We start from the raw sequence: 660,798 nt of genomic DNA on the forward strand, positions 1-660,798 counted from the left end.
CGCATTTCGGTGGCGGCCTGTTCGGCGTGCTTGGCCACGTCATGCACGGCATAGCTGACTTCGTTGATGGCCGTCGCCACCTGATCCATCTGCAATGATTGCTGGGCGCTGGTGGCCTGGGCGGCGCCTGCGTTGTCTCCAACCTGGGTGGCGGAGGCAGCCAGGGCATGGGCTGCGCCCTGCAATTGGCCGACAACGCCTTGTAACTTGCCGTTGAAGCGGTTGAAGTGCTCACCCAGGTGAGTGATCTCGTCGCGGCCATGGGTGTCCAGGCGTCGGGTCAGGTCGCTCTCGCCACTGGCAATGTTGCCCATCGCCTGCACCGCCTCTTGTAGCGGCTGGGCGATGCTGCGGGCTATCAGCACCACCATCAGGGCCATCAGCAAGGCAATACCGAGACCGACTAGCGAGGCATCGCGCAGTTGGCGTATGAACTCTGCCTGTACGTCATCGACGTAGACGCCTGAACCGATGATCCAACCCCATGGTTTGAACAGTTGGATATAGGAAGTCTTGGGCACGGGCTCGCTGGCGCCTGGCTTGGGCCAGCGGTAATCCACCGGACCTGCGCCCTGACTGCGGGCCAGGGCGACCATCTCGTTGAACAAGGCGAAGCCGTCAGGGTCACGAATCGCCGAAAGGTCCTGGCCTTCGAGCTTGGGATTGGTAGGGTGCATGACCATCTTCGGTTGCAGGTCATTGATCCAGAAATAGTCGTTCTCTTCATAGCGCAGGCCGCGCACGACCTGGAGGGCCTGTTGCTGGGCCGCTTCGCGGCTGAGCGTGCCAGCGGCCTCCAGGCCTTGGTAATAAGCCAGGACCCCGGCGGCAGTCTGGACAACATGCCGGGTCTTTTCAGCCTTGGCGTGGTAAAGGTCGCCATGAATCTGGCGCAGCATCAGCAGGCCCAGCACTACCAGCATGGCCACGGCGACCAGCAGGATCAGCCATAGACGGCGGCTGATCGACATCGATCTCAGGGTCTTCATGACGCATTACTCCGGTGTTGTTCTTGTTATCAAGGGCATCCAAGCATGCTTTGACACTGGCCCCCACTCGACCAACGGCTAATGTGTATGACCAGACATTCCGTGTTGCAGGTGATTGGAGAGTTCAAACCAAGCCTCTGATAGGATTTCGGCCGCTTCAGATGAAACCTTTAACTCAGTGAACTTTTCCGCTGGCGTTGTACCCAAGGGGCGCTGTAAAACGGCGTCGCCGCGAGCGGTACATTTATGCTTATCAAAACACAGGGGCCTGCTGCCGGCAGCCTCTGCATGGGGGAATGATGGATTTGTGGAGTGCCTTGCAGGCAATCATCTTGGGCGTGGTCGAAGGCCTGACGGAGTTTCTGCCGATTTCAAGCACCGGGCACCAGATCATCGTCGCCGACCTGATCGACTTTGGCGGCGAGCGCGCCATGGCGTTCAACATCATCATTCAACTGGGTGCCATCCTCGCGGTGGTCTGGGAGTTCCGGCGCAAGATCCTCGACGTGGTGGTCGGCCTGCCAAGCCAGGCGCCGGCCCGGCGTTTCACCGCCAACCTGCTGATCGCGTTCCTGCCGGCGGTGGTGCTGGGGGTGTTGTTCGCCGACCTGATCCACCACTACCTGTTCAACCCCATCACCGTGGCGGCGGCCTTGGTGGTCGGTGGCGTGATCATGCTTTGGGCCGAGCAGCGCCAGCACCGCGTAGCGGTCGAGCATGTCGAGCAGATGAATTGGCAGCACGCGTTGAAGATCGGCTTTGTCCAGTGCCTGGCGATGATTCCGGGCACCTCGCGCTCCGGCTCGACGATCATCGGCGGCTTGCTGTTCGGCTTGTCGCGCAAGGCAGCCACCGAGTTCTCGTTCTTCCTGGCCATGCCGACCATGGTCGGTGCCGCCGTGTACTCGGGCTACAAGTACCGTGGGCTTTTCCAGCCCGCCGATTTGCCGGTGTTCGCCCTGGGCTTCGTGGTGTCGTTCATCTTCGCCATGATCGCCGTACGAGGGCTGCTCAAGTTCATTGCTAACCACAGCTACGCGGTATTTGCCTGGTATCGCATCGTCTTTGGACTGTTGATCCTGGCTACCTGGCAGTTTGGCTGGGTCGACTGGTCGACGGCGCAGGGCTGATGATGCGTGCACAAAACGACGCACGCCCCACGTCACCGGGGGTGCGACATGCTCGCTTGAAACTGCTGGTATTGGCGGGGTTGTGCCTGCTGCCGCTGCTGGGGGGCTTGCAGATGGGGCTTGGCGCGCAGTCGTGGTTGCCCTTGGCGCTGTACCCTGTGGCGAGCATGATCTGCCTGTTGCTGTATTGGCAGGATAAGCAGCAGGCGCGCACCCAGGCGTGGCGCACGCCGGAAAAGGTGCTACACGCCAGTGAACTGCTGGGGGGATGGCCTGGAGCCTTGTTGGCCCAGCAGCTGTTCCGTCACAAGACCCGTAAGGTGTCGTATCAGGTGGTTTGCTGGGCAATCGTCGCCCTGCATCAAGTGTTCTGGTTCGACCACCTGCTGCTGGGCGGGCGCTGGTTTGGATGGGTGCTCTAGTCAGTCCAGCAACAAGCCAACCTGCGCCCGCTTGGGCAGGCGCCGCACCACCAATTGGTGCGAGCGCCGCAGCAGGTCGCTAAGCTCACTGCGGCCCATGGGGTAGGGGGGAGCCATGCTGATCCACTTCGCCCGCGCCAGGTAGGGCGCCGGCCGAATTCCAGGGCGATCGCAGTAGCCCAGGAACACATCATCGGCCAGCTTGAACGACAGCCCTGCGCCGGCCAGGTCCAGCACGGCGAACATCTTGTTCCCCGCCACCGAGAACACCCGCACGCCGCCCCACTTGTAGTCTTCCCGTGCACCCGGCAGTTCCAGGCAAAAGGCTGCCACTTGCGCTTCGCTCATCGGTTGCTCAGACATACCACTCTCCACAGGCTTGCAAGCAAGCCGTCACATCATCGAAGGCCACACTCAGCGGCCACAGTCCGTTGCGCACCCGCCGCCACGAGCGATCGGCCTGCCCTGAAGGCTACAAGGGGCGGTCGCCACAATGATCGAATGCGTGTGCCAAATGATCCAGCCAAGCCCTGACCGCCGGCAAGACGCCACGTCTGTGGGGGTAGACCGCCTGCAGCCAGGCCGGCGCGCAATGCCAATCGGGGAGCATGCGCACCAGTGCGCCGCTGGCAAGCTCGCTTTCACAATGCATCAAGGGCAAAACCGTGAAGCCCAATCCCGCTTGCGCAGCTTCCTTACGCATGATGAAGTCTTCGACCCCCAGCCGCGCTGGCATGGCGATCTCGAAACGCTCGCCGGTCTGGTTGAACAAGCGCAGTCTAGCCAGCCGATCCGCGTCCAAGGCGCCCAGCAGGGGCAGGTTCAGCAGCTCCGTAGGGTGAGAAACCGGATGAGCAGCGAGGAAATCTGCGCACGCCACCACCTCGGTGCGCGCTTCGCGCAAGCGCTTGGTCACCAAGTTAGGTTCCTCGTCTTCGGCTTCGCGAACACGCAGCGCTACATCGATGCCTTCATTGATCAGGTCCACGCGGCGATTGACCAGGAGCAGATCGAGTTGAACCTTGGGATATCGGGTCAGGAAATCACACACCAGGGGATTGAGGAATTGATTGGCCAAGCCGACCGGGCTACTGACCCTCAGCGGGCCCCGCGGCTCGTTGGTGGCACTGGCGACCACCTCGTCGGCTTGCTCTGCTTCCAACAGCATTGCCTGGCAGTGGCGCAAGTAACGCTCACCTAATGCGGTGAGCTGCAATTTACGGGTCGTGCGCTGAAGAAGGCGGGCGTTCAGCCGTTCCTCCAGGTCTGCGATACGCCGTGACAGGCGTGACTTGGGAATGCCCAGCAGACGACCTGCCGCAGAAAAACCACCCGCTTCTACGACCTTCGCGAAATAGAAAAGGTCATTCAAATTTCGAGGTTCACCTATAGCCACTTTCGAACGACCTCAGGAGGCAATCAAGGCATGCCGGGGCGTGCATTATGCCTGATGCGGCCGGTACCCGCGCACCCCGCCGTGTCCAGGCGGGGGGGCAGAATCCCAGCCATTGAGGTGAACGGGATTCAGGCAACGGGGATCGGATGACCAGCGACTGGTTGAACTGGTGGGTCAATTCATGTGCGTTCGCGCCCTGCTTGGCGCGCAGCGCGATGACGCGGTCGACCAGTACTTCCGTGGTAGCGGATTCGAGCTTGGCAAGGGTCTGCTCGATGAACTCGTTCAGGGGCATGGCACGCTTGTCAACGCTCTTGTGGACGAGCGAGTCGAATTGTCCTGTCAGTGGAACGAACTAGCGCATTTTTGCCGACTTATCAGCCATTCGATGTATCGGTAGGATGCCTGTCATCGTGATCGCTCTACGGCGCGGTCTTCAATCACAGGAGAGTCACATGAAACTGTTGCATATCGATTCGAGCATCCTCGGCGACAATTCCGCCTCCCGTCAGCTGAGCCGTGAAGTGGTCGAAGCCTGGAAGGCCGCCGACCCGAGCATCGAAGTGGTCTACCGCGACCTGGCTGCCGACGCCATCAGCCACTTCTCCGCTGCCACCCTGGTGGCTGCTGGCACCCCGGAAGAGGTCCGCGACGCAGCCCAGGCCCACGAAGCCAAGCTGAGCGCCGAAACCCTGGAAGAGTTCCTGACTGCCGACGCCGTTGTGATCGGTGCGCCGATGTACAACTTCAGCGTGCCGACCCAGCTCAAGGCCTGGATCGACCGTGTAGCCGTGGCGGGCAAGACGTTCCGCTACACCGAAGCGGGCCCTGAAGGCCTGTGCGGTGACAAGAAAGTGATTCTGGTGTCCACCGCTGGCGGTCTGCATCACGGTCAGCCGACGGCTGTTGGGCACGAGGATTTCCTCAATGTGTTCCTGGGCTTCATTGGTATCACCGACATCGAGATCGTCCGTGCCCATGGCTTGGCCTATGGCCCCGAGCAACGCGCCAAGGCCATCGACGCGGCCCAGGCACAGATCGCCAGCGAGCTGTTCGCGGCCGCCTGATCTGCCGCTGTGTGCAAAGCCGACTGTCGCCTCGGGCGACAGTCGGCTTTTTTCATGCTTTTTTCATGTTGAGCCTGCGGCTGCGGTTCTAAGCTGGTGCCATATGTGCGCCTGATGGGGGAGCCGCCTCCCATGAACCGGTTACAACACTTTTTTGCCCTGATGCTGTTCGGTAGCCTGCTGGCCAATGCTCAGGCTTCATCCTGGACGGCTGGGCTGCATCGCCTGACTTTGGCGGATCCGGTGGACAACAAGCCAATGCAGGCCTTGGTGTTCTACCCCTCCAGTGCTGAAGCGCACCCGTTGCGGATCGAGGGCTACCAGACCCGCGTGGCCGAAGAAGGTGCAGTAGCGCTGGGCCAGTTTCCGCTGCTGGTGATCTCCCACGGCAACACCGGCAGCCCCATGGCCCTGCATGACTTGGCCAATGGTTTGGCGCGCCAAGGGTTCGTGGTGGTAGCGGTGATCCATCCCGGTGACAACAGTCGCGACCACAGCCGTCTGGGCACCCTCAGCAACCTCTATGGCCGACCGCTACAGATCAGCGCGGCGATCACCGCTGCGCGCAATGACAGGTTGCTGGCCCCGTACCTGAACGACGGCAAGGTTGGGGTGATCGGGTATTCGGCAGGAGGCGAGACTGCGCTGATCCTGTCGGGAGCGCAGCCTGATCTGGAGCGCCTGCGGCGCTACTGTCAAGAGCGCCCCAGCGATGCCGACGCTTGCAAGACCCATGGGGTGCTGATCGCCGACCACAGCGAATTGACACCCCGAGCCGACCCCCGCGTCGGTGCGGTGATGCTGATGGCGCCGTTGAGCCTGATGTTCGGTCGCCACGCCTTGGCCGGTGTGCAGGTGCCCGCCTTGATCTACAGCGGCGACCATGATCAGTTGCTGGCCCTTGAGCACAACGCCGATGCCTTGGCCCGCAAACTGCCGGTGACCCCCGACTACCGCTTGCTGTCGGGCGCCGGGCATTTCGTGTTCATGGCGCCTTGCGATGACGAGCAACACATGCGCATGCCTGCGCTGTGCAAGGACGCCGATGGCGTCGACCGGCGCTATATCCACCGTTCGCTGCGCAGCGAAACCTCGGCATTCTTCAGCCAGGCCCTGGGCGCACCGGAGCCTGCCGAACGCTCAGCCGCGACGGGCGAGCAGCAACGTCAGGCCCACCCCTGACAGGGCGAGCAGGGCCGCCACGGCGAAGGTCGAGGCATATCCGGTGTGCACGGCTATCGCCCCCATTACCGGGCCTGCAATGGCCAGTGCCAGGTCGAAGAACACCGCATACGCGCCAAGCCCGGCACCGCGACTACTGCTGGGTACCTGGCGAATTGCCTCTACTCCGAGCGCCGGATACACCAGCGACAGGCCAAAGCCGGTGAGCCCGGCGCCGAGCATCGCCCACAGCGGCGAAGGTGCCAGCCACAGCAAAGTCAGGCCCAGCACTTCGGTTGCCATGCAGGCGATGGCCACGTTGTAGCCGCCAAAGCGATTGACCGCATTGACGAACAGCAATCGTGACACGATGAAGCACACGCCGAATGCGCTCAGGCACAAAGCCGCGCCGGTCCAGCCGCGCTCCAGGTAGTAAAGGGTGACGAAGGTGGTCAGGGTGCCATAACCAATCGACGCCAGGGTCAGTCCCAGCCCGCAGGGGGCCACGCGGCTGAACGCTGACCAGAACGGCAGGCGCTCGCCGCGAGCCACCACCACGTCTGGCCGGGCGCGCAGCACCCGCAGCGCGGCCAGGGCAAGCATCAGCAGTGCTGGGCCGAGCACCACGAAATGCAGCGCATCCACCAGCAACACCCCGACCGGCGCGCCAATCGCGATGGCGCCGTAGGAGGCGATGCCGTTCCAGGAGATCACTCGGGCGGTGTGTTCCGGTCCTACCTGGCTGATCCCCCAGCTCAGCGTGGCCACGCCGATCAGTCCCTGGGCGATGCCCAATAGCAGGCGCCCGCCGAGCAGCAGCGCCAGGCTCAGCCAGGGCATTGTCAGAGTCCAGGCCGACAGTAAGGTGAGCACGCCGCAGCCGGCGATACCATACAGCCCGTAGCGAATCGCCCGCTTACCCCCCAGGGTGTCGGCGACACGGCCGGCGAACGGCCGGCTCAGCAGCGTTGCCAGGTATTGCAGGCCGATGGTCAGCCCGGCGATTACCGCGCCGAAGCCGAGCTGGTCGTGCACATGGCCAGGCAGCACCGCAATCGGCAAACCGATGCAGAGGAAGGCGATGAAGGTGTAGAAGACGATGGAAAGGATTTGCACGGTGATACCGGCAGTGCCGGCTGGAGCAGGTTCTGGCGCGGTCATGGGCTCGTTCGCGGGTAGCGGTTGGCGTACGGGCATCATGGCCGTTGTGCGGCATAAATGAAAGCAGGCTAACGAATTATTCGTCGGATGGCATCGCAATAGGGGACGGCACACGAGAGATCGCGGGGCAAGTTGGCGCGGGGCTGCGCCAACTTGCCCCGCGATGGGGTCGAATCAGACCACCACGCCCTGGCTGCGCAGGTAGTCGTCGTAGGTGCCGCTGAAGTCCACCACGCCATCGGCGCTCAGCTCGATGATGCGGGTCGCCAGGGAAGAGACGAACTCACGGTCGTGGCTGACGAACAGCAGGGTGCCGGGGTAGTTCTCCAGTGCCAGGTTCAGCGCCTCGATCGACTCCATGTCCAAGTGGTTGGTCGGTTCGTCCATGACCAGTACGTTGGGCTTTTGCAGGGTCAGCTTGCCGAACAGCATGCGGCCTTGCTCACCACCGGAAATCACCTTCACCGACTTGAGGATCTCATCGTTGGAGAACAGCATGCGCCCCAGGGTCCCGCGGATCACCTGCTCGCCGCTGGTCCACTGGCCCATCCAGTCGAACAGGGTCATGTCGTCTTCGAAGTCGTGGGCGTGGTCCTGGGCGTAGTAGCCTACCTCGGCGCTGTCGGTCCACTTGACTTCGCCCTTGTCCGGGGTCAATTCACCGACCAGGGTGCGCAGCAGGGTGGTTTTGCCGATACCGTTGGGGCCGATGATGGCTACGCGCTCGCCGGCTTCGATCGCGAAGCTGAAGTCCTTGAACAGCACCTTGTCGTCGAACGCCTTGGCCATTTTCTCGACGGTGACGGCCTGGCGGTGCAGCTTTTTAGTCTGTTCGAAGCGGATGAACGGGCTCACGCGGCTCGAAGGCTTGACCTCGGCCAGTTGGATCTTGTCGATCTGCTTGGCGCGCGAGGTGGCTTGCTTGGCTTTCGAGGCGTTGGCCGAGAAGCGGCTGACGAAGGTCTGCAACTCGGCGATCTGGGCTTTCTTCTTGGCGTTGTCCGACAGCAACTGCTCGCGGGCCTGGGTGGCGGCGGTCATGTACTCGTCGTAGTTGCCGGGGAACACGCGCAGCTCACCGTAATCCAGGTCCGCCATGTGGGTGCAGACGCTGTTGAGGAAGTGGCGGTCGTGGGAAATGATCACCATGGTGCTGTTACGCGCGGTCAGGACCGTTTCCAGCCAGCGAATGGTGTTGATGTCCAAGTGGTTGGTCGGCTCGTCGAGCAACAGCACGTCTGGATCCGAGAACAGCGCCTGGGCCAGCAACACGCGCAGTTTCCAGCCCGGTGCCACTTCGCTCATCGGACCGAAGTGCTGCTCCAGCGGGATACCCAGGCCCAGCAGCAGTTCACCGGCGCGGGATTCGGCGGTGTAGCCGTCCATTTCAGCGAACTCGGTTTCCAGCTCGGCGACGGCCATGCCGTCTTCCTCGGTCATTTCTGGCAACGAGTAGATGCGGTCGCGCTCGGCCTTGACCTTCCACAGCTGCTCGTGGCCCATGATGACCGTATCGATCACGGTGAATTGTTCATACGCGAACTGGTCCTGGCGCAGCTTGCCCAGGCGGGTGTTCGGCTCGAGCATCACCTGGCCTGCGGACGGCTCCAGGTCACCGCCGAGGATCTTCATGAAGGTCGACTTGCCGCAGCCGTTGGCGCCGATCAGGCCATAGCGGTTGCCGTTGTTGAATTTGACCGAGACGTTCTCGAACAGCGGCTTGGAGCCGAACTGCATGGTGATGTTAGCGGTAGAAATCAAGTGCTTGTCCTGCGGGGGTTCCAGAGGTGTATTTAGGCCCTCTCGTCAGTTTTGGGCCAATTTTGGGCCAATTCGACTCGGGGCGGCAGCTTCTCCAGCTCCCTCCAGTCCGAGGAGGAGCTGATCCATTTCGCGTAGGTAGATAGCAACATCTCGACGCTGTGGCCGAGCTGGCTCGCGATGAACGCAGGGTTCATCCCAGACATCAGGCACATGGTTGCGTAGGTGTGGCGGGTGTCGTACTGACGGCGTTCACGGATGTTCAGCGCCTTCAGCGCCGATTTGAAGTGGCGGATTGTAACACTTGGCTCGTTGATCCACAGCCTACCTTTGCTAGGTTGGAACACGAAGGGGCTAGTTGGGTGAGCCGACTTAGACGCCATGCGACGAAGGGTAGCCAATCGCTGGGCCTGGTTGATGGCGTTCAATGCGCGCTCGTTTAACAGGACCACTCGATGATGCTTGGCTCTTGTACATTCCTGAGGCACACGGTTGACGAAGCTTGATCATGTCTATCCGGCGTAGGCCGAGGTATGGCATCCAGTAGATGTTGAATACGCTCTTGTAGTTGTTGCGGGCGCCTACACCCAGATGTGGCGACTATCCAGCCACATCTGGGTGTAGGCGCCCAGGCTGGGGATTGACTTCGTCCTCCGACGAGCCACCTCCCAGCCCGGGAATAGCTCGGCATACTTCTCGTCGTCCAGCAGGCCGTGGCGAATCAGTTTTACTACTTGATCACGTACACGGCTGGCTGCGCGGATGCCCTGCGCGGTAGTGGGATGGGCGAGGGTTTTCCCGCGGCGCTCACCGTTCTAAAGTGAAACGGATTCGAAGCGAGTCTCCTCGGATTTCAATTCCAGGGGGCAGACCCACAGGCTTTCGAGCCATTCCTCATATCTCCATCTGCCATACGTGATGTTGCGGCCGTTCTTGTTCCAGACCCCTTAGGGATTTTCCCGCGCTTGCGCCAGGTCTGAACCGCTCGTAGCGTAATTACCAGCAATTCGGCCATATTTTCCTCTGTTACCTTGTCTATTTCTTGGGCAAAGGCTTGTTCCTGCCCGGCGTGTTCATCGCCTGGCTTCTTCCTTTTTGAGTGCATATTGGTCTCCACGCCGCCGGTGGCGGCAGGTTGGTTTTCAGTCAGCGCCTTCGGTGATCTGGTGCTCTACGCTCATCGATCGCGCATCCGCGGCACCCATGAAGACCATGTTCAAGGCAGTGCTCTGGAGAACACCGACTGCATCGGTGCCTTCGTCGTCTTCTCCGAGCACTGGCAGCGCCCGGTGGCGGATCAGATCGATACTCACGCCCTCTGGCACATCGAAGCGGGTGGCCGCCATATCGCGGCAGTGAATAGAGGAGAGAGGGGTTACAGCGAGATGGAGTGCAAATGTGCTGTTTGCGGTCAGCGACTGACTCGTGCTTTCTGGCGCTTAGACATTAGAACGTGATGCCTGGGAAGCTTTGCTCAAGCTTTTGGGGATTAGCGTTGGGGAGATGCGTCTGCGATCCTGCAAGCCCGCAGGTTGCATCCTTCAACTATGCATCTGCAGGGTCTACTGCAGCGTTAATTCGATTCCCTTGCTGCGCATATAGCCCGTCAGCAGTAGGGAAGATCCATCAAGGATCACTCGGGGCCCAGACCTTCAGGCTCTCAACTGTCGCTGCACGGCTCGTGTAATATTGCTTCAAAATGCGGCGGGGCCGCCAGCCCCGCTCTTTGGCCCCCAAAGCGATGAATTTGGTCACCGGATTTAGACATCATGACACTGCCTGAAAATTTCAAATTAGATCCAAAAGATGCCAAATATGAGGGTTCAGTTCTGCATTCTCAGAAGCTTGGCGCTATAGAGGTTGGGGTAAAAGAGGCCCCTGTTTTTTTACATATAGATTCCGATACGGACTGGGCAACCGCCGTTCCGGCTGCCGCAGGTGTGGTTGTTGCATTGGTTGTTGCATGGATGACTATAGGGGTGCAGAAAAACCAGATCCAGGGGAACATCGCTAACTTTAGACATCACTGGATGTCAGACTTGCGTGAAACAGGGGCTGAGCTTACACAGCTCTTGGTTTATATGGCTAACGTGAACACTCAAATTAAGGGGTATAATCCGAGTCAGGAGTACATTGATAAGTGTGCAAGGGCTTCGCAGTTAAGAGCTAAGATAGATCTACTACTAAGTAGGGAGGATAAGACTTCCGTTGAGCTTCGGAATGCTACAAAGCTCGCGGTGGATACCGTTACTGGATTAAAGTTCGGCCACAGTAAAGAAGCTGCGCTAAATAACGCAAGGGCATTGCAGACCCTCCTCAGGCAAGAGCTTGAGCGAGCATGGGCGGACATGAAAAGTGACCTGGGTGTTAACAAACGCTTCCTCTTCGTGAGGCTTTTCAAGAATAAAAGCAACATTTGACTAAACGAGTGGAGCGCGACTGCTGTAAAAGGCGCTGTAACGGGTGTTCAGTCCATTTTAACGGCGGGGATCTCGGTGGAATTTATGACGCCGCCTCGTCACAGTGGCGCATATCGGAGTGAGGCGAGTCAGTTGCTGAATAGGCTGAGCTGAGATTCGTTGGCTTCATCGCGGGTGGTCAGCTCGACCAGAGGAATACGGCTCATGTGCATCGTGTAGCCGGTATGCTGTTCCATGGCGGCGTACTGCTGCAGCAGCTCGGTGTAATGTCGCCGGCCGTTCCGCAGGTCGCCTTTGCTCCCGAACAGGCAGAAGACGCAGCTCAGTCGATCGTTACCGAACTCGTATGCGTAGTGCGGCTCCTGGCCATCGCCCTTAATGATGCTGAACACCTCGGCCGTCGACAGGTCGTGCACCCGCAACCACTCGTACCAGGTGTGCACGCTGTTGCTGATGCCCATGCGGCTGAACGCGCTTTGCCCGCCCCGGCGATTCCTGAGCGCGCAGCCTCAGGCAGTTGACGATTACCTTGAAACCATTGGCCTTCGCATAGCCGTAGTCGATGCGCTTCTGCTGTACGGTGAATAGCGCGCATGCAGTGTGGTGCCACTTTACGCCTTGACCGTTGCAGTGATTCGGAATGGCACAAGTTCAATAGGGAAGACGAATCCCTGATCAGGGATGTGAGGTATCGATTCCCTGCCGGATTGCCTGAGGTTGCTGCTCTGTTGGACTTCCTGATGAGGCAACGGGAGCACTTTGAACTTTGCCTTCGGGGTGCGGCTGCTCTAGCAGAGGATGTTCATGCCACCGTGGACACATTCAATGAGAAGAAATGCCGTCTCTATCTTCGGCACGTTGAGCCGAGTCTCGAAAAGCTGGCGCGCAATCAGGGTGTTTCGACAAAACTATACGAGGATCTTCTCCGCCGAATGCAAGAGGCATCGAGTCCAGATCGTAGAATCTAGACAGCGCTTCGCTGGCTTTCTGTCCAGGGTGGATGGGCGGACAGCCATCGCTGTGAGTTGGGCAGAGTCTGAAAGCGACCAATAGATAGCTCAATTACCAAAGCGGGCTAAGCTTGGAGTGGCACATCGCCATTTAGGAGCAGGTACTAGTTATGAAATGGATTACATTAGTCGCAGCCGGGGCGGCGCTGGCAGGATGCTCAGGAAAAATTTTCACCTATACCTCTTGCACCGAGAGCCCCTGCAAAGGTGTTCCTTTTTACACGATGAAAGAAGTATCCCAGCCCTACGTCTACGATCGAATTCTTGGCGCGGATGGAAAGGCTATCAGGATAGCCGGAGATATCGCTGGCAAAGATTGCGAGCAGGTGGAGGGATACGAGACCAAGCTTGTAGTATCGAAAGTTTCGAATTACGTCTATTACGATGCGGGTTTTTTTGAGACTTCAAAGTTTGGTGTTGAATTGAACTCTAATGGCACCCTGTCGAAGGTCTCGACGGAGTCAACGCCTGCTATCAAAGAGACCGCTGAGGCGATTGCAACATTGGCAACGGCATATAGAACAGTCAAACCAGCCAAGAGTCTTGCGCTGGCTGGCACGCCTAAGTGCACGTCGAAAGCTCCTTGACGGATAGCTCCCGTTTTAGCCCGGCCCCGCGCTGGGCTTTTTGCATCTGTGATGGACTGACGCAATATGCGTAGAAAATTTCTACAGATGGATAACTGTAGTCGATGAGCGTATCTGCACGCTATGCCCGAGCTGTTGGGCGATGAATGCGGGTTGAGACCAGACATTGGGCATATTGTGGCATAGGTGTGGCGGCAGTTATACGGGGGACGGTATCTGGACCTCAAACGGTTGGACGGCGTAGGCGGGGGGAGGCCGGATATGCAGCGCCTGGCTCACCCGGCGTGGGCGAGGGTTGCCGGCAGAGCGATATATGTCTGTCGCAGGGCACGCTACAGGTTACAGCCGTCAACCCACTGGGCGGCATATGCACATGCAGCTGCCTGCGGCGTTGTTGTGCGAGTTTGCATAGGTGTTTCATGGCGGATACCTCGACACGTGTCTTGAGCGAGACGCGCAGGGTAATTAGGCGCCTGTTTGCGATATTCCGGCTGTGTGGCTGACCAGCGGCATGCGGCGACACTTGCCGAGGGCTACGCTTGAATCGTAAGCAAACTACTAAAAAGGTTGTGCGGGTCTGTCACTGTCCGGTTTTCCTGATGGGGGTGTTTGGAGGCTCAAATGTATCGTGTGCTGAAACGGATGAACCCGATGCTGCTAGCCATTGCTGCGGGTCTGCTGGTTGGTTGCGCCCATGATCCCGATATCCGCCAGGGGCATGACAACACCTTCGGGACCACCGCCAGAAGCCCGGCAGATTACTTGGGCTGCGTGAAAAGCGAGCTGCCTACCCACGCTACCACCTATACGGTCCAGGACCACAACGCATTGGAGCTGTTCGTCACCAGCACTGACCCGAACAAGGCCGATGGCCTGGTGCAGATCTTTGGGGCAGGCCATCTGCAGCAGTACTCGGCTTACCAGCGCGATGCGTGGTATGACCACGGCCGACTGCTCGATGCAGCGTCGGTTTGCGCCAGGACCTGACTGCGCGTCCGTCTGGCAGCTGATGCGGACGGCAAGCCGATGGGCATGGACTGTGTAGAAAGCGCCCAGCGCTGCTGGCACGTTGACGTGACGCCGCAGGCGCCTGAACGCAAGAAAGCGGATGCGCCATCGGCGCAGGCTGCGTACAGTGCGCCATTCGATACCCGTTGCGGAGCCTGGCATGTCTTGCGCCTTTACCTTCATGCAGTCGCCGGTTGGCACCCTGACCTTGGTCGCACGCGGCGACTGCCTCGCTGCGGTGCTGTGGGAGCACGAACGGGAAAACCGTGTACGCCTGGGCCAACTGCATCGCGATGACCAGCACGGGGTACTGCGCGAGACGGCGCGGCAACTGAGCGAGTATTTCGTGGGCCAGCGCAGGCAGTTCGACCTGCCATTGGACTTTGCCGGCACCGACTTTCAGCGCCAGGTGTGGGCGGCATTGCTGACCATTCCGTTTGGTCAGACCCGCAGCTACAGCGATATCGCGCGGCAGATCGGCAATCCCGATGCGGTGCGGGCGGTGGGCGCGGCCAACGGACGCAACCCGATCTCGATCATCGCCCCCTGCCACAGGGTAATCGGCGCCTCGGGCAGCCTGACCGGTTTTGCCGGCGGGCTGCCGGCCAAGCAGTTCCTGTTGGCGTTGGAAGGCCGCCAGAGCCTGGCGCTGGCGTTCTAGCCAAGCCAGGCGCAGAGCGCCACCAGTACGGCAACCAGCACACTGCCTGCGAACAGGCTGTAGTGCCGATGCGCGCGCTGCGCGTGGGCTTCGACCTCGCGCCGGTATTGGCCAGGTGTTGGCGCATCGGGGCGATGACGCAGGCCTTCGGCGATGTCTGCCAATTGTCCGCGAATCAGCAATCCCACCAGGTAATAGGTGAGGGAGTAACCGCCTAGGACCACCATCACGTATTTCATGGCGCCAGCCTAAGCGGATGTGCCACGGCGCTGGCAGCGTGGGTGTCGAGCAGCAATAGCCCCTCGGCAGTGGCGTCCAGGCTGGCCAGCAGGTTGCCTTGGCCATCCCAGGCCGCTGACTCGCCAGCATTGACGAACGTGTCTGCGGGCCCTACGCCATTCACCATCAGCACCGGCATGCCTAGCGTGCGGGCCACGTGGGGATAGTGCTCGAAGCCTTCGCGGATGCCCTTGGCCGTCTTGGCGACGCTCACCAGGTACAACTGCGCGCCGAGTGCCTGGGCGTTTTCGGCGTGCTCGATGAACATCGATTCATAGCAGATGGCCGGGGCCAGTTGCAGCGGCCCCGAGCTGAACACCAGCGGCTGATCGCCTGGGACGAAGAAGTCCAGCTCGTCAGCGTGCAGCCGTTGCTTGGCGTAGCTCAGCGGCGCTTGCAGGGGGCGCAGTACCAGCATGCCGATCCGCACGCCGCCAGCTGGTGCGGTCAGCGGCACGCCGATGGCAGCGCTCACACCCAGGCGGTCGCACAGTGTCTGCAAGGGGGCCAGCAGCGCGGCGTCGGGAGCCATCGCAAGCTGGCGGGCGAGGGTGGGCTCGTAGCCACTCAGGGACAGCTCGGGGAATACAAGCAGCTCTGCGCCCAGGGCGGCGGCCTGTTCGATGGCGTGCAGGTGACGTTGCAGGTTGCCAGCCAGGTCGCCTTTGCGCGAGGCCAGCTGTAAGGCGCAGAGTTTCACAGGTCCCGTCCTTGGTGTGCGAGGGGTACTTGAGCATACAATCGCAGCCCACGCCTTCACCAGTCGCAAGGCGCAGATTCCATGGACGGAACCCTACATGACTCACGCCGCAAGCATCCCCGCTGACTCGCTGATCGCGACTCACGCCGCCCAAGCCAGTTTTCGTCACTGCCGGGCAATCACCTTGCCCGACACCGGCCAGCCCGCCATGGCGCATTTTCTGCGGCTGATGGGACGCATGCCGGGGTGGATAGATACGCTGATGGTGCTGCGTAACCGTTTGGTCGGGCTGTTCGGGCTAAAGGATCTCGGGCGCCTGAGCGCCATCGACCCTGCACGCGCAGCGGCCAGCTATCGGAGCGGTGAACGGGTGGGTATCTGGACCTTGCTGGTCAATACCCAGGACGAGGTGCTTTTGGTGGATCGCGATCGCCACCTGGATGTGCACATCGCTTTGCTGTTGCGTCCGGCTGCCGAAGGGCATTGCCAGGTGCTGGTGAGCACGGTCGTGCGCACTCACAACCTGCTGGGGCGTCTTTACATGCTGCCGGTGGCGCCCTTTCACCGGCTCATCGCGCCAATCGCCTTGCGCCAGCTACGCGGATAAGCGCAGGACTGCCGCCGGGTACTGCAACCTGTGCCATGCTTTGTAAAACTCCACTGTATCGGCACTGCCGCAGAGGAACGATGCAATGAGCCGTTATCGGCGCATAGCCGCCAATACCCGTGGGCGCGACCTGGCTGTGGGGGATATTCACGGGCATTTCGAACGCCTGCGCCAGTGCCTGGACCGCGTGAATTTCGATCCTTCAGTGGACCGTGTGTTCAGCGTTGGCGATTTGGTCGACCGCGGTCCGTACAGCCCGCACGCGCTGGAGTGGCTGGCGCAACCCTGGTTCCATGCGGTGCAAGGCAACCACGAGGCGCTTGCCATCAGCCATCTGCGTGGTGGGCGGGTGGACCTAGACATGTATCGGGCAGCCGGTGGCGGCTGGTTCCTGGCACTACCCAAGGCACAGCAGGAAGCCTTCGTCGAAGCGTTCCTGAACCTGCCCATCGCGCTCGAAGTTCAAACGGCGGCGGGGCCTGTGGGGTTGCTGCATGCCGACAGCCCGTTCAATGACTGGACGTTGCTGCGCGATAGCCTGTTGTACGACGATGAGCCGCAGGTTCGCGAGGTGTGCCAGTGGTCCAGGCGCAGGCTCAAGGAGGGCGACCACCATCCTGTCGAAGGGCTGCGCGCGTTGCTGGTGGGGCATACGCCGGTACTTGACGTTCAGGTATTGGGCAATGTCTGGCACCTGGACACCGGGGGCTGGCGCAGCGGCCACTTCAGTGTGCTGGAGCTCGCCTCGCTGAAGCTACTCAGCCCAGCGCCAAGCGTATGAGCATGGCGCCAGCGAGCACGATCAACAGCACACCCGAGGCGCGTTCGAGCCACGGCAACGCCAGGCCGAAGCGGCGCAGGACCTGTCGGTTACCAATCGCCAAGGCTACCAGCAGGTCCCAAGCCAGCACCGCCGTGAACATCCAGGCGCCGTAGAGTACCTTCAGCCACGCTGCGCTAGCCGCCACCAGGCTCGCCAGGCTTGCATAGAACAACGCGTTCTTCGGGTTGAGGATACCTGAGGCAAAGCCCATTCCCAGGCTTTGCAGCCAACCCGCAGCTGTCGGTTGGGCGCTGGCGGTTGCCAAGCGGCTGGAGCCGGCATGGCGCAGAAACAACTGGCCGATATACAGCAGGTAGATGCAGCCGGCCAATTGCAACGCGATGAACACCGCGCTGGCGTCCTGAAGGCTTGAAACACCTGCGAAAGCGGCGCCGATAAACACCCCGTTGGCCAGCGCGATACCCAGGCAAGCACCGCTGGCTACCCGCCAGCCGGCAGTGGCTGAGGTGCGGGCGACCAGGAAGAAATCAGGGCCAGGTGAGAGCAGGGCGAGGAAGTGGGCGGCAGCGATGATCAGGAATTGTTCCATGGTGCAGGCTTCTGGTGGGGGGAGCCGGCAGTCTGGCGCCTGGATATCGCGGGGTATTGAACAATATTGCAGGCCAGCTGCGACATTAGCGGTAGACGCCGGGGGGCACACCAGCATGGGCTTTGAACACCCGCTGGAAATGGCTTTGGTCGGCAAAGCCCAGTTGGTAAGCCACCGCTGCCAGTGGCTGGCCCTGGCGCAGAAGCTGTCGTGCCTGATTAATCCTGGCATTGAGCAAGTAGGCATGCGGCGTGAAACCAGTGGCGGCGGCAAAGGCGCGGATCAGCTGATAGCGCCCGAGCCCGGCCTGTGCCGCCAGGCTGTCCAGGCTAAGCCCGGCCAAGTCCTGGCCGTGCACGTGGTCCAGCAAGTCGTCGAGCATCGAGCAGGACAGCGCCGGGGCCTGGGGAAGCGTCGCCAGCGCTGAAAAGTCATGCTCACAGAGAAACGCCACCAGGGCTGCATCTTTTTCCTGGGGTGAAGCCGGCGAGAACAACGTGGCATTGAGCGTGCAGAACTGCCGATACAGCCTTGACGAGCGGGTCACCCGCGCCGGTGATCCTGGTGCGCCTGCATCGATCCCCGACTCCTGGCGCAGCCGTTGCAGCCAACCGGCATCCACATGCAGCATCTGGTAGCTCCAGGCCTGCCCGGGTTCCGGGTTGCAGGCATGCATCCGCTGTGCCGGCACCAGCACCAGCGTACCGGGCGTTAGCCGGGTTTCGCCGGCGCCAGTGCCGGTGAAGCGGCTGTAGCCTGCGTCCACCACACCGATGGAGAAGGTGGGATGGCTGTGGGCCTTGTAGCAGGCACGGCTGTGGCAGGCGCGGCGGCTCTCGACATGCGGCAGGGCCGGGTCATGCCAGATCGCCTGGCTCGAAGGGGGCATGGCAAACGCCTGTGCAGTCAGGGGAAGCGCCAGTCTACTGTTGCGGTCAATCGCTGCGCCACTGTGCTTGACGCCTCCGAGGGCCAGGCGCGACGCTGGTGTCCTTTCAAGGAGAGTCAGAATGGACCTGTCGAGCCTGCTACTGTTCATCCCCGCCTGCTTCGCCCTGAACATGGCGCCAGGGCCGAACAACCTGTTGTCGCTGCACAATGCCAGCCGCTATGGCTTGCGCACTGCCTGCGTCGCTGGTGGCGGTCGTTTGCTGGCGTTCAGCGGCATGATCGCCCTGGCCGCGATGGGGCTCGCCGTGGTGCTGCACACCAGCGAGTACCTGTTCCTGACGATCAAGGTGCTGGGCGCCGGCTACCTGTTCTACATCGCCTGGCAGCTGTGGCGTGCGCCGGTGGATGCGGTGTTGGCGACGGATGAGCAGCCGCGTAGTACTTGGCGGTTGGCGCGTCAGGAATTCTGGGTGGCGGCGGGCAACCCGAAAGCGATTTTGCTGTTCACCGCTTTTTTACCGCAGTTCGTTTCCATGAACAGCGCCACGCCCGTCAGTGAACAGTTCCTCTGGCTGGGCGCGCTGTTCCTGCTGCTGGAGTGGGCTGCGATTGCCATCTATGCAGGTTTGGGCGCCTATCTTCAGCGCTGGTTCGAACGTCCTGGGCCACGGCGGGTGTTCAACCGGGTGAGCGCCTCGTTGCTGGGGTGTGCAGGCCTGGGGCTGCTGGCTGCACGGCGCTAGAACTGCCAGAGCAACCGGGGTTGACGCCACGGGTGCGCTGCTCGCGCCCAGTAAGCGCCCACGCTGTCACCTGAAAGCTGGACGCTGGATTGTCCGGCAGCCGGAGCCTTGGACATGCGTCTTAGTCGCGATAGAACGTCTGTACCAGGTGATAGCCGAACTTGCTCTTGATCGGCCCGTGTACTACCCGCAGCGGCTTTTTGAAAATCACCTGGTCGATGGCGCCGACCATTTGGCCTGGGCGTACTTCGCCCAGGTCGCCACCGCGTTTGCCCGAGGGGCAGGTGGAAAACTTTTTCGCCAGCACGTCGAAGGCCTCGCCATTGGCGATACGCTGCTTGAGCTTTTCGGCTTCTTCAGCGGTCTTGACCAGGATGTGGCGGGCTTGAGCTTTCATGGAGTACCTGTGTTTCGGGGCAAAAAGGTCTCCATTATGCCTGATCGCGTAGCCCGCGCTACTGCGCCAGCCAACCGCCATCGACGTTCCACGCCGCGCCGCGTACCTGGCTGCCGGCCTCACTGCACAGAAACAGCACCAGTTCACCTAGGTGTTGCGGGGTGACGAAAGCCAGCGACGGCTGTTTTTCGGCCAGCAGGTCGTGCTGGGCCTGGACCAGATCGCCACTCACGGCGGCGCGGTCGTCGATCTGCTTCTGCACCAGCGGCGTCAGCACCCAGCCTGGGCAGATGGCATTACAGGTTACATTGCTGGTAGCGGTCTCCAGCCCGATCACCTTGGTCAGGCCAACCACGCCATGCTTGGCAGCCACGTAAGCGGCCTTGCCGGTGGAGCCCACCAGGCCGTGCACCGAGGCAATGTTGACGATCCGTCCCCAGCCACGGGTGCGCATGCCCGGCAACGCCAGGCGACTGCCATGGAACACCGCCGAGAGGTTCAGCGCGATGATCTTGTCCCAGGCCTCGACCGGAAACTGCTCAACCGGTGCCACATGCTGGATGCCGGCGTTGTTGACCAGTATGTCCACAGCGCCGAACTCACGCTCGGCCAAACTGAACATTTGCTCGATCTGCGCCACGTCGGACAAGTCGGCCGGGTGATGCAGCACCCTCACGCCACTTGCCTTGAGCGTGGCGATGGCCGGGCCCGGGTCGCCGAAGCCGTTGAGCAGGATATTCGCCCCGGCCTTGGCCAGTACCTGGGCGATACCCAAACCGATGCCGCTGGTGGAGCCGGTGACCAGTGCGGTCTTGCCTGAGAGGGTCATGCAGTTCTCCTTGATCGATTGATGTTGCCATCTACAACGGGGGAGCAGTGATTCACCTTCTGGGGTCGAACGCCTCGCGCAGTGCCTCGCCAATGAATACCAGCAACGAGAGGATCAGCGCCAGGGCGAAAAACGCGGTAAAGCCCAGCCATGGCGCCTCCAGATGCTGCTTGCCCTGGGTTACCAGTTCGCCCAGCGAAGCACTGCCGGCCGGCAGGCCGAAGCCCAGAAAGTCCAGGGCGGTGAGGGTGGTGATTGCCCCGGTAAGCATGAACGGCACGAAGGTCAGGGTGGCGTTCATGGCATTGGGCAGGATGTGCCGCAGCATCACCTGCCCATCGCGCAACCCCAGCGCCCGCGCGGCCTTGACGTACTCCAGGTTGCGCCCGCGCAGAAACTCGGCGCGTACCACATCCACCAGAGTCAGCCACGAGAACAACGCCATGATTCCCAACAGCCACCAGAAGCTTGGCTCGACGAAGCCGGAGAGGATGATCAACAGGTACAGCACGGGCAGGCCCGACCACACCTCCAGCAACCGCTGGCCAAGCAGGTCGACCCAACCCCCGTGGTATCCCTGCAAGGCGCCGGCGACCAGGCCGATCAGCACGCTGAGCGCAGTCAGGGCGAAGGCGAACAACAATGACGTGCGGGTGCCATATAGCACCCGCGCCAGCACGTCGCGCCCTTGGTCATCGGTGCCCAGCCAGTTGCTTGCGCTGGGTGGACTTGGGGTGGGCACCTGCAAATCGTAATTGGGCGTGTCGGCACTGAATGGAATGGGCGCGAACAGCATCCAGCCGCCCTGGCCTTCAATCAGTTGGCGTACGTACTGGCTGCGGTAGTCCGGCTGGAAGGGCAGTTGTCCGCCAAACTGCTGCTCGGTGTAGCGCTTGAGCGCCGGGGTGTACAGCTCGCCCTTGTACACCAGCAGCAGCGGCTTGTCGTTGGCCACCAGTTCCGCGCCGAGGCTGAGCAGCAACAAACCGGCGAACAGCCACAGCGAAATCCAGCCGCGGCGGTTGTCACGAAAGCGCTGCAGGCGCCGACGCGCCACGGGTGAAAGCATCAGTGAGCCCTCGCGTCGAAGTCGATGCGAGGGTCCAGCAGGGTGTAGCACAGATCGCCCAGCAGGCGGATCAGCAGCCCCGCCAAGGTGAAGATGAACAGCGTGCCGAACACCACCGGATAGTCCCGTGACACCGCTGCCTCGTAGCTCATGCGCCCCAGCCCGTCGAGGGAGAAGATCACCTCGATCAGCAGCGAGCCTGCGAAGAACACCGTGATCAGTGCCTGTGGCAGCCCTGCCACCACCAGCAGCATGGCGTTGCGCATCACGTGCCCGTATAGCACCCGACGCTGGCTAAGGCCCTTGGCCTTGGCGGTGACCACGTACTGGCGGGTGATCTCATCGAGAAACGCGTTCTTGGTCAGCAGCGTGAGGGTGGCGAAACCGCCAATGACCAGGGCTCCGACCGGTAGTACCAGGTGCCAGAAATAGTCGGTGATCTTGCCCAGCAAGCTGAGCTGGTCGAAATCGTCCGACACCAACCCACGTACCGGGAACCAGTTGAGCGAGGTGCCACCGGCGAACAGCACGATCAGCAGCAAGGCGAACAGGAACGAGGGCAGGGCATAGCCAATCACGATCAGCGCGCTGCTCCAGGCATCGAAGCGGCTGCCGTGATGGACCGCCTTGCGGATACCCAGCGGGATCGACACCAGGTAGGTGATCAGGGTCGCCCAGAAACCCAATGATAGCGTCACGGGCAGTTTGTCCAGGATCAGCTCGGTGACCTTGGCGCCACGGAAGAAGCTCTGGCCGAAGTCCAGCCGTGCGTACTGCCCAAGCATTAGCCACAGGCGCTCGGGCGCGGACTTGTCGAAGCCGTACTGGTGCTTGATCTCCTCGATCAGTTTGGGATCCAGGCCACGGGTGGCGCGCGACTGACCCTGCAACGCTTCGACCTTGGCGCCAGGCGCACCGCCGCCGATGCCTTGCAGGCGTGCCACTGCCTGTTCCACTGGGCCACCGGGCGCGGCCTGGACGATGACGAAATTGACCAGCAGGATCGCCAGCAGCGTGGGGATGATCAACAGCAGGCGTCGCAGGATGTAGCCGGTCATGGTGCAGCGTCCTTGAGCGCGCGCATCTGATCCGAGGTCAACGCTGTCGGGCTGACCTCCCACCAGGTATCCAGGCCTTCGTCATAAGCGGCTTGTGCCTTGGGCCGACCAAAGCGGTTCCACCATACTGTCGAGCTGCCTGGCGGGTAGTAGTTGGGAATCCAGTAGTAGTTCCATTGCAGCACCCGGTCCAGCGCATGGGCGTGGCGCAGCATGTCGGCCTGGGTGTCGGCGCGCACCAGGCCATCGAGCAAGCGGTCCACGGCCGGGTCCTGTAGCACCATCAGGTTGTTCGAGCCCGGATCGTGGGCGGCGGCCGAACCGAAATAGTTGTACAGCTCACTGCCCGGCGACAGGCTCACGTTGTAGCCGGTGACGATCATGTCGTAGTCGCGGGCCATGATCCGATTGATGTATTGGGCCGCATCGACGTTGCGGATATTCAGCTCGACGCCGATCTGCGCAAGATTGCGCTTCCACGGTAGCAGCAGACGCTCCATACCCGACTGGCCGTTGAGGAAGGTGAAGCTCAAAGGCTCGCCCTCGGCGTTCACCAGCCGGTCGCCTGCTGGGTGCCAGCCAGCAGCCTGGAGCAAGGCCAGTGCCTGTAACTGTTGGGTGCGGATGATCCCGGATCCATCGGTGACGGGCGCCGTGAAGACGCGGTTGAAGACTTCGTCTGGAACCTGGCCCCGCAGCGGTTCGAGCAGCTTGAGTTCACTGGCATCGGGGAGTGCGCGGGCCGCCAGTGGGGTGTTGGAGAACAGGCTCTGCTGGCGGATGTACATATTGCGCATCATCTGCCGGTTGCTCCATTCGAAGTCCCACAGCAGGCCGAGCGCCTGGCGTATCCGGCGATCCTTGAACAATGGCCGGTCGAGGTTGAACACGAAGCCCTGGGCCACTTGTGGCTTGGCCGGGCCAAGATGGGCACGTTGCAGGCGACCGTCATCCAGTTGCGCGCCGTTATAGCCCAGGGTGTAGGCGGTGGCGGAATACTCGCGGTTGTAGTCGTAGCCGCCGCCCTTGAGCACCTGGCGTGCCACCTCGGTGTCGCCGAAATACTCAAGGCGCAGGCGCTGGAAGTTGTAGCGACCACGGCTGACGGGCAAGTCTCGTGCCCACCACTGTGCGTCACGTTCGAAGGTGATGCTGCGCCCGTTGTCGATCCGGCTGATGCGGTAGGGGCCGCTGCCGACCGGCTTGTCGAAGCCTGCGCCGCTGGCGAAGTCACGCTGCTGCCAATCGTGTTCGGGCAACACCGGCAAGCTGGCCAGGTCCAGCGCCAGGGTGCGGCCATGGGGCTGGCGAAAATCGAAGCGTATTCGTCGCGGCCCCTCTACGCTGACCCCACTGACATCGGCGAACAGCGTGCGGTACTTGAGGCTGCCCTTGCGCATCAGTAGCTCGAAGGTAAAGCGTACATCCTCGGCGCGTACCGGCCTGCCATCGGCGAAGGTGGCGCGCGGGTCGATCTCGAAACGCAGCCAGGCGTCGTCCGGGCCGCGCTCCATCGTCCGGGCGATCAGGCCGTAGACGGTGTAGGGCTCATCGAACGCGCGTACGGCCAATGGGGCATACAGCAGGCCATCGATTTCAGAAACACCGGTGCCCTTGTCGATGTAGGGCAGGATATGGTCGAACTGGCCAATGTCGGTGGCCGAGCGGCGTAAGCTACCGCCCTTCGGGGCATCTGGGTTGACGTAGTCGAAGTGGCGAAAGTTGACGGGGTAGCGCGGCGCTTCGCCGTAGACGGTGAGGGCATGGCTCGGCGCAGCCTGGGCTTGCAGCGCCAGGCACAGCAGGGCGATACAGCCGAAAACCCGTGGGAGCGGGCTCGCTCGCGAAAACGTCCGCTCAAGCGAGGTTGCGGTCGTGCCGCACGTATTCGCGGGCAAGCCCGCTCCCACAGGGGGCTTCATCGGCTGCGAAGGCTTAGTCCTGACGGCTGGTCACTTCGAGCAGGTGGTAGCCGAACTGGGTTTTAACCGGACCTTGCACGGTGTTGACCGGGGCGCTGAACACCACGGTGTCGAATTCCTTGACCATTTGGCCTGGGCCGAACGAGCCCAGGTCACCGCCCTGGCGGCTGGACGGGCAGGTGGAGTTGGCTTTGGCGATTTCGGCGAAGTCGGCACCCGCTTCGATCTGGGCTTTGAGTTCGTTGCACTTGTCTTCGGTGGCAACCAGGATGTGGCGGGCGGTAGCACGGGCCATGGAAACTGCTCCTTGAGGTGAAAAACAGCAAGCCTAGCGCACTTGTCTGGGGCATGTCTCGCAAGGCTTGCTGATTGATCCTACAAGCGTTCGGCTGCCTGACGCAGCATCTGCTCGGTCGAGTCCCAGCCCAGGCAGCCATCGGTGATCGACACGCCGTATTTCAACGCACCTTTGCCCAGGGCCTGGCAGCCGTCGAACAGGTGGCCTTCGAGCATCACGCCTACCAACGAGCGGTCACCGGCCAGGCGTTGCTGCAGCACGTCTTCGAAGACGGCCGGTTGACGGGCCGGGTCCTTGCCGCTGTTGGCGTGGCTGCAATCGACCATGATCCGTGCCGCCAGCCCCGCCTTGGCCAGCCCCTGGCGTGCCATGGCGACGCTTTGGGCGTCGTAGTTCGGGCCTTTGTGCCCGCCACGTAGTACCAGGTGGGTGTCCGGGTTGCCCAGGGTCTCGATGATCGCCGGGTAGCCCTGGGCGTCCATGCCGAAGTGGCGGTGCGGGTGGGCTGCGCTGCGCATGGCATCGCAGGCGATGCCGACGCCACCGTCGGTGCCATTCTTGAAGCCTACCGGCAGTTCCAGTCCGCTGACCATTTCGCGGTGTACCTGCGACTCGGTGGTGCGTGCGCCGATGGCTGCCCAGCCCAGCAGGTCGTCGAAGTAGCCGGCCACCATCGGTTGCAGCAGTTCTGTGGCAATCGGCAGGCCGCGCTCGAGCATGCTCAGCATCAAGCCCCGCGACAGGGCGATGCCTGCGTGCATGTCGTCGCTGCCATCGAGGTGCGGATCGTAGGCCAGGCCTTTCCAGCCCACCGTGGTGCGGGGCTTTTCCACGTAGGCGCGCATCACCAGCAGCAGCTTGTCGCTGACGTGGCGGCTGAGGGTGGCCAGCCGATCGGCATACTCCAGGGCCGAGCGCGGGTCGTGGATCGAGCACGGACCGACCACCACCAGCAGGCGTTCGTCGCGACCTTCGAGGATCGCGCGGATCGCTTGGCGGTGTGTGTGGACTTGCTGAGTGAGTTCGTTAGACATCGGCATCTGCTGCTTGAGCAGGTGCGGGCTGGGCAGGCGCTTGCTGACGGTGGTGTTGGCGGCTTGTGGCTGGGTCAGGGCGAGGTTCGAGGCGTGCATGGCTTTTTTCCCTGGGCGGACGGCGGGTACTGACCCGCGTGGTCGGCCCTATCGAGGTGTTCGACTGGTCGTCAAATTAGGTTCTTGTGCGGCAGTGCCACCGGAAATCGACCGAACGGAGGCGGCAGGCTGGCCCGAACGGGATTGGCTAAATCGCCAGGCATAGGAGGTTGCGTAGAAGTAGTTGGCGTAGTTCATGAATCTGTCCTCAAGATGAATCGTTGAAAGTGCGGGGCCCGGAAAAACAAAACCCCCGGTCGGGAGGCCGACCGGGGGTTTGAGTATTCTCGTGTTCGGCGGCCCCTCGAAAGTGGGCGCCGGTTGGGTTATCGGCGCCTAGTAGCTAAACCAATAACCAAAATAAAACGGTGCAACGGCGTTACGACCGGCAACGGCCAGCACGCGGCGCGCAGAGCGACCGGTGGGGTGGGCGTGGTTGCAGGTGTGTTTCGGCATGTTGCTCTCCAGTGAATGAGCCCGAGCTTACTGCACCTGTGCGTTGCCATTCAATGGCTTTTCTCTATGGCTGCGATAATCGATGACGCCCCTGCGTTTGCACAGCCCGCCAGGATAACGGTAGGTTTCGCCATCACGTTGCGGAACCTACCTATGGACTCTCTCACTCAAGCGGTTCTCGGCGCGGCCTTGCAAGGCACCGTGCTCGGCCGCATCCAGGGCCGTCGCTCGCTTGCCTACGGCGCGGCCCTGGGCACCTTGCCCGACCTGGACGTACTGGTTCGCTACGCGGATCCGGTGTCGCAGATGACCTTCCACCGGGGTTTCTCGCACTCGATCTTCGTGCTCACAGGCTTGGCCCTGCTGCTGGCTTGGCTGGTCGCCAAGCGCTGGCCCGACAAGGGCTACACGGCAACGCGCCTGTTCGTGGCGTTCTGGCTGGTGCTGGTTACCCACCCGCTGCTGGATTCGTTCACCGTCTACGGCACCCAGCTGTTCTGGCCGTTGCAGGTCACGCCGCAAAGCTGGGCTGCGGTGTTCATCATCGATCCGGTATACACCTTGCCGTTGTTGCTTGCCGTGCTGTATGCCGCGCTCAAGGGCCTGCGCGGACGGGCGCTGGCCGGGCTGTCCGTGGCCCTGGCGTTCAGCACGGTTTACCTGGGCTTTGGCCTGGCTGGGCGGATGGCCGCCGAGCAACGCTTCGACGTGGCCTTGGCACAACAAGGCATTACCGCCAGTGAGGTACGCGCGGTGCCTATCGCGTTCAACACACTGCTCTGGCGGGTGCTGGCCAAGACCCCGGATGGCGACTACTACGAGGGCATTAGTGGCCTGTTCGACCGTGAGCCGCCCGAGTTGCTGCGCCAACCGCGCAACCTGGCGCTGGGTAAGCGGCTCGACGGCGATGCGCTGCACGATCGGCTGCGCTGGTTCACCGACGATTGGTTGCGCTACGACGCCGTGGGCGATGCGCTGGTGGTGACTGACCTGCGCATGGGCATCCCAGGCCACTACACCTTCCGTTTTCAGATGGGCCAGCGCGATGCGACCGGGCAGTGGGTGGCGATCCAGCCGCGCGGCTGGATCGGTGGCGGCGCGGCATCGTTGTTCGATGGCGACAAGCTGTCGCTGATCTGGCGGCGCATCGTCGACCAGCAACCACCGTTGCCGCTGGCGAGCTGGGCGGCGCAGTTGGGTGGGCATGCCGCCCAGGCCAGGCCGTGAACCTTGGGTGCGGATCATTCAATAGGCCTTGTAATTGGTCGATCCGCACCCATCTAGCAGGCCTTGTCTTGCCTTGGAATTCAGCATGGAACTCAACCGCTTCGGCGATATAGCCGCCTTCGTCAGTGCCGTAAAGGCCGGTAGCTTCACCGCTGCCGCCAGTAGCCTAGGCCTGACCCGCTCGGCGGTGGGCAAGAGCATCGCCCGGCTTGAGGCGCGCATGGCGGTGCGTCTGCTCAACCGTACCACGCGCAAGCTGAGCCTGACCGACGAAGGGCAGGTGGCGTTCGAGCGCTGGCAGCAGATTCTCGATGACCTGGACGAAGTCGACACCACTATGGCCCAACGCCGGGGTAAGCCCAGCGGTACACTGCGCCTGACCGCGCCGCTGTCGTTCGGCCAACGGCATGTGCTGCCGATCCTCGACCGTTACCTCAAGCAGTGGCCCGAACTGCGCGCCGATATCCGCTTCACCGACCGCTTCGTCGATCTGGTGGAAGAGGGCGTCGACGTGGCCGTACGCATCGGCGCGCCAAAGGAAGACTCGCAGTTGCTCACCCGTACCGTGGCCTGGCAGCAGTTCGTCACCTGCGCATCGCCCGGCTATCTTGCCGTGCATGGCACACCTCAGGTCCCGGCAGACCTCTACGGCCACGACAAGATCGCGTTTCTGGTCGGCGAGAAGTCCAGCCCCTGGCGTTTTAGAACCGAGGCTGGGCTGCACCTGTGCGAGGAGCCGGGGCGGCTGAACATCGACAGCTCCGAGGCGATGCTCGAAGGCGCACGGGCTGGCTTCGGGCTGATCCACTTGCCCACCTACATCACCAGTGACGACCTACGCGCCGGCACGTTGGTGGAGGTGTTGCACGATTATCGGCCGCCGGCCGACCCGATCCGCATCGTCTACCCCAGCAAGCGGCACCTGTCACCCAGGGTGCGCGGCTTCATCGACCTGCTGGTGCACAGTTGGGAAGCCGGGGTGCCCTGGGAGCTGTAGGTCTGCGGCCAAGTCAGCACGGGCTGATCGGGCAGGCCGACGCTGATGAGCTGAATTCACGCCTGCTTGAGAAATGGGTAGTCGGTGTAGCCTTCAGCCCCATTGGCATAGTCGAATTGGGCGCGGTGTGGGTTCAGCGGCGCGTTTTGCTTGAGCCGCTCCACCAGGTCCGGGTTGGCGATGAACGCACGCCCGAACGCCACGGCATCGATCAAGCCCCGACCCAGCAGGTCTTCGGCCTTTTCGGCGGTGTAGGCGCCGGCGGCTACGATCACACCGGGGTAGGCGGCGCGGATCGCTTCGCGGAATTCGTCACGCAGCGGCTTGCCGCCAGCCCAATCGGGTTCGGACAGGTGCAGGTAGGCCAGGTTGCGCTTGGCCAGCTCGCCAATCAGGTACAGGCCGGCGGCTTCCTGGTCTTCGCCGTTATCGATGCCGTTGAAGCCACCGAGCGGGAAGATACGAATGCCGACGCGCTCGGCGCTCCACTGAGCGATGGCCGCGTCCACGGCTTCCAGTACGATGCGCGCGCGGTTTTCGACGCTACCGCCGTAGCGGTCTTCGCGCAGGTTGGCGCTCGGCGTCAGGAACTGATGCAGCAGGTAGCCGTGGGCGGCGTGCAGCTCGATGAAGTCGAACCCGGCCTCGCGGGCGTTGCTGGCGGCTTGGCCGAAGTCGGCGACGATGCCGGCGATTTCAGCTTCGCTCAACGCGCGCGGGGTAGAGGTTTCCACGCGGGTCAGGTTGCGGTTTGCATCGCGCAGCGTGGTACGTGCATTGGCAGCCAGCGCCGACGGCGCGACGGGTGCTTCACCGCCTGGTTGCAGCGTGGTGTGCGAGATGCGGCCAGTGTGCCAAACCTGCACGGCGCTGTGGCCGCCAGCGGCGTGGATGCCTTCGTTGACCTGGCGCCAGCCGGCGATCTGCTCGGCAGTATGGATGCCCGGCGAGCCCGAGTAGCCCTTGGCCTGGAACGAGATCTGCGTGGCTTCGCTGATGATCAGTCCGGCACTGGCGCGCTGGGTATAGTACTCGGCCATCATCGGGGTCGGCACATCGCCCGGCTCCAGGCTGCGCAAGCGCGTCAGCGGCGCCATGAAGACTCGGTTGGGCAAGGTGAGAGGGCCGAGCTTGAGGGGTTCGAAGAGTTTCATGGAGGCTCCATCGCAAATGAATTCGAGGGGGCGCACGATACCGAGGTGATTGGGGAAAGGGGGGACCGGCATACCGGCGTCTGGCTCCCCAATGGGGAGTTTGTAGCAGCGGCCGTGTGTCGCGATGGGCTGCGTAGCGGCCCCAGGATTTGCTTAAGGGCATCCATTTGGGGGGGCGCTACGCGACCCATCGCGACACAAGGCTGAAAGCATCAACTACGCGCCAAACGCCCGCTGACGAAGTGCGCCACGTCATTGAACCCTGGCGTCGAAGCATGCCCTGGGGTCACCAGCGAGTCGATGAAGGCTTCGTCTTCGGCGCTGATCTTCACCTCCAGGGCACCTGCGTAGGTGTCCCACTGCGCTTCGGTGCGCGGCCCGACGATGGCCGAGCTGATCAACTGGTTGTTGAGCACCCAGGCGATGGCGAACTCGACGATACCCACACCCTTGGCCTCGGTGTAGGCATGGATTTTCTGGGCGATGGCCAGCGATTCCTCGCGCCACTCCACCTCGAGGATGCGCTTGTCCTGGCGCCCGGCGCGGCTGCCTGCGTCCGGTGTCGAGCCCGGTGCGTACTTGCCGCTGAGCACGCCACGCGCCAGTGGGCTGAACGGCACCACGCCCAGGCCATGAAAAGCTGCGGCAGTCAGTTGCTCGGGTTCGGCCTGGCGGTTGACGATATTGTACAGCGGCTGGCTGACCACCGGCTTTGGCACGCCCAATTGCTCGGCCACATGGCAGATCTCGGCAATCCGCCAGCCCCGGAAGTTGCTCACCCCCCAGTAGCGGATCTTGCCTTGGGCCAGCAGGTCGCCGATGGCGCGCACGGTCTGCTCCAGCGGTACGCTGTGATCTTCGCGGTGCAGGTAGTAGATGTCCAGGTAATCGGTGCCCATGCGCGTGAGCGTGGCGTCGAGGGCGTTGAACAGGTGTTTGCGCGACAACCCGCTGCGGTTCGGCAGGCCATCCACCGGACCGTAGCCGGCCTTGGATGCGACGATCCAGTCCTGCCGATTGCGCGCCACCGCCTCGCCGACGATTTCTTCGGAACGTCCGCCGTTGTACACATCGGCGGTATCGACGAAGTTGATGCCTTGGTCCCAGGCCTTGTCAATGATGCGCAAGGCGTCCTCGGTGCTGGTCTGTTCGCCGAACATCATGCTACCAAGGGTCAGGGCTGAGACCTGCAGGCCACAGGTGCCAAGTGGACGGTATTTCATTGCCGGGAATCCTTTTCTGCCAAGCATGGGAACTCTGTGTTTTACACACAACGCGAGCCGTTTTAAAGCGTGCTGATCGGGCACCGCTGCCGCCATTGCTGCGCCCTTGACCCTGGCATGCGCTCCAACGGGCCACAGCTCGACCAGGCCATGATTACAATTGTTCACACAAATACCACCTGAGACAAAATTGACTCATCTTGGGCCCGCACTTACCATTCGCGCCGTTCTTTATCAAAGGCTCGGGTGAAGTCATGGGCAATATGCGTGCATTTGGAATGGCCAGCGGTCTGGCGGCCGCCGTGCTGTTGGCTGGCTGCGAAGCTGCGGATGCGCCGCCGGCAGCATCTGCGGCATTGCCGGTAGAAACCGTGACGGTCACCCACGAAACCCTGGCCCTGGCATCTACGTTGCCGGGTCGGGTCGAGCCGATGCGGGTTGCCGAAGTACGCGCCCGAGTGGCCGGCATCGTCATGCGCAAAACGTTCGAAGAAGGTGCCGACGTCAAGGCCGGCGATCTGCTGTTCCAGATCGACCCGGCGCCGTTCAAGGCTGCACTGGCCCGCGCCGAGGCCGATCTGGCGCGGGCCCAGGCGGTGCAATACGAGTCCCAGGCCCGGGTGCGCCGCTACGAGCCGTTGGTGCAGATCCAGGCGGTCAGCCAACAGGACTTCGACACCGCCAGCGCCAACCTGCGCAGCGCCCAGGCTGCGGTGCGCTCGGCCCTGGCCGACGTGCAGACGGCGCGTCTGAATCTGGGCTATGCCTCGGTCACTGCACCGATCTCCGGACGTATCGGCCGAGCCTTGGCCACCGAGGGCGCGCTGGTGGGGCAGGGCGACGCCACGCTCATGGCACGCATCCAGCAGCTTGATCCGATCTACGTCGATTTCACCCAATCAGCCGCCGATGCCCTGCGCCTGCGCCAGGCGTTCAAGGACGGCACCTTGGCCAAGGACGACGAGAAGGCGCTGACCGCCGAGGTGGAAGGCACCGAGTACCAGCGCCAGGGTGCCCTGGTGTTCACTGATGTGGCGGTGGACCGCAGCACCGGCCAGGTCACCTTGCGGGGGCGCTTCGACAACCGCGACGGCATCCTACTGCCCGGCATGTATGTGCGTGTACACACTCCGCAAGGCGTCGACCGTCAGGCGATCCTGGTGCCACAACGCGCGGTGCAGCGAGGCAGCGACGGTCAGGCTCGGGTGATGCTGGTCGGCAAAGGCAACGTGGCCGAGGCGCGCAACGTGACGACCGGGGCTATGCAGGGCGCGCGCTGGCAAATCACGCAAGGGTTGCAGAGCGGTGATCAGGTCATCGTCGGCAGCCCTGCCGGCCTGTCTGCCGGCGCTGCGGTGTCCGTGGTCCAGGCCAATCAAGCTGCGGCACGCTGAGACGAGGAAGCGTAATGTCCAGATTCTTCATCGATCGGCCGAACTTCGCCTGGGTCGTGGCGTTGTTCATCTCGCTGGCCGGACTGCTGGTGATCCCGCTGCTGCCAGTGGCTCAATACCCAAGCGTGGCCCCGCCGCAGATCACGATTAGCGCGAGCTACCCGGGGGCGTCGGCCAAGGTGCTGGTGGACTCGGTGACCAGTGTCATCGAGGAGTCGCTCAACGGTGCCAAGAACCTGCTGTACTTCGAGTCGACCAACAACGCCAATGGCATGGCCGAAGTGGTCGTGACCTTCGAACCGGGCACCGACCCGGAACTGGCCCAAGTAGACGTGCAGAACCGCCTGAAGAAGGCCGAGGCGCGTCTACCCCAGGCGGTGATTACCCAAGGCCTGGAGGTGGAGCAGAGCAGTGCAGGTTTCTTGCTGATCTACGCCCTGAGCTACAAGGATGGCTACCAGCGCGCCGATACCACGCAACTGGGGGACTACGCCGCGCGCAATATCAACAACGAGTTGCGCCGGGTGTCCGGGGTGGGCAAGTTGCAGTTCTTCTCGTCCGAGGCCGCCATGCGTGTGTGGGTCGACCCGCAAAAGCTGGTGGGTTATGGCTTGTCCATCGATGACGTGGGCGCTGCCATTCGTGGGCAGAACGTACAAGTGCCGGCCGGCAGCTTTGGCGCCACGCCAGGCAGCAGCGAGCAGGAACTGACCGCCACCCTGGCGGTGCAGGGCACCTTGGACGACCCGCAGGCGTTCGGTCGGGTAGTCCTGCGGGCCAATCCTGATGGCTCGCTGGTGCGCTTGGCGGACGTCGCGCGCCTGGAGGTGGGCCTTGAGAGCTACAACTTCGCCTCACGCCTGAACGGCCGCCCGGCGGTGGCTGGCGCGGTGCAACTGGCGCCTGGGGCGAATGCCTTGCAGACCGCCGAGCGCGTTAAGCAGCGCCTGGCCGAACTGTCGGCGTTCTTCCCCGAAGGGGTCGAGTATTCGGTGCCTTACGACACCTCGCGCTTCGTCGACGTGGCCATCGACAAGGTCATCACCACCCTGATCGAAGCCATGGTGCTGGTGTTCCTGGTGATGTTCCTGTTCCTGCAGAACATCCGCTACACCCTGATTCCGTCCATCGTGGTGCCGGTGTGCCTGTTGGGCACGCTGGCGGTGATGAAGCTGCTGGGCTTCTCGGTGAACATGATGACCATGTTCGGCATGGTGCTGGCCATCGGCATCCTGGTCGACGATGCCATCGTGGTGGTGGAGAACGTCGAGCGGCTGATGGCCGAGGAAGGGCTGTCGCCGGTGCAGGCGACGATCAAGGCCATGGGGCAGGTGTCCGGGGCGATCATCGGCATCACCTTGGTGCTGTCGGCGGTGTTCATGCCGCTGGCGTTCATGTCCGGCTCGGTGGGGGTGATCTACCAGCAGTTCTCGCTGTCGCTGGCGGTGTCGATCCTGTTCTCCGGGTTCCTGGCCTTGACCTTCACGCCAGCGCTGTGCGCCACGCTGCTCAAGCCCGTACCCCAGGGGCATCATGAAAAGCGCGGTTTCTTCGGCGCTTTTAACCGTGGCTTTGCCCGCCTGACCGAGCGCTACGCGCTGATGAACAATGCGCTGGTGCGCCGCGCCGGACGCTGCATGCTGGTGTATGCCGGGATCCTCGCCATGCTCGGCTTCTTCTACCTGCGCTTGCCGGAGTCGTTCGTGCCGGTGGAAGACCAAGGCTACGCGATCGTCGACGTACAGTTGCCGCCGGGCGCCAGTCGGGTGCGTACCGACGCCACCGGCCAGGCCCTGGAGCAGTTTCTGATGTCCCGTGAGGCGCTGGATTCGGCGTTCGTGGTCAGCGGTTTCAGCTTCTCGGGCATGGGCGATAACGCTGCGCTGGCGTTCCCGACCTTCAAGGATTGGTCCCTGCGCGACCCCGGGCAGTCGGCCGATGCCGAGGTACAGGCGATCAATGCGCGCTTCGCCGGGCATGGCGACGGCGCGATCATGGCGGTCAATCCGCCGCCTATCGATGGCTTGGGCAACGCCGGTGGTTTCGCCCTGCGTCTGATGGACCGTGGCGGGTTGGGCCGCGAGGCCCTGCTGGCGGCGCGTGACCAGTTGCTCGGCGCGGCCAACGGCAACCCGGTGATCCTCTACGCCATGATGGAGGGCCTGGCCGAGGCGCCGCAGCTACGCGTGCAGATCGACCGTGAGAAGGCCCGCGCCCTGGGCGTGAGCTTCGAAACCATCAGCAGCACCCTGGCCACTGCGTTTGGCTCGGCGGTGATCAACGATTTCACCAACGCGGGCAGGCAGCAGCGCGTGGTGGTGCAAGCCGAGCAGGGCGCGCGCATGACGCCGGAAAGCGTGTTGCAACTGTACGCCCCCAATAGCAGCGGTGAGCAGGTGCCGTTCAGCGCCTTTGTCACCACCCGCTGGGAAGAAGGGCCGGTGCAGATCGTGCGTTACAACGGCTATCCATCGATTCGTATCGCCGGTGACGCGGCGCCTGGTTACAGCACCGGCCAGGCCATGGCCGAGATGGAACGTCTGGCTCGTGATCTGCCACCGGGCATCGGCTATGCCTGGACCGGGCTTTCCTACCAGGAGCAAGTCTCCAGCGGCCAGGCCACACACCTGTTTGGTCTGGCGATCCTGGTGGTGTTCCTACTGTTGGTGGCGCTGTACGAAAGCTGGGCGATCCCGGTGACGGTGATGCTGATCGTGCCAATCGGCGCGCTGGGCGCTGTGTTGGCGGTGATGGTGGCGGGCATGCCCAACGATGTGTACTTCAAGGTGGGCTTGATCACCATCATTGGTTTGGCGGCGAAGAACGCGATCTTGATCGTCGAGTTCGCCAAGGAGCTGTGGGAGAAGGGCTACAGCCTGCGTGACGCTGCCTTGGAGGCTGCGCGGCTACGCTTCAGACCGATCGTGATGACCTCGATGGCGTTCATCCTGGGCGTCGTGCCCCTGGCTATCGCCAGTGGCGCCGGGGCGGCCAGCCAACGTGCCATCGGCACTGGGGTAATCGGCGGCATGCTCAGCGCCACGCTGCTGGGGGTGGTGTTCGTGCCGATTTGTTTCGTCTGGGTGCTGTCGCGGCTCAAGCGCACGCCCAAAACGGTGGCCGCCGAGGCCTGAAGGCTCCTTTGGTTGGACGATCCAGCCGTTCGGCCCCTGGACGTGTGTTCAGGGGCCTTTTTTGTTTGGCTGACGGGGCGCGAAGCGGCGCCAGGCGAGGGATGGGTTAGCCGCGATGTCAGGCCTGGAGCAACGCGCCGCGCAGGAACAACTGCTCCAACGTCTGTGCCGAGTTGGCGCTGGCGGCCCGGCCACGGCGCTCGGCGTCGACCATGCCGTAGATCATGCTCAGGAACATTTCGGTGAACACCGCCGCACTGATATCGATGCGCAGTGCCCCCGCTTGTTGGGCGCGCAAGAAGAACGCATCCATGGCCTGAGTGTAGGCCAGCCAGCGGCGGTCCTCGCCCTCGCCAAGCAGGGTGTCGGGACGGTACTGGAACATCAGGAAGACCAGCATTTCGCGGTGCTTGAGATGTTCGCCGATCAAGTGGCGTAGAGCTGCCAGAGGCTCGGCTGCGTCCAGCGTCGCGTCGTGGATCACTTGGTTGAGTACCCGTTCGCCGTGGTTTTCGAGCATTGCCACCAGGTTGTCACGGGTGCCGCAATAGCGGTGCAGGGTGGCCTTGCTGACACCTGCGGCTTCGGCCAATTCCTTCAGCGTTGCGCGCGGGTGGACCACGATGGCGTGGGCCAGGGCCTTGAGCAGGCGTTCGTCGTGGGCAGTAGGTTGCATCAGGGCCTCGCAAGGGTCGCAAGCTTGGCATTGTGCAGCAAATGAGGAGAGGATCAAGCCTTTACGGCTCGTTTGAGACTTTTATGTGTCGTTAGTGCGGCTGATGCCGCGCAGCCTGTTTCGGGGTAGGCCTGCATTCCGGCAGGCCCGCCCCTGAATCCAGCGCCGCCCCCTGTAGGAGCGGCCTAGCCGGTGCCATCCACCGCGCCCTCTACTTCGCGGTGGTCCGGCAAGCCCACAGGCTTCAATGCGGCGCGCGGGGGATGGTCTTGAGCAGGTCTTCCGGGCTGATGTGTCCGACCACCTGGGCCACTGCGCTACCTGGGGTCGGCAAGTCGATGATGTGGCTCTTCATCTTGCCGATCACGTGCATTTCGCAGGGTTTGCAGTCGAACTTGAGGGTCAGCACCTCATCACCCTGGATCAACTGCATCGGCGCGACCTTGGTGCGCACGCCGGTCACGCCCTTGGCCTGCTTGGGGCATAGGTTGAACGAGAAACGCAGGCAGTGCTTGGTGATCATCACCGGTACTTCGCCGTGCTCTTCGTGGGCCTCGTAGGCGGCGTCGATCAACTGCACACCATGCCGGTGGTAGAAATCGCGGGCCTTCTGGTTGTAAACGTTGGCCAGGAACGACAGGTGCGACTCGGGGTACACCGGTGGCGGGCTGGTCTCGGCCTTGCGCGTACCACGCGGGTGGGCCTTGATCCGCGCTTCGGTCAGCGCCTCGATGGCTTCGCGGCGCAGGGCCTTGAGCTGCGAATTGGGGATGAAGTACGCCTGCGGTGCATCCAGCTCGATGGCGTTGGCGTGGTACATCGTGGTGCCCAACTGACCGAGCAGGTCGTGCAACTGATCCAGCGCCTGCTGTGGCTTGTTGGCCACGCCGAACGGACCGTCCAGCGCCACCTGCACGCTCACACCTTCTTCACTGCTGGCGGTCAGCATCAGGCGCTGCTCGCGTAGTACGGCGTGCCACTCGATACCCACCCGGCGCTCGGCCGAAGTGCGCTGCAGGGCTTGCTGCCAATTGTGGTCGAGGTTGCGCGACAGCGGGTGGTTGGGCCGCAGCTTTTGCAGGCCCTCGGGCATTTCGTTGGGCTCGACCCGGTAGCGGTAGCGCTTCTGGCCGTCTTCCTCGGACTCACTCTTGAGCTCGGCGATGTTGGCGCGAAAGCCCACCACCTCACGCTTGACCAACACGTTGAGGCCATCGCCGTTGGTCAACGGTACGTCAGTGGTCACCAGCAGGTCACGCTTACCGACTTTCTCCACCACGCCCACCGGCAGGCCGGTGAAGGTCGGCGAGTCGAACGCGCCGATGTCGATCTTGCGGTCGCTGACGAAGTAGTCGGTGCTGCCGCGGTGGAAGGTCTTGTCAGGATCCGGCACGAAGAAGTGCTCGGTACGGCCGCTGGAGGCGCGGGCCAGGTCCGGGCGGTCTTCGAGGATCGCGTCGAGTTCCTTGCGGTAGTGGGCAGTGATGTTTTTCACATAGCCCACATCCTTGTAGCGTCCTTCGATCTTGAACGAGCGCACGCCAGCATCCACCAGGTCACGCAGGTTGGCGGTCTGGTTATTGTCCTTCATCGACAGCAGGTGCTTCTCAAAGGCCACCACGCGGCCTTGGTCGTCCTTGAGGGTGTACGGCAGGCGGCAGGCCTGGGAGCAGTCTCCACGGTTGGCGCTGCGCCCGGTCTGGGCGTGGGAAATGTTGCACTGGCCGGAGAACGCCACGCACAGCGCGCCATGGATGAAGAACTCGATGGCCGCGTCGGTTTCGGCGGCGATGGCGCGGATCTGCTGCAGGTTCAGCTCACGTGCCAATACCAGTTGCGAGAAGCCCGCCTGGTCGAGGAACTTGGCTCGCTCCAGGGTACGGATGTCGGTCTGGGTGCTGGCATGCAGCTCGATTGGCGGGATGTCCAGCTCCATCACCCCCAGGTCCTGCACGATCAGCGCATCGACGCCTGCATCGTAGAGCTGGTGGATCAGCTTGCGCGCCGGCTCCAGCTCGTTGTCGTGAAGGATGGTGTTGATGGTGGTGAACACGCGGGCATGGTAACGCCGGGCGAACTCGACCAGCTCGGCGATATCGCCGACTTCGTTGCAGGCGTTGTGGCGCGCGCCGAAGCTCGGGCCGCCGATATAGATGGCATCCGCGCCATGCAGGATCGCCTCGCGGGCGATGCTCACGTCACGCGCAGGGCTGAGCAGTTCCAGGTGATTCTTTGGAAGGGACATGTCGTTATAGGTTTCGGGCTGTCACGGTAAGGCGGGCATTGTAGCGGTGAATGGGCGTTTAGGCACCTAAAAGCCTGGCTCTGGCGCTCGGTTGCCTGTCGAGGTTCGATGGCGATAACCTTGATGGCATTCTGAGGTCATTCATGGAGAGGCGGGCCGTTGATTTTAGTACATTTGTTCATATCGGAACATAAAGCGCTGAGTAACGTGAATGTACCATTTTCCAGTGAGTTTGAATGTGCTGTAGATGAGCTTTTCAATGTAAATATTCAGCGCCGGCATCGGCCGCAGGTTAACTTCTATGATGGACATAGCTTTCAAGCGATCATTGGTCAGAATGGTTCAGGCAAAAGTTCTGTAATCGACGCGATCAACGTGTTTGAGGGTGATAGTGACTCCCTTGTACTTGCGGTGTTCTACGATGATGGAGAGTGCCGTTATAAAATCTGCTTGAACAATATATTTTCTGAGCGCGTGACGGTTGAGAAGGCGGATTTGCCGTTCGACTTCGTGGAGAATGTCGCGGAATTCTTCAAGGCGAACAGAGTCGACGTCGTTCATATCAACGCTATACAAGAGGTCAAGGTAGATGATGGATTGCCCATCAAGCGCTCCAGAGGTAGCTATGTAAGACGCTTGACCGTTCCTGAGGCGATGCGTTCACAAAATACACGCAGGGACTACTTCAATCGTTATTTGCGTTATTTCAGGCGGTACCTGGGAGGTGAATACAGAGAAAACATAAGGTATATGTTTTCTTTATCATCTTCCTCTATTGGGCGGTTCGAGAGTGCCCTGGTGCGCTACCGGCATGCGGTGGACTCGAAACTGATTGGTCAATGGCTCAAGGATTTTAAACTGCGTGAACGCTCATTGGACTTCCCATTGCACAGCGATGTGGAGCGCGCTGTTGTCGGCATGAACGTGCCTTCAATTATAAATAGCTTGGCGAAACGCTCATCCAATGCTGATCTTGAGGCCTTGCATTTGCTGGAGAATTATGCGCTGCTTGATTATGAGCGCCCCGACACACATCCTGTTGACTTGATCGAAAACGCTTTGAAGAATTATCTCGCGGCGCGTTCGGATTCCGGCCCAGAGGCAAAAAAAGGTGATGCGTCTTCGCGCCAGCACGAACCTGAGCATCAGGAGGTCATTCGCGCAAATCTTTCGCTGACGTTAGCAAAATTAGAAAGCTTTGCCATGGAGCTCTATCACGCCAATCCAGACGACACCAAGCTTGATCTTTCCGGCGTGATTGTCGAGGATTATGAGGTCGTAGAAAAACTGACCGAAATCGCATCGCGGCTACCGGGGGCTGTGGCGGGGAATATCAGGTGGGGGTGGCGCGGCGCAAGTACCGGAGAGTTGGCGCGTGCGCATGTTTTTTCCGAGTTTTTCAATTATTTAATTGGCCGCGCCGAGAATACCTCTTCAATTGTATTCATGGATGAAGCCGACCTGTATTTGCACCCTGAATGGCAGCGTAACTTTGTTTCGGATTTGCTGGCCCTGAGTCGACATGCCGATAACGATGTGTCCTCTTCAAGCTTGCAGGTTATCGTCTGTACGCATTCCCCGATTATTGTGAGCGACTTTTTGTCTAGCGACATCATCTCGCTTAAGGTCGATGAATATGCTGGCTTATCAGTGGAAAAGTCAGCAGGCTTTGGAAGTAGTATTGTAGATATCTACATGGATGATATGCACTTGAGTTCCACGTTTGGGGAGCACGCTGGAACCAAGCTGGGAGGACTTATCGAGGCAGCGAAGCGTCACATGCTCAGCGAAGCCGACCGCAGGTTGATCAACGAAATTACAAGCGATACTACCAGGAGCTTTTTGTTGAGCTATGATAAAAATCAATAAGCGCCACAAAGCCTCGCTTGTCAGAAAGTATGTTGACTACGCCATAGAAGAGATACTGCTCCCCAATCTTAAGGCGTTGGCTGGTAACGCACCTGCAAACGTATCGAAGCGGCTATTGACGTTTTTTGATGAGGGCTACCTCAGAGCACTCCTCGTCATAGAGCCCAGTGATATTGAGGGTGTCATTAAGCAGGTTTCTGACGTGTTTCCTGAACTGGCGGAGTATTACTGCCCTGCGTTAATTCTATCTGAGATCAATCTGCCTTATCACGAAATCCCCAGTTCAGTGGCTGAGGAGGTGGATAAGGAAACTGTTGAGCGGCTGGCGACATTGGCTGCGGTTAAACTCACTGCGATAAAAGCGGGGCGCTCATTGCAGTACATAGATACACTTATAGCCTGTTTGACATCTGGCGCCTCACATTACAAGAAGCGCAAGATGTTGATCAGGTTGCAGCTTGCCTCCGCTGGGGGGTATAAGATCTCATCGAAAGAACGCAAGGCTTTTCCCGCCTGGATTAAAAACTTCGGTTCATGCTTTGACTTCGAAAAGGTTGCGGGTGAGTTTGGCGAGGATATTTGTAATCGATTGGATTTGAGCGTTTGTCCCTACTGCGCCATTGAAAATCTGAGCATCTTAAAGGCGGATTTATCTCGGCCGGAGCTTGATCACTTTTATCCCAGGTCTCGATTTCCCTATCTAGCGATCTCGCTCAATAATTTAATTCCCGCCGGATCCTCATGCAACCAGAAAAGTAAAAGAAATCACCCCATGCTCAGCCATGCACACCCCTTTGTTCAAGGTATGGGTGACGAAGATTTGTTTGTTTTTAATTATTTGAGTAACGGCAATAAAATAACTGACCTGAAAATTGGTCTAAAGGCTCAGAGTATAAAATGCAATAACATGAATATTGAACGCTTCAGACTGGCCGAGAAATACAAATATTATGAAGAGTTGACGTGCTGGTTCTCAAATGCCTACGCGATGAAGAGCTTGCTTAGGCAGCTGGGGCACAGGGTTTCAAGCGCTGAAGTCAAGGGCTTGCCGTACTTCGAAAGCGAGTTGAAGCGTGCAACGAATAAAGTGACTGCGCAGCAATTCAAGGTAGAGGCAGTGAATAAAATCTTCGGCACCGCATTTAAGGTCATGCAGCAGAAACCGTGAGTCATATCATCATTCGCACTGCTGAATTGCCCTTGCGAGTCTTAACTGGCAAGGGCTGGCAACTTCAGCCCTTGGCCGCCATCGCCGTCACTTCCACGCGCATACCCTCGAACGCCAGTGCCGCAACGCCCACGGCGGCACGTACCGGCCATGGCTTGCTGAAGAAGCGCTGATACACCTCGTTGAACACCGCGCGGTCGGCCATGTCGGTGAGGTAGATCGTCAAGTGCAGCACGCGGTCCATGGAGCTGCCGGCCTTCTCCAACGCGGCCTTCAGCGCTTGCAGCGTGGCTTCGCACTGGGTCTGGATATCGCCCAGCTCCAGGCTGCCGTCGGCTTTCAGCGGGATCTGGGTGGTCATCAGGATGCCGTTGAACTCGGTGACATCCGAGGAAATGGAGTCGGCGTCCGGGTCCGGGGTGTAGATGATGTCTGCGTTTGCCATGGGTACTTTGCCTTGCGACGGAAGGAAAACCGCCAGCCTACGCGAGCCGGCGAGGCGGGTCGAGCGGGGTGGCGGTCGCCTGGATTTGAAAAGCACCGCCCGCCGGGGCAGAATCGCGCCCCCACACCGGCCAAGGCGCCGGGCAGGCTGTAGAACGAGGCATCCGTTGAACCAAAACACTTTGTCCATGCGCCTCGAGCGTGTGGCGGCGCACATTCCGGCCGGCGCGCGGCTCGCCGATATTGGCTCCGACCACGGCTACCTGCCGGTGGCCTTGTTGCTGCGCGGGGCGATCAGCGCGGCAGTGGCGGGCGAGGTGGCGCAGACGCCTTTCCAGGCCGCCCACCGCAGCGTGCGCGAGAACCAATTGGAGCACTGCGCCAGCGTGCGCCTGGCCAGTGGCCTGGCGGCCATCGAAGCCGGCGATGAAATCAGTGCGGTGAGCATCTGCGGCATGGGCGGGGAGACCATTCGTGACATCCTCGAAGCGGGTAAAGCGCGCCTTGGCGGGCATGAGCGCCTGGTGCTGCAACCCAATGGTGGCGAGCAACCCCTGCGCCAGTGGTTGGCCGATAACGGCTATCGCATCGTTTGCGAGGAAGTGCTGCGGGAAAACCGCTTCGACTACGAGATCATCGTCGCCGAGCGCGGCCAGCCGGAACGCTACAGCCCCGAGCAACTGTACTTCGGGCCACGCCTGCTGGAAGCGCGCAGCCCGGCGTTCCTGTTCAAGTGGCAGCGCATGTTGCGCCAGAAGCAGCAGGCCCTGGCCAATTTCGAGCGTGCGCGCGAGGCGGTGGCGCCAGAAAAAGTGCAGGACTTTACCCGGCAAATTGCCTGGATCAGCGCAGTGCTCGGCTAAACCAGGCGTCAACCGCGTGACACTAGGTCATTGCCCTCTCTGGCGGTAATCGGCATCGTGATGCTTCCTGTATTCATTTGTGTTTCACAATAAATGGGCCGCCGCGTGATAGATTCTTGCCTTTCATGTGAGTAATGAGAGCGTCACCCCATGGACATGCTGCATGCGATGCGTACCTTCGCCCGAGTCGTGGAGTGCGGCAGTTTCGCCGCCGCGGCCAACGCTCTGGATATCTCGGCTGCGCAGGTGTCGCGCATCGTCGCCGAGCTCGAAAACCAGTTACAGACCCGATTGCTGCACCGCACCACCCGACGCCTGCGCATGAGCGAGGCTGGCGAGCGTTTTCTGGAGCGTGCGCGGCAGATCATGCACCTGACCGAAGAGGCCATGGACGAGGCTCGTGGCGCCCACCTCACGCCGCGCGGCCGCCTGCGCGTGCATTGCACCCACGGTCTGGGGCTGCTGATGATGCCGCTGGTGGCGCGCTATAACGCGGCGTGCCCGGAGGTGGTGATGGAACTGACGCTGTCTCAGCGCAATCCTGACCCGCTGGCCGAAGGGCATGATGTGGTCATCACCATCGGGCAGGGCCTGCCGGACTCGCAACTGATCGCCATCCCCCTGGGCGGCATCCATAGCATCCTGTGCGCCTCGCCGGACTACCTGGCCCGCCATGGTGTGCCTGAGCGCCCCGAAGACCTGCACCATCATGTATGCCTGCGCACGGTGGACCCGTTGTTCGAGGAGGACTGGGCGTTCGGCCAAGGGCCCGAGCAGTGCGTGATCGTACCCCAGGACACCTTCCTCACCAACGTCGCCGACGCGATGCTGCGGGCCACCGAACTGGGCATGGGCGTGGGCCTGCTGCCGTACTACTCGGCCAGCCAGGCTATCAGTGAAGGGCGCCTGTGCCGTTTGTTGGCACCGCACCGCCTGCGCCAGCGCGAGATCTACGCGATCTATCCCTCGCGCCACTACCTGGACGCCAAGGTGCGCACCTGGATCGACTACCTCAAGGAGCAACTGCCGCCGCTGTTCGAGCAACACATGCACGTGGTGCAGCAACCTCAGTACTGGCGCTAGACGCGGTGAGCGCGGGGTGCGCGCCTTCACTGGAAACGCTCACGCCGCAAAGCCTGGTGGCGACGCTGTACTAGGCTAAGCGGCAGTGGGGGCGACCGCTACTGGATGGCGACGGACTCCGAGGCCAGCCCTGGGAGCGGGGGCGTGGCGCTGAATCGCAGTGACGAAATGCCTTGCTGACGATTGAGCGCGCGAAGGGGGTTGCAAGTAAAGTGTTATAACGTAACATTTAGCATCTCCCCCCGTTCCCAAGGCGCCCACCGTGATCCGCAGAAATCCCTCTGGCCATCTCCCTGAAATCGCCGCCTCCGCCTACATCGATCACACCGCTATCATCTGCGGCAAGGTCATCATCCAGGACAATGTGTTCGTCGGCCCCTACGCGGTGATTCGTGCCGATGAAGTGGACGCCACTGGCGATATGCAGCCGATCGTCATCGGCGCCAATTCCAACATCCAGGACGGCGTGGTGATTCACTCCAAGTCCGGCGCAGCAGTGCGCATCGGCCAGTACAGCTCCATCGCCCACCGCTCCATCGTACATGGTCCATGCGAGGTGGGCGATCGCGTGTTCATCGGCTTCAACAGCGTACTGTTCAACTGCAAGGTCGGCGACGGCAGCGTGGTGCGGCACAACTCGGTGGTCGATGGCTGCGACCTGCCGGCGCGCTTCTATGTGCCGCCCACCGAACATATCGGGCCGCATACAAACCTTGCCGCGTACCCCCCGGTCAGTGTGTCGGCAGCGGAGTTCTCTGAGGACGTGACGCGAACCAACATCGACCTGGTGCAGGGCTATAAAGCCTTGCAGAACGAGTTCTGAGCATGGACGCGCTGCTGGTACGTAATGCCCGGCTGGTCAACGAAGGCCGCGAGTTCGAGGGCGATTTGCTAGTGCGTCACGGGCGTATCGAGCGCATCGCCGGCTGCATCCTCAACGCCCGTGCGGCCTGCGAGATCGACGCCCAGGGCGCCTACCTGCTGCCTGGAATGATCGATGACCAGGTGCACTTTCGTGAACCGGGCGCGCCGCACAAGGGCACCCTGGCGAGCGAGTCGCGGGCGGCGGTGGCGGGGGCATCACCAGTTTTATGGACATGCCCAACACCCAGCCGCCGACCCTGAGCCGCGAAGCCTTGCTCGACAAGCAACGGCGGGCCGCAGCAAGCTCGGTGGCCAACTACGGCTTCCACTTCGGGGTCAGCCGCGACAACCTTGACGCCATCGCGGCGCTGGACCCGCGCGAGGTGGCCGGCATCAAGGTATTCATGGGGGCGTCGACCGGCGACATGCTGGTGGATGACCCCGAGGTGCTGGAAAAGCTGTTCGCCTGCGCCCCGACCTTAGTCCTGGCGCACTGCGAGCACACCCCCAGCATCCTTGAGAACGAGCGCGCCTGGCGCGCCCGGCACGGCGACTTCATCCCACCGGCGGCACATCCGCTGATCCGCGATGCCGAGGCCTGCTACCGCTCATCGAGCCTGGCGGTGGCGTTGGCCCGTCGCTTTGGCACCCGGCTGCATGTGCTGCACCTGACCAGTGCGCGGGAGCTGGCGCTGTTCGAGCCTGGCCCGGTGGCGATTAAGCGCATCACCGCCGAGGTGTGCCTGCATCATCTGCTTTTCGATGACAGCGACTATGCAAGCCTGGGGCACCTGATCAAGTGCAACCCAGCGATCAAGACCACGACCGATCGCCAGGCTTTGCTGCGCGCCCTGGCCGAGGACCGCATTGACGTGATCGGCACCGACCATGCGCCGCACACTCTTGATGAAAAACACCGCCCTTACGCCCAGGCACCTTCCGGCCTGCCGCTGGTGCAGCACGCCTTGCCGGCTGCGCTGGAGTTGGTCAGCCAGGGAGCGCTGAGCATGGCTCAAGTGGTGCACAAGACCAGTCACGCGGTGAGCGACCTGTTCGCCATTCGCGAGCGCGGCTACCTGCGCGAGGGTTACTGGGCCGATTTCGCCTTGGTGGAGCGGCTACAGGTGCCGCAGGCGGTGGCAGATGAACCGATCCTCGCCCACTGCGGCTGGACGCCGTTCCAGCAACATCGCTTCCACCACGTGGTGCGCAGCACGGTGGTATCCGGCCAGCTTGCTTGGCACCAAGGGCGTGTGCAGCCGAACTGCCAGGGCTTGCCGTTGATGTTCGAACGCTGAACCCCTGGCAGGCTGTCGTTTAGGAGTGGTACCCATGAATGAAGCACAATTGCTGCAACAACCCCCCGATGAATACATGAGCGAACCGCAGCGCCAGTTCTTTCGCGACCTGCTGCTGACTCAGCGTGCCGAGTTGCAGGCCCGCATCGACAGTGAGTTCAGGGCCCTGCGCGAATACGAAGTACACAGCGATCCGGCCGATATCGGCAGCGCCGAGGAGGAGCGACACTGGCAACTGCGCTCGCTGGAGCGCGAGAAGAAGCTACTGGACAAGATCGACCAGGCGCTGGAGCGCTTGGCCTGCGGCGACTACGGCTGGTGCGAGGAAACCGGCGAGCCCATTGGCCTGCGCCGGCTACTGCTACGGCCCACCGCGACGCTGTGCATCGAAGCCAAGGAGCGCCAGGAACTCAGGGAGCGGCACCTGCGCAACGATGGCTAGTGCGCTGCCAGTGGTAGCGCCAGCAATTGCCAGCGCACCGTACTGACGCCTTTTTCCAGGCTTATGCGACTGACCAGGCGTTCCAGCGCGGTAGTTGCCTGGGCGGCGCCGATAAGCGCGCCCAGCAGCAAGGTGGCGCCGACGCGCAGCAGAAAGACTTTCCAATCCATAGCGAACCTCGTTCTGCGGGCAGTCGCCCACATGGGCGCCGCTCAATGGCGGCGGGAAGCGAAAAACGATGAATGCGCAGGACCACAATCCATGGCGCCGGCAGGCGCCTGGATGAAAAGCAGGGAAGGTGAAGGAGTCACCGTCTACCGAGCGCGGCGAGACAGTGCAGCAGCGCTGTCGGACTGCTCGCCATGTCGGCCCGTCGCAATCGACTGGGACTACTGTCCAATGCAGGGTGCGCCTATGCAGGGAGGGAAAAATCGCGACGCGGACACTACGCCCGGTGCGGGACAGGGTCATGGCTAAAATCATGACAATTGCGTCACGGCGAACTTTCCTGCACCCCGCGCGGCAGTGGTACCCTTACGCCCGTTATTGCCTCGAACCCGGACCTCTGCATGCTGTTCAACCTCGCCGTGCTGTTCACCACCCTTGTGGCTATGGAAGGCGTCGGCACCCTGGCCCACAAGTACGTCATGCACGGTTGGGGCTGGTGGCTGCACCGCTCGCACCATGAGCCGCACCTGGGCGTGCTGGAAACCAACGATCTCTATCTAGCGGCACTGGCGTTGATCGCCGCTGCGCTGGTGGCGCTGGGCAAGGCCGGACATGCGCCGTTGCAGTGGGTGGGGGCAGGGGTGGCAGGGTATGGCGTGGCCTACGTGCTGGTACATGACGGGCTGTTCCATCGTCACTGGCCGCGCGCACCGAGGCCGGTCAACCGCTATCTGAAGCGCCTGCACCAGGCGCATCAACTACACCATGCGGTGAAGGGGCGACAGGGATGCGTGTCGTTCGGATTCTTCTACGCACCGCCACTGCGCGTGTTGAAGCGGCAATTGAAGCGGCGGCGCAGCTAGCGCGATCAGTTAGCGGTCTCGACGATCGCCTCTTGACCTTTATGCCCGCGACTTACCCACCAGCCAAATCCTGCGGCTGTGAAGAACATGATCAGGCTATAGAGTGCTGCCGGCACCGCCATGGTGGGGTTGTTTAACAGACTCGGGCTCAGGGCCAGGGCGATGGCCAGAGTACCGTTGTGGATGCCGATTTCCATGCCGATGGCGATCGCCTGGCGCCGCGGAATGTTCAGCAGGCGCGGCACCCAGTAACCTACCCCCAGGCTCAGCAGGTTGAACAACAGTGCGGCGCCGCCGACGATCGGCGCGTACTGCACCACCGTTTGCCAGTCCTTGGCCAGCGCAAGCACGATGGTGAAGGCTAGAAACAGTGCCGCCACCAATTTCATCGGCTTTTCCATGCGTGCGGCGAAGCCTGGCGCCCGATGGCGAATCAGCATGCCCAGCGCCACCGGCAGCAGCACGATGGCGAACACCTGCATCACTTTGGCAAATTGCAGCGGAATCGCTTGGTCCGCCTGCATGAACCAGGTCAGCGACAGGTTCACCAACAGCGGCATGGTCAGGATGGCGATCAATGAATTGACCGCTGTCAGGGTAATGTTCAGCGCCACATCGCCATGCGCCAGGTGGCTGAACAGGTTCGCGGTGGTGCCGCCTGGCGAGGCGGCCAGCAGCATCAGGCCCACGGCCAGCGCCGACTCAAGGCCAAAGCCGTTGGCAATCAGGAAGCACACCAGTGGCAGCAGCAGGATCTGGCAGGCCAGGCCGACCACCACGGGCTTGGGGTATTTCACCACCCGGGCGAAGTCGGCCAAGGTCAGGGATAACCCCAGACCCAGCATGATGATGCCCAGGGCGAGCGGCAGGATGGCGGTAAGCAGGGGCGAGGCGGTCATGAGTGGCTACTCGAACGGAATATCCCGAGCAGTCTAGGTGCCCGGCTAACGATAGCTAATCGCAACTGGCCATACTTGGTAACCGTTTATTACCGAACCCCTGGCCGGTAGCGGCTACACGCCGCGTTGCGATGCTGCCTCCGGCGCAGTAGCATTCGCGCTTTTGCCGAAGGATTAGCCCACCATGCCGTTCCAGCCAGGTCTGCTCGCCACCCCGGTGCCAGCCCACGCCCGTCATTTGTTCTTTGCCCTCGATTCGCAAGAAGCCTTGGCCGGCGTGCTTGATCGGTTGATCGCCGAGGTCGATGGCCAGAGCGTGGTGCTGGGTATCGGTGCACCGTTGGCGCAGGTGCTGGGCCGTGAGGTGCTTGGTCTGCGCAGCTTCCCGCAGTTGCAGGCCCAAGTACCCAACCCGGCGACTCAGCATGCCTTGTGGTTGTGGCTGCGTGGCGAAGAACGCGGCGAACTGTTCCTGCGTGCGCAAGCTCTGCAGCAGTTGCTGGCCCCGGCCTTGCGTCTGGTCGACAGTGTCGATGGTTTCCTGCACCGCGGTGGCCGTGACCTGACCGGCTACGAGGACGGCACCGAGAACCCGGTCGACGAGCAGGCCATCGAGGCCGCCATCGTGTCCGGCGATGTCCCGGGCCTGGCCGGTTCCAGCTTTGCTGTCTTCCAGCTGTGGAAGCACGATCTGGACTATTTCAAGGCGCTGCCGCAAGCCGAGCAGGACAACATTATCGGGCGCCGCCTGAGCGACAACGAAGAACTCGATGATGCGCCCGAGTCTGCCCACGTCAAGCGCACGGCCCAGGAGAGCTTCGCTCCCGAGGCGTTCATGGTGCGGCGTTCGGTGGCCTGGGCCGATGAGCGCGGTGCGGGCCTGGCGTTCGTCGCGATGGGGCACTCGTTCGACGCCTTCGAAGTGCAGCTCAAACGCATGAGCGGTTTGGAGGACGGCATCATCGATGGCTTGTATCGCTTCAGTCGGCCCCTGAGCGGCGGCTACTACTGGTGCCCGGCACTCGGTGAGGGTGGTGTGGACCTGCGTCTGTTGCTGGCCTGACCAAGCGCTGGAGCCTGCGCGGGCGATGCACCGCGTCCACAGGCTCCAGCGCCTTGCACATATAGGCTTGCGCCCCAGATAGAGTCGACTGCTTTGTTTAGCGCCACCGGTCTGCCCGATGTGCAATAGACCGAATCCCTTTGTGCCTGCGTACTCACAACCTTGTACGGCAAGCGTGCCGTGCACTCTCAAGCCACACGAGGTTGAAGACCATGGCCAACAAAGAGAACAGCAGGATGGGCAACCAGGGCGGTTCGAAAAACCCTGGAAACTTCGCCAATGATCGTGAGAAGGCCTCCGAAGCCGGCCGCAAAGGTGGGCAAAGTTCCGGGTCCGGCCAACACCGCCAGACCACGGACACCGGGCGCAAGGGCGACCGTGCGTAAATGACCGATTGCAGTGCCGGGCCTGCCTGGCACTGCATCGCTGCTGCTAACGGAACTTTGCTCGTCCCGATCGCCTCCACCGCAAGCACACTGCGACGCAATGGGAGGCCTGCATGGCCAGACACATCATCCACTACACCGGGCCGATCAACTCGGCCACCTGCGGCAACCTGATTAATACCTGCGCCAAGGCCACCCAACAAGGCGCCGACCTGATCCAGCTGAACATCGCCACCATGGGCGGCGAGTGTAGCTATGGCTTCACGCTGTACAACTTTTTGCGCGCCTTGCCGGTGCCTGTGCACACCCACAACCTGGGTACGGTGGAGTCCATGGGTAATATCCTGTTTTTGGCCGGCAGCCACCGCACAGCCTGCGCCTTCAGCAAGTTCCTGTTTCATCCGTTTCACTGGACCTTGCACGGGGCAGTTGATCACGCGCGAATGGCCGAGTACGCCATGAGCCTGGACTACGACTTGCGCTTGTATGTGCAGGTCGTCGCCGAGCGTACCCAAGGAGCCAGCGAGGGGCTCGACATCGCACGCTACCTCATGGCCTACCCGCGCATCCTGGGGCCGCAAGAGGCGCTGGCCAGCGGCATGATTCATGCCGTCGACGAATTGCCGATACCTGCTGACGCCACGCAATGGAGCGTGCACGCCTGAGTGGGCGTGCAAATTACTGCAGCGGCAACGTACGTCACCGTCGGTCCGAAAAAGATGACTGCCAGTGAGTCGAGCGCCGCCGTCTGCCCTCGGAATGACTGAAGGATGTTTTACCTGCCCTCAAGGGAGAACCGACATGCCAGAAGAACAGCGCCAACCCAGCCGCCGTGGCGGGACCCAGCAAACCAATTCCGGCAACTTCGCCAACGACCGGGAGCGCGCCTCTGAGGCTGGCCGCAAAGGCGGGCGTAACTCAGGTGGTAATTTTGCCAACGACCGGGCCAGGGCTTCGGAGGCTGGCCGCAAGGGTGGACAGCGCCGCCACGGCCCACATGAGCCGCCTTCGCAGAAATAAGGCCTTTGGCCACTACTGCACCTTGTCAGCGTGCCTGTGAATTTTCTGAATTTTCACGCAACTGGCTGATCCATCAGTTAATAACCCATGGAGAAAGGAGGCCCATAGCGATGCCGAGCCCTCAGTTGTACATCATCGACTATCACCTGCATGGTCAAGTGCGTAGCTTCATCATTCGACTGGAACACATGGATAACGCTGAGGCCTGGCACTGGGCCAGTTGCGATGCCGGGATCGGTATCATTCCGAAGTTCGGCCGCGAAAAAATCCGCAAGGTGAGCCGCCCGATGGCAGAGCGCTATGGCATTACCCAAGTGACGTGGCGACTGTCGGGCAGCCGCCCGGACAAGGTGTCAGAGGTTGCCAGATAGTCAGTCATTGGTTCCGCAGCCATGACCGGCCAGGGGGCACGAGCAGTTGCAGGCGCCTGACATTGAGGTGTTGGCTAAGCCTGTGTATCTAGCCAGCATGGTGGTCGTACTGGCCAGGCTTGCTTGATATCGGGTGCGTCGTCGCCGATCCAAGCACTGAAAATGGTCCGGCTCTCCAGCGGGGAGTCGGTTGTTTTTAAGCGATTCCACCTGCACAATTACGCCTATCTTACGTGGTACATACCACGGTACATGCTTAATGGAGAATGGTATGTCGCGGGTGGGTGTAACCAAAGAGGCTGTTGAGCAAGCGCGTGATACGCTGCTTGCCAGGGGTGAATACCCAAGTATCGATGCAGTACGTATCGAACTGGGTAACACCGGGTCGAAATCGACCATCCACCGTTACCTCAAGGCGCTGGAACAACCCGTGAAGTTGGGCGATGCCGCCGGGTTGAGCGCCCCATTGGGGCGCCTGGTCGAGCAGCTCTCGGCGCAGCTTCAGCGCGAAGCGCAAGCCTGTGTCGAGGTGGCTCAGACCGCCTTCGAGCAGCAGCAAGCACAGCTGCAGGGGCAGTTGGCGCTGGCCCAACGGGCATTGGCCGCAGCGCATCAGCAGCACGAGGTCCAGCTGAGTGCGCTGCAATTGCGCCTGGCCGACAAGGAGCAGCAGTTGCAGCTCGCCGAACAACGCCACGAACAGGAGCTGGGCCGCCAGCAAACCCAGCTGCGCCAGTTGCAGGGCCAGTTGCAAACCGTGCAGCAAGGCGCCCTGGCGCGTCAGGCAGAGCTGACCCAACTGCACCGTGACAATGGGCGATTGCAGGCTGAGCAGCGTCAGACCCAGGAAGCGCTCGCGCGGCTGGAAGCGCAACTTGAACAGCGTGACGCTCAGGTCCAGGGGCTGCGCGCGATGCTTGCGCAAGCGCAAGGGGTAGGGGAGGAGTTGCGGCGTCAGTGCGCCGAGCGTGACCAGGCACTGGCGCAACTGCGGTTGCCATAGCGACTGGCCTTCGGGTAACGCGGCGACTACTTTCTACAGCCGGTCTCAGCACCGACTAGCGCGGGTTCGCAGCGCCGGCTCAATGCCCATAACGGCCTACCAGACTTTGCGCACCTAGCGTGTGCCCGTGCAGGATCTCCATCAGCCGCTGCCGGTCCAGTCCCATTGGCAGGCTGCCCGCAGGCAGGTCGGTGGCGATCACGGTCAGCACATAATGGTGTGGATTGTCGCCAGCGGGCGGGCAGGGCCCACGGTAGCGCTGCGTGCCTCGGCTGTTGGGGCCCAATGTGGCAATTTCGCTGCTCTGTCCGGCCGCGCCCTCATCGAGGCCGCCACTGGCAGCGTCCAGGTTATACGCAAGCCAATGCACAACGCCCATGCCCTTGGCACCGTCTGGATCGAACATCACCACGACCAGCGACTGCGTGCGCTGTGGCAGGTTTTTCCAGCTCACCTGCGGCGTACGCTCTTCGCCGCTGCCACACTCCGGCTCCGGCCCCACCTGTTGCAGAGCGATCACGCCGCCGTCGGTAAAGGACGCCGAACTGATTGCCAGCGCCGGACTGTGGTTGAGCTGCATGCCCAGCGTCACGCCGGGCAGAAGGGCAAACAGCGGCCAGTACCAGAGTTTCATGTCATCCATCCTGAGCGAGCGCGCAAGGCAGAGCATGTAGTCTAGACCATGCCTTCAGGGTGCCCGTCGGGCGACGGGCGGTTGGCAGATCAGTGCGCGTCGCGATGGACTGCCTGGGTCGAGGCGGCAGGAGCCATGGCGTCCAGGGTTGGGTGCTCCTGAGCGGCGTGCATCAGGTCTTCGGTCACCCGTAGTTCGGCGCCGCTGGGCGAGAAGGTCGCCGTCGGGGCGAACGGTGCCGGGTGCTCGGGCTTGGGGCGCTTGCCCCGGCGCCACAGGAAGAAGCCGACCATAGCCAGGTTGATCACCGCGAAGGCCCAAAACAAGCCCACTTCGCCGTAGCGGGTCATCATCGGCGAGATCGCCAGCGGCGCCAGGGCCGAGCCCAGCGAGTTGATCAACAGCAGGCCCTGGATCATCGGCACCAGGGCATCGGCCGGGGCGCGGTCGGCCGCGCTGCTCACCGCCACCGGGTACAGCGCGAATACCCCACCGCCGAGCAAGAACATCAACGCCGGCAGCAACACCGTGTCGGTCGGCAATACCACGATCAGCAGCGACAGGACGGTGCACGCTGCAGCCAGGGTGATGAGCACATCCTGTCGATCCTTGCGATCGGACCAGCGCCCCACCGGGTATTGCAGCAGCATGGCGCCGAGGATCACCCAGGCCATCATGCGGCCGACGTCACCGACATCCATGCCTACCCGTTGCAGGTACAACGGCAGCAGCGCGTAGATACCGGCGATGATGATTCCGGAGCCAAAACAGCCCACCAGGCCTGTCGGTGCCACGCCCAGCAACTGGCGCGGCTTGAGTGGCTCGACATGCTCAAGCAGCGGCGATACCCGTGGCAGGATGACGATCGGCAGCACTGACAACGTCGCCAGCATGCCGGCCAGCATGAACGGTGCACTATCGCCCAAGGCGGTGATCTCGCCCAACGCGGCCTGGGCCAGTACCCCGGCACCGTAGAAGGCAATCATGTACAGCGCCAGCAAACGGCCGCGAATCTTCGCGTCGCCAGCCAGCAGCAACCAGCTTTCGATGACCAGGAACACGCCGACTGCGGCCCAGCCGTTGATCAGGCGTAGCACCGACCACCAGAGGGTGTCGTAGAACAGCCCCTGCAACAGGATAGTCGCGCCGATCAGCGCGGCGAAGCTGCTGTAGGCGCGGATATGGCCAATGCGCAGGATCAACCGATCGTTGAACACGGCGCCCAGGGTCAGGCCGATGAAGTAGGCCGACGAGACGATACCGATGGTGGTCGCCGATTCGCCGGCTGCGCCTAGACGCAGGGTGGTGAGTGAAGACAGAAAACCATTGCCCAGAGCAATGATGAACAAGCCGAGCAGGGGCGCCAGCGCCATCGCCAGCAAACGCGCAGACATACGTACCTCAAAATTGGAACGAGCGGGTGTGCCTTTTCGGTTGCACGCGCTATGCGGTAGGGCCTGGGCGGGCTGCGACCCTGGCAAGATTCAACCGCTGGGCGGTCGAACGACAGCCGGGCGGGGGCGGTTGAGCCTGCTTGCACCTGTGCGCAGCGGTGCCAGGCGCAGATGCTGTCTTGGCGAAAAGGTGGCGACCGGGAGGGCGGCGGGCGAAAAGGAAGCGCGATTCTACGGACTGTGGCGGATTTGCCAAGAGGGCGTGACCTGCGACGAGAGGCCGCAGGGGCCGCGCAAAAAAACACTAGGACGATGAATTTTGCCGTCTGACTCAACAGGACTCACCTGTTTCGAGAGGAGGTGATCGCGCGGCGTTATGCATGGGAAAGCGCGGCACGTTTGCGCATAATGCCTGGCAGCCGTCTTTCAGGGAGAAACCGCCTCATGCTGGCATCGCTGTTCGCCGTCCTGGCGCCCGTGTTCATCGTTGCCGGTATCGGTTATGCCTGGGCCCGTCGCGGCCTTGATTATCCCACCGAGTTCATCGCCCAGGTGGTGATGACCGTGGGCACCCCGGCGTTGGTGCTATCGACCCTCAATCGTACGCAACTGGACCCGACGGCGTTCACCAGCATGGCCCTGGCGTGCTGCCTGTGCCTGCTTGGCATGGCGTTGGTCGGGTATCTGGTATGCAGCTTGAGTGGCAAGCACTGGCGGGTGCTGCTGCCAGCGTTCATGTTCCCCAATACCGGAAACATGGGCCTGCCCATCAGCCTGTACGCCTTCGGTGAGCATGGGCTGGCCCTGGCGGTGGCGTTCTTCCTGACCTTGTCGATCTTCCAGTTCACCGCAGGGATTGCCATCGCCGGCGGCGCTGCATCCCCCAAGGCATTGCTGCGCAACCCCATCGTCATCAGTCTGGTCGGGGCCATGCCACTGATCTTCCTCGATGTGCAACTGCCGCGCTGGCTGGCCAACACGGTCGACCTGCTGGGGGGCATGACCATTCCGCTGATGCTGTTGACCCTCGGGGTCTCGCTGGCCAGCATCCGTCCACGGCATATCGGCGGCGGGTTGCTGCTGGGTGGGCTGCGGATCGTGCTGGGGGCCGGGGTGGGCTGGGGCGTGGGGGCGGTGCTTGGGCTGGAGAGCCTTGAACGAGCGGTGCTGGTGATGCAGTCGGCGATGCCGGTGGCGGTCTTCAACTACCTGCTGGCGGTGCGGGCGAACCGCGAGCCAGAGCAGGTGGCCAACCTGGTGATGTGTTCGACGCTGCTGTCGTTCGTGTGGTTACCGGTGGTGCTGGCGGGGTGGCTATAAACGGTGTCACAGGGCGCAGCGGCAGGTCTGGCCCTGTGCGGCCGGCGAGGGTGTGATCAGCTGGCGGGTTTGTCGGCCTGGCGCTGGGCATCGGCTTGGCGGTTGTCCTGCTCGGCCTTGGCTTTGGCCAGCGCCTGCTGGCTTTGCTTACGGTGAGCGGCCAATTGTGCGCTGCGTTCGTGCAGGCGGTCAGCGCCCCCTTCTGCGAACACCGAGGTCACGGTGGTGCTGGCGAGCAGGGCGAGGATCAGGGGCAGGGTTTTCATGACAGCGGTCTCCAGTTTCGATTCATGGGCAGCTGGCCAAAGGCCAAGTGCTGCGCATGATGGAGACCGTGGATTTTCCCAGCATTAACAGAACGTTTCAGCCCTCGCTTACCCAGCCGGCCGGTGTAAGCAGCATGCTCTGGGTGGCCTGGATCGGCTTGGCAGCGCTGGCGGACGCCTGTGCCAGGCCCTTGATCGCGGCGCCCAACGCCGGGTCGTTGGCCCAGCCTGGCAGGTCGTCGATGCGGTAGCGGTAGGTCAGTTGCGTGCGTTGCTGACCACCTTGCGCCTGCGGTGGGGTGAAGCCTTCGATCTGGGTGACCTGCGCCTTGCCAAAGCACAGCCCTCCCTGGCCGTTAAGGGCGTCAGCCTTGTAGTAGGTGCGGCTGTTGTCGGTCAGTTCGTAGGCGTAGTAGATATCGGTGCGGGCCGGCTGCCACAGCCGTTCGGGCACTTCGGTGCGGCGAATTTCCTTTTCGCTGACCACGCCGGCCTTGGCCAGTGCGCGCAAGGCCTGGTTGGTGCCATCGACATCGAAATCACGGGTGTGGGCGGGGAAATGGCCGACCACGAAGCAGCGCGGATATTGGGTGTCGAGCCAGGCCTGGGCGGCCTTGCGCAGCCCGGCTTCGGTGGCCTGCTGGTCGTCGGAGCAGCCGAGCAGGGTGGCCAGTAGCGCCAGGGGTACGATCTTCCTGTCCATCGTAAGGCTTCCTTGAGTTGCCAGATTACGGGTGCAAATGCCGGTCAGGACCGACGCGGCGGGATTAGAACCCGCGAGCCAGAGCGGCTGCAATCGTGGCAACTGGACATACCGATGGCCTCGGTAGTCAGTCGATCGGCAATAAAACCCCGTCACGACCCAGGTGATAACGCTGCAAGTCGCGGGCGAGGGTGAGATTGCCGCTGTAGTCGGCCAACGCCTCCTGGCGCACGTCCTCGATGCTGTTACCACGCCCAGGCGCACTCTGGTAGCGGGCACTGAAGTGGGTCAGTACCAGGTTTTTCACCCCGGCCTGTTCGGCGAACCGGGCTACCGCCGCCGCAGTGCTGTGGCCGAAGCTGTTCTGGCTGCGCTCAACCACAGGTTCGGTAAAGGTGGCCTCGTGCACCAGTACATCCACGCCCTGGGCGAGCTCTGCCAGCAGCTGCGGGCGGTCATTGTCGCCACAGACGATGATCCGCTGTGGTGGCCGTGTGGGTTGCAGGTAGTGCTGTGGGTCGAGCGACACGCCGTCATGCAGCGCCGCGTGGCCACGGGCCAGCTGACCCCACAGTGGGCCGGCCGGGATACCGTCGGCTTTCAGTCGTTCGGTATCGAGCCGAGGCTCCGGGTCGCGTTCGGTGAATACAAAGGCCCAGGATGGAACACGGTGCGACAGCTCCAGGGTGGTCACGCTGACATTGCCGCTGGTGAAGCCGCTGAAGGTTTCCAGCGCGTGCATCTGCAGCTCGAATGGCAGGTAGGTTTCGCTCACCGCCAGGCTCTGCGCCAACCAGGCTTGCAGGCTGGCGGGCAGCACCAGCGGCAACGGCTCGCTGCGCCCGGACATGCCGGCGCTGGCCAGCAGGCCCGGCAGCCCGAAGCAGTGATCGCCGTGCACGTGGGTGATGAAGAGGGCGCGCAAGTTGCGCACCGATAATGGGCTGCGCAACAGCTGGTGCTGGGTGCCTTCGCCGCAATCGACCAGATACCAGCCGTGCCCGGCGGACTCGATCACAGCGGTGGCGCTGACGTTACGGGCCTTTGTGGGCACCCCGGAAGAAGTGCCCAGAAACTGCAGGTCCATGCCTGACTCCTTGACGTGAAGACTGTCCTGCCTCAACGGGCGAGGCACGCGGAGGCTAGCATGGCGGGCCACCGGGAAACAGGCTAGGGCAAGGACCGGCCATCAGACGCAGCAGCGCCAGCGCTATTGCAGGCTGGCGCGCATGGGCGGGGCAATTAGAAGGTGTACGACACCCCAGCCTGCACAGTGCGTGGCGCACCGGGGTAGACGTAGCTGTTGAACGCGCCTTCGTCGTACTCCTTGTTGAACAGGTTCTTGAGATCCAGGTTCAGGCGCACGTGTTCATTGACCTTATAGAAGCTCAGCAGGTCGACCACGGTGTACTGGTCCATGGTGTAGCTGGTCGCCGAGGTCTGTCCGTTGCGCTCATCCACGTACTTCACGCCCATGCCCATGCCCAGACCCTTGGCCCAGCCGTCCTGAAACTCGTAGGTGTTCAGCAGGCTGACGCTATTGCGCGGGATGTTGGCAAGCCGGGTGCCGGTCGGCAGGCTGGTGTCCTTGGTCACTTCGGCATCAACATAGGCGTAGCCGCCGATCACGCGCCATTCGGGCGTGAGGTTACCGGCGATGTTGATGTCCAGGCCACGGCTGCGGACTTCACCGGCAGCGATCTTGAACGTGTTGGTCGGTTGGGTGGGGTCGTTGGCCAGCACGTTGCGTTTGACGATGTGGTAGATCGCCGCGTCGACGCTCAGCTGGCGGTCGAGGGCTTCCCACTTGATACCCAGCTCGTACGACTTGCCTTTTTCGGGATCGAAGCCGCGCCCGGTATTGCCAGCAGGCGTACCCGTGTTGGGCTTGAACGAGCGCGCCGTGTTGGCATACACCGCAACGGTGTCGGTCAGGTCATACAGCAAACCGACACGCGGGGTGACGCCGTTTTCAGCCTTGTTGAAATCGCCACTGCCAGTTCTGTTGAGCTTGTTGACGTAGTCATGCTCAAAGCGCTCGAAGCGCACACCTGCCAGGAACTTCAGGCGCTCGGTCAGAGCCACCTGGTCCTGCACGAAGGCTGCCCAGGTCTTGAGGTTTTCCTTGTCGTGGGTGGTGAGGCGGGTCAACGCCGGGCGCGACTGGTCGTAGACCGGGTCGAAGATGTCGATCGGGTAATCGGTCAGAGCGCCGCCTGAGCGACGGATGATCGAGTTGTAGTCGTAATCCTCGTACTCGACGCCGGTCAGCAGCGTATGGCTGAAACCTGCGGTGTCGAAATGCCCGGTCAGGTTGAGCTGGTAGTCGCGGTCACGCCATTCCAGCTTGCGGTAGTTGAAGTTGCGGCCCAGCGTGCGACCGTCTCCCTGCAACACGTTGGCCTCGATGGCGTTGCCCGCGAGCGTGCCATCCAGCCACTGCATGCCGCCGCCAAGGGTCCAGTCGTCGTTGAGCATGTGCTCGAAGCGCAACTGGGCCATGTTGTTGTCGTTGTGCAGCATGTTGTCGCTGCCCTTGCCCCAGATGTTGGTGTCACGCGAGGCATTGCCGAGCTGGTTGGCGTAGCGGGTCAGGCCGCGGTCCAAGGGGTGGTTGTTGCGCAGGAAATCCCCCTCGAAGACGATCTTGGTCACCTCGTTCACCTGCCAGCTGAGCACTGGCGCAACGCTGTAGCGTTCGCTTTCCACGTTATCGCGAAAGCTCTCGCCGCCTTCGCCGAGCACGTTCAAGCGGTAGACCAGACTGCCGTCCTGGTTCAGTGCGCCGGTGCCGTCCAGGGTCGCGCGGTGCATGCCTTGGTCGTCGAACTGGCTGCCCAGGGTGACTTTCGATTCTGCCTGGGGTTGCTTGGTGACCACATTGAAGGTGCCACCGGGGTCGCCACGACCATACAGGCTGCTGGCAGGCCCGCGGATCACCTCCAGGCGTTCGACGCTGTTGGCGTCTGGTGCGTTCGGATAGCCACGGTTCATCGGGAAGCCGTTACGGTAGTACTCGCCGGTGGTGAATCCGCGCACGGTGACGGTGGTCAAGCCCTGGCCGCCAAAGTTGTTGGCCCGGCCAACGCCACCTGCGTAGTCCAGGGCATCTTGCAGACGGGTGGCGCCGGTGTCTTCCAGGACATCCTTGGGCACTACGCTGACCGACTGTGGGGTTTCGTGCAGGGCGGTGTCGGTGCGAGTCGCGCTAGCTGAACGGGTGGCGCGATAGCCCTCGACCGGCCCGTCGGCGCGCTCGTAGCTGGCGGCGTCAGCATTGATGTTCACGGCGTCTAGCTGGATGCTCGTGGGCGTGTCGGAGGGCGCTGGTGCGGCCCAGGCCAGGAGTGGGGCGGCGTGGAGCAGGCACAGCGAAACAATCCTGTAACGCATGGGTTCAGGTCCTGGAAGTCAAGGCAGTGGAAGTAGAAACGCGCCGCGATACTATCTGGTAACAATTCGCATTTCCAGATATTTGTGGCATACCACATCCCACTTGAGACGCACGTGCCAATGCCAGGTCCGCAGGCCGCACCCCCGCGCCAAGTGGTACACAGGCATGTCACGCCAGCGTCATATGACAGTCCCAAGATGGCGCGATGTCCACCAGGCTTTGCCGAGGCTTCGCTAGCGCATGCACTCACCGCACCCTGAGGCCGACCTGCACGGCCTGCTTTATGCCTATGTGTTCCACCCCGGCCAGCCTGGCCGTGAGATCGACGCCGTTCAGGCCATGGCCTATCTGCGCTCATCACCGGGCGACGAATTCTTGTGGCTGCATTTGAACCTGGCCCATGCCGCCTGCGAGCGCTGGATGAAGAGTCATCTGGACCTGCCCGAAACGTTTTTCGAAACCCTGCGCGAAGGGTCGCGCTCCACCCGCATCGAGCATACCGACGACGCGCTGCTGGCGGTGGTCAACGATATGGTGTTCAGCTTCGGCCTGGTGTCTTCGGAGGTATCGACGTTATGGGCCTGCGCACGCAGCCGGCTGTTGCTCAGCGCTCGTTTGCAGCCGTTGCATTCGGTGGACGAGCTGCGTTCTTCGGTCAAGCGCGGCGAGCGTTTCGGCTCCACCGTCGAATTGCTGGTGCACCTGGTCCGCGACCAGGGTGACCTGCTCACTCGGGTGGTGCGCGAGTCGACGCTGAAGGTAGACCGCATCGAGGATCAGTTGCTGTCGCTGCGCCTGTCCGATAACCGTGCCGAACTCAGTAGCCTGCGCCGTGTGTTGGTGCGCCTGCAACGCCTGTTGGCGCTGGAGCCGGGGTCGCTGTTACGGCTGCTGAACCGGCCCCCGGCGTGGTTGAGCGAGCAGGACATCCAGCAGCTACGGGCCTCGACCGAAGAAATTGCAGTGATCATCGACGACCTCACCAGCTTGGTGGAGCGCATCAAGCTGGTGCAGGAAGAAATCGCCGCCAAGCTTACCGAAGAGAACAACCGGACACTGTTCACGCTTACCGTGGTGACCGTACTGGCGCTGCCGATAAACATTATCGCCGGCTTCTTTGGCATGAACGTGGGGGGCGTGCCGTTGGCGGACGACCCTCACGGTTTCTGGATGCTGGTGGCGTTGGTCGTGACCTTTACCGTGATTGCCGGGCGCTGGGCGTTTCGCAAGCGCGGTGATCACTGAAGGCGTACTCACGGCTACGCCAGCGGGGCTGTGCGCTATTTGAAGTCCCACTGCATTTGGGTGGCGATGCTCACCGCCCGCGACGATTGCACGCACACATCCATGTAGTCGGTAAAGCGCGGTGGTTCGGCGATGCCTTCCTCTAGTAGCCGGCTGTTGTCGAACAGGTAGTTCAGGTCGGCAAAACCGCTGTACAGGCGCAGTGCACGCAGCACCAGGCGTGGGTTGGCCGGCCCGATACGAGCCTCGAAGCGACCGGCCAGCGACTTGAGATCGTCCGAATCGATTTTGCGATAGCGTTCGCCAACCGGCGCCATGCCATTGGCCTGGGCGAACGCACGGTCGATTTCGGCGAAGGTGCAGGAGGCGCCTCGCCCTGCCGAAACATGATAGAGATCGTGGCTGAGTTGGGGCTTGCGGGCCAATCCGATCAACGCTTCGGCGCAGTAGTCGACCGGGATCACGTCGATCTGCTCGTGCAGATCGCAGGTGAAGCTTTCCAGGGCGAAGCCCATGCGGAATACCCAGAAGATACTGCCCGAGGCCTGGCATCCCAGGCTACGGTGACCAACCACGATGGAAGGTCGCGCCACTACCAGAGGCAGGCCTGGCAACTGTTCACGCAGACGTCGTTCGATCTCGGCTTTCGACGCGGTGTAGTCCACCAGTTGTTGCTCGGCCTCTGGAAACTCCCATGACTCGCTGATCGGCGATTCCCGCTCGGGCCCACAGCACATGGCCGTGCCCACATGCAGGAAGCGTTTGAGCCGCGCCGAGTGGCTCAGCACCTCGGCGAGGGCGTAGGTGCCTTCGACGTTCACCGGCCAAATCGTCGGGTTTTTCGAGAACGACGCCACGGCCGCGCAATTGATCACTCGGTCCATCTGCAGCAGCCGTGGGGTTGCTTGGGCCAGCCATGAGGTATCGAGCAAATCGCCGCACACAATCTGCGTTTCTTTCAGCGCCAGGCATTGGGCTTGACTAACACCATGTTGCAGCAGGTTGCCGCGCAGGCGTTCGAGGCCTTCGGCTGGCGAATCGCTGCGCACCAGGAAGTGCAGCCCGGCACCTTGACCTGCGGCGATCAACTGAGCGGCTACCGAACCACCGAGAAAACCCGTGGCGCCGGTGATCAAGATATCTTCGCGCAGGGTGGATGGGGCGAAAACACCCGCGTGGGTCAGTGCATTCATGGCGTTACCTCGGAGGTATAAGGGTGTTGCGCATTTGAAGGGGGAAAGTGTCAACGGGGTGTGAAAAACAGGTGAGCGTTTAATCTGCGTGAAGTAGCAGTGTTCGCCTTGCATATATTCAGCGCATACCTGTGTGGCCCGCAGGTCGTGGCGTGTAGCCTTTGCGTGCGGCGCTGGCAGCTATTTTCACGGTGGTCCACTTGGAGTTCAACCGATTAAGTGAGGGCGTGCGGAAAGTTTGCGTGAAACTATTTTAATAAGTGCCGCAAAAATGAAATTTCGACAATGTTAAATGTAATTTAATTTAAATAAAGTGCGTCGACAGCCAGTGTTCAGGTAATCCGTCAGGCGATGTGTTATCGCATCGGCTGTTGTCCAGACCGATGCGAGCGCACGCAGCACAATTGTGTGCTGCGCTTACCATCCCCAATGTTTGAGGGTTAGCAGAACGGCCATTCCAACTGCCAACGTCAGCAAGGTACTGCGGGTCTTCCAGGCCACCAGCCCGGCGGCAATCGCGGCGGGAAGCTGCGGGTTGCTCCAGTCGAAGACGCCGTGGCGATCAGGCAGGACCACGGCAGGTAGTACCAGCGCCGCCAGCACCGCGGCTGGTACGTAGGCCAGCGCCCTACGCAGCAGTGGCGGTAGGCGCAATACGCCATGCAGCTCGATGAACGACAGGCGTATGGCGAACGTACCTAAGCCGATCAGCCCGAAGGTCAGCCATTGCAACCACTCGCTCATGAGGCCTCCTGGGTGGCACGCTCGCCGGACGGGCCGCGCAACTGCTCGATCAGTACGCCGGTGGTCACGCCGCCTACCGCGGCCAGCAGCAGGCCCAGGTTGAACGGCAGCGCGGCGGCGAGTACCGCGATCAGGCCGCCGGCAAGTGCCGCGCCCAAGGTAGCCGAGCTGCGGATGCTCGGCACCAGCAGTGCCAGGAACGACAGCGGAATGGCAAAACCCAGCGACCAGGATTCGGGAATGCCGGTGCCCAGCAGCACACCGGCCAACACCGCCAGCGTCCAGCCAAACCACATCACCACCGCGGTGCCGGTGTAGTAATGGAAGGGGAAGTTGCCAGCCCCGTCCGCGCCGTTCTTCAACGCCCACAGTGCGAAACTCTGGTCCGACAGCACGTAGGCCAGCGGCCAACGGTGACGCCGTGCCAGGCGATTGAACTGTGGGCTCAACGACGCGCTGTACATCAGGAACCGCAGGTTGATCACCAGGGCGGTGACCACCATGGTCACCGGCAATGCACCACTCTGCATCAACTGCATCACCACCAGTTGGGCAGAGCCGGAATAGAACAGCACAGTCATGCCCATGGCTTGGCTGGGCGACATGCCCATGCCGACCGCGGTTACTCCGGTGATCAGGCCAAACGGGACGATCCCAGTGGTGAGCGGCAGCACATCGCGCGCGCCCTGTGCCAATGCGTGTGTTGCGCTGCGGTATGCCATGTGTGTTCCTCGGCGATCGTTGAAACGCGCAGGCCAGTGCCTGGCCACATGGTCAAAATAAGGCGGCGTGCGGCTGGTCACAACCGTACAAATCTGAAATATTAGGCCTAAAAAAAATGAGCCTCGTGATATGTCCCTGGATATGCCTACCCGGCACGCGCTGCCCCTGAATGCGTTGCGTGCCTTCGAAGCCTCCGCGCGGCTGGGCGGGTTTGCTCGCGCAGCCCATGAACTCAAGCTGACCCCAGGGGCCATCGCCGCGCTGGTCAAGACCTTGGAGCGCCAGTACGGCGCCATGCTGTTCGAGCGCCACGCCAAGGGCGTGCGCTTAACGCCGCTGGGCGAAAGTGTCAAAACCCAGTTCACCGAGGCTTTCGATGCCGTGGAGGAGGCTGCGCGGACCCTACGTCGCTTGGCAGCGCCGCAGCGCGTGCATATCGTCACCTCGCCGGCCTTAGCCCATCTGTGGCTTGGCCCACGTCTGCCACAGTTGACGGCGCAACTGGCGCCTATCGAAATCTCGGTAACGGCAGTCGATGAGCCACCGAACCTCAAGCGCAGCCCATTCGACCTGTGCCTGTTCTATACCGAGCGCCTTGAACGCGGGCAACGCTCGCTGGCCACCGAGACCGTGACTCCGGTGTGCGTGCCGGCGTTGGCCGCCGACATCCACAGCGCCGCTGACCTGGCCAATGCGCGCTGCATCGCCGAAGTGTGCTGGAACGATTGGGAAGTCTGGGCGCAGGACGTGTTGGGCAGCGCCTTCGTGGCGCGAGGGCCGGGGTTTTCGCTATATGCCAGCGCCGTGCAGCAGGCATTGCTAGGGGCCGGGGTGCTGATTGGGCGCAGGAGCCTGGTACAGCGCTACCTGAACAGCGGCGAACTGGTGGCACCGATCGATCATTCGGTGCCCCTAGGGCTGCATATCGCTGCATGGACATTGCCATCGGCCCGGGGCAACCGGGCGGTGATGGCGGTAGAGGAGGGCCTGGCAGAACTGGCCCAGGCCTGAGGAACCGGTTAGTGCCCGCCCTTCATACGGCGGGCAATCAGGTAGATGCCCAACCCCACCAGCGCTGCCAGTGCGCCGATATAGCCGGTGCTGGTCCAGCCTAAACCCGCGCTGATCGCCATGCCGCCGAACCAGGGGCCCAAGGCGTTGGCCAGGTTGAATGCGGCGTGGTTGGAGGCAGCGGCCAGGCTGGGCGCTTCGTGTGCGATGTCCATCAGGCGGATTTGCAACGGTGCGGCCAGGGCGATCATGGTGCCGACCAGGGCAACGCCTGGTAATAGGGTCCATAGCGAATGGGCGGCCAGCGGAAACAGCAGCAGCACCGCCATCGACCACACCAGCACGATACCGACCGCGCGGAACTGCAGGCGGTCGAACAACTTGCCGCCGACGATATTGCCGACGATCCCGCCCACACCGAAGGCAGCCAGGCCGAAGGGAATCCATTGTGGCGACGCCTGGGTCACGTGCAGCAGGGTCGGCGCCAGATAGCTGAACACACAGAACATCCCGGCAAAGCCTATCGAGGCGATGCCCAGGGCCATCCACACTTGCGGCAGAGAGAAGGCACGCAGTTCCTTGCGTGGATCACTGCGAACCTCATCGGCCGGTTGTGGCACGTAGCGGGTCACCAAGGCCACGGTGCACAGCGCGATCAGCGCCACCAGCACAAATGCCGAGCGCCAACCGAAAAACTGGCCAAGCAGGGTCGCCAGCGGGTTGCCTAGCAACATGGCCAAGGTCAGGCCCATCATTACCCGCGCCACGGCCCCGGCGCGATGGTTGCTGGCCACCATGCTCGAAGCCACCACCGCGGCGATGCCAAAGTAGGCGCCATGCGGCAGGCCGCTGATGAAGCGAAACGCCACCAGGCTGGCGAACGACGGTGCGAACGCGGTGGCCAGGTTGCCAATGGCGTACAGCGCCATCAGCAGCAGTAACATGTGCTTGCGCAGCAGCTTGGCGCCGAGGATGGCCAGACTCGGCGCCCCCACCATCACGCCGAGCGCATAGGCGCTGATCGCATGGCCTACCTGGGGCTCGCTCAAGTGCAGGTTGTTGGCGATATCGGGCATCAGGCCCATGATGGCGAACTCGCCAGTGCCGATGGCGAAGCTGCCAAGGGCCATGGCCGCTTCCATTTTGACGACGGTGGATGTGCTAGGAAGTGCTGGCGGCGGTGACTCGTGGACTGACATCGGGATCCTTTGCGAAACATGCTGAAACGTTTGACTACCTATCCTAGACAATCTCAAGCGCAGGCGTCGACCCTGAACGGGCCGCTAGAGCGCCGATCACTGGCACAGTCATGGACCTACCTCGTTCTCAATCAGTTCGTCTTGCACAACCGTGCAGTTACCGCTAAACCTGCGCTGGCTGAATAATCTTTGGAGAAACGGATGATCAAGGTCGGAGAACAGTTGCCCGATGTCACGCTTTACCAGTTCAGCGACGGGGAGGGCGGTTGCCCGATCGGGCCGCAGGCGTTCTCGTTGCGCGAGCGCTGCCGGGGCAGGCGCGTGGTGATCTTCGGCTTGCCGGGAGCGTTCACCCCGACCTGTTCGCAGCGTCACGTGCCGGGCTACCTGGAGCACGCCCATGCGCTGTTCAAGGCCGGCGTGGACGAGATCCTGTGCGTCGCCGTGAACGATGCCTTCGTCATGCACGCCTGGGGCAAGACCTTCGCTAATCAAGGCGAGGTGGCCATGGTGTCTGACGGTAACGCCGAACTCACCGATGCCCTGGGGCTCGCCCAGGATGCCACAGCGCGTGGCATGGGCAAGCGCTCGCAACGCTATGCGCTGTTGGCAGAAGACGGCGTGGTACGCCGTATAGAGGTGGACGCACCCGGCCAACTGGCGGTGAGCGACGCGCAGAGTATGCTGGCGTTTTTGCAGATGCCAGCACAGTAACGGTTCAAGGTATTGATCCTGTGTGCGGCCCTAGGCTGGGTACCTGCCAGGCAAAGCGATAGACCTGCTCGGGCGCGCGGGCCTGGCATTGCCTGTTGTCCGCCGCGCTCCCCACCAGGTACCACGCGTCCCGCGAGGTGCCGCCCAGCTTGCGGGCCTTGTCGAGCGTAAAGCAGCGCTCCAAGTGGCTGGCCGGCACCAAGGCGAAGGTCTGCGGATGTTGGCGCAGCCAATAGATTGCCTGTTCCACGCTAGCGGTGCTGGCGAAACCAAAATGCACGATTGGCTGGCGCGCAAATAGCCAATGTCCTTCGCGCCAATGGATCAGTACCAGTTCTGCGCCACGCGATGCATGCGCGGCGTCGGCCATGAGGGTTTCGTGAGGGTTACGGCCTTCCTTGAACGGCTCGATCAAGCCGCGTGCAAACCACAGGCAGAACCATGCCAGCGCTACCGCCATGAAGACCTTGCGCCATCTGGGACGTCGCTGGAACCATCGCTTGAGCAGCCAGGGCAGCAGCGGTGCGATGGCCAGTACCAGGCCGGGCAGCGCGGGGTAAATATAGAGCTTGCGTTTGCCGCTACTCAAGCTGAAGAACAGCAGTACCAGCGCCACCCAGCCCAGTAGCAGCAGGAACCGGCCATCGCGCTTGTGCAACTGGCGCCGCCAGGCAGGGACCAGCCAAGGCAGGGCCAGTACCAAGGGCAGCCAGTATTTGGGGATGACCTGGGTGAAAAAGTACCAGAAGGGCTCACGGTGGTCCCAGGCGTTGGCGTAGCGCCCAGCGGTCTGGCGCAGCAGGATTTCCTTGAGATAGGCCAGCTCGGCGGCGCCACCGCCGTGGGCGATCGATACCAGCAGCGGCAGCAGCCACACCGCGCAACCGGCCAGCAGGCATGCCAAGCCCCAGCTCCAGCGCACAGCCTGGCCCGGCATCGCCACCACCCCACGCCAGCCTTTGTGCACGCCCCAGGCGTAGGGCAACAGCAGCAGCGCCGGGACAAACCCCACACCTTTGCTGATGATGCCTAGCCCCATGGCCACGCACGCCAGGTAGAACCAACCCCACGCAGGGCCGAGCAACAGATGGCGGAGCATGCCGTAAACGCCAAGCATTACCCACAGGCAGAGGAAGCTGTCGATCTGCCCGGTACGCAGAATGCTGTAGGTCTGGTAGGTGGCCAGGAACAACAACGCCGCAATCACGCCGACCCGGCGGTTCCACAGGCGCCTGCCAAGGTCGTGCAGTACCAGCGTGATGGTGGCTGCCGACAGCAGCCCCGGCAGGTACAGGGCGACTTTTGGCAGACCGGTCAGGGCGCTGAATGCAGCCACGGTCCACATGAACAACGGCGGCTTGTCGGCGTAGATCTGCGCCGCGCGGTGCGGGATGAACCAGTTGCCGTCCTGCAGCATTTCAAGGGCGACGCCCAGAAAACGCTCTTCATCGACGTTCATCGGCTGGCGCCAGCCGATCCCGGCGCCGACCAGCAACAGCGCAAGGACAACCAGTAGCAGCCGTTCGGCCGCGAGGGTCTTGAGGCGCGGCACAGGTTATTCCTTCTGTTCTTTGTAGCGGGCGATCAGTTGCAGGTTGCGCAGGTAGACCACGAAGCCGAAGGCCTGGCCGAGGATGAACACCGGGTCCTGGCGGTAGATCGCATAGACCAGCAGCAACGCGCTGCCGAGCATACTCAGGTACCAGAAACCCACCGGGATCACGCTGCGGCGCTTGATCTCGCTGTACAGCCATTGCAGTACGAAGCGGCCGGTGAAGACCGCCTGGCCGGTGAAACCGACGATCAGCCAGAGGGTTTCGCGGGTCATCCTTCAAGCTCCTGCGGGCGCACGTCCAGGCGGCTGCGGCGGATCAGCCACCAGACCCCGAACAGGTCGAGCACCCCGACCAGCGCGCGGTCCAGGTTGCCGTACTTGGAGGTACCGGCGTGACGTGGCCGGTGGTTGACCGGATGCACCAGCATGGCGCCGTGCTGGCGCAAGATCAGCGCCGGGATGAAACGGTGCATGTGGTCGAAGTAGGGCAGGCTGACGAAGGCGGCGCGCTCGATCAGTTTCAGGCCGCAACCGGTGTCGGGAGTGGCGTCCTTGAGCAGGCGCCGACGCAGGCCGTTGGCCAGGCGCGAGGCCCAGCGTTTGCTGGCTGTATCTTGACGATTGACGCGGTGGCCGGCCACCAGCTTGACGCGGCCCTGGTTGGCGCGCGCTACTGCCAGCATGCCGGGGATGTCAGCTGGGTCGTTCTGTCCGTCGCCATCGAGGGTTGCCAGCCATTCGCCCTGGGCAGCCTGGGCGGCGTGCCAGATCGAGGTGCTCTGGCCCAGCGAGCGCTCGTGACAAAGGATGCGCAGTTGGGCGAAGCCTTCGGCCTTCAGGCGCTGCAGTACGGCCAGGGTCTGGTCGCTGCTACCGTCGTCGACCACCAGCACCTCGTAGCGCTCATTGGCCAGGGCGCTGCGGATCTCCATCAGCAGCGACGGCAGGTTTTCAACTTCGTTCTTGGCGGGTATCAGGACCGACAGGTCCAGGGGTTGGGTCATGCAGGTTACCTGAGTTCGGGAAGGAGCTGCCTGGACTGGGCCGGGTAGAAGTCCCGGTACCAGTCGACGAAGGCCTGCACGCCCTGTTCAAGGGGCGTACAAGGGGAGAAACCGATCCAGCGTGCAAGGGCAGTCACATCGGCCCAGGTTTCGTGCACATCGCCTGGTTGGAAGGGCAAATAGTTGCGCAGGGCCTCGATCCCGAGGGCAGTTTCGAGGCGTTCGACGAAGTGCAGCAGGCGCACCGGTTCACCTCGCCCGATGTTGAACAACTGGCAGGGAGCCTGCCCGTCGAGGGGTTGCGGCGGCTTGTCGAGCACGCGTCGGAGGCTTTCGACAATGTCGTCGATGTAAGTGAAGTCGCGCGCCATCCGGCCGTGGTTGTACAGCTCGATGTGCCGTCCTTCGAGCATCGCCTGGGTGAATTTGAACAGCGCCATGTCAGGGCGGCCCCACGGGCCATAGACGGTGAAGAAGCGCAGGCCGGTCATGGGCAACCGGTAGAGGTGCGCGTAGCTGTGGGCCATCAGTTCATTGGCGCGCTTGCTGGCGGCGTAAAACGAGACCGGCTGCTCGACCGGATCCTGCTCGCTGAACGGTAACTTGGCATTGGCGCCGTACACAGAACTGCTGGAGGCATACACCAGATGCCGGGGAGGACAGTGCCGGCAGGCTTCCAGCACATTCAGAAAGCCTACCAGGTTCGACTCGCCATACGCTCCGGGGTTGTCCAACGAGTAGCGCACGCCGGCCTGCGCGGCGAGGTGAACGACTTCGCTGAAACGATGACGGGCAAGTAGCTGCATCAGACCGGGTGCGTCGGTAATGTCCAGGTGCTGGAAGCTGAAGTTCGGCCACGCCATCAGCTGCCGCAGGCGCGCGTGCTTGAGTTCGATACTGTAGTAGGGGTTGAGGTTGTCGACACCGATCACCTCAACCCCTTGCTGGCACAGGCGTCGGGCTAGGTGGAAGCCTATGAAACCGGCGGCGCCGGTGATCAGTATGGGCATGCACGCTGCGCCTGATCAGGGGAGTGGCCAAGATGCCCCGCAGGGACAGCCGTAACGTTCATGCACATGCGCCTTCTGGTTGAGCCGGTGCCAAACAAAATGTCACGGTTGTGTTGAGACTTTGTGACCGCAGGAGGACATCCCGCTCAAGGCTCGAGGCTGATAATGTCCTCCCTCCCAAAGGAGTACAAATGTATCCCTGTGCAGGCAAATGCGACCGTTCTCGCAATTTCAGTGCATCATGCTCGCCCTGCTAATTCTGTCCTGGCCCCACATCGAACATGAATCGTCCACTCTTCATTGCCCTGGACGGCCCCAAAGGTGTCGGCAAGACCACCTTGCTCGAAGCCGTGACCCACGCCCTGCGCGCCGACCATCACAAGGTCGTGCGCCTCAGCGAGCGCAATCACGACCCAGGCAGGGCCGAGACCATGGCCTTGGTCAATGCAGTGGCACGCATCCCTTCGCCGGCACTGGAGTTGAAGGTCTGTGAACGTCTGGCCGCCAGCCGCGCCTGGATTGGCGAACATGTGCTAGCACGGCAGCCGGCAGACAGCATCATCCTGATCGACCGCTGGTATCCCTCTGATGCAGCCTTTCGCCGCTCGATTGCGTTTGCCGACATCCTGCGCTTGAACCTTGAGCGTGGCGTACAAGTGCCTGACCTGCATGTCGCAGTGGTCACCGCCCCGCAGATGTCATGGGCAAGGGCGGCGGCGCGACGCCGTGGGTTAGGCAGTACGGTGATCCATAGCCTGGAGGAACAAACCGCCTGCACTGAAGCGTTCGAGCGGGCCGCCAGCGACAACGGCTGGTTCCTATGCCGCAACGAAGGCTCGCTCGAAGCAGCAACGCGCCATATCGTTGCCGCCATCTACAGCGTGCGCTGACGCGTAACGTGGCAGGGGCAGGGGCAGGGGAGCCGGCATCTGTTCATGCCTATTGCGTATTTCCTGGGTTAGGCTAACTTATACAAAACCTGTACAAATAACTGGAGTTGTACATGTATTGTAAGTGGCCCCTGACGCTTTACTACGACGGCGCCTGCCCCTTGTGTGCCAGGGAGATTGCGATGCTGCGCACGCGATCAACCGCGGATACGCTCATCCTGGTTGACATCAGTCATGAGGACTTTTCCCCGGAAACACTGGGACTTACGCTTGATCAACTCGCCGCTCGGTTACATGGACGGTTCGCAAGTGGAGAGTGGGTGACAGGCCTGGACGCTACATTATGGAGTTGGCGTGCGGCCGGTCTTGGCCACTGGGTCGCGCCATTGAAGTGGCGTCCACTACGTCCGCTGCTTTCAATTTTGTACAGATTTTTCTGCCGTGTGAGGCCGCACCTGGCCTGGTTACCCCATCCCGAAGGCGCGCACCGCTGCCGCAGTGAGGAGTCCAAATGTCACATTCGCTAGCCGAGCACTACCACGAAATCCTGGTAGGCGTGGGTGAGAACCCCCAGCGTGAAGGCCTAAGGGACACGCCGCAGCGTGCCGCCAAAGCCATGCAGTACTTATGCAACGGGTATGGCCAGAATCTGGAAGAGGTCGTGAACGGTGCGTTGTTCGAGACTCAGAACGACGAAATGATCGTAGTGCGCGACATCGAGCTGTACTCCCTGTGCGAACACCACATGCTGCCCTTCATCGGCAAGGCACATGTGGCCTATCTACCCACAGGTCGCGTACTGGGGCTTTCAAAGGTCGCGCGTGTGGTCGATATGTTCGCCCGTCGCTTGCAGATACAGGAAAACCTGACCCGGCAAATTGCCTATGCGGTGCAGGAAGTCACGCATGCGGCCGGCGTGGGCGTAGTGATCGAGGCCAAGCACATGTGCATGATGATGCGTGGGGTAGAGAAGCAGAACTCGCTGATGATTTCGTCGGTCATGCTCGGTGAGTTTCGCGAATCGCCGACGACCCGGCACGAATTCCTCAGTCTTATCGGGCGGCACCCTTGAGGAGCTTCCAATGACGGCTATTTCGACGTTGCCCGCAGCCCGTTTCGCACTGTTGGGCTACGCGGGTTTGTTACCGTTCCTGGGGTGCACAGCGCTCATCTTTTTTTACCAGGACGGTCGAGCTTTTGCATCGCTCATGCTGATCAGCTATGGCGCCGTGATATTGAGCTTCGTCGGCGCTTTGCATTGGGCTTTTGCCATGGCGCTGGAGGGCTTGGCCGCCGAGGAACGTCGGGACCGGCTGCGGTGGAGCGTAGTGCCGGCGCTCATCGGTTGGGTAAGTCTGTTGCTACCGGCTCCTTGGGCATATGTGACGTTGGTGCTGGGGTTTGTCAGCCATCTCAAGCAAGACCGGAAGCTGCTCGAAAGCGTGCCAGGATGGTACCCCTCGATGCGCGCGCACCTGACCGTCGTCGCGAGCGTTTGCTTGCTGCTGAGCGCAGTGGTGGTATTCATCGATAGGTGAGGTGTGCCTAGGGGCGCTGCGCAGTGATCGAGATGGTGCCGGCAGCTCGAGTGTGATTTAGCCTGCAAAACCCTAGCAGTCTATTCGCTGGCGCATACCTCCCTTGCCAGAATCCGCCCTTGGGGCAGCCGCTGCTGATGCTCGGTTTTGATCTGAGTCAGGCAATCCGTTGGATTCCGAAACCCGGGAGGTGAAATGGGCATCTGGGCACCAGGAGAAACCATAGGGTTCACTGGTCACGCTAGCGATGGAATGGGTGTAGATCCATTGTAGTTGGATTGAAAGCGCAAGGATCGAGTGCTGAAGGTTGGCCATGTGGAGAAAGAATTTCGAAATTGAGCATTTTCGGGCGAGGCTGTTCTAAATTTTCGCTAAAAAACTCCAAGTGCTTGCGAGTCTCATAGGAAAGGTTCCGAAATTCCGAAGTCGCGAGATCGACTGTAACTTTTCTATCTTCCCCGAATTATCCATAACCCCTTGATTGTAAACACTTCTATTTTTTGATGATCGTATATCACCGGCTTTGCAATGTTGAAAAGCCGGTGATATACGTACAAAACCAGCCTTTTATCGCCGACCTCTCCGCCACATCCGATCCGGTGCTACACCATAGTGATCGATATCTCGATCATGGTGAACACCATGCTTCATGTAGGTGCCTTAGTAACACAAGACAAGGACTCAGAGCTTTACCTCGTCAGGGGGGGCTTGAACAGCGCTGATCGTGTCCGACTGCAGCGCTGGAGCGATGGCGCCGTGAGGAGGGTTTCACGGGATGGCCTAACCCTGCTTACCCCGGTTGAAGCGGCTCAGGCGCTGCGGTCAAAAGTACTGCAAGCGAATCGGCGTTATGCGTTACTCAATGACAACGCCAAAGCTTATAACCTAAGTTTTGAAGATGAAATTACATTGTATGTGGTGAATTATGCAAGTCACACTGCTTTGCAATTTCGGATGGACTTCATCCGGGAGTTGGCGATTGCGATATCAGCAGCAGAGACTCTCGGGGCCCCGTACGTGTCTTATTGTTTTGTGGTCATGAAAGTGCGTTGCTTTCTCTTAATAGTGGGGTTGGAACCGCCAAGCGTATCGCTTGTCATGAGGCGGCTACGTTGTTACTCCAAAAGTATTGTATGGAAATCGCGGGGGAGAGGCGTTGAATGAAATTTAGCGATGGGGAAATCGTAAGTCTGCCAGACGATCCTACACAGCCTTACGTTGTGATCGAATCTTCGGCGAGCGGAGACAAGATTTTCCTAAAGGGCAGCACCGGCACTGATCGAGTCGTCGAAAGCAATGTTCCGCTCAAGATTGATCCTGGTACATTTGGCCCAATGCATCAGGCGTTACTACATGATGCGGAAAATCTCCGCACGTTACCATTGCTGGAAAAGTTTGTCAGCGCAGAGCGCTTTACGCCTGAGCAAGAAGCAGAGGGCCAAAGGCGCGAAGAAATCATCAAAGAAATGGAAGCGGGGCTATCCAGGGAGGCTGCAAGAGAAAAAATGGGGCTACAACCTACAGCATTCAAGGACGTACTGAAGCGATACGCTAAAGACCCTAGATGGCAATCGGTGGTGCCGCGTAAGCCTGGAAAAAAATCTGGAACACCGACGCATGATTCTGAGTTGGATCCGATCTTCATGCGCGCTTATGAACAAGCGTACAATAATGAAGGTGCATATGAGGCTGCCGTCTACACGCGTTTTCTGACATTGTGTCACAACGATGGGATAAAGCCATTTTCGAGAAGCACAGGACATCGCCTCTTTCTCTCGATAGATCCTCGCGAGCGGGACTTGAAAAAGTTCGGGCCTGAATACGTCAGCAAAAAGTATGGTGCGTTCCCGAGCTCTTATATGCCAGAGGCGCCGCTGAGGCGTACCCAAATTGATTCGAGTCCCGTTGATTGCATTGTGATTGATTCTGAAACGGGAAAAGAATTGGGGAGACCGTTTTTGACAGCTATGAGAGATGACTATTCCGGTGGGCATCTGGCATGCACCATCTCGTTTGTTCCTCCTAATAGTGCAACCATCGCTGCGACGATGTATCAGGCGTTTCTTCCCAAGAAAAAGTTGTTGGCTGACTATGGTCTAAAGAACAGCCATTGGATAATGTACGGAAAATTTGTAGAAGTTCTGATGGATGGAGGGCCGGAGCATGATAATAAAGCTGTGAAGTCCACTTGCCATAAGTTTGGCATAAAGGCTTCTTTTAGAGATAGGCCTCAGCAAGGTGGAGGGGTGGAGAATGAAATCAAGCTGCTCAATAAGAATTTCATCCAGCGTCTTGAGGGAAGTACGGGGTCAGCGCCTAGGCATGATAAATATTTCAACCCTGAAAAAAAGGCGGTGTACACATTAGAGCGGCTAACACAGTTAGTATTTCTCGAAATTATCGCTCTTAACGACACGACGAGTGGCGTTGATGGTCTTAGCCCTAACATGCGATGGGATCGGTATTTTAACTCGCAAGAAGTTGGCATGAGATTGCCACCGTTGATGCTCGATGCTGAGTCGTTTTTAATTAATATGTTGCCAGGTGGTCGCGTCTTTGTGCTGCCTGCTGGCATAAAGTACAAGGGTGTCATGTATGATCATGGGCCATGCAGGCATCTTATCAACCGAAAAGTAAAAGTTTCTGTTAGGCGTAACCCTTTGGATCTTCATCATCTATATGTGCGGAACAAAGATGAATGGCATATCGTTCTGGCGCAAAAAAGGAGCCTGGTGCCGCGTACTCAAATGGAACAGCAAGCCAGAAAACGTTCTGGCGGCAAAGCCGGTGAGAAGACTGCTGCGGGGCATGCTGCAAGCAATGAACAACAAGAGTTGATGGCCCTAGGCAAGGCTGAGGGTAAGGTTCTGCGTAAGGCACAAGAGAGCGTTAAGCAAGCTGAGCGCTCAGGTAGCTTGCCAACTTACGATAAGCCTAGCGGCAAGAAAGCACAACGTGCCCCTGAGACCAATCGCTTTGCTGACGTGACAATTTTTGTCCCTGAGGATGATAGTGATGAATGATCTGAGTCCTGCTGCCTTTCAGCTGCTTGATCTTCCTCGCAAGGAGCGTGCAGCGTCGTGCATGCGCGATTCTTGGGTGGACTACCCGGCTGCGGTGCGCGCAAAAAAGGCGATAAAGTCAATGATGACTATTCCTCGATCCGTGTACAACCCCGGCATGATGTTGATTGGTGATTTCGGAGCTGGGAAGACATCGCTTGTCAAGCAGTTGACTGATGAAAGCTGGGCGCCTGGTAGCTCATGGCCTGGTCGTATAGTCTACGTAGACATGTCTGAAGATACCGATCAGCTGAATGTGCAAAAAAGATTGATCGAGGAAATTGCTATCAGATGCGGACGGGCTGTTAGAACAGTAGCACAAGCACAGCGAGCGATTCGTGAATTCAATATCTTAGCTGTCGTAATTGATGAATTTGGTGAGACGGAAGAAGCGGTTAATGTTCGGCGTTGGAAAACGAATCTTCTTTCGATCAAAGGGATAGCAGGCCCTCGCTGGGGCTTGAATATCGTTCTAGTTGGCGTTGAGGATTTTCTTGATACAGTCAAGAATATAAAGTCTCTTGGAACTAGGTTTGCGAATTTTTGCATAAGGCTCAAGCCTTGGCAATTAAATGCGGAGTTTGCAGCGTTTCTCAAGGCATACATTCGTGAAAAACCACTGAAAGGAATTTCTATCGTAAATAGTGACCATTTTCTAATGACGCTGGTTTATTTGAATCAGGAGGCGTCAGGGAAGGTTTCATTGGTAAATTTGCGATCTGCGCTCTATTTGTTTAATTCAGCGTGCCGCCGTTCAGTACTAAATGAAAAGGAGTGTATTGATGAAGCGGATCTCGTAGAGACCTATCAAGAGATGAGTGGTGTAGGTGTTGATCTTGATAAATATAATGAGTGGAGTGCGAGCCAGTTTTCGAAGTGATATGGATCATTTTTTTCTAGTTGTTGCGGTGTTTTTTAATATAGATTGTCGAAATTTTGAGGTGTATAGCTATGCAGGAAGGACAGCCACAACCGTTGTTGAAGTGCTTACCTCCGACCTGGCCTCGTTTTCGATGGCTCAAGAGTAGCGGCAATCAAGAAAGTTTAGAATCTTGTTATCAATGGGTATCAACGGAGGGTCTAGAGTCCCGGATTTTATGTATTTCAGGCGCGTCGGGTTCGGGAATGACTACGCTGCTTTTTCAGCTTGAAAAGCAGCTACGCCGAAACAGTCAGCGTGTGCTTTCGCTTAGGGATGATACGGACGCGGATGAACGATTAATTCTGGCTCAGCTCGTCGAAGAGTTGAGGCTTCCAAATGCTAGAAAATATGATTCGTTTAATTTTTTGGGTGGCGTCTATGAATATGTCTTAGCGCTGCGCAGATATATGTTTATAATAATTCATGATGTTGAACGGTTCATGTATTTTACGCGGCCTGTGATACAAGCTAATTTTGATGCGATTTCTTTGCTTTTGAATTTGGCAGTTGGTTGTCGAATAGTGGTTGCGGGTGAATCTGAGGCGATTGAGAAATATTGTAGTTATTTTTCTGACTCCCGCCCTAGATCTGTTGAACTCAACCCTATGCCATTGGGGCTTGAATATACTGATTTTGTTTGCGACGTCTGGAGGCGATACATTGGGCCCGATCTGCCGTCGAAGGCAGTAGTTAAGGAAATTCACAATGCTACGGGAGGATTGGTCGGAACGACATTTACTTACCTGAGTATGCGTTCCGCCGAGCAAGCTGTTGGGCCTTATGAAGGTTCTTAAGGTCTTCGATTCTTTTGCTAAGCAATACATGGTGTGAATTTATGACCGTGTTTTCAGGATTGCCTAAGCCGTTCTACGATGAAACATTTTCGTCGTGGTTGCATCGTGTTGCGGATCAGCAATTTCTTGATCAAGAACTCATGTTAGAGTGCATCAAGAAATTTGCTCCTGATGTTCAAGGCGATCATGACGCTCTCTACGCAAGTCCGGGTTTCGTTTCATGCTTCGCTGAAGAGCTTCGGGGAGGGATTCGGGACGCGTTTGTGCTTCCTGACGCGCAGCTGCTTCTTTTCAAAACGAGCAACGTATACTGCCCTAGGTGTCTACAGGAGGACATCGCAGCAGATCGTGCGCCAGGGTGGCGACGGTCTTGGCGCGTTCAGGCTGTCTGTGTTTGCCTGCTGCATGACCATCCTGTGTTGCTGAGGAGATTAGAGGAGCCGCGGTTCAACGCGATCAACAAGCCTTGGCTAGCTTTTCAAGAGTACGTGAAAAGCCCTACTGCTCGTTTGCAAACGGACTTTGCCATTACGCAATCCTTTGCATCGACAGCCCCGCAAAAGAACAGGATTTTGCTCCATTTGGCTGCTAGGACGCAGCGTTGGTATTCAGAAGTCGTAAGCCTTGGGTTGGAGCCTCGGTTGTCGCTTAAGGCGGCTCGCTTCCTTATCTATTTCTGGCTGTGGGACGACGCGTATCGGCAAAATGTAAATGGGTTTGCGAGGCAATATATTCGGCCGCTGCGTGGTGGAGGGCTGTCTGCAGCACCGCGTACTGGGTTAGGCGTTCAGAAGATATTCGAAAGGGTAGAGATCGTTCATGTAGCGGTGGCTTTTTGGATGCTTGGGATCGGGTATGGGGTTATCTCTGAAAAGGAAGCGGGACTGATTCAAAGCTACACATATTCGCGATCGACCGTATTTCCTGCTAGTGCGGAGGCTGTTGCCAGTGCTGGGCGTAGATGTTTTTCAGCCGAAACATTGGCTGCGATTCGAGAAGAGGCAGTCCGTGAGCTTACTGAGCAGGAATACTATGAGATTGCTTGGGCAATTGGGTGAAGTATTTGCCTGCAATTCCGGTGGTTAGCTGGGCGGGCAGCTTCGCGGACAGCTGTCGTGAACCGAGCCTTTGCGGTACCCGCGTCGTCTCGGCCCTGTCGGGCTTCCATCTTCCCGTCTACGGCCTGCGCGCTCCGCTTGCCATTGCCGACCAACCACCCTACGGCGGACGACCGAGCATCCAAAGGCCTGGCGACCCGATAGCGCTTCAGCTTTTCGCCGTCAATGTCCTAGTCCGATCCTGTTCTCCCAGTTGCTTGACTTAAAAGCAGGCCGTTTCCTGTAGATAGAGAAGTAACAGAAAAAGGGAGGGCGGATTGCAAGGGGCTGAAGCAGTAGAAAGCAGTACATGGCGCTAAAATTGTAGCGGGTTGGCTTGAATCGTCCTGATTAGACGGAGGAGCCAGGCAATGCTGTACGCGACCATCTGATAACGCGGGTCGGCCTCAATTCCTAGCAATGCTATCAATCACTCCACTTCCTTGTTCCAGTTTCGGCTCACCGTCGCGGTCGAGAGACCTAGTTCTTGCGCCGTTTCCTTTTGATTCATACCGCGTGCTCGGCATGCCAAGATAGCTTTGATCTTCGTTATTGGCGTCCTTCGGCCCGCCTGCATTGGTACCAGGAGATTCCCTTGGAATTCCGTCGGCCACTTCTGTCTTACGCCCAACGCATCGAGTTCACTCCCTTGCTCAATTAGGTGCTGGAGTAGGGACGCATGAGACTGGCCGCGATCAAGGCTAGCTGCGACAGTGAGGAGGGTGAGGGCATCGACCTGAAGCACGGACGCTACTGCCTCCAGGGTATCGATAGTCACGGAGGTTCGCGCGTTCTCGATGTTGTAGACGTGCTTAGGATCAACCAGTCCTTGGAAATCGTCTTTGGTGAGGCCGCGCGAAATCCTCACGAGCCGTAGGACTGCGGCTAATGACTCTCTCAGTGGCATGACGGCTCCTCAAAACCGAGGATAGAGCCACATTGATTAATTTCAATCCATGGAATATATTCCCTGAAAATGCAATCTGGCTGCCTATCGCCTCACCTCGCGGCCTACGTCGGCATCCGCCAAGGCCAATTTATGAAAATTGTCTGAGCTTTTGGCGAGCGGCTTCGGGATTCGTGGGCGGTGCCGGTTACTAGAAATTTCAGTGCATCGCCTTGGCGATGGCTTCACCGAGATGATCGATGTTCAGAACAGACGACAATGATATGGCAGGCCTCCCTGGGATGTTCGGTGAGGGGCTTGCTCATTGGCATGCCGTGACCCGAATGCTCCGAAAGCACTGGTTCCATCTCTCGGTAGTGATGGTCGGGCAGGGCAAGGGTCATGAGTTTGAGCTCATGGTCAATGACGAGCTGAAATTGCAGCAAGTCCTCCAGTCCCAGGATGAGGAGGTTTTCGTCAAAGAGATCCAGGTTGTCACCCCAGCGAACATGAATGGTAGCGGTGCGTGGCGGATGGAGAAGGTGAAGAGCCTGGCGATCGGAGATGACCAGGATGGTGACAGCGTCTGCGTCCTTACGGTTGACGGTGGTTCTGTTTACCACGATTCGTACCGTACGAATCTGGATGTAGCGTCGCTCACCAAGATGCGGGTTTTGTACGACGCCCTAAGCGCGAAGAGGAGCTTGCAATGAGCGAAGGTAAGCTCGAAAGCTTAGTCGAGAGCGAGCTCCTATCAGATAACTGTGTCCCGGCCGCGGGCCTTGAGCTGTCTGTTGAAGCTGCTCGTGCTCTGGTTGTCGAGCGTTTCCCACGTAGGTCGTACTGCATCGTCGAAGAATGGACGCTGTTCGAGCCTGACCTGAACGAAGATGAATTGGCCAAGGTAAAGGCTGTAGGCCTGGTGCCTCTTATCGTATTCGCCCACTGCGTTGTTGACGACAGTGAGGGTCGTTTCCCACCTGGTGGCTGGGTTCGGTCGACGATGTGTGCTTCATTCGTGGATGGGGTTTTCGCCTCGACGAGGAACACTGTCTACGTGCTGCTAGGCCCTGGCCGTCGTCAGAAGGCCAGCCTCAAAACCATCTTCTCTTTCTTTTAAGCATCGCGGCACTGCGTCTGGAGTGCTCCTTACGCAGCGACGTGTGAAGCATTCAGGTTGTAGGGACACTCAATGGCCAAATCCATCAAGCTCGAATTTCTCAGCAAGCGGCACACTGACTTCGATCTGCGGCGAATCGCCCGGGCGATGGAGCAGGGGTTCGATGTGCCTGTTACCGCCTACCTAACAGATGCTTTCATCATATCTCGGGCAGGTGGAGGTGTGGTGTTTGGGTTTGAAGGTGACGACCCTGCAGGGCGTTATGCTGATGGTCGTGTCGTTCAGACGGCAAAGGTCGATCGGCTGGAGAAGGAGGGGCGGTTTTGGGTGCTGACCACTGTGGAGGGTAGCCGCTATGTGATGGCTGCGTTTCGTCGAGAGGGCGGTCGGAACTCCCTGCGGGATTTCCTGCAAATGGCTGTGGCTTGAGACTCTTCTAGCTAGGTGAGAATTATGGTGCTGTCAGCTGCGCTACCAGAGATTTCAATCGATGAATTCAGGGCCCGGTATCCACGGTTGTTCTCTGATCCTGGTGTGGACGATATCTACTGCAGTCGAGGATGGAGAGGGATTCTCTTGGCGCTGTGCGACACGCTGCAGGAGCACTCGGATCGGCATCCAGGCATGGTGCCGGTGACGATTGTGCAGATCAAGTCCAAATTCGGCGAGCTCCATTTCTTCTACGACGGGGGCGATGACTACTGCTATGGTGCGGTGAGTATTGCTGCTCAGCTGTCTCTGCGAACCTGTGAGGATTGTGGAGCGCCGGGTAGGCAAGTGCCCGGTAGGTGGGTTCGTACCTTGTGTCCCGTGCACGATGGAAGTGGTTCGAAAACAGTGGTGTAGGCTGGCACATCGTTTTTGAGAGTGCCGCTTCGCGGAGTTACTCACTAAATCCAAATTTCAAAAAAGTGGCTTCAGGTCGGAGCTGCTTGCGGTCTCCCTTTGCCTATCGCCAGGCTTTGGGTGTTTTCTTGACAGGAGTTATATCGTGGCAATCGCTGATTACATCAAGGTTTCGGGAAAACTCGAGGACATTCGAGTTTTTGAGCATAAAGAAGGAAGCGTTCGGGTAATCATGAAGATGGATGGTGTTCTCATTCCAAACACTGACATCCCGATCAAGCTCTACGAAGAGATCGAAGCGGGTAAGCACTACGATTTTTATTGTGTTTACAAAAAGTCTAGGAACAAGTTAAAAAATACTGGCGTGGTCTATGCGTTCAAAGAGGAAGGCGGACGAATTCGCAGTCTCACCAAGCTTCGTCTGGCGACTCCTGTGTATATGATGTTTTACGGAGCGATCTGGTTCGCTGTGGCGTATGTGGCTGTATTTGTTCTTGCGCTCCTGCCCGTTTTGGCGCATCACCGACAGTCAGAAGTTATATCGATTCTGCACAGCTATTCAATGCTCGGCGGTGCAGTGCCTGCGTTGTTCTTTGCCTGGTGCATCATAAACTTCTGGCGCAAGTCCGGAAATCTAGAATCTTGGCCGAGTGTTGCGCCAAGTGTCGTAATCGAGCGGTTTAGCAAGCTCCATAAGTAATAAATTCCTAGGGGCTGAAGTCTGGGCGTGCCGCTCCGCGGACAGGCTGTCGTAAACCGAGCCCTGCTTTTGCAGGTCTCGGCCCTCCGGGCTTCCATCCTGCACGCCTTCGGCCGGAGCGGCCTGCGCGCTCCGCTTGCCGCATACGTTCGGGCTCATAGTCCTAATCTTCGTTGGCAACCTTGGTGCTGCCGCAGCCCCGTCCTTATCTGAGGTTCAAGCACTGGTCACGTTCGCTGTTACAGTGCTGAGAAATGGTTCTCGCAGGAGCTGAAATCGTGACCCGAGCCGCTAAGATCGCCTGCTCCAGGCTCGAAGCGAGGCTTTCTGCGGATTTATTTTCTGATTTCTAGTTCCGTGGAAGCCGTGGTTCACGAGGGATATTGCTTAGCTCAACCAGGTTATCGGGCGAAATTTTTCGGATTTTCTCTGTGCCGTGAATCCGGGCTTTCAACAGCTGCCGAGTGTTGGTCAACGTGCTCCTTTCCTGCGTGCCCTGTCCTAGTCATTGGGGGCGGAAATGGGAAGATACAGAGTCGGCTTCACTTGCATATGTGTCACAAGGCCACCATGGCGTTTTCGATCTACGCTCCATGTTCGACTACCCAAAAGAGGTAGCGGAACGATGATTGGTCAACAGATGGAGCTGTCATGTCGAGCCTACAAGCGGAGTATCAGCGATTCTTGATCTACCTGGCGGGTCAGCCTGTGCACGACGATGTGCGCCGGATGGCGAATTTGATCATGGCCAATTTGGAGAGTTTGGCCGAGGTTGGTGCTCAGAGGCGGGCACGTTCCAGTCGACTGGCACCGATTGCGCTCCAGCATTTGGCAAACACAGTTCCACACTTGCCAGAGGCCGCTCAACCTGCGCAGGCCGATCGTGCTCACCTGCGGTTGAATCGATTGGAGGTAGGCCCGTTTCGTGGATTCATGCAGCCTGAAGTCTTTGACCTGAGCCACGACATAACGCTGGTATATGGCCCGAATGGGACGGGGAAAAGCAGCTTTTTTGAAGCTCTCGAAACCGCAATGCTTGGCTCTATCAGTGAAGCGGAGGCCAAGCGATTTGCTCATCGCTCGTACTGCGATAACGCACGGCTTCGACGCCATGAAGTCCCACGGCTGCTTGGTTCAGTCAACGCCGGGAACATTTCCCAGATCCAGGCGAGCGAGAAAGACTATCGGTTCTGCTTCGTGGAGAAAAACCGGCTCGATGACTTCGGCCGGATAGCTGCCCGAACGCCAGGTGACCAGCGTCAGCTCATCGCGACGTTATTTGGTGTTGATCAGTTCAGCGAGTTTGTCCGTGGTTTCAACGCCACGCTTGATGAGAACCTGAGCATCGCTAGTGTCAGAGCTTTGCAGCTTGAGGGGAGGCGTAACCAGGTTGCAGCATCGCAGCAATTGATTGATACCTACGAGCAGCGTGTTGCCGGTCTAGCCCAGGAAGAAGAGGCTCTAGCCGCACGAATCCATCAGGGCAGTACCTATGAAGCATGCGTCAACTGGATTCTGGGGACACAAGAGGCGCCGGGGCGCCTGGCATATCTCCAAGGCGTCTTAGAATCGCCTGTGCCCGCGATACATGGGTGTACAGCAGCCTCTCTGCAGGAAATGCGGAGAGAGGCCTATGAGACTTATGCGGCAAGCCAAGCCGCGCAGCAGGCACTGACTGCCCGGGCTGGTGAGGTCTCATATTCGAACCTGTATGAAGCGCTCCTTCAGCTGGCAGATAACGCAACATCATGTCCAGCGTGTGGTACTCACCTGGATCAGGTTGCCCAAAACCCATTCGAGCGTGCACGTGCAGGGTTAGCGCAATTGGCTGAGCTCAAGGTGTTGCAGCAGCAATCAGAAACGGCAGCCAACCGCTTTAATGAGTCGTTCCGCTCCCTGTATGATGAAATGCGTCGTGCATCTGATGCCGTAGCACAGGTGTGCGCTAACGAGCTTCAAGCTGCGCAATTGCCAGAGCTTCCGCCGGCGGCTACAGGCAACTGGTTTCAACCATGGGTGGATGCGAATGACAGGGCATGGCTGGCTCTCTTGGCGCTAGTCAATCGCGTTGAGCAGGCTGATGCCGCTACTCGTCAAATCACTGAGCAAAGGCAAACTCTGTCCCAGGAGAGGATGAGGCTTGATGGGTTCAAGACCGAGATTGAGCGATGCAAATTTCTTCGATCCCAAGCTCTCGCTGTTTTCACGCAGGCTCAGGCAACGATTGCCCAGTTCGAAGCTGACAATCAGCAACTGATCGAAGAGGTCGCCCGTGAAGCGCTGACTCTTGAACACAATAGGCGGATCAAGGCCGCCTATGATGGATACCTACCGCAACTGCAGGCCTACCTCACAGCATTGCCAGCTCAGCTTCTGCAGGGGCTAGGTGATAGCGCTCGCGATCTGTACAACCTATTCAACCGTGAGGATCCTCCACCTGCTCAAATCCATGCTCTCAGGTTGCCGCTTGCCGAGAACGGAAAAATTGAAATTGAGTTTGTAGGCCAGCCAGGTCAGCGCTTTGATGCATTGATGATTTTGAGCGAGGGTCATATCCGGTGTCTGGGCCTAGCAATACTGCTGGCCAAGAATCTGGCCGAAAACTGCCCAGTAGTGATCTTCGACGACGTCGTGAATGCCATTGATGATGAGCATCGGGATGGCATCTGGAGAACGTTTTTTGAGAGCGGTTTACTCGATGCCAAGCAGGTCATCCTCACCTCACATGCCGAAGAGTTCCTGCATCGAATCCAGCAGGAGATTGGTGCCCAGCGAGCTGCACAGATACGTCGATACCGCTTTCTTCCTCACCATGGTGAGCATCACCTTCGCATCGATACTGATCCACCAACCAAGAACTATGTCCTGTTGGCACAAGCCTCACTGGAGGCCGAAGAGAAGCGGGATGCGCTGCGTCACTCACGAGCAGCGATCGAGAGCCTGACTGATCGAGCATGGACGTGGTTCGGAAGGCGTCAAGATGGTCGACTTGAGTTGAAGCTAGCCGGCCCACGAGCCAAGTGGGAGCTGAACAACAAGTGCCTGAAGCTTCGAAGTGGGTTAGGTCGGATTCAAAACCCTTCCCAGGGCGTCGAGGACATACTCTCTGGGCTTGATGCATTGCTCCGAGTGAATGGAGCATCTATTGAGTGGGGCTACCTAAACACTGGGACGCACGACTCACAGCAAGACCATGAGTTTGACCGAGCAACCGTGAGTGTAATTGTGGCTGCAGCTTCGGCAATGGATAACGGTCTTGAAGCGTTGAGGAACGGCTAGGACAGGGGCCTGGTAGGGGCACCCTGTGGGGTGGCCCTACCGCTAGAGTGTTGGCTCAGAACAGAGGTGGTGAGAGCTCTTTAAATCCTACTTTGACTTTGATGAGTACTCAAAAACAGGATTGAGTCCCTGAGTAGGCTTTACTGACATTGTCGAGTTCGCGCTGAGCCAACGCTAGCACTCAGATCTCCCTTCGCTGGTCTGTGGTTCTAAATTACATGGAACTGCTAGCTCCAGTAGTTTTAAACCAAGGACGTTGGCCTGAGTGGGTGTGAATCTGAATTTCATGCCGTCGATAGTAAGGAATATATTGTCGTCTGGTTCACGCTCGATCATTAAAAGATAGGTGCCAGAGTCGGGCGAGCAGGATTGCTCTTGCAGATGTGGGTGTGAGAAAAATGCAACGTCGAATTGGTACTCATTATTGGTATGCAGGGGGAGGAATGTGTTTAATTCAGTATTCACGAGCTTTTTGGTTTCATTTTTGTGGCATAAATAATAAAACGGCTCATTCGTTGAAAACTTTAGCTCGGTGCGATTATTGTTCTGAGTCGGCGCTGCGTAATAGTGGTGGAATGTTTGAGCTGTTCATGATATTAAAATCTTGATCGCAGGCTCAAGAATCTGTTTCGCCTGGCATTGTCGCTCCCCTTGGATTTCTCGTCGTCCATGTTAGAGGTCTTGCGATCTTCTGCATTCTCACAACAGTAAAGCAAGGCGCTCACAGCCCCTAAATACCTACCAGATGGCTACGTCCCTGCCATCGTAGCTGCACGGTAATGTTTAACTAGCTAAATGGTAAGCTTTCACTGTACTCTTAAAGCCAGATAACCCGCATAGGATCTACTCAATGTCACGTCTTGCCGAATACCGTCGTCTTGAACAGCAGCTCGCAGCTCAGCTTGCGGAGCTCGAAGCCCTCAAGGGCGACGATGGCCTCAAGAAAGAAATGGAGTTTGAGAACAAGCTGCGCACTCTTCTAGGCGAGTATGGCTTCAGCTTGCGGGACGTCATTAACATTCTTGATCCGAAGGCAAACAGCCGTCAGGCTGCAGCTCCTGAGCCTGCAAGCACTCGCAAACCACGCGAGGTCAAGACGTATAAGAACCCGCACACTGGTGAAGTGATTCAGACCAAAGGTGGCAATCACACTGTACTGAAATCTTGGAAGAGTGAGCACGGCGCAGAAACTGTAGAGAGCTGGCGTCAGTAAGCTTATCAAAAGGCCTCCTTCGGGAGGCCTTTTCATGTGCAGCCATGGCTACCTAAATAGGTTGCTCGGGGTTATCCCACCCTCTTACAAACCAACACTGCTCCAAGGGCTCAACGATGAGTACCTTGACCTTGCACTTAGGGAACATCACTTCATCAGGATTTAGCTGGTAGTTTCGAAGTCGCTCGAATCTAGCCTCAATATCACTGATGCTAACGCAGTCCGCGTAGGCAGGGTTTTCTAAAGGGGAAACTATCTGATAATCAGGATAGCCGAGCGTGTCCTGTGTCCCCAGTTGCTTGTGATGCACGGAAACGTCGAATGTAGTGTAGGTGACAAAATATCTCATAATGCCTTGATGCTGAAAGCTGGTTGTTCACATTTTTAAGTAGCCTGCCAGATCCGTCAAGGCGCAATTGCAATTGCACTGTATTTGATGTCACTCTGACGTATAGATCAAATTTTTAAGCATATTGATTTAACTAATAGTACATTTGTTAATTAACTTATGGTTTATGGCGCTGGGCGAGTGAGGCTTAGCGAAAGGCATTGCAGGCCATCTGCTAAGCACGCTCATTTGCTAGTGGCTTGTCAGCGGTGAGGCTCGAAGGTGCTGAGTGCGAACTCTGCGATCGTCCTGCGACTGAAAAAAATGGTGCTCGGCCCGCTTTGTGATGATTTCTATGCTGAATCTGTCGATGGCTATTCAAAGTGTGACTAGCGTCTGTAGGTATGCGTAACAGTCAGAGGAGAGATGAATTCTGTGATGTTATCTGCGGGCCGGGATACTAGATTGGGTAGCCGCCACGCTGCAGATATCGAATGCTGGGTCTTTTTGTCCAAGTCTCGGGTTCGAAGGTGTGGCTGATGCTTTGGTTCGCATATGTCCTGCTCTGGAATGGGCTTAAGCATGGCACTGTTGAAAGGGATCAACCCCAAGGTATGGATTGATCTAGGAGGCGGCAGTGTTGGCTCATTCTGGCGTGCCGCTGCTAGCAGCAAGGCTGTCGTGAACCGAGCAACTTTGTGTCTCGGCCCCGGGTGGGCTTCCACCCTGCACGCCACCGGCCATAGGTATGCGCGCTCTGCTTGCCATCGCACGGGTGAATCCGTCCATGCTAACTGCATGCGATGCACCAAAAGCTCACATCGACCAAGCCGTACGCTCGTAATGAGGGCAGTCAGCGTCATCACCCCTTCGAAAATGTAACCTCCTGTGCAGTGAATGCAGCTTGGCATATCCCTTGCTATGCCTAAGAAAACCGAACGAATGTTCGTGCGGTTTCAGCAGGTCAGGTTCAACGAAATCGGGGCGCTATCGAGGCCCGAGGTTCAAGGGGAGAAGGTAGATGACAGCGTGTTTCCCAACCGTAGCCATCGTAGGAAGTGGGCCCTCAGGCTGCTACGTGGCCCAATTTCTTCAAAAAAAATGGGCAGGAGCACAGATCACTATTTTTGAGGCCCTACCAGTTCCTTACGGACTCATTCGGTATGGGGTGGCTGCTGATCACCAGGGATCTAAAGCGGTCATTCAGCAGTTCGAGCGTATGTTCGAGAAGGGTGGTGTCGAGTTCAGGGGGAATGTGAGCATCGGGCGGGACATTTCCTATGCGAAGCTGACCGAGTCATTCGATATCGTCGTCTTGGCAACCGGCCTGAACAACGACGCAACGTTGGATATTCCAGTGCATCCCCAGGCGCCAGTTGTAGGTGCGGGAAGCGTGCTCAAGGCTCTAAACGGGCATCCAAGAGCTAGCCTACCTAAGCTAGTCGACGGCACCATTCGGAAACTCGGAAGAAATGTCGCAGTTATTGGAAGTGGGAACGTTGCAATTGATGTTCTTCGGATGGTCGCGAAATCGGATGACGAGCTCGCGGGTTCAGATATCGCCGATGAAATTAGGATTGCTCTGGGCACGGAAGAAGTTAACTCCTTAACACTCATCAGCAGGTCGAGTGCTTCCGACGCTAAATGTGATGAATCAATGATGGCCGAATTGCTCAGCTTGCCTGGGGTTGCCATTCGTGCTCAGGGGATTAATGAGGATGATCAAGGCCCAATAGCACAGCTACTTAAGTTGGCATCTGGGAGAGAAATAAGTCTGGGCTTCTCTCGTTTGTTTGTAAACTTTATGTTCAATGCGGTTCCTGTGGAAGTCGAGGAGGAACGTGGTTTAGCAAAAGTCTCGCTTGTCGATCGACTGACCGGACTTCGAGCCGAAATGATGTTTGACACAGTGGTGACAGCCATTGGTTTTAATAATGAGAATGCACGTCAGTCTATTGTCCCATCTGAAGACCTAGCAGGCGACGGAGTTTATCGTGTGGGTTGGCTTAGACGAGGCCCTAAAGGTACCGTGGCTGAAAACCGAAAAGATGCTAAAGCCGTATCAGATCAGATTGTTTCTGATTATGAGGCTGGCATTGTGCAAGCTAGAAAACTTGGTTTGATTTCTATCGTTCATGAATTACCTATCGGTGTGGTAAATCATGAAGGGTGGCTTCGTATAGATCGGCATGAGCGGGCCTGTGCTAAGCCAACACGGTGTCGCGAGAAAGTCACTGAGATTAGAGCAATGCTAAAAATTGCCCAGAGTGGTGATGATATTAAAGTCATCGCTGCGTCAGAAGAGTTGGTTGACTGATTCAGTTTGATCCTGAGAGGTAAAGATATGTCGAATATTTTGATTGCTTTCGGTACTGAAAGTGGAAATGCCGAAATGGCAGCAGATGATATTGCGTCGTCTCTGAATTCGCGTGGTGCGATAGCCGTTGTTAAATCCATGGAGGACATTTCTCCCGGTGATCTGCTCGCGGTGGAACAATTGGTAGTTGTGACCTCTACCTACGGTGAAGGAGAGCTTCCTGAAACGACAGCACCTTTTTATGCGGATCTAGTAGAGGTACAGCCTGATTTGAGCGATGTTGCGTTCTATGCCTTTGGTTTGGGTGATAGCACCTACTCCAGGTTCAATAATGCGATTGATATCGTGGCCGCAAAGCTAATCGACCTAGGAGCCAGTCAAGTAGGTGAGACGGGGCGGCATGACGCGGCGAGTGGAAAATCGGTCACATCCGTAGCGCAAGCCTGGGTCGACAAAGTCTTTAACTGACAGTGGTTGGAAAGAAACATGAACATTACTCATGAAGTGTTGCCTTGGGCAAATCCTGATTTTCGCCGGAACCCTTACCCTTGGTACGCACGATTGCAGCGCGAATATCCAATCTACAAAGAAAATGAGCACACTTATATTGTCTCGCGATACGAAGACTACATCGAGTATGTGAAGCATCCTGCCATGAGCATGGTAGAGCCCGATTGGGTTAAGCCTCATCATTGGCATGTGTTCTTGGATACTGTGCTTTTTTACGATCCGCCTAAACATACCTCCCTGCGTAGGCATACAAATAAGTGGTTTACACCCAAGCTGGTGAGGGAATGGGTTAAACATACTGCTGATGCGACTCGAGAAGCCCTAAATTTTATTGAGGCTGACGGGTACATTGAAGCACACCACCATATCTGTGTTGTTCCGACCCATATCACGATGTGCCGAGTTTTGGGGATTGCTGAAGATGATATCGAGATCGCAACACTCAACTCCTTGAAAATTGTAGGGATGCAGACTCCGGCTGCCACCCAAGCGGATAAAGATCGAGCGCGAGAAGGGTTTGATTGGTTGTTCTCTAAATGCAAAACCATGATTGAAGAGAAGAGAAAGAATCCAGGGGAGGGTTTGTTGGATGCGATGTTGGCTCTAGAAGCTTCAGGGGATATGACTCCGGAGGAGGTAATTCAAACCCTAGTGCTATTCTATTTCTCTGGTGCACCAAATCCGGCATATGTCCTAGCATCGATTCTGGAACACTTTGCAAGAGAGCCTCATTTGTTCGCTCTCTATCGGAATGAGCCAGAGTCTCGGCAGGCGATGATTAACGAGTTCATTAGATTGAACCCGCCAGAGCAGTCATTCACGCGTTACCCTACCGAAGAAGTAGAGATTCGGGGAGTAAAGATTCCTGCCGGCTCTTGCATCCGATTCATGACTGCCGCAGTCAACCGTGATGAGACAGTGTTCAAAAGGCCTAACCAATTCGACCACAAGCGTCCTCAAGAGGCCAGTCAGCATGTGTCGTTCGGTATCGGCGTCCATGCGTGTGCAGGCCAGGTTATCAGTAGAGCAGAGATCGAAGCCTCTCTGAATGTCATTGCCGAAAGTTTCACCAGTATTGAATTAGCTGAAGACCCGGTTACGCTGCATGATGATCGAATTCGCAACTATCTAACACTCCCCTTGATTTTCAAGAAGTAGCAAAAATTTTGCTGCGATGTTGGTTCATTTCTTGCCCGTAGAGGTCGTTCTGGGTAGGGATCTATGGTGTTTGATTGGATGCTAGAGGGCGATATGAGTATTTTATTAAGCACTTTGCGTCAGGGAAGGGATCTCATCGCAGAATATTTACAGCAGGCATTTCTGATTTTGCTGAATGAAATTTACTCCAATCTGCGCTAATAAATAATAATCCATAGTAATTATATCTGCCGAACTATGTTAATCAAAATTCTCAATAGGAGAATCAGCATGGCGATTACTGCGGAGGCCAAGGTCTTGGGGCGCGCTTCGCCCTCGGGGCATGCAAAGCTAACTGGTCAAATGGGGGCTTTCAGCCTGGCACTTACTGTGCTCGCATTCTCAGCACCTCTAACAACGGTCTCTGGTTATATTCCAGTGGCTTTGTCCTTTGGTGGAGTTTCTAGCCCGCTGGCCTTTATACTTGTCACGGTAATGATCCTGATTTTTGGGGTTGGCTATGTAACTCTAAATGCTGCTGTCAAACGCCCAGGTGATTTTTACTCCTTTATCAGCTACGGACTCGGGAAGGAGGCTGGCTTAGGGGCGGGCCTGATGGCGGCGGTGTCCTACTTCGTTATTTTGACCGGCGTAGCGGCCTATTTTGGAGTCTCATGTGCTGATTTCCATAAGGAAATCTCTGGGCACGCTTTACCTTGGTACTGGTACTCATTGGGCTGCTGGCTGGCGGTAGGTGTTCTTGGTTACTTGAATGTTGAGCTTTCAGCAAAAGTCCTGACTTGGGTAATGGTTGCTGAAATAGTAGTTTGTCTGGTTTTTGTGTTTGGTGTTTTTGACGGTGGGGGGGGATCCTCTTTGGGGGCTGGTGTTCCGTTCACCCCTGGTGAACTATCGAAGCCGAATGTAAATTTACCATTTGCAATGCTTTTCGTTGTGTCGTTCTTCATGGGCTTTGAAGCCACGGCGTTGTTTCGGGATGAGGTTAGGCTGCCAGATCGAACCATTCCAATGGCCACTTACGGCGCCATTGTCTTTATAGGTCTGATTTATACTGTCTGCGCTTATGCCTTAATCATGTCCTATGGTTCCAGTGTTCAAGATGTTGCGTCTGCTAATCCGGCAGCTATGTTCTCATCTGCTTTCGAGAAATTTGTAGGCGGTCGTTATCGGATTTTGGTATCAGGTCTTATTCTGGTTTCTGCATTTGCATGTATTCTTTCGATTCACAACGTGCTTTCCCGCTATCTCTACAATCTGGGAACTGATGGAGCGCTGCCAGAGCTTCTTAGGCAGGTACATCCGAGACACGCATCTCCTTACAAAGCATCCATTACCGTGTCGATTTTGGTTCTTGCTGTGCTTATGCCTTTTATTTTGCTGGGGGTTCAGCCTGAACTACTCTATGGTCAGCTTTCAGGTGTAGGTACATCAGGCGTCATATTTCTGCTGACACTTGTCAACTTCTCCGCCTTGGCTTGGTACTTTACAAAGGGAAGGTTTGATGGGGCGAGTTGGACTAAATCGCTATTAGCTCCAGCTATTTCTTCCGTATTCTTCATTGCCCTTGTAGTGCTGGTTGCCAAGAATTTCGAATTACTTGTGGGCGGGGAGCCAGGGCAGAGAACCTGGATGCTATACAGTCTTGCTGTCGTGCAAATAGTGGGTATGGGGTTAGCCTGCTACTATCGGGTGGCTAAGCCTCATGTTTTTGAGAAGCTTGGTAGATGTCATAGTTGATCTCATCGCTCGGCGTTGGGTGGGTATTGCCCACCCATTTTTTTTTGCAAGAAAAATTTAGTGTTGAACTGCGCCTGGGTGATATGCTAGATAAATCGTATTTTGAGCTCTAGATGGGTGGTCGCGAGAGTATGCCTGGATCCGAAAACGCTACGGCAATGTTGGTGCGCCTTGAGCAGTATTTAGATACTTTTGATTGGAGTGGTTTGACTCGTGGCAAGCAGGTGATTTTAGAGTCGTTTTTGCTTGTAGCGACTCGAGAGGGAATCGCCAATGTTTCGATGCGTAGCCTAGCCGCTGCAGCCGGCGTGAAACCTCCGACTATGTATTTTCATTTCCCTGATGGACGTGAGCAAATTGTCGCTGCCGCGATGCGTTGGCATTACAACAGTTTTGCCCACGCGCTCAAAACTGCTCTCGCAGAGTGTCGCACTCCTGATAGCTATTGGTCGACTCTCATTAGCTTTCACGTTAGTCAGCAATTGCAACGCCCTGAGAACGATATTTGGGATGCTCTCATTGCAACAGATCGTATCGCGAAAACTTTGCCTGAGGACTTGCGAAAGGAAGTCGAGGATTGGGAGGATTTTTGCGACTACATGTATTTTTCAATCGCTCAAGATTTAGGTGCCTCATGCACAATGTTAGAGGCTAGAGCTTTGCGAAAGCTCATTGACTGCATCAATTCGTGGTGGTCTTGGGATGGCAGCGAGGCGAATTTGAATCAGGCGATTGAATACAGCTTGAGGTTGTCTCAACGGATCATCGAGATTTAGTAGTTTTACAAGTTAAATAATTAATTCTAGGCCGCACGAGTGTTTCCATGCGGCCTAGAAGGCATTCAGCTGGCAGATTGCAATTTGCGCTGTGGTTTACCGAGCGCTTTAGCTCGTGTTGAAGTGATTTTCACAGCAGCGCGAGCCGCCTCGCGTCCTTTTTCAACGAAGTGGTTGCTGAAGATCTCACGGTGGTGATCCGTCTCTTGGAAATGATGAGGAGTGAGGGATACGGAGAGCACTGGTATCTGAGTATCCAATCCGACTCTCATCAAGCCGTCCACTACAGCTTGTGCTACGAAGTCATGGCGGTAGATGCCTCCGTCGACAACCAATGCTGCAGCCGCAATTGCGGCGTATCGACCAGTCAGAGCGAGCTCCTGCGCCATGAGCGGAAGTTCAAAAGCTCCTGGAACATCCACGACATCTACGTGCTCGGCGGAGATCACCTCGCAAAAACCTTCCAATGCGCGATCAACGATATCGCTGTGCCAGCCAGCTTTGATGAATGCGTAACGATTGGCGGCCATTTTTGTCTACCTCATCAATTCTTGTTTATCTCCTCGGTTAAAGGCTGCCGAGGGCTTGTACATTCAATTGCTGGTGGAAGCTCCTTTCAAGAAGCCCCGTCAGCGTTTAGCCCTGTCCTCCTCCAGTACTCGTTTTGATTGGCATTGGAGGAGGGGGGGGTTAAGGGCTTAAAGCAATCAGGCGATTTCAGCGGATGTGCGGTAACGACGTTGATGCCAAACGAGGCACTCTGACGGATCTTCCGGAGTCATCACGATGTCGGCGATCGTGCCGATCAGGATCGTGTGGGAGAAACCGTCAATGGCGCGTTCCAGCTTGCAATCAAAGGCGATAAGGGCGCTGCTCAGCAGTGGAGCGCCGGTGACGCGTTCCACCCAGTCGGAACTCGCGAAGCGGTCTACACCGCGTTGGGTGAACAGCGTGGCAAATTCAGTCTGGTTTGGCTTGAGCACGTTGACACCAAAGGCTCCTTGAGCGATCAGCTCGTCATGTGCGCTTGCGTTCTTGTTTACGCAGACGATGAGCGAAGGCGGTTCTGCAGACAGGCTGCAGAGTGCCGAAACGGTGAGCCCCATTCGTTTCTCACCTTGGCCCGTGGTGACCAAGGAAACGGCACCGGGGAGGATCGACATTGCTTGCAAGAACAGATTCTTGTCGACCATATCACTCACTTGGGTAATTTTTTCTACAACAGACATTTTTCACCTCCGCAGACTTGGCTGGTTTGATTTGCTCCGCAGCCGTAGCGCGATCAATCCGCCTGAAATCACATTCTTCTTTGAGTTTTCTTGCTGCCCTATGGCAGTTAACCGACTCGGTGGAGGGAGCGATGTCCCGCCGAAGCCTTCGTCAATCTGAGATAGCTACGCTTGAGAGCGGCTTGTCTCTGATCTCAGGTTCTCTCACTAGCGTGCATGCGAACTGTCCCAAGTTGAGCCAGCCCGGGGAAAAGTCTGTGATCTGCGGTTTTTGGCATTGGGGAGGTGGGGGAGATGCTTGTTAACCAGGCAAGGCGTTCTGATCAGCCCCCCAGCGTGTCTGCCACGCGGAAAAGTGACCCAAGCTGGGACAGTTCGGCGCTGTACGCGTGAGCAAGACTGGCCCCTGTCGTAGACCTTTGGTTACGGAATGCGAGTAGCGAGCAGGATTGCCGAATAGAGAATCACTTGGGGCTTCCGGCTACTTGAATTCCAACATAAGAATAAATAGGAGCTGGACTCGTGAGAAATCGCGGATATGCCTTTTTAAGGGCCGGAGCTAATAAGGAATTGACACAAGAGTCCTATGAGGGCTTTTGTGAAATGATTCCGAGAGACCATGTCGATTCCTTTGTTATCTCGGATGTATTTACGATTCCTCATGTCGCAATGATGCTTGCAAAAACAGGTAGCTATGAAGCCATTGTTACTTGTGCTCTGGTTGATGAACAGGTGGCTTGGCACCAGGAACACCTTGTGAAAAACATTTTTGAGGGGCTAACGAGAGTAAGTATAGATACCGAAGTGTTAATGATTCCGTTGATCTTTGAGTCGACGAATCGCTCTGGCAGTAATCATCGTCCCCTTGATGCTGAGGCGTTCTTTTTAAGAGGTTTGGAGGCAGCAAGTACGGCTCTTGAAATTTCGAAGTTAAAGTCTTCCGTTTTTGCGCTGAAAGACGTTCTTGCAAGGCTCTGGCCTATTTGATTATGGCGCAGCTGTGATTGAATCGTTAATTTCGCTTGCTGTCACTAGGTCTGATATGTCCATTAAAACTATTTCTATTCGCGTAAAAATTGTTGCCCTTGCCGGTCTCTGCCTATTGGGTATCGTCGGTGCTGTGGTATCCATGAATATCCACATGTCAGGGAGAAATAACTTACTGATCGCGCAGTCAAGCGAGCAGATGATGATCGCGAGCGCAAAGAGCTTGCTCCTGTCTGAGGCTAGCGAGCAGGCTGTGTCTCTGGATGGACACTTTGGGCAGAGCTTGATGTTGCTCACTTCTATCGCGGATCAGGTGACGGCCCAACGAGAGGGATGGGAACAGCACGGGGGTGACGCAGCTGCACAACGTGAGCTTCTCAACCAAACCTTGAAAAAGCTGTATGAGCGTAATGCATCCTTAGGTTTACAGGGGCTCTGGATTGTTTTTGAGCCCAATAGCCTGGATGGGCAAGATGCGTCCTTCCGGAATGATCTGAAGCACGGCGGAAACGACAAGGGGCGCTTCACCTCTCAGTGGAGTCGCTACGGAGGAGCCTCGGTCAACTCGGTAATTCCTGAGGCCGACTTCGGGCGAGGCGACTTAAATGCCAGTGGTGTTCCGTACAACAACTGGTATCTGTGCCCCAAGAAAACCCGATCCATATGTCTCCAACCTCCGTTCCAAGACACCGTTAATGGTGAGACCGCGTTGTTGACATCCATATCTATGCCGGTCGTGGTCAATGGTGCTGTCGTTGCGGTGGTGGGAGTGGATCTGTCCTTGGTCGCGTTGCAGGCTGGCGTTCAAAAAAGTGCATCTGAGCTTTTCAATGGCCGAAGCTATATCGTCATCACTTCCAATGACGGGGTCGTGGCAGCCAATAGTGCGAACCCTTCCTCCATTGGGTTAGAGCGAGCAGATAAAGCGCACGGCGGCGCCACGCGGAGTTCGCCAAGTGTTGAGGAGGTCGGGGACGAGGTGCAAGCCATCTTCCCAGTTCGTCTGACCGACGCTACAGAGCCTTGGTATGTCATTTTGGGTGTGCCCCGCCATGCGCTTCTGGAAGACTCCTTGGCGATGCAGCGTCAGTTAGACGAGGCCCAGTCAAAAGGTGTTAGGGACACGCTCATTGTTGGATTTGGCGCTGCGCTCGTTGGCTTGGTGTTGATATGGCTGACTGCATCAGGCGTGATTCGCCCGATCAATGCAGTGGCGGAAATGCTCAAGGATATCGCCACCGGGGATGGTGATCTGACGCGTAGGTTGGGCTATTCGAAGCATGATGAACTAGGTGAGCTGGCGGGATGGTTCAACCGATTCTTGGACAGGCTTCAACCTACTGTTGCTCGAATCAAGCAGAGCATTGTCGAGACACGGGAGACGGCTGATCGATCATCGACAATTGCTCGCGACACCAGTGAGGGAATGCAAATCCAGTTTCGAGAAATCGACCAGGTTGCCACTGCTTCGAATGAAATGAGTGCGACAGCCCAGGATGTCGCAAGCAACGCTTCAAGTGCCGCTACGGCTGCCCAAGGTGCTGATGAGGCTGCACAGGACGGTATGACTATCATTCAGCAGAGTACTGAAGAGATCGCCAACCTGTGCGAGGAGGTCAGTCGAGCCGTAATCCAGGTTGAGGAGCTTGCCGTCAGCAGCGAGCAGATCGGATCGGTTCTCGATGTCATACGGGGTATCGCAGAGCAAACCAATCTTCTGGCATTGAATGCTGCCATCGAAGCTGCCAGAGCCGGAGAAAGTGGCCGAGGATTTGCTGTTGTTGCAGACGAAGTCAGGGCTCTGGCGCGCAGGACTCAAGATTCCGTCGAGGAGATCCGCCACGTTGTAGAGCAGATCCAAAGCCACACGCGTAGCGTCGTTACGTTGATGCACAACAGTCAGGGTAAAGCGCAAGACAATGCGCGTAGCATTCAGTATGCACTCAAGGCGTTGGATCGTATTGGGCAGGCGGTTTCGGTCATCACGAGCATGAATTTGCAGATCGCAAGCGCAGCGGAGGAGCAGGGCGCCGTGGCAGAGGAGGTGAACCGCAACGTAGCCAATATCAGGACGGTTACCGAATCGCTGACCAACCAAGCTACTCAATCGGCCCAAATGACAGGACAGTTGAACGCACTCACCGTGGAGCAGATGCGGCTCATGGATCACTTTAGGGTTTGACATCGAAGGCGTTTCATAACCTACTGAAATTGATAAATAAAGCGGTATTTTTTGCCGTGTTGGATAGGGCTGAACGGTATTATTTTGGTGCGCGTCGGTGGGATTTCGCACCAGGTCAGTGCTGTGCCTAAATGGCACAGTAAAGCGAGCTGCACAACGCTAATGTGGCCCCGTAGGTTCAAACGGCACCAGCCAACAAAAATGAAGAGGTTAAGCAATGAATCGAGTATTGGGTAAAGTCACCATCATCACTGGTGCAGCACGTGGTCAGGGTGAAGCCCATACGCGTCTGTTCGCAGCGGAAGGTGCAAAAGTCCTCATGACTGACGTTCTTGATGCCGCTGGTACGGCGGTAGCTCAACAGCTGCGTGATGCTGGCCATGATGTCCACTACGTACATATGGATGTCACCTCTGAAGCCGATTGGGTCACTGCAGTGGCTGAGGCTGAGCGTCGCTGGGGCCGAGTCGATATCTTGGTCAATAACGCAGGCATCGTCGGCACCATGAAGCCCGCCGATCAAGAGGATTTGAGTGCCTGGAACAAGCTGATTTCCATCAACCAGCAGGGTGTCTTCCTTGGCATCAAACACACCGTCCCGGCGATGCGCCGTGCGGGCGGAGGCTCGATTGTGAACATCAGCTCTATCAATGCTGCCGTCGCGGGCCCGGGCGCCTTCTCCTACCAGGCTTCCAAGGGGGCGGTGCGCATGATGACGAAGGCCGCAGCCATGGAGTATGTCGTGGACAACATCCGTGTAAACGCCGTCTGCCCTGGCCAAGTGCTCACCCCTATGGCTGAAGAAGAAGGCGAAGAGTCGGTCAAAGCGTTTGTGGCCGCTACGCCTATGAAGCGTGCTGCTCGCTCTGAAGAAGTCAGCTACGGCGTACTGTTCCTGGCCTGTGACGAGTCCAGCTATGTCACTGGCACTGAGCTCTACATCGATGGTGGTTACACCGCTCAGTAATTTGCAAACAGCCTGTTGCGCGGGCCCTTCAGGGCTCGCCTCGGCTAAAGGTTGACGCTTCAAATCTCGATGAGCCTCCTTGCGTGGAGGGGCATCGGACGGACTGCACGCTCTGCTAATTGACGTAAAGTCGCAGAACGGATATTCCGTCACTGTCGCTCTGCTGCGTAGCTTTGCTCGCTGTCAGCGCCAGATCATGCGTGCGATGTGCCCGCTACGCCTTACTACCCTGTCCGGGTGGAGGATCAACATGAACCAAACGAATACAACTAGACAGCATGAAATTGCTGCAGGTTCACTCAGCAAATCTGCCATCATCTCACTCCGAGAACAGTTTCTCGATGATCCTCTCAATACCGATCTGTCCGCATTGAGACCAGTGATTGCCCGCTCATGGCAACGCAGTGTTCTCTGCCAGGTGAGCCCGGCACAGAAAGCGATGGAACTCATCGCCAAACCTCAGATTGATGAGCAAATTCTGCGCTCCGCGACCCCTATCCTCGCCGAGCTTGAGCGGTTGTGCATTGGTTCTCAGGGTATCGTCACTCTTTCCGACTCTATGGGAACGATTGCGGATCTTCGTGGCGACTCTCAGATGGTTCGGCGTGCTGAAAAATGCTTTCCAATCTCGGGCGGCTGCATGTCAGAAGACCAGGTGGGAACCAATTCTGAGGGCACTGCGATCGAGGAAGGTGGTGCTGTACAAGTCTGGGGGGCTGAGCATTTTAACGATGCACTTCAGGACATGTATTGCACCTCGGTGCCAATTCGAGATCCGCTACGGCGCTCAATCAGAGGTGTGCTGAGCCTTGCGTTCCCAGAGCGCCTAGTCGTCGGCATGGATCCTCGCTCGATCATGCTGATTCTACAAGGCGCTGCTTCTGAAATTACCAGTGCGCTAGCCGCTCGACTGGCAGCCAAAGAACAGTCCTTGCTTGCTGAGTACCTTCGCGAAGTACGCAAACGGGGATCTGAAGCTGTTGTGGCGATGGATGGTCGTACAACGATTGCCAGTCGAGGCGCCATGCAGTTGCTGGATCAGAGCGACTATGCCGTTCTGGCTGGGTACGCGCAGGAAGTTCAAGCTACAGACCGTCCTATGGAGCGCGAAATCTGTTGTGGCCCGGACAGAACGCTCCATCTTCAGGTACGCCCTGTATCCGCTGGCGATAGTGAAGCCGGATCGGTCATTCGGCTGCGCAAGGTTGAATCCCGCACGCGAGTCGTAGTGCCTAGGGCTACCGCTAGCAAGGAGTACTTTGAGCATATCGTTGGTAAGAGCTCTACTTTCAAGCGCGCTGTTGAAGGTGCAGCCACCGCCGCTAGCCGCGAAATCCCGGCCTACATTGTTGGAGAGGCTGGCACCGGCAAGCGTGTGTTGGCTGAGGCTCTGGCAGGCCAGTTGTCCAGTGTGAACTCGACCTACGAGTGCAGCGCGGTAAGTCTGGATAATCCATTGGATCTCCAGAAGGTCGACGAGGAGTTGAATCAAGGCTCAGCTCTGATTCTGCATGAGGTGGAAAGCCTGCCTGCAATTTTCCGTGATGAATTGGCTGACCTGATCTCCTCCAAGGCTCAGCCTCGCATTGTGATGACGGCTAAGAAGGTGACAGATGAATTGCTGCCGCTGATATCAAGCATGCAGGGCATTGAAATCCAAATGCCGCCTTTGAGGACTCGCCGTGAGGATATTCCCCTTCTCGTGGAGCATTTCCTGAACCAGCTGCCGCAAAAACGACGTGCCGGCGCAAGACTGATGGAGCTCTTGGTTGGAGCAGAATGGCCAGGGAATGTCCGTCAACTGAAAGAAGTCGTGGAGTCTGCGGCTCTTAAGGCCTCTGGAGGAGAGGTCAAAGTTGAAGACTTAACTGAACTGCACCGCCGCGCCTTGGCGAGAAGTCGACTGAGTCGCCTGCAGAAAGCTGAGCTGGATCAGATCCGTGAAGCTTTGGTCGAGGCTGGGGGCAACCGCCTACGGGCAGCTGAGATCCTTCGGATTGGTCGGTCGACCCTCTATCGGAAGATCGACTCGTACACCAGCAGAGGTTTTGATATCGGCGTCAAGTGCTGATGATTGCTTGAATCTTCCAGTCCAACGAAGGCCACCCATTTGGGTGGCTTTTTCGTTTGTGCTATGTCTCTATGGCCGCTTCGTATAGTCACCGACGATGCTGGAACGCCTTTTATATGTACAGTGGAGCTATCTCGTCGGAGTCTTCAGGCGTTTTTCCAGCCGTCGGCCTGAACGGCCATTTTCAATCTAGTCGGCAGAAGAGCTATGAGTCCCCTCATTCATTGGCGAGCGATTAAAGAGGGGCGTGCAGCGTCAGAGAGAGATCCAAGGTGAGAGAGTGAATAGCTCCATTACTGGCTTTCTGGCTTGAGTTGGCGACATTTCGATCCGGCGTGCTCTGCGAATGTACCCGCGATCAGAGCATTTCACCGTGCTAGTGTGGAAGAAAAAAGCCCAGGCAATTGCCTGGGCTTAGACTTGTGTGGAGAGGGGGGATCAGCGAACGACGTTGCGCAGTTTGCCAACTTCACTGATCTCGATCTCGACCACATCACCAGGCTGCAGCCACACCGGTGGTGTGCGCTTGCTGCCGATGCCTTCTGGAGTGCCAGTAGCGATGATGTCGCCTGGGGACAGCTCAAGGAATGTCGAGACGAAGGCTACGACATCAGCAATGGTGAAGATCTGATAGCTGGTGTTCGACGACTGCATCACGTTGCCATTGACGCGAGTCTGAATGTCCAGGTTCTGCGGGTTGGTGATTTCGTTCAGAGTTACTAAAGCCGGGCCGCATGGGGTTGAGCCATCGATGGCTTTACCTGGCGTCCACTGAGTACCTCGCAGTTGCAGGTCACGAGCGGAGGTGTCATTGAACACGGTCAGGCCAGCGACGTAGTTCAGGGCTTCCTCAGCAGACACGTTGCGGCATGGCTTGCCGATGACGATGGCCAGTTCGCCTTCGAAGTCCAGGTTAGGGGTCAGCTTCGAGCAGGCAATGTCGTCTGCAGGGCCAATGAGCGAGGTGTTGAACTTGCAGAAGATGTCGGGTGCGGTTGGTAGCTTACGACCAGTTTCTGCTACGTGGTCACGGTAGTTGAGGCCGACACACAGCACTTTGTGGGAATCATGCAGAGGTGGGCCCAGGCGCACCTGCGCAAGGGTGCCAACCGAGGTATCAGGGCGAGCTTTCGCAGCGCTGACCAGCGAGTCTTCCAGATTCGAAAGTTTGCCCTGCCAGCTTTCCAGAAGCTTGCGGTTGGTCAGATCGGCCACGTCTTTCTCGCCAATGGCGGAAAGCAGTTTGGCGGTATCAAATACCTGATCGTTGATGAGGAGGCCAGGTTGCAGCTTGCCTTGATTTTCGTAGCTGACGAGTTTCATTTTTCTGCCTATCGAATAGATTGCGGTGGTGGCCTAAATCACACGTCCACGGTCTCGAGAGCGCTGGTTTGTATTGGTGTCGATTCCTACGCAGCGCCCGCGATATGGCTTAGCCACGGATAAAGCCTTTCCGGATGATCGATCCAATCATCCGGTTAGCCTTAGTGCTTAGTCTTTAACGTCGGCAGGGCGCTTGAGCTCAGCCAGGGTCTCGGTCTTATGCTTAAGACCTTTGATGCGCGGGATCACTTCAGTACCCAGCAGTTCGAAGTGACGACGGTACTGTTCACGTTGATCCAGGTAATCAAACGCGAAGTGGATCAGCGTGCCGAAGCCGCCCGAGGCATCGAGATCGCGCTGCAGCTTCTTGATAACGGTGTCAGGAGAACCGACCAGCCATTTCTCACGAGCCAGGTATTCGATGTCGATATCAGCTGCGGTGACTTTGCCCAGCTCAGGCACCATTACTGGCAGGAAGCCGCCTCGCTCGTAGCCAGGCAGCAGCCACTCGCGGTAGGTTTGACCCATGGCGCCATTGACGGCAAGGTCAATTGCTTCTTCATCGGTGTCGGCAACCAGAATGTTGTGCGCTACGCGCCATTGGTTGCGGTCGGCCTGATGGCCTGCGGCTTCGGCACCCTGCATGTAGCGGTACCAGTGGCCGGCCAGGTATTCACGACCCACGTTGAAGCTCATTGGCAGGTAGCCGTTGCGACCGGCTTCAGTGAGGGTGCGGGAGGCAGGGCTAAGGCCCGCCATGGCCAGAGGTGGGCCAGGCTGTTGGAACGGTTCGAAGAACGGGCCCTGTTGTACTGGGTCGTACTCAGGGATTTCGAATTGCCAGTATTTGCCTTCGTACTTGAAGGGGCCTTTGGTTTCCCAAATCTTGCGCATGATATCGACGGCTTCGGCCATCTTTTCAGGCGGATTGGAGTTCCCGTGAATCTTATGGTCGGACGGATAGGCGCCGGCACCCAGGCCGACGATCAGACGGCCTTGGCACATGTGATCGAGCTGCATCAGGCGGTGAGCAAGAGCGACCGGGTTATGGTGAGCTGGGACGTTAGCGCCGGTGCACAGCTTGATCTGCTTGGTTTGGGCGAGCGCGGCAGCCAGATAGAGCTCAGGGCTGCACACGGGCTCCCAGCGCATGGTGCTGTGTTCGGCAACCCAAACCTCCGACAGGCCAAACTCATCAGCCCAGCGGATGACTTGCATGTCCCAGTCATAACCATCTTTCAGGCTAGTTTGTGGCAGACGGAATGGCACCAAAAACATACCGATATCCATGAGAACCTCCAACAAAGTTGTATTTGTGATTTAAAGTCGGCAGGCGGCAATGCAACTTGGCGATGCAGTGAAATTGCTACCCACCGTATTCAGCCCGATGAAAGGCCAGTTTTTACGAATTTGATTATCCGGCGCTGGCGACGGCGATAATTGCATCGGTCAGTCGTTCGGCCATATCGGCCACAACTTGCGTCGTCATTGGCGACGAAAGTGCTACCAGGTTGGCCGGGGAGAGCAATACTCCTCGCTCATAGGCGGCCCACCATAGTTTGTGTTGCACTTCAGTGGTGTAAGTGCCGGCGGCCTTTGGGAATGGACGCAGAAGCGACCCTTTCCCTCGTACTTCCCAGCCCACCGATGCAACGCTCTCAGCGATCGACAAGCGTGCGCTGTTGCCCAAGTTGTTCATCGTGCTGATGACTTCTGGAGTGAGAAGACGCAGAGATTCCGCACCTGCAGCCATGCTGACGGGGTTGCCCGAGAAGGTACCTGCTTGTGGCAATGGGTTCGGGCCCAGAGGGTCAAGGTGGCGCATCAGTTCTTCGCGGCCAGCGAAAGCACCCACCGGGAAGCCGCCACCAATCAATTTACCGGTGGTTAGCAAGTCTGGAACCACGCCATACTCGGCGCAGGCACCGTTATAACCCAGGCGGAAGCTGATGACTTCGTCGATGATCAGAGCGATGCCGTAACGCGTGGCAAGGTCGCGAGCACCACGAACGAATTGCTGGTCAGCGGGGATCAGGCCTGCGCGGTTTGGCAGGACATCAATGATGATGGCGGCGTAGTAGTTAGGTTTCGAGGATACAGCTTCCTCAAGGGCCGCCAGATCGTTCAAGTCGATGAGGGTTACATCTTTGGTGACGCCTTCAGGAATACCGCGACGGTACTGTGGGCCTCCGGTGCTGAGCGCCAGATCGGAAGATCCGTGGTAACCATTCTTCATCATGATCACGCCATCACGCCCAGTGGCGCCGCGAGCAACGCGTACAGCGGTCATGACAGCTTCGGTACCGGAGTTGCTGTAGCGTACTTGATCAAGGCCAGGCAGACGAGCGAGCAGCAGTTCCGCGTGATCCCACTCATGGGTGTTCGGGATGCCCCAGCAGCTACCGGATTTGATCGCACGGGTGGCAGCTTCAACCAACTGTGGGTGCGCATTGCCGTGGATCAAGGTTGTGAAGTTGTTGTTGGCATCGATCAGCTCACGTCCCCGGTCATCCCATACCCTGTAGCCTTCACCGCGAACGGCATAAGGAGTGGGTGCGCCGGTGTAGTAAGTGGATCGGCCAAAGCCGCCTGGCAGAAGAGGGAAGCCCTTCGCGCCTCGACGGATGTTTGGATCCTCAGTCACGTTGCGAGCTTGGTCGCCTTTGTTTTCGATCGCCATGTTGCGCCTGTCTCCGGGAAGAATGACCTGTTAGGTCGTCATCGTGGGGACAGCGTATCGCCCAAGGTTCAGACCAAACTGTGCCGACTTGAGACAAGTCCAGTCTTTCCTCTGAGTAACTGGAGTCAGGCGATAATCTAGGCTGCCACGCTGTGGGGCGTTCTGGCGTGTAGCGAGAACAGCCTTGCGCGATAAAGTGATCCAGCGGAGCGACGAATAGCTGTTTTTTGATGTGGGAATTTTCTAGTGCGAATAGCTAGAAAATTTTCTATCAAAGGAAGGTTAATGAGGGAATTTTTACGTGTCTCAGGTTGGCACAGTCGCGGTGGGTGGCCGAGGTTAGCCTAGTCACGAAGCGGGCACTCGACCGAGTGTCAACCTGACTGGTACGAGGATAAAGATGTCTACCGCCAACCATGAAGTTTTTGCCCAAGCAGTATCGGCTCAGCGAAAGCAAAAGCCGGTCATTGTTCCGCACGTAATCGCGGGCAAAGAGTATTTCGATGGCCCGTTGCTTCAACGCGAGGATCCGAGCTATCCCTCTGTCATCGTTTCGGGCTGCCACGATGCACCGGGTGATCTAGTTCGTCTTGCCGTACAAAAGAGCCGTGAAGCACAACGTGAATGGGTGAAGGTTCCTCTGGAGGAGCGCATTGCCCGGATTGCGAAAGCAGTTGACTTCGTTGCCAGCAAAATCGACGACTGGACTGTGCGGGTTGCCGTAGAGATTGGTAAAACCCGGGCTGGCGCTCGTGCAGAAGCGTTGGAAGTGCTCGAGCTGCTGAAGTACTACGTGGAGTACGCCAGCCGTCCTGGTGCCTTCGAAGATGAGCGTGAGGAAGATCCATCTGGTCTGGCAAACCTTTCGGTGCTCCGGCCGTACGGCGTATTCGGCTTTATCACGCCTTTCAATTACCCGATTGTTCAAGCTGCTGGCCCAACCATTGCCGCGATCATCGCTGGTAACGGCATGGTCATCAAAACGACTCACCACGGCCCATGGTCGTGCCATGCAGTTTATGAAATGTGTGCCGCGATGGATCTGCCAGTCGGCCTGGTCAACATCATTCATGGCGCCGACGATCCAGGTCGCGCGCTGGTTGCAAGCGATGTTGATGGTATGTCGTTCACTGGCTCGGTCTCCGTAGGTCAGGAGATCATTCGCCAATTCAGCAATGGTGCATACCCACGCCCAGTGATCGCTGAAATGGGTGGTAAGAACCCGGTCATCGTAACCGACACGGCTGACCTGGAAATGGCGGCAGATGGTATTGTTTTCTCAGCCTTCGACCTGGTCGGTCAGAAATGCAGCGCCCTGTCGCGTGTCATCGCAACTCCGAAAGCCTACGAGCGTTTGGTCGAATTGGTTGCTGAGCGCCGTAGCAAGCTTGTCATTGCCGAGCCTGCGGTCGAGAACAGCTTCGGTGGGCCGGTCGTCGAGAAACGGGCTGTCCAGCGTTTCGAGGATGTCGTCAAAAAAGCCAAGGCTGGTGGGTTCCGTGTAGACGGCGGCGAGGTTCTGAATCAGGACGGCTACTTTGTTGACGCTACGGTCATCTCGGGTGTACCGGTAGATCACGAACTGGCGGTTACTGAGTATTTCCTGCCTTTGGTGTCGATCAGCGTTGTCCCTGATTTCAAAGCTGCGTTGAAAGCAGCCAACGCCACCTCTATGGGGCTGACTGCAGGGATTTACACTGGTGACATCGAGGAAGCACGCACGTTCCTGCGTGAGATTGAAGCTGGCTGCGTCAACGTGAACGTTCCAGGTCATGCCACCACTGGCTGGTGGCCGGGGCCTCAGGCCTTCGGTGGCTGGAAGGCAAGTGGCTCGACTGGCAAGCAGGCTCTCGGCAAGTGGTACGTGCAACAGTTCGCCCGGCAGCAGAGCCGTAAGACTGTGGCAGCGCTGGAGTCGCTGCTGGCTGAATAATTTGATGTATACCTGGGGTGGGAATTGAGCTCCCGCCCTAGGCCAAGTGAGACCCCCTTCCTTAGTGTTGGGAGGAGTGTGGGACTGACCAGAGCCTGGCTCTGGTCGAGCCATCAGGCTGACAAGAATCTAAAAAGCCTGCGTGCGTGAGGCGTCCCAGAGATTTTCCCTGCCAAAACAAATAAATCTTCGGCGAAAGGCGAAGTGACAAAAACCCTCACAGGAAAATGAAAATGAGCTCAGTGCTGAACCATGCAAGTCCAACAGGGGAGTTGGCTTCCGAGGTGACGGACGCGCCAAAAACAGATTTCAAACTCAAAGGAAATATGGGGACACTCGATCTGGTGTTCACTGTATTGGCTTTCACAGCCCCGCTGGGTGTGGTGTTTGGTTTTTTGTCTTATAATATAAGTTATGGGATTGGTGTGCCTATTGCCTTTCTAGGCGTCACTGTTCTGATGATAATGTTTGCAGTAGGTTTCACTAACATGACTCGTCAGGTACCACGTCCAGGAGCGTTTTATACTTATATTGCCGAGGGGCTTGGAAGGCCTCTGGGGCTTGGCGGGTCATTCCTTGCGCTAGTGACTTATGGGTTCAACATAGTTGCGGCTTTGGTGTTTGCTGGTATTGCAGTTAACAATTTTATAACTAGCTTTATTGGTGAGAGTGCGGTGGCATGGTGGGTTTGGTCGCTGCTTATGCTTGCGGTAGTTTGGGGGATGAGCTACTTCAACGTGGAGTTTTCTGCCAAGGTTCTCACTGTGGTGCTGTTCCTTGAAGTGGTCGCAATAGTAATCTTCGATGTTGTAGTGTTGTACAATGGTGGCCCTGAAGGGCACTCCATTGAGCCATGGAATCCCGTAAATCTTATGACGCCGACACTGGGTCTGCTCCTGCTATTCAGTGTTGGATTGTTTAACGGGTTTGAAGCAACGGCGATTTATCGTGACGAGGTTCGTGATCCTATTAATACGATTCCTCGTGCTACTTATCTTGCGATTGTGTTTTTAGGTGTATTTTACGCAATATCTTCATATGCCTTGATCACTTCTGCAGGTGTCTCGCATGCTGTGGCGAACGCGCAGGCTAACCCCGCTGGTATGATGCCAGACGCATTGCTTCGGTATTTCGGGGTGTTCGCCAATCAAGTGGTTGCTGCGCTTCTATTAACAAGTATGTTTGCTTCTACTCTTTCTCTTCAGAATATTCTTTCGCGCTACACTCATTCGTTGAGTGTTGACGGAGTTCTTCCGCGAATCCTGGCGACAGTTCACCCCAAGCATGGCTCTCCTTACATGTCAGCGATGGCAGTTGGTAGTTTCATTTTTGTCGCTTTGGTGATTTCGATCCTAACCAAAACCAAAGAAATGGCACTCTACGGAGCGGCAGTAGGTATTGCTTTTTACGGAATGCTGCTTCTGCTTTTCCTTACGTCGGTGGCAGTGCTGGTTTTCTTCCGGCGAAAAGGCGAAGGTTTTTCGTTCTGGAAGACCTTTGTCGCTCCTCTGATTGCTGCCATTGGTGTGGGAGCGGTAGTCGTTATCGCCTCAGCCAATATTGAGCTTCTTATTGATGCGCCTCACGTTATTATATGGTCGCTGGTAGCTTTGACTTATGTGGCGATCGGCTTGGGTGTTGTAATTGCTTTAGTGCTCAAGAAGAAAGGTTCAGCTACCTACGAAAGAATTGGTCGAAGAGTCGACTGATAAATAATGCTAATGCCACCTGAGCCTCCTTCAGGTGGTAGCCCTTCGCTGTGTGTTTCAATAAACTCAGGTATTAACATATGTCGACTATTGCCGATCGTGGCACCCTTTTGGTTGCTCCTCATCAATTTCCGCATCTTGAGCGTGAACAAAAATTAGCTGCTCAGTTTGGGTTGAAACTTGTAGCGGCTGTAGACCAGCAAGCCTTCACCGACGGGATGGTCGATGCTGAAATCGTCATGGTCACCCCCTACGGTAAGGTTAACGAGGCCGAATTTGCGCGCATGACGCGTTGCAAAGCGGTGGTTCGTTATGGCATTGGTTACGACAACATTGACGTAAAGGCTGCTGCTAAATACGGCGTTCCGGTTTCCATTGTCCCAGATGCCTCATCCGAAGAGGTTGCGGCGCATGCTCTGGCAATGGGGGTGGCCTTGGCTCGTCGTCTGCCGCATGGCCAAGCAGCTATTATGAACAATGGCTGGGCGGGGACTATTGCTTATGACACGCCCAAGCTTGCTGATCTTGAGGTGGGTATCCTCGGTATGGGGCGTATCGGTCGTCTGACTGCCGGTTGGTGGGCAAAGCTCGGTACCAAAGTGAAAGCCTATGATCCGTTCGCGGAGTTTACTGATATCCCGAAGGCATCTTTGGAAGAAATCTTGGAGCAGTCCGATGTGGTCTCTCTGCATCTGCCTCTTAATGCCGATACCCGCAATATGATTTCCACCGAAGTGCTGAAGCGTATGCGTCCAGGTGCGGTCATCGTTAACGTATCTCGAGGCGGCCTCATCGATGAGCCTGCTTTGGCGGAAGCCCTGAGCTCGGGGCAAATCGCCGGCGCAGCATTGGACGTGTTTGCCAAAGAGCCACTGCCAGCTGACAGCCCGCTGCGCGATGCACCGAACCTCATCCTGACCCCGCACATTGCTTGGCGTTCGAACACCTCGCTGGGCGCTCTGCAGGACGGCGCGGTTGATCGAGCGCGTAAGGCGCTGTTTGGCGAGCAGATGCCAGACGTAGTCAGCTAAGCCCGGCCCCGAGCGTGCTAGAGTGGTTCTGGCACGCTCCCTGGTTCGTTTGAACTGTGTTGTTGGAGTAAGTCATGTTAGAGAAAAAGGTAGTCCTCATCACCGGCGCCGCAAAAGGTATGGGTGAGTCTCACGCTCGGATCTGTGCGGGTTACGGCGCAATTGTTGTTCTGGCTGATCTGGATCTGAATGGCGAGGCCGTTGCACAAAGTATCCGAGAAGCTGGTGGCCAGGCTAGCTTTTACAAGTTGAACGTGACCAGCCCTGAAAACTGGAAAAGCGTTATCGATGCTATTTTGAAAGAGCACAGCCGCCTGGATGGGCTGGTGAATAATGCTGGCATCGTAGTCTCGAAACCGACTGAAGAAATCACAGAAGCTGAATTGAATCTGTGTATTGATGTGAACTTCAAAGGTACCTTCTTCGGTTGCCAGGCCGCATTACCTGCTTTCCAGGCTGCCGGTGGTGGCTCCATCGTGAATATCTCCTCCACCTCGGGCATGGTTGCGAACCTGCCTGGCCTTAGCGTGTATTGTGCAACCAAGGCCGCTGTTCGACTGTTTACTAAAGCTGTGGCACTGGATTATGCAAATTATGGTATTCGGGCAAACTCCGTCCACCCGGGCACCATTGAAACTCCGATGGTGGCGGAATACTTAGCTGATAAGAGCACAGAAGAGTTGCTGGCTGGTGCGGCCATTCTTAAACGTGTAGGAAAGGCTTCGGAAGTATCAGAGACGGTGGCATTCCTGCTCTCTGATCGCTCGTCGTACATGACAGGCAGCGAGTTGGTAGTGGATGGTGGTGTCACTGCTCAGTAAAACTGCTTCAGTGCTGTAACGTTAATTTTAGTTGATATGCTCACCCTCTTTGCATAGCAAACTCTCTGTTTATTGGTCGGCAGAGTGGTTGCTATGCTTTTTTGCATTTGTGCCAAACTGCCGTCGCAATTGGATTTGCCAAAGATATTTGGTTTGTTGGTTGAGTCAAACTGGCACATTTTTCCGAAGCATTCTCCGCTTACTTTTTATATGCTTTATGCACTGGATCACGGATGTTATGGCCATGCTTAAGGCAGACACTGCGCTTTACTCACCTTTTGCCAGGGGGCGGACATTCCAACCCCTGGTTTCTTTTTCGTGAGCCGACATTTTGAGCTACGCTGGGATCTTTCAATATAGCTCCTCGCTCCATGCCACTAGGCTGCGGGCAGGCGGCCCTTAACGTGCAGCAGGTGAAAAATGGAAAAGCCTCGAGTTGAGCAGTTGATTTTCTTGCCAGGTGCGTCGGGGCGAGTTGAATTCTGGCAGCCCTTGGCTAGCGCGTTGGAGTGTACCGCAGAGCAGATTTTTTTCGGGTATCCTGGGTTTGGAGGCGTTCCCGATGACCCTGAAGTCCAGGGGCTTTCTGATATCGTAGGACGCGTCGTATCACTGATCGATAAACCTACTGCGCTGATCGCTCAATCCATGGGTGGCGTAGTAGCAGTACAAGCCGCGAACGCGTGTTCAGGGCTGGTCTCTCACTTGGTTTTGACAGTCACATCCGGTGGCTTGGATATGAGCTCTTTTGGTGTTAGAGACTGGCGAGCGGACTTCAAGCATCAGTATGCATTTCCTAGCTGGTTTACGGGTTTTTCTTCTGATCTAACTGAAGAGATTAGCAGGATTGGCGCTCGAACCTTACTGCTTTGGGGTGACCAAGATCCTTACAGTCCGAAGGCGATTGGACGAAAGTTGGCCTCATTGATACCAGTCTCGGAACTGCATATTCTCCCTGATGGTGATCATGACTTGGGATGCAACAAGGCCAATGAGATTTCGGCGCTGATCGACATGCATCTCAAATCATGACTCACGATTCCCAAATTATTTCCCCGCTTCAGCTGCTCTTTTCTCGAGTGCCCTAGCTACCCCGTAAATCAGGCAGCCCGCCAGGGCCATTGCTGCGCCCACGTAGCCTGTAGAAGTCCAACCCCAGCCGGCGTTGATGGCGAGACCACAGATCCAAGGGCCAAGCGCGTTGGCAAAATTAAGGGCGGCATGGTTTGAAGCTGCAACCAGTGATTGCCCGTGCTTGCTGACATCCATGAGTCTCATTTGGAGGGCAGGGGTGAGTGCCACCATGCAGCCCAGCAGTAGCGCCCCAAACGTGACCCCTATCTTCGACGTCGATAGCAGAGGGAATGCGAATAGCACGACGACACTGAAAATCATCACTTGGTTTACAGCGAGGAATTTGTATTTATCGTATAACCAGCCACCAGCAAGGTTGCCGATCATGGTTCCGATGCCAAAGACGGCAAGCATCGGTGCAATCCAGTTTTCGCTGAGTCCGGTGACATGCAGGACGGTTGGTGCGAGGTAGCTGTAGACCCCAAACATGCCCGAAAAGCCAATGGCCCCAATTGCCAAGGCCAGCCATACCTGGGTGCTCTTGAACGATGCGATCTCCGCCTTGAAATTCATTCGGGCTTCATTCTCCACGTTAGGGGCGTGGCGGTAGAGCAAGATGAGGCTCAGAACACTCAAGACGGTGATGCTGCCAAACACCCAGCGCCACCCGAGCGCCTGGCCCAGGTATGTCGCTCCTGGTGCTCCAAGCAAAATGGCCGCAGTGACGCCAAGCAAAATACGACTTACAGCTTTTCCCCGTTTGTTAAACGGTGCCATCGAAGCAGCAATCGTCGCGGCAACGCCAAAGTATGCCGCGTGAGGGAAGCCTGCTATCAGGCGTGAGATCAAAAGTGTTTCATAGTTCGGTGCGAGCAGGCTGAGTGCGTTAGAAACGGTGTAGATTCCGAGTAGGAACAGGATCAGATTCCGTTTCTTAAGGTAGACGCCAACAAACACCATAATAGGTGCGCCGATGACTACGCCCAACGCGTAAGCGCTGATTAGATGTGCAACGGTTGTTTCTGGCCTAGCAAAGGCGGCGGACAGGTTAGAAAGCAATCCCATTACCGCAAATTCCCCAGTACATAGCGAAAATACGCCAAGAATCAGGGCGAGCTCTACAAGGGTCTTTTGATTTCTGAAGATCGACAAAGCACACACCTCACAAGGTAACGAGCAAAGCCGCACAGTAGAGGCAGAACTCTACGAGTACGGTTTGTTTTTAGGCGCTCGCTGCGCCCAGCGCTCAAAGCTGGCTATAAGAAGATAAGCGTGTTCAAGGCTTTTGTGTGTTTTGTGCCTGTGACCTCGACTCCGGCGCAAGTTAACATATAGGTGTCGGGTGTTGAAGGGGGGCGAGATTGTTTGCTGAATCTCATTGGTGTTCAGTGCTGATAATTTTAAATTATCATTGGTTTTCTAAGGTGCTGAGGAAAGCCAAGAGCGGTGCTGCAGATGCGGACTTTAGGGCTCTTGGCTTGCATTGCCTGTCAATGCTATTAGCTAAACGGCGGGAACATTTCTTCTGGCTTGAGTTCTTGCGCGGTATTTTCTGGTTGCAATCCTTCTTCTACTATTTCAATCCAGTGCTTTACGGGTTTTTTTCTGGCGCCACTTAAGTGGGTTTGGCAACCAATATTGGCCGTGACGATTTGGTCGGGCTTTCCACTTTCTAACGCCTTTAGCTTGTTTTCACGTAATTGGGTTGATAGTTCAGGCTGCGTAATCGAGTAAGTGCCTGCTGAGCCGCAGCATAGGTGGCCGTCTGGAACATTTGTCATTGTGAAACCAAACCGGGTGAGAATGTTCTCGACGGCTCCCCCTAACTTTTGTGCGTGTTGAAGGGTGCAGGGGCAGTGGAAGGCGATGCGCTGGTTCGCGCTAATTTTCAAGCTTTCGATTGGCTCTGCTCGAATGACTTCGGCAAGATCCTTGGCTAGAGAGCTGACGACTCGAGCTTTTTCTGCATAGAGCGCGTCTTCTTCCAGCAAGTGGCCGTAGTCACGAACGAATGCGCCGCACCCGCTTGCAGTTTGGACAATTGCCTCGACCCCTTTCTGTATTACTGGCCACCATGCATCTATGTTTCTTTTGGCTCGCTCTAAACCTTTGGTTTGTGCGTTTAGATGATAATCAACAGCCCCGCAGCATCCGGCTTCCGGAGCATTAATCACCGAAATTCCCAGTCTATCTAGCACCCTGGCGGCAGCCGCATTCGTGTTCGGTGATAAGGTTGGTTGAACACAACCTTCTAGCATCAAGACCTTGCGATCGTGATGTACACGAGGCCTTGGCTTTGGTGCGGTGGGCAAGGATGGTAATTTGCGTTTCAAGCTTTCTGGAAGTAACGGCCTGAGAACCATCCCTGTTGAGCACAAGGTCTTGAACAATGCGGGGCGTGGAATGACCGTTCGGATGCCAGCACGTAATGCCCTCTCGAAGAGCGGTCTTGGCACTTCTGCCTCGACAACGCTACGACCTATATCCAGGAGATTGTGATATTGCACACCTGAAGGGCAGGTTGTTTCACAGTTTCGGCATGACAAGCATCGATCTAGGTGCTTCTGGGTTTTAGCAGTTACTTCGTTGCCTTCAAGTACCTGTTTGATGAGATAGATGCGGCCTCGCGGCCCATCGAGCTCATCACCTAATAACTGGTAGGTTGGGCATGTTGCTGTGCAAAAGCCGCAGTGCACACAGGAACGGAGGATTTTTTCAGCTTCTTCTGCTCTTGGCAGATTTTTGGCTTCTTGACTGAGTACGGTCTGCATGTGATGTCCTACGCCTCCGAACCGACGCGGCCAGGGTTAAAAATGTTCTGAGGGTCGAACTGATTCTTTAGGTTTTTCTGGTATTTCATCAGCGCCTTGGAGATCGGGTGCAGTGATGAGTCACCTTGGGCATAGAGCGTCGCGTGCCCCCCTAGATGCTCCACAACCTCACGGATTGCGTCGGCGCTTTCATTCGTTTTCAGCCATCGTTGGGATCCTCCCCAGTCCAGGATCTGCTTCCCTGGAAGAATGTACGGGGAGACATTGCTTGGCAGCGAAAGGCGCCACAAAGGTTCCGCGCTTTTGAAAAAGTCTGTCTCGTGTTCGCGCAAATCTCTCCAGAAGCCGTTATCGAGAGGTTCACCTCCGAGCATGCTCAACGCAGATTTAACAGAGCCATCCCCGCCCTCGATACGCAAGTGGAGCAGCGAGCCGTCATGGCATGCGGCGCTGATAGGAATTGGCTGCTGCCCCCAGCGAGCAAGGTTGGCGAGAGCCTGAGCGGGATCCATATTGAGGGACAAGCTCGCAGAAGCACGAGGTTTAGGCAGCACTTTTAGGGAGACTTCAGTGATGACGCCGAGGGTGCCAAAACTTCCCGCCATCAGGCGTGAGAGGTCGTATCCTGCAACGTTCTTCATCACCTCACCGCCGAAGCGTAGTAGCTTGCCGTTCCCGATGATCACTTGGACACCGAGTACATAGTCCCTCACTGCTCCCGCCCAAGGACGGCGTGGGCCAGACAGCCCGGAGGCAACCATTCCGCCGACGGTTGCATCTGGCCCGAAATGCGGCGGCTCGAAGGGAAGCATCTGACCGGCATGATCCAATGCAGCTTCGATCTCCCACAACGACGTACCGGCACGAGCTGTGATTACGAGCTCGGTTGGATCGTAATTGACAATGCCGCGATGAATACGCGTGTCCAGCACTTCGCCAGAGACGTGGCCTCCAAGCATGTGTTTGCTGTTGCTGCCTTGGATGCGAAGGGGGATGTCTTCGTTAAGCGCGTAATTGACCTGTTCGAGAAGATCAGCGCTGTTGTCGTGATCGTATTGCATCAGAAGCGCTCCAGCTCAGGAAAGGGCAGATTGCCGTGGTGGATATGCATTGAGCCGAACTCAGCACATCGATTCAGCGTTGGAATGTTCTTTCCTGGATTGAGCAAATTGTGTTGGTCGAAGGCGTTTTTCACTGCGTGCATCAGGGTGATCTCGTCACCGTTGAACTGTGCGCACATTTGGTTGATTTTTTCTCGTCCTACGCCGTGCTCGCCTGTGATGCTCCCACCCACTTCAACACACAGCTCAAGGATTTTTCCTCCGAGCGCTTCAGCGCGTTCCAGTTCGCCTTCTTGGTTGGCATCGAAGAGGATCAGGGGGTGCATATTTCCGTCGCCCGCGTGGAATACGTTCGCTACTCGCAAGCCGTACTCATTGGAAAGCTCCTCGATTCCATTGAGAACACGAGGAAGCTGTCGACGTGGGATGGTTCCATCCATGCAGTAGTAGTCAGGAGAGATCCTGCCTACGGCAGGGAAGGCGTTCTTCCTGCCGGCCCAGAAACGTGTACGTTCTGCTTCATCGCGAGCGATCCGGACTTCGGTTGCGCCGGCTGATTCCAGAATGGTTTTGACGCGGTCGCAGTCTTCCTGCACATCTGCTTCAACGCCGTCCAGCTCGCACAGCAACATGGCTGCCGCTTCAACTGGATAGCCAGCATGGATGAAGTCCTCGCTGGCCCGGATAGAGAGGTTGTCCATCATCTCCAGTCCACCGGGAATGATGCCGGCGGCAATGATGTCAGCGACTGCTGCCCCTGCTTTTTTTACTGAGTCGAAGCTTGCAAGCAGCACTCGTGCGACCTGGGGTTTCGGAAGCAGCTTGACCGTCACTTCCGTGATTACGCCGAGCATTCCTTCCGACCCTGTGAAGAGAGCTAGCAGGTCAAGACCAGGGCTATCTAGCGCATCGCTACCCAGCGTAAGTGCCTCTCCCTCGATAGTGAGGATGTTGACCTTCAGGATGTTGTTAACGGTCAGTCCATATTTCAGGCAATGCACACCGCCCGCGTTTTCAGCCACGTTCCCGCCGATGGAGCACGCAATTTGTGAAGAGGGGTCTGGCGCGTAGTACAGGTCAAAAGGTGCCGCAGCTTGAGAGATAGCTAGGTTGCGAACACCTGGCTGAACCTTGGCAAAACGACCATGCGGATTCACTTCAATGATCTGGTTGAATCTCGCCATCACGAGAAGAATGCCTCGCTCGTGCGGCAAGGCGCCACCCGACAGTCCTGTCCCAGCTCCGCGAGCCACTACAGGGACGCGTAGCTCAAAGCAGGTTCTCAGGATGGTTTGCACCTGATCGATCTTGGTGGGTATCACGACCAGTAGAGGCATGACGCGATAGGCTGACAGGCCGTCGCATTCGTAAGGTCTGAGCTCTTCTGGGGAGGACAGGATTTCAAGATCAGGTATCGCTGTTGATAGCTGATTTAACACGTGGTCTTTGTCGACGTTGGGCAATGCACCATCGACACGCTCATCATGGAGAATGTTCATCGCGCTCTCGCGTTAGGCTTTTATTCTTGTGTGCTTTGCCCCTGTCTCAAATGGGTTGCGTCTGGCAGGAGCTAGGGGCGAACCCAACACTGAGCGGGTGCTTCCATCATGTCGACGACCAAGCGCTCTGGTACGACCAGTTTTTAGGGCCTCGACAACGAAGTTCCTATGGCTCAGGTCATGCGGGGGATAAAATGAGTCGCGTCGTCCTGCAATTCACGGCTGGTCGTACCAGTCCTCAGGAGTCTTGATGGAAAATTCGCACTCGGGCAAACAAGAAAAAACCCAAGTCGCTGACCAGGTAGCCGAACGCATTGAACGGTTGATCGTTGATGGGGTGATCAAGGTTGGCCAGGCGCTACCCTCTGAGCGACGTCTGATGTCCAAGATGGGCTGCTCACGTTCAGCGCTTCGCGAAGGACTCAGGATTCTTCGTGGTAGAGGGATTATCGACACCGAGCATGGCCGTGGCTCGTTTGTGGCGGATCTTTCCAATACCGAAGCCACCCAGCCGATGATGTATCTCTTTAGCTCCCAACGAAGAACCCTTTACGATTTGCTCGAGGTTAGAGCACTGCTCGAAGGTGAGTCAGCAAGGCTTGCTGCGCTCCGGGCCACGGATGTCGATCGGTTGCTGATCCGTAAGCGATACGAAGAAATGCTCTCCGCGCATTCAGATCCTCAGCATCATGATGCCAAGGAGCAAGCTAGGCTCGATCACGCTTTTCACAGATCGATCAGTGAAGCCTCTCACAACCCCGTCCTTGTTCACACGCTACAAGGCTTAAGCGAGCTAACCCTGAGTACGGTCTTCGCGTCCGTTAACAATCTCTACTGTCGACCTGCGCAAAAGCGTCAGATTGATAGGCAGCATTCGCGGCTTTATCACTCGGTGATGGAGCAGCTTCCCGAGCAGGCTCAGCGAGCTGCGCGCGACCACATCAATGGTATTCGAGACAGTCTTCGAGATATTGAGGATGAAGAGCAGAGATTGGTACGAGCTACGATGCGACTTGAGGGATGGCACTGACGGATGGGTCGTAAAGCATCTTGATGTGTCGTCGAAGTAGTGAGGAGGGGGGGAGAAATTTTAGGTTGTTAGGCTAGGCAGTAGCGCGGACTACTACCCAGCCTAACTGCCCCTTAGCGCTTATCGCGAATCGAGAAATTCGCCATATGCTCCAAGCCTTTGATCAACGCAGAATGATCCCATTCACCGCCACCCAGGGCGACACAAGTGCTAAACACCTGCTGTGCGTTTGATGTATTTGGCAGGTTCAGCCCAAGTTCCTTAGCGCCCTGCAGAGCTAGGTTCAGGTCTTTCTGGTGCAGGTTGATGCGGAAGCCTGGGTCGAAGGTTCCCTTAATCATGCGCTCAGCATGAACCTCAAGAATCTTCGAGGAGGCGAAGCCACCCATGAGCGCCTCGCGAACCTTGGCCGGGTCAGCTCCGTTCTTGGACGCGAACAACAGTGCTTCACTGACGGCCTGGATGTTGAGAGCAACGATGATCTGGTTGGCGACCTTGGCGGTTTGACCATCACCATTGGCGCCAACGCGATTGATGTTTTTACCCATCACTTCGAACAGCGGGTAAGCACGGTCGAATGCAGCTTGAGAACCACCCACCATGATGCTGAGGGTGCCCGCTTTAGCGCCTACTTCGCCACCAGACACTGGTGCATCCAGGTAGCTCGCACCAGTGGCGTTAATCTTCTCCGCAAACGCTTTGGTAGCGGTTGGCGAGATCGAGCTCATATCGATGACGATCTTGTTTGGGCCGATGCCTTCAGCAACGCCATTTTCCCCAAACAAAACGCTATCCACTTGAGGAGTGTCGGGCACCATCACAATGATGACTTCAGCTTCCTGGGCAACCTCTTTAGGGTTAGCCAGGCTGATCGCACCTGCGTTGACCAGGTCATCTGGTGCTGAGCTATGGTGAGTCGAAACGTAGACTTGGTGACCCGCTTTCTGCAGGTTCAAGGCCATGGGGCGACCCATGATGCCTGTGCCGATGAAGCCAACTTTTGCCATGATTCACTCCTTACGGATTGCGGTCTTGCCGCAATAAGTTGTGCGATCCCTAAGAGATCGCACCTGCACTAGCTTGCTTAGATCACATTGTGGGTTTTGAGCCAGCCAAGACCCGCTTCTGTCGTGGTCAAAGGCTTGTACTCTGCACCCACCCAACCTTGGTAACCGATCCGATCCAGGTGCTCGAACAGGAAGCGATAGTTGATTTCGCCGGTGCCTGGCTCGTTACGGCCAGGGTTGTCCGCGAGCTGGATGTGGTTGATTAGCTGCAGATTGGTTTCCATGGTGCGTGCCAGGTCGCCTTCCATGATCTGCATGTGGTAGATGTCGTACTGCAGGAACAGGTTATCGCTGCCGACTTTTGCCTGGATTTCCAAGGCCTGCTTCGTGGTGTTGAGGTAGAAGCCAGGGATGTCACGCGTGTTGATCATCTCCATGACAAGGCGGATCCCAGCAGCTTTCAGCTTGTCTGCAGCGTACTTTAGGTTGCTGATGAAGGTATTCTGCAGAAGCTCAGCATCTGCTCCCTTGGGAGTGATCCCAGCCAAGCAATTGATCTGACGATTACCCAGTACCTTCGCGTAAGCGATGGCTTGATCTACGCCTGCTTGGAACTCTTCGATTCGGTCGGGCAAGCAGGCAATACCACGCTCGCCTTTGGCCCAGTCCCCTGCTGGCAGATTGAAGAGCACCTGGGAGAGATTGTGCTTTTCCAACTGCTGCCAGATCTGTTCTGCTGGGAAATCGTATGGGAACAGATACTCGACGCCGCTAAAACCTGCTTGGGCAGCTGCGCCGAAGCGTGCAAGAAAGTCATGCTCGGTGAACAACATTGAAAGGTTGGCTGCTAAACGGGGCATTTGGCTTTCCTCTAAAATCTCAGGAGTTGCTGAGCGGAACGATCGAAGTAGGGGCATCGCTGGCGAAGACCGCCAGTTCCTCGAACTCGTTGACCGCATCGATCTCGGTGCCCATGGAAATGTTGGTCACACGCTCCAGAATCACTTCGACTACCACCGGTACGCGGTACTCGCGAGCCATTCGCTGGGCCTGACGCAGAGCCGGTGCAATTTCATGCGGCTCGGATACACGGAGGGCTTTGCAACCCAGTCCTTCGACTACAGCGACGTGATCGACACCATAGTTGCTGGCTTCGGTCGCGTTGATGTTCTCGAACGCCAGTTGTACGCAATAATCCATGTCGAAGCCGCGCTGAGCCTGACGGATCAAGCCAAGGTAAGCGTTGTTCACCAGCACGTGGACGTACGGCAGATTGAACTGCGCACCCACCGCCAACTCTTCGATCATGAACTGGAAATCGTAGTCACCCGACAGGGCGACGACGTTGCGGCTCGGGTCGGCTTTGACCACACCCAACGCTGCCGGGATTGTCCAGCCCAGCGGGCCAGCCTGGCCGCAGTTGATCCAGTGACGCGGCTTGTACACGTGCAGGAACTGCGCGCCGGCGATTTGCGAAAGGCCGATGGTGCTGATGTAGCAAGTGTCTTTGCCGAACACCTGGTTCATCTCTTCGTATACGCGTTGTGGCTTGACCGGCACATTGTCGAAGTGCGTTTTGCGCTGCATTGTGGCCTTACGCTGCTGGCAGCTCTCCAGCCATGCTTGGCGACACTTCAGCTTGCCAGCGGCTTTCCACTCGCGGGCCACTTCAAGGAATACATCCAGCGCCTTACCAGCGTCGGAAACGATACCCAGATCCGGAGTAAATACACGGCCGATCTGAGTGGGCTCGATGTCCACATGAACGAATTTTCGGCCCTTCGTGTAGACGTCGACAGAACCGGTGTGGCGGTTGGCCCAGCGATTGCCGATACCAAACACCAGATCAGATTCAAGCAAGGTAGCGTTGCCGTAACGGTGCGAGGTCTGCAGACCGACCATACCTACCATCTGCGCATGGTCGTCGGGGATGGTGCCCCAGCCCATCAGGGTCGGGATTACCGGTACGCCGGTCAGTTCGGCGAACTCTACCAACTTGTCGCTTGCGTCGGCGTTGATAATGCCGCCACCGGCTACCAGCAGTGGGCGCTCGGCGTCGTTCAGCAGGGCCAGGGCTTTTTCAGCCTGTACGCGAGTGGCGGACGGTTTGTTGATGGCCAGCGGCTCGTAGGCATCGATGTCGAATTCGATTTCGGCCATCTGCACGTCGAACGGCAGGTCGATCAGTACCGGGCCTGGGCGGCCGCTGCGCATTTCGAAGAAGGCTTTCTGGAAGGCGTAAGGCACCTGGCCCGGCTCCAGAACAGTGGTCGCCCACTTGGTCACCGGCTTGACGATGCTGGTGATGTCGACGGCCTGGAAGTCTTCCTTGTGCAGGCGCGCGCGCGGGGCCTGGCCAGTGATGCAGAGGATCGGAATGGAATCGGCCGAAGCACTGTACAGGCCGGTAACCATGTCGGTACCGGCTGGGCCAGAGGTGCCGATGCACACACCGATGTTGCCCGGGTTGGCACGGGTGTAGCCCTCGGCCATGTGCGAGGCGCCTTCGACGTGACGAGCGAGGACGTGATCAATGCCACCGACTTTCCTCAGGGCTGAATACAATGGGTTGATGGCAGCCCCCGGAATGCCGAACGCGGTATCTACACCTTCACGGCGCATGACCTGAACGGCTGCATCAATTGCTCTCATCTTAGGCATAGCATTTCCTCCGGAATAACAATATTTTTGTATTGGGTGTCAGTCTGGATCACTGCACTCTGGGCTTGAAGCCCCATAAATTTGTTTCTGTCGATATAAAAGGTATCGAATGGCGCGCCTTACAGAGCTTCAAAGCTTCATCCAGATAGCCCAGAAAGGCAGCTTTGCAGCTGCTGCGGTTAGCGAAGGTGTAACCGCCGCAATGCTCGGTCGCCGTTTGGATTCGCTCGAGAAACGGTTGGGCGTGAAACTCATGCATCGTTCGACTCGTGGGCTGCATCTGACAGAGCTTGGAGAGCAGCTCTTGGAGAGAGCGAAGTACCTGGTGCGAGAATTCGATGATATGGAAGCGAGCATCAGCAACAGCGCCAAGCACGTCGCTGGAAACCTGCTTGTATCTGCACCGGCTGCCTTTGGACGGGTGCACGTAGCTCCTCACGCACTTGGTTTTCATGAGAAATTTCCGAACCTCAAGCTGTCTTTCAACCTCACCGATAGCCTCGTGGACTTGGTGGGGGAGGGATACGATCTCAGCATCAGGATTGGCTGGGTAACCGACCCGAACTATGTTGCCGTGAAGCTTTTTTCTAACCGTCGAGTCGTGTGTGGCACCCCGGATTACTTCGCCAAACACGGCCGGCCGACGAGCTTGGAAGATCTGTCAAATCACAACTGCTTGGCCTTCACATCGCAGGGAGGCCAACCGCGAGGGTGGACGTTCCAGCGAGACGGGAAGCAGATTGCAATGCGAGTTAGTGGCAACATGGCCTGTAATGACGGTGAGCTGCTCTTCTCCTGGATGAGGCAAGGGCTGGGTATCGGGTGGCGCTCGACATGGGAGATCCACAAAGAGCTGGAGACAGGAGAGCTCGTCACGGTGCTGGATGAGTTTGCTTTGCCTGACTACGACATCCAGGCTGTCTATCCACAGCAGAGATTCCTTCCAGCGAAGGTGAGGCATTTCATTGACTACCTGAAATCCGTCTATCAACGCCCGGACTACTGGTTGTAGTCATACAGCTCGGAAGGGTGGTGGGCTGGCCATGACCCAGTCCACCACCCACCTTGTCACTTCAGCTGGAAGATCGCTTCGATCTCAACTGCCATTCCAGAGGGAAGCGAAGACGCTCCGGTGGCAATTCGGGCGTGCTGGCCTGAGGTACCGAGTACCTTGGCGATCAGATCCGAAGCAGCATCCAGAACCTGGGAGTGGGCAGTGAAATCTTCGGCGCTGTTTACCACGCCGGCCAGCCTTACTGCGGTCACTACCTTGGATGGATCGTCGCCAGTCGCATGTGCGAGGTGACCCAATACGTTCAGTGCACACAGTTGAGCAGCTTCACGGCCTTGCTCGATGGTCAGTTCGCGCCCAACACGGCCAGAGAATTTCAGCTCACCGTTGATTCGTGGAGCCTGCCCGGCGACGAACAGCAGATCACCTGCTTTGATGGCTGGAACGTAGCTGCCACGAGGAGCGTTGGTAGCTGGCAGTTCCAGTTTCAACTCTTTCAGTGCTTCGGTAAAAGTGCGGTAACTCATTTAAGCTGTCTCCAGTCGCCTTGATGGCCTTGCCAGTTGATCGAATGGCCCAACGTGCGCATCACGCTGCCACGCAGTGCCCTGACCATTCCTTCGTATTCCTGCATCGCGATACCGTCATGAGCTGGCTCCGGGCCCATGAACATGCCGTCGACACCACCGTGAGCAACACACAATTCAGTGCTACGGGTTTCGATCTCGGGCTCATGGAACACCACTGGGTTCTCGAGCAGTGCTGAGAGGGCGGCCACAATGCCGGTGGCACCCCAGTTCGAAATATTCGAGATTACGAGCCACTCAGCAGCAGTCACTGCGCCCACACCTCCACGGCCAGGAGTGCCGCAATCCACTGCTTTTGGGGAGAAGGTTGGTAGCTCTTTGGAAATGACGCCCATCCCGAGCTCATTACCGCCGTCGCCAATACCCAAGGTCATGAGGCCTTGGTTTTTTGCCTTGTTGAAGAGGTAATCCAGATCACCGACCATACCGTCGAGTGGGCGACCACCCAGGCCGTGATAAAGACCATTGACGTTGCAGCCTGGTCGTTCAATTGAGAGCAGCAGGGATGGCTGAGTAATTTCCAAAAGCTCATCACTGGCTCTATGGCAGGCAGCCTTTTCTTTGGAGACAGGCTTGATATAAACCGGACGCAGGTACTCAATCGCGTCCGCTTTACCCGATTCTGGCAACAGACGTGGGGCAAGGCCAGCGCCTCGGCAGGTGGCCATCATCATCTCAACCCAGTCCTCGTCAATCACGATGACTGTCATGACGCCGAGACCTAGGAAGATGGCTCGGGCCAGAAGGGCAGCACCAATGGGGCCGTCAGTTTCCGGAACACCGCCACCTTCCGGAAATCCGGTTAGGATGGCAATCGGACGATCAGGATGAGATTTAGCAGCTTCAACCAGGCGCTCGGCGGCGCCCATGCAGCAAAATCCTGGTTGGTTTTTCTGCAAGGCTGCATACAGGTTTGAAATCAGACCGACGCCGGTGAAGTCGATTTTCATGAAGTCGTCGATGGTTTGCGCGACTCGTCGATATTGAGCGCTATCAGGCTTGAGCATGATCAGTCCCTTTTCGGTTTGAAGGTGTACGCTCACTGAGCGGTGATGATTTCTGCGTAGAGCTCGGGGTCTACGTTGCCGCCGCTCAGCACGACCACGGTTGTGCGGCCACGAGTTTCGACACGACCTTCAAGTACTGCGGCCAGGCCTACTGCTCCACCTGGTTCAAGAATTAGCTTGAGCTTGTCGTAAGCCACTCGCATGGCCTTACGGACTTCTTCATCGGTGACTACCAGGCTGCCTGCCAGTAGGCGTTGATTGATGTCGAAGGTCAGGTCACCTGGAGTAACAACCTGCAGGGCATCGCAGATCGATTGGGCGCCTGGGGCATTGCTTTCACGCTTGCCGCTAGCCAGCGACCGAGCCAGTTCGTCGAAGCCAGCGGGTTCAACGGCGTATACCTGGGTGCTTTCGCACTTGGCACGTACGGCGGTTGCAACGCCTGCGATCAAGCCGCCGCCACTGCATGCCGCTAGGACGCTGTCGGCTTTGATGCCCAAATGCTCAAGGTCTTCCATGATCTCCAGTCCGACGGTGCCCTGGCCGGCGATGATAAATGGATCGTTGTAGGGCGGAACCATGGTGGCGCCGGTGCGGTTCGCAATTTCAGCGCCGATAGCTTCACGGTCATCCTTTTGGCGATCGTAGAGGATGACGGTCGCGCCGTTGGCTCGAGCACCTTTGATCTTGGCTTGAGGCGCATCTGACGGCATGATGATCGTGGCGGGGATGTTCAAGATTCGGCCGACCGCCGATGTTGCCAGTGCGTGGTTGCCTGACGAGAACGCGACCACACCTGCGCGCTGTTGCTTTGCGGATAATTGAAGCAAGCGATTGCACGCACCACGGAACTTGAAGGATGCAGTGCGTTGCAGTACCTCAGGCTTGAACAGCAACCGACCACCGACCAGCTCATTGAGCTCTGGGCTTTCCAGCAGTGGCGTTCGCGCCGCGTAATCTTTAATCCTGACTGCGGCCTCCTCGATGTCTTTCAGTGTAGGAGGAACCGGCCGTTCGCCTTTTTCAATACTGGACATATAAATACCTTTTTATTTGATCGCAACAGAGCTCGCCTTGACGCTGGAAAAGAGTGTATGGACGTGTTTCAAAGGCTGTAAATTAAATAAAATTACGCAAGGCTGTTAAGGAAAGTTGAACAGATGTCTGGAGATGATCGATGAACACCAAGCTTCTCGAGACGTTTGTCGAGCTGGCACGAACGCCACACTTGCGAAAATTAGCTGAACGCCTTCATGCCACGCCGTCTGCACTATCAATGAGAGTGAAGAACCTTGAAGAGCAGTTAGGGGTATCGCTTTTCACGTCTGATAATAAAACCCTTTCACTGACGGAGGAGGGGAGGCGTTTATTGCCTTACGCCGAGGCTGCCATCGCGTCGCTCCAGGAGTTTATTGGTGCGGCTTCGCAAGTATCTGGAGTTGGGGGAGTCGTACGGGTTGGACTAATTGAAGCTGCGGTGTACACCTTGTTACCTGAGCTAGTGCGACGCACCAAAGCAGATCTGCCAAATGTCAACGTAACCTGGGTCGTAGGGCTGACCGCAGATCTTCTTGAGCAGCTCAACAAAGGCGAGCTGGACTTAGTGCTGTCCCTTGATCGGCAGCCTCAGAATCCGTATGCCGTTGCTGAGAGTCTCCTCACCCTGGCGACAAGGTGGATAGGCAAGACTGGCTTGGTTCAAAATCCGGATGAAGAATCTTTTATCTTTTCTCATCAGATCCTTACTCCTATGGGGAACACTGCCCCCTCAGATGATGCTGCTCGGACGGTGCAAAAGCTCGCGTTCAAGTACGGCGTCAACCCGACAACCATCCAGTTGTCGAGCTCTCCGTCGATTTCCGCACTTATCACCCTGATTCGTAACGGTATAGGAATTGGCGTTTTGCCTGCTGTTTTAGTGAAAGAGTACCTTGCGAATGGTGAGCTGGAGGTGCTCCCGGTGACGCCTCCGCCTCCTATGGTCATCCACCGTTGGCACCTAACCAACGCCTCGCCAGCCACTCTCAAGGTTGCCGAGGTGGTATCAGTAGTCGCGTCTCACCTCGATGAGGCGGATTCGGAGAGCGTGTGTAAAGGCCCGAAATTCGATAGGTAAAGAGTCTGATAGCGCGTTTAGCTCATGCTGATAAGCACCCATTATCAGAGACAATAGCTAATGAAAATTTGACGTTATCGAAGGTCGGCGCGAGGATGACACTCAGCGCGATGAGCACGCTCAACACGATGTTGAAATGCTAGATCAAACGTTGGATTACCCAAGCGTTTCATCAGTATCTGTGTGCACTAAGCCGAGTATCCAACATAACAAAAAATTGTGGCGCTTCACTTGAGTAATGATAACTGCCGTTTACTAAAGTTGCGCTTACGAGTCGAGGAGAAAGGAAAGAATGACTATGAGTATCGAGGCTTCCGAGGGCGTCGGAGACGCTGCAGTCAGTCAAAAGAAATTGTCAGGTAATATGGGTGCCCTGAGTTTGGCAATGACAGTGCTGGCCTTCTCCGCACCGTTGACCACAGTCGCAGGATATATTCCAGTTTCATTAATGTTCGGAGGCGTGGGTAGCCCGCTTTTGTTCGTGGTTGTCGCTGCTGTCATGCTGCTGTTTGGTATTGGCTATATTACGCTCAATAACATGGTTCGCAGGTCTGGCGACTTCTATTCGTTCATTACTTATGGTCTCGGAAAGTCAGCTGGTCTCGGAGCTGGGCTGACAGCTGCAGTCTCTTATTTTGTCCTTCTCGCCGGCATCACTTCGTATTTTGGCGTCGCGTGTTCTGATTTCCATAGAGGGCTGACAGGCTCAGCCTTCCCTTGGTACTTTTACTCTCTCACCTGCTGGGCTGTGGTGGGTATCCTCGGTTACCTCCATGTTGAGCTTTCGGCCAAGGTTCTGCTTTGGGTCATGCTGTCTGAGATCGTTGTCTGCCTAGGTTTCGCTTTTGGTGTATTGACTATCGGTGGTGACACCGGTATGGCGGCATCTGCTCCATTCTCGCCGAGTGAGCTTTCCAAGGAAGGAGTAAATATTCCTTTCGCGATGCTGTTCGCCGTATCGTTCTTCATGGGCTTTGAAGCTACTGCGCTGTACCGTGATGAAGTTCGTGATCCGGATAAGACCATCCGCCGTGCTACCTACGGGTCGATCATCTTCATCGGTGCGATGTACACCATCTGTGCTTATGCTTTGGTCACCGCCTACGGAGAAAGTGTCCAGCAGATCGCCACCGACTCCCCTGCCACTATGTTCTCATTGGCCTTCAGCAAATACATCGATGGGCGCTTCCAAGTGATCGTGAGCCTCCTTGTGCTTACCTCGGCATTTGCATCAGCGCTGTCTACTCACAACGTACTCTCGCGCTACCTGTTCAACCTGGGCACTGATCGTGCACTGCCAAAATTCCTTAGCAGCATCCATGTGAAGCACTCGTCTCCATTCGCTGCTTCTATGACCGTGTCGGCGATGGTGCTTTGTGTCCTTATGCCGTTTATCGTCATTGGCGCGAAGCCAGAGCTTCTCTACGGGCAGCTCTCCGGCGTGGGTACTTCGGGTGTGATCATCCTGATGGCTGTAGTCAACCTTTCTGCCCTGACTTGGTACTTGCGCAAGGGGCGTCATGATGGGGTCAGCTTTGCAAAGGCCTTCCTGGCCCCAATCATCTCGGGTGTCTTCTTCGTCGGCTTGGTGACACTGGTTGCGTACCACTTTGACCTGCTGGTAGGTGGTGAGCCTGGTCAGCGCACCTGGATGTTGCTCTGCCTGATTGGCGTACTGATCGCCGGTATGGGCTTGGCTCAGTACTTCAAGGCCGTGCGGCCTGAAGTCTACGAGCGACTTGGGCGAAACCCAGCAGCTTGACAATAGAAAACGAAAACGGAGCCTAGGCTCCGTTTTTTTATACCCGCCAATACTCTGCTGCTACTTTCTGAGCTAGCTGAGCGACCATTCTGTTGAGGGGCATATCCGCGCGTTCGATGAAGCTTGCGGTGAAAGACATTACTGGCATCTCGTGTGTTGATGCCACGGTATGGAGCTTGCCGCTTGATAGCTCATCGAACACAGCATGCTCTGGGATCGCGGCTATGCCAATGCCGTCCATTGTCATCCGTACGATCGAGGAGAGTGATGAGTTCGAAAACAGGCGCACCTTGTGAAGCCCTTTGCGATCAAACATATCCTTCAGTTGCCAGTATGGGCGCGTGTTTCGAGCGTAGGTGATCACTGGGAGGGTTGCGATCTGTTCGAGCGTCAGTGGCTTGTCGCCTAGGTCAAGCTTGGGGGACTTGATCCAGCTCATTGGATAGCTGCATAGAGGCAGGTTTTCAGCGTTGCCAATGTTCACCGGCCCCATTAGCAGGGCTACATCCAGGGTGCAATCTGCGAGCCCTGTGGTCATATTCGCGGTGCTGTCCACTATGACATCCAGGGTGATCTCGGGATATTCCTGACTTAGCTGTTTCAAAAGGTCAGAGAGCCATGTGTGCACAATGGTGTCGGAAGCTCCTAGGCTTACGCTGCCGCTCAGCCCTTTTCTGCCTGCCACTGCTTCGACCATTTCGCTTTCAAGGGCGATCATTCGTTCAGCGTAGGTCAGCAGCTCACGACCTTGCGATGTCAGAAAGCACCCTCGTTTATCCCTCTCAAAAAGGCGGCCATTTAGCTGCCGTTCCAGTTGCGCGATTCGGGCCGAAACTGCCGGCTGGGAGGTATGAAGCTTATCCGCCGCTTTGTGGAATCCGCCTAGCTGCGCAACCGCGTAGAAGGTCTGAAGGCTTCGTAGATCGATCATGCAGCGCCTCTCTCTTATTGTCCCATGCGTCGCGAAACCCCGTGCTAGGCAGGTCGCCGCTGCCGCGTCTGCTGATACGTTACCGCAGAACGAATGGCCATGAGTAGGTTCAGAGGGGCTTTTTTTAATGGCGCTTCAACGGCATACCGATAAAAAGACGTTATCTCTGACAATCCGCAATCGCAATTGGACGTTATCACGGTATCGCGAGACGATTGAGCCACGAAGCAGTCACCGTCTCCCTGGGCTTGAGCACGCTAGGGGTTCTCTTGGTAGAAGAGGGGATCGGACTGTGACGCAGAATAACGACAAGACAAGCTGCATTTTTCAAATGAGGAGACGTGGAATGTTCTCGCCGCATTTGCCCCGCGAACGTCTGCTGGAAGCCTATCGCTCCATGCAAACGATCCGTAGTTTCGAAGAGCGTGTAATGACCGAGATGGGTACCGGTGATATTCCGGGTAGTACGCATCTTTACGCTGGTCAGGAGGCAAGTGCAGTTGGCGTGTGCATGCACCTCAGCGATGACGATTACATTTCGTCCACCCACCGTGGCCATGGTCACTGCATCGCGAAGGGTTGCGATATCAACGCCATGATGGCCGAGCTTTTCGGTCGAGTTACTGGCACTTGTGGTGGTAAAGGTGGCTCGCAGCACATCGCAGACCTGCGCAAAGGCATGCTGGGCGCGAACGGCATCGTTGCCGGCGGCGCACCGATTACTTGCGGTGCTGCCCTCAGTGCAAAACTGCTCAAAACAGATCGAGTGGCAATTGCTTTTGCCGGTGATGGCGCCATGAACGAAGGGGCCATGGCGGAAAGCCTCAACCTCGCCAAGATCTGGATGTTGCCGATCATCTTCGTGATCGAAGACAACGGTTTTGGTGAGGCGACCGCTAACGAATTCGTTTCTGCAGGCAGTTTCGTGCGTCGTGCAGAGGGCTACGACATCCCCTCCACCGAAATTGATGGCACCGACATCTTCAAGGTTTACACGATTGCAGGCGAGGCGATTGCCCGTGCTCGTGCTGGGGGTGGCCCGTCCTTGCTCCACATTCGAGTGCCTCGCTACTACGGTCACTACAGCGGTGATCCGGATACCTACCGCACCCCGGAAGAAAAGAAAATCATGCGCCAGGATCAGGATTGCCTGGTCAAGTTCCGCACCAAAGTCACAGCCGAATCCCTAGCTGATGTTGCCGCTCTAGATGCAATCGATGCAGAGGTCGAAGGCGCTGTAAATGAAGCTGTAGTGTTCGCACGCGCTTCTGATTTCCCACCAGCGTCTGCTCTCACCACCGACGTCTACGTGAAGTACTTGTAAGGAGCGCATCATGGCTAAAATTTCTTTCCGTCAGGCGCTCAACGATGCTTTGCGCTTGGAAATGAACCGTGATCCACGTGTGATCATGATGGGTGAAGACCTGACTGGCGGCGCAGGTGGCAATGGCGTCAAGGACGCCTGGGGTGGTGCTTTCGGTGTCACTCGCGGTTTGCTGGGTGAGTTTGGCCCAGACCGTATTCGTGATACGCCTATCAGCGAAACAGCCTTCATTGGTGCAGCGGCAGGCGCAGCACTGACTGGCATGCGTCCTATTGCTGAGCTGATGTTTGTGGACTTCGCGGGCGTATGTCTTGATCAGATCGTCAACCAGATCGCTAAATTCCGCTACATGTTTGGTGGTCACGCTCGGACACCGTTGGTGATCCGCGCAACCTATGGTGCGGGTACGCGTTCGGCTGCCCAGCATACCCAAGCGTTCTACCCGATTTTCACTCACGTTCCTGGGCTTAAGGTGGTCATCCCATCCAACCCATACGACGCGAAAGGCTTACTGCTCCAGGCAATTCGGGATGATGACCCGGTCATTTTCCTGGAGAACAAGATGCTGTACGACACCATGGGGGAGGTTCCAGACGGCGCTTATACCGTCCCGTTCGGTGAGGCGCGTGTCGTTCGCGATGGCAAGGACGTGATGATCGTAGCGATCGGTCGTATGGTTCACATCGCCGAAGAAGCTGCTCGCAAACTGCAGTCCGAAGGTATCTCGGCGTGCATCATTGATCCTCGTACCACCTCTCCACTTGATGAAGACACTCTGATGGATTTCTGTGAAGAAATCGGTCGAGTCGTAATTGTGGATGAGGCGAATCCACGTTGTGGTATTGCTGCAGATATCTCGGCAATGCTGGCTGACAAGTGCTTCGACTCGCTTCGCGCACCGATCAAGATGGTTACTGCGCCGCACACCCCGGTTCCTTATGCCCCGAATCTCGAGGATGCATACGTACCAAACGCCGCCGCAGTGATCAGCGCGGTCAAGTCGATCATCGAGAGGTAAGCAGTATGTCGATTGAAGCAGTCACCATCCCTAAATGGGGCATGACCATGACCGAGGGTATCGTCGCCGATTGGCTTGTAGCTGAGGGTGATGAGGTATCTCGTGGTCAGGAGATTATTGAAGTAGAGTCCACCAAAACCACTAACGCAGTGGAGTCGGCGGCTAGCGGCATTCTGCGTCGCATCGTAGTGCAGGTCGGTGATACCGCGCCGGTGGGCGCCCTGGTGGGTGTTATCGCTGATGCGTCTGTTAGCGACGAGGAAATTGAAGCGTTCATTGCTTCCTTCGCTGACGCAAATGGGGCTGCTGATGAAGTAGATCCTAACGCTCCAAGCGTTAAGCCGATCGAGGTCGGTGAAGGTCGGGTTGTGAATGTCCTCACCATGGGCGGTGATGCTGAGGAAAGCATTGTCCTGGTTCATGGCTTCGGTGGTGACCTTTCCACTTGGCTGTTCAACCAAGACGCTTTTGCTAAGGATCACCGTGTAGTGGCGGTGGATCTTCCAGGCCATGGTGCTTCCACTCCGATCCAAGGCAGTGATGTCTTTGGCGATCTGGTAAGTGCAGTGGAGCGTGCACTTGAGTCCGTTGCTCCAGGTAAGTTGCACCTCGTGGCGCACTCATTTGGTGGTGCGGTTGCTGCAGCTCTGGCATCTCGCCAGTCGGGCCGAGTGGCATCGCTGTCCTTAATCGCTCCTGTGGGCCTTGGTAAGCAGATCAACAAGTCGTTCCTCGATGACTTCATCTCTGCCGAACGCCGCAGGCCGCTCAAGGAAGTCCTGGAACGTCTGCTTGCTGATCCCTCGAAAATCAGCAACGACATGATCGAAGGGACGCTGCGGTTCAAGCGCCTTGAAGGTGTGCCAGAAGCGCTGTCCGCTATCCGCGACACCATCGTCGATGAAAATGGCCAGCAGCGTCATTGGATCGCCGGCACTGTCGCCGACTTCAATGGCCCAGTTGCTCTGATCTGGGGCGAGAAAGATCAGATCGTTCCGTTGCCGAGTGAATCGCAGGTGCCTTCGCAGGCCAAGTTGAATGTGATTCGCGGTGTAGGCCACATGCCTCAGATGGAAGCTGCGTCGGAAGTTAATTCGCTGGTGCTGGAAAACATCGCCCGAGCGAAATAACTCATTGCGCCATCATCTAAGTGATGGTGGCGTTAAACAGATAAAGTATTAGAGCGAGGTTAATATGACCGATCGTTTGGCGGGTAAGCTCGTCCTGCTTACAGGTGGCGTAGCTAATATCGGGCTCGCTATTTTGGAGTCTTTCGTACAGGAAGGCGCTAAGGTTGCAATCGTTGATATCGATTCGGAGCGCGGTTCAAAAGTTGAGCAACGCTTTCCTAAGGCAGTAAAATTTTTCCGTGCAGATCTGAGCAGCGAGAGCGACATCCGCGCAGTGGTCGGCAAAGCTGCTGACTGGTTGGGCGGTCTTAATACACTCTGCCTTAACGCTGGTATCCAGCTTTCCGGTAACGTCTCGCAATTCGCAACCGAAGCGTGGGATAAAGTTTTCGATATTAACGTCCGCGCCAACTTCATCTTTGTGCAAGAGTCTCTGCCTCACCTGCAAAAGGCGAAGAAGTCTTCGGTTGTCATGATGTCCTCTCTGGCGGGCAAACGCGGCGCTCCTGGCCTGACCTGCTATTCGTCGTCCAAAGCCGCCGTGATTGGTATGGCGACGACTATGGCAATCGAACTGGCCAAAGATGGTGTACGCGTCAATGCGGTTTGCCCGGGATGGATTGATACTCCGTTCAATGGCCCGGTCATTGACTACATCGGTGGTAAAGAGAAACAGGAAGCGCTCGTGAAATCTCTTATTCCGCTCGGTCGCCAAGCGACTGCTGATGAGGTCGCTCCGCTGTTCGTATTCCTGGCTTCTGATGAATCGTCTTATGTAACCGCGCAAGCAATCAACGTTTGTGGCGGCGTTTACAGCTAAGTCGATAGGAGTAATTCGAATGTCAATTAAACACGAACTCGCAATGGCAGCCCTTGAAGCAGGCATTAAGCGCGCGAAGGAGCTTGATCAGCGCTCGTGCCTGTCGATTGTGGATGCCGGTGGCCACCTGGTGGGGTTCATCCGGGTGGAAGACGCAGCATTCGGCACTATTGAAGTCGCGACCAACAAGGCCTACACCGCAGCTGCACTTCGTAAGTCTACGGACACTTGGATGGCAATTACGCAGCCTGGCCAAGAGCTGTATGGCCTCGAGCGCTCCTGCGCCCGCCCGTTTGTCGTCTTCGGTGGTGGCCTGCCAGTCACCGTCAACGGAGAGGTAGTAGGTGGTGTCGGTGTCTCCGGTGGCCCGGAAGAGGCTGATGTCGAAATCGCGAAAGCGATGGTTGCCGTGTTGCAAGCTCAGTAAGCGAACTCATTCGTTCACGTTAGGTGCCAGAATGGAACCATTAAAAGAGATGCAGGCGAAGTCTGCTGCTGAAGTAAGGCAGATGATCCGGACTGGCAACCTGCGGGTGCCAACGAGCGGTTTCGCTGATGGCTTCATGCAAGCCAATTTGATGATCCTGCCAAAACGATTCGCTGACGACTTCAAAGTCTTCTGCGATCTGAACCCAAAGAGCTGCCCTCTGGTGGCCATGGGTAAGCCTGGGGATCCAAGTCTGCCGCTGGCTGGGGATATCGACATCCGTACGGACGTCGCCAAGTACCGTGTCTACCGAAACGGCGTTCATACTGAAACCGTTGACTCGCTGACTGAGCTATGGCGGGACGACTTTGTCACCTTCGCCTTGGGGTGCTCGTTTTCGTTTGAGAATGCCATCCTCAACGCAGGTATCGAGATTCGGCATATCAGCGCGAATCGAAATGTCCCCATGTACATCACAAACCTGCCGACTGAAGAGTACGGGCCATTCAAAGGTTCGATGGTGGTCTCGATGCGTGCCTTCCGTCCAAAGGACACGATCAAGGCAATCGTCCTGTCGGAGCGGTTTCCGCTTGCCCATGGCGCACCAGTCCACATCGGTGATCCGGCGTTGATTGGCATCAAGGACATTGATCGGCCTGACTTCGGTGATGCGCCTGTTTACCGTGATGGGGACATTCTGGGCTTCTGGGCGTGTGGAGTTACCCCGCAAATGGCTATTAAACAAGCGGGTGTAGATATCGCCATTACCCACGAGCCTGGTTACATGCTGCTGACCGATCTTCCTGCAGATTCGCCAGATCTTTCAGTCGCTTAATATCGATTACCGGGGTATTTCAGATGTCGGAGCATTTTGCGAAAGTTCTCTGGGTTGCTGCTGACCACGTAGAGAAGCCAGGCACCTACAGTCGAGATCTGGAAATTGAATTCAGCGACCAGGTTAAGGTTGCAGCGTCTGCTGCTTCTGATTACCTGGGGTCGGCGGAAAAAGCAGATCCAGAGCAGTTGCTGGTCAGTGCGCTTGCAAGCTGTCACATGCTGTATTTCTTGGCTATCTGTGAAGGCCAAGGTTATGTTGTTTCTCGCTACAGCGATAACGCTAAAGGCATCGTTTCAAAGCGCGAAGAAGGTGGGTTTTGGGTCTCTGAAATTATCTTGAGCCCTAAAGTCGAGTTCAGCTCAGAGAAACAGCCGGATCCTAAAGCTCTCGAGCGTCTGCATCATCGGGCGCACAAAGGGTGTTTCATAGCCAATTCGATCAAGACTGCGGTTAAAGTCGAAATCGCTTAATAATAGAGTTAGGAGTTAAGAAGATGGGCAAGCTCTACGTTGTTGCTGTTACCCAATCCCAGCCTGGCAAAGGTGCTGAGCTCAAGAAGGCACTGCTGGAACTGGTTGCGTACGCTAAAACCGAGCCTGGCTTTGTGAAGTATGATCTTCACGTTGAGCAAGGCAATGCCGATGAGTTTCTGTTCTATGAAATCTGGGATGATGAAAAATCCTTGGAGCTGCATGCGAACACTGCCAATATGAAAGCGTTCGGTGAGAAGTATGGTCATCTGATCAAGTCTACTTCTCTGCGTAAGTTTGATTTGGCGTAAGAGTTTTAGTTGGTTAACGTGATCTTCAAAGAGTGTGCAGGGTAATGGTTAGAATCGACCTGAACAGTGATCTCGGTGAGAGCTTTGGCCCCTGGGCTATGGGAGACGATGCGTCGATGCTCGACATCGTCACCAGTGCGAACATCGCGTGTGGTTTCCACGCCGGTGATCCCGCTGGAATTCTCTCAGTGCTCAAAGAGGCTGTGGCACGCGGGGTCACGATTGGAGCTCACGTTGGCTACCGTGACCTGGTCGGCTTTGGTCGGCGTGTAATGGAGCCCTCCAGCTCTGAACTGATAGGGGATGTGATCTACCAAATCGGAGCATTGGAGGGCTTAGCTAAAGCCGCTGGTACCAGCATTAGCTACGTCAAACCTCACGGCGCGCTTTACAACACCATTGCCAAAGATCGTCGCCAGGGAGCTGATGTAATTGCGGCTATCAAGGCAGTGAACCCCGAACTCACGTTGCTTGTGCTGGCAGGGGCTCCGATCGTCGAGCAGGCCCGTGAGGCAGGATTGCGTGTTGTTTGTGAGGCGTTCGCTGATCGTGCCTACAACAGTGATGGCTCGCTGGTTAACCGTCGCTTACCAGGGGCGGTACTTCATGACCCAGCAATCATCACTCAGCGAATGTTGCGTTTGGTGCGCGAGGGAGTCGTCGAGGCAGTCGATGGCAGCATGGTGCACTTACAGGCTGACTCCATCTGTGTTCACGGAGACAACCCGTCTGCGGTTCTCACGGCAAAAGCACTTCGGGAGGCTTTCGAGGCAAACGATGTGCAACTGCGTAGTTTTACAGTCGTGAGTGAGGACTGAGCACATGTCGAAGACACTGCAGTTTCTTCCCGCCGGATCGAATCGCTTCATCGTAGAGTTGGATGATTTGGACTCTACGATTGCTCTTGGTGACGCTCTTCAAGCAGCCAAATTCGAAGGCGTGCTGGAAGTAGTCCCAGGCGCGGTCACGCTTCACGTTTCGTTCGATCCGTTTGTGACGACTGCGCAAGAGCTCTATAGCCAAATCCTGGCCCTGCGGCCTCAAGTAGGCGAGAGCCGCTGTGGGGATTTGGTCGAAATTCCGATGGTTTACGACGGTGAGGATCTGGCATTTGTCGCTGGGTACCTCGGCTGGTCAGTACATGAACTGATCCGCCGCCACCGCGCGGCAACCTTCACTGTAGCGTTTACAGGTTTTGCCCCCGGATTTGCTTACATGACCTGTGACGATCCTGACTTGGAAGTCCCGCGTAGAGATAGTCCGCGAGTACGTATTCCTGCAGGTTCGGTTGCGCTGGCAGGCCGGTTCTGTGGCGTTTACCCATCTGACACTCCAGGTGGTTGGCAGCTGCTTGGTACAACCGATCTTCCGATGTGGGATGTCAACCGTGCCCAAGCTTCTCTGTTGAAGCCTGGTGATCGAGTTCGATTCGTCGACCAGGCAGCCCATCAAAATGCTGGTCACGTAGAAGTGTCCGTCGAAAAGTCCGCACATGCGGTTACAGGATTGAGGGTTGTCAGCTCTGACAGGCCGCTGCTTTTCCAGGACATCGGGCGAGCAGGCAATGCTTACCAAGGGGTTTCTCAGTCGGGGGCAGCAGATCTAAGAGCGCTACATCACGTCAATAATTTGCTAGGTAATGAGCAGTCTGCAGTCGCAGTCGAGGTGACATACGGTGGAGCAGTATTTGAAGCCGATATCCCGCTGACCTTAGCGGTGAGTGGAGCGCCGGCGCCTCTGACTCTGACCACAACCAATGGTTGCGTTATCTCTGTCTCGAACCGTTATCCAGTCGCTATGGATGCTGGCGATACCCTGTCGCTTGGAGTTCCAACTCAAGGTGTACGGAGCTATGTGGCCGTGCGAGGCGGTTTCGTGGCACCAAAGATTTTGGGGTCTGCTTCGACCGATACCCTGGCCAAAGTAGGGCCCGAACCGATCATCGCGGGTGGTGTTTTGCAGCCCTCCAATGACGTATGTGGCTCAGTTTGTGCCGATGTCATTGAGCAGGTAGCTCTTCCCGGTAGCAGCGATATCGTAATGCTCGATGTGGTCATGGGCCCACGCACCGACTGGTTCACTCCAGAAGCGATACGGACGTTCTGTGAGCAGGCATGGACGGTTACACCCGAGTCAAATCGGGTGGGGGTTCGTCTGAAAGGTACGAGCGCTTTGACCCGTGAGTGCGCTGATGAGCTTCCTTCTGAGGGCACATCCAGAGGGTCGATCCAGGTACCTCGTAATGGTCAGCCTGTTCTGTTCTTGGCAGACCATCCGCTCACAGGTGGCTATCCGGTCATCGCCGTTGTAGCCGAGCATCATCTTTCATTAGCGGCGCAGATCCCGATTGGCGCGCGCATCCGCTTTAACGCTATTGCTGGCTTTGATCCGCAAGTAAAGGAAACCGATTGATGAAGAAGTTACTCATTGCCAACCGAGGCGAAATCGCAATCCGGATCATCCGTGCCGCGAAGGATTATGGTGTGACTTCCGTCGCCATCTACTCGGATGTCGACGTTTCATCGCTTCATGTTGAGCTTGCTGACGAAGCCTATGGCCTGGGCCCTGGTCGACCCGCCGAGACGTACCTCAACATCTCGAAGATTGTTGAGATCGCCAAGCAAGCTGGTGCTGATGCAGTGCATCCTGGCTACGGCTTCTTGTCTGAGCGCGCTGAGTTTGCACAAGCGGTGCTTGATGCTGGCCTCGCATGGGTAGGCCCATCTCCAGAGGTTATCCGTGCTCTTGGGGATAAGGTTGAGGCTCGTCACATCGCGCAGGCTGTAGGCGCACCATTGGTAAAGGGTACACCTGGCCCACTTGCCAACGCGCGAGAAGCTGTTGCGTTCGCCAAAGAGGTCGGGTTGCCTCTAGCCATCAAGGCGGCATTCGGGGGCGGCGGCCGTGGTATGAAGGTCGCTCATAAGCTTGAGGATGTTGGGCAGCTGTTTGAGTCTGCTGTGCGCGAAGCAACCGAGGCCTTCGGCCGTGGCGAATGCTACGCGGAGCAGTTCCTCGAGCAGCCCCGTCACATTGAAGCGCAAGTTATTGCTGATACCCATGGCAATACTGTGGTTCTGGGCACGCGTGACTGTTCGCTACAACGGCGTAATCAGAAGCTAGTCGAAGAGGCGCCTGCTCCTTTCATTTCTGAGGAGCAACGCGCTGCCATTCACAAAGCCGCGCAAGACATCTGCAGTCGCGCTGGCTATGTAGGGGCTGGTACGGTTGAGTTCCTGCTCTCTCGAAATGGAACCATTTCCTTCTTGGAGGTGAACACCCGCCTGCAGGTAGAGCACCCGGTTACCGAAGTCACTACTGGCGTTGATATCGTTGTTGAGCAACTGCGTATTGCTGATGGGCTGCCGCTCTCAGTTATGGAAACGCCGGCACCACGAGGTCACGCGTTTGAGTTTCGGATCAACGCTGAAGATCCTGGGCGAGGTTTCCTGCCTACTCCTGGTCGCATCGATAAATTCCGAGCTCCTTCTGGCCCGGGCATCCGGCTGGATACGGGTGTGGAGAGCGGCTCAACAATTCCTGGCTTCTATGATTCGATGATGGCCAAACTCATCGTGTTCGGTGAGACCCGGGACGAAGCTGTGAAACGAGCCCGTCGCGCGCTTGCTGAGTTTCAAATCGAGGGTGTGGCATCTGTTCTTCCTTTCCATCGAGCAGTGATGGATGAGTCTTTGTTCAATGGTGCTGAAGAGTTTGGCGTTTATACCAACTGGATCGAGACAGAGTTCAAAGGTGTGCCTCCCTCTGAACGAGTAGAGTCCACAGAAGATCAATTGGTTCGCTGTGTTATTGAGATTGATGGCAAGATTCATCGTCTCGGAGTTCCGTCTGCGCTATTCTCCTTTAATAAGTCTGGCCCAGAAGTTTCAGTCCAGCCTAAAGCTGAAGATCCTAAATCATTGCGGTCGCCTATCCCTGGTACTTTGCAACAATGGCTTGTGGAGGATGGTGCGTCTGTATCTAAGGGTGAGACCATTGCTCTTGTTGAAGCAATGAAGATGGAAACGCAGGTGCTTGCTAAACAAGATGGAAAAATTAAAATCTTGGTCAATGTTGGATCCGTGGTTACACTCGGTGAAGAAATTGCCACAATTGATTGAGATTTTATGTGGTTGGTGAGTTAGGGTGGTATGCCGCTTTGGTGTGTTCCTAAATGTAGTGTCCGGCATCTGATATGTGATAGCTGGGGTAAGTTAAACAGAAGTGGGTGAGACGGAATTGTCAGCCCTAGAGGAGTAAGGATCGTGAAAAAGTATAATGTCGCACTGATCGGCACTGGCTTCATGGGCAAAGCCCATTCTATCGCCACTGCAGTTGTTCCAATCCTGTTCGGCGCCCCGGTCGAAATCGAGCGTAAAGTAGTTGTCGATATCGACGAAGAGCTCGCGCAAAACGCAGCGAAGCAATATGGCTTCACCGAATATGCTACTGACTGGCGTGATGTAGTTAATCGTCCAGATATCGACATCATTGATATCTGCACCCCGAACGACACCCACGCTGAAATCGCCATCGCTGCAGCCCTGGCTGGTAAGCACGTGATGTGCGAAAAACCGATGTCGATGACTGTCGAAGAAGCTCAGCGCATGCAGGAAGCAGCGCGAGAAACCGGCGTTGTGACGATGGTTTCTTACAACTATCGCCATACACCTGCCGTACAGATGGCTAAGCGCCTGATCGAAGAAGGCCGCATCGGCGACATCCTGAACTTCCGTGGCTACTACCTGCAAGATTGGGGCGCTGATCCTGAGCTGCCGCTGTCCTGGCGCTTCAACAAGGCCAAGGCTGGTTCGGGTACCCTGGGTGATATCGGTACCCACGTAATTGACGCTGCTCGCCTCCTGGTAGGCGAATTCGCGTCGGTGAACTCGATCGTCAAAACCTTCATCCCAGAGCGTCCACTGCCGGCCGGTCGTTTCTTCGGCCCAGCAGGCCAAGCATCCAGCGAGCGTGGCAAGGTAGATGTGGATGACGCCGCTCTGACCATGATCAAGTTTACTAATGGTGTGTACGGCACCATCGAGGTAACTCGAAATGCGTGGGGTCACCATAACCAACTCGGTTTCGAAATCTATGGTACCAAAGGCTCCATCGCCTTCGATTACCAGCGTCTCAACGAACTGCGTGTTGCTTTCGCAGATGATCCTAAGGATGCTTTCGGTTTCCGTACCATTTACTCGGGCCCTCACCAGCCGTTCGGCGACAAGCTGTGGCCAGTTGCCGGTATGGGCCAAGGCTACATCGATATCAAATCGATCGAGTGGTACAACTTCCTGAAAGCTATCGCCGAGAAGGGCCAGGCTTCGCCTAACTTCGACGATGGCCTGCAGATCGAGCGTATTGCTGATGCCATCCTGACTTCCGGTGTAAGCGGCGAGTGGGAAGAGATCGAGCAACCTGCTTGATTATGTAAGCTAGTAAAAAAATGGGTGTGACTATCGTCACGCCCATTTTCTGCCACTGCTAAATTTACCTCTGCTGGAGACTCCGTAATGAGTGTCGCGGTTGGATTGATTGGTGCAGGAGTGATGGGTAAAGAGCATGGGAGAATTCTCTCTCTGCATACACCTAAGGCGCATTTGGCAGGTGTCTGTGATTATGACCCAGAGAAGGCGCGTTCCATTGCTGGTAATGCTCGCGTGTATTCAGATCCCCTGGATCTAATAAACTCTGGCGACATAGACGCTATTTTGATCGCATCCCCAGATTCAACTCACGCAGAGCTCGTCCTGGCATGCGTCGAAGCAGGAAAGCCTGTTCTTTGTGAAAAGCCGTTAGCTATGACTGCTGTTCAGGCTCATGAAATCGTTGAGGCTGAATGCTTGAAGAACCGCATCTTTGTTCAGGTGGGGTACATGCGCAGGTTTGACCCAGGGTACGAGGAGCTGAAAAGGCTTTTCGAAGCAAATGCCATTGGAAAGCCTGAAATCCTTCATAATTTCCATCGCAATCCGGTCGCGCCAGACTGGATGACCGGCGACATGCTCATCACGAACGCTTTCGTACATGAGATTGATGTTATGCGCTGGTTAATGGGCACCGAGCTGGAAGCTGTAAGGATTACCGTGGCTGAAAAAGGTGATCCGATGATGATCGTAACGCGCTTGGCGAATGGTGCCATGTCTTCCACTGAGCTGTTCATGAATTGCAAGTTCGGCTATCAAGTGCACGCTGAACTGGTGGGCGAGGAGGGGACTATTTCCCTTCCTGAGTTCTCAGCTCCACTTGTAAACAAATCGTATCATCGAGGTGCTCACGTTCCTCGAAATTGGGTGCCGCGATTTGCTGCTGCTTATCAAGCTCAAACTCGTAGCTGGATCAATAGCATCGTAACGGGTGTTCCGAACCATGGGGCCTCCGCATGGGATGGTTACATTACTACATTGATCGCTGAGCAGTTAGCGACGAAAGTCTCGATAGATAGCACGATTGAGCTAGCAATACCTTCCCGCCCTTTGCTGTACCGGTGAGCATGATTACCTAAATTGCGTCATTACTAATCGGTTAGGCCGCTCGGTATGACGAAGTTTTTCGAGGGTCTAAAAGTGATTCGATACGCCGTATTGGGAGCGGGCTGGATATCTCAGACCGCATTCATCCCTGCCGTTTCTTTGTTGGAAAACTCCCAGATTACAGCAATTGTATCTGGCAGTCCTGAGCGTGCCCGCAGTTTGGCCGACAAGCATGGTATTAGTCATGTTTACTCTTACGAAGACTTTGATGAGCTGTTGTCTAGCGACCTCATCGACGCTGTGTATATCGCGCTGCCGAATCCACTGCATGCCTCGTTTGCCATCCAGGCCGCAAAAGCTGGAAAGCACGTCATGGTAGAGAAACCGATTGCCACGTCGCTTCCTGACGCTGACGCCATGATCGCTACAGCGAAAGAGTCAGGCGTTTACCTCATGACGAGTTATAGATTGCATCATGACATCGGCACTATTGCTGCTTTGGATGCCATTCGTGACGGTCGTATCGGAGAACCGGTGTTCATGTCTGCGACGTTTAGCTTCCAGAGTGACGTCGGAAATCATCGCTTGGATATCGAGCATTGGGGAGGCCCCCTTCAGGATATCGGGATCTATTGCATCAACGCTGCCCGCCACGTTTTCGCCGCCGATCCTATCGCCGTTTCTGCTATGAGTAGTCGGCGTACCGATGACCCTAGATTCACTAATGTCGATGATTCAATTGCCGTTACATTACGATTCCCTGGCAATCGTCTGGCGCAATTCTATTGCAGTTTTGGAGCGTATCCCGTTGACACGTATCGTGTAGTCGGCACCGATGGTGTTTTGACAATGGATCCAGGGTTCCGCTTCGAGCAGTCAATGTCGATGTCCTTAAAAAGCCGAGATGAGAGCGAGTATGTCAACTTCCCTCATTACGACCATTTTGCAGGCCAGATTTCTTACTTCTCAGACTGCATTGAGCAGGGCAGGCCGCCTCAGCCTTGCGGTGAAGAAGGACTGGTAGACCTCGAGGTTATTTTCGCAATAGAACGGGCAGCGGCGTCTGGCCTTCCGCAAACCTTGGCGCCGAGAGAAAGTCGTCCGCGACCATCAAACGAGACATTGCGCACGATTAGAAAGGCGGTTGCTTAATCCAAACTCTTCATTGTGTGAAGGTTCTGAGCAGACAATAATAAACGGAGAAGTTCCTTGTATATCGGAGTACCGTCGGAAACCGCTCACGGCGAAACGCGCGTCGCGGTGACACCAGACACAGTCAAGCGCCTGGTTGCAGCTGGCCATCAAGTTGTAGTCCAACGTGGCTGTGGCTTGAAGTCCTGCTTCACTGATAGCGCATTCGAAGCTGCCGGCGCCAAGCTAGGTGAGGCGAGCGACGCATTTGGTGCAGAGATTGTACTGAAGGTGGTTGCCCCCAATGACCAGGAGCTTCAGCTGATCAACAGCGGAAGTTTGCTCATTGGTATGCTCAACCCTTTCAACGGCGAGCTGATTGCCATGATGGCTTTGCGCGGCATTACCGCCTTTGCCTTGGAAGCAGCTCCACGCACCTCGAGAGCGCAAAGCCTGGACGTACTGTCGTCACAGGCCAACATCGCCGGCTATAAGGCGGTGCTGCTGGCAGCTCACCACTACCCGCGCTTCATGCCCATGCTGATGACTGCTGCTGGTACTGTCAAAGCCGCGCGCGTGCTTATCCTTGGCGCTGGCGTTGCCGGCCTGCAGGCTATTGCTACAGCCAAGCGTATGGGAGCGGTGATTGAGGCGTCCGATGTACGACCGGCCGTGAAAGAGCAGATCGAGTCGCTTGGTGCCAAGTTCATTGACGTACCTTACGAAACCGACGAGGAACGGGAGTGTGCTGAAGGTGTAGGCGGCTATGCCCGGCCTATGCCGGCCACCTGGATGGCCCGACAAGCACAAGCTGTGCATGAGCGAGCTAAGCAAGCAGACATCGTTATCACCACGGCATTGATTCCTGGCCGTAGAGCTCCGATTCTCTTGCACAAGGGCACTGTGGAAGAAATGAAACCCGGGTCGGTGGTCATCGATCTCGCCGCTGCTCAAGGCGGCAACTGCCCATTCACCGTCGCGGATCAGGTGGTGGTTGTGAATGGCGTGACCATCGTTGGCCCAACCAACCTGCCTGCCCAGGTCGGCGCCGATGCATCGGCTCTGTATGCACGCAACCTGCTGGACTTCATCAAGCTGCTGTTCAACAAGGACGGCGCGCTGACCATCAACCTTGAAGACGACATCGTCGCCGCGTGCCTGATGTGCCGCGACGGCCAGGTCGTGCGCAAGAACGGCTGAGGAGCACGACAATGGAAGACATGCTGATTTCCCACGGTGTCTACAACCTGATCATCTTCGTGCTCGCGATCTATGTGGGCTACCACGTGGTATGGAACGTCACTCCAGCTCTGCACACCCCGCTGATGGCCGTCACCAACGCCATCTCGGCGATTGTCATTGTTGGTGCAATGCTGGCCGCAGCCCTGACTGTGACCCCTCTTGGCAAGATCATGGGTACCTTGGCCGTTGCTTTGGCTGCGGTCAACGTGTTCGGTGGCTTCTTGGTCACCCGTCGCATGCTCGAGATGTTCAAGAAGAAAACCAAAAATGAGGTGCAGAAGTAATGAGTATGAATCTGATAACACTCCTGTACCTCGTCGCATCGGTTTGCTTCATCCAGGCGCTCAAAGGCCTGTCGCATCCGACTACCTCGAGACGCGGCAACCTTTTTGGCATGATCGGTATGGGGATCGCCATCCTTACCACGGTCGGCCTTATCTATAAGCTGGGCGGAGAAATTGCGACCGCAGGCATGGGCTATGTCATCGTAGGCCTGCTGGTGGGCGGTACCGGCGGCTCGCTCATGGCCAAGCGCGTTGAGATGACCAAGATGCCGGAGCTCGTGGCTTTCATGCATAGCATGATCGGTTTGGCCGCTGTGTTCATCGCTATCACCGGGGTCATTGAGCCCCAGTCTTTGGGCATCGTTGCCTCCATGGGCGATCCGATTCCAGGTGGCAATCGGCTGGAACTGTTCCTCGGCGCAGCTATTGGTGCGATCACCTTCTCGGGGTCGGTCATCGCCTTCGGTAAGCTGTCAGGCAAATACAAATTCCGTCTGTTCCAAGGTGCTCCGTATGTATTTCGGGGTCAGTTCAAGACGAATATGCTGGTTCTGTTCACGACCTTCGGCGTAGGCATCATCTACAGCGCGACGGGTTTGATCGACGCTTTTGTCTTGATGTTGGTACTCGCATTTGTACTGGGCGTACTTCTGATCATTCCGATTGGCGGGGCTGATATGCCCGTTGTGGTGTCGATGCTCAACAGCTACTCAGGCTGGGCGGCGGCAGGTATCGGATTCTCGCTGAACAACTCGATGCTGATCATCGCCGGTTCGCTGGTCGGTTCGTCCGGTGCGATCCTCTCGTACATCATGTGCAAGGCGATGAACCGCTCGTTCTTCAGTGTGATCCTCGGTGGTTTCGGAGGTGACGCCGATGTTGGGGCTGAGCAGGGCAGCAGGGAGCAGCGTCTCGTCAAGTCAGGTTCGGCAGATGATGCAACCTTCCTGTTGAGCAACGCTGACAGTGTGATTATCGTCCCTGGCTATGGGCTTGCGGTTGCACGGGCCCAGCACGCATTGAAGGAGCTGACCGAGAAGCTGACCCACAACGGTGTGACCGTGAAATACGCGATCCACCCAGTGGCGGGGCGCATGCCAGGACACATGAACGTGCTGCTCGCCGAGGCCGAAGTGCCATACGACCAGGTGTTTGAGATGGACGACATCAACTCCGAGTTCGGGCAAGCCGATGTGGTGCTGGTGCTGGGCGCCAACGACGTGGTCAACCCAGCTGCGAAGAACGATCCGAAGTCGCCGATCGCCGGCATGCCGATCCTTGAGGCATTCAAGGCCAAGACCATCATCGTCAACAAACGCTCAATGGCCAGTGGCTATGCGGGTTTGGACAACGAGCTCTTCTACATGGACAAGACCATGATGGTCTTTGGTGATGCCAAGAAGACCATTGAAGACATGGTCAAAGCTGTAGCCTAGCTATGTTGATGGTCTGATAACGATTGCTTATCGGATGCCATCGTGAATCGAGATTGGACGCTTGCAAATGAATCACTGATGATCGAAGTCATCTGGCGGCAATGATGATTAATGCTTGAAAACATAAATGCTAGGCGAGACTCTCCAATGAATAATTATAATGGTCGTGTAGTTGTTATTACTGGCGCAGGTTCAGGTATGGGGCGTGCAATGGTCGCGGAATTTGCTTCCCGCCACGCTTCTGTAGTCGCGCTGGACATTAATCTAAAAGCTGCAGAGGAATCAATTTCAAAGATTGCAAATCCGGAGTTAGGGTTTGCATATCGCGTCGATGTCAGTGATCCGGCAAGCGTTCAAGATGCTATCGAAGCAGTAATCCAGAAATGGGGCCGAATCGATCTTCTCTGCAATAACGCAGGTATCCTCGACGGTCATGCGACTGCGCATGAGGTATCAATCGAAGAGTGGAATAGGGTTATTGCGGTCAACTTGACTGGGCCCTTCCTCATGGCGCGGGCCGTCATTCCTCAAATGCTTAAGCAGAAAAAAGGCGCAATCATCAATACCTCCTCTACGTCTGGGTTCAGTGCCGCCGGCGGTGGCACAGCCTATACGGCGTCGAAGCACGGGGTGATTGGTCTTACCCGGCAGCTCACCTTCGAATATGGGGCGAGTGGAATCCGGGTCAATACGATCTGCCCTGGTGCTACCGCCACTCCGCTCGCGATGGCAGACCCTGTCACCGCACATTCTCCTGACATGATGGCTGCCTTGCAGAAATTCCCTGCTCGGCGCTGGTGTCAGCCGGGAGAAATCGCAAAGCTTGCTGCATTCCTGGGAGGGGATGACGCTGACTTCGTGCACGGTAGCGAGTATGTAATGGATGGGGGCTGGCTGGCCGCTGCCCGAGATCCTTTCTAAAAAATAGCTGGTTCCTGACTAGCATCTCTGCATGGGTGGACATGATGTTTAGCAAGCGTGAATGGCCGGATTGCGGCGTTGAGGGGTTTGAGCGTGGTTTCGTGACTGTTGATGGCACGCGTATGCACTACGTGAGTGGTGGTGTCGAAGACGGTGAGGTTATGGTGCTCGTCTGTGGCTTCCCACAGAGCTGGTACGCTTGGCGGAAAGTGCTTCCACTCCTGGGTAAGCATTTCCGTGTGATCGCCCCAGATTTGCCAGGCCAAGGCGACTCTGATCGCCCAGCACACTGCGACACCGCTAACATCGCTCGGTTGCTGCGTGGAATGCTGGATAAGGTGGGCGTGGATAAGCACTCGCTGATCTCACATGACCTAGGGGCATGGGTGAGCTACCCGTATTGCGCTAATTATGGTGATCAGGTAACCGGTTGGGCCATCTTGGACTGTGGTATCCCAGGTATTAGCCTGCCGGATAATTTGCCGTGGGCTGGAAACGTAGCATGGCGCACTTGGCACTGTGGGTTCCATAACCTCATTGACCTTCCTGAAGCTCTTCTTGAAGGGCGTGAGCATATCTACTTGCAATGGTACTTGCAGCGTAAAGCTGCGATCCCACAGATCTTCTCGCAAGACGATTTTGAAGAGTATCTGCGGGTCTTCAAGCTGAATGGGCTGAAGGGCGGCCTTGCTTACTACCGTGCCATGGGTACGTCCGCTGAGCAGAACCGTGAGCTCGCCAAAAAAGGAAAGCTTCAAGTCCCGATCCTGGCCATGCGTGCAGATCAAGGCTCCATGCCTGATCTTGTGACCGAATTGCTGAATGTGGCAACTAACGTCACGGGCACCATGGTAAATAGCGGTCATTATATCCCGGAAGAACAGCCAGAGCAGTTGGTCGCTGAGCTGCTGAAATATTTCCGTGATCGATAACATCCTGCATCAAATGGCGGTTTTCCATAGCTGTTTCTAAATTTGGTGCCGCGACTGGGTGGTCGTGGTACTGAGTCTTAATGTGTTTATATGCATTGCTGAGTGCCTTTACAAAAGGCTTTTTGCTAGGAGTCCGGCTCAGGGCGGCTCCTAGCCTTTTTATTCAATAATTGTGCTGTTATCGCGAGAGCGAATTTCCAGCAATTTTATTTTTGGGCGCCCACTTAAGCGCCTCAGTATCACTCACCTAAGAATTTCATCATACCTAACAAAAAATCATTAATGGGGTAAATATGAGTTTTTCTAAGTCCGGCTATGTTGCTGGGGCAGTCGCTTATGCACTTTTTTCGCCGGAAGCATTTCCCCTAGAGTTTTCTGGTTATGTGCGTAGCGGTGTTGGTGGGTCAACTAAAGGTGGTGCGCAGTCGTGTTTTTTCCTTCCTGGTGCAAAATCTAAATACCGGCTTGGCAACGAGTGTGAGCAATATGTTGAAATGGAGCTCCGGCAAGACATGTTTCGGCTCGAAGATGGCTCGGTAATTAGTTTGGATGGAATGGCTCAGGTTCAAAGTAATTACGGGCATAGCCTAGAATTTACTGGTGATCACAGCTTTACTCGCATGAATCAAATTTATGCGGAGTGGAGCAATATGCCAGCACTCAATGGTGGTTCATTTTGGGCTGGGCGTCGTTTTTACAAACGAAATGACATAAATATATCGGACTATTTCTACTGGAATCAGAGCGCTACGGGTTTCGGATTTGACCAGGTGGCAATAGGTGACTTGAAATACAGTTATGTATTCTCTCGAAAGGATGATGTATTTCAAAAACCTCTAATCAACAGGCATGACTTTAATGTCGAGGGCTTCCGTACGAACCCGGGAGGAGAGGTAGAACTCGGAGTTAGCTACCTTGATAAGCCAAGCAGCGCCAACTCTCATAGCGGCTGGTCTGTAGCCGCTCAGCATAAGCAAGAAGAGTTCTTGGGGGGAGTTAATAAATTCGCAGTTCAGTATGGTCGAGGGCCAGGCACAGCTTTGGGCTACACGGGAGATCCAACCCTCGACAACAGCAACGAAAGCTGGCGTGTAGTCGAGTTTTTTGACTGGCAAGTTTCCCCAAGGTTTGGCGGTCAATTTAATATCGTTTACCAGAAAGATAAACGTTCGGATGGTGAGGATCAAAACTGGCTGTCGGTTGGTGTCCGCCCTGTATACGCCCTCAGCGACCAATTTAAATTGCTCACAGAGCTTGGGCGAGATCAGGTTGAAGCTCCAGGCGGTACTCGTAAGCTCACGAAGTTTACAATTGCGCCCACTTGGTCACCCTCAGGGCCAAAATTCTGGGATCGACCAGAAGTGCGTTTATATTACACGTACGCCAAATGGAACAAAGCAGCTCAGCGAGCCGCTAACGAGTTTTATGCAGGTTCGGCATTGTCTGAAAGTGGGCCGTTTGACGGCGCTCTGCATGGCTCAAACTTTGGCGTCCAGCTTGAATATTGGTGGAAATAACCGGGGCTGAGACAGGGGATTAATTAAGGGCTTTCCTGTCCAGTCAAGGACGACTCACTCGCTTGTTTATCGTGTGGGTCGTCCTTGTGTCTGTCCCAAAATGGGGCAGAAATTGACTTCATAACTGCTTTAGGATCGCTGGTCTGTTGAAAGCTCGGTCAAGTGAGCGGCGAAAAGAAAGCGGATCCCAAGAAATATGCGAGAAAGGCCTAGTGCCTACGCTTAAACTCAACATCTAGAGAGCTTGCCATGATTATGGGTGCTAGCCGGCTTAACATACAAGATCATGATGACACTCGAGTGCTGGCCGAGCAATCAGCAGAGGACTACTCGAGGCATGTGGTACCTCTTGCTGCACGGTCAAGCCGTTGGAGTCTTGCAATGTCCTCTTGGTCAGTCCTGAGCGCTCTTTTTTATCTCTATATAAGCGTGGCGGTGGCGCAAGCGGTTGGTACACGAAGTGCGCTGATTGGTATTATGTTGTCGATAGCGTTTTATGGCGTTGTCAACTATTTGATTTGTCAGCGATCGATTAAGAGCGGCCTTTCAGTAGCCCTGCTTTCTCGAAGTGTTTTTGGCGGTGCGGGTGCGGTCATTTCCTCACTGATATTTGCAGTAACTGCTATATATTATGCAGTATTTGAAGGTTCTATTATTGCTGTTGCGTTTCAGCAGTATTTTGCACCTGAAAGCGATATTCGGTGGTGGTATTTGCTGGTAGTTGCGTATGCAGTTCCGCTAGTGTTGGGCGGAATTCAGTTATGGATGGATAAGCTTAACGGGGCGCTATTGCCTTTGTATGTCGGTGGTTTGTTGGTAATAGTGATAATGGCTGGCACGAGGTTTGGCTTTTCTACTGATTTTTTGAATATAGAACCATCGCTTGAAATTAGCATGCCGGGATGGCTGTGGGCCTTCATTGTTTACTTGGGTATTTGCGTCAATATGATGGTTACCGCCGAATTTTCCCGTTTCGGTAAGCCAGAAGACGCAAATTTCCATGGTTTGTTTACTTTTGGCCCTGTTTTCTATTTTGCATTATATGCCGTAAATGGGGTGGCTGGGATCTTCATCATGGATACGGTCTTTCCCGGGCTCGAGGCTAGCGAGCAAGGCATCGCTGAGGCTGTACTTAAAGCGTCAGGCCTCGTCGGCTTGCTTTTCATTCTGGTTAGCCAAACCCGCATCAACACTGCAAATTACTATATGGCATCACTCAATTTAGCCGGCTTTGCTGCTCGTGGCTTGGGGATTCGTTTGCCTCGTGCTGTTTGGGTTTTGGTTGTTGGCGTTTGTGTTTATTTGTTGATGCTTACAAATGTCTTCAGTTATTTACTAAAGGCATTGGCTTGGCAGGGGGTGGCTGTGACGTCGTGGGTTGCAATCCTCTTGACTCACTATGCATTAAATTCTAATGACGAGGGTAATGAATTTCGTCCGGGGAGGGTAAAAGCGATAATGCCGGGTGCCTGGGCGATCATATGCTCTACATGTCTCGGAATTTCCATTATTGAACTAGGATCTAAAGGCGTATGGTATGTGGATTTCGCTCCATTGCTGGTGTCATTTGTTGCGGCCTCTAGCTATTGGCTGATTACTAAATTTGCTGGGCCGCGGCCCCTCTTGCGAGTGCGAGATCCTAGGAATGAGGTGGCTGATATATGGAGTCAGCATATTGAGTGTCATGCCTGCTTCCGCTTTTATACCGCAATTGAAATGGATGCCGATCCCTCAGCTAATCAGCAAGCCATCTGTACAGGTTGTGCTGAAGCAAACAAGGTCTTCTTGTCGTCAGTGAAGTCAGAGTCTGATCATTTGAGTAAGCAGTCTGCATCGAGATTGAATGGCTCATGATTGGGCTTACCGTTTCAATATTGCTAAGTAATCCTGTGGCTGAGTTGTGGGTTGGTCGCGAGATCATATAAAAAATTAAGCTGTTCATTGGTTTGTTGCTACCTGCCTTTCTAGCTCGATTGCGACAGCTCGATTTTGCGTGCCTGTCGCGTGTATTAAGTCCGGGGTGAGATGATGAAGCATAGAGTTTTGATTGTTGGTGGTGGTGCAGGCGGGCTTGAGTTGGCTACCAGACTTGGTAAGACGCTCGGAAAGCAAAAAAAAGCGGCGATTACATTGGTGGATGCAAATTTAACGCACATCTGGAAGCCGCTCCTTCACGAAGTTGCAGCTGGTTCTTTGGATCCCAGTATTGATGAGCTGAATTATTTTGCGCAGGCAAAGTGGAACCATTTTTCGTTTCAGTTTGGCCGCATGGTAGGTATGGATCGTGAGCGAAAAGTAGTGCTGCTGGCATCCAGCGACGGGGATGCTCGGGAGGTACCTTACGATACACTTGTACTGGCTGTTGGTAGTCAGTGCAATGATTTCGGCACTGTAGGTGTTCAAGATCATTGTCAATTCTTGGATAGCCGTACTCAGGCTGAAAAGCTTCAGAAGCAGCTTCTCGCACGTTACATGCGAGCGCATGCAGAAGATGCATCTAATCCACTCCGAATCGCTATTGTCGGAGCCGGCGCAACCGGGGTTGAGCTGTGCGCAGAGCTGCAGCATGCTGTCCGTGTCATTGAGGGATATGGCCTTCGTCATGCGTCCCCGGACATTCTGCAAGTGACTTTGCTAGAGGCTGGCCCTAGGATTCTCCCTGTCTTGAATCAAGATGTCAGTGAGACTGTTCACTCAGGCCTAGCCAACCTGGGGATTGACGTCCGTGTGAATACGGCGGTGAAGGAGGTGAAGGCTAAGGGCGTAGTACTTGCCGACGGTGGTGCTATTTCCTCTGACCTGACGATCTGGGCTGCAGGTATCAAAGCACCTGCATTTTTGAAGGGGCTAAGCGGGCTGGAGACGAATCGGATCAACCAGCTTTTGGTACGCCGTACGCTGCAGACGACGATCGATGACTCAATTTTTGCCATAGGTGATTGTGCGTCCTGTCCGTTATCCGATGAGGGAGCAGGTACTGTCCCTCCTCGAGCACAGGCTGCCCATCAACAAGCCGAGATGTTGAGCAGAAGCCTCGCTCTCCGTATCTCTGGCAAGCCGCTGCTCAAATTCAATTATGAAGACCGAGGGACATTGATCTCGATGGCGTCTTTCAATGCAGTAGGAGCGCTGACTGGACTGCTGGGGCGGAAAAATGTGACCGAAGGTCTTTTTGCAAGGACACTATATATGTCACTTTATCGACTTCATCAGGTAGCACTGTTTGGCGCTACGAGGGCGCTGTTAAAGGCATTCTCTGATTTGCTGCAGCGTAAGACCCGGCCAAGGCTCAAACTCCACTAATATTGAGATTGATTGAAGCGTACGTGTAGGTTGCTGATAACCTACGGGATTGCTGCAGTAGTGTGAGTACTACTGCAGCTTACGTCCCGTTGGCCGGCCAATAGGAAGTGCTTCGTGTAACCCTCAGCTGAAATCCAGGTCGATAGACCTTCTTTCACTAATGGACTTTCTGGCAGCATCCATGATTACAGTGGCGTCATAAGCGTCACTTAGAGACGAAAGTGGGGCGCGCTTTCCAGTGAGACACTCTTCAATGAAGAACTTTTGGATTTGGTAAAAGCTATCCCAATATGTGCCGTCGTCCCAGAACGGAAGTCTCGCGTCTCCGAACTTTGTCGTATCCCACGGCACCACTGATGAACCATTCTTGCCGATAATTTTGAAGTACACAGACCAGGGGTCACGGCTACAATCATCGGCTGAGAAGCTGCCCCAAAGATTCGCGATGTTGCCGTTTGGATATTCTGCGATGATCATTAGCTGATCGTGGGCTTGCGGATCTTCGAAATGGACATTAGAGCCTGTAGCAAAAACTCGTTCCGGCCGACCCAAAAAATACAGCATGCAATATATGTGATGAACCATAAGCTCGCTCATGGTTAGATCAGGCGCGCCAATTTCAGCGGGGTGACGCTTGTTATAGATTGCCCAGAAGTTTACGATTTCTCCGAGATGCCCGGCGTCAATATGCGCGCGAACACGCTGCATGGTTTCTGCATAAACGTAGTTGTGAGACGGTACGCACAAGCGATTGACGCCGCGCGAAAGTATCTCCAGCTCTCGGATTTGATCGGTACTCGTGCAAATTGGCTTTTCTATCAGTACATGCTTTCTTGCGAATAGAGCTTCTTTGGCGAAGTGAAAGTGGGTTTCTGCGTTGGTACAGATAACAACCGCATCGATGCTAGGATCATCAAGTAAGGCTTCCGGGGTCGGGTATACTACCCCTCCAAACCGCTCTTTAAACGCAGCTGCTTTGCTCGGAGTTCTACCCCATCCACCGACGTAGGCGGTGGGGTCAATTTCATTAAGCGCAGTTACATGCAGCTCTGCAACGTTGCCTAGCCCAATAATGCCAATTTTCATGTGCTATTCTCAATACTTGATGTCGACAGTTTGGCCGGATGCTAAAGACTCAGCGGCAGCATCCGCGATCAGTTGAGCAAACAACCCATCTGCAGCGTTCGGAGTAGGTGATGTGCCAGTGGAAATGCAGTGAACAAATTGCTCCATTTCTGCGAGGTATGCAGGGCCAAATCTCTCTAGGAAAAATGGCTTGGCGACAGGCATCGTAAATCCTGAACTTGTCGCACTTTCAACTTGGCTTTCATGGATGTTTGTAACTCTCAGCATTCCTTTGGAGCCATGTACCTCGAGTCTTTGGTCATAGCCATAACTAGCACGGCGTGAGTTTGAAATTTGACATATTTTTCCAGACTTTGTCATGAGCAGTGCTATGGCGGTGTCAACGTCGCCTACGTCTTTAACTGCCGGGTCTACCAGCGCTGAGCCAGTTGCAAACACCCGAGTAGGATTTTCATTCAGTAAGAATCGTGCCAAGTCAAAATCATGGATCATCATGTCCCTGAAGATGCCACCAGAGCCTTTCAGGTACTCGACCGGAGGTGGAGCAGGGTCTCGGGACGTGATTGTGACAGTTTCCAGCTGCCCGATTTCACCCGCAGCTAGTCGTTTCTGCAACGCACCAAAATGCGGATCGAACCGTTGATTGAACGCGGTCATAAACGGTACGCCGGCGCTTGAGACCTTCGCTATGCATTGACGAACCCGATCTGAGGACATATCAATAGGCTTTTCACAGAAAATCGGCTTTCCTGCATCTGCCAAGGCATGGATAAGATCGAAGTGAGTCGGAGAGGGCGTCGCAATCACTACTGCATCTATGTCTTCTGCCCGAATGATTCCGTCGATCGTCCTGGCTTCAACATTGAAGCGGCTGGCACATGTTTCAGCTGCTGCGGGTATGGCGTCGGCTACCGCTACAAGCTTGGCGGTTGGAATCTGCATTAGACTCGCCGCGTGCACATTTCCGATTCGACCGCAGCCTAGAATACCTACTCTGAGCATATCGCTATCTCTGTATTTTAATTTGTTGATTTGAAGACGGCGAAATTAGAGTGGCAGCGAGCGCTTTAACGGGCGAATCGTATTTTTTTATAAGCACTGAAAGCTAAAGGTTATCAGCGGAATTCTTGTCCTCACCAGGCACATGGTTGCTGGGATTGAGGCCTTATAGATTTACGAGGATTGCGAGAGTGAAGGACTTTAAATAGCGGCCAGAAATCATCCCAATCATCATTGGCCTTCTTACTCTTTTGGATTTGTTGCTAATTTTGGTAACGCGCTGAGACGAAATCTGATCATCTGGTCATGTTACAAGCCTTGGCCAGGCTGCTGTGTCAGTTTGGCACAGTTGCGTCGTCTGCGTGAGGATAGTCTAACGGTTCGGTAAGCAGATCCATCGGCTCAGCTCTAGAGCATCTGAGCCAAGCAGTGATGGCGCTAACCACGCCAGACCTCAGTTCCCAACTATAGGCTTGGTCTAAATAAAAAATAGAAATTTTGAGTCTTCTGCCTCTCATTCAGCGATTCACTGATTAGCTAGCCAAGGCCAATGCTGATGGATCAACTGTTTTTCTGGTTGGTGTGTCTGCTTGCGTTGTAGCTGCCGCAGTGGCAATTGCTCTGTGAAAACTAACAAAAATTATAGTCGGGGATATGTATGAAGCATTCTTTTAAGCTTGCGGCTATTTTTCTGGCGGCAGTTTCGCCGTGGTCGGAAAGCAATGCGATTGAGTTGAGCAAGGACTTTACGCTCGCGCTCGATGCAGGGTTGTACAGTCAGTATTGGTCTCGCGGGATGTCACAAACCCAAGGCGATCCAGCCCTTCAAGGCTCCGCCACCTTAGTACATTCCAGTGGTTTGTTCGCGGGCGTATGGAGCTCGAATGTCGACTTCGGTCACGGCAGCAAGACACGCCAGGAAATCGATTATTACCTGGGTTACTCCATGCAGCTGGCCGATGACGTTAGCTTGGAGTTGACTTATCTGGAGTACGAGTACCCCAAGCAAGCGGATCTCAATTACAGCGAATACTATGCGAAACTGAATGCCCACGGATTCATCTTAGGCGGTTATTACTCCGATGATCTGTGGGGAGATGAAAGCATGCTCTACAGCTTCGTGGGCTATGAAACTACCTTGCCAGGAGATATAGGCTTGAAAACACGCTATGGCCAGGTTGACTACAAAGATCCTGTTTTCGTTTCCGGAAACGGCAGCACCCGAAGCAAGTACAACGAGTGGCAGGTTGAAGTGAACAAGGAACTGCTGGGGCTCAAATGGTCTCTCAGCTACGCTGATAGCAATCTCTCCAAGGTAGAATGTCTCAACTTCAACGGCTTTGATGATGTCTGCTCCGCAACCGTCATCGCCGGTGTTAGCAAGTCGTTCTAGCTGGTTTGGTTATGAATATGAGCTGATTGGTTGTACAAAGCGGGCAATCTATTGCCCGCTTTGTAGCGCGTGCATACTACCTATCGTAAGAAATAAGCACTGTGTGGAGCGTGCTGGCTCGTATACCCATTGATGCTGTCTAATGGGCTTTCCTGCTTATGCGCTAAGTAGAGAGATCAGGTATGTTACAGCGCAGAACACTATAGACTTTAACCCTTGCTTAGAAAATTTGGGATTTTCCTAAGCATTTTCTTATTGAAGTTTTTTTGGTAGTTTCTCTTGTCACTTTTTTGGTGGTCAGACTTTTCACTTTTCAGCGAGACATCCAGCCTATTGTTGCCAAGAGGTCTTCGTCGCTGCAGTCACTGCAAAGTCCGCGTGGGGGCATGACACTCAAGCCATTCACTACGTTTTTGAGCAATATTTCTTGCCCTTGAGCCAGGCGAGGTTTCCAAGCAGCGATATCGCCTTTTTTGGGCGCGTTTGGGAGTTGTCCGTTGTGGCACATGGCGCACGTTTTTGAGAATACGGCCTCAGGCTCTTGAGCCGCTTGGGCAGTAGCAATCATGAAGGCTGTCAGGGTAATCAGCAGTGTTCTTTTCATAGGAGATCTTCTTCTTGTTGTTCAGAAATTGTCTTTCCACATACGCATCGCTGCGAAGCATGCCTCGGCTGATGTGATGGATAGTCTCGTGTGACGCTGGACAGCTTCAACGATCTTCGCCTCCCGCACACGGAGGAACGGGTTACAAGCCCGTTCAACGCTAATGCTGGTGGGCAAGGTGCACTGCCCGCGATTGCGGATTTCACAGACTTCAGTCAAGAGCTTGGCTATTTGTTGATTGTCTGGATCTACTGCCAAAGCAAAACGTAGGTTGGGCAGCGTGTACTCATGTGCGCAGTACACCTGCGTCTGCCCTGGGAGCGCTGCGAGGCATTCGAGCGATATCAGCATTTGTCGCGGCGTACCCTCAAACAAGCGGCCACAGCCGGCGCTAAATAGCGTGTCTCCACTAAACAGCACATCCTCATCAACCAGGTAGAAGGCCAGATGCCCTGAAGTATGGCCAGGCACGGCGATAACATTAATGGTTCGTCCTAGTACCTGGATCAAATCACCATCTGTGAGTGGCCGATCCCTAGCAGGGATTGATTCGTTTGCAGGGCCATAAACGAGGGGATTGAATTCAGACTTCAGCTTCTCGACACCACCCACGTGGTCACTGTGATGGTGAGTGATTAGCACATCGGAGAGCACCCAGCCGGGATGCTCTGCCAGCCAAGCTTGAACTGGCCCGGCATCACCTGGATCTACAACTGCACAGGCCTGGTTTGCGTGATCGGCCAGAAGCCAGATGTAGTTGTCGATGAACGCTGGGATTGCGCAAATCTCCAGGCGGTTTTCGGCAGTGTTCGTCATGCCGCATTCGTCCTCAAAGCATCAGCGATGAACTCAGCCTGACGAATCGCCAGGCTCACGATCGTCAGGGTTGGATTTTCGGCTGCGCTGGTAGTGAACTGACTGCCATCTGAAATGAACAGATTGGGGACTTCATGGCTCTGCCCGTACTTGTTGCAGACGCCATCGGCTTCCTTGTGGCTCATGCGACAAGTACCCATATTGTGAGTTGAGGGGTAGGGGGGGACGCGGTGAGTCTTCAGTGCGCCGACAGCTTCATAGACGGCGCTACCTTGCTGATAGGCGTGCTCTCGCATCGCAATATCATTGGGGTGGTCGTCGTAGTGCACGTTGGCCACAGGAATGCCGAAGCGGTCTTTGACGGTATCGCTCAGGGTGATGCGGTTGCTTTCCCGGGGCATGTCTTCACCCACCAACCACATGCCTGCCAGGTGCGTGTAGTTGTCCATGACGCGGGTGAAGTCACGTCCCCAGGCACCAGGATTGAAGAAGGCAGCCATGAAGGATGGGCCGAGCGAGATGGTTTCCATTTCGTAACCACCGACAAAGCCTCTGTCGGGATTGAAGTGCACCTCGTCTCCGATCAGGCCGGCCATAATGGTGCCCCGGTAGAAATGCACCGGATCCTTAAACTCTGCGAACACTGAGCCGGTGGTGTGGCGCATGTAGTGTTTACCGACCATCCCGGAGCCGTTGCCAATGCCATGAGGGAATAAGGTGCTGGTCGAATTGAGCAGCAGCCGAGGCGTTTCGATAGCATTACCTGCCACTGCCACAAGACGCGCTTTCTGGCGTTGCAGTCGTCCTTGTGCGTCTGCGTAGACCACACCGGTTGCACGTCCCTTGGCATCGTGTTCGATTTTCACCGCGTGAGCCTGTGTGCGAAGTTCAAGCTTGCCAGTGGCTTCAGCTGCTGGAATCTCGGTGTACAGCGTTGACCATTTTGCCCCCATCTTGCAGCCCTGGAAGCAGAAGCCGAGTTGCATGCATTGGGCGCGTCCTGCACGGGCGCGGCTGTTGATCGCCATGTGGCCGGTACTGCATTTCTTGTAGCCAAGCTTGCGAGCACCGTTGTACATCACCTGAAAATTGTTGTTTCCCGGCAGGCCTGGAATGTCGTTGGTGCGTGTCACGCCCATCTTGTCTTCTGCCCTTGCATAGAAGGGTTCCAGTTCTGCCAGCGTCAATGGCCAATCAAGCAGGTTCGCGTCTTTGATATCGCCATAGGTCTGGCGCGCCCGAAACTCGTGCTCTTGGAATCTCAGGCTGGCACCTGCCCAGTGGGTAGTCGTTCCGCCCACGGTTTTGCAGATCCAAGCTGGTAGGTTCGGGAAGTCCTTGGCGATCTGCCACGACCCCGAAGTCGTCCGGGTATCGCCCCAGGACAATTGCTCGAACGAAGGCCATTCGTCGTTGATGAAGGTGGCTGAGGATTGTCGCTGGCCGGCTTCCAATAGAACGACAGGGATACCCTTCTGACACAGCTCATTGGCCAGAGTCCCGCCACCCGCACCAGAACCGATGATCACCACTACCGAGTCGTCGTCAAAGTTGAATGTGGTCATGTACGCATCCTCAGGAAAAGGCGGGGGGGCTGGCTTCGGTGGGAGCTGCAGGCAGCCATTTCAGGTCGTTGAAACCGCGCATCAAATAGCCGCCTTTAGGGAAGGAGGCGCCCTCGTAGCCAAAGTGCTGGTAGGCGAGTTCGTTGCTGTAAAGAGCATTGACCGACACTGATCTGACCAGGGTGAAAAAAGGGGTGCTCTCGATGGACTCAAGCACGGCCAATTGGCGCTCCTCATCCAGATTCAGCCAGTCGCCACCTGCTGATTTATCTAGCTCGCTCAGGCCTTGCTCAAGCAGGGGAAGAATGGAGGGATCAGTCACGGCGCGGTCGTCCAATGCCTTGATCGCGAAAGCGTACACAGCGTCTTCCATCTGATCGTGAGGATAGATGCGGCGCACCATAACGATCAGGCGCGCGGCCACCGTATTGTTCAGCATTTTCATTTCGAGCGCCCAGGTTGTACTGGGGGCAAGTAGAGCTATGGGGCCGGACGTGAAAAGCAGTGTGCCCAAAAGAATCCCGCCACTGCCTTTGAGGAAGCCACGGCGGCTAGCTTGTAGATCGGTCATGCGGTTCTCCTTTTTGTTTTTATAGGAGCCTGACATCACGGGTGCTGCTTGAGAGGGATTTGCGTTTTCCAGACGGAGTAGATCGACTACTTCTGAACGTCAGATGCTCGAGATTGCGCTATTGATAGTGGCCGGCGCGCTGCAGCACTTCGATCTTGTAGCCATCAGGGTCTTGAATGAAAAAGAATCGAGCAAGCATCTCCTCGCCACGTTTGAATTCCTTGATGGGGGCAGGAGAGAGCCCTATTTCGCTCAAGCGAGCGTGATGGTGATCAAGGTCTTCTACTGCGAAGGCGACATGGCCATAGCCACTGCCGTGGGTGTAGCCGTCTTGGCCCTTGTTCCAGGTCAGTTCGATTTCGGCGCCGCTTTGCTGGTCGTGCAGGTAGACGAGGGAGAAGTCGTCGAATTCAAGGCGATGGGATTCCTGCAGGTCGAATGCTTGTCCGTAGAAACGCATGGAGGCATCTAGGTCACCTACACGGATCATGGTGTGGAGGAATTTTGGCATTATCAGGCTTTCCTGTGGTGTTGTTATGCACTCAGGATGGCAGCATGAAAATCTGGCGGGTAATAAGTGGCTATTACGTGCGCCTCGGCAGCGAAATGGGTACGTGTAATAGCGGTGTATTACCCGCGTGCTGCTTGGGTCAGGTACCTTGAAGCTTGGGCCTATACCATCGACGGGACGTAACCAGGTAGATCCAGTGGAGGCGTTATGTGTGAGCTGTATGTGAAGGCAGACCCGATTCTTTATGAGTCGCGCTCGCGCTCCTTGCGTATTCGGGGCGTAGTCACCACCTTGCGTCTGGAAAACCAGTTCTGGGACATCTTGACTGAGATTGCTGCAACGGACGGTGTCAGCACCAACCAGCTGATCGCGAAGCTGTACGAGGAAGTCATGGATTATCGCGGAGAGGTAGTGAATTTTGCTTCGTTCCTGAGGGTAAGCTGCACCCGATACCTGAGTCAGAAGCAAGTGGTAAATAAAGTAGTTCCATTCTCAATCGCTGCCGGTTGATTCGGCGTATTGGCTATCGGTTGTCGAGCAACTCAGCCGTCCGTTGTGCGGTCTTGAGATTACCGACCCGCTATGACACGGGTCGGTGGTGATCAAAGCAGCGCCTGTCCAGTTTTGGAATGAGCACCAAGGTGGTGATTTGTTAGGAGTAGCCTTGCCAGAGCTGGAGTCAGGATAAGAGCGCCCAGCATGTTCCAGATGAACATGAACGCCAGCAGTATGCCCATGTCCGCTTGAAATTTGATGGGCGAGAATGCCCAGGTAGCCACCGCAATTCCCAGCGTGACGCCGGTCAGGATCACGACCTTTCCAGTCGACAACAAGGCAAGGTAATAGGCGCGCGATAGCGTCTCACCATTGCGCAGGTTTGCGAGCGTGACGCTGAGAATGTATAGCGAGTAGTCGACGCCGATACCAACACCCAAAGCGATCACAGGAAGGGTGGCGACCTTCAGACCAATACCCAAGCCAACCATGAGAGCCTCACATAAAATGGAGGTGAGCATGAGCGGCAATACCGTGCAGATCACCGCACGCCATGAGCGGAAGGTGATGAAGCACAGGATCGTCACCGCCGCATACACCATCATCAACATCTGCACATTTGCCTTCTTCACGACGATGTTGGTTGCGGCCTCAATCCCGGCATTACCTGCTGCGGACATGAACTGAAGGGTTTTGCTGTTGTTCGCTGCTGCGAATGTCTCAACTGTATTCACCACGCGGGTGAGAGTGTCTGCTTTGTGGTCAGCGAGGAAGACATTGATGGTTAGCAGATCACAGTTCTGATTGAACAGTTCTCTTGGGGCGCGTGTAATGATGGCGTTGAGCAGGCCTTGGTTTCGAGGAATTTCGTACCAGGTGAGGCTACCCTCATTCATTCCTGCAGCAGCCTGTTTACTCAACGCAGCGAGGGAGGTAGTCGAGACGACACCCGGGAGTTGCTGTAGCCTGGCCTCCAGGGCGTCGACTTTGACCAAGGTTTCATAATTAGCGCAGTAGTACTGCGGTGTCTTGACCATGACAACATACTTGTCGCTGCTCGCCGCATAGTTATTAACCATGAAGGCGTTGTCCTGATTGTAACGAGACTCAGCACGCAACTCAGGTGCACCTGGATCGAGATCGCCGACCTTGAGGTGCAAGCTGATTGCAAATCCCGCAGCAGCCATTGCACCTGCAATGATTAACGCGCCATTGCTCCAGCGACCTGGACTGGTGAAACGATCCAAAAAGCTCCACAGCGAATGCCGGGCCTCCGTTTGATCGTGCGCCTTTTGTTCCGACTCTGCTTCGCGCCGCGCAGCAGTTTTACTGACACCTGTGTAGGAGAGCAGCACGGGTAGCAGTACAAGGTTTGTCAGAACCAGCACAAGTACGCCAATGGTGGCAGTAACCGCCAGATCTTGGATGACCGGGATGTTGATGATCATCAACACGGCAAAACCCACCGCGTCAGCAAGCAACGCCATTGCACCGGTCAGGAACAGCCTTCGGAAAGTGAGGCGCGCCGCAATGAGTTTGTCCGCACCGCGACCAATGTCCTGCATGATGCCATTCATCTTCTGTGCGCCATGGGACAGGCCGATAGCAAAGATCAGGAAGGGCACCAAAATCGAGTAGGGGTCAAGGTTGTAACCCATTGATGCTAACAGGCCGAGCAACCACACCACAGCAATCACCGAGCACAGCAGTACCAGCAAGGTGCTGCGCAGGCAGCGGGTGTACCAATAGAGAACCAGAGCACAGATTACTAGAGTGCCAGCGAAGAACAGCTGCATCAGTGCCAGGCCGTCCATCAGGTCACCCACTACTTTGGCAAAGCCGGTAATGGCGATGCTCGTGTGCTCATTGCTGTATTTTTCGCGCAGATCATCGAGCTGTTTGGAGAGGGCTCGATAGTCCAAGGCGTTATCGGAGCCAGCAGTGGCCGCATCCTGCAAAGGGAGGATAATGACGCTCGATTGCAGATTCGGCGCTACCAGTCTGCCGATTTCACCCGAGCGTTCAACGTTTTGTCGTACCTGTTCAATGCTGGCGGGCGACCCATCATAGTCCTCAGGAATCACGGGGCCGCCGTCGAATCCCTCTTCAGTGACTCCAATCCACCGCGTGGCCGGTGTCCACAGTGATTTCATGTAGGGGCGATCCACCCCCGTCAGCAGGAAAAGATCATCGTTGAGTTGCTTCAGTGTTTCCAGGTAAGCGGTGTTGTAGATGGAGCCGTCGTTACTTTTGACGGCGATTCGCAGCGTATTGCCGCCTTCTCCGAGTTGGCCACGGTACTGGAAATAGTTCTGAATGTAGGGATGATCAACCGGGATCATGCTTTCGAATGCAGCACTCAAACGCAAATGCTGTGCTTGCCAGGCGAGGGTGGCGCTGACCAGGAGGCAGAACAAGACGATCAGTCGGCGATACCGGAACAGCAACCGCTCGGGCAAGCTACCTGACCGGGGATCGAAAAGAGCAATCTTGTTGTCTGTACCGGGCTGCTGTACGGTTACTTTACTGTTCACGAGTGGTGCTCCGATTCAGCTCATCTAGGTTCACACGCGTTACTCCACGAGCACTGCTCAGCACCAGCTTGCCGGTACCTACTTCGATCAAACCTGTGAGGTAGCTAGGTTCTTCAAGCGTGAGTGCGGTGAAGCCGTGCTGCGGCTCTTTGCTCGTCAGCAGTCGGCCAGACTCGTCGACCAGTAACGTGCGGCCATCGCTGAGTAGCGTCCCGGCGGTGATGGTTATCGGACTTGGGTTCGCCACAGGTTGCCAGCTATCCCCCGCGTCATTGGAGAAATAGCTCTTGCCACGCAGGCCAAAAGCAAGCAGGCCGTGCTGGCTCGTTGGGACTAAGCCAAAGAGGGTTCCAGTGGCAGGAGAGGTGAGTGTCTCAAACGTGGTACCTCGATCATTCGAGCGGAGTAGAAGACCCTGTTCGCCAAAAATGAACAGCTTGTCATCAATCTGCTGGATGCCATACAGATGCATGGCGGCAGGGTTATCCAAGCGCTCTTCGATGCTGTACCAGGTGTTCCCTCCATCATTGGTGGAGAACGCCAAGCCGTAGGCGCCCACCACGATACCGTGTGTCGCATCAATGAAATGTACGCCAAGGAACGGTTTGTCTGGGCCGTCTTCGAGCAGGCTGCGCGCGCTAGAGACGCGCTTTTCATTGAGTGCATTTGGCTCTTGCTCAAACCGCTTCTCGGCAGCCTCAAGTACCGTCTGGGCCGCTTGGCGACCATCCAATTGCAGCTTCCAACTCCGACCACCGTCACTGCTATGAAGCACAACGCCGGCATGACCAACGGCCCAACCTTGATCGGGTGTCGGGAAAACAACACGAGTTAGCGTGACGCTTACCGGTGTGTCGACCTGGTTCCAGGACTGGCCGTCATCTTCAGAGCGAAGGATGAAGCCACGCTCGCCGACAGCTACCAGTGCATTGCCCGCTCGTGATACATCGAGCATCAGCGAGTGTTGGGCCAAACCGCTGTGCAGTGCAGATTGTTGTAGCGGCTCAGTCGGCACGGCCTCATCTGCCACGCTGGCACCCGTCACGCCCAAGCTAAGGGCGAGTGCAAGCCTGCCAATTAGTATTCGTTGCATCGTTGGATACCTCGAAGGAGGGCGGGTATGGCATACCCGCCCTGAAGGCCTGGTTCAGCGTGCGGAGTCAGAGGCAACCGCGTTACCGGTGAAGAAGTTTTCCGCCTTGCGCGGCACAACCGAGTAACGCTCCCCATTGAGCCCTTGCACCACGCTGTACGTGCCCGCTTGCAGGTTGTAAATCACGACCGGTTTGACCACGACGGCGGGAATCGATGGCACCACGAAAGGCAGTGCCTGATTGACGCGCCAGAGCTTACCTTGAGCGTCATAGCCATCAGCCAAGGCAATAGTCCAGCTGTCCTCATCGATGTAGAAGCGACGCTTCGGTACAGCATGACGCTTACCGGGCGCGACGGTTGCCTCAACTTCCCATACGCGGTGCAGTTCCCAGCGCATTTTCTCTGGATTGAGGACATCCTTGGTGTTGACCTCTTCAGGCTTGAGCGAGTGGAAATTGTTGAGGTTGTACGGGATGTACATTTCTTTCTTTCCGATCAACTTCCAATCGTAGCGATCTGGATGACCGATGAAGCCATGCACCTCGTCAAAGTAGTTGGCACCGGATGCCACGAAGTCTGGCGTGTCGTAACCTACCGTTGGTGCACGCCGAACGCGGCGCTGGCCGACCAGATATTGCCAGGCGTCCCGTGGGCTTGCGGCGTTGATGCTGTCATGAGTGACCAGTGATTCACCGGCTTTGAAGGGTGGTTCATTGGTGAGGAAGCGCAGCAGCACATATTGCCCTGACCATTTATCAGCAGTCCCATCCTTGTAGTAGTAGGGGTATTGCCAGTTCTCCACCCCTCGACTGGCCATCGTGCGAGAACCGTCCGCATTGCCGATGGTGTTGCGGTAGCCCATCTCGATGGACTCGGCCTCGACACGCAGGAGGAAGTTCCAGATCAGCTCACTGCCGGATTTCGGAATCGGGAACGGGATGCCTCCGTAGCAGCCTTTCACCGAAAGACCGTTCTCTGTCAGCTGGCAACGCGTGGCGTTGGCTTGGGTGTTGTCATAGACCCATTGTGGGGCTGCGGCAGTGCGGTGCGTCGGGTAGACATCCAGGAAGAAGCTATTCGGATACTTCTTCAGCAAAGCCTGGGTGCCTTCACTGAGTTTGTTGGCGTACTGCCCTGCATTGGCTGCGGTGATGCGCAGCACTGGCTTTTCGCCTGGGAACAGGTCGGCTGGCACATCACCGAATTTGGCACCTGATACTTCCTTGGTGATGCCGCCACTCCAGGCGGGGATGCTCCCATCGGCATTGCCCGCTCGTTCTGCCCCCAGCGGAGTGAGAGAGCTTTTCAGCGTTTCGGCTTCTTGAGGCGAGACGGCAGCGAGTACGTGGCTGACCGCAAGGCTGGCAGCAAGAGCGGTCATCAACAAAACCTGTCTTTTCATTTTATTGTTCTCCGGGAATCAGAAGGTGCGCTGGATCGAGAAGGCAATGAAGTCCCTGTCCTTCATGGTTTGCTCGAAGGAGTAGTTGTTGTCCGGGCCGATGATGGGGCCGCCATCGCCGAAGAAATTGGTGTAGCTGAGGGATGCATACCATTGCTTCTGGTAGTCGGCTTTGAGGGCAAGGGTGATGTCGCCGCCATGTTCTGGTGAGAACGCTTGGGGTGTTACCGAGGAGCGACCATACGGTGTGTAGCCAACGGTGATCGGCATCTGCACATCGACGCCAGGCATCACTTGGAAGTACTGAGGTTCGAAGGTGAAACGCAGGGAATAGGCGTCGCGAGTGGTGTTCGGATCGAGGTTCTGAGCGTTCTTCTTCACCTTGAGGCGACGGTTAAAGGCAACTTCGCCTACCAAAGACGCGCCGTCCCACAGCGCCGAGCCTCCGTATACGTTGACCATCGACAGCTGAGCATGGAGTGAGTCGCCGATCGGATAGAGCGGATTGCTGTTGTTGTCTGCGGTCATGTCACCGGTGACGACCACTCCGCCATTCGGGGCAAGAGGGGTGTCGACACGCATGGAGATTTCACCCGCGACGTTGGCTTCCCCTACGAGGGTACTGAAGCTTGCGCCGTACACCTTGATGTCTTCGGGATAGACATTCACGAAGGTGCCGTCACCGCCCAGGAAGGTGGGGCGGAAATACCAGACAGGCGTTTTGTCGTGATAGCGCGCCGCATAAAGGCCGAACTCCCAATCGTCGAGAGCAAAGCGGATCTGGGCACCGAACTGGCCGGAGTCTTTGGCGTCGATGTCATGGCCGTGTAACAGGGGCCCTCCAGCAAAGAAGACACGCTCGGCACCTTCACCCACAAAATCGCCTGCGCTGAAGTAGCTCCCTGAACCAGGAAGACGCGTTTTGTTCCATTCGAACTGATAGTAAGCACCCACGCTAACGGTGTCGGTGAGCTGCCAGTTGAAGGAGAACTGCTCGGTGGGAAGGAGAATTTCCTTGAACTGCGAGCCCGGCACCGATTGCAACTTCACGAGGTCAACAGTGCTCTGTGCGTTGGCGATACCGTTGGCGCCGAAGAAGAGGCTTTCACCATAAATCTGGTTGAACTGCCCCAAGCGTGCCGAGAGGCGAGTCGAGCCGATGTCCCGTGCGCCATACACAAAGGCATCGAGGATCTCGGCATCCCGGCCATGAAGGTCGCGGGTCTTATCCGTGAATTCGTTGTAGTCAACGCTCACCGGGTTGGCAGTGGCGGGCGAGTTGTTGTCGTTCTTCTCGTTGTAGATCGTGTCGTACCAGGCTGCGCCGCTGAGGCGGGCGCCGACATCGCCGTACTTGATGTCCAACTCGGAAAGTAAGTCAAAGCGGTTGGAAATCAGCCCGGTGCTGAAGTTGCGGTCACCGTCATCCTTGTTCGGGTTCGGTGAGGATGCCATCACGTTGTCGGCGCGTTCGTTCAGGCGCCAAGCATTGCTGTACTTGATGGTGTTGTCCCAGCTGGTTTTGAGGCCCTCGACTCCGGTGTCGAACTGGAAAGCCATGACCTCTGCCGAACACAATGCCAGGGCGATGCTGAGTGTGCTGGCCTTAGCGCCATGACGGGCAAGAAGCTGTGTAGTTGGACGGCGTTGCTTTGTGTTCATGGATACCTCTTCTGCATTCTTGTTGTTATTACAGGGGGCTCCATCCGTAGAGACGGATGCTGTGCTTGGCAGCTCTATTGGCTCTCCTTAGATCTGGTGTTGGGCGGGGCTGAACAGCCAATTGCCTCACTGCCGGCAGCTGCGATCTGTTCATCGAACTGGGCCTTCACGCCACTGGCAGCTATTCCTCCAAGGCATTGATCGCCCTGCAGAAGTGGTAGTCCGCCAATCATTGGGATGACTCCGGCCAGTGAGGCAATGCCGTACACCCCGCTGCTCAACATCTCGGCGAAGAAACGGGTAGGGCGCTGGGTAATCGCAGCACTGCGGGCTTTATCAATGGCGATTTGAGCTGACGAGACACTCGCGCCGGCCAACCTGCGGAAGGCCAACAAGTGTCCGCCGTCATCGACAACCGCAACAGATACCTTCCAGTCATGTCGGGCCGCTTCAGCAATGGCTGCATCGAGCAACGTGCTGATTTCGTCGGGATCGAGGGTTTTTCGGCTATGCATTTTTAGCCTCTATCTTTGTGCATTATTTTTGTTATTTTGCTTTATGTGCTGCTTTATGCACAAAAATAGGTTGCCGACCACGAGGAAGTCAAGGAAAAAACGACAGCTCCTCTTCAATGGCAAATCCCTCGAACGGCATAGGAAGAAAAACAAGATGAAATCTGTGTCTCTCTCACCCCGGCGCTTGTCGATAGGAGCCCTGTTGGCACTGGGTTTTGGCCTGTTGTGTGGCTTGAGCGTGCTGCTGGCGTGCTTTGCATTTTCAAGCCTGCAGGCTGTTTTCAAAGGGGAGGATCAGCTGGAGAGCATCGCTGGAGTGCATGCAGGGATTCTGGACATTCGAATCCTGGAGAAGAGCTATCGGTTAGAGGCCACTGGAGGTGCCGTCGACAAGGTGCATCGCTTGGTCAACGAGATTCCTCAGCAGGTGTCGACGTTGGAGCAGCTTGAGCAGCCACTTGTAGTGGCGAGCAAACAATATCTGACGCAGTTCGAGCGCTTGGTCGCGGCGCGTGGTCGTTTGGAACAAGCGCAGAAAGCCATGGGGGTTGAGGCCGGTGAGGTGCGCATAGCGTTTGAAACCGTCGAGCAAGATTTGACTGAGGCTTTGATGCAGGAAAGTAGCGAGATGTTGGCAGCGTTGGTACTCGCGGAGAATGCCACGGCGCTCATGCGTAAGCTGCTATCTCTGCGCATCGCTGAATGGTCTTACAGTCAGTCATTGACAGAGGCGGACTATGAGCAATGGGTACTGCTGCTCAGTGATCTTCGATCTGCTGCCCAGGCCCTGGCTGGTGGAGCAGCTACACAACAGCGAGCCGCATTAGATTTAGCGCTTGGCTCCTTGGAGCGATATCGTGTTGCTTTTGAGGCGTATCACACCAGCTACCTTGCCCACCTCGAGTCCGAACTGGAGATGGATCGAATTGCTGAGCAGATGCTGGCTGTGTCTGAAGAAATGCGACGCCAGGTTTCCGACCGTCAGCAGGCACTCAAGCAAAATGCCTACGCCAAGCTCATTCAGATGGCTGCGTTAGTGTTGGTACTCGGCATTGCAACAGCCTGGGGTATACGCAGGCGAATCATCCTCTCCCTACGCGCTACTGCTGAGCAGGTTGAGCATTTTGCCGCCGGTAGATTGGACGCTTCCATCCATGATGATTGCGGTGATGAGCTTGCCGTCGTTTTGCGCGCCATACGGCAGATGGGCGAAAGCCTCAATGGTGTCGTCAGTCGGATTGAGGAGGGCGCTAGTGGACTTGGAAGGGTTTGCGCTGAACTGGATCAGATGACACGTGAAGTTGCTAGTAGTGCCGAGCAGCAGGTGCAAGACACAAATCGTGCGTTCAATGCGATGGAAATGATGGGCGTTAGCTTGACCCGTGTTGTCGGACTGACGGGGGATGCGTCATCTGCTGCGGGGTTGGCCAGCAAAGGCAGCGAGGTTGGTGGGGAGGAGGTTGAGGCAGCAGTTGGTCAGATCGACCAGCTAGACAAACTTGTTCACGCAACTGGGCAGGAAATGCGATCGTTGGACGCTCGTGCTGTGAGTATTGGACGAGTGCTCCAGGTCGTGCAGTCGCTTGCTGAGCAGACCAATTTGCTTGCCTTGAACGCTGCAATCGAGGCCGCCAGGGCGGGGGAGATGGGGCGTGGTTTCTCTGTCGTGGCGGAGGAGGTGCGATGCCTGGCTGCACGTACCCAGAGTGCAGCCGCGGAAATCGCCGGAATGATCAAGACGTTGCAATGTGACAGCAAGAGTTTGCTCAGTCGGGTGGAGCGAGTTGGCGAAGAGTCTGCGCGTGTTCGCGATTTTTCATTCAGAGCGGGGCTGGCACTCCGAGGCGTAACGACTGAGGTCTCGACCATCCATCAGATGAACCTCGATATTGCAGGCGCTACGCAGGCTCAGAGTGAAATGGTTAGTGAGGTAGGGCTGTGTATTCTCGAGGTTCGGGCATCGGCACTGGCGAGTCAAAACCGCACGCATCGCCTACGCGGTGCCTCTCGGGAGTTAGAAGACCTGGCCGGGCAATTGCGTGAGGGTCTGTCATTCTTCACTCTGAAATAGGTGCGAGAAATTGCACAAATCATACTTTGTGCATAAAATATAAAAGCATGCAACATCCATGGAAACCGTGAAATGCAAAATCAACAAGGCGGATCCCTTATTGAGGTCGCCCTGCAGCAGATGAAAAAGTCGATCATCTGCTGTGAGTTGGCTCCTGGTGAAAAGCTCAAGGTAGCAGAGCTGTCCCTGAGCTATGGACTGAGCAGTTCCCCGATTCGAGAGGCGCTGAATCGTCTGGCTCAGGAAGGCATCGTCGAGGCAAGCGAGAACAAAGGATTTCGCGTTGCGCGTTTGTCTGTTGACGATTTTCAGCAAATTACCCAGCTGCGTCGTTTACTGGAGTGTGAGGCGCTTGCCGAGGCTATTCGCCATGGTGATGATGCTTGGGAAGCTGATGTTCTTGGAGCTTTCCATCGGCTGAAGGTCGTCGAAAAGCGTCTTGGAAGCGTTTCAGTGGCCCTTGATGATGATTGGTCTGAGCGTCACAAGGCATTTCACTTTGCTCTTTTTTCGGCTTGTCCTTCGGACATGATGCTGCGGTTGATCGACTCGTTGTTCGACCAGGCCGAACGTTACCGTCGTTTCTCAGCCTTGCATCGAAGTGTGGAGCGCCATAAGGGCGATGAGCATCAGCAACTGATTGATGCCGTTCTGTCACGCGATATCAACGCCTCTGTTGAGCTACTCGGTAATCACATTGGTGGAACACTCAAGCATGTCACTGACGTGCTTCGTCAGCAGCATTCGACGCTCCAGTAGTACCAAGGGCTCCCTACCTCACAATGGTGGGGAGCCCCAGATTTAGTCCTATTCAGACCTGCAAGGTGGTCGGCGCACCGACCACCTGATCCCATTCAACTACGAAGTTTGCCGAAGCAGTCCTGGATGAGGTGTACGGCTTCCTCGAGCGTTGAAGCACCACCGTATACGTAGTGATCGGGACGTATTAAAACAACGTCGCATCCACTCCGCTGCAGCCAGGCCGCAAGCACGCCATCATGCTCTCGATATTGATAGTGTACCGTCGGGGTAGTGCTCAACTGCACGATGCTCGTTGGCAGTTGTACTCCGCGTAACGCATCATCAAACGCCGCAAGCAATGCCTCTGTTGCCTTAAATCCTTCGGCAATCACCAACCGTATGCTTTGCCCGGTGAAACGATCCAGTAGGTCTTCCTGCTGGTCAAAGGTTGTTACTCTCGGTTGAGGGAAGAGCCCCCCTGCGGGCTTGTGTGAGCCAATGAAGCCATTCTCAAGCCCTGGTATCAGAGACTGGCGGATAGTACCCCCTGGGGATTCTTGAACCGCAGCAAGTAATCGGGCATCCCGTTCAGAGGCTCTAACCGGATCGCGTTCGCAGATCGTCTGTCCAAACTCCTTGGCGACTTCGGTTGTACGTTTTACGTGTGGGGCGCGTTCACTCTGGTACGTGTCCAGCAGTTTGGTCGATGCGATTCCGCGCTTTACGAATGCCAATTTCCAGATCAGGTTCATGGCATCGCGCAAACCTTGACACATGCCCTGTGCAAGGAAGGGGGGAGTCATGTGGGCAGCGTCGCCGAGGAAAAAGATGTTACCGACTCTCCAGCGCTCAAGGATGAGTGCATGGAACCGGTAGGTGGAAGCTCGCCAGATCTGATAATCCTCAGCAGGTAGCCAGCGTGAAATCAGACGCTGGATGGACTCCGGGCTTATGATCTCGGCAGGTGACTCATCCTCGTTGATCATGAACTCCCAGCGCCGATGCCGTCCTGGGCCTACCACGAAGGTGCTGGGGCGTTCAGTCTCACAGTATTGAACATTGGTTTCGGGAAGAAAGTTACCTGCGCCTTCATTCAGGATTACGTCCACAACCAGCCAAGGTTCGTCGAATGCCAGATCCTCCATGTTCAGTTGGAGATTCGTGCGAATAGGACTGGTGCCCCCATCGCAGGCCAGGAGGTAACTGGCGGTTGCACGACTTACTGCCCCTGCAGAGTCGCGGTAGCTAACAGTGACACCTGCTTCTGCAGAATCGACGTTGAACACTTCCCGGCCAAGAAGGACATCGACGTGGCTCTGTGAGTGGAGATTTCTACGCAGCGCGCGTTCCAGCGGCGGTTGTGAAAACACGTAGTTGGGGGCCCACCCAAGTAAGAACGGAGGCTGGGAGGCGTTGATGTGCTTGATCAGTTTTGCGTCGGCGTTGAGGTAATGGGAGGCGCGGTAAGGCATCACATGCGCGGCTATCGAATCGGCAAGACCAATGTTGTCGAAGGTGCGCATGGCTTCGTGATCCAACCCCATGGCGCGAGGGTTTTGATACACGGTGTCACTTTTGTCGAGAACCAGTGTCCGTAGTCCCCATTGACCAGCAAGGTTGGCAGCAGTGACGCCTACCGGGCCTAACCCGACGATAATCAGGTCATATTCCATAGATGTTCTCCATCTTTCTTGTTGTGTGACCAAGCTGTGGCTTCAGACCTGTGTATTTCCTTACGGGTGAAATACCACCCTGTCTGTCAATGCAGAAGGGTCAGGTTTTCCAGCTACTGACTGGATCCCGCATCAGAGTCCATCAACGTGATGTTTCTGAATGTGCATCTAGCCAAAAGGATGTGCGACCGTTTCGGGTCGCACGATGGCTGCTTACCAACTCACGCGTTGCTGAGCGATACGTTGGCGGGTTGACTCCATCCATTCCTCACGGGTCTGGAAACCTGGACGCCTTCTGCACATGGCTTCAGTCGTGGCAAGAATTTGCTCGGTACTTTGCTCCAGATCCAGCGGCTCGCGGCAGGGCTGATTGGTGTAGAAGGGGGCGTCCACATACATCTCGATGGGGTTACCCTCCGGATCTTTGAAATACATCGACCAGGCATTGCCATGGTCGACCTGGTCGATCGGGCCCAGGTCATTCTCTTTGGCAAAAACGTAGAATGCCTTGAGGTCATCCAGAGTATCCAGAAGGAAGGACAGCTGGTTGATCGGGTTGAATGGTAGGTTGGTTGGCTTGCCATCGAAGAGCACCAGCTGGTGATGCACCTCTGGATTCTGGGTCATGAAAAACAAGCGGTGGCCAGTCGAGGCCACACCTTTGTCACTGACAACGAATCCCAGTTTGCTGCAATAGAACTCAACCATATTGTCCAGGTCGCTGCAAAACGTACCAGTGTGGGTGAAGTTGATGCGGGGCAGGGTGGCCATGGGCGTTTTCCTAATGTTGTGCTTGTTCGAGGATGGATGGCTCAGGCTTCGTCAATCACTGGATTACGCAGGGTACCGATCTGGCTGATCGTCACTTCAAAGATATCCCCTGGCTTGAGGAAAATCGGCGGGTTTCGCTTGAAACCAATACCGCTCGGTGTCCCTGTAGCCAAAATGTCGCCAGGGTTCCAGTCCAGAGCTTGGGAGACATAGGAAATGAGATGCGGAATGTCAAAAGCCAACTCGGACAGGTTGCCTTCTTGCATCTGCTCCCCGTTGAGAATGCCGCGAATCTGCAAGTCGCGGTAATCGGCAATTTCATCTGCGGTTACCAGCCATGGGCCGAGTGCGCCGGTGAAGCGGAAAGTCTTACCCATGCCGTATTGGTGGGTGTGGAACTGCCAATCACGCACGCTTGCGTCGTTGAAGCAGGTGTATCCCGCGACATGCTCCATCGCGTTTTCCGGTGCGATGTGAGATCCACCCTTGCCAATGACCACTGCCAGTTCTGCTTCGAAGTCGAACTCCTCCGACACCTTTGGGCGCACAAGAGGTGCGTCATGTGCCTGCAGGGTCTCGGCAAAGCGCTGGAAGATCACGGGGTGCTGCCCAACCTTACGTCCTGCTTCCTCTGCATGAGCCACGTAGTTAATGCCCACGCAGATAATCTTGCCTGGAGCAGGGATGACTGGGCTCAGTGTCAGATCTGCAAGAACAAGCTCACCTTCTGAAGCTGCGGCCAGCTTTTTGGCCTGCGCAAGCTTGCCAGGGGAAGCGATCAAGCTCGCCAAATCCGGGACATCGGCTAAGTAACTGCTCAGGTCTACGACTCGATCGCCAACGACAGCGCCGTACCCGGGCCGGTTGTTGAGGTGGAAGGAAACGAGCTTCATGGTGTGACCTCTCTGTTGTTTTGTGCATAAAACATAATTTCTTGCACAATAAAGCGCAAGGTGCATAATGCAAACACGCCAACAAAAATTATTTCCGGCGTCCAGTAGGAGAGCGAGCAATGGCATTGGTGAAAGTCCGCAAGATCAAGCTGGATATCGAAGATGTCCTTCATGAGCGAGGCCCTGTGGCGGTTGAGCCTTTGAGAGTCGCAGTGGCCACTGCGGTCATCGAAAACCCTTACGCTGGGCGCTATGAAGAGGATCTGCTGCCTTTCATGGCGGAACTGCGTGGGTTGGGTACCGAACTCTCGCAACGCCTGGTCGATGCACTGGGCGGCGCAGACAAGGTTCAAGCGTATGGCAAAGCCGCCATCGTGGGAGAGGATGGTGAGCTTGAGCACGGCGCGGTCTGGCATGAGGCTGGAGGCTGGGCCATGCGGGCATTGCTGGGTGAGCCCAAGGCCATCGTTCCTGCCGCAAAAACCATTGGTGGCCCGGGTTGCAGGCTCATGATGCCTCTAGGTCACATTCATGCTGCTTATGTGCGTAGCCATTTCGGTGTTGCTGAGGTCACGCTCTGGGATGGCCCGCGTCGCAATGAAATCGCGTTCAGCTTGGCAATGTCCACGGGAGGGCGCATCCATGCCCGCCTGGGCGGATTGGCGGCTGCTGATGTAAGAGGCGAAGACGGACTTCGCTGATCGAAAGTATTCTTCGTCCGCATACCGGTGCGGGCTAGCTGCAAAAACAATAACAAGAGCTGGAGTACAAGATGACGACAAAAATGATGCGCGCCGCACGTATGTATGAGGGCGGCAAACCGATGCAGATCGAGCAGGTTCCGGTTCCCACCATCCGTCCGACTGAGGTACTGGTGCGAGTCAAGGCCTGCGGCATCGTGCCAAACCTGCATAACATCCTGACCAACTGGAAAACGTGGTTTCCTCATCTGCCCCTGCCACAGTTGCCCGCTATTTTTGGTCTGGATCCGACAGGTATCGTTGAAACGGTGGGTGAGCAGGTCTACGACTTCAAACCTGGTGATCGTGTCTATGTGAACCCAGCTCGCTACTGTGGATCGTGCCGTGCCTGCCGCGCGGGCAACTCCACGGGGTGCACTGCGTACACCTTCAACGGTTACTTTGGCTTCACTGCGCGTAGTCCGAGGATGTTTGAGGACTATCCCTACGGTGGGCTGTGTGAGTTCATGCCCGCACCGCAATACAGCCTGGTCAAAATTCCCGACAACATGGCATTCGAAACTGCGGCTCGACTTGGATACCTGGGGACAGCCTATCGGGCCTTGCTCAAAGCCAATGTGGGGCCGAGCAGTACCATTCTGATCAATGGAATCAGCGGCACACTTGGCCTCGGCGCAGTAGCGTTGGCGCTAGCCATGGGGGTGCGGCGTATTTTGGGGACGGCACGGAACGAGTCCCTATTCCAGCGCGTGAAAGACCTCGCTGCCCCAGGTCGTATCCAGATTCATACGTTGGGTGAAGGCAGCACTGCGCAGTGGGTAAACGAGGTGACTCATGGGGAAGGGTTGGATGTCGTGATCGATGCCCTTGGCCCTGGTGCTCCTGCAGAAAGCCTCATCGACGCACTTAACGGTCTTCACCGTGGCGGCCACCTGGTCAACATTGGTGCGGTGGCGGGGCCTGTCCCGTTGGATTTGCACTGGCTTATGGATAACGACATTCAGGTCAGCGGGTCTGCCTGGTTCACCACAGGACAAGGCCAGGCAATGGCGGATATGGTGGAGTCTGGTGCACTTGACTTGTCCTTCTTCGAGCACAGCGTGTTCGCACTTGACCAGGTGAATGATGCCATCAGCGGAATTGAAAACCGCAACGGTGGCTTTGGCAACTACGTCATCTGTCCTTGAACCATCCTGCTGGATGGTGTGTGGCATAGCACCATCCAGGCTTTACTGCGCTGGATGTTGGAGATCTTTGAATGCAAGTACGAAGAATCGTAACGGGACACGATGAGCATGGTCGTTCAGTGTTCCTATCAGATGCTGATGCACCCCGTGCAAAAAACTTTCAAGACTTACCGGGCTACGGCATCGCCCAATTGTGGGCGACGCAACCTAGAGGCGAAAGTGACGCCGATCTCACCACTGCGGGCGGCTCCCTTATCCCAGGGCCTGGTGGCACGTCGCTTTTGATGGTCAGCTTGCCTCCAGATGCAGTCATGGCGGCACCGATCAATCCTGAGAGAGCTCTGGCTGAAATGCGCGAGTCCATGCCGGGGCTTATCGATGTTTTTGAGTCTGATGATCCTGCGATGCACCGGTCGCCGACTTTGGATTACGGCATCTTGCTCGAGGGTGAGTTGTGGCTTGAGCTCGACAACGGTGAGCAGCGCCTCCTGCGCGCGGGTGATGTGATCATCCAGCAAGGCACTCGTCATGCCTGGCGTAACCGCTCCGAGAGGCCAGCTAAGGCACTCTTTTTCATGCTGGGGGCTGTGGAAACTGCACGCTAGTCGTCTAGACCTCACACGCTTGATCATCAGACGCTGAAACAAGGAGTGAGTATGAAGCTTTGCCAGTTTGTCGGGCTTTGCGGAAGCCTCAGAAAGCAATCTGCACACGAGCAGATTTTGCGCACCATGGCGCAAGAGCTTCTGCCGTCAGATACCCATCTGGCTCTGTTCAGGTTGCATGAAATACCGCCCTACAACGAGGATCTGGAAGGGGCTGCGACGCCAGCTGCTGTGCTTGAGCTCAGGCAATCCGTGAACGCTGCAGACGGTGTAGTCATCGGGTCTCCTGAATACAACCATGGCATGTCAGGCGTGTTGAAGAATGCGCTTGATTGGCTGTCGAGGCCCCATGGCAAGTCAGTGCTGGCCGCCAAACCGGTTCTGACATTCACTGCTTCGCCCGCTTTCACTGGTGGGGTGCGCGCCCAGCAGCAGTTGAACGAGACCTTGTGGGCTATTCCAGCCGACTTGGCGCGTTATCCTCAGATCGTGATCGGTTCTGTCCAAAGCAAGATGTCTGATGGACGCTTGGTGGATGAGCCAAGTAGGGAGTACGTTCGGGCAGGATTAAAGGTCTTGAGACAAATGGTGCGTGTAGCCGAGTGAACCCGTGGATGGGGAATCAACTTCGAGGCAATCGTGGCCGGGTGGCGCACGGGATGAACGTGTGCCCACCGATGGTGGAAGCACGCTGTTTGAGACACTTTTTTTGCTAGCTCAGATCTGTCTTGGACGGTGTCGACTGCTTTTGCTTAGGGAAACTCCGAACAAGTTGCTCATCAGTCGAAAATGGGCGGCTTAGGGATGCCGAAAAGCCCGATTTCCAGCCGCTGATTATTGGATGACCAAGGCAAAGCCTTGGTTTTCTGTCCTCACGGGCGCACCTCTCCCGCAGCAGGCAACAATTGCCGGCGCACCATCCACAGATTCGACAGCGCAAACAGCGTGGTCAGTTGCGCCGTGTTCTTGGCCAAGCCGCGAAAACGAGTCTTTACATAGCCGAACTGGCGTTTGATCACCCGGAACGGGTGCTCCACCTTCGCACGCACTTGCGCCTTGGCCTTTTCGATCTTGCGCTTGGCTTTGTAAAGCACGCTGCGTTTGCTCAAGTGCGTGTAGGTGCTGCGTCGCGCAGCAATCTGCCAGATCAATGACCGCCCTTCATGCTCTGGCCTTTTTTCAACGCCGGTGTAGCCCGCGTCGGCACAGAAGACGTTCTCTGCGCCATGCAGCAGTTCTGCAACCTCCGTTACGTCGGCCACGTTCGCGGCGGTGCCATGAACGTGATGCACCAGACCCGATTCAGCATCCGCGCCGATGTGGGCCTTCATGCCGAAATAGTACTGGTTGCCCTTCTTCGTTTGATGCATTTCAGGATCATGCTTGCCTTCCTTGTTCTTGGTCGAACTGCCGACTCAGATAGCTGGCATGACGCTGAAACTGGTAATGCTGATTGGATTTTCGTCGATGGCTGGTTTGATCGGCGGAGGTGGGCTGGGTGACCTCGCATTGAGGTACGGTTACCAAAGGTTCAACAACGAAGTGATGATCTCCACGGTGGTTGTGCTAGTCATCCTTGTTCAGAGCGTACAAAGCGTGGGCGACAATCTCATACGCTCACTTGACGTTAAGTGAGTGCTGCTGTTGACCGCAGGTTCGAGCATAACCTCCGGAGCTACTGGCAACTCGTCGTCGAGCATGAACTAAGGCACCCCAGGTACAGCGGCAGCTACCGACCTTGAGACTGACTTGGTTGGTAGCGGCCACATCCCGCCTTGCACGGCGCTGGATTCAAGCCACATCCAAACCGATCAGCTTTTCCTGTGGCAATGCCTTGCCCGCTGTACGAACGATTCGATAAACCCTGACGAGTTCGGGGTCAGTCAGGCTCTCAAGGAAGGCAAGCTTTCCCGCGACCTGCTTCTGGTAACGACGCTCGGTGTTGATCTCAACCATCAGTTGATTGAGGCATTCGTCTGAAGGCGCAAGGTATCGTGAGAAGCCGGGTAGGGTGGCCGCGATGCAAAGGCCCTCAGGATCATAATCAGTGAAAGCCACAACTGGCAGCTTCAGCTCCGCCAGCAACGCCTGGCTACTGTCAGTCTTGTAGCTGCCTGGCGCACCTCGAAATACCACTAGCGGATTACCAGGCAATCGCTCAAGTAGAGGCGTTTCGTGGGTAAGCTCAAAGTTTTCCCAGTTCTCGATGAGCAACACGCTGTCGTGCGTGCAGTGTTCAACCACCCACTGGCGGTCGAGATCCAGGCTGGCACCAGGCGGGAGGTGGATCGGAGCCGGGCCTAGCAATAATGGTCGGCCGGGTAGGGCCTTCACGGCTACACGCTTGCCACGCAGGCGTTTGGTGGTGAGTTTCTCATCACCGCCTTTCTTCAGCGCTCCATGGCGTGACTCACCCTCCCACGCATCAAGCGATTGGTATGGGTTGACCTTGGCCTCGTTCTGAAGGTAGGTAGCGATCTTCGCCTTGTGGGTTTGACTGAATCGCCAAACAGATCCAACGCGTTGACCAACGCCGTAATCCTCACAGAAATCATTGAGCATTTTGCTAGGGCGAAAGTCTTGCTCCTCTGATTGGAAGATAGACAGGAGCTTCTTGGTGAGGGCTAGCGTTGGCATAGCAGCACATCCTCGATAATCACGTTTCCGCTGAGCTTATCGTCCTCAGTCTTGGCAACGTTTTGTATGGACAGCCGCCTGATGATCTTGGCGTTGGCATTGATCTGTTTCTCGACAAGCGTGAGGAAGCACATCATGCACGACTCCTGATCCAACACCTTGGTTTCCTCGGCCTGTATGAAGTACCCAGCAGCCGAAATCGGGGTGGGGGATTTGGCAGCCTCATTGAGAAGGCGCTGACTGACCACTACAAGTGGCGAGCCTTTGATGAGCGCCGCTTTTGGTGGCGCTTCATCGACCGGTGTACCGGGTTTTCTGGTTTTGACGGGAACAGCCACCGCCTTTTCAATGCTCTTGGCGATATCGACCAATGAGTCTCTGATGTTTTGTGCGCCCAAGTCAGGCACCAGCTGAATCTTCAGGGGCTCGTGATGGTAGGCCCATTCCGGAATCTCAGGATACTCATCTGGAGATCGCACCTCGTACTCAGGATGCTTCTGAAGATAGAGTTGCAGCGCACGAATGCGACGCGCGCGAGGGGCAACCGTCCTGATTTTGTAGAGATAGGTCTTAAGCACATGGATGATGTCGACTGTCCTGGAGCGCCACTCTGAAAGCTTGTCCAAAATGTGGCTCTGATACAGAACCTCCAGGGGCTCGCGCTCCTGTGGCGTCAGCTCGTCAAGGATAGCCTCGCCATCGAACATAGTCAGGGCCTTGAGGATCCGCTCAAGCTGGTTGAGATAGTGCTCGGTCTGCTTTTCCTTCTCCTTATAGGTCGTAACGTTGCCGAAATTGTTCTCTGCCGCTGTGCGGACATGGAGGAGGAAATCATTCATGGCCTCCGCCATCTCGTACAGGGTCGCATCGATATCACCCTGAATGAGCAGTGAGTCTTCGATGCGATTCTGTAGGCAGGCGTCGGTGTAGTCGTCCATCAGTTTGATGAGACGGGCCATCTGCTCACCGAAGTCGGCCGAGATATCGTAATTCCGAGCACGATGGGTTGCTTCGTTCAGCAGGCGATTGAGGGTAGGCGAGAGCCGGTAGGTGTTCTCAACTGCGGCGTTGATACGCACTGCTCTGATCTGCTGAAGCTTCGTCAGCGCTCGAGCATTCTCATCATCCCGGGTGATATACCCGGCCGAATACATCTGCGCGATCAACCTGCGGTTTTTGTGCAAGAGCTCAAGATGACTGGCCACCGACTCTTCGAGTGTGCTCATGACTCGGATCTCTTGTCGTACTCGCTATCTTCTTCAGAGATCTCGTCGTGCAGCATGAGGTACTCGATAGCTTCCATCAGCCACTCGATGCGGCCAGTGAACATGAATATCTCGGACTCAGGATTGACGAGGAGCAGGTACCCTTCATTCTGGAAACGCTTGACGATCTTGTTCAGGCGCTCCCGATCGGAGCCATCCTTCGTGTTGATGTCGATCGTCGTCTGTCGCAGCTGCAGATATAGACTGGGATTCTCAGAGATCCTGGCCATCATTTGATTGAGGTTCAGAACCTGGCCTGCAGCTACAGACTCATCATCCCCAGTGATGCGCATCACCAGTTCAAGGAAAGACACCATAGGACGCAGGACATTTTTTACCTCTGTGAAGCGCTTTTTCGCATCTTTTTTCCCCTCCACGTCGATGTCAGCGTGTGCGGCAAAGAATGCACCGCCGTCTCGCGTTGTCGTCAACCTGAGGTCTATGCGCCTGAGGTACTGATCAACGTCGCCCTGGTTGACCGAGTTGGCCAGGAACTGATGGCCTTCGTAGTCGGTAATCTGGCAGATGAAGCCGCCCTCCATGAGCGCAGTCGCTACCCGCGCAAAAGTGGTCATTCGCCGTCCTCCCAGGCAAGCTCAAGCTCACCGTCATCGGTTGCGTCGTTTTCCAGGGCGAGTTCGCAATGCACCAAGCGTCGTTCCGCATCCAATTTGTACTTGTGTTCAAACAGCATCAGCGTCTCAGCGTCAGGATCGGGGAAAGCGGTGCACAGAGTGATTCTGTTTTGGCCTAGGTAGTTGCAGAGCGACACGATGTTCTCAGCATCAATCGCCTTGAGCTCATCGACGCACCAGGTCAGCTGTACAGGAGCGTTGCCCCGAACCTTACCAATGAACCCCAAGAACAGGATGATGAGCACTAGGTAACTCAGCCCGTTCGAAGAGATGTTTTCGAGCTCAGCGCGATTGCGGAACTGCCGGAAGTTACCTTGTTCCCGCACGGAGCCGCGGATACTGACCAACGATTTGAATTGAGCATTGATGCCGCGATTGCCATCCCAGATCGCGAGCAACGCGTTGAGATGGGCAACGGCATCCACGCTAGGCAGTCTGTCCTCCTGCGTCCATTCCTCTCGGTCATTGGTGATTTTGTTGATCACAGACCAATAGTCGAGCTCTTCAACACCCGAGTAGATGGAGATCTTCAGCTCGGAGAGGTTGTCGAACACTGCCGAGCTGTGCTCCAGATGCTCTTGCAGGGACGTATTGAAGCTGGAGAGCTTTTTGTTGAAGGTCTGCAGCTCACGGTGAAGGCCTTGGATTTCGCCGAAAATGGTTTTGGCATCTGCGACCAGAAGCCGTCGGCTCTTATCATGCTCAGTTGCGAACCAGTCCTCGACAACGCGAAGCGTCACGCGGGCATCGACATCCTCACCAGTTTCAGTGCGGATGTTGTGGAGGCGATCTTGGAAGTAGGTCGACGGGGCAGCAAGGGGTACCTCGTTGAAAGCAGTTCGCATTCTTGAGGTAAGCTTGCGCAGTTGAGCTTCTGCTTCCGAAATTTGTTGCTGGAACGTGAGCATAGCTGCGCGCAGAGAGCTGGCTTCCCAGGCGCTGTCATAGGCTTGGTGACGACTGGTGGGCTCGTACAGCTTCAGCCTGTCATCAAGGCAGCTGGCAACGATGACCAATTGGCTCTCAATGGCTGAGATGGCTGTACGACACTCTTTGATGGCCGCGTTTACCAGTTCACGCTTTCGTAGCCAGGTCTCAGTCTCTTCCTTGACTAGCAAGGTGTCTCGGGCGAAGTCTGCCTGCTTCTGCACTTTTTTGGCCTGAAGCTCAGGAATCTGCGGGAGCATCTGGCTTTTCCAGACTTGCCACGTGGATAAGAGCTCGCTCCACGACTGGATATCTTTGAGCGTTTTCAACAGATCCGCACGCCGGTTTTCAAGCTCGGTGATGACGTCGACGTCTGCACCTTCGCCCGCAAGCTCTTTCTTCTGTTGTTCAAGGAAGAATTTGATACTCTCGTCGCGCGTCCGCTTGTGCGCATCGACACCAGCTTGTATCTCGCGAACCGCCGAGTTCAGTCGTGCTTCGTCCTCCGAGATCTGCTGCCTAAATTGCTCGGTGAGAGCCACTTTCTTGCTTGCAATGCGCTGATTGAGGTCGGTGTGAGCCTGTTGTGCATGTCCGTGGAGGCGTTCGCACTCAACCAGTTGAGCTTGGGCAAGCTCAAGAGCTTGAGCAATAGCCTGGCTCAGTTGCTCGTTGAGCTCATCGATATCTCTCTCCAAACCCTGGGCAGATGATCTGGCCTTCGTCAGGCTGGAGCGAGCCAGCGCGAGCTCTTCAGTCGCGGCTTTGATCGACTTGCGCAATTCAAACTGCTCATGAACAGCACGTTCAAGCTGAGCCTCGAAAGCTTCTAGCGCTTGGTTCGCGTCTTCAAGTTTTTCGTGAAGCTTCGACTCGTCCGCCTCTTCAGTGGCCTCAACAAACTCCAGCTCCAGGGCGATCCCGTAGAGGCTCTCAGACATCGCTGTCAGTTGGGGGTGCATATCGTTGCGGTATAGGAGCGCAGGGTTGATGACTCTCGCTATGTTTTCTGACCAATCTGGCCGATTGGCTCGCAGAAACGCGAGGAGGCTATCCTGATCAGGGGTATGAGCTTGTTGGATCTCTGCAATCAGGCCTTTCTGTTTCTCGATAGATTCCTTGATCGCTTTGATCGTCAGATCATGCCTGGCCGACCGATCTTGAAGGTCGTCGACAGAACGCTGCTGGTCACCGACTAACGTCTGCGCGGTTAGGATGACCTTGTTCGCATCCCTGATCTCGAGATTTTTGTTGTCGATCCTGGCTCGAATTGATGGGTCAACCGGTGGGTTTGCCACGAGCACTTGAGCACGTACCAGATCACCATGACGTTGTTGCGCCTCGCGCACCAACCGCTGGAGTTCATCGGCAGATGAGTCGTCCACCACCTTCAGTGCATCTCTATAGGCGGCCTCGATCCTGGACTGAGCCTCGCGGGCTTCTTCCCTGAGGTTGTCAGCCTTCTGGATGGCTACAGCGTGAAATTCGTTATGAAGCCGGTTCTCCTCATTGATCTGCTGCTCGTACTTTGCCTTGACCTCCTGAGCAGCCCCTAGAGCCAGATTAAGCTTGTTGCCAACGCTTCGGAGTTCGTCTTCAAAAACGGCTTTCTGGGCGGTGCGAGCGCGCTTATCCTCAACGCCCTTCCTTTCGTAGTCCAGCCTGGCGGCCTCAATTTCCTTGAGATTACGATCACATGAATCGATCTCAAACTGCGCACTATGGATGGCCTGGGTCAATGCCAAAGCGCGCTCGTCGTGGGCGGCGGTCTCTTCGTCGAGATAAGTTTGCTTCAGCAATTGCTCGCTTTCGCGCTGAGCTTTTGTGAACTGAAGGTGGTCTTGAAGGTAGATGAATTTTTCCTTTACCTCTCGAATAGCATCTTCAGCAGATTCCAGTTCAGATCGCTGTGCCCGAGCGGTTTCGACCAGCGGTGTGATGTTCTTGATGCTTTGGTAGGCGTTGTAATCTCGAGGCCAATTCTCTACGCGCTTGCGCTCTGTTTGGATACCGGCAGAAGGTTTGCCTTCGAAAACCCAGTCCGCCACCACCTGCTGCAGGTCATCAAAATTGGCCTTTCGAGAGAACATACCCTTGGTGAGCTTCTCAAGATGCCGCAAAGGACGGTTGTAGGTAGTGAATCCGTACATGTCCGACATCCCAAGCAGATAGCGCCTGTGCGTAGGGTCTACGTGCGGCGGTTGCCATCCCTGGATGATTGCTCTGTAGTCGATGTACGTATCCACCAGCTTTTCAGCATGGGGGATTTTCAGGTGGATCAGGCGCTGGCGGAACTCCTTATTGAGTACAAACTGGCCGTCATCGGTCACGAACATATCCCGTCGGAAATGGCTGTTCACGAACCTGAAACGGATCTTGTCGGCGGTAGAGTTGCTGAGCACGACCACGAGTCGGCGGGTACCATCCGGACGCTCATACTCGTACACGAGGTAGGAGGTCTGGTTCGGCAGGTAGTAGTCGATGAACGAATCCTTACCTTGCGAAACCACGTCGCGTGGTTCAACGCCGGCGAAGAGCAGCGCCAAAGAGAGGAGGGAGGTTTTGCCTCGGCCGTTGCGCCCGGTCAGCGCCGTGCCACCATCAATACCCATCGTCTGAACTCTCCCACGGGAAAGCGAATCGATGAGATGGATGTTCATCAGTCGGAAGAGCGCCTCCGGCGCGTTCTGCGGCGGTTCAATTTGCTCCTGGGCCGGCAGTGGCGGCTCCTCGGCCATTACGTCCTCTGGTACCAGAAGGTCGAGACCAGCGTTATGTGTTTCAATATTCATCGCAACTCCTTTGCTTTACCCAGGGCCAGCCAGCACCAAGCGAATCCACACGGGTGGACGGGCGTGTGGATGGCTACCAGGTTAGGGAATGTATAAACGTGGACGAGCAGCGAGTGGGCCTTCCCATCTGACGGCAAGTGGCGCTCACTGGCGAGCTCATTGAGGGCCTCAAGGCGCTTTGGAGGGATTCGCGGCCCCTGCCTTAGTCGCGGCCTTTGCTTTTTTCGTCTTGGTTGACGCACCTGATGTAGGTGGAATCTTCTCGATCAGCTCTTTACCGATCTTCATACCCGTGCGCCGGAGTCGGTCACAGGCCGCCATGAAGCTGACTTTGCTGAAGAAAGGGATTCCCAAAGAGCCGCCTTTATAGGGTGGCCGCATGATTCCGTAGACCACGGTGTAAGCAGCGCGATCGATCTCCTGTTTACGTCCGTCAGGAAGCGATCCGGTGAATGCTCCGCCGCCGGGAGTCGCTGCCACCGTGTCTCTCAGCTTTTTGCGAAACTTACTGTCCGCCACGAAAGCTTCGGCACTGACGACGCCCTGCATCCACAGGTGACTGATCGGGCCCGAAGAGCCGCCATCTTTCAGGTGGATGAAGATCTTGTCGTTGGAATAGAAGTCGCAGGGCTCAAGGTTGCCCGAAGTGACACCCTCGGGGTTGATTTTGGTGCGGTCTAGCTTGATCAGATCGGGGCGTGTGACAGTGATGTCTGCAATCAGCTCTTCTTCGTTCAGGCATGAGGTTCGACCGATGATGCTGAAATCCGGAATGCTATCGAAATGCTTGTCGACTAAATCCTTGAAGGTCGCGGAAATTTCGTACCATTTGCCTGCAAATAGCACGTAGTGCGTCCGAGTCGGCTTGGTTAGCGTGTACTCCCAGTTCAGACAGTCATAAATCTTCCAGCCAATCGGTTCGCCAGACCTTTTGCTCACGGAACGCACCCGATGCGAGGACTTCATGACGTCCATAGTTTGGGTGCAGGTGAGCCGATTAAGCTCGTCCACGTAATCGGTGATGGATAGCTTGGTGAACTCGCTTTTGCGGCTACCAAAACCGGTGTACCCCAGTTCCGCGCCCTCTTGGTAATCAAGGATCTCTGGAGGGGACATGTGCAATAGGCTGTTGGCGCCTCCGCGGATCGCACTAATCTCGCTATAGAGCTGCCGATCCAGGATCTTCAACCGCTCAGAACGGGTCTCCTCCCTGACGTTGTCAAACCAGGCGTAATCGCGCTTGTAGGCGACTGACTTATAAGCCTTCAGAATTTCCGTGCACTTATCGTGAAACTCGGAAGGAGCCAGCGGCGCGTCCAGGCTTAGCGCGTCTTTGCCGGCAACAAACTTGGCAAATCCATCGTCACTGGGCTGACCGCCCGCCACCCTGGCTAAGTCTCGCAGTGTATCCATACCAAACTGGCTGAAATCCGAGAGTTTGCTAGCTTGTATCCGCTTCTGAAATGTCACTGCGTCGGGCGTGGCGAGATCAAGGCTAAGTAAGCTACCCCGCGGGACAGTGTTGAGCGCCACCTTCAGTCCAAATTGGTGAACGAAGGCATCTTCCTCCAGTGCGAGGTGGGCATAGCCAAAACAAAGGGCCATCCAGCGGTTTTGTACGTATAAAAAGAGGATGGCTGCGGAACCACTGGAGTGCAGGTTTCCGAGAGGATCGGAGATGTGAGGCTCGAGCAGGGCCAGCCATTCAGGGGTTCGGTCATACACCTGGCCGGAATAGAGAATACCCTCTCCACCACCGTCCCAATCCTGACCCTTCAACGCCTTAGCGCCACCGGGCCGGTACTTCGGGCTGAGCCCGTCCTCTGGATCCAGGTTAGGCCTCAACAGCCGTACCGTGATCGAGTTTACGCCGCTCCTACCCATCACCAACCCTCAGCAAAAGTCTGTCCTAGATATGTTAAATCCAGTTTGTAAACGGTGTGATGTCATATTGCAATGATTAATGATGCGGGCGCGGGTCGTGCCCGCGCTTTCCAATGGTTAAGCAGCCCGAACCATGGCCATGGAGGCAAAATCGGCGCAGATGCCTACTCTTGCCTTGAGCGGAGCACACCTATAACACCTCAACCAGGGGCAGCACTGATGGCAGCGCTGGCGCTGATGGATGTGCTAAGGATTGCGGCCGGCAGCGGTGTTGTCACCGCGCTCGTTACTGCAGGAATTACATGGGCCAAGAAAGATCGGCAAGAAAAGGCCCAATGCCGCTTGGAGGCGGAAATCGATGCCATTCACCTCGTGACGAGACTCGATGCTTTAGCGATATGTTGCGCTAACAATTACTGGGCGTTTCATAGCTACTGGGATCAGGTGCGTGGCTCAGAGCATGAGAGGGATTTATGATGCGTGAAACCCACGCTAGAGCTTGAGCCCGAAAAGCTCTCAAAAATCGATCGCCATATCACGTGCCGAATAGCCTGGCTGGAAAACAACATCGGACTGGGCTCGGATGGCATCCGAGCGCGGTGGGAAGCCTACTTGGACTCGGACGAAGCGTTGGAGGCTGATGCCGACCTAGTAGGTCACTTCGGACATGAGGCGCTGCTGATCTCCCGTTCCCTGCGCAAAATGTACAAGCTCAAGTTCCAAGGCATGCAATGGGGAATGCCTACCATCGAAAAACAGCTTGCCGAATGTTCAGAGAGGTCAAAGCTATTTTTCAAGGAGTAGGGGTAGCTGGAGCTTGGAGCTAGCCCGGCACGACGCATCTCGTTAAATTGTTTAGAATCGCTGTCTAGCCTGTCAATCATTACCTAAGGAAGAAATCTATGTCGCGCCTGGCTGAATTCCGCAAGCTGGAACAGAATCTTGCCGCTCAACTGGCCGAGCTGGAAGCCTTGAAGGGGAGCGCCGAGCTCCAGAAAGAAATCCAATTTGAGAATAAATTGCGCGAGCTGCTCGCAACTTATGGCTTCAGCCTGCGAGACATCATCAATATTCTCGACCCGGGCGCAGCATTGCGTGTACCTTCAGTCGCAGCACCCTTGAAAGCTAGCCGCAAAGCCCGTGATGTTAAGGTTTACCGCAACCCGAACAACGGCGAAATCATCGAAACCAAGGGTGGCAACCACAAACTGCTAAAGCAGTGGAAAGCTGAGTTTGGTGCTGACGTTGTCGAGTCCTGGGCATCTAAACAAGGCTGATCCAGGGTTACTGGCTTGCAGGGAGCTGCACATGGCTCAACCTGTCTAGAACGCTGGAATTGCTCAAAAATTCCAATCCGGGGAGAGGGGTGCCGTTCTTCTCTCTTAGGATCGTTGCTGGCGCTTTATGCCTCGCGATGAAGTATTCGTTGCGGCCCAATCACAGGCAATTCTGCTTCTTCGCCGAGCTCGACTTGAGTTGATTTGAGCGCTGCAGAGCATTGCTATTCAGGGAATGACAGCTCCGCCTGGCCAGAGACTTGCGCGCTCCGCTCTGTGCTCGACTTCCTATAGGCTCGTAGCAGAGCGGGCATCGCAAGTGTTGCATTGCCCGGTAGCGCCAAGCGGCGTCGCTCTCCATCCTGCAGTAGCTCCTGCAACTCATCACGGAGTTTCAGAACCAAATTCCCAACAGGTTCCCCGGCTCGCTCGCTCAGCGTCGAAGCAAGTAGAGTGAGGGGGCTTAGGTTCAGATGCTCACTGAGCTGGTCAAGTTTATCGAGTGAGATGCTCGACTTGCCTGATTCCAACTTTGACAAATAGGTGCGACTGGTGACTTCGCTCAGTTGCCTCTGGGTGAGGTTCCTTTTACTACGGATTCCACGCAGCACGTTTGCAAAGGATTCCTTGAGCGTCATAAGCCATCCCACTTCCAGGTTTTAACTTCTAAGGGTTGATTGAGGCGTCAGCATGCCGCTGGAGATGCTGTCAGTCTTGGGCTCACACTTCGAGCTTCCTGATTAGCCCGCCGAACTGCTGCGCTGGTTCCACATAGCGAAGAGCAGATTTCATGTCGCTCCAGCCGACGTATTCCATCAGCGTCTTGATATCCCAACCTGAACTTGATGCCCAAGTGGCGAATCCGCGTCGTATAGAGTGTGCACTGTACATCTGAGACGGCAGGCCGCAGCGCTCCAGAATGTCTCGGAGCAGCGGAATCAAGCTATGCGCAGCAAGCGGGCGATCGCTGATGTTCCCCCAGCGATCGATTCCCCGGAATACACCGCCGCGGGTTAGACCGGCAGCCTCAATCCAGTTCAGGTATGCCTCCACCGGACAAAGCTTGCTAAGCGATGGAGTTCTGTACTCCCGCCCGACGTTCTGTCGGTCTCCCTTACTGGATCCCAGGTAGAACCGAATGCCTACATAGCGTTCGGCATGCGTGTTCTCTATCGTCAGTCTGGACAACTCATCTCCGCGAAAGCCCCTCCAGAAGCCGATGGTAAGGATGGCAATGTCGCGGGTCGCTTTCAGCATGGTGGCCATGTTGCCGGCTGCTCTTGCCCGTGCAACCTCATCCTGAAGGTGAGCCACTGCCTTCTCGAGCTGTAGCAGAGGGAGGGGAGCTGCTTGTTTCTGCTGTACCGGGTGCAGTGCCCGGATGCCCTTCAGTAACTGCCTGACTTTGGGCGCCTTGGTGGGATCTGGGAATCCATTGCTTTGGTGCCAATTAGCGAGCGCAGCCAGGCGCTGCCTGAGCGTGCTAATTGCCAATTGGTCAGCGTACTCGGCGATGTATCGCACCACTGACTCGGTGGTGGTGGGCAGGAAGCCGCCCCAGGTCACTTCGAAATGGGAGAGGGCGGCTGCATAGCTCTTCGACGTGTTCTGCCGGACGCTCGCCTCTAGGTACTTATCTGCCTTGCTGACCTCTTCAACCACGCGACTTCCCCGCATCGAGCCTTCGATGGCTCTCATCCGCCACCCGTACCGCTTTTCAGGCCATTTTACCCCTCATCTGCGCCATGACAAGCGATAATGCTCGATTATGTCTTATCAAATATAAGTCTTTTTCAGCTATTGATCGTGATAATGTGTCACGTAATTACATGAAACGTAAACCAGTACGAAATCGTAGGAGCTGAAATGGCTAGAGGCGGCATTAACCTGGCACTGGTGCGCAAAGCTCGCGAGGCGCTACTGTCCAGGGGGCAGAACCCTAGCATTGACGCGATCCGCATTGAGCTCGGAAATACAGGCTCAAAGACTACAATTCAGCGCTATTTGAAGGAGATTGAGTCACACGATCCTCGCCCTTCGGCTTCGCCATCGCGCTTGAGTGATGAGCTCACCGAGCTTGTGGGTAAGATGCTTGAGCGACTTCTGGTGGAAGGGAATGAAGCTTTGGCGAACGAGCGAGCAGCGTTTGAGCTAGAACGAAAGGCCATGAAAGCCGAGAGCAGTACACTTCAGGGACACCTGGAACAGGCACAGCGGGAGATCACCAAGCTGCAGTCAGCACTGCAGACTCAGGATGAGGAGCTCAAGACTGTTCAATCCAGTCTGCAAACCGAGATCACCCGTAACGCCCGGATCAGCCAGAGCTGCAGCGACCTTGAGGTTCGACTCCAAGAGAAGGACACCCAGATCCAATCTCTGGAGGAGAAGCACACGCACGCCCGAGAAGCCCTTGAGCACTACCGTGTAGCGGTTAAGGAGCAGCGTGATCAGGATCTGAGCCGTCACGAGTCTCAGATTTACCAGATGAAGCAAGAGGTGGCCGTCCTTCAGCAGACGCTGATGGTTAAGCAAGAAGATGCCACCCGAATGATCCGCGACAACGAACGCTTGATCGCCGAAAACCGCCAGCACGCCAAGGAAGCGAACCAGCATCGTGATGCTATCGAACTTCTAAGGGGCGACCTGGGCATCGCTAACGCAGCCACCGCGCGCGCGGAAGGCGCTAAAGAGCTGCTCTCTCAGCAACTGAAAGCCAAGGCTAAGGAGGCTGTTGACGCTCAGTCCGAGGCCGCCGCAGGGAAGCTGCGTGAGGCTGAGTTGACCCAGCAGCTTGCCAGTGCACAAGCCGACCTCGAAAGGATGGGCGACAGATCCTAGGGGAGGAGGCTAAGGGCATTCTCCTCGCTCTGCGCGTCCTCGCTAAGAAGCCGCGCTGTGAAGACTGCAGCCTGGAGATCAAGATGGCTCGAGGCAAACGACTTCATCAGGAGCGAGCGGGGAAGGGCCCAATCCCATTTTTCTCGGATCATGTTTTCGACGTTTTCTAAGATGGACTCTACATCTGAGATGTCCATCTGGCCGACGACGCGCAAAGCTCGCAACGTGTCCTCCTCACCGAAAGCAACCTCCAGGAAGAGTCCATTGTTTTCGCACTGAATGCCCACATGCCTGAGTAATAAGGCCAGTGCATCGTTGGTGTAATCCCCTCGCCAGGTCGCCACGTGGCTTACGCTAGCAGAGCCAACAATCGCCGTGCTATCCAGCCCTAGGGCACGGAAGTTACCCCGAGCCTCCTCCAGGAGGGCTTGAGCGTGTTTGTCCAAGAAGGGACAGGGGGTGGTTTCCATCAGCACATTTCGCATTTCAAGCCTGACGCGATCATCCAACTGCGCGCTTAGCCCATCAAACTGAGGGGGCTCGCCGCCCCGCGCCGGCGTGACCACGATAACCTTCGCCTCAAGGTCGACATCCTGAACCTGCCAGCGTTTGCCGCCAAAAATGATGCGTTGCCCCTTGGTCAGGGGTTTGCTGACGGGCAGCGAGCCAAGTGGTTTGCCATCCCGGAGCAAACGAAACTCTTCATCGCTCGTGAAGGCGGTGTAGAACTCATAGTGGTTGATCAAACGCTCCCCGAGTTCGCCTGGCAGCAGAAGTCCTGAGCTGTCCTGGACGATCAACTCCTTCTCACCCATACCTTTGAGCAAAGATAGGAAATCAGGCTTGGTGACGCTGGCAAAACTGCCGCTTGCTATGAGATTTCTCCATAATTGCGCCGCCGAGGCACCGCCGAGCTGAGCAATCGACGACAAGCACTGCTGCACCAATGTCGAGGCGTGTAAGCCTCCAGACCGAGGCGGTTCAAACCATCCACTGATCAGCAAGCGGATCATGGCGACCGTTTGGACAAGGCCCTCACGTAACTGATCGGAGAGATCAGACTGATCCGTTAAAGGGCGCTCTCGGCAGTACGCTCTGAGCATGGCAGGCTCACCGGGCCGACGACCTGAGCGGCCAAGCCGTTGCCTGAGACTCGCAACAGAGGGTGGGGAGCCGATCTGTGCGACCGTCCTTATGTTACCGATGTCGATACCCAGCTCAAGGGTGGTAGTGCATACGGCAGAAGCTGGAGGATCTCCCGCTTTCAACGCCCGTTCGGCATCCTGGCGCAGTTCCTTGGACAAGCTACCGTGGTGCGGCCAGAACTCGTTTGGCACTCCATCGTTCTCGCACAGTGAACGCAGACGGTCGGCAAACCATTCAACCTCCTGGCGCCTGTTGGGGAAGATCAGGTTGTTATGCCCCCTGAGTACCTTATACAAGTGACCTGCGATAGCCACTTTGGTACCTGAGGTGTCTTCCTTCTCGGCGCTTTCATCTATTGATGCATTTGCGGGGTGTTCCGCCACCAGTTGCTGCATGGGCTGTTCAATGTACCCACGTACCTGCACCTGGAGTTCCTGGCCAGAGGATTTCGACTCGATGACGGTAATGTCATCGGGGCGAACTGGCCTCAGGAATTTTCGGGCCAGCGACATCTCCCCAAGCGTCGCCGAAAGCCCTACACGAGGCAGGGCCCTACCTACGACAATCTCAACCCGTTGCATGAGCGATTGCAGCTGCTTACCGCGCTCACTGCCAATGAAGGCATGGAGCTCATCGACCACGATGTAGCGCAGGTTCTGAAAAGCTCCAGGCAAACTGGAGCCTCTGTTCACGAACAGCGCCTCGAGCGACTCTGGAGTGATCAGCAAGATGCCTTCGGGCGATTTCAGGAATCGTTGTTTCTTGCTTGCTGCCACATCACCATGCCAAGCAACGACGGGCAGCTCAAGCCGCTCGCACAGCCGGCTGAGTCTGTCCCACTGGTCGTTGATCAGGGCCTTGAGCGGGCTGATATACAGCACCGCGCCGGCGGGTTCGCTATCGTTGAGCAGGTTGGTCAGGATGGGGAGGAATGCAGCCTCTGTTTTACCTGCCGCGGTAGACGCTGCAATGATCACGTCGCGATCAGCGCCCACCAAGGCCGGTACCACCCACTCTTGGGCATCACGTAACGACGTCCATCCCTGTGACCAGATCCATTGCTGAACCTCGGGGTGCAGACGCTCAAAAGAAGAAGAGTCAGAGCTTGAAGGTGGCGAGCTCATCGTCGGCCTCTACTTCAAGATCCTGTTGCCCAGCCTCATCCTTGGCCAGCTCCACGGCACCCAGCAAAGTTCGCCAATCCGCCTCAGGGTTTTGCTCGATCACCGCGAGCAGGTTGATGAAAGCTGTAATGGTCGTGCGTGGCGTCCGGAAATACGCCTCGCCCAAGCGCTGGTTGCAGTGCGCCATGAAAGCGGGGATTGCTTCGTCCGGCAGCAAGAACTTCTCAGGTTCGCCGAAGGCGTAGACGTTACGCAGCTTCTGTAGCAGCACATAGAAGTCTTCTGGGGTCAGGCTGCTGAGTCGAATGACCGGCCCAGAAAGGTCGACCAGCCCAGACTTCGCAAAGCTGTTTTCCGCGAGGCGCGACTGCAGGGCAGGGTAGCTGTAGAGCCCGCGACGAGTGTCCATCAGAAACTCTGGTGTGCCGCCCAGGACAAAGCCCAGACCTTCAGCGGAGCCCTGCAGAGAATCGTTGAGGATGCGCAGAATCTGTTCGTAGTTGGCGTTACGGGCCTGGGTGTTTGCCAGCTTGTACAGGTTGACCAATTCATCCAGGCAGACCATCAAGCCGCCGAAGCCGGCCAGGCGCACAAACCTGGACAGCAATTTCAACTGATCGTAGACGGAGGCATCGTCGACGATCGTACGCACACCGAGCGCAGCCCGGGCATCGGTCTTGGTGGAGAATTCGCCGCGCAGCCAACGGATGGCATCAGCTTTGAGCTGCTCATTGCCTTCCTCGAAACCGCGGCAATAGGCAGCAATGACGTCGGCAAAGTCATAGCCGTTGACCATCTCGGTGAGCTCCGCCAGGTACTCACGAATGACCACCTCGCTCTCAACACCTTTGGCCTTGGCTTCCGTTTTAGCCTGTGAGATGAATTTCTCAACGATACCCTGGAGCGCGCCGCCATCGGGCTTGGTACGCGTGGCCATGTTCTTGGCCAGTTCGGAGTAAAGGGAGCGCGCCTGACCACCCGAAGCATGAAGACGACGGTCAGGATTCAAATCGGCGTGCATGGTGACGAGCTTGCGCTCCATGGCGATGCCGCGCACCAGGTTGAGAAAAAAGGTTTTACCTGCACCGTATTCGCCGACAACGACCCGAAATGCCGAGCCGCCATCCGCGAGACGATCCACATCCTTGAGCAGGGAATCGAGCTCGCCTGCTCGACCTACCTGGATCAGATGCTGCCCTACACGGGGCACAACGCCCGCACGCAGCGATTGAATGACCGCATCGCGATCCTTGGCTCGTATCTTACTCATAGTGCTAATTCATCCAGAATTTCGGGGTTGATTTCGATGGGGTCGTCGCCTTCAGTCACGGGCATGTCGAACAGCTCAAACGCTGTGTCGTTGATCCTTTCCAGAGCGCCATCCAACATCAGTTCCATATCACTGGCTGCGTCTTCCAGCTCAGCGCGGCTCCATTCAGTCCTAGAAACCAACAGACGAAGGAACGCGGAATGCTCGACGTCCAAACCATGTACGGTAGCAAGCTGTTCGGCGGTACTGCCTTCCTGTTCTTGGGGGGCTTCTTGTACCGAGGCATTAGGTGTTTCAGTAGGCGATTCTTCATTGAAGACGCTGGCCAGAAGCGCCGACACCTCTGCTGTTTCTTGTTGCAGACGAGCGACCTTGTCCATGTCCAAGGCAAAGCCTGAACCACTGCTTTCTGAAGACGGTGCCATACTGGTCGGCGCGCCAGTCGCAGTCATTGCCTCCACGACCTGGGAAGGGCGAACGGCTGCACTATGGAGGTCGCTGTAGACGAACTGCGGATCGAGAGCGAGCGATTTGTACACGCGCTCAAGCAGCTTCACTTCCTGCGGTGTCACCTCACCATCGGCTTGCGCTAGGTGGGCCAGGAAACTGGCAATTTTTCGTTTGGCCTCAAGGGGCAGCGGCTCAAGTTTCTTCTTGAGGCTTGCCAGCGTGGGCGGCTGCTTCAATTGAATCTGGAGATGCGCCTTCAAGCGTTTGCGATGCGCGACGCAGAGGTGATCCCATGAGTCAATGTGGCCTGACAGCAGATTCACCTCCTCAAGCGAGGTATCACCGTCTGCCGCAGCGACTGCACTGGCCAGATCTAAGGTCACAGCTGCAGCGCTGTAAGCATCGGTAGAGCGAAGAGTGCCTTCGTCAGAGTCCGCGGCGAAAAGCGCGATGGCGTCTTCTGCTTTGGGCGTACGGCTGCCAGAAAGAACATCGGGCTCCAGTCCAATTCGCTTGCTTTCCAAGGCCCGGGCGAGTGCGACGACTTTGTCGCGGGAGAGCGCGCCGGCTGATTTGAACCGGCCGGCCAGTTCACCGAAACTCATGCAGATGGTTTCGCCCCCGACGCGCTGCTCCAACTGCTCGAGTTCTGCTTTTGCTTCAGCAGGCCAGAGTTCTGTTGGCAACTGCAGGATAGCTTCCAGGCTATTTTCCGCGTCCGGATTGCGCCCCAGATACCGACTGAATGCGTCGAGCACAGCGGTGCATTCCTCGACAATGACCTGCAGCTTGTTGCGCGTTCCTGAGGTTGCCGCAACATCGGGAAGGTCACCTACGGCCACTGCCGGAATGTTCAATCCGGCGGAAGCAGGGCGATAGGCAATTTTCAGCTTGGTCTTGTTCTGAGGAAGCACGATACCGTTGGGGTAGCGCTTCGCAAATTCGTTTTTGAAGAGCGCTGCAAATTGCTCCGGGCACCTGGTCACGGGTGTACGCCTGGAAATGTTCGGTTCTGCAAGTGCCCAGGCCAATGCCCAGCTCGGGTTAAGTGGATACTTGTCCACGGCCATCTGGCCCAGCGCAACGCGCAGGGACATGGGCAGCTCATACCCATCTGCGGCGCTGGCAGCGGGCTCGCTTATGTAGCTCTGAGGCTGAACAGCGCCCGCGTCGATATGGGCGAGGAAGCGGGTAGCGTAGCCGCGGAAAGAATTGTTGTCGCCATAGAGACCAAGCAAGCGCTCGACCTCGGCCTTGATGGCTGGGATTTCTGCCTTGGCCTGAGGGTCAGTTGGTGCATCGATCAGTGCGCGGCGTTCAAGCCCGTAGAAAAACAGAAATACATAACCTGCATCGGCAGGCTGGCGGCGACCGCCTGCCAACCACTGTAGATACGCTCGCCGCGCCTCGGGCGTGATGCTCCTGTAGCTTGGCCAGTACGGCATCTGTCGCTCGGTGAGGTTCATCGGTGAGCGCGCGACACGAAGCGTGGCATCGATCAGGGACGGTTCAGATTGGCCGAATTGTGTCGCTCGCTCGGTGATGTAGAGCATTCCGCCTGGGATGGCCAACCCAGCCACGTTGATGGACTCATTTTCAGCCAGCCAACGAACCCCCATGGGCTTGGCACTTGGCTTTGGGATGGTGCAACTCTGACTGTCGCTGGACGAACCGACCTGGACGGTATGGAAGTCCCGCTCGCGGGTACTGGTATTGGTGCTGAACTGGACGGTGACAGTGGGGGAAGTTGCTTGTCGAGACGCGGCAGCGATCTCGGCAACAATGTCATCTTCAGGAACATAACGCTTTGCCCGGGAGGCACGTCTGACGGCCCATACCAATACGCCTATGCCCAAGACGACCCCAATGGCAATCCACACCTGTTTAGGGATCTGTGCCAAGAGGGCAATCACAATAAACAGGGCGTACAGAGCGATCGGCCCGCCGCCGCTCCCTTTGCGCTTCCGTGGCATATGTGTGTTCCGTATAGTTGGTAATGGCCAAGTGACATTCTTGCGGATTTTCCATGGCCGGCCAAGCCGTCTGAGCGAAGGATGTCAACTTAGCGACGAACGCCTATGCGCCAAGTCGTACTGGCAGTTGAGAGCTGGCTTCAGGCCGGCAACCTGCCGGAGCTGGACGGCATTTTAGATCGGGCAGATGCCGCGGAATGGGCATGCGCTTCACCGTTGTCCCTCGGAGGCTACCTTCATCCTCCGGTAGAGGACTCGCAAGCGATCGACGACATGGCGCTACTCATCCATTCGCTACCTGCCCCCAGGGTGCGGAAGGCTGTCGACGATCTTGCGTCTAGACCAGCTACGCGCGTAGTTCCAACGGAGCTTGAGCTTGTGGAAGCCCCGATTCCATTTGCTCAACCACATTTGGAGGCAATGCTTGCGACATTGAAGGAGCACCGCACACCTCAGAGCGCCAGCCGCTACTGGGAAGGTAATGCTGATCGAGAGTACGGGGTGAGAACCTTGAAGTTCTCCTACAAGCACACCTCTATCAAATGCCTACAGATCTCGCGGGAGCCCCGTGGGTGTTTAGAGGGTCGCCACAGTTTTCAATCGCAACTGCTGCTGCCTTGGCGAAGCTAACCCCGCGTGTCTATTACTTTCCGGATACCGATCCTCAGGGGTTGGCCAATAGCTTGAATGCCGCCAGTTGCTGTGGAGTCATAAGCTGCACAATCGCCGCTCTCAGTGAGCTCCGATCGAGAGGCTTGGATAAACCACATGATTATATGAACCAGCTCCGAGTGATGGACGGCCTGCTCAAAACAGGCCATCCCTTGGCATCGGTGCTATCCGAGCTTCGAACTGGATTCAGTCAGGAGTCGATGGCACGACAGCCGCTACAGGTCTGGCGTCATTAGATACTCTTCAGGGCTAACGTCTGAGCCATCGTTGGTGCAAATCACTCCTGCAGATCTAATGTCGCCCTCCTTGAGTGAAGGCGATATGGCATCATCGTGCATGTCGCTCTGCCAGCTGGATGAGAGCCCTGGATCAGTTATGCCTTGGCGCCACTCCATTTTTAGGTTAGGAAAGGATCTTCATGTACCTACGCACCCTAGACATAAAGGGCTTCAAGTGTTTTGGCGCGCCGTTCACGATCGAATTTCACGACGGTCTCAACGTCCTGGTGGGCGAGAACGGAGCCGGAAAAACAGGTGTGATTGCTGCGGTTCGCCAACTTTTCAATGACTCAGAGTCTGGCAAACGGCTGATCAACGAACGAGACTTTCACCGGGGATTCGATGAGGCTGCAGTAGCAGCTCAATCGATCGAGATCCAAGCTACCTTTTCTGACCTGGATCAAGATGACGCCGTCGCGTTCCGCGACTGGTGCGGCACAGGCGACGAGGCGAAGCTCACATTTACTGCCCTCAACATGGAATCCCGCGGCCGATTTAAAACCAATCTCTATGGCGGCGAAATGCGAGGCGCAGCGCTAGAAGGTGAGACCCTCGACCTCATTCATTGCATTTACCTGCCGCCGCTACGTGATGCAGAGACAAAGCTTAGGGATGGGCGCCAATCTCGCCTAGCGCGGCTGTTAAAAGCGCTGTGCCGCAAAGAGCTCGATGTAGCGAGGCGGGAGGGGAAACCTCACCCCTTGGAGGAGCGTGTCGGTGCGTTCAACCAGGAGCTTTCTGAGAGCGATAAATACGCTATAAAGCAGGCCAACGAGCGCATTGGCAAGAGTCTTAGGGCTGCGTTGGGAATGCACCTATCTCAGAGCACGCTGATCCAATTCTCGGAGGTGAGCTTCTCTCGCATCGTTGAAGGCTTGCGGCTGCTCTACTTCCCAAACCTGTCGAAAGCCGAGGCTACTCAATTCCGGGCGCTGGAAGAAAACAGCCTGGGTTACAACAATCTGCTGTATATCGCTTCCATCTTGGCAGAGCTGACCTTGGAAGTGGAGGAGGAGCGGGGAGAGGAAACCTACCTGCGGCTCCTGCTGATTGAAGAGCCTGAAGCCCATTTGCACCCCCAGTTGCAAATTCGCCTTCTTAAGCATCTGAGCACCATGGCTAAGGACAAGGGCATTCAGGTGATCATTACCACCCACTCCACGGTCATTTCATCAGCCGTATCGGTTGATGAAATCATTCATCTCTCCAATGCCGGCGCCCCTATCGCGATTCCTCTGCGAACGTGTGGACTTCCCGAGCCCAGCAGACAGTTCATTGACCGCTGGCTTGATGTCACCAAGTCCAACCTGCTTTTCTCAAAAGGCTCCATTCTCGTTGAGGGAATCGCTGAGGCGATGGTGATCCCTGAGCTAGCCAAACGAGTGCTCGCCGAGTACGGCGAGGGTATGAACACCCTTGAGGACTACGGAGTCTCCGTCATCAATCTAGGAGGCATCTACTTCAAACACTTCATGCAGCTGTTCTGCGATGTGAGTGATGAGAGCACAGGGGAAAATTTGCCGGTACGCTGTGCTGGCCTGACCGATAAAGACCCGCCCAAGACAATCAAGGTTGACGGCAACGGTGACAAGAAAATTTCGATTGACTATGTACCGCATGACGACAATCTGAGGGAGGGAGAAAACCATGCGCTTGCTCTGACTGCCAAAATTGGTCAATCGCAGTTCGGACGGCTTTACGCAGGTAAATACAAAACCTTTGAATACGACATTGCCATGGAAGGCTCGAACCTAAAAATGATGCTCACCATCGCCGCCAAACTCTGGCCTGCGCAGGAAGGAACGGTGGCTCCCGAGCTTCGAGAGAGAGCGAAGCTAGATTTTGGTGTTATGAAGAGTCCAGAGCGAGCTGGCCACGCCATAGAGCTGCTTAATCGTATCGACTCCACAAGTATCGGCAAAGGGATCTTCGCTCAGGCTTTCGCCGATGCACTGGAAAAGCAAGATGGTGACTTCGTTGTACCAGCTTACATCCGTGATGCCATTCTCTGGGCGTGCGGGCTCGATGAAGCACCTGCGAAATGATCAGCCTGACAGATGAGCAGAAAGCCTACATCGGCGCGCCTTTAGATCGGCATATATACCTCAAAGCTTGCCCTGGCAGCGGCAAGACAGAGGTTGTCGCTGCCATGGTAGCTAAGGTCGTCGAGGAATGGACTCGTTTCCCTGCTGGAATAGCGGTTTTGACGTTCTCAAACAGCGCAACGCACGAGGTGAAGGATAGATTGGTGCGATATCTAGGGGAACCGTTAGGCTTCCCGCACCTAGTCTCGACCTTCGACAGCTTTGTTCATTCACGAATGGTCGCAAACATCGCAAGTGAGGTTACTGGTTATCCTGGGAAAGAGGGGGATAGCCGGATCAGGATCTTGGAAAACAAAGCGGACATCTTCCACACACGAACAAAAATTTGTGGTCGCACAATCTCTGCCTGCAAGTACAACTATGACCTGCATAGTCGAAAATTCACGTTCTCGACTGGCGTACGTACAAGGGATACGCAGCTCAACGCTGAGGTGCTCAGCCAAGTCTCTCAAGACGACTTGATTGAGACGAAGAAACGCTTTTGGGCTGCTGGCTTTGCAACCTACAGAGATGTGGATGTGATAGCGCTGAGGGCCTTTCAGCGGCCTACGCTGGCAGGCTATTTCCAGCGGCTGGCGAAGCGCTTTCCACTCGTCATTGTCGATGAGTGCCAAGACCTATCGGCAGAGCAGTTAGCAATAGTGCGCAAGCTACACTCACTAGGTGTCAAGTTCCATTTCGTGGGCGATTTGAACCAGTCGATCTATGGGTTCAGAAAATCCAATCCAGAAAATGTGAGGGCACTCCTAACTGAGCTTGGTTTTGCAGAGTTACCTCTCACCGCCAATTGGCGAAGCGGGCAACCCATAGTGGATCTGTGTAGCGACTTGCTGCGGATTGATCGAATCGTCGGCAATCCTGCTATCGCCCCCATTAAGCCGCTTCTGCTTCAGTATTCAAAATGCCCTTCAGAGCTGTTGCCGAGAATCATCGAGCTCACGAAGGGGCACAAGGAGGTTGTCGTTGTAGCTCGTGGGCATAGTACGCTCCAGCGGTTTCGAAAAGGTGACGATTTCAAAGGAGTTGAGATACTGGCTCTCGCATGCGTATCTGCCGAAAGCGGTAGCAACGCAGAGCTAAACGTCGCGGTTGGCCTATTTGCTGAATGGCTGGCAGATAAGCTCTCCCTCCAAGTAACAAAGGCGGGGCCGCATTGTCCGGTCGAGGTCGAGTCCAAGCTTGCTTGGCGGAAATTCATTCATGAGTGTTTGAAACACCTATTGAGCGCAGGTGCTGGCAACCTGGAGCTTACATGGAAGCAATGGGCAGCTCTGACCAAGCGTGCCCTGCAGGCTCTACCAGACCAGCCGTTTGTACTAGCTGAGATAAAATCTGAGCTTGACCCTCTGAGAGGACTAATCCTTAGAGCCCCCGACAATCAAGGAGACACTGCGTTGAGCGTGCGACTTGGCAAGGGCGTAGCTGAGCAAGCCGTTGTTGACGCTTTGCGATATGAGACCATCCACCAGGTCAAGGGAGAAACCCATGATGCAACAGTGGTCGTGTCGTCACTTCAGAAGGGTAGGCATCTTTCTAATTGGCAAGAGTGGCTTGCCGATCCAAAATCCGAGGGTGCGCGATTTGCGTACGTAGCTAGCTCTCGTCCGCGCCATGTGCTCATTTGGGCAGTAAAAAAGCTCAAAGCTGCAGACAAAGAGATGCTAACTCAACTGGGGTTTGAACTCGCTTGAAGTCAAAGCGATCCTACAGCAATTACCTCGCAGACCGTCTCCTGCTGCTAGTGCCTGCTGACTGCCTGCCTCGCGAACTGGTTGGGAGACGGCTAGACGATGACTTAGGGGTTTGAGGGCTTTGTTGGTATATCGGACGGAGGCCCTCTCGCAGCCTCCGTATCCTTTGGCACTAGGTTTCTTACTCGTTGTTGGCCAACCGACTCAATAGCGTCCTAGCTGTCACCAGAGCCAAGTGCAGTCTTAAGGTTGAGTGATCTTCATCCGAAAGTCCTTTGTGCGAGCCATCCGAATGCAACATTTTCAGTAACCCGTTCAGCATTCCTTTCCCATCCTGATTCCATTCTGAACGACTCTCGGAGAGAAAACCGCACTTCGCTAGGGCTTGGAACCCGTTGTTCAGGGAAGGATTTCCGGGTAAGTAAGCGGCCGCGATTCGTGTCGCTATTTCCAAGATAAGGCTTTCAAGGAATGTCCTGATCTGGGCATTGGCAGCAGCCCAATCACCCCTTGTATGGGCGTCAATCGCCTGGTCAAGGTGGCCGCAAGATCTGGAGAAGCCGAAGTCTTTCAGGTGCCGGTGCACTTGGTCATCACCAGCAGCCAAATCCACATTTCGTGGCAGGCTTCGTCTCAGCCATGGCGGATTCCCTTGACCACAGTCTCCTGCGTCCCATGAGACCGTAAAGCCATCTCGCGCTAGGCATCGCTCAAGTTGACTCTGCTCCGCGTATCTGGCAGGCGAACTCATGAGACGAACTGCCTCTCGGACTACAGCCTCGCCAAGAGTCATTTGCCCTTCGCGGGCCCAGAAAACTCGCTCCGCATGCTCTAATAGTGCTTTATTGAACACCACTCTCTTCTTCGATACGGACAAGTCACTTCCTGAGGGCACCCATCGTTCCAACTCGAGGCGCTGAACCATCAGGTCAAAACCAGCGCTTGTCCCTGCTTCCTGTATCAGGTCTGAAGCTGCCAGCAGCGTTTGGCGAGTGAAATGCAGTTGATCAGACATCACGTACCTCAACGTGTAGTAGTTGCTCGATCACAAGCAGTTATGGATCCTTTGCATGAATACCTTCCCTGCACCATCATCAGCTCATACCGTGCCATTTCAGGCTATGAAGGCACAAGACCGAGACGCCTCGGATACGCCGAATCAAAATGGATTGAGCAGCGAACACGAAGAAGTGATAGCTACAAAAACTCAGCCAAAAGCCTCTAGGATAAGAGGTTGAATGACGGTGGCTGGCCCATGTAAGAAGTGCTCCTGATTACTGATTTCGAAGCGTACAGGATTGACGTGTACCACTGTAGCTCCCGTGCTGAGCGCTCTTAACGGAAGCTCCGCGGCCGGATACACGACACCAGATGTACCGATTGAGAAGAACAGATCACATTCGCCGGCCGCCTCCAGACCTGCGCTCCAGGCCGACTCCGGAAGCATCTCCCCAAACCAGACGACTCCGGGCCTGATATATCCGTCACATGTCTCACACCGCGGTGGCTCAAGGCGGCATCCATCCCCAGGCAAATCATCAGAGGGAAGGGGCGTCATGTGAGCATTGCCGCAGTCGATGCACCTAGGTGAGTGAAGGCTGCCGTGAAGGTGGATCACGTCTTGGCTCCCAGCACGCTCGTGCAAGTCATCTACGTTCTGAGTCACGACTGTCAGCTTAGGAAAGTGCTGAGCGAGTTCTGCTATCGCGAGATGTGCTGCATTCGGCTGGGATTTGAGCACTTTCAACCTACGCCATTCATACCATCCCCAGCAAAGGCTCGGATCCGCTCGGAATGCCTCGGCAGTTGCTAGTTGGCCAGGATCGAATCGAGACCAAAGACCGGTCAGCGCATCTCTGAACGTTGGGATTCCACTCTCTGCCGATACGCCGGCGCCGGTGAAAATGACAACGTGCCTTGCCTCCTGCAACAGCTTAGCGATGGTAGTGAGCGGCATTGAGATGTCCTGGAAATTCGTTCCCTTGAGGTTGCCCGAGCCTACCTGTTTGGTCATTGTGCGATGCTGAAGGATCGAGCAGCAGTGTTTGTGTAAGTCGTATAAGTGTCCAGAAAACCAAGCTGGCGCTAAGAAGTAGGTCAGACCGTGCAGGAGCGGTTCACATCAAAAAACTACTGTATACATATACAGCATATCTATCAACTCCGGAGAAACGCACACCGATTGAGCAGATTTTGCATCGCTGGCGCTGGTAGAACGGCACGGAACCGGACTTGCCGTCAAAGCCCCATCATTTCTCGTAAGCCCCAAACCACGGGCCTTCCAGGCTAATTTATCTGCCTTTTCTGGACAGATATGAGACGGCAGCGGGCTCTGAGTATCAGATCTCCCGGGAGGGAAAATAACGCTGTATGTATATACAGCTTGCCCGCGTTAGGACAAATCATTGTGTCCCATGGGGGTAGGCGCGCCGTTTTCCAAAATGCTAGGGTGAAGCTCGCGAGAAGCCATCCACACCATCTCCGAGGCACCAATGAAAAGGACAGGAAGTCGCCAGCGCGCCAGGGAAAGCATCGTCAGAATGATCGCAAAGATCCAGAAACTCGAGGCAGCCCGTCACTCTGGACAACCTGGAATCATTGAACGACTGAAGGGTATGTTTGGAGCCGCGTTCAGGACACAGCAGGGTGTCGAGTCGAACCGGCAAGTACAGTAGGGCAGATGACTTTGCCGAGCATGGCTTACGTGCCAATTTTCTAGGGAAGAACTGTCCGAGTTCTTGAGCGGCCTGCTGGCGATGAGGCAAGAATCAGCACTCTTGATCAATCGCTGGCACCTATAGCCTTGTCGCCACTGAACGATCCATGAAACTACTCGACCTGAATCTGGTACGGGTACCGCGTGCAAGCGGAGCGCGCAAGGCGTGAGGATCGAAGCCCGGAGGGCCAAGACGAAAGCGAAGCGGCCGGCTTGGTTCACGAGAGCCGACCCAACGGGCACGCCCTGGAAAGCCCTGTATGCCTACCTACTCGTCGAGTTCCAACCGACATACCGCCTTACCACACCGGGTCAAAATGAACGTATGACCTTGCTCTGCGAGCTTGAGCACGCGACGAAAGCGTCGACGCGCCTGGCTGATGCTCATCACGTATTCCATAAAACCTTCTTAACCTAACAATCGCCGAAGAAGCCCTTCAACCTGTGTGTTCTCATACCTGGTATATAGCTCGTCGAGCTTGGCGCCCCGACGCTCACCAGTCGCAAGGCTCAGCCCATGCAGCGCGTTAAACAGCCGTTGCTGCTCCTCAACGCCTTCGCGAACGTCTTGCCACATCGAATTGACCAGCTTCACCACCGACTCCAGCTCCGCAGCCATTACCTGTGTCTCGATGAGCTTGTTACTGTTCACAGTGGTCTTGAGAGCCCCGGCACGCCGCTCAAGCTCCTGAAGCTGCTCACTCAAGGTCTCCGCCTGGTAGACCGACGTAGCAACACCATCAATGAAGATTTTGTCTTCCTGAATGCTGTAGATGGCCAGCGAACCGTCGGCGCCTCCGGTGACATCTAGCGCCAGCACGTTGCCTAACTTCAGCGGCCGCGGAATCCACGTATGTCCGGTACAGACTCGCCACACACCCGGGACGCCGTCACGATGGTGTTTAACGATCCGATCTCGCCCCCACAGGGCGATCTCCTCCATCGCGGGATTGTCGAGTTGTTCGAGGAAGGTCGGCCAGGCCATGCCTGCCGGCACATCTGCGTGCACAACGCCGACGACGCCCCGACTCGACGCAACCTCGATCGCGACCGGAAGACTCCGAAGCTTCTCGATGATCATCGCTTTTGACTCATCAGCGATCGTCATCCACCAGCCCGCGCCATGCGCGGAATAGCGAGCCTCAGGATTAGCGTCATAAGCGTCGATTAGCATCCGCTCATGGTTGCCCTGGACACTAAAGAACCAGGGCTCGCCGAGCAGCTTTAGCCCATCCAATACACCGGGCCCGCGGTCGATGAGATCCCCCACAGCGATCAGCCGATCCTTGGTTTTATCGAAGCCCAAAGCGTGCAGTCCGCGGTGCAAATCAATCGTCTTGAAGTGAATGTCCCCGACTACAAAGTCGCGACCATGGGGATTTTTTGGAAGCTGGAGAACCTTAGAATTCATGGGGCAGGGTACGTCTCCGGTGCCGTTGCCGGCAGGTCGATAACCCGACTATTTTCCGCTTATCCAACGCATACGTCGAGGAAAGCTGCCCCGTCAGCAACGCCTCACGTAATGATCCCAAATGGGAACATTAATGGCGTTTTTATGGGTTAATGATCCCAAACGGGGACACTATGGGTGGCCTTGATCTAGCGTTTCGCTTAAAAATTTGCAGGGAGGCTAGGGTAATTCGCGAGCCGGGCTCGCCCAGACTCATTGGCTTGTCACCAAAGCGCGTAAGAAAAGAGGCAATTTATGGATCGCGAAGGCCCTGGTACTCCAGGCAAAGCTCCGGCATCACCCAATCATGAACAAGCGTTTCCGACGACCGCTTCTGAGCGCCTTCAACTGGCACTCGATGCTGGCGCCATCATCGGAACATGGGTGTGGGACATTCCGGAAAACCGGGTCACCGCCGACGAGCGTTTTTCACGATCATTCGGGCTGCCGGCGGAGAATTGCCTGGCAGGCATTCCGATCGAAGAGGCATTCTCCTCAATTCACCCAGATGACCGTGATCGTGTCTCCGCCGACATCCAGGAAGCGATGAGTCGTGGTGGAGCATACCGGTGTGAGTACAGGGTGCGGCAAGAAGATGGTAGCTATCGGTGGATCGAGGCAAATGGCCGCGCCGAGCTCAACTCAGAAGGCCAAGCTGTACGCTTCCCTGGGTTTCTCATGGACATCGAGTCACGCCGCTCTGCCGAGGCGGAGCGTGACAGGATGTCAGCCTTGCTCCGGACTTTTACTGCTGCAGTGCCTGGAGTCGTCTACGCCAAAGACTTGGAAGGCCGGCTCCTTGTTGCCAACCATGGAGCTACCCAGCTCATAGGCAAGCCACCAGAGTTCTATCTAGGCAAAACCGATTTGGAAGTTCTGGAAGACAAGTCTCAGGCACGCCAAATCATGGAAACTGATCAACGCGTGATGCATGGCGGGAAGGCCGTGCAAATTGAAGAGCGTGTCGACATGCCGGATGGCACTGCTACCTACTGGCTTTCGATCAAAGCTCCTCTTTGCGATGAGCACGGCAGGGTAATGGGGCTCATTGGCTCATCCATCGATGTTACCGCGCGAAGAAATGCCGAGTCGGAGCTTTTACAGCTCAATCGCACCTTAGAAGCGAGAGTCGAAGAAGCCGTGGCCGAGCGAGAGCGAGAGGCAGCCCAGGCAGCGCTCCGGCAATCGCAGAAGATGGAAGCAGTCGGGCAGTTGACCGGGGGTATCGCTCATGACTTCAACAATTTACTGGCAGGCATCACCGGAAGCCTGGATCTAATCAAGCTTCGATTGAAGCAGGGGCGTGTCTCCGATGTCGAACGGTACCTGACGGTGGCCCACGGGGCGGCCCAAAGAGCTGCATCCCTGACTCATCGGCTCTTGGCTTTCTCTCGTCGCCAGACGTTGATGCCCGTTCACATCGATGTGAACACCCTCATCAGAGATATCGAGGAGCTGATTAGCCGGACAGTGGGGCCAAAAGCCCAGCTCAAGGTGGAACTTAATGCAATTTCGAGTACCTGTCTGGTCGATCCGGCCCAGGTGGAGAACTCGCTGCTGAACCTGTGCATCAATGCTCGTGATGCCTTGGAAGGTGGAGGTTCTATCTCAATCAAAACGTATAACGAGGAGCTGGCGCTTGGCACAGAACTGGATCCGGAGCTTGCAACCGGAACCTACTTCACGATTTGTGTTTCCGACGACGGTGTCGGCATGAGTCCAGAGACGCTTACTCGAGCATTTGAACCGTTCTTCACGACAAAACCTGTCGGGGCAGGCACTGGGCTTGGGCTGTCCATGATTTACGGCTTCGCCAAACAATCAGGAGGCCAGGTCAGGATCGAGTCAGAGGAGGGCAACGGAACCCGGGTGTACCTTCAGCTACCCAGTCATGAAGCTGAGGCCGCTGCTTCAGCTCGCTCCGAGCCATCGAATGAGTCGCCAGTGATTTCGTCAGGAGAGACAATACTGGTTGTAGATGACGAGCCCTCCGTCCGCATGTTCGTGAGTGAGGCCTTGGGTGGCTGCGGGTACATCGTGATTGAGGCGGCTGACAGTCTTGCCGGCCTTCAATTGCTCCGCTCGGATACCCGCATCGATCTACTTGTCACAGACATTGGCCTCCCCGGTGGAATCGACGGCAGGCAGATGGCCGATACTGGCCGTGGTACCAGGCCTGGGCTGCCTGTCTTGTTCATGACTGGGTACGCGCAGCCGCATGTCCTGGACAACGCTCAGCTGGAGCTCAAAACGGCTGTCCTGATTAAACCATTCGCACTCGAAGCATTGACGCTGCACGTTAATGCCTTGCTTAGGGACGGCTAAGGGCCTACTGCTGTATAGAGTGCCTGCAAAGGTGAGGGGTCGACTACGATCAACCTCACCCAAAATGACCGCACATGGGAGTGGAAGTCATGCAAATGGTACCCGTTCGATCGTCAGCTATCACAGCTGTAGGCTACGATCCAGACACCCGCAGAATGAAGATCGCATTCAAGCAAGGTCGCACCTATGACTTCTGCGGCGTGCCTCCGGAGGTTCATCGAGGGTTGATGAGTGCCGGATCTGTGGGAGCTTATTATGATCGGGTGATCCGCGACCGTTATCAGTGCTGATCGTCAGCCAACTGTTGCCCATCGTCTAGGGTTTCCCCGCGACAGCGTTTGCAATAGTGGAGGTGATAGTGACCTTGAGCTTCCAAAAATGAAGAGAACACTTCTGGGAATGGCGGAAGCAGGCGAACCATTGCTAAGGGAAGCGCTAGAAGCAATTCGGGCCTACAACGAAGCACAGGCTCAAGCGCGGCCTGCAGCAGAAATTGAGCGCCTTCGCCTTGAAGCTGATCATCTGTATCAGACCGTGATCGACTTTCAGCTGCACAAAGCCGGCACTTTACGCCGGCAGGTGCACTAGCGTCAGCGGTGAAGGTCGGCCAAGCTCTTTGGCCACGCTGGTTGATACGTCATGCTGACTACGGCCTGCTTGGTAACAGCAAACACCCCAACGATAGCATTCACGTTGTCTGAGCCTGTTAGTACGTGAAGGCCAACTCGGTCTGCACTGAAGTCTGCTCCCCGGGTTTAACTGCGCGGGACTGGCGGCGACCAGGCAATTGAATTGTGCTTGAATCTTCCAGCTTGATGCTCAGTCCAAGCAAGCCACCATCATGCTGAAGCTCATCAAGCTCGGCTCGCATTTTTGACATCAAGTCCGATGCTGACCTTCCAGTGTCCTCGCTCAGTGTCAGCGTGAGAAGCGTCAACGGGCTCAGCTCGAGCCGACTGCTGATCTGTTCAAGCTTGTCCAGAGTGATGCTTGATTTCCCTAATTCAAGCTTTGATAGGTAGGTGCGGCTGGTCGTGTCAGCAAAGTCCCGCTGTGTGATATTACGCTTGCTGCGCAGTGCACGAAGCACGTTGGCGAAGGAGGCTTTGAGCGTCATGCTTCGTTCTCTGCATTTTTGGCCATTTTGATAGGGGGCTACGTATCCTGCCTGTAGCCTATCATGGCTGGATAGGAGCACTCGAATGTAGAGGTAGCACCGCACCGCTAATTCGCAGCGCAGAAAGAATGTGAGGTTGTACATATGCAGCGAAACAAACGGCAACCAGTCCTGCCCGATGATCCTTTGTATCAGCAGGCCATAGAGGCCATGAAACGCTACGATCAAGCCAAAGCGGATGGGAAGCCAGAAGCTGAGGTGGAACGCCTGCGTTTAGAGGCCGAGTACGCATTTCAGTCAGTCACCGACTACCAGCTTGAAGCGCTCGGAGGCCCGTCGCCGACACGACATTAGGACTGATCGACAAAGAATCATTGCCCGCTTATCGCAGGGTGCAAGGTACCTAAATCTTCGTTGCGTGGATTGCCTGTAGGGTTGAAACTCCGGTGAGAGGTGCGTTTCAGGTAAGCGCTGACGGACGACAGCAGTCAAAGCCGTCAAAGCCAAGCAGGCGAAGGCCGACCAAAGTGAGGTGGACTAACCGTGGCTAATTCAATCGAAGCGGAGCGTCGACTTAGACGGCTGCTTTGGGCTCTCTCCGATCTCCGCCCTGGCGACCCTAAAGCGGTAGCTGTCCTCCGAGAGCTGAATCTGGTCGAGCGCGACCTTTGCGACGTGTCTTTGACCTGCAAACATCTCCTCGACCTGGTCACTAAATCTCCTCGACCCTCAGGCCGCTTGGTCGTTGACGAGCATACGATCCCGACTCCTTGGCGGGAGCGATTCGCCCAAGCAAGCATCGGGTCTACCCGAGTTGCCGCGGGCCCGTACTTGGATGACTTTGAGAAGTTCGTCGAGGAATGGGGGAGGGAGATGACCCATCTTCAGGCGCATCGGGATGCGGCCCGTTCAGACTGAGCTTCCACACCTATTGCTGCAGCAGCCACCTGATGACGAGCTCACAGGCCCGGGTGTGTAACGTAGTTTTTGGAATGTAACATCGGTCACGTTACATTCCAAAAACCGTGTTACAAACCTTGAAGTCTGGCCGTTAGGGCAGAGCGTCGCTTTGCTTCAGCTAAGTGCTCTTTGAGCTTTTCAATGCTCATGACCTCGGATCCACGATGCACCACCGCATGGCAGTTCGGGCACAGCGGGATCAGATCCTTTATCGGATCAAGCTTGTACTCGGCGCCGATCGTACTCAGAGGAACGATGTGGTGGACATGGATGAGTCCCTCGGCAACCTCGCCATAAACCAGTCCGAAATCAAATTCGCACGCATAGCAAACCGCTTTGTAGTGATCAATACATGCGGCCCTAGCCTGAGCGCTACGCTCATAGGCATTAACCTTGACCTCTCGGACGGCGCCCTCGAGATACAACTCGGGCTTACTGACCTCTTCAGGGAGTGCTGGCATCGGTGGCTCGTCGCACGCAAACCACTCGCCATCCTGCTTCAGTAGCCACTTACGAAGGATGGAGCGCTCAAAGTCTTTGATCTTTGCAGGGCCCGCACCGTCCTCATCCTGGCGCTCATCTGAGTGTGTAATCTTGAACGTATAGAGTTCGTATCCTTCCTCTCCAACCAGCCTGAGATGCTCCACGCTCTGCGGATAACCATGGTTACGACGCCCATTCTCGATTTCCCAATCCTCGCTGAGGATCAGTGTACGACCGCCACTTATGTGGATATCCCATGCGCCAAAAATGATCTTGCGCTCTTGGTGATTCACAAACGACCAGCTCCAATTCCAATTTCTGCATGTCGCTCCCAAGGATAGGATGAACGCTTTGCGGTTTGGGTAGTACGGAGTGGTCATGCGCAGATCCTGGCGTGAGAACCGTAAGGGTGGTGAGGGACGTGCGGAACGTGACGGAGTCGACAACGTTAGCGCTTCGCTTATAGCATCAGGCCACACGGCCATCAAAGCGCCATGCAAAAGCACTTCGCCAAGGAACGTCGACTGTGATCACAAAAATCCGTATCCGTGGGTACCGCATCTACAAAGATTTCGAGCTCAAGCCCAATCCCGGCGTAAACATCCTGGTCGGTGACAATGACGCCGGGAAGTCCACATTGATGGAGGCCATTTCGCTGGCGCTGAACGGCCGTATAGGTGGACGGGGGATCCTCGAAGAACTGAATCCACACTGGTTCAACACTGAAATGGTGGCTGAGTTTCTCGCACTTCGGAAAGCAGGGAAGACGCCTAAGCTTCCGGAAATCCTGATTGAGCTTTATCTGCAAGATGTAGCTGATTTGCAGATGCTACTCGGCGCGGTGAATGCGGACGTGCCTACCAACGTGTGCCCGGGGGTATTCCTCTCCATTTACCCGAACGAGGAATATCAGGACGAGCTGGATCAGTGGCTCAAGGATCCTTCACACCTGCTGCCCGTTGAGTATTACACCTACGAATGGCGGTCGTTTGCTGACAACGAGCTCACTCGGCGCCCACGGGCGCTGTCGGTGGCCACGATCGATTCTCGGACGGTCAAGTCCGCTGCCGGGGTCGATTACCATCTTCGGCAAATTCTGAGCGATCACCTGGAGTCAGCCGAGAAGGCGCAAATCTCGCTGGACTATCGAGGCGTCAAAGCATCCATGACTGAAGGGGCGCTGGCGCCGGTGAACAAGCGGCTTGCGGGACTTGGCGCTGCTCTACAGTCTGAGCCTATGGCTCTGGCTATGGATCAGACCTCTCGAACAGCCTGGGATAGCGTGGTGACGCCCCACGTCGATGGCCTTCCATTCGCGATGGCTGGTCAGGGGCAGCAAGCCGCAATCAAGATCTCCCTCGCGATGAAACGGCATTCTTCAAGCGTGAAAATCGTGATGATCGAGGAGCCTGAAAACCACCTCTCACACACCAGTCTCACGACTCTGCTCGATCGTATTGAGGATTTGGCGACAGAGGAGCAGCAGCTCTTCATCTCTACCCACAGCACTTACGTTTTGAATCGTCTCGGCCTTAACGCTCTGCTACTGCTCCACCGCAACAGCGCCGCGAAGATCACGGAACTCGATCCAACAACGGTGAGCTATTTTCAAAAGCTCCCGGGCTACGACACCCTCCGCCTCGTACTGGCGAGAAGAGTAGTCCTGGTTGAAGGGCCATCCGACGAGATCATTTTCGAACGTGTCTATCAAGATCTCTACGGGGCTCGCCCAATGGCCCATGGCGTTGATGTCATCAGCATGCGCGGGCTAGCACTGGCTCGGTGCCTAGAGCTTTGTGCTGCCATCAACAAGCCGGTCGCTGTAATGCGAGACAACGATGGCATTGATCCAAACGAGCTACGTGAACCAGTTGAGAAATGGCTGGAAGCGAAGCGCAGAGATCTGTTCATCGGCGACGTTATCCACGGCAAAACGCTCGAGCCGCAACTCATCACCGCCAACGGTGAACATCAGTTACGGAAGACGTTGGGCATCAAAGATTCAGCCGACTTGCTGACGTGGATGACACGCGAGAAAACGGAAGGGGCGATTCGGATTGCTGTGTCTGACGAAGCCCTCAGCCCACCGCCCTACATGAAGGCTGCGGCGGAGTTCATTCACAATGCCTAACCATCTGACCCTGGCGGTCGCCGGCGGGAGAAAAACCCAGGGCCTCGTAGATCACTGCAAAGGATTGCCCAGTGACCGCCGCGTCCTTGTCGCCACGTTCACCCAGACAAATCAGCAAGAGCTTTCCCATCGGCTACGAGCTCAGGCTGGCGATCTCCACAACATCGAGGTACTGGGTTGGTACACGTTTTTGCTTCGCCACTTTGCGAAGCCGTTCCTGCCGGTGAAATTCCCCGGTGAACGGGTAGGGGGCTTCAATTTCGAAGGGCGCCCTTACAGGTTCGCCAAGGGCAAGCAAAGGTTCATGGATGGAAGCAACCAGGTCTACGGCTGCGAGCTCGGCCGCCTGGCGCGCGAGCTAATGGCAGAAACACCTGCGCTGCTTCGTCGCTTAGAGCACCTCTACGACGAAATTCTGATCGACGAGGTTCAGGATCTTAGTGGTTACGACTGGGAGATCATCCATGATCTGCTGCAGTCCCGAATCGACGTTCGCATGGTCGGTGATGTACGCCAGGCCGTGCTGTCGACCAACCCGAGGGGGCAGAAGAATAAGCAGTATGGCTATGCCGGCGCTCTCGAATGGTTTCAGGAGCGAGAGCAGGGTGGGCTGTTGAGTATCAACTACGCGACGGTCACCTATCGGTGTCGGACGGAGATCGCAACGTTCTCTGACACCATTTTTGATGAGTCTTGGGGTTTTCCTGGCACCACCTCGGAGAACCACGAGGTCTCAGGCCATGACGGTGTGTTCTTGGTGCACTCGAAGCACGTTGTCCAGTACGTTGAGCGGTACCGCCCTCAGTGCCTTCGCGCGATGGCTGGTTCAGGCAAACAGTTCTCCCTCGACTACATGAACTTCAAGGTCTCCAAGGGCGCGACGTTCGAGCGTGTGCTAGTCGTACCTACTGGGCCGATCGAGGCGTTCATCCAGAAGGAGACTTGTCTTGAAGCTACGTCTGCGGCCGCGTTCTACGTAGCAGCAACGCGTGCAAAACAGAGCCTGGCGATCGTGATCGATAAGCCGGGCAAGTCGACGCTGCCGGTCTGGGAGCCCTGACTACTTCAAAATAAAAATGGAAAGGGTGACGCCCATATCGGCGCCACCCTTCATACACGGGCTACCTTGAAGCCCGCTGATCCTCAGTATGTGGCGTACCGCCAAACGCTCTGAGATCGTAGGCCTGTCGCAGTGCAACTTCATCGCTCGAGTGCACCCGAGACTGAGCGAAAGGCATGTTCAGAAAACGCCGGCGCTCGTCATTTCCGAGCTCCGACCAATACCTCACCTGGCCCGACTCATCTGGGACTCCAAACTCGCCAAGTAGGTAGCCCTCCAGGGCTATCAGACGCTGCTGGCCGTCAAGCAGAACCTCACTATTTATCGCAAACGCTCCAGTACGATCGGCATACGCATACCAGTCATTGACCAGGTACGACCCAAGGTCTGCCCCCATCCAAATCGACGTAATGAACCTGACCCTCTGCTCGTCCGTCCATACAGCCGGCCGCTGCCAGGAGGCGAGGGGATGGCCCATAGCGAATCGTGTGGCCCATGGGTATTGAGCGCGTGCTTTGCCAGGGTCAGCAGTGAATTTCTCAAGGTTGGAAGCAAGCGTGTTCACCTGGTGCATGTAGAGCGTGGTTTCGAGCTGCTTTTGCGGCATACGTATGCAGTTGGAATCGTCGGCGCTACTGAAAATCTGGAATGCTACGCAATGAGAAGACATTTGATCTTGAAAAACCTTAAATTAATTTAGGAACGCGTGTGGGGTGCCTCTAGACACCAACGCGCTTTCATTAAGGCCAAGTAAGATAGCATGGTTCCAGCTGAGAAAAACTCGAATATGACAAGCCTGAATCAGCCCAAAATAGGCGTACTGATTAAAAACGTTCTTTATACGGTACGCGAACACCCTTCACGTACCGTATAAAGAACATTCAGAATGCGGCCATAAGATCCAAATTTATTTTTTCGCCCCCCAGTGATTACTAGCCATATATCAAAGTGAATTCAGTGATAGGTTGGTATTTGCAGCACTCGAAAGCGGAGCGCGCAGGCCTCTGGCCGAAGGCGTGAGGATGGCAGCCCGTAGGGCCAAGACAGCTGCGCAGCGGCGGCTTGGTTCACAACAGCTGTCCCCGCAGGGGCACGCTAGAAAATGTGCTTAGAAATGAAGGGCAGGACAGAGCTAAATCAGCCCTCAGGCCCCGTTTTAGAGGGTTTTCGGTGAGCCGGATCCACCAAATCTTTCGCAGCTTCACGGCTGCGCAAAACCTGTTCACGGATTTCCTCGGGATCAATCGACATCCCGCCGCGGTCAGTGGCCTTCAAGGTTTTGAGCTGATTGAGTGCATCGATGAACTCGCACTCACACCTTATCTCGCCTTCTGGCCTATGATCCGGAAAGAGGAAGTCCCAGATACGAAACATGAAATTCATAACGCAGGTTGCCTCGTGGCTGAGTTGAGCGGTGGCTGATCTTAGATTATGAAAAAGCCTGAAGCCAACTGTTGAGTAAACTGCTAAACCTCCTTCCGCCCGTCGGCGACTGTGTACTTAGACCAACCTGTGTACTACGCTTAATCAAGGTTGCCTCACCTCAGCTCTGGTCGACTCAAAGAGGTTCTTCACCCATCACTTCCTTCCTGCATCTTGTGACTCAGCTGTCTTGCGACAGATAAAGCGACCAGCAGCAAAGACAGCGATTGAGGATCATGAGATGGCCAACATTCTCATCGAAGCTGCCCGACATGCTAAAGCGGAACTCCACGTTGCCGGCATTGAGGTGTCACACGCGAAACTTCAGGAAGTCCTTGCTGCGCTCCTTGGCTACCACACCTACAGGGCACTCAAACACGAAGAGCATGATCAAGAGCTTGAGCATCATCTGTCCGATGCAGAGTTCATCGTTCTCAACCAGGAGCTTGGCGAATGCCGTGCTGCTGAGCTGTTCGAGCTCCCAGGCGAGGTGGTACTCAAGTGCATAGCGGCGTTGGAGGAATGCCTGCCAGCTCAGGTTCTCCCAAGCGTGGACGCTTACCTTGAGCGCCATGGAATGAACGCAGTAATCGCAGCTTTGACAAACAACCCGCAAAAGGGTGTGCACCTAGGGCCAGATTGGAGCTCGAGGTACAAGCTGAGCCCTGACCAGCGCTTTTCGTTTCATGAGCCAATCTGGGAAGCGCGTCGTTCATGGCAGGTGCATGCCGAAGTCTCATTGCAGAGCATTGCACCTGATGCTGAGTTTCAGGAAATTAACGTGCTGCTGACTCATGCGAAAGCGGGCCGCTCTGGATTGGTCTTGAGGGGTGTGAAACCAGTCGAGGACATCACCGCGGTTCTTGAAGTCACGCGAGTTGATCGGTTAGTTCAAAGGGATGACGGTTCAGCTGTTCGCCCTTGGGTAGCTGTCGTCATCCACACTCCCTCTGGAGCTGTCCTCGGAAGCGCTATTTCGTTGGCCGACGATCTAGGCCTTCTGGAGGTCAACGCTTTTGCCGATGTCCTTCGCTCGACTCTACATGTGGGCACCGACGAGAGTCGTATTGCAGGGATCGATGTCACCTGCCGCAACCGCTCCATGGCAGGGGGATCGGCTGGGCGTATCCTTCAGAAGATCACGACATTAGGGGTGGATATGAGGCAGGTAGGGTATAGCAGGAAGTCAACACCGGACGTGATGACTTTCGCAGCTTTCACAGAGCGCTTCCAAAAGAACTGCGAGACCGTCAGGCGGCTGACGAGTAACCATCATGCCGGTCACAATATTGGCAATGCCCAAGCGAAACCAGAGTAAAAGTGTGTGCATGGGCATGAAGCGGAATGAAAAGGGAGGGCATTAACGCTCCTCGCCGAGGCCGTAGGCGAGGGCGGTATCAGGCTCGAGTTTGATTCTCATCGCCTTGAATTCGGCTCAGCGGTCGCCTATGAGCTGGCTTTCTACCTGGCCGAAGCGATCGCCATAAAATCCGCGGCTGACCATCCGAGATGCAATCATGAGCGTTGGACACCTAGTCCTAACGCTCAGATACTCGATGGCAAGCGGAGCGCGCAGGCCCGCGGCCGGGTGGCGTGGGGATGGAAGCACAAGGGCCGAGCCATCAGATTACATGGTGGCTTTGTTGAAGACAGCCGTCCCTGAGCGGGGCACTCAAAAAAACGCTCCCATCTTGCCTGTTGCGTGAATATCGTTTGGCAAGAATTGACACTGCTCAGAATCACCAGCAGTTTGGCGCTGAAGACAGAAAAACGACTACCGGCTTGTATTATATCGCCGGGTTTAGAAGCGACGTTCTCGAAAATTGACGACCAGAAAGCTTCCGAAAAATTCTTCATGACCCCCTAACTGCTCATTTGTAGGTTCCGCCTGTATTGACACCTTTTAAATGCTTCAGCCTTGGGCTTAGAGCTCGGTCAATATTTACACTATAATTGACAGAAAGAATGACTGCCTGTCGGCCCACCGGCTGAGTTTGCAATACATACACGCATCGCCACCAAACTTGTGGCGTGAATTCCTTTCAAGATACCCTAGCTATCACCAAGCTTGTAAGATGAGTTTCTTCCAATGATCTATAACGCTATGCAGCTATGCTGGTCTACCGGCTCAGAGCCCTCATTCGCCAATAGGAAAGTCTCATAGGTAAGTCGATAACAATCCACATTAGCATCTGCACCTAAATGACGGATTTTCTTCGACAAGACGCTCTAGACTTACCTTCCCGGCACCCACCCCAGGAGACATGGGTGACCAACGAAGACTCTCGCGAACTGAGCTTTGCGCTACAATCCAAGACGAGTGTTGGCCGCTTAACAGGGTGATTACCATGACTAGATGCCATATCATGGTCGAAATTAAGAAGGCAGAGCGGCGTCTTGCTCAAGTCGTCAACGAGATCGCACAGCTGAAAGCTATGCCCGAATATGAGCGTGAACTCAGGTTCTACGAGGAGCTGACCTCCCTTATGGAAGAATTTGGGTACGAGCCAAAAGAGGTGATTGAGATGCTTCACGCCCGTGGATCAATTGGTGATGTCCCCGTCTCGGCGGACTTAACGATGAAGAAAATCAAACATCTAAGCAGCTTATTGGTGAAGTCCGAATAAACGAAATATCCAGATACCCTAACGTGGGGATTAGGCTAAATTCCGAGTAATTGACCTAAATAGTTTCAAGTTTAGCATGGGTAAAATGTAGGATTGAGCGATGACCAAATTGTCTGAGATATTCAAAGCCAACCAAAGAATTGACATGGAATGTGAGGCGGTGACACGACTCATCCAGGATGACGAGGTCGTTCGATCCATCAACTTCCTGCGTAAGCTAGACACCCTTGCGGCTACCTATGATTACACCGTGAAAGAGATTGTCATGCTTCTTGACGCTGACGAGTTCGCGACTGAGACAGCCACGAGCGCGAATGCGAAAGCAGACGTTCCAGTTTACGTTGCGCGCACCAGTCGTAAGTTTCAACCAAAACGCTATCAGAGCCCTTATACCGGTGAAATTTTGGAGACGGCTAGTGCAAAACACAAAACCCTGAAAACCTGGCAGAGCATCTACGGTGTCGCCGAGGTAGAGACCTGGCGTATCTGAGTTTCCGACAGAGTGAATGAACGACTAGGGTAGGGGAGATGCCAATGCCAATCTTCAGATATCTCTATACCGAAGCCTACATGGAGGCTGCAGCCCCGACCGACGCATCATGCGGTAGCTAAGATCACCAATTTGCGCAGCAATTTTTTGAATCTCTACATCGCAACACTCTCGCGCTGCACTTGATGCAGCCCGTCGAAAACGGTAGAGATGGCGCAAGATGGTATCCGCCTGGTATCCATCACCACCTTCGGCCTTTGGAAACAGCGGTGTCGTAGGAAGTTCAGAAATAGGATCGACCCCGATCGACCTCAAGTACCCATCGAATATTGGAGTGAACGCCATAGGCATGCAAAATGAATCGCCAGGGCCCAACGCTGCGTCTGGCGAAAATAGCCATTGGCCATTATTGCTTCGAGTGAACTGGGCAAGAGAGCTGGAATTTTGGTATGTACCGATGACAGTAGCAGGCGGGAAATCAGTCCACCGAGCGAAGCTCATCAGCACCCCAATCTCCAGAGCCTTATCGGACTGTAGGCCATCCTCAAGTGCAAATTTGAATAACCAGTCCATTTGATGGTCTGTGAAAGTCGGTAGCCCATGATTTTTAGGCAGTTTTGGAGGCGCATGCATTCTTCTACTGACGGGATTCGGTCGAGCACTCATTGTCATTGAATGATAAAAACCGAAGAACTCCCTTGCGCAGTTGATTCTGCGATTATGAGACGTGGCTACGATTTCTCCAACGTCTCCGGTATCACACACTGAACGTTTGAATGGGCGCCACTCTTGATTGATTTGCCAATCGTAAAATGGAGTATGGGGTAGCTCAGCATACTTTTGATGTGGCGCGGAGCTCGTCCAGGACTCGGGCGGTTGTGCGCAAAACATCGCGTATGAGTCCACATGGCTTTCATCCCAGTCCAACAGTGAAATCTTTTGAGAGAAGCTCCAGAGCAGCATCGTTTCCAGCGATCGTGTCATAACCGAGTAAACTTGTTCGTCCATATGAACAAATCCACGCCAGGTAAGGTATTCATTGCAGTACCAGGCGCTCATAAACGGTTGCGCACGCGGATCGATGGCTTCCATGTGAGCATTCACATTTCGGTTTGCAGGAAAGGCCTGTGCGCTTTTAGGGAACCAATGCTTGTAGGGAGGAAAAATGGGAAACAGGATGAATGGGTGTTCCATAGCCGCCACCGTTAGATAAAATCAAGAAGCGGAGAAACACATTGACGTTGTAACGTTAGCCAGATTTTAAGAGTCGTCAAATCTGCTGATGCCGTCCGCAGCAGGTCGGTCATTGCTGAACGCCTTGCTAAGACTCCTTGCAGATCCTGGCGCTAACCGATTGATTCGATGACGGTCGGTGATTCGTGAACGGTGAGGTCGGCGAATAGTGAAAGGTTGCATCGACTCAGGAGGTCGCCGCCCATAATACTTGATTTAACATAATATACATTATGCGCACCTTTGTATGGAGCTGCCGGGGCGTGGGTTGGCCAGATTGGAAGCCAGATCGCACTGCGATTTTCGCGGGCGCGAAAAAATCGGCCTGCTCGGCCGGCACCAGGTGTTGCTAGTAGCAACACATACCAGGTCTGAAACCGGTCGCTGCACACTGCTTGGCACGCCGGCTTTCACGGCGAAAATTTCACGGTGAAATTTCTGCAGCCAGATCGCAGTGCGATTTTCGCGGGCGCGAAATTGCGATCGTTACTGGCCTATAAGCCGACTTTGCGTCATCCGGTCCAGCACCTGGTCCAGATGCGGCGCGAGCTTCAACACGTCCAGGTCTACGCCTTGAACTGAACCGGCTTCGTACGGATACCGTGTGCCGACGAACAGATTTGAGGCAGTACTTATCCATTTTTCCAACTCGAAGCCAGGTGCCAGGCTCTGCGAAATGACACGAAGTTGGCTGGCCAGCTCTGCAGGAATCGCGTCGTACAGATCAAACAGGCCGTGCCCATTACCAGGTGGCTTCGAGCGCAGTCGCAAATGCCCATCAGGATCATCTTCAGATCTGGGGTAACGAGGGTCAGCCTCAACCAGGAGCGACTTGAGAAAAAGCTCACAAGCCAGCGCCGAATTCATAATGGAGGGCCAGTAAAGACGCGGGTCACGGTCACTTTGCGCTGCAACCTCAAGGATTTGCGCTGCTCGCAGAAACGCCCGAGCTTCCTCGATAACCCAAGTACTGGGCAGTGGTTCGTAATCCATCGTATTTGGTACCCTACCCTTATTATATAGCCCTATAGAATAACTATACTAAATATTCATTTAGTTTAGTTATATGTGGAATGCCCGATTTAGCGGCTAAAACGGAGTGATTGAACGTCGGCTGACCCAGTGATGGTACGTCCTCGTGCTAACGCACTGCGGGCGTGCCCTCCCCGGCTCAGCCCTGATTATCACACGGACAATCGACTGCCTTGAAAAAGTAGCTGACGCGCTGCGCTTGTCGGGTCATGAATGGCAGCGCAGCAAGCTGCCCTACCCTTCACGACCTCAAGTAGAAGAAAAATGGCGAAGGGCTTAAATACGGACCATCTGAATGACCAGAAGGATCTCAGATCTGCTCGATTCGGTAACCTTTGAACGAAAAATCGAGGGTAAAAACGATAACCCTGTTTGGGTATCTGACGTCTTTTCCTCGGTCAGTCCACCCAACATGACCACCTCAGAATTTCGCATCTGCACATTGGTAGTTAGCTGACGCTTGGTCAGCGTAGGACTATTGTTGACCCCTGTAGTCGTCTGAACAAAATTGGAAAGCTGCTGATCGACAGTCAAATCAACGACTGCCGCGCGGACCTGAGGTGTGATCGTGAAAATCACACCAGAGCTACGATACTCAACTGACTGCACGGCTTGGCCGGCACCTTGCGGATAAGACAACGCACCTAACACTGGTACCTCGGCTCCGACATTAATGGTCGCCTCTTTTCCTGAGCGTACACGCAAGCTCGGCTGACTGACTACTTTGAACCGGGAATCTGAAGATAATGCCGAAAGCACAGTATTGAAGTCGCCTGTACTGAAACTCACAGAGTTTTCTAGCGGGTCGCCGGCCAGTTTGATGGAGACCTTGCCCTTGAGCATAGATGCTGCCAATGAAAAAGCTGAGCCGTCACGATCGCCGGTTTGAACCTCATAAACGGCACTGCGCAACATCACTTCGCCCAACTCAATATCGACCTGCGGCAGCAGCGAACGCAAATTGGCAATCTCGGCCTTGCTGCCCACGAAAACCAGCTGGTCAGCGTCACGACTGAGCAGACTGGCCGCCGATCCGCGCGGAGCAGCACCGCTCATTGGCGTTTGTCCTGGAACAGAAACCCCGCGATCAACGCTGAACTTGCCCTGGAACAACGGCGACAGCGTTTCGGCCAGATACGACACGTCGCGGTAAAGCGGTCGGTAGAGGAAATATTCACCAGGTGCGGGAAGCGGCTCTTGTTTCGGCAGCACCGTTTCAACCCCGTTTCGCTGAACCACCGAATAGCCGAAAGCATCGAGCAGCCGGACGAAATCGGCGCGCACCTGGGCGGCACTGCCAACCACACGCAACGAAACAGGCCGCTGATCCTCGAGCACTTCGGGCGCGAGAATGAACGGCTTCTTAAACGCATCAGCGTAGAAAATTTGGGCCACCTGACCAATCGGAACCCCGCTCAGATCGAACTGATACGGCGCCGGTTTTTCAGCAGCTACCACAGAAAATGACATGAGGCACAGCAACAAGAACCGAATCATGGTGTTTTACCTGGGAGAGGGACGGAAGGAGTAGCCGGAGGCTTGGAACCGCTGAAAGTACTAACGCGGTGGCCGTCGAGGTCGCCAGTCATCACTCGGCCCGTGTTGCGGAAGTTGCTAGGGTGCTCGTAACGAACCACCCCATCACCGTTGACCAGGACAACTTGCCGTTCACCGTCCACGACGATCTGACCGGCAATGCGCCAATTACTGGAGAACGCCTGAGACGCCGCAGGAACAACGGAAGGTGATCCGTGTGGCAGTTGACCCGCGGGAACAGAGTTAACGGGCTGCTGAGCGACCGGAACAGGTGCAGAACCGCGATTGAAGAAGTGCAACACCCCCCAAATCGCAGTCGAACCACCGAAAACGATCATGAACAAGAAAAACCACACCTTCGGGTTTTTCAGAATGTTCTGTCGATCATCGACCTGAACTTCATTGCCGCTGCCGCCTGCATACGACGAATACAGCGGGAAAATTTCCGGGTCGTACTTCTTGTTCATCACATCGGCGCGAGTTTTAGCCGTCTGTTTCCAGCCTTCCCACATCTCGACCCGGTAAATTTTGTGCAGGCCCAGCGACTTGATTTTGGTCGTGCGGAACGACAGCTCGACCACCGTTTTCAAGATGCGATTCAGGTCGCCAATGTCCTGAACCATCAGCACCAGGTCACAGGTAACGCCGGATACCGGGTGCGCGTAATGACGATGCTCGCGGAAGAAAATCTTGTGTTCCGTACAGATCTTCTTATCAGTCCCCCAGAACCGCCAAGCCTCGTCGATGCAAACCAAATCCCCCGGTTGCACGAAGGTATCGACCGCCGTGCCGTGCGGGAGAAATTCAGGCTTGAACACATCGTCATTCGTGCAGTGCACCACCTCGCCGAGTTTCTCCAGGGCGATACCCTGCTTCTCGCGGATGTAGGCACGGATGGCATCGGAGTCGATGCCGTCGACGTTGGTTACAACCCGGCGACCTTTAGCGACCGCAGGAACGATAACGGAGACGACGCATTCGAAGCTTTTGCCCGAGCCCATCAGCCCGGTATAGGCGTTGATAGGCATTAGCCGATTACCGGAATTCGACGGATCAGAAAGCGCGTAACCAATGCCGCAACCAGCAAAGGCACGCCGTTAGAAAACGCGAACAGGTCGAGGAAGTACCAGGTCGCCGCGCCGATCCCGCCAAACGCCGAAGTCAGACCAGCACCAGTTGGTAGCCACGAGGCCATGACACCAACCAGCTCAGCAACGATCCAATACAGCGCGACCATCACCACAAACTTAACCAGAACGCCACGAACCAACCAACCGAGCAGCGCGTTACCAGCCGAAAGCAAAATTCCGAACATAAATCACCTCACGCCGAAAGGACAATGAACAAGGCAGCAATCAGCCAAGCGACCAAACTGCCGTTGTAGAGCGGGCCGCGCACACCTTCGAACAGGGTGCAGTGAGCATCCATGCGAACGTGGGTATGCAAAACGGCAATGTCGAATTCCGGCTTCGGACACTCGCCCTGGTGCGACGGAACCTGAAAGTTTTTGAGGTCAGGCATTAGCCCAGTGATCGGCGCAAGAATCTGCGCACCAGTCGGAGTCGGCTCAAGGGTCGGGGCACCGATCCCCGGATCAGAACCCAAATTGACCTGCGAGCCGGTACCAGGGTTAACCGGGTTCACCGCTTCTCCCGGTTTGGGCAGCGTGAACGGCGGATTCGATGGACTCGTGCCAGTTGATCCATTCGGAAACGGCGTCACGAAATCACCGACCGAGGGCCAGGAGCCTGGGTTAGATTTTTGCCAAGCTGCAGCATCAGCGACAGTAATCGGATCGCTGTAGGAATAAGGAAGGCCCTGATAGTCAGGCGCCTGAGCGGCTTTCTCCCATGCCAAGTTGGCAATTCCAGCAACCAGCGCCGGATTAAGATCCTTTGCCTTTTCGCTATCGCTCAACTGGTCGATAGCAGCTTGCATGCTCATATTCCCTGTCTTGCCGCCGGCACCAGTGTCACCGCCGATATCCGGAGCTGGATAAATTCCAACGCCTTTCTTATAGACGCCAGTTTCAGAGCCTTGAGGGCTGCCTGAAGTGTGGTAAGTAACATTCATATCTACTGTGAAATCAGGCCCAAGCCACGCTGCCGAACCAGTCGAAGTACATTGAGCCTGAGAAGCCTCTACCAATGAGGCCGGAATAGTGCACTGAATTTTTGAAACACTTACGCCATCAGCCCAACTGCCGTTAATTGCACCTTCTGGAGAACTCGCATAGGCATAAGCTGTTTCCCAATACGGGCCGCCGGCTACCAAGGCTCCTGGCAGAGCATTAGAACCTTCCGCAGCAACAACGTTTACCGTCGAGGAGTCAGGCCCAAAAATCCATTCAGTTACACCGTCAATTGCAAGGCTAACAGCGTAAGCAACAGCAACAGATACACCTGCAAAAACCGCTGCGGTAACCCAAGCTGGTGCAGTAATCGCACCAACAACAATAGTGGCAGCGCCGGCGCCGGCAGCAGCGGATATCACCGTCCCCGAAGTTTGAATCGTGGCAGCGTAACGAGGATCGTTAGCGGCGAAACCTCGATTAACCATTTTTTGCTCAATTACGCCACCAACTGCATTACTTACTTTGACAGGAGCATACGCTGCAGCAGACGCAAAGAACGGCATAAACACAAACGTAAAGAAAATAAGTTTTTTTGCAAAGAAAAGTAACATGAGCTTTTTCATAAATCGTTATCCGCATAACCGGTTATTGTCGCCCAAGCACATAGCAAGCCAAAAACGAACATGAGCAAGTACCAGGCATCATTTGTTGTCACAATTTCAGCTTCCTGTAGACGAAAAAAAAGGGCGCGCCGAGGCAACGCCCTTAACGCAACCGTTATTAACGACCGCGGATCATGCCAAGCACCATACTGGCCGCTTTCGAAGTGGCATAGATGGTGGCCAATACAGCACCAATTGCCAAGATCCCCGCAACCACATCAGCGGCAGTGAAAGCGCCGGTGATTTCACTCAGGTCAATTGCTGCCGATGCCGTCTGGGCAGCAGTAACACCGACAACAGCAGCAGTTACAGCAGCGACGGAGAGAGTTTTTTTACCTTTCATCATAGTTATCCTTACGAAAACCCGGCATCCGGCCGGTACGGCTTCCCTCAACGACGACGTATGAGGTTCAAGATCGTGCCAACACCACGAGCAGTCAACCAAAAAAGCAGAGTAGTACCAAAAGCAAATGACCAGAATGCTAATGCCTGGACATAGTCAAACGGTACAGCTGCAGCTTGAACAGCGGAAAACTCAGAGGGTGTTAACAATATAAAGTTAGTGCATGGTATTTCTTGGCTGGCAATCACAAAGCCGTTTACATCTACAGCTGTGCAAATCGCCACAATTAACTAACTTTTGCCGCTGGAGCCGAGTTAACCCGGCGACCCTGACGCGGATCCACATCAAAGCTCAAACGTCCATCACGAACATCGGCAATAATGTCACATTCGTAAGTCCCAACTGATGGGACCTGATTAGGCATCTCTGCATAAAACGAAGCTTTCTGTGGATAAGGAACATTCGGCAGATGCACATAGGCCTCAAACATGCAGTAAGGTTTTCCGCTTTTTGCTGCGGTGCCACTGCGATGATTGCCAGTCACTTCAACAAGGATGGTGTTAGACATGGTTTGTTGCCCTCTCTCAATGTTGGAAAGCCAGGAGCGGTGCCAGGCTTGCAATATGCCCAACTGGGCACAGGAATTTTAGGAGTTCACCTAAATTGATAATCTTCAGTATCCAAGCCAATCTGCAATGCAAGGAGTGCCATACTCCTGACTGACTAGGTACCACTGTTTTTCGGGTTTAGCGCCCTGCTCTTTCCGAGCGTCAAGAACAGCAATGGTTGCAGCCACTTGCGCAGCCAAGACAGGATTAATTGCAGAGCGAATCTGGCGTTGCTGTTCGAGAACACGCCTTTGACCATCAGAAAGCTGAGCACCTTGAAAACTAACCGTCCTCACGCTGCCACCTGTAGGTGATTAGCACGGCGATACCACGCTGGCATGGGCAACGATGACTTAGTAACTTCTCGGCACTGACGTACAAACACAGGAGCGAAACGTGAAGTATCACAAGCATTACGAATGTTGATACCGATTTTGTTCAGTCGAGCGGCATGGGTTTCAAAAGCTCGCTTTGAAAGACCATGAGCACTGCCATGCATCCAGATCATGGCCTGAGCAGCAGTGGCGTTAGCCGCTTGTCGGCTAGAGACGACATGCTCCTCAAGGAGCTTGTCAGCAATGGTCATCATATCCATGGCCGTCACCTTCATTCGTTCGTCAATGGCAAGAAATTCATCATGTATTTCAATAAAGCGGGCTTCGTTGAATAGGCCCCAGTAGGCCAGCCCTTCGCGCTTCAAATATTCTGCTTTTAATTCTTGTTCCATACGAACTACGCCATTTGAGGCGCAGTAGTCGCGAACTTTCGCCACGTATTTAAACTCTTCAGAGCTGTCACCAAACTCGCGCTTAATTTTCGGTAAAAGGTTCTGATCCATTTCAAAAGCCTTGTCATAGGCTTTTCGATATTGGAGCCGACCGCCTTTGCCATTCCCCTTCGGGGTCCAGGCAACAGTCCGGCCATTGGGATACAAATAGCCAATGCTATGGCCGATGCGCTGGGACGAGACGCCACGTAAGTACGCGAGGACGTTACCCTCACCGAAGGCAATGTTGGTCGTCAGGTCAACGCGATGAATCACCGCACCATCAGCAACCAGATCACTAGACTTACCACCAGAAGCACCATCACGAACCATGACGCGAGAGCAACGGCTAAACGGCGGCAAACCGTATTGAGCAAGCAGACCGTTGTAGACCGAAACACACTGATCGAGAGTGCAGAAACCAAAAAGGTTATCCAGGCGCCCTACCCGGCTCGGGTTACCGTCAACTCGAACGTTGCGCCCAGATACATGAATGGTGACGGAGGTTGAGTAGCTTTCACGGTGAACAAACCGCGGCTGCTTGGTGCTCAAAACCTCATTTGTGTTGGCGTCGACGGTCAGGGTGAACACATCGCAGACGACTGGAAGGTCATGCGTGTGCTCCTGAGAGATGGTCAGCCAATCGATAAACATCACAATTCCTTGTCAATACCGGAATACCGGTAAGCGAATGCCGGTATGCTAACCATTGCGAATGCCTAAAAGCAAGCATTTCAATACCGGTATAACGGAACTGTACATTTGAACAGTATTTACGATCTAGGCACTATGAAGAGCCAGAGCGAGCGGACCATGGTTTTCAGTGAGAACCTGAAGAAATTCAGGAAAGCTCGAGGCCTCACACAGCCTCAAGTCTGGGGTCCTGCGGGTATCGCGAAGTCAAGCTACACGTCCTATGAGGCTGGATCGCAAATGCCTTCAGCTGAAAAGGTCGTGGAGCTGGCAAAGGTCTTGGGTGTCACGACCGACGAGCTGCTGTTAGGTGAAGAAGAGATGACGGTATCCGAGGATCTGAAGCCCATCTTAAAGCGATTCGACCAGCTCCCACCGGAGTACAGAAATCAGGCACGTATAGCCCTGAAAGGTGTGCTGTTTGGTTTCGAGCAGGAAGCGTTGAAGTAGTCGAAACCGAAGATGTCTTCGGTAAAGTGGGGGTGTAACAGCACCCCCACCTCGCTTCGCTCGGTCCCAGGCAAAAAATCACCTGATCTCGGGGTCACGGCGTTGGCGAAGCGGTTCTCTCAAGCACTGGTGGAAGGTGAAGCCCGACAAACACCAGGAAAGAAAAAGCCTTGAAGCTGTTGATTTCGGAACCGTAGTCAGAAGTCTCCCCGTGCATGACCTGGTGCCGGTTGAGCGCATCGAAAACACCTGGCGTACGCTGCTTACTGTTCTTGAGAAAATCAGAATTGTGAAGCTCGAAAAGCGGGTGTAAGAGATCGGCCGAACGAGAATCGCCTTGAATGGCCTGCTGCGCGCGTACTGCAGCGCGAACGTGATTACTTGTCCCCCTGTTAGGTTTAGCCAGCGGCTGTTCTACCCCAAAACACTGAGCACAAATGCCATCAGCCTGTGCAATGAAAACAGGCACAGAAAGCAGATATCCCTCCTCCCCCCATTCTTGGTGAGCCCGGACGGCTGCTGAGATAGGCTGCGCTCGATCAGGATATTTTTCGATCAGCTCACAGGCAAAGACGTTGAGGTTTTCACGAAAATAGTCCGCCATATAGGCATCAAGCTCTTCTGGCCCGAGCTGCTCGATGGCCTTAACGAGTGTGAGAACCTCCCTAATTGAAACGTGCCAACCAAAAAACCAGCCCCTGTCCAAAGCCAGCTGCATGGCTGCCTTAGAACGGGTGGAGAGAGTCATGACCTGGTTAAGTCTGTCTGGCCAGTCTTCTGGTAACCGAGAAAGAGCTTCCAATGTCTTGGAGATGGCATTTGAAGCGACGGTCGCGACAGGCAGTAGGGCGTTGAAGAACTGCTTCGCATATGGGGCGAACATTTCAGAAAGCTCTTTCAATCGTTCAGTCTGATCGCCGTTACTCATTTTGAGACAGCCCCTCAAGTGTCATGAATTTCGAAGATAGGAAACCAAGAGCAAAAGCAGTTTGACGCCAGAGGATAGCAGCTGAAAAGGCGGGAAAACTGACGCGCTGCGCTTGTCAGCCGAATCTGAGCCCCCGGCTGGGACGGTCGCGGAGCGACTGATCCCAACCAGGCACTCAGCTTCGGCCCCTAAACTGTCAAAAATGCCCCTCAAATGTCGAGGTCGGCCCCTCAAGTGTTATTAGAGATCCTGGATCAGCGCGGCGACAGATCTCAGCTTTTCAACCAGGCCATCCAGCTCGGCGGATTCGTCATCGAGCTGACGAACCCTGGAACGCAGCTTGCGAATGTCAGCCACCAGGACGCCGTACGAATCAATCAGCGACTCGATGGCATGCTCAGGGTCAGGGTTGGCCATGTAGGCCTTGGCATCGCGCACGGCGCGATCAGAGAGCGAGAGTTGGATGCGCATAATGGACCCTATATTAAGCGACGTCCGGAGCCGGTGGCATTATCCGGACGCCGCTCAACATAAGGCCCTGTCATTATGCGCAGATCCGTATTTCCCATACGATCCACACCCAGGGTACATTTCAATCCTGGTAACCCTCATGGACTTTCAACCTTCAAAGCCGACCATGCCCCCATCCATGTCTCACCATCCATCCGCGGATCAGATCATCAGTCTCTATGATCGCCACGCCACCACTTGGAACGATCTGCGCATCAACCATTTCGTCGACCGCAAATGGATCGAGCGCTTCCGTTCGTTGCTACCGGCGGCTGCAACCGTCCTGGATCTCGGCTGCGGTTCTGGACAGCCCGTGGCGCGTTATCTGATCGATGGTGGCGCGTCTGTTGTCGGTGTGGATTCGTCTGCGCAGATGCTCGCACTGTGCAGCACGCAATTTCCAACGCAGGCATGGATTCACGCAGACATGCGCGACCTTGTGCTCGATCGCCAATTCGAAGCCATTCTGGCCTGGAACAGCTTTTTCCATCTCAAGCCTGACGATCAACGCCAGATGTTCCGCATATTCCAGCACCATGCCGCACCCGGCGCGTTGCTAATGTTCACCAGTGGGCCTTCCCATGGCGAAGCACTGGGCGTGTTCGAGGGTGAAACGCTGTACCATGCGAGCCTCGATCCACAGGAGTACGCTATGCAGCTGACCGACCACGGCTTCGAATTGCTGGAGCACATCGTGGAGGATCCAGAATGCGGTGGGCAGACGGTTTGGCTTGGGCGTCGCCTACCCTGATTTATATGCACTCTAATTATAACTATGCTAAATATTCATTTAGTTGAGTTATATATAGCGTCCATCAGTCATCCATCAGAAACAACATAGTATTTTGCTAATGGAACCTGAGCGCCGTTCTGTCCAACCGCCGCAGACCGGAGATTATATGCACCCTCCCCCAATCAATTCGCGACGGATGCACCCCGAATACTCTGCGCTGCCTGATAGAGAATCTGCCCAACCAGATCGATCTGTGCCTCGCTGATGATCAGCGGCGGCAGGAAGCGAACGATTGCGCCGTGCCGCCCGCCCAGTTCTACGATCAGGCCACGCTCCAGACAAGCTCGCTGTAGCTGGCGCGCCCGCTCGCCATCGGCAGCGGGCTGGCCCATGGCATCCTGGTTGGCAGGATCGATGATCTCCATGCCCAGCATCAGGCCCCGGCCGCGCACGTCGCCGATCCAGTCGAACTCGTCCCGCAGTGCGTGCAGCAGCGCCTGCAAGCGTGCTCCAACGTTGCGCACATGGCTGCAAATACCTTCGCGCTGAATGAAACGCAAGGTAGCGTCGCCAGCGGCCATGGCCAGCTGATTGCCGCGGAAAGTGCCAGCATGAGCCCCTGGTTGCCATTGATCCAGCTCGCCCCGGTAGACCACTACCGACAGTGGCAGACCGCCGCCGATGGCCTTCGACAGTGTCACCACATCAGGGCTGATAGCGCTGCGCTCGAACGCGAATAGATCGCCGGTGCGCCCGATACCGCATTGGATTTCGTCAAGAACCAGGGGAATACCGTGCTCACGCGTGATTGCCCGCAGCCCTTGCAACCAGCGATCAGGAGCGGGAATCACCCCGCCCTCGCCCTGCACCGTTTCCAGGATCATGGCTGCTGGCTGGGTCACGCCGCTTTCCGGGTCGGCGAGCAGGTGGCGGATGTAATGCAGGCTGGCGTCGATCGACTGCTCGCCACCCAAGCCGAACGGGCAACGATATTCATGTGGATACGGCAGGAACTGCACCCCTGCCAGCAGCCCGCCCAAGGCATTCTTCGGCCCCAGATTGCCGCTTACAGACAACGTGCCAAGGGTCATACCGTGATAAGCCCCATGAAACGCCAGGATGCTCTGCCGCCCGGTTGCCGTGCGCGACAGTTTGAGCGCCGCCTCCACTGCATCCGCACCGGTCGGGCCACAGAACTGGATCCGCGCATTCCTGGCGAAGTCACCAGGCAGCAGATCGAAGACCGTCTCCACGAAGGCATCCTTGATCGGCGTACTCAGATCGAGCGAATGCAGCGGTAGCCCCGAGGCCAAGGTCTTCTGGATGGCCTCCACGATAATCGGGTGATTATGCCCCAGTGCCAGAGTCCCCGCGCCGGCCAGGCAGTCGATGTAGACCTGCCCCCGCGAATCCTCCACATACACCCCCTGCGCGCCCTTGAGCTCCAGCGGTATGCGTCGCGGGTAGCTGCGCGCATTCGACTCGCGCTGCATTTGCCGTTGCAATGCCGGCGTGCTGTCCAGGCAGTAGCGCTGGCTGAGCCCGGTGTGCCGGTACTGGAGTTCGAGCGTGGTGTTAGCGATTGGGGTGACTGCATTCATCGAGTGCATCCTTGTGTCGCGCAGGTGGCGCATAGCTGACAAAACTGCCGGCGCGAGCGCCGTGCAGCGGCCGCGCGGTTAGGTGGCTGGCGTCCGGCAAGAGGCAAAAACAGGCGCTGGATGCGCGAGGCATCAGCCGTGATTCTGGGCCTGCATGGCTTGACGCAGGCTCAACGGCCGCATGTCGGTCCACACCGATTCGATATAGGTCAGGCACTCTTCCTTGCTGCCCTGCTTGCCGGCCGCGCGCCAGCCTTGCGGTATTTCCTTGTAGTCGGGCCACAGGGAGTACTGCTCCTCATCGTTGACCACAACCAAGAAACGCGTTTCAGGACTGTCAAGACTCATGTTTCACTCCTTTTCCACTGAAGATGCGAGCGCTCGTCAGGTAGCCCGAGCTTTGCAGGTGAACGAGCGTAGGATAATATAGTTAATAACAATTATCATTAAACATTGGCGTGACCGCTAGCACGCTCTGGTGCCATAGACGGGATCGCCTGCCTGCCCCGGAGTTGTTTATACTGATCACTCCAGTGATAACGAGTCTCACCAGCAAACGCCTCCGTATGCCAAGACCCACATCCCCCCTTATCACGCATTGCGCAATGCCGTCTGACGGTGAAACTAGGCCGCGAGGATGATCGCCAGCCTCGCCCCGCTGTTCAGCGGCCCACTGGCGGACTATGCGCAAAACCTGCAACTGGCAAGCGAGCAACCGCCCGCACTCGCAGGCTCGCAACTGTTCCTGCCGGACTATTTCGCCATGTTCATCCGCGACCTGGCAGCCCGACATGGCACCGACGACTTCATCGCGCTGACCTCTATCTGGTCGAAATGGTACTTCTGCTTCATAGCCCCTGCCGTGGCGGCCAGCTTGCTGCTCCAGCGCGAGCTACCTCTGGCCTTGGACGATGTCCGCGTCGCCCTTTCGGAGGCGGGAAAGCCGCTGGGCCTGCACCTGCCCCATGAAGGCAACGCTCTGCCACCCTGCCCCCCCTTCGCACGTTTCGAGGCCTTGATCGAGCAGCATCTGAAACCGGTGATCGAGGTCATGGCTGGCGTCTCGAACGCCTCGCCAAGACTGTTCTGGAGCAACGCCGGCAACCTCTTCGAATTCGCCACTGCACAAGCCCAACGGCATCCCCTGGCAACGTTCGATTGCACCGCCCCGGCCAGGGCGGTGATGGAAAGCCGCCTGCGCCCTGATGGTCGGCGCAATCCGCTGTTCGCACCGGTGTACTACAAGGACGACGGCGCTAACCCCCCGCAGCGGTTACGCCGTATCTGCTGCATTCGCTACCGCCTGCCGGGCGTCGACTATTGCAGCAGTTGCCCACTCGACCGCGACAAAACACCCGAATAAGCCGCTGCCACCGCCTACTTGGCCAACTCGAAGGGGGTCTCGCGGCTGTGGTCATAGTCCACCAACTGGCCGTAATCCAGGCGGTAGATGCGATCGGCTACGTCGAAGTAGCGGTCATCGTGGGTAATGGCGATGACCGTTTTGCCGGCCGCCTGCAACTCGGGCAACAGTTCGTGGTAGAACACGTGACGGAACAGCGGGTCCTGGTCCGCCGCCCATTCGTCGAGCAGCAGCACCTCGCGGCCCTCCATCATCAGTAACAGCAGGGCCAGGCGCTTGCGCTGCCCCTGAGAAAGGGCGGTGGTGGACAGGCGTCCATCGATGAACTGAACTTTGTGCGCCAAACCCAGGCGCTGCAGATAGTGGCCGACCCGCTCCTCCAGCCCTTCGAGCTCGCCGTTCTCGCCGAGCACATCGGCGAACAGGTAGAAGTCGGCAAAGATCGCCGCGAAATGTTCGCGGTGCCACTCGCTGTTCGAGGCCTCCAAAGGCACGCCATTGAGCGCGACCGTCCCCTCGCTAGGCTGGTAGAGGCCGGTCAGCAATTTGGCCAGGGTCGACTTGCCGCTGCCATTGCCACCAACGATAAAGATCAGTTCGCCACGCCGAACGTGCAAATCGATGGGGCCCAGCTGGAAAGCGAACTCGTCGCCCTGCCCAGGGTAGCGGTATTGTGCGTTGCTCAGGCGCAACTCGCGAAAAGGCTCGGCGGCCTTGGCCGGCAAGGTGAAGGGCGCCGTTTCGCCCAAGGCCAGGTCATCGATGGCCTGCAACGCCACATGGCCGCGGATCACTGCCGGGACGGCATCGAGGATCATCGAGATCGGCGTGCGCAGGAACATGATCGCCAACACGTAGCCCACCACCACCTGCTGGCTCAGCAACCCAAGGCCCTGGCCGAGGAAGAACAGCGTACCGATGAGCACGAACACCAGCAGCGACGTCCAGTTCAGGTTGATCGCCCACAGCGTATCGGCGCGTACCGAAGCCTGTAGCGAGGCCTGTGCGATAGGCTCCAGGCGCTGGTTGAACAGCAATTGCCGACGCTCGCGGCTCAAGGCCAGTTCGCAGCGGCCACTGATGGTCGCCTCGAACTGTTCGGTCAAGCGGTCATCCTGCTGGCGCACCTGCTGCATCAGGTGCTTGACCTGGCGCCCGAGCAGCACATCGAGCAGTACACCGAAGGCGATCACCGCCAGGGTCAGGGCGAAGAAGGGCAAACTCAGCCAAGCCATGTACGCCAAGCCCGCCAGCAGCAGCAAACCGTTGTACAGCGAGATCGGCAGTTGCTTGAAGGCCGTGGCCACGGCGGTCACGTCCTTGGTCAGCGCATTGTAGATGCGCGGACCGCCCAGTCGCTCGATGCGCTCCAAGGCGGTGCCCAGCACCTTGCCCACCAGGCGCAGGCGCAATTGATAGACCAGGCGATGGCCAATCTGCACCAGCAGCCACTGGGCTAAAGTCCCGCTGACGAACAACAGCACCAGCAGACCGGCGAACAGCGCCAGTGCCTGGCTCAGGTTATCCAGCCCCTGCTCCAGGCTGCGGTTGATGTAGCCGATCAGGCCGATACTGCTGGCCGCACTCAAGGCGCTGCACAGCACCGCCAGGAAAATCCGCCAGCGCGCATCGTGCAGCAGCTCCTTCAATAACATCATCAGTTGGGCACCTTTTCGGCTTGGTGTTGCGGCGCAGTGCTTGGCGCCAGCAGGGACAACAAATCCGCGCTCAGGCGCGGCTCGGCAAGGATTGCGTGATGGCCGACATCCAGACTCAGATCACGTACCGCCGCGCGCGTATGCGTCTGCCAGGCTGCACGCAGATCACGATGGGCATTGCTGCGCCACAACCAGATGGGCACATCGACCACCGGCAAGGCTTGTTCGTACAGACGCGTCTTGATCGTCCGGTAGCGCACCATCGCGGCCTGCAACTCGGCCTCAGCGCCGTGCCATTGCAGATGCTCGCGCACCTCGGCATCGGCCAACAGGCGGCTCACGCCCTCGGCATAATCGCAATCGACCAGTTGCCGGGCCAAGCGCTCGCGCAATGTATCGCCCAACGGCTGCGAACGGCTGCGACACAGGAACACCAGGTCAGCGAGTAATTGCCCGCCCTCGTCACCGTCGCCTATAAGGCTGCGCTGCGGATCATGATCCACCGCCGCCAAGGCCATGATATTGAAGCCAGCTGATTGTAGGTGCGCAATCAACAGCAGTGCCAGGCGCGAAGCCAGGCACCAGCCCAGCACCACCAGTGGGCGCTGCTTGAGCGACTCGGGAATGCTCTGCACATAGCGTTGCAGCAGCCTGTCCATATCCTGGCTTTGCCATTGCTCGTCAAATGCCGTCAGGCCATAAACGGCCTGGCTCTGGCCAAGTTGCGCGAGCAACGTTCGGTAGTCTTTCAGGTTGCCATCCGCGCCATGGACCAGCAGCAAGGCCGGCGCATCGCCGGCTGCATCGTTCAGCACCTGCCAGCCCTCGCTGCTCGCGCCCTGATCGAGGCCTTGCACCAGCTCGCGCACGGTCTGACGCTCGAACAGCAGATTGGTTGGCGGATGAAGCCCCAGTTGCTCGCGAATCAGAGCCACTACCTTGATCGCCGCCAGGGAATGTCCGCCGATGGCGAAGAAGTTGTCGGTCACGCCGAGATCTTCGACCCCCAGCACGCGGCACCAGATGTCCAGCACGGCGCTTTCCAGCTCGCCGACCGGGGCCACCCGCGCACCTTGCAGACGCTGCCGGGCACGTTCCAGCAGCGCTTGCCGATCGAGTTTGCCATTGCTGTTCAGCGGCAGGGTTTTCAGGGCGAAGATGCCGGCCGGCAGCATGTACTCCGGCAGTTGCTGGGCCAGGTCGTCGCGCAGCAGGTGCTCAGCCCTGCCCTGCCCTGGCTGTTCGACAATGAAGGCCAACAGGCGCTCACCATCGAGCAACACTGCCGCTTGCTGCACGCCCTGCACGCCGCGTAACGCCTGCTCGACCTCCGCCAGCTCCAGACGAAAACCGCGAATTTTCACCTGTTGGTCATTACGCCCGAGAATGCGCAAGGCGCCATCGGCCTGGCGCAACGCCAGGTCGCCAGTGCGGTACAACCGCGCGCCGGAGTGCCGGTCCTGGCCGAATGCCGAACTGCCGACATCACCCAGGTAGCCGCGACCGACACTGGCACCTGCCACGCACAGCTCACCCGCTTGCCCGCCAGGCACGGGGCGCTGTTGTTCGTCGAGCAGATAGATGCGGTTGTTGCCGAGCACCTGGTTCAAGGCCGTGCCGCTGATCCCCTGCTCGCTGTCGATGGCCCGCCAGAGCACGCCGACCGTGGTCTCGCTCGGCCCGTAGTGGTTGTACAGGCGGCAACCGGAGCCTGCTTGTGCCAAGCGCGCCAGCAGGCTTTCGCTCACCGCTTCGCCGCCAAGCACCAACACCTGACGTGGCAGCACACCTTCCAGCGGATGCTCACCGATCAGGGCCTCAAGGTGCGAGGGAACGATTTTCAGCACATCCAGTGGATGCTCGCGCAGTTCATCGGCGAACGCCTGCGCATCGGTGACACTGGCCTGGCTCAGCAGGTGCACGCAGCCGCCTTGCAGCCAGGCTGGGTACAGCACGGTATTGCCCAGGTCCGCAAGCAGCGACGAGACCAGCCCATAATGGGCACCTGCCGGCAGATTCAGCGCGTGAGTGATCCGGCTCGCGTAGTGGCGTAGCTGGCCCTGCTCGATCTGCACACCCTTGGGCTTGCCGCTGGTGCCCGAGGTGTAGAGCACATAGGCCAGGTGCTGCGGCGCGCTGGCCACAGGCGTCGCGAGTGGTTCGGCGCTGCTGGCCTGCGACCAGCTCAAGCTGGGCAGCTCGCAGACCTGGCCCGACTCATCCAGTTGCAGCACGAGCGCCGGTTGGCAATCCTCAAGAATACTGGCCAGGCGCAGCGGTGGCAGCGCCGGATCCAATGGCAGATAGGCCGCACCAGCCTTGAAGCAGGCCAGCATGGCGATCAGCATCTGCGCGCCACGCGGCAGCAGCAACGCCACGACCTGATCTGGGCCAACACCGGCCTGTTGCAAACTGCCGGCAACCCGGTCGCTCAGCGCGTCTACCTCGGCATAGCTCAGCAGCTGCCGGCCATCGCGCAGCGCTGGGCTATGCGGCTGGTGACGCGCATGGGCACGCAAGCGCTCGATGATATCGACGTCCGCCGGTAGTTCCGCATCAAGCGCAGTGGGCTGCGCTTCTTCGGCCAGCAAGGCATCCAGACCGTCCAGCGGCGCTTGCGGCGCCTGCAGCAGTTGGCCGATCCAGTGCACGTAACGGCGCAGCAACAGCTGCATCTGCTCACGCCGATACAATCCGCTGTCGTACGTCAGCGCCAACTGGCCTTGGCCGGCGTCATCCAGCAGCCAGTGCAGTTGCAATTCCACCGGCGTGTCGAAGGACAAGGCCTGCAAGGCCTTAATGTCAGCCAGATGCTGCACACGCAGCCCGGCCTGATAGCTGGCCCGCCACTCAGGTAGCAGCTCGGCCTGGCCGAGGTACTCCTGCCAGAGCACAGCGTTTTCCAGTTGCCGGGCCAGCTGTCGGGCCAGGCTGACCCAACTGGCGTGCTCGGACACATGCACCTGCATGGGCAGCGTTTGCTCGAACAGCCCAAAGGCGCCCTGCAACTGCTCATAGTCGTCACGCGGATCGTGCTGCAAGCCCAACTGCGCATGACGCTGGCCGTTCAAGCGGGCGAGCAACGCGCCCCAGGCAGCCAGGGCGAGTGGCTCGATGGCCAGCGCCTCGCCCGCCGCCAGTGCCTTGAGCGCACCGCACAGGGCAGGGTCAAGCGCCTGCTGTACGCAGCCCCGGGCACCACTGGCCATGCCATAGCGCTCGATCAGACGCATCCCCGGCACCTCCTGCAAGGCCAGGTTGCGCCAGAACTGCACGCCCTGCTCGGCGTCCTCGTCCAGTTGCAGGCCGGTGATCCAGTCGGCGTAGTCGCTGTACTGCATCGGTTCGGCCTCCCCTGGCGTGCCCTGGCCTAGCAATTTGCCGCGCAGTTGCTCAAGGCTGTGCAGATCCAGCGAGCAGGCCGGCAGCGCCAGCCACAGTTGCTGATCGCACCACCAGGCGAGCAGATCGGGCTGCTGGGTCTGGCACTGGGCTTGAGCGTCGCGCTGCCAGGCCACCACATCGCTGCCCGCACCCGCCTGACGCCAGTCCAGGCGCAGTTCGTGCGGCGCGACCACGCGCTGGCGCAGGCCGGTCGCACCATGCGGACGCAGATAACGCAGGCGCAGCGCGTCGTGTTGCTCCAGGGCCTCACGCAGGCGCTGTTCGACCTGCTCGGGTGCTACGCCGGTGAGCGTCATGCGCACCCAGCGGTACGCCTGCGGGTTGGCCTCGGCCAATTGCTTCTGGGCCGGTGAAAGAGGTAGGCCAAGGTCCATCATGGTGTCATCTCCAGAGCAGTTTCCTCAGTCGTAGCCGGTGCGGCTGCGACCTGATCGCGGCGATAGATATCGCCCATGGCCACGACGATACGTCGCTCGCCCTCGAAAGGGTCGCGGGCATGCGCGGCAAGCATGTTGTCGAGCATCACCACATCGCCGCGCTGCCAGTCGAAGCGCACCGCACACCGCTCGTAAGCGCTATTGATCGCCTCAATGGCGGCCTCTTCCAGTTCGCTGCCATCTCCGTAGAACACCTGCCGGGGCATGACGCTATCGCGCCCCTGGAGGAATTGCTCGCGAATATCGGCATCGAGAAACGCCGGATGGTAAAGCTGGATCTGGTTGAAGAAGCTGGCATCGCCGGTCAGTGGATGGAGGATCACCGCCGGGCACACTTGGCGCGTGTGCAGTTCGTTGCTGCCGCGCCACTCGAACACGATCCCACCCTCACGGCAGATGCGCTCGACCTCGGCAGGCTCCTCAGTCTGGAAGAAGTGCTGCCAGCTGACATCAAGGCTTGCGCTGAAGTTGCGCACATACATCAGTTGCTTGCGACGCAGCTTGTCCTGCAACCAGGCAGGCAGCTCGCGGTACACCTGGCGGCTGTCGACAATCGGCGTGGCCCCGCCGTGGGTCGCCGGCGTCTCGCAATAGAACCACTGCCGACGCGGCCAGCGATGCTGGTGAGCACTTTCGTTGTGGAACATGATCATCCGGTCCTTCGGATAGGGCGTGGACTTATAGATCTTGTTGCCACCCTCCTTCTTCGGCAGATCGCCGTACTGGCCGTACAGCTCCGGGCACAGCGCCTGGCAGAACTGCTCGAAGTCCGCCGGGGTCGGCAGATCGAAACCACGGAAGAGAATCCCCCCGTGCTCGCGCAACCAGCCCTCCACCTGATCGCGATGTGCCTCAGCCCACACCGCAGGGGCCAGCTCGCGCTCGCGCAGTTGCACCAGCAGGGGGAAGCTGGAACCGGCGTGCAGGGGGCGGGTTTCGATCGGTGCGGCTGCGGCAGTCGGGCCATTGTGGCGCAGCTTGCCGAGCTTGCTCATCTTGCGTTGCAGCGGGTTGTCCGTGGTACTGGACATGGCAGCGGTTCCCTTGGAAGGCATGGGTAAGGCATCGATGGGGCGGTCCGGGGCATCCAGCGCAGCATCCAGCAGCGCCACGAAGCTGTCGCGCAAGCGCTCGATGGTAGCTGGGCGGAACAGGCTGGTGCGGTACACCCAGCGCAGGCTGAGGGCATCACCCTCGGCAGTGGCGAACAGCGCCATGTCGAACTTGGAATGTTGCTGCTCGCTGCTCAGCGGCGTGACTTCAAGGTTGCCCAGGCGGCGCGGCTGACGCGGCGTGTTGTCCAACACGAACAGGGTCTGCAACAGCGGATGTTGGTTGGCCACGCGCGGCAAATCGAGGCATTCCACCACTTGCTCGAACGGCGTGTCCTGCCAGGCGAAGGCATCCAGGCAGACATCGCGTACCAAGGCCGCCTGTTCACGCAAACTCAGCTCCGGTTGCGGGCGAATACGCAACGCCAGCAGGTTGACGAAGAAGCCGATTAGCGCTTCGGTAGCTGGGTGTTCGCGGTTGGCCACGTCGGTCCCGATGACCAGATCGCGGCCCTGGGTTTCGCGTTGCAGCACGGCCGCATAAACGGTTAGCAGCAGCATGAACAGCGACACGCCGCTGTCACGCTGCAAGGCCTCCAGGCGGGCCAGCGTTGCGGCTGGCAACTGGAAGTCCAAGGCAGCACCACCCCCGCTGTCGCGCTCGGCGCGTGGGAAGTCGAACGGCAACGGCACCTGGCTCGGTATCCCCGCCAGCGTACGTTGCCAGAACTGCTGCCCCTGGCGCTGACGCGCGCGCAGCGGCGCAGAAACTTGCCAGGCGGCATAGTCGACGTACTGAATCGCCAGTTCGTGCTCCACGGGAGTCTGGCCCTGGCTGTAGGCCTCGTAGCCTTCGACCAGCTCACTGATCAGCACCGAGCCGGACCAGCCGTCGGAGGCGATATGGTGCAGTACCAGTTGTAGCACATGTTCCTGCTCGCCCAGGCGATACAGAACCGCGCGCAGTGGCGCCTCGACGCTCAGGTCGAACGGGCGCGCGGCCACCTCATGCGACGCCTGCGCCCACTGTGCCTGGCTCAGGGTCAGCTCTTGCAACGTCAACGCAGAATCCGCCTGAATGCGCTGACGCGCCTCGCCCTGCTGCTGATGATAGGTGGTGCGTAGGATCGCATGGCGCCGGACCACACGCTGCAAGGCCTGCTGCAACGCCTGGGTATCCAGGGCGCCACGCAGGCGCACGTTGCTGCTCATATTGAAGCTGCTGTCGCTCGGTTGCAGTTGCTGCATCAACCAGACCCGTTGCTGCGCAGGCGACAGCGGCTGGTCGATATGCCGATCGACCAGCGTGATGCTCGAACTCGCCGGGTCGATAACCGTGGCCTGGGTGTCCAGGCGCGCCGCCAGCTCGGTCAGTACAGGCGTTTCGAACAGCCAGCGCAGCGGCACCTCGAAGCCTTGCTCGCGCAGACGCGAGCGCACCTGCGCGGCCATCAGCGAGTGCCCGCCGAGTTGGAAGAAATGCCCATCGAGCGGCACCTGCTCACGCTGCAATACCTGGCCCCAGATTTCGCTCAGCAGCGCCTCGCTGGCGTTCATCGGTCGCTGCACGCTGAGCGCGGCCGACGCTTGCAGGTTGCGCAACTGCGGCAATTGCCGGCGATCTACCTTGCCGTTGCTGTTGAGCGGCAATGCCGGCAGCGCCTGCAAATGGGTTGGCAGCATGTACACCGGCAGACGTGCCTGTAGATAGTCGCGCAGCGCCTCTGCGTCAGGCTCGCCAGCCGCGCTGGCAACCCAGAACGCAGCCAGCTGTTCGCCCTGCACCGCCACCACCGCCTGGGCGACTCCAGGGTGACCGAGCAGTGCCGCCTCGATCTCGCCCAGCTCGATACGGAAGCCGCGCAGCTTGATCTGATCGTCGCTACGGCCCAGGAAATACAACTGGCCATCGGCCTGCCAGCGGGCCAGATCGCCAGTGCGGTACAGGCGCCCACCCGCGCCGCCGAACGGGTCAGCGATGAAACGCTCGGCGCTCAACGCCGGCTGCTCGGCATAGCCACGTGCCAGCCCAAGGCCTGCGATATACAATTCGCCGGTACGTCCTGGCGGAACCTCACAGAGAAACTCATCGAGCACATGGCAGCGCGTGTTAAGCAGCGGCCGGCCAATCGGCACCACTGGCTGATGCAGCGCCTGCACCAGCGTCTGGGTCGACCAGACGCTGGTTTCGGTCGGCCCGTAGACGTTGATCAGACAACCAACGAATTGCTTCAGCTCGCTGGCCATCTCCGCCGCCAGCGCCTCGCCACCGGCCAGGGCGATCCGCCCAGCCAGTACTTGGCGATCGCCCTGCAACAGCATGGCCCAGGTCGCCGGAGTGGCCTGGATCAGTTCCACCGACTGTTCGACGATCAGTTGCGCCAGCAGCAATGGGTCCTGGCGTTGCTCGTCATCGGCGAGCACCACACTGCCCCCGCGCACCAACGGCAGGCACAGTTCCAGGCCGCTGATATCGAAGGTCACGGTGGTCAGCGCCAGGTAGCGATGCACGCCATCGAGCGGCAAGGCGCGCTCCATCGCCAGCAGGAAGTTGGCAAAATTGCCCCGGCTGATCTGCACGCCCTTGGGCTGCCCGGTGGAGCCGGAGGTGTAGAGGGTGTAGGCCAGTTGCTGCAAGTGCCTTGGCAACGCCGGTACATCGGTCGGCTGCGCTTGCAACGCTAGGTCCTGCCAACGCTGGCAGCGCAACGTGGCCGGGCAATGCGCCGGTTGAACATCGCACAGCAGCAGGTGCGGCCGTGCCCGCTCGATAATGGCCAGTTGCCGCGCAGGCGGATGGCTCGGATCGAGCGGCAGGTACTGCGCCCCGGCTTTCTGGATGCCCAGCACGCAGACCAGCAGGCGCTCGTCGCGCGGCAGGCAGAAGGCGATCGTCGACTCTGCCGTCACACCTTGCGCCAACAACCAGTGTGCAAGCTGGTTGGCCTGGGCCTGCAACTGCTCATAGCTCAGTTGTCGGTCGCGGCAGAACACGGCGGTGCGCTCGGGATGCAAGGCAGCCTGAACCTCGAAGCGGGTCACGAAATCCGCCTCGGCTTGCAATGGGGCAGCATCGCCTGCGCGGTGCAGGCGTTGCACCGAGAGCAGTGGCAGCGCCAGCAGCGGCTGGCGCAGATCGACATGCGCCAGGCTCGCCAGCACGCCCAGGTAGTCGTCCACCAGGCACTGGATACGCGCCGGGTCGAACAGCGCGGTAGCGTACTCGACGATCAGTTGGCTGCTGGCAGCATCGCCACGGCCCTGGCTGAACAGGTTGAAGGTCAGGTCGAACTTGGCGCTGATCGCTGCCTGCGGCAAGGCCAGCGACGCGACCGTGACCCCTGGCAGTTGCAGGCTGCGCTCGCCGAGGTGATCGACCTGGTAGTTGAACATGACCTGGAACAACGGCGTGCGGTCGAGGCTACGCTCGACCTTTAGCACGTCGAGCAGACGCTCGAACGGCAAGTGCTCATGCGCCCGGTCATCCGCCAGGCGCAGGCCCAGGTGTTGCAGGAAATGCTCCAGGCTTTGCCGCTCATCGAGCTGCACGCGGTAGGCCAGGGTGTTGACGAACAGGCCGACCAACGCCTGGCTGTCCGCCGCCTCGCGCCCCGACACCGGCAGGCCAATGGCAAAGTCGCGGCTCCCGGAGTGTTTCCAGAGCAGCAGTTGCTGCGCAGCGAAGTACAGCACGAAGGGGGTCACCCCAAGCTGCTTGGCACGGGCCGCGATAGCCGAGGTCAGCTCGCTGGACAACGCGAACTGCTCGCGCGCGCCGGCATACGCCTGGAGTGCCGGGCGCGGGCTTTCGCTTAAGGTCAGCGCCTCGTCACTCAAACCCTCCAGGCGCTGTTGCCAGTAATCGAGCAGTCTCTGCCCAGCATCCCCTTCCAGGGCCTGGCGCTGCGCTTCGATCACTTGCAGCAGGCCAGTGCCGGGCACAGGCTGGCGGCCCTCGTAGAGCGCGGCCAGATCCTGCACCAACAGCCCCATGGACCAGCCGTCCACGGCGATATGGTGTGCGTTGAATAGCAAGCGATAGTCGTCTTCTGCGATCTGGAACAGGTCGATGGCCACCAGCGGCCCGTGCGCCAGGTCAAAGACCCGCTGCGCAGCCAGGGCAATTGCCGCCTCCCGTGCCTCTGCCGGCGCTGCGCGCAGATCGTGCAGGGTGAAGCTGGCCTCGGGCACCTCCACCAGACGCTGACGTACTTGCCCATTGTCCTCGAAGAAACGGCAGCGCAGGGCTTCGTGACGTTCGATCAGGCTCAGGCAGGCGCTGCGCAGGCGTGACACATGCAGTTCACCCTGCAAGGCCAGCAGTTGCGTGACGTTGTAGGCGGTGGCTTCGGGTTCGAGCTGCTGCATGAACCACAACCGCTCCTGGGCATGCGACAGCCGTGCCATGGCACTGACCGAAGCTGGCGGCGCAGCAGCTGCGCTGCGAGCAGCCGGCGCCGGTTCCAGGACGGCTGCCAGTTGACGCGGCGTGGGGTTTTCCAGCAGTTGGCGCGGCATCAGGCGCAGGTCAGCCTGACGCAGTCGCGCGATCAGTTGCAGGCTCAGAATCGAATCGCCACCTGCGGCGAAGAAGTCATCGTCCGGCCCCAGTTGCGGCTGCGCCAGCAGCTCGCGAAAGGCTGCCAGAATAAGCGCCAGCCGTGGCTGTGCGCGGCAGTCGGCGCAGGCTGCCATGCCCGCCAGGGTGGATTGTTCCAGCACGTCGCGTGGCTGCAAGCGCAGCCCTTCGCGTGCAGCCAGGCCGATCAGTTGCAAGCTGAGAATCGAATCGCCGCCAAGGGCGAAGAAATCGTCCTGGCGAGTGACCGTCGCGCAGCCAAGTACCTGGCACCACAGCTTGGCCAGCAATTGCTCGCTGACGCCCAGGGGGGCCTGTCCGCCCTCGTCTGCCGTCAGGTTGGTTTCGGGCTCGGGCAAGGCGCGGCGATCCAGCTTGCCATTGGCGGTCAGTGGCAAGGCGTCCAGGCTCTGCCAGTACGCGGGTTGCAGCGGTTCGGGCAACTGCGCCCGGGCCTGCGCCTGGATGGCGTTCAGCACGTCCGGGGTCAGGCGCGGTGCAACATAGGCGACCAGCTGCAAGCGCCCCTGAATCTCGCAGGCCAGCACGGCAGCTTCACGGACTGGCGACTGCTGACTCAGCCAGGCACTGACCTCACCGGGTTCTACGCGGAAGCCGCGAATCTTCACCTGATCGTCCTGGCGCCCGAGGAACGCCAAACGTCCATGCTGATCCAAGCGGACCCGATCACCGCTGCGGTAGAAACGCCGCCCAGCCTCATCGATGAAGGCGCCAGCAGTGACGTGCGGCTGGCCAAGGTAGCCCAGCGCGACCTGTGGGCCGCCGATCAGCAGCTCGCCCGCCACGCCACGCGGCACCGGCTGGCCGGTCGCATCGACGATACGCAGCTCGGTGTCGGCCAATGGTTGGCCCAGCGCCAGGTAAGTGCCGTGCCCGGCCTCGGTGACCTCGCCACAGATTACGCCGACGGTGGTTTCCGACGGGCCATAGTGGTTGAACACGCGCAGCGCTGGCGCCAGTTCGCGGATGCGCCCGAACAGCGCTGCATCGAAGCTTTCGCCGCCCAGGATCAGCAACTGCCGTGGCAGTACCCGCCGGGCATCGTCCAGCGCCAGTAGGCCACGCAAATGCGAGGGCGCGATTTTCAGGCAGTCCACCGGATGTTGCGCGAGAAAATCGGCCCAGCCAGGTGGATCGAAGGCCAATGCGGCCTCCGGCAGGATCAGTGGATCACCTGCGTGCAAGGCGGCGAAGACGCAGGTCAGGCCAAGGTCGGCAGCGACCGTGGCCAGGGTCGCCCAACGGCTAGCGGCGCGCGCTTGCAGGCGTTGGCTGACGGCAGCGGCGTAATGCGCCAGGTTCGCATGGCTGACCAGCACGCCCTTGGGCTGGCCGGTGGAGCCTGAGGTGTAGATCAGGTACGCGGCCTGCTCGGGCTGGCTAAGGCTGGGCACAGGCTGGCGAGGTGCGGGGGCAGCAAGGTCGGCAGCGCTCAGGTGCAGATGCGCGAGCGCGCCGTTCAGCGCGGGCGCCTCGGCCAGGCTCAGCAACAGGCTCGCTGCGCTGTTTTCAAGCAGTTGCTGCAAGCGCTGCACAGGCTGCGCCGGGTCGAGAAACAGGCACGTTGCACCACGTTGCCAGCAAGCCAGCATCGCCAGCACCTGCTCGGCGCTGCGCGGCATGCACAGGGCGATGACCTGGCCGGGGCCCACGCCTTGCTCGGCCAGGCGTAACGCCAGTGCCTGCACGGCATTCGCCAGATCGCCATAGGCCAGCGATTGCCGGGAATCGCACAGCGCCGGGGCTTGCGGCGTGCGCACCGCCCACTGTTGCACCTGTCGGTCCAGTGGCTCAGGGTTGGCGCCCAGCGCCGGCCCTTGCAACTGGCTGCCCGGAGACGCCAGGCGTAGCGCCGACAAGCGCTGGCCAGGGTTGGTCGCGGCCTGCTGCAGAATGGCTTGCAGATCGTCGAGCAGTTGCTCGACGGTGGCCGCCTCGAACAGCTCGTCGCTGTATTCCAGCTCGCAGCGCAGGCGCTGGTCGGCGCCACGCAGCAGGCGCAGGGTGAGATCGAAACGGGCGTGGCGCTGCGGCGGGTCGAGCACCTCGACGCTGACCCCCGGCAGGCTCAGGGTGCGGCTTTCCGGCAATTCCACCTGCACGAACATGGCCTGGAACAACGGGCTGGAACGCGGCCGGTCAAGGGCTTCGAGAACCTTTTCGTACGGCAGGGTCTGCTGGTCGAATGCCGCCGCCACACTGTCGCGGGTACGCAGCAGGGCGCTGCGAAAGTCCGGGTCGTCTTCCAGGCGCTGGCGAATGACCAGGGTGTTGAGCAACGGGCCAATCAACGGTGCCAGCTCGGGGCGATCGCGTTGTGCCACCGACGTACCCAGGCACAGGTCACGCTCGCCGCTGTAGCGCGCCAGCAGCCAGGCGAAGGCGGTCAGGCCAAAGATGTACAGGGTCACGCCCTGCTCGCGGACGGACGCATCCACCTGCGCGGACACTTCAGCCGGCAGTTCACGGACGCGTACCACGCCACTGTGGCGGCGCTGATGGGCAGGCGGACGCGGATGGTCGCAGGGCAAGGCCAGCGGTCCTGGGGCATCGGCCAACTGGCTGCGCCAGTAATCGAGCTGCTGGCGGCAGGCGTCGCTGGCCAGCCACTCGTGCTCCCAGGCGGCATAGTCGGCGTACTGGATGTCGAGCGCCGGCAACTGGGCGGGCACACCCAGGCTCAGGGCACGGTAGCCCTCGGCCAGTTCGCGGGTCAGTTGCTGGGCCGACCAGGCATCGTAGGCAACATGGTGGATGGTGAAGAACAGCCAGGTGCTGCCCTGCTCGACCTCGCTGAATGCGCGCCAGCGCCACGGCACTTCTCGGCTCAGGTCGAACGGCTCGGCCAGTTGCCGGGCGTACTCGTCGGCGCACCATTGCTGCGGGTCGGCAAGGGCCTCGCATGGGAGCGGCTCGACTGCCGGCAGGCCCGCCGTCCAGGGCTCGCAATGCGCCTGCAAGCGGCCTGCTGTATCAGGCACGTAGCGCGTGCGCAGGATCGCGTGCCGCTCCACCAGTTGCTGCATGGCCTGCTGTAGGCACGCCAGATCCAGACGCCCATCGAAGCGCAGTACCGAGCAGAGGTTGTACAGCGCACGGCCGCTCACGGCCTCGGCCGTGAGAAAGCGCAGTTGCGCATGGGCCAGCGGCACCGCTGCCTGCGCGCCAGTGGTCGGGACAATGGGCAGGCGCCAGCTATCGATGCCCTTCTCGGCCAGGCGCTCACGGAACAGCTGCTTCTTGTCCGCCGGCAGTGAGGCCAGGCGCTGGGCGATCTCGACAAACGCCTGTTGGTTGGTCGCATTCATCTTCAGTCTTCCATCTCTGCCAGCAAACGCTGCATCTCATCCAGGGCCTGGTCAGTCGAAGGCCGCTGCGGGTTTTCGATCTGTTCGGCCAGGCCAGCAATGGTCGGGTTGTGGAACAGGCTGCGCAGCTCGACCTTGACGCCGAAGCGGCTCTCCACGCGGGTCATCAGACGCATCGCCAACAGCGAGTGGCCACCCAGCTCGAAGAAGCTGCTGAGCACGCCGACCTGCGGCAGATCCAGCAGCTCCTGCCACAGCTCGGCCAGTTCGTGCTCAAGCGCAGTACGCGGCGCCACACCTTGCTCGGTTTGCGCTTGCGGCGCCGGCAGGGCCTTGCGGTCGATCTTGTGGTTGGCATTGAGGGCGAAACGCTGCACCTGGATGAAGCCAGCCGGCACCATGTAGGCCGGTAGCAGGTTTTCCAGGTGACGGCGCAGCGCTGCCTCGTCGACTGGGCTTGCGGCTTGCAGCCAGGCGAACAGGCTGTGGCTGCGTGCATCGAGCATCACCACCGCCTCTTCCACGCCGGGGTAACGGCGCAGCAACGATTCGATTTCGCCCGGCTCGATGCGCAAGCCACGCACCTTGACCTGGAAATCGGCGCGGCCGACATAGGCCAAGCAGCCGTCGTTACGGCGGCGCACCAGGTCGCCGGTGCGGTACATGCGGCTGCCAGGCTCGCTGGCAAACGGATCGGGCAGGTATGCCGCTGCGCTGATCGCAGGCGCTCGCTGATAGCCACGGGTCACCCCGCTGCCGGCGATGTACAGCTCGCCGGTGCTGCCCAGCGGCACTGGCCGCAGGCATTCATCGAGCACGTAGCAACGGGTGTTGAGCAGCGGCATGCCGATATCAGCGACCCCGGCCGGCACCTCGCGCAGCACCTGGGTGGTGGACCAGACCGTGGTTTCGGTCGGACCATAGGCGTTGATCAGCCGCACCCCCTTGGCCTGCAGCACACTCACCAGTTCCGCCGGCACGGCTTCACCGCCGATCAGGCCGCGCAGGGCTGGCCAGTCGTCACGCCCGGTTTCCAGCAGGATCTGCCAGCCGGCAGGCGTGGCTTGGAACACGGTGGCACGGCGCAGCAGTTCGAACAGGCGATGGCCATCGACCACCTGTTCGCGACGTGCAAGGAGAATGGCCGCGCCGTTGAGCAGCGGCAGAAACAGCTCCGGCTTGCACATATCGAAGGCGTAGGTGGTGCTGGCCAGCCAGACGTCCTTGGCCGTCAGCGGCAACTGGCGATCAAGGCCAGCAAGCAGGTTGCTCAGGTTGCCACGGCTGACCTGTACGCCCTTCGGCGTACCGGTGGAGCCTGAGGTGTAGATCACGTAGGCCAGTTGCAGCGGCGACACCGGTAGTGCCAGGTCGTGCGCTGGCTGTTCGTCCAGCGGCAGGTGCTCGACTGCAAGGCTGTCGACACCGCCGAGCACCTCAGCGCAGGCCTGCTCGCTGAGCACCAGCCGTGGCCGCGCATGCTCGATGATAAAGCGCAGGCGTGCGCCCGGTTGTTGTGGGTCCAGCGGCAGGTAGGCCGCGCCGGCTTTGTGGATCGCAAGGATGCAGGGCAGCAGCCAGGGGCCTCGGGTCAGGCACAGCGCGACCAGATCATCGCAGCCGACACCCTGGCCGCGCAGCCAGTGGGCCAGGCGGTTGCTCTGGGCGTTGAGCTGGGCATAGCTGTAACGCTGCTCCTGGCAATCCACCGCCAGCGCATCCGGGGTGTCCAGGGCCTGGCGCTCGAAGCGCGCGATCAGATCCGGCGTCTGGCTCAGCGCATGCGCCGGCAGGTTCCACGGGCGGCGGGTCAGGGCCTGATCGGCATTGGCCAGGTCGATATCCCACAGGCGCGCCTCGGGCCGTGCCAGCATACCGTCGAGCAGGTGACGGTACTCGTTGGCGTAGCGCTGCATGGTGCCGGCGACGAACAGCTCGGTGTTGTACTCCAATACGCAGTGCCAGGCGCTGCCGTGCTGCTCGATATGCAGGCCGATGTCCACCAGGGCGCTGTCGCTCTCGACATCCAGGCGCTGCGCCGACAGCCCGGCAAAGCCGTGGCCGACAGCCGCCACGTCATCGCGCTGAATCAGGTTGAACAGCGCCTGGAACAGCGGCGTATGGCTGAGATCGCGGCGCACCTGCAAGGCTTCCACCAGTCGCTCGAAAGGCACGTCGCCGTGCTGCTGGGCGCTCAGGTGGGTGGCTTGCAACGCCTGCCAGAACGACGCCACCGATTGCAGCGGGTCAATCTGGCTGCGCAGTACCTGGGTGCTGGCGAAATAGCCGATGAGATTGTCGGTGTGCGCCTGCTGACGCTGCGCTACCGGCAGTCCGATCCACAGCTCGCGCTGGCCGGAATGTCTGGCCAGCAGCACTTTCCAAGCCGCCAGCAGCGGCGCGAAGGCCGTCAGGCCATGACGCTGCGCGGTGCTACGCAGGCGTTCGACCAACTCGGCGGGCAGCTCGAAACGCAGGCGCCGCCCGTGATAGCCCTGCTCGGCTGGGCGTGGCAGGTCGGTGGGCAGGTCCAGCACCGGCGGCTCGCCGGCCAGTGCTTGGCGCCAGTAGTCCAACTGCGCCTCGATACGTGCCTGGCCGGCAGGCGCCTGCCAACTGGCGGCGACATCGCTGAACTGCAGCGGCAGCGGCGCCAGGGTGGCCTCGGTTGCGTTCAGTTCGGCAAGGTAAAGACGTTGCAGCTCATCGAAGAAGATCTCCAGCGAACGGGCATCGGCGATGATGTGGTGCAAGGTGGCTTGCAGCACGCTCTGCCCTTCGCCCTGATACAGCCGCAGCCGCCACAGCGGCGTCGCGCCAAGATCGAAGGCGCGCTGCGATTCCTCGCTCAAGGTGCGGGCGAAGGCCGCTGAATGCACACCCTGCTGCAAAGGCCCGACACTGAGCAACGTGCCGTGCAATGGCACGACTTGCTGCCGCGCCCCCGCTTGAGTCTCGCTGAACACGCTGCGCAAGCTGTGCTGGCGTTCCACCAGTTTTGCCAGTGCGCGCTCCAGTACCTCGGCTTGCAGGTTACCGTGCAGGTGCATGGCCAGTGACAGGTGGTAAGCCTGGGTGTCGCCCTGCAAACGGTCGAGGAACCACAGCCGTTGCTGAGTGAAGTGCAGCGGTGCCGACGCCTCGCCGAATGGTCGCAGAATGCCCTCGCCTGCGCTCTCGGCAGTGGCCAGACTGGCCGCCAGTTCACCCAAGGTCGGGCGCTCGAACACGCAACGCAGCGGCAAGCGCCGCGCGTAACGCTCGGCGATGCGCGCCACCAGGCGTGCTGCCAGTAGCGAATGGCCGCCGAGGGCGAAGAAATTGTCGCTGGCGCCCACCACATGGCAACCCAGCAACTCGCACCACAGTTCGGCCAGTTGTGCCTCCCACGGTTCGCTCAGCGCGCTGTCGCGCTGACCTTCGTGTTGGCGTGGCGCTGGCAACGCCTTGCGCTCGACCTTGCCGCTGGGGCTCAGCGGCAAGCTGTCGAGGCGTACGAACTGGCTCGGCAGCATGTAGTCCGGCAGGTGCTGCGCCAGTTGCACACGTAGCGCGGCATCGTTCAGCTCAGCACTCGCCGTCGGCGTGACCGAGTAGTAAGCCACCAGGCGCGCGCTGTCGCCGCTGCCCAGTAGCACCACGGCCGCTTCGCGCACCCCGTCGAGCCGCGCCAACAGAGCCTCGATCTCGCCCAGCTCGATACGGAAACCACGCAACTTGACCTGGAAGTCCAGGCGCCCCTGATAGTCCAGGCTGCCATGGGGATTGCGTCGCACGCGGTCGCCGGTGCGGTACATGCGCGCGCCCGGCACGAACGGATCAGGCAGGAAGTTCGCCGCGCTCAGGGCAGGCGCGGCGAAATAACCACGCCCCAGGTTGGCCCCGGCCAGGTACAGCTCACCGGAAACACCCGGCGCCACCGGCTGCAAGTCGGCATCCAGTACATAGGCGGCGGTGTTGACCACAGGCTGGCCGATTGGCACCTCCACCCCACCGCTCACGCCTTGACGCGGCTCGAAGGTGCTGTAGACGGTGGCCTCGGTCGGCCCATAACCGTTGATCACCTTCGCGCCACGCTGCTCCATGGCCTCGGCCAGCGCACACGGCAGGGCCTCGCCACCGGAAATCGCGCGCACGCCCTGCCAACTGCGAACACTGTGCGCCACCAGCATGCGCCAAGTGGCCGGGGTGGCCTGCATTACCGTTGGCTGGCCGGCTTCGATCAGGCGGTCGAGCGCTTGCGGGTCGCGTACCTGTTCACGGTCGGCTAGCAGGATGCTGGCGCCGCGCCCCAGCGGCAGCAGCAGTTCGACGATGGCGATGTCGAAGGTCGCGGTGGTCAGCGCCAGCACGCGGTCATGCGTGGTCAACGGCAGCACCTGCTGCACGCCGAGCATGAGGTTCATCAGATTGCCACGGCTAATCGCCACGCCCTTGGGTTGGCCAGTGGAGCCCGAGGTGTACAGCACGTAGGCCAGTTGGCCAGGATGCACGTTCGGCGCGCGGTAGGGTTCGGTGCTGAGCAGCGCATCGACATCCAGCAGCTCGACCGCACTGCCCCACTCGGCCAGTTCCGCCAGGGCCTCGGCATTGGTCAGGCACAACCGCGGCTGCGCATGGGCGAGGATGTAACGGCCGCGCTCGGTCGGGGTGTCCTCAGCCAACGGCACGTAGGCGGCGCCAGCCTTGAGAATGGCCAGCATGGCCATCGGCAGGCGCGCATCGCGCGGCAGGCGCAAGGCCACACGATCTTCGGCGCCAACACCACGGGCCTGCAAGGCAGCCGCCAGGCGCTCGGCCGCCAGGTTCAGTTCGGCATAGCTCAGGCGCTGTTCACCGGCCTGTACCGCGATGGCAGCGGGCTGCGCGGCGACCTGCCGTGCAAAGGCCTGCAGAATGTCTTCACGCCCCTGTACCGCTTCACCGTGCAGGCGTGCCAGCGCAGCCTGCTCGGGCTGCCAGACGAGTTCGCCGAGTAGTTGTTGCGGTTGTTCGAGCACGGCATCGAGCAACGCCAAGTACTGCGCGAGCAGCGTCTGGGCGGTCTGTTCGCGGAACAGCTCGCTGCTGTACTGCAAGCTCAGGGCAATGCCGTGTTCGCTGTCGCGCACGTCCAGGTGCAGATCGCACAGGGCGCTGTCGGGGCGATTATCGAGCGGCTCGGCAATCAGGTCGGTCAGCTCGAAACGCTCCAGGGCATGCCCCGGGAAGTAGTTGAACATGGCTTGGAACAACGGGTTGTAGCTGACCTGACGAGCCACGCCGAGCTGTTCGATCAGGTAGTCGAAAGGTAGATCCTGATGCGACTGCACCGCCACCGACAACGCCTGCAACTCGCGCATCAGTTGCAGCAGGCTGGCCGTGCCGGCGAGTTTCTGGCGATACACCAAGGTGTTGACGAAGCAGCCCACCAGCGGTTGCAACGCCGCGTGATGACGGTTGGCGGCCGGCACCCCGACGAGGATGTCGCGCTCGCCGCTGCGGCTGCGCAGCAGCAGTTGGAAGGCGCAGAGCATGGGGATGAAGTTGCTCCAGCCGTGGCTTGCGCTGAATGCCCGCAGACGCGCTGCGAGCGCATCCGGCAGGCGTTGCTCGACGCGCCCGCCAGCCTGGCTGGCATGCGCAGGACGGGGGAAGTCTGCGGCCAGGTCGAGCACCGGCAAGTCGCCGGACAACTGCTCGCGCCAGTAGGCCAGTTCGTCCTGGCAGGCCGTGCTGTCCATCCACTGACGTTGCCACAGGGCATAGTCGGCGTACTGCATGGGCGCCTCGGCCAACGCAGGTTTTTGCCCATGGCGCAACGCGCGGTAATGGGCGCAGAGACCGTCGATGATCAGTTGCAACGACCAGCCATCGGCGGCGATATGGTGGCAATTGAGCGCCAGCACGTGCGCCTGCGGCCCGAGGCGATACAGGCAGGCACGCAGCAGCGGCGCGCTGTCCAGGCAGAATGGCGTCATTGCGTCCTGGCGCAGCAAGGCATGCAGTTGCGCCTCGCTGTCCACGTCGATCAGCGGCAAGGCCAGCTCGGCCTGGGCAAGGATGACCTGCGACGGCTCACCGCCGTCACTGACGAAACGCGTACGCAGGACTTCGTGCTGATCGACCAGCGCCTGCACCGCTGCGTGCAGGTCAGCCACATGCAGGTCGCCGCTCAGGCGTACTGCGCCGGCCAGGTTGTAGGCTGGGCTGTGCGGTTGCAGTTGTTGCAGGAACCACAGGCGCTGTTGGGCGAACGACAGCGGCAGGGTCTGCGGACGCGGCAGACGTTTGGGTGTGGTTGTCTCGCTGGCCTGCTGTTGTTCCAGCCACTCGGCCATCGTGGCAATGGTCGGGCGCTCGAAGACCACGCGCAGCGGCAGGTCCTTGCCGCACAGCTTGCCGATCTGGCCAATCAGCTGCGTGGCCAGCAACGAATGCCCGCCCAATTCGAAGAAGTGATCCTCAATGCCAACCCGCGAAAGCCCCAGCACAGCTTGCCAGGCTTCGGCCAACTGCGCTTGCAGCGCGCTGCTTGGCGCGACATAGCGCGCTTCGCTTTGTGCGGCGAAGTCAGGCGCCGGCAGGGCCTTGCGGTCGATCTTGCCGTTGGCGTTGAGCGGCATGCGTTCGAGCAACATGAACGCGCTGGGCAGCATGTAAGGCGGCAGATTGGCGGTCACGAACTCGCGCAGCGCCTCGATGGAGGGTTGCGGGTCGGCCACCAGGTAAGCGACCAGTACCTTGGCGCGCTGCTGGTCGTCACGCGCCAGCAGCACCGCTTCACGCACACCCGGGTAGCGGGTCAGGCAGGCTTCGATCTCGTCCAACTCGATACGATGGCCGCGAATCTTCACCTGATGGTCGGTACGACCGACGTACTCCAGGTCGCCATTGGCCAGGAAACGTGCCAGATCGCCGGTGCGATACAGGCGGCTGCCGTCGTTGGCGATGGGATCGGGCAAGAACACCGCCGCCGTACGGGCCGGGTCGGCCATATAGCCACGCCCAACCCCCACGCCTGCGACGAAGATTTCCCCCACTGCACCACGCGGCACCGGTTGCAGTTCGCTATCGAGCAGGTACAGACGGTTGTTCAGGGTGGCGCGGCCAATCGGCACGCTGCTGCGCGACGCGTCCAGGCGCTCGGTGAGCGGATGGAAGGCCACGTCGTCGGAGCATTCGGCTGGCCCGTAGGCGTTCATCAGCGGGATGCCGGGGTAGCGCTCGAACCAGCGCCGCGCCAGCGCCGGTGGCAGCGCCTCGCCAGTGGCCAACACCCAGCGCAGCGCCGTGCGCTCCAGGCCCGCATCGAGCAGGCTTTGCATCAGCGACGGCACTGCCTCCAGAATGCTCACGCCGTGGCGAGCGACAGCCTCGGCCAGGGCTTCGGGGTTCTGCATCACGCAGTCCCCCAAAATCACCGTGCGCGCGCCCAGCACCAGCCCGGCGAGGGTCTGCCATACGGAGATGTCGAAGCACTGCGGCGCGCTCTGGGCGATCACGTCATCTTCATTCAGGCCCAGGCCCGGCAGTTTGCCGAGGATGTTGTTGAGCATGCCGGCGTGGGCCACCATCGCCCCCTTGGGCGTGCCAGTGGAGCCGGAGGTGAAGATGCAGTAGGCCAGCGACAGCCCGTGCACCGGAATGTCCAGGTCGGCATCACTGTAGCCGCTCAGGGCCGCAGGTTCGTAGTGCAGCGCCGTTGGCAGTTGCGCCATCTGCTGCAACGCCTGCTGCGCCAGCTCAGCCTGCTGCACGCCGTGCAGCAACAGCGGCGAACGGCTCTGAGTCAGCACCTGGGCCAGGCGCTGCGGCGGATTGCGCGGGTCCAGCGGCAGCCAGCCGGCGCCTGCCTTGAGTGTGGCAAGGATCATCACCACCAGGTCGAGGCCACGCTCATCGAGCAACGCCAGCAGGTCGCCGTCTTGCACGCCATTGGCGCGTAGATGCCGGGCCAGTCGGTTGGCTGCCCGGTTCAATTGATCGAAACTCAGGCTGCGCTCGCCGTGCACCACGGCGATTCGCTCGGGGGTACGACGTACTTGCTGTTGCACGCGCTCGACGTACAACGGCTGCAATTGCGCGGTGTCCGCCGCAAGGCCACCGCTGGCCCAGGCGTGTTGCTCGGCGACTTCAGCCGCATCGAGCATGCCGATGTGTTGCAGCGGAGTCTGCGCATCATTGCCAAGGCTCGCGCCCATGTTCAGCAACAGCGTGCGCAAGTGGCGCAGCATCTGCTCGATTTCCTCACGCAGGAACCAGTCGGTCTGGTAGGTCAGTTGCAGGTGCAAGCGCTCGCCAGGCACGATCACCACGGTCACCGGATAGTTGGTGTGGGTGCGGTTGGCCATGTCGCTGATCAGGTAGTCCAACTGACCTTGGCGCAGGCTGGCGGAGATCGGCGCGTTTTCGAAGACGAACAGGCTCTGGAACAGATCCTGGCGCTGTACATCGCTCCATCCCTGGATCTGCGCCAGTGACACGCTTTCATGTTCGCGCACGCTCAGGTTCTCGGCCTGCAAGGCTTTGAGCCAGGTACCGAGGGGCTGCTGCGGGTCACAGCTCCAGCGCAGCGGCAGGCTGTTGATGAACAGCCCGACGATGCTGTCCATGCCCTGCATGTGCACCGGGCGCCCTGCCACGGTGACGCCGAACAACAGGTCGCGATTACCGCTGTAACGCGCCAGCAGCAAGGCCCAGGCACCCTGTACCAAGGTGTTGAGGGTAATGCCCAGGCCGCTTGCCGCCTGCTGTAGACCCTGTGTCTGCTCGGTGCTGAGGTGTTCGACACAATCCTCCACCGGTTCCGCTGCATCGACCACCCGGCCAGGGTGGCCGAAACCGAACGCGGTGGGCGTGTCGAAGCCGGCCAGGCGCTGCTGCCAGAAGCTCTGATGATCCTCCGGCTTCTGCTGCTCCAGCCAGCGGATGAAATCGCGGTACGGGCGTGGCTTGGGCAGTGCCAGGCGGCGCCCCTCACGGGCGGCGCGATAACCTTCGAGAAAGTCCATCATGATGATGGAGAAGCACCACGCATCCATGAGGATGTGGTGATAGCTGCGCACGAACTGATAGGTATCCGGGGCCAGCTTGAACAGGCGCACACGCATCAACGGGGCCTGGGTGAAATCCAATCCCTCGCGACGCTCCTCGGCCAGCAGTTGCTCAAGACGCGCCTGCTGCTCAGCCTCGTCGATATCCGACCAGTCCGCATAGCTGATCGGTAGTTCGACCTGCTTGTGCACCACCTGCATCGGGCGCTTCTGCTGCTTCCACACGAAGGAGGTGCGCAGCAGCTCGTGGCGCTCCACCACCTGTGCCCAGGCCTGGCTGAAGGCCTGTAGATCGAGTTGCGGCAGTACCATCACATGACGGTATTGCAGCAGGTACATGCCCTTGCCTGGGTGCATCAGGCTATGGAACAGCAAGCCCTGCTGCATGGGCGCCAGGGGGTAGATGGCCTCGATATTGCGGGAAAGTGCTTTGACCTTGTCGTTCATGCCGAGGGTCTCCTTGCCGGGGGCTGGGGATGCGGGGGCGCCGTGGGGGTTGTTCATTGCAGTTGCTCGAGCAGACCGAGGAATTCATCGTCGGAAAGCCCCGAGTCGGCGAAGTCAGCGGCGGTGGCGCGGCCCGCTTCGGGGGCCAGGCAATGTTCGAGCAAGGCTTCGATGCGCTGCTCGAACTGCTGTGCCAGCGCGCTGACCAGGGCCTGATCATGCACCTGCGGGGCGTAGCGCCATTCGATATGCAGCTGGCCCTGGTCGACCAGGGCGGTCACGTCGAGCAAATGGGTGCGGCGGGTTTCAGGAGCGCGCATGGCCGGGCACAACGGCTGCGCCAAGCGCCACAGGCGCGAATTCCCCAACCACTGGTCGACCCGCCCGAGGTAGTTGAACGTCAGCAGCGAAGCGGCACCCAACCCATGCTGTGGATCGAGGCGCAGCAGGCCGTAGCCGATGCCCTGCTCGGGTACGCGGCGCAAGGCCTCCTTGGCCGCGATGATCGCCTCTTCCGGCTGCTCGGTGACCCGCACGGCCAACGGGTAGCGGCTGGTGTGCCAACCCACCGAGCGCGACAGGTCAGGACCTTGCTCCCAGCCACTGCGGCCGTGGCTTTCCATCTCCAGGGTGACCTGTTCGCGCCCCAGCCACTGGCCGATCACGCCCGCCAGTGCCGCCACCAGCAGGTCCTGTACCTGGGTGCTGTAGGCGGCATGGCAGTCGCCCAACAAGCATTCGGTGCTGGCGACGGAGAGTCTGGTTTCCAGCGTACGGCTTTCGGCATACAGGCTGAGCGCAGGAGCGACCTCGCCCTCCTCGGCCAATTGCGCCTGCCAGTAGTCGCGTTGGGCCAGCACTTCAGGGGCCAGGCGATGCCGCTGCAAAGCCTCGCTCCAGCGATCAAAGCGCGTGGACACCGCCGGCAACGAGGCTCGCGGGTCGTGGTACAGGCTTTCCAGCTCCTCGAGCAGTACCTGCCAGGACACCGCATCGACCAGCAGGTGATGCGCGGTGCACAGCAGATGCCCGCTTTCGGTGAAATACACCCAGCGAATCAACGGTGCTCGATCCAGCTGCCAGCCCTGCTGCCACTGCTGTAGCAAGGCGTCGTCCAGCGGCTGTTCGACCAGCTGTAACAGTGTGTCGGCCTTTACCGCCGACAACGCTTGATAGCGTTGCTGCCAGCCCTGCCCGCTGCGCTCGAAGGTCAGCCGCAGGCTGCTGTGACGTTGCAACAAGCTCGCCAATGCCTGGGCCAGGCGCACAGGCTCCAGAGGCTGGTGAACGGCCAGCAACAGGGACTGGTTCCAGTATGCAGGCGTGGTCTGCCGCTGGTCGAAGAACCAGGCCTGGATCGGCGTCAGGGCGAACGCGGCGCTCGGCTCGGCACTATCGGCCTTGGCCTGCTCGGCCACACTGGCCAGTTCCACGGCCTGCTCGGCCCAGCCGCTGACCGATGGGAACTCGAAGATCTGCTTGGGCTTGAGCTGCAAGCCCTGCTGCTTGGCACGGGCAATGATCTGTAGGCTGAGGATCGAGTCGCCACCGACTGCGAAGAAATTGTCGTCGGCTTGCAGGTCGGGCTTTTCCAGAATAGCGCGGGCAATCGCCAGCAAACGCTCGACCTTGGCGCGCTGTGGCGTCTGTGCCACGCGCGCCAGCGCCCGCACGCTGGGTTCGGCGAACAGTTGCTTGGGGGTGAGGGTGATCTGCTGCTGGCGTGCACGGGCAATGATCTGCAGGCCGAGAATCGAATCGCCACCCTGGGCGAAGAAGTTGTCGTCCGGGCCGATGTCCGGGTTGCCCAGCAGTTCACGCCAGATCGCCAGCAAGGCGCTTTCCAGCGTATCAAGCGGCTGCTCGGTGCGTGCCTCAAGAGGACGCGGCGCTTGCTCGGCCAGGTTCGACAACGCCTGACGATCAACTTTACCGTTGGCCAGCAGTGGCATCGCCTCCAGGCAGTGCCACTGCGCTGGCTGCATGTAGTCCGGCAGACGCGCCTGCAACGCGCGCTGAATATCCGCAAGTGCGCTCGGCGCTGCGACCAGGAAGGCCACAAGACGGTTGCCGGTCAACGGCGTCGGCGCGTTGAGTACGCGCACATCCTCGACCTGTGGCAGCGTGCGCAATTGCGCCGCCACCTCCGAGGGCTCGACGCGGTAGCCGCGAATCTTCACCTGCTCATCCAGGCGCCCGAGGAACAGCACCCGGCCTAGATGATCGAGGCGTACCCGGTCACCTGTGCGGTAACCCCGTGCACCGAAGCGCGCCTGATCGACCTCGCTGGCACTCAGGTAGCCGCGTGCCACGGTCGCCCCCTCGATATACAACTCGCCGCTGACGCCAGCCGGCAGCACTGCGCCATCCGGCCCACGCACGCTGACACGCACGTTGCCCAGAGGACGCCCGAGCGGTACGTCACCCTCGCCTTCGACCTCGTGGGTCAAAACGCCCACCGTGGTTTCGCTGGGCCCGTAGTGGTTGACGATACGCAGCTGCGGGCTGAGGGCGTGCACCCGCGCCAGCAGATCGGCGCCCAGCGCTTCGCCACCGAGGACCAGGCACTGGCGCGGCAACAGGCGCTGCGGCTCGCGGGCCACCAGCAAGGCGTTCAGGTGCGAAGGCACGATTTTGAGCATGTCCACCGGTTGCTGCCCAAGCAACGCCGCCAGTTCCTCGGCATCGAAGGCCAGCGCTTCGTCCAACAGGCGCAAGCGCCGGCCGCTGAGCAGCGCGCCGAACAAGGCGGTGTGGCCCAGGTCGGTGGCACAACTGGCCAGGCTCGTCAGGCTGGCGTCGGCACTCAGGCGCAGGCGCTCCAGGCAGGCGCTGACATAGTGAACGAGGTTGCCCTGGGTCACCTCAACGCCCTTGGGCCGCCCGCTGGAGCCGGAGGTGTAGACCACATAGGCGGGCAAGTCTGCAGGCACGCTGGCGCGCAGCGGCGCCTGGCTGAACAGCGCCTCGGCCGGCACGGCCAGCCACTGCACCTGCGCGGGTAACCAGGCGGGTCGTTCACCCTCGCCCACGTATACCTTGGGTGCCGCATCCAGGCAGATCTCCAGCAGACGCGACTCGGGCCACTGCGGGTCGAGGGCCAGATAGGTGGCGCCGCACTGCCACGCGGCGAGCATGTGCATCACCAGTTCACGGCTGCGCGGCAGGCACAGAGCAACCCGATCACCGCTTGCACGCAGCAAGGCGTGCAGGCGTTCGCCACGGGCAACCACAGCGCTGGCCAGTTCGGCATAGCTCAATTGCCCCTGCTGATCTTCAAGCGCGATGCTTTGGGGGCTTTGCATGCAGTGTTGGGCAAAAGCGTTCCAGGCGCTCTCGTGCGCTACCGGCAGGCGTTCGCCCGACAACTGCGAACGCTGCGCGTGTGGCAGCCAGTCCAATTCGGCAAACGGCACGCCCGGCTGCTCCATGGCCGCCATGACCAGGGCCAGGAACTGCACCTGAAAACGCTCGACGCTCTCGTGTCGATACAACGCCTTGCTGTAACGCCAGCGCCCGACGAACTCAGGCGTGTCATCGATGATCACCAGGTTCAATTCGTGGGCCGCACCACGCTGCTCGCCCATCATGCGCTCGATGTAGCGCTCGAACGGCACGTCACGCTCCTTGTTCAGCGTGAACATGTGCTGGAACACCGGTGCCCGGCCCATCTGCCGTGGCAAGTCCAGGTGCTTGGCCAGGCGCGCGAAGGGATAGTGACGATGGCGCAAAGCCTGCCGGACAGTGCCAGCCACCTGCGTGGCCCACTGCGCGCTGGACAGGTCACGGCGCACGCGGCAGCGCACCGGCAACGGGTTGACCAGATACCCCGGCAGCTCAGCCTGCTCACGCTTCAGGCGCCAGCCACTGGGCGTACCGAGCACGAAATCCTCCTGCCCGGACAGCACACTGAGAAACTGCTGGAACAGCGAGAACCAATAAACGTAGGGCGTCACGCCCAGGCTTTGGGCCACTGCACGCAGCCGCTGGCTGTCGTGCGCACCAAAATGGAACGACAGCTCTCCACCTTCGAAGCCCTGGGTGCTGCCATGGGCGAAGTCGGTGGGCAGCTCCAGCGTCGGCGCATCGGCCAGCTGTGCCTGCCACCAGTTCAGTTCCTCGGCCTCGATCGCCTCGCTGCGCAGGTACACGGCGCTGCTCCAGTTGCGATAGGCCTCGGGGTCGACATCGGCAAGCACCTCGCCATCGGCCAGGGCGAACAGCTCGCTGAACAACACGTCGAAGGTGGTCAGGTCGGAGGCGATATGGTGGATACCCAACAGCACCGTGTACTCGACACGCTCGCCCAACTGGTTGCTCAGCAGCACCAGCCGGCTGACCTCGCCGGCGCTGAGATCGAAGGGTTTGTCGGCCAGCTCGACGACACGCCGCTGCACGCTGGCGGCATCCGCGTCCTGCCAGGTTTCGCACTGTAGCGAAGTGGGCTGCGGCCTGCTGTCCCACTGCACCAACTCGCCATCACGCTCGACATAGGCACTGCACAGGTGCGGATAACGCTGCTGCACCACCTGCCAGGCCCGCTCCAGACGATGCGGCAGATCCGCCCAGAGGTACTGCGGCCTGATACGCCCGGCCAGCACGATGTTGTAGGCGCAACTGCCAGGCTCCATGCGTTGCAGGAACCACAAGGCCTGCTCGTTATCGTTGAGCGGGCGCGCCTGGAAGTAGTCCGGGTGGCGCGCCAACCAGGGCAGTATCTCAGCACTACGCGATTGCAGCTCACCCTCCAGCGCGGCGCTCAGGGCCTGCGGCAAACCGGTGGAAATCACCAGGCGGCCTTCGCTTGTGGACAGGCGAATACCGCGCAGCCAGCAGTCGTACATCAGGCGGTCGAGCATGGGTCGTCCTTAATAATGCGGATTCGAGCTAAGCCACCCTGGCAGTGGCTTCGAGGGTTATTCAGCGTCAGACAGCCGAAGCGGGCTCGGCCATGGCCACCACCACCTTGCGCTCTCCCTGGAAGGTGGAGCGGCCATGGGCGACCAGCATGTTGTCGAGCATCAGCGCGTCGCCCGCCTGCCAGGGGAAGCTGATCTGGGTGCGCTGCAGGACATCGCGCACATGCTCCAGCGCCTCCGGCTCGATGGGCGAGCCGTCACCGTAGAAGACGTTACGTGGCACACCCTCCTCTCCGACGATCGACACCAGCGTTTCGCGTAGTGCTGCCGGCAGGTTGGAGATATGGAACAGATGCGCCTGGTTGAACCAGACCCACTCCCCGGTGACCGGGTGCTGCGCGACGGCCTGACAGACCTGGCGGGTACGCAGCTCGCCGTCGTCCTTCCACTCGAAGTCGATGTGGCTGAGCCGGCAGAAGTGCTCGACCTCGCTGCGATCCTCGGTGCTGAAAGCCTGCTGCCAGGTGAGGTCCAGACCATTGCCGTAGTTGCGCACGTACATCAGGCGTTTTTCAGCGAAACGTTGGCGGATGGCCAGATCGATGCGCTGATACACCAGGCGACTGTCAGCAATCGGGGTCTCGCCACCGACCGGCGCGGCCTGGATGCAGTGAAACCAGATCTTCATCGGCCAGTTCAACGCGTAGGACTGCTCGTTGTGCAGGGCAATGACTTGGTGAGCGGGGTATTCGGTGGAGGTATAGACGCGGCTGTTGAGCTTGGTGCGCGGCGTGGAAGCGTAGTCGTAGGTCAGCAGCTCGTGACCGAAACTGCGGGCGAAATCTTCGAAGTCGTTGGTGTCACGGAAGGCGAAATCGCGAAAGAGGATGCCCCCGATGGTCTGCAAATCGCAGTCGACAGCACGCTTGATGAGCGCGGCGTGATCACGCCAGGAGTCGCCTGGAACCGGGGCGCGCAACACGCGAGGTAGCAGCCCCTCGCCACGCGCCTGAACCTCATCCAGTGAATGGTCTGCACGGCTGAGCAAATCGGTAAGCATCTGGATTCCTTGGCGCTACTGATGAGGCGCAACAAGTTATCGCAAAACATACTCACTATCAAACGTGAATTAATATTATTTATGTATAAGCCGCGTACGCTACTGCTGCACGCAAGTTGGCGAAGCAGCAGCGTATCTATCATCACTTGGACGGCTTCAGCGGCTGCCCAAGAATGCTTACTTTTCCTGGAGGTTGTAGTCGCGTTCGCCGATGTGCGACAGCAGCAGGTACGCCGAGCCGATCATGCCCTGCATGGTGTCGGCGAAGCGGCTACGGTTGAAATACAGGAACTGATGATTCTTCACCGCGAACAGGTTCTGCCACTGCGGCGAACGGCGGAAGGCTTCGGTGCTCGCCTGCGAATCGAGCATTTCTTCGTAGGTATCGATGATGAAATCACTGTCGAAGTCGCCAATGCGTTCCAGGCTGTAAGGCACGTTCGGACGTGCCTCCTTGAAGGCCGACACACGCCCGAGGCCGAAGTCGGCGATCACGTCATCCATGCCAGAGCGGCCAATCAGCTGGAACCCGTCTGGATAGACCTCCAGGGTGGTAACTGTGATGCGCCCCGGCTCCTTCACCCGCTTGGCGAATTCGCCAACGATCCATTGGTACTCGCTCAACAGCTTCTGGTAGCGCTGCTGCTTGCCTACCAGTTCGGCCAGCTCCTTGGCGTAGGTCTTGATACCGGCCTCGCGCGCTGGCAGCAGCACCACCGGGGCGATGCTACTGAGGCGCTCCTTGAGGTCCTGGTGATAGGACAACCCGACGATCAGGTCAGGCTTGAGCGCCGCGATGGCCTCAAGATCAGGCGCCTGGTGTGAACCGACATAGCGAATGCCAGAGACATCGAAGCGCTGCTGTGCACCACGGAACATCGCATCGGCGAGCAGCTTCTTGCGCCCCGTGGAGCCGCAGGGGGTTACGCCCAGCTCGAGCAGTTGGGTAGTCAAGCTCAGGTCGTGCAGCGATACCACGCAATGCGGCTCGACGGGCACCTCGACACGGCCGAAACGGTTCTCGAACACACGGGTGTCAGCGGCCACGGCCTGCATCGAACTCAGACCCAGCAGCGCACAGGCCATCAGGGAAAGCGCTTTGAACTTCACCATCATCTTCGTCTTGTCCTTCAGTGACGACGCGTCAACGGTTGCGTTGCCGCGCCAGCAAAACCAACAGATAAGGCGCACCGATAATCGCGACCACAAGGCCCGCCGGCAGTTGCAACGGCGGCAGCAAGGCGCGCCCGAGGGTGTCGCCCAGCAGTACCAGTAGCGCGCCGAACAGTGCCGACAGCGGCAGCAGCGCGCCATGCCGATCACCGCACAACTGCCGTGCCAGGTGCGGCGCGACCAGACCCACGAACGTCATCACGCCGATATTGGCCACCGTCGCTGCGGTCAAGGTGACACTGCACAGCAGCAGCAACAGCATGATCAACGGTGCATTCAGGCCGCGGCTGAGCGCCACACGCTCGCCCAGTTGCAGCAGATTGAGCTGGCGATGGCAAAACAACAGGGGTATGCCCGCCACCAGCAGCCAGATCAGCAGGCTCTGTACCTGCGGCCATCCACTGCGATGCAGGCTGCCGCCAAGCCACATCAACGCCGATTCGACCCGATCGATATTGCCGTAGGTGATCAGCAGATCGGAGACGGCACCGAGCATGGCCGTAAGCCCCACGCCAACCAGAATCAGACGCAGCGGGGCAATCCCAGCGCGCCAGGATAGCGCGACGATGAACAGCGCCACCGCCAGGCCACCGAGCAACGCGGCCAGTGGATAGAGCCCCACCGGCAAGGCTTGCGGCCACAGCACCAGGATCAGCAGCATGGTGACGCTGGCGCCCGCCTCGACCCCGACCAATCCCGGCGCAGCCAGTGGGTTGCGCGTCAGCGACTGCATCAACACCCCGGCCAGCGCCATCGCTGCACCCCCGAGAATCGCCAGCAGGATACGCGGCAGGCGCAACTCCCATAGGACACTGGCCGACAGCGCCGCCTCGTCGGCGAACAGGCCCTGCCAGAGCTGCGCCATGCTAGTGGTGTAGCTGCCGACGCTGGCCGCATACACCGTCAGGGCCGTCAGCAACAAGAGCAGCGTCAAGGCCGCCAATGCATCAATGGGGCGGCCGACCCAAGGCAACCCGGGGCAACGCCTTGGCGTGGTCAACCAGCGACTCACTTGAGTTTCCTCAATACCAACCCGACGAATACGGGACCGCCAATCAGCGCGGTGACGATGCCGGTGTTGAGTTCATAGGGGCTCACCAGGGTGCGCGCCACGACATCGGCCAGCACCAGCAGCAAGGCGCCCAACAAAGGCGTGGCTACCAGCAATTGCCGCAGGTCGTGGCCAACCAGCAGCCGCGCCGCATGCGGTACTACCAGCCCGACAAAACCGATCGGGCCAGCCAGTGCCACCGCACAACCGGACAGCAGCACCACCGCTGCCAAGCTCAACAAGCGCATGCGCAACAGGTTGACGCCCATGCTGGAGGCCACCTGTGCACCCAGCCGATAGGCATTCAATGCCCGCACATTGAGCAGGCAAAGCGACAGGCCAATGACCAGGTAGGGCCAGAGCCAACTGGGCAGGTTTGCCCCGCTGATACCCAGCGAGCCGGTCAGCCAGCGCCGCAGGCTGTCCAGCCCTTGCTGATCGATCAGCAACACAATCGCGGTGATAGCGCCGAACAGCGCGGCCATCATCGCCCCGGAAAGCGTCAGCCGCACCGGATTGGGTGTGCGCCCGGCCAGCAGCATGACGCCGACGGCGGCCACCAGAGCGCCGCTGAAGGCAAACAAGGGAATCATGCTCATGTCGTTGCCCGGCAGCACCAGCAAGCCAATGACCACGAACAAGGCCGCGCCACTATTGATGCCGAGGATGCCCGGATCGGCCAATGGATTGTCGCCAACCGCCTGCATCAGCGTGCCAGCCAGCCCCAGGCAGGCGCCCACGAGCATCGCCACCCACAGGCGCGGCAGACGCGAACCGCGAATGACGCTGTGATCAGATTGACTCGGGTCATACGCCAGCAGCGCCTGCCAGACATCATGCCACGGGATCGACTTGGCCCCCACCGCCAGGTGCAGCGTCGAGGCCAGGACAATGCCGATCGAGATCGATAGCCAGATCGGCCAGCGCAACCCACCGCTCATCGGGCCACCTGGCCGTCGTGCGCGCGCAGGCGCGCAGACGACGCCGGCACGCACAGAGGATCACCGGAATGCGGATCGATAAGAATGTGCGCATCCAGGTCGAACACCGCCTTCAAGTTGCCCGGGGTGAAGACCTCGGCAGGCGCCCCTTGGGCGTGAACCTTGCCCTGGCGCAACATCACCAGTTGATCGGCATAACGCGCGGCCTGGTTGAGGTCATGCAGAACCGCGACGACAGTACGCCCCTGGTCACGCAACTCGGCGAGCAGTTCGAGCAAAGCGATCTGATGAGCGATGTCGAGGAAGGTGGTGGGCTCGTCGAGCAGGATGACCGGCGTCTCCTGCGCCAGTGTCATGGCAATCCAGCAGCGCTGTAATTGTCCACCGGACAGGGAGGTCAAGCTGCGGTCCAGCAGCATCCCGACATCGGCCAGTGCCACGGCGCGATCAACCGCCTGTTGATCGGCATCACTCCACGGCTGCCACCAGCTTTGCCAGGGGTAGCGCCCCTGCATGACCAGCTCGCGCACGGTGATACCGGCAGGCGAGCTGGTACGTTGCGGCAACAGTGCGATTTGCCTGGCCAGTTCACGGCGCGAGAGCTGAACGTGGGGCTTACCTTGTAGCAATACGTCGCCGCTGGCGGGGCGCAGCATGCGTGCCAGCACGTTCAACAAGGTGGTCTTGCCGCACCCATTGGCACCAATCAACGCAGTAAAACAGCCCTCGGAAATGCTCAGGCTGATGTCATCCAGCACCTTCAGTCCGTCGAATTGAAGCTCAAGCCCCGTCGCTTTCAACATGCACGCACACTCGAATTCGAACCCCCGCACCAGCGCAGCCCGCCGGACATGTGGGTTCATCGCGAATCTCACCCCGCTCAGGGCGGACAGTACCTACGGCAGCATCCAGGCCTTGAACATTCATGCGCAGTAGCTTGCAGCAATAAATTAGTGAAGACAATAAATTGTGCGCTAGTACAAATATTTCTCATTTAGATGTAGAGTTCGCCCGCTACTGCTGACTGCCAAGAAGCAGGCGTGAAGGATCGCAGAACATCCTCCGCCTCGCGCACACATACTAGAAGACCAAAGGATGTTCCTTCGCCATGTGCCAGGTTACGCACCCAAGCCCCGAACGTTTCGCCCCACGTCCCGCCTTCAGCCTTACTGCACTGGCACTGGCCATGGCCAGCCTGGGTTCAGGCAGCCTGCATGCCGCTGAGGCCGACCCAGCCACCACGGTTGCGCCCTTGGAAATCGAGGCCACCAACGTCACCGGGCAAAGCGTCGAGCAGCCCACCGAGCACGTGGTCGGCTATGTAGCCAAACGCAACCTGAGCGCGACCAAGACCGATACGCCGATCACCGAAACCCCGCAGTCGCTGTCGGTGGTGACGAGCGATGAGGTACGCGACCGCCAGGCGGAAACCCTCGGCCAAGCGCTGAGATACACGCCAGGCTTCACCAGCGGCTCGACCAACTTCAACCGCACGGCGGACCGCTTCCGCGTGCGTGGTTTCTCGGTCGAATCCGCCACCGGCGGCTCGCTGCGCGACGGCCTGCGCCTACAGACCAACTCCTACGACGGCACCCAGGAACCTTATGGCCTGGAGCGCGTCGAGGTCATTCGCGGCACTGCTTCGGTGCTCTACGGCCAGCTCTCGCCTGGCGGCATGGTAAACGGCGTCAGCAAGCGCCCAACCCAGACGCCGTTTCACGAGCTGAACCTACAGGTAGGCTCCTATGACCGCAAACAGCTCGCCGCCGATTTCAGTGGTCCATTGGGCGATAGCGACACCCTGAGCTACCGCCTGACCATGCTCGGGCGCGACAGCGATACCCAGCAGGACTATCTCAACGACGACAAGTTCTACATCGCCCCGGCGCTGACCTGGCGCCCAGACGAAGACACCTCGCTGACCTTGCTGTCTTTCTACCAGAAGACCGATACGCGTTTTCCTGCACCGGTGCCCTATCAGTTGACCAAAGGTGTCGGTAACGGCGCCTTCAAGATCGGCCGCCACGATTTCATCGGCGAGCCGGACTACGACGACATGAATGGCGAAATGTCGGCCCTGGGGTACGAGTTCAGCCACCGCTTCAACGAGCACTTCACGGTCAACCACAAGCTGCGTTATTCCGAGTCGGATGTGAAGTGGAGGTACTTGCAGGTCGTGCCCGGTACGGCCGCCGCCACTGCCACGACCGGCATTCTGAACCGCCGATACAGTGACCGCCACGAACGTGCTCGGGTCCTGGGCAGCGATACCAACATCGAATCCAAATGGCAGTTCGGCAACGTCGAACAAACCGTGCTGCTCGGTTTCGACGGCTACGACATGTCCTACGATTCCCATAATTTCCGAGGCGCTGCCCCCGACCTGGACCTGAGTCGTTACAACTATGGACAGCCCGTAGTGGTTAACAGAGCCCGTGCCCTGGACCGTGGCTCGCAGATCGATACGCTGCAAAAAGGTGTGTATCTACAGGATCAGATCAAGTTCGACGACAAGTGGGTCCTGGTGCTGGGTGGCCGCCACGACTGGGCTGATCAGGATCAGATGGCGCATCGCACAGGTGCCAAGGCCAGCCAGAGCGACGAAGCCACCACCTGGCGCGCGGGCCTGGTGTACCTGGCGGACAACGGCCTGGCGCCCTACGTCAGCTACAGCGAGTCGTTCTTCCCGGTTTCGGTAGCAGAAGCCCCCGGCCTGAACTTCGAACCCACCGAAGGTAAACAGTACGAAGCCGGTGTGCGTTATCAGCCCAAGGACAGCACTGTCCTGCTCAGCGCAGCCGTCTACGAGCTGACCCAGACCAACGTGCTCAAAGAGGACCCAGTGACCGAAGAGTTCCGCCAGACCGGCAAGGTCCGCTCGCGCGGCCTGGAGCTGGAAGCCAAGGCGGACGTCACCCCGGCACTCAGCGTAATCGCCTCCTACAGCTATACCGATGCCCGCACCATCAAGAGCACCATTGACTCCGAGATCAATCAACGGATCGATGAAACGCCGTATCACCAGGCGGCGCTGTGGGCCACCTACAACCTCGTCAACTGGGGCATTCCGAAACTGACCGTGGGCGGCGGCGCTCGCTACATGGGTACCACGCCGGTCTCGGGCCTGGATTCGTCCATGCCCGCCTATACCCTGTTTGACGCCATGGCGCGCTACCAGATCGACGACCAGTGGACGGTAACCGTCAATGCCACCAACCTGACCAACAAGCTCTACACGACCTGTGACGCCGTCGACTGTCAGTACGGTGACGAGCGCACCCTGGTGACCTCGCTGAACTTCAACTGGTAATCCACCCCGGCGCGCGCCGCGCAAGCACCCTGCCATGCCCGCTGCCTGTCTCTGAAAGATAGAGGCAGCGGGCGGGCGGATGTGCTAAAACCTGCGAGTTTCCATGTGGCATCGGAGAAACTCGTGCACATCGACTGGCTCAGCTTCACCCCCTGGTCATCCCTTGCAGGCGGCGCGTTGATTGGCTTGGCGGCCAGTCTGTTGGTCATCGCCAATGGGCGTATCGCCGGCATCAGCGGCCTGATCGGCAGCCTTTTACAGCGCGGTTGTGAGGGCCGCAGCGACACAGTCCTTTTCCTTTTGGGCCTGCTTGTCGCACCGCTACTCTGGGGCCTGTTCTTCACGCTGCCACACATCACATTCGAAAGTGACGGAGTCGCCCTCGTGGTCGCCGGAATACTGGTGGGCGTCGGTACGCGATACGGCTCAGGTTGCACGAGTGGCCACGGGGTATGCGGCTTATCGCGCCTTTCGCCCCGTTCGATGGTGGCCACTGTGAGCTTCATGCTGGGTGGTTTCGTCACGGTGTTCGTGTTGCGTCATCTGCTGGGAGGTTGAACGTGGCCAAACTGTCGGCGTTCATCGCAGGTCTGCTGTTCGGCTTGGGCTTGCTGTTGGCAGGTATGGCCAACCCCAGCAAAGTATTGGCGTTTCTGGACCTTACGGGTGCCTGGGATCCCTCCCTGGCGTTGGTCATGCTCGGGGCCATTGGCGTCGCCGTGGGACCGCTGACATGGGCCCGTCGGCAGTCCCGCTCGCTGCTGGGTCAGCCCATGCAGCTACCGGTCAAACGAGAATTGGACGCGCGCTTGATTGGCGGGAGTTTAGTGTTCGGCATCGGCTGGGGCATAGCAGGGATCTGCCCAGGCCCGGCAGTGGCCACGTTGCTCACAGGGCACTGGCAAGTGCTGGTGTTCACGTTGGCCATGCTCAGCGGCATGCTGTTGTTCAAGGCACTGGAGAGCCGACGCCGCGCTTGAGCCGACTCAGATGATGGTTGAACGTATGGAAGACGCCGCCTTCAACAGCGCTGGCGAAAGTAATCGCCCAGAAATTCCACCGTTACCCTCACCTTCGCCGAACTGAGCAATGGCGAGGTATGTACCGCCCAGATATCCGCAGGCTGAGCGTATTCAGCCAGCACCTGCACGAGCCGCCCAGCTTGCAGGTCGTCTTTGACATCCCACCTCGAACGCAATAGCAGGCCACGCCCATCCAGGCACCACTGCCGGGCGATTTCGCCATTGTTGGTAGAGAGGCTGCCCGCCACTTTGACGGTCTGCGGCCCTCTGGGCCCGATCAGGTTCCAGACCCCAAACGGGTGGTCCCGCTCTTTGATCACCAAGCAGTCATGCTGCCCCAGGTCTGCCAGGGTTTCGGGTGTGCCGCGCGCTTGCAGGTAGCCGGGGCTAGCGCACAGCACACGATGGTTCTTGGCCAGCGGCTTGGCGATAACATGCGGCGATATGTCATTGCCCACCCGGATATCCAGGTCCACGCCCTCCTCCATCAAATCCACCAAGCGATCCTGGATATCCAGGCGGATGTCCAGCCCAGGGTAGCGCACGGCCAATTCAGCCAATGCCGGCGCGACCATGCGACGCCCGAGGCCTGGGCTGCTGACCACCCTTAGCAGACCTTTGGGCTCACCCTGCCAGGCGTAGATTTCATCGCCCAGCTGGCTGACCTGATACAACAATTGCTGCGCCCAGGCACTGACGCGCTCCCCCTCCTCGGTCAGGGTCACGCTGCGCGTGGTGCGGTGCAGCAAGCGCAGGTTGAGGTCTTGCTCCAACGCGCGAACGCGTTTGCTGACAAACCCGGCAGACATGCCCAGTTCGTCAGCCGCAGCAGAAAAACTGCAACGACGTGCCACCAACAAGAACACATTCAAGTCGTGCAGGCTGGGTAGATTGTTCACGATTCGGAAACCAAGTTTCTATAAATGTACTGATTTTGTCTGATTTGGAGATATATAGCATAGGGGCTCCTCCACCGGACAGAGTTTCCCCCATGACCAACACCCCGTTTCGTATCGCGGCCATTCCCGGCGATGGCATTGGCCTCGAAGTCCTGCCTGAGGGCATCCGGGTCCTGGAAGCCGCCGCACACAAATACGGCCTGGCGTTGCAGTTCGACACCTTCGGGTGGGCTAGCTGCGCCTACTACCTGCAACACGGCAAGATGATGCCGGACGACTGGTCCGAGCAGCTCAAGCGCTACGATGCCATCTATTTCGGTGCCGTCGGCTGGCCTGACAAGGTGCCCGACCACATTTCGCTGTGGGGCTCGCTGCTCAAGTTCCGCCGCGAGTTCGACCAGTACGTGAACATCCGCCCGGTGCGCTTGTTCCCAGGCGTGCCTTCGACCCTGGCCGGGCGCAAGGTCGGCGATATCGATTTCGTGGTGGTGCGGGAAAACACCGAAGGCGAGTACTCGTCGATTGGCGGGATCATGTTCGAGAACACCGAGCAGGAATTCGTCATCCAGGAATCGATCTTCACCCGCCGTGGCATCGATCGCATCCTCAAGTACGCCTTCGAACTGGCCGAGAAGCGCGAGCGCAAGCATGTGACCTCGGCCACCAAGTCCAACGGCATGGCGATCAGCATGCCGTACTGGGACAAGCGCACCGAGGCGATGGCCGCGCACTACCCCACGGTCACCTGGGACAAGCAGCACATCGACATCCTCTGCGCGCGCTTCGTGCTGCAACCGGATCGCTTCGATGTGGTGGTGGCCTCCAACCTGTTCGGCGACATCCTCTCCGACCTCGGCCCTGCCTGCGCCGGCACCATCGGCATCGCGCCGTCGGCCAACCTCAACCCCGAGCGCAGCTTCCCGTCGCTGTTCGAGCCGGTGCACGGTTCGGCCCCGGACATCTACGGCAAGAACATCGCCAATCCCATCGCGATGATCTGGTCCGGCGCGATGATGCTGGAGTTCCTCGGCCAGGGTGATGAACGCTACCAGCGCGCCCACGACGACATGCTCAAGGCCATAGAGACGGTGATTGCCGAGGGCAAGCTAACCCCAGACATGGGCGGCACGCTATCGACCCAGCAGGTGGGTGCCGCGATCACTGAAGCGCTGTTGCAGCGCTGAGCCCCCGCAGAGGTGCCAGGCGCCCCGAAGGCACCTCTGTAGCCTCTATGCCATTTGTCGCGCCGGCCAGGCGAATGTTGCGTCGCGCTCTGGCAAGCTGGTGCCTTCTGACCGCCATCCCCGCAAGCGAGGCACCATGACCCTGCTGTTCAAAGTCGACCCGGATCGAGGTCGCGCCTGGAAAGCGCTGTTCGCCGAGCACGCCCCCGATATCGAGGTGCGCTTGTGGCCTGAAATCGGTGATCCCTCGCAGATCCGTTACCTGGCCACCTGGCAGCCTCCCGAGGATATCGCCGGGCACTTCAGCAACCTGCAAGTGCTGTTTGCCACGTCTGCCGGCGTCGATCAGTTCGACAGCAACGCGCTGCCACCGAGCGTGCAGATCGTCAGGATGCTCGACCCCGGTATCGTCCAGGGTATCGTCGAGTACGCCACCCTCGCGGTGCTGGCCTTGCACCGCGACCTGCCTCTGTACCTGGACCAGCAGCGCCAGGGGCTTTGGCAGGTGCAGCAGAATGTGCCGGCGGCGCAACGGCGGGTAGGCGTCATGGGGCTGGGTAATCTTGGCCAGGCAGTGTTGCGCCAGTTGCACGGGTTCGGTTTCGCGCTGCGCGGCTGGTCGCGTTCGGCCAAGCAGATCGAGGGTGTCCAATGCTATGCCGGTGACGCAGGCCTGCCGGGCTTTTTGGCCGGTTGCGATATCCTGATCTGCCTGTTGCCGCTGACCGCGCACACAGCCGGTATCCTCGACGCACGCCTGTTCGACGCACTGCCGCGAGGGGCCAGCGTGGTCAACCTAGGGCGCGGCGGTCACCTGCGTGAAGCCGACTTGCTGGCCGCGCTGGACAGCGGCCAGCTGCGACGCGCCATCGTCGATGTGCTGAGCTGCGAACCGCCAGCACCCGACCACCCCTTGCTAGATCACCCCAAGGTATGGGTGACGCCGCATATCGGCGCGGTGACTCACCCGGCCTCGGCTTTTCAGGTGTTGCTGGATAACCTACGGCGGCATCAGCGCGGCGAGCCGATGCAAGGACGGGTATCGCGCGAACGCGGGTACTGACGTGTACAACGAACTCAAGCGCTGGTGACTGAGTCTAGGGCACCGGGCGTATCGACGTCTTGCAACACCCCGGCATCCTCGGTCTGAAGTACCCTCACCCGCTCTGGATAGCGTTGCAGGACCGAGCGAGCACCTTCATCACCCGCGAGCCGAGCCAACGCCGGCCACAACTCGCGGCCGAACAGCACCGGATGGCCATTGCGCCCCTGGTGCCGGGCTACGACAATCGCGCCGGGGTTGGCAAGCGCCAACAGTTCGCGCAAGGTGTTTTGTTGTATCCAAGGCATGTCGCCGAGCACGATAGCCACGGCCTGCGCAGGGCTGTCGGCCAACGAGGCGACGCCTGCCGCCATGCTGTGCCCCATGCCCAGCATGGCCTGCGTGCCTATGACCACCCGGCAGCTATCGGGCAAGCCCAGTTGCGCTGCCGTTTCGCCAGGGCGCAACACCACGCGTACCTCATCGAACACTGCCAGCGCCCGCGCGACGCTGTGCTGCAACAAGCTGCGGCCATCGGCCAGACACGCCCTGCGCTTGTCGCTGCCAAAGCGCGAACCCTGCCCCGCCGCCAATACCAGCGCGACGACGGTCATCGCGCCTGGCACTTGTGCACGGCAACCCGCGAACCCATCGCAGCGCGCTGAAAAATATCGGTTCTTACGCTTTCAAGCATGGCCAGGTCATCGATCTTGGGGGTATGCGGCGACACTAGCACAGCGATGTTGCGCTGGCAGCCATCCTGGGCGATGCCAGATAAAGTCAATGTGCCACTAGTCATTCTGCTGTCATGTTTCTGTCGTATTTTTCAGCCTTCACCCAAGGTCGGGGATAACGCAGTGATCCGCCGTTCACGCTCGCGCGCAGGGCTGTTGCCGCTGCTGCTATTGATGCTGTGTGCTCTCACCCTCACCTTCCTGTGGGGCCTGCACATCAGCCAGAAAGCTGCCACGCGTCAGGACGCGCTGTCGGCAAAAGCCGCCGAACACCTCAATCTGGCGAGCATGGTCGCGGAAAACCTGCGTCAACTGGTAGACCGTGCCCAAGCCGTAGGGCGTGTCACCCAGGACGACATGAGGCGCCTGCGCCAAGGCAACCTGAGCTTGGCACGCATTCTTGCCGAAGACCCAGTGTTCAAACGCATGAGCCTGTACGACCGTCACGGCCGGCTGCTCTCCTCCAGCCACGCCGATGGGCCCGAACAGCTTCCAGCGGCCTGGCGCGAGCAGCTTGAGCGGCATGTCGCGCGCTATGGGTTCAAGGCCTTCATGCCGCGTGGCATGCCCGCCTCGCCTGCCTCGGTACAACCCAATTGGCGCTTGCCGTTCCTGCTGCCGCTGACCGACCTGCCAGGTCGGGAAATCGACACCATTCTGGTAGTTCAACTGGACATCGGTTACCTGGCCTTGCTGTTCCAGCACATCGACTTGGGCCGAACAGGCATGATGCGCCTGCTTCAGGACGATGGTCAGGAGCGCTTGCGCATCGACACCAGCGGCGTGGTGGTGGCCGGTGAGGCCCTCGCGCCGGATCTGCCTGACAGCGGCGAGACATCTGGCGCGCTCACCCAGTACAGCCTCCAAGGGCCTTATCAAAGCCTCTACCGACGTGTGCCCGAGCGCGGCTTCAGCGTGGTGGTCAGCCAGCGCAACGACGAAATCCTCGCCCCCTCGACACTCAGCACCCACCGCCAGTTTTGGCTGAACCTGGTCATGACCTTGCTGATCCTGGCCAGCCTGGCGTGGTGCATGCGCCTACTGCGCAAGCGCCAGGAGGCTTTTGGCGAACTGGAGCGCACCCAACAGGTCAACCAGCAACTGATCGGCCGCCTGGAGGAGGAACACCGGCGCAGCAGCCATGCCGCCGCCACCGATCACCTGAGCGGGCTGCACAACCGCCGCCAGTTCGTCGAAGTGGCGGCAAAGGCGCTGACCCAACAGCGCGGAAAACGTCGGCTGATGGCGATCCTGTTCATCGACATGGACCGGTTCAAGTCGATCAACGACTCCCTGGGCCACAAGATCGGTGACTTGCTGCTACAGGCGGTGGCCGGGCGTATCCAGCATATGCTGGAGCCTGGCGATGAGGCCTCACGCTTTGGCGGGGATGAATTCGTCGTGCTGCTGGCCGGCGAACGTGGCGAGGAGCAGATCGATGCCTGGGTCCGGGCGTTGGTCAACAAGCTTTCGGCCACCTATGCGCTGGATGGCCAGGAGGTCAACACCAGCCCCAGTGTCGGGGTCAGCATCTGCCCACGTGACGGCCAGGACATCGACACCTTGATCCGCTGCGCGGATGCCGCCATGTACTCCGCCAAACAGGCCGGGCGCGCCCAGTACCGATTCTTCGACCCGTCGCTGAACCTGTCCGACATTCAGGCCTTCACCCTCGAACAGACTTTTGGCAACGCCCTGGCCGAGCGCCAGTTCGTTTTGCATTTTCAACCGCAGATTCGCCTGGATACCTTGCAAGTGCTCGGCTACGAAGCCCTGGTGCGCTGGCAACACCCCGAATTCGGCCTGCTCTACCCGGACCGTTTCATTGAAATGGCCGAGCGCAGCGGCTTTATCGTCGATCTGGGCTGGGAAGTGCTGCGCCTGGCCTGCGAGGCACTGGCCCTAGGCGGCGAACAGTGGCGCGATACGCGCCTGGCAGTGAACGTTTCGGCCTTGCAGTTGCGTCAAGCCGACTTCAGCGATCGCCTGCTGGCAGAACTCGACGCCTACGGCTTCGCCGCGCAGCGCCTGGAGCTGGAAATCACCGAAACCACCGTGCTCGACCCAGAGGGCACAGCCGTGGAGCACCTTCATCGTCTGCGCGCGGCAGGTATTGGCATCAGCCTCGACGATTTCGGCCGTGGCTATGCAGGTTTTGCCCACCTGCAGGCGCTGCCGCTGTCCAAGCTCAAGATCGACCGGGCGCTGATCGCTCCATTGTCCAACAGCTACGACGACAGCCCGATCGTGTCATCAACCATCATCCTGGCCAAGCGCCTGGGCCTGGAAGTGGTCGCCGAGGGGGTCGAAACCCGCGAGCAAGTGGTGTGCCTGAAGCTCGCTGGCTGCGACATCGCCCAGGGCTACCACTTCAGCCGCCCCCTGTCCTTGGCCCAGTTGCACGATTACCCGCCGTTCAGCGGTGCCGAGGAAAAGGCATGCGTGTATTGAAAACCTTCGCCAGCGTGGCGCTGACGCAGCTGCTGGCGATGGCCGCTCAGGCCAACTGCACACCCCACAGCCTGCGCCTGGCAGTGATCCCGATCAAGGACGTGCAGGCCATGACCGACGAGCATCAACCGCTGCTTAAGCGCCTGAGCGAAGCCGCTGGCGTGCCGGTGGAACTGGTGATCAGCGCGTCCTACGAAAGCGTGGTGGATGCCATCGTTTCCGGTGGGGCCGACCTCGCCCGTCTGGGCCCGGCGTCGTACATCATCGCCCACCAGCGCGACCGGCGTATCGAGCCGTTCGCCACCTTCACCCTCAGCGCTGGCACCTATACCCCGGCAGGTAACCACTACCAAGCCTTGCTATTGACCCGCGCAGACGGGCCGTCCGATCTCGATAGCCTGCGCGGTGCGCGGGTGGCATTGAACGACCCGGCCAGCACCTCCGGCAGCCTGGTGCCCAGCGTGGAGTTCGCCAGCAAGGTCGGCACCCCGTTGCAGGGGTACTTCAATTCGCTGGTGTATGCAGGTAACCACGACAAGGCATTGGACGCGTTGCTCGAAGGCCGGGTGGACGCGGCCTTCGTCGCCAGCGAGCGCGCCGATGCGTATTTGAAGGCGCACACCCTCGACCCCAGGCGCTTGCAGGTACTATGGCGTTCCGCGCCGATCTATTACGACCCTTACGTGTTCAGTGCAGGCCTGTGCCCGGCGCTCAAGCACAAGCTGCGCAAGGCCATGCTGGCAGATCCCGAGGCACTGACCGAGTTCATCGCCTCCCAGGACGCCACCGGGCTGGTCCCCGTGGCGCACAAGGAATATGCCGGTCTGGAAAAGATGATGGAAACATCGCTGCGGCCTGGCCAGCCACATCCTTGAACAAGGCCGCTAGCCCCGATCAGCGGGCGCTGGCGGCCTGCCATAACCTGGCCACATCCGCCGCCCGCGCCTTGAGCAGCCCCTGGGCATCGGCACACGCCTGCTCCAGGCTCATCGGCCCACTGGCCAGGGCAAACGCGGCGTCGATGCCGTGTGCATACAGCTGCTCGTAACCGGCCCCCAAGGTTCCAGCCAGTACCACCACCGGCACGCCATGCCGTTTGGCCACCCGTGCCACGCCTAATGGCGTCTTGCCGCGTAGGGTCTGGGCATCGAAGCGCCCTTCCCCGGTGATCACAAGGTCGGCACCCTGGACCCGCGCATCCAGCTCAGCCAGCTCTGCAACCACCTCTACACCAGGGCGGAACCGCGCCCCCATGAACGCCTTGGCAGCAAAGCCCATGCCGCCCGCCGCACCGCTACCGGGCTCATCGCGCCTATCGCTGCCCAGTAGCCGCGCGCAATGGTCTGCGAAATGCCCCAGGGCCTGGTCAAGCCACTGCACCTGCTCGGGGTTGGCGCCTTTCTGCGGACCGAAGATCGCCGAAGCCCCACTGGGCCCACACAGCGGGTTGTCGACATCCGCAGCGACCTCGACCTGCACCTCGGCCAGGCGCGGATCAAGGTCGCTGGCATCGAGGCGCGCCAGTTGCGCCAGCGCCAGGCCACCCTCGGCCAGCGGCTGGCCGTCGGCATCCAACAAACGCAGGCCAAGGGCCCGCAGCATGCCGCTACCACCGTCGTTGGTCGCACTGCCACCGATAGCCAGGACGATACGCCGGGCACCGGCGTCCAACGCCGAAGCGATCAGTTCGCCAGTCCCCCAGGTACTGGAGCGGCAAGCATCACGCTGGTGCCCCGGCACCAGTTGGATGCCGCTGGCCTGGGCCATTTCGATCACTGCCGTCTGGCTCTCGGGCAGCCAGCCCCAGCTGGCCTGGACGTTACCGCCCAGCGGTCCGCGCACGCTCTGGCGACGTTGCTCGCCGTGGCTTGCTGCAACGATTGCCTCCAGCGTGCCTTCGCCACCGTCAGCCATCGGCACCTGGACCAACTCGGCCTGCGGCCACACCTCGGCAAGGCCGCAAGCGATGGCACAGGCGACACCGGCAGCATCGAGGCTGTCCTTGAACGAGTCGGGGGCGATCACGATTTTCATGGGGAATTCTCCTGTCTTGTACCGCGCATGCTGACAGTTGCGTGACAGGGTGGCGTCGGTCGGATGCACAAAGCCGCGCGCCGGTTGTTTGGGCAGATGCCTGTCCAGGTGAGCGCGCTTACCCTGCCGGCAATAACTGCAGCCCCAAGTACAAACTCAGCATGCCTTCCATGCGCAACGGATCCACCTCCCCTACCTCGGCGATCCGCTCCAGCCGATAGCGCAGGCTATTGCGATGAATCCCCAGCGCATCGGCACACGCCTGGCTCTGCCCGTCATGCGCGCACCAGGCGCGCAGCGTATTGAGCAACTGACCGCTGTTGTCCTTGGCACGAATACGCAGCAGTGGCTCAAGCAACTCATCCAGCGCATCGTCGTTGCGGTGGCGCCACAGCAGTGCCGGCAGGCGGTAACGGGCAAGGCTGAGCAGGCGCTCCTGCGGCAGCACTTCGCGCCCGTAGGCGAGCAGGTCGCGCACCCGTCGGTAACCGCGGCGTAACTGCTCAAGGCTTTGCGCCGGGCTCCCCGAGGCCAGCCGTTCGACGTCCCAGCCATGGCGCTGCAAGCGCTCGAGCAGGCGAGCCTCGTCCAACGCCGTGGACGCCGGGCGGCACCATAGCAGCGATTGACGCGCGGGGCTGACACACCAGCTGTCTGGAAATCGGCTCAGCAGCCACGCCGCCAGGCTTTCAGCCGGGGGACCGGATTGGAGTTCGAGCAGACAAGGCACCCGTGGCAGGTTGGGTTTAAGGCCAAGCTGCTGCGCTTCATCCACCAGCCTGGGCGAATCGCCTGTGCCACCGAGCAGCAAGGCCAGCAAGTCGTCGCAGCGCTGACGGCGCCATTGCTGCTCCACCTGCAAATGGCGCTGGGCCAGGAGCATCTCTGCGGTCATGCGCACCAGCTCGCCATAGGTACGCAGCTGCCGCGGATCCCCCGTCAGGCCTAGCACGCCGATCAGCCGGCCATCGAGCATCAGCGGCAGGTTGACCCCCGGCTGCACGCCCTTGAGGCACTTGGCCGCGTCGTTGTCCAGCTCGACGATACGCCCGTTGGCCAGCACCAACTGGGCGCCTTCATGGCGGGTGTTGATACGCTCAGGCTCGCCGCTGCCCAGGATCAGCCCCTGGCTGTCCATCACATTGACGTTGCACGGCAAAATGGCCATCGCCCGATCGACGATGTCCTGGGCCAGCTCGTGGTCCAGTTCGAACATGCACAGATCCTTGAGGTTTGGTCGCCAGCACAGCAGGCTGCGGCCAACGCTGTGCAAAAGCACAAAGACAGCCGCGCTACACTGCCCGAGACTCATCGGGCGAGCGCCGGTTACAGGCGACGCGGCGATAACCATAACAAAAGAGACCCCGATCATGGCACACAGCCCCGCCCTTGACCAAGGCAACGACGTCACCCGCAACGCGCTGTACCGGCGCATCACCCTACGGCTGATTCCGTTCATTTTCATCTGCTACCTGTTCAACTACCTGGACCGCGTCAACGTTGGCTTTGCCAAGTTGCAGATGCTCGACGCGCTGAAGTTCAGCGAAACCGTCTACGGCCTCGGCGCCGGCATCTTCTTCATCGGCTATGTGCTGTGCGGCCTGCCCAGCAACCTGGCGCTCAATCGCTTCGGCCCACGGCGCTGGATCGCGGTGATGATGATCGCCTGGGGTAGCCTGTCGACCTGCCTGCTGTTCGTCACCACCCCCACCGAGTTCTACACCCTACGCTTGCTCACTGGCGCCGCCGAAGCCGGCTTCTTCCCGGGCGTCGTGCTATACCTCTCGCGCTGGTTCCCGGCGGCCCGGCGTGGCCGGATCATGGCGTTGTTCATGTCGGCGATCCCGGTTTCCGGCCTGCTCGGCGGGCCGTTCTCGGGCTGGATCCTGGAGCACTTCGGCGCAGGCCAAGGCGGCCTTGCCGGTTGGCAGTGGATGTTCCTCATCCAAGGCCTGCCGACCGTGGCCCTGGGGGCATTGGCCGTGCTGCTGTTGAGCGACGGTCACCACAAGGCCGCATGGCTAAGCCCGGCCGAGCGCCAGATGATCGAAACCGACCTGGCCACCGATGCTGCCAGCAAGCCGTCCACTAGCGGCGATAGCGTGCTGTCGGTGTTGACCAACCCGCTGATCTGGACCTTCGGTTTCGTCTACTTCTGCATCCAGAGCGGCGTGTACGCCATCAACTTCTGGCTGCCGTCGATCATCAAGAACATGGGCTTCGACAACCCGCTGCTGATCGGCTGGCTGAGCGCCATCCCGTACCTGCTGGCAGGGGTGTTCATGATCCTGGTGGGCCGTTCGGCAGACCTGCGCAACGAGCGCCGTTGGCATCTGGTGGTGCCGATGCTGATGGGCGCACTGGGCCTGCTGATCGCGGTGAACTTCGCCGCCCAGCCAGCCGTCGCGATCCTTGGCCTGTCCATCGCCACCATGGGCGCCCTCACCGGCTTGCCGATGTTCTGGCCGATGCCCACCGCGCTGCTTAGCGCCAGCGCCGCCGTGGCGGGTTTGGCGATCATCAACTCGGTAGGCCAGATGGCCGGTTTCCTGAGCCCCTACCTGGTCGGCTTCATCAAGGACCAGACCGGCTCCACCGACGCTGCGCTGTACACCCTGGCGGCGCTGATCGTGATCGGCAGCCTGGTGGCCCTGCGCGTCTCGCGCGCAGGCAACACCGCCCTCGCCGGCGCGCGCTGATACCCCCCTGCCCGCTCCCACGCGATGGGAGCGGGCTTGCCCACGATGGCTTCGGATCTGGCACACTCTCCTGGCCCCCGCCACGGACCGCGCGCATGCTGATCGACGAAGAACTAACCCTGAAGAAACTCGAAACCTTCCTCGCCTTCATGCGCACCGGCAACCTCGGCCGCGCCGCCGCCGCGCTGTCCACCAGCGCGGTCAGCGTGCACCGCGCGGTCCATTCGCTGGAAAGCGCGTTGCGCTGCCCGTTGTTCAAGCACGAAGGCCGCCAACTGATTCCACTGGAAAGCGCCTACGTGCTGGAGAAAAAGGCCCGCCAGCTGATCCAGGATGCCGAACAGATGGTGCGCCAGACCCGCGAAGCCGCAGGCTTCTATGCCGAGCGTTTTCGACTGGGCGCGTTGTATTCGCTGACGGTCAAGACCGTGCCCAAATTGGTGATGGGCCTGAAGCTGCGCCGCAGCGAACTGAACATCGACTTGACGTTGGGCTCGAACATCGACCTGCTGCAGCGCCTGAAAAATCACGAACTCGACGCGATCCTGGTCTCGCTGGACGAAAGCGTCAGCGACCCGGCATGTGAGCATTTGCCGCTGTTCTCGGACGATATTTTCCTTGCCGTGCCCACCGACTCGCCGTTCGCCGACCAGGACGAGGTCGACCTTGCAGACCTGGCCGACTCCACCTTCATCACCCTCACCCAAGGTTTTGCCACCCACCGCGACGGCGCGCGGGTGTTCCAGCAGGCAGGCTTCGAGCCAAAGGTGGCGATGCAGGTCAACGATATCTTCACGTTGCTCAGCATGGTCAGTTCGGGGGTCGGGTTTGCGTTGCTGCCGGGTCGCATCGCGGCGGTGTATGAAAACCGCGTGAGGTTGATCGCGCTACAGCCCCGGTATCGGTTGCAGCAGCATATCGGGGTGGTGTTTCTCAAGGCGCGGGAGCGCGAGCCGAACCTGTTGGCGTTGTTGGCCGAATGCCGGATGTACAGCCGGGAGGTTTGATTGGGCGTAACTGTCTTGCTCAATCGCGATCCCTGTAGGAGTTCACCCAGCCCTGCCGGGCTGCGCTGTCGTGCAGAGAACTGATTTCGCAAGCGCGCCGCGTACCCTGTGGGAGCGGCGGTTCGGCGCCCCGACTTGCCCGCGAAGCAGGCGACTCGGTGTATGGCACCGGCTTCGCCGGTGTTCGCGGGCAAGCCCGCTCCCACAGGTCCCTGCTAAATCAAAAAGTCATGTGTAGTTCTATGAGAGCGGCCTTGTGCCGCGAAAGGGCTGCGTAGCGGCCCCAGGATTTTAGCTTCATGCAATACTGCCGGGGCTGCTACGCAGCCCTTTCGCGGCACAAGGCCGCTCCTACAGGTGGAAACGGGTTTACCGGCGTGCCAGACCACCACGCAGCAAGCGACGCGGTGGGTGGCTCCGCAGACCTCAGCAACCTCTACCCCACCAACCCCCGCACACAGAAGTACAGGATCGAAGGCCCCATCAAGCACCCTAGCCCAGTATGGAAAGTCGCGGTCAACGCCCCATACGGCACCAGGCGCCGATCCGTGGCGGCCAGCCCGGCCGTCACCCCGGACACCGTACCGGCCAGGCCACCGAACACCATCGCCGAGCGCGGGTTGTCCAACGCCAGCAAGCGCGCCGATACCGGCGTGAACACCATCACCAGAATGGCCTTGATCAGGCCGGTCGCGATCGACAGCGCCATCACATCGGAACTTGCGCCCAACGCAGCCCCCGTCACCGGCCCGACGATGTAGGTCACCGCTCCCGCACCGATGGTGGTCATGCTCACCGCATCGCGGTAGCCAAAGACCCAGGCGACGCAGGCGCCGACAATGAACGGCAGCACGGTGCCCAGCAGCAGCGCTACCGCGCCGATCATGCCGGCCTTGCGCGCTTCGGTGGCCTGCACCTCGAAGGCCGTGGCAACGATGGCGAAATCGCGCAGCATGGCGCCGCCCATCAGGCCTATCCCCGAGAACAGAGCCATGTCGGCTAGGCCTTTCTGTCCACCGGTCAGCGTGCCACCAACCCAGGCCAGCACCAGGCCGATGACGATGGCGATGGCTGAGCCATGGACCCGGCCAAAGGTCAGGTACTTCGACAGCAGCACCGACAGCCACATGATTGCGCCCACCACCGCGAAAGCGGTGATCAGGCCATTGTGTTCCAGGGCATTATCAATGATCGGCCACATGTCAGCGACCTCCCGCAGGCACAGCCTGCGCGTTCTGGGTCGTAGGCGCCTCCAGCGGCGGCAGCGGCTCACCGCGATGGCTGCGGCTGATCAAGGCAATCGTCAGCCCGCACACCAGCACCGCACCCACCGCCCCGAGCAGCGCGACCGGCCCGCCATGCAGGGCCGTGACGACGTTCTGCTGGGCAGCCATAGCCACCACCACCGGAATGTACATTGCACCCCAGAAGCCCACGCCAAACTCACACTCCTTGCTCATGCCACCTTTGCGGTGCATGTACAAGCGTGCGCAGATCAGCAGGATCATGGCGATACCCACACCGCCCACATTGGATTTGACGCCCAGCAGCACACCCAGGAAGTCGCCGACGATGACGCCGGCAAGGGTGCATACGGCCAGCAAGGCCACACCATAGATGATCATTGTTGTTGTCCTCAGCGTTTGTCGAAGTTGCTTGTTGTTGTTCTTCGAAACCAGGAGCGGCGTTATTGGCGGTGAGCCACCTCCTGACGCAGCAAGGCGTCCACTGTATCGGCCCGGGTATTTTCCAGGGCCACCACCCGGCCCTGTTCGAACACCGCACGCGCCAGACCCGTGAGCACGCTGCCTGGCGGTAGCTCGACGTGCAGGCGCACGCCGCGCTCGTAGGCATTGCGCAACAGGCCACGCCAATCGACGATGCGCGCCATGTTGCCGGCCAACTCGTCACGCAGTTGCGCAGGGTCGTGCATCGGCCGTGCGCGGCAACCGCTCAGCCAGGTGATGCGCGGCCTGTGCACAGCCACCGTGGCGAAAGCCGCCGCCAGTTGCGCGGCTGGCGCGTCCAGCAAACGGCAGTGCGATGGCACGCTCACCGCCAACCGGCGCGCCACGCCCTGGCCTTGGCGGCGAGCCAGGCGCGCCACCTCGGCCATGGCCTCGTCGCGACCGGCGATGACAATCTGGTTGTCACTGTTGAGATTGGCCAGGTACACCTCGTCGCTGACCTGCCCCAGCAATTGCTCGACCTCTGCCTGCGACAAGCCGCTCAGGGCGGTCATGCCATAACCGTGCGGATAGGCCCGCTGCATCAACTCGCCACGCAAGGCCACCAGGCGCACCGCATCGGCGAATGCCAGGGCTTGTGCGATCACCGCAGCGGGATAGGCCCCGATGGACAGCCCGGCGACGTGTTCGGGCGCCGGGCTACGCTGCATCAGCCAGCGCGCCCAGGCCACCCCGGCCAGCAACAGGCACAGTTGCACTGCGCGGGTATCCTGCAGAGCCTCGGCGCTGTCCAGGGCGAGCACCGGCTCGCCGAGCACATCGCAGGCCTCTTCCACCAGCGCTTCACTGCCCGGCGGCAAGCGATGGAGCATGCCGGCCTGCTGCGCACCCTGACCTGGGAAGACGAACAGGCTGCTCATGCTGCCCACTCCAGCGCCGCCCACGGGTCGATGACCAGGCGTGCGCCATTGGTGGCCTTGAGCAATACCCGCCGCGCCGGCCCCGCCCATTCGCGCAGCGCGACGGCGCCGCCTGGGGTTTCCAGTTGCACGTCTACCCGGCAGGGTGCGCAGTCGAGAATCTCCAGCAGGTCGCGAGCCGCTTGCCGTGCCAGCGGTTGCGGGGTGCGCAGCAGCAGGTCCAGGTCACTGTCGGCGTGCAACACCTCGATACCGGTGGCGAGTTGGTAACCCACGCCGCCAGTCGGCCCCCAGGCCAGGTGGCTGCTGTCGAGCACCCTGGCGACGGCCCCCAGCGCATCGAGCGCAGGCCAACAGGCTGCTAACCCCAGTTGTGCACGCGCCACGATCTGCTCAGGGCTCGCTACCTGCGTCACATCCTGCGTGCGCATGAGCGCCGCATAACGTCGCTCACGCCCATCGCCACGCACCCCGACCGCGACCCAACCTTGCGTGCAACCGGCACGCCGCACCACCACCGGCAGCCCCTGATCCAGTACCTGTAACGCCCAGCCCGGCGCGTCGTCAGGCAACATGGCCGACGTCATGCCCCACAGCAAGTCATGCGGGCGCAGGGCGTTCATCTCAGGCCTCCTGCCATTGGCGACGCAGGCGCTCGCGGACCTCGCGAGAAGCGCGCCGGTGCTCACCCTGAAGACGCGACGCCAAGTCGGTCGACTCGCCGATATCACTCACCGCTTGTGCAAGGCATGCACGCACCGTGGCGATATCCGCCGCCGTTGGCGCCTCGGCGCTGGCGACACCCAGCCTGCGCCAGAGCAGGCCCAGCGAGGCGTAACTGGCCAGGTCATAGGCCATCGGCGGCACGTCCGCCGCCAGCGCCTCCAGCGCCTCGACGCTACGCAGGGTAATCCGCGCTGCCGCCGCCTTGCCCATGGCGTGCACCATTACGCCATTGTCATCCAGGGCGATCAGGCGCTGGGCCTGATAACCGTGGGCGAGAAACGCGCCAGACATGGCCTTGCCCACCAGCAACCCGATAACCGGATGCCCGGCCAAGCGTGCGCGGGCATAGGCCTGTACCGCAGCCGCCAACGCCTGATGGATACCCAGCGCCTCCTCGCGGCGCCCGTAGGCCTGACTGGGCACATCGATCACCGCGACGATGGCGCGTTTAGTACGCCCACGATCGGCCTCCACCGCCTCGTTGACCGCCTTGGCCAACCCCCAGCCTTCGAGCAGGCCAACTTCGCCCGAGCGCGCGCGCGGGAAAGGATTGTCGGCATCGGGCACCACGGCGATGAAACGTGCCAGGCGATTGTCCAGCTCACCATCGATGACCTGCACCGAGGCGGGATATCCCCCCAGCGCTTCGCCGCCGGCCAGGCCCGGCAGCCAGTTCAAGGCACGGTTCATGGGGCATCTCCTTGGTAGAGGGCGCGCACCGTGGCGGCGTCCATTTGTGCTACGTCATCACCCAGCCGGGCCAGGCGTTCGAGGTACCAGGCCCAGCGCTCGGCACGCTCGGCGCTGGGGGTGTCGAGTAGTTGCAACAGGGCCTGGCGCACCTGTGTGACATCGTCGGCCACGAAGCCATCCACCAAGGCGCTGGCATGGCGTTGCTCACCGCCTGTCAGGCTCCAGATGAACGGCCGGTCGCTGGCGTTGTATTCGTCGATGCCCGCCTCCTGCTCGATCACTTGCGGGCCATTGAGCCCCAGGCGCGCCTCGCGGGTGACCAGCAGGTGGCTGCACAGCCCCGCGGCAATGGACATGCCGCCGAAACAGCCGACCGCACCTGCGATCACGCCGATCACCGGCTGGTACGTACGCAGCTCGACGATTGCCGCCTGGACCTCGGCAATTGCTGCCAGTCCAAGGTTGGCCTCCTGCAACCGCACACCACCGGTCTCGAGCAGCAATACGGCGCAGGTGGGTATGCCGGCGCGGTTGTCTTCGATTGCCAGCTCCAGGGCGCCGGCAATCTTCGCCCCACCCACCTCACCCAGGCTGCCGCCCTGGAAGCCGCCTTCGATGGCCGCCACCACACACGGGCGCCCGGCCAGTAGGCCCTTGGCGATCACCACGCCGTCATCGGCCTGCGGCACGATGCCTTGACGCGGCAACCACGGCGACATCATGCGCTCGAAGGGGTCGAGCAATTCACGGAAAGTACCCTCGTCGAGCACAGCGCGGGCGCGCTGGCGGGCCCCCAGTTCGACGAAGCTGCGGTGACGCAGCAGGCGCTCGGTATCAGTCATGCGCGATCTCCTCGAAACCTTGCTCCAGGCGCAGGCGCACCACACCGGGGGTAGCACCGAAATCATGGATGTCGACTTTCAGCGCAGGCACGGCGCGGTCGGCGAACAGGCGTTGGAACAGTTGTTCCCAGCGCGCCTGGCCGCCATCGACCGAGGTCACGACCTGGATCTCCAGGCGTCCGGCCTCGCCCGGCTCGATCAATACTTCCAGGTCGCCTGAGCTGACGCAGCCCACCAGGGCGCGACCGCGTCCCGACTGCTGAGCAGGAAATTCAAAGTTCAGGGTCTGCATGTCACACGCTCCCAGCAGATTCGAGGAACAGGCAGGCCGCCAGCAGGTCGGCGGCTCCACCCGGAGAGGCATTCAAGCGCAACAACTGCGCATCCAACTCGCGCAGCCGCCGGCGTCCGCCAAGGCTGGCGCTGCCACCGGCAGCGAGCACGGCGTCGGCCCCTCGCTGCAAGACCTGCAGACCTTCGGGCCCGGCACGCCAGAGCACGCAGGTATCGCTGAGGGTGGCCATGATCGCCAGCAGTGCATCGAGCCGGGCATGCGCCTCGCCCGCACCAGCGGCCCGGCTACGGCGCAGTTGCGGCAAACCGTGTTCGATCACTGCCGGAAAGCCCTGCTGGGCTTGCTCACGCGCGCCGCCCACGCCATGCCGTTGACGGACCTGGTTGCCGTGGCTATCGCTCATCACCGCGACAGGATCATCGAGCAGCGCAATCCGTCCAGCGCGCCGGGCCAGGGTTTCGGCACTGGCACCGGGGTCGAGGGCGCGAGCGGCGACCAACAAGCCCAAGGCCCAGATCGCCCCGCGGTGGGTATTGACGCCACCGGTGGTGGCCAGCATCGTCGCTTCGCCCTCCCGGCCTAGGCGGCCCAGGGCCGCGCGTAGTGGCAGGCCAATCGCGCCGCACTGCTGCGCGGCTTCAGCCATTTGCCGCAGGCACGGCCACAGGGCCAGGGCCGAGGCGTGCATCAGCGCCAGGCTCATGTCGTGGTGGGCACCATTGCTGCGCCGGTCCACCAGTCCAGGTTTGGGCGACAGGTCGGCTTCGTCGAGCAGCGCGGCGACGGCCAGGTCGGCGAGATGATCAGCCAAGGGCAGCGCGGCGCCCTGCTGCGACCCTGGAGCGCTCAAGCTCGCCGTCACAGGGAGTGGGCTGGTCTCGACGTGCGCGTGAAACGCCTGACGCAGCGTCAGATCGTAGGCATTCATCATCACCAGCTCCTGAACCGTGCAGGTGGGTTGTACAAGCCGCCAGACCACTCCACCAGCTCGGCAATGCTACGGGCGGCAAGCAGTTCACGGCTGGCGTCGGTACGGCGAATGCCCAGATCCTCCGGCAAGGCCACCAGGCCGAGCTTGCGCAGGCGTTCGGTGTCCTTGGGATCGTGGCGCAGGCCAATCGCGGTGACGCCGGCCACGGCGGCGATCATCTGTCGCCGTTCCTCCAGGCTACGGGCCTTGTACAGGTAGGCGATGCCCTCCTCGGTCAGCAGGTGGGTAACGTCGTCGCCGTAGATCATGACCGGTGCCAGTGGCATACCGGCCTTCTTTGCCACCTCCACCGCATCGAGGGTATCGACGAAGGTGGGCTTACCGCCTTCCTGGTAGGTCTCGACCATCTGCACCACCAGCTTGCGACCACGCTCAAGCAGCGTGTCCGGCACGGTCATGTCCAGCCAGGCGGGGGTGGCATGGCGCCGGCCACGCGGGTCATGGCCCATGTTCGGCGCGCCGCCGAAGCCGGCCAGGCGTCCACGGGTCACGGTGGAGGAATGGCCGTCGCCGTCCACTTGCAAGGTGGCGCCGATAAACAGGTCCACAGCGTACTGTCCGGCCAACTGGCACATCATGCGGTTCGAGCGCAAAGAACCGTCGCGCCCGGTGAAGAACACATCCGGGCGCTGGGCGATGTAGTCCTCCATGCCAAGCTCGGTGCCGAAACAGTGCACGCTCTGCACCCAGCCGGTCTCGATGGCCGGGATCAAGGTCGGGTGCGGGTTGAGGGTCCAGTTACGGCAGATCTTGCCCTTGAGGCCCAAGGATTCGCCATAGGTCGGCAGGATCAGCTCGATGGCAGCCGTGTTGAAACCGATGCCGTGGTTGAGCGACTGCACCTGATGTTTCTCGTAGATGCCGCGAATCGCCATCATCGCCATCAGCACGTGCACCGGCTTGATGTGGCGTGGGTCGCGGGTGAACAACGGCTCGATGTAGAACGGTTGGTCGGCGACCACCACGAAGTCCACCCAGCTGGCCGGGATATCCACCCGTGGCAAGTCATCCACGCGATCCACCAGTTGATTGACCTGGGCGATCACGATGCCATCGCTGAACGCTGCTGGCTCTACCAGCGCCGGGGTGTCCTCGGTGCTGGGGCCGGTGTACAGGTTGCCGTCGCGGTCGGCCATGAAGCCAGCCACCAAGGTGACGTTGGGGATCAGGTCAACCAGCAGGCGCGAATACAGCTCGATGTAGGTATGAATGGCACCGACTTCGAGCAGGCCGTCTTCGAGCAATTGGCTGATACGCAAGCTTTGTGGGCCAGCGAACGAGAAGTCGAGCTTGCGTGCAATCCCGCGTTCGAACAACGCCAGGTGTTCGGCGCGGCTGACGCTGGGCAGGATCATGTGCAGGTCGTGCAGGCGCTCGGGATCGACCTTGGCCAGCGAACGCGAGAGAAAGTCGGCCTGCTTCTGGTTGTTGCCTTCGAGCACCACACGGTCGCCCGGTGCCAGCAGCAGTTCCAGGGCCTCGACGATCCGCTCGGTGGGCAACACCGCCCCCTCGGCCAGATGGCGCACGCGGTCGAGGCGACGCTGTTTCTCGGCGCGGCGCCGCGACCATTGCGGCGGTGGATTCTTCATTGTTGTCATTGGGTGACTCCACGGGTTCGCTGTCGTGAAATCACCTTAGGGCGGCGGCAAGTGTTGTATCAATCAAGCAGGACGTCTATTCGTTACGCTAAAGTTAACGATGACCGGTAAGTCATGCTGTTTCAATCCGGCCAATGCCATTACCATGACATTATCTTGTTTCATTTTATGGTCACTCAATCGTTGTAATAGGGTTCGCAACAACTTGCGCCGCTATAGGACACGCCGCGCTGACTTTCACTGACTCACGGACGACACCATGCCCCCACACCTGCCCTTTCCACACATCGGCAAAGCCATCGCCAGCACTGGCAGCGCGCAGTTCCCGCGCAGGCTACATGACTTGATCAGCACCCAACTGACGGTCGATGCCACGCATATTCGTCAGTCGCGCATCGCCTGCGGCGAAGGCGATCCACCGCTGCTGTGCGAGACCGTGTTGTCGCACCCGGCGATTAACCTGGGCGACCCGGCACGCCTGCAACTGGTCCGTAGCAACAATGGCTACCACTATCAGATCACCGTGCTGCGCGCAGCACAGGGCGATGCCTTCACGCTGTCCGAGCGGCACTTGCTGGAGGACATCTCACCGCTGCTGCTGCCAATGCTTGAGAAGCACGGCGACGCCCTGCAGCCGCCGCCGGCCGTTGGCGAGTCGATGCCGGCACGTTTCCTGGAGCGCCTGCAGCAACGCGGCCTGAGCCTTTCCGAGCGTGAGCGCCAGGTGTGCCTAGGGCTGCTGGCCGGGCACACCGCGCCGCAGCAAGCGGCGCTGCTGGCATTGAAGGTCAACACCGTGGAAAGTTACCTGCGCCGCGCGGCGATCAAACTGGGCATCAGCGGGCGCCACTCGCTGATGCGCTGGATGTACGACGCCCAGGTGCCGGCACGACACCACTGACGCTTGCGCCTGCGCCGCGGCGGCGACTCAATCCCGTGCCAATGCCTCGATCGGGTCGAGCCGGGCGGCGTTGCGCGCCGGCACGAAGCCAAACACGATGCCGATCAGTGTCGAGCAGGCGAAGGCGGTCGCCACCGAAGCCAGCGAGAACACCATCTGCCACTGCGAGACGAACAGGGTGAACAGCGAACCGATGCCGTAGGACAACCCGATGCCGATCACCCCGCCAATCAGGCACACCATCACCGCTTCCACCAGAAACTGCTGGCGGATATCCGACTGACGCGCGCCCACCGCCATACGAATGCCGATCTCACGGGTGCGTTCGGTCACTGACACCAGCATGATGTTCATCACCCCAATGCCCCCCACCACCAGCGAAATCACTGCGATCAGCGACAGCAACAAGGTCAGCGAGCGGCTGGTCTTTTGCACCGTCTGCATGATGCTGTCGAGGTTGTTGGTGAAGAAGTCCTTGGTGCCATGGCGCTGCAACATCAGGGCGTTGACCTCCTGCTCGACTCGCTTGCTCGGCACGCCATCGCGGATGCGCACGCTGATGCTGTCCAGGTGCCGTTGGCCGAACACGCGGCCAGCTGCGGTCTCGTAGGGCAGCCAGACATTCAGACCGTTGTTGGCGGCGAACAGGTTCTTGTTCTCGGCGGTCACACCGATCACCGTGCACGGCAGGCTGCCCAGCAGGATCACCTGGCCAAGCGGATCGACGCCTTCGCCGAACAACCGCTTACGGGTATTGTGGTCGATCACCACCACTTGCGCCTGGCGTCGGGCATCGTCGGCACTGAAGCCAATGCCGGCGTCGAAACGGATGTTGCGCACCTTGAAGTAACGCTCGTTGACGCCGTTGAGCTGCACATCCACGTCGATGTTGCGGTAGCGCACCAACAGGCTGCGGCCGATCACCGGTGTGGCGCTGTCGACGTAGTACAGCTGGTTGAGGGCAGCCACATCCCCTGGCAACAGCGTTTCGATGGACTTGGCCCGGCTGTCGCCGAAGTTGCTGCCTGGATAGATATCGATGGTGTTGCTACCGATCGCCTCGATATCGCGCAGCACATACCCCTTGGCCCCCTCGCCAATCGCCGAGATCGACACCACCGAGGTGATGCCGATGATGATCCCGAGCATGGTCAGCAAGGTCCGCATGCGGTGCGATACCAGCGCGATCCAGGCCATGGCGAACGCTTCGCGGAACAACCCCATGCCGGCCACCAAGCGTCTTGGTCTAGGCGCCTCGGCGGCGCCCGGCGCAGACTCGGCGGGCATGTCCCACGCCGAGCGGTTGCACTGGTCGCTGACGATCTGCCCGTCACTGACCTCGATGATCCGCTCGGCATGGGCCGCCACCTTGGGGTCGTGGGTCACCAGGATCACCGTATGCCCGGCCTGGTGCAGCTCCAGCAGGATGCGCATCACCTCCTTGCCACTGGCAGTGTCCAAGGCCCCGGTAGGTTCGTCGGCGAGGATCACCTGCCCGCCGTTCATCAACGCGCGGCAGATACTCACCCGCTGCTGCTGGCCGCCGGACATCTGGCTGGGCCGATGCGCCAAGTGCCCGGCCAGGCCCAGCCGGGTCAGCAGCTCGCGGGCACGTGCGTGACGCACACCTTGCGCGGTACCGGCGTAGACCGCCGGTATCTCGACATTACGCAGCGCATCGAGGTGCGGCAACAGGTGGTAGCGCTGGAAGATGAAGCCGAAGTGATCGCGCCGCAGCGCCGCCAGGGCCTCGTCGTCCATGTCGCGGGTTTCCTGGCCGCTAACCTGGTAGCTGCCAGCGCTGGCGTGGTCTAGGCAACCCAGGATGTTCATCAGGGTCGACTTGCCCGAGCCCGAGGCGCCGATGATCGCCACCAGCTCGCCGGCATGGATGCTCAGGTCGATCTGGCGCAACGCCAGAAACTCCCGATCACCCGCCATGAAGCTGCGGCAGACGCCGCGCAACTGCAGCAATGCGGGCGGCTGCTCGCCGCCTGAGGGGCACAGGATGTCCGGTGCAACGCTCATGTTCATGCTCAGGCCCCCGCCAGGTCGCCGACCGGCTCGCCGATCACCACCCGGTCGCCTTCGGCCAGGCCCGCCTTGATCTCAACCTTGACGTTGTTGTTGATACCCGCCTGCACGTCGCGGCTCTGGGCCTGGCCCTTGGCATCGAGTACCCGCACCCGGTAGCTGCCGTCCTGGTTGCGCGGTCCCAGCGCGGCCACCGGCACCATCAGCACCGCCTTGGCGGTATCACGCACGATACGTACCTGGGCGGTCATGGCAATGCGCAGGCGGTGGTCTGGGTTGGGGACCTCGAACAGCGCGTTGTAGAACACCGCATTGTTCTGCCGAGTGCTGCTGGCGCCGGTCTTGTCGGTGGTCTCCAGATAGTCCTGGGGCGCAGGTTCCGTGCCGCGTAGCGTGGCGTAGTAGCGTTTGTCCTCGCCCAGGATGGTGAAGTAGACCTGCTGACCGGGGCTGATATGGATCACGTCGGCCTCCGACACCTGTGCCTTGACCGTCATGGTGTCCAGGTCTGCCAGCTTGAGGATGATCGGGGCAAGCTGCTGGGCGATCACGGTCTGCCCCTCCTGGGTGACGATACCGACTACATCGCCGTCGATTGGCGCACTGATGCGGGTGTAGTCCAGGTTCACCTTGGCCGTATCGACCTGCACCTGGGCGCTCTTGATCTGCGCATCGAGCGAACGCAGCGCAGCCTGCTGCACCTGGTACTCGGACTCGGCGCTCTCATAGTCCTGGCGCGACACCGACTCGTCGCTCTGCAGCAGCTTGTAGCGCTCGTAGACCCGCCGCGCCTGCTGCAACTGCGCCTCGGTGGAGCGCCGCTCAGCGCGCAGCTTCTCCTCGTCCACCTCGGCCTGGCGCAGGGTATTGCGCAGCACCAGCGGATCGATCTCGGCGAGCCATTGGCCCTTCTGTACCTTGTCGCCGAGCTTGACCTTCAATGCGCGCAACTGCCCAGAAACCTGGGCCCCCACGTCCACCTGGCGGATGCCTTCCAGCACCCCGGTGGCCAGCACAGCATTCTCGATATCGCCGCGCTCCACCGTGGCGGTGATGTACAGCGGCGGCTTGGCCGGCGCCTGGATGGCGTACAACGCCACCCCCGCCACCAGGGCCACGGCAATGCCAAGGCCGATCTTGCGCGTTCTGCTCTTGTCCATAAAACGCTCTTCAATCCTGATAAATGTCGCTGGTCCAACGTTCAGCCAGCAGGTCGTACGGCGCTCGGCGGCGTGGGGGCAAGCCTGCCCCCACCCACCACGTTCAACGCGGCACCACCTGCTCCGACCGCGCCTGCCCGTCCTGCCACCACGCCGCTACGCTGTACACCTGCGGCGCCTTGAGCACGCTGTAGTGGTCACCTGGCCCCTGCCACACCTCCAACTGCGGCAACAGTTGCTGCCAGCCGCTGCGCATGGCCGCCTGCTCGCGCTGGTTACCAGCGGCATCGACGCAGGCGTTGGCCACCAGCACCAGCCTGGCCGGCCCCTGGTAGATGGCTTGCGGGCGGTACACCGTGCGCAGCGCGGCACTGAAGGTGCGCAGCGTGCCAGCCAAGGCCTGCACCCCGGCCCGCGCCGGTAACAGCCCGGCTTGCTGCATGGCCGCGTGCAGCAGGCGCAGTTGCTGGTCGTCGTCGGCCCGCGCGAACGCCTCGGCATCGATACCCAGGGCCTTGCCGCTGCCCAGTTGCAAGGATTCCACCAGGCGCTGCAACGCCGCCGTGGTGGTATAGGGCCTGCCGCACACGCTGCCGCAGGTCGGCGCCTCGCTGTCGACCAGGGTCAAGGACGCCACCTCGCGCCCCTGCGCTTGCAGTTGGCAGGCCATGGCATGCGCCACCCAGCCGCCGAACGAGTGCCCCAGCAAGTGCACTGGGCCTTGCGGGTACAGCGCCTGGAGCGCCTGCACATGGCAGCGGGCGGCGACCTCCACCTCACGGTGCGGCACGCCGGCGCCTTCCAACCCGCGGGGTTGCAGGCCGTACAGCGGCCGCTCCGGCCCCAACGCATCGGCCAGGCCGACGAAGCGCGTCACACTATCGCCCGCGCCTGGCACGCAGAACAACGGCGCCTGCCCGGCCTGACCGCTCTGGATAGCCACCAGCGGCTGGTGGGCCACACTGGCCGGCGCGCAGGCCAACGCCAGTGCTTCACCCAACGCCTGGCCCAGGGCCTGCACATGGGGCGGCTGCATCATGCTGCGGTGATCACCCGGCACCTCAATGCTGTGCACCAGCGCCGTGCCAAGGGTATCGACCCAGCCCTGGGCCGGGCTGACGCCGCTGCGTTGCTGGGCACAGAACAATTGAACCGGCACATCCAGCGGCTCGATCCGGTAATGGGCCAAGGCATGCCCGTGGGCCAGCTCGCGTTCCAGGAAGTGGCGCAAGGCAACGTCCTCAGCCTCCGCCAGGCCGGCATACAGCAATTGCTCGTCGCGGCAAGCGGCCAGCAGTTCATCGAACGCCGGTGCCTGCTGCTCGAGCACCTTCAACTTGGCCAACTGCACCAGGCCCGCCGCGCCTTGGGACTGCCAGTACTGGGTGCAGTGCAATAGCAGGTGGCGCTCCAGCAGCCACGGCCCCTGCCAGCGCGGCTTGCCCTGGTCGGTCAGGCGCGGCAAGAAAGTGTCGATCAGGCCGAGGAAGCTCACCGCCTGATCGGCGCCACGCAATTGCGCGGCGATCTCGTAGGCCAGCACGCCGCCAAACGACCAGCCAGCCAGGCGGTACGGCCCTTGCGGCTGCACCGCGCGAATCCGCTCGATGGCCCGGCTGGCCAGGCACTCCAAGGTCTGTGGTTGGGCTTGACCGAGGGCAATGCCCGGCACGCCGTAGATCGGGAACCCCGGCGGCAGCTGCTGACCCAGCACTGGGAAGTACAGCTCCAGGCCACTGAACTCGTGCAATAGGAACAGCGGTGGCTCATCGCCTTCGCTGCGCACGCTCACCAGCCCTTCGGGCTGCGGCACCATACCCTGCTGCATGAGCTTGGCCTGGCCCGCGACCGTCGGGTACTGGAACAGCTCGGCCAGGCTGCTGGCCAGGCCTTCCTGCTGCAGGCGATTGACCAGGCGAATGGCACTGAGCGAATGGCCGCCCAGCTCGAAGAAGCTATCGTGACGGCCGACCTGGGCTACCTCCAGCACTTCACCCCATACCTGCGCCAGGCGCTGCTCGAGGGCCGTGGCCGGCGCCTCGTGGTGGTCCTGGCCAATGACCCCGAGGGCCGGCACCGGCAGCGCCTTGCGGTCGACCTTGCCGTTGTTGTTCAGCGGCAGGCTGTCCATTGCGACCAGCGCCACTGGCACCATGTACTCCGGCACCCGCGCCTGCAACCAGGTACGCAGGTGCTCCGGGCTCAACGCCGGATCGCGGCGGCTGTACCAGGCCAGCAGGCGCAGTGGCCCCTGGTCCAGGCGCAAGGCTTGCACCACGGCCTCGCCAATGCCTGGACAGCGCGCGATATGCTGCTCGATCTCGCCCAGCTCGATGCGAAAACCTCGGATCTTGACCTGGTCGTCATTGCGGCCAAGGCACTCCAACTGGCCGTCCTCGCGCCAGTAGCCCAGGTCACCGGTACGGTACAGGCGAGCCCCTGGGCGAGCGCTGAAGCGGTCTTCGACAAAGCGCTCGGCAGTCAGTTGCGCGCGGTTCAGGTAGCCCAGCGCCACGCCGTCGCCGCCGATATGCAGCTCGCCCACTACGCCCACCGGCACGGGCCGGCCCTGGCCATCGAGCACGTACACACGGGTGTTGCCGATAGGCCGGCCGATCGGCACGCTGTCGCTGCCAGCCGGCACAGCCCGCACCTCGCTGGTGGTGGCATAACCGGTAGTCTCGGTAGGGCCGTAGCAATGCACCAGGCGCACGTGCGGCGCCACTGCCAGCAGCCGCCTGAATGCCTCGGGCTCGGCACGTTCGCCACCGCACATGAGCACGCGCAGTCCGGCCAGCGCTTCGGGGATCAACTGCACGTACTGGTTGAACAACGCCGTGGTCAGGAACATCACGCTCAGCTCACGCAGCAACGGGGCCAGGCGCACCGGGTCCAGCAAGGTCGCCTGGTCGATCACCCACAACTGCCCGCCATTGAGCAGCGCGCCCCACACCTCGACGGTGCTGGCATCGAACGCAGGGTTGGCGGCGAAGGCCATGCGATCTTCGGCATTGAAATCGGCATAGCCGCTGTTCAGCACCAGGCGAGCGATGCCCCGATGCGGCGTTTGCACGCCCTTGGGCGCGCCGCTGGAACCGGAGGTGTACATCACGTAGGCAACACTCTCGCCGCCCTGGGCAAGGTTTGGGTTGTGCCCCGGCATGTCGTGCAGGGCCAGGCGGTCCAAGGCAATGCGCCGGGTCGGCGACTCCAGGCGGTCAGCGGCGCGGCACAGCAGCGCCACTGCCTGGCAGTCGCTCAGCATGTAGGCCTGGCGTTCGGCGGGCGCGTTGCAGTCCAGCGGCACATAGACCGCCGCACACTTGGCCACCGCCAGTTGCGCCACCAGCAACTCCAGCGAGCGTGGCAGCAGGATCGCCACGGCATCGCCAGGAGCCACGCCCTGGCCTATCAAGTAGTGAGCCAGGCGGTTGGAGCGTTCGTTCAGCTCGCCGTACAGCAAACGGTCGCTGCCCTGCACTGCCGCGACTGCCAGCGGATGGCTGGCAACGCGCTGCTCGAACAGGCGGTGCACCGGCAAGTCACGGGGGTAGTCGCGGTCGGTGGCATTGAAACCATCGAGCAGGGTCGCACGCTCGTCTGCCGGCAGTATCGACAGGCGGCTCAATGGCGTGTCCGGCGCCTCGGCCAGGCACTGCGCCAGTACCGTCAAGGCCTGCTCCAGGTAGGCGCAGACACGTCCGGCGTCGATGCCCTCGGCGCTCTGGGCCGTCAAGGCGAAGCCTGCACCGTCGTCGTCGACGCTCAGGGCCAGCGGGTAGTTGCTGCGCTCCTCGGCGCGTAGCAACTCGATGCCGTGCCAGGCGCGTGCCTGTTCGCCGGACGTGGCACTGCCGTGGCGATAGTTGAGCAGCGCGCTGAACAGCGGCACGCCCGCTGGCAGGCCACTGCAACGTTGCGCCTGGGCCAACTGAACATGCTCGTGGCGCAGCAACTCGCTCAGCCGTTGGTGGGTGGCACGCACGCCTTCGGCCACGTTCACCCCGGCCAGGTCGAGACGTAGCGGCAGGCTGTTGATGAACACCCCCAGCGCCCGCTCGCTGCCTTCACCACCCGCCAGGCGACCGAGCAGCACGCTGCCGAACACCACGCTGTCACGCCCGGACAACTGCCCGAGCACCAGGGCCCAGGCCAGGTGCACGAGGCTGGCGGGACTGACCCCGGCCAAGCGTGCCTGCTCGCGCAGTTGCTCGCTCAACCCTGGCGCAAGCACCCGGTACGCCTGGCGCGGAGCATCGCTGCCATGGGGGCGCTGCGTGCCGTAGGGCAAGGTCGGTTCATCGATATCGCCAAGCTGCCTGGCGAAGAACGCTTCGCCAGCTTCGCCCTCGGCGCTGCGCAGGGTCTGCGCGATGTAGTTACGGTATGGCACGGGGGCCGGCAACTGCTGCGCTTCGCCCAGCAACTGCGCGTGCAACTCGTGCACCAGCACCTTCAGGGCCACATGGTCGAGCACCGCATGGTGGAACTGCAAGCGCGCCTGAATACGCGGGCCCTGCGCTTCGCGGCAGTGCAGCAGGCGCAGCAGCGGGGCCTGGGTCAGGTCCATGTGGTCATGCGCCGGATCGTCCAGCGTTGTCACCGCTCGTACCGGCAGGCTCGCCTTGCGCCAAACCGCCTGTACCGGGGTTGGCAGGCCGTCCCAGTGCAGGCTGCTACGCAGGCTGTCGTGGCGCGCGATGACGGCTTGCAGGGCCGTGGCAAAGGCCTGCAAGTGGTTGGCATCGCTGAAGGCGAAGTGCACCTGTTGCAGGTAAGGGTCAGCCTGTTCGGGGTTGGCCAAATGATGGTAGAGAATACCGGCCTGCAACGGCCCCAATGGGTAGATGTCCTGCACATTGGCGTCACCACCGGCGACGGCGGCGACCACGCTATCGATGGCTGGCTGCTCCAGCGCCACCAGCGGCAACAGCTCGGGCGTGATGCGCTGGCAGTCGTGAGCGATACGGTTGGCCGGAGCCTCGGTCACGACACCAGCAGCCACTGTTGCTGCCAGCGCCGAAAGGCTCGGTTCAGCGAACAGCACCTGGATATCCACTTGCAAGCCTCGGCTGCGCAAGCGCGCGAGCAAGGTGAGCGCCAACAGCGAGTGGCCGCCCAGTTCGAAGAAGTTGTCGTGCCGCCCGACCCGCTCAAGCCCCAGCAGCTCGGCCCAGACTTCGGCCAGCAGTTGCTCGGTGGCGCCTTGCGGGGCCTCGAATGGCCGACTGGCCAAGGCCTCGGCGCCCGGTAGCGGCAATGCCTTGCGCTCGAGCTTGCCGTTCGGGCTCAACGGCAGCGCCGCGAGGTGCACGTACAGCGCCGGCACCATGAATTCCGGCAAGTGGCGCAGCAGTTCGCCGCGCAATGCCTCCACCGCTTGGGCACGCCCGGTGTAGTACGCCACCAGCCGGCGCTCACCCTGTACTTCGGGTGCCAGCACGGCGGCTTCCTGGATGCCGTCGATAGCAGTCAAGCAGGCCTGGATTTCGCCCAGCTCGATACGCAGCCCGCGTAGCTTTACCTGGTCGTCGTTGCGGCCCAGGTACTCCAAATTGCCGTCCGGCAGGTGGCGGGCCAGATCGCCAGTACGGTACAGCCGCCCGCCTGGGGTGAACGGGTCATCGAGGAAGCGTTCGGCACTCAGTTCGGCGCGGTTGAGGTAACCGCGAGCCACCTGTACGCCGCCGATGTACAGCTCGCCGGCTACCCCTTGTGGCACCGGTTGTCCATGGGTATCGAGTACATACAGCTGGGTGTTGGCCACCGGCTTGCCGATTGGCGTGTTGTCCGGCGCCTCGGTGCAGTGCCAGGCGCTGACGTCCACTGCCGCCTCAGTCGGGCCGTAAAGGTTGTGCAACTCGACAGCGGCCAACTGCGCCTTGAATCGCCGCACCAGGCTGCCGGGCAAGGCCTCACCGCTGCACAGCACACGCTTGAGCGCGGCAGCTTCGGCATCACCGTGAGCCAGGAAAGCGTCCAGCATCGAGGGGACGAAGTGCATCGTCGTGACCTGCTCGCGCACAATCACCTCGCGCAGGTAAGCCGGGTCCTTATGGCCCCCAGGGCTAGCCATGACCAGGCAAGCACCGGTTTGCAGCGGCCAGAAGAATTCCCACACCGACACGTCGAAGCTGAACGGGGTTTTCTGCAACACCACATCATCGGCACCCAACGCGTATTGCTGCTGGGTCCACAGCAGGCGGTTGACCACGCCACGGTGCTCGTTCATCACGCCCTTGGGCAGGCCGGTGGAGCCGGAGGTGTAGATCACGTAGGCCAGGTGGTTTGGCGTCAGGCCCTGCACCACCGGGTTGCTGTCCGGCTGTTGAGTCCAGCTGGCGTGGTCCAGGTCTACCACCGGCAGGCCTTGCGGCACGTGCCGGGTCGCGGCATGGACCAGCACGGCCACCGGTGCGCTGTCGGTGAGCATATGGCTGATGCGTTCGGCCGGGTAATCCGGGTCCACCGGCACATAGGCGCCGCCGGCCTTGAGGATGGCCAGTAGGCCGACCACCATCGCCACGCCACGTTCCACGCAGATCGCTACACGATCGTCGGGTTTTACCCCAAGGGCGATCAGGTGGTGGGCCAGGCGGTTGGCCTGGGCGTTGAGCTGGGCGAAACTCAGCTCGCCGTCTTCCCCGCGCACAGCCAGCGCGTCGGGGCTGCGCCGGACCTGCGCTTCGATCAGGCCATGCACGGTCTGTTCGAGGTCGTAGTTCGCCGCGCTGGCATTGAAGCCCAACAATAGGCGTTCACGTTCCTGCACCGGCAGCACGTTAAGGCGCTGCACCGCCAGGTCGGGTTGACGCTCGAGGGCTTGCACCAGGCCTTCGAGAACCGCCTGCATTTGCTGGCATACCCGCGCGGCGCCAACCTCGGCAGGCACCTGCGCGGTCAGGCGCAGGGCATCGCCGAAGTCATCGACATTGAGGCTGAACAGAAAGTGCGTGCGCTCCTCGCTGGCCAGGGTCTCGATGCCCTGCCAGGCCTGGCGCTGCACCGCACCTTCCGCCTCGCCGTGGCGGTAGTTGAGCATGGCGCTGAACAACGGCTGCGGCGCAGCTACGGCGCTGCAACGCTGGGCCAGGGCCAGGGAGGCATGTTCATGGGCCAGCAGCGCGCTCAGCCGCTCGTGGGTGTTGCGCACGGCCTGGCGCACGTCAAAACCCTCCAGGTCCAGGCGCAGCGGCAGGGTGTTGATGAACATGCCCAGGCCGTGGCTTGCACCGTCGCCACCGCCCATGCGCCCCAGCAGCACGCTGCCGAACACCACGCAGGCCTTGCCGCTGGTCGCTGCCAGCAAGCGCCCCCAGGCCAGGTGCAGCAGGCTGGCAGTGCTCACCCCAAGCTGACGGGCCTGGCTGCGCAGTTGACGCTGCAAGGCCTCGGGCAGTCGAAGGCGCGCCTCATCGATTGTCCCAACGTTGCCGGCTTGCGGGTTGAGGCCGTAGGGTAAGGTCGGCTCGTCGATATCGGCCAGTTGGCCACGGAAGAACGCCTCGTGCTCGGCTTCGCTGACACCCAGCAACGCCTGGGCCACGTAGTTGCGGTACGGCACCGGCGGCTGCGCAGGCTCACCCCCGCCATGCAGGCAGGCGAGCATTTCTGCGCGTACCACCTCCAGCGCGGTGTGGTCGAGCACCACATGATGGAACTGCAAGGTGGCCAGCAGCCGTGGGCTACCGGGCGTGCGCCTGAAATACAGACGAATCAACGGCGCCTGAGCCAGGTCCAGCCACTGCGCGGCGGCCTCGCGCTGCTCACGTACCAGCAACGGGGCTTCACGCCACACCACCTGTACAGCGTGCGGCAGGCCCTCCCACAGCACTGCTGTACGCAGAATGTCATGCCGGGCGATTACCGTGCGCAGTGCGTCGGCAAAGGCCTGCAAGCGCTCCTCACTGTCGAACGCCAGGTGCGATTGCAACACGTAAGGATCATGCCCACGGGCGCCTAAGTGGTGGTAGAGGATGCCCTCCTGCAACGGCGCGAGCGGGTAGATGTCCTGCACGTTGGCGGCCCCGCCCGGCACGCTCTCGACAATCCGCGCGATCTGCGCCGGGGTCAGCGCCACCAGGCTGAGCATGCCTGGGACGATCTGCCGGCAGCCGGCAGGAATGCCATTGGCCGGCACTTGCACCTGGCGGGCCGGACCTTGGGCTGCAGCCAGCGCGGCCACGCTGGGCTGGCTGAACAACTGACGCACATCGCATTCGATGCCCTGGCTACGCAACTGCTCCACCAGGCTTACCGCCAGCAACGAATGACCGCCCAGGCTGAAGAAGTTGTCGTGCCGGCCAACCCGCTCAACGCCCAGCACCTCGGCCCAAACCTGCGCGATGGCGGTTTCGCGCGCGCCCTGCGGCGCCTCGAACACCGGGCCGGCGAGGCTGGCCGGATCCGGGTCGGGTAACGCACGCCGGTCGAGCTTGCCGTGGGCGGTCAGCGGCAGCGCATCCAGGGGAATCAACGCCAGCGGCAGCATATGCGCCGGCAGGCGCGCAGCCAGGGCCTGGCGCAGCTCGTCGAGATCCACCTCACCGTCGGCGCGCAACCAAGCCAGCAAGCGCTCGCCACGCACCAGCACGGCAGCCTCGGCGATCCCCGGCTGCGCTACCAATGCCGCCTCGACCTCGCCCAGTTCGACGCGCATGCCGCGGATTTTCACCTGGTCGTCGTTGCGGCCCAGGTAATCCAGCGTACCGTCGGCGTTCCAGCGCACCAGGTCGCCGCTGCGATACATGCGCCCACCCTGGAACGGGTCGTCGACGAAGCGCTCGGCCGTGAGGTCCGCGCGGCCCAGGTAGCCCCGGGCGACCCCGGCGCCACCGATGTACAGCTCGCCCACCACGCCCACCGGCACCGGCTGTCGCTGGTCATCGAGCACGTAAGCCCGAGTATTGGGCAGCGGCTTGCCGATATGCACCACGCTGCCCGGGGTAACCTCCCCGGACGTCGCCACCACGGTGGTTTCAGTGGGGCCGTAGTTGTTGACCACGGCAAAGCCCGGCGCACGGTCGAATGGCCGCAGGCGGTCGCCGCCGGTCAGTAGCGTGCGCAGGGTTGGATGGCCCTGGCCCTTGCGCAGTACCTGTTCGGCCAACGGCGTGGGCAGGAAAGCGACCTCCAGCGGTGTCGCCTGCCACCACTCCAGCAGCGTCTGCACATCATCACCGGCCACCGCGACCGGGGGCAGGTGCAGCGCGGCCCCGGCGCACAATGCCGGCCAGACCTCCCAGGCCATGGCGTCGAAACCGAAGCCGGCAACGCTGGCCGTCTGGCTGCCGGCGCCCAGGTCGAAGGCCTCGCAGTGCCAATGCACCAGGTTGGCCAGGGTCCGGTGCTCGACCATCACGCCCTTGGGCTGGCCGGTTGAGCCGGAGGTGTAGACCACGTAGGCCAGGTCGTGGTCAGTCAGGCCCGGCACCTGTGGATTGTGCTCGGCGGCGCTATGCCAGTCGCCGAGGTCCAGGTCCAGCCTTGGCACCTCTTCGCCCAGACTCGGGCCGTGCGACTCGGCCAGCACCAGCGCAGGCGCGCTGTCGTGCAGCAGGTAGGCAATCCGCTCAGCCGGATAGGCAGGGTCCACCGGCACGTAGGCCGCGCCGGCCTTGAGCACGGCGAGCAAGGCCACCAGCCGTCGTGGCGAGCGCGGCAGGCACAGTGCCACCCGCGCGCCCGGGGTCACGCCCAGGCCGATCAGGTGGTGGGCCAGGCGGTTGGCGGCGCAGTTCAGCTCGCCGTAGCTCAGCACGTCGTCACCTTGCACCACCGCGCGGGCGCTGGCGGTCCGGGCCGCCTGGGCCTCGACCAGGGCGTGCACGGTATGCCCCGTCGGGTAGTCCCGCACGTGCTGATTGAAGCCTTCGAGCAGTTGTGCACGCTCCTCGGCCGCCAGCAGCGGCAGTTGTTCAACTGGCAGCTGGCCGCCGTACTCCAGGGCCTGCACCAGTTGCTCCAGGGCATTGGCCATCCAGCCAGCGACGCGTCCGGCGCCGATGCCGGCCTGGGCCAGCACGCTCAAGGCAAAATCGTCGCCCAAATCGTCGACGCTCAGGGTCAACGGATAGTTGCTGCGCTCCTCGCCACCCAGCAGGCGCACGCCCTCCCAGATACCTTCGCCGTCACGGCGCGCCTCAGCGTTGCTGTGGCGGTAGTTGAGCAAGGCGCTGAACAGTGGCTGGCCGGCTGGCAAGCCACTGCAACGCACGGCTTCGGCCAGTGCGGCATGCTCGTGGCCAAGCAGTGCCGAGAGCCCGGCATGGGTAGCGCGCACGGCCTGCTCTACCGGGGCACGGGTGTCGACCCGCAGCGGCAAGGTGTTGATGAACACCCCCAGCGCCCGGTCGGCGCCCTCGCCACCTTGCAGGCGGCCCATCAACACGGTGCCGAACACCACGTCACTGCGGTTGGCCAGCACCCCGACCACCCGTGCCCAGGCCAGGTGCGCCAAGCTGGCGGCGCTAACACCCAGTTGCCTGGCCTGCTCGCGCAGGCGCAGGGCCAGTGCGCCGTCCAGCGCCTGATGGGCCTCCTCGATGGCGTGACCCTCACCTTGCACGTCATGCAGGCCAAAGGGCAGGGTCGGCTCTTCGACATCGCCTAGCAGCGCGCGGAAGTACGCTTCGTGGCGCTGACGGTCGTTGCCCAGGCGGGCTTGGGCAACATAGTTGCGATACGGCACCGGCGTGCCCAGCGCGCGGGGCTCGCCGCGCAGCAGCGCGAGCATTTCGCTGCCGACCACGTCCATGGCGGTATGGTCCAGGGCCAGGTGGTGGAACAACAGGATCGCCACCACCTGGCGGTTGGCCGGATCGTGGGCATAGACCAGCCGCAACAGTGGCGCCTGGCCCAGGTCGATACGCTGCTGACGGGCGTCGAAGCGCACCTGCAACTGGTCGATCAGCGGCAGTGGGCTGGTGCCGTCCAGGGCGATCTCGTCCACCGCCAGCTCAGCGTGGCGCCAGACCACCTGCACCGGCTCCGCCAGGCCTTCCCAGACCAGCGAAGTGCGCAGGATGTCATGCCGTGCGATCACCTGCTGCAAGGCTGCGGCCCAGGCTTGCAGGCGCGCCAGGCTGTCGAAGGCCAGGCGCGATTGCAGCAGGTAGGGGTCGCCCTGAGCCGCGCTCAGGTGGTGGTACAGGATGCCCTCCTGCAGCGGCGCCAACGGGTAGATTTCCTGCACATTGGCAGCGCCACCTGGCACCGTGGCGACGATGCGCTCAATGCTGGCCTGATCGAGCTGCACCAGGCTGAGCATGTCCGGCGTGATGCCATCGGCGCCGGTCGGAACCCGGTTGGCGGGCACCTGCACTTCGCTGCCACTGCCCACTGCCGCGGCCAGCGCGGCCAGGGTCGGCTGGGCGAACAGCACCCGCACATCGGCGCCCAGGCCCGCCTTGCGCATGCGCTCGATCAGGCTCACGGCCAGCAGCGAGTGGCCACCGAGTTCGAAGAAGTTGTCGAGCCGCCCTACTCGCTCGACCTTCAGCAAGTCAGCCCAGATCGCCGCCAAGCGGGTTTCCAGCGGCCCCTCGGGCGCGGCGAACGCACGGCTGAGCACATCGCCCTGGCCCGGCGCCGGCAGTGCGCGGCGGTCGAGCTTGCCGTTGGCAGTCAGCGGCCACTGGGCAACCTCCACGTAGGCGGCGGGCAGCATGTAGTCGGGCAACTGGCCCAGCAGCTGTTCGTGCAAGCTGGCAATCGCCGGCGCCTGGTCTTCGGCCTGGAAGTACGCGACCAGGCGCTTGTCCCCAGGCACGTCCTCGCGCACCAGCACCACGGCGTCGCGTACCCCGGCACAGGCGGCCAGACGCGTCTCGATCTCGCCCAGTTCTATGCGGAAGCCGCGCAGCTTGACCTGCTGGTCACTGCGCCCCAGGTAACGCAAGGTGCCATCGGCCTGCCAGGCCGCCAGGTCGCCACTGCGGTACAGGCGCGACCCCGGCTCGCTGCTGAAAGGATCATCGATAAAGCGCTCTGCGGTCAGTTCCGGCTGGCCCAGGTAACCCAGGGCCACGCCGTCACCGCCAATGTACAGCTCGCCCACCGCGCCCACCGGCAGCGGCTGGCGACGGGCGTCGAGGACGTAGCAGCGGCTGTTACCGATCGGTACGCCGATAGGAATTGCCCCTGCCCCCACGCTGCGGATTTCATGGGTGGTACTGAACGTGGTGGCCTCGGTCGGCCCGTAGCCGTTGAGCAGGTGTTGGGGTGCACCGCCTTGCAGCACCCGGGCAATCACTGCCGGATCGAGTACATCGCCGCCGACCATCAGGTAGCGCAGCGTAGCGAACACCGGCAACAGGGCATCGGCGTATTGGTGGAACAACCCGGCAGTCAGCCACAGTACCGTCACGCGGCCTTCGAGCAGCGCTTGGCCAAGGCTATCGGGTGCCAGTACCTGGTGCTGGTCGATCACCACTACTGCGCCGCCATTGAGCAGCGGTGCCCATACCTCCAGCGTGCTGGCATCGAACGCGGGGTTGGAAGCAAAGGCTACCCGGTCGTCGCCGTTGAATTCGGCGAAACCGTTGTTGATCACCAGCCGCGCTACGGCCCGATGCGGCACCTGCACGCCCTTGGGCGTGCCAGTGGAGCCAGAGGTGTACATGATGTAGGCGGCGCTGTCGGCCGCCACCGCCAGCACCGGGGCATCAGCTGGGTAAGCGGCCAGGTCGAGGGTGTCCAGTTCCACGCGCTGGGTATGGCCGGGGCGAGGTTGGTCACTGTGAGTCAGCAACACGCGCGCCCCGCAGTCTTCGAGAAGAAACGCTTGGCGCTCCACCGGCGCATTGCCGTCCAGCGGCACATAGGTGGCACCGCAACTGCTCACCGCCAGTTGCGCGGCCACAAGGTCGAACGAGCGCGGCAGCAGCAGCGCCACCCGCTCGCCCGGCAGCAGGCCAACGGCCAGCAGGTGATGGGCCAGGCGGTTGGCGTGCTCGGCCAGTTCGGTGTAATGCCATTGGCGCTGGCCGTGAATCACCGCCACGCTGTCGCCGCAGGCGGCCGCACGGGCCTGGAACAGCGCATGCAAGGGCTGCTCGCGCGGGTAGTCGCGGCAGGTGTCGTTGAACCGGTGCAGCACCCGTTCGCGCTCGCCCGCCGGCAAGCTGGACAGCCCGTACAGCGGGCTTTGCGGGGCCTGTTCCAAGGCCTGGGCAAGCTGCTCCAGGGCGCAAGCCAGCAGCGTACAGACCTGCCCGCCATCGACCTGGGGCACGGCCTGCACCGTCAGGCTGAGGCCTTCGCCCTGGTCGTCGACGTTGACCACCAATGGGTAGTTGCTGCGCTCGCGGGAGGCCAGCAGCTCGATACCCGCCCAGCCCAGGCCGTCGCCTGCGACCTTGGGGCTGGCATGGCGGAAATTGAGTAGGCTGGTGAACAGCGCCTGGTCGCTGGGCACGCCACTGCAACGCAGGGCCTGGGCCAGCGAGGCTTGCTCGTGGCCGAGCAGCCTTGCCAGGCGCTGGTGGGTGCGACGCACACCTTCGGCAACGCCCATGGCATCGACGCTGACCCGCAGCGGCAAGGTGTTGATGAACATGCCCAGTGCCCGATCAGCCCCTGCGCCACCTTGCAGCCGGCCAAGCAGCACAGTGCCGAACACCACCTCCTGGCGGCCGGACAACTGCGCCAGTACCTGGCCCCAGGCCTGGTGCACCAAGCTGGCGATGCTGACCCCCAGCTGGCGCGCCTGCACCCGCAGTCGCACAGCCAACGCCGGGGCCAGCGCGTGCGTGTGATCGAGCACCTGTACCCCGTCACCTTGCACATCGCGCAGGCCGAACACCTCGGTCGGCGCGTCGATGTCCGCGAGCATCTCGCAAAACAGCGCCTGGTCGCCTGCTGGGTCGGCATCCAGGCGGCTACGCGCCACGTAGTTACGGTACGGCACGCTGTCCAGCGCCAGGCGGCGCCCTTGCAACACCGCGCCGACCTGGTTTACGAGCAACTCGGTGGCGGTGTGGTCGAGCAGGATATGGTGCAACAGCAGGGTCGCCTCCAAGCGCTCGCCATCGCGGTGGCGCACCAGTTTCATCAACGGTGCGCGGTTCAGGTCCAGGCGGTGCAGGTCGGCGCTTGCAACCACCGGCAGGCGGGCCTGGCGATGTACCACTTGCACCGCCTCCTCAAGGCCCTGCCAGTGGATGCTGGTACGCAGGATGTCGTGCTCGGCAATGACCGTATCCAACGCAGCGATAAAGCCTTGCAGCTCGTTTTCGCCAGCAAACGCAAAGCGTGCGCGCAGTACGTAAGGGTCGGCGCCATCGCTGGCCAGGTGATGGTAGAGAATGCCTTGTTGCAAGGGTGCCAGGCCGTAGATGTCCTGTACGTTGGCACAACCGCCGGGAATCCCCGCCACCAGTTGGTCGATGTCTGCCTGCCCGAGGTTGGCCAGTGGCAGCATGTCTGGCTCGATCCGTGTGCAGCCAGCCGGCACGCGGTTGGCCGGTACCGGTGCAGCCTGTCCGGTGGTCACCGCAGCGGCCAGGGCCGCCAGAGTCGGCTGGCCGAACAGCACCCGGACATCCGCGGCCAGGTCGTGCTGACGCATGCGTTCCACCAGCTTGACCGCCAGTAACGAATGGCCGCCAAGTTCGAAGAAGTTGTCGTGGCGGCCGACCTTGGCGATGCCCAGCAATTGTTGCCAGATCTGCGCGATAAGCTGCTCGGTCTGGCCTTGCGGCGCCTCGAAAGCATGCCGGGCGAAGGCGCTGCTATCCGGTTCAGGCAACGCCTTGCGGTCGAGCTTGCCATTACCGGTCAGCGGGAAGCTGTCCAGACGCACGAAGGCGGTGGGCACCATGTAGTCAGACAGGTCCTGCAGCAGGGCTTGGCGCAGTTCAGCAACCGTAGGGGCGACGCCCTCCTCAGCCAGCCACCAAGCCACCAGACGCACCTCGTCAGCGCTATCGCGGCGCGCCAGCACTACCGCCTCGCGGACACCGGCGCAGGCCGCCAGACGAGCTTCGATCTCGCCCAATTCGATTCGAAAGCCGCGGATCTTCACTTGCTCGTCGTTACGACCAAGGTACTCAAGGCCGCCATCGGTGGCCCAACGTGCCAGGTCGCCGGTCTTGTAAAGCCGACCTGTCGGGTTGAACGGGTCGGCGATAAAACGTTCGGCGCTGAGTTCGGGGCGGTTGAGGTAGCCGCGGGCAACCCCGGCCCCGCCCACGTACAGCTCTCCGGTCACCCCGGCCGGCAGCGGCTGGCGGTGGCTGTCGAGCACGTACAATTGCAGGTCCGGGATGCGCTCGCCGATCGGGCTGACGCCCACCAACTGCGCGTCGGCAGCCTGCAGCGGACGGTAGGTGACGTGCACCGTCGTTTCGGTGATGCCGTACATGTTCACCAGCCGCGTGCCGGCGTTGCCAATGCGCGCGTACCACGGTTTGAGCGAGCCTGGTTCCAGTGCCTCGCCACCGAAGATCACCTGGCGCAACGAATGCTGCAAGGGGCTGCGGCCTTGAGCCGCGACCAGTTGACGGAACGCACTGGGCGTCTGGTTGAGCACGCTCACACCGCTCTGGCAGAGCAGCGCGTAGCAAGCATCCGGGTCGCGACTGATCGACTGGGGGATAATCAGCAACTGGCCGCCGTAGGCCAGCGCGCCCCAGATTTCCCACACCGAGAAGTCGAAGGCGAACGAATGGAAAAGCGCCCAGACGTCCTGGCGGTTGAAGCCGTACCAAGCGTCAGTGGCGCCGAACAGGCGACTGGCGTTGCCATGCTCGACCATCACCCCCTTGGGTAGCCCGGTCGAGCCGGAGGTGTAGATCACATAGGCCAAATGTGAAGGCAGCAGCTCCGGGCGCAGCGGGTCATGTTCAGGTTGTTCGGCCAGGCACGGATCGTCCAGATCCAGCAACGGCGCTGTGGGGGTGCCGAGCGTTGCCACGCTGTCAGCCTGGCAGAGCACCACCGAGGGCGTACTGTCTGCCAGGGTGAAGGCAATCCGCTGGGCCGGCGCGCCGGGGTCGATGGGCACGTAGCCAGCGCCGGCCTTGAGCACCCCGAGCATGGCGATGATCATCGCCGGGCCACGCTCGACGCAAATCGCCACCCGAGCCTCTGGCCCTATGCCCAGGCCGATCAGGCGATGGGCCAGTTGGTTGGCGCGGCGGTTGAGCTCGCCGTAGCTGATGCTCTGTTGCTCGAAGATCAGCGCGGTGGCCTGCGGGCGAGCCTTGGCGTGCGCCTCGAAACGCTGGTGCAGCAGCGGCGTGGTGGCAAATGATTGCAACGGCTGGTTGCTGGCACGCAGCAGGTGCTCACGCTCGTCGGGGGGTAGGATGTCCAGCGCCTGCACCGAGGTGTGCGGGGCGTGCTCAAGCGCCTGGGCCAATTGCCCAAGGGTCTGCACCAGGTAGCGGGCGATGCGCTGCGCGCCAATCTGGCTGGCCACCAACGCGGTGATGCGAAACGCCTCGCCCAGGTCGTCGATGTTGAGCGTGAGTGGGTAGTTGGTGCGCTCCTCGGCACCCAGCACGTGGATACCCGGCGCCACCTCGATCACCGCGTCCGCGTCCCCCGCCGCGCTGTGGCGATAGTTGAGCACGCAATTGAACAGCGCTGTGGGAGCGGCGACACCGCTGCAACGCTGGGCCTCGGCCAGCGAAGCCTGCTCGTGGCCGAGCAGGCCGCTCAGGCGCTGATGAGTGGCGTGCAGCCCTTCGCTGACGCTCAGAGCGCCCACATCGACCCGCAGCGGCAAGGTGTTGATGAACATACCCAACGCCTGTTCGCCGCCGGCACCGGCCTCCATGCGCCCCAGCAGTACGCTGCCGAACACCACGGCCTCGCGCCCGGAAACATGCCCCAACACCCGCGCCATGGCCAAGTGCATCAGGCTCGCCGGGCTGACGCCGAGCTGCCGGGCCAGGCCGCGCAGGCGCAGGCTGAGGGTAGGCTCCAGGGTAAGCCGGGCCTCTTCTACGGGCAGCCCTTCGCTTTCGGCCAGGCCAAAGGCCAGGGTGGGCTCGTCGATATCGCCCAGCATCTGGCCGAAGAAAGCCTGCTGCGCCCCCGCATCACGGGCGTTGCGTGCTTCGGCCAGCAGATCGCGAAACGGCACGGCGGGCCCTACTTGCTCGGCGTTACCAGTCAGATGGGCGTGCAACTCGCGACGCACGATATCCAGCGCGGCGTGATCCATGACCGTATGATGGAACAGCAGCAAGCCGACCACTTCCTCGGCGTGACCCGACGCATGGACCAGGCGCAGCAATGGCGCCTGGGCAAGATCGAGGCGAAAATGCCGACTGTCGAAACGCGCGCGCAATTGCGCCAGGGCGTCGCCCGGCCCATCCAGTTTTGCCGCCTCGCACAGCAGTGGAGCCTCGCGCCAGACCACCTGCAGCGGCTCGTCCAAACGCTCCCAAAGGATTGCACTGCGCAGAATGTCGTGACGCTGGATCACCCACTGCAAGGCTTCGCAGAACGCCGCCAGGTGCGCGGCGCTGGCAAAGCGCAACTGGGCCTGCAACAGGTAGGGGTCGCCGGCAGTGGCACTCAGGTGATGGTAGAGCATGCCCTCCTGCAGCGGCGCCAGCGGGTAGATATCCTGCACGTTGGCCGCCCCGCCCGGGACCGTGGCGACGATCCGGTCGATAGCGGCCTGGTCCAATTGCACCAACGGCAGCATGTCGGGGGTGATGCGCAGCGCCGGGCTGACCCAGTCATCGCCCTGCCCGGCCAGCATCGCCAGCAGCGCCGGCTTGTGGTCGGCAAGGGCCTGCCACAGGTCGTCGTCCAGGGCATCGTCGGCGCCAAGCACCACCAGGTCGTCACAGTCACGTTGCAGTCGGATCGCGCGGGTGCACAGCACCGACATCAGTTCGCTCAGGGGCATGAGGTAAGCATCCTGCTTTGCCAAGTCAATAAAAGTCGGGGGTGAAACTAAAGGATCGGGGCCGCCGGGGCTGACATGGGAAGCCGGGACAAACCCAGGCAGGTAACCCGCCGCGAACCAAGCGACGCGGTGCATGGCACCGGCGTCGCAGGTGTTCGCGGGTAGACCCGCTCCCACAGCAGTTGCGCAAGCTGTTCGGCTTGGTTAGGTCAGAGCCGACGCCGCGCCGCCAAGCCTGGGATGGTCGTGCGCGGCACCTCCACGCGGGCCGCCTGCGATTGGGTGCTGGCGGCAAGGCCGGCCAGGGTCGGTTGGCTGAACAAGCTACGGGCATCGGCATGCAGGCCGGCCTGGCGCATACGCGCCACCAGGCTTACAGCCAGCAGCGAATGCCCGCCAAGTTCGAAGAAGTTGTCGTCGCGCCCGACCTGCTCGATGCGCAGCACCTCGCTCCAGATCTGCGCCAAAGCGGCTTCCAGTTCACCTTGCGGCGCCTGGTACTGACGACTGATCACCGCGTCTGGGCCTGGCGCGGGCAGGGCCTGGCGGTCGACCTTGCCGTTGGGGCTAAGCGGCCAGGTGTCCAAAGCCACGAAGGCCGAGGGCACCAGATGTTCGGGCAGGCGCGCCAACATGTGGCAGCGCAGCGCCTCAAGCCCTGGCGCGCTGTAGCCCGGGCGGCAGGTGAACCATGCCACCAAGCGCTCCTCGTGCATTGACACCAGCGCCTGCTCAAGCCCGGGGTAGCTCGCTAATTGCACCTCGATTTCACCAGGCTCGACGCGCAGGCCGCGCAACTTGAGCTGGAAATCATTACGGCCAAGGAACTCCAACTCGCCGTCGGCGCGGTAGCGTGCCAGGTCGCCGGTGCGGTACAGCCGCTCGCCGGCCACGAATGGGCTGGCGATAAAGCGCTCGGCTTGCAGAGCGGGCAGGCCAAGATAGCCGCGCGCCACGCCAACCCCGCCGATATGCAGCTGGCCCACCGCACCGAAGGGTACCGGCCGGTCATGGGTATCGAGCAGGTACAGGCGGGTGTTGCAGATGGGCCGCCCGATTGGCGGCGCGCCAAGGGGCAGCGCCTGCTCGGGTTCCAGGGTCCAGGCGGTGCTATCCACGGTGGCCTCGGTCGGGCCATAGACATTGTGCAGGCGTACCCACGGCAGGCGTGTACGTACCGCCGCTGCCATGGCCAGGGTCAACTCGCCGCCGCCGCAAAAAATGTCACGTAGCCCGGTACAGCGTTCGACGCCCTCGACGTCGAGGAAGGGTTGCAGCATGGCCGGCACGAACTTGACGCAGGTCACGCCCTGGGTTTGGATCAGCTCGGCAAGGTAGGCAGGGTCACGATGGCCGTCAGGGCGTGCCAGCACCAGGCGCAGGCCAGCACTGAGGGGCCAGAACAACTCCCAGACCGATCCATCGAAGCTGAACGGTGCCCGTTGCAGCAGCGCATCGCCTGGGCGCGGTGGGCACAGGCCAGTGCTCCAATGCATCAGGTTGCACAGGCCGCGGTGCTCGACCATCACCCCTTTTGGCGTGCCGGTAGAGCCTGAGGTGTAGATCACGTAGGCCAGATTGCCAGGGTGCAGGCCGGGCACCACCGGTGCGTGGGCAGGCTGCTGATGCCAGGTGTCCCGATCCAGATCCAGGGTGGGCACACCGCTGCCTGCCAACAGGCCTGCGCTAGCAGCATGCACCAGCAGCACCTGCGGCGTACTGTCGGCCAGCATGTAGCGCAGGCGTTCGTCGGGATAACTGGGGTCCAGCGGCACGTAGGCACCACCGGCCTTGAGTATGCCCAGCAGGCCGACCACCAGCGCCAGGCTGCGTTCGACGCAGATCGCCACTCGGCTATCGGGCTGCACACCCATGGCCCGCAACTGGTGGGCTAAGCGATTGGACTGCTCATCGAGCTGGCGGTAGCTCAGACGCTGTTCGCCGGCCTGCACGGCCACCGCATCAGGGCAGCGCCGCACCTGCTGGGCGAATAGCGCAGGCCAGGTCTGGTGCACGGGGCTGCTGGCATCGTCAGTGGCGTTGAGGCCGACCAGCAACGGCTGCAACTCCTCCACCGGCACGCTACACAACTGTTCTAGCGGGCGTTGAGCGCCGTGGCCCAGCAAGCCTTCCAGCGTATGCAGCAAGTACGCCAGCAGACGCGCCACACCCAGGGTGCGCGGCGCACGTAAGTTCAGCTGGATGGCCTCGCGATGCTCATCCACAGCCAGCATCAGCGGTTGGCTGACCACCTCGCTGGCCTCAAGCAGCTCGACACCGGGCAAGCCAACCTGGCCAGGCGCGCTGCCCTGGCGGTAGTTGACCAGACTGTCGAACAGCGGCACGCCAGCCGGCAGCGCGCTGCAACGCTGTGCCAGCACCTGCGGCGCATCCTCATGCGCGAGCAACCCTGCCAGGCCTTGGTGAGTGCGGGTCAGGGCCTGCCCAAGGCTCAGGCCGGCCAGGCGCACTCGCAGCGGCAAGGTATTGATGAACATCCCCAGCGCTCGCTCAGCCCCCTCGCCCGCGGCCAGACGGCCCAGTAGCACAGTGCCGAACACGACCTCGTCGCTGCCCGACAGGCAGCCCAGCACCTGAGCCCAGGCTAGGTGGAAAAGACTGGCCAGGCTGACGTCGTGTTGGCGCGCCAGGGCCTGCAAGGCCTGGACCAAGGCAGGCGGCAGCGAATGCTCGAGCGATTGCAAGTCATCAGGATCGACAGGCAGGCTGTCCACCCCGAGCACCCGGGTAGGCGACTGGAAGTCGCCGAGCAGCTGAGTAAAGAAAGCCTCGTGCTGCTCTTCACGACCCGCTGCGCGGTGTGCCACAGCAAAGTTACGATAAGGCACCGATGCCGGAATTTCAGCGCCCTGCCCGGCCATGAACGCGCGCAGTTCAGCCATCAGCAAGCCAAGCGATACCGCGTCGTTGACCAGATGATGGAAACGCAGCAGGCCCAGCCAACGCCGCTGCTCGGTGTCTTCGGCAACGCCCAAGGCCATCAATGGCGCGTGGCGCAGGTCCAAGGGTTCACAGGTGGCACGCAAACGCGCCTCGGCATCGCGGCCTGCGGGCAACTTGCGCATCGGCAGCGCGGCGTGGCGCCATACCACCTGCTGCGGCTGCGCCAGCGCCTCCCAGGCAAGACTGGTGCGCAGGATGTCGTGGCGCGCAATCACCTGTTGTAGAGCGTGACTGAATAGCTCAACCTGCTCGCGGCTGGCAAAGCTGAACAGAGCCTGTTGCTGGTAGGGGTCGCAGGTATCGGTGATGTGGTGGTACAGCAGGCCCTGCTGCAACGGCGCCAGCGGGTAGATTTCCTGCACATTGGGAGCGCCACCTGGTATAGCAGCGACAATGCGGTCGATATCCGCTTGTGCGAGGCTCGTCAGCACCAGCAGATCGGGCGTCAGTTGCTCGCACGCAGCCGGCACCCGGTTATCCGGCACCCGCTGCATGGCGTTGCGCCGGGTGGCGGCGGCCAGGCTAGCCAGGGTCGGCTGGCCAAACAGCACCTGCACATCGGCATGCAGACCTTCGGCGCGCATGCGCTCGATCAACTGCACCGCCAGCAGCGAATGGCCGCCCAGCTCGAAGAAATGGTCATGCCGGCCAACCTGCGCGATCCCCAGCAGCTCTGCCCACAGCACCGCCAGGCGCTGCTCGATGGCGCCTTCAGGTGCGACGTAGGTATGCCGGATGCAGGCCTCGGCGCCAGGCGCCGGCAGCGCCTGACGGTCGAGCTTGCCGTTGGCGGTCAATGGCCAAGCCTGCATGACCTGATAAGCGCTGGGCAGCAACGCCGTGGGCAGGTGTTCGGCCAGGTGTTGGTGCAATTGACGCGGCGTCACTTCTGCCGAGGCGATGAACCAGGCCAGCAAGTGCCCGCCCTGCACCATGACCACGCATTCCTGCAAGGCCGGGTGGCGGGTCAGCGCCGCTTCGATCTCTCCCAGTTCCACCCGCACGCCGCGGATCTTCACCTGATCATCATTACGCCCCAGGTACTCCAGGGTGCCGTCAGCCAACCAGCGCACCAGGTCGCCGGTACGGTACATGCGCCCGCCATGGAACGGGTCGTCGAGAAAACGCTCGGCGGTCAAGTCCGGGCGCCCAAGGTAGCCCCGCGCAACGCCGGCACCCGCCACATACAACTCACCCACCACGCCCGGCGGCAGCAGACGCTGGTACGAATCGAGCACGTACAGGCGGGCGTTGTCCACTGGACCACCGATATGCAGCGGCCCGCCGCTATGCAAGGCGCCGTAACTGGCGACCACGGTGGCCTCGGTGGGACCGTAATTGTTCACCAGTGCGTGGCGTGGACTGCGCTTGAGCTGGCGCAGACGGTCACCGCCGATGAGCAAGGTACGCAGCGTCGGGTGATCATGGCCCTGGCCAAGGGCGTGTTCAGCCACCGGCGTAGGCAGGAAGCTGAGGTCAAGCGGCTGGTCGCGCCACCAGCGCAGCAAGCTGTCGATATCCTCAGCGCCTTCTTGCCGCGGAGCCAGGTGCAGCGTGGCACCAGCGCACAGCGTCGGCCAAACCTCCCAAGCCATGGCATCGAATCCAAAACCGGCCAGGCACGACACCTGCTCGCTAGCCTTCAGGCCGAACGCTCGGCAATGCCAGTCGATCAGGTTTTCGAGCATACGGTGCTCGACCATCACCCCCTTGGGCTGGCCGGTAGAACCTGAGGTGTAAATCACATAGGCCAGGTTGTCCGGCCTCAAACCGGGTACAACAGGGTTGTCCGCCATCAAGGGGGTCGCCGGGTCGAGGTCGAGTCGTGGTATCCCTGAAACGGGCAGGTCGATCCGCGCCTGGCTCAGCAGCGCCTTGGGCGCGCAGTCTTCGAGCAACCAGGCCAGGCGTTCGCCGGGGTGCGCGGGGTCCAGGGGCACATAGCCAGCACCGGCCTTGAGCACGGCCAGCAGGCCAACCAAGGTGTCCAGGCCGCGCCTGGCGCAGATCGCTACGCGATCCTCGGGCAGCACACCCAGGGCGATCAGTCTTTCGGCCAGGTGGTTGGCGCGCCCGTTCAGCTCGGCGTAGCTGAGGCTGCGCCCTTCATGCCAGGCGGCGACAGCCTGCGGCGCAAGGGACGCCTGCGCCTCGATACGTCGGTGTACGCAACGCGCTTGGACGGGAAGATCCTGCCTCTGCCCCTGCCCCCAGGCCTGCAACTGGGCGTGCTCGGCGGCGCTCGGCAGGTCGAAGTCGGCCACTGCCAGCGCCGGGTCGGCCAGGGCCTGATGCAGGATGTGCAGCAGCCGGTCAGCCAGGGCCTGGGCTTGCTGCGCGCTGAACCAGGCCAGGTTGTAGACCAAGTGCAGCCAGGCCTCCCCAGTTTGACGATTGCTGCGCAAGTGCAACGTCAGCGGGGTCGGCTCGTGGCCGCTGCTGACCTTAACGCTGCGCCCTTGGATCTGCCCGTAACGCAGGGCGTTGCCGTCTTCTTCGAACGACACGCTCAGCTCGAATAGTTGCCCTCGGTCTTCACGCAGCAGGCCCAAGGCACGGTTGAGTTCGCTCAGGGCAAAGCGTTGATGACGGTAGTCCTGCCTGAGGCTGTCACGGATGCCGTGCACCAGGTCGGTGAAGCCCAGCTGGCGACCGAAGCTCATGCGCAAGGCACTGACCTGGGTGAACAGACCCAGGGTGGCCTTGAAGCTTGGGTTGGCACGGTTGCGCACTGGCAGGCCGACCACCCATTCGTCGCGCTGCCAGATGCGACTGCAATACACATGCAGGGCTGCAAGCAGCACATGCAGGGCCGAGGCGTTCAGTTGCCCGGCCAGGCACTGCATGCGCGCCAGCAGGTTGCTGTCGAACGGCAGGTCCAAGGCCTGACTGGGCGGGGTGGTATCAGCCGCAAGCGGCGCGAGGCCTTTGGGCAAGACCAAGGGCTCAGGCAGGGCCTCAAACTTGGCCAGCCAGTAAGCGCGATCGCGCGCGTGACGTGCCGATGCCTGATAAGCGACATCGTCGTGGATGAAGGCGCTGTACGAGGGGGCCTGGGCCGGCAACGGCTGACCTTGTTGCAACCGCCCGTAGTACTGCCCCAACTGGCAGAACAGCTGGTCGAAGCCCCAGCCATCGATGATCAGATGGTGGGCCTGACCGGCCAGCAGGTGCCGCTGGGGGTTGAGTTTGACCAGGAAAAAGCGCGCCAGGGGGCCGCCCTGCAGATCGAAGCGCTGCATCATGCGCTGTCGCATCAGGTGCCGAGCGGCGGCCTGCGGGTCGGCCTCGTCGCTCAGGTCGAACAGCGCAAGCCCGAGGCTCAGCGACGGCTCGAAGCGCTGACGAGGCAATCCGTCGGCGGCGCATGGCAGCAATTGCGTGCGCAAGCCATCGTGCAGCGCAACGAGATGCGCAAGGGCCTGGCCCAACAGCGCGGTATCCAGCTCGCCGTCGAGTTCGATGTAGCCACCGATGTTGTAGAGCGGTGAGTCGCCGCGGCTGATCTGGTCCAACCAGATGTCGCGCTGAGCGGTGGTCAGTGGGTAGGTGTCGGTGGCAGACATGAGCGTGGCGCGTCCTTGCGAATGATCGTCCGCGGATTCAAACACCGGCCTGCACGCGTGTATGGCCCCTTAAACCCGGACAACGCCGCACGCGTAAAAGTTGCTGATTTTCTTGTAGGAGAATCGCTACAGCAGAGGGTCATTCATGGCCTACCTGCTCACCCGCGATGCGCAAAGTGCGGCAATACGCTGTTTTTTGACGTCAATTTGCCGCCTTTGCGTCGTTCTTCGCATGCCTGCCTGTTTATCCACGCCAAAACGGATCGCTGCCGACGTGGCATTTTCTGTCCCCCATTTCCATGACAGACACCGGCCAGGCTCAAGGCTTGAATAGCGCCACGCCAGCAGCTCAAGGACAGGACTCGACCAGCGAACCGCTCGTCGAACGCCCCGAATCAAGGAAGACACCACCATGAGACTGACCGACAACCTAGCCCGCCGCCCTGCCCCGCAGCTTTACCTGGAACTCGGCGAACTGGTGGCCCGCAGCGGCGAGCAGGACTTTGCCGGGCAGATGTTCCAGTTGCTTGGGCAACTGATGCCGATCCAGCGCCTGGACCTCAGCGAATGGACCCTCGACATCCGCGAGCAACGCATCGAGCACATCCGTGCCTTGGGCTGCGCGGGCGCCTACACGCCCCTCACCGCGACCGAACCGCTGCTGCAGAGCGTATTGCAGATGCACGACCCGGTGTTGATCCAGATAAGCGTGCCGTTGGGGCGCCCGCAACAACCGCGCAGTGCGCACCAATGCAACTTGGTGTCGTGCCGCGGTGAGCGGCGTTGGGTGATCTGCTGCCAGCGTCCGCCTTGCGAGCGCGCCTTCACCCTGGCCGAGCTGTCGTTGCTCAAGAGCCTGTCCGACACCTTGTTGCCGCTGGTCGAGCACCACGCCTTGCGGCTCCAGACCCAGCCGGCCGACGCCCCGCACCTGGCCGACAGCCAGTCGGCCTCGTTGCGCGCCGCCTTTGGCGAGCGCCTGGCGCGCGGCGCCATCAATCTGTCCGGCCGCGAGCAGGAGGTATGTCTGGGCCTGCTCACCGGCGGTACGGTGCCGCAAATGGCACAGCAATTGAACGTCAAGAACAGCTCGGTGGAAACCTATCTCAAGCGCGCCACTGCCAAATTGGGGGTCAGTGGCCGCCACGGGCTGACCCGCTGGATGGCGGGAGCCTGAAACCGCAAGGAAGCCTGCAATGCACCGATTCACCCTGACCCTGCTGGCCGCCACCCTGGCAGGCTGCAGCCTGGTTCCGCACTACCAACGCCCGTCGACTCCGGTCCCCGAGCGCTATCCGCAAGGGCCGGCCTACCCGACGACCGCGTTCACCCAAGCCCCCGAACACTGGCAGACCATGTTCCGCGACCCTGCCCTGCGCCAACTGATCGAGACGGCCCTGGCCAACAACCGTGACGTGCGGCTGGCCCTGCTCAATGCCGAGGCGACTCGCGCCCAGTACCGCGTACAGCGCGCCGAGCAGCTGCCGCATGTCAGCCTAGATGCCAGCGGCCAGCGCCAGTACCTGCCACGGCGCATGACCGGCACCGACAGCGGCGTGATCAGCAGCACACAGGCCGTGACCTTGGGCGTCAGTGCCTACGAACTCGACATGTTCGGCCGCCTGCGCAGCAGCAGCGAGCAGGCGCTGCAAACCTACCTGGCCAGTGAACAGGCGCGCCGTGCCGCACAACTGAGCCTGGTGGCCAGCGTGGCCAGCGTGTACCTCACCTGGCGTGCCGACCAGGAACTGCTGGCGTTGGCCGAGCACACCCTGGCCGCCGACGAACAGAGCCTGCGCCTGACCGCCGGCCAGGTGCGCGTCGGCACGCTATCGGCACTCGACCGCATTCAGGCGCAGACCCGGGTCGACAGCACCCGCGCGGCGGTGGCGCGCTACCGCCGCCTGGCGGCCCAGGACCTGAACCAACTCGGCGTGCTGGTGGCCGGGCCGGTCGCAGACGACCTGCCTGGCCTGCCCCTTGCCCACGAGCAAATTGCCCCGGTGCCGGCCGGTATGCCATCGGACCTGCTACAACGGCGCCCGGACATTCTTCAGGCCGAGCACCAGTTGCAGGCGGCCAACGCCAATATTGGCGCGGTGCGTGCGGCGTTGTTCCCAAGCATCAGCCTCACCGCCAATGCAGGTACCAGCAGCCAGGCGCTGGCCGGGTTGTTCGACGCAGGTTCGGGCACCTGGCTGTTCAAGCCCCAGATCAGCCTGCCACTGTTCAACGCCGGCAGCCTGCGCGCGAACCTGGACTACGCCAAGTTGCAGAAAGACATTCAGGTGGCGCAGTACCAGAAGGCCATCCAAGAGGCGTTTCAGGAAGTCGCCGATGGCCTCGCGGCGCGCGCCACCTACCAACGCCAGTTGCAGGCCCAGCGCGACTTGGTGAACGCCAGCCAGCGCTACCACGACCTGGCGCAGAACCGCTACCGCACCGGGGCGGACAGCAGCCTGACCTTCCTCGACGCCCAGCGCCAGTTGTTCAGCGCCCAGCAGGGGTTGATTGGCGATCGCCTGGCACAACTGGTGGCCGAGGTGAACCTGTACGCCGCGCTCGGTGGCGGTTGGGACGCCAACCCACACCTGTAGACAGTTCCCTCTTCTCGAACCTGCACAGTCCTGGGTGTTGCAGCAAAGCTTGCCTGCCGTGGTCACAGGGTTAGAGTGGAAACACCAGCCTGGGCATTGCCACAAGGTAAAAATGCAGCAACACCCTGCAGATTTGCCAATTGTGCAAGGCAAATACGCATGACAGGATCCAGCGATCCACCCGCGCATTCCAGGCTTCACCTTGGAAATCAATAACAAAGCAGGGAGACCGCGATGAACGCGCATGCTCAGCCCACGGCCACGGATCACGTGTTGGCCGAAGTCCGCAACCACATCGGCCACCTCACCCTCAATCGCCCCGCAGGACTCAACGCCCTGACCCTGGACATGATCCGCGCCCTGCAATACCACCTGCACCGTTGGGCCCTGGATGACCAGGTGCACGCGGTCATGCTACGTGGCGAGGGGCCCAAAGGCTTCTGCGCCGGGGGTGACATCCGCTCGCTGCACGACAGCTTCAAGGCCGGCGAGCAACTGCACGCGACGTTCTTCGAAGAGGAATACGCACTGGACCTGTGCCTGCATCACTACCGCAAGCCGGTACTGGCGCTGATGGACGGTTTCACCCTGGGCGGCGGGATGGGCCTGGCACAGGGCTGCGAGCTGCGTATCGTGACCGAGCGTAGCCGCCTGGGCATGCCTGAAGTGGGTATCGGCTATTTCCCCGACGTTGGCGGCAGTTATTTCCTGCCTCGCGTACCTGGCGAGCTGGGTATCTACCTCGGCGTCAGTGGCGTACAGATCAAGGCCGCCGATGCGTTGTACTGCGGCCTGGCCGACTGGTATCTGGACAGCGAGTGTCTGGCGTCGCTGGATGCGGGGCTGGATCGGTTGCACTTCGGTGACTACCCACTCAAGGACCTGCAGAACCTATTGGCCAGCCTCGGCACCCAGGTACTCGACGATGCACCACTGGCCAAGCTTCGCCCAGTGATCGACCACTTCTTCGCCCTGCCCGACCTGCCCAGCATCGTCGAGCAACTGCGCGCGGTGACCATTGGCGACAGTCACGCCTGGGCCTTGCAAACCGCAGACCTGCTGGAAACCCGCTCGCCCCTGGCCATGGCCGTGACACTGGAACTGCTGCGCCGCGGCCGCCACCTGGCGCTCGAAGACTGCTTCGCCATGGAGTTGCACCTGGACCGCCAGTGGTTCGAACACGGTGACATCATCGAAGGTGTTCGCGCGCTGATCGTCGACAAGGACAAACAGCCACGCTGGAACCCACCTACCCTCGCCGGCCTGAACGCGCGCCGCGTCGCCCACTTCTTCGAAGGCCTGTAAGGCCGGGAGCCTGTGTATGCAAGACCTGGAACTGAGCGAAGAACAAGTCATGATCCGCGACATGGCACGGGACTTTGCCCGTGGCGAAATCGCGCCCCAGGCGCAGGCCTGGGAGAAAGCCGGCTGGATCGATGACGGCGTGGTGCGCAAGATGGGTGAGCTGGGTCTGTTGGGCATGGTCGTGCCCGAGCAGTTCGGCGGCAGCTACACCGACTACGTGGCCTATGCCCTGGCGGTGGAGGAAATCTCTGCCGGCGACGGCGCCACCGGGGCACTGATGAGCATCCATAACTCGGTCGGCTGCGGGCCACTGCTAACCTACGGCAGCCCTGCGCAGCAACAGGCATGGCTTGCGCCACTGGCCAGTGGCGAGGTGATCGGTTGCTTCTGCCTGACCGAGCCTCAAGCCGGGTCCGAGGCACACAACCTGCGGACCCGTGCCGAACTGATCGATGGGCAGTGGGTCATCAACGGGGCCAAGCAGTTCGTCAGCAACGCGCGTCGGGCCAAACTCGCCATCGTGTTTGCCGTGACCGACCCTGAGCTGGGCAAGAAAGGCTTGTCGGCGTTCCTGGTGCCCACCGATACGCCGGGCTTCAAGGTGGACCGCAGTGAACACAAGATGGGCATCCGTGCATCGGACACCTGCGCGGTGACACTCGACAACTGCCGCATTCCGGCAGACAACCTGTTGGGTGAGCGCGGTAAAGGCCTGGCCATCGCCCTGTCCAACCTTGAAGGCGGACGCATCGGCATCGCTGCGCAGGCGCTGGGCATCGCCCGTGCGGCGTTCGAGGCGGCCCTAGGCTATTCGCGCGAACGTATCCAGTTCGGCAAGCCGATCAACGAGCACCAGAGTATCGCCAACCTGCTGGCCGACATGCAGGTGCAGATCAATGCGGCGCGCTTGCTGATCCTGCATGCCGCGCGCCTGCGCTCGGCGGGCAAGCCCTGCCTGTCGGAAGCCTCCCAGGCCAAGCTGTTCGCTTCGGAAATGGCCGAGCGGGTGTGCTCGATGGCCATTCAGGTACATGGCGGGTATGGGTATCTGGAGGATTACCCGGTGGAGAAATACTACCGTGATGCACGCATCACCCAGATCTATGAAGGCTCAAGCGAGATACAGCGCATGCTGATCGCACGGGAGCTGCGCCACTACTCGATCTGAGATCAGCAACTGCTCCCGCCGGTTGGCGCATCAGCCCGGTGGGAGCAACGATCATTGCGTCACATCGCGTGACGCAGCATCTGCACGACCTGCGCATGCAGCGCCGGGTCACCGCATGCCACCACACAACCGCCCTGCTGCGCTGAGCTGCCGTCCCAGGCGGTGATCACCCCGCCGGCGCCCTGGATGATCGGCATCAGCGCCTGCACATCGTAGGGCTGCAAGCTGGCTTCGACGATTACGTCGACAAAGCCCGAGGCGAGCATGCAGTAGGCATAACAATCACCGCCATAGCGCATCAGCCGAGCTTTGCTGGCCACATCATTAAAGGCGGCCTTGCGTGCATCGGTGTCGAACATGTCCGGGGTGGTACACATCAGCGTGGCCGCACCAAGATCGGCGCACGCGCGGGTCCTCAAGGGCGTACCGCTGCGCCAGGCGCCTTCGGGTGTGCCAACGAAGCGCTCGCCGGTAAACGGCTGGTTCATCACGCCGATGCGCGGGGCGCTACCGTCGTTCAGGGCAATCAGCGTGCCCCACAGCGGCAGGCCGGTGATGAAGGCGCGGGTACCGTCGATGGGGTCGAGGACCCAGGTCAGTGGGCTGCTGCCCACGGCCACGCCCTGCTCTTCGCCAAGGATGCCGTGCTCGGGATAGCGCGCCTGGATCAATGCGCGCATGGCATCTTCAGCAGCCTTGTCGGCCACGGTCACCGGGTCATACAGACGCCCGCCCTTGTCCTCGACATCCAGCGCCGCACGAAAGTACGGCTGGATCGCCGTTGACGCAGCATCGGCCAGTTGTTCGGCGAAGGCACGGAATTCACCGATCTGTTCAGTGCTCAGGGACATGCAGCTTGCCTCAGTTGTTTGACAAAGGCTCGCATCATACCCGAGGCCGGTGCCGCGCGGCCCCTCCACCGTTGCATTTACCGCGCAGCTGTCCCAAGCTCTGCGCTTCCCGACGCCACGGACCGCACGATGCCCAGACGCCGCCTCTTCCTGATCGCCTTGTCGCTGCTGATCCTGGTGCCTGGCGTGCTCAGCTATCTATGGCGCACCCCGCAACCGAGCCCGCCCAGCTTGCCGCCGCACAGCTACGCCAAGGCGTTGCGTCAGGCACATGAGGGCCTGCCGGGGGCCGCACGCGTGCTGTACCAGCAATTGCAGCGTGACGACCTGCCCCCCATCCGCCGTGCGGCGCTATACGCCGAGTTGCCTCACTACCCTTCGCCCCAGGCCTTGAAGCTAGCCCGCCAGGACCTTGAACACGATGACCCGCAGGTGCGGCGCGCAGCCATCGCCGCGATCCGCCGCCTGGTGCCTGCCGCGCAACGCAGCCTGGTCCTCGGGCCACTGCTCGAGGATGACGACCAAAGCGTGCGCTTTGCGGTAGTCGACGCCTTGCTGGGGCTCGACCCCGACGCCATCGGCCTGTATTTCGGCCCGTTGCAGCAGGTGCTTGAGCAGTACCAGCAAGCCCTTGAGCATGAGCCCGACGATGCCGTGGCGCAGGAGCACCTGGCGCGCCTGTACATGCACGAACAGGCCTACCCCCAGGCGCAGGCTGCGCTAGAGCGCAGCCTGGCGCTCGCCCCTGAAGGGCTGGACGCGCTGGCGACCCACGTGCGTCTGCTCGAGCGCCTCGGCCAACCCGACGCCTCCCGCGAGGTGCTGGCCAAGGCCTTGGCCCTGCGCCCGGACTCGGCGTTCCTGCAATACCAACTGGGTCAGTGGCTGACGCGCCACGACCAACCCGAATACGCCCTGCTCGCGCTGTCTCGCGCCGTGGAACTTGAGCCTGACAACAGCGACTACCGCTACACCCTAGCGGTCACCCTGCATCAGCTGGAGCAAGTCGAAGCCGCGCAGCAGCAACTGGAGACACTGCTCAGCCACCAACCCGCCAATCGCCGTGCCAGGGTGCTGCTGATCCAGTACTGGAAAGAAACCGGCCAATTACAGAATGTCCAAGTGCTGCTGGCCGAACTCGAGCAGCAGAACCCCGATGACCCGGCATTGCAACAGGGGTTGTAGGTGCTTAACGGGCCAGTTGAACCCTGATCCCCCCGGCAAGGTCCAGTGATAGTAGGAGAGCGGCATGACCATTGCGGCGTGCCCACTGCCACAGGAGATTCGACGTGGCCGTTGCACCGCCTTTGGAGGAGCGAGCCCTGATCTTGGCTCCAGCCACGCTGGGAACCCAAACCCGGCGTGTACTGACCCAGGCTGGCATTGCCTGCCGCCAGACGTGCGACGTGCATCGGCTGGGCCGTTGGTTGGACGATGGGGCCGGACTGCTGGTGATTGCCGAGCCCGCCTTACCTACCGATGCGCGTTCGCCCTTGCACCGTTTCATCGAGCAGCAACCGGGCTGGTCCGACCTGCCCATCGTGTTGCTGGTCACCCAGGCTGCCCCCGGCGCGAACGCCTTCGGCAACCTGCTGGCGCTGAGCGCGCCGTATGCCGATGCCCAGTTGATCAACCTGGCCCTGTGGGCGCTGCGAGCCCGACGCGGGCAGTACCAGGCACGCGATCTGCACCAACAGCTAGAAGCTCAGGCACTTGCGCAACAGGCCGTGCAGCAAGCCCGCAAGCTGGATGCGATCGGCCATTTAGCTGGGGGCTTTGCCCACGACTTCAACAATCTGCTAACCAGTATTGGCGGCAGCCTGGAATTGATCGAGCGGCGGCTGTGCAAAGGGCGCAGCGATACGCTCGCCTCGCCTTTGCAAATGGGCCGCCAGGCAGTTGCCCGCGCGGCCCTGCTGACCCAGTGCCTGCTGGCGTTCTCCGCTCGCCAAACGTTGCACAGCCAAGCCGTGGACCTCGGTACGCTACTGAACCGTGAGTACTTGAGTCGCCAATTGGCTCAGGGGATCACGCTCAAGCTGCAATGCGATGCAGACCTCTGGCATGCCTACGTCGACCACGCACAACTACGGGCCTCGCTCGACAGCCTGTTGCGCAACGCCTGCGAAGCCATGCCCAGCGGCGGCGTGCTGAGCATCGAGGCACACAATGTTCGAGCCGACGCCTCCACCGAGCTGGCCCAGGGCGATTACCTCTGCCTGAGTATCAGTGACACCGGTCAAGGGATGTCAGCCACCACCCTGGAGCGCGCGTTCGAGCCATTCTTTACCACCAAGCCCGTTGGCCGGGGCGTGGGACTTGGCCTGTCGATGACCTATGGCTTTTGCAAACAGTCGCGTGGACGTTTGACAATGCACAGTCAGATCGGCAAAGGCACCGTGGTGCAGGTGTACCTGCCACGTTACAGGCCAAGCACTCAAAACAGTAGCCAAGCCACGCTACCCAAGGCAGGCGATAGTCGGGCCATCTTGTTGGTCGAGGACGACCCTGACGTCCGCCAACTGGTCAGCCAGTCGCTTGAGGAAGAGGGACTGCGGTGTGTCGTGGCCTGCGATGCCGAGCAAGCGCTGGAGCAGCTACAGACGACCCAGCCGTTCGGCCTGATGATTACTGATGTGGGTCTGCCCGGCATGAATGGTCGACAGCTGGCGGAGATCGCCCGCACCCTGCGCCCGACCCTGGCGGTATTGTTCATCACCGGTTACGCCGAAACGGCCACAGAACGGGGAGACTTTCTCGGCCCCGGCATGCAGCTGCTAAGCAAACCCTTCGAGCTGGAACAATTACGTGAGCGCGTGTCGCAGATGCTGACCCGTCATTGAGACGCCTCAGCCATGCAGCATGCGCTTGACCTGCTGGCAAAGGGCTTCGAGGGTGAACGGTTTGTACAGCAAGGCAACGCCCTGCTCCGCCAGCATCGGCGGTTCGATTTGCTCCTCGGTGTAACCGGTGATGAACAGCACCTTCTGTCCAGGCTCGAGCATTCGCATCGCCCTGGCTGCCTGTCGGCCATTGAAGCCATCCGGCAAGCCAATGTCGGTAATCACCAGATCGAAGGGCCCGCCGACACGAAAATGGCCCATACCGGTGTTGGCGTCGCTGGCATCGTCAACCGCATAGCCTCGGTCGAGCAAGGCTTCCTTCATCAATCGGCGCAGACTCACTTCATCATCGATCAACAGTAGCCGCTCGCCCTGCACGGCAAACGGCTCCAAGTCAGGCATTTGCGGTTCGGGCAGGCTGCCTGGGTAGCGCGGGAACATCATCATCACCCGCGTGCCCTGCCCTTGCACCGATTCGATCCACACATGTCCGCCGGATTGGCGGACGAAACCGTGCACCATGGGTAGTCCCAACCCGGAGCCACGCCCCAGGGCCTTGGTGGTGAAGAATGGCTCGAACGCTTGTCTGAGGTCCTCGGCGGACATGCCATGGCCGTCGTCTTCCACTTGAATGGCAACGTAGTCGCCCGCCGGGAGGGATGACCGCCCCTCCTGCACTGTGGTCAGCCGCTCGTTGGTGCTGCGTATCGACACCCGGCCGCGCCCCAGGCAGGCTTCGTGAGCATTGGCGCACAAGTGCAGCAGGCTGTTGCGCAACTGGTCGGCGTCGAGCTGAACCGGCCAGAGCTCCGTATCCAACTGCCAATCCAACTGGATTTCACTACCCAATGACTGGCGCAGCAGCGATTGCGCATCACGCAGCAACTGGTTGATGTCCAGCGGCGTCGGCGACAACGGCTGGCTGCGGGCAAACGCCAGTAGGTTGTGAGTCAAGCCAATGGCACGCTCGGCACATTCACGGGCCAGTTTCACGTAGTATTCCAGATTCTCCTGACGGCCCTGCAACAGACGCCGCTCAAGCAGTTCCAAGCTGCTACCGACCCCACTCAGTACGTTGTTCATTTCATGGCCCATGCCGCCGGCCAGCTTGATCGCCGACTCCAAGCGCGAACTGTCGCGCAGCGCAGCCTCGGCCAATTGCTGCACCGCTTGGCGCTGCTGGCTGATGTCACGCCCGACCAGCATGGGCATGGCTTGACCCGATACCGTGGTCCAGGAAAACCAGCAGTAATGGCCATCGACGTGGCGTATACGTGCCTCGAAAGTTGACGCCCCGCCCTGCTTGCCCAACGCGATGAGTGCCAGAAGCGCCTCGGTACAGTCGGCCGGATGCAGCAACGCCAGCAGGGAAGCGGAGTCCACTGGCGATGTCGGCTCAGACCAACCCAGTAGGCGTTGTCCGGACGGATTGGCCAACCGCAGGCACTGCTGGCTGTCGAGCATCAACATCACATCGGGGGACAGTTGCCAGGTGTACTCGCTGTTCGCCAGGTAGCTTGCCAGTTGCGCCTCGAACGACTGCGCCCGTTCGCGCCACTCACGGGTGAGTTCGGCGTCGACCGAGGCGGCGATCACGGTATGCAGGAAGCCCGCCACAGAACCGTAGTCATCGCGCAGCGGCGAGTAGTAGCAGGCAAATGGCCCTTCGCCAGAGCCTGGCAGCCTCACCGCCTCGACGTAGCTACCGTGCCCCTCCAGCGCCTTGAACAGCGCGGCCCCCATAGGCGGATCGGCCGCTTCCCACAAGTCGTGGAAGCATCGCCCTTGCAGCCCGCGAATCGGGTAGGCGTCATTCTGCACCACGCACAATTCTGGTCCCCACACCACGGCGCAAGGGAACGGTGACAATTGCAGCATGTCGACAGCAATGCGCAGGGCCGGTGGCCAGTGGGACAGCGGCCCCAGCGGGCTACGGCTCCAATCGTGACTGACGATGCTACCGTTCAAGCTCTGCGCCGTATCGGGCGCAGGGGCCAGGAGCACTATCTGGGTCTGTTCGCCCAGACGCTGGGCTTTAGCGACCAATGGCGTGCCCCCTGAACCGGATGGATCGGTGCATCATGGCATCAGCCGCCTGGGTGGGTGGGCGTGGGTCCTGGTCCATGGTTGTCGTTTCCACAAGCATCCTGTTCGCAGCAGCCTAGCACATCGCACACCGAACATGGCGGCCTGGCCACTGACGGCTATGCTCTAGGGGCTTCATTCCCAACGACTGCACAGGCGTGCGCAGATGAACACTAAAATCCTGGTTGTGCTGACCAATACTGCCAAGTACCCCACGCTCAAACGAGCCACTGGCTTGTGGCTCGGCGAGGCCGTGCACTTTGTTGATACCGTGCAACAGGCGGGGTTCGAGGTAGACTTCGTGAGCCCTGCAGGCGGCTATGTGCCGATTGACCCGCACAGCTTGCAGATGGCACCGGACCTCGACTGGCAGTGGTACGACGATAACACCTTCATGAGTCGCCTGGGTGCCACTCTGAGCCCGAGCCAGGTGAAGGCCGATGACTACGCCGCGATCTACTACGCCGGGGGCCACGGCGTAATGTGGGACTTCCCCGACAGCCTGCCGCTGCAAGACCTGGCGCGGCGTATCTTCGAACGCGGCGGCGTGGTGTCGGCCGTCTGCCATGGGGTGGTGGGGCTGCTTAACGTCAAACTCAGCGATAACAGCTTGCTACTCAAGGGCCGCAAGGTGACCGGCTTTTCCAACACCGAAGAAAAGCTTGCTGAATTGGACAAGGTGGTGCCATTTCTGACCGAAAACGAACTCGGTGGCCGCGGTGGGGACTACATCTGCGCGGAGGAGCCTTGGCAACCGTTCGTGGTGGAGGATGGCGCCTTGATCACGGGCCAGAATCCTGCATCGACAGGCTTGGTGGCCGAAGCGGTGATCAAGCGACTACAGGGCCGATAGCCGGCAATCAGCGCAGGCTTTCGCAGCGCCTGAGGGGGCAACGGCTTCGCTAGCCGCGCCCCCCAACAGCCTAGCGCACGGCATCACTCGACGTTCAGCACTCCCCGGCGCACTTGGTCACGTTCGATCGACTCGAACAGCGCCTTGAAGTTGCCTTCCCCGAAGCCGTCGTCCCCCTTGCGCTGAATGAACTCGAAGAATACCGGGCCCAGCAGGGTTTCCGAGAATATCTGCAACAGCAGGCGCTGATCGCCCTCGGCCGAGGCGCCATCGAGCAGGATGCCACGTGCCTGCAACTCGCCAACCGGCTCGCCATGCCCAGGCAGGCGCTCTTCGAGCATCTCGTAGTAGGTTTGCGGCGGTGCGGTCATGAAGCGCATGCCAAAACCCTTGAGGGCATCCCATGTCTTGAGAAGGTCGTCGGTGAGAAAGGCCACATGCTGGATGCCCTCACCGTTGAACTGCATCAGGAACTCCTCGATCTGCCCGGCCCCCTTGGACGACTCTTCGTTGAGCGGGATGCGGATCATGCCGTCAGGTGCGGTCATGGCCCGGGAAGTCAGACCGGTATATTCGCCCTTGATATCGAAATAGCGGATCTCACGGAAGTTGAACAACTTCTCGTAAAAGCCAGCCCAGTAGCTCATGCGGCCACGGTAGACGTTGTGAGTCAGGTGATCAATGATCTTCAGGCCCGCGCCGACGGGGTGGCGGTCCACGCCATCGATGAACTTGAAGTCGATATCGTAGATCGAACTGCCTTCCTCGTAACGGTCGATCAGGTACAACGGCGCACCACCGATGCCTTTGATCGCTGGCAGGCGCAGTTCCATCGGGCCGGTTTCGATGTCCACCGGCTGGGCGCCCAGGGCCAGGGCACGGGCATAGGCTTCGTGGGCGTTCCGCACGCGAAACGCCATGCCACACACCGACGGCCCATGTTCGGCGGCGAAATATGACGCAGGGCTTTTCGGTTCGTTGTTCAAAATCAGGTTGATGCCACCCTGACGATATAAGTGCACGTCCTTGGAACGATGGGTGGCCACCTTGGTGAAACCGAGCATCTGGAATACCGGCTCCAGCACTCCGGGCGTGGGCGATGCAAGCTCGATGAACTCAAAGCCTTCCAAGCCCATCGGATTGTCGAAGAGATCTGCCATGTTCATGTCCTCATCTGCAGCGAATAAACGGTTATCGGAGGGGGGCGATGCCGCGTTGCAGAGGGGGTGAGCAAGGGATGCCGCGTACGCTGCGGGCGAGGTAGTCACCGATGATCAGCTTGAACACAGGGTTTGTCATAGCGACCGATTCCGGGCGGTTCGATCCCTCGGTAGAGGGCAACCTTATTGTTGTATTCGTAAACCGATTCTACAGGGCGTAAATATCTTTGTCGCGCTTTAGTTAACGGGGCCAGCCGACAAACGGCTATCCTGTACCTGATCCGATCACCAGCTACAAGGTTCGTACACCATGCCACTGACCACTCGCCGCCCTGCCCGCTGGAGCTGGCGCACTCTGTTACCTTGGGGCGTGGCGGTGCTGCCGCTGCTATGCGGGCTGGGAGTGATTCGCTGGCAGAGCGAGCACGAAATCCGTGCCAGCAGCCAAGGTACCGCCCAAGAGGTGGTCCAGCACATCGAGACGATCCTCGACAGTCTCGCAGCGACTGCCAACCAACTGCTGCCCAAAGCCGGACAGCCCTGTGCACAAGTAGAGCTGGCATTGCGTGGCGAGGTCACACGCAATGCCTTCGTGCGTTCTACCAACTTGTTCGATCACGATACGCTGTATTGTTCATCGCTGTTCGGCGATTTCGACGAACCGGTCGATGCCCGCGACTACACCGACGGCACGCTATGGCTGATGGACGGCAACTCGGTGACCCCTGGGCATGCGCTACTGGTATACCGGGCCAGCCAAGGCCAGCGCGGGGCCATTACCACGCTGGACGGTTATCACTTGTTGACGGCCCTGCGCCTGCTCGGAGCAGGTGCAGAGGTGTACGTGCAGGTAGGCAACCACTGGCTGGGCCAGGATGGCCAAGTGCGCAGCGGCGCGCTGCCGGTGCCAGCCAGCGCCCTGGTCACCCTTGGCTCCAGTCGTTACCCGTTCAGCGTTCGTGCAGGCTTCGGCCCGGACAAGGCCGCGCAGCTTCTGCGCAGCCGCTATCCGGCGCTGTTGAGCCTGCTATTGGTGCTGGGTGTGTTGGCCGGTATGGCCTGCCGCTGGCAGCTGCGCCGGGCCAATTCACCGCGAGCGGAACTTGCCCGTGCGCTTGAAGCTGGCGAATTCCTGCCCTACTTCCAGCCTGTGGTACGCAAAGACGACTACCGCTGGGCCGGCGTCGAAGTGCTGATGCGCTGGCGCCACCCACGCGAGGGCTTGGTTCGCCCGGACCTGTTCATTCCCTATGCCGAGCACAGCGGGCAGATCGTCGACATGACCCGCAGCCTGATGCAGCATACCGCCCAAGCCTTGGGCCCGCACTCGACGCTGCTCGAAGACGGCTTCCACATCGGCATCAACATTACTGCCGATCACTGCCGTGACATGAGCCTGATCGACGACTGCCGCGCCTTCTTGCAACATTTCCCCCCTGGACGGGTGACGCTCACGCTGGAACTCACTGAACGCAAGCTGATCGAGCCAACGCCGATCACCCTTGAAGTGTTCGAAAAACTCCACGAGATGGGGGTCATGATCGCGCTGGATGACTTTGGCACTGGCCAGTCGAGCCTCAACTACCTGCGCCAGTTCAAGGTCGACTACCTGAAAATCGACCAAAGCTTCGTCGCCATGATCGGTGGCGATGCCCTTTCTCAACACATTCTCGACACCATCATCGAGCTGTCCGGCAAGCTGGCCCTGGGCATCGTAGCCGAAGGCGTGGAGACCACGGCGCAGCGCGACTATCTGGCACGTCATGGGGTGGACTTCCAACAAGGCTACCTGTTCGCCCGGCCAATGCCCTTGGCTGAACTGTTGTTGGCCCTGGCGGCACGCCCAGGCAGCCTGCGGTTGCCGCAGGCCCCTGCCCCTGAGATCATACGCGGCTGATTTATCCCTCCTCCTCCCGTTTCAGAGGCATTCGTGTCAAAAGGCATTGTTTCGTCGGTCATGGCATCCTGCCTGTTCGCCGTGATGTATTACTACACTTCCTTCCTGGCCCCACTGGACGGCGAGGAAATCTTTGGCTGGCGGATCCTGCTCACGTTGCCCTGCCTGACGCTGTTCATGCTGTTCTCGCGTGACTGGAAACACGTCGGTGCGCTGCTTGCACGGGTACGCCAGGCTCCGCTGTTGCTGCTAGGCATGCTCGGCACCTCATGGTTGATGGGCGTGCAGCTCTGGCTGTTCCTGTGGGCTCCATTGCACGGGCGCAGCCTGGAAGTGTCGATGGGCTACTTCCTGTTGCCCTTGACCATGGTCCTGACCGGACGGCTGGTGTATGGCGAGCGACTGTCGCGCCTGCAAACCGTGGCAGTCGCATGTGCGGCGATTGGCGTGGGGCACGAGCTTTATCAGCACGGTAGCTTCGCTTGGGAAACCCTGGTGGTGATGCTCGGTTACCCGATCTACTTCGTGCTGCGCAAGCGCTGCCGCACCGAGCACCTGGGTGGACTGTGGTGCGACATGGGCCTACTGCTGCCTTGGGCTTTGTATTTCGTGGTCCAAGGACCGCTGAGCGCAGCCGACCTGGCGCAGCACCCGGCACTCTACGGCCTGATTCCGCTGCTCGGCGTGATCAGCGCCTGCGCGCTGATCACGTACGTGCTAGCCAGTCGTTTGTTGCCGTTTAGCCTGTTCGGGCTACTCAGCTATGTCGAGCCGGTGTTGCTGGTGGCCGTCTCACTGCTACTGGGCGAGACCATCGGCCCCGACCAGTGGCTGACCTACCTGCCGATCTGGGCCGCGGTGCTGGTGCTGGTGCTCGAAGGCATCAAGCACCTGCTGCGTCAGCGACAGCGTCTGGTGTAAGACGCACCTGACGTACCCGACGCTCCTCGACCGCCACCACTGTCATGCTCCAGCCATTCCAGATGAGCTGATCACCCACCACCGGAAGGCGGTCCAGCAAGCTCATCACCAGACCCGCGAGGGTCTGGTAGTCCTCGGTGGCGCGCGCGGCAAATCCGGTCCGGGCCTGAACCTGAGCCAGGTTCAACGCACCGCTGACGACGAAGCCACCGGCCTCCTCGACCACGCCCGGGCCTTCCACCTCGCTGGCATCAGGCAACTCGCCGGCAATCGACTCGAGGATATCGGTCATGGTCAGCACGCCGGTAAAGTCACCGAACTCGTTGACCACGAAGGCGATGTGGGTCGACTGCGCACGCATCTGCTCCAGGGCATTGAGGATGCTGAAGCTCTCCAGCAGGTTCAACGGTGCGCGCGCCAGGGCTTCAAGGTCTGGCTGGTTGCCGGCCAACAGTTCCTTGAGCAACTCCTTCTTGTGCACGAAGCCCAGCGGCTCGACGCTGTGGCCATCACGCAGCAACGGCAGGCGTGAGTAGGACGAGTTGACCAGCATCTGGGTGATGGCCTCGGCCGGCTGCGACAGGTCGATCACATCGACTTCGGCGCGCGCCGTCATCACTGTGCGGATCGGCCGCTCAGCCAGGTTCAAAACACCGCTGATCATCACCCGTTCGCGGCGATCGAACACCACCTGCTCCTCGCCACCTTCGACCAGGTCGGCGATTTCCTCGCCCACCTCGTCCGCTTCCACGCGGCGCCCGCCCATCAGGCGTAGTACGGCGTGTGCGGTGCGTTCGCGCAGCGGGCGATGCTGCTGCACGCTGCGCTTGCGGCGGGCACGGGCCAGCTGGTTGAACAGCTCGATCAACAACGAGAAACCGATGGCCGCATACAGGTAGCCCTTGGGAATGTGGAAGCCCAGGCCTTCGGCAGTCAAGCTGAAACCGATCATCATCAGGAAGCCCAGGCACAGCATGATCACCGTGGGGTGGGCGTTGACGAAGCGCGTCAGCGGCTTGCTGGCGACGATCATGATGCCGATGGAGAAGATCACCGCGATCATCATCACCGACAGTTCCTCGACCATGCCAACAGCGGTGATCACCGCATCCAGCGAGAACACCGCGTCGAGCACCACGATCTGCGCCACGATCGGCCAGAACGCGGCATGACGCAACGTGCCGGAGGCTTGGGTCACATGCCCTTCGAGGCGCTCGTGCAGCTCCATGGTGGCCTTGAACAGCAGGAACACACCACCGAACAACATGATCAGGTCACGGCCAGAGAAGCTCTTGCCGAAGATCTCAAACAAGGGCGCGGTCAGCGTCACCATCCACGAGATACTGGCCAACAGGCCAAGACGCATGATCAATGCCAGAGACAGGCCAATCACACGCGCGCGGTCGCGCTGATGCGGCGGTAGTTTGTCGGCGAGGATGGCGATGAACACCAGGTTGTCGATACCCAGTACCAGCTCGAGGACGATCAACGTCAACAGGCCCAGCCAGGCCGTAGGGTCGGCTAGCCATTCCATTAGCGGGTACTCACAAGGCGGGCGTCACAAGGACGCAGGGAGGAAGGCCGGAAAGGCCAAGGACTGGGGGGCTCCGAGAAGCGGCTCATAGATACCTGGATAGAAAAAAGGGAATGTGATCCTACAATCGAAGCAGCTTTTCGTTACAGCAAGAAACTATTACAAAAGCTGTAACAGGGGCTGTGGGCATTTTCCTTCAATACCCAGCCTGTCGGCGCTCGTCAGGATGCTGTGGTCTTGAACCCTGAAAGGAAATTTCCAATGAGCTTGTCCCTGTCCATGGCGGCGTTCGCGCTGGCTGCCTCCATTTCGCCCGGCCCGGTCAACATCGTCGCCCTTGGCAGCGGCGCTCGTCACGGCCTGCGCGCCTGCCTCGGCCACGTTGCCGGCGCCACCCTGGGTTTTTGCCTGCTGCTGGTGCTGACTGGCCTTGGCGTACATGAACTGCTGCTGCGCTGGCCGCTGCTTGGCACGCTATTGCACGGAGGTGGCGTGTTGTTCCTGCTGTACATGGCCTGGAAGCTGGCCAGCGATGATGGGCGCTTGCAAGGCGACGCCACGCAACAGGCACCCAGCGCCTGGCACGGCGCAGCCATGCAGTGGCTCAGCCCCAAGGCCTGGCTCGCGGCGGTGGCTGGCGTGGGCGCCTATACCGGCGGTGAGCAGCAATTACTGTGGCTGTTCACCTGGATCTACGCGCCGATCTGTTTCGTGTCGATCGCCAGTTGGGCCTGGGCAGGCAGTGTGATCCGCAGCTACCTGCACCAACCGCGTCGGCTGCGTCTGTTCAACCGCGCATTGGCGCTGTTGCTGGTGGGTAGTGCGGGGTATCTGCTACTGGGCTGAAACGGCGGCGATTCACCCTCAGCCTTGGCGGTAGTGCCCAGGCGTCGTCGCCAATTGGCGCTTGAAGGCGCGCTGCAAATGCGCTTGATCGGCGAATCCGGCTTCCAGCGCGACCTCGACTATCGGGCGCCCAAGGCGCAGTTGAGTCCGAGCATATTGCACGCGCTGGTCGAGCAGGTAGCCATGCGGCGTGAGCCCGAAACGTTTGCCGAAGGCGCGAATCAGGTACGCACGCGAGAGCCCCACCGCAGCGCAGACATCCTCCAGCGTCAGCGGGTCAAGCCGATGCGCGCGGATGAACGCTGCCGCCATGTCCAATTGTGGGTGCGGCATATGCCGATGTTCACCGCCAGGCTCCAGATACCCTGGTAATGCGTCGAAGAACGCGACCAGCGACTGCGCCTTGAGAGCGGCACCGTGCTCGCCGAACAAGTCGGCGAACACGTTGAGCAAATGTGCGTACAGGCCCGGTGCGGGACTCATGGTCGCCTGCGGCAGCTTGAAGTGCAGTGCCTGCAACCATGCCAGGTCGACGAACAGCATCAGGTAGGACCATGGCTCGCCCTGGATTGGGTTGCAGGTATGCACCACGCCAGGGTTCATCAGCACTGTGGTGCCTGCCCTGACCTCGTGCTGCGAGCCGCCCGTCAGGTAGGTGCTACGCCCTCCGGTAATCACGCCAATCGAAAAACTTTCGTGCGCGTGGGCGGCGTAGCAGACCTGGCGCCCGTCCCCTACCCGGCGCGCCTCGACGAAGGGCAACGCCGGGTCGCGCCAGAACCGCGAGATCTCGATCATGCCATCCCCCTTGCGCATCTGATCAGGGAGACTTTTACCGGCAGCGGGCTGCACGAGCAAGCTTGTACGGGCGTGAGGTCAAGGCATGACCGGAGGGATGTACTGCAACGTGTTGCCCAATGCCCACAGCAGCACCAGCACCAAGGGCACGTGTACCAGCAATTGCACGAACGAGAAGCCAATCAGATCGCGCGCCTTGAGCCCCAGCACGCCCAGCAGCGGCAGCATATAGAACGGGTTGATCAGGTTCGGCAGCGCCTCGGCGGCGTTGTAGATCTGCACCGCCCACCCCAGGTGGTACTGCAAGTCATTGGCGACCAGCATCACGTAGGGCGCCTCGATGATCCACTTGCCGCCGCCTGAGGGGATGAAGAAGCCAAGTACCGCCGAGTACACCCCCATCAGCAGTGCGTACGTGTCGTGGGTCGCGATCTGAGTGAAGAACAACGAGATATGGTGGGCCAGCGTCTCACCGTCGATACCCTTGACCTGGGTAAGAATGGCCGCGATAGAGCCGTACAGCGGAAACTGGATCAGCACCCCAGTGGTGGTGGGCACGGCGCGGGCCACGGCATCGAGAAAGCTGCGTGGACGCCAGTGCAATAAGGCGCCGAGCATGATGAACAACAGGTTGTAGGTGTTCAGCCCGGAAATCGCAGTGATCGCAGGCTTGGTGGCAAACTCCTGGTACAGCCAACCGGCGGCCAAGGCGACCAGCAACAGGATCAGGATCGGGCTGTATTCGAGCCACTCGCCGGGGCGGGTGCGCCGAGGCGCAGGCGGGGCGCTGAAACTAGGGTCGACACCGCAGTCTTCGGCGCTACGGGCGCTGCTGGGGCCCGGCGCGGTGGCGTAGGCGACCACCAGCGAGACGATCACCAGCGCGGCCAGCATCACACCCGACTGCCAGAGAAAAATGGTTTCGGTGAACGGGATCACGCCTGTGATCGACAGGATCGACGGCGGCAGGCTGGCCGGGTTGGCCTGCAGTTGCGCAGCCGAGGACGACAGCCCCAGCGCCCATACCGCGCCCAAGCCCAGGTAGGCGGCGGCACCGGCGGCGCGGTAGTCCATTTTCAGCTCGGTGCGTCGGGCCAGGGCGCGTACCAGCAAACCGCCGAACACCAGCGACAGCCCCCAGTTGAGCAACGAGGCAAGCATCGAGATCAGCGCCACCCAGCACACAGCCGAACGGCCGTTTTTTGGCAGCCGCGCCAGGCGGTCGATTAGCCGAGCGGCAGGCGGCGAGCTGGCGACTACATAACCGCCAATGACCACGAAGGCCATCTGCATGGTGAACGGAATCAGGCTCCAGAATCCGTCACCGAAGGCTTTGGCGGTGTCGGTGGGCTTAGCGCCCATTATCAGGGCGCCCAGGCACACCAGCACCACGGCAAGGGCGGCGAACACCCAGGAATCGGGGAACCAGCGTTCGGCCCAGTTGGAGCAGCGCAAGGCAAAGCGGGCGGAGCGGCTGTCTTGAATATCAGCGGCCACGGGGTTTTCCTTTTATTGGTTTTGTAGGTCTTGCAATACTGAAACACGCAAAACCCCGTGGGAGCGGGCTTGCCCGCGAATGCGGCAGTGAATTCACCAACGCATTCGCGGGCAAGCCCGCTCCCGCAGGGTCAGGGATACGGCTTAAAAGGTCATTTCCTTCACATCGTCCGGCACGATCAGCTTGCCGGCGGTCTTTTCGATGATTTCCTCGACGCTCACTCCTGGCGCGGTCTCGCGCAGGATGAACGCACCGTTCTCGATCTCAAGGTAGGCAAGGTCGGTCAGCACCTTGCGAATGCAGCCGGCCCCGGTCAATGGCAGGCTGCACTTGGGCAGCAGCTTGGACTCACCGTCCTTGGAGGCATGGGTCATGGTGACGATGATGTTCTCGGCGCCGGCCACCAGATCCATGGCGCCGCCCATGCCCTTGACCAGCTTGCCAGGGATCATCCACGAGGCGATGTTGCCTTCCACGTCCACCTCGAACGCGCCCAGTACGGTTAGGTCCACATGCCCGCCACGGATCATGGCGAAGGACTGCGCCGAGTCGAAGATCGAGGCGCCACGGCGGGCGGTGACCGTCTGTTTGCCGGCGTTGATCATGTCGGCGTCGAGGGTGGCTTCGGTGGGGAACTCGCCCATGCCCAGCAGTCCGTTTTCCGATTGCAGCATCACATCCATGTCGGCAGGCACGTAGTTGGCCACCAAGGTGGGGATACCGATGCCAAGGTTGACGTAGTAGCCGTCCTTCAGTTCTCGGGCGACGCGTTGCGCCATCTGTTCGCGGGTCAGTGCCATGGTCAGGATCTCTTTGTTGTTCTGAAAGATGGCGCTCAGGCCTTGACGGTGCGCTTTTCGATGCGCTTTTCGAAGGTGCCGACGATCACCCGGTCGACGAAGATGCCGGGGGTGTGGATCTCGCTGGGCAGCAGCACACCGGGCTCGACGATTTCCTCGACCTCGACCACGGTGATCTTGCCGGCGGTGGCCGCCAATGGGTTGAAGTTCTGCGCAGTGTTGCGGTACACCACATTGCCGTAGTGGTCGGCCTTCCAGCCCTTGACGATGGCGAAGTCACCGGTGATGGATGTTTCGAGGATGTATTGGCGGCCTTTGAACTCACGCACTTCCTTGCCCTCAGCCACGGGAGTGCCGTAACCGGTAGCGGTGTAGAAGGCTGGGATGCCAGCGCCGCCAGCGCGCATTTTCTCGGCCAGGGTACCTTGTGGGGTCAGTTCCACTTCCAGCTCGCCACTGAGCAACTGGCGTTCGAACTCAGCGTTTTCGCCAACATAGGAGGCGACCATCTTGCGAATCTGCCGGCCTTCGAGCAATACGCCCAGGCCGAAGCCATCGACGCCGCAGTTGTTCGACACCACGGTCAGGCCCTTGACGCCACGGCGCTTGATCTCGGCAATCAGATTTTCAGGGATGCCGCATAGGCCAAAGCCGCCGGCCAGCACCGTCATGCCGTCGGTCAGGCCTGCCAGGGCCTCTTCGTAAGTTGCTACACGCTTGTCCAGTCCGGCCATGCTCAGTCGCCTTTTGTCGTTGTTAGAACCGTGCAGTCATCTTCACCGCAGGCGACTGATTTGTTAATTTTGTTTTCGTCATTGATTGATAAATTTTCCAAAACAAAAGGCCAACCCCCTCATGAACGTCAAGCAGTTGCGTGCCTTCGTCACCGTGGCCAAGTACCAAAGCTTTGCCCAAGCCGGCGAACAGCTGCATGTCTCGCAACCGGCCTTGAGCCTGACCATCAAGGCGCTGGAGGACAATCTTGGCGGCGCCCTGCTTACCCGTACCACCCGCAGCGTCAGCCTGACCGCAGAAGGCGAGGTGCTGCTGCCACTGGCACGGCGCCTGCTGGCCGACTGGGATGACACCGAGGAGATGCTGCGCCAGCGCTTCACCTTGCAACTGGGCCGGGTGTCGGTCGCCGCCATGCCCTCCTACGCCGGCAACCGGCTGCCCGAGGCGCTCAAGGTGTTCCGCCAGCGCTACCCGAAGGTCAACGTCACCGTGCACGATGTAATCAACGAGCAGGTCCTGGAACTGGTACGCCATCGGCGCGTCGAACTGGGCATCGGCTTCGAGCCCGACAGCTGCGAAGCGCTGCTTTTCCATCCCTTGTACATGGACCGTTTCGTCGCCGTGGTGCCTGCCGACTCGCCCCTGGCCCGGCAACCCCAGGTCCGCTGGCAAGAACTGCTGGCCCAGGACTTCGTCGCGCTGCAACGGCCCTCAGCTGTGCGCCTGCTGCTCGAACAGCACGTAGCCGCCGAGCACGGCAAGCTCACCGTGGCGTTCGAGAGCCACCAGTTGGCGACTGTCGGGCGCATGGTTGCCAGCGGTCTGGGGGTGAGTGCCGTACCGGCGCTGTGCATCGAACAGATGCTCGAACTCGGCGCCTGCTGCGTACCACTCACCGACCCCACCGTGGAGCGGCGCATCGGCGTGATCGCCCTGGCCGACCACAAACTGTCGAAAGCCGCCCAAGCGCTGCTTGAGGTACTGCTTTCACACGCCCATCCACAGGAGATGGCATGCGATACGTGAATCTGGCGGGCATCTCGCGGTTCCGGCCATCGGCCAAGGCACGTGGTACATGGGCGAGCCCCCCGGGCACAGGGCGTCCGAACACGCAGCGACTGCGAGGGTGTAACGGTGCCAGGCGCCGAATGACTCAATGGAAGTCTCGGCTGCGCACATTCAGGCCCTGCAACAACGCGCTGACATCCTCCAGCCGCCGGGCAATCAGATGGCGCACCCCGCTCTGCTGCTCCAGCCGCCCGCTCACCTTGAGCAACTGCGCACCGACCAGCGCCCGGCGCTGACGCTCGGCCAGCTCACGCCAGACCACCACATTGAGCATGCCGTGCTCGTCTTCGAGGGTGACGAACGTCACACCACTGGCGGTCTGCGGGCGCTGACGCCCGACCACGATGCCGGCCACGGCAATCTGGTCACCCTCCTCCAACCCGGCCAGTTCTGCCGAACTGCGACAGCCCAGTGCCCGCAGGCGTGGGCGCAGCAAGGTCAGGGGGTGGGGCCCGAGCGTGGTGCCCAGGCTCTGGTAGTCGGCCAGCACGTCTTCGCCCACGCTCGGCACCGGCAGTTCGACCGCAGGCTCTGGCGCCGGCCCCAGTTGCGCGAACAACGGCAGTTGCGCCTGCACCGCCGCCACTTGCCAACGCGCTTGGTGCCGGTCACGGGCCAGCCCACGCAATGCCCCAGCGTCGGCGAGCATGGCACACGCGCGACTGTCCAGGGCAGCGCCTAGGCACAGGTCTGCCACATCGCGCCAAGCCCGCTGCGCCCTGGCCTGTACCAGGCGCTGGGCATCGGCCTCGGCAAAACCACGGATCTGCCGCAAACCAAGACGAATGGCCAACTCGCCCGCATCCACAGGTTCCAGGGTGCAATCCCAGTGACTGTGCTGCACATCCACCGGACGCACCTCGATACCCTGGCGGCGCGCTTCCTGCAATAACTGGTCGGGGCTGTAGAAGCCCATCGGCCAGCTATTGACCAAGGCACAGGTGAAGATCGCCGGTTCATGGCATTTCAACCAACTGCTGGCATAGCACAGCAAGGCGAAGCTGGCGGCGTGGGACTCGGGGAAGCCATAACTGCCAAAGCCCTTGATCTGCTCGAAGATGCGCTCGGCGAAAGCGCGTTCGTACCCATTGCGCAGCATGCCGTCGATCAGCCGCAACCGATGCGGCTCCAGGCCACCATGGCGCTTCCAGGCGGCCATGCTGCGGCGCAGTTGATCGGCCTCGCCGGGGCTGTAATCGGCGGCGACCATGGCCAGCTCCATCACCTGCTCCTGAAACAACGGCACGCCCAAGGTGCGCTCGAACACGTCTTCGAGTTTTTTCGACGGATAAGTGACTGGCTCGACCTTCATGCGCCGACGTAGATACGGATGCACCATGTCACCCTGGATCGGCCCTGGGCGCACGATCGCCACCTCGATTACAAGGTCGTAGAAGGTGCGTGGCTGCAAGCGCGGCAGCATGGCCATCTGCGCACGCGATTCGATCTGGAATACCCCCATGGTCTCGGCACGGCTGATCATCGCGTAGGTGGCCGGGTCTTCCTGGGGGATGCTCGCCAGGCTCAGCTCACGCCCGCGGTACAAGGCCATCAGGTCGAAGCAGCGACGCAAGGCACTGAGCATACCCAGGGCCAGCACATCGACCTTGAGCAGCCCGACCATGTCCAGGTCATCCTTGTCCCACTGGATCACAGTGCGCTCGGCCATCGCGGCGTTCTCTACCGGCACCAGTTCGTGCAGCGGCTGGTGGGAGATGACGAAGCCGCCGGGGTGCTGCGAAAGGTGCCGGGGAAAACCAATCAACTGCGCCGCCAGCACCAGGATGCGCCGCAGCGAAGGGCTCTGGGCATCGAAGCCGGCCTCAGCCAGACGCTCGGCATCCGGGATACGGTCGCTCCAGCGGCCACAGCACTTGGCCAGGGCATCCACCTGATCGGCAGGCAGCCCCAGTACCCGTGCCACATCACGCACAGCCCCTGCAGCGTGGTAGCTGCTGACCACGGCCGTCAGCGCCGCACGGTGGCGACCGTAACGGCGAAACACGTACTGGATCACCTCTTCACGGCGGTGGTGTTCGAAATCCACGTCGATGTCCGGCGGCTCGTTGCGCTCGCGTGACAGAAAACGCTCGAACAGCAAGCGATGCGCCATGGGGTCGAGTTCGGTAATGCCCAGCACGAAGCACACCACCGAATTGGCCGCTGAGCCTCGCCCCTGGCACAGGATGCGCTGGCTACGGGCGAAGGCGACGATGTCGTGCACGGTCAGGAAATAACTTTCGTAGCCCAACTCCTCGATCAAGGCCAGTTCCTTGGCCAGCAACGCGTGCACCTGGTCGCTGGCCCCCTGCGGCCAGCGTGCGGGCAGGCCCCGTTCGCACAGGCTACGCAGCCAGCTCGCGGGGGTATGCCCCTCAGGCACCAACTCGCGGGGGTAACGGTAGTCCAGCTCGCCCAGATCGAAGCGACAACGCGCAGCGATGGTCAGGGTTTCGGCAAGCAGCGGCGCAGGATACAACGCTTGCAGTTGCTCCAGCGTACGCAAGTGGCGCTCGCCATTGGCGAACAATAAGTGCCCCGCCTCGGCCACGCTGCAATGGCCGCGAATGGCCGTCATGCAGTCTTGCAAGGCGCGGCGGCCACGGGCGTGCATGTGCACATCGCCACACGCCACCAAGGGGACATCGAGCCGTGCGCCGAGGGCCTGCAACGTGGCCAGGCGCTCACGGTCGTCGGTGCCGCGATGCAGGTGGACGGCCAGCCACAGGCGCTCACCGAACAGCCTGCGCAACTGCTGCCCAGCGCTGACATCGGGCTGTGCCTCTGGCACCCACAAGGCCAACAGTCCGTGATGATGAGCGGCCAGGTCATCGATCTTTAACTGGTAACGTCCCTTCTCGGTCCGGCGCCGGGCCAGGGTGATCAAGCGGCACAGGTTCTGGTAACCGGCCAGATCCTCTACCAGCAACACAAGCTTGGGGCCCTGCTCCACCTGCACTTCGCTGCCGACGATCAGTTTGAGCCCGTGGCTCTTGGCCGCCTGCCAGGCCCGCACGATGCCGGCCAAGGTGCATTCGTCGGTGATCGCCAGGGCCTGATAGCCCTGCTCGTGGGCACGTCGGAACAGCTCATCGGCACTGGAGGCGCCGCGCTGGAAGCTGAAGCTGGACAGGCAGTGCAGCTCGGCATAACCCGGTACGCTCATGCGAACCAGCCCTGCAACCACAGCGGTCCGGGCTGCGCCAGGTCGCGATAGGCCCAGCCCTGCAAGCCGTCGCGGGTCTGAATACGGTAGTAGTCACGCCGCACATCGCCGCCATCCCACCAGCCCGACTCGATGCGCTCGGCGGGGCCAAGCAGTTGCAAGCCGGCTTCAGGCAGGGACACTGGCTCGGCGAGCAGCCAGCCCGGACGACTGCCCGGGGTGACGCTCAGGGCACTGGGCCCGCCCTGCCCGGTCAGTTGCCAGGCGCACTCCGGGCGGTGGTCCGCCTCGGCGCGCAGGCCACTGACCGCCTCGTCCCCCAACCGTGCACGCAGCCGTTCGCGCAGTTGTTCCCAGGGTTGCGCCTGCTGGCTGCGCGCATCGAACAACCCCTGGCGCTGCGGCACGAAGGGCGGCAAGTCGGCGGCCACCAGGCGCAGGTTGCGCACGGGTGCTTTGATGCGCAATGGCTCCAGCCGCCCACGGGCCAGTTCGAACAGAATCGCCGCCTCGCGCTCAGCCGCCAGCAAACCCACCGGCAGGCAGGTGTCCGGGCCCTCGGCATGCTCCAGGTACAGCACGAAGCGCTGCACGCCACAATCGCGGCCAGCAAGGAAAGCCGCCAGGTCATTGAGCAGCCGGCGCAACGGGAACAACAACGCTTGGTGCGACTCGACATCGAAATTCAGCTCAAGCCGCACGTCGAAACGGTCTGGCGGCTGGTAAAAATCCAAAGCCAGGCTGCGCAGGCCGAACAATTGATCCAAGTGCAACTGCACCTGGGCGCTGAAACGCCTCGCCAACGCCTCCCTAGGCAATCGCATGACCTGCTCGAGCCGACGCAGTCCCATGCGAATGAAGGCCTCGCAGGCCTCGGTGGGCAAGCCGGCACGCTCGATGGGCAGTGCAAGCAAGGCTTGGTGCGTGGCCTCGGGGTCGGTTACGGCCAGACCATCGTGGGCGTTGGCCAGCACGCGCGCCGCGACCGGGTTGCTGGCCAATACAATGCGCTGGCGCAATCCCAGCTCAGCCAACTCGTGGCGCAGTCGCGCTTCGAACGCAGGCCAGGGGCCGAACAGTTGCAGGCTAGCGCCCACTTCCAGCAACAGGGCGCGCGGGTAATGCACGCTGACTTGGGCACTGAAACGGTAGGCCCAGGCCGCCAGCAACTGTTGCAGTTGCTCGATACGTGCAGGCTCGGCCTCGACACAGGTAAAACCATCGGCCAAGGCGCGAGCCGCTGTGAGGGTTTGCCCGGGGCGAAGCCCGAGCTGCCGTGCTGCCGGGTTGACCGCCCGCAGCACGCGGCGTTGGCTCGGCCCCTGGATCAGCACCAGCGGCGCATCAGGGTCGTCGCGCTCGCGCAGCACGCTGTCCAGCGCCAGCTGCGGTAGCACGATGCAGGCCCAGAGCATGATGCTCAGCCTCGGGGAATGGGCATGGACGGTGGCAGGCCGCCACGGCATTTGAGCACCCGCCACTGTGCCGGTTGCGTGTCGATGGCGATACGCAAGGCCGCTGGCGACGGGTTGTTGGCCGCGTGTTGCCCACGACAGGCGAAGGCCAGCGCAGCCCCACTCTCGGCAGCCACCTGCAAGCGACGCAGGGCGCGGTCGTTCGCCCGCTGCGGCCAGCACAGCACCGCCGCGCAACTGCCCGAACGCAGGCATTGTTCGGCGGCCCATAGTGTATCTGCGGCGCTGGCATCGACCTGGGCCAGCCAACGCAGGTCTACCCCTGCTGCCTGCCAGGCCGGTGCGTAGGGGATGAACGGCGGCGCCACCAGAACCACGCGCTGGCCCGCCGTGGTGAGCCGCGCCAGGGTTGGCCACAGCAACTGCAACTCGCCAGCACCGGGGCTGGTCAAAAGCAGCTCGCTCAATGCCGCTGCTGGCCAGCCACCGTCAGGCAGGCGTTCGTCCAACAGCGGGTGGCCGCTCGGTTGCAAACCCCGGGGGCGGGCCTGGACTTGCCGCCCACGCCAGACCTGGCGCTGGTCGAGCAGGCGGTCGAGTTCGACTACCGCGCCCATCAGTCACGCCTCAGCAGGCCGCAGAACACGCCTTCGATGAAAAACTCGCGTTCAGGACCGACGTCGATGGGTTGGTAGTGGGGATTGCGTGGTAGCAGCCGGTAGCCTTCGCGAGTGCGTTGCAGGCGCTTGATGGTGACCTCGCCGTCGAGCCTGGCGACCACGATCTGGCCATCGCGGGCCTCGCCTTGCTGGCGGATGCCGACCAGGTCGCCGTCGAAGATGCCGTCGTCGACCATCGAGTCGCCGCGCACCTTGAGCAGATAGTCAGGCGTGCGGCGGAACAGGCTGGGATCGAGCAGCAGTTGCTCGTGGATGCCCAGGTCAGGGCCGATGGGCGCACCGGCCGCCACTTGGCCAAGCACCGGCAGTTCGAGGATTTCGGGCCTGCGCAAAGGCTCGGCCAGGCGGATACCGCGTGCCTGATTCGGGGTGACGTCGATGTAGCCCGCCTGACACAGGGCCGTGATGTGTTTGCGCGCCACGCTGCGCGAAGCGAAACCGAAGCGCTCGGCGATATCGGCCAGCGACGGTGGCTGGCCTTGATCGGTGATGCGCTCGCGGATGAACGCCAGGATGGCGCGGCGTTTGGGAGATAAAATGTCCATGGAGCACATTTGTACTCTTTTCGGCGTACACTGAACAGCCCCCTTCGTCGCCAGCCTCGGCTATGATGGCTGCTGAATTGTTTCTCCCGCCAGGATGCCCAATGCTTACCGCCTTGCTGTTCGACCTCGACGGAACCCTCACGGACACCGACACCCTTCATCTGCAAGCTTTCCGCAAGCTGCTGCATGACTACGACGGGCGCGGACTGACCCAGGCACAGTTCAATACCCAGGTCAGCGGCCGCTCCAACGGTTTGCTGTTCGCCGAGTTGTTTCCGCAAGCCGACGCCCAGCAACGCCAGGCCCTGGCCGAGCGTAAGGAAGCACTGTTTCGCGAGCTGTCACCCACGCTCAAGCCTTTACCCGGCCTTCTGCGCCTGCTGGAGCATGCCCGTCAGCACGCGATCGGCACGTGCGTGGTCACCAACGCACCACGCCTGAATGCCGAGCACATGCTCGGTGCCATGGGCATCGAGGCGTGCTTCGAGCATGTGCTGGTCGCTGATGAACTGGCGCGGCCCAAGCCTGACCCGCTGCCCTACCTCACCGGCCTGCAACGCCTGAAGGCCGAGGCCGCACAGGCCCTGGCATTCGAAGACTCTCTGCCGGGCGTGCAAGCTGCCAGCGGCGCAGGGATTTTTACCGTGGGGCTGGCCACCACCCAATCAGCCGAACGCTTGCACGGTGCAGGGGCGCAACTGGTCATAGAGGACTTCGACGACCCACGGCTGTGGGCCTTGATCGAGGGCATGTCATCCTGAGTGCGACGACCGCTCAGGATCAGCGCCGCTTGTAGCTCTTGTTACCAGAGGGCGTCAGGCAATACACCCCGCCCCGGGGGCCGGTGCAATAGTTGCCGCTGCCACAGCCACACCCGCCCTCACTGGCACGTAACGGCTGGATGTTCGAACGCCCAGCGAATACGGCGCTGCAGCTTTTTTTCGAAGCGCTGATCGACCCGTCGTTGCACAAAAAGGTGTCGCCGTCGCATCCGGCAATCCCGCCCTTGCGACCGGAACACGGGGTATTGGCCGCCTGGGCTGAGGATATGGCAAGGCACAGCGCGAGCAACGGCAGGCTCAGCCAGCGCATCGGGGCAAGGTTCATCGGGCACGGCTCCTTGTGACAAGTGGCTCAATGCTATCACTCTGATGCGGGTCAAGGGCGATACCCTGGGCATCCAGTAATTTGCGAAGCTTCCTACAGCGGTGTCGGAGGCGGCCTGCTTTTTACCGCCCCCTTCAGCCCGCCATCATCGGACCTGGATGTCGTAGCCCAACCATGAGGCCCTGCCATGCCCAGACACGCCCGCCCTATCGCCGCCTTACGCACTACCCTGCGCCAACTGCTGGCCCATGACATCAGCAACCCCGACGACAACCCGAACCTGTCGGGAGTACGCTTTTTCTGCGCAACCGACGAGCCGACCCGCATGCTCATCGAGCAAGTCGAGCTACAGGCCAGCGCCGTACTGTTCGACGCCAGAGGACGTGCCATCGAATGCCACATGCGCGAGGCGGCCATCGAGGGCGTACGGATTCGTCAGAAACCCAACAGCGCCGAAAACGAAACCGTGATTCGCATCGCCTTGCCAGAAAAAGGCTACATCACCATCAGTACTGCGCGTCTCTGAGGCCTGCGTGACAGATGGACTTGCGGCCCTGCGCTCGACACGTGAAGCTTGCAGACTCCAGCGCTCCCGGATTCGCTCATGGAACTGCACATACGCCTCGAAGGCCGCAAAGGCCTTGCCAACCAGCTCTATCAGCAATTGCGCGCCGGTATCGACAGTGGCCACCTGGCCGCCGGTACCCAATTGCCCCCGACTCGCCTGCTCGCCGAGCAACTGGGCGTCTCGCGCAAGACCGTAGCCGAAGCCTATTCACGCCTGACCTACGAAAACCTGCTCAGCGGCGTGGTAGGACGTGGCACCTTCATTACCCCGCGTCGCCCCGTGCACGCCGAGGAGCCTCAAGCCATTGCACTGGCCGCCGCTGACAGCCTCAAGCGCTGGCAGCAGCGCGCCACGGTGTTGGGTCGTCGCGCCCTGGACGCCCCCTCGCGCTACGATTTTATTGGCGGCGCTTCAAGCAAGGCTCAGTTCCCCTTCGACCAGTGGCGCACATGCCTGCTCTATGGCCTGCGCCGCAGCCAGCGCCACCCCGACCGCCATTTCGCCCCCCAAGGCCTGCTCGAACTGCGCGAGGCCATCGCCCACCACATTGCCTACGCGCGCGGAGTGCACTGCACAGCCAGCGATGTATTGGTGTGCAACGGCGCCCAGCAGGCTTTGGACTTGATCGCCCGGGTGCTGGTCGAGCCCGGCTGCAAGGTGGCCATGGAAGACCCCGGCTACCCACCGGCACGCCAGCTGTTCCTGGCCCTTGGGGCACACCTGCAGTCGGTACCGGTGGACGCCGAAGGGCTGTGCGTGGAACAGATCGAAGCGGGCACCCGGCTGATCTATGTCACTCCCTCGCACCAGTTCCCCCTGGGCATGCCCATGAGCACGCCACGCCGCCAGGCCCTATTGGCGCGGGCCGCCGAGCTGGGCGCGCTAGTGATCGAAGACGACTACGACTGCGAGTTCCGTTATGCAGGCCCTGCGGCCGAGGCCTTGCAGCGCCTGGACCGGCACGGCCTGGTGGCCTACGTCGGCACGTTCTCCAAGACCCTGCTGCCCGAGCTGCGCCTGGGCTACGCGGTGTTGCCACCGGCAGTGATGCCTGCGGCCTGCGTGGCCAAGCACTTGACCGACTGGCACAGCCCAAGCGTGCAACAGTGGGCGCTGGCGCGATTCATCGCCGAAGGCCATCTGAATCGGCATATCCGCCGCTGCCACGAGGTCTACAGCGCGCGGCGCGAGCGTATCCTGGCGCGCCTGACGGGTGACCTGGCACCTTGGTTCGACGCCGTGCCAGCCAGCGCCGGTTTTCACCTGAGCGCACTGGCCAGGCCTGGGGTGGATGTGGAGCTTTTGATCAACCTGGCGCGCAAGGTCGAGGTCGGGCTTTACTCACTGGCGCCGTTCTTCAGCCACGCGCCGGTGCGCCCTGGCTTGCTGCTGGGCTTCGGCGCCATCGAGCTGCTGGACATCGACCCGGCGCTGGACCGGGTCGCCGATACCTTGCAGCGCCTCAGTTGACCGCTGCGAGGTTGATCGCCCGCCGATAACCGTCCGGGGCGAAACGCACGGTGACCAGCAGCATGGCCAACACCGTGCAGGCCAGCAGGGTCCAGGAGGCTTGGAAATCACCGCTGACATCGCGCAACCAACCGGTGATGTAAGGCACGATGCCGGTGATGATGAACCCTACCCCCTGTACGAAGGCCGCCAGGCTTCCAGCCTCGGCGGGGCTGCGCACATGTTCGAGGGTCAAGGTCAGGCTGAGGCTGAAGCAAGCCCCCAGACCCAAGCCGATCATCGCCACCCAAAGCCCCATGGCGCTGGTCGGTGCCAGTAGCAGGCCGGTGAAGCCACACAACTGGACCAGCAGTGCCAGCCACAGGCCGGGCCGTCGGTCCAGCCGCTTGCGCAGCAGCAGCGGCAGCCCCACAGCCCCCGCCACTTGGAAGATGGTCATCAGGCCCACCATCTGGCCGCCGCCCTGGGCAGTGCCGCCGTGCTCCATGTGATAGGCCGGTAGCCAGGCCACCATGCTGGTGTAGCCGCCGTTAATCAGTCCGAAGTACAGCGCCAGCAACCACGCCCGGCGATTGCCGAACCAGCGCCCGCCCGATGCGCTGGCCAGGCCAGGTGCAGGCTGGCGAGGTCGCCAGGCGATCCAAGCCAGCAGGGCCAACAGCGCGGGTAATGCCCACACCCCAAGCCCTACCTGCCAGAGTCCGGCCCGCGCGGTGATCGCCGGGCCCAGCACCGCCGCCAGTCCGCCGCCGCTCATCAAGGCCGCCGAATACAGGCCCATCGCGGCGGCCAGCCGGCCCGGGAACCAACGATTGACCAAGCCCGGCATCATGCCCTGCACCACCGCGACCCCAAGGCCGGCCAGCACTGCACTGGCAATCAAAGCCCAGGCGCTATCCAGTTGTAGGCGCCACACACAGGCCAGGGCAATTGCGCACAGCCCGGCAAGCATACCGGCGTGTTCGCTGAGCCAGCGCCGTAGCCAAGGCTGCAACAGCGGCACCAAGCCCATGCACAACACCGGCAACGCTGTCAGCAGTGCTGCCTGCTGGTAGCCAAGGCCGGTGCTCTGGCGCATCGGTTCGAGTAGCGGGCCGATACTGGTGAGGATCGGCCGCAGGTTGATTGCCAGCAGCATCACCAGCAACAGGTTCAACGCCGCACTCATGCTTGGCTGGCCTGCTGCCACTCACGGTACAAGCCGTCTTCACCGACGGGCTTGAGCGCCCGCAGGGTCAGGCTCTGCTGTTGCGGCGGGCGGGCCATCTGCGCATACACGGCAGCGGTGGACAAGCCATAGGGTTCGCCTTCGCTGTTGTCGTAGGCGAACCAGGCGCGCTCGATGCCGCACAGGTGCATAGCGGCCAGGCACATTGGACACGGATGGCCGCTGGCGTAGATCTCGGCACCGTCCAGGCGTGGCCGACCCAGCACCTGAGCAGCCTGACGGATGGCTTGCAGCTCGGCGTGGGCGGTCGGGTCCTGGGTGCTGTGGATCTGGTTGACGGCGCGGGCGATCACTTGCCCCTGATACACCAGCACGGCGCCAAACGGCCGACCTCCGGCATGGATGTTGGCGCGGGCAAGGTCGAGGGCTTGGCGCATGAATGCTTCTTGGGACATGAGTCGGGTACTCGGTAAAAGACCCGGCCATTATCCCGACTGCACCGCCTGGGCAGAAATGAAGAGATTGGATGCCTCCCAGTGGCCACCTGAATACGCCATTGGCCTCCTGGCAAAGCGCAGGATTGGCTATTCGGCCTGGGCCGCGCTGCCGCTAAGGTAGCGCCATCCCTGAACCTGTCGGAGAGATGCCATGCACGAGCGTATCGAATGGGCCAAGCACGCCCCTGAAGCCTACAAGGCGATGATCGGCCTTGAGCAGGCCTTGTTGGCCTCGGGCCTTGAGCACTCGCTGCTCGAACTGGTGCGCCTGCGCGCCTCGCAGATCAACGGCTGTGCCTACTGCATAAACCTGCACGCCAACGATGCGCGCAAGGCCGGCGAAACCGAGGCGCGCCTGCAAACCCTGAGCGTGTGGCGCGAGACCCGCTACTTCAGTGCGCGCGAGTGCGCAGCCCTGGCCTGGTTGGAGAGCCTCACCCGCCTGCCTGAGCGTGGCGCACCGCAACCTGAGTACGCCGCAGTGCTTGAGCATTTCACCGAGAAAGAGGCCGTCAACCTGACCCTGGCGATTGCCACCATCAATGCCTGGAACCGGTTTGGCGTGGGCTTTGCGATGGTGCCCGCCTGACGCAGGCGTTGCGCGCATCAAGCACGCGGGATTACTTCAGCGGCCTGCGCCACACCGCTGCGGCCACATCCACAGGCTTGGGCAACAGCTTGTTGTCGAGGAACAACTGCGCCGTCTGCTGCTGGGCCGCGACGATCTCGTCGCTCACCAGCAGCACCGGCGATGCCGGACGGTGGCTGAAGCTGCGCTGCACCACCGCCTCGGGCAAGCCCATGAACGCCGCCAGGGTGCGAATGCTGCCGGCCTCGTCGCTACGGGTGAGCGCTTCGGCGCGGCTGATTTCATCCAGCAGTTGCACCACGAACTGCGGGTTGGCCTGCACGTAAGGGCGCGCGCCGAGCATGAAAGGCCCGATCAGGCCAAGCCCCTGCCCGTCCGCCAGCAGGCGCGCCTTGCCCTCCAAATCGATGGCCGAATAGAACGGGTCCCAGATCGCCCAGGCATCCACGCTGCCGCGCTCGAACGCCGCCCTGGCATCGGCCGGGGCCAGATACACCGGCTGCACATCGCGGATGCTCAAGCCAGCCTTGGCCAGCGCCCGCAGCACCAGGTTGTGGGCACTGGAACCCTTCTGCAGAGCAATGCGCTTGCCTTTGAGCGCAGCAACCGTGGTGATCGGGCTGCTCTTGGGCACCAGAATCACTTCCGCCTGGGGCTTGGGCGGTTCGGCGCCGATGTACAACAGGTCGGCCCCCGCTGCCTGGGCGAAGATCGGCGGGATATCGCCGGTCGAGCCGATGTCCAGGCTACCGATGTTCAAGGCTTCAAGCATCTGCGGGCCGGCAGGGAACTCAATCCACTCAACCCGCGTGTTGGCGAAACGCTGTTCCAGCAAGCGGTGCTGCTTGGCCAGCACCAGGCTGATCGAGCCTTTCTGGTAGCCGATGCGCAGGCTGGCCGGGTCGGCCGCCTGGACGCTGCCGGCGAGCACCGCCAGCAACAGCGCGGTGAAGCGTATCAAGGCCATGACTTACTCCTTCCAGTCGGTCGAGGGTTTTTCCCAGAGGTTGATCCCACCCTCCACGGCATGCTGGTCGATTTCGGCCAGTTCCTCGGCGGTAAAAGTAAGGTTGTCCAAGGCCGCGACGTTCTCGATGATCTGCTCGGGCCGACTGGCACCGATCAGCGCCGAGGTCACCCGGCTGTCACGCAGAGTCCAGGCCAGGGCCAGCTGGGCCAAGCTTTGGCCGCGACGTCGGGCGATCTCGTTGAGTGCCCGAGCGCGCGCCAGGTTGGCCTCGCTCAAGTGCTCCGGCAGTAGCGAAGCACCCCCCGCACGGTTGACCCGGGCATCGGCCGGTATGCCGTCGAGGTACTTGTCGCTGAGCAGGCCCTGGGCCAAGGCGGTGAACACGATCACCCCGACACCGGCCTGCTCGGTGGTATCCAGCAGTGCGCCTTCGATCCAGCGGTTGAACAGGTTGTAGGACGGCTGGTGGATCAGCAGTGGCACCTTCAACTCATTCAGCAACGCCGCGATTTCCTGGGTCTTGCCCGCTGAGTACGAGGATATGCCGATGTACAACGCCTTGCCCTGGCGCACGATGTCGGCCAGGGCGATGGCGGTTTCTTCCAGTGGCGTGTCGGAGTCAAATCGGTGCGAGTAGAAGATATCGACGTAGTCCAAATCCAGGCGCTTGAGGCTCTGGTCGAGGCTGGCGTGCAGATACTTGCGCGAGCTGCCGCCCTGCCCGTACGGCCCTGGCCACATATCCCAGCCGGCCTTGCTGGAAATAATCAGCTCGTCGCGGTAGGCGCGCAGGTCTTCGCGCAGCAGGCGGCCGAAGTTGATCTCGGCGCTACCGTAGGGCGGCCCATAGTTGTTGGCCAGGTCGAAATGGTTGATGCCGACGTCGAAGGCGGTGCGCAGCAGAGCGCGCTGGGTGTCGATGGGGGTGGCGTCGCCGAAGTTGTGCCACAGGCCCAGCGACAGGGCCGGCAGCACCAGGCCGCTGCGGCCGACTCGGCGATAAGGCATGCGCGCGTAGCGCTCAGGGTTGGCAAGGTAGGTCATGGGTGCTCTCGTTCGAAGTGAGGATTGGCGGGACGGCGCAGGCCCAGGTGCTCACGCAGGGTGCGGCCCTGGTACTGGGTGCGGAACAGCCCACGGCGTTGCAGTTCGGGCACCACCAGCTCGGCGAAATCCTCCAGCCCTTGCGGCAGGTGCGGCACCAGGATGTTGAAACCATCGGCGGCGCGGCCTTCGAACCAGGCCTGCAACTGATCGGCGATCTGCGCCGGGGTGCCGACCAGGCTGAAGTGCCCGCGGCCACCGGCGATGCGTTGGCCCAGCTCGGCCAGGGTCAGGCGCTCGCTACCGGCCAACTCGGTCAGCAACTGCTGGCGGCTGCGCTGGCCGTCCTCGGTGGGTGGCAGTTCAGGCAGCGGGCCGTCCAGCGGGTAGCCGGACAGGTCGAAGTTGCCGAGCATGCGGCCCAGCAGCGCGACACCTACGCGCGGCTCCACCAGGCGTTGGAACTGCTCGGCCTTGTCCTGGGCTTGGGCCTCGGTGTGCCCGACAACCACGTACACACCGGGCATGATCTTCAGGTCATCCTCGCTGCGGCCATGGCGAGCCAGGCGGCCTTTGAGATCGGCGTAAAACGCCTGTGCAGCGGCCAGCGAGGGTTGTGCCGTGAACACCACTTCGGCGCTCTCGGCAGCCAGCTCCCGACCTGTCTCGGAGGAGCCGGCCTGCACCAGCACTGGTCGCCCCTGGGGCGAGCGCGCAACGTTCAGCGGTCCCTTGACCCGAAAATGCTCGCCGGCATGTTCCAGTGCACGCACAGCATCGGGCCGATGGAACTGTCCGTCGACCTTGTCGCGCAGGAAGGCGTCGTCGGCCCAGCTGTCCCACAGCCCTTGTACCACCTGCTGGAACTCTCGGGCGCGGGCATAGCGCTGAGCATGCGCGATATGCCCGTCGCGGCCAAAGTTGCCGGCCTCGGCGGCGGCGTCGGAGGTCACCAGGTTCCAACCCGCACGCCCGCCCGACAGATGATCGAGTGAGGCGAACTTGCGTGCCACGTGGTACGGCTCGTTGTAGCTGGTGGTGGCGGTGGCGATCAGGCCGATGCGCTCGGTCACCGCGCTCAGCGCCGACAACAAGGTGAGCGGTTCGAAGTACACCGAGCGGGCGCTGTGGCTGGCCAGGGCATCGCTGGGAGCGGCGACGCTGTCGGCGACGAACAAGGCATCGAAGCACGCGTTCTCGGCGATCTGCGCCGCGCGGCGGTAGGTGGCGAAGTCCAGCGGATCGGCCGGCACGTCCGGGTGGCGCCAGGCGGCGACGTGGTGCCCGGTGGCCATGAGGAAGGCACCGAGGCTGAGTTGGCGAGTGGCCATGATTGCTCCCAGGTAATGTGAGGCGGTCAGGGGCCTGTCGCGAGCGGGTGATGGCTGCGCGACAGGGCTGCAAGCGTCAGAAATCCTTGCGCAGTTGCACGCCGAAGTAGCGCCCGTCATCGCGTGGCACTGCGCGGTAGATGTAGTCGCCACCACTGGCCAGCATCTGCGCATACGACTTGTCGCCCAGGTTCTTGCCCAGCAGTGCTACACGCCAGCCGTCGTTGTAGTCGGCCAGGGCGATGCTGGCGTTCCAGATGCCGTAGGCGCCCTGCACGGTGTCGGGGTTCTGGTCGAGGCTGAACTGCACAGCGTCCTGCCAGTTGAAGTCGCTGGACAGCTCCAGGTCCAGGCCGTTATCCAGCGCGATGCTGTAGTCGGCGCGTACGTAGCTTTTCCAGTCCGGGGTGAACGGCAGGCGGCCACCGTCGATGTCGCAGTTGGCGGCAGCGCCGGCTGGGCAGTTGAAGTGGTCAACCCGCGCCTTGGTATAGGCCAGCGCCGCCGACAGCTTGAGCTGGCGGGTGGCCTGGAAGCTGGCGTCCAGCTCAACGCCCTGGGTCTTGACCTTGCCGGCGTTGACCAGACGGGTCACCACCTGGTTGGCCACGGTGTCGAAGAAGTTGGCCTGGTAGTTGTCGTAGTCGGTGTGGAACAGCGCAAGGTTGGCCACCAGGCGGTTGTCCAGAGCGGTGCTCTTGAGGCCGATCTCGTAGGCATCGGAGGTCTCTGGCTTGAGCGCGCCAGTGTCACGCGGCTGCATGTTGAAGAACACGTTGTAGGCCGGGCCTTTGTAGCCACGTGAATAGGTGACGTAACCGGTGAGGTTATCGTTGAAGTCGTATTGCAGGCCGGTGCGACCGCTCCAGCCGTCTTCATCCACCGCCCCCGAGCTTGCCGTCGATGGCTGGATACCGGTGACCGCCGTGGCCGAGGTCGAGACTCGGCGGTGGTCGTACTCCAGGTCGTCGTGGGTCCAGCGCAGGCCGAAGATCGCGCGAAAATCGTCGGTGAAGTTGAAGGTGTTCTCGCCGAACAGCGCCACGCTGTCATTGGTGGTGGAGTAGTCAGCACGGCCGTTGTTGGACACACCGCCGTTGACCGACAGGCGCTGGTACACCTCGTTGGAGGTGCCGTGCATATAGAAAGCGCCGAGCACGTATTCGTTGAACTGCCCCTTGGGCGAGGTCAGGCGAAACTCCTGGCTGTATTGGTCGTAGTCCAACGTGCCCTTGTCATGCGAGGCTGTGACGGGCAGCAGCGCACGGCGGTCGCCATCCTGGTACTGGGTGTTGTCCCAGCCGCGCCAGGCGCTGATCGAGGTCAGGGTGTAGTCGCCCAGTTGCCAGTCCAGTTGCGCCGACAAGCCTTGGTTCTCATCGATCACGTGGGTCTTGTAGTCGCTGCTGATATCGCGGTTGTGCGCACTCGGCACGACCGCGCCAAGCTGGTTGGTGAAAGCGGTGCTGGCCTTGGTCACCACACCGCTGGGCAGGGTGTCCTCGCCTTTCATGTAGTCGGCGATCAAGGTCAGGCGCAGGTCTTCGCTGGGCTCGAACTCCAGCTTGCCGCGCACGCCCTTGCGCGCATAGCCGTTGACGTCATGGCCGTTGGCGAGGTTCTCGACATTGCCGTCGTAATCACCCCATAGCGTGCTCAACGAGCCCTTGAACTGTTCGCTCAAGCGACCGCCGATACCGAAGCGCAGGCGGTTTTCATCGCCGCCGCCAAAGTGCGAGTAGTCCACATAGCCGTGGGTCTGCTCGGGGATGGCCTTGCTGACCACATTAAGCACGCCAGCCGAGGCGTTCTTGCCGAACAGCGTGCCCTGCGGGCCACGCAACACTTCGATGCGCTCCAGATCCAGCAGGTCGAGGGTGGACTGGCCGGGACGGCCGAACACCACGCCGTCCACCACCGTAGCTACGGTCGGCTCGACGCCGGGCGATGTGGAGATGGTGCCCACGCCTCGAATGAAGAGCGACGTGTCCTTGTTCGAGGCGCCGGCGCGGTAGTTGAGGGTAGGCACTTGCTGGACGATGCTGGCGACATTGTTGCGGTTGTCGCGCTCCAGTTGCTCGCCCTCGACCACCGACACGGCCACCGGCACTTTCTGCAACGGTGCCTCGCGGCGTGTGGCAGTGACCGTGACCGCCTCCAGGGCGGCAGGCTCCTCGGTGTGCTCAGGCTGCGCCGCCTGGGCGCCCTGCCCCATGGCGGCCAGCAATACAGCGGTGGCCAACGGCCCACGACGAAGGTTCGGAGAAGACGGAGTACGGCTTTTGTGCATGATGCTTACTGCCCTGAAAGACCAGACGATTAGGGAGGCTGTGGTTGTCTGGTCTCGCTCGTGCGAGTGGCAGGCGCTTGCCGACAGCAGCGCTTGGTAGCGCTAACACGGTGAAGTATCAGGGGGCCTTTTTTGCAGGTCAAATACTAAAAAATGCGATTTATATGCTTTTTTGGTATTTATGAAGTAGCTGCAAGTTAGCGCTAACATCGCGCTTTCATGGTCAACAATGATCTTGTGGGAACGGGTTCACCCGCGAACAACGGCGCAGCCGGTGCCATGTACCGCGTTGCCTGCTTCGCGGTGGTCCGGCACTCCGGTGAACCCGCGCCCACAGGATCGTTGTTGGCCCATCATGCTCTGATGACAGGAGACGCGTTGTGAGCGCACCCCGCGATACCCCACGCAAACGCCGCGGCGCCGGGCGCGTCACTCTTGCCGAAGTGGCCCGTGTGGCCGAGGTTTCGGCGATCAGCGTGTCGCGCTATTTCAACCAGCCCGAGCAGGTCTCCGGGCCGCTGCGCGAGCGTATCCAGGCGGCGGTGCAGCAACTGGGCTACGTGCCCAACCTGGTGGCCGGAGGCCTGGCCTCGGCACGCGGGCGTATTGTCGGGATGGTCATCCCGAACATTTCCGGGCCAATCTTCGCCCAGACCATCCAGGCGTTCAGCGACACCTTGGGCCGGCATGGCTATCAGTTGTTGCTGGCCTCCAGCTACTTCAGCGAAGCCCAGGAAGAAAGCGCCGTGCGGGCCTTTCTGGGGTGGTCGCCGGCAGCCCTGGTAGTGACCAGCCATTTCCACAGCCCGGCCACCGAAAAGATGCTCGCCGACGCCGACGTACCGGTGGTGGAAATCTGGGACTATGTACCTGAGCGCACGCCGTTGCAGGTAGGTTTCCTGCACTTCGAGGTGGGGGTACAGGCCTGTCGCTATCTTCTGGACAAGGGGCATCGGCGGATTGCCTTCGTGCAAAACAGTGTCGCCGCCGACTACAGCGCACTGGAGCGACGCGACGGCTATGCGCACACCCTGCGCGCAGCCGGCCTTGAACCCTGGGTGTTCGTACCCTCAGCCGAGACCGCGCCTTTCGAAGCTGGGCGCCAGGCCATGGAGGCGCTGATCCGCCGCAGCCCAAGGCCCGATGCGATCATCTTCGCCAACGACAACCTTGCCGCTGGTGCCCTGCTGGCCGGGCAGCGCGCCGGGCTGCGCCTGCCCCAGGACATGGCGGTGATGGGCTTTGGCGACTACGCCTTCGCTGAAATGCTGCTGCCCAGCCTGACCACCTTGCGCCCGCCCTCGCGCGAGATCGGTGAGGTGGCGGCGATGCGCGTGCTGCAACATCTGGGGGTGGCGCCCTGTGACAACGAGGTGCCGCGCCTGAACCTGCTCAGATGTGAGCTGGTGGCCAGGGAAAGTGCCTGAACCTGCCTGCACGGGGGCGACCGGGAGGAACATAAAGGGAGACCCTGAAAAACCTCATGTCGGCAAGCGACCGTTCAGTGACGTCCATCATATGCCGCTATCGATACCAACCACGCTGATATCATTGCGCGTGATAATAACCTTCGCTGCGTTCGATTCGTGCGTCACGCGCAAGACACTCACACTCCGCCCACTATCAATACATTGGCGGAGTTCTCCATGGATCACTCACTCAAACCCTTGCGCTTTCCCCTCGCTGCCCTGGCAGTGGTGGTGCTCAGCGCATGCGGTCGTACCCCCGACGCCGTGCAGGCTCCCGCCGCGCCCAAGGTCAGTGTGGCCAAGGTCATCGAGCAGCCAATCAATGAATGGGACGAGTTCACCGGCCGCCTGGAAGCGCCGGAAACCGTCGAGGTACGTCCACGGGTCTCCGGCCAGATCGACCAAGTCGCGTTCACCGAAGGGGCTCGGGTAAAAAAAGGCGACCTGTTGTTCCAGATCGACCCGCGTCCGTTCCAGGCTGAAGTGCGCCGCCTCGAAGCGCAGCTGCAACAAGCCAAGGCCAGCGCCCAGCGCAGCGCCAACGAAGCCCGCCGTGGCGAACGCCTGCGTGACAGCAATGCGATCTCCGCCGAGCTTGCCGAGTCGCGCAGCAGCGCTGCCGCCGAAGCCCGCGCCGGGGTCGATGCGATCCAGGCCCAACTGGACCTGGCGCGCCTGAACCTGAGCTTCACCCGCGTGACTTCGCCCATCAGCGGCCGCGTCAGCCGCGCCCAGTTCACCGCCGGCAACATCGTCACCGCCGACGTCACCGCGCTGACCAGCGTGGTCTCTACCGACAAGGTCTACGCCTACTTCGACGCCGACGAGCGCGTGTACCTCAAGTACACCCAGCTGGCCCGCGAAGGCCAGCGCGGCCAGAGCACCCCGGTGTACCTGGGCCTGACCAACGAGACCGGCAACCCACACCTGGGCCAGATGAACTTCGTCGATAACCAGGTCAACCCACGCACCGGCACCATCCGTGGCCGCGCCGTGTTCGACAACCGCGACGGTCAGTTCACCCCAGGCCTGTACGCACGCCTGAAACTGGTCGGCAGCGCGCAATACGACGCGGTGCTGATCAACGACGAAGCGGTCGGCACCGACCTTGGCAAGAAGTTCGTGCTGGTGATGGACAAGGACAACAAGGCCAACTACCGCAACGTGGAGCTGGGGCCGAAGCTTGAAGGCCTGCGCATCGTGCGCAGTGGCTTGGCCAAGGAGGACCGCATCGTGGTCAAGGGCCTGCAACGGGTACGCCCGGGCTCGCAGGTCACCCCTGAAGAAACCCCGATGGCCAGCGAACAGACCCTCGCCGCCCTCGCCCAGCAGCGCCAGGCCCTCGAAGCCAGCAACCCGGCACCGAAGGTGGCGGGTGCCAATGTCAAAGTCGCCAGCGCCCAAGCGCCACGCGGTTAAGGGACAACACCGATGAACTTCTCGAAATTCTTCATTACCCGGCCAATCTTCGCCGCGGTGCTGTCGCTGGTGCTGCTGATCGCAGGTTCGATCTCGCTGTTCCAGCTGCCGATCAGCGAATACCCAGAAGTGGTGCCGCCGACCGTGGTGGTGCGTGCCAACTTCCCCGGCGCCAACCCCAAGGTGATCGGCGAGACGGTCGCCGCGCCCCTGGAGCAGGCGATCACCGGTGTCGAGAACATGCTGTACATGTCCTCGCAATCCACCGCCGACGGCAAACTGACGCTGACCATTACCTTTGCCCTGGGCACCGACCTGGACAACGCGCAGGTGCAAGTGCAGAACCGCGTCACCCGGACCCAGCCAAAACTGCCGGAAGAAGTGACCCGGATCGGTATAACCGTCGACAAGGCCTCGCCCGACCTGACCATGGTCGTGCACTTGACCTCGCCGGATAAACGCTACGACATGCTCTACCTCTCCAACTACGCCATCCTCAACATCAAGGATGAACTGGCGCGCCTGGGCGGCGTGGGTGATGTGCAACTGTTCGGCATGGGCGACTACTCGCTGCGCGTGTGGCTCGACCCGAACAAGACCGCCTCGCGTAACCTGACCGCCAGCGACGTGGTGGCGGCGATCCGCGAGCAGAACCGCCAGGTCGCGGCAGGCCAGTTGGGCGCCCCGCCCGCCCCTGGCAGCACCAGCTTCCAGCTGTCGATCAACACCCAAGGCCGCCTGGTCAACGAAGAAGAGTTCGAGAACATCATCATTCGTGCCGGGGCCGATGGCGAGATCACGCGCCTGAAGGACATCGCCCGGGTCGAACTCGGCTCCAGCCAGTACGCCTTACGCTCGCTGCTGAACAACCAGCCGGCGGTGGCCATTCCGATCTTCCAGCGCCCAGGCTCCAACGCCATCGATATCTCCGACGAAGTGCGCGCGAAGATGGCCGAGCTGAAGAAGGACTTCCCCGAGGGCATGGACTACAGCATCGTCTATGACCCGACTGTGTTCGTGCGCGGTTCCATCGAAGCGGTCGTGCACACCCTGTTCGAAGCGCTGGTGCTGGTGGTGCTGGTGGTGATCCTGTTCCTGCAAACCTGGCGCGCCTCGATCATTCCGCTAATGGCCGTACCAGTGTCGCTGATCGGCACCTTCGCGGTGATGCATCTGTTCGGCTTCTCGCTCAACGCACTGTCGTTGTTCGGCCTGGTGCTGGCCATCGGCATCGTGGTGGACGACGCCATCGTGGTGGTGGAGAACGTCGAGCGCAACATAGGCCTGGGGCTCAAGCCGCTTGAGGCCACGCAAAAGGCCATGAGCGAAGTGACCGGCCCGATCATCGCCACGGCCCTGGTGCTGTGCGCCGTGTTCGTGCCTGCCGCGTTCATCTCGGGCCTGACCGGGCAGTTCTACAAGCAGTTCGCCCTGACCATCGCGATTTCCACGGTGATCTCGGCGTTCAACTCGCTGACCCTGTCGCCCGCCCTGGCCGCCGTGCTGCTCAAGGAGCACCACGCGCCAAAGGACCGTTTCTCGCGCCTGCTGGAAAAGCTCCTGGGCGGCTGGCTGTTCGCGCCGTTCAACCGCTTCTTCGACCGCGCCAGCCACGGTTACGTCGGCGGCGTGCGCCGGGTCATCCGCTCCAGCGGCATCGCCCTGTTCGTCTATGCCGGCCTCATGGGCCTGACCTACCTGGGCTTTTCGTCCACCCCGACCGGTTTCGTGCCGGCCCAGGACAAGCAGTACCTGGTGGCCTTCGCCCAGTTGCCGGATGCGGCCAGCCTCGACCGCACCGAGGCGGTGATCAAGCGCATGAGCGAAATCGCCCTCAAGCAACCGGGCGTAGCCGACTCGGTGGCATTCCCGGGCCTGTCGATCAACGGTTTCACCAACAGCCCGAACAGCGGCATCGTGTTCACCCCGCTCAAGCCGTTCGATGAGCGCAAGGACCCAAGCCAGTCGGCGGCGGCCATCGCCGCGTCGCTCAATGCCCAGTTCGCCGATATCCAGGACGCCTACATCGCGATCTTCCCGCCACCACCGGTCCAAGGCCTGGGCACCATCGGCGGCTTCCGCCTGCAAATCGAGGACCGCGGCAACCTGGGCTACGAAGCGCTGTACAAGGAAACCCAGAACATCATTGCCAAGAGCCACAACGTACCGGAGCTGGCGGGGCTGTTCACCAGCTACCAGGTCAACGTGCCGCAGGTCGATGCCGCCATCGATCGCGAAAAAGCCAAGACCCACGGCGTAGCGATCACCGATATCTTCGACACCCTGCAGGTCTACCTGGGCTCGCTGTACACCAACGACTTCAACCGTTTTGGCCGGACCTACCAGGTCAACGTCCAGGCTGAGCAGCAGTTCCGCCTCGACGCCGAGCAGATCGGCCAGTTGAAAGTGCGCAACAACCTCGGTGAGATGATCCCGCTGGCGACCTTCCTCAAGGTCAGCGATACCTCCGGCCCTGACCGGGTGATGCACTACAACGGCTTCATCACCGCCGAAATCAATGGTGCGGCGGCACCGGGCTACAGCTCCGGCCAGGCCGAGGCGGCGATCGAGAAGCTGCTCAAGGAGGAGTTGCCCAATGGCATGACCTTCGAATGGACCGACCTGACCTACCAGCAGATTCTTTCGGGTAACACGGCACTGTTCGTCTTCCCACTGTGCGTGCTGCTGGCGTTCCTGGTGCTGGCAGCCCAGTACGAGAGCTGGAGCCTGCCGCTGGCGGTGATCCTGATCGTGCCAATGACCTTGCTGTCGGCCATCACCGGGGTGATCGTTTCCGGCGGCGACAACAACATCTTCACCCAGATCGGCCTGATCGTACTGGTGGGCCTGGCGTGCAAGAACGCGATCCTGATCGTCGAGTTCGCCAAGGATGAACAGGCCAAGGGCCTCGATCCCCTCGCGGCTGTCCTGGAAGCCTGCCGCCTGCGTCTGCGCCCGATCCTGATGACTTCGATTGCTTTCATCATGGGTGTGGTGCCGCTGGTGTTCAGCTCCGGCGCCGGTTCCGAGATGCGTCATGCCATGGGTGTGGCGGTGTTCTCGGGGATGATCGGGGTGACCGTGTTCGGTTTGTTCCTGACGCCGGTGTTCTTCTTCCTGATCCGCCGTTTCGTCGAGCGTCGCCAGGCCCGCAAGGCCGAACACGCACCGGCTTTGGAGAACCACGCATGAACCTGCTCAAACCCCTGACCCCGAGCCTGCTGGCGCTGGCCCTCGCGGCCTGCGCGGTGGGCCCGGACTATCACACCCCGGACACCGCACCAGCCAAGCTGGACAATGCCGAGCAAGCCCAGGTGTTCGACCGCAGCCGCTTCGAAAGCCTGTGGTGGAAGCAGTTCGACGACCCGGTGCTGAACCAGTTGGTGCAAGCATCGCTGGACGGCAACCGTGACCTGCGCGTGGCGTTCGCGCGACTGAAATCGGCGCGGGCAATCCGCGATGACGCCGCCAACGACCAGCTGCCGGTGGTCACCAGCCGCGCCAGCAGCGACCTGGGCAAGGGCCAGGTCCCCGGCCAGACCGAGCGACGGGTCAACAGCGAGCGTTACGACCTGGGCCTGGACATGGCCTGGGAGCTTGACCTGTTCGGCCGCATCCAGCGCCAGATCGAGGCCAGCGAAGCGCAGGAGGCGGCCGCTGCGGCCGACCTTGCGCAGTTGCAGGTGAGTCTGATCGCGGAACTGGTGGACGCTTATGGCCAACTGCGCGGCGCGCAGCAGCGCGAGCAGATCGCCTTGGCCAACCTCAAGACCCAGCAGCAGTCGCGGGACATCACCGTCACCCTGCGCGATACCGGGGTCGGTAACGAACTCGACGTGGTGCGCGCCGACGCCCGCCTGGCGGGTGTCGAGGCGACCGTGCCGCAGTTGCAAGCCGAACAGGTGCGCGCGAAGAACCGCATCGCCACCTTGCTCGGTGAGCGCCCGGATGCGCTGAGCGTGGACTTGTCGCCCAAGGCCCTGCCGGCAATCGCGAAGTCGTTGCCGGTGGGCGACCCTGGCGAGCTGCTGCGCCGCCGCCCGGACATCCGCAGCGCCGAACGCCAGTTGGCAGCAGCGACGGCGAACGTGGGTGTGGCCACGGCCGATTTGTTCCCACGGGTCAGCCTGAGTGGGTTCCTCGGTTTTACCGCCGCACGTGGCTCGCAGATCGGCTCATCGGCAGCCAATGCCTGGGCGCTGGGGCCTAGCATCACCTGGGCGGCGTTCGACCTGGGCAGTGTGCGGGCTCGCCTGCGTGGGGCCAAGGCCGATGCCGAAGGGGCACTGGCCAGCTATGAGCAGCATGTGCTGCTGGCGCTGGAGGAATCCTCGAATGCGTTCAGCGACTATGGCAAGCGGCAGCAGCGGCTGCTGGCGTTGATGCGTCAAAGCGAGGCTAGTCGCAAGGCAGCAGAACTGGCGTCGATCCGCTATCGCGAGGGAACCGTGGACTATCTGGTGTTGCTCGATGCCGAGCGCGAGCGCTTGAGCGCCGAGGATGCCCAGGCCCAAGGCGAAGTCGAGCTTTATAGCGGGATCGTTGCAATCTACAAGGCCCTTGGCGGGGGCTGGCAGCCTGCTGAGGTCGCCAGTTTGCGCTGATGCGCTTGGTTTGAATTGAAAGCTCCTTTGGTTGGAACCTCCCCCAACCGTTTGCCCCGATAGCCTTTGGTTATCGGGGCTTTTTTTTGGTTCTCGGGCGACTCGGCGATAGCAGCCAGCCTCCTGACAACCCTCGCGGCAAGGCTGCGAGCCAGGCTACCAGCAGCCGTGTGCAACAAGTAGCTACGAGACTCGGTTACCAAAAGTATTGATATGTAACAAAACATTCAGCCGGCTTTTGGTTTTAAATTGAACGACCATACAATAATAGCCATGCGCCATTATGCCTTCGTGACAGCGGCGCCCTCCTCCATTTCCACTTCCTACGAGGCCAGAAGGATGCTGACCAATGCGCCGCTTCGCCTGAAATTGCTGTTGATTCTCCTGTTTCCACTCCTGGGTTTTATAGCGCTGACCGCGGTCTATATTGGCGACAATTACCGCACGCTGCGCGACATGCAGGACACTGTCGTCACCAGCAGCAACGCCCAGTCGTTGAGCCAGCTCATTACGCTGCTGCAACGCGAACGCGGTGCCAGCGGTGTGTTCATCGGCAGCCGAGGTGCGACGATGGGCAATCGTCTGGCGCAAATGCGCAGCGAAAGCGACGTAGCCATCGACGTGGTGCGACGCCTGCCAACCGCTGACGACGCCGACATCGCCAACGTGCACAACACTCTCGAAACCCTCGCAACGCTGCGTGAGCAGGTCGACAAACTGGCCATCGACAGCACCGCCTCGGGCGCGCGCTACACCGAGATTATCAAGACCCTGGTCGGCTACACCCATTCCCTGGAAAACCGCGTCAGCAACACCGGGGTCGTGCACGCCCTCAACGCGTTGAACCAGTTCATCGAACTCAAAGAGCGCGCAGGTCGCGAGCGCGTGCTTCTCGGCCTTGCGTTCAACCAGGGTCACTTCGATGCTGCGCTGTTGTCGCGCTTTAGCCGTAACCTTGGCGAGTTCACCGCGTACGCCGAAAGCTTCCAGCGCAAGGCCCCCGCAGCGGTGCTCAGCCAGTACCAGCAAAGCCAGCAGACTCCGGCAGCGATAGAAGTCGGCAAGCTCCAACGCCTGGGCTTCGAACGGCCGCTGGGCGAGGCACTGGGGGTCAAGCCTGAGGCCTGGTTCGAAATCGCGACCCAGCGCATTGATCAAATGGGCGAGGTTGAACAGGCGCTGGCACAAAGCGTCGCTCGCCTAGCCAAGGATGCCCGTGGCGAAGCCAGTCAGGCGCTGTGGCTGACCATCGCTGGCGCCTTGCTGGCCCTGGCGATGGTCGCGCTGCTGTCATGGCTGATCATCGGCAGCATCGGCATGGCGGTCAAAGACATCAATGCCGCCCTCGACGGCCTGGCGCGCCGCGACCTGACCGCACGCACGGGTTACCGCAGCAAGGATGAGTTCGGCCAGATCGCTGAAAACCTCAACCGCATGGCCAACGAGCTGACCGACATCGTCCAGGAGATCGGCAACGCTACCGCACAGGTTGCCACAGCCGCCGAAGAATCCTCGGCAGTGACCCTGCAAACCAGTCGCAGCGTCGAGCAGCAGCGCCAGAGCACCGAGCTGGTGGCCACCGCCATCAACCAAATGAGCGCCACTGTGCGTGAGGTGGCGCAGAGCACCACCGATGCCGCCAGCCTGTCCCAGCAGATCCACGCCAGCACGACCCAGGGCCGTATCGAGGTCGACGGCACCATCGACTTGATTCGTGAACTGTCGAGCCAGGCCGAGCAGACCGCAGCCATCATCGATGACCTCAAGCAGGAAAGTGATGCGATTTCCTCGGTGCTCGATGTCATACGCGGAATTGCCGATCAAACCAACCTGCTGGCGTTGAACGCGGCCATCGAAGCGGCCCGTGCCGGTGATCATGGCCGTGGTTTTGCGGTGGTGGCCTCAGAGGTGCGCACGCTGGCACAGCGCACCCAAGAGTCGACCGGCAATATCCAGCAGATGATCAGCAACCTGCAGGCCGGCTCCGACAGGGCCAGCAGCTCGATGCTCGAAACACTGGGCAAGGCGCAGTCAGGCGCTAGCCGCGTTGGCCGCGCCGGCGAGCTGTTGGCGTCGATTACCGAAGGCGTAGCGCGCATCAGTGACCGCAACATCCAGATAGCTTCGGCGGCCGAGGAACAAAGCTCGGTGTCCGAAGACATCAACCGCAACGTCAACGAGATCAACGACCTGGTGATTCAGGTAAGCGCCGGCGCACAGCAGACGGCGGTGACCAGCCAGGAACTGGCGCGCCTGGCGGAGCATCAGCAGAACTTGGTGAGCCGGTTCCGTACGGCTTGAGCAACGCTTGGGGGCCGCTTGCGGCCCCCTGCGTCGCACAGGCAAGGTCCACGTTCAATACGCCTGCTTCCCCGTAAACGCATTCAGCGTGCGCACCAGAATCACGAAATCCAGCCAAAGCGACCAATTGTTGATGTACTCGATATCCGAGTTCACCCGCTGGATCATCTGTGCAATGTCCTTGGTCTCGCCCCTGAACCCGCGGACCTGCGCCAACCCCGTCATCCCAGGCTTGATGTTATGCCGGGCGAAGTAGTCGAAGATATCCTGCGAATACTGCGTATCGTGCTGCAACGCATGTGGCCGTGGCCCGACCAACGACATCTCGCCAGTGAGCACGTTGAACAGTTGCGGCAGTTCATCCAGGCTGGTGCGCCGAATGAACGCGCCGATCCGGGTCAGGCGCGGATCGTTCTTCTGCGCCTGGCGAATCACCCCATCCTCGGGCTGATGCACCTTCATGCTCCTGAACTTCCAGATCCGAAACGACTCCCCTGTCCAGCCCATGCGCTCCTGGCGAAAGAACACAGGCCCTGGGCTGTCGAGCTTGATCACGACCGCCAGCACCAGTAGCAGCGGCGAGATGCACAGCAAGATCAGTGCGGCCAACACGCGGTCTTCGAGGTTCTTGAGGAACAGGCTCATGCCGGTCAGCGGCGTCTCGGACAAGGTCAGCACCGGAATACCGGCAATCTCGCGCACGCTATGGTTGATCAGGCGCAAGGAAAAGATATCCGGGACCCAGTTCACCGCGATGCACTTTTCCAGCAGCTTCAAGTAGACATCGTTGATGACCTCGGAGCCTGCCAGAGGCGTCACCAGGTACACCGTACGGATGGCATGCAGGGTGACGATCGCTTCGAGGTCCTCGATCTTGCCCAGTACCGGCAAGGGCTGCCGGGTTTCCTCCGTGCTAATCGCCCCCTGCCCGGCAGGATCGAGCAACACACACCCCACCACCCGCTCTCCCAGCCACGGGTTGTTGCTGATCTTCTGGTACAGAAAACTGGCCAAGTCCCCGGCGCCGATGATCAGCGCGTTCTCCATGCGGTAGGCATGAGCCATGAAACGCTTCTGCACCTCGCGTACAGCAATGTGCAGGAACAACTGCACGAAATAACCGATCACGAACAACTCGGCCATCAACAACCGCGAATAGGTTTCGCTCTGCTTGGTCAGGAACGCCATCACCACCAGGAAGCAGAACGTCGCCGACCACGCCTTGAACAGGCGGAACGCCTTGACCGTCAGACCGACGTTGGTGCGGTAGATCGCGTAGTGGTCGTAGATCACCGCCAGTGCGCCAATCAGCAGCAACAGCATGATCACGTAGTCGGAGGTCAGGTAACCGATCTGTTCGTAGATTAGGTACCACGCCACGCCAGTCACCGCGATGCCGTCAAGGCCTGCCTGGATGGCGTTGCTGACACTGCTTCGGCGCTGGAGCAAAGAGCGGCTGCTGCGGGGTTCGAACACCATGGTCAGGCCTCATCGAAGTGAGCGTCGTCAAGCGCCTGGCGCCAAGCAAAGCATCACCGCACCGGCGACGTGCACGGCAGTGCGCCTTGTCGGCGGATTTCCAGGGTGTCATGACGGTTGATATCACTGTAGCAGCAGCCCGCCTTCAGCGTGGTCTGTAACGCGGGTAAAACAGTGCGCGCAGCAAGAACAGCGGATTGCCCACCACATAGCGCATGAACAGCCGTCGCGGCTCTTTGAATAGCCGATACAGCCATTCGCCACCCAGCCGGCGCAACCAGCGCGGCGCGCGGCTGACCCTGCCACCGAGAAAATCCAGGATCGCCCCACCACACACGATCAGGCACGGCGCACCGTTGGCGGCCAACTGCGCGGCCACCGCCTCCTGCTTGGGCATGCCCATACCCAGCACGATCAGTTCCGGCTGTAGGCGCCTGGCCATTTCCAGGTAAGTGGCGGTGTCGGCGAAACCGTCGTGCACCGACACCACCTCAACCCCGTAGCGCGCCCGACAGTGGGCCACCGCCTGACTCAAGTACGGCTCGCAGGTGCCCCAGAACGCCACACGCCGCCCTGTGTAAGCGCCCAGCAAACACGGGATCAGGTCGGTGCCATTCATATTCAGGCCAGGTTCGCGGCCGAGCCTGCGCAGCAAGATGGCCATGCCCGAACCGTCACGCAGCAACCAATCGGCGGCGGCCAGCGAAACCGCGTAGTCGGCACTCCCCGCCACCAGGTTGAGGGCATGGGCATTGACGAACCCCAGCACGGTCGGCGCCTTAGGCTGGGTCAGGGTATCCAGCACCTGCTGCCCGTGCGCCGAGTCGCGAATCAGATACAGGCTGTCGAGGACAGACGTCCAACGGGCCTGCCAGGTGTGATCGTTCATGGCTGGTCATCCCGTTTGGAACGCACCCACTCGACCTGGCGACGTACCAGGAAGCTCACGTACAGGGGAATCTTTTTCGCCGCGTAGAACGGCGCGTACAGCAACACCGAAAAGGCGATCTGCTCGCGGGCAAAACGCGCCCAGGCCACCACCACCGCCACTACCAGCAACGCCAGTGCGGCTGCGGCCAGCCAGGCCGGACCCCATACCCCGAAGATCAAGCCGGCCAACCAGCACAGCAGCAGCACCCCAAACTGCACCAGGGCCAGCAAGGCCAGGGGCGGCACCATCAGGTCGATGGCCATGGCCAGCAGTCGCCCGTTGCCTCGCACCAAGGCCCCGAGCAGCAAGCCTGGCGCATCGGCCAGTACCACACCGAGGTGGCCATGCTCCCAACGCGTGCGTTGGCTGGTCAGGCCCTCGTCGCTGCTCGGGAACTGGCTGCTGACCCGCGCCTCAGGGCAGAACAGCGGGGGCTTGGCGTGACGGCAAAAGTCCAGGCCCAGCTTGAGATCTTCTACCAAGTGGCCGCTGGCCAACTCCACTTTCGCCAGGTCTTGCCAGAGAAACGCCATGCCCGCTCCCATCAACTGGCATGGCAAGCCCAACCGCGCCCAGCCGCGTGGGCGTACTAGGTTTTTCACACGCCAGGCGAACTCAGCCACCAACACCCGCAACCCAGCGCCTGGCGGCGCGTGCATCAGGTACAGAGCCTGCACTGGCCGCGCGCTGGCCAGGCAGCAGCGCGCCAGGCGCTCGATGGCCCCCTCGCCCACCTGGCAGTCCGCGTCGATGATCACCAGCACCTGCGGCGCATCGGCGGCTAGGTAGCGCACGCCATGATCCAATGCATAGCCTTTGCCACGGTGCTGAGTGTCGTTACGCTCCACCACCTCGGCGCCAAAAGCTCGCGCCAGCGCGGCGGTGTCGTCGGCACAATTGTCGGCGACCACCAGCAGGCGGTCGCCCTCGCGCAACTGCGGAGTGATGCTGGCCAGGGTCGTGCGGATGACCGCCGCCTCATCATGCGCCGGCACCAACACCGCCACCGGCCCGCGCGGACCTGCGGCCACAGGCGTTGGTCGGCTCGGCAGGCAGGCCAGCAGCACCTGAAGCAACAACACCAGCACCGGATACAGCACCAGCAGCGCCAGTGCCGCGAACAGCCACGCCAGCAGATCGATCATGGGGATGCCCTGAAATGGGCGGCCAGCTTGGCCGCTTCGTGGTCGATGTCGTGGCGTTGCAGCACCCGCTGGTACGCCGCCTCGCCCAGTCGTTGCAAGGCATCGACCGGTTGCGCCAGGCAATCACTGATGGCCTCGACCAGCGCCTGCACCGAGCCTGCCGGGAACAGCCAGCCGTTCTCACCCGCGCGTACCAGCTCTGGAATACCGGCCACATAAGTGGTCAGCACAGGCCGGCGCAGGGCCATGGCCTCCATGATCACCACCGGCAACCCTTCGGCGAAGCTGGGCAACACCAGCGCGCGGGCGGCGAGCAACTCCTCGCGCACTTGCACGCCGCTGATCCAGCCGGTAATGCGCACCTGACCTTGCAGCCCATAGCGGGCGACCAGCGCTTCGATCGGCTTGCGCAGCTCACCATCGCCGGCCAGCACCAGTTCGAAGCGATGCCCTTGTCGAGCCAGTTGATGCGCAGCTTCGACCAGCAACAACTGGCCCTTCTGCTCGCACAAGCGCCCGACACACACCAGGCGCCGCACCTCGGGCACGGGCACTGGGGTTACCGCGTGGAAGGCGCGCTCCAGGCCGCAATGCACCACCTTGACCTTGGCCCAGTGCGCATGGGCCACCCAGCGGTACAGCTGACTGCGGCCGAAGTCACTGACCGCGACGACGAACGCTGCGCGCTGCACTTTCTCGCCCAGGTGCAGAAATTGCGGTTTGTCGAACTCCTCCGGGCCATGCACGGTAAAGCTATAGGCAGGCCCGCCAAGGGCTGCGGCCAGCATCACCACTTCGGCCGAGTTGGTGCCGAAATGCGCGTGCACATGCGTGCTGCCAGCGGCCTTTAGCCATTCCAGCAAGCGGCAGGCCTCAAGCAGGTAGACCACGTGGTACGGCCATGGCCGGTCGGCGCGCCAGCCCATGCGCAAGGCCAGGCACACAGCCTGGGCAAAATGCCGGGGCGCCGCGCGCAAGGCCTTCAACGCCGGTCGCAGCAAGCCCTTGAGGCCGTCCTGCAGCACGTAGCGGGTCCGTTCACGCTCGGCCAGATCCTCAGGGTCTTGCAGCGCGGCGTCCCAGCCGCGCAGGGCAAAGCGCTGAACCTCCAGGCCCTGACGCTCCAGCGCGAGGATTTCGCGACGGATGAAACTGTGGCTGACCTTGGGGTACTGATTGACGAAATAGGCAATGCGCATAAGCCTCGATCCTTGTTCCTTGAATGGATGATGCCGCTTGCCCGTCATTCGCCGCCTTGCAGCGCTGGCGCCGTACCCTCGGCAGCACAATCGGCCTTGGCAGCCAGCGCGGTCGGCGCTGCCAGCGTCGTTTGCAAGCGCGCGAATACCTCATCCATCAGCGCCTGACGGCGGCGATACATGGCACGTTTCTTCGGCGTGATGTCTTGCGCCGCGCGTTGCGCTGCGGCCAACGGCAAGCTGAAAAAGCCCTCGCGTTGCGCAGGCGTGGCGCCGTTTTCGAGCCAGATGACATCGTAGTTGGCCGCAAGGTCCAGGGCTTTTTCCTGGCCGAAATAGGCGTGCCGGTGATGACGATAGGCGTCGCTGACCACATACAGGTGCTCGACCCCGAGGCTGCGGGCCAGGCACTTGAGCACTTCGAGCAGCAGGCTGCGCGGGCGCAACCCTTCGAAATCCTTGGTCAGCTCGCGGTAGATGTTCAGCGACGTCTCGCTGTCGATGCCTTTGTGAATGCCCTGCACTGCCCCCACGAACAGGCACAGGCCTTCCTGGGTGCGGCGCAAGGTGAAGGCCAGCGAGGCCACGCGCAGCTCGCCCATGAAGAGGTTGAGTACCAGTTCCCCCTCGCGCTTGAACCAGATCGCCCGGTCCAGCACCACGCTGCATCCGGCGCAATACTGCGACAGGTCGCACACCAGCAGGCGCTCGTCACGCCCCAGCAACAGCAGCAGAGGCTGCTGGTGGACCACCACTTCGTAGTGCGAAGCCACCGCCTCCAGGCGCTCGGCGGCATCCCAGGACTTGCTGATATACGGCCAGTGCACCACGCCCACGCAGTCCACCCCCAGCCGTTCGAAACGTGCCTGGCCCAGTGCTGCGTGCATGCGCTGCAAAAACGGCTTGAGCAGCGGCCATTGGCGCTGGATGTTCAGGGCCAGCTTGAGTCTGTCCTTGAGCGCGCGCACCGAGTATCCGGGGTGCAGGGTCAGGACGCTGTTGACGATGGTTTTAACCCACATAGGCCTCTCACTTGTATTCAATCAGCACGGCTTGGCCTGCGCCCAGCCGGTGCCAGGTGAACCTGAGCTGCCCGAGCATCTCGGGAAACTTGCCCAGCACCAGGAACAGCGCCTGCACCCAGTTCTCCCGCCGAGAACGCGCCCCCTTGCGCGCCAGGCGCAGCACTTGCAACGGATACAGCACCGCCAACGACAACCCCCAGCCCCCCACCAGCAGGCACGCCAGAGCGATCAGCAACGGCAGCCCCAAGCCCCACATCCAGGCCCGACGCGACTCGCGCAACCAATGCCGTTCAGGCGGCGCACCATGTAGAAACGCCCCCTGCGCATAGGCGTAGCCGGCGCGCAGGCTGCGCCGCCACCATTGGCCAAAACGGGTCATGGCGGCATCGTGCAGGGTCATTTCATGGTCCAGGCGCCAGATTTTCCAGCCCGCCGCGCGCAGGCGTACACACAGCTCGGGCTCTTCGCCGGCGATCAATCCGGGGCGGTAGCCGCCCACCGCCGCGAACGCCGACACACGCATCAACGCATCGCCGCCACAGGCACGCGCCTCGCCCGTGGGGGTGTCCCATTCCAGGTCGCACAGCAGGTTGTACACCGACTGCTGCGCAAAGCGCTCGCGGCGTCGACCGCAGGCCACCGCCACCTCGGGGCGGGCGTGCAGGAACGCGGCGGCATATGCCAGCCAACCCGGCACCACCTCGCAGTCACCATCGACGAACTGCACCAGTTGCACGCTAGGCAGCAGCGACTGCAACCGGGCGAAACCTTCGTTACGGGCGCGAGCGGCGGTGAACGGCGTGCGCATGTCCAGTGCCAGGACCTCGACACCCAGGGCTTCGGCGCGCTGCACCGAACCGTCGCTGGAGCCAGAATCGACATACACCACCTGCTCGACCGCCTTGACCAACGACGCCAGGCAGCGAGCCAGACGCTCGCCTTCGTTACGCCCGATGACCACGGCCCCAATCCCGGTGGTATTCATCGCTACATCACCGCTTCGCGGGGTGCACGGGCCTTGATGGTGGCCGGCACGCCGATGGCCAGGGAGTTGTCCGGCACATCCACCAGCACCACCGCGTTGGCACCGATCACCACGTTGTCGCCGATGCGGATATTGCCCAGTACCTTGGCCCCGGTACCGATATCGACATTGTTGCCAAACACCGGTGCACATGGTTCATCGACGTTTTTCAGGCCCACCACCACGCCATTGCGGATGCGGCAGTCGTCGCCGAAGCGGGCGTAGCCGCTGACCACGATGCCGCCGAAGTGGTCAATGATGAAGTTACGGCCAATTTCGACCTCGCACGGCAGTTCCACCCCGGTGAGGATCTGCACGCACTTGAACAGCACCTTGTAGATCAGCGAGCACAGCTTGCGCAGCGGCGCCGGACGCACGCCGTAACGCCAGCGGCCGAAGCGGTAGACCAGCAAGACCCAAAAGCCCTGGGCGCCCCAATCGCCCCCGTGGGCACGCAAATCGGCGCGAACGTTTTCGAACATGGCTTCACCTAACGAGTGGGTTGGGTGGCAAAGCGGGTGGCCAGCAACAGCCCCCAGGTGGCCTTGGCGTGCCGCCAGCAGGCGTGGATGGCTGGCCGGCCTCGGCGCTTGAGCAATGCCTTGAGTGCCAGCACGGCATCGCCCACGCACACCAGCAGCATATGCAGGGCCAACCCCGAAACACCGTGGTGCTTGCGCATGTACAGCAACTCGCTCTCGATCTGGTAGGCCGAGATCTGCCGGCTGGCCGCCTCCAGTGCCGCCACCGACTTGGAGCTTTCCCCACCGATGTGCACCACCGTGGTGTGGGGGTAGAACACCACTTTCCAGCCAGCGGCCTTGACCCGTTTACAGTGATCGACCTCCTCGTAATAAAGGAAGAAACGCGGGTCGAACAGGCCGACCTGGTCGAGCACCTCGCGGCGTACCAGATAAAAGCAGCCCGGCAGCCAGTCGCATTCGCGCACCGAGGCGTGGTCCCAGTCCATCTCGTCGACCATCTTCAGGCCCGGAAAGAAACGTCCGAGCCCGGTTCGGCTGACGAACACATTCAGCGGCGTCGGAAAATAGCGGCAGGACGGCTGCAACGTACCGTCGCGCCCCACCAGTCGTACCCCCAGCACACCGCAATCGGGATGGGCATCCATGTAGTCGAGGGTCTTGGCCAGGCTGTCTGGAGCAACGAAGGCATCCGTGTTGAGCAGCAGTGCGTAGCGCCCACGCAGGTGCGCCAGCAGCTGGTTATTGGCGCGGCCAAAACCGACATTGCGCGTGTTGCTCAGCAATAGCGCATCCGGGCAGACTTCGGCCATGCGCGCCAGCGAATCGTCGGCCGAGGCATTGTCGACCACCAGGTAGCTGGCCAAGGTCTCGCTGCCAGCCCGGCGCAGGGCGTCGAACATCGGTTGCAGCAACCCGGCGGTGTTGAAGTTGACCACCATGACGTCCATCGGCTTGTCAGTCATCACGAGGTTCCCCAAAGAAATACGCCTGGCGCTGCTTGGCCAACAGCGGCTCCAGCGCCGGGTCGAATGATCCGGTGCGCTGGTTGAGCAACTCGGCCCACGGGTAGGTGGCGTGGCGTGCCTCGATATGCGCGACCAGTGCGTCGAAGCTGCAAATCACCTTGGCCGGGTTCCCGCCCACCACGCTGTTGGGCGGCACATCCTTGGTCACCACCGCCCCGGCAGCCACCACCGCGTTGGGCCCGATCGTGATGCGCGGCATGATGATCGCGCCGTGGCCGATGAACGAGTTGTCGCGAATATCGATGTAGCCCACCGAGTCCAGGTGCTTGCCGTAGACCAACTCGATCAGCGCGACCACCCCGTCGTGGCCGATCAATGTGCAATCGGACAACCCCACGTTATTGCCGATGCGGGTCAGCGGTGGGTCAGTCACATTGCAGCCGGTATTCATGTGCAGGTTTTCCCCCACTGAATAGAACGAGCCCCAGCGCGTCAGGTATTGCCCCCAGGCATAGGGCGTGGGGTTGCAGAATCGCTTGTAGGCCGAGCGGCCATGCCCGGTACTGTGGGCATAATGCGTCAGCGCCTTGCGTATCCATCCAAACATACGACTTGCCTCGCACGTGATGCGGTCATGAACGGTCCCTGAGGCGAGTTTGGTCGGCTACGCACGAGGATGACCGCATCGCTCTCAATCCCTGGTTGCTGCATGCCTGTTCAGGCGGTCGTGCCCTTCATCTGTTGGTTGAGGTGGTCGGCCAGGCGCAGCGCGAACTGCAGCAGCGGCATGGTCGGGTTGGCCGCGCCGCCGGTGGCGAAGATACCGCTGCCGGCGACGTATAAGTTGGGCGTGCCGAACACCTTGCAGTCGCTGTCCACCACACCATGCTCCGGCGACATCGCCATGCGGGTGGTGCCCATGTGGTGGGCATGTGGCTGGATATTCAAAGGCAACGAGGTGTCGTAGACGAATTCGTTGAGTTTGACGAAACCCAGATCCGCCTCGGCGAACTGCTTAGCCAGTTCGGCGCCAATGCACTTAATGGTGTGACGGTCGGCATCGGCCAGTGCCCAGTGAATATTGGCCTTGGCCACGCCCAGCGCGTCCTTCTCGTCAAGCAGCGTGAGGCGGCTGTTCACGTTCGGAAACTGTTCGATCATGGTGCCCAGCACGCCGTCGCCGGGGCAGCTGAAACTGGCGATGAAATTCACCTTGCTGGCCAAGCCGGTGTCGCAGGCGAGGTTCTCCAGGAAGCGCTTGATCTCGGCCGTGCGCCCGTAGGTCTGGATATCGGCCAGCACCGACGCGGCGACATTGCCCTTGCCAGCCTGGTATTGGGCGACAAAGGCGTCAGTGGTGTAGTACTGGCGCTGGTCGGTGGGCAGGCCGCTCTTGAGGATGAACGTGCCCATGTCGACGTTCATATGATCCATGAAGCAGCGTCCGACCATGCCGTCGTGACGCACCACGCCGGCAGCCTGCAACGACTGGCTGTTGAGCAGTTGCCGGGCGTTCTCCAGCGCCCCCATGGCGAGGATGAAATGCCGGGCCTGGACGCGCTCGCGGTGTTGGTCGTAGTCGGACACGACCACCGCCGACAGACGCCCGGCGCTGGGGTCGAACTCCAGGTCCACGCAATTGCAGTTGAGGAAGACGTCAAGCCCTGGCGTATGCTCCAGGGCTTCGGCGTACTTCTTTGCAAAGCGCGTCGGCGGGCTGAGCAGGAAGCGATCGGCCTCGAAATCGTCGCCGCCAAGGTCCGCATTCACCGCTTTGAACGGGGCGCCTTCGGGCAGGTCGACGATGGCCATGGCCTCGGGCAGGTAGCGTTCGATCTCAGCATAGGCGATCGGCCAACCGGGCAAGCCGACCGGCGGCCCTGCGGCGAAATCCGAAGGATCGAAGGGCCGACAGCGTCCAGCCCAGTGATTGGAAGTGCCCCCCAGAAAGCGCAGGCGCGTTTCGCCTGGGTACATCTCAAGGCCACTGGAGGCGCAGTGGTAAAGGTCCTGGGAGCGCTCGGCATAGTCATGCCCACCGCCTTCGGCCAACAGCACCCGCCAACCGGCGCCCGCCAGGCGCAGCGCCAGGGTGATGCCCGCAGGGCCGGCGCCGAGGATGCAGACATCGTAGAGGCCACCCAGGGCCTTGTGCGTCTGATAATCCTTGATCATGGCTGAGCATCCCGAAAGTAATGCGCAGGCAGGACCCAGCCGTTGATCACGACGAACCCGCCTTTGTCAGCGTTCTTGCGTGCAGCCGGCACGGCGACCGCCTGGGGGATTGCGCCGAACGCCACGGCAGCGGCGCCCAACAGCACACAATTGCGCATGAAAAGCCTACGGCCCGACACCCCGGAACAGAACTGCCACTTCCCCATGATTGCAAGCCCCAAGTCCATGATTGTCTCGCGGCGGCGCTGTACCGCGCCGACCGTACCCCCGTTACCACCCCATCAGAGCCAGTTGAAGAAGTCTGTCAGCAGGACCCCGCAAAGCGCCCCGACGCCCAGCATCGGCAGCACGATCAATTCACGTTTGAGGTTGAACATGCCCAGCTTGCAGTTGACGTACACAATCAGCACCAACGTCGGGAAGGTATGCAGCGCCACCCCCCAGATCGCCAGTTGCGTGCCGCCCAAGGCCAGCAACAGCGGCAGGCCGCCCCACAAGGCGACCAGCCGGATGATGTTGTCCATGGCCTGGTACTTGGTCAGCCCTAAGGCCAGCCAGACCTGATGCGCCAGGCTGTAACGCAGGGTGAAGAACGACAGCGACAGAATGGCCAGCATAGTACCTGCCCCGGCATAGCGCTCGTCGTACATCCAACTGATCAGCAACGGGCTCGCGGTCAGGAAGCCGCCACACACGAACAACAGCACCAGATCGACCATCAGGCGCAGGCGCTGGTAGAGATGCTTGAGGCGTTGCGTGTCGCCTTCGCGCGCCGCTTCGCTGAACGACGGCAACGCCACGGCGCCGACGACCTTCAGCAGACCCGTCTGGATCGACCCCAGGATCAACACCGCGATGGAATAAACGCCCAGCTCGGTCTCGCTCATGCTCCCGCCGAACCACATGCGGTCGCCGTACATGGCCAGTACACCGACCATCGACGACAGCAAGATCCAACGGCCGAACTTAACCAGCTCGTCCAGGGCGCTGCGGTCCCATTGCAGGCGATTGGCCGGACCGTCCATCGCCAGATGCCCGAGCAGCGTACTGGTCAACGCACCCGCAAGGCCTGCGACCACCAGTGACCAGACCGAGCGGGTCAGCCAGGCCAGCACCAGCATCACGATTAGCCCGACAAGCTGCGAGGCCAGGTCGATCAGGACTACGCGCTTTTGCTGCAGGGTGCGCACGGCAATGTCCATCTTGGTCGACTGCAGGCCATAGATAATCGCCGAAATACCCGACACCGCCAGCACTTCAGGCAGTTGCGGGTCTGCGTAGGTGGAATGGGCAGGCCACATCTGGGCCACCTGCGCCAGCCAGGCGGCCAGGGCCAGCAGCAGGGTGAGGCCGAACAAGCTGAAGCCGCGCAGTATCTGCACGGTCCAGGCGGTATTGAGAAACAGCGGATCCTCGCCGCGCGGGCTCTGGATGATGTTCTGGCGCAAACCCACATCCGAAAGCAGGTGCAGCAGCACCGACACGGTGGTGGCGATGACCATCATGCCGAACATCTCGGGCACCAGTAGCCGCGCCACCAGCAAGTTGCCGCCCAGACGCATCACCTGGGAGGCCACCAGCGCCCCGATATTCCATGCCCCCGCCCATATCGCGCGCCGACGCAGGCTGCCTGCTGCTGACACATCAATCGACGGCATGGGCATATCCCTGACTGAAATGGCTAAAGGTCACTATAGTTTCAATCAGCCATGATGCTAGCTCTTCCACCACAGGACAGGTGCCTGCCGCCCATGCCAGAACATCTACGCGCATTGATCGTCATTTTGTTGCTGGCCTGCGTGGTGTTCGTGCTGGCACGCCAGGCCGCCAGCGACCTGGTGCCCGAGCAGGATTTCAAGCGCAGGCGAAACCTGTGGTTCGCCATGACCCTGCTGGCGTTCTTCTCGTTCAGCTACTGGGTGTACGTGGCCGCAGGCGCAGTGCTGCTGATGCTGGCGGGCAAGCGCGAGCGCAATCCCACCGCGCTGTTTTTCATGTTGCTGTTCGTCATCCCGCCGGCCTCGGTGCAGATTCCAGGCTTTGGCGTGATCAACTACTTGCTCGATCTCAACCATATCCGCCTGCTGGCCTTGTGCGTGCTGCTGCCCGCCTCGCTGGCCCTGAGCCGGCGCCCCGACACCCTGCGCTTCGGGCGTACCTGGCCAGACCGCCTGCTGTTCGCGGGCATCGCGCTGATGAGCGCACTGTACTTGCGTGAAACCACGCTCACCGACACCCTGCGCCAGGCGTTCTACCTATATGTCGATGTCTTCCTGCCCTACTACGTTGCCAGCCGGGGCGTGCGCGAGCTGAGCGACTTCAAGGACGCAATGCTGGCTTTCGTGCTCGCCGCCTTCGTGCTGTCGATCATCGCGGCGGTGGAGTATGTACGTCACTGGTTGCTGTACAACGCACTGATGGACGCCATGGGCGTGCAATGGAGCATGACCGGCTACCTGTCGCGCGGCGGCTCGCTGCGGGCCAGCGCGACCACCGGGCAAGCCATCGCCCTGGGCTTCGTAATCAGCGTGGCGATCGGCCTGTATCTATTCCTGCAAGGCCTGGTACGCAGCCGCCTACAACGGCTGCTGGGCGCGCTACTACTGGGCGCCGGGCTCTTCGCCCCGCTGTCGCGAGGTCCGTGGATCGGCACCGGGGTGATCATCGTGGCCTTCATCGCCACCGGTCGCCAGTCGCTGAAGCGCCTGACCCTGCTGGCCCTGGCCGGCGTGCTGACGATTCCGCTGCTGGCGGTGGTCCCCGGTGGCGACAAGGTGCTGAACCTGCTGCCCTTCATCGGCACCATCGAAACTGAGAACATCACCTACCGCGAACGGCTGATCGACAATTCGTGGATTGTGATTCAACGCAACCCACTGTTCGGTTCGTTCGATTTTCGCAGTACCCCAGAGATGCAGTCGATGATCCAGGGCGACGGTATCATCGACATCGTCAACACTTACATCAGCCTGGCACTGCGCGTCGGTCTGGTTGGCCTGGCGTTGTTCGTCGCGTTTTTCCTCAGCGTGCTGGCGGGCCTGCACAAGGGCTTGCGAGCCTTCCCCGACAAGGACCACCCCGAGCGCGTGCTGGGCCGAGCGCTGCTGGCCACGTTGCTGGGGATCCTGGTGATCATCTTCACGGTTAGCAGCATCACCGTGATCCCTATCGTCTATTGGTCGATTGGCGGGCTGGGGGTGGCGTATATCCAACGCGTCCGCCTGCTGCGCCAGGCCGAGGCCTCCCCCCTACCCCAGCCGAGCCTTCAACACAGGTAACTGCCATGCCCGCACCGCGCCTTGCCAGCCGCGCCTGGCTGCTGCTCGCCCTGCTGCTCGCCCTGCTGCTCGCCCCCGTGGCCCACGCTTCGGAGTGGGCGGTGCAGGTCGATGAAAACAACGGCCTGCCCAGTGTCACCCGCGGTGGCGGGCCGGCGATGCGCGCCAAGTTCGATTTCTGGGCCCAGGATTGGCGCTGGACCGGTTTCCAATCGGCAATGCGGGTAGAAGGCCCCTATCGCTACAGCCTGCTGGGCCGTAACCCGGACCTGGACTTCGATCTCAAGGCCGCCATCGGCAAGGCCGACGCACACAGTCTGGCCTGGACCTTCGATCTTCAGGCCCACAGCCGCCAGTCGAATGTCAAAGGCGGCGGGCTGGTGTTCCAGTTCGACCCGGCCATGCTGACCGGCGAAATGGGCGCGCCGACACTGCTACCGGACAACCGTGGCTGGGCCTGGGGCAGCCAGGGGCGGCGTATCGAGATGCGCTTCGAGCCGCCGCTGGCCCGGGTGTACTTCGAGCAGGGCAACCCGCGCGAAGTGCGCGCGTTCTTCTACCAGAACACCATCGTGCCGGGCCACCAACAGGTCACGGCGAGCTTGACGATCAGCGGTGACATTGCCCTGGCACCCACTCCAACCGAGCGCTTCGGGCTCGCCGATCCGAGCACCTGGCCGGATGATCAGTTGAACTGGCGCACCTCGCCGGTGGACCTGTCGTTTCTCAATGCTGCGCAAAAGCCAGCCGGCAAGCGCGGCTTCGTCAAGGCCGTGGGCGAACAACTGCAATTCGCTGACGGTACGCCTGCGCGCTTCTGGGGCACCAACCTGTCGGCCTACGCACTGTTCAAGAGCCCCGACGAAGCCATCAAGGAGCAAGCCAAGCGGCTGTCGGCGCTGGGTTTCAACCTGGTACGCCTGCACCATCACGATTCACCCTGGGTCAGCCCGAACATCTTTGGCGATATCAGCACACTGCGCGACACCCAGCGCTTGGACGAGGAGTCGCTGCGCAAGATCGACCTGTGGATCAAGAGCCTGAAGGACGAAGGGATCTACGTATGGCTCGACTTGCACGTGCAACGCCCGCTGACCGCCGCCGACCGCATCGAGGCCTTCGATGAGGTGGCCAGGGGTGACCGGGCAATCGACCTGAAAGGCTACGCCTACGTGAACCCCAGCATCCAACAGGCGATGAAGCGTTTTGCAGAGCAGTACCTAAGCCATGTGAATCGCTACACCGGCTTGGCCTACAAGGACGACCCCGGCGTGGCCGCGATCTTGCTGACCAACGAAAATGACCTGACCCAGCACTACGGCAACGCCCTGCTGCCGGACAAGGGGGTTGCGCACCATAGCAGCTGGTACATGACCCAGGCCAAGGCGTTCGCCCAACAGCACGACCTGTCCGCCGACCGCACGTGGCGCGCTTGGGAGCATGGCCCGTCGAAGCTGTTTCTCAACGATCTGGAGCACCGCTTCGACGCCGACCTGATCGCTCACCTGCGCGCCCTGGGGGTCAAGGTGCCTATCGCCACCACCAGCACCTGGGGCGGCAATGGCCTGAGCGCCTTGCCCGCGCTGACCAGCGGCGACGTGATCGATGCACACGCCTACGGCGGCACCGGCCAACTTGAGCGCAACCCATTGACCAGCGACGGTCTGGTGGACTGGCTGGCAGCCGCCCAGGTGGTTGGCTGGCCGATGACCGTGACCGAGTGGAATGCCGAGCCCTTCCCGACCCCTGATCGGCACTCGCTGCCGCTGTACGTGGCTGCGACCGCAAGCCACCAAGGCTGGGCGGCGATCATGCAGTACGCCTACAGCCAGCAGGCCTTCAGCGGCTGGAGCACGGCAGACAACTGGCACGCCTACAACGACCCGGCCATGCTCGCCACCCTGCCTGCCGCCGCCCTGTTGTATCGGCGTGGCGACGTGCACCTGGCATCCACCCACATCGTCTTTGCACCCACCGCGCAAATGCTCTACGAGCGCCCCATCACCCCGGCGAACTCCGTCCTGCTACGCACCGCCGTCACCCAGGGTCGCCTGCAAATCGCCCTGCCGCAGACGCCTCAGTTGCCCTGGCTCAAGCCTGGGCAAATTGCGCCGGATGCCAGGGTGCTGAACGACCCCGATCAATCATTGCTGCCAAACGATGCCAGCGAGGTCCGCAGCGATACCGGCGAACTACGCCGCAACTGGCACCAGGGTCTGTACACCATCGACACACCGCTGACCCAGGTGGCCACCGGCTGGCTGGGGGGGCAGACCATCAGCCTGGGCGATGTCCAAGTGCAATCCACCACGCCTTACGCCAGCGTGGCGGTACAAAGCCTTGACGCCAAGCCCCTGGGCGAGTCGCGGCGGCTGCTGGTATCGCTGGGCACGCGCGCGGTGCCCAAGGCAGACGACAAGATCCCGTTCAACGTCGAACCCTTCACGGGCACGCTGCGCATCAAGGCGCCATCGGGCCTGAAACTGTCCAGCCGCAATGCCGATGGGCAGGCGCAGACGCTGCCGGCCAGCTACGAAGCGGGGCACTACCTGATCCGTTTCGACGGCTCGATGATGGCCAATTGGCTGTTCCTCGAATAGCCATCTAGAGTCTCTGAAGGCCTGCCAGGCAGGCCTTCTTCCCGGCGGTTCAGGGGCGATTGCACAGGCAACGGATTCCAGGAGGGCGGGATGAAGTTTCTGGTCGTCGGTGGCGCAGGCTACATCGGGTCGCACATGGTCAAGTACCTGCTCGGCGCAGGTCATGAGGTGGTGGTGGCCGACACCGCGCCGGCCCGCGCGGGCATTCAGTGGGCAGAGCTGGACATCGCCGATGCCCACGCACTGGAGGCGCTATTTGCCGAGTATGCGTTCGATGCGGTGTTCCATTTCGCTTCGTACATCCAGGTCGGTGAATCGGTCAGTGACCCGGCCCGCTACTACCAGAACAACGTCGCCGCCACCTTGACGCTGTTGCACGCGATGGTGCGCGCCGGCATTCGGCATCTGGTGTTCTCATCGAGCGCAGCGGTGTACGGCGACCCCCACTACAGCCCCATCGACGAGGAACACCCCAAGGCCCCCATCAACCCCTATGGGCGCAGCAAGCGCATGGTCGAACAGGTGCTGTTGGACTACGACCGGGCCTATGGGCTCAAGTCGGTGTGCCTGCGCTACTTCAACGCCGCCGGGGCCGACCCGGATGGCCAACTGGGCGAGTGCCACGAACCTGAAACCCATCTGATTCCCTTGATTCTGCAGGCCGCCTCAGGACGGCGCGCGGCCATCACCGTGTTCGGCAAGGACTACGCCACCCCGGACGGCACCTGTATCCGCGACTACATCCACGTCGCTGACCTGGCCTCGGCGCATGCCTTGGCCGTGGACTACCTGCTCAAGGGCGGCGAAAGCGCCGCGTTCAACCTGGGCAACGGGCTGGGCTTCTCGGTACAAGAGGTGATCGACGCTGCCCGTGCGGTGACCGGTAGGCCGATCACCGTGCATGAAGCACCGCGTCGGGCTGGCGACCCACCCAGCCTGGTGGCTGATGCACGCAAGGCCAGGCGGCTGCTGGGCTGGGAGCCGCAATACACGGAGCTGGAGGAGATCGTCGGGCATGCCTGGCAGTGGGAATTGAAATACCCCTGGACTTGAGTGCCGCGAGGCCCGTTGTAGGAGCGGCCGGTCCGGCGCCCCGGCGAGGCCGCTCCTACACGGACGCATCGCATCCACCGTTGCGACGTCAATAATACGACCGCGTCTCGGGTTCAGCCTTGTTCAACACGGCCCCCAACAAGTTCGACTGCGCCAGATGGTACAGGCAGTCCTCGATGTCCTTCTTGCTGTTGCTACCGTTGGCGACTACCAGCAAGACGCAGTCGAACTTGGGCAGCACGTTGATCGCATCGTCCGAACTCAACAGCGGCGGCAGGTCGAAGATGCAGATGCGCGATTCGTAGCGCTCACGCAGGTCGCTGATCAGGTGGCTGACCTTGGCAGAGGAAAGCGTCTCGGTGGACAACGGGATGGGTTCACGGGTCGGCAGCACCACGAAACGTGGCAACGCCGGGTTGACCAGTACCTCTTCAAGCCCGGCCTTGCCGCTGATCAACTCGTTCAACGCCTTGTCCATCGGCAGCCCCAGGGCCTTGCCCACGCGCGGCCTGCGCAGGTCGAAATCCACCAGCAGGGCCGTCTTGTTGGTGTGGTGGGCGATACTCATGGCCAAGTTGACCGCCAGCACCGTCTTGCCCGCCTCCGGCGTGGGTGAGGTGATTGCTAGGGTACGCCAGCCGTTTTCCTCCATGGCCTGTAGCACCTGGGTGCGCAGCAGGTCGAAGGCCCAGCTCATGTTCGAGTTCTTGTTATAGGCAACGATGCGCTGACGCTCCAGATGCTCGGCCTTCAGCGGCACCACCTTGGTCTGCACGTAGTCGAAAGGGCCCAGTCCATCTGGCTGCTCCAGCGCGGGCGCAGGTTGTTGCGTGTCCGCAGCACCGGACGAAACCGAGTGAACGTTCTTGCCAACCGCCGGCGTGATCCTGTCCATCACTGCATTCCCTATTCAAACCGAGCTATAGTTTTTATTAGCAGAAGATCCAAGGGCATGTAGAACAGGTGGATGAGCAGCAGCAGTAACGCCACAAGCAGCACCCCTGCAACGATCAGCCCGACCCGCCACTGCCTGCGCTTGGCTAGCTCCGCCTGGGTGGCGATGAACGGCACCGACACCAGCACGCGCTTGCCCAGTACGCTTTCCAAGGCCCCTGCCCCGCGTACGCGCTGGTTGAGCATCTCCAGCAGCATTACCAGTGCGCCCCCCCCCGCCGGTGCCAGCACCAGACCCAGGGCGACGATCTTCTTGCGGTTGGGCTTGACCGGTTTCTCCGGCACCCGTGGCGGCTCCAGCAACACGAAGCGATCGGCTTTGTTTTCCTGTTCGAGACTTTCGCTGATCTTGGCGCCCATCTCCTTGGCACGGATTTCCTCGTACTTCTTGCGCGCATTGTCGTGGTCGCGCATCAGCGTGACCAAACCACGCTCGACCTGGGGAGCCTGAAGAATTTCGGCTTCGATGGTTTCCATTTTCTTGGAGAGGTCGCGTTTTTGCTGAGCCAGCGAAGCGATGTTGGCTTGGGCAGCAGCGATCTTGGCCTGTGCACGGGCAACATCCAGGCTGACCCCGGTCGCCCCGCTGCTGGCGCTGCCGGAGGCTTCAAGGGCCTGGATCTTGCGCTGGATCGCGATCACATCAGGGTGCGCGTCGGTGTAGCGGGTCAGCAACCTTGCGTACTCGGCCTTGAGGCTACCTAGGTCCTGAGGCTGGCTGGCACTGGCTGCGCGGTTGCCATCGGCGTTGCGCGAGGCGACGCCGGCATTGGCTGCCGACAGTTCCAATTGCAGGTAGCGCAGTTCTTCCTGGGCGTTCTTGTAGTCGCGGTCGACTTCGCGGAACTCCAGCTCTGAACGCGACAAGGTGTTCATGCGCAGGGTCTGGTTTTCCGGCAATGCGTTGGCGTTGGCCTGCTTGTAGTCGGCCAGCTGGTTTTCCAGCGTCGCAAGCTCCGCGCCGAGCTTGTCCGCCTCCTGGGTGAGGAATTGAGTGGTCTCGGTGGCGCGCTCGGTGCGCTGCTTCATGTTTTCGTTGAGGAACAGGGTGACCAGCTGGTTGGCCACCTCGGTGGCGATTTGCGGATCCTTGTGGTCGAACGACACGGTGAACGCCACGGTGGTCTCGCCACGGCCCTTGACGAAGGTGCTCAAGGTGTTGACGCCGATGGCGTTGCGCATCAGGTCGACCTTGTCCGACTCGCTGAGAGCGCGCGCGCTGTCGGCGAACAAATGGTACTGGCCGATGATCTGCAACAGGTTGTCACGGGTCATGACCCGCTGGCGGATCACTTCAATACGCTCGTCGGCCACGCTCGGGTTGTTGGTGCCGACCAGCTCCGGGGAGATCTGCTGCGACTCCACCAGGATGGTGCCAACCGCCTGATAGACCGGCGGCACACTGATCGCCACCGCCACGGTGGCCGCCAGTATCACTACGATGCTCACCCCTAGCAGCAGGGCCCGGTCCTTGATGATTGCAATGTAATCTTTGAGGGAGAGCTCGTATTCGGACTTCATGGCGGTCACCAGGCTGAAGTTCAGAAGTCGGGATACCTATAGGTCAAGGTCAGGCCGACGATTGTTGCAGCGGCATCCGGCGCGCCGGTTTGGCGGCGCTCCTTGTACATCAAAGATAGGCGCAGATCCCAGAAAGGCGAAAACTCACGTGACGCCCAGGCACTGTAGCTTTGCAGGGTATTCGGGGTTTGCCCCTTGCTGTCCTGCCACAGGGCATCCAGCCCCACGCGCGTCAGTTCATCCACCGCGTAACTCCAGATGCCGTGCACCAGGTCAAGCTGGGCGAAACCGCCCTGGGCACTGGCCACGGTAGTGCGCTCGGCGCTCAGGCTGGCATCGGTGCGAGTGCCGCGGTAATCCAGCAGGACTCCGCCTTCACCGCGTCTTCCGCCTGCCGAACCCGATACCTGGTTGACGCCGATGTGCGCACGCCCGGTCAGGCTGTCAGTGATCTGGTACTTCATGCCCACGCTGGGCGTGTAGCTGTTGGAGGCCACCGCCGTGTCGCTCTGATCCGGCTCGTAACGGCGAATGCGCAGCCCGCCGAACACGTCCGTACGCTCGCTCAAGGCATAGGTGAGCGTAGAAATATTGGCCAGTTCGTCATAGCCGGTCAGGCTGGCGATGTCGTAGGTTGCATGGGAATAGCGCGTTTCGTTGTCGAACGTGGTACGTGCGCTCAGTGCGTGGCTCCAGTCGCCGGATAGCATGCTCATCTTCTGCGTGCCATCGGTGGTCACCACACCGGTATCCAGCACGGTACCCGACAGGGTCGAGCTTTCGAGGTACTGGGCGCGCAGGCCGAAGTGGCCTTTTTCGGTATCACGCCGCCAGCCCAGGCTCAGGTCTGGGTCCTGGCGATTGGACTGTACCGAGGTATCGGAGGAATGCAGCACGTGCACCCCAAGTCCCAAGGTCAGTTGGTCGCGGTCGAAAGTCCCGACCAGGTTGTAGTTGGGCTCGATGAGTGTTCGCATCACACCCTTCTCGTCAGAGGTCAGCAGCAACGGGTTGCTGTCGTATTCCACGGTGGTTGGTATCACCACCGAAGACTGCCAGAGCGCGGCCTGGGCCAGGCCGGGAAACGGCAACATAAGAACTGCCGTTGCAATACGTGTTGTTCGAAGAATAGGCACTGTACGGTCTTAATGAAGTGAGGCGGGCTCAAGGCACGATCAGCGTATCGCCCGCCTGGAGTTGGAAGTTGGTGGACATGTCACGCCCGGACATCAAGTCCTTGTAACGCACCGGCAGCACTTTTTGCTGACCAGCGTTGGTACGGATAATCTTGATGCCGCTTTCGTCGGCGAACTTGTCCAATCCCCCCGACATGCTCAAGGCTTGCAGCACGGCGGTAGGGCCAGTCATTGGCACAGGCCCAGGCTTGAGCACCTTGCCCTGCACATACACGAGGTTGCCTGCGGTGCCGGTCACCACGACACTGACATTAGGGTCGGCCAGATAGGGCTTGAGCCCTGCGGCCACCTTCTTGGCGGCGGCCGTTACGTCAAGGCCGGAGACGTCCAGGCGCCCGGCCAAGGGAAATGTGATGCTGCCATCGGGCAGTACGGTGGTTTCCTGGCGCAAGGTGTCTTCTTGCCACACCGAGATCAGCAATTTGTCGCCAGGGCTTAACAGATAGGGGGAATTGGTGTCGCCGGCCTGGGCAGTGGAGCACAGCATCAGCACGCACAGCAGAGCGAACATTGAACGCAGCATGGGGTCCCTCCTGCCAGCTTGGCATGCAAAGAGCACTGATTGAGAACAGCACACTAACTCTCGCTCCAGTCCCGCCGCAGGTTGCGGCGCGATGGCCTCTATCTTCCTGGAAGCCCGTTGCCACGGGGCTGATACTGCAAGGCCGCTGGCAACTGGAATATAGCAATGGATACAAAATTGACAAGCCGAACGACGCGCCGCAGAACCGGCTGAGTCAACCGTGCAACCGGGCCAGACTCACACTTTGTTGCGGTTGGCGACTGCGACGAAGCCGATCACAGCAAAGCCGAACAGCCAACCCGCCGTCGCCAAGGGAATGACGTTGGTCTGGCTGACGTAGGCGTCCGCAGCCCGGGCCGCACCGCTCATGAGCACCAGCAGGAAAATCGACTTGATGAAAAGTGTCGAGCGCATGATCCCCTCCTAATAAAGAGGATAAACATCGTTGTCTGGGCGGGTTCCAGCGCAGGACTACGTGGCTGGTAAATTGAGCTTATGGGCAGAGTGACACTACGTCAACGTTCCGACACCATAATAAAATTCAATGGCAAGCCACCATAATCGTCAAAATTCCGCCAACAAAAAAATACATGGCCATGTGCTACTTCAGGCAAAAACAAGTATCGCCATGACGCAAAAATAAGTGGCTAATTTCTGCAAAAAGCATGAGTAAAGTGGCTAAATGGCGACCATGAATTTAAACAGCCCCCAACGCGTAGCCACGTGGGGAGCTGTTAAATACATGAGAACCTGAATGGCTATCGTTAAGGCTCGCGTCGCAAACGTGTCACGCTCGCGGCAACAAATCCAGAGTGCGCTCTACTTCATTGATATCAATGGTAAAACCCTCGCCCTGAGGTGTGCCGACAACGAATGCGAAGTGCTGACCATCGCGGTCAGCCAGATACTTGTAGTAGCTGACGAATCGGTTTGGCGGCTGCAACGGGAAAATCGTACCACCGGGTTGCAATACATTGACCCCGTGCACCAGTTGGCTGCCCTCCACCCCCATCACCACCTGCGCACCGGCACAGGCCGCGACGATGGCCGGTACATCCAGCTGCATGGGGTTGATCACCCGAAAACCCCGGGTCTGGCGCAGGTGTTCGGCAATTTCCAGCTCATTGCGCAACAGGCGCAAGTCGCCTTCACTGCCACGCAGGATGAAGACGCCGGGGTGCGGTGCGTGTTCGACATGTGCCAACAGCTTGTTGCCCATGTCCCGGTAGCGCTGATAGCGGCTGCGGTTGTTGCTGGTGTCGTCGAACACCACCAGTTCGTGGAAGAACGCCGTGCGCAAGCGCAACGGGTTCATACCCAACCAATCCTCATAGGCCGGCCCTTGAGTGAACACCGGGTATCTGGCTGAGGGCGCGGTGGTTACCGGCACCCCTTCATCGCAGGCCAGCGCGTAGGTGGCGCAGTCCTCCATCAGCCAGGTACCGAACCAGGCGTTACCGTTCTGTGTGCAGTAGATCGCTGCGCGTTCGATCTCGCTCTCCACCCTCAGCGGCGGAAAACGGTTGGGTTTGAGCGACAGCCAATGGGATGCCGCGCCTTTGTACAAAGCCCCTTCGAGTAGCCAGACATCCTTGATCAGGTAGCCCCGCGTCGGCCCCTGCTGCATGCGCACGCCACCCTGCATGGTGGGGCCTGGGTGCACGTAAGGATAGAAACGCTTCCCCTCCCAACCGGTCACCCGTGCCAGTTGATCCGGCAGGTAGAACGCAGGCGGTGAGACGGTGACTTCGCCTGGGGCAATGTCCCAGCACTTGTCGGCGACTTGTTTGATGTCGATGTCAGGTTGCCGTGCCAGGCGCTTCCTGGCCATGTGCCGATACGCGGCCAGCGACCACGTGTACCCCCGCGCGGCCGGCGCGCGTCCAGGCTTGGAGATATCGGTTCCCATGCAACGCCCTCCGCAGGTCGCGACCTTGGTTCAACTGCACTGCACGCACTCCATCGCCGGTGGCGACGGCAAGCTGGCATAGCGGCTACGCAGGATCTCGAGAAACTGCTCGCCGCCACTCGCCTCGCCATACAGGTAGATCTTGTGCAAGCCGCCGAACACCATTTCCTGGTAGCGGCTGGCGACTTGCGCCGCACTCGAACCGTCCGGCACACCGAGATGAAGGGTCAGCTTGTCGCCCTCCATCGCGAACAAGGGGGTCTCCCACAAGAAACTCGCGCGGCCGACCTTGGGCAGGCGCACGAACAGGTAGGCATGGTTGTTCAGGCCGTCGATATCGCCGCCGCGCCGCCGCTTCCACTTCAACAGGCCGTCGTCCGGGCGGGCCAGGCACAAGCCGATATCGTAATAGTCGTAGCCATTCTCCAAGGCCCACTCCAAGGCCATGAAGGTGGTGATGGAGTTGACCTCACGCAGCCTCTTGGCGTCTGCAAAGACCGCTTCGCAGTAACCGAAGCGCAGGGTACTCCAATAACGTTTGCCACCACGGATGATCTCGCAGCCCAGATGGCAAGCCACCACCTCATCGCCCAGGGTGATCAGGTCCAGGCGCCCGGCGCCTTTGGCCAAGCGCACCACATCATCACTGGGAAACTGCGCGGCATGCACGCCCTGGCGAGCGCTGGCGTATGGCCTTAGCAAGTCGCGGTCGGCCATGGCGATCTCGGCATCGTCAGTGGTTTGGCGCATCCGATAGAGCGGTCGATGTTTACGGATGCTGCGGCGCAGTTCACTGTCATAACGCGCGGTGATGTCATCCAGCGGGCGCCCCAGGGGCACCACTGCACTGAGGTAATGCGGTACAGACAACGCGCCGGCAGTCGGCATTTCACTGATAACCACGACCTGGCGCGCGCGGTCAGGTGCCGGCTCTACGCTGAATTCGGGCTGCCCCTGGCGGTCCTTGCCGGCGATTAGCAGCTTGGCCATCGCCCGCTGCTGCTTGCGACCGATGTAGAGAATTTCGTAGGGGCTATGCTCCTGCAACTTGAAACGCGCCACTTCCCAACGCCAGAAGCAGGCACGCCCCAGCAGGTCGCGTAGCGCATTGGCAGCGTTACGCAACTCATACCGCATGGAAGGAGAGATGAATCTGCGCGCAGCGGCCGCCAGCAATGCTTTCATGTCGTCGCCCACATCCTTTGCCAAGCGTTGAGGCCAGGGCGCAAATGCCCGGTGGATTATCGTTGCCGTCACCCAACATCTTGATATCCCTTGACTATTTGGGGCGAGTCGGGCGGCACCACTGAACACAAGTAAAGATGCCACCGACGAACCTCGCAAGCGGCGTTATGACATCACTGGTAAAGATTTCATGACGCCGAACGGCCGACGCATCAATCCATACGCGATTTATCTACCGCCCTGCATCAACGTTCACTGCCTTTGCCGATGGCCCTTACGAACCCAGGAGCCCCGCCCGGCAGTCACTCAAGCGCCGGGCGTCGCTGTGCATGATGGTGTTGCAGCCACTGGCGCAGCGCTTCGGCGGGCATGGGCCGCCCCAACAGATAGCCCTGGCCCTGATCACAGCCGGCATGGCGCAGAAAGTCGAACTGCGCCTGGGTCTCGATGCCTTCGGCGGTGATACGAAAGCCCAGGGCATGTCCCAGATCGATGATCGCCCGGGCGATGGCGATCGCATCGTCGTCGTCGGGCAGGTCCTTGATGAAGGCACGGTCGATCTTCAGGTGATCGATAGGTAAGGCGCGCAGGTAGGCCAGCGACGAGTAGCCAGTGCCAAAGTCGTCCACGGCGGTAGCCACCCCCATCGCCTGAAGCTGCGCCAATACTGCGCAGGCTTGTTGCTGGCTTTCCATCAGCAGGCTTTCGGTGATTTCCACCTCCAGCAGGTTGGCAGGCAGGTCGTGCCGCTCCAGGGCACAGGCCAGGCTGGTGACATAGTCGCTGCGTTCGATCTGTAAAGCTGCGACGTTCACAGCCAACGGCCCTGGCAGCGAATCACTGACGCGCCATTCGGCCAGTTGCCTGCACGCCAGCTCCAATACCCGCTCGCCCAAGGGAATGATCAACCCTGTACGTTCGGCCAAGGGAATGAACGCACCTGGCGAGACCAGTCCATGCTCCGGGTCGCGCCAGCGTAGCAAGGCCTCGACCCCTTCCAGGCGACCGCTGAACAAGTCAAGTTTAGGCTGATACCACAGCTCGAACTCGTTGTGCTCCAACGCCCGACGCAGGTTGCGTTCCAACTCCAGGCGCTGCTGCAAGCGCGCGGTCATGTCCGGGTGATAGGGCCGCCAGGCATTGCGCCCGCTTTCCTTGGCCGCGTACATGGCGGTGTCAGCATGACGCAGCAGCGCGTCGGCATCCTCGCCATGCTGCGGCGACCACGCCAGACCAATGCTGCCGGTCACCAAGCCTGCGTTGCCGTTGAGATCGAAGGGGCGCTGCAAGCAACGTAACAAGGCTTGGACCTGATGACTGACCTGGCCCTGCGCGCCTTGGAGCATGAACACAAACTCATCGCCCCCTAGCCTGCATACCCGATCCTGGGTATCGAGTTCCTGCAGAAAGCGCGCAGTGGCTTGTTGCAGGAGCAGGTCGCCCATGGGGTGGCCGAGGCTGTCGTTGATCTGCTTGAACCCGTCGATGTCCAGCATCAGTACCGCTAAGCCCTGGCCACCGCGAATTGCCTGGGTCAGCTGTTGCTGGAACAGCAATCGGTTGGGCAGACCGGTAATCGTGTCGTAGTGAGCCAAGCGCTCGAGCAAGGCCTGGGACTGGCGCAGCTCACGGTTACGCAGTTGCAACAGGTACTGTTTGCGATTGAGCTGAGCCACGAACAGACTGAACAGGCCAGTACAGGCCAAAGCCAGGAAGAACAGCGGCGAAGTGAACGCATGCGGCAACGACCAACCTCCAAGGGGCGCCGCCACCAGTTGCCACGAGCCGCCTGGCACGACGACGTCCAGTTTTACCTGGGGGTTGTCGAACAGCTGCGGATCCCCCCAGATCAGCTCGCCCTCAGCGCCCTTGCCGTCAGCCCCACGCACCGCCAGCTCCAGGCCGGCGTCGGGGCTCACCCCCGCAGCGCGCAGCAGACGATCGATATCGGCCACGATCGACAGGTTACCCCAATACAACTTCACCCCACGCTTGCCGGGAATGAATACCGGGCGCCGATAGATCAGCGCGCGTCCGCCCTGCTTCAATGGCAAAGGGCCGGCCAACACCGCTTCGCCGCGCTCGCGCGCCGTCTCCAATAGCGGCATCTGCGTCGGCAGGTAGCGATAGTCCAGGCCGATGATGCTTTCGTTGCCCGCCCGCGGATAAACATCGTGAATCACGTCGGCTGGGGCCAGGGCGATATGACGCATGTAGGGCACCGAAACCAGCGCATCGCGAGCCATGGCCTGAAAGTGCGGCTCACTGATGCCACCGTCGGTGCTGATCAGTTGCGCGATGCCTTCGGCTTCGGCGAACGCCGCACGCAGTTGACCTTCGAGGGCCGCGCGCACCCCGGACAACCTGGACGCAAGGCTCGCCACTTCTTCATTTTGCGCGCGTTGCGCATCCAGTTGCCCAAGCAGTGCCGAAAGGCCGATTCCGACCACGGCAAAGCCCACCGGCAGCAAGCGACTGAGGGTGCGGCGCAGAGCGCCAAAGGGTGAGGGCGGTTGGTCAACGGACAAGGAATGGCTACCGGTCATAGGCCTGAAATCGAACGCGATCTATCCTGTATCGGCGCAGCTGGGGCAATGTTGAGCCAGACTGGTGTTTTTCCAAGGGTAAGCGCATGCTCAGAAGCTGAAGCGTTTCACCTAGCCAAACACATGAGGTGCAGTAACCATGGATCGTCTGCTCGACTCGCTGTTTCCCGCCCCCGAAGACATTCCTGAAGCCTGGCGTCTGGACGCACCACTGGAGCAACGCGACTATCTGGTCGCAGGCGAACTCAGGCACTGGGACGGCCCACTGGCCACGGTACGCAGCCCGGTGTGGCTCAAGGACGCCGAAGGCGAGCGCCAGGTGCTGTTGGGCAGTGCGCCCCTGCTCGATTCCGACACCGCGCTGCAAGCCCTGGATGCGGCAGTGCAGGCTTACGACAAAGGTCGCGGCGCCTGGCCGACGATGCGGGTTGCCGAACGTATTCAGCATGTCGAAGCGTTCTTGGCGCGCATGCGTGAACAACGCACCGCAGTGGTCAAGCTGCTGATGTGGGAAATCGGCAAGAACCTGAAGGATTCTGAGAAAGAGTTCGACCGCACCTGCGACTACATCGTTGATACCATCAATGCCCTCAAGGACCTTGACCGTCGTTCCAGCCGTTTCGAACTCGAACAAGGCACGCTCGGCCAGATCCGACGTGCACCGCTGGGTGTAGCGCTTTGCATGGGGCCTTACAACTACCCGCTCAACGAGACCTTCACTACGCTGATCCCGGCGCTGATCATGGGCAACACCGTGGTGTTCAAGCCCGCCAAGTTCGGCGTGCTGCTGATTCGCCCGCTGTTGGAAGCATTCCGCGACAGCTTCCCGGCCGGGGTGATCAACGTGATCTACGGGCGTGGACGCGAGACCGTCAGCGCGCTGATGGCCAGTGGCAAGGTGGATGTATTCGCCTTCATTGGCACCCACAAAGCCGCCAGCGACCTGAAGAAACTCCATCCGCGCCCGCACCGCTTGCGCGCAGCGCTGGGTCTGGATGCGAAGAATCCGGGTATCGTGTTACCCCAGGTCGACCTGGACAACGCGGTGGAAGAAGCCGTCACCGGTGCTCTGTCGTTCAACGGCCAGCGTTGCACGGCCCTGAAGATCCTGTTCGTCCATGAAGACGTCGTCGAGCCCTTCCTCGACAAATTCCAACGCAAGCTCGCGACTCTCAAGCCCGGCATGCCGTGGCAGGCGGACGTGGCACTGACCCCGTTGCCAGAGCCGGGCAAGCTGGACTACCTCGACGCCCTGGTGACCGATGCGACCGCCAAAGGCGCCCAGGTCATCAATGAAGGTGGCGGACGCAGCCGTGGTTCGTTCTTCTACCCGGCCCTGCTCTACCCGGTGAATCAGCAGATGCGGGTGTACCACGAGGAGCAGTTCGGCCCAGTGGTGCCGGTGGTGCCCTACCGCGATTTGCAGACGGTGATCGATTACGTGCTCGACTCTGACTTCGGCCAGCAGCTGAGCCTGTTCGGCAACGATCCCGAGACCATTGGAGCGCTGGTGGACACCTTCGCCAATCAGGTCGGGCGGATCAACATCAACGCCCAATGTCAGCGCGGGCCGGATACCTATCCGTTCAACGGGCGCAAGAACAGTGCCGAGGGGACCTTGTCGGTGCATGACGCATTGCGCGTGTTTTCGATTCGAACCTTGGTCGCAACGCGGTTCCAAGCGGCTAACAAGGAACTGATCAGTGAAATCATCCGTCATCGGCAGTCGAGCTTCTTGACCACCGATTACATTTTCTGATTAGAGACTGCGCGGTGGCCATCGGGGGCGTGCGCGATGGCGACCGACTGCTGCAAGCAGCGACCAAGCCGGTTGAAAGCCGCATCACTTTGCTTGAAGCTTGAGTCTTGTAGCTTGGAGCTGCTTCTCAATGCGAATCATCGAAAAATCCGGCTTACAGGTACGCAGCCTCACGCCGGCCGAGGAAGAATTGCTGGCCGGTTTCGCCACCGGCCAACTCGCAGGCCCGCGCCTGCTTCAAGCCAACCAGTGGCTGATGAACGTGCGCGGCGCCAATCAATGGCTGGCCTGCGACTGTCGCAAGGACGCCCTGCCGGTGCTCAACATCTCGTTGAACGGCAATACCGGCACCTTGTTCCTGCGTAATAACCCCGACACCCCGGAACACGCCGCTGGCTGCGCGTTCAGCAAGGACGAACGCGAACCCGGCGAGCGCAGCGAGACCAACAGCCAACCGGCCGCCTGGCTGGCCCCCGACAGCCCGCTGCGGCTGATCGGCGACTATCGCCGCACCAACCCAGGTGAAACCGCTGCGAGCCCGGCGCGCGAGGGTGGCGAACGCCGTGAGCAACAACGTCTGCTGTCGCTGTTGCTGACCTGGATCGAGGCCAGCGGGCTAAATGTCTATGCCACGCATCTGAAGAAAGACCTAAGCGCCCAGTTCGCCGAGCTGCGCGGCGTGGCCGGTCGCTACCCACTGCTGGAGCGGGTGCCGGCCAGCAACTACCTGGAAACCCGCCTGGACATGAAGCACATGATGATGCTCAAGTCCCGCCTGCGCGAAGCCACGGTGTTCGGCAACCACCGCCGCCACGGTCTGCTGCTGGACTGCGTCGAACACATCAAGGGACGCAAGGTAATCGGCGCCCGTAGCGAGGACGGCATCGACTTCCAGGGCCATCACCAGTTCTGGGGCGGCAGTCGCACCACGGGGCCCCTGCTGGCGCTGGCGTTGTACTCGCCGACCACCGCAGGTAGCCATTTCTATGAACTGATCCATGTCGCCAGCGTGCCGGTACTGTCGCGCGGGCACCTGTTCCCGGTGTATCGCGACGAAGAACGCGAGCCGCTCAAGGCGTTGGTGTCGCTGATCGACTGGATGGCCAGCAAGGGCGTCAAGGTGCTGATGCGCCGCCCCGTCATCGGCGGCCAGGTGATGGATGAACTGGTGCTCACCTCCGACGGTGATCGGGTACTGTCGGTGTCGTTGCTCGAACAGCCTGTCGGCCCCGAACCGGATGCCGAGAACTTCAAACGCTATGCCGACTTCAAGAGCCTCGAGACGTTCCGCAAGTACGTGGCCGGGTTCTTCATGCGCGAACGCTAGCGTTGTGCAGCGCAAACCAAGGCCCGGCGCGCGGGGCCGCAGTACGGCCCCGCATGGGTGTCAACCCAGAAATAGCCGATAAGCAGGGTTATCGGTCTCATCCCAATACCGATAGCCCATCTGCGCCAGTGCCTGCGGCAGCCCCGCCAGCTCATCGTGCGGCACCTCCAGCGCCGCGCACACGCGCGCCTCGGCCGCCCCATGGTTGCGGTAGTGGAACAGGCTGATGTTCCAGCGCTTGCCCAGGCGTTCGAGAAAGCCCAGCAAGGCCCCAGGCCGTTCGGGAAATTCGAAACGCAACACGCGCTCCTGCGTCCCGGGTGCTGCATGTCCACCAACGGTGTGGCGCACATGCAGCTTGGCCAGTTCGTTGTCAGTCAAGTCGAGCACCTGATAGCCCTGCTCGCCCAAGCTGGCGAGCAATTGCCCGCGAGGGTCGTGCTGCGGATGGGTCTGTACACCGACGAACAAGCGCGCCTCCTTGCCGGGGTAGTAGCGGTAGTTGAATTCGGTGATCTGGCGTTTGCCCAGGGCCTGGCAGAACGCACGGAAACTGCCCGGTCGCTCGGGGATGGTCACGGCGATGATCGCCTCGCGCTGCTCGCCAAGTTCGGCACGCTCGGCCACGTGACGCAGGCGATCGAAGTTGACGTTGGCACCGGAGTCGATGGCCACCATCGCCAGACCCTGCACCCCCTCTCGGGCCACGTACTTCTTGATCCCCGCCACCGCCAGTGCACCGGACGGCTCGGTGATCGAGCGGGTGTCGTCGTAGATATCCTTGATCGCAGCGCACAGCTCGTCACTGCTGACGGTGACCACTTCATCCACGAAATGCCGGCACAGCTCGAAACAGTGGGCGCCGATCTGCGCTACCGCCACACCGTCGGCGAAGGTTCCGACCTGCGGCAGGATTACCCGCTCGCCTGCGGCCATGGCCGCTTGCAGGCAGTTGGAGTCTTCTGGTTCGACGCCGATCACCTTCACCTCTGGGCGCAGGTATTTCACGTAGGCCGCGATGCCTGCGATCAGTCCGCCGCCGCCCACCGGAACGAAGATCGCATGCAGCGGGCCGGGGTGCTGACGCAGGATTTCCATGGCCACGGTGCCCTGCCCGGAGATCACATCTGGATCGTCATAGGGCGGCACGAACGTCGCACCGTCGCGGTCAGCCAGGGTCAACGCATGAGCCAACGCATGCGGAAAGCTCTCGCCATGCAGCACTACATTGCCGCCCCGCGAACGCACCCCTTCGACCTTCAACGAGGGGGTAGTGGTGGGCATGACGATGGTCGCACGGATCCCCAGGTGGGCCGCTGCCAGCGCTACGCCTTGGGCATGGTTGCCCGCCGAGGCGGTGATCACGCCACGCTCACGCTGGACAGTGGTCAAGCGCGACAACCGGGTGTAGGCGCCGCGGATCTTGAATGAAAACGTGGGCTGCAAGTCTTCGCGCTTGAGCAGTACCGGATTGCCCAGCGCTGCCGACAAGGCCGGCGCGGCCTGCAAGGGCGTTTCGATGGCCAGGTCGTACACGGGTGCCGACAGAATGCGGCGCACCTGCTCGGACAGCAGTTGCTGGGGGGTGACGGCGGCGCGCGGGCTGACGCTCAGATTGGTCATCGATGACTCCTGGTTTTCTTCGATTTGCCCAGGAGTCAGAGAGAAGAAACCCGCCTCCAGGGCGGGTTCGGTGCACGTACGCGCTAGCCCGCCAATCCGATAATGGCGGTAATAATAATGGCGGCGTGAGCGTGCGGGAATGTGTTCATAGGCAGGGAACTTATCCTGCCCATACATGGCAAGTCAACACGCTTTGCTGGCCTGCTGCGCCGGCAGCGGCAGCACAATCAGCGCCAGCGCGCCCCAAGAACGCCGTACACCGTAAAAAAGCACGTACTGCGCAGCCCTCAAGCCTTGGGCAACCTGATGCGAAACTGCGCACCGCCGAGTACCGACTGCGCCACCGTCAGGCTGCCACCCTGCCCCTCGATGGCCCGTCGACTGATCGCCAGGCCCAAACCGAAACCGCCCGTGCTGCGGTCGCGGCTGCGATCCAGACGGTAGAACGGTTGGAAGATTCGCTCACGCTCCTGTGGCGGGATACCGATACCGTCGTCTTCGACCGTCAGCAGACAGCCTGCTGCGTCCTGGCTCAGGCACAGCATCAAGGCTGCGTCGCAATAACGCATGGCATTGCGTACCAAGTTCTGCACGGCACGCGCGGTCAGCCGCGGGTCGAGCACGAAGCGCGGCAGCTCGCCTTCGCAACGTACTTCCCAGTGGATACCCCGGCCATCGAGTTCTTCGGCAAAACCACCCAGTACACTGTCAACCAGCTCCAAAAGCGACACCTCGACCCGTTCGCGGGCCTGGTCGGCGTTGTACAAGCGGCTGTACGACAGCAGCTCCAGCACCAGTTCGTCCAGCTCGCGCACATGCCCCACCAGCGCCAACAGGCGCTTGCGGCAATCCGGCGGCACTTCGTCGAACAGCAGTACCAGGCCGAAATCCAGGCGGGTGAGCGGCGTGCGCAATTCGTGGGAAACCGCATTGAGCAGTTCGCGCTGCTGATTGACATGGCGCTCCAGGTCGCCCGCCATGGCGTCGAACACCCCGGCCAGTTCGCCGATGTTCGAGCGCGGCGAAATGTGCGTACGTTCGCTCATCACCCCCTGCCCCAGACGCCGCGCAGTCTCCTTAAGGCGCTCCAGGTCGCGCCAGTGCGGCCACACCCACAGCAACAGGCAACCGAGCATGGCTGCGCCTATCAGCACCGTCACACCCCAGGACAGCAGGTTGATGTCCACAGGGTCGGGCGGTGAATGCAGACGTACCACCCAGCCATCGCCCAGCGGCGCCAACACAGTTTCGTAGTAGCCCCACTCGCCGATGCGCACGGCATGCAGGCCGTGCTCCAGACGCGCGCGTTCTTCTGGTCGCAGGTCGGCGTCGCCAATCGGCAGCAGGCTCAGTTGCAGCGGCGCGAACGCCGTGGCTAGCTCCTGCTCCACGGCCGGCCACTGCTCCACCGGGGCCTGTTGGAACTGGCGCACGATCAACGCCTGCACGCCCTTGGCCTGATCGAGGTTGAAATTCACGAAGCGCTGGTGGAAAGCGCCGACGATGGCATCAGGTATGAGCAACAAAGCCCCGGCGTAGGCGACGATGATCAGCAGGTACAGCCGCACCAGGATCTTCAGCATGACGGCTCAGTACTCCCACTCGACCCGGCTGAACAGGTAACCCTTGCCCCACACGGTCTTGATCTTGCGCGCCTCGCCCGCGCTGTCATCGAACTTGCGCCGCAGCTTGGAGATGGCCACATCCACCGAACGATCGGTGCCGTTGAATTCGATACCGCGCAACTGTTGCAGGATCCGGTCGCGACTGAGCACCTCGCCGGCATTGCGCGCCAGCACCACGAGCAAGTTGTACTCGCTGGCGGACAGCTCGACTTCCTCGCCGCGCCAACTGACCACGCGTTCGTCCAACGCGATACTTAGCCCGCCGACCTGGATCCGCTCGCCGTCCAGACGCGGCTCGTTGACGCTGCTACGGCGCAACAGGGTACGCACGCGGGCCAGCAGGACCCTGGGTTCGCAAGGTTTGGTCACGTAGTCGTCGGCGCCCATCTCCAGCCCTAGCACCTGGTCATGACTGTCGTCGCGAGCGGTCAGCATGAGAATTGGCAGGCTGCGCGACTGCTGGCGCAGCAACCGGCACACCTGCAGGCCATCAAGCCCTGGCAGCATCAGGTCGAGGATCACCAGGTCCGGCCGCGCCCGTTGCAGCGCCTCCAGCACATGGTCACCCCGGGCGATCACCTGGACGTGGAAGTCGTTGCGTTGCAGGTAGCTGGCGATCAGTTCGGACAGGGCGCTGTCGTCTTCGACCAGGAGAATGTTTGGCATGGGCGGATCGTGTGCGGGGGGAAACACGCAGGATAGCGAATCCCACCCAGGCCTTCGCGGGCTGTTCACACTTTTTTACAGGCTGTAGCAGCCGCAGCTCAGAGGCCCTGGGCTCTACAGCGATAGCTCTGGGGCAACGCTAACAGTTAAACTGTTGAACTTTTCGCTCTTCCCCGCGCATCGAATGGCGAGGCTGGAAGCCCCCAACCCAGTGGAGGACACCCGTGAAGCTCTCTCAGCTAAAGCTGCGTGACTACCGCTGCTTCGCGTCCGTCGATATCGACTTTCATCCCCAAGTGACCGTGCTGGTCGCAACCAACGGGGCAGGCAAGACCTCCATTCTGGATGCGATCGCTGTGGCCTATGGCCCCTTTGTTGGCGCATTCGATGAGGCCACCGGCAAGCATTTTGAAACCCGGGACATTCGCCAGATCGCAGTACGCGAAACCGCCTCCAACGAAATGGAGTACGCACCTCGCGGTGTCAGACTGCAAGCACAAGGCAATATTCCAGGCAGCTTGGTCGATCGTCTCTCGGGAGGATTAACCAGCATCTGGGAAAGAAGTCTTTCTAGCGCCGCAAAAGCCAAGACCACCATCAAAGATGCAAAGGCGTTGGTGGATTACGGCAAAAGGCTTCAACAGGCGGTGCGTACCCCGGGTGTCGAAACGCTGCTGCCGTTGATCACCTATTACGGCACTGGTCGGTTGTGGCAACAGAAGAAACTCACCGAATCGAAAAAGAGCCAGCGTACGTCACGCACTGTCGGATATACCGACTGCCTGGATCCTGCCTCGAGCTACAAGTCGTTCGTCGAGTGGTTTCGCTACTGGAGCATCAGTTCCAAAGAGGCACGGATCAAGGCGATGGAACAGGGTGCCACGTCGAGCGAGAATGAGTTCGGCCGCTATATCCAATCCGTCAGCCAAGCCGTGAATACCTGCCTTGCCCCAGCCGGTTGGGGTGATATCGACTACTCCCTGGCCAAGGACGCGTTAGTTGCCCACCATCCCTTGTTCGGTGAACTGCCAGTCGAACAGTTGAGTGACGGGATCCGTAACATGATCGGCATGGTCGCCGATATTGCGTTTCGCGCGACGAAACTCAACGGACACCTTGGGGCAATGGCCGCGCAAGGCACACCGGGTATCGTGCTGATCGACGAAGTGGACATGCACCTGCATCCAGAATGGCAACAGGCAGTCATCCCATCGTTGATCAAAGCCTTCCCAGCACTGCAATTCATCGTGACTACCCACAGCCCGCAGGTACTTAGCACCGTCGACGCCACGAGCGTCAGGGTGATCCAGAACGTACGCGACCCTGAATCAGGGCTGGTGCAGACGCAAGTGGTCATGCCGCGTTGGCAGACACGCGGCGTCGCCAGTGCAGACCTGCTGGCACGCATCATGAACGTCAATCCGGTTCCACAGGTGCCGGAGGCAGATTGGGTCAATCAATACCAGGCTTTGATACAGGAGAATCTTCACGACTCCGAGCAGGGCCTGGAACTCCACGCCAGGCTGATTCAGCACTTCGGCGCCGAGCACCCACTGATGCTTGACTGCGAACGTCTTGTTCGCCTGCAACAGTTCAAGCAGCGCCTGCCCAAAAACATCGGCAAGGAGTGAGTTCAGGGATGCGTAAACTGAACAGGGACGATAGCCCACCTGCGGGCTTGAAGAACTACAAGCATGGTCGGGACACATGGTCCCAGGTCACTCAGGAGCAACGCACAGCCATATGGGTGAAACTGGACGCAATGCAAGGTAAGCGCTGCGCCTATTGCGAAGATTCCATCGCTCACCCAAACCGTCACATCGAGCATTTCCGCCAGCGCAATCGATACCCCCAAGGAACCTTTGACTGGCCTAACTTGTTCGGTTCCTGTAACCGGGCAGGAACCTGCGGCGATCACAAAGACAACTGCGGCAACTATCCACACGAGGATCTGATCAAGCCTGATGTAGAAGATCCCGAGGCGCTTCTGCTTTTCACGCCCAACGGATCCGTTCAACCGCGTGCGAACCTGAGCGACCAGGACCGAACACGCGCCGAGCAGACCATTCGTATACTTGGACTTGATGGTGCATTGACCCAGATCCGCAAGACGCATATCAGCGGACATCTGCAAACCGTCCTGGATATCGCAGAAGCCCAGCAATGGTCGGAGCAAGACTACTTGCAGTTTCTAGATGAAGAGTTGCTCAAAGTTGCCCATCTCCCTTTCGCGACAGCCATCAAACATATCCTGACACCGCAAGGCGAGTAGCTCTGTCATGCCCACTCTCCCCCCCTGCTCCATCCTGATCCTCGCCGGCGGTCGCGGCCAACGCATGGGCGGTCGTGACAAGGGCTTGGTGGCGTGGCGTGGCGAGCCGCTAGTGGCGCATGTGCAACGAGCGGTGCGCGGGTTGAGCGACGACGTGGTGATTTCCTGCAACCGCAACCACAGCGCCTATGCCCACTACGCCGATCAACTGGTAAGCGATGCCGAAGCGGACTTCCCTGGTCCGTTGGCGGGCGTTATCGCCGGGCTCAAGGTCGCGCGGCATGATTGGGTAGTGCTGTTGGCGTGCGACGCGCCACATATCGAGCGCACGCTGGTAGAGGCGCTACTGGCCAAGGCCTGTGAGCATGACAGCGCCGCCATGGTGCACCAGGGCGGCTATTGGCAGCCGATGTTCAGCGTCTTGCCGCGACGCATGCTGGCGCAGTTGGAACAGGCCTGGGCGAGCGGCGAACGCAGCCTGCAAAAAGCCCTGCGCGTGGCGCCGATTCAGGCACTGGAGTGTGCCGAGGATGATCCGCGCCTGAGCAATTTCAACAGCCCGGAACGGCTTCAAGACTGAGCCGCGCCACTGAGCTTGGCTCGGTAAACCCCAGGGCTGTGCCCGGTCCACTTCTTGAACGCACGGTGAAACGCGCTAGGCTCCTGAAAGCCCGTCTGTGCGGCGATGTCGCCGATGCTCAGGCGGCCCTCACGCAACAACTCGAATGCCATGGCACGCCGTACTTCGTCCTTGATCTGCTGGTACGAACGCCCCTCGCGCTCCAGGCGTCGGCGCAAGCTGCTGGCGCTAAGCCGATGCCGCTCGGCCATCGCATCGAGGGTCGGCCACTGCCCGTAATGATGGGTGCGCAGGTGACGATACACCTCGGCCACCAAGCCATCGTGGTTGCGAAAGCGAATCACCAGCCCCTGCGGTGCGCTACGCAGGAAGGTCTTCAGGGCCGCCAGGTCCTGCACCACCGGCAGACGCAGCCAGGCGCTGTCGAACTCCACTTCGGTCCGCCCGGTGCCAAGGCGCACATCCGGGCCCCACAGCAGCGCATCGTCTTCCTGGGCGGGGCGCGCCAGGGCCATTTCGGTACGGTCGATGGCGATGCGTCGCCCGGCCAGCCAGCACAACAGGCCGATCACCAGCACCAGATAGGTTTCCTCGGCGTAGACCCGTGTCTGTGGATCACGTATGTCCGATTGCAGGCTGATCACCGCCCGTGCGCCACGCACCGTGAGGCTGCCGCGCAGCTCACGCAGGAACAGGCCGAAATTACCCAGGCACTGGCGCAAGGCTTTCTCCAGCGTCGGCTCCTGGATCAATCCACGGCAGATCAGCGCGAAGCTGCCTAACGGCATGCCATGGCTGTCGAGGCAGAAAAATTCGTCGCCCAGCGCCTCGATCAACGCCAGCCACAGACGCGCGAATGCCTTGGCCGGCACCCGCGCCTGGGGTTGGGCCAACAGCGCCGGATCGATGCCTACCGCGCGCAGGTGCGCGTCGCGTACCTGTGGCTGATCGCGCAGGGCATGCAGCATGGCCTTGAGAAAGTACACCGCGACCGTGTCGGTATCGCGCATGACAGAAATCCGCTACTGAGTGGCAAAAAACGCCAAGTTGGCTGAACAGATCCGGCATAGGTCCGCGCCAGGCCTTTGTCTAGACTCCTTGCAGCCTCACCGGCGGCGGTCATTCTCGCAGAGCCCTGCCCCGCCTTGCCACGTCTTCGCATATGGAGCCCTCTATGAGCAGCACGCAAATCTACGTCGTCAGTGCGGTACGTTCGGCCATCGGCAGCTTTGGCGGGGCCCTCAAGGACCTGCCCCTGGCCGAACTGGCCACGCAAGTCACCCGCGCCGCCATCGAACGCTCCGGGGTCGAGGCCGCACAGATCGGCCATCTGGTGATGGGCCACGTGATCCCCACCGAGCCGCGCGACGCCTACCTGGGCCGTGTGGCGGCGATGAACGCCGGCATCCCGAAGGAAACCCCAGCTTTTAGCGTCAACCGCCTGTGCGGCTCGGGCCTGCAAGCGATCGTCTCTGCGGCCCAAGGCCTGTTGCTGGGCGACAGCGACATCGCCCTGGCCGCTGGCGCCGAAGCGATGAGCCGCGGCCCGTACCTGCTGCCCCAGGCACGTTGGGGTGCGCGCATGGGTGACCTGCAAGGTATCGACTACATGGTCGGCGTGCTGCAGGACCCGTTCGAGCATTTCCACATGGGCATTACCGCCGAAAACGTCGCCGCCGCCCACGGCATTACCCGACAGATGCAGGATGAACTGGCCCTGACCAGCCAGCGCCGCGCCGCCCAGGCCATTGCCGAGGGGCGTTTCGACGGGCAGATCGTGCCCATCGAAGTCAAGACGCGCAAAGGGGTCGTGCAGTTCACCGTGGACGAAAACGTGCGCACTGAGGTGACAGCAGAACAACTGGCCGGCATGAAGCCTGTGTTCAAGAAGGACGGCAGCGTCACTGCCGGCAACGCCAGCAGCATCAATGACGGCGCCGCCGGGCTGGTACTGGCCACCGAGGATGCGGTGCGCCGCCTGGGCCTCAAACCGCTGGCGCGGCTGGTGGCCTACGCCCACGCCGGGGTGGAGCCCGCACTGATGGGGCTCGGCCCGATACCGGCCACCCAGAAGGTGCTGCAAAAGGCGCGCCTTAAGGTCGGTGACCTGGATGTAATCGAATCCAACGAAGCCTTCGCGGCGCAGGCCTGTGCGGTATCGCGCGCGCTGGATTTCGACCCGGCGAAGGTCAATCCCAACGGTTCGGGCATCTCCCTAGGCCACCCGGTAGGCGCTACCGGGGCGATCATCGCCACCAAGGCGATTCATGAATTGCAGCGTGTGCAGGGCCGCTATGCCCTGGCTACCATGTGCATCGGCGGCGGCCAAGGCATCGCCGTGGTCTTCGAACGGTTTTGAGGAGCGCAGCATGAGTATCGAACAGATTGCCGTGATCGGCGCCGGCACCATGGGCAATGGCATTGCGCAGGTGTGCGCACTGGCAGGCTACCCGGTGCTGCTGGTGGATGTCTCCGACGCCGCCCTGGAGCGCGGTGTCACCACCTTGGGCAAGAACCTCGAACGCCAGGTGAGCAAAGGCACTGTCGACGCCGACAAAGCCGCTGCGGCAAAGGCACGCATTCGCACCAGCACCGACTACACCCAACTGGGCGGCGCACAGCTGGTGATTGAGGCGGCAACCGAGAACCTGCAACTCAAGCAGCGCATCTTGCAGCAAGTGGCAGCCAACGTCAGCGAAACGTGTGTGATCGCCACCAACACCTCGTCGTTGTCAGTGACGGCGCTCGGCGCCAGCATCGAGCACCCCGAGCGTTTTATCGGCGTGCACTTCTTCAACCCGGTACCGATGATGGCACTGGTCGAGATCATTCGCGGCCTGCAAACCAGCGACGCCACCTACGCCAAGGCGCTGCTGGTCACCGAAAAGCTCGGCAAGACGCCGATCAGCGCCGGTAATCGCCCAGGCTTCGTGGTCAATCGCATCCTGGTGCCGATGATCAACGAGGCGATTTTCGTGCGCCAGGAAGGCTTGGCCAGTGCCGAGGACATCGACACGGGCATGCGCCTGGGCTGCAACCAGCCGATTGGCCCACTGGCCTTGGCCGACCTGATCGGCCTGGACACCCTGCTGGCGATCATGGAAGCGTTCCACGAGGGCTTCAACGACAGCAAGTACCGGCCTGCCCCGCTGCTCAAGGAGATGGTTGCCGCCGGCTACCTCGGGCGCAAGAGCGGTCGCGGCTTCTTCAACTACTGACGGAGACGCGCCATGCCCGCGTTCGATGCCGCCCTGCGTTGTGCCCGTTTCGAAGAGCGTCGCGAGCGGGCCATGGCGCTGTTCGCCGAAAAAGGTTTCGGCCAGGTCAGCATGCGTGAACTGGCCGCCCATGTAGGCCTGGCCGCAGGCTCGCTGTACCACCACTTTCCCAGCAAGCAGGATTTGCTGTACGACTTGATCGAGGAGCTGTTCGACGCGTTGCACGCCACGCTCGATCAAGGGCGGCGCGCCAAGGCACAGGGGCAACCCGTGTTGGTCTGCCTGATTGCCGCGCATTGGCGGCTGCACGCGCAACGGCCCTTGCTGTATCGCCTGGCGGAGCGCGATTTCTGTTGCCTGACCCCGATCCAGCAGCAGGACCTCGCGCAATTGCGCCAACGCTACGAAGACGGCCTGCTGCGCCTGGTCGCGCCAAATGCACGCCTGAGCGGTGAAGCACTGGCCGCCGCCGGCCAGGTGCTGGCCACCCAACTCAACCAGTTACCCACCCTACTGCGTGCCCGGCGCTTGAGCGAGGCGCAAGGACTGGCGTTGATGGAAAGCCTGGTGCTAGGAGGAATCGAGCGGGCGCTGCACTGAGCGAGCACCCGTCAACGAATCTGGTGCTTGTGCAGCAGCCGATAGAACGTTGGCCGGGAAATCCCCAGCACCTTGGCGGCGATGCTCATGTTGTCGCTATGCCGGTCGAGTACGTCGCACAACGCCTGGCGCTCGGCGCGGTGCTTGTAGTCTTCGAGCGTGCCCAAGGGCTGGTCCTGTTCGTGCAAGTCTTGCAAGCCCAGGTCCTGGGCTTCAATCTGCCGCCCTTCGGCCAGAACCAAACCACGCCGAACACGGTTGGCAAGCTCACGCACATTGCCCGGCCAGTCGTGCCGCCCCATGGCGGCAAGTGCGTTGTCGCTGAACGAACGCGGGCGCCGCCCGGTCTCCAGGCTGTAGAAACGCGCGAAATGGCTGGCCAGCATCGACAAATCGCCATGTCGCTCACGCAGCGGTGCGGTCACGACCTGCAATACGTTGAGGCGGTAGTACAAGTCCTCGCGAAAACGCCCCAGGCCTATGGCCTTTTCCAAGTCGACGTGGGTCGCCGCGAGCACCCTGACATCGACCGCAATCGGCTGGCTCGCGCCGACCCGCTCGATCTGTTTCTCTTGCAGAAAACGCAGCAAGTTGGCCTGAAGCTCCAATGGCAAGTCACCGATCTCGTCGAGGAACAAGGTACCGCCATGGGCCGCCTCGATGCGCCCGACCTTGCGCTGGTGCGCGCCGGTGAACGCACCTTTTTCATGGCCGAACAATTCGGACTGGATCAGGTGCTCAGGGATCGCACCGCAGTTGATCGCGATGAACGGCTGGTCATGGCGCTGCGACAACCGATGCAGGGTGCGCGCCACCAATTCCTTGCCGGTCCCGCTCTCGCCACGGATCAATACTGGCGACTCGGTGGGTGCCAGCTTGCCCAGCAGCTTGCGCAGTTCGCGGATCGCTCGACTCTCGCCCAACAGTTCATGCTCGTGTTCATCGACCCGCACCGCACCTTGACCACGCAGGCGCGCCATACCGAAAGCACGCCCGAGGGTGATCTGTACCCGCGACACGTCGAACGGCAGGGTATGGAAGTCGAAGAACCATTCGCAGACGAAGTCGCCGACATTCTGCATGCGCAATTCCTCGGCGCTGAGCACCGCGATCCACTCGGTCTTGCTGCGCTTGATCAGGTCCTTGACCGCATCGGGGTGGCGCAGGTGCGAGGCTTGCAAACGCACCAAGCCGACATCGCAGGGGTGTTCAAGTGCCGCGTCGAGGGTGCAGCTGCTGACATCCCAGCCAACACTGCGCAGGACCGGAAGCAGGCGATGGCAATCCTCGCAGGGGTCGACGATGAGCAGGCGACGCTGGGATGAAGGTTCAAGCATGACCTTTCCTTGGCGCCGGTTTTAGGTTTTTTTCGTATAAACAGTAAGTTGCGACGCCAAATAAACAGTAGCAATGAACTTGACGCGCCCCACTACCGTTGGTCAGTCCGTTTTATCCCAGACGCGGCCTACAGGGAATTTTCAGGCCTGATCAGCGTCCCACTCGCGAACACCGACAACTCTGCAACATGACCGGTTAAAAAATTTTCAAAGGTGTGTGACTCCAACCCTGATCGAGAGCATCAGTACAATTAACCCCGCGCTGCATGTGAGACAGGAACAACATCGCGGAAAGACCTTTTTCGCTGTTTGGGACCATAGAGAGACCGAACCATGAATGCCCCGCTGCGTGTCAACGAAGCCCTGCTGATTGCCGACCACGCCTTCGAACCGTTCCAGTGCGTTGCCTGGGACGCCCCCAACGGGACCGGTGAGCTGACCCTGGCAGTGGTCGATCGGACCAGCACCCGCATTGGCGCCAAGCAAGTCTCCTCGCGGGTCTACTCGGACCCTGCGCAGTGGGCCAGCCTGATCGAGGAAGTGCGCGCCGAACTGCGCCAGAAAGGCTACGACCTTCAGCCCTGGTCGATGCCCGCGTAAGTGATGTTGTAATTGCAGGTGCGTGCTCGGCACGCACTTGCTGCAACTTTCAAATCGCCCAGCTGAAACTTTCTTTGTTCGCGACGTTATGTCGCAGCTATTAAGTTCGCTGACATTGCGGCAACTGTTCGATGTGCTGGTATTGGGCCTGAAGTTGCTCGGCAAGTTGTCGTGCCCGCCCCAGACGCACAGCCGCAAGTTCCATATCCACCACCAACGTGCTGCACGGTAACGGTGTAGGCGCCTGCCATCTTGCCAGGCGACCATCGGTCAGGAGCAGGCAGCGCTGCACTTCATGGGGTACCCGCTTGCCCCGCGCCAGTAACCACTGGCGCGCTTCTTCCAGCGCGGCGAACAGCGGCGTGCCTCCGCCTGCACCCAACGCCTGCAACCAGGGTTGTAACGCAGCAGACGCCTTGAGGCCGTGACGCTGCCAACGCGGCGCATCGCCACTGGCAGTGAGCAATGCCAGGCGCGCGCGCTGCCGGTAAGCCTGGTCGAACAACGCCGTCAACAGCCCCTTGGCTTGGGACAACGCCTGATGCCGACGCGTGGAAGCCGACGCATCGACGATCACCAGCCATAGCTCGGGTGCCTGGGCCTGACGCTGCTGCCAGCACAGGTCGCGACGCTGCCTAGGACGGCCCTTGAGCAAGGTAGCCAGCCAGGCGATACGGCCCTGCTCGGCCGCGCGAGCACGGCCACGCGCAGCGCCTGGCAGCTTGCCGATACGGGGCCTGGCATCCGTGGCCTGATCAGGGTGACGACGGATGCTCAGGGCTTTTTTGCCCAGTTCGGCACCTCGCGCCGCGCACCAGCATCTACCGGCTGTGGCGGTAACGCGCCCCAGTCGCCCTGCCCTTGACGTGGCTCGGCTTGTCCGGCCTGTTGTGGCGGTGCCGCCTGCGGTTGCGGGGCCTGGGCGCCACGGCGATGACGCAAGGCGAATTCGGCCACCGCGTCGATATCTTCTTCGCCGATGGCCGGTGCACCGCGCCAGGCGGCGTGAGCACGAGCGGCGCGCAGCCAGACCAGGTCGGCGCGCAAACCGTCGACGCCAGCGGCATAGCAGCGCTCGGTGATCAACGCCAGTGCTTGATCGTCCAGGGCAATCGCAGCCAAGCGCTCGCGGGCGCCATGGCAGCGCTCGCGCAACGCCCCCTGGGCCTGGGCCCATTGCGCACAGAACGCCTGTGGGTCGCTATCGAACGCCAGCCGCCGACGGATGATCTGTTGCCGTGCGTCAGGCGTTGGCAAGCCGTCGAGGGCGACATTGAGCCCGAAGCGGTCGAGTAACTGCGGGCGCAGCTCGCCTTCTTCGGGGTTCATGGTGCCGATCAACACGAAACGCGCCGAATGCCGGTGGGAGATGCCATCACGCTCGATGCGGTGGGTGCCGCTGGCGGCCACATCCAGGAGCAGGTCGACCAAGGGGTCGGGCAGCAAATTGACTTCATCCACGTACAGCACGCCACCATCGGCATGCGCCAGCAGCCCCGGCGAGAAACGCGCCTGGCCCTGGCCCAGCGCGGCGTCCAGGTCCAGCGTGCCCACCACGCGCTCCTCGGTAGCCCCCAGCGGCAGAGTGACGAACGGTGCGTCGCCCAACAAGTCAGCCAAGCCTCGGGCCAAGGTGCTCTTGGCCATGCCGCGCGGGCCTTCGATCAGCACACCACCAATCTTCGGGTCGATGGCGGTCAGGCACAGCGCCAGTTTCAGCGGCTCGGCGCCGACAACGGCGGCCAGGGGAAATTGTACGGGTTCGCTCATGGTCAGCAGTCTTCCTCGCCGTCGAGCAGCTGTTGTTCGAGGCTTTCGCGGTAATCGCCCGGATGCTGCCACAGACCACGCTGCTGGGCTTCCAGCAAACGTTCGGTGAGGTCGCGCAGGGCTTCGGGGTTGTGTTCGCGCATAAAATCACGGGTTGCCGGGTCGAGCACGTAGGCGTCGGCCAGACCTTGGTAATGATGGTCATCGATCAAGTGCGTGGTGGCATCGAAGGCGAACAGGTTGTCCACTGTCGCGGCCATTTCGAACGCCCCTTTGTAGCCATGGCGCTTGGCGCCGTCGATCCACTTGGGGTTCAGCGCACGGGCACGGATCACCCGGTTGAGTTCTTCCTTCAAGGTACGGATGCGTGGCCGGTCGGCCTGGCTGTGGTCGCCGTGGTAGCTGGCGCGAGAACTGCCAGCCAAGGTCTCGGCTGCGGCCAGCATGCCCCCCTGGAACTGGTAGTAGTCGTTGGAGTCGAGCAGGTCGTGCTCGTGGTTGTCCTGGTTCTGCAACACCGCCTGCACCTGGCTCAGGCGCTGGGCGAAGCGTTCACGCGCGGGGGTGCCTTCATCACTGGCACCGTAGGCGTAGCCGCCATGGTTGAGGTAGACCTCGGCCAGATCCTCACGTCCGTGCCACAGGCGCCCGTCGATGGCGTTCTGCACGCCTGCGCCGTAGGCGCCGGGCTTGGCGCCAAATACCCGCCAGCCGGCTTGACGGATGGCCAGCTCGGTATCCATGCCCTGATCGAGCAAGGCCTGGCGGTCAGTGCGTACCCGCGCGGCAAGCGGGTTCAGATCATCCGGCTCATCCAGCGCGGCTACCGCCTGCACGGCAGCATCGAACAAGCGAATCAGATTGCCGAAGGCATCGCGGAAGAATCCCGACACCCGCAAGGTGACGTCTACGCGCGGGCGATCCAGCAGGCTCAACGGCAAAATCTCGAAGTCATCGACCCGCTGGCTGCCAGTGGCCCATACCGGGCGTACGCCCATCAGCGCCATGGCCTGGGCGATGTCGTCGCCACCGGTGCGCATGGTGGCAGTGCCCCATACCGACAGGCCCAACTGGCGCAGGTGGTCACCGTGGTCTTGCAGATGGCGCTCCAGAATCAGGTTGGCCGACGCCCAACCCAAGCGCCAGGCCGTGGTGGTGGGCAGGTTGCGCACATCGACCGTGTAGAAATTGCGCCCAGTCGGCAGTACGTCCAGGCGTCCACGGCTGGGGGCACCGCTGGGCCCTGCGGACACGAAACGCCCGGCCAGTGCCGCCAGCACACCCTCGATTTCCGCAGCGCCACAGGCATCCAGTTGCGGCGCCACCTGCTCGGCCAGCGCTTGCAAGACCTGGCGCACCGGTTCCCAGACCTCCTGCGTGGGCAGTGCCAGCGTACCGTCCAAGGTCTGTTCGATGAGCGCCAGTGCCAGTTGCTCCAGACGCTCACGGGTGTCACCGGCAGTACGCCATAGCGCTGCGTCCTGTGCTTGCAGCATCGCCGGACGCGGCCCCTCCCACGGCAGACCCAGGTCACAATCCAGTGGGTCGATGCCCAACGCCAACGCCTTGGCCAGGCTGCGGATCAGGCTGGCGTTGCCGCCCTTGCCATCGCCGCGCTCGACCCGCAACAGCGCCAGCAGCGTGTCACGGCGCAGACGGCCCTCGGGCGACTGACCGAAAATGTGCAGCCCATCGCGGATCTGCGACTCTTTCAGGTCGCACAAGTAGGTGTCCAGGCGTGGCAGCCAGACCGCCGCGTCGTCGAGCTGGCCTTCGAGCGCAAGCTCGCGGTCGATATGGTTGGCCTTGACCAGTTCGAGGATATCGCGCTGCAACTCACGCGCGCGGCGCGGGTCGAGCAACTGCGCTTCATAGTACTCGTCGGCCAGTTGCTCCAAATGGCGCAGCGGGCCATAGGATTCGGCGCGGGTCAGCGGCGGCATCAGGTGATCGATGATCACCGCCTGGGTACGGCGCTTGGCTTGGGCGCCCTCGCCCGGATCGTTGACGATGAACGGATAGATGTTTGGCAGCGGCCCCAACAGCGCGTCCGGCCAGCATTGATTGGACAGCCCAACGCCCTTGCCCGGTAACCATTCGAGGTTGCCATGCTTGCCCACGTGAATCACCGCGTCGGCAGCGTAGCCGTTGCGCAGCCAGAAATGAAACGCGAGGTAGCCGTGCGGCGGCACCAGGTCCGGGTCGTGGTAGACCGCGCTGTGATCGACCTGATAGCCCCGTGCTGGCTGGATGCCAACGAAGGTCAGGCCGTAGCGCAGGCCCGCCACCATCATGCGCCCGGCGCGATACATCGGGTCCTGTTCAGGCGCGCCCCAGCGCTCGAGTACGGCGCGCTGGTTGGCCTCAGGCAAGGCGGCGAAGGCGACGTGGTAATCGGCCATGCTCAGGCTTTGGGCGCAGGGGCGCTGGTCGAGGTGGTCCAGGTCGTTGGTCACTCCGCCCAGCAACTGGTGGATCAGTTGCGTGCCGCTGTCCGGCAGACCGGCCACCGGATAGCCCTGGGCTTGCAGAGCGTTGAGGATGTTCAGCGCCGCGCCCGGAGTGTCCAGGCCTACGCCGTTGCCAATGCGCCCATCGCGAGTCGGGTAGTTGGCCAGCACCAGTGCCACGCGTTTTTCCTGATTGTCCAGGCGCTGTAGCACCACCCAGCGCCGGGCAAGCTCGGCGACAAAATCCATGCGTTCGGGATGCGCGCGGTAACACACGACATCCGACTGGCTGCGCTCGCTGCGCCAGGCCAGGTCCTTGAAACTCACAGGTCGGGTGATGATGCGCCCGTCCAGCTCCGGCAAGGCGATGTGCATGGCCAGGTCCCGGGCACCCAGGCCCTGCTCGCTCTGCTCCCAGGCTGGCTGGTTGTCCTGGGCACAGATTGCCTGCAACACTGGTACGTCGCGACGCAGTGGACGCAAGTTGGGCCGCTCGGGGCTGGACAAGGCGAACCCTGTGGTGTTGATCACCACCTGCGCCTGCACCTCATCGAGCCACTGCTCGACCTGATCCAGGCAACCGGCCTCCTTGAGACTGGCCACGGCAATCGGCAGCGGGTTCAGGCCACAGGCCTGTAAACGCTGGCAGAACACGTCGATGAACGCGGTGTTGGCTGCCTGCAAGTGCGAGCGATAGAACAACAACGGCGCCACCGGCCATTGTGGGTTCCATTCGGCGTACCAGTCCTGTAGCTGCGCGCTGGGCCTGGCCGGGTGGTACACCGCCGTGCGCGGCAACGGCTGCGGTTCATCCCAGGCGTAGTCACGTCCAAGCCACTGGCTGGCCAGGCAGTTGAACAGGTTGACGGCGTTCGCCTTGCCACCCTGGCGCAGGTAGTGCCAGAGGCGCTCGGCCTGCTCGCCGCGCACGCTGCCGAGCCCCGTGAGTTCGGGATCGGGGCGGTCGTCGCCGGGCACCAGGATCAGGTGCACGCCACGGCTGGCCAGTTCCACCAGTTGCTCGACACCGTAGCGCCAGTAACCCACGCCGCCGTGCAGGGAGACCAGGATCACCTTGGCATGGCGCAACACCTGGTCGACATACAGGTCGACCGATGCGTGGTTCTGCACCTGCATCGGGTTGGCCAGACGCAGGCTGGGGAAATCGTCCGGCAACTGCTCGGCGGTATCGGCGAGCAGTGCCAGGTGCGAATCGCCGCTGCAGAGAATCACCAGCTCTGCCGGGGTCTGGCCGAGGTCGGCGATGCTGTCGTCCGGCACGAAGCCGCCGGGCTGGGTCCGCAGCAGGTGCATCGGTCAGGCGCCCAGGGCCTGGCGCAAGCGCGCCTCCAGCTGATTGGCGTCCAGATCCTGGCCAATCAGTACCAGACGGGTGATGCGCGACTCATCCTGACGCCAGGCGCGGTCGAAGTGCTTGTCGAAACGCGTACCCACGCCCTGGATCAGCAGACGCATCGGCTTGCCGGGGATGGCGGCGAAGCCCTTGGCGCGCAGGATGCCGAACTCGGTGACCAATTGGTTCAGGGCCTCGAGCAGCAGGCCTTCGTCGGCCTCGGGCAGGTTGATGGAAATGGAATCGAAGGCGTCATGGTCGTGGTCGTCGTGCTCATCGCCGTCATGGTGCGAGTCGTGGTGGGTGCGACGACCATCGATGTGCGCCTCGGACTGCGCGCCCACGCCCAGCAGCACGTCCAGCGGCAGACGACCGCTGCTGGCTTCGATCACCTTGACCGCTGGCGGCAGCTCTTCGGCCACCTCGGCACGCACCTTGGCCAAGCCCTCGGCGTCGATCAGGTCGGCTTTGTTCAGCACTACCAGGTCGGCGCTGGCCAGTTGGTCGGCGAACAGTTCATGCAGGGGCGATTCGTGGTCCAAGTTGGGGTCGAGCTTGCGCTGGGCATCCACCTGCTCGGGGTAGGCGGCGAAGGTGCCGGCAGCCACGGCTGGGCTGTCGACCACGGTGATCACCGCATCGACGGTGCAGGCGTTACGGATTTCAGGCCACTGGAAGGCCTGCACCAGCGGTTTGGGCAGTGCCAGGCCGCTGGTTTCGATGAGGATGTGGTCCAAGTCGCCGCGGCGTGCCACCAGTTCGCGCATCACCGGGAAGAACTCTTCCTGCACGGTGCAGCACAGGCAGCCGTTGGCCAGCTCGTAAACCCGGCCGTTGGCTTCTTCTTCGCTGCAGCCGATGCTGCATTGCTTGAGGATTTCGCCGTCGATGCCCAGCTCGCCGAACTCATTGACGATCACCGCGATGCGGCGGCCCTGGGCGTTGTCGAGCATGTGGCGCAGCAGCGTGGTTTTACCCGAGCCGAGAAAGCCGGTGACGATGGTGACGGGAAGCTTGGCCAGTGTTTTCATGTCGCAGTGCCCTTGGCAGCTATGGCGCGGGCAAGCGGTACGACAGCCACGGGCGTTGCCGGCCGGGCGCGTTCGCCACCGGATCACCCCGCCCGGTTGAATGTCGAAAACGTCGCGAGGCAGGTCTCCTGGCTTGCACGGTGCCGGCCAAAGCCGACCGGCTGGCGCCTTCCCGCGCGCTGCGCAGTGGCTGTGCCAGACCTTTGAGTGCCTACAGTTGCGGGGGCAGCCGCGGCTTCTACCGCGTTCCCGTCTTAGCTCCGGCGCGCGCCGGAGAACCTCGAACCGGCAAGGCTACGCAGTGCTCGCACGACGGTCAACCGCCCGACACGATTGACGCACGTCCGGCCGCGTGATTTGCTAGCGCCCTTGCGTCAAGGTGCCCCTTTGGGGGTGAAACGGGAAACCGGTGCGTCGTGCGTCTATCGAAAAGGCCCGACAAGGCCGGTGCTGCCCCCGCAACGGTAAGCGAGCAAGGCGTCTGATCCACTGTGCCAGTAGTCCGGCATGGGAAGGTGACGCCAACGCTGGAGCCAGGCTCCACCTCGCCAGCCCGGAGACCGGCCTTGCGTGCTACCAACACCCCGCGGTGGGCGGGCGCTGTCGTACTCCCTGGGCCATTTCGCGCCCGGGGCCGCCGCGCTTGCCCGTTGCCAAAACAAAAGCAGCAGAGGAACGCGTCATGCCTATCAGCAGTGCCAAACACAGCATCGCCACCCCGGTTACCCTCAGCCAGCGTCTGGTCATCGCGGTGGGCGCCTGCCTGCTGGGCCTGAGCCTGGTATATTTCGCCGGTTTCTCGCACATCGAGGCGGTACACAACGCCGCTCACGACACCCGCCACAGCGCCGCATTCCCCTGCCACTGAGTAGCCCAGCATGATCATGCGCATTGCCCGCACGGCGGGTTTCAGCGGGCTGCTCGCCGCCCTGCTGTTGACGTTGCTGCAGAGCTTCTGGGTGGCCCCGCTGATTCTGCAGGCAGAAACCTACGAAAGCGCCGCACCAGTCACCGAACACCACGAACACGGCAATGCCACTGCGACCCACGAACATGAACACAGCGCCGAAGCCTGGGCGCCGGAAGACGGCTGGCAACGGGTGCTGTCCACCACCGGTGGCAATCTGGTGGTTGCCGTGGGGTTCGCGCTGATCCTAGTGGCCCTGTATAGCTTGCGCGCCCCCGGCCGGACCAGCACGGGCGCCTGGTGGGGCCTGGCCGGCTTTGCAGTGTTCTGCCTGGCACCGACCCTGGGCCTGCCGCCGGAACTGCCAGGCACTGCCGCCGCCGACCTGGGGCTGCGCCAAAGTTGGTGGATCGGCACTGCGGCCGCTACGGCCGCAGGCCTGGCACTGCTGGTGTTCGCCCGGCATTGGCTGTTCAAGGTGCTTGGCGTGGCGCTGCTGGCGATCCCGCACGTGATCGGCGCACCGCAGCCGCCCGTGCACGAAAGCCTGGCGCCCGAAGCGCTCGAAACGCAGTTCAAGGTCGCTTCCTGGCTAACCAACGCCGCGTTCTGGCTGGCCCTTGGCCTGCTCAGCGCCTGGCTGTATCGCCGCTCCAGCCAAGCCTGATGGCGGCCTGTACACAACCGCCTGCGCTGTTCGCGGGCTTTGGCTGCCGTCGCGGCTGCCCGGTAGAGACCCTGGCCGCCCTGCTGCGCCGGACCCTCGCCGGGCATGGCCTGCCCGTCAGCGCCTTGCGCGGTATCGCCAGCATCCACGCCAAAGCCCGCGAGCCAGGGCTGCTAGCCTTGGCCGAGCACCTGGACCTGCCACTTGTCTGCTTCGACGCAGGACACCTGCTGACCTTCGAGCCACTGCTCAGCCAGCGTTCGGCCGCCGCCTTCGCCCAAACCGGTTGCTGGGGCGTGGCCGAGAGCGCAGCATTGTGTTTGGCCGCCAGCCAGACCCAACAGCCACGCCTACATGTGCCCCGCCAAGTCTTGGGTGGCGCAACCCTAGCGCTGGCCTGCGGCGGATAATCCGTACTTTTTGCAAGGATCCTTCATGACGGTCTACTTCATCGGCGCAGGCCCCGGCGACCCGGAATTGATCACGGTCAAAGGCCAACGCCTGATCCGCCAATGCCCGGTGATCATCTATGCAGGCTCCCTGGTCCCTCCGGCGGTACTCGAAGGCCACAGCGCCAGCCATGTGATCAACAGCGCCGAACTCCACCTGGAGCAGATCATCGAGACCATGCGCCAAGCCCACGCCAACGGCCAGGACGTGGCCCGGGTGCACAGTGGCGATCCGAGTTTGTACGGTGCCATTGGCGAGCAGATTCGCCACCTGCGCGAACTGGGCATCGACTACCAGATCATCCCCGGAGTCACCGCTACCGCGGCCAGTGCAGCCCTGCTCGGCTGCGAACTAACGCTACCGGGTGTAGCACAGACCGTGATCCTCACCCGCTACGGCGACAGCTCGCCGATGCCAGCCGGCGAACAGCTTGCCGACCTGGCCCGGCACCGCAGCACGCTGGCCATCCACCTGGGCATTCGCAACTTGGCGCGCATCGTCGAGGAACTGCTGCCGCACTACGGCGCGCAGTGTCCGATAGCCGTGGTGCACCGCGCCACCTGGCCCGACCAGGACTGGGCCAGAGGCACCCTGGCAGATATCGTCGAGCACGTCGCACGCAAAGGCTTCCGGCGTACCGCGCTGATTCTGGTCGGGCATGTGCTGGGCGATGCGCCGTTCGCCGACTCGGCGCTGTACCGCGCCAGCCATGCCCACCTTTACCGCCCGGGCACTTGAGGTGATTGCTCGATCACGCCACGGCGTAGCACACTGGTGCTCCCCTACCGATAGAGGCCATGACCATGCTCGAACTGCGCCCCAACTGTGAATGTTGTGACCGTGACCTGCCGGCCGATAGCCCGGATGCAGTCATCTGCTCGTTCGAATGCACGTTCTGCCAAGACTGCTCCGTCGAGCGCCTTCAGGGCCGCTGCCCCAATTGCGCCGGCCAACTGAGCCCCCGCCCGACCCGTGTTGGCCAGGCCTTGCAAAATAACCCTGCTTCCACTCAACGGGTCGTGAAGGCCCATAGCACCTGCGTTTGAGTCTCGAAGCACGAGGGCGGTCCTACGCCATCTTGTAGTCCTTTTCAACAAAACCCTGTTGTATTTTCAACACGCCTATACTGTCCTATTACCAAGGCTCCTGAATCTCCGTAATGTGCGCTCCCCCCAGCTCTGCAGCCCCAGGCCGAGCCTGCTGGTTGGCTGGAAGCGAGCACTTTTGAACAGGAGTTTAACCATGACATCCGTGCTGCTGGTCGATGACCATCACATCGTTCGTCTTGCCGTGCGCATGCTGTTGGAGCGTGAGCGGTTCACCGTGGTCGGCGAGACCGGCAAAGGCAAGGAGGCAGCCAGCCTCGCGATGCAAACCCGGGCCGAGGTTGTCATTCTCGACATCGGCTTGCCGGACCTTGACGGCATGGAGGTGATCAAGCGCCTCAAGCTGCTGGAGCCGCCCCCGAAGATCATGGCCTTGACCGGCCAACCTGCCGACCTGTACGTGCGCCGCTGCATGGATGCCGGCATCAGCGCCTTCGTCAACAAGGACGAGGACCTCGATGCTTTGGTGTTCGCCCTCAAGGCCCTGGTCAAGGGCTACTCGACCTTTCCCCAGATGGCGGTCAACAGCAACTCCCTGGAAAGCGAAAGCGAACGCCTCAAATGCCTGTCAAACCGCGAGATGGAGGTGTTGCGCAGGCTGTGCGCCGGCCAATGCAACAAGCTGATCGGCGAGCAGATGAACCTCAGTGCCAAGACCATCAGCACCTACCGCGGGCGTATCCTGGAAAAGCTCAAGGCCGAGTCGCTGGTGGAGATGGTCGATCTGGCCAAACGCAACAAAGTGGTCTGATCCAGTGTACAAAGGGCCTGCGCTTTGCCTGCTGCTGGTCGCGCTGATACCTTGGGCGTACGCCGAAACTGCGAGTGAAAGCCGCCACTTGCTGGCTCGCTCGCACAGCGCGGCGTCCACTCTGAATCTAACCTTGCCTGACCGGGCATGGCTGACCACCCACGGCGATTTGCGCCTTGGCATCTCGCATCCCGATTACCCGCCCTTCGACATCAACGCCAGCCAGGCGGACTACGAAGGGCTGAGCGCCGACTACGCCGGGCTGATCGGCGAGCAGCTCGGGGTCTCGTTCCAGGTCAAGCGCTACCCGACACGCGCCCTGGCCATCGCGGCGTTGCACCGCGGCGAGATTGACCTGTTGGGCACCTCGAACGCGTTCGAGGCTGCCGATGCGGAGCTGACTCTGAGCCAGCCCTATGCCGACGACCTGCCAGTGATCGTTGCACGTCAGGGCCAGTCGCTACGCGAACCCGGCGCCATGTCCGGGGTACGCCTGGCCATGGTCGATCACTACCTGCCCCTGGAAACCGCCCAGCAGCTCTACCCTGACGCCCGCCTCAGCCTGTATCGCTCGACCCTGTCGGCCATCGCGGCGGTCGCGCTGGGCCAGGCCGATGCCTACCTGGGCGATGCAATCAGTACCGACTACGTGATCGGCAAGGGGTATCAGGAAATGGTCAGGATCGATCACTTCGTCATGGCTCCGGCCGGGGCTTTCGCGTTCGCTCTGGATCGCGACAACACGCGCCTGCTGCGTCTGGTCGATACCGCCCTGTTGCGGATCGCTGACAGCGAACGCCTGAACATCCTGCGTCGCTGGACACGAGGCAGCACGACCACGCTGCTCAAGCGCAACCTGGACGCACTCACCGCCGAGGAGCGGGCGTGGATCGAACATCACCCTCGCATCCGCGTGATGATCAACACCAGCCTCGCACCCGTCACCTTCAGCGATGCGCAAAGACAACCGCGCGGGCTGGCCATCGATGTGCTCGAACAAATCAGTCGGCGCACCGGCCTGCATTTCGACATGGTCGAGTCGGACTCCTTCGCCGACATGCTCAAAGCCGTGACCCTGGGCAACGTCGACATGCTCGGGGCAATCGGCTATGACCCGCAGCAAACCACACGCCTGCGCTATACACGCCCGTTCATGGTCACGCCTCGGGTCCTGGTGACCCGAAACGACGCCCCGCCCCTGGATCCTGAACGCCCGCTCGACGATCAGCGTGTCGCCGTGCTGCAAGGCTCGCCCCTGCTCAGCGACCTGCATCAAAGCGCGCCACGCGCACGCGTGATCGAAGCGCAGAATCCACTGCAACTGTTGCAGTTAGTGCAGGAAGGCAGAGCGGATGTGGCCTTGAGCCCACAGGTCAACGCGGCCTATTTCATCAATCAAATGGGCAAGGGCCGCCTCAGGATCGCCGGCCAGTTCGGCGACGAGCCCATCCCCGGCACGTTCGCCGTCAACCCTGCCCACCCGCAGCTACAGGCCATCCTGGACAAGGCGCTGTTGAGCCTAGCGCCGGACGAGCTGGACCAGTTGGTCAAGCGCTGGCCCAGCAGCGCCGTGGCCAGCGACAGCCCGTGGCGCAACTACCGCACCCTGGCCCTGCAGATACTGGTACTGGCCGGCGGGCTGCTGGCAGGCGTGGCGTTCTGGAACAATTACCTGCGCAAGTTGATTCACCAGCGCACCAAGGCCCAACGCGCCCTGCAGGAACAGTTGGGGCTGAGCCGGGCCTTGCTTGAACAACTGAGCCAGGCGAAAAACGATGCTGAGCAGGCTAGCCAAGCCAAGAGTACCTTCCTGGCGGTCATGAGCCACGAAATACGCACCCCGATGAACGCAGTCATCGGCCTGCTGGAACTGGCCCTGCAAGACAGCCGGCATGGCCGCAGCGATACCCTGGCATTACAGACGGCGCACAGCTCGGCGGTCGGCTTGCTTGAACTGATCGGCGATGTGCTCGACATCTCGCGGATCGAGTCGGGGCACATGAGCCTGCAACCTGCGCCCCTGGATTTGGTAACTCTGGTCCGCGCGACCCTGCGCATGTTCGAAGGCAACGCACGGGCCAAGGGCATCGCCCTCCAAGCTACGCTGCCAGAGTCTTCCTGCTGGGTCGAAGCCGATCCGCTGCGGCTCAAGCAGGTGCTGGCCAACCTGCTGAGCAATGCGATCAAGTTCACCGACACCGGACAGGTCAAGGTCAGACTACAGACCCTGCCCGGCGCCGAAGACAGCCTTGCGGTCCGGCTGTCGGTCGAGGACAGCGGCGTCGGTATCAGTGCCACCGACCAGGCTCGGCTGTTCCGCGCCTTCGCCCAGACCGACGTGCAGAAGGGGCGCCAAGGCGCCGGGTTGGGCTTGGTGATCAGCCGCAACCTGTGTGAGTTGATGGGCGGCGAACTGAACCTGCACAGCCAGCCAGGCCAGGGCACTGGCGCACATGTTTGCCTGAACCTGCCGCGCGCACATGCGCCAAGCGCGCCGGCGAGCACCGACGCCGAGCCCGAGCTTGCCGCGCCGCATCCGTTGCGCATCCTGGTGGCAGACGACTATCCGGCCAACCTGCTACTGCTGGACAAGCAGCTGCGCTCGCTCGGCCATCACGTGAGCCTGGCCGAGCATGGACAGGCCGCGCTGGCGCTCTGGCAGGATGGGCAGTTCGATGTACTGATCACCGATTGCAGCATGCCGCACATGGACGGCCACGCACTCACCCGACAGATCCGCGCACAGGAACGCGAACGCCAGCAGCCTGCCTGTCGAATCATCGGGATCACCGCCAACGCGCAAGCCGAGGAACGCCAGCGCTGCTTGGACAGCGGCATGGACGAATGCCTGTTCAAACCGCTCGGGTTGGCCGCTTTACAAGCCAGCCTGGCTCATGTCGATCGACTGCCGTTCGGCGAGCACACGCCACATCAACGCGCCAGCGGCTTCGAGCTGGCGAAACTGCGCCACCTGACCCAGGATGATCAACACTTGACCCTCACCCTGCTCGGCCAGCTGGCCGACAGCACAGCCCAAGACTTGCAAGCGCTGCGCGAATTGGGTACGCACGCGGCACCCGAGGCGCTGGCGATGGCTGTGCACCGGATCAAGGGCGGCGCCAAGATGCTCAGGGTCAGTGGCGTGGTCGAAGACTGCGAGGCCATGGAACAGGCCATCGAACAAGGCAAGGCCTTGCAAGGGCCGCTGGCCGTACTGCTGGCCAGCCTGCAAAGCCTGGAGCGCGAACTGCGCCAAGGCTTCAATGCAATTGCAGGGTCGAATTGATCTGGCTGATCGCATCCACCACATGCCGCGAGCCTTGCTGGATCTCCATGATCACCGTGCCGGCCTCGTTGGCCAGCTCCACGCCGATCCCGGTGCGGCTCAAGCTTGACTGCATACTGGCCACGGCGGTCAACGACAGGTCATGGTTGCGCTTGACCACTTCGACGATTTCCACGGTCGCCTTGCTGGTGCGTGCCGCCAAGCTACGCACCTCGTCGGCCACCACCGCGAAACCACGCCCGAACTCACCCGCGCGCGCAGCCTCGATCGCCGCATTGAGGGCCAGCAGGTTGGTCTGATCGGCGATCCCACGGATGGTCAGCACGATCTGGCCAATCGCCTCCGACTGGCGACTCACCGCATCGATACTGCGCGCGGCATCGTTGAGTTCGGCGGAGATCTGCTCGATCACCTGCACGGTCTGTTGCACGACTTCAGTCCCCTTGCGCGCGCAGGCGTCGGTCTGCACTGAGCTGGCATGGGCAGCATCGGCGGCGGTCTGCTGGGTGCTGACCTGCTGGGTGATGTCGCTGGCGAACTTCACCACCTTGTACAAACGACCCTTGTTGTCGAAGATCGGGTTATAGGAGGCCTCCAGATAAACCGTGCGACCGTGCTTGTCGACCCGTTCGAAGCGGTGAGAGTGGTATTCGCCGCGGTTGAGCGAAGCCCAGAATTCGCGGTACTGCGCCGACTCGCGCTCGTGGGCCAGGCAGAACAGCCCATGATGGCGGCCAACCACCTCTTCCAGGCGGTAGCCCATGGTGTCGAGGAAATTCGGGTTGGCTTTGATGACCCTTCCCTGCGGGGTGAACTCGGCCACCGCCATGGATCGACCGATGGCTTTGAGCAGGCTCTCGCTTTCGTGCTCTTCCATCACGTGACGGGTGATGTCGGAGGCGATCTTGATCACACTGGTCACCTGCTGGCGCGCGTCGAGCACCGGCATGTAACTCGCCTCCAGCCACACCTCGCGGCCGCTCTTGTCCAAGCGCTCGAAGGTGCCACTGATGGCCTTGCCTGTAGCCAATTCCTGCCACAGCTGTTTGTACTCGGCGCTCTTGGCGTAGCTGGGGTCACAGAAGATGCGGTGATGCTTGCCGCGAATATCGTCGGCGGCGTAACCCATGGTCTTGCAGAAATTCTCGTTCGCATCGAGGATCGTGCCATCGGGCGCGAACTCGATCATCGCCATGGAACGGCTGATCGCGGCAAACTTTGCCTCAATGCCTTCCAGGGCTTGGTGGCAACGCTGAATCTCGACCAGATCGGACTTGCGATGGTACTCGAACATGACCGGGCCTCCTTCTGCCCACAGGATGTTCCTGAGCATAGATCGGCGTGCGCACCGTGCAAGCGAACTGACATCACCGCGGCGTGGACCCTACCGCGCGGCACTGCTCAGGAGCTTTCGCGTACCACCAGTTCGAATCCCAGGTCCTGGCGCTCGCTTGCGACCCGTTTGCCATCGAGCAGGCTCAGCAGCGCCTGGGCGGCCACCCGCCCCACCGCTGCCCGTGGCGTTCGTATAGAGGTCAGCGGCGGCACCATATGCGCAGAAGCCGGCAAGTCATTGAAGCCCACCATGGCCACCTGACGCGGCACCTCGATGCCTTGACGCAGGGCTTGTAGCACCGCGCCTTGGGCCAGGTCGTCGTTGCAGAAGAAGATGCCGTCGACATCCGGTGCCTTGGCCAACAAGCCGCTGAACAATGCACCGCCCAGGCCGATCGATGACGGCTGCGGGTCGAGCATTTCCAACTCGGGCGCGTGCAATCCGGCATCGACCAACCCTTGACGGAACCCCTCGGCACGCTGCATGACCCGTGGATCGAGCTGCGCGGCGATGAACGCCAGGCGCCGTCGGCCCCGGGCAATCAGGTGACGCGCCGCCGCCCGGCCTGCTTCGTGCTGGGAGAAGCCAACCGACAGCTCGCCGGCCTCGCCAACCAGCTCCATCATGTGCACCCGTGGCACCCCGCTGGCCGCCAGCAACTGGCGCGCACCGTCGCTACGCTCGAAGCCGGTGAGCAGGATACCGCAGGGCTGGTATGCCAGGTAATTGCGGATCAGGTTCTCTTCTTCGGCGATATCGTAGTGATAGTTGCCAATCAGCACTTCAAGGCCACGCGGCCGCATGACTTCGTGAATGGCCTCCAAGGTATCGATGAACAACTGGTTGGACAGTGACGGAATCAAGACCACCACCGACTGGCTGCGCGCCGAGGCCAGCGCGCGGGCTGCCGGGTTGGCCACGTAACCCAGGCTGGCGGCGGCGCTCATGACTTTTTCGACAAGCGTCGGCGCCACTGTGCTGACCCCACGCAGGGCGCGCGAGGCGGTAATGGGAGAGACCCCGGACAGTCGGGCGACTTCTGCCAGAGTGGGACGACCTGTGGTGCGCGAGCCGATACGAGACATGGATGTTGTAATTTTACTACTTGCAGGAATGGGGAACGGTCACTAAGGTAGCGCTGTCTCAGGACGCAGGCAATGCAAACCTGGTAACGGTCATGCAGCACGCGTCCATACTGCCTAAGACAAGACCAATAACACCCGGGAGGGTGGCGCACGCAACTCTATCTCGGCCTGACCGAGACAGCGCTATCTCACCCAGCAGGAGGTACTGATGAACCCTTCCCTGTCCGCGATCGTGGTCATGGGCGTTGCTGGCTGCGGCAAGAGCTGCGTCGGCGACGCCATTGCCAGGCGCAGCGGCGGCCGCCTGATCGAAGGCGATGCCTTTCACCCAGCCGAAAACATCCAGAAGATGAGCGCTGGCATTCCCCTGAACGACGACGACCGCGCCGGCTGGCTGATACGCCTGGGCCAGGCGCTACAGGACACCCTCGCCGCTGGCGAGCGCCCTATCCTGACCTGCTCGGCGCTCAAGCGCCGCTACCGCGAGACGTTGCGCGAGGCAGTGCCGAACCTGAGGTTCGTGTTTCTCGAACTGACGCCGGAGGAAGCTGAAAAGCGGGTCCTGGCACGCCCTGGCCACTTCATGCCCGCAAGTTTGATCGACAGCCAGTTCGCGACGCTCGAAGCGCCACATGGAGAGCCGCTCACCTTGGCCTTGGATGCCACCCAGTCCATCGAGCGCCTCGCTGATGCCGTGGACAACTGGCTAAAGCCCCACGGTGAGCGGAGCCTGGCGCGCACGGCCTGATCGGGCAGTTCTCCAGCTCACCAAAGATAGCGCTGTCTTACCCTGTTACCGCACCACGCTACGCCCCTAAAACAACGACAAGACCGAGGCTGACGATCCATGTTCGGACTAGCTACTGATACCTTCCTGCTGCTCGACGCGCTGGTCACCATCGTCGGGCTGATCCTGCTGATCACCCATTTCAAAGTCCATCCCTTCGTTGCCCTGACCCTGGCGGCAGGCTTCCTTGGCCTGACCTCCGGCATGCCGGTGGCGAAGGTGATGAAATCGTTCCAGGACGGCTTCGGCGGCGTGCTGGGCTTTGTCGGCATCGTCCTGGCCCTGGGCACCATGCTCGGCAAGCTGATGGCCGACTCCGGGGGGGCCGACCAGATTGCCCAGACCCTGATTCGCGCCTTCGGCAAGCAGAAGGTGCACTGGGCAATGATGTTCGCCGCCTTCCTGGTGGGCATCCCGCTGTTCTTCGAGATCGGCTTCGTGCTGCTGATCCCGCTGGTGTTCATCGTCGCCCGCCGTTCGGGGGTTTCGCTGGTGAAGATCGGCATTCCGCTGCTGGCGGGGCTTTCGGTGGTGCACGGCCTGGTACCGCCACATCCGGGCCCGTTGCTGGCAATCGGCATCTTCCACGCCGATATCGGCAAGACCATCTTCTACGGCCTGCTGGTGGCGTTGCCCACGGCAGTGATCGCAGGCCCGCTGTTCGGTAATTTCATTTCCCGCTACATCCCCGGCAACCCGTCCCAGGAGTTGATGGACCAGATCGCCCGGGACTCCAACCAGCAGAACCTGCCAAGCTTCACCATCACCCTGGTTACCGTGCTGCTGCCAGTGGTGCTGATGCTGCTCAAGACCTTCGCCGACGTGGTGCTACCAGCCGAGCACATCGTACGCCAGTGGATGGACCTGATCGGCCACCCGATCACCGCCCTGCTCGCCGCCTTGCTGCTGGCCTTCTACACCTTCGGTTCGGCCCGTGGCTTCAGCCGCCAGCAGATCATGAAGATGCTCGACCAGAGCCTGGCCCCCACGGCCGCCATCGTGCTGATCGTCGGCGCCGGCGGCGGTTTCAAGCAAATGCTGGTAGACACGGGCGTGGGCAACGTGATCGGGCAAATGGCCGTTCAGGCCGAGATCTCGCCGATTCTGCTGGCCTGGCTGGTAGCGGCCGTGATCCGCATTGCCACCGGCTCCGCCACCGTTGCGACCATCACCGGCGCCGGCATCGTCGCTCCGGTGATCGACCTGGTGCCTGGGGTCAACCGCGAACTGCTCGTGCTGGCCACCGGGGCCGGCTCGCTGATCCTGTCGCACGTCAATGACGCCGGTTTCTGGCTGGTCAAGCAATACTTCAACATGACCGTGGCCGAAACCTTCAAGACCTGGAGCATGATGGAAACCATCCTGTCGGTGGTCGGCATCATTTTCATCATGCTGCTGTCGATGGTGGTGTGACCGTTGATCGGGATGATGGCACCTTGCTGAGCGGGCCACGGCCCAAGTGAGACAGAGGCCCTGCCCGAGCAGGGCCTTTGACTTTTCCAGCGCAAGGGAGTTTGACCGATGACACGTGCCTTCCTGCTTGCAGCCCTGCTCGCCTCACCCATGGCCTTTGCCGTGGGGACCGGCACCACCTACCCCGACGACCCGCACAACCCGGCGCCCCAGCCGGGGGTCGACAGCACCCTGAACCCCATCGAGAAACCCGTGCCCAGGGACACCGACCCACGCATCAAGGGCAACGACCCGGAAAGCCCACCGGCCAAACACAACGATGACCGTGACCTCCCAGGCATGGATGGCGGCAGTGGCTCGGAAGGCATGGGGCGTGACGGCGGCAGTACCGGCAAGCCGTGAAGCCGGTCAGGCCCTTCAGATCACGCTCACCACTGCCGCTTGTCGGGCCGCGTGAGGCCCAGCTTTTCGATCTTGTAGCGCAGCATATCCCGCGACAGTCCAAGCAACCGGGCTGACTTGGTGACATTCCAGTCGGTCCGGTCGAGGGTGCGGCAGACCATGTCGCGTTCCATGTCCGGCAAACTGGCACTGGCGTCGACCTCGCGGTGCGGGGCCTCGAAGGCCAGCACGGCGGCCGGCTGGGCCGGTACGTCATCGACCAACGTCAGGCACAGGTTCAACTGGTGCGCACCGATCACCTCCGAGGGTGCCAGTAAAACGGTTTGCTCCAGCATGTTGCGCAACTCGCGTACGTTGCCAGGCCAGCTGTAGTTGAGCATCAACGCCTCGGCTTCGGCCGAAAAGCGCAGGTTCGGCTTGCCGTAGCGACGCCCATGGTGGGCCAGGAAATGCCGGGCCAGGCGCAGGATATCCTGACCCCGCGCGTGCAGGCGCGGCACCTTCAGGGCGATGATGCGCAGGCGGAAGAACAAATCGCGGCGAAACTTGCCCTGCTGCACCATCTGTTCGAGGTTGCAGTTGGTGGCGCTGATCACCCGCAGGTCGACCTTGCGCTCCTTCACCGCGCCGATCCGGCGGATACTGCGATCCTCCAGCAGCTTCAGCAGCTTGGCCTGTAGCACCAGGTCCATTTCACCGATCTCATCGAGGAACAGCGTGCCGCCGTCAGCGGCTTCCACCAGGCCCACCCGGCGCTCCTTGGCATCAGTGAAGGCGCCCTTCTCATGCCCGAATAACTCGGCCTCCAACAGGTTGGCCGGAATCGAGGCGCAGTTGAACTCGATGAACGGCCCCTTGGCCCGACTACCGTCGAAATGCAGTGCTCGCGCCACCAGTTCCTTGCCGGTACCGGTTTCGCCTTCCACCAGCACCGGGGGTAGATCGCCGCTGGCCATGCGCCGCTCGGCTTCCAGCACCTGGCGCAAGGTGTGCTTGAGTTCAAGCATCGCCGGGGACTCGCCGATCAAGGCTTGCAACCCGGACTTCTGCGCCTCGCGCTCCTGATAGAACGACAAGGTACGCTCCAGGCGCTCGGCGGCCAGGGCCTTGTCCAGCATCAGCTTGAGTTCAGCCAACACCACCGGTTTGGTGAGGTAATGGAAAGCGCCCTCTTTCATGGCCAGCACCGCGTCCTCGACGTTGCCATAGCCGGTCATCATGATCACCTTGAGCTCCGGCGCCTGCGTCATCAGGGCGCGGAGCAAGTCGTGGCCGCTCATGCCCGGCAGAGAGTTGTCGGTCAACACCGCGTCAGGCAAGGCCCGCGCGACGTGCTCTAAGGCCAGCTCTGCACTGTGACACACGGCGACCTCGAAGCCTTTCAGCTTGAGGTAGGTACTGATGTTCTCGGCAAGGATTTCATCATCCTCGACCACCAGGATGCTGTGCTCCATGGTCCCCTCCCACTGCGATATTGAAGATCAGGCTGACACGGGTTCCTTCCTCTTCGCGGCTGCTCAGTTCGACCGAGCCGCCAAAACGTTCCATGATGCGCTTGACCAGGGCCAGGCCAACGCCTAGCCCGCCCTGCTTGGTGGTGTAGAACGGCTTGAATACCATGCGCCGCTGCTGCTCGCTCATGCCTTTGCCGGTGTCACTGATCGACAGCATCACCTGGCCACCCTCCAGCCGTTGCACCTCGGCGCGCAATTCGCCGCCCTGGGGCATGGCCTCCAAAGCATTGGCGAACAGGCTATTGAGTATCTGGGTGAGTTGCAGTGGCTGGCTGGCCACGCGCAGCTCGGCAGCCCCGCACAAGACGAAGCGCACCGCATTGCGTTCGATCTGGGGGGCGAAGGTCTGGCGTGTATCCTCGATGGCCGCCACCAGCTCCACGGCCTCGGGCTCATCACTGGTCGGGCGCAACGACACCAACAGGTCGCGTACCCAGCGTGACATGCGGTCGACCTGGGTGATGATATCGCTGATATTTTTCTGCGCAGCCGGGTTGGCGATTTCCTGGGCCAGCTCGGCACTGGAGCGGATCGTGGCCAGCGGGTTGCGCAAACTGTGGGCCACCGCCGAGGACATCTCGCCCAGGGCGACGTAGGTTTCGCTGGCGATCAGCCGCTCCTGCTGATGGTGCATCAAGCTGGCAGCGCGGCGCACGATCCAGAACAGACCGAAATACACCAGCGCCCCGCCCAGCAGGGTCGAAACCCAAATCAGCACATAGCCACGCTGAATGCGTCGCACCAGGTCCTGGGGTTCCTTGTAGATCTCGATCATGGCCAGCACATGCTCGCCCTGGCTGTCGAACAACGGAATGTAGTTCTCGATGAACAGGTGGCGCGGCTCGCGCTGAAACTTCTGTTCTTCCCGGTCATCGTGCGCTTTGTGGTAGCTGGCCGACACGGACTTGCGCGAACGGAAGGCGTGCTCCAGGTCGCTGTCGCGACCGATGTGCTTGCCGATCAGGTGCGGATTGGTCGACCAGATCACCTTGCGATCACGGGCGTAGGCGTTGGCCAGCAACGTGTCGGGCAGGTGCTCGATATGGTCGAGGAACTCCAGGCGAGTCGATTGGGCGAGCGCTGCGGAGAACTGCAGATGGCCATGGTCCAAGCGTGGATCAAGCAACTCGCCCATAGTAGTGCCTGGCGGCAGTTGCGAGTGACGCACCTCGGCCAGGGCCATGGCCTGGATGAAGCGTGCAGTGAGCACCGCATCGCGCTCGACGCTGTCGCGCACCACGAAACGGGTCGATACGTAACCCAACCCGCCAGCCACCGAGGCGATAATCAGCAGGCTGACCAGCGAGAACCAGCGCAGCAAGTTGAATTCGCGCAAGGGCGCAGCCAATCCCGCGGGGGTAGGCTGCACCGCACCATGGGCGTCGTGCTCAAATGTCTGCATGGCGTCGAATCCACCTGTCAGCGAGGTGAAGGGGCATCCCATGGCGGCGCCCTACGGCAGTGGATAACCACATATCGCCGCGATCCCCGCCAGGATCTGCTTGATGAGGTAGCAAAAAGCTAGCCAGTATCCATTGAAAATATTTTGTATTTAATAACAAAAACTTAAATACTTTATGCAGTCTAGATTCTAGATATACCCCCAATGTTGGGTACTATTTCCCCAAAAATTTAAAACTAATAAAATCAAATATTTACATTTTTTATAATGCAAAGAATCAAGAGTTGGCTACGCGAAAACTCAGCGATACGCGAGTCCCACCGCCCTGGCGGCTACTCAATCGCACCGAACCACCGAAGCGCTCCATGATGCGCTTGACCAGCATCAGCCCCACTCCCAGCCCGCCTTGCTTGGTGCTGAAAAACGGCCTGAAGGCCATGCGCTGCTGCTGCTCGCTCATGCCCTTGCCTGTGTCGGCAAAACGCAACACCAGGTACCGCCGGTCGTGGCGCACACACTCGATGTGCAATTGCCCACCCTGCTCCATCGATTCCAGCGCATTGGCAATCAAACTGCTGAAAATCTGCCCCAGCAGCGCCGGCTGCCCCAACACCCGCACAGACCCGATCGTGGGCACCCGCACCTGCACCCCGGCGCGACGCAGCAGCCCGTCGCAGGCTTGCAGGCTTTCATTCAGGACCTGAGCCAGGTTCACAGCCACCGCCTCGTCATTGAGCGGACGCAACGACTGAAGCAGCTCGCGCACCCACTGCGACATGCGGTCGACCTGGCTGATGATGTCGTTGACGTGCCGCTGTGCGGGCCCCTCGTCGAAGGCCTGCGCCAGCTCGGCGCTTGAGCGGATACTGGCCAATGGATTGCGCAAACTATGGGCCACCGCCGAGGACACCTCCCCCAACGCAACGAAGGTTTCATTACCGATCAGGCGCTTCTGCTGCACGGCCACCAGCCGCGCAGCGCGACGCATGATGCCGTAGAGCCCGACGTACACCAGCCCCGCCCCTACGGCGATAGCCAGCCAGATCAGCATCAGGCCATGTTCGATGCGCACAATCAGGTCGTGCGGTTCCTTGTAGATCTCGACCATCGCGGTAACCGTCTCGCCACCGGCGTCGAACAGCGGGATGTAGTTCTCGATGAACAGTTGCTCAGGTGGGGTGACGAACTCCTGCTCGCTACGCGCGCGCTCGGCATTGTGGTAGCTGGCCGACACGCGCATCTTGTACTCGAAAGCCCGGCTCAGGTCGTCGTCACCCTCGATCAGCTTGCCGATCAAGGCCGGGTTACTCGACCAGATCACTGTGCGGTCAGGGGCATAGATATTCGCCAGCAGTATGTCCGGCAGGTGGGCGATATGGTCGAGAAACTCACCTCTGGCGTTACGCCGGGCGGCCGGGTCAACATCAGGCATGGCCCGGTCGGTCCGCGGGTCGAGCAACTCGCCCATGGTGCGCACGTTGGGAATCGAGACATGGCGCACTTCAGCGTCGGCAATGGCGGTGATGAACTGCGCAGTCAGCAAGGCGTCACGCTCGACGCTTTCGTTGATGATGAAGCGGCTGGAGATAAGCCCCAGCCCCGCCGCCACCGATAGGATGATCGCAAGGCTCACCCAGGCGTACCAGCGCAGCAAGTTGAACGGTTTGCGCACGGCCCCCGCCTCAGCGCTGGGCGCAGTTGAATCAGGGCGATGGACGAGGTCCATGACGGGCTCCGCAACTGGGCACGATTCATTGGTTATAGCCCAGAGTTGGGGAATCAGGGTCAAGGCTCGGCCAGCCCCTGCAGCAATCGATAGTCGCGCAGCACTGCGGGAACGTAGCGACGGGTCTCGGCGAATGGCGGCACCACCCGGCCCCGGCTCAGCACCGCCTCGGGCCCGGCGTTGTAGGCCGCCACCGCCAGGGTGATGTCATTGTCGAACAGGGTCAGCATACGCTTGAGGTAACGTGCCCCGCCGTGCACGTTGGACTCAGGGTCGAGCACATCCTTGACCCCCATGGCTTTGGCCGTGTCCGGCATCAACTGCATCAGCCCCAGCGCCCCCTTGGGCGAGCGGGCCTTGGGGTTGTAACCCGACTCAGCCTTGATCAGCGCATGCAGCAAGGCCTGCGGCACGTCGTTGGCCAGTGCAGCGGCGGCCACCAGTTCGGCGTAGGGGCGGCCAGTGATCCACTGTGCATTCACCGGCCCACTGCCACCGGGCACCTCGCTGACCACCCGCTCGTACTGGCGCCCCGGGCGATGGACGTTGGACAGAATCAAGCCGCCCTTGCCATCGCTGGAAATGTACACATCAGCCTCGGCGCCCAAGGCCATCAGCCCGGCCGCCACCCCTGTCGCTATCAGCATCAGCCCACGCATGCCGGTCGCCTCCCATTCATGGCCCCCCGAAGTGGGGGGATATGCCCCGGAAAATCCGGGTGCAAGGCTCTGACGCAAGCAGCGTGCCGAGCACACGCTGCGCTGCACAGCCCATGGCGCAAGGCCGCGACGCAGCCGTGCACGCCTGTTGCATGGACGCTGTGCACACGCAACGGAGGATTTCACCATGCAGCGCAGAATCCATGCCCAACGCGGTTTCACCCTGCTCGAACTGCTGGTGGTGCTGGTGGTGCTGGGCCTGTTGGCCGGCATCGTCGCACCCAAGTACTTCAGCCAGCTCGGGCGCTCGGAAGCCAAGGTGGCGCGGGCGCAGATCGAGGGCCTGGGCAAGGCCCTAGACCTGTATCGCCTGGAAGTCGGCCACTACCCCAGCAGCGAGCAGGGCTTACAGGCGTTGGTGGTGGCGCCCAATGGCGAGGCGCGTTGGTCGGGTCCGTACCTGCAAAAGGCGGTACCGCAAGATCCGTGGGGACGTCCCTACCTTTACCGCCAGCCTGGCGAAAACGGCGCTGAATACGACCTGTTGTCGATGGGCAAGGATGGTCAGCCCGGCGGCGACGGCGAGAACGCCGAAATCACCAGTTGGCAATGAGGGGCAAAGCGATGCGCTACGAACTCAAAGCCTTGGGTCGCCAGGGCGTGGTGCAGTTGCACATTGACGCCGAGGACAGCGACCAAGCGCGGCGCCAAGCCGAAGACCAAGGTTTGCGCGTGCTGAGCGTGCGTGCGCCGGGCCATGGTCTCGGGCGCCTTGCCTGGCGCCGCGCCCCGGCGTTCGACCTGGTGCTGTTCAGCCAGGAACTGACCACCCTACTCAATGCCGGCCTGCCACTGATCGACGCGCTGGAAAGCCTCGCCGAGAAAGCGCCCAGCGGCACGCCGCGCAAGACCCTCGAAGCGCTGGTGCGCCAGTTGTACGAAGGCAGGTCGTTGTCGCTGGCCTTGGCACAGCAGCCGCGGGTGTTCCCAACGCTCTATGTGGCCCTGGTGCAATCCAGCGAACGCACCGGCGCGCTGGGTGAAGCGCTGACGCGCTACATCGGCTATCGCCAGCGCCTGGATCTGGTGCGCCAGAAACTGGTCGGGGCCTCGGTCTATCCATTGCTGCTGTTACTCGTCGGCGGTGGCGTGGTGATGTTCCTGCTCGGGTATGTCGTGCCGCGCTTCAGCCTGGTGTTCGAGGGTATGGGCACGCAGTTGCCGTGGCTGTCGCGGGTCTTGATGCAGATTGGGCTGTTCCTGCATGCCCAGCAGCTGCCTTTGGCCCTGGGCACGGCAGGCGGCGTGGCGTGGCTACTGGCCCTGCGCCGCCAGCCGGCGGTGCGCCGCTGGGCCAGCCGACAGTTGCGCCGCGTGCCGGCGCTGCACCAGCGTCTGATGATGTATGAACTGGCGCGCTTCTACCGCTCGCTAGGGATCCTGCTGCAAGGCGGTATCCCCATCCTCACCGCCCTGGGAATGGCGCGCGGGCTACTGGGCAACGCCGCTGGCGAGGGCCTGGAGCACGCCAGCCGGCGGGTCGCCGAGGGCCTGGCGTTATCGGATGCGCTGGAAGCCGGGCAATTGGTCACGCCGGTCTCGTTGCGCCTGCTGCGCGCCGGCGAACAGTCCGGCAACCTCGGCGAGATGCTCGAACGCTGCGCGGACTTCCATGACCAGGAGATCGGCCGTTGGGTGGAGTGGTTCGTCAAGCTGTTCGAGCCGCTGCTGATGACGTTCATCGGCCTGCTGATCGGCCTGATCGTCATCCTGATGTACATGCCGATCTTCGAACTGGCCTCGAGCATCCACTGATCGAGGTGCCGGCACCGCTTCAGTAGTCGAACTGCTCTACCGCGCGGCGCCGCTCATTGTCGTCGCGCCGGTCATAGGCCGCGGTGGTCTGGATATTGGCATGGTGCGCCAGCTTCTGGGCAATCGAAAGGTCGTGCTCCTCGATGACCCGAGTGATGAACGCCCGACGGAAATCATGCGGCATGATCTTAGCCCCCACCTGCGCCCCGCGCTGGCGTGCGATGTAGTAGATGGCATGCTTGGTGATGCGTGCGCGGGTAATATGGCTGCCCCGCCGAATGCGGTTGAACAGGAAGCTGTCATCGCGCTCACCAGCCGGCAAATGCTGGCGGCGCAGGTCGAGCCAGGCCTGTAGCTTGTCGAAGGCCCAAGGCGGGGCATACTTGAGCAACTGGCGGTTGCCCTTGCCCATCACTACCACGCTGCGTTGCTCGAAGTCGACCTGGGCCAAGTCCACGTCCACCGACTCGGACTTGCGCATCCCGGTGCCGTAAAGCAATGCCAGGATCGCCGCATCACGCACCCCCTGAGGACGCGGGTCAGCCGCGCACACCTCCATCAACTCGCGAATCAGGCTACGCCGAAGGTTGCGCCCGGGCGGCAGGCGGCTGCCACTGGCCGGTTTGACCTCACGAATCCTGAGCAGCTGCGCATGCTCGATCAGCCCCTGGCGCCAGGCCTCGTTCATCACCCCGCGCACGGCATTCACGTACAGCGACGAGGTATTGGGGGCATAGCCGTCGGCTCGCAACGCGGCGACCAACGCCACCACATGCCCAGGTTCCAGGTGATGCCAGGGCACCTCAGCGATGTCGGCGTCGACGAAGCCCAGGCGGTCGGCGGCATCCTGCAGGATATAGCGCATGGTCAGCTGGCTCGATGGCGCCAGGCGGGCCAGGTACTGCAACAGCGGGTTGCGCAGAAGATCGGTCAAAACGGCAATCCTGTTACGAAAATCACGTGCTATCACCTTGACATACAAGGCTTTTCATTAATGAAAGCGACGACGATGGTAACCCAATCCGACGCCTTTGATCGAACCTCGGCGCCGGGCCACGCTGCTCGCAGGCAAGTCCCGCGCGTGGCGCACATGGTCTAAAGTTGCTCGCAATACCCCTGCCAGCGAGGCAGCATGGCCTTCCACCGCCTTACCCGCACCCATCCGCGCCTGAGTATCGCCACGCTGGCCGGCCTCGTCGGCGCCTGGCTGATACCCGCAGCCGACACCGTGCAGCATATCCTTGCCGGTTGGAACCTGGGGGTATGGCTGTACCTGGCCATGGTCCTGTGGCTGAGCCTGCGCGCCGATGCCCAGCGGGTGCGCCGGGTTGCCTGCGTCGAAGACGAAAACGCAGCGCTGGTGCTGGTCACCGTGAGTGTCGCGGCCATTGCCAGCCTGGCAGCGGTCACCCTGCAACTGGTCTCCAGTCGGGGGCTTTCCGGCAGTGCCCTGGCCCTGCACTACCTGTATACCGGCCTCACCGTGGCCGGCTCCTGGTTGCTGATCGGCAGCATCTTCAGCCTGCACTACGCGCGGCTGTTCTACACCGGCAGCGACCGCGAGCCGTTGCTGCGCTTCGCAGACGGCGAGCGCAACCCCGATTACTGGGACTTCCACTACGTCTCGTTCACCATCAGCGTCGCGGTACAAACCTCCGACGTCGGTATCGGCGGGCGCGCCATGCGTCGGGTAGTGCTGGCGCACTCGCTGGTGGGTTTCGTGTTCAACACCGCGATTCTGGGCTTCACGATCAACATCGCCGCTGGCCTGCTGGGTTGACCGCCGGTCCGAAAGCGGCCCAAGCCCGCCGGTCAAGGCTGCGCAGCGAAAACGTTTGCCCAGTGCATCAGCGGCCCACGCCCGGATATCGGGGCTGTGACCAACGTCATGCCTTGGCACATTTGTCATATTTTTCCCGGATCGTGCGTCACACCGGTGCTATGGTTAGTTTCCTGAGGCAAGGCTCAAGCAAGACGAATCACCGCGTTCAGAACCCACGAACAAGGAGGCTGGCATGAACAAGATGACATTCCCCAACGCCTGCCAGGTGATGCGCTGGCACTTCCATCCCCTGGGCTTCGAAGCCAGCATGGACGCCCCGCGCAGCATGGTGGCGCGGCTGTTCGACCGAGCCACCGGGCAAACGCTTTTGGCAATCGCCGGGATCCCCTGCGCCGCGATAATGGCCGCCAGCGATGTGGAGCGGATCATCGAAGCCGTGGAAGCCGAGCTGGACACCTTCGACCTGGTGCCCTGCCCCCTGCCAGCGGTGGGCTGACTAGCTCACCTGCGCGTACCGCGCACCGAGCCCGGCGAGAAAGCGGTCTGCCGGCATGGGCTGGCCGAGCAGATAGCCTTGCAGTGAATCGCAACCCAGCTGAGTGAGGAAATCCTGCTGGCGGTCGGTCTCCACACCTTCGGCGACGATTCGCAACCCAAGCGCCTGGCCCAAGGCGACGATGGCCGAGACGATCGCCGCATCGTCGCTGCCCTGTTCGAGGTCGCGCACGAACCCGCGATCGATCTTCAACTCATTGGCAGGCAGGCGCTTGAGGTACATCAGGCTTGAGTAACCTGTGCCGAAATCATCGATGGACAGGTCCACCCCCATGTCCGACAAGCGTTGCAGCACTGTCAGGCTGGCGTCGGCATCGCGCATGGCGGTGGTCTCGGTGATCTCCAAGGTCAACCGGTTGGCCGGCAGGCCGTTCAGGTTCAGGCAACGCGCCACCGTGTCGACGAGCCCGGCGTGGCAGAACTGGACCGCCGACAAGTTCACCGCGACGCGCCAGTTCGCGTGCCCCTGATCCATCCACACGCGCATCTGCCGACAGGCCTCGTTCAGCACCCACTCGCCGATTGGGATGATCAGCCCGGTCTTTTCGGCAAGGCCGACGAAGCGGTCGGGGAGCATCAGGCCAAGCTGCGGATGCTCCCAACGCAACAGCGCTTCGGCTCCAATCGGTTGGCGTTCGACGGCGTCGAACTTGGGCTGATAGTGCAGACGTAACTGGCCCTGCTCCAGCGCCACGCGCAAGTCCTGCAGCAATTGCAGTTGCTGACGGGCATTGCTGTTCATCGACGCGTCGAAGAAGCTGTAGCCGTTCTTACCAGCGCTCTTGGCGTGGTACATGGCCGCATCAGCGTTGCGCAGCAACTCCTGTTGGTCGACGCCATTGCCGGGGTACAGCACGATGCCGACACTCGCCGACAGTTGCAGGTCATGTTCGGCCACCCGATAAGGCCGGGCCACCAGGTTGACCTGCTTGACGGCCACGCCCATGGCGTCGTCCGGTTCCTGCAATTCAACCAACAGCACGAACTCGTCGCCTCCGATGCGCGCCAGGGTGTCCTGGCTGTGCAGGTGGCCACGCAAGCGCGCCGCCACCGCCTTGAGCAACTGATCGCCGACATGGTGGCCGAAGGCATCGTTGACTGGTTTGAAACCATCCAGGTCGATGAACATCAAGGCAAAGCAGCCACCCTGTTCGGCCACCCGGCCCATGGCCTGGTCGATGCGATCAGCCAGCAGCGTGCGATTGGGCAGCCCGGTGAGGGTGTCGTGCAAGGCAAGCTGGGTGAGTTCCTGGTTAGCCTGGGTGAGCGAGCGCGCAAGCTCGGCAGTGCGAACCTCCAGGCGTGCATCCAGCACCGAGGTCACCAGTGCCACGGCAAGCACCGCAAGGGTGGTGATCAGCACCAGGTAGACTAGGCCGTCGCCCGCGAGCCCATCGGGCAGTGCACCGCAAAAACTGCCCTCGGGGAAATTCGCCGCCGCCATGCCGGTGTAGTGCATTCCGACGATGGCGATGCCCATCACCACCCCTGCCAGCCCCCGGATCTGACGGACGTAGGGCGTGTGCTGACGGAGGCGGAAGGCGATCCACAGGGCCGCCGCCGAAGCACCCACAGCGATGGCCAACGAGGCCGCGAACAGGCTGGGGTCGTAGTCGATGCCCGGCTGCATGTGCAACGCCGCCATGCCGGTGTAGTGCATGCAGGCGATGCCACTGCCCATCACCAATGCCCCAAGGGTCAATTGCAGCCACGGTAGCTTCGGCTGACTCACCAGCCACAGCGCGAATCCCGAGGAAAGCACCGCAATCAGCAGCGACAGTGCCGTCAACGCGGCGTCATAAGCCAAGCTGATCGGCAGACTGAACGCGAGCATGCCGATGAAGTGCATGGACCACACGCCAATGCCCATGGCCAGCGCTCCCCCGGCCATCCACAGATGCACCGCACGGCCCTTGGCCGTGGCGATACGCCCGGTCAGATCAAGTGCAGTGTAGGAAGCGAGAATAGCCACGCACAGAGAGATCAACACCAGCGAGGAGGAGTAGCTACCGGTCAGCATGCGCACACCCAGGAACAGGCCAGGGAAAGGCCCGAAAAAGCCGATGATTGTACTCAAGCTTTAACCAAACGCACGGAGTTTTCACACCTTGCAATGGATCTGGAAGCGGCATGAAACGGGGGGTTCCCCCTGGCGCGCAGCCATGCTGGCACCGAATAATGGCACTTCACCTGTCTACGCGCGGAAAATCTTTGATCGGCGTGGATCATGCGTCCGACGACTGGTCAGTCGAGATCGACAGCACGCAACGCAAAACGTCACGCGCTGACGCTCGTTAGCGATCCTCTTGCTGCTGGCGCTGCCAACGTTCGAGGTTGTGCGCGACCAATTGCTCAGGCAACGCACCGGCCGTCAGCGCCTCGATCTGGCGCGCCAGTTGCTCACGCAACTGCGGCATATTGCAGGCCGATTTACGCGACAGCGCCATGTACAAGCCTTCGCTGGATATCGGCGGCTCCAGCACCTGCAACTGCTGCGCTTTACCCAAGGTGCGAGCCAGGGCCAGCCCGGGGTAATGCTCGAAGATCACGTAGTCACTGCGCTTGCGCAGCAGTTTTTCAAAAGCCTGGGTGGCGCTGGGCACCGCTTCGAGGGACAAGTGCGCGCGGGCATAATCGTCGAATGCCTGGCCATGGCTATTGTTGACCAAGGTTCCGCCCCGCAGCCCTTGCAGGTCAGCCCAATCGCTGTAGTGCAATCCCTCGCCCTGACGCACCCAGACCACACTGGCGTTGTACAGGAACGCGGGACTGATGAAGTCCATCAGTTGTTCGCGCGCCTGAGTGCGAAAGTAACCCGCCATCATGTCGATACGACCACTGGCGACTTCTTCCTGGGCCCGTGACCAGGGCCCCACGTACAACACGTCCACCTCCAGGCCTAGCGCCTTGGCCGCCTGTTTGAGCAGGTCGGCATTGGCACCGATTAAGTGCCGGGGGTTTTGCGGGTCGCGCCAGAGGTACGGCGGGTACTCAGGATTGCCCGTGGCGGTCAAGTGCTGACACTCCTGCTGGGCGCAGGCCGTTGCCGATAAACAGCTCATGACGAGGAACAACCACACCGATTGGCACACACTCCGTGCACTCATTGCGATCCTCGCACTCCCGATTGATTGCTATACGAATCGGGCGCGCTAAGGTCTTGAACGACCGGCTGGCCCTTATACCTTTGAACAGTGTGCACCAGAAATGACCATTCGCCACGCATTCATTTGAATGGTTGCCATACGGCGTTGTCGGGTGATCTGTCTCTGCACAGTGCTCTTTTACCGAATCGCTTGGGTGTTACACCATGGCAAGGCTATGGCGTGACGGCGCGGCGCAGGTTGCGCCTCTAAAGCTGGGCCATGCGCGCCACACGCGCTGGGGTCAGGCGCAGCACCCGGTCACGCCCGCCTTCGGCGAGTAAATAGCCACCCTTGCCATCGGGCACGATGGACTGTGGAGCCTTGAGGAAGCTCAGGACCGTGTGGCGTGAACCGTCGCCATCAATACGCAGCAAACGCGCACGGTGCGTGGAATCTTCGCTGATCCACAGCCCACGTTGGTCGCAGAGCAGGAACGTAGGGTTCTTCAGCCCCTCGACCACCACCGGGTCATGCCCGCCCGTGGTCAGTGCGCGGATCTTGCCTGCGGCCTTCTCGGTGTACAGCAGGCGTCCGTCGCTGCAGCGGGTCAGGCCTTCGCTTTCGCTCAGCCCCGAACGCAGCACATCGAGCTGGCCCGTGCGCCAGTCATAGCGCATCAAACGACCGTCACCCTTGCGATCCTCGATGGCGTACAGGTAGTCGCCCTCATTGAACAGGCCCTGCACGTTGTTGCCGAGGAACAGCGACCGCACCTGGCCATTGCGCGAAACGCTGACCGGTGCCTGATTCACCTCCTGACTGAACGCCCAGCCGCCGTCGACCGCGACCATGCCGTCGGGCTTGGACAGACCGTCGATCAGCACTACCCGGTCACCTTCGGGTGTAATGCGCACGATACTGCCCAACCCAGCGCTGAGCTCTCGGCTGACCAGCAGGCTGCCATCGGCCTGTGGCAGCAGCGAAGCGGCTTTGGCCAACGAATCGTGCAACACGCTCACCTGCCAACCGTCGGCCGCCTGCACCGGATAGAACGTTTGCCAGGCAAAGAATCCCAACGCGCTGGCGAGCACTCCGGCAGCGCTGGCCAGAGCCAGTTTGACACCGCGCTTGCGCAAGACCTTGATCATCGATTCGATTTCCCCGAAAAAGTCGCGGCGATGCTAGCAAGGGTATGTGAAAAAAATGTCATGCGCGTCCAGTCGCGGCTCATTGTGAAAATAAAAGGATATAAAAATAACAAAACATTCTAACTTTAAGTAATAAAAAAATTGAAAGTCATCCCACTTCCTTTTTAGGCTGCAAGCACGTCCTTTGCCCATCCCAAGGAGTTTCATCGTGCCTGCCCGTCCTTTCTCCGCTCTACGCCGATTGCTGCTCGGCGGCCTTCTGGCGAGCCTCGCCAGCGCCCTGTTGCCTGGGTCCTTCGCGGTCGCCTCAGATGCCAAGACGCTGCGCATCGGCTACCAGAAATTCAACAGCATCAACATCCTCAAGGGCAGCGGCGCCCTGGAAAAGGCCCTCGCCCCGCAAGGGGTGACAGTCAGTTGGCACGAGTTCGCCGCCGGTCCGCAATTGCTTGAGGCCCTGAGCACCGGTGCCATCGACCTGGGTCATGCGGCCGACGCGCCCTCGGTATTCGCCCAGGCCGCCGGCAAGCCGGTGGTATACCTGGCCGCCGAGCAGCCCTACCCACGCGGTATCGGCTTGGTGGTGCGCGAGCAGGACCACATCGCCAAGGTCGAAGACCTCAAGGGCAAGCGCGTGGCCACCGGCCGCGGCTGGAATGCTCAGTACCTGCTGGCCGTGGCCCTGGAGCAGGCCGGCCTGAGCTACCAGGACATTACCCCCGCCTACGTCAATAATGCCGCCGACGCCGTCGCTGCCCTACAGTCGGGCAGCGTGCAGGCGGTCACCTTATGGGATCCGTTCCTTGCCGCCGCCGAAAGCCAGCCGGGGCTGAAGAACCTGCGCGACGGCAGCGGTTTGTCCAACAACCGTACCTTCTACCTGTCCACCGCCACCTTCGCCGACCAGCATCGCGACCTGCTCAAGACCTTCTTCACCGAGCTGGCCAAGGTCAGCCAGTGGGCCAACGCCAAGCCCAGCGAAGTGGCTGCCCTGCTGGCGCCGCAACTGGGCATCAATGCCAACGTGCTGGAGGTGGCCAGCGAACGGCGCAACTACAACGCCGTGGCGATCACCCCGCAGATCGTCGCCGAACAGCAGAAACTGGCCGATACCTTCCAGGGCCTGGGACTGATTCCGCGCAAGCTGAACGTGGCCGAAGCGGTATACCCGACTGCCGTGCTGCCTTGATAGGACCCCGACAATGCCTCGCCCAATTCGCTTCAATGCCTTCAGCATGAACGCTGCCAGCCACCAGTCCCCAGGCTTGTGGCGCCACCCGCGCAATACCAGCGTGTCCTTCAACCGCCTGGAATACTGGACCGACCTTGCGCGCCTGCTGGAGCGCGGGCTGTTCGATGCGCTGTTCATCGCCGATGTGCTGGGTATCTACGACGTCTACCAGGGCAGCTCCGAGGCGGCCTTGCGCGGCGGCGTGCAGGTGCCGGTGAACGACCCGCTGCTGGTGGTCCCGGCGATGGCCGGCGTAACACGCCACTTGGGGTTCGGCGTTACCTTCTCGCTGACCTACGAACACCCCTACCCGTTCGCACGACGTATGTCGACGCTCGACCACCTGAGCAACGGGCGGGTCGGCTGGAACATCGTCACTGGCTACCTCGACAGCGCCGCGCGCAACCTGGGCCTGGCTCGCCAGTTGGGCCATGACCAGCGCTATGACCTGGCCGAAGAGTACTTGCAAGTGCTGTACAAGCTCTGGGAACGCAGCTGGGACGATGACGCAGTGCTGCTCGAACGCGACACTGGCCGCTACATCGAGCCGTCGCGGGTGCACGCCATCGCGCACCAAGGTGAGCACTTTAAGGTACCCGGCATACACCTGTGCCAGCCCTCACCACAGCGCACTCCGGTGCTGTTCCAGGCCGGCGCCTCGGCTCGCGGCCAGCAATTCGCTGCCCGCCACGCCGAGTGCGTATTCATCAGCGGGCCCACGCCCAGCGTGCTGCGCCGCTACGTCGAGGGGGTACGCCAAGCCAGCACGGCGGCAGGACGCAGCAGCGACCAAGTGCTGATCTACGCCCAGGCGCTGCTGATCGTCGCACCCACCCGTGCCGAGGCACAGGCCCGCTTCGCCGAATATCGCCGCTATGTCGACCTGGACGCCGCCCTGGCCCTGCTCTCGGGCTGGACCGGCATCGACTTCGCCGGGCTAGACCCCGACGAACCTATCGAATATGTCGAAAACGACGCCGGACGCACCGCTTTGGCAGCCTTCACTGCCGCCGACCCGAATCGTCGCTGGACGGTCCGCGAGGCCGCCGAATTCGTCGGCCTGGGCGGACGCGGACCTGTGCTGGTGGGGGATCCCGTCGAAATCGCCGACCAGCTGGAGCAATGGCTCGAGCAAACTGGCATCGACGGTTTCAACCTCACTTACGCCGTACAACCGGACGACCTGACACAGGTGGTCGAGCTGGTGGTCCCCGAGCTGCAACGGCGTGGCCGTTATCCCACCGCCTACCGCGACGGCACCTTGCGTCACAAGCTGTTCGGCCAGGGCGATGGTTTGCCCGAAGCGCATGTCGGGCGCCAGACGCACATTCAGTAATTGAATACGCTGTATTTCAACATTTAATTTGTGGATGCTACGGACAGGCTCTTATGCTGTCCGCACATCCCCTGCACGCACCGGCCGGTGTGGTCCCAGGCATTGGGGAGAGAACAACAAGTCGAGACCGTTCATGTCGAAACCCTCCTACTTCGCTCCCCACGGCGGACATCCGGCGCAAACCGAGCTGCTGACCGACCGTGCCATGTTCACCGAAGCCTACGCCGTCATCCCCAAGGGCGTGATGCGTGACATCGTCACCAGCCACCTGCCGTTCTGGGACAAGATGCGCATGTGGGTCATCGCCCGCCCGCTGACCGGTTTCGCCGAAACCTTCTCGCAGTACATCGTCGAAGTCGCTCCCGAAGGCGGCAGCGAGCGTCCCGAGCTGGACCCGAACGCCGAAGCGGTGGTGTTCGTAGTCGAAGGCGAGATCGACATCACCGTCGAAGGCAAGCACCACACCCTGGTCCCGGGCGGCTACGCCTTCCTGGCACCGGGCGCCGAATGGAGCCTGCGCAACAACAGCAAAGCCAACGTGACCTTCCACTGGCTGCGCAAGCACTATCAGAAAGTCGAAGGCCTGCCGGTGCCGGAATCGTTCGTCACCCACCGTGACAACGCCACCGTGATCGAGATGCCGGGCACCGAAGGTCGCTGGGTCACCACCCGCTTCGTCGACATGGCCGACATGCGTCACGACATGCACGTGAACATCGTGACCTTCCAGCCTGGCGGCGTGATTCCGTTCGCCGAGACCCATGTGATGGAACACGGCCTGTACGTGCTCGAAGGCAAGGCCGTGTATCGCCTGAACCAAGACTGGGTCGAGGTCGAAGCCGGTGACTTCATGTGGCTACGCGCATTCTGCCCGCAAGCTTGCTACTCCGGTGGCCCAGGTCCGTTCAGCTACCTGTTGTACAAGGACGTCAACCGTCATGTGCACCTGACCCTCAACCCGCAGCGTTGAAGCCAGGCCGATATCCGCAAGCCCGCCTACATGGCGGGCTTTGCTTTTGCAGCGCAGCGCAGCGCAGCGCTCAGAGTAGTCGCCGAGGGTTGGCGCTGACCCCTGCCGCAGTTGTACCCAATTCCCCAAAGCTGGGTGTCCCCGCCCACTGCGCCGCTTCCCCCGCACGCCCCCGCATTCACGCGTGAACCCTTGTACGACAAGGGCCGCAGCCGTGCTCATAACACCTGGCACAACTGTTGCCACCACCTCCTCAGACGCCCCATCCCCTGGGCCCGTTTGCAGGAGATTCGACTCATGCACCGACCGACCCCCCACCTGCTGGCTACGGCGATTTTCGCCAGCCTGCTCCAGCTACCGGCCCAGGCTGCGCTGTATGCGGTCGACACAGGCCCCTATGCCCAGCCCACCGGCAAGTTCCCCAGTTGGTACCAGGATAGCCACGGCCGCGTACTCGACCTGTGCTTGTCCAAGGCCGTAAGCTCGCGAATCGCCGGTACGCCCGGCGCGCCCTCGTACATGTGCACGTTACTGCCAACCCCTGGCGTGTTCGACGATACCCAGCCGATCAATTTCCCCAGCAACTTCCCTGACGAGGCGTTCTGGTTCACCGCTGACGCCTCGATCGTCAACGCCGCCCAAGGCATCGACCTGGGTTATGGCGCCGCCATCGAGGCAGCGTTCAGTACCGACGAGCCGGTCGATGGCGACCAGATCAGCTTCGCGCGCATTCGTATCCGCGTGGATGTACCTGTGGCCGGGACCTACGTGATCACCCACCCGTACGGCGTCGAAGTATTCGATGTACCCGCTGGCGGTCGCCGTGCGATCAACATGACCCGCGATATCGGGATTGGCGCCCCGGGCGATTTCACCGGTGCCCTCAAGGGCGATGTCGGGCCGTTCCTGCGTAGCGTCAACGGTCCGTACACCGAGACCGATCCCAACACCGGGGCCAGCGAGCGCTTCCTGGGCGACCCCAACCTGGAGGAGGCCGTCACCGGCAGCCCGTTCAATACCAACTTCGTACGCATCGAGGGCCCCAACGGCATCGACCTGCGCACCACGCTGTTCGCGGTATCTGGCAAGCTGTCCAGCGTCAACCTGCCAACCCCGCAGATTGCGCTGCGCAGTACCTACTCCCGGCATACCGAAAATGGCACGCTCAAGGCCCAACAGGACGTCTTCGTGCTCGCCCCACCCGCCCCGGCCAGCGTCACCCTGAACAGCCAGTCGCCGACGCTGTCCTTTACCGAGGCCAACGGGACCGGTAGCTGGTATGTCCAGTCGGCGCTCGACCCCAGCCTGCCGCAAACCTTGCTGGTGACCGCCGACAACAGCCTGGCGATTGCCACCAGCGCCCCCACCACCACACCCATGCCCCTGACAGACCTGGTGACCATCACCCGTGCCGAGTACAGCCTGGCCAGCGGCCAACTGACCATCGAGGCCAGTACCAGCGACGAAACCTCGCCACCGGCCCTGACCGCCACCACCGGTAACGGCACCACGATCGGTGGCCTGAGCGGCGACGGGCCGGCCAAAAGCCTGTCGCTCGGGCATACCCCGATTCCCCCCGCCACCGTACGAGTCACCAGCGCGCACGGCGGCAGCGATATCGAAGACGTGGTGCTCAAGCCATGAACAGCCAAAGCCCCCGCCTTCAAGGAGGCAGTATGAATACGTGGTCGCGCCAGGCGCTGTATGCCGCCGGTTTCACCCTCAGCATGAGCAGCATGGCCTGGGCCGCGCTGAGCGAGGTCGACCCAGGTCCCTATACCTTCGCCACCGGAGGCTTCCCGATGTGGTACGGCGATGCCGAAGGCCGCAAGCTGGAGTTGTGCCAGTCGCGCGCTACCAGTTCGCGGGTCGCCGGCGCCCCAGGCGCACCGTCCTACATGTGCACCCTGCTGCCTGAGCCGGGCATCTACGACGATGCACTGCCGCTGGTGTTCCCGGACAACTGGCCGCCTGAGATGTTCTGGTTCCTCGCCGAGGCCACCCTCCCGGCTGTGGGCAATAGCGGCTACGCGCTCGACGCCTATGTCGCGGGCGTCGAGGCCGCCTTCGCGGCGGAAAACCCGGTCAACGGCGATCAACAAAGCTTCGCGCGCATTCGCATCCGCGTCTCGGTGCCCACGGCCGGCACCTATACCGTTACCCACCCCTTCGGCGTGGACACCTTCAATGTCACCACACCTGGGCGTCGAGCCATCAACCTGACGCGCGACATCGGCATTGGCGCGCCTGGCAACTTCAGCGGTGCGCTGAACGGGAACATCGGACCGTTCCTGCGCGGCCTGGGCGCGCCGTACACCGAGGTCAACCCGGACACAGGCGCCAGCGAAACGTTCATCGGCGATCCGAATATCACCGAGCCGGTGCTCGGCAGCCCCTTTGGTACCAACTTCGTACGGATCCAGGGCCCGGCAGGCACGATCGAGACCAATCTGTTCACGGTTTCCGGCAAATTGCTCGATGCGCGCCAGCAGACCCCGGTCACGCTCGAACGCGCCACCTACCAGCGCAACGCCGCTGGCACCCGCGTGGAGGTGTTCGCCAAGGCGCCCAACAGTGCCAGCCTGTGCCTGCGCAACGGCGTGGCGCTGGTGGGCACACCGCCCTCACCTTGTCAGTTCAGCCTGCTCGCCGACAACAACGGGCTGTTCTTCAGCCAACAACTGAGCCAGGCCGCGCCTCCCTCGGTGGTCGTGGTCACGGCCAGCGACGCGGCTGCCGGCACCCAACCAACCGCGCTGTCGAGCAAGCTCAGCGACGTGGTCAAGGTCTCTAATGCGCGCTATGACTGGGTCAGCAAACGCCTGGTGGTAGAGGCCCGCTCCAGCGACGAAGTACAGGTACCGGACCTGATCGTCCAGGGCTACGGGCGCATGTCCAAGGCCGGCGTGGCGCAAAGCCTGAGCGTCAGCGACCTGACCCAGCCACCGGCGAGCGTCACGGTCAAATCCGCCCATGGTGGTAGCGACGTGGAGCCTGTGATCGTGGTCGGCGCCGCGCCAATCGCGGCGGGCAACCAGCCGCCGGTGGCCCAGGCCGATACCGCCAGCACCAGCGTGGGTGTTCCGATCACGCTCAACCTGCTGGCCAACGACAACGACCCGGACGGCGACCTGCCGCTGAGCATCACCGACCTCACTCAACCCGGCACCGGCCTTGGGGGGGTTGCGATGAACGGCACCACCTCGGTGATCTATACCCCACCAGCCGGTGCGACCACGCCGCAGGTAGCCACCTTCAGCTACCGCGCCATGGACGCCAAGGGCCTGACCTCGGCACCGGCCACAGTGACCGTCAACGTCGCGCCGAACCAGCCACCCACAGCAGTCGCCGACACCGCCGCGACCCTAGGCGTGCCGCTGACCATCAACGTGTTGGCCAACGATACCGACCCAGAAGGCAACCTGCCGCTGAGCATCGCCAGCGTCACGCAGCCGACACCGGCCGGTCGTGGTTCGGCGGTCATCAATGGCACGGCGATCACCTACACCCCTCCGGCCACGGTCACCGCCGCGTTCACGACCACCTTCACCTACGTCGCCCGCGACGCGATCGGCGCCAACTCGACACCCGGCACGGTCACCGTACAGGTGTCGCCGAAACCGCCCCAAGAGACCTTCGCCGTCACCGCTGCAACGGTGCAGGCGCGCTCGAACAACCGCTACAACTGGGACATCAGCGGTACATCGTCGATCACGACCGGCAACACGGTCACCGTGGAAGTGACCAGCACCGCCGGGCTGGTGACCCTGGGCACCACGACCGTGCCGGCGAACGGCCGCTGGCGCCTGCTGGTGAGCAACAGCACCAGCGTGGTCCCCACCGCCAACCCGACCGCCACCGTGCGTAGCAGCCAAGGCAGCGTGCGCACCGTGAACGTGGTCCGCCAATAGGCCGCAGGCACGCCATGAAACGCTTCTACCCACTGCTGCTGTGCCTGGCCCTGGCGGGCCAGGTCAGCGCCGCCGACCTGATGGACAACGCCGACCTGGCGCCGGGCAACGACCTCGGCGAGCCGCTGGTGGTACGCCTGCTCCCAGCCGGTGCCGGGCAAGTGGCGCTGATCGGGCAACAAGGCAACAGCAACCGCGCCACCCTCGACCAGAACGGTCAGGCCCTGCTGGGGCAGATCGTCCAGGCCGGTGGAGCGCAGGAGGCTTACATCCTGCAGCAAGGCAGCGACCTGATGGCCTCGATCAACCAGCAGGGCTACGCCAACGACGCGTCGATCCGCCAGACCGGCAGCGGCAACAGCGCGGCCATCGAGCAGCTCGGCAACCACAATAGCGCCACCATCGAACAGACCGGCAACGGCCTGACCAGTGCCGTGACCCAGGCGGGTAACGGCCTGCAGGTTCATATCAGTCAATACCGTTAACCCCCAAGCGTCAGACCAGGAGGCACCCCATGTACAAGCTCGCCCCATTGAGCTCCGCCATCGTCCTCGCCCTGGCCGGCTACGCCGTGGCCGACGATAGCAGCTCGACCCAAACCCAACAGGGCAACAACAACATCGCCGATGTGCAGCAAGCCCACGCGCCGTATGCCTCCGCCACCCAGGAGCAGACCGGGACCGGACACAATCACCTGGCGGTGCAACAAGACAGCAGCAGCAATATTCAGCAAAGCGCCAGCGGTTCGTACAACGCAGGTTACGCCGAGCAGTTGTTCGAGCACGGCAGCCAGATCACCCAGCAGGCCGGCGGCACCCTCAACGATGCGTTCGCCAGCCAGTCGATGGGGCAAGACAACCAGGCCCTGCAACAGCAGCAAGGCACCGCCAACCAGTCGATCATCTGGCAGGAGTCGCAGTCCGGTGTACGAGCCACCACCGACCAGGTGGGCCAGCGTAACCAGGCGACCATCGAACAACTGTTCAGCGGCAGCGGCAACCAGGCGCTGATCCAGCAAGACGGTAACGACAACCAAGCCGCCGCCGAGCAGTTGAACCAGGTGAACGGGGACCTTGCCATCTACCAGCAAGGCCGGCAGAACTGGGCCTATGGCGACCAACGCGACGGCGTCGGCGGCAGCGTGGGCATCAGCCAGTACGGCACCGGGCATTCGGTGGAAGTCTGGCAGGACAACCAAGTGGGCAGCCAGGTGCAGGTGTACCAGAACGGCCAGCTCAACGAAGGCTACGTCGACCAGAGCTTCGGCCAGTCCAATAGCGTCAGTCTCAGCCAGAACGGTCGCGGCAATGCCAGTTGGTCGGATCAGTTCGAGACCAACCAGTCGGTGACCAGCATTTCCCAGGTGGGTAACAGCAACCTGCACTTCACCTACCAGAGCGGTGACGACCAGCGCTTGAACATCAGCACCCAGGGTAACAACAACACGGTGTTGGCCAGCAACTGGAAGGGCGACAAGCTCGGCGGGCAGTTCGGCAGCGGCCAACGGGCTGACATCAACCAGTCAGGTAACCGCAACAGCGTCAACTTGACCCAAGAAGGCAGCAGCCAACTTGCCCAACTGCGTCAGAATGGCAACCGTAACCAGATGCAGACACGCCAGGCTGACAGCAACAACGAGTTGTACTTCGAACAAAACGGCAGTGACAACGTGTTGATCGCTGATCAGCGTGGGGTTGGCAACTACGCGCAAGGCGTCGTGGCTGGCAATGGTGGTAGTGTCACGCTCGATCAGTCCGGGAGTGGGAACCAGAGTTATACCTACCAACTGTATGGCAGCGGTAACCAAGCGACTGTCAAACAGGCCGATGGCGTTAATGTTGCTTATGTGACGCAGGGGGGGAATGCGAACCAGGCCTTTGTCGATCAACGTGGGGCTGGGCAGGCGGCCTCTATCACCCAATACGGGAATGCCAACATGGCTACGGTTACTCAGCAGTGAGTCTCCCTCATTGGACCGTGGGCTTGCTTTTTCGCGGTCTTTTTTTTGGGGGGTGGTTGTATGTGCATTTATTGGCTTGGTTGATTTTTAGTTAACTTTTCGGTTTTGATAGCTTTATACGTATTCATTATTGATGTTGACTTTTAGTCACCTTTCCGCCCTTACGGCGGGTCCCTTTTTGAAGCATCAAAAAGGAACCAAAAAATGCTCGCTCCATCATCCGGCCCCTGCGCTGCGCGCAGGGGTTCCCTCGCTTCGGCGCCTTTCGGGCCCGCGCGGCCTACGACTTGCTACGCAAGTCTACATCTCGCGCCTTCGGCTACGCCGAAGGGTGCTGCGCACCTGGCCCTACAGACGCCTACACTCGGCCTCCTGAAGTCGCAATTGGCGGCGCCTGGGCAATTGCGCGCTTAGAAGCAAGAGCAAGAGCAGCGGGTTTAGCAGAGTGCCGGACCACTGCGAAGCAGGCGGCGCGGTGTATGGCACCGGCTTCGCCGGTGTTCGCGGCACAAGGCCGCTCATGCAGGTACAACGCTGGGCTCAGGCTGGGCGCAGTCCTGTAATCCAGAGTTCCCACAACTGCAACTAGCGGTTAGCTGCGAAAGTACAGGCGCCACCCCTAACTTCGCGACTTCAGTAGGCTGAGCGAAGGTGGCTGGAGGGCCCAAGGTGCGCAGCACCCTTCGGCGTAGCCGAAGGCGCGAGATGTAGACTTGCGCAGCAAGTCGGAGGCCGCGCGGGCCCGTAAGTCACCGTAGCGAGGGAACCCCTGCGCGAAGCGCAGGGGCCGAATGAATGGAGCGAGGATTTTTTGGTGACTTTTTGATCCTTCAAAAAGTTACCCGCCGTCAGGGCGGAAAGGTGACTACAAGTCAACATAGAAAGTGAATTAGAATACAGCTTCCAGCACATCCAAACAATCAAAGCCAACTAAAAGTCAACTAAAAGTCAACCAAACCAACGAGTACGCATACAATTAAAAACAGCCAAAACTAAACAACCAACCCCACACAAACAAGAAAAACCATCATAACGACTAACTCAGGCCCAAACCGCCATCGCACAATAATCGAATACCAACAATCGCATTCCACAGCACAAAACCCCAATCCCGCGTACACTCCCACCACCATGATCCAACCCACCCTAGACCTGTTCGGCACCGCCCCCCAGCACCTGGCAAGCCACACCACCCTGCTCCAGGGTTATGCCCTGCCCGACCTGGAACCCATGCTTGACGCCCTGCGCCCGATCCTGCGCGCCTCCCCCTGGCGCCACATGCAAACCCCAGGCGGCCTGCCCATGGCCGTAGCCCTGAGCAACTGCGGCGCCCTGGGCTGGGTCAGTGACGAACACGGCTACCGCTACACCCACACAGACCCGCAAACCGCCAAGCCCTGGCCAGCCCTGCCGCCGGTGCTATTGGACCTGGCCCAGCGCGCCGCAGCCCTGGCCGGTTTCGAGCACTTCGAACCCGACGCCTGCCTGATCAACCACTACCGCCCCGGCACGCGCCTGAGCCTGCACCAGGACCGCAACGAACAGGACTACACCCAGCCCATCGTGTCGATCTCGCTGGGCCTGCCAGCGGTGTTCCTGTTCGGGGGATTGCAACGCAGTGACCGCCCGCTTCGCATTGCGCTGAACCACGGCGACGTACTGGTGTGGGGTGGCGAGGATCGCCTGCGTTTTCATGGCATCCTGCCGATCAAACCGGGCGTGCACCCGCGCCTGGGCGAACGCAGGATCAACCTCACCCTGCGCAAGGCAGGTTGACCCGCCACCGACGTATCAGCTGCCCGTGTGCTCCAGCACCTGGTTGATGGCCGCGCCGTCGATACTCAACGTCGCGTTGTCGAACATCCCTTCCACATACGCCTTGGCCAACTGTTCCTGGCGCTGCGCTCGCAACAGCTCGCGCAAGCGCGGGGCGACCTCCTCCAAGGTCGCCGCACGAGGCGGCTGGGTCTCGAGCAACTGTATGACGTGCCAACCCGCCACGCTGCGCACCGGATCGCTGATCCCCCCGTCCTTCATCTTCGGGACCACCTCGCGCACCTCCGGCAACAGCTGCGCCAGTGCCTGCAACCCGGTGTCGCCACCCAGAGCGGCGCTGTCTTGGTCTTGCGAGTGCTCACGCGCCAGCGCGGCGAAATCTGCGTCTTTGCCCTGGGCCTGCCTGGCCAGCGCCACAGCCTGCTGGCGCACGGACGCCTCCTGCGCCGGGTTGTCGACCCGCAGGAAAATCTGGCTCAGACGATAGCGCGCAGGCAACTGCAAGCCCGCCTTGCCCGCCTCGTAGGCCTGGCGGATCTCGGCCTCGCTGGGGTAGTCGTCGGGCACGCGGCTGACCGATGCCAGGTAGTCACGCAGCACGACCTGCTCACTGAGCGCCCGAATGCGCGCCTGAACATCCGGGCGCAGCAACCAGCCCTGGGTTTCGGCTTGCTGGAACAAGGCCTTCTCCGCCAGGCGCGCGCGGATCCAGGCTTCCAGTGCCGGGCGGTCAGCCCGCAGTTGCTGGCGGGCATCCTCCGGCAACTGGGCGAACAATGCCTTGAGTTCATCGCCGCCAACCTGTTGCTCGCCTAGCCGGGCCAAGGCCGGACCGGTATCCACCGGCGCCTGCGGCGTACGCGCTGACGCGGGCACCGAAGCAGCCTCTGGACGCACGATGATGGCCACCACCAGAGCAACGCCGGCCAGTGCACCGGCGCCTACCCACAACCTGCGCGCACTCACGAGGCGTTGACCGCGTCGGCCACCTGTTCAGGCGCTTGTTGCGCAAGGTTGCGGCTGTAGTCGCGCAGGTACACGATGAACTCCTGCAGCAGGCGGTCCCACAGCAGCAGGCTACCTTGCAGGAACTTCGGGCTGACCCCGTCGGCCACCACCACGTCCATCTCCATCACCAGGAATTCGCCCTGCACCGAAAGCCGTGCGAAACGGCGCGTGGCATTCCAGCGTTCGGCAAGGCCGGCGGGCAACTCGCCCTGGATGCGCAACGCGCAACTGAAGGTGAAATCGTAGAAATCCGCCTGTGTGGCCGGCGCGCGATTGCCAAACCGCACGGCAAACCCTACGCCCTGGCTCGCACTGAGCAATTGCACCAGTGAATTCTGCTCGCTGCGGTTGACCCGGTAACCGGCGTCTTGCAGCAGTTGAGTGAGGGAATCGGCGCTCACGGCATTGATGAGGGTGACTTCTGTCATGTGCTGTCTTCCTTGAGTGGGTAAAGGCGTCTTAACCTGACATCACTGTCGAACAGCCCGCCCGAGACGGCCGCACCGCTCGACCAACATCCCCAAGCGTAGACACAAATACCCAGAGGTGTTGAACCCGCCCTCCAATGACCGCCACCGCCTCGCTCAAGGCTGGTGGTTCTGGCTCAGGTACTTGTCCACCACCGCAGGTTCCGCGCCCTCGGCTACCTGCCACAGACGGCGCTCGATGCCTTGTGCCAACAAGTGCCCGACCGCCGCCTCGATGGCCGACAGCACACACAGCTGCGCCGGCTCGTTGGTGGTATAGCCGACTTCGGCCTCGAGCAGCTTCTTGAACTCGATGAACTTGAACACCCCCGCGTTACGCCCCACGGAATAGATGGTCTTGCTGGTCATCACATTGGCCAGCACCTGCCCGGTGCGCACATCCACCGCCCGCAGGTTGACCGTCACCTGGTCGACCCGGTACTCGCGGGAGATGTCGATACCGAGGTAACGCGCGCCCTCCCCGCCGCTGCGCACATTGGTGTCATAAGCAATGATGCCGCCTTCGAGCATCAGGTTGGCCGCCTGCAAGGGGGGCAGCTCGGCCTGGATGTTCTCCGGCACGTCGGCCTTCTTCTGCGAGGCGCGGATGATCTTGCGCTCGGTCAGCAGGTTCTGCAGGCCTTCACGCTCCAGCACCACGAACCAGCCGCTGGCGTTGAGGGCATCCATCAGCATGCTCGCCGCACCCTGGGTGACGCTGGTGGAGAACGAACTGGCCGGGGTTGGCTTGTACTGCCCGGTCTGGTCGCGGAATCCATACACCACCGCCATCAAGCGTCCACGTGGGCGCGGCATGTTGATCAGGTCATAGTAGGTCGAGGCCCGCGGCGTCAGGGTTGGGGTTTCGCTTTCGTGTTCGGCCGGCATCGGTTCACGCAGGCCGCAACCTTGCAGCCCTTGCAGTACGACGATCATCAACAGGGTGCTCAGCAGGCGTTTCATGGTGGTGCTCTCCCCAAAAGAAGACCTGGCCCTGCGACGGGCTTACAGGCCGCTGACCTGGATGATCGAGATTTCCCCGGTCGCACGGTCGGTGACGCGGATGCTCAAGGCGCCACCGTTGTCGATGACATCGATCAGGAACGCATTGGTGGACATGCTGCCGGTGGTGCCGTTGCTGATGTTGTCCAGCAACTGCCCCAACAGGCGCGACTCCAACTGATTGGTGAAACGTTCCAGGGCCGACGTGCTGGCGAAAGCCGAACCGCGGCCCTTGAGGTCCGGGTCGTCGTAGTCGTTCTGCGCCTGGGCGTTGTTCAACAGCCAGGTGCCATTGAGCGGATTGCCACCGAAGGCCGGGTTGACCGGGGTGTACACCAGTTCCGTGGCCAGGGCCTGGCAGCAGAGGCCTGCGCTGAGCAGGCAGGCGGCGAAACGCTGGGGCTTTTGAATGTTCATAGCTCGTCCCTCTCCAGATCGGTGGTGTCCTGCAGCAACCGTTGCAGCTTGCGCTCGACGATCAGCTGACGGACCTGGTCGGCGGCCGCGGCGGCCTCGTCGGTCAGTTGCGTGGTGCTCGGCGCCAGGAACCGCTTGAACACCACTTCACGCTCATACTCCACGGTGACCAGGCTGCCCCAACGGGCATCCGGGCGTTCGCGCACCACCAGGTTGAAATCCAGCCGGCTGGTGGCACGCAGGCGGTCGCTGAAGGCGTTGTAGAAGCTGTGGCCGATGTGCGAGATGGTGTTATCGACGATGAACCCCATCATCTCGTCCTCCACCGCTGCGCGGGCCTGGCACAGCAGCGCCAGGCACAGCACCAGTACCGCCCAAGGGCGCTTCATGGCGCCTCTCCTGGGCCTGCATGCTGGCGCGCGCTGGCGGCGCTCTGGGCAAAGGCCTGCTCGGCGACGAACTGCCAGTCGCTGTAGTGCTCGACCCCTTCGAAGCTGCTCCAGGCTGCGGCAAAACCGCTGCGCTTGAGCGGCGACGCATCCGAGAGGCTGTACACGCCGGTAATCCGGCCATCCACCGCCCGCAGCAAGCCCCAGTCGTCACGCCCGGTGATCGGGTCCGGGTAACGCTGGCGCAGGTGATGCTGCGGCGAAGGGAAGCGGTTGTCCTCAAGCAGGTCAGCCAGATCCTTGGGGTATTGCGCCAGGCCCGGCGAGGCCCGGTAGTAGCTGCGCAGCGCCTGGGCATACTGGCCGCCGACCCACAGCAACTGGCGTTCGCGATCACGTTGGGCGCTGGTGGCCCACAGCGTCCCGGTGGCGGCCAGGGCCATACTGCTGATGGCAATCAGCAGCATCACCCCCAGGTAGGTGAAGCCTGCTTCACCAGTCGGCGTAGAGGCTGCCATCGCGCGCCCTCCCAGTGGCACCGCTCTTGATGTCGGCCACACCCCCGCTCACCCCTTCAGGCGGGGGGACCAGTTGCCAGCCGTCACGGCGTTCGGTGATCGGATCGACCGGGGTGTTGCGCAGGTAGCGCTGCTCGACCAGTTGCTCGAGCGAATCGGGGTAGCGTCCGGTATCGCCGTAGTAGTGATCCAGCGCTTCGCGCAGCACCGCCAGGCTCTGTTGCAGGGTCGCCTCGCGGGAGGCTTCGAGGCTGTTGAAATAGCGCGGCAAGGCGATGGTCATCAAGGTGGCGATGATCGCCATGACCACCAGCAGTTCGATCAGCGTGAAGCCGCGGTCGCGTCGTTGCATGGCCGTCACCACTGCCCGTAGGGCACGTTATTCAGGCCTTTGCCACGGGCCTTGGAATACACATCGAAAACATCATCGCCCTCGCGCGGACTCTCCGGGCTGCTGGCATAGGCTCGCAGGCCCCAGCCCCCCCCATCGTCGTGTGTGGCCGGCAGCAACGGGTCGTGGGGAATGCGTCGCAAGAAGTAGAACTTCGCGCCGTTGGCACTGCGCACGTCGCGAACCCCATCCACCAGCACCTGCAAGTTCGGCGGGTAGCCGCTACCATTGAGGCGTTTTTCGATGTAGCCGGCGTCGAAGGCACGTTTGTAGGCATCAATGGCATCGCGGATCTGATACAGCGCCTCACGCAATGCCTGCTCCTTGCCCCGGCGCACCAACGTCTCGGTCAACGGCGCCGCCATGCTGGCCAACAGCCCCAACAAGGCCAGGGTGATGACCACCTCGATCAGGCTGAACCCCTGCTGGCGACGCTTCATGGCCGCGAACTCCCAGGCACGGCCGGCACCACTGCCATCTGCTCTTGTACGCCAGGCTGACCGTACGACTCGACCGGCAGCGCATTGGCAGGCGCGGGCTGGACCCATTGACGCGCCTGCAAGCTCGACTCGGTGCCGGTGGAAAACTCCATGTCCGAAGGGCTCTGGTACGGCAGGTTGCGCACGATACGCGGGGTGATCGCCAGCACCAGCTCGGATTGGCTCATGTCATCTTTGTTACTGCCGAACAGCCGCCCGATTCCGGGGATGTCGCCAAGCCCTGGGATCTTGTTGCCGCTGGCGTTGTGGTCATTGCGCACTAGGCCGGCCAACACCTGGGTTTCGCCATCGTGCAGGCGCAAGCTGGTCTGCGCGTTGCGGGTGTCGACCTGGACCGGAATGGTGCCCTGGCGGGTCGCCTCCAGCGGCGTGGCATTACTGACCTCCAGCGCCACCTTGATCGCCACCTCGTTGTTCAGGTGCACAGTGGGCTGCACTTCGAGTTTCAGGCCCACGTCGAGGTAGGTGACGCTCTCGGTGATCACCGGCCCCTGGGTGGACGGCACCGAGGTGGCGCTGATGATCGGCACCCGCTGGCCGATGTGAATGCGCGCCTGCTCACGGTTGCTCACCCGGATCACTGGGCTGGCCAGGGTGTTGATGTCCTTGTCCTGGGCGTTGATCTTGGCCTGCGGCGCCGGCGAGATGCTGATGCGGCTGGAGTTGATTCCTCGCAACTGGTCAAGCACGCCCACCGAGCTGCCGTCGCTGTTGATCACGCCGAAGGTGTTGGGCCATTGCAAGCCAAGGTCGAGGATGCGCGAGCGGGCCACCTCCATCACCTCCACCTCCAGGACCACCTCGGGATTGGACTGGTCCTGCGACTGCAAGAGTTTTTCGGCCATGCGCACGGCGTCTGGGGTGTCTCGCATGGTCAGGGTGTTCAAGCGTTCGTCGACGAACACGTCACGGGTCTTGAGCATGGTCTTGACCATGTTCAGCGCAGTGTTGGCGTCGATGCTGGTCAGGTAGAAGGTGCGCATGACCAGCTCTTGATAGTCCTTGGTTTTCTGCGGCGAGTCGGGGTAGATCAGCAGGGTGTTGTCGTTGACGATCTTCTGGTGCAACTGGTTTTGCTCCAGCAGCAGCGCCACGGCATCCTCGATGCGCACTTCGCGCACGAAAATGGTCGCCTTCATGTCCGGGCGCAGGTCCTTGTCGAAGATGAAGTTGATCCCGGCCACCTGGGCCAGGACCTCGAAGATGGTCTTGAGGTTGGCTTCGCGGAACTCCAGGGTGACTGGCCGCTCCAGGCGGCTGCGCAGTTGCGGATAAGGCGTGGCAGTGCGGGCCTGGACGTTCTCGATGTCAGTGCGCAGCATGATGCCCTTCTGGTTCTGCGGATCGAGGCGCAGCACCTCGCGCATGAAACGCTCGGCGCCGAACAGGTCGCCCTGACGCAGCGCTGCCTGGCCGAGGGCGACGCGCTCGTCGAGGGTGCGGATCAGCTCGATCTGGCGCACGCCTTCCTGGGCGCGGCGGTTGTTCGGCTCAAGGGTCAGCACGCGGCCATACCCCATGCGTGCATTGGCGAAGTCATGCCGCGCACGGTCACTGTCGGCCTGGGCCAGCAGCGCCTCCACCGCCGTCTGCCGGGCATGCGCCAGGGCAATGTTCAGCTCGGTGTCGCGCGGTTTGTCACGCAGGGCCTCTTCCAGGCGGGCGATGCCGGCCTCGTACTGGCCGTCCTGGATCAGCTCGGCGCTGTCCTTGCGAATTGCACTGGTGCCGCACCCGGCGATGGCCACGCACAGCGCCAACAGCAGGAACGGAGCGGGCTTGCTCGACTTCGAAGGCTTCATGGGGCGCTCCCGACAGACAAGGTCTGTAGCTGGTGCAGTGGCAGGTAGACCAGGCCCAGCTCGTTGGCCGAGACATGGTCGAGGCGGTAGGTGTCTTCGATCACGTCGCCCTGGCGCACGACGTAGAGTTTTTCGCCGTCCTGCAAGAACACTTGCAGGTCGTCCCGATCCCCCAGCCGGCCGACAAACTGGAACGGCAACGCAGGCGCGGTGGGCGCCACGATGACCGGGCTGACCACCGGTGGCGCCTCAGTGACCGTGGCCAGTTGCTGCGGCGCGGTCCATTGCTGGCTGGGGAACAGATCACGCGGGGCGCTGGCCTCATCGCGCGGTAAGCTCGCCTCTAGCGGCGCCAGCGCAGGCCTGTGCGAATCCGCTCGCTGCGCCTGCGGCGCAACCCCCTGTTGGTCTTCGAACCAGTGTCCGGGCGCCCACGCCAAGGCGGCGCTGACCCCAAGAAAACCGATCCACATCACGCTACGCCGACTGTTCATCACGACCTCGACAGGTAAAGGGTCATGCGCACCCGACCGGTGAGTTCACGTTCACCGATGCGCGGGCGTTGCAGTTCAAGGTCTTCCAGGACCACGGTCGGCAGTTGACTGAGCAGCGCGTTGAGGAAACCGCGAATCTGCGGGTAACTGCCACGCACCGGCAGGACGATCTGGTAGCGCGCCAGCTGGGTCTTAGGGTCCACGCCCAAGGCGTACTCGCCGCGCGCCAGGCTGATGCGTTCGGCGCTGGCCAGGTGGTACAGGCGCTCGATCAGCGCACTGGCCTCTGGCTGGCCGGGCAGTTGCTGGCGCAAATCGTCCAGTACCTGTTGCTCGGGCTTGACCTGGACCTTCAGCTCGCCACGCTCCAGGCGCTTGACCTGCACGCTGGCGTCAGCCTCGCTGGCACGCAGTTCGCGCACCGCTTGCCACTGCGGTAGCACCCAGGCCAGGGTCAGTACCAAGGCCAACAGCGCCATCAGCACAGCGCTCAGGCCTACCCGACCAAGGCGTGCAAGGGTTTCGTACAGGATCAGGCTAGGGACGCGCATGACCGGTCTCCCAGGTGGCTGTCAGGTTGAAGCGCACCGGATGTTCGGCCTGCCCCGCCATCACCTCATGGTTGAGCAGCGACACATCCGACAGCGCCGCACTGCGCTCGAGGCGCTGGTGGTACTGGAGCATGGCTTCCAGGTTGCGGGCTTCAGCGCTGATGCGTACCTGGCCCTTGCGTGCATCGGGGGTCAGGCTAAGCAACGCCACGTCCTCCTGTGGCAGCGCTTCGAGCATGGCGAACAGCTGTTGCCAGGGCCGCTGCAGTTGCTGCGAAACACTGCGCATCTGCGCCAGGCGCTCGGCCTGCTCGCGTACTGCCGCGCTGCTTTGCGGTGCGGCAGTGGCCGAGCGGCGGCCTAGCCTGAGTTCGAGCCGATGCACGCGGGCCTCAAGGCCTGCCTGCTCGCTCATCAGTTGCTGCTGGGCCAGCACCAGCAAACCGACCAGTGCAGCGCCGAAGATCAGCAGCGCCCAGGCCAGCGGGCGGCTCTGGCGTGGTTGAAACTCCAGGTCGAGACGGCGCATGTCAGGCCACCGCTCGCCACATCGCGCACAGCGGATCGGCCTCGGCCAGCCCACTGCACAGCTGCACCGCGGCCAGGCTCAACGCCGCCTGGCGACCTGGAGCATGTAGGTACACCTGCGGCAGTGGCTCGCCATACAGCTCGCCGGTGCGTTCGATCAGCGCCTGCAGCGCCTGGTCGTTATCGGCGCAGCCCTGGGCCAGCACCTGCTGCCAGCAACCGTGGGCCGCCAGCAGCAGCACGCTGCGCCGGGGTTCGGCCAGCACAAACAGGAAGTTCCCAGGTTCAAGTTGCGCCTGACAGTGGTTGTAGGCGGCCATCAGGTATGGCTGCACCGAACGCAGCCGCAGATGACGCTGCTGGCCCTGCGCCTGCAAGCCTTGCAGCAACGCCTCGGGCAATGCCGTGGCGATGCGCGCAGCCCCGGCAGGCTCGGGCGACAGGACGATGCGCCAGTCATCCAGAGCCTGCCCGTAGAGGTTTTCGAAGCAGGCCTGAGCGTAGGCATACAGCTCGCGCGGATGACCAATCGCATCGCTCCACGGCACCAGGCAGAAGCGGCTGAAGCGTGCTGACAACAGTATCTGCAACGGGGCACCGTTGACTTGGTGTTCGGTCAGCAGGCCATCGAGGGCGAGCAACGCTGCGGCCCAAGCCGGTTGCGCCGCCTGGCAGGTGAACGCCTGGCTGCCCAGCCACTGGTGCCGCTGGCCATGCCAACGTCCCAGGCCCACACCCTCGGCGCCGAGCACGGCGCAATAGCGGCACGCGCCGCGATCAAACAGTGAATGTGACACGGTTGATCTCCTCGAGTGTGGTGCGGCCCGTGCGGACCAGGTCCAGGGCCGAGGCGCGCAGCAGGCGTAGGCCGCGTTGGCAGGCCATCTGCTTGATCTGCGAGAGTGGGCGGCGTTCGACGATCATCTGCCGCAGGTCGTCGTCCAGGTGCAGCAATTCGGCAATCGCATTGCGTCCGCGGTAGCCACTGCCACGGCACTGGCCGCAGCCCTGGGCGCGCACGAAATGCCAGCCCGTGACCGCCTCGCGGGTCAGCGCCGAGGCACCGAGCAGCTCATCGTCCGGCTCGCATGGCACCGCGCAGTGAGTGCAGGCCAGGCGCACCAGGCGCTGTGCCAGCACGGCGTTGAGCGCCGAGACGAAGCTGTAGGGGTCGACCTGCATCTGGCTGAAGCGGCCAATCACGTCGAATACGTTGTTGGCGTGGATGGTGGTGAATACCAGGTGTCCGGTGAGCGCCGACTGCACCGCGATCTGCGCGGTATCCGGGTCACGGATCTCGCCGACCAGGATCTTGTCCGGGTCGTGGCGCAGGATCGAGCGTAGGCCACGGGCGAACGTCAGGCCCTTCTTCTCGTTGACCGGGATTTGCAGCACGCCCGGCAACTGATACTCCACCGGGTCTTCGATGGTGATGATCTTGTCCACGCCATGGTTGATCTCGCTGAGCATGGCGTACAGCGTGGTGGTCTTGCCGCTGCCGGTAGGGCCGGTGACCAGGATCATGCCGTAGGGCTCGGCCGCCAGCCGGCGCAAGGCGCGCAGGGTGTGCTCCTCGAACCCCAGGGCCTGCAACTGCACGCCACTGACCTGATCGGACAAGTCCTGCTTGTCGAGCACCCGCAACACCGCGTCCTCACCGAAGATGCTTGGCATGATCGACACGCGAAAATCGATCTGCCGATCACCGATTGCCACCTTGAAACGACCGTCCTGGGGCACGCGCTTCTCACCGATGTCCAGCTCGGCCATGACCTTGATGCGCGAGATCACCTGCTCGGCGAACGCACTGCCGCTGGCCTTGCCGGCGCCATTGAGGACACCGTCGATACGGTACTTGATGGTCAGGCCCTGGCCGGTCATGCCTAGGTGGATGTCGCTGGCGTGCTGTTTGAGGGCGTCGTACAGGGTGGAGTTGACGAGCTTGACCACCCGGCTCTGGTCCTCACTGATGCTGGTCAGCGACAACCGTTGCAGGGCATCGCCTTCGCCGCTCGCCTCGGCGCCCGGGTCGAGCGCGTCGACGGCATGGAAACTTTCTTCGTGGCGGGCCAGAAATGCCGCCAGGTCGGCGGCGTGCGTCAGGTACAGCGGCGCGCCTTGCAGGCAGTCATCGATCCAGGCCAGGCGTGCGCTATCGAAGGGATCGGCGAACACCCCGATCAGCTCGCCGCCCCGCTCCACCAGCGCGAACTCGCGTTTCAGGCACTGGGCCAGACTGACGTGGGCGAAGGCCGGAGTGCTGGCGAACAGCGCCTGGGTATCGAGCAATGGATAACGCAAGGTACTGGCCAGGCGCTGAGTGAACACGCCGGGGCTGTCGCACGAAAGACGCTCAAGGCACGCAAGCAGGCGCTCTTCGCCCGCTTGCAGGCGGGCCTGTGCCAACAGTTCGCGGGGATAACCGGGCTGCGACAGGGCCAGCGGATCTGGATCGAATGCCTGTGCCATTGCCTGCGACTCCGCTCAAGGGCGACGCCGCAGGCAGTGATGCGTGGGGCGCCGCTATTCCCCGGTGAGTAGCTGATCGTCGTCAGGTTCGGCGGGCTTCTCGCCATTGCGGCGGCGGTCGGCCAGTACCCAGCTGCCATCGAACAACTGCAGGGGGAACGATTGGTTCCTGTTCTGGCGTCGTTCGACGAACCCCTCGGCCGGTCGGTCCGTGGCCCTGCGCTGGCGCTCTATCCCCATCAGGTCGAAAACCGCGCGGGCCAGTTCCATCAGCGGGAATGGCTTGAACAGGACATGGCTCACACCCAGTTCGGCGGCCCGCTCACGCACCTCGGCGGTGGGATGGGCGGTGATCAGCACGAAATGGCACGACCTGTTCCTGCGTACGGTCTCCAGAACCTGAAACCCCTCCATGTCGGGCAAGCGGTAATCCAGCACAATCACATCCGGCGCCAGGCGCTCGGCCAGGCCAATACCACTGGCACCGTCGTGGGCAACCTGGACCTCCAGGCCTTGCGCCTGCAAATACGATTGCAGGTTTTGCGCAAGGGTCTGTTCGTCGTCGACTACCAATACTCTGTTCACCAAGGTCCACTCCCAAGAACTGCCCGGTTTCCCGGTCTGCGAAGTGCGGCCTTGTAGAGGCTTGAGCAGTCTTCGTGCCAGGCATGAAGGATTGTTGCTTACCGCTTGCAAGCGGTTGATATTGCTGAGACTTTCGTACGCCTTCAGGGCAGCGGTGGCGGCAGTTCCCCATAACTGGGGGAACTGATAGCACTTTGCCCTGAGACGATTCCCCAGGAGTGGGGAAACGCACGCGCCGGCCTCAGTCGATGCGCTCCACTGTAGCGGATTCACGCAAACGTTGGCGCACTGAATAGCGCGCCTGGGCTTGCTTGTGTGCCATCAGCAGGTCACGGGCCATGGCCCGTTGCGACTCAATGTCTGTGTGGGTTAAGACTGAAGTGTTATCACTTTGGTTCTGTTTTTCTTCGAATCGGTGACGATTGGCCAGCCAAAAGGCCTGCACCTCGGCCGCGTCAGGCTCGGCCACCTCGGTGAGTCGTGCATAGGCCTGCTGGGCGGCCAACTCATGCCGGGTATAGTCGGCAAAGCCTGGACGGTCGAAACCGGCGGCGCTCAGGCGACGGTCGAACGACGCCGAGCCGCCGAGCGCTGCTTCGAACGCCGCCACCTGCGCCTCCACGTCTGCCTCGCTGATGACGATGCCCAGGCGCTGGGCGTGCTGCCACAGCAGCTCCTTGTCGATCAGTTCGTCCAGCGCCTGGTCACGCAGGCGTCGATACAACTGGGGGTTGCGGATGCTGGTCGGCGCCCGCCCGTGGGCCTGAAGAAACTCACTGAAATAGTGCTCCAGGCGCAGCACGCCAATGTCCACGCCATTGACCCTGGCCACCGCTTGGTCGGCACGGCTGAACGGACTCAGCAGCAATAGCAGGCACATCATCACTATACGCATGGCCAAACCTCCAAGCAGGCGCGAACTTGCCCCGCGATTACCGGCATTGTCGATCCCATCCCCAGGGTTTCTGGGAATGCGCAGCAAGCCCGCCCCGGCAAACCGTCAAGGCGCCTGTAGCACAGCGCTGTACGGCGCGACTTCGGTAAAGCTCGGGCCTGGCAAGCCCACCTGCAGCACGTGCGCCCCTGCCAGCCCGCGACGCCTGCCTGGGCCAAAGCCCAGGGCCGGGGTCAGGCCCGTGTCGATGTCGTGCAATTGCTCAAGTGCCGCCACCAATCGCTCACGGCTCACATCGCGCCCTGCCTGGCGCAGTGCCTCGACCAGCAAACGCCAGGCGCATAGGGTGCTGACCTGAAGTGCCGTCTGCCGTGTGTCCAGGCCTTGACGCTGACGCAATCGGTCCAGGGCCTGGCGCCCCGCTACGCTCCAATCCCCAGGGACGAAGGGGTAGGCCAGCAACAACCGTTGCGACCATTGCGCCGACAGGTCGGGCAGTGCACCGGACACCTGGCTGGAAGCGGCCAGCAGGTAAGGCGTGCGTCCCGCGCTGGCCAACGCGTTGGCGAGTGACGCGAAGGCCCGCGCCTGGCCCAGAAAAACGATGCCCTCACCCGCCATTGCCTGGCCCTCGAACGGCTGCGCGGGGCCAGGGGAAAAACCCAGTTGCTGCAACCGTTGGCGCAGGCTCTGGGCGGCCTCGGCCTGGTCGTGTCCGGCATACACCACTTGCAAGCCATCAGGCGCCAAGCCCAAGGCAATGCGGGCATGCGCGGCCACGCTCAGCAATTGCTCGGGCACTGCCGGTAACGGGTCGAACACCCACACCCCGCCGCCACCACGCGGCGTGGTCCCGACCAAGGGCAAACGCTCGCGCTCCAGCGCGGCGCTGTCGAGCAGCGGCGCCAACGGTGCAATCAAGGCGAATACCTGCCGTTGCGCCAGCCGCTGCAACGCCTGCGCAGTGCTGACAGCCTCACGCCCTGGGTCGATCACCACCAGTTGGAGCCTGCGACCGTGCAGGCCGCCCTGGCGGTTGATTTGCTCGACGCCGTCCTCCAGCACCGCTTGCACCACCCGTCCGGCCTCGGCCAGCGGACCGTCCTGGGGCAACAACGTGCCCAGGCGCAGCACCTCGTCCTCGACGCCAGGGTCGCGATCATCGGCCAGGCGCATGAGGTAGGCCGTGAGGTTGCGTTGGTCGGCAAGGCTCAATTCGAAACGTGGCATGCTCGGATCCAGCCGATTGCCGCCGGGATCGACCCCGGTGCCAATCGCCCGCGCCAGCGTGGCAGTCCGGTAGGCCGGATAACGTCGGCCGTTCATCTCGCGCAGGCCCGGCCCTGCGGCCAGGCGCTGCCAATCCAGGCTGGGTGGACGCACGGCACCTTCGGGGCGACCGCGCCCGTCGGTGCCGTGGCATCCTGCGCAGGGCAGCACGTTGGCCGGCACTTGCAGGTCACTCGGGCCGACCCGGGCGAGCAACTGGGCGTCGCTGCTGGAGAGGCCCTCGCGGTAGAGGCGCTTACCGGCCTGCTCTTGGGCGTTGAGCGACAGGGCCTGCGCCTGGGCACTTAATGCGAGCCCCCCTAAGAGCATCAGCCAGCGCCAGCCGTAACGCGATTCACACGTCGCCAGGCTATCGCTACAGGTTGTCCGGCGCATGGCTTTCAGCGCCCGGCCAAGGGTTGGATAAGCAACTGCATGCGCTGAGCGATGGCCGCTGGCGGCGCATCGGGGCGGATCTTGCTCCAGCGTTTGCCCGCCACATCGCCTGCGATCAACTGCGTGGAATGCTGCTCAGGGCTTGGCAGGAACTGACCAAGACGCCCCAGCACCAGGTCGACGCTGGCCTTGTCACCGGTCAGGAACAGCCAGTTCGGCACATCCACCTCCTGCTGACGCGCAAAGGCCTTGAGCGCCTCGGGGGTATCGTTGAGCGGGTCGCTGCTCAGCGAGACAAAGGTCACCTGCGCAGCCAGCGCCGGCCCCATCGCCTCGCGCACCTCGCGCAGCTTGCGGGTGATCAGCGGGCAGGCATCGTTGCAGTGGGTGAAGATCACGTTGAGCATCACCACCTTGTCTTTGAGTACATCGCTGTAGAAGCGTAACTGCCGACCGTTCTGGTCTGTAAGCACGGTGTCGGTGAACCAAGTCTGCGCATCCCGCGTGCCGCCGCCACTGCTGATCGGCGGCGGTGCCGGTTGCGGCGTGGGGGCATGGCCTTCGTGGGCGAAGGCCACCGAGGCCAGGATCCACAGGCAGGCGGCCAGCACTACCCAGTCGAAGCTGCGCATACCCGCGCGACGGGCGCTGACGCTGCTCATGGCTGCACCGCCTGGCCGGCGATGGCCGTGCTCTTGGCGTGCACGCGACGCGCACTCAAACGGTTGATCTGCGTGACCAGCAACGCCGGGTCGGTAAAGCCGTAGTAACGTGTCCAATGCCCGCTGCGCGCGTCACCGACCAGGATCAGCGGGGGATGCTCCTCAAGGTTGGCGCTGAAGCTGCCCAAGCCTTTGAGGGTCTCGCTGATGGCATACGGCGAGCCCGTCAGCCAGCTCCAGCCAGGACCGCGCTGGAAAGCTCGGGCATAGTTGGCCAGACGCTTGGCGTCGTCACGCTGCGGATCGACGCTGATCGACACCAGGCGCACCTCCTCGCCCACGCGCCCGCCCAATTGCTGCTGGACCTTGCCCATGATCGAGGAAACCACCGGGCACACGGTCGTGCAACTGGTGTAGATGAAGCCCATCACCACCAGATGATCGCTGACCAGGTCCTTCTCCAGGCGCACGGGCATGCCGTCCTGATCCAGCAATACCACATCGGCGAAGCGCACATTGGTTTTCTCCTGGCGCAACGCGGGCGGCGAGCTGGAGCTGTCGGCGTGGTCATGGCCGGCGTGAGCCAGGACCAATGGGCTGGCGAACAGCAGGCTCAAGGCAAACAGTTTGCGGGCATAGACAGGCTTCATCGCACACTCCTGGGTTCCCCTTGGGAAGCGGTTGGTGTCGCGGCAGGCAGCACGCGTAGGCTGGTGTAATTGTCTTCGGCGAACTTGCGGCCAAGGCTTGGGGACTGCACATGCAGGTACCAGGCGCCGGCCTCGGCCAACTGCAACGAGGCTTGGTACACACCCTCGCCGACTTCGGTCAGGGGTAAGTTGCGTGGCAGTGACGAGGGGGCCAGGAAGTAGCGCAGGCTCAGGTCGTCGAGGCCCAGGCGCGGCTGGCCGTCGTCACTGAGAATGCGCACCCTGGCCACGAACGGATCGTGTTGCTGTAATGGCTGGGCGGTGTCGAGGAACTCGGCATGCAGCCCCTGGCGCCGCGCCGTCTGCGGCAGCGCCGCGACCTCGGTGCTGAAGCAATGGATGATCTGCGGCTGGTTGAGCAAAAAAGCCACGTCAAAGGCACCGGCGGCCGGCAGTTTGATGGTCGAGCCATACACCCCCGGCGCCACTTCGCGCAGGCTACGATCGACCACGATCGCCGCACGGGCCTGGTGGCCGCGATTGTTGTAGCCGGACATCGGCGCATTCATGCCCTCGGCATAGAAATAGGTGGTGTTGTCCACCGGGTTGACCACGAACACCGCGTTGTCATCGCGTGACACGCTCAACCCCTGGGCCAGTGGCAGGTCACCGGCCTGACGTGGCGCCGCCGGGCCGGCTTCGAAGCCCTGGACGATTGGCGCACGGCCCTGCCCGAGGCTGGACAGATTGATCATGCTCACTTTCGGCGAGGCCAGGCCGCGCACGTAGGCGTAACCCTTGGTGAAGGTCAGCTGGTACGGCTCGGCGGCTACCGGGATGCGGTGGATCAGTTGGTCGTTGCTGGCGTCGATCACCAGCGCCTGGCTTTCCAGGGTGTTGAGCACCACGCCAAAGCGTCCGTCGCGGCTAAAGCGCATCGGGCCAAGGCCCGGCTCGGCCTGCAGCGTATGGCGCAGTTGGTGACGGCGGGCATCGAACACGCGCACCGTGCCCTGCTGCCCGTCGACCACGTATACCGCCTGGGACAGCGCCGAATAGCTCACCGACAGCGGATGCGGACCGGCCTCTAGGGTCTTGAGCAGGCGCATCTCGGCGATGTCGATCACGCTCAAGGTGCCGGCGTCACGGTTACTGACGAAGGCGTAGCGCGAGTCGGCACTGAAGGCGATTTCGTGGTGCCCGGCGCCGGTGATGAATGACTTGAGCGGGGTACGGCTGGGCACGTCGATCACGCTCACCCCGCCTTTGCTGGGGTCGCTGCTGTTGTTGCCCACCCACAGCTGGCGCTGGTCGGGTTGCAAGGCCACGCGAAACGGTTGCTCGCCGGCCTGCAAGGTGGCGACGCGGGTGAAGGTGTCGGTGTCGATCAACGCCACCTGGTTGCGCTCCGGCATGGACACGAACACCTGTTTGTCATCGGCGCTGGCGACCCAGTCCATTGGCCGTCCTGGCAGCTCGATGCGTGCCAGGGTGCTGGTGATTCCGCCGACCGAGACGGTGGGGTCGATGACCGTGAGGCTGGCATCCTTGTTCATCATCAGCAGGAAGTAGCTGTTAAGGTCCAACAAGGGCCGCGCGCCGATGCTGCTTTTGAGAAACAACGCCACCCGCGCCTTGCAGCTGCTGTCACGATCGCCGGCCGGGGCGGACTGCGCGGGGTCCAGCCAGGCGCCAGGCGCCATGCCAGAGAGGGGTTTGCCGCTGCTTTGGTCGCTGACCTTGAAACGGATACTCGCGAAGTCCCCTTCACGTAGCGGGCCTGGGGTCAGTGGATGGGCTTCGAACTCGACGGTCACGCCGTCGCGGCTCAGGCGGTGCTGGGTGTCGGGATCGGGCGTCTGTTGCAGCAATTCGCGTGGATCGCACCAGAGTTTTTCGTAGGCGACGCCTAGGCCGATCAGGGCCCATCCCAGGAGCATGCCGATGTAGGCAGGGTGCATTCGGCGCTTCATGGCTTGCACCTTTTTCTTGGGGTGGGTGAATGCGGGCATGGGGTGAGGCGTTGGGGCGGGATGAGCATGCTGCACCTCCTGCTGAGATGGGGACGCTGGTATGGGCTAAGCAAGCGTTATGCCATGGCTGGAAGTTTTTGTTTATCAGGGGGTTGGGGGGTTAAGGAGAGAAAGTTGGGGAGGATTCCCCGGGGGCGTGGCCCGAAGGCGGGGGTTGGTGGGGGTTGGTCGGGGTCGGGGGGGGTTAGGGTGGTTTTTTGGTAGATGTGTGCGCATTCATCGGCGATGTCGACTTTTAGTCACCTTTTCGCCCTTACGGCGACCTACTTTTGCTCTTGGGCAAAAGTAGGCAAAAACCGCTCGCTCCATCATCCGGCCCCTGCGCTGCGCGCAGGGGTTCCCTCGCTCCGGCGCCTTTCGGGCCCGCGCGGCCTCCTGAAGTCGCAATTGGCGGCGCCTGGACTATTGCGCGCTTAGAAGCAAGAGCAGCAGAATTATTTATTTGAAGTGATGGATGTGTTGTTTGAGTTTATGTATTCGCGGTGATGCGGCACTCCAGCAAACATGCTTTCACAAGTGTGACATTCAATGTTTGAAGTTTTGTGCAATTCAGACTGTGCACAATCCTGTGGGAGCGGGCTTGCCCGCGAAGCAAGCAACGCGGTGGATGGCACCGGCTACGCCGGTGTTCGCGGCACAAGGCCGCTCAGGTGCAGCGCTGGATTCAGGCTTGGCGCAGTCCTGTAACCCAGAGTTCCCACAACTGTAACTAGCGGTTAGCTGCGCAAGTACAGGCGCCACCCCTAACTTCGCGACTTCAGTAGGCCGAGCGGAGGTGACTGGAGGGCCCAAGGTGCGCAGCACCCTTCGGCGCAGCCGAAGGCGCGAGATGTAGACTTGCGCAGCAAGTCGGAGGCCGCGCGGGCCCGCAAGTCACCGTAGCGAGGGAACCCCTGCGCGCAGCGCAGGGGCCGAATGAATGGAGCGAGGATTTTTTGGTGACTTTTTGATCCTTCAAAAAGTTACCCGCCGTCAGGGCGGAAAGTTGACTCAAAGTCAATATCAATAATGAATGCAAATACAACTCCCAGCACAATCAAACCAATCAAACCAATATGACACCAGAGAAACAAGCCCACTCCCGTAACCCCACAAGAGCAGGCCCGCCCTACCCCGTCACTGCGCCGGCGCCACCGCCGGAGGCGCCTCCTGAGTCACCCGCAACAACCCCCACAACCCAGACGTATTCCCATAAGCCGCATAGTCCCGGAACAGATAATCCCCAGGCACCCCATTCACCCCCCCAGCACTAGGCAGCATGAAACTGAAGTGCGCCGCCGGCAACACGCTCTCCTGGGCCCCGATGTAAATCGACATCGGGTTATAGCCAAAGCGCACCGAGCCAATCCCCGGCAGCCCCATGGGATACCCATTCACATCGCTTTTCTCAGCCTGATAGCTGTGCAGCGGCCACAAATGCCCATCGAGCTGGTACGTGATCCCCCGACTACCACCGCTTGGCATCAGCACATGATTACGCACCGGCTGACCAGGCTTGGCCCACAACACCGGCGTCTGCGGATCCCCACCGACCAACGCATTGCTATAAGCCATATGCGCGTTAGGCACATCGGCGAACCCGGCTCCATCGGCATGCCCGAACGGCGCATCCGGCGCCCGACCAAAACGCAGCCAGAGCGGCTCGGTCTTGTAGTTCATCGCCATGTTGCCATTGTCCTTCGGATCCCCCGGCACACCGTTGCCCTCGGTCGCGATGCCCTCCACCGGACGACCGTCGGCCCAGCGCATGTTCAGCGCGCGCTGCCATACCGTGACGAAGTCGCGGTAATCCGCTTGTCCACTGACCTTCACCGTCGCCTGGGCGCGGCTGGCGGTGTCCTCGGTCCAGGTGGCCGTCTGCGGCAACACACTCATCCCCCCCACCAAGCCCTTCTGCGGCTGCTTGATGACATCCGCCGGGGTCAGATTCAGGCCGCCAAACTCAATCGCCGTAGCCTCGATGTTGTCCACCGTACGGCCCAGTTGCAGCACCGGCTTACCCTCACGCTCCAGGTGCCCCGCGTAATACTGGTAGGTACGGGTCGGCCAGGCACCGCTGCTGCCCACCCGTGGCGCCACGGTCTGCAGCGGGTTGAGGCCAACGTTCACGCCATCGGACTTGGTGATGTCGTAGGCCAGCAACTGCGCGTGCAGACCCACGTGGCTGGAGGGGCGCATCAGGTTGTTGTTGAACGCCGTGGAACCCTCGCCAGCGTTGCGATCACGCTTGACCACGTTCTGCATCACTGCCGTGCTGGGCAGGTCGGGCATCACCGAGGGCAAGCGGTTTTCCAGGGTTATGCTGATGCAGTCGCCAGCATTCGCGCGTAGCACCAGCGGCTCCACAGGCACCCCGGCCTTGAGCTTGCCGGTGCTGGTATCCAGGTCGGCCTTGCGCACGTACAGCACGGCGGTTGGATCATGCAGCGGCGAACTGTGCCCACCGACGGTGAAGGTGATGCCATCCTCCGCGTCGGTCACCGTGGCTAACGGGATCGTCACCTTGCGGCTGTTGAACACCAGCGTGCCGCCGTTGGCCTTGAGCGCTGCGCCGACATGCTGGCCGATGCTGGCCGGGTCGGTCAGGCTCACGCCCTGGCTGTTGATCAGGATGTCGTTGGCCAGCGCGGCGACGATCTCGTAACTGCGCTTGACCGTCGGCCGGCTGCCAATGCCATTGGGGTTGGCCGTGGTTTTCGGGCAAATGCCATCGAAGTTCACGGTGTTGCGCATGGCCACCGGCTGCGGATTGTTCGACAGCGGGAACAGGTCGGCACGCTGGGTGGTGTAGTTGCGCATGATGCCCCAGATACCGTTCCAGTACCCCTCCAGCGCGGCGTCCAACGAGTACAGGTAATCACCGTTGGTGGCCGCGGAGCTGGAGATCATCGACACCGGCGCCATGAACCCAAGCTGCTCGGAGATCCCCACCATCTGCGAGGCTTTCCACCCCGAGTTGGAGCTGTTACCGAAGCCCGAACCATTCTGCAGCCATTTCACCCCATGCAAGGTGACGTTGTGTTCCTCTTCATGGCCGCCAGCGTGCATACGCAGGCGCACGTTGTCGCCCGAGTAGGTACGCAGCAACGGCGTGAACGGGTCGCCCGGCTCGGTGCCTTGGTTGATGTGCGGCGGGAAGCGCGTGGTCCCCCCCGTGGGGCCTACCGCCTGGGTGATCGCCGAGGGCGCCAGGTTCATCGCTGCAATGACGCGGTCGGTGCGCGTCTGCAAGGCATAGGCCAGATCTCCGCCGAGCCCATCGGCCTGCATGCCGCGCTTGCCATCCGGGGCCACCTTGTTCGGGTCGAACACCCGCAGCGCCAGCGGCTCGTTACGGTAGTTGACGACGAACATGCCAGGATCGTCCACTGAAATGGCCTGCGGGCACGGCCGTGTCGGGCAGCCAGGGTTGAGCCCGCCACGCGACTCGACCACCGATTCGAGCAACGTCGAAGCTTTCTGGCGCACTGGCGGGTTGATCGCGTAGCGGAAGCTGTCGGCGGTGGCCGGATAGGCCTGGGCATTGGGTACGCCGTCCGGGCCTGCCCCCACGTAGACGCCAGCCTCATAGGCATGCTGGAAATCACTGTATTCGAGGAAGAACTCGCGATAGCTGTCGTTCCTGCCATCGCCATCGTGGTCGCCGGTCTGGATCACCGCCTGCCACGAGGTCGGGCCACCGTCCTGGCGGGTGGCCGGGTTGTAGAGTTTTTCGCCTGTCTCGGCGTGGAACCAGGTAGAACCGGCAGGCTCGGCCAGCACGGTGGCATAGAGGCCCAGTTGCTGGTGAGTCGACGGCCCGAGGTGGTCATGGGTGAAGATGGTGCCCAGCCCACGGTCGACGTTATGCACGTTGACCAACGGGTCAGCGAACCAGCGCTGCATGGCTGTACGCGCGCCAAGCCAGTCGGCCCGGCCAAAGCGCCCAAAGTACGGGTGCTGGCGAGCTTTCGGGCAGGCTGCGGTGCCATCGCGTGTATCGGCCTCGCTGCATTGGTTGAACGCCCGGATCGCCTGGATGCGCTCGACCACGCTGCCGGGCGAGAGAATGCCGTCCTCGTAGTTCCAACCGTTGGCCGAGCCATCGGCGGCGGTCAGGTCCCATTTGGGCAGGTGAATGTGCTGACCGATCACGTCGGTGGGCGTGCGCACTTGGTAGTCGTCCATCTCGTAGAACGACGGGATCAGGTTGGTATGCACGTACTGGGTGCAGTCGAAGGTGTTCATGCGCATCACCAGCGGCTCGGGCGGGCGCTGCTTGGTGATCACCGGCCAGGCGTCCTCCCACAACGCCAAGATGCGCGCCTGCGGGAAGTGATAGCCAACCTTGTTGTAGACCGCATCGAACTGGATATTGGCCCCCTTGTAGATGCGCGGACGGTCGGCGGTGAAGGTCGAAGCGCCGCGAAAATTGAGCCCGGTGAGGCTCTCGCCGCTGAAGAACTCACCAACCCCGGAGGTCTGGGTCAGGCGCTTGCCACGGTCGTCCATGCACGGCTCGTAGTACGGCGCGCCCGCTGTGGGCAGCGCGCCGTTGGTACGGAACGCCTTGGCCACCGGGCTGCTGCCGGGCATCTGGGCAAAGCTTGGATGCTCGGCTTTGGCATGGAACTGCATGGCGGCCTGCTCGACTTCGGTGCCCTCTTCTGGCAGGTAGATAGGCTTGGCCTTGTGCACCAGCTTGGAGAAGTCCAGCTTGGTAGTGGTGGTCACCGCCTCACCCCCGGCCGATACGCCGTCCAAGGCGTGGCGCCCCAGGCCACCATCCCAGCCATCTACCTGATTGGGGTCGAGGTTGGCCCACAGCGCCTTGCCACTGTCCTTGAGTTGCCGCGCCAAGGCCGGGTCGAGCATGTCCAACGGCGGCGTTGGCGGGCGTTGGCCGACGCTGCTTTCCATGCCGCCGATCCAGAATGGATAGCCGGGGTTCTTCAGCGAACCGTCGGCATTGCGGTTGCTCTCGCTGCGGTCGACCAAGGCCAGGGAGCCCACGGCAACCGGTGCGGCGACCGGCTCAGCGCCCTCCTGCGGCGCGTCCTCGTGCGGCTCAGGCACGCGAGTACCGAGCTTGGGCACCACGCTGACCTTGCCCGGCATCGGCGCCATGGCCTTGCCAGGCAGTGGCACGATGGCAGGAATGGGCGTACCAGCGATGATCTCGCCGTCAGGCAGGGCGCGCGCGCCAGGGGCCGGCTTGCCGCTGCGCAAGGCAAATGGCGTTGTGTGGAAGCCATCCTCGCCTTCGCCACTGACCGCCAGCCGGGTGCCCGGCTCGAACACGTCATGCACCCGCCACATGGCCCACATGCCCTGGGCGAAATGCGGATAGAAGTGGCAGTGATAGATCGCATCCCCGGCCACCCGATTGCGGTTGCCCGAACCGCCGTTGGCGATCTCATAGGTGTAGCCAACCCCCGGCCCGATGCCTTGGGCGTCTATGTAATCGGAGTTATCGTCGTTCGGATTGAACAGCCATTGGTGCCCGTGCAGGTGGAAGATGTGCTGTTCATGGCCGTTGTGGGTGTTACGGAACTTGGTGAAGTCGCCAATGTAGCTGTGGTGCACGTTGGCAGGCTCGGATGGGTACAGCGCCATGCTGGCCTTGACCCCGGTGGCACTGGCCGGCGGGACTTCACCAGGGCGGATGTGCTCGAGCCCGACGTTGGCCGGCACATCCACCAACGTGCCGATATCGCCCACGGTATGGGCACTGAGGAAGAACTCCTCGTACGCGCAAGACAAACAGTCGTGCATCGGCCCCACGCCCAGGCGATTGGCCACCACCTCGGCGCCCATCCCGCCTGAGCCGTAGTTGATCATGAACGAATCCCGCGCAGGCTCCAGCACATGGCCCATCACCGGGTCTGCCCAATAGCCGGGGAAGGCCTGGGTACCGGCCACCTCATCGGCGAACTGCGAGGCGAAATCGCGAAACGCCTCAAGCCGATTGGGCAGCGCCGGGTTGCGCTTGCCGACGCTCTCCAACGGGTAGGTGCTGGCGGGAAAACTGCCGTCAGGGTTAGGGCCCATGACGATGGCGTCAGTCTCGCTGTTGAGGATCTCGTTGCCATCGATCATGGCGATCACCGGTTTACCGGCCTTGCCCTCGCTGAGCCAGGGTTCGCGCTGCGGATAACGCGCTTCGTAGTCGATCACCGGTTGGCCGGTGGCGGTGCGGCCGGTGGTGGCCAGGCGCATCTCCTCCTCGGCCAGGGTATTGCGGTAGCTGCGCGCGCCTCTGGGTAGCACCACCACTTGGCCGAACAGGCCGTTGGCGACATTGCCGGCGTTGCCCTCCCCGCCAAACGTCGCGCCCTGGCTGGTGACGGCGAAGGCGCCTTCTCGCTCGGCGTAGAGGGTGTAGCTACGGCTCGCGCCCGGGGCTACCAGGAAATTGCCGTTACGTCCGGTATTGGCGGCAATGTCGGCGATGCTGTTGACTGCCTGCAAGCCATTGACCTGGAAACCGACGTGCCGATCGGTAACCTGCTCGTCAGCGACGGACGCCCGCAGGTTCTCGGTTTCGGGCAGTTCGCCTGCATCCTCTGTCTCGTCCTCGGGGGCTTCAGGCTCGATGCCATGCTTGTTGGGGTTGGCCTGGTACGCCAGCAGATTGGTCAATTGCACCGTGAGGCAGTCACCGGCGGCTACGCGCAGCACGATCGGGCGTGGACGCTTGTCCGCACGCAGGGTGACTTTACCTGGCACCGCCGCGCCACCCCGGCTGAGTGGCACCTGATGTTCGTCGACCACGTCCTGACGCAAGGCGTAGAGCATGCCGTTGGCATTCTGGGCGCCGAGGCGGTTGAACATCAGCGGCTGGTCGAGGGCCACCACCTGGGCCGTCAGGGTGCGTTGGCACTGAACAGCGGCTTGGCCCTCGGCATGCCAGCCGAGCAAGGCGAGGATCAGGGTGGACACGGCCGGGCCTTTGCGCAGAATCGTCGTCATCGGGCACCTCCAGGGCGCTTGGGACTCTGCGAAGGGCTACAGCAAGCGTTGTGCCAGCTAAAAAATTCTTTTTTTTCAATAAGATGCTGACACCAAAAACGCAAACCGGGGAAGATTCCCCGGTTTTTTCCCCTGTATCGGGGGCAAGCTGCCAGGCTTTGCTGATCTCGTCAGTCGGCCTGTGCCTGATCGAACGCCGCTTGAGCTTCCCAGCCCCCGCCAAGCGCGGCAATCAACTGCACACTGGCGATCAGGCGGCCTTGCAACAGGTTGAGCACGCTACGCTCGTTGCTCAGTGCGGTGGTCTGCACGTTGACGACATCCAGATACCCGATCAGCCCAGCCTTGTACTGGTTTTCAGTCAGGCGCAGCGACTCGCGGGCAGCGTCCAGTGCTTGCTGGCGTACCCCCGCCTCGTCTTCATACACCTTCAACTGCACCAGATAGTTCTCCACCTCCTTGAACCCATCTAGTACGGTCTGGCGGTACTGGGCCACGGTCTGGTCGTAGGCGGCCACGCTGCGATCGACCTCGGCACTGCGCTTGCCGGCATCGAACAAGGTCAGCGCCAGTTGCGGCCCTACCGACCAGTAACGGTTGGGCAACTCGATCCAGTTGTTGAAGCTGCTGCTGGAATAGCCGCCGCTCATGCTCAGCGACAGGTCCGGGAAGTACGCGGCGCGCGCCACGCCGATATTGGCGTTGGCTGCCATCACGTTACGCTCGGCTGCCGCGATATCGGGGCGACGCTCGAGCAACTGCGACGGCAGGCTCACCGGGATCTGCGGCAGAGCTGGAATGCTGTTGGTGGCCGCCAGGGCGAAATCGGCCGGCACCTTGCCCATCAGCACGGCGATGGCGTTCTCGTACTGGGCGCGCTGCCAGGCCAGGTCGATCAAATCGGCCTGGGTACTCTTGAGTTGGGTGCGCGCCTGGGCCACCGCGTCAGGGCCGGAAACACCGGCCCGGTACTGGTTCTCGGTCATTTTCAGCGAGCGCTCGTACGCTGCCAGCGTGGCTTCGAGCAAGCGCTTCTGCTCATCGATCACTCGCAGTTGCAGGTAGTTCTGCACCAGTTCCGATTGCTGGCTCAGGCGCATCGCCGCCAAGTCCGCCAGGCTCGCCTCGGCACTGGCTTGGTTGGCATTGCGGGTTTCACGCAGCTTACCCCACAGATCGATTTCCCAGCTCACGCCCAGCTGGGCATTGTAGGTGTCGCGGATGCCACTGCTGTTGTTCGACAAGCTGGAGCTGGAACTGCCGGTGCCCTGGGCCGAACGATTCTTGCTGCCGGTCAGGTCCAGCGACGGAAACAGCGAGGCGCGGCTGCTGCGTACCAAGGCCTGGGCTTGTCGGTACTGGGCTTCGGACTGCGCAACCGACTGGTTGCTGCGGTTGAGTTCCTCGACCAGCGCATTGAGCTGCGCATCGCCGTACAGCTCCCACCAAGCCCCCCGGGCAATGGCATCGGAGGGATTGGCCTGGGTCCAGCCTTCGGCCTGTTTGAACTGCGCCGGGGTGCTCAGCGCAGGGCGCTGGTAATCCGGGCTGAGGGTACAGGCGCTGAGCATCGCCACGCATAAGCCGGCACTGAGCAGGCGCGAACCACGCCCGTGGGTCAGTCGCTTGAGGGTGCGGTGGATGCGGGTCTGGGCAAAGTTCATAGCGGGGTATCCAGGGCAGCGTCGGTGCGCACGCCGCGCCAACGGTTGAAACGGTGGCGCAGGCGGTCGAGGTACAGGTAGACCACAGGCGTTGTGTACAGCGTCAGGACCTGGCTGAAAACCAGGCCGCCGATGATGGTCAGACCCAACGGTTGACGCATCTCGGCGCCCTCGGCCTGGCTCAGCAACAGTGGCAGTGCGCCGAGCATGGCGGCCAGGGTGGTCATCAGGATCGGCCGCAGACGCAGCAGGCAGGCGCGGCGGATCGACTCCTCCGGCGCCAGGCCTTCCTGACGCTCCAGTTGCAGGGCCAGGTCGATCATCAGGATCGCGTTCTTCTTCACCACGCCGATCAACAGGAACAGCCCCAGCAACGAGATCAGGCTGAACTCGCCACCGGTCAGGTACAGCGCCAGCAAGGCACCGACGCCTGCCGAAGGCAGCGTGGAGAGGATGGTCAGCGGGTGGATGTAACTTTCGTAGAGAATGCCCAGCACCAAGTACACCAGCACCAAGGCGCCGAGAATCATCAACGGCTGGCCTTGGGTGGTCTTGCTGAAGGCATCGGCAGTGCCGCCAAGCTTGGCGATCACCGACTCGGGCAGGCCGAGCTTGGCCACCGTGCGCTCAAGCGCGGCCATGGCCTGATCGGGGCTGTAGCCTTCGGCGACGTCGAAGGCGATGTCTTCGGAGGCAAACTGTCCTTCGTGGCTGACGCGGTCGTTGGCCAGGCTGTTCTCGTAGCGGGCAAAGCTCGCCAACGGCACCCGGGCGCCGTCGGCGGTGATCACCTGCACCTGCTCCAGGGTCGTCGGGTCCCAGGCGTACTTGGGGTTGATCTCCAGCACCACTTGGTACTGGTTGAGGCTGTCATAGATGGTCGAGATCTGCCGCTGGCTGTAGGCGTTGTTCAGTACCGTGGTGACCATGTCCATGTCGATGCCCAGGCGCTTGGCCTGATCGCGGTCGACCACCAGGGTGACCTGTTGCGTACCGGCGCCGTCGCGAGCATCGATGGCCGTCAGCTCAGGCAGTTTGCGCAGCGCTGCGACGACCTTCGGGAACCACTCGCGCAGCGCGGTCAGGTCGCCGCTCTGCAAGGTGTACAGGTACTGAGAGGTGGTCTGGTCACGGCCGCCGCCACCCAGTTGCAGGTCTTGATCGGCCATCAGGAACAGCCGCGCGCCGGGCACCTTGGGCAGTTCCTTACGCAGCCGCTCGATGACTTTCTGCGCGCTGTCCTTGCGCTCGCTGATCGGTTTGAGGCGTACCAGCACAAAGGCGTTGTTGGTGCCACTGTTGCCGCCGATGAAGCCTGCCACGCTCTGCACCGCCGGGTCCTTGAGCAAGGCACGTCGATAGGTCTCCATTTTCGGCTGCATGACGGTGAACGAAAGGCCATCGTCACCCCGCACGAAACCCTGCAACTGGCCGGAGTCCTGTTGTGGCATCAGGGTCTTGGGGACCACCACGTACAGGGCAACGTTGAGCACGATGGTGGCCAGCAGGCTGAACAAGGTCAGGCGCTTGTGCCGCAGGGCCCAGCCCAGGCTTTTGTCGTAGCCGGCGACCATGCGCTGGTGAACCTGATCGCTCCAGCGTTGCAGGCGGGTCTGCGGTCGCGGCCCGTGCACCCTGAGCCAACGCGAGCAGAGCATGGGGGTGAGCGTGAGCGAAACCACCAGCGAGACGATGATCGCCGCCGCCAGGGTGATCGAGAACTCCATGAACAGCCCGCGTACGATACCGCCCATGAACAGGATCGAGACGAACACCGCCACCAGCGAGACGTTCATCGACAGCAAGGTGAAACCGACTTCCTTGGCGCCTTTGTAGGCGGCGCGCATCGGCGGCTCACCGTTCTCGATATGCCGCGAGATGTTTTCCAACACCACGATGGCGTCATCCACCACCAACCCGGTGGCGAGGATCAGCGCCATCAGCGACAGGTTGTTGAGCGAAAAACCGCACAGGTACATCACCGCGAAGGTGCCCACAAGCGACACCGGCACGGCCAGGCTTGGAATCAGCGAGGCGCGCAAGTTGCCCAGGAACAGGTAGACCACCAGGATCACCAGCACCACCGCGATCAGCAAAGTGTGCTCGGCCTCCTTGAGCGTAGCCTTGATCACCGGCGATCGGTCCATGGCGATGTCCAGCTTGACGCTGGCCGGCAGCAGCGATTGCAACGCCGGGAGCTGCGCCTTGATCTGCTCGACGGTCTGGATGATGTTCGCGCCGGACTGGCGGTTGACCACCAGCAGCACGGCTGCATCATTGTTGAAGAAGCCACTGTTGTAGCGGTTCTCGACACCGTCGCTGACCTTGGCCACATCGGACAGGCGCAAGATCGCGCCATCCTGTTGTCGGATCACCAGCGGCTTGTAGTCGTCGGCCTTTTCCAGTTGGTCGTTGGCACGCACCTGCCAGCTGCGCTCGTGGTTCTCGACAAAGCCCATGGGCCGGCGCTGGTTGGCGTTCGCCACCGCGGTGCGCACGTCATCGAGCGCCAGGCCGTACTGGTTGAGCAACTGTGGCTCCAGTTCGATGCGCACCGCCGGCAACGAACTGCCACCGATCTGCACTTCACCGACCCCGCTGACCTGCGCCAGGCTCTGCGAAAGGATGGTGTCGGCCAGGTCGTACAGCTGGCCTTTGGCGAGCACGTCCGAGGTCAGCGACAGCACCATGATCGGCGCCTGCGAAGGGTTGATCTTCTTGTAGGTGGGCATGCTGCGCATGCCGCTGGGCAGCAGGTTACGCGAAGCGTTGATCGCCGCCTGCACTTCGCGGGCGGCGCCATCGATATCGCGGCCCAGCTCAAAGCCGATGATCACCCGGGTCGAGCCCTGGTTGGAGCTGCTGGTCAGGGTCGTAACCCCGGCAATACTGCCCAGCTTGCGCTCCAGCGGCGTCGCCACGGTAGATGCCATCACCTCGGGGCTGGCACCGGCCAAGTTGGCGCTGACCACGATTACCGGGAAATCCATCTGCGGCAACGGTGCGACCGGCAGCAGATTGAAGCTCACCCCGCCCAGCAACATGATCGCCAGGCTCAGCAGCATGGTGGCCACGGGGCGGCGAATAAAGGGTGCGGAGAGGTTCATATCCAGCTCCAGGCTTCACGCTTCAAGCGGCAAGAAAAATCACGTGCGCCAGGCAGGATCGGACTCGCTCCGATCTGCTTGAAGCTTGCCGCTTGGAGCTTGTAGCTCGCGTCGCTCATACCGACTCCTCAGCCAGACGCGAATTGCCCCAGCGACGCGCCAGGCGGTCGAAGTACAGGTAGATCACCGGCGTGGTGAACAGCGTCAGCACCTGACTCACCAGCAGGCCACCGACCATCACCAAGCCCAATGGCTGGCGCAGCTCGGCGCCAGAGCCGGTGGCGAGCATCAGCGGCACGGCGCCAAACAGTGCGGCCAGGGTGGTCATCAGGATCGGCCGGAAACGCAGCAGCGCCGCCTGGTAGATCGCCTCCCGCGGGCTCATGCCTTGGTGGCGCTCGGCCTCCAGGGCGAAGTCGATCATCATGATGGCGTTCTTCTTGACAATGCCGATCAACAGGATGATGCCGATGATCGCGATCATGCCCAGGTCGTTGCCACTGAGCAGCAACGCCAGCAACGCCCCCACTGCCGCCGAAGGCAGTGTGGAAAGGATGGTAACGGGATGGACATAGCTCTCGTAGAGCACGCCCAGCACGATATACATGGTTACCACGGCGGCCAGGATCAGCAGCAAGGTGCTCGACAGCGAAGCCTGAAACGCCTCGGCAGCCCCCTGGAAACGGGTCTGCACGCCAATCGGCAGGCCAATCTCCTGCTGCACCTGCTCGATCACCTTGACCGCTTCGCCCAGCGAGGCCCCGTGAGCGAGGTTGAACGACAGGGTCACCGCCGGGAATTGCCCCAGGTGCGAGATGGCCAACTGCGCCTGGCGCTGCTCGACGCGCGCCAGGGCCGACAGGCGCACCTGGCTGCCCTCGGCGGTCTTGACATGGATCGACTCCAGCGCCTGTGGGCCGAGGCTTGCGGCGGTCTGCGCCTGCAACACCACGCGGTACTGGCTGGCCTGGGTATAGATCGTGGAGATCTGCCGTTGGCCGAAGGCGTCGTACAGCGCGTTGGTGATCTGCGACACGCTGACGCCCAAGCGGCTGGCCAGGTCGCGGTCGATCACCAGATAGACTTGCAGGCCTTTGTCCTGCAGGTCGCTGGCCACATCCTGAAGTTCTGGACGTTGCTGCAAGGCCTGCACCAGCTTGCCGCTCCATTCGGCGAGCATATCGGCGTCCGGCGAGCTGAGGCTGAACTGGTACTGGGTACGGCTGACGCGGTCCTCGATGCTCAGGTCCTGCACCGGCTGCATGAACAGGCGAATACCGACCAGTTTGTCGAGCTGCGGTTGCAGGCGGGCGATGACTTGGGCAGCCGTGACGTCGCGCTCGCCGTGGGGCTTGAGGTTGATCAGCAGGCGGCCGCTGTTGAGGGTGGCGTTGTCACCGTCCACGCCAATGTACGAGGACAGGCTCTGCACCGCAGGATCGTTCAGGATGACCTCGGCCAGTGACTGTTGCCGCTGGCTCATGGCCGCGAACGAGGTGGCCTGGGGGGCCTCGGAAATACCCTGGATCACCCCGGTGTCCTGGACCGGGAAGAAGCCCTTGGGCACGATCATGTACAGCACCACGGTGAGAGCCAGGGTTGCCACCGCGACCAGCAGGGTCAGTGGCTGGCGCTTGAGCACCCAGGTCAGGGCGCTGGCGTAGTGCTTGATCAGCCAGTCGATCCAGGCGCCGCTGGCGCGGTAGAAGCGCCCCTGCTCTTCTTCCTTGGGTTCGCGCTTGAGCAGGCGTGCGCACATCATTGGCGTCAGGGTGAGCGAAACCACCAGCGAAATCAGGATGGCCACCGCCAGGGTGATGGCGAACTCGCGGAACAGCCGCCCGACCACATCGGCCATGAACAGCAGCGGGATCAACACCGCGATCAGCGAGAAGGTCAGCGACACCAGGGTGAAGCCGATCTGCCGGGCCCCTTTGAGCGCGGCCTGTAGCGGGGTCTGGCCCTCCTCGATATGACGGGAGATGTTCTCCAGCATGACGATCGCGTCATCCACCACGAAACCGGTGGCGATGGTCAAGGCCATCAGGGTGAGGTTGTTGATCGAGAACCCGGCCAGGTACATGACCCCAAAGGTGCCGATCAACGACAGCGGCACGGCGATAGACGGGATAATCGTGGCACTGACCCGGCGCAGGAACAGGAAGGTCACCATTACCACCAGGGCGATGGCGAACAGCAGTTCGTGCTGCACGTCGCGCACAGCGGCGCGAATGGTCTGGGTGCGGTCGGTCAGCACGCTGACATCCAGGCCGGCCGGTAAGTTGTCGGTGACCGACGGCAGCATCTGCTTGATGCGGTCAACCACCTCGATGACGTTGGCCCCAGGCTGGCGCTGGATGTTCAACAGCACCGCCTGGTTCCGGTTGGCCCAGGCGGCCAGGCGCTCGTTCTCGGCGCCATCGACGATCTCGGCGACATCCTTCAGGCGCAGCGGCGCGCCGTTGTTGTACTTGAGAATGAGGTTGGCGTACTCGTCGGGTGAACGCAGCTGGTCGTTGGCATCGAGCATCGACACCCGCGTCGGGCCGTCGAAGTTACCCTTGGGCTGGTTGACGTTGGAGGCACCGATCAGGGTCCGCACGTCATCGAGGTTGAGGCCATTGGCAGCCAGGGCATCGACGTTGACCTTGATGCGCACCGCCTGGCGCTGGCCACCGGCGATGCTGACCATGCCCACGCCGCTGATCTGCGCGATCTTCTGCGCTATGCGGGTATCGACGAGGTCGTTGAGCTTGGGCAGCGGCAGGGTCTTGGACGAGATGGCCAGCGTCAGCACCGGGGTATCTGCCGGGTTGACCTTGTTGTACACCGGCGGCGCCGGCAGGTCGCTGGGCAGCAGGTTGCTGGCAGCGTTGATCGCAGCCTGCACCTGTTGTTCGGCGACATCCATGTTCATGTCGAGGCTAAAGCGCAGGGTCAGCACCGAGGCGCCACCGGAGCTGGTCGAAGCCATCTGCTCAAGGCCCGGCATCTGGCCGAACTGGCGCTCCAACGGAGCGGTGACCGCGCTGGTCATGACTTGCGGGCTGGCGCCAGGGTACAGGGTCATGACCCGGATGGTCGGGTAATCGACCTGCGGCAAGGCCGCGACCGGGAGCATTTTGTAGGCGATCAAGCCGGCCAGGACAATGGCCAGCATGCTCAGCGTGGTGGCGACCGGGCGGAGGATGAACAGGCGCGAGAGGTTCATGCGCCCGCCTTGCTGCCCGATTCATTCATGTCGGCAGCACCCTTGGCGTCCTGGCCCTGCAGGTGTTGCCCAGGCGTACTGGGGACCTGCGAGCTGTCCTCGACCACCTCGACCTTGGTGCCCTCGCGCAGGCGGTCGGTGCCTTCGAGCACCAGCCGATCGCCAGCGCTCAGGCCTTCGACGATCACGCTGTTCTGACCATCGCTGGCGCCCACCTTGAGTTTGCGAATCGTGACCGTGTTCTGTGGGGTGACCACGTACGCGAAGGTCCCGTCGTTGCCGAACTGGATCGCCGCAGCAGGGGCCAGCACCACCTGCTTGAGGGTGTCGGCGAGCAGGCGCACGTTGACGAACTGGTTGGGGAACAAGGCATGGTCCTTGTTCTGGAACGTGCCCTTGAACTTCAAGGTGCCAGTGGTGGTGTCGATCTGGTTGTCCAGGCTGCCCAGCACGCCGCTGGCCTGCAACTTGCGATCACCGCGATCCCAGGCCTCGACCGGCAGTCGGGCACCGCTGCGGTAACGTTCGAGCACGGTGTCGAGTTCGGTTTCCGGCAGGGTGAAAGCCACGCTGATCGGCTCGGTCTGGGTGATGATCACCAAGGCGGTAGTGTCGTTAGCCGCCACCAGATTGCCCAGGTCAAGCTGACGCAGGCCCAAACGGCCACTGATCGGCGCGCGGATCTCGGTGAAATCGAGGTTCAGGCGCGCATCGTTGACCGCAGCCTGATTGGTCTTGACCAGGCCCTGGAACTGCGCCACCTGCGCCTCGGCAGTGTCGAGGGTTTGCTTGGCGATGCTGTCCTCGGCGTACAGGCCTTTGTAGCGGGCCAGATCGACCTGGGCGTTCTTGAGCTGCGCCTGGTTCTGCGCCAGGGTGCCTTCGGCCTGTTGCAAGGCGATGCGATAGGGACGAGGGTCGATTTGCGCGAGCAAATCGCCGGCCTTGACCTGTTGACCCTCCTGGAAGTGGATCTTCACCAGCTCCCCCGCCACGCGGCTGCGCACGTTGACCGTGTTGGTCGCGGTCACCGTGCCCAGCGCCTTGTAGTACAGCGGGAAGTCCCCCACCTTGACGGGCTCGACGCGCACCGGCACAGCCTCGGTAGAGCCGCCGAAGCCGGGACGCCCTCCCATGCCCATCCCCATGCCGCGCCCTGGGCGGGCGCCGGTCGCCTCCTTGTGGGCCGGCGTTGCAGGCCACAGCCACCAGGCCAGTACGGCCACCAGCAGCAGGATCAGCAGGCCGAACAGCCAGCGAGAGGAGGTACGGGACTTGGGTACTTGCATGGGTCGAACGAACCTTGTTCAGAGAAGAAGACGGGCTGGAAGAGCGTGAACGATAAGCACTGGCACTGGTTTAGCAAAGCGGCTTTACCGGTGTTTTACCTTCGCCTGACGTTCATGAAGGGCTGGATCTTAAATGAAAACGGCCTGGAACAGGTTCCAGGCCGTTTCAACAAATGACAGCGATGCCCGCCGCCACGTACTGCCTGTGCCGTGTTACTTCAGCACAGCCAGGGCCGCCTCGTAGTTCGGCTCGTCAGCGATTTCAGCGACCAGCTCGCTGTGCAGCACCTTGTCGTTTTCGTCCAGCACGACCACCGCGCGGGCAGCCAGGCCAGCCAGCGGGCCGTCAGCGATGGCGACGCCGTAGTTTTCGAGGAACTCGGCGCCACGCAGGGTCGACAGGTTCTTCACATTCTCCAGGCCTTCAGCGCCGCAGAAGCGCGCCTGGGCGAACGGCAGGTCAGCCGAAATGCACAGCACCACGGTGTTGGCCACCTCATTGGCCTGGGTGTTGAACTTGCGCACGGAGGTGGCGCAGGTCGGGGTGTCAACGCTTGGGAAGATGTTCAGCACCTTGCGCTTGCCAGCGAAGTCCTTCAGCGAGGTGTCGGCCAGGTTGCCGGCGACCAGCGAGAAGGCAGGCGCCTGGGCACCGATCTGTGGCAGGTTGCCTTGGACCTGTACCGGGTTGCCTTTGAGAGTCACTTGAGCCATGGCGGAATCCTTATGCGGGGTGGGAAAAGGATCCAGAGTTAAGCATGAAGGCGCGCAGGTGCCTATAAGCAAAGCAGAAATTGTTGTATTGCCGGACAAATTCTGTGGACAAAAAAATGTCCGGGTGGCGACAGCCGACCCGGACATTGCCTACCGCCTGCGCTGAATCAGCTCAGCAGGCCGTATACCACCGAGGTCAGGGCCACCAGGCCAACGACCACGACGAACAGGTTCGACAGCGCGCCACTGTACTTGCGCATCGACGGCACGCGGCGGATCGCGTACATCGGCATCAGGAACAGCAGCACCGCAATGATCGGCCCGCCGAGCGATTCGATCATGCCCAGGATGCTCGGATTGAGCGTGGCAACGATCCAGCACACCACCAGCATCAAGGCCGCGACTACGCGGTCCAAAGCCTTGGTGCCAGGACGCATGCCGGTTTTGAGGATCATGCCCTTGAGGCCTTCGCTGGCACCGATGTAGTGGCCCAGGAACGACTTGGCAATCGCGATGAAGGCGATCAGCGGGGCAGCAAAGGCAATCGTCGGCTGCTCGAAGTGGTTGGCCAGGTACGACAGGATCGACAGGTTCTGCGCCTTGGCTTCGGCCAACTGGCCGCTGCTCAGGGTCAGCACGCAGCTGAACACGAAGAACAGCACCATCACCACCATCAACAGGTGCGCGCGGCGCAGGATCTGCCCACTGCGCTCATCGGCGTGCTCGCCGTAACGGCGCTTCTGGTCGACAGCGAAGGCCGAGATGATCGGCGAGTGGTTGAACGAGAACACCATCACCGGAATCGCCAACCACACGGTATGCAGGAACGCCGACCCGGAAGGCACCTGGTTTGCGGTGTCGAGGATTCCCCCGGTCCAATGCGGCACCAGGTACAGGGCCAGCAGCGCCAGGGCGACGATGAACGGGTACACCAACAGGCTCATGACCTTGACCGTAGCCTGCTCGCCGCAGCGCACGATGGCCAGCAGGCCGAGGATCAGCAGGAACGACAGCACCGCCCGTGGAGGCGGGGCGATGTGCAACTGATGCTCCATGAAGCTGCCCACGGTGTTGGTCAGCGCCACGCTATAGATAAGCAGGATCGGGAAAATGGCGAAGAAGTACAACACGGTGATCAGCGCACCGGCCCGGATGCCGAAGTGTTCTTCCACCACCTCGGTGATGTCGCCGCCGCTGCGCCCGGAAAGCACGAAACGGGTCAGCCCGCGGTGAGCGAAATAGGTCATCGGGAAGGCCAGCGCTGCCAGGATCAGCAAGGGCCAGAAACCGCCAAGGCCAGCGTTGATCGGCAGGAACAAGGTTCCGGCGCCGATAGCTGTGCCGAACAGGCCCAGCATCCAGGTGGTGTCGTGACGCGACCAACTGCCCAAGGTGGCGGGGGTCGATTCTACAAAGCGTTGTTCTACGCTTGGGGCCTGCTCATTCATTCCGGGTGACGCTCCACTCGCAAGACTGCAACAGGCTGAGAATGGCGAAATAGAGGTTTCGCCCAACTCAACCGGATAAAGAGGGGCGCGATTGTGCATGCAAAGGTTGCACTTGGGGAAGCCCCGCCCGAGGGACGGTTGCACTTGTCTGTACAAGCGCGCAGGTTTTACCTGTGTAAACGCATCGCGGGGCAAGTCGGGACGCCGAACCGCCCCGCCCCTGTCGCCTGCAAACGAGGTCGACGGTGGGCGCGGCGGTTCGGCGTCCCGACTTGCCCCGCGAGTGGGCCGTGCCGGTCAGTGCAGGGCTCAGGCCCCGTGCACCGCCGCGAACGCTTCAGCCACCTGGCGCAGGTTGGCCGGACGCAGGCCGGACATGCACACGCGGCCACTGTCGATCAGGTACACACCGAACTCGTCACGCAGGCGACGCACCTGCTGGACGCTGAAGCCGGTGTAGCTGAACATGCCGCGCTGGCGCAGGAAGAACTGGAAGTCCTGGCCTGGCAGCAGTTCACCAAGCAGATCGACCAGGCCCTGGCGCATGTCGAGGATACGCTTGCGCATGACTTCCACCTCTGCCGCCCACTGGGCGTTCAGGGCCGCATCGCCGAGCACGCCGGCCACCAACTGCGCGCCAAAGGCGGGCGGGCTGGAGTAGTTGCGGCGCACGGTGGCCTTGAGCTGGCCGAGTACGCTGACAGCCGTGGCCGTATCGTCGCAGACCACCGACAGGCCCCCTACCCGCTCGCCGTACAGCGAGAAGATCTTCGAGAACGAGTTGCTGACCAGGCACGGCACACCGGCACGGGCCATTTCGCGGATGGCGAAGGCATCTTGCACCAGGCCTTCACCAAAGCCCTGATAAGCGATGTCGAGGAAGGGGATCAGCTGGCGTGCCTTGACCACTTCCACCACCTGCTGCCACTGGCCCGGCTCCAGGTCGACACCGGTGGGGTTGTGGCAGCACGGGTGCAACAGCACGATGCTGTTGGCCGGCAGGGTGTTCAGGGTGGCCAGCATACCGGCGAAGTCGACACCGCGAGTGGCAGCGTCGAAGTACGGGTAGCTGTGCACCTTGAAACCGGCACCTTCGAAGATGGCGCGGTGGTTGTCCCACGTCGGGTCACTGACCCAGACCTCGGAACCTGCGAAGTAGCGTTTGAGGAAGTCGGCACCAACTTTCAGCGCGCCCGAGCCACCCACCGTTTGCACGGTCGCCACGCGGCCATCGGCCACGGCGGGGTGATCGCTGCCGAACAGCAGCGCCTGGATCGCCTGGCGATAGGCGGCCAGGCCTTCCATGGGCAGGTACAGCGAGGCTTGGTGCGGCTGGCCGGCCAGGCGCTTCTCCACCTCGGCCACCGCTGCCAGTTGCGGCACCACGCCGGCTTTGTCGTAGTACAGGCCGATACTCAGGTTGACCTTGTCGGCGCGTGGATCGGCCTTGAAGGTTTCCATCAGCGAAAGGATCGGGTCGCCGGCATAGGCATCGACATGTTTGAACACAGCTTGCAGCTCCTTGGAGATCAGGACAGTTCAGGAAAGCGTGTACAGAGAATACCCGCAGTGGCGGCGCAGGGACATCATTGAATACGCAAGGTGCTTGTGCAGCCCTGCATAGCGCTCTGAGCACGCTTTGAAAACGCGCACGGGCGCCGCACCCAGCAGCCCCTTAGCCAGCCAACGCCTTGAGCCCAGCCAGTTCCTGCGCCGTCAGCGCCACGCCTTCGCGCTCCGCCAGCGCACGCTCACGGTAGCGCCGCTCACCCGGCAGGCGCGAAAGCCCTGCGGCGAGCATCTGCTCCACCAGCGCGCGACTGCGCAGGGCAAAGCGCTCGCCCTCGGCCAGCGAAGGGTCGATGACGATGATCAACTGCCCAGTCCAGGGCGTCTTCGCCCCAGGATGGCTGGCCCAGTCGAACTCCCAGGAAAAATTGCCCCCGGTCAGCGCGGCGGCCAGCAGTTCGACCATCATCGACAGCGCCGAACCCTTGTGCCCGCCAAAGGGCAGCAACGCGCCACCGTCCAGGATGGCTTGCGGATCGCTGCTCGGCTGCCCCTGGGCGTCCACCCCCATGCCTTCAGGCAAGCGCTGCCCGGCACGCGCGGCGATCTGCACATCGCCATGGGCCATGGCGCTGGTGGCCATGTCGAAGACGATCGGGGCGTGTCCGGCGCAGGGCGCGGCGAAGGCGATGGGGTTGGTGCCGAACAGGGGCTTGCGCGCGCCGTGGGGCACTACGCAGGTCATGCTGTTGACTACGCTCAGGGCGACCAGGCCCTCGTCGGCGAAGGGCTCGACATCCGGCCACAAGGCGGCGAAGTGGTGTGAGTTGTGGATCGCCAGCACGGCAATGCCCGCCTGGCGCGCCTTCTGGACCAGCAGCTCGCGGGCCGCCGCCAGGGCCGGCTGGGCGAAACCACCGCGGGCGTCTACCCGCACATAGCCCGACGCCACGTCGCTGACCTGCGGCACGGCCTTGCCATCCACCCAGCCACTGGCCAGGGTCGATACATAACCCGGGATGCGGAACACGCCATGGCTGTGGGCGCCGTCGCGCTGCGCGCTGGCGCAGTTGTGGGCCAGCACGGCGGCCACCTCGGCGCTGCATCCATGGCGGTGCAGGATGCTCTGCAAGAGCGCCTGCAATTCGGTAAACGCTACGCGCACGAGGGGACCGGTGGACGGTGCGGACATCTGAAGCTCCTTTATGGGTATTGGATCGGCTACAGCGCAACGCTGAGGAATGTCCCGCGAATTCCCGGCCGCTGTCAAAGTGTCCCTGCGCAAGCCCAATCCCCCTCTTCCAACGGTGCCCCTTGCAGGCCTTCTAGCACTCTCAGGCACGCGCCAGCGGCAGGCCAGCGCGCGGCTTCATTGCAGCCACGCAAAGACCCAACTGCATCGTTAAATATTATTGACCTAATCCGCCGTCAAACCCTTGTCGCCAAAGGGGCCGAAAGCCTAAAGCCCCCGAAAACAGGCGCCTCACCCCATCACCGCTCGTTTGACATATCGAACGGCTCTGGCAAGCTAGAAGCCAGGCCCCGACCGGAATCGCCGCGATGGCGAGCCGGCAGTGCTCGGGGCTACAGGCTGCACCCAAGGCCCCGGCCGTGCGCCTGCACAACAACGACAGGCATGACCTGTCCCAAGGTGACATATGTCCAACAGCAACATTGGCAACAAGCAACCCGCCCTGCGCAAACCTGTCGTGCTGATGACCATGGGCAGCCAGGCACGCAAAGGCCATGACTATCAGGTCATGACCCACAAATACATCACTCCGCTGGTCGAGTTCTCCGATTGCGTGCCGGTCCTGGTTCCGACCTGCTGCGGCACTGACGACCTGGACACCTATCTGGACATGGCCGACGGCGTGTACCTGACCGGCGCAGGCAGCAACATCGATCCGGCCCTCTACGGCCAGGAAAACCAGACCCCAGGCAAGGCCCAGGACCAGAATCGCGACCTGTTCGACCTACCGCTGGTCAAGGCGGCGATCAAGCGCGGCCTGCCGATCTTCGGCATCTGCCGGGGCATGCAGGAAATCAACGTAGCCCTGGGCGGTGACATCCACCAGAAGGTCTATGCCGAGCCAGGCTTCAACGATCACCGGGAAAACCCCGAAGATCCGGTTGAGGTGCAGTACGCCCAAGTGCATGGGGTGAAGATCAAGCCAGGCAGCTGGCTGCATGAAACCCTGGGCACCGACCAGATTCGCGTCAACTCGCTGCATGGCCAAGGCCTGCGCAACCTCGGCGCTGGTATCGAGGCGATCGCCCACGCCGAGGACGGCTTGGTCGAGGCGATCCACGCCCCGAGCATTTCGCCCTTCCTGTTCGCGGTGCAGTGGCACCCTGAGTGGCAGGCAGCGAACAACCCTGATTCGATCAAGATGTTCCGGGCCTTCGGCGATGCCTGCCGTGCGCAGGTCCGCAAGTCCCAGGTCAAGCGCCACCAGGCCGCCTGACCCAACAACAAAGCTTCGTTAGCTTTGATCGCGGGGCGGCGCAAGGTCGCCCCTGCTTCCCAGGTCATCCTCTGCTGGTCCCAGAACACTTACCGTGGAAGCGGGCGGCGGGCTTGTGCCTGTCTCCGCGATCCTTTTTGCTCTCAAGAGATACGATGACTGATCGCAACAACTGTTCGGCGTCGGTCCATCCTTCTTTCTCCTCGCTACCAGCTCGCCTTCACCGCCCTTCAAGCCAAGCAGAATAGCGCGGGAGCGCGCTTGCCCAGCAACGGGGGCGACACAGCCGGTGCCAGCCCCAGCTACCCCACCCAGAAAAAATTCCATGCAGGGACTAGTCATCGCTCAAGTTGTACGATAACTTACATCTAACGAAGCAACCCCCTCACACCCAAGCGCCACAGGATGCCAACAACAATGACTCCACAAGAACTGAAATCCATCCTCTCCCACGGCCTGCTGTCCTTCCCTGTCACCGACTTCAATGCCCAGGGCGACTTCAACCAGGCTGGCTACATCAAGCGCCTGGAATGGCTCGCCCCTTACGGTGCCAGCGCCCTGTTCGCCGCTGGCGGCACCGGTGAGTTCTTCTCCCTGGCTGCCAGCGAATACAGCCAAGTCATCAAGACCGCCGTCGATACCTGCGCCACCTCGGTGCCAATCCTCGCAGGCGTAGGCGGCTCCACTCGCCAGGCTATCGAATACGCGCAAGAAGCCGAGCGCCTGGGTGCCAAAGGTCTGCTGCTGCTGCCCCACTACCTCACCGAAGCCAGCCAGGACGGCGTTGCCGCCCACGTCGAAGCGGTGTGCAAGTCGGTCAACATCGGTGTGGTGGTGTACAACCGCAACGTCTGCCGCCTGAACGCAGACCTGCTGGAAAAACTCGCCGAGCGCTGCCCGAACCTGATCGGCTACAAGGACGGCCTGGGTGACATCGAGCTGATGGTGTCGATCCGTCGCCGCCTGGGTGATCGTTTCAGCTACCTGGGTGGCCTGCCTACCGCCGAGGTGTATGCTGCTGCCTACAAGGCCCTCGGTGTGCCGGTTTACTCCTCGGCGGTGTTCAACTTCGTTCCGAAAACCGCGATGGACTTCTACCACGCCATTGCACGTGACGATCACGCCACCGTCGCCAAGCTGATCGACGATTTCTTCCTGCCGTACCTGGACATCCGCAACCGCAAGGCCGGTTACGCCGTGAGCATCGTCAAGGCAGGCGCCAAGATCGCCGGTTACGACGCAGGCCCGGTGCGCACCCCGCTGACCGACCTGACCGCGCAAGAGTACGAAATGCTCGCTGCACTGATGGACAAGATGGGCCCGCAAGGCCTGTGATGTCCGCGGGCCGCTGAGCGGCCCGGCGCCTGCCTGACCTGTTCCCACGGTGACCGCCTGCCTGGCCCCGTGGGAATTGGCGCAAGCCGGCGAAAGCGCCCTGCCCTGGCGCCACACAATTTAATTGCCCGCACAAAAATAACTAGTGGGAGGACTCAGCATGCAGGCGAAACAAAAGACGCATGTACGCTACCTGATCCTGTTGATGCTGTTTCTGGTAACCACCATCAACTATGCAGACCGCGCGACCATCGCCATTGCAGGTTCCAGCCTGCAAAAGGACCTTGGCATCGACGCCGTCACCCTCGGCTACATTTTCTCCGCCTTTGGCTGGGCCTATGTGGCTGGTCAAATCCCAGGCGGTTGGTTGCTGGACCGTTTCGGTTCCAAGAACGTCTACGCCTTCAGCATTTTCACCTGGTCGTTGTTCACCCTGTTGCAAGGCTTCGTCGGCGGCCTGCCGGTGGCGTGGGCAGTGGTGACCTTGTTCACCCTGCGCTTTTTGGTCGGCTTCGCCGAAGCCCCATCGTTCCCTGGTAACGCACGCGTGGTTGCTGCGTGGTTCCCAACCCAGGAGCGTGGCACCGCCTCGGCGATCTTCAACTCGGCGCAATACTTCGCCACCGCGCTGTTCGCCCCCATCATGGGCTGGATCGTGTTCAGCTTCGGCTGGGAGCATGTGTTCGTGGTCATGGGTTCGCTGGGCATCGTGTTCTCGGCAGTGTGGATGAAAACCATCTACAACCCACGCCAACACCCACGCATCAGCGCCAGTGAGCTTGAGCACATCGAGAGCAACGGCGGCCTGGTCGACATGGACCAGAAGCGCGGCAACGACGGCCCGAAGTGGGGCTACATCAAGCAACTGCTGACCAGCCGCATGCTCCTGGGCGTGTACCTGGGCCAGTACTGCATCAACGCCATCACTTACTTCTTCCTCACCTGGTTCCCGGTTTACCTGGTGCAGGAACGCGGCATGACCATCCTCAAGGCCGGCTTCATCGCCTCGCTGCCGGCGGTATGCGGCTTCATCGGTGGCGTGCTGGGCGGGGTGATCTCAGACTGGCTGCTGCGCCGTGGCAACTCGCTGACCTTCTCGCGCAAACTGCCGATCGTCTGCGGCCTGATGCTCTCGACCACCATGGTGTTCTGCAACTACGTCGACGCTGAGTGGATGGTGGTGGGCTTCATGACCTTGGCGTTCTTCGGTAAAGGTATCGGCGCGCTGGGCTGGGCAGTGGTGGCCGACACCTCTCCCAAGCAGATCGCCGGGTTGTCCGGTGGCCTGTTCAACACCTTCGGCAACATCGCCTCGATCACCACACCGATCGTCATCGGCTACATCATCAGCGCCACCGGCTCGTTCAAATGGGCCCTGGTATACGTGGGCGCCAATGCCCTGGTGGCGGTGTTCAGCTACCTGGTGATCGTCGGCCCGATCAAGCGCATCGAACTGAAAGACGCCGCAACGCCAGAAGCAGCGCCGAGCGCTGAGCTGGCCAGCTCGCGCCATTGAGTGAAACACGTCGGCGCCCTGCACAGGGCGCCGACGGCCGTACATAAAGCCTGAAAGAAATGACAAGAAGGGCCTGACCATGCAGTTGATCGAACATTCCGAGTCGCCCCGCTACGTCCGCCTGCACGATGACGACAACGTCGTGGTGGTGGTCAACGACGGTGGCCTGGGCGAAGGCGCCCGTTTCGCCGATGGCCTGACCCTGGTCGAAGGCGTACCCCAAAGCCACAAGGTCGCCACCGTCGATATCCAACCCGGTGCCCCTGTGCGCCGCTACGGCCAGATTATCGGCTACGCCCGCGAACTACTGCGCCAAGGCAGCTGGGTCAAGGAAGATCAGCTCGACATGCCCGCAGCACCCGAACTCGACAGCCTGCCACGCTGCGACGCGGTGCCCGCCGCCCTGCCCGCATTGGAAGGTTTCACTTTCGAAGGCTACCGCAATGCCGACGGCACCGTTGGCACCCGTAACATCCTTGGCATCACCACCACCGTGCAGTGCGTGACCGGCGTGCTGGATTTTGCGGTCAAGCGCATCCGCAGCGAGCTGCTGCCTAAGTACCCCAACGTCGATGACGTGGTCGCCCTCACCCACAGTTACGGCTGCGGCGTGGCGATCAACGCCCGCGACGCCTATATCCCGATCCGTACCGTGCGCAACCTGGCGCGCAATCCCAACCTGGGCGGCGAAGCGCTGGTGATCAGCCTGGGCTGCGAAAAACTGCAAGCCAGCCAGGTCATGCACGACAACGACCCGTCGGTGGACCTCAGCGAGCCGTGGCTGTACCGCTTACAGGACGCAAGCATGGGCTTCACCGAAATGATCGAGCAGATCATGGGCCTGGCCGAAACCCGCCTGAAGAAACTCGACCAGCGCCGCCGTGAAACCGTACCGGCCAGCGAGCTGATCCTGGGCATGCAGTGCGGCGGCAGCGACGCCTTCAGCGGTATTACCGCCAACCCTGCGCTGGGCTATGCGGCCGACCTGCTGGTACGCGCCGGCGCCACGGTATTGTTCTCGGAAGTGACCGAGGTACGCGACGCCATCTACATGCTCACCTCCCGCGCGCAGACCCCGGAAGTGGCCGAAGCGTTGGTCCGTGAAATGGACTGGTACGACCGCTACCTGCAACAAGGCGCCGCCGACCGCAGCGCCAACACCACGCCAGGCAACAAGAAAGGCGGCTTGTCGAACATCGTCGAGAAATCCCTCGGTTCGATCGTCAAGTCTGGCAGCGGCGCCATCCAGGGTGTGGTTGGGCCAGGCGAGCGCGTCTCGGGCAAGGGCCTGATTTTCTGCGCGACCCCCGCCAGCGACTTCGTCTGCGGCACCCTGCAACTGGCTGCCGGCATGAACCTGCACGTCTTCACCACCGGCCGTGGCACGCCCTACGGACTGGCCATGGCGCCAGTGGTCAAGGTGTGCACCCGCACCGAGCTGGCACAGCGCTGGCCCGACCTGATCGACATCGACGCCGGGCGCATCGCCAGTGGCCGTTCGAGCATCGAGGAGCTGGGCTGGGAGCTGTTCCACTACTACCTGGACGTGGCCAGCGGCCGCAAGCAGACCTGGGCCGAAAAGCACGGGCTGCACAACGACATCACCCTGTTCAACCCGGCACCGATTACCTGATGCCCCGGACTTGCCCGATTTACCAGTGTGTCGCGCCCCCCTGTGGGAACGGGCTTGCCCAGCTAAATAGCCTACATTCATTCATCTCTACAGGAGCACCCCATGCCTGAGATCCTCGGCCACAACTTCATCGCAGGCGCACGCAGCGCCGCCGGCCCACAGCGTCTGCAAAGCCTGGACGCCACCACCGGCGAAGCCCTGCCCTACAGCTTCGCCCAGGCTACCGAGAGCGAAGTCGACCAAGCCGCCACTGCGGCCAAAGCTGCCTTCGTCGAATTCCGCCAGATGAGCCCGGCCCGACGCGCCGAGTTCCTCGATGCCATCGCCGCCGAACTGGACGAGCTCGATGACAGTTTCGTCGCCATCGTCTGCCGTGAAACCGCACTGCCTGCTGCCCGCATCCAAGGTGAGCGCGGCCGCACCAGCGGCCAGATGCGCCTGTTCGCGCAAGTGCTGCGTCGGGGCGACTTCCTCGGTGCGCGCATCGACCTAGCCCTGCCAGAGCGCCAGCCGCTGCCACGCGTTGACCTGCGCCAGATGCGCATCGGCGTAGGCCCGGTCGCGGTATTCGGTGCCAGCAACTTCCCACTGGCCTTCTCCACCGCAGGCGGTGACACCGCCGCCGCGTTCGCCGCAGGTTGCCCAGTGGTGTTCAAGGCCCACAGCGGACACATGGCCACCGCCGACCTGGTCGGCGCCGCGATCATCCGCGCCGCCGAGCGCACCGGCATGCCCAAGGGCGTGTTCAACATGATCTTCGGCAGCCGCGTGGGCGAGGCGCTGGTCAAGCACCCTGCGATCCAGGCAGTCGGCTTCACCGGCTCGCTCAACGGCGGCGATGCACTGTGCCGCCTCGCCGCCGAGCGCCCGCAGCCGATCCCGGTGTTCGCCGAAATGTCGAGCATCAACCCGGTGATCATCCTGCCAGGTGCCCTGGCCAAGCGTGGCGAGGCCATCGCCCGTGAACTGGCCGGTTCCGTGTGCATGGGTGCAGGCCAGTTCTGCACCAACCCTGGCATGGTGATCGGCCTGCAATCGGCGTCGTTCAGCCAACTGCTGACTGACCTTGGCCAGCACCTGGACGCACAGGCCGGCCAGACCATGCTCAACGCAGGCGGCCTGCGTAGCTACGTGGGCGGCCTGGAGCACCTGCACGCACATGCCGGTATTCAGCACCTGGCCGGTCAACCCCAGGAAGGCAGCCAGGCCCGCGCCCAGCTGTTCAAGGCCGATGCCCGCCTACTGGTAGAGTCCGACCCGCTGCTGCAGGAAGAAGTGTTCGGCCCGACTACGGTGGCTGTGGAAGTGACCGACAACGAGCAACTGCGCGCCGCCCTGCTGGGCCTTCGCGGCCAACTGACTGCAACGCTGATCGGCGAGCCGGAAGACTTCGAAGCCTTCGCCTGGCTGGTGCCACTGCTGGAAGAGAAAGTGGGTCGGATCCTGGTCAACGGTTACCCGACCGGTGTCGAGGTGTGCGATGCGATGGTCCACGGTGGCCCATACCCTGCCACCTCCGATGCGCGTGGCACCTCGGTCGGCACCCTGGCCATCGACCGCTTCCTGCGCCCGGTGTGCTACCAGAACTACCCGCAGGCATTGCTGCCTGAGGCGCTGCGTGACGGCAACCCGCTGGGTATTCGTCGACTGGTGAATGGGCAGTGGAACGACGGGGCGATCTGATCGTCCTTGAGCGAAGAAAGAAAGCCCCGCTGATGCGGGGCTTTCTTATTTCCAGTGCAAGGGCCTGATACTCAGGCTCTTTGCGCCTCGGCCTCGGCATGCGCCTGGCGCAGGCGTTCGCGGCTGTTGCTCAGGTGCAGGCGCATGGCCATTTTCGCCCCCTCGCTGTCGCCACGGGCGATGGCTTCATAGATGGCTTCGTGCTCGTGCATCAGCCGGCCCATGTAGTGGGCCTGATCATCGTGGGCCAGACGCGCGGAATTGAGCCGAGTGCGCGGAATGATGCTGGTACCCAGGTGATGGATGATGTCGGCGAAGTAATGGTTGCCACTGGCCTGGGCGATGCGCAGGTGGAACTGGAAGTCGGCCGATACCGCATCGGAGGCGTGCGCCGCCCCCTCGTTGAGTTCGTCCAGCGCTGCGCGCATACCCACCAGTTCCTCTTCGCTGCGCCGTTGCGCGGCCAGGCCTGCGGACTCGATCTCCAGGGCGATGCGCAACTCCAGCACCGACAGCACTTCGCGCAGGGTGACGATGGTAGCAGGGTCGATACGAAAACCGCCGGTACTCGGCGCATCCAGTACGAAGGTACCGATGCCGTGGCGGGTCTCGACCTGGCCTGCGGCCTGCAACCGCGAGATCGCTTCACGCACCACGGTACGGCTGACGCCTTCCTCGACCATGATCTGCGACTCGGTCGGGAGCTTGTCGCCGCGCTTGAGCTGGCCGCTGCGGATACGCTCGGTCAGCACGGTGACCAGCTCCTGCGCCAGGCTGCGGGGTTTGCGTCGGGTGCGTGGCTGTGCCTGCTGCTCTGTCATGCCCTGTACATTTGGTAGTGATAGACAGGCGCCATGATAGCGCATGCAGTTGTACGATCACATATCTATCCAAGGGTTTTTCAAGGCGTTTGCAGCGGCATTGGTAAAATGACGCACGCCCCACGGCACTGCGGCTGACGGTCTTGGCAATGTGTCGCACCAACGGCTGCGAAACCCCCCCCCGCGCATGCCCATCACCTGGCGGCAAAGTGGTGGCCCCCGGCGCCCTCAAGAACGATCAGACTCCTTTCTCCTTCAGACGCTTAGGACAGCAACATGCGGGTAATTCTAGCAACCGTGGCCAGCTGCCTGCTGGCCTTTGCCAGCGCTGGCGCACAGGCCCGGACATTGAGCCAGAACGAACGCCAAGTGTGTGGCTGGGGATCGCAGATCGCCGCCGAGGCCCAGCAGGCCAAGCTTTCCGGGGTTACCCAATACGCCATGCGCAAGAAGCTACAGGCGCGCAAGTTCCCCAAACCGTGGATGCGCATGACCGCCTTTGGTATTACCGAACAGACCTACAACAGCCGTTCGCGGCTCAAGCCAGCAGCGATCAAGCAGACCTACTACGAGCAATGCGCTCAACACGCCGTCGCAAAGAAATAAATGCTTTAGATCAGATAGTTACAGTAAATACCTAAGGCGATTTATTGAATCCAGAATGTCTTTTCAAGAATCAATAAATCGCTATAAATCAATACCTTATGCAAACAATCTAATCTAAATCCGTGCATTACCCCGTCGCCAGGGTGCGCCGTTCTTGAAGCAGGCCTCCAACCAGGCCTTGAACGCCCGTAACGCTGCCGTATTCAGGCGCGCCGAAGGGCGCACCAGGTAGATTCCCGCCGCCACATCCAGTTGCCAATCCGGCAGCACACGAACCAGCCGACCGGCTTGCAGGTCATCCACCATCAACCAGTCACCACCGGCCAGAATACCCACACCACGGCGCGCGGCCTCCAACAGCGCTTCATTGTCGTTGCTGCGCAGCGACCCGCCCACCTTCACGCTGACCTGCTCCCCCGCAGTGGTCAGGCGCCAGTCCGGGAAACTGCGCAGCCCACTGAAACCCAGGCAATTGTGCCCAGCAAGCTCAGCAGGTTGCTGCGGAGTGCCTAGACGTGCCAGGTAGTCAGGAGCAGCGCACAGAATGCGCAGGTGATCGCACAGCTTGCTCGCCACCAAGCGGTTGTCGGCCAGCTCGCCAATGCGGATGGCCGCATCGAAGCCTTCACCGATCAGGTCGACGAAGCGGTCGGCGTATTCGGCCTCGACCGACACCTGCGGGTGGGCCAGCACGAAATCGGCCACTACGGCGCTCAGCCAGCGGCGCCCCATGGCTGCCGGAAGCGCCAGGCGCAGACGACCACGCACCTGCGCAGCCCCCTGAGCGGCCTCCTGTTCGGCTTCGTCGATCAATCGGCCGGCATGGCGCAAGCGCTCCACCAGCCGCTCACCTTCATCGGTGAAGCGCAACTGCCGGGTGGATCGCTCCACCAGGCGGATACCCAGGCGTAGCTCCAGTGCGCCAAGGCGGCGCGATAGCACCGAGGGATGACGCTCCAACTGGCGCCCGGCAGCGGCGAACGAACCCTGCTCGTGCAGGGCCAGCAGGGTGGCCAGTTCATCGGCTCGGTGGCTGTCGAAGGGGTCCATGGCAAGGCTCGTGCAGGTTCAAGGAATGAGTACCAGCGCCCCTTCCGAACGGCCTTGTTCCAGATCCTCATGGGCCCTGGCAACCTCGCCCAGCGGATAGCGGCGCCAGGTCCGCGCCTGGATGATACCCGCCTGCAGGGCCGCCAGCACAGCGTCCGCCCGAGCCTGGTACTCCTCGGCGCTGGCCGTGTGGGCAGCCAAGGATGGCCGCGTGACGAACAGCGAGCCCTTGGCGTTGAGGGTGGCCATCTCGATGGCCGCCGGCGCTCCGCTGGTGGCACCGAACGATACCAACAGACCGCGCGGGCGCAGGCTGTCCAGGGAGGCTTGCAGCGAGACGCGGCCGACGCTGTCGTACACCACGTCCACCCCCTGCCCGCCAGTCAGCTCACGCACCTCGGCCGCCAAGGTCGCGGCGTCGAACACCAAGACATGCTCGCAACCGGCCGCCTGAGCCCTGGCCACACTCTGCGGCCGCGACACCACGCCAATCACCCTGGCGCCCAGGTGTCGAGCCCATGGCACCATCAACTGCCCCAGCGCACCGCCAGCACCGTAGATAAGCACCTGCGTTCTCGGCCCCACCAGGTAGGTACTGGTCAGCAGGTACTGGGCGGTGATGCCCTTGAACAGGGCCGCCGCCGCCTGCTCGTCACTAACCCCTGACGTGAGCTTGACCAGGCGCTCAGCCGGGAACAGCCGCGCCGAAGCGTAGCTGCCCACAGGGCCGGTGGCATACCCCACGCGATCGCCCACCTGCACGTTGAGTACCCCTGCCCCCACCGCCGTCACCCTTCCTGCGCCCTCCAGGCCCAAGCCCGCAGGCAGCGGTAAGGGCGCGACGCCTTTGCGTTGCAGCACATCCAACGGATTGACCCCAATCGCAGTCTGTTCCAGCCAGACCTCCCCCGGTCCCGGCCGTTGCTCGGACACCGCTTGCAGCTGCATCACGTCCACGTCGCCGGTTTGTTGCAGCACGATTCGCTTGGCCATGTTCGGTTCCTCAAGGGTTGTGCAGGTACAGGCAGGCTAGAGCGCTGCACCAAACCGAACAATGACCCTTGCTGAAGATCATTCGTGCATCAGAAACAGCAATGCACCCTGCCCGACACACCCCGCCAAGCGCGGCTCAATCCTTGCGCGCCACGACCCCGAACGCCATGTCCCCCAGATAAATCTGCGTCGACGCGCAGCGCTCGGCATCGAGCCGTGCCTGCAAGGTATCGATACCCACCTGCCTCGCCGTCGCCACCCCATGGGCAATGATCCGCGGCAGGCAGGCACGGACGATATCGCCCAGCGCATAGGCGTGACTGGGCGTTTGCACCAGGGCCTCGGCACGCAGGTCCTCGACCTGGAGCCCTGCCTCGCTGAAAACCCGGTGCAGGTTGAACCCAATGTGCAGGTCTGCCCCCTCGTGCACCAGCATGCGCCGCAGCCACTGCTGGGCCTTGCGATGCACAGGCAATGGCGCAAGGCTCGCCGGGGTAAGGGTGCTGTCATGCTCCTGAAACACCATCACGCCGCCGGGCAGCAGCAGCCGGGCCAACGCCCGCACGGCCTTGACCGCATCGCCCTGATACATCAGCACCCGGCGCCCGACAATGGCGTCGAACAACCCCAGCGAAGCCGGTAGCGCGTGCAGGTCGCCGACGATGAACTCAGGTCGTGCAGCCCCCTTGGGTGTGTCGCGTCGGGCCGCCATCAACAGCGCCTCTTCGGCCTGATCGACCCCCACCACAGCGCCGTCGCATTCCACCAGGCGGGCCAGCAACCAAGTCACATCACCGCGGCCACAGCCGACGTCGAGCACGCGCATGCCCGGGCCGATCTGCGCATCCTGCAACAGACGGGTAGTGAAATCCGTTTTCGACACAGGCATGCCGTGCTCCTTTTCGAGGACGTGTCAGTGTGCCGAGGGTCAGGCGCCAGATACAAGGCTGGTGACTCGGGTAGTCGATCTCGTGTGCCAGGCCGGCAGTATGGCCTACCCTTGTTCCTCACCCGTAAAGGAGGCGCCCATGCCCACCGACATCGACCTGCTGCAGAGCTGGCAGCACAATGCCCACGCCTGGATCGACGCCGTGCGCTCAGGCAGTATCGCTTCACGCCAGCAGGTGACCGACCAGGCCATTTTGCTAGCCTTGCTTGGCCTGGGCCCACAACGGGTGCTCGACCTGGGCTGTGGCGAAGGCTGGCTGCTGCGGGCATTGACCGAACGCGGCGTGACGGCCGTTGGCGTCGATGGCGATGCGCAACTGGTGGCCGCTGCACAGGCAGCAGGATCGGCACCGGTGCACCTGGCCAGCTACCAGCAACTGGCAGAAAACCGTGTCGATATCGGTGATGACTACGACCTGATCTGCGCCAACTTTGCCCTGCTACAGCAGGATATCGTGCCGCTGCTCAGCGCCCTGCGCGGGCGACTGACAGCCGACGGCGCACTGGTGATCCAGACCCTGCATCCGTGGGCGGCTGCAGCTGGCCTCTATCAAGACGGCTGGCGTGAAGAGTCGTTTGCAGGCTTCAGCGGACACTGGCAGCCCATGCCATGGTACTTGCGCACCTTGGGCAGTTGGCTCGATGCCTTGGCGCTGGCTGGTTTCAACCTTGAAGCGTTACGCGAACCGCAGCATCCGCAAAGCCCGGCCCCACAATCTCTGTTGTTGGTGGCGCGGTCTTGTCAGGCACGCCGGGCAAACGATAGGGTCATCGGCTAACGGCCCGCCCAAGGAACGCTGCATGCCTCGTTTTACCCCCCTACTAATCGCCAGCGCCTTGGCGCTGAGCGCTCCACCGTTGCTGGCCGCCGACCTGCAAAGCATGGTCGATGGCACGGTCGAGCCACTGATGCGCGAGCACGGTATCACCGGCCTGGCCGTGGCGGTTTACGCCAATGGCCAGGCCCACTACTTCAACTACGGCGTGGCCAGCAAACGCGATAAACAAGCGGTCACACGTGACACGCTGTTCGAAGTAGGCTCGGTGAGCAAGACGTTCACCGCCACCCTCGCAGCCCTGGCCAGTACCGAAGGCAAGCTCGACCTCGCCGCCAGCGCCAGCCACTACCAGCCAGCCCTGGCCGGCACACCGATCGGCAGCGCCACACTACTGGAGCTGGCGGCGTACAGCGGCGATTGCCTGCCGCTGCAATTCCCGGAGGCGGTGCAGACGCCCGCGCAAACCTTGGCGTTTTTTCAACACTGGCAACGGCGCAGCGAGCACGGCACCCAGCGCTGCTACTCGAACCCGAGCCTGGGCCTGTTCGGCGACCTGGCCGCCCGCGCCCAGCACACGCCATTCGCCGAGCTGATGAGCGCCACTGTGCTTCCCCGACTAGGCCTGCAACACACCTGGCTAGAGGTGCCACTTGCGCAGCAAGGGCTGTATGCCCAGGGCTACGATGCGCAAGACAAGCCGGTGCGGGTCGGCCCAGGTCCCTACGCCGACCAGGCGTACGGCATCAAGAGCAGCGCCAGCGACCTGCTGCGCTACGTGCAGTTGCAACTGCATCCAGAGGAATTGGACGCGCCCCTGCGCCGGGCCATCGCCCTCACCCAAGGTGGCTACTTCCAGGTGGGTAGCATGACCCAAGGCCTGGGCTGGGAACGCTACCCCTACCCCGTCAGCCTAGGCACCCTGCTCGCAGGCAACAGCGCGCAGATGATCCGCGAGCCCCAGGCCACCCGCGCGCTCACCCCGGCACTGCCCGCGCTAGCCAGCGCTTGGTACAACAAGACCGGCGCCACCAACGGCTTCGGCGCCTACCTGGCGTTCGTGCCGTCGAAGCAGATGGGCATCGTGCTACTGGCCAATCGTAACTACCCCAATGATGCGCGCGTGCGTGCCGCTTACCGCATTCTTTCGAGTCTGGAGCAATGAACATGTTGAGAATCCTTGGCAAGGCCACGTCGATCAACGTACGCAAGGTGTTATGGACCTGCGCCGAACTGCAACTGCCCTACCAGCGCGAGGACTGGGGCAGCGGTTTCCAGCCCACGGACGCACCGCAATTTCTGGCCCTGAACCCCAATGCCATGGTGCCGGTGGTGGTCGACGGCGATTTCGTGCTGTGGGAATCCAACACCATCATCCGCTACCTAGCCAACCAGCACGGCGGCGCACACCTGTACCCCAGCGCCCCGCGTGCCCGCGCGGCGGTGGATCAGTGGCTGGACTGGCAGGCCACCGACCTCAACGACGCCTGGCGCTACCCGTTCATGTCGCTGGTACGCCAATCACCCGCCCATCAGGATCCAGCACTGCTGGCCGCCGGCTGCGCGACCTGGAATGCCCGGATGCAGCTACTGGAACAGCGCCTGGAGGCTACTGGCGCGTACGTTGCTGGCAACGATTTCAGCCTGGCCGACGTGGTCATCGGGCTGTCACTGAACCGTTGGCGGCGCACCCTTGCCCAGCGCCCGGAACTGCCGGCACTGGAGGCGTACCACACGCGTCTGCGTCAGCGTCCAGGCTTCCTCGAACATGGCGACAACGGCTTGGTTTGACGGCGGATGATGGATTGTCGGACAAGATGTAGTGATAAAAAATATTCACTACAAAACTGTTGACGCCTCTCCTGGCCCTTGTGCATGATGAGGCCGTCTCCCTGATCGGGAGCGGTGGCAAGGGTGTTCCAGACGGCCTGCGCGGTAACGCAGGCCGTTCGTGGAGAGGGAAACTGCCCAGAAGGCAGCGTGAGAAAGCCCCTGTTGCGAAGCTGCTGTAGCAGCCTTGGTTAGCGCGCTACATGTGTAGTGCCGAATGTGAACTTCACAACGTTGTTCACCAACGAATGAGAGTAATGGGGGCTTTATGATGAACTTGAACAACAATCCGACTATTGACCAATTGGCCCAGCTGTTCGCCGCGCGCAAGGACAGCCTGGACGATCATCTGCTGTGGGTCAGCCAAACCGGCGAAGTCCGCCTGGACCGCCTACCGCCGAACACAGCCGAAGCTGAATTCGAATCGCACATGCCGAGCATGCGTGCCCGCTTCAAGGTCTACCGCCGTGGCCAAGGCTACGTCGGCAAGAAGGCCGCCGCCGACACCGGTTTCGTCGGCCGCGTTCTGCAGACCCTGCAACAACAATGGCCCGACGCCCGCGAGCATCAGGCCGTCAAGGTGATCGACACGCTGAACTGACAAGGCGCGTCATTCATCCTCGCTTAGCCCGGCCCACAAGGCCGGGCTTTTTCATGACGGCGGCAAGCGCCTCAGGCTCACTCTCAGGCCCGCCGCCGGCAAGGCACTTGCCCGGGCATCGGCAAGGCGCCCGTCGCCAACGCCCGAACCCGATCCACGCCCCACACCAGCGCACGGGTCATGGTTTCGCCAGGACGCGCCGGGTAGTACTCCTCCAACAGCGCGCCGCCATTGCGCGCGTAGATCCCGAGGAACAACTGTGTCGCCCCCAGGCGCGACAACCGCACCTGCACATCCAGGCTAGTGCCATCGCTGAGCACTTCGTCGTGGCTACGGCTGTGCAACTGTGCATCAGCCCACTGCCAGTAGGTTTCTTCCCTGATTCGCATTGGCGTCGATACTCCCTCTGATCGAATGCCGCGCAAGAAAACCACAGACCCGTAACGTTGGCCAGAGCGACCTGTCCTAGCCATGCGCCGGATCAACGAATGCAGGAAAAACCCCACCATTCGGCGGTAATCCAGCCCCTCTCTCGGCACAAAACCGCCCCTACAGCGTCCGTGCAGGAGCGGCCTTGTGTCGCAATGGGCCGCACAGCAGCCCCAGCAATCTCAAGTGAACAGCAGGTGGGTCATTTTTTCGAGGGCACACGCGGGGTGAAGCGGCCCTTCTTGCTGCGCTGCAAATGGGCAGGTTGCAACTGCTCCGATTCATCCAGGGTCATGTGGGCAAAGCCCAGGCGGAACGCGGCTTGGCCGCAGCGCACTTGGCTGTTGATCGGAAATGAATCGTTCATGTCTTCGAAATAGGATTCGCTCATGCCCTTGTCTCCCTCCACTGGTGACCGTGCCGGCAAGCAGTGCGCTTGCCCAATTAAGCGGCGGCCCTGATGAAGTTAGACTAGCCGGTCATTTGCAGACCTATCGGACATTTTCCCCTTGCCCGACCAGTGGCACTTAGCCTTACCTGAGGCGCACCGCCGTGCCGGTGGCGAACACCACGACCATGCCACCCTGCACCGAGGGCATGCTGATCTCGAAGTCGACACCCAGCACAGCATCGGCCTGCAACAGCCGTGCCCGAGTCTGCAACTCTTCGGTGGCCTGCTCGCGGGCAAGCTTCAGCGCGCTTTCCAGGGTCTGTGAACGACCACCGAAGACGTCGCGAAAGCGTGCAAAGAAATCGCGCACGAAGTTGATACCCTGCACCGATTCGGCGCTGACCACGCCGAGGTATTCGGCAACCGGGCGGCCTTCGAGCTGGCTGGTGGTTGAGATGATCACGGCGGGCGCTCCCTTGGGCTGGCGAAGGGAGCGAGTCTAACAGAGCCTCAGGCGGGCGAGCTCGCCCACCTCTGCATCAATGTACAGTAGCCGCCCGCAGACGCTGCCCCAAACGCGGTCCGAACACGTTGATCAGTAACCCCAGCATCACCAGCAACGCGCCCCAGCCCTGGACAGCACTCAAACGCTCGCCCAGCAGCAGCGCCGAGGAACTCAGGCCAATCACCGGGACCAACAGCGAGAACGGCGCCACCTTGCCTGCCGGGTGACGCGACAACAGCGTACTCCACAGGCTGTACCCCAGCATGGTGGCGACGAACGCCAGGTAGATCAGCGCTAACACCGAACTCCAACTGATGTTGAGCAGCGCATGAGCAATGCGCTCGGGCCCCTCCAAGTACCACGACAGCGCCAGGAACGGCAGCGGCGGGATCAGTCCACCCCAGATCACCAACGCCACCAGGTCGACCTTGCCGAAGCGCCGAGTGATGATGTTGCCCATGCCCCACATCGCGCCCCCGCACAATGTCAGCAACAAGGCGATCAGTGGCACGTGGCTGCTGTTTTCGCTGCCTATTACCGCAAGGCCGCTGGCGGCCACCAGGAGCCCCAGCACACCGGCCATGCGCAGGCGCTCACCCAGAAACAACGCGGCGAAGCCCATGGTGAAGAACGCCTGCGATTGCAACACCAGCGACGCCAGCCCCGGTGGCATACCGCTGTACATGGCCTGGAACAAGAACGCGAATTGGCCCAGCGAAATGGTCGCGCCATAGGCGATAAGCCAGCGCCATGGCAAGTTCGGGCGCTTGACCAGCAGCACAGCGGGGAACGCCACCAGAGCAAAGCGCAAGGCGCCCAGCAACATCGGCGGCAAGCCATCGAGGCCGACCTTGATCACCACGAAATTGACGCCCCAGGCGATGATCACCACCAGGGCAATCAGCAGATCCTTGAGTGGCATGGCACGCATTCCTTCTTCAGGCTTGTTCTAGACATATTTGGAAACAGCATAAGGTTATTCCTGAACCATGGACCAGCACAGTTACGCAGCACCCTTGCATAACAGTAGGCTGTGATGCCCCGCCCGCCCCTGCACGCCAATCGCGCAAACATCGGCTTGACCTTACTTGTATATACATGATCATATCAGCACCAGGTCATCGCCCTGCCGATCACCGCCGCCCTGACAAAAACAACGAAGCGGAGCCCTTTGCCGATGTCCAGCACACCTGTGATCGAGCGGCGCTCGATCGACTACATCCCCGAATCCGAGCGCCACGGGCGCGTCTATAGCCAGTTCACGCTTTGGCTGGGGGCCAACTTGCAAATAACCGCAATCGTCACCGGGGCCCTCGCCGTGGTGCTGGGCGGCGATGTGTTCTGGTCGCTGATCGGCTTGCTGCTGGGCCAGTTGATCGGCGGTGCGGTGATGGCCCTGCACGCCGCCCAAGGTCCGCGCCTGGGGTTACCCCAGATGATTTCCAGCCGCGTGCAGTTCGGCGTGTACGGTGCAGCCATCCCCATGCTGCTGGTGTGCCTGATGTACCTGGGCTTCACCGCCACCGGCACGGTGCTCTCAGGCCAGGCCATCGGCCAGTTGCTCAGTGTCAGCGACAGCACCGGTATCCTGATCTTCGCCGCGGTGATCGTGCTGGCGACCCTGGCCGGCTATCGGGTGATCCACTGGATCGGCCGGGTGGCCAGCGTGCTGGGCATCATTGCCTTCGTTTACCTGTTCAGCCGCATCCTGATGCTGGCAGACATCGGCCAACTGCTCGACAACCGCCACTTCAGTTGGGCAAGCTTCCTGCTGGCGGTGTCGCTGGCAGCGTCCTGGCAGATCGCCTTCGGCCCGTACGTGGCAGACTACTCGCGCTACCTGCCAAGCAACACGTCGCCGCTCAAGACCCTCCTCGCCACTGGGCTGGGCTCAGTGCTCGGAGCCCAGGCCTCGATGATCCTCGGGGTATTCGCCGCCGCCATCGCCGGCGGCCAGTTCTCGGGGCGCGAAGTGGCCTACATCGTCGGGCTGGGCGGTGCCGGCACCACGGCGGCACTGCTGTACTTGTGCATCGCCTTCGGCAAAGTGACCATCTCCACGCTCAATAGCTACGGCAGCTTCATGTGCATCGCCACCATCATCAGCGGGTTCCGTGGCCATGTGCAGATCAGCCGGACGCAGCGCCTGGTGTTCGTGCTGGGGATCGTCGGGGCGGCCACCTTGGTCGCGCTGCTCGGCCAACATGCGTTTCTCAGTGCCTTCAAATCATTCATTCTGTTCCTGCTGACCTTCTTCGTGCCGTGGAGTGCGGTGAACCTGGTGGATTACTACTTCATCACCAAGGAGCGCTATGACATCCCGGCACTGGCCGACCCGGATGGCCGCTATGGGCGCTGGAACTGGCCGGGTATCGGTGTGTATACCCTCGGCGTACTGGTACAGATGCCATTTATCGACACCAAGCTATACACCGGGCCCCTGGTGGCGCATCTGGGAGGCGTCGATGTGTCGTGGCTGATCGGTCTGGTGGTGCCGAGCGTGCTGTACTACTGCGTCGCCCGCCGCCGGGCAGCCGAGGCGCCAGCACGGATTATCCTGCCCGAGGGGCGTTGAGCGAAGGCTGAACGACGCAGGCGCCCTGTCATCCGACGGTCACGCTACTGTCGTAATCTGCAGCGTAACTCTGCGCCACAGGTCTTCGGCATGCACCGCCTGCTTATCGCGACGCTCTTCGTGTTCCCCATGCTGGCCCTCGCTGAGACTGCGCAAGTGCGCATCCAGGGCTCCAACACCATTGGTGCCGCGCTGGGCCCGGCACTGGTACGTGGCATGCTGCACGCGCAAGGGGCCAGCACAATCGAGACCCTGCCTGGCGCCCAGCCCAACGAAACGCTGATCCGCGCCCGCAGCCGCAATAACCAGCCGCTGCGCATCGAGATTGCCGCGCATGGTTCAAGCACCGGCTTCGCCGCCCTGGCCGCTGGCGAGGCGGACATGGCCGCCGCCTCGCGGCCAGTCAACGATCAGGAAGTGCGGCAACTGCAAGCACTGGGCAACCTGCGCGGTGCAAATACCGAGCAGGTAATCGGCCTGGACGGTGTAGCGGTGATCGTGCATCCCGACAACCCTCTGACCCAACTGAGCATCGCGCAATTGGCGCAGGTGTTCGCAGGCCAGGTGCAGCGTTGGGAACAGTTGGGCGTGCCAGGCGGGGCTATTCACGTGTACGCCCGCGACGATCGCTCGGGGACCTTCGAGACATTCAAGGCCCTGGTGCTCGACCCACAACAGCGACAGCTGTCGAGCCAGGCGCGACGTTTCGAGTCCGCCGATGACCTGGCCGAAGAGGTCGAAGGCGACCGCCAAGCCATCGGTTTCAGCGGCCTGGCCTCGGTACACCAGGCCAAGGTGCTGGCCGTCGGCGAAGGCGATGCCACTGCGCTGCCACCCAGCCCTGCACTGGTCGCCAGCGAAGACTACCCGCTGTCGCGCCGATTGTTCTTCTACCTACCCGAGCATCCCCGCACCCTGGCCCGAGCGCTGGCTGATTTCGCCCAGAGTCCGGCGGGCCAGGCTATCGTCGCTGAACAAGGGTTCGTCTCTCAACAGGTGCGCGCATTGCCCATGCCTGCCCAGCCGGATATGCCCGCACGCTACCGGGCCCTGGCGGGCCAAGCCAAGCGCTTGACCGTGAACTTCCGCTTCCAGCAAGGCAGTGCCAATCTCGACAACAAGGCCCTGCGTGATGTGCAACGGGTCAGCGACTACCTCGTGCGAGCCGGCAAGCTGAACGATAAGGCTGTTCTGGTGGGCTTTGGCGACCCCAAGGAAACGCCAGGCCGCGCTGCCCTGCTCTCACGCCTGCGGGCCATGGCGGTGCGCCGCGAGCTGGCACGCGCCGGGGTATTGGTGAGGGATGTGATTGGCATGGGCGATGAGCGGCCGGTGGCTGACAACGAGCGGGCGCAAGGGCGCCTGCGCAACCAGCGGGTGGAGGTCTGGGTGTACTGACAGGAAACGATATGTAACACCCTGCACCGCCCTGCCGCGCGCTGGACGACTAGGCTCGAATCTATGTGATACCGGGCCCCTCTGACGGTTAACGCCGCCATGTCGGAATCACTGTTGCGATGCAACGTCGACAATCAAGGAGGGGCTCATGACAGCTCTGCACACTTTTCTGTTTACCCCGTTCCTGGGTACCAGCGCGTGGTTGTGGCTGGTGTTCATCATCATCGTCGTGGGCCTGCTGGTGCTCGATCTGGGCGTACTGCACCGCCACGACCGCGAAATCGAAATGCGCGAAAGCCTGCTGCTGTACGCCGGATACTTCAGTGTCGGAGTGCTGTTCGGCGTATGGGTCTGGCATGAGCTAGGGTCGCAGGCGGCTCTGGAGTTCTATACCGGTTTTCTGGTCGAGCAGTCGCTGTCGATGGACAACGTGTTCGTCATGGCAATGATCTTCAGCTTTTTCGCCATCCCCCGCCGCTACCAACATCGGGTGCTGTTCTGGGGCATTCTCGGGGTGGTGCTGTTGCGGGCGATCATGATCGGCGTGGGCGCTGCGCTGGTGCAGCATTTTGCCTGGGTGCTGTACCTGTTCGGGGCGTTCCTGCTGTTCACCGGGATCAAGATGGCGCTGTCGAAGGCCGACGCCCATCCCGACCTTGCCAACAACTCGGTGCTGCGCTTCGTGCGCCGGCACATGCGTGTTACCGACCAACTGCATGGCCCACGCTTTTTCGTGCGTCTGACACCGCCTGGGGCCAGCCGCAGCGTGCGCTACGCCACGCCACTGTTCCTCGCGCTGGTGTTGATCGAGCTGGCCGACCTGGTGTTCGCGGTCGACAGCGTGCCAGCGATTTTCGCCATCACCCAGGACCCGTTCATCGTCTACACCTCGAACATCTTCGCCATCCTTGGCCTACGCTCGTTGTACTTCGCCTTGGCGGCGTTGATGCACCGCTTCGTCTACCTCAAGTACGCCCTGGCGCTGGTGCTGATCTTCATCGGCTGCAAGATCTTCTGGCATGGGATGGTCGGCAAGGTACCGGCAGAGGTGTCGCTGGGGGTGACCTTCGGATTGCTGCTCGGTGGCGTGGTGCTGTCGCTGCTGCGCACACGGCGGCAGCCGCAATAGCCGGTTGAAAGGGGGCCGCAAAGCGGCCCTCCCCCTCGTTCAGGGCTGGATGCCCTCGACGATGATCACCTGGGCCTTGGCCACCCCCTGCCGGTGCTTGCAAGCCTCCTGATAAAGGTCTGAGCGATAGCACGCCAGGGCCTGCTCGTAGGAGTCGAACTCAATCACTACGCTACGCTGAGGCGTGACCCGTCCTTCCATCGCTTCGCTACGCCCGCCACGGGCCAGAAAGCGCCCACCGAAGGCAACGAACGCCGCAGGGGCGCGCTGGGTGTACTGCTGGTACTGCTCGGGGTCGCTAACATCCACGTGGGCGATCCAATAGGCCTTCATGCGTCGTACTCCTGCTTCAGGGATATTTGTGTATGATGGTATACCATAAAAACCACTCCACCACCGCGAGCGTGCAGCATGGCATTCAACAGCATCGAAGAACTCTTAGAGGACTACCGGCAAGGCAAGATGGTCCTGCTGGTGGATGACGAAGACCGTGAAAACGAAGGTGACTTGCTGATCGCTGCCGAGCGTTGCGACGCGGCGGCCATCAACTTCATGGCCCGTCAGGCGCGCGGCCTGATTTGCCTGACCCTGACCGACGAGCATTGCCAGCGTCTGGGGCTGGAGCAGATGGTGCCGAGCAACGGCAGCGTGTTCAGCACTGCTTTCACCGTCTCCATCGAGGCCGCCAGCGGCGTCACCACCGGCATTTCCGCAGCCGACCGGGCACGTACCGTAGCTGCGGCGATGGCGCCTGACGCGCGCCCCGAAGACCTCGTGCAACCGGGCCATATCTTCCCCCTGCGTGCCCGTGAAGGCGGCGTGCTGACACGCGCCGGTCACACCGAGGCGGGCTGCGACCTGGCGCGCCTGGCCGGCTTCACGCCCGCCTCTGTGATCGTCGAGGTACTCAACGACGACGGCAGCATGGCCCGTCGCCCGGACCTCGAAGTGTTCGCGGCGCAACATGGCATCAAGATCGGCACCATCGCCGGCCTGATCCACTACCGCCTGAGCACCGAACAAACCATCAAGCGCATCGGTGAACGCGAACTGCCCACCGTGCACGGCTCCTTCCGCCTGGTTACCTACGAGGACCGTATCGAAGGTGGCGTGCACATGGCCATGGTGATGGGCGAGATTCGCCACGACCACCCCACTTTGGTGCGGGTTCACGTGATTGACCCGCTGCGCGATCTGGTCGGTGCGGAGTATGCCGGCCCCGCCAACTGGACCTTGTGGGCAGCCCTGGAGAAGGTTGCCGCCGAGGGTGCCGGGGTGGTGGTGATCCTGGCCAACCACGAGTCGTCCCAAGCGTTGCTCGAGCGCGTGCCGCAGCTGACGCAGCCGGTGCGCCCGTACCAGCGTGGCCAATCGAAGGTGTATTCGGAAGTGGGCACCGGGGCGCAGATTCTTCAGGACCTGGGCGTGGGCAAACTGCGCCACCTCGGCCCGCCGCTGAAGTATGCGGGGCTGGCAGGGTACGAGCTGGAAGTGGTGCAGAGCATCCCGTTCGAACCGCAGGCTTGAGCTACAAGCTGCAAGCTGCAAGCTGCAAGACAGAAGCAAGTGTGCGCCACCACGCGATCCGCTTTTTCTTTCAGCTTGCCGCTTACCGCTTGCGCCCCCCCAAGAGAGTGATGGCCGGTCGCCCATCCCTCTTGCGAAAAGTTTGGAATACCATAATATGATATCCCGTAGACCTTGAAATCTTTGGCCGAACCTACAATCACAAGACGGCCGCGCGACAACACTTAGATAGCTGCTCCCCGAACACTATTGGCGGGCGCACCACAGGCCCCGCCTCGAATAACAAAAGCAACGAGGGCGTAACCATGCTGTTGAGCAAACGTGTAACCGCAGTGCTGTCCGCCAGCCTGCTGACCTTGGCATGTCAGGCCGCACAGGCCGCCGACAGCCTCAATTTCGTCAGCTGGGGTGGGACCACCCAGGATGCCCAGAAAGATTCCTGGGCCGCGTCATTCACCAAGGACACCGGCATCAAGGTCGTTCAGGACGGCCCCACCGACTACGGCAAACTCAAGGCCATGGTCGAAAGCGGCAACGTGCAGTGGGATGTGGTCGACGTCGAAGCCGACTTCGCCCTGCGTGCCGCCAGCGAAGGCCTGCTCGAACCCCTCGACTTCACCCAGATCAAGCGCGACAAGATCGACCCACGCTTCGTCTCCGACCATGGCGTCGGTTCGTTCTTCTTCTCCTTCGTGCTCGGCTACAACGAAGGCAAGCTCGGTGCCAACAAGCCGGTCGACTGGACCGCGCTGTTCGACACCAAGACCTATCCCGGCAAACGCGCCCTGTATAAATGGCCGAGCCCCGGCGTGCTCGAACTGGCGTTGTTGGCCGACGGCGTAGCCCCCGACAAGCTCTATCCGTTGGACCTGGACCGCGCCTTCAAGAAACTCGACACCATTAAGAAAGACATCGTCTGGTGGGGCGGCGGCGCCCAATCGCAACAGCTGCTGGCCTCCGGTGAAGCCTCGCTCGGGCAGTTCTGGAACGGCCGTGTGTATGCCCTGCAACAAGACGGTGCGCCAGTGGGCGTGAGCTGGAAACAGAACCTGGTCATGGCCGACTTCCTGGTCATCCCCAAAGGCGCCAAGAACAAGGACGCGGCCATGAAGTTCCTGGCCAATGCCAGCAGCGCCAAGGGCCAGGCCGATTTCGCCAACGCCACCGCCTACGCGCCAGTCAACGTCGACAGCGTCGGGCGCCTGGACCCGCAACTGGCCAAGAACCTGCCCACCGCCTACGGCAGCGACCAGGTGACCTTGGACTTCGCCTACTGGGCGAAGAACGGCCCGGCCATCGCCGCCCGCTGGAATGAGTGGCTGGTCAAATGAAAGTTGCTATCAACGCCCTGCACAACGCGCAAGGTGCCCCTTCGGGCACCGGCGCTCCAGGCGCGGCCAGCCGCCGCGTGAGCCTTGGTCAACGCTGGAAAGGCAGCCGCAACCTGCTGCCCGCCCTGCTCTTTCTGGGCCTGTTCTTCTTCGCCCCGCTGATCGGCCTGTTGCTGCGCGGGGTGCTGGAACCGGTACCGGGCCTGGGTAACTACGAGCAGCTGTTCGCCAACTCGGCCTACGCACGGGTGCTGTTCAACACCTTCTCGGTGGCCGGCCTGGTCACCCTGATCAGCATGCTGCTGGGCTTCCCGCTGGCCTGGGCGATCACCCTGGTACCCAAGGGCTGGGGGCGCTGGCTGCTCAACATCGTGCTGCTGTCGATGTGGACCAGCCTGCTCGCACGCACTTACTCGTGGCTGGTGCTGCTGCAAAGCTCGGGGGTGATCAACAAGGCGTTGATGGCGATGGGCATCATCGATGCCCCGATAGAAATGGTGCACAACCTTACCGGGGTGGTGATCGGCATGAGCTACATCATGATTCCGTTCATCGTGCTGCCGCTGCAGGCGACCATGCACGCCATCGACCCGATGGTGCTGCAAGCCGGCTCGATCTGCGGCGCCAGCCCCTGGACCAACTTCTGGAAAGTGTTCCTGCCGCTGTGCCGCTCGGGGCTGTTCTCCGGCGCGTTGATGGTGTTCGTGATGTCGCTCGGTTACTACGTCACCCCGGCGCTGCTGGGCGGGGCGCAGAACATGATGCTGCCCGAGTTCATCATCCAGCAGGTGCAATCGTTCCTTAACTGGGGCCTGGCCAGTGCCGCCGCAGCGCTGCTGGTGGTCATCACCCTGGTGCTCTTCTACCTGTACCTGAAGCTGCAGCCGGAATCCCCGGTTGGCAACGCGAGGTAATCCGTCATGCTTCTGTCCCCCAATGCCATGGGCCGCCCGCTGCGCACCGGCCTTTACCTGACCACCGGGGTCATCGCGGCGTTCCTGCTGCTGCCGGTAGTGTTCATCGTGCTGCTATCGTTCGGTTCCTCGCAATGGCTGGTGTTCCCGCCACCAGGCTGGACGCTCAAGTGGTACGCCCAGTTCTTCTCCAACCCGGAGTGGATGGACGCCGCCCTGGCCAGCTTCAAGGTCGCCGTACTGACCACCATCGCCGCCGTACTGCTGGGCCTGCCGACCGCCTTCGCCCTGGTGCGCGGGCGCTTCCCGGGGCGTGAGCTGCTGTACGGGCTGTTCACCATGCCGATGATCGTGCCACTGGTGATCATCGCCGTGGCGGTGTACGCGCTGTTTCTCAAACTGGGCTACACCGGCACGTTGTTCGCGTTCGTGGTCAGCCACGTGATCGTTGCCCTGCCCTTCACCATCATTTCGATCATCAACTCGCTCAAGCTGTTCGACCAGTCGATCGAGGACGCAGCAGTGATCTGCGGCGCTTCGCGCCTGCAAGCGATCCTCAAGGTGACCTTCCCGGCGATTCGCCCAGGGATGATCGCCGGCGGCCTGTTCGCCTTTCTCGTCTCGTGGGACGAAGTGGTGCTGAGCGTGATGATGGCCAGCCCCGACCTGCAAACCCTGCCGGTCAAAATGTGGACCACCCTGCGCCAAGACCTGAGCCCGGTGATCGCGGTCGCCTCGACCCTGCTGATCGGCCTGTCGCTTCTTGTCATGGTCATTGCCGCCGCCCTGCGCCGGCGCGCCGAAGTCAACGCCTGAGTGCCCGGAGACAATAACAATGAGTGCTGTGATCAAAGACAACGCGCACACCAAGACCCTGGTCAGCCTGCGCGGCCTGAACAAGCACTACGGCGACTTCACCGCCGTGGACAACCTCGACCTGGAGATCCAGGACGGCGAATTCCTCACCTTCCTCGGCTCCAGCGGCTCGGGCAAATCCACCACGCTGTCGATGCTGGCCGGCTTCGAAACCCCCAGCAGCGGCGAGATTCTGGTCGATGGCCAATCGCTGGTGAACGTGCCGCCGCACAAACGCGATATCGGCATGGTATTCCAGCGTTACTCGCTGTTCCCGCACCTGAACGTGCGTGACAACATCGGCTTCCCGCTGGCCATCCGCAAGTTGGGCGCGGCCGAAACCGCCAAACGCGTCGACGCCATGCTCAAGCTGGTGCAACTGGAAAAGTTCGCCCACCGCCGCCCTTCGCAGATGTCCGGCGGTCAGCAGCAACGGGTGGCAATCGCCCGGGCGCTGGTGTACGAGCCGCGCATCTTGCTGATGGACGAGCCGCTCGGCGCGCTGGACAAGAAGCTGCGTGAAGACCTACAGGACGAGTTGCGCCAGTTGCACCGGCGCCTGGGCATCACCATCGTATACGTGACCCACGACCAGGAAGAAGCCATGCGCCTCTCACAGCGCATCGCCATTTTCAGCCACGGCAAGATCGTCGGCCTGGGTACCGGCTACGACCTCTACCAGAACCCACCGAATGCCTTCGTGGCCTCGTTCCTGGGCAACTCGAATTTCCTGCGCATCAAAGCCAGCGGGAACGGCGCCGGTAGCTTCGAGGGTCAGCCGGTGGCGATTCGCCTGACACCGAACCTGGCCGCCGGGCAGGACGCGCTGATCATGGTACGCCCGGAAAAGGCCTTGGCCCTGACCGCAGAACAAGCTGCTCGTGAAAGCCTGCCAGCCGGCTGGAACGAGGTCACCGCGACCGTGGGCGAGGTATTGTTCCTGGGCGAAAGCCAGACCTGCCATGTGCTGACCCCAGGCGGTACGGAGCTGACCGTCAAGGCACTGTCCGCAGCGGGAATGCCGATGCAGCCGGGAGATAAGGTCAAGGTACGTTGGGCGGTGGCCGATGCCTGCATCTACACCGAATGGGCAGAAAGCGATTTGAGCAAAGGCGCCGGGGCGCACTGAGCCCTGGGCGCGGGCCAGGCGCAGGGTGTTGAAACCTGCGCTGAACCTGTGCCGACGAACCTCTTGCCGAGCGCCTCGGCAAGCACCCAGCTAGGCCTTCTTGCGCTGCATCCACGCAGCGCCCAGCCCACTCAGGCAGATGATCGCGATCCCCACCAAGCTCACCCCATCCGGCGTGTGCCCAAACACCATCCATCCCAGCAGACCCGCAAAGACGATCTGGCAATAGCTGAACGGCGCCAGCAAGGCTGGCGCTGCATGCCGGAACGCCTGGGTCAGCAACAGGTGCGCAGTCATCCCACAGCCGCCGAGCCCGAGCATTAACAGGACGTGCGTCCAGTGCGGTACCTGCCAGAAGAACGGCACCAGCGCCGTCATCACCAGTGTGTTGCACAGCCCTGCGTAGAAATTACTGGTGGTCGGGCTGTCGTAAGCCGCCAGCTTGCGCGTCAGCAGTTGGTAGAAACAGAACCCCAGCGCAGAACCGAACGGAAACAGAATCGCCGGGGTGAACATCGCGCCGCCCGGATGCACCACCACCAACACACCCACAAAGCCCAGAACTACCGCCACCCACTGCCCCACGCTGACACGCTCCTTAAGCAGCGGCACCGACAGCGCGGTGACCAGTACCGGCGCAAGGAAGTTGACCGCCGTGGCCTCGGCCAGCGGCAGGTACTGTAGGCCGGCAGTGAACAACAGGCTGGTACTGAGCAGGCTCAGGGCTCGTAGCGTCTGCAGCAACGGTCGCCGGGTACGTAGCACCGCCACGCCCGCCTTGGGCAGGAAGATCCCGGCCATCAGCAGGGTATGCACCACGTAGCGGGCCCAGACCACCATGATGATCGGGTAAAGGCCGCCAAGGAATTTCGACAACCCGTCATGGCTGGCGAACAGGAAGGTGGCCACCACCACCAGCACGATGCCGCGCAGCGGCTGGTTGACTCCGGACAGCGGCGTACTGGAACTCATGGGGCCCTCGGGCAATGGCCCGGACTTGGCGTGCGGGCATGCGCGGATTCTAGAAGAGATCGACGCCGATGAACATTGTGCGCGCAGCGCAGTGTGCTTGGCCGACTAGGTTTTGTGCGCTAATCGACCACTTTATGCGGCATCCCGCCGCCAGCCGGGGCGTAATCGTGGATCATGCCCCTTCGTTTTAGATCCGTACAAGGAGTTCCCATGCACAGGCTCACGACTCGCCTAGGCCTCGACATGCCCGCCCTCGGCCTAGGCACCTGGCCGATGACCGGCAGCGACTGTACCCGCGCCGTACATCAGGCACTGGAGCTGGGCTACCGGCACATCGACACCGCCACCGCGTACGCCAACGAAGCCGCCGTCGGCCAGGCGCTGCGCGACAGCCAGGTGCCACGCGAAGCCATTCACCTGACGACCAAGGTCTGGTGGGACCGTTTGCAACCCCAAGCCATGCGCCAGTCCCTGGAAGACAGCTTGCGCGCCTTGGGCACCGAGCAAGTTGACCTGTTTTACATTCACTGGCCTGCCCAGCAATGGGACTTGGCCCGCAGCCTGGAAACCTTGGTGCAGTTGCGCGACGAGGGTAAGACACGCTGCATCGGCGTGGCCAACTTCCCGCTAGGCCTGCTGCGCCAGGTGGTGGAGCAGTTAGGCGTACCGCTCTCGGCGATCCAGGTGGAATACCACGCCTTGCTGGATCAAAGTCCACTGCTGGCCTTCGCGCGTCAGCATGACCTGGCCTTCACCGCCTACACGCCTCTGGCCCGGGGCCAAGTGGCCGAGCAAGCGGCGGTGCGCGCCATTGCCGAGAAACATGCAGTAACGCCAACCCAAATCGCCTTGGCCTGGTTGCTGGAGCAGCCGGGCGTAGCCGTGATTCCAAAGGCCAGCAGCCGGGAGAACCAATTGACCAACCTGGCGGCACTGCAAGTGCGTCTGGATGACGCCGACCGTGCGGCAATCGCGGCCTTGCCGAAAGATCGGCGCGTGGTGAACCCTGAGTTTGCGCCGCAATGGGATAGCTGAACGCCGCCCCTCGCCCGCCTTCAGGCCTTAGTGCCTGAGTGCGGGCTCGGCGAGCTAGGTCGGGTTACTCGTCGCTCCCCACCTGCCCTACCTGTTTCAGGCGCTCACTGGCCGGCACCGGTCGCCCATACAAGTACCCCTGGAAATTCGAGCAACCCTCGGCCATCAGCCGCTGCATCTGCTCAGCCGACTCCACGCCCTCGGCCGTGGTCTTGATCATCAGGCTATTGGACAGCTCCGTGATCGCGCGCACGATCGACATCGCCTCACGGCTGTCGCACATGTCGTGAACGAACGACTTGTCGATCTTGATCCGGTCGAACGGAAACGAACGCAGGTAGCCGAGCGACGAATAGCCCGTACCGAAGTCGTCCAGGGATATCGATACCCCAAGGTCCTTGAGCGCGCGCAGCGTACGCACGTTCTCTTCGCTGTTGCCCAGTAGCACCGACTCGGTGATTTCAAGCTCCAGGCGGCTGGCCGGCAAGCCCGAATCGGCCAGCGCCAGGGCCACCGTATGCACCAGCCCGGTGTTCTTGAACTGCACCGGCGACAGGTTCACCGAGACACTCTGTTCGCTGTCCCAACTGGCCGCCTCCTGGCAAGCCAGGTTCAAGGCCCGGGCACCGATCTCGTGGATCAGCCCGGTTTCCTCGGCAATCGGAATGAAGTCCATGGGCATGATCATGCCGCGCGCCGGGTGTTCCCAGCGCATCAGCGCTTCATAGCCGGTGACGGTGTTGTTCTGCGGGTCGATGACCGGCTGGTAGTGCAGTTGCAATTGGCCCAGGTGCAGCGCAGTACGCAGGTCGGTCTCCACCAGGCGGCGTTGGCGGGCGGCGACGTCCAGTTCGACATGGAAACATTCGAAACGGTTACGCCCGTTGCGCTTGGCCTCGTACAACGCCATGTCGGCGTAACCAAGCAATTGCTCGCCCTGTTCGTGATCGACCGGTGCGACGGCCACGCCGATGCTCACACCTACGGTGAACTGGTGGCCTTCGATCAGGAATGGTGGGCAAATCGACTCGATCAGGCGCTGTGCGGTGTTGCTGGCCGCTTCACGGTTGTCCAGCCCTACCAGCACCACGGCGAACTCATCGCCCCCCAGACGCGCGAGGGTGTCGTGCTCGCGTAACTCACGGCGCAGGCGCTTGCCCAAGGCACGTAGCAATTTGTCGCCAAAGGCATGGCCGAGGGTGTCATTGATGTTCTTGAAGTTGTCCAGGTCAAGACACAGTGCGGCGGTCAACTTGCCACTGTGCTCGCCGCTCAGCAGCGCCTGCTTGAGACGCTCGTTGAATAGGGTGCGGTTGGGCAGGCCGGTCAGCGCATCATGGTGGGCCATGTGATGGATCTGGGCGTGGGCGGCGAGTTCTTCGGTGACGTCTTCGGCCACGAACAGCACATAGTCGCTCTGCCCTTCGCGGTTCTGACAGAGCATGGCGCGGCTGCGCAAGGTGCGCGTGCCACTGGCAGTGTCCACCCGGGTCTCGGCGCGGTAGCCCTTGGTGCTGCGTGCGCCGCGGGCCAGTTGTTGTTCGAGGTAGTTAGCGGCAGCCGGCGCCAAGCATTGGCGCGGCAGCTTGCCGACCAGGCTCACACCCTGGCCCCCGAACAGCCGCTCGGCCTGCTGGTTGGTCAGCAGAATCTGGCGGCTGCGCAGGTCCTGGACGATAACACTGGCAGGGATATTGGCAATCACCGAGTCAAGAAACTGCGACAGGTTGGTCATCTCCTGGCTGTACTGCTCGGCCAGTTCCTTGGCCTTGAGCAGCTCCTGTTCCTGCTGCCGGCGTTCGGTGATGTCACGGGTGATCTTGGCAAACCCGATCAACTGGCCACTGTCTTCGTCGTGGATCGGCTCGATCACAACGCTGGTCCAGAACAACGAACCATCCTTGCGCTGGCGCACGCCATCGGCCTGAAAACGACCCTCCAGGCGCGCGGTCGCAAGGCTAAGCGCCGGCAGACCGGCCTCGCGATCAGCTTCGGTGTAGAAGACCGAGAAGTGCTGGCCGACGATTTCCTCGCGGTGATAGCCCTTGGCCCGCTCGGCGCCTGCGTTCCAATTCACCACATGGCCATGGGTATCGAGCATGTAGATGGCGTAGTCACGCACCCCCTGCACCAACAGTCGGAAATGCCGCTCCTGCTCGCGCTGGGCGAGCTGCGCCCGATACTGCTCGGTGCAGTCACGGGTGATCTTGGCGAACCCCACCAATTGCCCTTCATCGTCATGCACCGCCTCGATCAGCACATGGGCACGAAACGCCGAGCCGTCCTTGCGCAGGCGCCAGCCGTGCTCCTCGAAACGCCCAGTGCTACGGGCCTGTTCGAGGTTACGCGCCGGCACCCCCGCAGCACGCTCATCCTCGACGTAGAACAGCGAATAATGCTGGCCGACGATTTCCTGTGCGCTGTAACCCTTGGCGCGCTGGGCACCGGGGTTCCAGTTGGCGACGAAGCCGTCAGGTGTGAGCAAGTAGATGGCGTAGTCCACCACGCTCTGGATCAACAGCCGGTACATGACGTCGGGACTTGCAGCTAGCGACATGGAATTTACCTGAACCTGCAACGGGCACGAAAAGGCGCATGCCGAGCTCCTGGGTCAGGTCAGCTAGGACGCGCAAAATACTGGCATTATGCCGGCTGACGAACGGCTTAGGTCAGTTCATGACGAAAAATACGCCGCGCACTTCAGTGCCGCACCCCGCTCACCAGGAAGTTGCGCAAATTCGGCTCGTCATCCAACGCGATTTCCTCCACCGCACGTGGCAGATCCGCCAACAACGCCTGGCAGAAGGCCAGGGCAGACGCATCGCCGCCATAACAGCGCAACAGCCAGTTGGCCTGGCCATGGCACAGAAACTGACGGGCCACAGCGCTGCCCACGCCCTGGCGCCTATAACGCTTGAGGATGAACAGGTCCGCCAGTTCCCGCGCCTCCAACCCCGGCACTTCGCTGCCCTCGATCAGCACGAAACCTGCGATGAACCCGTCCACCAGCACCAGGTACGCGCCCCAGCCGGGCGACTGCCAGTAGCGTTGCAAGTGCGGTTCATGCACATAGAAACGTCCGTCCACCTCGACATCCTCCTGCTCCCAGTCGGACGATTCGTAGGCGTAGAACTGGTACAGGTTGCGCACAAGCTCAGCCTGCTCGGGACCGGTCGGTAGCAGTTCGATGGAGGCAGGCATGGCGGGCTCGGGCGAAGGAAGGGAGCGCGATTGTAGCCGTGTGGCCCGCGCCCCACCATCGGCCGACGCTTATCAGGCGGGCAATGCTGCCAGTGCATCGATCTCGATCAACATGCCATCGAGCGCCAGGCGCGGCACGGGGATCAGCGTGCAGGTGGGGAGCATCGCCCCGGCCCACGCCTGCTGGGCCTCGGCCACCCACTGGCGCAGGCGTGGCTCGCTGTGATCGACGATCAGCAAGGTGAGCTTGTACACATCGCCAAGCCCAGCGCCCTTGGCTGCCAGGGCGAGCCGCAAGTTGGCCAGCGCCTGCCGGGCCTGTACCTCGAAATCAGGCGCCAGGCGCCCCTGCGCATCTTCCCCGCCCTGCCCGGCTACCGCCAACAAGCGGCTACCTGGGCGCACCTCGGCGAGATGGGAATAGGCGTTAGGGCTCGGGTCGTAGAGCCCTTCAGGGTTGCACAGGGAGAATGCGGTGGACTGGGCCATGTGGGCGCTCCATCGTGGGAAAGAGCGCCGAAGTATCAAACCTTGGGTTAACTTGAGGTCAAGCCCAAATCATTTTTCCTCCAGCACAGCCCGCCCCTTCACCGCCCGCGGACCCCGCCAAGCCCAGACCAGCAAGCCTGGGAACGGTGCGTAAACCACGAATACGATCCACAGCATCTTGCGTTCGGCGCGTCGCTCGCTGCCGATGATGTGCCAGATGGCGAAAATTTCCAGGGCGATCACCGCAAGCGCGACGATGATCCAGATCGTTCCAATTTCCATGAACCTTCTCCCGTTGGCATGTACAGGGTTGGGTCATGCCCAGTGCCGAGGGTTCAACTGGATTTCGCCGCAGTGCCACGCATCAGTTGCCCAACGCTTGTAACGCGGCCTTGAGCAGCGCAGCGTCGGCATATTCACGCTGCTCCACCAGTACCCCGTGGTCCAGCGTCAGCCACAGCACCTGGCCTTCGGTCCCGGCATAGCGGCTGGCCACACGCCCGTCGCGGTCGAGCATCACCCGATAGCTGTAGTCACGCATGGCGGGGATGGCGAACAGCTTGCTGATCACGGCCGGCATGCGCTCGATGTCAGCGACGAACACCGCACCGCGGGCTTCGAGGTAACCCTTGGGCTGATCGGCCAACGCGGCCTTGACCAGCTTGGCACCGTCCATGTCGCGGGCCACCAGCAACAGGCGTGTGTCGGCATTCAAGCTGTAAGGCTGCTCATACTGGTCCAGCAGCGTCCACGGGGCCAGGCGCTCACCTGGCTCGACAGCATGGGCAATCAGGGGTAACAGGCTCAACAGCAGTGCGGCGGCATATTTCATGGCGGAACACGTCCTGGATCGATGGGTGGTCAGCATAGCGCAACCACGCCAGGGACTGCTCGGCGCGCGCGGTGTTGTCTTTCCGCGCGCCGCCTTGCACACTCATCGCGCCAGCCAGGAAACGGAGTCCGCAGTGCCCACACCACGCCAGTTCAGCAAGAAGGCCAGCACCAGCAATATGCTGCGGCTCAAGAACAACGAGGGTAACGCGCAGCGCCCCTACCGGGTCGACTTCGTGCTCCTCGAGCATTTTTCCATGGCCAGCTTTACCGTGGCCATGGATGTGTTGGTCACCGCTAACCTGCTGCGCGCCGAGAGCTTTGCCTTCACTGCGCTGTCGTTGGGCGGCGACCGGGTGCTCAGCGATCTGGGCCTGGAGCTGGTCGCCACACCCCTTGATGCGAGCAACCTGAAAGCACTCGATCTGCTGGTGATCTGTGGCGGTTTGCGTACGGCACTCAAGTATCCTGCCCTCGACCGCCTGCTGGGCGATTGCGCCGCCGATGGCATGACCCTGGGCGGGCTGTGGAATGGTGCGTGGTTCCTGGCCCGCGCCGGGGTACTCGATGACTATGGATGCAGCGTACACCCCGAGCAACGTGCCAGCCTTGCCGAATGCAGCCCGCAAACCCGCATCACGCCGGCCAGCTTCACCCTGGATCGCGACCGCCTGACTGCCGCCAGCCCCAACGGCGCCATGGAGTTGATGCTCGGGCTGGTGCGGCGCTTGCACGGCGACGCGCTGGCAGAAGGCGTGGAGGAGATCCTGTCGTTCTCCGGGGCGCGCTATCGTCAGGTTGGGCCGGGGGCGAAGAAGTCGATGAGCCTGCACCTGCGCACCATCGTCGAATTGATGGAGAACAACCTCGAGGAAACCCTCAGCCTGGATCAGCTGGCTGCCTATTCGGGCCGCTCGCGGCGGCAGATCGACAGGCTGTTCCAGGCTCAGCTCGGCACCTCGCCACGGCGTTACTACATGGAATTGCGCATCACCAAGAGCCGGCGCCTGTTGCAGTATTCGGACCTGTCGGTGATGGAGGTCGCGGTGGCCTGCGGGTTCGTCTCGGTCTCGCATTTCAGCAAGTGCTATGCGGCCTATTTCGGCTACCCGCCCTCGCGCGAGCAACGGCTGGGCGAATGAACCCAGCCCAACGGGCTAATGCCGGTCAGTGACCTTTCGCGGTTACTGGATTGGGCCGCTTAGAGCGGCCCTCTTGATCACCGCGCCACAATGGCCTGCAAACGCGCCCACAGCCGCTCGACATCCCCCCGCTCGGTCGGCAGTGCACCCACCGACACCCGCACCATCCAGCGGCCTTGCAAGGTCGCCGGGGTGACATACGCGTCACCGGACGCATTCAAACGCTCGGCCCAACCACGGGTATGCGCATCCAGCGCGTCCTCTTGCAACCCTTGGGGTCGATGGCGAATGCACAACGTCTGCAACTGCACCGGCGCCAACAGCTCCCAACCCTCGGCAGCCTCAACCTGCTCGGCCAGCCAACGCGCATTGTCCAAGTCGCGGCGCAGCCGCTGTTGCAGGGCCTCGACGCCTTCGCAGCGCAACATGAACCACAGCTTCAGCGCGCGGAACCTGCGCCCCAGTGGAATCCCCCAGTCACGCAGATTCTTCACCTCGCCATCGACCGCCGATTGCAGGTAGCTGGGGTTGGTGCTCATCACCCGGATCAGGTGCTGCGGATCACGCACGTAATAGATCGAGCAGTCGAAAGCCACTCCCAGCCACTTGTGCGCATTGACCACCACCGAGTCGGCCAGCTCGATGCCGTCCCACATCCAGCGACACTCGGGCAGGATCATCGCAGAGCCGGCCATGGCCGAGTCCACGTGCAGCCACAACTGGTGCGCCTGGGCGATCTCGCCAATCGGACGCAACGGGTCCAGTGCGGTGGTCGCGGTGGTGCCGGTGGTGGCGACCACCGCGCAGGGCTGGTTACCCGCCGCCAGGTCCTGGGCAATGGCCTCGCGTAACGCCTCCGGGCGCATAGCGAAATGCTCGTCGGTGGCGATCAGGCGGATGTTGTCACGCCCGAACCCAGCCAGCAGCGCGGCCTTGTCCACTGAACTGTGGGCGTGGGCGCTGACGTAGACGATCAGGGGCTTTGCCTGGGCTTGCAGGCCCCCGCGCACCAGCGCGTAATCGGTGCTGCGCTCGCGGGCGCAGATCAGCGCGACCAGGGTGCTGGTCGAGGCGGTATCCTGGATCACCCCGCTCCACTGGCTCGACAAGCCCAGCAGTTGGCGCAGCCAGTCCAGGGTCGTCTCTTCCAGCTCGCTCAGGGCCGGGCTGGACTGCCAGGACAGGCCGAGCACGCCGAGGCCCGTGCTGAGAAAGTCGCCCAGCACCGACGACAGCGTGCCGTTGGAGGGGAAGTAGCCGTAGAAGTCCGGGTGCTGCCAATGCGAAAGACCCGGCATCAACAAGCGCTCGACATCCTGCACAATCGCCTCGAAGGGCTCGCCCTGGAGGGGCGCCGCATCGGGCAAGGCGGCCTTGAGGTAACCCGGCTGAACCTGGGCCATCACCGGGCGCTCGGCGACGGTCTGGCGGTAGTCGGCGATCAGGTCGATCAGTTGGTGGCCGTACTGGCGAAATTGTTCGGGGGTCACGGGTCGCTCCTGGGGTTCGTGGATCACCTGTGCCGGCCCTTTCGCGGGTAAACCCGCTCCCACAGGTCACGCGTACCTAGAGCGGGTTTACCCGCGAAAGGGCTGGCACAGGCTCTGCTGGACTCCAGTCTAGGCGTCAGCTCTGCTGCGAATAACCCCGCTTCGCGCATAGCTGCTATGGCGAAGGCGCATGCCCGCCGTGTACACCGAACTGCGAGGCGCGCCACAGCTCGTAGACCCGATTGCGCAACCAGCGATGCTCGGCCGAGGCCTGCAGACGCTGGTGCCAGACCACCCAATAGCGCTGGGTGTGCTCGACAAAGCCCAGCGGTCGCCAGGCCAGGCCATGCAGACGGGCGAGCTGGCGGGCAATGTGCTCCGGCACCGTGGCCAGGGCCTCGCCCTGACCGATCACCTGCACCATGGCGCTGAAGAACGGCACCTCCAGGCTGATCCGCCGCTGCAAACCCTGGGCACGTAAGTGACGGTCGATGAAACTGTCCTTGTCGCCCCCGCCAGAGACGCGCACATGCTTGAAGGCCAGGTAGTCCTGCTGATCCAGCACTGCCCTTGCAGCGAGCGGGTGATCATGCCGCATCAGCGCCACCGCGCGGTCCTCGCCCAACAGGCGGCCGTGCAGGTTGGGCGGCGACTCATCGAACAGCGTGGTGGCCAGGTCGATCTCGCCACTGGCCAGCAGGGCATATTGCCCGGCCTGCCAGGTGCGGTATTCCAGCGACACACCGGGGGCCTCACGTTCGAGCGCCGCCACTAAACGCGGCAGCATGTGCTCAGCCACGTAATCCGAGGCCGCCAGGCAGAAGCGCCGCTCGCAGCGGGCAGGGTCGAACGCCGCCGGCTGACGCAGCGCGGCCAGTTCATCGAGCACCTGGCGCAGCGGCTCGACCAGGGTTTCGGCGTGCTCACTGAGCACGTAGCCACGCCCTTGACGCACCAGCAAAGGGTCGTCGAAGGCTTCCCGCAGGCTCGCCAGTTGACGGCTAAGGGCACTCTGGCTGCACCTCAGGCGCTCGGCGGCATGACTGAGATTTTTCAACTGCAACAGGCAGTCGAGGGTGCGCAGGTGGGCAAGGCTCAGGGAAGCGAAAATGGGGGTCATGGCGAGCTACGAAAACGCTCGCGGGGCAAGCCCGCGCGCAAAGGTGAGCGCTGGCTTGCCCCGCGATGGCGACATCCGGGTCAGTCCGTCAGGCCGACGTAGACGTTCTGTACGTCTTCGTTCTCGTCGATCGCTTCCAGGAACGCTTCGACCTCAGCCAGCGCCTCGGCGCTCAGGCTGGCGGCGCTCACCGGGTTCTTCGGGATGTAACCGATCTTCGCCGAGGTCACGGTGAAGCCCTGGTCAGGCAAGGCCTTCTGTACGGCGTCCAGGTCGGTGGTGTCGGTGATGAACAAGGTCGACCCCTCTTCTTCACCGGCTTCGAAGTCCTGGGCACCGGCCTCGATGGCGGCTTCTTCAGGATCTGCGGCGGCGTTCGGGGTGGCCTCGATCAAGCCTACGTGGTTGAAGTCCCAAGCCACCGAACCACTGGCGCCCAGTTGCCCCTTGCGGAACAGCACACGAATCTGCGCCACGGTGCGGTTGACGTTGTCGGTCTGGCACTCGACGATCAGCGGCACCTGATGGGGTGCGTAGCCTTCATAGGTGACAGCGGTGTACTGCACGGCATCGCCATCGAGGCCTGCGCCCTTGCGAATGGCGCGTTCGAGGGTTTCGCGGGTCATCGAGGCTTTCTTGGCCTGCTCCACCGCCAGACGCAGGCGCGGGTTCATGTCCGGGTCGGCGCCCGACTTGGCGGCGATCTGGATCTCCTTGGCCAGTTTGCCCATGATCTTGCCCTTGGCGTTGGCCGCGGTTTCTCTATGCTTGGCTTTCCACTGTGCGCCCATTTCAACTCTCTTGTTTCAAGGGCCGGTTCAGGAAGCGACCGGCCAAAAAGTGGGGAGAGTTTATACGCCCTCGCGACGCGGTTCGACAAGAAATCGCAGTAGCCGGCACGCAGCCCGGCCTGCGGTGGCACAGGCGGCTGCCCGCCTGCCCGCGCACCCTGCGGTCGTAACGGGTATCCCAGCGTCGTGCTGGGCTATGCAGCGACGTCGCTCACCCGCTCTACTGGCCCCATAACAACGACGGCGCGCCACGAGTGCGCCGCATATGCCCAGGCTGCCAGACCATCGGAGAGCACATCCATGTCCCGTCCCCATGAGGTTTCGCCCGCCACCTTGCGCCGAGTAATCGCCGCTTCGGCCATCGGTAACTTCGTCGAATGGTTCGACTTTGCCGTGTACGGATTCCTCGCCACGCTCATCGCCAGCCAGTTCTTCGAAAGCGATGACCCCAGTGTCGCCTTGCTCAAGACCTTCGCCGTATTCGCCGTGGCCTTCGCCCTGCGCCCGCTGGGCGGCATCGTGTTCGGCGCGCTCGGCGACCGGCTCGGGCGCAAGCGTATCCTGTCGCTGACCATCCTGCTGATGGCCGGCTCCACCACCTTGATCGGCCTGCTGCCGACCTACGCGAGCATCGGCGTGCTGGCGCCCGCGCTGCTGACCCTGGCGCGCTGCCTGCAGGGTTTTTCCGCAGGCGGTGAATACGCTGGCGCCTGCGCCTACCTGATGGAGCACGCCCCGCAGAACAAGCGCGCGTTCTATGGCAGTTTCGTACCGGTATCGACGTTCTCGGCGTTCGCCTGCGCAGCGGTGATCGCCTATGGCCTGGAAGCCAGCCTGAGCGCCGAGGCCATGAATGCCTGGGGCTGGCGTATCCCGTTCCTGGTGGCCGCACCGCTGGGGCTGGTGGGGCTGTACCTGCGCTGGCGCATGGAAGAAACCCCGGCGTTTCGCCAAGCCATCGCCGAAGGCAAGCAGCACGCCCATTCACCGCTGGCCGATACCCTGCGCCACCACGGCCGCACCATTCGCAACCTGGGTGCGTTCATCTCGCTGACCGCGCTGTCGTTCTACATGTTCACGACCTACTTCGCCACCTACTTGCAGACGGTTGGCCAACTGAGCCGCGCCCAGGCGCTGCTGGTATCCACCGTGGCGCTGCTGTTCGCCGCCGCCGGCTGCCCGCTGGCCGGCGCATTCAGCGACCGCGTAGGTAGGCGGAGGACCATCGGTTTCACCTGCATCTGGGTGATGCTGGCGGTGTTCCCGGCTTACTGGCTGGCCAGCTCCGGGTCGCTCAGCGGCGCGCTGCTGGGGGTGATCCTGCTGGCCATCGGCGCCTTGATGAGCGGCGTGGTGACTGCCGCGCTGCTGTCCGAGTGCTTCCCAACGCGCAGCCGCTACACGGCCTCGGCGATCACCTACAACGTGGCCTACACCCTGTTCGGCGGCACCGCACCGCTGATCGCCACGTGGTTGATCGAACAAAGTGGCAGCCGCCTGGCGCCGGCGTTCTACCTAGTGGTGATTGCACTGCTGGCATTGATCGGTGGCTTGGCGCTGCCGGAAACCTCGCGGGTGTCGCTGCATGACGAGCCTGTAGGCGAGGTGCCAGGCCAGGCAGAGCGGACCTGAAGCGTGAATCAGAACGGAGCCCATGTCGCCGGCAAGCCGGCGACATGGGCCCTCCCAGGCAGCCGTTTCAATCACAGCAATGCGCATAACGACAGTTCGCGACAAAACAATGTCTTACCGAGCCAAATAGCTATCCGGCATGGATTTTTAGGCTATTCAATATTTAATTTCGCATTAAGAAAATTAAATGGCGCCAATTTAAAGGCAACCCAAACACCCTTCAAACTCTCGTTTGAATATTTGCTGCATGCACCTGAAACAAAGTGATGGCAATTGCCCACCACCTCAGGATAGGATCCAAACAATCCCCCACTGTCCGGCCCGTCTCCCTGGTCGACAGCCCTAGAGCCAAGGATGACGGTGCCCATGCCAAGGACGTGCACACTTCGAAGGTTGTAGTCGTTTATCAGACTTTCATGAATTCGCTGGCACGCGCGCCTCAGTGTGTACTTGCCTGTTTGCCTGATGTTCATACCTAAAACGGAGTTTGAGTTATGGAACCGTTCGTGGGCGAAATTCGCCTGTTTGCTTTCGGCCGCATCCCCGAAGGTTGGCTGCCGTGTAATGGCCAACTGGTCCAGATCACTAATAACCAGCTGTTGTTCGCGTTGATCGGGACGACCTTCGGCGGCAACGGCTCGACCAATTTCGCCCTGCCAGACCTGCGCGGCCGTGTGGCCATCTCGCGCAACGATGTGGCTACCCCCCCGGTGGGTGCGCACACCGTCGGCAGCGTAGGTGGCCAGGAAACCGTGAGTATGACCATGGCGCAGATGCCCCAACATACCCACCTCGTCAATGCCAGCAACCTGTCGACCAACCAGGCCAGCCCTACCAACGGCTACTTTTCCTCCTCGACCACCGTCGATTACAGCGCGCCGTCGCAACCGGCCTATGCGGCCGCGGGCACGCAGATGGTCAGCCTGGCGCCGATAACAGTCGGCAGCGCCGGTGGTGCAGGCACGCCAATGAACAACGTTCAGCCGTTTCTCAGCATGAACTACTGCATTGCCACCGTTGGCTATTACCCACCTCACCCGTAACCCGAGCCTTATTGGAGAACATTCATGTCTGACGCCTGTACTGGTGAAGTTCGCCTGTTCGCCGGCCTCTATGCGCCGCAGAATTGGGGCTTCTGCGATGGCTCACTGCTGCGCATCAGCAATTACCCGGCACTCTACGCATTGCTCGGCACAACCTATGGCGGTGATGGTGTTGCGACGTTCGCCCTGCCGGACCTACGCGGCCGCATTCCGGTCAACCAGGGTCAGGGAAATGGCCTGACCAATCGTCCCTTCGGAAGTTTCGGGGGTAGCGAGACGGTAACGATCACAAACGACAACATGCCCGCCCACACCCATGGGTTCATCGCCACCAAAGCCACCGCCACCGAAACGGCGCCGGGCCCGACCCTGATGTTGGCCACGCTGACCAAAACCAATGTGGTGACCGGCCTGTACACGGACCCTGCACCCGTGACCACTCCGCCCACGCCTGCCACGCCTACCGTGCAACTGCATCCCAACGCGGTCGCGGTCGCCGGCGCCGGCGTACCGCGCAGCAACATCATGGGGTCGCTGGCGATGAACTACATCATCTGCCTGCAGGGCATCTACCCAACGTTCAGCTGACCAACTGCCACCTTTTCAGACGGAGTTACCTATGGAACCCTTTATCGGCGAAGTCAGGCTGTTCCCCTACCAGTACATCCCCCAAGACTGGGCGCTTTGCAATGGCGCGACCCTTAGCATCACGACCAACCAGGCGCTGTTCGCGGTGATCGGGACCACCTATGGTGGCGACGGCAGGAACACATTCATGCTGCCCAACCTCAACGGGCGCGCAGCGGTAGGGGCCGGTGCAGCAGTCACCGGGACCAACTGGCCGGCCGGCACGGCAGCCGGCGGCGACACCCTGCAACTGACCGTCAGCAACCTGCCGCCTCACAACCACACCTTGAACGTGGTCGCCGCAGTAAAGGCAAGTACCGCGATCAACACTCCGGCGAACAACGTCGTACCCACACAACCGACCCGGGTCGCGCTGTACAGCCCTGCACCCAATACCAGCTTGTCGCCGTCCACCTTGGCAACCGCAGGCAACTCGCAACCGATCTACAACATGCAGCCGTTCCTTACGCTGGTTTATTGCATCGCAACCACTGGGATCTTCCCGCCACACCAATGACGACCCTGGACGCACTCAACCAACTGCTGGGCGCAATGCCCGGCCACGCCCTCCCCGGCTTGCGCAGGCAGGCCGAGGAGGATGCGCCGTTGCTGCGCGAACTGTTCGTGGCACGCCGCTGGCAGGAATTCAGTGCCGCGCCCGGATGGAGCGATGCACAACGCCTGGTATTTCTGCATGGGCAGGCGCAGGCGCAGCGCCTGCACTATGAGCAACACTACCCGCGAGCCGACTTCCTGATCGTCGAGCACGCCACCCAAGCCATCGGTCGGCTGTGCCTGTCGCTCGAAAAACACCAGGTTCGTGTGGTCGACATTGCCCTGCTGCCGGCCTATCAGGGCCAGGGCCTGGGCAGCCAATTGCTCGGGGCGGTGCTCGCCCTGGCCGATCACCTGGGCAAACCCTGCGGCTTGAGCGTCGAACCTTCGAGCCCGGCTCATCGGCTCTACACCCGCCTGGGCTTCAAGGCCAGCGAAGATCAGGGCGTCTACCTGCAAATGCTCCGGCCTGTGCCGGCCGACACCACACGGAGCGCGCTCATGGACACCTAGCAGCCCTCTGCAGCCCGTACTGATCGGCGGACCGCAAGAAGCCCGGCCGCCCCAACCTCATTCGAACGACACGCGCTCCGTGATCGTCCATCGGCAGGATGCAGCATGAACGCACCGACCGCATACATGGCCCATTGGGCCCGTTATTTTTTGGCCCTGTGCCTGTTGACCCTGGCCACGCTGCTGTCGGCCCAGGCCCAAGCCGCGCCAAGCATCGTGAGCCCGAGCAAGGGCAGCACACTGACACCAGCGACCCTGAACCAGCCCTACAGCGTCACTTTTACCGCCACCTCCAGTGTGGTGATCGCAGGCTGGTACGAGTGCGACGTGAACGACCCCGGCTACACCGGGCTTGAAAAATGCCTGCCTGCTGGCCTGAGCCTCGCCGAGTCGGTCGGCAGCACCAGCACGACGCTTTCGGGTACGCCTACCGTAGCCGGCACCTATACCTTCCCGATTTCGGTCGCCGATGACAACTTCGATGCCGATGTGGGTAGCTACACACTGGTCGTCGGTAGCAGCGCCGCCCCTACCCTGACCGGCATCAGCCCCAACAGTGGTACCACCGCAGGCGGCACCAGTGTGACCCTGACCGGCACCAACCTGACCGGCGCCACCGCGGTCACCATCGGCGGCACCGCCGCCACCAACGTCACCGTGGTCAACGCCACCACCATCACCGCCACCACCCCGGCGCATGCTGCCGGTGTCGTCAACGTGGTGGTCACCACGCCAGGTGGCTCGGCCACCCTGACCAACGGCTTCACCTACGTGACGCCCACGCCGACCCTGACCGGTATCAGCCCCAACAGCGGCACCACCGCAGGCGGCACCAGTGTGACCCTGACCGGCACCAACCTGACCGGCGCCACCGCGGTCACCATCGGCGGCACCGCCGCCACCAACGTCACCGTGGTCAACGCCACCACTATCACCGCCACCACCCCGGCGCATGCTGCCGGTGTCGTCAACGTGGTGGTCACCACGCCAGGTGGCTCGGCCACCCTGACCAACGGCTTCACCTACGTGACGCCCACGCCGACCCTGACCGGTATCAGCCCCAACAGCGGCACCACCGCAGGCGGCACCAGTGTGACCCTGACCGGCACCAACCTGACCGGCGCCACCGCGGTCACCATCGGCGGCACCGCCGCCACCAACGTCACCGTGGTCAACGCCACCACTATCACTGCCACCACCCCGGTACATGCTGCCGGTGTCGTCAACGTGGTGGTCACCACGCCAGGCGGATCGGCCACCCTGACCAACAGCTTCACCTATGTGACGCCCACGCCGACCCTGACCGGTATCAGCCCCAACAGCGGCACCACCGCAGGCGGCACCAGCGTGACCCTGACCGGCACCAACCTGACCGGTGCCACCGCAGTCACCATCGGCGGCATCGCCGCCACCGGCGTCACCGTGGTCAACGCCACCACCATCACTGCCACCACCCCGGCACATGCCGCTGGCGCAGGCGACGTGGTGGTTACCACGCCGGGTGGCTCGGCCACCCTGACCAACGGCTTCACCTATGTGACGCCCACGCCGACCCTGACCGGTATCAGCCCAAACAGCGGCACCACCGCAGGCTCCACCAGCGTAACCCTGAGCGGCTCCAACCTGCTGGGCACCACCGGTGTCACCTTTGGCGGTACGGCAGCGACCGGCGTGACCATCAACAGCAGCACCTCGGTCACTGTCACCACCCCAGCACATGCCGCTGGCGCGGTGGATGTGGTACTCAGCACCGCAGGCGGCACGGCCACACTGGTCGCCGGCTATACCTTCGTCGCGCCCAACCCGCCCGTGGCCAATGCGGTCAACGTCACCCTGGCGGCCAACAGCAGCAGCAACGGCATCACCCTGAACATCACCGGCGGCGCCCCCACCAGCGTCGCCGTAGCCAGCGCTGCCAGCAACGGTACGGCCAACGCCAGCGGCACCGCGATCACCTACACGCCAAACGCGGGCTATTCCGGTGCCGACAGCTTCACCTATACCGCGCAGAACGCCGACGGCACCTCGGCACCAGCGACCGTGAGCATCACCGTGTCGGGGCCAAGCCTGACGATCACGCCGACCACCCTGCCCAACGCCACCGCCAGCAACAGCTACAGCCAGGCCCTGAGCAGCGCCAACGGCGGCGGCACCTACACCTACTCGGTGAGTGCCGGCGCCCTGCCGCCAGGCATCACCCTCGCTAGCAACGGCCAGTTCAGCGGCACGCCGACGGGAACCGGCACCTACTCCTTCACCATCAGCGTGCAGGACCAATACAACGGCACCGGCAGCCGGGCGTACAGCCTGACGGTCGATGCCGCGACCATCGCCATCACCCCGACCACCCTCGGCCCGCTGACCGTTGGCACGGCCTTCAGCCAAACCCTCAGCGCCAGTGGCGGCAACGGTAGCTACACCTGGACCTCCAGCGGCACGCTGCCGCCGGGCATCAGCCTGAGCAACAGCGGGCTGTTCAGCGGTACACCCTCCACAGCCGGCACCTACAACTTCACCGTCAACACCACCGACAGCCTGAGTTCGCCCGGCTCGCGCAGTTACAGCGTGACGGTCAACGAACAGGCGCCGATCGCCGCCAACTCGAGCTTGTCGGTACAAGGCGGCAGCAGCGCCAACCCGGTCACGCTGAACCTGAGCGGCGGCTCGGTGACACAGGTCACCATCGTCGCCAATGCCAGCAACGGCACGGCAACCGCCACCGGCAGCAGCGTCACCTACACTCCTAACGCAGGCTATGCGGGCAGCGACAGCTTCAGCTTCAGCGCCACCGGCCCAGGCGGCACCTCCAACGTTGCCACGGTCAGCATCACGGTCACCTCGCCGACCCTCAGCATCACCCCGAGCACCCTGCCCAACCCGACCCAAAACGTCGCCTACAGTCAAACCCTGAGCGCCAGCGGCGCAACCGCGCCGTATACCTTCAGCGTGGTTGCAGGCAGCTTACCGGCGGGGTTGAGCCTCTCCAGCGGCGGCGCCCTCAGCGGCACCCCAAGCGCCGTGGGCACGTTCACCTTCACCGTGCGCGCGCTCGACAGCGGCGGTTTCAGTACCCTCCAGGCCTACAGCTTCAACGTCGCCAACCCGACCCCGGTAACCGGTCCGGTGAGCGTCACGGTGGCAGCCAATAGCTCAGCCAACCCGATCACCCTGAACCTCAGTGGCGGCCCCGCCACCAGCGTCAGCGTGGCCAGCAGTCCGAGCCACGGCAGCACCTCGGTCAGCGGCACCAGCATCAGCTACACGCCCACCGCCGGGTTCTCGGGCAGCGACAGCTTCACCTACACCGCCACCGGCACGGGCGGCACCTCGGCAGCAGCTACGGTGAGCATCACCGTGCTGCCGCCAACCCTGGTACTCACCCCGGCCGGCGCAAGCCTGCCAGGGGCCACCCAGAATACGGCCTACACCCAGGCCCTGGGTGCCAGCGGAGGCACCTCGCCTTACAGTTATGCGGTCACCAGCGGCGCCTTGCCAGCCGGGCTGAGCCTGGACGCCAGCGGCGTCCTCAGCGGCACCCCGACGGCGTTGGTCACCAGTAACTTCACGGTCACGGTTACCGACGCCAACGGCGCCACCGGCAGCCGTGCGTATAGCCTTGAGGTGCAAGCTCAAACGGTGGTGGTGCCGCCGAGCAGCGAAACCATGGCACCCGGCGAAACCGCCACCGTCGACCTGACGCGCGGCGCCACCGGTGGTCCGTTCACCAGTGCCACGCTGCTGTCGGTGAGCCCACCTTCAGCCGGCACCGCGCGCATGACCGGCCCGTTCACCATGAGCTTCGTCCCGGCCGCCGCCTTCAGCGGTAGCGCTGTGGTGAGCTTCCGCCTGCTGGCCGCCAGCGGTAGCGTCGGCAACAGCTTCGTGACCTTCGCCGTGCAAGCGCGCCCTGATCCGACCCGCGACGCCGAGGTGATCGGCCTGCTCAATGCGCAGTCGCGCGCAGCCGAGCGCTTCGCCACTACCCAGATGGACAACTTCAACCGCCGCCTGGAGCAGTTGCACCGCCCCACCTGCGACCGCAACTCGTTCAACGCCAGCGTGCGCCATGGCCGCGATGACGTGAGCCTGGGCAGCCTGGGCAAGGCCCTACGCGACGAGCTGGAAGGCAACGGCAAGGGCGCCGACGAAGACGATGACGAGAAACGCCGGCAGGAACGCGACAGCTCCCGTGCCACCACCGGTGAATGCCGCGAAGAGGCCCTGGCGTTCTGGACCGACGGCTTCGTCAACACCGGTTCCAACCGTACCCGTGGCACCAAGGACAACAGCTTCACCACCTATGGCCTGAGTGCCGGCATGGACTATCGCCTCTCGCCACGCACGGTGGTCGGCGTCGGCTTCGGCTACGGCAACGACCGCGCCGACATCGGCGAGCACGACACCCGCAACGAAGGCGACGCACTGGGCCTGGCGGCGTACCTGAGCGTCAACCCGCTGTCGGAGGTGTATATCGATGCGTTGCTGGGCTACAACCGCATCAGCTTCGATTCGCGCCGCTACGTCACAGCCGATCCGTCCAACGGCTATGCCCGTGGTTCGCGCGATGCCGACCAGCTGTTCGCCTCGCTGACTGCCAGCTACGAGTACCGCCAAGGCCCGCTGTCGCTGGCCCCGTATGCGCGGATCAACAGCAGCTACACCAAGCTCGATGCCTACAGCGAACGAGGTGGTGGTGCGTTTGCCCTGGCCTACGAGGAACAGACCTTGCGCTACTTCACCTCGTTCCTGGGGGTACGCTCGGGCTACGACATCGACACCCGCTTCGGCGTGCTGACGCCACGGGTGGGCCTGGCCTGGGGTCACAACTTCAGCCGCAACGAGGACTACCGCATGCGCTATGCCGACCAGGGCAGCGGCGGTGTGCTGTACCGGCTGTCACCTGACCCGATGGACACCAACTTCATGGACCTGGACACCGGGCTCGACCTGAGCCTGGGGCGTAGCTGGCGTCTTGGCTTCTCGTACAAGACCGCGCTGGGCACCAATGAGCGCAACGAGATGTTCCGCATCGGGCTGGATGGCAAGTTCTGACCGGCAGCTAAAATGCAGAAGGCCGCTGCCTTGCGGGAGCGGCCTTGCCGGGGCGCCGGACCGGCCGGAAAGGGCTGCGTAGCAGCCACATCGGTATTGCATGAAGCTGAAATCCTGGGGCCGCTGCGCGGCCCTTTCGCGGCACAAGGCCGCTCCTACAATATCCGCGTGAGCCTTTGAGTCCTGGCTTACGCGGTCGTGTAGGAGCGGCCTTGTGTCGCGAAAGGGCCGCAAAGCGGCCCCAACTACTTGTACTGCTGGCTAGCGCTCAGTGCAGGTCGAAGCGGTCCAACTCCATTACCTTCACCCACGCTGCCACGAAGTCCTTGACGAACTTCTCCTGGGCATCGCTGCTGCCATACACCTCGCTCAGCGCACGCAACTGCGCATGCGAGCCGAACACCAGATCAATCCGGGTGCCGGTCCACTTCACCTGGCCTGTCTTGCGATCACGGCCCTCGAAGGCGTCGTTGTCAGCCGAGGTCGGCTTCCATTCCACGCCCATATCCAACAGGTTGCGGAAGAAATCGTTGCTAAGCACACCGACCTTGTCGGTGAACACGCCATGCTGGCTACCGCCATGATTGGCGCCCAGTACACGCAGGCCACCGATCAGTACGGTCAGCTCTGGCGCAGTCAGGGTCAGCAACTGAGCCTTGTCCAGCAGCAGCTTCTCGGCTTTGACGCTGTAGCGCGCCTTGCTGAAGTTACGGAAACCATCGGCCAGCGGTTCGAGTACAGCGAACGATTCCACGTCGGTCTGCGCTTGGGAGGCATCCACACGCCCTGGGCGGAACGCCACGCTGACACTGTGCCCGGCGTCCTTGGCGGCCTTCTCCACCGCGGCGCTGCCGGCGAGCACAATCAGGTCGGCCAGGGAGACATGCTGGCCACCGGCCTTGAATTCGTCGCGAATCTTCTCCAGCGCCGCCAGCACCTTGTCGGTGCCTTGGTTGGCGGCCCAGCTCTTCTGTGGTTCAAGGCGCAGACGACCACCGTTGGCGCCACCGCGCTTGTCCGACCCCCGGAAGGTAGAGGCCGCAGCCCATGCCGTCGACACCAGCTCGCTGACGCTCAGACCCGACGCCAGGACCTTGGTCTTGAGGGCGGCGATGTCCTGCTCGCTCAGCACCGGGCCATCGGCCTTGGGCAGCGGGTCCTGCCACAGCAGCTCTTCGTTGGGCATTTCCGGGCCCAGGTAGCGCGCCAGCGGGCCCATGTCGCGGTGGATCAGCTTGTACCAGGCGCGGGCGAAGGCGTCGGCGAGCTGCTCGGGGTTATCCTTGAAGCGCTTGGCGATGGGACCATAGATCGGGTCGAAACGCAGCGCCAGGTCCGAGGTCAGCATCATTGGCGCGTGCTTCTTCGACGGGTCGTGGGCATCCGGCACGGTGCCGGCGCCCTTGCCATCCTTGGGCCGCCACTGGTGCGCACCGGCTGGGCTCTTGGTCAGCTCCCACTCGAAGTTGAACAGGTTGTTGAGGTACTCGTTGCTCCAGCGGGTTGGGGTCGAGGTCCAGGTCACCTCCAGGCCGCTGGTGATGGTGTCGCCACCCTTGCCGCTGCCGAACGTGTTGGCCCAGCCAAAGCCCTGCAGCTCAAGGCCCGCCGCTTCCGGTTCAGGCCCGACGTTGTCGGCGGGGCCGGCGCCGTGGGTCTTGCCGAAGGCGTGGCCACCGGCAATCAAAGCCACGGTTTCTTCATCGTTCATGGCCATGCGGCCGAAGGTGTCGCGGATATCCTTACCCGAGGCCACCGGATCCGGGTTGCCTTCCGGGCCTTCGGGGTTGACGTAGATCAGGCCCATCTGCACGGCGGCCAGCGGGTTTTCCAGGTTGCGCTCACCGGCCAAGGTGCGGCTCTGCTCCTCACCATGCTTGGCCGGCTCCGCTACCAGATCGCCCTGGCCGGGCGGCTGGGCCTTGCCGTAACGGGTGTCGCCGCCCAGCCAGACTTTTTCCGAGCCCCAGTACACGTCCTCGTCCGGCTCCCACACATCTGCGCGCCCGCCCGAGAAACCGAAGGTCTTGAAGCCCATGGACTCCAGAGCCACGTTGCCGGTGAGTACGATCAGGTCAGCCCAGGAGATCTTGTTGCCGTACTTCTGCTTGATCGGCCACAGCAGGCGCCGGGCTTTGTCCAGGCTGACGTTGTCCGGCCAGCTGTTGAGCGGCGCGAAACGCTGCTGACCAGACCCCGCGCCGCCTCGCCCGTCGCCGATGCGGTAGGTGCCGGCACTGTGCCAGGCCATGCGGATGAACAGCGGACCATAATGACCGAAGTCGGCAGGCCACCAGTCCTGGGAATCGGTCATCAGGGCCGTGAGGTCTTGCTTGAGGGCCTGGAAATCGAGGCTCTTGAACGCTTTGGCATAGTCGAAACCCGGATCCATCGGGTCGGACTTGCTGGAGTGCTGGTGAAGGATCTTCAGGTTGAGCTGGTCAGGCCACCAGTCACGGTTACTGGTGCCGCCACCGGCGGTTTGATGGAACGGGCATTTCGATTCGTTCGACATCTGCTTGTACCTTTTGGGTCGGGTCTGCTCATCAGGTGTCGTCGGTCTGAACCGACAAGCGGGTTTGCCAAAATCTCAGGACAGCGCTGGCTGGGTCTTGCACCCAGGTGCTCAAGCGCCAGACGCATCGGCATTTCACGGGGCCACGGAAAAGACTAGCCGAGCTTGGCCAGAGGTCTAATAGAGCCGCTATTGAGTGCCGATAGCCTGCGCACATCGGTACAAGCCAGGCGCGGCCGATCTGTGCTTGAATCGAGAGTCTTACTCCGTCCAAGGCCCCTGTGCATGAACCGCAACGACCTGCGCCGCGTCGACATGAACCTGTTGGTGGTGTTCGAAGCCCTGATGCTCGAACGCAACCTGACCCGCGTGGGCGAAAAGCTGTTCATCACCCAACCTACGGTGAGCGCTGCCCTGGCGCGCCTGCGCGACCTGTTCGACGACCCGTTGCTGATCCGCAACGGCCGGGCCATGGAGCCCACGCCCCGAGCCATGCAGATTTTCCACGAACTGGGCCCGGCCATGGACGTAATTTCCGCGGCAATCAGCCGTGCCAAGGCCTTCGACCCGGCTAGCAGCTGCAATGTGTTCCGTCTGGGCCTGTCGGATGATGCCGAGTTCGGCCTGTTCCCTGCCCTGCTCGAAGCGTTACGCCGTGAAGCGCCACAAATCAGCGTGGTGGTGCGCCGCGCCAACTTTCTATTAATGCCGGGGCTGCTGGCCAGCGGCGAAATCTCAGTGGGTGTCAGCTACACCACCGACCTGCCGGCCAACGCCAAGCGCCGCAAGCTACGCGACATTGGCGTACGAGTGCTGCGCGCCGACGACCGGCCAGGGCCGCTGACCCTCGACGAATACTGCAACCGCCCTCACGTGATGGTGTCGTTTTCTGGCGACATGAGCGGCAACATCGACCTGGACCTAGCGCGCATAGGCCGCTGCCGCAAGGTGGTGTTGGCGGTGCCACAGTTCGGCAGTCTGCGGGCACTGCTGCGCAACACCGAGATGATCGCCACCGTCCCCGACTACGCCGCCTGTGCCCTGGCCGACGACGGCAGCTTGCGGGCAGACCCTGCGCCGTTCGAGATCAGCGAAGCGGAGCTGTCGATGGCCTGGAACAGCGCCCACGACAACGACCCCGCTGAACGCTGGCTGCGTGAGCGTATCCTGCACTTCATGAGCAGTGCCCGCTGAATCATCGATCCTGTCGATAGCGACCATGCCTGCCATCGAGTTCCGTCGATGGCCGCAGACGACGAAGATAGCGCCATTGGATCTTCGACGAGGCACTCACCATGAAAACCGGCATGCTCGCCGCCCTGCTGGCCCTGTTCGCGACGCTCGCAGGCTGCACCAGCCCTTCGACCAGCCAGGGGCACTTCTACTCAGCCACGGAACTGTCCAGCGTGTCCCTCAGCCATGGCCAGCATGTGGCAGTGTTGCTAGGCCGCAACGCCGCCGCCACCCTGGACTACCTACAGCGCCACCACGACGCCGCCGCACCGGCTAATGGCCAGGCCACCCCGGTGGCGACCCTGGGTGGTAACCAGGCGTACAACTGGCTGGCCAACTCCCTGGCCCAGCAGTTCGCCGAGGTGACGTTCTACGAAGACCTCGACACCCTGCTGGCCGACCGCCCCGATGTGATCGTGCTACTGGACACCCAGAGCCGCGTGGCGAGTGGCCCTGGCGGCGATATCCAGGCCAGTGTGGTCGCGCGATTCTTCGACGAGCAATTAACGTATATCGGGCGTGCCGAAGGCGTGGCGCGCCAGGCGGCGCAAGGCGCCACGGTGCTGCGCCAACTGGCCGCCGTACAGGCGGTGCAGGCCGACGCGCTAAAACAGTTCGATGCGTCACTGCACCGGCTGATGCAAGGAGCCGCCTGAGCCGCGCACCGACTGAAGACGCCAGCCAGCATCCTCGCACTGGCGCAACGGCAGCGGTGAGCTGCCGCCCGAGCAGCGCCGGTAATCACCTGCGAACAGGCGGTTACTGCGTCTGCAAGCCCTGCGTATGCACAACATAACCGGCGCTGCCCCCCACGAACACCGCGAAGCAGCACGCATGCAGTGTCAGAAAGCACTATCCCAGGATGAATAAATAGTTATAAGATAACGTTTCATTTGACATCCATTCCTGCCTGCGACCTTTCCAGATGACAAGCGCTTCAGCCACCCCCACCCTGCTTACCCAGCGCCTGCAGAGCATCGACGCCCTGCGTGGCCTGGTGATCCTGTTCATGCTGCTCGACCACGTACGTGAGACCTTCTTCCTGCATCGCCAGGTCAACGACCCGATGAACGTCGACATCACCGAACCCAGCCTGTTCGCCAGCCGCACCCTGGCACACCTGTGCGCGCCGGTGTTCGTGCTGCTGACCGGCCTGTCGGCATGGCTGTATGGCGAGAAGCACCAAGGCCGGGGCGATGTCTCGGCGTTCCTGTTCAAGCGCGGGCTGTTCCTAGTGGCGCTGGAGTTCACCCTGGTGAATTTCGCCTGGACCTTCCAACTGCCACCCAGCGTGATCTACATGCAGGTGATCTGGGCCATCGGCGTGAGCATGATCGCCCTGTCACTGCTGGTGTGGCTGCCGCGTGCGGCGCTGGTGCTGCTGGGGGTCGCGATTGTCGCTGGGCATAACCTGCTCGATGGCCTGCACTTTGGCCCGGACTCGGCAATGCACGTGCCGTGGGCCATCCTGCATGACCGCGGCTGGCTGGAGGTATCCGACAGCCTGCGCCTACGCACTTCTTATCCGGTACTGCCGTGGATCGGGGTGATCACACTCGGTTATGCCCTGGGGCCGTGGTTCGGCCGCAACAGCCAGGCCTGCGTGCGTCAACGGCGCCTGCTGCTGGTCGGGGCTGGCGCGCTGTTGGGCTTTGCGGTGCTGCGTGCGTTCAATGGCTATGGTGAAGCGCCATGGCACAGCTACCCGTCATTCACCCAGACCCTGATGAGCGTGTTCAACGTCACCAAGTACCCACCTTCGCTGCTGTTCCTGAGCCTGACTCTGGGCTGCGGCCTGCTGTTGCTACGCGGCTTCGAGCGTGCAGGCACTGCACGCTGGATTGGCGTGCTGGCGGTATTCGGCGCCGCGCCGATGTTCTTCTACCTGCTGCACCTGTATGAGCTGAAGGTACTGTACGTGGCCTGCGTGGCACTGTTCGGGCTCAACCAAGGCGAGTACTTCGGCTTCAACGGCATCGCGGCGGTATGGCTCGCAGCAGTGCTGCTGGCCATCGCGCTGTACCTGCCGGTGCGCGCATTCGCCCGCCTGAAAGCCCGGCGCCGCGATATTGCCTGGCTCAAGTACCTTTGAAGACGCGCTGCGCGCTTCAAGTGGCTAGCTACAAGCTGCAAGAAAACACGCAACCGCTCTACTTGCAGCTTGCCGCTTGTAGCTTGCCACTCAAGGGGTCTACCATGCCCGCCGCCGGTTTCCACACGGAATTAATAGGGAACTCCCGGGCCGCCCAGTGCGTGCCCAAGGGAACTGCCCCCGCAACTGTAGGTGCCGAGCCCGTGCCATCGATGCCACTGGAGACTCATCCGGGAAGGCTGGCGCAGGGCCTGGACGCACCAGTCAGGAGACCTGCCGGCATACATTCACCAACCGGCGGGGTGTCCGGGATGGTCATCTCCCCCCCTTGCGGGTGCTGCCTGTCGACCTGTGCGCCAGGCCCGGCGATGCCTGTCCGTGCGCTCATTCCGTGCACCGTTCGATAGGAGATCGCCCGACCATGCTGCCCCGTTTAGCCACCCTGCTCGCCAGCCTTTCGCTGGCAAGCGTCGCTCAGGCCGCGGCCACTCAATACCCGCTCAGCGTCGACAACTGCGGCCTCGTGCAGACCTTCACCCAAGCGCCCGAGCGTGCGGTGACCATCGGCCAGGCCGGCACCGAAATACTCTACGCACTGGGCCTGGGCGACAAGCTGGCCGGCACTTCGCTGTGGTTCAACAACGTGCTGCCCGAGTTCGCCGCGCAGAATGCCAAGGTGCCACGTCTGGCCGACAACGATCCTAGCTTCGAGGCGGTAGTGGGCAAACGCCCGCAGTTAGTGACAGTGCAGTTCGAATGGATGGTCGGCGCCCAGGGCGTGGTGGCGACCCGCGAGCAGTTCAGCGAGCTGAAGATCCCGACCTATCTGCTGCCCAGCGACTGCGAGGGCAAGGACAACCTGGTGGGCGCCGACGGCACCCGCCTGCAGCCGTTCCAGGTCGACACCCTCTACAAGAGCGTTAGCCAGCTGGCCGAGATCTTCGATGTACAAGACCGCGGCGATGCGCTCAATGCCACGCTCAAGGGCCAGTTGGCCCACGCACAGCAGCAACTGGCCGGCAAGGACCTGTCCGGCACCAGCGCGCTGTTCTGGTTCTCCAGCGCCGACCTTGAGATGGACCCGTACGTGGCCGGTCGCCAGGGCGTGGCCGACTTCATGCTACAGACCCTGGGCGTGCGCAACGTTGTCGAGTCCAACGAAGAATGGCCGACCGTAGGCTGGGAAACCTTGGTAAAGGCCAACCCGACCTGGGTGATCATCGCCCGCATGGACCGCCGCCGCTTCCCCGCCGACGACTACCAGAAGAAGCTCGACTTCCTGCGTAACGACCCGGTGGCCAAGCACATGGACGCGGTCAAGCACGGCCGGGTGATCGTGCTCGACGCCGACGCCATGCAGGCCGGCATTCGCCTGTTCCGTGGCCTGGAGCGTTTGTCCGACGCTTTTGCCAGTGGTAAAGCCCCGCAATCATGAACCGTTTGCTACCCCTGAGCCTCGCGACCCTGATCGCCCTGCTAATGGCCCTGCTGGCCGGTATCGCCATCGGTGAAACCCGCCTGGGCGCCGAGCTTGTGTGGCAGGTGCTGGGCAACCACCTGTGGCAAGCCGGGCATGTGCTCGACCCGATCGACGCCGGCATCGTGTGGAACTACCGCCTGCCGCGCACCCTGGTGGCGGCGGCCTGTGGCGCAGGCCTGGCCACCTGCGGGGTGATCCTCCAGGCGCTGTTGCGCAACCCATTGGCCGAGCCGTACCTGCTGGGGCTGTCGGCCGGTGCCTCCACCGGCGCTGTTGCAGTGGGCCTGCTGGGTTTGGGCGGCGCGGCATTATCGCTGTCCGGCGGCGCGTTCATCGGCGCCCTGGTGGCGTTCGGCCTGGTACTGGTGCTGGCGCGTGCCAGCGGCAGCAGCCAGAACAACGCCCAAGTGATCCTTGCGGGGATCGCCGGCTCGCAGTTGTTCACCGCGCTCACGGCGTTCCTGATCACCAAGTCGGCCACCGCCGAGCAGGCGCGCGGCATCATGTTCTGGCTGTTGGGTAACCTCAGCGGCGTGCGCTGGCCGTCGGTGTGGCAGGCGCTGCCGGTGGCCTTGCTGGGGCTGGGCGTTTGCCTGTGGCATCGGCGAGCACTGGACGCCTTCACCTTTGGCGCCGATTCGGCCGCCTCGCTGGGGGTACCGGTGCGCCGTACGCAGTTACTGTTGATCAGTTGCGCAGCGCTAGTCACCGCTGTGATGGTCTCGATCGTCGGCGCCATCGGCTTCGTGGGGTTGGTGATTCCGCATGCCCTGCGCCTGCTGCTGGGCACCGGCCACAGCCGCCTGTTACCCGCCAGTGCGCTCGGCGGCGCACTGTTCCTGATCCTCGCCGACATTCTCTCGCGCACCCTGATCACCGGCCAGGTGATCCCGGTGGGCGTGGTCACCGCGCTGATCGGTGCGCCAGTGTTCGCGCTGATCCTGATCAGCCGCCGGGGGCGCCCATGACCGCCATGAACCTCTGCGCGCAGGCCCCGTTGAGCTGCCAAGGCCTCAGCCTGCGTCTGGCCGGCCGCGACGTGCTGCGGGGTATCGACCTCAGCGTGAACCCCGGTGAAACCTTGGGCCTGGTCGGCCCCAACGGCTCGGGCAAGTCGACTCTGCTCAAGCTGCTCGCCGGCCTGCGAGCGCCCAGCAGCGGCAGCGTACAGTTGCTCGGCGAGTCGCTGGCGAAGCTCCCGCGTCGGCGCATCGCCCAGTGCCTGGCGCTGGTCGAGCAGCAGGCCGATACCCTCGACAGCATCAGCGTGTTCGACGCCGTAGCCTTGGGCCGAACCCCGTGGCTGTCAGCCCTGACACCGTTCGGCAAGGCGGACCGAATCATCGTCGAACAGGCCTTGGCCGATGTCGACGCCACTCATTTGGCCGCGCGGCTATGGCGCGAGTTGTCCGGTGGCGAGCGCCAACGCGTGCACATCGCCCGCGCCCTGGCCCAACGCCCGCAGTTGTTGCTGCTGGACGAGCCAACCAACCACCTGGATATCCAGCACCAGTTGAGCCTGCTGCAGCAGGTGCAGGCCTTGCCAGTGACTACCGTGGTAGCCCTGCACGACCTCAACCAGGCTCTCACCTGTGATCGCCTGGCTGTGCTCGACCAGGGCCGTCTGGTCGCCCTCGGCGCCCCCGAAGCGGTGCTCACGCCCGAATGCTTGCTGCGTACCTTCGGCGTGCACGCCCACTACCTCACCGACCCTTACGATGGCGCGCGCATCCTGCGCTTTCGCGCCCCCTGAACCAGGACGTTCCGCCCATGCTGCCCCGCACCGCCGCCCTGCTGCTCGCCACGTTGCTGGCCACCCCCGTCGCCTACGCTGAGGTGCATGAGGTGAAGATGCTCAACCGTGGCGCCGATGGCGCCATGCTCTATGAGCCTGATCACCTGCACATTGCCCAAGGCGACACGGTGCGTTTCCTGCCAACCCAGGCCGGGCACAACGCCGCCAGCCTGCCTGAGTTACTCCCGGCCGGGGCCCGCGCGTTCAAGAGCAAGCTCAACCAAACCTTCGAGCACACCTTCGACGTCCCTGGTTTGTACGGCATCCAGTGCATCCCGCACCTGGCCATGGGCATGGTGATGCTGATTCAGGTCGGCGAGCGCAGCCACACGGCCCTGCCCGACACCCTTCCGGCCCGCGCCAAGGCACGTCTGGCGGCGCAGCTGCAACAACTGGAGGCCGGCCAATGACGCGCCTGTTCATCGCCCTGCCCTTGCTTGGACTGAGCCCGCTGGCGCTGGCCGAATCTGCGCAATCCCAGGCCAATGGTTTTATCGAGGACAGCACCTGGGGCCTGCTCAACCGTATGCTCTTCGATCAGCGCGACTACCGCCACGGCGGGCGCAACAGCGGCGCCCGCAACGCCTACAAGCCGCGCAGCGAGCGCAATGGCATGGCCGAAGAATGGGGCTACGGCCTGATGGGCACGTTCAGCTCGGGCTTCACCCAAGGCCTGGTCGGCGTCGGTGTCGATGCCCACGCCTACCTGGGGGGCAAGCTCGACAGCGGCGGCGGCCGCGCTGGCAAGGCCCGGCTGCTGAGCCTGGACAACCAAGGCCACCCCAAGGACGACTACAGTCGTGGCGGCGCAGCGGTGAAGTTGCGCGTGTCCAACACCGTGCTGTCGTATGGCGAGCAACGGGTCAAGACCCCGGTGTTCAGTTCCTCCGACAGCCGCCTGCTGCCCGAGACCTTCACCGGCTGGTTCCTCACTAGCAGCGAAATCGACACGCTCAAGCTAGTGGCTGGCCACTTCACCGAGAACGCCGACCGTAACGCCTCGAGCCACGACCAGGGCTTCGTGGTGAACTACTCCAACGGCCGCCAGGGCACTGCCTTCGACCTGGCCGGCGCGGTGTGGAACCCCAGCGCGAACGTCAGTTCCAGCCTGTACACCTCGCGCTATGCAGACACCTGGAACCAGCACTACCTGGGCAGCACCCTGAGCCACGCCATCGATGCACAGCGCAGCCTCAGCCTCGACTTGAACCTGTACCGCACCACCGACACCGGCAAGGCTTTGTCCGGGCGCATCGACAACACCACCTGGAGCCTGGTCGGCCGCTACGCCCAAGGGCCCCACGCCTTCAGCCTGGGCTGGCAGCAGGTGGATGGCAACACACCGTTCGACTACGTCAGCCGCGGTGCGATCTATATCGCCAACGCCGTGCAGATGTCCGACTTCAATGCGCCGAACGAGAAGTCGTGGCAGGCGCGCTATGACCTGAACATGGGTGCATATGGCATCCCGGGGTTGAACCTGACGGCGCTGTACGTGCGCGGCTTCGCTATCGACGGCAGCCACGTCGACCCTAAAGGTGGGTACGCGTACCTGGGCTACGGGAAGGATGGCAAGCACTGGGAGCGCGACCTTGAAGCACGCTACGTGGTGCAGGCCGGCAAGGCCAAGGGGTTGGCGTTTTCGCTCAGGCACAACGTACACCGTGGGGATACGGCGCAGGCCGAGCTGGATGGCGATCAGATCAGACTAGCGGTGGAGTATCCGCTTACCGGTGGGCTCTAAAAAGCTGTCCTTCTAAGCTGACACCGTCCCCTGTAGGAGCGGCCTTGCCGGGGTGCCGGACCGGCCGGAAAGGGCTGCGCAGCAGCCCCGACGATCTTGCATGAGACTGAGATCCGGGGGCTGCTGCGCAGCCCATCGCGACGCAAGGCCGCCCTCATAGAACTACACATAACTTATTGATTTAGAAGGAATCTGTGGGAGTGGGCTTGCCGGAGTGCCGGACCACCGCGAACACCGGCAAAGCCGGTGCCATACACCGAGTCGCCTGCTTCGCGGGCAAGTCGGGGCGCCGAACCGCCGCTCCCACAGGGTACGCGGAGCGCTTGCGAAATCAGTTCTCTGCGCGACAGCGCAGCCCAAAGGGCTGGGTGATCTCCTACAGGGGCAGCGTGGATTCAAGCTTTGCGCAGTCCTGTGGGTGCGGGCTTGCCCGCGAAATTGGCGACGCGGTACATGGCACCGGCTTTGCCGGTGTTCGCGGCACGAGGCAGCTCCAGGAGCCGCGTGGATTCAGGCGTTGCGCAGCCCTGCGAGCCCATCGAGCTGCATATGCGTGGTCTGCCAGACCGGGTCGGGCTCGATGTCGACGATCTCGAACCCTTGGCGCTCCCAGAAGCGAATCGCCCCCGCCAGGAATGGGTGGGTATGCAGGTACAGGCACTCCACACCAGCCCCTTGCGCATGCGCGCGAAGCGCTGCGAACAAGGCACCAGCCAGGCCATGACGGCGATACTCGGGGCTGACGAACAGGCGCACGATTTCCACGGTGTTACGGGCCTGATAGTCGAGCTGGGGGAAGCGGTGGTCATACGGCAGGTAGCCCACGCCTGCGATCAACCGGCCCTGGTCGTGGGCCACCAGAAAGTGCCCATCCCCCTCAATGAAGGTTTCGCAAAAGCGCGCCAGGTCCCGCGGCAGCGGTGAATCGGCGAGTATCGGGAAAAGCTGCCGGCGCGCGTTATCGATAAAGCGCACAGTTTCGGCAATAGCGTGGCGGCTGACAGGGCTGATGGTCCAGGTAGGCATTGCTCGGTGCACAACGACGGGTGGGCTGGCTGTTCTACCGCAGCAAAGGCCCCGGCGCAATGCCGTTCACCTGTCGCCCGGCTGGGCCTGGCAGGGATGGTCAACGCCGCTGGCAGGCTGACACAAGACGACCTACCAGCCGTTAGCCAAACTGCGCCTCAGCTCTCGACGCCCCGCATCCTCATCTGCATGGGCGAGCCCCAACAAGAAACCCGATCGCAGCGGTGCCCTTGAGCGCCCTGCGCAGTGAGACCCGCCATGACTTTCGACACCCGTATCGACTTCATCTACCTCAGCGAACAGGACATGATTCGCGCCGGCGTGACCGACATGCCGGCTTGCGTAGACACCATGGAAGAAATGTTCGGCCTGCTTTACCAGGGTGACTATCGCATGGCCGGGCCGAACAGCGACTCCCATGGGGCGATGATCACTTTCCCCGAGCACTCGCCCTTCCCGAACATGCCTAAGCCGACTGCTGACCGCCGCATGATGGCCATGCCGGCCTACCTGGGCGGCAACTTCCAGACCGCCGGGGCCAAGTGGTACGGCTCGAACATCGCCAACCGCGAGAAGGGCCTGCCGCGCTCGATCCTGATGCTCACCCTCAACGACGCCGACACCGGCGCACCGCTGGCGCACATGTCGGCCAACCTGCTCTCGGCCTACCGTACCGGCGCCATCCCCGGCGTAGGCGCCCGCCACCTGGCGCGCAAGGACGCGAAAGTCATCGGCCTGGCCGGCCCCGGGGTGATGGGAAAGACCACCGTGGCAGCGTTCATGGCGGTCTGCCCACAGGTGGACACGCTCAAGATCAAGGGCCGTGGCCAGAAGAGCCTCGACGCCTTCGTCACCTGGGTGCACGCGACCTTCCCGCAGATCGTCAATGTCCACGTCGTACAAACCCTCGAGGAGGTGGTGCGCGGCTCGGACCTGGTCAGCTATTGCAGCTCGGGCGAGGTCGGCGACCCGTCGCAGTACCCGCTGGTACGCCGCGAGTGGGTCAAGCCCGGCGCATTCCTGGCCATGCCCGCGCCATGCAGCATCGACGCCGGCATGGAGCAGGCCGACGTGCGCAAGGTGGTGGACAACACCGGCCTGTACGAGGCTTGGTTCGAAGAACTGCCCAAGCCGGCGCACAACCACGTGCCACTGGTGGGCGTGCGCTTCATGGACATGATCGCCGAAGGCAAGCTCGACGCCGCCCAGGTCGAGGACATCGGCAAGATCATCGCCGGTGACGCACCAGGCCGGCTCAACGACGAGGAAATCATCCTCATGTCGGTCGGCGGCATGCCCGTGGAGGACGTCGCCTGGGGCACCGTGGTGTACCGCAACGCCATCGCCCGAGGCATCGGCGTCAAGCTCAACCTCTGGGAAACCCCGGTCTTGAGCTGACCCTTTCACCCACTGACAACAAGGCAATCAGCATGACCCAAATCACCAAACTCAAGACCGGCTCCAAATTCGAAGACATGGCCAGCTACTCCCGCCTGGTGGCCGTGGACAACTGGATCTACGTCTCCAACACCGCAGGCCGTAACCCGCAGACCCAAGTGATTCCCGAAGACGTCATCGAGCAGACCCAACAAGTGTTCGCCAACATCGAAACCGCCTTGGCGGCGGTCGATGCCAGCCTGGCGGATGTGATCTGCTCACGCGTGTTCATCCAAGACCCGAACGATGTGCCCAAGGTGATGGAGGCCATTGGCGAGAAGTTTCGTGGAATCGACCCGGCCACCACGGTGACTTGCCCGCCGCTGGGCTCGACCGTGTACAAGGTCGAGCTTGAGGTCACAGCCTATCGCGGCGCTTCGCGCGCCGATGTTGCGCTGATCCGCCTGGGCCAGTGAAAGCACACGCCACCGTTTTGCCTACCCTGTTCCACTGCCCTGAGTAATGCCATGTCCCCCACCATCACCCCTGTCCAGACCCACCCCCGCCAGCCGGACGCGACCACCGTCGTGATCATCGGCGGCGGCATCATCGGCCTGACCGCCGCACTGACGCTGGCCGAGCGCAACATCCCAGTGGTGGTGCTGGAGAAGGGGCGTATTGCCGGCGAGCAGTCCTCGCGCAACCTGGGCTGGGTGCGCAAGACCAACCGCCATGCCGACGACATTCCACTGGCCCTGGCGGCCGATCGGTTGTGGGCCGAAATGCCCCAGCGGGTGGGCAGCGAAGTGGGCTACCGGCAAGCGGGCATCCTGTTCGTCGCACGCAACGATGCGCAGATGGGCATGCACGAAGGCTGGCTCAAGAGCGTCGAGCACCTGAACCTGGATTCGCGGCTGCTGAGCAACAGTGAGATCGCGCAAAAGGTGCCCGGTGGCAGTACAACGTGGTCCGGCGGTCTCTACACACCCTCGGACGCTCGCGCCGAACCGACGCTGGCCGCCAGTGCGATTGCCCGCGCGGCCATCGCCAAGGGCGCGATCATCGTCGAGCATTGCGCGGTGCGCACCTTGGTGACCGCTGCCGGGCGAGTCAGTGGCGTGGTCACCGAGCAAGGCGAGATCCGTTGCGAGCAGGTGCTGCTGGCGGGCGGCCTGTGGTCGCGCAAGTTCCTCGGCAACCTGGGCGTCAACCTGCCGACCCTGCCGCTGACCTGCTCGGTGTTGCGCACCGAGCCCATGGACGGGCCCACCGACATCGCCGTGGGCGCACCGGACTTTTCCTTCCGCAAACACCAGGACGGCGGCTTCATCATCACCCAGCGCGGCAAACTGGATGCCTTCCTGACCCTCGATCACCTGCTGCTGGGCACGCGTTTCCTGCCGCAACTGCGTGCCCAGCGCGACTTCCTGAAGATCAGTCTGGGTGGCTACTTCTTCAAGGACCTGGCCCTGGCGCGGCGCTGGAAGGCCACCGACGTCACCCCGTTCGAACGTGTTCGGGTACAAGACCCTGCGGCCAACACGGCGCTCAATTCCCAGGCGCTGACCAACCTCAAGGCCGCGTGGCCAGCGTTCGAACAGGCGCGCATCGCGTCGGCCTGGGCTGGCACCATCGATGTGACCCCCGACTCGAACCCGGTGATCGGCGCGGTGGCGAGCATTCCTGGCCTGACCCTGGCCAGCGGTTTTTCCGGGCATGGCTTCGGCACCTCGCCTGCAGCCGGCCAACTGGCCGCCGACCTGGTCGCCCAGCACACCCCGCTGATCGACCCGACACCTTACCGTTTCGAACGCTTCGCCTGAGTGCACCAGCTCGGCCGGAGCCCACGGAAACCAGCATGAGCATCCATATGCGGTATGGTTACGCGCATATTGATTGCAACGGAGATCTTCATGCTGGGTGCCTTTGAACGACGCCTCGACCCCTTCCCACCCGACGAGGCGCCACCGCCGCCGATGGGCCTGATGCGTTTCATGTGGGCGTGCACACGCGGTGCACGCGGCTACATCCTGGCCTTCGCGCTGCTCAGCGCCAGCGTGTCGATCTACGAAGCCTGGCTGTTCGCCTTCCTCGGCCAGGTAGTGGACCTGCTCGCCACCTGGCAGGCCGGTGGCGAGGCCGCGGCCCAGGAGCAACGTGCGCTGTGGGGCATCGGCAGCGTGCTGGTGGCCAGTGTCGGTCTGGTAGCCTTGCGCACCATGGTCCAGCACCAGGTACTGGCCATCAACCTGCCCTTGCGCCTGCGTTGGGACTTCCACCGCCTGATGCTGCGCCAGAGCCTGTCGTTCTTCTCCGACGAATTCTCCGGGCGGGTCACCACCAAGGTCATGCAGACCGCGCTGGCCGTGCGCGAGGTGCTATTCACCCTGATCGAGATCATCCCCGGCATCGGCGTGTACTTCATTGCCATCATCGCCCTGGCCGGCGGCTTCGCGCTCAAGCTGATGCTGCCGTTCGTGGCCTGGATCGTGCTGTTCGGCCTGGCCATGCTGTACTTCGTGCCGCGCCTGGGCAAAGTCGGCCAAGAGCAGGCCCACGCCCGCTCATCGATGACCGGACGCGTCTCGGATGCCTACACCAACATCACCACGGTCAAGCTGTTCTCCCACGCCAAGCGCGAGGCGCACTTCGCCCGTGCGGCAATGGAAGACTTCAAGCTCACCGGCTTTCGCCAGATGCGTCTGGTCAGCCAGTTCGAGATCGTCAACCAGGCGCTGGTGGTCGGCCTGATCCTGAGTGCCGGCGGCTATGCGCTGTGGCTTTGGCACCAGGGCGAGGTCGGCACCGGTGCGGTGGCCGCGATCACCGCCATGGCCCTGCGCATCAACGGCATGTCGCACTGGATCATGTGGCAGATGACCTCGCTGTTCGAAAGCATCGGCACCGTGCAGGACGGCATGGACACCCTGACCCGCGGCCCCAAGGTGCAGGATGCTCCCAACGCCGGCCAGCTACAGACCCACGGCGGCGCGGTGAGCTTCGAGCAGGTGCAGTTCAACTACAACGGCGAGCGCCAGGTACTCGACGGCCTGACCCTGCACATCAAGGCGGGTGAAAAAGTCGGCCTGGTGGGCCGCTCCGGCGCGGGCAAGTCGACCCTGATCAACCTGCTGCTGCGCTTCTACGACGTGAACAGCGGGGTGATCCGTATCGATGGCCAGGACATCGCCCAGGTGACCCAGGACAGCCTGCGCAGCGCCATCGGCATGGTCACCCAGGATACCTCGCTGCTGCACCGCTCAATCCGCGACAACATCGCCTACGGCCGCCCCGAGGCCACCGATGCACAAATCCGCCAGGCAGCGGCCAACGCTCAAGCCGACGGTTTCATCAGCCAGCTCAGCGACAAACAGGGTCACAGCGGCTACGACACCCTGGTAGGCGAGCGCGGCATCAAGCTTTCCGGTGGCCAGCGCCAACGCATCGCGATTGCCCGGGTAATGCTCAAGAATGCGCCGATCCTGCTGCTGGACGAGGCCACCAGTGCGCTGGATTCGGAGGTCGAGGTGGCAATCCAGGAAAGCCTGGATGAAATGATGCAGGGCAAGACGGTGATCGCCATCGCCCACCGGCTGTCCACCATCGCGGCGATGGACCGGCTGATCGTGATGGACGAGGGGCGCATCATCGAGCAAGGCACCCACGCAGAACTGCTGGCGCGCAACGGCACCTATGCGCGCTTGTGGCAGCACCAGAGCGGCGGGTTCCTGGGGGAAGACCAGGGGGTGGTCGAGGCGCTGGAGTAACCTTACCCAAGACGCCGGGCAGCGGCTGGAACCCGATGGGTCAGCCGCTCTACCTCGCGCGCTTTATCGATCACGCTGATGATTACTATCGAGCCGCTCGCCTGTCGGGCCAGCACACCCGACTTTTATAATCGCCGTCTATTTTCCCTCTCCCCCCGCCTACTCCAGGCGCCATCTCCTTGGAACCCACACCATGCCAAGTGCCAACCCTGCCCCACGCGGGCGTCCCGAACATGATCAACAAAGCGTCTTGCAGCAGTGGCTGGCGATTCTCTCAGTTGCCGTAGGCGCGTTTGCGCTGGTCACCAGCGAGTTTCTTCCGGTGGGCGTGCTCAACGATGTCGCCAATGACCTGGGCATCAGCGCCGGGCATGCCGGCCTGATGGTCACCCTGCCTGGCATCATGGCGGCCCTCGCCGCCCCACTGCTGTCGGTGGGCATCGGCGCCATGGACCGACGCTACCTGCTGACCGGCCTGACGCTGATCATGATCATCGCCAACTCGGTGGTGGCCTACGCCAGCGACTTCAGCCTGCTGCTGTTCGGCCGCGTGCTGCTGGGCATCAGTATCGGCGGGTTCTGGGCAACCGCCATCGCCCTAAGCGGACGCCTAGCGCCCAAAGGCGTGGGCGTGGCCCAGGCCACCTCGATCATCATGGTCGGGGTGACCCTGGCCACCGTGCTGGGCGTGCCCGTCGGCACCTGGCTGAGCGGCCTGCTGGGATGGCGCATGACCTTCCTGGTGACCGCGCTTCTGGGCGTCCCCGTGCTGCTGGCGCAAGTCTTCCTGCTGCCCCGTCTAAACCCGGAAAAAGCCATTCGCGTCAGTGACCTGCCGGCGCTGTTCATCAACCCACAAGCACGGGTTGGCCTGATCGCTGTACTGCTGATCGGCCTTGCGCACTTTGCCGCTTACACCTATGTCGCGCCATTCTTCAAGCACAGCGCCGGTTTCGATGGGCCGACCATCGGCTCGCTGTTGCTGCTGTATGGCGTGGCGGGCGTGCTGGGCAACCTCTTCGCCGGGTTCGCCGCCAACCAGAGCGTGCGCCACACCCTGATGCTGGTGGCGCTGATGATCGCCATCAGCACCGCACTGTTCCCTTACTTCGCCACCGGCCTGACGGGCGCCGCCATGCTAATCGCGCTGTGGGGCTTCGCCTTCGGCGCCTTCCCGGCCTGTGCCAGCATCTGGATGTTCGTCGTCGCGCCGAAGGATGTCGAACGCGGCATGCCACTGTTCGTGGCGATGTTCCAGGTGATCATCGCCCTGGGTTCGTTCTTCGGTGGGCAAATCGTCGATCAGGCAGGCAGCGCGGCGCTGATGAGCCTGGCCACCGCCCTGGTAGGCTGCGGCCTGGTCACTGTGCTGGTACTGGGGCGTAACGTCAGCAATAGCCTGGCGGCGCAGCCGGGCTGATCAGCGATAGCGTGACGCGTGACGCCTGCCGCCAGGGCCGAGATCGAATCGGCTCTGGCCGCCCAGGCGCAGCAGCTAGCCGTGCGCGTGCAGGCCGATGAGGCTGTCGAGTAGTACCTGCTACATGTGCTTGCCATGTTCGCCAATGGCGTGCGCGTCCCAATGCTCAACCTGCATCATCAGGTACTGTTTGATACTGTCGATGCTGTTGGTCTGGTAAAGCTCTTTCTTCGTCGCCGGCATGAAGTTGCTCAGACGCGCATTCTTCTCATGGCTGATCAGGCAGAGATTGCCAAACGCATTCAACGGTTCGGTGTCGAGCGGAGCATGGCCGTCCAAAGGGCGCTGTGGATAGTGATGCTCCACCGAACTGCGGAAGGTAAATGCGTAGGACCTCACACCGTTCACAACCTGCAAGACGCGGTGTACAACACGCTTGCGCCGCCTCGATGGATTCCCTTCACGCGTGAACCCTTGCCAGAGTATGCAGTCTCAGTGGGGGCCTTCGATCAGCACGGCCACCGCCTAATGCCACGCTGTGTGCCCCATGCGAATCTCGGACCTGCCCTTTGCTCCTCTGCACTTGCTGAGGGGCCCCCTAAGGTGTATTCAAACAGGATGTCCTGGCACTGAACGGCGCCAGGCAAAACGGCCTTATGCCCAGAGACACATTCACCATGAAGCACAGGTTGGGATAATGGATGGACGCGGATAACTCTCAAGCCACCGGCCACAGCGCCGGTACTGTCCACCCCCCCTTCACGGCCGATGCTTCGGAACGTCTGCAACTGGCGTTGGACGCCGGGGCCATCGTGGGCACCTGGGTGTGGGACATTCCCAGCGACTGTGTCACGGCCGATGAGCGTTTCGCGCGTTCATTCGGCCTGTCGCCGGTCAGATGCCAGCAGGGTATTCCCATCGAAGAAGCGTTCACCTCGATCCACCCTGACGACCACGCCCGTGTGAACCAGGCCATCGCCGAGGCCATGGCCTGTGGCGGCCTGTTTCGCTGTGAGTATCGCGTTCGCCAGCCCGACGCCAGCTTCAGGTGGGTCGAAGCCAATGGCCGTGCCGAGCTTGATGCCAACGGCGTAGCGGTCCGGTTTCCCGGGGTGCTGATGGACATCGAGTCGCGCAAGGTGGCTGAGGCCGAGCGTGACCGGGTGTCGGCGTTGTTGCGCTCTTTCACGGCTGCGGTCCCGGGGGTGGTGTATGCCAAGGACCTGGACGGCAGGCTGCTGGTGGCCAATGACGGGGCCACGCGACTGATTGGTAAGCCGCCAGAGTTCTACCTGGGCAAGACGGACCTGGAAATCCTCGAGGACAAGGCGCAAGCCCTAAAGGTGATGGCCACCGACCAGCGCGTCATGCACGGCGGCAAGGCGATACAGATCGAAGAGCAGGTCGACATGCCCGACGGCTCGGAAACCTACTGGCTGTCCGTCAAGGCACCGATGTACAGCGAGACTGGCGAGCTGATCGGGCTGATCGGCTCATCCATCGATGTGACCGCCCGAAAAACCGCCGAAGCGTCGCTGGTGGAACTCAACCAGCACCTGGAAGCCAGGGTCAACGCCGCCATCGCCGAAAACGAGGCAGCCCAGGCTGCACTGCGCCAGTCCCAGAAAATGGAGGCCGTCGGGCAGTTGACCGGAGGCATCGCCCACGACTTCAACAATTTGCTGGCCGGCATCGTCGGCAGCCTCGACTTGATCAAGCTGCAACTGAGCAAAGGCCGCACGGCGGACCTGGAGCGCTACCTGTCGGTAGCCTACGGCGCTGCGCAACGCGCCGCCGCGCTGACCCATCGCCTGCTGGCGTTCTCGCGGCGCCAGACGCTGGTGCCAGTGCTCACCGACGTCAATGCCTTGATCGGCGGCATGGAGGACCTGATCCGCCGTACCGTCGGGCCTTCGGTGCGCCTTGAGGTGCAGTTGTCGGCAACACAGGCCACCTGCCTGGTCGACCCTACTCAGGTCGAGAACGCATTGCTCAACCTGTGCATCAACGCCAGGGATGCGCTGCCCACAGGCGGCTCGATCATCCTGGAAACACTGAACCAGACGCTGGAAGCGGCTGAGTTGCACAACCCAGAGGTGCAGCCCGGCAGCTACTTGACCATCCGGGTCACCGACAACGGCACCGGTATGAGCGATGAAACCCTGGCCAAGGCCTGCGAGCCCTTCTTCACCACCAAACCCGTGGGCGCAGGTAGCGGCCTTGGCTTATCGATGATTTATGGATTTACCCGGCAGTCGCAAGGGCAACTGGGAATCGAATCGCAACTGGGCAAAGGTACGCGAGTCACCCTGCAACTGCCCTGCCGCCACGAACCGGCGACAGCACCCGCAGCGGCAGACACAACCACGCAGATACCCAGTGCAAAGCACGGCGCCACCGTGCTGGTGGTCGACGACGAGCCTTCGGTGCGCATGTTCGTCAGCGAAGTGCTCGGCCGACTCGGCTATGTCGTCGTAGAGGCCGCCGATTCGAAGGCGGGCTTGCAGCTCTTGAACTCAGATACCCGTATCGACCTACTGGTCACGGATATCGGCCTGCCCGGAGGCACCGACGGGCGTAGGATGGCGCAAATCGCCCGCCAGCGCAGGCCCGACTTACCGATCTTGTTCATGACCGGCTATGTCGACCCTCAAGCGCTACAGGATTGCCCGCTGGAGCCGCACATGGCGATCGTTACCAAGCCATTCAGCCTGGAGTCGCTCAAGGTGCAACTGAACGCGCTCGTACAGCAGACGCCGCCACCTTCCTGTCTCCAGGCGCCGCGCGCTTGAGGTGCGGCCGGGGTGCCGCTCAGACCACCCCCGTCGGACCATCCAGGACCTGCCTCACCCGCCGAGCCAGGTCATGCGGCTGGCAGGGCTTGGAGATGACCTCGAACTCAGCGCCGCCGATATCGGTCCGCTCAATCGCACTCTGCGCATAGCCTGTCGTCAGCAATACCTTGATCTGAGGTTGCAAGCGCCGCACTTCCCGGGCAAGCATCACCCCGTTCATGCCGCCCGGCATGATCAAGTCGGTAAACAGCAAGTCGTAGCGCTCCCCGGCCTGAATCAGCTTGAGCGCCTCTCGGGCGTTGAGCACCATATCGGCGGCATAGCCGTAGTCCTCCAGCACCATTTTCGCCAGCTCCGCCACATCAGGCCGGTCTTCTACGATCAGGATCCGCTCGCTGCCTGCACTGCGCTGCGCCACTTTAAGCGGTGGTTGCTGCACCACCTTGGCGTCATCGACCGGGAAGTACAACCGCAGAGTGGTCCCTTCGCCCTCTTCGGTGTAGATCCGCGCCGTACCGTCAGACTGACGGGCAAAGCCATACACCATCGACAGCCCTAGACCCGACCCCTTGCCCTCTTCCTTGGTCGTGAAAAACGGGTCCATCACCCGCTCGCGAATACCCGCCGGTATGCCGATGCCATTATCGGTGATGGAAATGCTGACGTAACTGCCCGGCAGCAAGCCATCGAACGACAGGCTCAGGTCGGTGATCTGGACATTGCGAGTTTCAATGAACACGTGCGGGCGTTTACGCCCGATGAGCGCGTCCCGGGCATTGATGAAGATGTTCAGCAACGCCACTTCGGCCTGGGTCGCATCGATCCGGCAGTTGCGTAACTGGGTTTCGAGGTCGAACTCCACCGTCACATCGGCACCGAAGGTACGCTCGATGATCGGCCGGACATCGTCTATCAGGTGATTCAGGTTGAGCACGCGCCCATGCAGTTTCTGCTTACGAGCGAACGCCAGCAGTTGCTTGGTCAAGGTGCTGGCGCGGTCCACTGCCGATTGCGCATGGCCGACACTGCGCCGGACCCTATCCAGGTCCGGCTGGGTCTTGTCTGCCTCACGCGCGATCAACCCCAGGTACCCGCCCATGACTTGGAGCAGGTTATTGAAGTCGTGGGCGATCCCGCCGGTCAATTGGCCCAAGGCTTCCATTTTCTGTGCCTGACGTAGCGCATCCTCGGCATCGCGGCGCCGGCTCACATCCAGTTGCGAGGCGAAGTAGTAAATCAGATCGCCGCGCTCGTTGAAGATTGGCGAGATGAACAAGGCATTCCAGAAACTCGAACCGTCCTTGCGGTAGTTGAGAATCTCCGTGGCGATATCGACACGCTGCGTGATCGCCTCGCGCAGGCTGTCGACCATCGAGCGATCGGTGTCGGTTCCCTGCAGGAACCTGCAATTGCGGCCCAGTATTTCGTCCAACGCATAACCGGTCATTTCCAGAAATGCGCGGTTGGCGAAGATGATCGGGTTATCGTCACGGTTAGGGTCGGTGACGATCATCGGCATCCGCGTGGTTTGCACGGCCGCGAAAAACATGTCATGGGGCAACCCGGAAATGTCGCCCGAAGCCTGGTTGCTGACCCGCGCCTTCTGGTCGGTCACGGTTATCTCCTCCTCGTTGCGTCTGACCGGTCACATCTGGACAACGCCGCGCGGCAGGTTACTCCCCGGCCCGCCGCGACGGCGGCTGGATAACGAACACGCACCGCCTGCGATTAACCGCCTAGACTGAGCAAATCTGTTGGGCAGTAACGCCCGCGAACCCGTAACATGCCGCCAACACGCCACGGCAGCTGAACCTGCCAATGCCCCTATCGCCAACAGGCTGGACCGATGGTTTCACACACTCACGTCAACCTGAGCAACTGCGACCGCGAGCCGATCCATATCCCAGGCAGCATCCAACCGCACGGCTGCCTGCTCGCCTGCGATGCAGGCGCCGCCTTTGTACTGCGCCATTCGGCCAACGCCGGGGACATGCTGGGCACGACCCAAAGCATCAATGGTCAGACCCTGCACGCACTGCTTGGTGATGACGTCGCGCATGACATCCGCAACGCCCTGGCCCGTACCCGCGAAGCCGGTCGGCCGGCCTTGATGTTCAATGTCAGCTTGGCCGGTGGGCGACTGTTCGACATTGCCGCGCATCTGTTCAAAGGCTGCGCGATCATCGAGTTCGAGCCTGCCGGGAGCAGCGCCACAGAGCCGGTTGAACTGGCCCGTGCACTAATCGCCCAACTGCGCGAAGTCGACCAAACCAGCAAATTGTTCCGGGATTCGGCGCGTTTCGTGCGCGCCGTGCTGGGCTATGACCGGGTGATGATCTACCAACTGAGTGCCGACGGTGCCGGCAAGGTGGTGGCCGAAGCCAAGCGCGGCGACCTCGAAAGCTTCATGGGCCAGTATTTCCCGGCTTCGGACATACCCCAGCAGGCGCGTGCCCTGTATGTGCGCAACCGCATCCGGGTCATCGCCGACGCCACCGTCAAGACCGTACCGATCGCTCCGCTGCGCGACCTCTCCGGCGAACCGCTTGACCTCTCCTACGCGCACCTGCGCAGCGTCTCGCCGATTCATTGCGAGTACCTATGCAACATGGGGGTGGGCGCCTCGATGTCGATCTCGATCGTCGTCAACGGTGAGTTGTGGGGGCTGATCGCCTGCCATCACTACGCACCCCGTACATTGGCCATGGGCCAGCGGGTGGCAGCCGAGATGTTCGGCGAGTTCTTCTCGCTGCACATCGAGACGCTGCGTACCCGCCAGCACCTAAACGCCGCGATGCACGTTCACAAAGCCTTGGACATCCTGCTGCGCAACGCTGGCCAGGCTACGGACATGGCCGAGTTCCTGCACTCACGGCTGGCGCAATTCCAGCCCCTGATCGCCTGCGACGGCATAGGTATGTCGCTACAGGGCCGCTGGTCCTCGCTTGGGCTCACGCCACCGCTCAGTGCCATTCCCGATCTGCTGCGCCTGGCCGAAGGGGTCGCCGAAAGCCAGATCTGGGCCAGCAACCGGCTGTCCATGGCCCATCCAGCGGCCCAGGACTATTACGCGGAGGTTTCGGGAGTCTTGGTGATACCCATGTCGCAACAACCGCGGGATTACCTGCTGCTGTTTCGCAAGGAAGTGGTCGAAACCCTCGACTGGGCGGGCGACCCGAACAAGACCTACGCCACCGGTACACACGGTGAACGGCTGACCCCGCGTAAAAGCTTCGCCATCTGGAAAGAGACCGTGCACCAGCAGTCACTGCCCTGGTCCGAGCAGGACCGGCAGTTCGGCGAGGCGATTCGCAGGGCCATCGTCGAGGTGGCCCTGCGCAACAGCGAACTGCTGGCCGACGAACGCGCCAAGGCCGAAGTACGCCAGCGCATGCTCAATGAAGAGCTCAACCACCGGGTCAAAAATATCCTGTCGCTGATCGGCGCACTGGTGGCCCACCCCAGCGCAGAAAACCAGACCCTGCAGGACTACGTCGCCACCCTCAAAGGGCGTATTCAGGCGCTGTCGTTTGCGCATGACCAGGTGATACGCGGCGATGGCGGTGGCCAGTTGGGCACGCTGCTGGAGGCCGAGCTGTCACCCTATGGCCGCCAAGCCGGGGCGATCGAACTCGAAGGGCCGCAGGTCTTGCTCGACGCCCGCGCCTATTCGGTGATGGCGCTGGTGCTGCACGAGCTGGCCACCAACGCAGCCAAGTATGGTGCGCTGTCGCGGGCCGGAGGCCAACTGCACGTGCAGTGGACGCTCGATGCCGGCGGTGCCTGCCAGATCAACTGGCTGGAGCGCGCAGGTCCAACCGTTCGCCCGCCCACCCGCCGCGGCTTCGGTTCGGTCCTGATTGACCGCAGCATCCCTTTCGATCTGGGCGGTACCAGCCAGGTTGAATACCTTCCCGAAGGCCTGCGCGGGCTGTTCCGAATCCCGGGGCGGCACCTGACGGTGTGCGAGAGCACCGACAGCCCCGCCCCGGCGGCAACCTCGGCACTGGCGCCTGCATCTGCCTGCGAGACACTGGCGCCTCTGTGTGTACTGATTCTTGAGGATCAACTGGTAATCGCCGTGGGCCTGGAGCAGATCCTGGCCGATGCCGGTATCGACGATGTGGTCACCACCAGCGCCGAGGACGAGGCCATGCGCTCGATTGGCCTGCGCGCGCCGGATATCGCGGTGCTCGACATCAACCTGGGGCATGGCACGTCCATCGCCGTGGCCGAGGAGCTGGCCCGGCGCCAGATCCCATTCGTGTTCGCGACCGGCTACGGCGAAGGCGCCAACATTCCGCGCCACTTACTGCACGTCCCAGTGGTGCGCAAGCCCTACGATGCGCCAGGCATTCTGGCAAGCCTGCGCAACCTTGTGCAAAACCGCGCGCGGATAGATAGGTAGGTGAGCGGGGACCGACGTTGGCCTAGACGCCCTGCTCACGCACCTGCTCGCGCGCCCGACCCAGGCTGTTGGTCAGGTGCAGGCGCATCGCGGCGCGCGCGAGCTCGGCGTCCTGCTGCGCGATAGCGGCGTACACCTGCTCGCGCTCGCGGATTTCCGCGTCGCGCTGAGGCGCCGGGCTTGGCCGTGCGGCAGCCATCAGGGTGTTGTGCAGGTGGGTCATGGAGTCGATGAAAAAACTGTTGCCCGTGCACTGAGCCACCAGCAGGTGAAAGACGAAGTCGACACCTGCGGGCTGCGGATCGAGGCGCGTCGCATCGAGCGCTGCGCGCATCGCCTGTAACTGCTCCTCGCTTGCGCGTTGCGCGGCAATCGCGGCGGCTTCGATTTCCAGGCACAGGCGCAATTCGATGATCGCCACGGCGTTGTAGGCCGTGCTTTTTTCAGCGCCCGCCGCCTGTAGGTCGCCGGCCGGAATCGCATCGACCACGAACGTGCCGATACCACGGCGCGTCTCTACCAGGCCTGCGGCCTGCAAGCGCGACATGGCCTCGCGCACCACCGTGCGGCTGACGCCACGCGCTTGGGTAACCGCTTGTTCGGTGGGAAGCTTGCTGCCCGCCGGCAACTCGCCCGAGAGGATCTGCTGCGAAAAGTCCTGCACCAATTGCTGGGCAAGGCTCAGGCGTCGATCGGAAGTGGCGTGCACCATTGGTTAGACCCATTCAAAACCGAAGAGGCTGGATTATAGCCGCAGCCCAATGACTGAAAGCACTATACTGGGTGCTGTTCACCGACGAGCACGACCATGCCGGAACTCACCGCCAACACGCTGCAACAGCCCCGCCGCCTTGCCGAACAGCTGGTCGAACGCTTTGCCCAGCGCATGCGTGAGGGCACCCTAAAGCGCGGTGACAAGCTGCCTACCGAGGCAGCCATCATCCAGGCCGAGGGAGTCAGCCGCGCGGTGGTGCGCGAGGCCATGTCACGCATGCAGGCCGCAGGCCTGGTTGAAACCCGCCACGGCGTGGGCACCTTCGTGCTGGACATGCCAGCCCCGGAAAGCTTCAACGTCGGTCCCGCGACCATCGCCTTGCTGTCGGATGTGCTCGATCTGCTGGAATTTCGTCTGAGCCTGGAAGTACAGGCCGCCGGCATGGCCGCCGAACGGGCCACACCACAGGCGCTCGACGAGCTTGCCCAAGCCCTGGAAGCGTTGATGCAGGGGCCGGAAAAATCCGGCAGCACCACCAATGCCGACTTCCAGTTCCACCTGAAAATCGCCAAGGCCGCAGACAATCAATACCTGATCGACATCATGAAGCACCTGGGCACCAAGATGATCCCACGCACGCGGATGAACTCGGCCTACACCGGGCAAAGCAACCGCAGCACCTACCTGGCCGGTATCAACGTTGAGCATCAGCAGATCTTCGACGCCATCGCCAGCCGTCAGGTCGATGCCGCGCGGGCCGCCATGTACCTGCACCTGAGCAACAGCCGCGCGCGCCTGCGCGAGGCGCAGAAGGTGCAGGCATTCTACGGCGAGTAAGCCTAGGGCTGGGCCGGTGCAGGCTCGACATCGGTGAACGCCAAGCCTTGGCTGTCACCGATCTGCCACGGGTTTTGACTGGCGGCCTGGCTCAAGCGCAGGTGGTCGAAGCGTGAGTCCTTCAAGCCATCGATCTTCACCGGCGCAGGCCCACTGAAGCGCACGCGCTCGAACGCCAAGCCCTGGTGATAGGCGCCGCGCTGGCTATCGCCCTTGACTTCGATTGCCGCCATGCCCGCGTTCTCCACGGTCACATCGCTGACGCTGATATCGCGAAACTGCCCTGCTATCGTCGAGCGTTTGTAGTCGAGCTTGGCATTCGGGTCGCTGTAGTCGAGGGTGAAGATAAACGCCTGCTTGACGGTGTTGCGCATCGCCGAGTCGCGGAAGGTAACATTTCGCGCGCCGCCGCCCATGAAGTGGGTACTTTTCATGCGCAGCCCCGCATCGGTGCCATCGGACACGTTGTCCTCGGCCAGGATGTCCTGGATCCATGCCCCGGTGTGGCTGCCCGCCACCACCATGCCGTGGCCTTTGCGGAAGAAGTTGTTGAAGATCCAGGCGCCCTCCTGGGGCTTTTGCCGCACCGCGTCCGCCCCGGTGCCGGCCGCGAAGTTGACGCAATCGTCGCCGGTGTCGAAGAAGTTGTTGAAGACCATCGCCCCCCGGCTGTTGGCGAATTCGATACCGTCTGCATTATTGGCATCGAAGGTCTTGTGGGTGGTGTTGGCGACCACCACGTTCTCGGTTTCCAGGTTCATGATGCCGTGGTAGGCCGGGTTGAGGACGGTGATACCGCCGTAGAACACGTTGGTCACGTTGCGCAACGTGATCAATGACGAGCGCATCTGCCCATACGCGTCCTTGACATTCATGCCTTCGGCCACGGCCCGTTCCACCTGGGCCTTGGCCAGCACGCCGTCGTGCATGTAGCGGGTGTTGTCGCTGGCCCGATAGACCGGCAACGGCCGACCCGTTTCATCGCCTACATCGGCATTGCGCTTCCAACCGTTACCGTCGATGGTGCCTTGGCCCACGATGCGGATGTTCTGGAAAGCCTGGTGCTGGCGAGGGTCGCGGGGCAAGGCGTTGATCAGCGAAGCCGGGCGCACGGTGGTGGAATACGGGTACTGGATATAGCCTTCGCGGGGGTAATCCTCGGCACGCTCAGACCCGAGCAAGGTCGCGCCCTCGGCGATTTCCAGGGTCATGTCGCTTTTCAGGTACAACGCCCCACTGCGGTAGGTGCCGGCGGGCAGCAATACCTTGCAACCAATGCTGCAGGCATCGATGGCACGCTGGATGGCAAGCGTGTCGAGGCTCACGCCATCGCCCTTGGCACCGTAGCGTTTCACATCGAACAGCGCTGGCACCGGGGTAGTGCGCTGCACCACGCTGGCACTGTCGCTCGACTCGCGTCCCTGCCGATCGACCGAACGCACAGTGAAACGGTACTCGGTGTCGGGGCTCAGCCCCTGGGCGGTGAAGCTGTGGATCGCAATGCGGTGGTGGAAGCGCTCGGTATCCTGCGCATAGAAACGATCGATATAAGGTTTGGCCGGCGATACCTGGTCATTGTTGGCATTGCTGGCGCCCAGCAAGCGGCCATTGGCGTATACGTGGTAATCGACGATATCGGCGTGATCGGCTGGCTTCTCCCAGACCAGGATGATCTGTCGGTCATCGTAGGCCAGAGTGGGCACTTGCACCTTGAGCGGCGCTTGCACGGCCCATAGCGGCAAGCTACAGGTCATGGTCAGGGTGGCGAGGATGGCGTTGCGCATGGGGTAGCGTCCTTGTTCTTGTTGTGGGTACGGCGGGGTAAGGCCTGCATTCGCCCCCTCGCAGACCATCGCCTGCGAGGGGCGATGGCCGGATCAGACGGCGTGGGCCCTGGGCGAATCGGCACTGAAGTCGCGACTGGCCTGCACCAGCATGCGGGTGTAGGCGTGGCTGGCTTCATCTCGACTCAAGGCCTGGCTGTCGAGGCGCTCGACGATGCGCCCGTGCTGCATCACGGCCACCTTGTCGCACAAGTGGCTGACTACGCCCAGGTCGTGAGTCACCATCAGGTAGGTGAGTTTCTCGCGCTGGCGCAGGTCCGCCAGCAGGTTGAGGATCTCGGCCTGCACCGATACATCCAGCGCCGAAGTCGGCTCATCCAGCAGCAATACGCGTGGCTGGAGGATCAGCGCGCGGGCAATCGCCACACGCTGGCGCTGACCGCCAGACAACTGGTGCGGGTAGCGGTAGCGGAAGCTGTCGTTGAGCCCGACCTTGACCAGGATGTCGTTGATACGTGCATCCCGCTCGTCCAACCCATGAATGACCAGCGGCTCGCGCAGCGCCGTGTCGATGGTGTGGCGTGGGTGCAGCGAGCCGTAAGGGTCCTGGAAGACCATCTGGACCTTGCGAAAGTGCGCCTTGGGCAAGCTGTGCTGCAACGCGGTGCCATCGATGCTCAACGCCCCGCGCCAGTGCCGGTACTGCCCCGCCAGACAGCGCAGTACCGTGGTCTTGCCCGAGCCAGACTCGCCCACCAGGCCGAACGACTCGCCATCTTCGACGCTGAGGTCGACATCATGCAGCACCTGGTTGAGCCCGGCGCCGACGCCGAAGCTCAGGTTCAAGCCTTGTACGTGAATCATGGACATGATCGGTTACCTCAGCAGGTGAGCCACAGCGGGTCGCGTTGCAACACAGGCAGGCGCGGGCGGCGATTGTCCATGCTCGGCAACGCGGCCAGCAGGCCACGGGTATAGGGATGTTCGGCGTGATGCAGGTCACAGGCTGCGAGCGACTCCACCACCCGCCCGGCATACATCACCAGTACCCGGTCGCAATAGTTGCGCACCAGGTTGAGGTCGTGGCTGACGAAGATCAGGCCCATTCGCTGCTCGACCACCAGCTCTTCGAGTACGTTGAGCACCTGCTGGCGCACCGAAACGTCGAGTGCCGAGGTGGGCTCATCGGCGATAATCACTTCGGGACTGGTAATCACCATCATGGCGATCATGATGCGCTGGCCCATACCGCCGCTGACCTCGTGGGGGTACAGGTTGTAGACCCGTCCGGGGTCGCGGATATGCACCTTTTCGAGCATCAGCAACGCACGCTCGCGGGCTTCGCTGCGGCTGGCCTTGTGGTGCGCCAGATACGCCTCGGCAATCTGCTCACCCACCTTGACCACCGGGTTGAGCGAGTACTTGGGGTCCTGCATGATCATCGAGATGCGTTGGCCGCGGATCTTCTGCATGGCCTTTTCGCTGGCACTGAGCAGGTCGATATCGCCGAACTGCAAGGCCTTGGCGGTGATCTGAGCGCTGGTTGGATGCAGCTTGAGCAGGCTGCGTCCGACGGTGGACTTGCCCGAGCCGGACTCGCCGACAATGGCGAGTTTTTCCTGGCCCAGGGTGAACGACACATCGCGTACGGCGTGCATCACTTTCTTGCCATTGACGAAGCGTACGTTGAGCGCATCGACGGTGAGTTTGGGTACAGACATGATGCCTCCGGTTATTCGCTACGCGGGTCGAGAATGTCCCGCAGGCCATCGCCGAGCAGGTTGAACGCCAGGCTCACCAACATGATTGCCGCCCCAGGGACCGCCACCAGCCACCAGCACTCGAGCATGTAGCGACGGCCGGTGGAAATCATCGCGCCCCACTCCGGCAACGGCGCCTGCGCACCCAGTCCGAGAAAGCCCAGGGCCGCTGCCGTGAGGATGATGCCCGCCATGTTCATGGTCAGGCGGATGATCACCGAGGACAGGCACATCGGTACGATGTGACGCAGGATGATGCGCGTCGACGAGGCACCCTGCAGCTCCACCGCCACAACGAAATCGGCCTTGCGCAGCGACAAGGTTTCGGCGCGCGCCAAGCGGGCGATCGGTGGCCACGAAGTCAGCGCGATGGCCACCACCGCATGTTCGAGGCCCGGGCCGAGTGCGGCGATGAACGCCAGTGCCAACACCAGGCTGGGGAACGAGATGAAGATGTCGGTGACACGCATGAACAGGGTGTCGACGAAGCCGCCGAAGTAGCCCGAGACAGTGCCGATGAACAGCCCGATCGGCCCCACGATAATGGTCACCAGAGCGATGATGTACAGCGTGATCCGTGCGCCGTAGACCAGGCGGCTGAAAATGTCGCGGCCATATTCATCGGTGCCGAACCAGTGTGCGGCACTGGGGGCCTGCAAGGCGTTGGCGAGGTTCTGCAACACCGGGTCGTGGGTGGCGATCCACGGGGCGAAGCTGGCCACCACGACCAGTAGCAGCGCCACCAGCAGCCCGGCCAGGGTCATTGGATTGCGCACCAGCAGGCGCAATACCCGCAGGCTGCTGCGGCCCAGCGCGTGGAAGCTGGAGGCAGGCGTATCGGCCTGGCGCTTGGCGGCCGTTTCAGAGGAAGAGATGTTGGCAATCATCGGCATGCTCTCGATGTGAAATCATGGCCACACGGGGCGCCCGCAGGCGCCACCGGTGGTACTCAGCGTTGTTTGTAGACGCCCAGATAACGCGTGGCCTCGGCGTCATCGCCCACAAAACCCTTGACGTCGGCAGCGCTCACGGCGGTGTCGGTCATCTGCGAGATCATCATGATCGGCCCGACCTGCTGCTCGTACAGCGTCTGCGCCTGGTGATACATCGCCAGACGCTTGCTGGCGTCACGCTCGACACCGACCTGGTCGATCAGCGTATTGAGCTGGGGACTGAAGAACGAGGCGCGCCAGCCCTGGAAGTTGGGCAGTCCGGCGTTGTCGCTGTTGTCGGGGTTGTAGACGAACGTGCGCAGGCTGAAGTAAGGATGCGGGTAACGCTCGGCACCCCGCGCGACGATCATCTCGAAGTTGCGCGCGCGCATGGCGCCGTACACCTGGTTACCGGTGCCAGTCACGATGGTGGCCTTGATACCGCCCTCGGCCAGGGTCGACTGCATGCGCGCGGCAATGTCGATGAACGGCGGCTCGGACAGTGTGCGGATGGTGGTGCTGAAGCCTTGCGGGTAGCCGGCTTCAGCCAGCAACGCTTTGGCCTTGGCGACGTTCAGCCGATAACCCGGATCGGGCAGGCGAGCCTCCAGGCCCAGTTGCATCGGCCGCTGGTTGAGCGTGCCGTAGTGCGGCATCACCTGTTCATCCAGCCCCTGGTAGTCGATCAGGTTACGCACCGCCTCGCGCACTTTCTGGTTGGCGAAAGGTGGCTGTTTCATGCTCATCGCCACGTAGTACATCGTGCCGCGCTGCAATGCCTGAACCTGCAGGGCAGCGTGACCTTCGATGGCTTTGATGTCCGGTGCGGCCATGCCGTAGGCCAGGTCCAGGTCGCCACGTTCGAGCATCAGGCGCAGCGATTGCGACTCGGTCATGTGCCGCAACAGAACCCGTTTCATCTTGGCCGGGCCCGCCCAGTAGCCGTCGAAGCGGGTCATCACCAAGGCGTCGTTAGCGCTCCACTTGCTCAAGGTGAACGGGCCGCTGCCGGCTTCGTTGGTGACCAGCCAGGCAGCCCCAAGATCGCCGTTTTTCTCGTGCTTGAGGACCTGCTCGCGGTCCACCACCACTGCGCTGGGCGAGACCGCCAGCGAGTCGATCACCAGCAACGGGTCGGTGGGTTGTGGCAGCTCGACCACCAACGTGTGTGCATCGGTGGCACGGATCAACCCCTGGATGTTCTCGGCCGTGTAGCCATAGGCTTTCCAGGTGGTCGCCAGGCCATAGTTGAGTTTCATCACACGGTACAACGACCAGGCCACGTCCTCGGCGGTCAGGGGATTGCCGGAGTGAAAGCGCACGTCACTGCGCAAGTGGAAGGTGATCTGCCGCGCGTCCTCGCTTATCGTCCAGCGCTCGGCCAGTTGCGGCAGGTGTTTGTCGGGATTGCCATGGTCACGCTTGATGAGCGTGTCGTAGAGGTTGGCATTGACCCCCGAGGCGTCCAGGCCTGGCGCGTTGGCCGGGTCGATGGAGAACAGGTTGACCAGGCTCATGCCGACGATCAACTGATCGTTCGGCGTCTTGGCCTGCACCGCGGCCAGCGGAGTCAGCAACAGCGCCGCGCCCAGCAGGCCGGCGCACAGTGGCGAAAATACACGTTTCATGTGGGCATCCTTTTTTATAGTTGTTCAATGTGCCGCAGGGGCTAGCGAGTCCTTGGGTCGAACACCTTGTACAAGGCATCGCTGATCAGGTTGAGGGCGACGAAGATCAGTCCGATCACCAGCACACAGCCCATCACTGCGTTCATGTCGCCGAGCATCAGGCTACTGGTGAGGTACTGGCCAAAGCCCGGCCAGGCGAACACCGTCTCGATCAGCACCGCGCCTTCGAGCAGCGAGCCATAGGCCAGCGCCACCACGGTCAGCAGTTGCACGAGGATGTTGCGAAACGCATGGCCCCAGACCACCTGGCGCCGTGATAGGCCTTTGACCCGAGCGGTGATGATGTACTCCTGGGACAGTTGCTCGAGCATGAAGCTGCGGGTCATGCGGCTGATGTAGGCCACCGAGTTCAAGCCCAGGATCAGTGCCGGTAGCACGATATGCCGCAAGGCACTGCTGAAGGCTTCCCAATCGCGGGCCAGGGCCGTGTCGACGAGCAGCAGGCCGGTGACCTCATCGACCATGCCGTCATAGGCAAGGTCGATGCGCCCTGCCCCGCCGGCCCAGCCGAGCCAGGCATAGAACACCAACAAACCCATCATGCCGACCCAGAAGATCGGCGTGGAGTAACCGAACAAGGTGATGACCCGCGCCACATGGTCACCGATGCGCCCTTGGTTGCTGGCCGCGACCACCCCCAGCGGCAGACCGATGAACACGCCGAACAGAATCGCCAGGGTGGCCAACTCCAGGGTCGCCGGGAACACCCGCTTGATATCGTCCAGTACCGGGTGGCCGGTGAGCAACGCATTGCCGAAGTCACCGTGCAGCAAGTCGTTCAGGTACAGCCCGAACTGGGTCCAGATCGGCTTGTCCAGGCCCATGGCACGGTACACTTGATCGTAGGTGGAGCTGTCGGCGTCCGGCCCGACCACAGCCAGCACCGGGTCCAACGGCATCACCCGGCCAATGAAGAAGGTCAGCGCCAGCAGGCCGAGCAGGGTCACCAGAACCGTGCTGGCCCGGCGGGCCGTCCCAGACACACGAGGGCCCAGCACAGAGGCAGTCGAAGCAAACATATCAGGCTCCTGAAAAGTCGGTCAGCGCGCCTTGTAGACGTCTTTGTAGCGCGTGGTGGCAGCGGTATGGCCTTGATAGCCCTGAACATCGTGGTACAGCACCACCGTGTCGGTCATCTGCGACACCGGCAGAATCGCCCCTACCTGGGTGTCCAGAGTGCGCTGGATTTGCTGGTACTGCGCCAGTTGCCGGGCTTTGTCGGGCTCGACCTCGGCCTGCTCGATCAGGCTGTTCAGCTCAGGGCTGTAGAATGAGGTTCGCCAACCCTGGAAGTTGCTCAACTTGGCTTCGTCGCGGTTGTCAGGGTTGTACACCAGCGTGCGTAGGCTCGAGTGCGGGTGCCGCTCGGCACCGCCGCCGCCGCGCCCGACCAGGATGTCGAAGCTGCGCTCGCGCATGGCGCCGTAGATCTGGTTGCCGGTGCCAGTGACGATGGTCGCCTGGATACCCGCCTGGGCCAGGGTCGCTTGCAGGCTGGATGCGATATTGATGAATGGCGGCTCGGTGAGCACGCGGATGGTGGTCTTGAAACCGTTCGGGTAACCGGCTTCGCTCAGCAGTTGCTTGGCCTGGGCCACATTCAGCGTGTAACCCGGATCGTCCAGGCGCGCCGGCAGGCCCAATGGCAGCGGTCGCTGGTTGAGCTGGCCGTAGTGCGGCATCACGCTCCGGTCGATGCCTTGATAGTCGATCAGCGCGCGCACTGCCTTGCGTACCCGGACATCGTCGAAAGGCTTGTTCTTGACGCTCAGGGCCACGTAATACAAGGTGCCGCGCTGTACGGTCTGGGTACGCACGTTGTCTGATTTTTCCAGTGCCTCGATGTCTGGAGCCGACATGCCCTTGGCCAGGTCAAGGTCGCCGCGCTCGACCATCAAGCGCAGCGATTGCGACTCGGTCATGTTGCGCATCACGATGCGCTTGAGCTTGGCAGGCCCACCCCAATAGCCATCGAAGCGGTTCATCAGGATCACATCGTTGGCGCGCCATTCCTTGAGCACGAACGGACCGCTGCCGGCGGCATGGGTGGTGAGCCATGCCCCGCCCATGTCATCGCCCTTCTGGTGTTGCTGCACCACCTTGCGGTCGAGGATGAACGCGCTGGGCGAGGTGGCCAGGGTGTTGAGCACCAACATTGGGTCAGTCGGGCGTGGCAGCTCGACGACGAAGGTGTACTCATCGACGGCGCGCATGTACTGGGCGACGTTGCCAGCGGTGAACCCGTAGGCCTTCCAGGTCGAGGCCAAGGCCAGGTTGAGGGTCAGCACGCGTTGCAGCGACCAGGCCACATCCTCGGCGCTCAGGGGGTTGCCGGAATGGAACGTGACACCACGGCGCAGGTGGAACGTGAGGGTCTTACGGTCGTCACTGATCTGCCAGCTTTCGGCGAGTGCCGGGACCAACTGGTCTGGCTGGCGGACATCCTGCACCAACAGCATGTCGTACAGGTTGGCATTGACCTCCGAGACGTCCAGGCCCGTCGCGGCGGCTGGGTCCAGGGACAGCAGGTTGATCATGCTCATGCCGACGATCAACTGGTCGGCCGGTGTCTTGGCGAACGCGGCATGGACCGGAGACAGCGCCAGCGAGGCGGCCAGGACTCCCGCCCAGAAGGTGGGTAGAACGTTCATGTGAGATAGCCTTTTTATAGTTATTGGACTCTCGGGCGACGCGCTTGGGCGCGCGCCGCCATGTACGCATCAGAAACGTTGCAGCGTGTGCGCCTCGACGTAATCGAAATTGATGTCCTCGCCCAGACCAGGCAGGTCCGACAGGTGCACGAAGCCGTCTTCATCCATCGGGTCGACCAGGCGATTGAGGTAGGCTGGCACCTCGTCGTAGTCCAGGAACGGGTGCAGCAGACCGCGCTCGTACCAGGTGCAGTTCTTGATCGCGCCGACCACTGCCAGGTTGGCCGCACCGTTGCCGTGGATCTCGCAGTCCATGCCGAACGCCTCGGCCATGTGCGCCACTTTCAGGCACGGCGCGATCCCGCCGACGCCAGCAACCCCGGCGCGCAGAATGTCACAGACATCGTTCTTGACCCAGCTGGCGCGGCTCAGGTGTTTGCCACCCAGGCTTTCCGGGCCGAGCACCGGGATGTCCAGCTGACTGGACAACCAGGCGTAAGACTCGGCGGAGTCTTCCATCATCGGCTCTTCGAACCAGGCGAAGTCGAGTTTTTCCAGGGCGCGGCCGATGGTCAAGGCCTCGGTGCGACTGTACCAGTGGTAGCCGTCGATCATCAGCGCGATGTCCGGGCCAACGGCCTCGCGCACCGCCGCGCAGGCCTTGATGTCCATGCTCACGCTCGGCGCGAACGACACCGGCGGCATCCAGGTATGTAGCTTGATCGCCTTGTAGCCGCGCTGCACCAAGGTTTCGGCGAAACGGCCGTATTCCTCTGGCGTCGACAAACCGCCCGGCAGCTCGTCACCGCACATGGTCGAGCCATACGCCGGCACCTTGTCGCGGTAACCACCGATGAGCTTGTGCACTGGCAGGTTCAGCTTGCGCCCGGCCAAGTCCCATAGAGCCTGCTCCACCAGCGCCAGAGCGCGGTCGGTCAGTTGGCTGGCGCTGCCGCGCTGCCAATGCGCAAGGTCATGCCAGATTTTTTCACGATCGAAGGCATTGGCGCCGACCAGCACCTTGCGCACGAAATTATCCAGCACATAGGGACGAATCAACTCAGGCGCCCCCAGGGCATAGCCTTCGCTGCCGCACTCGGTACGGATGCGCAGCAAGGCCATCCTGGCCTGGGTTACGTCACCCGGATGGGCATGGCCGGCACTGTCTACGGCGCGGCGTGTGGGGTAGGAAAAAACCTGGACGTTAACAGCGGTGATGATCATGGACGTCTGAGCCTTCTTATTGGATTTGTGGCGGGTGAGTCACGCTCTGGGAAGGATCCTACGTCATCATACAACTTTTGAAAAGCACCTTGTTCAACATCGATAAAAACCGATAAAACCCTGCTTTAAATGCGCATTACGCCCCAAAAAAAATCACACGATGCCGTATAAAAGCCTGAAATAGAGCCATCACAAAAAGAGATCAGACAACATTTCAAGAAATCGTAGACAGTCACATAGTCGTACGATAACTTATTCGAAAACCCACGGAGGATAGCCGCACACCCAGACCGCCCTACCGCGCCAACCGCCTCATAACGACCTCGACAAAAACAAAAAAAGAAGATCGCATGAACAACACAATCCGCCGCCTCATTGCCGTCAGCACCCTCGGCCTGTCCTTCTACGCCTGCGCAGACTCGGCCAACATCAACTATCGCCACGGTTTTACCGAAGACGACAGCATGCACTCCGACCGGATCAAGCTCAGTTACCGCAAAGACAGCGGCCTGGGTTTCGCCGCCGAGATCAAGTACAAGACCGCCGGCGACCGCGAGGACGTGGCCTACGACAATATGGTCAACAACGGCCATGAGTTCACCGTCGACTACAACTACAAGCTCAGTCCGCGCTCGACCCTGACCCCGGCGTTCCAGATGGACAGCTCCAAGGACGCCACGACCTACAAGTTCGGCCTCAAGTACAGCTACAAGATCAGCGACACCTGGTATGTCGCCACGCGTCTGCGCCACGACGCCCGCAGCCTTGACCGCGACCAGATCGACCACAGCAAGAGCGACCGCGCCAAGGACAACCAGAACACCACCCGTTACGAGGGCTGGCTCGGCTACACCCCGACAGGTCCGTGGGCCTTCGAGTACCAGTACATCCACTTCGCCACCGACTACATCCGCTACGACAACAAGAAGAGCGACTACGAGCAGAACCTGATCATCAAGTACAAGCTCAACAAACAGTGGTCCCCGTTCATGGAAGTCGGCGATATCAAGGTCAACTCCACCACCGATGACCGCCAGGCACGCTGGCGCGTGGGCATCCAGTACAACTTCCTGTAAAGCACGGCCGGGCGTGCGCATCGCGCCCTGCACCCTCGTCGAACCCAGCAAAAGGCTTTCCCCGTGACCGTTACCCCCATCGCTGCGACCAAGCCGTTCAACCGCCTGCTGCTCACCGGCGCTGCCGGTGGGCTCGGGCAGGTACTGCGCGAAGCGCTGCATGCCCACGCCCATGTGATCCGCGCCTCGGACATCAGCCCGATGGCAGCCCCCGCCGGCGAGCATGAAGAAGTGATCCTCTGCGACCTGGCAGACAAAGCCGGCGTGCAGGCCCTGGCCGAGGGCGTGGATGCCATCGTGCACCTGGGTGGCATTTCCACCGAGCGCGCCTTCGAAGACATCCTGCAGGCCAACATCGTCGGTACATTCCACCTCTATGAGGCGGCGCGCCGGCACGGCATCAAACGCGTGGTGTTCGCCAGTTCCAATCATGTCACCGGTTTCTACCCCCAGGACCAGCAGGTGGACGCGCACTCCCCGCGTCGCCCGGACGGCTATTACGGCTTGTCGAAAGCCTATGGCGAAGACCTGGCGAGCTTCTACTACTACCGCTACGGCATCGAAACCGTGAGCCTGCGCATCGGCTCCTCGTTCCCCGAGCCGCGCAACCTGCGCATGCTCAGCACCTGGCTGAGCTATGCCGACCTGAGCCATCTGGTCGAGCGCGCGCTGCTCGCCGAAAACGTCGGGCATAGCGTGGTGTATGGGGTGTCGGACAACCGCGAGGTGTGGTGGAGCAACCGCCACGCGGCGCACCTGGGCTTTACCCCACAGGACAGTTCCGAGCGTTATCGCGCAGCGCTCGAACTGCAGCCCAAGCCGGCCGCCGATGACCCCAACGTCCGCTGGCAAGGCGGTGCGTTCACCGCCGCTGGCCCTTTTGGCGACTGAACGCTGACCTCAGGAGCAGCACCATGACCGCTGAACTGATCATCAATGCGCGCAACGCCACGGGCGAAAGCCCGGTCTGGCAAGCGCAGGAAAATGCCCTGTACTGGGTGGATATTCCCGCCGGGCGCCTGCACCGCTGGCAACTGGACGGCACCATCAGCCAATGGAGCGCCGACGAAATGCTCGGCTGTATCGTGCGCAGTCCACAAGGGCACTGGCTGGGCGCCCAGCAGACCGGGATCTTCCAGCTCACCCCGCAGGCCAACGGACGACTGCTGGCGCACAAATGCGCCAGCGTCGAGCACGCCAGGCCTGACATGCGCTTCAACGACGGACGCTGCGACCGCCAGGGACGTTTCTGGACCGGCACGTTGCACACCGGCATGGGCACCGATCCGGTGGGTAAGCTCTACCGCTACGACCCGACCGTAGACGCGGCCGTACAGCCCATGCAGGCGCAGCTCGAAGGCCTGTGCGTGCCCAACGGACTGGCCTTCAGCCCCGATGGCAAGACCCTGTACCTCTCCGACTCGCATCCCAGCGTGCAGTTGATCTGGGCCTTCGACTACGACATCGACAGCGGCACACCCTACAACCGCCGAGTATTCGTAGACATGAACCAGCACCCCGGCCGCCCGGACGGGGCCGCCGTGGACGCCGAGGGCTGCTACTGGATCTGCGCGATCGATGCCGGCCAGGTACTGCGCTTCACCCCACAGGGTAAACTTGACCGTGCCTTGGACCTGCCGGTGAAAAAGCCGACGATGTGCACATTCGGCGGGCCCCAGCTGGACACCTTGTTCGTGACCTCGATCCGCCCCCAGCACACCGACCTGAGCGACCAACCGCTGGCCGGTGGTGTGTTCGCCCTGACCCCTGGGGTGAAAGGGCTGCCCGAACCTATGGCGAGGGTGTGACCGATGGCCGACAGGGCACGCTGCGCGCGATCAACGGCGCTGCGCCTGCAACCCTAGCAGGCGCTCGCGCAACTGTGGGTCGCGGGCGCGCGGGTCGAGCCAGATACCGAAGAACGCACGTGCAAACGCCGGGTCGGCCACTTCATGTTGGAGTTGATCACCCACGTAGAACCGACCTCCCTGCCCTGGCAGATATACCCCAGTAATGCGCATGCCTGGCTGCACATCGACAAAGGCCGCGCGCATGCCTTGCGCCCAGCGGCGCTCGGTCGCTTCGTCGACCGGCCCTGCGGCCAGGCGGCGCATTTCTTCCACGCTGGCCTGCACCAGGGTGTCCCGACTCAAGGCACGATGGTAAATCAGCTCAAGCGCGAAGGGCGTATCCCAGCCGCTGACCGGGCCGGTACTCCATAGACGAGCGTCGTACAGGCGCAGCCCAAACCAGCGGAATTCGCCCTCACCGATCAGCCGCGCCTCAGGCAACGCGGTGCGCCACTGCGCCGAGGCGCCAGGGAGCACGATCAACAGGGCAATCAGGGCGAACAGGCGTGTAACCGAAGAGCGACTGGCCATGGCGTTTCCAGGGGCGGCGGCGATCATGCCAGTATAAATGTCTATCGCCCTCAGCACAGGCTCGCCGAACGCTCCCATGCCACGCCCGCCTGTGGCATGCTGCGCGCCGACCGAACCCCGCAAAGAGACACATCGCGATGACCCAGACCACCGACCAGGCCTTCTATGACCGCGCCGATGCGCACATCGAGCTGGCCAACCAGCACATCGACAAGCTCGAGGACCTGGGCAAGGTCAGCGCCTCGATGACCTTCGCCGCCACGCGCTTCAACGCCTGGATGACTGCCCGCAGCTTCAAGAGCAGCGAAGAGATGGCCAAGGCCCGTGGGGAAATCCTCAAGTACTTCTGCGACCAGTACCGCATGATGCTCGAAGACAACCTCGACGAGCACATCGAACACTTCGAGCGTTATGTACTGGGCAAGGACGCCTGATTCCATCGCACGCGTGATGCACGCGCAGGCTAGGTGAGCAACAGCCTGGCAAGCTGGGCACGCAGGCCGCCGTGCAACGCTTCATCGTAGGGTGGCGCTGATTGCCAGTCGTAGAACCAAACCGGCATTCTGCGTTTTCCTTCAGGCTCACTGGCGTAACGGGGAAACACATGGCAATGCAACTCAGGCTCTGAGTTTCCCAGTATTTCGTAATTCACCCGCAGGGCGCCGGTCACCTGTAAAAGCGCATCCCCGAGGCGCGCCATGTCGAGCAGATAGGCGGCCCTCGCTTGCTCGCTCAAGTCGTTCAGGCTGGGCACGACGGGGTCTGGAAGGAGCAGGCAGTATCCTTCGAGAAATTGCACGTCGCCCATCACCGCCCAACCGGATGGCATGCGGCATATCACCTTGTCATTCGCCCCCCTACGGGCGAGTTCGACACGCTCTGCAATCAGCGGCATGAGGTCAGTCCACGATAAACAGTTTGGCGCCGATGCGGCTCGACGAGCGATGGGCTTGTGCGTTATCGGCGACCTGGTAGCTCATCCCTGGGTTCAAGGTCACCACGCGGCCATCTTCCAGCTCAGTCTCCAGACGCCCTTCCAGGCACAACAGAATATGCCCCTTCAGGCACCAGTGGTCGGCCAGATAACCGGGGGTATATTCCACCAGCCGCACCCGAATATTGGAAAACTGGCAGGTGCGCCAATAGGCAGTGCCGACTTCACCGGGATGCACGGTGGGCTCTATTGTCGACCAATCGGTGATGCCAAAAGGGATAGCGGTCAGTTCCATGGCTAACTCGAACGATTCAAAATGCAGACCCTATCCACAAGACCGGGCCACCGATAGACACAGATCGCTGCCAATTTGCGCATACACCCCCACGCGGCCAATGCGAATGTGAGGCACGTCGCTGCGCCGTTGCACTCACGAGCCCAGCACCTGCCCCAGCAACCACTGCCCCGCGACGCCCAATGGCGCCTTACGCGACCAGGCCACATCGATCTCGACACTGCGCGGATATCCGCGTACATCCAACTCCACCAGCCCCTCCCCAAAGCGCTCGACCATCGCCCGAGGCAGCACTGCCCACCCAAAACCGCGCCCGGCGAATTCCATCAGGGTCAGGTAATCGGGTGCCGACCAGGCTTGGCTGCTCGAAGGCTCGGCGCTGCGCACGTAGGTGCGAATGAACAATTGCCGCTCGGCCGCCAGGTGCGCGGGCGTCACCTGCGCCACCTGTGCCAGGCGGTGAGCAGCCCCCACGTACACGGCAAATTGCGCCTTCACCGCTAGGCGCTGGGCGACCACATCAGGCGGGTATTGCTCCTGCGCCGCGAGAATGCCCAGGTGCACCTGGCCGGTCTGGATCAGGTCGATCACATCGGCGTCCTCCGAAGGGCCGCAGCGCAGCTCGGTGTCGGGAAAGCGCTCGGCGAAGCGCGCCGCCACATCGCCGAAGAACACCAGGCTGTAGATATCGGTCATGACCACCGACAGCAGTGGCTCGACTTGCGCGCTCAGGCGCATGGCCAAGGCATCGAGGCGCTCGCTGGCGGCGAGAATCGCGTCGACCCTGGCCAGCACCTGACGCCCGGCATCGTTGAGCACGGGATGGCGACCACCCCGGTCGAAGAGCTGGCAGCCCACGTCTGCCTCGAAGTTGGCGATGGCGATGCTGATGGTGGACTGGCTCTTGTTGAGCTTGCGCGCAGCCGCCGAGAACGAGCCCAAGGCTGCGGCCTCGACGAACGCAACAAGAGATTCGGGTGAGTAGCGCATAGATATTGATAAAACCGATAGCTGCTAAGTGTTCAGTATCAGTTTAATCAACGAGCATGGGAAGCATCCTCCACAGCACTTCAGGTGAAGTCATGCAGCACAACACCGTCTCCCTCACTGAGCGGCTCATCCACGCGGCCGGCTATGAAGCCGGCGCAGTGGTCCTGTCGGCACCGGTCATGGCGTGGCTATTCGACAAGCCGATGCACACCACAGGGGCACTGGCGCTGGTGATCTCGTTGATCGCGATGGTCTGGAACATGCTCTACAACGCCATCGTCGACCATTGTTTCAGCTTGCCTCGGCATCAATGGCGGGTCTCTGCGCGCCTGCTGCACGGGCTGGGCTTCGAGGGCGGCATCATCGCCTTGTGTCTGCCAGTGGCGGTGTGGATGCTCGACATCACGCTGGCCCAGGCCTTCTGGCTGGAAGCTGGGTTTTTCGTGTTCATCCTGCCCTACACGGTGTTGTACAACTGGGGCTTCGACAAAGCCAAGTATCGGTTGCAGGCCGTGACGCTCACCTGAGCAAGGCGCCTGCTCAGGTCAGCGCTCCAGCTCACCCAACCAGTACGCCACATCCACCTCGTCGATCTGCTCGGGCCGCAGGAAACGCTCGGCGTAATGCTGGTAAACCCCGCTACTCAGGAACAGGCGCAGCAACTGCGGATCGACATGCCGGTCACGCGCCATGAACACCAGGATCTTGATCGACTCGCTGAGGCTCTTGGGCGCCTTGTACGGGCGGTCGGCGGCGGTCAGCGCCTCGAAGATATCGGCGATGGCCATCACCCGCTCGGGGATGCTCAAGGCCTCTTCGCCTAAGCGGCGCGGATAACCGGTGCCGTCGAGTTTTTCGTGGTGATTGCCGGCGATAGAGGGCACTCGCCTGAGCTGACGCGGGAACGGCAGCGAGCTGAGCATGATGATGGTTTGCACGATATGTTCGTTGATCTTGAAGCGTTCCTCATCGTTGAGGGTGCCGCGACGAATCGACAGGTTGTACAGCTCGCCCAGGTCGCTGGCATGCGCCGGCAGGCGCATGTCGAACCCCCAGACATTACGCGGGTCCTCCCGGGTAACCGGCGGTTTGCGCGCCCCCCAGGGCACGCGATGCTCGGGACGGTCGGCGAGCAACGGCTCGGCCACCGGCAGCGGTGCCGCTGGCACTTGGGCCAGGCGCGCCTGCTCATCGCGGGAAATTCCCAAGCGGTCATCGAAATGCCGTAACCACCGACGCTGACCAATACGTTGCAAGCGCTCGACATCAGCCTGCTGCATGAACTCGCCACCGATATTGGCCTGGGCGACGAAGGCGAATTCCTCTTGCAACGCGGCCTGGCAACGCTCCCGCGCCTGTTGCAAGGGTATGGCCTGCCCACCAGCGGCCAGACCCTGCCAGTAGGCAATATCAGCGTCGCGCCAAAGCACTTCGAAGCGCATGCGAACTTCGTGAATGCGGTTGTACAGCGCCTCAAGCTTGGTCGCCTTGTCCACCACGTACTCGGGGCTGGTGATCTTGCCGCAATCGTGCAGCCAGGCGGCCACGCGAAACTCATAACGTTCGGCCGCGCTCATGCTGAAGTCGGCGTAAGGCCCGCTGTCGGCTTGTACGGCTTGATCCAGCAGCATCTGAGCCAACTGCGGGACGCGCTCGCAATGTCCGCCGGTGTAGGGACTCTTGGCGTCGATGGCATCGGCCAGCAGCTTGATCAACGCGTCCATCAAGCGCTGCTGCGCCTCTACCAACTGACGCGTCTCGATGGCCACCGCTGCGGCGCCGGACAGCTCCTCGACGAAGCGCCGGAACGGCTCGCCTGCGGGCGCGTCGTCCAGTTGCAGCACCAGCATGCCAAGCAGAGCCTGGCTGCGGTCATCCAGCGCAACCGCAAGGCTGTGCCCCTGCAGTGCCATGCCTTGGATGACTTCGGCGGCCAACGCCTGGCGATCCCCCTCGCCCAACGCCAGCTCGGCCGGATACCCCTCGCCCCGACAGGCAGCCGCCAGACACAGACGTCCACGCTCAGGTTCGAACAGGTACACCGCGCCCGCGCGCACCCCAGCAGCTTCCACCAAATGTGTCAGCACGCCATCGAGCATGCGCTCCAGGTCGCTTTCCCGGCTCAAGGTCAAGGTCATGGCCTGAAAGCCGCGAATCGTACCGGACATGCCGCTGAGCACCTGACTCAGCTCGCGCACCTCGCAGACCCGCGAGGCCACCCCCATCTGGCGACTGAAGTCGAAGCTGGCCAGGTCGCGCACCTGGTCGGCGAGCAAGCGCAACGGGCGCCCGATACGCTGGCCGAGCAAGACACCGACCAGCAGCAGAACGGCAATCAGCGCTGCCGTCCAGAGAAGTTGCTCGAACAATACCTTGCGGGCACTGGCCAACAGCTCGTGGGCCGGTACGGCGATCAGCACCTGCAGGTCCTGCCCGGCCAGCGTCAGTTGTATGCGCATGCCGTACCAGGCCTGCCCGTCCACTTCGTACCGCATTGGCCGGGCCCCCTGTGCAGGGTCGGCGTGAAGCCGCTCAAGGCTGGGAATCCCCAGCTCGGCCAAACGCGACAGACGTACCTGCTCGTTCTCACGCACGATGACCCGCTGCAGGTCCGGGTAGGCCACCACACTGCCCTGGCTGTCGAGCACAGCGATTTCGGTGCCGGGCGTCATGCGCAGGTCACGGCTCTCGCTGGCCAGGTCATTGACCGAGACATCCATGCCGATCACCGCAGCGCCGTCGACACTGCGCTGGGCCATGCTCAGGCCGATCTCGCGCGTGGTGAAGAACACATAAGGGTGCGTGAGTACCGTTGCGGGTTGGGCCGAGGCATCGATGAACCAGGGGCGCGTACGTGGATCGTAGCGGTAGTCCGGCCGCGACTGGGTCGCCAACAGGCTCAAGGCGCGGTCGTAGAAACGCCATTCTCCGCGCGGCGTACCGTCAGCCCCGTGGCTGACGCTCTGCACCAGAAATGCCGTGCCTTCAGGGGCGGCGAAGCGTTCGCGCAACGCCTGGTCGCGCAGGCCACGCACCAGCAGGAAGTCGCCGTTGGAATAGCCGAGATAGGCGGCGCTGAGCATACGGTTGGCGTCGAGGGTGGCGACCAGCGGCGCCAGGCGTTGCTGTAACTCGCCGCCCGTCGGCATGACCGCCAGCAGGCGCAGGCTGCTTTGCGCAGGATCGACCAGGCGCCGGGCGCGCTCATCGATGGTCTTGCCGACTTGCTGCGCGGCGTCACCGGCAGCGGCCACCAAGGTCTGGCTCAGCCCCCGATAACCTTGCCAGGCAAGGCCAGCGCCCAGCAGCAGCATCCCCAGCACGATCGCCAGCGCCACCACCACCTGCAACGAAATACCTCGTCCCGACGGGTTCATGCCGACCCCGCCCCGCAGCCTGACGGCCGAACAGCGTGAATGCTCGATACGCAGCCCATCCGGGGTGCTCCCTGTGACCGTTGGATCAGTGTAATCAGCCAGGACGATCGTGCCGGCCTGATGGCGACCACAGGCAACTAGGCTGTATGAAGCGTGGCACAGGGATGATGAAGGCTCCAGTTTCGAGGCGATTGAGTCGCGCGTGCGTGAGGGGCAGGCTCACTCAGCCCTTCAGGCCAAGCGACGCCCCGGCTTCACTGCGGCCTGATCACTTGGCCGAGGCGGCCTCGACCATGGCCGCCTCAGGGCGGCGGGCATATCGCTGGGCGAGCGCTGCGCAGACCATCAGCTGGATCTGGTGGAAGATCATCAGCGGCAGGATCAACAGGCCGATGGTGCTGCCGGCGAACAGCACCTGGGCCATCGGCACGCCGGTGGCCAGACTTTTTTTCGAGCCACAGAACAGGATGGTGATGCGGTCTTCGATGCAGAAGCCCAGCCACTTGCCCAACAGCGCAGTGATACCCAGCGACAACGCCAGCACCACACAGCAACCCAGCACGATCATCGCCAGCATGCTCGGCGGCACTTGTTGCCACAGCCCCCCGATCACCGCAGCACCAAACGCCGAGTACACCACCAGCAGGATCGACCCTTGGTCGACGAACTTCAGCCACGCCTTGTTACGTCCGACCCAGTCACCGATCCAGCGGCGCGCAATCTGCCCGGCGACGAACGGCACCAGCAGTTGCAGGCTGATCTTGCGAATCGCCTCCAGGGTGGAGCCGCTGTCTCCGTGCACGCCCATCAGCAGTGCCACCAGCATCGGCGTGACGAAGATACCGATCAGGCTCGACGCCGCCGCGCTACAAATGGCCGCCGGCACGTTACCGCGCGCCAGCGAGGTGAAAGCAATCGCCGATTGCACGGTAGCCGGCAGCGCGCACAGGTACAAAAAGCCCAGGTACAGCTCGTTGCCCACCAGCGGCAACAGCACCGGTTTCAGCGCAATACCGATCAGCGGGAACAGCACGAAGGTGCAAACGAATACCAACAGGTGCAAACGCCAGTGCCCGGCACCGGCAAAGATCGCCTCGCGTGAAAGCTTGGCGCCATGCAGGAAGAACAACAGGCCGATGGCCAGATTGGTGATCCAGTCGAAGATCACTGCCACGTGGTCGCGCGCCGGCAGCACGGTGGCGATCGCCACCACGGCGATCAAGGTCAAGGTGAAATTGTCCGGCAAGAAACGCGAGCGGGCCATCTGTCCAGTCCTGTGTTGTGCGGGTTGCCGGCCTACCTTAGCCATGTTCGAATTAACCGACTAACGGGATGAGGGCAAAAAATGTCGATAAACGGACAACCTACAGTTCATCAGCGCATCGTTCCCGCCCTGAAAACCTTGCCGCGCCCGGTGTACGCTCGCACCGAGTCGCTGGTGCGCCCGGAGCGCACCCCCATGCACCGCCACCCCTGGGTGCAGTTGTCCTACGCAATCCGCGGGGTATTGCACGTGCATACCCCCACCGGCAGCTTCGTCGCCCCGCCGCAGCGTGCGGTGTGGATGCCACCGGATATGGACCATGAGGTGTTCAGCTTCGCCAACACCGAAATGCGCGGTCTGTACCTGGATCCGCAACTGTTCGACGCGGCGCACAGCCGTTGCCGGGTGATCGAGATTACGTCACTGACCCACGAGCTGATCAAGCAGTTCTCGTCACGCCCGCCCGAGTACGACGAAGACGGCGAGGATGGCCGGCTGGCCAGGGTACTGGTAGACCAACTGCGCGCAGCGCGTGAGGTCAGCCTGTCGCTGCCACTGCCACAGGATGCACGGGTGTTGCAGCTGTGCCGGCAGTTGCAGGATGCCCCGGACGACAATCGCACCCTGGGCGAATGGGGCGAGGCGCTGGGCGCGTCGGAGAAAACCTTACGGCGCATTTTGCTGCGCGAGACTGGCTTGACCTTTCGCAGTTGGCGCCAGCGTATGCGCCTGCTGGGCGCGCTGGAAGCGCTGGGGCGTGGCACGGCAGTAACCCAAGTGGCGTTGAATGCAGGGTATTCATCGACATCGGCGTTCATTGCCGCGTTTCGCGAGCAATTTGGCGTAACGCCAGGCGATTTTTTCCCCGCAGTGCGTTGAGAGGATGGGGCCTGACGGCGCCCCTCTAAAACGTCGGTAACAACGATACATACTACGTATGACTAGTACCTCGCACAGGCCGATCCCTGCCTTGGCATACGCCAGGGCGTGCGCTGACTGGCTGCGTGATGGCACTCGCGCCAGTATCCAAACCCTTCTAGCACGCGTCCTGTAGTCGGATTTTCCTGCGTATAATCGCGGCTTTTTCCGACACTGATCTACGCCTCATGAAAACACTGTTGTATGCGGCATCGTTATTCTTCACCCTCCTCCCCAGTGCCTTCGCCAGTCCCCCGGCGACCTTCACCGAAGCCAAGGTCGTCGCCAAGCAGAAGATCTACCTCGACCAAGCCAGCAGCGCGCAGGGTGACCTGTACTGCGGTTGCAAATGGACCTGGGTAGGCAAGTCCGGCGGGCGAATCGACCCAGCCTCTTGCGGCCTGCAGGCGCGCAAGCAACAAACCCGTGCCGAGCGCACCGAGTGGGAGCACATCGTCCCGGCCTGGACCTTCGGGCACCAGCGCCAATGCTGGCAGAACGGCGGGCGTGAAGCCTGTGTCGACAACGACCCAACCTTCCGCGCCATGGAAGCCGACCTGTTCAACCTCTACCCAGCCGTGGGCGAGGTCAATGGCGACCGCAGCAACTTCAACTACGGCATGGTCAGCGGCAATACCCAGCAATACGGCCAGTGCACGACCAAGATCGACTTCGTGCAAAAGACCGCCGAGCCGCGCGACGCGGTCAAGGGCCTGGTGGCGCGCACTACGTTCTACATGTTCGACCGCTACCAACTGAGCATGTCGCGCCAGCAACAGCAGGTGCTGATGGCGTGGAACAAACAATACCCGGTGAGCGCCTGGGAACGGCAGCGCGACCAGCGCATCGCTGCTGTAATGGGCCACCACAACCCGTTCGTCACCGGTGAGCGCACCTGGATCATGGGCTACAAACCGGCCGGCGCCAGTGCCACGCTCGCCAGCGCCCCGCGCAAGCCCTCCACCGCCCCCAATGCCAGCCAGGGCGCCGTGCTGGGCAACCGCAACAGCCAGGTCTATCACCTGGCCAGCGGCTGCCCTGGCTACAGCCAGGTTTCAGCCAAGAACCAAGTAGCGTTCGAATCCGAAGCCCAGGCGCAGGCGGCGGGCTATCGCAAAGCGGGTAACTGCAAATAAGCCAGGCCCACGGCCAGATGAACGAATCTTCATTTTGGCCGTAGCGCCCTGATCGCGCGGCGCATCGCCGCTGGCGCCCACTGGCCGGGCGCCAGCGTCTTGAGACATGGCCAGGGCTTGCGTAGCATCCGCGACCCTTGCCAGCTTCTGTGGGAGCGGGCTTACCACGCGACTGCATGCGCAGCCTGGCCGACGTTGCCAGCGCGGCCCCCCCCCACGCCTGATCTCGCCGAGCCACCGATGCCACAACCCATTCCCCTCAAGGACCACGAAACGGAAAAGAGCCTGGTCAACCGCCGGTTGCTGGCCTGCGCCGCACTGGTAATGGGACTGGTGGCCGTACTGGTCGGCCGACTCTACGTGCTGCAGGTGTTGCAGCATGATCAACAGAGCGCGGTGTCGGAAAACAACCGCGTGCACGTACTGCCCATCGCGCCGGAGCGCGGCCTGATCTACGACCGTAACGGCGTGGTGCTGGCCGACAACAAGCCCAGCTTCAACCTCACCATGACCCGTGAGCGGGCCGGCGACACGGCCAAGGTACTCGACACCCTCACGCAGATCCTCGGCCTGTCCGAAGATGACCGCCACCAGTTCGACAAGGACTTGCGCCGTGGGCGCAAACCGTTCGAGCCGGTCACGGTGATGGTCGGGCTCAGCGAAGAGCAGATTGCCCTGATCGCGGTGAACCAATTCCGCCTGCCAGGGCTTGAGGTCGAGCCGCAGTTCATCCGCCAATACCCGCTGGCCGAACACTTCGCCCATTCGGTGGGTTACGTGGGGCGCATCAACGAAAAGGAAGCCAAGACCCTCGACAGCACCGAGTACCGTGGTACCGAGTCGATCGGCAAGACCGGTATCGAGCGCTTCTACGAAAACGAACTGCACGGCCATGTGGGCTATGAAGAAGTCGAGACCAATGCCCAAGGTCGGGTGATGCGCGTGCTGCGCCACCACGACCCGATACCGGGCAAAGACATCGTCCTTAGCCTGGATGCGCACCTGCAACAGGCCGCGGAAAAAGCCCTGGGCGACCGGCGCGGCGCGGTCGTGGTACTGGACCCGTCCAACGGTGACGTGCTGGCGATGGTCAGCAACCCGAGCTTCGATCCCAACCTGTTCGTCAAGGGCATCAGCTACAAGCAATACGCCGCGCTGCGCGACTCGCTCGACCGGCCATTGTTCAACCGCGTGCTGCGTGGGCTTTACGCACCGGGCTCGACGGTCAAGCCCGAGGTGGCCATCGCCGGCCTGGACAGCGGCGTGATCACCCCCGGCAGCCGGGTGTTCGACCCCGGCTACTACGAGCTGCCCAACTATGACCACAAGTACCGCAACTGGAACCGCAGCGGCGACGGCTGGGTGGACATGTACACCGCCATCATGCGCTCCAACGACACCTATTTCTACGACCTGGCCCATAAGCTCGGCATCGACCGCCTGCACGACTACATGGCCGAGTTCGGCCTGGGGCAGAAGGTTTCGCTGGATATGTTCGAAGAGGCGCCTGGGTTGATGCCCTCGCAGGCCTGGAAGCGCGCCACTCGGCGTCAGGCCTGGTTCCCCGGCGAGACGTTGATCCTCGGCATCGGCCAAGGCTACATGCAGGTCACCCCGCTGCAACTGGCCCAAGCCACCAGCCTGCTTGCCAGCAAAGGCGTTTGGCACCGCCCGCACCTGGCAACACGCGTCGGCGACCAGACGCCGGTCGATCCTCATCCAATGCCCGACATCGTGCTGCACGACAAACGCGCCTGGGATCAGGTCAGCCAGGGTATGCAGATGGTCATGCACGACCCGCGCGGTATCGCCCGTGCCGCCGCAGCGGGCGCGCAGTATCGCATTGCGGGCAAGAGCGGCACGGCGCAAGTGGTCGCGATCAAGCAGGGGGAGCGCTACGACCGTAACAAGACCCTTGAGCGTCACCGCGACAATGCCCTGTTCGTCGGCTTCGCCCCCGCCGATCACCCGGCGATGGTCGTGGCAGTAATGATCGAGAACGGCGAGGCCGGCGGACGCGTGGCCGGTCCGGTGGTGCGGGAGGTGATGGATGCCTGGCTACTCGACGACCAGGGCCACTTGAAAGCGCAATTTGCGGGCAATACGGGATCGGCGGTGCCACACAGCTAGTACCCTGTCTGGCAAATAGGCGATTCGCTTTCGCCGATGCCTTGGCTGCCTGCCCCCAGGACACTCGTGTGCTCACGATCGCAACGCGGTGCCCGGCCCCTTTGCGGTAGGGTCCATAGGCCCTGCGTCAATAAGAGCCATCCGCATCTGCAAGGTTTTTCATACAATTGATAGTCATTCGCCATTAATCCGTTCTCGCGCCCCCCTTCCCGGAGGTAGAATGCCGCAAAACCGGGAGCCCCAATGAACCAGGACCGCCTCATCCCCAGCCAAGACGATGCCATCACCGATGCCGCTGCGCATTGGTGCATGCGCCTGCACGCCGACGATTGCAGTGAGCTGGAGCGAGAGGCGTTTGGCCAATGGCTGGCGGCTGACCCGCGACATGCCGAGGAATACCAGGCCATGCTGGAGATTTGGGAGACCGCCGACCTGTTGCCACGCCCGCACCCGGTTGTCGAACTCAAGCCCCAGCGCCGCCAACCTGTGGCGCGTCACTGGCGGCCATTCGCCTCAGCAGCGGCGATTGCACTGCTCGTCCTGCCCGTGGCCGGCTGGATCGGCTGGGAGCAAGGCTGGCTACCCAACAGCTACCAGCACTTCGAGACGGGCGACCAACTGCAACAGGTACAACTGAGCGATGGCAGTCGCGTCGACCTGAACCTGCACACCGAGCTGCGCTACCTGAACTACAAAGATGAGCGCCGGGTCACCCTGGTCAAGGGCGAAGCCTTCTTCAAAGTCACCCACGACAGCAGCCATCCGTTCATCGTGCATGCCGGCAACGGCCAGACGCGAGTCACCGGCACCGAGTTCAACGTGTGGAAGTACCAGGACCATGTCAAGGTGACCCTGATCGAGGGCTCGGTGTTGGTCAGCAATGACGGCAACAACGGTGGCTACCGTCTGGGCCCAGGCATGCAGGTCAGCTACGACAAGGGTGACTTCGAGCCGCACCTGGCCCAGAGCGACGACTACGCCAATGCCCTGGCCTGGCGCAGCGGCAAGCTGGTGCTGGACAACCTGAGCCTGCGCCAGGCCTTGCCGGTGATCAACCGCTACCTCGACAAGCCGCTGCTACTGGCCGACGACAGTACCGCGCGGATTCGCATAAGCGGCATCTACAACACCCGCGAAGTGGCCCGGCTCGTCGACACGCTGCCCAAGGTGCTGCCGGTCTATCTGACCCGCAGCAAGGACGGCAGTACCGTGCTCAACCGCATCGTGCCAGCGCCCAGCCGCGGTTGACGGCGGGCGCAGGCGTTCCACAGCGGCAAGTGCGCAGGGCCTACTGCACCGTCTCGAACGGCAACCCCACGTAGTTTTCGGCAATGTTCACGAGCCCGGCCTGCGAGCCCAGGTAATACGCCCGGTCGGCCTCCTGCATCTTGCTGTCCCAGGCGTCCTGATGCGCGCCGAAGTCATGCAGAAGGTGCGTCATGAACCAGCTGAAACGCTCGCCTTTCCACACCCGACGCAGGGCCATGGGTGAATACTCGGCCAACAGGTCAGTGCGCCCTTCGCGGTACACCTTCACCAGGATCCGGTACAGATAGTTCACGTCGGATGCAGCCAGGTTCAGCCCCTTGGCTCCCGTGGGCGGCACGATATGGGCGGCGTCGCCGACCAGGAACAGGCGCCCGTGCTGCATCGGCTCCACCACCAGGCTGCGCAACGGGGCGATGCTCTTTTCCAGTGCCGGGCCGGTGACCAGTCGTTCGGCGAGGTCTTCGGGCAGGCGCGCCTTGAGTTCGTCCCAGAAGCGCGTGTCCGGCCAGTCCTGCACCTGTTCGCCCAGCGGTACTTGCAGGTAGTAGCGGCTGCGTGTCTGCGAGCGCTGGCTGCACAGGGCGAAGCCGCGCTCATGCTGGGCGTAGATCAGTTCATGATTGACCGGCGGAGTGTCCGCCAACAGCCCCAGCCAGCCAAACGGGTAGACCCGTTCGTAGGTCTTGAGCACGCCCGCCGGGATGCTTTGCCGGGCGACGCCATGGAAACCGTCGCAGCCGGCGATGTAGTCGCAATCGACGCGGTGTTGCTTGCCGTCCTTCTCGAAGGTGAGGTAAGGATGCGGGCTGTCGATTGCATGCGGCTGGACATCGCTGGCGGAGTAGATGATCGGTGCACCACACTCACGGCGGGCCTGCATCAGGTCGCGGGTGACCTCGGTCTGGCCATACACCATCACCGTCTTGCCACCGGTCAGGGCTTTGAGGTCCAGACGCTGGCGGTGACCGCCCATCAGCAGCTCCACCCCCTCGTGTACCAAGCCTTCACGCTCCATGCGCTCAGCCACACCGGCCTCGCGTAGCAACGCCACGGTGCCTTGTTCCAGTACCCCGGCCCGGATACGCCCAAGCACGTAGTCGGGGGTCTGGCGTTCGACGATCAACGTATCGATACCCGCCTTGTGCAGCAGTTGACCGAGCAACAGGCCGGAGGGACCTGCGCCGATGATTGCAACCTGAGTCTTCATTGTTGTTTTCTCTGTGTGCTGTTACGGTTCGCTTGTGCATTTTTACGGTCCATCCAGGCCGAAAAAGTGTGCTATCCGCTAGAAAAACTGCACTTTTAGAAAAAACGTTCGATTACCGGACAAGGCGCACCCTCATGTCCAGCCCCCTCCCCGGCATTGCGCAATTTCAGTTGTACGGCGAAAACCACGCCTGGCCCGGTACCGACCTGCTGCATTGCGAGTCGATCCCCGCGCGCAGCCGCCTGCACCACTGGGAGATCAAGCCGCACCGACATGCCGAACTGTTCCAACTGCTGTACGTTCAGGGCGGTGAAGCGCAGGTGGAGATTGAAGGGGTACGCAGCACCATTCACACAGCAGCGATCCAAGTCGTACCGCCACTGACCGTGCATGGTTTTCGCTTCAGCGCCGATATCCAAGGCCACGTGCTGTCCTTCGGCACCGCGTTGGTCGCCGAGCTTGAGCAGCGCCTGGGCGCACCGCTGAGCGTGCTGACCGCGCCCGGCTGCTATGCACTGGGCCGCGACCGGCGGCACCTGCATACATTGATCGACAGTCTCCAGCGCGAATTCCAAGGCAATGCCCCGGCGCGCTCGGCGCTGCTGCAAGCATTGGTCACGGCATTGATGGTGTGGATCAGCCGCCAGCAGCATGCCCTGCCCCCACGCACCCGCAGCGAGCGCGACCGTCAGTTGCTCGGGCAATACCTGCGCCTGGTGGAGGCGCATTACCGCGAGCACCTGGCGGTGGAGGTGTTCGCGGCGCGACTGGGGGTGACCAGCCTGCAACTCAACCAGCTATGCCGTGCGCTGGCAGGGCAGACTGCGTTGCAGGTGATTCACCAGCGGCTGTTACTAGAGGCACGGCGCAACCTGGCGTACACGCGCATGAGCATCGGGCAGCTGTCCGATAGCCTGGGCTTCAGCGACCCAACGTACTTCGCGCGGTTCTTCAAAAGGCTCAGCGGGCAGACGCCGAATGCCTATCGGCGGCTGCAACACCTCTAGACCCAAGCCTGCTGGCCACGCGGCGTAATTTGCAAGCTGCCGCCGACGCCCTTACCCGGCCACGCGCGGCATCAGCTCATACGGATGCTTCCAGCCCGGCAGCGCCTGGATCCGCGCCTTCCACGCCTCAATGTGGACGAACTCGCTCAGGTCGATGCCGGTGTCCTCCGGCATGAATACATAGCCAGCCAACGACAGGTCGGCGATGGTCAAGCGGCCGCCGACCATGAACGGGGTCTTGGCCAGGTGCGCATCGACGATCCGGTATGCCGCCGTGGCCCGACCGCGCAGGAACTTCGTGACATCGGTTTCACCGGAATGGGTCAGGCAATAGATGAACCGCAACGCCGCGTAGTAGGCGGTGAACTTGTGGTTATCGAACAGCATCCAACGCCAGATGTCTCGCTTCTCGGCCTCATCACGCGGGCCGAACTGGCCGCTGCGCTCGGCCAGGTACTCCAGAATCAACGCCGACTGGGTCAGGCGTTCACCCGCGTGCTCCAGCACCGGCACTTCGCCCTGCTCGTTGACCTCGTCGCGCCAGGCTTGCTCACGGGTTTGACCATTGAAGAAGTCCACGAACACCGGCTGCCAGGATTGGCCAGTGAGTTCCAGCATCAGCGCGACTTTGTAGGCGTTGCCAGATTCGGCGAAGCAATGCAGTTTGTACTCGGACATGGGTCTTCAGTTTCCTTTGAAGGGGGCGTGCGTTACCGAGCAGATCACGTCCGGTCGGAAACGGTCAATGCCAACCTCAGGCGATCTGGAACCCATGCGCCAGTGGATCGCGATCATCGACGATGATCGTGTTGTAACCGATCACCCGCGCCCACCCAGCCACACTCGGACGCACTGCGGGGTACTGCCCGACTTGAGCCAGCGCTTCGGCTCGGCAGTCAAACGTGGTGCCGGTGATGCTTTCGTGGATGAACGTCTCGCCCACCTGAAGGCGCCCGCGCGCCACCAACTGCGCCACGCGGGCCGAGGACCCGGTCCCGCCGGGCGAACGGTCGATGGCCTTTTCACCGTAGAACACCGCGTTACGCGCCGTCGCCCCTGGGGTCTTGGGCTGGTCGCACCACATCACGTGCTCTACTCCGGCAATGCGTGAGTCCTCAGGATGAACCGGGTGCAGCACCTGCTGCGCGGCCTCGCGCAACAAACGGCTCATGCGCACCAGGTCGTCAGCCTTCAAGGCATCCAGGCCGGGGTAGTTCGGTTGCGGCTCGACGATGAGGTAGTAATTGCCGCCATAGGCCAAGTCCACGCTCAGCGGACCGATCTGCGGCACGTCGATCACGATGTCGCGGGCGTGCAGATAGCTGTTGACGTTGAATAGCCGCACCTGCTCGACAAAGGCGCCCTTGCGCTGGTACTCGATATCCACTCGACCGGCCGGGGTTTCCAAGGCCAGGCGACCCTCCTCGCGCGGCACCACCAGGCCCTCCTCAAGGGCCACGGTCACAGTGCCCACGGTGCCGGCGCCGCACATCGGGAGGCAGCCACTGACCTCGATGAACAGCACTCCCACATCGCAGTCATCGCGAAACGGCGGATACAGAATCGAGCCGGACATGACGTCATGGCCGCGCGGCTCGAACATCAGCGCCCGGCGCACCCAATCGTGCTTCTCGATGAACAACAGGCGCTTTTCGGCCATCGGTACGTTGGGCAGCAGCGGGCCGCCACCGGCAACTACGCGCACAGGGTTGCCACAGGCATGGGAATCGATGCAGAAGAAAATATTGCGAGCCATGTTCAGTTCGTCCTTCTTCTTGATGCAGGTCCGCCATAGGATGGCGGGACGTCGATGCGCAAGACCTGCGTGTGCATGCAGACCTGGCGCTGTCAGGCCATCAACGTAGTCACATTCCTGCATCGCCAATGGCGCGATCCAGACATCTGGACGCCTACAGGCACGACAGGTCTTTCCCAGACCACAACACGTCCGTCAGCGACCATTTTTCCTTGGGCACCTGCCGCTCGCAGTCAAAGGCTGAGGTTCAATGCCTGACGCAACGACTCTCCCCGCTGGTCGTGCGCCGCACTGACTAAGGCGAAGTTGTAGTCGCCATGCGACCAATAGCGCGCCTCCAACTGGCCATCGGTGCGCTGCCCGCTTGGCATGCGCTCGAAACGCTCGCCGGGCGAGCGCAAGAACAGGCTCACCCGCTGCCCGTCGCGATCCTCGAACACCAGCAGGGCCGCCGGCCCCGCTTCGTTGCTCAGCAACCGAGCACCCACCGGCTGCAAGCCATAGCCGGTCAGGTCAGGCAGACGTCCCACGCGATTGAAATGCCGGCCCAGCCAGGCTTGCAGGCGCGCAGGGTCATTGGCCTGGATATCCAGTGCGCGGGCGTCGGCGAACAGCCGGTGCGCCTGGACCGCGTCGGCCATGGGCAGTTCGCGGGCGACCAAGGTCACCTCGCGGGCCTGCCAACCGCCCAGCCCGCCCACGCCCACCGCCAATAGCAGCACGGCGGCCGTCGCCAGGCGCCGCTGACGCCGCTGGCGCAGGCGCCGACGCAATGGCGCCAGGTCCAAAGCCGGGTCGCTGGGTTGCTCGGCAAACCCGGCCAGGGCCGCGCGCAAGCGCCGCGCATCATTGCGCCAAGCCTCAAGCTGCGCCGCCTGCTGTGGATTGGCGGCAAGCCAGGCCTCGACTTGCGCCCGGCGCAGCGGCTCAAGTCGATCATCGACGAAGGCATGCAGTTCGTATTCGGTGGGGGTCTGGGGGGTCATTTGAGTCTCCGCAGGGCCGTAGATGAGGGGCGGCCTTCGGTCAGTTCGCGCAAGGCGGCCCGCGCACGCGACAGACGCGACATCACGGTGCCGATGGGAATGCCCAGGGCGTCGGCGGCCTCCTTGTAGCTCAGGCCCTCGACGCTGACCAGCAGCAGTAGCGCACGCTGCTCGGCCGACAGGCGCGCGAAGGCCTGCAAGTCAGCCTGAGCCATAACGATGCTTTCGGTGTCGGCGCCGCAAGGCTCTTCAGCCTGGGCCCGACCGAACCAGTTCAGCCAGCGCGCGTGCAGGCGCTCGCGGCGTTTGCCGTCCAGGTACAGCCGATAAAGAATAGTGAACAGCCATGGGCGCAGGCTCTCGCTATCGCGCTGCTGGCCCCAGCGGCCCAGGGCGCGTTCGACAGTGGCCTGCACCAGGTCGTCGGCAGCGCCCGCATCACGGCTCAGCCACACGGCGAAACGGCGTAGCCTTTGCAGCAGTTCGCGCCAGTGTTGATCGTCCAGTTCCTGCATGCTCAGACCCCAGTGGGCAGTCAGTGTAAGAGACAGACGCGCTGGTGCGAAATCTATTCCACCACTTGGGAATAAATCCGCCGCCCTTGCGTCGTACCAGCTCATTTGCACGTTAACGGATGGCCTGATGAACACTCCTTTGAACGGCCCGGCCAAGGCCCTACGCCTGGCCGCCATCGGCACCACGCTCGCAGCCCTGGGCGCAGGTTTTGCCTACGCGGCAGGCTGGATCGGCACCCCCACGCTCACCCCACAGCGCATCATCGATACCTTCGAAGCCCAGGCCGGCAAGCACCCTGGCTATCGCAAGAACCACGCCAAGGGCCTGTGCGTCAGCGGTTATTTCCAAGCCAGCGGCCAGGCGGCGAAGCTCTCCAGCGCGCGGGTCTTCAGCCAGCAGCAAGTGCCGGTGATCGGCCGCTTCGCCATCGGCGGCGCCAATCCCTTCGCTGCCGACACCGCCGTGCCCGTGCGCAGCTTGGCGATCCAACTGAGCACCGACGACGGGCAGGTCTGGCGCACCGGCATGAATACCCCACCGGTGCTGGCAGTCAGCACCGTGCAAGGCTTTTATGACCAGGTACTGGCCAGCACCCCGGACCCAAGCACCGGCAAGCCGGACCCCGGCAAGATACAGGCGTTCTTCGCCGCACACCCCGAAAGCGCGGCGTTTCGCCAGTGGGCGGCGGGCTACCAAGCCAGCGACAGCTTCGCCAGCACGGCGTACCACAGCATCAACGCCTTCAAGCTGATCGATGCCAAGGGCCACGCTCAGCCGGTGCGTTGGGCACTGCTGCCGCAGGCCCCCTTCGTGGCATTGCCCGCCCAAGTGAACGATACGCTGTACCTGCAACACGACCTCAAGCAACGCCTGGATCAAGGGCCGCTACGCTGGACCCTGCGCCTGACCCTCGCCGAACCTGGCGATGCGGTGGACGACCCGGCCCGCCCTTGGCCCACCGAGCGGCGCACAATCGATGCCGGGACCTTGGTGTTGCAGCAGGTGGACGCCCCCGAGCAAGGCGCGTGCCGTGACCTGAACTTCGACCCGTTGATCCTGCCCCACGGCATCGAACCGTCTGCCGACCCGATCCTCGCCGCCCGTTCGGCCGCCTATTCCGTGTCATTCAACCGTCGCAGCCATGAAGCCCTGGAAGGAGCCCAACCATGAGCGTCACCGCTTTTCACCCTCTGGCCCGGCTGCTGCACTGGCTGATGGCTGTGCTGATCCTGGGCATGCTGTTCATCGGCGTAAGCATGGTCGGCGACCTGTCGCCCCGCCACACACTGCTGATCGAACTGCACAAGGCCACCGGCCTTGCCTTGCTGGCCCTGGTGGTCTTACGCATCGTCCTGCGCCTGACGCTGCGCCACCCAGCGCTGCCCCGCGAGCTGCCAAGCGCACAACGGCGGATCGCAGCGGCCTCGCACCTGCTGCTGTACCTGCTGATGCTGGGCATGCCATTGCTGGGCTGGGCGATGCTCTCGGCCGGTGGCTACCCTCGCCCACTCCAACTCCCGGCCATCGCGCCGCACGACCTACAGTTGTACGCTGTGCTGCGCCAGGCGCACGGTTGGGCCGGGTATGTGCTGTTCGCCACGGTGCTAGCGCACGTGGGTGCTGCCTTGACGCATGCACTGGTACGGCGTGACGCGGTGATGCGCAGCATGTGGCCAGGCCCGTTGCAGCGCCGAGGGTGAATCCGCCCAGGCGCAAAGCCCCGATAACTGTCACTATTGCCAGCCTCGAGGCGCTTTCGCCCAACTGCCTGGACTGCCCATGAACGTTGCACAGGACCCTGCCACCTTCACCCCGCACAGCACCCTGGACCTGCGGCCACTGTTGCTGGTCAACATGGCCTGCACGCTGTCGATGATGGCCTTCGTCGCGCTGATCGGCCCGATCGCGCGCCTGCTGGGCATGGCCACCTGGCAAGCCGGGGCGGCGGTCACCGTGGCCGGGGTGGTGTGGGTGCTGCTGGCGCGGCCCTGGGGACGCCTGGCCGATCGCCTGGGGCGGCGCCGGGTGTTGCTGCTCGGCAGCGCAGGATACGCCCTGGCCTATTGGCTCTTGTGCCTGTTCATCGACGGCGCCCTGCGCTGGTTGCCAGGGGCGAGCGTGGCGTTCGTCGGCCTGATGCTCAGCCGTGGGTTGATCGGCGCCTTCTATGCGGCACTGCCGGTGGCCGGCAACGCACTGATCGCTGACCATATCGAGCCACGACAGCGCGCCCGGGCCATGGCGTCGCTGGGAGCAGCCAACGCCGTCGGCATGGTGCTGGGCCCGGCACTGGCGGCGCTGTTGGCGCGCTACAGCCTGAGCTTGCCGTTCTATGTCTTATCAGTGCTGCCGGCCACAGCATTCGTGGTGCTGCTGCTCACGCTAAAACCACAACCGCTGCCCCAGCGCCATGAACCCAGCCCGGTACGTCTGCGCGATCCGCGTCTACGTCGACCGCTGTTGGTAGCCTTCAGCGCCATGCTCAGCGTGACCGTGTCGCAGATCGTGGTGGGTTTCTTCGCCCTCGACCGCCTGCAACTGCCCGCCGCCGAGGCCGCACAAGCTGCCGGTATCGCGCTGACCACCGTGGGTGGCGCGTTGATCCTGGCCCAGGTGCTGCTGCGCCGACTCCAATGGCCGCCGCTGAAGATGATCCGGGTCGGTGCTTGCGTGTCCGCGCTGGGCTTTGCCTGCGCCTCGCTGGCCGCCAGTGCGGCATGGCTATGGGCCGCTTTCGCTGTCGCGGCGTTTGGCATGGGTTTCGTGTTCCCGGCATTCTCGGCGCTGGCCGCCAACGCCATGCACGCCCATGAACAGGGCGCCACCGCAGGTTCGGTCAGCGCGGCCCAAGGCCTGGGCGCGGTGATCGGGCCACTGGCCGGCACCCTGATGTACGCCCTCGACCCACGCCTGCCGTTCATGGCCGTGGCCGCCCTGTTGCTAGTGCTGGGGCTGTGGCCGGCGCCGCCTGACCGGCGTCATTGACGCACAGGGGCGCAAGGCGTGCAGAGTGTGTTTTAATGCGTCGCCCATTATTTTTGACACCTCTGCAAACAAGGCGGCTATGGACACCGGGACACGACTCAAACTGGTGCGTGAACGCAACAACCTCTCGCAACGGGAACTGGCCCGCCGCAGCGGCCTGACCAACTCGACCATCTCGCAGATCGAGCAGAATCGCGTCAGCCCGTCGGTCAGTTCGCTGAAAAAGCTGCTCGAAGGCATTCCGATGTCGCTGGCGGAGTTCTTCAGCTTCGACGAGCCGGTGCGTGAAGAGCGCTATGTGTTCCGTGGCGCTGAGCAGCCGGACCTGGGCCGCAATGGCCTGCGCATGCTGCTGGTCGGCGCCAGCGTCGAAGGTCGGCAGATGCGTATGCTGCGCGAGCTGTATGCGCCTGGCGCGGACTCCGGCGAGCCGATCGTGCACTCGGTAGGTGAAGAGTGCGGCCTGGTCACCCGTGGCACCATGGAACTGTGGGTCGATGGCCAAGTCAGCATTCTTAATGCGGGCGACGGCTACTACATCCCCACCACCCTGCCGCACAGTTTCAAGAACATCGGCCCCGACGAAGCCGAGATCATCAGCGCCAACACCCCGGCGAACTTCTGATCGGCCATGCCAGGCATCAGCAGCCGCGAAACCTACCAGCAATTGCGTGACGCCGCCTTGGGCGTCGCGCCGTTGCAGGTGCTTGCCCAAATGCCGGGCGGCATCTGGCAAGTGCATATCGGCGGCTGGCAGCTCGTCCTGCTGATCGATGACGAAGGCCTGGCCAGTTGTACCGAGGCCACCCGCCCCGACGGGTGCCAGGCGAGCCAGGCCGACTGGCCACGCTACGGCACCAACCCGGTGGACCACTTGAGCCTTTGGGAACGCCGCCAGATCGAGCGGGCGCTAACCGGCCAGGGCCTGCTCGACGAAATCTAGCCGGTCCTGGCCGAAGAACATCTGATTACCGACGAAACACGTCGGCGCCCCGAACACGCCGCGTTCCACCGCCTGCTCAGTGGCGTGCTTGAGGGCGTGCTTGACCTCGGGGCGGGCGGCCAGGTCATGCAGCGACGCAGCGTCGAAGCCGCCTTCGGCCAGCGTTCGGTCCAGTACCGCCGGATCGGACAGGTTACGTTTGTGCACCCAAAGCCCCTCGAACAGCACTTTGAGTAGCGCCTCGAAACGCGTCGGCTCATGCAGCTGGGTGCCTATCACCGCGCGCATCAGGTGCAGCGTATTGAGCGGGAACCCCGCTGGCAGGCCAAACGGCACAGCGTAGCGCTCGGCAAAGCGTGCGAGGTCGACGAACATGTAGCGCCCCTTGGCCGGGACCATCGCCGGTGATGCATTGCCGGTGGCCTGGAACACCCCGCCCAGCAGCATCGGGCGGTACAGCAGTTGCGCATCGCAACGGGCGCAGAGCGCCGGAAGCTGGGTCCAGGCCAGATAACTGGCGGGGCTGCCCAGGTCGAAGAAGAACTCGACGGTTTTGCTCATGATGTAGTCCTTGCTTGAAGTGGCTTGAAAGCTGCTGGGCCGCGCTCACCAACGCTCCATCCAAGGGCGCAGGTCGAGTTCGAAGGTCCAGGCATCGCGCGGCTGGCTGTGCAGGTACCAGTAGCTGTCTGCGATGTGCGCGGGGTCGAGGATGCCGTCCTGGTCTTTCAGTGCGTAGCGCTCGGGGAAGCTGTCGCGGATGAACGCCGTGTCGATGGCCCCATCCACTAGCACATGGGCCACGTGGATGTTGCGTGGCCCCAGCTCCCGGGCCATGCTCTGGGCTAACGCACGCAAGGCATGCTTGGCTCCGGCGAATGCGGCAAAGCCCGCTGCACCACGCGTGCCGGCGGTGGCACCGGTGAACAACAACGTACCGCGCCCGCGCTGTAGCATGCGCCGGGCCACGGCCTGGGCGTTCAGAAATCCGGCGAAACAGGCCATTTCCCAGATCTTGAAATACTTGCGCGGCGTTTCGTCGAGGATGCTGCACGGCACGTTGGCGCCAATATTGAAGACGAACGCCTCGATCGGGCCGATATCGCGCTCGATGGTCTCGATCAAATCGGCCACCTCATCCTCCTTGCGCGCATCGGAACCAAAGCCATATGACTGCCCGCCAGTTGCGCGGATTTGCTCCACCAACGGTTGCAACTTGTCGGCCTGACGCCGGGTGACGCAGGCGATGTACCCCTCGCGGGCAAAGCGCTTGGCGATCTCGCCCCCGGTCGCATCCCCCGCCCCCACCACCAGTACGACCTTTTGTTGTTCTGCCATGGACTGCCCCATTGATAAATGATCGTTTAGTAAACGAACGCTATGCTACGATCACGCCATCGTCAAGCCAGGTGATCCATGCGTTACTCCAGCGAACACAAGCAACAAACCCGCGAGCGCCTGCTGGCCAGCAGCGGTGCGCTTGCCAAGCGCGGCGGTTTTTCCAGCACCGGGGTGGCCGGGCTGATGAAGGCGGTCGGCCTCACCGCAGGCGCGTTCTACAACCACTTCCCGTCCAAGGACGACCTGTTCACCGAAGTGGTTCGTCGCGAACTGAGCAACAGCCCGCTGGCACGCGGCAACGTCGACCGCCAACGCCTGAAACGCCTGCTTGAGCAGTACCTCTCGCTTGCTCACCTGCACAATCCTGAAGGCGGTTGCCCGCTGCCTCCCTTGGGCGTGGAGATTGCCCGCGCCGAACGTCCAGTACGGGAAGAAGCCGAACACTGGCTGGTGCAACTGCACAGGTCCTGGAGCACAACCCTGAACGACCCGCAACTGGCCTGGGCGTTGATCAGCCAATGCGTTGGTGCACTGGTGGTAGGGCGCATGCTGGCCAACGAGCCGGTACAGGCGCAAGTGCTGGAAGCCAGCCGCGCGCTGGTCGACAAGGTGCTCGATGAAATGGATTAACGCCCTGTTCGGGCTAGTGCTGACCGCTCCCGCACTGGCCGACAACGTCTGCCCGGCTGGGCAATACCAGGCCTGCGTGGTGGTGTGCTTCTGTATGCCAGTGGGCGATGGTCAGCCCGGCGAGGTGTTCAAGGATGTCGAGAACATGGCCACCGCTAGCCTGGTGTTTGCCCTGCGCCAGGCCCGCGACGAGGCCACGGCCAATGGCACACAACCGATTCCGCTGCACATCCGTGCCCAGCTCGAACCGTGGTACGACTTCGCTGTGCTGGACGCGGCGCGCTACCGGGTCGGCGATGAACAACAGATCAGCGCCGCCAACGCGCTGCTGCAAAACCCTGATGTGAACGCCGTGACCCTGATCGACACCGTGATTTTCCGACGCCGCAGCGATGCCGAGGACAATGTGGCGCTGTGGGCCCACGAACTCAAGCACGTGGAGCAGTACCAGACGCTAGGCGTCGAGGAGTTCGCCCGCCGCTACACGCGCAACTACGACGACCTCGAAGCGCCGGCCTACAAGATTGAGGCCGAAGTAAGCAAAGCCTTGCATACGCAAGGTGCAGCCCGCTAGCGACAACACTCGCTTGACGTTTACGTCAAGCGCGCTTTAGGTTAGCGCCATTCCCTCTTCGAGCCGCGCCATGACCAGCCAGACCTACAGCATCTCCGACCTGTCCCGCGAGCTGGACATCACCACCCGGGCCATACGCTTCTATGAAGAGCAGGGTTTGCTCAGCCCGCAACGGCGTGGCCTGGAGCGCATCTACTCAGCCCGCGACAAGGTCACCCTCAAGCTGATCCTGCGCGGCAAACGCATTGGCTTCTCCCTGGCCGAGTGCCGCGAGTTGATCGCCCTGTACGACCCTAGCGGCGGCAACCTCAAGCAGCTCACCAGCATGCTCGCCAAGATCGCCGAGCGTCGCGCGCAACTGGAGCAGCAGATGCTCGATATCCAGCAGATGCACCTTGAGCTGGACACCGCGCAGGAACGCTGCGAGCAGGCCCTGGCCGCCACGCAGAACAAACAGCCTCATCACCGTTGATCCGCCACAGGAACCCCGCCATGTCATTGCCCGAAAAAGTCCGTCTGGTCGAAGTCGGCCCGCGCGACGGCCTGCAGAACGAAGCCCAGCCCATCAGCGTCGCCGACAAGGTGCGCCTGGTGGACGACCTCACCGAGGCAGGACTGCAATACATCGAGGTGGGCAGTTTCGTCTCACCCAAGTGGGTCCCGCAAATGGCCGGCTCGGCCGAGGTGTTCGCTGGCATCCAGCAGCGCCCTGGCGTGACCTACGCCGCACTGGCCCCCAACCTACGTGGTTTCGAAGATGCCTTGGCGGCGGGGGTCAAGGAGGTAGCGGTGTTCGCTGCCGCGTCCGAGGCGTTCTCGCAGCGCAATATCAACTGCTCGATCAGTGACAGCCTCAAGCGCTTCGAACCGATCATGGAAGCGGCCCGCAGGCACGGGGTACGGGTGCGCGGTTATGTCTCGTGCGTGCTGGGCTGTCCTTACGAGGGGTTCGTCAAGGCCGAGCAGGTCGCCCCTGTGGCCCGCGCTCTGCACCAGATGGGCTGCTACGAAGTGTCGCTGGGCGACACCATCGGCACCGGCACGGCGGGCGATACGCGCCGGTTGTTCGAGATGGTGGGTAAGGAGGTGCCACGCACGCAGTTGGCAGGACACTTCCACGACACCTACGGCCAGGCCCTGGCCAACGTGTATGCCAGCCTGCTCGAAGGCATCGCGGTATTTGACAGCTCAGTCGCAGGACTCGGGGGCTGCCCTTACGCCAAGGGGGCCACCGGCAACATCGCCACCGAGGATGTGCTGTACCTGCTGCAAGGGCTAGGCATCGACACCGGTATCGACCTCGACCGACTAATTGCTGCTGGCCTGCGTATCAGCCAGGTGCTGGGGCGTACCAGCGCATCGCGAGTGGCGCGGGCACGCAGCTCAGCGTGATTCACACTCTTGTCACATGACTGTGGGTGAAGTGTTACCGCCCCCACGGTCGACAGCGAAAAATCGGGTAACAGGGAAACAAATCGATAAAATTTCAGGGGCTCACATTGTACGATTTCTTATCAAGCCATTGATTTTAAAGAATTTTCAAAAGTTGGCACGCCCCCTGCTTTATCTCTTGCACAACAAAAACAAAAAACGCGATACCCAATAAAAACAACAGGTAACGGCTCTGACATAACAAGAACAACACGGCAGAGGCGTAGCAAGCAGATTTTTTTGGAGTCGACAGGCTTTTCAGGGGTTCGCCCCGCGACGTGACACAGAACAATAAAACTACCTGCAAGGTAGCGACAGTCACGCTTGGATCCTTCGGGATGAATGCAGGTCAGCGCTCAAAAAAATACGTTTGCTCTTGGCCCCGGTTAGGGGCCCCGCATTACCGAGATCAAGGCTTACAAAAACAACAAAAAGCTGATCTCCAATAATAAGAAAAGAGCAGGCAACAACGCTTTGAGGGGAGCTTCGGCTCCCCTCAGTGCTTTCCGGCATTCACTTCCTCCCCCAATGCCCTCTCCACACCAACCCGTCGGCTGACACACTTGCACCCGCAGAGTACTGCGGTGAATGGTCGCAGGCGTTGCCTGCCAAGGCCTGTACCGCCAGGCCCGAGCATCTGATACGGTTTTTCTCCTGATAACTGAGTCTGTGCTGAAAACAGATGGCCACCCATAGTGCCCAGGCCTGATCGAGGCCTGATGAGCGATGAACCATGAGCGACCGCCTCCCCCTGCACGTCATTGACATAACACCCGCCGCTGACAAGAGCCGGCACATCCCCGACGGTGCGATCCATACGCGCAGTTTCAGCGGCCTGTTCCGCACTCTGCGCATCCGCTTCGCCGGGCTGCTGTTCGCGCTGTTCTTCGGCACCGCATGGCTGCAATGGAACGGTCGCCAGGCTGTGCTCTGGGACCTGGCCGAGAGCAAGTTCCACATCTTTGGCGCAACCTTCTGGCCACAGGACTTCATCCTGCTCTCGGCGCTGCTGATCATCTGTGCCTTCGGCCTGTTCGCCGTCACTGTGTTCGCCGGGCGTGTGTGGTGCGGCTACAGCTGCCCTCAGAGCACCTGGACCTGGCTGTTCATGTGGTGCGAAAAAGTCATCGAAGGCGATCGCAACCAGCGCATCAAATTGGCCGCAGCGCCCTGGAGCCTGCGCAAGCTCGCGCAACGCGGCCTCAAGCACACGCTTTGGCTGGCCATTGGCCTGCTGACTGGCCTGACCTTCGTCGGATACTTCACTCCGATCCGCCCGCTGGCAACTGAGCTACTGAACTTGCAACTGGACGGTGTGGCCTTGTTCTGGGTGCTGTTCTTCACCACCGCCACCTACCTGAATGCCGGCTGGCTGCGCGAGGCGGTATGCCTGCACATGTGCCCGTACGCACGCTTCCAGGGCGTGATGTTCGATCAGGACACCCTGGCGGTCGCTTACGACCCTGGCCGCGGCGAGGCCCGTGGCCCACGCAAGAAAGGCAGCGACCCACGCCGCCAGGGCCTGGGCGACTGCATCGACTGTACCTTGTGCGTGCAGGTGTGCCCGACCGGCATCGACATTCGCCAAGGCTTGCAGATGGCCTGTATCGGCTGCGCGGCCTGCATCGATGCTTGCGATCAGGTGATGGACAAGATGGGCTACGCCGGCGGCCTGATCGGCTACAAATCCGAGCGCCAGTTGCAAGGCGGCGTGACCCGTTGGCTACGCCCTCGCCTGCTGGGCTACGCGGCGGCGCTGACGGTGATGATCGGCGCCCTGATACTGGCATTGCACCTGCGTCCGATGGTATCGCTGGATGTGATCAAGGACCGTGGCCTGTTTCGCGAGAATGCCCTGGGGCAGATCGAGAACATCTACCTGCTCAAGGTCATCAACAAAACCTCGCAGCCGCAGCAGTACCAATTGCGCCTATTGGATGCCGACGGTTTCGTCCTGCACGGGCGCACCACCTTCACCCTGGCCGCCGGCGAGATGAGCGAGTGGCCCGTCTCAGTGGCACTGCTGGCCGAGCGGCCGAGCAGCAGCGCGCAGACGCTGACCTTCCAGATCCAGGGCAGCGACGAGCCCGATATCCGCAGCAGCGCCCAGAGCCGTTTCGTCGCGCCGCTGAACCGCTGATCCCTATACACTCACGCCATCCTTGACTGCACGGATCACCATGAAACGCTACGAACGCTTCGCCGATGACATCGCCGAACTGATCCGCACCGGGGTGCTCGGCCCCGGCCAGCGCGTGCCGTCGGTACGCTATGCCAGCCAGACCCACGGGGTCAGCCCCTCCACGGTGTTCCAGGCCTACTACCTGCTTGAGCGTCGCGGCCTGATCCGTGCGCGGCCGCGCTCGGGCTACTTCGTCAACGCCCATACCCCCAGGCCCATCGGCGAGCCTGCCGCCCAAGTCCCGGCGGGCGAGTCCACCGATGTGGATGTCAGCGACCTGGTGTTCTCCATCCTCGATTCGATCAAGGATCCGCACACCATACCGTTCGGCTCGGCCTTCCCCAGCCCGACGCTGTTTCCACTGCAACGCCTGGCACGCTCACTGGCCAGCGCCAGCCGCGCCATGGACCCGCGCATGGTGGTCACCGATCTGTCACCGGGCAACCCGCAATTGCGCCGTCAGATCGCCCTGCGCTACATGGTTGGCGGTTTGATGCTGCCCATGGAGGAACTGCTGATCACCAACGGCGCGTTGGAGGCACTGAACCTGTGCCTGCAAGCGGTGACCCAGCCAGGCGACTTGGTGGCCATCGAAGCCCCGGCGTTCTACGCCTGCCTGCAAGTGCTCGAACGCCTGAAGCTCAAGGCTGTGGAAATCCCCGTGCACCCGCGTGAGGGCATGGACCTGGGCGTGCTTGCGCAAACCCTGGACAAGCATCCGGTCAAGGCCGTGTGGTGCATGACCAACTTCCAGAACCCGATGGGCGCCAGCATGCCCGAGGCCAAGAAACAGCAACTGGTCGACCTGCTGCGCCAGCATCAGGTGCCGCTGATCGAAGACGATGTCTATGCCGAGCTGTACTACGCTCAACAGGCACCCAAACCTGCCAAGGCGTTCGACCGCGATGGACTAGTGATGCACTGCGGCTCGTTTGCCAAGAGCCTGGCGCCGGGCTACCGCATCGGCTGGGTCGCTGCTGGGCGCTTCGCGCAAAAGATCGAACGGCTCAAGCTGATGACCTCGCTGTGCGCCTCGATGCCAGCCCAGGCGGCGATTGCCGATTACCTGCAGCATGGCGGCTACGACCGTCACCTGCGCAAGCTACGTTACGCGCTCGAAGGCCAACAGGCCAACATGCTCGCCGCCATCACCCGGCATTTCCCGGCCCAGACCCGGGTCAGCCAACCCTCGGGCGGCTATTTCCTGTGGCTGGAACTACCCGAACAAATGGATGCCCTCAAACTGTTCCACATGGCCCTGGCCCAGGGTATCAGCATCGCGCCAGGACCGATCTTCTCGCCTGCCCGGCGCTTCGGCAACTGTATCCGTCTGAACTACGGCAGCCCATGGAACACAGGCGCCGAACAGGCCATGGAAACGCTGGGCAGGATCGTGCGCTCTTTCTGAACAACAGCGTGCGGGCCGCTGGGCGACTGACTATAGTGAACACTTCGCCCCTTGGATCCAAATCATGCCCGACACTGACCACCCCGTCTGGCAGACGCCAGACGCCGAGGCCGAGCACGCGTCCCAACGCCTCGCGTGGCTGAGTGAGCACATGGCCGAAGGCTTTTGCATCGTCGAGTTGATAGACGGCCCCCACGGCCCGCTCAGTGATTACCGTTACGTCTACGCCAACGCGGCCTGCACCCGGCACACCGGCTTGCGCAAGATCGTCGGACAAACCCTGCGCGAAACCCTGCCAAGCGAGGCCGGGGCCTGGCTCGGACACTACGCCTCGGTACTGCAAAGCGGCCAACCCAAGCATGTCGAGCAACGCCTGCAGGCGACCGGGCGCGACCTGTCGATCACGATTTACCGCCTGGAGCCGGCCAGTGCCCGACACATGGCGGTGCTGTTCCACGAGAGTAGCGATACGCTGCAAACCCAAGCCGGGCGGCAGCAACTCAACCAACAGTTGGGGCAGCAGGTCGACCAAGCGCTGGACGGACGGACGCTGTTCGCCCAGTTGGTCGACAGCAGCCTGGCCAACGTCACGGTGGTCGACATGGACATGCGCCTGCTGGCGATAAACCGCACAGCGCGTCAGACCTTCATGGGGCTGGGCCTGCCAGTGCCGGCGTTCGGCGACTGTTTGCGCGATTACCCGGCCATTTTCCCCGTCGCCAAGGCACAGCTATTGGCGCTCTGGGAGCGAGCGCTGGCAGGCGAAGTATTCGTCGAGAACCTCACCATCCAGTTGCCGCCCACCGAGCGCCACTTCGAGATGCGCTTCAACATCTTGCGCGACAGCCTGGGCAATAGGCTCGGGGCGTACCTCTTCGCCTACGATATCTCCGAGCGCATCGTCGAGCAGAACCGCTTGCGCGAAACCGAGCAGGCCCTGCGTAACGCTCAGAAAATGGAAGCCGTAGGCCAACTGACCGGTGGCATCGCCCACGATTTCAACAACCTGCTGGGGAGCATCGGTGGCGCACTGGAACTGGCCAACCTGCGCCTGGCCCAGGGCCGCGGCAGCGAAGCAGCCGATCTGCTGGACATCGCCCAACAGAACACCGCACGCGCCAGTCAACTGGTCAAACGCTTGCTGACCTTCGCCAGGCACCAGACCCTGCAACCCTGCCCCACCGATATTCACACGCTAGTGGCCGGTATGCGCCCGCTGATCCTGACCTCCTTGGGCGAGCATATCCAATGGTTGGATTTGACCATGGCCGATCAGTGGCTGACCTGCGTTGACCCCTCGCAACTGGAAAACGCAGTGCTCAACCTGTGCATCAATGCACGCGATGCGATGCCCGCCGGGGGCATCTTGACCCTCAGTTGCGCAAACGTGACGCTGTCCCAGGCCCAGGGCGAAACATTGCAACTGCCTGCCGGCGACTATGTGCAACTGAAGGTGCTCGACAACGGCACGGGCATGGACCCGGCAGTCTCGGCACGTGTTCTTGAACCGTTCTTCACCACCAAACCGCTTGGCCAGGGCACAGGGCTGGGGCTGTCGATGGTCTATGGTTTCGTGCGCCAGTCGGGTGGACAACTGCACATTCACTCGCGCCAGGGACTAGGCACCCAGGTCCACCTCTATCTGCCCAGGCATACCAGCGACACAAGCGCACAGCCGCCCGCTCCCGAGCCTATGCCGACGCCGCCCGCAAGGCTTGGGGCGTGCCAGGTCATGGTGGTCGAAAACCAGCAGACGCTACGCCTGGTGATCGCAGAACTGCTGCACGATCAAGGCTATCAAGTACACACCTTCGAAACCGCATACACCGCCCTCAAAGCCCTGCAAGAAGGCGTCACCCCGGACTTGCTGATCACCGATATCGGCTTGCCTGGGGTGCTGGACGGGCGCCAGTTGGCCCTGGCCGCCACGGCGCTCTATCCGCACTTGCGGGTGCTGTTCACCACCGGCTATGACCACGCCCAGGCGTTGGCGGATTTTTCGTTGACAGACGCCATGGCCAGTATCGGCAAGCCTTTCGCGCTGGACAGCCTGCTGGCCTGCGCTCGCCGTCTGCTCGCTCAGTGAGCCAGCCGATTACCAACGCTGACGCGAAGGTATTGCCGCGCCGTTGGGCGCAGGCAAGGTCAGCGCCCCCCGCCTAGGTCGATGAAGCTACCCGTGGAATAAGACGCTTTGTCCGACAACAGCCACAGGATCGCCTCGGCCACTTCTTCCGGGCGTCCACCCCGGCCCATAGGCAGTCCTGACTCAAGCTTGGTGACACGATCTGCATCGCCACTGAGGGCATGGAAGTCGGTATGGATATAGCCTGGGCGCACACCGTTCACACGCACGCCCTCGCCCGCCACTTCCTTGGCCAGGCCCACGGTGAAGGTATCGATCGCACCTTTGGAGGCGGCGTAGTCGACATACTCATTGGGCGAGCCTAAGCGTGCGGCCACGGACGAGACATTCACGATCGCCCCGCCCTGCCCGCCGTGACGGCGCGCCATGCGCAGCAGGGCATGCTTGGTGCAGAGCATCGGCCCGACCACATTGGTCTTCATCACCTTGAGCAGACGGAACTCGGACATGTCCTCGACGCGGCTCTGGTGGGCGATGGTAGCGGCATTGTTGACCAGCGCCGTGACCTGGCCCAGCTCGTGATCGACACGCTGGAACAACTGCTGCACCTCATCCTCGACGCTGACATCGGCGCGCACCGCGATGGCCGTCGCGCCGAGGGCGCGGACCTGGCCCAGGACGGCCTCGGCGGCCTGGTCATCGGTGTGGTAGTTGATGCAGATGCGATAACCCTGTTGCGCTGCCAGCAACGCAGTCGCGGCGCCGATGCCGCGGCTGGCGCCGGTGATGACGATGACCTTTTCCATGAGCCTGCCATATGACTGGAGAAGGCCTACAAGGTTATGGGAAATGGCCATGATTTGGAATGTGCCCGATGCGTGAGTGGGCTCGAACCTGGGCGCTCAAGCCTCACCCACACACCTCAATGCCCCGCCGACCCTGCTCCCGCCTTGGCGGTGAACGGCGGCTTGGCAAACCACACCAACACAATCAGCCCGGCGAATACCCAGGTCAGCAACGTGAAGTAATCCACCGTCGACATCATGTACGCCTGGCCATTGAGGATCTGCTCCAGCTGCGCATACTGCTGCGGCCCCGCCCCGCCGAGCTGTTCGAGGGTATGCCGGGTCACCGGATCGAAGGTGCTGATGTGCTCGCTCAGGTAGGCGTGATGCTGGTCAGCCCGGCGAATCCAGATCCAGGTGGTCAGCGAGGCCGCAAAACTCCCGCCCAAGGTGCGCAAGAAGGTCGCCAACCCCGAGCCATCGGCAATCTGTTGCGGGGGCAGGTCAGATAACAGGATGCTCAAGGTCGGCATGAAGAACAGCGCCACACCAATCCCCATGAACAGCTGCACCAAGGCAACATGGGCGAAGTCCACCTCACTGGTGAAGCCCGCGCGCAGGAAACAACTGGTACCGATTGCCAGGAACGCGATACCCGCCAGCAGGCGCAGGTCGAAACGGTGCGCATACTTGCCCACGAACGGCGAGAGGATTACCGGCAGCAGCCCAATCGGCGCGACCGCCAGGCCCGCCCAGGTCGCGGTGTAGCCCATCTGCGTCTGCAACCATTGGGGCAGAATCAAGTTGATGCCGAAAAAACCCGAGTAGCCGCCGACTAACACCAGCGTACCGACCCGGAAGTTGCGGTGTACGAACAACCGCAGGTTCACCACCGGATGGCGGTCGGTCAGTTCCCAGATAATGAAAATCGCCAGGAACACTACCGAAATGATCGAGCCGATGACGATGAACGACGACTCGAACCAATCCAGGTCGTTGCCTTTGTCCAACACCACCTGCAAGGCCCCGACGCCGACGATCAACGTCAACAGGCCGATGTAGTCCATCGGCTGGCGGCTGGTGAGCACGGGCCGGGCACGCATCTGCTGGCGCACCACGGCAGCGGCGAACAAGCCAATCGGCACATTGATGAAGAAGATCCACGGCCAACTGTAGCTGTCGGTGATCCAGCCGCCGAGAATCGGCCCGGCAATCGGCGCCACGACCGTGACCATCGCCAGTAGTGCCAGCGCCATGCCGCGCTTGGCGGGCGGATACACCGCGATCAGCAGCGTCTGGGTCATCGGGTACAACGGCCCCGCCACCACGCCTTGCAGCACGCGAAAGCCCACCAGTTCCGGCATCGACTGGGCGATACCGCACAGGAAAGAGGCCAGCACGAAGAGCAACGTGGCCCAAATGAACAGCTTCACCTCACCGAAACGGCGGCTTAGCCAGCCGGTCAGCGGCAAGGCGATGGCGTTACTCACCGCGAACGAGGTGATCACCCAGGTGCCCTGCTCGTAACTCACCCCCAGGTTGCCAGAAATGGTCGGCAGCGCCACGTTGGCGATGGTGGTGTCGAGTACCTGCATGAACGTCGCCAGCGACAAGCCAATGGTGGTCAGCAGCAGGCTTGGCGGGGTGAACTGTGCGGGGGCCGCCTGGCTCATCGCTCGGCCGTCTTGCCAGTGGCGCTGTTGGCGTGGATCAACCGAGCGATCAGGTCATCGGCCTCGGCCAACTGACGGTCGTACACCTGGGTGGTGTAGCTGGCCTGCTGGGGCGGTTGCTGGGCCAGGGCCGGACCACTCTGGTCATGCAGATCGACTTCGGCCACGGTGGACAGGCCAATGCGCAGCGGGTGGGTCTTCAGTTGCTCAGGGTTCAGGTGGATACGCACCGGTACACGCTGCACGATCTTGATCCAGTTACCCGTGGCATTCTGTGCAGGCAACAGGGCGAAGGCGCTACCGGTGCCGGCCCCCAGGCTGTCGACAGTACCACTGTACTTGACCTCGCTGCCGTACAGGTCAGCGGTGATTTCCACCGGCTGGCCAATGCGCATGTCACGCAGCTGGGTTTCCTTGAAGTTGGCGTCCACCCACACCTCATCCAGCGGGATTACCGCCATGGTCGCGGTGCCAGGTTGCAGGCGCTGGCCCAACTGCACGGTACGCTTGGCCACATAACCGGTGACCGGCGCGACCAAGGTGGTACGCGCGTGATCGAGGTAGGCCTGGCGCACGTCGGCGGCGGCCGCCATGACCTCAGGGTGTGAGGACACCACGGTGTCGTCGATCAGCGCGGTGCTGGTCGCCAGTTGCTGGCGAGCGCTGTTGAGCGCTGCCTGGGCGACGCTCAGGTCATCGCGGGCATGGGCGATTTCTTCCTGGGCAATGGCACCACTGTCGGCCAGCACCTTGCGCCGGTTGTAGTTCTGCTGGGCCTTTTGCAGCTCGGCCTGACGGGTTTGCACCTGCGCCTTGAGCGAGTCGACGTTGCTGTACAGGCCGCGGACCTCACGCACGGTGCGCGCGAGCTTGGCCTCGGCGGCCTGCAACGCCACCTGGCTGTCAGCCGGGTCGAACTGCAACAGTACCTGCCCGGCCTGCACCAAGTCACCGTCGTCGGCACCAATGCTGGTCACGGTGCCAGTGATCAACGGGGTGATCTCGACCACGTTGCCATTGACGTACGCATCGTCGGTGCTTTCATGCCAACGCCCGACCAGGCTGTACCAGGCCCAGGCGCCAGCACCGGCGAGGACCAGCACCAGCAGCAGGCCGAGCAACCAGGCCTTGCGCTTGCGCGTGTTGTCCGGCGTCGCCGCCGGGGTGGGGGTATCTGCGGAAGTGGCCATGACCAATACCTTGGAAAATATGTGACTGGAATCAACGATCGCCGAAACGGCGGGTCGTCAGAGGGTCGCCGGCACTGAGCAGCACCTTGGCCAGCAAGCCTTCGAGGGTTTTCAACTCGTCGGCTTGCAGCACACCGACCAGCTCGTTCATCGCCGCCGCCCCGACCTGCGGCAAGCGGTCGGCCAGGCGCTGGCCGTCGGCGGTCAGCGCCAGGCGCACCTGGCGGCGGTCGTCGGGGCAGCGGTTACGCAAGATCAGCCCCTTCTGCTCGAGGCGATCGAGCATGCGCGTCATCGAACCGCTGTCCAGGCCGAGGTAGCGACATAGCTCGGCCGGGGTATCGACTTGGTACTGGGTAACGATGATCAACACCTTGAACTGGGCGGCGGTGACGCCATCGGCTTCAAGGTGCCAATCGAGGATGCGGTCCTTCAGCAGCGCGGCGCGGCCGAGCAACATGCCGATGGCGCAGGTTTGGAAGTTTTCCGGGGTGAAATGGGGCATCGGCAGTACGCTCAAGCATTTGTGTAAAAATATTACTGCTTAGGCAGTTAATGTCAAAGCCTTGATTAGCACACTAACTAAAAATTCATGTTCAGGCGCTCGCTTGCGTCGCGAAGGCGTGCGCCTTTGCAGGGCGATGCACTGCCCCAGTTTGGCGCCACACAGCCGCCAAACCCACTGCCGCGTACGTGCCCTGCCCAGCGCCAAACCCTGTCGTACCGGGCCCAGGGCAGAAATCTGACCACTTGGCCATATTTTTGCTTTGCAAGCTGCTCACTACTCTGACCCCGAGCAAGCCCATGTCCGAACTCCGCCCTCGCCTGGAACTGCGCGCCATCAGCAAACGCTATCCCGGTACGCTGGCCAACGACCGTATCGACCTGCGCATCGCCCCCGGTGAAATCCATGCCCTGCTCGGTGAGAACGGCGCCGGCAAAAGCACCCTGATGAAGATCATCTACGGCGTCGTCCGCCCAGACAGCGGCCAGATGCTGTGGGAAGGCGAAGCGTTGCAGGTCCGCGATCCGGCTCAAGCGCGGCGCCTGGGCATCGGCATGGTGTTCCAGCACTTCTCGCTGTTCGAAACCCTCACCGTGGCACAGAACATTGCCCTGGCCTTGGGCGCGCAGGCCGGGACGCCGCAACAACTGGCGCCGCGTATCGAAGCCGTTGCGCAGCGCTACGGCATGGGCCTGGACCCGCAGCGCCTGGTCCACAGCCTGTCGATCGGCGAGCGCCAGCGGGTAGAGATCGTTCGCTGCCTGATGCAGCAGATCAAGCTGCTGATCCTCGACGAACCGACCTCGGTGCTCGCCCCCCAGGAAGTCGATGAGCTGTTCGTTACCCTGCGCGCGCTGGCCGCCGAGGGGTGCAGCATCCTGTTCATCAGCCACAAGCTCAACGAGGTGCGCAGCCTTTGCCACCACGCCACGGTACTGCGTGCCGGGCGGGTCTCCGGGCATTGCGAACCGGCCCAGTGCAGCGACTTGGAACTGGCGCGGCTGATGGTAGGCAATGCTGAAGGCCTGCAAGCGAGCTACCCAAAGCGCATCGGCGGTCTGCCACGCTTGCGGGTGGACGACCTGAGCTGGCGCAACCCCGACCCGTTCGGCGCGTCGTTCGAGCACCTACGCCTGGAGGTGCGCTGCGGGGAGATCGTAGGCATTGCCGGGGTGGCGGGTAATGGCCAGGACGAGTTGCTCGCACTGCTCAGCGGCGAAACCCGTCTGAACGCGGGCGAGCGCGAGCGCATCACCCTGGACGGCCAGCCCATGGCCCATCTCTACCCGGACGCCCGCCGCGCATTGGGCCTGGCCTTCGTGCCTGCCGAACGTCTCGGTCATGGCGCCGTGCCCGACATGAGCCTGACCGACAACGCCCTGCTCACGGCCTTTCAGCAAGGCCTGGTCAGCCGTGGCCTGATCAGCTCTGGCAAGGTCCTGGCCCTGGCCGAACAGATCATCCAGCGTTTCGCCGTGAAGACGCCGGGCCCGCAGGCCCAGGCCCGCAGCCTGTCCGGCGGCAACCTGCAAAAATTCATCCTAGGCCGCGAGATCCTGCAAAACCCCCGCCTGCTGGTGGCGGCGCATCCGACCTGGGGCGTGGACGTCGGCGCCGCGGCGGCGATCCACCGCGCACTGATCGCCCTGCGCGATGCGGGGGCGGCGATCCTGGTGATTTCTGAAGACCTCGATGAACTGTTGCAGATCAGCGACCGCATCGGCGCCCTGTGCAGCGGACGCCTGTCGCCCCTCAAAGCCACCGCGCACACCCATACCGTGGAGGTCGGCGGCTGGATGGCCGGCCAGTTCGACACCGCACAAGACGCTGCCTGACGAGACCCTGCCATGTTGCTATCACTCGAACCTCGCGCCCAACAATCGCGTGCCATGTTACTGCTTTCGCCCCTGCTCGCAGGCTTACTGACCTTGCTGAGCGGGGCCCTACTGTTCGACGCCCTGGGGCATGCACCCCTGGCGACCTTGCACACCTTGCTGATCGAGCCAATCAGCGACCTCTACGGGGTCGCCGAACTGCTGCTCAAGGCGCTGCCCATCCTGCTGTGTGCCTTGGGTCTTGCGGTCGCCTATCAGGCGCGTATCTGGAACATCGGCGCCGAAGGCCAACTGTTGATCGGCGCCCTGGCCGGGAGCGCCGTGGCGATCCAGCTGATCGACTGGGAAAGCCGCTGGGCACTGCTCTGGGTGTTACTGGCCGGCAGCCTGGCAGGCGCCTTGTGGGGGGCGCTCGCCGCCTGGCTGCGTACGCACTTCAATGCCAATGAAATCCTCACCACCATCATGCTCAACTACATCGCCCTGAACCTGCTGCTGTACGTGGTGCATGGCCCGCTGAAAGATCCACAGGGCTTCAGCTTCCCGCAATCGGCCATGTTCGGCGACAGCAGCCGTCTGCCGGCACTGTTCGACGACGGCCGTCTGCATGTAGGCCTGTACTTCGTGCTGCTGGCTCTGGTGGCAGTGTGGGTGCTGCTGCACAAGAGCCTGCTGGGCTTTCAGATCAAGGTGTTGGGGCTCGACCAGCGCGCGGCCGGCTTCGTCGGCTTTCGCGAAAAACGCCTGGTCTGGCTGGTGTTGCTGATCAGCGGCGCCCTGGCGGGTCTGGCCGGGGTCAGCGAGGTCAGCGGGCCGATCGGTCAACTGGTGCCACAGGTATCGCCAGGCTATGGCTTTGCGGCGATCACGGTAGCCTTTCTCGGTCGCCTCAATCCTATTGGCATCCTCGCAGCCGGCCTGCTGATGGCGTTGCTGTACTTGGGCGGCGAGAACGCGCAAATGAGCCTGAACCTGCCGCAGTCGCTGACTGGGCTGTTCCAGGGAATGATGCTGTTCTACCTACTGGCGTGCGACGTGCTGATCCTCTACCGACCACGCCTGGCACTGAAATGGCGACGCCGCACGGCACTGACCGAGACGGCCCGCGCCTGACTTTCCCTGACGCTTTCGTTGACCTGCCGCCGTGGTGCGCAGGCTGAGGTTTCGACTATGGATCTGGATTTGATCGGCAATATCCTCAACGCCATGGTGCGCTGTGGCACCCCGCTGCTGCTGGTGGCCCTGGGCGAACTGGTGTGCGAAAAGAGCGGCGTGCTCAACCTGGGCCAGGAAGGCATGATGCTGTTCGGCGCGGTGGTCGGTTTCATCGCCGCATTCGCCACTGGCAACCTGTGGCTGGGCGTGATGATGGCGTGCCTGGCCGGCATGCTGCTGGCCTCGCTTTTTGCCCTGGTGGCGCTGGGTTGCCAGGCCAACCAGGTGGCCACCGGGCTTGCCCTGACCATCTTCGGCGTGGGGCTGTCGTCCTTCGTCGGGAGCGCCTGGGTCGGCAAGCCGCTGGCCGGTTTCGAGCCACTGGCCATTCCCCTGCTGGTCGATCTGCCGGTCATTGGCCACATGCTGTTCCGCCAGGATGTGCTGGTGTACCTGTCGTTCGGGCTATTCGGGCTGATTGCATGGGGGCTGCTCAAAAGCCGCATGGGCCTGGTACTCCAGGCCGTGGGCGAGAACCCCGATGCGGCCAGCGCCATGGGTCTGCCGGTGCTGCGGGTACGTACCCTGGCGGTGCTGTTCGGCGGGGCCATGGCCGGGCTTGCCGGAGGCTACCTGTCGCTGGCCTATACCCCGATGTGGGCCGAGAACATGAGCGCCGGGCGCGGCTGGATCGCCTTGGCGCTGGTGGTGTTCGCCAGTTGGAAAGTGCTGCGCGTGATGCTCGGCGCCTACCTCTTCGGCCTGGCCAGCATCCTGCACCTGGTCGCCCAGGGCATCGGCGTGAGCGTGCCGGCCAACCTGCTGGCGATGCTGCCGTACGTGGCGACCATTCTGGTACTGGTGCTGCTCTCACGCGATGCACTCAAGACCCGACTGTATGCCCCGGTATCGCTGGGGCAACCCTGGAAGGCCGGTCACTGAGCGGGCCTGGGGCGCACGGCGCCCCGAATCCCAGTGCGTGCACCATCAGGGCGCGGCGCGCCCGCTGCCACGCGTCTGCGAGCCGCCAGACAATGCAGGCCAGCCGCGCAATGCCAGGTTTTTGCCCATCTGGTCAGGTTTTTGCAAACAACTCAATAGCCCAACACGGCCATCAAGAAGACCAACAGGAGCCCCCTCGATGCACCACACCAAACGCAAGCACCTGCTGCGCACCCTGGCTGCCGCCATCGGCCTGAGCACGGCACTGTCCGCTTCGGCCGCCGACCCACTGAAAGTCGGTTTCGTGTATATCGGCCCCATCGGCGACCACGGCTGGACCTACCAGCACGAACAGGGCCGTCAGGCATTGATCAAGCAGTTCGGCGATAAAGTCGACACCCACTTCGTCGAAAACGTCCCCGAAGGCGCCGATGCAGAGCGGGTCCTCCGCAACATGGCCAAGGACGGCTACGACCTGGTGTTCGCCACCTCGTTCGGCTACATGAACCCCACCGCCAAGGTTGCCAAGCAGTTCCCCAAGGTCACCTTCGAACACGCCACCGGCTACAAGCAGGACAAGAACCTCGGCACCTACCTGGCGACCTCCTACGAAGGCCGCTATGTCGGCGGCTACCTCGCCGCGAAAATGACCAAGACCCGGAAAATCGGCTACATCGCCTCCTTCCCGATCCCTGAAGTGTTGCGCGACATCAACGCTATCCAGCTGGCCTTGGACAAGTACAACCCTGGCACCGAGATCAAGGTGGTGTGGGTCAACTCCTGGTTCGACCCCGGCAAGGAAGCCGATGCCGCCAATGCGCTGATCGACCAAGGCGTGGACGTGCTGTTCCAGCACACCGACAGCCCCGCGCCGATCCAGACCGCGCAACGACGCGGCGTGTATGCCGTGGGCTACGCCTCGGACATGGCCCACTTCGGGCCCAAGGCAGTGCTCACCTCCATCGTCAACAACTGGGGGCCGCACTACATCAAGAGCACCCAGGCGGTCATCGATGGCACCTGGAAGTCTCAGGATTACTGGGGTGGCCTGGCACAAGGGACGATCGAGTTGCCGATCAGCGAGCTGGTACCGGCGCAGGTCAAAAGCGAAGCCGAGCAGATCATCGCCAGCATCAAGAGCGGCGCGTTCCATCCGTTCACAGGCCCCGTGCTGGACCAGAGCGGTGCGGTACGCATCGCCGACGGGGCAGTCGCCAGCAACGCGGAACTGGCAGGCATGGACTACTACGTCAAAGGCATTACCGCGCAACTGCCCAAGTAACCACCCGCCACCCAGGTCGCGCCCCGCGTCGTCGCGGCCTGGGAGCCTGTTTTTCCTTGTTTACGGAGCCCAGATGAACACCCTGCCCATCATCGACATCGCCCCGTTGTACCTGCACGATCCCAGCGCCCGCCAGGCAGTGGCGCGTCAGATAGACGACGCCTGCCGGCACTGGGGTTTCTACTACATCAAGGGCCACCCGATTCCGGCCACGCGCATCGCCGCGCTCAAGGCCGCTGCCGAAGACTTCTTCGCCCGCCCACTGCCAGAAAAGCTGCGCATCGACATCACCCAGAGCACGCACCACAGGGGCTACGGCGCCATCGCCACCGAACAGCTCGACCCGAGTCGCCCAAGCGACCTGAAAGAGACGTTCGACATGGGCTTTCATATGGCCGCCGAGCACCCCGAGGTGCTGGCGCAAAAACCCTTACGCGGGCCTAACCGACACCCTGCGATTGCCGGTTGGGAGACGCTGCTGCAACAACACTATGAAGACATGCACGCGCTCTCGCTGGTGCTGTTGCAGGCCATGGCCGAGGCCCTGGATATCCAAGCAGACTTCTTCGCCCAGCGCTTCGCCGAGCCGATCAGCGTGTTGCGCATGATCCATTACCCACCCCGCCAGGCCGCCAGCAGCGCCGAGCAGCAAGGGGCTGGGGCACACACCGACTACGGCTGCATCACCCTGCTCTATCAAGATGCTGCTGGCGGCTTGCAAGTGCAAAGCCGCGACGGCCAGTGGATCGACGCACCACCTATCGACGGCACCTACGTGGTCAATATCGGCGACATGATGGCGCGCTGGAGCAACGACCGTTACACCTCCACCCCGCACCGGGTCATCAGCCCCTCGGGGGTCGATCGCTACTCGATGCCGTTTTTCGCAGAGCCTCACCCGGACACCCAGATCAGTTGCCTGCCCAACTGCTCAGGCCCCGACAACCCACCGCGCTATCCGCCGGTGTCGTGCAGTGCCTACATGCTCTCGCGCTTCGCCGAAACCTACGCCTATCGGCGCGAGCACGCCGACGCCTGAACAAACGCCATCAGCCTGACCACTGAAGGATAAATTGGCCACCGCCAGGCCGGTACAGACGTACTTGTACCAGCCTGCCGGGCATTTGCGCGCCCGTGCCAGGGCCTAGGGCTGGCCACTTGGCAGCGGTAGCCTGCGGGGGCAGACCTACAAGGGAGCCCAGGCATTGAACATTCAGAACACCATCACGCTGCTGGCCAGCCTGTGCCTGATGGCCGTCGTCGGCCTGCTCGCCGGGTTGTCGCTTGAACAACGGCGCAGTGACGCCCAGACCATCGCCGGCAGTGCCAGCGCCCTGTTGCGCGACGCCGCACGCGACAACCTGCAAGGCCAAGCGCAGGCCCAGGCGCTGCAACTGCGTCAGCGCTTCATCCAGAGCCGCGAGTTCGCCCAAGGTGTGGCGCGCCAACTGTTGCACTTGCGGGCCCAGGCCGGTAAGGATCTTGCGGCCTCGCGCGCCTTGCGCCAGACCCTGGTGCAGGTCCTGCGCGAGGCGATCGACGAGCGCCCAGAACTGCTCGGCCTGTTCGTTGCCTTCGCACCCGATGCCCTGGATGGCCAGGATGCGGCGTTCGTTGGCCAGCCGGCCTTCGGTGCAAACGACAGCGGCCGCTTCACGCTGTACTGGCTACGCCCACAGGCCGGCCAGTTGCAAGCGGTATCAGGCGACGAGGCACTGCTGGGCAACGACACCCCAGGGCCTAGCGGCGCGCCAGCCAATGCGTTCTACACCTGCTCGCTGCACAGCGCCCGCGCTTGTGTACTGGAGCCGTACCTGGACGACTCCAGCGGTACACCGACCCTGGTCACCAGCGTGACCGTGCCGCTGATCGTCGACGGCCAGGTCCTCGGCGTGCTGGGCCTAGACATCAGCCTTCAGGCCTTGCAGAACAACGCCCAGGCGGCCAGCGCCGGGCTGTACGACAGCCACGGCGCGCTGGCGATACTCAGCGCCAACGGCCTGGTCGCGGCCGACAGCGCCCTGCCGCAGCGGGTAGGCACGCTTGCCAACCGGCAAGCATCGCCCGACGCTGAGCAGCTTGACGTGCAAGTCCCGGTGCAACCGATCGACGATGCACAGCCCTGGAGCGTTCGGGTGTCGGTCCCGCGGCAGGTGCTCGAAGCGCCCGTGTTGAAGCTGCAGACGCACATGCAGGCGCAACAGTTCGAGAGCCTCGGTCGGGAGCTGGGGCTGGGCCTGCTGCTGGCGCTGGCAGGCATCGTCATGATGGGTTGGGCCGCGCGCCGCGTGACCCGCCCGATCCTCCACGTCGCCAGCCGGCTGCATGACATCGCCGAAGGCGATGGCGATCTGACCCGGCGTCTGGCCTACCCACGCCGGGATGAGCTGGGCCGCCTGAGCGATGCATTCGACCGTTTTCTTGATCGCTTGCAACCGGTAATCGCGCAAGTACAACAGGCGGTGCACGACACCCACGACACGGCTGACCAGTCACAACGCATTGCGCGCCTGACCGACCAGGGCATGCAGCAGCAGGTGGTGGAAATCGAACAGATGGCCACCGCCGTGCAACAAATGTCAGCCAGCGCACACAGCGCCACCCACAGCGCCGCCCAGGCGGCGGATGCCGCACGCCACGCCGAGCAAGCCACCGGCAACGGGGTGCAGGTCTTGCAGCAGTCCACCCAAGGCATCGATGCGTTGGCGACCGACATGCACGCCGCGATGCAGCGCCTGCAAAGCCTAGCAAGCAGCAGCGAACAGATCGGCTCGGTGCTCGACGTCATCCTCGCGATTGCCCAGCAGACTAACCTGCTCGCCCTCAACGCGGCGATCGAGGCCGCGCGGGCTGGCGATGCCGGGCGTGGCTTCGCGGTGGTGGCCGACGAGGTACGTGGGCTGGCCCAACGCACCCAGGTGTCGGTACACGAGATTGGCGTGGTGATCGACAACCTGCGCCAAGGCACCCGTGACGTTACGGCCGCCATGCAGCACAGCAACGCGCAGGCGCAGAACAACGTCGAGCAGACGCGCCAGGCGCTACAGGTACTGGGAGACATCCGTCAGGCGGTGGGCGTGATCACCGACATGAACGTGCAGATCGCCTGCGCCGCCGAACAGCAAAGCAGCGTTGCCGAAGAGATCAACCGCAACGTCGAGGCTGTGCGCACGGTCGTCAACACGCTGTCGGAGCAGGCTGGCCAAGGCGCGGCCTTGAGCCATGCACTCAATGACCTGGCACTGCGTCAGCAGGGGCTGATCCAGCGTTTCAAGGCTTGAGCGGCGTATGCCCGCCGCCACCGCGACGCTAAGGCGCGATGCGTTTGAGTTCGTTCAGCAAACCCATCAGTTGCTGCAACTTCTCTTCACCGAACTGCGCCTGGATCTTCAGATAGTTGGCTTCCATGCCCTCGCGCATCGAGGCGAAACACGCATGGCCGCGCTCGGTAAGGTCGACGAATACCCGTCGCTGATCCTCGCTGGCCTTACGTCGGCTCACCAGCCCGTCGCGCTCCAGGCGCGCGAGCACGCCGGTCATGCTCGGCTTGAGGATGCAGGCTTGGTGCGCCAACTGGTGGCTCTCCAGCTCCCCCTGCTGACTGAGGATACGGATCACCCGCCACTGCTGCTCGGTCAGCTCATGTGCATTGAGCAGCGGCCGGAAGAACGCCATGGCCGCTTCCCTGGCCTGCAACAGGCTCAAGGTCAGCGAAGGTTGGGTTTTGGTCATGGAAACGCCTGTGCGGTCTGTGCAGTGGCCAAGATTAGGGCCATCGAGGCCGCAGGACAACCGCCAGCGCAGCCTATGGAAAGTACAAGCTGTACCACGAAAATCCCATTCAAGCCGGCACGCTCGGGGGCGAGGATCACGCTCAAACAACGACAACGCTTGCAGGTGCCTACCGTGGCCGATTCACTGCAATCCCGACTGCCGCTGACGGTACTCGCCGGGGGTGAGTTTCGCGTAGCGGGTGAAGAACCGGCTGAAGTAAGCCGGGTCCTTGAAGCCCAGCCGATAGCAGATCTCGTTCACCGAGCTGCCGGAAAACAACAGCAGTCGCCGCGCCTCCTGCATGACCCGCTCCAACACCAGTTGCTTGGACGGCAGGTCGGCGATACGCCGGCAGACATCGTTGAGCCGCGCCTCGGTCACACCGATATGCTCGGCGTAGCGCGCCAGCGGCCAGTGCGCCAGGTAGTGCGCCTCGATCAGTGCATTGAAGCGGTGGAAGATCTTCAGGTCCTCGTGCCGCGCCGGGGTCGCCTCACGGGAGTTAGGGCACAGCCGCAGCAAGCTGATCATGATCAAGCGGGTCAACGATTGCAGCGCCGCCTCGCGTCCTGGATGCAGGCTGGCGAACTCCTCGCTGAGCGCCTCCAGCCAGCTTTCCAGACGCCGCGCTGGCGCCATGAACGCCGCAGGCAACTTGCCCAGCGCCACGCAGGCCGGACGCACCTGCACACCGGCCGGCAGCAGGCTGGCGTCGGCCTCGATCAGTTGCCACACCAGTTGCTGGCGCACAGTCAGCACATGCCCATCGCTGTCAGGCTCGGTGACGAACGAATGGGGCACGGTCGGCGGAGTGAGAAAGAACATCGGCCCCGACTCGATGAACTGCTGGTCGTCCAGATACACCCGCACCGTCCCAGACTTGACGTAATGCACCTGGAAAAAGCGGTCGTGCCGATGCACCGGCATGTTGCGACCGAAAAACCCGGCAAGGTTGCCCAGACGGTCGTAGTGCACCTCGCTGTCGCTATAGCGCTGATCGTAGACCTGGCCGATGTTGATGTTCGGAATGGGATGCCGATCGTTCATTGCTGCCTGTCCACTGTTCGCTTGACCCGGCCCATGGTGCATCTGCCACGGCAGATACCACAAGCGAGTCGCTTGACCATCGTTAACATATTAACTATAACATTAACACATTAACGAATTTGCCGGGCAGCCGAGCTGCCCACCACCGCCAGGAGAAAAGCATGAGCCATGCGTTGCATGACGTTGCGAACGGCACCGTGTTCGGCGTAGCGCTGAACTACAACGGTCTGCTACAGCAGCGTCTGGCTGAGTTCGAACAGCCGCCGTACAAGCAGGCGCCGGTCAAGCCGGTACTGTTCATCAAGACCCCGAACACCCGCAACGCCCACGGTGCCGACGTGGTCCATCCGGCAGGCGAGCGACTGCAACCGGGCCCCGCGCTGGGCGTGGTGATCGGCAAGGATGCCAGCCGGGTCAGCGAGGCCGATGCTCTGGCCCACGTGGCCGGCTACACCATCGTCAACGAATACAGCCTGCCTGAGGACAGCTACTACCGCCCGGCCGTCAAGGCCAAGTGCCGTGACGGCTTTTGCGCCATCGGCCCGGAACTGGTGCCGGTGTCGGCCATCACCGACCCACACCAGCTGATCCTGACCCTCACCGTCAACGGTGTGGTGGTGCAGGAAAACACCACGGCCAACCTGGTACGAAGCATTCCCCAACTGATTGCCGAACTCAGCGAGTTCATGACCCTGCACGCCGGCGACGTCTTGATCACCGGCACCCCGGAGGGGCGTGTCGATGTCAAACCAGGCGATCACGTCGAAGTGCAGATCACAGGCCTTGGCCGCCTGGCCAACACCATCGTCGCCGAGCCCGGAGAGCCCGCATGAAACACGCCCGTATCCGTTTCGAAGGTTGCGATCACGCCGTCACCGTCGAGCACGACAACCAGGTACGCCTGGCCGATGGCCGCCTGCTGGCCGACGGTCAGTTCCAGTGGCTGCCACCGGCCAACGGCAGCATGTTCGCCCTGGGCCTGAACTACGCCGACCACGCCCGTGAACTGGCGTTCGCGCCACCCACCGAGCCGCTGGCGTTCATCAAGTCGCCGGGCACCTACACCGGCCATGACCAGGTCACCTGGCGCCCGGACAACGTCAAGTACATGCACTACGAGTGCGAGCTGGTTGCGGTCATCGGCAAGCCGGCCAAGAACGTCAAGCGCGAGCACGCCCTGGAGTATGTCGCCGGCTATACCGTGTGCAACGACTACGCCATCCGCGACTACCTCGAAAACTACTACCGCCCCAACCTGCGCGTGAAGAACCGTGACGCCACCACCCCGGTCGGCCCGTGGATCGTCGATGCCGCCGATGTGCCGGATGTCAGCAACCTGAAGCTGCGCACCTGGATCAACGGTGAGCTGACGCAGGAAGGCACCACCGCGGACATGATCTTCGACATCCCGCACCTGATCGAATACTTCTCCAGCTTCATGACCCTGCAACCGGGCGACATGATCGCCACCGGCACGCCGGAAGGCCTGGCCGACGTAGTGCCGGGCGATGAAGTGGTGGTGGAAGTGGAAGGTGTCGGTCGGCTGGTCAACCGGATCGTCAGCGAAGCTGATTTCTTCAAGAACAACAAGGCATGAGCAGCATGATCAAGCACTGGATCAACGGCCGTGAGGTCGAGAGTAAAGACACCTTCGTCAACTACAACCCAGCCACCGGCGAGGCCATCTGCGAAGTCGCCAGCGGCGGCGCCGAGGAAGTGGCGCAGGCTGTGGCAGCAGCAAAAGAAGCGTTCCCCAAGTGGGCCAACACGCCCGCCAAGGAACGTGCGCGGCTGATGCGCAAGCTCGGTGAGCTGATCGACCAGAACGTGCCGAAACTGGCGGAACTGGAGACTCTCGACACCGGCCTGCCGATCCACCAGACCAAGAACGTACTGATCCCGCGTGCCTCGCATAACTTCGACTTCTTCGCCGAAGTCTGCACGCGCATGGACGGCCACACTTACCCGGTCGACGACCAGATGCTCAACTACACCCTCTACCAGCCGGTGGGCGTGTGTGGCTTGGTCAGCCCGTGGAACGTGCCGTTCATGACCGCCACCTGGAAGACCGCGCCGTGCCTGGCGCTGGGTAACACAGCGGTGCTGAAAATGAGCGAGCTGTCGCCGCTGACCGCCAACGAACTGGGCCGCCTGGCGGTCGAGGCCGGCATCCCGAATGGCGTGCTCAACGTGATTCAGGGCTACGGCGCCACCGCGGGCGACGCCCTGGTGCGTCACCCGGACGTTCGCGCAATCTCCTTCACCGGCGGCACCGCCACCGGGCGCAAGATCATGCAGACCGCGGGCCTTAAAAAGTACTCGATGGAACTGGGCGGCAAGTCGCCAGTAGTGATCTTCGAAGACGCCGACTTGGACCGCGCCCTGGACGCCGCGCTGTTCACCATCTTCTCGCTCAACGGCGAGCGCTGCACTGCCGGCAGCCGCATCTTCATCCAGGAAAGCGTGTACGCGCAGTTCGTCGAAACCTTTGCAGCCCGCGCCAAACGCCTGATTGTTGGTGACCCTACCGATCCGAAGACTCAAGTAGGCTCGATGATCACTCAGGCCCACTACGACAAGGTGACGGGCTACATCAAGATCGGCATGGAAGAAGGCGCGCGCCTGGTCGCGGGTGGCCTGGAGCGCCCCGCCAACCTGCCGGCGCACCTGGCCAAGGGGCAGTTCATTCAGCCTACGGTGTTCGCTGACGTGAACAACAAGATGCGCATCGCCCAGGAAGAGATCTTCGGCCCGGTGGTGTGCCTGATCCCGTTCAAGGACGAGGCCGAAGCCCTGCAACTGGCCAACGACACCGAATATGGCCTGGCCTCGTACATCTGGACCCAAGACATCGGCAAGGCCCACCGCCTGGCCCGTGGCATCGAGGCCGGCATGGTGTTCATCAACAGCCAGAACGTACGCGACCTGCGCCAGCCATTCGGCGGCGTGAAAGGCTCCGGTACCGGCCGCGAAGGTGGACAATACAGCTTCGAGGTGTTTGCCGAGATCAAGAACGTGTGCATTTCCATGGGCAGCCATCACATTCCGCGCTGGGGGGTGTGACGCTATTTCGCCCGGGCGATAAGTCCTGTGGGGGCGGGTTTACCGGAGTGTCGGACCATCGCGCTGGCCTCTTCGCGGGTGAACCCGCTCCTGCAGGGACCTCGTCTGCGTTTTATAACAACATCCTTTGAACGGAGATTGCCATGGGCAAAGTCGCTCTCGCTGCCAAGATCACCCACGTACCGTCCATGTACCTGTCCGAGCTGCCCGGCCCGCGCCAGGGCTTTCGCCAGGCCGCCATCGACGGGCACCATGAGATCAGCCGCCGCTGCCGTGAGCTGGGCGTCGACACCATCGTGGTGTTCGATACCCACTGGCTGGTCAATGCCAACTACCACATTCTGTGCGGCGAGCATTTCGAGGGGGTCTACACCTCCAACGAGCTGCCGCACTTCATCAGCAACATGGCCTATGCCTTCCCCGGCAACAAGGAACTGGGGCTGATCCTGGGCGAGGCGTGTAACCGCTTCGACGTCGAGACCATGGCCCACCACGCCACCACCCTGGGCCCCGAGTACGGCACCTTGGTGCCGATGCGCTACATGAACCAGGACCAGCACTTCAAGGTGATCTCGGTTTCGGCGCTGTGCACCTCGCACTACCTGGCCGACAGCGCGCGCCTGGGCTGGGCGATGCGCAAAGCCGTGGAGGATCACTACGACGGCACCGTGGCGTTCCTCGCCAGCGGCTCGCTGTCACACCGTTTCGCCCAGAACGGCCAAGCACCAGACTACGCCACCAAGATCTGGAGCCCGTTCCTGGAAACCCTCGACCAGCGCGTGGTGCAGATGTGGGAGAACGCCGAATGGGATGCGTTCTGCGGCATGCTCCCGGAGTACGCGGCCAAGGGCCACGGCGAGGGCTTCATGCACGATACCGCGATGCTGCTAGGCGTACTGGGCTGGTCGAAGTACGACGCCAAGGCCGAGGTGGTGACGCCCTATTTCGGCTCCTCCGGCACGGGGCAAATCAACGCCATCTTCCCCGTCACGCCCCAGGACGGCTCGGGCATTCCGCCCGCGCAGGCCGCCCACCCTGGGCAGGTGCTTTCCAGCAGCCGCCTGTGACCTTCCCGCCCGGCCAGTTTGACGCGGCCGGGCGCCATTGCAACGAGGAGTTCCCGATGCCACACCTGGTCCTGCTCTACACCCCTGACCTGGAAACCGACGCCGACCTCCCCGGCCTGTGCCGGGCCCTGGCCGACAGCATGCTCGAACAACGCGACACCAGCGGCAAGGCGGTGTTTCCCACAGGCGGCACCCGCGTGCTGGCCTACCCGGCCGCCCACTGCGCAGTGGCCGACGGCAAGGGCGACTACGGCTTCTTGTACGCCAACCTGCGCATGGCCAGCGGACGCAGCGCCGAGGTGCACCAGCAAGTCGGCGATCAGTTGCTACAAGTGCTCAAGCGCCACCTCGACCCGCTACTGCAACAACGCCCGATCGGCATCACCGTGCAGATCGACGAAAGCAACCAACAGGTCTACGACGCCAAGCACAGCACCTTGCACCCGTTGTTCAACCGCCCGGCCTGAAACCGGGCAACCCTCGCCTCATCACACAACAAGTACAAAAAATCATGAGCACTCTGGAACATGCCGCGCCTGGCCAGGCCGAATTGGCCGACAGCATTCATCGCACGGTCACCTGGCGGCTGATGCCGCTGCTGCTGGTGTGCTATTTGTTCGCCCACCTCGACCGGATCAACATCGGCTTCGCCAAGACCCAGATGAGCCAGGACCTGCACTTGTCCGATACGGTCTACGGGCTGGGCGCCGGGTTGTTCTTCATCGCCTACGCGCTGTTCGGCGTACCCAGCAATCTGATGCTCGAACGCCTCGGTCCACGCCGCTGGATCGCCAGCCTGATGGTGGTCTGGGGCACGCTGTCGAGCGCCATGCTGCTGATTGACAGCAGCAGCGCCTTCTACCTGCTGCGCTTTGCCTTGGGCGCGGCGGAAGCCGGCTTTTTCCCCGGCATCCTGGTGTACCTCAATCGCTGGTATCCGGCGGGCCGTCGCGCACAGGTCACCGCGCTGTTCGCGATTGCCGTTCCGCTGGCCGGGGTGATCGGCGGGCCGTTGTCCGGCGCCATCCTGACCTTCCTGCACGACAGCGCCGGGCTGCGTGGCTGGCAATGGATGTTCCTGCTCGAAGGCGCGCCCGTAGTGCTGCTGGGCCTGGTGGTGCTGGCTGCACTGCCGGAGCGTTTCGAACAGGTGCAGTGGCTGGACGATCGCCAGAAAGCCGCGCTGCGGGCCCAGTTCGGCCAGGAGGAGCAACGCAAAAGCGTGACCTCCCTGGGCGGGATCGTGAGAAGCCCGGCGATCTGGCTGCTGGTGGCGGTGTACTGCGCCGTGATGCTGGCAGTCAACACCCTGGCCTTCTGGATGCCCAGCCTGATTCACGGCGCTGGCATCGGCAGCGATGCCAGCGTCGGCTTGCTCAGCGCACTGCCGTACCTGGCCGGGTGCGTGTTCATGCTGGCCTGCGGACGCTCCTCGGACCGCCATCGCGAGCGCCGCTGGCACCTGTGCATCCCCTTGTTGATGGCCGCCACCGGCATCGCGGTTGCCGGCATCGCACCGCAGCAACCCTGGCCCGTGCTGGCAGGATTGGTACTGGCGGGCATGGGCGCAAGCACGGCCCTGCCGATGTTCTGGCAACTGCCGCCGGCCTTTCTGAATGACCGCACGCAAGCGGCGGGCATCGCCCTGATCAGTTCGCTGGGCAGCGTCGCGTCGTTCGCCGCGCCCTACTTCATCGGCTGGGTGCGCGATACCACCCAGAGCGCAAGCCTGGCGCTGTTCGCCCTGGCCGTATTCATCACCCTCGGTGGCCTGCTGGTGCTGCGCACCCGGGCCGCCCTCGTCAATCCCTGAACTTTGAGACTTTGACCATGCTTGATAACGCCTTCATACAGCAAGCGGCCGAGCGCCTCGACCAGGCCGAACGCTCCCGCGAGCAAGTGCGCCAGTTCTCGCTGGACCACCCAAGCATCACCATCGAAGACGCCTACGCCATCCAGCGCGCCTGGGTCGCAAAGAAAATCGCCAACGGGCGCAAGCTGGTGGGCCACAAGATCGGCCTGACCTCGCGCGCCATGCAGGTGTCGTCGAACATCACCGAGCCCGACTACGGCGCACTGCTGGACGACATGCTGTTCGAGGAAGGCAGCGACATCCCGTTCGAGCGTTTCATCGTGCCGCGTGTTGAAGTGGAGCTGGCGTTCATCCTTGGCAAGCCGCTCAAGGGCCCCAACGTCACCGTGTTCGATGTGCTGGACGCCACCGAATGGGTAATCCCGGCACTGGAGATCATCGATGCCCGTATCCAGCAGGTCGACCCGCAGACCCAAGCCACCCGCAAGGTGTTCGACACCATCTCCGACAACGCCGCCAACGCCGGCGTGGTGATGGGTGGACATGCCGTGCGCCCAACCGAGATCGACCTGCGCAAAGTGCCGGCCGTGCTGTATCGCAACGGCGTGATCGAGGAGTCCGGGGTCAGCGCCGCCGTGCTCAACCACCCGGCCAAGGGCGTGGCGTGGCTGGCCAACAAGCTGGCGGCCTACGACGTCACCCTGCAACCGGGCCAGATCATCCTCGGCGGCTCGTTCACCCGGCCGGTCGCTGCGCGCCCTGGCGATACCTTCCATGTCGACTACGACCTGCTCGGCTCGATTGCCTGCCGTTTCGTCTGAGGAGCCGCACATGGACATGCCTATCAATCGTTTCAAACAACGCCTGCGCAGCGGCACCCCGCAGATCGGCCTGTGGCTGGGGCTGGCGGATGCTTACTGCGCCGAACTCGCCGCCAATGCTGGCTTCGACTGGCTGCTGATCGACGGCGAACATGCACCCAACGACCTGCGCGGGATGCTCGCGCAGTTGCAGGCCGTGGCGCCCTATCCCAGCCAGCCGGTCATTCGCCCGGTGATCGGCGACACCGCGCTGATCAAGCAAGTGCTGGACATTGGCGCGCAGACGCTGCTAGTGCCGATGGTGGAAAGTGCCGAGCAGGCCCGTCAGCTGGTGCGCGCCATGCAGTACCCGCCCAAGGGAGTGCGCGGCGTGGGCAGCGCCCTGGCGCGTGCCTCGCGCTGGAATAGCATCCCCGGCTACCTCGACCAGGCCGACGAGCAAATGTGCCTGCTGGTGCAAATCGAGAACATGCAGGGTCTGGCCAACCTGGACGATATCGTCGCGGTCGAGGGCGTCGACGGCGTATTCATCGGCCCGGCCGACCTAAGTGCGGCCATGGGCCAACGTGGCAACCCCGGGCATCCCGAGGTGCAAGCGGCCATCGAGGATGCCATCGTGCGCATCGTCAAGGCCGGCAAGGCGGCCGGGATCCTCAGCGCCGACGAGAAGCTGGCGCGGCGCTACATCGAGCTAGGTGCGGCGTTCGTGGCAGTCGGGGTGGATACCACCGTGCTGATGCGCGGGCTGCAAGGCCTGGTGGGCAAATTCAAGGATGCGCCCGCCAGTATCAACCCGGCAGGAGGCGTCTACTGACGCTGTGCAGTCGCGGGTGGAAGCGGGCTTGCCCGCTGCTGGGGCAGACCTGGCAGGGATACCACAACAGCGCCTAGGGTATACCCGTCAGTTAACCTTTCGCCGCTAAATGATCGGGGCCGCAGCGCGGCCCCAATTGGCTTGACGTCTAGGGGCGTCGTTTTAGCTACATCTGGATGATCGCCTTGAGCACCGTCTTGAAGGTTTCCAACTGCTCGGCGCTGAACTGGCCGAACACCTTGTCCTGCTGCTCGCGGGCGATGCTCCACAGCGCTTCGGTTTCATCCACACCTTTTACAGACAAGCGCACGCGACCGTCGTCATCGGCAATCAGGCCCTTGCGCTTGAGGTTGGCAACCGCCTCTTCGATTTCCCGCACCGGCATCGCAACTTCGCGCTGCACCTCGTTCAGGCTCAGCCCGGCATCGTTCTCCAGCACCATCAGCATGCGCGCTTCGCTGGTGCGCAGGCCGGTGCACAGCTGGCGTGGCTGGTAGTCAGCCTGGTAAGCGCGCAGCGCCTGGGTCATCAGATAGTACAGGTTGTGCTGCAAGCGCCCCTGGAAATGGCTGCTCGGCGCATGCCCTTCGGCGCGTTGGGTCATGCGGGTATGCGGCAGCACCATCGAGTAGGCACCCTGATGATAGAGCAGCGGCGAACGTCCGAAATCATCGAAGGCCACCACCTTGCCGACCAGGATCCAGTGATCTCCGCCATCGAGCTGCTGGAACTTCTCGCACTCGAAGCGCGCCGCGCAATCGGCGAACAGCGGCGCACCGCCGACACCGGGTTCGAAGTCGATACCGGCAAAGCGATCTTCCTTCGGGCGGGCGAAGTTATTCGACAGATCGATCTGGTCAGCCGCCAGGATGTTCACGGCAAAGTGCGAAGCCTCTTCGAACACCTCATGGCTGGTGGAACGTTTGTCGATGCTCCACAAAATCAACGCTGGGTCGAGCGACACCGAGTTGAAGCTGTTGGCGGTAACCCCCACCTTGCGCCCGCTAGGGCCTGCGGCGGTGACCACAGTGACGCCGGTGGCGAAATTTCCCAGGGCGCGGCGAAAGGCCCGGCTATCGAATGCCTGGGCAGTGACGGTTTGGTTGGACATGCAGGACTCCCAGGCAGGCCAAGGGCCTGCCCTGATTGTTGTTGTGGTTGGGGTGGATCAGGCGGCTCAGACCATCGCTGGATCGGGCTCCAGGCCCATCAGCTCACGGCCCAGGATCTGCGCGCAGACGTCATAGTCGGTGTAGGCATGCGCGCCAGTCATGTGCGAGTCCCGGAACAGGCGCTGCATCTCGTTGCTTTCGAACCAGGCGCCACCGCCGGCCGCCTCCATCAGGCGATCGACCGCCTGAATGCACATTTTCACGGCATAGCCCTGGTTGGTACGCCAGAACGCCAAGGTGGCGCGGGAGGGGTATTCGTGGCGTTCGCTGTACGCGGCAATTTCGTCCCAGCTCTTTTCCAGCAGGGCGCGGGCGGCGGCCACTTGATGGGTGGACTCGGCCAGACGCATCAAGGCCGGCGTGGCAGCCCCAACGGCAGCACCGGTGTAGGCACGAACGCGGTTGCGGGTCTTTTCGCGGAACACCTCGAGCATGCGCTCAGCAACCCCGAGGCTGACGGTGGAGAAACCACTGGCGAAGTACGGGCGGTAAGGGGCGAAGAAGATCTGGCTATCGGGGTACAAGCCAAAACCTGCCGACTGGCCTTCCATCATGTCCTTGGCTTTCTGGATGCGGTGCTCGGGGACGAACGCATCGCGCACGATCAAGGTCTTGCTGCCGCTGCCGCGCATGCCGACGGCGTACCAGTCGTCGCGGATCTCGTAGTCGCTGCGCGGCAGGATGGCGAAGCAGTAATCCTGGCTGCCTTCGGCATTCTTGCGTCGAAACCCCAGGATCGCCCACTCGGCGTGATCGCAACCACTGCTCCAGCCCATTTCGCCGCTGAAGCGCACGCCACCTTCGACCTCCTCGGTACGGCCGAACGGCGCGATACTGCTGCTAGCCGTGGCATCCGGGTCATCGCCCCACACTTCCTGTTGCAGCTTGGCCGGGAACATCGCCATCTGGTGGCTGTGGGTGCACAGCAGGCTCATGGCCCAGGCGGTGCTGGCACACGCACCAGCCAGCACGGCGATGCACTGGGCGAACTGCGGCAGGGACATCTCAAGGCCACCGTAAGGCTTGGGCAGGAACGCGCGGTGCAGGCCAATGCCTTTGAGCAGGGCGATGTTCTCGGCGGGCACACTGCGCTGCTGTTCTGCACCGGCAGCGTTGGCGGCGATGGTCGGCAGGATCGCCTTGAGGTCTTCCAGCAAGGGATTGGGCTTTTTCATGAACGGTCTCGTTATTGTTGGATAGTCAACGTGCAGGCCAGATGAGGCTGGGACTGCCGAGAAATCTCGATGACACGTTCAGTATGTGGCGTCGGAACAGGCCGAGAAATGCACGTTCCGAGGAGAAAATTGTACTTTCCATGGGGCAGCACACCAGCTATTTGACCGCTGCCGCGCAGGCAACCACAATCGCCCCTCGATTCGCGCGCAGGCCTGCGCGCCCAGCAGGAGTGACGTTGTTGAAAGCGCTTTCCCCCTCTGCCGCACGGGTATGCGATGCCGCCGTCGAGCACTTTGCCGATCATGGCTACGACGCCTCGTCGCTCACCGAAGTCGCTCAGCTGGCGGGCATGCGCAAGGCGTCGTTGTATGCGCATTTTGCCAACAAGGACGCGTTGTTCGTGGCGACCTACCAGCGCGCCCTGGCGCATGAGACAGCCTTCGTCGAAGCGGCCTTCGGACATGAGGCGGCCGCCTCGATTGCCCCAGGGCACTGGCTCGTGCTGCACCTGGCCGAGCGTTACCAGGCTTCGGCCAACCTGCGCTTCGTTCTGCGCACAGCCTTCCTGCCACCGGCCGACATCAAGCCCATCGTCACTTCGGCGTTCGAGCGTTATCTGGACGGTGTGCGCGAAGGCTTCTGCCAAGCACTGCGCGCCCGCTACCGCTGGGCCGACAACGGCGGTACGCGGCTGGAAATGTATGCCGATGCCTACCTGGGCATCATCGACAGCTTGCACGTGGAGCTGATGTATGCAGACCCGTCAGTTTACGCCCGGCGTGCAGCGTCGCTGCTGAAGATCCTCGACGACTCGTTGTCGCTCAACCCCTGAGCAGCCTCAGGGCTTGATCCGCTTCATTTCGTTGAGTAACTGCATCAGTTGTTCGAGCTTGTCCTCGCCGAACTGGCTGAGGATCTTCTCGTAATTGCGGCCCATCTCTTCGCTCATGGCCAGGAACGCCTGCTGGCCCTTGACCGTCAGGTTGATGAACACCCGCCGCTGGTCCTCGCTGGATTTGCGCCGCGCCACGATGCCATCGCGCTCCAGGCGCTTGAGCACGCCACTCATGCTGGGCTTGAGAATGCACGCCAACTCGGCCAACTGATGGCTCTCCAGCTCACCTTGCTGGCGCAGGATACGGATCACGCGCCACTGCTGCTCGGTAAGGTCGTGGGCGTTCAGGGCCGGGCGGAAGAACGCCATGGTGGCTTCGCGCGCTTGCAGCAAGGTGAGCGTGAGAGAAGGTCTTGGAGTGGTCATGCGTACCTGGACATCGTGGACAAAAAGCGTGCTGGCGAGTATGCCAGCACGCGCTCATTAATACATTAACCATCTGCCCAGTACGCGGCTATTCGAGCACCAGCTGGTAGTGGCGTTTCTTGCCCAGGCTGACGCGCCAGCGTTGCCGGTCGGCTGGCAGCGGCGCGTCCACTGATTTCACCACCTCGCCATCCAGGCGCAGTCCGCCGCCTTCTGCCAGGCGCCTGGCGGCGCCGCGCGAGGTTTGCAAGCCGGCCTGCACAAGCACTTCGGCCAGGCTTGCCGCGTGAACGCTGGCGCGTGCCAAGGTCAGGGTGGTCAAGCCACCAGCCTCGCCTGCGCCGAACACACCGCTGGCCGCCTCGCGGGCTTGGCGCGCAGCCTCGGCACCGTGGGCCAGGGCCGTGACGTGGTCAGCCAGCAAGGTCTTGGCCTGGTTCAGCGCCGCACCGCCTTCGGCACAGAGTTCGGCGATACGTGTCAACGACAGTTCGGTGAACAGCGCCAGGAAGCGCGACACATCGCGGTCATCGCAATTGCGCCAGAACTGCCAGAAATCGAAGCTCGGTAGACGCCGCTCGTCCAGCCACACCGCGCCGTTGACCGACTTACCCATCTTCTTGCCGTCGCTGCTGGTCAACAGGGGCATGGTCAGGCCAAACAACTGGCGCTGGTCGCGCCGCCGGGCCAGCTCCACACCATTGATGATATTGGCCCATTGATCCGCCCCGCCCAGCTGCACGGTGCAATCGTACTGGCGCGCCAGTTCAGTGAAGTCGTGGGCTTGCAGCAAGGTATAGCCGAACTCCAGGAACGACAGCGAATGCTCTCGATCCAGGCGCTGGCGCACGGCATCGAAGGTCAGCAGGCGGTTGATCGAGAAGTAACGGCCAACCTGGTCGAGAAAGGCCAGGTAGCCAATGCCGTCGAGCCACTCGGCGTTGTCGACCACCCGTCCTGCGCCCTCGCCCAGGTGCAGGTAGCGGCCGAATGTGCGCGTGATACCGTCTATATTGGCCTGGATCTGTGCGGGCTTGAGGATCGGACGGCTCTCGTCGCGAAAGCTCGGGTCGCCGATACGGGTCGTGGCGCCGCCGATCAGCAGAATCGGCCGATGCCCGGCCTTTTGCAGCCAACGCATCAGCATCAGGCCCTGCAAATGCCCCACATGCAGGCTATCGGCGGTGGCATCGAAGCCCAGGTAGACGGTACGTGGTCCCTGCGCAAGGTGCGCGCGCAGGCCGTCGAGGTCGGTGCTCTGGTGGACGAAACCGCGGGCTTGTAGATGACCGAGCAGGTCGTTGTGTGGATCGTTCATGGTGACTCCTGGGTGTGAAGGCCCAAGGAGCGAGACCCACGTCCGGCCGCCTCGGGCGGTAGACGTGCACAGCGCAACGACCGCCTCAGTTAGAGGTGGCGTAGCGGTAATAGCGCGACCGATTGATTAACATATTCATGAACGGCATGATTACCAAGTCTTCTGCCAACGTCAAGCCTGTTAGCTGGATCCAGTGCTGGCAGGCTAGTCAATCATCATGGCAGGCTTGGGCAAGACACCTACCCATCGTTAGGCGCTCAATGGCCTGCGTGGACACGTCGACCGTAACGGCCCCACCACACTTCCCATTCAGCAGGCAGCGTCATGATCACCACCGAAACCCCGACCTACTACACGGCCACCAAGAAATACAACCTGAGCTTCCCCACCCTGGAGCACGACATCGACGCCGATGTCGTGGTTATCGGCGGCGGTTTCTCAGGCATCAACACCGCGCTGGAGCTGGCAGAGCAAGGCATTACCAATGTCGTCGTGCTCGAAGCCCGCTACCTGGGTTTCGGCGGCACCGGGCGCAATGGTGGGCAGATCATGGCGGGTATCGGCCACGACCTGGAGAAAATCAGGCACAGCGTCGGCGAGCAGGGCCTGAAACAGATCTTCGAGATCAGCGAGCTGGGCGCCGGCATCATCAAGGAGCGTATCGCCCGCTACGCGATCGATGCCGACTTCTGCCACGGCTATGGCTACATGGGCTTCAACCGCCGCCAGGAAAAGACCTTGCGGGCCTGGGAAAAAGACTTCAAGGCAATCAACCCACGCGACGAGATTCGCTTCCTCGGGGGATCGGAGGTACGCCAGATCATCGGCAGCGACGCCTACAGCAGTGCTTTGCTGCACATGGGCGGCGGCCACGTACACTCGCTCAACCTGCTGCTCGGCGAGGCCCAGGCGCTGGTCGGGCACGGTGCGCGGATCTTCGAACACAGCCCGGCGCTGGAGGTGACGTATGGCGAGCGCATCCACGTGCGTACCGGGCGCGGCTCGGTGCGCGCCAGCAAGCTGCTGTGGGCCTGCGACAGCTTCCTCAACAAGCTGGAGCCCGAGCTGCATGCGCGCACCATCAACACCTACGCCTTCCAGATGATGACTGAGCCGCTGCCAGATGAGCTGATCCAGCGTATCAGCCCGATTCGCGGCGCCTACAGTGATATCCGCCCGGTCATCGACTACTACCGGGTAACACGCGAGAACCGCCTGCTGTTCGGCGCTGCCACCCCGTTCATCGAGCGCATTCCCCTGGACCTGAAAGCCTGGAACCGCGCCCTGATGCTGAAGATCTTCCCGTACCTCAAGGATGTGCGCATCGACCTGGCCTGGGGCGGGCCGATGGCCACCAGTGCCAACCTGTTCCCGCAGATCGGCACCTTGAGCAACCGCCCCAACGCTTTCTACGTACAGGGCTACTCGGGCTTTGGCGTCACCCCCAGCCACATCATTTGCAAGATCCTCGCCGAAGGCATGCACCAAGGCTCAGCGCGCTACGAGCTGATCCGCTCGGTCAAGCATGCGCGAATCTTTGGCAAGGATCACTTGCGCCCGTTGCTGCTGACCGCCGGCAAGACCGTGCACCAGCTCTCGGGCTACTTCAACGGCCGTCGTTGAACCTTCACCCACCCACTGGAGAACTGCCATGACCCTTACCGCCGCCAGACAAGGCATCCAACTGTCCGAACTCGATGCCTGGGGCACCGTTGCCGACCTGGGCTCGACCATCCTAGAAGGCGAACTCAAGTGCTACGGCAAGATGACCTACGGCGCACCGACCGATGCGGTCAGCAGCGCCTACTTCGGCACCACCCGTGGCATATTCCGCATGGTCTATCCGTTCGATGAACAAGCAGTCATCGTCACCGGAGAGATCCAGCTGACCGACGAATCCACCGGCCAAGTCACCCGCTACAAAGCCGGTGATGCGTGGTTCGTCACCAAGGGCACCCCGGTGCTGTGGGAAGTGCTGAGCGAGTCGTTCGTCAAGCACTACCTGGCTGTCGCCTGAGACGGCAACCGCGGTACTCCCTTCGCAGCACAAGGCTTGAACACAGCACGACGCCTCAAGCCTTGCCTCAGCACATCGCAGGCCTCACCCACGCCTTAAGCAGCATGCGCGGGTTGCAGCCTGCGATGTGGCATTTCAGGCTATCGCCTGCGCCCGGAAGTCCTTGGGCGACTGCTCGAACTGCTTCTTGAACGAACGGCTGAAATGCGCCGAGTCGGTGAACCCCCATTTGTAGGCGATCGAGGTGATCGACTCGCTCCTGAAGAACGGGTTGGCCAGATCGTCGGCGCTGCGCTGTAGGCGCGCACGCTGGATATACCTGCACACGCTGTCGCCCTGCTCTTCGAACAAGCGGTACAGTTGACGTACCGAGATGTTCAGCCGCCCCGCCAGGCTTGCCGGGGTCAGCCCTGGCTGTGAGAGCGATTCATCGATTACCCGCTGCACATAGCCACGCAGCTGGGCACCGCTGAGCATCCCCAGGTTGCACGCATCGGCGTCACCGCGCTCGAATCCTGGCTCCAGCAACGCCATGAACGCGCTCTGCAAGGCCTCGCCCTGGACGCCGTCGTCATTGCCGCTCCCCTCCTTGCACAACTGATCCATCAGCATGTGCAGCATGCGCCCACAGGCATTGCTCGAGGATATCTTGCCGAACATCGCACCGCTGCCTTGCACATGCTTGCGCACTTGCTCGCGCGGCAAGGCCAGCGACACATGCTCGATCAGGCCATTGGGGAGGATTTCGCATTGCCCGACCGAATCCATCAACAGCAACTCGCCCGGCGCCAGGCTAATACGCGTACCGCCCTGAGCGATGCTCGAATGGCCGGTACGCTGGCTGACCAGAAAACAGTGCTGATCGTCATCCAGCGCGGGGTTCTCGCCCAGACGGCGGATCTTGCCGGCGTTGGTGCGCAGGCTGGCGACCGGCAGGCCTGCGCGCGTGCAGGCGGACACCTCACCGATGAACAACGAATGATTGGAGGCAAGCTGGGTCTCGAAACGGCCGCAGATCTGCTGCATGGCCTGGGTCCAACGTTCGAGCCCTTGACGGTCGGGTTGTTGAAGAAGCATGGCTGCCCTCGACGCGTGAGTTGTTGTTATGCACCCATTGATAACATGTTAACAATGTGCACACAACTGTCATCTGTACGCCGAGAACAGCAGCAAGGGATGTGCCAGAAAGTGTCAGATACGTTGCAGTCTTTCGCTGAACAACCCCAGACTGGCTAGCAGATGCTCGCGCTGCGATGGGCTGATCTGGATATAGCGCCGAAACGCCGGCATGCGGTTGACCACCTCACTGCCACCCATGTGCTCCAGGGCCAGCGACCACTGGCCGTCGCGACACTCCAGGGTCAGACGCTTGAAGTCCAGAGGCATCAGGGCAGCCAACAAGGCCGCATCGCCCAGCAGGGCCTCGCGGACTTGGGTGAAGCGCTGCGCATCGCCACCACGCCGCACGCAGCTCACGCCGGTGCGGCGAATCGCACCGGTATGACGCAACACCAAGCGCACATCGCCCTGTTGCAGGGCAGGCACCTGCACGCGGAACTCACAGCTGACCACGTGCATCAGCAAGTGCGCCTCAACACACTCGCGCACCTCAGCGCTCCAGCCCTGAGCCTGGAGCGTGCCCACCGCCGCTTCGCGGCGCAGCATCGGCAGTGGCCCGAGGTTGCGCGCCAGGTGCCCGAGGGTCACCCCAGGTCGGTAACCAGCCGGCGCGCGAGGCGCCAGCAGGCGCTCACGCAAACGTCTGATCATGCTGGGTACGCTCCACGGCATGGCCTGGCTCGGCGGCGAACTCTTTGCGCAGCACATCCTCGACACGCGCCGGCTTGAACGGATTGACCTTCTGCACCACCAGAGTCCAGAACAACGCGTAGGTGGCGGTGCCTGCGAGCATGATGGCGAAGGGCACATAGATATCGGCCGGGTTCATGCCAGGCGGGGTGATGAAGGCCATGCCAATCAGGATGCCGGCGCTGGAGACGATCTGTGGCAACGGGAACAGCGGCGAGCGATAGGCGCGCGGCAGGTCCGGGCGGCGGATACGCAGGATCACCACCGACACGGTGACCAGAAGGTAGGCGGTACTCCAGGCACAGACCGCTGCCAGGACCAGGTGCAAGATGTTGTCCGGGTTGCCGCCCAAGTACCAGGCATGCAGGCACGGAATCAGCGCCACCACCAGGATGCACAGCAGCGGCGTCTTGAAGCGCGGGTGCAAGTAGGCAAAGACCTTGGGCAGCGCGCCGTCGACGGCCATACCGTAGAGGATGCGTGGCACCCCAGCCATCAGCGTGTTGATGGTAGCGGCGCCCGCAAACAGGAAACCGATCCCCAGCCATACCGGCCCGATATCGCCCATCACCTGCTCGGCGAAGCGCGGGATAGCCATGGGCGTGTCGAGCAAGTGCACGCCGGTGGCGGCATCGAGCAGCACGTTCTCGACCTGACGCTTCATCGCTGCGCCGTAGATGAACATACAGCTGGCCACGCCGAACAACCCTAGGGCCATGGCCCGCGGCAGCACCCAGGCCGAGCGGCGCAACTCCGGCGCCAGGGGTGTGACGAATTCGCAGCCCACGAACATGAACATCGCCATGCCGATCAGTGAGAGGATGGTCATCAGGTCGGTGCCCACCAGCGATGCACCGAACGGCCCCTCCAGCGTCACCGCAGGTGCGGCGATCAGGCCCAGCACACCAAACACCATCAGGGTGGTCCACATGCCGAAGGTCAGGATCACCTCGGCACGGCTGAAGGCACTGATGCCAAAGGCATTGAGCACCGCGAACGCCAGCACGAAACACACCCCCAGCAACCACGAACCACCGGCGGACTCGGCCAAGGTATTGAGGTGCTCGAAGTTCACCAGTGCCATCACCCCCGAGAGAATGGTTTCGGCGGTGCCGGCGAACACATGCACGATCAGGTAGGCCGACAAGGTCCCGGTGATGGCGAAGAAACGGCCCATGCCGCAGTTGATGTAGTCGTACACCGAGCCGGTCGTCGGCAGGATCGAGGCCGCCTCGGCGAAGGTGGTGGACTGTGCCAGCATCATCAGCGCGGCAATGACCATAGCGATGGCGAACGCACCGCCGCCAATCCCGAAGCCCATGGTCGCGGTGAGGATCACGGGGCTGGCCATGATCAGCCCGATGGTGCTGGCCAGTGCGGTAGGGAAACCGACGGTGCCCCGGTTGAGATGCTCGGTGAGCGAGTTGTTGAGTGACATCGTTGTAGCCCCGGCTTGTTGTTATTGCGTTGGACGCGGCAGACGAACCTGCGCGCACGGCGGTTGCCTCCCTGCCCGAGCACTGTGCGCCGCCTGTTGCACAGCGTCTTGCCCGTGGCTGCCGTGAGCTTTGTTGCTGGCTGCCAGGGGCTCTGCGGTGCCGCTGTAAACACTTGGCACTCAGGGTCATGTCGCTGTCACGCAGACACAAGCACCGTCTCACCCCCCTCACTATGCTCCAACGCTCTGGCGGCCTGCGAGCCGTTCTTCACATCTGCCTCGGAGTTCCCATGAGCGATATCCCCCTGCTTCCCGCCGTCCGCGCCTTTCTGGCCCGTGAGCACGGCCTGTTCATCCACGGCCAGGCGGTCGCCAGCCAGAGCGGCGCGAAGATTGCCGTGATCAACCCGGCCGACGGCCAGACCATTGCCCATATCGCCGACGCCAGCCCGGCTGAAGTCGACCAGGCCGTGGCCTCGGCCCGTCAGGGCTTCAGCGTCTGGTCACGCACCAGCCCCGCCGCCCGCGCCGCCGTGTTGTTCAAGCTGGCCGATCTGCTGGAGGCCAACCGTGAAGAGCTGGCCCAGCTAGAAACCCTGCAGTCGGGCAAGCTGATCGGCATTTCGCGGGCTTTCGAAGTTGAACAGGCAGCGCATTTCCTGCGCTACTACGCCGGCTGGGCGACCAAGATCACCGGTCAGACCATCACCCCGTCACTGCCCTCGTTCGCCGGTGAGCGCTACAGTGCATACACCCTGCGCGAGCCGATCGGCGTGGTGGTGGGCATCGTGCCGTGGAACTTCGCCACCATGATCGCCATCTGGAAGCTCGCCTCGGCCCTGACCACCGGTTGCAGCATCATCATCAAGCCTAGCGAGTTCACCCCGCTGACCCTGCTGCGCATCGCCGAGCTGGCCAGCCAGGCCGGCTTGCCTGCGGGCGCGCTGAACGTGCTGACCGGTGCAGGCCAGGTCGGCGAGGCGCTGATCGAGCACCCTGATACCGACAAGGTATCGTTTACCGGCTCCGTGCCCACCGGCATCGCGGTCGGCCAGGCGGCGATGGGCGCCAAGCTCACCCGTGCGACCCTGGAGCTGGGCGGCAAGAACGCGGTGGCGTTCCTGTCCGACGTTGGGATCGACAAAGCCGTGGACGGCATCATCGAGGCGGGTTTCCTGCACTCAGGACAGATCTGCGCTGCGGGCGAGCGCTTCTATGTGCATCGTTCGCGCCTGGACCCGCTGCTCGACGCCCTCGGAGAACGCCTGGGCCAGCTGAAGGTCGGCTCGCCCCTGGATGAAACCACCCAGTTCGGCCCGGTGGCCAACAAGCCGCACCAGCAGAAACTCGCCGAGCTGTTCGCCACAGCCCGTGCCGAAGGCAGTCAGATCATCCATGGCGGACGCATCGGCGATGGCCCTGGCTGCTTCGTCGAGCCCACGGTGATCCTGGCCAAAAGCCCCAGCGACACCCTGCTCAACCAGGAGACATTCGGCCCTGTGGCGACCTTCCTGCCCTATGACAGCGAAGACGAACTGCTGCACCTGATGAACGCCAGCCCCTACGGTTTGAGCGCCAGTCTGTGGACCAACGACCTGGGCAAGGCCATGCGCCTGATCCCGGAAATCCAAGCCGGCACGCTATGGGTCAACATGCACACCCTGCTCGACCCGGCCGTGCCATTCGGTGGTATCAAGGCTTCCGGGATCGGCCGCGAATTCGGCTCGGCGTTCATCGATGACTTCACTGAACTCAAGTCGGTGATGATCCGCTACTGAGCGGCTCACGGTTCTGGCCAGGGCGTGCAAGCGTCTTGGCAGCCTCGAACAAGACCCCACCCCGCCTGACACGCGCTAATACACCGTCGCTGCCAACCGCGACGGCCCTCGCCACCACGAGGCGCCTCACAACAAAAGGCGCCCTCCAGGGTGCGAACGTCAACGAGGGAAGTGCAATGGTCAAACCACACATGCTGTCCACCCTGGCCTTGGCGGCCTTGCTCGCCAGCCAGGCGGCGCCGGCCTACGAGCTGTATGCCGACGACGACAGCCACCTGAACGCCGACATGCTCGCGGTCTGGGGCATATTCAACAGCCGCAAGAACTACGACGGCACCGCCGGTGGCTCGACCTGGCGCGAAGGGTTCATCAAATACGGCCTGAGCGGCGATCAGGGACTGGCCGGCAACGGTACGCTGTACGGCGCGCTCAACTGGGTCAGCTCGGCCACCTGGGGCGATGGCGATGCCGCTGGCAATACCGATGGCTCCGAGCGCACCACCAAGATCGAGGATGCCTACCTGGGCTGGCGCTCTGGCGATCTGTTCCCGTTGCTGGGCAAGGATGGCGTGGATGTGTCCGCAGGCCGCCAGACCATTCGCCTGGGCAGTGGTTTCTTGATCAATGACGACGGTCCGAACCTGGGCAACGGCGTGGCCGACGGCGCGCTTGACCGCGGCGGTGCCTACTACCTGGCGGCCCGGCATGCGTTCGACCGCACGGCGATGCTGCGCCTGGGCGGGCAGGACGGGCTGCATGGCAGCCTGCTGTGGCTCAAATCCGATAACCGCGCTCAAGCCGAGACCGAGCTTGCCGCCGCCACCCTGGACTACACCCACGCCCTGGGTACGCTGGGGCTGACCTGGATCCACGGTATCGGTGTGACCGGCCAGTGGGCCAGTGAATTCCAGAAAGCCCGCGAAGGCATGGACGTGTACAGCCTGCGCGGCGAAGGCGATGCAGGGATCGAGCACGCCAACTTCGCCTTCGAATACGCCTGGCAGGACAAGCGTGGCGGCCCGGAGCAGGCCTGGTACGTGCAAGCCGGCTATACCTTCGCCGATGTGCCTTGGGCGCCGACCTTGACCTATCGCTACACCCGCTACTCGGCCGAATGGGACCCGCTGTTCAGTGGACTGTCCAGCGGCTACGGCACCTGGTTCCAGGGCGAGGTGGCGGCCAACTACGCCGGCCCCTTCAACAGCAACACTGGCATCCATCATGTGGGGCTGAAAGCCACGCCGTTGGAAAATGTCACGGTGGGCGCGCTGTACTTCGACTTCGACACCGTGCGCACCCGCAACAGCCTGAACCTCGATGCCCGCGAACTGGATTTCTACGTCGAATGGGCAGTCAACGAACATTTGATCATCAGCCCGCTGGTAGGCCTGTACCAACCGCGTAAAGATCAAAGCAACGGCGGTAACCAGGTCGGTGGCGACGGAACCAACGTGTACAGCCAACTGACGGTGGCCGTGCCGTTCTAGGGCCAACCTTACCCCTTGTGAGAGCACCAACGCGCTCGCGCAAGGGGTCGCGCTCTGACCCGATGCGCAGGATTGCAGCGTGCTGAAAAAAAACGCCGGCACAAGGCCGGCGTTCAAATGCAGCGTCTATGAAGTATGAAGACTGCCTGGTGAGGCGGCGCCACTATCGCCTTTCGCCACGCGCCGCGCTTGCCCGAGCCTGCCAGCTGCCTTGTACCTGGCTGCCCCTCTTGCGGCTGACGCCGCTCAGATCGCCTGCTCGCCCAGCAATTGGGTCAGGACCTGGGCCAATGCCTTGACCATGACATCCGCGGTCGGTCGGCAGACGATCACGATCTCGTAGCTGTCCACCTCCGGCAGCCCCTCGGCGCCGCCTAGCACGCGATGCTCGTGGGTGGCCGCACGCGTTGGCAACAGACTGATACCCATGCCGTCGGCCACCGCCGCCTGGATGCCGCTCAGACTGGAACTGGTGAAACTGATACGCCAACGTCGGCCCATGCCTTCGATGGCGCTGATCATGTCGTCACGGTACAAACCACGTGGAGGAAAGGTCACCAGCGGCACGGGGTCCAGTTCGAAGGACGGCATGCGCGCGCTGTCGATCCATTGCAGGCGTTCAGGCCAGCAGGCCACTCCTTCGCGGCTGTTGCGCCGCTGCTTGAGCAGCACCAGGTCCAGCTCGCCATTGTCGTAGGCCTGGCTCAGGTCGCGACACAACCCACTGGTGACCTCAAGCTTGACCTGCGGATGCTCGCGGCTGAAGGCCGACAAGGCATTGGTGGTACGCCCACCGACGAAGTCCTCCGGCACACCCAGGCGCAGGGTCACGCCGACCATTGCCCCGGCCAGGGCTTCGAGCATCTGGTCGTTCAGGGCCAGCATGTGCCGGGCATAGCCGAGCAAGGTCTGGCCGGCGTCGGTGGGCAGCACATCGCGGTTGCCGCGTACCAGCAAGCGATGGCCGACCATGTCTTCAAGGCGGCGAACCTTTTGGCTGATGGTGGATTGGGTGGAGTGCAGACGCGCGGCAGCGGTGGTGAAACTGCCGCAATCGGCCACCACCACGATAGCGCGCAGCAGGTCGAGGTCGAACAGGGCTCTATTCGATTTAACGCTGATGGACATCGGGGTATTCAACATCTGAATGGCAGGCTCGATTTCTATCATGCGGGCGTGCCAGCGGCAACCTGGCCGCCGGCCTGTGCAGCCTCAGAGGGTCATCGCCGCCAACCAGCCAAACCCCAGCAACGGCAGGTTGTAGTGGATGAACGTCGGTACCACCGTGTCCCAGATATGATGGTGCTGACCATCGACGTTGAGCCCCGAGGTCGGCCCCAGGGTCGAGTCCGAGGCCGGCGAACCGGCATCGCCCAAGGCGCCGGCGGTGCCAACGATGCACACGGTAGCGACAGGGTCGAAGCCCAGTTGCACACACAGCGGCACGAAGATCGCCGCCAGAATCGGTACGGTCGAGAACGACGAGCCAATGCCCATGGTCACCAGCAAGCCCACCAGCAACATCATCAAGGCGCCGACGCCCTTGCTGTGGTCGATCCACTGCGCGGCGGTCTGCACCAGGCTCTGCACATGGCCGGTGGCTTTCATCACGTCGGCAAACCCCGACGCTGCGATCATGATGAAGCCGATCATGGCCATCATCTTCATGCCTTCGGTGAACAGGTCGTCGGTTTCCTTCCAGCGCACGATGCCCGACAGCGAAAAGATCAGAAAGCCGACCATGGCACCGATGATCATCGAGTCCAGCCACAGCTGGATGATGAACGCCGCGGCAATCGCCACACCGGCCACCAGCAGCGTCAGCGGGTTGTAACGAACGCTCGCCTGCTCGACCTGCTCGATGCGCGCCAGGTCGTAATCACGCCGCTTGCGATAGCTGAAAAACACCGCCAGCAACAGACCTGCGAGCATGCCCGCCGCTGGAATGGCCATGGCATGGGTAACGTTCACAGCGCTGACATCGACCCCGGCGCGACTGACATTGGCCAGCAGGATCTGATTGAGGAAGATGTTGCCAAAACCCACCGGCAGGAACATGTATGGCGTGATCAAGCCGAACGTGATCACACAGGCGATCAGTCGTCGGTCGATGCGCAAGCGCGTCAGCACGTACAGCAGCGGCGGCACCAACAGCGGAATGAAGGCGATGTGGATCGGCAGCAGGTTCTGCGACGACACCGCCACCACCAGCATCAGGCCGATCAGCAGCCATTTCACCTTGCCGCCTTCGACATGGCCCTGACGGTCGATCATCGCCAAGGCGCGATCGGCCAGCGCATGGGCCAGACCCGACTTGGCGATGGCCACGGCGAAGGCGCCCAGCAAGGCATAGGACAACGCTACGGTCGCCCCGCCGCCCAGACCGCCATTGAAGGCCAGAAGCGTTCCTTCGATCCCCAATCCACCGACCAGGCCCCCGACCAGGGCACCGACGATCAGGGCGATGACGACATGCACGCGGGACAGGCTCAGGACCAGCATGACCCCGACCGCGGCAATCACTGCATTCATGGTGTACAAACCTCGATTCGACAGACAAAAAGCGAGCGTTCCGGCGACAGCTGCGCGCAGGCAGTGGCCGGGCTTAATGATGTTGTTATGAAGGGCGCACACTCTGAAGCACAGGCCAGCAGAAGTCAAAAACCCCCGCTCGCCTATGTGCGACTAACGTCGCATGATTTAAATTGAACGTTCAAATAAAGAAAAAGCTGACCACGCCGACATACACGGCAGCATCAAAACCTAATTAGAAGGGATTTGCCCCCATGCCTGCGCTGCGACAACTCTCGATTCAATGGAAGATCACCCTACTGGCCGGTTTGTGCCTGGCCAGTATCGTCACCCTGCTGGTCGGCCTTTCGCTGTACCGCATGGACCACAGCTCCGACCTGGTCAAGGCCAGCAGCATGCAGATGTTGACCGAGGCCGCCCAGGCCCGTATCGAGTCCCAGAGTGAGGTCCAGTCACTGAACATTCGTCGCCAGTTCATGGACGCCTACCAGTACGGCGCAGGCTTCGCGCGCCAGGTGCTGTTCCTGCGCGAACAGGCTGAAAAGCGTTTTCTCGATGCCTATGACCTGCGCCAGGACATGACCGCGCAAGTGCGTGCCGCACTGCAGGCCAACCCCGAGCTGCTGGGCCTGTCACTGGTATTCGAGCCCGACGCGTTGGACGGCAAGGACAAGCTGTTCGCCGGACAAGCGGCGCTGGGCAGCAACGAAACCGGGCGTTTCGCCCTGTACTGGTCGCAACCGCGCGCCGGCCAGTTGACCGCCATGGCCCTACCTGAGCAGGACATGGCCAATACCGCCATCGGCCCCAGCGGCGAGCCCGCAAATACCTGGTGGGTGTGCCCGCGCAGCAGCGGCCAGGTATGTGTGGTCGAGCCGTACTTCTATGACATCGAAGGGCAACGGGTGCTGATGACCAGCATCGTGTTCCCGCTAAAGGCCAACGGCAAGGTGATCGCCACCTTGTCCATCGACATCAACCTCAACAGCTTGCAGGCCCTGAGCGAATCGGCCAGCCGCAGCCTGTACGAAGGCCGTACCACGGTCGCCATTCTCAGCCCGGTAGGCTTGCTCGCCGGCTACAGCGCCGATGCCAGCAAACTGGCGCAGCGTCTGGATCAGGTCGACACGGCACAGGGCGCAGCGCTGGTGCGCAAGCTGGCCGACGGCAAGCTACAGATCGTGCATGGCCAGCAGCGCCTGAAAGTGCTCGGGGCCTTCGAGCCAATCCCCGGCGGCAAGCCGTGGGGGGTGCTGCTGGATGTGCCGGAAAGCGTCCTCACCGGCCCTGCCGAAACGCTTAAGCAGGCGCTCGATGCCCTCAACACCAGCGGCACCCTACTGGAGTTGGGCCTGGGCCTGGCCGCCGCCATCGCCGGCCTGCTGCTGGTATGGCTAACAGCTCGCAGCGTGACCCGGCCAATTCTTGGCGTGGCCGCCATGCTCAAGGACATCGCCAGCGGTGAAGGCGACCTGACCCGCCGCTTGCAATACGAAAAACGCGATGAGCTGGGCGAGCTGGCCGGCTGGTTTAACCGCTTCCTCGACAAGTTGCAGCCGACCATCGCCGAGGTGAAACGCTCGGTGCAAGCCGCTCGCGGCACCGCCGACCAGTCTGCGGCGATCGCCGCCGAGACCAGCGCAGGCATGGAGCAGCAGTATCGCCAAGTCGATCAGGTGGCCACCGCCTCCCACGAAATGAGCGCCACCGCCCAGGACGTCGCCCGCAGCGCGGCCCAGGCGGCCCAGGCTGCGCGCGACGCCGACCAGGCCACCCGTGAAGGCCTGGCAGTGATCGACCGCACCACCAGCAGCATCGACACCCTGGCCGCCGACATGAACAGCGCCATGGCTCAGGTAGAAGGCCTGGCGCGTAACAGCGAGAAGATTGGTTCGGTACTGGAGGTGATTCGCTCGATCGCCGAGCAGACCAACCTGCTGGCCCTGAACGCGGCCATCGAAGCGGCCCGTGCCGGCGAAGCCGGGCGTGGCTTCGCCGTGGTCGCCGACGAGGTGCGTAACCTGGCGCGACGCACCCAGGAATCGGTGGAGGAAACACGCCAGGTGATCGAAGCCTTGCAGGCCGGCACCCAGGAAGTGGTCGGCGCCATGGACAGCAGCCACCGTCAGGCCCAGGGTGGTGTCGAGCAGGTCGGCCAGGCCGTCACCGCGCTGCAACGCATCGGCCAGGCCGTGACGGTGATCACCGACATGAACCTGCAGATCGCCAGCGCCGCCGAAGAGCAGAGCGCTGTGGCCGAGGAAATCAACCACAATGTCGCGACCATCCGCGACGTCACCGAATCGCTGTCAGGACAAGCCAACGAGTCGGCACGCGTGAGTCAGTCGCTGAACAACCTGGCCAACCAGCAACAAAGCTTGATGGACCAGTTCCGCGTCTGAGCCACCGGCCTGGATCCCAACGCCTTGTACCGTGCCGGCCACAAGGCGTGACTTGATGGCCCGTCAGCCCTGGTCGAAATCGCCCCCGCCCAACAGGCGGTCGAGCAAGGCCAGAGCCGCTGCTACATCCGGTCGCGCCCCCATGGGCAGGGTGTCGGTCAATGGCAGGGTGGCGTCCTTGTGACCCGACGCCGTGATCAGCAAATGCATCTGGTTGGCATCCAGGTATACGTGGTGCCGGGTCATGGCGTAGGACTGCACGAGACTCAACGCACCAGTGACCATCGGTGTGGCCGAAGACGTGCCGCTGTAGTTATCGGTGTAGTCCCGGTTTTCTCCCGGCTTGTCCTGAAGCACGCCGTAGGACAGCGTGGCGACACTGTCGCCCCAGGCGTTGAGCATGCGGTAGCGGTAATTGAAGTTGGAGTATTGGTGCGGTTTGCCATCCCAGGAATGGCAGGCGCCCACCAGTATGGCGTCGGCGTCTCCATGGTCGCTGAAGTACGACCAGGCGCCTAGGTCGACACCGTAGCTCTGCACCGTTCCCTTGTCCTCGAGGGTAGCGCCGCTGCCATTGGCCGCTGCCACGACCACGATAGCACCACGTTGGGTCAACTGGGCGATCACGTCCCACCATGACCGATCATGCACTGCGGGCAGGAAGGTGCTCAGCACCTGCAGGTTGGCGGTCTGCCGGTTGATGCCGACGATATCGCCCGGTACCACCATGCGCAGCAGGTCCTTGAGCACCTGCGACTCGTGCCGAGCGTCCCTGGCACGATTGTCGTAAAGGAACAGTTCGCTGCCATGGCTGATACCGGTCATGCCAAAGCCATTGTTCATCGCTAGCAGAACACCGGCCGAGGCGGTGCCGTGCTTCGGATCATCGTTGGGTGTGGAGTTGACCACCGTCAGCTTTGGATTACCTTGCAGGTCCTCATGCTCGGGGAACAGCCCCCCGTCGGAAAAATGAATCCGTCCACCCTCACCGGTCACTCCTTTCTCCCAGGCTGCACGGATGTTCAGGCCCTTCCACCGAGGCCCTGGAGCGTCCAGGTAGTGCTGCAGCACCTCGAAATCAGGTGTCGGCGCGGCGTTGCTGTTAGCCCGCTCGCCGGCCGCCCATGCTGCACCGGTCAACAGCGTGGCCAGCACCCCCGCCACCCCGAGCGCCACCAGATTGGGTGACTCAGGGGTACCTTGGAACTGCAGCGAAACCACATAATCCAAAGCCGCCAAGGTCTTGAGCAGCTCGACGTAGGTGTCGTTGCTCATGCTCGCAGGCTGCTCGAGGGTGCAGTAGTTCCTTAGCACATCCAACGCCGGCTCGTCACGCTCATGCGCTTCGAGCAATGGGAGCGGCTGAATGACAGCCCCCAGCGACGGCCACAGGCGCACCAGCGAAGAGAGGCTGTCTGGCTCAAGGTCAGCGAGCAGTCGCTCATAGCCGCCCTCGCTGAAACCGATCGACAACAACGGAAAACGCTCACCGTCTTGCGGCTGAGGCAGCCCTGGCAGCGACTGGCCATAAGGATCGTGCGGGCCTCGCTCGGCATGCCGCCTGGTTCGGCCAGTGTGTGTGTCAGCGGCCAGGGGCACCTTGTCCAGCACGCTGCGGTCAAGATCACTCTCCTGCACCTGCAACAGCAGAGGCTCCAGCTCGAACACACCAGCAGCCCCGGTCGGCCGCCCCATCGCCGTCGCATGCTGGTCGAGCAGCACGACCGACGGGCGAATGGCGAAGCGCCCAGCGGTTTCACGGGTCACGAAAGTCATTGGGCAACCATGGTCGACAAGCTTGCCGCTAGCGGCATGGCCGTACACCGATTTGCCCTGCAACTTAACTGGGCCATCGGGACCAAGGCGCTCCAGCACGTACCGGATACGTGCCACCTTGCCAAGATCGGCACCGGTACACCGCACATGGAATTTGCCATCGAAACGAAAGTTGCAGTAGTAGATGAAGTTCAGGTCCAGGGACATCGCGTTCTCCTCGAAAGCGCAACGCGGTCATCGCGCGCCCTGAATTGTTCTCCGTAGGCCTGGATCGATTGCAGCCTGAACCCCTTCCCGAAGGATTAATGGCGTATGGTGTGGGCCTGTGCCACCTGCCTTGGAGCCCTTCGCGTGTCACTCAAAGCCCTGCGCACCCTGGTGACCATAGCCCGCCATGGTACCTTCGCCCGCGCCGCCGACCTGCTCAGCCTGACGCCCTCGGCGGTGAGCCTGCACATCAAGACCCTCGAAGTGGAGTTGCAGGTGACGCTGTTCGACCGTAGCCGTCGCCAGGTGGTGCTGACTGAAGCCGGCCAGCTGGCAGTGGCTCGCGCCGAGACTATCCTGGCCGCATACGACGAGCTAGCCGACACCCTGGCCAGTGGTTCGAGCCTGCGCGGCCGACTGCGCATCGGAGCCATCCATACCGTACTGGCCCGGCGCCTGCCAAGAGCATTGGTGTGGATCAAGGCGCACCACCCGCAACTGCATGTGAGCGTGGTATCGGGCATGTCGGCAGAACTGGCACGACGCGTGGAAGACGGCGAACTCGATGCAGCAATCACCACCGAGCCGGTCAGCCCCTACCCGCAAAGCTTGCAATACACGCCCCTGTTCGAGGACCGCTTCTGGGCGATCTCCAGTCCCGAACTCATCGGGGTCAGCCTGCCGGAACTGCTGGCCAGCCAGCCGTTTCTGCGCTTTGACAAGCGCGCCTGGGCGGGACGTCAGATCGAGCAGGAGCTGCGCCGCCAGCGCCTGCAAGTCAGCGAGCAAATGGAGCTGGACAGCCAGGAGGCCCTGGCACGCATGGCGGCCATGGGGCTGGGGGTGGCGATCATACCGATAAGCGATGAAGACCTCGAACGGCTGCCGCCCGCCAGCGTACTGCCCTTCGGTGAGCCGCAACTGACCCGGCGCATGGTGCTACTGGAGCATGAAAAGAGCCAGCGCCGGCATTTGAGTGCGGTGTTGAGGATGGCACTGGAAGCCTGAGCCGGCCCTGCCGAACGCACGACTTACCCGCGCCCACCCGCAGCGGCTGCCGCCTTTGTGCGGCAGTCCACGGACGTGGACGCAGGCAAGCGCCAGGGGCGGCCCGTACCTACTTGATGAAACGAACCTGGCTGTTGATCTTCTCGATCACCGCGCCCTTGAGCGCGTTGAAGCGGGCCTTGTTCTGCTCGAACAGGTTATTGCCCTTGGTGTCGATGGAAATGATCAACGGCCCGAACTCGCGCACACGGTTCACCCACAGCGTCTCGGGCATGCCCAGGTCCTGCCATTCGGCACGCTCGATTTCTTCTACCTGGGTCGCCGCCAGAACCGCACAGCCTCCGGGAAATACCGCGTGCACGGCCTTGTTTTCCAGGCAGCCGGTGGTGGTCTCCGGGCCCATGCCGCCCTTGCCGACGATCAGCTTGACGCCGGTCTGCTCGATGAACTGCTTCTCGAATTTTTCCATGCGCATGCTGGTGGTCGGGCCGATGGACACCATCTCGAAGCTGCCGTCGTCCTTCTTCTTGACGATGGGGCCGGCGTGGAAGATCGCCCCGCCGCGCAGGTCCACCGGCAACTCGCGCCCCAGTTCGATGAGACGGCGGTGGGCGACGTCACGGCAGGTCACCAGTTGCCCGGTGAGGTACACCACATCGCCCACGTTGAGGTCGGCCAGGTCTTGATCGCTGATGGGGGTGCTGAGGATCTTTTTCACAGGACTGTTCACAGAATCACGCCTTCATGGGAGAGGATGTCGTAGGAGAGGTCGGCGTTGATGCGGATCTTGCCGCGCCGATGCGCCCAGCAACCGGTAGAGACGGCCACGCCGATGGTCGAAGGGTGGCGCGCGGAGGACTCGATGTTCACCCCCATCACGCTGCTGTTACCGGTCAGGCCTTGTGGGCCAATGCCGATTTCGTTGAGGCCGTCTTCGAGCAGCTTTTCCATCATCGCCGCGCTTTCGTTGGGGTGAGCGGAGTCCACCGGACGCAGGATGGCTTTCTTCGACAACCGAGCGGCGGTTTCCACCGAAGTGGACACCCCGACCCCGACCAGCAACGGTGGGCATGCGTTGACCCCGCGTGAGGTGATCACATCGAACACGAACTCGGCCACCCCTTCATAGCCTTGCCCCGGCATCAGCACCTTGGCCGAGCCCGGCAAGGTGCAACCGCCACCGGCCATGTACACGTCAACGATGGCGTAGTCGGCATCTGGGATGATTTCCCAATCCAGCCACGGGATCTTCGAGCCGGTGTTAGTGCCGGTGTTCTTCTCGATGAAGGTTTCCACGGCGTTGTGGCGCAGCGGCCCGTGCACAGTGGCCTCCTTGGTTGCGTTCTCCAGGATGCCCTCCATCTCGCCCAGCAACGGGAAGCGCGCACCGGCAGAGATGAAGTACTGGATCACCCCGGTGTCCTGGCAACTGGGGCGATTGAGTTTGTCGGCGTAGGCCTGGTTGTCGGCCATCGAGTCGTACACGGCGATGGCCAGCGGGTTGGTTTCGGCGGCGCGTAGCTTGGCGGTCTTTTCTTTCACGTCCTTGGGCAGGCGCTTACCAATGTAGGCAGTGAATTTCGCCAACACGTCGGTGAGCGTTGCCACGGCGTTGTCTTTGTCGATTGTGGTGTCCACGGGGTTATCTCCTCTTTGCAGCACAAGGCGCTGTTCAGGCGTTTCGGGTAAGGATTGGGGTGACGGCCGGTTCCGGCTCAGGCGGTTGCTGGCCAGCCAGCACCTGCTCCAGGCGCTGCTGATCGAGGGCGCCGACCCAGCGGGCGATGGCCACGGTGCCGACCGCGTTGCCAATCGTGTTGGTGATGGCACGGGCTTCGGACATGAAGCGGTCTACCCCCAACAGCAGGACCATGCCGGCCACCGGGATGTTGTCCATGGTCGCCAGCGTTGCGGCCAGGGTGATGAAGCCCGAACCAGTCACCCCCGCCGAACCCTTGGAGGTCAGCAGCAGTACGCCGAGCACGATCAGTTGGTCCATCAATGTCAGCGGGGTATTGGTGGCTTGGGCGATGAAGATCGCCGCCATCGTGTAGTAGATGCACTGGCCATCGGGGTTGAAGGTCAGCCCCGAAGGGATCACCAGGCCGACCACCGGTTTGGACACACCGACGCGCTCAAGCTTGGTCATCAGTTGCGGCACCACCGATTCCGAGGAACTGGTTCCGAGCACGGTGAACAGCTCTTCCTTCAAGTATTTGAGCAGCTTCCACAGGCTGAAACCCGACAGCCGCGCGATGAAGCCCAGCACCAGCACCACGAACATGACGCAGGTGAGGTACATGGTCGCCATCAGCTTGCCCAGCGACACGATCGAGCCCAACCCGTACTTGCCCACGGTAAATGCCATCGCCCCACAAGCTGCCAACGGCGCCAGACGCATGACCATGCCAACGATATGGAACATGCCGTGGGAAAACGCTTCGAGTACATCCACTGCCGGCTTGCCGCGTGGCCCCAGGTGCGCCAGGGCGATGCCGAACAGGCTGGAGAACAGCAGAATCTGCAAGATCTCGTTCTTGGCGAAAGCGTCGATAACGCTGGCGGGGATCAGGTTCAGCAGGAAGTCGCTCAAGCCCCCTGAGCCACTGCTGGCGGCCGCGGTGTAACTGGCGATGCTCTTGGCATCGAGGGTAGCCGGGTCGACGTTCATGCCCTGCCCTGGCTGAACGATGTTGACCACCACCAGCCCCAGCACCAGGGCGAAGGTAGACAGCACTTCGAAGTAGATCAGCGCACGCATGCCTACGCGGCCCAGCTCCTTCATGTTCTCCATGCGTGCGATGCCCAGCACCACGGTGGCGAAGATCACCGGGGCGAAGACCATCTTGATGAGTTTGATGAAGGCGTCGCCCAAAGGCTTGAGATCGACGCCAACCTCGGGCCAGAAGACCCCGAGCAGAATGCCCAAGGTCACGCCAATCAGGACTTGCACGTACAGTTTTCCAAGGTATCGCTTGGCCATTGCCGTCTCCGAATTATTGTTGTGGGTCGGATTGAGTGGCGGTTGGGCTTGCCAGGCAGGCAGCTGAATAGCCCAGTTTTGTTGTGGTTAATCACGCCAGGCAACGTTAATGGTTTTTCAGAAATGCTGTAATACAATGAAATTCACATCATTATTTCCCTGGAGTTACCAATGAATGCGGTATCGGAACTGGCTTTTTTCACCCAGTTGGTCCGGCTGGGCAGCTTGGCGGCGACCGCGCGCGAGCTGAACCTCACCCCGCCTGCGGTTTCCAAGCGCCTGGCCCAGCTGGAGCAGCGCCTGGGCGTGCGCCTGCTCAATCGCACCACGCGCAGCATCAGCCTGACGGCCGAAGGCGAGACCTATCTGGTCAACGCCCGGCGCATCCTCGAGGAGATCGAAGAGCTGGAGCGCCAAGTCTCCAGCAGCCGCGCCGAGCCCAAGGGCCTGCTACGGGTTAACGCCCCACTGGGCTTTGGCCGCACCCATGTAGCCCCAGCGATTTCATCGTTCGCCCAACGCCACCCTGAGGTGCAGGTGCAACTGCACCTGACCGACCGTCCGATCAACCTGCCCGACGACGCGATCGATGTGGCCATCCGTTTCGGCGACCTACCCGATTCGCGCCTGATCGCCCGGCGTATCGCCGCCAACCGCCGACGCCTGTGCGCCACCCCGGCCTACCTGGCCGCCTACGGCACGCCATTGGCGCCGAAGGACCTGGCGCAGCACGACTGCATCGTGCTGCGCCAGAACGATGCGGCATTCGGGCTGTGGCGCTTCAGCCGCGGCAAGCAGAGCGAAACGGTGAAGGTGGGTGGGCGCTTGAGCACCAACGATGGTGAAGTGGCATTGAACTGGGCGCTGGACGGCCAGGGGATCTTGATGCGCGCCGAGTGGAACCTGACCGAGCACTTGCGCAGCGGGCGGCTGGTAGAGGTGCTGGAAGATTGGGAGACGCCACCGGCGGATATTTATGCGGTGTATCTGGAGCGCTTGAATCTTTCAGCGAAGGTGGCGTTTTTTGTGGAGCATTTACGCGGATTCTTTGGGCGGGGGGTGAGCTAGCAGGTAGCCCAGGACAAGCATTTAAAATGACCAACGTTTTTGCACGGGATTTGTTTTTCAGGGGCGTACGCGTGTCAGGATGGGCAGGATCCATGCCCTGAAATGCTGCCCGGTGGTCGACGGATCAAGCGTCAAGGAAACTCAGATGTGCTTTGGCTGGCACACGGGGGCCGATTACACGCGCCACTCCACTGGACAAGCAGTACCGTAACACCCCGAAGGTACGGCAGTTCATGGTCACTGAACGTGGGAAGCGCGGCGATTGGCTGCTACAGCAATCAGAGTAACTCGCCTCACACATGCACCTATATACAAATGCACGCGATAGTGGCACATTGACTCCATTCAGCAAAGTTGCATCATCGAAAGGAGCGCGCATGAGCAAAGGTGTTAGAGGTTCAACAGTGGTAGGTGGCGTCGGTGCGGCGGCTACCGCGGCAACTGCAGCCACAACCGCGTCTACGGTGGTTGGGGCCTCCGCTGCAACTATTATGTCCGCAACCGCCGGCACTACCGGGGCTGCATTAGCTGCTACCGCAGGGGCAGCGGGCACTGCGGGAGGGGCTGCTATCGCATCTGGCATGGCATCGATCGGCAGTGTCGTTGGCGGAGGGATGGCCGCCGGAGCGATCATGACAGCAGCAGCTCCTGTCGCAGCTATTGCGGCTATAGGTTATGGGCTGTTCAAGCTGTTTGAAGATTGATTGTCAACTTGCCCAAAACCCGTATCTAAGTGTTGATCTTCCAGCCCCTAGAGAGTCTGATCGCCATTGGCTCTTTGAGGGGCGAATCAAGGACTTTCCGAACGCGCCGCTATTCGCAACGTCAGCCCACCGTACTGCAACTCTCCCTGGGACGAGCGGCTTTGCCTTGATCGGCGAGGGTCACGTGTCAGCTCTCCACTTTCTTGGTCAACGGTCCGAATACTCACTTAGCTTCTCGCCCCTCCATGAAGCTAACCATGCAGCCAGCGAAGAAGATCAGGTTCCCCCGGCAAGAAGGACATTGAGCCAGTTCAATCACGGCCTTCTTGAAAGCGGGGCGGCGGCTCTTCTTCATGCCTACTGAACTGGCCTAATGATTTTGGACACCTTCATCGGGCGC

At 61.4% G+C, this 660,798-nt stretch carries 542 protein-coding genes, 17 pseudogenes and 3 riboswitches (1 of these 562 only partly in view); of the genes and pseudogenes, 273 read left to right on the plus strand and 286 right to left on the minus strand.

What is annotated here, in order from left to right:
- Both FEM01_RS24580 and FEM01_RS24585 read right to left on the minus strand, forming a co-directional pair.
- On the minus strand, window positions 1-89 hold the start of the coding sequence (locus tag FEM01_RS24580) for a methyl-accepting chemotaxis protein (protein ID WP_416780031.1). It extends 646 nt beyond the left edge of the window; only the first 89 of its 735 coding nucleotides appear in the window; its start codon is at window positions 87-89; its stop codon lies off the left edge, out of view.
- Window positions 90-227: 138 nt separating this feature from the next.
- Window positions 228-989 (minus strand): annotated as a pseudogene (locus FEM01_RS24585) (cache domain-containing protein); the annotation flags it as partial.
- Between the two features lie 299 nt (window positions 990-1,288).
- On the opposite strand from FEM01_RS24585, the gene FEM01_RS02110 reads away from it, so the two are divergent.
- Window positions 1,289-2,119 carry an undecaprenyl-diphosphate phosphatase gene (locus FEM01_RS02110; RefSeq protein WP_138218156.1) on the plus strand — a complete coding sequence of 277 codons (831 nt, stop codon included), beginning with the start codon at window positions 1,289-1,291 and terminating at the stop codon, window positions 2,117-2,119.
- A complete protein-coding gene (locus FEM01_RS02115; RefSeq protein ID WP_138217631.1) occupies window positions 2,119-2,541 on the plus strand; it encodes a DUF1294 domain-containing protein in 423 nt (140 codons plus the stop codon). The genes FEM01_RS02110 and FEM01_RS02115 overlap by 1 nt, the downstream gene beginning before the upstream one ends.
- On the opposite strand, the gene FEM01_RS02120 is transcribed toward FEM01_RS02115, so the two are convergent.
- Together FEM01_RS02120 and FEM01_RS02125 are read right to left on the minus strand one after the other, a co-directional pair.
- Window positions 2,542-2,904 (minus strand): MmcQ/YjbR family DNA-binding protein, encoded by a 363-nt coding sequence (locus FEM01_RS02120; protein ID WP_138217632.1) that lies wholly within the window; start codon window positions 2,902-2,904, stop codon window positions 2,542-2,544. It lies immediately after the preceding gene.
- 109 nt (window positions 2,905-3,013) lie between these two features.
- Window positions 3,014-3,937, minus strand: a complete 924-nt coding sequence (locus tag FEM01_RS02125; protein ID WP_138217633.1) for a LysR substrate-binding domain-containing protein — start codon at window positions 3,935-3,937, stop codon at window positions 3,014-3,016.
- A 455-nt stretch (window positions 3,938-4,392) separates the two neighbouring features.
- On the opposite strand from FEM01_RS02125, the gene FEM01_RS02130 reads away from it, so the two are divergent.
- A complete protein-coding gene (locus FEM01_RS02130; protein ID WP_138217634.1) occupies window positions 4,393-5,004 on the plus strand; it encodes an FMN-dependent NADH-azoreductase in 612 nt (203 codons plus the stop codon).
- Window positions 5,005-5,136: 132 nt separating this feature from the next.
- Window positions 5,137-6,186, plus strand: coding sequence for an alpha/beta hydrolase family protein (locus FEM01_RS02135; protein ID WP_138217635.1), 1,050 nt, complete (start codon window positions 5,137-5,139; stop codon window positions 6,184-6,186).
- Here the strand turns inward: FEM01_RS02135 and FEM01_RS02140 are convergent.
- The 5 genes from FEM01_RS02140 to FEM01_RS24130 form a co-directional block, all read right to left on the minus strand.
- Window positions 6,145-7,326, minus strand: coding sequence for an MFS transporter (locus FEM01_RS02140; RefSeq protein WP_138217636.1), 1,182 nt, complete (start codon window positions 7,324-7,326; stop codon window positions 6,145-6,147). The genes FEM01_RS02135 and FEM01_RS02140 overlap by 42 nt on opposite strands.
- Before the next feature lie 174 nt (window positions 7,327-7,500).
- Entirely contained in the window at window positions 7,501-9,087 is a 1,587-nt protein-coding gene (locus tag FEM01_RS02145) for an ABC-F family ATPase (RefSeq protein WP_138217637.1), read from the minus strand.
- Between the two features lie 32 nt (window positions 9,088-9,119).
- Window positions 9,120-9,539: a tyrosine-type recombinase/integrase gene (locus tag FEM01_RS02150; RefSeq protein ID WP_138217638.1), complete on the minus strand. Its 420-nt coding sequence runs from the start codon at window positions 9,537-9,539 to the stop codon at window positions 9,120-9,122.
- A 129-nt stretch (window positions 9,540-9,668) separates the two neighbouring features.
- On the minus strand, window positions 9,669-9,851 hold the full coding sequence (locus FEM01_RS02155; RefSeq protein WP_240791718.1) for a hypothetical protein: 183 nt from the start codon (window positions 9,849-9,851) through the stop codon (window positions 9,669-9,671).
- A gap of 378 nt (window positions 9,852-10,229) precedes the next feature.
- Window positions 10,230-10,400: a hypothetical protein gene (locus FEM01_RS24130; protein ID WP_171030888.1), complete on the minus strand. Its 171-nt coding sequence runs from the start codon at window positions 10,398-10,400 to the stop codon at window positions 10,230-10,232.
- Window positions 10,401-10,856: 456 nt separating this feature from the next.
- Between FEM01_RS24130 and FEM01_RS02160 the strand changes: the two genes are divergently transcribed.
- Window positions 10,857-11,507: a hypothetical protein gene (locus FEM01_RS02160; RefSeq protein WP_138217639.1), complete on the plus strand. Its 651-nt coding sequence runs from the start codon at window positions 10,857-10,859 to the stop codon at window positions 11,505-11,507.
- 128 nt (window positions 11,508-11,635) lie between these two features.
- Here the strand turns inward: FEM01_RS02160 and FEM01_RS02165 are convergent, their stop codons facing one another.
- Window positions 11,636-11,968 carry a hypothetical protein gene (locus FEM01_RS02165; RefSeq protein ID WP_240791698.1) on the minus strand — a complete coding sequence of 111 codons (333 nt, stop codon included), beginning with the start codon at window positions 11,966-11,968 and terminating at the stop codon, window positions 11,636-11,638.
- Window positions 11,969-12,627: 659 nt separating this feature from the next.
- Between FEM01_RS02165 and FEM01_RS02170 the strand changes: the two genes are divergently transcribed.
- Window positions 12,628-13,104, plus strand: coding sequence for a hypothetical protein (locus FEM01_RS02170; protein ID WP_138217640.1), 477 nt, complete (start codon window positions 12,628-12,630; stop codon window positions 13,102-13,104).
- A 99-nt stretch (window positions 13,105-13,203) separates the two neighbouring features.
- Here the strand turns inward: FEM01_RS02170 and FEM01_RS24335 are convergent.
- Window positions 13,204-13,331: pseudogene (locus FEM01_RS24335) on the minus strand (site-specific integrase); the annotation flags it as partial.
- 394 nt (window positions 13,332-13,725) lie between these two features.
- Between FEM01_RS24335 and FEM01_RS02180 the strand changes: the two are divergent.
- Both FEM01_RS02180 and FEM01_RS02185 read left to right on the plus strand, forming a co-directional pair.
- Complete coding sequence (locus FEM01_RS02180) at window positions 13,726-14,091, plus strand: hypothetical protein (protein WP_240791699.1); 366 nt, start codon at window positions 13,726-13,728, stop codon at window positions 14,089-14,091.
- A 181-nt stretch (window positions 14,092-14,272) separates the two neighbouring features.
- Window positions 14,273-14,773 carry a methylated-DNA--[protein]-cysteine S-methyltransferase gene (locus tag FEM01_RS02185; RefSeq protein ID WP_138217641.1) on the plus strand — a complete coding sequence of 167 codons (501 nt, stop codon included), beginning with the start codon at window positions 14,273-14,275 and terminating at the stop codon, window positions 14,771-14,773.
- Here the strand turns inward: FEM01_RS02185 and FEM01_RS02190 are convergent.
- Both FEM01_RS02190 and FEM01_RS02195 read right to left on the minus strand, forming a co-directional pair.
- Window positions 14,770-15,012 (minus strand): hypothetical protein, encoded by a 243-nt coding sequence (locus FEM01_RS02190; RefSeq protein WP_138217642.1) that lies wholly within the window; start codon window positions 15,010-15,012, stop codon window positions 14,770-14,772. The two genes, FEM01_RS02185 and FEM01_RS02190, sit on opposite strands and share 4 nt — an antisense overlap.
- Window positions 15,009-15,752 (minus strand): carbon-nitrogen hydrolase family protein, encoded by a 744-nt coding sequence (locus tag FEM01_RS02195; RefSeq protein ID WP_138217643.1) that lies wholly within the window; start codon window positions 15,750-15,752, stop codon window positions 15,009-15,011. The genes FEM01_RS02190 and FEM01_RS02195 overlap by 4 nt, the downstream gene beginning before the upstream one ends.
- 97 nt (window positions 15,753-15,849) lie before the next feature.
- On the opposite strand from FEM01_RS02195, the gene FEM01_RS02200 reads away from it, so the two are divergent.
- A complete protein-coding gene (locus tag FEM01_RS02200) occupies window positions 15,850-16,359 on the plus strand; it encodes a DUF2867 domain-containing protein (RefSeq protein ID WP_138217644.1) in 510 nt (169 codons plus the stop codon).
- Between the two features lie 85 nt (window positions 16,360-16,444).
- Complete coding sequence (locus FEM01_RS02205) at window positions 16,445-17,140, plus strand: metallophosphoesterase (protein ID WP_138217645.1); 696 nt, start codon at window positions 16,445-16,447, stop codon at window positions 17,138-17,140.
- Here the strand turns inward: FEM01_RS02205 and FEM01_RS02210 are convergent.
- Both FEM01_RS02210 and FEM01_RS02215 read right to left on the minus strand, forming a co-directional pair.
- Window positions 17,118-17,732, minus strand: coding sequence for a LysE family translocator (locus tag FEM01_RS02210; RefSeq protein ID WP_138217646.1), 615 nt, complete (start codon window positions 17,730-17,732; stop codon window positions 17,118-17,120). The genes FEM01_RS02205 and FEM01_RS02210 overlap by 23 nt on opposite strands.
- Before the next feature lie 85 nt (window positions 17,733-17,817).
- Window positions 17,818-18,621: an AraC family transcriptional regulator gene (locus tag FEM01_RS02215; protein ID WP_138217647.1), complete on the minus strand. Its 804-nt coding sequence runs from the start codon at window positions 18,619-18,621 to the stop codon at window positions 17,818-17,820.
- A gap of 121 nt (window positions 18,622-18,742) precedes the next feature.
- On the opposite strand from FEM01_RS02215, the gene FEM01_RS02220 reads away from it, so the two are divergent.
- Window positions 18,743-19,366, plus strand: a complete 624-nt coding sequence (locus tag FEM01_RS02220) for a LysE family translocator (RefSeq protein WP_138217648.1) — start codon at window positions 18,743-18,745, stop codon at window positions 19,364-19,366.
- Window positions 19,367-19,487: 121 nt separating this feature from the next.
- Here FEM01_RS02220 and FEM01_RS02225 read toward each other — a convergent pair whose 3' ends face one another.
- From FEM01_RS02225 to FEM01_RS02255, 7 genes are all read right to left on the minus strand, one after another.
- Window positions 19,488-19,763, minus strand: a complete 276-nt coding sequence (locus FEM01_RS02225; RefSeq protein WP_133323846.1) for a peptidylprolyl isomerase — start codon at window positions 19,761-19,763, stop codon at window positions 19,488-19,490.
- 58 nt (window positions 19,764-19,821) lie between these two features.
- Window positions 19,822-20,592 carry a 3-hydroxybutyrate dehydrogenase gene (hbdH, locus tag FEM01_RS02230; RefSeq protein WP_138217649.1) on the minus strand — a complete coding sequence of 257 codons (771 nt, stop codon included), beginning with the start codon at window positions 20,590-20,592 and terminating at the stop codon, window positions 19,822-19,824.
- 52 nt (window positions 20,593-20,644) lie between these two features.
- The gene (locus FEM01_RS02235; protein ID WP_138217650.1) at window positions 20,645-21,661 is read right to left on the minus strand and encodes an ABC transporter permease; all 1,017 of its coding nucleotides are present in this window, start codon (window positions 21,659-21,661) and stop codon (window positions 20,645-20,647) included.
- On the minus strand, window positions 21,661-22,719 hold the full coding sequence (locus FEM01_RS02240; protein WP_138217651.1) for a microcin C ABC transporter permease YejB: 1,059 nt from the start codon (window positions 22,717-22,719) through the stop codon (window positions 21,661-21,663). The genes FEM01_RS02235 and FEM01_RS02240 overlap by 1 nt, the downstream gene beginning before the upstream one ends.
- Window positions 22,716-24,641 carry an extracellular solute-binding protein gene (locus FEM01_RS02245; RefSeq protein ID WP_138217652.1) on the minus strand — a complete coding sequence of 642 codons (1,926 nt, stop codon included), beginning with the start codon at window positions 24,639-24,641 and terminating at the stop codon, window positions 22,716-22,718. The genes FEM01_RS02240 and FEM01_RS02245 overlap by 4 nt, the downstream gene beginning before the upstream one ends.
- 13 nt (window positions 24,642-24,654) lie before the next feature.
- Window positions 24,655-24,936 carry a peptidylprolyl isomerase gene (locus tag FEM01_RS02250; RefSeq protein ID WP_054884552.1) on the minus strand — a complete coding sequence of 94 codons (282 nt, stop codon included), beginning with the start codon at window positions 24,934-24,936 and terminating at the stop codon, window positions 24,655-24,657.
- An 80-nt stretch (window positions 24,937-25,016) separates the two neighbouring features.
- The gene (locus FEM01_RS02255) at window positions 25,017-26,072 is read right to left on the minus strand and encodes a 3-deoxy-7-phosphoheptulonate synthase (RefSeq protein WP_138217653.1); all 1,056 of its coding nucleotides are present in this window, start codon (window positions 26,070-26,072) and stop codon (window positions 25,017-25,019) included.
- A gap of 609 nt (window positions 26,073-26,681) precedes the next feature.
- Here FEM01_RS02255 and FEM01_RS02260 point away from each other — a divergent pair.
- Window positions 26,682-27,755 (plus strand): metal-dependent hydrolase, encoded by a 1,074-nt coding sequence (locus FEM01_RS02260; protein ID WP_138217654.1) that lies wholly within the window; start codon window positions 26,682-26,684, stop codon window positions 27,753-27,755.
- A gap of 85 nt (window positions 27,756-27,840) precedes the next feature.
- Complete coding sequence (locus tag FEM01_RS02265; RefSeq protein WP_138217655.1) at window positions 27,841-28,752, plus strand: LysR family transcriptional regulator; 912 nt, start codon at window positions 27,841-27,843, stop codon at window positions 28,750-28,752.
- Window positions 28,753-28,808: 56 nt separating this feature from the next.
- Here the strand turns inward: FEM01_RS02265 and FEM01_RS02270 are convergent, their stop codons facing one another.
- Together FEM01_RS02270 and FEM01_RS02275 are read right to left on the minus strand one after the other, a co-directional pair.
- A complete protein-coding gene (locus tag FEM01_RS02270; RefSeq protein ID WP_138217656.1) occupies window positions 28,809-29,906 on the minus strand; it encodes an alkene reductase in 1,098 nt (365 codons plus the stop codon).
- Window positions 29,907-30,118: 212 nt separating this feature from the next.
- Window positions 30,119-31,129 (minus strand): aldo/keto reductase, encoded by a 1,011-nt coding sequence (locus FEM01_RS02275; RefSeq protein ID WP_138217657.1) that lies wholly within the window; start codon window positions 31,127-31,129, stop codon window positions 30,119-30,121.
- Window positions 31,130-31,383: 254 nt separating this feature from the next.
- Between FEM01_RS02275 and FEM01_RS02280 the strand changes: the two genes are divergently transcribed.
- Together FEM01_RS02280 and FEM01_RS02285 are read left to right on the plus strand one after the other, a co-directional pair.
- Window positions 31,384-32,523 carry a MexC family multidrug efflux RND transporter periplasmic adaptor subunit gene (locus FEM01_RS02280; RefSeq protein ID WP_138217658.1) on the plus strand — a complete coding sequence of 380 codons (1,140 nt, stop codon included), beginning with the start codon at window positions 31,384-31,386 and terminating at the stop codon, window positions 32,521-32,523.
- Between the two features lie 14 nt (window positions 32,524-32,537).
- Window positions 32,538-35,657, plus strand: a complete 3,120-nt coding sequence (locus FEM01_RS02285; RefSeq protein WP_138217659.1) for an efflux RND transporter permease subunit — start codon at window positions 32,538-32,540, stop codon at window positions 35,655-35,657.
- A gap of 118 nt (window positions 35,658-35,775) precedes the next feature.
- Here FEM01_RS02285 and FEM01_RS02290 read toward each other — a convergent pair whose 3' ends face one another.
- Complete coding sequence (locus FEM01_RS02290; protein ID WP_138217660.1) at window positions 35,776-36,333, minus strand: TetR/AcrR family transcriptional regulator; 558 nt, start codon at window positions 36,331-36,333, stop codon at window positions 35,776-35,778.
- A gap of 244 nt (window positions 36,334-36,577) precedes the next feature.
- Window positions 36,578-38,578 carry a peptidase U32 family protein gene (locus FEM01_RS02295; protein ID WP_138217661.1) on the minus strand — a complete coding sequence of 667 codons (2,001 nt, stop codon included), beginning with the start codon at window positions 38,576-38,578 and terminating at the stop codon, window positions 36,578-36,580.
- Between the two features lie 207 nt (window positions 38,579-38,785).
- Between FEM01_RS02295 and FEM01_RS02300 the strand changes: the two genes are divergently transcribed.
- Both FEM01_RS02300 and FEM01_RS02305 read left to right on the plus strand, forming a co-directional pair.
- Window positions 38,786-40,447 carry an AAA family ATPase gene (locus FEM01_RS02300; RefSeq protein WP_138217662.1) on the plus strand — a complete coding sequence of 554 codons (1,662 nt, stop codon included), beginning with the start codon at window positions 38,786-38,788 and terminating at the stop codon, window positions 40,445-40,447.
- Window positions 40,431-41,615, plus strand: coding sequence for an HNH endonuclease domain-containing protein (locus FEM01_RS02305; protein ID WP_138217663.1), 1,185 nt, complete (start codon window positions 40,431-40,433; stop codon window positions 41,613-41,615). Before FEM01_RS02300 ends, FEM01_RS02305 begins: the two co-directional genes overlap by 17 nt.
- 64 nt (window positions 41,616-41,679) lie before the next feature.
- Here the strand turns inward: FEM01_RS02305 and FEM01_RS02310 are convergent, their stop codons facing one another.
- Entirely contained in the window at window positions 41,680-42,060 is a 381-nt protein-coding gene (locus FEM01_RS02310) for a RidA family protein (RefSeq protein WP_138217664.1), read from the minus strand.
- A 166-nt stretch (window positions 42,061-42,226) separates the two neighbouring features.
- Between FEM01_RS02310 and FEM01_RS02315 the strand changes: the two genes are divergently transcribed.
- From FEM01_RS02315 to dksA, 5 genes and pseudogenes are all read left to right on the plus strand, one after another.
- A complete protein-coding gene (locus tag FEM01_RS02315) occupies window positions 42,227-42,922 on the plus strand; it encodes a tRNA (adenine(22)-N(1))-methyltransferase (RefSeq protein ID WP_138217665.1) in 696 nt (231 codons plus the stop codon).
- A gap of 150 nt (window positions 42,923-43,072) precedes the next feature.
- Entirely contained in the window at window positions 43,073-44,005 is a 933-nt protein-coding gene (locus tag FEM01_RS02320; RefSeq protein WP_138217666.1) for a LysR family transcriptional regulator, read from the plus strand.
- Window positions 44,006-44,267: 262 nt separating this feature from the next.
- Window positions 44,268-44,828 carry a carbonate dehydratase gene (locus tag FEM01_RS02325; RefSeq protein WP_138217667.1) on the plus strand — a complete coding sequence of 187 codons (561 nt, stop codon included), beginning with the start codon at window positions 44,268-44,270 and terminating at the stop codon, window positions 44,826-44,828.
- A 2-nt stretch (window positions 44,829-44,830) separates the two neighbouring features.
- Window positions 44,831-46,167 (plus strand): annotated as a pseudogene (locus FEM01_RS02330) (dihydroorotase).
- Between the two features lie 34 nt (window positions 46,168-46,201).
- On the plus strand, window positions 46,202-46,609 hold the full coding sequence (gene dksA / locus FEM01_RS02335; protein WP_138217668.1) for an RNA polymerase-binding protein DksA: 408 nt from the start codon (window positions 46,202-46,204) through the stop codon (window positions 46,607-46,609).
- Here dksA and FEM01_RS02340 read toward each other — a convergent pair.
- Window positions 46,606-46,725 (minus strand): annotated as a pseudogene (locus FEM01_RS02340) (MgtC/SapB family protein); the annotation flags it as partial. The gene dksA and the pseudogene FEM01_RS02340 sit on opposite strands and share 4 nt — an antisense overlap.
- Before the next feature lie 453 nt (window positions 46,726-47,178).
- Between FEM01_RS02340 and FEM01_RS02345 the strand changes: the two are divergent.
- The gene (locus FEM01_RS02345) at window positions 47,179-47,640 is read left to right on the plus strand and encodes a beta-carotene hydroxylase (protein ID WP_138217669.1); all 462 of its coding nucleotides are present in this window, start codon (window positions 47,179-47,181) and stop codon (window positions 47,638-47,640) included.
- A gap of 5 nt (window positions 47,641-47,645) precedes the next feature.
- Here FEM01_RS02345 and FEM01_RS02350 read toward each other — a convergent pair whose 3' ends face one another.
- The gene (locus FEM01_RS02350; RefSeq protein WP_138217670.1) at window positions 47,646-48,539 is read right to left on the minus strand and encodes a bile acid:sodium symporter family protein; all 894 of its coding nucleotides are present in this window, start codon (window positions 48,537-48,539) and stop codon (window positions 47,646-47,648) included.
- Window positions 48,540-48,723: 184 nt separating this feature from the next.
- Between FEM01_RS02350 and FEM01_RS02355 the strand changes: the two genes are divergently transcribed.
- From FEM01_RS02355 to FEM01_RS02380, 6 genes and pseudogenes are all read left to right on the plus strand, one after another.
- Window positions 48,724-49,602 carry a Dyp-type peroxidase gene (locus FEM01_RS02355; RefSeq protein ID WP_138217671.1) on the plus strand — a complete coding sequence of 293 codons (879 nt, stop codon included), beginning with the start codon at window positions 48,724-48,726 and terminating at the stop codon, window positions 49,600-49,602.
- Between the two features lie 212 nt (window positions 49,603-49,814).
- Window positions 49,815-49,988: a general stress protein gene (locus FEM01_RS02360; RefSeq protein ID WP_138217672.1), complete on the plus strand. Its 174-nt coding sequence runs from the start codon at window positions 49,815-49,817 to the stop codon at window positions 49,986-49,988.
- Window positions 49,989-50,092: 104 nt separating this feature from the next.
- A pseudogene (locus tag FEM01_RS02365) lies at window positions 50,093-50,653 on the plus strand (ATP-dependent Clp protease proteolytic subunit); the annotation flags it as partial.
- Window positions 50,654-50,840: 187 nt separating this feature from the next.
- Window positions 50,841-51,008: pseudogene (locus tag FEM01_RS02370) on the plus strand (general stress protein); the annotation flags it as partial.
- A gap of 110 nt (window positions 51,009-51,118) precedes the next feature.
- The gene (locus tag FEM01_RS02375) at window positions 51,119-51,379 is read left to right on the plus strand and encodes a DUF6555 family protein (protein WP_138217675.1); all 261 of its coding nucleotides are present in this window, start codon (window positions 51,119-51,121) and stop codon (window positions 51,377-51,379) included.
- A gap of 271 nt (window positions 51,380-51,650) precedes the next feature.
- Window positions 51,651-52,382, plus strand: coding sequence for a DNA-binding protein (locus FEM01_RS02380; protein WP_138217676.1), 732 nt, complete (start codon window positions 51,651-51,653; stop codon window positions 52,380-52,382).
- A gap of 79 nt (window positions 52,383-52,461) precedes the next feature.
- On the opposite strand, the gene FEM01_RS02385 is transcribed toward FEM01_RS02380, so the two are convergent.
- The gene (locus FEM01_RS02385) at window positions 52,462-53,016 is read right to left on the minus strand and encodes a YbhB/YbcL family Raf kinase inhibitor-like protein (RefSeq protein WP_138217677.1); all 555 of its coding nucleotides are present in this window, start codon (window positions 53,014-53,016) and stop codon (window positions 52,462-52,464) included.
- 89 nt (window positions 53,017-53,105) lie between these two features.
- On the minus strand, window positions 53,106-54,410 hold the full coding sequence (locus tag FEM01_RS02390; RefSeq protein WP_138217678.1) for an MFS transporter: 1,305 nt from the start codon (window positions 54,408-54,410) through the stop codon (window positions 53,106-53,108).
- A 444-nt stretch (window positions 54,411-54,854) separates the two neighbouring features.
- On the opposite strand from FEM01_RS02390, the gene FEM01_RS02395 reads away from it, so the two are divergent.
- Window positions 54,855-55,730: an AEC family transporter gene (locus tag FEM01_RS02395; protein ID WP_138217679.1), complete on the plus strand. Its 876-nt coding sequence runs from the start codon at window positions 54,855-54,857 to the stop codon at window positions 55,728-55,730.
- Between the two features lie 56 nt (window positions 55,731-55,786).
- Here the strand turns inward: FEM01_RS02395 and FEM01_RS02400 are convergent, their stop codons facing one another.
- The 4 genes from FEM01_RS02400 to FEM01_RS02415 all read right to left on the minus strand — a co-directional run bounded on the left by FEM01_RS02400 (window position 55,787) and on the right by FEM01_RS02415 (window position 60,092).
- Window positions 55,787-55,996 carry a hypothetical protein gene (locus tag FEM01_RS02400; RefSeq protein ID WP_138217680.1) on the minus strand — a complete coding sequence of 70 codons (210 nt, stop codon included), beginning with the start codon at window positions 55,994-55,996 and terminating at the stop codon, window positions 55,787-55,789.
- Between the two features lie 97 nt (window positions 55,997-56,093).
- A complete protein-coding gene (locus tag FEM01_RS02405; protein WP_138217681.1) occupies window positions 56,094-56,699 on the minus strand; it encodes a hypothetical protein in 606 nt (201 codons plus the stop codon).
- Between the two features lie 127 nt (window positions 56,700-56,826).
- Window positions 56,827-57,786 carry a ribonuclease Z gene (locus tag FEM01_RS02410; RefSeq protein WP_138217682.1) on the minus strand — a complete coding sequence of 320 codons (960 nt, stop codon included), beginning with the start codon at window positions 57,784-57,786 and terminating at the stop codon, window positions 56,827-56,829.
- A 155-nt stretch (window positions 57,787-57,941) separates the two neighbouring features.
- Complete coding sequence (locus FEM01_RS02415; protein ID WP_138217683.1) at window positions 57,942-60,092, minus strand: TonB-dependent siderophore receptor; 2,151 nt, start codon at window positions 60,090-60,092, stop codon at window positions 57,942-57,944.
- 241 nt (window positions 60,093-60,333) lie between these two features.
- Here FEM01_RS02415 and FEM01_RS02420 point away from each other — a divergent pair, with 241 nt between their 5' ends.
- Window positions 60,334-61,338, plus strand: a complete 1,005-nt coding sequence (locus FEM01_RS02420; protein WP_138217684.1) for a transporter — start codon at window positions 60,334-60,336, stop codon at window positions 61,336-61,338.
- A 35-nt stretch (window positions 61,339-61,373) separates the two neighbouring features.
- On the opposite strand, the gene cprA is transcribed toward FEM01_RS02420, so the two are convergent.
- From cprA to FEM01_RS02435, 3 genes are all read right to left on the minus strand, one after another.
- The gene (gene cprA / locus FEM01_RS02425) at window positions 61,374-62,531 is read right to left on the minus strand and encodes a cationic peptide resistance protein CprA (protein ID WP_138217685.1); all 1,158 of its coding nucleotides are present in this window, start codon (window positions 62,529-62,531) and stop codon (window positions 61,374-61,376) included.
- A gap of 417 nt (window positions 62,532-62,948) precedes the next feature.
- Window positions 62,949-63,275 carry an AzlD domain-containing protein gene (locus FEM01_RS02430; RefSeq protein ID WP_138217686.1) on the minus strand — a complete coding sequence of 109 codons (327 nt, stop codon included), beginning with the start codon at window positions 63,273-63,275 and terminating at the stop codon, window positions 62,949-62,951.
- Window positions 63,272-63,997, minus strand: a complete 726-nt coding sequence (locus tag FEM01_RS02435) for an AzlC family ABC transporter permease (RefSeq protein ID WP_138217687.1) — start codon at window positions 63,995-63,997, stop codon at window positions 63,272-63,274. The genes FEM01_RS02430 and FEM01_RS02435 overlap by 4 nt, the downstream gene beginning before the upstream one ends.
- Before the next feature lie 130 nt (window positions 63,998-64,127).
- Between FEM01_RS02435 and FEM01_RS02440 the strand changes: the two genes are divergently transcribed.
- Window positions 64,128-65,009 (plus strand): LysR family transcriptional regulator, encoded by an 882-nt coding sequence (locus tag FEM01_RS02440; protein ID WP_138217688.1) that lies wholly within the window; start codon window positions 64,128-64,130, stop codon window positions 65,007-65,009.
- A gap of 8 nt (window positions 65,010-65,017) precedes the next feature.
- On the opposite strand, the gene FEM01_RS02445 is transcribed toward FEM01_RS02440, so the two are convergent.
- Window positions 65,018-66,208, minus strand: coding sequence for an MFS transporter (locus FEM01_RS02445; RefSeq protein ID WP_138217689.1), 1,191 nt, complete (start codon window positions 66,206-66,208; stop codon window positions 65,018-65,020).
- A 201-nt stretch (window positions 66,209-66,409) separates the two neighbouring features.
- Here FEM01_RS02445 and FEM01_RS02450 point away from each other — a divergent pair, with 201 nt between their 5' ends.
- Entirely contained in the window at window positions 66,410-66,922 is a 513-nt protein-coding gene (locus FEM01_RS02450; RefSeq protein WP_138217690.1) for a peroxiredoxin, read from the plus strand.
- A gap of 4 nt (window positions 66,923-66,926) precedes the next feature.
- On the opposite strand, the gene FEM01_RS02455 is transcribed toward FEM01_RS02450, so the two are convergent.
- The 4 genes from FEM01_RS02455 to FEM01_RS02470 are packed head-to-tail and all read right to left on the minus strand — an operon-like array spanning window position 66,927 to window position 70,491.
- Window positions 66,927-68,474, minus strand: a complete 1,548-nt coding sequence (locus FEM01_RS02455) for an ArnT family glycosyltransferase (protein ID WP_138217691.1) — start codon at window positions 68,472-68,474, stop codon at window positions 66,927-66,929.
- 3 nt (window positions 68,475-68,477) lie between these two features.
- On the minus strand, window positions 68,478-68,750 hold the full coding sequence (locus tag FEM01_RS02460) for a lipid-A-disaccharide synthase N-terminal domain-containing protein (protein WP_138217692.1): 273 nt from the start codon (window positions 68,748-68,750) through the stop codon (window positions 68,478-68,480).
- Window positions 68,747-69,481 (minus strand): glycosyltransferase family 2 protein, encoded by a 735-nt coding sequence (locus FEM01_RS02465; protein WP_138217693.1) that lies wholly within the window; start codon window positions 69,479-69,481, stop codon window positions 68,747-68,749. Before FEM01_RS02465 ends, FEM01_RS02460 begins: the two co-directional genes overlap by 4 nt.
- Before the next feature lie 5 nt (window positions 69,482-69,486).
- Window positions 69,487-70,491, minus strand: coding sequence for an NAD-dependent epimerase (locus tag FEM01_RS02470; RefSeq protein ID WP_138217694.1), 1,005 nt, complete (start codon window positions 70,489-70,491; stop codon window positions 69,487-69,489).
- A gap of 281 nt (window positions 70,492-70,772) precedes the next feature.
- Here FEM01_RS02470 and FEM01_RS02475 point away from each other — a divergent pair, with 281 nt between their 5' ends.
- The 8 genes from FEM01_RS02475 to FEM01_RS02510 all read left to right on the plus strand — a co-directional run bounded on the left by FEM01_RS02475 (window position 70,773) and on the right by FEM01_RS02510 (window position 78,755).
- The gene (locus tag FEM01_RS02475; RefSeq protein ID WP_138217695.1) at window positions 70,773-71,381 is read left to right on the plus strand and encodes a thymidylate kinase; all 609 of its coding nucleotides are present in this window, start codon (window positions 70,773-70,775) and stop codon (window positions 71,379-71,381) included.
- 113 nt (window positions 71,382-71,494) lie between these two features.
- The gene (locus FEM01_RS02480; protein ID WP_138217696.1) at window positions 71,495-71,908 is read left to right on the plus strand and encodes a thiol-disulfide oxidoreductase DCC family protein; all 414 of its coding nucleotides are present in this window, start codon (window positions 71,495-71,497) and stop codon (window positions 71,906-71,908) included.
- Window positions 71,893-72,453, plus strand: a complete 561-nt coding sequence (gene folE / locus FEM01_RS02485) for a GTP cyclohydrolase I FolE (RefSeq protein ID WP_138217697.1) — start codon at window positions 71,893-71,895, stop codon at window positions 72,451-72,453. The genes FEM01_RS02480 and folE overlap by 16 nt, the downstream gene beginning before the upstream one ends.
- A gap of 10 nt (window positions 72,454-72,463) precedes the next feature.
- A complete protein-coding gene (locus FEM01_RS02490) occupies window positions 72,464-72,919 on the plus strand; it encodes a DUF3429 domain-containing protein (RefSeq protein ID WP_138217698.1) in 456 nt (151 codons plus the stop codon).
- A gap of 1,160 nt (window positions 72,920-74,079) precedes the next feature.
- Window positions 74,080-75,942 (plus strand): transposase family protein, encoded by a 1,863-nt coding sequence (locus tag FEM01_RS02495; RefSeq protein WP_138217699.1) that lies wholly within the window; start codon window positions 74,080-74,082, stop codon window positions 75,940-75,942.
- Window positions 75,935-76,861 (plus strand): TniB family NTP-binding protein, encoded by a 927-nt coding sequence (locus FEM01_RS02500; protein WP_171030889.1) that lies wholly within the window; start codon window positions 75,935-75,937, stop codon window positions 76,859-76,861. The genes FEM01_RS02495 and FEM01_RS02500 overlap by 8 nt, the downstream gene beginning before the upstream one ends.
- Window positions 76,862-76,932: 71 nt before the next feature.
- Window positions 76,933-77,697, plus strand: coding sequence for an ATP-binding protein (locus tag FEM01_RS02505; protein ID WP_346763670.1), 765 nt, complete (start codon window positions 76,933-76,935; stop codon window positions 77,695-77,697).
- Window positions 77,698-77,738: 41 nt separating this feature from the next.
- Window positions 77,739-78,755, plus strand: coding sequence for a TniQ family protein (locus FEM01_RS02510; RefSeq protein ID WP_138217702.1), 1,017 nt, complete (start codon window positions 77,739-77,741; stop codon window positions 78,753-78,755).
- A gap of 469 nt (window positions 78,756-79,224) precedes the next feature.
- Here the strand turns inward: FEM01_RS02510 and FEM01_RS24590 are convergent, their stop codons facing one another.
- Window positions 79,225-79,701 carry a helix-turn-helix domain-containing protein gene (locus FEM01_RS24590; RefSeq protein WP_119713666.1) on the minus strand — a complete coding sequence of 159 codons (477 nt, stop codon included), beginning with the start codon at window positions 79,699-79,701 and terminating at the stop codon, window positions 79,225-79,227.
- A 239-nt stretch (window positions 79,702-79,940) separates the two neighbouring features.
- Here FEM01_RS24590 and FEM01_RS02520 point away from each other — a divergent pair, with 239 nt between their 5' ends.
- From FEM01_RS02520 to FEM01_RS02570, 11 genes are all read left to right on the plus strand, one after another.
- The gene (locus tag FEM01_RS02520) at window positions 79,941-80,393 is read left to right on the plus strand and encodes a hypothetical protein (RefSeq protein WP_138217703.1); all 453 of its coding nucleotides are present in this window, start codon (window positions 79,941-79,943) and stop codon (window positions 80,391-80,393) included.
- Window positions 80,390-80,800, plus strand: a complete 411-nt coding sequence (locus FEM01_RS02525; protein ID WP_138217704.1) for a DUF6957 family protein — start codon at window positions 80,390-80,392, stop codon at window positions 80,798-80,800. Before FEM01_RS02520 ends, FEM01_RS02525 begins: the two co-directional genes overlap by 4 nt.
- A gap of 72 nt (window positions 80,801-80,872) precedes the next feature.
- Window positions 80,873-81,229: a hypothetical protein gene (locus FEM01_RS02530; RefSeq protein ID WP_138217705.1), complete on the plus strand. Its 357-nt coding sequence runs from the start codon at window positions 80,873-80,875 to the stop codon at window positions 81,227-81,229.
- Between the two features lie 562 nt (window positions 81,230-81,791).
- Window positions 81,792-82,346, plus strand: a complete 555-nt coding sequence (locus FEM01_RS02535; RefSeq protein ID WP_138217706.1) for a hypothetical protein — start codon at window positions 81,792-81,794, stop codon at window positions 82,344-82,346.
- Window positions 82,347-82,997: 651 nt separating this feature from the next.
- Complete coding sequence (locus FEM01_RS02540) at window positions 82,998-85,625, plus strand: AAA family ATPase (protein WP_138217707.1); 2,628 nt, start codon at window positions 82,998-83,000, stop codon at window positions 85,623-85,625.
- 850 nt (window positions 85,626-86,475) lie between these two features.
- Entirely contained in the window at window positions 86,476-86,838 is a 363-nt protein-coding gene (locus tag FEM01_RS02545; protein WP_138217708.1) for a histone-like nucleoid-structuring protein, MvaT/MvaU family, read from the plus strand.
- A 1,349-nt stretch (window positions 86,839-88,187) separates the two neighbouring features.
- Window positions 88,188-89,483: an FAD-dependent oxidoreductase gene (locus tag FEM01_RS02550; RefSeq protein ID WP_138217709.1), complete on the plus strand. Its 1,296-nt coding sequence runs from the start codon at window positions 88,188-88,190 to the stop codon at window positions 89,481-89,483.
- A 27-nt stretch (window positions 89,484-89,510) separates the two neighbouring features.
- A complete protein-coding gene (locus FEM01_RS02555) occupies window positions 89,511-89,951 on the plus strand; it encodes a flavodoxin family protein (protein WP_138217710.1) in 441 nt (146 codons plus the stop codon).
- Between the two features lie 18 nt (window positions 89,952-89,969).
- On the plus strand, window positions 89,970-91,151 hold the full coding sequence (locus FEM01_RS02560) for a cytochrome P450 (protein WP_138217711.1): 1,182 nt from the start codon (window positions 89,970-89,972) through the stop codon (window positions 91,149-91,151).
- A gap of 270 nt (window positions 91,152-91,421) precedes the next feature.
- The gene (locus FEM01_RS02565) at window positions 91,422-92,888 is read left to right on the plus strand and encodes an APC family permease (RefSeq protein ID WP_171030891.1); all 1,467 of its coding nucleotides are present in this window, start codon (window positions 91,422-91,424) and stop codon (window positions 92,886-92,888) included.
- Window positions 92,889-93,019: 131 nt separating this feature from the next.
- Complete coding sequence (locus FEM01_RS02570) at window positions 93,020-93,664, plus strand: TetR/AcrR family transcriptional regulator (protein WP_171030892.1); 645 nt, start codon at window positions 93,020-93,022, stop codon at window positions 93,662-93,664.
- 65 nt (window positions 93,665-93,729) lie between these two features.
- Here FEM01_RS02570 and FEM01_RS02575 read toward each other — a convergent pair whose 3' ends face one another.
- Both FEM01_RS02575 and FEM01_RS02580 read right to left on the minus strand, forming a co-directional pair.
- Window positions 93,730-94,194 (minus strand): 6,7-dimethyl-8-ribityllumazine synthase, encoded by a 465-nt coding sequence (locus FEM01_RS02575; RefSeq protein ID WP_138217713.1) that lies wholly within the window; start codon window positions 94,192-94,194, stop codon window positions 93,730-93,732.
- A gap of 177 nt (window positions 94,195-94,371) precedes the next feature.
- Complete coding sequence (locus FEM01_RS02580) at window positions 94,372-94,893, minus strand: flavin reductase family protein (protein WP_138217714.1); 522 nt, start codon at window positions 94,891-94,893, stop codon at window positions 94,372-94,374.
- Window positions 94,894-95,415: 522 nt separating this feature from the next.
- On the opposite strand from FEM01_RS02580, the gene FEM01_RS02585 reads away from it, so the two are divergent.
- The 5 genes and pseudogenes from FEM01_RS02585 (at window position 95,416) to FEM01_RS02600 (ending at window position 101,100) form a co-directional block, all read left to right on the plus strand.
- Window positions 95,416-95,880, plus strand: a complete 465-nt coding sequence (locus FEM01_RS02585; RefSeq protein WP_171030893.1) for a 6,7-dimethyl-8-ribityllumazine synthase — start codon at window positions 95,416-95,418, stop codon at window positions 95,878-95,880.
- 286 nt (window positions 95,881-96,166) lie between these two features.
- Window positions 96,167-97,204 (plus strand): annotated as a pseudogene (locus FEM01_RS24595) (HAMP domain-containing protein); the annotation flags it as partial.
- Between the two features lie 312 nt (window positions 97,205-97,516).
- A pseudogene (locus FEM01_RS24600) lies at window positions 97,517-98,062 on the plus strand (methyl-accepting chemotaxis protein); the annotation flags it as partial.
- Window positions 98,063-98,279: 217 nt separating this feature from the next.
- Entirely contained in the window at window positions 98,280-99,029 is a 750-nt protein-coding gene (locus tag FEM01_RS02595; RefSeq protein ID WP_119688842.1) for a glucose 1-dehydrogenase, read from the plus strand.
- 250 nt (window positions 99,030-99,279) lie between these two features.
- The gene (locus FEM01_RS02600; RefSeq protein ID WP_171030894.1) at window positions 99,280-101,100 is read left to right on the plus strand and encodes a sigma-54-dependent Fis family transcriptional regulator; all 1,821 of its coding nucleotides are present in this window, start codon (window positions 99,280-99,282) and stop codon (window positions 101,098-101,100) included.
- 438 nt (window positions 101,101-101,538) lie between these two features.
- Here FEM01_RS02600 and FEM01_RS02605 read toward each other — a convergent pair whose 3' ends face one another.
- From FEM01_RS02605 to FEM01_RS02615, 3 genes are all read right to left on the minus strand, one after another.
- Window positions 101,539-102,423 carry a fumarylacetoacetate hydrolase family protein gene (locus FEM01_RS02605; protein WP_138217718.1) on the minus strand — a complete coding sequence of 295 codons (885 nt, stop codon included), beginning with the start codon at window positions 102,421-102,423 and terminating at the stop codon, window positions 101,539-101,541.
- A 168-nt stretch (window positions 102,424-102,591) separates the two neighbouring features.
- A complete protein-coding gene (locus tag FEM01_RS02610; RefSeq protein ID WP_119688848.1) occupies window positions 102,592-103,713 on the minus strand; it encodes an LLM class flavin-dependent oxidoreductase in 1,122 nt (373 codons plus the stop codon).
- A 124-nt stretch (window positions 103,714-103,837) separates the two neighbouring features.
- Window positions 103,838-105,103 carry an aspartate aminotransferase family protein gene (locus FEM01_RS02615; protein WP_138217719.1) on the minus strand — a complete coding sequence of 422 codons (1,266 nt, stop codon included), beginning with the start codon at window positions 105,101-105,103 and terminating at the stop codon, window positions 103,838-103,840.
- Window positions 105,104-105,503: 400 nt separating this feature from the next.
- Between FEM01_RS02615 and FEM01_RS02620 the strand changes: the two genes are divergently transcribed.
- The 5 genes from FEM01_RS02620 (at window position 105,504) to FEM01_RS02640 (ending at window position 111,629) form a co-directional block, all read left to right on the plus strand.
- On the plus strand, window positions 105,504-107,036 hold the full coding sequence (locus tag FEM01_RS02620) for an aldehyde dehydrogenase family protein (RefSeq protein WP_138217720.1): 1,533 nt from the start codon (window positions 105,504-105,506) through the stop codon (window positions 107,034-107,036).
- Window positions 107,037-107,269: 233 nt separating this feature from the next.
- Complete coding sequence (locus tag FEM01_RS02625) at window positions 107,270-108,745, plus strand: APC family permease (protein ID WP_171030895.1); 1,476 nt, start codon at window positions 107,270-107,272, stop codon at window positions 108,743-108,745.
- An 80-nt stretch (window positions 108,746-108,825) separates the two neighbouring features.
- The gene (locus FEM01_RS02630) at window positions 108,826-109,776 is read left to right on the plus strand and encodes a C-terminal binding protein (protein ID WP_138217722.1); all 951 of its coding nucleotides are present in this window, start codon (window positions 108,826-108,828) and stop codon (window positions 109,774-109,776) included.
- 74 nt (window positions 109,777-109,850) lie between these two features.
- A complete protein-coding gene (locus FEM01_RS02635) occupies window positions 109,851-110,597 on the plus strand; it encodes an SDR family NAD(P)-dependent oxidoreductase (protein ID WP_138217723.1) in 747 nt (248 codons plus the stop codon).
- A 420-nt stretch (window positions 110,598-111,017) separates the two neighbouring features.
- A complete protein-coding gene (locus FEM01_RS02640; RefSeq protein WP_138217724.1) occupies window positions 111,018-111,629 on the plus strand; it encodes an alpha/beta fold hydrolase in 612 nt (203 codons plus the stop codon).
- 15 nt (window positions 111,630-111,644) lie between these two features.
- On the opposite strand, the gene FEM01_RS02645 is transcribed toward FEM01_RS02640, so the two are convergent.
- The 4 genes from FEM01_RS02645 to glcD form a co-directional block, all read right to left on the minus strand.
- On the minus strand, window positions 111,645-112,823 hold the full coding sequence (locus tag FEM01_RS02645; RefSeq protein ID WP_240791701.1) for an MFS transporter: 1,179 nt from the start codon (window positions 112,821-112,823) through the stop codon (window positions 111,645-111,647).
- Window positions 112,824-113,170: 347 nt separating this feature from the next.
- Window positions 113,171-114,442, minus strand: a complete 1,272-nt coding sequence (glcF, locus tag FEM01_RS02650) for a glycolate oxidase subunit GlcF (RefSeq protein WP_138217725.1) — start codon at window positions 114,440-114,442, stop codon at window positions 113,171-113,173.
- Between the two features lie 8 nt (window positions 114,443-114,450).
- Window positions 114,451-115,503, minus strand: coding sequence for a glycolate oxidase subunit GlcE (gene glcE / locus FEM01_RS02655; RefSeq protein ID WP_138217726.1), 1,053 nt, complete (start codon window positions 115,501-115,503; stop codon window positions 114,451-114,453).
- Window positions 115,503-117,002 carry a glycolate oxidase subunit GlcD gene (gene glcD, locus FEM01_RS02660; RefSeq protein WP_138217727.1) on the minus strand — a complete coding sequence of 500 codons (1,500 nt, stop codon included), beginning with the start codon at window positions 117,000-117,002 and terminating at the stop codon, window positions 115,503-115,505. Before glcD ends, glcE begins: the two co-directional genes overlap by 1 nt.
- 250 nt (window positions 117,003-117,252) lie before the next feature.
- Here glcD and glcC point away from each other — a divergent pair, with 250 nt between their 5' ends.
- Entirely contained in the window at window positions 117,253-118,032 is a 780-nt protein-coding gene (gene glcC / locus FEM01_RS02665) for a transcriptional regulator GlcC (RefSeq protein WP_138217728.1), read from the plus strand.
- 113 nt (window positions 118,033-118,145) lie between these two features.
- Here glcC and FEM01_RS02670 read toward each other — a convergent pair whose 3' ends face one another.
- The 3 genes from FEM01_RS02670 to gcl form a co-directional block, all read right to left on the minus strand.
- Window positions 118,146-119,039 carry a 2-hydroxy-3-oxopropionate reductase gene (locus FEM01_RS02670; RefSeq protein WP_138217729.1) on the minus strand — a complete coding sequence of 298 codons (894 nt, stop codon included), beginning with the start codon at window positions 119,037-119,039 and terminating at the stop codon, window positions 118,146-118,148.
- 77 nt (window positions 119,040-119,116) lie between these two features.
- Complete coding sequence (gene hyi, locus FEM01_RS02675) at window positions 119,117-119,899, minus strand: hydroxypyruvate isomerase (RefSeq protein WP_138217730.1); 783 nt, start codon at window positions 119,897-119,899, stop codon at window positions 119,117-119,119.
- 19 nt (window positions 119,900-119,918) lie between these two features.
- Window positions 119,919-121,700, minus strand: a complete 1,782-nt coding sequence (gene gcl / locus FEM01_RS02680; protein ID WP_138217731.1) for a glyoxylate carboligase — start codon at window positions 121,698-121,700, stop codon at window positions 119,919-119,921.
- Window positions 121,701-121,809: 109 nt separating this feature from the next.
- Between gcl and FEM01_RS02685 the strand changes: the two genes are divergently transcribed.
- Window positions 121,810-122,712, plus strand: coding sequence for a LysR family transcriptional regulator (locus FEM01_RS02685; RefSeq protein WP_138217732.1), 903 nt, complete (start codon window positions 121,810-121,812; stop codon window positions 122,710-122,712).
- Window positions 122,713-122,768: 56 nt separating this feature from the next.
- Here FEM01_RS02685 and FEM01_RS02690 read toward each other — a convergent pair whose 3' ends face one another.
- The 3 genes from FEM01_RS02690 to FEM01_RS02700 are packed head-to-tail and all read right to left on the minus strand — an operon-like array spanning window position 122,769 to window position 125,343.
- The gene (locus FEM01_RS02690; RefSeq protein ID WP_138217733.1) at window positions 122,769-123,239 is read right to left on the minus strand and encodes a RidA family protein; all 471 of its coding nucleotides are present in this window, start codon (window positions 123,237-123,239) and stop codon (window positions 122,769-122,771) included.
- Window positions 123,236-124,306, minus strand: coding sequence for a glutamate cyclase domain-containing protein (locus FEM01_RS02695; RefSeq protein WP_138217734.1), 1,071 nt, complete (start codon window positions 124,304-124,306; stop codon window positions 123,236-123,238). The genes FEM01_RS02690 and FEM01_RS02695 overlap by 4 nt, the downstream gene beginning before the upstream one ends.
- A gap of 32 nt (window positions 124,307-124,338) precedes the next feature.
- Window positions 124,339-125,343 (minus strand): threonine ammonia-lyase, encoded by a 1,005-nt coding sequence (locus FEM01_RS02700; RefSeq protein ID WP_138217735.1) that lies wholly within the window; start codon window positions 125,341-125,343, stop codon window positions 124,339-124,341.
- A 140-nt stretch (window positions 125,344-125,483) separates the two neighbouring features.
- Between FEM01_RS02700 and FEM01_RS02705 the strand changes: the two genes are divergently transcribed.
- A complete protein-coding gene (locus FEM01_RS02705) occupies window positions 125,484-126,422 on the plus strand; it encodes a LysR family transcriptional regulator (protein ID WP_138217736.1) in 939 nt (312 codons plus the stop codon).
- Window positions 126,423-126,720: 298 nt separating this feature from the next.
- Window positions 126,721-128,184 (plus strand): APC family permease, encoded by a 1,464-nt coding sequence (locus FEM01_RS02710; RefSeq protein ID WP_171030896.1) that lies wholly within the window; start codon window positions 126,721-126,723, stop codon window positions 128,182-128,184.
- A gap of 37 nt (window positions 128,185-128,221) precedes the next feature.
- On the opposite strand, the gene FEM01_RS02715 is transcribed toward FEM01_RS02710, so the two are convergent.
- Complete coding sequence (locus FEM01_RS02715; protein WP_138217738.1) at window positions 128,222-129,115, minus strand: LysR family transcriptional regulator; 894 nt, start codon at window positions 129,113-129,115, stop codon at window positions 128,222-128,224.
- Window positions 129,116-129,461: 346 nt separating this feature from the next.
- On the opposite strand from FEM01_RS02715, the gene FEM01_RS02720 reads away from it, so the two are divergent.
- From FEM01_RS02720 to FEM01_RS02825, 22 genes are all read left to right on the plus strand, one after another.
- Complete coding sequence (locus tag FEM01_RS02720) at window positions 129,462-130,439, plus strand: thiamine pyrophosphate-dependent dehydrogenase E1 component subunit alpha (RefSeq protein WP_138217739.1); 978 nt, start codon at window positions 129,462-129,464, stop codon at window positions 130,437-130,439.
- Between the two features lie 7 nt (window positions 130,440-130,446).
- The gene (locus FEM01_RS02725) at window positions 130,447-131,457 is read left to right on the plus strand and encodes an alpha-ketoacid dehydrogenase subunit beta (protein WP_197890290.1); all 1,011 of its coding nucleotides are present in this window, start codon (window positions 130,447-130,449) and stop codon (window positions 131,455-131,457) included.
- A gap of 5 nt (window positions 131,458-131,462) precedes the next feature.
- Window positions 131,463-132,587 (plus strand): acetoin dehydrogenase dihydrolipoyllysine-residue acetyltransferase subunit, encoded by a 1,125-nt coding sequence (locus tag FEM01_RS02730; protein WP_138217741.1) that lies wholly within the window; start codon window positions 131,463-131,465, stop codon window positions 132,585-132,587.
- Between the two features lie 64 nt (window positions 132,588-132,651).
- Window positions 132,652-133,407, plus strand: coding sequence for an SDR family NAD(P)-dependent oxidoreductase (locus FEM01_RS02735; RefSeq protein ID WP_138217742.1), 756 nt, complete (start codon window positions 132,652-132,654; stop codon window positions 133,405-133,407).
- A 19-nt stretch (window positions 133,408-133,426) separates the two neighbouring features.
- Window positions 133,427-133,834: a GlcG/HbpS family heme-binding protein gene (locus FEM01_RS02740; RefSeq protein ID WP_197890131.1), complete on the plus strand. Its 408-nt coding sequence runs from the start codon at window positions 133,427-133,429 to the stop codon at window positions 133,832-133,834.
- 31 nt (window positions 133,835-133,865) lie between these two features.
- The gene (locus FEM01_RS02745; protein WP_138217743.1) at window positions 133,866-134,669 is read left to right on the plus strand and encodes a putative hydro-lyase; all 804 of its coding nucleotides are present in this window, start codon (window positions 133,866-133,868) and stop codon (window positions 134,667-134,669) included.
- Between the two features lie 23 nt (window positions 134,670-134,692).
- Window positions 134,693-135,142, plus strand: a complete 450-nt coding sequence (locus tag FEM01_RS02750; RefSeq protein ID WP_138217744.1) for an OsmC family protein — start codon at window positions 134,693-134,695, stop codon at window positions 135,140-135,142.
- A gap of 23 nt (window positions 135,143-135,165) precedes the next feature.
- Window positions 135,166-135,453, plus strand: coding sequence for a putative quinol monooxygenase (locus FEM01_RS02755; protein ID WP_138217745.1), 288 nt, complete (start codon window positions 135,166-135,168; stop codon window positions 135,451-135,453).
- Between the two features lie 44 nt (window positions 135,454-135,497).
- Entirely contained in the window at window positions 135,498-136,271 is a 774-nt protein-coding gene (locus FEM01_RS02760; RefSeq protein WP_138217746.1) for a LamB/YcsF family protein, read from the plus strand.
- A 16-nt stretch (window positions 136,272-136,287) separates the two neighbouring features.
- Window positions 136,288-137,865 (plus strand): urea amidolyase family protein, encoded by a 1,578-nt coding sequence (locus FEM01_RS02765; RefSeq protein ID WP_197890292.1) that lies wholly within the window; start codon window positions 136,288-136,290, stop codon window positions 137,863-137,865.
- Window positions 137,865-139,574: an acetyl/propionyl/methylcrotonyl-CoA carboxylase subunit alpha gene (locus tag FEM01_RS02770; RefSeq protein ID WP_138217748.1), complete on the plus strand. Its 1,710-nt coding sequence runs from the start codon at window positions 137,865-137,867 to the stop codon at window positions 139,572-139,574. Before FEM01_RS02765 ends, FEM01_RS02770 begins: the two co-directional genes overlap by 1 nt.
- Window positions 139,575-139,718: 144 nt before the next feature.
- The gene (locus tag FEM01_RS02775) at window positions 139,719-140,879 is read left to right on the plus strand and encodes a Gfo/Idh/MocA family protein (protein ID WP_138217749.1); all 1,161 of its coding nucleotides are present in this window, start codon (window positions 139,719-139,721) and stop codon (window positions 140,877-140,879) included.
- Window positions 140,880-140,966: 87 nt separating this feature from the next.
- Window positions 140,967-141,944, plus strand: coding sequence for a Gfo/Idh/MocA family oxidoreductase (locus FEM01_RS02780; protein ID WP_138217750.1), 978 nt, complete (start codon window positions 140,967-140,969; stop codon window positions 141,942-141,944).
- A 48-nt stretch (window positions 141,945-141,992) separates the two neighbouring features.
- Entirely contained in the window at window positions 141,993-143,078 is a 1,086-nt protein-coding gene (locus FEM01_RS02785) for a Gfo/Idh/MocA family protein (protein ID WP_138217751.1), read from the plus strand.
- Between the two features lie 57 nt (window positions 143,079-143,135).
- Window positions 143,136-144,257, plus strand: a complete 1,122-nt coding sequence (locus tag FEM01_RS02790; protein ID WP_138217752.1) for a Re/Si-specific NAD(P)(+) transhydrogenase subunit alpha — start codon at window positions 143,136-143,138, stop codon at window positions 144,255-144,257.
- 11 nt (window positions 144,258-144,268) lie between these two features.
- Window positions 144,269-144,583, plus strand: coding sequence for an NAD(P) transhydrogenase subunit alpha (locus FEM01_RS02795; protein WP_138217753.1), 315 nt, complete (start codon window positions 144,269-144,271; stop codon window positions 144,581-144,583).
- Entirely contained in the window at window positions 144,583-146,019 is a 1,437-nt protein-coding gene (locus tag FEM01_RS02800; protein ID WP_138217754.1) for an NAD(P)(+) transhydrogenase (Re/Si-specific) subunit beta, read from the plus strand. The genes FEM01_RS02795 and FEM01_RS02800 overlap by 1 nt, the downstream gene beginning before the upstream one ends.
- 147 nt (window positions 146,020-146,166) lie before the next feature.
- Window positions 146,167-146,940, plus strand: a complete 774-nt coding sequence (locus FEM01_RS02805; protein ID WP_138217755.1) for an SDR family NAD(P)-dependent oxidoreductase — start codon at window positions 146,167-146,169, stop codon at window positions 146,938-146,940.
- Between the two features lie 41 nt (window positions 146,941-146,981).
- Complete coding sequence (locus FEM01_RS02810) at window positions 146,982-147,872, plus strand: alpha/beta fold hydrolase (protein ID WP_197890135.1); 891 nt, start codon at window positions 146,982-146,984, stop codon at window positions 147,870-147,872.
- A 293-nt stretch (window positions 147,873-148,165) separates the two neighbouring features.
- On the plus strand, window positions 148,166-149,389 hold the full coding sequence (locus tag FEM01_RS02815; RefSeq protein WP_138217756.1) for a maltoporin: 1,224 nt from the start codon (window positions 148,166-148,168) through the stop codon (window positions 149,387-149,389).
- A gap of 381 nt (window positions 149,390-149,770) precedes the next feature.
- The gene (locus tag FEM01_RS02820; protein WP_138217757.1) at window positions 149,771-151,243 is read left to right on the plus strand and encodes a purine-cytosine permease family protein; all 1,473 of its coding nucleotides are present in this window, start codon (window positions 149,771-149,773) and stop codon (window positions 151,241-151,243) included.
- A gap of 174 nt (window positions 151,244-151,417) precedes the next feature.
- The gene (locus FEM01_RS02825; protein WP_138217758.1) at window positions 151,418-152,692 is read left to right on the plus strand and encodes an NAD(P)/FAD-dependent oxidoreductase; all 1,275 of its coding nucleotides are present in this window, start codon (window positions 151,418-151,420) and stop codon (window positions 152,690-152,692) included.
- A gap of 123 nt (window positions 152,693-152,815) precedes the next feature.
- Here FEM01_RS02825 and FEM01_RS02830 read toward each other — a convergent pair whose 3' ends face one another.
- Entirely contained in the window at window positions 152,816-153,778 is a 963-nt protein-coding gene (locus tag FEM01_RS02830) for a Gfo/Idh/MocA family protein (RefSeq protein ID WP_138217759.1), read from the minus strand.
- 9 nt (window positions 153,779-153,787) lie between these two features.
- Window positions 153,788-154,780: an inositol 2-dehydrogenase gene (gene iolG, locus FEM01_RS02835; RefSeq protein ID WP_121161439.1), complete on the minus strand. Its 993-nt coding sequence runs from the start codon at window positions 154,778-154,780 to the stop codon at window positions 153,788-153,790.
- A gap of 655 nt (window positions 154,781-155,435) precedes the next feature.
- Here iolG and FEM01_RS02840 point away from each other — a divergent pair.
- Window positions 155,436-156,170, plus strand: coding sequence for a TorF family putative porin (locus FEM01_RS02840; protein ID WP_138217760.1), 735 nt, complete (start codon window positions 155,436-155,438; stop codon window positions 156,168-156,170).
- Window positions 156,171-156,483: 313 nt separating this feature from the next.
- Here FEM01_RS02840 and FEM01_RS02845 read toward each other — a convergent pair whose 3' ends face one another.
- The 5 genes from FEM01_RS02845 to FEM01_RS02865 form a co-directional block, all read right to left on the minus strand.
- A complete protein-coding gene (locus tag FEM01_RS02845) occupies window positions 156,484-156,774 on the minus strand; it encodes a c-type cytochrome (protein ID WP_121161443.1) in 291 nt (96 codons plus the stop codon).
- 21 nt (window positions 156,775-156,795) lie between these two features.
- Window positions 156,796-157,590 carry a hydroxyacylglutathione hydrolase gene (gloB, locus tag FEM01_RS02850; protein WP_138217761.1) on the minus strand — a complete coding sequence of 265 codons (795 nt, stop codon included), beginning with the start codon at window positions 157,588-157,590 and terminating at the stop codon, window positions 156,796-156,798.
- On the minus strand, window positions 157,587-159,155 hold the full coding sequence (locus tag FEM01_RS02855; RefSeq protein ID WP_138217762.1) for a GMC family oxidoreductase: 1,569 nt from the start codon (window positions 159,153-159,155) through the stop codon (window positions 157,587-157,589). The genes gloB and FEM01_RS02855 overlap by 4 nt, the downstream gene beginning before the upstream one ends.
- Window positions 159,156-159,165: 10 nt before the next feature.
- Window positions 159,166-159,726 (minus strand): gluconate 2-dehydrogenase subunit 3 family protein, encoded by a 561-nt coding sequence (locus tag FEM01_RS02860; protein WP_138217763.1) that lies wholly within the window; start codon window positions 159,724-159,726, stop codon window positions 159,166-159,168.
- A 118-nt stretch (window positions 159,727-159,844) separates the two neighbouring features.
- Window positions 159,845-160,237, minus strand: coding sequence for a VOC family protein (locus FEM01_RS02865; protein WP_138217764.1), 393 nt, complete (start codon window positions 160,235-160,237; stop codon window positions 159,845-159,847).
- Between the two features lie 207 nt (window positions 160,238-160,444).
- Between FEM01_RS02865 and FEM01_RS02870 the strand changes: the two genes are divergently transcribed.
- Complete coding sequence (locus FEM01_RS02870; protein ID WP_138217765.1) at window positions 160,445-160,747, plus strand: ribbon-helix-helix domain-containing protein; 303 nt, start codon at window positions 160,445-160,447, stop codon at window positions 160,745-160,747.
- 92 nt (window positions 160,748-160,839) lie between these two features.
- Here FEM01_RS02870 and FEM01_RS02875 read toward each other — a convergent pair whose 3' ends face one another.
- The 5 genes from FEM01_RS02875 to FEM01_RS02895 form a co-directional block, all read right to left on the minus strand.
- Window positions 160,840-163,266, minus strand: a complete 2,427-nt coding sequence (locus tag FEM01_RS02875) for an efflux RND transporter permease subunit (RefSeq protein WP_138217766.1) — start codon at window positions 163,264-163,266, stop codon at window positions 160,840-160,842.
- On the minus strand, window positions 163,256-164,359 hold the full coding sequence (locus FEM01_RS02880; RefSeq protein ID WP_240791702.1) for a WD40/YVTN/BNR-like repeat-containing protein: 1,104 nt from the start codon (window positions 164,357-164,359) through the stop codon (window positions 163,256-163,258). The genes FEM01_RS02875 and FEM01_RS02880 overlap by 11 nt, the downstream gene beginning before the upstream one ends.
- A gap of 54 nt (window positions 164,360-164,413) precedes the next feature.
- Entirely contained in the window at window positions 164,414-165,763 is a 1,350-nt protein-coding gene (locus tag FEM01_RS02885) for a DUF1329 domain-containing protein (protein WP_138217767.1), read from the minus strand.
- Between the two features lie 18 nt (window positions 165,764-165,781).
- Window positions 165,782-167,425, minus strand: coding sequence for a DUF1302 domain-containing protein (locus tag FEM01_RS02890; RefSeq protein WP_138217768.1), 1,644 nt, complete (start codon window positions 167,423-167,425; stop codon window positions 165,782-165,784).
- A 74-nt stretch (window positions 167,426-167,499) separates the two neighbouring features.
- On the minus strand, window positions 167,500-167,940 hold the full coding sequence (locus tag FEM01_RS02895; protein ID WP_138217769.1) for a GlcG/HbpS family heme-binding protein: 441 nt from the start codon (window positions 167,938-167,940) through the stop codon (window positions 167,500-167,502).
- Between the two features lie 1,363 nt (window positions 167,941-169,303).
- On the opposite strand from FEM01_RS02895, the gene FEM01_RS24605 reads away from it, so the two are divergent.
- Both FEM01_RS24605 and FEM01_RS02905 read left to right on the plus strand, forming a co-directional pair.
- A complete protein-coding gene (locus tag FEM01_RS24605; RefSeq protein ID WP_431188551.1) occupies window positions 169,304-170,011 on the plus strand; it encodes a methyl-accepting chemotaxis protein in 708 nt (235 codons plus the stop codon).
- 72 nt (window positions 170,012-170,083) lie between these two features.
- Complete coding sequence (locus tag FEM01_RS02905) at window positions 170,084-170,770, plus strand: GntR family transcriptional regulator (RefSeq protein ID WP_119370466.1); 687 nt, start codon at window positions 170,084-170,086, stop codon at window positions 170,768-170,770.
- Between the two features lie 95 nt (window positions 170,771-170,865).
- On the opposite strand, the gene FEM01_RS02910 is transcribed toward FEM01_RS02905, so the two are convergent.
- From FEM01_RS02910 to FEM01_RS02920, 3 genes are all read right to left on the minus strand, one after another.
- On the minus strand, window positions 170,866-172,425 hold the full coding sequence (locus FEM01_RS02910) for a bifunctional 3-(3-hydroxy-phenyl)propionate/3-hydroxycinnamic acid hydroxylase (protein ID WP_138217771.1): 1,560 nt from the start codon (window positions 172,423-172,425) through the stop codon (window positions 170,866-170,868).
- 213 nt (window positions 172,426-172,638) lie between these two features.
- On the minus strand, window positions 172,639-173,196 hold the full coding sequence (locus tag FEM01_RS02915; RefSeq protein WP_121161470.1) for a VOC family protein: 558 nt from the start codon (window positions 173,194-173,196) through the stop codon (window positions 172,639-172,641).
- A 41-nt stretch (window positions 173,197-173,237) separates the two neighbouring features.
- Window positions 173,238-174,089: a fumarylacetoacetate hydrolase family protein gene (locus tag FEM01_RS02920; RefSeq protein ID WP_119370463.1), complete on the minus strand. Its 852-nt coding sequence runs from the start codon at window positions 174,087-174,089 to the stop codon at window positions 173,238-173,240.
- Window positions 174,090-174,208: 119 nt separating this feature from the next.
- Here FEM01_RS02920 and FEM01_RS02925 point away from each other — a divergent pair, with 119 nt between their 5' ends.
- The 4 genes from FEM01_RS02925 (at window position 174,209) to FEM01_RS02940 (ending at window position 177,188) form a co-directional block, all read left to right on the plus strand.
- The gene (locus FEM01_RS02925) at window positions 174,209-174,790 is read left to right on the plus strand and encodes an amino acid synthesis family protein (RefSeq protein WP_138217772.1); all 582 of its coding nucleotides are present in this window, start codon (window positions 174,209-174,211) and stop codon (window positions 174,788-174,790) included.
- Window positions 174,791-174,861: 71 nt separating this feature from the next.
- On the plus strand, window positions 174,862-175,977 hold the full coding sequence (locus FEM01_RS02930) for an alcohol dehydrogenase catalytic domain-containing protein (protein ID WP_138217773.1): 1,116 nt from the start codon (window positions 174,862-174,864) through the stop codon (window positions 175,975-175,977).
- Window positions 175,978-176,048: 71 nt separating this feature from the next.
- Complete coding sequence (locus FEM01_RS02935) at window positions 176,049-176,582, plus strand: cupin domain-containing protein (protein WP_138217774.1); 534 nt, start codon at window positions 176,049-176,051, stop codon at window positions 176,580-176,582.
- Window positions 176,583-176,633: 51 nt separating this feature from the next.
- Window positions 176,634-177,188 (plus strand): NADPH-dependent FMN reductase, encoded by a 555-nt coding sequence (locus FEM01_RS02940; RefSeq protein ID WP_138217775.1) that lies wholly within the window; start codon window positions 176,634-176,636, stop codon window positions 177,186-177,188.
- Window positions 177,189-177,454: 266 nt separating this feature from the next.
- Here FEM01_RS02940 and FEM01_RS02945 read toward each other — a convergent pair.
- Window positions 177,455-177,991: pseudogene (locus FEM01_RS02945) on the minus strand (IS5 family transposase); the annotation flags it as partial.
- On the opposite strand from FEM01_RS02945, the pseudogene FEM01_RS02950 reads away from it, so the two are divergent.
- Window positions 177,990-178,217 (plus strand): annotated as a pseudogene (locus tag FEM01_RS02950) (metal ABC transporter permease); the annotation flags it as partial. The pseudogenes FEM01_RS02945 and FEM01_RS02950 overlap by 2 nt on opposite strands.
- Window positions 178,218-178,373: 156 nt before the next feature.
- Here the strand turns inward: FEM01_RS02950 and FEM01_RS02955 are convergent.
- From FEM01_RS02955 to FEM01_RS02975, 5 genes are all read right to left on the minus strand, one after another.
- Entirely contained in the window at window positions 178,374-179,219 is an 846-nt protein-coding gene (locus FEM01_RS02955) for a DUF7281 domain-containing protein (RefSeq protein WP_138217776.1), read from the minus strand.
- Window positions 179,207-180,445, minus strand: coding sequence for a hypothetical protein (locus FEM01_RS02960; RefSeq protein ID WP_138217777.1), 1,239 nt, complete (start codon window positions 180,443-180,445; stop codon window positions 179,207-179,209). Before FEM01_RS02960 ends, FEM01_RS02955 begins: the two co-directional genes overlap by 13 nt.
- Window positions 180,442-181,059 carry a condensin complex protein MksE gene (locus FEM01_RS02965; protein WP_138217778.1) on the minus strand — a complete coding sequence of 206 codons (618 nt, stop codon included), beginning with the start codon at window positions 181,057-181,059 and terminating at the stop codon, window positions 180,442-180,444. The genes FEM01_RS02960 and FEM01_RS02965 overlap by 4 nt, the downstream gene beginning before the upstream one ends.
- Complete coding sequence (locus tag FEM01_RS02970; protein WP_138217779.1) at window positions 181,056-184,838, minus strand: ATP-binding protein; 3,783 nt, start codon at window positions 184,836-184,838, stop codon at window positions 181,056-181,058. Before FEM01_RS02970 ends, FEM01_RS02965 begins: the two co-directional genes overlap by 4 nt.
- A 168-nt stretch (window positions 184,839-185,006) precedes the next feature.
- Window positions 185,007-186,722 (minus strand): DUF6119 family protein, encoded by a 1,716-nt coding sequence (locus tag FEM01_RS02975; protein WP_138217780.1) that lies wholly within the window; start codon window positions 186,720-186,722, stop codon window positions 185,007-185,009.
- Between the two features lie 219 nt (window positions 186,723-186,941).
- Here FEM01_RS02975 and FEM01_RS02980 point away from each other — a divergent pair, with 219 nt between their 5' ends.
- From FEM01_RS02980 to FEM01_RS02990, 3 genes are all read left to right on the plus strand, one after another.
- The gene (locus FEM01_RS02980; protein WP_138217781.1) at window positions 186,942-187,199 is read left to right on the plus strand and encodes a hypothetical protein; all 258 of its coding nucleotides are present in this window, start codon (window positions 186,942-186,944) and stop codon (window positions 187,197-187,199) included.
- Between the two features lie 3 nt (window positions 187,200-187,202).
- Window positions 187,203-187,526, plus strand: coding sequence for a hypothetical protein (locus FEM01_RS02985; protein WP_138217782.1), 324 nt, complete (start codon window positions 187,203-187,205; stop codon window positions 187,524-187,526).
- 98 nt (window positions 187,527-187,624) lie between these two features.
- Window positions 187,625-187,999, plus strand: coding sequence for a histone-like nucleoid-structuring protein, MvaT/MvaU family (locus tag FEM01_RS02990; protein ID WP_138217783.1), 375 nt, complete (start codon window positions 187,625-187,627; stop codon window positions 187,997-187,999).
- Window positions 188,000-188,223: 224 nt separating this feature from the next.
- Here FEM01_RS02990 and FEM01_RS02995 read toward each other — a convergent pair whose 3' ends face one another.
- Both FEM01_RS02995 and FEM01_RS03000 read right to left on the minus strand, forming a co-directional pair.
- A complete protein-coding gene (locus FEM01_RS02995) occupies window positions 188,224-188,637 on the minus strand; it encodes a helix-turn-helix domain-containing protein (protein ID WP_138217784.1) in 414 nt (137 codons plus the stop codon).
- An 82-nt stretch (window positions 188,638-188,719) separates the two neighbouring features.
- A complete protein-coding gene (locus FEM01_RS03000; protein WP_138217785.1) occupies window positions 188,720-189,697 on the minus strand; it encodes a tyrosine-type recombinase/integrase in 978 nt (325 codons plus the stop codon).
- A gap of 168 nt (window positions 189,698-189,865) precedes the next feature.
- On the opposite strand from FEM01_RS03000, the gene FEM01_RS03005 reads away from it, so the two are divergent.
- Complete coding sequence (locus tag FEM01_RS03005; RefSeq protein WP_138217786.1) at window positions 189,866-190,837, plus strand: DNA-binding protein; 972 nt, start codon at window positions 189,866-189,868, stop codon at window positions 190,835-190,837.
- On the opposite strand, the gene FEM01_RS03010 is transcribed toward FEM01_RS03005, so the two are convergent.
- Genes FEM01_RS03010 through FEM01_RS03020 form a run of 3 tightly spaced genes read right to left on the minus strand, consistent with a single transcriptional unit; the run spans window position 190,834 to window position 196,800 of the window.
- Complete coding sequence (locus FEM01_RS03010) at window positions 190,834-193,038, minus strand: DEAD/DEAH box helicase (protein ID WP_171030906.1); 2,205 nt, start codon at window positions 193,036-193,038, stop codon at window positions 190,834-190,836. The genes FEM01_RS03005 and FEM01_RS03010 overlap by 4 nt on opposite strands.
- A gap of 43 nt (window positions 193,039-193,081) precedes the next feature.
- Window positions 193,082-194,377 carry an ATP-binding protein gene (locus FEM01_RS03015; RefSeq protein ID WP_138217788.1) on the minus strand — a complete coding sequence of 432 codons (1,296 nt, stop codon included), beginning with the start codon at window positions 194,375-194,377 and terminating at the stop codon, window positions 193,082-193,084.
- A complete protein-coding gene (locus tag FEM01_RS03020) occupies window positions 194,374-196,800 on the minus strand; it encodes a TerB N-terminal domain-containing protein (RefSeq protein ID WP_138217789.1) in 2,427 nt (808 codons plus the stop codon). The genes FEM01_RS03015 and FEM01_RS03020 overlap by 4 nt, the downstream gene beginning before the upstream one ends.
- Before the next feature lie 515 nt (window positions 196,801-197,315).
- Here FEM01_RS03020 and FEM01_RS24610 point away from each other — a divergent pair.
- From FEM01_RS24610 to FEM01_RS03030, 3 genes and pseudogenes are all read left to right on the plus strand, one after another.
- A pseudogene (locus tag FEM01_RS24610) lies at window positions 197,316-197,708 on the plus strand (DUF7281 domain-containing protein); the annotation flags it as partial.
- Window positions 197,709-197,890: 182 nt separating this feature from the next.
- The gene (locus FEM01_RS03025; RefSeq protein WP_138217790.1) at window positions 197,891-199,795 is read left to right on the plus strand and encodes an ATP-dependent nuclease; all 1,905 of its coding nucleotides are present in this window, start codon (window positions 197,891-197,893) and stop codon (window positions 199,793-199,795) included.
- The gene (locus FEM01_RS03030) at window positions 199,795-201,546 is read left to right on the plus strand and encodes a UvrD-helicase domain-containing protein (RefSeq protein ID WP_138218162.1); all 1,752 of its coding nucleotides are present in this window, start codon (window positions 199,795-199,797) and stop codon (window positions 201,544-201,546) included. Before FEM01_RS03025 ends, FEM01_RS03030 begins: the two co-directional genes overlap by 1 nt.
- A gap of 181 nt (window positions 201,547-201,727) precedes the next feature.
- On the opposite strand, the gene FEM01_RS03035 is transcribed toward FEM01_RS03030, so the two are convergent.
- From FEM01_RS03035 to FEM01_RS03050, 3 genes are all read right to left on the minus strand, one after another.
- On the minus strand, window positions 201,728-202,561 hold the full coding sequence (locus FEM01_RS03035; RefSeq protein ID WP_138217791.1) for a hypothetical protein: 834 nt from the start codon (window positions 202,559-202,561) through the stop codon (window positions 201,728-201,730).
- Window positions 202,562-202,753: 192 nt separating this feature from the next.
- The gene (locus tag FEM01_RS03040) at window positions 202,754-203,503 is read right to left on the minus strand and encodes an SIR2 family NAD-dependent protein deacylase (RefSeq protein WP_138218163.1); all 750 of its coding nucleotides are present in this window, start codon (window positions 203,501-203,503) and stop codon (window positions 202,754-202,756) included.
- Window positions 203,504-204,671: 1,168 nt separating this feature from the next.
- The gene (locus FEM01_RS03050; RefSeq protein ID WP_138217793.1) at window positions 204,672-205,673 is read right to left on the minus strand and encodes a metallophosphoesterase; all 1,002 of its coding nucleotides are present in this window, start codon (window positions 205,671-205,673) and stop codon (window positions 204,672-204,674) included.
- Between the two features lie 294 nt (window positions 205,674-205,967).
- On the opposite strand from FEM01_RS03050, the gene FEM01_RS03055 reads away from it, so the two are divergent.
- The 3 genes from FEM01_RS03055 to FEM01_RS03065 all read left to right on the plus strand — a co-directional run bounded on the left by FEM01_RS03055 (window position 205,968) and on the right by FEM01_RS03065 (window position 208,625).
- Entirely contained in the window at window positions 205,968-208,037 is a 2,070-nt protein-coding gene (locus FEM01_RS03055; protein WP_138217794.1) for a hybrid sensor histidine kinase/response regulator, read from the plus strand.
- 95 nt (window positions 208,038-208,132) lie between these two features.
- Window positions 208,133-208,327, plus strand: a complete 195-nt coding sequence (locus FEM01_RS03060; protein WP_276610504.1) for a KTSC domain-containing protein — start codon at window positions 208,133-208,135, stop codon at window positions 208,325-208,327.
- An 88-nt stretch (window positions 208,328-208,415) separates the two neighbouring features.
- Window positions 208,416-208,625 (plus strand): hypothetical protein, encoded by a 210-nt coding sequence (locus FEM01_RS03065; protein ID WP_138217796.1) that lies wholly within the window; start codon window positions 208,416-208,418, stop codon window positions 208,623-208,625.
- Window positions 208,626-208,743: 118 nt separating this feature from the next.
- Here FEM01_RS03065 and FEM01_RS03070 read toward each other — a convergent pair whose 3' ends face one another.
- Window positions 208,744-209,154, minus strand: coding sequence for a helix-turn-helix domain-containing protein (locus tag FEM01_RS03070; protein WP_138217797.1), 411 nt, complete (start codon window positions 209,152-209,154; stop codon window positions 208,744-208,746).
- 144 nt (window positions 209,155-209,298) lie between these two features.
- On the opposite strand from FEM01_RS03070, the gene FEM01_RS03075 reads away from it, so the two are divergent.
- The gene (locus FEM01_RS03075) at window positions 209,299-209,508 is read left to right on the plus strand and encodes a hypothetical protein (RefSeq protein WP_138217798.1); all 210 of its coding nucleotides are present in this window, start codon (window positions 209,299-209,301) and stop codon (window positions 209,506-209,508) included.
- A gap of 674 nt (window positions 209,509-210,182) precedes the next feature.
- Here FEM01_RS03075 and FEM01_RS03085 read toward each other — a convergent pair.
- A complete protein-coding gene (locus tag FEM01_RS03085; RefSeq protein ID WP_138217800.1) occupies window positions 210,183-210,977 on the minus strand; it encodes an HNH endonuclease in 795 nt (264 codons plus the stop codon).
- A 146-nt stretch (window positions 210,978-211,123) separates the two neighbouring features.
- Between FEM01_RS03085 and FEM01_RS03090 the strand changes: the two genes are divergently transcribed.
- Both FEM01_RS03090 and FEM01_RS03095 read left to right on the plus strand, forming a co-directional pair.
- On the plus strand, window positions 211,124-212,728 hold the full coding sequence (locus tag FEM01_RS03090) for an ATP-dependent nuclease (protein ID WP_138217801.1): 1,605 nt from the start codon (window positions 211,124-211,126) through the stop codon (window positions 212,726-212,728).
- Window positions 212,721-213,788: a UvrD-helicase domain-containing protein gene (locus FEM01_RS03095; protein ID WP_138217802.1), complete on the plus strand. Its 1,068-nt coding sequence runs from the start codon at window positions 212,721-212,723 to the stop codon at window positions 213,786-213,788. Before FEM01_RS03090 ends, FEM01_RS03095 begins: the two co-directional genes overlap by 8 nt.
- Window positions 213,789-213,849: 61 nt before the next feature.
- On the opposite strand, the gene FEM01_RS03100 is transcribed toward FEM01_RS03095, so the two are convergent.
- Complete coding sequence (locus FEM01_RS03100; protein WP_138217803.1) at window positions 213,850-214,458, minus strand: DUF262 domain-containing protein; 609 nt, start codon at window positions 214,456-214,458, stop codon at window positions 213,850-213,852.
- 467 nt (window positions 214,459-214,925) lie between these two features.
- A complete protein-coding gene (locus FEM01_RS03105; RefSeq protein WP_019099813.1) occupies window positions 214,926-215,171 on the minus strand; it encodes a hypothetical protein in 246 nt (81 codons plus the stop codon).
- A gap of 280 nt (window positions 215,172-215,451) precedes the next feature.
- Here FEM01_RS03105 and FEM01_RS03115 point away from each other — a divergent pair, with 280 nt between their 5' ends.
- From FEM01_RS03115 to FEM01_RS03125, 3 genes are all read left to right on the plus strand, one after another.
- Complete coding sequence (locus tag FEM01_RS03115; RefSeq protein WP_171030898.1) at window positions 215,452-216,528, plus strand: hypothetical protein; 1,077 nt, start codon at window positions 215,452-215,454, stop codon at window positions 216,526-216,528.
- A gap of 1,048 nt (window positions 216,529-217,576) precedes the next feature.
- Entirely contained in the window at window positions 217,577-217,837 is a 261-nt protein-coding gene (locus tag FEM01_RS03120; RefSeq protein WP_138217805.1) for a hypothetical protein, read from the plus strand.
- A gap of 100 nt (window positions 217,838-217,937) precedes the next feature.
- Complete coding sequence (locus FEM01_RS03125; RefSeq protein WP_138217806.1) at window positions 217,938-218,327, plus strand: histone-like nucleoid-structuring protein, MvaT/MvaU family; 390 nt, start codon at window positions 217,938-217,940, stop codon at window positions 218,325-218,327.
- A 54-nt stretch (window positions 218,328-218,381) separates the two neighbouring features.
- Here the strand turns inward: FEM01_RS03125 and FEM01_RS03130 are convergent, their stop codons facing one another.
- From FEM01_RS03130 to FEM01_RS03175, 9 genes are all read right to left on the minus strand, one after another.
- Window positions 218,382-219,521 (minus strand): hypothetical protein, encoded by a 1,140-nt coding sequence (locus FEM01_RS03130; RefSeq protein WP_138217807.1) that lies wholly within the window; start codon window positions 219,519-219,521, stop codon window positions 218,382-218,384.
- A gap of 525 nt (window positions 219,522-220,046) precedes the next feature.
- Window positions 220,047-220,553, minus strand: a complete 507-nt coding sequence (locus FEM01_RS03135; RefSeq protein ID WP_138217808.1) for a hypothetical protein — start codon at window positions 220,551-220,553, stop codon at window positions 220,047-220,049.
- 315 nt (window positions 220,554-220,868) lie between these two features.
- Window positions 220,869-222,089, minus strand: a complete 1,221-nt coding sequence (locus tag FEM01_RS03140) for a type II secretion system protein GspD (protein ID WP_138217809.1) — start codon at window positions 222,087-222,089, stop codon at window positions 220,869-220,871.
- The gene (locus FEM01_RS03145; protein ID WP_138217810.1) at window positions 222,086-223,156 is read right to left on the minus strand and encodes a zonular occludens toxin family protein; all 1,071 of its coding nucleotides are present in this window, start codon (window positions 223,154-223,156) and stop codon (window positions 222,086-222,088) included. Before FEM01_RS03145 ends, FEM01_RS03140 begins: the two co-directional genes overlap by 4 nt.
- Window positions 223,156-223,443, minus strand: a complete 288-nt coding sequence (locus FEM01_RS03150; protein WP_138217811.1) for a DUF2523 family protein — start codon at window positions 223,441-223,443, stop codon at window positions 223,156-223,158. The genes FEM01_RS03145 and FEM01_RS03150 overlap by 1 nt, the downstream gene beginning before the upstream one ends.
- An 8-nt stretch (window positions 223,444-223,451) precedes the next feature.
- On the minus strand, window positions 223,452-224,825 hold the full coding sequence (locus FEM01_RS03155) for a hypothetical protein (protein ID WP_138217812.1): 1,374 nt from the start codon (window positions 224,823-224,825) through the stop codon (window positions 223,452-223,454).
- Window positions 224,826-224,982: 157 nt separating this feature from the next.
- The gene (locus FEM01_RS03160) at window positions 224,983-225,210 is read right to left on the minus strand and encodes a hypothetical protein (RefSeq protein ID WP_240791704.1); all 228 of its coding nucleotides are present in this window, start codon (window positions 225,208-225,210) and stop codon (window positions 224,983-224,985) included.
- 283 nt (window positions 225,211-225,493) lie between these two features.
- Window positions 225,494-225,775, minus strand: coding sequence for a propanediol utilization protein (locus FEM01_RS03165; RefSeq protein WP_138217813.1), 282 nt, complete (start codon window positions 225,773-225,775; stop codon window positions 225,494-225,496).
- A 332-nt stretch (window positions 225,776-226,107) separates the two neighbouring features.
- On the minus strand, window positions 226,108-227,235 hold the full coding sequence (locus FEM01_RS03175) for a phage/plasmid replication domain-containing protein (RefSeq protein ID WP_138217815.1): 1,128 nt from the start codon (window positions 227,233-227,235) through the stop codon (window positions 226,108-226,110).
- 135 nt (window positions 227,236-227,370) lie between these two features.
- On the opposite strand from FEM01_RS03175, the gene FEM01_RS03180 reads away from it, so the two are divergent.
- Window positions 227,371-227,724, plus strand: coding sequence for a helix-turn-helix domain-containing protein (locus FEM01_RS03180; RefSeq protein ID WP_138217816.1), 354 nt, complete (start codon window positions 227,371-227,373; stop codon window positions 227,722-227,724).
- 94 nt (window positions 227,725-227,818) lie between these two features.
- Here FEM01_RS03180 and FEM01_RS03185 read toward each other — a convergent pair whose 3' ends face one another.
- Together FEM01_RS03185 and FEM01_RS03190 are read right to left on the minus strand one after the other, a co-directional pair.
- Entirely contained in the window at window positions 227,819-228,652 is an 834-nt protein-coding gene (locus tag FEM01_RS03185; RefSeq protein WP_138217817.1) for a hypothetical protein, read from the minus strand.
- A gap of 240 nt (window positions 228,653-228,892) precedes the next feature.
- Window positions 228,893-229,123 (minus strand): DASH complex subunit Dad3, encoded by a 231-nt coding sequence (locus FEM01_RS03190; protein WP_138217818.1) that lies wholly within the window; start codon window positions 229,121-229,123, stop codon window positions 228,893-228,895.
- A 139-nt stretch (window positions 229,124-229,262) separates the two neighbouring features.
- Here FEM01_RS03190 and FEM01_RS03195 point away from each other — a divergent pair, with 139 nt between their 5' ends.
- Complete coding sequence (locus tag FEM01_RS03195; protein WP_240791705.1) at window positions 229,263-229,913, plus strand: class I SAM-dependent DNA methyltransferase; 651 nt, start codon at window positions 229,263-229,265, stop codon at window positions 229,911-229,913.
- A 164-nt stretch (window positions 229,914-230,077) separates the two neighbouring features.
- Here the strand turns inward: FEM01_RS03195 and FEM01_RS03200 are convergent, their stop codons facing one another.
- On the minus strand, window positions 230,078-231,496 hold the full coding sequence (locus FEM01_RS03200; RefSeq protein WP_138217819.1) for a diaminobutyrate--2-oxoglutarate transaminase: 1,419 nt from the start codon (window positions 231,494-231,496) through the stop codon (window positions 230,078-230,080).
- 132 nt (window positions 231,497-231,628) lie between these two features.
- Complete coding sequence (locus FEM01_RS03205) at window positions 231,629-231,844, minus strand: MbtH family protein (RefSeq protein ID WP_138217820.1); 216 nt, start codon at window positions 231,842-231,844, stop codon at window positions 231,629-231,631.
- A gap of 289 nt (window positions 231,845-232,133) precedes the next feature.
- Between FEM01_RS03205 and fhuF the strand changes: the two genes are divergently transcribed.
- Window positions 232,134-232,859 carry a siderophore-iron reductase FhuF gene (fhuF, locus tag FEM01_RS03210; RefSeq protein ID WP_138217821.1) on the plus strand — a complete coding sequence of 242 codons (726 nt, stop codon included), beginning with the start codon at window positions 232,134-232,136 and terminating at the stop codon, window positions 232,857-232,859.
- A 14-nt stretch (window positions 232,860-232,873) separates the two neighbouring features.
- Here the strand turns inward: fhuF and FEM01_RS03215 are convergent, their stop codons facing one another.
- From FEM01_RS03215 to FEM01_RS03260, 10 genes are all read right to left on the minus strand, one after another.
- A complete protein-coding gene (locus FEM01_RS03215) occupies window positions 232,874-234,517 on the minus strand; it encodes a cyclic peptide export ABC transporter (protein WP_138217822.1) in 1,644 nt (547 codons plus the stop codon).
- Window positions 234,517-238,299: a non-ribosomal peptide synthetase gene (locus FEM01_RS03220; RefSeq protein ID WP_138217823.1), complete on the minus strand. Its 3,783-nt coding sequence runs from the start codon at window positions 238,297-238,299 to the stop codon at window positions 234,517-234,519. Before FEM01_RS03220 ends, FEM01_RS03215 begins: the two co-directional genes overlap by 1 nt.
- On the minus strand, window positions 238,296-247,319 hold the full coding sequence (locus FEM01_RS03225; RefSeq protein ID WP_138217824.1) for a non-ribosomal peptide synthetase: 9,024 nt from the start codon (window positions 247,317-247,319) through the stop codon (window positions 238,296-238,298). The genes FEM01_RS03220 and FEM01_RS03225 overlap by 4 nt, the downstream gene beginning before the upstream one ends.
- A gap of 2 nt (window positions 247,320-247,321) precedes the next feature.
- Window positions 247,322-256,858, minus strand: coding sequence for a non-ribosomal peptide synthetase (locus FEM01_RS03230; protein ID WP_205884540.1), 9,537 nt, complete (start codon window positions 256,856-256,858; stop codon window positions 247,322-247,324).
- A complete protein-coding gene (locus tag FEM01_RS03235; RefSeq protein ID WP_138217825.1) occupies window positions 256,855-261,660 on the minus strand; it encodes a non-ribosomal peptide synthetase in 4,806 nt (1,601 codons plus the stop codon). The genes FEM01_RS03230 and FEM01_RS03235 overlap by 4 nt, the downstream gene beginning before the upstream one ends.
- A gap of 67 nt (window positions 261,661-261,727) precedes the next feature.
- Window positions 261,728-262,720 (minus strand): TauD/TfdA family dioxygenase, encoded by a 993-nt coding sequence (locus tag FEM01_RS03240; protein ID WP_138217826.1) that lies wholly within the window; start codon window positions 262,718-262,720, stop codon window positions 261,728-261,730.
- Window positions 262,721-262,897: 177 nt separating this feature from the next.
- Window positions 262,898-263,836 (minus strand): ABC transporter substrate-binding protein, encoded by a 939-nt coding sequence (locus FEM01_RS03245; protein ID WP_240791706.1) that lies wholly within the window; start codon window positions 263,834-263,836, stop codon window positions 262,898-262,900.
- 28 nt (window positions 263,837-263,864) lie between these two features.
- A complete protein-coding gene (locus FEM01_RS03250; RefSeq protein ID WP_138217827.1) occupies window positions 263,865-264,905 on the minus strand; it encodes a FecCD family ABC transporter permease in 1,041 nt (346 codons plus the stop codon).
- The gene (locus FEM01_RS03255; RefSeq protein WP_138217828.1) at window positions 264,902-265,885 is read right to left on the minus strand and encodes a FecCD family ABC transporter permease; all 984 of its coding nucleotides are present in this window, start codon (window positions 265,883-265,885) and stop codon (window positions 264,902-264,904) included. Before FEM01_RS03255 ends, FEM01_RS03250 begins: the two co-directional genes overlap by 4 nt.
- Window positions 265,882-266,688: an ABC transporter ATP-binding protein gene (locus tag FEM01_RS03260; RefSeq protein ID WP_171030900.1), complete on the minus strand. Its 807-nt coding sequence runs from the start codon at window positions 266,686-266,688 to the stop codon at window positions 265,882-265,884. Before FEM01_RS03260 ends, FEM01_RS03255 begins: the two co-directional genes overlap by 4 nt.
- Before the next feature lie 383 nt (window positions 266,689-267,071).
- Between FEM01_RS03260 and FEM01_RS03265 the strand changes: the two genes are divergently transcribed.
- The 3 genes from FEM01_RS03265 (at window position 267,072) to FEM01_RS03275 (ending at window position 270,175) form a co-directional block, all read left to right on the plus strand.
- Window positions 267,072-269,195 (plus strand): TonB-dependent siderophore receptor, encoded by a 2,124-nt coding sequence (locus FEM01_RS03265; RefSeq protein ID WP_138218168.1) that lies wholly within the window; start codon window positions 267,072-267,074, stop codon window positions 269,193-269,195.
- Between the two features lie 105 nt (window positions 269,196-269,300).
- Window positions 269,301-269,753 carry a YeeE/YedE family protein gene (locus FEM01_RS03270; RefSeq protein WP_276610505.1) on the plus strand — a complete coding sequence of 151 codons (453 nt, stop codon included), beginning with the start codon at window positions 269,301-269,303 and terminating at the stop codon, window positions 269,751-269,753.
- Between the two features lie 2 nt (window positions 269,754-269,755).
- Window positions 269,756-270,175 (plus strand): YeeE/YedE family protein, encoded by a 420-nt coding sequence (locus FEM01_RS03275; RefSeq protein WP_138217831.1) that lies wholly within the window; start codon window positions 269,756-269,758, stop codon window positions 270,173-270,175.
- A gap of 41 nt (window positions 270,176-270,216) precedes the next feature.
- Here FEM01_RS03275 and FEM01_RS03280 read toward each other — a convergent pair whose 3' ends face one another.
- Complete coding sequence (locus FEM01_RS03280; RefSeq protein WP_138217832.1) at window positions 270,217-271,116, minus strand: LysR substrate-binding domain-containing protein; 900 nt, start codon at window positions 271,114-271,116, stop codon at window positions 270,217-270,219.
- Window positions 271,117-271,208: 92 nt separating this feature from the next.
- Between FEM01_RS03280 and FEM01_RS03285 the strand changes: the two genes are divergently transcribed.
- Together FEM01_RS03285 and FEM01_RS03290 are read left to right on the plus strand one after the other, a co-directional pair.
- Window positions 271,209-272,300 (plus strand): tartrate dehydrogenase, encoded by a 1,092-nt coding sequence (locus FEM01_RS03285; RefSeq protein WP_138217833.1) that lies wholly within the window; start codon window positions 271,209-271,211, stop codon window positions 272,298-272,300.
- Window positions 272,301-272,436: 136 nt separating this feature from the next.
- A complete protein-coding gene (locus tag FEM01_RS03290) occupies window positions 272,437-273,363 on the plus strand; it encodes a 2-hydroxyacid dehydrogenase (protein WP_138217834.1) in 927 nt (308 codons plus the stop codon).
- Between the two features lie 14 nt (window positions 273,364-273,377).
- On the opposite strand, the gene FEM01_RS03295 is transcribed toward FEM01_RS03290, so the two are convergent.
- Entirely contained in the window at window positions 273,378-273,956 is a 579-nt protein-coding gene (locus tag FEM01_RS03295; RefSeq protein ID WP_138217835.1) for a nucleotidyltransferase family protein, read from the minus strand.
- A 243-nt stretch (window positions 273,957-274,199) separates the two neighbouring features.
- On the opposite strand from FEM01_RS03295, the gene FEM01_RS03300 reads away from it, so the two are divergent.
- Window positions 274,200-276,527, plus strand: a complete 2,328-nt coding sequence (locus FEM01_RS03300; RefSeq protein WP_138217836.1) for a putative bifunctional diguanylate cyclase/phosphodiesterase — start codon at window positions 274,200-274,202, stop codon at window positions 276,525-276,527.
- Window positions 276,515-277,402 carry a phosphate/phosphite/phosphonate ABC transporter substrate-binding protein gene (locus FEM01_RS03305; RefSeq protein ID WP_138217837.1) on the plus strand — a complete coding sequence of 296 codons (888 nt, stop codon included), beginning with the start codon at window positions 276,515-276,517 and terminating at the stop codon, window positions 277,400-277,402. The genes FEM01_RS03300 and FEM01_RS03305 overlap by 13 nt, the downstream gene beginning before the upstream one ends.
- Before the next feature lie 19 nt (window positions 277,403-277,421).
- Here FEM01_RS03305 and FEM01_RS03310 read toward each other — a convergent pair whose 3' ends face one another.
- Both FEM01_RS03310 and FEM01_RS03315 read right to left on the minus strand, forming a co-directional pair.
- Entirely contained in the window at window positions 277,422-278,561 is a 1,140-nt protein-coding gene (locus FEM01_RS03310) for a glycerate kinase (RefSeq protein ID WP_138217838.1), read from the minus strand.
- Between the two features lie 118 nt (window positions 278,562-278,679).
- Complete coding sequence (locus FEM01_RS03315; RefSeq protein ID WP_138217839.1) at window positions 278,680-279,777, minus strand: sugar diacid recognition domain-containing protein; 1,098 nt, start codon at window positions 279,775-279,777, stop codon at window positions 278,680-278,682.
- A 154-nt stretch (window positions 279,778-279,931) separates the two neighbouring features.
- On the opposite strand from FEM01_RS03315, the gene FEM01_RS03320 reads away from it, so the two are divergent.
- Complete coding sequence (locus FEM01_RS03320; RefSeq protein WP_138217840.1) at window positions 279,932-281,260, plus strand: MFS transporter; 1,329 nt, start codon at window positions 279,932-279,934, stop codon at window positions 281,258-281,260.
- A gap of 95 nt (window positions 281,261-281,355) precedes the next feature.
- Window positions 281,356-282,267 carry a LysR family transcriptional regulator gene (locus FEM01_RS03325; protein ID WP_138217841.1) on the plus strand — a complete coding sequence of 304 codons (912 nt, stop codon included), beginning with the start codon at window positions 281,356-281,358 and terminating at the stop codon, window positions 282,265-282,267.
- 436 nt (window positions 282,268-282,703) lie between these two features.
- Here FEM01_RS03325 and madM read toward each other — a convergent pair whose 3' ends face one another.
- The 9 genes from madM to mdcA all read right to left on the minus strand — a co-directional run bounded on the left by madM (window position 282,704) and on the right by mdcA (window position 290,023).
- Entirely contained in the window at window positions 282,704-283,468 is a 765-nt protein-coding gene (madM, locus tag FEM01_RS03335; protein ID WP_138217842.1) for a malonate transporter subunit MadM, read from the minus strand.
- 1 nt (window position 283,469) lies between these two features.
- Complete coding sequence (gene madL, locus FEM01_RS03340; protein ID WP_138217843.1) at window positions 283,470-283,892, minus strand: malonate transporter subunit MadL; 423 nt, start codon at window positions 283,890-283,892, stop codon at window positions 283,470-283,472.
- Window positions 283,893-283,954: 62 nt separating this feature from the next.
- On the minus strand, window positions 283,955-284,875 hold the full coding sequence (gene mdcH / locus FEM01_RS03345; protein WP_138217844.1) for a malonate decarboxylase subunit epsilon: 921 nt from the start codon (window positions 284,873-284,875) through the stop codon (window positions 283,955-283,957).
- Window positions 284,872-285,498 carry a malonate decarboxylase holo-ACP synthase gene (locus tag FEM01_RS03350; protein ID WP_138217845.1) on the minus strand — a complete coding sequence of 209 codons (627 nt, stop codon included), beginning with the start codon at window positions 285,496-285,498 and terminating at the stop codon, window positions 284,872-284,874. Before FEM01_RS03350 ends, mdcH begins: the two co-directional genes overlap by 4 nt.
- Before the next feature lies 1 nt (window position 285,499).
- Window positions 285,500-286,291, minus strand: a complete 792-nt coding sequence (gene mdcE, locus FEM01_RS03355; RefSeq protein WP_138217846.1) for a biotin-independent malonate decarboxylase subunit gamma — start codon at window positions 286,289-286,291, stop codon at window positions 285,500-285,502.
- On the minus strand, window positions 286,288-287,136 hold the full coding sequence (locus FEM01_RS03360) for a biotin-independent malonate decarboxylase subunit beta (protein ID WP_138217847.1): 849 nt from the start codon (window positions 287,134-287,136) through the stop codon (window positions 286,288-286,290). Before FEM01_RS03360 ends, mdcE begins: the two co-directional genes overlap by 4 nt.
- Window positions 287,129-287,428, minus strand: coding sequence for a malonate decarboxylase subunit delta (locus tag FEM01_RS03365; protein ID WP_138217848.1), 300 nt, complete (start codon window positions 287,426-287,428; stop codon window positions 287,129-287,131). Before FEM01_RS03365 ends, FEM01_RS03360 begins: the two co-directional genes overlap by 8 nt.
- A 1-nt stretch (window position 287,429) precedes the next feature.
- Window positions 287,430-288,359, minus strand: coding sequence for a triphosphoribosyl-dephospho-CoA synthase (locus tag FEM01_RS03370; protein ID WP_138218169.1), 930 nt, complete (start codon window positions 288,357-288,359; stop codon window positions 287,430-287,432).
- 2 nt (window positions 288,360-288,361) lie between these two features.
- Window positions 288,362-290,023 carry a malonate decarboxylase subunit alpha gene (gene mdcA, locus FEM01_RS03375; RefSeq protein ID WP_138217849.1) on the minus strand — a complete coding sequence of 554 codons (1,662 nt, stop codon included), beginning with the start codon at window positions 290,021-290,023 and terminating at the stop codon, window positions 288,362-288,364.
- A 259-nt stretch (window positions 290,024-290,282) separates the two neighbouring features.
- Between mdcA and FEM01_RS03380 the strand changes: the two genes are divergently transcribed.
- The gene (locus FEM01_RS03380; protein WP_138217850.1) at window positions 290,283-290,924 is read left to right on the plus strand and encodes a helix-turn-helix transcriptional regulator; all 642 of its coding nucleotides are present in this window, start codon (window positions 290,283-290,285) and stop codon (window positions 290,922-290,924) included.
- Between the two features lie 27 nt (window positions 290,925-290,951).
- Here the strand turns inward: FEM01_RS03380 and FEM01_RS03385 are convergent, their stop codons facing one another.
- The 4 genes from FEM01_RS03385 to FEM01_RS03400 all read right to left on the minus strand — a co-directional run bounded on the left by FEM01_RS03385 (window position 290,952) and on the right by FEM01_RS03400 (window position 318,517).
- Window positions 290,952-292,952, minus strand: coding sequence for a MacB family efflux pump subunit (locus FEM01_RS03385; RefSeq protein ID WP_240791708.1), 2,001 nt, complete (start codon window positions 292,950-292,952; stop codon window positions 290,952-290,954).
- A gap of 8 nt (window positions 292,953-292,960) precedes the next feature.
- Window positions 292,961-294,118, minus strand: a complete 1,158-nt coding sequence (gene macA, locus FEM01_RS03390; RefSeq protein WP_138217852.1) for a macrolide transporter subunit MacA — start codon at window positions 294,116-294,118, stop codon at window positions 292,961-292,963.
- Between the two features lie 103 nt (window positions 294,119-294,221).
- Window positions 294,222-311,987, minus strand: coding sequence for a non-ribosomal peptide synthetase (locus FEM01_RS03395; protein ID WP_138217853.1), 17,766 nt, complete (start codon window positions 311,985-311,987; stop codon window positions 294,222-294,224).
- A 209-nt stretch (window positions 311,988-312,196) separates the two neighbouring features.
- The gene (locus tag FEM01_RS03400) at window positions 312,197-318,517 is read right to left on the minus strand and encodes a non-ribosomal peptide synthetase (protein WP_138217854.1); all 6,321 of its coding nucleotides are present in this window, start codon (window positions 318,515-318,517) and stop codon (window positions 312,197-312,199) included.
- A 412-nt stretch (window positions 318,518-318,929) separates the two neighbouring features.
- Between FEM01_RS03400 and FEM01_RS03405 the strand changes: the two genes are divergently transcribed.
- The 4 genes from FEM01_RS03405 to FEM01_RS03420 all read left to right on the plus strand — a co-directional run bounded on the left by FEM01_RS03405 (window position 318,930) and on the right by FEM01_RS03420 (window position 323,587).
- A complete protein-coding gene (locus FEM01_RS03405) occupies window positions 318,930-319,694 on the plus strand; it encodes a helix-turn-helix transcriptional regulator (RefSeq protein WP_138217855.1) in 765 nt (254 codons plus the stop codon).
- 19 nt (window positions 319,695-319,713) lie between these two features.
- The gene (locus tag FEM01_RS03410; RefSeq protein WP_138217856.1) at window positions 319,714-321,114 is read left to right on the plus strand and encodes an efflux transporter outer membrane subunit; all 1,401 of its coding nucleotides are present in this window, start codon (window positions 319,714-319,716) and stop codon (window positions 321,112-321,114) included.
- A gap of 234 nt (window positions 321,115-321,348) precedes the next feature.
- Window positions 321,349-322,419, plus strand: coding sequence for an enoyl-CoA hydratase/isomerase family protein (locus tag FEM01_RS03415; RefSeq protein WP_138217857.1), 1,071 nt, complete (start codon window positions 321,349-321,351; stop codon window positions 322,417-322,419).
- A 16-nt stretch (window positions 322,420-322,435) separates the two neighbouring features.
- A complete protein-coding gene (locus FEM01_RS03420; RefSeq protein WP_138217858.1) occupies window positions 322,436-323,587 on the plus strand; it encodes an acyl-CoA dehydrogenase family protein in 1,152 nt (383 codons plus the stop codon).
- Window positions 323,588-323,646: 59 nt separating this feature from the next.
- Here FEM01_RS03420 and hisN read toward each other — a convergent pair whose 3' ends face one another.
- Complete coding sequence (hisN, locus tag FEM01_RS03425) at window positions 323,647-324,438, minus strand: histidinol-phosphatase (RefSeq protein WP_138217859.1); 792 nt, start codon at window positions 324,436-324,438, stop codon at window positions 323,647-323,649.
- A gap of 129 nt (window positions 324,439-324,567) precedes the next feature.
- Here hisN and FEM01_RS03430 point away from each other — a divergent pair, with 129 nt between their 5' ends.
- Both FEM01_RS03430 and FEM01_RS03435 read left to right on the plus strand, forming a co-directional pair.
- The gene (locus FEM01_RS03430) at window positions 324,568-325,623 is read left to right on the plus strand and encodes a tetratricopeptide repeat protein (RefSeq protein WP_138217860.1); all 1,056 of its coding nucleotides are present in this window, start codon (window positions 324,568-324,570) and stop codon (window positions 325,621-325,623) included.
- A 104-nt stretch (window positions 325,624-325,727) separates the two neighbouring features.
- Window positions 325,728-327,281 (plus strand): response regulator, encoded by a 1,554-nt coding sequence (locus FEM01_RS03435; RefSeq protein WP_138217861.1) that lies wholly within the window; start codon window positions 325,728-325,730, stop codon window positions 327,279-327,281.
- 6 nt (window positions 327,282-327,287) lie between these two features.
- Here FEM01_RS03435 and FEM01_RS03440 read toward each other — a convergent pair whose 3' ends face one another.
- Window positions 327,288-329,249: a hybrid sensor histidine kinase/response regulator gene (locus tag FEM01_RS03440; protein ID WP_138217862.1), complete on the minus strand. Its 1,962-nt coding sequence runs from the start codon at window positions 329,247-329,249 to the stop codon at window positions 327,288-327,290.
- Window positions 329,250-329,532: 283 nt separating this feature from the next.
- Between FEM01_RS03440 and FEM01_RS03445 the strand changes: the two genes are divergently transcribed.
- Window positions 329,533-330,219, plus strand: a complete 687-nt coding sequence (locus FEM01_RS03445; protein ID WP_138217863.1) for a type 1 glutamine amidotransferase domain-containing protein — start codon at window positions 329,533-329,535, stop codon at window positions 330,217-330,219.
- Between the two features lie 83 nt (window positions 330,220-330,302).
- On the opposite strand, the gene hppD is transcribed toward FEM01_RS03445, so the two are convergent.
- Window positions 330,303-331,379, minus strand: a complete 1,077-nt coding sequence (hppD, locus tag FEM01_RS03450; RefSeq protein WP_138217864.1) for a 4-hydroxyphenylpyruvate dioxygenase — start codon at window positions 331,377-331,379, stop codon at window positions 330,303-330,305.
- Window positions 331,380-331,689: 310 nt separating this feature from the next.
- On the opposite strand from hppD, the gene FEM01_RS03455 reads away from it, so the two are divergent.
- On the plus strand, window positions 331,690-333,276 hold the full coding sequence (locus FEM01_RS03455; protein WP_138217865.1) for an EAL domain-containing protein: 1,587 nt from the start codon (window positions 331,690-331,692) through the stop codon (window positions 333,274-333,276).
- A 33-nt stretch (window positions 333,277-333,309) separates the two neighbouring features.
- Window positions 333,310-334,197 (plus strand): EamA family transporter RarD, encoded by an 888-nt coding sequence (rarD, locus tag FEM01_RS03460; protein WP_138217866.1) that lies wholly within the window; start codon window positions 333,310-333,312, stop codon window positions 334,195-334,197.
- On the opposite strand, the gene FEM01_RS03465 is transcribed toward rarD, so the two are convergent.
- Window positions 334,160-335,731, minus strand: a complete 1,572-nt coding sequence (locus FEM01_RS03465; protein ID WP_138217867.1) for a TerC family protein — start codon at window positions 335,729-335,731, stop codon at window positions 334,160-334,162. The genes rarD and FEM01_RS03465 overlap by 38 nt on opposite strands.
- A gap of 261 nt (window positions 335,732-335,992) precedes the next feature.
- On the opposite strand from FEM01_RS03465, the gene FEM01_RS03470 reads away from it, so the two are divergent.
- Window positions 335,993-336,577, plus strand: coding sequence for a LysE family translocator (locus FEM01_RS03470; RefSeq protein ID WP_138217868.1), 585 nt, complete (start codon window positions 335,993-335,995; stop codon window positions 336,575-336,577).
- Window positions 336,578-336,595: 18 nt separating this feature from the next.
- On the opposite strand, the gene FEM01_RS03475 is transcribed toward FEM01_RS03470, so the two are convergent.
- The 4 genes from FEM01_RS03475 to FEM01_RS03490 form a co-directional block, all read right to left on the minus strand.
- A complete protein-coding gene (locus FEM01_RS03475) occupies window positions 336,596-337,375 on the minus strand; it encodes a helix-turn-helix transcriptional regulator (protein WP_138217869.1) in 780 nt (259 codons plus the stop codon).
- Between the two features lie 78 nt (window positions 337,376-337,453).
- Window positions 337,454-338,872, minus strand: a complete 1,419-nt coding sequence (locus FEM01_RS03480; RefSeq protein ID WP_138217870.1) for a short-chain fatty acid transporter — start codon at window positions 338,870-338,872, stop codon at window positions 337,454-337,456.
- A 144-nt stretch (window positions 338,873-339,016) separates the two neighbouring features.
- Complete coding sequence (locus FEM01_RS03485; protein WP_138217871.1) at window positions 339,017-339,673, minus strand: CoA transferase subunit B; 657 nt, start codon at window positions 339,671-339,673, stop codon at window positions 339,017-339,019.
- A gap of 35 nt (window positions 339,674-339,708) precedes the next feature.
- Window positions 339,709-340,407, minus strand: a complete 699-nt coding sequence (locus FEM01_RS03490) for a CoA transferase subunit A (protein WP_138217872.1) — start codon at window positions 340,405-340,407, stop codon at window positions 339,709-339,711.
- 121 nt (window positions 340,408-340,528) lie between these two features.
- Between FEM01_RS03490 and FEM01_RS03495 the strand changes: the two genes are divergently transcribed.
- Complete coding sequence (locus tag FEM01_RS03495; RefSeq protein ID WP_138217873.1) at window positions 340,529-341,434, plus strand: LysR family transcriptional regulator; 906 nt, start codon at window positions 340,529-340,531, stop codon at window positions 341,432-341,434.
- Window positions 341,422-341,525, plus strand: a pseudogene (locus FEM01_RS24350) (aldo/keto reductase); the annotation flags it as partial. The gene FEM01_RS03495 and the pseudogene FEM01_RS24350, both read left to right, overlap by 13 nt.
- Before the next feature lie 36 nt (window positions 341,526-341,561).
- On the opposite strand, the gene FEM01_RS03505 reads toward FEM01_RS24350, so the two are convergent.
- The 4 genes from FEM01_RS03505 to lexA are packed head-to-tail and all read right to left on the minus strand — an operon-like array spanning window position 341,562 to window position 347,291.
- Window positions 341,562-344,642 carry an error-prone DNA polymerase gene (locus FEM01_RS03505; RefSeq protein ID WP_138217874.1) on the minus strand — a complete coding sequence of 1,027 codons (3,081 nt, stop codon included), beginning with the start codon at window positions 344,640-344,642 and terminating at the stop codon, window positions 341,562-341,564.
- Window positions 344,639-346,057 (minus strand): Y-family DNA polymerase, encoded by a 1,419-nt coding sequence (locus tag FEM01_RS03510; RefSeq protein ID WP_138217875.1) that lies wholly within the window; start codon window positions 346,055-346,057, stop codon window positions 344,639-344,641. Before FEM01_RS03510 ends, FEM01_RS03505 begins: the two co-directional genes overlap by 4 nt.
- Before the next feature lie 5 nt (window positions 346,058-346,062).
- The gene (gene imuA, locus FEM01_RS03515) at window positions 346,063-346,674 is read right to left on the minus strand and encodes a translesion DNA synthesis-associated protein ImuA (protein WP_138217876.1); all 612 of its coding nucleotides are present in this window, start codon (window positions 346,672-346,674) and stop codon (window positions 346,063-346,065) included.
- Window positions 346,674-347,291, minus strand: a complete 618-nt coding sequence (gene lexA / locus FEM01_RS03520) for a transcriptional repressor LexA (RefSeq protein WP_171030901.1) — start codon at window positions 347,289-347,291, stop codon at window positions 346,674-346,676. The genes imuA and lexA overlap by 1 nt, the downstream gene beginning before the upstream one ends.
- Window positions 347,292-347,383: 92 nt before the next feature.
- Here lexA and FEM01_RS03525 point away from each other — a divergent pair, with 92 nt between their 5' ends.
- Window positions 347,384-348,043, plus strand: a complete 660-nt coding sequence (locus FEM01_RS03525) for an HAD family hydrolase (RefSeq protein WP_138217878.1) — start codon at window positions 347,384-347,386, stop codon at window positions 348,041-348,043.
- A 19-nt stretch (window positions 348,044-348,062) separates the two neighbouring features.
- On the opposite strand, the gene FEM01_RS03530 is transcribed toward FEM01_RS03525, so the two are convergent.
- Window positions 348,063-348,389, minus strand: a complete 327-nt coding sequence (locus tag FEM01_RS03530; protein ID WP_138217879.1) for a hypothetical protein — start codon at window positions 348,387-348,389, stop codon at window positions 348,063-348,065.
- 187 nt (window positions 348,390-348,576) lie between these two features.
- Between FEM01_RS03530 and FEM01_RS03535 the strand changes: the two genes are divergently transcribed.
- Complete coding sequence (locus FEM01_RS03535) at window positions 348,577-348,915, plus strand: hypothetical protein (RefSeq protein ID WP_138217880.1); 339 nt, start codon at window positions 348,577-348,579, stop codon at window positions 348,913-348,915.
- 78 nt (window positions 348,916-348,993) lie between these two features.
- Window positions 348,994-350,427, plus strand: coding sequence for a PLP-dependent aminotransferase family protein (locus tag FEM01_RS03540; RefSeq protein ID WP_138217881.1), 1,434 nt, complete (start codon window positions 348,994-348,996; stop codon window positions 350,425-350,427).
- Here the strand turns inward: FEM01_RS03540 and FEM01_RS03545 are convergent.
- Both FEM01_RS03545 and FEM01_RS03550 read right to left on the minus strand, forming a co-directional pair.
- Window positions 350,420-351,595, minus strand: coding sequence for a cyanate transporter (locus FEM01_RS03545; RefSeq protein ID WP_138217882.1), 1,176 nt, complete (start codon window positions 351,593-351,595; stop codon window positions 350,420-350,422). The genes FEM01_RS03540 and FEM01_RS03545 overlap by 8 nt on opposite strands.
- Window positions 351,592-352,050, minus strand: a complete 459-nt coding sequence (locus tag FEM01_RS03550; protein WP_138217883.1) for a nucleoside deaminase — start codon at window positions 352,048-352,050, stop codon at window positions 351,592-351,594. The genes FEM01_RS03545 and FEM01_RS03550 overlap by 4 nt, the downstream gene beginning before the upstream one ends.
- Before the next feature lie 193 nt (window positions 352,051-352,243).
- Here FEM01_RS03550 and FEM01_RS03555 point away from each other — a divergent pair, with 193 nt between their 5' ends.
- On the plus strand, window positions 352,244-352,681 hold the full coding sequence (locus FEM01_RS03555) for a carboxymuconolactone decarboxylase family protein (RefSeq protein ID WP_138217884.1): 438 nt from the start codon (window positions 352,244-352,246) through the stop codon (window positions 352,679-352,681).
- 31 nt (window positions 352,682-352,712) lie between these two features.
- Here FEM01_RS03555 and FEM01_RS03560 read toward each other — a convergent pair whose 3' ends face one another.
- The 4 genes from FEM01_RS03560 to FEM01_RS03575 form a co-directional block, all read right to left on the minus strand.
- On the minus strand, window positions 352,713-353,648 hold the full coding sequence (locus FEM01_RS03560) for an aliphatic sulfonate ABC transporter substrate-binding protein (protein WP_138217885.1): 936 nt from the start codon (window positions 353,646-353,648) through the stop codon (window positions 352,713-352,715).
- A 3-nt stretch (window positions 353,649-353,651) separates the two neighbouring features.
- Window positions 353,652-354,695, minus strand: coding sequence for an L-glyceraldehyde 3-phosphate reductase (gene mgrA, locus FEM01_RS03565; protein ID WP_138217886.1), 1,044 nt, complete (start codon window positions 354,693-354,695; stop codon window positions 353,652-353,654).
- On the minus strand, window positions 354,692-356,026 hold the full coding sequence (locus tag FEM01_RS03570) for an LLM class flavin-dependent oxidoreductase (RefSeq protein WP_138217887.1): 1,335 nt from the start codon (window positions 356,024-356,026) through the stop codon (window positions 354,692-354,694). The genes mgrA and FEM01_RS03570 overlap by 4 nt, the downstream gene beginning before the upstream one ends.
- 76 nt (window positions 356,027-356,102) lie before the next feature.
- Entirely contained in the window at window positions 356,103-358,241 is a 2,139-nt protein-coding gene (locus tag FEM01_RS03575) for a TonB-dependent receptor (RefSeq protein ID WP_240791722.1), read from the minus strand.
- 455 nt (window positions 358,242-358,696) lie between these two features.
- On the opposite strand from FEM01_RS03575, the gene FEM01_RS03580 reads away from it, so the two are divergent.
- The 6 genes and pseudogenes from FEM01_RS03580 to FEM01_RS24620 all read left to right on the plus strand — a co-directional run bounded on the left by FEM01_RS03580 (window position 358,697) and on the right by FEM01_RS24620 (window position 368,109).
- Complete coding sequence (locus FEM01_RS03580; protein WP_138217889.1) at window positions 358,697-359,743, plus strand: LacI family DNA-binding transcriptional regulator; 1,047 nt, start codon at window positions 358,697-358,699, stop codon at window positions 359,741-359,743.
- Between the two features lie 219 nt (window positions 359,744-359,962).
- Window positions 359,963-361,204, plus strand: a complete 1,242-nt coding sequence (gene mexE / locus FEM01_RS03585) for a multidrug efflux RND transporter periplasmic adaptor subunit MexE (RefSeq protein ID WP_138217890.1) — start codon at window positions 359,963-359,965, stop codon at window positions 361,202-361,204.
- A gap of 12 nt (window positions 361,205-361,216) precedes the next feature.
- Entirely contained in the window at window positions 361,217-364,396 is a 3,180-nt protein-coding gene (locus tag FEM01_RS03590; protein ID WP_138217891.1) for an efflux RND transporter permease subunit, read from the plus strand.
- Window positions 364,393-365,808, plus strand: a complete 1,416-nt coding sequence (locus FEM01_RS03595; RefSeq protein WP_138217892.1) for an efflux transporter outer membrane subunit — start codon at window positions 364,393-364,395, stop codon at window positions 365,806-365,808. The genes FEM01_RS03590 and FEM01_RS03595 overlap by 4 nt, the downstream gene beginning before the upstream one ends.
- 456 nt (window positions 365,809-366,264) lie before the next feature.
- Window positions 366,265-367,248: pseudogene (locus tag FEM01_RS24615) on the plus strand (nitrate- and nitrite sensing domain-containing protein); the annotation flags it as partial.
- Window positions 367,249-367,401: 153 nt separating this feature from the next.
- Window positions 367,402-368,109, plus strand: coding sequence for a methyl-accepting chemotaxis protein (locus tag FEM01_RS24620; RefSeq protein WP_416782020.1), 708 nt, complete (start codon window positions 367,402-367,404; stop codon window positions 368,107-368,109).
- 54 nt (window positions 368,110-368,163) lie between these two features.
- Here FEM01_RS24620 and FEM01_RS03605 read toward each other — a convergent pair whose 3' ends face one another.
- From FEM01_RS03605 to FEM01_RS03660, 12 genes are all read right to left on the minus strand, one after another.
- The gene (locus tag FEM01_RS03605) at window positions 368,164-369,588 is read right to left on the minus strand and encodes an undecaprenyl-phosphate glucose phosphotransferase (RefSeq protein WP_138217894.1); all 1,425 of its coding nucleotides are present in this window, start codon (window positions 369,586-369,588) and stop codon (window positions 368,164-368,166) included.
- Window positions 369,589-369,733: 145 nt separating this feature from the next.
- Entirely contained in the window at window positions 369,734-370,477 is a 744-nt protein-coding gene (locus FEM01_RS03610) for a WecB/TagA/CpsF family glycosyltransferase (RefSeq protein ID WP_138217895.1), read from the minus strand.
- Window positions 370,474-371,664, minus strand: coding sequence for a glycosyltransferase family 2 protein (locus FEM01_RS03615; RefSeq protein WP_138217896.1), 1,191 nt, complete (start codon window positions 371,662-371,664; stop codon window positions 370,474-370,476). Before FEM01_RS03615 ends, FEM01_RS03610 begins: the two co-directional genes overlap by 4 nt.
- Window positions 371,661-372,863 (minus strand): glycosyltransferase, encoded by a 1,203-nt coding sequence (locus FEM01_RS03620; protein WP_138217897.1) that lies wholly within the window; start codon window positions 372,861-372,863, stop codon window positions 371,661-371,663. Before FEM01_RS03620 ends, FEM01_RS03615 begins: the two co-directional genes overlap by 4 nt.
- Window positions 372,864-372,907: 44 nt before the next feature.
- A complete protein-coding gene (locus FEM01_RS03625; RefSeq protein ID WP_138217898.1) occupies window positions 372,908-373,885 on the minus strand; it encodes a DUF535 family protein in 978 nt (325 codons plus the stop codon).
- Between the two features lie 7 nt (window positions 373,886-373,892).
- Window positions 373,893-374,873: a glycosyltransferase gene (locus FEM01_RS03630; RefSeq protein ID WP_138217899.1), complete on the minus strand. Its 981-nt coding sequence runs from the start codon at window positions 374,871-374,873 to the stop codon at window positions 373,893-373,895.
- A gap of 2 nt (window positions 374,874-374,875) precedes the next feature.
- Window positions 374,876-375,394, minus strand: a complete 519-nt coding sequence (locus tag FEM01_RS03635) for a serine O-acetyltransferase (RefSeq protein ID WP_138217900.1) — start codon at window positions 375,392-375,394, stop codon at window positions 374,876-374,878.
- 8 nt (window positions 375,395-375,402) lie between these two features.
- A complete protein-coding gene (locus FEM01_RS03640) occupies window positions 375,403-376,359 on the minus strand; it encodes a glycosyltransferase family 2 protein (RefSeq protein WP_138217901.1) in 957 nt (318 codons plus the stop codon).
- Window positions 376,352-376,969, minus strand: a complete 618-nt coding sequence (locus FEM01_RS03645) for an acyltransferase (RefSeq protein WP_138217902.1) — start codon at window positions 376,967-376,969, stop codon at window positions 376,352-376,354. The genes FEM01_RS03640 and FEM01_RS03645 overlap by 8 nt, the downstream gene beginning before the upstream one ends.
- Before the next feature lie 110 nt (window positions 376,970-377,079).
- Entirely contained in the window at window positions 377,080-378,537 is a 1,458-nt protein-coding gene (locus tag FEM01_RS03650) for an FAD-dependent oxidoreductase (RefSeq protein ID WP_138217903.1), read from the minus strand.
- Window positions 378,534-378,695, minus strand: coding sequence for a hypothetical protein (locus FEM01_RS03655; RefSeq protein ID WP_240791709.1), 162 nt, complete (start codon window positions 378,693-378,695; stop codon window positions 378,534-378,536). Before FEM01_RS03655 ends, FEM01_RS03650 begins: the two co-directional genes overlap by 4 nt.
- Window positions 378,696-378,818: 123 nt before the next feature.
- A complete protein-coding gene (locus FEM01_RS03660; RefSeq protein ID WP_138217904.1) occupies window positions 378,819-380,195 on the minus strand; it encodes an oligosaccharide flippase family protein in 1,377 nt (458 codons plus the stop codon).
- Window positions 380,196-380,288: 93 nt separating this feature from the next.
- Here FEM01_RS03660 and FEM01_RS03665 point away from each other — a divergent pair, with 93 nt between their 5' ends.
- From FEM01_RS03665 to galE, 3 genes are all read left to right on the plus strand, one after another.
- Window positions 380,289-381,815 (plus strand): O-antigen ligase family protein, encoded by a 1,527-nt coding sequence (locus tag FEM01_RS03665; RefSeq protein WP_138217905.1) that lies wholly within the window; start codon window positions 380,289-380,291, stop codon window positions 381,813-381,815.
- Window positions 381,816-381,820: 5 nt separating this feature from the next.
- Complete coding sequence (locus FEM01_RS03670; RefSeq protein WP_138217906.1) at window positions 381,821-384,415, plus strand: cellulase family glycosylhydrolase; 2,595 nt, start codon at window positions 381,821-381,823, stop codon at window positions 384,413-384,415.
- 90 nt (window positions 384,416-384,505) lie between these two features.
- Complete coding sequence (gene galE, locus FEM01_RS03675) at window positions 384,506-385,468, plus strand: UDP-glucose 4-epimerase GalE (RefSeq protein ID WP_138217907.1); 963 nt, start codon at window positions 384,506-384,508, stop codon at window positions 385,466-385,468.
- A gap of 88 nt (window positions 385,469-385,556) precedes the next feature.
- Here the strand turns inward: galE and FEM01_RS03680 are convergent, their stop codons facing one another.
- The 8 genes from FEM01_RS03680 to FEM01_RS03710 all read right to left on the minus strand — a co-directional run bounded on the left by FEM01_RS03680 (window position 385,557) and on the right by FEM01_RS03710 (window position 395,284).
- The gene (locus tag FEM01_RS03680; RefSeq protein ID WP_138217908.1) at window positions 385,557-386,363 is read right to left on the minus strand and encodes a CpsD/CapB family tyrosine-protein kinase; all 807 of its coding nucleotides are present in this window, start codon (window positions 386,361-386,363) and stop codon (window positions 385,557-385,559) included.
- Between the two features lie 11 nt (window positions 386,364-386,374).
- The gene (locus tag FEM01_RS03685) at window positions 386,375-387,943 is read right to left on the minus strand and encodes a GumC family protein (RefSeq protein WP_138217909.1); all 1,569 of its coding nucleotides are present in this window, start codon (window positions 387,941-387,943) and stop codon (window positions 386,375-386,377) included.
- 20 nt (window positions 387,944-387,963) lie between these two features.
- Entirely contained in the window at window positions 387,964-389,079 is a 1,116-nt protein-coding gene (locus FEM01_RS03690) for a hypothetical protein (protein WP_138217910.1), read from the minus strand.
- Between the two features lie 28 nt (window positions 389,080-389,107).
- Window positions 389,108-389,662: a polysaccharide biosynthesis/export family protein gene (locus FEM01_RS03695; protein ID WP_138217911.1), complete on the minus strand. Its 555-nt coding sequence runs from the start codon at window positions 389,660-389,662 to the stop codon at window positions 389,108-389,110.
- Window positions 389,663-389,899: 237 nt separating this feature from the next.
- Entirely contained in the window at window positions 389,900-390,076 is a 177-nt protein-coding gene (eppA, locus tag FEM01_RS24135) for an EPS-associated small membrane protein EppA (RefSeq protein WP_171030902.1), read from the minus strand.
- 373 nt (window positions 390,077-390,449) lie between these two features.
- On the minus strand, window positions 390,450-391,571 hold the full coding sequence (locus FEM01_RS03700) for a glycosyltransferase family 61 protein (protein WP_138217912.1): 1,122 nt from the start codon (window positions 391,569-391,571) through the stop codon (window positions 390,450-390,452).
- A gap of 30 nt (window positions 391,572-391,601) precedes the next feature.
- A complete protein-coding gene (locus FEM01_RS03705) occupies window positions 391,602-392,756 on the minus strand; it encodes a GNAT family N-acetyltransferase (protein WP_138217913.1) in 1,155 nt (384 codons plus the stop codon).
- 302 nt (window positions 392,757-393,058) lie between these two features.
- Complete coding sequence (locus FEM01_RS03710; RefSeq protein ID WP_240791710.1) at window positions 393,059-395,284, minus strand: putative bifunctional diguanylate cyclase/phosphodiesterase; 2,226 nt, start codon at window positions 395,282-395,284, stop codon at window positions 393,059-393,061.
- Between the two features lie 157 nt (window positions 395,285-395,441).
- Here FEM01_RS03710 and FEM01_RS03715 point away from each other — a divergent pair, with 157 nt between their 5' ends.
- The gene (locus tag FEM01_RS03715) at window positions 395,442-397,061 is read left to right on the plus strand and encodes an NADP-dependent glyceraldehyde-3-phosphate dehydrogenase (protein WP_138217915.1); all 1,620 of its coding nucleotides are present in this window, start codon (window positions 395,442-395,444) and stop codon (window positions 397,059-397,061) included.
- A 130-nt stretch (window positions 397,062-397,191) separates the two neighbouring features.
- A complete protein-coding gene (locus tag FEM01_RS03720; RefSeq protein ID WP_138217916.1) occupies window positions 397,192-398,388 on the plus strand; it encodes a hypothetical protein in 1,197 nt (398 codons plus the stop codon).
- Between the two features lie 60 nt (window positions 398,389-398,448).
- Here FEM01_RS03720 and ilvA read toward each other — a convergent pair whose 3' ends face one another.
- The 3 genes from ilvA to FEM01_RS03735 all read right to left on the minus strand — a co-directional run bounded on the left by ilvA (window position 398,449) and on the right by FEM01_RS03735 (window position 402,302).
- Window positions 398,449-400,011 (minus strand): threonine ammonia-lyase, biosynthetic, encoded by a 1,563-nt coding sequence (gene ilvA / locus FEM01_RS03725; RefSeq protein WP_138217917.1) that lies wholly within the window; start codon window positions 400,009-400,011, stop codon window positions 398,449-398,451.
- 287 nt (window positions 400,012-400,298) lie between these two features.
- On the minus strand, window positions 400,299-401,594 hold the full coding sequence (locus FEM01_RS03730) for an ATP-binding protein (RefSeq protein WP_138217918.1): 1,296 nt from the start codon (window positions 401,592-401,594) through the stop codon (window positions 400,299-400,301).
- 6 nt (window positions 401,595-401,600) lie between these two features.
- Window positions 401,601-402,302 (minus strand): response regulator transcription factor, encoded by a 702-nt coding sequence (locus FEM01_RS03735; protein WP_138217919.1) that lies wholly within the window; start codon window positions 402,300-402,302, stop codon window positions 401,601-401,603.
- Window positions 402,303-402,526: 224 nt separating this feature from the next.
- On the opposite strand from FEM01_RS03735, the gene FEM01_RS03740 reads away from it, so the two are divergent.
- The 3 genes from FEM01_RS03740 to mobA are packed head-to-tail and all read left to right on the plus strand — an operon-like array spanning window position 402,527 to window position 405,154.
- Complete coding sequence (locus tag FEM01_RS03740) at window positions 402,527-403,933, plus strand: AAA family ATPase (RefSeq protein ID WP_138217920.1); 1,407 nt, start codon at window positions 402,527-402,529, stop codon at window positions 403,931-403,933.
- 8 nt (window positions 403,934-403,941) lie between these two features.
- Window positions 403,942-404,574, plus strand: a complete 633-nt coding sequence (gene ptuB, locus FEM01_RS03745) for a retron Ec78 anti-phage system effector HNH endonuclease PtuB (RefSeq protein WP_138217921.1) — start codon at window positions 403,942-403,944, stop codon at window positions 404,572-404,574.
- Window positions 404,575-404,581: 7 nt separating this feature from the next.
- Window positions 404,582-405,154 (plus strand): molybdenum cofactor guanylyltransferase MobA, encoded by a 573-nt coding sequence (mobA, locus tag FEM01_RS03750; RefSeq protein WP_138217922.1) that lies wholly within the window; start codon window positions 404,582-404,584, stop codon window positions 405,152-405,154.
- Here the strand turns inward: mobA and FEM01_RS03755 are convergent.
- On the minus strand, window positions 405,145-406,164 hold the full coding sequence (locus FEM01_RS03755; RefSeq protein ID WP_138217923.1) for an AraC family transcriptional regulator: 1,020 nt from the start codon (window positions 406,162-406,164) through the stop codon (window positions 405,145-405,147). The two genes, mobA and FEM01_RS03755, sit on opposite strands and share 10 nt — an antisense overlap.
- Window positions 406,165-406,328: 164 nt before the next feature.
- Between FEM01_RS03755 and FEM01_RS03760 the strand changes: the two genes are divergently transcribed.
- Genes FEM01_RS03760 through FEM01_RS03770 form a run of 3 tightly spaced genes read left to right on the plus strand, consistent with a single transcriptional unit; the run spans window position 406,329 to window position 408,972 of the window.
- Window positions 406,329-407,513, plus strand: a complete 1,185-nt coding sequence (locus FEM01_RS03760) for an acetyl-CoA C-acyltransferase family protein (RefSeq protein WP_138217924.1) — start codon at window positions 406,329-406,331, stop codon at window positions 407,511-407,513.
- A gap of 10 nt (window positions 407,514-407,523) precedes the next feature.
- Window positions 407,524-408,372, plus strand: a complete 849-nt coding sequence (locus tag FEM01_RS03765; RefSeq protein WP_138217925.1) for a 3-hydroxybutyryl-CoA dehydrogenase — start codon at window positions 407,524-407,526, stop codon at window positions 408,370-408,372.
- A gap of 12 nt (window positions 408,373-408,384) precedes the next feature.
- Window positions 408,385-408,972 carry a TetR/AcrR family transcriptional regulator gene (locus tag FEM01_RS03770; protein ID WP_138217926.1) on the plus strand — a complete coding sequence of 196 codons (588 nt, stop codon included), beginning with the start codon at window positions 408,385-408,387 and terminating at the stop codon, window positions 408,970-408,972.
- Between the two features lie 11 nt (window positions 408,973-408,983).
- Here FEM01_RS03770 and FEM01_RS03775 read toward each other — a convergent pair whose 3' ends face one another.
- Window positions 408,984-410,309, minus strand: coding sequence for a sigma-54 dependent transcriptional regulator (locus tag FEM01_RS03775; RefSeq protein ID WP_138217927.1), 1,326 nt, complete (start codon window positions 410,307-410,309; stop codon window positions 408,984-408,986).
- Window positions 410,310-410,642: 333 nt separating this feature from the next.
- Between FEM01_RS03775 and FEM01_RS03780 the strand changes: the two genes are divergently transcribed.
- Window positions 410,643-410,909 (plus strand): hypothetical protein, encoded by a 267-nt coding sequence (locus tag FEM01_RS03780; protein WP_138217928.1) that lies wholly within the window; start codon window positions 410,643-410,645, stop codon window positions 410,907-410,909.
- A gap of 100 nt (window positions 410,910-411,009) precedes the next feature.
- On the opposite strand, the gene FEM01_RS03785 is transcribed toward FEM01_RS03780, so the two are convergent.
- The 4 genes from FEM01_RS03785 to cobW are packed head-to-tail and all read right to left on the minus strand — an operon-like array spanning window position 411,010 to window position 417,514.
- Window positions 411,010-411,630 (minus strand): vWA domain-containing protein, encoded by a 621-nt coding sequence (locus tag FEM01_RS03785; protein ID WP_240791724.1) that lies wholly within the window; start codon window positions 411,628-411,630, stop codon window positions 411,010-411,012.
- 53 nt (window positions 411,631-411,683) lie between these two features.
- A complete protein-coding gene (locus FEM01_RS03790; RefSeq protein WP_138217929.1) occupies window positions 411,684-412,679 on the minus strand; it encodes an ATP-binding protein in 996 nt (331 codons plus the stop codon).
- 2 nt (window positions 412,680-412,681) lie between these two features.
- Window positions 412,682-416,443, minus strand: coding sequence for a cobaltochelatase subunit CobN (cobN, locus tag FEM01_RS03795; RefSeq protein WP_138217930.1), 3,762 nt, complete (start codon window positions 416,441-416,443; stop codon window positions 412,682-412,684).
- Between the two features lie 3 nt (window positions 416,444-416,446).
- Entirely contained in the window at window positions 416,447-417,514 is a 1,068-nt protein-coding gene (gene cobW, locus FEM01_RS03800; RefSeq protein WP_138217931.1) for a cobalamin biosynthesis protein CobW, read from the minus strand.
- Between the two features lie 101 nt (window positions 417,515-417,615).
- Window positions 417,616-417,812, minus strand: a riboswitch (cobalamin riboswitch).
- Between the two features lie 63 nt (window positions 417,813-417,875).
- Window positions 417,876-418,097: riboswitch (cobalamin riboswitch) on the plus strand.
- Window positions 418,098-418,196: 99 nt separating this feature from the next.
- On the opposite strand from cobW, the gene FEM01_RS03805 reads away from it, so the two are divergent.
- The 7 genes from FEM01_RS03805 (at window position 418,197) to FEM01_RS03835 (ending at window position 424,681) form a co-directional block, all read left to right on the plus strand.
- On the plus strand, window positions 418,197-418,382 hold the full coding sequence (locus FEM01_RS03805; RefSeq protein ID WP_138217932.1) for a CbtB domain-containing protein: 186 nt from the start codon (window positions 418,197-418,199) through the stop codon (window positions 418,380-418,382).
- Window positions 418,383-418,392: 10 nt separating this feature from the next.
- Window positions 418,393-419,088 carry a CbtA family protein gene (locus tag FEM01_RS03810; protein WP_138217933.1) on the plus strand — a complete coding sequence of 232 codons (696 nt, stop codon included), beginning with the start codon at window positions 418,393-418,395 and terminating at the stop codon, window positions 419,086-419,088.
- Complete coding sequence (locus FEM01_RS03815; RefSeq protein WP_138217934.1) at window positions 419,088-419,498, plus strand: cobalamin biosynthesis protein; 411 nt, start codon at window positions 419,088-419,090, stop codon at window positions 419,496-419,498. The genes FEM01_RS03810 and FEM01_RS03815 overlap by 1 nt, the downstream gene beginning before the upstream one ends.
- 25 nt (window positions 419,499-419,523) lie before the next feature.
- Entirely contained in the window at window positions 419,524-420,276 is a 753-nt protein-coding gene (gene cobM / locus FEM01_RS03820; RefSeq protein WP_138217935.1) for a precorrin-4 C(11)-methyltransferase, read from the plus strand.
- 65 nt (window positions 420,277-420,341) lie between these two features.
- Complete coding sequence (locus FEM01_RS03825; protein ID WP_138218172.1) at window positions 420,342-420,584, plus strand: DUF1272 domain-containing protein; 243 nt, start codon at window positions 420,342-420,344, stop codon at window positions 420,582-420,584.
- A 196-nt stretch (window positions 420,585-420,780) separates the two neighbouring features.
- Complete coding sequence (locus FEM01_RS03830) at window positions 420,781-421,395, plus strand: response regulator transcription factor (protein ID WP_138217936.1); 615 nt, start codon at window positions 420,781-420,783, stop codon at window positions 421,393-421,395.
- Between the two features lie 4 nt (window positions 421,396-421,399).
- Window positions 421,400-424,681, plus strand: coding sequence for a transporter substrate-binding domain-containing protein (locus FEM01_RS03835; protein ID WP_138217937.1), 3,282 nt, complete (start codon window positions 421,400-421,402; stop codon window positions 424,679-424,681).
- Here FEM01_RS03835 and FEM01_RS24625 read toward each other — a convergent pair.
- The 3 genes and pseudogenes from FEM01_RS24625 to FEM01_RS03845 form a co-directional block, all read right to left on the minus strand.
- Window positions 424,656-425,150, minus strand: coding sequence for a methyl-accepting chemotaxis protein (locus FEM01_RS24625; protein ID WP_431188552.1), 495 nt, complete (start codon window positions 425,148-425,150; stop codon window positions 424,656-424,658). The two genes, FEM01_RS03835 and FEM01_RS24625, sit on opposite strands and share 26 nt — an antisense overlap.
- Window positions 425,151-425,192: 42 nt before the next feature.
- Window positions 425,193-426,014 (minus strand): annotated as a pseudogene (locus FEM01_RS24630) (PAS domain-containing protein); the annotation flags it as partial.
- A gap of 68 nt (window positions 426,015-426,082) precedes the next feature.
- On the minus strand, window positions 426,083-427,102 hold the full coding sequence (locus FEM01_RS03845) for a LacI family DNA-binding transcriptional regulator (RefSeq protein WP_138217939.1): 1,020 nt from the start codon (window positions 427,100-427,102) through the stop codon (window positions 426,083-426,085).
- A 208-nt stretch (window positions 427,103-427,310) separates the two neighbouring features.
- Between FEM01_RS03845 and FEM01_RS03850 the strand changes: the two genes are divergently transcribed.
- The 3 genes from FEM01_RS03850 (at window position 427,311) to FEM01_RS03860 (ending at window position 429,704) form a co-directional block, all read left to right on the plus strand.
- Window positions 427,311-427,850, plus strand: a complete 540-nt coding sequence (locus FEM01_RS03850) for a gluconokinase (RefSeq protein WP_138217940.1) — start codon at window positions 427,311-427,313, stop codon at window positions 427,848-427,850.
- A 99-nt stretch (window positions 427,851-427,949) separates the two neighbouring features.
- Entirely contained in the window at window positions 427,950-429,302 is a 1,353-nt protein-coding gene (locus FEM01_RS03855; RefSeq protein ID WP_138217941.1) for a GntP family permease, read from the plus strand.
- Window positions 429,303-429,410: 108 nt separating this feature from the next.
- Window positions 429,411-429,704 (plus strand): hypothetical protein, encoded by a 294-nt coding sequence (locus FEM01_RS03860; protein ID WP_138217942.1) that lies wholly within the window; start codon window positions 429,411-429,413, stop codon window positions 429,702-429,704.
- 26 nt (window positions 429,705-429,730) lie between these two features.
- Here the strand turns inward: FEM01_RS03860 and FEM01_RS03865 are convergent, their stop codons facing one another.
- From FEM01_RS03865 to FEM01_RS03880, 4 genes are all read right to left on the minus strand, one after another.
- Entirely contained in the window at window positions 429,731-431,158 is a 1,428-nt protein-coding gene (locus FEM01_RS03865; protein WP_138217943.1) for a sigma-54-dependent transcriptional regulator, read from the minus strand.
- Window positions 431,127-432,620, minus strand: a complete 1,494-nt coding sequence (locus tag FEM01_RS03870; protein WP_138217944.1) for a sensor histidine kinase — start codon at window positions 432,618-432,620, stop codon at window positions 431,127-431,129. Before FEM01_RS03870 ends, FEM01_RS03865 begins: the two co-directional genes overlap by 32 nt.
- Window positions 432,621-432,897: 277 nt before the next feature.
- Entirely contained in the window at window positions 432,898-434,346 is a 1,449-nt protein-coding gene (locus tag FEM01_RS03875) for a sensor histidine kinase (protein ID WP_138217945.1), read from the minus strand.
- Window positions 434,347-434,405: 59 nt separating this feature from the next.
- Window positions 434,406-435,005, minus strand: a complete 600-nt coding sequence (locus FEM01_RS03880; protein ID WP_138217946.1) for a lytic transglycosylase domain-containing protein — start codon at window positions 435,003-435,005, stop codon at window positions 434,406-434,408.
- Between the two features lie 187 nt (window positions 435,006-435,192).
- Between FEM01_RS03880 and gspG the strand changes: the two genes are divergently transcribed.
- Window positions 435,193-435,618, plus strand: a complete 426-nt coding sequence (gspG, locus tag FEM01_RS03885) for a type II secretion system major pseudopilin GspG (RefSeq protein ID WP_138217947.1) — start codon at window positions 435,193-435,195, stop codon at window positions 435,616-435,618.
- An 11-nt stretch (window positions 435,619-435,629) separates the two neighbouring features.
- A complete protein-coding gene (locus FEM01_RS03890; protein ID WP_138217948.1) occupies window positions 435,630-436,820 on the plus strand; it encodes a type II secretion system F family protein in 1,191 nt (396 codons plus the stop codon).
- 19 nt (window positions 436,821-436,839) lie between these two features.
- Here FEM01_RS03890 and FEM01_RS03895 read toward each other — a convergent pair whose 3' ends face one another.
- Entirely contained in the window at window positions 436,840-437,754 is a 915-nt protein-coding gene (locus tag FEM01_RS03895) for a site-specific integrase (protein WP_138217949.1), read from the minus strand.
- A 198-nt stretch (window positions 437,755-437,952) separates the two neighbouring features.
- On the opposite strand from FEM01_RS03895, the gene FEM01_RS03900 reads away from it, so the two are divergent.
- Window positions 437,953-438,600 carry a DUF1345 domain-containing protein gene (locus tag FEM01_RS03900; RefSeq protein ID WP_138217950.1) on the plus strand — a complete coding sequence of 216 codons (648 nt, stop codon included), beginning with the start codon at window positions 437,953-437,955 and terminating at the stop codon, window positions 438,598-438,600.
- A 235-nt stretch (window positions 438,601-438,835) separates the two neighbouring features.
- The gene (locus tag FEM01_RS03905; protein ID WP_138217951.1) at window positions 438,836-439,099 is read left to right on the plus strand and encodes a DUF1652 domain-containing protein; all 264 of its coding nucleotides are present in this window, start codon (window positions 438,836-438,838) and stop codon (window positions 439,097-439,099) included.
- Here FEM01_RS03905 and FEM01_RS03910 read toward each other — a convergent pair whose 3' ends face one another.
- The 3 genes from FEM01_RS03910 to FEM01_RS03920 form a co-directional block, all read right to left on the minus strand.
- On the minus strand, window positions 439,100-441,178 hold the full coding sequence (locus FEM01_RS03910) for a putative bifunctional diguanylate cyclase/phosphodiesterase (RefSeq protein ID WP_138218173.1): 2,079 nt from the start codon (window positions 441,176-441,178) through the stop codon (window positions 439,100-439,102). It abuts the gene before it with no gap.
- 274 nt (window positions 441,179-441,452) lie between these two features.
- Window positions 441,453-442,265 carry a substrate-binding periplasmic protein gene (locus FEM01_RS03915; RefSeq protein WP_138217952.1) on the minus strand — a complete coding sequence of 271 codons (813 nt, stop codon included), beginning with the start codon at window positions 442,263-442,265 and terminating at the stop codon, window positions 441,453-441,455.
- 245 nt (window positions 442,266-442,510) lie between these two features.
- Complete coding sequence (locus FEM01_RS03920) at window positions 442,511-443,392, minus strand: hypothetical protein (RefSeq protein ID WP_138217953.1); 882 nt, start codon at window positions 443,390-443,392, stop codon at window positions 442,511-442,513.
- Between the two features lie 208 nt (window positions 443,393-443,600).
- Between FEM01_RS03920 and FEM01_RS03925 the strand changes: the two genes are divergently transcribed.
- From FEM01_RS03925 to alkB, 8 genes are all read left to right on the plus strand, one after another.
- The gene (locus FEM01_RS03925; protein WP_138217954.1) at window positions 443,601-444,581 is read left to right on the plus strand and encodes an aliphatic sulfonate ABC transporter substrate-binding protein; all 981 of its coding nucleotides are present in this window, start codon (window positions 443,601-443,603) and stop codon (window positions 444,579-444,581) included.
- Window positions 444,582-444,594: 13 nt separating this feature from the next.
- Window positions 444,595-445,959, plus strand: a complete 1,365-nt coding sequence (locus FEM01_RS03930; RefSeq protein WP_138217955.1) for an LLM class flavin-dependent oxidoreductase — start codon at window positions 444,595-444,597, stop codon at window positions 445,957-445,959.
- 133 nt (window positions 445,960-446,092) lie between these two features.
- The gene (locus tag FEM01_RS03935) at window positions 446,093-446,929 is read left to right on the plus strand and encodes a bifunctional allantoicase/(S)-ureidoglycine aminohydrolase (RefSeq protein WP_138217956.1); all 837 of its coding nucleotides are present in this window, start codon (window positions 446,093-446,095) and stop codon (window positions 446,927-446,929) included.
- Between the two features lie 297 nt (window positions 446,930-447,226).
- The gene (locus FEM01_RS03940; protein ID WP_138217957.1) at window positions 447,227-448,573 is read left to right on the plus strand and encodes a hypothetical protein; all 1,347 of its coding nucleotides are present in this window, start codon (window positions 447,227-447,229) and stop codon (window positions 448,571-448,573) included.
- Between the two features lie 32 nt (window positions 448,574-448,605).
- The gene (locus FEM01_RS03945) at window positions 448,606-450,840 is read left to right on the plus strand and encodes an Ig-like domain-containing protein (RefSeq protein ID WP_138217958.1); all 2,235 of its coding nucleotides are present in this window, start codon (window positions 448,606-448,608) and stop codon (window positions 450,838-450,840) included.
- Between the two features lie 14 nt (window positions 450,841-450,854).
- Entirely contained in the window at window positions 450,855-451,325 is a 471-nt protein-coding gene (locus FEM01_RS03950) for a curlin (RefSeq protein WP_138217959.1), read from the plus strand.
- Between the two features lie 29 nt (window positions 451,326-451,354).
- Window positions 451,355-452,800 (plus strand): curlin, encoded by a 1,446-nt coding sequence (locus FEM01_RS03960; RefSeq protein WP_138217960.1) that lies wholly within the window; start codon window positions 451,355-451,357, stop codon window positions 452,798-452,800.
- 1,131 nt (window positions 452,801-453,931) lie between these two features.
- Complete coding sequence (alkB, locus tag FEM01_RS03965) at window positions 453,932-454,576, plus strand: DNA oxidative demethylase AlkB (protein ID WP_138217961.1); 645 nt, start codon at window positions 453,932-453,934, stop codon at window positions 454,574-454,576.
- A gap of 15 nt (window positions 454,577-454,591) precedes the next feature.
- On the opposite strand, the gene FEM01_RS03970 is transcribed toward alkB, so the two are convergent.
- The 26 genes from FEM01_RS03970 to FEM01_RS04095 all read right to left on the minus strand — a co-directional run bounded on the left by FEM01_RS03970 (window position 454,592) and on the right by FEM01_RS04095 (window position 487,824).
- Window positions 454,592-455,542, minus strand: a complete 951-nt coding sequence (locus FEM01_RS03970; RefSeq protein WP_138217962.1) for a peptidylprolyl isomerase — start codon at window positions 455,540-455,542, stop codon at window positions 454,592-454,594.
- On the minus strand, window positions 455,539-456,012 hold the full coding sequence (locus FEM01_RS03975) for a YbjN domain-containing protein (protein ID WP_138217963.1): 474 nt from the start codon (window positions 456,010-456,012) through the stop codon (window positions 455,539-455,541). Before FEM01_RS03975 ends, FEM01_RS03970 begins: the two co-directional genes overlap by 4 nt.
- Window positions 456,013-456,168: 156 nt before the next feature.
- A complete protein-coding gene (locus FEM01_RS03980) occupies window positions 456,169-457,014 on the minus strand; it encodes a CsgG/HfaB family protein (RefSeq protein WP_138217964.1) in 846 nt (281 codons plus the stop codon).
- A 42-nt stretch (window positions 457,015-457,056) separates the two neighbouring features.
- On the minus strand, window positions 457,057-457,470 hold the full coding sequence (locus FEM01_RS03985) for a curli production assembly/transport component CsgF (RefSeq protein ID WP_138217965.1): 414 nt from the start codon (window positions 457,468-457,470) through the stop codon (window positions 457,057-457,059).
- A complete protein-coding gene (gene csgE / locus FEM01_RS03990) occupies window positions 457,467-457,859 on the minus strand; it encodes a curli production assembly/transport protein CsgE (protein WP_138217966.1) in 393 nt (130 codons plus the stop codon). The genes FEM01_RS03985 and csgE overlap by 4 nt, the downstream gene beginning before the upstream one ends.
- Entirely contained in the window at window positions 457,856-458,377 is a 522-nt protein-coding gene (locus FEM01_RS03995; protein ID WP_138217967.1) for a type II secretion system protein, read from the minus strand. Before FEM01_RS03995 ends, csgE begins: the two co-directional genes overlap by 4 nt.
- Window positions 458,352-458,729, minus strand: a complete 378-nt coding sequence (locus FEM01_RS04000) for a type II secretion system protein (RefSeq protein ID WP_138217968.1) — start codon at window positions 458,727-458,729, stop codon at window positions 458,352-458,354. Before FEM01_RS04000 ends, FEM01_RS03995 begins: the two co-directional genes overlap by 26 nt.
- 5 nt (window positions 458,730-458,734) lie before the next feature.
- Window positions 458,735-459,208 (minus strand): type II secretion system protein, encoded by a 474-nt coding sequence (locus tag FEM01_RS04005; protein WP_138217969.1) that lies wholly within the window; start codon window positions 459,206-459,208, stop codon window positions 458,735-458,737.
- Window positions 459,205-461,070 carry a secretin N-terminal domain-containing protein gene (locus FEM01_RS04010; RefSeq protein WP_138217970.1) on the minus strand — a complete coding sequence of 622 codons (1,866 nt, stop codon included), beginning with the start codon at window positions 461,068-461,070 and terminating at the stop codon, window positions 459,205-459,207. The genes FEM01_RS04005 and FEM01_RS04010 overlap by 4 nt, the downstream gene beginning before the upstream one ends.
- Window positions 461,067-461,564, minus strand: coding sequence for a hypothetical protein (locus FEM01_RS04015; RefSeq protein WP_138217971.1), 498 nt, complete (start codon window positions 461,562-461,564; stop codon window positions 461,067-461,069). Before FEM01_RS04015 ends, FEM01_RS04010 begins: the two co-directional genes overlap by 4 nt.
- Complete coding sequence (pilO, locus tag FEM01_RS04020) at window positions 461,564-462,115, minus strand: type 4a pilus biogenesis protein PilO (RefSeq protein WP_138217972.1); 552 nt, start codon at window positions 462,113-462,115, stop codon at window positions 461,564-461,566. The genes FEM01_RS04015 and pilO overlap by 1 nt, the downstream gene beginning before the upstream one ends.
- Complete coding sequence (locus tag FEM01_RS04025) at window positions 462,102-462,644, minus strand: PilN domain-containing protein (RefSeq protein ID WP_138217973.1); 543 nt, start codon at window positions 462,642-462,644, stop codon at window positions 462,102-462,104. Before FEM01_RS04025 ends, pilO begins: the two co-directional genes overlap by 14 nt.
- Before the next feature lies 1 nt (window position 462,645).
- The gene (locus tag FEM01_RS04030) at window positions 462,646-463,440 is read right to left on the minus strand and encodes a hypothetical protein (protein WP_138217974.1); all 795 of its coding nucleotides are present in this window, start codon (window positions 463,438-463,440) and stop codon (window positions 462,646-462,648) included.
- Entirely contained in the window at window positions 463,421-465,112 is a 1,692-nt protein-coding gene (locus FEM01_RS04035) for a GspE/PulE family protein (RefSeq protein ID WP_138217975.1), read from the minus strand. Before FEM01_RS04035 ends, FEM01_RS04030 begins: the two co-directional genes overlap by 20 nt.
- A gap of 54 nt (window positions 465,113-465,166) precedes the next feature.
- Window positions 465,167-465,700 (minus strand): response regulator, encoded by a 534-nt coding sequence (locus tag FEM01_RS04040; RefSeq protein WP_138217976.1) that lies wholly within the window; start codon window positions 465,698-465,700, stop codon window positions 465,167-465,169.
- Window positions 465,701-465,938: 238 nt separating this feature from the next.
- Window positions 465,939-466,592, minus strand: coding sequence for a SurA N-terminal domain-containing protein (locus FEM01_RS04045; RefSeq protein WP_138217977.1), 654 nt, complete (start codon window positions 466,590-466,592; stop codon window positions 465,939-465,941).
- A gap of 105 nt (window positions 466,593-466,697) precedes the next feature.
- On the minus strand, window positions 466,698-468,191 hold the full coding sequence (locus FEM01_RS04050; RefSeq protein ID WP_240791727.1) for a cytochrome c/ABC transporter substrate-binding protein: 1,494 nt from the start codon (window positions 468,189-468,191) through the stop codon (window positions 466,698-466,700).
- A 71-nt stretch (window positions 468,192-468,262) separates the two neighbouring features.
- The gene (locus FEM01_RS04055) at window positions 468,263-468,919 is read right to left on the minus strand and encodes an SCO family protein (protein WP_138217979.1); all 657 of its coding nucleotides are present in this window, start codon (window positions 468,917-468,919) and stop codon (window positions 468,263-468,265) included.
- Complete coding sequence (locus FEM01_RS04060) at window positions 468,916-469,569, minus strand: SCO family protein (protein WP_138217980.1); 654 nt, start codon at window positions 469,567-469,569, stop codon at window positions 468,916-468,918. The genes FEM01_RS04055 and FEM01_RS04060 overlap by 4 nt, the downstream gene beginning before the upstream one ends.
- Complete coding sequence (locus tag FEM01_RS04065; protein ID WP_138217981.1) at window positions 469,566-471,542, minus strand: beta-propeller fold lactonase family protein; 1,977 nt, start codon at window positions 471,540-471,542, stop codon at window positions 469,566-469,568. The genes FEM01_RS04060 and FEM01_RS04065 overlap by 4 nt, the downstream gene beginning before the upstream one ends.
- A 1,176-nt stretch (window positions 471,543-472,718) precedes the next feature.
- On the minus strand, window positions 472,719-478,553 hold the full coding sequence (gene mnxG / locus FEM01_RS04075; protein WP_138217983.1) for a manganese-oxidizing multicopper oxidase MnxG: 5,835 nt from the start codon (window positions 478,551-478,553) through the stop codon (window positions 472,719-472,721).
- Window positions 478,554-478,723: 170 nt separating this feature from the next.
- A complete protein-coding gene (locus FEM01_RS04080) occupies window positions 478,724-480,217 on the minus strand; it encodes an efflux transporter outer membrane subunit (RefSeq protein WP_138217984.1) in 1,494 nt (497 codons plus the stop codon).
- On the minus strand, window positions 480,214-483,324 hold the full coding sequence (locus FEM01_RS04085) for an efflux RND transporter permease subunit (RefSeq protein WP_138217985.1): 3,111 nt from the start codon (window positions 483,322-483,324) through the stop codon (window positions 480,214-480,216). The genes FEM01_RS04080 and FEM01_RS04085 overlap by 4 nt, the downstream gene beginning before the upstream one ends.
- Window positions 483,321-483,443, minus strand: a complete 123-nt coding sequence (locus FEM01_RS24475) for a hypothetical protein (RefSeq protein WP_276610502.1) — start codon at window positions 483,441-483,443, stop codon at window positions 483,321-483,323. The genes FEM01_RS04085 and FEM01_RS24475 overlap by 4 nt, the downstream gene beginning before the upstream one ends.
- The gene (locus tag FEM01_RS04090; protein ID WP_138217986.1) at window positions 483,440-486,535 is read right to left on the minus strand and encodes an MdtB/MuxB family multidrug efflux RND transporter permease subunit; all 3,096 of its coding nucleotides are present in this window, start codon (window positions 486,533-486,535) and stop codon (window positions 483,440-483,442) included. Before FEM01_RS04090 ends, FEM01_RS24475 begins: the two co-directional genes overlap by 4 nt.
- Window positions 486,532-487,824 carry an MdtA/MuxA family multidrug efflux RND transporter periplasmic adaptor subunit gene (locus FEM01_RS04095; RefSeq protein ID WP_138217987.1) on the minus strand — a complete coding sequence of 431 codons (1,293 nt, stop codon included), beginning with the start codon at window positions 487,822-487,824 and terminating at the stop codon, window positions 486,532-486,534. The genes FEM01_RS04090 and FEM01_RS04095 overlap by 4 nt, the downstream gene beginning before the upstream one ends.
- Before the next feature lie 45 nt (window positions 487,825-487,869).
- On the opposite strand from FEM01_RS04095, the gene FEM01_RS24480 reads away from it, so the two are divergent.
- Window positions 487,870-488,001, plus strand: a complete 132-nt coding sequence (locus tag FEM01_RS24480) for a hypothetical protein (protein WP_276610503.1) — start codon at window positions 487,870-487,872, stop codon at window positions 487,999-488,001.
- 36 nt (window positions 488,002-488,037) lie between these two features.
- Here the strand turns inward: FEM01_RS24480 and tpx are convergent, their stop codons facing one another.
- The 4 genes from tpx to FEM01_RS04115 all read right to left on the minus strand — a co-directional run bounded on the left by tpx (window position 488,038) and on the right by FEM01_RS04115 (window position 492,687).
- Complete coding sequence (gene tpx, locus FEM01_RS04100) at window positions 488,038-488,538, minus strand: thiol peroxidase (RefSeq protein WP_138217988.1); 501 nt, start codon at window positions 488,536-488,538, stop codon at window positions 488,038-488,040.
- Window positions 488,539-488,705: 167 nt separating this feature from the next.
- A complete protein-coding gene (locus FEM01_RS04105; protein WP_138217989.1) occupies window positions 488,706-489,986 on the minus strand; it encodes a serine/threonine transporter in 1,281 nt (426 codons plus the stop codon).
- Between the two features lie 309 nt (window positions 489,987-490,295).
- Window positions 490,296-491,495, minus strand: coding sequence for an aromatic amino acid transaminase (locus tag FEM01_RS04110; protein WP_138217990.1), 1,200 nt, complete (start codon window positions 491,493-491,495; stop codon window positions 490,296-490,298).
- Window positions 491,496-491,661: 166 nt separating this feature from the next.
- Window positions 491,662-492,687: an Ldh family oxidoreductase gene (locus FEM01_RS04115; protein WP_138217991.1), complete on the minus strand. Its 1,026-nt coding sequence runs from the start codon at window positions 492,685-492,687 to the stop codon at window positions 491,662-491,664.
- 466 nt (window positions 492,688-493,153) lie between these two features.
- Between FEM01_RS04115 and FEM01_RS04120 the strand changes: the two genes are divergently transcribed.
- From FEM01_RS04120 to FEM01_RS04140, 5 genes are all read left to right on the plus strand, one after another.
- A complete protein-coding gene (locus FEM01_RS04120) occupies window positions 493,154-493,963 on the plus strand; it encodes a gamma-glutamyl-gamma-aminobutyrate hydrolase family protein (protein WP_138217992.1) in 810 nt (269 codons plus the stop codon).
- A gap of 417 nt (window positions 493,964-494,380) precedes the next feature.
- The gene (gene kdgD / locus FEM01_RS04125; RefSeq protein WP_138217993.1) at window positions 494,381-495,298 is read left to right on the plus strand and encodes a 5-dehydro-4-deoxyglucarate dehydratase; all 918 of its coding nucleotides are present in this window, start codon (window positions 494,381-494,383) and stop codon (window positions 495,296-495,298) included.
- Between the two features lie 160 nt (window positions 495,299-495,458).
- Complete coding sequence (locus FEM01_RS04130) at window positions 495,459-496,814, plus strand: MFS transporter (RefSeq protein WP_138217994.1); 1,356 nt, start codon at window positions 495,459-495,461, stop codon at window positions 496,812-496,814.
- Between the two features lie 79 nt (window positions 496,815-496,893).
- Window positions 496,894-498,447: a galactarate dehydratase gene (gene garD / locus FEM01_RS04135; protein ID WP_138217995.1), complete on the plus strand. Its 1,554-nt coding sequence runs from the start codon at window positions 496,894-496,896 to the stop codon at window positions 498,445-498,447.
- 102 nt (window positions 498,448-498,549) lie between these two features.
- Entirely contained in the window at window positions 498,550-500,130 is a 1,581-nt protein-coding gene (locus FEM01_RS04140; RefSeq protein WP_138217996.1) for an aldehyde dehydrogenase (NADP(+)), read from the plus strand.
- Window positions 500,131-500,201: 71 nt separating this feature from the next.
- Here the strand turns inward: FEM01_RS04140 and FEM01_RS04145 are convergent, their stop codons facing one another.
- On the minus strand, window positions 500,202-500,951 hold the full coding sequence (locus FEM01_RS04145; RefSeq protein WP_138217997.1) for a FadR/GntR family transcriptional regulator: 750 nt from the start codon (window positions 500,949-500,951) through the stop codon (window positions 500,202-500,204).
- Window positions 500,952-501,227: 276 nt separating this feature from the next.
- Here FEM01_RS04145 and FEM01_RS04150 point away from each other — a divergent pair, with 276 nt between their 5' ends.
- Entirely contained in the window at window positions 501,228-501,557 is a 330-nt protein-coding gene (locus tag FEM01_RS04150) for a hypothetical protein (protein WP_138217998.1), read from the plus strand.
- Between the two features lie 114 nt (window positions 501,558-501,671).
- Here FEM01_RS04150 and FEM01_RS04155 read toward each other — a convergent pair whose 3' ends face one another.
- The 3 genes from FEM01_RS04155 to FEM01_RS04165 form a co-directional block, all read right to left on the minus strand.
- Window positions 501,672-502,607: a LysR family transcriptional regulator gene (locus FEM01_RS04155; RefSeq protein ID WP_138217999.1), complete on the minus strand. Its 936-nt coding sequence runs from the start codon at window positions 502,605-502,607 to the stop codon at window positions 501,672-501,674.
- An 18-nt stretch (window positions 502,608-502,625) separates the two neighbouring features.
- Entirely contained in the window at window positions 502,626-503,600 is a 975-nt protein-coding gene (locus FEM01_RS04160) for a quinone oxidoreductase family protein (protein WP_138218000.1), read from the minus strand.
- A gap of 136 nt (window positions 503,601-503,736) precedes the next feature.
- Window positions 503,737-504,489 carry a methyltransferase domain-containing protein gene (locus FEM01_RS04165; RefSeq protein WP_138218001.1) on the minus strand — a complete coding sequence of 251 codons (753 nt, stop codon included), beginning with the start codon at window positions 504,487-504,489 and terminating at the stop codon, window positions 503,737-503,739.
- Window positions 504,490-504,628: 139 nt separating this feature from the next.
- On the opposite strand from FEM01_RS04165, the gene FEM01_RS04170 reads away from it, so the two are divergent.
- The 4 genes from FEM01_RS04170 (at window position 504,629) to FEM01_RS04185 (ending at window position 507,755) form a co-directional block, all read left to right on the plus strand.
- Window positions 504,629-505,327 carry a class I SAM-dependent methyltransferase gene (locus tag FEM01_RS04170; RefSeq protein WP_138218002.1) on the plus strand — a complete coding sequence of 233 codons (699 nt, stop codon included), beginning with the start codon at window positions 504,629-504,631 and terminating at the stop codon, window positions 505,325-505,327.
- A 22-nt stretch (window positions 505,328-505,349) separates the two neighbouring features.
- Window positions 505,350-506,489, plus strand: a complete 1,140-nt coding sequence (ampC, locus tag FEM01_RS04175) for a class C beta-lactamase (protein ID WP_138218003.1) — start codon at window positions 505,350-505,352, stop codon at window positions 506,487-506,489.
- Window positions 506,490-506,491: 2 nt separating this feature from the next.
- Complete coding sequence (locus tag FEM01_RS04180; RefSeq protein ID WP_138218004.1) at window positions 506,492-507,115, plus strand: glutathione S-transferase family protein; 624 nt, start codon at window positions 506,492-506,494, stop codon at window positions 507,113-507,115.
- Window positions 507,116-507,422: 307 nt separating this feature from the next.
- Window positions 507,423-507,755: a hypothetical protein gene (locus tag FEM01_RS04185; protein WP_138218005.1), complete on the plus strand. Its 333-nt coding sequence runs from the start codon at window positions 507,423-507,425 to the stop codon at window positions 507,753-507,755.
- Between the two features lie 83 nt (window positions 507,756-507,838).
- On the opposite strand, the gene FEM01_RS04190 is transcribed toward FEM01_RS04185, so the two are convergent.
- The 4 genes from FEM01_RS04190 to FEM01_RS04205 form a co-directional block, all read right to left on the minus strand.
- Window positions 507,839-508,144, minus strand: a complete 306-nt coding sequence (locus FEM01_RS04190; RefSeq protein ID WP_138218006.1) for a hypothetical protein — start codon at window positions 508,142-508,144, stop codon at window positions 507,839-507,841.
- A gap of 242 nt (window positions 508,145-508,386) precedes the next feature.
- On the minus strand, window positions 508,387-508,575 hold the full coding sequence (locus FEM01_RS04195) for a hypothetical protein (protein ID WP_138218007.1): 189 nt from the start codon (window positions 508,573-508,575) through the stop codon (window positions 508,387-508,389).
- A 142-nt stretch (window positions 508,576-508,717) separates the two neighbouring features.
- Entirely contained in the window at window positions 508,718-509,038 is a 321-nt protein-coding gene (locus tag FEM01_RS04200) for a YbjQ family protein (RefSeq protein WP_138218008.1), read from the minus strand.
- Window positions 509,039-509,114: 76 nt separating this feature from the next.
- Complete coding sequence (locus FEM01_RS04205) at window positions 509,115-510,002, minus strand: EamA family transporter (protein WP_138218009.1); 888 nt, start codon at window positions 510,000-510,002, stop codon at window positions 509,115-509,117.
- A 255-nt stretch (window positions 510,003-510,257) separates the two neighbouring features.
- On the opposite strand from FEM01_RS04205, the gene FEM01_RS04210 reads away from it, so the two are divergent.
- The 3 genes from FEM01_RS04210 (at window position 510,258) to FEM01_RS04220 (ending at window position 514,182) form a co-directional block, all read left to right on the plus strand.
- Complete coding sequence (locus FEM01_RS04210; RefSeq protein WP_138218010.1) at window positions 510,258-511,655, plus strand: purine-cytosine permease family protein; 1,398 nt, start codon at window positions 510,258-510,260, stop codon at window positions 511,653-511,655.
- Between the two features lie 90 nt (window positions 511,656-511,745).
- Complete coding sequence (locus FEM01_RS04215; RefSeq protein ID WP_138218011.1) at window positions 511,746-513,053, plus strand: substrate-binding domain-containing protein; 1,308 nt, start codon at window positions 511,746-511,748, stop codon at window positions 513,051-513,053.
- Between the two features lie 148 nt (window positions 513,054-513,201).
- Window positions 513,202-514,182: a TerC family protein gene (locus FEM01_RS04220; RefSeq protein ID WP_138218012.1), complete on the plus strand. Its 981-nt coding sequence runs from the start codon at window positions 513,202-513,204 to the stop codon at window positions 514,180-514,182.
- Window positions 514,183-514,221: 39 nt separating this feature from the next.
- On the opposite strand, the gene FEM01_RS04225 is transcribed toward FEM01_RS04220, so the two are convergent.
- Window positions 514,222-514,515, minus strand: coding sequence for a DUF1330 domain-containing protein (locus tag FEM01_RS04225; protein WP_138218013.1), 294 nt, complete (start codon window positions 514,513-514,515; stop codon window positions 514,222-514,224).
- A 78-nt stretch (window positions 514,516-514,593) separates the two neighbouring features.
- Here FEM01_RS04225 and ribBA point away from each other — a divergent pair, with 78 nt between their 5' ends.
- The 5 genes from ribBA (at window position 514,594) to FEM01_RS04250 (ending at window position 519,938) form a co-directional block, all read left to right on the plus strand.
- The gene (ribBA, locus tag FEM01_RS04230; RefSeq protein ID WP_138218014.1) at window positions 514,594-515,709 is read left to right on the plus strand and encodes a bifunctional 3,4-dihydroxy-2-butanone-4-phosphate synthase/GTP cyclohydrolase II; all 1,116 of its coding nucleotides are present in this window, start codon (window positions 514,594-514,596) and stop codon (window positions 515,707-515,709) included.
- Window positions 515,710-516,014: 305 nt separating this feature from the next.
- Window positions 516,015-517,040, plus strand: a complete 1,026-nt coding sequence (locus FEM01_RS04235) for an ABC transporter substrate-binding protein (RefSeq protein WP_138218015.1) — start codon at window positions 516,015-516,017, stop codon at window positions 517,038-517,040.
- Entirely contained in the window at window positions 517,037-517,954 is a 918-nt protein-coding gene (locus FEM01_RS04240) for an ABC transporter permease (RefSeq protein ID WP_138218016.1), read from the plus strand. Before FEM01_RS04235 ends, FEM01_RS04240 begins: the two co-directional genes overlap by 4 nt.
- A gap of 6 nt (window positions 517,955-517,960) precedes the next feature.
- Window positions 517,961-518,770, plus strand: coding sequence for an ABC transporter permease (locus FEM01_RS04245; protein ID WP_138218017.1), 810 nt, complete (start codon window positions 517,961-517,963; stop codon window positions 518,768-518,770).
- A 19-nt stretch (window positions 518,771-518,789) separates the two neighbouring features.
- Entirely contained in the window at window positions 518,790-519,938 is a 1,149-nt protein-coding gene (locus FEM01_RS04250; protein ID WP_138218018.1) for an ABC transporter ATP-binding protein, read from the plus strand.
- Window positions 519,939-520,028: 90 nt separating this feature from the next.
- On the opposite strand, the gene FEM01_RS04255 is transcribed toward FEM01_RS04250, so the two are convergent.
- Window positions 520,029-520,910 carry a DMT family transporter gene (locus FEM01_RS04255; protein WP_138218019.1) on the minus strand — a complete coding sequence of 294 codons (882 nt, stop codon included), beginning with the start codon at window positions 520,908-520,910 and terminating at the stop codon, window positions 520,029-520,031.
- 210 nt (window positions 520,911-521,120) lie between these two features.
- On the opposite strand from FEM01_RS04255, the gene FEM01_RS04260 reads away from it, so the two are divergent.
- Window positions 521,121-521,945, plus strand: coding sequence for an aldo/keto reductase (locus tag FEM01_RS04260; protein WP_138218020.1), 825 nt, complete (start codon window positions 521,121-521,123; stop codon window positions 521,943-521,945).
- 64 nt (window positions 521,946-522,009) lie between these two features.
- Here the strand turns inward: FEM01_RS04260 and FEM01_RS04265 are convergent, their stop codons facing one another.
- The 5 genes from FEM01_RS04265 to FEM01_RS04285 form a co-directional block, all read right to left on the minus strand.
- The gene (locus FEM01_RS04265) at window positions 522,010-524,502 is read right to left on the minus strand and encodes a sensor domain-containing protein (RefSeq protein WP_138218021.1); all 2,493 of its coding nucleotides are present in this window, start codon (window positions 524,500-524,502) and stop codon (window positions 522,010-522,012) included.
- A 143-nt stretch (window positions 524,503-524,645) separates the two neighbouring features.
- Window positions 524,646-525,146: a GNAT family N-acetyltransferase gene (locus FEM01_RS04270; protein ID WP_138218022.1), complete on the minus strand. Its 501-nt coding sequence runs from the start codon at window positions 525,144-525,146 to the stop codon at window positions 524,646-524,648.
- A 72-nt stretch (window positions 525,147-525,218) separates the two neighbouring features.
- Entirely contained in the window at window positions 525,219-525,635 is a 417-nt protein-coding gene (locus FEM01_RS04275) for a RidA family protein (protein ID WP_138218023.1), read from the minus strand.
- Between the two features lie 69 nt (window positions 525,636-525,704).
- On the minus strand, window positions 525,705-525,917 hold the full coding sequence (locus FEM01_RS04280) for a PLDc N-terminal domain-containing protein (RefSeq protein WP_138218024.1): 213 nt from the start codon (window positions 525,915-525,917) through the stop codon (window positions 525,705-525,707).
- 82 nt (window positions 525,918-525,999) lie between these two features.
- On the minus strand, window positions 526,000-526,467 hold the full coding sequence (locus tag FEM01_RS04285) for an FAD/FMN-containing dehydrogenase (RefSeq protein ID WP_138218025.1): 468 nt from the start codon (window positions 526,465-526,467) through the stop codon (window positions 526,000-526,002).
- 133 nt (window positions 526,468-526,600) lie between these two features.
- On the opposite strand from FEM01_RS04285, the gene FEM01_RS04290 reads away from it, so the two are divergent.
- Window positions 526,601-527,608 carry a GlxA family transcriptional regulator gene (locus FEM01_RS04290; RefSeq protein WP_138218026.1) on the plus strand — a complete coding sequence of 336 codons (1,008 nt, stop codon included), beginning with the start codon at window positions 526,601-526,603 and terminating at the stop codon, window positions 527,606-527,608.
- A gap of 77 nt (window positions 527,609-527,685) precedes the next feature.
- Here the strand turns inward: FEM01_RS04290 and FEM01_RS04295 are convergent, their stop codons facing one another.
- The 3 genes from FEM01_RS04295 to FEM01_RS04305 all read right to left on the minus strand — a co-directional run bounded on the left by FEM01_RS04295 (window position 527,686) and on the right by FEM01_RS04305 (window position 531,009).
- Window positions 527,686-529,098: a DOPA decarboxylase gene (locus FEM01_RS04295; protein WP_138218027.1), complete on the minus strand. Its 1,413-nt coding sequence runs from the start codon at window positions 529,096-529,098 to the stop codon at window positions 527,686-527,688.
- Between the two features lie 175 nt (window positions 529,099-529,273).
- The gene (locus tag FEM01_RS04300) at window positions 529,274-530,218 is read right to left on the minus strand and encodes a LysR family transcriptional regulator (RefSeq protein WP_138218028.1); all 945 of its coding nucleotides are present in this window, start codon (window positions 530,216-530,218) and stop codon (window positions 529,274-529,276) included.
- A gap of 80 nt (window positions 530,219-530,298) precedes the next feature.
- Window positions 530,299-531,009 (minus strand): YebC/PmpR family DNA-binding transcriptional regulator, encoded by a 711-nt coding sequence (locus FEM01_RS04305; RefSeq protein ID WP_138218029.1) that lies wholly within the window; start codon window positions 531,007-531,009, stop codon window positions 530,299-530,301.
- Between the two features lie 300 nt (window positions 531,010-531,309).
- On the opposite strand from FEM01_RS04305, the gene FEM01_RS04310 reads away from it, so the two are divergent.
- The 7 genes from FEM01_RS04310 (at window position 531,310) to FEM01_RS04340 (ending at window position 540,431) form a co-directional block, all read left to right on the plus strand.
- Window positions 531,310-532,641, plus strand: a complete 1,332-nt coding sequence (locus tag FEM01_RS04310) for an MFS transporter (RefSeq protein WP_138218030.1) — start codon at window positions 531,310-531,312, stop codon at window positions 532,639-532,641.
- 3 nt (window positions 532,642-532,644) lie between these two features.
- On the plus strand, window positions 532,645-532,908 hold the full coding sequence (locus FEM01_RS04315; RefSeq protein WP_138218031.1) for a hypothetical protein: 264 nt from the start codon (window positions 532,645-532,647) through the stop codon (window positions 532,906-532,908).
- Between the two features lie 227 nt (window positions 532,909-533,135).
- Window positions 533,136-533,684 carry a phage tail protein gene (locus FEM01_RS04320; RefSeq protein WP_138218032.1) on the plus strand — a complete coding sequence of 183 codons (549 nt, stop codon included), beginning with the start codon at window positions 533,136-533,138 and terminating at the stop codon, window positions 533,682-533,684.
- 24 nt (window positions 533,685-533,708) lie between these two features.
- Window positions 533,709-534,272, plus strand: a complete 564-nt coding sequence (locus tag FEM01_RS04325) for a phage tail protein (RefSeq protein ID WP_138218033.1) — start codon at window positions 533,709-533,711, stop codon at window positions 534,270-534,272.
- Between the two features lie 31 nt (window positions 534,273-534,303).
- Window positions 534,304-534,828 (plus strand): phage tail protein, encoded by a 525-nt coding sequence (locus FEM01_RS04330; protein WP_138218034.1) that lies wholly within the window; start codon window positions 534,304-534,306, stop codon window positions 534,826-534,828.
- Window positions 534,825-535,379, plus strand: coding sequence for a GNAT family N-acetyltransferase (locus tag FEM01_RS04335; RefSeq protein ID WP_138218035.1), 555 nt, complete (start codon window positions 534,825-534,827; stop codon window positions 535,377-535,379). The genes FEM01_RS04330 and FEM01_RS04335 overlap by 4 nt, the downstream gene beginning before the upstream one ends.
- A 105-nt stretch (window positions 535,380-535,484) precedes the next feature.
- Entirely contained in the window at window positions 535,485-540,431 is a 4,947-nt protein-coding gene (locus FEM01_RS04340; RefSeq protein WP_138218036.1) for an IPT/TIG domain-containing protein, read from the plus strand.
- Window positions 540,432-540,699: 268 nt separating this feature from the next.
- Here FEM01_RS04340 and katG read toward each other — a convergent pair whose 3' ends face one another.
- Window positions 540,700-542,946 (minus strand): catalase/peroxidase HPI, encoded by a 2,247-nt coding sequence (gene katG / locus FEM01_RS04345; RefSeq protein WP_138218037.1) that lies wholly within the window; start codon window positions 542,944-542,946, stop codon window positions 540,700-540,702.
- Window positions 542,947-543,231: 285 nt separating this feature from the next.
- On the opposite strand from katG, the gene FEM01_RS04350 reads away from it, so the two are divergent.
- The 8 genes from FEM01_RS04350 (at window position 543,232) to FEM01_RS04385 (ending at window position 551,290) form a co-directional block, all read left to right on the plus strand.
- Window positions 543,232-544,140: a LysR family transcriptional regulator gene (locus FEM01_RS04350; protein ID WP_138218038.1), complete on the plus strand. Its 909-nt coding sequence runs from the start codon at window positions 543,232-543,234 to the stop codon at window positions 544,138-544,140.
- A gap of 101 nt (window positions 544,141-544,241) precedes the next feature.
- Window positions 544,242-544,835 (plus strand): hypothetical protein, encoded by a 594-nt coding sequence (locus tag FEM01_RS04355; protein ID WP_138218039.1) that lies wholly within the window; start codon window positions 544,242-544,244, stop codon window positions 544,833-544,835.
- Window positions 544,836-545,104: 269 nt separating this feature from the next.
- Window positions 545,105-546,271: a DUF1624 domain-containing protein gene (locus tag FEM01_RS04360; protein WP_138218040.1), complete on the plus strand. Its 1,167-nt coding sequence runs from the start codon at window positions 545,105-545,107 to the stop codon at window positions 546,269-546,271.
- A 98-nt stretch (window positions 546,272-546,369) separates the two neighbouring features.
- A riboswitch (cobalamin riboswitch) is annotated at window positions 546,370-546,566 on the plus strand.
- Between the two features lie 126 nt (window positions 546,567-546,692).
- Window positions 546,693-547,706 carry an ABC transporter substrate-binding protein gene (locus FEM01_RS04365; protein WP_138218041.1) on the plus strand — a complete coding sequence of 338 codons (1,014 nt, stop codon included), beginning with the start codon at window positions 546,693-546,695 and terminating at the stop codon, window positions 547,704-547,706.
- Window positions 547,703-548,719 (plus strand): FecCD family ABC transporter permease, encoded by a 1,017-nt coding sequence (locus FEM01_RS04370; protein WP_138218042.1) that lies wholly within the window; start codon window positions 547,703-547,705, stop codon window positions 548,717-548,719. Before FEM01_RS04365 ends, FEM01_RS04370 begins: the two co-directional genes overlap by 4 nt.
- Window positions 548,716-549,504 (plus strand): ABC transporter ATP-binding protein, encoded by a 789-nt coding sequence (locus tag FEM01_RS04375; protein WP_138218043.1) that lies wholly within the window; start codon window positions 548,716-548,718, stop codon window positions 549,502-549,504. Before FEM01_RS04370 ends, FEM01_RS04375 begins: the two co-directional genes overlap by 4 nt.
- Before the next feature lie 17 nt (window positions 549,505-549,521).
- Window positions 549,522-549,956: a pseudoazurin gene (locus FEM01_RS04380; RefSeq protein ID WP_138218044.1), complete on the plus strand. Its 435-nt coding sequence runs from the start codon at window positions 549,522-549,524 to the stop codon at window positions 549,954-549,956.
- Window positions 549,953-551,290 carry an OprD family porin gene (locus FEM01_RS04385; protein ID WP_138218045.1) on the plus strand — a complete coding sequence of 446 codons (1,338 nt, stop codon included), beginning with the start codon at window positions 549,953-549,955 and terminating at the stop codon, window positions 551,288-551,290. The genes FEM01_RS04380 and FEM01_RS04385 overlap by 4 nt, the downstream gene beginning before the upstream one ends.
- Before the next feature lie 510 nt (window positions 551,291-551,800).
- Here the strand turns inward: FEM01_RS04385 and FEM01_RS04395 are convergent.
- Window positions 551,801-552,316 carry a GNAT family N-acetyltransferase gene (locus FEM01_RS04395; protein ID WP_138218047.1) on the minus strand — a complete coding sequence of 172 codons (516 nt, stop codon included), beginning with the start codon at window positions 552,314-552,316 and terminating at the stop codon, window positions 551,801-551,803.
- A 258-nt stretch (window positions 552,317-552,574) separates the two neighbouring features.
- On the opposite strand from FEM01_RS04395, the gene FEM01_RS04400 reads away from it, so the two are divergent.
- The 5 genes from FEM01_RS04400 to FEM01_RS04420 all read left to right on the plus strand — a co-directional run bounded on the left by FEM01_RS04400 (window position 552,575) and on the right by FEM01_RS04420 (window position 558,880).
- On the plus strand, window positions 552,575-553,714 hold the full coding sequence (locus FEM01_RS04400; protein WP_138218048.1) for a tyramine oxidase subunit B: 1,140 nt from the start codon (window positions 552,575-552,577) through the stop codon (window positions 553,712-553,714).
- Window positions 553,715-553,746: 32 nt separating this feature from the next.
- Window positions 553,747-554,169 carry a RidA family protein gene (locus tag FEM01_RS04405; RefSeq protein ID WP_138218049.1) on the plus strand — a complete coding sequence of 141 codons (423 nt, stop codon included), beginning with the start codon at window positions 553,747-553,749 and terminating at the stop codon, window positions 554,167-554,169.
- Window positions 554,170-554,220: 51 nt separating this feature from the next.
- The gene (locus FEM01_RS04410; RefSeq protein ID WP_138218050.1) at window positions 554,221-555,516 is read left to right on the plus strand and encodes an NAD(P)/FAD-dependent oxidoreductase; all 1,296 of its coding nucleotides are present in this window, start codon (window positions 554,221-554,223) and stop codon (window positions 555,514-555,516) included.
- Between the two features lie 90 nt (window positions 555,517-555,606).
- Window positions 555,607-557,460 carry an ABC transporter ATP-binding protein gene (locus FEM01_RS04415; protein ID WP_138218051.1) on the plus strand — a complete coding sequence of 618 codons (1,854 nt, stop codon included), beginning with the start codon at window positions 555,607-555,609 and terminating at the stop codon, window positions 557,458-557,460.
- Window positions 557,461-557,653: 193 nt separating this feature from the next.
- Window positions 557,654-558,880 carry an MFS transporter gene (locus FEM01_RS04420; RefSeq protein WP_138218052.1) on the plus strand — a complete coding sequence of 409 codons (1,227 nt, stop codon included), beginning with the start codon at window positions 557,654-557,656 and terminating at the stop codon, window positions 558,878-558,880.
- Between the two features lie 120 nt (window positions 558,881-559,000).
- On the opposite strand, the gene FEM01_RS04425 is transcribed toward FEM01_RS04420, so the two are convergent.
- On the minus strand, window positions 559,001-559,279 hold the full coding sequence (locus FEM01_RS04425) for a GmrSD restriction endonuclease domain-containing protein (RefSeq protein WP_240791711.1): 279 nt from the start codon (window positions 559,277-559,279) through the stop codon (window positions 559,001-559,003).
- A 302-nt stretch (window positions 559,280-559,581) separates the two neighbouring features.
- Between FEM01_RS04425 and FEM01_RS04430 the strand changes: the two genes are divergently transcribed.
- Complete coding sequence (locus tag FEM01_RS04430) at window positions 559,582-561,672, plus strand: hybrid sensor histidine kinase/response regulator (RefSeq protein ID WP_138218054.1); 2,091 nt, start codon at window positions 559,582-559,584, stop codon at window positions 561,670-561,672.
- A gap of 19 nt (window positions 561,673-561,691) precedes the next feature.
- On the opposite strand, the gene FEM01_RS04435 is transcribed toward FEM01_RS04430, so the two are convergent.
- Window positions 561,692-563,290, minus strand: a complete 1,599-nt coding sequence (locus FEM01_RS04435; protein WP_138218055.1) for a histidine kinase famiy protein — start codon at window positions 563,288-563,290, stop codon at window positions 561,692-561,694.
- 231 nt (window positions 563,291-563,521) lie between these two features.
- Here FEM01_RS04435 and FEM01_RS04440 point away from each other — a divergent pair, with 231 nt between their 5' ends.
- Entirely contained in the window at window positions 563,522-566,083 is a 2,562-nt protein-coding gene (locus FEM01_RS04440) for an HWE histidine kinase domain-containing protein (protein WP_138218056.1), read from the plus strand.
- Between the two features lie 22 nt (window positions 566,084-566,105).
- Here the strand turns inward: FEM01_RS04440 and FEM01_RS04445 are convergent, their stop codons facing one another.
- On the minus strand, window positions 566,106-566,795 hold the full coding sequence (locus tag FEM01_RS04445) for a FadR/GntR family transcriptional regulator (protein WP_138218057.1): 690 nt from the start codon (window positions 566,793-566,795) through the stop codon (window positions 566,106-566,108).
- A 96-nt stretch (window positions 566,796-566,891) separates the two neighbouring features.
- On the opposite strand from FEM01_RS04445, the gene FEM01_RS04450 reads away from it, so the two are divergent.
- Entirely contained in the window at window positions 566,892-567,635 is a 744-nt protein-coding gene (locus FEM01_RS04450; RefSeq protein ID WP_138218058.1) for a FadR/GntR family transcriptional regulator, read from the plus strand.
- Between the two features lie 2 nt (window positions 567,636-567,637).
- Here FEM01_RS04450 and FEM01_RS04455 read toward each other — a convergent pair whose 3' ends face one another.
- From FEM01_RS04455 to FEM01_RS04490, 8 genes are all read right to left on the minus strand, one after another.
- Window positions 567,638-569,419, minus strand: a complete 1,782-nt coding sequence (locus tag FEM01_RS04455; RefSeq protein ID WP_138218059.1) for a glycosyl hydrolase family 28 protein — start codon at window positions 569,417-569,419, stop codon at window positions 567,638-567,640.
- 93 nt (window positions 569,420-569,512) lie between these two features.
- The gene (locus tag FEM01_RS04460; protein ID WP_138218060.1) at window positions 569,513-570,289 is read right to left on the minus strand and encodes an ABC transporter ATP-binding protein; all 777 of its coding nucleotides are present in this window, start codon (window positions 570,287-570,289) and stop codon (window positions 569,513-569,515) included.
- Window positions 570,290-570,300: 11 nt separating this feature from the next.
- Window positions 570,301-571,140: an ABC transporter ATP-binding protein gene (locus FEM01_RS04465; RefSeq protein WP_138218061.1), complete on the minus strand. Its 840-nt coding sequence runs from the start codon at window positions 571,138-571,140 to the stop codon at window positions 570,301-570,303.
- 11 nt (window positions 571,141-571,151) lie between these two features.
- Window positions 571,152-572,066, minus strand: a complete 915-nt coding sequence (locus FEM01_RS04470; protein ID WP_138218062.1) for an ABC transporter permease — start codon at window positions 572,064-572,066, stop codon at window positions 571,152-571,154.
- Window positions 572,067-572,128: 62 nt separating this feature from the next.
- On the minus strand, window positions 572,129-573,739 hold the full coding sequence (locus tag FEM01_RS04475) for an ABC transporter substrate-binding protein (RefSeq protein ID WP_138218063.1): 1,611 nt from the start codon (window positions 573,737-573,739) through the stop codon (window positions 572,129-572,131).
- Between the two features lie 41 nt (window positions 573,740-573,780).
- Window positions 573,781-574,818: an ABC transporter permease gene (locus FEM01_RS04480; RefSeq protein WP_138218064.1), complete on the minus strand. Its 1,038-nt coding sequence runs from the start codon at window positions 574,816-574,818 to the stop codon at window positions 573,781-573,783.
- A 21-nt stretch (window positions 574,819-574,839) separates the two neighbouring features.
- Complete coding sequence (locus FEM01_RS04485) at window positions 574,840-576,450, minus strand: ABC transporter substrate-binding protein (RefSeq protein WP_138218065.1); 1,611 nt, start codon at window positions 576,448-576,450, stop codon at window positions 574,840-574,842.
- Between the two features lie 69 nt (window positions 576,451-576,519).
- A complete protein-coding gene (locus FEM01_RS04490) occupies window positions 576,520-577,674 on the minus strand; it encodes a mandelate racemase family protein (RefSeq protein WP_138218066.1) in 1,155 nt (384 codons plus the stop codon).
- Window positions 577,675-578,024: 350 nt separating this feature from the next.
- Here FEM01_RS04490 and FEM01_RS04495 point away from each other — a divergent pair, with 350 nt between their 5' ends.
- The 3 genes from FEM01_RS04495 to FEM01_RS04505 all read left to right on the plus strand — a co-directional run bounded on the left by FEM01_RS04495 (window position 578,025) and on the right by FEM01_RS04505 (window position 580,558).
- On the plus strand, window positions 578,025-578,750 hold the full coding sequence (locus FEM01_RS04495) for an oligogalacturonate-specific porin KdgM family protein (RefSeq protein WP_138218067.1): 726 nt from the start codon (window positions 578,025-578,027) through the stop codon (window positions 578,748-578,750).
- Between the two features lie 63 nt (window positions 578,751-578,813).
- Window positions 578,814-579,641 carry an NAD-dependent epimerase/dehydratase family protein gene (locus tag FEM01_RS04500; protein ID WP_138218068.1) on the plus strand — a complete coding sequence of 276 codons (828 nt, stop codon included), beginning with the start codon at window positions 578,814-578,816 and terminating at the stop codon, window positions 579,639-579,641.
- A gap of 23 nt (window positions 579,642-579,664) precedes the next feature.
- Window positions 579,665-580,558, plus strand: coding sequence for an SMP-30/gluconolactonase/LRE family protein (locus tag FEM01_RS04505; protein WP_138218069.1), 894 nt, complete (start codon window positions 579,665-579,667; stop codon window positions 580,556-580,558).
- Between the two features lie 30 nt (window positions 580,559-580,588).
- Here FEM01_RS04505 and FEM01_RS04510 read toward each other — a convergent pair whose 3' ends face one another.
- Entirely contained in the window at window positions 580,589-581,131 is a 543-nt protein-coding gene (locus FEM01_RS04510) for a chalcone isomerase family protein (RefSeq protein ID WP_138218070.1), read from the minus strand.
- 137 nt (window positions 581,132-581,268) lie between these two features.
- Between FEM01_RS04510 and FEM01_RS04515 the strand changes: the two genes are divergently transcribed.
- The gene (locus FEM01_RS04515; RefSeq protein WP_138218071.1) at window positions 581,269-581,565 is read left to right on the plus strand and encodes a DUF3144 domain-containing protein; all 297 of its coding nucleotides are present in this window, start codon (window positions 581,269-581,271) and stop codon (window positions 581,563-581,565) included.
- A 29-nt stretch (window positions 581,566-581,594) separates the two neighbouring features.
- On the opposite strand, the gene FEM01_RS04520 is transcribed toward FEM01_RS04515, so the two are convergent.
- The 3 genes from FEM01_RS04520 to FEM01_RS04530 all read right to left on the minus strand — a co-directional run bounded on the left by FEM01_RS04520 (window position 581,595) and on the right by FEM01_RS04530 (window position 583,350).
- Entirely contained in the window at window positions 581,595-582,026 is a 432-nt protein-coding gene (locus FEM01_RS04520) for an HIT family protein (RefSeq protein ID WP_138218072.1), read from the minus strand.
- Between the two features lie 4 nt (window positions 582,027-582,030).
- Window positions 582,031-582,360, minus strand: a complete 330-nt coding sequence (locus FEM01_RS04525) for a DHCW motif cupin fold protein (RefSeq protein ID WP_138218073.1) — start codon at window positions 582,358-582,360, stop codon at window positions 582,031-582,033.
- Window positions 582,361-582,495: 135 nt separating this feature from the next.
- A complete protein-coding gene (locus FEM01_RS04530; RefSeq protein WP_138218074.1) occupies window positions 582,496-583,350 on the minus strand; it encodes a LysR family transcriptional regulator in 855 nt (284 codons plus the stop codon).
- 92 nt (window positions 583,351-583,442) lie between these two features.
- Here FEM01_RS04530 and FEM01_RS04535 point away from each other — a divergent pair, with 92 nt between their 5' ends.
- Window positions 583,443-583,877, plus strand: coding sequence for a PACE efflux transporter (locus FEM01_RS04535; RefSeq protein WP_138218075.1), 435 nt, complete (start codon window positions 583,443-583,445; stop codon window positions 583,875-583,877).
- Window positions 583,878-583,895: 18 nt separating this feature from the next.
- Here the strand turns inward: FEM01_RS04535 and FEM01_RS04540 are convergent, their stop codons facing one another.
- Together FEM01_RS04540 and FEM01_RS04545 are read right to left on the minus strand one after the other, a co-directional pair.
- The gene (locus FEM01_RS04540; protein ID WP_138218076.1) at window positions 583,896-586,727 is read right to left on the minus strand and encodes an HD domain-containing phosphohydrolase; all 2,832 of its coding nucleotides are present in this window, start codon (window positions 586,725-586,727) and stop codon (window positions 583,896-583,898) included.
- A 268-nt stretch (window positions 586,728-586,995) separates the two neighbouring features.
- Window positions 586,996-587,991 carry a bile acid:sodium symporter family protein gene (locus FEM01_RS04545; protein ID WP_138218077.1) on the minus strand — a complete coding sequence of 332 codons (996 nt, stop codon included), beginning with the start codon at window positions 587,989-587,991 and terminating at the stop codon, window positions 586,996-586,998.
- 81 nt (window positions 587,992-588,072) lie between these two features.
- Here FEM01_RS04545 and FEM01_RS04550 point away from each other — a divergent pair, with 81 nt between their 5' ends.
- From FEM01_RS04550 to FEM01_RS04565, 4 genes are all read left to right on the plus strand, one after another.
- Window positions 588,073-588,870: an AraC family transcriptional regulator gene (locus FEM01_RS04550; RefSeq protein WP_138218078.1), complete on the plus strand. Its 798-nt coding sequence runs from the start codon at window positions 588,073-588,075 to the stop codon at window positions 588,868-588,870.
- A 227-nt stretch (window positions 588,871-589,097) separates the two neighbouring features.
- Complete coding sequence (locus FEM01_RS04555; RefSeq protein ID WP_138218079.1) at window positions 589,098-590,045, plus strand: endonuclease; 948 nt, start codon at window positions 589,098-589,100, stop codon at window positions 590,043-590,045.
- Between the two features lie 240 nt (window positions 590,046-590,285).
- Complete coding sequence (mrdA, locus tag FEM01_RS04560) at window positions 590,286-592,175, plus strand: penicillin-binding protein 2 (protein ID WP_138218080.1); 1,890 nt, start codon at window positions 590,286-590,288, stop codon at window positions 592,173-592,175.
- A gap of 243 nt (window positions 592,176-592,418) precedes the next feature.
- Window positions 592,419-593,423 carry a FecR family protein gene (locus FEM01_RS04565; protein ID WP_138218081.1) on the plus strand — a complete coding sequence of 335 codons (1,005 nt, stop codon included), beginning with the start codon at window positions 592,419-592,421 and terminating at the stop codon, window positions 593,421-593,423.
- Window positions 593,424-593,463: 40 nt separating this feature from the next.
- Here FEM01_RS04565 and pobA read toward each other — a convergent pair whose 3' ends face one another.
- Window positions 593,464-594,651 (minus strand): 4-hydroxybenzoate 3-monooxygenase, encoded by a 1,188-nt coding sequence (pobA, locus tag FEM01_RS04570; protein ID WP_138218082.1) that lies wholly within the window; start codon window positions 594,649-594,651, stop codon window positions 593,464-593,466.
- Between the two features lie 134 nt (window positions 594,652-594,785).
- Between pobA and FEM01_RS04575 the strand changes: the two genes are divergently transcribed.
- Window positions 594,786-595,658 carry a helix-turn-helix domain-containing protein gene (locus tag FEM01_RS04575; RefSeq protein ID WP_138218083.1) on the plus strand — a complete coding sequence of 291 codons (873 nt, stop codon included), beginning with the start codon at window positions 594,786-594,788 and terminating at the stop codon, window positions 595,656-595,658.
- A gap of 51 nt (window positions 595,659-595,709) precedes the next feature.
- Here the strand turns inward: FEM01_RS04575 and FEM01_RS04580 are convergent, their stop codons facing one another.
- The 4 genes from FEM01_RS04580 to FEM01_RS04595 all read right to left on the minus strand — a co-directional run bounded on the left by FEM01_RS04580 (window position 595,710) and on the right by FEM01_RS04595 (window position 598,915).
- Complete coding sequence (locus FEM01_RS04580) at window positions 595,710-596,336, minus strand: glutathione S-transferase family protein (RefSeq protein ID WP_138218084.1); 627 nt, start codon at window positions 596,334-596,336, stop codon at window positions 595,710-595,712.
- Window positions 596,337-596,412: 76 nt separating this feature from the next.
- Window positions 596,413-597,414 (minus strand): 4-hydroxyproline epimerase, encoded by a 1,002-nt coding sequence (locus FEM01_RS04585; protein ID WP_138218085.1) that lies wholly within the window; start codon window positions 597,412-597,414, stop codon window positions 596,413-596,415.
- A gap of 233 nt (window positions 597,415-597,647) precedes the next feature.
- Window positions 597,648-598,400, minus strand: coding sequence for an anti-sigma factor family protein (locus FEM01_RS04590; protein ID WP_138218086.1), 753 nt, complete (start codon window positions 598,398-598,400; stop codon window positions 597,648-597,650).
- Window positions 598,397-598,915, minus strand: coding sequence for a sigma-70 family RNA polymerase sigma factor (locus tag FEM01_RS04595; RefSeq protein ID WP_138218087.1), 519 nt, complete (start codon window positions 598,913-598,915; stop codon window positions 598,397-598,399). Before FEM01_RS04595 ends, FEM01_RS04590 begins: the two co-directional genes overlap by 4 nt.
- A gap of 127 nt (window positions 598,916-599,042) precedes the next feature.
- On the opposite strand from FEM01_RS04595, the gene FEM01_RS04600 reads away from it, so the two are divergent.
- From FEM01_RS04600 to FEM01_RS04620, 5 genes are all read left to right on the plus strand, one after another.
- Window positions 599,043-600,086: a catalase family peroxidase gene (locus FEM01_RS04600; RefSeq protein ID WP_138218088.1), complete on the plus strand. Its 1,044-nt coding sequence runs from the start codon at window positions 599,043-599,045 to the stop codon at window positions 600,084-600,086.
- Entirely contained in the window at window positions 600,083-600,616 is a 534-nt protein-coding gene (locus FEM01_RS04605) for a cytochrome b (protein WP_138218089.1), read from the plus strand. The genes FEM01_RS04600 and FEM01_RS04605 overlap by 4 nt, the downstream gene beginning before the upstream one ends.
- Before the next feature lie 79 nt (window positions 600,617-600,695).
- Entirely contained in the window at window positions 600,696-601,901 is a 1,206-nt protein-coding gene (locus FEM01_RS04610) for an MFS transporter (protein WP_138218090.1), read from the plus strand.
- 79 nt (window positions 601,902-601,980) lie between these two features.
- The gene (locus FEM01_RS04615; RefSeq protein ID WP_138218091.1) at window positions 601,981-602,526 is read left to right on the plus strand and encodes a cupin domain-containing protein; all 546 of its coding nucleotides are present in this window, start codon (window positions 601,981-601,983) and stop codon (window positions 602,524-602,526) included.
- Between the two features lie 6 nt (window positions 602,527-602,532).
- On the plus strand, window positions 602,533-602,844 hold the full coding sequence (locus FEM01_RS04620; RefSeq protein WP_138218092.1) for a DUF7693 family protein: 312 nt from the start codon (window positions 602,533-602,535) through the stop codon (window positions 602,842-602,844).
- Here the strand turns inward: FEM01_RS04620 and FEM01_RS04625 are convergent.
- Together FEM01_RS04625 and FEM01_RS04630 are read right to left on the minus strand one after the other, a co-directional pair.
- A complete protein-coding gene (locus tag FEM01_RS04625) occupies window positions 602,812-603,405 on the minus strand; it encodes a 2-hydroxychromene-2-carboxylate isomerase (RefSeq protein ID WP_138218093.1) in 594 nt (197 codons plus the stop codon). The two genes, FEM01_RS04620 and FEM01_RS04625, sit on opposite strands and share 33 nt — an antisense overlap.
- Window positions 603,406-603,450: 45 nt before the next feature.
- Window positions 603,451-604,182 (minus strand): SDR family oxidoreductase, encoded by a 732-nt coding sequence (locus FEM01_RS04630; protein WP_138218094.1) that lies wholly within the window; start codon window positions 604,180-604,182, stop codon window positions 603,451-603,453.
- Window positions 604,183-604,260: 78 nt separating this feature from the next.
- Between FEM01_RS04630 and FEM01_RS04635 the strand changes: the two genes are divergently transcribed.
- The 4 genes from FEM01_RS04635 to FEM01_RS04650 all read left to right on the plus strand — a co-directional run bounded on the left by FEM01_RS04635 (window position 604,261) and on the right by FEM01_RS04650 (window position 606,781).
- Window positions 604,261-604,815, plus strand: a complete 555-nt coding sequence (locus FEM01_RS04635; RefSeq protein WP_138218095.1) for a TetR/AcrR family transcriptional regulator — start codon at window positions 604,261-604,263, stop codon at window positions 604,813-604,815.
- Window positions 604,802-605,389, plus strand: coding sequence for a DUF4157 domain-containing protein (locus tag FEM01_RS04640; RefSeq protein WP_138218096.1), 588 nt, complete (start codon window positions 604,802-604,804; stop codon window positions 605,387-605,389). Before FEM01_RS04635 ends, FEM01_RS04640 begins: the two co-directional genes overlap by 14 nt.
- Window positions 605,390-605,459: 70 nt before the next feature.
- Window positions 605,460-605,861: a MerR family transcriptional regulator gene (locus tag FEM01_RS04645; protein ID WP_138218097.1), complete on the plus strand. Its 402-nt coding sequence runs from the start codon at window positions 605,460-605,462 to the stop codon at window positions 605,859-605,861.
- A 20-nt stretch (window positions 605,862-605,881) separates the two neighbouring features.
- On the plus strand, window positions 605,882-606,781 hold the full coding sequence (locus tag FEM01_RS04650) for a hydroxymethylglutaryl-CoA lyase (protein ID WP_138218098.1): 900 nt from the start codon (window positions 605,882-605,884) through the stop codon (window positions 606,779-606,781).
- Window positions 606,782-606,917: 136 nt separating this feature from the next.
- Here FEM01_RS04650 and FEM01_RS04655 read toward each other — a convergent pair whose 3' ends face one another.
- Window positions 606,918-607,142, minus strand: coding sequence for a hypothetical protein (locus tag FEM01_RS04655; protein WP_138218099.1), 225 nt, complete (start codon window positions 607,140-607,142; stop codon window positions 606,918-606,920).
- A 411-nt stretch (window positions 607,143-607,553) separates the two neighbouring features.
- On the opposite strand from FEM01_RS04655, the gene ccoG reads away from it, so the two are divergent.
- The 3 genes from ccoG (at window position 607,554) to FEM01_RS04670 (ending at window position 612,496) form a co-directional block, all read left to right on the plus strand.
- On the plus strand, window positions 607,554-608,960 hold the full coding sequence (ccoG, locus tag FEM01_RS04660; protein WP_138218100.1) for a cytochrome c oxidase accessory protein CcoG: 1,407 nt from the start codon (window positions 607,554-607,556) through the stop codon (window positions 608,958-608,960).
- 40 nt (window positions 608,961-609,000) lie between these two features.
- The gene (mapR, locus tag FEM01_RS04665) at window positions 609,001-610,410 is read left to right on the plus strand and encodes a GntR family transcriptional regulator MpaR (RefSeq protein ID WP_138218101.1); all 1,410 of its coding nucleotides are present in this window, start codon (window positions 609,001-609,003) and stop codon (window positions 610,408-610,410) included.
- A gap of 64 nt (window positions 610,411-610,474) precedes the next feature.
- The gene (locus FEM01_RS04670) at window positions 610,475-612,496 is read left to right on the plus strand and encodes a PAS domain-containing sensor histidine kinase (protein ID WP_138218102.1); all 2,022 of its coding nucleotides are present in this window, start codon (window positions 610,475-610,477) and stop codon (window positions 612,494-612,496) included.
- Window positions 612,497-612,555: 59 nt separating this feature from the next.
- Here FEM01_RS04670 and FEM01_RS04675 read toward each other — a convergent pair whose 3' ends face one another.
- The 4 genes from FEM01_RS04675 to FEM01_RS04690 form a co-directional block, all read right to left on the minus strand.
- A complete protein-coding gene (locus FEM01_RS04675) occupies window positions 612,556-613,302 on the minus strand; it encodes an SDR family oxidoreductase (RefSeq protein WP_138218103.1) in 747 nt (248 codons plus the stop codon).
- A 116-nt stretch (window positions 613,303-613,418) separates the two neighbouring features.
- Window positions 613,419-614,954, minus strand: coding sequence for a DHA2 family efflux MFS transporter permease subunit (locus tag FEM01_RS04680; RefSeq protein ID WP_138218104.1), 1,536 nt, complete (start codon window positions 614,952-614,954; stop codon window positions 613,419-613,421).
- Entirely contained in the window at window positions 614,951-616,144 is a 1,194-nt protein-coding gene (locus tag FEM01_RS04685) for an HlyD family efflux transporter periplasmic adaptor subunit (protein WP_138218105.1), read from the minus strand. Before FEM01_RS04685 ends, FEM01_RS04680 begins: the two co-directional genes overlap by 4 nt.
- 31 nt (window positions 616,145-616,175) lie before the next feature.
- Window positions 616,176-616,649 carry a MarR family winged helix-turn-helix transcriptional regulator gene (locus tag FEM01_RS04690; RefSeq protein ID WP_138218106.1) on the minus strand — a complete coding sequence of 158 codons (474 nt, stop codon included), beginning with the start codon at window positions 616,647-616,649 and terminating at the stop codon, window positions 616,176-616,178.
- A 299-nt stretch (window positions 616,650-616,948) separates the two neighbouring features.
- Here FEM01_RS04690 and FEM01_RS04695 point away from each other — a divergent pair, with 299 nt between their 5' ends.
- The 7 genes and pseudogenes from FEM01_RS04695 to FEM01_RS24640 all read left to right on the plus strand — a co-directional run bounded on the left by FEM01_RS04695 (window position 616,949) and on the right by FEM01_RS24640 (window position 625,144).
- Entirely contained in the window at window positions 616,949-618,484 is a 1,536-nt protein-coding gene (locus FEM01_RS04695; RefSeq protein WP_138218107.1) for an ABC transporter ATP-binding protein, read from the plus strand.
- 12 nt (window positions 618,485-618,496) lie between these two features.
- Window positions 618,497-619,597, plus strand: a complete 1,101-nt coding sequence (locus FEM01_RS04700; protein WP_138218108.1) for an ABC transporter permease — start codon at window positions 618,497-618,499, stop codon at window positions 619,595-619,597.
- 57 nt (window positions 619,598-619,654) lie between these two features.
- Window positions 619,655-620,581 (plus strand): ABC transporter permease, encoded by a 927-nt coding sequence (locus tag FEM01_RS04705; RefSeq protein ID WP_138218109.1) that lies wholly within the window; start codon window positions 619,655-619,657, stop codon window positions 620,579-620,581.
- Between the two features lie 199 nt (window positions 620,582-620,780).
- A complete protein-coding gene (locus tag FEM01_RS04710) occupies window positions 620,781-621,863 on the plus strand; it encodes a BMP family ABC transporter substrate-binding protein (RefSeq protein WP_138218110.1) in 1,083 nt (360 codons plus the stop codon).
- Between the two features lie 73 nt (window positions 621,864-621,936).
- Window positions 621,937-622,902 carry an isopenicillin N synthase family dioxygenase gene (locus FEM01_RS04715; protein WP_138218111.1) on the plus strand — a complete coding sequence of 322 codons (966 nt, stop codon included), beginning with the start codon at window positions 621,937-621,939 and terminating at the stop codon, window positions 622,900-622,902.
- 211 nt (window positions 622,903-623,113) lie between these two features.
- Window positions 623,114-624,286: pseudogene (locus FEM01_RS24635) on the plus strand (HAMP domain-containing protein); the annotation flags it as partial.
- Window positions 624,287-624,418: 132 nt separating this feature from the next.
- Window positions 624,419-625,144 carry a methyl-accepting chemotaxis protein gene (locus FEM01_RS24640; RefSeq protein ID WP_416781918.1) on the plus strand — a complete coding sequence of 242 codons (726 nt, stop codon included), beginning with the start codon at window positions 624,419-624,421 and terminating at the stop codon, window positions 625,142-625,144.
- Between the two features lie 28 nt (window positions 625,145-625,172).
- Here the strand turns inward: FEM01_RS24640 and hpaR (FEM01_RS04725) are convergent, their stop codons facing one another.
- Window positions 625,173-625,595, minus strand: coding sequence for a homoprotocatechuate degradation operon regulator HpaR (gene hpaR, locus FEM01_RS04725; protein WP_138218112.1), 423 nt, complete (start codon window positions 625,593-625,595; stop codon window positions 625,173-625,175).
- Window positions 625,596-625,778: 183 nt separating this feature from the next.
- Complete coding sequence (hpaA, locus tag FEM01_RS04730) at window positions 625,779-626,684, minus strand: 4-hydroxyphenylacetate catabolism regulatory protein HpaA (protein WP_138218113.1); 906 nt, start codon at window positions 626,682-626,684, stop codon at window positions 625,779-625,781.
- A 161-nt stretch (window positions 626,685-626,845) separates the two neighbouring features.
- On the opposite strand from hpaA, the gene FEM01_RS04735 reads away from it, so the two are divergent.
- From FEM01_RS04735 to hpaI, 8 genes are all read left to right on the plus strand, one after another.
- Window positions 626,846-627,517, plus strand: coding sequence for a fumarylacetoacetate hydrolase family protein (locus tag FEM01_RS04735; RefSeq protein WP_138218114.1), 672 nt, complete (start codon window positions 626,846-626,848; stop codon window positions 627,515-627,517).
- Window positions 627,514-628,281 carry a fumarylacetoacetate hydrolase family protein gene (locus FEM01_RS04740; protein ID WP_138218115.1) on the plus strand — a complete coding sequence of 256 codons (768 nt, stop codon included), beginning with the start codon at window positions 627,514-627,516 and terminating at the stop codon, window positions 628,279-628,281. Before FEM01_RS04735 ends, FEM01_RS04740 begins: the two co-directional genes overlap by 4 nt.
- A 5-nt stretch (window positions 628,282-628,286) precedes the next feature.
- Window positions 628,287-629,747, plus strand: a complete 1,461-nt coding sequence (gene hpaE, locus FEM01_RS04745; RefSeq protein ID WP_138218176.1) for a 5-carboxymethyl-2-hydroxymuconate semialdehyde dehydrogenase — start codon at window positions 628,287-628,289, stop codon at window positions 629,745-629,747.
- Between the two features lie 143 nt (window positions 629,748-629,890).
- The gene (hpaD, locus tag FEM01_RS04750) at window positions 629,891-630,814 is read left to right on the plus strand and encodes a 3,4-dihydroxyphenylacetate 2,3-dioxygenase (protein WP_138218116.1); all 924 of its coding nucleotides are present in this window, start codon (window positions 629,891-629,893) and stop codon (window positions 630,812-630,814) included.
- A 56-nt stretch (window positions 630,815-630,870) separates the two neighbouring features.
- The gene (locus tag FEM01_RS04755; protein WP_138218117.1) at window positions 630,871-631,281 is read left to right on the plus strand and encodes a 5-carboxymethyl-2-hydroxymuconate Delta-isomerase; all 411 of its coding nucleotides are present in this window, start codon (window positions 630,871-630,873) and stop codon (window positions 631,279-631,281) included.
- A 44-nt stretch (window positions 631,282-631,325) separates the two neighbouring features.
- A complete protein-coding gene (locus FEM01_RS04760; protein ID WP_138218118.1) occupies window positions 631,326-632,627 on the plus strand; it encodes an MFS transporter in 1,302 nt (433 codons plus the stop codon).
- 17 nt (window positions 632,628-632,644) lie between these two features.
- Entirely contained in the window at window positions 632,645-633,448 is an 804-nt protein-coding gene (gene hpaH / locus FEM01_RS04765; RefSeq protein ID WP_138218119.1) for a 2-oxo-hept-4-ene-1,7-dioate hydratase, read from the plus strand.
- 10 nt (window positions 633,449-633,458) lie between these two features.
- Window positions 633,459-634,262, plus strand: a complete 804-nt coding sequence (gene hpaI, locus FEM01_RS04770) for a 4-hydroxy-2-oxoheptanedioate aldolase (protein ID WP_138218120.1) — start codon at window positions 633,459-633,461, stop codon at window positions 634,260-634,262.
- A 166-nt stretch (window positions 634,263-634,428) separates the two neighbouring features.
- Here the strand turns inward: hpaI and FEM01_RS04775 are convergent, their stop codons facing one another.
- Entirely contained in the window at window positions 634,429-635,373 is a 945-nt protein-coding gene (locus FEM01_RS04775) for a p-hydroxyphenylacetate 3-hydroxylase reductase component (RefSeq protein WP_138218121.1), read from the minus strand.
- Window positions 635,374-635,439: 66 nt separating this feature from the next.
- Window positions 635,440-636,609, minus strand: coding sequence for a p-hydroxyphenylacetate 3-hydroxylase oxygenase component (locus FEM01_RS04780; RefSeq protein ID WP_138218122.1), 1,170 nt, complete (start codon window positions 636,607-636,609; stop codon window positions 635,440-635,442).
- Window positions 636,610-636,848: 239 nt separating this feature from the next.
- On the opposite strand from FEM01_RS04780, the gene FEM01_RS04785 reads away from it, so the two are divergent.
- Window positions 636,849-637,442, plus strand: a complete 594-nt coding sequence (locus FEM01_RS04785; protein ID WP_240791712.1) for a TetR/AcrR family transcriptional regulator — start codon at window positions 636,849-636,851, stop codon at window positions 637,440-637,442.
- A 6-nt stretch (window positions 637,443-637,448) separates the two neighbouring features.
- On the opposite strand, the gene hpaR (FEM01_RS04790) is transcribed toward FEM01_RS04785, so the two are convergent.
- Complete coding sequence (gene hpaR / locus FEM01_RS04790; protein WP_138218124.1) at window positions 637,449-637,871, minus strand: homoprotocatechuate degradation operon regulator HpaR; 423 nt, start codon at window positions 637,869-637,871, stop codon at window positions 637,449-637,451.
- An 88-nt stretch (window positions 637,872-637,959) separates the two neighbouring features.
- Window positions 637,960-639,189: a tyrosine--tRNA ligase gene (gene tyrS, locus FEM01_RS04795; RefSeq protein ID WP_138218125.1), complete on the minus strand. Its 1,230-nt coding sequence runs from the start codon at window positions 639,187-639,189 to the stop codon at window positions 637,960-637,962.
- 324 nt (window positions 639,190-639,513) lie between these two features.
- Here tyrS and FEM01_RS04800 point away from each other — a divergent pair, with 324 nt between their 5' ends.
- Window positions 639,514-640,812 (plus strand): NAD(P)/FAD-dependent oxidoreductase, encoded by a 1,299-nt coding sequence (locus FEM01_RS04800; protein WP_138218126.1) that lies wholly within the window; start codon window positions 639,514-639,516, stop codon window positions 640,810-640,812.
- A 28-nt stretch (window positions 640,813-640,840) separates the two neighbouring features.
- A complete protein-coding gene (locus FEM01_RS04805; protein WP_138218127.1) occupies window positions 640,841-641,206 on the plus strand; it encodes a cupin domain-containing protein in 366 nt (121 codons plus the stop codon).
- 135 nt (window positions 641,207-641,341) lie between these two features.
- Here the strand turns inward: FEM01_RS04805 and feaR are convergent, their stop codons facing one another.
- The 3 genes from feaR to FEM01_RS04820 all read right to left on the minus strand — a co-directional run bounded on the left by feaR (window position 641,342) and on the right by FEM01_RS04820 (window position 644,453).
- Window positions 641,342-642,283 carry a transcriptional regulator FeaR gene (feaR, locus tag FEM01_RS04810; RefSeq protein WP_138218128.1) on the minus strand — a complete coding sequence of 314 codons (942 nt, stop codon included), beginning with the start codon at window positions 642,281-642,283 and terminating at the stop codon, window positions 641,342-641,344.
- A 114-nt stretch (window positions 642,284-642,397) separates the two neighbouring features.
- Complete coding sequence (locus FEM01_RS04815) at window positions 642,398-642,976, minus strand: DUF3156 family protein (protein ID WP_138218129.1); 579 nt, start codon at window positions 642,974-642,976, stop codon at window positions 642,398-642,400.
- On the minus strand, window positions 642,957-644,453 hold the full coding sequence (locus FEM01_RS04820; protein WP_138218130.1) for an APC family permease: 1,497 nt from the start codon (window positions 644,451-644,453) through the stop codon (window positions 642,957-642,959). The genes FEM01_RS04815 and FEM01_RS04820 overlap by 20 nt, the downstream gene beginning before the upstream one ends.
- A gap of 290 nt (window positions 644,454-644,743) precedes the next feature.
- Between FEM01_RS04820 and FEM01_RS04825 the strand changes: the two genes are divergently transcribed.
- Together FEM01_RS04825 and FEM01_RS04830 are read left to right on the plus strand one after the other, a co-directional pair.
- Window positions 644,744-646,231 (plus strand): aldehyde dehydrogenase family protein, encoded by a 1,488-nt coding sequence (locus FEM01_RS04825; RefSeq protein ID WP_138218131.1) that lies wholly within the window; start codon window positions 644,744-644,746, stop codon window positions 646,229-646,231.
- Between the two features lie 176 nt (window positions 646,232-646,407).
- Entirely contained in the window at window positions 646,408-647,718 is a 1,311-nt protein-coding gene (locus tag FEM01_RS04830) for an alginate export family protein (protein ID WP_138218132.1), read from the plus strand.
- Window positions 647,719-647,964: 246 nt separating this feature from the next.
- Here the strand turns inward: FEM01_RS04830 and FEM01_RS04835 are convergent, their stop codons facing one another.
- Both FEM01_RS04835 and FEM01_RS04840 read right to left on the minus strand, forming a co-directional pair.
- The gene (locus FEM01_RS04835; protein WP_138218133.1) at window positions 647,965-648,846 is read right to left on the minus strand and encodes a LysR substrate-binding domain-containing protein; all 882 of its coding nucleotides are present in this window, start codon (window positions 648,844-648,846) and stop codon (window positions 647,965-647,967) included.
- Between the two features lie 84 nt (window positions 648,847-648,930).
- A complete protein-coding gene (locus FEM01_RS04840; RefSeq protein ID WP_138218134.1) occupies window positions 648,931-650,250 on the minus strand; it encodes a Na+/H+ antiporter family protein in 1,320 nt (439 codons plus the stop codon).
- Window positions 650,251-650,828: 578 nt separating this feature from the next.
- Between FEM01_RS04840 and FEM01_RS24645 the strand changes: the two are divergent.
- Both FEM01_RS24645 and FEM01_RS24650 read left to right on the plus strand, forming a co-directional pair.
- Window positions 650,829-651,794, plus strand: a pseudogene (locus FEM01_RS24645) (HAMP domain-containing protein); the annotation flags it as partial.
- Between the two features lie 102 nt (window positions 651,795-651,896).
- On the plus strand, window positions 651,897-652,652 hold the full coding sequence (locus tag FEM01_RS24650; RefSeq protein WP_416781920.1) for a methyl-accepting chemotaxis protein: 756 nt from the start codon (window positions 651,897-651,899) through the stop codon (window positions 652,650-652,652).
- A 63-nt stretch (window positions 652,653-652,715) separates the two neighbouring features.
- Here the strand turns inward: FEM01_RS24650 and FEM01_RS04850 are convergent, their stop codons facing one another.
- The gene (locus FEM01_RS04850; protein WP_138218136.1) at window positions 652,716-654,635 is read right to left on the minus strand and encodes a S8 family serine peptidase; all 1,920 of its coding nucleotides are present in this window, start codon (window positions 654,633-654,635) and stop codon (window positions 652,716-652,718) included.
- Between the two features lie 144 nt (window positions 654,636-654,779).
- On the opposite strand from FEM01_RS04850, the gene FEM01_RS04855 reads away from it, so the two are divergent.
- On the plus strand, window positions 654,780-655,643 hold the full coding sequence (locus FEM01_RS04855) for a LysR family transcriptional regulator (protein ID WP_138218137.1): 864 nt from the start codon (window positions 654,780-654,782) through the stop codon (window positions 655,641-655,643).
- Window positions 655,644-655,752: 109 nt separating this feature from the next.
- On the opposite strand, the gene ttdB is transcribed toward FEM01_RS04855, so the two are convergent.
- The 3 genes from ttdB to FEM01_RS04870 are packed head-to-tail and all read right to left on the minus strand — an operon-like array spanning window position 655,753 to window position 658,626.
- Window positions 655,753-656,361: a L(+)-tartrate dehydratase subunit beta gene (gene ttdB / locus FEM01_RS04860; RefSeq protein ID WP_138218177.1), complete on the minus strand. Its 609-nt coding sequence runs from the start codon at window positions 656,359-656,361 to the stop codon at window positions 655,753-655,755.
- A gap of 8 nt (window positions 656,362-656,369) precedes the next feature.
- On the minus strand, window positions 656,370-657,269 hold the full coding sequence (ttdA, locus tag FEM01_RS04865; protein WP_138218178.1) for a L(+)-tartrate dehydratase subunit alpha: 900 nt from the start codon (window positions 657,267-657,269) through the stop codon (window positions 656,370-656,372).
- A 46-nt stretch (window positions 657,270-657,315) separates the two neighbouring features.
- The gene (locus FEM01_RS04870; RefSeq protein WP_138218138.1) at window positions 657,316-658,626 is read right to left on the minus strand and encodes a dicarboxylate/amino acid:cation symporter; all 1,311 of its coding nucleotides are present in this window, start codon (window positions 658,624-658,626) and stop codon (window positions 657,316-657,318) included.
- Between the two features lie 171 nt (window positions 658,627-658,797).
- Between FEM01_RS04870 and FEM01_RS04875 the strand changes: the two genes are divergently transcribed.
- Window positions 658,798-659,694, plus strand: coding sequence for a LysR family transcriptional regulator (locus tag FEM01_RS04875; RefSeq protein WP_138218139.1), 897 nt, complete (start codon window positions 658,798-658,800; stop codon window positions 659,692-659,694).
- 145 nt (window positions 659,695-659,839) lie between these two features.
- Window positions 659,840-659,945 (plus strand): annotated as a pseudogene (locus FEM01_RS24355) (DUF6434 domain-containing protein); the annotation flags it as partial.
- Window positions 659,946-660,798 lie beyond the last annotated feature (853 nt).

The sequence above is a fragment of the Pseudomonas mosselii genome (assembly GCF_005796105.1).
In the GTDB taxonomy this organism is placed as follows: domain Bacteria; phylum Pseudomonadota; class Gammaproteobacteria; order Pseudomonadales; family Pseudomonadaceae; genus Aquipseudomonas; species Aquipseudomonas mosselii_C.

Coding starts and splice junctions, on each gene's coding strand:
- FEM01_RS03665 (WP_138217905.1), top strand. CDS start 380,289: ATGCCAGAACATCTACGCGCATTGATCGTCATTTTGTTGCTGGCCTGC.
- FEM01_RS04535 (WP_138218075.1), top strand. CDS start 583,443: ATGCAGCACAACACCGTCTCCCTCACTGAGCGGCTCATCCACGCGGCC.
- FEM01_RS03400 (WP_138217854.1), bottom strand. CDS start 318,517: ATGTCTGCCACCGACACCTACCCACTGACCACCGCTCAGCGCGACATC.
- FEM01_RS04025 (WP_138217973.1), bottom strand. CDS start 462,644: ATGCGCCGTCTCGACCTGGAGTTTCAACCACGCCAGAGCCGCCCGCTG.
- FEM01_RS04465 (WP_138218061.1), bottom strand. CDS start 571,140: ATGTCTGTACCCAAACTCACCGTCGATGCGCTCAACGTACGCTTCGTC.
- FEM01_RS03920 (WP_138217953.1), bottom strand. CDS start 443,392: ATGATCAAGGTCTTGCGCAAGCGCGGTGTCAAACTGGCTCTGGCCAGC.
- FEM01_RS04540 (WP_138218076.1), bottom strand. CDS start 586,727: ATGAACCCGTCGGGACGAGGTATTTCGTTGCAGGTGGTGGTGGCGCTG.
- FEM01_RS04575 (WP_138218083.1), top strand. CDS start 594,786: ATGTCCAGCCCCCTCCCCGGCATTGCGCAATTTCAGTTGTACGGCGAA.
- FEM01_RS04480 (WP_138218064.1), bottom strand. CDS start 574,818: ATGTTTGCTTCGACTGCCTCTGTGCTGGGCCCTCGTGTGTCTGGGACG.
- FEM01_RS02180 (WP_240791699.1), top strand. CDS start 13,726: ATGTATCGTGTGCTGAAACGGATGAACCCGATGCTGCTAGCCATTGCT.
- hpaR (WP_138218112.1), bottom strand. CDS start 625,595: ATGACCAAAACCCAACCTTCGCTGACCTTGAGCCTGTTGCAGGCCAGG.
- FEM01_RS03020 (WP_138217789.1), bottom strand. CDS start 196,800: ATGCCACGGAAGCGCAAAGGGAGCGGCGGCGGGCCGATCGCTCTGTAC.
- FEM01_RS04265 (WP_138218021.1), bottom strand. CDS start 524,502: ATGTCGCTAGCTGCAAGTCCCGACGTCATGTACCGGCTGTTGATCCAG.
- FEM01_RS03660 (WP_138217904.1), bottom strand. CDS start 380,195: ATGCCGTCGATTGATGTGTCAGCAGCAGGCAGCCTGCGTCGGCGCGCG.
- mrdA (WP_138218080.1), top strand. CDS start 590,286: ATGCCACAACCCATTCCCCTCAAGGACCACGAAACGGAAAAGAGCCTG.
- FEM01_RS03625 (WP_138217898.1), bottom strand. CDS start 373,885: ATGTGGGTTAAAACCATCGTCAACAGCGTCCTGACCCTGCACCCCGGA.
- FEM01_RS04735 (WP_138218114.1), top strand. CDS start 626,846: ATGAGCCATGCGTTGCATGACGTTGCGAACGGCACCGTGTTCGGCGTA.
- FEM01_RS03730 (WP_138217918.1), bottom strand. CDS start 401,594: ATGCTGAAGATCCTGGTGCGGCTGTACCTGCTGATCATCGTCGCCTAC.
- FEM01_RS03855 (WP_138217941.1), top strand. CDS start 427,950: ATGTTCGGACTAGCTACTGATACCTTCCTGCTGCTCGACGCGCTGGTC.
- FEM01_RS02760 (WP_138217746.1), top strand. CDS start 135,498: ATGGTTAGAATCGACCTGAACAGTGATCTCGGTGAGAGCTTTGGCCCC.
- FEM01_RS04205 (WP_138218009.1), bottom strand. CDS start 510,002: ATGCCACTCAAGGATCTGCTGATTGCCCTGGTGGTGATCATCGCCTGG.
- FEM01_RS03360 (WP_138217847.1), bottom strand. CDS start 287,136: ATGACTGATACCGAGCGCCTGCTGCGTCACCGCAGCTTCGTCGAACTG.
- FEM01_RS03570 (WP_138217887.1), bottom strand. CDS start 356,026: ATGGCCACTCGCCAACTCAGCCTCGGTGCCTTCCTCATGGCCACCGGG.
- hpaA (WP_138218113.1), bottom strand. CDS start 626,684: ATGAACGATCGGCATCCCATTCCGAACATCAACATCGGCCAGGTCTAC.
- FEM01_RS03130 (WP_138217807.1), bottom strand. CDS start 219,521: ATGGAACACCCATTCATCCTGTTTCCCATTTTTCCTCCCTACAAGCAT.
- FEM01_RS02740 (WP_197890131.1), top strand. CDS start 133,427: ATGTCAATTAAACACGAACTCGCAATGGCAGCCCTTGAAGCAGGCATT.
- FEM01_RS04630 (WP_138218094.1), bottom strand. CDS start 604,182: ATGGCAGAACAACAAAAGGTCGTACTGGTGGTGGGGGCGGGGGATGCG.
- FEM01_RS03825 (WP_138218172.1), top strand. CDS start 420,342: ATGCTCGAACTGCGCCCCAACTGTGAATGTTGTGACCGTGACCTGCCG.
- FEM01_RS02395 (WP_138217679.1), top strand. CDS start 54,855: ATGCTGGCATCGCTGTTCGCCGTCCTGGCGCCCGTGTTCATCGTTGCC.
- FEM01_RS02880 (WP_240791702.1), bottom strand. CDS start 164,359: ATGCAACGAATACTAATTGGCAGGCTTGCACTCGCCCTTAGCTTGGGC.
- FEM01_RS04695 (WP_138218107.1), top strand. CDS start 616,949: ATGTCCGAACTCCGCCCTCGCCTGGAACTGCGCGCCATCAGCAAACGC.
- FEM01_RS04355 (WP_138218039.1), top strand. CDS start 544,242: ATGAAAACCGGCATGCTCGCCGCCCTGCTGGCCCTGTTCGCGACGCTC.
- FEM01_RS04445 (WP_138218057.1), bottom strand. CDS start 566,795: ATGGTGCACGCCACTTCCGATCGACGCCTGAGCCTTGCCCAGCAATTG.
- cobW (WP_138217931.1), bottom strand. CDS start 417,514: ATGAAAACACTGGCCAAGCTTCCCGTCACCATCGTCACCGGCTTTCTC.
- FEM01_RS02275 (WP_138217657.1), bottom strand. CDS start 31,129: ATGAAATACCGTCCACTTGGCACCTGTGGCCTGCAGGTCTCAGCCCTG.
- FEM01_RS04700 (WP_138218108.1), top strand. CDS start 618,497: ATGTTGCTATCACTCGAACCTCGCGCCCAACAATCGCGTGCCATGTTA.
- FEM01_RS04370 (WP_138218042.1), top strand. CDS start 547,703: ATGAACCGTTTGCTACCCCTGAGCCTCGCGACCCTGATCGCCCTGCTA.
- FEM01_RS04635 (WP_138218095.1), top strand. CDS start 604,261: ATGCGTTACTCCAGCGAACACAAGCAACAAACCCGCGAGCGCCTGCTG.
- FEM01_RS03830 (WP_138217936.1), top strand. CDS start 420,781: ATGACATCCGTGCTGCTGGTCGATGACCATCACATCGTTCGTCTTGCC.
- FEM01_RS03100 (WP_138217803.1), bottom strand. CDS start 214,458: ATGTCTTCTCATTGCGTAGCATTCCAGATTTTCAGTAGCGCCGACGAT.
- FEM01_RS02855 (WP_138217762.1), bottom strand. CDS start 159,155: ATGACCACATTCAACTTTGACGACGACTCGGTAGTGGTGATCATCGGT.
- FEM01_RS03705 (WP_138217913.1), bottom strand. CDS start 392,756: ATGAAAGCATTGCTGGCGGCCGCTGCGCGCAGATTCATCTCTCCTTCC.
- FEM01_RS03245 (WP_240791706.1), bottom strand. CDS start 263,836: ATGATGGTGAAGTTCAAAGCGCTTTCCCTGATGGCCTGTGCGCTGCTG.
- FEM01_RS02630 (WP_138217722.1), top strand. CDS start 108,826: ATGTCGACTATTGCCGATCGTGGCACCCTTTTGGTTGCTCCTCATCAA.
- hyi (WP_138217730.1), bottom strand. CDS start 119,899: ATGCCCCGTTTAGCAGCCAACCTTTCAATGTTGTTCACCGAGCATGAC.
- FEM01_RS03490 (WP_138217872.1), bottom strand. CDS start 340,407: ATGGCCGGACTGGACAAGCGTGTAGCAACTTACGAAGAGGCCCTGGCA.
- FEM01_RS04085 (WP_138217985.1), bottom strand. CDS start 483,324: ATGAACCTCTCCGCACCCTTTATTCGCCGCCCCGTGGCCACCATGCTG.
- FEM01_RS04160 (WP_138218000.1), bottom strand. CDS start 503,600: ATGGCCAAGCGAATCGTGCTGCAACAAACCGGCGACGTGGACGTGATG.
- FEM01_RS02895 (WP_138217769.1), bottom strand. CDS start 167,940: ATGCATAGCCGAAAAACCCTCGATCCCGACGAAATCAGCACGTTGCTC.
- hbdH (WP_138217649.1), bottom strand. CDS start 20,592: ATGACCCTCTCAGGCAAGACCGCACTGGTCACCGGCTCCACCAGCGGC.
- FEM01_RS03290 (WP_138217834.1), top strand. CDS start 272,437: ATGACCCTGCTGTTCAAAGTCGACCCGGATCGAGGTCGCGCCTGGAAA.
- FEM01_RS03550 (WP_138217883.1), bottom strand. CDS start 352,050: ATGTCCCAAGAAGCATTCATGCGCCAAGCCCTCGACCTTGCCCGCGCC.
- FEM01_RS02620 (WP_138217720.1), top strand. CDS start 105,504: ATGTCTACCGCCAACCATGAAGTTTTTGCCCAAGCAGTATCGGCTCAG.
- FEM01_RS02350 (WP_138217670.1), bottom strand. CDS start 48,539: ATGACCGCCTCGCCCCTGCTTACCGCCATCCTGCCGCTCGCCCTGGGC.
- FEM01_RS02190 (WP_138217642.1), bottom strand. CDS start 15,012: ATGAAATACGTGATGGTGGTCCTAGGCGGTTACTCCCTCACCTATTAC.
- FEM01_RS04475 (WP_138218063.1), bottom strand. CDS start 573,739: ATGAAACGTGTATTTTCGCCACTGTGCGCCGGCCTGCTGGGCGCGGCG.
- FEM01_RS02355 (WP_138217671.1), top strand. CDS start 48,724: ATGCCGTTCCAGCCAGGTCTGCTCGCCACCCCGGTGCCAGCCCACGCC.
- FEM01_RS24620 (WP_416782020.1), top strand. CDS start 367,402: ATGAGCGCCACTGTGCGTGAGGTGGCGCAGAGCACCACCGATGCCGCC.
- FEM01_RS04090 (WP_138217986.1), bottom strand. CDS start 486,535: ATGAACCTCTCGCGCCTGTTCATCCTCCGCCCGGTCGCCACCACGCTG.
- ccoG (WP_138218100.1), top strand. CDS start 607,554: ATGAGCGACCGCCTCCCCCTGCACGTCATTGACATAACACCCGCCGCT.
- FEM01_RS02285 (WP_138217659.1), top strand. CDS start 32,538: ATGTCCAGATTCTTCATCGATCGGCCGAACTTCGCCTGGGTCGTGGCG.
- FEM01_RS03385 (WP_240791708.1), bottom strand. CDS start 292,952: ATGAGCGTTGCACCGGACATCCTGTGCCCCTCAGGCGGCGAGCAGCCG.
- FEM01_RS04180 (WP_138218004.1), top strand. CDS start 506,492: ATGTTGAGAATCCTTGGCAAGGCCACGTCGATCAACGTACGCAAGGTG.
- FEM01_RS04340 (WP_138218036.1), top strand. CDS start 535,485: ATGAACGCACCGACCGCATACATGGCCCATTGGGCCCGTTATTTTTTG.
- FEM01_RS04145 (WP_138217997.1), bottom strand. CDS start 500,951: ATGACAGAGCAGCAGGCACAGCCACGCACCCGACGCAAACCCCGCAGC.
- FEM01_RS04330 (WP_138218034.1), top strand. CDS start 534,304: ATGGAACCCTTTATCGGCGAAGTCAGGCTGTTCCCCTACCAGTACATC.
- FEM01_RS04485 (WP_138218065.1), bottom strand. CDS start 576,450: ATGAACGTTCTACCCACCTTCTGGGCGGGAGTCCTGGCCGCCTCGCTG.
- FEM01_RS02510 (WP_138217702.1), top strand. CDS start 77,739: ATGACCGTGTTTTCAGGATTGCCTAAGCCGTTCTACGATGAAACATTT.
- FEM01_RS02420 (WP_138217684.1), top strand. CDS start 60,334: ATGCACTCACCGCACCCTGAGGCCGACCTGCACGGCCTGCTTTATGCC.
- FEM01_RS03015 (WP_138217788.1), bottom strand. CDS start 194,377: ATGAGTAAGATACGAGCCAAGGATCGCGATGCGGTCATTCAATCGCTG.
- FEM01_RS04155 (WP_138217999.1), bottom strand. CDS start 502,607: ATGGACCCCTTCGACAGCCACCGAGCCGATGAACTGGCCACCCTGCTG.
- FEM01_RS04550 (WP_138218078.1), top strand. CDS start 588,073: ATGTCGATAAACGGACAACCTACAGTTCATCAGCGCATCGTTCCCGCC.
- FEM01_RS04525 (WP_138218073.1), bottom strand. CDS start 582,360: ATGGAACTGACCGCTATCCCTTTTGGCATCACCGATTGGTCGACAATA.
- FEM01_RS04565 (WP_138218081.1), top strand. CDS start 592,419: ATGAACCAGGACCGCCTCATCCCCAGCCAAGACGATGCCATCACCGAT.
- FEM01_RS02580 (WP_138217714.1), bottom strand. CDS start 94,893: ATGTCTGTTGTAGAAAAAATTACCCAAGTGAGTGATATGGTCGACAAG.
- FEM01_RS02430 (WP_138217686.1), bottom strand. CDS start 63,275: ATGAGCGAGTGGTTGCAATGGCTGACCTTCGGGCTGATCGGCTTAGGT.
- FEM01_RS02450 (WP_138217690.1), top strand. CDS start 66,410: ATGATCAAGGTCGGAGAACAGTTGCCCGATGTCACGCTTTACCAGTTC.
- FEM01_RS03915 (WP_138217952.1), bottom strand. CDS start 442,265: ATGAGTGCACGGAGTGTGTGCCAATCGGTGTGGTTGTTCCTCGTCATG.
- FEM01_RS04035 (WP_138217975.1), bottom strand. CDS start 465,112: ATGGCACAGGCATTCGATCCAGATCCGCTGGCCCTGTCGCAGCCCGGT.
- FEM01_RS04000 (WP_138217968.1), bottom strand. CDS start 458,729: ATGCAACGACGCGACCGCGGCTTCACGCTGATCGAACTGCTGGTGGTC.
- FEM01_RS02785 (WP_138217751.1), top strand. CDS start 141,993: ATGACGAAGTTTTTCGAGGGTCTAAAAGTGATTCGATACGCCGTATTG.
- FEM01_RS02460 (WP_138217692.1), bottom strand. CDS start 68,750: ATGACCCGCGAAACCCTCTGGCTGATCGTCGGTTTCACCGGCCAGGCG.
- FEM01_RS04250 (WP_138218018.1), top strand. CDS start 518,790: ATGAGTGCTGTGATCAAAGACAACGCGCACACCAAGACCCTGGTCAGC.
- FEM01_RS03685 (WP_138217909.1), bottom strand. CDS start 387,943: ATGAAGTCCGAATACGAGCTCTCCCTCAAAGATTACATTGCAATCATC.
- FEM01_RS24650 (WP_416781920.1), top strand. CDS start 651,897: ATGGAGCAGCAGTATCGCCAAGTCGATCAGGTGGCCACCGCCTCCCAC.
- FEM01_RS03465 (WP_138217867.1), bottom strand. CDS start 335,731: ATGGAATGGCTAGCCGACCCTACGGCCTGGCTGGGCCTGTTGACGTTG.
- FEM01_RS04760 (WP_138218118.1), top strand. CDS start 631,326: ATGAGCACTCTGGAACATGCCGCGCCTGGCCAGGCCGAATTGGCCGAC.
- FEM01_RS02975 (WP_138217780.1), bottom strand. CDS start 186,722: ATGGGTAGGAGCGGCGTAAACTCGATCACGGTACGGCTGTTGAGGCCT.
- gloB (WP_138217761.1), bottom strand. CDS start 157,590: ATGACGAACACTGCCGAAAACCGCCTGGAGATTTGCGCAATCCCAGCG.
- FEM01_RS03680 (WP_138217908.1), bottom strand. CDS start 386,363: ATGGACAGGATCACGCCGGCGGTTGGCAAGAACGTTCACTCGGTTTCG.
- FEM01_RS04410 (WP_138218050.1), top strand. CDS start 554,221: ATGTCCCCCACCATCACCCCTGTCCAGACCCACCCCCGCCAGCCGGAC.
- FEM01_RS03190 (WP_138217818.1), bottom strand. CDS start 229,123: ATGCGCATCCAACTCTCGCTCTCTGATCGCGCCGTGCGCGATGCCAAG.
- FEM01_RS03775 (WP_138217927.1), bottom strand. CDS start 410,309: ATGCTTGAACCTTCATCCCAGCGTCGCCTGCTCATCGTCGACCCCTGC.
- FEM01_RS03140 (WP_138217809.1), bottom strand. CDS start 222,089: ATGATTCGGTTCTTGTTGCTGTGCCTCATGTCATTTTCTGTGGTAGCT.
- FEM01_RS02570 (WP_171030892.1), top strand. CDS start 93,020: ATGCCTGGATCCGAAAACGCTACGGCAATGTTGGTGCGCCTTGAGCAG.
- FEM01_RS02525 (WP_138217704.1), top strand. CDS start 80,390: ATGAGCGAAGGTAAGCTCGAAAGCTTAGTCGAGAGCGAGCTCCTATCA.
- FEM01_RS04015 (WP_138217971.1), bottom strand. CDS start 461,564: ATGAACAGTCGGCGTAGCGTGATGTGGATCGGTTTTCTTGGGGTCAGC.
- FEM01_RS03200 (WP_138217819.1), bottom strand. CDS start 231,496: ATGAATGCAGTCACCCCAATCGCTAACACCACGCTCGAACTCCAGTAC.
- FEM01_RS04270 (WP_138218022.1), bottom strand. CDS start 525,146: ATGCCTGCCTCCATCGAACTGCTACCGACCGGTCCCGAGCAGGCTGAG.
- FEM01_RS03715 (WP_138217915.1), top strand. CDS start 395,442: ATGGATCGTCTGCTCGACTCGCTGTTTCCCGCCCCCGAAGACATTCCT.
- FEM01_RS02995 (WP_138217784.1), bottom strand. CDS start 188,637: ATGACGCTCAAGGAATCCTTTGCAAACGTGCTGCGTGGAATCCGTAGT.
- glcD (WP_138217727.1), bottom strand. CDS start 117,002: ATGAACATTCTCCATGATGAGCGTGTCGATGGTGCATTGCCCAACGTC.
- hppD (WP_138217864.1), bottom strand. CDS start 331,379: ATGGCAGATCTCTTCGACAATCCGATGGGCTTGGAAGGCTTTGAGTTC.
- FEM01_RS04640 (WP_138218096.1), top strand. CDS start 604,802: ATGAAATGGATTAACGCCCTGTTCGGGCTAGTGCTGACCGCTCCCGCA.
- FEM01_RS02405 (WP_138217681.1), bottom strand. CDS start 56,699: ATGGACAGGAAGATCGTACCCCTGGCGCTACTGGCCACCCTGCTCGGC.
- FEM01_RS02795 (WP_138217753.1), top strand. CDS start 144,269: ATGGAAGACATGCTGATTTCCCACGGTGTCTACAACCTGATCATCTTC.
- FEM01_RS03765 (WP_138217925.1), top strand. CDS start 407,524: ATGAGTATCGAACAGATTGCCGTGATCGGCGCCGGCACCATGGGCAAT.
- FEM01_RS03085 (WP_138217800.1), bottom strand. CDS start 210,977: ATGACCACTCCGTACTACCCAAACCGCAAAGCGTTCATCCTATCCTTG.
- FEM01_RS04585 (WP_138218085.1), bottom strand. CDS start 597,414: ATGGCTCGCAATATTTTCTTCTGCATCGATTCCCATGCCTGTGGCAAC.
- FEM01_RS03495 (WP_138217873.1), top strand. CDS start 340,529: ATGAACGTCAAGCAGTTGCGTGCCTTCGTCACCGTGGCCAAGTACCAA.
- FEM01_RS04740 (WP_138218115.1), top strand. CDS start 627,514: ATGAAACACGCCCGTATCCGTTTCGAAGGTTGCGATCACGCCGTCACC.
- FEM01_RS03165 (WP_138217813.1), bottom strand. CDS start 225,775: ATGTCTAACACCATCCTTGTTGAAGTGACTGGCAATCATCGCAGTGGC.
- FEM01_RS04690 (WP_138218106.1), bottom strand. CDS start 616,649: ATGCCCCATTTCACCCCGGAAAACTTCCAAACCTGCGCCATCGGCATG.
- FEM01_RS03380 (WP_138217850.1), top strand. CDS start 290,283: ATGCCCCCACACCTGCCCTTTCCACACATCGGCAAAGCCATCGCCAGC.
- ilvA (WP_138217917.1), bottom strand. CDS start 400,011: ATGACCAATCTGAGCGTCAGCCCGCGCGCCGCCGTCACCCCCCAGCAA.
- FEM01_RS02605 (WP_138217718.1), bottom strand. CDS start 102,423: ATGAAACTCGTCAGCTACGAAAATCAAGGCAAGCTGCAACCTGGCCTC.
- FEM01_RS04505 (WP_138218069.1), top strand. CDS start 579,665: ATGACCGCTGAACTGATCATCAATGCGCGCAACGCCACGGGCGAAAGC.
- FEM01_RS04685 (WP_138218105.1), bottom strand. CDS start 616,144: ATGGCCACTTCCGCAGATACCCCCACCCCGGCGGCGACGCCGGACAAC.
- FEM01_RS04360 (WP_138218040.1), top strand. CDS start 545,105: ATGACAAGCGCTTCAGCCACCCCCACCCTGCTTACCCAGCGCCTGCAG.
- FEM01_RS02400 (WP_138217680.1), bottom strand. CDS start 55,996: ATGAAAACCCTGCCCCTGATCCTCGCCCTGCTCGCCAGCACCACCGTG.
- FEM01_RS03540 (WP_138217881.1), top strand. CDS start 348,994: ATGGAACTGCACATACGCCTCGAAGGCCGCAAAGGCCTTGCCAACCAG.
- FEM01_RS02705 (WP_138217736.1), top strand. CDS start 125,484: ATGAACACCAAGCTTCTCGAGACGTTTGTCGAGCTGGCACGAACGCCA.
- FEM01_RS04580 (WP_138218084.1), bottom strand. CDS start 596,336: ATGTCCGAGTACAAACTGCATTGCTTCGCCGAATCTGGCAACGCCTAC.
- FEM01_RS02865 (WP_138217764.1), bottom strand. CDS start 160,237: ATGCCAAAATTCCTCCACACCATGATCCGTGTAGGTGACCTAGATGCC.
- FEM01_RS04615 (WP_138218091.1), top strand. CDS start 601,981: ATGGACACCGGGACACGACTCAAACTGGTGCGTGAACGCAACAACCTC.
- FEM01_RS03145 (WP_138217810.1), bottom strand. CDS start 223,156: ATGCCTATCAACGCCTATACCGGGCTGATGGGCTCGGGCAAAAGCTTC.
- iolG (WP_121161439.1), bottom strand. CDS start 154,780: ATGCTCAGAGTAGGTATTCTAGGCTGCGGTCGAATCGGAAATGTGCAC.
- FEM01_RS04600 (WP_138218088.1), top strand. CDS start 599,043: ATGAACACTCCTTTGAACGGCCCGGCCAAGGCCCTACGCCTGGCCGCC.
- FEM01_RS02970 (WP_138217779.1), bottom strand. CDS start 184,838: ATGAATATTGAAACACATAACGCTGGTCTCGACCTTCTGGTACCAGAG.
- FEM01_RS02830 (WP_138217759.1), bottom strand. CDS start 153,778: ATGAAAATTGGCATTATTGGGCTAGGCAACGTTGCAGAGCTGCATGTA.
- FEM01_RS02415 (WP_138217683.1), bottom strand. CDS start 60,092: ATGCGTTACAGGATTGTTTCGCTGTGCCTGCTCCACGCCGCCCCACTC.
- FEM01_RS03370 (WP_138218169.1), bottom strand. CDS start 288,359: ATGAATGCCTACGATCTGACGCTGCGTCAGGCGTTTCACGCGCACGTC.
- FEM01_RS02440 (WP_138217688.1), top strand. CDS start 64,128: ATGTCCCTGGATATGCCTACCCGGCACGCGCTGCCCCTGAATGCGTTG.
- madL (WP_138217843.1), bottom strand. CDS start 283,892: ATGATCATCTATGGTGTGGCCTTGCTGGCCGTATGCACCCTTGCCGGC.
- FEM01_RS04545 (WP_138218077.1), bottom strand. CDS start 587,991: ATGGCCCGCTCGCGTTTCTTGCCGGACAATTTCACCTTGACCTTGATC.
- FEM01_RS02710 (WP_171030896.1), top strand. CDS start 126,721: ATGAGTATCGAGGCTTCCGAGGGCGTCGGAGACGCTGCAGTCAGTCAA.
- FEM01_RS02135 (WP_138217635.1), top strand. CDS start 5,137: ATGAACCGGTTACAACACTTTTTTGCCCTGATGCTGTTCGGTAGCCTG.
- madM (WP_138217842.1), bottom strand. CDS start 283,468: ATGTGGCCGATCATTGATAATGCCCTGGAACACAATGGCCTGATCACC.
- FEM01_RS02615 (WP_138217719.1), bottom strand. CDS start 105,103: ATGGCGATCGAAAACAAAGGCGACCAAGCTCGCAACGTGACTGAGGAT.
- FEM01_RS02810 (WP_197890135.1), top strand. CDS start 146,982: ATGATGTTTAGCAAGCGTGAATGGCCGGATTGCGGCGTTGAGGGGTTT.
- FEM01_RS04115 (WP_138217991.1), bottom strand. CDS start 492,687: ATGTCCGCACCGTCCACCGGTCCCCTCGTGCGCGTAGCGTTTACCGAA.
- hpaI (WP_138218120.1), top strand. CDS start 633,459: ATGGACATGCCTATCAATCGTTTCAAACAACGCCTGCGCAGCGGCACC.
- FEM01_RS04775 (WP_138218121.1), bottom strand. CDS start 635,373: ATGTCCAACCAAACCGTCACTGCCCAGGCATTCGATAGCCGGGCCTTT.
- FEM01_RS03235 (WP_138217825.1), bottom strand. CDS start 261,660: ATGCTCGACCGCCTGATGTACGACTGCTGGCTGCGCGGTATTCGCCTG.
- FEM01_RS02245 (WP_138217652.1), bottom strand. CDS start 24,641: ATGAAGCCCCCTGTGGGAGCGGGCTTGCCCGCGAATACGTGCGGCACG.
- FEM01_RS02110 (WP_138218156.1), top strand. CDS start 1,289: ATGGATTTGTGGAGTGCCTTGCAGGCAATCATCTTGGGCGTGGTCGAA.
- FEM01_RS03050 (WP_138217793.1), bottom strand. CDS start 205,673: ATGAATTCTAAGGTTCTCCAGCTTCCAAAAAATCCCCATGGTCGCGAC.
- FEM01_RS03455 (WP_138217865.1), top strand. CDS start 331,690: ATGCCACTGACCACTCGCCGCCCTGCCCGCTGGAGCTGGCGCACTCTG.
- FEM01_RS04460 (WP_138218060.1), bottom strand. CDS start 570,289: ATGTCCATGATTCACGTACAAGGCTTGAACCTGAGCTTCGGCGTCGGC.
- FEM01_RS04150 (WP_138217998.1), top strand. CDS start 501,228: ATGCGGGTAATTCTAGCAACCGTGGCCAGCTGCCTGCTGGCCTTTGCC.
- FEM01_RS04055 (WP_138217979.1), bottom strand. CDS start 468,919: ATGAGCAGCGTCAGCGCCCGTCGCGCGGGTATGCGCAGCTTCGACTGG.
- FEM01_RS03850 (WP_138217940.1), top strand. CDS start 427,311: ATGAACCCTTCCCTGTCCGCGATCGTGGTCATGGGCGTTGCTGGCTGC.
- cprA (WP_138217685.1), bottom strand. CDS start 62,531: ATGAATGCACTGACCCACGCGGGTGTTTTCGCCCCATCCACCCTGCGC.
- FEM01_RS04840 (WP_138218134.1), bottom strand. CDS start 650,250: ATGAATGCAGTGATTGCCGCGGTCGGGGTCATGCTGGTCCTGAGCCTG.
- FEM01_RS02290 (WP_138217660.1), bottom strand. CDS start 36,333: ATGCAACCTACTGCCCACGACGAACGCCTGCTCAAGGCCCTGGCCCAC.
- pobA (WP_138218082.1), bottom strand. CDS start 594,651: ATGAAGACTCAGGTTGCAATCATCGGCGCAGGTCCCTCCGGCCTGTTG.
- FEM01_RS04670 (WP_138218102.1), top strand. CDS start 610,475: ATGCCCGACACTGACCACCCCGTCTGGCAGACGCCAGACGCCGAGGCC.
- FEM01_RS04255 (WP_138218019.1), bottom strand. CDS start 520,910: ATGAGTTCCAGTACGCCGCTGTCCGGAGTCAACCAGCCGCTGCGCGGC.
- FEM01_RS02470 (WP_138217694.1), bottom strand. CDS start 70,491: ATGCCCATACTGATCACCGGCGCCGCCGGTTTCATAGGCTTCCACCTA.
- FEM01_RS03505 (WP_138217874.1), bottom strand. CDS start 344,642: ATGAGCGTACCGGGTTATGCCGAGCTGCACTGCCTGTCCAGCTTCAGC.
- FEM01_RS02495 (WP_138217699.1), top strand. CDS start 74,080: ATGAAATTTAGCGATGGGGAAATCGTAAGTCTGCCAGACGATCCTACA.
- hpaD (WP_138218116.1), top strand. CDS start 629,891: ATGGGCAAAGTCGCTCTCGCTGCCAAGATCACCCACGTACCGTCCATG.
- FEM01_RS04815 (WP_138218129.1), bottom strand. CDS start 642,976: ATGATCAGACGTTTGCGTGAGCGCCTGCTGGCGCCTCGCGCGCCGGCT.
- FEM01_RS03575 (WP_240791722.1), bottom strand. CDS start 358,241: ATGGGGCAGGGCGCCCAGGCGGCGCAGCCTGAGCACACCGAGGAGCCT.
- garD (WP_138217995.1), top strand. CDS start 496,894: ATGCAGTTGATCGAACATTCCGAGTCGCCCCGCTACGTCCGCCTGCAC.
- FEM01_RS02185 (WP_138217641.1), top strand. CDS start 14,273: ATGTCTTGCGCCTTTACCTTCATGCAGTCGCCGGTTGGCACCCTGACC.
- FEM01_RS04645 (WP_138218097.1), top strand. CDS start 605,460: ATGACCAGCCAGACCTACAGCATCTCCGACCTGTCCCGCGAGCTGGAC.
- FEM01_RS03510 (WP_138217875.1), bottom strand. CDS start 346,057: ATGCTCTGGGCCTGCATCGTGCTACCGCAGCTGGCGCTGGACAGCGTG.
- FEM01_RS02270 (WP_138217656.1), bottom strand. CDS start 29,906: ATGAAACTCTTCGAACCCCTCAAGCTCGGCCCTCTCACCTTGCCCAAC.
- FEM01_RS03890 (WP_138217948.1), top strand. CDS start 435,630: ATGCGCTACGAACTCAAAGCCTTGGGTCGCCAGGGCGTGGTGCAGTTG.
- FEM01_RS04510 (WP_138218070.1), bottom strand. CDS start 581,131: ATGGCCAGTCGCTCTTCGGTTACACGCCTGTTCGCCCTGATTGCCCTG.
- FEM01_RS02550 (WP_138217709.1), top strand. CDS start 88,188: ATGACAGCGTGTTTCCCAACCGTAGCCATCGTAGGAAGTGGGCCCTCA.
- FEM01_RS02295 (WP_138217661.1), bottom strand. CDS start 38,578: ATGTCCCTTCCAAAGAATCACCTGGAACTGCTCAGCCCTGCGCGTGAC.
- FEM01_RS03905 (WP_138217951.1), top strand. CDS start 438,836: ATGAACAAGATGACATTCCCCAACGCCTGCCAGGTGATGCGCTGGCAC.
- FEM01_RS04680 (WP_138218104.1), bottom strand. CDS start 614,954: ATGAGCCAGGCGGCCCCCGCACAGTTCACCCCGCCAAGCCTGCTGCTG.
- FEM01_RS03950 (WP_138217959.1), top strand. CDS start 450,855: ATGAAACGCTTCTACCCACTGCTGCTGTGCCTGGCCCTGGCGGGCCAG.
- FEM01_RS04610 (WP_138218090.1), top strand. CDS start 600,696: ATGAACGTTGCACAGGACCCTGCCACCTTCACCCCGCACAGCACCCTG.
- FEM01_RS02345 (WP_138217669.1), top strand. CDS start 47,179: ATGCTGTTCAACCTCGCCGTGCTGTTCACCACCCTTGTGGCTATGGAA.
- FEM01_RS03350 (WP_138217845.1), bottom strand. CDS start 285,498: ATGAACGCCCTGCGCCCGCATGACTTGCTGTGGGGCATGACGTCGGCC.
- FEM01_RS02990 (WP_138217783.1), top strand. CDS start 187,625: ATGTCGCGCCTGGCTGAATTCCGCAAGCTGGAACAGAATCTTGCCGCT.
- FEM01_RS02225 (WP_133323846.1), bottom strand. CDS start 19,763: ATGAAAGCTCAAGCCCGCCACATCCTGGTCAAGACCGCTGAAGAAGCC.
- FEM01_RS02695 (WP_138217734.1), bottom strand. CDS start 124,306: ATGCTCAAGCCTGATAGCGCTCAATATCGACGAGTCGCGCAAACCATC.
- FEM01_RS03230 (WP_205884540.1), bottom strand. CDS start 256,858: ATGAACAACCCCCACGGCGCCCCCGCATCCCCAGCCCCCGGCAAGGAG.
- FEM01_RS04875 (WP_138218139.1), top strand. CDS start 658,798: ATGAATGCGGTATCGGAACTGGCTTTTTTCACCCAGTTGGTCCGGCTG.
- FEM01_RS03640 (WP_138217901.1), bottom strand. CDS start 376,359: ATGACTGACAAGCCGATGGACGTCATGGTGGTCAACTTCAACACCGCC.
- FEM01_RS02280 (WP_138217658.1), top strand. CDS start 31,384: ATGGGCAATATGCGTGCATTTGGAATGGCCAGCGGTCTGGCGGCCGCC.
- FEM01_RS04430 (WP_138218054.1), top strand. CDS start 559,582: ATGGACGCGGATAACTCTCAAGCCACCGGCCACAGCGCCGGTACTGTC.
- FEM01_RS03000 (WP_138217785.1), bottom strand. CDS start 189,697: ATGAGAGCCATCGAAGGCTCGATGCGGGGAAGTCGCGTGGTTGAAGAG.
- FEM01_RS02920 (WP_119370463.1), bottom strand. CDS start 174,089: ATGAAGCTCGTTTCCTTCCACCTCAACAACCGGCCCGGGTACGGCGCT.
- FEM01_RS02640 (WP_138217724.1), top strand. CDS start 111,018: ATGGAAAAGCCTCGAGTTGAGCAGTTGATTTTCTTGCCAGGTGCGTCG.
- FEM01_RS03405 (WP_138217855.1), top strand. CDS start 318,930: ATGAGACTGACCGACAACCTAGCCCGCCGCCCTGCCCCGCAGCTTTAC.
- FEM01_RS02380 (WP_138217676.1), top strand. CDS start 51,651: ATGTCGCGGGTGGGTGTAACCAAAGAGGCTGTTGAGCAAGCGCGTGAT.
- FEM01_RS03095 (WP_138217802.1), top strand. CDS start 212,721: ATGCCTAACCATCTGACCCTGGCGGTCGCCGGCGGGAGAAAAACCCAG.
- FEM01_RS04385 (WP_138218045.1), top strand. CDS start 549,953: ATGACGCGCCTGTTCATCGCCCTGCCCTTGCTTGGACTGAGCCCGCTG.
- FEM01_RS03870 (WP_138217944.1), bottom strand. CDS start 432,620: ATGCAGACATTTGAGCACGACGCCCATGGTGCGGTGCAGCCTACCCCC.
- FEM01_RS03530 (WP_138217879.1), bottom strand. CDS start 348,389: ATGAACCTTGCCCCGATGCGCTGGCTGAGCCTGCCGTTGCTCGCGCTG.
- FEM01_RS04835 (WP_138218133.1), bottom strand. CDS start 648,846: ATGTCCATCAGCGTTAAATCGAATAGAGCCCTGTTCGACCTCGACCTG.
- FEM01_RS03220 (WP_138217823.1), bottom strand. CDS start 238,299: ATGATGGACCTTGGCCTACCTCTTTCACCGGCCCAGAAGCAATTGGCC.
- FEM01_RS03285 (WP_138217833.1), top strand. CDS start 271,209: ATGACCAACACCCCGTTTCGTATCGCGGCCATTCCCGGCGATGGCATT.
- FEM01_RS03610 (WP_138217895.1), bottom strand. CDS start 370,477: ATGAACGATCACACCTGGCAGGCCCGTTGGACGTCTGTCCTCGACAGC.
- FEM01_RS03365 (WP_138217848.1), bottom strand. CDS start 287,428: ATGCAGACCCTGAACTTTGAATTTCCTGCTCAGCAGTCGGGACGCGGT.
- FEM01_RS04195 (WP_138218007.1), bottom strand. CDS start 508,575: ATGAGCGAATCCTATTTCGAAGACATGAACGATTCATTTCCGATCAAC.
- FEM01_RS04245 (WP_138218017.1), top strand. CDS start 517,961: ATGCTTCTGTCCCCCAATGCCATGGGCCGCCCGCTGCGCACCGGCCTT.
- FEM01_RS02390 (WP_138217678.1), bottom strand. CDS start 54,410: ATGTCTGCGCGTTTGCTGGCGATGGCGCTGGCGCCCCTGCTCGGCTTG.
- mdcA (WP_138217849.1), bottom strand. CDS start 290,023: ATGACAACAATGAAGAATCCACCGCCGCAATGGTCGCGGCGCCGCGCC.
- FEM01_RS04210 (WP_138218010.1), top strand. CDS start 510,258: ATGTCCAGCACACCTGTGATCGAGCGGCGCTCGATCGACTACATCCCC.
- FEM01_RS04190 (WP_138218006.1), bottom strand. CDS start 508,144: ATGCGAATCAGGGAAGAAACCTACTGGCAGTGGGCTGATGCACAGTTG.
- FEM01_RS02575 (WP_138217713.1), bottom strand. CDS start 94,194: ATGGCCGCCAATCGTTACGCATTCATCAAAGCTGGCTGGCACAGCGAT.
- FEM01_RS02445 (WP_138217689.1), bottom strand. CDS start 66,208: ATGTCAGTCCACGAGTCACCGCCGCCAGCACTTCCTAGCACATCCACC.
- FEM01_RS04515 (WP_138218071.1), top strand. CDS start 581,269: ATGACCCAGACCACCGACCAGGCCTTCTATGACCGCGCCGATGCGCAC.
- FEM01_RS03225 (WP_138217824.1), bottom strand. CDS start 247,319: ATGAATGCGACCAACCAACAGGCGTTTGTCGAGATCGCCCAGCGCCTG.
- FEM01_RS03815 (WP_138217934.1), top strand. CDS start 419,088: ATGGCGGCCTGTACACAACCGCCTGCGCTGTTCGCGGGCTTTGGCTGC.
- FEM01_RS02815 (WP_138217756.1), top strand. CDS start 148,166: ATGAGTTTTTCTAAGTCCGGCTATGTTGCTGGGGCAGTCGCTTATGCA.
- mgrA (WP_138217886.1), bottom strand. CDS start 354,695: ATGACCTACCTTGCCAACCCTGAGCGCTACGCGCGCATGCCTTATCGC.
- FEM01_RS03960 (WP_138217960.1), top strand. CDS start 451,355: ATGTACAAGCTCGCCCCATTGAGCTCCGCCATCGTCCTCGCCCTGGCC.
- ampC (WP_138218003.1), top strand. CDS start 505,350: ATGCCTCGTTTTACCCCCCTACTAATCGCCAGCGCCTTGGCGCTGAGC.
- ribBA (WP_138218014.1), top strand. CDS start 514,594: ATGGCATTCAACAGCATCGAAGAACTCTTAGAGGACTACCGGCAAGGC.
- FEM01_RS03810 (WP_138217933.1), top strand. CDS start 418,393: ATGATCATGCGCATTGCCCGCACGGCGGGTTTCAGCGGGCTGCTCGCC.
- FEM01_RS02755 (WP_138217745.1), top strand. CDS start 135,166: ATGGGCAAGCTCTACGTTGTTGCTGTTACCCAATCCCAGCCTGGCAAA.
- FEM01_RS02780 (WP_138217750.1), top strand. CDS start 140,967: ATGAGTGTCGCGGTTGGATTGATTGGTGCAGGAGTGATGGGTAAAGAG.
- FEM01_RS03525 (WP_138217878.1), top strand. CDS start 347,384: ATGCTTACCGCCTTGCTGTTCGACCTCGACGGAACCCTCACGGACACC.
- FEM01_RS03780 (WP_138217928.1), top strand. CDS start 410,643: ATGAATGCCCCGCTGCGTGTCAACGAAGCCCTGCTGATTGCCGACCAC.
- FEM01_RS24475 (WP_276610502.1), bottom strand. CDS start 483,443: ATGAGCGACGCGAGCTACAAGCTCCAAGCGGCAAGCTTCAAGCAGATC.
- mdcE (WP_138217846.1), bottom strand. CDS start 286,291: ATGAACCGTGCCTTGAACTGGCTGCCGGGCCTGGCCGGCGGCGAAGCG.
- FEM01_RS02930 (WP_138217773.1), top strand. CDS start 174,862: ATGACGACAAAAATGATGCGCGCCGCACGTATGTATGAGGGCGGCAAA.
- FEM01_RS02825 (WP_138217758.1), top strand. CDS start 151,418: ATGAAGCATAGAGTTTTGATTGTTGGTGGTGGTGCAGGCGGGCTTGAG.
- FEM01_RS03195 (WP_240791705.1), top strand. CDS start 229,263: ATGGACTTTCAACCTTCAAAGCCGACCATGCCCCCATCCATGTCTCAC.
- FEM01_RS04045 (WP_138217977.1), bottom strand. CDS start 466,592: ATGCGTATAGTGATGATGTGCCTGCTATTGCTGCTGAGTCCGTTCAGC.
- FEM01_RS04130 (WP_138217994.1), top strand. CDS start 495,459: ATGCAGGCGAAACAAAAGACGCATGTACGCTACCTGATCCTGTTGATG.
- mdcH (WP_138217844.1), bottom strand. CDS start 284,875: ATGAGCAGCCTGTTCGTCTTCCCAGGTCAGGGTGCGCAGCAGGCCGGC.
- FEM01_RS03655 (WP_240791709.1), bottom strand. CDS start 378,695: ATGCGCAATTGTGTGCTGTTGGGCGCCGCTGCCGTGGCGTTCGGCGCA.
- FEM01_RS03120 (WP_138217805.1), top strand. CDS start 217,577: ATGGTCGAAATTAAGAAGGCAGAGCGGCGTCTTGCTCAAGTCGTCAAC.
- FEM01_RS03475 (WP_138217869.1), bottom strand. CDS start 337,375: ATGATCGAGATCTCGCGGTTCTGGCGCGACCCGGCGTTGCCCTTCGTC.
- FEM01_RS04260 (WP_138218020.1), top strand. CDS start 521,121: ATGCACAGGCTCACGACTCGCCTAGGCCTCGACATGCCCGCCCTCGGC.
- FEM01_RS03260 (WP_171030900.1), bottom strand. CDS start 266,688: ATGTTGAAAGCGACGGGGCTTGAGCTTCAATTCGACGGACTGAAGGTG.
- FEM01_RS02965 (WP_138217778.1), bottom strand. CDS start 181,059: ATGACCACTTTTGCGCGGGTAGCGACTGCGCTCATGGAGGGCGGCTTC.
- FEM01_RS02770 (WP_138217748.1), top strand. CDS start 137,865: ATGAAGAAGTTACTCATTGCCAACCGAGGCGAAATCGCAATCCGGATC.
- FEM01_RS02385 (WP_138217677.1), bottom strand. CDS start 53,016: ATGAAACTCTGGTACTGGCCGCTGTTTGCCCTTCTGCCCGGCGTGACG.
- FEM01_RS02820 (WP_138217757.1), top strand. CDS start 149,771: ATGTCCTCTTGGTCAGTCCTGAGCGCTCTTTTTTATCTCTATATAAGC.
- FEM01_RS02715 (WP_138217738.1), bottom strand. CDS start 129,115: ATGATCGATCTACGAAGCCTTCAGACCTTCTACGCGGTTGCGCAGCTA.
- FEM01_RS03295 (WP_138217835.1), bottom strand. CDS start 273,956: ATGACCGTCGTCGCGCTGGTATTGGCGGCGGGGCAGGGTTCGCGCTTT.
- glcE (WP_138217726.1), bottom strand. CDS start 115,503: ATGCAATACGATCACGACAACAGCGCTGATCTTCTCGAACAGGTCAAT.
- FEM01_RS02800 (WP_138217754.1), top strand. CDS start 144,583: ATGAGTATGAATCTGATAACACTCCTGTACCTCGTCGCATCGGTTTGC.
- FEM01_RS03645 (WP_138217902.1), bottom strand. CDS start 376,969: ATGTTTGGATGGATACGCAAGGCGCTGACGCATTATGCCCACAGTACC.
- FEM01_RS04625 (WP_138218093.1), bottom strand. CDS start 603,405: ATGAGCAAAACCGTCGAGTTCTTCTTCGACCTGGGCAGCCCCGCCAGT.
- tyrS (WP_138218125.1), bottom strand. CDS start 639,189: ATGAACGATCCACACAACGACCTGCTCGGTCATCTACAAGCCCGCGGT.
- FEM01_RS03760 (WP_138217924.1), top strand. CDS start 406,329: ATGAGCAGCACGCAAATCTACGTCGTCAGTGCGGTACGTTCGGCCATC.
- FEM01_RS03325 (WP_138217841.1), top strand. CDS start 281,356: ATGCTGATCGACGAAGAACTAACCCTGAAGAAACTCGAAACCTTCCTC.
- FEM01_RS04220 (WP_138218012.1), top strand. CDS start 513,202: ATGACAGCTCTGCACACTTTTCTGTTTACCCCGTTCCTGGGTACCAGC.
- folE (WP_138217697.1), top strand. CDS start 71,893: ATGTCACATTCGCTAGCCGAGCACTACCACGAAATCCTGGTAGGCGTG.
- FEM01_RS04830 (WP_138218132.1), top strand. CDS start 646,408: ATGGTCAAACCACACATGCTGTCCACCCTGGCCTTGGCGGCCTTGCTC.
- FEM01_RS24605 (WP_431188551.1), top strand. CDS start 169,304: ATGGGCGTTAGCTTGACCCGTGTTGTCGGACTGACGGGGGATGCGTCA.
- FEM01_RS04530 (WP_138218074.1), bottom strand. CDS start 583,350: ATGCGCTACTCACCCGAATCTCTTGTTGCGTTCGTCGAGGCCGCAGCC.
- FEM01_RS03060 (WP_276610504.1), top strand. CDS start 208,133: ATGGTACCCGTTCGATCGTCAGCTATCACAGCTGTAGGCTACGATCCA.
- FEM01_RS03025 (WP_138217790.1), top strand. CDS start 197,891: ATGTACCTACGCACCCTAGACATAAAGGGCTTCAAGTGTTTTGGCGCG.
- FEM01_RS03035 (WP_138217791.1), bottom strand. CDS start 202,561: ATGTCTGATCAACTGCATTTCACTCGCCAAACGCTGCTGGCAGCTTCA.
- FEM01_RS03945 (WP_138217958.1), top strand. CDS start 448,606: ATGAATACGTGGTCGCGCCAGGCGCTGTATGCCGCCGGTTTCACCCTC.
- FEM01_RS04825 (WP_138218131.1), top strand. CDS start 644,744: ATGAGCGATATCCCCCTGCTTCCCGCCGTCCGCGCCTTTCTGGCCCGT.
- lexA (WP_171030901.1), bottom strand. CDS start 347,291: ATGTGCTCCATGGACATTTTATCTCCCAAACGCCGCGCCATCCTGGCG.
- FEM01_RS04800 (WP_138218126.1), top strand. CDS start 639,514: ATGATCACCACCGAAACCCCGACCTACTACACGGCCACCAAGAAATAC.
- FEM01_RS04440 (WP_138218056.1), top strand. CDS start 563,522: ATGGTTTCACACACTCACGTCAACCTGAGCAACTGCGACCGCGAGCCG.
- FEM01_RS03935 (WP_138217956.1), top strand. CDS start 446,093: ATGTCGAAACCCTCCTACTTCGCTCCCCACGGCGGACATCCGGCGCAA.
- feaR (WP_138218128.1), bottom strand. CDS start 642,283: ATGCTTCTTCAACAACCCGACCGTCAAGGGCTCGAACGTTGGACCCAG.
- FEM01_RS03430 (WP_138217860.1), top strand. CDS start 324,568: ATGCCCAGACGCCGCCTCTTCCTGATCGCCTTGTCGCTGCTGATCCTG.
- FEM01_RS02560 (WP_138217711.1), top strand. CDS start 89,970: ATGAACATTACTCATGAAGTGTTGCCTTGGGCAAATCCTGATTTTCGC.
- FEM01_RS03470 (WP_138217868.1), top strand. CDS start 335,993: ATGAGCTTGTCCCTGTCCATGGCGGCGTTCGCGCTGGCTGCCTCCATT.
- FEM01_RS04490 (WP_138218066.1), bottom strand. CDS start 577,674: ATGATCATCACCGCTGTTAACGTCCAGGTTTTTTCCTACCCCACACGC.
- gspG (WP_138217947.1), top strand. CDS start 435,193: ATGCAGCGCAGAATCCATGCCCAACGCGGTTTCACCCTGCTCGAACTG.
- FEM01_RS02610 (WP_119688848.1), bottom strand. CDS start 103,713: ATGGATATCGGTATGTTTTTGGTGCCATTCCGTCTGCCACAAACTAGC.
- pilO (WP_138217972.1), bottom strand. CDS start 462,115: ATGCGCGTCCCTAGCCTGATCCTGTACGAAACCCTTGCACGCCTTGGT.
- tpx (WP_138217988.1), bottom strand. CDS start 488,538: ATGGCTCAAGTGACTCTCAAAGGCAACCCGGTACAGGTCCAAGGCAAC.
- FEM01_RS03305 (WP_138217837.1), top strand. CDS start 276,515: ATGCGTGTATTGAAAACCTTCGCCAGCGTGGCGCTGACGCAGCTGCTG.
- FEM01_RS02625 (WP_171030895.1), top strand. CDS start 107,270: ATGAGCTCAGTGCTGAACCATGCAAGTCCAACAGGGGAGTTGGCTTCC.
- FEM01_RS02265 (WP_138217655.1), top strand. CDS start 27,841: ATGGAACTCAACCGCTTCGGCGATATAGCCGCCTTCGTCAGTGCCGTA.
- FEM01_RS03410 (WP_138217856.1), top strand. CDS start 319,714: ATGCACCGATTCACCCTGACCCTGCTGGCCGCCACCCTGGCAGGCTGC.
- FEM01_RS04705 (WP_138218109.1), top strand. CDS start 619,655: ATGGATCTGGATTTGATCGGCAATATCCTCAACGCCATGGTGCGCTGT.
- FEM01_RS03900 (WP_138217950.1), top strand. CDS start 437,953: ATGGCCTTCCACCGCCTTACCCGCACCCATCCGCGCCTGAGTATCGCC.
- FEM01_RS02735 (WP_138217742.1), top strand. CDS start 132,652: ATGACCGATCGTTTGGCGGGTAAGCTCGTCCTGCTTACAGGTGGCGTA.
- FEM01_RS04365 (WP_138218041.1), top strand. CDS start 546,693: ATGCTGCCCCGTTTAGCCACCCTGCTCGCCAGCCTTTCGCTGGCAAGC.
- FEM01_RS04820 (WP_138218130.1), bottom strand. CDS start 644,453: ATGTCACTCAACAACTCGCTCACCGAGCATCTCAACCGGGGCACCGTC.
- FEM01_RS02465 (WP_138217693.1), bottom strand. CDS start 69,481: ATGACCCAACCCCTGGACCTGTCGGTCCTGATACCCGCCAAGAACGAA.
- FEM01_RS03315 (WP_138217839.1), bottom strand. CDS start 279,777: ATGTTCGAACTGGACCACGAGCTGGCCCAGGACATCGTCGATCGGGCG.
- galE (WP_138217907.1), top strand. CDS start 384,506: ATGAAGTTTCTGGTCGTCGGTGGCGCAGGCTACATCGGGTCGCACATG.
- FEM01_RS03150 (WP_138217811.1), bottom strand. CDS start 223,443: ATGTTCGGAATTTTGCTTTCGGCTGGTAACGCGCTGCTCGGTTGGTTG.
- FEM01_RS03975 (WP_138217963.1), bottom strand. CDS start 456,012: ATGACAGAAGTCACCCTCATCAATGCCGTGAGCGCCGATTCCCTCACT.
- FEM01_RS03700 (WP_138217912.1), bottom strand. CDS start 391,571: ATGGGAACCGATATCTCCAAGCCTGGACGCGCGCCGGCCGCGCGGGGG.
- FEM01_RS02205 (WP_138217645.1), top strand. CDS start 16,445: ATGAGCCGTTATCGGCGCATAGCCGCCAATACCCGTGGGCGCGACCTG.
- FEM01_RS03175 (WP_138217815.1), bottom strand. CDS start 227,235: ATGTTTATCGATTGGCTGACCATCTCTCAGGAGCACACGCATGACCTT.
- imuA (WP_138217876.1), bottom strand. CDS start 346,674: ATGGGCGCGGTAGTCGAACTCGACCGCCTGCTCGACCAGCGCCAGGTC.
- mexE (WP_138217890.1), top strand. CDS start 359,963: ATGGATCACTCACTCAAACCCTTGCGCTTTCCCCTCGCTGCCCTGGCA.
- FEM01_RS02220 (WP_138217648.1), top strand. CDS start 18,743: ATGGACCTGTCGAGCCTGCTACTGTTCATCCCCGCCTGCTTCGCCCTG.
- FEM01_RS04305 (WP_138218029.1), bottom strand. CDS start 531,009: ATGGGCGCACAGTGGAAAGCCAAGCATAGAGAAACCGCGGCCAACGCC.
- FEM01_RS02670 (WP_138217729.1), bottom strand. CDS start 119,039: ATGGCAAAAGTTGGCTTCATCGGCACAGGCATCATGGGTCGCCCCATG.
- FEM01_RS02520 (WP_138217703.1), top strand. CDS start 79,941: ATGTTCAGAACAGACGACAATGATATGGCAGGCCTCCCTGGGATGTTC.
- FEM01_RS03125 (WP_138217806.1), top strand. CDS start 217,938: ATGACCAAATTGTCTGAGATATTCAAAGCCAACCAAAGAATTGACATG.
- FEM01_RS04095 (WP_138217987.1), bottom strand. CDS start 487,824: ATGCAAGTACCCAAGTCCCGTACCTCCTCTCGCTGGCTGTTCGGCCTG.
- glcC (WP_138217728.1), top strand. CDS start 117,253: ATGGAAAATTCGCACTCGGGCAAACAAGAAAAAACCCAAGTCGCTGAC.
- FEM01_RS04375 (WP_138218043.1), top strand. CDS start 548,716: ATGACCGCCATGAACCTCTGCGCGCAGGCCCCGTTGAGCTGCCAAGGC.
- FEM01_RS02720 (WP_138217739.1), top strand. CDS start 129,462: ATGTTCTCGCCGCATTTGCCCCGCGAACGTCTGCTGGAAGCCTATCGC.
- FEM01_RS02235 (WP_138217650.1), bottom strand. CDS start 21,661: ATGCTTTCACCCGTGGCGCGTCGGCGCCTGCAGCGCTTTCGTGACAAC.
- FEM01_RS04240 (WP_138218016.1), top strand. CDS start 517,037: ATGAAAGTTGCTATCAACGCCCTGCACAACGCGCAAGGTGCCCCTTCG.
- FEM01_RS02885 (WP_138217767.1), bottom strand. CDS start 165,763: ATGAAAAGACAGGTTTTGTTGATGACCGCTCTTGCTGCCAGCCTTGCG.
- FEM01_RS04185 (WP_138218005.1), top strand. CDS start 507,423: ATGATGAACTTGAACAACAATCCGACTATTGACCAATTGGCCCAGCTG.
- FEM01_RS04850 (WP_138218136.1), bottom strand. CDS start 654,635: ATGTCCCTGGACCTGAACTTCATCTACTACTGCAACTTTCGTTTCGAT.
- FEM01_RS04420 (WP_138218052.1), top strand. CDS start 557,654: ATGCCAAGTGCCAACCCTGCCCCACGCGGGCGTCCCGAACATGATCAA.
- FEM01_RS03630 (WP_138217899.1), bottom strand. CDS start 374,873: ATGAATACCACCGGGATTGGGGCCGTGGTCATCGGGCGTAACGAAGGC.
- FEM01_RS02685 (WP_138217732.1), top strand. CDS start 121,810: ATGGCGCGCCTTACAGAGCTTCAAAGCTTCATCCAGATAGCCCAGAAA.
- FEM01_RS04335 (WP_138218035.1), top strand. CDS start 534,825: ATGACGACCCTGGACGCACTCAACCAACTGCTGGGCGCAATGCCCGGC.
- FEM01_RS03755 (WP_138217923.1), bottom strand. CDS start 406,164: ATGCGCGATACCGACACGGTCGCGGTGTACTTTCTCAAGGCCATGCTG.
- FEM01_RS04650 (WP_138218098.1), top strand. CDS start 605,882: ATGTCATTGCCCGAAAAAGTCCGTCTGGTCGAAGTCGGCCCGCGCGAC.
- FEM01_RS03240 (WP_138217826.1), bottom strand. CDS start 262,720: ATGCTTACCGATTTGCTCAGCCGTGCAGACCATTCACTGGATGAGGTT.
- FEM01_RS04165 (WP_138218001.1), bottom strand. CDS start 504,489: ATGCCTGTGTCGAAAACGGATTTCACTACCCGTCTGTTGCAGGATGCG.
- FEM01_RS03805 (WP_138217932.1), top strand. CDS start 418,197: ATGCCTATCAGCAGTGCCAAACACAGCATCGCCACCCCGGTTACCCTC.
- hpaR (WP_138218124.1), bottom strand. CDS start 637,871: ATGACCACTCCAAGACCTTCTCTCACGCTCACCTTGCTGCAAGCGCGC.
- FEM01_RS03265 (WP_138218168.1), top strand. CDS start 267,072: ATGGCCAGCCTGGGTTCAGGCAGCCTGCATGCCGCTGAGGCCGACCCA.
- FEM01_RS03445 (WP_138217863.1), top strand. CDS start 329,533: ATGAACACTAAAATCCTGGTTGTGCTGACCAATACTGCCAAGTACCCC.
- FEM01_RS03040 (WP_138218163.1), bottom strand. CDS start 203,503: ATGCCGCTCACTACCATCGCTAAGCTGTTGCAGGAGGCAAGGCACGTT.
- FEM01_RS03075 (WP_138217798.1), top strand. CDS start 209,299: ATGCAGCGAAACAAACGGCAACCAGTCCTGCCCGATGATCCTTTGTAT.
- FEM01_RS02435 (WP_138217687.1), bottom strand. CDS start 63,997: ATGGCATACCGCAGCGCAACACACGCATTGGCACAGGGCGCGCGCGAT.
- FEM01_RS03160 (WP_240791704.1), bottom strand. CDS start 225,210: ATGATGAAAGGTAAAAAAACTCTCTCCGTCGCTGCTGTAACTGCTGCT.
- FEM01_RS03310 (WP_138217838.1), bottom strand. CDS start 278,561: ATGAAAATCGTGATCGCCCCCGACTCGTTCAAGGACAGCCTCGATGCT.
- FEM01_RS04235 (WP_138218015.1), top strand. CDS start 516,015: ATGCTGTTGAGCAAACGTGTAACCGCAGTGCTGTCCGCCAGCCTGCTG.
- FEM01_RS03910 (WP_138218173.1), bottom strand. CDS start 441,178: ATGCTGACCGGTAGCTACTCCTCCTCGCTGGTGTTGATCTCTCTGTGC.
- eppA (WP_171030902.1), bottom strand. CDS start 390,076: ATGCGCTCGACACTTTTCATCAAGTCGATTTTCCTGCTGGTGCTCATG.
- FEM01_RS24590 (WP_119713666.1), bottom strand. CDS start 79,701: ATGCCACTGAGAGAGTCATTAGCCGCAGTCCTACGGCTCGTGAGGATT.
- FEM01_RS03940 (WP_138217957.1), top strand. CDS start 447,227: ATGCACCGACCGACCCCCCACCTGCTGGCTACGGCGATTTTCGCCAGC.
- FEM01_RS02410 (WP_138217682.1), bottom strand. CDS start 57,786: ATGGACCTGCAGTTTCTGGGCACTTCTTCCGGGGTGCCCACAAAGGCC.
- FEM01_RS02635 (WP_138217723.1), top strand. CDS start 109,851: ATGTTAGAGAAAAAGGTAGTCCTCATCACCGGCGCCGCAAAAGGTATG.
- FEM01_RS02955 (WP_138217776.1), bottom strand. CDS start 179,219: ATGCCAACGCTAGCCCTCACCAAGAAGCTCCTGTCTATCTTCCAATCA.
- FEM01_RS04380 (WP_138218044.1), top strand. CDS start 549,522: ATGCTGCCCCGCACCGCCGCCCTGCTGCTCGCCACGTTGCTGGCCACC.
- FEM01_RS04710 (WP_138218110.1), top strand. CDS start 620,781: ATGCACCACACCAAACGCAAGCACCTGCTGCGCACCCTGGCTGCCGCC.
- FEM01_RS03185 (WP_138217817.1), bottom strand. CDS start 228,652: ATGAGTAACGGCGATCAGACTGAACGATTGAAAGAGCTTTCTGAAATG.
- FEM01_RS04495 (WP_138218067.1), top strand. CDS start 578,025: ATGAACAACACAATCCGCCGCCTCATTGCCGTCAGCACCCTCGGCCTG.
- FEM01_RS02115 (WP_138217631.1), top strand. CDS start 2,119: ATGATGCGTGCACAAAACGACGCACGCCCCACGTCACCGGGGGTGCGA.
- FEM01_RS02700 (WP_138217735.1), bottom strand. CDS start 125,343: ATGTCCAGTATTGAAAAAGGCGAACGGCCGGTTCCTCCTACACTGAAA.
- FEM01_RS03115 (WP_171030898.1), top strand. CDS start 215,452: ATGGCCAACATTCTCATCGAAGCTGCCCGACATGCTAAAGCGGAACTC.
- FEM01_RS02905 (WP_119370466.1), top strand. CDS start 170,084: ATGCAAAATCAACAAGGCGGATCCCTTATTGAGGTCGCCCTGCAGCAG.
- FEM01_RS02595 (WP_119688842.1), top strand. CDS start 98,280: ATGAATCGAGTATTGGGTAAAGTCACCATCATCACTGGTGCAGCACGT.
- FEM01_RS04065 (WP_138217981.1), bottom strand. CDS start 471,542: ATGAAGCGCCGAATGCACCCTGCCTACATCGGCATGCTCCTGGGATGG.
- FEM01_RS02475 (WP_138217695.1), top strand. CDS start 70,773: ATGAATCGTCCACTCTTCATTGCCCTGGACGGCCCCAAAGGTGTCGGC.
- FEM01_RS02840 (WP_138217760.1), top strand. CDS start 155,436: ATGAAGCATTCTTTTAAGCTTGCGGCTATTTTTCTGGCGGCAGTTTCG.
- FEM01_RS02555 (WP_138217710.1), top strand. CDS start 89,511: ATGTCGAATATTTTGATTGCTTTCGGTACTGAAAGTGGAAATGCCGAA.
- FEM01_RS02960 (WP_138217777.1), bottom strand. CDS start 180,445: ATGAGCACACTCGAAGAGTCGGTGGCCAGTCATCTTGAGCTCTTGCAC.
- FEM01_RS03605 (WP_138217894.1), bottom strand. CDS start 369,588: ATGGTGTTCGAACCCCGCAGCAGCCGCTCTTTGCTCCAGCGCCGAAGC.
- FEM01_RS04325 (WP_138218033.1), top strand. CDS start 533,709: ATGTCTGACGCCTGTACTGGTGAAGTTCGCCTGTTCGCCGGCCTCTAT.
- FEM01_RS03865 (WP_138217943.1), bottom strand. CDS start 431,158: ATGGAGCACAGCATCCTGGTGGTCGAGGATGATGAAATCCTTGCCGAG.
- FEM01_RS04050 (WP_240791727.1), bottom strand. CDS start 468,191: ATGCTCTTAGGGGGGCTCGCATTAAGTGCCCAGGCGCAGGCCCTGTCG.
- FEM01_RS03995 (WP_138217967.1), bottom strand. CDS start 458,377: ATGGCAGCCTCTACGCCGACTGGTGAAGCAGGCTTCACCTACCTGGGG.
- FEM01_RS04675 (WP_138218103.1), bottom strand. CDS start 613,302: ATGGAAAAGGTCATCGTCATCACCGGCGCCAGCCGCGGCATCGGCGCC.
- FEM01_RS03650 (WP_138217903.1), bottom strand. CDS start 378,537: ATGATCAAGGATTATCAGACGCACAAGGCCCTGGGTGGCCTCTACGAT.
- FEM01_RS02210 (WP_138217646.1), bottom strand. CDS start 17,732: ATGGAACAATTCCTGATCATCGCTGCCGCCCACTTCCTCGCCCTGCTC.
- FEM01_RS02890 (WP_138217768.1), bottom strand. CDS start 167,425: ATGAACACAAAGCAACGCCGTCCAACTACACAGCTTCTTGCCCGTCAT.
- FEM01_RS03320 (WP_138217840.1), top strand. CDS start 279,932: ATGGCACACAGCCCCGCCCTTGACCAAGGCAACGACGTCACCCGCAAC.
- FEM01_RS04405 (WP_138218049.1), top strand. CDS start 553,747: ATGACCCAAATCACCAAACTCAAGACCGGCTCCAAATTCGAAGACATG.
- FEM01_RS04310 (WP_138218030.1), top strand. CDS start 531,310: ATGTCCCGTCCCCATGAGGTTTCGCCCGCCACCTTGCGCCGAGTAATC.
- glcF (WP_138217725.1), bottom strand. CDS start 114,442: ATGCAGACCGTACTCAGTCAAGAAGCCAAAAATCTGCCAAGAGCAGAA.
- FEM01_RS02375 (WP_138217675.1), top strand. CDS start 51,119: ATGCCGAGCCCTCAGTTGTACATCATCGACTATCACCTGCATGGTCAA.
- FEM01_RS03155 (WP_138217812.1), bottom strand. CDS start 224,825: ATGAAAAAGCTCATGTTACTTTTCTTTGCAAAAAAACTTATTTTCTTT.
- FEM01_RS02690 (WP_138217733.1), bottom strand. CDS start 123,239: ATGAGTTACCGCACTTTTACCGAAGCACTGAAAGAGTTGAAACTGGAA.
- FEM01_RS02360 (WP_138217672.1), top strand. CDS start 49,815: ATGGCCAACAAAGAGAACAGCAGGATGGGCAACCAGGGCGGTTCGAAA.
- katG (WP_138218037.1), bottom strand. CDS start 542,946: ATGTCGAACGAATCGAAATGCCCGTTCCATCAAACCGCCGGTGGCGGC.
- FEM01_RS04300 (WP_138218028.1), bottom strand. CDS start 530,218: ATGACCCCCATTTTCGCTTCCCTGAGCCTTGCCCACCTGCGCACCCTC.
- FEM01_RS03560 (WP_138217885.1), bottom strand. CDS start 353,648: ATGGCCTTGATACGCTTCACCGCGCTGTTGCTGGCGGTGCTCGCCGGC.
- mnxG (WP_138217983.1), bottom strand. CDS start 478,553: ATGACGACGATTCTGCGCAAAGGCCCGGCCGTGTCCACCCTGATCCTC.
- FEM01_RS02925 (WP_138217772.1), top strand. CDS start 174,209: ATGGCATTGGTGAAAGTCCGCAAGATCAAGCTGGATATCGAAGATGTC.
- FEM01_RS04350 (WP_138218038.1), top strand. CDS start 543,232: ATGAACCGCAACGACCTGCGCCGCGTCGACATGAACCTGTTGGTGGTG.
- FEM01_RS02250 (WP_054884552.1), bottom strand. CDS start 24,936: ATGGCCCGTGCTACCGCCCGCCACATCCTGGTTGCCACCGAAGACAAG.
- gcl (WP_138217731.1), bottom strand. CDS start 121,700: ATGCCTAAGATGAGAGCAATTGATGCAGCCGTTCAGGTCATGCGCCGT.
- FEM01_RS02730 (WP_138217741.1), top strand. CDS start 131,463: ATGTCGATTGAAGCAGTCACCATCCCTAAATGGGGCATGACCATGACC.
- csgE (WP_138217966.1), bottom strand. CDS start 457,859: ATGAAGCGCCCTTGGGCGGTACTGGTGCTGTGCCTGGCGCTGCTGTGC.
- FEM01_RS03615 (WP_138217896.1), bottom strand. CDS start 371,664: ATGATCGATCTGCTGGCGTGGCTGTTCGCGGCACTGGCGCTGCTGGTG.
- FEM01_RS02805 (WP_138217755.1), top strand. CDS start 146,167: ATGAATAATTATAATGGTCGTGTAGTTGTTATTACTGGCGCAGGTTCA.
- FEM01_RS03255 (WP_138217828.1), bottom strand. CDS start 265,885: ATGAGCGGTGGGTTGCGCTGGCCGATCTGGCTATCGATCTCGATCGGC.
- FEM01_RS04555 (WP_138218079.1), top strand. CDS start 589,098: ATGAAAACACTGTTGTATGCGGCATCGTTATTCTTCACCCTCCTCCCC.
- FEM01_RS04520 (WP_138218072.1), bottom strand. CDS start 582,026: ATGCCGCTGATTGCAGAGCGTGTCGAACTCGCCCGTAGGGGGGCGAAT.
- FEM01_RS03595 (WP_138217892.1), top strand. CDS start 364,393: ATGAACCTGCTCAAACCCCTGACCCCGAGCCTGCTGGCGCTGGCCCTC.
- FEM01_RS03135 (WP_138217808.1), bottom strand. CDS start 220,553: ATGGATTACGAACCACTGCCCAGTACTTGGGTTATCGAGGAAGCTCGG.
- FEM01_RS04275 (WP_138218023.1), bottom strand. CDS start 525,635: ATGGCCCAGTCCACCGCATTCTCCCTGTGCAACCCTGAAGGGCTCTAC.
- FEM01_RS04470 (WP_138218062.1), bottom strand. CDS start 572,066: ATGATTGCCAACATCTCTTCCTCTGAAACGGCCGCCAAGCGCCAGGCC.
- FEM01_RS02940 (WP_138217775.1), top strand. CDS start 176,634: ATGAAGCTTTGCCAGTTTGTCGGGCTTTGCGGAAGCCTCAGAAAGCAA.
- FEM01_RS04870 (WP_138218138.1), bottom strand. CDS start 658,626: ATGGCCAAGCGATACCTTGGAAAACTGTACGTGCAAGTCCTGATTGGC.
- FEM01_RS02320 (WP_138217666.1), top strand. CDS start 43,073: ATGGACATGCTGCATGCGATGCGTACCTTCGCCCGAGTCGTGGAGTGC.
- mapR (WP_138218101.1), top strand. CDS start 609,001: ATGAAACGCTACGAACGCTTCGCCGATGACATCGCCGAACTGATCCGC.
- FEM01_RS02870 (WP_138217765.1), top strand. CDS start 160,445: ATGTGTGAGCTGTATGTGAAGGCAGACCCGATTCTTTATGAGTCGCGC.
- FEM01_RS04415 (WP_138218051.1), top strand. CDS start 555,607: ATGCTGGGTGCCTTTGAACGACGCCTCGACCCCTTCCCACCCGACGAG.
- macA (WP_138217852.1), bottom strand. CDS start 294,118: ATGGACAAGAGCAGAACGCGCAAGATCGGCCTTGGCATTGCCGTGGCC.
- FEM01_RS03055 (WP_138217794.1), top strand. CDS start 205,968: ATGGATCGCGAAGGCCCTGGTACTCCAGGCAAAGCTCCGGCATCACCC.
- FEM01_RS03070 (WP_138217797.1), bottom strand. CDS start 209,154: ATGACGCTCAAAGCCTCCTTCGCCAACGTGCTTCGTGCACTGCGCAGC.
- FEM01_RS02480 (WP_138217696.1), top strand. CDS start 71,495: ATGTATTGTAAGTGGCCCCTGACGCTTTACTACGACGGCGCCTGCCCC.
- FEM01_RS04170 (WP_138218002.1), top strand. CDS start 504,629: ATGCCCACCGACATCGACCTGCTGCAGAGCTGGCAGCACAATGCCCAC.
- FEM01_RS04450 (WP_138218058.1), top strand. CDS start 566,892: ATGCCGGAACTCACCGCCAACACGCTGCAACAGCCCCGCCGCCTTGCC.
- FEM01_RS02310 (WP_138217664.1), bottom strand. CDS start 42,060: ATGGCAAACGCAGACATCATCTACACCCCGGACCCGGACGCCGACTCC.
- FEM01_RS02215 (WP_138217647.1), bottom strand. CDS start 18,621: ATGCCCCCTTCGAGCCAGGCGATCTGGCATGACCCGGCCCTGCCGCAT.
- FEM01_RS03180 (WP_138217816.1), top strand. CDS start 227,371: ATGAAGAGCCAGAGCGAGCGGACCATGGTTTTCAGTGAGAACCTGAAG.
- FEM01_RS24640 (WP_416781918.1), top strand. CDS start 624,419: ATGGCCACCGCCGTGCAACAAATGTCAGCCAGCGCACACAGCGCCACC.
- FEM01_RS02915 (WP_121161470.1), bottom strand. CDS start 173,196: ATGGCCACCCTGCCCCGCATCAACTTCACCCACACTGGTACGTTTTGC.
- FEM01_RS02540 (WP_138217707.1), top strand. CDS start 82,998: ATGTCGAGCCTACAAGCGGAGTATCAGCGATTCTTGATCTACCTGGCG.
- FEM01_RS03395 (WP_138217853.1), bottom strand. CDS start 311,987: ATGCCCCTGAGCGAACTGATGTCGGTGCTGTGCACCCGCGCGATCCGA.
- FEM01_RS03770 (WP_138217926.1), top strand. CDS start 408,385: ATGCCCGCGTTCGATGCCGCCCTGCGTTGTGCCCGTTTCGAAGAGCGT.
- FEM01_RS02530 (WP_138217705.1), top strand. CDS start 80,873: ATGGCCAAATCCATCAAGCTCGAATTTCTCAGCAAGCGGCACACTGAC.
- FEM01_RS03980 (WP_138217964.1), bottom strand. CDS start 457,014: ATGAAACGCCTGCTGAGCACCCTGTTGATGATCGTCGTACTGCAAGGG.
- FEM01_RS02160 (WP_138217639.1), top strand. CDS start 10,857: ATGACACTGCCTGAAAATTTCAAATTAGATCCAAAAGATGCCAAATAT.
- FEM01_RS04605 (WP_138218089.1), top strand. CDS start 600,083: ATGAGCGTCACCGCTTTTCACCCTCTGGCCCGGCTGCTGCACTGGCTG.
- FEM01_RS04620 (WP_138218092.1), top strand. CDS start 602,533: ATGCCAGGCATCAGCAGCCGCGAAACCTACCAGCAATTGCGTGACGCC.
- FEM01_RS04780 (WP_138218122.1), bottom strand. CDS start 636,609: ATGAAAAAGCCCAATCCCTTGCTGGAAGACCTCAAGGCGATCCTGCCG.
- FEM01_RS04595 (WP_138218087.1), bottom strand. CDS start 598,915: ATGCAGGAACTGGACGATCAACACTGGCGCGAACTGCTGCAAAGGCTA.
- FEM01_RS02260 (WP_138217654.1), top strand. CDS start 26,682: ATGGACTCTCTCACTCAAGCGGTTCTCGGCGCGGCCTTGCAAGGCACC.
- mobA (WP_138217922.1), top strand. CDS start 404,582: ATGCCCACTCTCCCCCCCTGCTCCATCCTGATCCTCGCCGGCGGTCGC.
- FEM01_RS03860 (WP_138217942.1), top strand. CDS start 429,411: ATGACACGTGCCTTCCTGCTTGCAGCCCTGCTCGCCTCACCCATGGCC.
- FEM01_RS03545 (WP_138217882.1), bottom strand. CDS start 351,595: ATGAGTGCGGCGTTGAACCTGTTGCTGGTGATGCTGCTGGCAATCAAC.
- FEM01_RS02140 (WP_138217636.1), bottom strand. CDS start 7,326: ATGACCGCGCCAGAACCTGCTCCAGCCGGCACTGCCGGTATCACCGTG.
- FEM01_RS03670 (WP_138217906.1), top strand. CDS start 381,821: ATGCCCGCACCGCGCCTTGCCAGCCGCGCCTGGCTGCTGCTCGCCCTG.
- hpaE (WP_138218176.1), top strand. CDS start 628,287: ATGATCAAGCACTGGATCAACGGCCGTGAGGTCGAGAGTAAAGACACC.
- FEM01_RS02490 (WP_138217698.1), top strand. CDS start 72,464: ATGACGGCTATTTCGACGTTGCCCGCAGCCCGTTTCGCACTGTTGGGC.
- FEM01_RS03620 (WP_138217897.1), bottom strand. CDS start 372,863: ATGCGCATTGCCTATTTCGTCAATCAGTACCCCAAGGTCAGCCACAGT.
- FEM01_RS03535 (WP_138217880.1), top strand. CDS start 348,577: ATGCCCAGACACGCCCGCCCTATCGCCGCCTTACGCACTACCCTGCGC.
- FEM01_RS04715 (WP_138218111.1), top strand. CDS start 621,937: ATGAACACCCTGCCCATCATCGACATCGCCCCGTTGTACCTGCACGAT.
- FEM01_RS04805 (WP_138218127.1), top strand. CDS start 640,841: ATGACCCTTACCGCCGCCAGACAAGGCATCCAACTGTCCGAACTCGAT.
- FEM01_RS02860 (WP_138217763.1), bottom strand. CDS start 159,726: ATGACCGATCTACAAGCTAGCCGCCGTGGCTTCCTCAAAGGCAGTGGC.
- FEM01_RS03880 (WP_138217946.1), bottom strand. CDS start 435,005: ATGCGTGGGCTGATGCTGATAGCGACAGGGGTGGCGGCCGGGCTGATG.
- FEM01_RS02165 (WP_240791698.1), bottom strand. CDS start 11,968: ATGGGCATCAGCAACAGCGTGCACACCTGGTACGAGTGGTTGCGGGTG.
- FEM01_RS03215 (WP_138217822.1), bottom strand. CDS start 234,517: ATGATGTTATTGAAGGAGCTGCTGCACGATGCGCGCTGGCGGATTTTC.
- FEM01_RS03485 (WP_138217871.1), bottom strand. CDS start 339,673: ATGGCACTGACCCGCGAACAGATGGCGCAACGCGTCGCCCGAGAACTG.
- FEM01_RS04590 (WP_138218086.1), bottom strand. CDS start 598,400: ATGACCCCCCAGACCCCCACCGAATACGAACTGCATGCCTTCGTCGAT.
- FEM01_RS03735 (WP_138217919.1), bottom strand. CDS start 402,302: ATGCCAAACATTCTCCTGGTCGAAGACGACAGCGCCCTGTCCGAACTG.
- FEM01_RS02600 (WP_171030894.1), top strand. CDS start 99,280: ATGAACCAAACGAATACAACTAGACAGCATGAAATTGCTGCAGGTTCA.
- FEM01_RS03065 (WP_138217796.1), top strand. CDS start 208,416: ATGAAGAGAACACTTCTGGGAATGGCGGAAGCAGGCGAACCATTGCTA.
- FEM01_RS03555 (WP_138217884.1), top strand. CDS start 352,244: ATGCACGAGCGTATCGAATGGGCCAAGCACGCCCCTGAAGCCTACAAG.
- FEM01_RS04005 (WP_138217969.1), bottom strand. CDS start 459,208: ATGAAGCGTCGCCAGCAGGGGTTCAGCCTGATCGAGGTGGTCATCACC.
- FEM01_RS04010 (WP_138217970.1), bottom strand. CDS start 461,070: ATGAAGCCTTCGAAGTCGAGCAAGCCCGCTCCGTTCCTGCTGTTGGCG.
- FEM01_RS04320 (WP_138218032.1), top strand. CDS start 533,136: ATGGAACCGTTCGTGGGCGAAATTCGCCTGTTTGCTTTCGGCCGCATC.
- FEM01_RS02565 (WP_171030891.1), top strand. CDS start 91,422: ATGGCGATTACTGCGGAGGCCAAGGTCTTGGGGCGCGCTTCGCCCTCG.
- FEM01_RS04225 (WP_138218013.1), bottom strand. CDS start 514,515: ATGAAGGCCTATTGGATCGCCCACGTGGATGTTAGCGACCCCGAGCAG.
- FEM01_RS04285 (WP_138218025.1), bottom strand. CDS start 526,467: ATGAAATATGCCGCCGCACTGCTGTTGAGCCTGTTACCCCTGATTGCC.
- FEM01_RS02980 (WP_138217781.1), top strand. CDS start 186,942: ATGGCAGCGCTGGCGCTGATGGATGTGCTAAGGATTGCGGCCGGCAGC.
- cobN (WP_138217930.1), bottom strand. CDS start 416,443: ATGCACCTGCTGCGGACCCAGCCCGGCGGCTTCGTGCCGGACGACAGC.
- ptuB (WP_138217921.1), top strand. CDS start 403,942: ATGCGTAAACTGAACAGGGACGATAGCCCACCTGCGGGCTTGAAGAAC.
- FEM01_RS03590 (WP_138217891.1), top strand. CDS start 361,217: ATGAACTTCTCGAAATTCTTCATTACCCGGCCAATCTTCGCCGCGGTG.
- FEM01_RS04215 (WP_138218011.1), top strand. CDS start 511,746: ATGCACCGCCTGCTTATCGCGACGCTCTTCGTGTTCCCCATGCTGGCC.
- FEM01_RS04060 (WP_138217980.1), bottom strand. CDS start 469,569: ATGAAGCCTGTCTATGCCCGCAAACTGTTTGCCTTGAGCCTGCTGTTC.
- FEM01_RS02745 (WP_138217743.1), top strand. CDS start 133,866: ATGGAACCATTAAAAGAGATGCAGGCGAAGTCTGCTGCTGAAGTAAGG.
- FEM01_RS02935 (WP_138217774.1), top strand. CDS start 176,049: ATGCAAGTACGAAGAATCGTAACGGGACACGATGAGCATGGTCGTTCA.
- FEM01_RS02910 (WP_138217771.1), bottom strand. CDS start 172,425: ATGGAATATGACCTGATTATCGTCGGGTTAGGCCCGGTAGGCGTCACT.
- FEM01_RS02505 (WP_346763670.1), top strand. CDS start 76,933: ATGCAGGAAGGACAGCCACAACCGTTGTTGAAGTGCTTACCTCCGACC.
- dksA (WP_138217668.1), top strand. CDS start 46,202: ATGAATGAAGCACAATTGCTGCAACAACCCCCCGATGAATACATGAGC.
- FEM01_RS04080 (WP_138217984.1), bottom strand. CDS start 480,217: ATGAACTTTGCCCAGACCCGCATCCACCGCACCCTCAAGCGACTGACC.
- FEM01_RS03005 (WP_138217786.1), top strand. CDS start 189,866: ATGGCTAGAGGCGGCATTAACCTGGCACTGGTGCGCAAAGCTCGCGAG.
- FEM01_RS02750 (WP_138217744.1), top strand. CDS start 134,693: ATGTCGGAGCATTTTGCGAAAGTTCTCTGGGTTGCTGCTGACCACGTA.
- FEM01_RS03930 (WP_138217955.1), top strand. CDS start 444,595: ATGCCTCGCCCAATTCGCTTCAATGCCTTCAGCATGAACGCTGCCAGC.
- FEM01_RS04140 (WP_138217996.1), top strand. CDS start 498,550: ATGCCTGAGATCCTCGGCCACAACTTCATCGCAGGCGCACGCAGCGCC.
- FEM01_RS02845 (WP_121161443.1), bottom strand. CDS start 156,774: ATGAAAAGAACACTGCTGATTACCCTGACAGCCTTCATGATTGCTACT.
- FEM01_RS03205 (WP_138217820.1), bottom strand. CDS start 231,844: ATGAGTCTTGACAGTCCTGAAACGCGTTTCTTGGTTGTGGTCAACGAT.
- FEM01_RS02500 (WP_171030889.1), top strand. CDS start 75,935: ATGAATGATCTGAGTCCTGCTGCCTTTCAGCTGCTTGATCTTCCTCGC.
- FEM01_RS03790 (WP_138217929.1), bottom strand. CDS start 412,679: ATGAGCGAACCCGTACAATTTCCCCTGGCCGCCGTTGTCGGCGCCGAG.
- FEM01_RS03695 (WP_138217911.1), bottom strand. CDS start 389,662: ATGCTGCGTTCAATGTTCGCTCTGCTGTGCGTGCTGATGCTGTGCTCC.
- FEM01_RS04105 (WP_138217989.1), bottom strand. CDS start 489,986: ATGAATGAGCAGGCCCCAAGCGTAGAACAACGCTTTGTAGAATCGACC.
- FEM01_RS02240 (WP_138217651.1), bottom strand. CDS start 22,719: ATGACCGGCTACATCCTGCGACGCCTGCTGTTGATCATCCCCACGCTG.
- FEM01_RS03635 (WP_138217900.1), bottom strand. CDS start 375,394: ATGTTCGAAAACGTTCGCGCCGATTTGCGTGCCCACGGGGGCGATTGG.
- FEM01_RS02130 (WP_138217634.1), top strand. CDS start 4,393: ATGAAACTGTTGCATATCGATTCGAGCATCCTCGGCGACAATTCCGCC.
- FEM01_RS04755 (WP_138218117.1), top strand. CDS start 630,871: ATGCCACACCTGGTCCTGCTCTACACCCCTGACCTGGAAACCGACGCC.
- FEM01_RS02170 (WP_138217640.1), top strand. CDS start 12,628: ATGAAATGGATTACATTAGTCGCAGCCGGGGCGGCGCTGGCAGGATGC.
- FEM01_RS04280 (WP_138218024.1), bottom strand. CDS start 525,917: ATGGAAATTGGAACGATCTGGATCATCGTCGCGCTTGCGGTGATCGCC.
- hpaH (WP_138218119.1), top strand. CDS start 632,645: ATGCTTGATAACGCCTTCATACAGCAAGCGGCCGAGCGCCTCGACCAG.
- alkB (WP_138217961.1), top strand. CDS start 453,932: ATGATCCAACCCACCCTAGACCTGTTCGGCACCGCCCCCCAGCACCTG.
- FEM01_RS03845 (WP_138217939.1), bottom strand. CDS start 427,102: ATGTCTCGTATCGGCTCGCGCACCACAGGTCGTCCCACTCTGGCAGAA.
- FEM01_RS03105 (WP_019099813.1), bottom strand. CDS start 215,171: ATGAATTTCATGTTTCGTATCTGGGACTTCCTCTTTCCGGATCATAGG.
- FEM01_RS02255 (WP_138217653.1), bottom strand. CDS start 26,072: ATGCACGCCTCGAACCTCGCCCTGACCCAGCCACAAGCCGCCAACACC.
- FEM01_RS02305 (WP_138217663.1), top strand. CDS start 40,431: ATGATAAAAATCAATAAGCGCCACAAAGCCTCGCTTGTCAGAAAGTAT.
- FEM01_RS04455 (WP_138218059.1), bottom strand. CDS start 569,419: ATGCGCAACGCCATCCTCGCCACCCTGACCATGACCTGTAGCTTGCCG.
- FEM01_RS02120 (WP_138217632.1), bottom strand. CDS start 2,904: ATGTCTGAGCAACCGATGAGCGAAGCGCAAGTGGCAGCCTTTTGCCTG.
- FEM01_RS04395 (WP_138218047.1), bottom strand. CDS start 552,316: ATGCCTACCTGGACCATCAGCCCTGTCAGCCGCCACGCTATTGCCGAA.
- FEM01_RS03875 (WP_138217945.1), bottom strand. CDS start 434,346: ATGGACCTCGTCCATCGCCCTGATTCAACTGCGCCCAGCGCTGAGGCG.
- FEM01_RS02545 (WP_138217708.1), top strand. CDS start 86,476: ATGTCACGTCTTGCCGAATACCGTCGTCTTGAACAGCAGCTCGCAGCT.
- FEM01_RS03985 (WP_138217965.1), bottom strand. CDS start 457,470: ATGAACATTCAAAAGCCCCAGCGTTTCGCCGCCTGCCTGCTCAGCGCA.
- FEM01_RS03415 (WP_138217857.1), top strand. CDS start 321,349: ATGAACGCGCATGCTCAGCCCACGGCCACGGATCACGTGTTGGCCGAA.
- fhuF (WP_138217821.1), top strand. CDS start 232,134: ATGATCGCCAGCCTCGCCCCGCTGTTCAGCGGCCCACTGGCGGACTAT.
- FEM01_RS03720 (WP_138217916.1), top strand. CDS start 397,192: ATGCGAATCATCGAAAAATCCGGCTTACAGGTACGCAGCCTCACGCCG.
- FEM01_RS04400 (WP_138218048.1), top strand. CDS start 552,575: ATGACTTTCGACACCCGTATCGACTTCATCTACCTCAGCGAACAGGAC.
- FEM01_RS04120 (WP_138217992.1), top strand. CDS start 493,154: ATGTCCAACAGCAACATTGGCAACAAGCAACCCGCCCTGCGCAAACCT.
- kdgD (WP_138217993.1), top strand. CDS start 494,381: ATGACTCCACAAGAACTGAAATCCATCCTCTCCCACGGCCTGCTGTCC.
- FEM01_RS02200 (WP_138217644.1), top strand. CDS start 15,850: ATGACTCACGCCGCAAGCATCCCCGCTGACTCGCTGATCGCGACTCAC.
- FEM01_RS03420 (WP_138217858.1), top strand. CDS start 322,436: ATGCAAGACCTGGAACTGAGCGAAGAACAAGTCATGATCCGCGACATG.
- cobM (WP_138217935.1), top strand. CDS start 419,524: ATGACGGTCTACTTCATCGGCGCAGGCCCCGGCGACCCGGAATTGATC.
- hisN (WP_138217859.1), bottom strand. CDS start 324,438: ATGTCCCTGAGCACTGAACAGATCGGTGAATTCCGTGCCTTCGCCGAA.